The organism is Kosakonia sp. H7A, assembly GCF_003028445.1.
GTDB lineage: Bacteria > Pseudomonadota > Gammaproteobacteria > Enterobacterales > Enterobacteriaceae > Kosakonia > Kosakonia radicincitans.
In genome coordinates this window covers 1-922,746 of the sequence record NZ_PYTZ01000001.1, presented here as the reverse complement: position 1 = coordinate 922,746, position 922,746 = coordinate 1, and the positions used below count along the sequence as shown (strand labels likewise).

General features: G+C 53.9%; 832 protein-coding genes, 5 tRNA genes, 2 other RNA genes, 12 pseudogenes, 1 riboswitch and 1 other annotated feature (1 of these 853 only partly in view). Of the genes and pseudogenes, 435 read left to right on the top strand and 416 right to left on the bottom strand.

What is annotated here, in order from left to right; all coding sequences use genetic code 11:
* The 3 genes in view from CWM66_RS04260 to poxB are tightly spaced (at most 37 nt apart) and all read right to left on the bottom strand, a layout consistent with a single transcriptional unit that may run on beyond the window.
* Nucleotides 1–1,118 carry the 5' portion of a DUF2867 domain-containing protein gene (locus CWM66_RS04260; RefSeq protein WP_107146267.1) on the bottom strand. 319 nt of this gene lie to the left of the window's left edge, so the window shows 1,118 of its 1,437 coding nt (coding positions 1–1,118); the start codon lies at nt 1,116–1,118; its stop codon lies beyond the left edge, outside the window.
* Between the two features lie 9 nt (nt 1,119–1,127).
* Nucleotides 1,128–2,126 carry a low-specificity L-threonine aldolase gene (gene ltaE / locus CWM66_RS04255; RefSeq protein WP_043954072.1) on the bottom strand — a complete coding sequence of 333 codons (999 nt, stop codon included), beginning with the start codon at nt 2,124–2,126 and terminating at the stop codon, nt 1,128–1,130.
* A gap of 37 nt (nt 2,127–2,163) precedes the next feature.
* Nucleotides 2,164–3,882, bottom strand: a complete 1,719-nt coding sequence (gene poxB, locus CWM66_RS04250) for a ubiquinone-dependent pyruvate dehydrogenase (RefSeq protein ID WP_007374109.1) — start codon at nt 3,880–3,882, stop codon at nt 2,164–2,166.
* Between the two features lie 150 nt (nt 3,883–4,032).
* Between poxB and CWM66_RS04245 the strand changes: the two genes are divergently transcribed.
* Complete coding sequence (locus CWM66_RS04245) at nt 4,033–4,461, top strand: DoxX family protein (protein WP_035885874.1); 429 nt, start codon at nt 4,033–4,035, stop codon at nt 4,459–4,461.
* A gap of 93 nt (nt 4,462–4,554) precedes the next feature.
* On the opposite strand, the gene hcr is transcribed toward CWM66_RS04245, so the two are convergent.
* The 4 genes from hcr to aqpZ form a co-directional block, all read right to left on the bottom strand.
* A complete protein-coding gene (gene hcr / locus CWM66_RS04240; RefSeq protein WP_107146266.1) occupies nt 4,555–5,523 on the bottom strand; it encodes an NADH oxidoreductase in 969 nt (322 codons plus the stop codon).
* A 10-nt stretch (nt 5,524–5,533) separates the two neighbouring features.
* Nucleotides 5,534–7,186: a hydroxylamine reductase gene (gene hcp, locus CWM66_RS04235; RefSeq protein WP_007374112.1), complete on the bottom strand. Its 1,653-nt coding sequence runs from the start codon at nt 7,184–7,186 to the stop codon at nt 5,534–5,536.
* Nucleotides 7,187–7,334: 148 nt separating this feature from the next.
* The gene (locus CWM66_RS04230) at nt 7,335–8,234 is read right to left on the bottom strand and encodes a lysine exporter LysO family protein (protein ID WP_043954068.1); all 900 of its coding nucleotides are present in this window, start codon (nt 8,232–8,234) and stop codon (nt 7,335–7,337) included.
* 132 nt (nt 8,235–8,366) lie between these two features.
* Nucleotides 8,367–9,062 (bottom strand): aquaporin Z, encoded by a 696-nt coding sequence (gene aqpZ, locus CWM66_RS04225; protein ID WP_007374114.1) that lies wholly within the window; start codon nt 9,060–9,062, stop codon nt 8,367–8,369.
* Between the two features lie 351 nt (nt 9,063–9,413).
* Here aqpZ and CWM66_RS04215 point away from each other — a divergent pair, with 351 nt between their 5' ends.
* Entirely contained in the window at nt 9,414–11,072 is a 1,659-nt protein-coding gene (locus CWM66_RS04215) for an ATP-dependent endonuclease (RefSeq protein WP_107146265.1), read from the top strand.
* On the opposite strand, the gene CWM66_RS04210 is transcribed toward CWM66_RS04215, so the two are convergent.
* Nucleotides 11,069–12,025, bottom strand: a complete 957-nt coding sequence (locus CWM66_RS04210) for a VirK/YbjX family protein (protein WP_007374116.1) — start codon at nt 12,023–12,025, stop codon at nt 11,069–11,071. The genes CWM66_RS04215 and CWM66_RS04210 overlap by 4 nt on opposite strands.
* Before the next feature lie 161 nt (nt 12,026–12,186).
* On the opposite strand from CWM66_RS04210, the gene macA reads away from it, so the two are divergent.
* The gene (gene macA / locus CWM66_RS04205) at nt 12,187–13,302 is read left to right on the top strand and encodes a macrolide transporter subunit MacA (RefSeq protein ID WP_007374117.1); all 1,116 of its coding nucleotides are present in this window, start codon (nt 12,187–12,189) and stop codon (nt 13,300–13,302) included.
* Nucleotides 13,299–15,245, top strand: coding sequence for a macrolide ABC transporter ATP-binding protein/permease MacB (gene macB / locus CWM66_RS04200; RefSeq protein WP_079518174.1), 1,947 nt, complete (start codon nt 13,299–13,301; stop codon nt 15,243–15,245). Before macA ends, macB begins: the two co-directional genes overlap by 4 nt.
* 64 nt (nt 15,246–15,309) lie before the next feature.
* Here the strand turns inward: macB and cspD are convergent, their stop codons facing one another.
* Nucleotides 15,310–15,531, bottom strand: coding sequence for a cold shock-like protein CspD (gene cspD / locus CWM66_RS04195; protein WP_007374119.1), 222 nt, complete (start codon nt 15,529–15,531; stop codon nt 15,310–15,312).
* Nucleotides 15,532–15,859: 328 nt separating this feature from the next.
* On the opposite strand from cspD, the gene clpS reads away from it, so the two are divergent.
* Complete coding sequence (clpS, locus tag CWM66_RS04190) at nt 15,860–16,180, top strand: ATP-dependent Clp protease adapter ClpS (RefSeq protein ID WP_007374120.1); 321 nt, start codon at nt 15,860–15,862, stop codon at nt 16,178–16,180.
* Between the two features lie 31 nt (nt 16,181–16,211).
* Nucleotides 16,212–18,500, top strand: coding sequence for an ATP-dependent Clp protease ATP-binding subunit ClpA (gene clpA, locus CWM66_RS04185; protein ID WP_035885867.1), 2,289 nt, complete (start codon nt 16,212–16,214; stop codon nt 18,498–18,500).
* A gap of 121 nt (nt 18,501–18,621) precedes the next feature.
* On the opposite strand, the gene CWM66_RS04180 is transcribed toward clpA, so the two are convergent.
* The 8 genes and pseudogenes from CWM66_RS04180 to trxB all read right to left on the bottom strand — a co-directional run bounded on the left by CWM66_RS04180 (nt 18,622) and on the right by trxB (nt 25,557).
* Nucleotides 18,622–19,086, bottom strand: coding sequence for an RES family NAD+ phosphorylase (locus CWM66_RS04180; protein ID WP_035885866.1), 465 nt, complete (start codon nt 19,084–19,086; stop codon nt 18,622–18,624).
* A complete protein-coding gene (locus CWM66_RS04175; protein WP_007374123.1) occupies nt 19,083–19,526 on the bottom strand; it encodes an antitoxin Xre/MbcA/ParS toxin-binding domain-containing protein in 444 nt (147 codons plus the stop codon). The genes CWM66_RS04180 and CWM66_RS04175 overlap by 4 nt, the downstream gene beginning before the upstream one ends.
* Before the next feature lie 148 nt (nt 19,527–19,674).
* Nucleotides 19,675–19,893 (bottom strand): translation initiation factor IF-1, encoded by a 219-nt coding sequence (gene infA / locus CWM66_RS04170; RefSeq protein ID WP_001040187.1) that lies wholly within the window; start codon nt 19,891–19,893, stop codon nt 19,675–19,677.
* Nucleotides 19,821–19,993 (bottom strand): annotated as a pseudogene (locus CWM66_RS29205) (hypothetical protein); the annotation flags it as partial. The pseudogene CWM66_RS29205 and the gene infA, both read right to left, overlap by 73 nt.
* A gap of 184 nt (nt 19,994–20,177) precedes the next feature.
* Nucleotides 20,178–20,882, bottom strand: coding sequence for a leucyl/phenylalanyl-tRNA--protein transferase (gene aat, locus CWM66_RS04165; RefSeq protein WP_035885865.1), 705 nt, complete (start codon nt 20,880–20,882; stop codon nt 20,178–20,180).
* Between the two features lie 105 nt (nt 20,883–20,987).
* Entirely contained in the window at nt 20,988–22,709 is a 1,722-nt protein-coding gene (gene cydC / locus CWM66_RS04160) for a cysteine/glutathione ABC transporter ATP-binding protein/permease CydC (RefSeq protein ID WP_107146264.1), read from the bottom strand.
* The gene (gene cydD, locus CWM66_RS04155) at nt 22,710–24,476 is read right to left on the bottom strand and encodes a cysteine/glutathione ABC transporter permease/ATP-binding protein CydD (RefSeq protein WP_035885863.1); all 1,767 of its coding nucleotides are present in this window, start codon (nt 24,474–24,476) and stop codon (nt 22,710–22,712) included.
* A gap of 115 nt (nt 24,477–24,591) precedes the next feature.
* A complete protein-coding gene (gene trxB, locus CWM66_RS04150) occupies nt 24,592–25,557 on the bottom strand; it encodes a thioredoxin-disulfide reductase (protein WP_007374127.1) in 966 nt (321 codons plus the stop codon).
* Between the two features lie 523 nt (nt 25,558–26,080).
* Between trxB and lrp the strand changes: the two genes are divergently transcribed.
* The 6 genes from lrp to CWM66_RS04115 all read left to right on the top strand — a co-directional run bounded on the left by lrp (nt 26,081) and on the right by CWM66_RS04115 (nt 35,465).
* Nucleotides 26,081–26,575 carry a leucine-responsive transcriptional regulator Lrp gene (gene lrp / locus CWM66_RS04140; RefSeq protein WP_000228469.1) on the top strand — a complete coding sequence of 165 codons (495 nt, stop codon included), beginning with the start codon at nt 26,081–26,083 and terminating at the stop codon, nt 26,573–26,575.
* Nucleotides 26,576–26,695: 120 nt separating this feature from the next.
* A complete protein-coding gene (gene ftsK / locus CWM66_RS04135; RefSeq protein WP_107146263.1) occupies nt 26,696–30,481 on the top strand; it encodes a DNA translocase FtsK in 3,786 nt (1,261 codons plus the stop codon).
* 119 nt (nt 30,482–30,600) lie between these two features.
* Nucleotides 30,601–31,212, top strand: a complete 612-nt coding sequence (gene lolA, locus CWM66_RS04130; protein ID WP_007374129.1) for an outer membrane lipoprotein chaperone LolA — start codon at nt 30,601–30,603, stop codon at nt 31,210–31,212.
* A gap of 9 nt (nt 31,213–31,221) precedes the next feature.
* The gene (gene rarA / locus CWM66_RS04125) at nt 31,222–32,565 is read left to right on the top strand and encodes a replication-associated recombination protein RarA (RefSeq protein WP_007374130.1); all 1,344 of its coding nucleotides are present in this window, start codon (nt 31,222–31,224) and stop codon (nt 32,563–32,565) included.
* Nucleotides 32,566–32,661: 96 nt separating this feature from the next.
* Complete coding sequence (serS, locus tag CWM66_RS04120; protein ID WP_007374131.1) at nt 32,662–33,954, top strand: serine--tRNA ligase; 1,293 nt, start codon at nt 32,662–32,664, stop codon at nt 33,952–33,954.
* A gap of 362 nt (nt 33,955–34,316) precedes the next feature.
* The gene (locus CWM66_RS04115; RefSeq protein WP_007374132.1) at nt 34,317–35,465 is read left to right on the top strand and encodes an MFS transporter; all 1,149 of its coding nucleotides are present in this window, start codon (nt 34,317–34,319) and stop codon (nt 35,463–35,465) included.
* 75 nt (nt 35,466–35,540) lie between these two features.
* On the opposite strand, the gene pflA is transcribed toward CWM66_RS04115, so the two are convergent.
* The 4 genes from pflA to ycaO all read right to left on the bottom strand — a co-directional run bounded on the left by pflA (nt 35,541) and on the right by ycaO (nt 41,957).
* Complete coding sequence (gene pflA / locus CWM66_RS04110) at nt 35,541–36,281, bottom strand: pyruvate formate lyase 1-activating protein (RefSeq protein ID WP_007374133.1); 741 nt, start codon at nt 36,279–36,281, stop codon at nt 35,541–35,543.
* Between the two features lie 318 nt (nt 36,282–36,599).
* Nucleotides 36,600–38,882 carry a formate C-acetyltransferase gene (pflB, locus tag CWM66_RS04100; protein WP_007374134.1) on the bottom strand — a complete coding sequence of 761 codons (2,283 nt, stop codon included), beginning with the start codon at nt 38,880–38,882 and terminating at the stop codon, nt 36,600–36,602.
* 51 nt (nt 38,883–38,933) lie between these two features.
* Nucleotides 38,934–39,791: a formate transporter FocA gene (focA, locus tag CWM66_RS04095; protein WP_035885860.1), complete on the bottom strand. Its 858-nt coding sequence runs from the start codon at nt 39,789–39,791 to the stop codon at nt 38,934–38,936.
* Nucleotides 39,792–40,196: 405 nt separating this feature from the next.
* Nucleotides 40,197–41,957 (bottom strand): 30S ribosomal protein S12 methylthiotransferase accessory factor YcaO, encoded by a 1,761-nt coding sequence (ycaO, locus tag CWM66_RS04090; RefSeq protein ID WP_107146462.1) that lies wholly within the window; start codon nt 41,955–41,957, stop codon nt 40,197–40,199.
* Nucleotides 41,958–42,095: 138 nt separating this feature from the next.
* Between ycaO and CWM66_RS04085 the strand changes: the two genes are divergently transcribed.
* The 13 genes from CWM66_RS04085 to CWM66_RS04025 all read left to right on the top strand — a co-directional run bounded on the left by CWM66_RS04085 (nt 42,096) and on the right by CWM66_RS04025 (nt 57,013).
* Nucleotides 42,096–42,788 carry a DUF421 domain-containing protein gene (locus tag CWM66_RS04085; RefSeq protein ID WP_071920560.1) on the top strand — a complete coding sequence of 231 codons (693 nt, stop codon included), beginning with the start codon at nt 42,096–42,098 and terminating at the stop codon, nt 42,786–42,788.
* 162 nt (nt 42,789–42,950) lie between these two features.
* Entirely contained in the window at nt 42,951–44,039 is a 1,089-nt protein-coding gene (gene serC, locus CWM66_RS04080) for a 3-phosphoserine/phosphohydroxythreonine transaminase (RefSeq protein WP_035885859.1), read from the top strand.
* 68 nt (nt 44,040–44,107) lie between these two features.
* Complete coding sequence (gene aroA, locus CWM66_RS04075; protein WP_071920561.1) at nt 44,108–45,391, top strand: 3-phosphoshikimate 1-carboxyvinyltransferase; 1,284 nt, start codon at nt 44,108–44,110, stop codon at nt 45,389–45,391.
* A gap of 167 nt (nt 45,392–45,558) precedes the next feature.
* Complete coding sequence (gene cmk, locus CWM66_RS04070) at nt 45,559–46,242, top strand: (d)CMP kinase (protein ID WP_007374140.1); 684 nt, start codon at nt 45,559–45,561, stop codon at nt 46,240–46,242.
* A gap of 113 nt (nt 46,243–46,355) precedes the next feature.
* The gene (gene rpsA / locus CWM66_RS04065; RefSeq protein ID WP_017456188.1) at nt 46,356–48,029 is read left to right on the top strand and encodes a 30S ribosomal protein S1; all 1,674 of its coding nucleotides are present in this window, start codon (nt 46,356–46,358) and stop codon (nt 48,027–48,029) included.
* Nucleotides 48,030–48,211: 182 nt separating this feature from the next.
* Nucleotides 48,212–48,496, top strand: coding sequence for an integration host factor subunit beta (ihfB, locus tag CWM66_RS04060; RefSeq protein ID WP_007374142.1), 285 nt, complete (start codon nt 48,212–48,214; stop codon nt 48,494–48,496).
* Between the two features lie 213 nt (nt 48,497–48,709).
* Nucleotides 48,710–50,971 (top strand): ComEC family protein, encoded by a 2,262-nt coding sequence (locus tag CWM66_RS04055; RefSeq protein ID WP_107146262.1) that lies wholly within the window; start codon nt 48,710–48,712, stop codon nt 50,969–50,971.
* 36 nt (nt 50,972–51,007) lie between these two features.
* Nucleotides 51,008–52,756 carry a lipid A ABC transporter ATP-binding protein/permease MsbA gene (gene msbA, locus CWM66_RS04050; protein WP_079518169.1) on the top strand — a complete coding sequence of 583 codons (1,749 nt, stop codon included), beginning with the start codon at nt 51,008–51,010 and terminating at the stop codon, nt 52,754–52,756.
* Nucleotides 52,753–53,730, top strand: a complete 978-nt coding sequence (lpxK, locus tag CWM66_RS04045) for a tetraacyldisaccharide 4'-kinase (protein ID WP_007374145.1) — start codon at nt 52,753–52,755, stop codon at nt 53,728–53,730. The genes msbA and lpxK overlap by 4 nt, the downstream gene beginning before the upstream one ends.
* 45 nt (nt 53,731–53,775) lie before the next feature.
* Nucleotides 53,776–55,005 carry a winged helix-turn-helix domain-containing protein gene (locus tag CWM66_RS04040; RefSeq protein ID WP_107146261.1) on the top strand — a complete coding sequence of 410 codons (1,230 nt, stop codon included), beginning with the start codon at nt 53,776–53,778 and terminating at the stop codon, nt 55,003–55,005.
* Nucleotides 55,006–55,058: 53 nt separating this feature from the next.
* Nucleotides 55,059–55,241, top strand: a complete 183-nt coding sequence (gene ycaR / locus CWM66_RS04035; RefSeq protein WP_007374147.1) for a protein YcaR — start codon at nt 55,059–55,061, stop codon at nt 55,239–55,241.
* Nucleotides 55,238–55,984, top strand: a complete 747-nt coding sequence (kdsB, locus tag CWM66_RS04030; RefSeq protein ID WP_007374148.1) for a 3-deoxy-manno-octulosonate cytidylyltransferase — start codon at nt 55,238–55,240, stop codon at nt 55,982–55,984. The genes ycaR and kdsB overlap by 4 nt, the downstream gene beginning before the upstream one ends.
* Nucleotides 55,985–56,119: 135 nt before the next feature.
* On the top strand, nt 56,120–57,013 hold the full coding sequence (locus CWM66_RS04025; protein WP_035885855.1) for a YcbJ family phosphotransferase: 894 nt from the start codon (nt 56,120–56,122) through the stop codon (nt 57,011–57,013).
* Here the strand turns inward: CWM66_RS04025 and elyC are convergent.
* A complete protein-coding gene (gene elyC, locus CWM66_RS04020) occupies nt 56,990–57,769 on the bottom strand; it encodes an envelope biogenesis factor ElyC (protein WP_007374150.1) in 780 nt (259 codons plus the stop codon). The two genes, CWM66_RS04025 and elyC, sit on opposite strands and share 24 nt — an antisense overlap.
* Before the next feature lie 118 nt (nt 57,770–57,887).
* On the opposite strand from elyC, the gene cmoM reads away from it, so the two are divergent.
* From cmoM to CWM66_RS03980, 7 genes are all read left to right on the top strand, one after another.
* Entirely contained in the window at nt 57,888–58,682 is a 795-nt protein-coding gene (cmoM, locus tag CWM66_RS04015; RefSeq protein WP_035885854.1) for a tRNA uridine 5-oxyacetic acid(34) methyltransferase CmoM, read from the top strand.
* Nucleotides 58,675–59,997: a chromosome partition protein MukF gene (mukF, locus tag CWM66_RS04010; RefSeq protein ID WP_007374152.1), complete on the top strand. Its 1,323-nt coding sequence runs from the start codon at nt 58,675–58,677 to the stop codon at nt 59,995–59,997. Before cmoM ends, mukF begins: the two co-directional genes overlap by 8 nt.
* Nucleotides 59,978–60,682 (top strand): chromosome partition protein MukE, encoded by a 705-nt coding sequence (mukE, locus tag CWM66_RS04005; RefSeq protein ID WP_007374153.1) that lies wholly within the window; start codon nt 59,978–59,980, stop codon nt 60,680–60,682. Before mukF ends, mukE begins: the two co-directional genes overlap by 20 nt.
* Nucleotides 60,682–65,130: a chromosome partition protein MukB gene (gene mukB / locus CWM66_RS04000; RefSeq protein WP_107146260.1), complete on the top strand. Its 4,449-nt coding sequence runs from the start codon at nt 60,682–60,684 to the stop codon at nt 65,128–65,130. The genes mukE and mukB overlap by 1 nt, the downstream gene beginning before the upstream one ends.
* A 184-nt stretch (nt 65,131–65,314) precedes the next feature.
* Nucleotides 65,315–67,123: a L,D-transpeptidase gene (ldtD, locus tag CWM66_RS03995; RefSeq protein ID WP_007374156.1), complete on the top strand. Its 1,809-nt coding sequence runs from the start codon at nt 65,315–65,317 to the stop codon at nt 67,121–67,123.
* A 188-nt stretch (nt 67,124–67,311) separates the two neighbouring features.
* Entirely contained in the window at nt 67,312–67,860 is a 549-nt protein-coding gene (locus tag CWM66_RS03985) for a YcbK family protein (protein WP_007374157.1), read from the top strand.
* Nucleotides 67,861–67,876: 16 nt separating this feature from the next.
* Entirely contained in the window at nt 67,877–68,524 is a 648-nt protein-coding gene (locus tag CWM66_RS03980) for an MBL fold metallo-hydrolase (RefSeq protein ID WP_007374158.1), read from the top strand.
* Nucleotides 68,525–68,569: 45 nt separating this feature from the next.
* Here CWM66_RS03980 and CWM66_RS03975 read toward each other — a convergent pair whose 3' ends face one another.
* From CWM66_RS03975 to pncB, 4 genes are all read right to left on the bottom strand, one after another.
* Nucleotides 68,570–69,760, bottom strand: a complete 1,191-nt coding sequence (locus tag CWM66_RS03975) for an amino acid aminotransferase (RefSeq protein WP_007374159.1) — start codon at nt 69,758–69,760, stop codon at nt 68,570–68,572.
* A gap of 187 nt (nt 69,761–69,947) precedes the next feature.
* A complete protein-coding gene (locus CWM66_RS03970; protein WP_107146259.1) occupies nt 69,948–71,057 on the bottom strand; it encodes a porin in 1,110 nt (369 codons plus the stop codon).
* Nucleotides 71,058–71,657: 600 nt separating this feature from the next.
* Nucleotides 71,658–73,058 (bottom strand): asparagine--tRNA ligase, encoded by a 1,401-nt coding sequence (gene asnS, locus CWM66_RS03965; protein ID WP_064567473.1) that lies wholly within the window; start codon nt 73,056–73,058, stop codon nt 71,658–71,660.
* A 161-nt stretch (nt 73,059–73,219) separates the two neighbouring features.
* Entirely contained in the window at nt 73,220–74,422 is a 1,203-nt protein-coding gene (gene pncB, locus CWM66_RS03960) for a nicotinate phosphoribosyltransferase (protein WP_035885849.1), read from the bottom strand.
* 264 nt (nt 74,423–74,686) lie between these two features.
* On the opposite strand from pncB, the gene pepN reads away from it, so the two are divergent.
* Entirely contained in the window at nt 74,687–77,299 is a 2,613-nt protein-coding gene (pepN, locus tag CWM66_RS03955; protein WP_107146258.1) for an aminopeptidase N, read from the top strand.
* A 149-nt stretch (nt 77,300–77,448) separates the two neighbouring features.
* Here pepN and ssuB read toward each other — a convergent pair whose 3' ends face one another.
* The 5 genes from ssuB to ssuE are packed head-to-tail and all read right to left on the bottom strand — an operon-like array spanning nt 77,449 to nt 81,687.
* Complete coding sequence (gene ssuB, locus CWM66_RS03950; protein ID WP_107146257.1) at nt 77,449–78,225, bottom strand: aliphatic sulfonates ABC transporter ATP-binding protein; 777 nt, start codon at nt 78,223–78,225, stop codon at nt 77,449–77,451.
* Entirely contained in the window at nt 78,222–79,010 is a 789-nt protein-coding gene (gene ssuC / locus CWM66_RS03945; protein WP_007374167.1) for an aliphatic sulfonate ABC transporter permease SsuC, read from the bottom strand. Before ssuC ends, ssuB begins: the two co-directional genes overlap by 4 nt.
* Before the next feature lie 7 nt (nt 79,011–79,017).
* A complete protein-coding gene (gene ssuD, locus CWM66_RS03940; RefSeq protein WP_071920573.1) occupies nt 79,018–80,163 on the bottom strand; it encodes an FMNH2-dependent alkanesulfonate monooxygenase in 1,146 nt (381 codons plus the stop codon).
* Nucleotides 80,160–81,119 carry a sulfonate ABC transporter substrate-binding protein gene (locus CWM66_RS03935; protein ID WP_071920574.1) on the bottom strand — a complete coding sequence of 320 codons (960 nt, stop codon included), beginning with the start codon at nt 81,117–81,119 and terminating at the stop codon, nt 80,160–80,162. Before CWM66_RS03935 ends, ssuD begins: the two co-directional genes overlap by 4 nt.
* Nucleotides 81,112–81,687 carry an NADPH-dependent FMN reductase gene (gene ssuE, locus CWM66_RS03930; protein WP_007374170.1) on the bottom strand — a complete coding sequence of 192 codons (576 nt, stop codon included), beginning with the start codon at nt 81,685–81,687 and terminating at the stop codon, nt 81,112–81,114. The genes CWM66_RS03935 and ssuE overlap by 8 nt, the downstream gene beginning before the upstream one ends.
* A gap of 247 nt (nt 81,688–81,934) precedes the next feature.
* On the opposite strand from ssuE, the gene pyrD reads away from it, so the two are divergent.
* Both pyrD and zapC read left to right on the top strand, forming a co-directional pair.
* Nucleotides 81,935–82,945 carry a quinone-dependent dihydroorotate dehydrogenase gene (pyrD, locus tag CWM66_RS03925; RefSeq protein WP_107146256.1) on the top strand — a complete coding sequence of 337 codons (1,011 nt, stop codon included), beginning with the start codon at nt 81,935–81,937 and terminating at the stop codon, nt 82,943–82,945.
* A 166-nt stretch (nt 82,946–83,111) separates the two neighbouring features.
* A complete protein-coding gene (gene zapC / locus CWM66_RS03920) occupies nt 83,112–83,654 on the top strand; it encodes a cell division protein ZapC (protein WP_107146255.1) in 543 nt (180 codons plus the stop codon).
* Here zapC and CWM66_RS03915 read toward each other — a convergent pair.
* Nucleotides 83,651–84,760 carry a YcbX family protein gene (locus CWM66_RS03915; RefSeq protein ID WP_081120824.1) on the bottom strand — a complete coding sequence of 370 codons (1,110 nt, stop codon included), beginning with the start codon at nt 84,758–84,760 and terminating at the stop codon, nt 83,651–83,653. The genes zapC and CWM66_RS03915 overlap by 4 nt on opposite strands.
* 100 nt (nt 84,761–84,860) lie before the next feature.
* Here CWM66_RS03915 and rlmKL point away from each other — a divergent pair, with 100 nt between their 5' ends.
* The 6 genes from rlmKL (at nt 84,861) to rmf (ending at nt 92,789) form a co-directional block, all read left to right on the top strand.
* Nucleotides 84,861–86,969 (top strand): bifunctional 23S rRNA (guanine(2069)-N(7))-methyltransferase RlmK/23S rRNA (guanine(2445)-N(2))-methyltransferase RlmL, encoded by a 2,109-nt coding sequence (gene rlmKL, locus CWM66_RS03910; protein ID WP_107146254.1) that lies wholly within the window; start codon nt 84,861–84,863, stop codon nt 86,967–86,969.
* A 12-nt stretch (nt 86,970–86,981) separates the two neighbouring features.
* Nucleotides 86,982–88,889, top strand: coding sequence for an ABC transporter ATP-binding protein (locus CWM66_RS03905; protein WP_007374176.1), 1,908 nt, complete (start codon nt 86,982–86,984; stop codon nt 88,887–88,889).
* A gap of 11 nt (nt 88,890–88,900) precedes the next feature.
* Nucleotides 88,901–90,169 carry a membrane integrity-associated transporter subunit PqiA gene (gene pqiA / locus CWM66_RS03900; RefSeq protein ID WP_035885843.1) on the top strand — a complete coding sequence of 423 codons (1,269 nt, stop codon included), beginning with the start codon at nt 88,901–88,903 and terminating at the stop codon, nt 90,167–90,169.
* Complete coding sequence (gene pqiB, locus CWM66_RS03895; protein ID WP_007374178.1) at nt 90,159–91,799, top strand: intermembrane transport protein PqiB; 1,641 nt, start codon at nt 90,159–90,161, stop codon at nt 91,797–91,799. The genes pqiA and pqiB overlap by 11 nt, the downstream gene beginning before the upstream one ends.
* Nucleotides 91,796–92,368, top strand: a complete 573-nt coding sequence (gene pqiC, locus CWM66_RS03890) for a membrane integrity-associated transporter subunit PqiC (protein WP_007374179.1) — start codon at nt 91,796–91,798, stop codon at nt 92,366–92,368. The genes pqiB and pqiC overlap by 4 nt, the downstream gene beginning before the upstream one ends.
* 253 nt (nt 92,369–92,621) lie before the next feature.
* The gene (gene rmf, locus CWM66_RS03885) at nt 92,622–92,789 is read left to right on the top strand and encodes a ribosome modulation factor (protein WP_017456222.1); all 168 of its coding nucleotides are present in this window, start codon (nt 92,622–92,624) and stop codon (nt 92,787–92,789) included.
* Between the two features lie 69 nt (nt 92,790–92,858).
* On the opposite strand, the gene fabA is transcribed toward rmf, so the two are convergent.
* Together fabA and CWM66_RS03875 are read right to left on the bottom strand one after the other, a co-directional pair.
* Nucleotides 92,859–93,377 (bottom strand): bifunctional 3-hydroxydecanoyl-ACP dehydratase/trans-2-decenoyl-ACP isomerase, encoded by a 519-nt coding sequence (gene fabA / locus CWM66_RS03880; RefSeq protein ID WP_007374180.1) that lies wholly within the window; start codon nt 93,375–93,377, stop codon nt 92,859–92,861.
* 69 nt (nt 93,378–93,446) lie between these two features.
* Nucleotides 93,447–95,207, bottom strand: a complete 1,761-nt coding sequence (locus CWM66_RS03875; RefSeq protein ID WP_072438582.1) for a Lon protease family protein — start codon at nt 95,205–95,207, stop codon at nt 93,447–93,449.
* Nucleotides 95,208–95,389: 182 nt separating this feature from the next.
* Between CWM66_RS03875 and matP the strand changes: the two genes are divergently transcribed.
* Entirely contained in the window at nt 95,390–95,842 is a 453-nt protein-coding gene (matP, locus tag CWM66_RS03870; protein ID WP_007374182.1) for a macrodomain Ter protein MatP, read from the top strand.
* A gap of 77 nt (nt 95,843–95,919) precedes the next feature.
* Here the strand turns inward: matP and ompA are convergent, their stop codons facing one another.
* Nucleotides 95,920–96,969, bottom strand: coding sequence for a porin OmpA (gene ompA / locus CWM66_RS03865; protein ID WP_007374183.1), 1,050 nt, complete (start codon nt 96,967–96,969; stop codon nt 95,920–95,922).
* 366 nt (nt 96,970–97,335) lie between these two features.
* Nucleotides 97,336–97,845, bottom strand: a complete 510-nt coding sequence (sulA, locus tag CWM66_RS03860) for an SOS-induced cell division inhibitor SulA (RefSeq protein ID WP_007374185.1) — start codon at nt 97,843–97,845, stop codon at nt 97,336–97,338.
* 217 nt (nt 97,846–98,062) lie between these two features.
* On the opposite strand from sulA, the gene CWM66_RS03855 reads away from it, so the two are divergent.
* A complete protein-coding gene (locus tag CWM66_RS03855; RefSeq protein WP_007374186.1) occupies nt 98,063–98,683 on the top strand; it encodes a TfoX/Sxy family DNA transformation protein in 621 nt (206 codons plus the stop codon).
* Here the strand turns inward: CWM66_RS03855 and yccS are convergent.
* Together yccS and CWM66_RS03845 are read right to left on the bottom strand one after the other, a co-directional pair.
* Nucleotides 98,677–100,806 (bottom strand): YccS family putative transporter, encoded by a 2,130-nt coding sequence (gene yccS / locus CWM66_RS03850; RefSeq protein WP_007374187.1) that lies wholly within the window; start codon nt 100,804–100,806, stop codon nt 98,677–98,679. The genes CWM66_RS03855 and yccS overlap by 7 nt on opposite strands.
* Before the next feature lie 17 nt (nt 100,807–100,823).
* Nucleotides 100,824–101,270 carry a YccF domain-containing protein gene (locus tag CWM66_RS03845; RefSeq protein ID WP_007374188.1) on the bottom strand — a complete coding sequence of 149 codons (447 nt, stop codon included), beginning with the start codon at nt 101,268–101,270 and terminating at the stop codon, nt 100,824–100,826.
* A 122-nt stretch (nt 101,271–101,392) separates the two neighbouring features.
* Here CWM66_RS03845 and helD point away from each other — a divergent pair, with 122 nt between their 5' ends.
* Complete coding sequence (gene helD / locus CWM66_RS03840; protein WP_107146253.1) at nt 101,393–103,447, top strand: DNA helicase IV; 2,055 nt, start codon at nt 101,393–101,395, stop codon at nt 103,445–103,447.
* A 26-nt stretch (nt 103,448–103,473) separates the two neighbouring features.
* Here the strand turns inward: helD and mgsA are convergent, their stop codons facing one another.
* Nucleotides 103,474–103,932, bottom strand: a complete 459-nt coding sequence (mgsA, locus tag CWM66_RS03835) for a methylglyoxal synthase (protein ID WP_035885840.1) — start codon at nt 103,930–103,932, stop codon at nt 103,474–103,476.
* Between the two features lie 136 nt (nt 103,933–104,068).
* Between mgsA and CWM66_RS03830 the strand changes: the two genes are divergently transcribed.
* On the top strand, nt 104,069–104,482 hold the full coding sequence (locus CWM66_RS03830; protein ID WP_007374191.1) for a CoA-binding protein: 414 nt from the start codon (nt 104,069–104,071) through the stop codon (nt 104,480–104,482).
* A 29-nt stretch (nt 104,483–104,511) separates the two neighbouring features.
* On the opposite strand, the gene hspQ is transcribed toward CWM66_RS03830, so the two are convergent.
* Both hspQ and rlmI read right to left on the bottom strand, forming a co-directional pair.
* Nucleotides 104,512–104,829, bottom strand: a complete 318-nt coding sequence (gene hspQ / locus CWM66_RS03825; RefSeq protein WP_007374192.1) for a heat shock protein HspQ — start codon at nt 104,827–104,829, stop codon at nt 104,512–104,514.
* A gap of 60 nt (nt 104,830–104,889) precedes the next feature.
* Complete coding sequence (rlmI, locus tag CWM66_RS03820) at nt 104,890–106,080, bottom strand: 23S rRNA (cytosine(1962)-C(5))-methyltransferase RlmI (RefSeq protein ID WP_007374193.1); 1,191 nt, start codon at nt 106,078–106,080, stop codon at nt 104,890–104,892.
* A gap of 91 nt (nt 106,081–106,171) precedes the next feature.
* On the opposite strand from rlmI, the gene yccX reads away from it, so the two are divergent.
* Nucleotides 106,172–106,453, top strand: coding sequence for an acylphosphatase (gene yccX, locus CWM66_RS03815; RefSeq protein ID WP_007374194.1), 282 nt, complete (start codon nt 106,172–106,174; stop codon nt 106,451–106,453).
* Here yccX and tusE read toward each other — a convergent pair.
* Together tusE and yccA are read right to left on the bottom strand one after the other, a co-directional pair.
* Nucleotides 106,450–106,779: a sulfurtransferase TusE gene (gene tusE, locus CWM66_RS03810; RefSeq protein ID WP_007374195.1), complete on the bottom strand. Its 330-nt coding sequence runs from the start codon at nt 106,777–106,779 to the stop codon at nt 106,450–106,452. The genes yccX and tusE overlap by 4 nt on opposite strands.
* An 88-nt stretch (nt 106,780–106,867) precedes the next feature.
* A complete protein-coding gene (gene yccA, locus CWM66_RS03805) occupies nt 106,868–107,527 on the bottom strand; it encodes an FtsH protease modulator YccA (RefSeq protein WP_007374196.1) in 660 nt (219 codons plus the stop codon).
* Nucleotides 107,528–107,800: 273 nt separating this feature from the next.
* Between yccA and CWM66_RS03800 the strand changes: the two genes are divergently transcribed.
* Nucleotides 107,801–109,429, top strand: coding sequence for an ABC transporter substrate-binding protein (locus tag CWM66_RS03800; protein ID WP_007374197.1), 1,629 nt, complete (start codon nt 107,801–107,803; stop codon nt 109,427–109,429).
* 141 nt (nt 109,430–109,570) lie between these two features.
* Nucleotides 109,571–109,658: transfer RNA gene (locus CWM66_RS03795), tRNA-Ser, on the top strand.
* A 188-nt stretch (nt 109,659–109,846) separates the two neighbouring features.
* On the opposite strand, the gene CWM66_RS03790 is transcribed toward CWM66_RS03795, so the two are convergent.
* Entirely contained in the window at nt 109,847–110,857 is a 1,011-nt protein-coding gene (locus CWM66_RS03790; protein WP_071920582.1) for a GlxA family transcriptional regulator, read from the bottom strand.
* 127 nt (nt 110,858–110,984) lie between these two features.
* On the opposite strand from CWM66_RS03790, the gene CWM66_RS03785 reads away from it, so the two are divergent.
* The 3 genes from CWM66_RS03785 (at nt 110,985) to CWM66_RS03775 (ending at nt 114,361) form a co-directional block, all read left to right on the top strand.
* On the top strand, nt 110,985–111,764 hold the full coding sequence (locus tag CWM66_RS03785) for an alpha/beta fold hydrolase (protein WP_107146252.1): 780 nt from the start codon (nt 110,985–110,987) through the stop codon (nt 111,762–111,764).
* A 13-nt stretch (nt 111,765–111,777) separates the two neighbouring features.
* A complete protein-coding gene (locus CWM66_RS03780; RefSeq protein ID WP_035886254.1) occupies nt 111,778–112,407 on the top strand; it encodes an FMN-dependent NADH-azoreductase in 630 nt (209 codons plus the stop codon).
* Nucleotides 112,408–112,789: 382 nt separating this feature from the next.
* Nucleotides 112,790–114,361: a methyl-accepting chemotaxis protein gene (locus tag CWM66_RS03775; RefSeq protein WP_007374259.1), complete on the top strand. Its 1,572-nt coding sequence runs from the start codon at nt 112,790–112,792 to the stop codon at nt 114,359–114,361.
* Between the two features lie 232 nt (nt 114,362–114,593).
* Here CWM66_RS03775 and CWM66_RS03770 read toward each other — a convergent pair whose 3' ends face one another.
* Nucleotides 114,594–115,271 carry a hypothetical protein gene (locus CWM66_RS03770; RefSeq protein WP_071920586.1) on the bottom strand — a complete coding sequence of 226 codons (678 nt, stop codon included), beginning with the start codon at nt 115,269–115,271 and terminating at the stop codon, nt 114,594–114,596.
* Nucleotides 115,272–115,636: 365 nt separating this feature from the next.
* Here CWM66_RS03770 and CWM66_RS03765 point away from each other — a divergent pair, with 365 nt between their 5' ends.
* The 17 genes from CWM66_RS03765 (at nt 115,637) to CWM66_RS03685 (ending at nt 140,672) form a co-directional block, all read left to right on the top strand.
* The gene (locus CWM66_RS03765) at nt 115,637–117,310 is read left to right on the top strand and encodes a ShlB/FhaC/HecB family hemolysin secretion/activation protein (protein ID WP_107146461.1); all 1,674 of its coding nucleotides are present in this window, start codon (nt 115,637–115,639) and stop codon (nt 117,308–117,310) included.
* Between the two features lie 11 nt (nt 117,311–117,321).
* Nucleotides 117,322–128,337, top strand: coding sequence for a hemagglutinin repeat-containing protein (locus CWM66_RS03760; RefSeq protein ID WP_107146251.1), 11,016 nt, complete (start codon nt 117,322–117,324; stop codon nt 128,335–128,337).
* Nucleotides 128,327–128,596 carry a hypothetical protein gene (locus tag CWM66_RS03755; protein WP_071920588.1) on the top strand — a complete coding sequence of 90 codons (270 nt, stop codon included), beginning with the start codon at nt 128,327–128,329 and terminating at the stop codon, nt 128,594–128,596. The genes CWM66_RS03760 and CWM66_RS03755 overlap by 11 nt, the downstream gene beginning before the upstream one ends.
* Nucleotides 128,597–128,685: 89 nt before the next feature.
* Nucleotides 128,686–130,833, top strand: a complete 2,148-nt coding sequence (locus CWM66_RS03750; protein WP_369878867.1) for a hemagglutinin repeat-containing protein — start codon at nt 128,686–128,688, stop codon at nt 130,831–130,833.
* Nucleotides 130,830–131,024 (top strand): CPCC family cysteine-rich protein, encoded by a 195-nt coding sequence (locus CWM66_RS03745; RefSeq protein ID WP_071920592.1) that lies wholly within the window; start codon nt 130,830–130,832, stop codon nt 131,022–131,024. The genes CWM66_RS03750 and CWM66_RS03745 overlap by 4 nt, the downstream gene beginning before the upstream one ends.
* A gap of 275 nt (nt 131,025–131,299) precedes the next feature.
* Nucleotides 131,300–132,139, top strand: a complete 840-nt coding sequence (locus tag CWM66_RS03740) for a CdiA family toxin C-terminal domain-containing protein (RefSeq protein WP_083565985.1) — start codon at nt 131,300–131,302, stop codon at nt 132,137–132,139.
* A gap of 5 nt (nt 132,140–132,144) precedes the next feature.
* Nucleotides 132,145–132,513 (top strand): ribonuclease toxin immunity protein CdiI, encoded by a 369-nt coding sequence (cdiI, locus tag CWM66_RS03735; RefSeq protein ID WP_335608938.1) that lies wholly within the window; start codon nt 132,145–132,147, stop codon nt 132,511–132,513.
* A gap of 99 nt (nt 132,514–132,612) precedes the next feature.
* The gene (locus tag CWM66_RS03730; RefSeq protein WP_139201264.1) at nt 132,613–132,909 is read left to right on the top strand and encodes a hypothetical protein; all 297 of its coding nucleotides are present in this window, start codon (nt 132,613–132,615) and stop codon (nt 132,907–132,909) included.
* A gap of 307 nt (nt 132,910–133,216) precedes the next feature.
* Nucleotides 133,217–134,698, top strand: coding sequence for a VENN motif pre-toxin domain-containing protein (locus CWM66_RS03725; RefSeq protein WP_146159919.1), 1,482 nt, complete (start codon nt 133,217–133,219; stop codon nt 134,696–134,698).
* Nucleotides 134,698–135,042, top strand: a complete 345-nt coding sequence (locus tag CWM66_RS03720; RefSeq protein ID WP_035886251.1) for a hypothetical protein — start codon at nt 134,698–134,700, stop codon at nt 135,040–135,042. Before CWM66_RS03725 ends, CWM66_RS03720 begins: the two co-directional genes overlap by 1 nt.
* Before the next feature lie 292 nt (nt 135,043–135,334).
* A complete protein-coding gene (locus CWM66_RS03715) occupies nt 135,335–136,285 on the top strand; it encodes an HNH/endonuclease VII fold putative polymorphic toxin (RefSeq protein ID WP_071920594.1) in 951 nt (316 codons plus the stop codon).
* Nucleotides 136,275–136,886, top strand: a complete 612-nt coding sequence (locus CWM66_RS03710; protein ID WP_143091390.1) for a hypothetical protein — start codon at nt 136,275–136,277, stop codon at nt 136,884–136,886. The genes CWM66_RS03715 and CWM66_RS03710 overlap by 11 nt, the downstream gene beginning before the upstream one ends.
* Before the next feature lie 20 nt (nt 136,887–136,906).
* Nucleotides 136,907–137,344 (top strand): hypothetical protein, encoded by a 438-nt coding sequence (locus CWM66_RS03705; protein ID WP_035886248.1) that lies wholly within the window; start codon nt 136,907–136,909, stop codon nt 137,342–137,344.
* Nucleotides 137,345–137,357: 13 nt separating this feature from the next.
* The gene (locus CWM66_RS03700) at nt 137,358–137,837 is read left to right on the top strand and encodes a hypothetical protein (protein ID WP_007374272.1); all 480 of its coding nucleotides are present in this window, start codon (nt 137,358–137,360) and stop codon (nt 137,835–137,837) included.
* Nucleotides 137,838–138,282: 445 nt separating this feature from the next.
* A complete protein-coding gene (locus CWM66_RS03695) occupies nt 138,283–138,810 on the top strand; it encodes a hypothetical protein (protein ID WP_007374273.1) in 528 nt (175 codons plus the stop codon).
* A gap of 222 nt (nt 138,811–139,032) precedes the next feature.
* Nucleotides 139,033–139,188: a CPCC family cysteine-rich protein gene (locus CWM66_RS29480; protein WP_227135767.1), complete on the top strand. Its 156-nt coding sequence runs from the start codon at nt 139,033–139,035 to the stop codon at nt 139,186–139,188.
* A 179-nt stretch (nt 139,189–139,367) separates the two neighbouring features.
* Entirely contained in the window at nt 139,368–140,672 is a 1,305-nt protein-coding gene (locus CWM66_RS03685) for a type II restriction endonuclease (RefSeq protein WP_107146249.1), read from the top strand.
* A gap of 103 nt (nt 140,673–140,775) precedes the next feature.
* Here the strand turns inward: CWM66_RS03685 and CWM66_RS03680 are convergent, their stop codons facing one another.
* Entirely contained in the window at nt 140,776–141,741 is a 966-nt protein-coding gene (locus CWM66_RS03680; protein WP_107146248.1) for a PDR/VanB family oxidoreductase, read from the bottom strand.
* 8 nt (nt 141,742–141,749) lie between these two features.
* Entirely contained in the window at nt 141,750–142,787 is a 1,038-nt protein-coding gene (gene hpxD / locus CWM66_RS03675; RefSeq protein WP_007374276.1) for a molybdenum cofactor-independent xanthine hydroxylase subunit HpxD, read from the bottom strand.
* 125 nt (nt 142,788–142,912) lie between these two features.
* Between hpxD and hpxR the strand changes: the two genes are divergently transcribed.
* Nucleotides 142,913–143,833, top strand: coding sequence for a LysR family hpxDE operon transcriptional regulator HpxR (hpxR, locus tag CWM66_RS03670; RefSeq protein WP_007374277.1), 921 nt, complete (start codon nt 142,913–142,915; stop codon nt 143,831–143,833).
* Here the strand turns inward: hpxR and hpxO are convergent.
* Nucleotides 143,825–144,979, bottom strand: coding sequence for an FAD-dependent urate hydroxylase HpxO (gene hpxO, locus CWM66_RS03665; protein WP_007374278.1), 1,155 nt, complete (start codon nt 144,977–144,979; stop codon nt 143,825–143,827). The genes hpxR and hpxO overlap by 9 nt on opposite strands.
* A 268-nt stretch (nt 144,980–145,247) precedes the next feature.
* On the opposite strand from hpxO, the gene CWM66_RS03660 reads away from it, so the two are divergent.
* The 3 genes from CWM66_RS03660 to uraH are packed head-to-tail and all read left to right on the top strand — an operon-like array spanning nt 145,248 to nt 147,428.
* Nucleotides 145,248–146,630: a nucleobase:cation symporter-2 family protein gene (locus CWM66_RS03660; protein ID WP_007374280.1), complete on the top strand. Its 1,383-nt coding sequence runs from the start codon at nt 145,248–145,250 to the stop codon at nt 146,628–146,630.
* Nucleotides 146,608–147,108 carry a 2-oxo-4-hydroxy-4-carboxy-5-ureidoimidazoline decarboxylase gene (gene uraD, locus CWM66_RS03655; RefSeq protein WP_035886241.1) on the top strand — a complete coding sequence of 167 codons (501 nt, stop codon included), beginning with the start codon at nt 146,608–146,610 and terminating at the stop codon, nt 147,106–147,108. Before CWM66_RS03660 ends, uraD begins: the two co-directional genes overlap by 23 nt.
* Entirely contained in the window at nt 147,105–147,428 is a 324-nt protein-coding gene (gene uraH, locus CWM66_RS03650) for a hydroxyisourate hydrolase (RefSeq protein ID WP_107146247.1), read from the top strand. Before uraD ends, uraH begins: the two co-directional genes overlap by 4 nt.
* On the opposite strand, the gene guaD is transcribed toward uraH, so the two are convergent.
* Both guaD and CWM66_RS03640 read right to left on the bottom strand, forming a co-directional pair.
* Nucleotides 147,408–148,727, bottom strand: a complete 1,320-nt coding sequence (gene guaD, locus CWM66_RS03645) for a guanine deaminase (RefSeq protein WP_007374283.1) — start codon at nt 148,725–148,727, stop codon at nt 147,408–147,410. The two genes, uraH and guaD, sit on opposite strands and share 21 nt — an antisense overlap.
* A gap of 93 nt (nt 148,728–148,820) precedes the next feature.
* Entirely contained in the window at nt 148,821–150,317 is a 1,497-nt protein-coding gene (locus CWM66_RS03640; protein ID WP_007374284.1) for an NCS1 family nucleobase:cation symporter-1, read from the bottom strand.
* Nucleotides 150,318–150,462: 145 nt separating this feature from the next.
* On the opposite strand from CWM66_RS03640, the gene CWM66_RS03635 reads away from it, so the two are divergent.
* The 3 genes from CWM66_RS03635 to puuE are packed head-to-tail and all read left to right on the top strand — an operon-like array spanning nt 150,463 to nt 152,866.
* Nucleotides 150,463–151,179, top strand: a complete 717-nt coding sequence (locus CWM66_RS03635) for a GntR family transcriptional regulator (protein WP_079518144.1) — start codon at nt 150,463–150,465, stop codon at nt 151,177–151,179.
* A complete protein-coding gene (gene hpxA / locus CWM66_RS03630; RefSeq protein ID WP_072441423.1) occupies nt 151,179–151,919 on the top strand; it encodes an allantoin racemase in 741 nt (246 codons plus the stop codon). Before CWM66_RS03635 ends, hpxA begins: the two co-directional genes overlap by 1 nt.
* A gap of 14 nt (nt 151,920–151,933) precedes the next feature.
* Nucleotides 151,934–152,866 (top strand): allantoinase PuuE, encoded by a 933-nt coding sequence (puuE, locus tag CWM66_RS03625; RefSeq protein WP_007374287.1) that lies wholly within the window; start codon nt 151,934–151,936, stop codon nt 152,864–152,866.
* Nucleotides 152,867–152,959: 93 nt separating this feature from the next.
* On the opposite strand, the gene CWM66_RS03620 is transcribed toward puuE, so the two are convergent.
* The 6 genes from CWM66_RS03620 to hpxW all read right to left on the bottom strand — a co-directional run bounded on the left by CWM66_RS03620 (nt 152,960) and on the right by hpxW (nt 157,294).
* The gene (locus CWM66_RS03620; RefSeq protein ID WP_007374288.1) at nt 152,960–153,319 is read right to left on the bottom strand and encodes a type II toxin-antitoxin system HigA family antitoxin; all 360 of its coding nucleotides are present in this window, start codon (nt 153,317–153,319) and stop codon (nt 152,960–152,962) included.
* Between the two features lie 2 nt (nt 153,320–153,321).
* Complete coding sequence (locus tag CWM66_RS03615) at nt 153,322–153,624, bottom strand: type II toxin-antitoxin system HigB family toxin (RefSeq protein WP_071920601.1); 303 nt, start codon at nt 153,622–153,624, stop codon at nt 153,322–153,324.
* Nucleotides 153,625–153,734: 110 nt separating this feature from the next.
* A complete protein-coding gene (hpxZ, locus tag CWM66_RS03610; RefSeq protein ID WP_035886240.1) occupies nt 153,735–154,121 on the bottom strand; it encodes an oxalurate catabolism protein HpxZ in 387 nt (128 codons plus the stop codon).
* Entirely contained in the window at nt 154,118–155,515 is a 1,398-nt protein-coding gene (locus CWM66_RS03605; RefSeq protein ID WP_107146246.1) for an AtzE family amidohydrolase, read from the bottom strand. Before CWM66_RS03605 ends, hpxZ begins: the two co-directional genes overlap by 4 nt.
* Complete coding sequence (hpxX, locus tag CWM66_RS03600) at nt 155,512–155,700, bottom strand: oxalurate catabolism protein HpxX (RefSeq protein ID WP_007374292.1); 189 nt, start codon at nt 155,698–155,700, stop codon at nt 155,512–155,514. The genes CWM66_RS03605 and hpxX overlap by 4 nt, the downstream gene beginning before the upstream one ends.
* Before the next feature lie 10 nt (nt 155,701–155,710).
* On the bottom strand, nt 155,711–157,294 hold the full coding sequence (hpxW, locus tag CWM66_RS03595) for an oxamate amidohydrolase (protein ID WP_107146245.1): 1,584 nt from the start codon (nt 157,292–157,294) through the stop codon (nt 155,711–155,713).
* A gap of 165 nt (nt 157,295–157,459) precedes the next feature.
* Between hpxW and hpxU the strand changes: the two genes are divergently transcribed.
* The 7 genes from hpxU (at nt 157,460) to hpxK (ending at nt 163,839) form a co-directional block, all read left to right on the top strand.
* The gene (hpxU, locus tag CWM66_RS03590) at nt 157,460–158,299 is read left to right on the top strand and encodes a MurR/RpiR family transcriptional regulator HpxU (RefSeq protein WP_071920605.1); all 840 of its coding nucleotides are present in this window, start codon (nt 157,460–157,462) and stop codon (nt 158,297–158,299) included.
* A 204-nt stretch (nt 158,300–158,503) separates the two neighbouring features.
* Nucleotides 158,504–159,289, top strand: coding sequence for a transporter substrate-binding domain-containing protein (locus tag CWM66_RS03585; RefSeq protein WP_007374295.1), 786 nt, complete (start codon nt 158,504–158,506; stop codon nt 159,287–159,289).
* Between the two features lie 9 nt (nt 159,290–159,298).
* Complete coding sequence (locus CWM66_RS03580) at nt 159,299–159,964, top strand: amino acid ABC transporter permease (RefSeq protein ID WP_007374296.1); 666 nt, start codon at nt 159,299–159,301, stop codon at nt 159,962–159,964.
* Nucleotides 159,964–160,620: an amino acid ABC transporter permease gene (locus CWM66_RS03575; RefSeq protein WP_007374297.1), complete on the top strand. Its 657-nt coding sequence runs from the start codon at nt 159,964–159,966 to the stop codon at nt 160,618–160,620. Before CWM66_RS03580 ends, CWM66_RS03575 begins: the two co-directional genes overlap by 1 nt.
* The gene (locus CWM66_RS03570) at nt 160,601–161,338 is read left to right on the top strand and encodes an amino acid ABC transporter ATP-binding protein (RefSeq protein WP_035886236.1); all 738 of its coding nucleotides are present in this window, start codon (nt 160,601–160,603) and stop codon (nt 161,336–161,338) included. Before CWM66_RS03575 ends, CWM66_RS03570 begins: the two co-directional genes overlap by 20 nt.
* 15 nt (nt 161,339–161,353) lie before the next feature.
* On the top strand, nt 161,354–162,592 hold the full coding sequence (locus CWM66_RS03565) for an alanine--glyoxylate aminotransferase family protein (protein WP_007374299.1): 1,239 nt from the start codon (nt 161,354–161,356) through the stop codon (nt 162,590–162,592).
* Nucleotides 162,592–163,839, top strand: coding sequence for an allantoate amidohydrolase (hpxK, locus tag CWM66_RS03560; protein WP_107146244.1), 1,248 nt, complete (start codon nt 162,592–162,594; stop codon nt 163,837–163,839). The genes CWM66_RS03565 and hpxK overlap by 1 nt, the downstream gene beginning before the upstream one ends.
* Before the next feature lie 55 nt (nt 163,840–163,894).
* On the opposite strand, the gene CWM66_RS03555 is transcribed toward hpxK, so the two are convergent.
* From CWM66_RS03555 to CWM66_RS03525, 7 genes are all read right to left on the bottom strand, one after another.
* Nucleotides 163,895–164,377 carry a hypothetical protein gene (locus tag CWM66_RS03555; protein ID WP_051643979.1) on the bottom strand — a complete coding sequence of 161 codons (483 nt, stop codon included), beginning with the start codon at nt 164,375–164,377 and terminating at the stop codon, nt 163,895–163,897.
* Nucleotides 164,370–165,269 carry a transcriptional regulator gene (locus CWM66_RS03550; protein WP_107146243.1) on the bottom strand — a complete coding sequence of 300 codons (900 nt, stop codon included), beginning with the start codon at nt 165,267–165,269 and terminating at the stop codon, nt 164,370–164,372. The genes CWM66_RS03555 and CWM66_RS03550 overlap by 8 nt, the downstream gene beginning before the upstream one ends.
* A gap of 294 nt (nt 165,270–165,563) precedes the next feature.
* Entirely contained in the window at nt 165,564–166,241 is a 678-nt protein-coding gene (locus CWM66_RS03545) for a fimbria/pilus periplasmic chaperone (RefSeq protein ID WP_107146242.1), read from the bottom strand.
* A complete protein-coding gene (locus CWM66_RS03540) occupies nt 166,231–167,874 on the bottom strand; it encodes a hypothetical protein (RefSeq protein ID WP_107146241.1) in 1,644 nt (547 codons plus the stop codon). Before CWM66_RS03540 ends, CWM66_RS03545 begins: the two co-directional genes overlap by 11 nt.
* Entirely contained in the window at nt 167,864–170,371 is a 2,508-nt protein-coding gene (locus CWM66_RS03535; RefSeq protein ID WP_369878866.1) for a CS1-pili formation C-terminal domain-containing protein, read from the bottom strand. Before CWM66_RS03535 ends, CWM66_RS03540 begins: the two co-directional genes overlap by 11 nt.
* Before the next feature lie 36 nt (nt 170,372–170,407).
* Complete coding sequence (locus tag CWM66_RS03530) at nt 170,408–171,076, bottom strand: hypothetical protein (protein WP_035886230.1); 669 nt, start codon at nt 171,074–171,076, stop codon at nt 170,408–170,410.
* Between the two features lie 56 nt (nt 171,077–171,132).
* Nucleotides 171,133–171,708 carry a common pilus major fimbrillin subunit EcpA gene (locus tag CWM66_RS03525; protein WP_007374308.1) on the bottom strand — a complete coding sequence of 192 codons (576 nt, stop codon included), beginning with the start codon at nt 171,706–171,708 and terminating at the stop codon, nt 171,133–171,135.
* A gap of 1,465 nt (nt 171,709–173,173) precedes the next feature.
* Between CWM66_RS03525 and CWM66_RS03520 the strand changes: the two genes are divergently transcribed.
* Nucleotides 173,174–173,929, top strand: a complete 756-nt coding sequence (locus CWM66_RS03520; RefSeq protein ID WP_035886229.1) for an SDR family NAD(P)-dependent oxidoreductase — start codon at nt 173,174–173,176, stop codon at nt 173,927–173,929.
* Between the two features lie 761 nt (nt 173,930–174,690).
* Here CWM66_RS03520 and CWM66_RS03510 read toward each other — a convergent pair.
* Nucleotides 174,691–175,275, bottom strand: a complete 585-nt coding sequence (locus tag CWM66_RS03510) for a hypothetical protein (RefSeq protein ID WP_072441438.1) — start codon at nt 175,273–175,275, stop codon at nt 174,691–174,693.
* A 415-nt stretch (nt 175,276–175,690) separates the two neighbouring features.
* On the opposite strand from CWM66_RS03510, the gene CWM66_RS03505 reads away from it, so the two are divergent.
* Entirely contained in the window at nt 175,691–177,073 is a 1,383-nt protein-coding gene (locus tag CWM66_RS03505) for a diguanylate cyclase (protein WP_007374314.1), read from the top strand.
* Nucleotide 177,074: 1 nt separating this feature from the next.
* On the opposite strand, the gene CWM66_RS03500 is transcribed toward CWM66_RS03505, so the two are convergent.
* The gene (locus tag CWM66_RS03500) at nt 177,075–177,968 is read right to left on the bottom strand and encodes an AraC family transcriptional regulator (protein WP_233218354.1); all 894 of its coding nucleotides are present in this window, start codon (nt 177,966–177,968) and stop codon (nt 177,075–177,077) included.
* 162 nt (nt 177,969–178,130) lie between these two features.
* Between CWM66_RS03500 and CWM66_RS03495 the strand changes: the two genes are divergently transcribed.
* From CWM66_RS03495 to CWM66_RS03485, 4 genes and pseudogenes are all read left to right on the top strand, one after another.
* Complete coding sequence (locus tag CWM66_RS03495) at nt 178,131–178,847, top strand: SDR family oxidoreductase (RefSeq protein WP_007374316.1); 717 nt, start codon at nt 178,131–178,133, stop codon at nt 178,845–178,847.
* Nucleotides 178,848–178,857: 10 nt separating this feature from the next.
* The gene (locus tag CWM66_RS03490; RefSeq protein ID WP_071920610.1) at nt 178,858–179,694 is read left to right on the top strand and encodes an SDR family oxidoreductase; all 837 of its coding nucleotides are present in this window, start codon (nt 178,858–178,860) and stop codon (nt 179,692–179,694) included.
* 32 nt (nt 179,695–179,726) lie between these two features.
* The gene (locus CWM66_RS29420) at nt 179,727–179,855 is read left to right on the top strand and encodes a hypothetical protein (RefSeq protein ID WP_255416438.1); all 129 of its coding nucleotides are present in this window, start codon (nt 179,727–179,729) and stop codon (nt 179,853–179,855) included.
* Between the two features lie 15 nt (nt 179,856–179,870).
* Nucleotides 179,871–180,509: pseudogene (locus tag CWM66_RS03485) on the top strand (YnfC family lipoprotein); the annotation flags it as partial.
* Between the two features lie 36 nt (nt 180,510–180,545).
* Here CWM66_RS03485 and CWM66_RS03480 read toward each other — a convergent pair.
* Together CWM66_RS03480 and CWM66_RS03475 are read right to left on the bottom strand one after the other, a co-directional pair.
* Nucleotides 180,546–181,328 (bottom strand): SDR family oxidoreductase, encoded by a 783-nt coding sequence (locus tag CWM66_RS03480; protein ID WP_007374319.1) that lies wholly within the window; start codon nt 181,326–181,328, stop codon nt 180,546–180,548.
* Between the two features lie 126 nt (nt 181,329–181,454).
* Complete coding sequence (locus CWM66_RS03475; protein ID WP_007374320.1) at nt 181,455–181,904, bottom strand: helix-turn-helix domain-containing protein; 450 nt, start codon at nt 181,902–181,904, stop codon at nt 181,455–181,457.
* A 153-nt stretch (nt 181,905–182,057) separates the two neighbouring features.
* On the opposite strand from CWM66_RS03475, the gene agp reads away from it, so the two are divergent.
* A complete protein-coding gene (agp, locus tag CWM66_RS03470; RefSeq protein WP_107146239.1) occupies nt 182,058–183,296 on the top strand; it encodes a bifunctional glucose-1-phosphatase/inositol phosphatase in 1,239 nt (412 codons plus the stop codon).
* Between the two features lie 34 nt (nt 183,297–183,330).
* Here the strand turns inward: agp and CWM66_RS03465 are convergent, their stop codons facing one another.
* Together CWM66_RS03465 and wrbA are read right to left on the bottom strand one after the other, a co-directional pair.
* Nucleotides 183,331–183,558 (bottom strand): YccJ family protein, encoded by a 228-nt coding sequence (locus CWM66_RS03465; protein ID WP_007374322.1) that lies wholly within the window; start codon nt 183,556–183,558, stop codon nt 183,331–183,333.
* 20 nt (nt 183,559–183,578) lie between these two features.
* A complete protein-coding gene (gene wrbA, locus CWM66_RS03460; RefSeq protein WP_007374323.1) occupies nt 183,579–184,175 on the bottom strand; it encodes an NAD(P)H:quinone oxidoreductase in 597 nt (198 codons plus the stop codon).
* Nucleotides 184,176–184,569: 394 nt separating this feature from the next.
* Between wrbA and CWM66_RS03455 the strand changes: the two genes are divergently transcribed.
* Together CWM66_RS03455 and CWM66_RS03450 are read left to right on the top strand one after the other, a co-directional pair.
* On the top strand, nt 184,570–184,743 hold the full coding sequence (locus CWM66_RS03455) for a general stress protein (RefSeq protein WP_071532050.1): 174 nt from the start codon (nt 184,570–184,572) through the stop codon (nt 184,741–184,743).
* Nucleotides 184,744–184,872: 129 nt separating this feature from the next.
* On the top strand, nt 184,873–185,796 hold the full coding sequence (locus tag CWM66_RS03450) for a DMT family transporter (RefSeq protein ID WP_007374325.1): 924 nt from the start codon (nt 184,873–184,875) through the stop codon (nt 185,794–185,796).
* On the opposite strand, the gene rutF is transcribed toward CWM66_RS03450, so the two are convergent.
* The 6 genes from rutF to rutA are packed head-to-tail and all read right to left on the bottom strand — an operon-like array spanning nt 185,777 to nt 189,873.
* Nucleotides 185,777–186,274 carry an NADH-dependent FMN reductase RutF gene (gene rutF / locus CWM66_RS03445; protein ID WP_007374326.1) on the bottom strand — a complete coding sequence of 166 codons (498 nt, stop codon included), beginning with the start codon at nt 186,272–186,274 and terminating at the stop codon, nt 185,777–185,779. The genes CWM66_RS03450 and rutF overlap by 20 nt on opposite strands.
* Nucleotides 186,275–186,284: 10 nt before the next feature.
* Nucleotides 186,285–186,875 (bottom strand): malonic semialdehyde reductase, encoded by a 591-nt coding sequence (locus CWM66_RS03440; protein WP_007374327.1) that lies wholly within the window; start codon nt 186,873–186,875, stop codon nt 186,285–186,287.
* On the bottom strand, nt 186,872–187,684 hold the full coding sequence (rutD, locus tag CWM66_RS03435; protein ID WP_035886223.1) for a pyrimidine utilization protein D: 813 nt from the start codon (nt 187,682–187,684) through the stop codon (nt 186,872–186,874). Before rutD ends, CWM66_RS03440 begins: the two co-directional genes overlap by 4 nt.
* A 7-nt stretch (nt 187,685–187,691) precedes the next feature.
* Nucleotides 187,692–188,078 carry a pyrimidine utilization protein C gene (gene rutC, locus CWM66_RS03430; protein WP_007374329.1) on the bottom strand — a complete coding sequence of 129 codons (387 nt, stop codon included), beginning with the start codon at nt 188,076–188,078 and terminating at the stop codon, nt 187,692–187,694.
* An 11-nt stretch (nt 188,079–188,089) separates the two neighbouring features.
* Nucleotides 188,090–188,782: a pyrimidine utilization protein B gene (gene rutB / locus CWM66_RS03425; protein WP_007374330.1), complete on the bottom strand. Its 693-nt coding sequence runs from the start codon at nt 188,780–188,782 to the stop codon at nt 188,090–188,092.
* A complete protein-coding gene (gene rutA, locus CWM66_RS03420) occupies nt 188,782–189,873 on the bottom strand; it encodes a pyrimidine utilization protein A (RefSeq protein ID WP_007374331.1) in 1,092 nt (363 codons plus the stop codon). Before rutA ends, rutB begins: the two co-directional genes overlap by 1 nt.
* A 279-nt stretch (nt 189,874–190,152) precedes the next feature.
* Between rutA and rutR the strand changes: the two genes are divergently transcribed.
* Complete coding sequence (gene rutR / locus CWM66_RS03410; RefSeq protein ID WP_107146238.1) at nt 190,153–190,791, top strand: HTH-type transcriptional regulator RutR; 639 nt, start codon at nt 190,153–190,155, stop codon at nt 190,789–190,791.
* On the opposite strand, the gene CWM66_RS03405 is transcribed toward rutR, so the two are convergent.
* Complete coding sequence (locus tag CWM66_RS03405; RefSeq protein WP_007374333.1) at nt 190,788–191,183, bottom strand: lysozyme inhibitor LprI family protein; 396 nt, start codon at nt 191,181–191,183, stop codon at nt 190,788–190,790. The genes rutR and CWM66_RS03405 overlap by 4 nt on opposite strands.
* A 40-nt stretch (nt 191,184–191,223) precedes the next feature.
* Nucleotides 191,224–191,802, bottom strand: coding sequence for a nucleotidyltransferase family protein (locus CWM66_RS03400; protein WP_007374334.1), 579 nt, complete (start codon nt 191,800–191,802; stop codon nt 191,224–191,226).
* Between the two features lie 387 nt (nt 191,803–192,189).
* On the opposite strand from CWM66_RS03400, the gene CWM66_RS03395 reads away from it, so the two are divergent.
* The 6 genes from CWM66_RS03395 to CWM66_RS03370 all read left to right on the top strand — a co-directional run bounded on the left by CWM66_RS03395 (nt 192,190) and on the right by CWM66_RS03370 (nt 198,970).
* Nucleotides 192,190–193,173, top strand: a complete 984-nt coding sequence (locus tag CWM66_RS03395) for an autoinducer 2 ABC transporter substrate-binding protein (RefSeq protein ID WP_007374335.1) — start codon at nt 192,190–192,192, stop codon at nt 193,171–193,173.
* 107 nt (nt 193,174–193,280) lie between these two features.
* The gene (locus CWM66_RS03390; protein WP_007374336.1) at nt 193,281–194,780 is read left to right on the top strand and encodes a sugar ABC transporter ATP-binding protein; all 1,500 of its coding nucleotides are present in this window, start codon (nt 193,281–193,283) and stop codon (nt 194,778–194,780) included.
* Complete coding sequence (locus tag CWM66_RS03385; RefSeq protein WP_007374337.1) at nt 194,773–195,762, top strand: ABC transporter permease; 990 nt, start codon at nt 194,773–194,775, stop codon at nt 195,760–195,762. The genes CWM66_RS03390 and CWM66_RS03385 overlap by 8 nt, the downstream gene beginning before the upstream one ends.
* Nucleotide 195,763: 1 nt before the next feature.
* Nucleotides 195,764–196,717: an ABC transporter permease gene (locus CWM66_RS03380; RefSeq protein ID WP_071920613.1), complete on the top strand. Its 954-nt coding sequence runs from the start codon at nt 195,764–195,766 to the stop codon at nt 196,715–196,717.
* Between the two features lie 16 nt (nt 196,718–196,733).
* On the top strand, nt 196,734–198,371 hold the full coding sequence (locus CWM66_RS03375; RefSeq protein ID WP_007374339.1) for an FGGY-family carbohydrate kinase: 1,638 nt from the start codon (nt 196,734–196,736) through the stop codon (nt 198,369–198,371).
* Complete coding sequence (locus CWM66_RS03370; protein ID WP_007374340.1) at nt 198,368–198,970, top strand: SIS domain-containing protein; 603 nt, start codon at nt 198,368–198,370, stop codon at nt 198,968–198,970. The genes CWM66_RS03375 and CWM66_RS03370 overlap by 4 nt, the downstream gene beginning before the upstream one ends.
* A 66-nt stretch (nt 198,971–199,036) precedes the next feature.
* On the opposite strand, the gene putA is transcribed toward CWM66_RS03370, so the two are convergent.
* Nucleotides 199,037–202,996: a trifunctional transcriptional regulator/proline dehydrogenase/L-glutamate gamma-semialdehyde dehydrogenase gene (gene putA, locus CWM66_RS03365; RefSeq protein WP_007374341.1), complete on the bottom strand. Its 3,960-nt coding sequence runs from the start codon at nt 202,994–202,996 to the stop codon at nt 199,037–199,039.
* A 417-nt stretch (nt 202,997–203,413) separates the two neighbouring features.
* Here putA and putP point away from each other — a divergent pair, with 417 nt between their 5' ends.
* A complete protein-coding gene (gene putP, locus CWM66_RS03355; RefSeq protein WP_107146236.1) occupies nt 203,414–204,922 on the top strand; it encodes a sodium/proline symporter PutP in 1,509 nt (502 codons plus the stop codon).
* 99 nt (nt 204,923–205,021) lie between these two features.
* The gene (locus tag CWM66_RS03350; protein WP_072441011.1) at nt 205,022–205,450 is read left to right on the top strand and encodes a DUF3574 domain-containing protein; all 429 of its coding nucleotides are present in this window, start codon (nt 205,022–205,024) and stop codon (nt 205,448–205,450) included.
* Nucleotides 205,451–205,487: 37 nt separating this feature from the next.
* Here CWM66_RS03350 and CWM66_RS03345 read toward each other — a convergent pair whose 3' ends face one another.
* The gene (locus tag CWM66_RS03345; RefSeq protein WP_107146235.1) at nt 205,488–206,672 is read right to left on the bottom strand and encodes a NupC/NupG family nucleoside CNT transporter; all 1,185 of its coding nucleotides are present in this window, start codon (nt 206,670–206,672) and stop codon (nt 205,488–205,490) included.
* A 276-nt stretch (nt 206,673–206,948) separates the two neighbouring features.
* Here CWM66_RS03345 and efeU point away from each other — a divergent pair, with 276 nt between their 5' ends.
* The 4 genes from efeU to phoH all read left to right on the top strand — a co-directional run bounded on the left by efeU (nt 206,949) and on the right by phoH (nt 211,575).
* Entirely contained in the window at nt 206,949–207,782 is an 834-nt protein-coding gene (gene efeU / locus CWM66_RS03335) for an iron uptake transporter permease EfeU (RefSeq protein ID WP_007374347.1), read from the top strand.
* A gap of 49 nt (nt 207,783–207,831) precedes the next feature.
* On the top strand, nt 207,832–208,959 hold the full coding sequence (gene efeO / locus CWM66_RS03330) for an iron uptake system protein EfeO (protein ID WP_071920618.1): 1,128 nt from the start codon (nt 207,832–207,834) through the stop codon (nt 208,957–208,959).
* Between the two features lie 4 nt (nt 208,960–208,963).
* Nucleotides 208,964–210,247, top strand: a complete 1,284-nt coding sequence (gene efeB / locus CWM66_RS03325; protein WP_071920619.1) for an iron uptake transporter deferrochelatase/peroxidase subunit — start codon at nt 208,964–208,966, stop codon at nt 210,245–210,247.
* Between the two features lie 539 nt (nt 210,248–210,786).
* Complete coding sequence (phoH, locus tag CWM66_RS03320) at nt 210,787–211,575, top strand: phosphate starvation-inducible protein PhoH (protein WP_007374351.1); 789 nt, start codon at nt 210,787–210,789, stop codon at nt 211,573–211,575.
* A 38-nt stretch (nt 211,576–211,613) separates the two neighbouring features.
* Here the strand turns inward: phoH and CWM66_RS03315 are convergent, their stop codons facing one another.
* The 4 genes from CWM66_RS03315 to CWM66_RS03300 form a co-directional block, all read right to left on the bottom strand.
* Nucleotides 211,614–212,429, bottom strand: a complete 816-nt coding sequence (locus CWM66_RS03315) for a shikimate dehydrogenase (protein ID WP_107146233.1) — start codon at nt 212,427–212,429, stop codon at nt 211,614–211,616.
* A 202-nt stretch (nt 212,430–212,631) separates the two neighbouring features.
* Nucleotides 212,632–212,719, bottom strand: a tRNA-Ser gene (locus CWM66_RS03310).
* A gap of 527 nt (nt 212,720–213,246) precedes the next feature.
* A non-coding RNA gene (locus CWM66_RS03305) (RtT sRNA) lies at nt 213,247–213,384 on the bottom strand.
* A 47-nt stretch (nt 213,385–213,431) separates the two neighbouring features.
* Nucleotides 213,432–213,519 (bottom strand) — tRNA-Ser (locus tag CWM66_RS03300).
* 261 nt (nt 213,520–213,780) lie between these two features.
* Between CWM66_RS03300 and ghrA the strand changes: the two genes are divergently transcribed.
* The 6 genes from ghrA (at nt 213,781) to ymdB (ending at nt 217,774) form a co-directional block, all read left to right on the top strand.
* Entirely contained in the window at nt 213,781–214,719 is a 939-nt protein-coding gene (ghrA, locus tag CWM66_RS03295; protein WP_007374440.1) for a glyoxylate/hydroxypyruvate reductase GhrA, read from the top strand.
* Nucleotides 214,720–214,804: 85 nt separating this feature from the next.
* The gene (locus CWM66_RS03290) at nt 214,805–215,542 is read left to right on the top strand and encodes a phosphatase (RefSeq protein ID WP_007374442.1); all 738 of its coding nucleotides are present in this window, start codon (nt 214,805–214,807) and stop codon (nt 215,540–215,542) included.
* 20 nt (nt 215,543–215,562) lie between these two features.
* Nucleotides 215,563–216,117: a molecular chaperone gene (locus tag CWM66_RS03285; protein ID WP_007374443.1), complete on the top strand. Its 555-nt coding sequence runs from the start codon at nt 215,563–215,565 to the stop codon at nt 216,115–216,117.
* A gap of 101 nt (nt 216,118–216,218) precedes the next feature.
* Nucleotides 216,219–216,701: a DUF1097 domain-containing protein gene (locus tag CWM66_RS03280; RefSeq protein WP_007374444.1), complete on the top strand. Its 483-nt coding sequence runs from the start codon at nt 216,219–216,221 to the stop codon at nt 216,699–216,701.
* Nucleotides 216,702–216,871: 170 nt separating this feature from the next.
* On the top strand, nt 216,872–217,156 hold the full coding sequence (locus CWM66_RS03275; RefSeq protein WP_090397092.1) for a type 1 fimbrial protein: 285 nt from the start codon (nt 216,872–216,874) through the stop codon (nt 217,154–217,156).
* Between the two features lie 75 nt (nt 217,157–217,231).
* On the top strand, nt 217,232–217,774 hold the full coding sequence (ymdB, locus tag CWM66_RS03270; RefSeq protein ID WP_007374446.1) for an O-acetyl-ADP-ribose deacetylase: 543 nt from the start codon (nt 217,232–217,234) through the stop codon (nt 217,772–217,774).
* A 38-nt stretch (nt 217,775–217,812) separates the two neighbouring features.
* On the opposite strand, the gene mdoC is transcribed toward ymdB, so the two are convergent.
* Nucleotides 217,813–218,961 (bottom strand): glucans biosynthesis protein MdoC, encoded by a 1,149-nt coding sequence (gene mdoC, locus CWM66_RS03265; protein ID WP_007374447.1) that lies wholly within the window; start codon nt 218,959–218,961, stop codon nt 217,813–217,815.
* Nucleotides 218,962–219,232: 271 nt separating this feature from the next.
* On the opposite strand from mdoC, the gene mdoG reads away from it, so the two are divergent.
* The 3 genes from mdoG (at nt 219,233) to CWM66_RS03245 (ending at nt 223,590) form a co-directional block, all read left to right on the top strand.
* A complete protein-coding gene (gene mdoG / locus CWM66_RS03255) occupies nt 219,233–220,768 on the top strand; it encodes a glucans biosynthesis protein MdoG (protein WP_090397625.1) in 1,536 nt (511 codons plus the stop codon).
* Nucleotides 220,761–223,289, top strand: coding sequence for a glucans biosynthesis glucosyltransferase MdoH (gene mdoH, locus CWM66_RS03250; protein WP_071920623.1), 2,529 nt, complete (start codon nt 220,761–220,763; stop codon nt 223,287–223,289). The genes mdoG and mdoH overlap by 8 nt, the downstream gene beginning before the upstream one ends.
* A 73-nt stretch (nt 223,290–223,362) precedes the next feature.
* A complete protein-coding gene (locus tag CWM66_RS03245; RefSeq protein WP_043953916.1) occupies nt 223,363–223,590 on the top strand; it encodes a YceK/YidQ family lipoprotein in 228 nt (75 codons plus the stop codon).
* On the opposite strand, the gene CWM66_RS03240 is transcribed toward CWM66_RS03245, so the two are convergent.
* The 3 genes from CWM66_RS03240 to CWM66_RS03230 all read right to left on the bottom strand — a co-directional run bounded on the left by CWM66_RS03240 (nt 223,591) and on the right by CWM66_RS03230 (nt 226,456).
* Nucleotides 223,591–223,965, bottom strand: coding sequence for a MysB family protein (locus CWM66_RS03240; protein WP_090397623.1), 375 nt, complete (start codon nt 223,963–223,965; stop codon nt 223,591–223,593).
* 168 nt (nt 223,966–224,133) lie between these two features.
* Nucleotides 224,134–225,390, bottom strand: coding sequence for a multidrug efflux MFS transporter MdtG (mdtG, locus tag CWM66_RS03235; RefSeq protein WP_007374452.1), 1,257 nt, complete (start codon nt 225,388–225,390; stop codon nt 224,134–224,136).
* Nucleotides 225,391–225,535: 145 nt separating this feature from the next.
* Entirely contained in the window at nt 225,536–226,456 is a 921-nt protein-coding gene (locus CWM66_RS03230; protein ID WP_035886206.1) for a Kdo(2)-lipid IV(A) acyltransferase, read from the bottom strand.
* A gap of 217 nt (nt 226,457–226,673) precedes the next feature.
* Between CWM66_RS03230 and CWM66_RS03225 the strand changes: the two genes are divergently transcribed.
* A complete protein-coding gene (locus CWM66_RS03225) occupies nt 226,674–227,723 on the top strand; it encodes a rhodanese-related sulfurtransferase (protein ID WP_072441001.1) in 1,050 nt (349 codons plus the stop codon).
* A gap of 35 nt (nt 227,724–227,758) precedes the next feature.
* On the opposite strand, the gene CWM66_RS03220 is transcribed toward CWM66_RS03225, so the two are convergent.
* The 10 genes from CWM66_RS03220 to mdtH all read right to left on the bottom strand — a co-directional run bounded on the left by CWM66_RS03220 (nt 227,759) and on the right by mdtH (nt 235,175).
* Nucleotides 227,759–228,334 carry a YceI family protein gene (locus CWM66_RS03220; RefSeq protein ID WP_007374456.1) on the bottom strand — a complete coding sequence of 192 codons (576 nt, stop codon included), beginning with the start codon at nt 228,332–228,334 and terminating at the stop codon, nt 227,759–227,761.
* 1 nt (nt 228,335) lies between these two features.
* On the bottom strand, nt 228,336–228,902 hold the full coding sequence (locus CWM66_RS03215; protein WP_007374457.1) for a cytochrome b: 567 nt from the start codon (nt 228,900–228,902) through the stop codon (nt 228,336–228,338).
* Between the two features lie 259 nt (nt 228,903–229,161).
* Entirely contained in the window at nt 229,162–229,275 is a 114-nt protein-coding gene (locus tag CWM66_RS03210; RefSeq protein WP_007374458.1) for a YceO family protein, read from the bottom strand.
* A gap of 50 nt (nt 229,276–229,325) precedes the next feature.
* Complete coding sequence (gene solA, locus CWM66_RS03205) at nt 229,326–230,444, bottom strand: N-methyl-L-tryptophan oxidase (protein WP_071920625.1); 1,119 nt, start codon at nt 230,442–230,444, stop codon at nt 229,326–229,328.
* Between the two features lie 118 nt (nt 230,445–230,562).
* A complete protein-coding gene (bssS, locus tag CWM66_RS03200; RefSeq protein ID WP_007374460.1) occupies nt 230,563–230,817 on the bottom strand; it encodes a biofilm formation regulator BssS in 255 nt (84 codons plus the stop codon).
* A gap of 275 nt (nt 230,818–231,092) precedes the next feature.
* On the bottom strand, nt 231,093–231,338 hold the full coding sequence (dinI, locus tag CWM66_RS03195) for a DNA damage-inducible protein I (RefSeq protein ID WP_007374461.1): 246 nt from the start codon (nt 231,336–231,338) through the stop codon (nt 231,093–231,095).
* A 74-nt stretch (nt 231,339–231,412) separates the two neighbouring features.
* Nucleotides 231,413–232,456: a dihydroorotase gene (gene pyrC / locus CWM66_RS03190; protein WP_007374462.1), complete on the bottom strand. Its 1,044-nt coding sequence runs from the start codon at nt 232,454–232,456 to the stop codon at nt 231,413–231,415.
* Between the two features lie 115 nt (nt 232,457–232,571).
* Nucleotides 232,572–233,132: a lipoprotein gene (locus tag CWM66_RS03185; protein ID WP_007374463.1), complete on the bottom strand. Its 561-nt coding sequence runs from the start codon at nt 233,130–233,132 to the stop codon at nt 232,572–232,574.
* Nucleotides 233,133–233,253: 121 nt separating this feature from the next.
* Nucleotides 233,254–233,901: a glutaredoxin 2 gene (gene grxB / locus CWM66_RS03180; protein WP_007374464.1), complete on the bottom strand. Its 648-nt coding sequence runs from the start codon at nt 233,899–233,901 to the stop codon at nt 233,254–233,256.
* Between the two features lie 65 nt (nt 233,902–233,966).
* Nucleotides 233,967–235,175, bottom strand: a complete 1,209-nt coding sequence (gene mdtH / locus CWM66_RS03175) for a multidrug efflux MFS transporter MdtH (protein WP_007374465.1) — start codon at nt 235,173–235,175, stop codon at nt 233,967–233,969.
* Between the two features lie 238 nt (nt 235,176–235,413).
* Between mdtH and rimJ the strand changes: the two genes are divergently transcribed.
* The 4 genes from rimJ to murJ all read left to right on the top strand — a co-directional run bounded on the left by rimJ (nt 235,414) and on the right by murJ (nt 239,224).
* Nucleotides 235,414–235,998, top strand: coding sequence for a ribosomal protein S5-alanine N-acetyltransferase (rimJ, locus tag CWM66_RS03170; RefSeq protein WP_007374467.1), 585 nt, complete (start codon nt 235,414–235,416; stop codon nt 235,996–235,998).
* Between the two features lie 9 nt (nt 235,999–236,007).
* Nucleotides 236,008–236,655: a YceH family protein gene (locus CWM66_RS03165; RefSeq protein WP_007374468.1), complete on the top strand. Its 648-nt coding sequence runs from the start codon at nt 236,008–236,010 to the stop codon at nt 236,653–236,655.
* Between the two features lie 2 nt (nt 236,656–236,657).
* Entirely contained in the window at nt 236,658–237,581 is a 924-nt protein-coding gene (locus CWM66_RS03160) for a Gfo/Idh/MocA family protein (RefSeq protein ID WP_007374469.1), read from the top strand.
* Nucleotides 237,582–237,688: 107 nt separating this feature from the next.
* Nucleotides 237,689–239,224 (top strand): murein biosynthesis integral membrane protein MurJ, encoded by a 1,536-nt coding sequence (gene murJ / locus CWM66_RS03155; RefSeq protein ID WP_007374470.1) that lies wholly within the window; start codon nt 237,689–237,691, stop codon nt 239,222–239,224.
* 45 nt (nt 239,225–239,269) lie between these two features.
* Here murJ and flgN read toward each other — a convergent pair whose 3' ends face one another.
* The 3 genes from flgN to flgA form a co-directional block, all read right to left on the bottom strand.
* Nucleotides 239,270–239,692: a flagella biosynthesis chaperone FlgN gene (gene flgN, locus CWM66_RS03150; protein WP_035886202.1), complete on the bottom strand. Its 423-nt coding sequence runs from the start codon at nt 239,690–239,692 to the stop codon at nt 239,270–239,272.
* Between the two features lie 4 nt (nt 239,693–239,696).
* On the bottom strand, nt 239,697–239,990 hold the full coding sequence (gene flgM / locus CWM66_RS03145) for a flagellar biosynthesis anti-sigma factor FlgM (RefSeq protein WP_035886201.1): 294 nt from the start codon (nt 239,988–239,990) through the stop codon (nt 239,697–239,699).
* A gap of 94 nt (nt 239,991–240,084) precedes the next feature.
* Nucleotides 240,085–240,744 (bottom strand): flagellar basal body P-ring formation chaperone FlgA, encoded by a 660-nt coding sequence (gene flgA, locus CWM66_RS03140; protein WP_007374473.1) that lies wholly within the window; start codon nt 240,742–240,744, stop codon nt 240,085–240,087.
* A gap of 157 nt (nt 240,745–240,901) precedes the next feature.
* Here flgA and flgB point away from each other — a divergent pair, with 157 nt between their 5' ends.
* From flgB to flgL, 11 genes are all read left to right on the top strand, one after another.
* Entirely contained in the window at nt 240,902–241,318 is a 417-nt protein-coding gene (gene flgB, locus CWM66_RS03135) for a flagellar basal body rod protein FlgB (protein ID WP_007374474.1), read from the top strand.
* A 4-nt stretch (nt 241,319–241,322) separates the two neighbouring features.
* On the top strand, nt 241,323–241,727 hold the full coding sequence (flgC, locus tag CWM66_RS03130) for a flagellar basal body rod protein FlgC (RefSeq protein WP_007374475.1): 405 nt from the start codon (nt 241,323–241,325) through the stop codon (nt 241,725–241,727).
* Nucleotides 241,728–241,738: 11 nt separating this feature from the next.
* On the top strand, nt 241,739–242,425 hold the full coding sequence (gene flgD, locus CWM66_RS03125) for a flagellar hook assembly protein FlgD (RefSeq protein ID WP_007374476.1): 687 nt from the start codon (nt 241,739–241,741) through the stop codon (nt 242,423–242,425).
* A 26-nt stretch (nt 242,426–242,451) separates the two neighbouring features.
* A complete protein-coding gene (gene flgE / locus CWM66_RS03120) occupies nt 242,452–243,660 on the top strand; it encodes a flagellar hook protein FlgE (protein WP_107146232.1) in 1,209 nt (402 codons plus the stop codon).
* Nucleotides 243,661–243,680: 20 nt separating this feature from the next.
* The gene (locus CWM66_RS03115; protein ID WP_007374478.1) at nt 243,681–244,436 is read left to right on the top strand and encodes a flagellar basal body rod protein FlgF; all 756 of its coding nucleotides are present in this window, start codon (nt 243,681–243,683) and stop codon (nt 244,434–244,436) included.
* A gap of 15 nt (nt 244,437–244,451) precedes the next feature.
* Nucleotides 244,452–245,234, top strand: coding sequence for a flagellar basal-body rod protein FlgG (gene flgG / locus CWM66_RS03110; protein WP_007374479.1), 783 nt, complete (start codon nt 244,452–244,454; stop codon nt 245,232–245,234).
* A gap of 57 nt (nt 245,235–245,291) precedes the next feature.
* Complete coding sequence (locus CWM66_RS03105) at nt 245,292–245,990, top strand: flagellar basal body L-ring protein FlgH (RefSeq protein ID WP_007374480.1); 699 nt, start codon at nt 245,292–245,294, stop codon at nt 245,988–245,990.
* A 12-nt stretch (nt 245,991–246,002) separates the two neighbouring features.
* Nucleotides 246,003–247,097: a flagellar basal body P-ring protein FlgI gene (locus tag CWM66_RS03100; RefSeq protein WP_007374481.1), complete on the top strand. Its 1,095-nt coding sequence runs from the start codon at nt 246,003–246,005 to the stop codon at nt 247,095–247,097.
* Nucleotides 247,097–248,056 (top strand): flagellar assembly peptidoglycan hydrolase FlgJ, encoded by a 960-nt coding sequence (flgJ, locus tag CWM66_RS03095; RefSeq protein ID WP_107146231.1) that lies wholly within the window; start codon nt 247,097–247,099, stop codon nt 248,054–248,056. Before CWM66_RS03100 ends, flgJ begins: the two co-directional genes overlap by 1 nt.
* Nucleotides 248,057–248,131: 75 nt before the next feature.
* Nucleotides 248,132–249,781: a flagellar hook-associated protein FlgK gene (flgK, locus tag CWM66_RS03090; protein WP_007374483.1), complete on the top strand. Its 1,650-nt coding sequence runs from the start codon at nt 248,132–248,134 to the stop codon at nt 249,779–249,781.
* A gap of 14 nt (nt 249,782–249,795) precedes the next feature.
* A complete protein-coding gene (gene flgL / locus CWM66_RS03085) occupies nt 249,796–250,764 on the top strand; it encodes a flagellar hook-associated protein FlgL (RefSeq protein WP_007374484.1) in 969 nt (322 codons plus the stop codon).
* 81 nt (nt 250,765–250,845) lie between these two features.
* On the opposite strand, the gene CWM66_RS03080 is transcribed toward flgL, so the two are convergent.
* Nucleotides 250,846–252,057, bottom strand: coding sequence for an MFS transporter (locus tag CWM66_RS03080; protein ID WP_072440994.1), 1,212 nt, complete (start codon nt 252,055–252,057; stop codon nt 250,846–250,848).
* Nucleotides 252,058–252,194: 137 nt separating this feature from the next.
* Between CWM66_RS03080 and CWM66_RS03075 the strand changes: the two genes are divergently transcribed.
* Nucleotides 252,195–253,133 carry a LysR family transcriptional regulator gene (locus CWM66_RS03075; RefSeq protein ID WP_035886195.1) on the top strand — a complete coding sequence of 313 codons (939 nt, stop codon included), beginning with the start codon at nt 252,195–252,197 and terminating at the stop codon, nt 253,131–253,133.
* Nucleotides 253,134–253,172: 39 nt separating this feature from the next.
* Here CWM66_RS03075 and rne read toward each other — a convergent pair whose 3' ends face one another.
* On the bottom strand, nt 253,173–256,322 hold the full coding sequence (rne, locus tag CWM66_RS03070) for a ribonuclease E (RefSeq protein WP_107146230.1): 3,150 nt from the start codon (nt 256,320–256,322) through the stop codon (nt 253,173–253,175).
* Nucleotides 256,323–256,894: 572 nt separating this feature from the next.
* Here rne and rluC point away from each other — a divergent pair.
* Complete coding sequence (gene rluC / locus CWM66_RS03060) at nt 256,895–257,848, top strand: 23S rRNA pseudouridine(955/2504/2580) synthase RluC (RefSeq protein WP_035886193.1); 954 nt, start codon at nt 256,895–256,897, stop codon at nt 257,846–257,848.
* 36 nt (nt 257,849–257,884) lie between these two features.
* Here the strand turns inward: rluC and CWM66_RS03055 are convergent, their stop codons facing one another.
* Together CWM66_RS03055 and CWM66_RS03050 are read right to left on the bottom strand one after the other, a co-directional pair.
* Complete coding sequence (locus tag CWM66_RS03055; RefSeq protein WP_007374491.1) at nt 257,885–259,018, bottom strand: dienelactone hydrolase family protein; 1,134 nt, start codon at nt 259,016–259,018, stop codon at nt 257,885–257,887.
* 103 nt (nt 259,019–259,121) lie between these two features.
* A complete protein-coding gene (locus tag CWM66_RS03050) occupies nt 259,122–259,706 on the bottom strand; it encodes a nucleoside triphosphate pyrophosphatase (RefSeq protein ID WP_007374492.1) in 585 nt (194 codons plus the stop codon).
* 141 nt (nt 259,707–259,847) lie between these two features.
* On the opposite strand from CWM66_RS03050, the gene yceD reads away from it, so the two are divergent.
* From yceD to ptsG, 14 genes are all read left to right on the top strand, one after another.
* The gene (gene yceD, locus CWM66_RS03045; RefSeq protein WP_007374493.1) at nt 259,848–260,369 is read left to right on the top strand and encodes a 23S rRNA accumulation protein YceD; all 522 of its coding nucleotides are present in this window, start codon (nt 259,848–259,850) and stop codon (nt 260,367–260,369) included.
* Between the two features lie 16 nt (nt 260,370–260,385).
* Complete coding sequence (gene rpmF / locus CWM66_RS03040) at nt 260,386–260,559, top strand: 50S ribosomal protein L32 (protein ID WP_007374494.1); 174 nt, start codon at nt 260,386–260,388, stop codon at nt 260,557–260,559.
* Nucleotides 260,560–260,638: 79 nt separating this feature from the next.
* Nucleotides 260,639–261,727, top strand: coding sequence for a phosphate acyltransferase PlsX (gene plsX, locus CWM66_RS03035; protein ID WP_072440991.1), 1,089 nt, complete (start codon nt 260,639–260,641; stop codon nt 261,725–261,727).
* Between the two features lie 6 nt (nt 261,728–261,733).
* A complete protein-coding gene (locus tag CWM66_RS03030; protein WP_007374496.1) occupies nt 261,734–262,687 on the top strand; it encodes a beta-ketoacyl-ACP synthase III in 954 nt (317 codons plus the stop codon).
* Nucleotides 262,688–262,703: 16 nt separating this feature from the next.
* The gene (gene fabD / locus CWM66_RS03025; protein ID WP_071920629.1) at nt 262,704–263,633 is read left to right on the top strand and encodes an ACP S-malonyltransferase; all 930 of its coding nucleotides are present in this window, start codon (nt 262,704–262,706) and stop codon (nt 263,631–263,633) included.
* Between the two features lie 12 nt (nt 263,634–263,645).
* Complete coding sequence (fabG, locus tag CWM66_RS03020) at nt 263,646–264,380, top strand: 3-oxoacyl-ACP reductase FabG (RefSeq protein WP_007374498.1); 735 nt, start codon at nt 263,646–263,648, stop codon at nt 264,378–264,380.
* Nucleotides 264,381–264,534: 154 nt separating this feature from the next.
* Nucleotides 264,535–264,771 carry an acyl carrier protein gene (acpP, locus tag CWM66_RS03015; protein ID WP_000103754.1) on the top strand — a complete coding sequence of 79 codons (237 nt, stop codon included), beginning with the start codon at nt 264,535–264,537 and terminating at the stop codon, nt 264,769–264,771.
* A 90-nt stretch (nt 264,772–264,861) separates the two neighbouring features.
* The gene (fabF, locus tag CWM66_RS03010; protein WP_035886414.1) at nt 264,862–266,103 is read left to right on the top strand and encodes a beta-ketoacyl-ACP synthase II; all 1,242 of its coding nucleotides are present in this window, start codon (nt 264,862–264,864) and stop codon (nt 266,101–266,103) included.
* A gap of 114 nt (nt 266,104–266,217) precedes the next feature.
* Entirely contained in the window at nt 266,218–267,033 is an 816-nt protein-coding gene (gene pabC, locus CWM66_RS03005; protein ID WP_007374500.1) for an aminodeoxychorismate lyase, read from the top strand.
* Nucleotides 267,030–268,052, top strand: a complete 1,023-nt coding sequence (gene yceG, locus CWM66_RS03000; RefSeq protein WP_035886186.1) for a cell division protein YceG — start codon at nt 267,030–267,032, stop codon at nt 268,050–268,052. Before pabC ends, yceG begins: the two co-directional genes overlap by 4 nt.
* On the top strand, nt 268,042–268,683 hold the full coding sequence (gene tmk / locus CWM66_RS02995) for a dTMP kinase (RefSeq protein ID WP_007374502.1): 642 nt from the start codon (nt 268,042–268,044) through the stop codon (nt 268,681–268,683). The genes yceG and tmk overlap by 11 nt, the downstream gene beginning before the upstream one ends.
* Nucleotides 268,680–269,684 carry a DNA polymerase III subunit delta' gene (gene holB, locus CWM66_RS02990; RefSeq protein WP_107146229.1) on the top strand — a complete coding sequence of 335 codons (1,005 nt, stop codon included), beginning with the start codon at nt 268,680–268,682 and terminating at the stop codon, nt 269,682–269,684. The genes tmk and holB overlap by 4 nt, the downstream gene beginning before the upstream one ends.
* 10 nt (nt 269,685–269,694) lie before the next feature.
* Complete coding sequence (locus tag CWM66_RS02985) at nt 269,695–270,489, top strand: metal-dependent hydrolase (protein WP_035886181.1); 795 nt, start codon at nt 269,695–269,697, stop codon at nt 270,487–270,489.
* Between the two features lie 299 nt (nt 270,490–270,788).
* The gene (ptsG, locus tag CWM66_RS02980; protein ID WP_007374505.1) at nt 270,789–272,222 is read left to right on the top strand and encodes a PTS glucose transporter subunit IIBC; all 1,434 of its coding nucleotides are present in this window, start codon (nt 270,789–270,791) and stop codon (nt 272,220–272,222) included.
* Between the two features lie 57 nt (nt 272,223–272,279).
* On the opposite strand, the gene fhuE is transcribed toward ptsG, so the two are convergent.
* Nucleotides 272,280–274,496 carry a ferric-rhodotorulic acid/ferric-coprogen receptor FhuE gene (gene fhuE, locus CWM66_RS02975; protein ID WP_107146228.1) on the bottom strand — a complete coding sequence of 739 codons (2,217 nt, stop codon included), beginning with the start codon at nt 274,494–274,496 and terminating at the stop codon, nt 272,280–272,282.
* Nucleotides 274,497–274,836: 340 nt separating this feature from the next.
* Here fhuE and hinT point away from each other — a divergent pair, with 340 nt between their 5' ends.
* From hinT to CWM66_RS02935, 8 genes are all read left to right on the top strand, one after another.
* On the top strand, nt 274,837–275,196 hold the full coding sequence (gene hinT / locus CWM66_RS02970) for a purine nucleoside phosphoramidase (RefSeq protein WP_007374508.1): 360 nt from the start codon (nt 274,837–274,839) through the stop codon (nt 275,194–275,196).
* Between the two features lies 1 nt (nt 275,197).
* Nucleotides 275,198–275,572, top strand: coding sequence for a YcfL family protein (locus CWM66_RS02965; protein WP_007374509.1), 375 nt, complete (start codon nt 275,198–275,200; stop codon nt 275,570–275,572).
* Nucleotides 275,573–275,582: 10 nt separating this feature from the next.
* Nucleotides 275,583–276,236 (top strand): penicillin-binding protein activator LpoB, encoded by a 654-nt coding sequence (gene lpoB / locus CWM66_RS02960; RefSeq protein WP_007374510.1) that lies wholly within the window; start codon nt 275,583–275,585, stop codon nt 276,234–276,236.
* Nucleotides 276,217–277,032, top strand: coding sequence for a thiamine kinase (gene thiK / locus CWM66_RS02955; protein WP_107146227.1), 816 nt, complete (start codon nt 276,217–276,219; stop codon nt 277,030–277,032). Before lpoB ends, thiK begins: the two co-directional genes overlap by 20 nt.
* A gap of 11 nt (nt 277,033–277,043) precedes the next feature.
* Nucleotides 277,044–278,069, top strand: a complete 1,026-nt coding sequence (nagZ, locus tag CWM66_RS02950) for a beta-N-acetylhexosaminidase (RefSeq protein ID WP_107146226.1) — start codon at nt 277,044–277,046, stop codon at nt 278,067–278,069.
* A 36-nt stretch (nt 278,070–278,105) separates the two neighbouring features.
* On the top strand, nt 278,106–278,648 hold the full coding sequence (gene ycfP / locus CWM66_RS02945; protein ID WP_007374513.1) for an alpha/beta hydrolase YcfP: 543 nt from the start codon (nt 278,106–278,108) through the stop codon (nt 278,646–278,648).
* 255 nt (nt 278,649–278,903) lie between these two features.
* Nucleotides 278,904–280,208: an NAD(P)/FAD-dependent oxidoreductase gene (locus CWM66_RS02940; RefSeq protein WP_079518115.1), complete on the top strand. Its 1,305-nt coding sequence runs from the start codon at nt 278,904–278,906 to the stop codon at nt 280,206–280,208.
* Between the two features lie 195 nt (nt 280,209–280,403).
* A complete protein-coding gene (locus CWM66_RS02935; RefSeq protein WP_071892715.1) occupies nt 280,404–280,943 on the top strand; it encodes a glycine zipper 2TM domain-containing protein in 540 nt (179 codons plus the stop codon).
* 519 nt (nt 280,944–281,462) lie between these two features.
* Here CWM66_RS02935 and CWM66_RS02930 read toward each other — a convergent pair.
* Nucleotides 281,463–282,098 (bottom strand): TetR/AcrR family transcriptional regulator, encoded by a 636-nt coding sequence (locus CWM66_RS02930; RefSeq protein ID WP_035886174.1) that lies wholly within the window; start codon nt 282,096–282,098, stop codon nt 281,463–281,465.
* Between the two features lie 243 nt (nt 282,099–282,341).
* Here CWM66_RS02930 and CWM66_RS02925 point away from each other — a divergent pair, with 243 nt between their 5' ends.
* Nucleotides 282,342–282,599, top strand: coding sequence for a DUF1471 domain-containing protein (locus CWM66_RS02925; protein ID WP_007374518.1), 258 nt, complete (start codon nt 282,342–282,344; stop codon nt 282,597–282,599).
* 80 nt (nt 282,600–282,679) lie between these two features.
* Here CWM66_RS02925 and CWM66_RS02920 read toward each other — a convergent pair whose 3' ends face one another.
* From CWM66_RS02920 to CWM66_RS02910, 3 genes are all read right to left on the bottom strand, one after another.
* Nucleotides 282,680–283,645: a L,D-transpeptidase family protein gene (locus CWM66_RS02920; protein WP_081850735.1), complete on the bottom strand. Its 966-nt coding sequence runs from the start codon at nt 283,643–283,645 to the stop codon at nt 282,680–282,682.
* Nucleotides 283,646–283,799: 154 nt separating this feature from the next.
* The gene (gene mfd, locus CWM66_RS02915; RefSeq protein ID WP_090397073.1) at nt 283,800–287,246 is read right to left on the bottom strand and encodes a transcription-repair coupling factor; all 3,447 of its coding nucleotides are present in this window, start codon (nt 287,244–287,246) and stop codon (nt 283,800–283,802) included.
* 111 nt (nt 287,247–287,357) lie between these two features.
* A complete protein-coding gene (locus CWM66_RS02910; RefSeq protein ID WP_007374522.1) occupies nt 287,358–288,431 on the bottom strand; it encodes an acyltransferase family protein in 1,074 nt (357 codons plus the stop codon).
* Nucleotides 288,432–288,723: 292 nt separating this feature from the next.
* Between CWM66_RS02910 and lolC the strand changes: the two genes are divergently transcribed.
* The 9 genes from lolC (at nt 288,724) to CWM66_RS02865 (ending at nt 298,240) form a co-directional block, all read left to right on the top strand.
* On the top strand, nt 288,724–289,923 hold the full coding sequence (lolC, locus tag CWM66_RS02905; protein ID WP_007374524.1) for a lipoprotein-releasing ABC transporter permease subunit LolC: 1,200 nt from the start codon (nt 288,724–288,726) through the stop codon (nt 289,921–289,923).
* Nucleotides 289,916–290,617: a lipoprotein-releasing ABC transporter ATP-binding protein LolD gene (gene lolD / locus CWM66_RS02900; protein WP_007374525.1), complete on the top strand. Its 702-nt coding sequence runs from the start codon at nt 289,916–289,918 to the stop codon at nt 290,615–290,617. The genes lolC and lolD overlap by 8 nt, the downstream gene beginning before the upstream one ends.
* Nucleotides 290,617–291,861, top strand: a complete 1,245-nt coding sequence (gene lolE, locus CWM66_RS02895) for a lipoprotein-releasing ABC transporter permease subunit LolE (protein WP_007374526.1) — start codon at nt 290,617–290,619, stop codon at nt 291,859–291,861. The genes lolD and lolE overlap by 1 nt, the downstream gene beginning before the upstream one ends.
* A 38-nt stretch (nt 291,862–291,899) precedes the next feature.
* Nucleotides 291,900–292,811 (top strand): N-acetylglucosamine kinase, encoded by a 912-nt coding sequence (gene nagK / locus CWM66_RS02890; protein ID WP_107146225.1) that lies wholly within the window; start codon nt 291,900–291,902, stop codon nt 292,809–292,811.
* A gap of 16 nt (nt 292,812–292,827) precedes the next feature.
* Complete coding sequence (gene cobB / locus CWM66_RS02885; RefSeq protein WP_007374528.1) at nt 292,828–293,649, top strand: Sir2 family NAD+-dependent deacetylase; 822 nt, start codon at nt 292,828–292,830, stop codon at nt 293,647–293,649.
* A gap of 173 nt (nt 293,650–293,822) precedes the next feature.
* The gene (locus CWM66_RS02880; RefSeq protein WP_007374529.1) at nt 293,823–294,581 is read left to right on the top strand and encodes a MipA/OmpV family protein; all 759 of its coding nucleotides are present in this window, start codon (nt 293,823–293,825) and stop codon (nt 294,579–294,581) included.
* On the top strand, nt 294,581–295,264 hold the full coding sequence (locus CWM66_RS02875) for a response regulator transcription factor (RefSeq protein WP_007374530.1): 684 nt from the start codon (nt 294,581–294,583) through the stop codon (nt 295,262–295,264). The genes CWM66_RS02880 and CWM66_RS02875 overlap by 1 nt, the downstream gene beginning before the upstream one ends.
* Entirely contained in the window at nt 295,236–296,597 is a 1,362-nt protein-coding gene (locus tag CWM66_RS02870; protein ID WP_107146224.1) for an ATP-binding protein, read from the top strand. Before CWM66_RS02875 ends, CWM66_RS02870 begins: the two co-directional genes overlap by 29 nt.
* A 251-nt stretch (nt 296,598–296,848) precedes the next feature.
* Nucleotides 296,849–298,240 carry an NAD-dependent succinate-semialdehyde dehydrogenase gene (locus CWM66_RS02865; RefSeq protein ID WP_035886165.1) on the top strand — a complete coding sequence of 464 codons (1,392 nt, stop codon included), beginning with the start codon at nt 296,849–296,851 and terminating at the stop codon, nt 298,238–298,240.
* Nucleotides 298,241–298,320: 80 nt separating this feature from the next.
* Here CWM66_RS02865 and potD read toward each other — a convergent pair whose 3' ends face one another.
* From potD to potA, 4 genes are all read right to left on the bottom strand, one after another.
* Nucleotides 298,321–299,367 (bottom strand): spermidine/putrescine ABC transporter substrate-binding protein PotD, encoded by a 1,047-nt coding sequence (gene potD / locus CWM66_RS02860; protein WP_007374533.1) that lies wholly within the window; start codon nt 299,365–299,367, stop codon nt 298,321–298,323.
* 114 nt (nt 299,368–299,481) lie between these two features.
* Nucleotides 299,482–300,279: a spermidine/putrescine ABC transporter permease PotC gene (gene potC / locus CWM66_RS02855; protein ID WP_007374534.1), complete on the bottom strand. Its 798-nt coding sequence runs from the start codon at nt 300,277–300,279 to the stop codon at nt 299,482–299,484.
* Nucleotides 300,276–301,133: a spermidine/putrescine ABC transporter permease PotB gene (gene potB / locus CWM66_RS02850; protein WP_007374535.1), complete on the bottom strand. Its 858-nt coding sequence runs from the start codon at nt 301,131–301,133 to the stop codon at nt 300,276–300,278. Before potB ends, potC begins: the two co-directional genes overlap by 4 nt.
* Nucleotides 301,117–302,268, bottom strand: a complete 1,152-nt coding sequence (gene potA, locus CWM66_RS02845; RefSeq protein WP_167289988.1) for a spermidine/putrescine ABC transporter ATP-binding protein PotA — start codon at nt 302,266–302,268, stop codon at nt 301,117–301,119. Before potA ends, potB begins: the two co-directional genes overlap by 17 nt.
* A gap of 256 nt (nt 302,269–302,524) precedes the next feature.
* Between potA and pepT the strand changes: the two genes are divergently transcribed.
* The gene (pepT, locus tag CWM66_RS02840) at nt 302,525–303,751 is read left to right on the top strand and encodes a peptidase T (protein WP_007374537.1); all 1,227 of its coding nucleotides are present in this window, start codon (nt 302,525–302,527) and stop codon (nt 303,749–303,751) included.
* A 103-nt stretch (nt 303,752–303,854) separates the two neighbouring features.
* Here pepT and CWM66_RS02835 read toward each other — a convergent pair whose 3' ends face one another.
* The 8 genes from CWM66_RS02835 to rluE form a co-directional block, all read right to left on the bottom strand.
* The gene (locus CWM66_RS02835; RefSeq protein WP_107146223.1) at nt 303,855–304,976 is read right to left on the bottom strand and encodes a cupin domain-containing protein; all 1,122 of its coding nucleotides are present in this window, start codon (nt 304,974–304,976) and stop codon (nt 303,855–303,857) included.
* 142 nt (nt 304,977–305,118) lie between these two features.
* Nucleotides 305,119–306,582: a two-component system sensor histidine kinase PhoQ gene (phoQ, locus tag CWM66_RS02830; RefSeq protein ID WP_007374540.1), complete on the bottom strand. Its 1,464-nt coding sequence runs from the start codon at nt 306,580–306,582 to the stop codon at nt 305,119–305,121.
* On the bottom strand, nt 306,579–307,253 hold the full coding sequence (gene phoP, locus CWM66_RS02825; RefSeq protein WP_007374541.1) for a two-component system response regulator PhoP: 675 nt from the start codon (nt 307,251–307,253) through the stop codon (nt 306,579–306,581). Before phoP ends, phoQ begins: the two co-directional genes overlap by 4 nt.
* Nucleotides 307,254–307,389: 136 nt before the next feature.
* Nucleotides 307,390–308,760, bottom strand: coding sequence for an adenylosuccinate lyase (gene purB, locus CWM66_RS02820; RefSeq protein ID WP_090397063.1), 1,371 nt, complete (start codon nt 308,758–308,760; stop codon nt 307,390–307,392).
* A gap of 19 nt (nt 308,761–308,779) precedes the next feature.
* Complete coding sequence (gene hflD, locus CWM66_RS02815; RefSeq protein WP_007374543.1) at nt 308,780–309,409, bottom strand: high frequency lysogenization protein HflD; 630 nt, start codon at nt 309,407–309,409, stop codon at nt 308,780–308,782.
* A gap of 73 nt (nt 309,410–309,482) precedes the next feature.
* The gene (gene mnmA / locus CWM66_RS02810) at nt 309,483–310,589 is read right to left on the bottom strand and encodes a tRNA 2-thiouridine(34) synthase MnmA (RefSeq protein WP_007374544.1); all 1,107 of its coding nucleotides are present in this window, start codon (nt 310,587–310,589) and stop codon (nt 309,483–309,485) included.
* Between the two features lie 118 nt (nt 310,590–310,707).
* Nucleotides 310,708–311,160 carry an NUDIX hydrolase gene (locus CWM66_RS02805; protein ID WP_007374545.1) on the bottom strand — a complete coding sequence of 151 codons (453 nt, stop codon included), beginning with the start codon at nt 311,158–311,160 and terminating at the stop codon, nt 310,708–310,710.
* On the bottom strand, nt 311,153–311,821 hold the full coding sequence (gene rluE, locus CWM66_RS02800) for a 23S rRNA pseudouridine(2457) synthase RluE (protein WP_035886413.1): 669 nt from the start codon (nt 311,819–311,821) through the stop codon (nt 311,153–311,155). Before rluE ends, CWM66_RS02805 begins: the two co-directional genes overlap by 8 nt.
* A 186-nt stretch (nt 311,822–312,007) precedes the next feature.
* Between rluE and icd the strand changes: the two genes are divergently transcribed.
* Both icd and CWM66_RS02790 read left to right on the top strand, forming a co-directional pair.
* The gene (gene icd / locus CWM66_RS02795; protein WP_007374547.1) at nt 312,008–313,258 is read left to right on the top strand and encodes an NADP-dependent isocitrate dehydrogenase; all 1,251 of its coding nucleotides are present in this window, start codon (nt 312,008–312,010) and stop codon (nt 313,256–313,258) included.
* 284 nt (nt 313,259–313,542) lie between these two features.
* Nucleotides 313,543–314,034 carry an anti-virulence regulator CigR family protein gene (locus CWM66_RS02790; RefSeq protein WP_007374548.1) on the top strand — a complete coding sequence of 164 codons (492 nt, stop codon included), beginning with the start codon at nt 313,543–313,545 and terminating at the stop codon, nt 314,032–314,034.
* 514 nt (nt 314,035–314,548) lie between these two features.
* Here CWM66_RS02790 and CWM66_RS02785 read toward each other — a convergent pair.
* The 4 genes from CWM66_RS02785 to CWM66_RS02770 all read right to left on the bottom strand — a co-directional run bounded on the left by CWM66_RS02785 (nt 314,549) and on the right by CWM66_RS02770 (nt 317,765).
* Nucleotides 314,549–314,932, bottom strand: coding sequence for a RidA family protein (locus CWM66_RS02785; protein ID WP_007374549.1), 384 nt, complete (start codon nt 314,930–314,932; stop codon nt 314,549–314,551).
* Between the two features lie 25 nt (nt 314,933–314,957).
* Nucleotides 314,958–315,761, bottom strand: coding sequence for a pyrroline-5-carboxylate reductase (locus CWM66_RS02780; RefSeq protein ID WP_007374550.1), 804 nt, complete (start codon nt 315,759–315,761; stop codon nt 314,958–314,960).
* A complete protein-coding gene (locus CWM66_RS02775; protein ID WP_090397057.1) occupies nt 315,758–316,942 on the bottom strand; it encodes a M20 aminoacylase family protein in 1,185 nt (394 codons plus the stop codon). Before CWM66_RS02775 ends, CWM66_RS02780 begins: the two co-directional genes overlap by 4 nt.
* Before the next feature lie 121 nt (nt 316,943–317,063).
* Nucleotides 317,064–317,765 carry a GntR family transcriptional regulator gene (locus CWM66_RS02770; RefSeq protein ID WP_007374552.1) on the bottom strand — a complete coding sequence of 234 codons (702 nt, stop codon included), beginning with the start codon at nt 317,763–317,765 and terminating at the stop codon, nt 317,064–317,066.
* 545 nt (nt 317,766–318,310) lie between these two features.
* Here CWM66_RS02770 and CWM66_RS02765 point away from each other — a divergent pair.
* From CWM66_RS02765 to CWM66_RS02740, 6 genes are read left to right on the top strand one after another with little or no spacing between them, the layout of a single operon-like run.
* Nucleotides 318,311–319,438, top strand: a complete 1,128-nt coding sequence (locus CWM66_RS02765; protein ID WP_107146222.1) for an ABC transporter substrate-binding protein — start codon at nt 318,311–318,313, stop codon at nt 319,436–319,438.
* 48 nt (nt 319,439–319,486) lie between these two features.
* Nucleotides 319,487–320,380, top strand: coding sequence for a branched-chain amino acid ABC transporter permease (locus CWM66_RS02760; protein WP_007374555.1), 894 nt, complete (start codon nt 319,487–319,489; stop codon nt 320,378–320,380).
* On the top strand, nt 320,373–321,260 hold the full coding sequence (locus tag CWM66_RS02755) for a branched-chain amino acid ABC transporter permease (RefSeq protein ID WP_007374556.1): 888 nt from the start codon (nt 320,373–320,375) through the stop codon (nt 321,258–321,260). The genes CWM66_RS02760 and CWM66_RS02755 overlap by 8 nt, the downstream gene beginning before the upstream one ends.
* The gene (locus CWM66_RS02750; RefSeq protein WP_007374557.1) at nt 321,257–322,036 is read left to right on the top strand and encodes an ABC transporter ATP-binding protein; all 780 of its coding nucleotides are present in this window, start codon (nt 321,257–321,259) and stop codon (nt 322,034–322,036) included. Before CWM66_RS02755 ends, CWM66_RS02750 begins: the two co-directional genes overlap by 4 nt.
* Nucleotides 322,033–322,752: an ABC transporter ATP-binding protein gene (locus tag CWM66_RS02745; RefSeq protein WP_100684107.1), complete on the top strand. Its 720-nt coding sequence runs from the start codon at nt 322,033–322,035 to the stop codon at nt 322,750–322,752. The genes CWM66_RS02750 and CWM66_RS02745 overlap by 4 nt, the downstream gene beginning before the upstream one ends.
* Before the next feature lie 33 nt (nt 322,753–322,785).
* Nucleotides 322,786–323,628, top strand: coding sequence for a VOC family protein (locus CWM66_RS02740; RefSeq protein WP_071920648.1), 843 nt, complete (start codon nt 322,786–322,788; stop codon nt 323,626–323,628).
* A 164-nt stretch (nt 323,629–323,792) separates the two neighbouring features.
* Here CWM66_RS02740 and CWM66_RS02735 read toward each other — a convergent pair whose 3' ends face one another.
* The gene (locus CWM66_RS02735; RefSeq protein ID WP_071920649.1) at nt 323,793–324,032 is read right to left on the bottom strand and encodes a DinI family protein; all 240 of its coding nucleotides are present in this window, start codon (nt 324,030–324,032) and stop codon (nt 323,793–323,795) included.
* Between the two features lie 241 nt (nt 324,033–324,273).
* Nucleotides 324,274–325,440 carry a type I restriction endonuclease gene (locus tag CWM66_RS02730; RefSeq protein WP_071920650.1) on the bottom strand — a complete coding sequence of 389 codons (1,167 nt, stop codon included), beginning with the start codon at nt 325,438–325,440 and terminating at the stop codon, nt 324,274–324,276.
* A gap of 540 nt (nt 325,441–325,980) precedes the next feature.
* Between CWM66_RS02730 and CWM66_RS29415 the strand changes: the two genes are divergently transcribed.
* The 3 genes from CWM66_RS29415 to leuE all read left to right on the top strand — a co-directional run bounded on the left by CWM66_RS29415 (nt 325,981) and on the right by leuE (nt 329,578).
* Nucleotides 325,981–326,115, top strand: coding sequence for a hypothetical protein (locus tag CWM66_RS29415; RefSeq protein ID WP_255416436.1), 135 nt, complete (start codon nt 325,981–325,983; stop codon nt 326,113–326,115).
* A 278-nt stretch (nt 326,116–326,393) separates the two neighbouring features.
* The gene (dosP, locus tag CWM66_RS02725) at nt 326,394–328,829 is read left to right on the top strand and encodes an oxygen-sensing cyclic-di-GMP phosphodiesterase DosP (protein WP_107146459.1); all 2,436 of its coding nucleotides are present in this window, start codon (nt 326,394–326,396) and stop codon (nt 328,827–328,829) included.
* Between the two features lie 110 nt (nt 328,830–328,939).
* Nucleotides 328,940–329,578, top strand: a complete 639-nt coding sequence (leuE, locus tag CWM66_RS02720; RefSeq protein WP_007374563.1) for a leucine efflux protein LeuE — start codon at nt 328,940–328,942, stop codon at nt 329,576–329,578.
* A 59-nt stretch (nt 329,579–329,637) separates the two neighbouring features.
* Here the strand turns inward: leuE and CWM66_RS02715 are convergent, their stop codons facing one another.
* Nucleotides 329,638–329,949, bottom strand: a complete 312-nt coding sequence (locus tag CWM66_RS02715) for a PTS sugar transporter subunit IIB (protein ID WP_107146221.1) — start codon at nt 329,947–329,949, stop codon at nt 329,638–329,640.
* Nucleotides 329,950–330,037: 88 nt separating this feature from the next.
* A complete protein-coding gene (locus CWM66_RS02710; protein WP_007374565.1) occupies nt 330,038–331,582 on the bottom strand; it encodes a PAS domain-containing methyl-accepting chemotaxis protein in 1,545 nt (514 codons plus the stop codon).
* A 437-nt stretch (nt 331,583–332,019) separates the two neighbouring features.
* On the opposite strand from CWM66_RS02710, the gene CWM66_RS02705 reads away from it, so the two are divergent.
* Nucleotides 332,020–332,274 carry a hypothetical protein gene (locus CWM66_RS02705; protein WP_007374566.1) on the top strand — a complete coding sequence of 85 codons (255 nt, stop codon included), beginning with the start codon at nt 332,020–332,022 and terminating at the stop codon, nt 332,272–332,274.
* 326 nt (nt 332,275–332,600) lie between these two features.
* On the opposite strand, the gene CWM66_RS02700 is transcribed toward CWM66_RS02705, so the two are convergent.
* Both CWM66_RS02700 and CWM66_RS02695 read right to left on the bottom strand, forming a co-directional pair.
* Nucleotides 332,601–334,190 carry a methyl-accepting chemotaxis protein gene (locus CWM66_RS02700; RefSeq protein WP_007374568.1) on the bottom strand — a complete coding sequence of 530 codons (1,590 nt, stop codon included), beginning with the start codon at nt 334,188–334,190 and terminating at the stop codon, nt 332,601–332,603.
* 213 nt (nt 334,191–334,403) lie between these two features.
* Nucleotides 334,404–336,233, bottom strand: a complete 1,830-nt coding sequence (locus CWM66_RS02695) for a sensor domain-containing phosphodiesterase (protein WP_072440535.1) — start codon at nt 336,231–336,233, stop codon at nt 334,404–334,406.
* A gap of 641 nt (nt 336,234–336,874) precedes the next feature.
* Between CWM66_RS02695 and CWM66_RS02690 the strand changes: the two genes are divergently transcribed.
* Together CWM66_RS02690 and CWM66_RS02685 are read left to right on the top strand one after the other, a co-directional pair.
* Nucleotides 336,875–337,120, top strand: coding sequence for a DUF333 domain-containing protein (locus tag CWM66_RS02690; RefSeq protein ID WP_035943351.1), 246 nt, complete (start codon nt 336,875–336,877; stop codon nt 337,118–337,120).
* A gap of 76 nt (nt 337,121–337,196) precedes the next feature.
* Nucleotides 337,197–337,502, top strand: coding sequence for a hypothetical protein (locus tag CWM66_RS02685; RefSeq protein WP_072440537.1), 306 nt, complete (start codon nt 337,197–337,199; stop codon nt 337,500–337,502).
* Here CWM66_RS02685 and CWM66_RS02680 read toward each other — a convergent pair.
* Nucleotides 337,499–337,846, bottom strand: a complete 348-nt coding sequence (locus CWM66_RS02680) for a DUF488 domain-containing protein (RefSeq protein ID WP_007374574.1) — start codon at nt 337,844–337,846, stop codon at nt 337,499–337,501. The two genes, CWM66_RS02685 and CWM66_RS02680, sit on opposite strands and share 4 nt — an antisense overlap.
* A 244-nt stretch (nt 337,847–338,090) precedes the next feature.
* On the opposite strand from CWM66_RS02680, the gene CWM66_RS02675 reads away from it, so the two are divergent.
* Nucleotides 338,091–338,798 (top strand): CTP synthase, encoded by a 708-nt coding sequence (locus CWM66_RS02675; protein ID WP_007374575.1) that lies wholly within the window; start codon nt 338,091–338,093, stop codon nt 338,796–338,798.
* 50 nt (nt 338,799–338,848) lie between these two features.
* Here the strand turns inward: CWM66_RS02675 and CWM66_RS02670 are convergent, their stop codons facing one another.
* Nucleotides 338,849–340,036, bottom strand: coding sequence for a CynX/NimT family MFS transporter (locus tag CWM66_RS02670; RefSeq protein WP_107146220.1), 1,188 nt, complete (start codon nt 340,034–340,036; stop codon nt 338,849–338,851).
* A gap of 99 nt (nt 340,037–340,135) precedes the next feature.
* Here CWM66_RS02670 and CWM66_RS02665 point away from each other — a divergent pair, with 99 nt between their 5' ends.
* The 5 genes from CWM66_RS02665 to CWM66_RS02645 all read left to right on the top strand — a co-directional run bounded on the left by CWM66_RS02665 (nt 340,136) and on the right by CWM66_RS02645 (nt 344,210).
* The gene (locus CWM66_RS02665) at nt 340,136–340,921 is read left to right on the top strand and encodes a helix-turn-helix domain-containing protein (protein WP_035886154.1); all 786 of its coding nucleotides are present in this window, start codon (nt 340,136–340,138) and stop codon (nt 340,919–340,921) included.
* 204 nt (nt 340,922–341,125) lie between these two features.
* Nucleotides 341,126–341,947, top strand: coding sequence for an ABC transporter substrate-binding protein (locus tag CWM66_RS02660; protein WP_071920655.1), 822 nt, complete (start codon nt 341,126–341,128; stop codon nt 341,945–341,947).
* A gap of 1 nt (nt 341,948) precedes the next feature.
* Nucleotides 341,949–342,770 carry an amino acid ABC transporter ATP-binding protein gene (locus CWM66_RS02655; protein ID WP_007374580.1) on the top strand — a complete coding sequence of 274 codons (822 nt, stop codon included), beginning with the start codon at nt 341,949–341,951 and terminating at the stop codon, nt 342,768–342,770.
* Nucleotides 342,770–343,528 (top strand): amino acid ABC transporter permease, encoded by a 759-nt coding sequence (locus tag CWM66_RS02650; RefSeq protein WP_035886151.1) that lies wholly within the window; start codon nt 342,770–342,772, stop codon nt 343,526–343,528. Before CWM66_RS02655 ends, CWM66_RS02650 begins: the two co-directional genes overlap by 1 nt.
* Nucleotides 343,518–344,210 carry an amino acid ABC transporter permease gene (locus CWM66_RS02645; RefSeq protein WP_007374582.1) on the top strand — a complete coding sequence of 231 codons (693 nt, stop codon included), beginning with the start codon at nt 343,518–343,520 and terminating at the stop codon, nt 344,208–344,210. The genes CWM66_RS02650 and CWM66_RS02645 overlap by 11 nt, the downstream gene beginning before the upstream one ends.
* Here the strand turns inward: CWM66_RS02645 and CWM66_RS02640 are convergent.
* The 9 genes from CWM66_RS02640 to CWM66_RS02600 all read right to left on the bottom strand — a co-directional run bounded on the left by CWM66_RS02640 (nt 344,193) and on the right by CWM66_RS02600 (nt 354,324).
* Nucleotides 344,193–344,639: a DUF441 domain-containing protein gene (locus CWM66_RS02640; RefSeq protein WP_007374583.1), complete on the bottom strand. Its 447-nt coding sequence runs from the start codon at nt 344,637–344,639 to the stop codon at nt 344,193–344,195. The genes CWM66_RS02645 and CWM66_RS02640 overlap by 18 nt on opposite strands.
* 321 nt (nt 344,640–344,960) lie before the next feature.
* Nucleotides 344,961–345,464 carry a YbaK/prolyl-tRNA synthetase associated domain-containing protein gene (locus CWM66_RS02635; protein WP_007374584.1) on the bottom strand — a complete coding sequence of 168 codons (504 nt, stop codon included), beginning with the start codon at nt 345,462–345,464 and terminating at the stop codon, nt 344,961–344,963.
* 128 nt (nt 345,465–345,592) lie between these two features.
* Nucleotides 345,593–346,267 (bottom strand): class I SAM-dependent methyltransferase, encoded by a 675-nt coding sequence (locus tag CWM66_RS02630; protein ID WP_007374585.1) that lies wholly within the window; start codon nt 346,265–346,267, stop codon nt 345,593–345,595.
* A gap of 226 nt (nt 346,268–346,493) precedes the next feature.
* On the bottom strand, nt 346,494–347,777 hold the full coding sequence (locus CWM66_RS02625; protein WP_007374586.1) for a YeaH/YhbH family protein: 1,284 nt from the start codon (nt 347,775–347,777) through the stop codon (nt 346,494–346,496).
* A 65-nt stretch (nt 347,778–347,842) separates the two neighbouring features.
* Entirely contained in the window at nt 347,843–349,777 is a 1,935-nt protein-coding gene (yeaG, locus tag CWM66_RS02620) for a protein kinase YeaG (RefSeq protein ID WP_007374587.1), read from the bottom strand.
* Nucleotides 349,778–350,270: 493 nt separating this feature from the next.
* Nucleotides 350,271–350,492 carry an acyl carrier protein gene (locus tag CWM66_RS02615; protein ID WP_035886147.1) on the bottom strand — a complete coding sequence of 74 codons (222 nt, stop codon included), beginning with the start codon at nt 350,490–350,492 and terminating at the stop codon, nt 350,271–350,273.
* A 17-nt stretch (nt 350,493–350,509) separates the two neighbouring features.
* A complete protein-coding gene (locus tag CWM66_RS02610; protein ID WP_007374590.1) occupies nt 350,510–351,943 on the bottom strand; it encodes an AMP-binding protein in 1,434 nt (477 codons plus the stop codon).
* On the bottom strand, nt 351,940–353,058 hold the full coding sequence (locus CWM66_RS02605) for an MBOAT family O-acyltransferase (RefSeq protein WP_007374591.1): 1,119 nt from the start codon (nt 353,056–353,058) through the stop codon (nt 351,940–351,942). Before CWM66_RS02605 ends, CWM66_RS02610 begins: the two co-directional genes overlap by 4 nt.
* A 129-nt stretch (nt 353,059–353,187) precedes the next feature.
* On the bottom strand, nt 353,188–354,324 hold the full coding sequence (locus CWM66_RS02600) for a D-alanyl-lipoteichoic acid biosynthesis protein DltD (protein ID WP_071920658.1): 1,137 nt from the start codon (nt 354,322–354,324) through the stop codon (nt 353,188–353,190).
* A gap of 354 nt (nt 354,325–354,678) precedes the next feature.
* On the opposite strand from CWM66_RS02600, the gene CWM66_RS02595 reads away from it, so the two are divergent.
* Together CWM66_RS02595 and CWM66_RS02590 are read left to right on the top strand one after the other, a co-directional pair.
* Nucleotides 354,679–355,425 (top strand): MipA/OmpV family protein, encoded by a 747-nt coding sequence (locus CWM66_RS02595; RefSeq protein WP_107146219.1) that lies wholly within the window; start codon nt 354,679–354,681, stop codon nt 355,423–355,425.
* Nucleotides 355,426–355,516: 91 nt separating this feature from the next.
* Nucleotides 355,517–356,374 (top strand): aldo/keto reductase, encoded by an 858-nt coding sequence (locus tag CWM66_RS02590; RefSeq protein WP_079518044.1) that lies wholly within the window; start codon nt 355,517–355,519, stop codon nt 356,372–356,374.
* A 45-nt stretch (nt 356,375–356,419) separates the two neighbouring features.
* On the opposite strand, the gene CWM66_RS02585 is transcribed toward CWM66_RS02590, so the two are convergent.
* Together CWM66_RS02585 and gapA are read right to left on the bottom strand one after the other, a co-directional pair.
* The gene (locus tag CWM66_RS02585) at nt 356,420–357,304 is read right to left on the bottom strand and encodes a D-hexose-6-phosphate mutarotase (RefSeq protein WP_035886136.1); all 885 of its coding nucleotides are present in this window, start codon (nt 357,302–357,304) and stop codon (nt 356,420–356,422) included.
* Between the two features lie 76 nt (nt 357,305–357,380).
* The gene (gene gapA, locus CWM66_RS02580) at nt 357,381–358,376 is read right to left on the bottom strand and encodes a glyceraldehyde-3-phosphate dehydrogenase (protein ID WP_007374597.1); all 996 of its coding nucleotides are present in this window, start codon (nt 358,374–358,376) and stop codon (nt 357,381–357,383) included.
* Between the two features lie 343 nt (nt 358,377–358,719).
* Between gapA and msrB the strand changes: the two genes are divergently transcribed.
* Nucleotides 358,720–359,133: a peptide-methionine (R)-S-oxide reductase MsrB gene (gene msrB / locus CWM66_RS02575; RefSeq protein WP_007374598.1), complete on the top strand. Its 414-nt coding sequence runs from the start codon at nt 358,720–358,722 to the stop codon at nt 359,131–359,133.
* 38 nt (nt 359,134–359,171) lie between these two features.
* Complete coding sequence (locus CWM66_RS02570; RefSeq protein ID WP_007374599.1) at nt 359,172–359,447, top strand: YeaC family protein; 276 nt, start codon at nt 359,172–359,174, stop codon at nt 359,445–359,447.
* 89 nt (nt 359,448–359,536) lie between these two features.
* Here CWM66_RS02570 and pncA read toward each other — a convergent pair whose 3' ends face one another.
* From pncA to sppA, 3 genes are read right to left on the bottom strand one after another with little or no spacing between them, the layout of a single operon-like run.
* Nucleotides 359,537–360,178: a bifunctional nicotinamidase/pyrazinamidase gene (gene pncA, locus CWM66_RS02565; protein WP_035886133.1), complete on the bottom strand. Its 642-nt coding sequence runs from the start codon at nt 360,176–360,178 to the stop codon at nt 359,537–359,539.
* 10 nt (nt 360,179–360,188) lie between these two features.
* Nucleotides 360,189–361,205 carry an asparaginase gene (ansA, locus tag CWM66_RS02560; RefSeq protein ID WP_007374601.1) on the bottom strand — a complete coding sequence of 339 codons (1,017 nt, stop codon included), beginning with the start codon at nt 361,203–361,205 and terminating at the stop codon, nt 360,189–360,191.
* Nucleotides 361,206–361,265: 60 nt separating this feature from the next.
* A complete protein-coding gene (sppA, locus tag CWM66_RS02555; protein WP_107146218.1) occupies nt 361,266–363,119 on the bottom strand; it encodes a signal peptide peptidase SppA in 1,854 nt (617 codons plus the stop codon).
* Between the two features lie 162 nt (nt 363,120–363,281).
* On the opposite strand from sppA, the gene CWM66_RS02550 reads away from it, so the two are divergent.
* The gene (locus CWM66_RS02550) at nt 363,282–363,833 is read left to right on the top strand and encodes an NAD(P)H nitroreductase (RefSeq protein WP_007374603.1); all 552 of its coding nucleotides are present in this window, start codon (nt 363,282–363,284) and stop codon (nt 363,831–363,833) included.
* Between the two features lie 62 nt (nt 363,834–363,895).
* Here CWM66_RS02550 and phoC read toward each other — a convergent pair whose 3' ends face one another.
* Entirely contained in the window at nt 363,896–364,642 is a 747-nt protein-coding gene (gene phoC, locus CWM66_RS02545) for an acid phosphatase PhoC (RefSeq protein ID WP_007374604.1), read from the bottom strand.
* Nucleotides 364,643–364,921: 279 nt separating this feature from the next.
* On the opposite strand from phoC, the gene selD reads away from it, so the two are divergent.
* Nucleotides 364,922–365,965: a selenide, water dikinase SelD gene (selD, locus tag CWM66_RS02540; protein ID WP_035886130.1), complete on the top strand. Its 1,044-nt coding sequence runs from the start codon at nt 364,922–364,924 to the stop codon at nt 365,963–365,965.
* A 3-nt stretch (nt 365,966–365,968) separates the two neighbouring features.
* Nucleotides 365,969–367,918 carry a DNA topoisomerase III gene (locus CWM66_RS02535; RefSeq protein ID WP_079518038.1) on the top strand — a complete coding sequence of 650 codons (1,950 nt, stop codon included), beginning with the start codon at nt 365,969–365,971 and terminating at the stop codon, nt 367,916–367,918.
* Between the two features lie 70 nt (nt 367,919–367,988).
* Here the strand turns inward: CWM66_RS02535 and gdhA are convergent, their stop codons facing one another.
* Nucleotides 367,989–369,332, bottom strand: a complete 1,344-nt coding sequence (gdhA, locus tag CWM66_RS02530) for an NADP-specific glutamate dehydrogenase (protein WP_072440555.1) — start codon at nt 369,330–369,332, stop codon at nt 367,989–367,991.
* 234 nt (nt 369,333–369,566) lie between these two features.
* Here gdhA and CWM66_RS02525 point away from each other — a divergent pair, with 234 nt between their 5' ends.
* A complete protein-coding gene (locus tag CWM66_RS02525; protein WP_064567046.1) occupies nt 369,567–369,851 on the top strand; it encodes a DUF1496 domain-containing protein in 285 nt (94 codons plus the stop codon).
* Here CWM66_RS02525 and CWM66_RS02520 read toward each other — a convergent pair.
* The 3 genes from CWM66_RS02520 to xthA are packed head-to-tail and all read right to left on the bottom strand — an operon-like array spanning nt 369,817 to nt 371,891.
* Nucleotides 369,817–370,233: a pyrimidine (deoxy)nucleoside triphosphate diphosphatase gene (locus tag CWM66_RS02520; RefSeq protein ID WP_035886124.1), complete on the bottom strand. Its 417-nt coding sequence runs from the start codon at nt 370,231–370,233 to the stop codon at nt 369,817–369,819. The genes CWM66_RS02525 and CWM66_RS02520 overlap by 35 nt on opposite strands.
* Nucleotides 370,211–371,080, bottom strand: coding sequence for a sulfurtransferase (locus CWM66_RS02515; protein ID WP_107146217.1), 870 nt, complete (start codon nt 371,078–371,080; stop codon nt 370,211–370,213). Before CWM66_RS02515 ends, CWM66_RS02520 begins: the two co-directional genes overlap by 23 nt.
* 4 nt (nt 371,081–371,084) lie before the next feature.
* Entirely contained in the window at nt 371,085–371,891 is an 807-nt protein-coding gene (gene xthA, locus CWM66_RS02510; RefSeq protein WP_007374611.1) for an exodeoxyribonuclease III, read from the bottom strand.
* A gap of 434 nt (nt 371,892–372,325) precedes the next feature.
* On the opposite strand from xthA, the gene CWM66_RS02505 reads away from it, so the two are divergent.
* From CWM66_RS02505 to ves, 7 genes are all read left to right on the top strand, one after another.
* Nucleotides 372,326–373,546 (top strand): aspartate aminotransferase family protein, encoded by a 1,221-nt coding sequence (locus CWM66_RS02505; RefSeq protein WP_007374613.1) that lies wholly within the window; start codon nt 372,326–372,328, stop codon nt 373,544–373,546.
* On the top strand, nt 373,543–374,577 hold the full coding sequence (gene astA / locus CWM66_RS02500; protein ID WP_107146216.1) for an arginine N-succinyltransferase: 1,035 nt from the start codon (nt 373,543–373,545) through the stop codon (nt 374,575–374,577). Before CWM66_RS02505 ends, astA begins: the two co-directional genes overlap by 4 nt.
* Nucleotides 374,574–376,052 (top strand): succinylglutamate-semialdehyde dehydrogenase, encoded by a 1,479-nt coding sequence (gene astD, locus CWM66_RS02495; RefSeq protein WP_107146215.1) that lies wholly within the window; start codon nt 374,574–374,576, stop codon nt 376,050–376,052. Before astA ends, astD begins: the two co-directional genes overlap by 4 nt.
* Nucleotides 376,049–377,374, top strand: a complete 1,326-nt coding sequence (astB, locus tag CWM66_RS02490) for an N-succinylarginine dihydrolase (protein ID WP_007374616.1) — start codon at nt 376,049–376,051, stop codon at nt 377,372–377,374. Before astD ends, astB begins: the two co-directional genes overlap by 4 nt.
* A gap of 11 nt (nt 377,375–377,385) precedes the next feature.
* Entirely contained in the window at nt 377,386–378,351 is a 966-nt protein-coding gene (gene astE / locus CWM66_RS02485) for a succinylglutamate desuccinylase (RefSeq protein WP_072440565.1), read from the top strand.
* Nucleotides 378,352–378,667: 316 nt separating this feature from the next.
* Nucleotides 378,668–379,150, top strand: coding sequence for an ATP-independent periplasmic protein-refolding chaperone Spy (gene spy / locus CWM66_RS02480; RefSeq protein WP_007374618.1), 483 nt, complete (start codon nt 378,668–378,670; stop codon nt 379,148–379,150).
* Nucleotides 379,151–379,450: 300 nt separating this feature from the next.
* The gene (ves, locus tag CWM66_RS02475) at nt 379,451–380,008 is read left to right on the top strand and encodes an environmental stress-induced protein Ves (RefSeq protein ID WP_007374620.1); all 558 of its coding nucleotides are present in this window, start codon (nt 379,451–379,453) and stop codon (nt 380,006–380,008) included.
* Here ves and cho read toward each other — a convergent pair.
* Together cho and nadE are read right to left on the bottom strand one after the other, a co-directional pair.
* Entirely contained in the window at nt 380,005–380,868 is an 864-nt protein-coding gene (gene cho / locus CWM66_RS02470; protein ID WP_071920669.1) for an excinuclease Cho, read from the bottom strand. The two genes, ves and cho, sit on opposite strands and share 4 nt — an antisense overlap.
* 193 nt (nt 380,869–381,061) lie before the next feature.
* Complete coding sequence (gene nadE, locus CWM66_RS02465; protein WP_007374623.1) at nt 381,062–381,889, bottom strand: ammonia-dependent NAD(+) synthetase; 828 nt, start codon at nt 381,887–381,889, stop codon at nt 381,062–381,064.
* Nucleotides 381,890–382,144: 255 nt separating this feature from the next.
* Between nadE and osmE the strand changes: the two genes are divergently transcribed.
* Complete coding sequence (gene osmE, locus CWM66_RS02460; protein WP_007374624.1) at nt 382,145–382,483, top strand: osmotically-inducible lipoprotein OsmE; 339 nt, start codon at nt 382,145–382,147, stop codon at nt 382,481–382,483.
* 53 nt (nt 382,484–382,536) lie between these two features.
* Here the strand turns inward: osmE and katE are convergent, their stop codons facing one another.
* Nucleotides 382,537–384,789 carry a catalase HPII gene (gene katE / locus CWM66_RS02455; protein ID WP_107146214.1) on the bottom strand — a complete coding sequence of 751 codons (2,253 nt, stop codon included), beginning with the start codon at nt 384,787–384,789 and terminating at the stop codon, nt 382,537–382,539.
* Nucleotides 384,790–384,991: 202 nt separating this feature from the next.
* On the opposite strand from katE, the gene cedA reads away from it, so the two are divergent.
* Nucleotides 384,992–385,249, top strand: a complete 258-nt coding sequence (gene cedA, locus CWM66_RS02450; protein WP_071532056.1) for a cell division activator CedA — start codon at nt 384,992–384,994, stop codon at nt 385,247–385,249.
* An 8-nt stretch (nt 385,250–385,257) separates the two neighbouring features.
* Here cedA and CWM66_RS02445 read toward each other — a convergent pair whose 3' ends face one another.
* A complete protein-coding gene (locus tag CWM66_RS02445) occupies nt 385,258–386,175 on the bottom strand; it encodes a LysR family transcriptional regulator (RefSeq protein ID WP_007374627.1) in 918 nt (305 codons plus the stop codon).
* Nucleotides 386,176–386,274: 99 nt separating this feature from the next.
* On the opposite strand from CWM66_RS02445, the gene CWM66_RS02440 reads away from it, so the two are divergent.
* Entirely contained in the window at nt 386,275–387,120 is an 846-nt protein-coding gene (locus CWM66_RS02440) for a type 1 glutamine amidotransferase domain-containing protein (protein ID WP_007374628.1), read from the top strand.
* A 44-nt stretch (nt 387,121–387,164) separates the two neighbouring features.
* Here the strand turns inward: CWM66_RS02440 and CWM66_RS02435 are convergent, their stop codons facing one another.
* The 4 genes from CWM66_RS02435 to hxpB form a co-directional block, all read right to left on the bottom strand.
* On the bottom strand, nt 387,165–388,556 hold the full coding sequence (locus CWM66_RS02435) for an L-cystine transporter (RefSeq protein ID WP_035886115.1): 1,392 nt from the start codon (nt 388,554–388,556) through the stop codon (nt 387,165–387,167).
* Between the two features lie 130 nt (nt 388,557–388,686).
* On the bottom strand, nt 388,687–389,277 hold the full coding sequence (locus CWM66_RS02430; RefSeq protein ID WP_007374630.1) for a metal-dependent hydrolase: 591 nt from the start codon (nt 389,275–389,277) through the stop codon (nt 388,687–388,689).
* 97 nt (nt 389,278–389,374) lie between these two features.
* Nucleotides 389,375–390,136 carry a 2-dehydro-3-deoxy-D-gluconate 5-dehydrogenase KduD gene (gene kduD / locus CWM66_RS02425; RefSeq protein ID WP_007374631.1) on the bottom strand — a complete coding sequence of 254 codons (762 nt, stop codon included), beginning with the start codon at nt 390,134–390,136 and terminating at the stop codon, nt 389,375–389,377.
* Nucleotides 390,137–390,283: 147 nt separating this feature from the next.
* On the bottom strand, nt 390,284–390,952 hold the full coding sequence (gene hxpB, locus CWM66_RS02420; protein ID WP_107146213.1) for a hexitol phosphatase HxpB: 669 nt from the start codon (nt 390,950–390,952) through the stop codon (nt 390,284–390,286).
* Between the two features lie 147 nt (nt 390,953–391,099).
* Here hxpB and CWM66_RS02415 point away from each other — a divergent pair, with 147 nt between their 5' ends.
* Complete coding sequence (locus CWM66_RS02415; RefSeq protein WP_007374633.1) at nt 391,100–391,636, top strand: YniB family protein; 537 nt, start codon at nt 391,100–391,102, stop codon at nt 391,634–391,636.
* 45 nt (nt 391,637–391,681) lie between these two features.
* Here the strand turns inward: CWM66_RS02415 and CWM66_RS02410 are convergent, their stop codons facing one another.
* The 3 genes from CWM66_RS02410 to pfkB all read right to left on the bottom strand — a co-directional run bounded on the left by CWM66_RS02410 (nt 391,682) and on the right by pfkB (nt 393,935).
* On the bottom strand, nt 391,682–392,542 hold the full coding sequence (locus CWM66_RS02410) for a fructosamine kinase family protein (protein WP_007374634.1): 861 nt from the start codon (nt 392,540–392,542) through the stop codon (nt 391,682–391,684).
* A gap of 105 nt (nt 392,543–392,647) precedes the next feature.
* The gene (gene ghoS, locus CWM66_RS02405; RefSeq protein ID WP_090397033.1) at nt 392,648–392,938 is read right to left on the bottom strand and encodes a type V toxin-antitoxin system endoribonuclease antitoxin GhoS; all 291 of its coding nucleotides are present in this window, start codon (nt 392,936–392,938) and stop codon (nt 392,648–392,650) included.
* Between the two features lie 64 nt (nt 392,939–393,002).
* Nucleotides 393,003–393,935 (bottom strand): 6-phosphofructokinase II, encoded by a 933-nt coding sequence (gene pfkB / locus CWM66_RS02400; RefSeq protein WP_035886113.1) that lies wholly within the window; start codon nt 393,933–393,935, stop codon nt 393,003–393,005.
* 292 nt (nt 393,936–394,227) lie between these two features.
* On the opposite strand from pfkB, the gene CWM66_RS02395 reads away from it, so the two are divergent.
* Both CWM66_RS02395 and CWM66_RS02390 read left to right on the top strand, forming a co-directional pair.
* Entirely contained in the window at nt 394,228–394,983 is a 756-nt protein-coding gene (locus CWM66_RS02395) for a YdiY family protein (RefSeq protein WP_007374637.1), read from the top strand.
* A 259-nt stretch (nt 394,984–395,242) separates the two neighbouring features.
* Nucleotides 395,243–395,458: a hypothetical protein gene (locus CWM66_RS02390; protein WP_035943610.1), complete on the top strand. Its 216-nt coding sequence runs from the start codon at nt 395,243–395,245 to the stop codon at nt 395,456–395,458.
* Between the two features lie 162 nt (nt 395,459–395,620).
* Here the strand turns inward: CWM66_RS02390 and CWM66_RS02385 are convergent, their stop codons facing one another.
* Nucleotides 395,621–397,066: a flagellin gene (locus tag CWM66_RS02385; protein ID WP_107146212.1), complete on the bottom strand. Its 1,446-nt coding sequence runs from the start codon at nt 397,064–397,066 to the stop codon at nt 395,621–395,623.
* A gap of 206 nt (nt 397,067–397,272) precedes the next feature.
* Between CWM66_RS02385 and fumD the strand changes: the two genes are divergently transcribed.
* A complete protein-coding gene (fumD, locus tag CWM66_RS02380) occupies nt 397,273–397,485 on the top strand; it encodes a fumarate hydratase FumD (protein ID WP_035886110.1) in 213 nt (70 codons plus the stop codon).
* A gap of 560 nt (nt 397,486–398,045) precedes the next feature.
* On the opposite strand, the gene CWM66_RS02375 is transcribed toward fumD, so the two are convergent.
* Complete coding sequence (locus tag CWM66_RS02375; protein WP_007374643.1) at nt 398,046–399,188, bottom strand: glycosyltransferase family 9 protein; 1,143 nt, start codon at nt 399,186–399,188, stop codon at nt 398,046–398,048.
* Between the two features lie 534 nt (nt 399,189–399,722).
* Here CWM66_RS02375 and thrS point away from each other — a divergent pair.
* From thrS to selO, 14 genes are all read left to right on the top strand, one after another.
* Complete coding sequence (gene thrS, locus CWM66_RS02365) at nt 399,723–401,651, top strand: threonine--tRNA ligase (RefSeq protein WP_007374644.1); 1,929 nt, start codon at nt 399,723–399,725, stop codon at nt 401,649–401,651.
* 3 nt (nt 401,652–401,654) lie between these two features.
* Nucleotides 401,655–402,197, top strand: a complete 543-nt coding sequence (infC, locus tag CWM66_RS02360) for a translation initiation factor IF-3 (RefSeq protein ID WP_071532057.1) — start codon at nt 401,655–401,657, stop codon at nt 402,195–402,197.
* A 92-nt stretch (nt 402,198–402,289) separates the two neighbouring features.
* A complete protein-coding gene (gene rpmI / locus CWM66_RS02355) occupies nt 402,290–402,487 on the top strand; it encodes a 50S ribosomal protein L35 (protein WP_001124225.1) in 198 nt (65 codons plus the stop codon).
* Nucleotides 402,488–402,537: 50 nt separating this feature from the next.
* Nucleotides 402,538–402,894 carry a 50S ribosomal protein L20 gene (gene rplT / locus CWM66_RS02350; protein ID WP_007374646.1) on the top strand — a complete coding sequence of 119 codons (357 nt, stop codon included), beginning with the start codon at nt 402,538–402,540 and terminating at the stop codon, nt 402,892–402,894.
* Between the two features lie 119 nt (nt 402,895–403,013).
* Nucleotides 403,014–403,137 (top strand) — a sequence feature (Phe leader region).
* Nucleotides 403,019–403,063 carry a pheST operon leader peptide PheM gene (gene pheM / locus CWM66_RS02345; RefSeq protein ID WP_001386830.1) on the top strand — a complete coding sequence of 15 codons (45 nt, stop codon included), beginning with the start codon at nt 403,019–403,021 and terminating at the stop codon, nt 403,061–403,063. (Overlaps the previous feature by 45 nt.)
* Before the next feature lie 40 nt (nt 403,138–403,177).
* Nucleotides 403,178–404,161 (top strand): phenylalanine--tRNA ligase subunit alpha, encoded by a 984-nt coding sequence (gene pheS, locus CWM66_RS02340; RefSeq protein ID WP_007374647.1) that lies wholly within the window; start codon nt 403,178–403,180, stop codon nt 404,159–404,161.
* A 14-nt stretch (nt 404,162–404,175) separates the two neighbouring features.
* The gene (gene pheT / locus CWM66_RS02335; RefSeq protein WP_107146211.1) at nt 404,176–406,563 is read left to right on the top strand and encodes a phenylalanine--tRNA ligase subunit beta; all 2,388 of its coding nucleotides are present in this window, start codon (nt 404,176–404,178) and stop codon (nt 406,561–406,563) included.
* A gap of 4 nt (nt 406,564–406,567) precedes the next feature.
* Entirely contained in the window at nt 406,568–406,867 is a 300-nt protein-coding gene (gene ihfA, locus CWM66_RS02330) for an integration host factor subunit alpha (RefSeq protein ID WP_006820203.1), read from the top strand.
* 99 nt (nt 406,868–406,966) lie between these two features.
* On the top strand, nt 406,967–407,953 hold the full coding sequence (btuC, locus tag CWM66_RS02325; protein ID WP_035886105.1) for a vitamin B12 ABC transporter permease BtuC: 987 nt from the start codon (nt 406,967–406,969) through the stop codon (nt 407,951–407,953).
* Nucleotides 407,954–407,981: 28 nt separating this feature from the next.
* Nucleotides 407,982–408,533 (top strand): glutathione peroxidase, encoded by a 552-nt coding sequence (locus CWM66_RS02320; RefSeq protein WP_107146210.1) that lies wholly within the window; start codon nt 407,982–407,984, stop codon nt 408,531–408,533.
* Complete coding sequence (btuD, locus tag CWM66_RS02315) at nt 408,533–409,282, top strand: vitamin B12 ABC transporter ATP-binding protein BtuD (protein WP_035886102.1); 750 nt, start codon at nt 408,533–408,535, stop codon at nt 409,280–409,282. The genes CWM66_RS02320 and btuD overlap by 1 nt, the downstream gene beginning before the upstream one ends.
* A 78-nt stretch (nt 409,283–409,360) precedes the next feature.
* The gene (locus CWM66_RS02310; RefSeq protein ID WP_007374652.1) at nt 409,361–409,825 is read left to right on the top strand and encodes a C40 family peptidase; all 465 of its coding nucleotides are present in this window, start codon (nt 409,361–409,363) and stop codon (nt 409,823–409,825) included.
* A 247-nt stretch (nt 409,826–410,072) separates the two neighbouring features.
* A complete protein-coding gene (locus CWM66_RS02305; RefSeq protein ID WP_007374653.1) occupies nt 410,073–410,786 on the top strand; it encodes an EAL domain-containing protein in 714 nt (237 codons plus the stop codon).
* Nucleotides 410,787–410,847: 61 nt separating this feature from the next.
* The gene (gene selO / locus CWM66_RS02300) at nt 410,848–412,290 is read left to right on the top strand and encodes a protein adenylyltransferase SelO (protein ID WP_107146209.1); all 1,443 of its coding nucleotides are present in this window, start codon (nt 410,848–410,850) and stop codon (nt 412,288–412,290) included.
* A gap of 6 nt (nt 412,291–412,296) precedes the next feature.
* Here the strand turns inward: selO and hemP are convergent, their stop codons facing one another.
* Entirely contained in the window at nt 412,297–412,488 is a 192-nt protein-coding gene (hemP, locus tag CWM66_RS02295; protein ID WP_007374655.1) for a hemin uptake protein HemP, read from the bottom strand.
* 146 nt (nt 412,489–412,634) lie between these two features.
* Nucleotides 412,635–413,681 (bottom strand): 3-deoxy-7-phosphoheptulonate synthase AroH, encoded by a 1,047-nt coding sequence (gene aroH / locus CWM66_RS02290; RefSeq protein ID WP_007374656.1) that lies wholly within the window; start codon nt 413,679–413,681, stop codon nt 412,635–412,637.
* A 608-nt stretch (nt 413,682–414,289) separates the two neighbouring features.
* Here aroH and CWM66_RS02285 point away from each other — a divergent pair.
* Nucleotides 414,290–414,517 carry a hypothetical protein gene (locus CWM66_RS02285; RefSeq protein ID WP_007374657.1) on the top strand — a complete coding sequence of 76 codons (228 nt, stop codon included), beginning with the start codon at nt 414,290–414,292 and terminating at the stop codon, nt 414,515–414,517.
* 307 nt (nt 414,518–414,824) lie between these two features.
* On the top strand, nt 414,825–415,133 hold the full coding sequence (locus CWM66_RS02280; RefSeq protein ID WP_007374658.1) for a hypothetical protein: 309 nt from the start codon (nt 414,825–414,827) through the stop codon (nt 415,131–415,133).
* A 162-nt stretch (nt 415,134–415,295) separates the two neighbouring features.
* Here CWM66_RS02280 and CWM66_RS02275 read toward each other — a convergent pair whose 3' ends face one another.
* Nucleotides 415,296–416,129, bottom strand: coding sequence for a pyruvate, water dikinase regulatory protein (locus CWM66_RS02275; RefSeq protein WP_035886099.1), 834 nt, complete (start codon nt 416,127–416,129; stop codon nt 415,296–415,298).
* Nucleotides 416,130–416,459: 330 nt separating this feature from the next.
* On the opposite strand from CWM66_RS02275, the gene ppsA reads away from it, so the two are divergent.
* Entirely contained in the window at nt 416,460–418,838 is a 2,379-nt protein-coding gene (gene ppsA / locus CWM66_RS02270) for a phosphoenolpyruvate synthase (protein WP_007374661.1), read from the top strand.
* A gap of 157 nt (nt 418,839–418,995) precedes the next feature.
* Here the strand turns inward: ppsA and CWM66_RS02265 are convergent, their stop codons facing one another.
* Nucleotides 418,996–419,250: a pyocin activator PrtN family protein gene (locus CWM66_RS02265; protein WP_007374662.1), complete on the bottom strand. Its 255-nt coding sequence runs from the start codon at nt 419,248–419,250 to the stop codon at nt 418,996–418,998.
* Nucleotides 419,251–419,344: 94 nt separating this feature from the next.
* Nucleotides 419,345–419,608 carry a DUF4060 family protein gene (locus CWM66_RS02260; RefSeq protein ID WP_107146208.1) on the bottom strand — a complete coding sequence of 88 codons (264 nt, stop codon included), beginning with the start codon at nt 419,606–419,608 and terminating at the stop codon, nt 419,345–419,347.
* Between the two features lie 223 nt (nt 419,609–419,831).
* On the opposite strand from CWM66_RS02260, the gene CWM66_RS29200 reads away from it, so the two are divergent.
* The gene (locus tag CWM66_RS29200; protein WP_233218351.1) at nt 419,832–420,275 is read left to right on the top strand and encodes a replication protein P; all 444 of its coding nucleotides are present in this window, start codon (nt 419,832–419,834) and stop codon (nt 420,273–420,275) included.
* A 70-nt stretch (nt 420,276–420,345) separates the two neighbouring features.
* Entirely contained in the window at nt 420,346–420,654 is a 309-nt protein-coding gene (locus CWM66_RS02250) for a hypothetical protein (RefSeq protein ID WP_107146207.1), read from the top strand.
* A 159-nt stretch (nt 420,655–420,813) separates the two neighbouring features.
* On the opposite strand, the gene CWM66_RS28855 is transcribed toward CWM66_RS02250, so the two are convergent.
* From CWM66_RS28855 to CWM66_RS29475, 4 genes are read right to left on the bottom strand one after another with little or no spacing between them, the layout of a single operon-like run.
* Nucleotides 420,814–420,960: a hypothetical protein gene (locus tag CWM66_RS28855; RefSeq protein WP_158262935.1), complete on the bottom strand. Its 147-nt coding sequence runs from the start codon at nt 420,958–420,960 to the stop codon at nt 420,814–420,816.
* A 20-nt stretch (nt 420,961–420,980) separates the two neighbouring features.
* Nucleotides 420,981–421,121, bottom strand: a complete 141-nt coding sequence (locus CWM66_RS28850) for a hypothetical protein (RefSeq protein ID WP_158262934.1) — start codon at nt 421,119–421,121, stop codon at nt 420,981–420,983.
* A 10-nt stretch (nt 421,122–421,131) separates the two neighbouring features.
* Nucleotides 421,132–421,254: a hypothetical protein gene (locus CWM66_RS29410; protein WP_255416434.1), complete on the bottom strand. Its 123-nt coding sequence runs from the start codon at nt 421,252–421,254 to the stop codon at nt 421,132–421,134.
* A complete protein-coding gene (locus CWM66_RS29475) occupies nt 421,255–421,524 on the bottom strand; it encodes a DUF6338 family protein (RefSeq protein WP_369878853.1) in 270 nt (89 codons plus the stop codon).
* A 480-nt stretch (nt 421,525–422,004) separates the two neighbouring features.
* On the opposite strand from CWM66_RS29475, the gene CWM66_RS02240 reads away from it, so the two are divergent.
* Nucleotides 422,005–422,385 carry an Insecticidal toxin complex protein tccz gene (locus CWM66_RS02240; RefSeq protein WP_107146205.1) on the top strand — a complete coding sequence of 127 codons (381 nt, stop codon included), beginning with the start codon at nt 422,005–422,007 and terminating at the stop codon, nt 422,383–422,385.
* Nucleotides 422,386–422,469: 84 nt separating this feature from the next.
* A complete protein-coding gene (locus CWM66_RS02235) occupies nt 422,470–422,832 on the top strand; it encodes a hypothetical protein (RefSeq protein ID WP_107146204.1) in 363 nt (120 codons plus the stop codon).
* A gap of 210 nt (nt 422,833–423,042) precedes the next feature.
* Here the strand turns inward: CWM66_RS02235 and CWM66_RS02230 are convergent, their stop codons facing one another.
* On the bottom strand, nt 423,043–423,486 hold the full coding sequence (locus CWM66_RS02230; protein ID WP_107146203.1) for a lysozyme inhibitor LprI family protein: 444 nt from the start codon (nt 423,484–423,486) through the stop codon (nt 423,043–423,045).
* Nucleotides 423,486–424,421, bottom strand: coding sequence for a peptidoglycan-binding protein (locus CWM66_RS02225; protein ID WP_107146202.1), 936 nt, complete (start codon nt 424,419–424,421; stop codon nt 423,486–423,488). The genes CWM66_RS02230 and CWM66_RS02225 overlap by 1 nt, the downstream gene beginning before the upstream one ends.
* 593 nt (nt 424,422–425,014) lie before the next feature.
* On the opposite strand from CWM66_RS02225, the gene CWM66_RS02220 reads away from it, so the two are divergent.
* The 4 genes from CWM66_RS02220 (at nt 425,015) to CWM66_RS02205 (ending at nt 429,572) form a co-directional block, all read left to right on the top strand.
* The gene (locus CWM66_RS02220; RefSeq protein ID WP_007374723.1) at nt 425,015–426,424 is read left to right on the top strand and encodes an MFS transporter; all 1,410 of its coding nucleotides are present in this window, start codon (nt 425,015–425,017) and stop codon (nt 426,422–426,424) included.
* Nucleotides 426,421–428,793, top strand: a complete 2,373-nt coding sequence (locus CWM66_RS02215) for a glycoside hydrolase family 3 N-terminal domain-containing protein (RefSeq protein ID WP_035889217.1) — start codon at nt 426,421–426,423, stop codon at nt 428,791–428,793. Before CWM66_RS02220 ends, CWM66_RS02215 begins: the two co-directional genes overlap by 4 nt.
* A gap of 258 nt (nt 428,794–429,051) precedes the next feature.
* Nucleotides 429,052–429,252 carry a hypothetical protein gene (locus CWM66_RS02210; RefSeq protein WP_007374726.1) on the top strand — a complete coding sequence of 67 codons (201 nt, stop codon included), beginning with the start codon at nt 429,052–429,054 and terminating at the stop codon, nt 429,250–429,252.
* A 131-nt stretch (nt 429,253–429,383) separates the two neighbouring features.
* Entirely contained in the window at nt 429,384–429,572 is a 189-nt protein-coding gene (locus CWM66_RS02205) for a hypothetical protein (protein WP_007374728.1), read from the top strand.
* A gap of 11 nt (nt 429,573–429,583) precedes the next feature.
* Here the strand turns inward: CWM66_RS02205 and rprA are convergent.
* Together rprA and ydiK are read right to left on the bottom strand one after the other, a co-directional pair.
* An RNA gene (gene rprA / locus CWM66_RS02200) (antisense sRNA RprA) lies at nt 429,584–429,691 on the bottom strand.
* A 191-nt stretch (nt 429,692–429,882) separates the two neighbouring features.
* The gene (gene ydiK / locus CWM66_RS02195; RefSeq protein WP_107146201.1) at nt 429,883–430,992 is read right to left on the bottom strand and encodes an AI-2E family transporter YdiK; all 1,110 of its coding nucleotides are present in this window, start codon (nt 430,990–430,992) and stop codon (nt 429,883–429,885) included.
* 208 nt (nt 430,993–431,200) lie between these two features.
* Between ydiK and CWM66_RS02190 the strand changes: the two genes are divergently transcribed.
* From CWM66_RS02190 to CWM66_RS02175, 4 genes are all read left to right on the top strand, one after another.
* Nucleotides 431,201–434,257: an FAD-binding and (Fe-S)-binding domain-containing protein gene (locus CWM66_RS02190; protein ID WP_107146200.1), complete on the top strand. Its 3,057-nt coding sequence runs from the start codon at nt 431,201–431,203 to the stop codon at nt 434,255–434,257.
* A complete protein-coding gene (menI, locus tag CWM66_RS02185) occupies nt 434,254–434,664 on the top strand; it encodes a 1,4-dihydroxy-2-naphthoyl-CoA hydrolase (protein ID WP_107146199.1) in 411 nt (136 codons plus the stop codon). Before CWM66_RS02190 ends, menI begins: the two co-directional genes overlap by 4 nt.
* A gap of 212 nt (nt 434,665–434,876) precedes the next feature.
* Entirely contained in the window at nt 434,877–435,791 is a 915-nt protein-coding gene (gene lpxP / locus CWM66_RS02180; protein ID WP_007374733.1) for a kdo(2)-lipid IV(A) palmitoleoyltransferase, read from the top strand.
* Nucleotides 435,792–435,860: 69 nt separating this feature from the next.
* Complete coding sequence (locus tag CWM66_RS02175) at nt 435,861–436,211, top strand: hypothetical protein (RefSeq protein ID WP_233218349.1); 351 nt, start codon at nt 435,861–435,863, stop codon at nt 436,209–436,211.
* Nucleotides 436,212–436,213: 2 nt separating this feature from the next.
* Here the strand turns inward: CWM66_RS02175 and CWM66_RS02170 are convergent, their stop codons facing one another.
* Together CWM66_RS02170 and CWM66_RS02165 are read right to left on the bottom strand one after the other, a co-directional pair.
* A complete protein-coding gene (locus CWM66_RS02170; RefSeq protein ID WP_107146197.1) occupies nt 436,214–436,951 on the bottom strand; it encodes an EAL domain-containing protein in 738 nt (245 codons plus the stop codon).
* A gap of 778 nt (nt 436,952–437,729) precedes the next feature.
* On the bottom strand, nt 437,730–438,515 hold the full coding sequence (locus CWM66_RS02165; RefSeq protein ID WP_107146196.1) for an alpha/beta fold hydrolase: 786 nt from the start codon (nt 438,513–438,515) through the stop codon (nt 437,730–437,732).
* 94 nt (nt 438,516–438,609) lie between these two features.
* Here CWM66_RS02165 and CWM66_RS02160 point away from each other — a divergent pair, with 94 nt between their 5' ends.
* From CWM66_RS02160 to CWM66_RS02125, 8 genes are all read left to right on the top strand, one after another.
* Nucleotides 438,610–438,930 carry a hypothetical protein gene (locus CWM66_RS02160; RefSeq protein WP_146159918.1) on the top strand — a complete coding sequence of 107 codons (321 nt, stop codon included), beginning with the start codon at nt 438,610–438,612 and terminating at the stop codon, nt 438,928–438,930.
* A 145-nt stretch (nt 438,931–439,075) separates the two neighbouring features.
* The gene (sufA, locus tag CWM66_RS02155) at nt 439,076–439,432 is read left to right on the top strand and encodes a Fe-S cluster assembly scaffold SufA (RefSeq protein ID WP_007374739.1); all 357 of its coding nucleotides are present in this window, start codon (nt 439,076–439,078) and stop codon (nt 439,430–439,432) included.
* Nucleotides 439,433–439,440: 8 nt separating this feature from the next.
* Nucleotides 439,441–440,925, top strand: a complete 1,485-nt coding sequence (gene sufB / locus CWM66_RS02150) for a Fe-S cluster assembly protein SufB (RefSeq protein ID WP_043953738.1) — start codon at nt 439,441–439,443, stop codon at nt 440,923–440,925.
* Nucleotides 440,926–440,942: 17 nt separating this feature from the next.
* Nucleotides 440,943–441,689, top strand: a complete 747-nt coding sequence (gene sufC / locus CWM66_RS02145) for a Fe-S cluster assembly ATPase SufC (RefSeq protein ID WP_007374741.1) — start codon at nt 440,943–440,945, stop codon at nt 441,687–441,689.
* Nucleotides 441,664–442,935, top strand: a complete 1,272-nt coding sequence (sufD, locus tag CWM66_RS02140) for a Fe-S cluster assembly protein SufD (RefSeq protein ID WP_079518016.1) — start codon at nt 441,664–441,666, stop codon at nt 442,933–442,935. The genes sufC and sufD overlap by 26 nt, the downstream gene beginning before the upstream one ends.
* A complete protein-coding gene (sufS, locus tag CWM66_RS02135) occupies nt 442,932–444,152 on the top strand; it encodes a cysteine desulfurase SufS (protein WP_071920692.1) in 1,221 nt (406 codons plus the stop codon). Before sufD ends, sufS begins: the two co-directional genes overlap by 4 nt.
* A gap of 14 nt (nt 444,153–444,166) precedes the next feature.
* A complete protein-coding gene (gene sufE / locus CWM66_RS02130) occupies nt 444,167–444,583 on the top strand; it encodes a cysteine desulfuration protein SufE (protein ID WP_007374744.1) in 417 nt (138 codons plus the stop codon).
* Nucleotides 444,584–444,678: 95 nt separating this feature from the next.
* A complete protein-coding gene (locus CWM66_RS02125; RefSeq protein WP_107146194.1) occupies nt 444,679–445,689 on the top strand; it encodes a L,D-transpeptidase family protein in 1,011 nt (336 codons plus the stop codon).
* 70 nt (nt 445,690–445,759) lie between these two features.
* Here CWM66_RS02125 and CWM66_RS02120 read toward each other — a convergent pair whose 3' ends face one another.
* The 4 genes and pseudogenes from CWM66_RS02120 to CWM66_RS02110 form a co-directional block, all read right to left on the bottom strand.
* Nucleotides 445,760–445,996, bottom strand: a complete 237-nt coding sequence (locus CWM66_RS02120) for a major outer membrane lipoprotein (protein ID WP_007374746.1) — start codon at nt 445,994–445,996, stop codon at nt 445,760–445,762.
* Between the two features lie 309 nt (nt 445,997–446,305).
* Nucleotides 446,306–447,718 carry a pyruvate kinase PykF gene (gene pykF / locus CWM66_RS02115; protein WP_007374747.1) on the bottom strand — a complete coding sequence of 471 codons (1,413 nt, stop codon included), beginning with the start codon at nt 447,716–447,718 and terminating at the stop codon, nt 446,306–446,308.
* Nucleotides 447,719–447,798: 80 nt separating this feature from the next.
* A pseudogene (locus CWM66_RS29470) lies at nt 447,799–447,930 on the bottom strand (hypothetical protein); the annotation flags it as partial.
* A gap of 295 nt (nt 447,931–448,225) precedes the next feature.
* Nucleotides 448,226–449,017 (bottom strand): inositol monophosphatase family protein, encoded by a 792-nt coding sequence (locus CWM66_RS02110; RefSeq protein ID WP_007374749.1) that lies wholly within the window; start codon nt 449,015–449,017, stop codon nt 448,226–448,228.
* 172 nt (nt 449,018–449,189) lie between these two features.
* On the opposite strand from CWM66_RS02110, the gene CWM66_RS02105 reads away from it, so the two are divergent.
* The 4 genes from CWM66_RS02105 to CWM66_RS02090 all read left to right on the top strand — a co-directional run bounded on the left by CWM66_RS02105 (nt 449,190) and on the right by CWM66_RS02090 (nt 452,736).
* Nucleotides 449,190–449,957 (top strand): basic amino acid ABC transporter substrate-binding protein, encoded by a 768-nt coding sequence (locus CWM66_RS02105; RefSeq protein ID WP_035889233.1) that lies wholly within the window; start codon nt 449,190–449,192, stop codon nt 449,955–449,957.
* Between the two features lie 69 nt (nt 449,958–450,026).
* Complete coding sequence (locus CWM66_RS02100) at nt 450,027–450,791, top strand: amino acid ABC transporter permease (protein ID WP_007374751.1); 765 nt, start codon at nt 450,027–450,029, stop codon at nt 450,789–450,791.
* The gene (locus CWM66_RS02095; RefSeq protein ID WP_007374752.1) at nt 450,778–451,500 is read left to right on the top strand and encodes an amino acid ABC transporter ATP-binding protein; all 723 of its coding nucleotides are present in this window, start codon (nt 450,778–450,780) and stop codon (nt 451,498–451,500) included. The genes CWM66_RS02100 and CWM66_RS02095 overlap by 14 nt, the downstream gene beginning before the upstream one ends.
* A 180-nt stretch (nt 451,501–451,680) precedes the next feature.
* Nucleotides 451,681–452,736, top strand: coding sequence for an NAD(P)-dependent alcohol dehydrogenase (locus CWM66_RS02090; RefSeq protein WP_007374753.1), 1,056 nt, complete (start codon nt 451,681–451,683; stop codon nt 452,734–452,736).
* Between the two features lie 83 nt (nt 452,737–452,819).
* Here the strand turns inward: CWM66_RS02090 and CWM66_RS02085 are convergent.
* From CWM66_RS02085 to mdtK, 3 genes are all read right to left on the bottom strand, one after another.
* A tRNA-Val gene (locus CWM66_RS02085) sits at nt 452,820–452,896 on the bottom strand.
* 10 nt (nt 452,897–452,906) lie between these two features.
* Nucleotides 452,907–452,983, bottom strand: a tRNA-Val gene (locus CWM66_RS02080).
* A gap of 151 nt (nt 452,984–453,134) precedes the next feature.
* Nucleotides 453,135–454,508, bottom strand: coding sequence for an MdtK family multidrug efflux MATE transporter (gene mdtK, locus CWM66_RS02075; RefSeq protein ID WP_072440609.1), 1,374 nt, complete (start codon nt 454,506–454,508; stop codon nt 453,135–453,137).
* 312 nt (nt 454,509–454,820) lie between these two features.
* On the opposite strand from mdtK, the gene CWM66_RS02070 reads away from it, so the two are divergent.
* Nucleotides 454,821–455,456 carry a riboflavin synthase gene (locus CWM66_RS02070; RefSeq protein ID WP_007374756.1) on the top strand — a complete coding sequence of 212 codons (636 nt, stop codon included), beginning with the start codon at nt 454,821–454,823 and terminating at the stop codon, nt 455,454–455,456.
* A 31-nt stretch (nt 455,457–455,487) separates the two neighbouring features.
* Here the strand turns inward: CWM66_RS02070 and cfa (CWM66_RS02065) are convergent, their stop codons facing one another.
* A complete protein-coding gene (cfa, locus tag CWM66_RS02065) occupies nt 455,488–456,636 on the bottom strand; it encodes a cyclopropane fatty acyl phospholipid synthase (RefSeq protein ID WP_007374757.1) in 1,149 nt (382 codons plus the stop codon).
* Between the two features lie 297 nt (nt 456,637–456,933).
* The gene (gene punC / locus CWM66_RS02060; RefSeq protein ID WP_079518012.1) at nt 456,934–458,133 is read right to left on the bottom strand and encodes a purine nucleoside transporter PunC; all 1,200 of its coding nucleotides are present in this window, start codon (nt 458,131–458,133) and stop codon (nt 456,934–456,936) included.
* A 110-nt stretch (nt 458,134–458,243) separates the two neighbouring features.
* Between punC and punR the strand changes: the two genes are divergently transcribed.
* Nucleotides 458,244–459,155: a DNA-binding transcriptional activator PunR gene (punR, locus tag CWM66_RS02055; protein ID WP_072438632.1), complete on the top strand. Its 912-nt coding sequence runs from the start codon at nt 458,244–458,246 to the stop codon at nt 459,153–459,155.
* A 19-nt stretch (nt 459,156–459,174) separates the two neighbouring features.
* Here punR and purR read toward each other — a convergent pair whose 3' ends face one another.
* A complete protein-coding gene (gene purR / locus CWM66_RS02050) occupies nt 459,175–460,200 on the bottom strand; it encodes an HTH-type transcriptional repressor PurR (RefSeq protein WP_007374760.1) in 1,026 nt (341 codons plus the stop codon).
* A 299-nt stretch (nt 460,201–460,499) separates the two neighbouring features.
* Between purR and CWM66_RS02045 the strand changes: the two genes are divergently transcribed.
* Together CWM66_RS02045 and CWM66_RS02040 are read left to right on the top strand one after the other, a co-directional pair.
* Nucleotides 460,500–460,589: a YnhF family membrane protein gene (locus tag CWM66_RS02045; protein WP_090137008.1), complete on the top strand. Its 90-nt coding sequence runs from the start codon at nt 460,500–460,502 to the stop codon at nt 460,587–460,589.
* A 164-nt stretch (nt 460,590–460,753) separates the two neighbouring features.
* Nucleotides 460,754–461,923: an MFS transporter gene (locus tag CWM66_RS02040; protein ID WP_107146193.1), complete on the top strand. Its 1,170-nt coding sequence runs from the start codon at nt 460,754–460,756 to the stop codon at nt 461,921–461,923.
* A 30-nt stretch (nt 461,924–461,953) separates the two neighbouring features.
* Here CWM66_RS02040 and sodB read toward each other — a convergent pair whose 3' ends face one another.
* Nucleotides 461,954–462,535, bottom strand: a complete 582-nt coding sequence (gene sodB, locus CWM66_RS02035) for a superoxide dismutase [Fe] (protein WP_071920695.1) — start codon at nt 462,533–462,535, stop codon at nt 461,954–461,956.
* Nucleotides 462,536–462,658: 123 nt separating this feature from the next.
* Nucleotides 462,659–463,492 carry a C40 family peptidase gene (locus CWM66_RS02030; RefSeq protein ID WP_007374764.1) on the bottom strand — a complete coding sequence of 278 codons (834 nt, stop codon included), beginning with the start codon at nt 463,490–463,492 and terminating at the stop codon, nt 462,659–462,661.
* Nucleotides 463,493–463,822: 330 nt separating this feature from the next.
* Between CWM66_RS02030 and CWM66_RS02025 the strand changes: the two genes are divergently transcribed.
* Nucleotides 463,823–464,167, top strand: coding sequence for a Grx4 family monothiol glutaredoxin (locus tag CWM66_RS02025; RefSeq protein WP_007374765.1), 345 nt, complete (start codon nt 463,823–463,825; stop codon nt 464,165–464,167).
* Between the two features lie 39 nt (nt 464,168–464,206).
* Here the strand turns inward: CWM66_RS02025 and rnt are convergent, their stop codons facing one another.
* The 4 genes from rnt to CWM66_RS02005 all read right to left on the bottom strand — a co-directional run bounded on the left by rnt (nt 464,207) and on the right by CWM66_RS02005 (nt 467,203).
* Entirely contained in the window at nt 464,207–464,860 is a 654-nt protein-coding gene (gene rnt, locus CWM66_RS02020; protein WP_007374766.1) for a ribonuclease T, read from the bottom strand.
* A gap of 91 nt (nt 464,861–464,951) precedes the next feature.
* Entirely contained in the window at nt 464,952–465,359 is a 408-nt protein-coding gene (gene gloA, locus CWM66_RS02015) for a lactoylglutathione lyase (protein WP_007374767.1), read from the bottom strand.
* A 96-nt stretch (nt 465,360–465,455) separates the two neighbouring features.
* On the bottom strand, nt 465,456–466,550 hold the full coding sequence (locus CWM66_RS02010; RefSeq protein WP_007374768.1) for an alkene reductase: 1,095 nt from the start codon (nt 466,548–466,550) through the stop codon (nt 465,456–465,458).
* Nucleotides 466,551–466,606: 56 nt separating this feature from the next.
* The gene (locus CWM66_RS02005; protein ID WP_107146192.1) at nt 466,607–467,203 is read right to left on the bottom strand and encodes a TetR/AcrR family transcriptional regulator; all 597 of its coding nucleotides are present in this window, start codon (nt 467,201–467,203) and stop codon (nt 466,607–466,609) included.
* A 119-nt stretch (nt 467,204–467,322) separates the two neighbouring features.
* On the opposite strand from CWM66_RS02005, the gene CWM66_RS02000 reads away from it, so the two are divergent.
* The 3 genes from CWM66_RS02000 to sodC all read left to right on the top strand — a co-directional run bounded on the left by CWM66_RS02000 (nt 467,323) and on the right by sodC (nt 469,102).
* Nucleotides 467,323–467,562, top strand: a complete 240-nt coding sequence (locus CWM66_RS02000) for a DUF1289 domain-containing protein (protein WP_035889243.1) — start codon at nt 467,323–467,325, stop codon at nt 467,560–467,562.
* A gap of 49 nt (nt 467,563–467,611) precedes the next feature.
* Nucleotides 467,612–468,508 (top strand): aldo/keto reductase family oxidoreductase, encoded by an 897-nt coding sequence (locus CWM66_RS01995; RefSeq protein WP_107146458.1) that lies wholly within the window; start codon nt 467,612–467,614, stop codon nt 468,506–468,508.
* A gap of 72 nt (nt 468,509–468,580) precedes the next feature.
* Complete coding sequence (gene sodC / locus CWM66_RS01990; RefSeq protein WP_035889244.1) at nt 468,581–469,102, top strand: superoxide dismutase [Cu-Zn] SodC; 522 nt, start codon at nt 468,581–468,583, stop codon at nt 469,100–469,102.
* On the opposite strand, the gene CWM66_RS01985 is transcribed toward sodC, so the two are convergent.
* The 3 genes from CWM66_RS01985 to CWM66_RS01975 are packed head-to-tail and all read right to left on the bottom strand — an operon-like array spanning nt 469,095 to nt 472,218.
* Entirely contained in the window at nt 469,095–471,119 is a 2,025-nt protein-coding gene (locus CWM66_RS01985; protein WP_107146191.1) for an FUSC family protein, read from the bottom strand. The genes sodC and CWM66_RS01985 overlap by 8 nt on opposite strands.
* Nucleotides 471,116–471,979 carry an HlyD family secretion protein gene (locus CWM66_RS01980; RefSeq protein WP_107146190.1) on the bottom strand — a complete coding sequence of 288 codons (864 nt, stop codon included), beginning with the start codon at nt 471,977–471,979 and terminating at the stop codon, nt 471,116–471,118. The genes CWM66_RS01985 and CWM66_RS01980 overlap by 4 nt, the downstream gene beginning before the upstream one ends.
* 2 nt (nt 471,980–471,981) lie before the next feature.
* Complete coding sequence (locus CWM66_RS01975; RefSeq protein WP_007374775.1) at nt 471,982–472,218, bottom strand: DUF1656 domain-containing protein; 237 nt, start codon at nt 472,216–472,218, stop codon at nt 471,982–471,984.
* A 197-nt stretch (nt 472,219–472,415) separates the two neighbouring features.
* Here CWM66_RS01975 and slyA point away from each other — a divergent pair, with 197 nt between their 5' ends.
* On the top strand, nt 472,416–472,856 hold the full coding sequence (gene slyA, locus CWM66_RS01970; RefSeq protein ID WP_035889248.1) for a transcriptional regulator SlyA: 441 nt from the start codon (nt 472,416–472,418) through the stop codon (nt 472,854–472,856).
* Between the two features lie 74 nt (nt 472,857–472,930).
* Here the strand turns inward: slyA and slyB are convergent, their stop codons facing one another.
* Nucleotides 472,931–473,398, bottom strand: coding sequence for an outer membrane lipoprotein SlyB (slyB, locus tag CWM66_RS01965; protein WP_007374777.1), 468 nt, complete (start codon nt 473,396–473,398; stop codon nt 472,931–472,933).
* A gap of 284 nt (nt 473,399–473,682) precedes the next feature.
* Between slyB and anmK the strand changes: the two genes are divergently transcribed.
* The 5 genes from anmK (at nt 473,683) to pdxY (ending at nt 478,281) form a co-directional block, all read left to right on the top strand.
* Entirely contained in the window at nt 473,683–474,807 is a 1,125-nt protein-coding gene (gene anmK / locus CWM66_RS01960; protein ID WP_007374778.1) for an anhydro-N-acetylmuramic acid kinase, read from the top strand.
* A 91-nt stretch (nt 474,808–474,898) separates the two neighbouring features.
* On the top strand, nt 474,899–475,219 hold the full coding sequence (mliC, locus tag CWM66_RS01955; RefSeq protein WP_007374779.1) for a C-type lysozyme inhibitor: 321 nt from the start codon (nt 474,899–474,901) through the stop codon (nt 475,217–475,219).
* 57 nt (nt 475,220–475,276) lie between these two features.
* Nucleotides 475,277–475,933, top strand: coding sequence for a pyridoxamine 5'-phosphate oxidase (gene pdxH / locus CWM66_RS01950; protein WP_107146189.1), 657 nt, complete (start codon nt 475,277–475,279; stop codon nt 475,931–475,933).
* Between the two features lie 142 nt (nt 475,934–476,075).
* Nucleotides 476,076–477,350 (top strand): tyrosine--tRNA ligase, encoded by a 1,275-nt coding sequence (gene tyrS / locus CWM66_RS01945; protein ID WP_007374781.1) that lies wholly within the window; start codon nt 476,076–476,078, stop codon nt 477,348–477,350.
* A 70-nt stretch (nt 477,351–477,420) separates the two neighbouring features.
* Nucleotides 477,421–478,281 (top strand): pyridoxal kinase PdxY, encoded by an 861-nt coding sequence (gene pdxY / locus CWM66_RS01940; RefSeq protein ID WP_007374782.1) that lies wholly within the window; start codon nt 477,421–477,423, stop codon nt 478,279–478,281.
* A 76-nt stretch (nt 478,282–478,357) separates the two neighbouring features.
* Here pdxY and gstA read toward each other — a convergent pair whose 3' ends face one another.
* Complete coding sequence (gstA, locus tag CWM66_RS01935; protein WP_107146188.1) at nt 478,358–478,963, bottom strand: glutathione transferase GstA; 606 nt, start codon at nt 478,961–478,963, stop codon at nt 478,358–478,360.
* Nucleotides 478,964–479,071: 108 nt separating this feature from the next.
* A complete protein-coding gene (gene dtpA / locus CWM66_RS01930) occupies nt 479,072–480,574 on the bottom strand; it encodes a dipeptide/tripeptide permease DtpA (RefSeq protein ID WP_107146187.1) in 1,503 nt (500 codons plus the stop codon).
* A 743-nt stretch (nt 480,575–481,317) separates the two neighbouring features.
* Between dtpA and CWM66_RS01925 the strand changes: the two genes are divergently transcribed.
* Entirely contained in the window at nt 481,318–481,743 is a 426-nt protein-coding gene (locus CWM66_RS01925) for a CopD family protein (RefSeq protein WP_107146186.1), read from the top strand.
* A 6-nt stretch (nt 481,744–481,749) separates the two neighbouring features.
* Here the strand turns inward: CWM66_RS01925 and nth are convergent, their stop codons facing one another.
* The 10 genes from nth to blr form a co-directional block, all read right to left on the bottom strand.
* On the bottom strand, nt 481,750–482,385 hold the full coding sequence (gene nth / locus CWM66_RS01920) for an endonuclease III (protein WP_007374786.1): 636 nt from the start codon (nt 482,383–482,385) through the stop codon (nt 481,750–481,752).
* A complete protein-coding gene (locus tag CWM66_RS01915; protein ID WP_007374787.1) occupies nt 482,385–483,080 on the bottom strand; it encodes an electron transport complex subunit E in 696 nt (231 codons plus the stop codon). The genes nth and CWM66_RS01915 overlap by 1 nt, the downstream gene beginning before the upstream one ends.
* Nucleotides 483,081–483,083: 3 nt before the next feature.
* On the bottom strand, nt 483,084–483,704 hold the full coding sequence (gene rsxG, locus CWM66_RS01910) for an electron transport complex subunit RsxG (protein ID WP_007374788.1): 621 nt from the start codon (nt 483,702–483,704) through the stop codon (nt 483,084–483,086).
* Nucleotides 483,705–483,713: 9 nt separating this feature from the next.
* Nucleotides 483,714–484,766 (bottom strand): electron transport complex subunit RsxD, encoded by a 1,053-nt coding sequence (rsxD, locus tag CWM66_RS01905; RefSeq protein WP_007374789.1) that lies wholly within the window; start codon nt 484,764–484,766, stop codon nt 483,714–483,716.
* Nucleotides 484,767–487,070 (bottom strand): electron transport complex subunit RsxC, encoded by a 2,304-nt coding sequence (gene rsxC, locus CWM66_RS01900; protein ID WP_107146185.1) that lies wholly within the window; start codon nt 487,068–487,070, stop codon nt 484,767–484,769. It abuts the gene before it with no gap.
* Nucleotides 487,063–487,641 carry an electron transport complex subunit RsxB gene (gene rsxB / locus CWM66_RS01895; RefSeq protein ID WP_007374791.1) on the bottom strand — a complete coding sequence of 193 codons (579 nt, stop codon included), beginning with the start codon at nt 487,639–487,641 and terminating at the stop codon, nt 487,063–487,065. The genes rsxC and rsxB overlap by 8 nt, the downstream gene beginning before the upstream one ends.
* The gene (gene rsxA, locus CWM66_RS01890; RefSeq protein ID WP_007374792.1) at nt 487,641–488,222 is read right to left on the bottom strand and encodes an electron transport complex subunit RsxA; all 582 of its coding nucleotides are present in this window, start codon (nt 488,220–488,222) and stop codon (nt 487,641–487,643) included. Before rsxA ends, rsxB begins: the two co-directional genes overlap by 1 nt.
* 77 nt (nt 488,223–488,299) lie before the next feature.
* Nucleotides 488,300–488,740 carry a DUF2569 domain-containing protein gene (locus CWM66_RS01885; RefSeq protein WP_007374793.1) on the bottom strand — a complete coding sequence of 147 codons (441 nt, stop codon included), beginning with the start codon at nt 488,738–488,740 and terminating at the stop codon, nt 488,300–488,302.
* Nucleotides 488,741–488,827: 87 nt separating this feature from the next.
* Nucleotides 488,828–489,043, bottom strand: coding sequence for a transcription modulator YdgT (gene ydgT / locus CWM66_RS01880; protein ID WP_007374794.1), 216 nt, complete (start codon nt 489,041–489,043; stop codon nt 488,828–488,830).
* A gap of 222 nt (nt 489,044–489,265) precedes the next feature.
* A complete protein-coding gene (blr, locus tag CWM66_RS01875) occupies nt 489,266–489,403 on the bottom strand; it encodes a division septum protein Blr (protein WP_007374796.1) in 138 nt (45 codons plus the stop codon).
* Nucleotides 489,404–489,610: 207 nt separating this feature from the next.
* Between blr and CWM66_RS01870 the strand changes: the two genes are divergently transcribed.
* Nucleotides 489,611–490,651: an oxidoreductase gene (locus CWM66_RS01870; RefSeq protein ID WP_072438645.1), complete on the top strand. Its 1,041-nt coding sequence runs from the start codon at nt 489,611–489,613 to the stop codon at nt 490,649–490,651.
* Nucleotides 490,652–490,688: 37 nt separating this feature from the next.
* On the opposite strand, the gene add is transcribed toward CWM66_RS01870, so the two are convergent.
* The 3 genes from add to malX all read right to left on the bottom strand — a co-directional run bounded on the left by add (nt 490,689) and on the right by malX (nt 494,808).
* On the bottom strand, nt 490,689–491,690 hold the full coding sequence (gene add / locus CWM66_RS01865) for an adenosine deaminase (protein ID WP_007374798.1): 1,002 nt from the start codon (nt 491,688–491,690) through the stop codon (nt 490,689–490,691).
* Nucleotides 491,691–492,005: 315 nt separating this feature from the next.
* Nucleotides 492,006–493,193 (bottom strand): MalY/PatB family protein, encoded by a 1,188-nt coding sequence (locus CWM66_RS01860; protein WP_107146184.1) that lies wholly within the window; start codon nt 493,191–493,193, stop codon nt 492,006–492,008.
* A 1-nt stretch (nt 493,194) separates the two neighbouring features.
* Nucleotides 493,195–494,808, bottom strand: coding sequence for a maltose/glucose-specific PTS transporter subunit IIBC (malX, locus tag CWM66_RS01855; protein ID WP_107146183.1), 1,614 nt, complete (start codon nt 494,806–494,808; stop codon nt 493,195–493,197).
* Between the two features lie 200 nt (nt 494,809–495,008).
* On the opposite strand from malX, the pseudogene CWM66_RS01850 reads away from it, so the two are divergent.
* A pseudogene (locus tag CWM66_RS01850) lies at nt 495,009–496,289 on the top strand (alpha-amylase family protein); the annotation flags it as partial.
* 636 nt (nt 496,290–496,925) lie between these two features.
* The gene (locus tag CWM66_RS01845) at nt 496,926–497,174 is read left to right on the top strand and encodes a biofilm development regulator YmgB/AriR family protein (protein WP_007374803.1); all 249 of its coding nucleotides are present in this window, start codon (nt 496,926–496,928) and stop codon (nt 497,172–497,174) included.
* 62 nt (nt 497,175–497,236) lie between these two features.
* On the opposite strand, the gene CWM66_RS01840 is transcribed toward CWM66_RS01845, so the two are convergent.
* The 3 genes from CWM66_RS01840 to manA form a co-directional block, all read right to left on the bottom strand.
* A complete protein-coding gene (locus CWM66_RS01840) occupies nt 497,237–497,494 on the bottom strand; it encodes a hypothetical protein (protein ID WP_139201259.1) in 258 nt (85 codons plus the stop codon).
* Nucleotides 497,495–497,648: 154 nt separating this feature from the next.
* Nucleotides 497,649–499,187 (bottom strand): YdgA family protein, encoded by a 1,539-nt coding sequence (locus CWM66_RS01835; RefSeq protein WP_035889259.1) that lies wholly within the window; start codon nt 499,185–499,187, stop codon nt 497,649–497,651.
* Between the two features lie 101 nt (nt 499,188–499,288).
* Complete coding sequence (manA, locus tag CWM66_RS01830) at nt 499,289–500,467, bottom strand: mannose-6-phosphate isomerase (RefSeq protein WP_072438650.1); 1,179 nt, start codon at nt 500,465–500,467, stop codon at nt 499,289–499,291.
* A 198-nt stretch (nt 500,468–500,665) separates the two neighbouring features.
* Between manA and fumA the strand changes: the two genes are divergently transcribed.
* Together fumA and fumC are read left to right on the top strand one after the other, a co-directional pair.
* Nucleotides 500,666–502,312 carry a class I fumarate hydratase FumA gene (fumA, locus tag CWM66_RS01825; protein ID WP_007374807.1) on the top strand — a complete coding sequence of 549 codons (1,647 nt, stop codon included), beginning with the start codon at nt 500,666–500,668 and terminating at the stop codon, nt 502,310–502,312.
* A gap of 164 nt (nt 502,313–502,476) precedes the next feature.
* Nucleotides 502,477–503,877: a class II fumarate hydratase gene (fumC, locus tag CWM66_RS01820; RefSeq protein WP_107146182.1), complete on the top strand. Its 1,401-nt coding sequence runs from the start codon at nt 502,477–502,479 to the stop codon at nt 503,875–503,877.
* Here fumC and tus read toward each other — a convergent pair.
* The 3 genes from tus to rstA all read right to left on the bottom strand — a co-directional run bounded on the left by tus (nt 503,874) and on the right by rstA (nt 506,916).
* Nucleotides 503,874–504,803 carry a DNA replication terminus site-binding protein gene (tus, locus tag CWM66_RS01815; RefSeq protein ID WP_079518004.1) on the bottom strand — a complete coding sequence of 310 codons (930 nt, stop codon included), beginning with the start codon at nt 504,801–504,803 and terminating at the stop codon, nt 503,874–503,876. The genes fumC and tus overlap by 4 nt on opposite strands.
* A gap of 79 nt (nt 504,804–504,882) precedes the next feature.
* Nucleotides 504,883–506,178: a two-component system sensor histidine kinase RstB gene (rstB, locus tag CWM66_RS01810; protein ID WP_007374810.1), complete on the bottom strand. Its 1,296-nt coding sequence runs from the start codon at nt 506,176–506,178 to the stop codon at nt 504,883–504,885.
* A gap of 21 nt (nt 506,179–506,199) precedes the next feature.
* Nucleotides 506,200–506,916: a two-component system response regulator RstA gene (gene rstA, locus CWM66_RS01805; protein ID WP_035889265.1), complete on the bottom strand. Its 717-nt coding sequence runs from the start codon at nt 506,914–506,916 to the stop codon at nt 506,200–506,202.
* 127 nt (nt 506,917–507,043) lie between these two features.
* Between rstA and CWM66_RS01800 the strand changes: the two genes are divergently transcribed.
* Nucleotides 507,044–507,379, top strand: a complete 336-nt coding sequence (locus CWM66_RS01800; protein WP_007374812.1) for a GlpM family protein — start codon at nt 507,044–507,046, stop codon at nt 507,377–507,379.
* Here the strand turns inward: CWM66_RS01800 and CWM66_RS01795 are convergent.
* Both CWM66_RS01795 and ydgH read right to left on the bottom strand, forming a co-directional pair.
* Nucleotides 507,376–508,758 carry an amino acid permease gene (locus CWM66_RS01795; RefSeq protein ID WP_035889267.1) on the bottom strand — a complete coding sequence of 461 codons (1,383 nt, stop codon included), beginning with the start codon at nt 508,756–508,758 and terminating at the stop codon, nt 507,376–507,378. The genes CWM66_RS01800 and CWM66_RS01795 overlap by 4 nt on opposite strands.
* Nucleotides 508,759–508,952: 194 nt before the next feature.
* A complete protein-coding gene (ydgH, locus tag CWM66_RS01790; RefSeq protein WP_035889269.1) occupies nt 508,953–509,897 on the bottom strand; it encodes a DUF1471 family protein YdgH in 945 nt (314 codons plus the stop codon).
* A gap of 510 nt (nt 509,898–510,407) precedes the next feature.
* Between ydgH and pntA the strand changes: the two genes are divergently transcribed.
* From pntA to CWM66_RS01770, 3 genes are all read left to right on the top strand, one after another.
* Nucleotides 510,408–511,937 carry a Re/Si-specific NAD(P)(+) transhydrogenase subunit alpha gene (gene pntA / locus CWM66_RS01780; RefSeq protein WP_035889270.1) on the top strand — a complete coding sequence of 510 codons (1,530 nt, stop codon included), beginning with the start codon at nt 510,408–510,410 and terminating at the stop codon, nt 511,935–511,937.
* 10 nt (nt 511,938–511,947) lie between these two features.
* Nucleotides 511,948–513,336, top strand: coding sequence for a Re/Si-specific NAD(P)(+) transhydrogenase subunit beta (gene pntB / locus CWM66_RS01775; protein WP_007374816.1), 1,389 nt, complete (start codon nt 511,948–511,950; stop codon nt 513,334–513,336).
* A 107-nt stretch (nt 513,337–513,443) separates the two neighbouring features.
* Nucleotides 513,444–514,553, top strand: a complete 1,110-nt coding sequence (locus CWM66_RS01770) for a mechanosensitive ion channel family protein (protein ID WP_107146181.1) — start codon at nt 513,444–513,446, stop codon at nt 514,551–514,553.
* 77 nt (nt 514,554–514,630) lie between these two features.
* Here the strand turns inward: CWM66_RS01770 and uspE are convergent, their stop codons facing one another.
* From uspE to ogt, 3 genes are all read right to left on the bottom strand, one after another.
* Nucleotides 514,631–515,578: a universal stress protein UspE gene (gene uspE, locus CWM66_RS01765; RefSeq protein ID WP_007374818.1), complete on the bottom strand. Its 948-nt coding sequence runs from the start codon at nt 515,576–515,578 to the stop codon at nt 514,631–514,633.
* A gap of 146 nt (nt 515,579–515,724) precedes the next feature.
* Nucleotides 515,725–516,477, bottom strand: coding sequence for a fumarate/nitrate reduction transcriptional regulator Fnr (gene fnr / locus CWM66_RS01760; RefSeq protein ID WP_007374819.1), 753 nt, complete (start codon nt 516,475–516,477; stop codon nt 515,725–515,727).
* A 208-nt stretch (nt 516,478–516,685) separates the two neighbouring features.
* Nucleotides 516,686–517,201, bottom strand: coding sequence for a methylated-DNA--[protein]-cysteine S-methyltransferase (ogt, locus tag CWM66_RS01755; protein ID WP_007374820.1), 516 nt, complete (start codon nt 517,199–517,201; stop codon nt 516,686–516,688).
* A gap of 527 nt (nt 517,202–517,728) precedes the next feature.
* Here ogt and smrA point away from each other — a divergent pair.
* Nucleotides 517,729–518,292: a DNA endonuclease SmrA gene (gene smrA, locus CWM66_RS01750; RefSeq protein WP_007374821.1), complete on the top strand. Its 564-nt coding sequence runs from the start codon at nt 517,729–517,731 to the stop codon at nt 518,290–518,292.
* Nucleotides 518,293–518,352: 60 nt separating this feature from the next.
* Here smrA and CWM66_RS01745 read toward each other — a convergent pair whose 3' ends face one another.
* Together CWM66_RS01745 and CWM66_RS01740 are read right to left on the bottom strand one after the other, a co-directional pair.
* Nucleotides 518,353–518,898: a hypothetical protein gene (locus tag CWM66_RS01745; RefSeq protein WP_007374822.1), complete on the bottom strand. Its 546-nt coding sequence runs from the start codon at nt 518,896–518,898 to the stop codon at nt 518,353–518,355.
* 164 nt (nt 518,899–519,062) lie between these two features.
* Nucleotides 519,063–519,390 (bottom strand): annotated as a pseudogene (locus CWM66_RS01740) (DUF4113 domain-containing protein); the annotation flags it as partial.
* Between the two features lie 166 nt (nt 519,391–519,556).
* Between CWM66_RS01740 and CWM66_RS01735 the strand changes: the two are divergent.
* Genes CWM66_RS01735 through CWM66_RS01720 form a run of 4 tightly spaced genes read left to right on the top strand, consistent with a single transcriptional unit; the run spans nt 519,557 to nt 523,809 of the window.
* Entirely contained in the window at nt 519,557–520,192 is a 636-nt protein-coding gene (locus CWM66_RS01735; RefSeq protein WP_233218348.1) for a molecular chaperone, read from the top strand.
* Nucleotides 520,185–522,482 carry a molybdopterin-dependent oxidoreductase gene (locus CWM66_RS01730; protein WP_107146180.1) on the top strand — a complete coding sequence of 766 codons (2,298 nt, stop codon included), beginning with the start codon at nt 520,185–520,187 and terminating at the stop codon, nt 522,480–522,482. The genes CWM66_RS01735 and CWM66_RS01730 overlap by 8 nt, the downstream gene beginning before the upstream one ends.
* Nucleotides 522,479–523,033 carry a 4Fe-4S dicluster domain-containing protein gene (locus CWM66_RS01725; RefSeq protein WP_035890156.1) on the top strand — a complete coding sequence of 185 codons (555 nt, stop codon included), beginning with the start codon at nt 522,479–522,481 and terminating at the stop codon, nt 523,031–523,033. The genes CWM66_RS01730 and CWM66_RS01725 overlap by 4 nt, the downstream gene beginning before the upstream one ends.
* A 2-nt stretch (nt 523,034–523,035) precedes the next feature.
* Nucleotides 523,036–523,809, top strand: coding sequence for a DmsC/YnfH family molybdoenzyme membrane anchor subunit (locus tag CWM66_RS01720; protein ID WP_035890157.1), 774 nt, complete (start codon nt 523,036–523,038; stop codon nt 523,807–523,809).
* A gap of 443 nt (nt 523,810–524,252) precedes the next feature.
* On the opposite strand, the gene CWM66_RS01715 is transcribed toward CWM66_RS01720, so the two are convergent.
* Together CWM66_RS01715 and CWM66_RS01710 are read right to left on the bottom strand one after the other, a co-directional pair.
* Nucleotides 524,253–524,480, bottom strand: a complete 228-nt coding sequence (locus CWM66_RS01715; RefSeq protein ID WP_035890158.1) for a hypothetical protein — start codon at nt 524,478–524,480, stop codon at nt 524,253–524,255.
* Between the two features lie 393 nt (nt 524,481–524,873).
* Entirely contained in the window at nt 524,874–525,092 is a 219-nt protein-coding gene (locus tag CWM66_RS01710; protein WP_007374827.1) for a cold shock domain-containing protein, read from the bottom strand.
* A gap of 280 nt (nt 525,093–525,372) precedes the next feature.
* Between CWM66_RS01710 and cspF the strand changes: the two genes are divergently transcribed.
* The 3 genes from cspF to CWM66_RS01700 all read left to right on the top strand — a co-directional run bounded on the left by cspF (nt 525,373) and on the right by CWM66_RS01700 (nt 534,576).
* Nucleotides 525,373–525,585 carry a cold shock-like protein CspF gene (cspF, locus tag CWM66_RS01705; protein ID WP_071532062.1) on the top strand — a complete coding sequence of 71 codons (213 nt, stop codon included), beginning with the start codon at nt 525,373–525,375 and terminating at the stop codon, nt 525,583–525,585.
* A gap of 75 nt (nt 525,586–525,660) precedes the next feature.
* Nucleotides 525,661–525,831, top strand: a complete 171-nt coding sequence (locus CWM66_RS29195; RefSeq protein WP_313902140.1) for a YnfU family zinc-binding protein — start codon at nt 525,661–525,663, stop codon at nt 525,829–525,831.
* 156 nt (nt 525,832–525,987) lie between these two features.
* The gene (locus CWM66_RS01700) at nt 525,988–534,576 is read left to right on the top strand and encodes a GH36-type glycosyl hydrolase domain-containing protein (RefSeq protein ID WP_107146179.1); all 8,589 of its coding nucleotides are present in this window, start codon (nt 525,988–525,990) and stop codon (nt 534,574–534,576) included.
* A gap of 13 nt (nt 534,577–534,589) precedes the next feature.
* Here CWM66_RS01700 and CWM66_RS01695 read toward each other — a convergent pair whose 3' ends face one another.
* Complete coding sequence (locus tag CWM66_RS01695) at nt 534,590–534,823, bottom strand: hypothetical protein (protein WP_007374831.1); 234 nt, start codon at nt 534,821–534,823, stop codon at nt 534,590–534,592.
* 673 nt (nt 534,824–535,496) lie between these two features.
* On the opposite strand from CWM66_RS01695, the gene lpxP (CWM66_RS01685) reads away from it, so the two are divergent.
* The 7 genes from lpxP (CWM66_RS01685) (at nt 535,497) to CWM66_RS01655 (ending at nt 543,865) form a co-directional block, all read left to right on the top strand.
* On the top strand, nt 535,497–536,405 hold the full coding sequence (gene lpxP / locus CWM66_RS01685) for a kdo(2)-lipid IV(A) palmitoleoyltransferase (protein ID WP_007374834.1): 909 nt from the start codon (nt 535,497–535,499) through the stop codon (nt 536,403–536,405).
* A gap of 390 nt (nt 536,406–536,795) precedes the next feature.
* A complete protein-coding gene (locus tag CWM66_RS01680; RefSeq protein WP_007374836.1) occupies nt 536,796–537,050 on the top strand; it encodes an EF-hand domain-containing protein in 255 nt (84 codons plus the stop codon).
* Between the two features lie 65 nt (nt 537,051–537,115).
* Nucleotides 537,116–538,147 (top strand): efflux RND transporter periplasmic adaptor subunit, encoded by a 1,032-nt coding sequence (locus tag CWM66_RS01675; RefSeq protein WP_071920715.1) that lies wholly within the window; start codon nt 537,116–537,118, stop codon nt 538,145–538,147.
* Entirely contained in the window at nt 538,140–541,274 is a 3,135-nt protein-coding gene (locus CWM66_RS01670; protein WP_107146178.1) for an efflux RND transporter permease subunit, read from the top strand. The genes CWM66_RS01675 and CWM66_RS01670 overlap by 8 nt, the downstream gene beginning before the upstream one ends.
* On the top strand, nt 541,271–542,002 hold the full coding sequence (locus tag CWM66_RS01665; protein ID WP_007374840.1) for a response regulator: 732 nt from the start codon (nt 541,271–541,273) through the stop codon (nt 542,000–542,002). The genes CWM66_RS01670 and CWM66_RS01665 overlap by 4 nt, the downstream gene beginning before the upstream one ends.
* Entirely contained in the window at nt 541,999–543,306 is a 1,308-nt protein-coding gene (locus tag CWM66_RS01660; RefSeq protein WP_107146177.1) for an ATP-binding protein, read from the top strand. Before CWM66_RS01665 ends, CWM66_RS01660 begins: the two co-directional genes overlap by 4 nt.
* A 331-nt stretch (nt 543,307–543,637) precedes the next feature.
* Nucleotides 543,638–543,865 carry a DUF1737 domain-containing protein gene (locus CWM66_RS01655; protein ID WP_007374842.1) on the top strand — a complete coding sequence of 76 codons (228 nt, stop codon included), beginning with the start codon at nt 543,638–543,640 and terminating at the stop codon, nt 543,863–543,865.
* 407 nt (nt 543,866–544,272) lie between these two features.
* Here the strand turns inward: CWM66_RS01655 and CWM66_RS28845 are convergent, their stop codons facing one another.
* Nucleotides 544,273–544,581 (bottom strand): hypothetical protein, encoded by a 309-nt coding sequence (locus CWM66_RS28845; protein WP_035943411.1) that lies wholly within the window; start codon nt 544,579–544,581, stop codon nt 544,273–544,275.
* A 240-nt stretch (nt 544,582–544,821) separates the two neighbouring features.
* Here CWM66_RS28845 and CWM66_RS01645 point away from each other — a divergent pair, with 240 nt between their 5' ends.
* Entirely contained in the window at nt 544,822–545,328 is a 507-nt protein-coding gene (locus CWM66_RS01645) for an RNA polymerase sigma factor (RefSeq protein WP_007374843.1), read from the top strand.
* Nucleotides 545,329–545,498: 170 nt separating this feature from the next.
* Here the strand turns inward: CWM66_RS01645 and CWM66_RS01640 are convergent, their stop codons facing one another.
* From CWM66_RS01640 to exbB, 3 genes are read right to left on the bottom strand one after another with little or no spacing between them, the layout of a single operon-like run.
* Nucleotides 545,499–546,356 carry an energy transducer TonB gene (locus CWM66_RS01640; RefSeq protein WP_107146175.1) on the bottom strand — a complete coding sequence of 286 codons (858 nt, stop codon included), beginning with the start codon at nt 546,354–546,356 and terminating at the stop codon, nt 545,499–545,501.
* Nucleotides 546,353–546,790, bottom strand: a complete 438-nt coding sequence (exbD, locus tag CWM66_RS01635) for a TonB system transport protein ExbD (protein WP_007374845.1) — start codon at nt 546,788–546,790, stop codon at nt 546,353–546,355. Before exbD ends, CWM66_RS01640 begins: the two co-directional genes overlap by 4 nt.
* Nucleotides 546,791–546,792: 2 nt before the next feature.
* Nucleotides 546,793–547,764, bottom strand: a complete 972-nt coding sequence (exbB, locus tag CWM66_RS01630) for a tonB-system energizer ExbB (protein ID WP_107146174.1) — start codon at nt 547,762–547,764, stop codon at nt 546,793–546,795.
* Between the two features lie 385 nt (nt 547,765–548,149).
* Here exbB and CWM66_RS01625 point away from each other — a divergent pair, with 385 nt between their 5' ends.
* Both CWM66_RS01625 and CWM66_RS29405 read left to right on the top strand, forming a co-directional pair.
* On the top strand, nt 548,150–550,852 hold the full coding sequence (locus tag CWM66_RS01625; protein ID WP_227135684.1) for a pitrilysin family protein: 2,703 nt from the start codon (nt 548,150–548,152) through the stop codon (nt 550,850–550,852).
* A gap of 51 nt (nt 550,853–550,903) precedes the next feature.
* Entirely contained in the window at nt 550,904–552,157 is a 1,254-nt protein-coding gene (locus tag CWM66_RS29405) for a co-chaperone YbbN (RefSeq protein ID WP_090396983.1), read from the top strand.
* Between the two features lie 151 nt (nt 552,158–552,308).
* On the opposite strand, the gene CWM66_RS01615 is transcribed toward CWM66_RS29405, so the two are convergent.
* Both CWM66_RS01615 and CWM66_RS01610 read right to left on the bottom strand, forming a co-directional pair.
* Nucleotides 552,309–554,906, bottom strand: coding sequence for a TonB-dependent receptor (locus tag CWM66_RS01615; protein ID WP_007374850.1), 2,598 nt, complete (start codon nt 554,904–554,906; stop codon nt 552,309–552,311).
* Between the two features lie 91 nt (nt 554,907–554,997).
* Nucleotides 554,998–557,676, bottom strand: coding sequence for a pitrilysin family protein (locus CWM66_RS01610; protein WP_146159917.1), 2,679 nt, complete (start codon nt 557,674–557,676; stop codon nt 554,998–555,000).
* A 148-nt stretch (nt 557,677–557,824) separates the two neighbouring features.
* On the opposite strand from CWM66_RS01610, the gene CWM66_RS01605 reads away from it, so the two are divergent.
* Entirely contained in the window at nt 557,825–559,597 is a 1,773-nt protein-coding gene (locus CWM66_RS01605) for an ABC transporter ATP-binding protein/permease (RefSeq protein ID WP_007374852.1), read from the top strand.
* Nucleotides 559,598–559,634: 37 nt separating this feature from the next.
* Nucleotides 559,635–561,383 carry an ABC transporter ATP-binding protein/permease gene (locus tag CWM66_RS01600; protein WP_158262933.1) on the top strand — a complete coding sequence of 583 codons (1,749 nt, stop codon included), beginning with the start codon at nt 559,635–559,637 and terminating at the stop codon, nt 561,381–561,383.
* 31 nt (nt 561,384–561,414) lie between these two features.
* Here CWM66_RS01600 and CWM66_RS01595 read toward each other — a convergent pair whose 3' ends face one another.
* Entirely contained in the window at nt 561,415–562,392 is a 978-nt protein-coding gene (locus CWM66_RS01595; RefSeq protein WP_007374854.1) for a FecR family protein, read from the bottom strand.
* Nucleotides 562,393–562,604: 212 nt separating this feature from the next.
* Between CWM66_RS01595 and CWM66_RS01590 the strand changes: the two genes are divergently transcribed.
* Nucleotides 562,605–562,865, top strand: coding sequence for a hypothetical protein (locus tag CWM66_RS01590; RefSeq protein WP_007374856.1), 261 nt, complete (start codon nt 562,605–562,607; stop codon nt 562,863–562,865).
* Nucleotides 562,866–562,970: 105 nt separating this feature from the next.
* Here the strand turns inward: CWM66_RS01590 and CWM66_RS01585 are convergent, their stop codons facing one another.
* On the bottom strand, nt 562,971–563,336 hold the full coding sequence (locus tag CWM66_RS01585) for a hypothetical protein (protein ID WP_035890526.1): 366 nt from the start codon (nt 563,334–563,336) through the stop codon (nt 562,971–562,973).
* Nucleotides 563,337–563,399: 63 nt separating this feature from the next.
* Between CWM66_RS01585 and CWM66_RS29400 the strand changes: the two genes are divergently transcribed.
* Nucleotides 563,400–563,534: a hypothetical protein gene (locus tag CWM66_RS29400; protein ID WP_007374857.1), complete on the top strand. Its 135-nt coding sequence runs from the start codon at nt 563,400–563,402 to the stop codon at nt 563,532–563,534.
* Between the two features lie 242 nt (nt 563,535–563,776).
* Nucleotides 563,777–564,223, top strand: coding sequence for a hypothetical protein (locus CWM66_RS01580; RefSeq protein WP_071920726.1), 447 nt, complete (start codon nt 563,777–563,779; stop codon nt 564,221–564,223).
* A 131-nt stretch (nt 564,224–564,354) separates the two neighbouring features.
* Here the strand turns inward: CWM66_RS01580 and CWM66_RS01575 are convergent, their stop codons facing one another.
* On the bottom strand, nt 564,355–565,896 hold the full coding sequence (locus tag CWM66_RS01575; RefSeq protein WP_107146171.1) for a methyl-accepting chemotaxis protein: 1,542 nt from the start codon (nt 565,894–565,896) through the stop codon (nt 564,355–564,357).
* A 472-nt stretch (nt 565,897–566,368) separates the two neighbouring features.
* Between CWM66_RS01575 and CWM66_RS01570 the strand changes: the two genes are divergently transcribed.
* The gene (locus tag CWM66_RS01570; protein ID WP_071920728.1) at nt 566,369–567,190 is read left to right on the top strand and encodes an oxaloacetate decarboxylase; all 822 of its coding nucleotides are present in this window, start codon (nt 566,369–566,371) and stop codon (nt 567,188–567,190) included.
* A 338-nt stretch (nt 567,191–567,528) separates the two neighbouring features.
* Here CWM66_RS01570 and CWM66_RS01565 read toward each other — a convergent pair whose 3' ends face one another.
* A complete protein-coding gene (locus tag CWM66_RS01565; protein ID WP_035885805.1) occupies nt 567,529–568,164 on the bottom strand; it encodes a LysE family translocator in 636 nt (211 codons plus the stop codon).
* Nucleotides 568,165–568,284: 120 nt separating this feature from the next.
* Nucleotides 568,285–569,193, bottom strand: coding sequence for a LysR family transcriptional regulator (locus CWM66_RS01560; protein ID WP_071921848.1), 909 nt, complete (start codon nt 569,191–569,193; stop codon nt 568,285–568,287).
* A 96-nt stretch (nt 569,194–569,289) separates the two neighbouring features.
* Here CWM66_RS01560 and CWM66_RS01555 point away from each other — a divergent pair, with 96 nt between their 5' ends.
* The 3 genes from CWM66_RS01555 (at nt 569,290) to umuC (ending at nt 572,430) form a co-directional block, all read left to right on the top strand.
* Nucleotides 569,290–570,273: an NAD-dependent epimerase/dehydratase family protein gene (locus CWM66_RS01555; RefSeq protein WP_107146170.1), complete on the top strand. Its 984-nt coding sequence runs from the start codon at nt 569,290–569,292 to the stop codon at nt 570,271–570,273.
* Between the two features lie 472 nt (nt 570,274–570,745).
* Nucleotides 570,746–571,165 carry a translesion error-prone DNA polymerase V autoproteolytic subunit gene (gene umuD, locus CWM66_RS01550; RefSeq protein ID WP_071532063.1) on the top strand — a complete coding sequence of 140 codons (420 nt, stop codon included), beginning with the start codon at nt 570,746–570,748 and terminating at the stop codon, nt 571,163–571,165.
* Nucleotides 571,166–571,167: 2 nt separating this feature from the next.
* Nucleotides 571,168–572,430 carry a translesion error-prone DNA polymerase V subunit UmuC gene (gene umuC, locus CWM66_RS01545; protein ID WP_007374864.1) on the top strand — a complete coding sequence of 421 codons (1,263 nt, stop codon included), beginning with the start codon at nt 571,168–571,170 and terminating at the stop codon, nt 572,428–572,430.
* Between the two features lie 213 nt (nt 572,431–572,643).
* Here the strand turns inward: umuC and CWM66_RS01540 are convergent, their stop codons facing one another.
* The gene (locus tag CWM66_RS01540; protein WP_035885801.1) at nt 572,644–573,078 is read right to left on the bottom strand and encodes a hypothetical protein; all 435 of its coding nucleotides are present in this window, start codon (nt 573,076–573,078) and stop codon (nt 572,644–572,646) included.
* Between the two features lie 396 nt (nt 573,079–573,474).
* On the opposite strand from CWM66_RS01540, the gene CWM66_RS01535 reads away from it, so the two are divergent.
* The gene (locus CWM66_RS01535; protein WP_035885838.1) at nt 573,475–574,557 is read left to right on the top strand and encodes an AI-2E family transporter; all 1,083 of its coding nucleotides are present in this window, start codon (nt 573,475–573,477) and stop codon (nt 574,555–574,557) included.
* Here CWM66_RS01535 and CWM66_RS01530 read toward each other — a convergent pair.
* Nucleotides 574,551–574,769 (bottom strand): hypothetical protein, encoded by a 219-nt coding sequence (locus tag CWM66_RS01530; RefSeq protein WP_035885799.1) that lies wholly within the window; start codon nt 574,767–574,769, stop codon nt 574,551–574,553. The genes CWM66_RS01535 and CWM66_RS01530 overlap by 7 nt on opposite strands.
* 444 nt (nt 574,770–575,213) lie before the next feature.
* Between CWM66_RS01530 and mdtJ the strand changes: the two genes are divergently transcribed.
* The 3 genes from mdtJ to CWM66_RS01515 all read left to right on the top strand — a co-directional run bounded on the left by mdtJ (nt 575,214) and on the right by CWM66_RS01515 (nt 578,152).
* Nucleotides 575,214–575,567 carry a multidrug/spermidine efflux SMR transporter subunit MdtJ gene (mdtJ, locus tag CWM66_RS01525; protein WP_035885798.1) on the top strand — a complete coding sequence of 118 codons (354 nt, stop codon included), beginning with the start codon at nt 575,214–575,216 and terminating at the stop codon, nt 575,565–575,567.
* Complete coding sequence (gene mdtI, locus CWM66_RS01520; protein WP_107146168.1) at nt 575,554–575,883, top strand: multidrug/spermidine efflux SMR transporter subunit MdtI; 330 nt, start codon at nt 575,554–575,556, stop codon at nt 575,881–575,883. Before mdtJ ends, mdtI begins: the two co-directional genes overlap by 14 nt.
* Nucleotides 575,884–575,989: 106 nt before the next feature.
* On the top strand, nt 575,990–578,152 hold the full coding sequence (locus CWM66_RS01515) for a bifunctional diguanylate cyclase/phosphodiesterase (protein ID WP_007374871.1): 2,163 nt from the start codon (nt 575,990–575,992) through the stop codon (nt 578,150–578,152).
* A gap of 1 nt (nt 578,153) precedes the next feature.
* Here the strand turns inward: CWM66_RS01515 and CWM66_RS01510 are convergent, their stop codons facing one another.
* From CWM66_RS01510 to CWM66_RS01500, 3 genes are all read right to left on the bottom strand, one after another.
* Nucleotides 578,154–578,981: a serine protease gene (locus tag CWM66_RS01510; protein ID WP_107146167.1), complete on the bottom strand. Its 828-nt coding sequence runs from the start codon at nt 578,979–578,981 to the stop codon at nt 578,154–578,156.
* A gap of 272 nt (nt 578,982–579,253) precedes the next feature.
* Nucleotides 579,254–579,586: an acid resistance repetitive basic protein Asr gene (asr, locus tag CWM66_RS01505; RefSeq protein WP_007374873.1), complete on the bottom strand. Its 333-nt coding sequence runs from the start codon at nt 579,584–579,586 to the stop codon at nt 579,254–579,256.
* 164 nt (nt 579,587–579,750) lie between these two features.
* Nucleotides 579,751–581,235 (bottom strand): carboxypeptidase M32, encoded by a 1,485-nt coding sequence (locus CWM66_RS01500; protein ID WP_007374874.1) that lies wholly within the window; start codon nt 581,233–581,235, stop codon nt 579,751–579,753.
* A gap of 123 nt (nt 581,236–581,358) precedes the next feature.
* Here CWM66_RS01500 and CWM66_RS29185 point away from each other — a divergent pair, with 123 nt between their 5' ends.
* On the top strand, nt 581,359–581,460 hold the full coding sequence (locus CWM66_RS29185; protein WP_227135680.1) for a KPN_01571 family protein: 102 nt from the start codon (nt 581,359–581,361) through the stop codon (nt 581,458–581,460).
* A 62-nt stretch (nt 581,461–581,522) separates the two neighbouring features.
* Here the strand turns inward: CWM66_RS29185 and CWM66_RS01495 are convergent, their stop codons facing one another.
* Nucleotides 581,523–582,773, bottom strand: coding sequence for an MFS transporter (locus CWM66_RS01495; RefSeq protein ID WP_107146166.1), 1,251 nt, complete (start codon nt 582,771–582,773; stop codon nt 581,523–581,525).
* Nucleotides 582,774–582,892: 119 nt separating this feature from the next.
* On the opposite strand from CWM66_RS01495, the gene CWM66_RS01490 reads away from it, so the two are divergent.
* The 3 genes from CWM66_RS01490 (at nt 582,893) to bioD (ending at nt 585,960) form a co-directional block, all read left to right on the top strand.
* Complete coding sequence (locus CWM66_RS01490; RefSeq protein WP_007374876.1) at nt 582,893–583,789, top strand: LysR family transcriptional regulator; 897 nt, start codon at nt 582,893–582,895, stop codon at nt 583,787–583,789.
* Between the two features lie 129 nt (nt 583,790–583,918).
* Nucleotides 583,919–585,139: a sugar metabolism global transcriptional regulator Mlc gene (gene mlc / locus CWM66_RS01485; RefSeq protein ID WP_007374877.1), complete on the top strand. Its 1,221-nt coding sequence runs from the start codon at nt 583,919–583,921 to the stop codon at nt 585,137–585,139.
* 125 nt (nt 585,140–585,264) lie between these two features.
* Entirely contained in the window at nt 585,265–585,960 is a 696-nt protein-coding gene (gene bioD / locus CWM66_RS01480; protein ID WP_007374878.1) for a dethiobiotin synthase, read from the top strand.
* A gap of 28 nt (nt 585,961–585,988) precedes the next feature.
* Here bioD and osmV read toward each other — a convergent pair whose 3' ends face one another.
* From osmV to CWM66_RS01435, 9 genes are all read right to left on the bottom strand, one after another.
* Nucleotides 585,989–587,134, bottom strand: a complete 1,146-nt coding sequence (gene osmV / locus CWM66_RS01475) for an osmoprotectant ABC transporter ATP-binding protein OsmV (protein WP_007374879.1) — start codon at nt 587,132–587,134, stop codon at nt 585,989–585,991.
* On the bottom strand, nt 587,134–587,781 hold the full coding sequence (gene osmW / locus CWM66_RS01470) for an osmoprotectant ABC transporter permease OsmW (RefSeq protein WP_007374880.1): 648 nt from the start codon (nt 587,779–587,781) through the stop codon (nt 587,134–587,136). The genes osmV and osmW overlap by 1 nt, the downstream gene beginning before the upstream one ends.
* 9 nt (nt 587,782–587,790) lie before the next feature.
* Nucleotides 587,791–588,693 carry an osmoprotectant ABC transporter substrate-binding protein OsmX gene (gene osmX / locus CWM66_RS01465; RefSeq protein ID WP_007374881.1) on the bottom strand — a complete coding sequence of 301 codons (903 nt, stop codon included), beginning with the start codon at nt 588,691–588,693 and terminating at the stop codon, nt 587,791–587,793.
* Between the two features lie 20 nt (nt 588,694–588,713).
* Entirely contained in the window at nt 588,714–589,424 is a 711-nt protein-coding gene (gene osmY / locus CWM66_RS01460) for an osmoprotectant ABC transporter permease OsmY (protein ID WP_107146165.1), read from the bottom strand.
* A gap of 286 nt (nt 589,425–589,710) precedes the next feature.
* Nucleotides 589,711–590,322, bottom strand: a complete 612-nt coding sequence (gene dmsD / locus CWM66_RS01455) for a Tat proofreading chaperone DmsD (protein ID WP_072438696.1) — start codon at nt 590,320–590,322, stop codon at nt 589,711–589,713.
* A 101-nt stretch (nt 590,323–590,423) separates the two neighbouring features.
* Nucleotides 590,424–591,281: a dimethyl sulfoxide reductase anchor subunit family protein gene (locus CWM66_RS01450; protein WP_035885794.1), complete on the bottom strand. Its 858-nt coding sequence runs from the start codon at nt 591,279–591,281 to the stop codon at nt 590,424–590,426.
* Nucleotide 591,282: 1 nt separating this feature from the next.
* Complete coding sequence (locus CWM66_RS01445) at nt 591,283–591,900, bottom strand: DMSO/selenate family reductase complex B subunit (protein ID WP_035885793.1); 618 nt, start codon at nt 591,898–591,900, stop codon at nt 591,283–591,285.
* A 10-nt stretch (nt 591,901–591,910) separates the two neighbouring features.
* Complete coding sequence (ynfE, locus tag CWM66_RS01440; RefSeq protein WP_007374888.1) at nt 591,911–594,349, bottom strand: selenate/tellurate reductase subunit YnfE; 2,439 nt, start codon at nt 594,347–594,349, stop codon at nt 591,911–591,913.
* Nucleotides 594,350–594,501: 152 nt separating this feature from the next.
* Nucleotides 594,502–594,783: a DUF1161 domain-containing protein gene (locus CWM66_RS01435; protein ID WP_035885791.1), complete on the bottom strand. Its 282-nt coding sequence runs from the start codon at nt 594,781–594,783 to the stop codon at nt 594,502–594,504.
* Nucleotides 594,784–595,066: 283 nt separating this feature from the next.
* Between CWM66_RS01435 and CWM66_RS01430 the strand changes: the two genes are divergently transcribed.
* Both CWM66_RS01430 and chrA read left to right on the top strand, forming a co-directional pair.
* On the top strand, nt 595,067–595,777 hold the full coding sequence (locus CWM66_RS01430; RefSeq protein WP_007374890.1) for a YnfC family lipoprotein: 711 nt from the start codon (nt 595,067–595,069) through the stop codon (nt 595,775–595,777).
* Nucleotides 595,778–596,053: 276 nt separating this feature from the next.
* Nucleotides 596,054–597,418 carry a chromate efflux transporter gene (gene chrA, locus CWM66_RS01425; protein ID WP_050998953.1) on the top strand — a complete coding sequence of 455 codons (1,365 nt, stop codon included), beginning with the start codon at nt 596,054–596,056 and terminating at the stop codon, nt 597,416–597,418.
* Nucleotides 597,419–597,606: 188 nt separating this feature from the next.
* Here the strand turns inward: chrA and CWM66_RS01420 are convergent, their stop codons facing one another.
* A complete protein-coding gene (locus tag CWM66_RS01420; RefSeq protein ID WP_007374893.1) occupies nt 597,607–597,945 on the bottom strand; it encodes a DUF1283 family protein in 339 nt (112 codons plus the stop codon).
* A gap of 148 nt (nt 597,946–598,093) precedes the next feature.
* Here CWM66_RS01420 and CWM66_RS01415 point away from each other — a divergent pair, with 148 nt between their 5' ends.
* From CWM66_RS01415 to CWM66_RS01395, 5 genes are all read left to right on the top strand, one after another.
* Nucleotides 598,094–598,420 carry a YnfA family protein gene (locus tag CWM66_RS01415; protein ID WP_035885789.1) on the top strand — a complete coding sequence of 109 codons (327 nt, stop codon included), beginning with the start codon at nt 598,094–598,096 and terminating at the stop codon, nt 598,418–598,420.
* A 115-nt stretch (nt 598,421–598,535) separates the two neighbouring features.
* Nucleotides 598,536–599,750 (top strand): D-mannonate dehydratase ManD, encoded by a 1,215-nt coding sequence (manD, locus tag CWM66_RS01410; RefSeq protein ID WP_072438704.1) that lies wholly within the window; start codon nt 598,536–598,538, stop codon nt 599,748–599,750.
* Between the two features lie 14 nt (nt 599,751–599,764).
* Nucleotides 599,765–600,781 carry a Zn-dependent oxidoreductase gene (locus tag CWM66_RS01405; RefSeq protein WP_107146164.1) on the top strand — a complete coding sequence of 339 codons (1,017 nt, stop codon included), beginning with the start codon at nt 599,765–599,767 and terminating at the stop codon, nt 600,779–600,781.
* Nucleotides 600,782–600,837: 56 nt separating this feature from the next.
* On the top strand, nt 600,838–602,211 hold the full coding sequence (locus CWM66_RS01400; protein WP_107146163.1) for an MFS transporter: 1,374 nt from the start codon (nt 600,838–600,840) through the stop codon (nt 602,209–602,211).
* 179 nt (nt 602,212–602,390) lie between these two features.
* Nucleotides 602,391–603,854 carry a mannitol dehydrogenase family protein gene (locus CWM66_RS01395; RefSeq protein ID WP_107146162.1) on the top strand — a complete coding sequence of 488 codons (1,464 nt, stop codon included), beginning with the start codon at nt 602,391–602,393 and terminating at the stop codon, nt 603,852–603,854.
* 63 nt (nt 603,855–603,917) lie between these two features.
* On the opposite strand, the gene ydfZ is transcribed toward CWM66_RS01395, so the two are convergent.
* The gene (gene ydfZ, locus CWM66_RS01390; RefSeq protein WP_007374899.1) at nt 603,918–604,121 is read right to left on the bottom strand and encodes a putative selenium delivery protein YdfZ; all 204 of its coding nucleotides are present in this window, start codon (nt 604,119–604,121) and stop codon (nt 603,918–603,920) included.
* Between the two features lie 647 nt (nt 604,122–604,768).
* On the opposite strand from ydfZ, the gene CWM66_RS01385 reads away from it, so the two are divergent.
* Nucleotides 604,769–605,659 (top strand): DUF1796 family putative cysteine peptidase, encoded by an 891-nt coding sequence (locus CWM66_RS01385; RefSeq protein ID WP_233218347.1) that lies wholly within the window; start codon nt 604,769–604,771, stop codon nt 605,657–605,659.
* A gap of 87 nt (nt 605,660–605,746) precedes the next feature.
* On the opposite strand, the gene CWM66_RS01380 is transcribed toward CWM66_RS01385, so the two are convergent.
* Complete coding sequence (locus CWM66_RS01380) at nt 605,747–606,433, bottom strand: GntR family transcriptional regulator (RefSeq protein WP_007374902.1); 687 nt, start codon at nt 606,431–606,433, stop codon at nt 605,747–605,749.
* 89 nt (nt 606,434–606,522) lie between these two features.
* Nucleotides 606,523–607,272 (bottom strand): bifunctional NADP-dependent 3-hydroxy acid dehydrogenase/3-hydroxypropionate dehydrogenase YdfG, encoded by a 750-nt coding sequence (ydfG, locus tag CWM66_RS01375; RefSeq protein WP_071920743.1) that lies wholly within the window; start codon nt 607,270–607,272, stop codon nt 606,523–606,525.
* Between the two features lie 188 nt (nt 607,273–607,460).
* Here ydfG and dcp point away from each other — a divergent pair, with 188 nt between their 5' ends.
* Both dcp and CWM66_RS01365 read left to right on the top strand, forming a co-directional pair.
* Nucleotides 607,461–609,506 (top strand): peptidyl-dipeptidase Dcp, encoded by a 2,046-nt coding sequence (gene dcp, locus CWM66_RS01370; RefSeq protein WP_035885782.1) that lies wholly within the window; start codon nt 607,461–607,463, stop codon nt 609,504–609,506.
* Nucleotides 609,507–609,952: 446 nt separating this feature from the next.
* Entirely contained in the window at nt 609,953–610,171 is a 219-nt protein-coding gene (locus CWM66_RS01365; RefSeq protein WP_007374905.1) for a hypothetical protein, read from the top strand.
* 675 nt (nt 610,172–610,846) lie between these two features.
* On the opposite strand, the gene mgtS is transcribed toward CWM66_RS01365, so the two are convergent.
* Nucleotides 610,847–610,942: a protein MgtS gene (mgtS, locus tag CWM66_RS01360; protein ID WP_035885781.1), complete on the bottom strand. Its 96-nt coding sequence runs from the start codon at nt 610,940–610,942 to the stop codon at nt 610,847–610,849.
* A 107-nt stretch (nt 610,943–611,049) separates the two neighbouring features.
* On the bottom strand, nt 611,050–612,054 hold the full coding sequence (gene ftrA / locus CWM66_RS01355) for a transcriptional regulator FtrA (protein WP_035885780.1): 1,005 nt from the start codon (nt 612,052–612,054) through the stop codon (nt 611,050–611,052).
* A gap of 67 nt (nt 612,055–612,121) precedes the next feature.
* Here ftrA and CWM66_RS01350 point away from each other — a divergent pair, with 67 nt between their 5' ends.
* Both CWM66_RS01350 and CWM66_RS01345 read left to right on the top strand, forming a co-directional pair.
* Nucleotides 612,122–612,535 (top strand): rhodanese-like domain-containing protein, encoded by a 414-nt coding sequence (locus CWM66_RS01350; RefSeq protein ID WP_071920745.1) that lies wholly within the window; start codon nt 612,122–612,124, stop codon nt 612,533–612,535.
* 186 nt (nt 612,536–612,721) lie between these two features.
* Nucleotides 612,722–613,825: a cobalamin-independent methionine synthase II family protein gene (locus tag CWM66_RS01345; protein ID WP_107146160.1), complete on the top strand. Its 1,104-nt coding sequence runs from the start codon at nt 612,722–612,724 to the stop codon at nt 613,823–613,825.
* Nucleotides 613,826–613,880: 55 nt separating this feature from the next.
* On the opposite strand, the gene ydeE is transcribed toward CWM66_RS01345, so the two are convergent.
* Nucleotides 613,881–615,068, bottom strand: a complete 1,188-nt coding sequence (ydeE, locus tag CWM66_RS01340) for an efflux MFS transporter YdeE (protein ID WP_071921849.1) — start codon at nt 615,066–615,068, stop codon at nt 613,881–613,883.
* 192 nt (nt 615,069–615,260) lie between these two features.
* On the opposite strand from ydeE, the gene eamA reads away from it, so the two are divergent.
* Complete coding sequence (eamA, locus tag CWM66_RS01335; RefSeq protein ID WP_007374912.1) at nt 615,261–616,154, top strand: O-acetylserine/cysteine exporter; 894 nt, start codon at nt 615,261–615,263, stop codon at nt 616,152–616,154.
* A gap of 76 nt (nt 616,155–616,230) precedes the next feature.
* Here eamA and marB read toward each other — a convergent pair whose 3' ends face one another.
* The 3 genes from marB to marR are packed head-to-tail and all read right to left on the bottom strand — an operon-like array spanning nt 616,231 to nt 617,315.
* Nucleotides 616,231–616,446, bottom strand: coding sequence for a multiple antibiotic resistance protein MarB (marB, locus tag CWM66_RS01330; protein WP_071920746.1), 216 nt, complete (start codon nt 616,444–616,446; stop codon nt 616,231–616,233).
* A 34-nt stretch (nt 616,447–616,480) separates the two neighbouring features.
* Nucleotides 616,481–616,861 carry an MDR efflux pump AcrAB transcriptional activator MarA gene (gene marA, locus CWM66_RS01325; RefSeq protein ID WP_007374914.1) on the bottom strand — a complete coding sequence of 127 codons (381 nt, stop codon included), beginning with the start codon at nt 616,859–616,861 and terminating at the stop codon, nt 616,481–616,483.
* Nucleotides 616,862–616,880: 19 nt separating this feature from the next.
* The gene (gene marR, locus CWM66_RS01320) at nt 616,881–617,315 is read right to left on the bottom strand and encodes a multiple antibiotic resistance transcriptional regulator MarR (RefSeq protein ID WP_007374915.1); all 435 of its coding nucleotides are present in this window, start codon (nt 617,313–617,315) and stop codon (nt 616,881–616,883) included.
* 244 nt (nt 617,316–617,559) lie between these two features.
* Here marR and CWM66_RS01315 point away from each other — a divergent pair, with 244 nt between their 5' ends.
* Together CWM66_RS01315 and CWM66_RS01310 are read left to right on the top strand one after the other, a co-directional pair.
* Entirely contained in the window at nt 617,560–618,234 is a 675-nt protein-coding gene (locus CWM66_RS01315; RefSeq protein WP_007374916.1) for a MarC family NAAT transporter, read from the top strand.
* Nucleotides 618,234–619,388: a carboxylesterase gene (locus CWM66_RS01310; protein WP_107146159.1), complete on the top strand. Its 1,155-nt coding sequence runs from the start codon at nt 618,234–618,236 to the stop codon at nt 619,386–619,388. Before CWM66_RS01315 ends, CWM66_RS01310 begins: the two co-directional genes overlap by 1 nt.
* An 11-nt stretch (nt 619,389–619,399) precedes the next feature.
* On the opposite strand, the gene CWM66_RS01305 is transcribed toward CWM66_RS01310, so the two are convergent.
* Nucleotides 619,400–620,602 (bottom strand): sugar transporter, encoded by a 1,203-nt coding sequence (locus tag CWM66_RS01305; protein WP_090396955.1) that lies wholly within the window; start codon nt 620,600–620,602, stop codon nt 619,400–619,402.
* 171 nt (nt 620,603–620,773) lie between these two features.
* Here CWM66_RS01305 and CWM66_RS01300 point away from each other — a divergent pair, with 171 nt between their 5' ends.
* Nucleotides 620,774–621,565 (top strand): PhzF family phenazine biosynthesis protein, encoded by a 792-nt coding sequence (locus tag CWM66_RS01300; RefSeq protein ID WP_107146158.1) that lies wholly within the window; start codon nt 620,774–620,776, stop codon nt 621,563–621,565.
* A 143-nt stretch (nt 621,566–621,708) separates the two neighbouring features.
* Here CWM66_RS01300 and CWM66_RS01295 read toward each other — a convergent pair whose 3' ends face one another.
* The 6 genes from CWM66_RS01295 to CWM66_RS01270 all read right to left on the bottom strand — a co-directional run bounded on the left by CWM66_RS01295 (nt 621,709) and on the right by CWM66_RS01270 (nt 627,602).
* Nucleotides 621,709–622,386 carry an SDR family NAD(P)-dependent oxidoreductase gene (locus CWM66_RS01295; RefSeq protein ID WP_107146157.1) on the bottom strand — a complete coding sequence of 226 codons (678 nt, stop codon included), beginning with the start codon at nt 622,384–622,386 and terminating at the stop codon, nt 621,709–621,711.
* A gap of 4 nt (nt 622,387–622,390) precedes the next feature.
* Nucleotides 622,391–622,861: a YhcH/YjgK/YiaL family protein gene (locus CWM66_RS01290; RefSeq protein WP_107146156.1), complete on the bottom strand. Its 471-nt coding sequence runs from the start codon at nt 622,859–622,861 to the stop codon at nt 622,391–622,393.
* Nucleotides 622,862–622,864: 3 nt separating this feature from the next.
* A complete protein-coding gene (locus tag CWM66_RS01285; protein WP_007374923.1) occupies nt 622,865–624,022 on the bottom strand; it encodes an exo-alpha-sialidase in 1,158 nt (385 codons plus the stop codon).
* 1 nt (nt 624,023) lies between these two features.
* Nucleotides 624,024–625,448: a sodium:solute symporter family protein gene (locus CWM66_RS01280; protein ID WP_007374924.1), complete on the bottom strand. Its 1,425-nt coding sequence runs from the start codon at nt 625,446–625,448 to the stop codon at nt 624,024–624,026.
* A 75-nt stretch (nt 625,449–625,523) separates the two neighbouring features.
* Nucleotides 625,524–626,408, bottom strand: a complete 885-nt coding sequence (locus CWM66_RS01275) for a dihydrodipicolinate synthase family protein (RefSeq protein WP_107146456.1) — start codon at nt 626,406–626,408, stop codon at nt 625,524–625,526.
* A 57-nt stretch (nt 626,409–626,465) separates the two neighbouring features.
* Nucleotides 626,466–627,602: an iron-containing alcohol dehydrogenase gene (locus CWM66_RS01270; RefSeq protein ID WP_007374926.1), complete on the bottom strand. Its 1,137-nt coding sequence runs from the start codon at nt 627,600–627,602 to the stop codon at nt 626,466–626,468.
* 174 nt (nt 627,603–627,776) lie between these two features.
* On the opposite strand from CWM66_RS01270, the gene CWM66_RS01265 reads away from it, so the two are divergent.
* From CWM66_RS01265 to CWM66_RS01255, 3 genes are read left to right on the top strand one after another with little or no spacing between them, the layout of a single operon-like run.
* Complete coding sequence (locus CWM66_RS01265) at nt 627,777–629,024, top strand: four-carbon acid sugar kinase family protein (protein ID WP_107146155.1); 1,248 nt, start codon at nt 627,777–627,779, stop codon at nt 629,022–629,024.
* Nucleotides 629,017–630,003, top strand: a complete 987-nt coding sequence (locus tag CWM66_RS01260) for a D-threonate 4-phosphate dehydrogenase (RefSeq protein WP_107146154.1) — start codon at nt 629,017–629,019, stop codon at nt 630,001–630,003. The genes CWM66_RS01265 and CWM66_RS01260 overlap by 8 nt, the downstream gene beginning before the upstream one ends.
* Before the next feature lies 1 nt (nt 630,004).
* Entirely contained in the window at nt 630,005–630,766 is a 762-nt protein-coding gene (locus CWM66_RS01255; RefSeq protein WP_007374929.1) for a DeoR/GlpR family DNA-binding transcription regulator, read from the top strand.
* A gap of 11 nt (nt 630,767–630,777) precedes the next feature.
* Here the strand turns inward: CWM66_RS01255 and CWM66_RS01250 are convergent, their stop codons facing one another.
* Nucleotides 630,778–631,722 carry an L-lactate dehydrogenase gene (locus CWM66_RS01250; RefSeq protein ID WP_007374930.1) on the bottom strand — a complete coding sequence of 315 codons (945 nt, stop codon included), beginning with the start codon at nt 631,720–631,722 and terminating at the stop codon, nt 630,778–630,780.
* A gap of 153 nt (nt 631,723–631,875) precedes the next feature.
* Between CWM66_RS01250 and CWM66_RS01245 the strand changes: the two genes are divergently transcribed.
* Complete coding sequence (locus CWM66_RS01245; protein WP_090396950.1) at nt 631,876–632,331, top strand: GNAT family N-acetyltransferase; 456 nt, start codon at nt 631,876–631,878, stop codon at nt 632,329–632,331.
* 70 nt (nt 632,332–632,401) lie between these two features.
* Here CWM66_RS01245 and CWM66_RS01240 read toward each other — a convergent pair whose 3' ends face one another.
* A complete protein-coding gene (locus CWM66_RS01240) occupies nt 632,402–633,199 on the bottom strand; it encodes an AraC family transcriptional regulator (protein ID WP_035885774.1) in 798 nt (265 codons plus the stop codon).
* Between the two features lie 209 nt (nt 633,200–633,408).
* Here CWM66_RS01240 and cfa (CWM66_RS01235) point away from each other — a divergent pair, with 209 nt between their 5' ends.
* From cfa (CWM66_RS01235) to hemB, 6 genes are all read left to right on the top strand, one after another.
* Entirely contained in the window at nt 633,409–634,557 is a 1,149-nt protein-coding gene (cfa, locus tag CWM66_RS01235) for a cyclopropane fatty acyl phospholipid synthase (RefSeq protein ID WP_007374933.1), read from the top strand.
* A gap of 82 nt (nt 634,558–634,639) precedes the next feature.
* Complete coding sequence (locus tag CWM66_RS01230) at nt 634,640–635,359, top strand: (Fe-S)-binding protein (RefSeq protein ID WP_007374934.1); 720 nt, start codon at nt 634,640–634,642, stop codon at nt 635,357–635,359.
* A gap of 9 nt (nt 635,360–635,368) precedes the next feature.
* Nucleotides 635,369–636,802, top strand: a complete 1,434-nt coding sequence (locus CWM66_RS01225) for a LutB/LldF family L-lactate oxidation iron-sulfur protein (protein ID WP_007374935.1) — start codon at nt 635,369–635,371, stop codon at nt 636,800–636,802.
* On the top strand, nt 636,802–637,497 hold the full coding sequence (locus tag CWM66_RS01220; protein WP_107146153.1) for a lactate utilization protein C: 696 nt from the start codon (nt 636,802–636,804) through the stop codon (nt 637,495–637,497). The genes CWM66_RS01225 and CWM66_RS01220 overlap by 1 nt, the downstream gene beginning before the upstream one ends.
* Nucleotides 637,498–637,604: 107 nt before the next feature.
* The gene (locus CWM66_RS01215; protein ID WP_007374937.1) at nt 637,605–637,976 is read left to right on the top strand and encodes a helix-turn-helix transcriptional regulator; all 372 of its coding nucleotides are present in this window, start codon (nt 637,605–637,607) and stop codon (nt 637,974–637,976) included.
* 549 nt (nt 637,977–638,525) lie between these two features.
* Nucleotides 638,526–639,548: a porphobilinogen synthase gene (gene hemB / locus CWM66_RS01210; protein WP_072438732.1), complete on the top strand. Its 1,023-nt coding sequence runs from the start codon at nt 638,526–638,528 to the stop codon at nt 639,546–639,548.
* Between the two features lie 263 nt (nt 639,549–639,811).
* On the opposite strand, the gene CWM66_RS01205 is transcribed toward hemB, so the two are convergent.
* Nucleotides 639,812–640,681 carry a LysR family transcriptional regulator gene (locus CWM66_RS01205; protein ID WP_035885773.1) on the bottom strand — a complete coding sequence of 290 codons (870 nt, stop codon included), beginning with the start codon at nt 640,679–640,681 and terminating at the stop codon, nt 639,812–639,814.
* A 104-nt stretch (nt 640,682–640,785) separates the two neighbouring features.
* Here CWM66_RS01205 and sad point away from each other — a divergent pair, with 104 nt between their 5' ends.
* From sad to CWM66_RS01155, 10 genes and pseudogenes are all read left to right on the top strand, one after another.
* On the top strand, nt 640,786–642,174 hold the full coding sequence (sad, locus tag CWM66_RS01200; RefSeq protein WP_090396941.1) for a succinate-semialdehyde dehydrogenase: 1,389 nt from the start codon (nt 640,786–640,788) through the stop codon (nt 642,172–642,174).
* A gap of 100 nt (nt 642,175–642,274) precedes the next feature.
* On the top strand, nt 642,275–643,864 hold the full coding sequence (locus tag CWM66_RS01195; RefSeq protein ID WP_107146152.1) for a methyl-accepting chemotaxis protein: 1,590 nt from the start codon (nt 642,275–642,277) through the stop codon (nt 643,862–643,864).
* A 73-nt stretch (nt 643,865–643,937) separates the two neighbouring features.
* Nucleotides 643,938–644,852, top strand: a complete 915-nt coding sequence (gene glsB, locus CWM66_RS01190; protein ID WP_202626117.1) for a glutaminase B — start codon at nt 643,938–643,940, stop codon at nt 644,850–644,852.
* A complete protein-coding gene (locus CWM66_RS01185) occupies nt 644,852–645,214 on the top strand; it encodes a DUF4186 domain-containing protein (RefSeq protein WP_035885769.1) in 363 nt (120 codons plus the stop codon). Before glsB ends, CWM66_RS01185 begins: the two co-directional genes overlap by 1 nt.
* A gap of 83 nt (nt 645,215–645,297) precedes the next feature.
* Complete coding sequence (locus CWM66_RS01180) at nt 645,298–646,746, top strand: GGDEF domain-containing protein (RefSeq protein WP_107146151.1); 1,449 nt, start codon at nt 645,298–645,300, stop codon at nt 646,744–646,746.
* Nucleotides 646,747–646,935: 189 nt separating this feature from the next.
* Entirely contained in the window at nt 646,936–647,928 is a 993-nt protein-coding gene (locus tag CWM66_RS01175) for a sensor domain-containing diguanylate cyclase (protein WP_035885767.1), read from the top strand.
* Between the two features lie 103 nt (nt 647,929–648,031).
* Nucleotides 648,032–649,003, top strand: a complete 972-nt coding sequence (locus tag CWM66_RS01170; protein ID WP_035885766.1) for a diguanylate cyclase — start codon at nt 648,032–648,034, stop codon at nt 649,001–649,003.
* Between the two features lie 144 nt (nt 649,004–649,147).
* A pseudogene (locus tag CWM66_RS29180) lies at nt 649,148–649,288 on the top strand (GNAT family N-acetyltransferase); the annotation flags it as partial.
* Between the two features lie 115 nt (nt 649,289–649,403).
* Nucleotides 649,404–650,855, top strand: a complete 1,452-nt coding sequence (locus tag CWM66_RS01160) for a tagaturonate reductase (protein ID WP_107146150.1) — start codon at nt 649,404–649,406, stop codon at nt 650,853–650,855.
* A gap of 234 nt (nt 650,856–651,089) precedes the next feature.
* Nucleotides 651,090–652,004 (top strand): bestrophin family protein, encoded by a 915-nt coding sequence (locus CWM66_RS01155; protein WP_007374949.1) that lies wholly within the window; start codon nt 651,090–651,092, stop codon nt 652,002–652,004.
* A 186-nt stretch (nt 652,005–652,190) separates the two neighbouring features.
* On the opposite strand, the gene CWM66_RS01150 is transcribed toward CWM66_RS01155, so the two are convergent.
* A complete protein-coding gene (locus CWM66_RS01150) occupies nt 652,191–653,591 on the bottom strand; it encodes a PLP-dependent aminotransferase family protein (protein WP_107146149.1) in 1,401 nt (466 codons plus the stop codon).
* Nucleotides 653,592–653,682: 91 nt separating this feature from the next.
* Between CWM66_RS01150 and CWM66_RS01145 the strand changes: the two genes are divergently transcribed.
* Nucleotides 653,683–654,162, top strand: a complete 480-nt coding sequence (locus CWM66_RS01145; RefSeq protein ID WP_007374951.1) for a carboxymuconolactone decarboxylase family protein — start codon at nt 653,683–653,685, stop codon at nt 654,160–654,162.
* On the opposite strand, the gene CWM66_RS01140 is transcribed toward CWM66_RS01145, so the two are convergent.
* Nucleotides 654,163–655,050 carry a LysR family transcriptional regulator gene (locus tag CWM66_RS01140; protein WP_107146148.1) on the bottom strand — a complete coding sequence of 296 codons (888 nt, stop codon included), beginning with the start codon at nt 655,048–655,050 and terminating at the stop codon, nt 654,163–654,165.
* A gap of 100 nt (nt 655,051–655,150) precedes the next feature.
* On the opposite strand from CWM66_RS01140, the gene CWM66_RS01135 reads away from it, so the two are divergent.
* A complete protein-coding gene (locus tag CWM66_RS01135; RefSeq protein ID WP_107146147.1) occupies nt 655,151–656,569 on the top strand; it encodes an aldehyde dehydrogenase family protein in 1,419 nt (472 codons plus the stop codon).
* Nucleotides 656,570–656,599: 30 nt separating this feature from the next.
* On the opposite strand, the gene CWM66_RS01130 is transcribed toward CWM66_RS01135, so the two are convergent.
* The 6 genes from CWM66_RS01130 to nifL form a co-directional block, all read right to left on the bottom strand.
* Entirely contained in the window at nt 656,600–658,165 is a 1,566-nt protein-coding gene (locus CWM66_RS01130; RefSeq protein WP_035885762.1) for a methyl-accepting chemotaxis protein, read from the bottom strand.
* 259 nt (nt 658,166–658,424) lie between these two features.
* The gene (locus CWM66_RS01125) at nt 658,425–659,663 is read right to left on the bottom strand and encodes an EAL and HDOD domain-containing protein (protein ID WP_007374955.1); all 1,239 of its coding nucleotides are present in this window, start codon (nt 659,661–659,663) and stop codon (nt 658,425–658,427) included.
* Nucleotides 659,664–659,860: 197 nt separating this feature from the next.
* Nucleotides 659,861–660,373: a nitrogen fixation protein NifQ gene (locus tag CWM66_RS01120; RefSeq protein WP_172825171.1), complete on the bottom strand. Its 513-nt coding sequence runs from the start codon at nt 660,371–660,373 to the stop codon at nt 659,861–659,863.
* Entirely contained in the window at nt 660,370–661,776 is a 1,407-nt protein-coding gene (nifB, locus tag CWM66_RS01115) for a nitrogenase cofactor biosynthesis protein NifB (protein ID WP_107146146.1), read from the bottom strand. The genes CWM66_RS01120 and nifB overlap by 4 nt, the downstream gene beginning before the upstream one ends.
* Nucleotides 661,777–661,942: 166 nt before the next feature.
* A complete protein-coding gene (nifA, locus tag CWM66_RS01110) occupies nt 661,943–663,517 on the bottom strand; it encodes a nif-specific transcriptional activator NifA (RefSeq protein WP_007374958.1) in 1,575 nt (524 codons plus the stop codon).
* The gene (nifL, locus tag CWM66_RS01105; RefSeq protein WP_107146145.1) at nt 663,514–665,001 is read right to left on the bottom strand and encodes a nitrogen fixation negative regulator NifL; all 1,488 of its coding nucleotides are present in this window, start codon (nt 664,999–665,001) and stop codon (nt 663,514–663,516) included. Before nifL ends, nifA begins: the two co-directional genes overlap by 4 nt.
* Before the next feature lie 356 nt (nt 665,002–665,357).
* Between nifL and CWM66_RS01100 the strand changes: the two genes are divergently transcribed.
* Entirely contained in the window at nt 665,358–665,888 is a 531-nt protein-coding gene (locus tag CWM66_RS01100; RefSeq protein WP_035885760.1) for a flavodoxin, read from the top strand.
* Between the two features lie 142 nt (nt 665,889–666,030).
* Here CWM66_RS01100 and nifM read toward each other — a convergent pair whose 3' ends face one another.
* From nifM to nifH, 14 genes are all read right to left on the bottom strand, one after another.
* On the bottom strand, nt 666,031–666,825 hold the full coding sequence (gene nifM / locus CWM66_RS01095) for a nitrogen fixation protein NifM (RefSeq protein WP_035885759.1): 795 nt from the start codon (nt 666,823–666,825) through the stop codon (nt 666,031–666,033).
* Entirely contained in the window at nt 666,822–667,265 is a 444-nt protein-coding gene (locus CWM66_RS01090; protein ID WP_007374962.1) for a nitrogen fixation protein NifZ, read from the bottom strand. Before CWM66_RS01090 ends, nifM begins: the two co-directional genes overlap by 4 nt.
* The gene (locus CWM66_RS01085) at nt 667,262–667,519 is read right to left on the bottom strand and encodes a nitrogenase-stabilizing/protective protein NifW (RefSeq protein WP_007374963.1); all 258 of its coding nucleotides are present in this window, start codon (nt 667,517–667,519) and stop codon (nt 667,262–667,264) included. The genes CWM66_RS01090 and CWM66_RS01085 overlap by 4 nt, the downstream gene beginning before the upstream one ends.
* A 2-nt stretch (nt 667,520–667,521) precedes the next feature.
* Nucleotides 667,522–668,661, bottom strand: coding sequence for a homocitrate synthase (nifV, locus tag CWM66_RS01080; RefSeq protein WP_035885757.1), 1,140 nt, complete (start codon nt 668,659–668,661; stop codon nt 667,522–667,524).
* A 10-nt stretch (nt 668,662–668,671) separates the two neighbouring features.
* Nucleotides 668,672–669,874 (bottom strand): cysteine desulfurase NifS, encoded by a 1,203-nt coding sequence (gene nifS, locus CWM66_RS01075; RefSeq protein ID WP_007374965.1) that lies wholly within the window; start codon nt 669,872–669,874, stop codon nt 668,672–668,674.
* Between the two features lie 15 nt (nt 669,875–669,889).
* Nucleotides 669,890–670,729, bottom strand: coding sequence for a Fe-S cluster assembly protein NifU (gene nifU, locus CWM66_RS01070; protein WP_007374966.1), 840 nt, complete (start codon nt 670,727–670,729; stop codon nt 669,890–669,892).
* A gap of 207 nt (nt 670,730–670,936) precedes the next feature.
* On the bottom strand, nt 670,937–671,401 hold the full coding sequence (locus CWM66_RS01065; RefSeq protein WP_007374967.1) for a NifB/NifX family molybdenum-iron cluster-binding protein: 465 nt from the start codon (nt 671,399–671,401) through the stop codon (nt 670,937–670,939).
* The gene (gene nifN, locus CWM66_RS01060; RefSeq protein WP_007374968.1) at nt 671,388–672,773 is read right to left on the bottom strand and encodes a nitrogenase iron-molybdenum cofactor biosynthesis protein NifN; all 1,386 of its coding nucleotides are present in this window, start codon (nt 672,771–672,773) and stop codon (nt 671,388–671,390) included. Before nifN ends, CWM66_RS01065 begins: the two co-directional genes overlap by 14 nt.
* A 10-nt stretch (nt 672,774–672,783) precedes the next feature.
* On the bottom strand, nt 672,784–674,157 hold the full coding sequence (gene nifE / locus CWM66_RS01055) for a nitrogenase iron-molybdenum cofactor biosynthesis protein NifE (protein ID WP_007374969.1): 1,374 nt from the start codon (nt 674,155–674,157) through the stop codon (nt 672,784–672,786).
* A 156-nt stretch (nt 674,158–674,313) separates the two neighbouring features.
* The gene (locus tag CWM66_RS01050; RefSeq protein WP_035885755.1) at nt 674,314–674,976 is read right to left on the bottom strand and encodes a NifB/NifX family molybdenum-iron cluster-binding protein; all 663 of its coding nucleotides are present in this window, start codon (nt 674,974–674,976) and stop codon (nt 674,314–674,316) included.
* A gap of 11 nt (nt 674,977–674,987) precedes the next feature.
* Complete coding sequence (gene nifT / locus CWM66_RS01045) at nt 674,988–675,206, bottom strand: putative nitrogen fixation protein NifT (protein WP_007374971.1); 219 nt, start codon at nt 675,204–675,206, stop codon at nt 674,988–674,990.
* A gap of 40 nt (nt 675,207–675,246) precedes the next feature.
* Entirely contained in the window at nt 675,247–676,809 is a 1,563-nt protein-coding gene (gene nifK, locus CWM66_RS01040) for a nitrogenase molybdenum-iron protein subunit beta (protein WP_007374972.1), read from the bottom strand.
* Nucleotides 676,810–676,864: 55 nt separating this feature from the next.
* Nucleotides 676,865–678,313, bottom strand: coding sequence for a nitrogenase molybdenum-iron protein alpha chain (gene nifD / locus CWM66_RS01035; protein ID WP_007374973.1), 1,449 nt, complete (start codon nt 678,311–678,313; stop codon nt 676,865–676,867).
* Between the two features lie 27 nt (nt 678,314–678,340).
* Nucleotides 678,341–679,222: a nitrogenase iron protein gene (gene nifH / locus CWM66_RS01030; RefSeq protein ID WP_035885754.1), complete on the bottom strand. Its 882-nt coding sequence runs from the start codon at nt 679,220–679,222 to the stop codon at nt 678,341–678,343.
* 386 nt (nt 679,223–679,608) lie between these two features.
* Here nifH and nifJ point away from each other — a divergent pair, with 386 nt between their 5' ends.
* Nucleotides 679,609–683,121 carry a pyruvate:ferredoxin (flavodoxin) oxidoreductase gene (nifJ, locus tag CWM66_RS01025; protein ID WP_107146144.1) on the top strand — a complete coding sequence of 1,171 codons (3,513 nt, stop codon included), beginning with the start codon at nt 679,609–679,611 and terminating at the stop codon, nt 683,119–683,121.
* 80 nt (nt 683,122–683,201) lie between these two features.
* Here the strand turns inward: nifJ and CWM66_RS01020 are convergent, their stop codons facing one another.
* Both CWM66_RS01020 and CWM66_RS01015 read right to left on the bottom strand, forming a co-directional pair.
* The gene (locus tag CWM66_RS01020; protein WP_079517956.1) at nt 683,202–683,627 is read right to left on the bottom strand and encodes a hypothetical protein; all 426 of its coding nucleotides are present in this window, start codon (nt 683,625–683,627) and stop codon (nt 683,202–683,204) included.
* Nucleotides 683,624–684,328 (bottom strand): hypothetical protein, encoded by a 705-nt coding sequence (locus CWM66_RS01015; RefSeq protein ID WP_107146143.1) that lies wholly within the window; start codon nt 684,326–684,328, stop codon nt 683,624–683,626. The genes CWM66_RS01020 and CWM66_RS01015 overlap by 4 nt, the downstream gene beginning before the upstream one ends.
* 224 nt (nt 684,329–684,552) lie before the next feature.
* Here CWM66_RS01015 and CWM66_RS01010 point away from each other — a divergent pair, with 224 nt between their 5' ends.
* Nucleotides 684,553–685,395: a haloacid dehalogenase-like hydrolase gene (locus CWM66_RS01010; protein WP_007374978.1), complete on the top strand. Its 843-nt coding sequence runs from the start codon at nt 684,553–684,555 to the stop codon at nt 685,393–685,395.
* 131 nt (nt 685,396–685,526) lie between these two features.
* Here the strand turns inward: CWM66_RS01010 and CWM66_RS01005 are convergent, their stop codons facing one another.
* Together CWM66_RS01005 and CWM66_RS01000 are read right to left on the bottom strand one after the other, a co-directional pair.
* Nucleotides 685,527–686,999, bottom strand: a complete 1,473-nt coding sequence (locus CWM66_RS01005) for an amidase (RefSeq protein ID WP_107146142.1) — start codon at nt 686,997–686,999, stop codon at nt 685,527–685,529.
* A gap of 14 nt (nt 687,000–687,013) precedes the next feature.
* A complete protein-coding gene (locus CWM66_RS01000) occupies nt 687,014–688,333 on the bottom strand; it encodes an MFS transporter (protein WP_107146141.1) in 1,320 nt (439 codons plus the stop codon).
* Between the two features lie 355 nt (nt 688,334–688,688).
* Between CWM66_RS01000 and CWM66_RS29465 the strand changes: the two genes are divergently transcribed.
* From CWM66_RS29465 to CWM66_RS00990, 3 genes are read left to right on the top strand one after another with little or no spacing between them, the layout of a single operon-like run.
* Nucleotides 688,689–688,772, top strand: a complete 84-nt coding sequence (locus CWM66_RS29465; RefSeq protein WP_369878865.1) for a hypothetical protein — start codon at nt 688,689–688,691, stop codon at nt 688,770–688,772.
* 56 nt (nt 688,773–688,828) lie between these two features.
* Nucleotides 688,829–689,740, top strand: a complete 912-nt coding sequence (locus CWM66_RS00995) for a LysR family transcriptional regulator (RefSeq protein WP_007374981.1) — start codon at nt 688,829–688,831, stop codon at nt 689,738–689,740.
* Between the two features lie 27 nt (nt 689,741–689,767).
* Nucleotides 689,768–690,265, top strand: a complete 498-nt coding sequence (locus CWM66_RS00990; RefSeq protein WP_035885749.1) for a cupin domain-containing protein — start codon at nt 689,768–689,770, stop codon at nt 690,263–690,265.
* A gap of 58 nt (nt 690,266–690,323) precedes the next feature.
* Here the strand turns inward: CWM66_RS00990 and CWM66_RS00985 are convergent, their stop codons facing one another.
* Nucleotides 690,324–691,364: a 3-oxoacyl-ACP synthase III family protein gene (locus CWM66_RS00985; RefSeq protein WP_090396915.1), complete on the bottom strand. Its 1,041-nt coding sequence runs from the start codon at nt 691,362–691,364 to the stop codon at nt 690,324–690,326.
* Between the two features lie 399 nt (nt 691,365–691,763).
* Between CWM66_RS00985 and CWM66_RS00980 the strand changes: the two genes are divergently transcribed.
* On the top strand, nt 691,764–692,927 hold the full coding sequence (locus CWM66_RS00980; RefSeq protein ID WP_158262932.1) for a DUF4365 domain-containing protein: 1,164 nt from the start codon (nt 691,764–691,766) through the stop codon (nt 692,925–692,927).
* 33 nt (nt 692,928–692,960) lie between these two features.
* Here the strand turns inward: CWM66_RS00980 and CWM66_RS00975 are convergent, their stop codons facing one another.
* A complete protein-coding gene (locus tag CWM66_RS00975; RefSeq protein ID WP_090396911.1) occupies nt 692,961–693,689 on the bottom strand; it encodes a metallophosphoesterase in 729 nt (242 codons plus the stop codon).
* A 275-nt stretch (nt 693,690–693,964) separates the two neighbouring features.
* On the opposite strand from CWM66_RS00975, the gene CWM66_RS00970 reads away from it, so the two are divergent.
* Nucleotides 693,965–694,441 (top strand): hypothetical protein, encoded by a 477-nt coding sequence (locus tag CWM66_RS00970; RefSeq protein ID WP_233218345.1) that lies wholly within the window; start codon nt 693,965–693,967, stop codon nt 694,439–694,441.
* Between the two features lie 72 nt (nt 694,442–694,513).
* Here the strand turns inward: CWM66_RS00970 and CWM66_RS00965 are convergent, their stop codons facing one another.
* Nucleotides 694,514–695,404, bottom strand: a complete 891-nt coding sequence (locus tag CWM66_RS00965; RefSeq protein WP_007374987.1) for a LysR family transcriptional regulator — start codon at nt 695,402–695,404, stop codon at nt 694,514–694,516.
* Between the two features lie 97 nt (nt 695,405–695,501).
* On the opposite strand from CWM66_RS00965, the gene CWM66_RS00960 reads away from it, so the two are divergent.
* Nucleotides 695,502–696,326, top strand: coding sequence for an SDR family oxidoreductase (locus CWM66_RS00960; RefSeq protein WP_007374988.1), 825 nt, complete (start codon nt 695,502–695,504; stop codon nt 696,324–696,326).
* 1 nt (nt 696,327) lies between these two features.
* On the opposite strand, the gene CWM66_RS00955 is transcribed toward CWM66_RS00960, so the two are convergent.
* Complete coding sequence (locus CWM66_RS00955; protein WP_007374989.1) at nt 696,328–697,272, bottom strand: zinc-dependent alcohol dehydrogenase family protein; 945 nt, start codon at nt 697,270–697,272, stop codon at nt 696,328–696,330.
* A 44-nt stretch (nt 697,273–697,316) separates the two neighbouring features.
* On the opposite strand from CWM66_RS00955, the gene bla reads away from it, so the two are divergent.
* The 5 genes and pseudogenes from bla to glgX all read left to right on the top strand — a co-directional run bounded on the left by bla (nt 697,317) and on the right by glgX (nt 704,814).
* Nucleotides 697,317–698,186 (top strand): class A beta-lactamase, encoded by an 870-nt coding sequence (bla, locus tag CWM66_RS00950; protein WP_007374990.1) that lies wholly within the window; start codon nt 697,317–697,319, stop codon nt 698,184–698,186.
* Nucleotides 698,187–698,203: 17 nt separating this feature from the next.
* Nucleotides 698,204–698,287, top strand: a pseudogene (locus CWM66_RS00945) (formate dehydrogenase cytochrome b556 subunit); the annotation flags it as partial.
* Between the two features lie 117 nt (nt 698,288–698,404).
* Entirely contained in the window at nt 698,405–700,186 is a 1,782-nt protein-coding gene (gene treZ, locus CWM66_RS00940; RefSeq protein WP_035885746.1) for a malto-oligosyltrehalose trehalohydrolase, read from the top strand.
* Nucleotides 700,183–702,693 (top strand): malto-oligosyltrehalose synthase, encoded by a 2,511-nt coding sequence (gene treY, locus CWM66_RS00935; RefSeq protein ID WP_035885745.1) that lies wholly within the window; start codon nt 700,183–700,185, stop codon nt 702,691–702,693. Before treZ ends, treY begins: the two co-directional genes overlap by 4 nt.
* A gap of 54 nt (nt 702,694–702,747) precedes the next feature.
* Nucleotides 702,748–704,814, top strand: coding sequence for a glycogen debranching protein GlgX (glgX, locus tag CWM66_RS00930; RefSeq protein WP_007374993.1), 2,067 nt, complete (start codon nt 702,748–702,750; stop codon nt 704,812–704,814).
* A gap of 42 nt (nt 704,815–704,856) precedes the next feature.
* Here the strand turns inward: glgX and tehA are convergent, their stop codons facing one another.
* The gene (tehA, locus tag CWM66_RS00925; protein WP_079517943.1) at nt 704,857–705,810 is read right to left on the bottom strand and encodes a dicarboxylate transporter/tellurite-resistance protein TehA; all 954 of its coding nucleotides are present in this window, start codon (nt 705,808–705,810) and stop codon (nt 704,857–704,859) included.
* Nucleotides 705,811–706,029: 219 nt separating this feature from the next.
* Here tehA and yahO point away from each other — a divergent pair, with 219 nt between their 5' ends.
* The gene (yahO, locus tag CWM66_RS00920; protein ID WP_090396909.1) at nt 706,030–706,305 is read left to right on the top strand and encodes a DUF1471 family periplasmic protein YahO; all 276 of its coding nucleotides are present in this window, start codon (nt 706,030–706,032) and stop codon (nt 706,303–706,305) included.
* A gap of 126 nt (nt 706,306–706,431) precedes the next feature.
* On the opposite strand, the gene CWM66_RS00915 is transcribed toward yahO, so the two are convergent.
* The 7 genes from CWM66_RS00915 to CWM66_RS00885 are packed head-to-tail and all read right to left on the bottom strand — an operon-like array spanning nt 706,432 to nt 726,933.
* Entirely contained in the window at nt 706,432–719,436 is a 13,005-nt protein-coding gene (locus CWM66_RS00915; RefSeq protein WP_107146140.1) for a LysM domain-containing protein, read from the bottom strand.
* On the bottom strand, nt 719,436–723,008 hold the full coding sequence (locus tag CWM66_RS00910) for a hemagglutinin (protein ID WP_107146139.1): 3,573 nt from the start codon (nt 723,006–723,008) through the stop codon (nt 719,436–719,438). Before CWM66_RS00910 ends, CWM66_RS00915 begins: the two co-directional genes overlap by 1 nt.
* 1 nt (nt 723,009) lies before the next feature.
* Nucleotides 723,010–723,768, bottom strand: coding sequence for a hypothetical protein (locus CWM66_RS00905; RefSeq protein WP_143091364.1), 759 nt, complete (start codon nt 723,766–723,768; stop codon nt 723,010–723,012).
* A complete protein-coding gene (locus CWM66_RS00900) occupies nt 723,765–724,625 on the bottom strand; it encodes a hypothetical protein (protein WP_050998954.1) in 861 nt (286 codons plus the stop codon). The genes CWM66_RS00905 and CWM66_RS00900 overlap by 4 nt, the downstream gene beginning before the upstream one ends.
* A gap of 47 nt (nt 724,626–724,672) precedes the next feature.
* Complete coding sequence (locus CWM66_RS00895; protein WP_107146138.1) at nt 724,673–726,061, bottom strand: hypothetical protein; 1,389 nt, start codon at nt 726,059–726,061, stop codon at nt 724,673–724,675.
* Nucleotides 726,062–726,087: 26 nt separating this feature from the next.
* A complete protein-coding gene (locus CWM66_RS00890) occupies nt 726,088–726,480 on the bottom strand; it encodes a hypothetical protein (RefSeq protein ID WP_007375002.1) in 393 nt (130 codons plus the stop codon).
* Between the two features lie 54 nt (nt 726,481–726,534).
* Nucleotides 726,535–726,933 carry a hypothetical protein gene (locus CWM66_RS00885; protein ID WP_007375003.1) on the bottom strand — a complete coding sequence of 133 codons (399 nt, stop codon included), beginning with the start codon at nt 726,931–726,933 and terminating at the stop codon, nt 726,535–726,537.
* 423 nt (nt 726,934–727,356) lie between these two features.
* Between CWM66_RS00885 and CWM66_RS00880 the strand changes: the two genes are divergently transcribed.
* Both CWM66_RS00880 and CWM66_RS00875 read left to right on the top strand, forming a co-directional pair.
* Nucleotides 727,357–727,806: a hypothetical protein gene (locus tag CWM66_RS00880; protein WP_035885741.1), complete on the top strand. Its 450-nt coding sequence runs from the start codon at nt 727,357–727,359 to the stop codon at nt 727,804–727,806.
* Nucleotides 727,807–727,811: 5 nt separating this feature from the next.
* Nucleotides 727,812–728,372, top strand: a complete 561-nt coding sequence (locus tag CWM66_RS00875; RefSeq protein ID WP_035885830.1) for an RNA polymerase sigma factor — start codon at nt 727,812–727,814, stop codon at nt 728,370–728,372.
* 32 nt (nt 728,373–728,404) lie between these two features.
* Here the strand turns inward: CWM66_RS00875 and CWM66_RS00870 are convergent, their stop codons facing one another.
* From CWM66_RS00870 to lysC, 4 genes are all read right to left on the bottom strand, one after another.
* The gene (locus CWM66_RS00870) at nt 728,405–729,277 is read right to left on the bottom strand and encodes a hypothetical protein (protein ID WP_107146137.1); all 873 of its coding nucleotides are present in this window, start codon (nt 729,275–729,277) and stop codon (nt 728,405–728,407) included.
* A 40-nt stretch (nt 729,278–729,317) separates the two neighbouring features.
* Nucleotides 729,318–730,616, bottom strand: a complete 1,299-nt coding sequence (locus CWM66_RS00865) for a glycoside hydrolase family 10 protein (protein WP_107146136.1) — start codon at nt 730,614–730,616, stop codon at nt 729,318–729,320.
* A 4-nt stretch (nt 730,617–730,620) separates the two neighbouring features.
* Nucleotides 730,621–730,911, bottom strand: coding sequence for a VF530 family DNA-binding protein (locus CWM66_RS00860; protein ID WP_035885737.1), 291 nt, complete (start codon nt 730,909–730,911; stop codon nt 730,621–730,623).
* Between the two features lie 201 nt (nt 730,912–731,112).
* On the bottom strand, nt 731,113–732,474 hold the full coding sequence (lysC, locus tag CWM66_RS00855) for a lysine-sensitive aspartokinase 3 (protein WP_107146135.1): 1,362 nt from the start codon (nt 732,472–732,474) through the stop codon (nt 731,113–731,115).
* Nucleotides 732,475–733,163: 689 nt separating this feature from the next.
* Between lysC and CWM66_RS00850 the strand changes: the two genes are divergently transcribed.
* A complete protein-coding gene (locus CWM66_RS00850; RefSeq protein ID WP_186298798.1) occupies nt 733,164–734,546 on the top strand; it encodes a diaminobutyrate--2-oxoglutarate transaminase in 1,383 nt (460 codons plus the stop codon).
* A gap of 13 nt (nt 734,547–734,559) precedes the next feature.
* A complete protein-coding gene (locus CWM66_RS00845; protein WP_071920780.1) occupies nt 734,560–736,023 on the top strand; it encodes an aspartate aminotransferase family protein in 1,464 nt (487 codons plus the stop codon).
* Nucleotides 736,024–736,076: 53 nt separating this feature from the next.
* Here the strand turns inward: CWM66_RS00845 and CWM66_RS00840 are convergent, their stop codons facing one another.
* From CWM66_RS00840 to CWM66_RS00830, 3 genes are all read right to left on the bottom strand, one after another.
* Nucleotides 736,077–736,478, bottom strand: coding sequence for a cell envelope integrity TolA C-terminal domain-containing protein (locus tag CWM66_RS00840; protein ID WP_007375014.1), 402 nt, complete (start codon nt 736,476–736,478; stop codon nt 736,077–736,079).
* 24 nt (nt 736,479–736,502) lie between these two features.
* On the bottom strand, nt 736,503–737,537 hold the full coding sequence (locus CWM66_RS00835) for a HoxN/HupN/NixA family nickel/cobalt transporter (protein ID WP_035885734.1): 1,035 nt from the start codon (nt 737,535–737,537) through the stop codon (nt 736,503–736,505).
* Between the two features lie 155 nt (nt 737,538–737,692).
* A complete protein-coding gene (locus tag CWM66_RS00830) occupies nt 737,693–738,670 on the bottom strand; it encodes a nitronate monooxygenase family protein (RefSeq protein ID WP_035885733.1) in 978 nt (325 codons plus the stop codon).
* 190 nt (nt 738,671–738,860) lie between these two features.
* Here CWM66_RS00830 and CWM66_RS00825 point away from each other — a divergent pair, with 190 nt between their 5' ends.
* Nucleotides 738,861–739,760 (top strand): LysR family transcriptional regulator, encoded by a 900-nt coding sequence (locus CWM66_RS00825; RefSeq protein ID WP_007375017.1) that lies wholly within the window; start codon nt 738,861–738,863, stop codon nt 739,758–739,760.
* A gap of 35 nt (nt 739,761–739,795) precedes the next feature.
* The gene (locus tag CWM66_RS00820) at nt 739,796–740,752 is read left to right on the top strand and encodes a D-2-hydroxyacid dehydrogenase family protein (RefSeq protein WP_007375018.1); all 957 of its coding nucleotides are present in this window, start codon (nt 739,796–739,798) and stop codon (nt 740,750–740,752) included.
* A gap of 35 nt (nt 740,753–740,787) precedes the next feature.
* Here the strand turns inward: CWM66_RS00820 and CWM66_RS00815 are convergent, their stop codons facing one another.
* Nucleotides 740,788–741,336: a winged helix DNA-binding protein gene (locus CWM66_RS00815; protein WP_007375019.1), complete on the bottom strand. Its 549-nt coding sequence runs from the start codon at nt 741,334–741,336 to the stop codon at nt 740,788–740,790.
* Between the two features lie 253 nt (nt 741,337–741,589).
* Between CWM66_RS00815 and CWM66_RS00810 the strand changes: the two genes are divergently transcribed.
* The 3 genes from CWM66_RS00810 to CWM66_RS00800 are packed head-to-tail and all read left to right on the top strand — an operon-like array spanning nt 741,590 to nt 744,317.
* Nucleotides 741,590–742,312: a DUF969 domain-containing protein gene (locus CWM66_RS00810; protein ID WP_007375021.1), complete on the top strand. Its 723-nt coding sequence runs from the start codon at nt 741,590–741,592 to the stop codon at nt 742,310–742,312.
* Complete coding sequence (locus tag CWM66_RS00805) at nt 742,309–743,295, top strand: DUF979 domain-containing protein (RefSeq protein WP_007375022.1); 987 nt, start codon at nt 742,309–742,311, stop codon at nt 743,293–743,295. The genes CWM66_RS00810 and CWM66_RS00805 overlap by 4 nt, the downstream gene beginning before the upstream one ends.
* A 26-nt stretch (nt 743,296–743,321) precedes the next feature.
* Nucleotides 743,322–744,317: a DUF2891 domain-containing protein gene (locus CWM66_RS00800; RefSeq protein ID WP_107146134.1), complete on the top strand. Its 996-nt coding sequence runs from the start codon at nt 743,322–743,324 to the stop codon at nt 744,315–744,317.
* An 83-nt stretch (nt 744,318–744,400) separates the two neighbouring features.
* Here CWM66_RS00800 and CWM66_RS00795 read toward each other — a convergent pair whose 3' ends face one another.
* From CWM66_RS00795 to CWM66_RS00785, 3 genes are all read right to left on the bottom strand, one after another.
* Nucleotides 744,401–745,603, bottom strand: a complete 1,203-nt coding sequence (locus CWM66_RS00795; protein ID WP_082047490.1) for an MFS transporter — start codon at nt 745,601–745,603, stop codon at nt 744,401–744,403.
* A 159-nt stretch (nt 745,604–745,762) separates the two neighbouring features.
* Nucleotides 745,763–746,935 carry an NAD(P)-dependent alcohol dehydrogenase gene (locus CWM66_RS00790; protein WP_007375025.1) on the bottom strand — a complete coding sequence of 391 codons (1,173 nt, stop codon included), beginning with the start codon at nt 746,933–746,935 and terminating at the stop codon, nt 745,763–745,765.
* 299 nt (nt 746,936–747,234) lie between these two features.
* Nucleotides 747,235–748,149 (bottom strand): AraC family transcriptional regulator, encoded by a 915-nt coding sequence (locus CWM66_RS00785; RefSeq protein ID WP_107146133.1) that lies wholly within the window; start codon nt 748,147–748,149, stop codon nt 747,235–747,237.
* Between the two features lie 386 nt (nt 748,150–748,535).
* On the opposite strand from CWM66_RS00785, the gene CWM66_RS00780 reads away from it, so the two are divergent.
* From CWM66_RS00780 to CWM66_RS29460, 4 genes and pseudogenes are all read left to right on the top strand, one after another.
* Entirely contained in the window at nt 748,536–749,633 is a 1,098-nt protein-coding gene (locus CWM66_RS00780; protein WP_035885729.1) for an alpha/beta hydrolase, read from the top strand.
* Nucleotides 749,634–749,870: 237 nt separating this feature from the next.
* On the top strand, nt 749,871–750,395 hold the full coding sequence (locus CWM66_RS00775; protein ID WP_107146132.1) for an NAD(P)H-dependent oxidoreductase: 525 nt from the start codon (nt 749,871–749,873) through the stop codon (nt 750,393–750,395).
* Between the two features lie 63 nt (nt 750,396–750,458).
* Nucleotides 750,459–751,616: an iron-containing alcohol dehydrogenase gene (locus CWM66_RS00770; RefSeq protein ID WP_107146131.1), complete on the top strand. Its 1,158-nt coding sequence runs from the start codon at nt 750,459–750,461 to the stop codon at nt 751,614–751,616.
* 3 nt (nt 751,617–751,619) lie between these two features.
* A pseudogene (locus CWM66_RS29460) lies at nt 751,620–751,768 on the top strand (IS3 family transposase); the annotation flags it as partial.
* 212 nt (nt 751,769–751,980) lie between these two features.
* Here the strand turns inward: CWM66_RS29460 and CWM66_RS00765 are convergent.
* Nucleotides 751,981–752,355, bottom strand: a complete 375-nt coding sequence (locus CWM66_RS00765; protein WP_072438800.1) for a DUF4440 domain-containing protein — start codon at nt 752,353–752,355, stop codon at nt 751,981–751,983.
* Nucleotides 752,356–752,543: 188 nt separating this feature from the next.
* On the opposite strand from CWM66_RS00765, the gene CWM66_RS00760 reads away from it, so the two are divergent.
* A complete protein-coding gene (locus tag CWM66_RS00760) occupies nt 752,544–753,518 on the top strand; it encodes a hypothetical protein (RefSeq protein WP_035885727.1) in 975 nt (324 codons plus the stop codon).
* Nucleotides 753,519–754,124, top strand: coding sequence for a hypothetical protein (locus tag CWM66_RS00755; RefSeq protein WP_071920786.1), 606 nt, complete (start codon nt 753,519–753,521; stop codon nt 754,122–754,124). It begins immediately after the preceding gene.
* Between the two features lie 75 nt (nt 754,125–754,199).
* Here the strand turns inward: CWM66_RS00755 and CWM66_RS00750 are convergent, their stop codons facing one another.
* Nucleotides 754,200–755,315, bottom strand: coding sequence for an endonuclease/exonuclease/phosphatase family protein (locus CWM66_RS00750; RefSeq protein WP_107146455.1), 1,116 nt, complete (start codon nt 755,313–755,315; stop codon nt 754,200–754,202).
* Nucleotides 755,316–755,465: 150 nt separating this feature from the next.
* Between CWM66_RS00750 and CWM66_RS00745 the strand changes: the two genes are divergently transcribed.
* Nucleotides 755,466–757,241 (top strand): EAL domain-containing protein, encoded by a 1,776-nt coding sequence (locus tag CWM66_RS00745; protein WP_035885726.1) that lies wholly within the window; start codon nt 755,466–755,468, stop codon nt 757,239–757,241.
* 3 nt (nt 757,242–757,244) lie between these two features.
* On the opposite strand, the gene CWM66_RS00740 is transcribed toward CWM66_RS00745, so the two are convergent.
* Nucleotides 757,245–759,152, bottom strand: a complete 1,908-nt coding sequence (locus CWM66_RS00740) for a sigma-54-dependent Fis family transcriptional regulator (RefSeq protein ID WP_199200026.1) — start codon at nt 759,150–759,152, stop codon at nt 757,245–757,247.
* Between the two features lie 236 nt (nt 759,153–759,388).
* On the opposite strand from CWM66_RS00740, the gene CWM66_RS00735 reads away from it, so the two are divergent.
* Genes CWM66_RS00735 through CWM66_RS00725 form a run of 3 tightly spaced genes read left to right on the top strand, consistent with a single transcriptional unit; the run spans nt 759,389 to nt 762,878 of the window.
* Nucleotides 759,389–760,585: a CaiB/BaiF CoA-transferase family protein gene (locus tag CWM66_RS00735; protein WP_107146129.1), complete on the top strand. Its 1,197-nt coding sequence runs from the start codon at nt 759,389–759,391 to the stop codon at nt 760,583–760,585.
* A 10-nt stretch (nt 760,586–760,595) separates the two neighbouring features.
* Nucleotides 760,596–761,513, top strand: coding sequence for a hydroxymethylglutaryl-CoA lyase (locus tag CWM66_RS00730; RefSeq protein WP_107146128.1), 918 nt, complete (start codon nt 760,596–760,598; stop codon nt 761,511–761,513).
* An 18-nt stretch (nt 761,514–761,531) separates the two neighbouring features.
* Complete coding sequence (locus CWM66_RS00725) at nt 761,532–762,878, top strand: MFS transporter (RefSeq protein WP_107146127.1); 1,347 nt, start codon at nt 761,532–761,534, stop codon at nt 762,876–762,878.
* 25 nt (nt 762,879–762,903) lie between these two features.
* Here the strand turns inward: CWM66_RS00725 and CWM66_RS00720 are convergent, their stop codons facing one another.
* On the bottom strand, nt 762,904–763,815 hold the full coding sequence (locus tag CWM66_RS00720; RefSeq protein ID WP_090396875.1) for a LysR family transcriptional regulator: 912 nt from the start codon (nt 763,813–763,815) through the stop codon (nt 762,904–762,906).
* Between the two features lie 131 nt (nt 763,816–763,946).
* Between CWM66_RS00720 and CWM66_RS00715 the strand changes: the two genes are divergently transcribed.
* Nucleotides 763,947–765,332, top strand: coding sequence for an MFS transporter (locus tag CWM66_RS00715; protein ID WP_107146126.1), 1,386 nt, complete (start codon nt 763,947–763,949; stop codon nt 765,330–765,332).
* Here CWM66_RS00715 and CWM66_RS00710 read toward each other — a convergent pair.
* The 4 genes from CWM66_RS00710 to CWM66_RS29040 form a co-directional block, all read right to left on the bottom strand.
* On the bottom strand, nt 765,317–765,928 hold the full coding sequence (locus CWM66_RS00710) for a class I SAM-dependent methyltransferase (protein ID WP_007375042.1): 612 nt from the start codon (nt 765,926–765,928) through the stop codon (nt 765,317–765,319). The two genes, CWM66_RS00715 and CWM66_RS00710, sit on opposite strands and share 16 nt — an antisense overlap.
* Complete coding sequence (locus tag CWM66_RS00705) at nt 765,925–766,467, bottom strand: NUDIX hydrolase (protein ID WP_007375043.1); 543 nt, start codon at nt 766,465–766,467, stop codon at nt 765,925–765,927. The genes CWM66_RS00710 and CWM66_RS00705 overlap by 4 nt, the downstream gene beginning before the upstream one ends.
* A gap of 2 nt (nt 766,468–766,469) precedes the next feature.
* Complete coding sequence (locus tag CWM66_RS00700) at nt 766,470–766,952, bottom strand: GNAT family N-acetyltransferase (protein WP_107146454.1); 483 nt, start codon at nt 766,950–766,952, stop codon at nt 766,470–766,472.
* A gap of 173 nt (nt 766,953–767,125) precedes the next feature.
* Nucleotides 767,126–767,293 carry a hypothetical protein gene (locus tag CWM66_RS29040; protein WP_167287353.1) on the bottom strand — a complete coding sequence of 56 codons (168 nt, stop codon included), beginning with the start codon at nt 767,291–767,293 and terminating at the stop codon, nt 767,126–767,128.
* 447 nt (nt 767,294–767,740) lie between these two features.
* Between CWM66_RS29040 and CWM66_RS00695 the strand changes: the two genes are divergently transcribed.
* On the top strand, nt 767,741–768,361 hold the full coding sequence (locus CWM66_RS00695; protein ID WP_007375046.1) for a response regulator transcription factor: 621 nt from the start codon (nt 767,741–767,743) through the stop codon (nt 768,359–768,361).
* Here the strand turns inward: CWM66_RS00695 and CWM66_RS00690 are convergent.
* The 5 genes from CWM66_RS00690 to CWM66_RS00670 are packed head-to-tail and all read right to left on the bottom strand — an operon-like array spanning nt 768,358 to nt 775,495.
* Complete coding sequence (locus CWM66_RS00690) at nt 768,358–773,910, bottom strand: AAA family ATPase (protein ID WP_107146125.1); 5,553 nt, start codon at nt 773,908–773,910, stop codon at nt 768,358–768,360. The genes CWM66_RS00695 and CWM66_RS00690 overlap by 4 nt on opposite strands.
* Complete coding sequence (locus CWM66_RS00685; protein WP_007375048.1) at nt 773,907–774,293, bottom strand: response regulator transcription factor; 387 nt, start codon at nt 774,291–774,293, stop codon at nt 773,907–773,909. Before CWM66_RS00685 ends, CWM66_RS00690 begins: the two co-directional genes overlap by 4 nt.
* 16 nt (nt 774,294–774,309) lie before the next feature.
* Nucleotides 774,310–774,576: a XapX domain-containing protein gene (locus CWM66_RS00680; RefSeq protein WP_007375049.1), complete on the bottom strand. Its 267-nt coding sequence runs from the start codon at nt 774,574–774,576 to the stop codon at nt 774,310–774,312.
* Nucleotides 774,577–774,580: 4 nt separating this feature from the next.
* Nucleotides 774,581–774,751 (bottom strand): DUF1427 family protein, encoded by a 171-nt coding sequence (locus CWM66_RS00675; protein ID WP_107146124.1) that lies wholly within the window; start codon nt 774,749–774,751, stop codon nt 774,581–774,583.
* Between the two features lie 57 nt (nt 774,752–774,808).
* Nucleotides 774,809–775,495 (bottom strand): hydrolase, encoded by a 687-nt coding sequence (locus CWM66_RS00670; RefSeq protein WP_007375051.1) that lies wholly within the window; start codon nt 775,493–775,495, stop codon nt 774,809–774,811.
* A gap of 234 nt (nt 775,496–775,729) precedes the next feature.
* Between CWM66_RS00670 and CWM66_RS00665 the strand changes: the two genes are divergently transcribed.
* The 4 genes from CWM66_RS00665 to CWM66_RS00650 are packed head-to-tail and all read left to right on the top strand — an operon-like array spanning nt 775,730 to nt 780,500.
* Complete coding sequence (locus CWM66_RS00665; RefSeq protein WP_107146123.1) at nt 775,730–777,604, top strand: amidohydrolase; 1,875 nt, start codon at nt 775,730–775,732, stop codon at nt 777,602–777,604.
* 4 nt (nt 777,605–777,608) lie between these two features.
* Complete coding sequence (locus CWM66_RS00660) at nt 777,609–778,019, top strand: DoxX family protein (protein WP_007375053.1); 411 nt, start codon at nt 777,609–777,611, stop codon at nt 778,017–778,019.
* Entirely contained in the window at nt 778,016–779,641 is a 1,626-nt protein-coding gene (locus CWM66_RS00655) for an MFS transporter (protein WP_007375054.1), read from the top strand. The genes CWM66_RS00660 and CWM66_RS00655 overlap by 4 nt, the downstream gene beginning before the upstream one ends.
* 37 nt (nt 779,642–779,678) lie before the next feature.
* On the top strand, nt 779,679–780,500 hold the full coding sequence (locus CWM66_RS00650) for an alpha/beta fold hydrolase (RefSeq protein ID WP_007375055.1): 822 nt from the start codon (nt 779,679–779,681) through the stop codon (nt 780,498–780,500).
* Between the two features lie 43 nt (nt 780,501–780,543).
* Here CWM66_RS00650 and CWM66_RS00645 read toward each other — a convergent pair whose 3' ends face one another.
* The gene (locus tag CWM66_RS00645; protein ID WP_187775363.1) at nt 780,544–782,325 is read right to left on the bottom strand and encodes a thiamine pyrophosphate-requiring protein; all 1,782 of its coding nucleotides are present in this window, start codon (nt 782,323–782,325) and stop codon (nt 780,544–780,546) included.
* A 106-nt stretch (nt 782,326–782,431) separates the two neighbouring features.
* Here CWM66_RS00645 and CWM66_RS00640 point away from each other — a divergent pair, with 106 nt between their 5' ends.
* The gene (locus CWM66_RS00640; RefSeq protein ID WP_007375057.1) at nt 782,432–782,854 is read left to right on the top strand and encodes a GNAT family N-acetyltransferase; all 423 of its coding nucleotides are present in this window, start codon (nt 782,432–782,434) and stop codon (nt 782,852–782,854) included.
* Between the two features lie 2 nt (nt 782,855–782,856).
* On the opposite strand, the gene CWM66_RS00635 is transcribed toward CWM66_RS00640, so the two are convergent.
* Entirely contained in the window at nt 782,857–783,186 is a 330-nt protein-coding gene (locus CWM66_RS00635) for a YciI family protein (protein WP_007375058.1), read from the bottom strand.
* 101 nt (nt 783,187–783,287) lie between these two features.
* On the opposite strand from CWM66_RS00635, the gene CWM66_RS00630 reads away from it, so the two are divergent.
* Nucleotides 783,288–784,181, top strand: a complete 894-nt coding sequence (locus CWM66_RS00630) for a LysR substrate-binding domain-containing protein (protein ID WP_007375059.1) — start codon at nt 783,288–783,290, stop codon at nt 784,179–784,181.
* Between the two features lie 165 nt (nt 784,182–784,346).
* On the opposite strand, the gene CWM66_RS00625 is transcribed toward CWM66_RS00630, so the two are convergent.
* The 3 genes from CWM66_RS00625 to CWM66_RS00615 form a co-directional block, all read right to left on the bottom strand.
* Nucleotides 784,347–785,918, bottom strand: a complete 1,572-nt coding sequence (locus tag CWM66_RS00625; protein WP_072438822.1) for a GGDEF domain-containing protein — start codon at nt 785,916–785,918, stop codon at nt 784,347–784,349.
* Nucleotides 785,919–785,989: 71 nt separating this feature from the next.
* Complete coding sequence (locus CWM66_RS00620; protein ID WP_035885714.1) at nt 785,990–787,231, bottom strand: diguanylate phosphodiesterase; 1,242 nt, start codon at nt 787,229–787,231, stop codon at nt 785,990–785,992.
* A 104-nt stretch (nt 787,232–787,335) separates the two neighbouring features.
* A complete protein-coding gene (locus CWM66_RS00615) occupies nt 787,336–787,983 on the bottom strand; it encodes a GntR family transcriptional regulator (protein ID WP_007375062.1) in 648 nt (215 codons plus the stop codon).
* Between the two features lie 254 nt (nt 787,984–788,237).
* On the opposite strand from CWM66_RS00615, the gene CWM66_RS00610 reads away from it, so the two are divergent.
* From CWM66_RS00610 to CWM66_RS00570, 9 genes are all read left to right on the top strand, one after another.
* Nucleotides 788,238–789,602, top strand: coding sequence for an MmgE/PrpD family protein (locus CWM66_RS00610; RefSeq protein WP_107146121.1), 1,365 nt, complete (start codon nt 788,238–788,240; stop codon nt 789,600–789,602).
* Nucleotides 789,603–789,627: 25 nt separating this feature from the next.
* Nucleotides 789,628–790,950 (top strand): MmgE/PrpD family protein, encoded by a 1,323-nt coding sequence (locus CWM66_RS00605; protein ID WP_107146120.1) that lies wholly within the window; start codon nt 789,628–789,630, stop codon nt 790,948–790,950.
* An 11-nt stretch (nt 790,951–790,961) separates the two neighbouring features.
* Nucleotides 790,962–791,717 (top strand): sulfite exporter TauE/SafE family protein, encoded by a 756-nt coding sequence (locus CWM66_RS00600; protein WP_007375065.1) that lies wholly within the window; start codon nt 790,962–790,964, stop codon nt 791,715–791,717.
* Between the two features lie 156 nt (nt 791,718–791,873).
* Complete coding sequence (locus CWM66_RS00595) at nt 791,874–792,920, top strand: amino acid ABC transporter substrate-binding protein (RefSeq protein WP_007375066.1); 1,047 nt, start codon at nt 791,874–791,876, stop codon at nt 792,918–792,920.
* A gap of 58 nt (nt 792,921–792,978) precedes the next feature.
* Nucleotides 792,979–794,199: an amino acid ABC transporter permease gene (locus CWM66_RS00590; RefSeq protein WP_007375067.1), complete on the top strand. Its 1,221-nt coding sequence runs from the start codon at nt 792,979–792,981 to the stop codon at nt 794,197–794,199.
* Nucleotides 794,200–794,208: 9 nt separating this feature from the next.
* Entirely contained in the window at nt 794,209–795,276 is a 1,068-nt protein-coding gene (locus tag CWM66_RS00585) for an amino acid ABC transporter permease (RefSeq protein ID WP_007375068.1), read from the top strand.
* A complete protein-coding gene (locus CWM66_RS00580) occupies nt 795,276–796,034 on the top strand; it encodes an amino acid ABC transporter ATP-binding protein (protein ID WP_107146119.1) in 759 nt (252 codons plus the stop codon). Before CWM66_RS00585 ends, CWM66_RS00580 begins: the two co-directional genes overlap by 1 nt.
* Nucleotides 796,035–796,520: 486 nt before the next feature.
* Nucleotides 796,521–798,059, top strand: a complete 1,539-nt coding sequence (locus CWM66_RS00575) for a PAS domain-containing methyl-accepting chemotaxis protein (RefSeq protein WP_107146118.1) — start codon at nt 796,521–796,523, stop codon at nt 798,057–798,059.
* 49 nt (nt 798,060–798,108) lie between these two features.
* Nucleotides 798,109–799,194 (top strand): mannuronate-specific alginate lyase, encoded by a 1,086-nt coding sequence (locus CWM66_RS00570; RefSeq protein WP_107146117.1) that lies wholly within the window; start codon nt 798,109–798,111, stop codon nt 799,192–799,194.
* Between the two features lie 5 nt (nt 799,195–799,199).
* Here the strand turns inward: CWM66_RS00570 and CWM66_RS00565 are convergent, their stop codons facing one another.
* The 6 genes and pseudogenes from CWM66_RS00565 to CWM66_RS29030 form a co-directional block, all read right to left on the bottom strand.
* Nucleotides 799,200–799,997: a hypothetical protein gene (locus tag CWM66_RS00565; protein WP_079517916.1), complete on the bottom strand. Its 798-nt coding sequence runs from the start codon at nt 799,995–799,997 to the stop codon at nt 799,200–799,202.
* Nucleotides 799,998–800,029: 32 nt separating this feature from the next.
* Entirely contained in the window at nt 800,030–801,190 is a 1,161-nt protein-coding gene (locus CWM66_RS00560; protein WP_107146116.1) for an MFS transporter, read from the bottom strand.
* A 3-nt stretch (nt 801,191–801,193) separates the two neighbouring features.
* Nucleotides 801,194–802,018: pseudogene (locus tag CWM66_RS00555) on the bottom strand (hypothetical protein).
* 738 nt (nt 802,019–802,756) lie between these two features.
* Nucleotides 802,757–803,272 (bottom strand): annotated as a pseudogene (locus CWM66_RS29175) (radical SAM protein); the annotation flags it as partial.
* A gap of 185 nt (nt 803,273–803,457) precedes the next feature.
* The gene (locus CWM66_RS29035) at nt 803,458–804,732 is read right to left on the bottom strand and encodes a glycosyltransferase family 2 protein (RefSeq protein ID WP_007375077.1); all 1,275 of its coding nucleotides are present in this window, start codon (nt 804,730–804,732) and stop codon (nt 803,458–803,460) included.
* Complete coding sequence (locus CWM66_RS29030) at nt 804,725–806,113, bottom strand: glycosyl transferase family 2 (RefSeq protein ID WP_199200025.1); 1,389 nt, start codon at nt 806,111–806,113, stop codon at nt 804,725–804,727. The genes CWM66_RS29035 and CWM66_RS29030 overlap by 8 nt, the downstream gene beginning before the upstream one ends.
* A 390-nt stretch (nt 806,114–806,503) precedes the next feature.
* Here CWM66_RS29030 and sra point away from each other — a divergent pair, with 390 nt between their 5' ends.
* From sra to CWM66_RS00530, 3 genes are all read left to right on the top strand, one after another.
* Nucleotides 806,504–806,641, top strand: coding sequence for a stationary-phase-induced ribosome-associated protein (gene sra / locus CWM66_RS00540; RefSeq protein WP_007375079.1), 138 nt, complete (start codon nt 806,504–806,506; stop codon nt 806,639–806,641).
* 178 nt (nt 806,642–806,819) lie between these two features.
* Nucleotides 806,820–808,523, top strand: coding sequence for an NAD-dependent malic enzyme (locus tag CWM66_RS00535; RefSeq protein ID WP_007375080.1), 1,704 nt, complete (start codon nt 806,820–806,822; stop codon nt 808,521–808,523).
* Nucleotides 808,524–808,828: 305 nt separating this feature from the next.
* Entirely contained in the window at nt 808,829–810,535 is a 1,707-nt protein-coding gene (locus CWM66_RS00530) for an ABC-F family ATP-binding cassette domain-containing protein (protein WP_107146115.1), read from the top strand.
* Between the two features lie 65 nt (nt 810,536–810,600).
* Here CWM66_RS00530 and CWM66_RS00525 read toward each other — a convergent pair whose 3' ends face one another.
* Nucleotides 810,601–811,203, bottom strand: coding sequence for an inorganic diphosphatase (locus CWM66_RS00525; protein WP_007375082.1), 603 nt, complete (start codon nt 811,201–811,203; stop codon nt 810,601–810,603).
* 280 nt (nt 811,204–811,483) lie between these two features.
* On the opposite strand from CWM66_RS00525, the gene adhP reads away from it, so the two are divergent.
* The 8 genes from adhP to CWM66_RS00485 all read left to right on the top strand — a co-directional run bounded on the left by adhP (nt 811,484) and on the right by CWM66_RS00485 (nt 820,252).
* Complete coding sequence (gene adhP, locus CWM66_RS00520) at nt 811,484–812,494, top strand: alcohol dehydrogenase AdhP (RefSeq protein ID WP_035885700.1); 1,011 nt, start codon at nt 811,484–811,486, stop codon at nt 812,492–812,494.
* A gap of 64 nt (nt 812,495–812,558) precedes the next feature.
* Entirely contained in the window at nt 812,559–812,993 is a 435-nt protein-coding gene (locus tag CWM66_RS00515; protein ID WP_090397602.1) for a glyoxalase, read from the top strand.
* Between the two features lie 142 nt (nt 812,994–813,135).
* A complete protein-coding gene (locus tag CWM66_RS00510) occupies nt 813,136–814,758 on the top strand; it encodes a TIGR04028 family ABC transporter substrate-binding protein (protein WP_071920806.1) in 1,623 nt (540 codons plus the stop codon).
* A 10-nt stretch (nt 814,759–814,768) separates the two neighbouring features.
* Nucleotides 814,769–815,713: an ABC transporter permease gene (locus CWM66_RS00505; RefSeq protein WP_007375086.1), complete on the top strand. Its 945-nt coding sequence runs from the start codon at nt 814,769–814,771 to the stop codon at nt 815,711–815,713.
* The gene (locus tag CWM66_RS00500) at nt 815,710–816,561 is read left to right on the top strand and encodes an ABC transporter permease (RefSeq protein WP_107146114.1); all 852 of its coding nucleotides are present in this window, start codon (nt 815,710–815,712) and stop codon (nt 816,559–816,561) included. The genes CWM66_RS00505 and CWM66_RS00500 overlap by 4 nt, the downstream gene beginning before the upstream one ends.
* Nucleotides 816,558–818,165, top strand: coding sequence for an ABC transporter ATP-binding protein (locus CWM66_RS00495; RefSeq protein ID WP_035943469.1), 1,608 nt, complete (start codon nt 816,558–816,560; stop codon nt 818,163–818,165). The genes CWM66_RS00500 and CWM66_RS00495 overlap by 4 nt, the downstream gene beginning before the upstream one ends.
* Nucleotides 818,162–819,151 carry a putative FMN-dependent luciferase-like monooxygenase gene (locus tag CWM66_RS00490; protein ID WP_007375089.1) on the top strand — a complete coding sequence of 330 codons (990 nt, stop codon included), beginning with the start codon at nt 818,162–818,164 and terminating at the stop codon, nt 819,149–819,151. Before CWM66_RS00495 ends, CWM66_RS00490 begins: the two co-directional genes overlap by 4 nt.
* A gap of 9 nt (nt 819,152–819,160) precedes the next feature.
* Nucleotides 819,161–820,252 (top strand): alkylhydroperoxidase domain protein, encoded by a 1,092-nt coding sequence (locus CWM66_RS00485; RefSeq protein WP_007375090.1) that lies wholly within the window; start codon nt 819,161–819,163, stop codon nt 820,250–820,252.
* Between the two features lie 40 nt (nt 820,253–820,292).
* Here CWM66_RS00485 and araJ read toward each other — a convergent pair whose 3' ends face one another.
* The 4 genes from araJ to fdnG all read right to left on the bottom strand — a co-directional run bounded on the left by araJ (nt 820,293) and on the right by fdnG (nt 826,296).
* Nucleotides 820,293–821,465 carry an MFS transporter AraJ gene (gene araJ / locus CWM66_RS00480; RefSeq protein ID WP_035885691.1) on the bottom strand — a complete coding sequence of 391 codons (1,173 nt, stop codon included), beginning with the start codon at nt 821,463–821,465 and terminating at the stop codon, nt 820,293–820,295.
* Nucleotides 821,466–821,702: 237 nt separating this feature from the next.
* Nucleotides 821,703–822,359 carry a formate dehydrogenase-N subunit gamma gene (fdnI, locus tag CWM66_RS00475; protein WP_007375092.1) on the bottom strand — a complete coding sequence of 219 codons (657 nt, stop codon included), beginning with the start codon at nt 822,357–822,359 and terminating at the stop codon, nt 821,703–821,705.
* Nucleotides 822,352–823,236 carry a formate dehydrogenase subunit beta gene (gene fdxH / locus CWM66_RS00470; protein WP_007375093.1) on the bottom strand — a complete coding sequence of 295 codons (885 nt, stop codon included), beginning with the start codon at nt 823,234–823,236 and terminating at the stop codon, nt 822,352–822,354. Before fdxH ends, fdnI begins: the two co-directional genes overlap by 8 nt.
* Before the next feature lie 12 nt (nt 823,237–823,248).
* On the bottom strand, nt 823,249–826,296 hold the full coding sequence (gene fdnG, locus CWM66_RS00465) for a formate dehydrogenase-N subunit alpha (RefSeq protein WP_146159916.1): 3,048 nt from the start codon (nt 826,294–826,296) through the stop codon (nt 823,249–823,251).
* Between the two features lie 221 nt (nt 826,297–826,517).
* Between fdnG and yddG the strand changes: the two genes are divergently transcribed.
* Nucleotides 826,518–827,411: an aromatic amino acid DMT transporter YddG gene (gene yddG, locus CWM66_RS00455; RefSeq protein ID WP_007375096.1), complete on the top strand. Its 894-nt coding sequence runs from the start codon at nt 826,518–826,520 to the stop codon at nt 827,409–827,411.
* Between the two features lie 11 nt (nt 827,412–827,422).
* On the opposite strand, the gene CWM66_RS00450 is transcribed toward yddG, so the two are convergent.
* Nucleotides 827,423–828,910, bottom strand: coding sequence for a SmvA family efflux MFS transporter (locus CWM66_RS00450; protein WP_107146111.1), 1,488 nt, complete (start codon nt 828,908–828,910; stop codon nt 827,423–827,425).
* A gap of 119 nt (nt 828,911–829,029) precedes the next feature.
* Here CWM66_RS00450 and CWM66_RS00445 point away from each other — a divergent pair, with 119 nt between their 5' ends.
* Entirely contained in the window at nt 829,030–829,605 is a 576-nt protein-coding gene (locus tag CWM66_RS00445; RefSeq protein ID WP_007375098.1) for a TetR family transcriptional regulator, read from the top strand.
* Here CWM66_RS00445 and CWM66_RS00440 read toward each other — a convergent pair.
* The 4 genes from CWM66_RS00440 to CWM66_RS00425 form a co-directional block, all read right to left on the bottom strand.
* A complete protein-coding gene (locus tag CWM66_RS00440) occupies nt 829,602–830,444 on the bottom strand; it encodes an arylamine N-acetyltransferase (protein ID WP_007375099.1) in 843 nt (280 codons plus the stop codon). The genes CWM66_RS00445 and CWM66_RS00440 overlap by 4 nt on opposite strands.
* 72 nt (nt 830,445–830,516) lie before the next feature.
* Nucleotides 830,517–832,172, bottom strand: coding sequence for an iron ABC transporter permease (locus CWM66_RS00435; RefSeq protein WP_071920816.1), 1,656 nt, complete (start codon nt 832,170–832,172; stop codon nt 830,517–830,519).
* A gap of 47 nt (nt 832,173–832,219) precedes the next feature.
* Nucleotides 832,220–833,188: an ABC transporter substrate-binding protein gene (locus tag CWM66_RS00430; protein ID WP_072438855.1), complete on the bottom strand. Its 969-nt coding sequence runs from the start codon at nt 833,186–833,188 to the stop codon at nt 832,220–832,222.
* On the bottom strand, nt 833,185–833,886 hold the full coding sequence (locus tag CWM66_RS00425) for an ABC transporter ATP-binding protein (protein WP_071920818.1): 702 nt from the start codon (nt 833,884–833,886) through the stop codon (nt 833,185–833,187). The genes CWM66_RS00430 and CWM66_RS00425 overlap by 4 nt, the downstream gene beginning before the upstream one ends.
* Nucleotides 833,887–834,121: 235 nt before the next feature.
* Here CWM66_RS00425 and CWM66_RS00420 point away from each other — a divergent pair, with 235 nt between their 5' ends.
* Together CWM66_RS00420 and CWM66_RS00415 are read left to right on the top strand one after the other, a co-directional pair.
* Nucleotides 834,122–835,900 carry a sensor domain-containing diguanylate cyclase gene (locus tag CWM66_RS00420; protein WP_035885683.1) on the top strand — a complete coding sequence of 593 codons (1,779 nt, stop codon included), beginning with the start codon at nt 834,122–834,124 and terminating at the stop codon, nt 835,898–835,900.
* An 81-nt stretch (nt 835,901–835,981) separates the two neighbouring features.
* Nucleotides 835,982–836,554, top strand: coding sequence for a flavin reductase family protein (locus CWM66_RS00415; protein WP_007375104.1), 573 nt, complete (start codon nt 835,982–835,984; stop codon nt 836,552–836,554).
* A gap of 8 nt (nt 836,555–836,562) precedes the next feature.
* Here the strand turns inward: CWM66_RS00415 and CWM66_RS00410 are convergent, their stop codons facing one another.
* The 16 genes from CWM66_RS00410 to CWM66_RS00335 form a co-directional block, all read right to left on the bottom strand.
* Complete coding sequence (locus tag CWM66_RS00410) at nt 836,563–837,501, bottom strand: alpha/beta hydrolase (protein ID WP_107146110.1); 939 nt, start codon at nt 837,499–837,501, stop codon at nt 836,563–836,565.
* Between the two features lie 158 nt (nt 837,502–837,659).
* Complete coding sequence (locus tag CWM66_RS00405) at nt 837,660–837,908, bottom strand: bacteriocin (protein ID WP_007375106.1); 249 nt, start codon at nt 837,906–837,908, stop codon at nt 837,660–837,662.
* 141 nt (nt 837,909–838,049) lie between these two features.
* Nucleotides 838,050–838,286 (bottom strand): hypothetical protein, encoded by a 237-nt coding sequence (locus CWM66_RS00400; protein WP_007375107.1) that lies wholly within the window; start codon nt 838,284–838,286, stop codon nt 838,050–838,052.
* A 101-nt stretch (nt 838,287–838,387) separates the two neighbouring features.
* Complete coding sequence (locus CWM66_RS00395) at nt 838,388–838,624, bottom strand: hypothetical protein (protein ID WP_007375108.1); 237 nt, start codon at nt 838,622–838,624, stop codon at nt 838,388–838,390.
* Nucleotides 838,625–838,760: 136 nt separating this feature from the next.
* Nucleotides 838,761–839,021: a hypothetical protein gene (locus CWM66_RS00390; RefSeq protein WP_007375109.1), complete on the bottom strand. Its 261-nt coding sequence runs from the start codon at nt 839,019–839,021 to the stop codon at nt 838,761–838,763.
* 116 nt (nt 839,022–839,137) lie between these two features.
* The gene (locus CWM66_RS00385) at nt 839,138–839,377 is read right to left on the bottom strand and encodes a hypothetical protein (protein WP_107146108.1); all 240 of its coding nucleotides are present in this window, start codon (nt 839,375–839,377) and stop codon (nt 839,138–839,140) included.
* Nucleotides 839,378–839,794: 417 nt separating this feature from the next.
* A complete protein-coding gene (locus CWM66_RS00380; protein WP_107146107.1) occupies nt 839,795–840,034 on the bottom strand; it encodes a hypothetical protein in 240 nt (79 codons plus the stop codon).
* A gap of 336 nt (nt 840,035–840,370) precedes the next feature.
* The gene (locus tag CWM66_RS00375; protein WP_107146106.1) at nt 840,371–840,619 is read right to left on the bottom strand and encodes a hypothetical protein; all 249 of its coding nucleotides are present in this window, start codon (nt 840,617–840,619) and stop codon (nt 840,371–840,373) included.
* 181 nt (nt 840,620–840,800) lie between these two features.
* Nucleotides 840,801–842,900, bottom strand: a complete 2,100-nt coding sequence (locus CWM66_RS00370; protein ID WP_007375113.1) for a peptidase domain-containing ABC transporter — start codon at nt 842,898–842,900, stop codon at nt 840,801–840,803.
* Nucleotides 842,893–844,167 (bottom strand): HlyD family secretion protein, encoded by a 1,275-nt coding sequence (locus CWM66_RS00365; protein ID WP_035885679.1) that lies wholly within the window; start codon nt 844,165–844,167, stop codon nt 842,893–842,895. Before CWM66_RS00365 ends, CWM66_RS00370 begins: the two co-directional genes overlap by 8 nt.
* Nucleotides 844,168–844,946: 779 nt before the next feature.
* Nucleotides 844,947–845,177, bottom strand: a complete 231-nt coding sequence (pptA, locus tag CWM66_RS00360) for a tautomerase PptA (protein WP_035885678.1) — start codon at nt 845,175–845,177, stop codon at nt 844,947–844,949.
* A 48-nt stretch (nt 845,178–845,225) separates the two neighbouring features.
* The gene (locus CWM66_RS00355; RefSeq protein ID WP_007375117.1) at nt 845,226–846,269 is read right to left on the bottom strand and encodes an acyltransferase; all 1,044 of its coding nucleotides are present in this window, start codon (nt 846,267–846,269) and stop codon (nt 845,226–845,228) included.
* Between the two features lie 11 nt (nt 846,270–846,280).
* Entirely contained in the window at nt 846,281–846,937 is a 657-nt protein-coding gene (locus CWM66_RS00350) for an SGNH/GDSL hydrolase family protein (RefSeq protein ID WP_035885677.1), read from the bottom strand.
* Between the two features lie 197 nt (nt 846,938–847,134).
* A complete protein-coding gene (locus CWM66_RS00345) occupies nt 847,135–847,755 on the bottom strand; it encodes a glutathione S-transferase family protein (protein ID WP_107146105.1) in 621 nt (206 codons plus the stop codon).
* Between the two features lie 31 nt (nt 847,756–847,786).
* Nucleotides 847,787–848,314 (bottom strand): AAA family ATPase, encoded by a 528-nt coding sequence (locus CWM66_RS00340; protein WP_035885675.1) that lies wholly within the window; start codon nt 848,312–848,314, stop codon nt 847,787–847,789.
* Nucleotides 848,315–848,318: 4 nt separating this feature from the next.
* Nucleotides 848,319–849,332, bottom strand: coding sequence for a LacI family DNA-binding transcriptional regulator (locus CWM66_RS00335; protein ID WP_035885674.1), 1,014 nt, complete (start codon nt 849,330–849,332; stop codon nt 848,319–848,321).
* Nucleotides 849,333–849,641: 309 nt separating this feature from the next.
* Between CWM66_RS00335 and CWM66_RS00330 the strand changes: the two genes are divergently transcribed.
* Nucleotides 849,642–850,838 carry an L-talarate/galactarate dehydratase gene (locus tag CWM66_RS00330; protein ID WP_007375123.1) on the top strand — a complete coding sequence of 399 codons (1,197 nt, stop codon included), beginning with the start codon at nt 849,642–849,644 and terminating at the stop codon, nt 850,836–850,838.
* Between the two features lie 80 nt (nt 850,839–850,918).
* Nucleotides 850,919–852,229: an MFS transporter gene (locus CWM66_RS00325; protein WP_035885673.1), complete on the top strand. Its 1,311-nt coding sequence runs from the start codon at nt 850,919–850,921 to the stop codon at nt 852,227–852,229.
* Nucleotides 852,230–852,298: 69 nt separating this feature from the next.
* Here CWM66_RS00325 and CWM66_RS00320 read toward each other — a convergent pair whose 3' ends face one another.
* The 7 genes and pseudogenes from CWM66_RS00320 to CWM66_RS00285 all read right to left on the bottom strand — a co-directional run bounded on the left by CWM66_RS00320 (nt 852,299) and on the right by CWM66_RS00285 (nt 859,857).
* On the bottom strand, nt 852,299–853,192 hold the full coding sequence (locus tag CWM66_RS00320; protein WP_107146104.1) for a transporter substrate-binding domain-containing protein: 894 nt from the start codon (nt 853,190–853,192) through the stop codon (nt 852,299–852,301).
* A gap of 9 nt (nt 853,193–853,201) precedes the next feature.
* A complete protein-coding gene (locus CWM66_RS00315) occupies nt 853,202–853,975 on the bottom strand; it encodes an amino acid ABC transporter ATP-binding protein (protein WP_035885671.1) in 774 nt (257 codons plus the stop codon).
* Entirely contained in the window at nt 853,959–854,882 is a 924-nt protein-coding gene (locus CWM66_RS00310; protein ID WP_035885670.1) for an amino acid ABC transporter permease, read from the bottom strand. Before CWM66_RS00310 ends, CWM66_RS00315 begins: the two co-directional genes overlap by 17 nt.
* A gap of 9 nt (nt 854,883–854,891) precedes the next feature.
* Nucleotides 854,892–855,401 carry a GNAT family N-acetyltransferase gene (locus CWM66_RS00305; RefSeq protein ID WP_035885669.1) on the bottom strand — a complete coding sequence of 170 codons (510 nt, stop codon included), beginning with the start codon at nt 855,399–855,401 and terminating at the stop codon, nt 854,892–854,894.
* Between the two features lie 11 nt (nt 855,402–855,412).
* A pseudogene (locus tag CWM66_RS29170) lies at nt 855,413–857,677 on the bottom strand (NtaA/DmoA family FMN-dependent monooxygenase).
* 63 nt (nt 857,678–857,740) lie between these two features.
* Nucleotides 857,741–858,862 carry an amidohydrolase gene (locus tag CWM66_RS00290; protein ID WP_035885666.1) on the bottom strand — a complete coding sequence of 374 codons (1,122 nt, stop codon included), beginning with the start codon at nt 858,860–858,862 and terminating at the stop codon, nt 857,741–857,743.
* The gene (locus CWM66_RS00285; RefSeq protein ID WP_007375132.1) at nt 858,859–859,857 is read right to left on the bottom strand and encodes an MsnO8 family LLM class oxidoreductase; all 999 of its coding nucleotides are present in this window, start codon (nt 859,855–859,857) and stop codon (nt 858,859–858,861) included. The genes CWM66_RS00290 and CWM66_RS00285 overlap by 4 nt, the downstream gene beginning before the upstream one ends.
* Before the next feature lie 448 nt (nt 859,858–860,305).
* Here CWM66_RS00285 and ansP point away from each other — a divergent pair, with 448 nt between their 5' ends.
* Together ansP and pqqU are read left to right on the top strand one after the other, a co-directional pair.
* Complete coding sequence (gene ansP, locus CWM66_RS00280) at nt 860,306–861,775, top strand: L-asparagine permease (protein WP_072438870.1); 1,470 nt, start codon at nt 860,306–860,308, stop codon at nt 861,773–861,775.
* A gap of 275 nt (nt 861,776–862,050) precedes the next feature.
* A complete protein-coding gene (gene pqqU / locus CWM66_RS00275; RefSeq protein WP_072438872.1) occupies nt 862,051–864,165 on the top strand; it encodes a TonB-dependent receptor PqqU in 2,115 nt (704 codons plus the stop codon).
* A gap of 94 nt (nt 864,166–864,259) precedes the next feature.
* On the opposite strand, the gene CWM66_RS00270 is transcribed toward pqqU, so the two are convergent.
* From CWM66_RS00270 to CWM66_RS00255, 4 genes are all read right to left on the bottom strand, one after another.
* Nucleotides 864,260–866,197: a methyl-accepting chemotaxis protein gene (locus CWM66_RS00270; protein ID WP_071920825.1), complete on the bottom strand. Its 1,938-nt coding sequence runs from the start codon at nt 866,195–866,197 to the stop codon at nt 864,260–864,262.
* A gap of 195 nt (nt 866,198–866,392) precedes the next feature.
* Nucleotides 866,393–867,049, bottom strand: coding sequence for a GntR family transcriptional regulator (locus CWM66_RS00265; RefSeq protein WP_007372109.1), 657 nt, complete (start codon nt 867,047–867,049; stop codon nt 866,393–866,395).
* A gap of 249 nt (nt 867,050–867,298) precedes the next feature.
* Entirely contained in the window at nt 867,299–868,336 is a 1,038-nt protein-coding gene (locus CWM66_RS00260; protein WP_071920826.1) for an NADP-dependent oxidoreductase, read from the bottom strand.
* Between the two features lie 67 nt (nt 868,337–868,403).
* Nucleotides 868,404–868,979, bottom strand: coding sequence for a helix-turn-helix transcriptional regulator (locus tag CWM66_RS00255; protein ID WP_007372107.1), 576 nt, complete (start codon nt 868,977–868,979; stop codon nt 868,404–868,406).
* A 37-nt stretch (nt 868,980–869,016) separates the two neighbouring features.
* Here CWM66_RS00255 and CWM66_RS00250 point away from each other — a divergent pair, with 37 nt between their 5' ends.
* Together CWM66_RS00250 and CWM66_RS00245 are read left to right on the top strand one after the other, a co-directional pair.
* Complete coding sequence (locus CWM66_RS00250) at nt 869,017–869,532, top strand: GNAT family N-acetyltransferase (RefSeq protein ID WP_007372106.1); 516 nt, start codon at nt 869,017–869,019, stop codon at nt 869,530–869,532.
* The gene (locus CWM66_RS00245; protein WP_107146102.1) at nt 869,532–869,981 is read left to right on the top strand and encodes a DMT family transporter; all 450 of its coding nucleotides are present in this window, start codon (nt 869,532–869,534) and stop codon (nt 869,979–869,981) included. The genes CWM66_RS00250 and CWM66_RS00245 overlap by 1 nt, the downstream gene beginning before the upstream one ends.
* On the opposite strand, the gene CWM66_RS00240 is transcribed toward CWM66_RS00245, so the two are convergent.
* Both CWM66_RS00240 and CWM66_RS00235 read right to left on the bottom strand, forming a co-directional pair.
* Nucleotides 869,982–870,215 carry a YdcY family protein gene (locus tag CWM66_RS00240; RefSeq protein ID WP_007372104.1) on the bottom strand — a complete coding sequence of 78 codons (234 nt, stop codon included), beginning with the start codon at nt 870,213–870,215 and terminating at the stop codon, nt 869,982–869,984. It abuts the gene before it with no gap.
* 10 nt (nt 870,216–870,225) lie between these two features.
* A complete protein-coding gene (locus tag CWM66_RS00235; protein WP_107146101.1) occupies nt 870,226–871,824 on the bottom strand; it encodes an ABC transporter substrate-binding protein in 1,599 nt (532 codons plus the stop codon).
* Between the two features lie 279 nt (nt 871,825–872,103).
* Here CWM66_RS00235 and CWM66_RS00230 point away from each other — a divergent pair, with 279 nt between their 5' ends.
* The 3 genes from CWM66_RS00230 to CWM66_RS00220 are packed head-to-tail and all read left to right on the top strand — an operon-like array spanning nt 872,104 to nt 878,607.
* Nucleotides 872,104–873,450: an SrfA family protein gene (locus CWM66_RS00230; RefSeq protein ID WP_107146100.1), complete on the top strand. Its 1,347-nt coding sequence runs from the start codon at nt 872,104–872,106 to the stop codon at nt 873,448–873,450.
* A gap of 4 nt (nt 873,451–873,454) precedes the next feature.
* Nucleotides 873,455–876,436, top strand: a complete 2,982-nt coding sequence (locus CWM66_RS00225; protein ID WP_090397601.1) for a virulence factor SrfB — start codon at nt 873,455–873,457, stop codon at nt 876,434–876,436.
* Nucleotides 876,433–878,607, top strand: a complete 2,175-nt coding sequence (locus CWM66_RS00220) for a virulence factor SrfC family protein (RefSeq protein ID WP_107146099.1) — start codon at nt 876,433–876,435, stop codon at nt 878,605–878,607. Before CWM66_RS00225 ends, CWM66_RS00220 begins: the two co-directional genes overlap by 4 nt.
* A 56-nt stretch (nt 878,608–878,663) precedes the next feature.
* On the opposite strand, the gene CWM66_RS00215 is transcribed toward CWM66_RS00220, so the two are convergent.
* The 4 genes from CWM66_RS00215 to CWM66_RS00200 all read right to left on the bottom strand — a co-directional run bounded on the left by CWM66_RS00215 (nt 878,664) and on the right by CWM66_RS00200 (nt 880,387).
* Entirely contained in the window at nt 878,664–879,455 is a 792-nt protein-coding gene (locus CWM66_RS00215) for an alpha/beta fold hydrolase (RefSeq protein WP_107146098.1), read from the bottom strand.
* A 66-nt stretch (nt 879,456–879,521) separates the two neighbouring features.
* Nucleotides 879,522–879,695: a GhoT/OrtT family toxin gene (locus tag CWM66_RS00210; RefSeq protein WP_107146097.1), complete on the bottom strand. Its 174-nt coding sequence runs from the start codon at nt 879,693–879,695 to the stop codon at nt 879,522–879,524.
* Nucleotides 879,696–879,783: 88 nt separating this feature from the next.
* A complete protein-coding gene (locus CWM66_RS00205) occupies nt 879,784–879,957 on the bottom strand; it encodes a GhoT/OrtT family toxin (protein WP_064569008.1) in 174 nt (57 codons plus the stop codon).
* 160 nt (nt 879,958–880,117) lie between these two features.
* Nucleotides 880,118–880,387, bottom strand: a complete 270-nt coding sequence (locus tag CWM66_RS00200) for a hypothetical protein (RefSeq protein WP_227136866.1) — start codon at nt 880,385–880,387, stop codon at nt 880,118–880,120.
* Nucleotides 880,388–880,644: 257 nt separating this feature from the next.
* Here CWM66_RS00200 and CWM66_RS00195 point away from each other — a divergent pair, with 257 nt between their 5' ends.
* Nucleotides 880,645–881,082, top strand: a complete 438-nt coding sequence (locus CWM66_RS00195) for a hypothetical protein (protein WP_035885656.1) — start codon at nt 880,645–880,647, stop codon at nt 881,080–881,082.
* Between the two features lie 56 nt (nt 881,083–881,138).
* On the opposite strand, the gene CWM66_RS00190 is transcribed toward CWM66_RS00195, so the two are convergent.
* The 7 genes from CWM66_RS00190 to CWM66_RS00160 all read right to left on the bottom strand — a co-directional run bounded on the left by CWM66_RS00190 (nt 881,139) and on the right by CWM66_RS00160 (nt 888,740).
* The gene (locus CWM66_RS00190) at nt 881,139–881,360 is read right to left on the bottom strand and encodes a hypothetical protein (protein ID WP_035942268.1); all 222 of its coding nucleotides are present in this window, start codon (nt 881,358–881,360) and stop codon (nt 881,139–881,141) included.
* A gap of 271 nt (nt 881,361–881,631) precedes the next feature.
* Entirely contained in the window at nt 881,632–883,056 is a 1,425-nt protein-coding gene (gene patD, locus CWM66_RS00185; protein WP_007372091.1) for an aminobutyraldehyde dehydrogenase, read from the bottom strand.
* A gap of 24 nt (nt 883,057–883,080) precedes the next feature.
* On the bottom strand, nt 883,081–883,887 hold the full coding sequence (locus tag CWM66_RS00180; RefSeq protein ID WP_107146095.1) for an ABC transporter permease: 807 nt from the start codon (nt 883,885–883,887) through the stop codon (nt 883,081–883,083).
* On the bottom strand, nt 883,877–884,812 hold the full coding sequence (locus CWM66_RS00175; protein WP_007372089.1) for an ABC transporter permease: 936 nt from the start codon (nt 884,810–884,812) through the stop codon (nt 883,877–883,879). The genes CWM66_RS00180 and CWM66_RS00175 overlap by 11 nt, the downstream gene beginning before the upstream one ends.
* A 1-nt stretch (nt 884,813) precedes the next feature.
* Nucleotides 884,814–885,827, bottom strand: coding sequence for an ABC transporter ATP-binding protein (locus CWM66_RS00170; RefSeq protein WP_071920832.1), 1,014 nt, complete (start codon nt 885,825–885,827; stop codon nt 884,814–884,816).
* A 17-nt stretch (nt 885,828–885,844) separates the two neighbouring features.
* A complete protein-coding gene (gene ydcS, locus CWM66_RS00165) occupies nt 885,845–886,987 on the bottom strand; it encodes a putative ABC transporter substrate-binding protein YdcS (protein ID WP_107146094.1) in 1,143 nt (380 codons plus the stop codon).
* 346 nt (nt 886,988–887,333) lie between these two features.
* Nucleotides 887,334–888,740, bottom strand: a complete 1,407-nt coding sequence (locus CWM66_RS00160) for a PLP-dependent aminotransferase family protein (RefSeq protein ID WP_079517889.1) — start codon at nt 888,738–888,740, stop codon at nt 887,334–887,336.
* A 369-nt stretch (nt 888,741–889,109) separates the two neighbouring features.
* Here CWM66_RS00160 and CWM66_RS00155 point away from each other — a divergent pair, with 369 nt between their 5' ends.
* The 3 genes from CWM66_RS00155 to CWM66_RS00145 are packed head-to-tail and all read left to right on the top strand — an operon-like array spanning nt 889,110 to nt 891,585.
* Entirely contained in the window at nt 889,110–890,447 is a 1,338-nt protein-coding gene (locus CWM66_RS00155) for a cytochrome ubiquinol oxidase subunit I (protein WP_107146093.1), read from the top strand.
* The gene (cydB, locus tag CWM66_RS00150) at nt 890,447–891,457 is read left to right on the top strand and encodes a cytochrome d ubiquinol oxidase subunit II (protein WP_035885647.1); all 1,011 of its coding nucleotides are present in this window, start codon (nt 890,447–890,449) and stop codon (nt 891,455–891,457) included. The genes CWM66_RS00155 and cydB overlap by 1 nt, the downstream gene beginning before the upstream one ends.
* On the top strand, nt 891,457–891,585 hold the full coding sequence (locus CWM66_RS00145) for a DUF2474 domain-containing protein (RefSeq protein WP_007372080.1): 129 nt from the start codon (nt 891,457–891,459) through the stop codon (nt 891,583–891,585). Before cydB ends, CWM66_RS00145 begins: the two co-directional genes overlap by 1 nt.
* Before the next feature lie 156 nt (nt 891,586–891,741).
* Here the strand turns inward: CWM66_RS00145 and CWM66_RS00140 are convergent, their stop codons facing one another.
* On the bottom strand, nt 891,742–892,485 hold the full coding sequence (locus CWM66_RS00140) for a helix-turn-helix domain-containing protein (RefSeq protein ID WP_107146092.1): 744 nt from the start codon (nt 892,483–892,485) through the stop codon (nt 891,742–891,744).
* Nucleotides 892,486–892,665: 180 nt separating this feature from the next.
* Here CWM66_RS00140 and CWM66_RS00135 point away from each other — a divergent pair, with 180 nt between their 5' ends.
* The 9 genes from CWM66_RS00135 (at nt 892,666) to CWM66_RS00095 (ending at nt 905,060) form a co-directional block, all read left to right on the top strand.
* The gene (locus tag CWM66_RS00135; RefSeq protein ID WP_035885645.1) at nt 892,666–894,798 is read left to right on the top strand and encodes a TonB-dependent siderophore receptor; all 2,133 of its coding nucleotides are present in this window, start codon (nt 892,666–892,668) and stop codon (nt 894,796–894,798) included.
* A complete protein-coding gene (locus tag CWM66_RS00130) occupies nt 894,792–895,658 on the top strand; it encodes an iron-siderophore ABC transporter substrate-binding protein (RefSeq protein ID WP_227136826.1) in 867 nt (288 codons plus the stop codon). Before CWM66_RS00135 ends, CWM66_RS00130 begins: the two co-directional genes overlap by 7 nt.
* The gene (gene fhuB, locus CWM66_RS00125; protein WP_107146091.1) at nt 895,651–897,624 is read left to right on the top strand and encodes a Fe(3+)-hydroxamate ABC transporter permease FhuB; all 1,974 of its coding nucleotides are present in this window, start codon (nt 895,651–895,653) and stop codon (nt 897,622–897,624) included. The genes CWM66_RS00130 and fhuB overlap by 8 nt, the downstream gene beginning before the upstream one ends.
* A 29-nt stretch (nt 897,625–897,653) precedes the next feature.
* Nucleotides 897,654–899,267: a cyclic peptide export ABC transporter gene (locus tag CWM66_RS00120; RefSeq protein WP_079517885.1), complete on the top strand. Its 1,614-nt coding sequence runs from the start codon at nt 897,654–897,656 to the stop codon at nt 899,265–899,267.
* Between the two features lie 213 nt (nt 899,268–899,480).
* Nucleotides 899,481–899,549, top strand: a riboswitch (Fluoride riboswitch).
* A 77-nt stretch (nt 899,550–899,626) separates the two neighbouring features.
* On the top strand, nt 899,627–900,535 hold the full coding sequence (locus CWM66_RS00115; protein ID WP_107146090.1) for a DHHA2 domain-containing protein: 909 nt from the start codon (nt 899,627–899,629) through the stop codon (nt 900,533–900,535).
* A complete protein-coding gene (locus tag CWM66_RS00110) occupies nt 900,532–900,957 on the top strand; it encodes a universal stress protein (RefSeq protein WP_107146089.1) in 426 nt (141 codons plus the stop codon). Before CWM66_RS00115 ends, CWM66_RS00110 begins: the two co-directional genes overlap by 4 nt.
* Nucleotides 900,958–900,973: 16 nt before the next feature.
* Complete coding sequence (gene eno / locus CWM66_RS00105) at nt 900,974–902,263, top strand: phosphopyruvate hydratase (RefSeq protein WP_107146088.1); 1,290 nt, start codon at nt 900,974–900,976, stop codon at nt 902,261–902,263.
* 269 nt (nt 902,264–902,532) lie between these two features.
* Entirely contained in the window at nt 902,533–902,967 is a 435-nt protein-coding gene (gene uspF / locus CWM66_RS00100; RefSeq protein ID WP_007372068.1) for a universal stress protein UspF, read from the top strand.
* 461 nt (nt 902,968–903,428) lie between these two features.
* Nucleotides 903,429–905,060: an EAL domain-containing protein gene (locus CWM66_RS00095; protein WP_233218343.1), complete on the top strand. Its 1,632-nt coding sequence runs from the start codon at nt 903,429–903,431 to the stop codon at nt 905,058–905,060.
* A gap of 137 nt (nt 905,061–905,197) precedes the next feature.
* Here CWM66_RS00095 and CWM66_RS00090 read toward each other — a convergent pair whose 3' ends face one another.
* Nucleotides 905,198–905,782, bottom strand: a complete 585-nt coding sequence (locus CWM66_RS00090) for a TetR/AcrR family transcriptional regulator (protein WP_007372064.1) — start codon at nt 905,780–905,782, stop codon at nt 905,198–905,200.
* Nucleotides 905,783–905,902: 120 nt separating this feature from the next.
* On the opposite strand from CWM66_RS00090, the gene CWM66_RS00085 reads away from it, so the two are divergent.
* Nucleotides 905,903–906,298: a RidA family protein gene (locus tag CWM66_RS00085; RefSeq protein ID WP_007372063.1), complete on the top strand. Its 396-nt coding sequence runs from the start codon at nt 905,903–905,905 to the stop codon at nt 906,296–906,298.
* A gap of 184 nt (nt 906,299–906,482) precedes the next feature.
* On the opposite strand, the gene acnB is transcribed toward CWM66_RS00085, so the two are convergent.
* The 11 genes from acnB to CWM66_RS00030 all read right to left on the bottom strand — a co-directional run bounded on the left by acnB (nt 906,483) and on the right by CWM66_RS00030 (nt 918,355).
* Nucleotides 906,483–909,077: a bifunctional aconitate hydratase 2/2-methylisocitrate dehydratase gene (gene acnB, locus CWM66_RS00080; protein ID WP_107146087.1), complete on the bottom strand. Its 2,595-nt coding sequence runs from the start codon at nt 909,075–909,077 to the stop codon at nt 906,483–906,485.
* 62 nt (nt 909,078–909,139) lie between these two features.
* Entirely contained in the window at nt 909,140–909,703 is a 564-nt protein-coding gene (locus CWM66_RS00075) for an alpha/beta hydrolase (protein ID WP_035885638.1), read from the bottom strand.
* Between the two features lie 34 nt (nt 909,704–909,737).
* Nucleotides 909,738–910,610 (bottom strand): triphosphoribosyl-dephospho-CoA synthase CitG, encoded by an 873-nt coding sequence (gene citG, locus CWM66_RS00070; protein WP_107146086.1) that lies wholly within the window; start codon nt 910,608–910,610, stop codon nt 909,738–909,740.
* Nucleotides 910,585–911,130 (bottom strand): citrate lyase holo-[acyl-carrier protein] synthase, encoded by a 546-nt coding sequence (citX, locus tag CWM66_RS00065; protein WP_035942265.1) that lies wholly within the window; start codon nt 911,128–911,130, stop codon nt 910,585–910,587. Before citX ends, citG begins: the two co-directional genes overlap by 26 nt.
* A complete protein-coding gene (gene citF / locus CWM66_RS00060; protein ID WP_090396801.1) occupies nt 911,130–912,650 on the bottom strand; it encodes a citrate lyase subunit alpha in 1,521 nt (506 codons plus the stop codon). Before citF ends, citX begins: the two co-directional genes overlap by 1 nt.
* A gap of 17 nt (nt 912,651–912,667) precedes the next feature.
* Nucleotides 912,668–913,543, bottom strand: a complete 876-nt coding sequence (gene citE, locus CWM66_RS00055) for a citrate (pro-3S)-lyase subunit beta (RefSeq protein WP_035885634.1) — start codon at nt 913,541–913,543, stop codon at nt 912,668–912,670.
* Nucleotides 913,540–913,833 carry a citrate lyase acyl carrier protein gene (citD, locus tag CWM66_RS00050; protein ID WP_007372056.1) on the bottom strand — a complete coding sequence of 98 codons (294 nt, stop codon included), beginning with the start codon at nt 913,831–913,833 and terminating at the stop codon, nt 913,540–913,542. Before citD ends, citE begins: the two co-directional genes overlap by 4 nt.
* Nucleotide 913,834: 1 nt before the next feature.
* Nucleotides 913,835–914,932, bottom strand: a complete 1,098-nt coding sequence (citC, locus tag CWM66_RS00045) for a [citrate (pro-3S)-lyase] ligase (protein WP_072438898.1) — start codon at nt 914,930–914,932, stop codon at nt 913,835–913,837.
* A 59-nt stretch (nt 914,933–914,991) separates the two neighbouring features.
* Nucleotides 914,992–915,855 carry a fumarylacetoacetate hydrolase family protein gene (locus CWM66_RS00040; protein WP_007372054.1) on the bottom strand — a complete coding sequence of 288 codons (864 nt, stop codon included), beginning with the start codon at nt 915,853–915,855 and terminating at the stop codon, nt 914,992–914,994.
* A gap of 72 nt (nt 915,856–915,927) precedes the next feature.
* On the bottom strand, nt 915,928–917,172 hold the full coding sequence (locus tag CWM66_RS00035; RefSeq protein WP_007372053.1) for an MFS transporter: 1,245 nt from the start codon (nt 917,170–917,172) through the stop codon (nt 915,928–915,930).
* A gap of 94 nt (nt 917,173–917,266) precedes the next feature.
* Nucleotides 917,267–918,355: a 4-oxalomesaconate tautomerase gene (locus CWM66_RS00030; protein ID WP_072438899.1), complete on the bottom strand. Its 1,089-nt coding sequence runs from the start codon at nt 918,353–918,355 to the stop codon at nt 917,267–917,269.
* Nucleotides 918,356–918,510: 155 nt separating this feature from the next.
* Between CWM66_RS00030 and CWM66_RS00025 the strand changes: the two genes are divergently transcribed.
* Both CWM66_RS00025 and CWM66_RS00020 read left to right on the top strand, forming a co-directional pair.
* The gene (locus CWM66_RS00025) at nt 918,511–919,437 is read left to right on the top strand and encodes a LysR family transcriptional regulator (RefSeq protein ID WP_007372051.1); all 927 of its coding nucleotides are present in this window, start codon (nt 918,511–918,513) and stop codon (nt 919,435–919,437) included.
* Between the two features lie 155 nt (nt 919,438–919,592).
* Entirely contained in the window at nt 919,593–920,813 is a 1,221-nt protein-coding gene (locus CWM66_RS00020; protein ID WP_079517879.1) for an MFS transporter, read from the top strand.
* A gap of 221 nt (nt 920,814–921,034) precedes the next feature.
* Here the strand turns inward: CWM66_RS00020 and CWM66_RS00015 are convergent, their stop codons facing one another.
* From CWM66_RS00015 to CWM66_RS00005, 3 genes and pseudogenes are all read right to left on the bottom strand, one after another.
* Complete coding sequence (locus CWM66_RS00015; protein ID WP_079517878.1) at nt 921,035–921,511, bottom strand: GNAT family N-acetyltransferase; 477 nt, start codon at nt 921,509–921,511, stop codon at nt 921,035–921,037.
* A gap of 289 nt (nt 921,512–921,800) precedes the next feature.
* Complete coding sequence (locus CWM66_RS00010; RefSeq protein WP_007372047.1) at nt 921,801–922,256, bottom strand: hypothetical protein; 456 nt, start codon at nt 922,254–922,256, stop codon at nt 921,801–921,803.
* A gap of 370 nt (nt 922,257–922,626) precedes the next feature.
* Nucleotides 922,627–922,746, bottom strand: a pseudogene (locus tag CWM66_RS00005) (IS30 family transposase); the annotation flags it as partial.

Below are 922,746 nucleotides of genomic sequence, written 5' to 3'. Positions count from 1 at the left end.
TGGCCAATTAAACGATCGAGCGCCGCGCGGGTTTCCCATAGCAGATTGCCGAAAAAATAGCGCTCTTTGCCGCCGATACGGTTAACCACTTCCCACAGCGCGCTGAGGCTGGCTGCGGTTTTTACCTGATAACCGGCCTGTTTCGGAAAGTAGCCGTATTGCGGACGCCAGCGTGAGAAGGCCTGCGGGTCATAGCCCCAGTCGGCGGAATTCACCAGCTTTTCTTCTTCCTGCAACGTCTGACGCACTGCGTCATCAAAGCGGATCAACGTTTGCGGGATCAAACGGCGCAATGCGCGATCGTCGGCCAGCAGATCGTGCTTCAGCCCCTGGATCAGCGCCTTTGCGATGCCTGGCGGCACGGAAGTGATGAGATGTAAAAACCAGACGGAGATCAGCCGCGTTGGCAGTGGAATGGGGATCAGCGGGCGGTGTACGCCGCTGACGCGCATAAAGTGCTCGAACTGTTGCTGATAGCTCAGCACTTCCGGCCCGGCAGCCTCAAACACGCGGTGTTCCGCCGCCGGATGATGCAACAACTCCAGCAGGTAATACAGCAGGTTTTCCAGTGCAATCGGCGTGGTACGAGAACGCACCCAGCGCGGCGGCGTCAGCACCGGCAGATTAAATACCATATCGCGCATCACTTCAAAGGCCGCCGAACCCGCGCCGACAATAATTCCGGCGCGCAATTCGGTAACCGGCACACCGGCTGCCCGCAGCAGATCGCCGGTATATTGCCGCGCCAGTAGATGGTCAGAATCCGTTGCTCCTTTTGCCTGCAACGAACTGAGGAAAATAACCTGTTTGACCGGCGTTTCCCGCAGCGCATCGCGCACATTCAGGGCGATTTGCCGTTCATGCGCCACAAAATCGCTGCTTTCGCCCATGCTATGCACCAGATAGTAGAGAGTATCAATATCGGCCAGCAGCGCCGGAAGATCCTGTGGCCAATAGAGATCGATAGTGTGGCAGGTCACGCCGGGCAACCGCTGCTTTTGCAGGCGCGTTAACTGGCGCGCCGCCGCTTTGACCTGGTGGCCTTGCTGACTGAGCGCGGCCACCAGCCGCTGCCCGATATAACCGCTGGCGCCAAGCACCAGGATCCGCTGCGCCACATCTGCTCCTTAGCGCTGTAAAAAAGCCTGCCAGTGGCGAACCACCTCGGTGAGCTGCTGGCGATTGACGTCGAGATGGGTGACCAGTCGCACCACCGGCGAAGCGTTGATTAACACATCGCGTTCGCGCATAAACGCCCCCAACGCTGCGGCCGGTTCGCCAACACGAACGAACAACATGTTGGTGTCGTGGCGCATCACATCGGCGCCAATCTCCTGTAGCTGAGCAGCCAGCCAGGCGGCGTTCTCGTGATCCTCTTTCAGCCGCGCGACGTTGTGCTTCAGCGCATACAGGCCCGCTGCGGCAAGGATCCCGGCCTGGCGCATGCCGCCGCCGGTCATTTTGCGCCAGCGGTTGGCGCGGGTGATATAAGCTTTGTCGCCCACCAGTAATGAACCGACCGGCGTGCCGAGGCCCTTTGACAGGCAGATGGTGAAGGAGTCGCAATATTGCGCGATCGCGCTAAGGTCGCAGCCGTATTCCACGATGGCGTTAAAGATGCGTGCGCCATCAACGTGCAGTGACAGCCCGCGCTCGCGGGTAAATTCCCACGCCTGTTTCAGGTAGTCGCGCGGCAGCACTTTGCCGTTGTGGGTGTTTTCCAGACTGAGCAGTTTGGTGCGCGCGAAGTGGATGTCATCGGCTTTGATTTTTGCCGCAACTTTGTCCAGCGGCAGTGTCCCGTCGGCGGCGGCATCAATGGGCTGCGGCTGAATGCTGCCGAGCACTGCGGCTCCACCCGCTTCGTAGAGATAGTTATGCGCTCCCTGGCCGACAATATACTCTTCGCCGCGCTCGCAATGGCTTAACAGCGCCACCAGGTTGGCTTGCGTACCGGTCGGCAGAAACAGTGCGGCTTCTTTACCGCTGAGTTCCGCCGCGTAACGCTGCAGTTCGTTAACGGTGGGATCATCACCGTAAACATCGTCCCCGACCGGGGCGGCCATCATCTCTTCGAGCATGGCGCGCCCCGGGCGGGTTACGGTATCACTACGTAAATCAATCACGGCATTTCCTTTCTCTGGCTCAGGTTAAGCTTCTGTTTTACCTGAGCCAGTTGGTTTTCGCCAGTTCGATGACTTCATCGCCGCGTCCGCTGATAATGGCGCGCATCATATAGAGGCTGAAACCTTTGGCCTGCTCCAGTTTGATTTGCGGCGGGATCGCCAGTTCCTCTTTGGCGACCGTGACATCCACCAGCACCGGGCCATCGATCGAGAAAGCGCGCTGGAGCGCTTCGTCAACATCGGCGGATTTCTCCACGCGGATCCCGGTAATGCCACAGGCCTCGGCGATGCGGGCAAAGTTGGTGTCCTGCAACTCCGTACCATCTGTTAAATAGCCGCCCGCTTTCATCTCCATCGCCACAAAGCCGAGCACGCTGTTATTAAAGACGATAATTTTCAGCGGCAGCTTCATCTGCACAACAGAGAGAAAATCACCCATCAGCATGCTGAAACCGCCATCGCCGCAGAGCGCCACGACTTGTCTTTCCGGGTGGGTTGCTTTTGCACCGAGCGCCTGCGGCATGGCGTTGGCCATCGAACCATGGTTAAAGGAACCAAGCAGGCGGCGCTTGCCGTTCATTTTCAGATATCGCGCCGCCCACACCGTTGGCGTACCGACATCACAGGTGAAAATCGCGTCATCCGCGGCAAAATGGCTGATTTGTTGCGCCAGATATTGCGGGTGAATCGATTTCTCGCTCGGCTTCGCTAAGTCATCCAGCCCTTTGCGGGCTTCGCGGTAATCCGCCAGCGCTTTATCAAGGAAGCGGCGATCGGTTTTTTCTTCCAGCAACGGCAGCAACGCGGCAAGGGTGGCTTTGATATCGCCCACCAGTGCCATATCCACTTTGCTGTGTGCGCCAATGCTGGCCGGATTGATATCGATCTGGATGATTTTGGCATCAGTGGGGTAGAAGGCGCGATAGGGGAATTGCGTGCCGAGCAGCACTAAGGTATCGGCATTCATCATGGTGTGGAACCCGGAAGAGAAACCAATCAGCCCGGTCATGCCGACATCGTATGGGTTGTCGTACTCCACATGTTCTTTACCGCGCATCGCGTGGACAATGGGCGCATTCAGTTTCCCGGCGAAAGCCAACAGCTCTTTGTGCGCACCGGCGCAGCCGCTGCCACACATCAGGGCGATATTGCTGGAGTAGCGCAGCAACTGCGCCAGTTTTTGTAACTCTTCTTGTGTCGGTGTGACCACCGGTTGCGGCGCACTGTACCAGTGGCTGCTGGCGCTTTCCGGCGCAGGTTTCAGCGCCACGTCGCCAGGCAGTACCACGACGGACACGCCTTTATTAAGCACGGCTTTGCGCATGGCGATCGCCAGCACTTGCGGGATCTGTTCCGGATTGGAAACCAGTTCGCAATAGTGGCTGCATTCGCGAAACAGCTCCTGAGGATGGGTTTCCTGGAAGTAGCCGCTACCGATTTCGCTGGAGGGAATGTGGGCCGCAATGGCCAGCACCGGAACATGGTTGCGGTGGCAATCGAAAAGACCGTTGATCAGATGTAAATTTCCCGGCCCGCAGGAACCGGCACAAACCGCCAGCTCGCCGGTCAGTTGCGCTTCCGCCCCGGCAGCGAAGGCGGCGACTTCTTCATGACGCGTTGGCATCCAGTGAATGGTACCCATGCGATTCAGGCTGTCGCTCAGCCCGTTAAGAGAATCACCGGTTACCCCCCAAATCCGTTTAACGCCCGCTTGTTCAAGGGTTTTAGCAATATAAGCAGCCACTGTCTGTTTCATGGAAAGCTCCTTTTGTGATCTTGATTACAAGCTTAGACAATGATTCTGCCTGGAATGAGATTAACGATGCCCTTTTTTAAAACAGGGGTTTATTTCAGTTACACTCCGTAATACTCTGAAAAAGGTCGATGAAAACAGGAATCATTTCAAATGGTTAAATCATTGTTAAATACGGTTAATAATATGTTTTCGCATGAAGATCTTGGCCGACTGTTGCTGCGTTTGTTGGTTGGCGGATTGATGTTGTTTCACGGGCTGCACAAATTAATCGGCGGTATTGATGGTATTGCGGGCATGCTGGTGGCAAAAGGGTTACCGGGTTTTATTGCTTACGGCGTGCTGATTGGCGAAGTGCTGTGCCCGATTCTGATCATTCTGGGCGTTCTGACTCGCCCTGCCGCGCTGGTGCTGGCATTTACGATGGTGGTGGCGTGGTTACTGGTCGGCATTGGTAAAACGGGCGCTCTGGATGCGACTGGCGCGTGGGCGATTGAAAGTATTGTTTACTTCTTTATTGCTGCGCTGGTGATTGCTTTTATTGGTGCGGGCCGCTATTCCGTGGCACCAGCGTGGAAGTAGTGCAGAGTTAACAGCGTACCGGAACGATACCCGGTCAATGAGATCCAAAAAACGCCCTCCAGATGAAGGGCGTTTTATTTTGTGCAGAAAGCGTTACGCCAGCACCAAATCCCCCCGGGGATGGCAGGAGCAGGCCAGCACATATCCGGCGGCAATCTCTTGCTCCGTCAGCGTCATGGTGCTGCTGACGGTATACTCTCCGGAAATCACCTGCGTTTTACAACAGCCGCACACACCGGCGCGGCAGGCGGCATTCACTGGCATCTTATTGCTCTCCAGCGCTTCCAGCAGCGTGCTGCCCACAGGCGCGTAGAAGGTTTTCATCGGCGAGAGTTTGCTGAACTTCAACCCACTGGTGGCAGCCTGCGCGACAGGGGTAAAGAATTTCTCTTTAAAGAAACGCGTTACGCCCAGCGCTTTCACTTCGTTCTCAACCCAATCCATGTACGGCTCCGGGCCGCAGGTCATCACCGTGCGCGCGGCCAGATCCGGCACCTGGCTGAGCAGTTCGCGGCTCAGACGGCCAGAAGCAAAACCTGCGCTGGCGTCATTTTCCGCCACCAGCGTGACAGGATATTCGCGCCACTCATCAGTGAAAATCACATCCTGCGGCGAACGCACATTGAAGATCACCTGCACATCGGCCTGCGGGCGATACTTCGCCAGCCAGCGGCGCATCGACATAATCGGTGTCACGCCGCACCCTGCCGCCAGCAGCAACAGCTTATCGTTCGGTTCGTTATCACAGGTAAATTCCCCCTGCGCATCGGAAAGCCACAGATAATCGCCGCGTTTTACTTCCTGGGTCAGCCACCGGGAACCTGCGCCATCATCAATACGGCGAACGGTCAGCGTAATATATTCGCTCACGCCCGGCGTGGATGAAAGGGTGTAAGCACGCAGCGTGTCGGCGCTGTTGCGAATGCTTACCAGCGCGTATTGCCCGGCGCGATACGGATAGTAATCGTGGCATAACAGCGACAGCGTCCAGACATCCGGCGTTTCCTGATGGATATGGTGAACCTGCATGCGCCACGGGCATTGAGGGGTTGGCATGGTCATCGTTATCTCCTTATGCGCTCAGCAACTGCTGCATATCCTGTTCAACGGTCGTGACCTGGCGCAGGCCAAATTTCTCATTCAGCACGGCCAGCAGATCCGGCGTCAGGAAGCCCGGCGCGGTCGGGCCGGTAACGATATTGGTGACGCCCAGCGACAGCAGAGTCAGCAGGATGACGATCGCTTTCTGTTCAAACCAGGAGAGTACCAGTGACAGCGGGAGATCGTTCACGCCGCAGCCCAGTTTTTCCGCCAGCGTTACCGCCAGAATAATCGCCGAGTAGGCGTCATTACACTGACCAGCATCGATCAGACGCGGCAGCCCTTCGATATTGCCGAAGTCGAGTTTGTTGAAGCGATATTTCCCACAGGCCAGCGTCAGGATCAGGCAGTCATCCGGTACCTGGGTGGCGAAATCGGTGAAGTAATTACGTTCGCCGCGTGCGCCGTCGCAGCCGCCGACGAGGAAGACGTGGCGCAGTTTTTCGCGGCTCACCAGATCTATCAGCGAATCCACCGCACCAAGCAGGGTCTGGCGACCAAACCCGACAGTGATCAGGTGTTCGATTTCGCTGAACGGGAAACCGGACATCTGCTGTGCCTGGCGGATCACCGGAGCGAAATCGTCGCCTTCGAGGTGGTTCACGCCCGGCCAGCCAACAATGCTGCGGGTCCAGATACGGTCGTCATAAGAACCGACGGTCGGATCAATGATGCAGTTGGAGGTCATCACTATCGGGCCGGGGAAGCGGGCGAATTCCACCTGCTGGTTCTGCCAGCCACTACCGTAGTTGCCGACCAGATGTTTAAATTTACGCAGTTCAGGATAACCGTGTGCCGGTAACATTTCACCGTGGGTATAGACGTTAACGCCGGTGCCTTCGGTTTGTTGCAGCAGGTTGTAGAGATCTTTCAGGTCGTGACCAGAGATCAAAATGCATTTCCCGGCGACGGCTTTAACGTTCACCTGGGTCGGCGTTGGATGGCCGTAAGTGCTGGTTTCACCGGCATCGAGGATGCTCATGACGCTGAAGTTCATCTGGCCAATTTCCATTGAACATTCAAGCAGAGCGTTCATGTCCGCAGGCCAGGTACCCAGCCAGGCCATAATTTTATGGTAGCGGGCATAAATAGCGTTGTCGTACTGGCCGAGTACGTGCGCATGCTCCATATAAGCGGCTGCGCCTTTCAGACCGTACAGGCAGAGCAGACGCAGGCCAAGGATATTTTCGCCAATCGTGGCTTTGTCTTTGTTCGGCGTGAATTCTGCTGCCTGGCGCTGTAATTCGCCCAGATCGTCACTGACCAGTTGCAGCTCAGCCATCGGGTTATCAACGCTGGCGTTCGGGTCGATAGACAGGCAGAGCGCTTTCAGCGCTTCACGTTTGGCTATCGCTTCACGGGCGTAACCGACAATGCGTACGGAGTCGAAGTTGACATTGGTCAGCGTCGAGAAGAAGGCGCGCGGCGCGAAGCTGTCGATTTCATGATCGATGAGATCGTAGTCACGGGCTTTGCAGGCCCAGGCAGAGAGCCCTTGTAACGCGGCAATCAGCAAATCCTGGAGGTCGGACGTTTCGGCGGTTTTACCGCACATCCCCTGCGCATACGCACAGCCATTACCCGCCGGGGTTCGAATGGTTTGTTCACATTGCACACAAAACATGGTCACACCTTCACTGTTAAAGTTATATTTAAAATACATGTTTAAGATTATGCTGGTGAGAGAAGCCTTAAAAGCGCTTTTCAGTGCAACTTACAGGGAGATTGATTTAGCGCAATTTTGGCGGCAAAAAGTTACCGCCAAAGAGGTATCAGGCAGAGAAGAAGGCCATGAGCAATGGCACCAGCAGGCTGAGGATAAAGCCGTGAACAATGGCCGCAGGTACCAGCTCCAGACCGCCGCTGCGCTGGAGCACTGGCAGGGTAAAATCCATTGACGTTGCACCGCACAGACCGAGCGCCGTGGATCGGCTGCGGCGTACTAAGCCGGGGATCAACATGATGGCGATCAATTCGCGCGCCAGATCATTAAAGAAGGCTGCACTGCCAATGACCGGGCCAAAAGATTCGGTCAGCAAAATGCCGGACAGCGAATACCAGCCAAAACCGGAGGCCATCGCCAGACCTGTCTGGAGCGGCAGGCCAAGCAGTAATGCGTTGATGGCGCCGCCAACCAACGAACTGAGCGCCACCACTACGGCGATGATCATTCCGCGGCGGTTGAGGACAATCTGCTTCAGCGTCATACCGCTGTTGCGTAGCTGGATGCCGACCAGCAACAGCAGGAAGATCAGCGTATATTCGCTGGCTTCCGTGGCATGCTGTAAAAACGCCAGCCCGCTGAGGCCAATGGCAAAACCGGCAACCACCACACCGCACAGACGCAGGGATTCCAGCGCCATGGCAAGACGCGAAGGCAATTTTTCCTGCTGATGCTGGTGCTGCCAGGGAAGAGTACGCTCCAGCCATAACAGTGCAACGGCATTGCACAGCAGGATCACCACGATACTCACCGCGGAATAGTGAAATATTGATAGCAGATTGGCGCTGAGATTATCGAGGAACGCGAGGCTGATCCCCATAAAAAATAGGATCAGGTAAACAATCCAGCTCAGTAATTTATTGATCAGTTTAAGAGCCGCAGTATGACGCAGGGGAATAAGGTAGCCGACGATCAGCGGCAGAAGAATAATTAGCAATCCTGAAAGCATGAACAGCCCGAATCCTTGCAAAAATGAGTAAGCGCCGGACACACTACCGAAAGGTGGGAACTGAGTAAAGCCACGAAAAGACGCAGTAATAATGTAAAAAAAAGCCCGGCGTGCTTGCCGGGCCTGATTTTATTAATCGCGTTTTTCCAGCAATGTGCGGTAAATCACCCCACCCAGAATGCCGCCGATAATCGGCATTACCCAGAAGAACCATAATTGCTGCAATGCCCAGCCGTCCTGGAATATTGCGACGGCGGTACTGCGCGCCGGGTTAACGGAAGTATTGGTCACCGGAATACTGATTAAATGGATAAGCGTCAGCGCCAGACCAATGGCAATAGGGGCAAAGCCCGCAGGCGCGTGTTTATCCGTGGCGCCATGGATTACCAGCAGAAAGCCGCAGGTCAGCACGATTTCAATCAGCATCGCGGAGTAAATGGAGTATCCCCCCGGCGAATGTTCGCCATAACCGTTCGAGGCAAAACCACTGGCTGTTGCATCGAAGCCCGCTTTGCCGCTGGCGATAAAATAGAGTGCCGCCGCTGCCACAATGCCGCCAACGACCTGCGCGACAATATAACCAATCACGTCTTTCGCCGGAAAACGACCGCCTGCCCACAGGCCTATTGTCACTGCAGGATTAAAATGCCCGCCTGAAATATGACCAACGGCAAAAGCCATGGTCAGCACCGTTAAACCAAACGCCAACGCAACCCCGGCGAAACCAATACCGGTTTGCGGAAACGTTGCGGCCAGCACTGCGCTGCCGCAGCCGCCAAACACCAGCCAAAATGTGCCAAAGCACTCTGCTGCTAATTTTCTGAACATAGCCACCTCGATAAGAACAGAACCGGGCAAGCGCCCTTGCCATAGGTAAAGCACCAATAAATGCGCGGTTATTCTAATCCTGGTGGTAGTTAAAACAACTTATAAATTAAAATAAATTGAAATATAATATATGTTCTATAGGATTATTTTGGTATTGAGTTTTGATATTTGTTTTATGATTGGGTTCTTGTTCTTTTTATTTGTTTGCATTGTACTTCCCTCAACCGCATTTGCGCTTTGCTACATATTTTTCAATAAAATTTTGTACTTAGCGCATGACCTGGCGCTTTCCGCCCCGCTATACTTCTCAGAAAGCATAGACGAGAAAGACGAAAACAGCCGGAGGGAAGAATGATTCTGGAGCGTGTAGACATTGTCGGATTCCGCGGCATCAATCGTTTATCGTTGCAGCTTGAGCAGAATAACGTGCTGATTGGTGAGAACGCCTGGGGTAAATCCAGCTTGCTTGATGCGTTAACGTTATTACTGTCACCGGAAACCGATCTCTACCATTTTGTTCGGGAAGATTTTTGGTTCCCGCCGGGAGATATCCAGGGGCGTGAGCACCATCTGCACATTATTCTGACTTTCCGTGAATCTGAGCCGGGACGCTACCGCGTGCGACGCTATCGTCCTCTTGCTGAATGCTGGGTGCCCAGTCACGACGGATACCATCGCTTGTTTTATCGCCATGAAGGCGAACTGTCTGATGATGGCAGTGTGCTGACATTGCGTGGTTTTCTGAATGAACAGGGGGAGTTGCTCGATCTTCCCGATATCGATGAGTGCGCCCGTCATCTGGTGCGTTTGATGCCGGTGTTGCGTCTGCGCGATGCGCGATTTTTACGGCGTATCCGCAGCGGTACGATGCCTGATACACCCGAAATGGAAACTACCGCCCGGCAGTTTGATTTCCTCTCCCACGAGCTGGTTTCCCGACCACAAAATTTGACGGACGGGCAGATCCGCCATGGTCTCTCCGCAATGGTGCAACTGCTGGAACACTACTTCGCTGAACAGGGCAGTGGGGCTTCGCACCAGCGTCTGATGCGGCGTCGCTCTCATGATGAGCAGCGTAGCTGGCGCTATCTGGATATTATCAACCGCATGATCGACAAACCCGGCGGCCGTATGTACCGGGTGATCCTGCTGAGTTTTTTTGCCACCTTATTGCAGGCGAAAGGAACGGTGCGCCTCGACCGCGACGCGCGGCCATTGCTGCTGGTGGAAGATCCTGAAACACGGCTGCACCCGATTATGTTGTCGGTCGCCTGGCAACTGCTGAATTTGTTGCCATTGCAGCAGGTGACGACGACCAATTCTGGTGAGCTGTTGTCGATGACGCCGGTTGAGCAGGTCTGTCGGCTGGTGCGCGAATCGTCGCGCGTTGCGGCCTGGCGTCTTGGGCCCGGCGGCTTAAATTCCGAGGATGCGCGGCGTATCGCTTTCCATATCCGCTTCAACCGCGCCTCTTCGCTGTTTGCCCGCTGTTGGCTGCTGGTGGAAGGGGAGACAGAAACCTGGGTGATTAACGAACTGGCGCGCCAGTGCGGCCACCATTTCGATGCCGAAGGGGTGAAAGTCATTGAATTCGCCCAGTCCGGATTAAAACCGCTGGTTAAGTTTGCTCGCCGTATGGGGATTCAATGGCATGTGCTGGTGGACGGCGATGAAGCGGGGAAAAAGTACGCCGCCACGGTGCGCAGCCTGCTGGATAATGATCAGGTTCAGATACGGGAGCATCTGACCGAGTTGCCGGCGCGTGATATGGAACATTTTATGTACCGGGAAGGTTTTGCTGATATCTATCATCGGGTGGCGCAACTGCCGGAAAATGTGCAGATGAATATGCGTCGGGTGATCATCAAAGCGATTCATCGCTCATCGAAGCCGGATCTGGCGATAGAAGTGGCGATGGAAGCGGGGCGCCGCGGGATAGATGCTGTACCGCCCCTGTTGCGCAAGATGTTTTCCCGCGTGCTGTGGCTGGCGCGCGGGCGCGCGGATTAGTTCCGGCAGAGTCTGGCAGTCTGGCTATGCAGACTATCGAGTAATTCGTAACGGCGTCGATACTCTGCGCGTTTTTTACTGGCGATCGCCTCCATCGGTTTACGCGGCATTGCCAGTGGCAGGATATAATCGCCGGACGCGTCAGCTACGGCGCCCAACGATTGCCAAAAACTATTGTAATCTGCGTGCAGTTGCCCCTGCTTTTTTCGACGGTAACGAATATTGCGATAGATATGGGTTTCGTTGCTGACAGCGCGGATCTGCTGCACGTTCAGGAACTGGCTCAGCGTCATCGCGGCCTCTACCAACAGACGTTTTGGAAAGAGACCGTGGCAGGATTTGGTCGCAGCCTGAATAAGTTCATGCGGCACGTGGGCTTTGGCTCCCTGTAACCCGCCAATATACAGCGTGTTTTTGCCGGTAAACTGACACAGGGTAAATGTCAGCCCGGCCAGTACGGTATTCTGTGCATCGCAGAATACCAGCGTTGCTTCACCTTCCTTGTCCAGCATGGCTTCTGAACACAGACGCAACGAATAATGCTGCTCATCTTTACCGTTCAACAGTGCAACGGTGATTCCCGGCTTGTTAAGATAGCCATTAACCAGCCTGGCGGGCAGCAGGGCCGCGATCGTGTTGTAATGCCAGCACAGCGCGTCGCACGTTTGTGCACGGTTGATATTCATCGACAACCATGGGCGATGCAGGCGGCAAGGTAAACCTGGCTGCACCTGTAACATTTTGGCCAGCATGGGCTGACGTATCAGGCGTGTGAGAAAATGGGCGGTGCTGAACGGCGTGGCCAGCGAACGTAGCAGAAATTTGCGGCGATAGGCAGGATGATGCCATGCCAGTCCTGGCATCAGTTCGCCCGAAGCAAGAGAATAAAAGAGTTGCCATGCCGTTTTCGGCAGTGGCATATCGGTATGTATCGTGTCGGCGATGGTGGACATATTGAAATCCGGGTATCTCACAGAGATCGCCATTCCATCAGCCAGCGCTTCAACAACATCTAAATGAATAATGGAGAGATTAAGAATTTTCTGTTTCGTTGATATTTTGTTTGGTTAAGAATGTTATCTACAGGCCGCGTGTCAGATTATCCGGGATTTTTATGAAACTTAAGGGAAAACGCAGGACGGTATTTATCGTACTGGCGGTCGTCATTTTACTGGCCGTCTTTTGGCTGTGGGGAAAATTAAACGCGCCGGTGGTGCAGTATCAGACGCTGATTGTCCGCCCTGGCGAATTGCAACAGAGCGTACTGGCGACGGGCAAGCTTGATGCATTACGTAAAGTTGACGTTGGCGCACAGGTGAATGGCCAGTTAAAAACGCTGTTGGTCAATATTGGCGATAAAGTCAAAAAGGATCAGTTGCTCGGGGTTATCGATCCTGACCAGGCAGAAAACCAGATCAAAGAAGTGGATGCCACGCTGATGGAACTGCGCGCGCAACGCCGTCAGGCGCAGGCGGAACTGAGGCTGGCGCAGGTGACACTGGCGCGTCAGCAACAACTGGTGAAACGCAATCTTATCTCCCGCCAGGATCTGGATACCTCGGCCACCGATGTGGCAGTCAAAGAGGCGCAGATCGGCACTATTGATGCACAGATAAAGCGCAACCAGGCGACGCTGGATACCGCGAAAACCAATCTCGACTACACACGCATTCTGGCGCCGATGGCCGGTGAGGTGACGCAAATTACCACCTTGCAAGGGCAAACGGTGATTGCGGTGCAACAGGCGCCGAACATCCTGACGCTGGCCGACATGAGCACTATGCTGGTTAAAGCGCAGGTTTCAGAGGCGGATGTTATCCATCTGAAACCCGGACAAAAAGCGTGGTTCACCGTGCTGGGCGATCCCGGCACCCGCTATGAAGGGGTACTGAAAGATATTCTGCCGACGCCGGAGAAGGTCAATGACGCTATTTTCTATTACGCCCGTTTTGAAGTGCCGAACCCGCAGGGCATATTGCGCCTGGATATGACCGCGCAGGTGCATATTCAACTGAACGGCCTGAAAAATGTGCTGACCATTCCACTGGCGGCGCTGGGCGATCCGGTTGGTGATAATCGCTATAAAGTGAAAGTGCTGCGCAACGGTGAAACCCGCGAGCGCGAAGTGATGCTGGGTGCACGTAATGATACCGATGTAGTGGTGGTGAAAGGGCTGGATGCTGGTGAAGAAGTGGTGATCGGCGAGCTGAATCGCGGGGCCGCGCAATGACGGTACTGCTGGAGCTGAAGGATATTCGCCGCAGTTATCCTTCTGGTGACGAGCAGGTGGAGGTGCTGAAGGGCATTACTCTCAGTATCAATGCCGGTGAAATGGTGGCGATTGTCGGGGCTTCGGGTTCCGGTAAATCGACGCTGATGAACATACTCGGCTGTCTGGATAAACCCTCCAGCGGTACATATCGCGTTGCCGGAACGGATGTCTCCACGCTTGGCGGCGATGCGCTGGCGCAACTGCGGCGTGAACATTTTGGTTTTATCTTCCAGCGTTATCATCTGCTTTCGCATCTGACGGCCGCGCAGAACGTTGAAGTGCCTGCGGTATACGCCGGAAGCGATCGTAAAGCGCGGCTGATACGCGCCAGAGAGTTACTGACGCGCCTCGGCCTGGGCGAGCGGACGGATTATCAGCCTTCTCAGCTTTCTGGCGGCCAGCAGCAGCGCGTCAGCATCGCCCGGGCGTTGATGAACGGAGGGCAGGTCATTCTGGCCGATGAACCCACCGGTGCGCTGGATAGCCACTCAGGCGAAGAGGTGATGGCGATCCTTCACCAGCTGCGCGATCGTGGGCATACGGTGATTATCGTCACCCACGATCCGCAAGTGGCAGCACAGGCTGAGCGAGTGATTGAAATTCGCGATGGCGAACTTATCAGCAATCCTCCGGCCCGTGAACGAGCGGTAACAGCGGGTAACCGCGATGCCGTGTCTGTGCAGGCGGGTGGCTGGCGGCAGTTTATCAGCCGTTTTCATGAAGCGCTGACTATGGCCTGGCGCGCAATGGCGGCGAATAAGATGCGCACGCTGTTGACCATGCTCGGCATTATTATCGGTATCGCCTCCGTGGTCTCGATTGTGGTAGTGGGCGATGCGGCGAAGCAGCTCGTGCTGGCGGATATCCGTTCGATCGGCACCAACACCATTGATGTCTATCCCGGTAAGGATTTTGGCGATGACGAGCCGCAATACCAGCAGGCGCTGAAATATGACGATCTGCTGGCGATCCAGAAACAGCCGTGGGTGCGATCGGCGACACCGTCGGTTTCGCAAAACCTGCGTCTGCGCAATGACAATATTGATGTCGCGGCCAGCGCAAATGGTGTGAGCGGGCAGTACTTTAATGTTTATGGCATGACCTTCAGCGAAGGCGCGTCGTTCAATGCCGAGCAGGAGAAGGGACGGGCGCAGGTGGTGGTGCTCGACAGCAATACCCGCCGCCAGCTCTTTCCCAATAAAGTCAGCGTGGTGGGTGAGGTTATCCTGGTCGGCAATATGCCGGCAACGGTGATTGGCGTGGCGGAAGAGAAGCAATCCATGTTCGGTAGCAGCAAAATCCTGCGCGTCTGGCTGCCCTACACGACCATCTCCGGGCGTATTATGGGCCAGTCGTGGCTAAACTCTATTACCGTTCGGGTGAAAGATGGCTACAGCAGTGAGCAGGCTGAACAGCAGCTCACCCGATTGCTGAATTTGCGGCACGGAAAAAAAGATTTCTTCGTCTGGAATATGGACGGGGTATTGAAAACTGCGGAAAAGACCACACGTACTCTTCAATTGTTCCTGACGCTGGTGGCGGTGATTTCCCTGCTGGTTGGTGGTATCGGTGTGATGAATATCATGCTGGTCTCTGTGACCGAGCGAACCCGCGAGATCGGCATCAGGATGGCGGTGGGTGCCAGAGCGGGCGATGTGTTGTCGCAGTTTCTGATTGAGGCGGTGTTTGTTTGCCTGGTCGGTGGCGCGCTCGGCGTAACGCTTTCGATGTTGATCGCGTTTACGTTGCAGCTCTTTTTACCAGGCTGGGAAATTGGTTTTTCACCGGTTGCGTTGATTACTGCCTTTTTGTGTTCAACGTTTACCGGGGTGCTGTTTGGCTGGTTGCCGGCACGCAATGCGGCGCGCCTGGACCCGGTGGATGCGTTGGCTCGCGAGTAATAAAAATGCCAGCCGATTGGGCTGGCATTTTAACTGCGGCATGTACACAATGAGGTTGCTGGCGTCAGGCCATGGCTTCCACTTCGACGGGCACGATAACGCTGGCGTGATTGCCTTTAGGGCCCTGGTGTACATCAAACCGGACTGTCTGTCCGGCTTTTAACGTTCTGTAACCATCCATCTGAATGGTGGAGTAATGCGCGAAGATATCTTCGCCGCCGCCTTCAGGGCAAATAAAACCAAACCCTTTGGCATTGTTGAACCACTTAACAGTACCCGTTTCCATGCTTCGACATCCTTCGTAAATCTTATTTAAGTAAGATGGAATGAACCGGTGGCAGAGCGAGTGGGCTGTTCAAAACCTCACCAACTCTCGACTGTACAATTTAGATAAATCGTATAATGCGTCAAGCGTTTGGCAGGGGTTCTGGGAGGCGGCGCATCAAAATTTTGAAGCAGTTAACGCTATGACAACAGAATGTGACAGCCGTCGCGGATGGCAACGATAGATGATTGTTATCTGACATCTGATGTAGATTAAAAATACATCTAGACTCATGTAATCGGCCGATTAAAGACCGCCGGAACCTGTAACCTAAGATGAAGCGCTAACGATGGGTAAGAGTAATAGCTGGCTCGATTTCGACCAATTGGCGGAAGAAAAATTGCGCGATGCGCTAAAACCGCCATCCATGTATAAAGTCATGTTAATGAACGATGATTACACGCCGATGGAATTTGTTATTGACGTGCTACAAAAGTTCTTTTCTTATGATGTAGAACGTGCAACGCAACTGATGCTTACAGTTCACTATCACGGCAAGGCTATCTGCGGTGTTTTCACCGCCGAAGTTGCAGAGACTAAGGTCTCGATGGTGAACAAGTATGCGAGGGAGAACGAGCATCCGTTGCTGTGTACGCTGGAAAGAGCCTGAATGCAGGCATGAAACTTGGGGGAGGTGCCCTATGCTCAATCAAGAACTGGAACTCAGTTTAAATATGGCTTTCGCCAGAGCGCGCGAGCACCGACATGAGTTTATGACCGTCGAGCACTTGTTACTGGCATTGCTCAGTAACCCCTCGGCCCGCGAAGCGCTTGAAGCGTGTTCCGTGGACCTGGTGGCGCTGCGGCAGGAACTCGAAGCCTTCATCGAACAAACCACACCCGTTCTACCTATGAGCGAAGAGGAGCGCGACACGCAGCCGACGCTCAGCTTCCAGCGTGTTTTGCAGCGCGCGGTGTTTCATGTTCAGTCCTCTGGTCGTAGTGAAGTCTCCGGGGCGAATGTGCTGGTTGCCATTTTTAGCGAGCAGGAGTCGCAAGCGGCTTATCTGTTGCGCAAACATGAAGTGAGCCGCCTCGACGTGGTGAACTTTATTTCTCACGGTACGCGTAAAGACGAACCGGGACCGTCATCGGATGCAGGTAGCAGCAGTAGCAGCCAGGTGAACAGCGAAGAGCAAGCAGGCGGGGAGGAACGTATGGAAAACTTCACCACCAACCTTAATCAGCTTGCTCGTGTTGGTGGCATCGACCCGCTGATTGGCCGCAGCAAAGAGCTTGAGCGCGCGGTGCAGGTGCTGTGTCGCCGCCGTAAAAACAACCCTCTGCTGGTTGGGGAGTCCGGGGTCGGTAAAACGGCGATTGCCGAAGGCCTTGCCTGGCGGATTGTGCAGGGTGACGTGCCGGAAATTATGGCCGACTGCACTATCTATTCGCTGGATATCGGTTCGCTGCTGGCGGGTACCAAATACCGCGGTGATTTTGAAAAACGTTTCAAAGCGCTGCTGAAACAGCTTGAGCAGGACAACAACAGCATTCTGTTTATCGATGAGATCCACACCATCATCGGTGCAGGCGCTGCGTCCGGCGGGCAGGTCGATGCTGCTAACCTGATTAAGCCGCTGCTTTCCAGCGGTAAAATCCGTGTGATGGGATCGACTACCTATCAGGAATTCAGCAACATTTTCGAAAAAGATCGCGCCCTGGCGCGCCGCTTCCAGAAAATTGATATTACTGAACCGTCCGTTGAGGAAACGGTGCAGATTATCAACGGTCTGAAGCCGAAGTATGAAGCGCATCACGATGTACGTTACACGGCGAAAGCGGTGCGTGCAGCGGTGGAACTGGCGGTGAAATACATCAACGACCGTCATTTGCCGGATAAAGCGATTGATGTGATCGATGAAGCGGGCGCGCGTGCGCGTCTGATGCCGGTGAGCAAGCGTAAGAAAACCATCAACGTGGCGGATATCGAATCGGTTGTTGCGCGCATCGCGCGTATTCCTGAGAAAAGCGTTTCTCAGAGTGACCGCGACACGCTGAAAAATCTCGGCGATCGCCTGAAAATGCTGGTGTTTGGCCAGGATAAAGCCATTGAGGCATTAACCGAAGCCATTAAAATGAGCCGCGCAGGGCTGGGTCAGGACCATAAACCGGTCGGCTCCTTCCTGTTTGCTGGTCCAACCGGTGTGGGTAAAACCGAGGTGACCGTACAGTTGTCGAAAGCGCTGGGTATTGAGTTGCTGCGCTTCGATATGTCCGAGTATATGGAGCGTCACACCGTCAGCCGTTTGATTGGTGCGCCTCCGGGATATGTCGGCTTCGATCAGGGCGGTCTGCTGACCGATGCGGTGATCAAACATCCGCACGCGGTGCTGTTGCTCGATGAAATCGAAAAAGCGCACCCGGATGTCTTTAACCTGCTGTTGCAGGTGATGGATAACGGTACGCTGACCGATAACAACGGGCGCAAAGCAGATTTCCGCAACGTGGTGCTGGTAATGACCACCAACGCCGGGGTGCGTGAAACCGAGCGTAAATCCATTGGTCTTATCCACCAGGATAACAGCACCGATGCGATGGAAGAGATCAAAAAGATCTTTACGCCGGAATTCCGCAACCGTCTGGACAACATTATCTGGTTCGATCACTTGTCTACCGAGGTGATCCATCAGGTGGTCGACAAATTTATCGTCGAACTCCAGGTGCAGCTGGATCAGAAAGGCGTGTCACTGGAAGTCAGTCAGGAAGCCCGCAACTGGCTGGCCGAGAAAGGCTATGACCGTGCAATGGGGGCTCGCCCGATGGCGCGTGTTATCCAGGACAATCTGAAAAAACCGCTGGCCAACGAACTGCTGTTCGGCTCGCTGGTTGACGGTGGTCAGGTAACCGTGACGCTGAATCAGGAAAAAGATGTGCTGGAGTATGACTTCCAGAGTGCCCAGAAGCACAGACCGGAAACCGCCCACTAATCTCTGTCATTAACTCACAAAAACCGGGTCACTGAACCCGGTTTTTTTATGCCTGCGATTTGCCTGCTGGTGGCTGGATCAGATAAGTGTGTTATCCAGTAAAGCAGGTTCCCGCCAGCGATCAGGATGAAGCCAGACGCGCATCAAACGAAAAAGGAAGCTCTTTTACTGATTTGAGTAACTTGCTGAATCCAGCGTGCTGTGGATTGAGGATGGCATTGTTTTCCAGAGGAATGACGCAGGAAGGAACTACCAGCGCGACGGCGCTGTTGGCTTCCAGCCAGGCGGTTCCCAGATCCATCGTTGAAAGCGGAGCCGGGTTTTCCTGCCAGTCCGGCGGCAGCCACTGTTTATCCAGATATTCAATCTCTTTATCGGGAATGTCGATACTGAACAGGCCGTACTGGCTAAGGATCGTGTCGCTGTGTACATGCACCAGCATTTCCAGCGCGGCGAGGGAAACGGATGAGGCAACATAAACCGCCGGGTGACCTTTGTGATTCCATCTGCCGCCATATTGATTCGCACCGCTGCCGGTCCAGGCTTCGCTGGCGTAGCGGCGCGACACAAGGCGATAAAAAATCACGCAAATACTCCGTGCTCCAGGCGGCCAATCAGATCGGTGACTTCCAGTGCGCCACTTTCAGTCGCAATCAGGGAGATAGGAGCAACGTTACCGAGGCCGCGTACCGGCGCTTGTAGCCAGGCGTACGCCATTTTTTTATCACCAAAAAACTGAACGGCGGCGTCGATCACGCGAACCAAGCGGGCGATCCGCTCGCTCTCTTCCGGCGTTAAGGTGCGTCCCGCGCTCTTACGGCGGGCGACATTGCGCTCGTTAATACCAGTGACGCGCAGGATGTCGGAGCGGGACATCTCCGTCCACTCATGGATATTATCCAGAATGCTGACAGGCAAACCCTCATTCAACATCTGAACAAGTTTTATACCGCGGTTAGCGGGGAAACCGGCGAAACGCCAGAGCGCATTTTCAACCGGTTTTTGTTCCGGGCTCCAGGTTCTCATTTTCCCTCCTCTTTGCAGACATTTGTCATGGTTCAGTATAGACATTTGTCCTGAGTTGCGAAAGGAAAGAAGAACTCAGAAAAACAAAAGGCCGGGGTTTTACCCGGCCTTTAATATCAGGTGCACTTAGTTGTGCTGGCGGAAGATCTTAGCGGCTACGGAAGACAATGCGGCCTTTGCTCAGGTCGTACGGGGTCAGTTCCACAGTCACTTTATCGCCCGTCAGAATACGGATGTAGTTTTTACGCATTTTACCGGAGATATGCGCAGTGACCACGTGACCGTTTTCCAGTTCTACGCGGAACATCGTATTAGGTAACGTTTCAAGAACGGTACCCTGCATTTCAATATTGTCTTCTTTGGCCATCTAATCCTCGGGGGTATCACTACCATAATTTTTGAACCGGCAAGATAATGCCGAAGTTCGTGTGTTAAGTAAAGATTTGTGCTGATAAAACGCAGCAAAACGACTTTTGCCAGTTACCCTCACGCCACAGCCAGGACGCGCTAAATGCGCAACCGTAAAGGGGAGCGATGGAATAAAACGAAGGGCATCCCTGATACGAACGACTCCCGGATGGGGCGGGGCAACAGGCAAAAGCTGCTTTGAGCGTCCATTATAACACCCTGATAAAAAATGTGCCGAAAACATTATTCAGGAGATAAAAACAGCGTTCGCGGCACCCAAAAATGTGAAGGCAAAGGGACAGCACGCAATTCGGCAAGCTGGAGTAAATAATCTCTGCGCGGTATTTCTACTGCGCCCAGCGATGCGGTGTGATTATTCAGCACCTGGCAATCAATCAATTTGCCGCCCTGGCGGAGAAACTCGTCGCAGAAAACAAGCAGCGCCGTTTTCGAGGCGTTAATGCGGCGGCTAAACATCGACTCGCCGCAAAACAGCAAGCCCTGCGCCACGCCGTACATTCCGCCGACCAGTTCGTCGCCTTCCCACACTTCAATTGAGTGTGCATGACCAAGCTCGTGCAGGCGATGGTAGGCCATCACTATATCGGGCGTAATCCAGGTGCCTTCGTCGCGATCCTGCGCGCAACCGTCAATCACTTTGCCAAAGGCATGATTGAGGGTAACTCGGTAGGGAGAAGATTTATGAAAGCGTTTCATGCTGCGGCTGATATGAAACGTCTGCGGCCACAGTACGGCGCGCGGATCGGGCGACCACCAGAGAATCGGATCGCCGGGAGAAAACCAGGGGAAAATGCCGCGCTGATAGGCCATCAGCAACCGGGCCGGGCTTAAATCTCCGCCCAGCGCCAACAGACCATTAGGTTCGCGTAGCGCCGCTTCAGGCGAAGGAAAAGCGATAGAGTGACGAGAAAGCTGAACCAGGCGCATGACAACAACGCTCCACAACGCGACAAGGGACCCCTTTTAATATCGTCATTTTGCCATTTCACTTTAATCGCGCTGCGGCAGAAGCGGCAAAATGACGAATATCAACTACAGACGCTGCTTAAACTGGTAATACCGACCCTGTTTCGCCATTAACGCTGCGTGATTACCTTGCTCAATTATTTGTCCGTTGTCCATCACAATTATGCGATCAAAAAACGCCAGCCCGCGCAGACGATGCGTGACCATTAACAGCGTTTTGTCTTTCATCACTTCACGAAGTAATTCAAGCACCTGGCTTTCTGTTTCAGCGTCCAGCCCTTCGGTTGGTTCATCCAGTAAGACCAGCGGAGCGTCATGCAACAGCGCGCGGGCAATTGCCAGGCGGCGCAATTCACCGCCGGAAAGCTGGCGACCACCTTCACCTAACCACGCGTTCAAACCGCCATCATCGAGCAGTTTTTCCAGCCCGACGCGCGTCAGCATCGCGCTTAACATTTCATCGCTGGCCTGCGGCGCCGCAAGCAACAAGTTATCTCGCAGCGTAGCGCTAAACAGATGTACGCGCTGTGGAACCATGCTAATGAGTGAACGCAGCGTTGCTTCGGCAATCTCGCTCAGCGGCCGATCGTTCAGCCGAATTTCGCCCTGCTGAGGATCCCAGGCGCGCGTAAGCAGTTGTAGCAGCGTTGATTTGCCGCAGCCGGTACGGCCCAGAATGGCGACATGTTCACCCGCGGCTATCGACAATGCGATATTCTCCAGCGCACGCTGCGGCTGCCCGGGATAGCTAAAAGCCAGATCCTTAAATTGCACCGCAACATGCTCTGATACAGGCATACTGGATTGTGGGAAAGTCACATCTGGCGGGCAGTCGGTGATTTGCGTAATGCGGGTGGCGGAAGCGATCACCTGGCCAAGGTGCTGGAAAGCGCCAGTAACCGGCGCCAGCGCTTCAAACGCCGCCAGCGCACAGAAGACGAACAGCGCGATTAATGCGCCTGGCTGCGTATTGCCGCCAACATCGCCGGAAGCAAACCATAGCATGACGATGACCGCTACGCCGCTAATCAGCAACATCAGCGCCTGCGAAACGGCACTCAGGTCAGACTGACGGCGCTGGGCGTCGTGCCAGTTTAACTCTGTATTCTCCAGTTGTTCACGGTAGCGCTGGCTGGCACCAAAAATGGTCAGCTCCGCCTGGCCCTGTAACCAACTGGTTAATTGCTGACGATACTGGCCGCGCAGAGCTGTCAGGTTCTCGCCGGTTGGTTTTCCCACCCGGTAAAAGAGTGGCGGCAATATAAGCAGCGTTGCCAGCATGATACCGCCGAGCATCAGCGCCAGAGAGACATCCAGAACGCTTAAACCGACCATCACCACAATGATGACCACCAGTGCGCCGACCAGCGGAGAGATGACGCGCAAATAAAGATGGTCGAGTGTATCGACATCGGCTACCACCCGGTTCAGCAATTCCCCCTGGCGAAAACGCGCCAGCCCGGCAGGGGAGAGGGGTAACAGTTTGCTGAAAGTGGCGACGCGCAAATGTTCCAGTACGCGGAAAGTGGCCTCATGGCTGACCAGACGCTCAAAATAACGTCCGGCGGTACGGGTAATAGCCGCGCCACGAACCCCGGCCGCAGGCAGCATATAGTTAAAACTGTAAAGCCCGGCAACGCCAACGACCGCAGAGGCCGACAGGAACCACCCGGAGAGCGTTAACAGCCCGATACTGGCCAGTAGAGTGATAATCGCGAGGATCACGCCCAGCAGCAACATCCATTTGTGGCGTTTATACAGCGCGAGATAAGGTAACAAAGCACGCATTTAAATCTCCTCCTGGCGATGGGCGAGAAGGTCGGCAAACGTTCCCTGCGCCGTTGAAAGTTCCGCATAGCTGCCTTGCTCAATGATCTTGCCATCCTGCATCACCCAAATGGCATCCCATTCGTTCAGATTTTCCAGTTGGTGAGTAACCATCAACGTGGTTTGCTGGTGGGAAGATTCAGTCAACGCCTGCATAACCCGTTGCTCACTATGGGCATCCAGGCTGGCGGAAGGCTCATCCAGCAACAGTAATTTGCACGGTGAAAGTAGCGCACGGGCTACGGCGACACGCTGCGCCTGACCAACAGAGAGGCGTACGGCCTGGTCACCAGGCTGCGTTTCCAGCCCTTCCGGCAACAGAGGTAAAAATTCGCTGACCCAGGCTTTATCCAGTGCCGTTTGCAGTTCAGCAGCGCTGGCATTTGGCCGCGCCAGCAGGACGTTTTCCCGTAACGTGGTTGCCGGAAGCTGTGGGTTTTGCCCCACCCAGCTTATCGCTTCGCGCCAGCTATCCGGCTCAAGCGCGCTTAGCTCAATCCCATTTACGCGCAGTGAGCCCTCATAGGGCAAGAAACCAGAGAGAACATTAATCAGTGAGCTCTTACCGGAACCGCTTTTACCTACCACTACCACACGTTTTCCGGCGGCAAGAGTGAAGTTGAGCGGCCCGGCGAGTTCTGCGCCTTCGGCAGACTTTATTATCAAATTGCTTGCGGTGAGTGTGACAGGCTCATCGCTTGCTAACCGGGTTTCACCGCGTTGTGGCTGAGCCAGCGGTGCTTCCATAAACGTTTTTAGGCTGTCGGCAGCGCCGATAGCCTGCGCCTTGGCATGATAGAAGGTACCCAGATCGCGTAGCGGCTGGAAAAACTCCGGTGCCAGCACCAGAGCAAGGAAACCGGCGAACAGCGTAACGCCGGTGCCATAATGACCAAAATTCAGCTCGCCGAGATAAGAGAAGCCGAAGTAGACCGCGACCAGCGCAATCGATAGCGAAGCGAAAAACTCCAGCACGCCGGAAGATAAGAAGGCCAGACGCAATACTTCCATAGTCCGGCTACGGAAATCCTGAGATGCGCGACGGATACTCTCGGTTTCCGCTTCACCGCGACCAAAGATACGCAGCGTTTCCATACCTCGCAGGCGATCAAGAAAATGACCGCTCAAACGCGCCAGCGCTTTAAAGTTACGGCGGTTAGCATCGGCGGCCCCCATTCCAACCATCGCCATAAACAGCGGGATAAGGGGAGCTGTACCGAGCAAAATAAGCGCGGCGGCCCAATTGACGGGGAATAAAGTGAGAACTATTAACAGCGGCACGCTGGCCGCAAGGGCCATCTGCGGTAAATAGCGGGCATAGAAATCGTGCATATCGTCAATTTGTTCAAGTATCAGCGTTGCCCAGCTCCCGGTGGGTTTACCCTGAATCCAGGCCGGACCCGCCTGGTGCAGGCGATCCAGCACTTGTCGACGGATTTCAAAACGAATGTGCGCCCCGGCATGAAATCCCACCCGTTCACGCAGCCAGACAACCCAACTACGCAGGATGAAGATCAGCACCAGTAAAGTGAAGGGTAGCAGCAACGCCTCACGCGGAATATTTTCCATAATCATATGATTAAGGATGCGCGCCAGTATCCAGGCCTGCGCCACAATCAGTGCGCCGCTGACCACGCCGAGAAGGCGGGAAAGCATTAACCAGCGGCGGGAAATAATGCTTTGCTGTTTCAACCAGCGAGTGAGTTCTTGTTGACGGGTTTTATTCATTGCGCGCTTAGCAGGTGAAGTTATCGGAATTTTTAGCTTGCGCAATGTTACATCGGGGCAAAAATAAAGGCGACTTATAGTCGCCTTTTTTACCTTTGTTACTGACTTGTAAAGATTATTTACTTTCAGCCAGCCCATCGAGATAGCGTTCCGCATCCAGAGCCGCCATACAGCCCGTGCCCGCAGAAGTGATCGCCTGACGGTAGATATGATCCATAACATCACCAGCGGCAAAGACGCCCGGAACGCTGGTTTGCGTGGCGTTACCGTGAATACCGGACTGCACCTTGATGTAGCCATTTTCCAGCGCCAGTTGACCTTCGAAGATGCTGGTATTTGGGCTGTGGCCGATAGCCACAAACAGCCCCGCAACGTCCAGTGACTCCACGTTGTCTGCATTTTGCGTATCACGCAGACGCAGACCCGTGACGCCCATCTGATCGCCGGTGACTTCTTCCAGAGTGCGATGAGTATGCAGCACAATATTACCGCTCTCTACTTTATCCATCAGACGCTTAATGAGGATTTTTTCCGCACGGAAAGTATCGCGACGATGGATCAGATGCACTTCAGAGGCGATGTTGGCCAGATATAGCGCTTCTTCAACGGCAGTATTGCCGCCGCCAATCACCGCCACTTTCTGATTGCGGTAAAAGAAACCGTCGCAGGTTGCGCAGGCGGAAACGCCGCGACCTTTAAACGCTTCTTCCGAAGCCAGCCCCAGGTAACGCGCAGACGCGCCAGTCGCGATGATAAGCGCATCGCAAGTATATTCGCCGCTATCGCCAGTCAGGCGGAAAGGACGGTTTTGCAAATCAACGCTGTGGATGTGATCAAAAATGATTTCAGTATCAAATTTGGTGGCATGCTCATGCATGCGTTCCATCAGCAGCGGCCCGGTCAGATCGTGCGGGTCGCCCGGCCAGTTTTCCACTTCAGTGGTGGTGGTGAGCTGGCCGCCTTTTTCCATCCCGGTAATCAGCACTGGCTGCAGGTTTGCGCGTGCAGCATAGACCGCAGCGGTATAACCGGCAGGGCCTGAACCAAGGATGAGCAGCTTACTGTGTTTGGCCGTACCCATGAGATCCTCGTTGTTGTTTGGCAGACATTGAGCTGAATTGTAGGGAATTTAGCGTCGTAAAAAAAGGGCGCGCCAGTTTTGTTAACGATATGTGTAATAGAAATGACCGATGACGTGGGGGGATTTAGGCCAGAAATATAATAATTTCTACTGAAAATCGGCCTGTTATAAGGTGATAAAGTGAGGATTAGAGAGTGGTGTTGATGAATATCTGGCATGTTGTACTAAAAAAAGATGTTTTGCTTTGACAATCCCCTGCGCATTTGCGAAAACATCAAAGGAAGAAAAAAGCAGTGTTTCGCGCGTGATGCAAACTTACGCACGTAAATGCCATTTTTTACCGGGCTAGTGAAATCTACGCATGGCGTGGACAGACGCCATTCGTGATATCGATAGCTGCCTTTGGCAACGGTCTTCTTAATATTGCCTCCGCAATGCCGTAACGCGACGGGCAAAGACTCTGAACAGTGAAGTGCACAGGGTCAAGACAGGAGTAGGGAAGGAATACAGAGAGACAATAATAATGGTAGATAGCAAGAAGCGCCCAGGCAAAGATCTCGACCGCATTGATCGTAATATTCTGAACGAACTGCAAAAAGATGGGCGTATTTCCAACGTCGAGCTTTCTAAACGAGTGGGACTTTCCCCGACGCCGTGCCTTGAGCGTGTGCGCAGGCTGGAAAGACAAGGATTTATTCAGGGCTATACCGCGCTGCTAAATCCGCATTATCTGGATGCATCACTTCTGGTATTTGTTGAGATTACTCTGAATCGTGGCGCGCCCGATGTGTTTGAACAATTCAACGCCGCTGTGCAAAAACTTGAAGAAATTCAAGAGTGTCATCTGGTTTCAGGCGACTTCGACTACCTGTTGAAGACGCGTGTACCGGATATGTCGGCCTACCGCAAACTGTTAGGGGAAACCCTGCTGCGTCTGCCGGGCGTGAACGACACCCGCACATATGTGGTGATGGAAGAAGTTAAACAGAGCAATCGTCTGGTAATTAAGACGCGCTAATACGGAACAGGTGCACAATCGCTGTTTTTTGATTACACTCCTGTTAATCCATACAGCAACAGTGCCGGGGAGACCCGGCGCTGTTGTCCGTTTTAGCATCAAGGACCTGGAGAGCCTGTCTTGAGCCAGGAATACACCGAAGACAAAGAAGTCACACTGACCAAGCTTAGCAGCGGGCGCCGACTCCTGGAGGCGTTGCTGATCCTCGTTTCACTTTCTGCCGTCTGGTTGATGGCAGCGCTCTTAAGTTTTAACCCGTCTGATCCTAGCTGGTCGCAAACGGCCTGGCATGAACCTATCCATAATCTGGGTGGTGTGCCCGGCGCATGGCTTGCCGATACGCTGTTTTTTATTTTTGGCGTTATGGCCTACACCATTCCGGTGATCATCATTGGCGGCTGCTGGTTTGCTTATCGTCACCGCGCCAGTGAAGATTACATCGATTACTTTGCCGTATCGCTGCGCATGATTGGTGCGCTGGCATTGATCCTGACCTCCTGCGGTCTGGCCGCGATTAATGCCGATGATATCTGGTATTTCGCCTCCGGCGGGGTGATTGGCAGTCTGCTAAGTACTACGCTGCAACCTCTGTTGCGCAGCAGCGGTGGTACGCTTGCGCTGCTCTGCATTTGGGCCGCCGGGTTGACCCTATTTACCGGCTGGTCGTGGGTCACCATCGCCGAGAAAATCGGCAGTGTCATCCTTAATATTCTGACCTTCGCCAGTAATCGTACCCGCCGCGATGACACCTGGGTTGATGATGACGAGTACGAAGACGATGAAGAGTACGAAGAGGAAAAACCGCGAGAGTCGCGCCGTGCTCGTATTCTTCGTGGCGCGCTGGCACGCCGTAAGCGCGTGGCTGAAAAATTTGTCAACCCGATGGGGCGTAAAACCGACGAAGCGCTGTTCTCCGGTAAGCGGATGGACGATGAAGAAGATGAGATCGCATACAGCGCTCGCGGTATGCCGGCAGATGCTGATGACGTCCTGTTCTCCGGGCATCGCGCTACGGAAGCTGAGCAGGAGTACGATCCACTGCTGAACGGACACAGCGTCACTGAACCGGTAGTGGCAGCCGCAGCAGCGACAACCGCCACTGTGCAGGCCTATGCGGCACCTGCTGAACCTTACGTCCCCGCAATGCAGCAAGATGTTGAATGGCCGTATGCGCAGGCACCAGCAACTCAGGTACCACCGCAAGCGCCTTATCAGCCAGAGCAGTATGTCGAAGCTGCTCAGGAGGTCCCGTATCATTCTCCTCAACATGCACTCCCCGAGTGGCAGCAACCTGCCGCAGAAGCTGTATGGATGCCGGATGCACCGGTAGCGCCACTGCCGCCGGAAGAAGAGGTTTATGCTCAGCAGCTGCAGGAAACGTTGCCATGGCAAAGCGAACCACAAATCGCACCGGCTCCGGAACCGATAATCACGCCTGAACCTGAACCGGTCGTTGAAGAAGTAAAACAGACTCGTCCGCCGCTTTACTACTTTGAAGAAGTGGAAGAGAAGCGTGCGCGTGAGCGTGAACAACTTGCCGCCTGGTATCAGCCAATCCCGGAGCCTGTTGTTGATGAACCCGCAGCAAAACCTGCTGTTTTCTCTGCGCCATCGGTTGCCGCGGTTGATCCATCCGTTGCTCCTGTCGCGGCTGGTGTACAACAAGCTACGGGCCATGTCAGCGCCGCAGCGGCAACTGCAGCGCCTGTCTTTAGCCTGGCTGCTGGTGGCGCGCCGCGTCCGCAGGTTAAAGAGGGGATTGGTCCGCAGTTGCCCCGCCCGAACCGTGTTCGTGTTCCGACGCGCCGCGAGCTGGCGTCTTACGGTATCAAATTGCCTTCCCAGCGCATAGCCGAAGAGCGCGCCCGCGAGGAAGAAGTGCGTCAGCATGATGACGATGAAGCCGATATGCTGCAGCAGAACGAACTGGCACGCCAGTTTGCCGCAACACAGCAAGATCGCTATGGAAATCAATTCCAGCACGATGCGCCACAGTTTCATCCGCAGCATCCGGTAATGAGCGAGGAAGAAACGGAAGAAGCTGAGCTGGCCCGCCAGTTCGCAGCCTCTCAGCAACAGCGTTATTCGGGAGAGCAGTCAGCAGGCGCTCCGGCCTTTATGCCTGAGGATTTTGCGTTTTCACCAATGAAAACGCTGGTTGATGATCGTCCGCACGAACCGCTGTTTACGCCAGGCGTGATGCCAGAGCCGGAGCCGCCAGTACAGCAGCCGCAGCATTATCAACAACCGACGTCGCCGCACCAGCAGCCAGCACAGCCGCACTATCAGCCGCAGGTTCAACAGACGGTTCAGCAGTCCACTATGCCGCCACAGTATCAGGCTGCGCCACAGCAGCAAGAGAGCCTGATCCATCCTCTGCTGATGCGTAATGGCGACAGCCGACCGGTGCAGAAACCGACGACGCCGTTACCGTCACTGGATCTGCTGACGCAGCCGCCAGCGGAAGTCGAACCGGTTGATACCTTTGCGCTTGAGCAAATGGCGCGACTGGTCGAAGCGCGTCTGGCCGATTTCCGCATCAAAGCCGATGTGGTGAATTATTCGCCGGGGCCGGTAATTACCCGCTTTGAGCTGAATCTGGCACCGGGGGTGAAAGCCGCACGTATTTCCAACCTGTCCCGCGATCTGGCGCGTTCGCTTTCCACCGTTGCCGTGCGCGTGGTGGAAGTGATTCCCGGTAAGCCTTATGTTGGCCTGGAATTACCGAACAAGAAACGTCAGACCGTCTATCTGCGTGAAGTGCTGGACTGCGTGAAATTCAGGGAAAGCCCGTCGCCGCTGACCGTGGTGCTGGGTAAAGATATCGCTGGCGATCCGGTGATTGCCGATCTGGCGAAAATGCCGCACCTGCTGGTTGCCGGTACAACTGGCTCTGGTAAGTCGGTGGGCGTGAACGCCATGATCCTCAGCATGTTGTATAAAGCGACGCCGGAAGAGGTGCGCTTTATTATGATCGACCCGAAAATGCTCGAACTTTCGGTGTATGAAGGTATTCCGCATCTGCTGACCGAAGTGGTTACCGATATGAAAGACGCTGCCAATGCGTTGCGCTGGAGCGTCAACGAGATGGAGCGTCGCTATAAGTTAATGTCGGCGCTCGGCGTACGTAATCTGGCAGGCTACAACGAGAAAATTGCTGAAGCTGCCCGTATGGGGCGTCCGATCCCGGATCCGTACTGGAAACCGGGCGACAGTATGGATGCTCAGCATCCGGTGCTGGAAAAACTGCCGTATATCGTGGTGATGGTGGACGAATTTGCTGACCTGATGATGACCGTCGGCAAGAAAGTGGAAGAGCTGATTGCGCGCCTGGCGCAGAAAGCGCGTGCCGCAGGTATTCACCTGGTCCTGGCGACCCAGCGTCCGTCGGTTGACGTTATCACCGGTCTGATTAAAGCGAACATCCCGACGCGTATCGCCTTTACCGTATCGAGTAAGATTGATTCGCGTACCATCCTCGATCAGGGCGGTGCGGAATCTCTGCTTGGGATGGGCGATATGCTTTACTCCGGTCCAAACTCTACCTCCGCGCCGGTGCGTGTCCACGGGGCGTTCGTCCGTGACCAGGAAGTGCATGCTGTGGTGCAGGACTGGAAAGCGCGTGGTCGCCCGCAATATGTCGATGGCATTACGTCTGACAGCGAAAGTGAAGGTGGTGCAGGCGGAGGTTTTGACGGTGCGGAAGAGCTGGATCCGTTATTTGATCAGGCCGTTAACTTCGTGACCGAAAAACGCAAGGCATCTATTTCCGGCGTTCAGCGCCAGTTCCGCATTGGCTATAACCGTGCGGCGCGTATTATCGAGCAGATGGAAGCTCAGGGAATTGTCAGCGAACAGGGGCACAATGGTAACCGTGAGGTACTGGCGCCGCCGCCATTCGAGTGATTGCAATGCTGGGTAAATAAGTAAAAATTCAGTCTTTTCTTCTGTCTCTCTTTGTATTCGGTGCTTAGAGTGACAGAAGTATTCTCCCACGTCGGGAGTGACGTATTTGAGGAATAACGATGAAAAAAATCGCCGTGGCGTATGCGTTAATGGGCAGTTTGCTGGCCAGCAACGTATGGGCGGATGCTTCCAGCGACCTGAAAAGCCGTCTCGATAAAGTCAGCAGTTTCCATGCCAGTTTCACTCAAAAAGTGACGGATGGCAGCGGAGCTGCGGTACAGGAAGGTCAAGGGGATTTGTGGGTTAAGCGTCCGAATCTGTTCAACTGGCATATGACTCAGCCGGACGAAAGCGTGCTGGTTTCTGACGGGAAAACCCTGTGGTTCTACAACCCGTTTGTTGAACAGGCTACTGCGACCTGGCTGAAAGATGCCACCGGCAATACACCGTTTATGCTGATTGCCCGTAATCAGGCCAGTGACTGGCAGCAGTACAATATAGAGCAAAAGGGCGATGACTTTGTTCTGACCCCGAAAGGTAACAACGGTAATCTGAAGCAATTCACTATCAATGTTGGTCGCGATGGCACCATTCATCAGTTCAGTGCAATTGAACAGGACGATCAGCGCAGTAGCTATCAACTGAAATCACAGCAAAATGGCGCGGTCGATCCCGCTAAATTCACCTTTACCCCGCCGCAGGGCGTAACGGTTGACGATCAGCGTAAGTAAGAGGCGCGGATGAGCAATATGTCGCTCGATTTCTCCGACAATGCGTTTCAACCTCTGGCCGCCCGTATGCGGCCAGAAAATTTAGCGCAGTACATAGGTCAGCAGCACCTTCTGGCGGCGGGCAAACCTTTGCCGCGCGCCATTGAGGCAGGGCATCTGCACTCGATGATCCTCTGGGGACCGCCGGGTACGGGGAAAACGACGCTGGCGGAAGTGATTGCCCGTTATGCGAACGCGGATGTTGAGCGCATTTCTGCGGTGACCTCTGGCGTGAAAGAGATCCGTGAAGCCATCGAGCGCGCGCGGCAGAATCGCAATGCCGGGCGGCGTACCATTCTGTTTGTTGACGAAGTCCACCGTTTTAATAAAAGCCAGCAGGACGCATTTTTACCGCATATTGAAGACGGCACTATCACTTTTATCGGCGCAACAACCGAAAACCCCTCTTTTGAACTCAACTCAGCGTTGCTCTCTCGCGCGCGTGTTTATCTGTTGAAGTCTCTCACGACGGAAGATATTGAGCAGGTTTTGACGCAGGCGATGGAAGATAAAGCCCGTGGTTATGGCGGACAGGATATCGTTCTGCCGGATGAAACCCGACGGGCGATTGCTGAACTTGTTGGCGGCGATGCTCGACGGGCGCTTAACACGCTGGAAATGATGGCCGACATGGCAGAGCTGGATGATGCCGGCAAACGCGTATTGAAACCGACCTTGTTGACCGAGATTGCTGGCGAACGCAGCGCGCGCTTTGATAACAAAGGCGACCGTTTTTACGATTTAATTTCCGCATTGCATAAATCGGTACGCGGCAGTGCGCCGGATGCGGCACTTTACTGGTATGCGCGCATTATCACTGCCGGAGGCGATCCGTTGTACGTGGCGCGTCGCTGTCTGGCGATTGCTTCGGAAGATGTCGGCAATGCCGATCCGCGCGCCATGCAGGTGGCCATTTCCGCCTGGGATTGTTTTACACGCGTTGGCCCGGCGGAGGGGGAGCGTGCAATCGCACAGGCAATTGTCTACCTGGCCTGCGCGCCGAAGAGTAACGCGGTGTATACGGCGTTTAAAGCGGCACTTGCAGACGCACGCGATCGTCCGGATTTCGATGTGCCTGTGCACCTGCGTAATGCACCAACAAAATTGATGAAAGAGATGGGGTACGGCCAGGAGTATCGTTATGCGCACGACGAACCCAATGCCTACGCGGCTGGCGAGGAGTATTTTCCGCAGGAATTAGCACAAACGCGCTATTATCACCCCACCAACAGAGGTCTTGAGGGCAAGATTGGCGAAAAGCTCGCCTGGCTAGCCGAACAGGATCATAAAAGCCCTATAAAACGCTATCGCTAGTGCGGGCGTTGCGGTAAGGTTACCGCTGTACATTATATCGATCGCAGGCAGCGATCGACTTCTTCTTTTTTACAATACAACAAGCACAGGAAAAGCATGCTCGATCCCAATCTGCTGCGTACCGAGCCAGACGCAGTCGCTGAAAAACTGGCACGCCGGGGCTTTAAGCTGGATGTAGATAAATTACGCGCGCTCGAAGAGCGTCGTAAAGTTTTGCAGGTTAATACTGAGAACCTGCAAGCAGAGCGTAACTCACGATCGAAATCCATTGGCCAGGCGAAAGCACGCGGGGAAGACATCGAGCCATTACGCCTGGAAGTGAACAAGCTGGGTGAAGAACTTGACGCAGCGAAAGCCGAGCTGGAAACCCTGCTGGCTGAGATCCGCGAAATTGCGCTGACCATCCCGAACCTGCCTGACGATTGTGTCCCGACAGGGCGCGATGAGAACGATAACGTCGAAATCAGCCGCTGGGGTACACCGCGTCAATTTGATTTTGAAATCCGCGATCATGTTACGTTGGGTGAAATGCACAGCGGGCTGGATTTTGCGGCTGCTGTAAAACTGACCGGCTCCCGTTTCGTGGTGATGAAAGGGCAAATCGCCCGTATGCATCGCGCGCTGGCGCAGTTCATGCTGGATCTGCACACCGAGCAGCATGGCTACGCGGAAAACTACGTACCGTATCTGGTCAACCACGACACACTGTATGGTACCGGCCAGTTGCCGAAATTTGCTGGCGACCTGTTCCACACGCGTCCGCTGGAAGAAGAATCTGATAGCAGCAACTATGCGTTGATTCCGACGGCTGAAGTGCCGCTGACCAACCTGGTACGTGATGAGATCATCGACGAAGATGATCTGCCGATCAAAATGACCGCTCACACACCGTGCTTCCGTTCCGAAGCGGGGTCTTACGGTCGTGATACCCGTGGTTTGATTCGTATGCACCAGTTCGACAAAGTTGAAATGGTGCAGATTGTTCGTCCGGAAGAGTCAATGGACGCGCTGGAAGAGATGACTGGTCATGCTGAGAAAGTGTTGCAACTGCTCGGTCTGCCGTACCGCAAAATTCTGCTCTGTACTGGTGATATGGGTTTTGGCGCATGCAAAACCTATGATCTGGAAGTATGGGTTCCGGCGCAGAATACTTACCGTGAAATCTCTTCCTGCTCTAACGTATGGGATTTCCAGGCGCGTCGCATGCAGGCACGCTGCCGCAGCAAGTCCGATAAGAAAACCCGTCTGGTGCATACGCTGAACGGTTCTGGTCTGGCTGTTGGCCGTACGCTGGTTGCCGTGCTGGAAAACTACCAGCAAGCCGATGGTCGTATCGAAGTTCCTGAGGTACTGCGTCCGTATATGAACGGTCTTGAGTTCATCGGTTAATACTTCTTTAGTGTTCCTGAAAAGCGCCTGTTGGCGCTTTTTTTATGTCCCGTTGCTGAGTAATCCTCCATTAACCAGTTTTTCTATGATATATGCGGACCTGCTAATTACTCCCGGGCCGGCCGGGTGAAATGTGGTTTTCTACCATGAAATTTTTCTACTGATCTCTTTACTGCTTCTGTGGCTTAGTACAATAAAAACAATCAGATGAATATTACCTGAAGTATCTTGAATTGATGCGGGATAAGTTTTTCAAATCGACAAGGCGCAATTCATGTCAGCCCGCTAATTCTGTGGATTGACTTTGCTTTTGCCAATGGCATGATGCGCACGCAATCTGAACTTCCTCACGGTTTGAATCCATGTCCACCTATACCCGGCCGGTGCTGTTATTGCTCTGCGGCCTGATGCTGTTGACGCTGGCGATCGCGACGCTGAATACGCTCGTGCCGCTCTGGCTTGCCCACGAAAACTTACCCACCTGGCAGGTCGGTATGGTGGGTTCGTCTTATTTTACCGGTAATTTACTCGGCACTTTATTGACCGGGCGTCTTATCCGCCGCCTGGGTTTTAACCGCAGCTATTACATTGCCTCGCTGATTTTCGCTGCTGGCTGCGTTGGGCTGGGGCTGATGGTGGGCTTCTGGAGCTGGATGATTTGGCGTTTCATTGCCGGTGTGGGCTGCGCAATGATTTGGGTGGTGGTGGAAAGCGCATTAATGTGCAGTGGCACCTCCCGTAACCGTGGCCGCCTGCTGGCAGCTTACATGATGGTTTATTATGTAGGCACCGTGCTGGGTCAGGTGATTGTCAGCAAATTGCCGACGGATCTGATGAGCGTACTGCCTTTGATGACAGGGCTGGTGCTGGCGGCGATCCTGCCGCTGCTGTTTACCCGTATTGTTAATCAACAGAGCGAGGAGCAAGCCGCGACTTCAGTATGGCCGATGTTGCGCCTTCGCCAGGCGCGCCTGGGGGTAAATGGTTGCATTATCTCCGGGATTATTCTCGGCTCGTTGTATGGTCTGATGCCGCTCTATCTTTCACATCAGGGGATCAGTGATTCCGGCATCGGTTTCTGGATGGCGCTCATGGTGAGCTCAGGCATTATCGGACAGTGGCCCGTTGGCCGTCTGGCCGATCGTTTTGGCCGGTTGCTTGTACTGCGTGTGCAGGTCTTTGTTGTGATCATCGGCTGTATGGGAATGCTGAGTAATGCGGCGATGGCGCCGGCGCTGTTTGTGTTGGGAACGGCTGGTTTTACTCTTTACCCGGTGGCAATGGCGTGGGCGTGTGAGAAAGTGGAACACCATCAGTTGGTAGCCATGAATCAGGCTCTGCTGTTGAGCTACACCATTGGCAGCCTTCTGGGCCCGACGCTGACGGCGATGCTGATGCAAAGCTATTCAGACAGTCTGTTGTTTATCATGATTGCGGGCGTATCGTTTATCTATCTGGTGATGCTGATGCGTAAAGCAGGGCACCATCCTACTCCGGTTGCGCACGCCTGAGTGCATCGGCGGAGAAACAACCCGGCATAAAAAAGCCACAACGAGGTGTTGTGGCTTTTTTGCTTTTACTGCGGCTCAGTACATCACTTTATGGCCGTACTGCTCCAGAATGCCTTTGACACGTTCCATGGTCTCTTTTTTCGGTGGATGGACGCCATCAAGCTTGTACTCTTCGCCCATGGCGACCCATTTGTGTTTACCCAGCTCATGGTAAGGCAACAGTTCTATTTTCTCGACGTTGCCCATATCACGGGTAAATTCACCGAGGCGGTGCGCGGAGTCGTCATCGTCTGACCAGCCCGGAACGACCACGTAGCGGATCCAGACCTTAATATTTTTCTTCGCAAGGTACTGGGCAAACTCCAGCGTACGGTGGTTAGAAACGCCGACCAGATTCTGGTGAATCTCATCGTTCATCTGTTTCAAATCGAGCATGACCAGGTCGGTAACTTCCAGAAGTTCATCAATCACCGGATCGTAGCGGCGCACAAAGCCGTTGGTATCGAGGCAGGTATGAATCCCTTCTTTTTTACAAGCGCGGAACCAGTCGCGGACAAACTCCGCTTGCAGGATAGCCTCACCGCCGGACGCGGTTACGCCACCGCCGGATGCGTTCATAAAGTGACGATAAGTCACCACGTCGCTCATCAGATCTTCAACCGTGATCTCTTTACCACCGTGTGTATCCCAGGTATCGCGGTTATGACAATAGAGGCAGCGCATCAGGCAGCCCTGGAAGAAAGTAATGAAGCGGATGCCCGGGCCGTCGACCGTGCCACAGGATTCGAAAGAGTGGATGCGACCAATAACTGACATTGCGGTGTTTTCTCCAGATGCGGCCCATCCGGGCCTGTGTCTGCGCAATTTATTTCCTTTTGCGCTAAGTCTGTTTTGTCAGATATCCAGCAAGTATAGACGTCTGACAAAGCGGACTTGAGTATTAAAAAGGCCCCACTTACGTGGAGCCTTTATTGTACGCTTTTTACTTTGCGATTTCAGTCAATACCCTTCGTCTTTCAAGCTGTATCTTTGCTGGCTGTTTTCACTCACCCAACTCACTTGACTTCAGTAAGCTCATCGGGATTCGCTCTCTTACCGGCCTCAATGCAGCCCGAAAACTCTTGGGTAGCACCATTACATGGTTTGAGTGAAGGTACGAGTAATAACGTCCTGCTGCTGTTCTTTAGTCAGGGAGTTGAAGCGTACTGCGTAACCTGAAACACGGATGGTCAGCTGCGGATATTTTTCCGGGTTTTCCATCGCGTCGAGCAGCATTTCACGGTTCATCACGTTCACGTTCAGGTGCTGACCACCTTCGATGGACGCTTCGTGATGGAAGTAACCGTCCATCAGACCCGCGAGGTTGGTTTTACGCACTTCGTCGTCTTTACCCAGCGCATTCGGAACGATAGAGAAGGTGTAAGAAATACCATCTTTAGCGTAAGCGAACGGCAGTTTAGCAACGGAAGTCAGAGAGGCAACAGCACCTTTCTGGTCACGACCGTGCATCGGGTTAGCACCTGGTCCGAACGGAGCGCCAGCGCGACGGCCATCCGGGGTGTTACCGGTTTTCTTACCATACACAACGTTAGAGGTGATGGTCAGAACAGACTGAGTCGGGATAGCGTTGCGGTAAGTAGTCAGTTTCTGAATTTTCTTCATGAAACGTTCTACCAGGTCAACTGCCAGATCATCGACGCGAGCATCGTTGTTACCAAACTGCGGGTATTCGCCTTCGATTTCGAAGTCGATTGCCAGACCGTCTTCGTCACGAATCGGTTTAACTTTCGCATATTTGATAGCAGACAGGGAGTCAGCAGCAACGGACAGACCGGCGATACCGCATGCCATGGTGCGAATTACGTCACGATCGTGCAGCGCCATCAGAGAGGCTTCGTAGCTGTACTTGTCGTGCATGTAGTGGATAACGTTCAGTGCGGTGACATACTGTTTAGCCAGCCAGTCCATGAAGTGATCCATGCGTTCCATGACTTCGTCGAATTTCAACAAGTCGCCTTTGATAGGCTCAGATTTCGGACCAACCTGCATTTTCAGTTTTTCATCAACGCCGCCGTTGATTGCGTACAGCATGGTTTTCGCGAGGTTAGCGCGAGCACCGAAGAACTGCATTTGTTTACCCACAACCATCGGGCTTACGCAGCAAGCAATCGCATAGTCGTCGTTGTTGAAGTCAGGACGCATCAGGTCATCGTTCTCGTACTGCAGAGAAGAGGTGTCGATGGAGACTTTCGCAGCGAATTTTTTGAAGTTCAGCGGCAGTTTTTCAGACCACAGAACGGTGATGTTCGGTTCCGGAGACGGGCCCATGGTGTACAGGGTGTTCAGGAAACGGAAGCTGTTTTTGGTAACCAGAGTACGGCCATCAACGCCCATACCACCGATAGATTCAGTTGCCCAAATCGGGTCACCGGAGAACAGTTCATCATACTCAGGAGTACGCAGGAAGCGAACCATACGCAGTTTCATGACCAGGTGGTCAATCATTTCCTGAGCGTCTTTTTCAGTGATTTTGCCTGCTTTCAGGTCACGTTCGATGTAAGCATCCAGGAAGGTGGATACGCGACCGAAGGACATTGCAGCGCCGTTCTGAGATTTAACCGCAGCCAGGTAACCGAAGTAGGTCCACTGGATTGCTTCCTGAGCGTTAGTTGCCGGACCGGAGATATCGCAGCCGTATTTAGCCGCCATCTCTTTGATCTGACCCAGCGCGCGGTGCTGTTCAGCGATTTCTTCACGCAGACGGATAGTCGCTTCCAGATTTACGCCGTTTTCCAGATCGGATTGCAGAGACAGGAACTGAGCGTATTTGTCTTTCATCAGGAAGTCGATACCGTACAGCGCAACGCGACGGTAGTCACCGATGATACGACCACGGCCGTAAGCATCCGGCAGACCAGTCAGAACACCGGATTTACGGCAGTTCAGAATGTCTTTGGTGTAAACATCGAATACACCCTGGTTATGGGTTTTACGGTATTCGGTGAAGATTTTTTTCAGCATCGGGTCCAGTTCGCGATTGTACGCTTTGCAGGAACCTTCAACCATTTTGATGCCGCCAAACGGGATGATAGCGCGTTTCAGCGGAGCTTCAGTTTGCAGACCAACGATTTTCTCAAGCGCTTTGTTGATGTAGCCAGCGTCGTGAGAAGTAATGGTGGAAGCAACAGAGGTGTCAAAATCAACTGGCGCATGAGTGCGGTTTTCCAGTTTAACCCCTTCCATGACTTTGTCCCACAGGGCGGTGGTCGCGTCAGTAGCGCCAGCCAGGAAGGACTCGTCGCCTTCATATGGGGTGTAGTTTTTCTGGATAAAGTCACGTACGTTGACTTCTTTCTGCCAGTCACCTTTCGCAAAACCTTCCCAGGCTGTGGCTAATTTTTCATTAAGCTCGGACATGTAACACCTACCTTCTTAAGTGGATTTTTTATTTACTGCCTGAAACAACCATTAATGATGATCGTTGCCACGCAGGTAAATGACCCAGTATGTCAACCCGACTAATAACCCACCACCTATGATATTCCCGATTGTTACCGGAATAAGGTTATCGATGATGAAATTCGTAATAGTCAGATGAGAAAAACTTTCCGGGCTGGAACCAACTGCGGTCCAGAACTCCGGGCTAGCAAAGTTACGGATTACGATACCCATCGGAATCATAAACATGTTTGCGATACTGTGCTCAAAACCGCTGGCGACAAACATCGCTACCGGCAGCACCATAATCATCGCTTTATCCATCAGGCTGCGACCGGAATAACTCATCCACACGGCCATACAAACCATCAGGTTGGCCAGAATACCCAGTGCAACAGCTTCGATGAAAGTGTGATGCACTTTATGGTCTGCGGTCTGCAGGACGTTTAAGCCCCAGCCACCATTGGCGACCATATATTCGCCAGACAACCACATTAGCAGGACAAACAGCAGCGCACCTACCAGGTTACCGAAGTAGACGTTAATCCAGTTACGGGCCAGTTGCCCCCAAGTGATACGCCCACTGGCTTTCGCCACGACAATCAGCACAGTCGAGGTAAAAAGATCCGCACCGCAGATAATGCAGAGGATCAACCCCAGGGAGAAACAGATACCCCCAATCAGTTTAGCAATACCGTAGGGCATTGCCGCTGTGCCGGTGGTGGCGGTGATATAGAAAACAAAAGCAATAGAGATGAACACACCTGCGGTGATAGCCAGGTAGAAAGTCTTCAGCGGATGTTTAGTCGCTTTATAGACGCCAGCTTCTTCGGCAACTTTGGCCATTTCGGCTGGAAGGATAAGATCAAAAGGGTTGTCAGCTTTCACACTAACTCTCTCTTTATTAAGTCGGCGACGAGATACTAACAAAGCATTATAGAAGAGAATTTGATATGGATCATATCTCGCCTGGCTTATAGGACCGCAAAGAGCGTGGTTTTTCTACGAATGCGGAGTAACTTGTTGATTATATAAATAAAAATAAAGTTTAAAAGTTATAAAATGAGTTGAGTATTTTTATGAAGCCTCCGAAAAATCGTTAATTAAAATGGGGTAGTTGCCATTAGAAGTAACAATATTAGTTCGCAAGTAATAATACTATTTACCCATATTTAACTTAATTATTACAACTGACTGACATTGAAAAAATATAAATAAAAAGGGGCAATAAAATTGCCCCGTAATATAGCGTAGACCTGCTATGAAGCCTACATATTGTCGTGCTACTTGTCGTTATTTCGCCCAGAATGCCGTTTTGGCGCGTTGCAACTTTTCGTAAGCCGCTAACAGAGACTGATGTGCCGGGAACGCCTGCAGGGTACCGTCTGCCGGTTGCAGGTCATAGAACGGCGCTTCACCGCTCAACGCGGCGCTGGCTGCTTCAACTGCCTGCGCGCCGTACATGCGTACGAATGCATTCAGATATTGCAGCGGCTCGCGATCCTCTTCCTGCGCCAGCAGCAGTAGCGTTTGCAGGCAGCGGTAGTAGTTGGCGCGCTCCGCGCTGAAGATGGACGCGTTGAATTCCATGGTCCATTCGGTCCAGGCCAGCGCCTGATCCAGATCGCCGCCAGCCAGCGCCAGCATCGCTTTTAACTCGCCAACGCGCAGGGTGTACCAGCCATTGTCTTTACCGGTCGCCAGACCCAGCAACTCACGAACGCGGGTAAAATCATCGTGACCTTCATCGTCCAGTTGGGCGATAAGGTTGAGGTACTCCTCTTTCTCCCACTCGCTGCCTGGTAGTGACAGGATAGTTTCGCGCAGATGGCTGCCCATGGTGTTATTCGCCAGCCACAGATCTTCTGCCGGATAAATATCGGACATGCCCGGCACCAGAATACGGCAGGCGTACACGCCAAGGTGCTCGTAATCGGCGATATAGACCTCTTTATCTTCCGCATTGAAGATAGCCATCAGCGTGGCGAACTCTTCTTCGGTGGTCCCTGCGAAGCTCCAGTCAACGAACGGATAATCCGCATCTTGCTTAAACAGATCCCAGGAGATCAAACCGCTGGAATCGATAAAGTGAGTTTCGAGGTTAGCGTGTTCAGCCACTTCTTCGTCATCAAAGGTCGGCGGGATAAAGACATCGAGATCTTTCAGACCGCGCCCCTGCAACAGCTCGGTGACTGTACGTTCCAGCGCAACGCCAAAATCCGGGTGTGCTCCAAAGGAGGCGAAGCAGGTGCCATTCGCCGGATTAAACAGCACGACGCAGATCACCGGATATTTTCCGCCCAGCGAGCCATCATAGGCAAAAATCGGGAACCCTTCGGCTTCCAGTTTAGCAATGGCTTCCACCACACCAGGATAGCGGGTCAGCACTTCCTGTGGGATTTCCGGCAGGCTGATGCTCTCTGCGATGATACGGTTTTTGATATGGCGTTCGAACACTTCAGACAGACCCTGTACGCGGGCTTCATTGCGGGTGTTACCGGCAGACATGCCATTGGAAACATACAGGTTGCCGACGATATTCATCGGAATATAGACCGTCTGCTCATCAGACTGACGGGTAAACGGCAGGGCGCAGATACCGCGTTCATCATTACCGGATTGCAGATCGACCAGCATCCCGGCGGTCAGCTCGTTCTGTGGATCGTAGAACGCGCGCAGACGAGTATCGAGGATCCCCTCGGGTAGCGAGTCATCTTCCGGCAGCGGGAACCACTTTTCGTTCGGGTAGTGAACGAACGGGCCTTGCGCAATGGCATCACCCAGCCAGAAGTCAGCGAAGAAGTAGTTGGTAGAAAGACGCTCGAAGTACTCGCCCAGCGCAGAGGCAAGCGCAGCCTTTTTCGTTGCGCCTTTACCGTTGGTGAAGCACAACGCACACTCTTTATCGCGAATATGCACAGACCAGACGTTCGGCACCGGATTTAGCCATGAGGCCTCTTCAATGTGAAAACCGAGGTCGGTGAGCTTTTGCTGGAAGCGGGCGATGGAGTCTTCCAGTGCGGCGTCTTTGCCGGGAATAAATGTTTGAGTCATGGCGGTCACTTTTTTCGTACGTAAAGCGCGCAATGATACGGGTTTTGCGTGACTGGCGCCATCTTCCGCGTCTGCCCGGCGAAAATAAAGCAGCAGTCTATGCTTAGGGAGAGTACCCGACTGTTCACGGATGGAAAAATGAAAGCGTTCGACCTTCATCGCATGGCACTGGATAAAGTTCCCTTTGATTTTTTGTGGGAAGTGGCACTGCGCAGCCTTTATACCTTCGTTTTAGTCTTTTTATTCCTCAAGATCACCGGCCGACGTGGCGTACGGCAAATGTCGCTATTCGAAGTCCTCATTATCCTGACGCTGGGCTCGGCAGCGGGAGATGTGGCCTTTTATGACGACGTTCCAATGCTGCCCGTACTGGTGGTTTTTATTACGCTGGCGGTGCTTTATCGTCTGGTGATGTGGTTGATGTCGCACAGCGAAAAGCTGGAAGATCTGCTGGAAGGCAAACCGGTTGTTATTGTTGAGAACGGTGAGCTGGCATGGGAAAAATTGCATGAAGAGAACATGACTGAATTTGAGTTTTTCATGGAATTGCGCGTCAACGGTATAGAACATCTCGGGCAGATTCGGCTGGCGATCATGGAAACCAACGGGCAAATCAGCATCTATTACTTCCCCGACAACGAGGTTAAACCAGGGCTCTGTATTCTGCCGGAAGGATGCAGTGAACGATTTACCTCGGTGCCTGAATCGGGCGATTACGTTTGCGTACGTTGCAGTAAAATTGTCGCCTTACAGGCGGGCGAAAAGCGATCCTGCCCGCGCTGTGCAAATCCGGAATGGTCGAAGGCCAGCAGGGCCATTCGGGTGACATAACAGGTTTTTTATCGGGCCCGGCTCGACTGAGCAAAACATTCTGCTATGTGACTGAGCGCACATTTCCCCCTGCGCGGCTATTACCCATTGCGGCGCGTGACGCGCAATGATAAAACCGATGTCACAGGAATAACTTATTGCTTTTTAGCGTGGTGAGGGGAAATGACTCAGGTCTTCAATTTTAGTTCTGGCCCGGCAGTATTACCGGCGGATGTGCTCAAACAGGCGCAACAGGAATTGTGCGACTGGCAAGGTCTTGGCACTTCGGTGATGGAAATTAGCCATCGTAGTAAAGAGTTTATCCATGTGGCTGAAGAGGCGGAGAAGGACTTTCGCGATCTGCTGAACATCCCCTCCAACTATAAGGTTCTGTTCTGTCACGGCGGTGGTCGTGGTCAGTTTGCTGGCATTCCGCTCAATTTACTGGGTGATAAAACAACCGCTGATTATGTTGATGCCGGTTACTGGGCGGCAAGTGCAGTCAAAGAAGCGAAAAAATACTGCGTTCCACACGTTATTGACGCGAAAATCACTGTTGATGGCCTGCGTGCTGTTAAGCCGATGAGCGAATGGCAACTCAGCAATAACGCGGCTTATCTCCACTACTGCCCGAATGAAACGATTGACGGCATCGCGATCGATGAAACACCCGCATTCGCCAGTGATGTAGTGGTAACGGCTGATTTCTCTTCAACCATCCTGTCGCGCGAAATTGATGTCAGCCGTTTTGGTGTGATTTATGCGGGCGCACAGAAAAATATCGGTCCGGCAGGTTTAACGCTGGTGATAGTACGTGAAGATCTGCTGGGCAAAGCTCATGCGGCCTGTCCGTCTATCCTCGACTACAGCGTGCTGAATGAAAATGACTCTATGTTCAACACGCCGCCGACTTTTGCCTGGTATCTCTCAGGGCTGGTGTTTAAATGGCTGAAAAAACAGGGCGGTGTCGCCGCAATGGAGAAAGTCAACCAGCAAAAAAGCGAGCTGTTGTATGGCGTAATCGACCGCAGCGACTTTTATCGCAATGATGTGGCGAAGTCTAACCGTTCACGCATGAACATTCCGTTCCAGTTGGCGGACAGCGCGCTGGACAAACTTTTCCTTGAAGAGTCGTTCGCTGCGGGTCTGCACGCCCTGAAAGGCCACCGCGTCGTTGGCGGTATGCGTGCCTCAATTTATAACGCGATGCCGCTGGCTGGCGTACAGGCGCTGACCGACTTTATGGTTGACTTCGAACGTCGCCACGGTTAATTGCTGTAGTCTGCATTCCCCGCAGTTGGACTGCGGGGTTTTATTTTGTCTGTAGAGAGTAAAGTTTCATGGAATCCCTGACGTTACAACCCATCGCGCGGGTAGATGGCACCATCAATCTGCCTGGTTCGAAAAGTGTCTCAAACCGCGCTTTGTTGCTTGCCGCATTTGCCCGTGGCACTACCGTTCTGACCAATTTGCTGGACAGTGACGACGTGCGCCACATGTTGAATGCCCTCAGCGCGCTGGGAGTTCATTATACCTTGTCTGCCGACCGCACCCGTTGTGAAGTGACCGGCGTGGGTGGTCCGCTGCACTCTGCGGAAAAACTGGAGCTGTTTCTTGGCAATGCCGGAACGGCAATGCGCCCTCTGGCTGCGGCGCTTTGTCTTGGGGCAAACGATCTGGTGCTGACAGGTGAACCGCGCATGAAAGAGCGCCCGATTGGACACCTGGTTGACGCGCTGCGTCAGGGGGGAGCGCAAATCGATTATCTCGAGCAGGAAAATTATCCTCCTCTGCGCCTTCGTGGCGGTTTTACCGGCGGTGAGGTGAGCGTGGACGGTAGCGTTTCCAGCCAGTTCCTGACCGCGCTGCTGATGGCTGCGCCGCTGGCGCCGCAGGATACGGTTATCACTATCAAAGGCGATCTGGTCTCTAAACCTTACATCGACATCACGTTGCATCTGATGGAAACCTTTGGTGTGTTGGTGGAAAACCAGCACTATCAGCGTTTTGTGGTTCGCGGTGGTCAGCAATATCAGTCTCCGGGCCAGTATCTGGTGGAGGGCGATGCCTCCTCGGCTTCTTATTTCCTGGCTGCAGGGGCGATCAAAGGCGGCACGGTAAAAGTGACCGGGATTGGACGCAACAGCGTGCAGGGCGATATCCGCTTTGCCGACGTACTGGAAAAAATGGGCGCAACGGTGGTCTGGGGTGATGACTACATTGCCTGTACGCGCGGCGAGTTGAACGCTATCGATATGGACATGAATCATATCCCGGACGCTGCAATGACTATCGCGACGGCTGCGCTGTTTGCCAAAGGCACCACTACGCTGCGTAATATCTATAACTGGCGAGTGAAGGAAACAGATCGTCTGTTTGCGATGGCGACAGAGTTGCGCAAAGTGGGGGCGACGGTGGAAGAGGGTGAGGATTTTATCCGCATTACTCCGCCGGAAAAATTGCAGTTTGCGGAAATTGGTACGTATAACGATCACCGTATGGCGATGTGCTTCTCGCTGGTGGCGCTGTCGGATACGCCGGTTACCATTCTGGACCCGAAATGCACGGCGAAAACCTTCCCCGACTATTTTGAGCAGTTAGCTCGCATCAGTACGCTCGCGTAATCATCTTTGCTCCGGGCTGGTGTAAATCAGCCCGGCCAGCCGCACATTTATTCTACACTCAGCTTCAGACCCTTCTGTTATTCGCACGCAGTAGTAACGATTGTGTGCATTGCCGCGTATAATGCGCGGCGTTTACGTAACGATATGCCTTGAGTAAGGAGAAAAAGATGACGGCAATTGCCCCGGTAATCACCATTGATGGGCCAAGCGGTGCGGGAAAAGGCACGCTTTGCAAGGCAATGGCGGAAGCGTTGCAATGGCATCTGTTGGATTCAGGCGCAATTTATCGTGTGCTGGCGCTCGCTGCACTGCATCACCACGTCGATGTCTCCTCGGAAGAAGTGCTGGTTCCGCTGGCGGCGCATCTGGATGTGCGATTTGTCTCAACCGACGGAAATCTGGAAGTAATCCTCGAAGGTGAGGATGTCAGCAGTGAAATTCGCACCCAGGAAGTAGCGAATGCAGCATCGCAAGTGGCTGCGTTTCCGCGCGTGCGCGAAGCATTATTACGCCGCCAGCGCGCGTTTCGTGAAGCCCCGGGTCTTATCGCCGATGGCCGTGATATGGGGACGGTCGTTTTCCCCGACGCGCCGGTGAAAATTTTCCTTGACGCTTCTTCGGAAGAACGTGCGAATCGTCGCATGCTCCAGTTGCAGGAGAAAGGCTTTAGTGTTAACTTTGAACGCCTTTTGGCCGAGATCAAGGAACGTGACGATCGCGATCGTAATCGTCCTGTAGCGCCGCTGGTTCCCGCTGCTGATGCTTTAGTTCTGGATTCAACCAGTTTAAGCATTGAGCAAGTGATTGAGAAAGCGCTACAATATGCACGCCAAAAATTGGCTCTCGCGTAAGCGACCGAATTCGTAGTACCTGCTGCAATGGAATGTGAGCAGGCATGTGAAACAACCCCATCCGGCATGAAGCCAGGTGGACGTTAAATTGAAGAATCCTGAAGATTATCAATATGACTGAATCTTTTGCTCAACTCTTTGAAGAGTCCCTGAAAGAAATCGAAACCCGCCCGGGTTCTATCGTTCGTGGTGTTGTTGTTGCTATTGACAAAGACGTAGTACTGGTTGACGCCGGTCTGAAATCTGAGTCCGCCATTCCGGCTGAGCAGTTCAAAAACGCCCAGGGCGAACTGGAAATCCAGGTTGGTGACGAAGTTGACGTTGCTCTGGATGCAGTAGAAGACGGCTTCGGTGAAACCCTGCTGTCCCGTGAGAAAGCTAAACGTCACGAAGCCTGGATCACGCTGGAAAAAGCTTACGAAGACGCTGAAACTGTTACCGGTGTTATCAACGGCAAAGTCAAGGGCGGCTTCACTGTTGAGCTGAACGGTATTCGTGCGTTCCTGCCAGGTTCTCTGGTAGACGTTCGTCCGGTCCGTGACACTCTGCACCTGGAAGGCAAAGAGCTTGAATTCAAAGTAATCAAGCTTGACCAGAAGCGTAATAACGTTGTTGTTTCCCGTCGTGCAGTTATCGAATCCGAAAACAGCGCAGAACGCGATCAGCTGCTGGAAAACCTGCAGGAAGGCATGGAAGTTAAAGGTATCGTTAAGAACCTTACTGACTACGGTGCATTCGTTGATCTGGGCGGCGTTGACGGCCTGCTGCACATCACCGATATGGCATGGAAACGCGTTAAGCATCCGAGCGAAATCGTAAACGTTGGCGACGAAATCACTGTTAAAGTGCTGAAATTCGACCGCGAACGTACTCGTGTGTCCCTGGGCCTGAAACAGCTGGGCGAAGATCCGTGGGTAGCTATCGCTAAACGTTACCCGGAAGGCACCAAGCTGACTGGCCGCGTGACCAACCTGACCGACTACGGCTGCTTCGTTGAAATCGAAGAAGGTGTTGAAGGCCTGGTTCACGTTTCCGAAATGGATTGGACCAACAAAAACATCCACCCGTCCAAAGTTGTTAACGTTGGCGACGTAGTGGAAGTTATGGTTCTGGATATCGACGAAGAACGTCGTCGTATCTCCCTGGGCCTGAAACAGTGCAAATCCAACCCGTGGCAGCAGTTTGCTGAAACCCACAACAAGGGCGATCGCGTTGAAGGTAAAATCAAGTCTATCACTGACTTCGGTATCTTCATCGGCCTGGACGGTGGCATCGACGGCCTGGTTCACCTGTCTGACATCTCCTGGAACGTTGCAGGCGAAGAAGCAGTTCGTGAATACAAAAAAGGCGACGAAATCGCAGCTGTTGTTCTGCAGGTTGACGCAGAGCGTGAGCGTATCTCTCTGGGCGTTAAACAGCTCGCAGAAGATCCGTTCAACAACTACGTTGCACTGAACAAGAAAGGCGCAATCGTAAACGGTAAAGTCACTGCAGTTGATGCTAAAGGCGCAACCGTAGAACTGGCTGACGGCGTTGAAGGTTACCTGCGCGCTTCTGAAGCTTCTCGCGATCGTGTAGAAGATGCAACTCTGGTTCTGAATGTTGGTGATGACGTTGAAGCTAAATTCACCGGCGTTGACCGTAAGAACCGTGTAGTTAGCCTGTCTGTACGTGCGAAAGACGAAGCTGACGAGAAAGATGCTATCGCTTCTGTTAACAACAAACAGGAAGAAGGCAACTTCTCTAACGCTATGGCTGAAGCTTTCAAAGCAGCTAAAGGCGAGTAAGATCAAGAACCCGGAGTTATTTGCACGGTAACAGGACGAAAGTCACACAGTTGCCGTGCGAACGACGATGAGTTACTTGACAGATCACAGGATTCGTCCTGTAATCAATGACAAAGGGCGGCTACGGCCGCCCTTGTTAAAGCTATTAAGCGAATATTGCGTTGAAGGAAACCGGAGGAATCATGACCAAGTCAGAATTGATAGAAAGACTTGCAAGCCAGCAATCGCATATCCCGGCTAAAGCCGTGGAAGATGCTGTAAAAGAGATGCTGGAGCATATGGCCTCTACTCTTGCCCAGGGTGAGCGCATTGAGATCCGCGGTTTCGGCAGTTTTTCCCTGCACTATCGTGCACCTCGCACCGGGCGTAACCCCAAAACAGGCGATAAAGTGGATCTGGAAGGAAAATACGTTCCGCACTTTAAGCCGGGTAAAGAATTACGTGACCGCGCCAATATTTATGAGTAATTCTTAGCGAATAGCAAAGAATTACATGCGAGAAGGCACCTGAAAGGGTGCTTTTTCATTTTCTGCTTTTCTTTTCCTGAAGCAGCCTCGCACATTTTTGCTGGTGCGATGTAATGCGATAAAAAACCAACAATTCACGCCGCAAACCTGAAAACACACGAAAGAAAATCAAGCCAGAGCCCCGCATACTTCTGATCCAACAAGGAGGTATGCATGGCGTTATCTACATTAGCTGCATGCATCATATTGGGTATTTTACCGCTGCTGTGGTTGCCGGTATTACCCGATATCCGCAGTATTTGGTGCGTCATCATTAGTGGATGCCTGCTGGCATGCGTACGACCAAGGCTTTTACGCTATGGGGGCACCACGTTACTCATTTTTGCCTGGGGCGTTTTGAACGCAATGCAGGCACTTTGGCCAACGGTGAACCTTCCGGGAGCGAACCGTCAGGTTGAAGTCATTATTACCGAAACAGACAATATGACCCGCCATCAGGCGAAGATAGTGCGTCTTAATGGCAAGCGCTTGTTCCCGGCCGCTGGCATAACACTCTATGGGCAATACTTACCTGTCCCGGTCTGTACAGGGCAGCGATGGGTGATGACCGTTCGTGTACGTGCGATGCACGGTCAGCTCAACGACGGAGGGTTTGATTCTCAGCGCTACGCACTGGCAAGCCATCTTCCTCTTAGCGGCCACTTTAGCGATGCGCGGTTAATCGAGCCAACTTGTAGCTGGCGCGCTGATTATCTTCAGTCGCTGGTGCACACGCTTTCCCCTTATTCCTGGCGTCCGGTGATTCTGGCGCTGGGAATGGGAGAACGTTCAGCACTCGAAAGCCCGGTAAAAGAGATTATGCGCCAGACTGGAACCGCCCATTTAATGGCGATATCTGGCCTGCATATCGCTCTTGCCGCGATGCTTGGCGGCGTTGTTACCCGTGGAATACAGTTTTACTTCCCGGCCCACCGGATTAATTGGGCGTTGCCACTGCTCGCCGGAGTATTGTGTGCCATTGGATATGCATATCTTACAGGCTTACAACCCCCAGCATTGCGCACAGCCATTTCGCTTAGCGTATGGGCTACGCTACGTCTTTCAGGTCGGTTATGGTCGCCCTGGCAAGTCTGGCTCTGTTGTGTCGCAGCGATATTGTTTATCGATCCGATCTCCGTATTGTCATACAGCCTGTGGTTATCGGCCTTCGCGGTGGCAGCATTGCTGTTCTGGTATCAGTGGTTACCGATGCCAGCGCAGCAACACTGGCTTATACATAGCGGTATGAGCCTGGTCCATTTGCAAATTGGGATGACGTTATTACTGATTCCCTTACAATTATCTATGTTCCATGGAATCAGTCTGAGCTCGCTGGTCGCCAACCTGGTGGCGATCCCTCTGGTAACATTTGTCACCGTCCCCCTGATTTTAACGGGAATGCTGCTGCACTTGACCGGACCCCCGCTAATTGAGGAAGCCTGCTGGTATCTTGCGGACCAAACGCTCGCACTATTGTTTGCTTTTCTGCGATGGTTGCCCGCGGGATGGGTCAATATTGATGCGCGTTGGCAGGCAGCAGCCTGGGTACCATGGTTGATGCTGATCTGCTGGCGCTTGTCTCTGTGGTGTCGTATTCCTGCGCTGTGTCTGACTGGCCTGACGATGCTGTTATTACCGCTATGGCGGGCTGACCGGCAAGGGGAGTGGTCAGTACATATGCTGGATGTTGGGCAGGGGCTGGCAATGGTGATTGAACGCAATGGTAAAGCGATTCTCTACGATACCGGCGTTGCGTGGCCTGGAGGTGACAGTGGGCAGCAACTGATTATTCCGTGGCTGCGCTGGCACGCTTTGCAGCCCGAGGGCATCATACTGAGCCATGAACATCTGGATCATCGCGGTGGTCTGGCGTCCTTACTGAAAGCCTGGCCAGAACTGTGGGTACGCAGCCCATTAGGTTGGGCTGGCCACGCACCCTGTTTTCGTGGAGAGACATGGCAGTGGCAGGGGCTGACATTCAGCGCGCACTGGCCGCTACCGAAAGCGCAGATGCAGGGGAACAATCTCTCATGTGTCGTGAAGGTGGAGGATGGGAAACACAGTATCCTGCTAACCGGTGACATCGAAACGCAGGGAGAGATGGCAATGCTCAGCCGCTACTGGCAGCACCTACAATCTACACTTGTGCAGGTACCTCATCATGGAAGTAACACCTCGTCGTCTCTGCCTTTCTTGCAGCGGGTAGAAGGTAAGGCGGCAGTGGCGTCAGCATCGCGGTATAACGCCTGGCGCTTCCCTTCGCTAAAGGTCGTAAAACGTTACCGGGAGCAGGGATATCGCTGGTATGACACTCCGCACCAGGGGCAGATAACCATATCATTTTCTCCCCAGGGCTGGGAAATCCATAGCTTACGGGATCAACTTTTACCGCGTTGGTATCATCAGTGGTTTGGCGTCCCAAACGATAACGGGTAGAATATGCGGCTATTTCAACAAGTGCTGGTTTTCTGAATGCAGAACGATAAAGATCTCTCCACATGGCAGACATTCCGCCGACTATGGCCAACTATTGCGCCTTTCAAAACGGGTCTGATCGTGTCGGGGATTGCGTTAATCCTCAACGCAGCCAGCGATACATTCATGTTATCGCTGCTTAAACCGTTACTGGATGATGGTTTTGGTAAAACGGACCGTTCGGTGCTGCTGTGGATGCCGCTGGTGGTTATCGGGCTGATGATCCTCCGCGGTATCACCAGTTATATCTCCAGTTACTGCATTTCCTGGGTCTCGGGGAAAGTGGTGATGACCATGCGCCGCCGCCTGTTTAGCCACATGATGGGTATGCCGGTATCATTTTTTGATAAGCAATCGACTGGCACCTTGCTGTCACGTATTACCTACGATTCGGAACAAGTGGCTTCGTCTTCATCCAGCGCATTGATCACCGTGGTGCGTGAAGGTGCATCGATCATCGGCCTGTTCGTGATGATGTTCTGGTATAGCTGGCAACTGTCGCTGATCCTGATTGTGTTGGCGCCAATTGTTTCTGTCGCTATTCGCATGGTATCTAAGCGTTTCCGTAATATCAGCAAAAACATGCAGAACACGATGGGGCAGGTGACCACCAGCGCGGAACAGATGTTAAAAGGACATAAAGAGGTGCTGATGTTTGGCGGTCAGGAAGTGGAAACCCACCGCTTTGACAAAGTCAGTAACAAGATGCGTTTGCAGGGGATGAAAATGGTCTCTGCTTCCTCTATTTCCGATCCTTTGATCCAGTTAATTGCATCACTGGCGCTGGCATTTGTGCTTTATGCCGCCAGCTTCCCAAGCGTCATGCAGACGCTGTCGGCTGGTACGATTACCGTCGTCTTTTCTTCTATGATCGCCCTGATGCGTCCGTTGAAATCGTTGACTAACGTCAATGCTCAGTTCCAGCGCGGTATGGCGGCTTGCCAGACGCTGTTTGCTATCCTCGATAGTGAGCAGGAAAAAGACGAAGGAACGCGTGTTATCGAACGTGCTCGCGGCGATATTGAATTCCGCAATGTAACGTTTACTTATCCTGGCCGTGATACGCCAGCACTGCGCAATATCAACCTGACGATCCCGGCGGGTAAGACGGTTGCATTGGTGGGGCGCTCCGGGTCAGGGAAATCGACATTGGCCAGCCTGATCACGCGTTTCTACGATATTGATGAAGGGCAGATCCTGATGGATGGGTACGATCTGCGCGAATACAAGCTCACATCGCTGCGTGACCAGGTCGCGCTGGTCTCCCAGAACGTGCATCTCTTTAATGATACCGTTGCCAACAACATTGCCTACGCCCGTACAGATGTGTACAGCCGTGAGGAGATTGAGAAAGCAGCGAAGATGGCCTATGCCTTTGATTTTATAAATAAAATGGATGAAGGCCTGGATACAATAATTGGTGAGAATGGGGTGCTGCTTTCTGGCGGCCAGCGTCAGCGTATCGCGATTGCCCGTGCGCTGCTGCGTGACAGTCCGATCCTAATCCTTGATGAGGCCACGTCAGCGCTGGATACCGAATCTGAACGCGCGATTCAGGCTGCGCTAAATGAGTTGCAGAAAAACCGTACCTCTCTGGTTATCGCCCACCGCCTCTCAACCATTGAACAGGCCGATGAAATTGTAGTGGTGGAAGATGGCGGTATCGTTGAGCGCGGCAGTCATGCCGAGCTGCTGGAGCACCGTGGCGTTTACGCTCAGCTTCATAAAATGCAGTTTGGCGCATGATTGCACGTATCTGGTCCGGTGAATCCCCGCTGTGGCTACTGTTATTGCCACTCTCCTGGCTTTATGGCCTGGTGAGTGGCGCAATCCGTCTGGCTTATCGTCTGGGGCTGAAAAAAGCCTGGCGCGCCCCGGTTCCTGTGGTGGTGGTCGGTAACCTGACGGCCGGTGGTAACGGTAAAACACCGGTGGTTGTCTGGCTGGTTGAACAGCTTCAGCAGCGTGGTATCCGCGTGGGGGTAGTTTCGCGAGGTTATGGCGGGAAGGCAGAACGTTACCCGCTGTTACTGACGTCTGATTCCACCACGGAAGAGGCAGGTGACGAACCTGTGCTGATTTACCAGCGCACCGGTGCGCCGGTTGCGGTTTCTCCCAACCGCCGTGAGGCGGTGGAAGCCATTCTGGCACACCATTCCGTGCAGATAATCGTGACTGATGATGGCCTGCAACATTATCGCCTGGCGCGAGACAAAGAGATTGTGGTCATTGATGGCGTCAGACGTTTTGGCAATGGCTGGTGGCTTCCTGCGGGTCCGATGCGTGAACGCGCTTCACGTCTGAAGACGGTTGATGCGGTGATCGCCAACGGCGGCGTGGCAAGGTCGGGTGAGATCCCGATGCACCTGATTCCGGGGCTGGCAGTTAATTTGCGCACCGGTGAACGGCGCGAAGTACGCGAGCTGTCGCCTTGCGTGGCGATGGCTGGTATTGGCCATCCCCCGCGTTTTTTCGCTACGCTCAGTGAGTGCGGCGTGATGCCGGAGCAGACTTTTGCGCTCGCCGATCATCAGGCATTAACCCGGGCGGATGTTCAGGCGATGGTCAAACCGGGACAGACGCTGGTGATGACCGAAAAAGACGCGGTGAAATGTCGGTCCTTCGCTGAAGATAACTGGTGGTATTTGCCTGTGGACGCGCAACTGGAAGGCGAACAGGCGAACAAGCTGCTGCAGGAATTGCTTACTCTGGCGCGCTGACGATTGCTGCATCGGCTGCGCCCTGTTAACTGAACAGGAATACCCATGTCTGTGCCGCAACTCTCGTTAACATCTGCCCGTTATTTACATCTCGCCGCGCAAGGTTTACTGCGCAAACCAGCCAGACGTGCCACACCTTCCGATATCCTCTCTATGATCCAGCGCATGTCGCTGCTGCAAATCGACACTATCAACATTGTTGCCCGTAGCCCTTATCTGGTGCTGTTCAGCCGCCTCGGAGCGTATCCACAGCACTGGCTTGACGATGCGTTACGCCGCGGTGAACTGATGGAATACTGGGCACATGAAGCCTGTTTTTTGCCGCGTGATGATTTTGCTCTTATGCGCCACCGCATGCTGGCACCTGACAAGATGGGCTGGAAGTACCGTAAAGAGTGGATGCAGGAGCACGCTGAAGAGATTGAGCAGCTTGTTGCCCATATCGAGCAAAATGGACCGGTGCGCTCAGCCGATTTCGAACATCCGCGTAAAGGCACCAGCGGCTGGTGGGAGTGGAAACCTCACAAGCGTCATCTGGAAGGATTGTTTACGGCCGGGAAAGTGATGGTTGTCGAACGCCGTAATTTTCAGCGTGTCTATGATCTCACGCAGCGGGTGATGCCGCACTGGGATGATGAGCGGGACGTGCTGTCGCAGGAGGCCGCGGAGTACCGGATGCTGGAAAACAGCGCCCGCAGTCTCGGGGTGTTTCGCGCCCAGTGGCTGGCAGACTACTACCGTCTGCGTCAGCCTGCATTACCGTTGCTGCTGGAGCAGTTGCAGGAAGCCGGGCAAATTTATCCGATCAATGTTGAAACCCTGGGCCCAGCCTGGCTGCACGCCTCGCTATTGCCGCTGCTGGCAACGGCGCAGGAAGATAAACTCACCGCCACGCATAGCGCGGTGCTGTCACCGTTTGATCCGGTGGTCTGGGATCGCAAACGGGCAGAGCAGTTTTTCGATTTCAGCTATCGTCTGGAGTGTTACACCCCGGCGCCTAAGCGGCAATTTGGCTATTTCGTGTTGCCGCTGCTCCATTGCGGGCGGCTGGTTGGGCGTATGGATGCCAAGATGCACCGCAAAGAGGGCGTACTGGAAGTGATTGCGCTCTATCTTGAGGACGGGGTTAAGCCTGGCCGCACGCTGGAAAAGGGGCTGCAAAACGCCATTACGGAATTCGCTCGCTGGCAGGGGGCCCGAAGGATCACGTTTGCGCGTCTGCCGGATGGGCTGTTTTCAGCCTGCCGCAGCGGTCTGGAAATAGACGCGGTGTAAGAAATGAATGTGATAAGCTTAACTCATTAATTGTCGGTGTATCAGGAGGAAAGATGGATCACCGTTTGCTTGAAATTATTGCCTGTCCGGTATGTAACGGCAAACTCTACTACAGCCAGGATAAGCAAGAGCTAATCTGTAAAATCGACAGTCTGGCCTACCCGGTGCGGGAAGGCATTCCGGTCTTGCTGGAAACCGAAGCGCGTTCGTTAACTGCGGAAGAGAGCCGGCCATGAGTTTCGTTGTGATTATTCCTGCGCGTTACGCCTCCACGCGTCTGCCGGGAAAACCGTTGGTGGATATCAACGGCAAACCGATGGTGGTGCACGTGCTGGAACGCGCGCGTGAATCCGGCGCCGATCGCATCATTGTGGCAACGGACAACGAAGAGGTAATGCGCGCGGTGCAGGCGGCTGGCGGCGAAGTCTGCATGACCCGCGCCGATCACCAGTCCGGAACCGAGCGTCTGGCCGAAGTGGTTGAAAAATGTGGCTTCAGCGACGATACGGTGATAGTGAATGTCCAGGGCGATGAGCCGATGATCCCGCCAGCGATTATTCGTCAGGTGGCTGAGAATCTCAGCATTCGCAACGTTGGTATGGCAACGCTCGCCGTACCCATTCACAGCGCGGAAGAGGCGTTCAATCCCAACGCCGTTAAAGTGGTGATGGATGCCGAAGGTTATGCGCTGTACTTTTCCCGCGCCACGATCCCGTGGGATCGTGACCGTTTTGCGCTTTCCTGCGAAACGATTGGTGACACCTTCCTGCGCCATATCGGCATTTATGGCTATCGCGCCGGGTTTATCCGCCGCTATGTCAGCTGGCAAACCAGCCCGCTGGAGCAAATCGAAATGCTGGAGCAGCTTCGCGTGCTCTGGTATGGCGAGAAGATCCACGTTGCCGTGGCAAGCGTTGTGCCGGGTACGGGGGTGGATACACCAGACGATCTTGAACGCGTCCGTCAGGCGCTGCGTTAAGCCTTTCATCCCCTCTGTCCGGAGGGGATTTTCCGTTTCCCGCCAAATTCCTGCGCTGTTTTGATCTTACCAGGGTGACATCCGTCCTGCGGGCGCTCATTATAAAAGCAGTCGTTTTTGTGAGGGCATTCTGCTATGGAACAACTGCGCGCTGAACTGAGTCATCTGCTGGGAGAAAAATTGAGCCGCATGGAGTGTGTCAGCGAAAAGCCTGATTCTGTACTCTGGTCGCTGTATGACAGCCAGGGAAATCCGATGCCACTGCTGGCCCGGAGTTTCTCTACGCCAGGCATTGCTCGCCAACTGGCCTGGAAGATCTCAATGCTGGCAAGGAGCGGTGCAGTGCGGATGCCGGTGGTATACGGGGTGATGACACATGAAGAACATCCCGGCCCCGATGTGTTGCTGATTGAGCGTCTGCGCGGCGTGCCTGTTGAAGCCCCGACGCGCACGCCGGAGCGCTGGGAACAGTTAAAAGATCAGATTGTTGAGGCGCTGCTTGCCTGGCACCGTCATGACAGCCACGGCTGTGTCGGCATGGTCGACAGTACCCAGGAAAATATCTGGCCGTCATGGTATCGCCAGCGCGTGGAGGTGCTGTGGACGACCCTCAATCAATATCAGAATACCGGGCTAACCATGCAGGACAAACGGCTGCTGTTCCGCACCCGCGAATGCCTGCCCGCGCTGTTTGACGGTTTCAATGATAACTGCGTACTGGTGCACGGCAGCTTTAATTTGCGCAGTATGCTGAAGGATGCCCGCAGCGATCAGCTACTGGCGATGGTGGGGCCTGGCATTATGCTGTGGGCGCCCCGTGAATATGAGCTGTTTCGTCTTGTCGATGGGCCGCAGGCGGAAGGGTTGCTCTGGCATTATTTACAGCGCGCGCCAGTGGCGGAGCCTTTCCTTTGGCGGCGCTGGCTCTATTTGCTCTGGGACGAAGTGGCGCAACTGGTGAACACCGGCAGATTTAGCCGCGCCAATTTTGATCTCGCCTCGAAATCACTGCTCCCCTGGCTGGTCTGAACTGCCTTTCAGCCACTGCCAGATACGCCCCAGCGTTTCATAACCTACCCGGTCGCTGTGCATCAGCCAGACCGGGGAAGGAATAATGCGCTCCCACGGATTCAGCGGCGACTCAATCGCCATCTGGTTTGCCGGCGCGGGGAGCGGATGCAGCCCTGCATGCTGGAAGAAAATCATCGCTCGCGGCAAATGGGATGCGGAGGTCACCAGCAGAAATGGCGCATCGCCGATGGCCTTCTTCACCGCCGCCGCTTCTTCTTCCGTATCTTTTGGATCATTCAGCGTGATGATTTCGCTGCGCGGGACGCCAAGGCTTTCCGCCACACGCGCACCAGCTTCTGCCGTGCTGACCGGATTGGTTTTCGCTGCCGCGCCGGTAAAGATCAGTTTCGCGCCCGGATTGGCCTGCCAGAGGCGAATCCCTTCATTCAGACGGGGCAGACTGTTATTAATCAGGTTTGAGCTGGGCGCCCAGGCATCATTCCAGGTGTAACCGCCGCCGAGGACGACGATATACTTCACCGGCTGTGTGCCGCGCCAGGTGGGATATTTCGCTTCGATAGGTTTTAGCAGACCATCCGCGACCGGTTGCAGGCTTAACAGCAGCAAAACCAGCCAGCCGAAAGTAATACATGTCTTACCCGTTTTCTGCCAGCGGCTGAACCAGACAAGCATAACCCCCAGCCCGATCACCAAAAGCAAAAAAGGCAGGGGAAGCAACAGGCCGCCCAGGAATTTTTTTAGGGTGAAAAGCACCGGAACCGTCTCCTTTTTGAGCATACAGCAAGTGATTTCAGCCGATCTTACACCAGATGGGTTCATTCTCGTCACGGCTGTGACAAAATAGCTGTTTTGCCAAAAGCGTGGAGCGTGCATGCAGGATCGTAACTTCGACGATATCGCGGAGAAATTCTCGCGCAACATCTACGGCACCACCAAAGGGCAGTTGCGTCAGGCGATCCTGTGGCAGGATCTGGATGCGCTGCTGGCAACGCGCGGCAATGTTCCGTTGCGGGTTCTGGATGCTGGCGGAGGTGAAGGGCAAACGGCGATTCGGATGGCGCAGTTGGGCCACCACGTTACCCTGTGCGATGTGTCGAAAGAGATGATCGCGCGCGCGCAAACCGCAGCAGAGGCGAAAGGTGTGAGCGGTAACATGCATTTTGTACAATGCGCCGTTCAGGATGTGGCTGAGCATTTGGAATCGCCCGTTGATCTGATATTGTTCCATGCTGTGCTTGAATGGGTAGCAGAACCAGTATTTGCGTTAGAAATATTGTGGTCGGTACTGCGCCCGGGCGGCGCGTTGTCGTTGATGTTTTATAATGCCGACGGTTTGCTAATGCACAATATGGTGGCAGGGAATTTCGACTACGTGAAAGCAGGTATGCCAAAACGTAAAAAACGCACCCTTTCCCCGGACTATCCGCGTAATCCTGCGGACGTTTACGGCTGGCTCGAACAGATTGGCTGGCACATTACCGGTAAAACCGGCGTACGGGTTTTTCACGATTATCTGCGTGAAAAACATCAACAGCACGACTGTTTTGACGCATTGCTTGAGCTTGAAACACGCTTTTGTCGTCAGGAGCCGTATATCAGCCTTGGCCGCTATATTCACGTGACAGCACTTAAGCCGCAAATCGATGGAAGGACAAACGATGAGTGAATTTTCCCAGACAGTCCCCGAACTGGTTGCCTGGGCCAGGAAAAATGATTTCTCCATCTCGCTGCCGGTCGACAGGCTCTCTTTTTTGCTGGCTATCGCCACGCTCAACGGTGAGCGTCTTGATGGCGAGATGAGCGAAGGTGAACTGGTGGACGCGTTTCGTCACGTCAGCGAGGCGTTTGAGCAAACCAGCGAAACTATCATTCAGCGCGCCAATAACGCTATCAATGACATGGTGCGTCAGCGTTTGTTAAACCGCTTTACCAGCGAACTGGTGGAAGGCAATGCGATCTACCGCCTGACGCCGCTAGGCATCGGCATCACTGATTACTACATCCGCCAGCGTGAATTCTCCACGCTGCGTCTCTCTATGCAGTTGTCGATTGTGGCAAGCGAGCTAAAACGCGCTGCTGACGCGGCGGAAGAGGGCGGTGACGAATTTCACTGGCATCGCAACGTCTTTGCGCCGCTGAAATATTCGGTGGCGGAGATTTTCGACAGCATCGATTTGACCCAGCGCTTAATGGATGAACAGCAACAGCAGGTGAAAGATGATATCGCCCAGTTACTCAATAAAGACTGGCGGGCGGCCATTTCCAGCTGTGAACTTTTGCTGTCAGAAACCTCCGGTACACTGCGTGAATTGCAGGATACGCTGGATGCCGCCGGAGACAAACTTCAGGCGAATCTGCTGAGCATTCAGGATGCCACCGTCGGCCGCGACGATCTGGAGTTCCTCGATCAACTGGTGTTCAACCTGCAAAGCAAGCTGGATCGCATCGTGAGCTGGGGCCAGCAGTCGATCGATCTGTGGATCGGTTACGACCGCCACGTGCACAAATTTATCCGTACCGCTATCGATATGGATAAAAACCGCGTCTTCGCTCAGCGTCTGCGCCAGTCGGTGCAGTCTTATTTTGATGCGCCGTGGGCATTGACCTACGCCAACGCCGACAGGCTGTTGGATATGCGCGACGAAGAGATGGCGCTACGCGATGAAGAGGTAACCGGCGAACTGCCGCCGGATCTGGAATTTGAAGAGTTTAATGAAATCCGTGAGCAACTGGCGGCAATGATTGAGCAGCAACTGGCGATTTATAAAACCAAAGGTGTGCCGCTGGATCTTGGGCTGGTTGCCCGCGAATATCTGACGCAGTATCCGCGTGTCCGGCATTTCGACATCGCGCGTATTGTCGTCGATCAGGCGGTACGTCTTGGCGTAGCGCAAGCAGATTTCACCGGACTGCCGCCGAAATGGCAGCCGATTAATGATTACGGAGCCAAGGTACAGGCGCATGTCATCGACAAATATTGAACAAGTGATGCCGGTTAAACTGGCGCAGGCGCTGGCTAACCCACTGTTTCCGGCGCTCGACAGCGCATTGCGCTCAGGACGGCATATCGGCCTTGACGAGCTGGATAATCACGCCTTTTTGATGGACTTTCAGGAGTATCTGGAAGAGTTTTACGCGCGTTACAACGTTGAGCTGATCCGTGCGCCGGAAGGTTTCTTCTATCTGCGCCCGCGCTCCACCACGCTGATCCCGCGTTCGGTGCTTTCCGAGCTGGATATGATGGTGGGTAAAATTCTCTGCTACCTGTACCTGAGCCCGGAGCGTCTGGCGAATGAAGGAATCTTCACGCAGCAGGAGTTGTATGACGAACTGCTGTCGCTGGCTGATGAACCGAAACTGTTGAAACTGGCCAACAACCGCTCAACCGGCTCCGATCTTGACCGGCAGAAGTTGCAGGAAAAGGTTCGCTCCTCGCTCAACCGTCTGCGTCGCCTTGGCATGATCTGGTTTATGGGCAATGACAGCAGCAAATTCCGCATCACGGAATCGGTGTTCCGCTTTGGCGCAGATGTCCGCTCCGGCGACGATCCGCGCGAAGCGCAACTGCGTATGATCCGCGATGGTGAAGCCATGCCAGTCGAAAACCACTTGCAGCTCAATGATGAGCCTGAAGAAAATCAGCCGGATAGCTCGGAGGAAGAGTAATGATCGATCGCGGTAAATTTCGTTCGCTAACGCTGATTAACTGGAACGGCTTTTTTGCCCGCACCTTTGACCTGGATGAGCTGGTTACCACGCTTTCCGGGGGGAACGGCGCCGGGAAATCCACCACCATGGCGGCGTTTGTTACGGCGCTGATCCCCGATCTGACGCTGCTGCACTTCCGTAACACCACCGAAGCGGGCGCAACCTCCGGCTCCCGTGATAAAGGGCTGCACGGTAAGCTGAAAGCCGGTGTCTGTTATTCGGTGCTGGATGTGATCAACTCCCGCCATCAGCGCGTGCTGGTGGGCGTGCGTCTGCAACAGGTCGCCGGGCGCGATCGCAAAGTGGATATTAAACCTTTCGCCATTCAGGGCTTGCCGACCTCCGTCCTGCCAACGCAGTTGCTGACCGAAACGCTGAACGAGCGCCAGGCGCGCGTACTGTCGTTACAGGAAGTGAAAGACAAACTGGATGCGATGGAAGGTGTGCAGTTTAAGCAGTTCAACTCCATCACTGATTACCACGCGCTGATGTTCGATCTGGGCATTGTCGCGCGTCGTCTGCGTTCCGCATCGGATCGCAGCAAATTCTATCGCCTGATCGAAGCCTCGCTGTACGGCGGGATTTCCAGCGCCATCACCCGTTCGCTGCGCGACTATCTGTTGCCGGAAAACAGCGGCGTGCGTAAAGCGTTCCAGGATATGGAAGCGGCGCTGCGCGAAAACCGAATGACGCTGGAAGCGATTCGCGTGACTCAGTCGGATCGCGATCTGTTCAAACATTTGATCAGCGAAGCCACCAACTATGTGGCAGCGGATTATATGCGCCACGCCAATGAGCGCCGCGTGCATCTGGATAAAGCGCTGGAGTTCCGCCGGGATCTGTTTACCTCGCGCCAGCAGCTGGCGACCGAGCAGTATAAGCATGTCGATATGGCGCGCGAACTGGCAGAGCATGCTGGTGCGGAAGGCGATCTGGAAGCCGATTACCAGGCGGCCAGCGATCACCTGAACCTGGTGCAAACGGCGCTGCGGCAGCAGGAAAAAATCGAGCGCTACGAATCGGATCTCGAAGAGTTACAGATTCGTCTCGAAGAGCAGCATGAAGTGGTGGCTGAAGCCGCCGAGCGCCAGGAAGAGAACGAAGCCCGCGCTGAAGCCGCCGAGCTGGAAGTGGATGAGCTGAAAAACCAGCTTGCCGATTACCAGCAGGCGCTGGATGTACAGCAAACCCGCGCTATCCAGTACAACCAGGCGTTGCAGGCGCTGGAGCGGGCAAAAGATCTGTGCCGTCTGCCGGATCTGACGTCGGAAACCGCTGCTGAATGGCTGGAAACTTTCCAGGCCAAAGAGCAGGAAGCGACCGAAAAACTGCTGTTGCTGGATCAGAAATTAAGCGTTGCGCAGACCGCGCACAGCCAGTTCGAGCAGGCTTATCAACTGGTGGCCGCCATCAACGGTCCGCTGGCGCGTAATGAAGCCTGGGAAGTGGCGCGCGAGTTGCTGCGCGATGGGGTAAATCAGCGCCATCTGGCTGAACAGGTGCAGCCGCTGCGCATGCGTCTGAACGAGCTGGAACAGCGTCTGCGCGAGCAGCAGGAAGCCGAGCGCCTGTTCGCCGAGTTCTGCAAGCGTCAGGGCAAACAGTATGACGTCGAAGAGCTGGATAACCTGCATCAGGAGCTGGAGGCGCAAATTGCTGCGCTTTCCGATAACGTTGCCGCTGCCGGTGAACAGCGTCTTGCGCTGCGCCAGGAGCTGGAACAACTGCAATCGCGCATTCAGACGCTAACCAAACGCGCGCCGGTATGGCTGGCGGCGCAGAGCAGCCTGACGCAACTGAGCGAGCAGAGCGGCGAAGCGTTCGAATCTGGCCAGCAAGTAACGGAATACCTGCAACAATTGCTGGAGCGTGAACGCGAAGCGATCGTTGAGCGTGATGAAGTTGGCGCGCGTAAACGTGCTGTTGATGATGAAATTGAACGTTTAAGCCAGCCTGGCGGCGCGGAAGATAGTCGTCTGAACGCGCTGGCGGAACGCTTCGGCGGTGTGTTGCTGTCGGAAATTTATGACGATGTCAGTATTGATGATGCGCCCTATTATTCAGCGCTGTATGGCCCGTCGCGTCACGCCATCGTGGTTCCTGATTTGTCGCAGGTGGCGGAGATGCTGGAAGGGCTGGAAGATTGCCCGGAAGATCTCTATCTGATTGAAGGGGATCCGCAATCCTTCGACGATAGCGTGTTCGCCGTCGACGAGCTGGAAAAAGCGGTGGTGGTGAAAATTGCCGATCGCCAGTGGCGTTATTCGCGTTTCCCGACGCTGCCGCTGTTTGGTCGTGCGGCGCGAGAAAGCCGTATCGAAAGCCTGCACGCCGAGCGTGAAGAGTTGGCCGAGCGTTTTGCAACGCTCTCTTTCGATGTGCAAAAAACGCAGCGTCTGCATCAGGCATTCAGCCGCTTTATCGGCAGCCATCTGGCGGTTGCCTTTGAGGACGATCCGGAAGCGGAAATCCGCACGCTCAACAGTCGCCGCGGCGAGCTGGAACGTGCTATCAGCAACCATGAAAATGACAACCAGCAAAACCGCGTGCAGTTTGAGCAGGCGAAAGAGGGCGTTGCCCAGCTTAACCGCCTGCTGCCGCGCGTGAATTTGCTGGCTGACGATACGCTGGCCGATCGTGTTGATGAAATACAGGAACGCCTGGACGAAGCGCAGGAAGCCGCGCGCTTTATTCAGCAGTTTGGCAACCAACTGGCAAAACTGGAACCGGTCGTTTCGATACTGCAAAGCGACCCGGAACAGTTCGAGCAGTTAAAAGCCGATTATGCCGCATCCCAACAGGTGCAACGCGACGCTCGTCAGCAAGCGTTTGTGCTGGCGGAAGTGGTACAGCGCCGAGCGCACTTCAGCTACTCCGATTCGGCGGAGATGTTCAACGGCAATAACGATCTGAACGAGAAGCTGCGTCAGCGTCTGGAGCAGGCTGAAGCCGAACGTACCCGGGCGCGTGAAGCGATGCGCAGCCACGCCGCGCAGTTCAGCCAGTACAACCAGGTGCTGGCTTCACTGAAAAGTTCGTTTGATACCAAAAAAGAGCTGCTTAACGATCTGCAAAAAGAGTTGCAGGAGATCGGCGTGCGCGCCGACGGCGGCGCGGAAGAGCGGGCGCGTATTCGCCGTGATGAACTGCATACGCAACTTTCCACGAACCGCGCGCGTCGCAATCAACTGGAAAAAGCGCTCACCTTCTGTGAAGCGGAGATGGATAACCTGACCCGCAAACTGCGTCGCCTGGAGCGCGATTATCACGAAATGCGCGAGCAGGTGGTCACGGCAAAAGCGGGCTGGTGTGCGGTGATGCGCATGGTGAAAGACAATGGCGTCGAGCGCCGTCTGCACCGTCGCGAGCTGGCCTATCTCTCTGCTGACGAACTGCGATCCATGTCGGATAAAGCGCTGGGTGCGCTGCGTCTGGCGGTGGCGGATAACGAACATCTGCGCGATGTGCTGCGTATGTCGGAAGATCCAAAGCGTCCGGAACGTAAGATCCAGTTCTTTGTCGCGGTGTATCAGCATCTGCGCGAACGTATCCGTCAGGATATTATTCGCACTGACGATCCGGTTGAAGCGATCGAACAGATGGAGATCGAGCTGAGCCGTCTGACGGAAGAGCTGACCTCGCGCGAGCAGAAGCTGGCTATCAGCTCCCGCAGCGTAGCGAACATTATCCGCAAAACCATTCAGCGTGAGCAGAACCGTATTCGCATGCTGAACCAGGGGCTGCAAAGCGTTTCGTTTGGTCAGGTCAAAAGCGTGCGGCTGAACGTGAACGTGCGGGAAACCCACGCGACGTTGCTGACGGTGCTTTCTGAACAACATGAACAGCATCAGGATCTGTTTAACAGTAACCGCCTGACCTTCTCGGAAGCGCTGGCGAAACTCTATCAGCGTCTGAACCCGCAAATCGATATGGGCCAGCGGACGCCGCAAACCATCGGTGAAGAGCTGCTCGACTACCGCAACTATCTGGAGATGGAAGTGGAAGTTAACCGCGGTTCCGACGGCTGGCTGCGTGCGGAATCGGGCGCGCTGTCGACTGGTGAAGCGATCGGTACCGGGATGTCGATTCTGGTGATGGTGGTGCAGAGCTGGGAAGACGAAGCCCGTCGTCTGCGCGGCAAAGACATTTCACCGTGCCGCCTGCTGTTCCTCGACGAAGCGGCGCGTCTTGATGCCCGCTCCATCGCAACGCTGTTTGAGCTGTGCGAACGTCTGGAGATGCAGCTGATTATCGCAGCACCGGAAAATATCAGTCCGGAAAAAGGCACCACCTACAAACTGGTGCGTAAAGTCTTCCAGAATCATGAGCATGTACACGTCGTGGGGCTGCGCGGTTTTGCCGCCCAACTGCCGGAAACGCTCCCTGGTACGGCGGATGCCTCTTAACGGTCGGGCAGATTACAAAGGCGACAGCGATGTCGCCTTTTTTATTACAGAAAGGGGCGCTGCGGCCTGTGTTTCATCTTTAAATTTCTTTACATTAGGCAAGGCAAATGCTTTTTTGTCTTTATATACTGAAAAAAGGTGACGCACACGTCACGAGCAATGTGAGAGAAACAGGGGGCAAGGGATGTTGCTTAAGAAGTTAAATGGTCGTCGGATGTCAGCGCTGAGTTTGTGCCTGGCACTGGCATTTGCTCCACTGTTCAGCGTACAGGCCGATGAGCCTGAAATGGTGCCGGTTGATAGTTCCGCCACGCCGGGCGATCAGCCGACCGTGTTACAGCAGCCGCAGGCACAATCGCCTGCTACCGCTATGTTAATCGGCGTGAAGCCTTATCCTGCCGATGTTTCTGTGGCAGATGTTCGCGCACAGTTGCAGTCGCAATTGCCTGCCAACTGGACACCCATCTATATGAATCAACTGGCGGCCCTGTATGCGGCGCGCGGCCAGAAACCCATGTGGGATAACCGCGATGCGGTGCAGGCGTTTCAACAGCAACTGGCGGAAGTGGCGATTGCCGGTTTCCAGCCGCAATTTACCACCTGGGTTGAGCTGTTAACCGACCCAGGTGTTTCCGGTATGGCGCGTGATGTGGTGCTCTCTGACGCCATGCTGGGCTATCTGCATTTTGTTGCCGGTATTCAGGCGAAAGGCCAGCGCTGGCTTTATAGCGACAAACCCTATGCGCTGGCAACACCGGCGATTTCAGTGATCAATCAATGGCAACTGGCGCTGGATAACGGTTCGCTGCCGTCATTCATCCAGAGCCTTGCGCCACACCATCCGCAATATGCCGCCATGCACCAGTCATTGCTGACGCTGGTGGGGGATTCTCGCCCGTGGCCGCAAATCGCCAGTAACGTCACGCTGCGACCAGGACAGTGGAGCAACGATGTTCCTGCGTTGCGTGAGATCCTGCAACGTACCGGCATGCTGGAGGGTGGGCCGAACATCGTGCTGCCAGGCGATCAGGTAGCGGTCAGCACATCCTCCCCAGCATCGACCAGGAAAAAAACACCGACGCGTGCTGCGGCTTACGATCGGCAACTGGTTGAGGCCGTAAAACGCTTTCAGGCCTGGCAGGGGCTGCATGCCGATGGCGTGATTGGTCAGGGCACACGTGACTGGCTGAATGTCAGCCCGTCGCAGCGCGCTGCATTACTGGCGCTCAATATCCAACGGCTGCGTTTGCTGCCGGCGACGCTTTCCACCGGCATTATGGTGAATATTCCGGAATACTCGCTGGTTTATTATCTCAACGGCAGCCAGGTGCTGGCGTCGCGGGTGATTGTCGGACGTCCCGATCGCAAAACGCCGATGATGAGCAGCGCACTGAACAATGTGGTGGTCAATCCGCCGTGGAATGTACCGCCGACGCTGGCGCGCCAGGATATTCTTCCGAAGGTTCTGAACGATCCGACATACCTTGAACGCCACGGTTATACCGTGCTGCGCGGCTGGAACAGCAAAGAGGCCATCGACCCGTCAATGGTTGATTGGGCGACGATCACGCCATCGAATTTACCGTTCCGTTTCCAGCAGGCGCCAGGCGTACAGAACTCCCTTGGCCGTTATAAATTCAATATGCCGAGCTCTGATGCCATCTATTTGCATGACACGCCGAACCATAACCTGTTCCAGAAAGAGACGCGGGCACTGAGTTCTGGCTGCGTGCGGGTGAATAAGGCGTCTGAACTGGCAAATATGTTGCTGCAGGATGCCGGATGGAACGATACGCGTATCTCCGATGCCTTAAAGCAGGGAGATACCCGCTACGTGAATATTCGACACAATATCCCCGTTAATCTCTACTATCTGACCGCGTTTGTGGGGGCCGATGGTCGCACGCAGTATCGTACAGATATTTACAATTACGATCTTACTGCGCGATCGGGCGCACAAATCTTGCCAAAAGCTGAACAATTAATCAGATAAATGAAGCAGTTTGGCAAATAGCATTGTCGTAATAACTGGCAATAAACGGGCTTTGTAAGCTCCAAAGCCCGTCGTTGCTGGGGGGAGGCTGCCTTGACGCGGCGTTTATAGCCCGGTAAGGTGCCTTTCGTGCGCTAAAGAAGTGCATAAATTACGTTTAACTTTGCTTATCTATAGAATTTATTATCATGGATAAATTTGACGCTAATCGCCGCAAACTGCTGGCGTTGGGTGGGGTTGCTCTTGGCGCCGCCATGTTACCAACACAGGCGTTTGCTACCCTTTCCACGCCACGACCGCGTATTCTGACGCTGAATAATCTGAATACCGGAGAGTCTATTAAAGCTGAGTTCTTTGATGGCAGAGGCTATATTCAGGATGAATTAGCAAAACTGAATCATTTTTTCCGTGATTACCGCGCGAATAAAATTAAAACCATCGATCCTCAACTGTTTGACCACCTCTTTCGCCTGCAGGGGCTGCTGGGAACACGCAAGCCTGTGCAACTCATTTCCGGCTATCGTTCTGTTGATACCAATAATGAACTACGCGCGCACAGCCGCGGCGTGGCGAAACAGAGTTACCACACCAAAGGCCAGGCCATGGATTTCCATATTGAAGGGATTGCTCTGAGTAATATTCGCAAAGCAGCGTTATCTCTGCGCGCGGGTGGTGTAGGATACTACCCCAGCAGCAACTTTGTGCATATTGATACCGGGCCGGTGCGGCACTGGTAAACCTCAGAGGAGCAGTATGAACTATCGTATTATTCCGGTTACCGCGTTCTCACAGAATTGTTCGTTAATCTGGTGTGAACAGACTCAACTTGCCGCCGTGGTCGATCCTGGCGGTGATGCACAGCGTATTATCGCCGAAGTGGATGCTTCCGGCGTGACGCTGACGCAAGTTCTGCTCACGCATGGTCATCTTGATCATGTGGGTGCGGCAGCCGAAGTGGCGCAGCATTACGATGTGCCGATTATTGGCCCGGAAAAAAATGATGAGTTCTGGTTGCAGGGGCTGCCCGCCCAAAGCCGGATGTTTGGTCTGGATGATTGCCCGCCGCTGACGCCCGACCGCTGGTTAAATGAAGGCGATACGGTTACCGTCGGTAAGGTGACATTACAGGTATTGCATTGCCCGGGTCATACGCCGGGACATGTGGTGTTTTTTGATGCGCAGTCGCGTTTGCTGGTTTCTGGCGATGTGATCTTTAAAGGCGGCGTTGGGCGCAGCGATTTCCCGCAGGGGAATCATGCGCAGTTGATTGATTCAATCAAACGTAAATTGCTGCCTCTTGGCGATGACATCACCTTTATTCCTGGACACGGGCCAATGTCGACGCTGGGCAATGAACGGCTGCACAACCCGTTCCTGCAGGATGAATTACCGGTGTGGTAAATAAAAAAGGGTCGCTTCGGCGACCCTTTCTGCATGCGTGACATTTTACAGCACGGCGACAATTGCTTCGCACAGCGGCGACATATTATCCGGCGTCATACCTGCGACGTTAATACGCCCGGAAGCGACAGCGTAAATGCCAAACTCTTCGCGCAAACGCAGCACCTGCTCTTTAGTCAGGCCGCTGAACGAGAACATACCGTTCTGACGGGTAATAAAGCTGAAATCGCGATTAGCCCCTTTCTCCTGCAGCGTATTCACAAACAGCAGGCGCATACGCTGAATACGCTGGCGCATATCGGTCAGCTCCTGTTCCCAGATCGCGCGCAGTGCGTCATTGCTGAGAATGGTTGCCACGATAGAAGCGCCATGTGCTGGTGGATTGGAGTAGTTGGCGCGGATCACGGATTTCATCTGGCTGAAGGCGCGATCGGCGCTTTCTGCATCCGCCGCGACCAGCGTACAGGCGCCGACACGCTCGCTGTAGAGACCGAAGTTTTTGGAGAATGAGCTGGCGACGAGAAATTCTTTATGCAGCGCTGCGAACGCACGCAGGCCTTCAGCATCTTCTTCCAGACCGCGGGCAAACCCCTGATAGGCGAAATCGAACAGCGGCAACCAGCCTTTCTCAATGGAGAGTTTCGCCAGTGTTTCCCACTGCTCAAGTGTAGGATCGATACCCGTCGGGTTATGGCAGCAACCATGGAACAGCACCACATCGCCAGCTTGCGCATTGTTCAGGCTCGCCAGCATGCCGTCGAAATCCAGCGCATGGTTCTGCGCATCGTAATAGTTATATTCGCAGACTTCGAGGCCAGCGGAGTTAAAGACGCCTTTATGGTTCGGCCAGCTTGGATTGCTTACCCAGACGCGCTTAACGGAGGTGTTTTTGGCAAGGAAATCTGCCGCGACGCGCAGCCCGCCGGTGCCGCCCGGAGTCTGTGCGGTACGTGCACGTTTGTCATTGATAATCGCGCTGCCTTTGCCGAACAGCAGTTCCTGGGTGCAACGGCCAAACTCAGGAATACCATCAATGCTGAGGTAGTTCTTGGTGGCTTCATTTTCCAGCAGGTACTGTTCTGCTTTCTTCACGCTGGTTAATACCGGGGTCTTGCCGGTTTCATCTTTATAAACACCGATCCCTAAGTTGATTTTATTGGGGCGTTCATCGGCGCGAAACAGATCGGCCAGACCCAGAATAGGGTCGGCAGGGGCAGCGGTTATATTCTCAAACATGACGAGGTTCCATTTTGATGACAGAAGGGAGATCCGCTATCAGGGTAACGGCTGACGCAAGAATTGCCAACCGTTTGCGATAAAAAGCGCGATGCTTTTCAAAAGTCGTCGGCATTTTTGTTTCAGGCATAAAAAAACAGGGCCGGAGCCCTGTTTGATATGCATATAACAGTCGAGGGGTGACTGATTAGAACTGGTAGGTCACGCCAACAGCAGCCATGTCGTCGTTGCCGTTGATGCCGCCAACAGATTCAGCATAGGCAGAATCTTTGTCCAGCAGGTTGATATAGTAGTCAACCCACACGTTGAAGTTTTTGTTGAAGTAGTAGGTTGCGCCAACCTGGATGAATTTAGCCAGGTCTGCATCGCCACCGGTAAAGGTGCCGCTTGCGGACAGATCTTTACCTTTGGTCTGCACGTAAGAGATTGCCGGACGCAGGCCGAAGTCGAACTGGTATTGAGCTACAACTTCGAAGTTCTGAGTTTTGTTAGCGAAACCAGCATCACCATCGGAACCAGTACGAGTGGTGTTACGGGTTTCAGCGTAGGTGCTCGCAAGGTAGATGTTGTTTGCGTCGTATTTCACGCCAACACCCCAAGTTTCAGCTTTATCGCCCTTGCCATCAGCTTTCTGTGCAACAGTACGGTTTGCATTGCTGTAAGCAGCGATCAGACCAACACCGTTACCGAAGTCATAGCCAGCGGAGTAACCAACGCCGTCACCATTGGATTCTTCAACGTCATCTGCACGTTCGTTTTTACCCTGGTACTGAACGCCGAAGCTCAAACCATCAACCAGACCGAAGAAGTTGCTATTACGGTAGGTCAACAGGCCAGTAGAACGGCTGGTTTGGAAGTTATCAACATAGTTGCCACCCCAAGTCATACCGGAGTAAGACGGCGCCATATCGGTGAAAGATTCAACATCGTATGCGATACCGTAGTTACGGCCATAATCGATAGAACCTGCATCCTTAACTTTCAGACCAGCAAAGGCCAGACGGTTGCGGGTAGCGGTACCAGAAGTACCTTCAGCGCCGTTTGCTTTTGCACGGTATTCCCATTGGCCATAACCAGTCAGGATATCATTAATCTGAGTTTCGCCTTTGAAACCAATCTGTGCATAAGTCTGATCGCTGTTATTTGTATCACCAGTAGTGGTGAAATCGTGTTCAGCGTTAACTTTACCGTAGAAATCCAGTTTGTTGCCGTTTTTGTTATAGATCTCAGCAGCGTTAGCTGCACCCGCTACCAGCAGGGCAGGGATAACCACTGCCAGGATATTGCGCTTCATCATTATTTATTACCCTCATTGGTTTTTTTTGGACACCTGCCACTGCCGCCAATAATTTCCGTCAATAAAAATTTACGGAACTATTGATGAGAGTTTGGTGTCTTTCTGTGTCTGAGAGGCATCTTTCCAAACATATAATCGTTTCGCTAGCCTGAAAGTGCTACAAATGTCTTAAAGCGGTAACAAAAAGAAATATTGTGTAAAAAAGTATGAATTTAAGGGAACTTTGTGAACCATCTCAAAGTTCAGCACCAACCGCTGATAAAAACGGCACTCCCATTCCTATTTATATGAATTACTTATATTTAATTGAGATAATAGCTTTTCCTGGTCCGGAACCATTCTCATCTTGCTTTTTCTTATGACAGAGTTTAGCCATCCGGATAGCTGTGTGTTTTTTGTCCAAATGTGCTAATTAACAGCCAGACATATCCCGCAATAACTCCGCCGGTCGTTTTTTGTTCAGACTTATTTCAGGCGTAAAAATGTGCAAAGAAAGGTAAGGGGGTAGGATTGCCGACGAGGATGTCGAAAAGTTGTTAACGAAAGTTGACAGGAAAAGGATAAGAAAAAGCCAGCGTTGAAGCTGGCTTTTTATGTTTATCAGAATGTCGCGCTGCGCGGCGTGCGCGGGAACGGAATCACGTCACGAACGTTCTGTACGCCAGTGACATAGGCGATCAGACGCTCGAAGCCAAGGCCGAAACCAGAGTGCGGAACCGTGCCGTAACGACGCAGATCGCGATACCACCAGTAGTCCTCTTTATTCAGACCCATTTCGGCCATACGCGCATCCAGCACATCAAGACGCTCCTCACGCTGCGAACCACCGATGATTTCACCGATGCCCGGCGCCAGCACGTCCATCGCGGCAACGGTTTTACCGTCATCGTTCAGGCGCATATAGAATGCTTTAATATCTTTCGGGTAGTTTTTCACCACCACCGGCGCTTTAAAGTGTTTCTCTGCCAGATAGCGTTCATGCTCGGAGGCCAGGTCAACGCCCCAGTAAACCGGGTTCTCGAATTTCTCGCCGCATTTTTCAAGAATAGCGACGGCGTCGGTGTAGTCCACCTGCGCGAAATCCGCTGCGATGAAACGCTCAAGACGACCAATTGCGTCTTTATCGACGCGCTCCTCGAAGAACTTCAGATCGTCGAGACGCTCTTCCAGCACCGCTTTGAAGGCATATTTCAGCATGGCTTCTGCCAGACGGGCGTTATCGTCGAGGTCGGCGAATGCCATTTCCGGTTCCAGCATCCAGAACTCTGCCAGGTGGCGGCTGGTGTTGGAGTTTTCAGCGCGGAAGGTTGGGCCGAAGGTATACACTTTTGACAGGGCGCAGGCATAAGTTTCAGCGTTCAACTGGCCAGAAACGGTCAGGAAAGCTTCTTTGCCGAAAAAGTCCTTATCAAAATCGACTTTGCCTTCTGCGGTACGCGGCAGGTTTTCCATGTCCAGCGTGGAGACGCGGAACATTTCGCCGGCACCTTCGGTATCCGATGCGGTAATCAGCGGTGAGGAGACCCAGAAAAAGCCCTGCTCGTCGAAGAAACGATGCAGCGCCTGCGCCAGCGTATGGCGAACGCGGGCCACCGCGCCAATCAGGTTGGTGCGAGGACGCAGGTGCGCAACTTCACGCAGATACTCAATGCTGTGGCGTTTTGCCGCCATCGGATAGGTATCCGGATCTTCAACCCAGCCGGTCACTTCAACAGAGGTGGCCTGAATTTCCAGACTCTGACCTTCCCCCGGAGATGCAACCACTTTACCGGTGACGATCACTGAGCAACCGGTGGTCAGACGCAAAACGTCCTGATTGTAATTGGGCAGAGAATTATTAATAACGGCCTGTACAGGATTAAAGCAGGAGCCGTCATAAACGGCGAGGAAGGAGATACCAGCTTTAGAATCTCGGCGGGTGCGTACCCATCCGCGCACGGTGACTTCACTGTCAACGGCAACGCGGCCATGGAATACGTCGGCTACAGGCACAACGCTCATAATATTCTCTCTATTAATAGTCGGAAAAAATAAACACTTTGTCCGCCCAAAAAGACGGGGTTTTCTATGTTACCTGGCGTGCGCCATCAGACAAGCAGAATTAGCAAGGAAGCATTAATAAATTATCGGAAAAAAGAAGGGAGCCGTCGGCTCCCTTGTGATTAGCTGGCCTTTCTGACCTGTGGCAGGTCGAAGGCTTCGCGCAGCGCGCGGACGAAGGCCTTATCGTGGCAGATGGTTTTGCCGGGGCTGTCAGATAATTTCGCCACCGGTTTTCCATTGCACTCCACCAGCTTGATAACAATATTGAGCGGCTTCACGCCCGGAATATCGCAGGTGAGACGCGTCCCGATACCAAAACCGAGTTTAACGCGGGAGGCAAAGTGACGATAGAGGTCGAGTGCTTTCGTCAAATCGAGGTTATCGGAGAAGATTAGCGTCTTCGACAGCGGATCGATGCCGAGTTTTTCATAATGAGCAATGGCTTTTTCGCCCCATTCGACCGGATCGCCTGAATCATGACGCAGGCCCTGGTAACGCGTGGCGAATTCTGCACCGAAGTCGCGTAAAAACGCATCCATCGTAATGCAGTCGGTCAGCGCAATCCCCAACTGGTTGGGATACTCCTCCAGCCATGCAGCTAACGCCGCGCGCTGGCTGGTGGCCAGATCCGGGCTGATTTGCTGGTGCGCCTGGAACCATTCATGTGCCTGTGTACCCATCGGCGTCAGCGACAGGCGACGCGCCAGATCGTAATTACTGGTGCCAATAAACCACGGTTCCTGTTGCAGACGTTCCACAATCGCTTGCTGCACATCGCGGGAGAAGCGACGGCGGGTGCCGAAATCCATCAGCCGGAAACCGGACATATCCAACTGTTCTGAGCGAACAGCAAAATCCGCCAGTTTTTCTTCCAGATGCAGCAGAGCCTGCTGCACGCCAGCCTGCGGCGAACGGCAGCGGTGAACCACTTCACTGATCACCGCCAGCAGCGGAACTTCCCACATAATGACTTCACGCCACGGCCCGGAAAGGCGGATATGCAGCTTGCCGTTGTCATTATTGATCGTCACTTGTTGCGGATCGTAACGAAACTCCCGCAGCCAGTTGAGGTAATCGGTTTTGAAGAAGGGGAGGCCGGAGAGCCACTGGTACTCGTCATCCTGCAAGCGCAGATGCTGCATCGCATCAACTTGTTCGCGGATAGCATCGGCGTAGATACCCAGCAGATCGTCGCCGCGGCAGCGGAATTCAGCCGTGACGTGCACGTCATAATAATGATGGAACACCGCTTGCTGCATATGCAGCTTATAGGCGTCGGTATCCAGCAGCGTTTGCAGACCAGGGAAAGCGAGTTGAGTCATGGTGCGCAGTAGCATCCTCTTACAGGAGCGTTTAGTACAATAAACAAAGCAGGTCGTCGCTGGAGTATACCTTGTTTACCAGGTTATTGAACCCTGATCACACCATATCGTGCTGAAAGGGTCGATGGCATTTTGTGCCTCTTGTTATAAAAATGTAGCAAGCAGAGCTTTTCCCTCTGAAAAGATGAACATTCTACATGGCGCGATTTGGGCAACCGGAATAGACTGGAGTCGTAACCAAACAGAAGATGCTAAAGGTTTTTTATGACACAACAGCCACAAGCCAAATACCGCCACGATTACCGTGCGCCGGATTACCTGATTAGCGATATTGACTTGACCTTTGATCTTGATGCCGCAAAAACCGTCGTTACCGCATTAAGTACCGTGTCACGCCATAGCGCCTCTGCGACGCCGCTGCGCCTTGATGGAGGCGAGCTGAAACTGATTTCAGTGCATGTCAATGATGAACCCTGGACCAACTATAAAGAAGAAGGCTCCCGGCTGGTTCTCGATGGCCTGCCGGAACGCTTTACTCTGCGCATTGTGAATGAGATCAGCCCTGCGGCGAATACCGCGCTGGAAGGGCTTTATCAGTCCGGCGAAGCGCTGTGTACGCAGTGTGAAGCCGAAGGTTTCCGCCATATTACCTGGTATCTCGATCGCCCGGACGTGCTGGCCCGCTTTACCACCAAACTGATCGCCGATAAATCCCGCTACCCGTTCCTGCTGTCGAACGGCAACCGCGTGGCGCAGGGCGAGCTGGAGAATGGCCGTCACTGGGTACAGTGGCAGGATCCGTTCCCGAAACCGTGCTATCTGTTTGCGCTGGTGGCCGGTGATTTTGACGTCCTGCGCGATACCTTTACTACCCGCTCCGGGCGTGAAGTCGCGCTGGAGCTGTATGTCGATCGCGGCAACCTCGATCGCGCGCCGTGGGCGATGACCTCGCTGAAAAACTCGATGAAGTGGGATGAGCAGCGTTTCGGTCTGGAATACGATCTCGACATCTATATGATCGTCGCTGTCGACTTCTTTAATATGGGGGCGATGGAGAATAAAGGGCTGAATATCTTCAACTCTAAATATGTTCTTGCCCGCACCGATACCGCTACGGATAAAGATTATCTCGATATTGAGCGCGTTATCGGCCACGAGTATTTTCACAACTGGACCGGTAACCGCGTGACCTGCCGGGACTGGTTCCAGCTCAGCCTGAAAGAGGGGCTGACAGTCTTCCGCGACCAGGAGTTCAGCTCCGATCTGGGTTCCCGCGCTGTTAACCGCATTAACAACGTTCGTACCATGCGCGGCCTGCAATTCGCCGAAGACGCCAGCCCGATGGCGCACCCGATCCGTCCGGACAAAGTTATCGAGATGAATAACTTCTATACCCTGACGGTGTATGAAAAGGGTGCGGAAGTGATCCGCATGATGCACACGCTGCTTGGCGAAGCGAATTTCCAGAAAGGGATGCAGCTCTACTTTGAACGTCATGACGGCAGCGCAGCGACCTGTGACGACTTCGTGCAGGCGATGGAAGATGCGTCGAATGTCGATCTGTCGCATTTCCGCCGTTGGTACAGCCAGGCCGGTACGCCGATTGTAACGGTGTCTGACGATTACAACCCGAATACCGAGCAGTACACGCTGACCATCAGCCAGCGCACACCGCCAACGGCCGAGCAGCAGGAGAAACAGCCGCTGCACATTCCGTTCGATATCGAACTGTACGATAACGAAGGCAAGGTGATCCCGCTGCAGAAAGATGGCCACCCGGTTCATCATGTGCTGAATGTCACTCAGGCCGAGCAGACCTTTATTTTCGACAATATCTACTTCCAGCCGGTACCCTCGCTGCTGCGTGAGTTTTCCGCGCCGGTGAAACTGGAATATAAATGGAGCGATCAGCAGTTAACCTTCCTGATGCGTCATGCCAGCAATGATTTCTCGCGTTGGGACGCGGCGCAAAGCCTGCTGGCTACGCACATCAAACTGAATGTTGCGCGCCATCAGCAAGGCCAGGCGCTGTCGCTGCCGCTGCATGTTGCCGACGCGTTCCGCGCCATTTTGCTTGATGAGCAGATCGATCCGGCGCTGGCCGCTGAGATCCTCACGCTGCCATCAGCGAATGAAATTGCCGAACTGTTTGACATCATCGATCCGCTGGCGATTGCTGCCGTTCGCGAAGCGTTAACCCGTACGCTGGCGACAGAGCTGGCTGATGAGTTCCTGGCGATTTATCACGCTCACAAACTCGACCGCTACCAGGTTGAACATGCCGATATCGGCAAGCGTTCCCTGCGTAACACCGCGCTGCGCTACCTGGCGTTCGGCGATGCACAGCTGGCCGACAAGCTGGTCAGCCAGCAGTACCACGATGCGGACAATATGACGGATGCGCTGGCCGCGCTCTCTGCTGCTGTTGCCGCGCAGCTTCCGTGCCGCGATGCGCTGATGCAGGAGTACGATGACAAGTGGCATCAGGACGGTCTGGTGATGGATAAATGGTTCATCCTGCAGGCGACAAGCCCGGCGGATAACGTGCTGGAAACAGTACGCAGCCTGCTGAAACACCGCTCGTTCTCTCTGAGCAACCCGAACCGTATTCGCTCGCTGATCGGCGCCTTTGCTGGCAGCAACCCGGCGGCGTTCCACGCGCAGGATGGTAGCGGCTATCAGTTCCTGGTGGAAATGTTAACCGAGCTGAACAGCCGCAACCCGCAAGTGGCATCGCGTTTGATTGAGCCGCTGATCCGCCTGAAACGTTATGACAGCAAACGTCAGGCGCTAATGCGTGCAGCACTGGAACAGCTGAAAGCGCTGCCGAATCTCTCCGGCGATCTGTTTGAGAAAGTCAGCAAAGCGCTGGCGTGATGCTGTATGGCCCGGTGGCACAGTGTTTACCGGGCCTCTATCGGTTGGATAAGACGCAGCCGTCATCCGGCTGCTATTCAGCGTGGCAGGCTTTCTGCCTGCCCATTTCGTAAGTCCGATAAGCATCGCGCCATCGGGCAAAAAGCGGGCTAAGCGTGGCGAGTCCGGGGCAATGCACTCTGTTCCGACTCGCCGCGTTTCATCACCCGGTTCAGTACCTCTTCTTCCAGTTCCGCCAGCCTTACCGAACCCAGGCGGCGCGGGCGCGGCAGATCGATGGTCAAATCGAGGCCGATTTTCCCTTCCTCTATCAATAACACGCGATCCGCCATCGCCACCGCTTCACTGACATCGTGCGTCACCAGCACCACGGTAAAACCATAGCTTTGCCACAATTCAGTGATCAGCGCCTGCATCTCCAGCCGGGTTAAGGCATCCAGTGCGCCTAACGGTTCATCCAACAATAACAATCCCGGTTGATGCACCAGCGCGCGAGCCAGCGCGACGCGCTGTTTTTGCCCGCCCGAAAGGGCGGCAGGCCACTCACTGGCCCGTTGTTCCAGCCCCACTGACTGTAACGCTTGTTGTGCTGCTTCGAGCCAGCGGCCTTTCAGCCCCAGCCCGACATTATCAATCACCGGTTTCCATGGCAGCAGACGCGCATCCTGAAACATCATGCGCGTGTCATGCTGAATTTCTGCAAGCGGTGTATTGCCAGCCAGCAACTCTCCGCCGTTCGGCGACTCCAGACCGGCCAGCAGGCGCAGCAGGGTGCTTTTCCCGCCGCCGCTGCGGCCCACCACGGCAATAAACTGCCCGGCGGCGATATGCAAATCCAGCGCATTCAGCACCAGGTTGTTGCCGTAACGTTTGCTGACGCCGTTGAGTAACAACGGGATCCCCTGATTCAGTCGGGCAGTATTCATGCGGTGACCTCTTTGGTGTGGTAAGCGGGATGCCAGCGCAGCCACAGGCGCTCCAGCAGTTGTGCGCTGACATCTGCCAGTTTGCCAAGCAGGGCATAGAGAATAATGGCGACCACTACGACATCGGTTTGCAGGAACTCGCGGGCGTTCATCGCCAGGTAACCGATCCCGGCGTTGGCTGAAATGGTTTCCGCCACAATTAATGTCAGCCACATCAAACCGAGTGCAAAACGCACACCCACCATTATTGACGGTAGCGCGCCGGGCAGAATCACATGGATGAAAAGGCTGAAACCCGAAAGGCCGTAGCTGCGCGCCATCTCCAGCAGACCCTGGTCAATATTGCGGATGCCATGCCAGGTGTTGATATAGATGGGGAATAGCGTACCGAGGGCCACGAGGAATATTTTGGCGCTCTCGTCGATACCGAACCATAAAATCACCAGCGGGATCAGCGCAAGATGCGGCACATTACGCAGCATCTGAATGGACGTATCCAGCAGGCGTTCTCCCCAACGCGACAGGCCGCTGATAAGCCCGAGCGTCAATCCAATCGAACCGCCGATGGAGAAGCCAATCACCGCCCGCCACGAACTGATGGCCAGATGCTGCCACAACTCGCCGCTGGCGCTCAGCGTCCAGAACGCTTTTACGACGCCTTCCGGTGAAGGCAGGATGCGCGTAGATAACCAGCCGGTAGAGGAGGCGATTTGCCAGACCACCACAATCCCGGCGGGCAGCAGCCACGGAGCGAGGTGCAGTAACCATCTGTTTTGTTGAGCCATAGAAACCTCAGCTTTGCGCCACTTTGCGGGGAATGAACTCATTTGCCACCGTTTCGCCCTGCAATTTCAATGACTGTGGCTGCGGGATCTCCGGAATGGCGACATCGAGATGCGGGAACAGCAGCTCGCCCACCCGGTATGCCTCTTCCAGATGCGGATAGCCGGAAAGGATAAAACTGTCGATCCCCAGCGCGGCGTATTCATTAATCCGCGCGGCAACCGTCGGGCCATCGCCGACCAACGCTGTTCCTGCGCCGCCGCGTACCAGACCGACGCCCGCCCAAAGGTTAGGGCTGATCTCCAGTTGATCACGCTTACCGCCGTGTAGCGCCACCATGCGTTGCTGGCCGACGGAATCTTGACGCGCAAAAGCAGACTGCGCTTTGGCGATGGTCTCTTCATCAAGATGAGAAATCAGGCGATCCGCTGCCTGCCAGGCTTCGGCAGTGGTTTCACGAACGATGACATGCAGGCGAATACCAAACCGCACCTTACGGCCATGGGCTGCGGCTTTGGCACGCACCTGAGCAATCTTCTCTTTCACCCGCTCCGGCGGTTCACCCCAGGTGAGATAGAGATCGACCTGTTCCGCAGCCAGATCCTGCGCCACATCCGAGGAGCCGCCGAAATAGAGCGGCGGACGCGGCTGCTGCACCGGTGGAAAAAAGAGCTTCGCCCCGCGAACATGAATATGTTTGCCTTCGTAATCCACCGTGTCACCCTCCAGCAGGCGGCGCCAGACATGGGTGAATTCGGAGGAGACTTCATAGCGTTCGTTGTGATCGAGAAAGACGCCATCACCGGCCAGTTCCTGCGGATCGCTGCCGGTGACCAGATTAAACAGCGCGCGGCCGTTAGAGAGCCTGTCCAGCGTTGCCGCCTGACGCGCCGCGACGGTCGGCGAGACCACGCTTGGACGCAACGCGACCAGAAATTTTAAGCGCTGAGTGACCGGAATCAGCGAGGCGGCCACCAGCCACGCATCTTCGCACGAACGGCCAGTAGGAATTAACACACCGCTAAAACCCAGCCGGTCGGCAGCCTGCGCGATTTGCTGCAAATAGTTATGATCCACCGGGCGTGAGCCCTCGTCGGTGCCAAGATAGTGGCCGTCGCCGTGCGTCGGTAAAAACCAGAACAGATTCAGACTCATGATTTCGCTCCTTCTTTGGTCGGCTGCCAGATACGGGTACGGATGTCGACCTTCTTCGGCACCAGGTGGTTGTCATAAAAGAGATCGGCGGTTTGTTGCTGCAACGCTGCAGTGGCTTCATTAACTGGTGCGATTTTGGTTGGCGGGCGATGATCGAAATAGGTGGAAATCACCGCAGGCGGCAGCCCCATGGTTTTTGCCAGCAGCGCCACGCTTTCGTCGCGGTGGCTAATAGTTAAGGCATCGGCTTCGCTAAAGGTATCCAGCACGCCCTGCAGGAATTCACCGTTCTTTTCTGCATACGGGCGAGCGGCTAAATAGAAGGAACCGGTCTGTTTGAGTGTGGTGCCGTCTTTCAGTACCCGTACGCCACCCTGCAACAAGGCCGCAGAGTAGTAAGGATCCCAGATTGCCCATGCATCCACATTCCCTTGCTGGAAAGCAGCGCGTGCATCGGCAGGCGTCAGAAACACCGGTTGAATATCACTGAACTTCAGCCCGGCCTGTTGCAGGGCGCGCAGCAGCAAGTTATGGGAGCTGGAGCCTTTCTGGAACGCCACTTTATGTCCTTTCAGATCGGCCACTGTTTTGATTGGGCTATTTTCCGCCACCAGAATCACTTCGGCTTTCGGTTTCGGCGGCTCTACCCCGACATACACCAGATCCGCGCCTGCTGCCTGCGCAAAGATGGGAGGAATATCGCCGGTGCTGCCAAGATCAATACTGCCGACATTAAGCGCCTCCAGCATCTGCGGACCTGCCGGAAATTCAACCCAGGAAATTTTGGTGTTCGGGTAGCGTTTTTCCAGCAGCCCATGGCTTTTTGCCAGCACCATACTGACGCTGCCTTTTTGGTAGCCAATACGCAGCGCGTCCGGTGCGGGATCTGCGGCCTGCGATAAAGCGGAAAACGACAGCAGCCCGGCCAGCGCCAGCCAGGGGAAACGATTAAACATGAGCAATTCCTTGTGGGCGGTGAAAATCCGGCGCCTGAATCTCCCGGCGGTGCAGCGCCTGCCAGAAAGTTTCCAGCGCGTTATCAAGGCGCATTTGCAGGTTCGGCGTCAGGCTGGGTTTGTGCTGGTAATCCAGCACCTGGGTATCGTCGGCAAACACGCCGTGCAGGATCTCTTGCGCCTTCAGCGCGCTGAGCACCGGTTTCAGGGCGTAATCCACCGCCAGCATGTGCGCCACGGTGCCGCCGGTCGCTAACGGTAATACGACTTTGCCTTCCAGCGCCCGCTCAGGGAGCAGATCAAGCAGGGCTTTCAGCGCTCCGGCATAAGCGGCTTTGTAAACAGGCGTGGCAACAATTAGTCCGTCTGCTTCTTTTAGTTGTTCAATAAAGGTTTGCAGGGCAGGGCTATCGAAACGCGCATAAATGAGATCTTCCGGCGCGAAGTTTTGCAGATGCCAGTGGCACACTTCGACGTCTTGCGCGTTGAGGCGCTCGCGGGCATATTCCAGCAGCGCGCTGGAGCGGGAGGGGAAGCGTGGGCTTCCCGCCAGGGTGACAACTCGCATAATCGCTCCTTATAACCAATTGTTTGCTTTTAGATAACATTCATAACAATTTCCTTCAGTGTGGCAGAGGCGATTTATTCCACTAAATGATTTATTCGAAGAAAAATTGCTGAAAAATGCATAAAGCAAAACGAGGAGAGAAAACGATTGCGTCGGATGCGCTTTTTTTGCCACAGGTCAATTCCCTTTCGCGGCACTTTCACTGATAATACGCCCCCGGTTTGCACCCGGGAATTCAGGAGAGTTCATGTACTACCCTTTCGTTCGTAAAGCCCTTTTTCAGCTCGATCCAGAGCGCGCCCATGAATTGACCTTCCAGCAGTTGCGCCGTATTACCGGAACGCCTTTTGAGGCACTGGTTCGTCAGCGCGTGCCGGAAAAACCTGTGCAGTGCATGGGACTGACGTTTAAGAACCCGCTGGGATTGGCGGCCGGGCTGGATAAAAACGGTGAATGCATCGATGCACTGGGGGCAATGGGTTTTGGCTCCATTGAGATCGGTACCGTTACGCCTCGCCCGCAGCCGGGAAATGACAAGCCGAGGATCTTCCGTCTGGTGGATGCTGAAGGTCTGATCAACCGCATGGGGTTTAATAATCTTGGCGTGGATAACCTGGTCGAGAACGTCAAAAAATCGCATTTTGACGGCGTACTGGGCATTAATATCGGTAAAAATAAAGACACGCCGGTAGAGCAGGGGAAAGATGACTATCTGATTTGCATGGAAAAAGTCTATGCTTATGCCGGTTATATCGCCATTAATATTTCCTCACCGAATACCCCAGGTTTACGCACGCTGCAATATGGCGAAGCGCTGGATGATCTTTTAACGGCGATTAAAAATAAGCAGAACGATCTGCAAAACATCCACCATAAATATGTTCCGGTGGCGGTGAAGATCGCGCCCGATCTTTCTGAAGAAGAATTGATCCTGGTGGCCGACAGTTTAGTTCGCCACAATATTGATGGTGTTATTGCTACCAATACCACGCTGGAAAGATCGCTGGTGCAGGGAATGAAACACTGTGATGAAACCGGTGGTTTAAGTGGACGCCCGCTGCAATTAAAAAGCACGGAAATAATCCGTCGCCTGTCGCAGGAATTAAATGGTCGTTTGCCAATTATCGGCGTCGGCGGTATTGACTCAGTGATTGCTGCCCGTGAGAAGATCGCTGCGGGTGCGTCTATCGTGCAAATTTATTCCGGCTTTATTTTTAAAGGCCCGCCGCTGATTAAAGAAATCGTCACCCATATCTAATCTTTTTTTGTCAGTATGTATCCAGGGCTTTATTTCCGGCCCTGGTTGTTTTATATTCCCTCATTGTTGCTAATTTGTACATTGTGGTCTTTTATTATTAGAGCAATAAGCGAGACGGCGACAGGATAAAAAAGCGACAGGAAGTTTAAGGGGAGGGGAGAGAACAATGCGAATTAAACCTGATGATAATTGGCGCTGGTATTTTGATGACGAGCACGATCGTATGATGCTCGATTTAGCCAATGGCATGTTATTTCGCTCCCGTTTTGCCCGAAAAATGCTGACGCCGGATGCGTTTTCACCTTCCGGTTTTTGTGTTGATGACGCTGCTTTATATTTCTCGTTTGAGGAAAAATGCCGCAACCTTGATCTCTCTAATGAGCAGCGTGCGGAACTGGTACTTAACGCGCTCGTGGCGATTCGCTTCCTGAAACCGCAAATGCCGAAAAGCTGGCACTTTATGACGCACGATACGCTCTGGTCGCCGACGACCGGTGAAGGTGCCTGTGTCTGGCTGAGCGACACTCAGGAGTGCGTAAACCTGCTGGTGGTTGAGCCGGGCGAAAATGCTGCACTGTGCCTGCTGGCGCAACCCGGCGTGGTGATTGCCGGGCGCACGATGCAACTGGGTGATGCGATTAAGGTGATGAACGATCGCCTGAAACCCCAGCTTCACGCCGAGAGTCTCCGTTTCGAACAGGCGGTTTAAGCCTCCAGTCGCAGTGCCGTTTTCGGAATACAACTGCAACAGAGGATGGCACCGCCCTGCCTGATGGCCGATTTTTTCATCGCACTCACTTCACCTTCAATCAGCTTGATCTGGCAACAGCCGCATATGCCTGCCCGGCAGGAATAGGGTACGCGGATCCCCTGATTTTCCAGTTGCTCCAGCAGCACCTGCTGATTGTTGCCAATAAATGTTTGCCCCTGCCAGCTAATCTCTACTGTTCCCGCTGCCTGAACTTCCGGTTCCAGCGCTTCTGCCACGGCGCCAGCGCCATAAATTTTTGCTGGTGCGGTCGCCAGCACGGCCACGTCGTCGCCCACGCGGATGACGCCACTGTTGCGCGCAATCAGGTTCTGCCCAAAATCGACTTCGCCGTTATCCTGCGCAGTACGAAAACCTTGCAGCGTGGATAACGGTTCGCCGGTCGGATGTTTTTGCCCACGCTCCGGGCTGACGGTGGTAAATACGCAACGGCTACACGGTTTAACAACATCAAACACCACATCGCCGATACGCACGACTTTCCAGCTATCCTCTTCCCACGCTTGCGCGCCAGTTACCACCAGGTTGGGGCGAAACTGCTCCATCTTCACGCTGGCCGGGCAGCGGTTTTGCAAATCACGCAGCGAAGCTTCGTTGGTCAATAAATAAGGGAAACCGTCAGCAAAGGAGAGCGGTACATCTTCATAACGCTTAACACGGCGGGTTAATTCCGGGCCGACCCAGCGCAATTGCACTTCACGGGCGAAAAAGCCGCTGAGCCAGCGATTAATCTCATCCGGCGCGATTAGCGCGGTAAAATGGTTGCCCCACACTTCCGTTGGCGCGCCATCAGGCGCAAAATCGGTAAAACGAATTATCGCGCCACTGCCGTCCGGTGCGGTCAGATGCAGGCCATCGGTTAATGGCGAGGGTGTAAAGCGTACCATCTGCGGATACTGACGCGCGGTAATAAAAGTGCCATCGGGCTGAGTGACCATAAAAATACGGTCAAAAGCAAAGCCGCTGGCATCGGCAAGCGCATGCGTCAGCCCAATACCGCGCATGGATTTCACCGGATGGATAAAGAGACGCGAAATCGTAGGCACGTCTTGCCCCCTGTAAGTCGAAAATAAGCCCTCAACTTTATGACATGACCGCCAGATTAGCTATAATGCGCAACAATTTTCGTTGAGTATAAGTGACATTATGATTTCTCTGTTTGCCAGTACGGCCCGCGGGCTGGAAGAGCTGTTAAAAACTGAACTGGAAAAACTCGGCGCGCAGGAGTGCCGCGTGGTTCAGGGTGGTGTCCATTTTGAAGGTGACACGCGGCTTCTGTACCAGAGCCTGATGTGGAGTCGCCTGGCTTCGCGCATTATGCTGCCGCTCGGAGAGTGCAAGGTTTATAGCGATCTTGACCTTTATCTCGGTGTGCAGGCGATCAACTGGACAGAGATTTTCAATCCTGGCGCGACGTTTGCTGTGCACTTTAGCGGTCTGAATGATGAGATTCGCAACAGCCAGTACGGCGCGCTGAAAGTGAAAGACGCCATAGTCGATAGCTTTACCCGCAAAAATCTGCCGCGTCCAAACGTTGAGCGTGAACTGCCGGATCTGCGTATTAACGTCTGGCTGAATCAGGAGACAGCGAATATCTCCCTCGATCTGAGCGGCGAAGGCCTGCACCTGCGCGGCTACCGCGATCGTACCGGTATTGCGCCGATCAAAGAGAACCTGGCAGCAGCCATTGTGATGCGCTCCGGCTGGCAGCCGGGCACACCGCTGCTCGATCCTATGTGCGGTTCCGGCACGCTGCTGATCGAAGCTGCCATGGCGGCAACCGATCGCGCACCGGGTCTGCATCGCGGTCACTGGGGTTTTGGCGGCTGGGCGCAGCATGATGAAGCGCTGTGGAAAGAGGTAAAAGCAGAAGCGCAAACGCGCGCGCGCCAGGGGCTGGCGGGTTATGAATCTCACTTTTACGGCTCCGACAACGATGCGCGTGTTATTGAGCGTGCCCGCAGCAACGCCCGCCGCGCCGGGATTGGCGAGCTGGTGACCTTCGAAGTAAAAGATGTCGCCCAGCTCAGCAATCCGTTGCCGAAAGGCCCGTACGGTACTGTGATCAGTAACCCGCCGTACGGTGAACGTCTGGAGAGCGAGCCGGCACTGATCGCGCTGCATAGCCTGCTGGGTCGCCTGCTGAAAGCGCAGTTTGGCGGCTGGCATCTGTCGCTGTTCAGCGCCTCTGTCGATTTGCTTAACTGCCTGCAACTGCGTGCTGAGCGCCAGTTCAAAGCCAAGAACGGCCCGCTGGATTGCGTACAGAAAAATTACCATCTGGCCGAAAATACCGGCGAAGCAAAAGCGCCAGCGATGGCGGAAGACTATGCCAACCGCCTTCGCAAGAACGTTAAGAAACTGGAGAAATGGGCGCGCCAGGAGGGCATTGAATGCTATCGCCTGTACGATGCCGATCTGCCGGATTACAACGTGGCGGTCGATCGCTACGCCGAGTGGGTGGTGGTGCAGGAGTATGCCGCGCCGAAAACCATCGATGCGCAAAAAGCGCGCCAGCGCCTGTTTGATATTATCGCCGCCACCATCCAGGTGCTGGGTATCGCCCCGAACAAGCTGGTGCTGAAAACCCGCGAGCGGCAAAAGGGCACCAATCAGTATCAGAAAATGAACGAGAAGGGCGACTTTATGGAGGTGAGCGAATACAACGCCCGCCTGTGGGTCAACCTGACGGACTATCTGGATACCGGCCTGTTCCTTGACCACCGTATTGCCCGCCGTATGCTGGGGCAGATGAGCAAGGGTAAAGACTTCCTCAATCTCTTCTCCTACACCGGCAGCGCCAGCGTGCATGCCGGTCTGGGCGGCGCGCGTTCCACCACTACGGTGGATATGTCGCGTACTTATCTGGAGTGGGCCGAGCGCAACCTGCGCCTTAACGGCCTGAGCGGCCGCGCTCATCGCCTGATTCAGGCCGATTGTCTGAGCTGGCTGCGTGAGACCGATGAGCAGTTCGATCTGATCTTTATCGATCCGCCGACCTTCTCCAACTCCAAACGTATGGAAGACTCTTTTGATGTGCAGCGCGATCATATGCGTCTGATGCAGGATCTGAAACGCCTGCTGCGCAAAGGCGGCACCATTATGTTTTCCAATAACAAACGCGGTTTCCGTATGGATCTCGACGGGCTGGCGAAACTGGGTCTGCAGGCACAAGAAATTACTCAAAAAACGCAGTCGCAGGATTTTGCCCGCAACCGTCAAATCCACAACTGCTGGCTGATTACCGCAGCCTGAAAGGATAAATAAATGTCATTAATCAGTATGCATGGCGCGTGGCTGTCGTTCAGCGATGCGCCGCTCCTCGATAATGCTGAACTGCATATCGAAGAAAATGAACGCGTCTGTCTGGTCGGCCGTAACGGCGCAGGTAAATCGACGTTGATGAAGATCCTCAACCGTGAACAGGGCCTGGATGATGGCCGCATTGTTTACGAACAGGATCTGATCGTTTCACGCCTACAGCAGGACCCGCCGCGCAATGTCACCGGTAGCGTCTATGACTTCGTCGCGGAAGGTATTTCTGAACAGGCTGAGTATCTGAAGCGTTATCACGAAATCTCCCATCTGGTGATGACCGATCCGAGTGATAAAAATCTCAATGAACTGGCGAAAGTGCAGGAGATGCTGGATCACCACGGCCTGTGGCAGTTGGAAGATCGTATCAATGAGGTGCTGGGGCAACTCGGTCTGGAGCCGGATATGGAGCTGTCGGCGTTATCCGGTGGCTGGTTGCGTAAAGCGGCGTTGGGCCGTGCGCTGGTCAGCGGGCCTAAAGTACTGCTGCTGGACGAACCGACGAACCACCTGGATATTGAAGCGATCGACTGGCTGGAAGGTTTCCTGAAAACCTTTAGCGGCACCATTATCTTTATCTCGCACGACCGTTCGTTTATCCGCAATATGGCGACGCGCATTGTCGATCTCGATCGCGGCAAGCTGGTTACCTATCCTGGTGATTACGATACTTACCTGCTGGAGAAAGAAGAGAACCTTCGCGTTGAAGAGCTGCAAAACGCCGAGTTCGACCGCAAACTGGCGCAGGAAGAAGTGTGGATCCGTCAGGGGATTAAAGCGCGCCGTACCCGTAACGAAGGCCGCGTCCGTGCGCTGAAAGCGATGCGTCGCGAGCGCAGTGAACGCCGTGAAGTGATGGGTAGCGCGAAGATGCAGGTCGAAGAGGCATCTCGCTCCGGCAAAATCGTCTTTGAGATGGAAAACGTTAATTATGGCGTGGAGGGCAAAGTGCTGGTGCGCGACTTCTCCACGCAGGTACAGCGCGGCGATAAAATTGCGCTGATTGGTCCGAACGGCTGCGGTAAAACCACCTTGCTGAAGCTGATGCTGGATCAACTGAAAGCTGACAGTGGCCGCGTGCATGTGGGTACCAAGCTGGAAGTGGCGTACTTCGATCAGCACCGCGCCGAACTTGATCCGGATAAAACGGTGATGGACAACCTGGCTGAAGGCAAGCAGGAAGTGCTGGTAAACGGTAAGCCGCGCCATATTCTGGGATATTTGCAGGACTTCTTGTTCCATCCGAAACGGGCGATGACGCCGGTACGCGCGCTCTCCGGCGGGGAACGCAACCGTCTGTTACTGGCGCGTTTGTTCCTGAAACCCAGCAATCTGTTGATTCTCGATGAACCGACCAACGACCTGGATGTGGAAACGCTGGAGCTGCTGGAAGAGCTGATTGATAGCTATCAGGGCACCGTTCTGTTGGTGAGCCACGATCGTCAGTTTGTGGATAATACAGTGACCGAATGCTGGATTTTCGAAGGCGAAGGCCGGATTGGACAGTATGTGGGCGGTTACCACGATGCCCGCGGTCAGCAAGCGGCTTCACAGGCCTTTAAACAGGCGGCGGCGAAGAAAACGGTGGAAGTTCCAGTAACCAAAGCAGGAACTGTCAAACGCGGTAGTAACAAACTAAGCTATAACCTGCAACGAGAACTGGAACAATTGCCGCAAAAGCTGGAACAACTGGAAGCGGAACTGAGTGATTTGCAGGCTCAGGTCGCCGATGCCAGCTTCTTTAGCCAGCCGCACGATCATACGCAAAAAGTCCTGGCTGACATGGCTGCGGCGGAACAGGCGCTGGAAGAGGCGTTTGAACGCTGGGAGTACCTGGAGGCTTTGAAAAACGGCGCATAAAGGGAGTCAGTATGTGTGAACACCACCACGCCACACGGCACATTCTTTGTTCGCAATGTGACATGCTGGTGGCGCTGCCGCTGTTGCAGCATGGTCATAAAGCGACTTGTCCGCGCTGTGGCACGACACTGACAACCGAATGGGACGCGCCCCGGCAGCGTCCCACGGCTTATGCCATTGTGGCATTGTTCATGTTGTTGCTCGCCAACCTTTTTCCTTTCGTTAATATGCAGGTCGCCGGTGTCGCCAGCGAGGTCACACTGCTGGAAATTCCCGGCGTGCTCTTTTCTGAAGATTACGCCAGCCTTGGCACTTTCTTCCTGCTGTTCGTACAACTGGTTCCGGCATTCTGCCTGGTGACTATCCTGCTGTTGGTGAATCGTGTGCCGATGGACTTCCGTCTGCGTGTTAATCTGGCGCGGGTGTTATTCCAGCTAAAAAGTTGGGGAATGGCGGAGATCTTCCTCGCAGGTGTGCTGGTGAGTTTTGTCAAGCTGATGGCCTATGGTGATATTGGCATTGGCAGCAGTTTTATTCCCTGGTGTCTGTTCTGTCTGTTGCAATTGCGCGCTTTCCAGTGCGTTGATCGTCACTGGTTGTGGGATGACATTGCGCCCGCGCCGCAGCCGCAACAGGTATTGCGCGTCGGTGTGCCGGGGATCCGTCAGGGGCTGCGTTCCTGCCCGTGCTGTACGGCGATTGTCGCGATCGATCAACCTGTGTGCCCGCGCTGCCACACGCGTGGACACGCCCGACGGCGCAACAGTATCCAGTGGACGCTGGCGCTGTTGATGACTGCGATGATGCTCTATCTGCCTGCCAATATTTTGCCGATCATGGTGACCGACCTACTGGGCGATCGCATGCCATCGACCATTCTCGCCGGGGTGATTTTGCTGTGGAGCGAGGGTTCTTACCCGGTGGCGTTGGTGATTTTTATCGCCAGTATTATGGTGCCGACGCTGAAAATGATAGGCATTGCCTGGCTCTGTATTGATGCAAAAGGCCATGGCCGACGAGACTGCGAGCGGATGCATTTTATTTATGAAGTGGTGGAGTTTGTCGGGCGCTGGTCAATGATTGACGTGTTTGTGATTGCCGTACTCTCCGCGCTGGTGCGGATGGGCGGGCTGATGAATATTTATCCTGCGATGGGTGCGCTGATGTTTGCGCTGGTCGTTATTATCACGATGTTTGCGGCAATGACTTTCGATCCGCGCTTGAGCTGGGATCGTGAGCCACAAACGCACCATGAGGAGTCGTTAGAGCATGGAGAATAAGAGTGGGGAAGCCAACGTGCAAAAGGTGAGAAACTGGTCGCCGGTGTGGATTTTCCCGATTGTTACGGCGCTGATTGGCGCATGGATCCTCTTTTATCATTACAGCCACCAGGGGCCGGAGGTGACACTGATCACCACTAATGCCGAGGGAATTGTCGGCGGTAAGACCACCATCAAGAGTCGCAGCGTTGATGTCGGCGTGGTGGAAAGCATGACGCTGACTGACGATTTAACTCATGTGGAAATCAAGGCGCGGCTTAACTCCGGTATGGAAAAGCTGCTGCATGATGATTCTGTTTTCTGGGTTGTGAAACCGCAGGTGGGCCGTGAAGGGATTAGCGGTCTGGGCACGCTGCTTTCGGGTGCCTATATCGAGCTGCAACCGGGTGCAAAAGGCAGCGCGCCGGATCGTTATAACTTGCTCGATTCCCCGCCTCTGGCGCCGCCTGACGCCAAAGGCATTCGTGTGATCCTCGACAGCAGCAAAGCCGGGCAACTGAGTCCCGGCGATCCAGTATTGTTCCGTGGTTATCGCGTCGGTTCGGTTGAGACCAGCACGTTCGATACGCAAAAACGCACGATGAGTTATCAGTTGTTTATCAATGCGCCGAACGATCGGCTGGTGACCAGCAATGTGCGTTTCTGGAAAGACAGCGGTATTGCCGTTGATTTGACCTCCGCCGGAATGCGTGTGGAGATGGGCTCGCTGGCTACGCTGTTCGGCGGCGGCGTCAGTTTTGACGTGCCGGAAGGCGTGGATCTGGGCCAGCCGGTGGCGGAGAATGCAGCTTTCACGCTGTATGACGATCAGCGCAGCATTCAGGAGTCGCTCTATACCGATCACATCGACTACCTGATGTTCTTCAAAGACTCGATTCGCGGCCTGCAACCTGGCGCGCCGGTTGAATTCCGTGGCATTCGTCTGGGCACGGTAAGCAGGGTGCCGTTCTTCACTACTGGTATGCGTCAGGCGCTGAATGATGATTACCGCATTCCTGTGCTGGTCCGTATTGAACCTGGGCGGTTGATTAATGAACTGGGCGAAGATCCCGATGTGAGCGCGCGTCTGAATGAACTGCTCAAACGCGGCCTGCGCGCTTCGTTGAAGACCGGGAATATTATTACTGGTGCGCTGTATGTCGACCTCGACTTCTATAACAACGTACCTGCCGTAAGTGGCATGCGAGAGTTTGCTGGTTACCCGATCATTCCAACCGTGAGCGGCGGGCTGGCGCAGATCCAGCAGCGTCTGATGGATACGCTGGATAAGATCAACAATCTGCCGTTGAATCCGATGATCCAGCAGGCGACGTCAACGCTTGCTGAAAGTCAGCAGACGCTCAAACGTCTGCAAACGACGCTGGATAATCTCAACAAGCTGACGTCCAGCCAGTCGATGCAGCAGCTTCCGGCGGATATGCAGTCCACGCTGCGTGAACTGAATCGCAGTATGCAGGGCTTCCAGCCTGGCTCTGCTGCCTATAACAAGATGGTGGCGGATATGCAGCGCCTGGATCAGGTACTGCGGGAATTGCAACCGGTGCTGAAAACACTCAACGACAAGAGCAATGCGCTGGTATTCGAAGCGAAAGGGAAAGACGATCCGCAGCCGAAGAGGGCGAAACAATGAAAAAGAGCGCGCTAATAATTGTGGCGCTGTTGCTGACGGCATGTGGCAGCAGCGGTGACAATAAAAGTTATTACCAGTTACCGTCGCCGCCACAAACGGCAGTGCAGGCCAGCACCGTGCAGAGCCAGGGCAATCGTCAGTTATGGGTTGAGCAGGTTTCAGTGCCGGATTACCTGGCGGGTAATGGTGTAGTGTATCAAACCACGGATGTGCAATATGTTATTGCGAATAACAATCTGTGGGCCAGCCCGCTTGACCAGCAACTGCGCAATACGCTGGTCGCTAACCTGAGCAATCAGTTGCCGGGTTGGGTTGTGGCATCGCAGCCGCTGGGCAGTGAGCAGGACACGCTGAATGTTACGGTGACCGGTTTCCACGGGCGTTATGATGGTCGCGTTATTGTCAGCGGGGAGTGGTTGCTCAAACACCAGGGGCAACTGATTAAGCGACCGTTCCATATTGAGCTCAAGCAACAGCAAGATGGGTATGATGAAATGGTGAAAATGTTGGCTCAGGGCTGGCAGCAGGAGGCGGCGAGCATAGCCGCACAGCTAAATCGTCTGCCATAAGAAAATTTAATCAAAAATGAACCGTCATGGCTAAAAACCGTGACGGTTTTTTTTATCAGTATGCTCCGTACATTAGTTGTGCTGGCTCACATTTTTTGTACAAATGAATTTCTGTGTAGCTCACATTTATGACACTGGCGTGAATTTTGCGCATTGACGACAACGCCTATTCAAGGTATTCGTTACCTGTGGCTGCACATTAAGTGACCACTGTTTTCTTTTCCACCAGATCAAAGAGTGAGGGAAACGAGGCATGAAGAGACAAAAACGAGATCGCCTGGAACGGGCACATCAACGTGGTTATCAGGCTGGTATTACCGGACGCCCGAAAGAAATGTGTCCGTACCAAACCCTGAATCAAAGGTCCGAATGGCTGGGAGGCTGGCGAGAGGCCATGGAAGACAGGGCCGTTATCGCCTGATTCTGTCTCTTTAAAAAGAAACCTCCGCAATGCGGAGGTTTCGCCTTTATAGCGGATGAGAATTCGCTATCAGAAAGTGGAGGTGTCCTGGAACAGGCCCACTTTCAGGTCGGAAGCAGTGTAGATCACGCGACCATCGACCAGAACTTCACCATCGGCCAGACCCATGATCAAACGACGGTTAACAACGCGTTTGAAGTGGATACGGTAAGTAACGGTTTTTGCTGTCGGCAGAACCTGACCGGTAAATTTCACTTCACCGACGCCCAGCGCACGGCCTTTACCTTCGCCGCCAAGCCAGCCGAGGTAAAAACCAACCAGCTGCCACATGGCATCCAGACCAAGACAGCCAGGCATCACCGGATCGCCGATAAAATGGCAGCCAAAGAACCACAGGTCCGGATTGATATCCAGCTCAGCTTCGACATAGCCTTTATTAAAGTTACCGCCGGTCTCGGTCATTTTGACCACACGGTCCATCATCAACATATTGGGTGCCGGCAATTGCGGGCCTTTTGCGCCAAACAGTTCGCCGCGACCAGAGGCAAGAAGATCTTCTTTTGTATAGGATTCGCGTTTATCTACCATGTTCTCAGTAAACCTTATTTGTAATTTCGGACGCAGGATAGCTAACACGTGTACGCTGAACAAGTCCGATCAGTTTTGGTTAAACCAATTCAACCAGCGCAGCGGCCACGGGAAACGGTGGCGTGCATCCTGTTGCGTCGCCTGTGCAATACGTTCCTGAATGAGTTGCTTGAGGTTGTTTTGTCCTTCAGCTTCCCACGGCAGGCCTGTTAATAAAGGTAGCGCATCACGAACATCGTCTACGGCCCAGATAAAGAATTGTTGTGCCTGAACCGCGTCCAGCAGTTCCTGATGCAACGAGAGATGACGTACATTTGCTGACGGAATAATCACCCCTTGCTTACCTGTTAGCTCCCGCTGCTGGCAAATGGCGAAAAATCCTTCGATTTTTTCATTCAACCCGCCAACCGGCTGTGAACGACCGAACTGATCCACGGAGCCAGTGATCGCCAGACTCTGATTGATGGGCACTTCTGCAAGGGCGCTCATTAAAGCGCACAGCTCCGCCATAGAGGCGCTGTCGCCATCAACCTCGCTGTAAGATTGCTCAAAGGTTAGCGAGGCAGAGAAGGGAAGCTGCTGTTCCAGCTCCAGTTCCGCCATCAGGAACGCTTGCATGATCATCATGCCTTTCGCGTGGATATTGCCGCCCAGTTCGGCTTTGCGTTCAACATCGTTGAACTCGCCGTCACCGACATGAACGACGCAACTAATACGTGAAGGCTCACCGAAAGCACGTGGATGACCAGGAAACTCGATGACTGACAGCGCGTTGATCTGACCAATCTGTTCGCCTTCGGTTTCGATGAGAATTTGTTCCAGCAGAATTTCGTCCTGCATCCGTTCAGCGAGGAATCCTTCGCGCCATTCACGTTGAGCAAACATCGAGCGAAGTTCTTCGCCACTGAACGTTGCGCCTGTGGTTGTCGCCGCGACTTCCCTCAACTGGCGCGCCAGCCATAATGGGCAGAGCGGCAACGTCTCCTGATCGCCGGTATAGCGCACGGCTTCACGAACTAACGGCTGCCACGCATCGGTACCGGGTGAGGGGAGCTGAGCGCTGTGGGCAACCTGCTCGACCCATTGACGCCAGGCTCCCATTGTTTCGGCATCCACAATTTGCAGCGTTTCTTCATATTCGCTGTAAATTGCCTGGGCGGCCAGATCGGGCTCCATCTCCTGGAAATCAGCCAGCGATTCGCGTTCTCCAACAAGAATGACTTTCAGATCCAGCGGCATAGACGGGATACTTACCGGCAGAGGGCGAGATTCGTCGAAGGAGATCCAGTCAAAACGGTGCTGAGACACCATTGTTTTCAGACGCATCCACAGCAGCGGTTGCGCAAGCAACGTGCGCAGGGAAATGATTAGCACGCCGCCGTTTGCCTGATGTACCAGACCAGGCTGCAAAGTAATTTCATGATTGAACTGACGCAAACAACCAAACAGTTGCTCCGCTTCGATCCACTCAGCAATTGCTACAGGCTTACTTCCCGTGAAAGTAGATTGCGCACTGGTTGCCGGGTCAAAACTTACGGATGAGCCGTTGATGTTGTATTGCCCCCCGACAAGCGGGCGGTCCTGAGGGAGCATTTCTCCGGTAGCGCTGGCAATAAGTGCCAGGTATTCAGCTTCTTCTGGCGCTTTTGCCAGTAAAAAGCGTGACGTCGCCTGCGGATAGAGCAGTTGCTCCAGCGCGTACTGTAATCGGGGTTGCGTATCGGCCAGCGAGAAGACCGCTTCGTGCGCAGATCCGGACGATTCAAAAACTTCCTGATAGCTTTCAGTATCAGGAACCAGGTCGTTCCATTCAAGTTTTGTAATGGTCAAAGTCGTTTTTTTGGTCTGGTGTAAAAGGCGAGATTATACCGTAAACCCTTCTTTAACACACCGGGATTACGCGCTTTCGCGATGCGAAGCTGGATGATAGCTCACAGCGGATGATTTCTTTTAAGCAGAGTGACAAAAAACTGATATTCTGAACTGAGTTACACGGTAACGTTGAGAGAGCAATGAAATATCAACAACTGGAAAATCTCGAAAGCGGCTGGAAATGGAAGTATCTGGTTAAAAAGCACCGTGAAGGGGAACTGATCACGCGTTATATAGAAGCTAGTGCTGCGAAGGAAGCCGTCGATGTATTGTTGACCCTCGAAAATGAGCCGGTACAGGTGAATGAATGGATTGGTCTCCATATCAATCCGGCACTGGTTAACCGAATGAAACAGACTATCCGTGCCAGGCGTAAACGGCATTTTAACGCGGAGCACCAGCATACGCGTAAAAAGTCAATCGACCTGGAGTTTGTCGTCTGGCAACGACTTGCGGGGCTGGCGCAGCGGCGGGGGAAAACACTGTCTGAAACGATTGTACAACTGATTGAGGACGCGGAACATAAAGAGAAGTATGCTTCGCAGATGTCCACACTGAAACATGATTTGCAGGCGCTGTTAGGTAAAGAGTGAGTTTTCCCTAAGACGTGACAGAATTTCAGGCAATAAAAAACCCCGCACTCTGGCGGGGTTTTTGCTAAGACGTAAACTTAAGCCTGCGGCTGAGTTACAACGTCTTTGCTGCCTTTCACTTCGATCTCTACGCGACGATCCGGTGCCAGGCAATCGATCAGCGCTGCGCGTGGTTTCACGTTGTCGCAGGTGCTGCCGGTAACCGGGTTGGATTTGCCCATACCACGTGCGGAGATTTTGTTCGCCGGGATACCTTTGGAGACCAGGTAATCAACAACGGACTGAGCACGTTTCTCGGACAGGCCCTGGTTGTAAGCGTCAGAACCGATACGGTCGGTGAAGCCCAGAACCACTACTGAACCGTCTTTCGGATCCAGGTTGCTCAGCTGACCATACAGCTGATCCAGCGCCTGCTGACCTTCCGGTTTCAGAGTTGCTTTGTTGAAGTTGAACAGAACGTCAGACTTCAGGGTGAAGTGTTTGGTCTGCACTTCCGGAGCCGGAGCCGGTGCCGGAGCTGCAACTACCGGAGCTGCATCTTCCTGCTGACCGAAACGGTAGGAAACGCCTACGCTCAGCATACCGTTATCCGGGCGAGCACCAACGGTGCTTGCGTCACCGATGTTGTTAACCCACTGGTATTCCAGACGGGTAGCGATATCACGAGTCAGTGCATACTCAACACCACCAGCGAAGACCGGAGAAACACCGGTATCGTGATCTTTGAAGCCCTGGTTGCTCTGACCATCAGCACGCCATACCATACCACCCAGACGGGTATAGATATCCAGATCGTCAGTGATCGGGTAACCCAGTTTAGCAGTCAGTTGAACGCCCTGAGATTTGAACGCGCCGTTAACTGTGTCGCCTTTGTACGGCATACGGCCCAGCCAGTCATAACCCAGTTCGAAACCAACGTACGGGTTAACCTGGTAGCCACCGAACGCACCAGCACCCAGTTGGCTTTCGTGGGTCGGGCCATCGTTCTGCCATACCGCACCTTTGTCATGATACTGGGACCAACCCAGTTTGCCACCTGCATACCAGGTGTTATCTTTCGGAGCGGCCTGCGCTACGGTAGCGAAACCAGCCAGTGCCACTGCAATCGCGATAGCTGTCTTTTTCATTTTTGCGCCTCGTTATCATCCAAAAATCGCCATGGTTATCTCTCAGAGATGCCACGGTTAAATCCTTCACCGGGGGCGTTGCTCACTAACTATTCAACAGATATCTTTACCGATATCTTTGGCTTATGCCGAGCACCCCTGGCGATGTAAAGTCTACAACGTAGTTGGAAACTTACAAGTGTGAACTCCGTCAGGCATATGAAAAAAAAGGCTTTGTATACACAATATTTAACAATTCCGCTGTTATTTTGTCCGATGCAATTAAGCTGAAAAGCGCGCCACGCAGGCTTTGTCGCTGTATTTTGCGGATAAAATGCAAAAGCAACCTTCAGGCAAAAATAATCCCAGGAATACTCTTAAATTTACTCAATGATACAAATTTGAGTGAATTTTTATCCCGGAATGCTGTCTCGCAGCCAGGGGATCATGGCGTACTGGACGCATAACGAAGCCGATCGCGTTGCCTTCTTCTGCTGCCATCACCAGACGGTGGTGCTCATCTTCGGTTAATTCTTCCGCATGCCAGCCAATTACGACGCTATAGTTCCCGGTGCGTAATGCGCGGATCATTGATTCCAGCGTCAGGCAAGGTGAAAGCTGGTTAACCTGCATCACCTTGGTGAGTGGCAGACCAACGGATTGCACCCATTCACGGCTCAGTTTCTGCTGTGGCGTAAGCCATAACTGCCAGCGGGACTGTTGGCCAAGTTGCTGCAACAAGGGCAATAAAAGAAGCTGCGTCATTCCCGGCTGATCTTCGCGATAAACCACTTCGCTAATAAGCCCGGACGCTCCGCGGGAGGAGTCAGCATGATTTAACGTAGTGAGTGCGGAATCGAATGTCGTTGAACGCTTAGCATAGCCTGAAGTGTACATAATCAATCCAGCCCTGTGAGTTACTGTATAAACATACAGTAACCCCTGAATGTTCAAAGATCAACCTCAATTTCTGAAACTATCTCGCATTTTTGTTTTGTCTTTACCGCACAACGAAAAATTCGCTTGCTGTCCCGTCCACAGTTGCCTATGTTCCTGCCTAACGAAACAGCTAACATTGTAGTGGCTTTACTGTGTGATTTATAAGGAAAAAATCATGGAAGACCTTTCTTATCAGCGTATATATCAATCATGTGAATGTCTCACATCGCTTGGCGAAATTCGTCACCGTGCGCATTTTGGCGGTTATAGCTTGTCGGTGGATGACACGGTTTTTGCAATGGTGGCCGAAGGAGAGCTTTATCTGCGGGCCTGTGAACAAAGCGCTCAATATGCAATAACGCACCATGCGCCACTTTTAGTATTCAACAAACGTGGACGGGAGGTTTCGTTAAATTACTACTTTGTGGACCAGGCATTATGGAACGATCGCCCTATGCTGCTGGAACTTTCGGCATATTCTCTCGATGCTGCACGGCGTGAAAAAGTGCAGCGCAGCGCCCGAAAACGTCTGCGCGATCTCCCTAATCTGACGTTTCAGCTCGAAATGCAGCTTCGTGATGTCGGAATTATGGATGTACAGACGTTGCGTCTTCTTGGCGCAAAGGCCAGTTGGCTCAGGTTGCGGAAAGCGAATTGCCATTTGGGGGTGAAAATTCTTCTGGCGCTGGAAGGCGCTATCACTGGATTGCACGAAGCGGCGCTCCCGGCGCAGACGCGCCAGGAACTGATGGAATGGTTCACTATTGTGATGAAGAAAACGGCCAATCCTCACTGAACCAGTTGGCTTTTCAGACGGCAAACTTCCGGCAATAACGCGATAAGCAGGCCTATCTGTTGAAGGACCAGCGGCTCTTTGCTATCCGGGCGCGGATCTAAATGTTTAATGCGCTGCGACAGGGAACTTAGCGTTTCCTGTACGCGCGCATGATCAGAAGGAAGGTGATGCAGGGCGTCGTCTACATAACAGACGGCGTCATCAAGCAGACGCAAAATATCGGGATGGGTGAGCTGCTCGCGATGCGCACCAAGTGCAGAAATATAGCTGGTAAAAGTGTGGTTCAGGCACAGTAAACGGAATGCCACATCGCGGAGTTCAGGCGATGCACCGGGTTCTGAAGACATATTGGATACGACCGACGCCAGCTCAGCATCACGGTTATAAGCATTGCGCCGGGCAATACGGTACGCCAGCCGGTTGTCGCGACCCTGATGATATTGTTCCAGAATAGCGTCGAGGTAACGGCAGTTGGCATCGAAGGCCTGCTCTGTCACGCGTGGCAGGTGGCGAAAACGCCAGTCAGGCCAGATAAAGCTTACCGCCGCCCAGGCAATCACGCAGCCTATCAGAGTGTCAATGATACGGGGAATCGCTACTTCAAAACCCTCGCCGAGCAGATTAAAGCAGAGCAGCACCAGCAGGGTGATAAACATCGTAGCATGCGCGTATTGCACGGTGCGAAAAGCAAAAAACAGTACGCCGGTAATCACGATCAGCACCAGTTGCCCTTCATGGGAAGGAACGAAATAGAGCACCGGCAAACCTATCGCCACACCTACCAGCGTGCCGATGACGCGCAGGGTCAGACGATGGCGGGTGGCGTTATAGTTGGGCTGGCAAACGAAAAGACTGGTCAGCAGGATCCAGTAACCATGCTGTAAACCGGTGATCTGAATAAATGCGTAGCCAACACACAGTACCAGCGACATACGTACAGCGTGGCGGAAAAGCGCAGACTCCGGCGTCAGATTATTGCGCAGCCGCAACCAGATATCGCTAAAGCTATTCAGGCTGTCATCCGCTAACTGGTTTTCTGTCTCATTCAGAAGCTGGGACTGCGGCTGTTCCGTTTCGATCGTAGCTAATTGCGCGTCAATCGCGCGCAGGTTATCAAGCAGAAAACCCAGAGCTTTCAGATGATCGGCTGACGTTACGCCGCTGGCGCGAATGCGATCTAACGCGGCATCAAGATGAGTAAACGCACGTTCGAAGCGTGAATCATGTTGATAGGGCGTTCGCAGCAGAATGGCATGTGACAGCCTGTCGCAGGCCTGCGATTGCATTGATAGCAGACGCTGAAAGCGGAACATCACATCGCTGTAACGGAAATGTTCGCGCAGCGTCTGGTATTGAATGTGCGATGAGCTGGCGCGTTCATGGATATCCTGCGCGGCAAAATAGTAATGCAGGGACTGGCGCGTGCTTCGTTGTCCACGATCGCCACGCAGGCGCGTCAGCAATGTTGCTTTGGTCTGGTTGAGCGTAGCGACGAGCTGACCATTCGCCAATGCCAGATCGTAAAGTGGCGCCTGGCTTTCATCTTCAATATCCGGATCAAACAGGCGGGATTTCAGTTCAAGGTAGTGTGCCAGTTGTCCGTAACTGCGTGAAAGGTTGTCCTGCAAAGCGCGAACGGGGAAAACAAGGTGCCCAACCAGCGTCAGGAAATTGAACCAGACTGCGCCTGCCAGCAACAGCAGTGGTTGCTGATACCACTGGTCGAAAAGCGAAATCCCCAGCATGGTGTAAACCGCAATCAGCAAGGCACCAAAAGCGATGGTGGCGTAGCGCTGCCCAAGCCCGCCTAACAAGATAAAACCGCAGGTGGAGCTGACAAGCCCGATAGCAAACAGCCACGGCCACGGGAACAGCAATTCGACGGAGGCAGAAGCAATAAAAAAGGAGATCAACGTGATGATCAGGTTCTTCAGCCGTCCGCTCAGGCGATCGTCCAGATCGGCCAATGCGGCAGCCACGACGCCCAGCGTTAAGGGGATGGTCAGTTTGACCTCGCCAAGCAGCCAGGGGAGCGCTGCTGTTCCGCAGAGGGCAATAAAAATTCTGACGTTATACAGCCAGGCGCTATTCCATGTGTAACGACGAAGCAGAGGGCTTAACATAGCGGCATTCGGTCCGGTTACTGAAAACGACGACGAGCGTTAGCTTCGCGGGCTGCGCGGGCGGTTTCGACGGAAACCACACGACGACCCACTGGCCAGAGCGCAATCGCCGCAATTTTAAAATTCGCCACGCCTACCGGGATGCCGATAATGGTGATGCACTGCGCGATACCGGCGGCAATATGCATGACGCATAACCACCAGCCAAACAGCACAAACCAGATGACATTCAGAGCTGTTCCCCCCGCGTTCAGCAGGCTATTCTGGCGCTCAGGTTCCAGTTCATCTATATGAATCGCTTCATTTCCCCACGGAACAAGCGAGAGCTTCGTGATTTCCCAGCAGGAACGCGTCAGCGGCAGCGTTACAATCAGCACGATACTGACCACGGTTGCCAGCAACCAGCCCAGTGTGGTGGCAAAACCACCAAGAACAAAGTTCAGAATATTCAGAACAGTACGCATAAAACCTCAGAACAACCCTGTGAGTGGTGTATCCCGGCAATTGTAACGACTTTTTGGACTGGAGCGCCAATTCTCTGGCAGGTAAACTGGCTTTTATTGTCACAGGCTGAGAACGATAAGTCATGGAACTGAAAGCGACTTCACTGGGAAAACGGTTAGCCCAGCATCCGTACGATCGCGCGATAATTCTGAACGCGGGCATTAAAGTCACGGGTGACCGGCATGAATACCTTATTCCTTTTAATCAGTTGCTGGCAATTGAGTGCAAACGCGGGCTGGTCTGGGGCGAGATGGAGTTTCAGCTTGCCGATAAGAAAGTGGTGCGTCTTCACGGCACGGAGTGGAGCGAAACCCAACGTTTTTATCACCATCTTAATGAGCGCTGGAGTAAATGGGGCGCGGAGATGAGCGAAGTGGCGGCTGGCGTGCTATCGGAACAGCTTGAGCTGATTGCCGGGCGTGTCGATCGGGCAAAATGGCTGACGCGCAAACAGCTTACCGGGCTACAACAGCAGTTGCAGCAGGCGTTTACTGCGCTGCCGATGCCCGTAAGTCGACTGACGGAGTTTGAGAACTGCCGCGAGCTCTGGCAGCAGTGCCAGGCATGGCTGAACGATGTTGAAGAACGAAGGGCGCAGCGTAATAAGGCCTATACCGAGGCGATGCTCACGCAATATGCCGCCTTTTTTGAGCAGATAGAAAGTTCTCCGCTCAATCCTTCGCAGGCGCGAGCCGTGGTGAATGGCGAACAGTCGCTGCTGGTGCTGGCCGGAGCCGGCAGTGGTAAAACCTCCGTATTGGTGGCGCGCGCTGGCTGGTTGCTTACGCGCGGCGAGGCGGCTCCCGATCAGATTTTACTATTAGCTTTTGGCCGCAAGGCGGCTCAGGAAATGGATGAGCGCATCCGTGAACGGCTGCATACCGAAGAGATTACCGCGCGGACTTTCCATGCGCTGGCGCTGTATATCATCCGGCAGGGCAGTAAAAAAGTGCCTGTGCTGAGCGAACTGGAGAACGACACTGCCGCGCGCATGGCGCTGCTTACGGAAACCTGGTGTCAGCAGTGCAACGAGAAAAAGGCGCAGGCAAAAGGCTGGCGGCAATGGCTTGAAGAGGAGATGGCCTGGGACGTGCCGGAAGGCAATTTCTGGGAAAATGACAAACTTCAGCGCCGCATAGGACCACGCCTCGATCGCTGGATCGGCCTGATGCGAATGCATGGCGGTGCGCAGGCTGAAATGATTGCCGATGCGCCAGAAGAGGTACGTGACCTGTTCAGTAAACGTATTAAGCTGATGGCTCCGCTATTAAAAGCCTGGAAAGCAGCGCTGAAGGCGGAAAATGCGGTCGATTTCTCAGGTCTGATTCATCAGGCCATCAATGTGCTGGAGAAAGGGCGTTTTATCAGTCCATGGAAGCATATCCTGGTGGATGAATTTCAGGATATTTCCCCACAGCGAGCGGCGCTGCTGGCGGCTTTGCGTAAACAAAACTCGCAGACTACGTTGTTTGCCGTCGGTGATGACTGGCAGGCTATCTACCGGTTTAGCGGGGCGCAGCTTTCGCTGACCACCGCGTTTCATGACTACTTTGGCGAGGGCGATCTTTGTGCGCTCGATACCACTTACCGTTTCAATTCACGCATCGGTGAAGTAGCAAATCGCTTTATTCAGCAAAACCCGTGGCAACTGGCGAAACCGCTTAACAGCCTGACCGCTGGGGATAAACACGCGGTAACGCTGATGGTTGAGGATCAACTCGATGCCTTACTGGATAAACTCAGCGGTTATGCGACGCCCGAGGATCGCATCCTGGTATTGGCGCGTTACCATCACCGTAAACCGGAAAGTCTCGCAAAGGCCGCAACCCGCTGGCCGAAGTTGCAGCTCGATTTTATGACCATCCATGCCAGTAAAGGTCAGCAGGCAGATTATGTGATCGTGGTGGGGTTAGATGAGGGGCAGGACGGTTTTCCTGCTCCGGCGCGCGAGTCGATTATGGAACAGGCGCTGCTACCTCAGACAGAAACGTTTCCTGACGCGGAAGAGCGGCGATTGCTGTACGTGGCGTTAACGCGCGCGCGTAAGCGTGTCTGGCTGCTGTTTAATAAAGAAAACCCGTCGCGTTTTGTCGATATCCTCAAATCGCTGGATGTTCCTCAGGCGAGAAAACCCTGACAACAGGCGGCTTTTGCCGCCTGTGCTTACTTCAGCCGTTCGGCCAGATAGCGTTGATAATCCGGGATCAAAATGTCGACGCTGTCGTTGAATTGCGGTGAGGCGATAATAAAGTCCGCTGTCGATAAGTTAGTCGCCACCGGGATGTTCCAGACCGTCGCCAGACGCAGCAGCGCTTTGACATCCGGATCGTGCGGAACGGCATTCAGCGGGTCCCAGAAGAAAATCAATACGTCGATTTTCCCTTCTGAAATCAACGCGCCTACCTGTTGGTCGCCGCCCATGGGGCCGCTCAGCATGGCGTTCACTTCAAGACCTGTCGCACGCTGAATCAAATTACCGGTCGTGCCGGTGGCATAAAGTTCATGTTTTGCCAGCACTGGCTGGTGCCGCTCTACCCACTTCATTAACGATTGCTTGCAGTGATCGTGTGCCACCAGTGCAATATGTTTGCGCACGGGTAGGGTGCGAGTTGTTGATTCCATCATCGGTTCCCGTCAGTTATTTTCGCTACAGATTACTGGAAGCACCTGATGCTGCAAGAGAAGTAGATAAAAAAATCTGAAAATGGTTGAGAGGCTCTGTTTGACGTACACTTTGGGAAATCGTCCGGAGGAAACCATGAAAGAAACCGAGATCGCCGATATTTTACAATCGACCCAGACTATTGCGCTGGTGGGGGCAAGCGATAAGCCTGACCGCCCGAGCTATCGCGTTATGAAATACCTGCTGGATCAGGGATATCACGTGATCCCCGTTTCGCCAAAAGTCGCCGGCAAAACGCTGCTTGGGCAGCAGGGATATGCAACGCTCGCGGAAGTGCCGGAAAAAATCGATATGGTGGATGTCTTCCGCAACTCGGAAGCGGCCTGGGGTGTGGCGCAGGAAGCCATTGCTGCTGGTGCGAAAACGCTGTGGTTGCAGTTAGGGGTGATTAACGAGCAGGCGGCAGTGCTGGCGCGTGAGGCAGGATTACGGGTGGTGATGGATCGTTGCCCGGCGATTGAAATACCCCGGTTGGGCCTGGCGAAGTAAAAAAATACCCCGCAGTCGGCGGGGTATGTTCAGTTACGCAGGCGTGGCGCCTGAAGTTGTCTGCGGATGGTGCGCGCCAGTTCGTCCATTGAGGGTTGTTCCGGGTGCTCATCCATCACTTCACTGGTGAGTTGCGCCTCCGCGAGGTAGGTATGAACCGCCTGGCCGTCGTCATCTTCCATAACGACATGATACCAGGGCAGAGCGCGTAACTCGTCGTTTACCGCCAGCTCATCCGCCGACGGCTCCTCAAGTGAATATTCAGGGTCGATATCGACCACCACGCCAAGATATCCCAGCAGCGAATGGCGAACCTGCTGACCGATACCGAATTTGCTGGCTATCATTGTCACCTCCCGGGAACCTTCTGTTCCCTCAGATATGAGGGTGCGGCTCCAAAATTCAAGTTACATGACGCGACAGGCAAACCCTTTCAGATACAGCCCTTCCGGGTAGGGAGCGATCACAGGATGATCGGCGGCCTGACGGAACTGTTCTATAAATTGTACATCACGGCCTGCATCTATTGCGGCATCGGCGATGATTTTCTGAAATAAATCGGTGGTCATCAAACCGGAACAGGAAAATGTCAGCAGTATGCCGCCAGGGTTCAGCAACTGAATCGCCAGCATGTTGATATCTTTATAACCGCGGCATGCGCCCATCAACTGGCTCTTGTTTTCAACGAACTTCGGCGGATCCATCACGATCACATCGAAGGTTTCGCCCCGATCGCGGTATTTGCGCAGCAGCTTGAACACATCATCGCGGACAAACTCGGCTTTACTCAGATCAAGCTTGTTGAGCGTGACGTTCTGCTTTGCCACATCCAGCGCTTCCTGGGAAGTATCCACGCTGACAACCTGGCGGCAGCCGCCCATTAGCGCAGAAACGGCAAAGCCGCCGGTATAGGAGAAACAGTTCAGAACGCGCTTATCCGCGACATAGCGGCGGGTCGCCAGGCGACTGTCGCGCTGATCAAGGTAGTAGCCGGTTTTATGGCCGCCCTGAATATCGACATACAACTTCATGCCGTTCTCTTCGATGGGCAGCAACGCAGGCGGCAACTCACCAAGTACAGGGCCCTGCGTCAGTTCCAGCCCCTCTTTTTTACGCACTGCGACATCGCTGCGATCGTAAACAGAGCATTGCGGATAGAGGGTTTGTAGCGCGGAGAGAAGCGCCGGACGCTGGTATTCCGCGCCTGCGCTCAGCAACTGCAATACGAGGAAATTACCAAAACGGTCGATAGTCACGCCGGGCAGCCCGTCGGATTCCCCCGCAATCAGGCGATAGCTGTCCAGCCCGTCGCGCTGCGCCAGCCAGTCACGCCACTGCTGAGCCTGTTGCAGGCGACGCGTAAAGAAAGCGATATCAATACTTTCATCTTTATCGAACGTCCAGACGCGAGCGCGAATTTGCGAGGCAGGCGACAGCGCTCCGCGCGCCAGCCATTTGCCCTGGTGATCAACGATATCAACGGTTTCACCGAGGCTGGCTTTGCCCTCCATCCGTGCGACTGCACCGGAGAAAACCCAGGGGTGACGGCGCAGCAATGATTTCTCGCGCCCTTTGGCTAACACTAAACGTACGCTCATATTCGGCTATTCTGTAGACTGAAGAAAATGGGCGCTATTGTCACGGGTTCGCCGGGCAAATGCAACGCGCCAGCACAGAAAGGGGAACAAGATGACACAAGTTTGCACAATTGCCTGGGTACACGGAATGGTGCAGGGCGTCGGATTTCGTTATAGCACGCAGCATGAAGCTCAGCGTCTGGGGCTAACGGGGTATGCACGTAATCTGGACGACGGCAGTGTCGAGGTGGTGGCTTGCGGAGAAGCGGAAAATGTCGACAAACTGGTGGCATGGCTGAAAGCGGGGGGGCCGCGCAGCGCCCGGGTTGACAGAGTGCTGACTGAACCGCATCAACCCGGCAGAGAATGGACGAACTTTGGCATCCGCTATTAAATACATTTCACCGGTTTAGGCAGGCCGGCGATTTTCGTCGCCTGTTTTGCCGGGCCTTTCGGGAACAGGCGGTACAGATAGCGGCTGTTGCCTTTCTCTTCGCCAAATTTATTCGCCATCGCTTTTACCAGCATGCGAATGGCCGGCGAGGTATTAAATTCCAGATAGAATTCGCGCACAAAGCGCACCACTTCCCAGTGTTCCGGGGAGAGTGTAATGCTTTCTTGTTGCGCAATAACCTCTGCCAGAGCTTCGCTCCAGTGGGAGGTATCTTTCAGATAGCCTTCGCTATCGGTTTCAATTTCTTTGCCTTCAAACATCAACATAGTTTTTCACAACGTCAGCCAACAACGGCGGCAGTGTAGCAAAAAACAAAGCCCCGCATAAGCGGGGCTTGTTGTACAGACGTGCCGTTTAGTCTCTGCTGGCGAAGCCCAGAATGCTCAGCAGGCTGACAAAAATATTGTACAGCGAGACATACAGGCTGACGGTTGCACGAATATAGTTCGTTTCGCCGCCATGAATGATGTTGCTGGTTTCAAACAGAATCGCGCCGCTGGAAATCAGGATAAACACGGCGCTAATTGCCAGGTGCAGTGCCGGTAGCTGCAGAAAGATATTCGCCACCATACCGATCAGCACAACCACTACGCCCGCCATCAGCATACCGCCGAGGAAGGACATATCTTTGCGCGTGGTCAGCACGTAAGCCGAGCAGCAGAAAAACACCAGCGCAGTACCGCCGAGCGCCAGCCCGATCACATCACCCATACCGGCTGACAGATAGGCATTCAGGATTGGCCCAAGGATATAACCCAGGAAACCGGTGAATGCGAACGCCGCCAGAATACCGGTCGGTTTGTTGGCCAGTTTATAGGTCAGGAACATCAAACCGTACATTCCCACCAGCGTCAGGATCAGCCCCGGCGAAGGCAGCATCAGCACGGTGCTGGCTGTGGCGGTGATAGCGGAAAACGCCAGCGTCAGGCTAAGCAGAAAATAGGTATTGCGTAAAACTTTGTGCGTGCTGAGCAGGGAACTGCGGTCACGCGATGAAGTAATAATACGATCCATGAGTCACTCTCTTATGACAGATGTAATTGTCTGCCGAGTCTAGAAAAGACTGGCTTTGTAACAAAGTTGTTTTACCCATCTTTACTCATAAAGCAAGGGTACCAGCACAATATTTCCTGCGACGAAATGAGCTCCAGGCAGAATAAAGGGATTAATGTGAAGCAGAACCATATCGGTGTCTTATATGTCACTGAAATCTATTGCTATATAAATCTTTGGGCGCTAAGAGTGTAAACGCGTCGGCATACTATAAATGAATAAGGCGAAAAGGACATGAAACCACAACCACGTAATCATATTGCACTTTCCCTCCTGGCTGTCGGCATTCTGAGCGCATGCAGTGGCGCGTTTGCCGCAACCGTGCCAGCAGGGACTGTGCTGGCAGAAAAACAGGAACTGGTACGCAACAATGGCAGCGAGCCCTCTTCACTGGACCCGCAGAAAGTAGAAAGCGACGTCGAATTTAATATTATTAGCGATATCTTCGACGGGCTGGTGGCAGTCAGGAACGACGGTTCCATCGAACCGCGCCTCGCGGAAAAATGGGAGAACAAGGACAACACGGTCTGGGTATTCCATTTGCGTCCGGGCATCACCTGGTCAGATGGTACCGCCATCACCGCGAAAGATGTGGTCTGGAGCTGGCAGCGTCTGGTCGATCCGAAAACCGCATCGCCTTACGCCAGCTATCCTGGCAACATGCACATTCTGAATGCGGCGGAGATTGCATTAGGCAAGAAATCGCCTGATACGCTGGGGGTAAAAGCGCTGGATGATTCAACGCTGGAAGTCACGCTGACGCAGCCAACGGCCGCGTTCCTGGCGATGCTGGCGAACCCGACGCTGGTGCCGCTCGATCCGGTGCTGATTAATCGCTTTGGCGATAAGTGGACCAAACCGGAACACATCGTTACCAGCGGCGCATATAAGGTCACCGACTGGGTGGTCAACGAACGCATCGTTGCCGAGCGCAACGCGCGCTACTGGAACAACAAACAGACGGTCATTAATAAAGTCACCTATCTGCCCATTAATGCCGAAACAGCGGATGTTAACCGCTACAAGGCGGGTGAAATCGATATTACTTACACCATTCCGGTGAATCAGTTCGCGCAGCTACAGCAAACGCTGGGCGATCAGGTACATGTCTCACCGCAACTGGCGACCTATTATTACGAGTTTAATACCACCAAAGCGCCGTTTAACGATCCGCGCGTACGCCGCGCGCTGAATATGGCGCTGGATAAGGACATCATCGCCGATAAAGTGATGGGGCAGGGGCAGCGTCCGGCATGGGTTATCAGCCAGCCGCAAATCGGCGGCGTGAAAATCGCGTCGCCGGATTATGCGTCATGGCCGCGTGAAAAGCGCATAGCCGAAGCGAAAAAACTGCTTAACGAAGCCGGGTTCAACGCGTCGCATCCGCTGAGCTTCAATCTGCTTTACAACACCATGGAGACGCATCAGCGCATTGCCATTGCCGCCAGTTCGATGTGGAAGAAAAACCTCGGCGTGGAAGCGAAGCTGCAAAATCAGGAGTGGAAAACCATGCTGGATACCATGCATACCGGTAATTTTGATGCGGTACGCTATGCATGGATTGCCGACTATGATGATGCCGCGACCTTCCTGAATAACTTCCGTACCGGCGACAGCGAGAACACCAGCAAGTACAGCAATCCGGCGTATGACGAAGCGATGCAAAATGCGGCGAAAGCGAAGGACGTTGCCGAACGCGGGAAATACTACCAGCAAGCGGAAGATCTCCTCGCCCAGGATGTTCCGGCCATTCCGGTCTACCATTACGTGCGTACGCATCTGGTGAAACCTTGGGTGGGTGGTTTTGCGCCTGACAGTCTCGGTGTCTATCTGACAAAAGATTTGTACATCAAGAAACACTAAGTTTTGCCAGCAGGCGTGCTGAATAAACGCTCATAACGCTGATATTTCAGACAAATAACACGTTTTTGATTGTTTTTCAGGCAAACAAACATTCTCAGGCTTTACAGACGACCCGGGGATGTTTATAGTGCGCCTCATTCCGGAAGTGTGGCCGAGCGGTTGAAGGCACCGGTCTTGAAAACCGGCGACCCGAAAGGGTTCCAGAGTTCGAATCTCTGCGCTTCCGCCAGATTAAACGAGGGGTTACCGAAAGGTAACCCCTTTGTTTTTCTGGCTCCTGTCTACCCGCCTGAGAAATTTTCCCTTCCCCGCGCTCATTTTCCTTTTACATCAGCATGAAAAGGGATATCCAGCCATCGAGAAATTTTCACTTTTCTGCCGTAAACCCGTTCTTCCTGCGGCTGGAAAGATCCTGTATCAGGGCTGCTGTAAGCCGCTTCTTTGTTTAATCCACTCCTTATACCTGCCGGGTGACATGCCCATAACGCTAATGAAGGCGCGTCGAAAGGCCGTTTCGTCACTGTAACCGCATTCGCCGGCAATCTGCGCTAACGTTTTGCCCGGTTTTTCCAGCAACACGGCTGCGTTTTCAATGCGCACCCGGGTGATAAAACTTTTGGGCGTTTCCTGTGACAATTCACCCATTTTCCGGTGCAACGTCCGTGAAGACATATTCAGTTGTGCGGCGAGTTGCTCAACGGAGATAGCGATGTTTTGGTAACGAACAATATTTTCGGCTTTGATAAGTAATGGATGCACCGAATTCAGAAATCCACCGGGTGCGTAAATATGCTGTGAGAGTGGCTGGCTGTCAGCGACGGCCATATCTGCTGTCATTCTTGCTGCGTCATTACCCAGTTTTTTTCGCACAATATGAATGACAAGATCCGCCCAGGATAACGGACCGCCGGTGGTAATAACATTTCTCTCTTCCGCCAGCGTCTTACCCCATATGGGGTTGGCTGCAGGGTAGCGTTCACGCAACGTATGAAAAAGCCACCATGTTGTTGTGCACATCCTGCCATTCAGCACGCCTGCTTCGCCAAGCACAAACCCTCCCGCACATACGCCCGCGACAATGCTTCCTTGCTGATAGTGATGTTTAACCCACGCTGCGCCCGCTTTTACCGCCGCAAAATCCACCGGGAATTTGTCGGCATCAAGCCGCATACCGCTGGCAATAACCAGATCAAATCTTTCAGCGTGGCTAAACGCGCCGTCGCTTTCAATCAATCGCCCCTGTGCGTCAACCACCGGCTTTCCGTCTGGTGTGATCACTTTAACCATGAACCAGGGCGCCGTAGCGTCAGCGTGGGTATTAAGGCCAGGCCTTTGCGAGATGACCTGGTTAGCCAACCAGAACATGTCAGAGAGCCCAGCAATAGCCGATTTCATGCTGCCAGGCAGAGCCAGAAGTGCGATATGCATTTTTTATCCGCCACAGGTTGTCAGATTTTGCATCATATCTGTCATTTAAGACACTTCATACCCCCCTTTATCCGGCCCTACACTGAGCTGCACGGATAGGCTGAAAAACTGTAGAACGGATGAGGATATGTACCTTCAGTTACGAAATTTAAAACGCCTGGCATTCATCGGGTTAATCGCTTTTTTTTCCATCAAACTGCATGCGGAGGAGCTCCCTATTAAAAATATTGTCCTGGTTCATGGCGCTTTTACGGATGGCTCAAGCTGGAGTGAGGTGATAACACGCCTTCAGTCCCTTGGTTACCATGTTACCGCTGTACAAAACCCCCTGACCTCGCTGCGGGATGACGTTGCGGCAACCCGCAGAGTGCTGGAACGCCAGCAGGGAGACGTCCTTCTTGTCGGCCACTCCTGGGGCGGAGCCGTTATTACCGAAGCGGGAAATGCAGCAAATGTTAAGGGGCTGTTCTACCTCTCAGCACTGGTACCAGACAGCAATGAATCTGTTGCTGATGTACTTCAGCGATTAAAAGCCCCGATGGAAGGGATGCAGGCAGACAGTAACGGATTTATCTGGCTGGATGACCCGAAGATATTCCATGACGTTATGGCAAATGATGTGTCGCAGAAAAAGGCGGCGTTATTGGCCTCTGTCCAACAGCCCATCGCAGCGGGCGCTTTTTCAGAGAAAGTTACGCAGGCGGCATGGCGAAACAAACCCTCCTGGTACCTTGTCACTGAAAACGATCATGCACTTCGGCCTGCGGTTCAGTCACGCTTCGCCAGCGCTATCGGTGCTAATACCACCCGGCTCAACGCCAGCCACATGTCGATGATATCCCACCCGGAAAAGGTGGCGGAATTGATAGATAAAGCCGCCCGTGAAATAACTCCGTCTGGTCAATAAAGGTGAAATAGCGATGAAAATTCTACACATTGATTCAAGTATTACCCACGATGCTTCCATCTCCCGTCATTTATCATCCGCAGTTGTTAAGCAACTCACCGACAGCGGGAAATATAGTGAAGTTATTTATCGTGACGTTGTAAAAAATGAAATTCAGCACCTCACAGCAGATATCGCTGCGGGGTTCAGACCATTATCTTACGCCGTAGCTGAAACAGCATTTGATAAAAGTGAACAATCAGTTTCGCAACAACTCGTCACTGAATTTCTTGACAGTGATATTATCGTCATTGGCGCACCGATGTATAACTTCTCAATTCCCGGTCAGCTAAAAGCATGGCTGGACAGAATAGCGCAACCGGGAAAAACATTTAACTACACATCTTCTGGCCCTGTTGGGCTGGCTGGAGATAAAAAAGTTATCGTTGTATCAGCGCGGGGTGGTTTTTACCATCAGACGCCGCTTCAGAGCATGGATTTTCAGGAAAACTATCTGGCTTCGTTTTTTGGCTTTCTGGGAATCAGCGATGTCGGGTTTATTCGCGCGGAAGGGGCATCAAAAGGTGAAGAGATTAAACAACAAGGAATTGCCAGCGCGATTGCTTCTCTTAATGACACCTTGCAAAAATTTAATTTAGTATGAGGTAATAAATAGTTTACATATCGCAACCCTGAGAAACACCATCAAGTTTCTCAGGGTTTACGATTCTTCTTAATCAAGATAAAACGCAATCTGATAGATTTCACTTTATTTTTTTTACTTACAAAACATCGGAAAGCATCTTCCGATTCATCAATATTTTTGGATAAGTTGATGGGGATATTTTTAAATTATTTATTGACGAACGATAAGAAATAAATAAACGATCGATTGTCCCTCTTCTGATAGCTATCACCTATCGTAGTAGTGTTTTTTTAAGTTTATTCCGATCAATACCTAAGAGAAATCATTATCCTGCCGATATTTTTCTATGCCATCTGCGATTGCGCAGTTGGTGTGCTTATTAATTCACTAAGGAAAGATAATGAAAAACAAAGCTACCATAGTAAAGCCGACAGGCATAAGTATCAGAAATAAGATTATTTTTTCGTTCGGTATTCTGATCGTGTTACTGGCTTTCATTGCCGGAAATGCGCTGTATCGACTGGATGAAGCTAAAAATAAGATCTCAAAAATTGTCACGGAGGATTATCCCACCACGGCAATGGGTAATAATCTTATCAGAGAAGTTAATACATCAACGATTCTGTTTCTCAATGCATTAATAGAGAAAAATCCGCAAAAGCAAAGCCAGTTAATGCAGGAAGTGACTTCACGATCGGAAAAAATCAACGAACTCTATAAACAACTCAACACGGCGGCAGACGATGCAGCGTCCCAGGCGATTTTAGCCAATGTTACTGACATGCGAAAACTCTATATCCAGTCGCGTAATAAGGTGATACAAAACATTCAATCAGATCCTGTTTCAGCAATTGATGAATATACAAATAATACGCGTGAAAAAGAATTACAGTACATTGATAAAATTAACACCTTTATCAATCTTCAGCGAGATGAAATGCAATCGTCATATACTGATTTTTTGCATGATTACAGTACGTCAAAAATGGTCATGATCATTATCGCGATAGTTTGCCTGATTCTTGGCGCCACCATGGCGATCATTATTTCACGCGCTATTGTTATTCCCATTAAACATGCGGTTGAGGCTGCTACGCGTATCGCCGCAGGCAACCTTGGGGAAGAGATAAAGGTGACATCAAAAGATGAAACCGGGCAACTGACCAGCGCTATTTCTCATATGCAGGATGAATTAATAAAAATTGTCACGGAAATACGTGGCGGAGCCGAAAATATTGCGACCGGCGCTTCTCAAATTATGGCCGGAACCCGTGATTTATCAGCCCGTACAGAAGAGCAGGCCAGTTCTATCGAACAGACTGCATCGTCAATGGAACAGATTTCCGCAACGGTAAAAAATACTGGCGATAATACGGCGAATGCTTCACAACTTTCGGCGAGAGCGAGTAATGCGGTGACGGATAACGGAAAATTGATGGCTTCGCTGACGCAAGAGATCCAGAACATCAGCAACTCAGCGGATAAGATGTCTGACATCATTAATCTGATTGATTCCATTGCCTTCCAGACCAATATTTTGGCACTTAACGCCGCTGTTGAAGCGGCGCGTGCGGGTGAGCATGGTAAAGGGTTTGCTGTCGTGGCGCAGGAAGTTCGCAATCTGGCCCAGAAAACGGCCAATTCGTCGAAGGAGATCAGGACACTGATCGAGAACTCAACGCAGCAAAGCGTCCGTGGGCTGGAGATGGTGCGGCAGGTAAACGGAAAAATGGATGAACTGGTGCAAAATGTCGATAGCGTCACCAGTATTCTGAAGGAAATAGAGCAGGCCAGCCTTGAGCAAAGCGATGGTGTTCATCAAATTAATATCGCCATCGGGCAGATCGATACCACGACGCAGCAGAACGCCGCGCTGGTAGAGGAATCGGTTGCCGCTTCTGAAATGCTTAACGAACAGGCAAGAGTCATGCAAGATCTGGTCAGCGTATTCCGGATTCCACAACATGCCTGATAGCGCAACACGTTAACGGGTTAATTAATCTTCACCGGTGAAAGAGATCTGTTTCTTTCACCGGATCAGATTAAGGTCTTTCTTAACGTACTATTTCGGGAAGAGAGTGGCTATCACTTCATCATGTATGCGCGCGTTTGCAAACGCACTATGCTTTCAGTTTCAGATGTGCGGCGCGATTTGCCAGTGAGCGACAGGATATCCCCTGTGAAATATCCTGCGCCCAGGTCCTTTATTTTTTCAGCAGACGAGGCAACTGGTTCTCCAGCTCAAGTACGCAGGCATCCATCATTTTCTGCGTCTCTTCGCTCACTTTCGCGTAATTATTGGCTTTCCAGTCGCTTAACGGCGCGGTTTTCACCGTCGGTGCGCATTCAGCAATCACATAAGGACTGAATGCATTGCCGCCTTCCGGACGTTTATAAAATTTGACACGATAGGTGAGATCGTAATTGCTGTTGCTGGTCGACATATCGGTATAAATCAGTGACCACTGTGACGCTGCGATAAAGAGAGGCTGCGTGTAAGCGTAACCGCCACCATTTTTTTCCAGCCAGTCGTGAATTTTGGCTTCCGCTTTCGGCGCTAAATAGCGGGAGGTTGGTTCAGGCAGGGTATCGATGGTGTTCCCTTTATAGACATTTTTATCGAACGAATTGCTGCTGATGCCGCCGCCGAGTACGGCACCCAGAACCGCAAGCCCCATTCCGGTGCCGGAGTGTGCCGGGGAGACTTCCCGCAATTTAACGTCAGGATAGAGATTATTGTTCATTTCTGCAGGGCTGAAGATGGTAGCGACATCGACTTTGCTGCCGTTGCTTGCGGTCACTGCATGTGACGTTGTATTGGTAGCGCAGCCGCTTAACAATGCGGTGGATAAGGCACCGGTAATCAAAAACTGAATTTTCATGTTTTCCCTTTCTCTATTATTAAAATTAACGCGCATCAATCGTTTGCTTATTAAATTGCCCGACGAGGTTTCTCAACACCGGGTCGCGTTATCTCATTAGCGGCAGCAACACTAAAATCTTTATAAGAAATTTTCGTTAAGTTTTATTTTTAGTTAATTATTTTAGTGCCAAAATAGCACGAATAGATAAGATTGGATCCATCGTGCCAGGATAAGCACACTATAAAATTCACACCCAAAGCCAAACTCACAAATGTAATGGCTATTTTCTGGATGTATTAATTGTTGTTATTTTTTGTCTTTAGTAACATCCTTAAAAAAGAAAATTAAAATACACCTATTGATTAATTCGCTTTATGGCAGGGATGACATCACCGTTGAATTACATTCGTAGTTCGGCTCTTTTTTTATTACTCGCGTTTACGGCACAGGCGGCGCCATTATCTCCGGCAGACCGTGACGCTGTCCGTCAACAGCAGGAACAGCTGCTTCGTCAGAGCCAGCAGCAGCGTGATGAACTGGAGCGCAGCACCACGCTGCCGCGCTCAGGCCAGCGTGCGTCTGCCCCGCAGGCTGGTGGCCCCTGTTTTGATATTCGCACCATCATCCTTTCCGGCGTGACGCTCATTAGCGAAAAAGCGCAGCAGAAACTGACTGCGCCCTGGCAGAACCAGTGCCTGAATATGGCGAAAATAACCGAACTGACCGCCGCGATTTCCGACTGGTATATCAGCCGGGGATATATTACCAGCCGCGCTTTTCTCACCGAACAGGATTTATCGCACGGCGAATTACGCATTGTCGTGCTGGAAGGAAAATTACGTCATATCCGCCTGGAGGGAGAATCGCCGCGCATGCTGAAAATGGTTTTCCCCGGTCTGGAAGGGAAAATCCTTAATCTGCGGGATATCGAACAGGGGATGGAACAAATAAATCGTCTGCGGCGCGAACCGGTGCAGATCGATATCGTTCCCGACAGTGAACCGGGTTATTCCAGCGTGAATTTAACCGCCACGCCGGAATTTCCGTTAAGTGCTTCGGTTTCGCTGGATAACAGCGGGCAGAAAAGTACCGGTGACGATCAGTTAAATGGTTCGCTGACCGCCAGTAATTTGCTGGGACTGGCGGAACAGTGGCAGGTGAGCGGCGGGCGCAGCAGCGATTTCGCCACCGGCTATGACGCGCAAAATTTTCAGGCCGGGTTCAGCATGCCGTACGGTTACGGCCTGCTCGATTACAGCTATGCCTGGAGCAACTACCGCACCACCCTCATCAATCAGGGCTTTCCGTGGATCTCCACCGGCGACACCAGAACGCACCGCCTGAACGGTTCGTGGGTGGTGTTCCGCAACGGCAATATCAAAACCGCATTTACCGCTGGCGTCACACAGCGCTCCTCGCGCAACTGGCTTAACGACGCGCCGCTGGTCAGCAGCACGCGCAATCTCTCCAGCCTGCAACTGGGCATCAGTCATACGCAGAAAGTACTGGGCGGCGTGGCGACCTTCAACCCGACATTCAGCCACGGCATGCCGTGGTTTAACGCCGAAACCGACGAAGGCAAAAGTGGCGATGAACCCCGCGCGCAGTTCCGTAAAGGGAGCCTGAGCGCCAGCTTCCAGCGCCCGTTCAGCGCCGACATTGTCTGGCTCACCAGCCTGTATGCGCAGTGGTCGCCGGACAGGCTCTACGGCAGCGAACGCCTGACGCTCGGCGGCGAAAGCTCCGTACGCGGTTTTAAAGAGCAGTATCTCTCCGGCGACAACGGCGGTTACTGGCGTAACGAACTCAATTACGTGCTGTTCACCTTGCCCCTGTTGGGGCAGATCAGCGCCACGGCGGCGGTGGATGGCGGCTGGCTGGAAAAAGACCGGCTCGATCGCTACGCCTCCGGCACGCTGTGGGGCGCGTCAGCAGGGCTTGGCAGCGCCGGACGCTGGTTCGCCAGCCAGATCTCCGTTGGCACGCCGCTGCATTACCCCGACTGGCTCGGCCCCGATCACGTCAGTGTTAACTGGCGCGTTGCTGTCACGTTTTAAGGATCAAGACGATGAAGACTGACAAACCGGTTCGTTTTTCCCAGCGTGCTGTCAGCTGGTTGATTATCAGCCTGCTGGTCTGGCAGCCGGTAGCGCCCGCGTTTGCTGCGGCCATCACGCCGACAGGCGGCGCCAGCATGGATAAAGCCGGCAACGGCGTGCCGGTGGTCAATATCGCCACGCCGAACGGGGCAGGTATCTCGCACAACCAGTTTCATGACTACAACGTCGGCAAAGAGGGGCTGATCCTCAATAACGCCACCGGGCAACTGACGCAGACGCAGCTTGGCGGGCTTATCCAGAACAACCCGAACCTGCGCGCCGGGCAGGAAGCGAAGGGCATTATCAACGAAGTGACCGGCGGCAGCCGATCGCAGCTGCAGGGGTATACCGAAGTGGCGGGCAAAGCGGCGAATGTGATGGTCGCCAACCCGTACGGCATCACCTGTAACGGCTGCGGGTTTATCAACACGCCGAACGCCACCCTGACTACCGGTAAACCGCAATTCGATGCGGCGGGCAATCTCTCCGCACTGGAAGTGACCAGAGGCACCATCACCGTGGAAGGGCAGGGGCTGAACGCCAGCGGCAGCGATGCGCTGGCGCTGATTTCCCGCGCCACCGAAGTGAACGCCGCCATTCATGCGAAGGACTTAACCGTGACCACCGGGGCCAACCGGGTGGATGCCAGCGGTAAGGCGACAGCGATTGCCGGTGAGGGTGCAGCGCCGGTGGTGGCGGTGGATACCGGCGCGCTCGGCGGCATGTATGCCAACCGTATTCATCTCGTGTCCACCGAGAAAGGCGTCGGCGTCAACCTCGGCAACCTGACGGCACGCCAGGGCGATATCACGCTTGATGCGAACGGCAAAATAGTGGTGAAAGAGAGCATCGCCAGCGGCGCGCTGACGGCGAAGGGCGACAGCGTCACCCTCAGTGGCAGCCACAAAGCGGGCGGCGATATCGCGGTTACGGCCGCGCAGGATGTGGCGCTGAATCACGCCACGCTGGCCGCCGACGGCAAACTGACGCTCAGCGGCGCGGGCAACACCACCCTTGCAGGCAGTTCACTCACCAGCGGCGGCGACATGTCACTTAGTGGGAAACAGCTCACCAGTGATGCCTCCACCCAGGCCAATGCCGCAGGGAATGCCACGCTGAAGGCGCAGACCCTCGCCGAGCAGGGAACAGTGGTTGCCGGTGGTGACATGACGTTCCAGGCTGACAGCGCCACGCTGAACGGCACGCAGGCAGCGAAAGGGACGCTCAGCGTCGGGGCGAAAACGCTGAACCACGGCGGTAAATCAGCGGCGACCCGTATTACGCTTGGCGCACCGGAAAGCCTCACCAACAGCGGTACGCTGGTGGCGGACATGCTGGATCTCAGCAGTAGCCACATCAGCAACAGCGGCCTGTTACAGGGCACGCAGGCGCTGAACCTGCACACCGGGCTGCTTGATAACCTCGCCGGCGGCACTCTCTACTCTGCGAAAGACCTGACGCTTGCCATCCCGCAACTGAACAACAGCGGTCTTGTCACCACCGATGGCGACCTGTATCTGCACGGTGACGCGCTGACCAGCGACGGCGAACTGAATGGCGTTAACCTGTTCAGCGATTACCACAGCCTGAGCAACAACGGCCGTCTGCTGGCCGACGGGCAGTTAACCCTCGCGGCAGACAGCATTCACAACAATGGGCTGGTGGCAGCCAACACCACCGGCGTGACGGCAGACACCCTCGATAACGCAGGAACCCTGCAGGGTAATGATGCCCTGACACTGCAGACACAGAACACCCGCAACAGCGGGACGCTGGCGGGCGGGAATTCACTGGATCTCAGCGGGCAGGCGCTGATCAACAGCGGCCTGCTGGCCGCGAAAAGCCTGACGCTCAACAGCAGCGACATCACCAACAGCGGTACGCTGCAGGGCTCCAGCCTGCTGACCGCCACGGGCAGCACACTGACCAACCAGCAGAATGGCCTGCTGCTGAGTAACGGCGCGGTCACGCTGAAAAACGATCGTCTCAACAACGCCGGGCAGATGCAGGGCGGCACGCTCGATCTGGCGACCGGCGAGTGGCTGAACAGTGGCACGGCGCTCGGGCAAAACGGGCTGAATGCCACGGTCAGCGGCACGCTGGATAATCAGGGCAGCGTGGTCAGCCAGCAAGCGATGGCGCTGACCGCAGACAGCAGCAACAACAGCGGTACGCTGATGGCGAAGGTGCTGGCGCTGCACGGCGATTTACGCAACAGCGGCCTGATCCAGGGAACTGACGGGCTGAACTGGCAAGGCACCACCTTTACCGGCACGGCTGACGGCCAGATGCTCAGCGGCGGCAGCCTGACATTACAGGGCACCACGCTCGACAATCAGGGACGCATGCAGGGGCGCAACCTGACCGCCACCGCAGACAGCTGGCGCAACGGCGGTACGGTGCAGGCGCAGGATTCCCTGAACGCCACGCTTGGCCATTCGCTTGATAACCAGGGGCAGATGCTGAGCCAGGGCGGGGCCGTCATCAGCGCCGCGCAACTGACCAACGACGGTACACTGGCAGCCAGCGATCTCACTGTGACCGCGCCGGACATCGCCAGTAACGGTACTCTGCAGGGTAACGACAGCCTGACGATCGCCACGCAACATTTGCTCAATGGCGGCAACGGCCAGTTAGTGAGCGGCAGCGGGCTGAACCTGAATCTTGATAGCTTCAACAATCAGGGGCTGCTGTACGTACAGGATGGCCTGACGCTGACCGGCAATACGCTGATCAACGGCGGCAGCCTGGAAAGCGGCGCGCTGGATGCCACCACCGGCAGCCTCGATAACGGCGGGACGCTGCTGGCGCATAACCATGCCACGTTACAGGCGGACCAGCTTGCCAACAGCGGTAACCTCATTGCCGACACGCTGGCGCTGACGGGCACCCGCATCACCAACAGCGGGCTGCTGCAGGGCACGCAGCAGATGCAGGCCACGGCGGACAGCATCGCTAACACGGCGGGCGGACGCTGGCTTTCCGGCGGCGCGCTGACGCTCAACGGTAATCTGAACAACGATGGAACAGTGCAGGGCGATGCGGTCACGCTGCGTGGCGACACGCTGGATAACACCGGGATCATCAATGGTCTGCACGGCCTGACCGGCATCCACAGCGGCGCGGTGACCAACAACGGTCAACTGGTCAGCGGCGGTGTGACGGATATCCACGCCGACAGCCTCTCCGGCAACGGGCGCATCAGCGGCGATACGCTGGCGCTTGACGCCTCCACGCTCAGCAATGGCGGGCTGTGGCAGGGCACGCACAGCCTGACGCTGAATGCAGACACCCTTACCACCGCCAGCGGTTCGCGCACGCTGAGCGGCGGCGATTTCACACTGAACGCCGGGCAACTGTCCACGCAGGGCACCCTACAGGGCGGGCAGGTCAGCGTGACGGCTGATGACTGGACGCTCGGCGGCACCTTGCTGAGCCAGGGCGATTTAACGGCCACTGTCGGCAACACCCTGAACCTGCCGGGCGCGCTGCAAAGCCAGGGGGCGATGACACTCGCTGCGCAGACGCTGAACAATGACGGCCAGGTGTTAAGCGCCGGGGATATCACCCTGCGCGGGCAGCAGCTCACCAATAACGGCACCGTACAGGGCAATACACTGACGGCGCACGAAGCGGGCATCACCAACAACGGTGCGCTCACCGGGCTTAACAGCCTGACGCTGGATAACCACCAGACGACCACTGCGCTGATGGCGCGGATGGCGATGGCAACGCCGCAACTGGCGCTGATCAACAGCGGTTCGCTGTTAACGCAGGGCGCGCTGGATATCACTGCCGGTTCGGTGAATAACAGCGGGATCTGGCAGGGTAACAGCATCCTGCTGGCGGCACAGTCGCTGGATAACAGCGGTGCCGTGCAGAGCGCCGGGGCGCTGAACTTCCAGCTTACCGGCGACCTGAATTCCGCCGCAGGCAGCAAAATTACCGCCATGGGCACGGCCGCGCTGCAGGCCTTATCGCTGACCAACAACGGGCAGTGGGCGGCGAAAAACCTGACGCTTAACGGCGGGACGCTGAATAACAGCGGAGCCATCAGCGGCAGCGACGGCCTGACCGCCACGCTGAGCGGGGATGTCACCCAGCAGAGCGGCGGCTCGCTTGCCAGTAACGGGGCGCTGAACCTGACGGCGGCTGCGCTCGATAACGCCGGTAAGGTGCAGGGCGATGATGTCACGCTTGCCGCTGCGACGCTGACCAACCGCAGTGGCGCACAGACGGTAAGCGCAGGCACGCTGACCCTGACCACGCCACAACTGCTTAATTATGGGCTGCTGCAGGGAGCGAGTGAAACCCGTGTCGATGCGACCGCGCAGGCGATCAACGAGGGCAAGTTGCTCTCCGGTGGGAAATTGACGCTCACCACGCCGCAGTACAGTGGCGCGGGCTGGTTACAGGCCAGCAACCTGATACTGAATGCGACGAACAACAACGGCAGCGGCACGCTGCTGGCCGGGCAGATGACGCTGATCGGCGATACCTTCACTAATCAGGGGACGACGCAGGCGGATAACCTGACGCTGAATTACCGCCAGCTCACCAACAACGGCACGCTGCTTGGCACAAACCAACTGACGCTGAATGCCGCGCAGGTGAATCAGTCCGCCAGCGGCAGGCTGTTCAGCGGCGGCGATCTGTTTGTCGGCGCGACCGGGCTGGACGCGCTGGGGCAGATGGTGGCGCTCTGCAACCTGACGCTGCAACTGGCGAATGCCTTTACCGGCAAAACCACGCTGGCAGCGGGCAAAACCCTGACTGTTTCCAGCAACGGGGCGATCGATAACCAGAGCGTGATGCAGGGCCAGGCGGTGAATCTCAGCGCGGGCGGCCAGTTGACCAACAACGGGCAAATCACCACCGGTAGCGGGGCCAGTACCTTAAGCGGCAGCAATATTGTGCTGAACGGCAACAGTGCGATTCAGGGTGGCGGCGATGTGGCGCTGGTGAGCCGGGGAGGGATTACGGCGAACGGCTTTGCCGGAACACTGGGCAGCCTGACGCTGAACGCGCCGGGCGCCATCATCAACACCGCGCTGCTGTATGCGGCGAACAACCTGACGCTGTATGCCAACAGCATCACCAACCAGCGCGGCGATATGCTGGGGGGTAACAATCTGGTGCTGCAACGCGACGCGGCGGGGAATGCCAATAGCGAGGTGATCAACACCTCCGGCAGTATCGAAACGCGAAATGGCGATATCACCATTAAGACCGGGCATCTGCTGAATCAGCGGGATGGTTTAACAGCAAATACTGTAAAAACTACGGCTCAGGTCATTCCAGGGGTCGGCGATCCTACCTTGAGCGTACATTATTCGCTGCTCCCTAAGGGAACTTATGGTTACTACACGGTTAAAGACTCTGTGGAAGGCAACAACTGTGCAGGAGCTGATGGTGGGTGTTCTGTATGGATAGAAACGACTTATCACTATGCGCCGTTCGAAGGATATGACACCCAAAAATTTGTTTTAAGTGAAACCCGGACGGATGTCAGCAGTAGTGGCGGAAGCGCTCGTATCGCGTCAGGCCGGAATGCGGTGATTTCGGCAGGTGTGCTGGACAATAAAGCCAGCGATATACTCAGCGCAAATAATTTGTTATTGCAGGGGACGAAGCTTAATAACCAGAGCTGGCAAAACAGCACCTCTGCAGACGTTCTTGTTTACAAATACGGAACGGGGAATCAGGTTACTTATGCTGAAGATGCGATTCCGGATGGCGGGTTAAAGAATAAAAACGACAGATATCAACAATATGTACAAGATATCGTTTATACCCTGATCGGGCATGAAATACAGACAACACAGGGCCAGCTTTACCGCGCTGTCATTCAGGCGGGCGGCAATGTCACTGCCAGTTTCAGCAACAATATCAGTAATACAAACACCACGGCTCATACTGGTGGTGTTACAGGAACCATCACTGCCCCGTCACTGAATACCCTGAGCAATCAGGGTATCGGCGGTAGCGTGGCGAAACAGGCGCTGGCCGCAGGGCCGGTCGCGGTGAACTCCCCGCAGTGGCAGGATCAACTGCAAAATGCGCTGCAACAGATTAACGGCGGCAGCGGGCTTGATAACGGCGCGGCATCCGGCGCGGCGCTGGCAACGCCGGGCAGCCAGCAGAAAGGCAATGCCAGTCTGGGCAATACCGGCAGCCTGGCCAGCGCTGGGGTGACCACGGCAGCGCTGAAAAACACCGGCACGACACCGCAGCAGGGCAAAACCGTCGATACCAGCGCTTACCCGCTGCCGACCGGCAATAACGGTTATTTTGTGGTCACGGATAACCCGAAAATCCCGTACCTCATCACCGTGAACCCGAAACTCGACGGCCTGGGGCAACTTGATCCGGCACTGTTCGGCGATCTGAATAAGTTACTTGGCATCACCCCGACCGCCGCGCCGCGCGAAACCAGTCCGACGTATACCAGTGAGACCCAGTTCCTCGGTTCGTCGTATATGTTAGGCCGCCTCAACCTGAACCCCGATTATGACTACCGGTTCCTCGGCGATGCGGCGTTCGACACGCGTTATGTCAGCAATGTGCTGCTGAACCAGACCGGCAGCCGCTACCTGAACGGTATGGGTTCCGATCTCGCGCAAATGCAGTATCTGATGGATAACGCCGCCAGCGCGCAGCAGTCGCTCGGGCTGCAGTTTGGCGTGGCGCTCACCGCGGAGCAAATCGCTTCCCTCGACCACAGTATTTTGTGGTGGGAGAGTGCAACGATTAACGGCGAGACGGTGATGATCCCCAAACTCTACCTGTCGCCAAAAGACGTCGCGGTGAACAACGGCAGCGTGATCGCCGGGAACAACGTCAGCCTTGACGGCGGCAGTGTCACCAACAGCGGCAGCACACTGCTGGCGCGTAACGATCTCAGCGTCAACAGCAGCGGGCAAATAACCAACAGCAACGATGCGCTGCTGAAAGCGGGCGGCAATGTTGATCTCAGCGCCATTGGCGATATCAGCAACATCAGCGCCACCATCAGCGGTAAAACCGTGGCGCTGGAGAGCGTGGAGGGCAGCATCAACAACCTGACGCTGGCCGATCAATTTGCGCTCAACACGAAGAATAAATCGGGTTCGGTCGGTATCAGGGACACCACGCTGGGCAGCATTGCCAGCATTACCGCGACGGATGGCCTGTCGCTGGTGGCTGACAAGGACATCACCTTTACCGGCGCGACGGCCTCAGCGGGTGGCGCGCTGTTGATGGACGCAGGCGGCAATATCGCCGTTAACGCCATCCAGAAAAATGAGGCTTACAGCCAGTCTGGTTTCCGCAATCGCACGGATACCAGCCGCTCCACCGTCGGTTACCAGGGCAGCAGCATTACCGCAGGTGGCAATCTGGCGATGCAGGCGGGCAACGATCTGACGCTCAGCGCCAGCAATGTCAGCGCCGGGAAATCGGCAAAGTTGTCGGCAGGCAACGATCTGAACCTCGATGCGCAGCAGACCAGCAACGCCAGCCGCAGCGGCAAAAGTGAAAACCACAGTACCGGTGTTGATCGCACCACGGTCAGTGCCGGCGACAATCTGTTGTTGACGGCAGGCCGGGACATCAATTCGCAGGCCGCCGGGCTGGCGGCAGAGCAGCAGGTCGGCATGCAGGCAGGACGCGATGTCAATCTGCTGGCGGAAGCCACCACCCAGGGCGACAGCTACAAAGCCAGCAAGAAAACGGTCATTAACGAGCAGGTCCGCCAGCAGGGCACCGAGATTGCCAGCGGCACCGACACCACGATTATCGCCGGGCGCGATATGAATGCCGAAGCGGCGCAGGTGACGGCGAAAGGCGATATCGGCGTACTGGCCGGGCGCGATGTGAACCTGACGACCGCCACTGAGAGCGATTATCACTACAAGGAAGAGACCAAAACCAAAAAAGGTTTCCTGAAAAAAACCACCACCCACACCATCTCCGAGCAGAGTGCCACGCGTGAATCCGGCACCCTGCTGAGCGGCGATAACGTGACGGTGAAATCCGGTAATGACCTGCTGGTGAAAGGCTCCTCCGTGGTGGGCGATGGCGATGTGACGCTCAGTGCGGCGCATAACGTGGACATCACAGCCGCCACCAACACCGACTCGAACTGGCAGTTTAAAGAGAAGAAAAAGAGCGGCCTGATGGGGTCCGGCGGCATCGGTTTTACCATTGGCAGCAGTAAAACCAAACAGGATTTGAAAGAGAAAGGCACCACCCAGAGCCAGAGCATGAGCACTGTCGGCAGCAATGGCGGGGATGTGACGATTTCGGCAGGCGACGCGTTGCATATTGGCGGTTCTGACGTGATCGCCAAAAAAGATCTCTCCCTGAGCGGCGACAGTGTGGTGGTCGATCCGGGTCATGACAAACGCACCACCGACCAGACCTTCGAACAGAAAAGCAGCGGTCTGACGATTGCGTTGTCCGGCGCGGTGGGTGGGGCTATCAACAATGCTGTAAACTCCGCACAGGACGCGAAGCACGAAAGTGACGGCCGGTTAGCGGCGTTGCAGGCCACCAAATCCGTTCTCTCCGGTGTGCAGGCCGGGCAGGCTGTTGCTCTTGATGCTGCTAATAGCGGAAATACCGATAACCCTAGCACCAACGCTATTGGTATCAGTGCATCACTCACCACGCAAAAATCGAAGTCGGAGCAGCATGCCCGGAGTGATGCCGTCTCGGGCAGCACTCTGAGCGCAGGTAACAATCTCTCCATTACTGCCAACGGCAAAAATAACGGCCCGAACAGCGGCGATATCGTGATTGCCGGAAGCCAACTGAAATCAGGCGGCGACGTGCTGCTGGATGCGAAGAATGACATCCTGCTGGCAGGTGCAGCCAATACGCAGCAGACTACCGGCAAGAACAGCAGCAGTGGCGGTGGTGTCGGTGTAGGCATCGGTGTCGGCAGCGGTGGCTGGGGAATCAGCGTTTTCGCCAGCGTCAATGCGGCGAACGGCAAGGACAAAGGCAACGGTACCGACTGGACTGAAACCACGATAGACAGCGGCAAAACTGTCACTATCAAAAGCGGTAATGACACCGTACTCGATGGCGCACTGGTTAACGGCAATAAAATTGTTGCTGACGTGGGTCATGATCTGCTGATGCGCAGTCAGCAGGACAGTAACGACTACGACAGTAAACAGACCAGCGTGGCCGCAGGAGGCAGTTTCACCTTCGGTTCCATGTCCGGCTCGGCTTATGTAAATGTCAGCCAGGACAAGATGAAGAGCCGTTTCGATTCGGTAGCGGAACAGACCGGGCTTTATGCCGGAGATGGTGGCTTCGATATCACGGTGGGCAATCATACCCAGCTTGATGGCGCAGTGATTGCGTCCACCGCCACGACGGATAAAAACAGTCTGGACACCGGGACGCTCGGCTTCAGCGATATCCACAATGAAGCGGATTTTAAAACCCAGCATGCGGGTGGCTCGTTTAATACCGGAGGCAACATTGCCGGGCAGTTTGCCAGCAATGCGGCGAACACCCTGCTTGCAGGAGGCGGCAATAAAGGCCATGAAGAGGGCACGACCCAGGCCGCTATCGCGAACGGTACCCTCACTCTCCGCGACAAGGACAACCAGAAACAGGATGTCGCCGACCTCAGTCGCGATACGGAACACGCCAACGGCAGCATCAGCCAAATCTTCGACAAGGAGAAAGAGCAGAAACGGCTGCAGGAAATTCAGTTGATCGGCGAAGTGGGTTTACAGGCTGCCGATGTGGCAAGAACTCAGGGTGATTTGGCCGGACGTAAAGCCGCGAAAGATCCGGCAGCGCTGGAAGAAGCGAGTCAGCAACTGGCTGCGGAAGGAAAGCCTGTCACTGACGACTCTGTGGCAGAACGCGCGTATAACAACGCCTCGTCATTCTACGGCACGGGCGGTGTGGTTCAACGCGGAATTCAGGCGGCAACCGGCGCACTGACAGCGCTGGCAGGTGGCGGTAATCTGGCTGGCGCACTGGCCGGGGCATCAGCTCCGGAGCTGGCGCATATCATCGGGCATAATCTGGGTATTAATGATAATACTGAGGCAAAAGCGATTGCTCACGCGATCCTCGGCGGAGTAGCCGCTACGCTCCAGGGAAAAAATGCAGCAGCAGGTGCAGCCGGGGGAGCAACGGGTGAACTGGCTGCACAGATCATCAAAGATCAACTGTTCCCCGGTAAGAGCAACAGAGATCTGAGTGAAAGCGATAAACAGCTGATCAGCAACCTCTCCACGCTGGCGTCTGGGCTGGCTGGTAACCTGGCGAGCGGTAATTCGGCTGGTACTACTACAGCTGCTCAGGCCGGGAAGAATGCGGCAGAAAACAACGAGCTGAGTGATGAGGAACGGCCTGTTCCGTATGGTGTCACTCCGGGCGATGTGGCGATAGCAAAAGCGAAAGAAGATGCTGCATCGGGGTTAACGAAGAAGCTGAATGAACTGGGTCAGGCCATCGATAAAGCCACCCAGTGCACATTTGGTCGTGCGTGTTCGTCGGATGATCCAGATGAGGAATCGAAACCAAATGTCGCAGGGAATCTGACGGATGAGGAAAAAGCAGCGCTGGGCGGTGCAGGTTCAGGAACGCCGGGAGGTCATGGGCCGGAAGATGAGGAGAATGGGCGTAGCAATGATGCTCAGACCAGTGGAAAAGATAAAGATACTCAAATTTGGACGGAAACCAAAAAGGACGATCCTGTCTCAAACGCTTATGGGCATTGGGATAAACATAAAGCAGAGTTCCCGGAGTTACAAAACGCAAAGCAATATGTCGATGCAACTCATGACTTTGTGAATAATCCACCGGAAGGAACTTTGTCGAAAGTACGGCCAAACGGTGATACGGTATTCTATAATCCTAAAACGAATACTTTTGCTGTAAAAACGGCGGATGGAGTGCCAAAAACTATGTTTAGGCCAGATCCTGCCGAACATGGATTTAAAACAAATATGGATTACTTCAATGCACAATAGTAATGAACTGAATGTATGTAGGGTGTGTGGTGCTAAACAACTAGAACCTCCTTGGGGAAACGATGGCTTAACTCCTAGCTATGAAATATGTGATTGTTGCGGTGTTGAATTTGGTTATGAAGATATGAATCTTAACGCCTTAAAAAAATATCGAGAGAAATGGATTGAAAACGGTGCTATCTGGTTCAGAGAAAAGGAAAAACCAACAGGATGGTCTTTAGATGAACAATTAAAGAACATCCCTGCCCAATATCGTTAGATATAAAAATAAAAACCCCGGCCATTGAGCCGAGATTATTTTTTATCAGTCAGTTACCGGCGTGGAACCACGATGGGCGGTAGCAAGACATCACGCTGGCGGCGGCCAGGGATATCTCTCTTGGCGGCGCGGCCAGCACGCAACAAACCACCGGCAGCAACTCCAGCAAAGGCGGTTCGATTGGTGTCGGGATTGTCGCCGGGAAAAACGGTGCCGGGTTTATGGTGTCGGCCAGCGGAAACGCCTCGAAGGGGAACGAGAAAGGCAACGGTACCTCGTGGAATGAGACCACGCTGGATGCCGGGCAGAATGTTGATCTGACCAGCGGCCGCGACACCCTGTTGCAGGGTGCGCAGGTGAACGGCGATAAGGTGACGGCGGATGTCGGGCGCGACCTGACACTGAGCAGCCAGCAGGACAGCAATAACTACAACAGTAAACAGCAGAGCATCAGCGCCGGGCTGAGTTACACCTTTGGCGGCGGCGGCCCGGGCGGCAGTTTCAGCTACAGCCGCGACAAAATGAACAGCAATTATGACTCGGTGCAGGAGCAGACCGGGATTTACGCGGGCAAAGGTGGCTTCGATATTACCGTCGGTAATCATACGCAGCTTGATGGCGCGGTGATTGCCAGCCAGGCGGATGCGGATAAAAACAAGCTGGATACCGGAACGCTGGGCTTCTCCGATATCAACAACAAAGCCGACTACAAAACGGAACATCAGGGTGCCGGGTTCAGCACCGGCGGCAGCGTGCCGGGTAATGTTCTCGGGAATATGGCGAATGCCCTGCTGGCCGGTGCGGGCGGCAAGGGGCACGCGGAGGGCACCACGCAGTCGGCGGTGGCTGACGGCGCGATTGTGATCCGCGATCAGGCCGGCCAGCAGCAGGATGTGAACACGCTGAGCCGCGACACTGCGCACGCCAACGGTAGTATCGATCAGATTTTCGACAAGGAGAAAGAGCAGCGGCGCCTGCAAACCGCGCAGATGATTAGCGAGATTGGCACGCAGGTGGCGGATATTGCCCGTACGGAAGGTGATATAGCTAAAGCGAAAGCTGTGAGCGATCCGGCGGCACTGGCGGCGGCAAAAGAAACGCTGATCGGCAAGGGCAATCTCAATCCTACGCCAGAGGAAATTAGCGATCAGGCTGGCCGGACAGCAGAAGCAAACTTTGGTTCGGGAAGCACACTCCAGCGTGCCATCACCGCAGCCACCGCCGCTATACAGGCGGTGGCGAGCGGCGATATCAAATCTGCACTGGCCGGGGCTGCCGCGCCGTATATTGCAAACGAAATTGCCGCGCAAATCCCGGAAACCGATCCAGCCGGTCGGGTTCTGGCGCACGCGGTGGTCAACGCCGCGCTGGCTGCAGCCAGCGGAAAAGATGCAGCCAGTGCGGCAGCAGGGGCGGCTACGGGGGAACTGACCGGGATCATTGCCCTCGACGCCTGGGGCATAAAAGATACCAGTCAACTGAGCGAAGAGCAGAAACAAACCGTTTCGGCACTGGCGACGTTAGCGTCCGGGCTGGCGGGTGCGCTGGCGGGAGACAGTGGTGCAAATGCCATTGCAGCGGCGCAAGCCGGGAAAACGACGGTTGAAAACAACGCGATGAGTGATGAGGAACGGCCTGTTCCGTATGGCGTCACTCCAGGCGATGTGGCGATAGCAAAAGCGAAAGAAGACGCAGCATCGGGGTTAACGAAGAAACTGAATGAACTGGGTCAGGCCATCGATAAAGCCACGCAGTGCACATTTGGGCGTGCGTGTTCGTCGGATGACCAGGAGCAGGAATCGAAGCCAAATGTCGCAGGAAGCATGACGGACAAAGAAAAGGCGGAAATTGGTGGTGTAGGTTCTGGAACTCCTGGCGGTTGGGGGCCAGAGGACGAAGAGAATGCACGTAATACTGAGGCCCAGCTCAGTGGGAAAGACAAAGATACTCAAATATGGACGGAAACTAAAAAGGACGACCCTGTTTCAAACGCTTATGGTCACTGGGATAAGCACAAGACAGAATTTCCAGAGTTTCAAAACTCCAAACAGTATGTTGATGCTACTCACGACTTCGTGACAAATCCACCGGAAGGAACATTGACCAAAACGCGTCCGAATGGTGATACGCTGTATTACAACCCTCAAACAAACACTTTTGCGTCCAAAGACGTTAATGGTGTACCGAGGACCATGTTCAGGCCTGGAAAGGGAATGGAGTATTGGAACAAGCAATGACAAAAAATGAACTTTATCCTTGCCCATGCTGCGGCAATATGACGATAAGTGAGCTTGGGAATTATGAGATTTGTCCTGTTTGTGATTGGGAAGACGATCCAGTTCAGTCGTCAGATCCGGACTTCTCAGGTGGAGCAAACACTTTAAGTCTCCTCGAAGCTCGAAAGGAGTTTTTACTCAAATCTAAATAAAGTATAAATCCCGCCCTTACCCGGCGGGATTTTTTTGGTGCTGTCTGAGTAAAGCGTATTTTACAACTGGCGTTTTTTTTGCCTGCGGGCATTACCTACGGACTTATTGCCATCATCAGTCCGACCACGCCTCACCTCATTTCTTTGCAAACTGAGGGACAGGGTATGTTTTGTAGCACCGCCACGTTGTGGCCGTCCTCCAAAACGCCAGTCATCAACAGGTCAGGGCACAGCCCCGATACCCCGGTGGAGTTAGTGCAACAGAATGCAATTTAGTGCAACCCGGAGCCAGGCTAATCTTCATTAGTGCAACTCTGTGCAATTTAACGCAACTTAATGAAATCGAGCTTTTACTCTGTTTAATTCAGGGAGGCACGTTACCGACTGTCGAAGCTGGTAAACTGATATCAGATCTCGTTAGCGCGATTGCTGGTGGTGTTGGTGTTGCGAAAACGGGTGGGATGCTGACTGAAAAAATTATTGCAAAAGTCACCTCTAAAGCAGAGGTAATTTTCCCGGACACACCGTCGTTGACATGGACAGAAGGCGAAGGTGCATATTCAGGAATATCGGGCAAAGGTATTACAAATGTTGAATTTCCAAACGGGCAGTATGACGGAAATTCGTTTCCTTATGCGGTCAGTAAAGATAATGGTGTCACAACTGTCACTTACCCTGATGGGATCAGCTTCAGGATCGATATGCCGGAGCACGTGGCAACTGTTGATAAGTTCACACAGAAATATGGGATTTCAGGTGGTCATAATGCAAACGCATTTTATGATGCGGTTAAGGAATACAATGTGAAAATTGTCAGAGAGACGCCTACTGGCGTAAAAGGTATTACTGAAGTTGAGTATTTAATACCGACGAAAGATCGGGCTGGAAATCTTACAGGAAATTATGAACCAACCACTGAAACAAAGACTATCTACGATCCTAATATATTCTCCGATCAGAAAATATTAGAGCTTGGCCAACAGGCGGCAACTAAAGGTTATAAAGATGCGATGGCTAGTAAAAATGGTCAAGCTAACGTATCGGTTGATGGAGTTAACTTCAGAATATACGTGGATAAAACCACTGGAACTGTACGAAACTTTCATCCTAACTGAGGTGAATGATGATAAAAGAATTATTTAATCAACAGGATGTAGATGACGGACTTAATTTAGTCGTTGTATCTTATTTTGACAGAATGTATGAAGATGGTAAGTTTTTGGAAGTTTTAGAGTTCTTATCAAAAAAAAGGACGTTAAATGTTGATGGTGCTTACTGTAATTTTCCTGACATGGACAGTTATGACGAAGGTGAGCATTTTGAAGGAGTTGAATTTGCAGTCGGTTATCCACCATCTGAAGCCGATACAGTGATTGTCAGTGAAAAAACCTGTTATCACTATGTTCGGTTAGCCTGTGAAAAATACCTTAAGCTACATCCTGAAGATATGGAAAAAGTTAACGAGTTACTGGCTAAAATCCCATTATAAACAGCAAATCCCAGCCCTTACTGGCTGGGATTTTAGACTTATGAGGTAGTTATAGGGTCTTTTTCGGTAGGCTTAAAACCTGAAGGTAAAGATAGTGGCGTGAGAAATTTGGATGTCGGCCTTAATCGGCAGGCCTCTAATCTCATGGAGGCGTTATTTGATGAGGCTTTACAGGAGGCGTATCTCGCCATCCACGAAAAAATCATGGAAACGTTGCTACTGGATCAAATCAATTTCGATGAGCACTCACCCACCGATTTTAATATAGCAATCCATGCCATTCGTAATTGTCTGGCTCGCAGAAAAGCGCCTAAAGATTGGCAGAAGTGGCAGAAAGAAGTTTGGGAACACAATCTTGAACCCTCAGTCAGGCAAGATTTCCGTTATCAAGGATGAGCCACGCTGTGGAATCAGCTACAACATCCCGTATCGGTGCTACGCCTGTTACAGGCATATATGACCGATGCCTGCGTATGTTAAAAAATGGAATGCGGAGTTCTGATTGTACGGGCGCTGGATATTATTTGCCCCACTCCTTTTTAAGAAAGAAATAATTAAATAGCTTTCTCTCCCGCCAATACCCCAACGGCCACATCACACAACCACTTTGGCGCATTGATGCCATCAGCGTGTCGATACCAGCAGCAGAATGTCGGCGCACTGAGTCGCGACACAGTTAGAGATTCAGACCCAGGCCGTTGCGTTGGGTACCCAGGCGATGGATGCCTGGCGGCAGAGCCAGCTGGACGAGGGTAAAAAGAAAATCCGCGCGGATATGGAGGCGAACGGTGAACTGGATGGCCTGACGGAACAGCAGATTGATGACAAAATCGCGGGTTCTGCACAGTATAAAGAGGTCGATAAGGAATACGGTGTCGGCAGTGATTTCTGGCGTAACGGCACTGCGCTGACGGGGCTACTGGCGGGGGCGCTGGGTGGAAATGTCACTGGCGGGATGGCGGCAGGCGCAGCACCGTATGTGGCAGGGCTGATAAAAAGCGTCACCGATGGTCATGAAAGCGCGCGCATTGCACTGCATACCCTGGCGTCAGCGGTACTGGTGCAGTTACAGGGCGGCAATGCTGCTGCCGGAGCGGCCGGTGGTTTTATTGCGGCGTCGAGTTCAGAAGCGCTGTCGCTGGCGTTTTACAACAAAGAGCCGGATAAGCTATCACCGGATGAAAAAACGGTGATAGTGAACCTTGTGGCTGCGCTGGGTGCGGCAGGCGGTAGCGTGGCTGCCGGGAACAGCAGCGGCATCGGCGGCGGAGCAAATGCGGCACGGGTGGAGGTTGAGAACAATACTTTTCTGATAAGCCTCCATCCTGATGCCTATCAGAATGAATTTAAGAAAACTGGCGACCCACTTTACCGACTGACTGACAAATATGAACAGGAAGTACGGGAACATGCTGAAGCTGGTGATCCCGTAGCAATACAGGAATTACATAATCTCGAAGAGGCGAAAGAAAACGCTAAAACAGCTATTGCTCTTTATGGCGTCTTTGCTGGAGGTTCCACCGCGCTTGCTGCTACTCCCGAGCTGATTGCCCTTGTCAGGGCGACTGCCAGTAGTTGCGCGGGAAACCCGGTGCTCTGTGCTAATGAAGTTAGTATATGGATAGCAGAAATGGCTGTCGGGGATGCGCTTCCGGCAGGTCTGACAGCCGCGATGGTCAGTAAGATGTCGGTAGCTGAACTGTCAGAGCTGAAGGCGTTGATGGCTGTTGATAAGCAGTCAGGCAACAGATTGACAGCTGAGTCGCTTGAAAGTTTTGTAGGTAATACGGCGAAGAATAGCCAGTTGCCAACGTCAACTGTTGAGCAGACGATAGCTAATTCTGTAGTTGATCCGAAAAAATTTGATTATCTTTTTGGTAAGGCAACGGGCAGTGATCATACGTTAGATCGTACAAACCAACTTGCCCTGGAAATGAAGCGATTAGGTGTTACTGATGACATTAATGGTTATGCACTTTTGGCTGAACATTTTACTCAGGCGACTAAAAATCCAAATAACATTGTGAAAAAATATACGGATCAATACGGTAGTTTTGAGGTCAGACAGTCTTTCTTCATTGACCCTTCAGGAAAAGCTACAATGTTTGAAAGTACTTTCGAAGTCACGAAAGATGGTGCTTATCGATTTATTACGACTATACCGAAAAATGGAGTAACTAAGTGATGTTCATAGAAAATAAGCCTGATGAAATTGAGTTGCTCTCTTTTTTTGAAAGTGAACCTGTTTCGTTTAAACGAGAAAATGTTAGTTTTTTATATACTGCAAAAAACCAATATGGTCTTAGCGTTTATTTTTCTTTTAGTATTGTTGAAGGTTGGATCCAATACTCAATTAAACTACATGATAACGAAATATCACATGCTTGTATCGATGGTGTTAACTCATTTAGCATAAGGAATGATAAGCTTGGTGATTATATTTATATTGAGGTTGCTACAGAGAATTTAATCAATAAAGTTGAAATACGTATAAAGCCGGATATAAAAATTAGCTCTGTTGTCAGATAACGCGAATTCCGAATGTTGGACTACTGTTATGTTTGCTTCAGCCACTCCAGAGTAGAGTGTTAGAAATTATGTGCCATCACCGTAATATGTAACAAAAAAGGAATGGCGCATGTTCCAGCCCTTTGATTTCGACAAAACTCTTAAAGTACTCAACCGTTCAGACATTAACGCGGTAAAGATTGCATCTTAACCGCGTTAATCAAACAATTAACTGAAGATACTCTGTCAGCATGGCTTGACTTCCATCTGGGTCTGGATGTAGAGGCAATCGTAAAAATGTAATCTGCAACCCGTGTCAACCGGGCTGCCGGGAACGTCACTGGCCAGCCTGTCCGACAGCGCCAGCAGTGGCATCGGCGGCGGAGCAAATGCGGCACGGGTTGAGGTTGAGAATAATTCGCTACGGGCGGTTGTTATTGCCGGGAAGCTGGCGATTCAGGCTTGCGCGAAAACGCCGGCTTGTAGCACCGCTCTGGAAGAAGAGGGATTGGGTGCATTACTGGGAATTGGTGCAGCCAAAACCGTAATGGATAACTTGTCTTCTTCTGAGCAGATGTATGTTTTTTCTGTAGCCATGAATGGCGGCCGTGCGGATTTGGTCGAAAATCTGACGCCGGAACAACGTGCAGCCTATGATTACATTGTTGAGCAGGATAAAAAGGGACCATTCCACTTATTGCCTGCCCAACAGAGTCTTTATGATGGCACTCACGGGCCGGGGCATACGGAACTGACAATAGCTGATCAGGATCCAACAGGTGGCAAACTGGTTAATCCTGACCGGAGTGGTGAACAGGGAGCAACGCATACTGGTGCTGATCAACCCGTAGAGCAGGGGGCTACGAACACAGGAAATCTTGATGGCGCACCCGATACAGGGGGTAATACTGTAACGCCAGTTCCTGACGGGCCAGATAAAGATGATTTAGCTTATCTGGCTAAAGGAGATAGACCTGCTAACTTGTCACCGGAAGGCTCTGCAAGATCCGGTGCATTCAATGAAGCAAAAAGGCAATCAGGGATTCCTGTTAGCCAAAGTCCGAGTAGTGTATCACCAAATGTAGATAAACGTGGTAATGCTCAACTAGGGTATATATATGAATTTGAATTACCAAAACCTGGTGGCGGTACTCAAAAAGTGTATATTCGAGATGATGCTGGTGGCCATTTCTATAAGGATGATCCTGGCCAAAATCGTGGCCCGCATTTTAATGATGAGCAAGATAACCATTATGACTATTAATTATGTAAAACGGCATGCCGAAAAATTGGATGCCAAAAATGACATTACTCATTTTAACTCATCTCTTTGGTCTCTAGAGGGGATCGCCGCGGTAAGTTGGGAATTACCTGGCTTTTCGCGTAGAGAGTATTGTGAGCAGCTACTAAAGGATATTTTCGATACTATTACCGATCACACAAGTGAAAACATATATGTAATGCTGCAATTAGTCCCAGAGCAACCTGATTCAGTGATGGTCAATTATAAGAAAACATGGGGGCTGGTTGCTAATTCAGGAGTGAATGTTGAGAGTATTTATAATAAAAAATCTTTTATTGATAAAGGTTGTAAAGGGCTGGTGTTAACTGGATTAGGAAGTATTCCTACTACTGTAAGTAATGAGGTGCAAAAATTAATAAATATCGAAGAGAAATTGTTTTTTTCAAATATTTCACCGAACATACATATTGAGAACAATTCTCAGCATGATCGCCTTACACAATGGATTCATAATATTTTGTATAGTAATGGGGTGGTTTTTTTCCCTTTGGGGCAATTTGACGAGAAGTGTGCAGAGATTGTTGCCATTGGCAGCAAATCGGTGTTGGGGAAAATTTGGTAATCGGCAGAATTCTTAATGTAATGATAGTAAAAGGGGATGCATATATTCCTGTTGATAAAATAGAAATATGGCCACGAGGTGGTGCTGCAGGAGATTTGGATGCACTGACATCCCGCTTAGATGTATTAAAAGCTGAGAGGAGGGAGAATCAGAGTGCTTTCGCTAAATCTGGTAAGAGCGATGAACTAGAGAAAATTGAAAAGGATATTTATAGGATCAATAGATCCAGACAAATGGGACAGGATCTGGAAACGATCGGTATAGACAACAAAAGTGGTTTAAATAATAGTATTATTATTGATAAGTTGTTAAGTTCAGCTAAAGAAGTTAACGCTGCAAATACGAAAAGCTCTATCGTTCTTGCAGGAACAAATGGTTCTGTGCGAATTAACGCAACATGGAAAGTATTGCCTGATGGAACAAAGCGGTTAGCGACCGTCACTACGGGTATTTTTTAAAAGGTAAGTGAGTATGTCGATACTAAAAAAAGAGCAGCTGATTTCGGAGTTAACCAGCTATATCAATAATGGATACCTGACGCTTGATTCTTTTGATGACCCTCGGGATGAGGCTGCAACAGCGTTATGTGAGTTACGTTCTATTGATAGTTCTGCATGTGAATTCTTTTGTAAAAAAATTCTCTTGTCTGTAGATGTTGGGGATCCTTATTTGGATGGTTTTTGTCTTGGACGTCTTTTTGATCTGAACAAAGAGTACGCTCTCGATTATGTAACTTCTCATGTGATGGAGATGTCTGCTCCTGTACTCGGAGCTGCGATGGATGGATTGGCTCAATACAGTAAAACATCATTTAGGTTGAATTTCACAGAAGATTTAGTTGCAAAGATATATGCGCGTTATGATGATGTGGCAAAAAACCATTTTTCCCAGGAAGTAATGGCATCATCATATCGTCTTTTTGTTATATCATTTACCAGAAAAAGTGATTAGTATTGATATATCAAATTAAGTGAGTTATGTCGATAATTTGACGATGCGATATACACAAAATACATGCTGCTTGTAAATCAATAGGGTTCTGGTCGGGTAGCAAGAAATAATTTTTCGTGAGTATATATGTGGGGGTGTAAATTATATAAAAATAATCAATGTTGTTATTTTTTTTGCAGATGAAATTATTTTTCATCAAGAGATTATTATTCCGCTTGGCTGTGGAGGTGATATATAGATAAATATAATTTTATAGGGTAGAGGAAGAATTTAGTATATGTTTAAATCAAATGTGTCTGGGGGTGTTAATGGCATAATTACCTGTCAATTTGATAATGAAATGTGTGTTTTTGTATATTTTGTGGAGCAGGCTTTGACATTCATCGTTATGGTTAGTTTTCCCGCAAAGTAGCAGTAACAATCTTGCTAATTAAATGATGATATCATGACTTTAATTAAAGATTTTGTAATATCAGACGCTAATCTTCCAGAGCAAGTTTTTCATAAGAAATTTATAAAGTATTTCTTTTTTGATAACGACATCTGTACCTCAGAGGATTTAATTAATTGCACTTGGGCAATCATCAACCAATCCTTTGGTTGCGATTCAGTTGCGGATGTTTTTTCCAGTACTGATTTTGCATATTTAGGGGAACTCTATGCAGATGAGAACTGGATTTCTAAGTTAAAAGACATGACCACTGGATTGAACAACGCTGGTGACTATGGTGCTCTGACAATTATAGAGAAAAATAAACGCTGGGCACTTTTTCAAAAAACACCAGTTGATAAAGGCGTTTTGGGGATCAATAGTAATGTAAGCTTAGAACCGATAAAAAACATAATTTATGATAATTTTGTTGATTGTGATGTTTTATCTAAATGGCTTGAGCAGAAGACCTCTCAGGATGTTGAAATGGTTCGGAGTATTGGAAAAAAATACTTGATGAGGCTTATGATAAATTATAGTTGATAATTAAATGGGTGTTTGCTGGTAAATAAATTATTTGATTTTTGTTAAATATGAAGAACCACCTGGAAATGATTTTAGAAAAGAATGATCAATCCGTAGGTTTAATAAAGAAATTCAGCCTTACCATAAATCGGATGAGGGGGGAACGGATTATTGATGGAAATCAGCTAATAGCACAGTGCGCAGGTTGTGGCCGCAAAACAATAACTGAGCCTGGAAATTATGAGATTTGCCCTGTGTAAATGGGAATATGATTCCGTCCAGTCATCGGATCCCGGCTTTGCAGGCGGAGCGAATACATTATCTTTTGCGGAGGCTCAACGGCTTTTCTCTCTCAGGTCTCGCCAGGCTGTTACTGAATCCTCGTACAAACGGTAAACACACGCCGCAAAACAGTGTTAATTAACACCCGTTCACCTGTTTTCACCTCCTCCCGCATTCTCTTGACAGATATCAATCCCTCCTTTGCGATGGCGCTGTTGAATACCAGAGCAAAGTTTTTGCCCGGTATGCGGTTCGCACCGCTCTTCGATAATTAAAACAATCTGGTTATGGTCATGGAAAATGCTGTTCCGCAGCTTCAGTCAGTACATTCAGATCGCGTTCGTCGTCTAATTCAGCGCTGGCGCAACGATCCCGAAGCCACCTATCAGACGTGGTTTTTATGGGAGCAGAGGTTGAAAAACTTTCGCTCGATCCGCAGCGGTATTGTGGTCGTGGTGGATGAAATTGAGCAGGAAAAATTTGGCGTTGCTTACCGCGGTTCCTCGCTGGAGACAATTGTTCACTCCATTGCCGAGCAGAAACAGATCTTCAAAGGTGCCGATCACGCTTTTCTGTGGAAACCAAAGCTGCGCATTCCGGATATTTATGAAAACAGCGCCAATCAGAAGGCCTTTGCCCGGCTTCTGCATCATTGCGCCTGTGCGACGTGCGCGGACGATATTGTGGGACATATCAATGCTATCGATGCGTTGAAAATTAAAGGGCTCGGCCCGGCGGTCGCGAATCTGCTCTATTTTCTTCACCCCACGCACATTCCCCCGTTTAACACCGCCATTGTAAATGGCTATAACGCCCTTACCGGCGCGAAAGTTAAGCTCGGCAGTTGGCCGCATTTTCTCGCCATGCGCCAGGGGATCCTGAATTTGAACGCACAGTACCGCGAATTACTGTCAAACGATTTGGGCGCTATTGGCGGGCTGCTTTTTGATATCGGTTCGGGTCGCTATCCTGCGCCGCCGCTGGAAAATTCCGCCGCTGCCGACGCAGACTGGAATACGTATCTGGAGGCGGCTCGCCCGCCGGCGGCGCAAAATAAAGCGCAAATCCAGGACGGGGAGAATGAACGCACGCACACGGAAATCCAGGCCTGGCTGCGTGATATTGGCAAAGCGCTCGGTTACGACGTATGGATTGCCGCCAACGACCGCAGTCGTCTGCATCAGGGCGTGGCGCTATCGCACGGCTGTCTGAAAGCACTGCCGGAACATATCCTGTCGGTAAACGGTTCTGAAGCGACGCGTCTGATCGATGTCCTGTGGCTGAAACCAGAAGGTGCGCAGGTGGTGGCGGCATTCGAAGTTGAGCATTCAACCTCCATCTACTCCGGGATCTGCCGGATGCTGGATCTGGCGCTCAACGGCAATGATTTGTCCGCCTCAACCGAGCTTTTTCTGGTGGCGCCGGACAGCCGCGAAAATGATGTCAGAAGCCAGCTACAGCGCCCGGCCTTTAGCCGCATCACCGATCTCAATATGGCCTGGTTGCCCTACAGCGAGCTGGAAAAGCACCGCGACGCCATTATGCGTTTTGGCTCGGATCTGAAAGCCATTAAAGAGATTTCCCACGCCCTGTTGTAGCGCTGGCGGATAAAGAGATGCGCTAAACGCTGTGTTGACGGTGAAAAATGCCCGGGGCCGAAGCGTCAGGTTTCGGACCCGGCACAACGTGCCGTCACGGCGGCTACAAATCAATCACCAAATCCCGCGAGTGGCTGCGTGAACAACATAGCGCGATATGCTGCGTGGCGGCGGTTTTCTCCGCTGCCGATTGTACCGTATCGCGGTGATCGACCACGCCATCAAGCACCGGCGTCAGACAGGCACCGCAAATCCCCATCTCACACGAAAGCGGCACTGCCACGCCATTATCCTGCAGCACCTGCGCAATGCTTTTGTTTGCCGGAACGGGCCATTTTTCTCCGCTGGAGGCCAGCGTAATGGTAAAAGTCTCTTCCTGTTGCGACGCCGCAACGGGCGCGGCAGGCGCAAATGCCTCGCTGTGGATCTGCGCTTCCGCCCAGCCTTTTGCCGCCGCAACGTCTCTTACCGCTGCCATAAAACCCGCCGGGCCGCAGGTATAAATGCGCTCTCCGTCGCCGGGGGCGGGAATCGTTGCCGCCAGCGTCTGCCGCGGGCTTTTGCCTTCTGAGGAGCAGTGAATAAGACAAACCCCGTGCTTCAGCGAGCGGGAGAGTTCGCGTGCAAATGCTGCTTCTTCTCGCCGTTTCACGAAATAGTGCAGCGTAAACGGCGCGCCTGTCGCCTCCCGTTGCAGCAGCATCGCATAGAGTGGCGTAATGCCAATTCCGGCGGCCAGCAGCAGCACCGGGCCGTCATCGCGTAGCGCAAACAGGTTGCGTGGCGCTGAGATTGTCAGCGTCTGGCCTGGGCGTAACGTCTGATGGATATAGCGCGAGCCGCCGCGAGATGCGCTCTCCTGCGCCACGCAGATCAAGTAGCTTTCCGTCGTGCTTTCTCCGGTCAGCGAATACTGGCGGATCAGGCCGCAGGGCAGATGCACATCAATGTGCGCGCCGGGCTGCCAGCCGGGAAGCGGTTCGCCATTGGCGGAGACCAACCGCACGGCAAGATTTTTATCGCCCTGACGCCACAAGCCATCAACCACCACATTCAGCACGTCATTCATCGCGCACCTCACACCAGAAAGAACTCGCCAAAACCCATTTTTTTCAGGCCACGGCGATAGGCAATCGAACTTCTGTCCGCCGGAATATGGGCTTCCAGCGTCAGATCCAGCGGCAGCCTTTCCGGCCGTTGTGTCTCTACCATCAGGCGATCTTCTTCAAACACGCGCAGGTTGAACGCGTGCACCTCTTCGATCGGGATATGCAGATCGAAATTGCGCGCGATCGGCGCAAACATGCGGGTAACGCGCGAGGAGACCGGCGATGCGGCATTCATGATCACCAGCCGTGCCTCGCCGGGAAAATGGATCGTCAGCGTGGCGGTAAACGGCAGGTGCATCTCGAAATGGCGCAGCCACTGAAAACCTTCCGGCGCGCGATAGTCAGAACTTGCCGGATAATTGCCGACCGAACTCCAGTAATCAGCAATAAAGCCAAACTCGGTCTCCTGCGGGCTGTAATCCGGGACGAACTGGTTATTGGCATCGGCGAAGGTGTCTGTGTGGATCCACGCAAAATGGGCGACATCGAGAAAGCCTTCCACCTGGCGGCCTGCAAATCCGTTCACCTCAAAGGCCGGGCAGTTGATCTGCTGAAAACCCTCGTCATCCCAGTGCGGCATCGTCGGGAGCGGTTGCGGGTTTTCCGCGTCAAACGCCAGGCAGGTCCAGATCAGGCCGAAACGCTCTTCAACCGCAAACGTTACCAGGTTGAGTTTTGCCGGTACCGGCTGATCGGGGCTGGAAGGAATGCGGTTACAGCGGCCATCTTCACCGAAACGTAGCCCGTGGTAGGGGCAGACGATGCCCTCTTCATCGTGGAAACCGAGCGTCAGCGGCACGCCGCGGTGCGGGCAGACATCGCGGGCGACCACCACCTGGCCCTTCACGCGATAAATCACCAGTTGTTCATCAAGCAGCGTGGCTTTCACCGGCGCTGCGCCAATATCGCAGGCGCGGGCGACGGGATGCCAGCATTTTGCCAGACGTAACCAGTCCTCCGGCTCGAAGGTGCAATGGGCAGGTGGGGTGGGGAGTGCTGTTTTCATGGTCATCATAGGCTCACATAAAAGCAATTGTTTAATTGTTGTAAGTTTATTGTTGTCATATTAGGGTGTTCACATCCATCGCCATTAATTCACTATTGCGTTGCAAAAATGTGTACAGGTGCAGCATGAGTCCATTTTCCCGTTTCGCCCTCTATTTCGCTGAAGTTGCCCGCAGTGGCAGCCTGCGCCGCGCCGCAGAAAAACTGCATATCTCCGCATCGGCGATTAACCGGCAGATTTTGCAGGCGGAGGAGGAGTTTGGTACGCCGCTGTTTGAGCGGTTGCCGGAAGGTTTACGCATGACCACTGCCGGCGAGTTGCTGTATGACAATTTGCTGCGCTGGCAAAAAGAGTTTCAGCTTACGCGGCAAAAATTTGATGAGTTGCAAGGGCTGAAGCGCGGCTCGGTCAGTGTGGGAATGGTGCAGGCGCTGGCGGAGGGGAGCTTTGCCAGCGCGCTGGCCGACATTATCACCGGGCAACCATGGCTGGAGCTGGAACTCAAGGTCGCAGATAGCCACACTGTCAGCCAGAAAGTGCGGCAGGCCGATCTCGACTTCGGTTTGATCCTCGACCCGGAAGGGCAATCAGGGCTCAATGTGCTGGCCTTCGCCGAGCTGGAGATGGGCGTGGTGATGCGTACGGATCACGAAATGGCAACTGCTCAAGCGTTATCGCTGGGTGAGCTGAGCGAGGCGCGGCATATTCTGCCCGGCGCGCCGCTCATTGTGCATGAACGTGTCGGCATGCTTTATCGCCACTACGATCTCGCCCCGTCGAATACCATCAATTGTAATGACATCCGGCTGATTAAATCGCTGGTGCTGAAGGGGAGTGGCGTCACGGTGCTGAGCCTGCTGGATGTGCTGGACGAAGTGAAAAACGGGCAACTGGCGTTTGTGCCGCTGCGCAACAAACTGCTGCGCCCGCTGACACTGGCGCTCTGTACCGCGCCATCGCGCCAGCTTTCCCGCCCGGCGCAAATGGCGATCCAGAAACTGACCCAGGTGCTGGAAGCGATGCAGAGCGTTGGCGCATCAGCCTAACGGCCCGCCCTGAATGGTATCGCACAGGCCATTGATAATGCGCTCGCCGGTCTCCTCTTTCAGTTCCTGATACCACGCCTGCGTCAGCGCCATATCTTTGCCGTGAGTGATATCGCAGCGTTTGCGCGCCTTGAGTACCAGATCGCGCACCCGGTCGCAGCGTAGTGCTTCATACTGACGCAGCACGTTTTCGATGTCGCTCTGCTCGCGGAAAAGGTTTCCCAGCACCACTGCGTCTTCCATCGCCGCGCAGCCGCCCTGGCCGATATCCGGCGTGGTGCTGTGTCCGGCATCGCCCAGCAGCGCCACTTTACCGCGCACCAGCGTGTCGAACGGTTCAATATCATGGATCTCGATACGGTTCGTGGTTTGCGGATCCAGCGCGGCAATCAGCCGTTGCACCGGCGGCGCCCAGCCGCTGAAGTAGCGCGTCAGATCGTCGCGCAGCGTGCTGCGATCTTCGGCCAGCCCGGCGGGCAGCGGCACGTCAAAGAAAAAGTAGAAGCGTCCATCGGAGACGGGCATCAGCGACACCCGTTTACCTTCGCCCACGAAGGTTGTCCACTGCTCGGCAGGCGCAATGGCTTCATCGATTTTCACCAGGCCATTCCAGTTAACATAACCGGCATAGCGACGCTCCGGCGTATAGCCCAGCACATACGGGCGCAGCGCCGAATGGCTGCCGTCGGCGGCAATCAGAAAATCACCGTGGGCGCAGGTGCCATCGCTGAACCACGCGGTCACGCCGTCGGCATGCTCCTCCACTTCGTTGACCCGTTTACCAAACTGCACCCGGTCGCGTCCCCAGTGATTGAGCATTTCGCGCTGCAGCTCCGCCCGCGAAACCGGGCACGGGCGTCCACCCACCCGCTCAACCAGTGGCGCGAGGCTAAACTGCGTCATCGTTTCGCCATTGCGGTAATCCTTATAGGCCATAAAGCGCATCGGGCCGCCATAGGTCTCCATCATCTCGCCCATGCCCAGATGGTTCATGCACTTCACGCCGTTGGGCCAGATGGAGATCGCCGCGCCGACCGGCTTGATCTCTTTCACCGCTTCGAATACCTGACACGCAATACCTGCGTTCTGTAACGCCACAGCCGCACTCAGGCCGCCGATACCTGCGCCAATCACCAATGCTTTCATTCTGTTCTCCTTTTACATGCGTGTAACAGATGGAGCAATTTGCGTACCAGAATGACGACGGGCGCTGGCGCGAGAGAAAACGGGCATGGCGAGGTTGTGTTGCACTTTTGTAGTGCGTATTTGTATTAACGTTGCCTTTTTGTGAATCAAAAATTTCCAAATTTAGTGCAAGGAATCTAAAGTTTCACGGCGCTGGCGCGGGAGGAGCGACTCTGGCCTGCTTTGTGCATCAGGGCGTTGACGCGAATTGACAACAGGATGGAACGTCATGTCTGATGAAAAGAACAGCAACTTATTGTACGGGCTGGAGCAGCGGATCCCGCCGCTTCCGGCTTTCTTCAGCGCTTTACAGCACGTACTGGCCGGGTTAGTGGGCATCATTACGCCACCGCTGATTATCGGTGCGACGCTGGGGCTGGGCGAGTGGATGCCGTGGTTGATTAGCATGTCGCTGCTGGCCTCCGGGATTGGCACCTTTTTACAGTCCAACCGCGTGTGGGGCGTTGGCGCAGGTATGATCTGCATGCAGGGCACCAGCTTTGCCTTTCTCGGTGTCGCCATTGCGGGCGGGATGTGGGTGAAAGGGCAGGGCGGCACGGCGCAGGATGTGATGGCGATGCTGTTTGGCGTCAATTTCGTGGCCGCGCTGGTGCCGATTATCGTCAGCCGCTTTATTGAGCCGCTGAAGCGCATTTTTACGCCGATCATCACCGGCAGCGTGATTGCCCTGATCGGCATCAGCCTGATTAAAGTCAGCGTGAATAACTGGTGTGGCGGCGTACAGGCGAAAGATTTTGGCAGTATGAGCAACATCGGCCTTGGCGCAGGCACGCTGGCGGTGATTGTGTTACTGAGCTGTGCGAAAAACCGCTGGCTGCGTCTCTCTTCCGTAGTGGTCGGCATCGCCCTGGGTTGCATCGCCGCAGCCCTCGTCGGTAAGTTTCACTTCAGCGGTCTCGGTGATACCTGGTTCCGTTTACCGGCGCTGTTCCCGTTTGGGTTCCAGTTTAATAGCGCCATCTTTCTGCCTGTGGCGCTGGTGTCGCTGGTGTGCATCCTGGAGGCGGTCGGCGATCTCACCGCCAATTGCCTGATCTCGCATCAGCCCATCGATAACAGCGCGTTTCGTTCCCGGCTGAAGGGCGGCATTCTTGCTGACGGCATCAGTTGCATGATTGCGGCGATGCTGGGCGCCTTTCCCAATACCACCTTTGCGCAAAACAATGGCGTTATCCAGATGACAGGCGTCGCCAGCCGCTTTGTTGGCCGCTATATTGGCGTGATCCTTATCCTGCTGGGGGTGTTCCCGCCGTTTGGCGAGATATTACGCCAGATCCCATTGCCGGTGCTGGGCGGTGCGACGATGGTGATGTTTGGCTGCGTGGTGGCGGCCGGGATCCGCATCATTACCCAGAATCCGTTAACCCGCCGCGATATGCTGATTGTCGGGCTAGCGTTTGGTTTTGGTATGGGCGTCGAAGCGGTACCCGCTTTTCTCGCCCATTTCCCGCCAATTATCGGTAATCTGTTTGGCTCGGCGGCGACCTGCGGCGGCTTAGTGGCGATTGTCCTGAACCTGATTATTCCGGAAGAAAAAACGGCCATCGCCGCTGACGTAAGGAGCAAAGATGATCGCGCTGAATCACTTTAATCAGCTACCGGGCGATGAGGCTGCGGCACTGTTGCAGCCGTGCGTGGCGATCCCCGGCTGGACGGCAGCGCTGGTGGCCGCGCGTCCGTTTGCCTCGCTCGCGGAACTTCAGCAAACCGCGAGTGACATCGCCGGAGCCTGGGGCCGCGCCGAGCTGGAGCAGGCGCTCAGCGCACACCCGCGCATTGGCGAAAAGCCTGCGGGGGCGCAGGCGCATGCCGCGTTATCGCGCCAGGAACAGTCGGCGGTGGACAATCGCGACGCGCAACTGGCGGCGGCGCTGCGCGAGGGGAATGCGCGCTATGAAGCGCGTTTTGGCCGCGTTTTTTTGATCCGCGCCAAAGGCCGTAGCGGAGAAGAGATTCTGCACGCGCTGGAACAGCGGCTGACCAACAGCGATGCCGAAGAGATCGCGGCGGCGCTGGAGCAATTACGGGAAATCACCTTATTACGACTGGCAGGAGCGATTGGCGAATGAACAGCCTCAGTACCCATATTCTGGATATTTCCAGCGGTAAGCCCGCGCAGGGGGTGACGGTTAATCTGTTACTCGACGAGCAGACGGTGGCGAGCGGCGTCACTGATGCGAACGGGCGAATCGGTGCGCTTTCCTCTTCATTGATACCGGGACATTACCGGCTGGTGGCGCAAACGGGAGAATGGTTTGCACAGCGCGGCGTGGCGACACTGTTTCCCTGCGCGCAAATTGACTTTGTGATTACGCAAACGGCAGAGGAGCATTTCCATCTGCCGTTCTTAATTGCTCCCGGCGGCTGGTCAACTTACCGCGGCAGTTGACCATGCGCACTGACCGTTAATCCACGTCTCGCTGATATTGCGCTCGTCGCCGAGGGTCATCAGCACAAACAGTTGCTCGTAGATGTCCTTGCAGCGCGTGTTGCGCAGGCGCTGCAAGGGCGTCACCGCCGGGTCAATGACCACAAAATCGGCCTCTTTGCCTGGCGCAAAATTACCAATTTTATCGTCCAGACGCAGGGCATGCGCGCCGCCAAGTGTGGCGTGGTAAAACGCTTCACTGGCGCGCAGGCGATAGCTTTGCAACTGGCCCACCTTGTAGGCTTCACCCAGCGTGCGCAGCATGCTGAAGGTGGTGCCTGCACCTACATCGGTGCCGATGCCCATGCGCACTTTGTTCTGCCAGCAGGCGGGTAGGCGAAACAGTCCGCTGCCGAGGAACAGGTTCGAAGTAGGGCAAAACGCCACCGCCGAACCGGTATCGTGCAGGCACTGCCACTCTTCATCATGCAGGTGAATGCCGTGGGCAAACACGCTGCGCTCGCCGGTCAGTTGATAGTGGTGGTAAACATCAAGGTAACGTTGATGTTCCGGCCAGAGATCGTTGACCCACGCCACTTCATTCGGGTTTTCGCTTAAATGTGTCTGCAGCCAGGTCTGCGGAAACTCTTCGCGTAAACGGCGTACCGCCTCAAGCAGCTCCGGCGAGGAGGTGGGCGCAAAGCGCGGCGTAATGGCATAACCCAGCCGCCCCTGATGCTGCCAGCGCTGGATCAGCTCGCGCGTTTGCTGGTAGCTCTGCTCAGCGGTTTCGCTGAGATATTCCGGCGTATGGCGATCCATCATCACCTTACCGGCGATCAGCCGCATATTCAGGCGCAGCGCTTCGCTAAACAGCGCGTTGACAGATTCCGGGTGCAGCGTGCAAAACACCAGCGCGGTGGTGGTGCCGTGGCTCAGTAACTGGCTGATAAAGAATTCGGCAATCTCTGTGGCGTAGGCTTCATCAGCAAACTGGCTTTCAACCGGAAAGGTGTACGTTGTCAGCCACTCCAGCAGTTGTTCACCAAATGCGCCAATCATTTCGGTTTGCGGATAGTGCACATGGGCATCAATAAAACCGGGGAGCAGCAGTTTGCCGCGCCGGTCGGTGTAGCCTTTATGCGCATCCAGATATTGCTCGCCCTCCTGCCAGCTCATTCGCGCCTGAATCTTGCCGTCGCGAATAAATAGCAGACCATCTTCAATGAAACGTGCGTGGTGGGCGATATCGTCGGCGTTGTCGCAGACTTCTGCAATGTCAAACAGCGCGCCGCGGACCGCGGCATGATAATCAATCATCGTTCCTGCCCTGATCGTTTCCATTGTGGGTGAAGTGTTAAAGCAAAATGAGTGCCAGCCGCGACGAGAAACGCCGCGGCCTGAGGTGAAGGGTTACTCTTTTTGTGCCGCGACGTTGGTATTGAAATGCGATGTCGTGACAACAGCGCGCTCTTCGCGGGCCAGCCAGCGATAGGTGATGCCGCCCAGCAGGACGCCGATAAACCAGCTAAAGTTGGCGACTTCGTGCAGCGCCGGAATAAAGCTGATGATCAACCCGACGGCCACTGACGGCACCAGCGCGCCAATCGCTTTCGGGTTAAAGCCATTGCGATACCAGTATTTGCCTTTTGGCGTGTCATCAAACAGGTCATCAACAAACACCTGCCCGCGTTTGATCAGATAGAAATCCGCAATCAGAATGCCGAACAGCGGGCCGATAAAGGCACCCAGCACGTCGAGGGTGTAGTGGATCAGTTCCGGCGAGTTAAACAGGTTCCACGGCGTCAGCAGAATCGAGCCGACAGCGGCGATCATGCCACCGGTACGGAAGCTGATTTTCTGCGGCGAGCAGTTGGAGAAGTCAAACGCTGGCGAAACAAAGTTAGCAACAATGTTGATGCCGATGGTGGCGGTGATCATGGTCAGCAGGCCAATCGCCACCGCCAGATCGTTGCCGACGCGGCTGACGGTTTCAATCGGATCGGTGATCATGCGGCCAAACAGCGACTGGGTGCCAGAGACAATCACCACGGTCACGATCGAGAACAGCAGGAAGTTGAACGGTAAGCCCCAGCGGTTGCCACGACGAATTTCGCCCATGCTTTTGCCATAACGCGAGAAATCACCAAAGTTGAGCAGTGGCCCGGAAAAATAGGAAACCACCAGCGCAGTCGCAGTGATCATCTGCCAAGTTTGCTCACCGGCGCTGAGTGATTTGCTGGCGAGGGTAAACGAGATACCGTCGAAACCGGTCTTGTATACAATCCAGCCCGCCAGCGCCAGCATCACCACATACACGGCCGGACCGGCAATATCGATAAAGCGCTTGATCGCGCTCATCCCGTGCCAGAACACCATTGCCTGCAGAATCCACATCGTGGCGAAGCACAGCCAGCCCAGGTGCGACAGGCCGAACAGCGACCCCTGCGTTAAAGAAGAGAGCGACGGCCAGAATTTCAGCAGCACCAGCATTAGGGCATTCGCTGCCAGATAGGTCTGAATGCCGTACCAGGCGAAGGCGATAAGACCACGAATTACCGCCGGAATGTTGGCGCCGAAGACGCCAAATGCCTGGCGGCAGATAACGGCATAGGGCACGCCTGCCATCTGGCTCGGTTTCGCGACCAGGTTAGCGCAGAGCTGCACAATGCAAATGCCCACCAGCAGGCAGAGCAGCACCTGCCAGCTTGCCAGCCCGAGCGTAAAGAAACTCGCGGCGACGACGTAGCCGCCCATACTGTGTACATCCGACATCCAGAACGAAAAGATGTTGTACCAGCTCCAGTTCTGATCGCGCGTCGGCGCCAGATCCTCATTGCAAAGCCGTGGGCTGTATACCGCTCCGGAATCAGCGGCCTTAACCTGATGAGTGTTTTGTGTATTTGGCATGAAACCTGCTCCTGTCAATAAAAGCCCGTGAAAAGGGAGTGCTGATGTTGTTGCAGGATTCAGGCCAAAATGATTAATCTTGTATCCAATAATTTAATTTCATGTATACGATCCGATATCGAAAAGTAAAAAAGCGGAGTGGTTAATGAGTAATGAAAACAGTCTGCACGCCGCAACGGCCTTGCAGGACAAGGATGAAACCATCTACCAGTCGCTGATGACCGCGATTGTCGAACATCAATTACTCCCGGGGAGCAAATTACCGGAAGAGGCGCTGGCGGAGGTGTTTGGCGTCAGCCGCACCGGGATCAGAAAAGTGCTGCAACGACTCAATGCTGTGCAAATGGTCACCTTAACGCCCAAACGTGGTGCACACGTCGCCAGCCCAACGGTAGAAGAGGCGCAGGCGATCTTCCGTACCCGCACGCTGCTGGAAGTGGCCAACCTGCCTGACGTGCTGGCGCATTGCCAGCCGCCACATCTGGCGGCGCTGGAAGCGATTATCCGCCAGGAGCAGCAGGCGCACGAAGCCTATGACGGCCCGGCGGCCATTCGCTACTCCGCTGAGTTCCACATTCAGCTTCAGGCTATTTCCGGCAACCCGGTGTTGACCGAGATGGTCACCGGCCTGAGCCAGCGCTCTTCGCTGGTGATCGCCGCCTGGGGATCGCCGTGGCGCCAGGGGTGTCGTTGTAACGATCATGAACAACTGGTTGATTTACTGCGTAAAAAGGATCTACAGGCGCTAAGCGCGGCGCTGACGCACCATTTTGGACATATCGTCGACAGCCTCTGTTTCGAGCGGGCTGGCGTTTGTCTGCCGGATTTCGCCCGGCTGTTTGCCAGTCACAAGGAGGCATAATGTCTGCCGTTTGTATACAAGTTATCAACCCGAACACCAGCCTGGCGATGACCGAAACCATTGGCGCAGCGGCAAGAGCGGTGGCAGCACCTGGCACCGAAATTGTGGCGGTGTGCCCGCGCGAAGGCGTGCCGTCGATCGAAGGGCATTTTGATGAAGCGATAGCCGCCATCGGTGTGCTTGAACAGGTGAAAGCCGGGCGTCAGCAGGGCGTGGATGGCCACGTGATCGCCTGCTTTGGCGATCCGGGATTGCTGGCGGCGCGCGAGCTGGCACAGGGGCCGGTGGTCGGCATCGCCGAAGCCGCAATGCACATGGCGACGCTGGTGGCGACCCGTTTTTCCATCGTCACCACCTTGCCGCGCACGCTGATTATCGCCCGTCATCTGTTGCAGCAGTATGGTTTTCAGGAACACTGCGCGGCGCTGCACGCCATCGATTTACCGGTGCTGGCGCTGGAGGACGGCAGTGGTCTGGCGCAGGAAAAAGTGCGCGCGCGCTGTATTCAGGCGTTAAAAGAAGATGGCTGTGGCGCGATTGTGCTCGGCTGCGGCGGAATGGCGCAGCTTGCGCAGGAGTTGACGCGTGAACTGCATGTGCCGGTGATCGATGGCGTCAGCGCGGCGGTAAAAATGGTGGAGTCGCTGGTGGCGCTGGGCTTATCGACCAGCAAGCGGGGCGATTTGGCTTTTCCGGAAAATAAAGTGTTGAGCGGTAAATTTCAGGCATTAATGCCTTAGCGAGTGGAGGGAGAATGGCACTTTTCGACGATAACTATCCGCGCGATTTGCGTGGTTACGCAGGGAAACCCCCGCACGCGCAGTGGCCGCAGCAGGCGCGCATCGCCGTGCAGTTTGTACTGAATTTTGAAGAGGGCGCAGAGAACCATGTGCTGCATGGCGATGCCGGATCGGAGCAATTTCTCTCCGATATTATTGGCGCGGCCAGCTATCCGGATCGGCATATGTCGATGGATTCACTGTATGAATATGGCAGCCGCGCCGGGTTCTGGCGCATCCATCAGGAGTTCAGCAAACGCGGGTTGCCGCTGACGGTGTTTGGCGTGGCGATGGCGCTGGCGCGTCAGCCGGAGATCGTTGCGGCCATTAAAGCGGCGAATTATGACGTGGTTAGCCACGGCTGGCGCTGGATCCACTATCAGAATATGGATATCAATGAAGAGCGTGAACACCTGCAAAAAGCGGTGCAGGTGCTGCGCGAGCTGTTTGGTAAAGCGCCCACTGGCTGGTACACCGGGCGCGACAGCCCCAATACCCGACAGCTGGTGGTCGAGCATGGCGGGTTCGATTACGACAGCGATTACTATGGCGACGATCTTCCGTTCTGGAGCGAAGTTACTTGTCGCGACGGCACGCGCAAACCTCACCTGATTGTGCCGTACACGCTGGATGCCAACGATATGCGCTTTGCTACCGCTCAGGGTTTTAATACCGCCGAGCAATTTTACACCTATCTGAAAGACAGCTTTGATGTGCTCTACGCCGAGGGTGAAAGTGCGCCGAAGATGATGTCCATCGGCATGCACTGCCGCCTGTTGGGGCGTCCTGGCCGTTTTCGCGCGCTGCAACGCTTTCTTGATTATCTCCAGCAGCACGATCGCGTCTGGGTCTGTACCCGCCAGCAAATTGCCGATCACTGGCGGCAGGTTCATCCCTACGCACAATAAAAAACGCCCGGAAAATCCGGGCGTTTTTACTGACGCTGCGGCAAGAAAAGAGATTTCTTATGCCGCCGTATTTCGCACTAAGATGGGGTTCTATCAAACGCCAATCAGGCTTTCTAATGGGATACCAAATTGGGTGTGAAGGCGGCGAATCATCGGTAGCGTGAGGCTACGTGTACCGTTAAGAATTTCGTATACACGATTGGACTTGCCGATAGCAGGCTCCAGATCTTTCACGCTCAGCCCCAGTTGCTCCATACGAAATTTAATGGCCTCAATGGGTGAGGGGGGATCAATGGGGTAATGTTTCTTTTCGTACTCTTCAATCAGTAAGCACATCACTTCGAAATAATCACCTTCCGGCGTGTCCAGTTCCGGTTCATTGTCGAACATTGGCTCAACCGCCCGGAGAGCGGCTTCATAGTCCTCTTCAGTTCTGATCGGTTTAATGTTCATTTTTACTCCAGTTCAACGGTTTCGGCGTCGATAGTGTCGTAGTGGCTATGCGTCCCAATAAACTTCACGAATACCCATCCGCGCTGGTAAGCAATCGCCACAATTAATCGATAGTGATTTCCCTTAATGTTGAACACCACTCGCCTCTCTTTCAAAATGCTGGCGCTGCGGTATTGTCCTTTTATCTCTACCGGGGTTTTCCAATCTGCTTTGGTTACTTCATCGACCCAGGCTTTTAGCGGTTGCTCAGCGTCGGGATTCTCCGCCCAGAAGTCCCTTAATGTTTTCACGGAGATGATCTTCATGCGGACAGGATAGTCCCATTACGGGACTATGGGAAGCGCTAAGTCCCAAAATGGGATAATTCTTCACTAAGGTTGAATATAGCCCGGAACGCGTAATCCGGGCGTTTTTGTTAACTCATCAAACTGACCTGGGCGGCAACGATGCGCCAGCCGTAGGGGAAGCGCACCCAGCTCTGCTGCTGGCGACCAATGCGATCGCTGCCTTCACGGGTGAATTCGGTGCTGCACACGGCGTAATCCTCGCCGAAAGTGGTAATTACCGTATGGCGCAACTCGCGCTGCAATCCGGCGGCCGGACGCGCGGCGCGAAAGGCGCGGATCTCCTCAATGCCATAGAGATTCTCGCCTGCGCCAAGACGCACGGTGCTGGCATCGTGCCAGAACAGCTCATCAAGCACCGCAATATCGTTGCTGACCAGCGCGTCTTCATAGCGGTAAAACGCGGCTGTGACCTCCGCCAGTACCCACGGGCGGTTAATGTCGTCCTGATGCATCATAGTGTTATCTCCGCAGGGCGGGCATCGGTGATGCCCTGTTCTTCCAGCACACGCGCGGCGCGCAGGCAGGCTTGTTCGTTAAACGGCGCAGCAATCAGTTGCAGGCCAATCGGCTTGCCGGACGCGGTGCGCAGCGGAACGGTCACAACCGGCAGGCCTAAAAACGAAATCGGCTGCGTCAGCATACCCATGCTGGCGCGAATTGGCAGCGGCTGGCCGTTTATCTCCATCGTCTGTTCGCCGATTAGCGTGGCACTGCGCGGTGTGGCCGGGGCGATCAGCACATCCGCATGGGCAAACAGCGCGCGGCTTTCCTGCTGCGCGTGGCGGCGAAAACGCTGCGCCTGTAAATACCACGCCGCCGGGATCATCGCGCCCGCCAGCAGACGTTCGCGCGAGTGTGGTTCAAAACGCTGTGGTTCGCGGCGCAGCGCGGGCAGATACTGATTACCGCCTTCCGAGGCGCTGATAATGAACGCCGCCGAACGCGAGAGTTCCGCTTCAGGAAAGAACACGTCTTCGCGCGCATCGAGAGCGTGCGCTACACGGTTGAGTGCGGCTCTGGCATCGTCGTCGCACCAGGTAGTGAAATAACCGCCCAGCACCGCACAACGTAACCCTTCCATCCCGCGTGACAGCAGCGGTTGTGTCGCTTCACTGGCGGTTTGTGCCTGAAAGGCATCCTGCGGATCGCGCCCCTGTAAGGCGTCATAAACCGCGGCCAGATCGCTCACCCGGCGGGCGAATGGCCCAATATGGTCGAGGCTGGCGACAAACGGGTGCGTTCCGGCACGCGACAGACGACCAAATGTCGGTTTAAGCCCGAAGATGCCGCACAGCGAGGCGGGGACGCGGATGGAGCCGTTGGTATCACTGCCGAGCGAAAAATGCACCAGCCCTGCGGCGACCGCCGCCGCTGAACCGCCGGAAGAACCGCCGGCAATGCGTGCTAAATCGTGCGGGTTGCGAGTCGCGCCGTAGTGGCTGTTTTCGGTGGTAAAACCGTAGGCGTAAGCATCCATATTGACCATGCCCGACAGCAGCCCGCCAGCCTGCTGTAACTGACGCACGGCCCGGCTATCTTCAGTGGCAGCGGGGCGCTGGCTGAATAACTCCGCGCCCGCGAGCGTGGTGTGCCCGGCGACATCAAACAGGTTTTTTACCGCGTAAGGAATGCCTGCCAGTGGCGGTAGCGGCTGGCCATTCTGCCGCAGGGTATCGATGCGCTGCGCTTCGTCGAGCATGCGTGCTGCGGTTACCGTCGTCCAGGCGTTGATCTGTGGGTTGATTTGCTCAATCGCTGTCAGCGTCTGGCGGGCAATGTCGCACGCGCTCAAATCCCCTGCGGCCAGTGATTGCCGGATGTCGGCAATGCTCATCTCATGCAGCTTCATGCTTTGTACACTCCGGCAATTTCCAGACGATCGTCCAGCGGCAGCGCCATTAGCGGTTCAGCCATCGCGGCAATGCGGCGAAACTGTAGCAGCAGCTCGGCGCGCCGCTCATCCGTCAGTTCCACGCCATGAATGCGGATCATGGCGTCCAGATAGACGTCCCATTCGGGTTGTGAATTGTTCATGGTTCTCTCCTCAAAAACCGGCGGCGGAGCCGTTACTGCGGGGATCGAATGCCCCTTCAAACAGGCCGTCAGGATGGCGGACAATCGCGCCTGCGTGGCCCATCGCTTCGGTGAAATCCGCCAGCACGTCAACGTCATGGCCTGACGCGCGCAGGCGGGCGATGGTCTCGGGCAAGAAGCGACCTTCCAGTTTCAGTGAATCCGAGGTTTGCCCCCAGGTGCGCCCCAGCAGCCAGCGCGGGCGGCTGATTGACTCTTGCAGCGGTACGCCTTGCATCACGTAACGGGTAAAAATCGCCGCCTGAGTTTGCGGCTGCCCGTCGCCACCCATCGAGCCGTAGACCATCACGCGGCCATCATGTAGCCGTGCTGCCGCCGGGTTTAGGGTATGAAACGGTTGTTTGCCCGGAGCAAGCGCCAGCAGGTGATCGGGGTTGAGGCTGAACGACGCGCCACGGTTTTGCCAGACGATGCCCGTATCAGGCAGTACCACGCCGCTGCCAAACTCATGATAAATGCTCTGAATAAATGACACGGCGAGGCCGCTGTTATCCATAACGCCCATCCAGACGGTATCACCCGGCCCTTTGCCTGCGCCCCAGGGCGCGGCCTGCTTTTCATCCACACGGTTAGCCAGCGCCTGAAGTTCGCTTGCGGCCAGCAGGCTTTGTATGTCGGTTTTCAGGTGGCGCGGATCGGTGATGTGGGCATCACGCAGGCCGAAGGCCAGTTTGGTGGCCTCTACAATGCGGTGAACGGTGGCGGCATCATCCGCGTTTTCCATCGCCAGACGGTCGGTAATACCGAGGATCGCCAGTGAAACCAGCCCTTGCGTCGGCGGCGCAAGGTTCCATACATCACCCTGCGAATGCTGCAAGTGCAGCGGCGTGGTGCGGCGCGCGTGATGCTGCTGGAGATCTTCCAGCGTCACCGGCAGGCCATATTGCGCCATGCCGCGCGCCAGCCTCCCGGCCAGCGGGCCGCGATAAAAACTCTCCAGCCCCTCTTCAGCAAGGTGTTGCAGCGTGGCGGCGAGCGCTGGTTGACGGAAACGGCTGCCCGCTTTTGGCGGCTGGCCGTTGTGCAGATAGGTGTCGGCAAAGCCAGGCAGATCGCGCAGCTCGGCCAGTTTATCCGCAGTGGCTGTGGCCTGGGAAAGTGTCACCGGCGTGCCGTGTTGGGCGTAATCTATCGCATCCGCCAGCAGACGCGGCAGCGGCAACGCTTTGCCGGTTATTTCGAGCGAGACCTTCAACGCTTCATCCCAGCCGCTGACGGTGCCCGCAACAGTGAGCGCGGCGCGCGGGCCGCGATGCGGAATCGTCGCCAGATCGCTGTAGGCCGCCAGCGTCGCCAGCGAACCGGCAGCGCCGCTGGCGTCGATGGCAATCGGTTCGCCTTCCGGCGGCACAATCAGCCAGAAACCGTCGCCGCCGAGGCTGTTCATATGGGGATAAACCACCGCAATCGTCGCCGCAGCGGCAACCATCGCCTCGATGGCGCTGCCGCCTTCGCGCAGGACAGACAGCGCACTTTGGCTGGCCAGATGATGGGGGGCGACCGCCATCCCGTGGGTGGAGACATTACTTTGCATTCGCTGTCCTCGTAAGCCGAAAAGTAGCCTGAAGTTGCAAAAGCCGTTCCATTTCTGAATAAAAAGTTTCACAGAGAGGGTAAGTGTCATTTTTTTGCCGGGCTGGCATGCATTGTGAAAGGGGAAATCGGTATAGTGCGATGAAACGAAAGTTACAGAGGTCTTATGGAACAGCTTGATGAACGTCTGAAAGGGCAATATGCCTCGTTATCGCCCCAGGAGCAGCGGGTGGCCGATTTTATCTTCGATCACTTTGATGACCTCATAAGCTATAACAGTGCTGAGCTGGCGCAGCTCAGCGGGGTGTCGAAGGCTACCGTCAGCCGCCTGTTCAAGCGTCTGGGGTATGAGAAATACAAAGACATGCGCGATGAATTGCGTACGCTGCGACAAAGCGGGATGCCGCTGACGGATAACCGCGATGCGGTGCAGGGCAATACGCTGCTGGCGCGCCACTATAAGCAGGAGATGGCGAACCTGACGCAGTGGGTTAATGCGCTGGATGCACAGCAGTTTGCCGGCGCGCTGGAGGCGATAGTGAAGGCGCAACGCATCATTATTATTGGTATGCGTAACTCCTGGCCGGTGGCGCTGCACCTGCGCCAGCAGTTATTGCAGGCGCGCGGACAAGTGCAGGTACTGCCGCAGCCGGGGCAGAGCCTGGGTGAGGAACTGGTGGATTTAACGCCGGACGATCTGGTGGTGATGGTCGCGTTTCGCCGTCGCCCACGCATTATCCGCCCGCTGATGCAGCAGCTACAGAACGCGAACATTCCGCTGCTGCTGCTGTGCGAGCCGCAGGCGCACAACCTTTTCCCGCTGGCGAGCTGGCACCTATGCGCACCGTTGGACAGCGTTTCAGCCTATGACAGCTATTCATCGGTCAATAGTTTGATCAACTTGCTGGCGAATGCGTTTTTGCATGAAATTCTCGATAAGGGACGCCCGCGTATTCATGACATTGCCACGCTGTATCAGAAGCTGGATGAACTGGAACAGCGATAATGGGGCACCAGTGTGGTGATTTTGCATTATTTTGGTGCATTTGATTACCGCAAAACGTTCCGGCTTCAGGCGTCTTTTCTTTGTTTTCTCTGCGATAAATGCCGATTTCACCATCGGCATTTTTATTGTGCATCGCTGGCACATTAGTTGCAGATATACATTTAAGGAATCTTTTGTTTCATGTTAACGTAACGGGTAATCACCATGAGAAAACTTTTGATCGCACTGGCCGGGGCCGCTTGTCTGTTCACCTATGCTGCGGCTGCGCAGGCTGACCAATTACAGGATATTGAAAAGCGCGGCGTGATCCGCATTGCTGTCCCGCAGGATTTCCCGCCGTTTGGCTCGGTAGGCACCGATCTGCAACCGCAGGGCTATGACATCGATATGGCACGTTATCTCGCCAAACAGATGAAACTCAAGCTGCAACTGGTGCCGGTCACCAGCGCTAACCGCGTGCCTTATTTGCAAACCGATAAAGTGGATTTGGTGATCTCCAGCCTCGGTAAGAATGCCGAGCGCGAAAAGGTGATTGATTTCAGCCGCGCCTATGCGCCGTTCTTCCTCGGCGTGTTCGGGCCGAAAGGGGCGGAACTGAAAGATGCTGCGGCGCTGAGCGGCAAAAGCATCGGGGTAACGCGCGGCGCGGTTGAGGACATGGTATTGACCAGCGTCGCACCGAAAGATGCCGATGTGAAACGTTATGAAGATAACAACACCACGCTCTCGGCATATCTCTCCGGGCAGGTGCAGTATGTCGCGACCGGTAACCTTGTCGTGGCGGCAATTGCCCGACAGAACGCGGATAAAGCTCCGGTGCCGAGCTTTATGCTGAAAGATTCTCCGTGCTTTATCGGCCTGAAAAAGGACGAACCGGCGCTGAAAGAGAAGGTGAATGCGCTGATTGAGCAAGGGATTAAGGACGGTACGCTGAACAGCCTCTCTGAGCAGTGGCTGAAAGCGCCGCTGCCGGCAAACCTTGGCGCATAAGGCGTGTGAATGACGGAACAACTTCATTTTTCTGCACTCTGGCCGCACTGGCCGGAGTTGCTTGCGGGGATGTGGGTCACCGTGCAGTTGACGATCATGGCGACGGTGGGTGGCCTGGCGATTGGCATTTTCGGTGCGGCTATTCGTAGCGGTCGACCGACATGGTTCAGCCGGATCTGGGGCGGTTATGTAGAGCTGATCCGTAACACGCCGTTTGTGGTGCAGCTCTTTTTTATCGTTTTTGGTCTGCCGAATATCGGTTTCAAGATGACGGCAGGCGAAGCGGCGCTGTTGGCAATGATCGTCAACCTGGGCGCTTATAGCACGGAGATCGTGCGTGCCGGGATCCAGGTGACGCCAAAAGGGCAATGGGAAGCCGGGCGCGTGCTGGGGTTAAGCCGAAGCCAGACGTTTATCCGCGTGGTGCTTCCCCCTGCGTTGCAGCGCATTTATCCGGCGCTGGTCAGCCAGTGCATTATTGTCATGCTGGGATCGTCCGTGGTGTCGCAGGTCTCTTATGAAGAGCTGACCTTCGCCGCCAACCTGATTCAGTCGCGGACATTCCTCAGCTTTGAGGTCTATCTGGTGACCACCGGCATTTATCTGCTGCTCTCGATTGCCATGCGTCAGTTGATGATGGCGGCGGGACGGAAATGGTTGGGGGTACAGGCATGATGACCACATTTACCGACTGGGACATTATCCGCAACCTGTTGCTGGCCGGGCGCTGGACGGTGTTGTTGTCGCTGGTGGCGTTTATGGGCGGTGCGCTGGTAACGCTGCCGTTGTTGCTGCTGCGACTCACTGGTGGACGTCAGGTGAAACGCCTGATCCGCGCCTATATCGAACTGTTTCAGGGCACGCCGCTGTTGATGCAGTTGTTCCTCGCCTTTTTCGGTGTGGCGCTCTTCGGCATCGATGTGTCGCCCTGGACGGCTGCTTCGCTGGCGCTGACGTTCTATACCAGCGCATTTTTACTCGATATCGGCTATGGCAGCATTCGCGCACTGCCGAAAGGGCAGTGGGAAGCCTCGCGCTGCCTGGGGTTGAGCTTTGGTCAGACATTATTCCGCGTGGTGGCGCCGCAGGCATTGCGCATCGCCATTGCGCCAACGGTCGGTTTTGCCGTGCAGGTGATAAAAGGCACCGCGCTTTCGTCAATCATCGGTTTTGTTGAATTGACCAAGGCCGGCACGATGCTGACCAACGTCACTTATCAGCCGTTTAAAGTCTTTGCGCTGGTGGCGCTGGGCTACTTCATTTTGTGCTATCCGCTGTCCCGCTACAGCCGTTACCTGGAGAATAAATTCAATGCCTCTCATCACCATTAATCAGGTACAGAAGTACTACGGCGACAACCACGTGCTGAAGGGTGTCGATCTGGACATCGATATGGGCGAGGTGATCTCGATTATCGGCCGTAGCGGATCGGGTAAAAGCACGCTGCTGCGCTGCATTAACGGCCTCGAAGGCTACCAGGAAGGGAGCATTAAGCTGGGCGGTGTGACCATTACCGATCGTGATTCACAGGCGCGGGAGATCAGCCGCTCCATCGGAATGGTATTCCAGAGCTTTAATCTGTTTCCTCATATGACCGCGCTGGAGAACGTCATGCTGGCGCCGCGCCGGGTGCTGAAAAAAAGCGCCGCCGAGTGCCGCGAACTGGCGCAACGGATGCTGGAGAAAGTGGGGCTTGGCGACCGCCTCGATTACTACCCGGCGAATCTCTCCGGTGGCCAGCAGCAACGCGTGGCGATCGCCCGTGCGCTGGCAATGTCGCCGAAAGTTTTACTTTGTGACGAGATAACCTCCGCGCTCGATCCCGAACTGGTGGGCGAAGTACTGAAAGTGCTGGAGCAACTGGCCGCAGAAGGGATGACGCTGATCCTCGTCACCCATGAAATGAATTTTGCCCGCGAAGTGGGCGACCGCGTGGTGTTTATGCATCAGGGCCGGGTGTGGGAGCAGGGCGACAGCAAAACGCTGTTTGCCAGCCCGCAGACTACCGAGCTGAAGCAGTTTATTTCTTCCGTGCGCGGTCTTAATTAACGTAAGGAATTTCAGATGGATATCGCTCAATTTCCGCAAATCAATCCGCCGCAACGTCTGCTGATGGGGCCGGGGCCAATCAATGCTGACCCGCGCGTGCTGCGCGCCATGTCGAGCCAACTGATCGGCCAGTACGATCCGGCGATGACCCACTATATGAATGAAGTGATGGCGCTTTATCGCGGCGTGTTTCGCACGGAAAACCGCTGGACGATGCTGATTGACGGCACGTCGCGCGCCGGGATTGAGGCGATCCTCATTTCCGCAATCCGGCCGGGCGATAAAGTGCTGGTACCGGTGTTTGGCCGCTTTGGTCATCTGCTGTGTGAAATCGCCCGTCGCTGTCGCGCCGAAGTGCATACGATTGAAGTACCGTGGGGCGAGGTTTTCACGCCGGATCAGATTGAAGATGCCATTAAGCGCGTGCGTCCGCGCCTGCTGTTAACGGTGCAGGGCGATACGTCAACCACCATGCTGCAACCGCTGGCGGAACTGGGCGCTATTTGTCGTCGCTACGATGTGCTGTTTTACACCGATGCCACCGCTTCACTCGGCGGTAACGCGCTGGAAACCGATGCCTGGCAACTGGATGCCGTCTCTGCGGGGATGCAGAAGTGCTTAGGTGGGCCGTCCGGTACGTCGCCCATTACCCTGAGCAGCCGTATGGAAGAGGTGATCCGGCGGCGTAAATGTGTTGAAGAGGGCATTCGCACCGATGCGCATCTCGACGGTGTGGATGAGATGGTTTACTCCAACTATTTCGATCTCGGCATGGTAATGGATTACTGGGGGCCGGAGCGACTGAATCACCACACTGAAGCGACTACCGCGCTATTCGGCGCGCGTGAATGCGCACGCCTGATCCTGCAAGAGGGGCTCGATAATGGCATTGCGCGCCATAAGCTGCATGGCGATGCGTTGCTGAAAGGGATTCAGGCAATGGGGCTGGAGGCCTATGGCGATTTGCAACACAAAATGAACAACGTGCTGGGCGTCGTCATTCCGCAGGGCGTGAACGGTGACCAGGTGCGCAAATTGATGCTGGAGGATTTCGGCATTGAAATCGGGACTTCTTTCGGCCCGCTGCACGGCAAAGTGTGGCGTATTGGCACCATGGGCTATAACGCGCGTAAAGCCTGTGTGATGAATACCCTGAGCGCACTGGAGTCGGTGCTGAATTATCTGAAATTCGCCACCACGCAAGGGGCGGCGATGCAGGCCGCGTGGGATCACTATCTCAGCGAGGACGTGTGATGATTCAACCGACACGCCTGGAGGCGGCAGCACGTGTGATGTCCCGCGCTGATGAACTGGCAGCAATCAGTGAAACACCGGATGCGCTGACCCGTGTTTATCTTTCCACACAGCATTTACAGGCCAACCAGCGGGTTGCGGAGTGGATGCGCCAGGCGGGAATGCTCGTCTGGCAGGACTGCGTGGGCAATATTTGTGGTCGTTATGAGGCGGCACAGGAAGGCGCTCCTGCAGTGTTGCTTGGTTCGCATCTTGATACTGTGCGTAACGCCGGGCGTTATGACGGGATGCTCGGAGTACTGACGGCCATCGAAGTAGTACAGAGCCTGCATCAGCAGGGATTACGTCTGGCGCAGGCGATCGAGATTGTCGGTTTTTGTGATGAAGAGGGAACGCGTTTTGGTATCACTTTGCTGGGAAGCCGCGGGTTGACCGGAAGCTGGCCAGCGAACTGGCTTACGCAAACTGATGCCGGGGGTATCAGCGTGGCGCAGGCGATGGTGGATGCCGGGCTGGATCCGCAGCGGATCCCGCAGGCGGCGCGCGATGCGGCGGCCTTCAGCAGCTATCTCGAATTGCATATTGAACAGGGGCCGTGCCTGGAACAGGCTGGGCTGGCGCTGGGCGTGGTCGAGGCGATCAATGGCGCGCGCAGGCTAAATTGCCGCTTTACCGGCGAAGCCGGACATGCTGGCACGGTGCCGATGAGTCACCGGAAAGATGCGTTGGCCGCGGCGGCCGAATGGATGGTCGCCGTTGAGAGCACCACGCAACAACAGGGCGGTAATCTGGTGGCTACCGTAGGGAATATGCGGGTTCTGCCTGGCGCGGTGAATGTCATCCCCGGCGAGGTGTCGCTATCGCTTGATATCCGTGGCCCGCAGGATGCGCCACTTGATGCGTTACTCAATGAATTGTTGGCGATGGCGCAGGTCATCGCGGCGCGCCGCCATCTGCAATTCAGCGCCGAGGAGTTTTACCGTATTGCCGCCACGCCCTGTGATCAAAAGCTGCAAACGTTGCTTGCCGATGCGGTGCAGGTTGTGCAGGGTGAGACGCTGTCGTTACCGAGCGGCGCAGGGCATGATGCCATCGCCATGGCGGAACGCTGGCCGGTTGGTATGCTGTTTGTGCGCTGCAAAGGCGGGATTAGCCACCATCCGGCGGAATCGGTACAGATGGAAGATGTTGCGCTGGCCATCGAGGCGTTTGGGCGAGCGGTAAGAGCGCTGGCGGAAGCGGCATAATAGGTGTTAATGGAGTGCCCGGCAGGGAGACGATACGTCTCCCTGTGCTATCGCCTCAGCGAGCGCATAAAAACAGCGGACGTTTGCCAATGACAAACAAAAAACCATTTTTGCCCTGTGGGCGAATGGAATAGTTTATCTCTTTATTGGGGTAGACATAAAAATCTGGCAGCACGGTTGCGATAACTTCATCAGTGGCAGTTTCGATACTGTCCACTTTATTCACCATGGTTGACGTAAAATGATAGGAGTGACGGTTTTCAGTCCATGTATAAGATACATCTCGCCTGATCGTTTCTGTCGGTTTGTTGTCCTCCATATAACCACCGCTTACGGATATAACACCGCGTTTAGCCTCTCTGTTGTACATAAAGTCGAGAGTGAAATTAGCCTGTATGTTTTTGTTATAAACAATCACTGAGGCTGAGCATGTTTCCGTATAGCCAGATGATGCGGCGAACAGATAATAAAGATAACCTGCGACTGCGCCAGCGATTAAAAATATAAAGCTGAATAGAATTGTTTTCTTGCTATTCACTCTGTACTCCTCTGAAATAGAGTGAAATACAACCCGGTGAAGCGGAGTTTTTAAAGTCTCTCTTACAGGCTAATGCAGTAAGTGTTGGTGATGTTGCTGATACTGGAAAATAGATCCAGGGATAAATCTTACAGTTCAGTCCGGTATTCTTAATCAAATTTTTATATCTCTGATAATAATCTCTGCTATCATGCGTATCATCTTTAATATAAATCTGACAGCCATTGTCATTTTCAACAAAGTTATAGTTATCAAAGAAAACAGGTGTCTTACCGAATGGTAAAGAGTACGCAATTATCAGCAAACCCGTGGCAAAAGCGGCTAATATAATCACTGCGGATAAACGCCAGCCAGCGAATCGCGCGGGTTTGCTTGCAGTTCCCGGCGTTGACAGCGGATTCTGTTCATACTCATTGATATGCGGGTTTAGCGTTGACCATGTCGACTGGTTCGCGGCGTTCCCGTGGGTAATAACAGGATCTTCATATTTTGCGTCTGCGGGAATATCGACGCTGGTAATGTCGGTTTCAGATGTAACCGCTGCGTTAGATTTGTCCTGCCTTTTGATTTTCACACTGTCGTCAATTTGAAAACCTTTTCTGGGAATGGTTGCAATCAATCGGCTATCCGTTTCGCCAACTGCCCGCAACCCGCGACGCACGATCGAGATATTTTGATATAACGTATTTGTTGGAACCAGCATGCCTTCTTCTTCCCACACTTTTTTGAAGAAATCTTGCTGGAGAACAATTTCAGGTGAAGCCTCAAGCAGAAGCAACAAACAACGGCTGGCGGGGGCTGTCAGTGTGACGTTTATTTCAGGATTGCTCACCGAAATAAGCTTTTTCAGTTCCGGTCTGAATTCAATGTTATCGTTAATAATCCAGTGCATATACGCTACAACACAGCCATTGGATGTGTCCCTTTAATGACAGGTTTATCTGTGTGAATCTCATTTAAATATTTGACCATACCCTTGACTTGTTTTCCATGATTTTTATATGTAATTCAGCTGCCGATTTGTAATTAATTGAAGCTCTGAATGGTTTATAGTTAATGAAACTATTTTTTCAGAGGGTTACACAATTTATTAGTGGCTCGTCGCGCTCGATTTATTGTCTTTTTGTATATCTTAAATGCCTTATTAAGAATTAATTAAGGGTGGACGCAGAATTTAAGAGAGGCATTAATTGCACATGCTTATTATCTTTATAAATTTATCATTGTAGGTGATAAATATTTGCGCAGAAGTTCTAAGCACTGGCTGATGAATGATATCACCAGGACGCATATACCAGGCTTTGCCATCCTCTTCTGTTGAATCGCAGCGGGGTTTAGTTATTAGCTTAAACCAGGTATTTCCACTGTTTTTGAATACCCCTTGTTGGCGCTCAAACTCCCATTTGAAATGGGTATCACGCGGCCGGACAACAAGAATAGTGTCCATTACGATAACGGGCATCATGCCGACAGTACTTTGAGATGAATGATGCGTGGTACGATTCTGTGGCGGTATCTCCGCAAAAGAGACGCGATAGTAACGCTCTTTATCATCAGTCGGGCCATGATAAAAGAATTTGAAAAAATGATTTTCCCCAGGTTGAAGTAGTATCTGTCGCGGTGTGAACAACAATTCTCCATCAGTTGCGCGTGAGGAGACTTCCTGCTCTCCGGGTCTGTCAATAGATCGGATATTCACGCGGTAAAGGCGCGCTCCCTTACTATTGTTCATCACATATTTGGCAACCATGCTTTTTTCTGCTGGCATGGAAAACGTCATGTCGCCAACCGAAATAGCCAGGCAACCTGCTGGTGCCAGTAGCGTCAGCAGAACGAAAAGAGAGTGAATGAATTTACCTTGCATTTTGCCACATCGCCATTACGGTAACTTTCCCCGAAGCGCTGACATCTCCATACCAGCTAGCATTATTGAGGGTTTTCAATGATTGTGGATCGTTCATAGGAATGGAAAAGCGGACGGTTGATTTTCTTGTTACACCGGTTTCGCCGTTTGCCAGCGCCAGGGGGGTCGATGCCCATAATGCACTGGTCATGTCACGCCACTGCCCGTCGCAGCCCACATCGACCACTTCGCGCTTTCCGCTGGCGGTGGCAAAACTCACGATACCAGGGAAGGGCACCTGCGTTTTGCCATCTTTTGAACTGAATATACACCAGGGGCGACCATTTATAGTTTGTGTCGGGCCACTGACACTGACTGAGACCATATCCGCAGCCGTTTTTCCATTTGTGGTAACAAGATAATCAAAATCGAGATCGGGATTACCTGTGCCAACGGTTCCGGACCTGCTGGGATTAACCATGAAATCTGCCGGGATAATACTGATGCTAAAATTCGTCGGTTTAAAGATAAGTTGTGCGGAGGTTGAAAACTCATACCAGCCCGATTCCGGTGCGGTGAGGTTTCTTAAACGGAAAGTCACTAAATCACGTAAGTTGCCACCGTTAACGCCTTGATTAATCATCTCCTTAAAAAAATTGTTTGAGAAAAAGACATAAATTGAGTTATGTCCTTTCATCGCATTAAACGTGTAGTAATGCGTTATGCCTGATACTGTTTGCCAGCTTGCGCCATCAAGGCTGAATTGCATATCCGCTGCTCTGATGGCTGATTCCAGCCCGGCATGGGATATTGCCGGGAAAAAACGCACATCGGTGTCGCTAATACCGTTATGATTTAACGTGTAAGTCACAACCTTGCAGGCAATGCCTGAAACACTCCCGATCACCTGCATCCGGCAATCTGCATTGCCTTCACCTATTGTTGGCGTTCCGTCGGTATTAAAGAAGATCTCTGATATCGAATTGGTACTGAAGAATTTGAAATGTGCAGCTTTGGTATGGGACACAGTACGCTCATACCAGGTACCGCTGGGCATATCGCGACAGCGCTGGCCCATTCTGGGATCATAGGAGTCCTCGGTCCGGCATGTATTTATGGTTATTGAGAATGTCTGGCCGACGGGAAAATTGTTCAAATAATGATAAAACTGATCTGACATCATTCCGTGCGCCCATTTTGTACCGCCTGACGTTACGTCCACGCCATAGAAACCCTGACTATCCGTATACGTCGCCGGAAGTAGAGAGGTTGCCATATCGCAGCCGCTGTACCAGTTGATACAACGCATACCGACAAGCAGGTTGGAGGCGGGGGCATTCGTCAGCCACATATCGAATTGATATTCATCACCGATTATTGTGTTATAGCCATTATCAATATAACCGAGGCTGGTTTGATACATGGAACCCGAACCGTTATATTTCAGACCCGTCCAACGGTTTGAACCAGTCATTCGCGGATCCCGCACGCCAGCTGGTGTAACAAAATAGTTATCATCGGTATCGTTTTCGACGAAAATAAAATTACGTGTTGGGGCATCGGCGTAACTTATTTTTGTCACCGCCGCGTTAGCGGGAGAGGCGATAGCATAAAAAATAATCAAAAATAAAAGGCGTGAAAGATTAACTTTCATTGTGTTCTCCTGTCGGCATCAGGCTGGCAAAGCTTTTCAGACCCTGGCATGTAATATCGCCGACCCATACCGCGCCGCGCGCCTGGCTAAGATCCAGTGCCGCCTCGCAGCTTTCATTATTGCCGTAATTAAAATCAATAACCGGGAATTTTTTATCAATATCCATGACAAATTCACCATTGTTATCAGTCCGTGCACGACCAATATGGTTATTTATGCGCGCATTGGCCAGCAGTGTGCCGTCTTCGGCACGAATTCTGCCAAATACGGTAACCATTTGTTTAATTTCTGGTTTAATGACCACGACATTGCCCGGGTATAGTGTCAGATGACTTTTTTTGCCGCGGGAAATGTCGTAGCTATCTAATGAGTTTTTACTGTTAATAATTTCAATGTCATATTTATTATAAGGTTCTAATGGCAGGTAATTATATTTCCCGGTCATTGGAAAAGCACGGCCATTAATCTGTGCGGTCAATTTTCCGTCATTCCCAACATCGGTGTGGAAAATAACGCCTGCATTACCCTCATTGTTACCGCTGGCACCAATATCCTCGGCCTGCCAGCCGAAACTGCCTATCGAGGTCATATTCGAATTAAGATAACCATCAGCACTACTATTAAGGTTGAGTGTTCCGGAGGAGTAGCGTGTTTCATAGCGTGTCCATGCTCCACCACTTAACGTTTTATTATTACCGATGTCGCCGGAAATGGCGCGTGAAACATCTGCTCCAGCAGTACGAATAATGCCCTCGTCGAACTGTTTTTGCGCCGAAATATTCGCCGTAGTATACCCACTCTGATGCGTCATACCGGTCTGGATCCAGTTGCCTAACGGCAGTGAAAAATCGAGCGCGATAAATTTTTGCGTATTGTTGGCGCCGGAGTGACTTCCGTAAGAATAGTGTTGTATCCCGCCTCGCAGCCCAAGTGAACCAAAACGGCCGCTATACAGTGACTGGCTGTAATCAACAGTGTAATTATGCGTGTTGTACTGATTATTACTGTTGTAGCTTGCCGACAGTGTACCTAACTTTGACCACAGCGTATTCATATTCAGGGATAAACCTACTGCGGTATTGTCCGTACTGTTACGACGCAGGGTACGGCCAATCACCGTTTTTTCCCGGCTTAACCACACATTACTAAATCCACCAGGAAGCGTTGCATTTATATTACTAATAAAGCTCCATGATCCATCGGTAGCAAACATGTTTTGCATACCCAACTGGAGCACGTCCGCAACTGGCCAGGAAAAATTGCCTTCAGCCACTGCGACGTTATTATAGTGATATCCCGACGCCATCCAGTTTATTGTGTGAAGACCACCGGACGCAGAAACCCCCGTCAGTATTGTATTTTTCGCCTGCTGAATGTTTCCGTTTTCATGAACCCAGTCGTCCATATACATGCTGCCACCCCAGATCTGCCAGCTTAAGGGCATATCGGCCGTACGGATTCCGGTGAGCAATTTATTCACATTTTGAATGTTGCTGCTCGTAACTTTGCCATTGACGATAACATCGACCTTTACGTCATAAATACCGTACGGCAGATCGCGAGTATCCACTTCATGGCTACCCATATTGAAGTTCTGTACGCTTAGTAACTTGTTATTTCGGTAAACATGAACCTCACCTGCAGCAGGCAGAAAAGCAATGAGCGGCGTGATGGAATACGAATGATCAAATTTGATTGAATTTGCCTGGTTTCCCCATGACATGCCGTAAATTTTACCGGATGAGATCGCTGTGACCGGCCCGAGAGATTGTAAATTCCATACATCCAGCATTCCCCCGGCAAATCGATAACCAGAGAAATCACGTTCGTACATGGCCTTATAAATTTCGGTTTGTTGATTAGCAGAGCCCAGGCCGTAAATAGAGCTATCTACTAATAAATGGTGCTCACGTAATGCTGTAGCACTCGCTAAAGAGAGATAGCTTGAGGTATTGTTATCACCACCGCGCATTTGGTTGTGATAAACACCGAGATCATAATTCAGCGTACCACTGATGTTTTCAGCACTGGATGCGCCAATATTTTGACTACTGTCATGCAGTAACGTACCCAGTGCTTCTTTATTAACGACAAGTTGCAGTACTAATTGCTGGAAATTTAAACGTAATGATGCATCATTTGTCAGCGGAATAGCCAGGTTGCTATTAAAACTGGTATTAATTAACGAAGTTAATTTTTCACGTGTTTGCTCATTTATAGAAGCATTGCCATCCTGTTCTTCAAGCTGGACTTGCCGTATTTTGAGCGAGTTTTCATCAAGCCAAATTGCGGCAAGCCCAATACGCTGATCGTCTGTTTTTTCCTCTGTATTATTCAAATGAATATACAGAGGTATACTCATCCCATCACGTAATGCGTTATTGAAGGCGTCAGGAATCATCACCCCATTGATTTGTTGATACAACGATGGTTTTGCAACAGCGTCGTTTACATCAGTAAACAGAACCACAGTACACGTGATGATAGTTTGTAAAATCTTCTTATCCACAATAACGGCTCGTTAGTGAAAATACTATTTGACCGGAATGAAATTGTCCGCTTGCCAGAAAGCGAGTCGCGCTTTCTTATTCTCGATATCCACCAGAGAGAAACTTCGCGTTTTGCCGGGCATTAAGTAATAATTTTCTTTGCACTCTTTTTTCTCAGATGTTTTTTTACAAGGGCCATAAGCAATGAGGCGTAACGTGGCATTGCCAGTGTTTTTCATTACACCCTTTGAATATTGGTAGTCGTATTTTATTTTTCGCGGGGCGACGACAAGTATTGTACTAATACGAGCGGATGCGGTTGCAACAGCATAACGAGTTGCGTTATTTTTTGATGCATTACTGAGCGCCTGGTCAAACCAAATAATGCGATAATATCTTTCTTTGTCGTCCTGCGGGCCATTATAGTAAAAACGAATCGTTTCATTACTTTCAGCCGGAAGCAGCAGGCTTCCTGGTGAGAGTAACAATTCATCCTTACTTTCCATGGGTATTGTTTTACCGTCACTCTGTGGCGAATTAATTCTTTCGATGCGAATATTCACCAGCCGTCCGGTGGTGGTTGGGTTTTTTATCGTTTTATTAATAATAGTCGCATCGCTGTACATAAATGAAGATATGTCACCAACATCGAGCGCATATACTGGTGCCGCGCCACTTACAAATAATAGAGTCGCCAGAATCGTATTTTTCATAGATATATCGCCAAAGAGTTGAACAGGGGCGTTATTACGCCCCTGCTGGAAAAGAATTAGCTCCAGGTAGCGTCGAACTGAACGCTGATATCGCCGCTCCAGATACCTTCTGGCAATTGGCTCATATCAGTAGCGGCAGTCGTACCATCCGTCGTACCGTTGGCGATAGAGAAGGTGAATGCGTCTTGCGCGGTTACACGACCTGTCTTGCTGAAGTCGGTGGCAAGAATGCTCAGGCCACCATTTTTATTACTGGTGGTATCCACCATAATAGTGTCCGCGTTTTGTTTAACTTCTTCGCCCATGTAATGCACGGCAACATTCAGCGTGGAGCCGGAGCCATCAAGCTGAGTCAGCGTATTGCTGATCAGACGAGAGGACAGTTTGAATGCGGTAGCGGTTGAATCGCCTTCGATAGCGACATCAAAGAGACCTTTTTGCGTGTTAAAGCCTTTGACGCCATCAGCGTACTGAAAGGTCAGGCTGCCGAGTGGAGTGACAACCAGCGAGCTGGTTGTATCTTTTTTCGCCGTAGCGGACCAGGTAGCGATAGATTGACCCATCTGGGCGGCCTGCACGGAGCCAGCTGCAAAGGAAGCCAGTAAAGCAAGTGCAATTACATTGCGTTTCATAAAACACCTCAGTTATTTATATATCAATTTGTTATTTAATCGCTATGTATCAATGGTTATACCCATCAATATTGCATGTGCGAGTTCTGTATTAACGAAGAATCCAAGTGATGCATGTATAATAATTATTGTTCGACATTCAGAATTAATGATGCTTTAAACCTGAAAAGAGAAAGTTTTTTGTGCGCCACTCGATTTCGTGAAGTCATTATTGTCTTATAAAATTTCATTAGAAAAGGAAAAGTTTTTAGGATGTGATTAAATAATAAATGTTGGCTGGTTGTTAATTTTGGAAAGTATCATTTTTTGTTGTTTTTCAATGAAAAAGTGATTTTATTAACATATTTTTATCACAGCTAAACCTTATATAAAATTGTTGTTTGTGTTTTATGATGGTAGAGAAGATAAGACCAGTGAGTAATTTGTCTGCGGCTGGTGTAAATATGTCATATGCAGCTATATATTTTATAAATAGTAGGGTGGCTATAGTGATTTTTTTTGAGTTAAACAATGGTGTTGGGAGTTAGAGGTAATGAGAATGTTTCATGGTTTTTATATTTCATTGCGTAATAAATTATATGGAGAGGGTGAAAATTATCATGTCCGGATTCAATTATTGAAAGTGATAACTTTCTTTAACGTATGGGAAGGGTGAATAACAGGTAAAGAGTATGCGGGGTGTTTAGAGTGAATAAGATCTTAAGCTGGCACAGATGCTGTCAGGAACGATATCTTACTGATTAACTAATATGTTTATTTGAAGTGGTATGTGCCAACATAATTACATTGAAGGAATGTTTAAGACTAGTTCACTTGTCTTTATTTTGTCGGGGAGAATAATAAATATATTCGGACATGCTTTCGGTTTATCACGCGTCCGGTTCTTTATGAACGAAATAAAAGATAAAACTATTTATTGCTGATATAGCTCCACGCTCAAAGCTGCACTTTGAAGTATGTATAATGGTCAATGCAGTAGTGCTAAAAAAGAATCGCTTCTTTTATAGAGATTGGACGCACTGTCCACGCCTGGTGTAGTAACTTCATCTTTGCCAGACGTCATTTGATTGATAAAAAATAAAAGCCAGCTTATTGCCGGTTAGGAGTAAATGACTGGTGTAATACATGTGCTGATAGTGATTTTATGCACATATATTTTTGATAATTCAGTATTAAACTTCACTGGATAAATAATGGAACTAAAAAATAAACGTGGACAAGCAATATGGCCACCGAAGGGTATGCATTAATTACGGCTCAAACCGTAAATAATAGCGGTAACAAAACATCGTTCGGCGGTAGTAAAGGTCTTGTGCTGGAGCTGACAAAGTCATCAGCACAGGTATTCTGGTGGGGTTGTAAGTAATATCAACTCATATCGCCAGTGGAATCTGGCGATGTGAGTATCTGAAGTCTGTTTCTTAAACATTAATCTTTCGTAGTCACTCTAAGGATGGAGCAAGTTATGTACAAATATAGCGATCTGAAAAATAAAACAGTATTAGTTTCCGGGGCAAATGGCGATATCGGCCGCGCAATCTGCCAGCAATATCTGGAGCAGCATGCCGTAGTCTATGCACTGCATGAATCCTGTGCCGATCAATTGCACGAACTGAAAACAGAACATCCCGAGGGGCAGAACTTGCATATTGTTCACTGCAACCTGGCGGATCCTGAGGCGGTGGCGGCACTTGGTTCCCGTTTGACCAGTGAGACCGGGAAAGTGGATGTGCTGGTGAACAATGCTGACGTGGTTAACGATAATCTTTTTGCATCCATGCGCTTCGATGACTTCAGCTCCGTAATCGACGGCAATATGCTTAATACCTTCAGATTGACGAAAGAAATACTGAGGCTGCTCAGAAGTGCTGAAAATGCATCGGTCATTAATGTAGCGTCAATTGCCGCAATTGTTCCCGCGATAGGACAAAGTAACTACAGTGCTTCCAATGGCGCGCTGCTGGCCTTCACGCGTACGCTAGCGGCAGAACTTGCGCCGCAGGGAATTCGGGTAAATGCTGTTGCGCCAGGTATGATTGAGTCAACGAATACGAAAGAGATCTCTGGTGCCCTGGTCCGCGAGATGGCGGATGCAATTCCCTTACAGCGCATTGGACGCAGCTCAGAAGTCGCCAATACTATCGTTTACTTAAGCTCATCGGCTGCCAGCTATATTGTTGGTCAAACGATTATCATCGACGGCGGTATGGTGATGCGTTAATTAACCTCGCGACGGAGGCGAATAAGTTTCAAAAAAAACGATAATAACGCTCGTCATGAGTGGATTTATATTCAGTATCTTTCGTTCCTGTTACAGGAATGTGAGGAGTATTGCCGGAAACCGTTTTTTAAATCTGTGTACATATAAATACGCATCTGCACTATTTTGCTTCAAATGTAAATAACAAGGATAAAATGCCCCCGGCATTCTGTTTTTAGCCGCGCCTGATAATGTCATCCTGACAGGGAAAATCAGATAGGCGAAAAAACTATGTTCGGTGAGCATTTTATCCTCAGTTATTGAGATCATATTGTGGTCATCAAAAAAGCTCATTCATACCTCTGTTCGAAAACTCTTCTCAATATAGTTCGTAAATACCCGTCTGGCCCTGTTTTCGTACTTCCTTCAGCATGGCAACCTTAATTTAGCGATGAATTCTGCCGCGTCCTGTAATATTTCCGGAGCATGGTGTCCTGTTATCGGAATAAAAACGTTACCTGACATACTGATATTAACTAACAGGCATTTTCCTGAACGCAGGTAATCACAACCCATTACCTTTAGTAAGAGCGCCTCATGATAGTTGTATGGTTTATGATGGAAAGGCAGTTGTAGCCGTATAGGCTGCGCCTGGCGGGCATATTACGGTAGCGATGGCTTCAGATTTGATGCGTGGTCAGAAGGTGGTACAGAGAGGTGCGTACAGATAAATATCCGTCTGTAGTTAAGAGGAACTACAGACGGAGTGATTTTTCAGGTGATTACATCATTGCCATGCTGGTGGCTGAGGGAGCGAAGAAGGCGCTGGATTCTGCAAGCAGACTCTCTCTTATCAGCAGTAAATCGCTAATTTTTTTGCCCCCCAGTTTTTTACAGGCTTTATTCCGATAGGCATAGACCTTTTTGGGCGGCATATTAAGTGTGTCGGCGATAAGATCAATATTCTTACCTTTGAGCGATTCATTGATAATCATATATTCAATATCGCTCAGGTGATTGTCTTTTGGTGTCGGATTTTTTTGTTTTTTGATAATCCGCTGTAGTGCCTGACTAAATTCAGTAAGAGAAACTCTTGATTTCAAGACTTCATCAGCTTCATCAATGACAATATTACGTGCGCTGCGCATAATCACTAAGAGCTTGCAGGTTTTGTTGAGTGTCGATATAGCCCACGCACAAGAGTTACTTTTTATATCAAGGTGAAGGATGACAATGTCATCGAAAGATAAATTATTAATCAATGAAGCATTCAGTTTATGTTCGATTATCTCGATGTTTAGCGTGCTGGCAAAAGACATGATGCCATGCTGAAGATAAGCATCTTCACTGACGGAGTATATTTTCATATTTTTGAATACCGTAAAAATTGTCGGGGAAATTAAATTTATATCCTGCAATTCTAATTATTATTTTTTATTTCGGATAATTAAATAATCTTAAATCAACCTTAACTCGTTTCTGCGGTAAATAAGAATCTGCACAATGATGCACATCGGCAGACAGACTATACTTCCATTGACGTGTTACTGGCGTCGATACTGACAGGTGATAAATGGTTTTTTTGGTTTCTTAACTGTCTGCAGTTGGTTTTTTATGCCTTAATTAATTGCATTTGTAGTTTTTAAGTCTTAATCAAGAAGATGAAAGGGGTCATAAACGCGTCCAAAGTTTTCTTGCGATTATTATGTGCTGATAACGACGACAACTGCGTGCTGACGGTAACGGGCAAGAACAACATCTACTACCGTAAGGATTTGAATGATGGAGACTTACCTTAAGAATATGAAGGCTGAGTGGGTCAATTTGCTCGAGAGAACAGATGAACACATTCGTCTTATCGCCGCTGACGTTGGGAAGAATCATGCACGACTGCTGAGCCAGGAATTCTATACTGTGGTACTAACCGATTCGCAAGCGGCTGAATTTTTGTCTAATGAGCAAGTAGAAAGACAGCTTAAAGCTGCGCTTGCCCGCTGGATCGCAGAAGTGCTTGCATGCCAGATAGATGACGTAGAACGGTTGATCGAAGTACAACAAACGATTGCTGCGGTTCATGCGCGCATTGGCATTTCCGTGGAGCTGGTAGAGATGGGATTTCGGGTGCTTAAAAAGCTCCTTTACCCGGTAATTAATTCCGCAGATTATGCACCGGCAGAAAAACTGCAAGTCTACCATTTCACAATAAACAGTATCGATCTGGCGATGGAAGTTATGTCCCGCGCCTTTTCATTCACTGAACATAATGCGTCAAAAGAGGATGAAAACTACCGTATCTTCTCTTTGCTGGAGAATGCTGAAGAGGAGAAAGAGCGACAAATCGCCTCGTTATTGGCATGGGAAATCGATCTTGTCTATCGAATTGTCCTTGATGCCGATTTAGGTAACAGTCTGTCCCTGAGCCAGGCTGATTTTGGTTTATGGTTTAACCATAAAGGGCGCCATTATTTCAGTGGTATCGCCGAGGCTGGCCATATTTCCCGGTTAATTCAGGATATTGACGAAGTCTTCCGTAATACCCGCGAGACGACCAAAGCCTTAAGTAATCGCAGCTTGCGTACCAAATTCCTTATTCAGCTTAGAAAAAATGTATCGCAAATCAGCACGTTGCTGCGTGAACTTTTTGAAGAAGTCTCCCGTCATGAAGTGGGTATGGATGTACTGACACGCCTGCTCAATCGTCGTTTCTTACCGACTATTTTTAAACGTGAAATCGCCCAGGCAAAACGAGCCTCCACTTCCTTGTCGGTGCTGGTTATTGATGTTGATAAATTTAAGCAAATTAACGATACCTGGGGACACCACACCGGGGACGAAATTTTGCGCAAAGTGTCAGCGGCCTTTTATGACAACGTGCGCAGCAATGATTATGTATTCCGCTATGGCGGGGACGAATTCGTGATCGTCTTAACCGAGGCTTCCGAATTTGATACGACACGAATTGCTGAACGCATCCGTTCACGCGTCGAAAAAACCGTGATCAAATCACCCGACGGCCAGACGATTCCGCTTTCGCTCTCCATCGGTGCGGCAATGTTTAGCGGTCATCCGGACTATGAACGGTTAATTCAGGCGGCGGATGAAGCGCTCTATATTGCCAAGAAACGTGGGCGCAACCGCGTTGAGTTGTGGAAACCCGCCCCGTGACTTATATCGGTGGAAACAGTGAAAATGCCGCTTTCATCTCTTTTGCCTCTTCGCCGGGGCTACGACCAAACAGACGGCGGAATTCACGATTAAACTGTGAGGGGCTTTCATAACCGACGCGGAATGCTGCGCCTGCGGCGGTGAGATTATCCCGGATCATCATCAGCCGTGCCTGGTTAAGCCGAACCGATTTAATGTATTGCAGCGGTGAAGTCCCGGTCACGGCTTTAAAGTGTTTATGAAAGGCTGGCACACTTAAACCGATGTCGTTTGCAAGCCGGCTGACATGCAGCGGTTGCGGAAACTCTGTGTGGATGCGCTGCAGGACGCGGGAGATGGCGGCGAATTGTCCCTGGCTGGCCAGCGCGGCCCGGATCGCACCGCCTCGCGCGCCCATCAAAACCCGGTAATACAATTCGCGAACGATCTGTGGGCCAAGGATTTTGGCCTCCTGCGGCGATGCCAGCGCGCGCAGCAGCCGAAGCGTGGTATCCGTTAAGTCGGGTTCCAGCGGCGTGGAAATTATCCCTTCCGGCGCGGCGGTTGCAGATACGGCTGAATGCTCCAGCTCACTCATTAACTCCAGCAAAACCGTCATCTCCAGCCGTACGGCAATAGCCAGCAGCGGCTCTTCTGCGCTGGCCTCCGTTTCGGTAGAGAAGGGCAGCGGCACCGAAAGCACCAGATAATGCTGCTTGTCGTAATGGTAGACCCGGTCGGCGAGATAACCGCGTTTATATCCCTGACAGACAATCACTATGCATGGCTCATAGACTACCGGCGTACGTCCCAACGGGCGATCGGAGCGCATGAAGCGTACCGTTTCGAGCCGCGAGCAGGTGTAACCTTCGTTGGGCGCCAGGCTGCTCAGCAGCGACACCATTTCAGCGCTCATTGCTTCTCTCCCCATCACAATTAAGCAACCATTCTGCCGTTTTGCGTTCTTTATGTGAACAGGATGAAGAGGAACAGGCAATCATCAGATAAGAATGGACCTGTTTTGCCTCCTGCTCGCCGCCTACTCTGTTGCTGGTGACACAACACAGGAGATCACCTTATGACGAAGCGCAAAATTGTCCTGCTGACTGGTGCCAGTAGCGGTATTGGCGAAGCCACCGTGCGGCAGTTGGTGCAGGAAGGGCATCATTTGATTATCGGTGCACGGCGGCTGGCAAAGTTACAGCGTCTGCAGGAGGAACTGGGCAATATCGATGCATTGCAAGTGGATGTGACACAGGCTGGCGACCTGCAACGGATGGCGGATTTTGCACTGTCGAACTACGGACGCATCGATGTGCTGATCAATAACGCCGGTGTTATGCCGCTCTCGCCGCTGGCGGCGCGGAAACTGGATGAGTGGCGACAAACCCTTGATGTCAATGTGCACGGCGTCCTCAATGGTATTGCTGCGGTGCTGCCGGTTATGGAACAGCAGGGCAGCGGGCAGATCATTAATGTGGCGTCAATTGGCGCGCATACTGTTTTCCCCTCGTCAGCGGTCTACTGCGCCAGTAAATTCGCCGTTCGCGCCATCTCCGACGGATTGCGTCAGGAGACGGAAACGATCCGCGTCACCGTCATCAGCCCCGGTGTGGTGGAATCGGAACTGGCCGATCACATCACGGATGACGGCGCAAAAACGGCGATGCAGGAATTTCGTCGCATTGCGCTGCCCGCCGACGCAATAGCCAAAGCCATTGCATGGGCTATTGCACAGCCTGATGGCGTCGATGTCAGCGAAATGATTGTTCGCCCAACACAAAGCCCATATTAAGGAGGCGCAGATGGATAAAAAAGTCTGGTTTATCACTGGCGCAGCGCGAGGTGTGGGGTTATCGCTGGCGCGCCAGTTGCTGGCGCAGGGAGATTCCGTCGCCGCCACATCGCGTACGCTACAAAGCCTGCAACATGTTCCAGAGGCGCAGAGCGAACGCTTTTTGCCGCTGGAGGTCGATCTGCGATCGGAAGCCAGTGTACAGTCGGCAATTGGGAAAACGGTCGCCCGTTTCGGCCGCATTGATGTGGTGGTCAACAATGCGGGTTATGGCCAGTACGGTGCGCTGGAAACACTGAGTGATGCCGAGCTGCGCGATAACTTTGACATTAATGTTTTCGCGCCGCTGCATGTCATTCGCCATGCCTTACCCCATTTGCGTGAGCAGCGATGCGGGCATATTTTCAACATTGCTTCGATCGTCGGTTTTCAGGGCGGCTATGCGGGGTGGGGCAGCTACGTTGCCAGCAAATTTGCCCTGGCTGGCTTAACGGAGGCGCTGGCCGCCGAAGTGGCCGAATTAGGGATCACGGCGACGGTGGTCTACCCTGGCCCGGTTCGCACCGGTTTTCTCTCTGATGCGAGCCTGAAGGCGGCTTCACACACGCCGCCAGCCTATCGTGCTGCGCAGGCTTCGCTGGATTTGCACCGCAATGAGCTTGATGGCAAACAGGCCGGCGATCCGGAAAAGCTGGCGCTGTTGATGATCCAGGCCGCAAGTGTCAGCGCGCCGCCGCTGCATCTTTTCTCCGGCAAGATTGCCCATCAACTGGCGCAGGAGAAAATCAGCGCGGTCAGTCAGGATCTTGCCCGCTGGAAAGGCGCTGGCGAAGCAACGGATTATTAGAAAACGCAGCAAGCGCAGCGCGGGTTGCCGCTGTGCTTGCTAAGCTACTGATATTTGATAACCTCGACGCTTTACGTCACAGGATGGCGAAAGTGAAAACCTCTCCTTATTTGCTGGCTGTCGCGCTCGGTCTGGCTGCGACGGCAGCCAGCGCACAGTAAGCCTACAACCCGGTTCTTTTAAACCTCTCAACGCTGATGGATTTCAACCCCGTCGTCGGTCACGTTAAGTCGCTGAATACTTCTGCGGTCAATGATAAAGGTGAAGCCGTGTATCAACTCAGCATGACGCTCTCCGCTGATGGCTGTGTTCAAACGCTGAACAGCACCGACAACGTAAATCGTATGCAGACTGTGTTAGTGAAAGAGGGAAACGCGCTGAAAGGTACTCAGAACGGGAACCCCCTGTCATTCACCCTCGACAGCAAATGTAATCTGTTGAGCCGCGATGACAGCGCGGGCCATCTGGATTTCGTCACCAATGCGCAAGGCCAACTGAAGTCTGTCATGCTGGGAGAGCAGAAGATTGTGGATCATTTTTATGATGCGGACGGGAATTTAATCAAAGCGGAATTTTATGCCTCGGGTATGGTTGCCAGTTCAAACAGCGTGACCTATCCGGATAGCGTTAATAAGCCGGTCGATTACACGCTGGTGAATCAATCGGCTTACCAGCCCGGTTTTCGCGCAACAAATGCCTGCCAGTATGATAAGCGGCATATTCCCACGCTGTGCCATGTAACGGTTATGCCCGAGAAAGGGCAACCGGCACCGATGCCGAACATGACCGTCACCACGCAGGCCAGTTTCTACTAAACCTTAATGGGAGCCGTTAGCGGCTCCCGGATAACATTACAGCGTATAACGGGAAGCCGGTTTGCCATTGCGTGAGGCGCTATACAGAGCCAGCCGGGCTTCATCAAAATTGTGCCACAGTTGCAGATCTTCCACTGGCGGCACGGTCACTAACTCCCCTTGATCAAACCCGGCCAGGGCGGCATCGACCAGGTTTTCGGTGGTCATCACGGAACCTTCCGGTAGCATATCCAGCGTGACGCCGGAATGGCCCCAAATTTCCGTGGCTGTTGCCGCAGGCAATACGGCCTGAATACGCACATGGCTGTCAGCAAACTCTTCCTGCAAACCACGGGTAAAATTGAGTACCCAGGCTTTGGTGGCACTGTACAAGGCGCTGTCTGCACGAGCGTGAAAAGCAAGGACTGAAGCGATATTGATAATGGCACCACGATCATTTTCGACAAAGCGCGGCAGTGCCGCCAGCGTCAGGCGCATCAGCGCGGTGGTATTCAGCGTATGAATGGCTTCATGCTCTTCAGCGCTTGAAGAGAGAAACGACGCCATGTTCGCGGCACCTGCATTGTTGACCAGAAAATCGATTGCTGCGTTCTCGCGCAGCACGGTTTCCACGCGTGCAATATCCGCTGACTGGCTAAGGTCGGCAACCAGTGTCTCTACCTGTATGCCATAACGCTGATGAAGATCGGCCGCCAGCGCCGACAAACGATCGGCACGGCGCGCAACTAACAGCAGGTTGTAACCACGGGCAGCAAGACGGTCGGCATAGACTGCGCCGATCCCTGAAGAGGCGCCGGTAATAAGAGCAGTGGTTGTCATTCTCAATTCCTCGAAGGTAAATGGTTTTATCATGCAACCGCTACAGCATCGGCTAAATGGTTTTATTATGCAACCAAATAAGAGGGCAAAAAATGCGATTTTATTCTCAGGGAAAGAAAATGCGGGTTATTCGCTGTTGGCGACGCGCAATACCACTTCTTCCGGTTGCAGCTCGCGACCATCTTCCGCCTGCAACATCAGTTTGCGCAATGGGCGGCGTGAAGCCTCATCGACCAGCACGCTGGCGGGTTCCCCGCGGGTAAACAACCACTCATTACCCCATTGCGACAGGGCGACCAGCACGGTTTGCAGGGCGCGACCTTTTTCGGTCAGCACATACTCTTGCCAGGCGCTGCCATCAGATGCCGGTTGGGTCTGTAATATTCCTTCTTCTACCAGCAGCTTAAGCCGTGCGGTGAGCATATTTTTGGCGATTCCGAGGCTTTTTTGAAACTCACCAAAACGCGAAACGCCGGCCAGTGCATCGCGCACAATTAGCAGTGACCACCAGTCGCCAATAATGTTCAGCGAACGGGCAACAGGGCAAAAGGTCTCTTCAATACGGGTACGTTTCATGGGGATCCTCCGGTTAATGGTTTTATTATAAAACCAGAAGGGCGGTGAAAACATCGCTTTTTGCGCCAGTGCACACTCCGGACAACCGTACACGGCGAAGTGTCATAAATATGTCACAATTTTGCTTTCAGGCCGTGAAATGAGGGAAAAAGAGTGAAAAAGTTGATCAGGGTAAGCGCTATTGCCATTGCCATGTCCGCACCCGTCGCGCTGGCGCAGGAGATACCTCAAGGGTATCAATTACAACAGGTTTTGATCATGAGCCGCCACAACCTGCGTGCGCCGTTAGCCAATAACGGCAGCGTACTGGAACAATCGACGCCGAACCGCTGGCCGCAGTGGGACGTACCAGGCGGTGAGTTGACCACCAAAGGCGGCGTACTGGAAGTGTACATGGGCCATTTTATGCGTGAATGGCTGGTCAAAGAGCAGTTGTTGAAAGCGGGAGAGTGTCCATCCGCGAACAGTGTCTACGTCTGGGCTAACAGCCTGCAACGCACGGTTGCCACCGCGCAATTCTTCACCAACGGCGCATTTCCTGGCTGTGATGTTCCGGTTCATCATCAGGAAAAAATGGGCACCATGGATCCCACTTTTAATCCGGTGATCACCGAAGATTCGGCTGAATTCAGCCAGCAGGCGGTCAACGCAATGGAGGCGCAGCGCCAGAAGTTTGCGCTGAATGAGAGTTACCAGTTGCTGGAAAAAATCACGCACTATCGCGCATCTCCGGCCTGTAAAGAGAAACAGCAGTGCTCACTCACCGATGCAAAAGATACCTTTAGCGCAAAATATCAGCAGGAGCCGGGCGTGTCCGGGCCGTTGAAAGTCGGCAATTCGCTGGTGGATGCCTTTACACTGCAATATTACGAAGGTTTCCCGCTCGATCAGGTTGCGTGGGGAGAGATTAAAAGCGACGCGCAATGGCGCCTATTGTCGAAGCTGAAAAACAGTTATCAGGACACGCTGTTCACCTCGCCTGAAGTGGCGCGCAATGTAGCGAAACCCCTGGTGAAATACCTCGACAAAACGCTGGTGGAAGAGGCAAGTAGCGCGCCGAAAATCACCGTTCTGGTCGGGCATGACTCCAACATTGCCTCCCTGCTGACCGCGCTCAATTTCGAGCCTTACCAGCTGCATAACCAGTATGAGCGTACGCCCATCGGCGGGAAAATTGTGTTCCAGCGCTGGCACGACACGGCGGGTAAACGCGATGTCATGAAAATTGAATACGTTTATCAGAGTACGGAACAACTGCGAAACACTGAGCCGCTATCGCTGGCTTCCCCGGCTCAGCGCGTCACCCTGGCGCTAAAAGGCTGCCCGATAGACAGCAATGGTTTCTGCCCGGTAGATAAATTTAATGCGCTGATGCGTGATGCAGCGAAATAAAAAAAAGCCCCCGCGAAGGCGGGGGCGCGAGTGGTTACACATTTTTCCGTTCTATCGTCTGTTCACCCCAGAAGAGTTCATCTTTGTCGGTTTTATCAAAGGCGCGAAGTAACACATCATCGCTGCCTTCTTCCCAGATTTTCTCTGCCAGTACCTCGTCGTAATCGGCGACTTCAAAGATAGCCTCGGCGATCTCCGGCGAGGTATTGCGTAAACTGGCCCATTCACCGACGCGATGGGCTTTCGCTTCTTGAGTTGGCATCTGTCTCCTCCTGATGAAGGTTAGCCGTTCAGTTTTACTGCCAGGCCAGCAACATATTCGCCCTGGTAACGGGCAATTGACAGTTCTTCGTTGCTGGGCTGACGTGAACCATCACCACCGGCAATAGTGGTTGCGCCATAAGGCGTACCGCCGCGCACCTGCGAGACATCAAACAGCTCTTGCGCGGCATAGCCAATCGGCACGATGACCATTCCATGATGTGCAAGCGTAGTCCATGTTGAGGAAATTGTGTGCTCCTGGCCGCCGCCCGTACCGGTGGAACTAAAGACGCTCGCCAGTTTGCCGTACAGTGCGCCGGATGCCCATAATCCGCCAGTCTGGTCCAGGAATGTACGCATTTGCCCGGACATATTGCCGAAGCGGGTTGGCGTACCGAAAATAATCGCGTCGTAGTCGGCCAGCTCCTGAGGTGTGGCGACGGGGGCATTTTGCGTTTTACCGCCAGATTTTAAGAACAGCTCGGCAGGCATTGTTTCAGGAACACGTTTGATGACCACTTCTGCGCCATTCACTTTCTGCGCGCCTTCCGCGACTGCATGCGCCATCGTTTCAATGTGTCCATACATGGAATAATAAAGCACCAACACTTTAGCCATTTGCATCACTCCTGATTAGCTGATTTCGGCAGCACATCGCTGCGTTCTTCTTAAGCGTATGACGTGATCGCCAGAGTGCAAGTAAGAGCGCCATTTCTTTGATAAATAACAAGTTAAGAACAACCTGCCTGTTGGTTACAATCTGACACATATTTGCGGCAGCGTTATTTTGAAGCGTTAAGAGAGGCTTATCGGTTTCGCTTAAGGAATATCGGGTTTCAGGCAGAGAAGCTGTTGCAGAATATTACCATTCACTGGATGAATGATTGTGTTCCACTAAGCTTAGTTCCACACGGCGCTGTTAAAGGCTCGGCCTTCACGTCGTGCGGTGAAAGAATCCTCTTTTACTGAATGCAGTATGATGTCTAACATTTCACTTATCTGGAGGTCAGACATGGCAAACCATCGTGGTGGAGCAGGTAACTTCGCTGAAGACCGTGAAAGAGCATCAGCAGCAGGCCGCAAAGGTGGGCAGCAAAGTGGGGGTAATTTCAAAAACGATCCTCAGCGCGCATCTGAAGCCGGTAAAAAAGGGGGCAAAAATAGTCACGGTAGCCGTGAAAGCTAACGTTTGATACTGACAACCTGCAGGCTTGTCGTTCACGCCCGCCGCCGGGGAAACCCGGCGGTTTTTTTTGCGCTTGCGCAACCCGTCGCGCCAACGCACACTACGGGTTTCTCCTCTGGTCGGTGTGTTATGTCCCTCTCCCGTTACGCCTTTTCCGTCAAACCCCAGGAAGCGTTACTGATCGTCATCACCCTGTTCTGGGGCGGTACATTTCTTGCGGTGCAGTATGCCGTGACAATGAGCGGCCCGTTTTTCTTTGTTGGCCTGCGTTTTGCCACCGCCGGTCTGGCCGTGGCGCTACTCTCGCTGAGAGTCTTAAACGGCATCAGCTGGCTGGAAATAAAAGCTGGTGGGGTGATCGGTATCGCCATCGCCCTCGGCTACAGCCTGCAAACCTGGGGTTTACAATTTATACCCAGCAGTAAATCGGCATTTATCACCGCTATGTATGTTCCGCTGGTGCCGCTGTTGCAGTGGTTGTGTCTGGGGCGGATGCCGGGGTTGATGCCGTGCATTGGGATCGCGTTGGCATTTAGCGGGTTATTGCTGCTGGCCGGGCCGGAAGGCAATATGCTGGCGCTGGGGAAAGGGGAGATCATTACGCTTGCCAGCGCGGTGGCGATTGCCGCTGAGATCATCCTGATCAGCGCATGGGCCGGGAAAGTCGATGTCCGGCGGGTGACGGTGGTGCAGCTACTGACGGCTTCGCTGGTCTCCTTTGCCGCCATGATACCTTCTGGCGAATCGGTACCGACGTTGTCGCCGGGGCTGCTGCTGGTTGCGCTGGGGTTGGGGATCTTCAGCGCCATTATTCAGGTGGTCATGAACTGGGCGCAGCGCAGTGTATCGCCCACACGCGCGACGGTGATTTACACCGGTGAACCGGTGTGGGCGGGCGTATTTGGTCGTCTGGCCGGTGAGCGTTTGCCACTGCTGGCGCTGTTTGGCGGGGCATTGATTGTGCTGGGTGTGTTGGTCAGCGAACTGAAGCTGAAAAAGAAAAAAGCGCCGTTGCCAGCGCCTGAAAACAGCGTTAAACAGTCGGAAGGTTAGCTGGCAGGGCGTGATAGCGCCGGTCAAACCACACCAGCCCTTCTGGCGTTGGATGGCGGGCAATATCGACAATCTGGCAAAACAGAATATCGTGCGTACCAACGCTCACAACCTGGCTGATATGGCAGTCAAACGAGGCCAGCGCACCGGTCAGACGCGGGCAACCTGTTTCGCCTTGCTGCCAGCCTGCCGCGGCAAAGCGTTCCTCCATCGGCGTTTTGCCGCCAAACAGATTCGATAAACCTTCCTGTCCCGCCGCCAGCGTATTCACACACAGCGCCTGATTATTGCTGAATACCGGCCAGACGGACGCCGAACGGTTAAGACATACCAGCAGTGTCGGCGGTGAATCGGTCACACTGCACACGGCGCTGGCAGTGAAACCGGCACGGCCCGCCGGGCCATCGGTAGTGATAATGTTGACCGCCGCGCCGACACAGGCCATCGCGTCGCGAAACGTGGTGCTGTCGATACTCATAACCTAAACCTCATGCAAACTGACAGACATCAGCAAAGGGCAAACGCGGCAGGCGATCGTAGAGTTTGCCGGGATCGCCGTAACCAATGTTGACCAGTAAATTGCTGCGCCAGGTGCTGTCGGCAAAAAATGCGCTATCGACAACGGCGCGATCGAAACCGGACATCGGGCCGGTATCCAGCCCCAGCGCCCGACAGGCGAAAATCAGGTAGGCCGCCTGCATGGAGCTGTTGCGAAATGCCGTCTCCTCCGCCAGTTGCGGGCTGGAAGTGAACCAGCTGCGCGCATCGCCATGGGGAAACAGCACCGGCAATTGTTCATAAAATTCACTGTCCCAGGCAACGATGGCCGTCACCGGCGCACTGAGCGTTTTTGCCAGATTGCCGCTGGAGAGCGCCGGACGCAGCTTCTCTTTACCTTCCGGCGTGCGGATAAACACCAACCGCGCCGGGCTACAGTTGGCCGACGTCGGCCCCATTTTCAGCAGATCGTAAACCTGTTGCAGCGTCTCATCGCTAACCGACCGTTCCAGCCAGCCATTGTGGGTGCGCGCCTGGTTGAACAGGGTATCCAGCGCCGCAGCGTTGACGGCTTCGCTCATAAATTCTCCTTCTGAGCCAGAGTCAGAACGGGCAGCATGCTGTGCAGCCCGTCGAGTAAAAGGGTATTAAAGTCTTCACTTTCGGTGACATTGCAGGCATGCGCGCCGCGTTCCATCACCTGTAACCGGCTACCAGGGATTGCTGCTTGCAGGTCGGCAGAGCAGGTCCAGGGCACCAGCAGATCGTCTCGCGCGCAAATAATGTTTGTCGGGCAGCGAATCTCCTGGGCGCGGCGGCTGAAGTCGGCATTTTTCAGTGCCGCCAGGCGACGCAATAGATTGCCGGTGCCCTGAAAATGCGCCATCGCCAGCGCTTCCTCCGCTTCCATCCGGGGCGCATGAGCGGCCATCCAGTCTGCCGGGTAGAGGAACAGCGGCTGCGCCTGTACCCAGGCTTCCGCGCCGCCCGCAGCCAGTAACCGCTCACGCACGCGGAAACAGCGCAGCGTATGGTCGTTCAACTGTAGCCAGCCGTTCACCAGCACCAGACCGTTTACCGCCTGTGGGTAATCCAGCGCCAGTTGCAGGCCAATCAGGGCGCCCAGTGCGTGGCCGATAAGGCAAAAACGGGTAATTCCTTCCGCCTGCAGCGCCTGGTATAGCTCCGCTGCCATATCCTGCATGCTATAACCATCCGGCAGCGTGGCCGGGTTATTGCCGGTTCCGCGCTGGTCATAGCGCACCACCTGGTAATGCGCTTCCAGCGCCGCGAGTTGCGCCAGCCAGTAGCTGCCAGCACCGCCCAACCCGGCGCTCAGCACCACCACTGGCGCACCTGCGTACGGCGCATCACTCAGGGTTAGTTTCATGGCATCCTCACTGACCGATGTGCGCAACGGTGGCAATCTCCACCAGCGCATCGGGTTTCACCAGACCACATTGAATGCAGAAACGTGCTGGTTTATCACCGGGGAAAAACTCGGCGTACACTTCATTAATCGCGGCGTAATTTTTCCAGTCGGTGATAAAGATGCTGTTGAATGTCACATCCTCCATCGTGCCACCTGCGGTCTCGATCACGCGTTTGATCGTTTCCAGCACGTGGCGCGTTTGCGCCTTTGGGTCGCCAACAAACACCACGTTGTTGTCGGCATCAAACGGTAGCGTGCCGGAAACATAGACCACGCCGTCAGCCAGCGTGCCCGGAACAAACGGGGCGATAGGGGTGGTGGTACCCGGTGGAATAATGACCTGTTTTGGCATGATGAGTCTCCTTACGCAATGTTGACCAGTTTTTGAGGTGCCAGGGCGGAACAGAAAGTCTGCACATCGCTCACCCAGCCGAAGAAGGTTTCGATATTGAACAGTGCGGCTTGCTGGGCAAATTCAGGGCCAGCCTGATGGGTGGCGTCTTCCAGTACGATGCCGAAGTATTCGAGAAAAAAGCCGTCACGCAGCGTGGATTCAACGCAGACGTTGGTGGCAATACCGGTAAACACCAGATGGCGGATGCCGTGGCTGCGCAGGAGGCTGTCCAGCGGCGTATTAAAGAAGCCGCTGTAACGCGGTTTCGGCAGTACGATATCGCCAGCTTGCGGTTTCAGTTCCTCCACCAGTTCATAATCCCAGCCACCTTTCGCCAGCAGTTTGCCCTGCAATTCCGGGCGTTTGCGCATGGTCTTCAGCGCGTTGGATTTGTGGTAGTTCGGCGAACCGGGGCCACCGGCTTCCACGTACTGATCATCCCAGCCGTTCTGAAACCAGATAATCAGCATCCCGGCTTTGCGGGCGGCGGCAACGGCAATATTGATATTCTCAATCACCGGCCTGGTGGCCGAGACATCAAACCCGGCCAAGTCCAGATAGCCGCCGGGGCTGGCATAGGCATTTTGCATATCCACTACGATCAGGGCGCTGCGCTCAGGAGAAAAATCGACCGATTCCGGGCGTGCGTTGAGGGTAATCATCAGGCAACCTCGCGTGTTGGGGCTGGAATATGGCTACGGCACTGCATCAGCGGCTGAATGCGCTCGCCGAACATTTCGACGCCCTGTAAAAAATCATCAAAGGTAAGCAATACGCCGTCGGTGCCGGGGACGCTGGCAACCTCATCGAGTAAGCGCGCTACCGTGGCATACGAACCCACCAGCGTACCCATATTGATATTTACCGCCGATGTCGGATCGGCCATCTGACGCACATTCGTGTCCGCGCCGGAACGGGTATCTTTCTGGCTCTGTTCGGTCAGCCATGCCAGCGCTTCATCGTCAGCGCCTGCTTTGTAGTGCTCCCATTTGGCCCGTGCCGCCTCGTCGGTTTCATCGGCAATAATCATAAACAGCACATAGGAGCCGACATCGCGCCCGGTGGCGCTGGCCGCTTCCTGCATACGTTTGGCAGTTGGCGCGAACGCGGTTGGGGTGTTAACACCTTTGCCGAAGCAGAAGTTGTAATCAGCGTATTGCGCGGAAAATGCCATTCCCGCATCGCTTTGCCCGGCACAGATCACCTTCATCGGGCCGGTGGGTTGCGGGCTGACGCGGCAATCATTCATGGTGAAAAATTCGCCTTTGAAATCGCTTTTGCCGGTTCCCCACAGATCGCGCAATACCTGCACGTACTCCGTCAGATAGTCATAGCGACGGGAGAAGTAGTCGTCGCCCGGCCACAGGCCCATCTGCTCATACTCCGGCTTTTGCCAGCCGGTCACCAGATTTACGCCAAAGCGCCCACCGGAGATGGAATCAATGGTCGATGCCATCCGCGCGACAATGGCGGGCGGCAGCGTCAGGGTAGCGGCAGTCGCATAGATCTGAATACGCGAAGTGACCGCCGCAAGCCCGGCCATCAGCGTGAAAGATTCAAGGTTGTGATCCCAGAATTCAGTTTTGCCGCCAAAACCGCGCAGCTTGATCATCGAGAGCGCGAAATCGAAGTGGTAATGCTCCGCTTTCTGCACAATCGCTTTGTTCAGTTCAAAGGTCGGCTTGTACTGTGGCGCATGGGTTGAAATCAGCCAGCCGTTGTTGCCAATCGGAACGAAAACACCAATTTTCATTACCTACCTCGCTTTGTCAGGTGAATGTCTGGCGTGGCGTTGCATCCTGCATTTTCCTTTCAGCCGCGCAATCAAGGGTTTGCAAAGCGGATGCCAACAATGAAAAGATCATTGTTATTAAGGTGTTAACTGAAGGTTGATGAAATGAACCATAAAAAAGTGGACTAAATGGTCAAAAACGGTGCACAAAAAACAGGCATACATGTGCAATCAGAGTGCACAGGGTCGAGTCGCCGTGCGCCTTTTGCTATGCTGCTGCCAACCAAAAGGAGAGAGAAAATGGCACAGGGTACGGTGAAGCGGGCTGGTAAACGTACGCAGGCGGTTAATGAGAAGCGACAGGCGATTTTGACGGCGGCGCTGGAGATCTTTTCCCGCGTGGGTTTTCACGGCGCTCGGCTGGAGCAGGTCGCTGAAGGCGCGGGCGTGTCGAAAACCAATTTGCTCTATTACTACCCGTCGAAAGAGGCGCTCTATATTGCCGTGCTGCGGCAGATCCTGGATATCTGGCTGGCGCCGCTGAAAGCCTTCCGCGCAGATTTCACTCCGCTGGTGGCGATCAAGGAGTACATCCGTCTGAAGCTGGAGGTTTCACGCGATTATCCACAGGCATCAAAACTTTTCTGCCAGGAGATGTTGCAAGGCGCGCCGCTGCTGAAAGCGGAGCTGACGGGGGATTTAAAAACATTGGTGGAGGAGAAGTCGGCCATTATTGCTGGCTGGATCGCCAGCGGTAAACTGGCGGCGGTCGATCCGCATCATCTGATCTTTATGATTTGGGCCTCAACCCAGCACTACGCCGATTTCGCCATCCAGGTGGAAGCCGTCACCGGCGCGACGTTACAGGATGAGGCCTTCTTTCAGCGCACGGTCGATAATGTGCAGCGCATGATCATTGAAGGCATCCGCGTCCGTTAATGGCCGGGCGGCAGCGGGCAACTGACATCGCCTTCGCCGCACTGTAGCAGCGAGGCCAGCCAGGCTTCGCGCTCGTTGGTTTTATCTGTCAGACACTGGTTTTCCACCATCGGCTGCACGCTTCCGCCTTCGACGCCGGAACTGACAAAGGCACAATCGCTGTCGCGCAGCGTTATCCAGGTTTGTTGCGCTTTTTTGAGCAGTGACGCCTGCGCGGGAGCGGCGCGCTTAATGGCGCTCTGATAAGTCTGGTTCAGCTTTTTATCCGCCGCCTGATATTGTGCGGCAGTACAGCTATTCAGCTCAGCCTGTGTCGAGGCGTTTTCGCACTCGTCCGCGAGCAGCGGGCTGCTCATTAACAGCGCAGTCAGCGCCAGCATGCAACGTTTCATCCCATCCCCTTCAGTACAAGGCTCTGATTCAGCCGTTTTATTAGCATAGCCCCGGGGGAATGTCATCTGCAGCGATAAGCGCAAGATGCGGGTAACGCGTCAGCCAGCGCTTTTCTTCCGCCCGCCTGAGAAACTGCGGATATTTACGCCCTGTAAAGTGCGGCGTTGGTCGCAGGCGCAAGCCAAACAGATCGTCCAGGCCAAAAGGGGCAATAATCTCAATACGCGCCTTATCGACCAGCCGCACCGCCACAGCGGTGGCGGTTTCCGGCCAGTGCCGCAGCGCCGCGAGTAGTGAAGAATAGGGTGCATCGCCGTTGCGTAGATGCATGCGAGCCTGGTTTTTTACCGACCATTTAACCTCTGGTGCGCGCTCGTGCAGGCGGTTTTCCATCGCTATATCTGCTTCGATCGCCATCTCATGTGGATTAAGCCAGATGACATCCACATCGCCAGCCGGTGGCTGCGGCACGCTATGGTGCAGATGATCCCATACAGCATCGCGTACAAATCCGGCGCCAATCCAGCTTTCAGGGCATAAGGAGTGAACGATATGGAGTATGTTCCTGCTGCGGGGATCGGTGAGTAATAGCGTTTCCAGTGCGCTGGCATAACGCATGTGCGGCTCCTGCAGAAAGAGAATGGGGTATCGAAAGGGGAGAAGACAGTATGCCGATGTTGCGTTTTACCTTACTCGTTTCAGTTCTCAAATTTGCAAACTTTTCCCGCCGCTATGACCATTCATTCAGCACCTAAATACCTGGATTTATCGGTAAATGATAATTAATTGTTAATTAAATGTTTTATTTTATTCTATTTTTAACACATTTTATCTGATATAAGAAAATCAAATGGCGTTATTTTACTTAAATTTAACCATAATTTTTCACAAAATTAACTTTTGTGGGCATGTATCACATTTTTCATTTTTACATTATTTTAACTCTTCCCTTCGTTGTTAATCTCCCCTTCGCGACTTTCCTCTGTCCTCAAGAAAGGTACAACTATGAAATTCAAACTCGCATTACTCAGCGCAGCGCTTATTTCTGCCTGCATGGTGTCGGGCCAGTCCGTTGCAGCAGAAAAGTATGAGATCGCGGTGGTTGCAAAAGTGACCGGTATTCCGTGGTTTAACCGCATGGAGACCGGCGTTAACGAAGCAGCGAAGAAACTGGACGTTAACGCTTACCAGACCGGGCCTTCTACCCCGGATCCGGCGCAGCAAGTGAAGGTGATTGAAGATCTGATCGCGAAAAACGTTAACGCCATCATCGTGGTGCCGAACGATGCGAAAGTGCTGGAGCCGGTGCTGAAAAAAGCCCGCGATAAAGGCATTGTGGTGCTGACGCATGAATCCCCGGATCAGCAGATTGGTCAGTGGGATATCGAAACCATCGACAGCGAAAAATACGCGCAGGCCAACGTTGATGAGTTAGCGAAAGATATGGGCGGTAAAGGCGGTTATGCGATTTACGTTGGTTCATTAACCGTACCGTTGCACAACGCCTGGGCTGATTACGCCATTAAATATCAAAAAGAAAAATACCCGGACATGTTTGAAGTCACCTCGCGTCTGCCGGTGGCGGAAAGCATCGACAAATCCTACGCCACCACCCTCGATTTAATGAAAACCTACCCGCAATTGAAAGGGGTGATCGGTTTTGGTTCGCTGGGACCGATTGGCGCAGGGCAGGCGGTACAGAAAAAACGTGCGAAAGACAAACTGGCGGTTGTCGGGATCGCTATGCCGGGCCAGGCCGCGCCGTATCTGATGCGTGGCGATATCAAAAAAGCGCTGCTGTGGGACCCGCGTGATGCAGGCTTTGCGCTGGTCACCGTCGCTGACCAGTTGTTGCAGGGCAAGGAAGTCACTCCCGATCTGACCATCGACGGGCTGGGCAAAGCCGACGTTGATATGGACAAGAAAGTCATCCGCTTTAACAAAATCCTCGAAGTTACTAAAGATAACGCGCAATCACTCGGCTTCTGATTTTTTCAGGCCACACCAGGGAACCGGAGACCGGCCGCAAGGCCGGGCTCTTTTTGCAGCACAGATAACCATCGCGTCCCGTACGGGCGCTGGCAGGGGTATTGTCAATGACAGACACCACCGCATTTATCACTCTTGAGAATATCAGCAAACAATTTCCGGGTGTGCGGGCGCTGGACAATGTGAACCTGACGCTGGAAAAAGGCGAAGTTCACTGTCTGGCCGGGCAAAACGGCTGCGGTAAAAGCACCATCATCAAAGTGATCTCCGGGGTTTATCAGCCGGAAAAAGGTGCCAGCATTGCCCTGGACGGTAAACTTTTTCACCATCTGACGCCGCAGCTCTCAGCGCATTACGGCATTCAGGTCATTTATCAGGATCTCTCGTTATTCCCCAATTTTAGCGTGGCGGAAAATATCGCCATCCACCGTTATCTGCCCGGCGGCGATATCTGGGTGCGGCGCAGCGCGATGCGTGCGCAGGCGCTGGCTGCGATGGCGCGCATCGGCGTGCGTCTCGATCCGGATAAAAAAGTCGAGAAACTCTCCATCGCCGATCGCCAGTTAGTCGCGATTTGCCGGGCGATTGCCGCCGATGCCCGGCTGGTGATCATGGATGAACCGACCGCCTCGCTGACCCGCCAGGAAGTGAACGGACTGCTGCGCGTGGTGAACGAACTGAAAGCCGCAGGGATCTGCGTGGTATTCGTCAGCCACCGTCTGGATGAGGTGATGGAAGTGGCCGATCGCATCAGCGTGATGCGTGACGGCAAGCTGATTGGTACCTGGCCGGCAAACGAACTGGACAGCCACGAGCTGGCGTATCTGATGACCGGACAGCGTTTCCACTACAGCCCGCTACCGGAAAAACCACCGGTGGATCAGACGCCGATGCTGGAGCTGCGTCATCTGAGCCGCAAAGGCAAATATCGCGATATTAATCTGGCGCTGCGCAGCGGCGAGATCGTCTCTATTGTTGGTTTGTTAGGGGCAGGGCGCACCGAACTGTGCATGAGCTTGTTTGGCATGACGCACCCGGAAGATGGCGAGATCCGCATTAACGGTAAGCCGGTGAAACTGCGCAGTAACCATGACGCCATTCGTCACGGCATTGGCTACGTTTCGGAAGACCGCCTGACGCAAGGGTTGATCATGGAGCAGTCGATTTACGACAACACCATCGTCACCGTTTTTGAAAAACTGCATACGCGCGGCGGCCTGCTCGATCACGCCAAAGCCGGGCAACTGGTCGCAGAGCTGATCCGCAATCTGAATATCAAAGTCTCCGATGCGCAACTGCCGGTAAAAACGCTCTCCGGCGGTAACGCACAACGTATTGCCATCGCCAAATGGGTGGCGACCAATCCGCGCATTCTGATCCTCGATTCGCCCACCGTTGGGGTGGATATCGCCAACAAAGAGGGGATCTACCAGATTGCCCGCCAACTGGCGGAACAGGGGATGGCGGTACTGATGATTTGTGACGAAATCCCGGAAGCCTATTACAACAGCCATCGCGTGCTGGTAATGCGTCGGGGTGAACTGGTGGCGGAATTCAATCCGCACCGTTGCACGGAGCAGGAGATTGCAGAGGTGGTCAATGCGTAATGCATCCCTTTCCCGCCTTGTCGGGCAACATGAATTCTGGCTTGGTCTGCTGGTGATTGCGCTGGCTGTAGGGCTGAGTGTGCGTACCGATGAATTTTTATCACTGGGTAACCTGACGGATGTGGCGACCAGCTACGCCATTCTCGGCATCCTGGCCTGTGGCTTATTTGTGGTGCTGATCTCCGGCGGGATCGATATCTCGTTTCCGGCAATGACGGCGATTGCGCAGTATGCGATGGCCAGTTGGGTGATCGCCCACGGCGGCAACTTCGCGCTGGCGCTGGCATTAGCCATGGCCGTCGGGCTACTGCTCGGTTTAGTGAACGGCTTTCTGGTCTACTGGCTGCGCGTCCCGGCGATCATCATCACCATCGCCACGCTGAACGTCTATTACGGGCTGCTGGTTTACGCCACCAAAGGCACCTGGCTGTATGGCTTCCCGGACTGGTTTATGAACGGCATTAACTGGTTCTCTTTTACCGCGGCGGATGGTTATGACTATGGCCTGACGTTGCCGCTGCTGTGCCTGGGCCTGGTGATCATTGTCACTGCCGTGCTGATGAATTACACCCGGCTGGGCCGCCAGATTTATGCGATGGGCGGCAACCGCGATGCGGCGTCGCGCCTCGGTCTTAATCTGCTGAAACTGCACTTTTATGTCTACGGCTATATGGGCATTCTGGCCGGTGTGGCAGCTGTGGTACAGGCGCAGATCACCCAATCCGTCGCCCCGAACTCATTGATCGGTTTTGAGTTGACGGTGCTGGCGGCGGTGGTGCTTGGCGGCACCAGTATGTCCGGCGGACGGGGTACGCTCACCGGCACACTACTGGGGGTGGTTCTGCTGGCCTTCCTGCAAAATGGTTTAACGCTGCTCGGCGTCTCCTCCTACTGGCACATGGTCTTTAGCGGCGCGATTATTCTCGTCAGCATCAGCGCGACCGCGTGGAATGAAAAACGCAAACTCGCAAGGGAGCTTTAAGATGAAATCAATCGCCAGACTCTTCCCCGGTGATGCCATCATCCGTTTGCAATGCGTGATTATCATCGTTGTCGCGGTGGTCTTTTCTGCGCTGCTCGGCAGTCGCTTTTTCAGCGTCGCCAACTTCCAGTCCATCGGCTCGCAGCTACCGATCCTTGGCATGCTGGCGCTGGGCATGGGCATTACCATGCTGACTGGCGGCATCAACCTGTCGATTATTGCCGGTGCGAATGCCTGTTCGCTGGTGATGGCTGCGGTAATTGTCACTCATCCCGACAATCCACTGTTTCTCGCGCTGGCGCTGCTGGCGGGTTTGCTGGTGGCCGTGGCGATTGGCGCACTGAATGGCGCGCTGGTGGCGTGGGTCGGCGTTTCGCCCATTCTTGCCACGCTTGGCACCATGACGCTGATTTCCGGCCTTAACATTTTGTTCTCCAACGGCACGGTCATTTCCGGCTTTCCGGCTGCGATCCAGTTTCTCGGCAATGCCACGCTGCTCGGTATTCCGGTGGCGCTGTTGCTGTTTATTGTGGTGGCGCTGCTGCTGTGGGTATTGCTGGAACATACTACGCTTGGCCGCAGCCTTTATCTGGTGGGATCGAACGAACAGGCGACGCGTTTTAGCGGCGTGAACACCGTGCGGGTGCAGATTTCCGTTTATGTCATCTCGGCATTGTTGGGTTGGGTGGCCGCCATTCTGATGATGGCGAAATTCAACTCCGCGAAAGCAGGCTACGGCGAATCTTATCTTCTGGTGACCATTCTGGCGTCGGTGCTGGGTGGGATTAACCCGGACGGCGGCTTCGGGCGCGTGCTGGGGTTAGTGCTGGCGCTGGTGGTGCTGCAAATGCTGGAGAGCGGCTTTAACTTATTGGGCATCAGCAGTTATCTGACGATGGCGCTCTGGGGCGCGGTGCTGATCCTCTTTATCGCATTACAAAATCGTAAAGCCTGATCTCAGGAGAAAAAGAATGGCGAGCTACTTTATTGGTGTGGATGTAGGAACCGGCAGCGCCCGCGCAGGCGTCTTTGATTTGACCGGCAGGATGGTCAGCCAGGCGAGCCGGGCCATTGAGATCTATCGTCCGCAGGCCGACTTTGTTGAGCAATCCTCGGACAATATCTGGCAGGCGGTGTGCAACGCCGTGCGTGACGCGGTGAATCAGGCGGATATCAACCCGATCCAGGTTAAAGGGCTGGGTTTTGACGCCACCTGTTCGCTGGTGGTGCTCGACAAAGAGGGCAACCCGCTGACGATTAGCCCGTCCGGGCGCAGCGAGCAGAACATTATCGTGTGGATGGATCATCGCGCAATCTCGCAGGCCAACCGCATCAACGCCACGCACCACCGGGTGCTGGATTACGTCGGCGGCATTATCTCGCCGGAGATGCAAACCCCCAAGCTGCTGTGGCTGAAACAGCATATGCCAAACACCTGGGCGAACGCCGGTTACTACTTTGATCTGCCTGATTTTCTGACCTGGCGGGCGACCGGCGATGATACCCGCTCACTTTGCTCAACGGTGTGTAAGTGGACGTACATGGGCCACGAAGACAAGTGGGACAACAGCTATTTCCATGAAATTGGGCTCGAAGATCTGCTGGAACATGACGCCGAAAAAATTGGCCGCTATGTGAAAACCATGGGCGAACCGCTGGGGCGCGGGCTGACGCAGCGCGCGGCAACAGAGATGGGGTTGATGCCGGGCACGGCGGTAAGCGTGTCGATTATTGATGCTCACGCGGGCACGCTCGGTACGCTCGGCGCCAGCGGCGTTTCTGGTGAAGTGGCGGATTTCGACCGGCGTATCGCGCTGATTGGCGGCACCTCCACCGGGCATATGGCGATCTCTGCGCAGGCACGCTTTATTGGCGGCGTATGGGGGCCATACTACTCGGCGGTGCTGCCGGGTTACTGGCTGAATGAGGGCGGGCAGTCGGCAACCGGCGCGCTGATCGACCATATTATTCAGTCGCATCCGTGCTACGAAACGCTGCTTAGCCAGGCGAAAACTCAGGGGCAAACCATTTACGAAGTACTGAACGCATTGTTGCGGAAAATGGCGGGCGAGCCGGAGAATATTGCGTTTCTGACCCGTGATATTCATATTCTGCCGTACTTCCACGGCAACCGTTCGCCGCGCGCTAATCCAACATTAACCGGCGTCATCAGCGGGTTAAAGTTGTCGCGCACGCCGGAAGATATGGCGCTGCAGTACCTGGCGACCATCCAGGCCATTGCGCTGGGGACGCGGCATATTATTGAGACCATGAATCAGAGTGGTTACAGCATCGATACGGTGATGGCCAGCGGTGGCGGCACCAAAAACCCGATCTTTGTGCAGGAGCATGCTAACGCGACAGGCTGTGCGATGTTGTTGCCGGAGGAGAGCGAAGCGATGCTGCTCGGCGGCGCGATGATGGGCACCGTGGCGGCCGGGGTGTTTGATAGCTTCCCGGAAGCGATGGCGGCGATGAGCCGTATCGGTAAAACCGTCACGCCGCAGACTAATCGCATTAAGCAGTATTACGATCGTAAATACACTGTGTTCCACGAGATGTATCAGGATCATATGAAGTACCGCGCGTTAATGCAGGAGCCGACATGAGCAGTAGCTGGCAGCAGGCCTGCGCCGCGTGGCAAATCTACAGCGAAGAGATGGCGGCGCTGAACCGCCACCTTAACCAAACACAGTGGCAGGCGCTGATGGCGGAACTGCGCGGTTGTCGCGGCAAAATTGCGGTAACGGGCGTTGGCACTTCTGGCATTGCGGCCCGTAAAATCGCCCATATGCTGGCCTGCGTTGAGCGTCCGGCGATGTATCTCAATGCCACCGATGCTGCGCACGGCGATTTGGGTTTTCTTGATGCCAATGATGTGGTGATTATGCTGTCGCGCGGCGGGAATTCCGATGAGCTGACGCGGCTGCTGCCGGGGCTGGCGGCGAAAGGCGTGGCGCTTATCAGTGTCACGGAAAACCCGGATTCAGCGATAGCACAGGCCTCACGGCTGGTGATTTCAACCGGCGTTCGCCGCGAGATCGATCCGCTGAACATGCTGGCAACCACCTCGATTGTGCTGGCGCTGGCGATATTCGATGCCGCCTGCGCATGTCTGATGAGCGAAAGCGGTTATTCGAAGGAAACATTACTTGCCGTGCATCCCGGCGGCGATGTCGGATTAACGTTAAGCAAAAAAGCGCCGTAAGGCGCTTTTTTATTGTCGACGATCCGTAGACCCGATAGCGCAACACTATCGGGCCTCTCTGTCGGTTTACCCAATGGTCATCAGGCTGGCATTACCACCAGCGGCGGCGGTGTTGACGCTTAACGAACGCTCCAGCCACAGGCGTTCGAGCAGGATATGGCTTTCCCCGCGAGCAAAACCCTGCACCGAGACAATTGCGCCATCGCGTGCGGCGACGTTTTCACACAGCGTAACCAGTTGATCGGAATCGCCATGGAAAATCACTGCGTCAAACGCCTGCGTCATTAGCGCATCGGCTTTGGCGAACTGGATGCGTGCGCTGACGATCGGCGGAAACTGTTTCGCCAGATCGCGATGCAGCGTGTCATCCGGCCACAACAGCTGGCTGCCGCAGGCGATTACTGCCGCCAGTTGTACCAGCGCATCCTGTTCGTTATCCGCAATGCAGAGCACGCGCTCGCGCGGTACCAGTGTCCAGCTATTACGCTCGCCGGTCGGGCCTGCCAGCAGACGCTGCGTTCCGCTCTGCGCCAGCTCACCAAACTGACGGCACAGCACCTGTAACGCCGGACGATCGGCGGCCCACGCGCTAAGCGCTTCCAGCGGTTGCGCCATCGCGTTTTTCAACTGGGCATCCAGCGGCGCGGTAGCATCATGACGGGCGAGCGTTTTCAGTACCGCATTTTCCGGGCGGCTACCGAGCAGGCGATAGAGATAGAGCGGCCCGCCCGCTTTCGGCCCGGTGCCGGATAACCCTTCGCCACCAAACGGCTGCACGCCAACTACTGCGCCAACCATATTGCGGTTAACGTACAGGTTGCCGACGCGCGCGCTGCCGGTCACCTGGGCGATGGTTTCATCAATGCGCGTATGCACGCCGAGCGTCAGACCGTAGCCGGAAGCATTGATCTGCTCAATCAACTGCGGTAACTGATTACGGCTGTAGCGCACCACGTGCAGCACCGGCCCGAAGACCTCTTTTTGCAGCTCGTCGAAGCTCTCCAGCTCAATCAACGTTGGCGCCACGAAGGTGCCGGTACGCCATTCCCGCGCATCTTCGCTGTTTTCGCGCATTGCCTGGAATACATTGCGCCCTTTGGCCTGCATCGCCTGAATATGTTTGTCGATATTCGCTTTCGCTTCGGCATCGATCACCGGACCGATATCGGTGGTCAGACGGCCTGGATTGCCCATCCGGCATTCGGCCATTGCACCACGTAACATGGTCAGCGTGTGATCGGCAATCTCTTCTTGCAGGCACAGCACGCGTAGCGCCGAACAGCGCTGTCCGGCACTGTCGAACGCGGAGGCCAGCACATCGACAACCACCTGTTCGGTAAGCGCTGACGAATCGACAATCATCGCGTTCATACCGCCGGTTTCGGCGATGAGCGGCGTCGGACGGCCCTGCGCATCGAGCCGCGTGGCGATGGTGCGTTGCAGCAGGCTGGCCACTTCGGTTGAGCCGGTGAACATCACGCCGCGCACCCGCGCATCGGAGGTGAGCCGTGCGCCGACGGTTTCGCCACGCCCTGGCAGTAATTGCAATACCCCGGCGGGTACGCCCGCTTCCAGCAGAATTGCCACGCCTTGCGCGGCGATCAGCGGGGTTTGTTCTGCGGGTTTTGCCAGCACGCTATTGCCTGCTGCCAGCGCAGCGGCAATCTGCCCGGTAAAGATCGCCAGCGGGAAGTTCCACGGGCTGATGCAAACCACCGGCCCCAACGGGCGATGAGTTTCGTTATCAAAATCGGCGCTAACCTGGCCTGCGTAATAGCGCAGGAAATCCACTGCTTCACGCACTTCAGCAATCGCGTTGCTGAAGGTTTTCCCGGCCTCACGTACCAGAATGCCCATTAACTGCGGCATCTGATCCTCCATCAGCACGGCGGCGCGTTGCAGAATGGCGGCGCGCTCCTGCGGCGGCGTGGCGAACCAGATGGGCGCATGATTAACGGCATTATTCAGCGCCTGTTCCACGTCTTCATCACGCGCTTCCACCACATAACCCACCACATCTTTCGGCTCTGCCGGGTTGATCACCGCGATCGGCTCGCCTTCCATCACCACCTGTTCCAGCATCGGACGGGCATACCATTTCTGCGTGGCGCTGTTCAGCAACGAGGAAGAGAGCGATGCCAGCCGGTGTTCATTCGCCAGATCCAGACCGGCGGCGTTGATGCGTCCTTCACCATACAGGGCGCGGGGCAGGGGGATCTTCGGATGTGGCAGACCGACCTGGCCTTCCTGAGTAGCCAGCTTTTCCACTTCTGCTACCGGGTCAGCCACCAGCGCATCCAGCGGCAATGTGGTATCGGCAATGCGGTTAACAAAGGAGGTGTTGGCACCGTTTTCCAGCAGACGCCGCACCAGGTAGGCCAGCAGGGTTTCATGCGTCCCAACTGGCGCATAAATGCGGCACGGGCGGTTCAGTTTGCCGTCGGCAATTTTCCCTACCACCTGCTCGTACAGCGGTTCGCCCATGCCATGCAGGCACTGGAATTCATACTGCCCGGGGTAGTAGTTTTGCCCGGCAAGCTGGTAAATCGCCGCCAGCGTATGGGCGTTGTGGGTGGCGAACTGCGGGTAGATCAGGTTTGGCACCGCGAGTAATTTTTTCGCGCAGGCGAGGTAAGAGACATCGGTGTACACCTTGCGCGTATACACCGGATAACCCTCCAGCCCTTCCATTTGCGCGCGTTTGATTTCGCTGTCCCAGTAAGCGCCTTTGACCAGGCGGATCATCAGACGGCGGCGGCTGCGGGTTGCCAGGTCGGTCAGGTAATCAATGACAAACGGGCAGCGCTTCTGGTAGGCCTGAATCACAAAGCCGATACCGTTCCAGCCTGCTAACTCTGGCTCAAAGCAGAGTTTTTCCAGCAAATCGAGGGAGATTTCCAGACGATCGGCCTCTTCGGCATCAATATTGATACCAATATCGTACTGGCGCGCCAGCAGGGTGAGGGATTTCAGGCGCGGATAGAGCTCTTCCATTACGCGATCGTACTGCGCACGGCTGTAGCGCGGATGCAGAGCGGAAAGCTTAATCGAAATGCCCGGCCCTTCGTAGATCCCGCGGCCGTTGGACGCCTTACCGATGGCATTGATCGCCTGCTGATAGGAGACCATATAAGCCTGCGCATCGGCAGCGGTGAGCGCCGCTTCGCCCAGCATATCGTAGGAGTAGCGGAAGCCTTTCTCTTCCAGCTTGCGGGCATTCGCCAGCGCTTCGGCGATGGTTTCGCCGGTGACGAACTGTTCGCCCATCAGGCGCATCGCCATGTCCACACCTTTGCGGATCAGCGGCTCGCCGCTTTTCCCAATAATGCGGTTCAGGGCGTGCGAGAGATTCGCTTCGTTGTGCGTGGAGACCAGTCGCCCGGTAAACAGCAGGCCCCAGGTGGCGGCATTGACGAACAGCGACGGACTGCGGCCAATGTGCGACTGCCAGTTGCCGTTGCTGATTTTGTCGCGGATCAACGCATCGCGGGTGGCTTTATCCGGGATGCGCAGCAGCGCTTCTGCCAGACACATCAGCGCCACACCTTCCTGCGAGGAGAGCGAAAACTCCTGCAACAGGCTTTGCACCATGCCAGCACGGCCGGAAGCAGTTTTCTGATTACGTAATTTTTCCGCTAACTGGTAAGCCAGTTTATGGGCATTTTCCGCGACTGGCTGCGGCAGACGAGCCTGCTCCAGCAGCATCGGCACCGCATCGGTTTCCGCCCAGCGCCAGGCACCGGTAATAGCAGCGCGGGAGACAGACTGCGGCAGGATCTGCTCGGCAAAGTCGAGGAACGGCTGGTGGCTCTCGTCAGCCGGTACGCCGCTTTCTTCATCTTGTGACGCAGTCCCTGCCGTGGCGGCCAGTTCCGGTAACCCTTCGCTGCTCTCCAGCTTCTCAAGATAATTAAAAATGGCCTGTTTAATTAACCAGTGCGGCGTGCGGTCGATTGTCGCTGCGGCGGCTTTAATCCTTTCGCGCGTGGCGTCATCAAGCTTGACCCCCATCGTGGTGGTGCCCATGCTTTGCTCCTGTTTTTTTGGCTGTTTTGCGGTTCAGGCAGAAATATCCATCATGTTGCAACTTTGTGCAACCTTGTTAAATGTGACCTGGCTGGCAAGGTTAAAAATGAATTAAATGTTAATTACTGGTAACGGGAAAAGGCGCTGGATATTTCACTGGCAAAGCAGGTTTTATGCGGTGGGTAACACTTTTAAAAGGTGCAACCTGGAAAAGTGTGACACAGTACAACCTATCGCAAAAAGCTATCAAGCTCAGGATGAATTTGATGTAAATGCTGTGTTAAATCAATTGTGAATAAGTGAGGCTTCCGGCAGGATACGGGCGCTTCTGATAATCAATACGCGCCATCACTACGTTCCGGTGATGGATAAAGCAGCAGAATGATTTTGCTGACGAAGAACCCTGGAGACTCCTTAATGGCAATGAGCACACCGATGCTGGTGACCTTTCTTGTTTATATCTTTGGCATGATATTGATCGGGTTTTTCGCCTGGCGTTCGACGAAGAATTTTGACGATTATATTCTCGGCGGTCGCAGACTGGGGCCGCTGGTCACCGCGCTTTCCGCCGGGGCGTCCGATATGAGCGGCTGGCTGCTGATGGGGCTGCCAGGCGCGGTTTTTATCTCCGGGATTTCGGAAAGCTGGATCGCCATTGGCCTGACGCTGGGGGCGTGGGTCAACTGGAAACTGGTGGCCGGGCGTCTGCGCGTGCACACTGAAGTGAACAATAATGCGCTGACGTTACCGGATTATTTCACCGGTCGCTTTGAAGATAAAAGCCGTCTGCTGCGCATTATCTCCGCCGTGGTGATCCTTGTCTTCTTCACCATTTATTGTGCTTCCGGCATTGTGGCGGGCGCACGTCTGTTCGAAAGCACCTTCGGCATGAGCTACGAAAGCGCGCTCTGGGCCGGCGCGGCAGCCACCATTATTTACACCTTTATTGGCGGCTTCCTGGCGATTAGCTGGACCGATACGGTGCAGGCCAGCCTGATGATTTTCGCGCTGATCCTGACGCCGGTGATTGTCATTATTACGGTGGGCGGTTTCAGTGATTCGCTGGAGGTGATCAAGCAGAAAAGCATCGAAAACGTCGACATGCTGAAGGGGCTGAATTTTGTCGCCATCCTGTCTTTGATGGGCTGGGGGCTGGGGTATTTTGGTCAGCCGCATATTCTGGCACGCTTTATGGCCGCCGATTCCCACCATACGATTGTGCATGCGCGCCGTATCAGTATGATCTGGATGATCCTCTGCCTGGCAGGCGCGGTCGCCGTGGGTTTCTTTGGCATCGCCTGGTTCAATAACAACCCGTCGCTGGCGGGCGCGGTCAATCAGAACGCCGAACGTGTGTTTATCGAGCTGGCGCAACTGTTGTTCAACCCGTGGATTGCGGGCGTGCTGCTTTCTGCCATCCTCGCCGCGGTGATGTCGACGCTGAGCTGCCAGTTGCTGGTTTGCTCCAGTGCGATTACTGAAGATTTCTACAAAGCGTTTTTGCGTAAAGGTGCCAGCCAGACTGAGCTGGTGTGGGTGGGCCGCGCAATGGTGCTGCTGGTGGCGGTAATCGCTATCGCGCTGGCGGCAAACCCGGAAAACCGCGTGCTGGGGCTGGTAAGTTACGCGTGGGCCGGTTTCGGTGCGGCGTTTGGCCCGGTGGTGCTGTTCTCGGTGATGTGGTCGCGGATGACCCGCAACGGCGCGCTGGCGGGGATGATTATTGGCGCAGTAACGGTCATTATCTGGAAACACTACGGCTGGCTGGATCTGTATGAAATCATTCCGGGCTTTGTGTTCGGCAGCCTGGGTATTGTGGTGTTCAGCCTGTTGGGCAAAGCGCCTTCTGCGGCGATGCAGCAGCGTTTTGCCGAGGCCGATGCGCATTATCATTCCGCGCCGCCGTCCCGTTTACAGGCAGAATAACTCGCCATTGACGAAAAACCCGCTGCGGCGGGTTTTTTTATTGCTAAATAATTGTAATTACGCTGTTATCTCAGAACAAATAACAATGAGGATAGCAATATGAAGTTAAAGACAGGGTTCACCGCGCTTGTGGTTGCTGGTTTGCTGGCGGGCTGTGCGGCGCCAACATCGAAACAGAGTGTGAGCACGCAAACCTGCAAGGTTGAAAACCAAATGCAACAAACCACGCTCTATTACGGTTTAACCCGCCAGGGCGGTAAATTGATTACTGCTCAGGAGTGGCAACAGTATGTGGATAACGAGGTCACACCGCGTTTTCGTGATGGCCTGACGGCTTTTGATGCCCAGGGGCAGTGGCTGGGCAGTAACGGGAAGGTGTCGAAGGAACCGAGCAAGGCGCTGATGCTTATCCACAGCGTGGACGCACAAACTGACGCAAAAATTGATACGTTGCGCGAGATTTATAAATCGCGTTTCGCGCAGGAATCGGTGATGCGCGTGGATCAGCCGGTTTGCGTTCAGTTCTGATTTGAAGCCCCTCTCCCGCAGGAGAGGGGTAAATCACTTACAGCACAACACCCGCAAAAGCGGCGGAGAGCAGGCTCACCAGCGTTGCCCCGTAGACCAGGCGCAGGCCAAAGCGGGAGACGGCATTGCCTTGCCGCTCATTCAGCCCCTTAATGGCACCTGCGACGATGCCAATTGAGGCAAAGTTGGCAAATGAAACCAGGAACACTGACAAAATCCCCAATCCGCGTGGCGTCATCTGTGCGGCGATTTTTTGCAGTTCGATCATCGCCACAAACTCATTAGCGACCAGCTTGGTGGCCATGATGCTGCCAGCCTGCAACGCATCGCTGAGGGGAATGCCAACCAGCCAGGCCAGCGGATAGAAAACATAGCCGAGAATTTGCTGGAAACTGATACCGAATAGCGCAGAGAAGAGGGCGTTGACGGCGCTAATCAGGGCGATAAAACCGATCAGCATTGCCAGAATAATCATTGCTACTTTGAAACCAGCCAGAATATATTCGCCGAGCATCTCAAAGAAACTTTGCGATTCGTGGAGTTTTTCCAGCTTAATTTCCGGTTCCGCTTCCGGGCGCGTGGGATTAATGATCGACAGGACAATAAAGGTGCTGAACATATTCAGGATCAGCGCGGCGACCACATATTTCGCATCCAGCATGGTCATATAGGCGCCGACGATCGACAGCGAAACCGTCGACATTGCCGTGGCGGCCATGGTAAACAGGCGACGTGAAGAGAGGTCGGCAAGTATCCCTTTGTAGGCAATGAAATTTTCGGACTGACCCAGAATCAGCGAACTGACGGCGTTAAAGGATTCCAGCTTGCCCATACCATTGAGTTTCGACAGCAGGGTGCCGATCAGACGAATGAAAACAGGCAGGATCCGCCAGTGTTGCAAAATGCCGATCAACGCTGAAATAAAAACGATGGGACACAGCACGCCAAGGAAAATAAATGCCAGCCCTTTTTCGCTCATGCCGCCGAAAACAAAACCCGTGCCTTCACCGGCAAATTTCAGCAGCACTTCGAAGAAACCGGAAACATATTTAATCAGCGTTAATCCGCTTTGCGCGTGCAGGAAGAACCAGGCCAGCGCCATTTCGATGACGATCAATTGCAGAATAAAGCGAAAACGTATTTGCCGCCGGTCGAAACTTACCAGCCAGGCGAGTGCGAGGATCACCGCCAGCGCCAGCAGAAAGTGTAGGAAGTTAATCATATCTCTAATTTTGCAGGTGAATGGGGGAGTATTTAGCCATAGCCGCGAGATGGGGTAAACATAAAGTTAATGCTTTGTAAGCTAAGTTATCGCTTTATTTCAACCACTTCTGCATAAGGGCCGCTTCGCCTGGGGTAGCCTGCCAGCCGTTTACATTCAGTTATTATTCTTGTCATATTTCGCTTGAGTTTCTCGTTAGCGTAATGATAATCACTATCAATGCAATTTACTTTTCTTTGCAACCGTTGACTGCACATGACACCAGGGGCGTTCTCCATGTTTGTTCCATTTCTTATTATGTTGCGTGAAGGCCTCGAAGCGGCGCTGATCGTCAGTCTGATTGCCAGCTACCTGAAACGCACCCAGCGCGGACGCTGGATCGGGGTGATGTGGATTGGTGTTTTCCTCGCCGCCGCGCTCTGTCTGGGGCTGGGGATTGCCATCAACGAAACTACCGGCGAGTTTCCGCAAAAAGAGCAGGAGCTGTTTGAGGGGATTGTTGCGGTGATTGCTGTGGTGATCCTTACCTGGATGGTGTTCTGGATGCGCAGAGTGTCGCGCAACGTCAAAGTGCAGCTTGAGCAGGCGGTGGATAACGCGTTGGCGCGCAGTAATCATCACGGCTGGGCGCTGATTTTGATGGTTTTTTTCGCCGTCGCGCGTGAAGGGCTGGAATCGGTATTCTTTCTGCTGGCGGCATTCCAGCAGGATCTCGGTATCTGGCCGCCGCTTGGCGCAATACTTGGGCTGGCAACGGCCGTGGTGCTGGGCTTTCTGCTCTACTGGGGCGGGATCCGCCTTAATCTCGGCGCATTTTTCAAATGGACCAGCCTGTTTATCCTGCTGGTGGCCGCCGGTCTGGCCGCGGGCGCTATCCGCGCTTTCCATGAAGCCGGTTTGTGGAATCAATTCCAGGATGTGGCTTTCGATTTAAGCAACGTGCTTACCACGCATTCGCTGACGGGTACCTTGCTGGAAGGCATTTTTGGTTATCAGGAAGCACCGAGCGTGAGCGAAGTTTTTGTCTACTTTGCCTACCTGATTCCGGTGCTGGTGCTATTTGTTTTGCCTCCACGCTCAAGAGCGCAGCCTTCGCAGGCGGCTTCCTGAGGATATGCACAGCTTCGTAGTTACAACATACTTATTTAAGGGAAGGGTCATGGCTATTCATTTTCGTCGTAGTGCTTTGCAGGTAGGGATCGCGGCGCTGATGTCTTGCGCTTTCGGGGTACAGGCTGCGGATGTTCCGCAGGTGAAGGTCACGGTAACGGACAAGCAGTGTGAGCCGATGAACCTGACCGTTAACGCGGGCAAAACGCAGTTCATTATCATCAACCACAGCCAGAAAGCGCTGGAATGGGAGATTCTCAAAGGCGTGATGGTGGTGGAAGAGCGTGAAAACATCGCGCCGGGATTCAGCCAGAAGCTGACCGCCAATCTGCAACCTGGCGAATATGATATGACCTGCGGCCTGCTCACCAACCCGAAAGGGAAACTGGTGGTCAAAGGCTCGGCAACTGCGGATGCGGCAAAAGACGATGCATTGTTGAGCCTGAGCGGGGCCATTACTGATTATAAAGCCTATGTCGTGGCGGAAACCGCGCAACTGGTCTCCGGCACGAAAGCCTTTACCGATGCAGTAAAAGCCGGGGATATTGAAAAAGCGAAAGCGCTGTATGCGCCAACTCGCCAGCACTATGAACGTATCGAACCGATTGCTGAACTCTTCTCCGATCTGGATGGCAGGATTGATGCCCGTGAAGATGATTACGAGCACAAAGCGGAAGATCCGAAGTTCACCGGTTTCCACCGCCTGGAAAAAGCCCTGTTTGGCGATAACAGCACCAAAGAGATGGGCAAATATGCCGATCAGCTCAACAGCGATGTGCTGGATCTGCAAACGCGCATTAACGAACTGGCTTTCCCGCCCTCAAAAGTGGTGGGCGGTGCAGCCGATTTGATTGAAGAAGTTGCAGCCAGCAAAATCAGCGGCGAAGAAGATCGTTACAGCCACACCGATCTGTGGGACTTCCAGGCCAACGTTGATGGCGCGCAGAAAATTGTCAATCTGCTGCGTCCGCAACTGCAAAAAGAGAATGCGGAGTTGCTGGCGAAAGTCGATGCCAACTTCAAGAAAGTGGATACCATTCTGGCGAAATACCGCACAAAAGATGGCTATGAGACGTACGACAAGCTGACCGACGCCGACCGTAATGCGCTGAAAGGGCCGATCACCACGCTGGCGGAAGATCTGGCGCAACTGCGCGGCGTGCTTGGGCTGGATTAACAATATGAAGCAACATGATGATCATGGCGTCAGCGAACCTTCGCGCCGCCGTTTACTGAAAGGGATGGGCGCGCTGGGAGGCGCGCTCGCAATTGCTGGCGGATGTCCGGTTGCCCATGCAGCAAAACCGCAGAGTGCGCCGGGGACGCTGTCGCCGGATTCGCGGATGGAAAAGCAGCCTTTTCTCGGGGCGCATCAGGCCGGGATTTTGACGCCACAGCAAGCGTCAATGATGCTGGTGGCTTTTGATGTGCTGGCTGCGGATAAGGCCGATCTTGAACGTTTGTTTCGTTTACTGACACAGCGCATCACTTTTCTCACTTCCGGCGGTCCGGCACCGGATACGCCAAACCCACGGCTGCCGCCAATGGATTCCGGTATTCTCGGGTCGTATATCGCGCCGGATAACCTGACGGTCACCGTTTCAGTGGGTCAGTCTCTGTTCGATACGCGCTTTGGCTTGCAGGCGCAGATGCCGAAAAAGCTGCAAAAGATGGAACGCTTCCCCAATGATTCGCTGGATGCGGCATTGTGCCACGGTGATTTACTCATCCAGATTTGCGCCAATACGCAGGATACGGTGATTCACACGCTGCGCGATCTCATTAAGCACACGCCGGATTTACTCAGCGTGCGCTGGAAGCGGGAGGGGTTTATCTCCGATCATGCGGCGCGCAGTAAAGGCAAAGAGACGCCGGTGAATCTGCTGGGATTTAAAGATGGCACCGCCAACCCGGACAGCAGCAATAACGCGTTGATGAATGAAGTGGTCTGGGTCACCGGCGATCAAGGTGAACCGGCCTGGGCTGTTGGCGGCAGCTATCAGGCGGTGCGGATTATCCAGTTCCATGTTGAGTTCTGGGATCGCACGCCGCTGAAAGAGCAGCAAACGATTTTTGGGCGTGATAAACACTCCGGTGCACCGCTGGGCATGCAGCAAGAACACGACATTCCGGATTACACAAAAGATCCGGACGGCGATGTGATTGCGCTCGACAGCCACATTCGTCTGGCGAACCCGCGTACCAAAGAGACACAATCAAGCCTGATGATGCGCCGGGGCTATAGCTATTCGCTCGGGGTGACGAACTCAGGTCAACTTGATATGGGCTTGCTGTTTGTCTGTTATCAGCACGATCTGGAAAAAGGTTTCCTGACGGTGCAAAAACGGCTTAACGGCGAGGCGCTGGAGGAATATATCCGTCCGATTGGCGGCGGCTACTTCTTTGTTTTGCCTGGGGTGAAAGACGCAAATCACTATCTTGCCCAATCTCTGCTCGAAGCGTAAAGATCCTATCCTGCCCGCCTGCGGGCAGGATATTCTGTCATTCGTTGCATTTCGACATACTTTTTCTGCCATCCAGCTATCATTTTTTCGTATTAGAAAGTATCTGTTATCTTTCTGTAATATTCATATCAGAGACTCTTTGCAACAACGCAGGGCGCTTGCACGTTATGAGTAGGTAAAAATAATGTTGCAATGATGCTAAGTTTTGATGTAATTAGTTTAAAGCGTTTTTCCCTGCGGTGATGAAGTTCTTCAGGAGATCGCGGATGGTAAAGTCCTGTAGCGGACACTCAAAAAGACCACGTAAGACCCGGCACGGAGAAACCCCCTCCGGCAATGACTTCTTCGCCCCTGAATTTTCCTCCTCTTTGTTCATACCCGATTTCAACGATGTGACCGGCGATGATGCCTGTCGCTCAGCCACATCATATTCAAAGGCAAGACAAGGCTTACAAGGAAGCCAACCCTCAGACGTTTGTGCGCATAGTCGTGTCGAAACAGATACGCGTGATGTAAACCAACAACTCAAGGTGCTATCCATGGGAAGACAAAAAGCAGTGATCAAAGCTCGTCGTGAAGCGAAACGCGTGCTGAGACGTGATTCACGCAGCCATAAACAACGTGAAGAAGAGTCGGTCACCTCGCTTGTGCAGATGAGTGGCGTAGAAGCAATTGGCATGGCGCGGGACAGCCGTGATACCTCTCCGATTGCCGCTCGCAATGAAGCTCAGGAGCACTACCTGAATGCTATCGAGAGTAAACAACTGATCTTCGCAACTGGTGAAGCGGGATGCGGAAAAACGTGGATTAGCGCGGCGAAAGCGGCGGAAGCGCTGATCCATAAGGACGTGGAAAGGATTATTGTTACCCGGCCGGTCCTGCAAGCTGACGAAGATCTCGGCTTCTTACCCGGCGATATTTCGGAGAAGTTCGCGCCCTATTTCCGGCCCGTCTATGACGTGCTGGTTAAACGCCTTGGCGCGTCCTTTATGCAATACTGCCTGCGCCCAGAGATTGGTAAGGTGGAAATCGCGCCGTTCGCCTATATGCGCGGACGTACCTTTGAAAATGCGGTCGTTATTCTTGATGAGGCTCAGAATGTCACCGCTGCGCAAATGAAGATGTTTTTGACACGCCTCGGGGAAAACGTGACGGTGATTGTCAACGGCGATATCACCCAGTGCGACCTACCTTCCGGTGTTAAATCGGGGCTGAGCGATGCGCTGGCGCGTTTTGAGGAAGATGAGATGATTGGCGTGGTGCGCTTTAACAAAGATGACTGCGTACGCTCCGCTCTCTGCCAGCGCACACTGCTGGCTTATGATTGATGCTATCTCAATGGAAGAGCCCGGCTTGCCGGGCTTTTTTATGCCTTTTTGCCATGTAGCATAAATTCAAGCATCAATGTAATCTGCGCGGCGAGCATGGCCCGTCCAGAGTGTGTGCATAAATTGCGCTGCTGTGCCGCAGCGAGCAACGCCGTTGTCTCCGGGAAAATAATGATATCGCAGACCACAGACTGCGGGTTGAGCGCCATAAGCGAGAAGGGGAGTTCTTGCGTCCCGCCCATGCCAACGGAGGTGGCATTAATGGCAATATCAACCTCTGCGGGTTTATCGTTGCCCAACCGAAACTGCACCTGCGGATAGAAAACCGACAATTCACGGATAAGTGCTTCAGCCCGGCTGACGGTGCGGTTATAGATAATCAATTCTGCAACCTGATGAGCAGCCAGCGCATGTGCGATCGCCGTACCTGCGCCACCGGTTCCTGCCAGATAGATTTTCTTTTGCCCAACGGCAATATCCCGCTCCAGCAGACTGGCGACAAAACCTTCGCCATCCAGCATTGTGCCATGGATTTTCCCGTGCTGGTCACGGCGGATGACATTGCAGGCACCGCAATGTGCTGCCGCGGTACTCGTTGAATCAAGGAAGTGCATAACCTCTTTTTTATGCGGCATGGTGATGATGGCGCCAGCGAAATTCTGCACAGCTTTCAGTCCCTCAATCGCTTGCTGCACATTGCCAGGCGCAACATGCAAAGGAACCATCAGTGTATCCGGGATGTGTCGCTCTTCCATGGCGGCATTGATCATCAAAGGGGCGCGTACTTGCGCAATGGGATCGCCAATGATGGCCAGCAGGGTTAATTTCCCACTTACGATATTGCGTTCTTTCATTACGGCACTCTTTTTCGCTCACGGAACGCCATAGTAATGCACCGGTGATAGCTGTGGGAGAAACAAAGTGAGCAAGGTCAGAGGGTTTTCTTCTGAGCTGAAATGAGGATGTTTTTTGCGATTGTTGAGTGCAGTTTGTGGATAGCATGTGCGACATGCGAAAAAAAAGCCCGCATTTGCATGCGGGCTCTTCTTTGAATGATGGCGGTGAGGGGGGGATTCGAACCCCCGATACGTTGCCGTATACACACTTTCCAGGCGTGCTCCTTCAGCCACTCGGACACCTCACCACATTGTATTGCTGCCGCCACTTGGGGGGCAACGGGGCGCTACTATAGGGAGTTGCACTGAAACGGTCAAGCATATTTTCCGCATTGATGGCTGTTCGCTTAAGGTGTGAGCAATGGCGGATTTTGGACCAAAAATTTGACCAGAAATGTAGTCCGGGTAAAGCGTCGCTGTCGCCTGGCGTTCCGGCGCGAAGCCAGGGCAGGAGATGGCTAAAACCACGGTTATATAAGGTGTCGACGCCATCTCTGATGTTTAATCGGCATTGGAAGGGAGAGTGGGGGGATTGACTCGCTTCGCTCGCCGTTACTCGGCCCTTCCCTGGGCCTCGCCCCTTCGGGGCCAACGCAGGCGTTGTTCAAAAACGCTCCCGGCGTTTTTCTGCGGGCAGCCCACTCATGTTATTCGTGGTCTGTCCAGCGGGCAGTTGCCCGTTGTCGAACCCCGGTCGGTGATTCTCATCCCCCCTGGAAGGGAGAATATAAAAGAAAAAAGCCCGTACTTTCGTACAGGCTCTCGTCTGAAATGATGGCGGTGAGGGGGGGATTGACTCGCTTCGCTCGCCCTGCGGGCAGCCCACTCATGTTATTCGTGGTCTGTCCAGCGGGCAGTTGCCCGTTGTCGAACCCCGGTCGGGGATTCTCATCCCCCCCAGGAAGGGAGAATATAAAAGAAAAAAGCCCGCACTTTCGTACAGGCTCTCGTCTGAAATGATGGCGGTGAGGGGGGGATTCGAACCCCCGATACGTTGCCGTATACACACTTTCCAGGCGTGCTCCTTCAGCCACTCGGACACCTCACCACATTGTCTTCCCGATGTCATCGGGACGGGCGCTAATGTAGGGAAAAGCCATTGCGGCGTCAATCTTCTTTTTCAATAAATTAGCGTGTTTAGACAAACTTCAAACAACCTGCTTCTTAAACGTTCTGAAATCGCTTTTTTTCTCATCACGGTACTTTCTCCGCGGCGTACAGGAGAAATTTGTTATGCTGATCACCCTTTTAAAATACCCAATAGAACCGGGAATTATCCGGATACATCACAACGATTTCTGGAGTTGGAATGGACATTATTTTTTATCACCCTTCCTTTAATAGCGAATACTGGATTAACGCGCTGCGTAAGGCGATGCCGCAGGTGAATGTGCGTGCATGGACGGCAGGCGATAATGCCCCGGCGGATTATGCCCTGGTGTGGCATCCCCCTGTCGAAATGCTTAAAGGACGTAAACTGAAAGGGGTGTTTGCGCTTGGCGCCGGGGTTGATGCCATTCTTGGTCAGCTCAGCGCCAACCCGGGGATGCTGGCTGATGATATTCCGCTATTCCGCCTGGAAGACACCGGGATGGGATCGCAAATGCAAGAGTATGCGGTAAGCCAGGTGCTGCATTGGTTCCGGCGTTTTGATGATTATCAGGCGTTAAAACAGCAGTCCAGATGGCAGCAACTGGAAGAGTATGCGCACGGCGATTTCACTGTCGGTATTCTTGGTGCGGGTGTGTTGGGTTCAAAAGTCGCGGAAAGCCTGCTGCCGTGGGGATTTCCGGTGCGTTGCTGGAGCCGCAGCCGTAAGTCGCTGCCTGGTGTACAAAGTTTTGCTGGCCCTGAAGAACTGGGCGATTTTTTGCAGGGCACGCGTGTGCTGATCAACTTGCTGCCGAATACGCCGGAAACGGTTGGTCTTATTAATCAGTCACTGCTTAATCAACTTGCCGACCACAGTTACGTGATGAACCTGGCACGCGGCGTCCATGTTGTTGAAGCCGATCTGCTGGCGGCGCTGGAGAGCGGAAAGGTGAAGGGCGCGATGCTTGATGTGTTCAGCCGCGAGCCGCTCCCTGCTGATAATCCGCTGTGGGCGCATCCGCGTGTGGCAATGACTCCGCACATTGCGGCGTTCACGAGACCAACCGAAGCCATTGAGTTTATCAGCCACACTATTGGCAAACTGGAGCGCGGAGAAACCGTCAGCGGGCGCGTTGACAGAGTTCGGGGTTATTAATGAAAGCCCGGCCCGGCCGGGTTTTGTCATTAAAATCGACACCGATAACTGCTATCCTTGCAAAAAATAACGACAGGAGTGAGCCATGTACCCCGTTGACCTGCATATGCATACCGTCGCCAGCACCCATGCTTATAGCACGCTTCATGATTATATTGCCGAAGCAAAAAGCAAAGGCATCAAACTGTTTGCCATTACTGACCACGGCCCGGATATGGCGGATGCGCCGCATTACTGGCACTTCGTCAATATGCGCATCTGGCCGCGTCTGGTGGATGGCGTGGGGATTTTGCGCGGTATTGAGGCCAACATTAAAAACACCGATGGTGAGATCGACTGCACCGGCCCGATGCTGTCATCACTCGATCTGATCATTGCCGGTTTCCATGAACCGGTCTTTCCACCGCAGGATAAAGCCGCGCATACGCAGGCGATGATTGCCACAATGGCCAGCGGCAACGTTCACATTATCAGCCATCCCGGCAACCCGAAATTTGAGGTTGATATTCCTGCAATCGCGGAAGCTGCCGCGAAATATCAGGTGGCGCTGGAGATTAACAACTCTTCCTTTATGCACTCACGCAAAGGTAGTGAAGATAACTGCCGTGCGATTGCTGCCGCGGTGCGTGATGCTGGCGGCTGGGTTGCACTGGGATCGGATTCTCACACCGCGTTTACACTGGGTGATTTCACTGAATGCCGTAAGGTACTCGATGATGTCGGTTTCCCGGAAGAACGTATTCTGAACGTCTCACCGCGTCGCCTGCTGAGTTTCCTTGAGTCCCGCGGCATGGCGCCGATTGCTGAATTTGCTGAACTTTAAATACTGACTGGAACAACTGAATGAACGAATTTTCTATCCTTTGCCGCGTACTTGGCTCGCTGTTTTATCGTCAGCCGCAGGATCCGCTGCTGGTGCCGCTGTACACCCTGATCCGCGAGGGGAAACTGGCGGAAAGCTGGCCCCTGGAGCAGGATGAATTGCTGGAGCGCCTGCAAAAAAACTGCGATGCGCAGGCGCTGGCTGCCGATTACAACGCGCTGTTTGTCGGCGAAGAGTGCCGGGTGTCGCCGTTTCGCAGCGCCTGGGTGGATGGCGCTACAGAAGCTGAAGTCCGTTCATTTTTGTCGAGCCGTGGCATGCCGTTAACCGATGCGCCAGCCGATCATATTGGTACATTGCTGCTGGCAGCCTCCTGGCTGGAAGACCAGTCGGCTGAGGATGAAAGCGAAGCGCTGGAAACCCTGTTCGCAGACTATCTGCTGCCGTGGTGTGGCACGTTCTTCGGTAAGGTGGAAGCCCACGCGACCACGCCGTTCTGGCGCACAATGGCACCACTCTCGCGAGATGCGATTGCAGCAATGTGGGATGAATTGCAGGAAGAATCTGCCGAATAATGTGATGAATATCACCAATAAAATGTAACGCATAATTCATCATTTCAATTAATGTGCTTGTTGTCACATAACCCCGGTGCGCATCTGCTATGATGCGCGCCATGAACATTCTCCTTTCTATTGCACTGACGACGGGTATCCTCTCTGGCCTTTGGGGCTGGGTGGCCGTTTCCCTCGGCTTGATTAGCTGGGCGGGCTTTCTCGGATGTACGGCTTATTTCGCCTGCCCGCAGGGCGGGTTGAAAGGGCTACTGATCTCCACCTGTACCGTCATGAGCGGTGTTGTCTGGGCACAAGTGATTATTCATGGCGCAGCGCTGGCACCGCATTTGTCGATCGTCGGCTATATGATGACCGGCGTGGTGGCATTCCTGATGTGCTTGCAGGCCAAAAGCTTGCTGCTCTCTTTTGTGCCGGGCACTTTTATTGGTGCCTGCGCGACGTTTGCCGGGCAGAGTGAGTGGCAGATGATTGTGCCTTCGCTGGCCGTCGGGCTGCTTTTCGGTTACGCCATGAAAAATAGCGGCTTGTGGATCGCTGCTCGCCGTGCGCAGCCTTTGCTAAACGAGCAAGAAAAAGTATAAATCGCATCAATAAAAAATCTTATAAAAACAGCCTGGTAGCCCGCAACAGTGCGTTTTGTACGCTAAACTATTAAAGAGATTAATTAAAAATGCCGATGAGTCAGGTAGGTGGAATATCTGACTCCCACCATCAAGGATGAGTAATCTGTGAGGTGTTTATGCGGCTTTTTATGACATTCCTGTCTCTCATTATCCTTTTATCTACCACTTCTGTCGGCGCTGCTACGCCAGGTGGGATCATTCATTTCCAGGGTGCAATTGTTGAAGGTGGTTGCGATTATCGTACCCACTCGCAGCAACTGGAGCTCTCTTGCCCGCAGGGGCAAAAGGTCGAAACGCAGCAATTTTCGCTGCGTGACATTGCCGGGCAGTCTTTTGCATCGCTGGCGAAAGTCGAGATGCACTATCTCGATCCAGAGCATTCAAAGGCTATTGTCGTTATCAGTTATCACTGATTGTGCCTGCATGTTGCCCCCGCTCCAGGATACACTTATCGGAAAGGCGGTTGATTGACCGAAAAGGGGGCAAAAATGCAGCCACGTATGCAGGTACTTCAGGGAGATATCACTACTCTCGAGGTTGATGTCATTGTGAATGCCGCAAACTCGTCGCTACTTGGCGGCGGCGGCGTTGATGGCGCTATTCATCGCGCGGCAGGACCGGAGTTGTTGAAGGCGTGTCAGCAGGTGCGTCAGCAACAAGGGGAGTGCCCTCCGGGGCATGCGGTGATCACCACGGCGGGAAATCTGCGCGCTAAAGCGGTGATCCACACGGTTGGCCCTGTGTGGCGCGGCGGCGGTGAACACGAAGCTCATCTGCTGGAGGATGCGTACCGCAACAGTCTGTTGCTGGCTGAAGCGAACGGCTACACCACGATCGCTTTCCCGGCGATAAGTACTGGTGTGTATGGCTATCCGAAAGCGGCGGCGGCAGAGATCGCGGTCAACACGGTGTCTGCACATTTGATCCGGCGCCCTCAGCTACAGCAGGTCTTGTTTGTCTGCTTTGATGGCGAAACGGCGCACCTTTACCAGCGATTATTAACACAGCAGGGCGAAGAACCTGCAAAATAGGGCAAACGCAGGCTACTCAGCAGGAGCAGCCTGCGAAATCAACGGGCGGTAGCGTGGGTTTTCACCTCTTTCTCCTGCGGTTTACCGGAGAAGAGAAAACGCAGCAGCGGAATGCGCAAGTGAATTTCATACAGCAAAACCGCAATCCCAATGACGAATACCAGTCCGGTGACAAAACCTAACGCGTTGGACTGAATATGTGGAGTGATCCATGCGCCAAAGAGCAGCGTCAGCGGATGGTGTACCAGATAAATAAACAGCGACGCATTGACAAAATAACTCACCCGCGCCGACTGAAAATTAAGCAACCGGTGCCCCAGCGAGAACACCACATTCACCATCCACAGCCCCAGCAGCATGGTAATTACCGCTTCGGTTTCATACATCCACGCATCGCCGCTGCCATAGCGTTGGTTAAGCAGATAAGCAACAAACGCCAGCGCTGAGCCAACCATGCACCACGGTGACGGCGTGGTAAAAAGTGATTTTAGCCGCGGATTTATGAAAGTCAGCGCACCAAGGATAAAGAAAGGAATGTAAAACAGCGACTGCATGACGGCGAAATTAAACAGCGCATCGCGCAATATATCGGGATACAACAGAAAAATAATGCGCCGAAATGCGGCCCAGGCAATGCCCAGCAGCAGGAACCAGAGGGAAAGCGTACCGAGTGAAATAGAACCAAGTAGGCGATCGGCATTGTTTTTTATTTTTTTAAACAACCACATGCCAACCGTTGTTAATATGACGAGTACTAACAGGAACCATAAATGAGATATCAGTTCCCACGACAGCGTATTGAATTTGTCATACGCCGATAAGGTGTGCCATTCCGTGGTATTGTTATTCACATATTGCAACATAATAAATTGCGGCAACGTGAGCAGCGGAATTGCGGTGAGCATCGGTATACCGACACGTTCAACGCGCACCATCCACCAGCGTTTTAGCGGATAACGCAGATATAGCATGTATGAAAAATAACCGGATATGACAAAAAACACCTGCATGCGAAACGCATGAATAGCGTCATTAAACAGGGTCAGCCACCAGGAAGGATAGGTACTGTTAACGTGCCACATATGGCTGGAATAAATCAGCGAGATGTGGAACGGGATCCCAAGCAGCATTAACCACGCGCGGATGGAATCAAGGAAATATTCTCGTTGTGCGGGTACTCTGGCCATATAACTCCGGGCATTCTAAGACTTTTCGCCTTATCCATAAGACAAATAATGGTTACATTCGAAACTAACCCTACACTATGTCCGATAACCTGTCTCCAGGATAAGCCTGCAAAACGATAAGGGTGAGTTTCTTTGCTTATTCAATGAGCCAGCAGGCAGAACAATACAGGGATTCAGTTGTCGGATTGGCTGAGTTTCCATTAAAATGGATCGGATCGATTTAAGCACACAAAGGGGGAAGTGCTTAGTTATTATGAAACCTAAATTACAAATGATGAAAATGCGTTGGGTAGGCGCTGCGGTTCTGTTGTCACTTTATACGTCATCAGGCTGGGCTTTTTCTATTGACGATGTCGCAAAACAGGCACAATCCCTGGCTGGCAAAGGCTATGAAGCACCCAAGAGCAATCTGCCCTCTGTTTTCCGTGACATGAAATACGCGGACTATCAGCAGATTCAGTTCAACCACGACAAAGCCTACTGGAACGCGACCAACACCCCGTTTAAGCTTGAGTTTTATCATCAGGGCATGTATTTCGATACGCCGGTGACCCTCAACGAAGTGACCGCCACCGCCGTTCGCCAAATTAAATACAGCCCGGACTACTTTAATTTTGGTAACGTTCAGCACGATAAAGACACTGTAAAAGATCTTGGTTTTGCTGGTTTCAAAGTTCTTTACCCCATCAATAATAAAGATAAAAACGATGAAATCGTCAGCATGCTGGGCGCAAGCTACTTCCGCGTGATTGGCGCAGGTCAGGTTTATGGGATCTCCGCGCGCGGTCTGGCGATTGACACTGCGCTCCCCTCCGGCGAAGAGTTCCCACGTTTTCGTGAATTCTGGATCGAGCGTCCCAAGCCTGCCGATAAACGCCTGACGATTTACGCATTGCTGGATTCACCCCGCGCCACGGGGGCCTATCGCTTCGTGATTATCCCTGGCCGCGATACTGTAGTGGATGTGCAATCCAAAGTTTACCTGCGCGATAAAGTGGGCAAACTGGGTGTTGCGCCGCTGACCAGTATGTTCCTGTTCGGTCCGTCGCAACCCTCTCCGGCGACCAACTACCGCCCGGAATTGCATGATTCTAACGGTCTGTCGATGCTTGCCGGCAACGGCGAGTGGATCTGGCGCCCGTTGAACAACCCGAAACACCTGGCTGTCAGCAGTTATGCGATGGAAAACCCGCAGGGCTTTGGTCTGCTGCAGCGTGGCCGTCAGTTCTCCCGTTTTGAAGACATTGATGACCGCTACGATCTGCGTCCGAGCGCATGGGTTACGCCGAAAGGCGAGTGGGGCAAAGGGAAAGTTGAGCTGGTTGAAATTCCGACCAATGACGAAACCAACGATAACATCGTAGCCTACTGGACGCCGGATCAACTGCCGGAACCAGGCAAGGAGATGAACTTTAAATACACCATCACCTTTAGTCGCGACGAAGATAAACTGCATGCGCCAGACAACGCCTGGGTACTGCAAACTCGTCGTTCGACCGGTGATGTAAAACAGTCGAACCTGATTCGTCAGCCTGACGGAACGATCGCCTTTGTCGTCGATTTCACCGGCCAGGATATGAAAAAACTGCCGCAGGACACCCCAGTCACCGCGCAAGCCAGCATTGGCGATAACGGCGAAATCGTGGAAAACACCGTTCGCTATAATCCAGTGACGCAAGGTTGGCGTTTGATGTTACGCGTGAAAGTTAAAGATCCGAAGAAAACGACGGATATGCGCGCGGCCCTGGTAAATGCCGACCAGACCCTGAGTGAAACCTGGAGCTATCAGCTACCTGCCAATGAATAAGACAACTGAGTATATCGACGCGCTGCCGCTCACGGATGCGGAGAAGGCAGTGCTGCCGACAGAGAGTATTCTTAGCGTGCATCAGGCGCTGGATGCTGAACACACAGACTGGAAACGTGAAGACGATACGCCGTTGGGTTCTGTGACGGCGCGCTTGCAGCATAGCTGGCCGGATTCACTGGGCAAAGAGCAGCTTATTAAGGATGAAGAAGGGCGTGCGCAACTTCAGGCAATGCCGAAAGCGAAGCGTTCTTCCATGTTTCCCGATCCGTGGCGTACCAACCCTATCGGGCGTTTCTGGGATCGCCTTCGTGGACGGGAAGTGGCTCCGCGTTATCTTTCTCGTCTGACGAAAGAAGAGCAGGCACACGAACAGAAATGGCGTACTGTCGGCTCAATCCGCCGTTATATTTTACTGCTGCTGACGCTGGCGCAGACGGTGGTGGCGACCTGGTATATGAAAACCATCCTGCCTTATCAGGGCTGGGCGCTGATCAACCCGACCGATATGGCGGGCCAGGATCTGTGGGTTTCCTTTATGCAGTTGCTGCCGTACGTGCTGCAAACCGGCATTCTGATCCTGTTCGCCGTCCTGTTCTGTTGGGTATCCGCCGGTTTCTGGACGGCGCTGATGGGCTTCCTGCAACTGCTTATCGGCCGCGACAAGTACAGCATTTCGCACTCAACGGTGGGTGATGAGCCGCTTAACCCGGAACATCGTACCGCGTTGATTATGCCTATCTGTAACGAAGACGTGGATCGCGTTTTTGCGGGGCTGCGTGCGACCTGGGAATCGGTTAAAGCTACCGGGCAGCAACAGCATTTCGACGTCTATATCCTCAGCGATAGCTATAACCCGGATATCTGCGTTGCTGAGCAGAAAGCGTGGATGGAGCTGATCGCGGAAGTGCAGGGTGAAGGGCAGATCTTCTATCGCCGTCGCCGTCGTCGCGTGAAACGTAAAAGCGGCAACATCGATGACTTCTGCCGTCGCTGGGGCAGCCAGTACAGCTACATGGTGGTGCTGGACGCAGACTCCGTGATGAGCGGCGAATGTCTGACCGGTCTGGTGCGCCTGATGGAGGCCAATCCGAATGCTGGGATCATCCAGTCGTCGCCGAAAGCGTCCGGTATGGATACGCTGTACGCACGCTGTCAGCAGTTTGCCACCCGTGTTTACGGGCCGCTGTTTACTGCGGGGCTGCACTTCTGGCAGTTAGGGGAATCCCACTACTGGGGGCACAACGCGATTATCCGCGTGAAGCCGTTTATCGAGCACTGTGCCCTGGCACCGCTGCCGGGTGAAGGCTCTTTTGCCGGTTCCATTTTGTCGCACGACTTCGTGGAAGCGGCGCTGATGCGTCGTGCGGGTTGGGGCGTCTGGATCGCTTATGACCTGCCGGGTTCGTATGAAGAGCTGCCGCCGAACCTGCTCGATGAGCTGAAACGCGACCGTCGCTGGTGCCATGGCAACCTGATGAACTTCCGTCTGTTCCTGGTAAAAGGTATGCACCCGGTACACCGCGCAGTGTTCCTGACGGGCGTGATGTCCTACCTTTCTGCACCGTTGTGGTTTATGTTTCTTGCGCTCTCCACGGCGTTGCAGGTGGTGCATGCCCTGACGGAGCCGCAGTACTTCCTGCAACCGCGCCAGTTGTTCCCGGTATGGCCGCAGTGGCGTCCTGAGCTGGCTATCGCGCTGTTTGCCTCGACAATGGTGCTGCTGTTCCTGCCGAAACTGCTAAGTATCATTCTGGTATGGTGTAAAGGGCCGAAAGAGTATGGCGGCTTCTTCCGTGTAACGATCTCGTTGCTGCTGGAAGTGCTGTTCTCAGTTCTGCTGGCACCCGTGCGCATGCTGTTCCACACTGTATTTGTTGTCAGCGCCTTCCTCGGCTGGGAAGTGGTGTGGAATTCGCCGCAGCGTGATGATGACTCCACGCCGTGGGGCGAAGCCTTTATGCGTCACGGCTCGCAGTTACTGCTGGGGCTGGTATGGGCCGTGGGAATGGCGTGGCTGGATCTGCGTTTCCTGTTCTGGCTGGCGCCTATTGTGTTCTCGCTGATTCTGTCGCCATTTGTATCAGTGATCTCCAGTCGCTCCACGGTAGGTTTGCGTACGAAACGCTGGAAGCTGTTCCTCATTCCGGAAGAGTATTCGCCGCCGCAGGTGCTGGTGGATACCGATAACTATCTGGAGCTGAACCGCTCGCGTTCGCTGGAGGATGGGTTTATGCACGCGGTGTTTAATCCTTCTTTCAATGCGCTGGCAACAGCAATGGCAACTGCGCGTCACCGCTCCAGCCGCGTGCTGGAAATTGCCCGCGATCGTCACGTTGAGCAGGCGCTGAACGAAACGCCTGAGAAGCTGAACCGCGATCGTCGCCTGGTGCTGCTAAGCGATCCCGTGACGCTTTCGCGACTGCACTATCGCGTATGGTCCGCACCTGAGAGATATCTCTCCTGGGTAAACCATTACGAAGAGCTGAAGCTAAACCCGCTGGCGTTGAAGGCGAAATAAGCCGACATTAAGGAAAATACCGGCCACCGAGCCGGTATTTTTTTACTCTGCAAACAGCAAGATGAGGTCAGGTGTGAGAGTTATTCTGGTTGTCGTAATGGCCTGTTTATTAAGCGGCTGCGGCAGCATTATCAGTCGGACTATCCCGGGGCAGGGCCACGGAAATCAGTACTATCCCGGCGTGCAATGGGATGTTCGTGATTCGGCGTGGCGCTATATTACCGTGCTCGATCTGCCTTTTTCACTGGTGTTCGACACCTTATTGTTGCCACTGGATGCGCATCACGGCCCCTATGAGTGATCAGCGCTCGTCCCATTCGTCTGCCGCAGTCTGACCCTCTTCGGTATCGAGCGGCGGTTCAAGTTGAAACTCGCCCTCGTCCCATTCGTGCAGCGTGTTCTCTTCCTGCCACTCCTGGCTTATTTCGATCTCGTCGAAATCGCCGTCGAACACGCTTTGCGCGGCTTCGCCACTGAGCATCGGCAGACACTCTCCTGGCTCCTCCTCATCGGCAAAGAACTCAGCCTGCCAGGCGATATCGCCATCCTGAAGAACATACTTTTGCGCATTAAATTGCTGCACGCTGATCTCGTCTTCATCAATATCTGGATTATTGGCAATAAAAATTTCCCGTGCGGCATCAATTGCTTCAGACAGTGTTGAGTAATACTCCAGTTCGGATTCAGCCATGGAAAAACTCCTCAAGTTGCAGAAAAAGTATCTGCAAAAATCTATAGTCGCTGGTTTCGCCAGCGTCAAATGATGGCTGAGGTAATCAGATATTTAACAGAAATTGATCATTATGAAAGGGCGGCAGAGCAGGGGGACCCGCTCTGTAACCGATCACTCTTTACTGCTGACCACGGATGCGGTGGAAGTGGGCGTTTCAGCGTGAGAACGTGCAGGGCGCTGTAAGCTGAACCAGGAATAGACGGCATTAAAAAGCACCACGCCTGCGGTTACACAAAAGACTGCGCGGAACCCGTAGCTGGCGGAGACCGCTGCACCAATAAGTGGCCCGGTAACGTTGCCGATATCACGGAATGACTGGTTATAACTGAAGATGCGCCCGGCAATCTGGTTGGTCGAGTTATAGACCAGCAGCGTCTGCACCGCCGGGAGTAGCGCACCATCGGCAGCGCCGAGCAGGAAACGCAGAATCGCCAGTTGCCAGGGCGTTTGTACCAATGACATGGGCACCAGCAGCAGCACGGATATCACCAGCGCGGCCACCAGGATCTTCTCCGGGCCGATGCGATCGCCCAGTTTTCCCAGACGAGGAGCGCTCATCAGTGCCGCGACGCCTGGCACCGACGCAATCATGCCGCTGATAAACGCGATATTGCTGACGTTACCCGTCAATTCGCGCACATACAGCGTCAGAATCGGCGCAATGGAGCCGGTTGCCACCTGAATAATCATCGTGGTGATAAACAGGCTCAGCACCAGTTTTGGGCTTTTCAACGAGGCAAAAACCTCTTTGAAGTGCAGCATTTCGCGTTTTGCCACCGGGACAAAATTCTCCCGGATACAGCACAGTGTCAGCAGGAAACAGAGGAACAGCACTGACGCTGTGATAAAGAAGACCATCCGCAGACCCCAATTATCGGCGAGAAGACCGCCTGCCAGCGGCCCAAGCAGCGCACCGCCGACGCCACCGGTGGAAAGGGTGCCGAGTGCCCAGCCGCTTTTATTGCGCGGGATTTGTGTCGCAATCAAAGCATTCGCGTTCGGGATAAATCCACCCAATAAACCTAAAAGCGCGCGCAAAACTAAAAACTGCCAGACATTTTGCGCCATGCCCATCAGCGCCATGACAATCGCCATGCCCAGCGCCGACCGCAGCAACATAATTTTGCGCCCTTTACGGTCGGCAAGCCCGCCCCAGAACGGCGAAGCGATAGCTGAAAAAAGGAAGGTAATACTGAACACCAGCCCGGACCACATATTCAGCGCACCCGGATCGGTCACGCCGAGTTGCTCAACATACAGCGGCAGAAAGGGCATGACCAGGCTGAAGGCCGCGCCAGTAAGAAAACAACCAAACCAGGCAACGGTAAGATTACGTTGCCAGTTTATTGGGGCATCAGAAGATGACATAACCATCCGTACAGCGTTGTTGCAACGCGCGCATAAGGGAAATTGATAAGCATGCTAATTATGCGCCCAGGTGATGGTTGCTGCAATGCGCAGGACGATTTTTGTATGATGAAAAAAAGCCCGCAAATGCGGGCTATTCAGGTGTTCAGTAACGAGAAGGGACGCCTTCCGGGCGGGTTTTAAAGCGGCGATGTAGCCACATATACTGCTCGGGAGCCATCATGATGCAGCGTTCCACGACTTTGTTCATCCAGGCGGCTGTTGTTTCTGCATCGTCAAGCGGCGGAGAGTATTCCGGTTCCAGCATGATCAGCTCGTAGCCTTTTGCATCCGGCTTACGACGCGGAACAAACGGTACAATAGCAGCCTGAGACATCCGCGCCAGCATCCAGGTGCCGGAAGTGGACGCCGCCTGCTCAACGGCAAAGAAAGGGGCGAAAACGCTGGCCCGTGGGCCGTAATCGTGGTCCGGCGCGTACCAGACAACCTCGCCTGCTTTCAGCGCGCGGATCATTCCTTTAAGATCTTTTCGGTCGATCATACTCTTGTTGGAACGCATGCGGCCCCAGGTCTGCACCAGATCGATAACCGGATTGTCGTTCGGTCTGTAGACACCGATACCCGGCTCATTCATACCGAACATACGGGCGCCAACTTCCAGGGTGAGAAAATGCACGCCAATCAGCAAAATGCCGCGCCCTTGCGCCTGTACGTCGCGAACATATTCAAAACCGGAAACATCCATCCAGCGTGCCATTCGGCGATCGGACCAGAACCAGGCTATGCCCGTTTCCATGACGCCCATGCCGACTGACTCAAAATTTTTGGCAACCATACGCTGCCGTTCTTCGGCGCTCATCTGCGGAAAACAGAGTTCAAGATTGCGCTCGGCGATTTTCACGCGTCGTTTCATCACACGTTTAGCCAGATGCCCAATGCCATACCCCAGGCGATAAATGACCGGATAGGGGAGCTGAACGACCAGCCACAGCAAACCCATTCCAAACCAGGTGGGCCAAAAACGAGGGTGTAAAAGTGAGGCTGAAAACTTAGGTAAAAGCGTCATGACTGTCCTGTATTAAGCAACAATTCCCTGTATTCTCGCACTTTTTCGGAATTTGCCAAAATCCGGGCGCACAGAATGGCGGTTTTTCCGGTGATTGTTATACCGTAATAAGCAGATTGAGAGGAAATGTAGCGCAAAATGTGTGGATGTAAATTATCAATATTTGCTTTATGATGCCGCCGTTTTTTCACTCTCTACTTTGCAGGATACGTACACCATGCCAGTGTTACACAACCGCATCGCCAACGATGAATTAAAAGCGCGCATGCTTGCCGAAACCGAGCCGCGTATCACGGTCTCGTTTTATAAATATTTTTCTATTATGAATCCGCAGGCAACGCGCGATGCCCTTTACCAGGCGTTTACCGCACTGAAGGTATTTGGTCGCATTTATCTTGCCCATGAAGGGATTAATGCCCAGGTCAGCGTACCGCAAAGCCAGTTCCCGGCTTTTCGCGATGCGCTTTATGCCTTCGATCCGGCACTGGATGGCCTGCGTCTGAACATCGCCATTGACGATGACGGTAAATCATTCTGGGTGCTGCGCATGAAAGTGCGCGATCGTATTGTTGCGGACGGTATTGAAGATGAGAGTTTTGATGCCAGCGATGTCGGCGATTACCTGAAAGCGGCGGAAGTGAACGCTATGCTCGACGATCCGGAAGCGATTTTTATCGATATGCGCAACCACTATGAATATGAAGTGGGGCATTTTGACGGCGCGCTGGAGATCCCCGCCGATACTTTCCGCGAGCAGTTACCTAAAGCCGTTGAGATGATGCAGGCGCATAAAGACAAGAAAATTGTGATGTACTGCACCGGCGGTATTCGCTGTGAAAAGGCGAGCGCCTGGATGAAGCACAACGGTTTTAATAAAGTGTGGCATATCGAAGGCGGCATCATTGAGTATGCGCGTCGCGCCCGTGAACAAGGCCTGCCCGTTCGCTTTGTCGGGAAGAATTTCGTTTTCGATGAACGAATGGGGGAACGCATTTCCGACGACGTGATTGCCCATTGCCACCAGTGTGGTGCGCCGTGCGACTCGCATACCAACTGTCGCAATGACGGTTGCCATTTGCTGTTTATTCAGTGCCCGGCTTGTGCGGAGAAATATGAAGGTTGTTGCAGCGAATTGTGTCAGGAAGAGAGCAAATTGCCGGAAGAAGAGCAGCGTAAACGCCGCGCCGGACGTGAGAATGGCAATAAAATCTTCAACAAATCACGCGGACGTCTGAACACGAAACTGGGTATTCCGGATCCAGAATAACGCAAACAGGAGAGGGGAAACCCTCTCCTGCTCATTTACTTCTGCTGTACACCTTCGACGGAAATAATCAGCTCCACATCCTGCGATGCTGGCCCAAGATCGGTCGTAATATTGAAATCTTTCAGCGCAATTTTGCCGGAAGCTTCAAAACCTGCACGTACGCCGCCCCACGGATCTTTGCCCTCACCGATGAGTTTTGCCGCCAGCACCACCGGCTTGGTCACGCCATTCAGCGTCAGATTGCCGGTGATATCCAATCCATCAGCCGTTTTCTTCACTTCAGTAGAGCTGAACGTCGCCTGCGGGAATTTCGCCACATTCAAAAATTCCGCACTGCGCAGATGCTTATCACGTTCAGCATGATTGGTATCCAGGCTGTTAGTGTTGATCGTCACATTCACTTTATCGGCGGCCGGGTTGGCTTCGTCGAAGGTAAATGTACCGTCGAAATCTTTAAACGTACCGTATAACCAACTGTATCCAAGATGCTGGATGCGGAAGTTAACGAAAGCGTGTTGCCCCTCTTTATCGATTTTATAATCTGCGGCTACGGCAGTGCCGCTAGCAAAGAGTAGCGAGGCGAGAGCGAGTCCCGGCAGGATTTTCTTCATATTATGCTCCAGAGTCAGGCGACGATTTTCCCAGCATGCGCTTGAGAGTGGCGTCTTTATCGATGAAATGGTGTTTTAAGGCGGCCAGGCCGTGCAATACCGAGAGCACGACCACGCTCCATGCCAGCCATAAATGAACAGTACCTGCGAGATCCGCCTGCGAACCGGCGTCGGTAAGTGTCGCAGGCACGTTAAACAGGCCAAATACGTTGATCGGTTTGCCATCCGCGGTGGAGATTAAATAACCGCTGATGAGAATACCAAACAGCAACACATAGAGTGCAATATGAGCCAGTACGGCGCTTGCTCGCGTCAGGCGCGAATAACTGGAAAGTGGAGAAGGGGGCGGTGACATATGCCGCCAGACAATGCGCACCACCAGCCCTAACATCAACAGAATGCCGATGCTTTTATGCAGTTCCGGTGCCTGATGGTACCAGCCATCATAATAGCTGAGCGTGACCATCCATAATCCCAGCGCAAACATGCCATAAACGGCTATTGCCATCAGCCAGTGAAGAGCAACGGAAATAGCGCCATAGCGGGCGGATGAGTTGCGAAATTGCATAATTGTGAATCTGGTTAATGAACGGTTAATTTAAAATGGCGGGAGCGGATACATATTGCAACTGAAAATTAATCAATTAAATAATTAATTTTTCTATATCATATTTTTTGAATGATTTTTGCTTTTAATGTTCAGGTGATTAGAGGATGGAAGGTAAGTCTGGCGGTTAATGGCAGGGTTTGTGAGGTTGCTGTTGTTCAGAGAAATTGTTTTAATTTTATTTTTTTAAATAAATGTCAGCTTTTGTCAGTATTTATGGTCAGGACCATACAATATAAATAAGGTCGATCAGCGCAACGAGAAGCCACAGCGCAATATATAACATCAAATGCTCACGCACGTTATTAATAAGGAAGTTGAATAAACGACGCATGATCTCTCCGTAGAAAAATAAAGGCGGCCACAAATAAGGCCGCCGACGGATTATCGGGTAAAGCGTGACAGGGAAAAAGGTGTCAAATCAAAATCGCTGCGTTTACCCTGTGCAAACTCACTGGCGATTTCGCCGAGCACTGGCGCGAATTTAAATCCATGTCCGCTCAGTCCGGTGATAATCAGCGTGTCCGGATGTTCCGGCAAAGTATCAATAATAAAATCTTCATCCGGCGAGTTATCGTAGGTACATGAAGCGCCATAAAGGCAACCGCCGATTCCCGGCAGGAACTGTCGCAGAAAACCGAAGCACTCCGAACCGTCTCCCGCTTCATTGCCAAAAGGTGTACGCTGTCGCGCCTCGTCGATGAGCTGGCCGCCGTTATGACGACCGATCTTCAGCGCGTTATCTTCGGCGGGGAAGCCGTAATATTGATCGCCATTCGGCATTTCACCGGTGAAGGCTGGGAAGTGATTTTTGCTGCTGTAGCGGCCGTCTGCCTGGAACCAGGCGAAAACCTTGCGTACGGGTTGTACCGGAAGCGTTGGAATTAACTGACGCACCCAGGTACCGGCGCTAATCAACACTTTCTTGCCGACGAACTCGCCTTCCGCTGTTTCGATGGTCACGCCTTCAGGGTCATGACGCAGCGCGGTAACCGGGCAGTTAAACAGTTGTGCGCAACCGGCTTGCTGGGCGAGACTGATCCAGGTTTTTACCGCCAGTTCGCTCCTTAGCACGCCAGAATCGGCTTCGAACAGACCGATATAGTCTTCCGGCACGGTGATTTCTGGCCAGCGGGCCATCAGTGAAGGCGCATCCAGTTTTTCTACCGCCAGATCCCACTGCTTAGCACTATGGGCGACATTGGCGAGAAATTCGGAATCAGCCGGTCCGAGGTTGATCACGCCGGTCCGTTCGAACACCGCCTCACCGCTTTCGTGGGCTAATTGATCCCACAACTGTTGGGCGCGCAGCACCAGCGGAACATATTTTTCACCCTCGCCATACGCGTGGCGAATCAAACGCGTATCGCCATGATGGCTGCCTTGCTGGTGTGGAGGAAGATGGGAATCGATCATCAGGACATTTAGCCCGGCGCGGGTGGCGTAATAGCCGGTAGCTGCGCCGACAGATCCGCTGCCGATAATAATCAGGTCATATTTCATGGTGTTCTCCAGGAAAAAGCGTGTTCAGGAGGGTAATTAACCTGGCGGCGTTATACAAGGGCAGAAATAATTAAGGCACCCTGAAGGGTGCCTGTTGGGATGAAGGTCAGCATTAAGACTAATGCCTGCGGTACTCATCTTGTTGGTAATCGCCTGATTCAATCTTGGCAATACCCGCCTCGAGAATCGATATAAACTGGCGGGCGACATCTGTCGTTAACCATAACGTCTGGCCGACTTCAGTCTCTTCCTGAGCGGCTCTGTTTGGGGTCTGGTAGTGTAACCGGAGCATCAGGGCATCGTAACTATCCACGGTACTGATGTCCCATCCGACCAGTGGATGGGTCTGGATGACTTCATTATTCTTTACCATCATAACCCCCATATTAGCGTGTTTATTTAGACAACGACTTTCGAGGTTCAATGCGTGTTTTATTTGAAGCCTCTTTAGTATATCAACAGATGGGGGTGATGATCGAATAAATAAACACTCTGCAACATGTTTTTTAGGCTGTTTGATTTTTTTGAATAAGAAAACGAAACCTTAAGCACATATTTTTACTAAAGAACTGTGGAATTAATGAATGGCGTAAAAAACAGACAAAAAAGCCGGGGCGACCCGGCAATAAGAACAAACTTAAAGAGAAATTAGTCGTTGATAAACCAGTCGTCGGCGCTTTCCCAGGTTTCCTGCAAAATTTCACTTATGCGATCTTTATCTTCTTTTGCGCCACCAAGCACCGACAGGTTATTAGCCGCCGCGTAGCGAACGGTGATTTTGTTATCGTGTTCGGGATAGTAATTATTGAGCCGACGGGATAATTCGCCCGCCAGCGCATCGATAGCACCTGGCGGTAAGGGTGTGGTTTTGGCGATAGTCACTTCAATGCGCATAATAGCCCCCTGTGTGTTTACTGTATATATATACAGTTAATAAGGTATCTTTACAACAGGGGGCAGTAAAATTTTTACTGCTTAACGCGCCAGCGAACGGTTTCACCCGCGAGGAACGGCACCAGCGTATCGTCCGTCAGGGCAATGCTCTCTGGTACAACGCTTTCGATGCGTTCCAGTTCAATAAAGCCCTCATTGAGCGGCAGTCCGTAGAAGCGCGGTCCGTTTGACGAGCAGAACGCTTCAAAATGCTGCAAGGCGTTCATCTCTTCAAACACGGTGGCGTAGCTACCGAGCGCGGTTGGCGCATTGAAGCAACCGGCACAACCACAGCTTGCTTCTTTCCGGTGCCGCGCGTGCGGTGCAGAATCAGTACCGAGAAAAGCGCGTTCAAATCCACTGGCGACCAACTCTCGCAGCGCCTGCTGGTGAATGTTGCGTTTAAGGATAGGCAAGCAGTAGAGATGCGGACGCACGCCGCCAACCAGCATGTGGTTACGGTTAAACATCAAATGCTGTGGCGTAATGGTGGCCGCCAGGCGCTCGTTACCCTCGCGCACATAATCTGCCGCGTCTTTGGTGGTGATATGCTCAAACACCACTTTTAACCCCGGCAGGCGCTGGCGCAGCGGCTCCATCACCGTTTCAATAAAGCGCGCTTCGCGATCGAAGATATCGATATCCGCGTGGGTCACTTCGCCATGCACCAGCAGCGGCATGCCCAGTTTTTCCATGCGCTCCAGCACCGGCATTATGGCATCAATGCTGGTGACGCCGTGGCTGGAGTTGGTGGTGGCATTGGCGGGATAAAGTTTTGCCGCCGTAAAGACGTTTTCGTTAAACCCACGTTCCACTTCATCCGCACTCAGGCTGTCGGTCAGATAGCAGGTCATTAGCGGGGTGAAATCATGCCCGGCAGGCACGGCATCAAGAATGCGCTGGCGGTACGCGCGCGCAGCATCCACGGTTGTCACAGGAGGAGCGAGATTGGGCATGACAATGGCGCGGGCGTAGGTTTCACTGGTCCACGGCACCACGGTTTTTAACATATCGCCATCACGCAGGTGGACGTGCCAGTCGTCAGGACGGCGGATTTTCAAAACCTGGGATTGTGTCATTGGAGTGCTCCGGCTGGTGAGAATCAGGTGTTTTTTGCCGGGCACTAAGGATAAGCGGAAACGTTTTCGTTTGCATCTTTTTCCTGAAAAAAAGGGCGCTCGCGGCGCCCTGGACTCAGTCGGTGAGGGGGATAATAATTTCGCCCGGTTTCACCTCAATGCCTTTGGCGTATTTCTTCGCCAGCGCTTCACCTTTGCTACTGTCCTCTTTCAGCACATAAGCCGGACGCTGATTAAAGTAGTTGCGCAGCGACTGGTTCAGGTAGGGCATCAACGTTTGCAGCACTGTTTGCATTTTTTCTGGCTGCACGTCGGCTTTCACCACTTCCATCTCCTGCAAGTAAATAGCGCCTTTCTCTTTATCAAACACCGGCAACGCCTTCAGTTTCAGCTTGATGACCGCTTTCTGGTTACCGAAAAGGGAGGTCATATCCAGGTTGGCATCGCCGGTCAGCGTCACTTTGTTCGGCTCTTCACGACCAATTTCCGATGCCAGGTTGTTCAGCACAATGTGCGCATCAGCCACGCCAGGCAGGCCAATATCTTTCGCAAAATCGTTGCGTTTTTGCAGCGCCTGGTTAATTTCCTGTTCGCTGATGGAATATTGGGTCAGTTGGTTACAGCCCACCAGCACGCCGCTCAGCAGTAAGGCAGCGGCAAAAAAGATCTTCTTCATAATTCCTCAACGTGATTCCGAAAGCGTCAAAGCCGGTGCGTAGGATGCGTCAGGCGAGGTACAAAGGCTAGCGGAAAAAGCTGAATGGCTGGCGGAAACTTACGTTTCCGCCGTGAGTTCGCTAAATAGCCATTGATGAAAGCAGGTTAACCTGGGTCTGCTTGGCCATATTATCGCGGTAGTCCGCCACCCGGCTCGGCCAGTTAATTCCGGCGACAAGAGTAAGGTTACGCAGCAGCGGGAAAAGATGAATATCGTCTTCGGAGAGCTCGCCGTTGACCGCATTCGGTTTGACAATAAGCTTGTCCAGTGCGCGCAGATCGTCGCTGATATTTTTCACCAGTCCGGCAGAGTGGGCGAGATGTTCATCGAAATTGCCGATCGCCGCCTCTTTCTTCGCGACAAACCAGGCGCGCGCCTGCGGTGTGGAAAACTCGTCGAAGGCGGATTTCGCAAAGCGGGGTATCAGCAATTTATTCACATAGCCGTTAACCTTGCGCAGCCACTCTTCCAGCTTCGGGTTTCGTTTACCGGTGAGTAGCGGTTTGCCGTCAAGTTTATCGACATAGTGCACAATATCCATACTCTCCGGCAGATAACGGCTGTCGTCTTTTTGCAGGATGGGCGCCATCTTCTGGCCAATCATTTTAGTTGGCGTGGCCTCGTCGTCACTAAGCAGAATGTTGAGTTCTACAGGAAGATTTTTAAGGCCGAAAATCATGCGGGCTTTGATGCAGAAAGGGCAGTGGTCGTAAATGTAGAGTTTCACGTTTCTCCTCCATATTGGCTTATCCGTTAAAGACCAGTATGGAAGAGAGCATTGCATGGCGCAAATCAGGCGCCAGGTTCGAGCATCCGCGGGCGAATGCGCTTATGGCCGAATTGCCACAGCAGCGCCATTGAGGTCATCAGCCCGATCAGGCCGAGCATCATCCACGGCAATTCCGGCTGGTTGAAGGCTTTGCCGGCATCAAACAACCACCCACCACCGGCGTAACCAAGCGCGCCGCCAAATGCCAGCCCCAGGCGACTGAAACCCATATAACTGCCGCGCGCACGGGCATCAGCTAGCTGCGCGCTTAAGGTTTCCCGCGCAGGTTCGGCAATAATTGAGCCGATATAGAATGTGCAGATAAGCGTAAACAGTTGCTGCAACGTCCCCACCATTCCGATCGGCAGCAGACTAAATGACATCACCAGCAGCCCGGCCATCAGACGCTGTTCAAGACGAAAGCGTTTTTCACTCCAGCGGGCGATAGGGTAGAGCAACGTCAGCGACAAGCAGGCTTCGATGGCGTACATCCACTTCACTGCCGCCGGTGAACCGGCAATATCGTTGACCATGATCGGCAGCATCAGCATCACCTGTACCGCCAGCATATAGTAACCGGTCAGCGTCAGGACGTAGGTGACGAACCGTTTGTCGCGCAGCACGCGTGCCAACCCTTCGCGCACCGGGGCTTTTACCGTAGAGAGTTTCCACGCCGGTAACAGCCAGGCGTTGAACGCGGCGCAGAGCACGAACATTAGCGCTCCGGCGGCACACACCAGACGAAAGTCATATTGCAACAGCCAGCTACCGAGCAATGCGCCGACAACCGCGCCGGCGCTGTCCTGCATCATCAGGATAGAGAAAAAGCGGCTGCGCTGGTTGGGGCGCACAAGTTTGACCACCAGCGCGGAACGCGGCGGATCGAACAGTGTACCGCCCAGTCCGGAAAGAATGCAGGAGAGCCACAGCAGCCAGGGTTCGTGCGCCACGCCCATCGCGACGAAACCGCCCGCACGCATCAACATGCCGGTGACGATCAGCGGTTTGGCACCAAAGCGGTCGGCAATTGCGCCGCCGAAAATGCCCAAACCCTGCTGAATAAATTGCCGCAGGCCGAGCGCAATACCGACCATCAACGCCGCCCAGCCGAGCTGATCAACAAAACGAATAGAAATAAGTGGGAAGACAACGAAAAAGCCGAGTACAACCAGCATATTATCGACAAGCAGGAAATATTTACCCAGGCTCCTTGCCTGCGATATGCGTGCCATTTCCCCTCCGGGAAATTAAGAAAGATAAGACATTCTTATTCTGCGGGTTCGCCCGATCTTTTCCCACATTCGCGGTGACAATATTTTTTTATCAAAATCCGGCTTTGATTCAGAGTTTTCATCGAAAATGGTCCGCAAAGTGGAAAATGCCATGTTGCTGTTTTCACAGAGTGGCTGCGCAAATGTATAGTAAAGGTAAGGGGTTAAAAGTGTGGTGAAATGGAAGGAGTGGTAATGCATGTTTGGCTACCGCAGTAACGTGCCGAAAGTACGCTTAGTCACAGACAGATTAGTGGTTCGTTTAGTGCATGATCGCGATGCCTGGCGCCTGGCGGATTATTACGCCGAAAATCGGCAATTTCTAAAGCCCTGGGAGCCCGTGCGCGATGAAAGCCATTGCTACCCTTCCGGCTGGCAGGCCCGTCTTGGCATGATCAATGAGTTTCATAAACAGGGTTCGGCATTCTATTTCGCGCTGCTCGATCCTGAGGAAAAAGAGATCGTCGGCGTGGCGAATTTTTCCAATGTGGTACGCGGCTCGTTTCATGCTTGTTACCTTGGCTACTCCATTGGGCAAAAATGGCAGGGGCAAGGGCTGATGTTTGAAGCGCTGACGGCGGCGATCCGCTATATGCAGCGCACGCAACATATGCACCGCATCATGGCAAATTACATGCCGCATAATAAACGTAGCGGCGATTTGCTGGCGAGGCTGGGTTTCGAGAAAGAAGGCTACGCCAAATCGTATTTGCTGATCGACGGGCAGTGGCGCGATCACGTACTTACCGCGCTCACCGCGCAAGAATGGACCCCGGGTCGCTAAGGAGCAACGATGAAGTATCAACTCTCAGCGGTCGAAGCGCGCGTTATCGGCTGCCTGCTGGAAAAGCAGATCACCACGCCGGAACAATATCCGCTGTCGATCAATGGCGTGGTTACCGCCTGTAATCAGAAGACCAACCGTGAACCCGTCATGAACCTCAGTGAACATGAGGTACAAGAGGTGCTGGATGAATTGGTGAAACGGCACTATCTGCGCACCGTCAGCGGTTTTGGCAATCGCGTAACGAAATACGAGCAGCGTTTTTGCAACTCTGAATTTGGCGATCTGAAACTCAATCCGGCAGAAGTGGCGCTCATCACCACGCTGCTGCTGCGCGGGCCGCAAACGCCGGGGGAACTGCGCGGTCGTGCGGAACGTATGCATCGCTTTAACGATATGGCGGAAGTGGAAACGGCGCTGGAACTGTTGGCGACGCGGGAAGATGGTCCGTATGTCGTGCGGCTACCCCGCGAGCCCGGTAAGCGCGAAAGCCGCTATATGCACCTGTTCAGCGGCGATGTACAGACGCTGGTGAATGTTGTTGAGGCGGTCAGCCCGCCGGAAGAATCACTGGTGGCGCGCGTTGAGGCGCTGGAAGAGGAAGTGGCAGATCTGAAACAGCGTCTGGATTCGCTGCTCGCACATTTAGGAGATTAGCCGTGACGAAATTACGTATTGGAGTGGTCGGCCTGGGCGGCATTGCGCAAAAAGCCTGGCTGCCGGTTGTCGGCGCTGCGACCGACTGGACGTTAACCGCAGCCTGGTCGCCGACGCGGGAGAAAGCCCTGCGGGTATGCGAAACCTGGCGCATTCCGTATGCTGATTCGCTGACGGCACTAGCCGCGCAATGTGATGCGGCTTTCGTCCACACGTCGACAGCTTCGCACTACAGCGTGGTCAGTGAGTTACTGAACCTTGGCGTGCATGTCTGCGTTGATAAACCGCTGGCAGAAAACCTCCAGGATGCTGAGCGGCTTATCGAACTGGCCGCGCGGAAAAAACTGACGCTGATGGTCGGTTTTAATCGCCGTTTTTCGCCGCTGTACCGCGAACTGAAACAGCAGATGCCGCAGGCGGCGTCGTTGCGGATGGATAAACACCGTACCGACAGCGTAGGGCCGCACGATTTACGCTTCACGTTGCTCGACGATTATCTGCACGTGGTGGATACCGCGTTGTGGCTGGCGGGAAGCGCGGCGGCATTACAAAGCGGTACGTTGCTCACGGATGATGACGGCGCAATGGTTTATGCCGAACACCACTTCTCACTGGATCATCTGCAAATCACCACCAGTATGCACCGGCGGGCGGGAAGCCAGCGCGAATGGATTCAGGCTGTCACCGATGGTGCGCTGGTGGATATCACCGATATGCGCGAATGGCGCGAAGAGCGCGGGCAGGGCGTAGTAGCGCGTCCGGTCGCTGGCTGGCAGAGCGTGCTGGAACAGCGTGGTTTTGTGGGTTGCGCGCGCCATTTTATTGAATGCGTGCAAAATCAGACGGTTCCGGAAACGGCGGGTGAACAGGCCATCCTGGCTCAACGCGTGGTGGAAAAGCTCTGGCGTGAGGCGATGAGTGAATAACCGCCTGTAACATCTGGCGATAGTAATTCGCCTTTTTCCCTGTAGACTAAGCGCTTCGCTGTATACCAACGCCTGCATTGCAGGCGTTGTGCCTTATGGAATCCAGAATGAATCTATTAAAATCGCTGGCGGCTGTCAGCTCGATGACGATGTTTTCTCGCGTGCTGGGTTTTGCGCGCGACGCTATTGTGGCAAGGGTTTTTGGCGCGGGTATGGCAACTGACGCCTTCTTTGTAGCGTTTAAACTGCCCAATTTGTTGCGGCGCATCTTTGCCGAGGGGGCGTTTTCCCAGGCATTTGTTCCCATTCTTGCTGAGTACAAAAGCAAGCAGGGCGAGGATGCGACGCGAGTGTTTGTGGCCTATGTCTCGGGTTTACTGACGCTGGCGCTGGCGCTGGTGACTGTCGCCGGGATGCTGGCGGCACCGTGGGTGATTCTGGTCACCGCGCCGGGTTTTGCCGATACAGCGGATAAATTCAATCTCACCTCACAGCTACTGCGCATTACCTTTCCTTATATTCTGCTGATCTCGCTGGCGTCACTGGTGGGCGCGATCCTCAATACCTGGAATCGTTTCTCGGTGCCAGCGTTTGCGCCGACATTTCTCAATATCAGCATGATTGGCTTTGCGCTGTTTGCCGCGCCGTACTTCCATCCGCCGGTGCTGGCGCTGGCATGGGCGGTGACGGTGGGCGGCGTGCTGCAACTGGTTTATCAACTGCCGCATCTGAAGAAGATCGGCATGCTGGTATTACCGCGCGTGAGTTTTCACGATGCCGGTGCTATTCGCGTCGTGAAGCAGATGGGGCCTGCGATCCTTGGGGTCTCGGTCAGCCAGATTTCCTTAATCATCAACACGATTTTCGCCTCGTTTCTGGTCTCCGGGTCGGTATCGTGGATGTACTACGCTGACCGACTGATGGAGTTTCCGTCTGGCGTGCTGGGCGTGGCGCTGGGGACGATTTTGCTGCCTTCACTGTCGAAAAGTTTCGCCAGCGGCAATCACGATGAGTACTGCCGCCTGATGGACTGGGGGCTGCGTCTTTGCTTTCTGCTGGCGCTGCCGAGCGCAGTGGCGTTGGGCATTCTGGCAAAACCGCTGACCGTCTCGCTGTTTCAGTACGGTAAATTTACTGCCTTTGACGCGCTGATGACGCAGCGGGCATTAATTGCTTACTCCGTCGGCTTAATGGGCCTGATTGTCGTGAAGGTGCTGGCACCGGGCTTCTATTCGCGGCAAAACATTAAAACGCCGGTGAAGATTGCCATTGTCACGCTGCTGATGACGCAGTTGATGAACCTTGCTTTTATTGGTCCGCTGAAACATGCCGGGTTGTCACTGTCGATCGGTCTGGCTGCCTGCCTGAACGCCGGTTTGCTTTACTGGCAGCTGCGTAAACAAGATATTTTCACGCCGCAGCCAGGCTGGAAAAGCTTTCTGCTGCGTCTGGTGATTGCTGTGCTGGTGATGGCGGCTGCGCTGGTGGGCATGCTCTATGTTATGCCGGAATGGTCACTGGGTACGATGCCATACCGCTTGCTGCGTTTGATGGCGGTAGTGGGGGTAGGGGTGGTAGCTTACTTCGCCACGCTGGCACTGCTGGGTTTTAAACTGAAAGAGTTTGCCCGCCGGACGGCATAAACAATTTTGCCAGGGGAAACCCCTGGCAAAAAAAATGTCTGGCGATTAAATCGAGATTTTTTTGCCGCCGCGGTTAGCAGAAGCGGTGTGGCCGTTGGCACCGTAAAGCGTTGGTTCCTGATGGGGTTTCAGTACATCCAGCGCCTGCTGATTACGCTCAATTTGCCCTTCCAGCAGCCATCCATTGTGCTGGTTAAGGTCGCGCAAATGCTGTGTCTTCTGCGTAATAATCTGCCAGCGATCGGCGATATCGTCATTAGCGCTGCGCTGTGCTTTCTGCGCTGAACGACGCTGTTGCTCCAGGTAATCCAGCGTTGCGAGCAAGGAACTTTTTTCTTCCGTAATACGCTGTAACGCACTGCCATTCACATGGCCTACGGAAAGTTGCTTTTGCTCAGCATCCATCACGTCTTTCAGAGCGCTCAGGATAACTGTCATTTGATCAAGGATGTCTGACAGTCGATTCATTCTGTTATTTACTCTGTAAGTAACTCTGCGCTTCGTTAATCAGGGCATCGGCAATCTTGCCGGTATCCATTTTCAGTTCACCATTACGAATCGCGGTTTTCAGTTGCTCAACGCGTTCCATATTGATGTCATTCGCGCCCGCCTGCATCAGCTTCGCCTGCGCGCCGCTGATGGTGACGCTGGTGCTGTTCGCCGTCTCGGCTTTTTCAAGACGTGCTTTCTGCGTCTGGGCGTCGTTGGTTTCACGCTGTTGAACGGCGTTAACCGGCTTCAGAGGCGATGTACGATCAATGCTCATTGTGTTGTCCTCATCGAGGTGTCCCGGCGTTTCGGGCCAGATATCTTTAGTCGTTGCTTATTTATCGGCAGGCAACATAAATTCTTTAAAAAGATTATAGGTTAATCAGAATATTCCCATCAGTATTCACCGTACCGCTGACAATCTGGCCTGAAGACATACGCACGCGGGCATTTTGCGCCACTGCGGCATTGTCCAGCGCTTGTCCTTCGCCGTTCACACTAAAGCCATCTCCCGATGCCACAACCTGTACCCGCTGTCCGGCTTTTACCCGCCATGCCTGACGCAGCATTGAGAGCTGAATCGGCTGCCCGGGAACGAGATCGCGCAGGCTAATCGCATCCTGCGCCTGATTGATATCCAGCATCGTGCGCGGCGGCAATTGATCGAGACGACCGCGTTTTAATGTCACGCTGCCGGGTTGCAGCGTGCTGCCACGCGCAACAGATTGCGCCGCCACTACATAATTACCCGTCGCCTGCACGTTAACCTGCAAAAAGCGCTTAGCTCCCGCACAGTTTGCCACAACGTTTACGTTTCCCCATAGCTTTGCGCCGCCGACTACGCTCAGCGCGGGCTGATCGCAGGTGGGCAACATGTTCTGCGGGGTTCGTATATTTACCACTACCTCGTCACTAAAGCCAGCAAGGCGCTGAGCAAAAAATGATGTGAGCTGAGCTTGCAGCTCGCCCGCCTGTGTCAGCGGGCTCAAAAACAGTAAGGTCGCGGCTAAACCGCTTTTCAACGTGTTCATCGCAGACTCCTGCCTGTTGATGGGATGCAGAGATTTTAACTGCATGGCAAATCTATCAACGCAATAAATAGCGACGCATTTTGCCCTTATTCCGGCGATAAGTTTGCCTGAGGAGATTTAAGCTGTTGGCTAAATAATTGTCATCAGTGGGGGAGCTATGCTCGATAAACTTGATGCCGCTCTGCGTTTTCAGCAAGAAGCGCTGAACCTGAGCGCCCAGCGCCAGGAAATTCTGGCGGCAAACATTGCCAACGCCGATACCCCCGGGTTTCAGGCGCGCGATATTGATTTCTCCAGCGAATTAAAAAAAGTCATGGAGCGCGGGCGTGCTGAAAACAGCGGCGTTGCATTGACGCTGACATCTTCCCGCCATATTCCGGCGCAAAACATCTCCACGCCGTCTGCCGATCTGTTGTACCGCATTCCTGACCAGCCTTCACTCGACGGTAACACCGTGGATATGGATCGCGAACGTACGCAATTCGCTGACAACAGCGTGAAATACCAGACCGGCCTGACCGTGCTGGGCGGGCAGATCAAAAGCATGATGAGCGTTCTGCAACAGGGGAACTAAGTAAATGGCATTACTGAATATCTTTGATGTCGCCGGGTCTGCGCTCACCGCGCAATCAAAACGTCTGAACGTCGCCGCCAGTAACCTGGCGAACGCCGACAGCGTAACCGGACCGGATGGGCAACCCTACCGCGCTAAACAGGTTGTCTTCCAGGTGGACGCTGCACCGGGTCAGGCGACCGGCGGCGTGAAAGTAGCTGATGTGGTCGAAAGTCAGGCGCCGGACAAACTGGTCTTTGAACCAGGTAATCCGCTGGCTGATGCCAATGGCTACGTCAAAATGCCGAACGTTGATGTGGTCGGTGAGATGGTGAATACCATGTCCGCTTCACGCAGCTATCAGGCAAACGTTGAAGTGCTTAATACCGTTAAGAGCATGATGCTCAAAACGCTCACCCTTGGCCAGTAAAGGAGACACGCATGTCTATCGCCGTGAACGTGAATGACACCACTGCTAACAGTAGTGTCTCATCGACCAGCACTACCGGTACTACCACTACAGGCACTAACAGCGCTTCCGACCTGCAGAGTAGCTTTCTGACGCTGCTGGTCGCACAGCTGAAAAACCAGGACCCGACCAACCCGCTGCAAAACAACGAGCTGACGTCGCAACTGGCACAGATCAGCACCCTTAGCGGGATTGAAAAACTGAATACCACGCTGGGTTCGATTTCCGGACAGATTGATAACAGCCAGTCATTGCAGGCATCTAACCTGATTGGTCACGGCGTCATGATCCCGGGGCAGACGGTTCTGGTAGGCAGCGGAACCACCACGCCGTTTGGCGTTGAACTGACGCAGGCTGCTGACAAAGTCACTGCGACTGTCACGAGCAAAGACGGCACCGTGGTGCGCACGATTGACATTGGTTCGCTGTCGGCTGGCGTTCATACCTTTAGCTGGGATGGCAAGCTGACCGATGGGACGACAGCGCCGGATGGCTCTTACAAAGTCTCCATCTCTGCCAGCAACGCATCAACACAGCTGGTTGCACAACCGCTGCAATTTGCCATGGTGCAGGGCGTCACGCTCAACTCCAGCGGCAACCTTTTAGATTTGGGTACCTACGGTACAACCACACTCGACGAAGTACGGCAGATTATCTAAGCCTTAACACTTATCAGGAGTAAGTCATGGCCTTTTCACAAGCGGTCAGCGGCCTGAATGCTGCGGCCACCAACCTCGATGTCATTGGTAACAACATCGCCAACTCCGCCACATATGGCTTTAAATCCGGGACTGCATCTTTTGCCGATATGTTTGCCGGTTCCAAAATCGGTCTGGGTGTTAAGGTGGCCGGGATTACCCAGGACTTTAACGATGGTACCACCACCAGTACCGGTCGTGGTCTTGACGTCGCGCTGAGCGGCAACGGTTTCTTCCGTCTGGTAGACAGCAACGGTTCTGTTTATTACAGCCGTAACGGCCAGTTCAAACTGGACGAGAACCGTAACCTGGTGAACATGCAAGGCATGGAAGTGACGGGTTATCCGGCAACGGGTACACCGCCAACGGTTCAGACCGGCGCGAACCCGCAGGCCATTACTATCCCGAACACCCTGATGGCGGCGAAAACCACCACCACGGCAACGATGCAGATCAACCTGAACTCTACGGATTCCACTCCGACAGTTACCACCTTTGATCCGACTAACGCGGATAGCTACAACAAAAAAGGCTCTGTTACCGTTTACGATAGCCAGGGTAACGCGCATGACATGAACGTCTACTTCGTGAAAAGTTCTACGGCGAACACCTGGAGTGTTTACTCGCAGGACAGTAGCGTAAGTGGCAGCACTGCAACGCTGGCAAGCACACTGGTGTTTGATGCGAACGGCTCTCTGACCAGCGGCACCACGGCGAACATCACCACCGGTACCATTAACGGCGCAACCCCGGCGACGTTCTCCCTGAGCTTCCTGAACTCCATGCAGCAAAACACCGGTTCCAACAACATCGTTGCGACCACCCAGAATGGTTACAAACCGGGTGACCTGGTGAGCTACCAGATTAACGATGACGGTACCGTTGTAGGTAACTACTCCAACGAACAGACTCAGTTGCTGGGGCAGATTGTACTGGCAAACTTCGCCAACAACGAAGGTCTGAAGTCCGAAGGCGACAACGTCTGGTCTGCCACGTCTTCTTCCGGTGTGGCGCTGCTCGGTACGGCAAACACCGGTAACTACGGTAGCCTGACCAGCGGCGCGCTGGAAGCTTCGAACGTGGATCTGAGTAAAGAACTGGTCAACATGATCGTCGCGCAGCGTAACTATCAGTCGAACGCGCAGACCATCAAAACCCAGGACCAGATCCTTAACACGCTGGTTAACCTGCGTTAATCGTCTGACGGGATGGCTTAATGGATCACGCAATATATACCGCGATGGGCGCTGCCAGCCAGACGCTGAATCAGCAGGCTGTCACGGCCAGCAACCTCGCGAATGCGTCCACTCCGGGTTTCCGCGCGCAGCTTAATGCGCTGCGTGCGGTGCCGGTAGAAGGGCTTTCGCTGCCTACCCGTACGCTGGTAGTCGCGTCAACACCTGGTGCCGATATGACGCCAGGCCAACTGGATTACACCTCGCGTCCGCTGGACGTGGCGTTGCAGCAGGACGGCTGGCTGGCAGTACAGACGGCGAACGGTACTGAAGGATATACCCGCAACGGTAACATCCAGGTGAGCTCGACCGGCCAGTTGACGATCCAGGGGCATCCGGTGATGGGCGATGCCGGGCCGTTGACCGTGCCTGAAGGCTCGCAAATAACGATTGCGGCTGACGGTACGATCTCCTCGCTGAACCCGGGCGATCCGGCCAATACCGTTGCGCCGGTTGGCAAACTGAAACTGGTGAAAGCAGACCCGCAAGAAGTGCAGCGCGGCGATGACGGCATTTTTCGTCTGACCCAGGCCGCACAAGCGACGCGTGGCGCGACGTTACAGGACGATCCGAGCGTACGCGTCATGTCCGGCGTGCTGGAAGGCAGTAACGTTAAACCGGTGGCGGCCATGACCGACATGATTGCCAGCGCGCGTCGTTTCGAGATGCAGATGAAGGTGATCTCCAGCGTCGATGATAACGCGCAACGTGCCAACCAGTTGCTGTCAATGGGCTAATAAACAGGACTACATATGATCAGTTCATTATGGATCGCAAAAACCGGCCTTGACGCCCAACAAACCAATATGGATGTCATCGCCAACAACCTGGCGAACGTCAGTACCAATGGTTTTAAGCGTCAGCGTGCGGTATTTGAAGATTTGCTGTACCAGACGATTCGTCAGCCTGGTGCGCAGTCTTCCGCGCAGACTACGCTGCCTTCCGGCTTGCAGATTGGTACCGGCGTGCGTCCGGTAGCCACTGAACGTCTGCATAGCCAGGGCAACTTGTCTCAGACCAACAACAGTAAAGATGTGGCGATCAAAGGGCAGGGCTTCTTTGAAGTCTCTCTGCCGGATGGGACTTCCGCTTACACCCGCGACGGTTCCTTCCAGGTTGATCAGAACGGGCAACTGGTGACGGCTGGCGGTTATCAGGTTCAGCCGGCTATCACTATTCCGGCAAACGCCCTGAGCATCACCATTGCCAGCGATGGTGTGGTGAGTGTGACTCAGCAGGGGACAGCTGCGCCAGTTCAGGTTGGCCAGTTAAACCTGACCACCTTTATGAATGACACCGGTCTGGAAAGCATCGGTGAAAACCTCTACACCGAAACGCAGGCCTCCGGCGCGCCGAACGCCACTACGCCTGGGTTGAACGGTGCGGGTTTGCTGTATCAGGGGTATGTGGAAACCTCAAACGTAAACGTGGCGGAAGAGCTGGTGAATATGATCCAGGTTCAGCGCGCTTACGAAATTAATAGTAAGGCAGTATCGACCACCGATCAGATGCTGCAGAAACTGACGCAACTCTAAGGCGTTTTCCGGCGCGGTAAGTGCCGCGCCGGAACCCTGATTTCGAAGATGAATGCAATGCAAAAATACGCCGTGCGCAGCTACCCGATTATGGCTTTAGTGGCATTAACCCTGACTGGATGTGCCTGGGTTCCGTCTACACCGTTAGTGCAGGGGGCAACCACCGCCCAGCCCATTCCGGGGCCGGTGCCAATGGTGAATGGTTCTATTTACCAAACTGCGCAGCCAATCAATTATGGCTATCAGCCGCTGTTTGAAGACCGTCGTCCGCGTAACGTCGGCGACACGCTGACTATCGTACTGCAAGAGAACGTGAGCGCGAGCAAGAGCTCGTCAGCGAATGCCAGCCGCGATAGCAAATCCAGTTTTGGCATGGATACCACGCCGCGTTATCTCGAAGGGCTGTTCGGCAATGCTCGTGCCGATCTGAGTTCTTCCGGCAGTAATACCTTTGACGGCAAAGGCGGCGCAAACGCCAGTAACACATTTAGCGGCACGCTGACCGTTACGGTCGATCAAGTGCTGATCAACGGCAATTTACATGTAGTGGGTGAAAAACAGATCGCCATTAACCAGGGCACGGAGTTCATCCGCTTTTCCGGTGTCGTAAACCCACGCGCCGTCAGCGGCAGCAACACGGTTCCGTCCACGCAGGTGGCGGATGCGCGTATCGAATATGTGGGCAATGGCTACATCAACGAAGCGCAGAATATGGGCTGGCTGCAACGTTTCTTCCTCAACTTATCGCCGATGTAACCGGGGTGAATTATGTTTAGATATCTGGCAATGGCGTTGGTACTGGTGGCATCTGTTGCCCAGGCCGACCGCATCCGGGACCTCACCAGCGTACAGGGCGTGCGAGAAAACTCCCTGATCGGCTATGGCCTGGTCGTTGGCCTTGATGGCACCGGTGACCAGACCACGCAGACCCCCTTTACCACGCAGACACTGAATAACATGCTGTCGCAGATGGGGATTACGGTGCCGACCGGTACCAACATGCAGTTGAAAAACGTCGCGGCCGTTATGGTCACGGCGCAGTTCCCGGCATTTGCCCGCCAGGGGCAAACCATCGATGTGGTTGTCTCCTCAATGGGTAACGCTAAAAGTCTGCGCGGCGGCACGCTGCTGATGACTCCGCTGAAAGGGGTCGACAGCCAGGTGTACGCGCTGGCGCAGGGGAATATTCTGGTTGGCGGCGCAGGTGCGTCGGCAGGCGGCAGCAGTGTTCAGGTGAACCAGCTTAACGGCGGTCGTATTACTAACGGCGCGGTGATTGAGCGTGAGTTACCGACGCAGTTCGGCTCAGGGAATACCATCAACCTGCAACTGAACCAGGAAGATTTCTCTATGGCGCAGCAGATTGCCGACACCATTAACCGCAGCCGTGGTTACGGGAGTGCAACGGCGCTTGACGCCCGCACTGTGCAGGTCCGCGTTTCTACTGGCGGCAGTTCGCAGGTCCGTCTGCTGGCCGATATTCAGAACCTTGAAGTCGGCACGACTCAGCAGGATGCGAAAGTGATCATCAACTCGCGTACCGGCTCGGTGGTGATGAACCGTGAAGTGTCGCTGGATAACTGTGCCGTCGCGCAGGGGAACCTCTCTGTCACGGTCAACCAGCAGGCTAATGTCAGCCAGCCGAATACACCATTTGGCGGCGGTCAGACGGTAGTGACACCGCAAACGCAGATCGATTTGCGCCAGAGCGGCGGCTCGCTGCAAAGCGTCCGCTCCAGCGCCAACCTGAACAGCGTCGTGCGCGCACTTAACGCGCTGGGGGCTTCGCCGATGGAACTGATGTCCATCCTGCAGGCTATGCAAAGTGCAGGCTGCCTGCGCGCGAAACTGGAGATCATCTAATGTTGACGGACAGCCGGTTGTTGTCGAGCGCGGCCTGGGACGCGCAATCACTGAACGAACTGAAAACCGAGACCCGACAGGATCCGCAGGCCAATTTGCGCCCCGTTGCGCGTCAGGTAGAGGGTATGTTTGTGCAGATGATGCTGAAAAGCATGCGTGAAACATTACCGAAAGACGGTATTTTCAGCAGTGACTCAACGCGGCTGTACACCAGCATGTATGACCAACAAATCGCGCAGCAGATGACGGCCGGTAAAGGTCTGGGGCTGGCGGATATGATGGTCAAACAGATGGCCGCTCAGCAGGGTTCCGCTGAGCCTGTGGAACAGGCAGCTCAGCAGGTGCCGATGAAGTTCCCGCTGGAAACCGTCACCACCTATCAGAACCAGGCGCTGACGCAACTGGTGCGTAAAGCGATGCCAAAAGCGCCGGATGGCAGCGATGAACCGCTTTCCGGCGACAGCAAAGATTTCCTGGCGCAATTGTCGCTTCCTGCCCGTCTGGCGAGTGAACAGAGTGGGGTTCCGCATCACCTGATCCTGGCGCAGGCGGCGCTGGAATCTGGCTGGGGCCAGCGGCAGATCCCGCGTGAAAACGGCGAGCCGAGCTTTAACATTTTTGGCGTAAAAGCTACGCCAGGCTGGAAGGGGCCGACCACGGAAATTACCACCACCGAATATGAAAACGGTGAAGCGGTGAAAGTGAAAGCCAAATTCCGCGTTTACAGTTCGTACCTTGAAGCGCTCTCCGACTATGTCGGTATGCTGACGCGCAATAAACGCTATGCGGCGGTCACCACTGCCGCAACGCCAGAGCAGGGCGCGCAGGCGCTGCAAAATGCCGGTTATGCGACCGATCCTAACTATGCTCGCAAACTGACATCCATGATTCAGCAGTTGAAATCGATGGGTGAAAAAGTCAGCAAAGCGTATAGCACCGACATCCAAAATCTGTTCTGAAAGGTCTCAAGTTTCGCCCTGGGTTGCCGATAATCGTCAACAGGACTCATGACTGAATGTATATAAGGAACCTCCATGTCCAGTTTGATTAATAGCGCCATGAGTGGGCTCAGCGCAGCCCAGGCCGCGCTTAATACTGCCAGTAATAACATTTCCAGTTATAACGTGGCGGGCTACACTCGTCAGACGACAGTGCTTTCAGCGGCGAAAAGTACGCTGGGCGCAGGCGGCTATGTTGGTAATGGTGTTAACGTAGTTGGCGTTCAGCGTGAGTATGATGCCTTTATCACCAACCAGTTGCGCGCGGCGCAAAACCAGAGCAGCGGGCTGACGACGCGTTATGAGCAGATGTCGAAAATCGACGATGTGTTGTCAAGCACCACCAATTCGCTGGCGACCAGCATGCAGGATTTCTTCTCCAGTTTGCAAACGCTGGTCAGTAACGCGGAAGATCCAGCGTCACGTCAGGCACTGTTGGGTAAAGCTGACAGCATGGTTAACCAGTTCAAAGTGGCTGACCAGTATCTGCGCGACCAGGACAAACAGATTAACCTGTCTATCTCGTCAAGCGTTGACCAGATTAACAACTACACCAAGCAGATTGCCTCGCTGAACGACCAGATCTCTCGCCTGACTGGCGTGGGTGCTGGCGCGTCGCCGAATGACTTGCTCGATCAGCGCGACCAACTGGTCAGCGAACTGAATAAGATCGTGGGTGTGGAAGTCAGCGTGCAGGATGGTAATACTTACAACCTGACGATGGCGAACGGCTATACGCTGGTGCAGGGCAGTACTTCTCGCCAGCTGGCGGCGGTTTCTTCGAGCGCCGATCCGTCACGTACAACCGTCGCGTATGTTGATAACACCGCTGGCAATATCGAAATTCCGGAAAAACTGATCACCACCGGCTCTCTGGGCGGCCTGCTGGCATTCCGTTCACAGGATTTGGATCAGACGCGTAACACGCTGGGTCAACTGGCGCTGTCATTTGCCGATTCATTTAACCAGCAGCACACGCAAGGTTATGACGCGAACGGCGATCAGGGGACTGATTTCTTTACCATTGGTTCCCCGGCAACGCTGAACAACTCGAAAAATACCGGTGATGCCACGTTGACGGCAACCGTGAGTGACAGCTCTGCGGTACAGGCGACCGATTACAAAGTGGTTTATGACGGCACAAACTGGAATGTTACCCGCCTGTCCAACAATACCTCGTTTACGGTTACGCCGGATGCGACTGACGGTACGCTGAACTTTGACGGTCTGAAAATTACCGTCGGCGGCACGACCGGGCCGGTCGCCAACGATAGCTTTACGGTTAAACCGGTGAGCAATGCTGTCGTCAACATGAGTGTGGCAGTGACGGATGAGTCGAAGATCGCTATGGCGCAAACCGCTACTGACGGTGCGAGCGATAACCGTAACGGCCAGGCGATGCTGGATCTGCAAAAAGCGACCAAAGTCGGCGGCAACAAAACCTTTAACGATGCGTATGCCACGCTGGTCAGCGATGTGGGTAACAAAACATCCACGCTGAAAACCAGCAGCACGACGCAGACCAACGTGGTGACACAGCTCAGCAACCAGCAGCAGTCTATCTCCGGGGTTAACCTCGATGAAGAGTACGGCAACCTGCAACGTTATCAGCAATATTATCTGGCTAACGCCCAGGTTCTGCAGACCGCAAGCACGCTGTTTAATGCGTTGCTGGAAATTCGCTAAGTAAGGGGTGAATGATGCGTATCAGCACGCAAATGATGTATGAACAAAACATGCGCGGCGTTACCAATGCGCAGAGTAAATGGCTGGCCTACGGTGAGCAAATGTCTACCGGGCAGCGTGTGAACCGTCCGTCTGACGATCCGATTGCCGCTTCGCAGGCGGTAGTGATCTCTCAGGCGCAGTCGCAGAACACCCAGTATGCGACAGCGCGTACTTTCGCCGAACAAAAAGTGTCGCTGGAAGAGAGCGTGTTGCAGCAGGTAACGACCGCTATTCAGGGCGCGCAGTCCACTATCGTTGAGGCCGGTAGCGGCTCGCTCAGCGACGATGACCGCGCATCGCTGGCCAGCAAACTGCAAGGCTATCGCGATCAGTTGTTGAACCTGGCGAACAGCACTGACGGTAACGGGCGTTATATTTTTGGCGGCTATAAAACTGAAACTGCGCCGTATGACTCTACCGGTACATACAGCGGCGGTACGCAGAATATCACCCAGCAGGTTGACGCTTCCCGCACCATGGTGATTGCCCATACGGGGGATGAAATTTTTAACCGTATCACCAGTAACGCCACGCCTGAACCGACGGATCCGGCAACCGGTGCGCCGGGAACTTCGGAAACGGATCTGTTTAAAATGCTGGATACGGCCATCGCTGCGCTGAATACGCCGGTTTCCGGCGATGAGACGGCCAAAGCGACCGCACAGGCCGCGGTTGATAAAACCAGTCGTGGCTTGACGAACTCCCTGAACAACGTGCTGACGGTACGCGCGGAGTTGGGCACGCAGTTGAATGAGCTGGACAGCCTTGATTCGTTGGGTGATGACCGTGCGCTGGGTCTGACACAGCAGAAAAGCGATCTGGTGGATGTGGACTGGAACTCGGTGATTTCGTCCTACACCATGCAACAGGCTGCATTGCAGGCTTCTTACAAAGCATTCTCCGATATGCAGGGAATGTCGTTGTTCCAGATTAACTCGTAATCGTTTCATTTTGAGCATGTCTTGAAACTGGGGCATGTTCCGTATGCCCGCTCTGTTACCGGAGCGGGCCTTTTTTTTGCCTTATGCTTTCTGCGCTGCTTGCTGGATGCGACGGGCATCAACCAGGCGAATGACCAGCGCGATAAAGCCAGAGAGCGTCGCCAGCACCACCACACCCTGCCATGAGGCAACGGAATAGAGTTTACTGCCCAGTGCAGAACCCACCGCCATACCGATAAACACACCTGTAAACAGTAGCGCATTCAGGCGGCCACGCGCTTGCGGCTCCAGACCGTACACCAAGTTCTGGTGCGCCACGAGGCTGGATTGCAGACCGAGATCGAAGCCGACCGCAGAGAGCGCAATCAGGATAAGCTGAGCGTGTGGCGGCAGTGCCGGCAGTAAAAACATCAGGGCAAAAGAGAGCGTCACCAGCCCGGCGCCCAGCTGCGTCACTTTTTCAGCGCCGACTTTATCTGCCAGACCACCAGCCAGCGGTGCGGCCAGCGCACCGGCGGCACCTGCAATACCGAATGTACCGGCAACGGCACTACCCAACTGATATTTTTCCAGCAGCATTACCGCAAGCGTAGACCAGAAGGCGCTAAAAGCGATGGACAAGAAACCCTGGGCGAAAGCCGCACGGCGCAGTGCCGGATAACGTTGCCACAGGTGCGCCATCGATTTCATCAGTGCCGGATAGCTCAGCGTAGAGTGGGTGGCAAAACGCGGCAGCACGGACCACATCAGCACGCCAATCAGGGCAATACTGACGGCAGCAAGTTGATACATTACCCGCCAGCCAAATGCTGCACCGACAAAGCCGCTAACAGTACGAGAGAGCAGAATGCCCAGCAGTAAGCCGGTCATCACCGTGCCGACCATTTTCCCCTGTTTGCCCGCTGGTGCCAGAATGGCCGCCGCCGGGACAATATCCTGCGCCATTGTCGCCGCCATCCCCAGCATCAGGCTGACGAGCAATAGAGAGGGCAGGTTGCTGGTCAGGCTACAGGCCAGCAGCAGAATCGCCAGTGCCACGCTTTTTATCAGGATGAGGCGGCGACGATCATGGCGATCGCCCAGCGGTAGTAAAAACAAAATACCCAGCGCATAACCGGCCTGAGTCAGCGTCGGTACCAGCCCCATGCCGTTAACGGTCAGGTGCAGATCGCTACCCATCAGCGGCAGCAACGGCTGCGAATAGTAGATAGATGCCACGCTAAATCCGGCGCCCAGCGCCAGCGCTAAAATGACCCAGCCAACAACATCTGTCGAAAGAGAATGACGGTTCATACAGTGTTTCCCCGGTATGGTTTTTATGAGTTCGTAGGCGTGCTACGCAGTGAGGACATTCTTCTCTAATACGCTGTGGCGCGGTAGCCTGCGGAGTGGTAAAACGGTTATACGTGAAACGTATAGGCAAAATAAATATGAAGCGCCAGGAGCGTATAGACAGAGTGGATTTGATGCGGACGTTTATCCGTATCGTGGAAGCGGGCTCGCTGTCGGCAGCTGCGCGCCAGTTGGGAACGACGCAGGCGACGGTCAGCCGCCGTTTGCAGTCACTGGAAACCCTGCTTGGCGTGAAGTTGTTGCTGCGCACCACCCATGCGATGAAGCTGACCGATGATGGTGAACGCTGTTATCAACATGCAAAACGGGTAGCGGATGCCTGGGTAGCCCTGGAGGATGAGCTGAGCCAGTCTGACGATGAACCGGTCGGTATCCTGCGCGTGCGCGCGCCACATGCTTTTGGTCAGGAGCAGTTGCTTGGGCCGCTCACCGAATTTCTCGAGCGACACCCGCAGCTTTCTGTCGAGTGGATGCTGAACGATAAAACGGTCGATTTTCTTAGCGTGAACATCGATTGTGCTATTCGCGTCGGCGCGGAAGTGGACCCGGCAACGGTGTCGGTGCTGCTGGCAGAAGTCCCCCGCAGCCTGGTGGCTTCTCCGGCCTTGCTGGCGCGTTTTCCGGCAATTGAGACCCCACAGCAACTCTCAGCCTTGCCGTGGATTGCGTTGAACACTTTCTATCAGCATGAAATTCATCTGACGCATCAGCAAACCGGCGATGCGGAACAGGTGCCGATCTCGCCAAGACTGTTTACCGACAGCCTGTACGCTGCGCGGAATACGGCGATCAGTGGTCTTGGTCTGGCGGTTATCTCCAGCTGGGCGGTGGAAGAGGAGATACGCAGCGGAAAACTGGTTGCTTTGTTGCCGGAATGGCAGGCGGCGGCGCTGCCGGTACATCTGGTGTATCCGTGGGCGCGGTACTATCCGGCGCGATTGCGAAAATTTTTGCAATTGATGCGTGAAGTGATGCCGGGGCTGGGAGGCATGCGCCAGCCTGCGCGGCAGGCATAAAAAAGCCGACCCTGAGGTCGGCTTTTGGCTGTCTGGCGATTAGCCAACAGATGGCGGCTTCGTTGCCGGTGCGGTGGCGGCGTGGGTGGCGCTGTGACCGCCCGCGGAGCCTTTGCCTTCGAAATTGAAGTCAGGACGTACCCAGTCGCTGTGACGCGGCGCTTCCGGTACATAATCCGGTGCAGGCGCTTTGGTCATCGGCGCAGTGGCTACTTTACGGGCGACGGCGGGCACCACAGTTTCTTTAACCGGTTCTGCAACCGGGGCCTGTGATTCTTCGCTAACGACCGGAGCGGTTTCGACGATGGGAGCCGGGGCTTCCTGCGCTGGCGCGGCTTCTTCCGCAACCTCTTCGGCGACGACACGATCTTCTTCGGCAATCAGTTGCGGTTGCTCATCAACCGGCGCGGCAATAACCTCCGGATGACTGGTTTCTACCTCAACGGTTTCTGGCTCAGCGACAGTCTGCTGCGGCTCAACAACGACAGGTTCTGTCACTTCCGTTTCAGCGGCTGGCGCGACAACTTCTGCTTCTGCTGCGGGTTGCTGCTCAACCACTTCGGTTTCTACAGCGCTTACCAGCGCGGCTTCATCCACCATCGGTGCAACTTCCTGCTCAACGGCAACGTTCTCTTTTGCCGCGATCTCTTTCGCCTGCTCTTCCTGAGCGCGCGGAACCGGGTAGCGGATCCATACCTTACCGGAAGCCATTTCAGGTGAAGCACATGCGACGGTTAACGGCATGGCTGACTGCAACGGATAACGCTCGTCACGGTAGCGACGACGGCGCTGGCCGCTGACGCGCAGATGACGCGGAGAACGACGAGAGCGGCGAGGCATCGCATTTTCGCGCGCTTCCGCATTCTCATCCTGATCCTGGCTGGTTTCCACAACGGCCGGGAGATCGACTTTCGCCACTTCAGTACTCTGAGCCATCGTCTCTTCGGTAGTATCCGTGGACTGCGCATCTTCAAAACGTACTTTCTGGCTCAGTTGACGCTGCTTACGACGCGGCATCACCTGTACGCGCTCTTCCTGTTCAGTTTCCTGCTCAGGCTGATCGGCATCGGCACGGTTCAGTTCTTTAACATCCTGCTGTGCCTGACGTTTGTCATCGTTACGGCGACGGTTGCGTTCACGGCGCGACGGTTGCTGCTCATCGCGCTGTTTAGTTTTTTCCGTCTCTTCGACCGCTACTGGCTGACGCGCTTCGCGAGTTTCCACGTTCTGCTGCGATTTCTCGCGGCGATTACGGCGGTTCTCTTCACGACTTTCGCGGTTTTCACGATTCTCACGACCTTCGCGCGCCTCGCTACCTTCAGCGCGGCCATCACGGCGTTCGCTACGATCGCGACGATTGTTCTGGCGCGGTTTGCGACGATCCTGTTGGCGATCTTGTTTCGCTGGCTTTTTCTCTTCCTGGGCTTCGACGGCTGCCGGGGTTTCTTCACCCGCAAACAGACCTTTCAGTGCCGAGAAGAAACGACTGAACAGCCCCGGAGTGGTGGGTTGTACAGCGGCAGGTTCGGCTTTGGCAACTGGTGCAGCAGCGGCGGCAGGCGCTTGCGGCACAGGCGGAACATCTGGCATGACGAACGTCGCCAGCGCAGGCTGCTCAGGCAGTTTACGCTCGGCATACTCTTCTTCCGACGGCAGCGCCATTGCTTCTTCGTGTAGCTTCGGCAGCAGGTAGCTCAGGGTCGGCGTCTCTTCGCCTTTACGCACACGCAGTACGGAGTAGTGCGGCGTTTCCATCTGGTCGTTCGGCACGATCACGCAGCGTACGCCGCCCTGGCGGGCTTCGATAGCGCTGACCGCAGCACGTTTTTCGTTCAGCAGATAAGAGGCGACCTGGACCGGCACAATCGCGTGCACTTCCTGGGTGTTCTCTTTCAGCGCTTCTTCTTCGATCAGGCGCAGAATCGACAGCGACAGCGATTCGTTATCACGAATGGTACCGGTGCCGCTACAGCGTGGGCAGACGTGGTGGCTGGATTCGCCCAGCGATGGGCTCAGGCGCTGACGAGACATCTCCAGCAGGCCAAAGCGGGAAATATGGCTGATCTGAATACGGGCGCGGTCCTGACGTACGGCTTCGCGCAGACGGTTCTCAACAGCGCGCTGATGGCGAACCGGCGTCATATCGATAAAGTCAATGACAATCAGACCGCCGAGATCGCGCAGGCGCAGTTGGCGGGCGATCTCATCGGCTGCTTCCAGGTTGGTGTTGAAGGCGGTTTCTTCGATATCGCCACCGCGGGTTGCGCGTGCGGAGTTGATATCGATAGCCGTCAGTGCTTCCGTGGAATCGATAACAATGGAGCCGCCGGACGGCAGACGCACTTCACGCTGGAAGGCAGATTCAATCTGCGACTCAATCTGGTAGTGGCTGAACAGCGGGATTTCACCGGTGTACAGTTTGATTTTGCTGCTGAAATCCGGACGACCCAGTGCGGAGATATGCTGGCGGGCCAGCTCAAGCACTTTCGGGTTGTCGATGAGGATTTCGCCAATGTCCTGGCGCAGGTAGTCACGGAAAGCACGAACGATGACGTTACTTTCCTGATGGATCAGGAACGGCGCTGGACGGCTTTCAGCGGCTTTCTGGATAGCTTCCCAGTGTTTCAGGCGGAAACTCAGATCCCATTGCAGCGCTTCGGCGGATTTACCCACACCGGCTGTGCGTACAATCAGCCCCATGCCATCCGGCAATTCGAGGCTGGAGAGGGCTTCCTTTAATTCAGTACGATCGTCGCCTTCAATGCGGCGAGAGATGCCGCCAGCGCGCGGGTTATTCGGCATTAACACCAGATAACTGCCCGCAAGGCTAATAAACGTGGTCAGCGCAGCGCCTTTATTGCCACGCTCTTCTTTATCAATCTGGACGATGACTTCCTGGCCTTCACGCAGCACATCTTTGATATTAGGACGGCCATGAGCGTTGTAATTGGCGGGGAAATATTCGCGCGCGATTTCTTTGAGGGGGAGAAAACCGTGTCGTTCAGCACCGTAATCAACGAAGGCGGCTTCAAGACTCGGCTCAATGCGGGTGATTTTACCTTTATAGATGTTCGCTTTTTTCTGTTCGTGCCCCGGACTTTCGATATCCAGATCGTACAGGCGCTGCCCATCCACAAGGGCGACACGCAACTCTTCTTGCTGAGTTGCGTTGATTAACATTCTTTTCATCGTAACTTACTCATTATTCTTACATTGACGACTAAGCTGCGGGCAAGATAACGCCTTTCCGGGGAGAACCGATGGCCTCGAGACTATTCACGTCGCCAACCTCACGGTTGTCGCTCGCTTAAGAGGCGCAGTGTGTCGGTTGCCTGTATTTCCTGTGGAAAATACAGCGCAATTATCAGGGGAACAGCCTGGGAAAAACTCTCCAGAGAAGATTCCATCTACCGGTAAGGACTGCAACCCGCAGCCCGCTAACTGCCTGAAAGTTCAATACGTCTTACGCCATTGCTGCGTGTATGATCGGACAGGCAAAACTGGTCATTCCGCTTATTTTGCTTGTTTCAACAAGATTCAACACGGAAAACCGCAACATTATTCCCTGCGAACCCTCTTATAGCAAGCTGACTTTTACCATTTATCACCCGGTTACTCACAGTTTTTTCACCTCTGTACGGAGATTGGTTTAATAACCACCGAATCAGAAGAATCTAACGCCAGTATCCAGGTGCGAATGTAAATATAAGCATAGAAAAATGAGTGGCGCTAATCATCATGGCTATTTAGAATCGCCTCCCATGAAAACTGAGACACCATCCGTAAAATTTGTTGCTATTTCCGCTGACGAAGCGGGGCAACGCATCGATAACTTTTTACGCACCCAATTAAAAGGTGTGCCGAAAAGCATGATCTACCGCATTCTGCGTAAAGGCGAAGTGCGGGTGAATAAAAAACGCATCAAACCGGAATATAAACTGGAAGCGGGCGACGAAGTGCGCATCCCGCCGGTGCGCGTTGCTGAACGCGAAGAAGAGGCGGTTTCACCGCATTTGCAGAAAGTTGCGGCGTTAAGCGACGTTATTTTATATGAAGACGATCATATTCTCGTCCTCAACAAGCCGTCCGGTACAGCGGTACACGGCGGCAGCGGCCTGAGTTTTGGCGTGATTGAAGGTCTGCGCGCGCTGCGTCCGGAAGCCCGGTTCCTCGAACTCGTTCACCGTCTCGATCGTGATACTTCCGGCGTTCTGCTGGTGGCCAAAAAACGTTCGGCGCTGCGTTCGCTACATGAGCAACTGCGCGGCAAAGAGATGCAGAAAGATTATCTCGCGCTGGTGCGCGGGCAATGGCAGTCACACGTAAAAGCGGTGCAGGCACCGTTGCTGAAAAATATTCTGCAAAGTGGCGAACGCATTGTGCGCGTCAACAGCGAAGGCAAACCGTCGGAAACCCGGTTTAAAGTGGAAGAACGTTACGAGTTTGCGACGCTGGTACGTTGTAGCCCGGTAACCGGTCGTACGCACCAAATCCGCGTACATACGCAGCATGCGGGTCATCCGATTGCTTTTGACGACCGGTATGGCGATCGTGAATTTGACAAGCAACTGGCAGCAACCGGTTTGTCTCGTCTGTTTTTGCATGCGGCAGCGCTGAAATTTACCCATCCAAATAGCGGTGAGACATTGCGTATTGAAGCGCCGCTCGATGATGAACTAAAACACTGTTTGCAGGTGCTGCGCAGCGGCAAATAAGCGTTTCCCCCTCCGGTACGAGGGGGAAGCAACAGGTCAGGGCTTCAGCCACTTATCCAGCCACGGAAAGACTTCATCCTGCTGTTCACGGTAAAAAACATGCCCCAGTTGTGGCCAGGTTCGGGTGACGAGTTTGTCGTCGGCGTGCTGCGATTTCCAGACGCGGTGCACTTTGGCAAAGGCCTCCTTTACCGCTTCCTGCGGGAACAGTTTGTCCTGGCCGCCGCTGAATATCAGCATCGGTTTAGGCGCAGCGATACTGGCAATGTCCGGAATATCCATCTGCGCAGGCATTCCCGGGTGGAGCATATAAAAGGCAGACTGGCCGCGCAGCACATTATTGCCTGGTTGCATCAGGCCGTTATACGTACCAAACCATGAGATCACGGCGGTCGCCGCCACTTTGTCGCTCAGTGCTGCCAGTTGCCAGGCGCGAAAACCGCCCATCGAGAAACCCAGTACGCCCACACGTTGACTGTCCACTCCGGCATATGAGGCGATAAAGTCTACCGTGCGCATATCTTCATAAGCCATTTCGCCTGCCAGAGAACGGCCAAGGTTGAAATAGTTACTGGCCAGCGCCTGCTGCTGCTCGTAGACCATTGGCCCGCGATCGCCCCAACCCGGGCTGTCAATGGCGATGACGGCATAGCCACGGCTGGCCAACTCATCACCGATAAATTTCCCGCTGAAAAATTTGTCAGCCCAGGCTTGCGCGCTGGCGAGCTTTCCTGCATCGCCCCAGGGACGGATCAGCTTCTCTTTACCGATATCAAATTTCGAACCGTGATCGTGTAACAGCACTACTGCGGGGTGAGGTCCCGGGGATTTCGGCATTAGCAGCAGCGCCGCAATACGATTATCGTCGGTGATATTAAGTGCCAGTTTTTCTGCAGTGTAACTGCCACGATCTTCTTTGCTGAGAATTTCTGGCGCGAAAGGTTTCGTCGAGGTCGGGGTAAGCAATGCTGCGCGGAACAGCTGGCGGCTAAGGGTTTGCCACTGAGTAAAATCTTTATAGTGGCCGGAGAGCCAGGAATGGGGGTAATGCATCTCTGCTTTCAGCGTTTGCCATGAAGCGGGGAGGTTACCTTCGACCACTCCCTGCGTTTGCCACGGTGCCTGCGCAATGGCATTCGCGGCGCCGAAAAGCGTCAACAGCAGCGCCATTTTATTGAATATCTTCATCACCTCTCCTTAAATTAAAACGGTGTTTTAATAATGGAGGTGAATGTAGCTTTTGCTCAAAAAAGAAACTGTGATCGCTAAAGCATTAGTTTAACAAGGGGTTACACTGTTCACGACGTAGCATCTGGCACAGCGCGATCAGCGGCAAACCGACCAGCGTGTTGGGATCCCGGCCTTCAAGACGCTCAAACAGCGCAATGCCTAACCCTTCGCTTTTGAAACTACCTGCGCAGTTCAGCGGATGCTCTTTACGGATATAGTCTTCGATTTCCTGCTCGCTTAAATGACGGAAATGGACGTCGAAAGGCTCACATTCAGTCTGCAAATGACCGGTGGCCGAGTTATATAGCGCCAGGCCAGTATAAAATGTGACAATATTTCCGCGGGCTTTCATCAATTGCTGGCGGGCATTTTCTTCCGTATGCGGCTTGCCGGTTATTTCACCGTCCAATACGCACACCTGATCGGAACCAATAATCAGATGCTGAGGATATTTTTCCGCCAGCGATTGCGCTTTTTCCTGCGCCAGACGCAGCACCAGATGACGCGGTGCTTCGCCTGCATACGGGGTCTCATCAGCCTGCGGCGCGGCGCATTCAAACGCTAAGCCAAGCTTTTCCAGAAGCGCACGGCGGTATGGGGAGGTCGATGCGAGAATAATTTGCGACATATTTTTTTCACCAAATATGGCTTAACAATGAGAGGCATTTTAAACTGTAGGCCGCAATGTGTGCGAATTATTGGCAAAAGGCAACCGTAGGCTGCCTTTTTCTTTGACTATATGACGTTACAAAGTTAATATGCGCGCCCTATGCAAAAGGTAAAATTACCCCTGACTCTTGATCCGGTTCGTACGGCTCAAAAACGCCTCGATTACGAGGGTATCTATACCCCCGAACAGGCGGAGCGTGTCGCCGAATCTGTAGTCAGCGTAGACAGTGATGTGGAGTGCTCCATGTCGTTCGCTATCGATAACCAGCGTCTGGCGGTCCTGACCGGCGATGCGAAGGTAACGGTATCGCTCGAATGCCAGCGCTGCGGGAAACCGTTCACCCATCAGGTCTACACAACGTATTGTTTTAGTCCTGTGCGTTCAGACGAGCAGGCTGAAGCACTGCCGGAAGCGTATGAACCGATTGAGGTTAACGAATTCGGCGAAATCGATCTGCTGGCGCTGGTTGAGGATGAAATTATTCTCTCCTTGCCTGTAGTTCCGGTGCATGATTCTGAACACTGTGAAGTGTCCGAAGCGGACATGGTCTTTGGCGAATTGCCTGATGAAGCGCAAAAACCAAACCCATTTGCCGTATTAGCCAGCTTAAAGCGTAAGTAATTGAGGAGTAAGGTCCATGGCCGTACAACAGAATAAACCAACCCGTTCCAAACGTGGCATGCGTCGTTCCCATGACGCGCTGACCGCAGTCACCAGCCTGTCTGTAGACAAAACTTCTGGTGAAACCCACCTGCGTCACCACATCACCGCCGACGGTTTCTACCGCGGTCGCAAGGTTATCACTAAGTAATCACGCGCAAGCGTGATTAAGCTTAGTGAGGATTTCCCCGCGAAAGCGGGGATAGACCGAACCAGGCTGCGACGATACCTTGACACGTCTAACCCTGGCGTTAGATGTCATGGGGGGCGATTTTGGCCCGTCCGTGACAGTGCCTGCAGCTTTGCAGGCACTGAACTCTAATTCACAGCTCAACCTTCTTTTAGTCGGCGATCCCGACGCTATCACGCCATTACTTGCCAAAGCTGATTTCGAGCAACGCTCACGCTTGCTTATCATTCCTGCACAGTCAGTTATTGCCAGTGATGCCCGGCCCGCGCAAGCGATCCGCACCAGTCGCGGTAGCTCGATGCGTATGGCGCTGGAATTGGTGAAAGAAGGTCGTGCCCAGGCTTGCGTCAGCGCAGGCAATACCGGCGCGCTGATGGGGCTGGCGAAAATGTTGCTCAAACCGATTGAGGGGATTGAGCGTCCGGCGCTGGTGACCGTTCTGCCACATCAGCAGAAGGGCAAAACTGTCGTGCTGGATCTCGGCGCGAATGTGGATTGTGACAGTAGAATGCTGGCGCAGTTTGCGGTAATGGGGGCGGTGATGGCCGAGGAGATCCTGGGTATCGCTAACCCTCGCGTGGCGCTGCTGAACATTGGTGAAGAAGAAACCAAAGGTCATGACAATATCCGTGATGCAGCGGCTCTGTTACGATCGGTTCCCTCAATGAACTACATTGGTTATCTGGAGGCGAATGAACTTCTGACTGGAAAAACGGATGTGTTAGTTTGTGATGGTTTTACGGGAAACGTCACATTAAAAACCATGGAGGGGGTTGTCAGGATGTTTCTTTCGCTGCTGAAATCACAGAGCGAAGGGCAAAAAAGGTCGTGGTGGCTGGTTTTATTAAAACGTTGGTTACAAAAAAGCCTGAGCAGGCGATTCAGTCACCTCAACCCCGACCAGTATAATGGCGCCTGTCTGTTAGGATTGCGCGGCACTGTGATTAAAAGTCACGGAGCAGCGAATCAGCGAGCCTTTACCGTCGCGATTGAACAGGCAGTGCAGGCGGTGCAGCGGCAGGTTCCACAGCGAATCGCCGCTCGCCTGGAATCTGTGTATGCGCTTTCGGCATCATCCGCCCAGGGCGACGATAACCGGAATGTGTGTATATTACCCAAGAGTGACTGAGCGTACATGTATACGAAGATTATTGGTACCGGCAGTTATCTGCCTGAGCAGGTTCGAACAAACGCCGATTTGGAAACAATGGTGGAAACCTCTGACGAGTGGATTGTCAGCCGTACAGGGATCCGTGAGCGTCGTATTGCTTCGGCGAACGAAACTGTCTCAACCATGGGCTATGAAGCCGCTAAACGCGCGCTGGAAATGGCCGGCATCGATAACGATCAAATTGGCCTGATTATTGTGGCGACAACCTCTGCAACGCACGCTTTTCCGAGCGCGGCGTGCCAGATCCAGAATATGCTGGAAATCAAAGGTTGTCCTGCCTTCGACGTTGCCGCAGCATGCGCAGGGTTTACCTACGCGTTGAGCATCGCCGATCAATATGTAAAATCCGGCGCGGTAAAACATGCGCTGGTGATTGGATCTGATGTGCTGGCGCGCACATTAGATCCAAATGATCGCGGTACCATTATTCTGTTCGGCGATGGTGCAGGTGCGGTGGTATTGAGTGCTTCGGAAGAGCCGGGCATTATCTCAACCCACATGCATGCTGATGGTAGCTACGGTGAGCTGCTGACGCTGCCGAACCTCGACCGCGTGAATCCGGAAAGCCCGACATATTTAACGATGGCGGGCAACGAAGTGTTTAAAGTCGCGGTGACGGAACTGGCGCGAATTGTTGATGAAACATTAGCCGCTAATAACCTTGAGCGAAGCTCGCTGGATTGGCTGGTGCCGCACCAGGCTAACCTGCGTATTATCAGCGCCACAGCGAAAAAGCTTGGCATGGCGATGGATAACGTTGTGGTTACGCTGGATCGTCATGGCAACACCTCTGCGGCTTCTGTTCCCAGCGCACTGGATGAGGCGGTACGCGATGGGCGTATCAAACCTGGCCAGCTAATTCTGCTTGAAGCGTTCGGCGGCGGGTTTACCTGGGGTTCCGCGCTGGTTCGTTTCTAAGTATAAGGATAAGAAGATGACGCAATTTGCTTTTGTTTTTCCGGGGCAGGGTTCCCAGACCGTCGGTATGTTGGCGGATATGGCGGTAGCTTACCCGGTCATTGAAGAAACGTTTGCCGAAGCCTCTGCGGCTCTGGGTTATGATCTCTGGGCACTGGTGCAGCAAGGCCCGGCAGAAGAGCTTAATAAAACATGGCAGACTCAGCCTGCACTCCTGAGTGCATCTGTCGCGCTGTGGCGCGTGTGGCAGCAGCAGGGTGGCAAAACGCCGGTACTGATGGCAGGGCATAGCCTGGGCGAATATTCCGCGCTGGTATGCGCCGGTGTTATTGCTTTTGCCGATGCTGTACGTCTGGTTGAGCTGCGCGGCAAATTCATGCAGGAAGCCGTACCGGAAGGTACCGGCGCGATGTCAGCTATCATCGGTCTTGATGATGAGTCTATTGCAAAAGCATGTGAAACTGCGGCTGAAGGCCAGATTGTTTCTCCGGTGAACTATAATTCCCCGGGGCAGGTAGTTATCGCAGGCCATAAAGAGGCCGTTGAGCGTGCCGGCGCAGCCTGTAAAGCCGCTGGTGCTAAACGTGCATTGCCGCTGCCTGTAAGCGTGCCGTCTCACTGCGCGCTGATGAAACCGGCTGCCGAAAAACTGGCTGTTGAACTGAACGCTATTCCATTTAATGCGCCGCAGATCCCGGTTATTAACAATGTGGATGTGAAGTGCGAAACGTCGCCGGAAGCCATCCGCAGTGCACTGGTGCGCCAGTTGTACAGCCCGGTGCAGTGGACGAAAAGCGTTGAGTTTATGGCGTCGCAGGGCGTTGAGCATCTGTATGAGGTCGGCCCGGGTAAGGTTCTCACCGGTCTGACAAAACGTATTGTTGACACACTGACAGCATCGGCTATCAATGAGCCGGCTGCGATGTCAGAAGCACTCGCGCAATAAAAGAGGAACACCATGAGTTTTGAAGGAAAAGTCGCGCTGGTTACCGGTGCAAGCCGTGGAATTGGTCGTGCCATTGCTGAAACGTTAGCCGCTCGCGGCGCAAAGGTTATTGGTACCGCGACGAGCGAAAATGGCGCGCAGGCTATCAGTGATTATTTAGGTGCGAAGGGTAAAGGTCTGCTGCTGAACGTGACCGATGCCGCATCTATTGAATCGGTTCTGGAGAACATTCGCGCTGAGTTTGGCGAGGTTGATATTCTGGTTAATAATGCCGGGATCACTCGTGATAACTTGCTGATGCGCATGAAAGATGATGAGTGGAACGATATTCTCGACACTAACCTTTCATCTGTTTTCCGTCTGTCAAAAGCGGTAATGCGGGCTATGATGAAAAAGCGTCATGGGCGTATTATCACTATCGGTTCTGTGGTTGGTACCATGGGAAATGCTGGTCAGGCCAACTACGCTGCGGCGAAAGCGGGTCTTATCGGTTTCAGTAAATCGCTGGCGCGTGAAGTTGCGTCCCGCGGTATTACGGTAAACGTTGTTGCTCCGGGCTTTATTGAAACGGACATGACGCGTGCGCTCTCTGACGATCAGCGTGCGGGTATCCTGGCGCAAGTTCCTGCGGGTCGCCTTGGCGGTGCTCAGGAAATCGCCAATGCGGTTGCATTTTTAGCCTCTGACGAGGCGGGTTACATCACTGGTGAGACTCTGCACGTCAACGGTGGAATGTATATGGTCTAACCACGATTAAAATCATTTGCGTTATGAGGGCGAAAGGCCTCAAAATAGCGTAAAATCGTGGTAAGAACTGCCGGGATTTAGTTGCAAATTTTTCAACATTTTATACACTACGAAAACCATCGCGAAAGCGAGTTTTGATAGGAAATTTAAGAGTATGAGCACTATCGAAGAACGCGTTAAGAAAATTATCGGCGAACAGCTGGGCGTTAAGCAGGAAGAAGTTACCAACAATGCTTCCTTCGTTGAGGACCTGGGCGCTGATTCTCTTGACACCGTTGAGCTGGTAATGGCTCTGGAAGAAGAGTTTGATACTGAGATTCCGGACGAAGAAGCTGAGAAAATCACCACCGTTCAGGCTGCCATTGATTACATCAACGGTCACCAGGCGTAAGTGAACATCTCCAGGCGGTCACTCGACCGCCTGAGTTTTATCTAGTGTTATCCCTCGAATCTCTTTTTTATCCCTCCCTGGAGGATGAACGTGTCTAAGCGTCGTGTAGTTGTGACCGGACTTGGCATGTTGTCTCCTGTCGGCAATACCGTAGAGTCTACCTGGAAAGCTCTTCTTGCCGGTCAGAGTGGCATCAGCCTGATCGACCATTTCGATACTAGCGCCTATGCAACCAAATTTGCTGGCTTAGTAAAGGATTTTAACTGTGAAGACATTATCTCGCGCAAAGAACAGCGCAAGATGGATGATTTCATTCAATATGGAATTGTGGCTGGCGTTCAGGCCATGCACGACTCCGGCCTGGTTATCACGGAAGAAAATGCTTCTCGTGTTGGTGCCGCGATCGGTTCTGGTATCGGCGGTCTGGGCTTGATTGAAGAGAACCACAGCTCCCTCGTTAAGGGCGGTCCGCGTAAAATCAGTCCGTTCTTCGTACCGTCTACAATTGTTAACATGGTGGCAGGTCACCTGACTATCATGTTTGGCCTGCAAGGCCCAAGCATCTCCATTGCAACGGCCTGTACTTCAGGCGTGCACAACATCGGCCATGCTGCGCGTATTATTGCTTATGGCGATGCCGATGCGATGCTGGCTGGTGGTGCAGAAAAAGCCAGCACCCCGCTGGGCGTAGGTGGCTTTGGTGCAGCGCGTGCGCTGTCTACCCGCAACGATAATCCTCAGGCTGCAAGCCGTCCGTGGGATAAAGAGCGTGACGGTTTTGTCCTCGGCGACGGCGCTGGCATCATCATGCTGGAAGAGTATGAGCACGCAAAAAAACGCGGTGCGAAAATCTACGCTGAAATCGTCGGCTTCGGTATGAGCAGCGATGCTTATCATATGACGTCACCGCCGGAAAACGGCGCTGGCGCGGCCAAAGCAATGGTGAATGCGCTGCGTGATGCGGGCATTGAACCAGGCCAGATTGGCTACGTCAACGCACACGGTACCTCTACGCCAGCAGGCGATATTGCTGAAGCTCAGGCGGTGAAAGCGGTGTTTGGCGATGCCGCGCGTAGCGTCATGGTGAGTTCAACCAAATCCATGACCGGGCACCTGTTAGGCGCGGCCGGTGCAGTAGAGTCCATCTACTCCATTCTTGCGCTGCGCGATCAAGCTGTACCGCCAACCATCAACCTGGATAACCCGGATGAAGGTTGCGATCTGGACTTCGTACCGCACGAAGCGCGCCAGGTCAGCGGTATGGAGTATACCCTGTGTAACTCCTTCGGCTTTGGTGGTACCAACGGCTCGCTGATCTTCAAAAAAGTCTGATCGCCTTCGCTGTTTTAAAGGCCCGCTTGTCGGGCCTTTTCTATTCAGCTTTCTCCCCTTGTTCTCTGCTTTCCATCCTGCCAAACTGTCCGGCCACACGCTTAAGGAGCCTCTATGTTCTTGATTAATGGCACAGAGCAACGACAGCTTGCAGCCAGTGACCGGGCCATACAGTTTGGTGACGGCTGCTTTACTACCGCGCGTATCCTTGCCGGGCAAATCCAGTTTGCGCCTGCGCATATACAGCGCTTGCGTCTGGCATGTGAACGGCTATTTATTCCTTTTCATGACTGGGATCTACTGGTGCAGGAGATGGCATCGCTGGCACAAGGAAAAGCTGACGGTGTGGTTAAAGTGATCCTCAGCCGTGGTGGCGGAGGTCGTGGCTACAGTGCAGCGAACTGCGATTCACCGACGCGTATTCTTTCTGTTTCAGCCCGGCCCGCACACTACGCGCGATGGCAGCGGGAAGGCGTTACGTTGACGTTGAGCGATGTATGCCTCGGGCGTAATCCGATGCTCGCGGGAATCAAACATCTTAACCGTCTGGAACAGGTGTTAATCCGCGCCGGACTGGAGCAGACCGATGCTGATGAAGCGCTGGTGCTGGACAGCGACGGCTGGATCACCGAATGTTGCGCGGCTAATATTTTCTGGCGGCAAGGGCAGGAGGTTTTCACGCCACGCCTCGACTATGCCGGAGTGGATGGCATCATGCGACAATATTGTATGCGACATCTAGCATCTTCCGGTTTTCGTGTTGTCGAAGTGAATGCCCGCCAGCAAGCGCTGGCGCAGGCCGAGGAAGTGGTTATTTGTAACGCGTTGATGCCGGTCGTCCCCGTTCGCCAATGGGGAGAACTGCGTTGGTCAGCGCGTGATTTGTACCAATTTTTAGCCCCACTGTGTGAGCAGATAAATCAGTCATGAAGAAAATGTTACGCGTTGTTCTCCTGCTGCTGACGGTATTAGTGATTGCAGCAGGAGCCGGAGTCTGGAAGGTTCGTCAACTGGCGGATTCCACGATCCTTACCAAAGATGAAATCATTTTTACCCTGCCAGCCGGAACCGGCCGGGTGGCGCTGGGTGAATTGCTGTACCAGGAAAAAGTCATCAATCGCCCGCGTGTTTTCCAGTGGTTGTTACGTCTGGAGCCTGATTTGTCGCACTTCAAAGCGGGGACCTACCGTTTTACGGCGGGCATGACCGTGCGCGAAATGCTGCAATTATTGGCCAGCGGCAAAGAGGCGCAATTTCCGCTGCGTCTGGTGGAAGGAATGCGTCTGAGTGATTATCTGAAGCAGTTACGTGATGCGCCATATCTGAAGCACACGCTGAAGGATGATGATTATGCCACTGTCGCGCAGGCGCTGAAGCTGGAGCATGCAAACTGGGTGGAAGGCTGGTTCTGGCCGGATACCTGGATGTATACCGCAAATACGACGGATGTTGCGCTACTCAAGCGCGCGCACCAAAAGATGGCGCGAGCCGTTGAACAGGTCTGGGAAGGGCGCATGGACGGCCTGCCGTACAAGGATCAGAACCAGTTGGTAACAATGGCGTCCATCATTGAAAAAGAGACGGCTGTGGCCAGCGAACGCGATCAGGTTGCCTCGGTCTTTATTAACCGCTTACGCGTCGGAATGCGCCTGCAAACCGATCCGACGGTGATCTACGGGATGGGCGCGCGTTATAATGGTAAGCTGTCGCGCGCCGACCTGGAGGCTCCGACGGATTACAACACCTATGTGATTAGCGGCTTGCCGCCAGGACCGATTGCCACGCCAGGTGAAGCCTCGCTGAAAGCGGCAGCGCATCCGGCGAAGACGCCATACCTCTATTTTGTGGCCGACGGGAAGGGTGGACACACATTTAATACCAACCTCGCCAGCCATAACCGGTCAGTGCAGGACTATCTGAAAGTGCTTAAGGAAAAAAATGAGCAGTAAATACATCGTTATTGAAGGGCTGGAAGGCGCCGGTAAAACGACGGCACGCGATGTCGTCGTCGAAACGCTGAAAGAACTGGGCGTCAGCGAGATGATATTTACGCGCGAGCCGGGCGGTACGCTGCTGGCGGAGAAGCTGCGCAGTCTGGTGCTGGATATCCGCTCTGTTGGTGACGAAGTGATTTCTGATAAAGCCGAAGTCCTGATGTTTTATGCCGCTCGTGTTCAACTGGTGGAAACGGTGATCAAACCGGCGCTGGCACGCGGTTGCTGGGTCATTGGCGATCGGCACGATCTTTCTACTCAGGCCTACCAGGGCGGCGGTCGTGGCATTGATCAAGGCATGCTGGCGACGTTGCGCGATGCCGTGCTGGGCGATTTTCGCCCGGATTTAACTCTGTACCTTGATGTCACCCCTGAAGTGGGCCTGAAACGCGCCCGCGCGCGCGGCGAGCTGGATCGTATTGAGCAGGAGTCGCTGGATTTCTTCAATCGCACCCGTGCACGTTACCTTGAGCTGGCCGCGCAGGATGCTTCTATTCGCACGGTGGATGCCACGCAACCGCTGGATGATGTTGTGCGCGCTATCCGTCAGACAGTTACCGCATGGGTGCAGGAGCAGGGCGCATGAAATGGTATCCGTGGCTGCGACCGGACTTTGAACAACTGGTCGCCAGTTATCAAAGCGGACGTGGGCACCACGCGTTACTTGTTCACTCGCTGCCAGGTATGGGGGAAGACGCGCTGATCTATGCGCTCAGCCGTTTTCTGCTGTGCCAAACACCGGAAGGACACAAAAGCTGCGGCCACTGTCGCGGCTGTCAGTTGATGCAGGCCGGAACCCATCCGGATTACTACGCACTGGCGCCGGAAAAAGGCAAAACCACGTTGGGCATTGATGCGGTGCGTGAAGTGAGTGAAAAACTCTACGAGCATGCTCGTCTTGGCGGGGCGAAGGTGGTCTGGATTCAGGACGCCGCGTTATTAACCGATGCTGCCGCCAATGCATTACTGAAAACGCTGGAGGAGCCACCAGCCCAGACGTGGTTCTTTCTTGCCTGCCGCGAGCCCGCTCGGTTACTGGCTACGCTGCGCAGCCGCTGCCGCTTGCATCACCTTGCGCCACCGGCGGAAAGTTATGCCAGCGCATGGCTTAGTCGGGAAGTGACGGTGTCACAAGATGCTATCCTCAGCGCGCTGCGTCTGTGCGCCGGGTCGCCAGGCGCGGCTGAGACGCTGTTGCAGGAAGAGCACTGGGCGCAGCGTCAGGCACTCTGCCTGGCGATTGAAAACGCGCTAAATAGCGGTGACTGGTTCGCCATGCTGGCGGCGCTTAACCACGATCGGGTGGCGGAGCGCTTGCAATGGGTCTGTGCGCTGTTCCTCGATGCTCTGAAAGCCCAGCAGGGGGCGACATTGCTGACCAACGTTGATGTGCCAGACCTGGTACACAACCTTGCCCGTCAGTTACGCGGTGAGACATTGCATGCTCTGCTGCATGCTGTATTTACTTGCCGTGAGCAGTTGCTGAATGTCGTGGGAGTGAACCGCGAACTGCTGCTCACCGATCTTTTATTAACACTGGAACGGTACCTGCAACCAGGCGCTACGCTTCCGGTATCCCACCTTTAAGAGAGACATTATGTTTTTAGTCGACTCGCACTGCCATCTTGATGGCCTGGATTACGCCTCTTTGCACAAAGATGTTGATGACGTACTGGCGAAAGCCGCCGCGCGCGATGTGAAGTTTTGTCTGGCTGTGGCCACCACGCTGCCCGGATATCGCAGCATGCGCGAGCTGGTGGGAGAGCGCAGTAATGTGGTGTTCTCCTGCGGCGTTCATCCGCTGAATCAGGACGAAGAGTATGACGTGGCGACGCTGCGTCAGTTAGCAGCGGAAGAGGGTGTTGTGGCAATGGGTGAGACCGGTCTGGACTATTTCTATACACCGGAAACCAAAGCGCGTCAGCAGATCTCATTCCGCAACCATATCCGCATTGGGCGCGACCTGAATAAACCGGTTATCGTGCATACACGCGATGCCCGTGCCGACACTCTGGCGATTTTGCAGGAAGAGCAGGTTCAGGATTGCGGCGGTGTACTACACTGCTTTACTGAGGATCGTGAAACGGCAGGCAAGCTGTTGGATATGGGGTTTTATATCTCTTTCTCCGGCATTGTGACTTTCCGTAATGCGGAACAACTACGCGATGCAGCACGTTATGTGCCTCTGGATCGGTTGCTGGTCGAGACCGATTCTCCGTATCTCGCGCCCGTACCGCACCGCGGTAAAGAGAACCAGCCTGCAATGACACGCGATGTGGCAGAATATATGGCGGTTCTGAAAGGGATTTCCATTGAGGAACTCGCACAGCAGACCACGCAAAACTTTGCCAGCCTGTTTCATATCGATCCCGCCAGATTGCAATCTGTCTGAAATATCAGCTTATTTTAGTACTCGTAATTAATAAACGATCAGAGTAAAGTTCACCGCCATAAAAAAGGCGGTGATGGTCGTTTTTCATACATCAGTCAGCGCCTTTTGTAAATCTGTGTGAGTTTTAAAGCGACCGCTAGCTGAAACGTGATAGCCGTCAAACAAAGCTGAAACGATTTATTTTACTCTGTGTAATAAATAAAGGGCGCTTAGATGCCCTTCCCAAGGCGCGGTTCTCCCCCCGTGCCAACGCGTGAAAGCGCAACAAAAAGCACTAATACTCAGGAGCACTCTCAATTATGTTTAAGAATGCATTTGCTAACCTGCAGAAGGTCGGTAAATCGCTGATGCTGCCAGTATCCGTACTGCCTATCGCAGGTATCCTGCTGGGCGTCGGTTCTGCAAACTTCAGCTGGCTGCCAGAAGTGGTATCTCATGTTATGGCCGAAGCGGGCGGTTCCGTTTTTGCCAACATGCCGCTGATTTTCGCTATCGGTGTTGCGCTTGGCTTCACCAATAACGATGGCGTTTCTGCTCTGGCTTCGGTTGTTGCCTACGGCATCATGGTGAAAACCATGGCTGTGGTTGCACCTCTGGTTCTGCATTTACCTGCTGAAGAGATCGCTGCAAAACACCTGGCGGATACCGGTGTGCTCGGCGGGATCATCTCCGGTGCGATTGCCGCATACATGTTTAACCGCTTCTACCGTATCAAGCTGCCTGAGTATCTGGGCTTCTTCGCGGGTAAACGCTTTGTACCGATTATTTCTGGCCTTGCAGCGATTATCACCGGTGTGATCCTCTCCTTCATTTGGCCGCCGATTGGTTCCGCGATCCAGACATTCTCTCAATGGGCTGCTTACCAGAACCCGGTTGTTGCATTCGGTATCTACGGCTTCATTGAACGCTGCCTGGTACCGTTCGGTCTGCACCACATCTGGAACGTACCTTTCCAGATGCAGATTGGTGAATTCACCAACGCTGCTGGCCAGGTATTCCACGGCGATATTCCGCGTTACATGGCAGGCGACCCGACTGCGGGCAAACTGTCTGGCGGCTTCCTGTTCAAAATGTACGGTCTGCCGGCTGCAGCTATCGCTATCTGGCACTCTGCTAAACCGGAAAACCGCGCGAAAGTGGGCGGTATCATGATCTCCGCAGCGCTGACCTCGTTCCTGACCGGTATCACCGAGCCGATCGAGTTCTCCTTCATGTTCGTTGCGCCGATCCTGTACGTTATCCACGCTATTCTGGCAGGTCTGGCCTTCCCGATCTGTATCCTGCTGGGTATGCGTGACGGTACGTCGTTCTCTCACGGTCTGATCGACTTCATCGTACTGAGTGGCAACAGCAGCAAACTGTGGCTGTTCCCGGTCGTCGGTGCTTGCTATGCCGTGGTTTACTACACCGTGTTCCGCGTGCTGATCAAAGCGCTTGATCTGAAAACGCCGGGCCGTGAAGACGCAACCGAAGACACCAAAGCAGGTGCAAGCAGTGAGATGGCCCCGGCTCTGGTTGCAGCGTTTGGCGGTAAAGAAAACATCACCAACCTGGATGCGTGCATCACGCGTCTGCGTGTCAGCGTAGCTGACGTAGCGAAAGTGGATCAGGCTGGCCTGAAGAAACTGGGCGCTGCAGGTGTGGTCGTCGCTGGTTCCGGCGTTCAGGCAATTTTCGGTACGAAATCCGATAACCTGAAAACCGAAATGGATGACTATATCCGCGCTAACTAAGCCGTAGTCTGGGGAGACTGAGGGAGCCTGCTGGCTCCCTTTTTTATTGCTCTGCTATCAGAAGCTGTAATTTGCACTGACAGAGAAGTTACGCGGCGCACCGTACACGCCGTAGGTGCCCAGATAATCGTAATACTCTTTATCGAACATATTGTTGAGGTTCGCCTGGATGGCAAAGTTCTTCGTGGCCTGATAGCGCGCGAAGAGATCCACTACCGTGTAACCGCTCTGGGTAATGTGGGTATCGCCGTTCGGGCCGGTAATATCCTGCCAGGTTTTGTTCTGCCAGCGCGCGCCGCCGCCGATTGCCAGCTCAGGCAGCATCGGCAACTGGTAGCGTGTAAACAGCTTCATCGTGGTACGCGGCTGTTCAGGGTTCACCGCAACGCCATCACCATCTTCCGCCATAAAGCGGCTTGCCCCGAAGGTCAGTTGCAGGTTGTCGGTCAGCGCACCGTTCAGTTCAAATTCCACGCCCTTGCTGACGGTGCCATTCACAGATTTATAGGCCGTCTGGCCACCTGAGTCAGGAATATATTCACCAGTGGAAACAGCAACGTGATCCTGCTCGGTGCGGAAGACCGCAAGCGTGGCAGTCAAACGTGTGTTAAACCAGTCGCCTTTTACTCCGGCTTCGTAGCTTTTACCGGTTGTCGGTTCAAGGAACTCGCTATTAATGTCGCGCTGGCTGGACGGTTCGAAAATAGAGGTATAGCTGGTGTAGACCGACCAGGTGTCATTGATGTCATAGATCAGGCCGGCATACGGCGTTACATCATCAAACTTGGTGTTACGGATCTCGTCCGGTTTACGCTCCAGGTTGTACTTCGCGCTCCACTCGGTGTAGCGGGCGCCGAGGATCAGATGCAGCGGATCGGCCAGCGAGATGCGGGTCGCGGCGTAGACAGATTTCTGGCGAATAACGTCGCGCTGATAGAGCGCCCAGTCGGACCAGCTCGGATCGGCCAGCGTACTACCGTTGTAATTGTTGATATTTCCGACATCCATCAGACCGAAATTATCATTCACCGGGTAGGAGTTGTCGTAGTTGTTACGCTGACGGCTGTAGCTGCCACCGAACATCACCTCATGCTGGCGACCCAACAGGTCGTAGCCGCCGCGAACAAAGGCATCGACGGAATCCTGCTTACGCTCGCCCCGGTTCCAGCCGCCCCAGGCACCTTGCCACTGCGTGGCGTCATACAGGCCGGTGGCTTTATCCGGGAAACCATCGATATACATCAGTTTGCTGTCGAAATTGGTTTCGGCATGCATAGCGTTGACTTTGGCTTCCCAACCATTATCAAAACGCTGTGTCAGGTTGGCGAAAACCTTGCGTGAATCGACGTTAGAGTAAGCCCAGTCCGCCGCCGTGTTGAAACCACGGCGGAAATGGGTACGGCTACCGTCGCTGTACAACGAGGGAATGCCGCCCCAGGTCGGGCTATCCTCTTCGCTCTCCTGGTAATCATACCCGAGAGAAAGTGTTGTCGAATCGGTGAGGTCGGCATCAACAACGCCGGTAATGAATTTTTTGCGGTAGTGGTTGCGTTCAAGCCAGGAGTCGTTGTCCTGGTAGCCGGTAATAACACGGCCGCGCACATTGCCGGATTCGGTCAGGGGAGCCTGGAGATCCAGAACATAACGCTGTTTACCCCAGCTACCATATGTTGCCTCGGCCGAGCCTTTAAACGTTTTGCTGTCGGCGTGTTTACGCACCATGTTGACATACGCGGATGGATTCCCTGTCCCGCTCATCAGACCCGCTGCGCCGCGCACGACTTCGATTTTGTCATAAATCGCCGTATCACCCGCGGTATCCCCGAAATTCCATCGGTTATCGAGAAATGTCGGCATATCTTCATAGGCAAAGTTGCTGACGAAGAAACCACGGGCGAAGAAATTTGTACGGTGTGAGTCAATGCGCGAAGCGTTAACGCCAATCGTGTTATCGAGCACTTGCTCAATCGTTGTTAACTGTTGGTCTTGCATACGTTGCTGGCTGACAACGCTGACGGACTGGGGAATATCACGCGGCACTAGCAGTAATTTTGTCCCGGTGGTAGTGGTTTTTACGCTGTAGTCCTGCGCCTGGCTATCGGAGGTGCTCAGCCCACCGCCACCGTCGACCACAACTGTATCATCGGCGTTGGCCGTTGTTTCTGCTGCAAATACTGCAGATGGTGTCAGCGCAAGAGCAATGCACGCTGCCAGCAGCGAAGGCACAGCAGCGTTTGAACACGCGCCATCCCTGGTGTGTTGAGTGAAAGACATAATAAACCCTTAATAGTGCGTTAGCGTGATAACCCGGCGGCGATACGTTGTCGCGCCGGATGTGTTTTTGTAATGCGTTTGATAAGAGTTGCGCATGAAAATGCAAATGCGAAATATACGCATTCACTTCATGAATGTAAACAGATGTAATAGTCATAATTGAAATGCTATTTCATTCACGCTGTGTTGAAAGGAGAAAGGTTCCTGCGGCAGAGAAGGGTGTAAAGGCGAAAGAAAAAGAGCGTTATGGTTGAAACAACAAGAGAATCTCGATCATACTCTAGGGCACGTAATTGACGATGGCTGCGGGTTGGCTCCGCGCCTGAAAAAGGAAAACGTCATGGCCGAAGAAACCATTTTCAGTAAAATCATCCGCCGGGAAATTCCCTCGGATATTGTCTACCAGGATGAACTGGTCACCGCTTTTCGCGATATCTCTCCACAAGCGCCGACGCATGTGCTTATTGTGCCGAATATCCTCATCCCCACGCTGAATGATGTCACCGAGGCGCACGAGCAGACGCTGGGACGCATGCTGACCGTTGCGGCCAAAATCGCCAGCGACGAAGGCATCGCCGAAGATGGATACCGTCTGATCATGAACTGTAATCGTCATGGTGGTCAGGAGGTTTACCATATCCATATGCACCTGCTGGGCGGGCGCGCAATGGGGCCAATGCTGGCTCATAAAGGTCTGTAAGATGATAAACGGGCGTGTCGCGCTGCTGCTGGCGGCGCTGGGGCTGGTGGGATGCAGTTCGCGCCCGGCTATTCCGGTCGCCAGCGATCAAACGCTGGTGATGGAGTCCAGTATTCTGGCGGCGGGCATTATCGCGGAGCCGCCGGAAATGGGCACGCAGGAGCTTCAACCTTCCGCCTCTTCCCGATTGTTTAATGAGCGGCAGCAGCCTGTGACGGTGCACTACCGTTTTTTCTGGTATGACGCCAGAGGTCTGGAAATGCACCCGCTGGAAGCGCCGCGCAGCATCACGATCCCGGCGCGTTCCGGCGTGACGCTGTATGGCAGCGCTAATTATCTGGGTGCGCACAGCGTCAGACTTTATCTCTATCTCTAAGGAGTGACACTTGATTAAAACATTTGGACGCTTCGCGCTACTGACCACACTGTCGGTGTTGTTGGCAGGGTGTATCAGTAATCAACAGCCTGCGCCGGTTGAACAGGCAGGCGGCGCTCAGCAGCCTGCCCAGCCGCAACCGCAACCGACGCAGCCAGTTCCGACAGTACCGTCGGTTCCGACGTTACCACAGCAGCCTGGCCCAATCGAACACCAGGATCAAACCGGACAGCCCGCGCCGCGCGAACGTCATTATGACTGGAACAGTGCGGTGCAGCCGATGGTCGGTAAAATGTTGCAGGCCAGTGGTGCCAACGCTGGCAGCGTTTTGCTGGTTGATAGTGTAAACAACCGTACCAACGGTTCGATCAACACCGGCGAAGCCACCGAAGTGGTGCGCAACGCGCTGGCCAATAACGGCAAATTTACGCTGATTACCGCGCAGCAGCTTTCGCTGGCGAAACAGCAATTGGGGCTCTCCCCGCAGGACAGCCTGGGTACCCGCAGTAAAGCCATTGGCATTGCCCGCAACGTTGGGGCGCAGTATGTGCTTTATTCCAATGCGACCGGCAACGCCAGCGCACCCGCGTTACAAATGCAGCTGATGCTGGTGCAGACAGGCGAAATTATCTGGTCGGGTAAAGGTGCGGTTCAGCAACAATAAACAGACGCGTGACACTGTGTTGTCACGCTATTTTCCGACGTATACTCCCGTCGCCAGCCAGAATAGCGGGCTAAGCGGCGGGAGTTGCCTTATTCGCGATGGCCAGCACACGCTGGTGCTGCGCCAGCGTCACCAGGCCGCTTCCTCGCCATTTCTGCGTCAGTACCGTTTGCTCCGCCGCTTGCCCGCAACCCTCGCGCCGCGCCCGCAACTCTATACTGGTACCTGGATGGCGGTGGACTTTATACCCGGCGAGATCAAAACGGACTTACCGCAGCCTGATGTACTGGCGGCATTACTCCGCGATTTACACCACCAGCCACTTTTTGGCTGGCGTATTACGTTGTTGCCGCTGCTGGAGCGATACTGGCAGCAGAGCGCGCCGACGCGGCGCACCCCCTTCTGGTTGCGACAGTTAAAGCAGTTAAGAAAACAGGGCGAACCGCAGCCGCTACGGCTCGCGCCGCTGCATATGGATGTCCATGCGGGAAACCTGGTGCACAGCGCCGTGGGTTTGCGGCTTATCGACTGGGAATATGCTGGCGATGGTGATGTTGCTCTCGAGCTCGCCTCGGTATGGACGGAGGATGAGGTGCAGCGTCTGCAGTTGGTTGCGCAGTATGCTCAGCAGGCGGCGGTCGATCCGGTAATATTAGTGCGCCAGGTTCGACGCTGGCGGCCCTGGGTATGGATGTTGATGGCGGGCTGGTTTGAGTGCCGCTGGCAGCAAACGGGCGAACAACAATTTATTACGCTGGCAGATGCAATCTGGCGGCGGTTACAGAACAAAGAATAAGAGAGGTCAGTGTGGGTCCGGTAATGTTGGATGTGGAAGGGTATGAACTGGATGCGGAAGAGCGCGAGATTCTGGCGCATCCGCTGGTGGGCGGCCTGATTCTCTTTACCCGTAATTATCACGATCCGCAGCAGTTGCGGGAACTGGTGCGCCAGATCCGCCAGGCTTCGCATCACCGTCTGGTGGTGGCGGTCGATCAGGAAGGAGGGCGGGTGCAGCGTTTTCGTGAAGGCTTCACGCGTTTGCCTGCTGCCCAGGCTTTTGCCGCTCTGCACGGGTTAGAAGAGGGCGGGCGGCTGGCGCAAGATGCCGGCTGGTTGATGGCCAGTGAAATGATCGCCATGGATATTGATATCAGCTTTGCCCCGGTGCTGGATGTTGGACATATCAGCGCCGCCATCGGCGAACGTTCTTACCACGAAGATCCGGCTAAAGCGCTGGTGATGGCGAGCCACTTTATTGATGGTATGCACAGCGCGGGAATGAAAACGACCGGTAAACATTTCCCGGGGCACGGCGCGGTAACCGCAGATTCACACAAAGAAACACCGCGCGATCCGCGTCCGCTGGCGGAGATTCGCGCGAAAGATATGTCGGTATTCCGCTCGCTGATTGAGCAAAATAAACTGGACGCCATTATGCCCGCGCATGTGATTTATACCGATGCCGATCCGCGTCCGGCCAGCGGTTCACCGTGGTGGTTGAAAACCATTCTGCGCGGCGAGCTGGGTTTTAACGGCGTGATTTTTTCTGACGATTTGTCGATGGAAGGCGCGGCAATCATGGGAAGTTATGCAGAACGCGGGCAGGCATCGCTGGATGCCGGTTGCGATATGATCCTCGTCTGTAATAATCGTAAAGGCGCAGTCAGTGTGTTAGATAACCTGTCGCCGATCAATGCAGAGCGTGTTACACAATTGTATCATAAAGGTTCATATTCTCGTCAGGAGTTGATGAGTTCGGCGCGCTGGAAAGCGGTCAGTACAGCACTGGAGCAGTTGCATGAGCGCTGGCAGGAGCTGAAAGCCGCCCATTAACCCCTGAGGACGTGATGTCGAAGTGGTGAGGATACAATGATTATCTATTTACACGGTTTTGACTCAAACAGTCCCGGCAACCATGAAAAAGTGTTGCAGCTACAGTTTATCGATCCGGATGTTCGCCTGATAAGCTACAGCACGCGGCATCCGAAACATGATATGCAGCATCTGTTGAAAGAAGTCGACAAGATGCTGCAACTCAACGTGGATGAACGCCCGCTGATTTGCGGCGTCGGCCTTGGCGGTTACTGGGCAGAGCGCATTGGTTTTCTCTGCGACATCCGCCAGGTGATGTTCAATCCGAACCTGTTTCCCTATGAGAACATGGAAGGGAAGATTGACCGGCCGGAAGAGTATGAGGACATTGCCACTAAGTGTGTCGCTAACTTTCGGGAGAAAAATCGCGATCGCTGCCTGGTGATCCTGTCGCGAAAAGATGAAGCACTGGACAGCCAGCGCTCTTCCGATGAGTTGCATCATTACTATGAGATTGTCTGGGACGAAGAACAGTCGCATAAGTTTAAAAATATCTCGCCGCACCTGCAGCGAATTAAAGCCTTTAAAACCCTCGGTTAATCCTCTCCCCGGCAGGTTCTTGTCTGCCGGGCTCCTCTTTTTCTCCTCTATTGACGGGCAGTTTTTCGCTGCGTGACTACACTTGCTCAACTTTTAGGCATGAAAACTTGATTCATATCAATTTTGGTATGACCATTGAACCGTTCGTGATATTCTCGACGTCAAAGTGAGGTTGCGCGTGCGTAACCTGTTGTTAATTAAGAGCTATTTTTATAACTTTTAATTAACAATTGGTTAATATTTTAGGGGGTCATTTTGACAACACCGTTGAGAAAGATTGTGATCGTAGGTGGTGGCGCTGGCGGTCTGGAACTGGCAACACAGTTAGGTAAAAAGCTGGGACGCGGTAAAAAAGCCAAAATTACGCTGGTCGATCGTAACCACAGCCATTTATGGAAACCCCTGCTGCACGAAGTGGCAACCGGTTCGCTGGATGAAGGTGTTGATGCGCTGAGCTACCTGGCGCACGCACGCAATCATCATTTCCAGTTCCAACTGGGTTCTGTGGTGGATATTAACCGCGAAAGCAAAACCATCACCCTGGCGGAATTGCGTGATGAGAAGGGCGATCTGCTGGTGCCGGAACGCAAACTGGCCTATGACACGTTAGTGATGGCGCTGGGCAGTACCTCGAACGACTTCAACACGCCGGGCGTGAAAGAGCACTGCATTTTCCTCGATAACCCGCATCAGGCGCGTCGCTTCCATCAGGAAATGCTCAACCTGTTCCTGAAATATTCGGCCAACCTTGGCGCTAACGGCAAAGTTAATATTGCGATTGTCGGTGGCGGCGCGACCGGCGTTGAACTCTCCGCAGAGTTGCACAATGCGGTGAAACAGCTTCATAGCTACGGTTATAAAGGGCTGACGAATGAAGCGCTGAACGTCACACTGGTGGAAGCGGGTGAGCGCATTCTGCCGGCGTTGCCGCCGCGTATCTCCGGTGCTGCGCATAATGAACTGACCAAAATGGGCGTACGCGTTTTGACCCAGACGATGGTCACCAGCGCCGACGAAGGCGGTCTGCATACCAAAGAGGGCGAATACATCAAGGCCGATCTGATGGTATGGGCAGCAGGGATCAAGGCACCGGATTTTATGAAAGAGATTGGTGGCCTGGAAACCAACCGCATCAATCAGCTGGTCGTAGAGCCGACGCTGCAAACGACGCGCGATGCGAACATTTACGCCATTGGCGACTGTGCTTCTTGCGCCCGTCCGGAAGGCGGATTTGTGCCGCCGCGCGCGCAGGCTGCTCATCAGATGGCTACCCTTGCATTGCATAACATTCTGGCGCAGATCAAAGATAAGCCGCTGAAATCTTATGTTTATAAGGATCACGGTTCACTGGTTTCCCTGTCGAACTTCTCCACCGTGGGCAGTCTGATGGGTAACCTGATGCGTGGTTCAATGATGATTGAAGGTCGTATTGCGCGTTTTGTGTATATTTCGCTGTACCGTATGCACCAGATCGCGCTGCACGGCTATTTCAAAACCGGTCTGATGATGCTGGTCGGCAGTATTAACCGCGTGATCCGCCCACGTCTGAAATTACACTGATCCGGTTTCGCTGCTCTCCCGGTTGTTGGCCGGGAAGCAGCATATCCCGCTGCCTTGCACGCGTATGGTGGTCGGAAAACTCTGAATATCATCTTTTACCCCATCTGTATCCCTATTTTTGCGTGCTTTCCGATTGGCTTTACTATTGCTGAAGTTGCAAAATTGTTACCAATAGCCAACCAGGGAGAGAATCCTGTGAATAAATCAATGTTAGCGGGTATCGGTATTGGCGTGGCCGCTGCACTGGGCGTTGCCGCAGTGGCCAGCCTGAATGTCTTCGATCGCGGCCCTCAATATGCGCAGGTCGTTTCAGCCACGCCAATCAAGGAAACAGTAAAAACGCCGCGTCAGGAGTGTCGTAATGTCACTATGACGCATCGCCGCCCGGTGCAGGATGAAAATCGTATTACCGGTTCGGTACTTGGCGCAGTGGCTGGTGGGGTGCTCGGTCACCAGTTCGGCGGCGGCAAAGGACGAGATGTCGCAACAGTCGTCGGCGCGTTAGGCGGCGGGTATGCTGGTAACCAGATCCAGGGTGGTATGCAGGAGCGTGACACCTACACCACCACCCAGCAGCGTTGCAGCACGGTATATGATAAATCGGAAAAAATGCTCGGCTACGACGTCACTTATAAAATCGGCGACCAGCAGGGAAAAATTCGCATGGATAAAGATCCGGGAACACAGATTCCGCTGGATAAAAATGGTCAGCTGATACTGAATAACAACGCGTAAAATAGTAGTACTCTGCATGTTAGCTCCCCATCGCTCAGGCTGGGGAGCTTTTTTTCATTGAAAAGCCCTGCATTGCTGCAAGGCTTAATCAGATCAAATGAAATCGTGTTGGCGTACCAGTAGTAGCCCGGTGATGAGAACAGATATAAAAGCAAATAATACGGAACCGCCTAACATAACCCACAGACCAAATAACAATGTAATTACTATTAGCACTTTAATGAATGGTAATAGCAAAATCATCTCCATTTTCCTTCTGCTTGTGATCAGTCAGTGAAGTACCCTTTATCCTCGACAAGTCATGCATTACAGCGCGTAAAAATGAGAGCAAAGGAAGGCCAGTGAATGTGTCATCATGACGCTTATTATTTGTATCATTCTGCTGAATGATTAGCACGGCAATAATCACAATTAATAATAGCAAAGCGGGGGATTTAGCTGATAGTTTTCACCTATTATTGAAATGTGATATCTCCATCACAGAGATAAAAAAAGAGACGGTTTCCCGTCTCATTTTTTTTATGCCTTGATCAAATTTGGCCACAGTCTCAGGGTTGTGCGCGTGATCTGTAGCAGCTTCTCAACGCTGGCACCTTCACGTGCACTGATCGACATCCCCTGCAAAACACACCCAAGGAATTCAGCCAGCGCCTGAGGATCTGCCTCCGCCGGGATCTCACCGCGCTGCTGGCGCTGAGTGAGGAACTGGAGCAGGGTATCTTCCTGCTGCGCATGCCGCGATTTGATCGTTTGCGCGATGGCCTGCGAAGAAGCTGCCAGCGTCGCCGAGGTGTTGATCATAAAACAACCGGCTGGTGTATCGGTGCTGGTGAAGCACTTTGCCACGGCGGTGAAATAATCCAGCAGCGCGGTTTCTACTGGTTTGTCCTCACAGAGCAACTGGGCTTCGTGCTGTCGGGCGAACCGCGCAATATAGCGATCGAGCACCGCGCGGAACAATCCCTCTTTATTGGTGAACTCAGCGTACAGCGTCGGTGCTTTCGCCCCGGTGGCTTCCACGAGATCGGATAATGATGTGGCTTCGTAGCCATGCTGCCAAAACAGCGTCATGGCTTTGTCGAGCGCCGCTTCCCTGTCGAACACTTTCGGTCGGCCACGGCATTTTTTGGTGCAACTGGTGACTTCACTGGTCATATTGCCGCTTAACCTTTGTTGGTTTGTTGAACGACCATTATAAAAATAATCTCCGCCAATGACCAGCAGCAAAATAGCACATATTAATAAAACATATGATTATGAAATTTAAGCAATTAATACTTTAATTAACATTCATTACAAAAATATGTTGGCCAGTGATGAAGATCACACTTATCATTTACCTATCGATCGTTAACTTAATGGTTAACGACATCTTTTATCTTCATTCAGGAAAAAATCATGAAAAACATCACTGCGCTTTTTGCCGCTGCTGCACTCAGTACGCTCTCTTTTGCCAGCTTTGCTGCCGTTGAAGTTCAGTCTGCGCCGACAGGCCAGCAGGAAGTTGCGGCCATTGGTGTCAGTGCGGGTTCCGATATCTCTTCCGTTGAAGCCAAACTGGCGCAAAAAGCCGATGAAATGGGCGCGAAATCTTTCCGCATCACTTCAGTGACTGGTTCTGACAACCTGCACGGTACCGCGGTGCTTTACAAATAACCCCAACCTCTCCTCCCTGTGCCACTGCAATAAAAAAGGCCCGGTGTATATCGCCGGGCCTTTTCTTTTTCGCTCACTTTCTACAGAGCCTGCAAGACGCTCTCACTATGACGAGTAACATCAACCGGCATACCAGAGCGGATTTCTATTGCGTGGTTCATTATGCTGGCGTCGCTACGGGCATCGTCTTTGAAGGCCTGCATCGTGGCATTCAGCACGATGGGCAGCGTTTTCGGATCGTCATCAATCGATTTCGACAGCGGTTGATGTACTTCAATCAGCCGTCTACCGTCCGGCTCAACTGACGCTTTTATTGGCGCATTAATGATGTTCACCGGCGTTCCTGGCGTCACGTTGGCAAACAGACTGGAAATATCGGCATCGCGCAGGCGAATACAGCCAGAGCTGACGCGCATGCCGATACCGAAATCAGCATTAGTGCCGTGCAGCAGGTAAACCCCGCCAAACGCGGCAAGACGGATCGCATGATGCCCCATCGGGTTATCCGGCCCGGCTGGCATCACCGCAGGCAGATCAATCCCCTGAGCCTTATAACGCGCGCGGATGTTGGCAGTTGGCGTCCAGGTGGGGTTTGCACGTTTATCGGAAACTGTGGTGACCATTGTTGGCGTCAGGGTATCGCCACCTAACTGACCAATGCCGATCGGATAAACCGTCACTTCGTTTTTTCCCGCTGGGTAGTAATAGAGACGCAGTTCCGCGAGGTTAATGACAATACCTTTGCGTGGAACATCCGGCAGCAGGGTTTGCAGCGGGATCGTCAGCACGCTGCCAGCACGCGGCACATAAGGGTCGACGCCCGGGTTTGCCTGCAACAGAGCGAGAAAACCAACATTATATTTTTTGGCGATCGCTTCCAGTGAACCGCCATCATTTTGCACCACATGATAGCGGTTTTCGCCTACCAGACGGCTACCCTCAGCTGGTAATGGCCAGGTATTTGCCCGAGCAGGCAAGGTGAGGGCGGTGATGGTCGCAACGGTGAGGAGGGTGATCCAGCAGGTAAAACGTGCAATTCTTCTCATTACCATAATCCATTTAAATCATGAGGTTATTTATATACAACTTTGTTATGGGATTATGATTGGTCAGGGTGTCGGGAAACCCTGGCTATTGCAAAATATTTGTAAATATTGCGAAAAATAACAGGCCGGGCCAGGCGGCCCGGCGCTGAGACCATCAGGCGACGGCGTTTTCGGCCAGTTGCTGCATAAAATTACGCACCCAGCCCATGCGGGTTTTCCGTTCGCTCAGATCCTGCATAAATTTCAGCCGCGTCGGACCATCCAGACGGAAATGCTGCGGCTGTTTTTGCAGCAGACCAATCAGCCACACCGGGTTGACATTGTTTTTCTCGTTGAACTCGATGATGCCGCCTTTTTCATTGCCTTCCAGTTTGCGGATCCCCAGCTTCTGCGCTTGCTGGCGCAACAGGGCGATATCCAGCAGGTTACGCGCCGCATCCGGTAGCAGCCCAAAGCGATCGATCAGTTCGACTTTTATCTCTTCCAGTGCGTTCGCATCTTTCGCGCTGGCGATGCGTTTATAGAACGACAGACGCGTATTAACATCAGGAATAAAATCGTCCGGCAATAGCGAAGGCATGCGCAATTCGACCTCGGTCTGCTGGCTGGTTAAATCCTCCAGCGACGGCTCGCGACCGGCCTTCAGCGCATCAACTGCGTTTTCCAGCAGTTCCATATACAGCGAGAAACCGATGGTTTCCATCTGGCCACTCTGATCTTCACCGAGCAGCTCGCCCGCCCCACGGATCTCCAGATCGTGCGTTGCCAGCGCAAAACCTGCGCCCAAATCCTCCAGCGAGGCGATAGCTTCCAGCCGTTTTTGCGCATCGGTGGTCATCGCTTTCGGGTGCGGCGTCAGCAACCAGGCGTAGGCCTGGTGGTGTGAGCGACCGACGCGTCCGCGCAACTGGTGCAACTGGGCGAGACCAAAGTGATCGGCGCGTTCGATGATAATGGTATTGGCAGTCGGAATATCGATCCCGGTTTCAATAATGGTGGTGCAGACCAGCACGTTGAAACGCTGATGATGGAAATCGTTCATCACCCGTTCCAGTTCGCGCTCGCGCATCTGCCCGTGACCGATAGCGATGCGCGCTTCCGGCACCAGCTCAGCCAGCCTGGCGGCGGCTTTCTGGATATTCTCCACATCGTTATACAAGTAATAGACCTGCCCGCCGCGCAGCACTTCACGCAGGATCGCCTCACGTACCACCAGGCTGTCGTACTCCCGAACAAAGGTTTTTACCGCCAGACGGCGCGCAGGTGGCGTGGCGATGATCGACAGGTCGCGCATCCCGCTCATTGCCATATTCAGCGTGCGCGGGATCGGCGTTGCCGTCAGCGTCAGAATATCGACATCGGCACGCATCGCTTTGATGCGCTCTTTATGGCGCACGCCGAAGCGGTGCTCTTCGTCGACAATCAGCAGGCCGAGATCTTTCAGCTTCACATCGCTTTGCAGCAGTTTGTGCGTGCCGATCAGAATATCGATTTTGCCCTCAGCGGCCTGTTCAAGAATTTGCGACTGCTCTTTGGCGCTGCGAAAGCGTGAGAGCATCTCAATGCGTACCGGCCAGTTGGCAAAACGGTCGCGGAAGTTATCAAAGTGCTGCTGCGCCAGCAGGGTGGTTGGCACCAGCACCGCCACCTGCTTGTTGTTTTCGACAGCAAGGAATGCCGCGCGCATCGCCACTTCGGTTTTACCGAAACCCACATCGCCACACACCAGACGATCCATCGCCAGCGGCTGACACATATCGCTGAGCACGGCGTTGATCGCCTGCGCCTGATCCGGCGTGGTTTCGAAGGGGAAACCATCGCAGAACAGTTGATATTGTTCACGATCGTGCTTGAAGGCAAAACCTGCTTTTGCCGCGCGCTGCGCGTAGATATCCAGCAGCTCGGCCGCCACATCACGCACTTTTTCCGCCGCTTTCTGCCGTGCCCGCGCCCAGGCATCGCTGCCCAGTTTATGCAGCGGGGCAGTCTCTTCTGCGCCGCCCGCATAGCGGCTGATCAGATGCAGCGAAGAGACCGGGACATAAAGTTTGGCGTCACCGGCGTACGTCAGCATCAGGTATTCGCCTTTAATGCCGCCGGCTTCCAGCGTGGTCATACCGGCATAACGCCCGACGCCATGTTCCAGATGCACCACTGGCTGGCCGTCGTGCAACTCAGCGAGGTTACGGATCAGCGTGTCGGGATTAATCGTCCGTCGCGTATCCTGGCGGCGGCGCGCAACGCGTTCGCCCAGCAGATCGCTTTCGCAAATCAGTGCCCGGTTGCGTAGGGTGTCGATAAAACCGTGCTCTGCGGAACCGAGCATCAGCCAGGCGCCCGGCGTTGACGCTTCGTCGAGACGCAAAATGCGTTTGGGCGCCACTTTAATGCGCGCCAGCAGTTCTATCAGCGCTTCGCGGCGGCCTTCGCTCTCGACCGAGAAAACCACCGGGCCGCTGAAGGACTCAAGGAACTTACGCAGGTTATCCAGCGGTGATTTTTGCTGCGCCTGTACCGCCAGTTCTGGCAACGCGCGATAACCGAGATTAACGTGCGCGGCTTTTTCACTGAGCCGTTCAGTTTTGAGCTGGATACGCGGCCATTTTTTCAGTTCGCTGAACAGCGCGTCGCTGCGCAGCCATAAGCTTTCCGGCGGCAACAGCGGGCGCATCGGATCCACACCGCGGCTCTCGAAGCGCGCCTGCGTCTCCTGCTGGAAACGTTCCGCACTGGCTTCCAGATCGCCGGTGTTGACCAGCAGCGTATTCGCCGGGAAATAGCTAAACAGCGGCGACAGCGGTTCGCTAAAGAACAGCGGCTGCCAGTATTCGATCCCGGCGGGCAGGGTGCCTTTGCTCACCTGCTGATAAATGTGTTCTGCATCGCGCTTCACCTCAAACCGATCGCGCCACTGGCTGCGGAACAGCTCAATGGCATTTTTATCGGTCGGGAATTCATGCGCAGGCAGTAAATTAATCGCCTCGACCTCTTCCAGCGTGCGCTGGGTATCGGCGTCGAACAGCCGTAAGCTGTCGATTTCATCGTCGAAAAAGTCGAGACGGAACGGCTGAGCGCTGCCCATCGGGAAGAGATCCAGCAGTGCGCCGCGCGTGGCATACTCGCCGTGCTCCATCACCTGATCAACATGGCGGTAACCCGCGCTGTCCAGCTGCGCGCGCAGCTGATCGCGAGACAGCCGCTGCCCTTTTTTCATCACCAGCGCATGGCCGTGCAGATAGTTGTGCGGGCAGACGCGCTGCATCAAGGTATTGACCGGCACAATCAGCACGCCACGCTGCATGGCTGGCAGCTGGTAGAGGGTGGAAAGACGGGAAGAGATGATCTCCTGGTGTGGCGAGAAGCTGTCGTAGGGCAGAGTTTCCCAGTCGGCCAGGTTCATGACCAGATTATCGGTAAACTGGCTTATCTCGTCCTGCAAGCGCAGGGCGTTTTGCATATCCGGTGCGATCAGCACCACGGGACCAGCATGGCGCTCAATGATTTCCGCCACTTCGGTGGCGCAGGCGGCGCCGGTGAGTTCGCCAAACTGGCGCTGGTCACCCGCTTTGGTCGGCAGTGAATAACGATATTGTTCAGGCATAGAAGGTGTCGGAGTCTCTTGTGGATATACCCCCACATGGGGGCATATCACTGATACGCAATCCCTTGATTATCCGCGATTGCGTCATTTTAGCCAAGGTGAACGCATGGATCAGCGTGCGGTGGCGGGCTGGAAGAGTTTTGCCGGAGGGGTGAAAAAGAGATCGCCAAACAAGGCGCTGGAGAGTTTGCGCACCAGCAATCCAAACAGCGTACAGATAAGCAAAGTCGCAAACGGATAGACCAGCAGCAGCGCCAGTTCGGTTTGCGGCGGCCAGACACCGGCATTCAGCGGTTTGATCAGCGCCAGGCTGAATCCCTCAACCAGAATGCGATGGGTGGTGTAAATCGCCAGTGTATTGCTGCCCACCACATTCAACAGGCTCTTTTCACTCGGCGGGAAACGCTGCTCCAGCTCCCAGAACAGCCGCATAATGGCGACGATAGAAAGCAGGCAGAGCGGCAACGGCATCGCGAACATCCACAGGCCGAAGGCCGCGACCATCGCGAGGGCAAACAGCACGCCGTAACGGCGAATTTGTACGGTTTTGACCCACTCCATCAGGCTTGCGCCATACCAGGCACCCAGCGAGTAGAAAATCATATTACGTACTACGCTGTTCATTCCCCACCACGGCAGCGGCAGATAATTGATCGCCAGGCTGCTCAGGATCATCAGCGCCAGCATTGGCACCTTCCAGCGGCTCAACAGTTTACACAGGGTGAAATAGACCACCAGCGCGTACAGATACCACAGACTGGTGCTCGCGGTGAGCATCCCCTGTAAAAACTCAATCCAGCTACCAGCGTAAGCAGCATTCGCGGCGTTGCTCAGATCGCGTTCCGGTGCCAGCCATGCATTAAGCTGGCTTAAGCCTGCCCACTGCAATACGCCCCACAACGCCAGCACATATACAATGCTCCAGATGCGTTTATCGATGGTCTCTTTCCACGGCACCTCATCGATATAGCGGCGAATCAAATAGCCGGAGATAAAAAAGAACACCGGCATGCGAAAAGGTGCGAGGTAAAGATTGAAGTAGACCCAGCACTTCGAGAGCGTTTGCGACCATGGATGCTGAAATACATTGAGATGCGGATAAAAGGTAATCACAGAGTGGTAAATCACCACCAGACAAATACATAACCCTTTAATTTGGTTTAGCCACAAAGCTTTTTGTTTCACGTCCTTAGTCCCCTGCATTACAAAAAATTAAGTCTTTTATCCTGACTATTGAGGGCGTGAATGTGATGCGAAAATATCTGTATTTTGTCATTTTAGGATTAAGATCAGAATCGTTTGTGGTTGACCTCTGTGCAAACATGCAGCAGTTCAGCGTTGGCAGAATGGAATTATTGAGTTGATTTCCCGGCTTTTTTTCATATCACGCTGACGAATTCTTACGGTTCCTCTCATTTACGCTATGTGCTTTCGCTTATATACTCCTGACTCTGCTATCAGCAATCAGACGGATTTCATGTACCAGCCTGTCACTCTTTTCATAGGTCTGCGCTATATGCGTGGACGCGCAGCGGACCGCTTTGGCCGCTTTGTTTCCTGGCTATCAACCATTGGCATTACGCTCGGCGTCATGGCGCTGGTGACCGTGTTATCAGTGATGAATGGCTTCGAACGCGAGCTGCAAAACAACATTCTTGGGTTAATGCCGCAGGCCACACTCACCGCGCAAAACGGCTCCCTCAATCCGCAACAACTTCCTGCCAGCGCCGTGAAATTGCAGGGCGTAACGCGTATTGCGCCGCTGACTACCGGCGATGTCGTACTGCAAAGCGCGCGCAGTGTGGCGGTCGGCGTGATGCTGGGGATCGATCCGGCGCAGAAGGATCCACTGACGCCGTATCTGGTGAACGTTAAACAGAGCGACCTGCAGGCGGGCAAATACAACATCATCCTCGGTGAACAACTGGCCGGGCAATTAGGCGTTAATCGCGGCGATCAGATCCGCGTGATGGTGCCCTCCGCCAGCCAGTTCACCCCAATGGGGCGTCTGCCGAGCCAGCGTCTGTTCACCGTGATCGGCACTTTCGCCGCCAACAGCGAAGTGGATGAATATCAAATGCTAGTGAACATTGACGATGCGTCGCGGTTGATGCGTTACCCGGTGGGTAACATTACCGGCTGGCGCTTGTGGCTCAACGAGCCGCTGAAAGTGGACGTACTGAGCCAGCAAACGCTGCCGGAAGGCACAAAATGGCAGGACTGGCGCGATCGCAAAGGCGAATTGTTCCAGGCCGTGAGCATGGAAAAGAACATGATGGGGCTGCTGCTGAGCCTGATTGTCGCCGTTGCGGCGTTTAATATCATCACCTCGCTGGGCCTGATGGTGATGGAGAAACAGGGCGAGGTGGCGATCCTGCAAACCCAGGGGCTGACGCCGCGCCAGATTATGGCGATCTTTATGGTGCAGGGAGCCAGCGCCGGGATCATTGGCGCGCTGCTTGGTGCCGTGCTTGGCGCGCTGCTTGCCAGCCAGCTCAATAATCTGATGCCGATTATCGGCGCGCTGCTCGACGGCGCGGCGCTGCCGGTGGCAATTGAGCCGCTGCAGGTCGTGGGTATTGCGCTGGTGGCGATGGCCATCGCGCTGCTTTCAACGCTTTATCCTTCCTGGCGCGCTGCCGCCACTCAACCCGCTGAGGCTTTACGTTATGAATAAAATCCTGTTGCAATGCGACAACCTGTGCAAACGCTATCAGGAAGGCAGTGTGCAAACCGACGTGCTGCACAATGTCAGCTTTAGCATGGGTGAAGGGGAGTTGATGGCGATCGTCGGTAGCTCCGGTTCCGGGAAGAGTACGCTGCTGCATCTGCTGGGTGGGCTGGATACCCCGACCTCCGGCGATGTCATTTTCCGCGATCGGCCGATGAGCAAGCTCTCGTCGGCGGCGAAAGCAGAGCTGCGCAACCGCGAACTCGGCTTTATCTACCAGTTTCACCATCTGCTGCCCGATTTTACCGCGCTGGAAAACGTGGCTATGCCGCTCCTCATCGGGAAAAAGAAACCGGCGGAAATTGATGCCCGTGCGCGGGAAATGCTGCGCGCCGTTGGGCTTGAGCATCGCGCCAGTCACCGTCCTTCTGAGCTTTCCGGCGGTGAACGCCAGCGCGTTGCTATCGCGCGCGCGCTGGTGAACAATCCGCGTCTGGTGCTGGCAGATGAACCGACCGGTAATCTCGATGCCCGCAACGCCGACAGTATCTTTGCGCTGCTGGGGGAACTGAATCAGGCGCAGGGCACCGCCTTTCTGGTGGTGACGCACGATCTGCAACTGGCGAAGCGTATGAATCGCCAACTGGAGATGCGCGACGGCCACCTGAGCGCCGATGTGACGCTGATGGGGGCAGATTAATGGCGCTGCCTCTGTCGTTATTGATTGGTCTGCGTTTCAGCCGCGGTCGCCGTCGCGGCGGAATGGTGTCGCTGATTTCGGTGATCTCCACTGTCGGTATCGCGCTGGGTGTGGCGGTGTTGATCGTCGGTTTAAGCGCGATGAACGGTTTCGAGCGCGAGTTGAACAACCGCATTCTGGCGGTGGTGCCGCACGGCGAGATCGAGCCGGTGAATCAGCCGTGGAACGACTGGGACACGGCGCTGGAAAAAGTGAAAAAAGTTCCCGGCATTGCTGCCGCTGCGCCCTATATTAATTTTACCGGGCTGGTAGAAAGTGGGGCGAATTTGCGCGCCATCCAGGTGAAAGGCGTTGATCCGGCGCAGGAGAGCGAGCTGAGCGCGCTGCCGAAATTTGTGCAGGGCGATGCCTGGCAGAATTTCCGTGCCGGTGAGCAGCAAATCATTCTCGGCAAAGGCGTTGCCGATGCGCTAAAAGTGAAGCAGGGCGACTGGGTATCGATCATGATCCCCAACTCGGACGACGCGCACAAACTGCTGCAACCGAAACGCGTGCGTCTGCACGTAACCGGGATTTTACAGCTCAGCGGCCAGCTTGATCACAGCTATGCCATGATCCCGATGGCGGATGCGCAGCAGTATCTGGAGATGGGCAGCAGCATTACCGGTATCGACATCAAAGTGAATGATGTGTTTAACGCCAATAAGCTGGTGCGCGATGCGGGCAGCGTCACGAACAACTATGTCTATATCAAAAGCTGGATCGGCAAGTACGGCTATATGTACCGCGACATCCAGATGATCCGCGCCATTATGTATCTGGCGATGGTGCTGGTGATTGGCGTGGCCTGTTTTAATATTGTCTCGACGCTGGTGATGGCGGTAAAAGACAAAAGCGGCGACATTGCCGTGCTGCGTACGCTGGGGGCGAAAGATGGCCTGATCCGCGCCGTGTTTGTCTGGTACGGGCTGCTGGCCGGGCTGCTGGGCAGCCTCTGCGGCGTGGTGATTGGTGTTATTGTGGCGCTGCAATTGACACCGATTATCAACGTGATTGAGAAGATTATTGGTCATCAGTTCCTGTCGGGGGATATCTACTTTATCGATTTCCTGCCGTCAGAGTTACACCCGCTGGATGTGGTGTACGTGCTGGTGACGGCGTTACTTCTGAGCCTGCTGGCGAGCTGGTATCCGGCGCGCCGGGCGAGCAATATTGATCCGGCAAGAGTACTGAGCGGGCAGTAATCCCGCCGTTTTCACAGGGCCACAACGAAGGAGTGGCGATGAATTACGGATTTGATATCGGCGGCAGCAAAATCGCGTTAGGCGTCTTTGACGCTGAGCGGCGCTTACAGTGGGAAAAGCGCGTCGCCACGCCCCACGACAGTTACGACGCGTTTTTGCGCGCCATCACCGGGCTCGTTGCCGAAGCGGATGAACGCTTCGGTAGCAAAGGCAGCGTCGGCGTCGGTATTCCTGGTATGCCAGAGACCGCCGACGGTACGCTGTATGCCTCCAACCTTCCTGCCGCCAGCGGTCAGCCGCTGCGCACCGATCTCAGCGCTCTGCTTGCGCGGGATGTGCGTATCGATAACGATGCCAACTGCTTTACCCTCTCAGAAGCCTGGGATGATGAATTCCGCGACTATCCGCTGGTGATGGGGTTGATCCTCGGCACTGGCATGGGCGGCGGGCTGGTGGTGAACGGGAAATCGGTGACCGGGCGTCGTTTTATTACCGGAGAATTTGGTCATATTCGCCTGCCGGTGGATGCGCTGGGGCTGATGGGTTTTGACTTTCCGTTAACCCGCTGCAGCTGCGGCAAAATTGGCTGCATTGAGAACTATCTCTCGGGACGCGGTTTTGCGTGGCTGTATCAGTACTTCTACCATCAATCGTTGTCAGCGCCGGAAATCATTTCGCACTGGGAGCAGGGCGAGGCGAAAGCGCGGGCCCATGTTGAGCGCTATGTGGATTTACTGGCGGTGTGTCTGGGCAATATTCTGACCATTGTCGATCCCGATCTGCTGGTGATCGGCGGTGGTTTATCAAACTTCAGCGCACTGACCCGACTGTTGCCGGAACGCATTGCGCCGCATCTGTTGCCGGCGGGCGATGTCCCGCGTATTGAACGTGCTCGCCACGGCGATGCGGGTGGCATGCGCGGCGCGGCCTTCCTTCACTTAACTGATTAAATCCTGAGAGGATGCCATGCAATCGCGTCGTTTACATCGTCTCAGCCGTTTTCGCCGTAACAAACGCCGCCAGCGCGAGCGGTTACGCCAGCGAATTTTCTTCAGAGACAGAGTGGTACCGGAACTGATGGAAAAACCAAGAGTCGTCGTCCTGACCGGAGCGGGCATTTCTGCCGAATCCGGCATTCGTACTTTTCGCGCCGCCGACGGGCTGTGGGAAGAGCATCATGTGGAAGATGTGGCAACGCCGGAAGGTTTTGCCCGCAACCCGCAGCTGGTGCAGACTTTTTATAACGATCGTCGTCGGCAGTTGCAATTGCCGGAGATTGTGCCGAACGCCGCGCACCTGGCGCTGGCGAAGCTGGAGCAGGCGCTGGGCGATCGTTTCCTGCTGATCACGCAAAATATCGATAACCTGCATGAGCGCGCCGGCAACAAAAACATTATCCATATGCACGGTGAGCTACTGAAAGTGCGTTGCTCGCAGAGCGGGCAGGTGCTGGAGTGGACCGGCGATGTCACGCGTGAAGATAAATGCCACTGCTGCCAGTTCCCCGCGCCGCTGCGCCCGCATGTGGTGTGGTTTGGCGAGATGCCGCTGGGCATGGATGAAATTTACAGCGCGCTGGCGATGGCCGATGTCTTTATCGCCATTGGCACATCCGGGCATGTTTACCCGGCTGCCGGGTTTGTCCACGAAGCGAAACTTCAGGGCGCGCACACCGTCGAGCTGAACCTTGAACCAAGCCAGGTCGGCAGCGAGTTCGAAGAGAAGCACTACGGGCTGGCAAGCGAAGTGGTGCCTGAATTCGTGGAAAAATTGCTGAAAGGGCTGTAACGACACTCTCTCGCACAAGCGGGAGTAGGCCGTTTGCCTGTCGCCCGGCGGCGCTTTGCGTGCCGGGCCTTTCGTTTCTCCCCGACAAATAAGTTACAAGTCGCTTTCCGGTAAGTTCCCCGTAAGTTTTCACCGCGGATGATAGCGCTTCCATTGCTAACAGGAGCGCCATTATGGTTGTTGTGCCGCACCGCATTATTGCTGCCAGTTTGCTGTCTCTCTCATTTTCCGCCCTTGCCGATGACGCCACCACCTGGGGGCTGGGCGTCGGCGTTGCCAGCACGCAAAAACCCTATACCGGGATCGACCGCGAATACACGCCGCTGCCGGTACTGCATATCGAAAACCGTTATTTCCGCTTTTTAGGCACCACTGCTGAAGTGAAATTACCTGCCTGGCAGTGGAGTGAAACCCAACGGCTAAATGCCGGTCTAATAGCCCGCTATGATGGCGCAGGCTACGCCTCCGACGATGCCGAAATTCTGCGTGGGATGGATAAGCGCAAAGGCGGCGTGTGGGCTGGCGTCAACGTGGAGTGGCAGAACCCGCTGGTGAATATTTTCACCGACTGGTCGCACGATATCTCCGGTAACAGCAACGGGCAACGCCTGCGTCTTGGCGCGGAGCGTAGCTGGCAGTGGGGCGATGTGACCCTGACGCCGCGTGTTGTGGCGAACCGTTACGACAGCAATTATGTGAATTATTACTATGGCGTGCGCAGCGATGAAGCCCGTGCCTGGCGACCGGCCTGGCAGGGGGACGCCGCGCTGAACACGGAAATTGGCCTCAATGGCCGCTGGCAGTTCAGCACTCACCAGTTGTTGATGGTGGATGTGCAGGCGACGCTGCTGGCATCAGAAATTAAGGATAGCCCGCTGGTGGACAGGACCAACGAAAACCGATTTTTTGTGAGTTATCTCTACGACTTCTGATGAGCCGAATACTGTTAATAGAAGATCATGACCATCTGGCGCGCCTGATCGGTAAAGGGCTGGGCGCCGCCGGGATCGCCACGGATATCGTCGGTCGCGGCGATGCCGCCTGGCATGCCATACAGCAAGTGGCTTACCAGGGGCTGGTGCTCGATCGGGGATTGCCGGATGGCGACGGTTTGCAGTTATTGCAGCGCCTGCGCCAGGCGCAGGTTGTCACGCCGTGCCTGATCCTGACCGCCCGCGATGCGTTGCACGATCGTGTCGAAGGGCTGGAGGCCGGAGCCGATGATTATCTGGCCAAACCCTTTGCCATGGAGGAGCTGGTGGCTCGTGTGCGGGCATTATTACGTCGTCCCGCCGAAAGCCAGACCCTGAAGCCAATGTGGGGCGATATCACTTTATTGCCGGAATCGGCGGTCATGTGCTGCGGGCAGCAGAATGTCCCGCTGGCTCCCGCTGAGCTACAGATCATGCTGACGTTGATCCGTAAGCAGGGCAGCATTGTGCGCCGCAACAGTATGGAGGCGGCCGGGTGGGGGCTGAGCGATGCCGTTACGCCGAACGCCCTCGATGTTGTTTTGTATCGGCTGCGCCGCAAACTGCTGGCGATTGGCTCCCGTTTGCAGATTGTGAATATCAGGGGGCTGGGCTATGCCATCCGGGAAAACACGCCGCTTTAACAGCCTGTCGTTCAAGATCTTACTGGCCTTTATCACCGGCGTGCTGCTCAGCATTGCGCTGCTGATCCTGCTCGGTATGGTGGTGAAAGAGCGTTTGCCGGGAATGGATCTGACTGATTACACCCGGGCGTTAGCCCGCCAGTTGCAATTTGATGCTCACGGTCAGCCGATCGGTTTTCGTGAAGGGGCTGATTATCCGCTGTGGATCTACAGCAGCCTCGAAGAGGAACTGGCTTACCGGGTGATGGATGCCGACGGGAAGGTGGTATTGATGTCGCCCGGCGCGCAGCGCTGGCCGCCGCTACCACAACTTACTGCGCCGGTTACGGGCGACTTCAAGTTTCAATTGCAGGGCGCGGAATATGGCGGTACTAGCGATCCCTATTTCATGGAGGGAAAGCGCTGGTATATCCAGGTGAGCGCCAGTTCGCGGATTATCGATTTCTTGCACCGTGGGTTTGCCCTGCCGTTTATTCGTTTTGGTATTGAGCTGTTCAGTCTGGTGCTGTTGGTGGTGTTCGGTTTGTGCGCCTGGGTGACGCTGGCCTGGTCGCTGCGACCGTTGCGACAGGCATCCGCCGGAGCCGCCACGATCTCGCCGCGCTCGCTGGATGCCCGTTTGCCAACGGCGGGTGTTCCCACGGAGATTTCGCCGCTGATCGACAGTTTTAACCAGGCATTAGCCCGGCTGGAGACGGGGTTTCGCAATCAGCAGGATTTTCTGGCGAAGGCCGCCCATGAGCTGAAGACGCCGCTGACGCTGATTCGCGCTGAAGTGGAATTGATGAGCGACTGTGCCGAGGCCCGCGAACTGCTGCTGGCTCGCGTGGAACATCTTTCCCGCCAGGTACAGCAACTGCTGATCCTCGCGGAGGCCAGCGAGCCGCTGAGCTACCACTTCGCGCCGGTTGATGTGGCGGATGTCGCCCGCGATAGCGCGCGATTTCTGCAGCGCATTGCCGAAGAGGCGCGCGTCAATCTGACGCTGAGCTTCAGGCATGTTGCCGTGGTGTGGAATGCCGATCGCGGCGCATTGTTCACCCTGCTGAAAAACCTGATGGAAAACGCGATCCAGCATGCGCCTGCGGGCAGCGACGTGCATATAGAAATTCATGCGCAGGCCATCACGCTTCGCGATTGGGGGCCGGGTGTTATCGGGGACGAACTGCCTTTATTGTTCACGCGCTTTTGGCGCGGCGCACACCGGCGCGATAGCGGCGCCGGGCTGGGGCTGGCGATCTGCCAGGAAATTGCCGTGGCTCATGGCTGGTCGCTGACGGCAGAAAACGTGCAACCCGGTCTGCGGCTGAGGTTGTGTGTGACGGGGGAGTGAGTAGCACTTTCTGCACCCCGCATCCGGCGTGCATGATGTTCAGATATTCTGAGGATTGCCAACAAATCTCCTGGCTTTCTCTGCAGGCGTGACAAACTTAGTATTTCTCTGTTGATACCCGTGATACACCGATCATGGCGAACAACCGGATCGGCCCGGATTTCGATCTGCACGGTACCACCAGATGAGAAAGGGCCGAGCTAAAACCGGGAAGCCGTACGCGGATTCCCGGCCCATAAAGGAGAATTAGCATGGCATATGTCACAACAAACCCGTATACCGGCGAAGTCGTTAAGACGTTCCCGGATGCCACCGATGCTGAAGTTAATGGCGCGATAGAACGATCGCACCGTGCTTTTAGCGAGTGGAAAAATGTTTCATTTGCACAGCGCGGCGCGATTTTACAGAACGCAGCCAACCTGTTACGCCAGCAAAAAGATGAATTTGCGCAGTTGCTTACGCTTGAAATGGGCAAGCTGATTTCAGAAGCGCGAGCGGAAGTGGAACTGTCGGCACAAATTTTTGAATACTACGTGCATAATGCCGAAAAACTTCTGGCGCCGGAGATCCTGCCGGTGGCAAACCCGGAAGAAGCCACGGCGAAAATTGTGCATGAACCGCTGGGAGTGCTGCTGGCGATCGAGCCGTGGAATTTCCCGTACTATCAAATCGCCCGCATCATTGCTCCGCAACTCTCCGCCGGTAACACCATCCTGTTAAAACATGCGTCGAATGTTCCGCAAAGTGCCGCGCGGTTTGAGCGCCTGATGAAAGAGGCCGGTCTACCTGACGGCGGATTTATCAATCTCTACGCAGCCCGTCACCATATCGAACTGATCCTTAATGACCCGCGGGTACAGGGTGTGGCGTTAACCGGTTCTGAGGGCGCGGGTGCCACCGTTGCTCAGCAAGCGGCGAAGGCGCTGAAAAAATCCACGCTGGAACTTGGCGGGGCCGATGCGTTTATCGTGCTTGCCGATGCCGATATCGAAAAAGCGGCGAAGTGGGGCGTATTTGGTCGCCACTGGAATGGCGGGCAAGTTTGCGTCTCATCGAAACGCATGATCGTTGTTGATGAGGTGTATGACCAGTTTGTTGACCATTACATCAAAGGTGTTGCCGCGTTGCGGGCGGGCGATCCGCTGGATGAAAACACAACGCTGGCACCGCTCTCATCGCAACAGGCCGCTGACGAAGTGAAAGAGAAAATCAGCCTGGCCATTGCGCATGGCGCACAGGCGCTGGAAGTTGGACCGAAAGTCCCGGAACGCGGGGCATTTGTACAACCGACGATCCTGACCAATGTGACGCCAGACAATCCGGCCTACCATATGGAGTTCTTCGGCCCCGTGTCGATGATCTTCAGAGCCAAAAACGAAGACGACGCGGTGCGGATTGCCAATGACTCGCCGTTTGGCCTTGGCGGTTCTGTCTTTACCCGCGATACCGCGCACGGTGAAGCGCTGGCCAGCCGCATCTCTACTGGCATGGTGTATATCAACCACCCCACGCGTGTTAAAGCCGATCTCCCGTTTGGCGGGGTCCGCCGTTCCGGTTATGGCCGCGAATTAACCGGGCTGGGGATTAAAGAGTTCGTCAACCATAAGCTGATTTCGGTTGTCGATATTGATGCCGATTTTTAACTGCGCGAGGAGCCAGCCCCCGTCGGTTCGGCTCCCCGGCTAACGCGACGCGGCCCACATTCCGGGCCGCGGTTTGCGGCTTAACGCCCGGCTTTTAACTTCTGGTAATACTCTTCATAAATGGCGCTGGCGCTGCCAACATCATTTTGCCATTCGCCTTTGCTGAGGGTTTCCGCATCCGGGTAAAGCGATTTGTCGTTCGCCACTTCCGGTTTTAGCAGCTTACGCGCGGCAAGGTTCGGCGTCGGGTAACCGATGGTTTCCGCCACCTGTCTGGCAATGTCCGGGCGCAGCAGGAAGTTGATCAACTTCAGCGCGCCGTCGACGTTTTTCGCATTGGCCGGAATCGACAGGCTGTCCATCCAGAAGATACCTCCTTCCTGCGGCCATACCACTTCCAGCGGTGTACCGGCCTGACGAGCTACATACGCCGAGCCGTTCCATACCATGCCGAGGTTTACTTCCCCTTCCATATACGGGTTCGCCGGATTGTCGGAGTTGAAGGCCGCCACATTCGGCATCAGCTTTTGCAGCTCTTTATACGCCGCTTCAATCTCTTTCGGATCGGTGGTGTTGCCGGAGTAACCGAGCTTGCGTAGCGCCATCTGGAACACTTCGCGTGCATCGTCGGTCAGCAGCAGGCTGCCTTTGTATTCGGGTTTCCACAGATCGGCCCAGCGGGTGACGCTCTTTGGATCGATAGCTTCGCTGTTAACACCGATAGCGGTTGCGCCCCAGATATAAGGGATCGAGTAATCATTGTTCGGATCGAACGGTTTGTTGAGCATTTGCGGATCGAGGTTGTGGAAGTTGGTCAGCTTCGTTTTATCGATCTTCTGAATCATGCCCTCTTTGCGCATTTTGTCGACGAAGTAGGTGGATGGCACCACCAGATCGTAAGCACCGTCTTTATAGGTTTTGAGCTTGGCGTACATAGTTTCATTCGATTCGTAAGTCGAATAGATAACCTTGATGCCTGTCTCTTTGGTGAACTGTTCCAGCAGGCCTGGCGGCACATACTCGGTCCAGTTGTAGAAGTAGAGCGTTTTGTTGTCGTCCGCGTGCGCAGCGCTCATGCCGAGGGCGAGAGCGCCCGCTGCGAGCAGGTGGCGTGACCATTTTTTCATATTACGTCCCCTGAGATTGAGCCTCTGTTTCAGGCTATTTTATTTGCCATTCCGGTATTGAACGCGGCGGAAATTCTCGCGAACGCCTTGTTGAATCCGGCATGGCGGTGTTCGTTACGCCTGGCGCGGCTGGCTTCTGGCTTTGGTGGTATCGCGGGCAATCAATTGGCTGGCAATAACCAGCACCAGCGACAGAACCAGCAGAATCGTTGCCAGCGCGTTCACTTCCGGCGACACGCCGACTTTGACCATCGAATAGATCTTCAGCGGCAGAATTTCATACCCCGGCCCGGTCACGAAGGAGGAGACCACCACATCATCCATCGACAGCGTGAAACTCAATAACCAGCCAGCGGCCACGGCGGGCATCGCCAGCGGCAGAATGATTTTGCGCAGAATGGTGATTTCGCTGGCCCCGAGATCTTTGGCCGCTTCCAGCATCCGCACATCAAACCCCTTCAGGCGTGAAAACACCGTAACCACGACAAACGGCAGGCAGAAGGTGATATGCGAAAACAGCAGCGACCAGAAACCGAGCTGAATGCCCAGCAGCATAAACAGCACCAGCAGGGAGATAGCCATTACGATATCCGGCGACATCATCACCACGAACAGCATGCCGCTGACGAACGGCTTGCCGCGAAAACGGTAGCGATAAAGCGCGACGGCGGTCAGCGAACCGATAAGCGTGGCGAATGTCGCCGACAGCACCGCCATGGTTAGCGAGTGCTGCGCCGCCTGCAACAGACTGTCATTGTTCATCAGCAGGCTGTACCACTGCGTGGTGAAGCCCTGCCAGTTAATGCCGAAGCGCGAACTGTTAAAGGAGTTGACGATCAAGATAATGATCGGGATATAGAGATAAGCATAAATGGCGGTCATAAAACCGCCGCGCAGTAGTCGACCGATCATTCGAGTTCCACCTTTTTATTCAGCAAGCGCGCGGCGCGCCAGTAAACCAGCAGCATCAACCCCATTACGATTGTCAGAGTGATGCTGGTTGCTGAACCAAATGGCCAGTCGCGGATATTAAGGAACTGGCTCTTAATGACGTTGCCGACCAGCAGATTTTTCGCGCCGCCCATCAGATCCGAAACGTAAAACAGCCCCATTGCCGGCAGCATTACCAGCAAACACCCGGCGATAATCCCCGGCATGGTCAGTGGAATGATAATGCGCGTAAAGGTTTGCAGCTTACTGGCACCCAGATCTCTCGCCGCTTCCAGCAAGGGCTTATCGAGCTTTTCGATGCTGGAGTAGAGCGGCATCACCATAAACGGCAGCAGAATATAGACCAGACCAATAATTACCGCGCCAGGGGTGAACATAATGCGTATCGGCGTATCGATAACGCCGAGCCACAGCAGGAACGCATTCAGATAGCCTTTGGTGCTGAGGAAAATCTTCAGCCCGTAGATGCGAATCAGCGAGTTGGTCCAGAAGGGAACAATCAGCAAGAACAGCAGCAGCGGACGCACTTTGGCAGGCAGCTTCGCCAGAAACCAGGCAAACGGATAGCCGATCGCCAGGCAGGCGAGCGTGGCGATCAGCGCCATATTCAACGAGTGCAGCAGCACGTCGAAATAGAGCGGATCGAACAGGCGCGTGTAGTTGTCCAGCGTAAAGACCAGCGCAACGAAATGGGCGTCATCGCGGGTTAAAAAGCTGGTGGCGATGATCATCAGATTGGGCAGAAAGACAAACAGTACAAGCCAACCGACAATGGTGATGATCGCCGCGTTCTGGAATTTACTTGTACTCTTCATCAGCCAGTACGACCTCCCAGCTTTCCACCCAGTTAATGGCCATTTTTTGGTCCAGCGAGTGGTCAAAATCGGGATCGTCTTCGTTGAAGAATTCACTGACCATCACCATCTTGCCGTTCTCCAGCTCAACCATCGATTCCAGTGTCATGCCTTTGTAATTGCGTTCGCGCACGTAGCCGATCAGACCTGCCACTTCGGCAACATCATGAACCTCTTCCACGCGCAGATCTTCCGGACGCAGCAGCACATTGAGCCGCTGACCTTTTTCGACGGCGAAATTGACGTGAATATGACATTCGCGGCCTTCTACGCTTGCGCGCACGCGCGTTTCATCCAGGCGTTCGAGCACCGTGGCGTTAAAGATATTGATCTCGCCAATAAAGCTGGCAACAAACAGATTTTTCGGCTCTTCGTAGATTTCGCGCGGCGTGCCGTCCTGCTCAATACGGCCATCGCGCATCACCACGATACGATCGGACATCGTCAGCGCTTCTTCCTGATCGTGGGTGACGAAAACAAAAGTAATGCCGAGTTTACGCTGCAGCGCTTTTAGTTCGTTCTGCATCTGCTTGCGCAGCTTGTAGTCGAGCGCTGAGAGGGATTCATCCAGCAGCAACAGGCGCGGTTTGTTGACCACTGCACGGGCGATTGCAACGCGCTGCTGCTGGCCGCCGGAGAGCTGATGCGGTTTACGCTGGGCGAACTCATCAAGCTGCACCATGCGCAGCGCTTCGGTGACGCGCGGGGTGATTTCGCTGGCCGGGGTTTTTTGCATCCGCAGACCAAATGCCACGTTTTCAAAAACGGTCATGTGCGGGAAGAGGGCGTAGCTTTGAAAAACGGTATTCACATGGCGGTGTTCCGCCGGAACGTTCGTTATCTCCTGGTCATCGAGGCGGATATAACCGGCATCGACGTTTTCCAGCCCGGCAATCAGGCGCAGAACGGTGGTTTTGCCGCAGCCGGAGGGGCCAAGCAGGGTGAGAAATTCGCCGTTATTGATGGTGAGATTAAAATCGGTAATGACATTTTTGCCATCAAAGCTTTTGCCAATACCGGCCAGTTGCACCAGCGGCGAACGCGAACGCGATTGTGTGTTCAATTTTTTACTCTGTCCCGTGTTTGCGCATCGAATGGCGTATTGGATGCGGGGTTTGTGATTAACCACCTTGAGGGTTGTGCACGATTTAAGGGCTGGCATTCTACGGCAAAGCCATGAAATCGCCAATCATTGTGAGTTTTTTGCTCATCAAACAGGTGCTTTCTCAACGACATTTCCTGTGCGAGAGCAATTTTGAAAATATACTCGTTTACGGGGTAAAGGTGACTTGACGCAATATTTATCTTTTCATGCTTACTGATAATGTTGTGACATTTTGTTGGGGGGCTTCATGGACAAATTATTAGAGCGTTTTTTACAGTACGTTTCGCTGGATACTCAATCTAAGCCCGGCGTCCGCCAGGTGCCAAGTACGGACGGTCAGTGGAAGCTCCTGCGTTTACTTCAGGCCCAACTGGAAGAACTAGGGCTGGAAAATGTGACGTTAAGTGACAAAGGCACGGTGATGGCGAAGCTGCCTGCGAACGTGCAAACGCCGGTTCCGGCGATCGGTTTTATCTCCCATGTCGATACTTCCCCTGATTGCAGCGGGAAAAACGTCAACCCGCAAATCCTTGAAAACTATCGCGGCGGCGATATCGCGCTCGGCATCGGCGATGAAATTCTCTCGCCAGTGATGTTCCCGGTGCTGCATCAGTTGCTGGGGCAGACACTGATCACCACCGACGGCAAAACGCTGCTCGGCGCGGATGATAAGGCAGGTGTCGCGGAAATCATGACCGCGCTGGCGGTGCTGAAAAAGGAAAATATTCCTCACGGCGACATCTGTGTGGCATTTACCCCGGATGAGGAAGTCGGCAAAGGGGCGAAACATTTTGACGTTGAGGCTTTTGGCGCGAAATGGGCGTATACCGTTGATGGCGGCGGCGTAGGCGAGCTGGAGTATGAGAACTTCAACGCCGCGTCGGTGGACATCAAAATTGTCGGCAATAACGTGCATCCTGGCACAGCGAAAGGGGTGATGGTCAATGCCCTGACGCTCGCCAGCAAGATCCATGCGCTGGTGCCGGAAGAGGAGAGCCCGGAACAGACCGAAGGCTATGAGGGGTTCTATCATCTGACCAGCATCAAAGGCACGGTTGAACGCGCCGAGATGCACTACATCATTCGTGATTTTGATCGGAAAGCCTTCGAAGCGCGTAAACGTAAAATGATGGAAATCGCCAAAAAAGTGGGTAAAGGGCTGCATCCGGATTGCTATATCGAACTGGCGATTGAAGACAGCTACTACAACATGCGCGATAAAGTGGTGGAATTCCCGCATATCCTGGAAGTCGCCCAGCAGGCGATGCGCGACTGCGACATCGAACCGGACATGAAACCGATTCGCGGCGGCACCGACGGCGCGCAGCTCTCCTTTATGGGGTTGCCGTGTCCGAACCTCTTTACCGGCGGCTATAACTACCACGGCAAGCATGAATTTGTGACGCTTGAAGGGATGGAAAAAGCGGTGCGGGTCATTGTCCGTATCGCCGAATTGACCGCAAAAGGGCACTAATACAGGAAATGCCCGGTGGCGCTTTGCTTACCGGGCCTGTGACAGGGCGGGACGTTGACGGATTTTCCAGGCCGGATAAGACGCAATCGCCATCCGGCGCTTATTAATCCTCGAAGAACCAGTAGCCGCTGTTGACCAGCGCGGCGAGCATGGCGAGGAAGGACGGGTCTTCCAGCGCATCGCCAAAGTTCTCACCGGTTAACACAACGTCGCTTGCCAGCGCATTCAGCGCCGGGCGGTGTGGCGTATCCACTTTCTCACCATTAACGAAGACGTCTTCGCCAATACGCAGCACGCGCAGGCCGCCCAGACGCACCAGCTTGTCGCCCTGTTGCAGCGCATCATAGATTTCATCCGGCTGATACGGCGGTTCCGGCGGCGCGACATCCAGCTCATGGCGCGACTGAGAGATAAACTCACCCAGCCAGTTGTTGAACTGTTCGGGCTGGTTGATCAGGTTCAGCATCATCTCACGCAGTTTATCCACCTCTTCCGGCAGAATATCCGCCGGATGCGCACGCTGCGGCACGTCCGGATCGCTGTAACGCTGGCTGCCTAATTCACGTTGTAAAACGTAATCGGCAAAACCGCTGATCAATTCGCGGCCGCTTGGCGCGCGAAAACCAACCGAATAGTTCAGCGAGTTTTCCAGCGAATAACCTTCATGCGGGAATCCCGGCGGAATGTAGAGAATATCGCCCGGCTCCAGCTCTTCATCGATAATCGCCTCGAATGGATCGACCTGGAGCAAATCCGGGTGCGGGCAGTGCTGCTTGAGCGGCGTTTTTTCACCCCCGCGCCAGCGACGACGGCCGGTGCCCTGAATAATAAACACATCGTACTGGTCGAGGTGCGGGCCTACGCCACCGCCCGGCACGGAGAAAGAGATCATCAGATCGTCGGTACGCCAGTCGGGCAGGGCGCGGAACGGACGCATTAATGCGGCGGCAGGCTGATGCCAGTGGTTAACCGCCTGCACCAGCAGCGACCAGTTGTTTTCGCCCAGGTGATCATAGCTCTGGAACGGCCCGTGTCCGACCTGCCATTTGCCATCAAGATGGCTGACCAGTCGGCTGTCCACTTCATTTTCCATTGCCAGCCCGGCCAGTTCGTCAGGGCTGATGGGATCGACGAAATTTTTAATTCCACGTTTCAGCACTACCGGGCGTTTTTGCCAGTAGCGTTGAATAAAGTCTGGCCAGTTTATCTCTACATGATATTCCATATACGTTTCCGGCAAATAATCAGTGGCTGAATAAAGGATTATAGTAATGCTGATGCGCTATTTTGTCTGCGTAACAGGGTGAGATAACAAGAAAAAGGGGGCGAATTCGCCCCCTTTTTGCACAATCGGTAAGTGATGGCGATCAATCACTGGTTGCACTGGTGTGCTGTCGGCCAAAAATCACTTCCATTCTGGCCCCGCCAAGCAGGCTCTCGCCAGTCAGAATTTGCCCTTCATACTGGTCAACGATCTCCCGCGCCACGGAAAGCCCGACGCCCTGTCCGGGACGCAGTGTATCGGCGCGCTGCCCGCGATCAAAAACCATTTCGCGTTTAGCAATCGGGATCCCCGGGCCATCGTCTTCAACCACAATATGCAGCGTATCTTCGGTTTGCCGGGCCGAAACTTCGACAAATTCAAGGCAGTATTTGCAGGCGTTATCCAGCAGATTGCCCATCACTTCCATAAAATCATTCTGCTCGCCGACGAAGCTGATTTCCGGCGAGATGTCGAGCGTGATATTCACACCTTTGCGTTGGTAAACCTTGTTCAGCGCCGATGTGAGGTTATCGAGCAACGGTGCAATGGGATGCAGTTCGCGGCTCAGCAGGCCGATGCTGCCGCGCATTGTCGCCCGGTGCAGGTAGTAACCAATTTGCTGAGAAATACGGCTGATCTGCTCCAGCATTAAGGGTTCTGCTTCGCCAAGGCTCATCTTCTCACTGCGCAGCGATCGTAATGTGCTTTGCAATACCGCCAGCGGTGTTTTCAGGCTGTGGGTGAGGTCGGTCAGCGTAGTGCGATATTTGTCGTAGCGTTCGCGCTCACTTTTCAATAGTCGGTTCAGGTTGCTCACCAGACTGGTCAGCTCGCGGGTGGTTTCCGGGTTGAGTTGCTCACGGTGATGCTCTTCCAGCTCGCGCACTTCCCGCGCCAGATCTTCAATCGGCCGCAGGCTCCACCATGCCGCCATCCATAGCAATGGCACCACCAGCAGCAGGTTGGCGGCCAGTACATAGATAAACCAGTTCCAGACCATATTGGAGCGTTTAAGCTCGATAGGAATGGTATCGACAACCACGATGGTCAGTTGCGGCATGCGTGCCGTGGCGGGGTAAATATTCACCGCCACGGAGTGCGTCATTTCTGAGTTGCTGTCGTCGTTGCGGATCTCTTTCAGCTCTTCCGCGATGGAATGGTCGTCATCCACCAGCGTGCTGCTGGCATCGACATCGGCTTCGATTTCGTGGAAACCGTTAGCTGTTAGCCAGTCCGGCTCGATCATTTTCTGCAACCACGGCACATCTTTCTGTGACCAGATCAGTTTGTTGTTCTTATCATAGATAAGCGCCACCGTCGGGCTTTGCAGGTTGAGATTTTCCGGCAACTCAACGCTGAGCTGGTTATTTTCCCACTTCGCCAGAGTGTAAAAGAGGTTACTTTCGCCGCGCAGCAGACGGAAGGTGGTTTTATCAAAACTAACGCTGTAACCCACCAGCGCCACCACGCCATACGCCAGCGAGAGCACCATCACCACGGCTGCCGTGGCGAGTAAAAAGCGAACCCGCAAAGACAGCGGCATGATGTGTCGCAGCAGGCGTCTCATTTCGGCAATTCAAATAAATAACCCTGACCGCGCACCGTGGTGATGACGTCATTGGGATACTGCGCCTGGATTTTTTTACGCAACCGGCCCATCAGCACGTCGATGGTATGGCTTTCGCGCAGTTCTGCATCGGGATAAAGCTGCAACATCAACGAATCTTTGCTGACCACTTTGCCGCTGTTGCGGATCAGCGTTTCCATAATGGTGTATTCAAAAGCGGTAAGTTTCACCACTTCATCATTCACGGATAATTCCCGGCGTGAAAGATCGACCTGGAAAGGCGGCATCGAGATCAGTTGCGAAGCCAGGCCGCTGTTACGGCGCATCAGCGCCTGAATGCGCGCCACCACCTCTTCAATATGGAAGGGTTTGGTGACGTAGTCGTCGGCACCCGCACTCAGCACTTCGACTTTATCCTGCCAGCCTTCGCGGGCGGTCAGAACCAACACCGGCAGCGAAACCTCATGGCTGCGCCAGCGGCGGATCAGCGACAGGCCATCTTCATCCGGCAGACCGAGATCGACAATGGCGATGTCCGGCAGATGTTCGTTCAGAAAGTAATCCGCTTCCCTGGCATCTTCCGCCGCGTCAACCTGATGTCCCAGTTCCTGTAACTGAACTTTTAAGTGGTGGCGCAGCAGAGCATTATCTTCCACAACGAGAACGCGCATCGTCAGAACTCTCCATATATTTTTGATACAAATAGTTTAACGCTGATTGTCAGGCGGTGGGGATAAACATTTACTAAACCAGGAGGGAAGAAACCCTCTTTTCAGGGAAAAGAGGGTTGGCAGGCAGAACAACGGGTTACTTTAATTCATCAACCATGGTGATGGCACGACCGATATAGTTGGCCGGTGTCATCGCTTTCAGACGCGCTTTTTCGTCGTCCGGCAGCGCCAGGCTGTCGATAAACTGCTTCATCCCTTCGGCGTCGACACGTTTGCCGCGGGTCAGTTCTTTTAGCTTCTCGTACGGTTTTTCGATGCCGTAACGGCGCATCACGGTCTGGATCGGCTCGGCCAGCACTTCCCAGTTGTGGTCGAGCTCGTCGAGCAGACGATCGCGGTTCACTTCCAGTTTGCTTACGCCTTTCAGCGTTGACTGGTAAGCGATCAGCGCGTAGCCAACGCCAACGCCGAGATTACGCAATACCGTCGAGTCGGTCAGATCGCGCTGCCAGCGGGAAACCGGCAGTTTGCTGGCCAGATGCTGCAACACGGCGTTTGACAGACCGAGGTTGCCTTCGGAGTTCTCAAAGTCGATCGGGTTAACTTTGTGCGGCATGGTGGAAGAACCAATTTCACCGGCAATGGTTTTCTGCTTGAAGTGGTTCAGCGCAACGTAGCCCCAGATATCACGATCGAAGTCGATCAGGATGGTGTTGAAGCGCGCCATGCAGTCAAACAGCTCAGCGATATAATCGTGCGGCTCAATCTGCGTGGTGTACGGGTTCCACTGGATCCCGAGCGAGGTGACGAACTCTTCGCTGAACTGATGCCAGTCCACTTCCGGATAGGCGGCGATGTGGGCGTTGTAGTTACCTACCGCGCCGTTGATTTTGCCGAGAATTTCCACCTGGTTCAGCTGGCGGAATTGACGCTCCATACGGTAAGCGACGTTGGCCATCTCTTTACCCATAGTGGACGGCGTTGCCGGCTGGCCGTGGGTGCGCGAGAGCAGCGGAATATCACGGTACTGCACCGCCAGATCTTTTACCGCGTCGATGATCTTGCGCCAGTAAGGCAGGATCACTTCGTCACGGGCGGTTTTCAGCATCAGCGCGTGGGAAAGGTTATTGATATCTTCCGAGGTGCAGGCAAAGTGGATAAATTCAGATACCGCGTGCAGTTCGGCAACATCGGCCACTTTCTCTTTCAGAAAATATTCGACCGCTTTGACATCGTGGTTAGTGGTGCGCTCGATAGTTTTAATGCGGGCGGCATCTTCTTCACTGAAGTCTTCGACGATTTTATCGAGGTAACCGTTTGCGTGGGCAGCAAAAGCAGGAACTTCCTTGATCGCCGCGTGCGCCGCCAGTTTTTGCAGCCAGCGTACTTCAACCTGAACACGAAATTTCAGCAAACCGAATTCGCTGAAGATCCCGCGCAGTGCGCTGACTTTATCGCCGTAGCGTCCATCGACAGGGGAAACGGCGGTCAGTGAGGATAATTCCATAAGTCACAACTCCGGGAGGTTAACAATGAGCGAGAATTTGTTTGGCCTGTGTCGACAGGCGATTTCGGGAAAACATCAATTGCAGGCGGCCCCCGCCGACCTGATGCCACAGCACGGCGGCGCGGATCCCGGCGAGTAGCGTGGCGCGTACTTTTGCCTGCACCTGCGGGCTTTGCAGCACGGCGGGCGAACCGGTGACCTGAATGCGCGGCCCCAGCGGGCTGATAACGTCAACATAAATACCGGCCATCGCGCTGAGTAGCGTCTCCGATTGCAGATCGAAGTGCTCAAGCTGGCGCTGTAATCCGGCAATGCGGTTACCGAGCGTCTCCATTGCCCCTTTGCTGCCGGCAAGTTTACGCTCCAGCACCATCATAGAAAGAGTGTAGCGGGTTAATTCACCATTCAGACCCTGGCGACTGCTGGCGTTCAGCACGCCAAGCAGCGTTTCCAGCCCGGTGCGCAGATTGGTTTCACTGCCGCCGAAGACGCTGAGCGTGGAGTCCGGGTTAAGATCGATAACGCTATTGAGCGAAACGTGCAGCGCGTCGGAGTCACAATGCCCCTGGTGCGCCAGTTGCTGCACCAGCCGTGCGGACTGGCAAATGCCTGCCAGCGCGAGGGTAATATCGTAATAGTTCTTCGCCACACTCACTCCTTCCACTGCCCGCAGTGTTAACTGCTGCGCGGGCTTTCGCCAGTCCAGTATTTACGCTAATTCGTTAAAGGGGCAGCGGCAGGCGCTGCTCAATAATGCCGCCGCCGAGGCAGACTTCGCCGAGATAAAAGACAGCGGATTGCCCCGGCGTGACGGCCGCAACCGGTGCATCAAAACGGACCTCGATGCGCTCGTCGTCCAGCACGGTGACGGTGCAGGGAATATCTTCCTGACGGTAGCGGGTTTTCACCGTGCAGCGCAGCGTCCCTTGCAGCGGCTCGCGATTGACCCAGTGCAACTGCTGGGCAATCAGCCCAACGGACATCAGACGCGGATGTTCGTGACCCTGCGCGACGATGAGAATATTGTTTTCCACGTCTTTATCAACCACGTACCACGGCTCTTCGCTACCCTCTTTGGTGCCGCCGATCCCCAGACCTTTGCGCTGGCCGAGGGTGTGGTACATCAGCCCCTGATGCTCGCCAATCTCTTCACCGTCGACGGTGAGGATTTTGCCCGGCTGGGCTGGCAGATAACGACCGAGGAATTCGCGGAATTTACGCTCGCCGATAAAGCAGATGCCGGTAGAGTCTTTTTTCTTCGCGGTGGCCAGGCCGAGCTCTTCGGCGATTTTACGCACCTGCGGTTTTTCCAGCTCGCCGACCGGGAACAGACTCTGGGCTATTTGCTCATGGCCCAGCGTATACAGGAAGTAGCTCTGATCCTTATTACCATCAAGGCCGCGCAGCAGGCGGCTTTTGCCGTCAACGTCGGCGCGGCGCACATAGTGGCCGGTGGCAATGTAGTCTGCGCCCAGATCTTCGGCGGCAAACTCAAGGAAGGCTTTAAATTTGATCTCTTTGTTGCAGAGAATATCCGGGTTCGGCGTACGCCCGGCTTTATATTCAGCCAGGAAATGTTCGAACACGTTGTCCCAGTACTCTGCGGCAAAGTTGACGGTGTGAAGCTCAATGCCGAGCTTGTCGCAAACGGCCTGCGCGTCGGCCAGATCCGCCGCCGCGGTGCAGTATTCCTCGCCGTCATCCTCTTCCCAGTTCTTCATGAACAGGCCTTCCACCTTATAACCTTGCTGCTGCAACAGGTAAGCGGAAACGGAAGAGTCGACACCGCCGGACATGCCGACGATCACTTTTTTTGGGCTATCAGACATAGAATACTCACGACTAAGAACTTCAGGGCGGCGTATTCTATCACGGGCTGACAGCGCAGGCATCCCTTTGTGCCCATTCATGTTGTGAATGTGTTGCAATAAGGCACACAACGGCCATTTACGCGGTGAACGGCCAGTTAAATTCCCCGACTAGCGCCAGCGGATAGCGCTCCCCGCGCTGCCAGCTACGAATGCTCTCCGCGACCAGCGGCGAGCGCAAATTTGCCGCCTGCAAAATCTCTTCGGCAGTTACCCACAGACAACGATCGATATCGCTGTCGTGCGGCTCGGTGGCACACATTTCGTCAAGCTCGATGGCAAACAGAAAACGCAGAAACGGGGTTTTGTCCGGGGCGATCCAGTGGTGCATGCGGATAAACTGCTGCGGCTCGGCGCGGATCCCGGTCTCTTCCCACAACTCACGTTTTGCCGCCTGCACGAGAGTTTCGTCGGCTTCAAGATGGCCGGCAGGCTGGTTCCATAGTGCTTTGCCGTTGATGGTCTCTTCTACAACGAGGAATTTGCCGGCGGCGTGAACCACGCAGGCGACGGTAACATGCGGTTTAAACATGGTTGGCTCCCTGGTAAGCGTCACGCCACTCGCCGTTGGCGAGGTTATCCAGCGTGTAATTCCCCATAGCGTAGCGGATGAGACGCAGGGTGGGAAACCCAACATGGGCAGTCATACGACGCACCTGGCGGTTGCGCCCTTCGTACAGCGTGATTTTCAGCCATGCGGTAGGGATCGATTTGCGCTCGCGGATCGGCGGATTGCGCGGCCACAGCCAGTCTGGCTCATTGACCCGCTCAATACCTGCGGGCAGGGTTGGGCCGTCATTGAGGGTGACGCCGCTGCGCAGCGCGGTGATGGCTTCGTCAGTCGGTTCGCCTTCCACCTGCACGTAATAAATTTTGCCGGTACGTTTGCCGGGCTGGGTAAGGCTCGCCTGTAGCGCGCCATCATTGGTCAGCACCAGCAGCCCTTCGCTGTCGCGGTCAAGACGACCGGCGGCATATACGCCCTGCACCGGAATAAAATCTTTCAGCGTGCTGCGTCCGGCTTCGTCGGTAAACTGTGGCAAAACATCGTAGGGTTTATTGAACAAAATGACGCGTTTTGGTTGGCTTTGTCCGGAAGGTTTAGACGCTTGTCGCGAGCTGAATCGCTCAACCCGGTGATTTCTAAAAGAAGTTTTCTTCATGGTATTTTCAGTAGTTATCAATTGCCGCATTATAGCGGAATAACGATTGCCTTTCATGGAGCCTGAGTATCGGTTAGTATTGACGGGCTCATTACAATTCATTAACAAAAAACGGTTTGCTCTGTGTGATTCAGATAACAGGTGAACGGACAAAGTCTGAGCGCCCCGGCATGAAGTCAGCGAGCAAACAACCAGAAGCGCTCGAAGGAGAGGTGAATGGAAAGCAAAGTAGTTGTTCCGGCGGAAGGTAAAAAGATCACCCTGCAAAATGGCAAACTCAACGTTCCGAATAACCCGATTATCCCGTTCATTGAAGGTGACGGTATCGGTGTTGACGTGACCCCGCCAATGCTGAAAGTGGTGGATGCCGCCGTGGAGAAAGCCTACAAAGGTGAGCGTAAAATTTCCTGGATGGAAATTTATACCGGTGAGAAATCGACCCACGTTTATGGCCAGGATGTCTGGCTGCCGCCTGAAACACTTGATCTGATTCGTGAATACCGCGTTGCGATTAAAGGCCCTCTGACCACGCCAGTTGGCGGCGGCATCCGTTCCCTGAACGTTGCGCTGCGCCAGGAGCTGGATCTTTACATCTGTCTGCGCCCGGTTCGTTACTACCAGGGCACCCCAAGCCCGGTTAAACATCCGGAACTGACTGACATGGTCATCTTCCGTGAAAACTCTGAAGACATTTACGCCGGTATCGAATGGAAAGCGGACTCTGCTGACGCAGAAAAAGTGATCAAATTCCTGCGCGAAGAGATGGGCGTGAAGAAAATTCGCTTCCCGGAACATTGCGGTATTGGCATCAAGCCGTGCTCCGAAGAAGGCACCAAACGTCTGGTGCGCGCTGCGATTGAATACGCGATCGCCAACGACCGCGATTCCGTGACGCTGGTTCACAAAGGCAACATCATGAAGTTCACCGAAGGCGCGTTCAAAGACTGGGGTTACCAGCTGGCTCGCGAAGAGTTCGGCGGTGAACTGATCGACGGCGGCCCGTGGCAGAAAATCAAGAACCCGAAAACCGGCAAAGAGATCATCGTTAAAGATGTGATCGCTGATGCGTTCCTGCAACAGATCCTGCTGCGTCCGGCTGAATATGACGTTATCGCCTGTATGAACCTGAACGGTGACTACATCTCTGACGCCCTGGCTGCTCAGGTTGGTGGTATTGGTATTGCGCCTGGCGCGAACATCGGTGACGAATGCGCACTGTTCGAAGCGACCCACGGCACGGCACCGAAATATGCCGGTCAGGACAAAGTGAACCCAGGTTCGGTGATCCTTTCCGCTGAGATGATGCTGCGCCATATGGGCTGGGTTGAAGCGGCAGACCTGATCGTCAAAGGCATGAGCGGCGCGATTAACGCCAAAACTGTGACCTACGATTTTGAACGTCTGATGGAAGGCGCTAAGCTGCTGAAATGCTCAGAGTTTGGCGACGCGATTATCGCGAACATGTAATCCGCTTCGCGGGTTACACAAGAACGGGAGCCTGAGGGTTCCCGTTTTTTATTGCGTGTGAATAATTAGCAGACTGATGAAAATTAACTTCGCGGATATTTACTATATTAGTCTGCAATAATGCTTTGGTTTTTACTCATTGCTGGTTATCAATCTTAAGGTTTTATTAATATTCCCTGCGTAGTTGGGGTAATGCGGCTTAAAAATAAGAATTAATGAGATTTCCGAATCTGGGTAAACTTAATATGCTTATAAAGTGTACTCACTGTGAAGGTATAAAAATCATGTTTAAGCGTCGCACTTTTAATACTGCTCTTGCGGCGGTGATTTCACTCTCTTTACTCGCGGCTCCTGCTTTTGCTAATCCGGGCAACGGAAATGGTAACGGCAATAGTGGTGGTAATCATGGCAATAGCGGCAATAAAGGCAACAGCGGAAACAGAGGGAACAGCAGTGCCGCAGCCGATCAGGGTAATCGTAAAAACTATGGAAAACCGGACCACGTGGAGTCGGACATTAGTGTCTCCCGCGCCCGTTCTCTGGCGATAAACTATGGCTTAACAGGTTACCAGGCACTGCCTCCTGGCATTGCTAAAAACCTTGCGCGCGGTAAACCTTTACCTCCGGGCATTGCTAAAAAAGCCGTACCTGCATCAATGCTGGGCCAGTTGCCTTATTATCCCGGTTATGAATGGCGTATTGTCGGCGACGATCTGGTGCTGATCGCACTGAGTACAGCCATTGTTACCGCCATCATCAATGGTGTATTTGATTAACCACCATCTCTTTTTCATCAACGCTTCGCATCTGCGGGGCGTTATATTGTTATCCGTGAATTCCCTCCAGAGAAGGCGATTATCTGAATGAGAGTTTTGAAAAATATACGGATTTATACCGATGATCTGAGTTGCCATTAAATAAAACCAATAAAAGAAAAATCTCAGTAGAGGTTATTTTTTTGGGCCCGTGACGATGATGCTATTCGGTGGGAATCCTCTGGTTTAGCAATGAATATTTGTAGCGGCGAATAGCTTTGCCAGGGCAGCGTTTTGTTGAGTTGCTGGAGTAATAAACGTTTGGAATTGTTTATTCACTGGTTGTCATTTTATCCAGGTCACAATAATGAAGGTTTGCCGGTGAGTATGTTGCTGCGGATAGTGAGAAGAGTGGGGTAGCTGTTTTCATCGTATCTGAAGAGATAAGGGCAGCATGGTGATTCGGGCAGACTACGTCAGTGAAAACAGACCTGTCCACACAAGACGAGCTGCCCTGAATCATGCACTGATATGATTAGCGGCGTACTGCCATGGCCTCAATTTCCACACCGGCATCTTTTGGCAGGCGTGCCACTTCCACGCAGGAACGTGCCGGGAAAGCGGCGTGGTGTTCGCGGAAAAAGGCTTCATACACCGCATTTACCTGCGAAAAATGATTAAGGTCTTTGACAAAAATGGTGGTTTTAACAATATCCGCCACCTGCAGACCACTGGCCTCGATAATGGCCTGCACATTTTCCAGCGACTGTCGGGTTTGCTGCGCAATATCCGTCGCCATCTCGCCCGTCGCAGGGTTTAACGGGATCTGACCGGAAGTGAACACCAGGGAGCCTAAATCTACCCCCTGAACATAAGGCCCAATAGCGGCAGGCGCCTGGGAAGTTGAAATTGCTGACATAGACCAACCTTGTTAAAAAGTAGCGTTATTTTTGACCGGAAAGCTCCGTTGTACGACGTACCGCAGCCAGAACGCTGCTTTGCAGGCCAGCGGCGAAATCACTTTTATTCAACTCGTATAAGCCATTAATGCCGACACCCGCCGGAGAGTTATTAATATCCATCAGTTGGCGCGGATGGCGTCCGGATAACTTAAGCATTTCAACCGCGCCGACCAGGTTTTCCCACACCACCTGCGTGGACTGCGTGCGGGTTAACCCGGCAAGAACACCGGCGTCAGCCAGCGCTTCGACAAAGTAATAGACATAATTGACGCCAGCGACAGCAAAACCGGTGAAGACGTCAATCAGCCGTTCTTCCAGCACCATCACCTTGCCGAAACTTTCGAGGAACGGCATGACGGAGGCGCTGTTGACATAAGCATTAAACGCCACGCCGCTGTAGCCCAGCCCGGTATCCGTCAGCGTATTCGGGATGATCCGCGTAATCGGGCGCGACTCGCCCAGCATTACGGACAGTTGAGCCAGCGTTACGCCAGCAATAATAGAAATGACCGACGCCTGTGGCGCCGCATGCTGCTTGATCAGTTGCGCGACACCGGCAATATCATCCTGCGGACGAACCCCCATCACGATGTGATCCGCTGCGGCCAGCGCATCGGGTAAATCTTGTGTATTGCTCAACTGATAGCGCGTTTTCAGCGTTTCAATTCGCGCCGGATCAATATCCGATAAGCTGACCTGATCCGGGTTTAATGCGCCGCGTTTTAAGGCGGCACGCAGAATCGCTTCGGTCATTTGACCGGCACCAATAAAGTGGATATGGCTCATAGTGAATCCTCGGAAGTAACAGAAACAGGGCACAATGACCTCTCCACCAGCGATACCCAAAGACCGATGCCAGGCGCGATAAGTTGGTCATTAAAATCGTAATGTGGGTTATGTAACGCCGCGCCAGGCGTTGGGCGATCGGCCCCCAGCCACAGATAAGCGCCCGGACAGGCTTCCAGAAAATAGGCGAAATCTTCTGCCGCCATGGATGGCGAGAGCTGTGTGTGGACCTGCGTGATCCCGGGGACATGGCGTGCGGCATCCGCCAGAATTTTTGCCTGTTGCGCATGGTTGACAGTTACCGGGTAACCATATTCCCAGCGAATGCTGCCACTGACGCCAAACGGCCCGGTGAGTTGTTCAACATACTCCGCCATCAGGGTCTGGCAGCGCGCTCTGGCGGCCTGGCTCAGGCAACGCAGCGTGCCGGACAAGTGCATTGTCTGCGGAACGACATTTATTGCTTCTCCGGCCTGCAGTTGCGTCACGCTGATCACGGCGCTGTCCAGCGGTGAGAGGCGGCGTGTGGTGATCGTTTGCAATGCGGTAATCAGGTGCGCACCGGCCAGCACCGGATCGGCACCTTTTTCCGGCATCGCTGCATGGCATCCCACGCCAGTCAGCGTGATAAAAAAATTGTCCTGCGAAGCCATCATCGGGCCTGCGCTCACGGCCACTTCTCCCACCGGAAGCCCCGGCCAGTTGTGCAGCGCATAAACCGCAGAAACGGGAAAGCGCGTAAAGATCCCTTCTTCCACCATCAAACGCCCGCCGCCGGCATTCTCTTCCGCAGGCTGAAAAATAAAGTACACCGTACCGTTGAATGCCCTGGTCTGGCTGAGATAGCGCGCCGCACCCAGTAGAATGGCAGTATGTCCGTCATGTCCACAGGCGTGCATCGTGCCAGGCGAGGTTGAGCACCAGTCAACAACATTGTTTTCCTGGATGGGTAAGGCATCAATATCAGCGCGAAGGGCTATTGCCGGTCCCTCGCCATTGCGAAGAACACCAATCACGCCAGTGCCTGCGATGCCGGTATGCACTTCAAGATCATATTCGCGCAGCAGGCTGCTGATTTTCGCGGACGTATGAAACTCTTGTAAGCCAATCTCCGGGCGCGCGTGGATTTCACGTCGCCAGATAATCGACTGTTGAATAATCTCTTCGGGAATGGAGCGCATATTTCCTCTACATTTTCCCGGCGCAATGCCGCAGCATGACGCTGTGAATGGATTACCGGAACGCGTAATGCCCTCTGGTAGCTGATTAAATTATCGTTGTGCTCCTGACGGAAAGAGCGTCTCAGGGCTTGCCAAAATAGATCCTCGCAAGCCCTTCTTTTGTCACTTCAACCGCGTGCTCGGCACTCAATGAAATATGTTGCTCAATCAGTACCACGCCTTTTTCTATATCCCGCTGACGTAAAGCCGCGATAATTTCGACATGCTCGTCATAGGCATTGTTCCGGCGTACGGGGGTTTCGAGATCGATGCGCCGGAAAAAACGGCTTAGCGAATTCAGGCTGTCGAGCATTTCATAGAGCCGGCTGTTATGGGAAATACGGGCTATTTCCATGTGGAAACGCTCATCGATTTCCGCGATCTTCGCCCAGTCCTGTTCGGTTTGCGCCGGGCGATGCTGGCTCACTTCCTCCCAGATAGCCGTGGTCGCAGCGATCTCTTCATCGGTTGCCCGCAGGCAGGCGAAACGAAAGGTCGATTGCTCTATCACCATTCGCACTTCATACAGTTCGCGGACACCTTCCGGCGTCAGGTCGCGGGAGTAAAAACCCCGGTTGGGTACAAAGTTCATAAAGCCGTCTTTCGCCAGACGGTTCAGCGCTTCCCGCACCGGGGTACGCGAGACGCCCAGTTGTGCCGCAAGCTCAACTTCATTCACCCGTTCGCCGGGACGAAAGTGGTAATCAATCGCCAGGCCTTTCACTTTCTCGTAGACCTTTTCCACACTGTCAGCGCTACGGGATTTCTTTTTAATAGCAACCACATTATCCCCTTAATTTACCGCACACTCAGCACGAAAATAAAAATGCTGTACAGGTTATTTCACGTAATATTTTTATAGATAGCACAGCGAAAAAAACAACTCAACACAAAAGTGAATACACTTTCGTTTCATTTTAATGTTACTGATTTATAAGTTGTTTTATATTATTTGTTGTCGTTGGTTCTTTCCGCACCATTTTACGGCAGCGTTGCACCAAAATGACTCAAAGTGTATTCACTTTTGCACGCAGATGTTTTTATCAACCACAGTAAAAAACGAAAATGAAAGTTTCATGATGCGATTTTCATTATTTTCGATTCCCTTGTATTTATTCGGGAATTTGCATTTGTCTCGCCTGAAATAAGCACCTGATGTCGGGAACATCCAGGCTCCCTGGCATCGTCTTTGCTTAATGCACAAGTGTATGCACTTATATATTCACTTTAGTGCGCGCTTATTGGCATTACCAGACAGGCTTGTGCACGTTTGCGCAGGCGACAAAACACCGGCCTCAGAAGCCGGCAACAGCAAACCGGAGAACCAACATGAAAAATCGTTTTGGGCAGGGCATGACGCTGTCAACACTGGCAGGTATGACGTTGTTAGGTCTGGCGCACACGGCGCAGGCCGATGTGAACATTGGCGCGATTTTGCCCTTAACCGGCACCAGCGCCAGCATTGGTGAAGATCAGCGTCGTGGTATGGAACTGGCGGTTGAACAGGTCAATGCCCAGGGCGGCGTTAATGGTCAGCCATTACATGTGATCGTGGAAGATTCCGCCGAAAGCCCGGTAACAGGCCTGAATGCCGTACGTAAGTTAACCCAGGTTAACCATGTCCCTTTAGTAATGGGCAGTTTTTCCTCCAGCGTCACCATCCCGATTGGGCAATATCTGGTGAAGAATAACCTGCTGCACATCAATATTTCCGGCACCAGCACCGATATCCGCAAAATCGGCGCTACCTCCTGGAGCGTTATTGGCCTGGATTCCCTTTCCGCGAGCTTCTCGGCACAAGATGTGCGCCAGCTCGGTTACAGCAAAGTGGCCTTTATCGCCCCGGATGGCGCTTACGGTCAGGGGATGGCGGAGCAATTCAGCAAAGCGTTTGAAAAAGAGGGCGGCAAAGTGGTCGCCAAAGTGCTCTATACCAGCGGTCAGCCTTCTTATCGCCGCGAGCTGGAGCAAATCTCCCGCGCCCATCCGCAAGCCTATGTCTATACCAGTTACGGCCAGGATGCCATTGTGCTGAACCGCGAGGCCTGGGAGCTGGGTCTGAATAAAACGCCCTGGTATGGCATGTATTTAACCATGGCCATTGAAGGTTCCCCGGCGCAGTACACCAACGGACAGGTTGGTATGGAAGTCGCGGGTATTGACCAGAAAGCGGCGAGCGGCAATGGCGCAAATTATGCTGAGCTGTACCAGCAAAAATTCCATGAGAAACCTCGCTCCGTGTACGGCAGCTATGCCTGGGATAGCGTGATGCTGGCGGCGGCAGCGATTAATAAAGCGCACAGTGCCGATCCGGCAGCCATGATCGCGGCAATGAAAACCGTTGCGCCTGGCTTTACGGGTATTACCGGCACATTAAATCTCGACGCCGATAACCAGCGTCAGTCCCAGCCGTACCTGAAAGTGAAAGCGTTTAATGGCGTACCGGTTCCCCGGTAACGAGCCGCTTTATTTTGCCAGTTCACGCTACATCATCGGGGAAAAACCATGCTGCAGTTTTTGATTGATACATTGATTCGCACCGCGGATTTGTCGCTGGTCGCGCTGGGATTAAGCCTGGTTTACGGGCTGGTACGGTTCGCCAATATCGCCCATATGCAATATGCCATGGTCGGTTCATTTATTACCGCCGCCGGGCTGCGCCTTGGCATGCCGCTGTCACTGGCAATCGTGTTTTCGGCAATAGTCTGCGGCATGTTGTCCATGATGTTGCATCACTGGGTGTACCAGCCGCTGCTGAAAAGCGGCACCGCTAACGCCATGATTGGCTCGCTGGCGGTATCGATGGTGCTGATTGCACTGGTTCTCGGGGTTGAGGGATCGGCCCCGGTGAATTATTCCCTGCCAGTGGGCGCGCTCTTGCAGGTTGGCGACACCCGCATCTCTTCCGACGAACTCTGGAGCCTTGGCGTCACGATTTCGCTGGTGGTGATGTTCAGCCTGCTGCTGTTTCGCACGCCGCAAGGCCGCGCTATCCGTGCGCTGGCCAGTAACCGGGATCTGGCGGCAGCCTCCGGGTTAAATGCCAGTGCCATTATCCACACCGTCAACCTGGTGGCCGGAATGCTGGCCGCCGTGGGAGGCAGCATGCTGGCAATGAACGCCAGCGCATGGGTTAACCAGGGCAATGATCTGATGTTGCCGGTACTCGCCGCCGCCATTCTCGGCGGGTTGGGAAATCCAATGGGCGCCATTTTTGGCGCGCTCCTTATCGCTGTAACCGAAACCCTCGTGACCAACATCGACTGGAGCTGGCTGTTCGGCGGCGACTTATTGTTTATCCCGGTGACCTGGGTGAACGCCTCATCGTTTGTGATTCTGCTGCTGGCGCTGTTGCTGCGTCCTTATGGCCTGTTTAACCGGGAGGTCCGCCGTGTCTGAGTTTTTACTGCATATCCTTTGCCTTGCCGGGATTTATGCCATCGTCGCGCTTGCCCTGAATTTACAGGCAGGTTACGCCGGTTTGCTGAATTTCGGTCATATCGTGTTTGTCGGAACCGGCGCTTATGCCATTGGTCTGGGAAGCAATTTTGGCTTGCCGCTGTGGCTGGTGATCCCGGCCGGGTTACTGTGTGCCATTGTTATCAGCGCGCTGATGACGCTGCTGGGCCGTCAGCTCACGGCGGATTACTGGGGCATTGCCACGCTGGCGCTGGCTGAAATCATCCGCATTGCGGTCGTCAATGAAGACCATCTGACAGGTGGCGCGCAGGGGATTGGCGGGCTGTCCGCGCCCTGGTCAACCGGCGATACCATCACCGATACGCGTATCTTCGCGGTCATTATCCTGCTCAGCGTCATTATCGCTACGCTCGCCAGCCTGCGGATCGGCGCTAGCCGGTTTGGCCGGGCGCTGCGCCTGATGCGCGAGCAACCTCAATTAGCGATCTGTATGGGCTATGCGCTGCCGTGGCTGAAATGCCGGGCGTTAATGAGCAGCGCGGTGATGTGCTGTCTGGCTGGCATGCTACTGGCCTGGTACACCGACTATGTCAGCCCGGATTATTTGCTCTCTTCGGAAACCTTTCTTATCTGGAGCATGGTGATGATCGGCGGTATTGGCAATGTGCGCGGCGTGCTGCTGGGCGTGTTGCTGGTAGAAGGGCTGTATAACTTTATCCCCTTTGCAAAAGACTATTTCCACATCAGCTCAGACCTGACCGGCGCTCTGCGCCTGGGGTTGGTGGGTCTGGCTTTATTACTCTGTCTGCTCACCCGCCCAGGCGGCCTGTTACCGGAAAAATTAAGGACTTTATCATGAGCCGTTTGCTTGAAGTGGCTGATGTCAGCAAAGCCTTTGGCGGCAACCAGGTACTGACATCCGTATCATTTACGCTGGAGAAGGGCGAAATTCTTGGCCTGCTGGGGCCGAATGGTTCCGGTAAAAGCACGCTGCTTAACACCATTTCCGGGTTTACCCGGCCGGATGGCGGCAACATCACATTTGATGGCCGCTCCATTGCTTGCCAGCCCAGCCACCGGATCATCCAGGCAGGCATTGCGCGTACCTTCCAGCTACCGGTCATGCCGGAAAAGATGAGCGTTATGGAAGTCGTGATGACGGCGGGCACTCGCCAGCACGGGTTATTCAACGGTCTGCTGGGGCTGGCTTCCGGGCGTAAAGCCGAACAGGAAGACAGAGCCCGCGCCCGCGAATTGCTGGATATCTTGTTATTAACCAAAGTGAAAGACCTGCCTGCTGCGGCGCTTTCCGGCGGACAGAAAAAATTGCTGGGCATTGCCTGTGCGCTGATGGGTAAACCGACGCTTCTGATGCTGGATGAGCCGATGGCCGGCGTGCACCCGAAATTACGCCAGGAGCTGGTGGAAACGCTGGTCAGCCTGAGCCGTCAGGGCATTTCACTTTTGGTCATCGAGCACGACATGCATTTTATCAACACTTTGTGCCAGCGCTGCATTGTGCTGGATCGCGGGCAGATTGTCGCCAGTTGCCGCCCGGACGAACTGGCGCAGAACCAGCAGGTGCTGGAGGCTTATCTTGGGCACAGCACCGCAACATTGCAGGAGGCCGTATGATTACCCTCGAAAACGTGGTCGCCGGTTATACCCCGGGGATTGATATTCTGCATGGTATTTCATTGCACGTTGAACAGGCGGAAATCGTGACGCTGCTGGGGCCAAATGGCTGCGGCAAATCTACCCTGCTGAAGTCGATTGCCGGTTTTGTCTCCCCGCGCGAAGGGCGGGTTGAAATCGATGGCCGGGAAACGGCAAAAATTCCGGTGCACCGCAAAATCCGCGAATGCGCACTCGGATTTGTCCCGCAACTGGACAATGTCTTCAACAATCTGACCGTGGCAGAAAACCTGCAAACCGGGGGGCAGTTTTTACCGCCCGGCCAGCGTAAGCAGCGGATGGCGCAACTGGCGGAACATTACCCGGTATTACATAAAAAGTGGCAATCGCCCGCGTCCGCGCTTTCCGGCGGTGAGCGACAAATCCTCGCGCTCGCCCGCGCACTGATGCCCGAACCGGCGGTACTGCTGCTTGATGAACCCTCGGCCGGGCTGTCACCGAAAATGCTGACGGAAGTGTTTAGCGCCATACAAACCATTCGCCGCCAGGAAAAAGTGACCATTTTGATGGTCGAGCAGAATGCCATGGAGGCACTGCACATTTCCGACCGGGCTTACGTACTGGCGCAGGGGAAAGTGGCGATGGAGGGCAGTGCGCGGGATCTGCTGGACGACCCCCGTATGCGCGAGCTCTATTTTGGCGGTCGTGCCGCCTGACAGGATCAATAAAAAGAGCAGAAGGAATACACCATGCCGATTACCCCGGTTATCGATCACGCGGTGATTAATGTTGATGAAGAGCTGGATCAGGCCCAATCCCTGTTCCAGCGGATGGGATTTCAGCTCAGTACGCGGGGGCACCATTCGATGGGCTCCAGCAACCATCTGGCCATCTTTGCCGATAACTATCTGGAACTTTTAGGTTATGAACCTGCCAGGCAGACAGACTCGCGAGGTTTATGGAACGTTGCGCCAGGCCTTGCCGGACTGGTCTGGAAAACTCGCGATGCACATGCGGTATGGCGCCATCTACAGCAATGCCAACTCGATGGCGAACCACCGACTCGCTTCTTCCGCCCGGTGATACTGCCGGACGGCAGTCAGACTGAGGCCCGGTTCTGTATCTCGCGGATCCGCGCCAGCGCCCTGGCATACGGCTTCAGTTTTTTCTGTGAACATCAGACGCCGCAAGCTGTCTGGCAGCCCGCCTGGCAAGTACATCCTAATGGCGTACAGGCGCTGTCCGCGTTCGTTATTGCCTCGCCTCAACCTGAAGAGACGCTGGCGCTGTATCGTCAGTTATTCAGTACAGAGGCCCGTGCGGAAGATAGCGGCGGCTATGTGCTTGATTCAGGAACGTGCTGCCTGCGTATTATCACGCATCAACAAGCCAGCCTGGAGTTTGCGCTGCCGCCTGTTGCTGCACAGGCACCAGCGAAAATGGTGGCGCTCTGCTTTCAGGTGGCCTCACTGGAGCGGCTCAGGCACTGCCTTAGCCAGGGCGATATTCAGTGGCGCGAGCAGGGCCGCCAGGTGCTGGTGATGCAGCAGCAGGCACAATGGCTGGCGATGCGTTTTGCGGAAAAAGCATAGAGGGGAGTGCTGAAAACGAAGGAGGAGCAGGACGTGAAGTGAATATTTACTGGCCGCTTCTCCTGGTGTACTTCAGGCATTACCGATTTCAGCCCGGCTGCACGTTCTGGCAGCCGGCAGATTTCGGCGCAAATTCAGAGGGCGTCATCCACGATGGCACTGCCTTACTCCGCCACCAGCCACATATCCGCTTCTTCAAACATTTCCTCGAGCATCCGGTTCAGCTTTTCCCGGTCGTTTTTACTGGCATCGCTGTTCAGCCCGTTGGCCTGCATGGGTTTTACCCGGACATCGGCATCAGGAAACAGACGGTGAACACGCCGGGTAAGTTCCCCAAGGATAATTTCCCTGGCGCCGGAAAGCCCTTCAACATTGCGTTTGTCATAGACCAGTTCAACGAACATTAACCATTCCTGTGTGTGAATTAATAGCGCAGTATTTATACTGTATAAAACACCAGTAATCAACAATGAAAGTGAGAGGGGAAGGGCAGAAGGTATTTTGTGGGATAGCGATCGGTTATTCCGCGCTATTTCTGCGCGCAATGGGTGAAAAACAGTCGCGACATTTGCTGTATATCACCGTGAGCCCTTTTCAGGACTCACGGTTTTATGGTCGATTCTGAGCGGGAATTTTGGGTGGAGATCAGGTGGGCTGTACGGTTTTTTTCTTTTTAAAGTTTTCGTCATTAATCACAAACTGGAATGCATCGAGAATCAGCCCCGATATTCTGAGAATATCTTCGGGCCGGTCGAGATAAATTCGCGTGCCATCGTGCTCAAGCCCCGCTCTGGAAACTTCATTAGCGGTGACAGGCGTTAGTTCAATGGGTAACTGGAGCGAGGAGCGGTTTTTTTTATCGTAATAGCGAACCACCCATCGGGTGGTTTTTCCCTGATAGAGAACGCTGTAATACGATTCCGTATCCTTCGGTTGAAGGTCTTTTTCTGCCCCCAGAATGGCGACGATCTTCTCAAATAAAGAACGTTCGTTATGGGTTGTCACGATGTTGGGATTATCCGGATCAATATGATCGGCCGTTTCATCGATTGATACGGCATCATCCACGCCCTGAGCCGCTAACTCTTCCCGAATGGGCTGGTGCGCTGACAAACCGGAAACAACCATGGCGCTTACGGAGCGCTGAACCGCTTCCCGGACCAGTGGCGTGATGGAGTCGATAAATCGCTGATTAAGCTGGCGACCTATATTGGCGCGGGAGGCGATGTATCTTACAAATTCCGAGTCCACTTCTTTCAGGCTTGAACTGACGACTTTCGAGAATGAAGAGATATAGACACTCTCTTCAGCCAGCGTGCGTAACGCTTCTGGCTTAAATTTATCGTGGCGAAATCTGAAAAGCTGTTCGGCATCAGAATCAGTTATGTCGTCCATCCTGATTCTCAGGAAGGGCGTCGGATCCATGATATTTTTTTCTTGCAGGTCGGTAAAAAAGCGCCACTCCTGGCCATTGGTAATGGCCGAAATGGTGACTTCCGGCGTGCAATTAAAGTAACGGGAGAGCTGCGGGCAGTGATTATCAATTTTTTCTTTATAGGCTTTAGCTTCGATGAACATCACCGGTACGCCCTGACAAAATAGTGCGTAATCGACACGTTCCCCGGCTTTGACACCCGGAAAATCGGCACCGTACTCTGCCCGTACTTTTTGTGGATCATAAGCATTGAACCCCAGAATATCTAAAAAAGGCAGAATCAGCGCTTGCTTGGTTGTTTCCTCCGTCGTGCAATGAATGCCAACATTTTTGACATGTTCAATATGATTTTTAAGTCTTAGCTTGAAGTTTTCCATTTATCACCCGTAGCCTCAGAGTGTGTAGCCACTCAAATAGGATCAATGTTATCAGCCTGTTTATGACGATTTAATCGATGCAGTTTTTTCAGCCATACGAAATTATCTAATTACTTCAAATTATTACCGTTTACACAGTAACTCTATGTCCGTCATTTCTCTCGAATTAAAAACATTGAAGTTAAGATTACTGCTGCGAAATAAGTATTCTCTCCAGGTGCAGAACTACACCATGATCCAGATCATCATTCTCTGGATGAATGATATAGCTAATTTTCTGCTGCATTCTTTGCTTATGTGAAAGGATTAAAAAAGATATAGCAATTTGTTCAATATCAGCGAACTGACTGTAAAAAGGAACGTGTATGAAATATCCCTGGGAAGGTAATTATCCTCAATGCAGAGAAGGCAACAATATAAAATGCGCCAGTTGATATTTTATATCTACGGTTGAAACAACCGAGTTGAACGGAATAGTGTCATGGTCAATTCAGTCCCAACTGTTTTTAAGTTGCTGTGTTTAACGCTGCCGTCAAACCTATGAGCAAACCGTGGGGTGCCATAGACATCGCTCATATCTATTTGTCCGGGATAACCGGCATTTTGGTGGATAAAGCCGCCGTGCAGCATCCCCTCTCGCCGATCGTGAAAGCGCAGCGTTTGCCAACCACATGATTAAAAAAAGAGAGTGCAATATCTGATTTTGCCCGTGCCGGGCCACTATTGGCACGATCGAATGGCATACACTGAACTGAGTAGCGAAAGCGAAGGCCCCTTTGTGCTTGTTCACCAGGAAGGCTTACGCCAGTACAGTCCGGAAATATGTCGAAATAGCCTGGAAACGCAGTGACTGTAACTGGTTGATGATGCCGGTTCGTACATATCTTTCTTCACCGCAGGCGTAACGGTGTTGAACAGTGGGAAGCCGCATGTTTAATCATTTGAAAAAACGAATGCACCAGTACAGGAAACCGGCGGTGCCGCCATGGCAGGGGGAAGATATTCTGTTTGCTGCTCTTGAGCAGAATATGATGGCTGCCGTGTTGATTGATGAGCAAGACAGGGTGATGTTTTACAATCGCGCGGCAGAAAGACTGTGGGGCTACAGCCGTGACGATGTGCTCGGACAAAGTGTCTCCATTCTGATTCCGCATGACCTGAAGGCCGCGCATCCTGGCTTTATTCGCCATCATCGCGAGGGCGGAGATTCACGCGTTGAAGGGATGAGCCGGGAATTGCAACTGGAGCGAAAGGACGGCAAGAGGATCTGGACGCGCTTTTCCCTTTCCCGGGTCGTGAACGCAGGAAAAGTCTGTTACCTCGCGCTGGCGCGTGACGCCACTCTGGAGGTGGAACAGCGGGAACAGACGCGTTTGCTGCTACTGGCTGTTGACCATATCAGCAAACCAGTGATTGTGCTGGATACCGGACGGCGTATTGTTCAGGCGAACCGGGCTTTTACGGAGGCGTTTGGCCTGAGCGTAAGCCAGGCGGCAGGGAAACGCCTGGATAACATACTCAACATTCCCGATGCTCCGCCGGATAACCGGCAGCGTCTGCAAAACCTGTTGCGCAAGAACGAGCGTGACCAGAATGAGTTTCAGGCGCTTGCCAGCACTGGCGAAAACGTCTGGTTCAGCGCCACCCTCAGCCCGGTTCTTGCCAAAAATGGTCAGTTGCAGAATCTGGTGATGACCTTTTCTGATATCACTGAAGATCGCAAGATCCGCGAACTTGAACGAGCGTTGCTTTCCGCGATGCGCAGCAACCTGCCGATCGCTGAAATGGGCGAAATCATCTGCCGTAATATCGTCGCCGTGCTGGGGCAGGCGCACGCTTCGCTGAAAACCCTGCAAAATAATGTTCCGCAACACTGGGCGTCCAGCGCCGAAAAACTCGACAGCCCGGGAGTCATGTCGCGCGCGGTGACGATTCGCCGTCGTGACGGCGTTGCCGCAGGCATCCTGGCGATCGACACCGTGGCAGGCAAGGAAAACAGAGCCTTTACTGAGCGTGTCGCCGATATTAGCCAGCACCTGGCCGCGCTGGTACTGGAGCAGGAAAACAGCCGCCAGCAGATTGAACATCTGATTAAATTCGATCCGCTAACCGGGCTGCCTAACCGCAGCCATCTGCAAGAGCATCTCGATCAACAGCTGGCGACAGCGGAGACGAAAGCGCCGGTGGTGTTGATGATGACGGTTGATCATTTCCAGGACGTCATTGATGCGCAGGGGTATAGCGCCGCTGAGCAGATCCTCTCAATCGTGGCTAACCGTCTGCACGATAGCCTCGGAGCGGGTCAGTATCTGAGCAAAATAGAGGGGCAACAGTTTGTGCTGGTGGATAGCGAAAATGACGTCAGCAGCATGACACGAGTTGTGGAAACGCTCGAAAACGCCGTTAGTGAACCCATTAGCTTCAATAACACGACGCTTTCATTGACGCTGAGTATCGGTATCAGCCATGAAGCGGGTAAAGATCGCGACTGGCTGCTGTCCACTGCGCACAGCGCCATGGATCATATTTACCGCAGCGGCGGTAACGGCTGGCAGTTCTTCAATGAGGAGCTTAACCGCGCTGCAACGGAGCGTCTGCTTCTGGGGGCGGCGCTGAAGCGCGCCGTTGCGGAAAATCGCCTGCGGCTGGTATTTCAGCCGCAGATCAATATCGCCACGAGTCAATTATATGGTTTTGAGGCGCTGGCAAGATGGTGGGATCCTGAACACGGAGATGTGCCGCCTGCTCGGTTTATACCGCTGGCGGAAGAGGTGGGAGAAATCGAAAATATCGGCGTCTGGGTGTTGCGCGAGGCGTGCCGCCAACTGGCGCAGTGGCGCAAAACCTGGCCGGATTTTCCTGCGCTTTCTGTCAATTTGTCGGCCATTCACTTTCACAATATCCAGCTTCCCGTGCAGGTACTGCAAGCGATCAACGAGTTTGCCATCCCCGGTGAAATGCTGACGCTGGAAATTACCGAAAGTATGGTCATGGCGCCGGATGATGAGCTATCAACGCGTTTTCAGGCACTGCGCGATATGGGCGTCGGTCTGTCGGTTGATGATTTCGGGACGGGGTTTTCCGGGCTTTCCCGGCTGGTCACGCTGCCGGTGACCGAAATTAAAATTGATAAAAGCTTTGTCGATGGTTGCCTGACGGATAACCGGAGCCGTTCGCTGCTGGAGGCGATAACCAGCATCGGGCAGAGCTTTGGCATGACGGTGGTGGCAGAGGGCGTTGAAACCCACGAACAGTTACAGCTCCTGCGGCATATCGGGTGTCCGGTGGTCCAGGGCTACTATTTTTCCAGACCGATGCCTCCTGAAGAGGTTCCCGAGTGGTATTCAACGACCTTCCCCAGGCTTATCGCGCAAGAGGCGCAGCCCTGAAACGCCGTTTTTTGCTGAAATAACCGCAACGCTTTTGTTTCTGCGGCTCCCCTTGTAGCATATGTCGCGAATTTTATTGTGGTTGCAGCGTTAGCTCTAAGGAAGTGAGTGTGTTTGCGGAATTTGGCGTTATCAGTTACTGGACCTATTTTATCGGCGCAATTTTTATCATTCTGGTGCCCGGTCCGAACACCTTTTTTGTGCTGAAAACCAGTATCGCCGGTGGATTACGCAACGGGTATACCGCTGCGGCAGGCGTTTTTATTGGTGATGCTGTGCTGATGTTTCTCGCGTACGCTGGTGTCGCCACGCTGATTAAAACAACACCGGTATTGTTCAATATCGTGCGTTATCTCGGCGCGATTTATTTGCTCTGGCTTGGCGGGAAAATGCTCTACAGTACCTTTGTGCAGCGAACGCAGCCGCAAAGCGATGATGATGCGCATAAAGGCGATATTTTAAAACGCTCGCTGGTGTTGAGCCTGACCAACCCGAAAGCGATTCTGTTTTATGTTTCGTTCTTTGTGCAGTTTATCGATATCCATTATGCCCGTCCCGGCGTGTCCTTTTTTATTCTCGCCAGCACGCTGGAGATCATCAGCTTCTGCTATTTCAGCTTCCTGATCGTGACAGGCTCGTATGTGACACAGTGGGTGAAGACAAAAAAACGCTTAACCCGTCTGGGAAATTCGCTGATTGGTTTAATCTTTGTCGGCTTCGCCGCCCGTCTGGCAACGTTGCAATCCTGAAGAGATAACCTGAAGAGATAAAAAGAAAAGCCACGCCAGCAAGCGTGGCTTTTTAGCGTTTATTCTGCCGGCACAGGCATTTTCGCCATGACAAACTCCAGCACTTTTTCACCATCCATTGACGCGAAAGGATAGCTTTCGATAATCGCGACAGGCGCATTACCCACGGCGGCCTTAATTTCGTCCAGTTTGTACTGGATGTGCGGCGCGACCAGAAAACAGTCAAAGGCGGGAGCCACGCTGGCAAAACTCTCCAGACCGATGGCACTAATCAGCATTGGATAGCCATGTTCGTTGGCTGCCTTTTGCATCCGTTTCGCCAGCGCGTTGGCGGTATTGCCGAAAAGACAACATATTAGTAACTTTTTCATGGTTCTGTCCTCCTGGAAGATACGCCTACACTATGCCTGCCAGTGGCGAGAAAATGAGCGCAGCCTCCAGGTTTATTACGAAATATCGTTACTGGAACACCGAAATCGCTTCTGCTAAACGAATGGCCTGCTGATTCATACGCCCGGAGGCTTCCGCGCCTTCCTGCACGCGCTCGGCATTCTGATGGGTGATCCTGTCCAGATCTTCCACGGCCACACTGACTTCGCCCAGCGCAGTCGCCTGTTCGGCGGTGGCGGCGCTGATTTGCGCGATGAGCGCGGTGACGTTCTGTACCTGGCTGACAATCTCTTTCATCGTCTTTCCTGCGTTATCGGCCAGTGCACTACCGGAATCAACGTTCGCCACACTGGTTTCGATCAGTGCTTTGATTTCGCTGGCCGCGCTGGCGCTGCGGCTTGCCAGGCTTCTCACTTCGCCAGCCACCACCGCAAAGCCTTTACCTTGTTCCCCTGCACGTGCAGCTTCTACCGCGGCGTTCAGCGCCAGAATATTGGTTTGAAAGGCAATACTGTCGATGATGCTGGTGATGCTGGCAATTTGCCGCGAGCTGTCTGCAATCGCCGACATCATCTCGATCATCTGATTCATGACCTGTCCGCCTTGCTGCGCCGCGCTCTGCGTACCTTGCGAAAGGGCGGTGACTTCCGCCGCCGTTTCGCGGTTACTCCTTACCGTTGCCGTCATTTCGTTCATGGTGGCGGCCGTTTGCTGCACATTTGACGCCGCCTGTTCAGTCTGACGGCTTAAGGAGTCATTTCCTGCCCGCAGCGCATCTGACGCTTTCAGCACGGTCACTGCCTGGCCGCTGACGTCGTTAACCAGCCAGCGAAACATCAGGCCAAGCTGGTTGATGGCGCGTAGCGTGACGCCCACTTCATCTACGCGGTTGAGCTGTTCCACCTGATGAATTTCACCACTGGCAACCTGCAACGCCTGGCGCCGCAGATGTTCAACCGGGCGAACGATTTGCTGCTCAAGCCAGATATCGATAGCCAGCAGCAGTAGCGCCATAAAACCCGAGAAGCTTGCCATTTGCCCTGGCGTTAATGCATGCAGCCAGGCGGCAGCAAGGCTGAATAACAGCGCGATAATTAGCGCTGAGCGTAATCGCCAGCGCAGGGGCAGGGTGACGAACAGCGAGCGCCACGCCATTAAACCGGTGCGAATAATCAACCCTTTATGAAAACGTCGGCCTTTGCTCTGGCCGTTGCGAAACTCTCGGTACAGTGTCTCCGCCGCCGCGACTTCTTCCGCTGCGGGCCGTGTACGTACTGACATATAACCTTTGATTCTGCCCTCACGTACCACCGGAATAGCGTTAGCGCGTACCCAGTAGTGATCGCCATTACGACGGCGGTTTTTTACCAGTGCCGTCCACGGTTCCCCCTGCTTCAGCGTGCCCCACATGTCCGCGAAAGCCTCTTTTGGCATATCGGGATGGCGAACCAGGTTATGCGGCTCACCTTTTAGTTCCTCAAGCGAAAAACCACTGACCTGAACAAACGCGTCGTTAGCATAATTAATATGGCTCTGTGGATCGGTCGTTGACATTAAAGTGGCATCATTGTCGAAAACGTATTCTTGCTGTGTGACGGGTTCATTGTTACGCATAGTGAGCCTTCTCAGGAAAAGGGATACGAGCCTGAAACATGTTGCATTTCTTATATCTATTTACGGCATGGAGTACTGCGTGCTTTATATTTTTCTGTTGCTTACGTACTGGCGAAATAGTGCATAAAATAATTTCATTTAAGCCATCATCTTTTTTCCCGGAGATAAAAGGAAATTTTACTTAAGGAGATAAAAAGCGCACAACAGTAAGTTAAGTGTATATTTATATTCAAGCATAACCACACATAGTGTAGCTGTTTTTATTATTGTTGAAGCTGCAGGGATAATGTTTCCGCTGAGACTATAAATACGTGAATAAGAGTTGTGGTCGGGATCATAAACCTGTTGCTACGGTGCGCCAAATACGCGCCAGATCGTTTCCTGGCGGGCTGGATTCAGCTACGCTGAAACTCTCTTACTGCGAAAGGATTGTTCTTATGAAAGGTACTGTCGTTCACCACGAGCACCGCATTGGCTTTCTTGTGATTCGCGACGATAAAGGCGAGTTCGCCATCGCAGAGCTGCTGGGAAATTATGATGTTGAGATGGGAGATATCGTTTCTGGAAACCTGCACACTAACGGCAATGAGACGCTGTTTAACCAGACTCAGAATGAAGCGATGGAGGTCTCTGTGAAAGGCTATGGATTATCTGAACAGGATGCCATTAGCATGCTTTTGCGTACGCACTGAATTAATTCGCTGTTTCTTATGCGATATATCTTAGTTGCGGAGAATTAATTGCAGAGAAAAAAGTTCCTGTTTTCACTGGCTGGTTGAAGCAGGGGGGAATAGCAATAAAATGCGGCAGTTTCGACACCAAAACTGCCAGCGAATGTTTTTTTGAGATTGTTAAAGCGTATATCCGTCACGTGCGCACTTTATAACCTGTAACCCGATTGTGAGCCAACGCAAATTTTTCTGTGGAAAGATTAATGAATTTGATGATTACTGGTGCTGCGCTATCGTTTGATAGCCACATGCTGCTGCGGAATGTGACGCCGTAGCAGCCAGATTCATTAAACCATCTTATTGTTTGTCCGGAGTTTGAAGATTTGCACCATCTCCAGCAGGTTTTCCGCCTGCTGCTGCATGGCATGCGCCGCCGCCGATGATTCCTGCGACAGCGTTGCATTTTGCTGCGTCGCCGCATCCATACGAGTAATGGCGACATGCACCTGATCGATTCCCACGCTCTGATCGTTACTCGCCAGCGAAATGGTCTCTACCAGTTTGCTGACGTGCGCCACGCTCTGCATGATGTCGTCCATGGCGCTACCTGCGCTTTTCACCAGTTGGTTACCTTCGTCAATACGCGTGACAGAACGTTGGATCAAGGCGCTAATTTCTTTCGCGGCCGTCGCGGAACGCTGAGCCAGTGCGCGAACTTCTGAGGCGACGACAGCGAAACCCCGGCCTTCTGTTCCGGCGCGGGCGGCTTCAACCGCCGCATTCAGCGCCAGAATATTGGTCTGGAAAGCAATGCTGTCGATCACGCCGATAATGCTGCTGATCTCGGTCGAAAGCTGATTAATTTCGCTCATGGTCTGCACCACACGCTCAACCACTTCACCTCCCTGGTTTGCAACCTGGGTCGCTTCGCGAGTGATATCGCTGGCGATGCGTGAATTTTCGGCGTTGTTTTTGACAACCGCGGTCAGCTCCTCCATCGAGGCTGCGGTTTGTTCCAGCGCGCTGGCCTGCGCTTCATTGCGCGAAGAGAGTTCGCGACTGCCGCTGGCAATCTGCTGCGATGCGCCCGCGATAGTTTCGGTACCGGAACGCACGCCGGTAACAATACGCGTCAGGTTGCCGTTCATTTCCAGTAACGCATGCATCAGTTCCGCCGTTTCATCCCGTCCGGCGGGGATAATCGTTGATTGCAGATCGCCGGAGGCAACGTTGCGGGCCACCGATACTGCTTGCGCCAGCGGCTGCGTGATACTGCGGATCAGCCACCAGGTGATCAGTAGCCCGACAACTAAAGTCAATGCCATTACCAGCAGTAACATCAGGCGCGTTTGGGAAAAGTGTTGATAATTACTGGCCTCAGTTTGTTCGCGGATAAGCGCCGCCTGTTTCAACGTCGAGGCCACCACTTCGTCGATCATGCGCGTAGGCTCGCGATCGATGCCGGTGACCAGATGATCGACCCGCTGGGCGCTGGTGGCATCCTGTATAGCGTACTGCTGCAAGGCGGAGAGATAATGCTGCTCCAGTTCCGCATGCAGGTTGATGGTATTGGTGACTTCTGTTGCGGGAAGGCCGATTTGCGGTAGCAATTCGCGCAGGGTTTTTAACAGCGCCTGCGTTTTCTGGCTCTGTTCTACAAACGCGTTTTTATATTTGTCGAAAGATTGCTGGCCCTGTGTACCGCGCAGCAGCGTATTTTTCCACTCCTGCACCTGAATTTTAAACTGCACCTGTGCGTTGCGGGCGGTGTCAATACTCTGGGCAACGACCTTTTCCGTGGTCATGATCCGTTGATTTTGTACTAATCCGCCAGCGTTAATCGCCAGGCCGCGAATACCAATAAACAGCGTTGCCAGCAGCAGAATGGTCGCAAGAAAACCGAGGCGCTGCCCGATGGTGAGGTGGTTGAGTTTCATGAATTTCTGCTTCCCGTTGTCAGTGGAGCGCGAACCGGCGCACGCCAGCAATATCGACCGGGTTTTACGGGGCTTTAATCGGCTGTCTGCAGGGAAATTGAGCGTATTTGGCTTAAGTTATTGAGGCGGAATATAATATCTTTTTTATGACATTTTCATGACAGTACGCGGCCTGCTGCTTAATACAACAGGCCTGATAAATAACGTGCGTGGTTATATACCGTACTGATGGTGATTCTCGCCAGCGTTGATTTTCGCCAGCAAACGAAAGGGTTTACTGTCAGCCAGCCAGTCCGGGATCTCTTCGGGCGTCAGCGGGCGAGAAAAGAGATATCCCTGCGCGACATCGCAGCCATACTCTTCCAGCATGCGTGCGGTTTCGAGATCCTCAATCCCCTCGGCCAGCACCACGTACTGCAGTTCCTTGAGCATCATAATCACGTTACGGGCAATAATCCGACTGCCGGTATCGGTGGTTACCTGGCTGACCAGCGAGCGGTCGAGCTTGATAACGTCTATCGGAATTCGGCGTAAGTAACTGATATTGCTGTAACCGGCGCCAAAGTCATCAAGCAGAATGGTAAAGCCCAGTAGTTTAAGCCTGTCCAGTTCCGCCAGCGCCAGGTCGCTTTCCAGCACTTTTTCTGTCTCCAGACATTCGATACGCAGATCGGAGGTGTAAAGCCCGGCAGCGAGCACGTTGCGTTCCAGCTCGTCGGCAAATCCCGGACGCGAGAAATCGCTCACCGTAACGTTGATCGACACCGGCAGCAAAACGCCCTGCTGTTTCCAGCTTTTTAGCTGCGCGATCACCGATTTAATCACCCACTGTGTAAGATCGCTCATCAGGGTGGTTTTTTCTGCCAGCTCCACTATGACGGCCGGGGAGATATTCCCCAGCTGCGGGTGTTTCCAGCGCAGTAACGCTTCGACGCCTTCGGTTTTACCTGAGCGCAGCGAAATCTTCGGCTGATAGACCATATACAACTGATCCGGAGATTTAATGGCTTCACTGAGATCGTGCAGCAATTTGAAGTCTTTATTGCGTTTGTGGTCGAGGATCGGGTTGAACTGCAACGCCGGAATATCCTGGCGAATGGACTCATGCAGGGCGCTAATTCCCTGGCGCACCACTTCCTGCACATTGTCTTCCTGCGGGGAAAATTTAACGTAGCCGGTATGCAGGGTCAGGTTGATGTCGATATCGCCGGCCACTTTCGCCTGCGTACAGGGTAAACGTTCCGCCCGTTTTGCCAGCGTCAGCGCATAATCGATATCCACCAGCACGGCATAACGCGCGGTGGTAAAGGCGTACAGCGTGACCTCTTCTTTCAGTCTCAGGCGTAAACGCAGCAGCGAGCCGAAGCTGCGTAGCAGTTTCTCCACCGCTTCCAGGCCGAGATAGCGAGAGAGCTCGTAAGCGCGCGGCATATCGATGCAATCAAAAATCACCAGCCCGTAAGGGGAACTCACTTTTTCATTGGTCAGCCGCTCCATCTCTTTCATCAGAAACTGGCGGTTAGGCAGACCGGTCAGCGCATCCACCAACCCGACGGTATAAAAGGATTCAAGATACGCGGCAGCGAGGGCGGCAACGCGCAAAAAGCTGGCAACCTGGCTGGACGTGGGCACGTAGGTTTCGGAATGACTCGCACACAGCGTACCCATGATCACGCCATCTTTATTTATCATTGGCGCTGAAGCATAAAAAACAATATCGCCGCTTTTTACCAGCGGCTGATGATTAAATCGACCATCAAGGCGGGTATCTGAACTAATTACCGTTTGGCCGCTGTGCAAAGAATATTGGCACATGGTCTGTTCAATACGTATTTTTACGTGCTCAATCGGTATGTTTTTAACATATTTGATATATTGAAAAACATCATCGAATGTAGAGATAAAGCAGCCTTCAACGCCCATAACTTCGCACGCCAGAAGAGCAAACTCGGCCAGTGCTGCATCGCGGGATTTATCCTCCTTGCTCAGCAGCTCCAGAGTGGCTAACCGTTTGCTTTCGCTTTTTTTCAGACCAGTGAACATAGCGAGCTCCTGCCCAAATAAATGAGACCGTAGGAATCTGTTCAGAGGACGCCATCATTCGTTTGGTTGAGTTCTGCGCTGAAATAACAATATGTCTGGAATTACCACCAGCCCAATTGCGTTCCGGCCACGGCGACAATTGCCACAATCAGCATAATGATGGTTGTCTTTCTCACGAAAACTCCTTCACCGGCGATATTCGCCAGAAATGAATTGTATAAGAGATAGAAGAAAATCAGATTTTTCTCAAGCTATCCATGGGGGTCAATAAGCTTAATCGAGACGGGGAAAGGGTTTTTTCTTTTTATTTTTTTCACCAGATACATTCCCTCATTCACAGACACAGCCGCGCATGTTAATGCTGCAGATCCTGACTGCGCGACATTACATCATGAAAGCCGGACATTTGATATATCGGGGGGCGGTAGCCACTAAAGCTGGCAGGGGAAAATAAAAAAAAGCCCCGTTGATGAAGCGGGGCAAAAACTCATTGATTACGGAATGATGTTCTCTTGGTCATGGGTGAGAACGAGACTCACTATAATGACCAAAAGTGCAGTAAGAATGGAGAAATCATGGAGATACCTCCGGCTTGAGGCTATGCTGAAGAGCGATTTCGCCTGAGATGAAGGAAAAAAATGATGCGCTATGTTTTATGGATGCTGCCGTTTTTAGTCACCGCTTGCTCCACAACGAAACCCGATGCGCCGCTGCCGCCGCAGATCGGGAAAGCCAATCCGGCGGCGATGTACTGCCAGCAAAAGGGCGGTCAGCGGGTGCCGGTTCAGAGTCCGCAGGGTGTGCGTACCGAGTGTAAACTGCCGAACGGTGAGGTGATCGATGAATGGACGCTGTGGCGTCGCGATCATCCGCAATCCGGATCGTGACAGCAACGGGCAGCCCAGGGTAAACTTCGCTTTCAGATTAATCTCATTTTTACTGTTGCGAGAGTACCAGAGAAGTATGTTTCAGCTACGAGCGGGCAGCCAGGCCTTAGTGATTGGCGCCCAGACCGCCAATGGTCGCTGCAATATTGGTAAAGCCGTTGAACTGTTCGGCCTGTTCCAGCCGGGAGAACGTTTTTTAAATCCGGTGAACGGTGTAATCACTGAGATGCCGCGCAACGTCGGCCGGGCGCTGTGGCTGGTCACCGGAAATGTCACCGCTTTCGATGGTCAGCAGGGCTTTGCTTTTATCCGGGCTGAGCATCTGATGCCGCTGCAACCCGACAGCGAATCGCAGGATCTGCGCGAGCGGGTGATCGACTAACTCAACGAGCGCAGCCATTCGGCCAGCACAATGGCATGATTCTGCGCCCTGTTTTTCGCCGCGTATAACAGCGTAACAGTCTCCTTTTTACCCCGTGCCGCAAGCTGTTCACCTGCCGTTTTTTGCGCATCCAGCTCTTTGCGGTAGGCTTCGCTGAAGCTGGCAAAATCGAGCACCTCCCCGTGAAAGGCTTTGCGCAGCTCCGTTGAGGGTGCCAGCGTTTTGTTCCATTCATCAAAACGCAGCTCGGCTTTTTTTATGCCGCGCGGCCAGAGCCGGTCGACCAGCACCCGGTAACCATCGTCGTCGCTGGCGGCGTCATAAACACGTTTACATTGGATCATGGCTCTCCCTCTCTTCAACCCAGGCAATCAGCGCCGGTAATTGTCGTGCGGAAAGGCAGGCGCTCACGAGGATGCGGGTTTGCTGCACGGGTGACTCCTGATAATTTGTTCTTGCGCAACAGATTATTTCATTTTTCCGCGTGATACATGATCTCAATTTTAAGGTGTTGTGATTCCAGTAAAAGACAGCTAATGTGATGTTCCTTATGTTATTCGTTATTTGCCCCGGCATAAGGACACATTCATGCATCATATCCCTCCGAAGAAAACACTGCGTATCGCACTGGTCGGCGATTACAGCCATGACATTGTTGCTCATCAGGCGATTCCGCTGGCGATTGATGATGCCGCTGCCGTACTGGAAATTACCGCTGATTACGACTGGTTACCGACCAGCGAAATTAACAGCGCCGAAGATCTGGTCGGCTACGATGCCATCTGGGTGGTGCCGGGAAGCCCTTATAAAAATGCCCGTGGCGCGTTTATTGCCATTCAGTATGCGCGAGAAAATGCCGTGCCGTTCCTCGGTACCTGCGGCGGTTTCCAGCATGCGGTGATCGAATATGCCCGTAATGTGCTGGGCTGGAGCGACGCTGCACATGCTGAAACGGAAAACGAAGGACGCATGGTGATCTCCCCGCTGACCTGCGCGCTGGTGGATCAAACCGGTACCATCGAACTGCGACCGAATACGCTGATTGCCCGCGCGTATGGTCGTGAAATGGTGGAAGAGGCATACCGTTGCAGCTTTGGCGTTTCGGCAGAGTTTGCCCGCGAACTGGAGAGCGGCGATCTGCGCGTGACCGGTTGGGATGAAGAGGGTGAAATCCGCGCGGTGGAACTGGTGACGCATCCGTTCTTTGTCGCCACGCTGTTTCAGCATGAACGCGCCGCGCTGGCTGGACGACCTTCACCGCTGGTACAGGCGATGCTGCGCGCTGCCTGCGAATAAGCCATGCAGCTCTTACGCGCCATCCGGTATCCGGCCGGATGGCGCGCGGTTTAGCGGGAAATAATTTCCCGTTCGCGGCCGGCAAACGCGCCGCACACCGCCATTACCACCGCCAGCACGGTACATGCCAGTAACGGAAGGTGCCAGTCGCCGCTGGCGTCGTGAATTTTTCCCATCAACGGCGGGCCACAGGCTGCCAGCAGGTAACCGACCGACTGCGCCATCCCGGAGAGGGCGGCCGCCTGATGTGCGGAACTGGCGCGCAGGCCGATAAAAGTGAGGCCGAGGATCATCGTCGCGCCGGAGCCAAAACCAAAAATAACCGTCCACAGCACGGCATATGCTGGTAGCAACCATAATCCCAGCGAACCCACCGCGCACAGAAGCGCCACCAGCGCCGCGATGCCGCGTTGATCTTTCAGCCGGTGCAGGAAAACCGGCACCAGTAAGCCTGGCGCGGCAGTCGCCAGTTGCAAAATACCGTGCAGGGAACCGGCCTGCGCTTCACTAAAACCCTGAGTCAGCAGAATCGACGGCAGCCAGCCAATAATAATGTAATAAATCAGCGAGTTGATACCGAGGAACAGCGTGACCTGCCAGGCCAGCGCCGAGTGCCAGATCCCCCGGCTGTGCAGCGCTCCGGAAGCGCTGATCTGCGCCGGTGCACCGCGACGCAGATGAGGCAACCACAGCAGCAGCGCGAGCAGCGGAAACACCATCAGCATCAGCAATGCGCCGTGCCAGCCCGCGCCGCTCTGCGCCAGCGGAACCACCAGTGCGGAGCCAAGCGCCGCAGACGCGCCCATCGTCAGGGAGTAGGCGCCAGTCAGTTTCGCTACATGCCCGGCGAAGTCACGCTTCAGCATACCTGGCAACAGCACGTTGCCGAGTGCGATACCGCAACCAATCACCGCTGTGCCAGCAAACAGCAGCGTGGAGGACGGCAGGGAACGGATGGCGATGCCAAGACAAATCAGCACCATAGCGGCAAACAGACTGCGCTCCATGCCGAAACGGCGGGCGACACCGGCAGCCAGCGGAGAGATCAGCGCAAATGCCAGCAGCGGCAGCGTGGTAAGCATGCCGGTTTGTGCGGTACTTAAACCATATTCTGCACGAATGGCATCGAGCAACGGCGCCGCGCCGGTAAACGTGACGCGTAACGTGGTCGCAATCATCAGGATACCGGCAATCAGCAGTACCCCTTGTTGCCCACGGGAAGAAAGGCGAGTGGTCATTGTATTCTCTTGATAAACAACAGAGCGTTACGATAGCGGTTTTTTCTTTGGTTTTAATCAAGCTAAAATGACAGTTTATCGCTAAATTCGGACAACTTAATGCACGGACTCGGACTGGGCGGTTACGATCCCGACAGCCAGCAGGAAGCGGCGGTGGCTTTTCGTATCACCGTTGCGGCAGAAGAGCAGCGCATTCCTGCGCATTGTCACCGCAAGGGGCAACTGATTCTGGCGCTGAAAGGGGCCATCACCTGCGAAGTTGAACATGCACGCTGGATGGTGCCGCCGCACCATGCCATGTGGCTGCCCGGTAGGGTGTCGCACAGTAATCACGCGACTCCCAACGCGCAGCTCTGCTTTTTATTTATCGAACCCTGGTCGGTGGTGATGCCGGAACATTGCTGCACGTTGAAGATCTCGCCGCTGGTGCGCGAGCTGATTATGACGCTTGCCGCACGAACGCCGACGCAGCGACGCCAGCCTGCTACGCAGCGGCTGGTGCAGGTGCTGTTTGATGAGTTGCCGGATCAACCGCAGATGCAGTTGCAGCTTCCTGTTTCCGCGCACCTGAAGATCCGCCAGATGGTCGATCATATGGAGGCCAGCCCGGCTGAGCGGCAAACGCTGGCGCAGTGGGCACAGGTTTTCGCCATGAGCGAGCGTAACCTGGCGCGGCTGGTGGTCCGGGAGACGGGCCTCAGTTTTCGTCGCTGGCGGCATCAGATGCAGTTGATCCTCGCCCTGCAACTGCTGATTAGCGGCCAGTCCGTACAGCAAGCCGCCCAGACGCTGGGGTACGACTCGACCACGGCATTCATTACCATGTTCAAAAAGGGGTTGGGTCAGACGCCGGGGCGTTATCTGGCCACACTCGGCGCAGAGTAATATTTTCTGCTCTCTATTCCCTTGTGTTTATAAGGTCTTAAAAGGTTTGTTCTGTGGAGCGATGGTGGATAAGGGATTTATATGGTGAATCTGTTTTTAATAATATTTTCAGATAATCAATGCACTTTTTGATATTTGTCTGATGAATGGGGTTATGTGACTTTAGCGCTGAAATCACCACAATAACAGGGCATAAGGATAAGCATGGCAACCACATTACACACAAAAATCACCGCGCTCAGCGCGCTGACACTCCTTTCCGCACTCTCATTTGCTGCGCATGCCGACAAACTGGCGGATATCAAAGCCGCTGGTGTCGTCAAAGTGGCGACCTTCGACGCCAACCCGCCGTTTGGCGCAATTGATCCGAAATCGCACGATATCGTCGGTTATGACGTCGATTTTGCTAAAGCTCTGGCGAAAAGCCTTGGGGTGAAACTGGAGCTGGTCGCGACCAATCCGGCGAACCGCATTCCGCTGTTACAATCCGGCAAGGTGGATCTGATTGTTGCAGATATCACCATCACCCCGGAACGCGCGCAGGTGATTGACTTCTCCACGCCGTATTTTGTTACCGGCCAGCAGTTCCTCGTCCCGGCAACGGCTGCCGATAAACTGGATGCCTACAGCAAAGCGCGTATCGGCGCAGTGAAAGGCACTACCGGGGAGCAGGCGCTGCACCAGCGCTTCCCGCAATCCCGCGTGCTGGCCTATGACGATATCCCACTGGCGCTGACCGCGCTGCGTAATGGCAACGTACAGGCGATTACACAAGACAGCACCATTCTGGCCGGGTTACTGGCGGAAGCGCCGGATAAAGCGAAATTTAAAATCCTGCCGGATCTGCTGTCGAAAGAGGAGATTGGCGTTGGGGTGGGTAAAGGTGAAACCGCGCTGCTGAAAGCGGTGAATGATGAACTGGTGAACCTTGAGAAGAGCGGCGACGCGGCAAAAATCTACGATACCTGGTTTGGCCCGCAAACCAAAACTCCGGCTCCACGCAGCTTTAAAATAGAAGCGAAGTAATATGCTGTCAGGTCTGTTTTCCGCCTCTGTGGCTCCCGCCACGGAGGCGTTTCCCGTGCAAAAAGGAACGGTGACATTTCGCGGCGTCACAAAACGCTATGGCGATAATGTTGTGCTGAATGGCATTGATTTACAGGTCGCCGCTGGTGAAGTGCTGGCCGTGTGCGGCCCCTCTGGCTCCGGCAAATCGACCCTGATCCGCCTGATCAACCAGCTTGAAACCCTGAGCAGCGGCGAGATTGAGGTTGATGGCCAACCGACCAGCACGCTCTCCGGGCGCGCGCTGCGCGGACTGCGTCGCCATGTCGGTTTCGTCTTTCAGCAATTCAATCTCTATGCGCACCTCAACGCGCTGGACAATATCACGCTGGCGCTGCGGCACATTCACGGTAAAAGTGCCGGTGACGCGCAGGCTATCGCGCTGGCGCTCCTGGCGCGGGTGGGGTTGCAGGATAAAGCGCATCACTTTCCCTCGCAGCTCTCCGGCGGGCAGCAGCAGCGGGTGGCGATCGCCCGCACGCTGGCTGCCGATCCGCATATCATTCTGTTCGACGAGCCCACCTCGGCGCTGGATCCAGAGATGATTGGCGAGGTGTTGCAGGTGATGAAATCGCTGGCGCACAGTGGCATCACGCTGATTGTTGTTACCCACGAGATGCAGTTTGCCCGTGAAATTGCCGATCGGGTGATCTTTATCGACGGCGGCGAGATCCTGGAACAGGCGGCACCGGCACAGTTCTTCTCCGCGCCGCAACACCCCCGAGCGCAGCGTTTCCTGCAAAAAGTGCTCAACCCGCTGCACGCGGATAACAAGGAGTTGTGATGGCGCTGCATCTCGACTGGGCGGGCGTGCTGACCGGGCAGCCCGCGCAATGGATCGTCTCCGGTTTTCTCACCACCATTTGGGTCACTATCGCCGGTATGTTGCTGGCGACGGCGCTGACGGTACTGCTGCTGGCGTTGCGGTTGACCGGTGGCAAAGTGGGGCGTGGAGCGGTGGCGGTGTGGGTTTCGCTGTTTCGCAACACGCCTTTGCTGGTGCAGTTACTGTTCTGGTATTTCGCCGCCTGGAACCTGCTGCCGCTGAGTTTTCGCCAGTACGTCAATGACGACCATGCATTCAGCATTCTGCCGGGTAATGTCTGGTGGTTTACCCCGGAATTTCTCTCCTCCGCCTGGGCCTTAGGGCTGTTTACCGCCGCATTTCTGGTGGAAGAGATTCAGGCCGGGCTACACGCGGTACCGCGCGGGCAAATTGAAGCGGCCGAGTCGCAAGGGTTCAGCCCGCTGGCGCTGTTTCGCTGGGTGCTGTTGCCGCAGGGGTTGCACAATGCCTGGCAACCGGTGGTGGGGCAATATCTCAACCTGATGAAACTCTCCTCGCTGGCCACCGGGATTGGCCTTGGCGAACTGACCTACCAGACCCGACAGATCGAAAGTTACAACGCGCATGCGCTGGAAGCGTTTGCCATTGGCAGCGCGCTCTATCTGCTGCTGGGGCTGGTGATGAGCGTGCTGTTCAATGGGGCGCAAAGCTGGCGAATTCTACGCCGCGCGGCGGGAGGGCAGCATGATCGCTAACGTTACGGTTATCACCGATAACCTCGATTATCTGTTGTGGGGGCGAGCAGCCCAGGGAGAACCGGGCGGGGTATTGCTCTCATTGCTGATGACCTTTGGCGCGGCGGCGCTGGCCTTTCCCGGCGGCGTGCTGCTGGCCTGTTGCGCCTGGCGCTTTCGCGGCTTGCCGCGCAGGGTACTGTTTCTGTGGGCAGAGATTATCCGCGGCATTCCGCTGATCTTCGTGATTTTCTGGCTGTGGTTTTTACTGCCGTGGCTGACAGGAACGGATCTGCCTGGCGCGGTGACCGTAACGCTGGCGCTGGCGTGGTTTACCTCGGCATCGGTAATGTATTCGACGCTGGCGGCGCTGGGCGCGTTGCCAGACGGCCAGTACGAAGCGGCGCTGAGCAGTGGTTTTAGCAGCGCGCAAACCCTGCGGCTGGTACTGCTGCCACAGGCGTTACGCAATGCGCTGCCCTCATACGTGGGGTTGCTGGTCGCGCTGCTGAAGGACACCTCGCTGGCATTTATCGTCAACGTGCCGGAGCTGACCACCGTAGCCGGGCAGGTGAATAACCGGGTGCAGGTCTATCCTGCGGCGTTGTTTATCTTTACCGGTCTGGTCTACTACCTGCTGTGCAGCGCGCTGGAGTTTGCCGTCAAACGCCACCAGCGTCGTTATTCACTGCCGACCAATTAGCAGCGACACCAGCCCGGCAGCAATCAGTGGCCCGACCGGAACGCCCCGGAACAGGGCCACACCCAGCACGGTGCCGACCAGCAGCCCTGCCACCAGCGACGGCTGCGTACTCATTAATGTCACGCCGCGCCCGCCGAGCCACGAGACAAAAATACCCACCGCAATGGCCACCAGCGACTTCCAGTTGACGAAGGAGTGCAACAGGGTGGACGGCGGCAGCGAGCCGCTGGCAATCGGCGCCATCACGCCAATCGTCAGAATAATAATCCCCACCGTCAGTCCCTGTTTTTCTATCCACGGAAAGAAGGTGTTCAGCGGAGTGATGCGGACAATAATCAGCACCAGAATGGAAACGGCGACGGTGGTGTTGTGGCTGACAAATCCCAGCGCGGCGAGCGCGAGCAAAATAAACAGCGTGCTATCAAACATGCAGAGGTTCCTTGCCAAAAAAAGAAGCCTGTTCACTCTACGCATAAATGGATGATGAGGCAGGCTTTTTTCTTTCGTACGGCTAATTTCGGGCAGTTGCCAGAACTTGTGGCGATTTTTTACGCAAGTTCTGGCAATCTGTCATGAATCAGTCATGTTCGGCGCTTATCAATAGCGCATCGCCCGGTGAAATTTCAGGCAATTGCGAGCCGCCATCATGCCATCAGATATCTATATTCTTACCACACTGTTTACGACGCTGGCCGTTGGGCTGGTGATCTGCGTGTTAATACTGGAACGCTCGGAGTGGTAACCGGCCCATTACGCGGACAGACGGCGGAAATCGACAATTTCCGGCTGCGCAATGCGCAGGTAATCTTGTGTATCCATAATCACTGATTTTTCCAGCAGACCAGCGTTGAAGGCGATATCGTCAAAGCGCTGAAACAGCACCGGGTCGGCCACCAGATGCAGATCCGGATGAAAGCTAAACGGCGGAATCGCGCCGAAGACGCAGGCGGTGAGCTGCTCCACCTCCAGCGGACTGGCCAGCGAGGCTTTCAGACCACCAAAATGGTGCGCCAGACGGCTGAGATCGGCTTGCAGGTCGGCGGCCAGGATCGCCAGCACATGCTTTTTCACACCGTTACCTTTAATTTTGCACACCAGCGCTTTAGCGCCCTGACCCAGGGCGGTGCCGCGAATTTCACTGACCGCTTCGCATTTACCGACGGCGTCGTGCTCGACTACCTGAAAACGTGCTTGCTGCTGTTCCAGCAGGGTCAACAGATGTTGATGGACGTCGCGGCTGGCAATCTCAGACATGATCTCTCCCAATAACAAACAGTAAGAGTGAAAGCATAATCCACCCGCCGGACGATGAGAATAAAAAAGCCGCCCTGAAGGGCGGCGAAAAAATACAAGCACTACAAACAACGCTTTGTGTGTACTGTTTATTTTTTTTGCAAAAGGTAGCTGTTTTCAAAGCCCGGAACGCTACCAATAACGTCGAATCCGTTAAAGAAGCCGCCTGCGCGCAGCAGGTCAACTGCGGGTCCGACTTCCGGAGAGTAGATGAAGTCGCGATAATCATCGAAGACAATAAATCCACCGCTAACCACGGTTGGCGCATACAGCAGGAAATCGGTAAGAACGTGCTCTTTCAGGTGGCCGCCGTCAATATGCAGCAGAATGGTTTTCGGCGCCAGCGCCATTACCCGTTCAATACTGTGCTGCGAATAGCCGCGTATCAGCGTGACTTCCGGGAAAATATGCTCGTGGTAGAAACCCAGTTCCAGAGGCTGGTTCGTCAATTCCATCGGGTCGATGCTGATAATGCGGCGGTTACCCTGGCAGAGGGCGTTCATAAAGGCGCTGGATTTGCCTTTCCAGACGCCGATTTCAATAATATCGCCAGCGGCGTTGGCATTATTCACTAACCAGCAGAGATAACCGAGCAGCTTAACGTGGTCGTGAAAAGAGAGTTCCCGGCGCGGCATCGCTTTTTCAGCGGGCAGGATGGCCTGTGCTTGCACGAAGGCTTCTCCCAGATCGTCCCAGACGGTATCAATAATCCCTTTTATTTCAGGGTTCTGTACAAATACTTTTAAGTCCTCAAGGTCGATCATGCGCACGGTTCCTGTCAATTTGTCTTTCGCGACGAAAGAGAACGCCACGATTTGTCGTGCGTAAAATGTGCCACATTTCTTTGCTCACAAGGGGTGAAATAGCCGCGCTTTTGTAGGGCAATTCGTGGATTAGCTCCGCGCAAGCGGAATCAGAAGGGTTTGCGGGAAAGAACGCGCCTGAGGAGAATCAGCCAGCCGGGCGGGCCTGACTGGCTGATATGTGTGGTTAATTCCCTGATGTTGCCGTTTGCTTGTGAAACAGTTCACGAAATACCGGGTAGATATCTTCCTGATCGCGGATATGCTGGATGGCGAAGTTATCGAACATCGTTTGCAGATGTTCGTACTCGCGCCACAGCGTCTGGTGCGCCCGGCGGGTGATCTCAATGTAGCTGTAGTAACGCACCACTGGCAGGATTTTCTTCGCCAGGATTTCGTGACACAGCGGTGAGTCGTCCGCCCAGTTATCGCCGTCCGACGCCTGCGCAGCATAGATGTTCCACTGTGCCGGGTCGTAACGCTCTTTGACCACTTCATCCATCAGTTTCAGGGCGCTGGAAACGATAGTGCCGCCCGTTTCCTGCGAGTAGAAGAACTCATGCTCATCCACTTCTTTTGCCTGCGTATGATGACGGATATAGACCACTTCGACGTTTTTATAGGTCCGGCTCAGGAACAGATAGAGCAGGATGTAAAAACGTTTGGCCATATCTTTGGTGGCCTGATCCATCGAGCCGGAGACGTCCATCAGGCAAAACATCACCGCCTGACTGGAAGGTTCCGGGCGTTTTTCGTAGTTTTTGTAGCGTAAATCAAAGGTGTCGATAAACGGCACACGCTCGATTTTTGCGCGCAGTTCCGCAATCTCTTTACGTAAACGCTCCTCTTCAAGTAACTGTGCCGGTTCGCTTTTCTCCACCGTTTCGAGACTATTTTCCAGTTCGCGCAATTCACGGCGTTTACCGGCAGTCATCGCGGTTCGACGGGCGAGCGAATTTTGCAGCGATCGCACGACGCTGATATTCGCCGGTACACCGTTGGAGGTGTAGCCAGCGCGGTGCGTTTTAAATTCATTAAGCTGCCGTTGCTGGTTTTGTTTCAGGTTCGGCAGCGCCAGATCCTCAAACAGCAGATCGAGATACTCATCTTTGGAGATCTGAAAGACGAATTCATCCTGGCCTTCGCCGTCAGGGCTGGCTTCACCCTGGCCGCTACCGGAACCGCCACCGCCGCCTTGCGGGCGTTCGATACGGTCGTTTTGCACAAAATGATCGTTTCCCGGATGCACGCGATGACGTAAGCCGCCGCGCCCCTGATGAAACATCGGTTCGCTGATATCTTCCGTTGGGATGGAGACAGACTCGCCGTTCTCCACGTCGGTCACCGAGCGTTTGTTAATGGCTTCGGAAATCGACTGTTTTATTTGTGCTTTATAACGGCGTAAAAATCGCTGGCGGTTAACCGTGCTTTTGTTTTTGCCGTTCAGACGTCGGTCAATGAACCAGGTCATTAGTGCCTCCCGCTGCGAATGCCAACTTTGCAACAGGCCGCGCGCAGGGCGCGGCCCGATCGTTGTTATGATGATTTACGAACACGCAGATACCATTCGCAGAGCAGGCGAACCTGCTTGCGGGTGTAGCCTTTTTCCATCATACGATCGACAAAGTCGTCATGCTTTTTCTGCTCGTCGGTTGAGGTTTTGGCATTAAACGAAATGACCGGCAAAAGCTCTTCGGTATTCGAGAACATTTTCTTCTCGATGACCGTGCGCAGTTTTTCGTAACTGGTCCAGTTCGGGTTGCGGCCGTTGTTGTTGGCGCGGGCGCGCAGCACAAAATTGACTATTTCGTTACGGAAATCTTTCGGGTTGCTGATCCCTGCCGGTTTCTCGATTTTTTCCAGTTCCGCGTTCAGGGATTCACGGTCAAACAACTGGCCGGTATCCGGGTCGCGATACTCCTGATCCTGGATCCAGAAATCCGCATAAGTGACATAACGGTCGAAAATGTTCTGCCCATATTCGGAGTAGGATTCCAGGTACGCCGTCTGGATCTCTTTGCCGATAAACTCGGCGTATTTCGGGATCAGATAGCCTTTCAGGAACTCCAGGTAACGCTCGGCCAGCTCTTGCGGGAACTGCTCGCGCTCAATTTGCTGCTCCAGTACGTAGAACAGATGCACCGGGTTGGCCGCCACTTCCACATGATCGAAGTTAAACACGCGGGAGAGGATCTTAAAGGCGAAACGCGTCGACAGACCGTTCATCCCTTCATCGACCCCGGCGTAGTCGCGATACTCCTGGTATGATTTGGCTTTCGGATCGGTATCTTTCAGGCTTTCACCATCGTAGACCCGCATTTTCGAGTAGATGCTCGAGTTTTCCGGCTCTTTCAGACGCGACAGGATCGAGAAACGCGCCAGTGTTTCCAGCGTGCCCGGCGCGCATGGCGCATGGGACAGCTCACTGTGATTGAGCAGTTTTTCGTAAATTTTCATCTCTTCCGAGATGCGCAGGCAATAAGGCACCTTGACGATGTAAACACGGTCAAGAAATGCTTCGTTGTTTTTGTTGTTACGGAACTGCACCCATTCCGATTCGTTCGAGTGGGCGAGGATAATGCCGTTAAACGGCAGGGCGGATATGCCTTCCGTACCGTTATAGTTCCCCTCCTGCGTGGCGGTCAGCAGTGGGTGCAGCACCTTGATCGGTGCTTTGAACATTTCGACGAATTCCATGACCCCCTGGTTTGCCCGGCACAGCGCGCCGGAATAACCGTAAGCATCCGGATCGTTTTGCGCGTGGTTTTCCAGCTTGCGGATATCCACTTTACCCACCAGCGCGGAGATGTCCTGGTTGTTTTCATCACCCGGTTCAGTTTTGGCGATGGCGATCTGTTCCAGAATCGACGGCCATACTTTGACCACACGGAATTTGCTGATGTCGCCGCCGAATTCGTGCAGACGTTTGGCGGCCCACGGCGACATAATGGTGCCGAGATAGCGACGCGGAACGTTGTACTCTTTCTCAAGGATCTGCGCATCTTCCTGCGGGTTAAACAGGCACAAAGGATGGTCGTTTACCGGGCTGCGTTCGCCATTGGCGCTCAGCACGTAAATCGGCACCCGTTGCATTAAGGATTTCAGCCGTTCAGCCAGCGACGATTTCCCGCCGCCCACCGGGCCGAGTAAATAGAGAATCTGTTTCTTCTCTTCCAGACCCTGAGCGGCATGTTTGAGGTACGAGACAATTTGTTCTATTGCCTCTTCCATGCCATAGAATTCTTCAAATGCCGGGTAGCGTCCAATGACCCGGTTCGAAAAGAGACGGGAAAGCCGTGGCTCCTGGGCGGTGTCTACCATCACAGGTTCACCTATAGCCATCAGCAGCCTTTCAGCGGCGTTAGCATAGGCACTACGATCTTGCTTACAGATAGCAAGAAACTCCTGCAAAGTGAACTCTTCGTCCTTGGCAGCTTCATAACGCTGGCGATAGTGATCGAATATATTCATGGCATGCCGTCCTTTCTTAATCTGTGGGAACATTACAGCTATCAGTTTTTCCACTTTTAGCGTCGCAAACCAACGGGATAAAAAATCTGCTCCGTCCTATCTGTTATGAGCGTGTATCCGTCTTTGATCAAGTTATCGCTGGAGACGATTCTGATGGCAGGAGGGTGTTTTTTACTCATTATTTAGATTAAATATCTGTCTAATTTGATTTATACAGATTTTTTATGATTGATAGCGGGTTTTTGCGTTGGAAAATGCCAACATTTCGCACCGGGCGAATGTTGGTAAATTTTTACAGGATGTGCGGAATCGCAAGTATAGAAAAAGTGACGCCGTCATGGTCACTTCGTCTCAGTACAAAGATGAGCGACAATATTAACTACGTGAGCAGTGTGAAACGATGATGACAGAGGGGCGTTTTTTCGTTGTTAAGACGAAAAAAAGCTCCTGGCGATAATGCCTGGAGCTTTTGAATATCATAAAGCCCGTGTGATTAGCCGCGGTGCTCTTCAACGTAACGTGCTAAATCGGCGGGCGTTTTCAGCACGCTGGCGACTTCCGTCGGCGGGATCATGCAGCCGTAAACGTCCTGCACTTCCAGAACCATATCTACCGCGAGAATGGAGTCGAGAATATCGGACTCGATCAGCTCATCATGAAAGCCCACCTTGCGGGACAGAATCTTTTCAAACAGCGCGAGAATTTCTTGTTCCATTGTCTTTTCCTGTGTAATCAGTTGCTGCGGGCGTGGCTGTCCAGCAGTTTACGGTCGATTTTACCGTTAGGGTTCAACGGCAAAGCGTCCTGGATAATGATTTGCGACGGCACCATGTATGATGGCACCACCTGTGAAAGTGAATGTTTGATAGCGTCAGGTGCCAGTTTTGTTACGCAGAACGCCGCGATACGCAGCACGCCGCCGCCCGTTTTCATCAACGGCAATACGACCGCCTCACGAATGCCGGACATCGCCAGCAGGCGGTTTTCAATCTCGTTGATTTCAATGCGGTAGCCGTTGAGTTTGATCTGGCTGTCATTACGTCCCTGGCAGTAAAGAAGCCCATCTTCATAGCCGAGATCGCCCGTTTTATAGCCGCGCCATGCTTCGCCTTCCCGGCGCAGCAATTTTTCTGCGTTCTCCTGCGGCAGGCCGAGATAGCCACGCATCACGTTTTTGCCCCAGATTATCAGCTCACCCTCTGCAGTAATCTCCATTCTGGATTCCGGCATCATGGTGCCGATCGGCAGCAGGTCGTTCTCGCGGTTCACTATCTCATCGGTGATTTCAACCACGGTGGTGGCGATAGTCGCTTCGGTCGGACCATAGGAGTTGAGGATTTTGGCGTGCGGAAAACGGCGGCGCAGCTGTTTAACCAGCGCTTTGTTGAGCACCTCGCCGATAAATATAAACACGCCAAGCGTCGGTAAAAAGTCGCTATTGAACTGCGGCGAGAGCAATTTCTGGTAGGCGAAAGAGGGGGTGGAAACCCAGACTGAGACAGCATTATTTTTCAGCCGGGTGAGCCAGTCTTCCGCCGCGATATCTTCTTTGGCATTTAGCACAATGTGGCCGCCTGTTGCCAGATTCGCCAGTAATGGAATCAACGAGAGATCGAAACTGAACAGTGCGTGGTTCATCAGCACCGGCACTTGCGGCAACGCGAAATCCTGGCTCACCCACTGCATAAAATGCCACACGCTTTCCCGCCCGATCTGCACGCCCTTCGGTTTACCAGTACTACCAGAAGTAAACATGATATAGGCGAGATCCGGTTCTGCCAGCGGCTGGCCGACTTCACCGGTTGGCACAAACTGCCGGGTCGCTACGTCGTAGTAGTACGGCGCGCTGGCGAGGTGGCAAATCTCCTTCAGCCTTTCCTGGGGGTAAATGCAGTCCACCGGAATATAGGGAATGTTGTGGAGCAGGCAACTATAGATTGCCACCGCGAATTCCGCCTGCTGGTGGCCATATAACACCACTGGCGTTCCTGCCGGTGGCTGGCAACGCTGATAGCGCTGTAACCACTCTGTTACCGCCACAGAGAGTTGTTGCCAGGTTAATGTTTCATCGCTGCCGCTGATCGCTAACTGATGCGGACGAGCGGGATCGAGTAATGCTGCACGCAGGAAATCCTGGAGCGCCTGGAGATCAGAGTGAAGATTCATAGGGGAGACATTCCGCTAAAAATGTAAAGGGATACCGCAGCGCTTGCGAGCGTTAACAGGCGTCCCAAAAAGAGCATCACGGGGTATTGCAACCAACGGTTCAGTGCCGGGCTGCGCTTCGCTGACCATTGCAACATGTTGTGTGCAACTGAAATGGCGCCAAACAGCGCGCCGCTAATGACATAGTGCCGTTCGAGCCCGTTCCATGCCCCCATACAAAACAGCGTGCAGAAAATACCGATATTCTGCGCCAGCGTTTTGTTCTGACGGAAAAAGTCGAGCTTCATTAAATTCATATAAATCGGCATAAAGACCACATCGCGTAACCATTCAGACAGACTGATATGGAAACGGCGCCAGAAATCCTGTGGATTTTTCGCCAGAATGGGCATATTGAAATTTGCCGGAATATTAAGACCAAACAGACGCGCGGCACCGATTGCCATATTGCTGTAACCGGCAAAATCAAAATAGAGATAGGCGCTATAGGCCAGCGACATAACAATGCCAACACTTAAGGTAAACGGACGATGGCTCCACGACTGAATGACCAGGTTATCGATCAGCATGGCAAATAAGAATTTCTGGATAATGCCGGTAAAAATGCGTTCTGCGGCAACGAGAAATTGCTCACGTGTCAACGTAAATAGCGGTTTATTAATATCTGTGATCCATGTTCGCCAGCGATACATCGGACCGGCCAGAATAATAAACGGCATAAACAGGTAACAGAAATAATGTAAAACATTGTTGCCATCTTTTTTGTTGCGGTAGAGCAGGACATCAATGGCGCGGAAAGTCATAAAAGATAAGCCAATCATTCCCCAGTGATTATTTAAATGTAATTTCACCGCGAACAAAGGCAGCAGGGTTAAACTTACCGCTTGCCAGGTTTTTAACCAGCCTTTCTCTTTTAAGGTCACGAGAACATAAAAACTGAGGAATACCGCAACAGGGACAATGTAATCACCCTGAAATATATATCCCCAGCCGAATGCCGCCAGCACGGAAAAAGCGGATAAATAAGTTAACCGGTAACGCAACACCCGGTTAACCAGCGCAAACAGCAACGCCGAAGAAAAGAGAAAGAAGAAAAAGGTTCCGGAGCTGTACATCATTCATTCCTCAGAACTTTTGATATTCAAAGTGCACTTTTAAATTCATGCTTTCATCAACAGAGGACCACGCGATAATGGTGACCGCCAGTAAGAGGTAAAGGAAAAACAGGCGAATAGCGTATTTCATCATTTAAAACTCTCAACAATAAAGCGGTCCATCGGAACCCATGCGAGGTCGGTAGGATGCAGGCGATCCCAGTTCCAGCCGTTCTGATAGGGCATTGAATACATATCAAGATACGGGATCTGATTTTCTTTCAGGATGGCCGTCGTCTGTGTTACTGCAGGCTGTACGAGTTCGGGGTTTTGCACCGCGCGCCGGTTAATCGCATCGATAATGACTACCACCTGGACGTGGTGTTCTTTCAGCAACTGGATCATGGCGCGAAACGCTTTCATTTGTTCGGGTTCAACGGGCGAGTCGTCCCACACTTCCGGTTTTTCGCCCGGTTCATAGACAGTTTTATCCATCCACAAGGTGTCGGCGCTTTCCTGACGCGCTTCGTTCAGTTTGCGGGCATGAGCCAGTTCGCGATCCCAATCCGGTGTGATGGCAACGGCAGGTTGCACCGGCCAGGGCCGCGCAGGTGAAGGGACAATATGCAGCATCGTCAGCCAGTCGTTTTTTATCAGCGTGCAGAAGTTGTCAAACTCATAACTGACTTCTTGCCAGATATTGTCCAGGTCCCAGCCAGAGATTTTCATTTGTGCAAACGTTAAATGGCTGGTTTCCTTTTTATCTATTTTGCGCAAGTAATTGACCAAAAATGGGCGAGTCTGTTCATCCTGCATTAATGGATTAAATACGGGCGCCGGGAAATTGTTAGCGAAAATAGTGGGAGGCACACCAGTAGAATAAAAGCTGTCGGGGGCCAGTAGTAAAACCACTTTACTGTTTGCGTTAAGGGAATCTTTAAAGCGTGACAGCAAAAGAAAATGGGTGATGCTGTCATCAAAACTGTCGCCAAATGCAACTACATTACGATGTAAATCATTGTTCAGATAATTATATACAGCGTAAGGCTCATCTTCAGAGGTGGCTACCTCCGATGCACCAATGAAAAAAATCGCATTGCCCTGTAATGCATGGGAAATAGTCGCTATTTTTTCCGCCTGTTCTTTTGTCGTTCCGTCCATAGATTCGATCAGCGGCTGGAATTTAAGCGGCGGGGCATAACTGTTCATCAGTGGATGAATACAAAGGAACAGGACGGCAAGAAGTGCCATCAGGATATGTAGGCAAAAAGTATTTTTGATTTTCATTATAAACGTGAAATTACTTGATGTTCTTATGTTTCAAAATTGTTGTTTTTTTTAAGGTCACAGACAAAGGAAACTTTGTTTCCGCGACACTATATACCAGCCGCAGGGGAATGATGAGTATTGCCGTGTAACAGTATGTACAGCGCGTCATTTATCGCCAGTAATTCCAGAAACGGCTCACCGCAGTTTTGCTGAGCCGGGGGCAGCAGCATTTTGTCACACCGGATATGCCAGGCGAGGCGTTATGAACAGTTAGCGTCTTTTTTGTAATGCTCAGGTAAAAAAATTTGGGTAGGATGTCGTGGGCGGTTAAACTTCTTGCGCCAATTATTTGACTACAGGAAAGAAAGGACTGTGACCAAACTCAAACTCCTGGCACTGGGTGTGCTGACTGCAGGTTCCGCTTTTGCGGCGAATGCAGAAAATACCTTTTCCCTGGGCGCTGGTGTCGGCGTCGTGGAAACGCCGTACAAACAGTATGACAGGGATGTACTGCCGATTCCGGTGATCACCTATGAAGGCGATGATTTCTGGTTTCGTGGCATCGGTGGCGGCTACTATCTGTGGAATGATGATGCGGATAAGCTGTCGATTACGGCCTACTATTCACCGTGGCAGTTTAAACCGAAAGACAGTGATAACAATCAGTTACGCCAGTTAGAACGCCGTAAAGCGACCATGATGGCGGGGCTATCGTATATTCACAACACGCCGTATGGTTTCCTGCGCACCACGCTTGCTGGCGATGTGCTGGATAACAGCAACGGTATCACCTGGGATGCCGCGTGGTTGTACGCATACCACAACGGCGGTCTGACGGTGACTCCGGGGATTGGCGTTGAGTGGAATAGCGACAACCAGAATGAGTACTATTATGGCGTCTCCGCTTCTGAAGCGCGTCGCAGCGGTTTAAACAGCTACGATCCAGACAGTAGCTGGAACCCGTATCTTGAGCTGAGCGTCAGCTACCGCCTGACCGATAGCTGGAGCATCTACGGCACCGGCCGCTATACCCATCTGTCGGATGAAATAAAAGACAGTCCGATGGTGGATAAATCCTGGGCGGGTTTGTTATCCACGGGTGTCACCTACCGTTTCTGATTGTGCATTTGAATAGCGTAATCTGTGCATTAAAACAGGGCCTTTGGCCCTGTTTTGTTTTACGGTGGTGCATTTATCGCAGGGGGAGAAGATGGCAGAGAAAAACATCGTTTTTACCGGTAACGCAACGCTACCCGCGATCGGCCAGGGCACCTGGTACATGGGTGAAAATTCACGCATGCGGGCAAAAGAAGTGGATGCGCTACGTGCGGGCATCGATCTGGGGCTGACGCTGATTGATACCGCCGAAATGTACGCGGAAGGTGGTGCTGAAGAGGTGGTCGGCGAAGCACTACAGGGCGGTTTGCGCGATAAGGCGTTTCTGGTTTCCAAAGTTTATCCGTGGAATGCGGCGGGTAAAAAAGCGATCGCGGCCTGTGAAGCGAGTTTGCGTCGCCTGAAAACCGATGTGCTCGATCTCTATCTGCTGCACTGGCGTGGCAACTACTCGCTTGCTGAAACGGTCGAGGTGATGGAAACGCTGATGCAGCAGGGCAAAATCCGCCGCTGGGGCGTCTCTAACCTCGATTACAGCGATATGCAGGAACTTTCCCGCGTCAGCGGCGGTGAGGCTTGCGCTACCGATCAGGTGCTGTATCACCTCGGCTCCCGCGGGATTGAATTCGATTTACTGCCCTGGTGCCAGCAGCAGGCGATGCCTGTCATGGCGTATTGTCCGCTGGCGCAGGCCGGGCGTCTGCGGGATGGTTTACTGGAAAGCCGTGTGGTGCAGGATATTGCCCATGCGCACCGCGCCAGCGCGGCGCAAATTCTGCTGGCGTGGGTTATCAGTCATCAGGGGGTGATGGCAATACCCAAAGCGGCGAGCGTGGCGCACGTCGAGGAAAATGCGGCAGCGTTGAAAATCGTGCTCAATGCGGATGATTTGGCGCGACTCGATAATGCGTTTCCGGCGCCCAACCGTAAAACACCGCTCGATGTTGTGTAATAACGTGCTTTAACCCTCTCCCGGCGGGAGAGGGTAGGCAGCGGATCAGCGTTTAACCACGCGGATGCTCTGTGCCAGGCGGGACGGTTTTTCGGCGGTCGCTTTTTGCGCGACGGTCGCATTGACTGATTCCACGCAGACAAAGGTTTTATAACCATCGTCCGGCATGTCGGCCATGCTGACGGAGAGCGCCGGACCCGGGTTCCAGGCCACCACGTTGGCGTTATGGCTGTGAGTCACTTCAATCGTGCGGTTCAGCGCGGCATCATGAATCAGACTGCAACCTTCAGCATTCAGATAGACGCGATCGGTACGATCCGGGAAGGTTTGTACGCCATCGGCCAGCACATCTTCTTTTGCGTCATTCACTTTGTCGATAAAGCGATCGCCCAGGCCGCTCACTTTCACCGCGGCGATATCACCAACGTTGAAATAGGTGTGCAGGGCGGAGGTGGTTTCAAACTCACCGTGGGCTTCCAGTTCAATTTCACAGGTTGCGCCCAGTTTATAACGTGCATACAGAGTAAAGTCGTGCGGCCAGAATTTGCGCGAGGCATCGCTGCTTTGCAGTTCAAAAGTCAGTACCACGCCGCTTGCATCTTCGTTGTGCGCTTTCAGCGTCCACGGCAGATTGCGCGCAAAACCGTGCGCAGGCAGGCCTTGCTGTTTTGCCGGGCCAAACCACGGCCAGCACACCGGAATACCGCCACGGATTGCGACGCCATCTTTAAACGGGGTGTTGCCGCTCAGCCACAGGACTTCCTGTTCGCTCTGCGGTTTCCAGGAGAGCAGATGTGCGCCCTGTAAGGTAAAGGCGGCTTTAACCTGCGGATGTTCAACGACTAACACATCCAGTTCGTCCATTTTACGGCGGGTAAGCGTTGGGGTAATTTTTTCGAGTACCGGAAGTGCAAAAATTTTTGTAATCATTAACGCAATCCTCTGTCTTGAAAACAAAAAAAAGAGCGACCGAAGTCGCTCTTTCAGATCATGTTCTCATCTCAACTTATTTGGAGATGTGAGCGATCAGGTCCAGAACTTTGTTAGAGTAGCCAGTTTCGTTGTCGTACCAGGAAACCAGTTTCACGAAGTTGTCGTTCAGTGCGATACCAGCTTTAGCATCGAACACGGAAGTGCAAACTTCACCGTTGAAATCGGTAGATACAACGTCGTCTTCGGTGTAACCCAGAACGCCTTTCATCGGGCCTTCAGAAGCGGCTTTGATGGCTTTCTTGATTTCTTCGTAAGACGCTGCTTTTTCCAGACGAACTGTCAGGTCAACAACAGATACGTTCGGAGTCGGAACGCGGAACGCCATACCAGTCAGTTTGCCGTTCAGTTCCGGCAGTACTTTCCCTACAGCTTTAGCAGCACCGGTAGAGGACGGGATGATGTTCTGGGATGCGCCGCGGCCGCCGCGCCAGTCTTTGTGAGACGGGCCATCAACGGTTTTCTGAGTTGCGGTGGTTGCGTGAACAGTGGTCATCAGACCTTCGATGATGCCGAAGTTGTCGTTGATAACTTTAGCCAGCGGAGCCAGGCAGTTGGTGGTGCAGGATGCGTTGGAAACGATGTCCTGGCCAGCATATTTGTCGAAGTTCGCGCCGCGAACAAACATCGGAGTGTTGTCTTTGGACGGACCAGTCAGAACCACTTTTTTCGCGCCAGCAGTGATGTGCTTACGAGCAGTTTCATCGGTAAGGAAGATACCGGTAGCTTCAGCAACAACGTCAACGCCGATTTCGTTCCATTTCAGGTTAGCCGGATCTTTCTCAGCAGTAACACGGATGGTTTTACCGTTAACAACCAGGTTGCCGTCTTTCACTTCTACGGTACCGTTGAAACGGCCGTGAGTGGAGTCATATTTCAGCATGTACGCCATGTAGTCAGCGTCCAACAGATCGTTGATACCAACGATTTCGATGTCAGAACGTTCCTGAGCAGCACGGAAAACAATGCGACCGATACGGCCAAAACCGTTGATACCTACTTTGATAGTCATATATTCCACCAGCTATTTGTTAGTGAATAAAAGGTTGGCTGTAAAATTACAAAAACCGTACGCAGCGTCAAGCGGAATCGTGTCAATCATTGCGACAAATCAATCCTCCGCATAACCTTTGTTCGACTGACTCGCCTCACTCTTCCTTTGAGCATCCTCCCCATATGGAGGCGCCGCGTGGGATTTTAAAGGTCAGACAGGATAAAAATGTGAAACGCATCACAATTACCTGGCTGCTTTATCGCAACTGCTAAGTTTAGAACAAAAGTTAGCACCCTAGTGTTAATGTTTTGTTAGAATCGTTGGAAAAAATGGTCTTACTTTTACCGCGAGATGTGAGCATATGGCGAATAATTCCTCCGAAGACGACCTGAAAAAAGAACTGACTGAAATGCAGTTTTATGTGACGCAAAATCACGGCACAGAACCCCCTTTTACGGGCCGTCTGCTGCATAACAAACGCGATGGCGTTTACCATTGCCTGGTGTGCGATGCTGCGCTGTTCAATTCTCAAACCAAGTACGATTCTGGCTGCGGCTGGCCGAGTTTTTTTGAGCCGGTAAGTGAAGACGCGATCCGCTACATCAATGACTACTCCCACGGTATGCAGCGCATAGAAATTCGCTGCGGGAAATGTGACGCGCATCTGGGCCATGTCTTCCCGGACGGCCCGCAGCCGACCGGAGAGCGTTATTGCGTGAACTCCGCCTCGCTGAGTTTCATGGATGATGAAGACGGTAGCCAGACTCGTGGTTGAAAAATCGATTCAGCTATTATTCCACGGAGATGAGTAATATGGATCTCGAACAAATTGTTAACAGTATGACGCCAGAGATCTACCAGCGACTGGCGACGGCCGTTGAATTAGGAAAATGGCCAGACGGCGTGGCGCTGACGCCGGAGCAAAAAGAGAACAGCCTGCAACTGGTGATGTTATGGCAGGCGCGCAACAACACGCAGGCGCAGCACATGACCATCGACACCAACGGGCAAATGGTGATGAAAAGTAAGCAGCAGTTGAAAGAGGATTTCGGCATTGCGCCGAAGCCGATCGCGACATTTAAGTCATAAGCGTCGCGCAATGCCAGAGGGGGGCTTCGCCTTATCTGGCCTGTAAAACTGTAAGCCGGACGGCAACAGCCGCCATCCGGCTTTGTCTCTCAGGCGTGTGTTTCCTGCCAGTCCGCCAATGTATAGAGCGTGGCACCTTCTACCGCCATCTCCATAAATGCCTGCGTGCTGTCCTGCGGCTGAATATTGACGCCGCGGCAGCCGTCGCTGATCACGCTGACCTCGTAGCCCAGTTGCAGCGCATCCAGCACGCTGAATTTGACGCAGTAGTCGGTGGCCAGCCCCAGCACGATTAACTCGCGAATACCGTGCTGTTGCAGCCAGCCATGCAGCGCCGTAGCTTTGCGGTGATCGTTATCGAAAAACGCACTGTAACTGTCGATGTTCTGATCTTCACCTTTGCGGAACACCTCATCAATAGCCTGCTGATTCAGCAATGGGTGCAACGCAGCGCCGTCACTGTTCTGCACACAGTGATCCGGCCAGAACGTTTGCGCTAAGCCGTCCAGCTCGCCGGTGCTAAACGGCGCAACACCGTGCTGGCTGGCAAAGCTGCCGTGATCGGCGGGGTGCCAGTCCTGGCTTGCCAGTACCGCATCGCCACGGGATTTGCACCAGTCGATCAGGGTATTGGCAATATCCACGGTGCTGTCGCCTTCGGCCACGGCCAGCGCGCCGCCAGCGCAAAAATCATTCTGGATATCGACCAACAGCAGAGCACGTTGCGTCATACAAGCCTCCTCATTCATCCGGCGTCAGTTCACCGCGCAGATTTTGCATCATGGCGGTACGGATCGCGTCCGCATCAAGCTGCTGGCTCAGCAGGTAGTGCAGTTTGGTCAGCGTGGCTTCGACGGTCATATCCGCGCCGCCAATCACCCCGGCATGGGCGAGAGCGTTGCCGGTGGCGTAGCCACCCATATTCACCTTGCCGGACATACATTGTGTCAGGTTAACCACCACGATGCCGCGCGCGCTGGCATCCTGCAAGGCTTTCAGGAACTCGCTGTTTTGCGGCGCATTTCCCACACCATAGGAGCGCAGAATCAATGCTTTTACCGGCTGAAGCAGGAAATTACGCACCACATCGGCGGAGATCCCCGGATAAATCGTCACCACGCCAATCGGCTGTGGGGTGATAGGGTGTACGATCAAATCTCCCACTGTATGTGGTGCTGGTGGCGTATTGAGTCGGCGAATGTGAATGCCGGCTTCCAGCAGCGGCGGCAGGTTCGGCGAAGCGAAAGCATCAAAACCGTCCGCATGCGCTTTGGTGGTGCGGTTACCGCGATAGAGGCGATTGTTGAAGAACAGCGTCACTTCGTTAATCGGGAAGTTTGCCGCCACATACAGCGCGTTCAGCAGATTAATTTGTCCGTCGGAGCGAAGCTCGGCGAGTGGGATTTGTGACCCTGTCACAATGACCGGTTTGCCAAGATTTTCCAGCATAAACGACAGTGCTGACGCGGTGTACGCCATGGTGTCGGTGCCGTGCAGAATGACAAAACCGTCGTACTCGTCGTAGTGCGTTTTCACATCATCAGCAATATGCTGCCAGTCTTCCGGCGTCATATCGGAAGAGTCCATCAGCGGGGCATATTCGTGAATCGTGAAATCCGGCATCTCCGGGCGATGGAACTCCGGCATCAGCGCCAGTTGACGTTGCAGGTGGCCGGAAACCGGCACATAACCGTGTTCTGAGCGTTGCATACCGATGGTACCGCCGGTGTAGGCAACGTAAATAGATTTCTTTTGCATGGTTTCGTTCTTGCCGCATCTAAAAAATCCCCTCCGGTGGAGGGGACGTGTGAGGTGAGTTTAGCGGATATTGGCGCAGTTCAGACAGAGGGCGTAACGATTTTGTGGATCGTTAAACACCGCCAGTTTGTCCGTTTCGGCTTTTACTTCCTGCGCAGCGCTGGCCAGCGGCGCAGGCAGATAAGCCTGCAATGCCTGCGGCAGCATCACGCGCACGGAGCCAGTCATGCTGTCCATTACCCGATCAAAGAAGCTCGGCTCCTCTTCGTAGTAATCCACATGCCACTGCTTGAGTTTCGCCAGTTCCGCGGCTTTCGCCAGCGCATCGTCGAAATCGCCCAGCGCATCAACCAGACCGTTGTTTTTCGCATCCTGGCCTGTCCAGACGTGACCCTGGGCAATCTTATCGACCTGCTCAGGCGTGCTATTGCGTGACTGCGCGACCAGCGTGATAAAGCGTTTGTAGCCATTATCGATGCTCAGTTGCATCATCTGCTGCACTTCGTCAGGCAGCGCTTTGGTCATACTGACATCCGCCAGCGGTGACGTGGCGACGCCGTCGGTGTGCACGCCAATGGTATCGAGGCTGTTTTCCAGCGTATTGATCACGCCAAAAATACCAATCGAGCCGGTCAGGGTGCTGGCATTGGCGATGATGTAATTCGCCGGGGTCGAGATCCAGTAGCCGCCAGAGGCCGCCATGCCACCCATCGACACCACCACCGGTTTGCCAGCCGCTTTTGCCGCTGCCAGTTCAGAGCGGATGATTTCGGAAGCACTGACGCTGCCGCCAGGGCTGTTCACCCGCAGGACGATCGCCTTCACTTTTGGATCAAGACGTGCGTCGCGGATCTGCGCGGCTGTGGTATCGCCGCCGACATTCCCCGGTGTTTCTTCGCCATCCATGATCGCCCCGTTCGCGAAGATCACGGCAACGGTGCCGCCGACATCGCTCGGTTTCTTCGTCTGATAGTCATACATGCTGACAGCGCGGAAGTTTTTATCTTCGCTGCTCCAGCCAAACTGTTTGACCATCGCTTTTTCGGCCTCGGCAGCGGAACCCAGCTCATCCACCAGCTTGTTGTCGAGCGCGTATTTTGCCGTGTCGCCATCGGCTTTGCGCAGACCGTCCAGCATCGCCTGCGCACCAGGGAAGACCTGTTGTGCTGTGATCTGGCGGTTTGCTGCAACGGTATTAAGGTAGTTTTGCCACAGCTCATTGATCCAGCGGCTGTCCGCTTCGCGCGCGGCAGGGGACATATCGTCACGAATAAACGGCTCAACGGCAGATTTATACGTGCCAACGCGGAACACATGCGTGGTGACTTTCAGCTTATCCAGCAAGGTCTTGTAGTAGAGGCCGTTGGTGGCGAAACCGTGCAGATCCACTACGCCCTGCGGCGACAGCCAGATCTTATTGGCGAAGCTGGCAAGGTAATACTGGCCCTGACTGTAGTTATCACCGATAGCGTAAACCGGTTTACCGCTGTCGCGGAACGCGCGCAGCGCTTTACCGATGTACTGCATTGAGGGTTGATCGGCGCCGGCGAAGTTTTTCAGATCCATCACAATACCGGTGATATTGCGATCGCTCTGCGCCTGTCGAATGGTCTCAACGATATCAAACAGCGAATTCTCCTGAAGGCGATCGGAACTGGCGCCAAAGAGCTGGCGGCCCAGTGCACCAAGACGTCCGCTGGTTGAAGTTTTATCGACCACTACGCCGGTGATATCCAGCAGTAATGCGCCGCGATTGCTGTGCTCGGTTTTGCTGTCGCTTACCTGCATCCAGATCCCGACGCCCACCAGAACCAGCAGGATAAAGAACAAATTCAATACCAGATTGCGGATAAAGTTCAGCAATCGCCAGCTCCATCGAAAAAAAGCGGCAATAAAACGCCAAAGTGTTCGCATGTATTCTCCCTGGTTTGTTTAGGCCACCGCTGCCCGGGCGGTGAAGTGTGGTTATCCTAATTATCCCGCCGCCTCTTGTCAGCAGGAATCGCCTGCGGCGCTGTAACAAATTCTACGTCCGTGTTAATTTTAAGAATAAATTTTAATACAGGAGTTTAACTAATGGATGCACTTGAACTGCTCGTCAACCGTCGTAGCGCGTCACGCCTGGCGGAACCGGCACCAGCGGGTGAACAACTGGATAACATTCTGCGTGCCGGTATGCGCGCACCCGATCATGGTACGCTGCAACCGTGGCACTTTTTCGTTATCGACGGCGAAGGGCGCGAACGCTTCGGTAAGGTGCTGGAGCAGGGCGCAATTGCGGCAGGCCAGGATGAGAAGGGCATTGAGAAAGCGCGCACTTCGCCGCTGCGCGCGCCGCTGATTATTACCGTGGTCGCGAAATGTGAAGTGGGTCATAAAGTGCCGCAGTGGGAACAGCTGCTTTCTGCCGGTTGTGCCGTGATGGCGATGCAGATGGCGGCGCTGGCTCAGGGGTTCAATGGCATCTGGCGTACCGGCCCGCTGACCGACAGCCCGCAGGTGCGCGAGGCGTTTGCCTGCCGCGAGCAGGACAAAATCGTCGGCTTCCTGTATCTCGGCACGCCGCAACTGAAAGCCTCCACCACCGTTACGGTTCCGGATATCGCTCCGTTCGTCACGCGTTTTTAATCACCACATCTATTCACAGGCCGGATGGCGCTAACGCTTATCCGGCCTGCGTTATTAATTTGCTACTTATTCTTCGCAGCAAATTCCGCTTTGGCTTTCTGCAATTGCTGCTGGAATGCCGGGCTGGTGTGCAGCGTGGCAACAACGGCAGAACCGACGATCCGCGCGGCATCAACATCACTCTGCCAGTGGTAGCCGCAGATCACCCGACTTTGCCCCAGATCGTAGCCGCGTTTGAGGATCTGATCCTGGCGCTGCGGGTTAATTTCTGCGAGCACCAGCGCCGTTGCCCAGCCAATTGAGGTATGGCCGGAAGGGTAGGAGCCGTTTTTCGACAGTGCATCCTGCTCTTTGGTATTGCAGGTCGGCACACCATAGAAGGCAAACGGGCGGATGCGCATGTACTTCTGTTTAGCACCGCGCGTCGCCAGATCGCCCGCATCCTCAATCATATTGGTCAGCAGCTTATGCAACTGCGGGGAATCTTTTTCGGTAATCGGTGAACCGAAAGCCGTTGAGAAGGCATTGGCGACGCCGCCGCTGCTCAGGTTGGCGTCTTCCGCAGCCTGTTTGCCGCGTTCAGTGTTGCGCAGCAGGCGGCCTTGTTCATACATCGCCTGATCGTTGAGAAACGCAATGCTGCCTACTTCCGGCGGTGGCGGCAGCAACGCCAGGCTGTCAATCGCCTGCGCATTTTTCAGGTAGTAGAGGTCTGGTTTGGTGGTGGCATCGTTGCCCGCAGGGACAAGCGCAAAGGTATTAACAGAGAACAAACTGGCAATGCAGAGGGTAAGTAAACGTCTTTTCATTAGTGATTCCTTTAATTATCAATAACATCCTCAGTTGAAAAGATAAGTAATATTTCTGTCATATAACAGTAATAAATAAACTCACGGTTTAAAAAATTGCTCTGTATCGCAAAATGGCCGATGTATTGAGTTCAGTGATGTTATGTGGCGACATACTCAGCGGCGAAATGCTGTTATTCGTTCGCTTAATGAGCAACAGCGCGTGAATTCAGACACGCAGACTTACCACCATGCCGTTTGGGCGCTACCATAGCGGGATTGCAATGACAGGAGATGTCCATGAGCGAGCAAACCATTCGTTTAACGCAATACAGCCACGGAGCCGGTTGCGGTTGTAAAATTTCCCCCAAAGTGCTGGATACCATTCTGCACAGCGAGCAGGCAAAGTTTCTCGACCCGAATCTGCTGGTCGGCAATGAAACGCGCGACGACGCCGCGGTTTACGATCTCGGTAACGGCACTTGCATTATCAGTACCACCGATTTTTTCATGCCTATCGTCGATAACCCGTTCGATTTTGGCCGTATTGCGGCAACCAACGCCATCAGCGATGTCTTCGCGATGGGGGGAAAACCGATCATGGCGATTGCCATCCTCGGCTGGCCGCTCGATAAACTGCCGCCGGAAATTGCCCGTGAAGTGATCGATGGCGGGCGCTTTGCTTGCCAGCAGGCGGGTATTGCGCTGGCGGGCGGTCACTCTATTGATGCGCCGGAGCCGATTTTCGGTCTCGCCGTGACCGGCGTGGTGCCGACAGAGCGCGTGAAGAAAAACAGCACCGCGCAGGCGGGCTGCAAACTGTTCCTCACCAAACCGCTGGGCATTGGCGTATTAACCACTGCCGAGAAAAAATCCCTGCTTAAGCCGGAACATGTTGGCCTGGCAACGGAAGTGATGTGCCGGATGAATATTGCTGGCGCAGCCTTTGCGAATATCGACGGGGTGAAAGCGATGACCGATGTCACCGGCTTTGGCCTGCTCGGCCATCTGAGCGAGATGTGTCAGGGCGCTGGTGTGCAGGCGCAGGTGAATTATCAGGCCGTGCCGAAACTGCCGGGCGTCGAAGAGTATATTGCCAAAGGCGCCGTGCCGGGCGGCACGCAGCGCAACTTTGCCAGCTATGGTCATCTGATGGGCGAAATGCCTGCGCCCGTGCGCGATCTGCTGTGCGATCCGCAAACCTCCGGCGGCCTGCTGCTGGCGGTGTCGCCGGAAGCGGAAAACGAGGTGAAAGCCACGGCGGCAGAGTATGGCATTGAACTGAGCGCCATTGGCGAGCTGGTCAGTGCTCGCGGCGGTCGTCCGATGATCGAGATCCGTTAATTCATGCGGTTATTTATTGCCGAAAAGCCCAGTCTGGCCCGCGCCATTGCCGATGTGTTACCCAAACCGCATCGCAAAGGCGACGGCTATATTGAGTGCGGTAATGGTCAGGTGGTGACCTGGTGTATCGGTCACCTGCTGGAGCAGGCGCAGCCGGATGCCTACGATAGCCGCTACGCCCGCTGGAATCTGGCGGATTTGCCGATTGTGCCGGAAAAGTGGCAGTTGCAACCGCGCCCGTCGGTGCTGAAACAGATCAATGTCATTAAACGCCTGCTCGCGGATGCCGAGCAGGTGGTGCACGCGGGTGACCCGGATCGCGAAGGGCAGTTGCTGGTGGACGAGGTGATCGACTACCTGCAACTGGCGCCGGAAAAACGCCAGCAGGTGCAACGCTGCCTGATTAACGATCTCAACCCGCAGGCGGTGGAGCGCGCGATCGAACGCCTGCGCGCCAACAGCGAATTTATTCCGCTGTGCGTATCGGCGCTGGCCCGCGCCCGCGCCGACTGGCTGTACGGCATCAACATGACCCGCGCGTATACGCTGCTGGGGCGCAACGCCGGTTATCAGGGCGTGCTCTCGGTTGGCCGCGTACAGACGCCGGTGCTCGGGCTGGTGGTGCGCCGCGATGAAGAGATCGAAAACTTCGTGGCGAAAGATTTCTTTGAGGTGAAAGCGCATATCATCACGCCTGCCGGGGAGCGCTTTACCGCCCTGTGGCAGCCGAGCGATGCCTGCGAGCCGTATCAGGATGAAGAAGGGCGTCTGCTGCATCGTCCGCTGGCGGAACATGTGGTCAGCCGCATTACCGGCCAGCCAGCGCTGGTTACGGCGTATAACGATAAGCGCGAATCGGAACTGGCGCCGCTGCCGTTTTCCCTTTCGGCGTTGCAGATTGAAGCGGCGAAACGCTACGGTCTCAGCGCGCAAAATGTGCTGGATATCTGCCAGAAGCTGTACGAAACCCACAAGCTGATTACCTATCCGCGTTCGGATTGCCGTTATTTGCCGGAAGAGCACTTTGCCGGGCGCCATGCGGTGATGAATGCAATTGGCGCGCATGCGCCGGATCTGCTGCCGCAGCCGGTGGTCAACCCGGATACGCGCAACCGCTGCTGGGATGACAAAAAGGTCGATGCGCACCACGCCATTATTCCGACCGCGCGGGCATCGAAAGTGAATCTCAGCGATAACGAAGCCAACGTTTATAACCTGATTGCCCGCCAGTATCTGATGCAGTTCTGCCCGGATGCGGTGTTCCGCAAATGCCAGATCGATCTGGATATCGCCAACGGCAAGTTTATCGCCAAAGCGCGTTTCCTGGCGGAAGCCGGCTGGCGAACGCTGTTGGGTTCGAAAGAGCGCGATGAGGAGAACGATGGCACGCCGCTGCCGGTGGTGGCGAAAGGCGACGAGCTGCTGTGCGAGAAGGGCGAAGTGGTGGCCCGTCAGACGCAGCCGCCGCGCCACTTTACCGACGCCACATTATTGTCGGCGATGACCGGTATCGCCCGCTTTGTGCAGGATAAAGAGCTGAAAAAGATCCTGCGCGCCACCGACGGGCTGGGGACGGAAGCAACGCGCGCCGGGATTATCGAGCTGCTGTTTAAACGCAGTTTCCTGGTTAAAAAAGGGCGCTACATCCACTCCACCGAGCCGGGACGGGCACTGATCCATTCATTGCCGGAAATGGCGGCCAGACCGGATATGACGGCGCACTGGGAGTCGGTGCTGACGCAAATCAGCGAAAAAGAGTGCCGCTATCAGGACTTCATGCAGCCGCTGGTCAGCACGCTGCATGAGTTGATCCACCAGGCGCGTAATACGCCGGTGCGTCAGTTCCGTGGCCTGGTTGCGCCGGGCGGCGAGAAGAAAAAAACGTTTGCCAAAGGACGGAGTAAAAAACGCCCGCCATCAACTGAGGCGGGCGGCGACGCTGTTGTGTCGTAGGCCGGATAAAGCCTGTATGCCGCCATCCGGCAATGAATGCCTGATGGCGCTTCGCTTATCAGGCCTGGGGTTAAATCACACCCTGCGCCAGCATCGCGTCGGCGACTTTCACAAAACCGGCGATGTTGGCGCCGCGCACATAGTGCGTCTGTTTACCTTCACCGCCGTATTCGACGCAGGCCTGATGAATATCAAGCATGATGTGGTGCAGACGGGCGTCCACTTTCTCTGCTTTCCAGCTTAAACGCGCGGCATTCTGTGCCATCTCCAGCCCGGAAGTGGCTACGCCGCCCGCATTGGCGGCTTTACCCGGCGCGAACAGCACGTTTGCTTCAAGGAACAGTTCGGTCGCCGCGATAGTGGTGGGCATATTCGCCCCTTCGGCCACCGCTTTCACGCCGTTGGCGATCAGCACGCGTGCTGCATCCACATCCAGTTCATTCTGCGTGGCGCACGGCAGCGCGATATCCACGGGCACGGACCACGGTTGCTGGCCCTGCAGATAGTTCAGGCCAAACTCCCGCGCATAGTCGGCGATCCGGCCATCGCGGCTGGCTTTGATTTCACACAGACGGGCCAGTTTTTCCGCCGTAAAACCGGCTTTATCAACGACAGTGCCGCTGGAATCAGAAGCCGTGATCACGCGCGCGCCAAGGGACATCGCTTTTTCGATGGCGTACTGCGCCACATTGCCGGAACCGGAAACCGCCACGCGCATCCCTTCAAAACCGAGACCGTGGCGTTTCAGCATCGCTTCGGTGAAGTAAACCAGGCCGTAGCCGGTGGCTTCCGGGCGGATCAAACTGCCGCCGAACGTCAACCCTTTGCCGGTGAAGACGCAGGCGGTGTTGTTGGAGAGTTTTTTCATCATCCCGGCCATAAAGCCGACTTCACGCGCACCGACGCCGATATCGCCCGCCGGAACGTCGGTATCCGCGCCGAGATGGCGGTACAGTTCGGCGATCAGCGCCTGGCAAAAACGCATCACTTCGCCGTCGCTTTTGCCTTTCGGATCGAAGTCGCTGCCGCCTTTGCCGCCGCCCATTGGCAGGGTGGTCAGCGCGTTTTTAAAGGTCTGCTCGAAACCGAGGAATTTCAAAATCGACAAATTCACTGACGGGTGAAAACGCATCCCGCCTTTGTAGGGACCAATGGCGGAGCTGAACTGTACGCGCCATGCGCGGTTGACCTGCACCTGGTTGCGGTCATCAACCCAGGCCACGCGAAACTGGATCACGCGTTCCGGTTCAACCAGCCGCTCCAGCAGCGACAACTGGCGATAGCGCGGGTTAGCTTCAAGAAACGGCCAGAGGGTGGTCATCACTTCGCGCACGGCCTGGGCGAACTCCGGCTGGTGCGGATCGCGCTGCTGAACATAACCGAGGAAGGATTCAAGAGAGTGGGTCTGATCCATAGATATAAGCTTCTCTTATTTTTAGGTGAAGTTGTTGTGATTGTGGTGCGCAAAAAACGGGCACTTTCGGACTATAACATCCGTAATGGTGCATGCCGCAAAGGAAAATGCCCCACACCAGGCAAATTAATAATCTGCGCATCGTCATAACGAAAAACGATGATTGAGGAAACTAAAGCTGTGGGAAATAGATCCGTTATAGTAATACATGGCGTCAATCAGAAAGGAAGAGTTATGGCCCGTTTATCGTGGATAGCAGCATTACTGGTGGTAGCAGCGGGCAGCGCGCTGGCCGAACGTTTACCCTCGCCGGGAATTGAAGTGAATGTCCCCCCGGAAGTCTTTAGCTCCGGCGGGCAGACGCAAACCACGCAGCCGTGCATCCAGTGCTGCGTGTATGGCAATCAAAATTACAGTGAAGGCGCGGTGGTGAAAGCCGAAGGCGTGCTGTTACAGTGCCAGCGCGATGAACGCGCCATTTCCACTAATCCGCTGGTCTGGCGTCGCGTGAAGCCATAAACGCTTCCAGTAGCGGGATATCCGCTGGCGCCAATGCCTGTTTCAGGGCGTCAGCGGGTTCGCACCACAGCAAGGCGCTGTGATAGTGGCGGGTTGGCTCACCGTGAAAGGCAACAACGTGCCACGCATGCAGATGGATCATCCGCCCGGACACTTCCCGCTGGTGGCTGGCGACATAACGAGCAGGCAGGGCATCAATACCCAGTTCCTCGCGCAGCTCACGCGTTAGCGCCTGCGGCTGCGTCTCCCCGGCTTCCACCTTGCCGCCAGCAAACTCCCATAGCCCGGCTTGATCTGCGTGCGGCGGGCGCTGCGCCAGCAAAATTTTGCCATCGCGCTCGATGATCGCCGCGACCACCTCAACTGTTTTCAGGGTTGTCATCCGTCTGTTCCATTTTCTGCTGCTGGCTCCACTCGAACCAGCCGCCATCATACACGGCGATCTTCTGCCAGCCGAGTGCGCGGGCAAGCAAAAATGCCAGCGATGCGCGCCAGCCGGTACCGCAGTAAAAAATTACCTGTTGATCGGCGGTGATGCCTTGCTGCTGCCACAATGCGGCAATCTCTTGCGGGGAGCGTACAGTGCCATCCGGATGATGGTAATCCGTAATAAACTGACTGTTGCCGCCAGCGTGTCCCCAGCGCGCGCCGGGAATATCACCAGCGGTGGAAATATAGTGATACCCGCTGCTGTTGCCGCTGAATTCATCCCAACTGCGTACGCTGATCAGCACGGTTTCTGGCTGCGCCATTCGTTGCCGGGTTTGCGCCAGGTTAAGTAAAAAGTGTGGCCGTGCAGGGAACGGCGCGCCGAAATCCTGCGCGGTGATGGCGGGCGGCAGGTCGCTCGTTTGCCGCAGCCCTGCGCGTTGCCAGCTCTGCCAGCCGCCATTCAGCAGACGGACATCGTTAACGCCCGCGTACAGCAGAATATGCGCCAGCCGCTCGGCAGCATAGTTACCGCGACCGTAGAGAATGACAGTCATATCGCTGCGTAGACCGTAGCGGGACAGCACCGCGCGCAGTATTTCGGGCGGTACCACATTCCACAGCGGCAGGCTTTCGACAAGTTGGGTGTCAATGTAATGCGCGCCGGGAATGTGCCCGGCGCGATAGGTTGGCTCGGCGTTATAGCCGACTTCCAGCAGCCGCCATGTTTCGGCTGGCGGATTGTGTTGCAGTAAATCGTCCAGCCACTGCGCGGTAACCCACGGATTGCCGGACGTCATGGCATCAGACCTTAAATTTGGCCCATACCGGCGCGTGATCGGACGGTTTTTCCATGCTGCGAATGTCGTAATCAATCCCGGTTTCGATGCAGCGCTCGGCCAGCGGCTGGCTCGCCAGCAACAGATCGATGCGCAGGCCACGGTTGTCATCAAAGCCTTTGGAGCGGTAATCAAACCACGAGAAGCGATCGTTGGTTTCCGGGTTTGCTTCGCGGTAAGTATCCACCAGACCCCAGCCCTTCAGGCGCTCCATCCATTCACGCTCTTCCGGCAGGAACGAGCATTTCCCGGTGCGCAGCCAACGCTTGCGGTTCTCTTCGCCGATGCCGATGTCCAGATCCGTCGGGCTGATATTCATATCGCCCATGATCAGTACCGGGTTCTCTTTTTTCAGCTCGGTTTCGAGGAAGGTTTGCAGATCCTGGTAGAACTTCTCTTTCGCCGGGAATTTCAGCGGATGGTCGCGGCTTTCGCCCTGCGGAAAGTAGCCATTAATCACGGTGATATTGCCGAGAGGCGACGGGATTTCCGCCATGATAATGCGACGCTGCGCCTCTTCGCCGTCGTTGGGAAAGCCGCGACGTACGGAAACCGGCGTATCTTTGGTCAACAGCGCAACGCCGTAGTGACCTTTTTGCCCGTGATAAAAGACGTTGTAACCCAGTCGCGCCACCTCTTCGAGCGGAAACATATCGTCATGGACTTTTGTCTCCTGCAGACCGATTACGTCCGGCTGATGCTGCTCGACAAGCGCTTCCAGTTGATGAGGCCGGGCACGCAGGCCGTTGATATTAAAAGAGACAAATTTCATAGTCGCCGCCACTTAGCAGTAAAAAGATGCACAGATGTTAGCAGAATTTACATTTAACCACCGCCACTTATTGATATTGCTGTTACTGATGAGCAAAAAACGCGTCGGTTGCCCTGGTTTGGTGCGCGCTGCGCCGAAATGGGGCAGTGCGTGAAGATTAATTTCGCTGATGATCACAGTTCCAGAATTAAATATTCTTATTGCATAAACCCGCGCCTCCGATCGCCCATCACCTCGCCTGGATATACATTTATTCACTTTTTATGCATTTTATGTGAATAGAGACAGGCTGTAAGTTGCTGATATTTCGTTGCTCCAGGACGTTTATGCATTTTTATCGCTGGCTGGCACGAACTGTGCAATCTACATTTACAGCGAGAATGTTCATATTCATTAACATTTATTCGACTTTTTATTTACCGGATGAGGTCGCTATGTCTACGTCAATTACGCGTGAAAATTTTGATCAATGGATGTTGCCTGTCTACGCGCCAGCGCCTTTTATTCCGGTTCGCGGGGAAGGGTCGCGTTTATGGGATCAACAGGGCAACGAGTACATCGATTTTGCCGGGGGGATTGCGGTAAACGCGCTGGGCCACGCCCATCCCGCATTGTGCAAGGCTCTGAGCGAGCAAGCGGCGAAGTTCTGGCATACCGGCAATGGCTATACCAATGAGCCGGTACTGAAGCTGGCGAAACGGTTGCTGGATGCCACGTTTGCCGATCGCGTTTTCTTCTGTAACTCCGGCGCGGAGGCGAATGAAGCGGCGCTGAAACTGGCACGTAAATATGCCCACGACACTTTCGGCCCGCAGAAAAGCGGCATTGTGGCTTTCAAAAATGCTTTCCATGGCCGCACGCTGTTTACCGTCAGCGCTGGCGGGCAACCGGCCTACTCGCAGGATTTTGCGCCGTTGCCGCCGCAGATCCAGCATGCGGTTTACAACGATCTGGCTTCCGCCAGCGCACTGATCAATGACGACACCTGCGCGGTCATTGTTGAACCAATGCAGGGGGAAGGTGGTGTGCTCCCGGCCAGTCAGGCCTTTTTACAGGGCTTGCGCGATCTCTGTACCCGTCACAACGCGGTGCTGATTTTTGATGAAGTGCAGACCGGCGTCGGCCGCACCGGCGAACTGTATGCCTATATGCACTATGGTGTGACACCGGATGTACTGACCACCGCGAAAGCATTGGGCGGCGGTTTCCCGATTGGCGCGATGCTCACCACTGAAACCTTCGGCAAAGTGATGAATGTGGGTACACATGGCACGACCTACGGCGGTAATCCGCTGGCGGGCGCAGTTGCTGGTGCGGTGCTGGATATCGTCAATACGCCGGAAACACTGACCGGTGTGAAACAGCGCCACCAGTGGTTTGTTGAGCAGCTGACGGCGTTCAACGATCGCCATCCTCTGTTCAGTGACATTCGCGGCCTCGGGCTGCTGATTGGCTGCCAACTGGTGGCGGAACATGCCGGAAAAGCGAAACAGATTTCGCAACTGGCGGCAACGGAAGGGGTGATGGTGCTGATTGCCGGTGGCAACGTGGTGCGCTTTGCTCCGGCGCTGAATATCAGTGAAGAAGAGGTTCGCACCGGGCTTGCGCGCTTTACCCGCGCCTGTGAAAAATTCCTTGCGGAGAACGTATCATGATGGTGATCCGTCCTGTCGCGGCAAGCGATCTACCGGCGCTGATGAAGCTGGCCGGGAAAACCGGCGGTGGGCTGACATCGTTACCAGCCGATGAAGCGACGCTGGCCGCGCGTATTGAGCGTGCCCGCCGCACGTGGCAAGGGGAGTTGCCGAAGGGCGAGCAGGGCTATGTTTTTGTGCTGGAAGAGACGCAAAGCGGTGAAGTGGCCGGGATCTGCGCCATCGAAGTGGCGGTGGGGCTTAACGATCCCTGGTATAACTACCGCGTGGGGACTCAGGTTCATGCGTCGAAAGAGTTGAATGTCTACAATGCGCTGCCAACGTTATTTCTCAGTAACGATCACACCGGCAGCAGCGAGCTGTGCACGCTGTTTCTCGATCCGGCCTGGCGCAAAGAGGGCAACGGCTATCTGCTGTCGAAGTCGCGCTTTCTGTTTATGGCGGCCTTTCGCGATCGCTTTAACGAAAAAGTGGTGGCGGAGATGCGCGGCGTCATCGACGAGCATGGTTACTCGCCGTTCTGGGAGAGCCTGGGAAAACGTTTCTTCTCAATGGAATTCAGCCGTGCTGATTATCTGTGCGGGACCGGGCAGAAAGCGTTTATCGCCGAATTGATGCCCAAACATCCTATTTATACCCACTTCCTCTCCGACGAGGCGCAGGCGGTTATTGGCGAGGTGCATCCGCAGACCGCGCCAGCACGCGCGGTGCTGGAGAAAGAGGGCTTTCGCTACCGCAATTATGTCGACATTTTTGATGGCGGGCCGACGCTGGAATGCGATGTTGACCGGGTGCGGGCGATCCGCAAAAGCCGGCTGGTTACCGTGGCGCAAGGGCAGCGCGCGCCGGGAGAGTGGCCAACCTGCATGGTGGCGAATGAGCAATACGAGCAATTTAGAGCCATGCTTATCAAAGCGGATCCCAACACGGAGCGGCTGCTGTTAAGCGCCGCAGAACTGGATGCGTTGAAATGTCAGCCGGGCGATACCGTGCGGCTGGTTCGCCTGTGTGCCGAGGAGAAATCACAATGAGTTTATGGATCAATGGCGACTGGGTAACCGGTGAAGGTGAGCGTCGGGTGAAAAGTAATCCGGTAAGCCATGAAGCGCTGTGGCACGGTTTTGATGCCAGCGCCGCACAGGTCGAAGAGGCGTATCGGGCTGCGCGTAACGCTTTTCCGGCATGGGCGCGCGAACCTTTCTCCGTGCGCCAGGCGGTGGTGGAAAAATTTGCCAGCCTGCTGGAAGCCAATAAAGCCGCGCTGGCGGAAATCATTGCCCGTGAAACCGGGAAACCGCGCTGGGAAGCAGCGACCGAAGTAACGGCGATGATCAATAAAGCCACCATTTCCGTGAAGGCTTATCACACGCGAACCGGCGAACAGCACACGGAAATGGCCGACGGCGCAGCAACGTTGCGCCACCGTCCGCATGGCGTTCTCGCCGTTTTCGGGCCCTATAATTTTCCAGGCCACTTGCCGAACGGCCATATTATTCCGGCGCTGCTGGCGGGCAACACGCTACTGTTCAAACCGAGCGAACTGACGCCGTGGAGCGGCGAAGCGGTGGTTAAACTGTGGGAGCAGGCTGGTCTGCCCGCCGGGGTGCTCAATTTAGTGCAGGGCGGACGCGAAACCGGGCAGACGCTGAGTGCGTTGCCGGGGCTGGACGGTTTGCTGTTCACCGGTAGCGCCAATACTGGTTATCAATTGCATCGCCAGTTGGCGGGTCAGCCGGAGAAGATCCTCGCGCTGGAAATGGGCGGCAATAACCCGCTGATCGTCGAAGATATTCAGGATATTGATGCCGCCGTACATCTGGCTATCCAGTCCGCTTTTATTACCGCCGGACAGCGCTGTACCTGCGCACGACGTTTGCTGGTGAAACGCTCAGCAGAGGGCGATGCTTTCCTTGCGCGGCTGGTGGAGGTGAGCGCACGTCTCACGCCGCAGGCATGGAATGCAGAACCGCAGCCGTTCCTGGGCGGTTTGATCTCCGCGCAGGCCGCGCAGCATGTGCTGCACGCGTGGCAGGAGCATGAAGCGCGCGGCGGCAAAACCTTGCTGGCGCCACGTCTGCTGGAAGAAGGCACTTCACTGCTGACGCCGGGCATTATTGAGATGACCGGAGTGGCTGACGTGCCGGATGAAGAGGTGTTTGGCCCGCTGCTGTGCGTCTGGCGTTATGACGATTTCGATGAAGCCATCGCGCTGGCGAACAATACCCGTTACGGGCTCTCCTGTGGGCTGATTTCCCCGCAGCGCGAGAAGTTTGATCGGCTGTTGCTGGAAGCGCGCGCCGGGATTGTTAACTGGAACAAACCACTGACGGGCGCGGCCAGTACCGCACCATTCGGCGGTGTGGGCGCTTCCGGTAACCATCGCGCCAGCGCCTGGTATGCGGCGGATTACTGCGCATGGCCTATGGCGAGCCTTGAATCTGCCGATCTGACCCTGCCGCAAACGCTCAGCCCGGGTCTCGATTTTTCCCGCGAGGAACAACCATGAAAGCGCATGAAGTGAACTTTGATGGGCTGGTCGGCCTGACGCACCACTATGCCGGGTTGTCATTCGGCAATGAAGCCTCGACCCGGCACCGTTTCCAGGTCTCCAACCCTAAGCTGGCAGCGAAGCAGGGGCTACTGAAAATGAAGGCGCTGGCCGATGCCGGTTTCCCGCAGGCGGTGATCCCACCGCATGAGCGCCCCAATGTGCCGGTGTTGCGCCAGTTGGGATTTAGCGGCAGCGATGAGCAGGTGGTCGAAAAAGCCGCAGCGCAGGCGCCGCAAATCCTCTCTTCCGCCAGTTCGGCATCGGCGATGTGGGTTGCCAATGCCGCCACGGTTTGCCCGTCGGCGGATTCCGCGGATGGCAAAGTCCACCTGACGGTGGCGAATCTCAACAATAAATTCCATCGCGCGATCGAAGCGCCGACCACTGAAGCGCTGCTGCGGGCGATTTTCCGCGATGAAGAGACATTCAGCGTGCATTCGGCGCTACCGCAAGTGGCAATGCTGGGCGATGAAGGTGCCGCTAACCACAACCGCTTTGGTGGCGACTATGGCGATCCGGGCGTCCAGCTTTTTGTCTATGGGCGCGAAGAGGGCAGCACGCTTGCACCGACACGCTATCCGGCTCGTCAGACGCTGGAAGCCAGCCAGGCGGTGGCGCGTCTCAACCAGGTTCGCCCTTCGCAGGTGGTGTACGCCAGGCAAAATTCCCAGGTCATTGATCAGGGCGTGTTCCATAATGATGTTATTGCTGTTTCCAATCGCCAGTTACTGTTTTGCCACGAGCACGCCTTTGCCGATCAAGCGCAACTGCTGGCGGAGTTACGCCGTCGCGTGCCGGGTTTTATGGCGATCGAAGTGCCGCAGCAGGCGGTATCGGTTGCCGATGCGGTGTCGACTTACCTGTTCAATAGCCAGCTACTGAGCCATGAAGATGGTCGCATGGTGCTGGTGTTGCCGCAGGAGTCGCGGGAGCATGAAGGCGTCTGGCGTTATCTGAACCAGTTGCTGGCGCAGGATAACCCGATCGCTGAACTGAAGGTGTTCGATCTGCGCGAGAGTATGGCAAACGGCGGCGGCCCGGCGTGCCTGCGCTTGCGCGTAGTGTTAACCGGGGCGGAACAGCAGGCGGTAAATCCGGCGGTGATGATGAACGATACGTTGTTCGCCACGCTCAATGACTGGGTTGATCGCCACTATCGCGACCGTCTGACACAGGCAGATCTTGCCGATCCGCAGCTGTTGCGGGAAGGGCGGGAAGCGCTGGACAGACTCACGCAGTTGCTGAACCTCGGTTCTGTTTATCCCTTCCAGCGTTAACCGGAGGTTGTATGGATAACTTTCTTGCCACCACGTTATCGGGTGACATCCCGCGTAAAATGTCAGGGGAGTCGGGCGGTATTCACTGGTTGTGGCACGAGCAAGGGATCCTTGAACTGGTGCCGCCGCACCCTACCGGGCGTTCGCTGGTGCTCTCCTGCGCCATTCATGGCAATGAAACCGCGCCGGTGGAGATGCTGGACATCCTGCTGAAAAATATGTTTTCCGGCACGCAGCCGCTTACCTGGCGGTTGTTGGTCATCCTTGGCAACCCGCAGGCGCTGAGGGAAGGAAAGCGTTTTCTGCATAGCGATTTGAACCGCATGTTTGGTGGACGCTGGCAACAACTCCCGCCCAGCGATGAAACGGTGCGTGCCGCGCAGCTTGAACGTGCGGTCACCCACTTTTTTGCCGGTGGCGATGAGGAGCGCTGGCACCTCGATCTGCATACGGCGATTCGCGGATCGCATCATGTGCGTTTCGGCGTGCTGCCGCAGCGTGCGCAGCCGTGGGATGAACTGTTTCTGGAGTGGCTGGGCTCTGCAGGGCTGGAAGCGCTGGTGTTCCATCAGGCGCCGGGCGGCACGTTTACCCACTTCACGTGCGCGCAATTTGAGGCGCTGGCCTGTACGCTGGAGCTGGGTAAAGCGCTGCCGTTTGGCGAGAACGATCTCAGCCAGTTTCAGCGTACCGCATGGGCGCTGGCAGCATTGCTGGCCGGTGAACCTGCGCCGGACAAGCAGAGTACGCCGGTACGTTACCGGGTTGTGCAGCAACTGACGCGACACAGTGAGGCGTTCAAACTGTATATGTCAGCAGAAACGCTGAACTTTACGCCTTTCAGCGCCGGGACGCTGCTGGCGGAAGATCGCGGTGAACGCTACGTTGTGCAGCATGATGAAGAGTATGTGCTATTTCCGAATCCTGGTGTTGCTGTAGGTTTGCGCGCCGGATTAATGCTGGAAAAAATAAACTAATACCTCGGCCCTGTTACCACAGGGCTTATTTTTTTTGGTGGCTTTTTAAATAAATTACGGAAAAATCCTGGTTGCTGGGTTTATTATTAATCAGCGTTACTTTATACTCTTCATAATTCCTTATTAATCAATGTATTGATTATTTAATTTTCAACTCTCCACTGTTTATCCTTATTTCCCTCACATTTGACGTAAAAAGAGTATTTACACTTTCATTGTTTTACTGTCGCTCTGATTAATTGACGATAAAGACGGTAAAGTAAATAGCGTCAACACGGCAATCGCCGTAAGTAAAACCGAAGTAAGGAATAAAATTATGCGTAAATTGACTGCTCTGTTTGTTGCCTCTACCCTGGCTTTTGGCGCTGCTGGCCTGGCGCACGCCGACGATACAACGGCTGCACCTGCTGACGGTAAGCCGATGATGATGCACCACAAGGGTAAAGGTCCGCACGATATGATGTTCAGAGACCTGAATCTGACCGATGCACAGAAACAGCAGATCCACGAAATTATGAAAAGCCAGCGTGATGAGATGAAACGTCCGCGGGTTGAAGAGATGCGTGCAATGCATGACATCATCACCAGCGACAGCTTCGACAAAGCGAAAGCGGAAGCACAGATCGCGAAAATGGAAGAACAGCATAAAGCTGGCATGCTGAGACATATGGAAACGCAGAACAAAATTTACAACATCCTGACGCCGGAGCAGAAAAAGCAGTTCAATGCGAATTTTGAGAAGCGTCTGACAGAACGTCCGGCAGCGGAAGGTAAAATGCCTCCTGCACCTGCTGAGTAATTCAGCACCCCCTATCAAGACCGCCGGTTTTGCCCATTGCATGCAGTACGTGATGGGCAGAATCGGCGGTTTTTCTTTCCTTCCCTCTTGCCAGCCGCCCGTGGCACGGTATTCTCGTGAAGCCCCTCTTCTCGGGTGCGTTACTTATCTGAAATTTATATTTTTTTACATGTCTGGTTACGCTGTGGCCTAAGGCAAATTGTTGCTGCTGCCGATAATCCGACAACGACAATAAACAATAACAAGCTGCCTGCTGAAGCAGCGGCGCGGATTGCATCACCGCGCCCTTCAGGAGTGATGATGGAATTCTTTGATATTCGCAAAATGCCGGTGAATCTCTGGCGTAATGGTGCGGGCGAGACCCGGGAGATTTGCTGTTTTCCGCCCGCCACTCGCGATTTTAACTGGCGCGCCAGTATTGCTTCACTGGCAAGTAACGGTGAATTTCCTCAGTTCCCCGGCGTCGATCGGGTGATAACCCTGCTGGAAGGCGGTGAAGTGACGCTGGATGGCGGTAGCGTTTTCCGCCACACCCTGAAACACCATCAGCCTTTTACCTTTGCCGGTGAACAGTCTGTGAAAGTGGAACTGTCGGAAGGGAAAATGTCGATGGATTTCAATATCCTGACGCGCCGTGACCGTTGCCAGGCAAAAGTGCGCATTGCCGATCGCACGTTTACCACCTTCGGGACGCGTGGCGGCGTGGTGTTTATTCTTAGTGGCGCGTGGCAACTGGGAGATAAACTGTTAACCGCCGATCAGGGCGCTTGCTGGCAGGAAGGGCGGCATACGCTGCGGTTGTTGAAGCCAGAAGGGCAGTTGCTGTTCAGTGAAATCAGCTGGCTGCCCGGGCATTAATCCAGATCGATGATTTCATGCTCGCCGCTGAGCAAAGGTTTACAGAGTATTTTGTAACCATCATGGTCGAAACCGGCTGGCGTGCGTAGCAGCGCGGTGGCCTCACTCAGCTTGTTAACCGAACCCAGCCACAGCCAGTTGTGAATGATGTGGTATTGCGTCATCGCGCCGAAACTCTCTTTCAATCCGACCGGCCCTTGCCAGGGCCAGCATACCAGCTTCATGCGCGCCATCGCCGCCGCGAAACGCGCATCGTGCGCTTCGCGCGGTTCTCTGCCGCAGCATGCTCCGGCGCAGCGTTGCAGCGCTGAGCGGAAGCAGGGACGACCTCGCGTGACCGACTCCAGCCCCAGCAGACCGTAACAGAGCTTTTCGTCATCGGCGATGGATTGCAGCGCCTGTAACGCGGCGCGGCGGTTGGCGAACAGCCCGTGGAGCTCCGGCGTGGCGGAAAAATCCACTTCGCGCGCATAGACCACCTGCGGTTTCTCGCCACCGAGCAGTAGCGAGCAGAGCTGGCGATTGCGGCGCAGGCGTTTATTAAACAGCGGCTGCTGCTCTTTGATCAGCCGGGCTTCCAGCAGCAACGCACCCAACTCTCCGGCGGTGCAGATCCAACTGATACGCCTGGACTGGCGCAGCATTGAGGCTTCATCCGGGGTGCGCATATGTGACAGCACCCGGCTGCGGATATTGACGCTTTTGCCGATATACAGCGGCATCGCCTCGCTTTCGCCATGAAAAATATAGACGCCAGGGTGCTTTGGCATGGCCTCCAGCCACTGGCGCAAATGTTCAGGGTATTCATAAATTGCCGCTGCGTCGAATTCGAGACGCGGGGCGGATTGACGCCTTGCCACTCAGAAACTCCTGATACTGTTTACCCATCCAGTATAACAACTAACGACAGGCTAAAAAAGTGGCAAACAGGCGATGATGTGGGCAGGCCGGGAAAGCCGCGACAATATCAGGGAGCAGGGGATGGACACAGAGGGCGCGACGCTTATCAGGCCCGGCGGGCAGGCCTGATAAGATCATGATGAGTTTCAGAAATTATTTTTTCCAGAAGTCATCGAAAACGGTGATCGGCGGGCGGCGTTTGTGTTCGGTTTTCAGATACCAGCCTTCGATGATTTTGGCGATACCGGCATCCAGCGTTTTGCCTTCCAGATAATCATCGATATTTTCGTAGGTAACACCCAGCGCAGCTTCATCAGGCAGCGATGGGCGATCGTCTTCCAGATCCGCCGTTGGCGCTTTCTTGTAGAGATGTTCCGGGCAGCCCAGATACGCCAACAGTTGTTTCCCCTGACGTTTATTCAGACGGAAAATTGGGTTGATGTCGGTGCCGCCATCGCCATATTTGGTGAAGAAGCCGGTTACCGCTTCAGCAGCGTGATCGGTGCCGACCACCACGCCTTTGGTCATGCCAGCGATACTGTACTGTGCTTTCATACGTTCACGGGCCTTCTCGTTGCCGCGAACAAAATCGCTCAGCTCGATGCCAGCATCACGCAGCGCCTGTTCGCTCGCCAGCACTGCGCCTTTGATGTTCACGGTCAATACGCGATCCGGCTGGATAAAACCAATGGCATCCTGGCAATCTTGCTCGTCTGCCTGCGCGCCGTAAGGCAGACGCACCGCGATAAACTGATACGCTTCATCGCCGGTTTCCGCGCGCAGTTCGCTGATAGCCAACTGGCTGATTTTGCCGGTCAGCGTGGAATCCTGGCCGCCGCTGATGCCGAGCACCAGCGATTTAATAAAGGGAAACGTCTTCAGATAGGTTTTCAGAAAATCCACGCTGCGGCGAACTTCTTCTTCGGCGTTGATGCTCGGCTTCACGCCCAGCGCCTGAATAATCTCTTGTTGCAGAGTCATTTACCCCTCCGTTATGTAATCCTGCCTGGCAGGTTGCAAATAGCTAATATAGAGCCAAATTAACCCTTTGGCGGTAAAACGACAAGGATCACAGATCTGAGTGGCGCAATTTGCTGCGTTTTAGCAGCTTATGTCACTTTCATTAGATTTTTCCGAAAGATATGCCATCGGTAACCCATAGTTGAAAAATGCACTTTTATATTCCAGGCTTAGATAACACGCTGATACACAAGCGGATACTAAAGAGGATGGAATATGAATAAGAACATCGCAGGAATTCTGGGCACCGCCGCTGTACTGACCATGCTGGCAGGGTGTACTGCCTACGATCGCGCAAAAGATCAGGTCACGCAGCCGGTTGTGAAAGATGTGAAAAAAGGCATGAGCCGCCAGCAGGTGATGCAGATTGCAGGTCGTCCTTCTTCTGAAGTCACCATGATTCATGCGCGCGGTACCTGCCAGACCTATATTCTGGGTCAACGTGACGGTAAAACCGAAACTTACTTTGTGGCACTTGATGAAACTGGCCACGTGATGAATTCCGGTTATCAAACTTGCGCCGAGTACGATACCGACCCGCAAACTAAGCAGTAATTTATTTTTGCCTGAGCATTAAAAAAACCGGCCTGATGGCCGGTTTTTTTATCTCATGCCGGTATGCTGTCAATCTTGCCGATTCGTGACCACACCCGGTGCGCGGCAAGGTGGGTGAGGAAATCATCCACCAGTATCGATGAGGCTGAGTCGGCTTCCACAATACCGTCTTCCCCCTGCGCATCGACGCCCAGCAGCGCTTTGAACTGACGCGCATCACCCAGCAGCGCAATGGTTTTCAGATGCTTATACGCCTCCAGCAGGTAGTATTTCGCATCCCCATTTTGTAAAAGCTCGCTCACGTCGCCACCGGGGACGATCACACCGTCCACTGTCAGCGAAGGTGATCCGGCAAATGTTGCCGCCACCGGCAGGCTGGAGCCGTCATCAGCGGTCACTTCACCCATGCGGGCATACAGCAGTTTGCTGTGCACGCCTTTTGCCTGAAGCCCTTGCAGCACGTTCAGTACATCGGCAGCGCTGACGTTATCATGCAGCAGGATAGCTACTACCCGGCCTTTGACGCTGCCGTCCGGAACTGCATACAGGCTTAGCGCCGGATCTTTTTTCAGGCCGTTAACGTCCGGTGGCGGAGCGATATTGCACTGTTCATCGCTGAGCGTAATCCCGAGGTTTTCGGCAACGCCCTGCGCCAGATGAACGTCGATATGCGCCAGTTGATCAACAACGCGTTCGCGAATATAGGCGCGCGCCACTTTACTGAGCTCAAAGCTGAATGCATCGATGATATGGCGCTGCTCAAAAGGCGTCTGGCTAAGCCAGAAAAGCCGTGGATGGGCATAATACTCGGCAAAAGAGGCGCTGCGCTCGCGGATTTTATGGCCTTCAACACGCTCCTGATACGTTTCAAACCCGCCGCGTTTCGGGCCCGGCGGTGTTTCCCGCGGCCAGTTATCGTTGATCGAGTTCGGTTCATAATTGGCCGGGTTGGTATCAATATCCATGCGGTGCATGCCGTCGCGCTGGAAATTGTGATACGGGCAGGTAGGGCGATTAATCGGGATTTCATGGAAGTTTGGCCCGCCGAGACGGCTGATTTGTGTATCCGTGTAGGAGAACAGACGCCCCTGCAAGAGGGGGTCATTGGTGAAGTCCAGTCCCGGAACGATATGCCCCGGATGGAACGCGGCCTGCTCGTTTTCGGTAAAGAAATTATCCGGGTTCCGGTTGAGCACCATCTTGCCCACGCGTTGCACTGGCACCAGTTCTTCCGGGATCAGTTTGGTCGGATCCAGCAGGTCAAAATCAAATTTGAACTCGTCTTCTTCAGGGATCAGTTGCAGCCCCAGTTCATATTCCGGGTAGTCGCCCGCTTCAATGGCTTCCCACAACTCGCGACGATGGAAGTCCGGATCGCGTCCGGTCAGTTTTTGCGCCTCATCCCACACCAGAGACGCCTTGCCCGCCAGTGGTTTCCAGTGGAAGCGCACAAAGGTCGCTTTGCCTTCGGCGTTAATCAGCCGGAAGGTATGAATGCCGAAGCCTTCCATGGTGCGATAGCTGCGTGGAATGCCGCGATCCGACATCGCCCACATCACGTTGTGCAGCGTCTCCGGTTGCAAAGAGACGTAATCCCAGAAGGTGTCATGGGCGCTTTGCCCCTGCGGGATTGCCCAGTGCGGTTCCGGTTTTACGGCATGAACAAAATCCGGGAATTTATGCGCATCCTGAATAAAAAAGATCGGCGTGTTGTTGCCCACCAGATCAAAAATGCCCTCTTCGGTATAAAACTTGGTGGCAAAACCACGGATGTCGCGCACGGTATCTGCCGAACCGGCACCGCCCTGCACTGTGGAGAAGCGGACAAAAACCGGCGTGATTTTCTCTGGATCGGAGAGGAAATCGGCTTTGGTGATATCGCTCAGGCTGCGATAGGGCTGAAAATAGCCGTGCGCCGCTGAACCACGCGCGTGCACGATCCGTTCCGGAATGCGTTCATGGTCAAAATGGGTAATCTTCTCCCGCAGAATGAAATCTTCCAGCAGAGTGGGGCCACGGGTTCCGGCGCGCAGGGAGTTTTGATCGTCGGCGATGCGCACCCCTTGATTGGTGGTAAGTGGAAAATTCTCACTGCCCTTACGGAAAGGCTCAAGCGCGTTCAGTTTGTCGTTGGACGTATCCGGCGCTTTCAGGCTCCCCGGCGCGGTTGGCTGTTCACCAGGCGCAGTGGGCTTCGGGGAAGGGCGGTGAGAATTGTCTTCTGGCGCGAGGGAATCCAGCCCGGGGCGGGATTCGTTGGCATCATGTACCGGGGCATGTTGGGGGGCTTTTTTCTGTTGCGACATTGAACTCGTCTCCTGTTTTCATTACTGAAAAATGGTCGTTGTTATGGCAAAACCCCTCTAACTATAGAACATTGTCCTGTTGCTGCCCGCCAGCCCGGCAGATGGCGGTTCGATGAAAAAGCGGAGAAAAGTGCGCCAGAGGCGACGGGCGGGGTAACAATCGGCTATGATAGGTCTTTCATGTCTGTAGATTTTGTCTTTAGTGAATGCATCGCTTATGAAAACTCTTCGCCAACAAAACCGAGTCGTTATCAGCTATGTCCCGCGGGTTGAACCCGCTCCGCCCGATCATGCCGAAAAAGTGGACGGGTATCGCGATGTCTGGCTGCTGCGCGGTAAATATGTCGCTTTCGTGCTGATGGGGGAAAATTTTCACCGTTCACCGGTTTTCAGCGTCCCTGAAGCGGCCCAACGCTGGGCGACGCAGATGCGCCAGCAGGACGAACTCGACGAAGAGTAATTCTGGCGCTACGGCTGGCGGAGCGCGGTGACAAGATAATCGGCAAACGCTCTGACTCTGGCTGAAAGATGCCGGTTTTGCGGGTAAAGAAGATAGAACGGACGCGAACGGCCAGCCATCTCCTGCATCACTTCTTCCAGCCGTCCTTCCGCCACTGCCTGTGCCGCCACAAAATGGTAGATCTGAAAGAGTCCGCCGCCCGCCATCGCCCAGCCCACACCCGCCAGCACATCTTCGTGGACCCTGCGGCGACTGGTGAAACTGAAATCCTGGTTTTCACCCTGCGCGTTGCGGAAAATCCACGCCACCGGGCGGCCCGTGCTGGGTAAAATAAACTGGATTAAATCGTGCTGGCGCAGGGCATCCAGCGTCTGCGGGCGCGTGTGATTTGCCAGATACGCTGGCGATGCAAAGACGCCGACGCTGGCATCTTCCAGCTTGCGTGCCACGACGCGGGAGTCTTTCGGTTCTCCCATCCGAATGGCCAGATCGTAGCCGTCCTCAATAAAATCTATATTGCGGTTCGAAATGTTAAGTTCGACCTCGATATCCGGGTATGCCGCCATAAACGCCGGTAGCAACGGTACGATGCGGTGATGCCCGTACACCGTTCCGACGCTGACCCGCAGTACGCCTTGCGGGCGGCGCTGTTGTCCGGTTAGTGCGCGTTCTGCTTCGGCAATCTGATCCAGCGCCTGCTGGCACTGAGCGCGATACAATTCGCCATCGCTGGTCAATTTTACGCTGCGGGTGGTGCGATTAAACAACCTGACGCCAAGCCGTGTTTCCAGCCGACTAATCGTCCGGCTAACCGAGGCTGGCGTGATCCCCAGTGCTTCTGCCGCCGCAGTGAAACTACCGCTCTCTGCTGCCTTGCAGAAAAGCTCGATACTGCCCAGTTGAACTGACTCGAATGACCGTGACATTTATTCTCTGATGTAATCAATAAAGTTCTTTCAGGTTAATTTATTTACAGGAAGTGAACCAGTACATTTCTCGCACTGTTAACCTATCGGGAACCAACCATGAAAAAACTGCTACAGGGTTTGCTTGCTGTTATTGCGCTGGCTACCAGCGTGACCACCTATGCCGCATCGAAAGGCAATGTACTGGTGCTGCTCTCCAGCGAGACCGCGCTGCCGCTGCAAGAGGGGAAAAGTTATGCTTCCGGCTTTTACCTTAATGAATTTGGTGTGCCCGCCGATGCGTTGCTCAAGGCCGGATATTCGCTGACGATTGTCACCCCCAAAGGCAATAAGCCGCTACCGGATGAGCACTCGATCGACCCGATGTATTTCGCTAATAACCCGCAAGAAATGCAGCGCATTAAGAGCGTTGTGGACACACTGACTGCCGAAGGTAACGTTAAATCGCTTAAACAGGTTCTGGCGCAGGGAACGGAGAGTTATGCGGGGATCTTTATTCCTGGCGGGCACGCCCCATTGATCGATCTGCCGGGGAATGCGGATGTTGGTGCGCTGCTGCGTCAGTTCCACCGCAGCGGTAAACCGACGGCGGCTATCTGTCATGGGCCGATTGCGCTGCTGGCGGCGCAGGAGCAGCCGCAGACGTTTGAGCAGGGGCTGATTGCGGGCGCGCCAGCGGCGGCGAAAAACTGGATTTATGCGGGCTATAAGATGACGATTTTTTCCGATGCCGAAGAGCAGGCCTTTGAAACGTCGTTGAAAGGGGCGAAGTTGCGTTATTACCCGGCGCAGGCGATGGCGCAAGCAGGAGGCAAGATGGCATTTGCCAACGCCTGGCAGGCCAATGTCGTGACGGACCGGGAGCTGATTACCGGGCAAAACCCTTTCTCGGATCATGCGCTGGCAAAAACGTTGATTGCTGCGCTGGATAGCAAAAAGCGATGAGATATAAAAAAGGCGGGGAGATTCCCCGCCTTGTCGTCTTTGGCTTAACGATGCGCCAGTTCGGCGTCGTCTTCGCTCTCCAGAATAGCTTTGTCGGTTTGCTTCAGCCACTGGCTGGTCAGCGTCCCGGCGGTCATGGAACCACTCACATTCAGCGCGGTACGACCCATATCAATCAGCGGTTCAACGGAGATCAGCAACGCAACCAGCGTGACCGGCAGGCCCATGGCTGGCAGTACAATCAGCGCGGCAAATGTTGCGCCGCCGCCGACACCCGCGACACCGGCGGAGCTGACGGTGACAATCCCGACCAGCGTGGCAATCCACAACGGATCCAGCGGGTTAATGCCGACGGTGGGCGCCACCATGACAGCGAGCATTGCCGGATAGAGACCCGCACAGCCATTCTGACCAATCGTTGCACCGAAAGAGGCCGAGAAGCTGGCGATCGATTCCGGCACGCCCAGACGGCGGGTTTGTGCTTCGACGTTCAGCGGAATTGACGCCGCGCTGGAACGGCTGGTAAAGGCAAAGGTCAGCACCGGCCATACTTTGCGGAAGAATTTCAGCGGGCTGACGCCGTTAACGCCCAGCAGCAGGCCGTGCACGACAAACATAATGCCGAGGCCAAGATAGGAGGCGATAACAAAGCTGCCCAGTTTGATGATGTCCTGAATGTTGGAGCCCGCCACGACTTTGGTCATCAGCGCCAGTACACCATACGGCGTAAGCTGCATCACCAGACGCACCAGTTTCATCACCCAGCTTTGCAGCGTGTCGATAGCGGTCAGCACGCGCTGGCCTTTCGGTGCGTCATCTTTCAGCAATTTCAGCGCGGCGACGCCGAGGAAAGCGGCAAAAATTACGATGCTGATGATCGAGGTCGGATTCGCGCCGGTCAGATCGGCAAACGGGTTTTTCGGCACGAAAGAGAGCAGCAGTTGCGGTACGGTCAGATCGGCCACTTTACCGACATAATTGCTCTGGATGGCATTCAGACGCGCCGTTTCCGCTGTTCCCTGCACCAGTCCTTCGGCGGTCAGGCCAAACAGGTTAGTCACCAGCACCCCGACCAGTGCGGCAATCAGCGTAGTAAACAGCAGTGTGCCGATGGTTAAGAAGCTGATTTTACCCAACTGGGAGGCGTTATGCAGGCGCGCGACGGCGCTTAAAATAGAGGCGAATACCAGCGGCATTACGATCATTTGCAGCAGTTGAACATAGCCGTTTCCAACCACGTTAAACCACTGGATAGAGGCTTTCAGTACCGGGCTGTCAGCACCATAGATAGCCTGTAGCGCCAGGCCGAAGACCACGCCAAGCCCTAAGCCGACCAGCACTTTTTTGGCCAGGCTCCACTGTTTGTGGCGGGCCTGCGCCAGCAAAAACAGCAATGCCACGAACACAACGACGTTCGCGATTAATGGAAGATTCATCCCCGTTCTCCTGATTTCATTATTCGGTCAACCTTGCCGGTTAATCCAGTGGCGCAAGGTTAGCAGAAGTGCCGGGGTGGCCTTATATCCAAATGGAATGTTTTATGCAAAAAGCAGGGGAATTGCTGGTTTAATGGCCGGATTGTGGATGAATAAAGCGATTAAACTGATTTTGCAGCGAGTTTATCATCTGTGATGACCAGCGAACTGCACCGCTTTCGGGCAACGATTGCGGCATCCACACCGCCCAGGTGAACAGCGCCATACATAATACGCGCTCCAGTTGATTGCCTTTTTGCGGCACCAGGATCGGCAGGCGAAAGCGCCAGCGACAAGGCCATAACAGCGGCACGCCCGCAGGCGTCAGCATATCTGCAAGGATATGGCTCAAATAGCCCACCACCATTCCCTGCAATGCATCCGCAGGGACAATCCAGCTTTCCGGGACTTTTAGCGTAAACAGGGCGAGTGAGAGAAAAACCGCCAGCAGGCTGTGCGTAAAGCCCCGATGACCGAAGGCTCGCGCCACCGGTTTTGATATCCACTTCAGACGCTGGCCGAGGAAGGATTTCGGGTGATCGATGTCCGGTAACAGGCAGGTAAGAATGGCCGACGGAACAATATGCCACCAGTCACCCTGAGCAAGGACAGGTGTTAACTCGGCATTTTTGGCAAACACCGCGCAGGCAATGGAGAAAAGCAGGTGTCCTTCCGCCGTCATGATCAAACTCACTAAACTGTCGATGCATACAGTATAGGATGTTTATACAGTAGGCGGAAGAGGTGACGTTGTAACTCTTTGTCACAATCCTGTCAGATTAGCGCGCCAGCCAGCCGCCATCGACGGCAAGGGTGAAGCCATTGATGTAATCGGATGCCTGTGAAGCGAGAAACACCGCTGCGCCTTTCAAATCTTCGGGCTCGCCCCAGCGCCCGGCGGGAATGCGATCGAGTATCTCCTGGCTGCGTTCGGCATCTTCCCGCAGTTGCTGGGTATTATTGGTCGCCATATAGCCTGGCGCGATGGCGTTGACGTTAATCTGGTGCGGCGCCCACTCATTGGCCAACAGTCGGGTCAGCCCCATCACGCCGCTTTTCGACGCAGTATAAGAAGGCACGCGGATGCCGCCCTGGAAAGAGAGCATCGAGGCAATATTAATAATTTTGCCGCCGTTGCCCTGGGCGATAAATTGCCTCGCAACGGCCTGCGACAGAAAGAAGACCGTTTTCAGGTTCAGGTTCATGACGTCATCCCAGTCCTGCTCGCTGAAATCGAGGGCGTCGCAGCGTCGAATGGCGCCAGCGTTATTCACCAGAATATCTACCCGGCCCATCTGGTTCACCGTCTGATTAACAATGTCATCAAGCCCGTGCTGATGGCGCAGATCCGCCTGCACAGAAACAAAACGACGCCCGAGAGCCTGAACGCGTTCGGCCGTGTCGAGTGGAATTTTTCGGCCCACGCCGACAATATCGCAGCCCGCCTCCGCAAGCCCTAACGTCATTCCCTGACCCAGACCGGTATCGCACCCGGTCACAATGGCCACTCTACCTGCAAGCTTAAAGGCATCCAGTATCATGTTCTCTCCGGCGTAATCATTATTGTTGTAACAGGGCATCAGCGCCTGAAGATCAGAATAGAAGGTGGGCAAGAAAAATACAAATAAAATGAAATGATGTTTCAAAAATAAAACAAAGGGGCAGCAAAAGCGGCTGCCCCGGTGGAATTAGCCGATAAGATGGGCAAGCGTGAGCTGTTCGAGGCTGGTGAGCTTAACGTTAGCCAGCACATAACGCGGATCGGCGCGGTGTTCTTCATCCGGTACCACAATCGAGCGCATCCGCGCTGCTTTGCTGGCGATCATGCCATTGACGGAATCTTCCAGCGCCACACAGGTCAGCGGATCAACGCCCAGTTTGGCGGCACAATCCAGGTACACCTGCGGGTGCGGTTTGCTGTAGGGGAGGTTTTCTGCCGAGGCCAGCGCATCAAAGCTGTCGCGCAGTTCAAACATTGCCAGCACTTTTTCCAGCATATGCAGCGGCGATGCGGAGGCCAGCCCGACCAGCAGGCCGCTGGCTTTACACAACGCAATGGCTTCGCGCACGCCAGGCAGCAGCGGGCGTTTCTCTTCAACCAGCGAAATTGCGCGCTGAATAATGCGTTCGGTCACTTCTTTGCGATCCGGGCCATTCCACGGTTGCTGCGCGTACCAGAGTTCCACCACCATATCGATGCGCAGACCGAGGGTATCGGGCAATTCATGACGTCGGTTAATGTCCACGCCCAGGCTTGCCACAACCTCCAGTTCGGCGCGATCCCAGAGTGGCTCGGAGTCGATAAGCAACCCATCCATATCAAAAATGGCAGCAAGAATTTGACGCGGAGCTGTCATAAAACCTCTCTTTTTTATGGCATGTCGCCGGGGAATAAACGGTAAGTATGGTTAAACGTTCATCATACCGACTTTAAAGATCAGGCGAAAATGATTATCAGCAGGTAGACTAAGGCGGAAACAGTGCGTCACTTACAAGGGGAATCCATGACGTATCAACAAGCTGGACGCATCGCTATTCTGAAACGCGTTCTGGGTTGGGTGATTTTTATTCCGACCGTAATTTCGACAGTCATTTCCGTACTGAAATTTATGTATGACCACAGTGAAAAACAGCCAGGCATTAACGCCGTGATGCTGGATTTTGCGCATGTCATGATTGAGATGATGCGTTTTAATACGCCTTTTCTTAACCTTTTCTGGTACAACTCGCCGACGCCCGACTTCCACCAGAGCCTGAACATTGTGTTCTGGCTTATCTACGCGCTGATCTTTGTTGGTCTGGCGTTGCAGGCCTCCGGCGCGCGCATGAGCCGCCAGGCGCGTTTTCTGCGAGAAGGGGTGGAAAACCAGATGATTCTTGAACAAGCCAAAGGGCCGGAAGGGTTGTCTCGCGAGCAGATCGAAGCGCGCATCGTCGTGCCGCACCACACCATTCTGCTGCAAATTTTCCCACTTTATGTGTTGCCGGTGATTGTGATTATCGCAGGCTACTTCTTCTTTTCACTGCTGGGCTTTCTGTAAGCGGTAACAAGCCCGAAAGCGATAATGCTCCCGGGCTTGTCTGTTCTACGCTGCCAGTACGCGATCGAGCGCTTTTTGCGCGTTCAGCAGATGTTCGCCGCCAAAAAGAATGGCCCGGTTGAAGAGTGTATAAAGCTGGTAGATCGGCTGACGTTCGGGGAAATCGAGGGGCAACGGTGAGACTGACTGGTAGCCGTCGTAAATCTGCGGCGGCTGATCCGGATGCAGCGGCAACATCGCCAGATCGCACTCACGATCGCCCCAGTAACAGGCCGGATCGTAAATATAAGGACCGTCTGGCCCCAGCGCGCAGTTATCGGACCACAGATCGCCATGCAGTAAGGACGGCTGCGGCTGGTGAGAGCTAAGGCGCTGCTGGACATGCTCGACAATGGCGTCGATATTGCCGAACTCCATGCCTTTTTCCGCCGCCAGCTCCAGTTGCCAGCCAATACGCTGTTCGGCAAAAAACGTTGACCAGCGGCGCTGCCAGGCGTTGGGCTGCGGCGTGGTGGAAAGATCGTTATCAAAATCGAGGCCAAACTGCGGTTGATCGCTCCACTGGTGCAGACGCGCCAGTTGCTGACCTAGCAGAAACGCGTTGTGCGCATCCAGCGGGCGGGCAGGGAGATACTCCATGACCAGAAAGCTGTAATCGCGATCGCTACCCACCGCCCATACCGTCGGCACCTTTACCGTATTACTGCGCGCCAACAGCGCGAGCTGATCGGCTTCGGCGGTAAAAATAGGCAACAGTTCACGTTCATCGCATTTTACGAAAAGATCGCGACCCGCGTAACGGACATGCCATGCAGCATGGATTTCGCCGCCTGGCAGCTCATCCCGCTGCTCAATCTCGCCACTTCCCAGTTGTTCGCGTAACAGACCACTTATCGCTTGCCACATGATGTCTCTCCCATGTAATCAGCCAGATCATAAGGTTAGCGCACTAAAGCTGTGAAAAAATACGACGTAACGCACACCTGCGGGACAGGCGGTGCGCCATGGCACTTAATGCTCTTTTTGCTGCCATGCCTCCCAGGTGCTGATGGTGATATCAGCCTCTTCAGCCACCGCGGCGGTGGCTAATCCACGGGCGAGTTCAAGCACTTCCTGTTCACTGAGCGCACTGATGAGCCCGAAGGTGTTGGTGCCCAGATCGTGAACATTGCCATCTTCATCGGTCATCGTGAGCAGGAAACCTGCACGTGTAAAGTGGTTATTTAGCTCGTTGATTTCGGCCAGGCTTTGCTCATGAAATTTCACCACTACCACGTAGCGCGTGATGCCGTCGCTGCTCATATATCACCTCGTTGTAATCCTGAAGGTTTTTTTAGCATAGTCGTCAGGCGCTATTTGTCGATTCTCAGGCATTGCGCAAATAGTCGTAGATCTTTTGCGTGTCGGCCAGCGCACACAGGCGAGTACCATGGTTGATCGTGGCGGCGCTCCCGGCAGCAACACCGTAACGGACCATATCGTCCAGCGGCGCGTCGTGCGCCAGTTTTAGCGTCATCGCACCCACCATACTGTCGCCAGCGCCTACCGTACTCTGGCTTTTCATCGGCGGCGGCACGACCTGCACACACTGGTTCGCATCGACGGCCAGCGCACCCTGAGGGCCCAGCGATACGACAACGCGCAGCGCTTTACCGCTATCAACAATCTCCTGTGCGGCTTTGCGCACATCATCCGGCTGGGTCAACTCCCGGCCCACCAGCGCGCTTAGCTCTTTCTGATTCGGTTTGACCAGTTCGATGTTGCCGATAGCCAGCGCAGCGCTAAGGGCTTCGCCGGAACTGTCAACGATGCAGCGCAGCCCATGCTGCTGTGCGGTTTTAATCAGTTGTGTCAGTTTCCCGACGGTAATGCCTGGCGGCAGACTGCCGCTCACCACCAGCAATGCGCCTGGCTCAATGGTGAGCACTTTTTCTTCGATCTGGCGAAATTCATCTTCACTGAGGCTGGCACCCGGCATGACAAAGCGGTACTGCTCGCCGCTGGATTCAACGTGAACATGCAGGTTCTGCCGTGTCCAGTCGTTGGCGTCGACGCTAATGGTTGGCACGTTTTCATCTGCTAACAGCGCAGTCAGGTGTTCGCCGGTTGCGCCACCGGCCGGAAAAATCGCTGTGGCTTTACCACCAAGATGGGTAATGGCCCTTGCGACATTAATGCCGCCGCCGCCGGGCTCAAAAACAGGTGAAGTGCAGCGCAGTTTCCCTTCTGGATAAATCTGCGGCGTTAATGTTGCGCTGTCCAGTGAAGGTGCCAGCGTCAAAGTATAAATCGCGACCATGATGACCTCCTTTTTCTTCGGTTGCAGTAAGCCTGGCACTGAATCCAGCGGAGGGAAAGGAAATAACAGCCTGATTTAAATATGATATCGATTAACCTGGCTTAGAGGATTAATAACCATTTTGTAGTTTTTGAGATCTCTCTTATTCAAAAATTCCAATAATATTTCATTGATATGTTTAAGCGGCCTTTTTATAATTTGTTACCTTTCTTTGGAACGTTAGTCGTTGATCCTGATGAAAGTTTCCGGGACCGTGATGGTCTCTTTTTTTTGCTGTTCGGACTCTAAAAAAATGAAGCTTTTGAAGACAGTACCCGCGTTTGCACTGGTCGCGGGCGTATTTGCGGCAATGAATGCTGCCGCAGATGATACCGTTTTTACTGTCATGGATGACCCATCCACCGCGAAACACCCGTTTGAAGGTAGCGTGAACGGCGGCTATCTGGCGCAGTCCGGCAACACAAAGAGCTCCTCTTTGACTGCCGATTCCACCCTGACCTGGTACGGCAATACCACGGCCTGGTCTCTGTGGGGCAACGCCAGTAATACCTCATCGAACGATGTTCGTTCGTCTGAGAAATACGCCGTTGGCGGCCGTAGTCGTTATAACCTGACGGATTATGACTATATTTTCGGCCAGGCCAGTTGGTTGACCGATCGCTATAACGGTTATCAGGATCGTGATGTATTTACCGCCGGTTATGGTCGTCAGTTCCTGAATGGCCCGGTTCATAGCCTGCGCTTTGAATTCGGTCCTGGTGTACGTTACGACAAGTACACCGATGACAACACCAAAACCACCGCGCTGGGTTATGCATCCGGTACTTATACCTGGCAAGTGACTGACACCACCAAATTCACGCAGGGTGTGTCTGTGTTTGGCGCGGATGACACCACAGTGAACTCAGAAACAGCGCTGGAAGTGGCTATCAATGCCCATTTCGCGTTGAAAGTAGGTTATTACCTGACCTGGAACTCCCAGCCGCCTTCAACTGCGCCGGATCATACCGATCGCAGAACGACGGTTACGTTAGGTTATAAAATGTAATACGCCGGGCCGGAAATTCCGGCCCACTGTTTTTGTTTATTTGTGCTATTTTATCGCGCCTTATATTCAGTTTTATTTAAGTAAATCCCTCTCTCCATATTGTCTTCATAATTAATTACCTGGACACATATTCAGTTTATTTGACACGAATGGATAAATAAATTGACTGGGCAAAAGTGTGATCCAGATCTACACTGGTTTTACGGGCGGAAAAACGGCCCAGCAAATAATGTTCGTATTACAGAAAGAGAACTCAATTATGAAAACAATCAAAACTGCCGCAGTTGCCGTGGTGCTTTCCGCACTCTCTTTTGGCGTCTTCGCGGCTCAGTCTGCTACTTCAGCCAGCCAGAGCAACACGAATATCACTAACATTGAAGCGGGCTCCAATATGGTGCCGGTCGCACAATCTACTCACGGAACCAACGATCAGGCGTTTGATGCGCATACGCTGGTTGCTGGTGAATGGAATTAAGTAGATTCTTAGTTAATTCATTAACTTTGAAAAACCGGAGAGTGTAGTACCGGTTTTTGCAATTATCCCCTAATGTAAAATTAGCGCTCTGTATTTTATTAAACATTGACGAAAACTGACGGTGATATTTAAAGAACTACAGGTGTTAAATAGGTTGTCTGTTTAACTCCGCAACAAAGATAAAATATTTTCTGCCGACTGATTTGCCACTTTGAGTACGGCATCCTGCCCCTGTTGTAATATTTGTGCTTTCACCATCTTGCTGATTTCCAGTGCATAATCTGCGTCTTCAATGCGGCTTTTTGCCGCCTGTGTGGCCATATTTTGTTGCGCCAGCACTGATTTTGACGATTCAAAGCGATTAATGAACGCACCGTACTGAGAACGATAGTGACTGACTTTCTCCAGCGCGCTATCGAGTGTTCCCATCGCATCACCAGCGGTCGCCATCGAACGAATATCGGTATTCAGTAACCCCAACGATTTCAGATCGGCCGGCGTGGTCGGCATCGTAACGGCACCCACCTCGCCATCAAAATTTGCACTGGTGACCACCTCCCAGGGAAAACTCTGCTTTGGCGGTTCGGCGGGCGTGATTTTTGGCGTGGGCAGGGTGCCCCAGTTCAGGTTACTGGTAAACGAGCCGCTACCGACAATCATCACCACCAAATCTTCCGTAACGTTATCTATTTTGATTCGTTCCAGCCGGTTGGAACCATTACTGCCGTCGTTGTAGGCTTTGCCGGATTCGTAGCGATCGCCATCACCGCTGTATCGGATGGTCATGCCGTCGTAATTAAGCGTTGCGCTGCCATTCAGCACCCAACTGGAACCTCCTTCTATCAATAATGAATCATCATAGATTGCACCTGCCTCAAAACCGTTGGCCTCGGTCAGTACGCGGCTGGTCGCTTTTGCCGGGGTGGTAATACCGCGGCTTTTCCAGGTGTAATCCGGATCGGTACCGTCGATCGGCGTACCGGCAAGGTGCTTGCCATCGCGCGTGAAGAGCTGAATGTCATCGTCAAGTCCCAATGAATCAATAGTGAGGGTGATATCCTTCGCCCCCGCGGGAATATACGCCAGAGAAACAATTCCCGAGCTGAATGTGTAATTCGTTCCTGCAACGGGAAATTTCGTGTCCAGTGGCGGAACATTACCGATTAACTCTGGCGGCAGATCCGGGGTGTCGGTGGCCAGCGGGTAGCGACCAAAAATCTCTGTGTTTTCTGAAAGGTACTGAATATTTTCAAGAATTTCTTGATATTCAGCATGCAAACTTTCCCGGTCACTTACCGACAACGTACTGTTACCGGACTGGATGGCCAGGCTTTTCGCTCGGATCAACAATTCACCGACGGTACCCAGGCTGTCTTCGGCGGTTTGCGCCATACTCATGGCATCGTCAAGCCCGCGTGAAATCACGGTATCCGAATTAACATTGGCGCGCATGCGGTTAACAATCGCCTGGCCTGCAGCGTCGTCTTTCGCACCGTTGATGCGCAATCCAGACGATAATCGTGCAATAGATTCCTGTAATGCTGATGCCGTTTTCTGGCGGGTGGACAGATTGAGACCGACCATTTCATTGTAATTAATCGTCTGCATCGCTGAGCTAACTTATCCGTGCTTCTAATGAATCATTCATCGGCAGTGGAGGCAGGTAACTTTAAGGTAAATTTACAAGTCAGTTTAATATATGTGCATCCGATTGAAAGTGAAGGAAGTTGTCTGCAGGAGGTTACAAAGGGAGTGTTTATCCCTATCCTGATACCGATTAAGCCAGGCAAAAAACCACAACAACCGGAGGAACAATGGGGAATTCCAAAGATGAGGCATTATACGAGGAGATGTGCCGGGTGGTGGGGAAGGTAGTGCTCGAGATGCGCGATCTGGGACAGGAGCCAAAGCATGTTGTCATTGCTGGCGTGGTCAGAACGATGCTGGCAAATAAGCGAGTTACGCGTTCTGCATTAACGCAGGAAGCAATGGAAACAGTGATTCGCGCGTTGGGGTATCAATCCTGATAAATAATGAAGAAAGGCACGCTTGCGCGTGCCTTTTGTGAGTGCGAGTTTGTCCTTCAAAGCAGCCTGGCGCCGTCAGCGCCGCTTTTTATGACGACCCGGTAAGCTTCTTGCTGATTTCATGCTGCGGTGCTTATAAAACGAAAAAATAATGATCGCAAGGAGCGCGATAATGATAACGGGATAAACGATTGCCATGCTTTATCATTGAGTTAGATGTTAATGGGAAGCCAACTAGACTGCCAGTGGTACTGTTGTGTCAAGGTGGCCACTAAAAATCAGATTAAACGCATGCTATGCGATTAATTTTGAAACATTTTTTCACAATAACAATCATCACTGCCGGTTATGGATATCCTGTTTTCAGACGTGCGGAGCTGCCACGCTGGAGTGAATAAAAAGCACTCACTTGCTGTTATATCCCGGAAATTCCATTTTGTACGTTTTTTTCTGCGGCAGGCCGAAAACGTGGTGGGAGGTTGCCGCTGATGTGAAGGTATCGGGAGCTAACTTACTGAATTGCCAGTTGCTGTGAACTGACAACTCACGTAGGAAATGCGTTATCTCAATCGGGCGGGATCAATTTCCGCCATGATTAAACTGGCGATATCCTGCTTTTGATGCACCTTTCCACATTTGATGATGATCTGCCTTGCGTTTTCGTATCCCGGCGCCCAAAGCTGATTGTTGAGCCGTACATCTTTGTAGATAGCAATGAGCGGTTTCTGCCAGGCTGCCGCCATATGCACGATCGAAGTATCGGGCGAGATAATCAGATCGGCTTGCGCAATAAGAGCCATTGCATGATGCAGGGTTTTAAAGGGATTTATGACGACTTTGTCGGGGAGTGGCAGGTGGATCTCTTTACGGTGATCGAGCAAAATAATATTTACCGCAGGATACGCGATCTGCAACTGTTCAATAATTACTGCAAGCTGAGTCTGGGATAAGCAGCGATCCTCATTACCGGCAAAGATATTAATGATAATCTTACGGCCTTCGATGGCTGCCAGAAATTGTTGTGTCTCAGCATAAATATCCTGTGGGATATGCAGGTCATAAGTTTCCAGTTGTTTTTTATCTAACTGCATGCAGTCAGCGATGCAGGAAAAGGTTTTGCTGACATGCAAGTTTGCGCAATCAAAATCAAAGGATTTTGTATAATGGTTAATAGAGGGCCATTTGTTAAATCCTAATACTGCTTTGGCATTTATTTGCCTTAATAACAACAACCGATGTACCGGAATATCAAAAAGGGAGGGGTCGATAACAATATCGTATTTATTACTGGCTAACTCAGTAATCACAGAACGGGGGACATTATGGGTGAATTTTTTGAGGTAGCTGGCAGAAGTGACATCCTCTGCCTCGTAAATATGGCGAATGCGGGGATTATAGCGCATTACCTGGCTGTTTGATTTTGTCAGCAGAAAATCAACGATATATCCTGACTCGTGCAGACATTTAACCAGTGCGGAATCGACGACGACATCGCCGATTGCTCCTTCGTTGCGCATCAACAGAACTTTTCTCGCTGAGATTAAATTCAGTTCGCTTCGGGCAGGACTGTCCCATAGCATTTTTGCAATATAAATGCGTAACAGCATACGTATTTTTTTTATAAGATAATTACGCCGTCTGTTGAGTGCTCTTAGTTTTTTAAATTTGCCGACAGGCATTTCTATTGCTGTGTGTTGCATCATGATTACTCTTTTCCTTATTCACAATAAACACTCCCGTCATTTGTTCTAATGAGATCACAAGACGGTAAAAATGATTCAGTCAGGTTTGTTAGTTATTACAGTAAAACGATGAATATTTTTTCGCTTGATTTCATCATGTGAAATTGAGGATATGATGGATGAAATGTGAATTCGTTATATTTTTTGCGGTAGCGCATATAAAACGGCTGAGTGGTATAATTGTCCGTATTATGGGAACGTCATTGACGGCGAATTTATTGTTGTTATCGCGCCATGATGACGTGACTGGCATGATCCCTGCGATGTACGCCAGGAATATGATTCTGTTCACGCTTTTATGTCGCCGCGATGCCGTGTACTATTGTGGGGCGTTATCAACAGGTGGGGATGGGCACAGCCAGGCTTTCGTACATTCTGGTGTGCACAGTTTGCAGAGTGAAGCAAATAAACATTCTTAACGTGCTGATATAAATACATTATTTAATTTTGTATGTGCTCTTTCGTGTGGGGCACCACTGCAAATAAGGAAATGAAATGCCTGTAATTACTCTTCCTGATGGCAGCCAACGCCATTACGACCACGCCGTAAGCCCTATGGATGTTGCGCTGGATATCGGTCCGGGACTGGCGAAAGCCTGTATCGCTGGGCGCGTTAATGGCGAACTGGTTGATGCTTCTGATGTAATCAACAGTGACGCCAACCTCGCCATCATCACCGCTAAAGATGACGATGGTCTGGAAATTATCCGTCACTCCTGTGCGCACCTGTTAGGCCATGCGATCAAGCAATTGTGGCCGAATACCAAAATGGCGATTGGCCCGGTTATTGATAACGGCTTCTATTATGACGTTGATCTTGACCACACCCTGACCCAGGAAGACATCGACGCGCTTGAAAAGCGTATGCATGAGCTCGCCGAAACCAACTACGACGTCATCAAGAAAAAAGTGAGCTGGCAGGAAGCGCGCGAGACCTTTGTCAAACGCGGCGAAAACTATAAAGTCTCCATCCTTGATGAAAACATTGCGCATGATGACAAGCCGGGCTTGTATCATCACCAGGAATACATCGACATGTGCCGCGGTCCGCACGTGCCGAACATGCGTTTCTGTCATCACTTCAAACTGATGAAAACAGCAGGGGCTTACTGGCGCGGCGACAGCAACAACAAGATGTTGCAGCGTATCTACGGCACCGCGTGGGCAGATAAAAAAGCGCTGAATGCCTATCTGCAACGCCTGGAAGAAGCGGCAAAACGCGATCACCGTAAAATCGGTAAGCAACTCGACCTGTATCATATGCAGGAAGAGGCTCCGGGTATGGTTTTCTGGCATAACGATGGCTGGACTATCTTCCGTGAACTGGAAACATTTGTTCGCTCTAAGCTGAAAGAGTACCAGTATCAGGAAGTGAAAGGCCCGTTCATGATGGACCGTGTGCTGTGGGAAAAAACCGGCCACTGGGACAACTACAAAGATGCGATGTTTACGACGTCTTCCGAGAACCGTGAATACTGCATCAAGCCGATGAACTGCCCGGGTCACGTACAGATTTTCAACCAGGGCTTAAAATCCTACCGCGATCTGCCGCTGCGTATGGCTGAGTTCGGTAGCTGCCATCGCAATGAACCATCAGGCGCGCTGCATGGTTTGATGCGCGTACGTGGCTTCACTCAGGATGACGCCCATATCTTCTGTACGGAAGAACAGGTGCGTGATGAAGTGAACGCATGTATTCGTTTAGTCTACGATATGTACAGCACCTTCGGTTTTGAGAAAATCGTCGTCAAACTCTCTACTCGTCCGGAAAAACGTATCGGTAGCGATGAGATGTGGGATCGTGCTGAGGCGGATTTGGCAGTTGCGCTGGAAGAGAACAATATCCCGTTTGAATTCCAACTGGGTGAAGGCGCATTCTACGGTCCGAAAATTGAATTTACCTTATATGACTGCCTCGATCGTGCATGGCAGTGCGGTACAGTACAGCTTGATTTCTCCCTGCCGGCTCGTCTGAACGCCTCTTATGTAGGCGAAAGCAACGAACGTCAGGTTCCGGTGATGATTCACCGCGCGATTCTTGGTTCTCTGGAGCGCTTTATCGGCATCCTGACTGAAGAGTTCGCTGGCTTCTTCCCGACCTGGCTGGCGCCGGTGCAGGTAGTGGTCATGAATATCACCGATTCACAGTCTGAATACGTTAACGAATTGACGCGTAAACTGCAAAATGCGGGCATTCGTGTAAAAGCAGACTTGAGAAACGAGAAGATAGGCTTTAAAATCCGCGAGCACACTTTACGTCGCGTCCCTTATATGCTGGTTTGCGGTGACAAAGAGGTTGAGGCCGGCAAAGTTGCCGTGCGTACCCGCCGTGGTAAAGACCTGGGGAGCCTGGACGTAAATGATGTTATCGAGCAGCTGCAGCAAGAGATTCGCAGCCGCAGTCTTCAACAATTGGAGGAATAAAGTATTAAAGGCGGAAAACGAGTTCAAACGGCGCGTCCCAATCGTATCAATGGCGAAATTCGCGCCCTGGAAGTTCGCTTAACAGGTCTGGAAGGCGAGCAGCTTGGTATTGTGAGTCTGAGAGAAGCTCTGGAAAAAGCTGAAGAAGCCGGGGTTGATTTAGTTGAAATTAGCCCTAACGCCGAGCCGCCCGTTTGCCGTATAATGGATTACGGCAAGTTCCTCTATGAAAAGAGCAAATCTTCTAAGGAACAGAAGAAGAAGCAAAAAGTTATTCAGGTTAAGGAAATTAAATTCCGACCTGGTACAGATGAAGGCGACTATCAGGTAAAACTCCGCAGCCTGATTCGCTTTCTCGAAGAGGGCGATAAGGCCAAGATCACACTGCGTTTCCGTGGTCGTGAAATGGCCCACCAACAGATCGGTATGGAAGTGCTTAATCGCGTGAAAGACGATCTGAATGAGCTGGCAGTTGTCGAATCCTTCCCAACGAAGATCGAAGGCCGCCAGATGATTATGGTGCTTGCTCCGAAGAAGAAACAGTAAGGCCATCAAGTAATTAAACCTGTGGGCCACAGGCTCACGGGTTTAGTTCGCCTTTGTTTCGTTTATTAACAATGCGAAGTGGAAGTTAAAAAATGCCAAAAATTAAGACCGTACGCGGTGCTGCTAAGCGCTTCAAAAAAACCGGTAAAGGTGGTTTTAAGCACAAGCACGCTAACCTGCGTCATATTCTGACCAAAAAAGCTACTAAGCGTAAACGTCACCTGCGCCCGAAAGCCATGGTTTCCAAAGGCGATCTGGGTCTGGTAATCGCGTGCCTGCCGTACGCATAAGTCGTTAACCTTTTAACTTTTTTTAAGAATATAGATACAGGAGAGAGCATATGGCTCGCGTAAAACGTGGTGTGATTGCACGTGCACGTCATAAGAAAATTTTGAAACAAGCTAAAGGTTACTACGGCGCGCGTTCACGCGTTTACCGTGTTGCCTTCCAGGCTGTTATCAAAGCTGGTCAGTACGCTTATCGTGACCGTCGTCAGAAAAAGCGTCAGTTCCGTCAACTGTGGATTGCACGTATCAACGCAGCAGCACGTCAGAACGGTATCTCTTACAGCAAATTCATCAATGGCCTGAAAAAAGCCTCTGTTGAAATCGACCGTAAGATCCTGGCTGACATCGCCGTATTCGACAAAGTGGCATTCTCTGCACTGGTTGAAAAAGCGAAAGCAGCTCTGGCATAAGCCAGTTTAAGAGAGGGAGCCTGGCTCCCTCTTTTGCTTTAACATTATCAATACATTGACATTTTGCAGTGATGTGTTTTCAATAGCCCATCGCCGCCACTTACCCTGTTAAGGTAACGCAAGCATGAATGCTGCTATTTTCCGCTTCTTTTTTTACTTTAGCACCTGAATCCGGGAGGCTAGCGCGTGAAAGAAGAAACGGAAAACAGCGCCAGAAAGCCTCCCTGTGGAGGCTTTTTTTGTATCTGCCGTTTGTAAATATCGTCATATAACGAGGAAAACCATGTCACATCTCGCAGAGCTGGTTGCCAGTGCGAAGGCAGCCATTAACGATGCTTCAGATGTCGCCGCTCTGGACAACGTCCGCGTCGAATACCTGGGCAAAAAAGGGCACCTGACCCTTCAGATGACCACCCTGCGTGAGCTGCCGCCAGAAGAGCGCCCGGCTGCCGGGGCAGTGATCAATGAAGCAAAAGAGCAGGTTCAGCAAGCGCTGAATGCCCGTAAATCGGATCTGGAAAATGCTGCGCTGAATGCGCGTCTGGCTGCCGAAACCATCGATGTCTCCCTGCCGGGTCGTCGCGTGGAGAATGGGGGATTGCACCCGGTAACCCGTACGATCGATCGTATCGAGAGTTTCTTCGGGGAGCTCGGCTTTACCGTCGCCACCGGCCCGGAAATTGAAGACGATTATCATAACTTTGACGCGCTGAATATTCCGGGTCATCACCCGGCACGTGCGGATCACGATACTTTCTGGTTTGACGCGACGCGTTTGCTGCGTACCCAGACCTCTGGTGTGCAGATTCGTACCATGGAAAATCAGCAGCCGCCAATCCGTATCATCGCCCCCGGACGCGTTTACCGTAACGACTACGACCAAACGCATACCCCAATGTTCCATCAGATGGAAGGGCTGATCGTGGATAAAAACATCAGCTTTACTAACCTGAAAGGCACACTGCATGACTTCCTGCGTAACTTCTTTGAAGAAGATCTGCAGATTCGTTTCCGCCCGTCTTACTTCCCGTTCACTGAGCCGTCTGCAGAAGTCGATGTAATGGGTAAAAACGGCAAATGGCTGGAAGTGCTGGGCTGCGGCATGGTGCATCCAAACGTACTGCGTAATGTTGGAATCGATCCGGAAGTTTACTCCGGCTTCGCATTTGGCATGGGGATGGAGCGTCTGACCATGCTGCGTTATGGCGTTACCGATTTGCGCGCATTCTTCGAAAACGATCTGCGTTTCCTCAAACAGTTTAAATAAAGGCAGGCAAAACAATGAAATTCAGTGAACTGTGGTTACGCGAATGGGTCAATCCAGCCATTGACAGTGAAGCGCTGTCAGGGCAAATCACCATGGCTGGCCTGGAAGTGGACGGCGTGGAGGCGGTTGCCGGGGCGTTTCATGGTGTTGTGGTTGGCGAAGTGATGGAGTGCGCCCAGCACCCGAACGCTGACAAACTGCGCGTGACGAAAGTAAATGTTGGCGGCGATCGCCTGCTGGACATCGTCTGTGGCGCGCCGAACTGCCGTCTGGGCCTGAAAGTCGCCGTAGCGACAGTGGGTGCGGTACTGCCTGGTGACTTCAAAATCAAGGCGGCAAAACTCCGCGGCGAACCGTCGGAAGGCATGCTGTGCTCCTTCTCCGAGCTCGGTATTTCTGACGATCACAACGGCATTATCGAACTGCCGGCAGATGCGCCGATCGGCACCGATATCCGTGAATACCTGAAGCTTGATGATAATACCATTGAGATCAGCGTCACGCCGAACCGTGCGGATTGCTTAGGGATCATTGGTGTTGCGCGCGATGTGGCGGTACTGAACCAGTCTCCGCTGACGGCGCCGGAAATTTCGCCGGTCGCCGCGACAATTACCGACACGTTGCCGATCACAGTGGAAGCCGCCGATGCCTGCCCGCGCTACCTCGGACGAGTAGTGAAGGGCATCAATGTTAAAGCGCCAACTCCGCTGTGGATGAAAGAGAAGCTGCGTCGCTGCGGTATTCGTTCAATTGATGCGGTTGTGGACGTAACCAACTATGTTCTGTTGGAACTGGGTCAGCCGATGCACGCGTTTGACCGCGATCGCCTGGAGGGCGGCATCGTGGTGCGCATGGCAAAAGAGGGCGAAACCCTGGTGCTGCTGGACGGCAGCGAAGCGAAACTGAACGCGGACACGCTGGTTATTGCTGACCATAACAAAGCGCTGGCGATGGGCGGTATCTTTGGCGGCGAACACTCTGGCGTGAACAGCGAAACCCAGAACGTACTGCTGGAATGCGCTTTCTTCAATCCGCTTTCTATTACTGGTCGTGCACGCCGTCATGGTCTGCACACTGATGCTTCACATCGTTATGAGCGCGGTGTCGACCCACAATTGCAGTACAAAGCCATGGAGCGCGCAACTCGCCTGTTGCTGGATATCTGCGGCGGCGAAGCGGGTCCAATCATTGATGTCACGAATGAAGCTAAGCTGCCGAAACGTGCGACCATTCGTCTGCGCCGGAGCAAACTGGATCGCCTGATTGGTCATCATATTGCCGATGAGCAGGTCAGTGATATCCTCAAGCGCCTTGGTTGCGAAGTCACTGAAGGCCAGGACGAATGGCTGGCCGTTGCGCCGAGCTGGCGTTTCGATATGGAAATCGAAGAAGATCTAGTGGAAGAAGTGGCGCGTATTTACGGCTACAACAACATTCCGGATGCGCCGGTTCAGGCCGGTCTGGTCATGGGCGAACACCGTGAAGCGGATCTGTCGCTGAAGCGTGTGAAAACCATGCTCAACGACAAAGGCTACCAGGAAGTGATCACCTACAGTTTCGTTGATCCGAAATTGCAGCAATTGATCCATCCGGGCGAAGAAGCGTTGATCCTGCCAAGCCCGATCTCCAGCGAAATGTCGGCAATGCGTCTGTCACTGTGGACTGGTTTGTTGGGCACTATCGTTTATAACCAGAACCGCCAGCAGAGCCGCGTGCGTATTTTTGAAACGGGTCTGCGCTTTGTCCCTGATACCCAGGCAAATCTTGGTATTCGTCAGGATGTCATGCTGGCGGGCGCCATTTGCGGCAACCGTTATGAAGAACATTGGGATCTGGCAAAAGGCAGCGTGGATTTCTTCGACCTGAAAGGCGATCTGGAATCTATTCTGGAGCTGACTGGCAAATTATCCGCCATTGAATTTCGCGCAGAAACGAATCCGGCGCTCCATCCGGGACAATCTGCGGCGATTTATCTGAAAGATAAACGTATTGGTTTTATTGGTGTTGTGCACCCTGAACTGGAACGTAAGCTCGATCTGAACGGCCGCACTTTGGTGTTTGAACTGGAGTGGAATGCGCTTGCAGACCGCGTGGTTCCTCAGGCTCAGGAGATTTCACGCTTCCCGTCGAACCGTCGTGATATCGCTGTTGTTGTGGCTGAAAATGTGCCCGCAGCAGATGTTTTGGCCGAGTGTAAGAAAGTTGGCGTAAATCAGGTAGTTGGCGTAAACTTATTTGACGTGTACCGCGGTAAGGGCGTAGCGGAGGGGTATAAGAGCCTTGCCATTAGCCTGATCCTTCAGGATACCAGCCGTACACTCGAAGAAGAGGAGATTGCCGCTACCGTTGCCAGATGTGTAGAGGCATTAAAAGAGCGATTCCAGGCATCATTGAGGGATTGAACCTATGGCGCTTACAAAAGCTGAAATGTCAGAATATCTGTTTGATAAGCTCGGGCTTAGCAAGCGGGACGCAAAAGAGCTGGTAGAGCTGTTTTTCGAAGAGATCCGTCGTGCTCTGGAAAACGGTGAGCAGGTAAAACTCTCCGGCTTTGGCAATTTCGATTTGCGCGACAAAAATCAACGTCCGGGGCGTAACCCGAAAACGGGCGAAGATATTCCCATTACAGCCCGGCGCGTGGTGACCTTCAGACCCGGCCAGAAGTTGAAGAGCCGTGTTGAAAACGCTTCGCCCAAAGCTGAATGATATGAACTAACTAAAAAGGCCGCACTGCGGCCTTTTTTCTTTTCAGCGCCCGGCATCAATCATAAAATCAGCCACCTGACTGACGGTAAAACGGTTAACATGCTGGCATACGCTCATCTTCAACAGCAACGAAATCGCCGCTGGCTTGGCGGATTATTGCTGCTTTTATTATTCTCTGTGTTTATTAGCCTCTGTGCGGGCGAGCAATGGATCGCGCCAGGCGGCTGGTTTACTCCTGATGGTCAGCTCTTTGTCTGGCAAATTCGTCTTCCCCGTACGCTGGCGGTAGTGCTGGTGGGTGCCGCGCTGGCGCTCTGCGGCGCAGTGATGCAGGCGCTTTTTGAAAATCCGCTCGCGGAGCCGGGATTGTTGGGGGTCTCCAGTGGCGCGGGCGTCGGGTTGATTGCCGCTGTACTGCTGGGCGGCGGTATGTTGCCAGGCTGGGCGCTGGGTGTGTGCGCCATCGCCGGAGCGCTGATCGTGACGCTTATTCTGCTACGCTTCGCCCGGCGTCATCTCACCACCAGCCGTCTGCTGCTTGCTGGCGTAGCGCTTGGCATTATTTGTACAGCGTTAATGACGTGGGCGGTTTACTTTTCTACCTCATTCGATTTACGCCAGCTTATGTACTGGATGATGGGCGGTTTTGGCGGGGTCGACTGGCAACAAAGCTGGCTGATGGTGGCGTTGCTACCAGCGATGATCTGGGTCTGTTTTCAATCAAAACCGCTGAACGTTCTGGCGCTGGGTGAGATATCCGCCCGGCAGTTGGGGCTGCCGCTATGGCTGTGGCGAAATTTGCTGGTGGTGGCAACGGGCTGGATGGTAGGCGTCAGCGTTGCGCTGGCGGGAGCTATTGGCTTTATTGGTCTGGTGATCCCGCATATTTTACGTCTCTGCGGGCTGACCGATCACCGGGTGCTGCTTCCTGGTTGCGCGCTGGCGGGGGCGGTGGCGCTGTTGTTCGCTGATATTGTTGCACGGCTGACGCTCAGTGCCGCTGAGTTACCCATCGGCGTCGTCACGGCGACGCTGGGTGCGCCGGTGTTTATCTGGTTATTATTAAAGGTCGGGCGTGAAGCCTGAAATCCATAACATCAACAAAGGGTACGCTATGCAACAGGATATTCTGAATACCGAAGTCACGACCATTGATGGTGAGCAGACCACGCTGGAAACTTATCGCGGTAATGTATTACTCATCGTCAATGTGGCATCTAAATGCGGCCTGACGCCGCAGTATGAGCAACTGGAAAACCTGCAAAAAACGCTCGCCGGTGAGGGCTTCACGGTGCTGGGATTCCCCTGCAACCAGTTCCTTGGCCAGGAGCCGGGTTCGGAAGAGGAGATCAAAACTTTTTGCAGCACGACTTACGGCGTGACGTTCCCGATGTTCAGCAAAATTGAAGTGAATGGTGACGCGCGTCATCCGCTGTATAAAAAGTTGATCGCTGCCGCGCCGTCTGCTGTTGCGCCGGAAGGCAGCGGTTTCTATGCGCGTATGGAGAGGAAAGGCCGTGCGCCGAAAGAGCCGGGTGATATTTTGTGGAATTTCGAAAAATTCCTCATTGGCCGCGATGGTACGGTGATTCAGCGTTTCTCACCGGATATGACTCCGGAAGATCCGGCTTTGCAACAGGCCGTTAAACAGGCTTTGACGAAATAATGTCAGCGCTGTTGCAACTGCAAAATGTGGGAGAATCGGGCAGGCTGGGGCCGATTACGGCATCGGTTGAGCGGGCGGCGATTCTGCATCTGGTCGGACCAAATGGTGCCGGGAAAAGCACGCTACTTTCCCGGCTTGCTGGTCTATCTGGCGGGCAGGGCGAGGTGTTGTTGAACAACCGTCCGCTGGAACAATGGCCCGCCCTGGCGCTGGCGCAGCATCGCGCTTACCTTGCCCAGCAGCAGACGCCGCCTTTTGCTATGCCAGTCTGGCACTATTTGCTGTTGCATCAGCGCGACACAGCGCAAACCCACAGTCTGGGGAAAATTGCCGCTAAGCTTGGGCTGGGTGACAAGCTTAGCCGTAGAGTCAATCAACTTTCTGGCGGTGAATGGCAGCGAGTGAGGCTGGCCGCAGTGATTTTACAGATCCACCCGGAGGTGAATCCCTCCGGGCAGTTGCTGTTGCTGGATGAGCCAATGAATAGCCTTGATGTAGCGCAACAGACTGCGCTGGACAAGCTTATAGCGGAGCTGGTGAGCGGTGGCGTGACCGTAGTGATGAGTAGCCACGACCTCAACCATACGTTGCGCCATGCACAGCAGGTGTGGTTGCTGAGCGCCGGGCGGCTACTGGGTAGCGGCAAACAAGAAGAGGTGCTGACGCCTGCTCATCTGGCGGAAGCTTACGGTATGGCTTTTCGTCGTTTCGACGTAGACGGGCATCGTGTGCTGATCCCGGCGACGTGACGAAAAGGTGACTTGCCACGCAACTGATTCACACGGTAGATTATTCCGATAAAAATAAAGTACGAGGCGAGATCCAGAATGCGTATCTGGTTTCTTCTGGCGGCGGCACTGTTCCTTGCAGGATGTAGTTCTCATCGCGCTCCGCCACCTAACCCAAGATTGTCGGATTCGATCACGGTGATCGCGGGTCTGAACGATCAACTGAGCGAGTGGCGAGGTACACCGTATCGCTACGGCGGTATGACGCGTTCAGGCGTCGATTGTTCCGGGTTTGTGATGATGACTTTCCGCGACAAATTTGCGCTTCAACTACCGCGCGAAACACGTCAGCAGGCTGAGATCGGCACGAAAATCGACAAAGATGATCTATTGCCTGGCGATCTGGTGTTCTTCAAAACCGGTTCCGGCGAAAGCGGGCTGCATGTTGGAATTTATGATACTGACAATGAATTTATTCATGCGTCTACCAGCCGCGGCGTGATGCGTTCTTCATTGGATAACGTCTATTGGCGGAAAAATTTCTGGCAGGCGCGGCGCATTTAAGCGCTGCGCAGTCGTGGCAAAAATTTGTTAAACCAGGATGTTTCCACTAATTATCTTTTAGAATATTAATTATCATAAGTGGACATTGAATCTGGCGAAAAGACTATTAGTGAGCAACCTAATAAAGGAGAAGCCAAATATAAAATGGGATAAAAATGGAGTTAACCTCACTAAAATCATTAAGCCTGGAATTCATCTACTTGTGTTTAGCCATTCCGGATATCACCCTTAACGCGGGACTGGCACAATGATCATTTTGCTTGATGATACATATCACCCGGAGCTTTTATTACAGCCAGCGAGAAAAAGTAACGGAATGCTTCAGGGGCTGGAAGTTATCGTTAACTTTGTGGGGAAAGACAGTAATGTCCGCGCCCCGGCAGAGCTGGTTTCCCCGCGCCTGCAGGCTGATGAAATGCTGCAACTTTTTAAGGAGCAACTGGCGCTAATAGAGGCCTGTCAGCTCTTTTTATTACAACATCAATTAATTGCCTGGATTAATATTTCCCCGGCTATTGTTGAAGCCTTACTTACCGACGAGACGCTGGCTGCCAGCGTGGCTAAATTCCCTTTTCTGGAATTTACTATAAATGAGAATTTCCTCAATTTAAATAAAGGAAAAGAGGATCCTTCTCTGTCTCTATTGGCGAAACAATATCCGCTGGTACTGGCTAATTTTGGTGTCGGAACGGCATCGACTAAAGCCATTTTTGACGGGTTATTTAAACGTGTCGCATTAGATAAAAATTTTGTTCAGCAACGATTAGCATCTCCTTCGTTTGAACCTTTTATGCGGGCGATCGTTTCGCAGATAAGTCCCTATTGTCAGTCAATGATGATTGCGGGCATTGATGACGAATCTGCCCTGAAGCGGGCGGAACCTTTTCACTTCAGCGCAATGCAAGGGGCACTATGGCCACCAGTCAACGCTGCGCAGATCACATCGCTGATCCACTCATAGCCCTGCTTTTCGCCGGTGTTTAAACCTGGTGGTTGGCACTACACTAAAGGCAGGAGGAACCATGACCCTGTCTTTTACTACCCGCTGGCGTGATGAACTGCCAGAATTTTACACTGCATTATCTCCGACACCGCTGCACAATGCCCGTCTGATCTGGCACAACGCGCCACTGGCGCAGGAGCTGGGCGTGGAGGATGCGCTTTTTCATCCCGAATCGGGTGCCGGTGTCTGGGGCGGCGAAGCATTGCTGCCGGGCATGTCGCCGCTGGCGCAAGTCTACAGTGGACATCAGTTCGGTGTCTGGGCCGGGCAACTGGGCGACGGTCGCGGGATCTTACTCGGTGAACAACAACTGCCGGATGGCACTACCCGCGACTGGCATCTGAAAGGCGCGGGGCTGACGCCTTATTCGCGCATGGGCGATGGACGCGCAGTTCTGCGTTCAACCATCCGAGAAAGTCTGGCATCAGAGGCGATGCACCATCTTGGCATTCCGACGACCCGCGCGCTGAGCATCGTTACCAGCGATACACCGGTCATGCGTGAAAGCCGCGAGCAGGGGGCCATGCTGATGCGCATCGCTGAAAGCCATCTGCGTTTCGGCCATTTCGAGCATTTTTATTATCGGCGCGAACCGCAAAAAGTGCGCCAGCTGGCCGACTTTGCCATCCGCCACCACTGGCCGCATTTGCAGAATGAATCCGATAAGTACGTGCTGTGGTTCCGCGATATCGTCCGACGCACTGCCACGCTGATTGCCCGCTGGCAGGCGGTCGGTTTTGCGCACGGTGTGATGAATACCGACAACATGTCGATCCTCGGGTTGACCATTGATTACGGCCCCTTCGGTTTCCTCGACGATTATCAGCCGTCATTTATCTGCAATCACTCGGATTACCAAGGGCGTTATAGCTTCGATAATCAACCTGCAGTGGCGTTGTGGAACCTGCAACGTCTGGCGCAGTCGCTGTCGCCGTTTATTGACATTGAGGCGCTGAATAGTGCGCTGGATGATTATCAACATCTGTTGCTGACAGAATATGGCGTGCTGATGCGCGGTAAGCTTGGTTTCCTCACGCAGCAGCAAGGCGATAACCAGCTTCTGACGGAACTGTTTGCGCTGATGGCGCGTGAGGGCAGTGATTATACGCGTACCTTCCGTCTGCTCAGCCAGACGGAGCAGCAGAGCGTCTCTTCGCCGCTGCGCGATGAATTTATCGATCGTGCGGCGTTCGACCGTTGGTTTGCTCAGTACCGGATGCGTCTGCAACAGGAGCAGGTTGACGATGCGCAACGGCAACAGCTGATGTCCGGTGTGAATCCGGCGCTGGTGTTGCGCAACTGGCTGGCACAGCGGGTGATTGATGCTGCTGAGAAAGGCGACGCCAGTGAACTGGCGCAGTTACATGAAGCGCTGCGCCAGCCGTTTCGCGATCGTAACGATGATTATGTCAGCCGCCCACCGGACTGGGGAAAGCGGCTGGAGGTCAGTTGTTCGAGTTAAACCGGTTCATTTCGTCAGAATCAGCTTCCCGGCATGGGTCTGACGCAGCAGATATTGCTGTCCTTTATGCTCAATCACCACCCGGCCTTCTTCGCCCAGTAGCTGTTGACTGTTGATGCGACGATCGGTCGGGCTGATATGGGTGGGTTTTTCCTGCGAAGCGATGAGTGCGGCAGTCGTGCTATCCGTATGCGACATAACTGTTTCAAGGTTGCTTATTATCAACAATGATAATCATTATCAATAATATGCCAGCTGGTAGCAAGGGTGTTCTGTAACATTTCGCGATTTCCCCCTGGATAAAGTAGGGGAAGAGGATCCCGCCGCCTGGCGGCGGGATGCGATCAGAGGCGGGTGGCGACAGCGGCCGCCAGTTTCTCCAGCAGCAATTCACTGTCGTCCCAGCCCAGGCAAGGATCGGTAATGGATTGCCCATAAACCAGCGGCTGGCCGCTGACAATTTTCTGCGTGCCTTCCTGCAGGAAGCTTTCTACCATCACGCCAGCAATGGCGGTCGAACCGTTACGAATCTGCGAACAAACATTGTCGCAGACATCGAGTTGACGTCGATGTTGTTTCTGGCAGTTGCCGTGGCTGAAATCCACCACCAGGTATTCCGGCAGATCAAACTCGCTCAGCGTATCGCACGCATTGGCGATATCTTCGGCGTAATAGTTCGGCGTTTTACCGCCACGCATAATGATATGCCCGTAAGGATTACCGCTGGTTTGATAGATGGTCATCTGCCCGGTTTTATCCGGCGAGAGGAACATATGGCTGGCGCGGGAGGCGCGGATCGCATCGACCGCGATGCGGGTATTGCCATCGGTGCCGTTTTTAAAACCGACCGGGCAAGAGAGCGCTGACGCCATTTCACGGTGGATCTGGCTTTCCGTCGTGCGCGCGCCAATCGCCCCCCAGCTAATCAGATCGGCTATAAATTGCCCTGTTACCATGTCGAGAAATTCAGTCGCCGTTGGCACACCCAGTTCGTTGACCTGGAGCAGCAGCTTGCGCGCCAGTTCAAGACCATGATTAACGCGATAGCTACCATTCAGGTCCGGATCGGAGATCAGTCCTTTCCAGCCAACAACCGTACGCGGTTTTTCAAAATAGGTGCGCATCACGATCTCAAGCTGAGCGTGATGTTTCTCGCGCAGCGTCTGCAAGCGACGCGCGTAATCTACCGCCGCATCAAAATCGTGGATGGAGCAGGGGCCAATAATCACCAGTAAACGGCGATCTTCGCCATTGAGGATTTTTTCTATTCGCCGCCGGGATGCAATAACATGTTCGGCAACATCAGGTTTAACAGGATAACGCTGCGCCAGTTCAGCCGGTGTCACCAGGCTGTCGATGCGCGCAGTGCGAAGTTCATCGGTTTTGTTCATCAAGCGTCTCAAAATTAGGTGCTTCAGCGGCAGGAATGCCGGAAGTGATGCGCACACCATAAACCAATCGCGGCTTATTTCAAGTATGGCCGCGAAGCGCATTACTTCAGTGGCAGATATCATAGCGCAGTATGAATCAGTGTACTAGCTTGTTAGTACAATAATGAGCGTAATACATTTTGAGTGAGCATATTTTGAGCACGCTTTGCTGTGATTTGTCTTCTACAGTGTGATCGCCAGTCGTGTCAGATAGTAATTATTTTCAAACTGAACACTATCTATTATTTCCGCTTTTCGGAATTATTATCGGAAATTTCTTTTCGTACAATATATTTGATAAATGTATCCGCGCTATGCTTACTGTTATAAAATGATTGCTAAATCATGTGGCAAGAAAGAATATTAAATTTCTGTATGATTTTCATTTTAAGTGTTTTTTAGGAAAAATATCTAATTCTATTTCTGGACAATGTATTCATCGCTGGCAGATACTATTAAGTATATTTTATAAAAGAATTTGGAGTTGTCATGTGATAGCTCCAGAAAGCTGAAACCTATTTTTTTTCAGCTGAATATTTAAATATTGTTTCAAGATTAAGGGGAATTTGATGAAACAACTCAGCAATGATGAAATGCAGGCCGTATCCGGTGCAGGTTTGATCTCTCTGGCTGCGGGTATGCTCGGCGAAGGCATTGGTATTGTGATTGATGCGGCCTTTGGCGGGAAAAGTTCTTTCGCAACTGATTTAGGGCGTAACATTGGTAAGGGCATCGGCGTTGTGCTTGAAACCAGCCTGAATCTTTTCACCAGTATTATGAATATTTTCAGAAAGTAAATCATAAATCGCCACGGAAGGTGAGTTGCTGCTAATTTTACTGTGGGGGACTTCCCCACAGTAAAATACAATTATTGATTTATGATTTCTTATCGGCTCATTAATATTACGAAGTGTCCATATTTTCTTATCGACCATCCGTGATGTAATACGTCCAAAAATGCACTTATCATTATTGTTGGCGATTTTGGGTGATGCATAAACAATAAAGAGTATCATTGGTCATTGGAAATTATTTTATTGATTTCAAAATGGTATTCTTATTTGTTTTATGTATAAATGAACAATTAATATTAAGGATAATGAAATGAAAGAACTTACAACTCATGAAATGCAATATGCTTCAGGTGGAATTCTTTTCTCCGTAGCGGGTGCTATGCTGGGGGGCGGTATTGGTAAGTTGATTGATATGATGCTTCCAGGTGAAGATCATTATTCGTTTGGAGACACCGGCCTGTCGATGGGATTGTTAGGCGGCATCGCGGCTGATGCGATTGGCGTGGTGGGTACGCTCGGCGCTATTGGTGTGGTCGGTGCTGTAGGGGTTGGTGTAGCAGGTGCTGGCGTGGTTGGTGCAGGGCTGTTGTGCCTCTCTCCACTTCTGTTATTCATCTAATAGCAACCTATTAACTGCAATGATCTCGCATTGTTGATATGTGTATAAGTGACATCTCTCTTGATATGTCACTTATTTTTAAATATCCGCAAACATCGCTTTTCGTCGTTATGCCGCCTGTTCTCCGGGCAATCCGCAGCCAGAAAACTGGTGCAGCCACGCTTAGTACATGCGGCGGTTCAGTCCCATGATGTCGAGCATTTTGGTCGCAATCTCTTCAACTGAGTAGTTGGTACTGTTAAGACAGGGAATCTGATTTTTGCGATAAAGCGCTTCCACTTCCGCTACTTCCATGCGGCACTGTCGCAAAGAAGCGTACCGGCTGTTCTCCCGCCGCTCTTCACGAATTGCTGCAAGGCGTTCAGGGTTAATGGTCAGACCAAATAATTTATGCTGCAACGGTTTTAACGCAGCCGGAAGTACAAGGTTATCCATATCATCGGCAATAAAGGGATAATTCGCTGCGCGAATACCGAATTGCATCGCAAGATAGAGGCTGGTTGGGGTTTTTCCACAGCGCGATACCCCCAGTAAAATGACCTGAGCCTGATCGAGGTTGCGCAACGAAATACCGTCATCATGTGCCAGTGTGTAATCAATTGCGGCAATACGCGCATCATATTTAGTTAAATTACCCGGATTAAGCCCATGCGTGCGATGCGCAATCGGGGTAGGATCGAGCTTTAATTCCTGCTGTAATGGGGCAACCAGCGCCTGAACAATGTCCTGACAAAATCCTTCGCTTTGCAAAATAATAGAGCGAATTTCGGGGATCACAATGGAATAAAAAACCAATGGACGGTTGCCCGTTTGCTGATAGATAGCATCAATCTGATCTTTGACGGCGCGGGCGCGGCTCTCGTTTTCCACGAAAGGCAGGGTAATGCTGCTGACGGCGACCGGAAATTGTGACATCACCGCATGGCCCAATACTTCAGCGGTGATAGCGGTTCCATCAGAAATATAAAACACGTGGCGATCAACAGAACTGTCCATTTAACCCATCCTGACTTTCATACGTAATTCTCTGAAAGCATAAATTAAAATCTTCATTGTGCGTATCTCCTTTTTCTCATTTTTAAAATGAAATGGTGTTTTTATTTTTTATGAACTACAGGGTTCACTTTTTTTGATGGCGTATGAAAAATAAGGATATTCTAAAAAGAGATATTCTCGGCGCGTGATTAATTGATGGGAATCTGTCCGAAAAACCATAATCTGGAATTGCTTACACGATTCACCGTTTTTTCCGGCGAATTAATTATGCCAGGATTAATACGCAGTCTGAGATTTTACCCATTCATATATCACAAAAGGATTGTTTCGATGTCCAACAATGGCTCGTCTCCGCTGGTGCTTTGGTATGACCAACTCGGCATGAATGATGTAGACAGAGTTGGGGGCAAAAATGCCTCCCTTGGTGAAATGATTACTAACCTGTCAGGCGTGGGAGTTTCCGTGCCGAATGGGTTCGCGACCACCGCCGATGCGTTTAACCAGTTCCTTGAACAGAGCGGCTTAAATCAACGTATTTATGCGCTGCTGGATAACACGGATATTGACGATGTCTCTGAGCTGGCGAAAGCCGGCGCACAGATCCGCCAGTGGATTGTCGATACGCCTTTCCCGCCGGAGCTGGAGAAAGCGGTTCATGATGCGTATGCAAAACTGTCGGAGGATGACGCGCAGGCCTCGTTTGCCGTACGCTCCTCGGCGACGGCGGAGGATATGCCGGACGCTTCTTTCGCCGGTCAGCAAGAAACATTCCTCAATGTTCAGGGTTATGACGCCGTGCTGGTGGCTGTTAAACACGTGTTTGCTTCGCTGTTTAACGACCGCGCTATCTCTTACCGCGTGCATCAGGGTTATGACCACCGCGGCGTGGCGCTCTCAGCGGGCGTGCAGCGTATGGTGCGCTCGGACATCGGCGCTTCCGGCGTGATGTTCTCTATTGACACCGAATCCGGCTTCGACCAGGTGGTATTTATCACCTCTGCGTGGGGGCTGGGCGAGATGGTGGTGCAGGGCGCGGTCAACCCCGATGAATTCTACGTGCATAAACCGACGCTGGCGGCTGGTCGTCCGGCGATTGTGCGCCGCACGATGGGCTCGAAAAAGATCCGCATGATTTATGCGCCCACGCAGGAACACGGTAAACAGGTACAGATTGAAGATGTGCCGCAGGCCGATCGCGATCGCTTCTCGCTGAGCGATGCCGATGTGCAGGCGCTGGCCAAACAGGCGGTACAAATCGAAAAACACTATGGTCGTCCGATGGATATTGAATGGGCGAAAGACGGCCATACCGGCAAGTTGTTTATCGTGCAGGCGCGTCCGGAAACGGTGCGCTCCCGTGGACAGGTGATGGAACGCTATACGCTGCATGCGCAAGGGCGAATCATCTCTGAAGGCCGCGCTATCGGTCATCGCATCGGCGCAGGTACGGTTAAAGTGATCCACGACATCAGCGAAATGAACCTGATTGAAGCGGGCGATGTGCTGGTCACCGATATGACCGACCCGGACTGGGAACCGATCATGAAGAAGGCGGCTGCGATTGTCACCAACCGTGGTGGTCGAACCTGCCATGCGGCGATTATCGCCCGTGAACTGGGGATCCCGGCGGTGGTAGGTTGCGGTGATGCGACCGAACGTATCAAAACCGGTGAAAAAGTAACTGTCTCCTGTGCCGAAGGCGACACGGGTTATGTGTATGCCGATCTGCTCGATTTCAGCGTGAAAAGCTCCAGCGTCGATACCATGCCGGATCTGCCGCTGAAGATCATGATGAACGTCGGTAACCCGGATCGCGCCTTTGATTTCGCCTGTTTGCCGAATGAAGGTGTCGGGCTGGCGCGCCTGGAATTTATCATTAACCGCATGATTGGCGTTCACCCGCGCGCGCTGCTGGAGTTTGATGATCAGGAAGCGAAGCTGCAAAGCGAAATTCGCGAGATGATGAAAGGTTTTGACTCGCCGGTTGAGTTTTACGTCGGTCGTCTGACGGAAGGGATTGCCACGCTGGGCGCGGCGTTCTGGCCGAAGCGCGTGATTGTGCGTTTGTCGGATTTTAAATCGAACGAATACGCCAATCTGGTCGGCGGCGAGCGTTATGAACCGGAAGAAGAGAACCCGATGCTCGGTTTCCGTGGGGCGGGTCGTTATGTAGCCGACAGCTTCCGCGACTGCTTTGCGCTCGAATGCGAAGCGGTAAAACGCGTGCGCAACGAGATGGGGCTGACAAACGTTGAGATCATGATCCCGTTCGTTCGTACCGTGGAGCAGGCGAAAGCCGTGGTTGATGAACTGGCGCGCCAGGGACTGAAACGCGGTGAGAACGGGCTGAAGATCATTATGATGTGCGAAATTCCGTCCAACGCACTGCTGGCGGAGCAGTTCCTTGAGCACTTTGATGGTTTCTCGATTGGTTCCAACGATATGACGCAGCTTACGCTGGGCCTCGATCGCGACTCCGGCGTCGTTTCCGAACTGTTCGATGAACGCAATGAGGCGGTGAAAGCCCTGCTGTCGATGGCGATTCGCGCGGCGAAAAAACATGGCAAATACGTCGGTATCTGTGGCCAGGGGCCTTCGGATCACGAAGATTTCGCCGCATGGTTGATGGATGAAGGCATCGACAGTTTGTCGCTGAATCCGGACACCGTGGTGCAGACATGGCTCTCGCTTGCCGAACTGAAAAAATAACGCACTGAAGGAAATCCCCGGCACAATGTCGGGGTTTATTATATATTTATCATTGCCTTATGTTCGAATGGGGTGCTTATGGGGTGCCGGGCTGTGGTAAAATATAAAGAAATAATATCAAACAATACGAAAAAGCCGGGCTAAGCCCGGCATGTCACTAACTGTTCATTTGTTTAAAAAGTTCTCTTCCTGCCGCCCTCTGTTTCTCTATGTAATCGGCGAGATCCTGAATATGAATCATCCTCGGCGCTTTCTGGCTTTCGCCAGCCCGGAACGTTGGGATAGGCAATTGCCCCAAAGCAGCTTTTTTATCAGCGGTCGCTGACTTCATGCCAAAGTATTTTTCGCATACATCGGCAAGAGGTATTGATGCTGTTTCAAATTCAGCCAGTAATAAAAAAATCGTATTCATACCCACCTCACACCATACTCAGGCCACGGCAGTGGCACCATGTCTATAACCACTTCCCGGAAGTAGTGGCCCTCGTTGTCTTTTGTCCTGATTTTCATACTTCTTCCCGCTCTGAATTTATTCCACGGCTTAGAAGTGAGCGTATACGGCGCCTTCCTGTCAGTGCCGTCGCAACATAGCTTGCCGGGCGGTTGACCACTTCAACGGTGATTTTCACGCCTTCAACCATAACCGTGTAAGTCGTCGTTTTGTCATGGCGCCCGTACGGGCCAAATTTCTCGACATGCGATGCCAGAGCCGCGTCGCATGCCTGTCGCGCCAGCGGTGAATTTTTGCTGCTTCGGTTAATCAGCTTCATGCGCACGCTCCGGATCAAATTTGTCCCAGCAGTTGATTTCGATGTTGCGCTTTAGCCGCCGTGCCCGTACCTGGCTTGCCGGAAATTCAGGACGAACAGTCGCAAGGGGAGAAGCTCAAAGCGCTTGCCGGTTTGTTCAATGGCCTGTTCCGCGAACTGTGTGCGAGATTTTCCCGTATCTGTCGAACAAACCCCAGGAAGACCTCGACGAAATGCGCCGCCAGTGGCTACAGTCAATGGGATTTGGACTAGCGCGCAAATCGACGCAGGGCTGCGCGTGGCGCGCCAGCAGGAAAAAAACTTTGTTCCGTCGTCTGGCCAGTTCGTCGCCTGGTGCCGCGCGCAAGAGTGTGTTGCTGTTGGGCTGCCAGAACAGGCGGAGCTGATGGAGCTTTTTTATCGCTACTGCCGCACGCGCGGGAGCTATCCGGATGCAGAATCATTTCCGTGGCCGGGGAAAATCGACGGCAAGAACACCAGAAAATCATCCGCGAATTACTGGATCGTGACCACGCTGTACCAGCAGATGAGCGCCAGTGGTCTGAGTGATGCCGAGGTACGTCGCAAAGCAGGTGAAGAACTGGCAGCTATGGCGTTGCGCATTCGTCGCGGCGAAGAGATCCCGGAGCCGAAAAACAGCTTCCGAAGCTGGGCGGCAAGCCGCTGACGCAGGCGCAACAGCTCGCAAAAATTCGCGAAATTCAGGAAAGGCATGGTTTTAAGGGGAGGGCGTGACGATGGCAAATACCCTCAAGCCAAAACAAAAAGCCATTGTGGAATTTATTGAGGCTATCGGGCTGGCGACGCCGCGCCAAAGCGGCACGCAGCTTTCTTTTGGCATCCGCGAAGCAATTGATCTGCGGATGGCGGGCATCGTGAAAAACATCGGCAAGCCACGTCATCCGGAATACCGCTTGTACAGCGCTGGCGCGCAAAGGTTAAATCACCTGAATGTCCGGCGGAAACATAGCCGATGGCGTACGTTTGTCGCGAAAACTGGAGGGCTATCAGATACACAAAATTTTCGGATCGGAGCGAAAGCTTAAGCAAAACACTCAAAGCCCGGTGCATTCGACGCTGGGAAATTCGCTTCCGTGATATATGCGACTCGAAATTGTGGATGTTCGATTGATGATCTGTTTAGATGTTCAACATATTGTTTAATGCTAAATCTAATTAGCCCCTCTTGTGAGGGGCCATATTAATCAAGGTTTTTTGGGCGGAGGAGTCGGTTTTACAACTTGGCTGACGGGTTGATATCCCTTCTCAACGGGTTGGGATTTCGGCTGATAACCGTATTGACCATCCCTTGGTTGGTTGCCATCTTGTTTGGTATTTTTTTGGTCGGTCATTTTTCATCCTTTAATTTTGTTCACGGCTTCTTAGGGGGCGGCGCTGGTTGATCTGTTTGTTTTAACGGCTTATACCCACTATTTACGCTATTACGATGTTGTTGATCTCTTTTTGATGGCTGATAACCATCTTGTGCAATACCTCTTTTTTCTTCGGTCACGGGACCTCCTTTAGGGGGTTGCTGTAGGAATGTGGTATTTGAAAAACTCAATATTTTCAATGTCTTTTGATAATATTAGAACACCCATAGTCTCTTCTCGTGGCTTTTCCAAACCACCATCAGAATTAATCACTCATTTTTCCTCAAGGTATAGTTGTTCAGGGTTTGGTGCACTTGATGAAAATGAGTTCTCAGCATATTTTCCACCGATTTTAGTTCCATCCTTTAATGTAACAATGACCCAAGCCGGCTCTTTTAAACCAAAAAAATAATCCCATGCGCGCCCTTTTGGATGTGGCAGAAGTCGGCCAAGCCATTTCCATGAACGCATCCAGACAAAGAAAATAGTAAGGGCGATCGGGCTTATAAAAAGTACGATTAAATAAAATACAAAATTGTACAAGAAGTATGAATTGTGGATTTTTCGACGTAATAAATCAGTATAAACCAAATCGCGTAATTAACACAACTATATGAAACCACTTCTACGAGCGTCTTCGATGTATCCAGTTGAACATTAGGATGTAAGACACTATAAAGCTTCATGCTGAGGAAATCAGGTATGACAAATGCTATAAAAATCAATAGTTTGTTTATATCCCATATATCCATTTTTTTATCTTTAACGTTCAAACTGTGGTACAGGATATTATGCCATGGTTCGCATGATAATCTTGTAGAACATACACTGCATAGTGAAGCTAAAAATACCATTCTCAGTTCTGCAAGTTTTCACAGGAATATTGATAGCATCAGGGGCTGCGTCGTAGCAATGTCTTTCACGCCGCCGTTCTTCGAGGCGTTGATGAGGGCAGATTTGCCTGAGATGTGTTCAGCCAAAGAGACCGCAGCCTGATATAATCCCCCCCAGTACGGAGGGGATATGAATATTAGGATAATGCTGTTTATTGCTGCGCTTTTGCCGTTCTATGCGTTTGCTGACAAAGGTGATTTCACTTTTAAAGTCGGTGATAGTATTACAGCTATACCGTCTTCATGCGTTGAATCAATAAGCTACGACGGAAAAGACGAGATTGTTTCTGAGAGTTTGTACGTGTCTCTTACTACCGAGTGTGGTCAACTGCTTTATCAGGGGACGCGCGAGAGCATTGGTAAAATGGCTCGTTTTTCATACAGAGATAATTTAATCTCATCTGTAGTTATCACCTCTGCTATAAGGAGCAGTTTCAGGATATCATCAAAGGAAATACCAAGAACGGTGCTGATGCAGATGCTGAGTGATTATGGTGCAGAGAGTGAGTGACAGGAATTTAGCAGCCAAACGCATGTGATCCAATCTATTTTTAGATGATTAACGAAAAGAAAAAATAAATATCAGGACTTTATCATGGTTGAAATAGGATTGTTGACTTGGCTTGGCACACAAGTTTTAAGCTTTGGCAAACTCAAAAGAGAAGATCGTTTAGCCGCTATCGATGGTTTAACACCATCTGTAGGTGCGACTATCGCGTATTCGGAAAAGTTGAACAAAACTCATATTAGAGATATCGCAGAGGAGCATGCATTGCACAACCTATGGTTTTCTGCCTCTTCAGCCGTGAGTCGGTATGATAAAGAACTTGCGAGGGTTTGCAGAGAGAAAGCGCGGTATTGGCTTAAATATGATGAGTACGATGATCATATGGTTGAGCAACTTAAAATAAGACTGATTGATGTTGCCAATAATCTTGAAGATATGAAATACGAATAGCCATAGTTTAATTTTCCATAATCAACCCGCCATAATCTTTAAGCCGCCGGACTGAACACCCTGTGGCACCTTATGCACCAGATGGAGACATTATGGCGCAGCTATAACTCATCGAGCATTGTTTGAGTGTTGTCCCCGGCTTAAGTTAATGGCGCTTATAAAATCAGGCCGGGGATTGAAAAATATTGAAATGAGAACGCGCTAACTAATTTATTCTTTATTCTTCATTTGAATCATCTGTATTTCACTAATGCGCCGGCTATTCATGTTTATATTGCACCCAGCAAAAGCAGCTCCCAGGGAGTGTGTGCCTTGAGCGCCAGTTGTTGCTACATTGCAGTAATCGTCACGGTATTTTAACCATTCACTCTGACTTTTCTTGAAAGCATCGATCATCCGCTTTTTGCGATCTTCATCACCCATCCACCATTGGGTGTAATCAAACCCTTCAATCTCTTTAAGCTTATCGGTGTAAGCTTTGTTAAGTGCATCGTCTGTTTTATCGCTGAGGTCTTCCAGACATTCGCTGTTATTTTCACCGTATTTTTGGATGCAGGCTTTTACATCTTTATTCGACGTAATATCAGTAGCAGCGGCAGCCAGCGAAGCATTAGATGCCAGCAGCAGGGAAACTAAAACCAGAAGCTTTTTCATTACTGAAGGTTCCTTACTCTTATGTTTGTTCTTCTAACGTCACTGCCAAGATTGCTGTCGTTGCGCAGATAATCGATGATTTGCTGTCTGCTACCACCTTCGGCCATGATTTTAACCATTTGTTTCGCCGTAACGTTACCCTGATATAGCGTGTCAATAAACGCATCCCTGATGGTTTTATCTACGCTATTCCAGTCAAGAGCATTGGTAATGCCTAAGCGCCGTACCTGACGGCTGTAAACGCCTTTCCCGTATTCAATTTTTTCACGGTATGCAATTTCGAATAACCGTATTTGCTGCTGGTGTGTAATTTCACCTACGAACGGACCATACATTTTTACGAATTGATCTGCTTCTCGATTTTTAAGCCCGGCAGCTTTTGCACACAGTTGGGCTTTATACTCTTCAATACCCGCCTGCCTGAGCGTCGCCAGGATTTCGCCCGCACTGCGATTACCCATATCGTATCCTCTGCCCAGAGTGACACCTGATCCGCCAACTGGTGGCCAGTGCAGGATTCTGGAAAAATATGGATATGGGTTCTGCCTGAATGGCATCACTGCGGTGATATAGTCTGTGCCTTCAGCATCAAACGTTATCTGCCCAATGCTTACTCGAAGTGGGCCGCTGATATTTTTGGGCCGCCAGTGGGGTGTGGTTGCTTCTTCCAGCGCCTGCATAAACCAGGTATCAGTAGCATTGATCAGCCCTGATGGTGATAAATTCAGCAATCGTTGATACCAGCGTATTGCCTCGACGGTATCCAGATTACAACGCCCATCAGGTTGAATATGTCTGCCGGTCGCTACCGAGTATCCGGCACCGACAAGCTGCTGCTGGACAATTTTTACTTCTTTCGGATCGTTCGTTCCGCAATCGCCTACTGAAGAAGTCAGCCTGAATACCCTGGGGGCATGTTGCTGGCTGTGTCTCATTTGACTCTCCTTTTTCACGACATCATTCTGAGCTATGCATAATGATTTTTATTCTTGCACATGCATTGTAGCTGGCTTATTCACTGAAATCCCGCAGTAGATTTTTGAATATTCGGGGTTTGCTGATTGCTTAATATTCCCCGTTTTGCTTTTCCGTAAGCAGCAATCCATAATACCTGCGTCAGCCCAAACTATAGGGCAGGATCGTCTATCGGGGTGGGGTCATTCCATCAACGTCTCAGAAGTGTCCAGATTATCCGTGGCGATTCAGAAAGGGTAAAATTAGCCTGAATTGAGATAAAATGCACTAAAAAACACTGGTTACATAATCAGTGTTTTTTTGCATGTGAGTAATTATTATAGGTTTTATTTTGTTGGCTGGCATGTGGATGCTGGCACAATGTCGGGGATTTTTTTATTTTCGCCGCTAACTCGTCGGCGATCACAATTACTAAAAAACGTAAAAAGCCTGGTAATTATCACAATTGTCCGGGTGAGCGCTTCTTCTAATACTTTAGCCTGTAGTAAGCGGCGCGAAGCCCTGTTCGCGTCAGGTTGAAATATCCATTTTCACCTCACAAGGCTGATAAAAAATGACCCTCACCTCTGTTCTTAGTACCAAAGATAAAATAGGTTATGGCCTCGGCGATATGGCCAGCGCGCTGGTCTGGCAAACGGCCACACTGTTTCTCGCTTATTTCTATACCGATGTTTTTGGTTTACCCGCCGCTATTATGGGCACCATGTTTTTGGTGGTGCGTGTGATTGATGCGTTTGCCGATCCCTGTATTGGCGCACTGGTCGATCGCACGCAAACCCGTCACGGACGTTTCCGTCCCTGGCTGCTGTGGTTTGCGATTCCGTTTGGCGTCAGTTGCATTATCACTTTCTATGTGCCGGATGCGGGCCCAACGGCAAAAATCATTTATGCCTGCGTGACCTACGCGATCCTGAGTTTTATCTACTCCGCGATAAATGTACCGTACTGCGCCATGCCCGGTGCGCTGACCATGGACCCGCAGGAGCGTCATTCCCTGCAATCGTGGCGTTTTTGCCTGTCGTTTATCGGCGGATTGATCGTGACTGTGATTGCGTTACCGCTGGTGGCGCAGCTCGGTAACGGTAACGATCAGAAGGGCTATTTTTACGCGATGAGTATGATGGGCGTGCTGGGTATTTTACTGTTCTTCGGCTGCTTCTTTATGACTCGTGAGCGTTATACGCCGCATAATGACAGCTCAGGATCAATATTCAGCGATCTCAAATTACTGGCGAAAAATAGCCAGTGGCGCATTGTTTTTCTGTTTAATATTTTACTGCTTACCGCTGTGGTTACGCGCGGTTCGGCAACTATGTATTACGTCAAATATGTATTACAGCGCCCGGAAATGGTCTTTACCTTTATTGTTTCCGGCATGATTGCAGCGCTGCTTGGCGCATTATTCTCCGCACGTTTGTTAGGGAAATTTGATCGTGTTCGTGCTTATCAGTGGACCATCATTACCTTTGTGGTGTTTGCCGCGCTGATATTTATCATTCCGCCCACACAAGTGTGGCTTATATTCGGCCTCAACATTGTTTTCAGCTTTATTCAGAATCTCACCACGCCGCTACAGTGGACCATGTTTTCCGATGTGGTGGATTACGAAGAGCACCGCAGCGGGCGACGCCTTGATGGCCTGGTGTTCTCGACGGCGCTGTTTGCCATCAAGTTCGGTCTTGCGTTGGGCGGCGCCGTTGTTGGCTGGGTGCTGGGCGCGGTGGATTATGTACCAAATCAGGCGCAGCAAACGGCCAGCGTACTGACCACTATCAATGCGTTGTTTACGCTGATCCCGTGTCTGCTATTTATTGGCATGGTGCTGCTGCTTACCCGCTACAAACTGAATAGCCAGCTGACCAACACGATTGCCCGCGAACTGATCCGCAAACGCGACGCCAGCAATTCAGTGACAACCCCACAAACTTCCCCGGATTTCAGTAACACAGGAGTGACCCGATGAGCGCAATTTATCAGGACCCTGGCCGCCCGGTTTCCGAACGCGTGGCCGATCTGCTTGCCAGGATGACACCGGAAGAGAAATTCGCCCAGATGCATGCGTTGTGGCTGGTGCTGTCAGAAGATGGCGAGCACCGTGAACGCAGCGATCTGAGCGACGAATTTGCTGGCGTCAGTGCCCAGGCGGCGCTGGCGGAACGGTTAACGCGCGGTATCGGGCAGATTACCCGTCCGCTCGGTACGCATATTGTTGATGCGAAAAGCGGCGTAAGAGCCGCTAACCGGCTGCAAAAAACCATGGTAGAAGAGACGCGGCTGGGGATCCCGGCGCTGTTTCACGAAGAGTGCCTGGTGGGCTTGTTGTGCAAAGACGCCACGCTATTTCCTTCATCGCTCAACTATGGTTCGACCTGGGACCCGGCGCTGATCAAACGCACCGCACAGCAAATCGGCGAAGAAGCGCGCAGCACCGGTTGCAAGCAGGGATTGGCGCCGGTGCTGGATGTTTCGCGCGATGTGCGCTGGGGCCGCACCGAGGAGACGTTTGGCGAAGATCCGTGGCTGGTGGGCGTGATGGCCTGCGCTTATGTTGAGGGGTTGCAGGGTGAGCGGGGCGATATGCTGGCGACGCTTAAACACTACGTTGGCCACTCTTTCAGCGAAGGCGCGCGCAACCATGCGCCGGTGCACCTGGGTTTTTGCGAACTTAACGACACCTTTTTGTTGCCCTTTGAAATGGCTGTCAAACTGGCGAAAGCCGGTTCGGTGATGCCCGCTTATCACGACATCGATAATCAACCTGGGCACAGCGATCATTTTCTGCTGACCACGCTGCTGCGCGAAGAGTGGGGCTTTGATGGCATTATTGTTGCCGATTATGGCGGCGTCAGCCTGCTCCATCAGCATCACGGCGTCAGTCATGATGCGGCAGAATCGGCGGCATTAGCCTTCAACGCCGGGCTGGATATTGAATTGCCGAAAGATGACTGCGCCCGTCATCTGGCGGAGGCGGTTGAGCGCGGACTGATTTCGATGGCGAAGATCGATGAAATTGTCGCCCGCGTGCTGGCGGTTAAATTCCGCCTTGGGCTGTTCGAACAGCCCTATACGGATGAGCGTCGCATCGTGTTGCAGTCTGATGCGGCGCGGCAGGCTGCGCGTGACGTGGCAACCCGTTCGCTGACCCTGCTGGAGAACAACGGCATTCTGCCGCTGCGAGGAGCAGCAAAAGTGGCGGTGGTTGGCCCGACAGCGGACGATCCGCTGGCCCTGCTCAGCGGTTACAGCTTCCCGGTACATTTGATCATCAGCGATATGCTGGAAGAGACCTCGCAGGTTACCACGCCGCTGGCAGCCTTGCGCCAGGCGCTGGGCGAGGGCAATGTTCGCTATGCGAAAGGTTGCCATATCATTGAAAAACGCATGGCGGGAGCGCCGGTTTTCCCGGGCGATGCCTCCGGCAAACCGATGCAGCAATCGCCGGTTTCCATGGATCAAAGCCTGATCCCGCAGGCAGTGCGTGCAGCGCAGGAGAGCGATGTGGTGATTGCTTGTGTGGGCGATCTCGCCGGGCTATTCCAGAGCGGCACGGTGGGTGAAGGCTCCGATACGGACAGTCTTTCGCTGCCGGGCGTACAACAGCGATTGCTTGAGGCACTGGTAGAGACCGGTAAACCCGTGGTGGTGGTGATGACCGGCGGGCGCCCTTACAACTTGCAAGGGCTGGAAACGCGTGTCGCCGCCTGGTTAATGGCATGGGCGCCGGGCCAGGAGGGCGGCTACGCAATTGCCGATGTGCTGACCGGCCGCGCGGAACCGCAGGGACGGCTGGTGGTGAGCGTGCCGAAAAGCGCGGGCGCAATGCCCTATTATTACAACCACAAACTGAAAAGCGGCGGGACGCCGTTCGCCTTCCATTTTGGCTCCCGCTACCCGTTCGGCTACGGCCTGAGCTGGACGCAGTTCGATTACGCGCCTCTGGTGTTGTTAACGCCGGAAGTGGCTATTGATGGCGAGATCGCATTGCAGGTTCGGGTCACCAATGTTGGCGAACGCAGCGGCGGCGAGGTTGTGCAGATCTACGTGCGCGACAAAGTGGCTTCGATGGTGCGGCCGGTACAGGAGCTGAAAGCGTTCCAGCGCGTGGACCTTTCGCCAGGAGAATCCGCAACGCTGACCTTTACGCTGCCCGTGGATATGCTCAATTTCACGCGGCGCGACGGCAAGCGCATCGTCGAGCCGGGGGAGTTTGAGTTGCGGGCTGGCGCGTCATCGGGAGATATACGCGCGACAGCAACGGTGAATGTTACCGGTGAAACGCGGGTGCTGCCAGCCGCATGGAGGATGATGAGCCACTGCGAAATCAACCGCTAGCAAACCGCAGCCCATCGCCAAGTGGGCTGTTTTTCTGGTTAGCATGCAGATAACAAATACATGTGAGAAATAACAAGCCCACTTTATTTCTCACATAAACGTAAGCTATGCGTGTGATCGTAAGCTATTTGTGCCGCGATCCTGAATATATTTATTGTATTGATAATTACCCTGAATATAATCCCTTTCGTTCACTTTTATTTATCCCGCATAGTATTTCATGCTTTATTTAAGCGGCGTGTTTCGAGGCAATGTAATATGAAAAAAAACCATGAACGGCATTACGTTCATTTTATTTGTAATGGGCAAACAGGCTTTGTGGAAGTGGAACCTGAAGGTGCCATGTGGGTGAATTACGCGGGCGATCGCCGGGCTTATATGGCGTTGCAGGGAAGGTTACGCAATGTGGTTGATCATATTCTGGCGCAACACAATCTGTTTGCTGGCAGAGTGGGATAAGGATTTACGCGATCTCTGCTATTTATTTCTACTTCTCCAACTCTCTTTAGTCGTTAATTTTTTTGTTTTGCATCAGCGTGCGTTTTTTTAAATGCAATGTTGACTCACCTGTATTATCTGGAATGGTTTGCATGAAAAGTTTATTGATGGTTATTGCTGTACTGGCCTGTACGGTGCTCAACGGCTGCGCCTCGTATAATGATCATATACGGGCCTGTGATGGCCGGGACGTCAGCGCAGTACATTTAGCGTTAGATTATCTGCCTGTTGGCGCAGCGCTTGATAATGGTACATGCGCGGTGGCCGGTAATGCGAAGTGACGTTTTTGAGGTGAAAAAAAAGCCCATCGTGGGAGATGGGCAAAGACTACACACAGCAATTCGTTGTTTCACTCAGGGGATTTCCATGCTTATAAACCAAGGTGTTGATTTATAACCGTGGACTTATAGTAGGCATGCTGATTTTTTGAGTCGATCAGATTCGTCTCATTAGTTTAATAGTCTTGAAGAATATATGCCGAAGATGCCGCATTCTGCGGGCTACAGAGGGGGCTGACCAGATTTTATTATCTTAAATGATAAGTGTGACTTAATAATTACTTAAGGCGGGCTACCCCGCCTTAAGACTATTTCAGGAAGAGGCTCCCGAATTTTGCTCGTCATTCAATATATCTTCTGGGCACGTGGTCGGTTCGGGTACTTCATTCACCCATGCGGAGAAAAGACGCCATGAGACGGCCAGCAGCACCGGGCCAATAAACAGGCCGATCATACCAAATGCGATCAGCCCGCCGATGACGCCGGAGAGGATCAAAATCAGCGGTAAGTCTGCGCCCATGCGAATAAGCACCGGGCGGATAAAGTTATCCAGCGTGGCGACCACGCAGCTCCAGACCAGCAGCACGGTACCCCAGGTGGAATCGCCGCTCCAGTAAAGCCAGATGATCGCCGGAACCAGCACCAGCAATGGCCCAATCTGAATAAGACAGTTCATCAGCATCACGACGGTGAGCAGCGTAGCGTAAGGGACGCCGGAAATGGCCAGCCCGATTCCGCCCAGAACCGCCTGCACCAGCGCGGTCACGACCACGCCCAGCGCCACCGCGCGGATAGCCTGACCGGCGAGGAGTACCGCCGCATCGCCGCGCCTGGCCGCCAGACGAACGGCGAAATGGCGAATCCCCTGCGCAACCTGCTCACCACGCCAGTAGAGCAAGGCGCTGAATAACAGCATCAGGCCGCAGTGCAGCATAAAACGCCCAATATGCGCGGCCTGGCCGACAAACCACGTAGTGGTTGCGCCAACGTAAGGCCGCAGTTTCGCCATGATCGCGGTGCCGCCCATATCCAGCAGGTTATGCCAGCCGCTATAGAGCTTTTCACCGACCAGCGGAATGCTGTGCAGCCATGCGAGATCGGGCGGTGACATCGAACCGGTGGTAATGGCATGGATAACCGGGCCGCTGGAGTCCACCAGGCTGTTCACCAGCAGGGCAACGGGAACAATAAACAGCAGGATTAAGAGCAACATCATCACCAGCACCGCCAGCGAGCGTCGGCCAAATAGCAGGCGTTGCAGACGTAACAGCAACGGCCAGGTGGCTATCACTACGGTTCCCGCCCAGGCAAAACCGAGGATAAAGGGCTGAACAATCCACAAACAGGCGATAATCATGATTGCTAAAAACAGTACCGACAGCATCACTTGCGGCACATCCCTGGACTGACGTAGATCAACCATATGATTTACACACCTTTATTAAGTTGCTGAAGAGTGGGCGTTGCAGGAAGACGCCCGTGATAATGATTAATGATTTCAGCGCGTTTGCCCAGCCCGATTGTGCCTGCAATTCTCTGGGCGTATAAGAAAAAAATGTGATACAACGATGCATGCTTAAAGCAAACGATTAACTATTCACAACACTCACCATCAGGCAGGGTCAAGCATAATGATCCCACAGATTTCCCAGGCACCCGGCGTTGTTCAGCTGGTGCTGAATTTTTTGCAAGCACTGGAGCAGCAAGGTTTTACAGGTGATACCGCCACGAATTATGCCGACAGGCTGACGATGGCGACAGACAACAGTATTTACCAGTTATTACCCGATGCAGTCGTTTTTCCCCGTTCAACATCCGATGTTGCACTGATAACCCGTCTGGCGGCGGAAGAACGCTTCCGCACGCTGGTGTTTACGCCGCGCGGCGGCGGCACCGGCACCAATGGACAGGCACTGAACCAGGGCATCATTGTCGATATGTCCCGCTATATGAACCGCATCATGGAGATCAACCCTGAAGAGGGCTGGGTGCGTGTTGAAGCGGGCGTCATTAAGGATCAGCTTAACCAGTTCCTGAAACCTTACGGGTTCTTTTTCGCGCCGGAGCTCTCCACCAGTAACCGCGCGACGCTCGGCGGAATGATCAACACCGATGCTTCTGGTCAGGGTTCACTGGTATACGGTAAAACCTCCGATCACGTTTTGGGCGTGCGCGCGGTGCTACTGGGCGGTGATATTCTCGACACGCAGGCGATGCCGGTGGTGTTGGCGGAAACGCTGGGCAAGGCCAACACGGCAATTGGTCGCGTCTACAAAACCGTACTTGAACGCTGCCGCGACAATCGCCAGTTGATCCTCGATAAATTTCCGAAACTGAACCGTTTCCTGACCGGCTACGACCTGCGTCACGTCTTTAATGATGAGATGACAGAGTTCGATCTTACCCGCGTGTTAACCGGGTCGGAAGGAACGCTGGCGTTTATCACCGAAGCGCGGCTCGACATCACCCGGCTACCGAAAGTGCGTCGCCTGGTGAACGTCAAATATGACTCGTTTGATTCCGCCTTGCGCAATGCGCCGTTTATGGTGGAAGCGCGCGCGCTGTCGGTAGAGACCGTGGATTCGAAAGTCCTGAACCTGGCACGGGAAGATATCGTCTGGCATTCAGTAAAAGAGCTGATTACCGATGTGCCGGATAAAACGCTGCTCGGCCTGAATATTGTTGAGTTCGCTGGTGACGATCAGGAATTGATTGACGGCCAGGTCGCGGCGCTGTGCCAGCGGCTGGATGCGCTGATGGCCAACGGTGAAGGCGGGGTCATTGGCTGGCAGCTTTGCGAGGAACTGGCCGGGATTGAGCGCATTTATGCGATGCGTAAAAAAGCGGTCGGTCTGCTGGGTAACGCTAAAGGGGCGGCCAAACCGATCCCGTTTGCTGAAGATACCTGCGTACCGCCGGAACATCTGGCGGATTATATCGTTGAGTTCCGCGCGCTGCTGGACAGCCACGGTCTGAGCTATGGCATGTTTGGTCACGTGGATGCTGGGGTGTTGCACGTGCGTCCGGCGCTGGACATGTGCGATCCGCAGCAAGAAGTATTGATGAAATCCATCTCTGATGAGGTGGTGGCGCTGACGGCGAAATATGGCGGTCTGCTATGGGGGGAACACGGGAAAGGGTTCCGCGCCGAGTACAGCCCGGCCTTTTTCGGCGCTCAGCTTTATGGCGAGCTGCGAAAAATCAAAGCGGCATTCGATCCTGAGAATCGCCTGAATCCCGGTAAAATTTGTCCTCCGGAGGGCGTGGATGCGCCAATGAAACAGGTGGATGACGTGAAACGCGGGACTCTGGATCGGCAAATTCCTATTGCGGTGCGCACTTCATGGCGCGGGGCGATGGAGTGTAACGGTAACGGTCTGTGCTTTAACTTTGATGTGAAAAGCCCGATGTGCCCGTCGATGAAGATTTCTGCCAACCGAATCCATTCACCGAAAGGGCGCGCGACGCTGGTACGTGAGTGGCTGCGCTTGCTGGCGGATCGTGGTGTTGATCCGCTGAAACTGGAAAAAGAGCTGCCGGAGAAACGCGCCAGCCTGCGTACATTGATTGAGCGTACCCGCAACAGCTGGCATGCACGGCGTGGTGAGTATGACTTCTCGCACGAGGTGAAAGAGGCGATGTCCGGCTGCCTGGCCTGCAAAGCTTGCTCCACGCAGTGTCCGATTAAAATCGATGTGCCGGAATTCCGTTCGCGCTTCCTGCAACTTTATCACAGCCGTTATCTGCGCCCGGTGCGCGATCATCTGGTTGCTACGGTAGAAAGCTATGCGCCGCTGATGGCGCGGGCGCCGAAGACGTTTAACTTCTTTATGAGTCAGCCGTGGGTGCGTTCGCTGTCGGCCAAACATATCGGCATGGTCGATTTACCGCTGCTGTCGGTGCCCTCCCTGCAGCGTCAGATGGTGGGTCACCGCACGGCAAATATGACGCTGGAGCAGCTTGAACAGCTCAATGCGGCGCAGAAAGCGAAAACGGTGCTGGTGGTACAGGATCCGTTTACCAGCTATTACGATGCGCAGGTGGTGGCTGACTTTGTGCGGCTGGTGGAGAAACTCGGCTTTGAGCCGGTGGTGCTACCTTTCTCGCCGAACGGCAAGGCGCAACACATTAAAGGGTTCCTCAATCGCTTTGCCAAAACTGCGCAGAAGACCGCCGATTTCCTCAATCGCGTGGCACAACTGGGAATGCCGATGGTGGGCGTCGATCCGGCGCTGGTGCTGTGCTATCGCGACGAGTACAAACTGGCGCTGGGCGATAAGCGCGGTGATTTCCATGTTCAGTTGGTGCATGAGTGGTTGCCTGCGGCGCTGGAGCATGTCGAGGCCCGCGCGGTGAGCGGTGAACCGTGGTATCTGTTTGGCCACTGTACGGAAGTGACGGCATTGCCGGGCGCGACGGGGCAGTGGGCGACGATCTTCGCTCGTTTCGGCGCGAAGCTGGAAAATGTCAGCGTGGGCTGCTGCGGTATGGCTGGTACTTACGGCCACGAAGTGAAGAACCACGCCAGTTCGCTGGGCATTTATGAGCTTTCCTGGCACCAGGCGATACAGCGTCTGCCGCGTAACCGCTGTCTGGCGACCGGCTACTCATGCCGTAGCCAGGTGAAGCGCGTTGAGGGTAACGGGGTGCGCCATCCATTACAGGCTTTGCTGGAGATACTGGGATGATCTGGAAACGTGCAGTCACGCTGGAAGCGCTCAATGCTATGGGCGACGGTAATATGGTTGGTCTGCTGGATATTCGTTTTGAGCGCATCACGGATGATGCGCTGGAAGCCTCCATGCCGGTAGATGAACGCACGCACCAGCCGTTTGGCCTGCTGCACGGCGGTGCGTCGGTCGTGCTGGCGGAGACGCTTGGCTCGGTGGCTGGTTATTTATGCACCGAAGGGGATCAAAAAGTGGTCGGGCTGGAGGTGAATGCTAACCACTTGCGTTCGGTGCGCGGCGGCCGGGTGCGCGGCGTTTGCCGTGCGCTACATACGGGCGGACGTCATCAGGTCTGGCAAATCGATCTGTTTGATGAACAGTCGCGGCTTTGCTGCTCATCCCGTCTGACCACTGCAATTGTCTGACCAGTTTCGGCGGAAGCAATCCGCCGAAAATATTCACCTTTTCTTCATTATTCTCTCCATCTCCCTTTAACGCTTCGTGCTATAGTGCGTGGCACTGGATGTACCGTTTCGGCACCTTCTGCCGCGGCGAATAGCTGTAACGCATAATGACCTGATGAAGTGATTCATTGTCTCCTTAAGCGCTACTGAATTTAGGCTTTAAGGTAACAGTGATGACATCGTTTAAACTCTCATTTTTACACCCGCGCCACTGGGTGACCTGGGTCGGCCTGGCTTTGCTCTGGCTGCTCGTTCAACTTCCTTATCCCGTTTTGGCCCGCCTTGGCGCAGGGCTTGGACATCACTCCCGCCGTTTTCTGAAGCGTCGCGAACGTATTGCGCGCCGTAATCTTGAACTCTGTTTTCCGGTGATGAGCGAAGCGCTGCGTGATGCGCTGATTGCCAAAAACTTTATGTCGCTGGGTATGGGGTTAATCGAAACCGGCATGGCATGGTTCTGGTCAGATAAGCGCGTGCGCCGCTGGTTTGATGTTGAAGGTTACCAGCATTTACAGGCCGCGCAGGCCAGCGAGCAGGGCGTGATGGTTGTCGGCGTGCATTTCATGTCGCTGGAGCTGGGCGGCCGCGTGATGGGATTGTGCCAGCCGATGATGGCCACCTATCGCCCGCACAACAACCCGCTGATGGAGTGGGTACAGACGCGTGGACGTATGCGTTCAAATAAAAATATGATCGACCGCCGTAACCTGAAAGGGCTGGTGAATGCGTTAAAACAGGGTGAAGCTGTCTGGTTCGCGCCGGATCAGGATTATGGCCGCAAGGGCAGTACCTTCGCGCCATTCTTCTCGGTGAAAAATGCCGCCACTACCAACGGCACGTTTGTACTTTCGCGCCTGTCGGGCGCTAAAATGCTGACGGTGACGATGGTGCGCAAAACCGATGGCTCAGGTTATTCATTGCATATTGGTCCTGCATTAAATGATTATCCTGGCGAGGATGAGTTTGCGGCAGCCAGTTATATGAATAAAGTGATTGAGCGCGAAATCTTGCGCGCGCCGGAACAGTATCTGTGGATCCATCGCCGCTTCAAAACCCGTCCGCTCGGTGAACCTTCGCTCTATAACTGATCTCTTTTCTCAGCGTCCCGGCTTTGGGGCGCTGTATTATCATTGCGTTAAAATTGACTCGGGATGCTTATGATCAGGTTTATTGTGGTCAGCAGTTTTACTCTCTTTTCCGCATGTTCGTTCGCCGCTGGTATCAACCTCTCCTGCGATGAATATACCGCTGTTGTTGAGCCTGAAGGGCTTACCGTTAACGGCCACCGCTATACCAATCCGCAAGAGAAGCCGTTCAATATCTCTGACGATTATACTGGTCGCTCGCTGATTTATACCGACAGTCAGGATCAGAACAACCAGACCAACTGGGTCGCTATCAACATCATCACGCAGATCTCCAGCGGTAAAAAAGCCTTCTTCTTTTCGGACAGCAAACACACGGATGACAAAGCTATCATCTGTACGCGTAAAGACGCAGGGCAGTAAGGTTAAAAGTCTTCCAGCAGCCGCAACTGACTGAAGGTTAACGGGGGAGAGAAAATGTACCCCTCGATGCCGATATGGCTGTAGCGGCTGAGCAGAGCAAGGTCGGATGAACGTTCCACACCCTCGCAAATTACATGTGTGCCTGCCGGGATCACCTTGTCGATCAAATTGTGAAGTGTTGATAATTTTGCCGGGCTGGCGGCAATTCCGTAGACCAGCGTTCGCGCGAGTTTAATTGTGTCAAAGCGAAACAGCCGCAGACTGTCGGCGGCTTCATCCCGGGCGCCAAAATCATCTAACGAGAGCATAAAACCATAGGTTCTCGCCTGCTGTAAAAATGCCTGACGAGGCGTCTGTGGTATATCAGTCAGCCACTCGCCAATCTCAATCTCAATGCGTTGCGGCGATACGTGATGATGCCCGCACTGCTGGTAAAGGCTGGCAAGGTACGCCATATCATTCATTAACTGAGCGGGAAGTTTGAATGAAACCGTGATGCCTTCTTTCATTTTCAGCAGTTCGCAGACGGTCTCAAACAAAAAATCGCTAATGGCTTTAATGGTTTCTCTCTCAAGAATATCGAAGGATTGTTCCACTGAAAGCCAACGATCGCTGGCATTATAAATTTTGGCAAGAACTTCGTAGCGGAAAATAGTTTTTCCAGAAAGGTGCATGACGGGTTTGAACTCTGCAGTAACGCTAAGTTTTTTGTCCGCAATTTCGAGTGTTTTTATATTCATTATCCCTGATTCAGCTCCCCACTCACAAGAACAGGTCTAACCACTATATAATTTTTCAATTTTACACAACTAATCATAATCTTTGAAAATTGTTTTGAATGATCGATCCTCTCTTTTCGATAGTCTGTATCTATTACTATTATTAAAATGATCGCTTAAATCTATAAATAAGGGTGGCCTTTTGTTTTAAGTATTTTTATTGTGTCAGGTTTATTAACTAATGATTTGCGTTTTGTATTATTTATCTCCTTGTTTTTGGACAGGAAAGTGGACTCAACGCAAATTAATGCGTTCTTATCGCCTGCGGAATGATTTGCCAAAAGTGTAAACTTTAGCGCACATCACCGCTTTTCGACCGGAGGGTGGCTTGTTACTGCCTCACTCGGCGCGATCCGTTGTTCATTTTTTTTGATCTTTTTTCTGTCATGGATGATGTCCGTAAACATGTATTTTTAATATGTATATCGGCGCAGAAAAGCGGAGAGTAAAAATAAAATGACATTTTAAGGCAATATCACTCTTACGTTTGCGTACCCTTGAGAGGCAAAGCCTTAAAGAGATAAATCTGCTCAGAAAGCGTAATAAACTTTTTCAAATTTGCGATTAATGAATTTCGTATGCAAACAACAAGTGTGATGAGCCCCGAAAATAACAAAATTTGGTCACGGTATTTTTATACGGTATTGCTGTACGTCAAAAAAAGTGCGTGGAACTAAAACCGGTGTACTTACCGTGCGATCTCCACTCTCCATCGGCGGGGAGTGGAGTATCACGGAGGTTATAAATGTCTGGAGAGGAAATTCTCAATCAAGCTCAGCACTTCCCCGGGATTTTCGCGGTTGCTGATATGCGCAGCATTCGGGATCAGCGTGAAATCGCAGCCCAGTTTTTCTGCCATCAGACGACCTTCGACCGGCGGCCTCGGCAGATCCAGTTCACCGGTGGCAACGTGTGTCGGACAACGAATGGAATCCAGCACTGACAGCCTGTCCGGGCGGCCAAAAATCTGTTTACCGAGCGGAACGATACTGCCGCACAGTTGTTCCGCTGTGAGTGAAGAGAGATACGCGGTGAGCCGCTGGACATCCGCCGGTGCGGCATGCTGCGAATAAAATTGCCCGACAATGTAATCCAGCATCGCGGGCGGAATGAAACCGGCGGTGTCAATGGCGTTGAGCATGCCAAAGTAGCGCTCGCGCGCTTCACTGGTTTCATCACCGATAAAAGTATCAAACAGCATTAACGCTTTTACCCGCTGCGGCGCGGCAGCGGCCAGTTCGGCTCCCCACATGCCGCCAACGGACAACCCCATCACCGCGAACTCCTCAATCTGCAACGCATCCATCAGCGCCAGATGATCGGCGGCCAGATCCGCCAGCGACGTTGTTGATGCGGGCAGGGCGGGAGAATCGCCGTGGCCCCATAAATCCGGCGCTATCACGCGAAACTGTTTAGCCAGAGCTTCAATCTGCGGTGACCACATCGATTTATCGAACAGATAACTGTGGCCGAGTAAAACGGGAAATCCTGAACCGGTATCTAAATATGACATCGTTGCCTTCATTAACTCTCTCCATGTTTGCAGGGCGCTGCCCGGATTTAAACCAGGCGATATCTTACAGGAGATATTTTCGCCACGTCGGCTGAGAAAATCCTAATTGCAGAGAAACGTCTTAAGCCGTGAGCAATGCGTTCCCGGAAATGGCGCCGTCTCTTCCATCGCGATTTATGTTCATACCACTATGGATTTTATGGCGATTGTCGAAGATGAAGGGGGAAAAGTGGAGTCTGTGCGTCAGTTCGGTGATGCCGATAACTTTTTGATAATCCACTACGTTTTTAATGCGACGTTTTTTTTCGATCCTATCTCAAAAATAGGTATTGCCTATACATCTTATCTTTTTCACCGGACTGTCTGCGGCTGGCTATTTAAAGTCATTATTTATCAATTTATTAAACAATTTTTCACTTATCTGTAATGCCTTTCAGCAACGTCTATGCTTATAGCAACAGCCAAAAAAGGGGCTACCGGGGGAATAACCCTGCGGGAAAGAGGTTGAAGTGAGAATTATTATCACTAACATAGCATCAAGCCCTTCGAATCTGGTGATGTGAGGTAATGCGATGGAATCATTTAATCCGGAAGATTTTGCGTGGCGCGGGCTGACCATGACGCCTGCCGCTGCTGAACATATTCGTACGCTGGCCAGCAAACAGGCCGGCGTGCTGGGCGTGCGGCTCGGCATTAAGCAGACCGGCTGCGCGGGCTTTGGTTATGTGCTGGATACCGTGACGGAACCGAATGCTGACGATTTGCTGTACGAATCCGAAGGCGCGCGCCTTTACGTTCCGCTTCAGGCGATGCCCTTTATTGACGGCACGGAAGTGGATTATGTACGTGAAGGGTTAAATCAGATCTTCAAATTTCATAACCCGAAAGCCCAGCATGAATGCGGCTGTGGCGAAAGCTTTGGGGTATAGGCGGTACTATGTCTCGTAATACTGAAGCAACTGACGATGTCAAAATCTGGACCGGTAACCTCAATTATAAAGAGGGGTTCTTCACGCAATTAACCACCGATGAGCTGGCGAAAGGCATCAATGAAGATGTCGTGCGGGCGATCTCGGCGAAACGTAACGAGCCGGAGTGGATGCTGGAGTTCCGCCTGAGTGCCTTTCGCGCCTGGCTTGAAATGGAAGAGCCGCACTGGCTGAAAGCGCACTATGACAAGCTGAACTATCAGGACTACAGCTACTATTCGGCCCCGTCCTGCGGTAATTGCGATGACACTTGCGCCTCGCAGCCGGGTGCAGTGCAACAGACGGGCGCGAATGCCTATCTGACCGATGAAGTGGAAGCCGCGTTTAACCAGCTGGGCGTACCCGTGCGTGAAGGGAAAGAAGTGGCGGTAGACGCCATTTTCGACTCGGTTTCCGTTGCTACCACTTACCGCGAGAAACTGTCGGAGCAGGGCATTATTTTCTGCTCGTTCGGTGAGGCTATCCACGATCATCCGGAGCTGGTGAAAAAATACCTCGGCACAGTTGTGCCGTCGAACGATAACTTCTTCGCCGCGCTGAATGCTGCTGTCGCCTCCGATGGCACGTTCATTTATATCCCGAAAGGCGTGCGTTGCCCGATGGAGCTGTCCACCTATTTCCGTATCAATGCGGAGAAAACCGGCCAGTTCGAACGCACTATTCTGGTGGCCGATGAAGGCAGTTACGTCAGCTATATCGAAGGTTGCTCCGCGCCGGTGCGCGACAGCTACCAGCTCCACGCGGCGGTAGTGGAAGTGATCATCCACAAAGATGCCGAAGTGAAATACTCCACAGTGCAGAACTGGTTCCCCGGCGACAACAACACCGGCGGCATTCTTAACTTCGTCACCAAGCGCGCGCTGTGCGAAGGCGAAAACAGCAAGATGTCGTGGACGCAGTCAGAAACCGGTTCGGCCATTACGTGGAAATATCCGAGCTGCATTCTGCGCGGCGATAACTCCATTGGCGAGTTCTTCTCCGTGGCGCTGACCAGCGGGCATCAGCAGGCCGATACCGGCACCAAGATGATCCACATCGGCAAGAACACCAAATCGACCATTATTTCGAAAGGGATCTCGGCCGGGCATAGCCAGAACAGCTATCGCGGGCTGGTGAAAATCATGCCGACAGCGACGAATGCCCGCAACTTTACCCAGTGCGATTCGATGCTGATCGGCCCGGACTGCGGTGCACATACCTTCCCGTATGTTGAATGCCGCAATAACAGCGCCCAGCTTGAACACGAAGCCACAACCTCGCGCATTGGTGAAGATCAACTGTTCTATTGCCTGCAACGCGGTATCAGCGAGGATGATGCTATCTCAATGATTGTTAACGGTTTCTGTAAAGACGTCTTCTCCGAGTTGCCGCTGGAATTTGCCGTTGAAGCGCAAAAACTGCTGGCTATCAGCCTTGAACACAGCGTCGGTTAAGAATTAAAGGATAATAAATGTTAAGTATCAAAGATTTGCAGGTAAGCGTTGAAGATAAAGCAATCCTGCGCGGTTTGAGTCTGGACGTTCGTCCTGGTGAAGTGCATGCCATCATGGGGCCGAACGGTTCCGGGAAAAGTACGCTCTCTGCAACCCTCGCCGGGCGTGAAGATTATGAAGTCGTCGGCGGCAGCGTGGAGTTTAAAGGCAAAGATTTGCTGGAGTTGTCACCGGAAGATCGCGCCGGTGAAGGCGTCTTTATGGCCTTCCAGTATCCGGTAGAAATTCCCGGCGTCAGCAATCAGTTCTTTTTACAGACGGCACTGAATGCAGTGCGGAAATATCGCGGCAAAGAGGAGCTTGATCGCTTCGATTTCCAGGATCTGATGGAAGATAAAATCAAACTGCTGAAGATGCCTGAAGATCTGTTGACCCGTTCGGTGAATGTCGGCTTCTCTGGCGGTGAGAAGAAGCGTAACGACATTCTGCAAATGGCGGTGCTGGAACCGGATCTCTGCATTCTTGATGAAACCGACTCCGGGCTGGATATTGATGCGCTGAAAATCGTTGCTGAAGGGGTGAATGCCCTGCGCGATGAGAAACGGGCTTTTATTATCGTCACGCACTACCAGCGTATTCTTGATTACATCAAACCCGACTTTGTGCATGTGTTGTATCAGGGGCGCATCGTGAAATCTGGCGATTTCACGCTGGTTAAGCAACTGGAGGAGCAGGGCTATGGCTGGCTTACCGAACAGCAGTAACGCGCTGCAACAGTGGCATCACCTGTTCGAAACCCGGGGCGGCGCGCGCTCGGAAGTGGCGCAACAACATTTGCAACAAATGTTGCGCTTAGGCCTGCCGACGCGCAAACAGGAGAACTGGAAATACACCCCGCTCGATGGCTTACTGAACAGCCAGTTTGTTAGCGCGAGCGCCACGGTAAATACCGCGCAGCGTGACGCGCTGGCGCTGCCGGTAGATGCCATCAGGCTGGTGTTTGTCGATGGGCAATTCAGCGCTGAGTTAAGCGATGAAACGGCTGGTTCCGGTTTTGACGTGACGTTCAGCGACGCGCGCCATTCTCTGCCCGCGCCGGTGCAACCGGAGATGTTCCTGCACCTGACTGAAAGCCTGGCGCAGAACGTGACGTGGATTCAGGTCGCGCGCAATCAACGCCCGGCGAAACCCTTGCTGCTGATGCATATTACGCAGGGGCTGGCAGGCGAAGAGATGAACACCGCGCACTATCGTCATCATCTCGAACTGGCGCAGGGTGCTGAAGCGACGATTTATGAGCACTATGTCAGCCTCAGCGAACAGCCGCACTTTACCGGTTCGCGTCTGACGATGAATGTGGCGGCGAATGCGCATTTGCACCATGTGAAACTGGCATTTGAAAACCCGCAAAGCTATCACTTTGCGCATAACGATCTTCTGCTGGGAGCCGATGCGGCGGCTGACAGCCATAGCTTCCTGCTTGGTGGCCTGGTGCTGCGCCATAACACCAGTACGCAGCTGAATGGTGAAAATACGCAGCTTAATATCAACAGCCTGGCGATGCCGGTGAAATCGGAAGTGTGCGACACTCGCACCTGGCTTGAGCACAACAAAGGCTACTGCAACAGCCGCCAGTTACATAAAACTATTGTCAGCGATAAAGGACGGGCGGTGTTCAACGGTTTAATCAATGTTGCGCAACACGCGATTAAAACCGACGGCCAGATGACCAACAACAATCTGCTGTTAGGACGTCTGGCGGAAGTGGATACCAAACCGCAACTGGAAATTTATGCTGACGATGTGAAGTGCAGTCATGGCGCAACGGTTGGCCGTATTGATGATGAACAGATGTTTTATTTGCGCTCGCGCGGCATTAACCAGCAGGCGGCGCAGAAAATGATCATCCATGCTTTTGCCGCTGAACTGACGGAAGTGATTCGCGACGAAGCGTTAAAACAACAGGTTCTGGCGCGTATCAGTCAGCGCCTGGCAGGGGGCGTAGCATGAGTTTTCCCGTGAACGCGGTACGCGCCGATTTTCCGGTGCTGCTGCGTGAAGTGAACGGAACGCCGCTGGCTTACCTCGACAGCGCTGCCAGCGCGCAAAAACCGAATCAGGTCATTGATGCCGAAGCGGAGTTTTATCGCCACGGTTACGCTGCCGTGCATCGGGGGATCCATACCCTCAGCGCGGAAGCGACGCAGCGTATGGAACAGGTACGTGAGAAAGCTGCGGCGTTTCTTAATGCGCGTCTGCCGGAAGAGCTGGTATTTGTGCGCGGTACGACGGAAGGGATCAACCTGGTTGCCAATAGCTGGGGCAACAGCCAGGTGCGTGCCGGCGACAATATCATCATCAGCGCGATGGAGCACCATGCGAACATCGTGCCGTGGCAGATGCTGTGTGAACGTGTGGGGGCGCAGTTGCGTGTGATCCCGCTTAATCAGGATGGCACTCTGCAATTAGAGGTGCTACCGACACTGCTGGATGTACGCACGCGGCTACTGGCGATCACCCAGGTTTCTAACGTGCTGGGGACGGAAAACCCGGTGGCGGAGATGATCGCGCTAGCGCATCAGCAGGGCGCGAAAGTGCTGGTGGACGGCGCGCAGGCGGTGATGCATCACCCGGTTGATGTACAGGCGCTGGACTGCGATTTCTATGTCTTCTCCGGGCATAAACTGTATGGCCCGACCGGCATTGGCGTGCTGTACGCCAAAGAGGATATTTTGCAGGCTATGCCGCCGTGGGAAGGTGGTGGTTCAATGATTGCCACTGTCAGCCTGACGGAAGGCACTACCTACGCGAAAGCGCCGTGGCGGTTTGAAGCCGGGACGCCGAATACTGGCGGGATTATCGGGCTGGGTGCGGCGATCGATTATGTGACCGCATTGGGCCTTGAGGCGATTGGCGAGTACGAACAGACGTTGATGCGTTATGCGCTGGCGGCGCTGGCGGAGGTGCCGGATTTAACACTCTACGGCCCGGCGCAGCGTCAGGGGGTAATTGCCTTCAACCTTGGTAAACATCACGCTTATGATGTCGGCAGTTTCCTCGACAATTACGGTATTGCCGTTCGTACCGGGCATCATTGCGCGATGCCGCTGATGGCGTTTTACAATGTGCCTGCGATGTGTCGTGCTTCGCTGGTCATGTACAATACGCAAGAAGAGGTGGATCGTCTGGTGGCTGGCCTGAAACGTATTCATCAGTTGCTGGGCTAACGAAAGAGGCGAGAATGGCCGCATTACCCGATAAAGAGAAATTGCTGCGCAATTTTGCCCGCTGTGCCAACTGGGAAGAGAAGTACCTTTATATTATCGAGCTGGGACAGCGGTTGCCGGTGCTGAGCGCCGAGGAACATAACCCGCAAAACATTATCCAGGGGTGCCAAAGCCAGGTCTGGATTGTTATGCATCGTAATGACGATGGCGTGATTGAGCTGGCGGGCGACAGCGATGCCGCGATTGTTAAAGGGCTTATTGCCATCGTTTTTGCGCTCTACCAGCAGATGACGCCGCAGGACATCGTCGCGTTTGATGTTCGTCCGTGGTTCGAAAAACTCGCTTTGACACAACATCTCACGCCTTCTCGTTCGCAGGGACTGGAAGCAATGATCCGCGCAATCCGCTCCAAAGCTGCCAACATTAGCTAAACTCAAAGAAAAGCTTTCATTCTGTTATGCGAGGCGTTTTTCGCCTCGCTGGTTTTCAGCTTTCTGGCGTTTTGCCAGTGAATACAGGAACGACAATGAAACGCGTGTCTTTGATAACTCTCTGTCTTTTTGGCGCGATTAGCGCTCTTTCGGTGGCTCATGCGGCGGAATATACCCTGCCGGGAAACGGGAGCCGTATCATCGGTCAAAACCAGACGTACACCGTGCAGGCGGGGGATAAAAACCTGCAAACTATCGCCCGTCATTTTGATACCGCTGCAATGCTGATCATTGAAGCTAATGACACGATTGCCCCGGTGCCAAAACCGGGAACGGTGGTCACTATTCCTTCGCAAATGTTGCTCCCCGATACGCCGCGGGAAGGTATTGTGGTCAATCTTGCGGAGCTACGGCTTTATTATTTCCCGCCGGGTAAAAACAGCGTTCAGGTTTATCCCCTTGGTATTGGTCAGCAAGGGCTGGAAACGCCGGTGTCTGTGACGAAGGTTAGCCAGAAAATACCTAATCCAACCTGGACACCGACAGCGGGCATCCGCGCACGCTCACTGGCGAACGGTATTGAATTGCCGCCAGTAATCCCTGCCGGGCCCAATAACCCGCTGGGGCGCTTTGCGCTGCGTCTGGGGATAGGTCACGGCGAATATCTTATTCATGGCACCAATGCGCAGGACAGCGTCGGGCTGCGCGTCAGTTCCGGCTGTATGCGTATGAACGCGCCGGACATCGCTGCGCTGTTTGCCCAGGTCTCGGTGGGAACAAAGGTGACTATCATCAACGAACCGGTGAAGTATGCGGTTGAGCCGGACGGCAGGCACTATATCGAGGTGCATCGCCCGTTGTCGCAGACGGTGGAAGAGAATACCCAGACGCTGCCGATAACCTTCTCCCCAACGCTGGCGTCGTTTATTAGCCAGGCGGGCGGCAACAAAGTCGCGATTGATAAAGCGCTGTACCGTCGTGCGGGTTATCCGGTGACGATCCCTGCGGCAAAGCAGGCCGCAAGCCCTGAAAGCGTGCTATCGGTGCAAAACAGCACGAAAGCAGCAGCCATGAATACGGAAACGGCAGAAACGGTAACGCAGTAGGAGCAGGGAAGGGGTAAATCGCAGGCAAAAAAAATGGCGCACAATGTGCGCCATTTCATTACAGGAACTCTTACTTACGGTAAGAGTGAGCCTGGTTGTCCAGACGCTGGTTAGCGCGAGCTGCGTCATCTTTAGCAGCCTGAACGTCGGAACGGATTGCGTTCACGTCGTTGCTCAGCTGGTCAACTTTAGCGTTCAGAGTCTGAACGTCAGAAGACAGCTGATCGATTTTAGCATTGCTGGAGCAACCAGCCAGCAGAGTAGAACCCAGGATTACCGCGCCCAGTACCAGTTTAGTACGATTCATTATTAATACCCTCTAGATTGAGTTAATCTCCATGTAGCGTTACAAGTATTACACAAAGCTTTTTAGGTTGAGAATATTTTTTTGATGGGAATACCCTTAAATTTGATCGTTCGCTCAAAGAAGCACCGACTTTGAATAAATGGTTAAAAAATGTGTGTTAAAACATCGGGCTTCCATCGGATTCATCTTAGATAATGTGCTGCTTAAATAGTGAAATCCGATTTGATTTTTTATTTAAGCTGGAGACGGAAATATAAAAAAAGCGCCGCGAGGGCGCTTTTTTAAACAGTCTAAATTGTCTGGTTATTATTACAGAACGTGGACAGAGGCGGTGTTTGTAGTGCCGCTCGGAACCAGCGCGCCGGAAACCATCACTACGACGTCGCCTTTGCTGGCCAGGCCGCTCTGCAGCGCTACTTCTTTACCCAGACGGTAGAAATCGTCCGTAGAGGAGATCTCTTTCACCAGCTGTGGGACAACGCCTTTGCTCAGTACCAGTTGGCGGGCAGTGATTTCGTTAGTCGTCAGCGCCAGGATGGTCGCATCCGGGAAGTATTTACGCACTGCGCGTGCGGATTTACCACCCTGAGTCGCTACCACAATCAGCGGTGCTTCCAGTTTTTCTGCGGTTTCAACGGCGCCACGGCAAACTGCTTCGGTGATGCGCAGCTTACGGCTGTCGTTGTTGTAGTCCAGACGGCTGGTCATTACGCGATCGGTACGTTCACAGATGGTCGCCATGATACCAACGGCTTCCAGCGGGTATTTACCTTTTGCAGATTCACCGGACAGCATAACGGCATCGGTACCGTCGAGGATGGCGTTCGCTACGTCGCCTGCTTCCGCACGGGTCGGACGCGGGTTTTTGATCATCGAGTCGAGCATCTGGGTCGCAGTGATAACGACTTTACGCGCGCGGATACATTTCTCGATCATCATCTTCTGCGCGAAGATCACTTCTTCAACCGGGATTTCAACGCCCAGGTCGCCGCGAGCAACCATGATGCCGTCAGAAGCTTCGAGGATTTCGTCGAAGTTGTTCAGGCCTTCCTGGTTTTCGATTTTGGAGATGATCTGGATGTTTTCGCCGCCGTGCGCTTTCAGATGCTCACGGATTTCAACCACGTCGGAACGTTTACGGATGAAGGATGCCGCAACGAAATCAACGCCTTGCTCACAGCCAAAGATCAGGTCTTGCTTGTCTTTTTCAGCCAGCGCCGGCAGCGCGATGGAAACGCCTGGCAGGTTAACGCCTTTGTTTTCGCCCAGGTCGCCGTTGTTCAGAACCTTACAGATAACTTTGTTACCTTCGATTGCGGTAACTTCCATGCCGATCAGGCCATCGTCCACCAGAACGGTGTTGCCGACGCTCAGATCATTGGTGAAACCTTCATAGGTCACAGCAACAGTGTCGGCATTGCCGACCACGGATTTGTCAGTGGTGAAGGTGAAGGTCTGACCCGCTTTCAGGGAGACGTCATTGCCACCTTCCAGCTTGATGGTGCGGATTTCCGGGCCTTTGGTGTCCAGCAGAATTGCCGCTTTTTTACCGGTTTTGCTCAATACGTTGCGCAGGTTTTTGATGCGCTGGCCGTGTTCAGCATAGTCACCGTGAGAGAAGTTTAAACGCATGACGTTCATGCCCGCGTCCAGCATTTTCGCCAGCATCTCTTCGGATTCGGTTTTCGGACCGATGGTGCAAACAATTTTGGTCTTTTTCATGACAGTTCTGGTCTTTAAGTTTGAGTTGAGAAGGATTGGGAATTCACGCTCCGGCTGGCGCGCAATGGCCCCGGAGTCAAACCTGTGTTACGAAAAGAGCGATGCCACTGCCTAAGGATAGGTGACATCAAAAAAGCGTGCAGAGTAATGTGTGCCTGAGTTTCAGCCCAACAGGGAAAAGTATGATTTAAGTTTGGTGTTTTACAGTTCAATCAGCTGAAACCATTCAAGAGTGAATAGGTCGGCATTATACGCCAATTTTCAGCGAAAAGGAAAATGAAAACGGTGTTTCAAAAATCATCTGTGCAGTTTCACAACGAAGTGTTATCAACGTGTTAAGTTCGCCCAAAAATAAAATCCGCAGATTTACCGCCAAAATTGCACTTTTACCGCCAAATGGATAAAAGCAGGGGTAATCTGCGACCCGGATTCACAAATTTGAACGTATAAAATATCAACAAGTGAAACACGTTAAGTGTGCACGCTGTAACGTTTTAGCGATGTTATTTAGCGATTGAGGATACGTAATGCCTGTTCGTGCAAAAAAGGGCAGCCGGAAGCAAGGATATGACCGCCCGATTCCGGTCTCCCGCCGTCTAATGTTGTCACCACGCCGCCTGCCTGTTCGATAATGGGGACCAGCGCCACAATGTCATATGGTTGCAACGCATATTCCAGACACAGATCAATCTGCCCGGCAGCGAGCATGGCCATCGCGTAGCATTCACCGCCGTAGCGGATCATCAGCGTACTCGCTTCCAGCGCAGCAAAATTGATTGCCGGGAAACGCGACACGGGTTCAGGCGAGGTGGTGTGGAAAATGGCCTGCTCAAGCGCGATTCCCCGGCGCGTCTGTAGCTGCGTCGTGCCCTGCGGCCCCTGATGCCACGCCTGCTCGCCATCGGCCCAGAAACGCTCGCGGGTAAAGGGCTGGTCCATCATGCCGATACGCGAGCGGCCTTCAACCGTCAGGCCAATCAACGTTCCCCAGACTGGCAAACCGCAGAGAAAAGGGCGCGTGCCATCAACCGGGTCCAGTACCCACTGCAACGGGCCAGAACCCGTCACCCCGAACTCTTCGCCCATAATGGCGTGTTCCGGATAGCGGGCGGTGATGATGTCGCGCATTACACGCTCCGCCTCGCGATCGGCGTCGGTTACCGGGTCGAAGCGAAACCCCTCTTTGGGTTTGCTGCCGACATGCAGATTGGTTTGCGCGCGAAAACGCGGCAGTGTCTGTTGATCTGCCGCATCGGCCAGTTCATGCAAAAAAGCGCTATCAGGCACAATATGATTCATTGCGTAACTCTCCGGTGTCTTGTTTGAACGCTGAAAGTGGATTTTCCGAACCTTGAATCTCTGGTTGTAGCATAACCCAATGGCAGATTATTGATTGTATACAATAAAGATTGCATACATAGCGTCTTATATGTATTTTTATGCACATAATTTGCATAAAAAGGTGGTATGTATGTTCAGGAAGTGGATGCAGGCAGGTTGTCTTTTTGCTGCGCTGGCGAGCAGTGCGTTTGCTGCCCAGCAAACTTACGTGGTGGGCGCTGGGGGAACTTATCGTCCGTTCGAGTTTGAAAACAGCCAGAAGCAGTTAGAAGGCTTTGATATCGACATCATTAAAGCCATCGCCAAAGCCGAGGATTTTAATATCAAGCTGATCAACACGCCGTGGGAAGGGATCTTCGCCACGCTGGGCTCCGGCGATCGCGACATCATTATTTCCGGCATTACCATTACCGACAAACGTAAGCAGATGGTTGATTTTTCCGCGCCTTACTTCCCGGCGGAGCAGTCGATCGTGGTTCCGGCCAGCTCAAAAGTGACCTCTCTGGCGTCACTGAAAGATGAAAAAGTCGGCGTAGTGAACTCCAGCACCGGCGATATCGTGGTTTCAGACGTGTTGGGGAAAAACAGCACGGCGATTAAACGCTTTGATAACACGCCGCTGATGCTGCAAGAGTTATTCGAAGATGGCGTCAGCGCGGCCGTGGGCGATGTGGGCGTGGTGAAGTATTACATCAAACAGCACCCGGAAAAACAGTTCAAACTGGTACCTGACGCGAAGTTTGAACGTCAATATTTTGGTATTGCGGTGGCAAAAGGGAATACCGAATTGCAGGCGAAAATTAACAGCGGCCTGAAGAAAATTGTGGCTGACGGTACCTACGCCAAAATTTATAAAACCTGGTTTGACGACCACGTGCCTGAATTGCCCGCGCAATAACACTTCGCTTCTTTTTTATTCCGGCTACCGTGAACATTCCGGTAGCCGTCATTTTTTCAGGAATGACTTATGTCGGGATTCCGTTGGGAAATAATCCAGGAGTACGCGCCGTTATTTATGGAAGGCGCCTGGATGACCATCAAATGCACGATTATCTGCGTTATTTTAGGCACGCTTTGGGGCCTCACGCTCGGCCTTGGCCGCATGGCGCAGGCTGAACATGGGCCGTGGAAATATGTATTGCGCTATCTGGTGCAATTTCCGGTGCGTTTTTATGTCAGCGCCATTCGTGGTACGCCGCTGTTTGTGCAGATTATGGTCGTACACTTTGCGCTGGTGCCGCTGTTCATTAACCCGCGTGACGGCATTCTGGTGACCAGTGGGATCATGAGCAGCGATCTGGCGCGAGGATTGCGCTCCGACTATGGCGCGTTTCTTTCCTGTATCGTCGCTATTACGCTCAATGCCGGAGCCTACGTGTCGGAGATCTTCCGCGCGGGTATTCAGTCTGTCGATCGCGGGCAGATGGAAGCCTCCCGTGCGCTGGGTATGCCGTGGTGGAAGACGATGCGCAAAGTGATCCTGCCGCAGGCGTTCCGTCGCATTCTGCCGCCGCTGGGTAATAACGCCATTGCTATTGTTAAAGATTCATCACTGGCGTCAGCGATTGGTCTTGCGGATCTGGCCTATGCCGCCCGCACCGTTTCTGGTGCGTATGCCACCTACTGGGAACCCTATCTGACCATTTCGCTGGTCTACTGGGTGATCACCTTCCTGCTTGCGCAACTGGTTAATCGACTGGAAAAGAGGTTTGGCAAAAGTGATTCACATTAAAAATCTGCATAAACATTTTGGCGAAAGCCATGTGCTGCGCGGCATCACTTGCGATATCAAGCCGAAAGAAGTGGTGTGCGTGATTGGGCCGTCCGGCTCGGGGAAAAGTACCTTTCTGCGCTGTATGAACGGCCTGGAGTCGGTGAGCGAAGGTGTCGTTGAGGTTAACGGCTTTGCGATCCACAATCCGAAAACCGATATCAACAAGCTGCGCGAAAGCGTCGGCATGGTTTTCCAGCGTTTCAACTTGTTCCCGCATATGACAGTGCTGGACAACCTGACAATGGCGCCTGTGAACCTGAAGGGGATGAAACGCGCTGAGGCCGTTGCCCTGGCGGAGAACCTGCTGGCGAAAGTCGGGCTGAGCGATAAACGTGATGCCTGGCCGGCGAGTCTTTCCGGCGGGCAACAGCAGCGCGTGGCAATTGCCCGCGCGTTGGCGATGAATCCGGCGATTATGCTATTCGATGAGCCGACATCGGCGCTCGATCCGGAGCTGGTGGGTGATGTATTGCAGGTGATGAAAACGCTGGCGACGGAAGGGATGACGATGGTGATCGTCACTCATGAAATGGGCTTTGCCCGCGAAGTGGCGGACCGGGTGATATTCATCGACCAGGGCGTGATCCAGGAAGAGGGGCCGCCGCAGAAGATTTTCACCGCGCCCACCAATCCCCGGACCGCCGCGTTCCTCAGTAAAGTTCTTTAACATCAAGCTCTCTGCGGAGGGCTTTTTGTTTTCCGATGACAGAAAGTGCAAAGCGTGCGATCGGACGGCGGTGGATACTGCAACGCGCCATACTTGAACGACGGTGTGGGAGCAACAACAGGATCACAATCGGGTGTTATCACCTTTGTATCAAGCCTGAAGAATAAACGGAGAACAACCATGACGATGAAAGTCCTCGGCTATGCCGCACAGTCAAATAAAGCCCCGCTGGCGCCTTTCCATTTTGAGCGTCGCGACCCACGGGCAGATGATGTGGTGATTGATATTCTTTATTGCGGCGTTTGCCATTCCGATCTTCACCAGGCCCGTAACGACTGGGGGTTCAGCCAGTATCCCATCGTGCCGGGTCACGAAATTATTGGTCGCGTTGTGTCTGCGGGGGCGGGTGTCAGTAAATTCAAACCCGGCGATTTAGTCGGCATCGGCTGCATGGTCGATTCCTGTCGTGAATGTAACCCCTGCAAACAGGGGCTGGAACAGTATTGCGAAGAGGGGAACGTCCAGACCTATAACGGTATTGACCGGCACGATCACCGTCCTACATTCGGTGGTTATTCACAATCGATCGTCTGCTCGCAAGATTTTGTGTTGCGCATCCCGGAGAACCTCGATGCGCAAGCTGTCGCACCGCTGCTGTGCGCCGGGATCACCACCTGGTCACCGCTGCGCCGCTGGGGCGTGAAAAAAGGCAGTAAAGTCGCGGTGATCGGCCTTGGCGGGCTGGGGCATATGGCGCTGAAACTGGCGCATGCGCTGGGTGCGGAAGTGACGCTATTTACCCGTTCACCGGGCAAAGAGGCGGATGCCCGTCGTCTGGGGGCGCACCATGTGGTGCTCTCTACAGACGCGAAACAGATGGAAGCGGTACACGGGGAGTTTGAGCTGATCATCGATACCGTGCCTTACACCCACGATATCAATGCCTATCTGTCAACGCTGACGCTGGATGGCACGCTGGTATTTGTTGGGCTGCTGGGCGAACTCGAACCGACCATTAACACCATCCCGCTGCTGATTGGTCGCCGTTCGGTTTCCGGCTCCGCGATTGGTGGTATTGCCGAAACTCAGGAAATGCTCGATTTCTGCGGTGAACATAACATTACGGCGGATTCTGAGCTGATTCGGATGGATGAGATCAATGACGCCTTTGAGCGCCTGCTGAAAAGCGACGTGAAGTACCGTTTTGTTATCGATATGAAAACGCTGAGTGCGTAAACGTAAAACACCGGCAGGCCGCATTTGCGGTCTGCTGCGTAACGCAGCGATAAAACAAGAGAAGTAAAAAGGAAACTTAAGAATGGTGCGTCCGAATGGACTCGAACCATCGACCCCCACCATGTCAAGGTGGTGCTCTAACCAACTGAGCTACGGACGCACTGAGAGAATGGTGCGTTCAATTGGACTCGAACCAACGACCCCCACCATGTCAAGGTGGTGCTCTAACCAACTGAGCTATGAACGCAGTGTTGTGGCTGACAACGGGGACGAATATTAGCGGCAGCCCGGAGATGTGGCAAGGGGAAAATGGCAAATTTCTTCCTGAATTCACGCGATTGCGGAACAACTAACCAAAACGCCGGGAAAGTAGCCGCCATCCGGCGGCTACTGACCTGTTAATGCGCAGCGCGTTGCAAAATCCGTGCGGAAGGCTGGCGTTGCAGGAAGCGCATCCGCAGCATCATCAAAATTGCCGCAGAAGTCAGGCCGATGATAAAGCCCATCCAGAAACCGGCCGGTCCCATTCTTGGCACCACTAAATCAGTCAGCGCCAGGATATAGCCGGAAGGAAGCCCCAGCACCCAGTAGGCGGTAAACGTGATAAAGAAGATGGAGCGCGTATCCTTATAGCCGCGTAGCACGCCGCTGCCAATGACCTGGATCGAATCAGAAATCTGATAAATCGCCGCCAGCAACATCAGGTGTGATGCCAGCGCCACGACTTGCGGATTATCGTTATAGAGCAGGGCAATCTGCTCGCGCAGCAGCACGGTGAAAATCGCCGTGACCACCGCCATGCAGACGCCAACCATCAGCCCGGTGCGCGCTGCAATTTGCGCATCAAGGGTTGATCCCTGCCCCAGGCGGAAACCGACGCGAATGGTTACTGCCGCGCCAAGCGACATCGGCAGCACGAACATCAGCGAACTAAAGTTGAGGGCGATCTGGTGCCCGGCGACATCGACAATACCCAGCGGCGACACCAGCAGTGCAACCACCGCAAACAGCGTGACTTCAAAAAACAACGCCAGCGCAATCGGCAGGCCGAGTTGCGTCAGACGTTTTAGTACGTCCATATCTGGTTTCGCAAAACGCTGGTTCTGCTGAATATCGCGCATGACGCGGGCTCGTTTCACCCAGATGCGCATACAGATAAACATCACCCAGTACACCGAGGCGGTGGCCACGCCGCAACCGATGCCGCCCAGTTCTGGCATACCAAAATGGCCGTAGATAAAGATGTAATTCACCGGGATATTGACCAGCAGGCCGAGAAAACCCATCACCATGCCGGGTTTGGTGCGGGCAAGGCCTTCGCACTGGTTACGCAGCACCTGGAAGAAGAGATAACCGGGCACGCCCCACAGTAGCGCGCGCAGGTAACCCACGGCTTTGTTGGCTAACTCCGGGTCGATGTTGTGCATCGCGCGAATGATATGGCCGGCATTCCACAGCACCACCATCACCAGAATGGAGACGGTGCCTGCCAGCCAGAACCCCTGACCGATTTGATGTGCGATGCGATCGCGGCGCCCTGAACCGTTAAGTTGCGCAATCACCGGCGTTAGCGCCAGCAGCAGGCCGTGTCCAAACAGGATCGCTGGCAGCCAGATTGAGGTACCAATGGCGACGGCAGCCATGTCCGTGGCGCTGTAGCCACCCGCCATCACCGTATCAACGAAGCCCATAGAGGTCTGGGCCACCTGCGCGAAAATAACCGGCACCGCAAGGGCCAGTAACTGACGCGCTTCTGCTACATACTTCTGCACGTGAACACCTTTATATTGTTGTTATAAGAAAGAATGGAACGACTTATCAGGAAGGAGTTTTCCTTGTGCTAACAAGAATGCCGCAGTGTGAAAGATGCGGCATGCGCATAAATATTACCTGCTACAGCCTCTTTTTTCCATGTTGACCATAAAGCAAAATTATTACCGCGCCTGGAGCGGGGCGCTTATCTTATCACCGGCCTGGCGGGAAAAGCAGCGGCGGGGTGAATGAGACTGGCATGGGCTATTTTCACCTGTTATTGTGCGTAAAGAACACGGCTGAGCCGTAGGAATGGAACAGGAGTGGTAAGTATGTTTACGGGTATTGTACAGGGTACGGCAAAACTGGTTTCGATTGAGGATAAACCGAATTTCCGCACCCACGTTGTTGAGCTTCCTGAAACGATGCTGGAGGGAATTGAGACCGGTGCATCCATTGCTAACAATGGTTGCTGTCTGACCGTGACGGCCATTAATGGCAGCCATATTAGTTTCGATTTGATGAAAGAGACGCTGCGTATTACCAATCTCGGTGAGCTAAATATTGGTGATAGGGTAAACGTTGAGCGCGCAGCAAAATTCAGCGATGAGATTGGCGGCCATTTAATGTCCGGCCATATTATGACGACCGCTGAAATCGTTAAAATTCTCACCTCCGAGAATAACCGCCAGATCTGGTTTAAAGTGCAGGATCCGGCCTTGATGAAATATATCCTCTATAAAGGATTTATCGGTATAGACGGTATTAGTCTGACGGTCGGTGAGGTGACAAACAGCCGTTTCTGTGTGCATCTGATTCCGGAAACGCTGCAACGCACCACCCTTGGTGAGAAAAAGCTGGGCCACCGCGTCAATATTGAGATCGATCCGCAAACGCAGGCCGTGGTCGATACCGTTGAGCGTGTGCTGGCGGCAAAAGAAGCCGCTGTCATCAGCGGCGAAGAGTAAAGAAAACCCCGGCTTGCCGGGGTTTTTTGTTTTAGCGCGGAACGCGCAGGCCGTGTTCGATACCGCGGCTGAAGACGACCTGCCACAGTTGAATATCACGTGCACGGAAAGCGCCTGCGCAGGCGTTCAGATAGTAGCTGAACATCCGTTTGAAGCGTTCAGAGTAGTTGTCGGCAATTTCCGGCCAGGCGGCAAGAAAACGTTCGTACCATGCCATCAACGTGCGATCGTAATCGGCGCCGAAGTTGTGCCAGTCTTCCATCACGAAATGTGATTCACTGGCGTTGGCAATCTGGCGTACGGAAGGCAGGCAACCGTTCGGGAAGATGTAGCGGTTGATCCAGGGGTCAACATTGAGGTCGGTGCGTTTTGAACCGATAGTGTGCAGTAGGAAAATTCCGTCCGGTTTAAGGTTGCGATCCACCACGCTGAAATAGGTCGCGTAATTTTTCGGCCCCACGTGTTCAAACATCCCGACGGAGACAATGCGGTCAAACTGCTCATTCAGATCGCGATAATCCTGCAGGCGAATATCGACATCCAGCCCTTCACAACGCTGTTGCGCCATTTTTTGCTGTTCCGCCGAGATTGTTACGCCGACCACGCTGACGCCGTAATTCTGTGCCATAAATTGTGCCAGCCCGCCCCAGCCGCAGCCGATATCCAGCACGCGCATACCGGGTTTCAGCTTCAGTTTTTCACCAATAAGCTTTAATTTCGCCCGTTGTGCGTCGTCGAGATTTTCTGCGTCTTTCCAGTAGGCGCAAGAGTATTGCATCTGCGGATCCAGCATGCGGGTAAACAGATCATTACCAAGGTCGTAATGCTCTTTACCGACAATCCAGGCCCGTTTTTTACTTTGCAGATTAAATAATCTTGCTCCGGCAATGCGGAGTGTGTCTTTGAAATGGTGCGGAAGCTGTTTTTCCAGTCCGGCACGCAGCACTTTGGTGAAGAAGATATCCAGACGATCACATTCCCACCAACCGTCCATATAACTTTCACCTAGCCCGAGCGAACCTTCCTGTAAAACGCGTTTAAAAAAATCCGGGTTTTTCACCTGGATATCTGAAGCAGCGGGACCGTTAACGCGGATACCTGCGCGGCTCAGTAACTCGTTTGCTATACGGAACCAATTATCATCCCGTACGCCAACTTCTTCTATACACGATGAACTCATAACTTCTCCATCACTCGTAGTGATCTGAACCTTCAAACAGCGTAGTCGCTTTTTCGGGCTTGTGAGAAATCTCACGGTTTTCGCCGTGAGGCTGATATCCGACGTAGAACAGAGGAAGGGAGATGACCCTTGCCGAAAGGCCGTCCCTGGAATGGCGGGCACAATCCGGTGCCCGTTACTACATAATATTTATCGTATTTATTAAAAACCGAAAATCAGTATAGGCCTCAATATCTGGTGATTCAACTTAAAGCTGTTAGCAAGCTAATCACTTCCTTGTTGATAGTCGTTAACAAATCATCCGTGCGAAGAGGAGGGGACAGCCTCATCTTTTACCGTTTCAGTATTACGCTGGTGTTGCTGGCGATAGCCAAACGCGGCCAGCAGCACCATCGCCACCATTACAGTGGTGGTGGTAAACAGCGGTGTGGCAATCAGCCCTGATACCACCAGGCTTGCCAGGAAACACAACCCGAGTTGCAACGTATTTTGCAGCGCGGCTGCGCGGCCAGTCGCCTGGGGAAACGGGCGTAACGCCTGTGCTACCACAACAGGATAGATGGCGCCGTTGGCCATTGCCATAAAACAGAACGGGATCAGCAGTGCGGTCAGTGATGTCTGCGGCAGCAAACCCACAATCCAGGTGGCAATCACGCTTAATCCAAAGGCGCTCAGCAGCCACGGAAGCAGGCGCGAACCCTGCCATTTTTGCAAGGCAGCGCGGCAACCATAACCGCCAATCAGGAAGGCAATGGTCTGCGGTACGTAACTCAGACCAATTACTGACGGACCATAACCCATTTCGTGCAAAATGAACGGCGAACCGGTCAGCCAGGCAAAAAAACTGGCCGAGCAGGCAGCGTAGATGATGACATTGCCGCGATATGCTTTATTGCGCAGCAGATCGTAAAAGGTCAGTGGCTGTTCATGCAGCGCAGCAGGCTGGGCGGGCGCTTTCAACCGCCAGGCAGGCACCATCAGCACCAGAGTTATTGCCAGCAGAGTGGCAAAAATCGCCTGCCAGGAGAAGTGCGCCAGCATCCAGGCACCCAGCAGGGGGGCCAGCGCAGGCGTCAGGCCCACCAGCGGCATAATGGTCGCGAAGATACGGTTAACGCGGTGTGCCGGATAGTGGTCAGTGACCAGCGCCTGCCAGCTAACCGTAGCGGCGCAAACGCCGATTGCCTGTACGAAACGCAGCACCAGTAACAGGCTGGCGTCCCGTACCCACAATGTTCCCAGACAGCCAAGTGCGAAAATAGTCAGCCCGCTCAACAAAATAGGTCTGCGGCCATAGCGATCCGACAAGGGGCCCCATACCAGTTGTGCGACAGCAAAGCCTGCCAGAAACAAACTCAGCGTGGCGCTGACGATGGCCGGGGAGGTTTGCAAATCTTGTTGTATCGCGCTAAACGCGGGCAGGTACATATCGGTGGCTAAAAAGCCCAGCACGCTTAATCCCGCGAGCCAGACTAAAAATCCTTTTCCAGGTTGCATTTGAGTTCTCATCTTGTTGTTTCTTCAGGGCTGTCGAGTGTAAGGAGTGCTTTCCTGCTTGTGAAACGCTAATATTTGCGCAGTGGTTTCAAAATTTTTGCAGGCAGATTATGTGGTCAGAATATTCACTCGAAGTGGTTGATGCTGTTGCGCGCAACGGCAGTTTCAGCGGTGCCGCCCAGGAGTTGCACCGCGTACCTTCAGCGGTGAGCTATACGGTGCGCCAACTCGAAGAGTGGCTGGCGGTTCCGTTATTTGAACGCCGTCATCGGGATGTGGAGTTAACGCCCGCCGGAAGCTGGTTTTTAAAAGAGGGGCGATCTGTTATCAAAAAAATGCAGATCACCCGCCAGCAGTGCCAACAGATCGCCAACGGCTGGCGCGGCCAACTGGCGATTGCCGTGGATAACATTGTGAAACCGGCACGAACACGGCAACTGATCGTCGATTTCTACCGACATTTTAACGATGTCGAGTTACAGGTTTACCAGGAGGTGTTCAACGGTGTCTGGGATGCGCTGGCAGATGGCCGCGTTGAGGTGGCGATTGGCGCGACCCAGGCGATCCCGGTCGGTGGACGGTACGCGTTTCGTGATATGGGCATGCTGAGCTGGAAATGCGTGGTCTCCAGCCGCCATCCGCTGGCATCAATGCCCGGCCCGCTAAGCGATGAAACGTTGCGCAACTGGCCTTCGTTGATCCAGGAAGATACGTCGCGCTCGTTGCCAAAACGTATTACCTGGCTGCTGGATAACCAGAAGCGGGTAATCGTGCCGGACTGGTCCACTTCAGAAGCCTGCCTTTCTGCCGGGCTGTGCGTAGGGATGGTGCCCGCGCATTTCGCGCGTCCGCGGCTGGACAGCGGCGACTGGGTTGCGCTGGAACTGGAGAACCCGTTTCCTGATGCGGCCTGCTGCCTGACATGGCAACAAAATGACGCATCACCGGCGTTGAACTGGCTGCTGGAGTATCTGGGGGACAGTGAGACACTGAACAGCGAATGGTTGCGGGAGCCGGAGTAGCGGCCCCCGCAGGGTGTGATTAACGGCGGTAGTCGCGGAACGGACCATCCGCCACCGAACGACGCTCGATCAGACGCGGATGGACTTCAATGGACTGCGACTCTTCGCGTTTGTTGACGATACGATCGAGCAACATGGTAAATGCCGTTTCGCCCAGCGAATCTTTCGGCTGATGGATGGTGGTCAGTGCGGGCGTAAAGTAGCGGGAATTGCGCACATTGTCATAGCCGATCAGCGAAATATCCTGGGGAACGCGCAGCCCCATCTCATCCGCCGCGCAGAGCGCACCCATCGCCATAATATCGCCGCCGCAGAACACGGCAGTAGGGCGGTGGGACTGGTTGAGGATTTGCTGCATCGCCCGGTAACCCGATTCCGGTTCAAAGTCGCCCTGCACGATCCAGTTTTCCGGTACGGTAATGATCGCCTCTTCCATCGCTTTCATAAAACCGGCGAGGCGGCCTGCGCCGGTGTTGCGCTCCAGCGGGCCTGGAATGACGCCGATATCGCGATGTCCGCGCTCAATCAGATAGCGGCCAGCCATATAGCCGCCTTCAAAAGCATTATCAATGACCGAATCGGTAAAATCGGCTTTCGCCTCGCCCCAGTCCATCACCACCATTGGGATATTACGGTACTCTTCCAGCATGCTCAGCAGCGACTCCGGGTATTCGGAGCACATCACCAGCAGGCCATCGACACGTTTTTGCGCCATCATCGACAGGTAGGCGCGCTGTTTCTCAAGGCTGTTCCAGGCGTTGCCGAGGATCAAGGTGTAGCCTTTCTGGAAGCATTTTTTCTCTACGGCTTCGATGATCTCGGCAAAATAGGCGGCTTCGCTGCTGGTGGCCAGTAAACCGATCGATTTGGTGTGATTGACCTTCAGGCTACGTGCCACAGCGCTGGGGGAGTAATGTAACTCTTTAATCGCCGCCCATACGGCATTGCGAGTCTCTTCAGCGACGAAGCGCGTTTTGTTAATTACATGTGATACGGTTGTAGTGGAAACGTTTGCTCGTTTCGCGACGTCTTTAATCGTTGCCATCAGAAATCACTCCAGACCATATCATAAGCTCCTGATAATACTTAAGGTAAACGTTTGCCTTCCATCACCCTGAACCCCAGCAAAGTGAGTGCGGTACGCCGGGAAAAAGACACTAAACGTCAGGAGGGGAGTCAATGGCCGGTACGCTAATAAATTTAGCGTCGAATTTTGTCTTATCTTGAGCAAAAGGGGAAGCGCTAAAACATATCTCCTCCTAATTCCTGCAAGATTTTTATGATTATTTGTGCAAAAATGCGCAAACTCACTTTTTGTGGGGAAATGAAAATGGAGAAAAATTGATGAGCACCGATCTGAAGTATTCTTTGGTCACTACCGTCATTGTTCTGAGCCTGATTGTTTTCGGTGGGCTGACCGCCGCGCTGCATTGATCTGGCACGAGGGAGAGCCTTCTCCCTCGGCTTTCCCCGCCATTGTTATCACTTCTGCAATAATCTTTTGTCATTCTGCTAACTTCTGTTTTTTGTGATTGCTGTCATACTTTTGACTTCTGCGACAGTGTCTCCAACCGACACGGCTTTTTCGGAGTCAAACGATGAAAGTAAATTTCCCTCTGCTTGCCCTGGCGATTGGCGCCTTTGGGATAGGTACAACGGAGTTCTCCCCGATGGGATTGCTGCCCGTTATTGCCCGTGGCGTCGATGTTTCCATTCCGGCGGCGGGGATGTTGATTAGCGCTTATGCGATTGGCGTGATGGTGGGGGCGCCGCTGATGACGCTGCTGCTGTCGCACCGTGGCAGACGTAACGCGCTGATCTTCCTGATGGCGATCTTTACGCTGGGTAATGTGCTGTCGGCAATCGCGCCGGACTACACCACCTTAATGCTGGCGCGCATCGTTACCAGCCTCAACCACGGCGCCTTCTTTGGTCTGGGATCGGTTGTTGCCGCAAGCGTGGTGGCAAAAGAGAAACAAGCCAGCGCCGTCGCCACCATGTTTATGGGGCTGACTATCGCCAATATTGGCGGTGTGCCTGCTGCAACCTGGCTGGGTGAAACCATCGGCTGGCGCATGTCGTTTATGGCGACCGCCGTGCTGGGTCTGGTTGCCATGCTGAGCCTCTACTTTTCACTGCCTGGCGGCGGAACGAGCGAACGTCCGGATGTACGCAAAGAGTTGTCCGTGCTGGTTCGTCCACAGGTGCTGTCGGCACTGCTGACGACGGTGCTCGGCGCGGGCGCGATGTTCACGCTTTATACCTATATTTCGCCGGTGCTGCGCACCATTACTGATGCTACGCCGGTGTTTGTTACCGGGATGTTGGTGCTGATTGGCGTCGGTTTCTCGATTGGCAACTACCTTGGCGGCAAACTGGCGGATCGTTCGGTAACCGGTACGCTGAAAGGTTTTCTTATCCTGCTGATTGCCATCATGCTGGCTATTCCGTTCCTGGCCCGCAGCGAAGTAGGCGCGGCTATCAGTATGGTGGTCTGGGGCGCAGCGACCTTTGCTGTGGTTCCGCCGCTGCAAATGCGTGTAATGCGCGTCGCACATGAAGCGCCAGGACTCTCTTCTTCAGTGAACATTGGTGCCTTTAACCTCGGTAACGCACTCGGTGCGGCTGCGGGCGGCGCGGTGATCTCCGGCGGCCTGGGATATGATTTTGTCCCGGTGATGGGGGCGATTATTGCGGGGCTTGGGCTGATGGTGGTGCTGTTTTCCGGGCGCTCCCGGCCGGAACGAGCCTGTGCGGCAGTCGAGTAAAAAGAGGAGGGGCAATGCCCCTCCTTTGTTTTATGCGGCGAAATTCTTCGCCACGAAGGCCCAGTTGACCAGCGCCCAGAAGTGTTCAAGGTAGTTCGGACGGGCGTTGCGGTAGTCAATGTAATAAGCATGTTCCCAGACATCGACAGTCAGCAGCGGTGTCGCATCCGTCGTCAGCGGGGTTCCCGCATTGGACGTTGAGACAATCGCCAACCCGCCATCCGCTTTTTTCACCAGCCATGTCCAGCCTGAACCAAAGTTCTTCACTGCGGCATCGGTAAACTGCGCTTTGAACTCCGCAAAGCTGCCAAAGGCTTTAGCAATCGCAGCGGCCAGTTCGCCAGTCGGCTCACCACCAGCGTGCGGCGCGAGGCAATTCCAGTAAAAGGTGTGGTTCCAGACTTGAGCGGCGTTATTGAACACGCCACCTTCGCTGTGCTTAACGATCTCTTCCAGCGTTTTGCCTTCGAAGGCGGTGCCTTTGATCAGGTTGTTGAGGTTAGTGACATAAGTCTGATGGTGCTTACCATAGTGATACTCCAGCGTTTCGGCTGAGATATGCGGCATCAGGGCGTCTTTTGCATACGGTAATGCAGGTAATTCGAACGACATTGCTACTCTCCTTCATTATTTTAATACACCCAATAACCCTATTGAGTGTGAGGCTTAGAGTAACAAATCGCGGGGACGGGAAAAAGAGAACATCGCCTGTCGCAATGACGACAGGCGATGGGATCAACGAATGGTTTTCGGCGTAACGACGCGGCGAGCGCCGACGTAATGGCGCTGCCAGTAGTCTTCGCTCAGGGAAGTGACCTGAATATCCTGGCCGCTGCGCGGAGACTGGATAAACTTGCCGTTGCCAACATACACGCCAACGTGATCGGCGGTACCGCGACCCTGCGTGCGAAAGAATACCAGGTCGCCGCTTTCCAGTTCCGCCACATTCACCGGCGACGCATCACGCAGGTGATACATTTCGTTGGCGGTGCGCGGAATGCGGAATTTCACCAAATCCTTATAGGCGTAATAGACCAGACCACTACAATCAAAACCGGTACTCGGCGAGGTGCCACCCCAGCGGTAAGGTTTACCAATCTGGTTCATTAGTTTCGACATCGCCGTTTTCTGGGCTTTCTGGATACGTACTTTATGTGCCTCAGCAATGGTCGTGGTTTTTTTGACTTTGACACAATGAGGCTTGCGGCCTTTGCGCGGCGTACTGCATTTTTCCGTCCAGGCGACTTCTGTAGTTTTTAACTGGCTGGTTTTGTTACGACGCGAGGTAATCTGACTGGCTTTGCTGCTGGTGGAAACTTTTTTCTTAGCCGGTGACTTCTTGTGTTCCGCTGTTTTTTTACTGGTGGTTTTTTCTGCCGTACTGCGACTGCTTTTCTTTGATGTTTTTTGTGATGTGGTTTTTTTCTTACGTTCGGATGCTTTCGCCAGATGCGATTTTTGCACGGCCGATGCTCGCGCCTGTTCAGAGGCGTTAGCCAATGGCGTGAAAGAAAGCGTGGTGAACAACAAAGCACAGAGCGTGATCGAAGCTTTTGGTATCCGCGCCACTGAGCAATCCCCTGTTATGGCAAGCATATAATATGCCTGCGTATGGTTTTTCAAAACCCGTCGATTCTAATCCATAAAAAGCACAAAAGTTAATACTGTTTTTGCATCTATAACTTCGTTTCGTTAGCAAGCGCAAAAAAAAGCAGCAAAACGTTTCTATGACGATTAAGAGTTGAGCAGGACAAGTTGGGTTAAGTCATATTTTTAAGGCAACTTTACGTGACAGACGATAAAATAATGAACGGTGAATAAAATGTTATTTTCCGTTGCTTGTCTGAACCGTTACAATGTCAGATCTCAGCCGTAGAAGAAGTTGAAGGAAGTAAGACAATGAGCACAACCCTTGAGAAAATCCAGCGTCAAATCGCTGAAAACCCGATTCTGCTGTATATGAAAGGCTCCCCGAAGCTGCCGAGCTGCGGCTTCTCCGCCCAGGCTGTGCAGGCGCTGTCTGCTTGTGGCGAGCGTTTCGCGTATGTCGATATCCTGCAAAACCCGGACATCCGCGCAGAACTGCCAAAATACGCTAACTGGCCAACCTTCCCGCAGCTGTGGGTTGAAGGCGAACTGGTCGGCGGCTGCGATATCATCATTGAGATGTATCAGCGCGGCGAACTGCAATCGCTGATTAAAGAAGCGGCGGCAAACCATAAAGACGAGCCGGCTGCGGAATAAGTTTCCGCCAATAAAAAAGCGACCCTGCGGTCGCTTTTTTTATGCCTGTGAATCATCGGCGAGCGGCAATGGCCATCCACCCAGACGCTTCCAGCGGTTCACGATTTCGCAAAACAGCAGGGCGGTTTGTTCCGTATCGTACAGCGCCGAATGCGCCTGCGAGGCGTCAAAGGCAATACCCGCGGCGGCGCAGGCTTTTGACAGCACAGTTTGCCCCAGCGCCAGCCCGCTCAGTGATGCGGTATCAAAGGTGACAAACGGGTGGAAAGGATTGCGCTTCAGCGACGCGCGTTCGGCGGCGGCCATCATAAAGCTGTGATCGAAGGTGGCATTATGCGCCACCATAATAGCGCGATTGCAGTTTTGATCTTTAATGCCTTTGCGCACCATTTTGAAAATGGCATGCAGCGCATCATGTTCGCTTACCGCGCCGCGCAGTGGATTCGAGGGATCAATACCGTTAAAGGCCAGCGCTTCCGGTTGCAGATTTGCGCCTTCGAAAGGCTCAACGTGGAAATGCAGGGTGCTGTCAGGCATCAGCCAGCCTTGTTCATCCATTTTCAGCGTAATGGCGGCGACTTCCAGCAGTGCGTCGGTTTTGGCGTTAAAGCCGGCAGTTTCAACATCAATCACGACAGGATAAAAACCGCGAAAACGGTCGCACAGGCCAGTAAGTTGAGCGTTATCGGACATCAGGATCTCTTGATACGGGAAAATGGCAGCGCATTATGGCAAATTTTGCGAAGGGATGTAAAACAGCGGGCGCAAAGTGCGCCCGAAGGGATCAATTACCCAGGCCGTGACCGGCGTGCTTCTCTTCGATCAGTTCGATTTTGTAACCGTCCGGATCTTCAACAAAGGCGATAACGGTGGTACCGCCTTTAACCGGACCCGCTTCGCGGGTTACGTTACCGCCGTTTTTGCGGATCGCTTCGCAGGACTCTGCGGCATTTTCCACGCTCAGCGCGATGTGACCGTAGGCGGTGCCCAGCTCATAGCTCTCGACGCCCCAGTTGTAAGTCAGCTCGATGACCGCTTCTTCGGTTTCCGGGCCGTAACCCACAAAGGCCAGCGAGTATTTATATTCCGGATTTTCGCTGGTACGCAGCAGCTTCATGCCCAGCACTTTGGTATAGAAGTCGATGGAGCGTTGCAGGTTGCCAACACGAAGCATGGTGTGAAGTAAGCGCATGATGTCCTCTTTTATAAATGAATTAACGTTCCAGTTAGAAACATCGTTTTAGTATAGCGGCGTAAACCCGCCGCTATCAAATGAACAATCCGAGGATCACAGAGACGGGTAATCGGTATAGCCTTCTGCGCCGCCGCCGTAGAAGCTTTCCGGGCGCTGCGGGTTCAGCTCCGCTTTCAGTTGCAGACGTTTCACCAGGTCCGGGTTGGCGATATAAGCGCGACCAAAGGCTACGGCATCGATCAAACCTTTTTCGATCAGTGCTTCTGCTTTCTCGACTGTGTAAGCGCCAGCGCCGATGATCGGGCCGTGGAAGCGCGCACGCACTTTTTCACGGAACGCATCAGTGTATGGCTTGCCGCCCGCCCAGTCCGGTTCGGACATATGCAAGTAAGCAATCCCACGTTTACCCAGTTCTTCAATCAGATACAGCGCATCCGCTTCTTCGTTCGGGCCATTATCCACATTCTGGAATGTGCCAATCGGCGAAACGCGGATCCCGATGCGATCGGCTCCCCACTCTTTGCTCACGGCATCAACCACTTCCAGCACCAGACGGGCGCGGTTTTCCACGCTACCGCCGTACTGATCGGTACGATGGTTAGAAGATGGCGACAGGAATTGATGCAGCAGGTAGCCGTGGGCAGAGTGCAGTTCGACCAGGTCAAAACCCGCTTCACGTGCATTCGCAACGGCCTGGCGGAAATCGTTAACGATACCCGGAATTTCGGCGGTCTCCAGTGCGCGCGGCATAGAGGTATCTTCGCGGGTAGCGTTACCATTAGCATCACGCAGCGAAGTGCGGGTGCCCGCGCTGATAGCCGAAGGCGCGACAGGCGCTGCGCCGCCCGGTTGCAGGCTGTTGTGTGAGATGCGACCGGTGTGCCACAGTTGAACCGCAATACGGCCGTTTTCACGGTGTACGGCATCGGTAATTTTCTGCCACGCAGCGATTTGTTCGGCGCTGTGCAGGCCCGGCGCGCCTGCGTAACCTTTCGCCTGCGCGGAGATTTGCGTGGCTTCGCTGATGATCAGGCCAGAACTGGCGCGTTGACGGTAATATTCCGCCATCAGCGGCGTCGGGATATCGCCCGGCTCAATGCTGCGCAGACGCGTCAGTGGAGCCATAAAAACACGGTTTGGAACGGTAATTGCGCCCACTTTCAGCGGCGTGAATAATTTACTGGACATAACAACTCCTGAATAGACCGGTCGACTAGTAAAATGTGAAATAAAAAAGCCTGATATTACAGAGGCATAGCGATAATGTTTTTCGCATGCGCCAGCGCGCTTTCCAGCGGCAGGGCACTGCGAGAAATCTTGGCCTGCAAATTGGCGCCCAGCCATAAAGCATACAGCACCTGCGCTTGCGTCAGCGCATCGCCGGAAAGGGTAAGGCTACGATCTTCTCGCCCTTTTTCCAGCGCTTGCGCAAGCAGGGCGATAACACCGCTTGCGCCTTTGTCCATCGCGGCGCGCATATCCTCCGACAGATCGCACACTTCCGCAGAGAGTTTCACCGTCAGGCAACCGCTGATAATCCCCTGCTGGCAAAACTGATTCAGTGTCTCCTGATAGTACGCCAGCAGCCTGTCACGATAATTTCCCGGCCCGCTGGCGAAATGGGTAGCCAGCCGCTGGTGGTAACCCGCATAGTGACGCTCAAGTAACGCCACGCCAAACGCCTCTTTTGAGCGAAAATAGTGGTAGAACGAGCCTTTCGGCACTTCTGCTGTTTTCAATAATTCGCTCAGGCCCATACCGGTGAACCCGCGATGCATGCAAAGTTGCTCGCCGGTAGCCAGTAAGTGTTCGCGCGTGTCGTGTTCGGTATTTCTGCTCATCGCGCCACTCTACTAGACCGATCGGTCCACTGCAAGTGGCAATCAATGCGCTTTAGGGCTTGCACGTTATCAATGAGCAGTCTTCAATAGAGAGAGTGCATGCATTAACGGAGACGACCGTGCCTGAACAACTGGAGTTTTTTCCTGTCCAGAGTCCGTGTCGCGGCATCTGCCAGTCAGATGAGCGGGGCTTTTGCCGTGGCTGCATGCGTAGCCGCGATGAGCGTTTCAACTGGCAAAATATGAGCGACGGACAAAAGCAAGAGGTGCTCCGCCTGTGCCGTCAGCGCTGGCTGCGCAAAATGCGCGCAAACAAATCCCTTCCCCCGGAAGAACCTCAGCAACCTTCACTTTTTTGATCCTGAAAATGCGTATACTCACAGGAAAATGACCTTTGAGGATACCATTATGGTTCAACGTATTGCTCTTGCGCCGCAAGGCCCGGAGTTCTCTCGTTTTGTGATGGGTTACTGGCGTTTGATGGAGTGGAATATGTCCTCGCGCCAGTTGGTGAGTTTTATCGAGGCACATCTCGATCTGGGCATCACGACTGTCGATCATGCCGATATTTATGGCGGCTATCAGTGCGAAGCCGCGTTTGGTGACGCGCTGAAACTGGCTCCGCATTTGCGTGAGCGGATGGAAGTCGTCAGCAAATGCGGTATTGCGACCACCGCAAAAGCGGAAAATGTGCTTGGTCATTACATCACCGATCGCGACCACATCATCAAAAGCGCGGAACAGTCGCTGAGTAATCTGGCTATCGATCATCTCGATCTGCTACTGATTCACCGTCCCGACCCGCTGATGGATGCCGATGAAGTGGCAGAGGCGTTCCTGCATCTGCACCAGAGCGGTAAAGTGCGCAACTTTGGCGTTTCCAACTTCACCCCGGCGCAGTTCTCACTGTTGCAATCGCGGCTGCCGTTTACGCTGGCGACCAACCAGGTGGAGATCTCCCCGGTACATCAGCCGCTGCTTCTTGATGGCACACTGGATCAACTGCAACAACTGCGCATTCGCCCGATGGCCTGGTCGTGCCTGGGTGGCGGTCGCCTGTTTAATGATCCTGCTTTTCAACCGTTGCGCGATGAGCTGGCGAATGTTGCACGCGAGCTGAACGCGGAAACTATCGAACAGGTGGTTTACGCGTGGGTCATGCGTCTGCCATCGTCGCCGCTGCCGATTATCGGTTCCGGCAAAATTGAACGCGTTAAATCAGCGCTTGGCGCGCCGGAACTGCAGATGACTCGCCAGCAGTGGTTCCGCATCCGCAAAGCGGCGTTGGGCTACGACGTGCCATAAGCAAAGGCCTCCCGGTGAAATCGTTCATCCTGGTTTAAACTGACAGGGTAAACGTATATCAAAGGAGGTCATATGAAGCGTTTTAGTCTGGCAATGCTGGCGCTGTTGGTCTGTACGGGGGCGCAGGCCGCCAGTGAAGACGTCGAGATGCATCTCGTCACTGCCCAGGGCATTGGGCAGTCGATCGGCAGCGTGAAAATCAGTGAAACGGACAAAGGGCTGGAATTTGCGCCGGATCTGAAAGCCCTGCCGCCTGGCGAGCACGGCTTTCACGTCCACGCGAAAGGCAGTTGTGAGCCCGCTATGAAGGAGGGGAAAGCCTCTGCCGCTGAGGCTGCAGGCGGCCACCTTGATCCGCAACATACGGGTAAACATGAAGGGCCGGAGGGCGTCGGACATTTAGGCGATCTGCCGGTGCTGGTAGTCAATAACGACGGTAAAGCGACCGATCCGGTGATGGCACCGCGGCTGAAAAAGCTGGATGACGTGAAAGATAAAGCGCTGATGATTCATGTCGGCGGCGATAATATGTCCGATCAACCAAAACCGCTGGGTGGAGGCGGGGCGCGTTATGCCTGTGGCGTCATCAAGTGATTCGTTCGATAAGCGTGCCTTCGGGCGGCGCTTGCTCCAGTTGGGAAAGCGAACAGTAAAGACGCCAGATAACCGACGCCAGTTCGCGCGCCGCAGGCTGATGATGTTTTCCCAGCGTCACACAAATATGTTGTAACTCCGCCTGCGTGGCGGACAGCGTTCGTTGCTGAACGCCACGCTCACTCATTACATCGCGCAATAACGCAATGCAGATATCACGCACGTTTGCCAGCACATCGGAACGAATTTCCCATTCGCGAAGTTGCCACACCACATGCGAGCAATTCAGCAGCACCACTCCCCAACGCAATAACCAACGCCGCGCCAGCGCATCCTGGCTGTTGCTCAACTGGCTGATGTGATGATAGACCACGGACTCGAACGCATCTTCGCTCAGTTGCGGTACCCGACTGAGTTGATCGACAAAATTACGCCGCAATGTACGGATATGGCGGCGGCTTTTGCGCGCATCGGAACCCGGGCGCAGCACGGCAAACAACAGCCAGGCCAGCGCAACGCCGAGGATTTTCGCCAGATTGTCATTTAAAAAATCGGCGAAATCATAAGCAGGCGGATTGGTCACCGCGATAAACGAGCCCATAAAGACGATCAACTGTCCCAACAGCCCGGCCTGTTTGGGGAGCTGCAATTTCAGCAGTTGCATGGTCGTCAGCAGCGGAAACAGGAACAGCAAAAATGAACCCAGCTCGCTTATCTGCACCATCAGGCCAAATTTCACCACAAAACTGAACAGCGACAGCAGCAGCAATGTGCGCAGCAGCAGCGTCAGCGAGTTAAAAGGCGCAGGCGACACCGAATAGAGTACGCAACTGATTGCCGCCAGCGTCAGCGCCGCCGCGCCATATCCCCACTGCGTATTAATGCTCCAGGCGCCCACCAGAGCCAGCGCGCAGAAAGTACGAATACCGCTCCACAGCGCCTCGGCATTATCGGTATAGCGCATTAACGCCGGGCTGCGCGGCGGCGTATAGACACTGATCGGCGTTGCGTTCTCGACACGTGCCAGCCAGCGGTTGCTCTCCAGATAGAGGCGGCAAAAATAGCGTAAGCGCTGCCAGAATGCGTGGTGGCGGTAATCATCCTGCTCGCCAGGCGCAAGAGGGGCGATTATCCTGGCGATGGTCAGCGCGTCCGCGTTCGGCCTGGCCAGCGCGGCCAATAATTCTTCTACTGTCGGGCGCAAATTGGCTGGCGCGTCCGGCCAGTTAAGCAGCATGCGGCGCAGGCTGGAGATCACGCTGGTCATACGCAGTTGCTGGTGCAGCAGCCAGCTAAGCAAGGCGTTCTGCCGACGAAAACGGTAGTGGCTCCAGAAAGCCTGAATGCGCAGCAGATTGGTGGTAAGAATCTGCCCGATGACACTTTCATGGGCGGCGCGAATAGCATCGGTTGTTTCCGGTTGCCACAGCAGGCTGGCATGCTCAAGCAAACGGGCATGCATCTTTTTTAATGTCACCAGTAACGTGACGCCGTCCGCCGTGCCGGGCATCACCATCATCATAAAACCGCCGCACAATATACCTAATATCACTTCACACACGCGTGCCTGGGCGATATCCCACAGTTCGGTGGTATCGGTAATGTTGATCGCCGGGAAAGCGATAATCGCGGCGGTATAGCCAGCAAGCTGAAATGCGTAAGCGACATTATTGGTAAATTGCGCGCAAGCCCAGGTACAAAAGGCAATCCAGCCGGCCATGGCAAACAGAAACAACCACGGATCATTCAGCGTTTGCCCGGCAATAATCAGCGCGGCGCTGGCACCGAGCAGGCTACCGGCAATACGGCCAAGACTTTTGCTGATCACGCCGCCAACAGTGGGAAAACTGACCACTGCGGCGGACGTCATCGCCCAGTAGGGTTGATCCAGATCGAGATAATAAGCCACCGTAAGCGCCAGACACATGGCGACCCCGTTGCGCAATGCATAGCGCCACTGCGCAGGCGTGGCTTTCACCCACGGCAGGTTTTGCCACAGCCAGGCAGGGGATTTCATGGTTGTTCGCCAATTGCCACGGTACAGGTAGTGCCGGAAACCAGCGTCAGACCGTCGGGTAATTTATCAAACTGAATACGTACCGGCACGCGCTGCGCCAGCCGCACCCAGGGTACATTTGGTTTGATGTCCGGGACCAGGCCGCTGTCCGTCTCAACGCTCTGATCGTAGATCGCACGACCAATACCGAATACGTGACCCTGTAACGTAACATTACCGCTGTAGAGGACGATTTTCGCGGCGGCACCTTCATGAATATGGCGCAGTTTGGTCTCTTCAAAATAACCCATGACATAAAACGAATGGCTATCGACAAGGGCGAAGACTGGCTGTCCGGCGGTGGCGTAATTGCCTGTGCGCGCCGAAAGATTCGTGACCCAGCCATCCACCGGCGCGCTGACGGTGGTCTGCGCCAGTTGCCATTTTGCCTGTGCGAGCTGCGCTTCGGCGACTGCAACGCCCGCCTGTGCAGCTTTAACACCAATATTGGCGGTATCGAGATCTTCTGCGGAGATGTAATTTTGTGACAGGTGGCGGCGGCGGTTGGCTTCATTACTGGCTTTTGCCAGATCGGTTTGCGCTTTTGCCAACTGCGCTTCGGCGTTCAGAACGGCGATGTGGTATGGCGTGTCATCGATGCGGAACAGCAATTGCCCGGCTTTGACGAGCTGATTATCTTTCACCGCCAGCATGGTAATCGTGCCGGAAACCTGCGGCGTAATACTGACCTGTTCGGCGCGAACTTTCCCATCCCGCGTCCAGGGGGTTTGCATGTAGTAGTTCCACATCCACCACGCCGCGACAATGGCCACGGCCAGTACCAGCAAAGTGGAGAAATATTTAAGGGATTTCAGATGCATAATTACCACACGATGAGCAAGCCGAGCGCGAGACTCAGCGCAATAACAAACAGGGAAAGATCCATCAGAATGGGGTGCCAGATCTCGCCAGCGTAGATCCACTCGCGCAACAAACGGTGGGCGACAAGCCACAGCAGAAAGCCAAGCATCACGACTTTAAAAACAGGCGGGAAATAGACTGATGCGCCGAAAATCAGGTCCTGGAGGGGTAAATCCAGCGAACTCGAATTCCACTTCACGTTTATGGGTCCTGTACAGTCAAACGGATCGCCGGGCAGGGCTTAACGGTAAGAAAAGAGATAAAGATGCCACGTCAGAGCTGGGAGCGACTTCGCAAACTACTTGTCCGGGACAGCAATACATTTGTTTTACCAATACAAATACTGCAAACTATTTTAAAATGAGTATAATAAGTTAGCAAGCTAATTATAAGGAGATGAAATTGGAATCGCCATTAGGTTCTGATCTGGCACGCTTAGTGCGCGTATGGCGCGCTTTGATTGACCATCGCCTGAAACCTCTGGAATTAACGCAGACTCACTGGGTAACGCTGCACAATATTCATCAGTTGCCGCCCGAGCAGTCGCAAATTCAACTGGCCAAAGCGATTGGCATTGAGCAGCCTTCGCTGGTGCGTACGCTTGACCAACTGGAGGAGAAAGGTCTTATTTCTCGCCAGACATGCGCCAGCGATCGCCGGGCAAAACGGATCAAATTGACGGAAAAAGCAGCACCGATTATCGATGAAATGGAGACAGTAATTCGCAAAACCCGGGGTGAAATTCTTTCCGGGATCTCTGCGGAAGAACTGGATCTGTTAATCAAGATGATTGCCCGGCTGGAGCAAAATATCCTTGAGCTACAGTCGCGGGATTGAATTGAAAAAGCCTTGCATCGCAAGGCTTTTTTTATGTCTGAAGGTGGTCGCAACTGCAACAACCAGCCTCCGGCTTAGCGCGGAGAGACCGTTACCTGGCTGCCGTTGCTGGCCATCGCGACGCGCTGGCCAGCAGAGAAATGGGTATTGCCCTGTTTCTGCACCACCATGATGGTGTTACCGTCGTCTTTACGAATTTCCAGCTCAACGCCCTGAGTTTTGTTCAGCGAACCCTGAACGGATTGACCCGCTACGCCGCCTGCAACCGCGCCTGCTGCGGTAGCCAGAGAACGACCAGTGCCGCCACCCACGGTATTACCGAGGAAACCACCCAACACTGCGCCGCCAATCGCGCCAATAACGTTGCTGTTATCGCCGCCCTGGAGCTGCACCTGACGGACATGAACAATGGTGCCGTAAGTGACATTTTGCACTTGTTTGGCTTCGGAGGCAGAGTAAACATCACCGGAAAGCGTATCGTTGTTGACACAACCAGCCAACGTTAAACCAATCAGCGAAACTGCCAGTGCACGTAACATCATTTATGAATCTCCTGTTCACCATGAAATGCTCTTATGAGCATCCGTCATGGTTAAATTATATGGCATTTTTACAATGCCAGGTCGTATCTTCTGCCTAATCCTGGCAAAAATAATACCCGGTGTCTGTTTAACCAGATTTAAACGAAGCGATTATAAACGCGACCTGATGGGATTTCACTTAGTGTAAAACGGCAGGATTGTTAAAAAGTGTTTGTAGTCGATAGCGTTAATGGTTGCTTTATGGTGGAGTGTTGCTCCTGAGTTACGCAAATTAAGGAAGGCGCATGAAATCGGGTCGCTACATTGGGGTGATGTCGGGAACGAGTCTGGACGGTGTGGATGTGGTGCTGGCGGCCATCGATGAGAACATGGTCGCGCAGCAGGCAAGCCTTACGTTTCCTATTCCACTGCCGCTGAAAGAGGCGATCCTCGCGATTTGCCAGGGGCAGCCGCTCACGCTCTCACAACTGGGACGGCTGGATACGCAACTGGGAAAACTGTTCGCTGATGCCGTTCTGGCGTTGATGGATCGCGAGCATCTGCACCCGGAGGATATCGTGGCGATTGGCTGCCACGGGCAAACGGTCTGGCATGAACCAACGGGAGTTGCACCGCATACGCTGCAAATAGGCGATAACAATCAGATTGCCGCTCGTACTGGCGTAACGGTGGTCGGCGATTTTCGTCGGCGCGATATGGCGCTGGGTGGACAGGGCGCGCCGCTGGTTCCGGCTTTTCACCACGCGCTGCTGGCGCATCCGGTTGAACGACGGATGGTGCTCAATATTGGCGGCATTGCCAATCTGTCGCTGTTAATCCCCGGTCAACCGGTCAGAGGCTATGATACCGGGCCGGGTAATATGCTGATGGATGCCTGGATTTGGCGACAAAAGGGCAAGCCATATGACAAAGACGCTCAGTGGGCAAGCGAAGGGAAAGTGGTGCTGCCGTTGCTGCAAAATATGCTCAGCGATCCTTACTTCGCGGCAATACCGCCGAAAAGCACCGGGCGCGAATATTTCAACTATGGCTGGCTTGAGCGCCACCTGGTCCATTTCCCGGGTATTAGCGCCAGCGATGTCCAGGCAACGCTGACGGAACTGACGGCGGTGACCATTTCCGAACAGGTATTGCTGAGCGGCGGTTGTGAACGTCTGCTGGTGTGCGGCGGCGGCAGCCGTAATCCGCTGTTGATGGCGCGTCTGGCGGCGCTGCTGCCGGGTATCGAAGTTTCCACTACGGATGACGCGGGGATCAGCGGTGATGATATGGAAGCGCTGGCTTTTGCCTGGCTGGCATGGCGAACGCTCGCCGGGTTACCAGGCAATCTGCCGTCGGTGACCGGGGCTTCTGCGCCGACGGTACTTGGCGCCATCTATCCGGCGAACCCACGCCAGAATCAGAGTTAACCGAATTTTACTTTGGTGTTACATCGCTAGACTGACCGGATTTAAGGAGGGCGTTTCGCCCTCCGTGACCAGGACTGTCCAGGGATACCCAATGAAAAAACTGCTGATTGCCTGCCTGCCCGCACTGCTTGCCGGGTGTAGTTATTACAACCAGTTCGTTGAACGGATGCATACCGACACGCTGGTTTACCAGTGCGATGAAAAACCCCTGACCGTGAAAATTAACCGTACCCGCCAGCAGGCCAGTTTCGTCTGGGATGACAAGCTACTGACGCTGCAACAAGGGTTATCGGCATCCGGCGCGCGCTATACTGATGGCGTTTATGTTTTCTGGTCGAAAGGTAACGGCGCGACGGTCTATAAACGCGACCGCATCGTGCTGAATAACTGTCAGTTAATTCCAGAGCGTTGAGATTTTCACAGGGGGGCGCATAATAGCCCTCCCTGATGATTATTTTTTGCTAACGCCATGTCTGATAACGATCAATTGCAGCAAATCGCGCATCTGCGCCGTGAATACACAAAAGGCGGTCTGCGCCGCAACGACCTGCCAGCAGAGCCGCTGAAACTCTTTGAACGCTGGTTAGGGCAAGCCTGCGAGGCCCAGCTCATCGATCCGACTGCCATGGTGGTAGCAACGGTGGATGAAAACGGTCAGCCTTATCAGCGCATCGTGCTGCTCAAGCATTATGATGAAAAAGGGCTGGTGTTTTATACCAACCTTGGTAGCCGTAAAGCGCACCATATTGAGCATAATCCGGCGGTCAGTCTGCTGTTCCCGTGGCATATGCTGGAACGTCAGGTGATGGTAACCGGTAAAGCAGAACGCTTATCGACGCTGGAAGTGGTGAAGTACTTTCACAGCCGCCCGCGCGACAGTCAAATCGGTGCCTGGGTTTCTAAACAATCCAGCCGTATCTCCGCGCGCGGTATCCTCGAAAGCAAGTTTCTTGAACTGAAGCAAAAGTTCCAGCAGGGCGAAATTCCGCTGCCCAGTTTCTGGGGAGGTTTTCGCGTCAGCATTGAGCAGATGGAGTTCTGGCAGGGCGGCGCTAACCGTCTGCACGATCGTTTTTTATACCAGCGTGAAAATGACGCCTGGAAAATTGATCGTCTCGCTCCGTAATCCCTGAAAAATGTTGCGTTAAGCGCTGGTACTCCGTGTTCCGGCGCTTTATGCTATCTGCCCCCCTGAAGTATCCTTTCGCATCTGGCGAAAAGTCGTGTACCGGCAAAGGTGCAGTTCCGTTTTATACATGGAGAATTTGATGGCAAGCAGTAACTTGATTAAACAATTGCAAGAGCGAGGCCTGGTGGCTCAGGTAACGGATGAGGAAGCGTTAGCAGAGCGACTGGCGCAGGGGCCAATCGCGCTTTATTGCGGCTTCGATCCCACCGCAGACAGCTTGCATTTGGGGCATCTCGTTCCATTGTTATGCCTGAAACGCTTCCAGCAGGCTGGTCACAAGCCGGTAGCGCTGGTAGGCGGCGCTACCGGGCTGATTGGCGATCCGAGCTTTAAAGCGACCGAGCGCAAACTGAATACCGAAGAGACCGTGCAGGAGTGGGTGGATAAAATCCGCCGGCAAGTGGCACCGTTCCTCGATTTCGACTGCGGTGACAACTCCGCAATTGCGGCGAACAACTACGACTGGTTCGGCAATATGAACGTGCTGACCTTCCTGCGCGATATCGGCAAACACTTCTCTGTTAACCAGATGATTAACAAAGAAGCGGTGAAACAACGTCTGAACCGTGATGATGTCGGTATCTCCTTTACCGAGTTCTCCTACAACCTGTTACAGGGTTACGACTTCGCCTGCCTGAACAAGCTGCACGGCGTGGCGTTGCAGATCGGCGGTTCCGATCAATGGGGCAACATCACCTCCGGTATCGACCTGACCCGTCGTCTGCACCAGAATCAGGTATTTGGCCTGACGGTTCCGCTGATCACCAAAGCTGACGGCACCAAATTCGGTAAAACCGAAGGCGGCGCGGTCTGGCTGGATCCGAAGAAAACCAGCCCGTACAAGTTCTACCAGTTCTGGATCAACACCGCCGATGCCGATGTTTATCGCTTCCTGAAATTCTTCACCTTTATGGATATCGCCGAAATTAACGCGCTGGAAGAAGAAGACAAGAACAGCGGTAAAGCACCGCGCGCACAGTATGTGCTGGCCGAGCAGGTCACGCGACTGGTGCATGGCGAAGAGGGGCTGGTTGCCGCAAAACGCATCACCGAAAGCCTGTTTAACGGCACGCTGAGCGATCTGAGCGAAGCGGATTTCGAACAGCTGGCGCAGGATGGCGTGCCGATGGTCGAGATGGAAAAAGGTGCGGATCTGATGCAGGCGCTGGTCGATTCCGAGCTGCAACCATCCCGCGGCCAGGCGCGTAAAACCATCGCCTCCAATGCGGTCACCATCAACGGTGAAAAACAGTCCGATCCGGAATACACCTTCGCCGACAGCGATCGCCTGTTTGGTCGCTACACGCTGCTGCGTCGCGGTAAGAAAAATTACTGCCTGATCTGCTGGAAATAATTCACGTCATATCCCGGGGAGTGAGAAATCACTCCCTTCTTTTTCGTCCCGTCATTGCAAGGCTACAAAAATGAAGAACATCCTCGCCATTCAATCGCATGTGGTCTTTGGGCATGCGGGGAACAGTGCGGCTGAATTTCCGATGCGCCGCCTTGGCGCCAATGTCTGGCCGCTGAATACGGTGCAGTTTTCTAACCACACCCAGTACGGCAAATGGACCGGTAGCGTCATGCCGCCCGCGCATCTGACGGAGATTGTGCAGGGCATCGCCGCTATTGATCAGCTACAGCGCTGTGACGCGGTACTAAGCGGCTATCTCGGGTCGGCGGAGCAGGGCGAACATATTCTCGGTATCGTGCGTCAGGTAAAAGCCGCCAATCCGCAGGCGAAATATTTCTGCGATCCGGTGATGGGGCATCCCGAAAAAGGGTGCATCGTTGCGCCGGGCGTCGCCGAATTCCATCTGCGCCACGCGTTACCGGCCAGCGATATCATTGCGCCTAATCTGATTGAGCTGGAGATCCTTTGCGAACATGCAGTAAATAGCGTGCAGGAAGCGGTCGCTGCCGCGCGTGAACTGATTGCGAAAGGGCCGCAAATTGTTCTGGTGAAACATCTGGCGCGCGCCGGTCTGAGCGCGGATCGTTTTGAGATGCTGCTGGTGACGCCGCAGGAAGCCTGGCACATCAGCCGTCCGCTGGTCGATTTCGGCGCGCGTCAGCCGGTTGGCGTCGGCGATGTCACCAGCGGGCTGTTACTGGTGAAGCTGCTGCAGGGTGCATCGGTACGTGAGGCGCTGGAGCATGTAACGGCTGCGGTGTATGAAATTATGCTGACCACTCAGGGCATGCAGGAGTACGAACTGCAAGTGGTGGCAGCGCAGGACAGGATCGCGAAACCGGAACATCTGTTCAGCGCAACCTTGCTGTAATAAAAAAGGCGGGATTTTCCCGCCTTTCTCTTACTGGCATTAATGCCGCGCGCAAACGCACGCGGGCCATCAGTGCTTACTGAATACCTTCCGCTGCCATCGCGGCCGCAACGGCCGGACGAGCGGCAACACGCGCCGTGTACGCGTCGATATGGCTCAGGCCTTCCATGTTCAGTTTCACTGCGCGCGCCCAGCGCAGCACCGTAAACAGGTAGCCATCAGCAATAGTGAAGCGCGCGCCGCTGATCCACTCGCTATTCGCCAGGGACTGGTCCACGTATTGCAGCTTTTTCTCCAGCAGAGCGCGAACCGTCGGTTTGTACTCTTCAGGCGTATCCGGGCGGAAAAGCGGCGTGAAGCCTTTATGCAGCTCGGTCGCGACAAAGTTTAGCCACTCCAGCGTTTTGTAGCGCGGCAACGTACCGACCGGCGCCAGAAGCTGGCTGTCCGGTGCGCTGTCGGCGACATATTGCATGATTGCCACGCCTTCCGTCACCAGCGTGGTGTCATCAAGTTGAAGCGCAGGGATCTGGCCTTTCGGGTTAATGGCAAAAAAGTCGTCGCCATTTTCCAGGCGCTTTTTCATCAGGTCGACGCTGACCAGCGTCACGTCTTTACCGGTTTCACGCAGGGCAATGTGCGATGCAAGCGAGCAGGCGCCGGGCTTGTAAAACAGTTTCATTATGCTTTCCTTATAGTTAATTTCGGGCATTAGGTTATTACGTCGCGGAATAAAAAAAAAGCCGCTAACCTGGGTTAGCGGCTGAATATTTCGTGTTCCCCGCAGCAATTACGCTGTTGCGGTTTCCGACGCTTCACGCACGTTGTCGTCGCTCTGCGTCATGCGGTTCAGCTTCGGTGCAGCCAGGATCATCAGCACCGCAATCACGGCTGTGGCGATACCAATCTGCAGGAAGACAGTACCGTAGATGTCCAGTGACATCAGCGGGTCGGTCACGTTTTCCGGGATTGCCATCTGGTTAGCGACGTAACCTGCGATGATGTTCGCACCGGCAGTCGTCAGGAACCAGCTACCCATGATGAAGCCCATCAGTCGTTGCGGTACCAACTGCGCAACCATCGCCAGGCCCAGCCCGGAGATCATCAGTTCACCGATACTTTGCAGCGCGTAACTTGCAATCAGCCAGTTCACGGAGACGATACCGGCATCGGAAGCGAATTTGGTGCCCAGCGGCAGAACCAGGAACGCGGCGGAGCACAATACCATACCGATCGCAAATTTATGCGGCATCGGCAGCGTATCGCCCATTTTGTTGTAGATTGCGGCCAAAATCGGGCTACCAATAATGATCCAGAACGGGTTCAGCGCCTGATACTGTTCCGGCTCAAACGCGATGCCAAACAGGGTATGTTCAACGTTGCGAATGGCAAAGAAGTTCAGGGACGTCGGCATCTGGCTGTACAGGACGAAGAAAACGATCGCCTGAAGCATCAGAATGAAGGCCACAATCATTTTGCGACGCGCAGCGCCTTGCAGGGCGAACGTCTCTTTCGCGAAGATGCAGATAATACCCAGCGCAACAACACCCAGTACCATACGGGCGATCCCCTGGTTGTGCAGCAGCCAGGTTGCGATAGCAATCAGCACGGCGACACCGACGATGGTCGCCAGCAGGTAACCCATGCGCACCGGTGCGAAGTCCGGTTTTGAACCGTAATTTTTCACCCAGCGTTTGCAGAAGGCGAAGTTAACGATGGTGATCAGCAGACCGACAACGCTCAGACCAAATGCCGTGCTCCAGCCAAACTTCGCGGCGAGCCACGGCGTTGCCAGCATAGAGAAGAAGGAGCCAACGTTAACGGACATGTAGTACATGGTAAATGCACCGTCCAGACGCGGATCATCTTTGGCATAGCAGGTAGAGAGCAGGGAAGACGGGTTGGCTTTGAACAGCCCGTTACCGACGGCGATAGCCGCCATACCCATATAGACGATACCGGCGTCATGGCCGGACCATGCCACCAGTGCATAGCCGATCGCCAGCACAATCGCGCCCAGCATAATCACACGTTTGGTACCGAGGACTTTATCGCCCAGCCAGCCGCCGATAGCGACCAGGCCGTAGACCAACGCGCTAAAGGAAGAGAACAGCGTAATCGAGTCCGCTTCGGACATACCCAGCTGTTTTACCAGGTAAACGGCCATGATCCCTTGCAGGCCGTAGTAACCAAAACGTTCCCATAACTCGATCGAGAAAATCAGATAAAACGCTTTCGGTTGTTTAAAAGCATTCAGGCTAACGCTTTCGGTTGGTTTGTTTGCAGTTGACACATATACCTCTTTTTTTACATCCCATATTAACGGGGGTGTTCAGCGCGTAATAACCAGAGTTCATCACGCTTATAGTTATATTGGGAGGGGAAACGGCGGGTAATGTTCACTATCCTGGGCTTTCAGGCAATACCTTTGACATATTCTGTTACATAGATCTCTGTCATTACATTACTCGGTAATTGTATTTGTTATTCAGAGTTAAATTTTACCAATGTAATAAAGATGGATTTTTCCACTGGGATCATAGGGTAGGATTACGTCATTAGCTATATGTTCTGATATTTTGCTTATAATGTAGTGTATTGGACTGGTTTATCAAACATTAATGGTTATATGTCTTGAAAATAAGTGGCTAAACTTTGCGCTACGGTCTGAAATTCCCGGCAATAAACTTCTTTTTTAACATCACATTAGCAATGTCAGTATAATCACACTGCGGTTGTATTTTTTTCTTCTAAAAAAATGATAAGTCTTAATGAATACGCATAAGTGAACGATTATTTGTCCAATTCATCATTTTTCGAACATTAATTCGCCTTGATGGGCAATGTGCAGAGATGTGAGTAATATCACATCAGTTATCTGCTGAAAATCAGCAAGTTCTGCCAATTTTCATTGCTTCCGCATACTGTAAAAAGGCAATAACCATGGCTTTTTTAACGTTATGCCGCGCATTGTTCATGACATCCCGCCGCGCTGCTGGCAGACTGCTGCCTGTCCCTTTCTACTGGAGTCAAATAATGAACTTTCACCTGTGGCTCAATGCGTTACATATTGTCTCCGCCATCGTCTGGATTGGCGGCATGTTGGTGATGGCTGTGGTTGCCGGCTGGAGCGCGCTGCAAAGTGATAAAACCTCAACAGCTGGGTTGCTGCTGGCGGTACGTCGCTGGAGCCGCAAAGTCGTCACCCCCGCGATGTTGCTGCTGTGGATTGCCGGGGCGATCATGGTTATCGCTCACGGTCAGTTTCCGCATCTCTGGCTGGTCGTGAAGATCGTGGCCGTGATTGTACTTTCCGGGCTGCACGGCTTTCTCTCTGCAACGATACGCCGGATGGCGGGCGGTGAGGCGGTGAAGGGCGCAGGCGCTGTGCGTAATGCCACCACGCTGATTATCGTCGTGGTGGCGGTGATTATTCTGCTGGCGGTATTCCGGCCGTTCTGATAGCGGTCAGAGTTCGGCTTTGTCGTCGTACTCGCAGAGATCTTCGATAATGCAGGAGCCGCAGCGCGGCTTACGGGCGATGCAGGTGTATCGCCCGTGCAGGATCAACCAGTGGTGGCAATCGACTTTAAACTCTGCCGGTACCACTTTCAGCAGTTTCTCTTCCACTTCCTCAACGTTCTTACCGGGCGCAAAACGCGTGCGGTTAGAGACGCGGAAGATGTGTGTGTCGACGGCAATCGTTGGCCAGCCAAAGGCGGTGTTGAGCACCACATTGGCGGTTTTACGCCCGACGCCCGGCAGCGCTTCCAGTGCGGCGCGATCTTCCGGCACTTCGCCACCATGTTTTTCCAGCAAAATACGGCAGGTTTTAATCACGTTTTCCGCTTTGCTGTTAAACAGGCCAATTGTTTTGATGTATTGCTTCACACCCTCAACGCCCAACGCCAGCATCGCGGCTGGCGTATTGGCAACCGGGTAGAGCAGCGCGGTGGCTTTATTGACGCTGACGTCGGTCGCCTGGGCGGAAAGCAGCACGGCGATCAACAGTTCAAACGGCGAACTGAAATTGAGTTCGGTGGTCGGATGTGGGTTGTTTTCCCGTAAACGGGTTAATATTTCCAGCCGTTTTGCTTTGTTCATTATGCCTTCCCGGGCGACGAGTGCGCAGCGTCACTAACAGCAGCAGCGGCTTCCCGGCGCTTTTTCATTTTTTGATCGATCAGATATTTCACTGCCAGCATCATGCCCAGACCGATAAATGCACCGGGCGGCAACATCGCCAGCAAAAACGGTGAATCGGTATGAAACACTTCAATACGCAGCACTTTGGCCCAGTTGCCGAGCAGACCATCTGCGCCGTCAAACAGGGTGCCGTTGCCAAGAATTTCACGCAGCGAGCCGAGAACAAACATCGCACAGGTTGCCCCCATGCCGATGGAAAAACCATCCAGCGCCGATAACGCCGGGCCTTTTTTCGCGGCGAAAGCTTCAGCGCGCCCGACCACGATACAGTTGGTGACGATCAGCGGGATAAAAATCCCCAATGACTGGTACAGACCAAAAGCGTAAGCGTTAATCAGCATCTGTACCGCACTGACCACGGACGCGATAATCATTACATAAACAGGAATACGGATCTCTGCGGGTGTCCAGCGACGCAACAGCGAAATAAACAAGTTGGTCAGCGTCAGGACCAGCGTGGTAGCGAGCCCCAGACCCAGCGCGTTAGTCGCCGTGGAGGTTACCGCCAGCAGCGGGCACATCCCGAGCAACTGCACCAGCGCGGAGTTGTTCTTCCACAGCCCCTGGACGATAACGTCTTTTACTTCGCTCATCGTTTACTCTCCACAACCCGGTAAACGGGAAAGCTGCTCAGGCAGCGTCGTTGCATACAGACCCGCGCGTTTAACCGCATTGACCACGGCGCGCGGGGTAATGGTGGCTCCCGTGAACTGATCGAAATCGCCGCCATCTTTTTTCACCGCAAAATGCGGGTCGGTGGCACCTTCAATTCGCTTCCCGGAAAAGTGCGTGATCCAGTCAGAAATACGTAGTTCGATTTTATCGCCCAGCCCCGGCGTTTCATGATGCTCAGTCACGCGCACACCCAGTACGGTGCCGGAAAAGTCGGCACCGACCAGTAACTGAATTGCCCCAGAGTAGCCGTCGGGTGCCGTGGCTTCAATCACTGCCGCCACCGGCTGCTCATCTTTTTTAGCGATCCACAGATGATGCTGGCCTTTACCTAACGCTGGATCGCTTACCAGATAACAGCTCTGTTGCAGCGCATTATTATAGCTGTCGCCGGGGATCACCTGATCAAACAGCGCTTTTTGTTGCTGCGCGGCCTGCTCGGCAATCGTGGTTTTGGTCATTTGATCAATGGCAGCTGTCAGGCCGGTAGAACCCGCTGCAAACAGCGCCAGCGTCACGCCATGTTTACGCATCGTCTTTAGCATGGCGACTCCTTATCGATGCCCGTACACGCGAGGACGCGTGTAGTAGTCAATCAGCGGTACGGTGATATTAGCCAGCAGTACAGCAAAGGCGACGCCGTCCGGATAGCCGCCAAAACTGCGGATCAGCCACACCAGCAAACCCGCCAGCGCGCCAAAAATCAGCCGCCCTTTGTTGGTAGTGGAGGCCGTTACCGGATCGGTCAAAATAAAGAAAGCGCCCAGCATGGTTGCGCCGGAGAGTAAATGCAGATGCGGTGCAGCCAGCGATTGCGGGGAAAAGATCCAGCCAAGCGTGGAGCACACCGCAAGCGAAAGCAGGAAGCTCAGCGGAATATGCCAGCGAATGGTCTTCTGCCACAGCAGGAACAGCCCGCCGGCCAGATAGCCAAGGTTAACCCACTGCCAGCCTGCGCCCGCCAGCACACCGCTGTAGATCGGGTATTGCAGGATCTGCTCAACGCTGTGACCCGCATGCAGTGACGTTTTAAAGGTATCCAGCGGTGTGGCCTGGCTGACGCCATCAATGCCAATACGCAGGGTTTCCATGGTGGCGCCCGTTGCAGTATGCCCGCTGAAGATCACCTGTACCGCATCCATAAAACCCGGCACGGTATGGGCGATTTCGTATGGCGGCAGCCAACTGGTCATTTGCACAGGGAAGGAGATCAGCAGTACCACGTAACCGATCATCGCCGGGTTAAATGGGTTGTGACCAAGCCCGCCATATAACTGTTTGGCGATAACGACGGCGAACACCGTACCCAGCACCACCATCCACCACGGCGCGAAAGGGGGAATACTGATCGCCAGCAGCAAGCCGGTTAACAGCGCCGAGTTATCCGCCAGAATTGCGCCCACGTTTTGTTTACGCAGCGACAACACCAGCGCTTCCGCTGCCAGGGCACTGACAATGGCGAGAATGATCTGTATCAGGGTTCCCCAACCGAAAAACCACAGTTGAGCGGCAATGCCAGGCACGGTGGCGAGCGTCACCAACAGCATAATGCGTGAAGTCTGACGCTGGTTATGGGTATAGGGGGAACTTGCGATTCGGAAAACCATTTAATCCTCGTTAACAGCTTGCTGCGCGGCTTTTTTAGCCTGAACACGGGCGATGGCGGCGGCGACAACCGCTTTACGCGGATCATCATTGGCGGCCTGCGGAACCGGTGATGCCTCATTTACCGCTACCTGCGCCTGAGTTTGTTCTGCTTTGCGCGCTTTCGCGCGGGCAATGGCGGCTTCGACAGCGGCTTTACGCGGATCGACAGGTGCCTGCTCCGGCGGTTGTTCGACAACCGGGGATTCAGCCTGCGCCGCTTTGCGCGCTTTCGCTCGGGCAATTGCTGCCTCAACGGCAGCTTTACGCGGATCGACAGGCGCCTGCTCCGGCGGTTGTTCGACAACCTGGGATTCAGCCTGCGCCGCTTTACGCGCTTTCGCGCGGGCAATGGCGGCTTCGACAGCGGCTTTGCGCGGATCGACAGGTGCCTGCTCCGGCGGTTGTTCGACAACCTGAGATTCAGCCTGCGCCGCTTTGCGCGCTTTCGCGCGGGCAATTGCTGCCTCAACGGCAGCTTTGCGCGGATCGACAGGTGCCTGCTCCGGCTGTTGTTCGACAACCTGGGATTCAGCCTGCGCCGCTTTACGCGCTTTCGCGCGGGCAATGGCGGCTTCGACAGCCGCTTTGCGCGGATCGTCCGTTTCACTGCTCGCCGTGTTTGCTTCAGCGAGCTGTGCTTTCTCTGCCTGGCGGGCGCGGACCTGCGCTTTGCGCGCTTCGCGGGCGGCGATGGCATCGCGGTTATCCGGCTCAGCGCCAGCCTGAATCACCACTGGTTGCGTGGCGGTAGCTTGTTTTTCCCGCACGCGGGCCAGCGCAGCGTCGATAGCCTGCTGATCCTGAGCGCCAGGCTGCACCGCGGCCTGTTTGTGGCGCTGCTGGCGGGCAATTTTATCGCGCTCAAGACGAGCCTGACGCGCCTCAAAGCGCGCTTTAGCTTCGATCGTGCGTTTCTCTTCCTGCGCAATGGCATAAATTTCCGCTTTCTCCTGGCGGAAATATTGCACCAGCGGAATATTGCTGGGGCACACCCAGGCGCAGGCACCGCATTCGATACAATCGGAGAGGTTATGCGCAGTGGCCTTATCGTGCTGCTGGCCCTTGCTGAACCAGTAAAGCTGCTGCGGCAGTAAATCTGCCGGGCAAGCATCGGCACAGGCGCTACAGCGAATACAGCCTTTTTCTTCCTGCGGTTCACCCATTTCGCTGGCAGATGGCGCCAGCAGACAGTTGGTGATTTTGACTACCGGAACATCCAGCCATGGCAGGGTAAAGCCCATCAGCGGGCCGCCCATAATGACCAGTTGTTCGCTGGAAGGACAGAAACCCGCATGTTCAAGCAGATGACGCACTGGCGTCCCCAGACGCGCCCAGACGTTGCCGGGACGGGTGACGGCTTCGCCGGTCAGCGTGACGACGCGTTCGGTCAGAGGCTCACCATCAATCACTGCGCGTTTCACCGCATAGGCCGTGCCGACGTTTTGCATCAGGATGCCGATATCCGAAGAACGACCGCCGTGCGGCACCTGTTTGCCTGTCAGGATCTGCGTCAACTGTTTTGCGCCGCCGGACGGGTATTTGGTTGGAATAACGCGTAACTGAATATCATGACTGTCGGCCAGTACCGCACGCATCATCGAAATGGCCTGCGGTTTATTATCTTCAATCCCGATGAGGGTCTGACGCGGTTTAAGAATGTGCGCCAGAATACGCACACCTTCGATAATCTGCGCGGCACAATCCTGCATCAGCCGGTCGTCAGCTGTAATGTACGGCTCGCATTCGGCGGCATTGATGATCAGCGTTTCAATTTTATTGCCGCCGCCATACAGTTTGGCGGCGGTCGGAAAGCCCGCGCCGCCTAACCCCGCGACGCCATACTGATGAATGCGTTCGAGCAACGCGTCAATGCTGTGTGCGCGGTAGTCATTCCAGCCATCACGTTCGATCCAGCGATCTTCGCCATCCGCTGCAATAATGACGCTCATCTCCGGCAACGCTGAAGGGTGAGCGGTGGAGTGGGGAGCGATAGCGATAACGGTACCCGACGTCGGGGCATGCACCGGCAGCATCCGGCCGCGACCACGTGTCAGCGGCTGGCCGCGCAGCACCGTATCACCGACGCTGACGCACAGCTCGCCTTCAGCACCAATATGTTGTTTTAGCGGAATGACAAAGCGCTGCGCCAGCGGTAACTGGCGCAGCGGCGTGCCGTTAGACTGCGTTTTCATCTCCGGCGGATGAATGCCACCGTGAAAATCCCACAGTTTCTCTTTTCGGAAAGCGGAAAATAACTTAAGCATGGTGTTCCACAGGAATAATACGTACCGGGATGGTTTCTAAATCCCATTTCCAGCTCGCGGTGGTCGTTTCCACAGGACGCAATTCAATGCACTGCGTCGGGCACGGATCCACACAAAGATTGCAACCGGTACACAGATCGCTCATCACCGTATGCATGGCGCGCGTGGCGCCAAGGATGGCGTCGACCGGACAGGCCTGGATGCATTTGGTGCAGCCAATGCAGTTGTTTTCATCAATAACCGCCAGCATCCGTACCGGCTCCTGTGCGCTGGCATCGCCGTCAATCGGTTGCGGATCGACATTCAGCAGCGTGGCGATTTTCAGCATTACCGCTTCGCCGCCCGGCGCGCAGCGGTTAATTTTTTCGCCGTTGATGCCCACTGCTTCTGCATAAGGGCGACAGCCTGGATAGCCGCACTGGCCGCACTGACTTTGCGGCAGCAGCTCATCAATACGTTCAACGACCGGATCGTCCTCAACCGCAAAGCGGCGGGATGCGTAACCGAGAATGAGGCCGAACAGCAGCCCTAGCACGCTCAGAGCTGCAACGGCAATTGAAATTGCACTCATTACAGTTTTACCAGACCACTAAAGCCCATAAAGGCCAGAGACATTAAGCCCGCAGTGATTAACGCAATCGCATTGCCGCGGAAAGGGGCGGGCACATCGGCAACCACCAGACGCTCGCGGATCGCAGCGAACAGCACCATCACCAAAGAGAAGCCAACGGCGGCGGCAAAGCCATATAACGCCGATTGCATGAAATTATGACCAAGGTTGATATTCAGCAGCGCAACGCCCAGCACCGCGCAGTTGGTGGTAATCAACGGCAGAAAGATCCCCAGCAGGCGATAGAGCGCCGGGCTGGTTTTGCGCACCACCATTTCAGTGAACTGCACAACGACCGCGATAATCAGGATAAACGCCAGCGTGCGCAGATAGACTAAATCCAGCGGAATCAGAACCCAGGTATCGATAATCCAGGCGCACACCGACGCCATCGTCATCACAAAGGTGGTCGCCAGACCCATGCCCATGGCGCTTTCCAGTTTTTTGGAAACGCCCATAAACGGACACAGGCCAAGAAACTTCACCAGTACGAAGTTATTGACCAGCACCGTTCCGATAAATAGCAGCAGATAATCTGTCATTATTTGGCCTGAAAATAAAAAAGCCGCCTATTATCGGTCAAACAGCACCGGGCGACAACAGGATAACTGTAAGGTTATTACGGATTAACAAATGTCTTTTTCACGCGTTGAGAACGCTTGAAGTAAGGCACCATCAGCGCAGCGGCAAGCAGTGGGAACAGAAGCTGTCGCACCGCCAGATCGTCGGAAACGGGAGAGAAAGCGAACGCTTTCAGCGACAGCAGGACGCAAATTAACGACCAGATTATAAAGTGTTTGGGTACGCTGCGGCGGCGCTTAAAAAAGGCGATCACCAGCCAGAACGTGTAATACCAGATGGCGATAGCAAAGGCGAACGAAACGAACCACAAAACGTTTTCTTTCAGCGTTTGCGCGCCGAGCGCCGCGACCGTCTGTGGCGTTAATAGCGCGGTGGCATAGAGCATTAATGCCAGAGAAGTACTTAATAACGTGAGCAGCAACCAGGCCAGAGGGCCAAGTAACCAGCCTCCGATTCGTTCTGCAGGCGTTGTCGTCATGTGTATTCCTCTGTTAAGGCTTTAATGTAATGCATTTATTTCGCCGGGCGACGAGTATAAAGCATTACGCGCCAAATGCCAGAGGCGTTACTGCACGTAGCGCCAGACAGAGCGTGGAACGCACCCAATGTCAAACAAGCGGCCGCCAGAGACCAGCTCAGCGCGGCGGTGATCGGCGGCGCGGTACATGTTGATGATTTCGGCAGTGTCGGTAAGCGTGTAGTTGAGGTGGTCAAACAATTTTTCCAGACTTTCGAGCGAACTGATTTTGCGGAATTTTAATAAATAGTCCTGAACGGTCATGTCGTGGGTTATCCATATATTGAAAGAGGCGTAAATAAAATGGGGCTAATTCGTTCGAATAATAAACATTATTATTATCGCAACGTAAATAGCTCTACTATTAAATTAAGAGTTTTCTTTTCGAATGAAAACAGATGCCAGAACGGCGGCGGAGAAGAAGATTAACGTTCTTCGCCACCGCTGGCAATAAGCATTTACTCTCTTTACCAGGAGTTTTCGTTATTATTTTTTCTGCGCCACAATACTCTGTTCCGGGGGCTGATAATTATCGATATGGCTGGCGAAAACCAAAAGAACGGTCGATACGCCAAGCACCACCCACCCCATTAGTTCAATGATCCGATTGATTATTCCGGCCATACTTCTACAACTCCCTGATGTTAATCCACGTATAAAAAACGCCATCATGTCTCGAAAAGGTGCTGGTTGCAGATTTAAGCAGATTTTTCGACCGGAAACCAGGGCGTAATGGGTCTAAATCATTCATGAAATTTATGAATAGAGGAAGCGGTTGTCGCCATTCGACAGATGGTGTCAAATAAGTGCTCTAAAAGGAGGGGCCATGATATGAGTGATAAGATCCGTGTTGGCTTAGTCGGTTATGGCTATGCCAGTAAAACGTTTCACGCGCCGCTGATTGCCGGAACGCCAGGAATGGAACTGGCGGCTATTTCCAGCAGTGATGAATCAAAAGTCAAAGCTGACTGGCCCGTCGTGCCGGTTGTTTCTGAACCGAAACATCTGTTCAACGATCCGCAAATCGATTTGATTGTGATCCCCACGCCCAACGATACCCATTTTCCGCTGGCGAAAGCGGCACTGGAAGCCGGTAAGCATGTGGTCGTGGATAAACCCTTTACAGTGACACTGTCACAAGCCCGCGAACTGGATGCGCTGGCGCGTAGTCTTGGGCGCGTATTGTCTGTGTTCCACAATCGGCGTTGGGACAGTGATTTTCTGACGTTAAAAGCGCTACTGGCGGACGGCGCTCTGGGCGAGGTGGCCTATTTTGAATCCCATTTTGACCGTTTTCGTCCGCAGGTACGCAACCGCTGGCGCGAACAGGGCGGTCCGGGCAGCGGCATCTGGTACGATTTAGGTCCGCATCTGCTCGATCAGGCGGTCAATTTATTCGGTCTGCCGGTATCGCTGATGGCCGATCTGGCGCAGTTGCGTCCGGGTGCACAATCAACCGACTACTTCCATGCCGTACTGACTTACCCGCAACGCCGCGTGGTGCTGCATGGTACGCTGCTGGCGGCGGCGGAATCGGCACGCTACATTGTGCACGGCAGTCGTGGTAGCTATGTGAAATATGGTCTGGATCCGCAGGAAGAGTGCCTGAAAAATGGCGCGCGTTTGCCGCAGGCTGACTGGGGCTACGATATGCGCGACGGCGTGTTGACGCGCGTGGAAGGCGAAGAACGCAGGGAAGAGAGCTGGCTGACCGTGCCGGGCAACTACCCGGCCTACTATGCTGCGATTCGCGATGCGCTTAATGGCGTCGGTGAAAACCCGGTTCCGGCCAGCCAGGCTATTCAGATTATGGAGTTAATCGAACTGGGGATTGAGTCCGCAAAACATCGCGCCACCCTGAGCCTGACCTGACAATTGACCGCTCACGCCGCTGCGTGAGCGGTTTGTTTCAGGCGGTTGCCACTCTCTCCCGTAATGCCTGTTTCTCTTGCTCGCTGAGAAACGCCATCTCCAGCCCGTTGATTTGCGCCTGGCGAATCTGTTCGCGACTCAGCCCTGCTGCGGGTGCCGCAACCTGATATTCATGACCAATTTCCACACCCTGCACGGCCGGATCGTCAGTGTTAATGCTGGCAAGAATGCCATGTTCGAGGAAAGTCTTGAGTGGATGGCGATCGAGCGAAGGCACGGTACTGGTCTGAATATTCGACGTCAGGCAGGATTCGATGCCGATACGCTGCTCAGCAAGGAAATCCATGAGCGCCGCATCATCAATCGCTTTGACACCGTGGCCGATACGCACGGCGCCCAGTTCGCGAATTGCCTGCCAGATGCTCTCCGGCCCGGCTGCTTCGCCTGCGTGCACGGTAATGCGCCAGCCCGCATCCCGCGCGCGGTTAAAGTGCGACAGAAACAGGCTGCCAGGGAAGCCAAGCTCATCGCCCGCCAGATCCAGCGCGGTGATCCCGTCGCGATGTGCCAGTAAGGCTTCCAGCTCCTGCAAACAGGCGGCTTCGCCAAAGGTGCGGCTCATAATACCGATTAGCCGCGCCTGGACGTTGAAATCGCGGCTGCCTTCACGCACGCCGGCAATTACCGCTTCCACCACGCCAGCAACCGGCAGGTTGTGAGTCATGGCCATATAGCCTGGAGAGAAACGCAGCTCGACATAATGCAGGCCGTTAAGGGCCGCATCCTGCATATTTTCGTACGCCACACGGCGGCAGGCATCCAGCGAAGCCAGCACTTTCACGCCCCAGTCGAGTTTCGCCAGAAAACTGACCAGATCGGGTTCGTTCGAGGTGACCTGCACATGCGGACGCAGCGCGTCGAGCGTTTGCGCGGGCAGGGGTAAATTATACTGGCGGCCAAGATCCAGAATAGTTTGGGCGCGGATATTGCCGTCGAGATGGCGATGGATGTCAGTTAGTGGCAGGTTTGGATCTATCATGGTCGCACTCTTATTTTTGCTAAAGTGCATACCATTATACCACAGCTCAATAAGCTATTAAAAATACAGCTAAATTTATGAATCCCTGAATGAAAAGGCTATAGCGGAGAATAACAACCCAATTTTATGGTTGATCCACTATCATTTCTGTCAGTTGCCTGAGAGGAAGCATTGGGTAATATTCCGCGATTATTAGCGATAAAACAGAGCCGCCTGCAGGCGACTCTGTTTTGAGCAATGGCCGATATTATAGGTGTTCGGTGAACGTAATCTCTTCAGCCGCCTAAAAAGTATTGGTGCTGACAAACGTAGACATCACATTAGCGATGTTAATGCGGCAATTAACCCTTCGACGCCGCGCTCAAGTTTTATTCGCGGGCAACCGGCATTTAAACGAATAAATCCCTGACCTTCCGCGCCGTAAACATCGCCGCGCATAATGGCGACTTTTTGCTCCTCAATCAGCGCCTTTTGCAGAGCATCGTCGTCCACTCCAGTGCGACGTAAATCGATCCACGCCAGATAGGTTGATTCCGGGATCTGCCAGTTAAGCGACGGGAATGCCTGATTTAACCGGCTGGCGATATACTCCAGATTGGCGCGCAGATACGTTCGCAGAGCATCCAGCCATGGCGCGCCCTGGCGGTAAGCGGCAATATGCGCAACCACGGATAACACCGCCGGTGAGGAGAGACCATTACTGTTTTTCAGTGCATCCAGCCAGTTCTCGCGCGACGTCGCATCGCCAATCATTCCCCATGCGCCGGTCAGCGCCGGGATATTGAAGCTTTTTGACGCCGAGGTAAACAGCGCCCACGGGCCGCGCGCCACGGTATGCCATGGGATATGTGGACGCTGGCTCCAGACCATATCCATATGGATTTCATCGCTGATCACCCTGACGTTATGCCGCTCGCACAGCGCGGCCATGGTTTCCAGCTCTTCCCGTGTCCAGAGCTTGCCGGTTGGGTTGTGTGGGCTGCACAGGAGAAGAATTTTGCTTTCCGGGCGCCTTAACACCGCTTCCAGACGCGTCATATCGCAGTACCAGCCTGCATCGTTACGCTCCAGTGGCACGGAAAACATCTGGCGCTGATTCCCTGCGATCGCTTTGTAGAACGCATCATAGGCGGGTGTATGCACCACCACGCCATCGCCAGGCTGCGACCATTGCCGAATCTGCTCGGCGATCATCCAGATCACCGATGGGCCGTAAACAAAGGTTTCCCGATCTGACGGACAGTTAAAACGGCTGGCCAGCCAGTGTTCAATCGCACCGAGAAAATCGTCATTTTTCCAGCGGCTGTAGCCCAGCACGCCGTGCGCCAGCCGTTGCTGCATGGCGGTAATGACGCAGGGTGCTGTGGCGAAATCCATATCGGAGATGGTAAAAGGCAGCAAATCGGCGTGGCCGAAACGATCGGCAACGTAATCCCACTGCGTACACCAGGTTCCGTGGCGATCGATTGGGGTGGCAAAATCGAAAGAGGTTGTGTCTGTCATTTTATCCTGCCTCCGTCTGGGCTACCGCCTGCGGTGCGCGCATCAACTGCACCATCTCATCTTTCACTGACTGAACCTGCGTACCAATCACCACTTGCAGGTTATGTTGATTAACTTTAATCACGCCGATTGCCCGGTTCGCTTTCAGGGCGGCCTCGTCCACGCGCGACATATCCTTCACCACCAGACGTAAACGGGTGATGCAGTTGTCCAGCGAATCGATATTCTCTGCGCCGCCGAGCGCGTTCAGTAGAGCCGGGACATTATAGCCCGATTGCCCCTGCGCACTTGTCGTTGCGCTGTTCGCCTCGCTGGCCGTGTCGATCTCGCGCCCCGGTGTTTTCAGGTTGAAGCGGGTGATAGCAAAACGGAACAGCGCGTAATACGTCACAAACCATACGGCGGCAACGACCGGCACCAGATACCATTTGGTCGCCATGCCATGCAGTATGCCGAAAACGATAAAGTCGATGATATTGCCGTCCGTGTTGCCAATAGTTACGCCGAGCACCGCCATCACGGTGAAACCAAGACCGGTTAACAAGGCATGGAGCAGGTAGAGCGCCGGGGCGACAAACAGGAACAGGAACTCCAGCGGTTCGGTGGTGCCGCCGACCACGCAGGCAATCACGCCGGAGATAATTAAGCCTTTAATCTTATGGCGGTTTTCTGGTCTTGCACAGTGATACATTGCCAGCGCTGCGCCCGGTAAGCCGCCAAGGAAAGCCGGCATTTTACCCTGCGACAGAAAACGCGTAGCGCTCTCGGCAAAACCGTGGGTTTCCGGGCAGCCAAGCTGTGCCTGGAAAATGGTTAACGCGCCGCTGACCGTATGACCGCACACATCCATGGTGCCACCCGCTTCGGTAAAACGAATCAGCGCGACCAGAATGTGTTGCAGGCCGAAAGGGAGCAACAGCCGCTCGCCGGTGCCGAAAATCATCGGGCCGAACTCGCCAGCGCGATCGATAATGTGCCCAAGCCCGCTAATCCCCAGCGCAAACCACGGCCAGACCAGCGGGATTACCAGGCCAATCATGCCCATCACAATGCTGGTGACAATCGGTACCGAACGCGTACCGCCGAAGAAAGCCAGTGCATCCGGCAGGCGCAGCGTATGAAAGCGCTCATGCAGCCGCCAGATGATCACCCCGGCAATCACTGCGCCGAGGATGCCGGTATCAATGGAGGGAATGCCCAGCACATTCTGCACGTTATGCGCTTTGAGAAGCGCCGCATCGCTGGTGGGTAAAACCCCTTTTGCCGTCAGCCAGAAATTGACCGCCAGATTCATTACCGCATAACCGACAAACCCGGAGAACGCCGCAACGCCTTTATCTTCACGGGCCAGCCCCAGCGGGATGGCGATACAGAACATCACCGGCAGGAAGGTAAAGGCAAATGCGCCGATTTTGCTCATCCAGATAAACACTGCCTGCAACAGCGGGTGTCCAAGCCATGGCAGGAGCGTAATCACATCGCGGCTGCTCAGTGAACTGCCGATGCCAAGCATGATCCCGCAAAATGAGAGCAGGGCGACCGGCAACATAAATGTCTTACCTAATTGCTGAAAAAATTCCCACAATGTTATTTTCTGGGCGGTTTTTACCGTCATCACTAATCCTTAGTTCGCAAAGGCCAAAGCCGAAAGCGCACAGGGTAAAGATTTCTCCGATTTTTGGTGCGATGTGGCGCACGTAACGCAGATTGCCTGTTTTTTTCAGATTCCATGAATACCGCGCTGTTGCGGCCTGTCGGGCGAGAAAAACATCTATCCTTCACTCTGTAAGCGAACAGCAGCAAGAGGAGCGTTGGATGCGAAGTGATTGGTATAAAAATGCTGTCATCTATCAGATTGATACCCCTTTTTTTCTGGACGGGAACGGCGATGGCTGCGGTGATTTGCAGGGTATTCGCCGCCGCCTGGATTACATTCGCGGCCTGGGCGCGACGGGCGTCTGGTTAACACCTTTTTATCTCACTCCGTTTCTTGATGGCGGGTACGATGTGCAGGATCACCTGCAAATTGACCCGCGTTTTGGCGATATCGCCGATATGGTCTTACTGCTGGAAGAGGCGGAAGAGCTGGGGATCCATGTCATTATTGAGCTTGTCTTGCAGCATACCTCCGATCAGCATGTCTGGTTTCAGTCGGCCCGGCAGGATAAACACTCCCCTTATCGCGACTACTACATTTGGGCTGATGAGCCACCAGAAGAGGATGATGATCCGATGTTTCCCGGCGTCGAAGAGAGCGTCTGGAGCTGGGATGAGGCCGCGCAGCAGTATTACCGGCACATGTTTTATCGCCACGAGCCCGACTTGAATCTTCAGTGCCCACAGGTGATTAAAGAGATCGAACGCATTATCGTTTTCTGGCTGCGGCTTGGCGTCTCTGGTTTCCGCCTTGATGCGGCATCGCACATGGTGAAGCAGGCCGGTGGTGGCGATGCTGATAAAGGTTACTGGCTTCTGAACCATCTGCGTGATTTTGTCATGTTGCGCAGGCCTGAAACCATTCTGCTGGGGGAAGTGGATGTCGCTGTTGATGAGTATGCCGACTACTTCGGCAACAATGATCGGCTGCATATGTTGCTGAGTTTCAACATTAATAAACACTTCTTCCTGGCGCTCGCCCGGCAGGATGCCACGCCGCTGGCGGATGCGTTACGTGAAATCCCTGCACCGCCGCTACGCGCCTGTTTCGCCAACTGGCTACGTAACCATGACGAACTGGATCTCGACGGTCTCAGTGATGAAGAGAAGAAAGAGGTGATGGCGGCGTTTGCGCCAGATGAGGAGATGGGAGTTTATCAACGCGGCATCCGGCGGCGGCTGGCGCCGATGCTGCAAGGTGATACCGCGTGGATTGCGATGGCGCATGCGGTGCTCTTTTCGCTTCCCGGCGCGCCAGTGATGCGTTACGGCGATGAGATCGGCATGGGGGATGATTTGCGTTTGCCAGAACGTCAGGCTGTCCGTACGCCGATGCAGTGGTCCGGCACGCATGCTGCCGGTTTTTCAACGGCGGATGCCGACCGTTTATTGGTTTCGCCGGTCGATAGCGGTCCTTTTCGCTACCAAAAAATCAATGTTGGTGCCGGGCAGATCGGCGCTTTCGCTCAGCGTATGTGTTTCGGCCTCATCGCTAAAGCGGCCGAGCGCATGATGCAGGTCATCAACCGGCGCATCCAGGTAATCGGCGGTTGCCGATAGCGGTTGTTCTTCCGTTTGGCCGCCCCAGGCCTTTTTCGCCAGAAGACGATCAAAAAGGGCGGGGAAAAGCATGTTCCCGGCAATGGACTGAATACTGGAACTGCCCAGCCAGACTTCGTGCACGCGCCGCTGGCTGGCCCGATAGATGTCGCGTGCGGCCGTCTCCGGCTGGAAAACAGGTGCCACCGGACGGGCTTTTTTACCCAGTTTATTGCGTTGCGCGCCCCACACCTGCTGTCCCTCCGGTAATCACCACTACTGGCATTCTTTCCTCCTGCTGGTCAAAAAAACTCATTCATTTATAGACGCCGTGGCGCAGAAGCTCTAAGCGCAACGGTTTTCAAATTCTGGCGTGTGGAGTTTATGCCGGTAAAAAATGTCGCCAGGGGAAATAGATAAAAAATTGTTATGTAATTAAGTTGCACAGGTGAAAAAGCGTGACTATTTTTTATTGTCGAATCAGAACCCTCCCGCCATACCGTGGAGGCCGGGCTCTCTTTTTTATTCAGGATTACTATGCAGACGACAACCACAGAAGAGCAACTTAATGCGTATTTCGGAACAGATGCGCGCACTTATGAAGCGGAAAAGGAAATAATCCACGAGATCATGCATAACCTGCAGTTAAAGAATGTAGAGGTCAGTAATAAGCATCTGATTCTGGCGCTGATCGGGCTGCTGGAAACAGAAGATGATGTGGTCAGACAGGATATCTATCGCAATGCATTAGAGCTGGTCGTGCAGAAAACGCCCGACGATCTGTAATCAAAAAAATGTGTCCTCGATTCGCCTTCGCCTGTCGCGAAGGCGTTTTTTTGCCCGCAGGGTTAATGTCTGGGCAGATTATTCCGCGCTGAAAGCCCGGTTAACGGAAACGGATTGGTATGGCGCGTATTGCTGCTCTGGTAGAGGTAGACGGCACGGATAGCCGCCTGAAGCGCGTGGTGTCGTTCATCATCGCACGCCTCCTGCAGATGCTGCTGGAGTTGCTGCACAAGCGTGGCGAAAGAGATCTTACTCTCTGACGCCAGCAATGCCATAACGGCGTCTTTCAGCACCGTATCGACAAGATCTTCATACGCCATTTTACGCATTCAGCCTCACAAAATCAGCGGTATGGGAGGGAACTGAAATATATTGCGTATATATATCACCGAGTTGTATGAGTTGTACACGCTGATGCTGAGAGGTGCGTTGCTGTCTGGCAAAAAATTAACCCCTCCGCAGAGGGGTTAGAGATTACTGCTGCGGCGCTGCCGGTACTTCCGGCACCGGGGGCACGGCGTTGTCCGGCTGTGCGGGCTGAAGCGACGGCAGACCAAACATACCGACAAACTCTTCGAGCGGCATTTTTTCGCCATTCAGCGTCACCTGACCGTTCGCGTATTGCAGGCTGGTGAGAATATTGTTGTTCTCAAGCGTGGTGATACGGAACATCTGGCCCATCGCCGCCAGCCCTTTAACTTGCTGGTTAGCCAGTTTTGCTGCTTCGTCCTGCTGATAACCTTCCAGTTTCGCGACCTGGGTCATCAGTTCGGTGGCCATCTCCACCGGGATCAGCAGCTTGCCATCCAGCGATTTCACCGTGCGATCCACTTCGTCGGCCAGCGTTTGCGGCGCGCCGGTGGCGGTGGAAGGATCTTTCAGGAACAGTGACAGATTGAAGGTGGCTTCGCCTTTGGCATTTTTCCAGCTTAACGGCGCAACGGTAATCACCGGTTCACCTTTCAGCAGCAGCGGTACAGCATTGAGGAAGGCTTCCGTCGCTTTTTGCTGGTAGAGTTCCGGGTTCTGCACCACTTCCGGCTGCGCCATCAGCGCGCGCGTCTGCGCATTGTACTGCTCGCTGAACTGATGCCACGCCTGGCCGTCGATCTGGCCCACTTTTAGCGTCAGGTTGCCGCTGCCCAGATCCTGGCCCTGAACTTTCAGGCTATTAAGGGTGTAATCGAGCTGGCTGTTGATGTTTTTCTTGTCATCCGCCACGTCGGATTTAGCCGTTAAGTTCATGCCTTCCAGCACGGCCAGCTCTTTGTTTTCCACCGAAATAGAGAGTTTATCGAGTGAGAGTTTCTGGCTACCGGTGCGCTCATCAAAAGCTGCGATTTCGCTTTTGCCATCGGTTTTCAGTTGGTTAAACGACAGTTGCACGCGCTGTCCGTACTCATTCACAGCATCAACCAGCCCGCTCTGCGCCTCTCCGCTCAGGGTGAGCGCGTTGCCATCTTTGTCCGCGCTGAAACGGAACTGGCCACCGCTGAAGGCGACTTTCTCGCCCTCTTTTTCAGAGCTGAGCGGGAGCAGGGTGATATCGCTGCGCGTATCGCCGCTGTAGCCAATGCGGGTTTCGGCATAGAACGGCGATTCCCCTTTGGCGATGTCGAACAGTGCTTTGGTGACATCGTTATTAACCAGTTGCGTATGCACAGAGGCCATTGCCGGGGCCAGGCTGAACGACTTAAGCTGCGCCAGCGGGAAGGGGCCATGATCGACGGTTTCTTGCAGAACAATGTTCTGGCCCGGTTTCAGCCAGGTATTGGTGGCGCCATCAACTGGCTTGATATGCAGCGTAAAATGGCTGGAGAAGAGGCCGCGCTGATAATCCTGCGCGGAAAGCTCCACGTTGGCCTCCGGCGCGTTGTGCTTAATCTGCGTATTGGCGTCGTTCACTATCTCCGCCAGACGGCTTTCAAGCTGTTTTCCCGTGTACCAGGCACCGCCGGTCCAGACGACACCCAGTGCAACAATGATCCCTGCGGCAACCAACGTTTTTTTCATAGTGTTTATCCATAAAAAATGAAACCAGGCGGTGGTGGCCGCCTGGACTGTCGAAATAGGTTACAGCAAGCTTAGCAACCCTTATTAAAAAGTTCAGTAACTTAGTTGAGTTTATTGAACACGCGCGCCACTCTCCCGGTGCCGCGGACGGCCACTGGCGACTCATCAGCAGCAATGAATGCCGACTCGCCAGGTTTCAGTACCAGACGGTCACTGCCTTTGCTGAGCACCGCTTCGCCTTCCACGCAAAAGACAATCGCCGCACTCTGCTGCGCCAGCGTGGTTTCAGCGGCGGAGAGATCGTGAAGCGAGAACGCAAAATCATCAACCGGGATTGGGAAATCCAGCTCCGCGCCCTGACGCACCGGCTCGGTGAGCAGCGTGGCGGCTGGTTTCGGTGTGAATTTGACGTTCGCTACCAGTTCCGGAATATCGATGTATTTCGGCGTTAATCCGGCGCGCAGAACGTTATCGGAGTTCGCCATCACTTCCAGCGCCACGCCTTGCAGATAGGCATGCGGCGTTTCGGCGAACAGAAACATCGCTTCGCCTGGATTCAGTTTCACTACGTTGAGCAGCAGTGGAGAGAAGAGGCCGCTGTCATCGGGGTAGAATTCAGCAATTGTGCGGATCGTCTGCCACGGCTCACCCTGTTTTTCTTCCAGCACGGATTTCAGCACCGCCAGCGCGCGGGATTTTTCGTCACCCTGCATGTTGAGCAGCGCGGCAAACAGCTCGCTCAATCTCTCAGCGCCCGGCGCCTGCAAGAAGTGGGCGATAGCCGGATGCGCACCCGCGACCGGTTGCAGCAGAGAGACTATGTCGGAGAACTCGCGAAAGGCATTCATGGCCAGGAACGGCGTCAGGGCGAACACCAGTTCCGGCTTATGGTTTGGATCTTTGTAGTTACGTTCCGCCGCGTCCAGCGGAATGCCTGCGGCGTTCTCTTTGGCAAAGCCGATTTCTGAGTTTTTCTTGTTGGGATGAACCTGAATCGACAGCGGCTGGTCGGCGCACAGCACTTTAAATAAAAACGGCAGTTCGCCGAAACGCTCTGCCACTGCCTGGCCGAGCAGGCGGTTTTTGTCCTGCTCGATCACGTCACGCAACGCGCGGGTCTGACCGCTGGCGTCCTGAACTTTTGAGCTGCTCTTCGGGTGCGCTCCCATCCACAACTCTGCCATCGGCAGGTTTTGCGGATTCGCCACGCCGTAGAGATCCGTTAACGCAGTTTTACTTCCCCAGGCGTAGTTCTGCACTGAGTTGATGAGTTTTTGCATTATCAAGCCCTTTCTAAGTAATGAAATACTGGCGTCATTAAAGCAACAAACCCGGCAGAAGTAACCTGCGGGGATAAAAAGTCGTATTAGTCTCAGTTTTTGTTAAAAAATTGTGTAGGATATGGTAACTCGCTTTAACACAGGCAGAGGGAATGGCTGCCTGAACAATAACCAGATCGTGCCGTAAGTGAGAGAACAATGTCGAATAAACCCTTTTACTATCAGGATCCTTTCCCGCTCGGAAAGGACGAGACCGAATACTATCTGCTAAGCCGTGACTATGTTTCTGTTGCCGAGTTTGACGGCCAGCAAATCCTCAAAGTTGACCCGCAGGCACTGACGCTACTGGCGCAACATGCCTTCCACGATGCTGCATTTTTACTGCGCCCGGCGCACCAGCAGCAGGTTGCTGATATCCTCGACGATCCCGAAGCCAGCGAAAACGATAAATATGTCGCGCTGCAATTCCTGCGCAACTCCGAGATCGCCTCGCGCGGCGTTCTGCCAACCTGCCAGGATACCGGCACGGCGATCATCATGGGTAAAAAAGGGCAGAACGTATGGACCGGCGGCGGCGATGAAGCCGCGCTGGCCCGTGGCGTCTATAACACCTTTATCAACGATAACCTGCGCTACTCGCAGAATGCGCCGCTGGATATGTACAAAGAGGTCAACACCGGCACTAACCTGCCAGCGCAGATCGATCTCTACAGCGTGGACGGCGATGAATATAAGTTCCTGTGTATTGCCAAGGGCGGCGGTTCGGCCAACAAAACTTATCTCTACCAGGAAACCAAAGCGCTGATCACCCCGGCGAAGCTGAAAAATTACCTTGTTGAGAAGATGCGCACCCTGGGTACGGCCGCGTGTCCGCCTTATCACATTGCGTTCGTGATTGGCGGTACATCGGCGGAAGCGACGCTGAAAACGGTCAAACTGGCATCAACCAAATATTACGACGCATTGCCGACGGAAGGTAATGAGCACGGCCAGGCATTCCGCGATGTGCAACTTGAGCAGGAACTGCTGGTGGAAGCGCAGAATCTCGGTCTGGGCGCGCAGTTTGGCGGCAAGTACTTTGCCCATGATATTCGCGTGATCCGTCTGCCGCGCCACGGCGCATCCTGTCCGGTGGGGATGGGCGTTTCCTGTTCGGCCGATCGTAACATCAAAGGCAAGATCAACCGCGAAGGGATCTGGCTGGAGCGGCTGGAGCAGAATCCCGGTAAATACATTCCCGAAGCGCTGCGCCAGGCGGGTGAAGGCGAGGCGGTGAAAGTGGATCTCAACCGTCCGATGAAAGAGATCCTGGCGCAGTTGTCGCAGTACCCGGTCTCCACGCGTCTGTCGCTCAGCGGTACGATCATTGTCGCTCGCGATATTGCGCATGCGAAACTGAAAGAGCTGATGGACAGCGGCGAGCATCTGCCGGAGTACGTGAAAAATCACCCGATTTATTACGCTGGCCCGGCGAAAACGCCGGAAGGTTATGCTTCTGGTTCCCTCGGCCCAACCACCGCAGGACGGATGGATTCCTACGTCGATCAGTTGCAGTCGCAGGGCGGCAGCATGATCATGCTGGCGAAAGGCAACCGTAGCCAGCAGGTGACGGATGCCTGCCATAAACATGGCGGTTTTTACCTTGGCAGCATTGGCGGCCCGGCGGCTATCCTCGCGCAGAACAGCATCAAGCATCTGGAGTGCGTGGCTTATCCGGAACTGGGAATGGAAGCCATCTGGAAGATTGAAGTGGAAGATTTCCCGGCCTTTATCCTTGTTGATGACAAAGGCAATGACTTCTTCCAGCAGATCCAGTCCGGCCAGTGCGCCCGCTGTGTGAAATGATTCAGACCGCCCCTGGGGGCGGTTTTTTTCGGGGCTGCCGCTCTCCGACAGACCTGTTTCAGCACAAAGCAGTAAACAACATCATAAATAGCATCAATACTTTTACTTGTTTGCAGGTGAGCAATGTCAGCACTCAACACCACTTTGTAGCCAAGGAGAAAGTAATGACAACGCATCGCAGTGAGAAAGATTCGATGGGCGCCATCGATGTTCCGGCCGATAAACTGTGGGGCGCGCAAACCCAGCGGTCGCTGGAGCATTTCCGCATTTCCACCGAGAAGATGCCGGTCTCGCTGATCCACGCGCTGGCGCTGACCAAGCGTGCAGCGGCGAAGGTGAACCAGGATCTGGGGCTGTTGCCTGAAGAGAAGGCCCGCGCGATTATCGCGGCGGCAGATGAAGTGCTGGCGGGGAAACATCCCGATGAGTTTCCGCTCGCCATCTGGCAGACCGGCTCCGGCACGCAGAGCAACATGAACATGAACGAGGTGCTGGCGAATCGCGGCAGCGAGATCCTCGGCGGCGTGCGCGGTATGGATCGCAAAATTCATCCCAACGACGACGTAAACAAAAGCCAGAGCTCCAACGACGTTTTTCCTACCGCGATGCATGTTGCGGCGGTGATTGGCGTGCGCGAACATCTGCTGCCGCAATTGCTGGTGCTGAAAAACACGCTTGCGGAGAAGTCCCGCGCTTTCGCTGACATTGTGAAAATCGGCCGAACCCACTTACAGGATGCAACGCCGCTGACGCTTGGCCAGGAGATCTCCGGTTGGGTCGCGATGCTGGAACACAACCTGAAGCATATCGAATTAAGTTTGCCGCACTTAAGCGAGCTGGCGCTGGGCGGCACTGCCGTAGGCACGGGGCTGAATACGCACCCGGAATATGCAGAGCGTGTGGCGAAAGAGCTGGCGAGTTTCACGCAACAACCGTTTGTCACTGCGCCCAATAAATTCGAGGCGCTGGCCACTTGTGATGCGCTGGTGCAGGCTCACGGCGCGTTAAAAGGGCTGGCGGCATCGTTGATGAAAATCGCCAACGATGTGCGCTGGCTGGCTTCCGGCCCGCGCTGCGGCATCGGCGAAATCGCCATTCCGGAAAACGAGCCGGGTAGCTCGATCATGCCAGGCAAAGTTAACCCGACGCAGTGCGAAGCGATGACCATGTTGTGCAGCCAGGTGCTGGGCAACGATGTGGCGGTCAATATTGGCGGTGCATCCGGCAACTTCGAGCTGAATGTGTTCCGCCCGCTGGTTATCCATAATTTCCTGCAATCGGTACGTTTACTGGCGGACGGAATGGAGAGTTTCAACGAGCATTGCGCGGTGGGCATTGAGCCCAATCGTGCGCGTATCGACCAGTTGCTCAATGAGTCGTTAATGCTGGTGACGGCCCTGAATACGCATATCGGGTACGACAAAGCGGCGGAAATTGCCAAAAAAGCCCATAAAGAGGGGCTGACGCTGAAAGCCTCGGCGCTGGCGCTCGGCTATCTGACCGAGGCCGAGTTTGACAGTTGGGTACGCCCGGAGTCGATGGTTGGCAGCATGAAACAGGCCTAACCCGCCAGATAGAGGTGCAGCCGCGGGATCAACAGCGTTAGCGGCTGCGGCTGCGGTTTGAAACGGTGCTGTATATTGTCGGCGTTGTAATCCAGCAGTTCGCCAATATCCGGCACCATCCCGCCATTTTCCTCTGAAATCAGCACAATCATTGGTGTCGGGCAGGCGTACTGCACCTGCTTTTGTGAACCGGAATACCAGATGCGCGCAATCGGCTGTACCTTCACCGGACGTTTAATTTTCAGCCGCGCCTGTTTGGGTAGTGCGGCAACATCGTTGTACTCCTGTTCGACTTTCGCCAGCCACTGCTCCCGCGTGAAGGCGGAAACAGCGCGCGGTGATTTCAGGCTTTTCTCCAGTTGTGCCAGCACCTCATCGCGCGTGAGGTTTTTGATGATGTGTTTATTGGCCCAGCCGAAACGAATGGTGGCGGGAGAATGAATCAACGTCAGCGTGCGGTAGGCATTGAGGGTGATCAGACCTGGTAAATGACGATGTACCCACTCAAAACGGGCTGCGGGCACCAGCCCGGATTCCACGGTAACAATCCGTTCAAAGGCCAGTTTCAGCGAATTGATCGCGCTGATGCGCTGTTCCAGCGCCTGACGAGTCGCCTCATTGGTTTGATAACACAGTACGCCCGGCAGCCGCACCGCTGCTTTGCTGCTGCGGTTTTCCGACTGCTGCTGAATGAACAGATGCGTGTAATGGTTGAGCGCCAGCTCTGCCGCGCGGCGGCCAATATGTTGTTTGACGTGAATAGCAGTCAGGGGATCGTGCTCCGCGCCTTTGGCAATGTCCGGCAAGGTAAAGACGCGCCCGGCCATCAGACGGCACTCCGCCAGCGCCGCTTTCAATGCGCCGAGTTCATGTTCAAGCTGCCGAAAAGTGGTGTTAAGACGTTCGATAAGATCCAGCGCTGCCATCCTGGTTTCTCCATTAGTTACAACATACTTTTTAATTTATAGCACAGGTGCACGCATCCGGTCACTGTGCCGCTATGGTTCAGGAGGGCAGTGAAATGTGGTGGTAGATGGGCCAGCTAAAAGTAAATTGCGCGCCACCCAACTCGCTTTGTGAGCAGCTGACTTCGCCACCGAACGCCTGGGCTATTGAATGCACAATGGCCAGCCCCAGGCCGCAGCCGCCGGTTGCGCGATCGCGGCTGGGATCGAGGCGGACAAAAGGCTCGAACACACGCTGGCGCTCTTCGGGCGCAATGCCTGGACCATCATCTTCCACGGTCATGCTGGCCTGCGAGCCCTGGCGCTGTAAGGTGACCCTCACGGTTTGCTGGCTGTAACGCAATGCATTGTTTACCAGGTTATCCAGCACGCGCTCCATCAGGCGCATATCGAGCGCACCATACTCTTCGCCCGGTGTGGCGGTCAGCAACAAGGTGTGTTGCGGGTTCATGCTGCGGGCATCATCCATATAGCTGTGAAACCAGGCGGGCAGATCCGGGGTAGTGAGTTTCAGCTCGGTTTGCGGGCGATCGAGCCGGGCATAGGTCAGCAGTTCTTCAATTAATGCTTCCAGTTGCCCGATATCACGGTTCAGCGCCGCGCGTTCGGTTTCGCTCAGGTTATCGCTCATCTCCAGCCGGTAACGCAGCCTGACCAGCGGCGTGCGCAGCTCGTGGGCGATACCGTCAATCAACTGTTTTTTACTGGCGATCAGCGCATTGATGTTATCGGCCATCTGGTTAAAGGCGATGCCGAGCCGCTCAAAGCTGGAGTTACTGTCGAAATGAATACGTTCTTCAAGATGGCCTTCACCAAAACGTTGCGCGGCAGATTCCAGCCGCAGCATCTCCTGCCAGTGCGGGCGCATCCAGATAAACACCGGAAAAGCGAGTGAGATGGCAATCAGCGCCATCAACGACATATCCAGCAGACGCATCTCATGCAGGAAAAAGAGATAGGGCACCGGGCCGACAGCCAGCACGTAATGGCTGCGTGGAATGCGCTGAATAAAGGTGTATTCAGAATCCAGCGCCACAATATCGCCTTCGCGCAGCCGTTGGGCTGCGTGTTCCTCAAGCGTGAATTTATTCATCGGTTCAATGCGCAGATTGAACGACAAATTCAGATCCAGCTCTTTCAGCGTTTTGGCCCATTGATGCGGCGGGATCTCGCGCAGTTCGCTGCGCATTAAGTAGAGGGAGCTTTTCATCAGGTCGTCCAGCGACTGACGTCCCGCGCGCTCGGCGGTAAATTTATAAACCAGACCCACCAGCATCGTCATGACCAGAAAACAGACGAACAGCAAAAGGTAAAACTGGACGAACAGTTTTTTCATCGTGACACCTGGTTAAGAGCTTCAGTTGTCCCACGCGTGCGGCGCGAACAGGTAGCCTTTGTTACGGACGGTTTTGATGCGATAAGGTTCGGTGGCGCTGTCGAGCAGCTTTTTCCGCAGTCGGGAGATTGCCACATCGACGCTGCGATCCATGCCGTCATAACTGACGCCGCGCAGGTTTTTCAACAGTGCGTCCCGGTCCATGATTTGTCCGGCGTGGGTTGCCAGTTCCCACAGCAGCTCAAAATCCGCCGTCGAGAGCGAAACCTGCTCGCCTGCCAGCAGTACCTGGCGGTTAACCGGATCGATCGACAATGTGCCGAAACTGATGGCTTTATGCTGTTTCAGCGACGGGGATGCAGGTTCCGCCGCGACGCCAGTACGCTGTCGCAAATGCAACCGCAGCCGGGCCAGCAGCACCGCAGGTGGCGTGGTTTTGAGGATGTAGTCGTTTGCGCCCATCTCCAGCGACAAAATATGGTTCATATCACTGTCGAGCGAGGTGAGCAGTACAATCGGGCCATTCCACTGGCTTCGCAGGTCGCGGCACAGCGTCATACCGTCTTTACCCGGCAGCATAATATCCAGCAGCACCAGCTCCGGTTTTTCACGGGCGATCACCTCTTCGGCGCGATCGCCGCGGGGTTCGACAATGACATCCATATCGTGTTTGCCCAGATAAGCCGCAATCAGTGCGCCGACTTCCGGGTCGTCTTCCACAAAAACGATCTTATTCATATGCCAGTGTTATCGATAAAAACGTAAACATACACCGCCTTGCGGTAAGCTGCCATTACTCTTTTCTAAACGATATGCGCTCAGTTATGCTGTAGGTCGTTGTTGTTAAAGTATTAAAGGGAAAATTATGGGGTTGTTTTTTAAAGCCGCGCTGGGCGCGCTGGTGGTGCTGTTGATCGGCGTATTAGCAAAAACAAAAAATTACTATATTGCCGGGCTGATCCCACTGTTCCCGACTTTTGCGCTGATCGCCCACTATATCGTCGCGACCGAGCGCGGTGTGGAAGCGTTGCGCACTACCATCGTGTTCGGTATGTGGGCGATCATTCCCTATTTCGTCTATCTGCTGTCACTGTGGTATTTCACCGGTATGATGCGCGTCTGGCCGGCGCTGGGCTGCGCAGTAGTGTGCTGGTGCCTCAGCGCCTGGCTGCTAATTTTTGTCTGGAGCCGCACCCATTAACGCACCAGCATCCAGGTTGCCGGAACAGCAGCAATCAGTAGCAGGCCGATCAGTGCTTTTTCCCGCTGTTTCAGCGCGTCGGTCATTTCGTGCGTGCGGCGGGCATACATAAAGACCAGCAGGCCTGGCGCGTAAAGCACCACGGAGAGCAGCAGGTGCATTGGCCCGGAGGCGTACAGTAACCACAGTCCGTACAGACAGGCGCCAATGGCGACAGCCTGATGCAGCGGGCGACGGGCCATTTTCAGCAGGAACGCGCCGACGAGGAAGTAGGGCACCAGAATCATCTCTGAAGCAATGGTCAGCAGTGTGTTGTAATCCGAGCCGGTAAGCCAGATCAGCACCAGACAGATCTGCACGCTACTGTTGGTCAGCCACAGCGAGGCGGCTGGCGCGCTGTTTTTATTCTGGTGCGCAAAAATGCGTGGAAAGGCTTTATGTGTCGCCGCCAGCAGCGGAACTTCGGCGGCCATAATGGTCCAGCTCAGATACGCGCCGCACACGGAGATAATCAATCCGGCGGCAATCACCACTTCACCCCAACTACCGAGCAGCCTGACCATTAACCCGGCCATTGACGGGTTACGCATTTCTGCCAGTTCGGGACGTGGAACCACACCGAGCGAAAGCAGGGTGACCAGCAGGTAGACCGTAAGCGCCGCCAGCACCGCCAGAAGGGTGGCGCGACCGACATCCTGTTTATTCCGCGCTCTGGCTGACACGACCACGGCGCCTTCCACACCGATAAACACCCACAGAGTGATCAGCATGGTGTTTTTCACCTGTTCCCAGACGGGAACGCCGAGTGCGATGCCGCTGAAGTCCAGACGGAACTTGTCGAGGTTAAACGCCAGCGCCGCCAGTACGACAAACAATCCAAGCGGCACCAGTTTCGCCAGCGTGGCAGCGAGATTAATGCTTGCCGCCGTCTGCACGCCACGCAGGACCAGCGCATGAACAATCCACAGCAATGCAGACGCGCCGACGATCGATTGCCAGGTATTACCATCGCCAAACAGACGCAACGCGGGAGTATCGGTAAAGAAACTCAGCGCGGAAAAGACAATCACCAGATAAGAGACGTTAGCAATAACCGCACACAGCCAGTATCCCCAGGCCGAGCAGAAGCCGATCAGCTCGCCGAACCCTTCGCGGGCATAGGTAAAAATACCGCCATCCAGATCCGGGCGGATTCGGGTCAAAATCAGCATCGCAAAAGCGAGCAGCAGTATTCCCGCGCCGGTGATCACCCAGCCGATGATCAATGCCGCCGGACTGGCGACTTCCGCCATATTCTGCGGCAGGCTAAATACGCCAGCGCCGAGCATGGAGCTCAAAACCAGCGCAGTTAAAGCGCTAAGGCCTAGTTTTTTTTCCATTGTTATCCTGTCAACAAATACGGCTAATCCAGAATAATTATTTTGCCGTGGCGCATAAATATGGTGGATATCACTGAGGCGCGGGATTTTACGGAGTGTCGTGAGGGCATGCAATGCTGTCGGTGACAATTTTGCGAAAAAGCGGGAAAAAAGCGAAAAAAAGGCGGCCGTAGCCGCCTGATTCAGGAATGCGCTTACTTGTAGAGATCGGCGCTGATGGTCATGTTGTTGCCGCTTTCTGACCACTGGCGCGTGATGTGGTAATACTTCGCGCCTTTCTGCGCGGCGCGTTTAGCAACCTGATAGGAGATTTCCGTCATGTTGCCGTAGTTGCCGGTAAACTTGATGCTGTCGAACGGTACCATCTGCGCAGCCGTGATCTTGTTCAGCTCTTCGACTTTGGTGCCGTCAGGCAGTGTGACACTGTAACGCCCGCCGGAAGTGGATTGCGTTTCGAAGAAACGGCCAATACCCACGCCTGGAGTTGCATCGCTGGCAACGCCCGGGATTTCCACTTTCTTCGCTTCTTCACCACCTTTAGCCAGCGCAGCGCGGCCCGCTTCGGAATCACGTGGAATAGCATCGGCGCTCTGGATAACACGTTTTTTGGCGTCAGCTTTATAGATGAAAGCGGTAATCATCTGGTTGCCGCCCTGGTTCGCATCGACCTGGCGAACGATATAGAAAGACGCGGCGCCTTTTTCGCTGGCGGCTTTGGTGATGGCGTCGTTAACTTCAGGCTGCGTGCGATAGAAGCCCTGAACGGTGACGGTATCGTACGGCTCAAGCGCGATGGCGACATCTTTCGGTAATTCTGTTACGCCGTTGATCACGCGGAAGGCCGGACGTTCTGCTTTTGGTGCGTCGGCTTTATAGAGATCGGCGGTCACACGTTGGTTGCCGCTGTTGCCCGCATCAGAGGTATCTACAACATAAAATGCTGCGGCGCCTTCTTTATCCGCGCGTTTGGATGCCGCATCGACGGCATCGCCAATGGCATTAAAGCGACCGGTAATGACGACACGATCGTAAGGTTTTACTGCCGCTGCTTGCTCCGGTGTTAACTCCGTGGCTGCGTTCGCTGTCATCACTGTGGCAGATAAAAGAGCTGACGCCAGGAGGGTGTACTTAAGCTTCATAAAAATAGTCCTTCGCCTTGCGCAAACCATAAACTGGTGTTGTTGTTGGGAAAACGTCGGTGATTATTGCATTTAAACAGCGCTACTGTCTGCGTCATTTTTCACTGAGTGTGCGGTGAGGAGGCAAATAACGATAACCTTTAGTGATATGTTGAAAAAACAGACGCTTGACCAGCAAAAGCGATATAGCATACAACTTTTAACGTTAATACATTGTTAAATGACGACTCTTCGCTGGAGATTAATCGTGTTTTGCCGCTTCGCTTGAGCGGAATATCGGCCTGTTATAGCGAATTTAAGGAAAATAACCCTGCCAGAATCCCTCTACCATTCATATTCGCGGATAAAAGCACAATTTCTCTTTTTCGGCTGTGGATCACAGGCGTTATTTTCAGTAGGTTATAGAAAGTTTGTTACTGTTTTATTTTCCGGGGCTTTTGTGAAAACAGAGGTAAAACGCCTCCGGGACGACTGACAAACCATCATCTAAATCCGATGGAAGGGAAAACTATGCGTATTGGTGTACCTAAAGAACGGTTGGCCAATGAAACCCGCGTTGCGGCGACACCGAAAACGGTCGAGCAATTGCTTAAATTGGGTTTCAGCGTTGCGGTTGAAAGCGGCGCGGGCAAGCTGGCAAGTTTTGATGACGATGCGTTTACTCTGGCAGGGGCAACGATAGTCGATAGCAGCAACGTCTGGCATTCCGACGTGATCCTGAAAGTGAACGCGCCGGACGATGAAGAGATCGCGCTGCTCAATCCTGGCACGACGCTGGTCAGCTTTATCTGGCCTGCGCAGAACCCTGCGCTGATGGAGAAGCTGGCGGCGCGCAACGTGACCGTGATGGCGATGGATTCCGTACCGCGTATTTCGCGCGCGCAGTCGCTGGATGCGCTCAGCTCAATGGCGAATATCGCGGGTTACCGTGCCATTGTTGAAGCTGCGCATGAGTTTGGCCGCTTCTTTACCGGGCAGATCACTGCGGCAGGGAAAGTTCCGCCAGCAAAAGTGATGGTTATCGGCGCGGGTGTGGCCGGTCTGGCCGCCATCGGCGCCGCAAATAGCCTTGGCGCGATTGTCCGTGCGTTCGACACCCGTCCGGAAGTGAAGGAGCAGGTGCAAAGTATGGGCGCCGAATTCCTTGAACTCGATTTCGAAGAGGAAGCTGGCAGCGGCGACGGCTATGCAAAAGTGATGTCCGAAGCCTTTATCAAGGCGGAGATGGAACTGTTTGCCGCGCAGGCGAAAGATGTCGATATCATCGTCACCACCGCGCTTATCCCTGGTAAACCGGCACCGAAGCTGATTACCCGCGAAATGGTCGATTCCATGAAGCCGGGCAGCGTGATCGTCGATCTGGCGGCGCAAAACGGCGGTAACTGCGAATACACCGTGCCGAATGAAATCAGCACTACGGCCAACGGCGTAAAAGTGATTGGTTATACCGATCTGCCAGGCCGCTTGCCGACGCAGTCTTCCCAGCTTTACGGCACCAACCTGGTTAACCTGCTGAAACTGCTGTGCGTGGAAAAAGACGGCAACGTAGTGGTTAACTTTGATGATGTCGTGGTGCGCGGTGTGACCGTGGTTCGCGACGGCGAAATCACCTGGCCGGCCCCGCCGATTCAGGTTTCGGCGCAGCCGCAGGCAGCCCCAAAAGCGACAGCTGCGCCGAAAGAAGAGGCCAAACCGGCCTCGCCGTGGCGTAAATATGCGCTGATGGCGCTGGCGATCATTCTGTTTGGCTGGCTGGCGGATGTCGCGCCGAAAGAGTTCCTTGGCCACTTTACCGTCTTCGCGCTTTCTTGCGTGGTGGGTTATTACGTGGTGTGGAACGTGTCGCACGCGCTGCATACGCCGCTAATGTCGGTAACCAACGCGATTTCCGGCATTATTGTCGTCGGCGCGCTGTTGCAGATCGGCCATGGCGGCTGGGTCAGCTTCTTAAGTTTTATTGCGGTACTGATTGCCAGCATTAATATTTTTGGTGGTTTCACCGTCACTCAGCGCATGCTGAAAATGTTCCGGAAGAACTAAGGGGTAACAAATGTCTGGAGGATTAGTTACTGCTGCATACATTGTTGCCGCGATCCTGTTTATTTTCAGCCTGGCGGGGCTTTCTAAGCACGAAACCTCCCAGCAGGGCAATAACTTCGGTATCGCCGGGATGGCGATTGCGCTGATCGCCACCATCTTTGGCCCGGATACCGGCAACGTTGCCTGGATTCTGGTGGCCATGATCATCGGCGGCGCGATCGGTATTCGCCTGGCGAAGAAAGTAGAAATGACTGAGATGCCGGAACTGGTCGCGGTGCTGCACAGCTTCGTTGGTCTGGCGGCGGTGCTGGTCGGCTTTAACAGCTACCTGTATCACGATGCGGGCCTGGAACCGGTGCTGGTAAATATTCACCTGACCGAAGTGTTCCTCGGTATCTTTATTGGTGCGGTGACCTTTACCGGTTCCATCGTGGCGTTCGGCAAGTTGCGCGGCAAGATCTCTTCTAAACCGCTGATGCTGCCGCATCGTCACAAAATGAACCTTGCGGCGCTGGTTGTCTCTTTTGTTCTGCTGCTGGTGTTTGTCCGTACCGACAGCGTCGGCCTGCAAGTTCTGGCACTGCTGCTGATGACTATCATCGCGCTGGTGTTCGGCTGGCATCTGGTGGCGTCCATTGGCGGCGCGGATATGCCGGTGGTGGTTTCCATGCTGAACTCCTACTCCGGTTGGGCAGCAGCGGCGGCGGGCTTTATGCTCAGCAACGACCTGCTGATCGTGACCGGTGCGCTGGTCGGTTCGTCGGGTGCGATCCTCTCTTACATTATGTGTAAGGCGATGAACCGCTCCTTTATCAGCGTGATTGCCGGTGGTTTTGGTACCGACGGTTCTTCATCCGGCGGCGATGAAGAAGTGGGCGAGCACCGCGAAATTAACGCGGAAGAGACTGCCGAGCTGCTGAAAAATTCGCACTCGGTAATCATCACCCCGGGCTATGGTATGGCGGTGGCGCAGGCGCAGTATCCGGTGGCGGAAATCACCGAAAAACTACGCGCGCGCGGCGTGAAAGTGCGCTTTGGTATTCACCCGGTCGCCGGTCGCCTGCCGGGCCATATGAACGTGCTGCTGGCGGAAGCGAAAGTGCCGTACGACATCGTGCTGGAAATGGATGAGATCAACGATGATTTCGCCGATACCGATACGGTGCTGGTGATCGGCGCGAACGATACCGTTAACCCGGCGGCTCAGGACGATCCGAAGAGCCCCATCGCCGGGATGCCGGTGCTGGAAGTGTGGAAAGCGCAGAACGTGATTGTCTTCAAACGTTCGATGAACACCGGCTATGCTGGCGTACAGAACCCGCTGTTCTTCAAAGAGAATACGCAGATGCTGTTTGGCGATGCCAAAGCCAGCGTCGATGCTATCCTCAAAGCGCTGTAAGTTATACCGCTTATACATACCGCTCTTTGGAGCGGTATTTTTTTGCCCGTAACCACCATGAGCAGAGCGACTATACTTCTTTCTTCATGTTTTTATGTGGAGGAAGGATGACGTTTTTGCCTCATTTTGACTTTATATCCTTATTGATGTCGCCCGCATTCTGGGCAGGTCTGGCGACAGTGGTAGTGGTCACGCTGGTGGTCTACTGGCTGTTTACGCGCTTACTGAAGATGGTGATGAAAGGGGCGCATAACTGGAGCGAGAAACAGCGTGGCGTTGGCAAAATGCAGCATGTGCTGGTCGATATGCTCAGCCGTACCAGTCAATTCCTGCTCTTTATTGCTGCATTACTTTTCAGTCTGCGTTTCATCGATCTTCCCGACCGCCTGTTTAATACCCTCGGACACGCCTGGTTTTTAGTGCTGGCGATTCAGATTGCCATCTGGTTCGATCAGGGCGTGGTGTCGTGGATGCGTCATTTGATGTATACGCCTGGTGCAAGCCGAAATCCGGTGACTATGGTGATTGCCGGTCTGTTGCTGCGCATGATGCTATGGACCATCATGCTGTTGTCGATTCTGGCAAACGCGGGCGTCAATATCACCGCGCTGGTTGCCAGCCTTGGTGTGGGCGGTATTGCGATTGCACTGGCTGTGCAGACCATCCTCAGCGATGTCTTTGCCTCGCTCTCCATTGGCTTCGATAAGCCCTTCGAAATTGGCGATTTCGTGGTGTTTAACGATGTTGCCGGCACCATTGAGCATATTGGTCTTAAAACCACGCGTATTCGCAGCCTGAGCGGCGAGCAAATCGTCTGCGGCAATGCGATTTTGCTGCAACAAACGCTGCATAACTATAAGCGCATGCAGACGCGGCGTATCGTTTTCACCTTCGGTCTGGCCGTCAGTACGCCGCCGGACAAATTGCGGAAAGTGAGTGAAATGGTGCAGGCCATCATTACCGACGTGGGTGAAACGAAGTTTGACCGCGCACATTTTCAGGGATTCGCTGCCGACAGGCTGAATGTTGAAGTCGTGCATATCGTCAACACGGCGGATTACAACAAGTACATGGATATTCAGCAGGAAATTAATATCCGTATTATGGAAAAGCTGGCAGAAGAGGGGATCGCGCTGGCGCTGCCGTGCGTGGTAGTAAAAGGTGGGCTGGCGGTAGAAAACACGGCGGCTGAGCAGCGCGGTGAACCGGCAGTATAAAAAATCCGCCTTGCTGAAGTGAACCCCGAAAGCTGGATACTCCAACAAATGGGGTTCACTTCATGGCGGGTTTTTATTTAATCGTCTTCGTCGTCCAGTTCGATCGGGCTTTGATAATCATCCGGTTTGATGACCAACAGGTCGCAGCGCAGATGATCGATTACCTGTTCGGCCGTATTACCGAGGAATGCCGCAGAAATCCCGGTTCGCCCGATGGTACCCAGCACTACAATCCCGGCCTGTAAGTGCTCGGCCAGATCCGGGATCACCTCTTCCGGTAACCCTTTCTCTACATGCGTCAATTTTTCATCAATACCGAATTTCTGCCGCAGCGCTTTCATTGCCAGCAGATGCTGACCACGAATAGCGTCGTTGTACACGCTGGGATCAAATTCCGGCAGTTCGATGGCGATATTGATTGGCGTAACAGGATAAGCGCCAACAAGATGCACTTCGGTATGGTTGACCTGTTCGGCCAAATGCAACGTCTCTTTGACCAGCTTTTCGTTCAGCGAATTGTGGTACAGCTCTTCACTGGCGAGATTGACCGCCACCACGGCGCGGCCACCTTCCGGCCAGGGCTGATCTTTGACCATCCATACCGGGCAAGGGCATTTGCGCAACAAATGCCAGTCCGTTGGGGTGAAAATAACTGATTCCAGCCGATCGTGCTGGTGGGTCATTTTCAGCAATAAATCATGACCGCCGGAAATCACTTCCTGGATGATGGCCTCGAAGGGACGATTATGCCAGACCACTTTGATCTCAATCGGCACGCCCGCATCGATGTAAAATTTCGCCTGCTCGCGGATCCACGCGGTACGCTGGCTGATAACGCCTTGCCGCATAGCGGTGCGTTCATCGGGGGACAGAAGGGTGGTCATTTCGTAAGAGAAATCATAGATTGGCAAAAAGGCTTTAATGCGGCCACCAATCCGTTGATGCAAATACACAGCACGCCGTAATGCTGGTTGATCGTCCTGGTTAGGATCGATGGCGACCAACATGTTTTGATACTTAGCCATACAGGGTCTCCTTACATCTGTCACCACAGTCTGTAAATAAAAGATAACCTATAAGCACTGAATGAAACAGGGAAAACCTTTTGCCAGATCAATAAATCACGAAAATTACACAGTCCGGCAAAAGGTCTGAAGGCAGGAGAAAAAACTCAGGCGACGTTGCGCGTATGGCCAGCCAGCTGCGCCAGCATATCGCTGTTTTCAATGGTGATATATTTACCTTTCACCGCCAGCATTCCGCTCTTCTGGAAACGACCGAGCAGGCGGCTAATGGTTTCTACCGTCAGCCCCAGATAGTTACCAATATCGCCACGGGTCATGGTCAGACGGAACTCGCGCGGTGAGAAGCCACGCTGGGCAAAACGACGTGAGAGATTGTAGATAAACGCCGCCAGACGCTCTTCGGCATTTTTCTTCGACAGCAGCAGGATCATATCCTGATCGCCTTTGATCTCGCCGCTCATCAGACGCATCATCTGCTGACGCAGGTTCGGCATTTTGCCGGAGAGATCGTCCAGCGTCTCAAACGGGATTTCGCAGACCATCGAGGTTTCCAGCGCCTGTGCGAAGCTGGGATGATGAGCGGTACCAATCGCGTCGAAGCCGACCAGATCGCCCGCCAGATGAAACCCGGTGATCTGCTCGTCGCCCTGTTCGGTAATGGTGTAGCTCTTAATCGTACCGGAACGAATAGCGTACAGCGATTTCAGTTCATCCCCTGCTTTAAACAGTGTCTGACCTTTCTGGATGGGCTTTTTACGCTCAATAATGTTGTCGAGCTGATCCAGCTCGTGCTCATTGAGAGTAAAAGGGATACAAAGCTGGCTAATGCTGCAATCCTGGCAATGGATTGCACATCCGCCTGACTGAATGCGTCGTATAATTCGCTTTTCCGGGATCATAGGTCTGCTCAAGCCGTAATTGATATTTGTCAATTTTAACATCTTTTTCTTGAGCACGTAAGTCTGGTAAAACGTCAATTCACGATTATTAAAACAGGCGGGCGAGCTTCAACGAAATGAATCTACATCATCTCGTTGAAATTCCTTCACTTCGTTAAGGTTTTTATCGCAATACGTCCTGATAAAAAGCCTTTTTATGCGCTTTTTCTCACAATAGCAGGTAGCCTTCATGGCGTAACAGCCACTCTTTGCGCTGTACGCCGCCCGCATAGCCGGTCAGGGTGCCATTGCTGCCGATGACGCGGTGACAGGGTACGACAATACTGACCGGGTTTGAACCATTGGCGGCTCCCACAGCCCGCGCCGCCGTTGCGCGTCCCAGCGTTTTTGCCAATTGGCCATAATGCACCACCTGGCCACACGGGATCGTGCGCAGCGCTTGCCATACTTCACGCTGAAAAGGGGTGCCAGCGGTCGCTGTGGGGAGGGTGTCGATAACAGCCAGATCGCCATCAAAGTAGTCCTGCAGTTTCTGGCTCAATCCGCCAGGATCTGTTGCGGCGATGCGTTGATAGCCTTCACTGCGATAATGAATATCCAGTAGCTTATTCATACGATCGCTGTGCTCTTCCCACTCCACGGCGCGCAGATGAAAACTTTCGTCGCACACTATCCATAGCGGGCCAAGCGGGGTGGATATTTTGTCCTCAAGTAACGTTAACATCTGGCGTCCTTAACCGCGGCAAAGTTCGCCAATCCTAGCAGACGACTTGCAGTGCCACCATACCCCAAAAGTACGTTTATTCCACTATGTCAAGGCGAGGAACAGAATAATAAACAGACAATGTGTCGTTATCTAATAGATCATATATTATCTATTCCCGCTGATAAAAAAATAGAGCCTGCCGACATCCGTCAGGCTCTACAGTACACACAATGACGCTTCCTTTCGTTATTTCCTGCAGTGTCCTCCGTGTGCGGTAAATATAGTTATAGCGATGCGCGTAAATATTTCCAGTAAGAAATGGTGATTGATTTCACGATAATTTAACTAAAATTCAGGTCGCCAGTGCGATAATAATTTTAGTTAAGTTAAATTTGTACTCACAAATTTATTATGGTTTTTGGCTGCAATTAAACAGGCGAGAACATTAACTGTTTGGCCGACTTAAGGTAAATCCTCGAGAGCCATTGTAGGGGCGGGGTACGCCCGTTATAGTACATGAGCAGAAGTTGATGGAGGAGTGCCTGATGAACCCTGACGACAAATCGCTTTTTCTTGACGCCATGGAGGACGTTCAGCCCCTGAAGCGCTGTGCAGATGTACACTGGCAGCGAACACCTAATCCTCGCGCGCAGCAGCGTATCGATACCCTGCAGCTCGATAATTTTCTCACCACCGGTTTTCTTGACATTATCCCTCTTGGTACGCCACTGGAGTTTAAACGCGAAGGGTTGCAGAACGGCGTGCTGGATAAGCTGCGGCAGGGGAAATACAGCCAGCAGGCAAGCCTTAATCTGCTACGCCAGCCGGTTGAGCAATGCCGCCAGATGCTGTTCCGCTTTATGCACCAGGCGCGGCTTGATGGTCTGCGTAATGTGCTCATCATTCACGGCAAAGGGCGGGAAGATGGCTCGCATCCGAATATTGTGCGCAGTTATCTGGCGCGCTGGCTGACCGAGTTTGATGATGTTCAGGCCTTTTGTGCGGCGCTGCCGCATCATGGTGGCAACGGTGCTTGCTACGTGGCGTTGCGTAAGTCGGAGCAGGCAAAGCAGGAAAACTGGGAGCGCCACGCCAAACGCAGCCGCTGATGGTCTGGCGTGATTTTCGTGTTGCCTTTCACTGGCGGGTTTCTGCATGGAACCCGCTGTTTAATATAAGTGACTAATATCCGTCATTTTTGCCTGCGCTGGCGAATACTCCGACGGCCTGAGTTTTATCCGCTGTCTGGCGATATTTTCGGCCTGCTGATGACCGCCCATAAAATCTCTGGCGTTTCGGCCTTCAGTGATCCCGTAACGTCGTTTGTAGTAAAAGTTAAACGTTTGGGGAATCACACCGGAATAATACTGGGCTGAATATTCAGCGGTGCCGCCCCGGGCTTTTATAAAATTAACAATGGTATTGCCAATATCGCTACTGGGTGAAGAACAGCGCAGGTAGCTCTGCTTTCCGTCGCCACCAAAAACCATACCGTGCAGGCTTTTCATACTGATCCCTTTCCGCTCCAGCGCGCATTGAATATCTTCCAGGTTCTGTTGTAGCGCCAGAGCCGTATCAAAATGCGCGCATAGCAAGTAATCGTGCTGATCGGATAATGCATACAACCCCAAACAACTTTGTACCGCTGGCATAGAAAGGTCTAAACCTTCGCGTTTAAAAATACCATATTGTCCTTGAAATACGACAACTCTCATCTCAGTAGCTCCATTACGTAGTGAATGTTATTTTCAGATCGGGAAACCTGTTTAATAATACAAAGAGAATGATTTTTGTCTCTTAATAAGAATAATATTTATCTCTTTTTGATCTTAAATAAATAGATTGAAAGAACGCCTGTATAAATATATCGACAGCGTTTTTATTTGACGATCGGTAAATCAACGTAGCGTGTTGTATAACCCGGCGATAGCATCTCTCGCTTCATGGCCCAGCTTTTTTGAATGCCCTGACCGGCAAACCAGACGGTGCCTCGTGGGAATAGTCAGCCGGCCGCTGGCCTGCGGGTTATAGAAGGTTTTATTTTCGTCATGTGGGCTGGCGCGTATAAAAACGCTTATTACGCAGCAACGTTTTCTTCCAGCCTGGAGTTTCTCCGCCGCACGCTCCGCATAGGCGCACCCTGCCTGATACATATCGCTATATTGAGTGATGCGGTGACCAAATGAGCGGCTACAGATGATCTGCTGAACTCATCGCGACCTGCTCCACGCTTTAATCGTGAGCGTCAGCACACTGTGTGACGATTTATCCTCCCGGCCTCAAAAAAACAATAAAAACGTATCCATGATCAAAAAACATCCTCTGCCGGTAGTTTTACAGTGAGATTATTCTTAAGCATATAGGATATTTCATATGTTTTTTTCTTCAGACAGGGAAGAGCAGGGTGAAACACTTCCTCCCTCTTTATCGGCCTTACCCGTGTCCTTCTCTCGTGAAGAATGGATAGCAACAGGGATCTGTCTCCGCGACTTTTTTGCTTTCCCGCAATCAGGCTCACTGGCTGAAATCAGTAACAGACTCCAGGATTTATGCCTGCGCCATCCGGGGTTACCCGCTATCCCTTCCTCCGGGGACTGGCTTGAAGTCGAATACGATTTTAACCGGCTATTTGTAGGTCCCATGGCTTTGTTGGCTCCGCCTTATGCTTCCGTATATCTGCATACAGAGCCGCAAGTGATGGGAAAAAGTACGCTCGAAATACGCAAGTGTTATCACGAACTGGGTTTCGAAGTTTCACTAGAAAATCAATTTCCCGATGATTCAATCAGTTATGAAATTGAGGCCTGTTTGCTACTGGTATCGTTACCTGAACTGACGCCAGAACAGAGAGAAGTACTGAACTGGCTGACGCATCAGCACCTGAGTAAATGGTTGCCGGACTTTATTACCCGTATCAAAGCCCATGTATCAACGCCGCTGATTGCCTCAGTTGCTGACGTACTTTCGCTTTGGTTTTTCGATTTACAGCGGAGAATTCTCCATGACTGACACACCTGATTCCCCCGCCAGGCGGCGCTTTATCAAAAATCTTGCCCTCGCAGGCGTTGCTACCAGCCTGCCAGGCGGGCTGTTGACCCCTCGCCGGGCTGCAGCACAGCCCCCGATACCTTACAATCCTGATAACTACACCCTTTATCGAAATTCCTGTCCCCGCAATTGCTATGACACCTGCAGCCTGAGAACTCACGTTAAAGACGGTGTCATCCACTATATTGACGGAGCAAAAGAGTCGACTTTCACGCATGGTCAACCCTGTATAAAAGGTTTGACCTATCCCCGCCGGGTCTACAGTCCTGACCGGATTAAATACCCGATGATTCAGGATGGCCGGGGTTCCGGTAAATGGCGTCGCATCTCCTGGGAAGACGCAATGGAACGCATTGCCAGCAAAATTCTGGAGATTAAAAAGAAAGATGGCTCGCTTCTGGGACTGGGCCTCACGAAATATTCAGGTAATTTGGGCATTCTTAATTACGGTGTTGAAGGCATGATGTCCTCGCTGGGTTACACCACCCGTTTTGTCGGCACTCCCTGCTGGCCTGCAGGAATTGATGCCCAGAGCTATGACATGGGGGATATGTGGTGTAACGATCCCGAAGATATGGTCAAGTCCAGGTACATCATTATCTGGGGCGCTAACCCTGCCTGGTGTTCCATGCACAGCATGAAATACATCTATCAGGCGCGCGAGCGTGGCGCCAGAGTGGTTGTCATTGATCCCCTCCTGACACAGACAGCAGCCAAAGCCGATTTGTACTTACGGATAAAACCAGCCTCCGATGGTGCGCTGGCGCTGGGTATGGCTCGCCACTTATTAGACAACGGTCTGGTGGATAAAGACTTTACTACCCAGTATGCCGTCGGTTTTTCTGATTTTGCACAGTATTTAGAGGAAAACATCACCCTGGAGTGGGCAGCGGAGCAGTGCGGCCTTCCTGCCGACACCATTCGTCAGCTTGCAGAAGATTTTGCTGCAGTAAAACCAGCGACTATCTGGATCGGTTACGGTATGCAACGCCATATCAATGGTGGCGCAAATGTGCGTGCCATTGATGCGCTGGTCGCCATGACGGGGAATATCGGTCTGGAAGGGGGAGGCGCACGTTATGGTCACCTTTATACCTGGGGATTCAATTATCACGCCATGCTGCAAAAACAACCTGAGGGATCGGTTGGGTTTACCGGACAAAAAGGACCAAAAGGGGAGTTTGATTTTGCGGCAAAAACGGAAGCCAGTTATACCGACCGCAGTGTGAATATAAACAAAACCGCGCAGGCCATACTGGACACGAATGATCCGCCCATTCGTATGTTGTGGGTGGCGTGTAAGAACCCGCTATCACAGGATTTTGATCATAATAAAATGCTCAAGGCTTTCAAAAAGCTGGAGATGGTGGTGTGCGTGGACCATTTTTTCAATAAAACCGTGGAGCAGGCCGATATTGTTTTACCTGCCACAACCCAAATGGAGGAGTGGAATGTCTCGGTATCGTACTGGCATTACTGGTTAACCATTAACCAGCCGGCGATTAAACCAATGTATGAGTCGAAATCGGATATTGAGATAGCTGCGGCACTCTCCCGAACCATGAATCGCTTGTCTCCTGGCTCCTGTACATTCCCGCAGGAGATTGACGGTAAAGAATGGGTAGCGAAAGAATTTAACGATGGGATCTACAAACTGTTTGGCATCTCATCCTGGGAAGAGCTGCTCAATGGCCCTGTCAAAGCTAAACTGCCACATCCTGCGGCCTGGCACGACTTCAAGTTCAAAACACCATCCGGTAAATACGAATTTGCTTCGGCGCTGAGTCAGGAGAACGGCCACTCACGCTTACCTGAATATAAACCGGGCAGGGCGAAAACCCATCCATTCCAGCTTTTTACTCCGCATGCATTATTTGGCATCCATTCACAGTTCATTAATCTGGACTGGATGAAGGTGTTTTACCCGGAACCATTTGTTTACCTCCATCCCGCAGCGGCACAACTCAAAGGTATCAAGGAACTGGACTGGGTTCGTGTCTTTAATGGCATTGGTGACGTGACTGTCAGGGCCAGACTCACCACGAACGTACCGAAAGATATGCTGGTGATGTATGAGGCCTGGTTCCCGAAAAAGAGTTTTAACGTTCAGAATGTGGTCGATGATACCTCATCAGACATGGGGCAAATGAAAACCGGTTCACCGGGTTCCGCCATCCATTGTCAGTTTGCTGATATAGAGTTAACAAAAATGCCAGCACAGGATAAATCGATACAAGGAGCAAAAGCATGAGACGTGCATTCCTGGTCGATAGTGAAAAATGTATCGGGTGCCGTGGCTGTGCCATGGCCTGTAAAAGTTTTAATCAACTGGAGCCTGATCTTTTCTGGCGCTATGTCTACCCGCTGGGGAATTCCATCTATCCGCACGAAGAAAGGGCTTTCTACTCACTGGCATGTAACCACTGTGAGCATCCCGCCTGTCTGGATGCGTGCCCGGTTGAGGCCTATACCCTGCGCGAAGATGGTATCGTCGTACATGACCCTGCTCGCTGTATAGGCTGTAAAAACTGCCTGCGCAGTTGTCCTTATGGTGCCCCCAGATTTAACGAAGTCACTCATAAGGCTGAAAAATGCAGTATGTGTTATGAACGGTTAGATGCAGGTTTACAAACAGCCTGCATTGATGCTTGCCCTGTCGGTGCATTAACCATGATAGATCTGGATGGACAGGGTGCCCCCGGAAATGCCATACAGTATCCCCCCGGATACCCTGTTATGCCATCCCTGAACCCCGGGACCCGCTTCATTATGCCCCGCACACCGCATCAGGCTGGAGAATAATCATGGAACACTATGAGTTACCACTGGTTTTCTTTACATCGCTGAGCCAGACGTCTGTCGGAATGGCCCTGTTTCTTGCCTGGCGGCGCATTTATAACCGTGATATCCCGCAGCGCAGGTCATGGTTTATTACGGGCGTGGTTCTGGGCGTATCCCTGATTGGAGCAACCTTCCATCTGGCCGATCCGTTCCATGGCTATAATGCTTTTATTAACTTAAGACATTCATGGCTTAGCAGGGAAATTCTGGCAGCAAGCCTTTTTGCCGTCACGATTGCGCTGGCACTGTTCACTGATGGAAAAGTCGTGACCGTGATTGCAGCGGCAGTGATGGGGATCGTTCTGATTGCAGTGCAGGGGCTGACATATGCAGCACCCGCAATGATCGCCATCAATAACGGGCTGCCGATGATTCTCTACCTGTTAACGGCATGGGTAATGGGGGCGGCAATGCTCCCGTTGCTGGATAAGTCTCCGGCACTTTCTCCCTTACGCCAGGGGCTGGTGTTACTGATTCTGGCCATGGTTATCGCACCGGTTATCTGGCGCAGCGGTGGAACGATTGCACGTATGACCGCAGAACAATGGAGCTCATCTCCTTTTTTCTGGTCCGGCTTAATCTGTTTCGCGCTAACACTCGTCTTGTCCTGTCAGCGCCAGAAAGCGTCAGTTTCCATTGCAACGGTTATCATTGCACTTTCAGGTATTATCCTGAGTCGACTGACATTCTTTGGTGATACGGTGAGCACAATTATTAATATAGGTCAGCCGTACTGATCCCACATCAACCGGCTTTCTGAATTTATACCGGTCATATTTGTGAAAAAGCCCCCGCATTGCTGCAGGGGCTTATACATATGATGCCGGGTGCCTCCCGGTAAGCCTTTGGGTAACCCCCCATGGCTCGCTGCTTCAGTCGTGCATGATGAACATTCCAGCAAAAGTGTCATCAGGTTAATTAGCCCCGCCGCTTAGGAGGATTCACCATAAAAGGCAAGATAGCATGAAGGGGATTAGAGCGATATCGACAATTTGTCAGTACACAAAGAGTCATTTTCACTTCTCAGGGTAAGCGCTTATAAAATTTTGAATGTGTTATAAAAAAAAGCCTGCAGTTAGCAGGCGATAAAGGGTTTTTACTCATTTTTTTTAGTTGTATCTGTTGAATAGGGTAAGTGAGCGTGCGCAATTAAATGTGAAGCAGAGAACTTAATGAAATGCTATAAATATTTCCTGGCAGCATCAAGTATCTCCTGAGAAGTCAATTCCCTGTCAGAAGCCACGTGAACAACACCATGATCTCCGGTCAAAGAAGGAAAACCTGCTGACATAATCCGAAGATGAGTTTCTTCACCGTTTGGATATTCCTGCTTAATAGAGGATATACCTTCAAGAACGGTCATGACCTTACAGGATTCAGCATTAAAAAACACAAGGACTTTTATCATCTGTTGGTTTTTTCCATAAGGCAATCTCTTCGATAGAGGAGATAATTTTTTGTGATCAACCTGCGCGGACTATGTGATATTTACAAAAGTCTGGTAATTTTCTTTTTTTTAATTTTGAAAGCTAAAGAAAATTAAAACAGGATAGAATCAAGGACGTGATGCTTTCGGAGGCTGCCTGACCTCTTACGCACTTTATTATTTAACAAGCAGTTAGCTTCTGCTTTTAGACTTTTCATGCAGCAGACCTGCACTTCATCACATCGGTCAGCACACTCATCGATGTGCAAAAATATGCTGACCTGATATTAAGAATAAACTGCCTTTCGCTAAATTAATTTATGGATCTGTCTACTCAGGAATAATCCTTCATCGTTGTCGCAGACCCACAAAGATTTATTTATCGCAAAGTATTACGTTTGCCGCAGCAGGACCTTTGTCTCCACTGTGTATTGCGAATTCAACTTTCTGCCCTTCAAATAAGGTTTTAAAGTTGTCTCCGTTAAGCGCTGAAAAATGAACAAAGATATCTTTGCTCCCATCAAGAGGAGAGATGAAGCCAAAACCTTTGTCTTCATTAAACCATTTTACAAGGCCTTTAATTCTTGAGGTCATACTGATTCCCGTCACAAATTATAGTATTGATAGTAAACGTATAGTATTAAACGTATGGACTCAAAAGAGGGGATATCAGCGATAACGCCTGGTAATGAGGACTGCCCGGAAAATGTTTAACGTTCGTTTGTACATCGAACTGATGGGATTCATTAAGGCACGGGAAGTCATAATAAGCAAATTATATTTTAGCCATCCAGAGGTCCTGCAAGGAAAATTAAAAGTGGCAATATAATTTTTTCAGGGTATAGTCTTTGCGTGTTTTCAATAAGGAATTGACTTGTCCCATAAAATGACAGGAATTGTCAAAAGTTTTGACATTCTCAGCGGTAAAGGTTTCATCACCCCTTCAGATGGCAGAAAAGACGTTCTGCTTCATATTTCAGCCGTTAATTCACGCGAATCGGAATTACCCATTCCAGGAAGCCGTATTGAATTTTGTCGGATTCACGGTCCCAGGGGGCCTGTGGCTGCGAACATCTATCTTTCCTGAATTTCAGTGCACCAAAATAAATAGATTAAAACTTAACCAAGTGTGATACGGTGAGGCTCATTCATTGAAAGGTTAATGATTATGTCCATTATCGATTACGCAATGAAACTCTTCAGCGGTGCTTCTACCGCCACTGCCGCTTGCCCTGTTTGTGGCTTGAAATCAGCTCAACCGGTGTCAAAAATCCGTCGCAATCAGGCCATGATGTGCCCAGGGTGTAAAGCCCTGTTTATCTCCCGACGCTAGTCCGACCGAAAAACCTCAGACAGGGCCCACATTTTATACCTAAGTTAAATTCCAGCAGCTGTTAAATCCCTGATGCCTTACGCCCATCCTGAGAGAACGTTTCTGAACTGATTTCGCAACTGCTCCTGCGCGCTAACGTCGCATCAGAGCAACGCTATGAAAATGAACCCCAGAGCGTGGTTTAACCACTCCCGTATTCCTACGAATGACGCAGAAAACATGACGTTTTCGGCGAACGATCCTGACGGTGAAAGCAATCCGCGGTCAGAGCTCTTTTCGACTGCCCAGATGGAACGCTACGGTCAGAAACTGGCGCGCACACATAAATTATCGCCGGATAAACTTCCTTATTACCTGCTGAAAAGGCTCGCCGACAATGAGATCGTCATCACGCAAAACTGCTATGAGCTTAACGCGGGTAAAAAGACGAGTATCATGCCCGCAGGGGAATGGTTGCTGGACAATTATTATCTGATTGAGGAGCAAATCCGCACTGTCCGTCAGCACTTGCCGAAAAGCTTTGGCAAAGGTCTCCCGTCGCTGATGTCACCGCTGAATTGTCCACGAATTTACAATATTGCATCAGAGGCCATTGCTCACGGTGATGGCCGCTGGGATACAGCCAGCCTGACCAGCTACCTCACCGCCTATCAACAGGTGGCACCGCTGACATTAGGTGAAGTCTGGGCCTTGCCGGGGATGCTGCGCCTGGCGCTGATTGAAAATCTTCGTCGTATCAGCATGGAAGTGATAAAAGCTCAGCAGGACAGAAACCTGGCAGATACGTGGATAACAAGGATTTTCGAATGTGCAGAGAACGAGCCAGGTGATTTAATCATGGTGGTGGCCGATATGGCGCGCTCTCGTCCTCCGTTAACCAGTGCGTTTGTCGCAGAGCTGGTGCGGCGCCTGCAGGGACATGGCAACGCGCTGTCGTTACCTCTTACCTGGGTTGATCAGTGCCTCCGGGAACAGGGAGTCACCACCGACATTCTCATACATAGCTTCAATCAACAGCTTGCCGCCAGCCAGCTATCCGTCAGTAACAGCATCGCGGGTCTGCGATTACTGAGCGAAACGGACTGGGCTGATTTCGCCGAAACGATCAGTGTCGTCGAACAGGCATTACGCAATGATCCTGCCGGTATCTATCCCCGGATGCACTTTAATACCCGGGATCATTACCGCCACGTTGTTGAGATCCTTGCCAGAGACAGTGGTCTCAGTGAGCCTGAGGTTGCGGGCAGGGTGCTGGCGCTTTCGGGGGAGAGTGCTCCCGACACACAGGAACATCACGTTGGCTATTATCTGGCGGGCGAAGGTCGACAGCAGCTGGAGATTCATCTGTTGGCTGACACCTCCAGGCTCATACGTTTGCGGCACAGTTTCAACAGAATAACTCTGTTGTCCTGGCTTGGAAGCCTGGCGTTGTTGACAACAGCAACGACAGCGGCAGTTTTGCACGAAACTGCTCTACAGGGCGCAGACTGGCTGTTGATCGCGGTGGCATTGCCTCTGATTATCGCTTTAACTCAGTTAATGAGTGATTTGCTCAGTGACGCAACCACCCGTTTTCGCGTTCCTCATCCATTGCCTGGGATGGATTTTTCAACCGGCATTCCTGCTGACAGCGCAACCATGATCGCCATTCCCTGCATGCTGACCAGCCACGATAGTTTCAGCAAGCTCCTCACCAGCCTTGAAGTCTGCTGGCTGGGGAATCAAAACGAAAATCTCAGGTTCGCTCTGCTCACCGATTTCGCTGATTCTGAGAATGAACCCTCGCCGGAAAATAACGCCCTGCTCAGACAGGCTATCGCCGATATGCAGGCGCTTAATCGCCGCTATCCCTCTAGCCGTCCACGTTTCTATCTGCTACACCGGGAACCTGAATGGAACCCCTCTGAAGGAACGTGGATGGGCTATGAACGCAAGCGGGGAAAACTGGCGTTGCTGAACAGCTGGTTGCGTCATCCGGGGACTCAATTCGTCAGTGTTGCGGATATACCAGCTCATCTTTTACCGGGTCACATTAAATACGTCATTACCCTGGACAGTGATACGGTGCTGCCGCGCGATACGGCACACAAGCTGGTCGCGACAATGGCGCATCCGCTGAATAAGCCAGAGTATGATCCGCTACGCCAGAGGGTCATTAAAGGATTCGGCATTCTGCAACCCGGCCTCGCGGAGGAGATACCACGCAACGGTCAGGGACGTTATGCCGCCATACGCAGTAACGTGCCCGGTAATAATCCTTATTCGATGATGTCTTCGGATATCTATCAGGATCTCTTTGGGGAAGGATCGTTCGTCGGTAAAGGGATTTATGATGTCGATATCTTTGTGCTGGCCACTGCCAACACTTGCCCGGAAAATCTGGTTCTCAGCCATGATTTACTTGAAGGGTGCTATGCACGATCGGGGCTACTGAGTGAGGTCTTACTTTACGAACAGTACCCCAATAATTACCTTTCGGACGTCGCGCGTCGTTCACGCTGGATCCGGGGCGACTGGCAACTGCTTAACTGGCTGAAGCCACACGTCAGAAAAACTGATGGAACCCGGGATAAGAACCCGCTGTCCACACTTTCTTACTGGAAATTACTCGATAATTTGCGTCGCAGTCTGGTCGCACCTTCTTTACTGGTATTGCTGTTCTTCTCCCTGATTTGGGTACCCAATCCATTTTACTGGCTTGGCGTACTGGCACTGATATGGCTGTTACCTGCAATCCTCAGCATCGCCCACAACTTTCTGCATAAACCTCTGCGTCGTCGCCTGAAGCCGCATCTGTTACTGGTGGGGGCAGGCGCGCTGAAGCGTTTGTCAGGCATCGGCCTTAATTTTGCGGTACTGCCGCATGAAGCCGGATATTCGCTCAAGGCAATTGCCGTGACGCTATGGCGACTGGGGGTCAGCAGGCGTCACCTCAGCCAGTGGGTCAGTCACAGCCTGGACAGCAATCAGGACAAACCCTCTGTTGCGCGATTTTATCAGGCGATGTGGCTGAATGTTGCAGGTGGCGTGACGCTTATAATACTGACCGGACAATATGCGCCGCCACTGCTGGCGATTGCTTTGCCGATCGGTTTGTTATGGTGTCTGGCACCACTGCTGATGAGCTGGCTGAGTCGCCAGCCTGTGCGTAAGGTGTTTTCGCCAAATCAGGAACAAAAACAGTTGTTACGCCAGACAAGCCGTGAAATCTGGGCATTTTTTGAGACCTTTGCCACAGAAAAAGAAAACTGGCTTCCACCTGATAACTACCAGGAAATACCGCAACCGACGGTGGCCCATCGTACTTCTCCTACCAATATTGGCCTTTCCCTTATGGCTAACCTGACGGCCTGGGATTTTGGCTATCTGCCCGGCGGAGAGGTGCTCCGGCGCGTGTCACTCACCCTCGACACACTGGATAAAATGGAGCATTACCGGGGCCATCTCTATAACTGGTATGACACCCGTACGCTGGCCCCCCTCAGCCCACGCTATGTTTCAAGCGTCGACAGCGGAAACATGGCGGGGCATTTGTTGACACTGCGTGAAGGGCTGTCCGCCATGCGTCATCAGCCCGTTTTAAACATCCAACGGATACTGGCAGGAGTGAACGATATGCTGGATATTCTGGAAAAACAGTGGGGCCAGAACCCGCCTGATAGCCTGCGACTGCTGCGCAAACACTACCTGAGCGCGGTGTTGCTACCTCCGCAGGCGTTTTTCAGCGAGCTGAAAAAAATGCGCACCCAGTGCAACCATTTGACAACGCAATGTCATCAGGGGTCTCCTCTTCAGATGCGCTGGGCAGGGCACCTGGAGCATCAACTGGTACAGCTTTGCCATGAGTGGTCGCTGCTGCTTGGCTGGTTACCTGCTTCCTGGAACGAACAGCCGCTGCCGACTCTGAGCGAGCTTGCCCGTGCGACATTTACCGGTAAGGGAACACCTCCGGCGTCAGCGACGGAGCAGGCCCGGATGCGACTGAATATTATCACCGAGCTTGAACAGCGGTTGAATGAGCATGCCCGGATGGATTTCGCCTTTCTGTACAGCGAAACAACCAGTCTGCTCAGTGTCGGTTATAACTGTGACACAAATACACCTGATAAGAGCCATTATGATCTCCTGCCATCTGAAATCCGCCTGACCAGTTTTCTCGCCATTGCGACTAATCAGTTGCCTCTTAAAAGCTGGTACGCGCTGGGGCGGCTGTTTACCACGATTGATAATGAAACTGCCCTGATGTCATGGAGCGGGTCTATGTTTGAATACCTGATGCCGAATCTGGTGATGCCCACCTGGCCTGGCAGTCTGCTCGATGAGATGAGTCAGTCGGCGGTTATGCGCCAGATTCACTGGGGGAAAGAACGCGGGGTACCATGGGGCGTTTCAGAGTCTGGTTATCATGCTTTTGATGTTCAGCATAATTATCAATATCAGGCATTTGGCGTGCCGGGGCTCGGTCTGCGCAGGGGACTTGCCGATGACATGGTTGTCGCCCCGTACGCCACACTGCTGGCGCTGATAGTCTCACCACAGAGAGCCTGTGAGAATCTGTTCAGACTGCAAAAAAATGGTGCACGTGGCGAATACGGTTTTTACGAAGCGCTGGACTATACCCCCTCACGCCTCGCAACCGGACAGCTCTATGCGGTGGTGCAGTCATGGATGGCACATCACCAGGGCATGGCTTTTCAGGCGCTGGCCCATGTGCTGCTTGATGCCCCCATGGCTGAGCGATTCATGTCCAGTACAGTTTTCCGGTCAGCGAGTCTGCTGTTACAGGAGCGCGTGCCGGATGCGGTCGATCTCTACAGCCCACGCCGTCATTTTGAATCTCATGAGGGCAGGGTCAAACCCGTTCGCTATGAACCCCGAATTTTCAATGGGGTGGACACACCCGCCCCGGATATTCAGTTGCTGTCCAACAGCCATTATCATCTGATGTTGACAGCGGGAGGGGGAGGTTACAGTCGCTGGAATAATATTGCTCTTACGCGCTGGCGCAGTGATACCACGCGCGATAACTGGGGAACATTCTGCTATATCCGCGATATGCAGACGGGCGACGTGTGGAGCAATACCTGGCAGCCGACAGGCAACGCCAGCGAACACGACGAGGAAGTGATCTTCACCGATGCGAGCGCTGAATTCAGACGAACCTTCGCTGGGCTCAGCGTCAAAACTCAGGTTGTGATCTCCCCTGAGGATGATATTGAGCTGCGACGGCTCACACTGATTCATCGTGGTCGCCAGCCCCGAGCCCTGGCGCTGACAACCTATGCCGAAGTGGTACTGGCGCCTGATGCCAGCGATCTGGCACACCCGGCATTCAGCAATTTGTTTATTCAGACTGAGCTGAATCCTGAGCGTGACGCTATTCTTTGCCACCGGCGCCCGCGCTCACCGGATGAACCGAGTCCTTGCCTGTTTCACATGATGGTGGTGCATGGCGATAACCGTCATAACGTCTCGTTTGAAACGGACAGGGCAAAATTTCTTGGTCGTGGCAGAACCCCTGCTGATGCCCTGGCAATAGAGGGCGGAGGGCCGCTCAGCAACACGTCGGGGCCAGTACTGGACCCTATACTGGCGATACGCAACACCATCATTCTGCAGCCGGGGCAGCCGGTCACGATTGATATCATTTATGGTATCAGCGATACCCGCCAGCAGAGTCTGGCGTTGCTGGAGAAATATCGCGATCACCCTATTGCCGATCGCGTCTTTGAACTGGCCTGGTCGCACAGTCTGGTGGTATTACGCCAGATGAACGCCAGTGAAGATGATGCCACTTTGTTTAATCGTCTCGCCAGCGCAGTGCTTTACCCTGTCCAGGAGTTGCGCGCCGAAGGTCAGGTGATCAGCCGTAACCGGCGTGGTCAGTCCGGTCTGTGGGGCTGGGCAATTTCAGGTGATCTGCCGATAGTGCTGCTTAGTATTACCAGTGAGGAAAGTATCGCCTCCGTTACCACACTGATTCAGGCACACCGGTACTGGAGACAGAAAGGACTGGATGTTGATTTGGTGATCCTGAATAACAGCCCCGGCGGCTACCAGCAGGGATTACAAAATAAGATTATGGATTTAATTTATGCCGGGTCTGAAGCCAGCCTGCTGGATAAAACGGGCGGGCTTTTCGTCCGTAACGGTGAGCACCTCTCCGCTGAGGATAAGTTGCTTTTGATGAGCGTGGCCTGTCTTTATCTTGATGACCGCGCAGGTGGAATTAATGAGCAGCTTAACCAGCGTATTCATACCCTGAAACCTCCGGTAAGAGCGTTCATTCCGCGTGCTGTGCGGGAGCGCAATCAACATACGGACTGGATCCCCGACATCAGTCAGTTAAGCCATTTCAATGGGTACGGTGGATTTTCGCAGGATGGTCGGGAGTACCAGATTGTCCTGCGGGAAAATGAGCTGACACCGGCACCGTGGTCAAACGTACTGGCAAATTCCCGTTTTGGCAGCGTGATTTCAGAGGCGGGACAGGCTTACACCTGGTATGAGAATGCGCATGAATACCGGTTAACACCATGGGAGAACGATCCGGTAAGCGATCGCAGCGGCGAGGCGTTTTATCTGCGCGATGAAGAGAGCGGTGAGTGTTGGTCACCGACGGCTTTGCCTGTTCGCGGACACGGTGATTATCTGACCCGCCATGGTTTTGGTTACAGTGTTTTTGCCCATCGTGAGAACGGTATAGACAGCGAGCTGACGGTTCTGGTTGCCGAAGAGGCGCCGGTAAAACTGGCGTTCCTGACGCTCAGTAACACTTCGGGACGAACACGAAAACTCTCTGTCACTGGCTATGTGGAGTGGACACTCGGTGGAGCCCGAACGCGCTCAGCACCTCACATTGTGACACAGGCGGCCAGTATCCCTGGCGGCTGCGGGGTGCTGGCGAACAATTTTTACGGTGATAACGGTGGCGGGCGTACTGCATTTTTTGCCGTCAGCGGTAATGATTGTTCACTGACAGGCGACCGTCGCGAGTTTATCGGTCGTAATGGTTCCCTGCACGATCCGTCTGCTATGAAACTGCGCAAACTTTCGGGTAAGACGGGGGCAGGGTTGGATCCCTGCGGGGCGGTACAATCGGCGGTCACATTAATTGATGGGGATCAGAGGACGTTTATTTTTATCCTCGGCGCAGATGAAAATCACGCACGTGCTCAGGAGACGCTTGCCCATTATATGAATGAGAATACGGTCCGCCAGGAGCTAAACCGGGTTCACAACCACTGGCACAATGTGCTCGATAAAATCGTGGTTAACACCCCCGACACTTCCGTAAATTTACTGGTTAATGGCTGGCTAATGTATCAGACAGTCGCCTGTCGCCTTATGGCCCGCAGTGGTTACTATCAGTCTGGCGGCGCATTTGGTTTTCGCGATCAGCTGCAGGATACACTGGCACTGAGTCATGCCGATCCGAACCGGATGCGTGAACAGATAATACTGTGTGCATCACGGCAATTTATCGAGGGAGATGTGCAACACTGGTGGCACCCTCCACATGGCAACGGTGTTCGTACCCGCTGTTCTGATGACTACCTGTGGCTTCCACTTGCCGTTTGCCACTATGTTGAAACGACGGGGGATAAGGATGCCCTGGAAATCCTCATCCCTTATCTGGAGGGACGTCCGCTTCAGCCTGGTGAGGAGTCTGTCTATGACACGCCGGTCATCAGCGGCACCGAAGAGACACTCTGGTTACACTGCGTCAAAGCGATTCAACATGGTCTGCGGTTCGGAGAGCATGGCCTGCCGCTGATGGGGGCAGGTGACTGGAATGACGGGATGAACCAGGTAGGTATCGAAGGCAAAGGTGAAAGCGTCTGGCTGGGCTTCTTCCTGTACGATATTTTGCAGCGGTTTGCAGCGCTGGCGGAGCGCAGGCAGGATGACACTGTCGCCTCGATGTGCCGTTCACAGGCCCTGCGCCTGCAAAACAATCTCGAAGCCCATGCCTGGGATGGCGAATGGTACCGGCGCGGGTACTTTGACGATGGTACGCCCCTGGGATCGAAAGCCTCGCAGGACTGCCGGATTGATGCGATTGCACAGAGCTGGTCTGTATTGTCCGGGGCCGCAAGCCCGGTTCGCTGCGCGCAGGCCATGCAGGCGCTGGATAAGCACCTTGTGGATAATGAGGGGGGATTGATAAAGCTTTTAACACCTCCTTTTGATGGGCACGGTCCTAATCCGGGTTACATCCAGGGGTATCTGCCCGGAGTGCGGGAGAACGGGGGACAGTATACACATGGCGCTATCTGGGCAGTGATGGCATTTGCCCGAATGGGGAATGCAGAACGCGCCTGGCAACTCTGGTCAATGCTCAACCCGATAAATCATACCCTGAATGCGGACTCGGTCGGGATCTATAAAGCTGAACCTTATGTCATGAGTGCTGATGTCTACAGTGTCGCTCCCCATACCGGACGAGCAGGATGGAGCTGGTATACCGGTTCCGCAGGCTGGGCCTTGCGTTTACTTACTGATGAATTACTGGGGATAAAACGCTCCGGTGCTGCCTTTACTGTTCATGCCCGGTTGCCAGATGAGTGGCCGTCTTTTTCTATGAGATATCAATATGGCGAAAGCCATTATCAGATTAGTGTCTCACGCGGCGAAGGAGAATATCGGGTTACGCTGGATGGCGTTCTCCTCCCTGATGACAGAATCCCACTGCGGGATGATGGCCAAAACCATACGGTTGAAATCATTCAGAACGGATACTGATTTCAGACGCGCATTAACGTCTGCCGTTAATGCGCTGATTATCCCTGAGAACATCAATCGCAGTTTGCATGGCGACTTTGTCATCCCGCCTTTTTTGCTTGCCCTGCATAACCTGAAGGTATTCAAGCAACGTTCGGGTATTAATCGGTCGGCCCTGTTTACCCACAGCCAGCACGGCTTCACCAAGAATAATTTTCACGGGCGGCAACTGTGCCGGGTACCAGTCAAGGGTGTCTTCTGATTTCATCATAAATTTCTCATGGAAGGGTATTGTATCATAAATCAGACATTCAATTTTCAATATCTGGTGTTCTGCCTGCTGGCTATTATTCAGATCATCAGAATGCGGATATATTGGGGGCTTATCAGCCCCGCAACCTAATCTAAACGATGCCGGGAATGACAACATTTCTCTTATACTGCTGTGGTAGAGGCCATGATAATGAAATCTATTAAATCTGTTTTTATTGAAGGAGATATCCTTTCGAACAGCCGTCACAGACAGGCAGGTCAATCTTTCTGTATCCGGTATCCACCGGGCCAGATTTAATAATGACCACTATGCAATTATTCGTGAAATATCAGGGGTATGTTTCAAACCGGGCGAAGTTATTCAACGAAAAGGTTATGGTTTTATAACCTTACCCAAATTCACCTTTTCGCTTTTGAGTATCCTGAGGATGATGAATCCAGAAGACAACTTCCTGCATGCCAATAATCAACCCATAAATTTATGGCAAAAAAATTACTGCTTCACTATTTTCTCCCGGTTCTCCATATTTTTTACCATTACTTGCAGGATTGTTTTATTTTCTGAATTTAAACAGTCTGCAACTGTCTAAAACGATGTGTATCGCTAAAGACGAATTCTTCATTATTTTCCTTATGCGTTACAACTTTCATTAGCATTAAGGAAATTTATGTCACAACCCTTTAATCATAATTTACTCTATCCCCGCTACTGGTTTACCTGGTCTGGTTTGGGCCTGCTGTGGCTTATAGTTCAACTTCCTTACCCGGTCTTACATATTCTGGGCTCTGGTCTTGGAAAAATATCCAGACACTTTCTGAAACGCCGGGAACGTATTGCGATTAAAAATATTGAGCTCTGCTTTCCCGAAATGACACCATTTGCCCGAAGCCAGATGGTCAATAAAAACTTTGTTTCTCTCGGTCTGGGACTGATGGAAACGGGCATGGCCTGGTTCTGGAGCGATGCGAGAGTCAAGAAATGGTTTGATGTCGAAGGGGTTGAAAACCTGACCAATGCAACCAGAGGGGTAATGGTTGTCGGGATTCATTTTATGTCTCTTGAATTGTGCGGAAGAGTCATGGGGTTATGTCATCCTATGATGGCAACGTATCGCCCACACAATAATCCATTGATGGAATGGGTTCAGACAAAAGGGCGTATGCGTTCAAATAAAGCGATGATTAATCGACGTAATTTATCTGGCTTTGTTCATGCTCTTAAGGCCGGTGAAGCTGTGTGGTTTGCACCTGATCAAGATTATGGGCCTAAGGGCAGCGTTTTCGCTCCCTTTTTCTCCGTAAAAAATGCAGCCACGACGAATGGAACATATGCACTGTCAAAACTCGCTGGCGCAGATTTGATCACTCTTAGCATGATCCGACGGAGCGATAAAAAAGGTTATCAGATGTATATCAGTAATCCGTTATCAGGCTATCCCGAGGGCGACGAGGTCGTCGCAGCTGGTTACATGAATAAAATCATCGAAAATGAAATCCTCCGTGCCCCTGAACAATACCTGTGGATGCACCGCCGGTTTAAAACCCGTCCAGCAGGTGAAGCATCCTTATACGAATAATCACATCAACCTGTGACCCGCATCGGATACCTCTTTACTGGCAACAGATAGTGGTATCTGAATTACGCGTCGGTAAAACGGCGTTAATTGTGGCGCATGCAAATTCAATATGCGCGCTGATGACCTTCCCCGAAAAACTCAGTGACGAAGCGATTGCGCGCTTGCATCTCCCAACCTGGTGCCAATCATCTCCTTAATGCACATCTCCGCCAACATGGTTACGCCGCGCATCCTGAACTGAGCGGGAGTCTGCTCAGTGTTCCGATGACATGCGATGACATAAGTCTGGAACAATTCAGAAACCCTTCCTGGCTGGCTTTTCTATATTCTTTTTCCGTGAAGTTCTGCTTTTCCCGATACGCTCTCATTAACGGTAACTCGAGGTAATAAATGAAAAAGTTCCTGATGCTGGCTGCAGGTTTCGTCTTTATCAGTGCCGCCAGTGCCGCACCGGCGGATAGCCTCGCACAACGTATGCAAAATCGCTTTACTGCCGCGGATACCAATCATGATGGAAAACTGACTCTGGCCGAGGCGCAGGTTGGTATGCCACGCGTCGCCCGGCACTTTTCAGAAATAGATACCGCGAAAAATGGCTATATCACCCTCTCGCAACTCAGTGCATTTATGGCTGCGAAAAAATAATCAACCCCATGAACGCGCTATCCATGAAGACGCTTAGTGTGACATGCGGGTATGGACTGTTGTTGATGGCCGGCTGTTTTCTGGCGGGCTGTAAGCCACAGGAAAACGCTCCCCGGCAGTCGGTTCCTGTGGTTTCGGTAAGCGTGCCGCAAAAACTCACATTTGACTCGTCAATTACCGTCACCGGGACACTGAGTGCTTCAGAGCAGGTGCAGATTGCAGCGCGCGTCGCTGCGACGCTGCAATCTGTCAATTTTAAAGACGGCGACCTGGTACAGGCCGGACAAGTGTTGTTTACGTTAGACCCGGCTGCCTTACAGGCACAGCTTAATTCGGATCAGGCCACGCTGATAAATGCCCAGCGTGAAACCGACCGCGACCAGGCACTCTATCCGTCACGCGTTATCTCCTTGTCAACCTTGCAGGACGCGCAAACCGCCAGAGATCAGGCCCTGGCACAGCGGGATATTGCGCAAATTAATCTTGGTTATACGCGTATTACCGCACCTTTCACCGGACGCATCGGGCGGCGCACCGTTGATGTCGGTAATCTGGTAGGTACCAGCGGTAATACCGTGTTAGCCACGCTGAATAAAATCGACCCGTTGTATGTCACTTTCAGCCTTAATCAGTCAGACGCGACGCGTTTTGGCATTATCGCCGCACGCAGCGATGCTGTCGCGCATCAGCCGTTAGATATCACCATTCCCGGACTAAGTGAGCCTCTGCATACCGCCATCGATTTTGTCGATAACCAGCTTGACAGCGCCAGCGGCAATATCACCCTGCGCGCGACTCTGCATCAGCCGCCAGTTAACCTGCTACCGGGTATGTTTGTCCAGGTCACTCTACATGCGGCAGCGCCAGTGAGCCAGTTGCAACTTCCGGCCACGGCAGTGCAGGGCGACAGTATTTTCCCGGTTGCCGCGGATGGCACGGTTAGCCGCCTTAGTGTTAAAACGGCTCCCGGTAGCGGTGAGCATGTCATTTTGCTCAGCGCAATTGACAACACGCAACGCGTCCTGACCTTTGCCCGTCCGGATTTGTTGGGGAGAAAGGTGAACGTCAGCAACGAGGCGCAAAGCCAGCATGATTAAGTTCTTCCTCGACCGGCCAGTTTTCGCCAATGTGTTGTCACTGATTATCCTGATCCTCGGCGCTGCTGCGTTATGGGTGTTGCCGGTGTCGCAGTATCCCCCCATCACTCCGCCGACGGTTCAGGTGGTGACTCACTATCCAGGAGCCAATGCACAGACTTTGCAGGGGCAGGTAGCGTTCCCCATTGAGCAGCAGGTAAATGGTGTCGAGAACATGCTGTATATGAAATCCACCACCGGCAACGATGGTACCTATACCCTGAATATCACCTTTGCTATCGGCACCGATAGCGACCAGGCTCAAATCCTGGTGCAAAACCGTGTGCAGGCTGCGCTTTCCCAACTGCCGGATGCGGTGCAGCAGCAGGGGGTAACGGTGCGTAAAAGATCAACGGCCATTTTGCAGTTGTATAGCCTGCAATCGAGCGACCCGGCTCAGGACACACTGTTTTTGAGCAACTACGCCACTAATCATCTGCGCGACTCACTGGCGCGCATACCTGGCGTGGGTGATGTCACGGTGTTTGGTACCGGAAATTACAGCATTCGCATCTGGCTGGATGCGGCGCGTATGCAGCAATACAGCCTGGTACCGGATGACGTCATCAGCGCTATCAAAGCGCAAAACCGCAGCGTCAGCGCCGGGCAGTTGGGCGCTCCACCCGTCGACAGTGGCCAGCAGAGGCAACTGACGCTTAACGTTAATGGCCTGCTGACCGATGCCAGCCAGTTCAATCAGATCGTTATTAAAAGCAGCACCCAGGATGGTGGCAGGCTGGTGCGTTTACAGGATGTCGGCCATGCCGAACTGGGTTCATCGAGTTATTCGCAATTTTTCACCATGGACGGTAAACCTGCAGCAGGGATTGCTATTTCACAGTTACCGGATGCCAATGCGCTGGACGTTGGCGCAGCAGTCGCTGCAGAGATGCAAAAAATGTCAACCCAACTGCCGGCAGGTATGCACTATTCACTGCCATTCGACACCACCAACTTTATTCAGAGTTCAGTCGATGACGTCTACAGCACCTTGTTGATTGCCAGTCTGCTGGTTTTACTAGTGATCGTGGCATTTTTGCAAAACTGGCGGGCGGTGCTGGTACCCGCCACCACGGTACCTGTCACCCTTATCGGCACGTTCGGTGCCATTTACCTGATGGGTTTTTCCATCAATCTGCTGACGTTGTTTGCCATCGTGCTGGCGATCGGTATCGTGGTTGATGATGCGATCGTGGTGGTCGAAGGCGTGAGTCATCATATAGAACAGGGATATACGCCGCGCGAGGCGACGCTGCGTGCCATGCGCCAGCTGTTGCCGCCAATTATTTCTATCACCCTGGTGCTGGTGGCAGTGTATCTCCCGGACAGCTTCTTACCGGGGCTTAGCGGCCAGATGTATCGTCAGTTTGCGCTGGTGATTGCCGTGACGACCTTGCTCAGCGCTCTTAATGCGTTGACGCTGAAACCGGTGCAGAGCGCACAGTGGCTGCGACCGGTGAAAGAGGGAACCAGGCCCTGGGTTTACCGGAAGTTCAACCAGGTTTTCGGCTGGCTGGAGAACGTTTATCTCAACGGTGTTCGCCGCTTAATCCGCCACAGCAAAGCGGCGCTTATCGGTGGCATGGTGATGATCGTGCTGGCGTTAGCTGCCTTCCTCAAAATTCCTACCGGATTTATTCCGCTGGAAGACCAGGGTTACCTGTTGGTATCGCTGCAACTGCCAGACGCAGTTTCGCTGGGAAAAACCGCCAATGTTACTCAACAGGTAGAGGGCGTGCTGAATCAGCAGCTTGGGGTAGATCATGTCGTGGTCATCGGTGGACTGTCACCGCTCGACAATAATGCGTCCTTGTCCAACGCGGCGCTGATTTACATCACCCTGAAGCCCTGGAACCAGCGTGGCAGGAACCAGGATTTACGTTCAATCTATCTCAACCTGAATAAACAGCTGGCAGGAATTCCCGATGCCAATGCACTGGTGATTGTGCCGCCGCCGATTCAGGGCGTCGGTAACGGCGGCGGTATGCAGATGATCCTGAGCGAGAATGACGGGAAAAGTGATTACAGACATCTGCAGCAGGTGAGTGACAATTTTGCCCGACAGGCGATGGCACTGCCGCAAGTGTCGCGCATGTTCAGCACACTGCGCGCTGATGTGCCGCAGATCAATGTCACGCTGGACAGAACGCGCGCGGCAGCGATGGGCGTATCTCCCGGTGATGCCTTTGATGCGATGCAACAGTATCTTGGTGCCAGCTATGTCAATCAAATCACCCGCGAGAACCATAGCGTGAAAGTTTATGTGCAGGCGCAGTCAGATCAGCGTCTGCTGCAACAGCAAATCTCCGCACTGACGGTAAAAAATGCCAGCGGTGAGCCGGTTTCGCTGGCGACACTGGTCAGTTTCACCCCGACCCGGGGGCCAGCTGTTGCTTCTTTATATAATCTCAACCCGGCTGCCACGCTCACCGGTATGCCCGCACCGGGTTACAGTAGTGGGGCAGCGATGCAGGCGTTGGAGACACTGGCTAAAGCCACTCTGCCGCCGGATATCAGCCTGTCCTGGACCGATATGTCGTATCAGGAAAAAGTGGCCGGAAACCGTATCTATATTGCCTTCGCCATGTCGCTGCTGCTGGTTTATCTGGTGCTGGCGGCACAATATGAAAGCTACTGGTTACCTGTCAGCGTAATCCTTGGTGTCCCACTTGCCTTATCAGGTACGGCAATCACATTGTTAGCGCTGAATATCGCTAACAATCTTTATACTCAGATTGGCGTGTTATTGCTCGTCGGTCTTGCCGCCAAGAATGCGATCCTGATTGTCGAATATGCCCGTCAGCAGCGCCTGGCCGGTAGTAGCATCATTGATGCTGCACTGACGGCGGCCAGAACGCGTTTCCGGCCGATTATCATGACATCGCTGGCGTTTACCCTGGGCGTAGTACCGCTGATCTTTTCCAGCGGTGCCAGCGCCAGCGCCAGAAAATCACTGGGGATTACCGTTTTTTCGGGAATGTTGTCAGCGACTTTGCTTGCCATTCTGTTAGTCCCTTGTTTTTATGTCGTTTTGCAACGTGCACAAGAGGCCTGGCAGGCGCGACGCAGTCGGGGGAATGATTTATGAGTGACGCGAAACCCGGGTATAAGGCGAAGAAAATCCTCGTTCTGGACGATGAAAATGAACTGCGCAGCATGCTGCAACGCTATTTAAGCGATCAGGGGTTTGAAGTCAGAACGGCGGAAAACAGCGCGCGACTCGACCGGTATTTGCAGCGTGAACCTTTTGATCTGCTGGTGCTGGATCTGATGATGGAACCGGAAGATGGTCTGTCCGTTTGCCGCCGCCTGCGCGCGGCGAAATACACGTTGCCTATCCTGATGCTCACTGCGCGCGGTGACCCGATAGACCGGGTGATTGGTCTGGAAACCGGCGCTGATGATTATCTCGCCAAGCCTTTCCTGCCGCAGGAATTGGTGGCGCGTATTAAAGCAATCTTCCGGCGGCAGGCGTTGCAGCGTGGTGAAACACCCAGCGGTTCGGGGGAGGTCTGTTTTGGCCCTTACCGCCTGGATATCACCCGTCAGACGCTTTACCGCGCAGATCAACCGCTGGCACTAAATTCTGCTGAAATGAATCTGTTGATTGCGCTGGCTACCACGCCTAACCGGCCGATCAGCCGGGAGAATCTGCTGAACCGCGCCAGAGGTCGCGAGTATGAAGCGCTGGACCGAAGCGTCGATGTGCAGATTTTACGCCTGCGCCAGCAACTTGAAGTGCAACCTTCCGAGCCCCGCTGGCTGAAGACCGTCTGGGGCATGGGTTACATGCTGATTGTAGATAGCGAAACGTGAAAAAATTCTGGCCTCGCTCCCTGCTGGCACGCAACAGTGTCCTGTTGATATTGCTGGTCACATTGACGCAATTCACCACGCTGGCGGTGTTTCTGGTTTTTATCCAGAAACCCCGGGTCAATGACGCCGCCTCGCTGATTGCCTCGCAGATCGTAATGCTCGATAAGCTGCTGGCAACGGTGCCAGCCAGGGATCGTGATCGCTATGTGCAGGCGGTGCAGGGCGTTGCTCAGCCACCACAGCATTCCATAGAAATACCCACGCTGGGACTGGCTGGGTTCTATCGTCGTTATTATCTGAAAGTCTTTCTTGATAGTCTGCATCAGCAACTTCCGGCGGGCATTCAGTTGCGCTGGGAGCAGGCACCCGGAAAAAAATTATGGGTGAAGGTGAACACCGCCGGGCAGCCGTACTGGATTGCGCTGGCCGTGGAGCCTTCGGACCATCTTTCTGGCCTGATAAGCGCGATTTTGCTGTCAGTCGTTTTGTCCCTGATGGCATTGCTCACCGCTTATGCCCTGCAACGTCGCATCAACCGGCCACTGACATCACTGGCTCGGGCCGCAACTGACGTCGGAAAGGGAGGATGGCCGCGTCCCTTATCGCCAGAAGGGCCGACTGAAATCAAGACGGTCAGCCTGACATTTAATCACATGCTGGATGGTCTGGCTGAGATGGAGAATACCCGGGCGCAGATGCTGGCCGGTATTTCTCACGATCTGCGAACGCCACTGACCAAGCTGAGGCTGTCGCTGGCAATGAGTGAGCAGGGGAAATCCACCCAGGATGATTTTGGTCGTTATTTTGATGACGTTGATAACATTCTTCAGCAATTTATTGATTATGCCCGTGGCAGTGCAACGGAGTTAACTCAACCCGGTGACATCAACCAGATAATTACCGAGCTGACACATGATTTTACCGGGCTGGGACAGAACTTTAGCCTGAACCTTGCCCCGCTGCCGGTGTTCCTTTTCCGCCCCGTCAGCGTGATGCGCCTGCTGACAAACCTGATGCAAAACGCAGCCAAATATGGCCGGACTGGATTAGAGGTCGCCAGTTGGCGGGAACAAAATGTCGCCAAAATTGCGGTACGCGATTGCGGTCCCGGTGTTTCAGAGCAGGATTTATTGCTGATTATCAAGCCCTTTCATCGCGGAGCTGGTACTGCCGCCCGGCATAACGGTTCCGGGCTGGGATTAGCCATCGCGCACCAGATTGCCCGGCAGCATGGCGGGGATCTCAGCGTCAACAGCCGGGCAGGCGGCGGGCTGGAGGTGATGGTTACGCTGCCTTTAGTCTGAGATTCCAGTTTGCAACAGTCTGTAGTGGCACGATTTATCGTTCCTTCAGATCGGTGTCTCAATATTATTGATACGTGTATTTTCACAATACGAGAGCATTTTAAAATGCTTCTTGATTCGATATTCCACTCCTCCAGCATCCGGACATGCACCTTAACCGAAATTGCCGGGAGAAAATCTATGGTGTGAACCACGCGCAATTACCCGGGCAATGCATTTGAACATGCCGTGAGCTTTGTGGTCAGACTGGCCATCGTGGTATTTTACGGTTTTGTGAAGATGAGAATAACGACAGAGCCTAACAGGCTAAATTTGAAAGAGGAGTACTACCATGATCAATCCAGAAATAAAAAATAAGGGCCATGAACCTCCGGATGGTCTTCCTCGTTACCGTCTCCTGACAGGTAAGGATGACGCTAAATTTTGTCATCGGGTTTCAGAAGCGCTGGCGCTTGGTTATCAACTGTATGGTTCCCCCGCCGCGACGTTTAATGGGCAGGATGTGATTGTTGCACAGGCTATCATATGGCCTGAGGTGCAGCCGGATCAGGCTTCGTAGCAATGGCGTCGGTTCACCGCGTCCGGAATCCGCCCGGCGCTGTTCTTCACCGCCTGTGTTTGTTGTAAGGTAATTTGCATCACTCGCCGAGACACATTTTTTTTACGCAGGCCTTCTTATTCGTTCTGTCTTTCACTGTTTGCCAGAACTGTGGACCGCAGTAATCCCACTCCGTGCTTTAATCAACGAGATGTCGGGTGCAAATTAACGGAAAGGCAGATTTGACTGGCGTATTCAGGAAGCAAAAATCAACCAATTCAACCATTATCAGGCAGATGTATAGCTATCAACATCAGATCTCGTTTTCTGTAATTCAGGTGGCCTCACCTGCTATCTGATACTGGAGAAATACCGACAGCACCATTATTTGGCCGGGAACTCAAAAAATACATGGAACTAAAACAGGTCTATTGACAGGCCGTCTCACAAGTTACCAGTGCATCATTCGCATCTTTTTTGGGTGATGCGTCAATGCTTTTACGTGCTGGGTGGGGATAAGTTGGACGGAAAGCCCATTGTTTGAAAAGTGTGCCCCAGGAACGTGAAGTTGCACAAGCCTCCATTCCAACGATCAAACCTGCAGGAAACTGGAGAATGCAGTCCAGCAATTTAGCTCGGGAAACCTTACGGGTAATTGCAATCCCGTCATTCATCCAGACGCAGATCTGAAAGACTGATTTAACCAGATCGATGCTAATGACTTTTATCGCGTTCATGATGCTGTTCCTCTGAAAAAATACCCATTATAAATGTGGCAGAACTTGCGCTGAGAGAGGGACATCCTGGCTGTCTTTGTCAGCCCGTACTTTTCATACCGTTTCCTCATGCCCAAATCTTCGCGAATCTTTACTCACTCTCAGAGTATCTATATATGGAAATACTATTAGTGTCGTGTGCTGAATTCGTTTATATTTAGTTTAATATTGAATTATCCTTGTCCATCTGGAGTTATAACGGTGATAGCAACTCATAATATTCTCGATGTGTTTGTTGATCTCCATCCGACATTGCAGCGGATAATCACCTATCGTACCGGTTCACGGCAGGTTGCTCAGGATCTGACGCAGGATATTTATTTTCGCATACTTAATCTGGCTAATCAGTTTCCGACTCATGACGACGCGCGAAATTATTTGATTCGCATCGCCATGAATGCCTCAACGGACTATGTTCGTACCGAACAACGCCGTAGCCAGCTACTCAAAGGCGCTTTTGAGCTATTTGAAAACTACATGCCAACCCCGGAAGAAAACCTGCATTATAAGCAGCAAATAAAAGAGATAGATGATGCTTTATCCTCTTTACCTGAAAAGTCTCGAGAAATCCTCTACATGAGCCGCGTTGAGGGTATGACTCATGCACAGATAGCAGAAAAGCTTGGCGTATCCCGTAGCCTGGTAGAGAAATATGCGGTTAAAGCAGTGCTGCACTGTCGGGAAGTTTTGCTGAAAAATCAGTCGTAATTTAAAATAGATTATCACTTCCCTTTTATTCTTTATTCCATCCTTGTTATTTTATTTATCCAGTAAAACTTCTCACCCCCATTTTTTAAGTTTATTCACTTTTGCGCAGACGATAAAAAATCGCCACCTTCGCATTACGACGATGGCGGTAATTTTATTTTAGGCTTCAGTCAAACATTGCGAATAGAAAATGAAACTGGCACCACTAATACCATTCTATCCGATTGCGTAAACGCGCTGGCCGGTGGTTTTGGAAGCGGAGATGCTCGCTCCAGCAGCTGGAGCGATTCACGATCCAACGTAACATAACCTTTACTTTTCTCAATAGCAGTTTCCAGTACATTGCCATTGCGGTCTATAGTGAAGCGTACCATCACTGTATCCTGCTGTTTCATCCGCAGCGCATAGCCGGGATAGCGCTTCTCGCGCTGAAGCTGGGCGAGGATCATCGACTGCCAGTTCTGCTTCTCCGTGGCGGCCTGATTACTGGCGGCGCCGACCTGCGGGGCCTGATTCTGTTGTGAAAGCCGTTCGCTACTGTTGCTGCGCACTGAGTCCGGCGTGGTGATTAATGCCGGTTTTTTTACCTCAACTTTTTTGGGCAGTGGTTTAACTTCGCGTGGCTTAACGGTTCGCTGTGGTTTTGGCTGTTTAGCCTCCGCTTTCGGCCTCTGCTTGCTGTCGTGGACCACCGCTTTGACCTCGGCGTTTTTCACTTCTTTCGCCGCCACATCCAGTTTGGCGGACGAAGGTGGCGGTTCTGATTCATCGGGTTGGCTAGCCTGCTGTGCAACGCTTTCCTGGCTGGAAATCTGCGAGGTGGTTGGCATCACCGCCATAATAACCGACATCGGTGCCGCTGCCGGGTTGGGCATCACCATCGGTGGTGCCGGCGGTTTCCGCAGCAGATATATCAGCACTAACAGATGTACAGCAACCGCCAGTAGCAGACCGATTGACCACGATAGCTTTTCTCCACGCGGCTTTACGCGCAGGGGCTGGACATTATTGAGAATAAAGCTGGTCATGGATGATTCCCCGCCGCCTCACTGGGCAGGCCAATCAATGCCACTTTGGTATAGCCGCCATCGCGCAGCAGATCCATAAAGGTCATCAGCCGTGCATAGTCGATATCTTTATCTGCCCGCAGGAAAATCCGCGCGTCCTTATCGCCGTGGGTTCCGGCATCCAGATCGGCGATAAAATCTTCGCGGCTCACCGGTTTATCACCGATGTACAGTTGGTTATCGCTCTTCAGGCTGACGGTAATTGGCTCCGGCGCAGGCGTCGGCTGGCTGGAGGTGGTTGACGGCAGATCCAGCGGAATATTGGCCGTAGAGAGCGGCGCCGCTACCATAAAGATGATCAGCAGCACCAGCATCACGTCGATAACTGGCGTAACGTTGATCTCGGCAAGCGCGTTCAGATCGTCGCCGCCAGCGGATTGAGAGGAGAAGGCCATAGCTATGATGCTCTCGTCAGAAGAGGATGAGAGTTCTGTTCCAGCGCATCCAGATCGTGGCTGAGCAGGCACAGGGTCAGGGTCATCGATTCGGCCAGCAGCAGGCGATAGCCGGTGATAAGCCTACCGATAACGTTGTAGAGGATGACCGCCGGAATGGCGACCACCAGCCCCAGCGCGGTGGTAAACAGCGCTTCGGCAATACCGGGTGCAACCACGCTGAGGTTGGTGGTCTGCGACTGCGCGATGGAGATAAAACTGTGCATAATACCCCAAACCGTGCCAAACAGGCCGATAAACGGCGCAACGGCGCTGGTGGTGGCGAGGATGCTGGCACCCCGTGTGGCCAGGCGCGCTTCCGCGGCTTCAATGCGCTGGATAAGGGCGACAACGCGGTCGCGCAGCGCTTGTACCGCTTGAGTCGACAGGCGATCATTCGCACGATCCAACTCGTTCAGCGCAACCTGGCGCATTTGTTCACAGCTCTTCGCGGAGAGTTCGCCACACTGGTGAAGCGAGCGTTTACCGGTCAGCAGCAGGAGATTTTTTCTCAGGCGGCGACCACGCACCAACAACTCCAGGGTTTTACCGGACCAGATGCTCCAACTGAGTACGGAGGAAAAAATCAGGATCAGGATCACCGCTTTTACAATCCGGTCCGCGTGGTGATAGAGGGCGAGCGGTGAAAAGTCTGTCAGCATCGGCGGTTTTGCGGCTGCGGTGACGACAGGTCGTGTTGTACCAGCGGGTTGTGTAGCTTCGGTGGTTGCCGGGATAAGGTGTGGCTGAACTGGACTCTGAATACTTTCGCTGGTGGCGCTGGCGGAAACCGCATTGACCGGAATGGCCTGCGGTTCAGCCCGTACGGCCATCGATGCTGCGATCAATAACAGCAATGGTAAGCTGAAGTTGACGCGGATTTTTGCCGCACCCGACGCATCGTCAGATTTTTCAGAATTGGTATGCACGCTCATTCACTCCTCATTACACTGGCATAAATCATTCGGAATACCGCAGGTCAGCACTGCACGCTGTGGTGATACGATGAAAACGACCCTACCTGCCGTTTTCATCACCCGCCGCAGTAAAAAAACTCGATATTTTTAATGTCGTGTGATTTTTAGTTTTTTTTGCCAAATTAAAATTAATGGCCAGATAATTATTCTTGTTGAGTCAGCCGGTAGCGCCAGCGCCTGTATATGAAGGTGATGAACCGGCAACAGAAAATATTTTTTACTACCGGCTGCGAAAATTCTGTTGTTCAGTCGTTTCTCTCTCGTCCGGCCCCTGAATGGGTCTTCCCTGAATGCCGCTGAGCGGCATTCTGATATGTCATGCATAACCGAGAGAGGATAGATTTTGACAACGCAGTACAGGCCACGACCCATATCGGATAAGCGCGAGCCTCTGGCCGATATCGCTTTCCCCACCAGTACCTTCACGTTGGATAACGGACTAACGGTTATCGTGGCAGAAAACCGCGATGTGCCGCTGGTGTCATATCAGCTAATTTACCAGGTTGGTTCTAAAGATGAACTCGCAGGGATGACCGGATTTGCCCATCTTTTTGAGCATCTTATGTTCGAAGGCAGCGAACATGCACCCGGTTCCTTTCTGGAAAAGATGACTCATGCTGGAGCCACCAACCTCAACGCCTATACCAGCACCGATCGCACCACCTATCACGCCACTGTGCCGACAGGATCGTTTGACTATGCGCTGTTTTTGGAGTCGGACCGTATGGGGCATTTCTGCGACAGCATCAGTCAGTTGTCGCTGGATCAGCAGCGGCGGGTAGTGCTCAACGAAAAACTGGAGACCGAGAGCGGTCCCTACGGCAAGCTCTACGAGTTTAAATCGCGGGGCTGTTTCCCCGCTGAGCATCCCTACGCCCATACCGTTATCGGTGAAAAAGAGGATTTGATAGCCGCTACACTGGAAGATGTGCAGCACTGGTTCCGGAAATACTACACGCCTTCTAATGCGGTGCTCGCGCTGTGCGGCGATATCGATCTCGTTACCGCGCGGGAGAAAGTCAGCCACTGGTTTGGCGATATTCCTGCCGGACAGCCGCTGGCCCGTCCTGAAAGCTGGATCGCCGATATCACTCCGCAGCGCCGCGATCGCTACCAGGCGAAAGTCGCCAACGGTACACTGCAACTGGTATGGAACATTCCTCCGGCAGGTAATCCGGATGCCACGTTACTGTCGCTGGTGGCGGATTATCTCGCATCAGGGCTGTCTTCCGTACTGGTCAAAAATCTGGTGTACGTCAGGGAGATAGCCAGTAGTGTGCAGGCTATGGTCGCTGACGGTGCATTGTGCAGCCAGTTTATTATCAGTGCTACCGTTGCCGAAGGACAGGCGCTGTCCGCGCTGGAGCAGAGCCTGCTGGAGGAAGTGTACGCTTTTCTTGCGCAGCCATGCGATGACCAACGTCTGTGTGAGGTGAAGAATGATGCACTTAACCTGTTCCGCGATAGTTATAAGACTTCGGCGCAGATAGCCGCATTGCTCTCGGTTTGCCAGGTGACGCTGGGCAATGCCGATGCCTTTCGCCAGCAGCTCAGCCAGTTGGACAACGCCTCGCCTGACGATCTGCATCAGGTCGCCCGGCGCTGGTTGAGCCGCCCGCACTATACGCTGGAGATAGAACCCTTCACCGCCAGAACGGATGAAACGGCAACCGCCGCCCAGCGCACGCCGCCGCCAGCAATCCAGCCTCCGGTGCCACTGGTGTTGCCGCAGGTGCAGCATGCCCGGCTGGCTAACGGCATTCGACTGGTGCTGCTGGAACGGCATGGTCAGAACGATATCTACCTCGATCTGTTGTTGCCTACAGCTGCGCTACCGCGACCCGGTCAGCATCAACTGCTGAGCGAGCTGCTTAACCAGTCCGGAGCCGGTGAACGGGATGCTTTCTCCTTCAACCAGGCCTGCCGCGATCTGGGCTGCCGCATGGAGCTACGCCGGCGGCTGCGACACTTTTCGCTTTTGCTCTCCTGTCGCAGCCCGCAGTTGCCTGCCTCGCTGGCGCTGCTCAGCGATCGCCTGGCGCATAGTGTATTGCTGGAGGAAGATTTCCAGCGGCAGCGAGCAATCCAGCTTGATGCGCTGACCGAACAGCAGCAGATTGCCAGTGCGCTGGTCGTGCGCGTCCTGCCGGGCCTGCTCTATCCCGCAGGTCATCCTTGCCGGGTGCCTGGCGGGTCAGAAGGCACCCACGCCGGGCTGACACAGACCACGTTTCCCGAGTTAATGGCGGCTCTACCGCAACTGCTTAATGTCCAGGGGGCCACACTTGTTGTCACCGGCGATATAACCCTGGACGTGCTGTTGCCGCTACTGAATACCTCAGTAGGGCAGTTGGCGGGGCTGCCAATGGATAATGCTGCGATACCGCAGGCAGACCCGCCGATGCATCCCCGTGTCTGGATTCTTGATATCCCCGGTGCAGAGCAAACCTCCATCGCCGCAGCTTCACTGCTGCCGGGTGTTAGCGACACCGATGAAGCCGGGTTTGAGTTGTTGAACGCAGTATTCGCCAGCGGTTTTACCTCCCGTATAAATCTGAACCTGCGGGAAGATAAAAACTGGACCTATGGCGTAAAAGGGCGACTGATTAACGATTTTCAACAACGGGTTCACTACGTACAAACCGAAGTCCAGGCCGATCGTACCTGCGATGCCATCAGTGAAATTCTGGCGGAATACCGGGCTTTGATCGGCGAGCGGCCGGTGACGGCGGATGAGCTGGCAGAGGTTCGCCGTACCAGTCTGCTGGGTTTTAGCAGTAGCGCCGAAAGCCTGTCCGGACTGAACAATATGATCTCCTGGCTGCTGCGCAGTCAGTTGCCCGATGATTTTTGGCAGACTCATCAGCAGCGTATCGGCGAAATCACGCTGGAGCAGATTAACGATCTGGCACAGCAGTTGTTCTCCCCTGAACGGCTGACCTGGGTGATTGCCGGGGATACCAGTCTGTTCCGGGAAGAACTTGCCGCGATGTTCCCCGGCAATCTGCACGTTATCAACGACGGCGGCGATGCGCTTTATGACTAAGCATGACCACAGCACAACGCGCAGCCCTTTTTCCAACATCATGGAGTTACTATGTCTGATCTCATTATTAACCTGACGGACCGCACGCTGGACGATGCCCTGAACCATGCTGAGCAGCCGGTGCTGCTGGACCTGTGGGCTCCCTGGTGCAACCCCTGCCTGGCTATTGCTCCGCTGCTGGAGAAAGTGGCGGCGGCAACGGAAGGGCAACTGACGGTGGCTAAACTGGACGTGGAGGAGCATGAACATCTGCTGCCGCGTTTCCGTGTGCGCGGTATCCCTACGCTACTCCTGTTCCGCAACGGTAGCGAAGTGGCGCGTAAAGTGGGCGTGGATTCACTTTCAGATCTTAATAACTGGCTGAGATCGCAAGGGATTGTAATTGAATCTGAGGGAGAAGTGGTGGTGCCCGAGGTACAGCCCTGGCCATCTTTCTACGGTGACGACGAACTGCGGAGGTTCCTGACCGGGCGCCTGAAAGAGAAAGCACTGGCCGCTGAAATCTCTCACTATGCCTTCCCGCGCCCGAAAGATCTGCTGACCGCACCTTACGTGCTGGCAGGACAGGAATCGCTGGATGTATTTGAACGTGTTTCCGGCCTGCCACCCGCACTGGCGCTGTGGCTGGAGGTTCTCGATTTTGTCACCCCGCAGCAGATCGACGAACTGATCGCCGTTCTGGCGAGCGGAAAAGCCTACGGCGATGTTCCACTGCATTTACTGGTGCAGTGGCTGGAAGATGCGGATCTCCGCTGGCCTGCAGTGCTTTCGTCTTCGCTGAATACGCTACGGCTACACTGGATTGAACTGACACACCACTATCTGACCGGGCGGGAGACACCGCGGCAGGTATGGCTGAAGATTCAACAGGAAGCCAGAGAACATCACGATTCCTGCCAGAGTGGGCAGGATCTTGAACAGCATCTTTGTTCTCTGCTGTCTATCCTTTCGCCGCCGTCGGCGCTCAACGATACGCATGCGACGAGTACTATTCAGCATCACTGGTATCAGATCCAGTTCCATCTGGAGCAAATTAACGCAGGTTGGAGCAGGGATGAACTGGCGATGGCGGATCGACGCTGGGCGTGGATTGAACCACAACTGGCGGCAATCCCGGAGGAGGAATCAGAAGGCGCATTAGAAACGCTGCATTTGCAATGGCGGCAGCAGTCACCTGAGTTTGCTGATTATGTGCAGAAAGAAGCGCTTTTTAACGAAGATTTTGCGGCGGGAGAGCCGCAGCGCATACAGGTATTCAGAACGCGTTTCCTGCAATTGATGAAGCAGGCGCCTGACGCTGCATAATGACCTGAAATCAAAAACCTGCCTGCGGGCATGACGCCATCTATCCTCACCGATCGGCATCAGTTCCCGGGGCAGGTTTTTTTTGTGCCGTTTCCGGCGCATAAAAAACCCCGAATCATGATTCGGGGTGCAGCAGCAGGCGATAAGTTGGTTAGTCAAAGGTCCCGCTAATTGACAGCACAAAGTTACGTGGATCGCCGTACCAGTAGCCGCCGTGTAAGTTGCCGACGGTGGAGTAGTAAGTTTTGTCGAACAGGTTATTGCCCAACAGGGCGACACTCCAGTTGCGGTTAATAGCGTAGCCGATTCTGGCGGAATACACCGCATAGAATGCAGTATTGGCGTTGTAGTTGTGCTGGTTAAAATCATCGTCGTACCAGCTACCAATCTGTTTGGTCTTGCTCTGCGCCTGTACGCCAACGCCAAAGCTGAACTTGCTTAACGTCTCCCCGGCATTGTTAAACTGGAAGTCGTTCCACCATTTAATAGTGTGCTTTGGTGTGAAGGTGGTGATGCTGTCGTTAAGTCCGTCCGACGATAGATCAGAGGTCTTGTTAAAGTTATAGGTATATCCTAACGAGGTCTGCCACCACGGCTGTACGGTACCGGTGATCTCAAGATCCACCCCCTTGCTGATATTCGCATCCGGCGCGTTGCGGTAGTAGCCCGTACGTCCGCCGCCCAGATTTACAGAATCAGCGCCGATCAGTTGCCCCTGATTCACCAGACGTATTTGATACAGCGACAGCGACGCATTCAGCAGACCTCCCGGTTGGGCGTACTTGAGGCCGGTCTCCAGATTACTGCCGGTCTCCGGATCGATCTGCTGTCCTGAAGGTGCGATCATATTACTCTGCGGGATGAAGATCTTAGTGTAGCTGCCGTACCAGCTCAGGTCATCGTTAATATCGTAGCTGACCGAGTAGTAAGGACTTTCCCACTTACGGGTGGATTCGCTGATGTCGCTCTGATCGCTGGCGGTACTGGTATGGGTATTACTTTTATAGGCGTTCAGCCGAAGACCGAGGCCAAAGTGCAGTGGTTTCCACGGGGTAAGTACCAGTTGCGAGTACATCCCCCAGTTTACTGAGGAGCCGCTGCTCATATACGCATAATAGCCCGCCGGAATTGACGGTTCAGGCACCGAGGTATCCCAGTGCCACGGGTCCATTATCGGGCCAGTGGTACCGAACCAGCCGTTGACCATGCTGGCAGCATCGGGGGAGGTCATCCAGTAGTTTTCTTTGGAATAATTGCCACCGAAAGTCAGCTTCTGCGGTAGGCCAAAGACGTCAAACTCTCCGGTCAGCGTGGAGTCAAAAGAGAACTGTTTGTTATTACTATTGCTGCCGTCGGCGGAGATGGGCTCGGCTGAGAACAAGCCGGTATCCGGCATAATATTTCCGGCGACATTAGAGTAAATAGTGCTGTTACGCTGATACAGCCCGGTATAGTTCAGGTTGAAGTTCCAGCGGTCGCCAATTTTCTGAGCCAGCTTAGCAAAGATTTCACGCGTATCGGAGTCTGACTTTTCCCAGGGAAACACCCACGCCGTTTTGCGACTGAAATGGGGATCTCTGCCATCCGGGTAAAGCTCCAGGCCGTTAGTAAGTGGTACGCCGCGAATGCGCTGATAGCTGCCGCCTATGGTTAACAAGGTGGATGACGTCAGGTCGGCTTCCAACGTGCCGTAGGCCACGGTATTTTCATCTTTTGCCGTGCGGTAAAAATGGTGGCTGTCTTTGCGGGTTAAGACGGCACGGGCGCGCAGCGTACCAGCGTCATTCAGCGGAGAAGTAAGGTCCAGCGAGTTCTGATAGTTATCCCAACTGCCCGCCGAGCCGTCGTACTTTAGCTGAAAGTGATCGAGCGGGCGTTTACGTACCAGGTTAACAGTCCCGCCCGGGCCTGTGGTGCTGAAACCGTTAAACAGATCGTCGGCACCGCGCAGGATCTCCACGTGATCGTACATCGACATATCAAAAGAAGGAGAAAAGCGGTTGTTATAGTTGGTGCCGCCGGTGATATCGATCGGCGATCCACCATCGATGCTGGCTCGAGTGATCTGAAATCCACGCGAGTAAAAATTTTTCTCGCGCGAGTTATTGCCCTGTTGCACTGTGATGCCAGTGCCTTTTTGCATCGCATCGTTCAAGGTACGAATACCTTGCTGCTGCATGGTTTCACTGGTTATAACGCTGACCGACTGTGGCGTATCTTTAACGCTGGTTGCTCCCTTGGAACCGACGGTAAGCATGCCGCCATTCAGACTGCCGGACCCTTCGGTTGCGGTAATGTCCGTGCTGCCATTAACACCTTTGATGTCGCTGCCCTGATCCAGCGCGCCATCTACCTGAACCGTACCTAAAACTTCGGTACCGTCGGTTGAGGCCTGTGCGGTGCTATAGATCTGGATGGTATTGGTGTTGACATATTTAAAACTCAACGGGGTGCCCGACAGCAGCGTACGCAGGGCGTCATCAGCCGAATAGTTGCCGCTGAAGCCCGCACTCGAAAGCCCGTTGGTCAGTTCGCTTGGCACAATGAGTTGAAGGCCACTCTGCTGACCAAAGGCCAGTAGCGCCTCGGCCAGCGAACCGCCGCCAGGAATGCTGAAATTATATCGCTGTACCTGCCTGGCGTTGTCTCCGGCTGGTGAAGATTGCTGCGCCAGCGTGGATGAGGTGCCCGCCAGGTTTCCCCCCAGCACCGCCAGCATCAGCCAGGAGTGATAGTTTTTCGATGCCATAAAGTGTGATTCCAGTCATGAGTTAGTGTTATCTCAGAGAAAACGAATTAGCGGTGAAAACATCGCAACGGAAAACGTGTGGTGAAGGAATTTATTTATAAAGCGCCTCGGGATTATGGGGATAATACCCGGCAGGCAGCGCGAGTATGTCCGCTAGTTTGTCAGCTACGGCGGTTACCGGGCCTTCGATAAGCCATTTTCCACATCCTGGTGCGATTGCCTGGCGTAGCAGAGGATCGATCTGAACCTCGTTGAGTGCAGTCAGAGAATCCATCAGTTGCTGACGGTAATTTTCTGCTAGTCCCTCACGCAGTAGCGATTCCTGTCGGCATAGTGCTTCATAATCATTGCCTGTTGGTCGGCTCAGTCGTAGCTGTTCTATCTGGATAAGTCCCAGTATCTCTTCCCGGGTAAGCGGTCGATTGCCCAGCAGTGCATCGCATTCGCGGCGGATAGCTTTAACCGCTGCCAGAGTATTTTCGGCAGCCAGGGTCATTTCAAAGCCCAGCAGGCGACTGCCTGGCAGTGACTGGCTGAGCGGCGTCACGTTGTAGGTCAGGCGATCCACTTCGCGCAGGGAAAAATTAATGCGCGAAGCAAAGCTGGTGACCAGTAAAGGATGGATCAACTGCACAGCGGCATCGTGTGGCGATCCGATGCCCGGCAGTACAAACCACGCCATTAACGTCGTCACTGCCGCTGTGGGGTTATCGATCAGCAACAGTGAGCCAGCGGTATCGGCAGGGGGAATTGCTGGTGGTGTTGGGGCCGCCGAAGTTGCAGGTTGCCACTGCGCCAGGCTGCGTTCCAGCAGCGCGCTCAGCCGCTCAATGGGCAGCGAGCTGCAAAGCAGTAGGGTGGCGTTGTGTGGCTGATAGTGTTGCCGATAAAACGCATCCGCCGCCTTGGGCGTGATTAGTGCCAGGCTGGCGGCGGTGCCCTGGGTAAACGCCGGGCGGCGCAACGGATGTGACGGAGGGAAACAAATGGCAGGCAGGGCCCATGCTGCGCTGTCCAGATCGTTTAGCACCTGCAGGTAATGATCGCGATGTGCTTCAATGCTCTCCGCCGAGGCTGGAGAGCGGCGCAGTACATCACTCAGGTGATGGAAAACCAGTTCGGCGCTCGGCTCCGGCATCTGCATTCTGAGCGCGATACTGCTCACACCGACGTCAAGTACCATGCCCGCGTCCTGCGACCACAGCCATTGTTCAAGGGTTATACCGTCGTTTTCCCTGCTGGCGATCAGTCCTGCGACCAGTTGTGCCAGGCCACTGTATTCCGGCGGATCGAACTGCGATCCGGCTTCGACGATCAGACTGGCGCTAAGCAATCCCTGCTGAATTGCAGGAATGACGACGATATTTAGTCCGTTTGACAGTACTCGCCGCTGTGCCGCAGGCACAGGAGCTAGCGGCGCGATAATAATTGGCGGAGCTATACGTGCTGGCGCAGGATGATGGTTGCCGGTCACGGCGGTAAACGGATCGACTTGCACGACCAGCCGCCCCTGCTTTAACCATCGCTGTGCCGCCGCGACTACAGTTTCGGCAGACATATTCAGCGCCTGGACCACGCGCTGGCGCAGACCTTCGGCGCGTTTTGGCAAGTGTTCATGTCGCCCCAGAGCTGCGGCAAGCGTCAGGGGATCGGCCCAGTCAGACCGTGAGTTTTCCAGCAGCAACTGCTGGCTGTGCTGGAGCAGATCGGGGTTCAGCGGAGTGGTTTGCATCTCCTCCAATACCGCCATGGTGTGATGCTCTACATCGTCAGCTCTGACGCCCGGGTGCAGTTCGATGCGCAGATTGAAATAGCTCGCCAGCATGCCGGATTCAACAAAGGCTGATATTGCGGTAGCAAACTGATTATCGACCATCAGTCGGATCACCAGCGGCGACAAGGCAGTATCGGCCAGCACCCCGGCAAACAGTTCCAGCGCCGTAGTGTCATTCTCACCGTAGGGTGGGATTGGCCAACAGATTCGTAGCAGCTGGTTGTCAATGCGATCCTGCAGGTGCAGGCGTTTTTCATGCCTGAGCTCAGGTAGCCAGCGCTGCACAGTTTCCCGTGTTTCGCCCGGCGCGATGTCGCCAAACCAGCGTTGTACTTTTTCCCGCGCCTCTTCGGGGGTAATTGCGCCAGCCAGAGTGATTACCGCATTATTGGGCCGGTAATAACGCTGGTACCACTCCTTTACATCAGCAAAGCTAACCTGCTGTAAATCAGCCCGTTCACCTGCAACTTTATGGGCATAAGGATGCTTCTCCGGGAACAGATGCCGCAGGATCAGTCCTTGTACAGCCCCCAGCGGCTGAAGCTCGTTTTCTTCCATTTCACGGGTAACTACATCCCGCTGTACCTCCAGTGCCTGCGGGACCAGGCCACCAAGCAGGTATCCCATCCGATCCGATTCGGCAAACAGCGCATAATCCAGCGATCCCGGCGGCACCGACTGGAAAAACTGGGTGACATCAGCACTGGTCACGCCATTTAGCCCTTCAGCTCCTGCCTGTTCCAGGTGGCTGATATAGCTGCCCGGCAGTGCCGCACTGCCGGAAAACATGAGGTGTTCCATAAGATGAGCAAAACCAAATCGGCCGGTGGGCTCATCCTTCGCACCTACGCCATAGGCCAGGTGGACAGCAACAGTAGGTGAATTGGCATCTTCATACACCAGCAGAGTCAGGCCGTTATCGAGGGTAAAGCGCTGAAAGGGGATCTCGGGCAGCGTGGCCGCCAGAGTGGGGACGGCCGTCGTTACGTCGTTCATGCAGGCTCCAAAACAGGTGATGTATCGAAAAAAGTCAGTGCCGATAGAACGAGTCAGGTAAAGCTTTTCCACAATTTGGCTGCACGTTTGTGGATTTACGGCTCCTTACTCGTTCTCTGGGTATCTGGAAATCGTGTGGATATTTGCAATGTCAGTTGATGAACAACCCGCTGCTGCCCGCAGCTACAAACTGAACGCGCTGTTTTTTCGTCGGCTCTATACGCTAAGCGCGCCATACTGGTGCCGCCTTGAGGCGTGGAAAGCGTGGGCAATTATGGCGATGCTGCTCTCCTCCGCTGCAGCCTTCAGCCTGGTTGGCGGCTATATCTCCAATCTGGTGGCAGACTCCACTAATGCGCTGGTGGCGAAACAGAGCATTTACTGGCGCATCATGATCTGGATGACCTTTGTCGGTCTGATGCAGACGCTAGCGGTGCAGATGACCAGTTGGTTTAGTTCATGGCTTTTGCTGGACTGGCGTAAATGGATGACACGGCATTTATTGAACGCCTATATGCACAACCGCACCTACTACGAAATCGAGAAAGACGGGTTTATCGATAACCCGGATCAACGGTTGCAGGAGGAGGTGCCGTCGGTGTGCCAGACGGTGATTGGCATACCGCAGTTTATTCTCAGCTCGCTGATGACCATTGCGGTACAGGCCAACATTATTGTTCAGGTATCGCCAAATATGTTCTGGGCGGTGGTGATTTATGCCGGGGTGAATACGCTGGTGTCAATGTGGCTGTATAACCCGACGATTAAGCAGAGTTGGGATCTGACCGTGGCTCAGGCGCGCATGCGATCGCGGTTGATGCACCTGAGTGACAATGCGGAAACTATCGCTTTCTATCGCGGAGAAAACAGCGAAAGAAAGGGACTGCATCAACGGCTACACGATGTGGCGAAGGTCAAAATGACGATGATTTTTTACGGCATCCGCATGAGTGTAGTGAATCAGGTGATGGGCCTGATCTTCAGCCTGCTGCCAATCTTTTTTGTTGTGCCGCTCTACTTCAGCGGCAAGGTGGCCTATGGTTCTATCGATCAGGTTGCGGCGGCGGCGGCCATGGTGCTATCTGGCCTGTCGGTGATCTCTAATTTCATTCCCACCATGACTAGCACCATGCCGAGCGTGGTGCGGCTGTCCGAGATCCAGGAAAAATTCAATCAGCTAAACGATCCGCAGAGAACCCACGAGGAGACTCACATTCATTGCCGTCAAGGGGAGATTGTCACTCTGGAACATGTTGATGTTGCCACACCCGGCGGCGAGCAGCAGCTGGTACGTGACCTCTCCCTGCGTGTGGCCGAAGGCCAGCATACGTTAATTGTCGGACAGACTGGGGTAGGGAAGAGCTCGCTGCTGCGCGCGATTGCCGGATTGTGGCAGCGCGGCAAAGGTGAGATACAGTTGCCGCCACATCAACAAATGATGTTTATTCCACAGAAACCTTACATGGTCCTCACCGATTTACGCTCCCAATTGCTGTACCCGAAACCGACAGAAAACGGGGATGACCGGCTCATCCAACAGGCGTTTACCCGCCTTGGCAGGCCGGATTTTCTGGCGAAGCAGGGTGGGCTGGACTGCATTAAAGACTGGCGGAAAGTACTGTCGCTGGGCGAACAGCAACTGGTGGCGTTTGCCCGTATTTTACTGCATCAACCGCGCTATGTGTTTCTGGATGAAGCCACCAGCGCGATGGATGTGGAAACAGAACACCTGGCCTATCTCGCGCTCGGCGAGGCGAAAATCACCTGCATCAGCGTCGGGCATCGCGAAACGCTGATGCAGTTCCATCCGCAAAAGCTGCACCTGATGGCCCACGGCGAGTGGCGGCTGACGCAGCACAGTGAAGCGGAACAGCAGGGGGATGATGCAGCTTCATATCATATTCAGGCCCGGGCGGTCTGATCCTCTTATTTTTTGAAGGGCATAACGGATGGCTGTGATGTTATCGGAACTAAAAAACGATCAAAACCGGCACCGGTTAAATCGCCTGTTCTTCCGCCGCGTGTGGCAGTTGGCCGCACCATACTGGACCCGCAAAGATGCCTGGAAATCCTGGCTGACTGTGGGCATTCTCTGCCTGATGATGGGCGGCTTCAGTCTGGCGGGAGCAAAGCTTACCCAGCTCACCACCGATGTCACTAATGCGCTGGTGGATAAACGGACCGATCTCTACTGGGAGTTGTTTACCTGGTTGACGGTGTTCGGCGTGCTGCGTTTTGGCGCGGATATGGTGCAGCAGCTGATTGATTCGATGCTGGCGATGCACTGGTGGCGCTGGTTGACAGAATACATTATGGACAACTATCTCTACCGTCACGCCTATTATTATATATTGCAGGATGAGAAGATCGATAATCCTGACCAGCGTATTCAGCAGGAGGTGGAACCCTTCTGCGGCACGGTGGGCGCATTCCCCCGCCAGTTTATTGGTTCGCTGATGGATATGGGCATACAGACCACTATCATGATGAGCATCTCCACCCCGATGTTCTTTGGGGTTATCGGATTTGCGCTGTTCCAGGCGGTGGCGATGTATTACATCAACCGGCCAACCATCAAGCAAAACTTCGATGTCACCGTGGCCGAAGCTGATTTACGCTATGGGCTGACCCACGTGCGGAATAATGCTGAGAACATTGCGTTTTATCGCGGAGAAGCGGTGGAGGTGGAGCATATCATTACCCGACTGCTGAACGCCATCCGCAAACGGATGCGGGCAAATGTCTACAGCATCTATATGCAGTTGATGAACGAGGGCGTTGGCCAGGTGTGGAATTATCTGCCGCTGATTATCCTCGTTCCGGTCTATTTCCGTGGCGATATCAGCTACGGCAGCATTGCGCAGGCAACCGCCTCTGCCACTATGCTCCTCAACAGCCTGTCGGTGCTGACCACCTATATTCCGTTACTCAGCCAGACCGTGCCGAACGTGGTGCGGCTGGCGGAAATACACGAAACCTTCCTCAGGTTGCAGGAAGCTCAGGTCGACGATAAAAATAACCTGGTCATGAAGCCCGGTAAAACCATTGAGTTGAGCAACGTTAGCCTGAAAACGCCCGGCGGTGAGCAGTCGCTGGTGCAAAACCTCAACCTGAAGTTGCCGGAAGACAGCCGCCTGATTATCGTTGGCCGTACCGGCGTGGGGAAAAGCTCGCTGCTGCGTGCTATCGGAGGGCTGTGGCAGAACGGGCAGGGTAGCGTGACGCTGCCGCTGGAGATGGGGGCCTGCCTGTTCCTGCCCCAGCGCCCCTATACCTTTGAAGGCGATCTGCGTAGCCAAATATGCTATCCCGCTGCACAGTCACCAGTCAGTGACGGCGAACTGGCGGGGCTGCTGGAAAAGGTGTGCCTCGGTGATCTGTTGGCCCGCCACGGGCCGCTGGATCGGGTTGCCGACTGGTCACGCGTGCTGTCGCTGGGCGAGCAGCAGCGAATTGCCTTCGCCCGTATGCTGTTGATTAAGCCGCGTTATCTGTTTCTGGATGAGGCTACCAGCGCCGTCGATTTGCAGACCGAGGCGGCGCTGTATCAACTGCTGGAAGAAGCAGGAACGGCGTGGATCAGCGTCGGGCACCGGCCAAGCGTAATGCGCTTTCACCGCAAGGCGCTGCGACTACATGAAGGGGGAAGCTGGGAGTTGCTGAGCATGGAGCAACTGAATGAGCTGGCGATGGCGGATCGAGACTGATAGCGGCGCGCTAAGGCTGTGACCTTAGCGCTTACTTGCGCTCACGCAGCCAGACTACCGGACCTACCCGGCTGATATTCACCGGCAGAGACTTCTGCAGACCGTCGTACCAGTCGTCGAGATGGTTGATATCGATAATAGTATTAAGCTTAATGGCGGCCAGGCGATCGCTGTTAAACACAATCACCCGCTTATCGTAGCGCTTTAGGGTGGTGAGAATGGTCCCCAGCGGCTGCTCTTCAAATATCAGTTTCCCCTGATGCCAGGAGAGAACCTGCCTGGCATTGACCGTGGTAATTTTTACGCTGTCCTGCCCGCCGTGTAGTTCTGTTTGCTGATTGGTATTGAGCTGCATATCAGGATGATCTTTGCGGCTCAGTTCTACTCTGCCACGCTCCACTGTGACCACCATACCGTCACCGTCGCGCTGCACGCCAAAGGCGGTGCCCAGCACTTTGACCTCCCCGACGCCAGCATCAACGATAAACGGCTGCAACGGGTTATGTACCACGTCAAAAAAGGCTTCACCGCGAGCCAGGCGTACGAAGCGCTGCCCGGAATTCACCCGCACATCCGCCGCGCTGTCAGCATCCAGCCACATGCGGCTGCCGTCATCCAGCGACAGCATGCGCTGCTCTCCGCTGGAAGTGTAGTGGTCGTACTGCCAGCGCGAAAGCCAGTTTTGGGTCATTATCGCCGAGAATAACAGCAGGCCCGCAGTGGGCAGCATAATTTGCCACCGCCAGAAGCGGCGCCGTGCCTGCTCATGCGGAGATATACCGCTTAGAGCATCCGGCTGATAGTAGTTTTCCAGCGACATTCCCATGCTGACCCACAGACTGCGAGCATCGACCAACGCGGCTTCATGGCGGCTGTCGGCGCGGCGCCAGCGCTCAAAAGCGGCCAGCTCATCGCTGGTGATATCACCCGAGGTCAATCGCACCAGCCAGGTTACGGCCTGCGTATTGATTTCCGTCGTGTGCTCTGTGTTGTACCCGGATGCTGGCATGGCTCAGCACCGGTCAGCATTACATTGAGTGGACATCCGGTAATTCCCTTTGGCAGACAGGTAAGCTTTTTGATTACGGTATGTTATACAAATCCAGCGTCCTGCTGGCAAAACACAATCGTAGCATGATTCACAGCATTTCAAGGCTGGCGAACCAGGAAAAGTATGATTCAATGAAGAAACGTGTGACGTAGGGGTTTTCATCAATCAAAATGAAAAAAGTTCAGGAAAAGGTCGCTGTCCGGAAGCTGGCGGAAGAGCAGAGCCCGAAAGATGAGAATGGCGGTCCTGGAAAAATGATGCGCTGGGGCTGTCCAGGGACACCTGGCCTGATTGTGATGCCGGCACAGAACGCGACACCGAAAAACATCACGGTATTCACCCTCATCACAGCAGAACCTTTCCGCGATACAAAAAGCGCAGAACTGAACGCACCCGGTCCGTCCGGGTTTCCGTATAGGGTAATGATATAGCAAACGATCCTGTGCAGCAGACCGGCATCGTGCCGGTCTGTGTCAGTCCTGGCACTATTGCACAGGAGCAGGGGAAGATTAGGTCAAACCAGCAACCGGTCGTGTTCAGTTACAAAACGTCCGGGGCCCCTCGTCATAACAAGTCTGGGTTTTGCCGTTTGCGTCGGTAATGTAAGTATATTTGCCAATGGTTTGCTTTCTACTGCCATCGGTTCCGAAAATTATGCCGGCAGATTCGTAATATGAAATTGTAGGTCCGTCTTTATTTTCTCTAAAGGTCCTGTTACCAGCCTGGTAGGTGTTGCTGCCATCACTACCGAAGACTCTGTCTCCTATTTTTTTATAAGTGGTGCTGCCCTTGTCGCTGTCCACATAAGTTGTATCGCCATCATGGTAGATTGTGGTGCCCGCATGAGCAGAGACAGAGGATAAGACAACAGCGATCAGCAGGGATTTGAATAAAATTTTCATGGCAAAATACCTGTGTGTATGCCGGTGTTTGGCTTTTACATCATATGCTTACCACGGCGGTAAATGACTATTTCAATCGTACTGGATACTGATAATCCAGACACTTCCGATCTTCTGGTGCAGGTCAGTCTGAAATGTCAGGAGCACCATCCTCTGGCGCTGACATCATGGGGGATGGCTCCGATGGCGGAATGCTGACATGCCGTTAGTGGAACCCGGAAAGTGTTAAAATTGCCGTCATAAGGGGGGGGTAATGTAACGAAAACGTGCTTCAGTGAACTAACTCAGTGAATCGGGCTTACGCATGGCGATCTCCTCACGGGGACATAATTAGTATGTCGGAAGATCTCTAAAAGTGAATGGGCCGGTTTGCAGGGATACTTATAGTTAATGTGGAACAATCAATTAACTATGCTCATTAATAGTAAAGGAAATTATCGATGAATAATACATCACTCGAGGACAGAATTTATGCAGTAAACTGGAATTCATCCTATACAGCATATGGACCCGCAAATGATGTTCCTGAACTATTATTACAATTAGCATCTGATGATCACGAGGTAGCAAAGACCGCCAGTCATAAGCTTTGGTGCGGACTATGTCATCAGCATGTTTCTATGGCGCCAGCAGGATATATTGCCCTTCCATTTATATTAGAGATCCTTGATAGCGCAGATGAGTTACTTACGGTTGAAATACTCGATATCTTATGGGGATTCGCTCAGTGCTGCGTAGAGACAGGACCGAATGTTCCCGACTATTTCGAGCCAACCAGAGAGCGTCTTATCTTCGAACTACCCCGTTTTTCGTTACTATCCGAACACAGCGATGAGTTAATATCGCATTTCGCTTCTGAAATAATAAAATCGTTAAACCAAATATGAGCGAAAAGTGCCACGCTGTACTATTAAACGCTCGGGTAATTGCGCGTGGTTCACATCATAGATTTTTTCGCAGAAATTACGGCGAAGAAGGCGGGGCCGGTAATATAACGGCCCCAACTTTATCCCTTTTATCAAGCCGTAGTGAAGAAAGCCACGGTCTGCGTGAGCCGCCGGGTTTGTTTTTCCAGCGCATTCGCGGCAATGACCGCCTGCTGAACCAGTTGCGCGTTCTGATGGGTGACAGAATCGATTTGTACGATGGCTTCGTTGACCTGGCTAATGCCGATGCTCTGTTCATCAGTCGCGACGGAGATTTCCGACATAATGTCCGAAACACGCTGCACGGCTTCAATCATCTCGTCGATATTATCGCCGGCGATTTTAATCTGCGACGAGCCACTGTTGACGCGGCTGACGGACTCCTCAATCAACTCTTTAATCTCCTGGGCTGCCTGAGAACTGCGTAAGGATAAGTTGCGTACCTCGCTGGCCACCACGGCAAAGCCTTTCCCCTGTTCTCCGGCCCTGGCCGCTTCAACTGCCGCATTCAGCGCGAGAATGTTGGTTTGAAACGCAATGCTGTTTACCACATCGATGATACTGGCAATTTTACCGGCGCTTTCAGAAATACCGTTCATGGTGTCATTGACATTCTGCATCATCACACCCCCGCGCGAGGCAATATCCACCGCGCCACGCGCCAGTTCACGCGCCTGTCCTGCGTTTTCAGCGTTCTGTTTTACGGCTGCGGTGATCTCTTCCATGCTGGAGGAGGTTTTTTCCAGAGATACCGCCTGCTGATCGGTGTGCCCGGCGATTTCCTGATTACCGGCGACAATATCCTGGGTATTGGTGTTGATCCTCTCAGCGCCATCGCGGATCTCCGCAATAACGGAAGTCAGTTGCTCGCGCATCACCCCCATCTCATGTAACAGGCTGGCGTTATCACTGGCTTTTTTATTCACGCTCTGCGATAAATCCCCGGCGGCAATTCGCGACACGACCTCAGCCGCATAACGCGGTTCTCCGCCCAGTGTTTTCAGCGTGCTGCGGTTAATCAGATAAACCAGCACCGAGAGCAGGATGCTGATGACAATAAATTCTCCCAGGTTCTGATAAACAGAACCCAGAAATGCTTCATGGATATCATCAACATAAAGACCCGTCGTAATAATCCATCCCCAGGGAACACAGGGAATGTTGTAGGCAATTTTGGGCTTTGTTTCGGTGTCTCCCGGCCGCGGAAAATTATAAGCGGTGTAACCATCATGGCCATCCTTCGTCACCGTGACCATATCTCTGTAAATATAGACGCCATTGACATCGGCAACATCCGGCCCCTTGCCAATTAACGCGGCATTAATGGGATGCATAATGACCTGTGCCTGGTTATTCAGAATAGTAAAATATCCTGTGTCGCCATAACGTAAGTCTTTAATGATCTGGATTGAACGTTGTTGTGCTTCCTCTTTTGATATCAGCCCCTTATCAACAAGTGCAGCCTGCGTTTTCACCACGTTAAGGGCTAACTGGGAAACATACATTAATTCCTTTTTTCGTAGCGCCAGCTGGTCATCTTTAATTTTTACTGAGCCAAAGAATAATGACCCGGCAAGGCTTAGCAGTGCGACAGCAAGTGGAAGCCACAATTTATGCGCAAAGGATAATTTCATAGCATGCTAACCTGTTGTTGTTGTATAGGCAGGTATTGCGCAGGCCTTTCGGTATCAGGCTGCGCTTAATCTTTTTATCGGAAATTAAAGAGAAAGAATTAATCGATAATATTGATATATATTATATATATATCCCACTTTTAGTATAATGAACTGAATTGTCTGATAAATAAAACATTAATATGCACTGCGTCATTATACGCAACATTGATACCGATACAGGAGGGCTGGTTTCAGACAACCAGTGACGTGCCAATGATTGTAATCACGTCCGGGAGAGTATTCGCATAATTTTCCAGTTATCACGTAACAGTGACGGGAGGGGGAGCCTGAACTGGCAATACACCGGCGAAAGCGTTCTGCGGGTGTGATCATCGATACATCGTATGGGTTGTTATGGGAAATAGAATTTCAATGCAGTATTTATGGTATATCGTTAATCAGGAAGAACAGCAGAAGTCATGAGAGATTTATGAGCGACAAAAGCAAAGCTTTTCGTCTTCTTCACGAATCCGGGAATACCTTTGTCATTCCTAATCCATGGGACATTGGCACAGCCAGAATACTTGAAAAAATGGGCTTTCTGGCCCTCGCCACAACCAGTGCAGGCCTTGCCTTTTCTCTGGGGGTGGCAGAAGGTCAGGTTTCCTGGCAACAGACAATCCATCATTGCCGGAACATCGCAGCAGCAACCTCTCTGCCGGTGTCAGCCGATCTGGAGAAAGGAACAGGTGACAGTCCGGATAGCGCCGCTGAAACCATTAAGATTGCCGTGGATGCCGGACTTGCAGGCTGTTCCCTTGAGGATTATACCGGCCGACCAGAACATCCTGTCTTCGATTTAAGTCTTGCTGCCGAGAGGATTTCGGCAGCGGCTGAATCACGTGATATTTGTGATCCTGATTTTGTTATTACTGCGCGCGCTGAAAATTTCATGTGGGGCAATGAGGATCTTGATGAAACAATTCTGAGACTTCAGGCCTTCGAAAAAGCAGGCGCAGATGTCCTCTATGCCCCTGGAATTCATGATCTTTCTATGATTCATACCCTCTGCAGGTCTGTTACAAAACCGGTGAATGTTGTCATGGGCTTGCCCGGAAATGTTTACAGTGTTGAAGAACTTTCACATGCCGGAGTCCGGCGTATAAGTGTGGGAGCCTCAATGGCCCGGCTCGCCTATGGAGTGTTTGTTCAGGCCGCACGAGAAATCAGTGGTAATGGCACTTTTTCTTATGCAAAACATGCCATCAGTTTTTCAGAGCTTGAGGCTTTTTTCGAAAAAACTAATCAATAATCAGTTTATTAGCAGGCCTGACAGTATGCACAATTTCTCTGTTTTTCCATTGATTCAGTGCCCGCTTTGAGCTGCTCTCCATTGATTAACACGAACTGATGTTCGCAACGACTGCTCTGGCACAAAACGTATATTCAATGTTCAAAAAGGGGAGAGGGTGCCCTTACGTTGTGCGAGGCCACCCGCCGGTGCTGCGCTGGTAGTACTGATAACGATGAAACTCACAATCAGCACCAGAAACTTTTTCATTTGTTACGTCAATTTACCGTAACGAGAGCGTACCGGGAAAAAGCAGAACTTCACGGAAAATGGCATTAAGGGTAGAGACGTGGCCGTCTTCATGTTCCTTCATATGAAGTCACTAACTTAATCCCAAGGGCCATCATCACGCCACCTGCGGCCCGGTCAAACCACGCTTTTCCGCGAAGGTACAAATTTCGAGGTTTAGACGCAGAAAGAACAATCGCGACAAGCGCATACCAGCTGGCTTCGATTAAAAAGACGAGCAATGCAATGACAACCTTAAAGGAGAGAGCGCTATCTGGTGGAAGAAAGGCGGCAAAAACACTGGCATAGACAATAGCCGTTTTCGGATTACTGAGTTGAGTGGTAAGGCCCAGGAACAGAAATCGTGAAGAGAGTGGAATTGACCGATCATGCAGCTGAACTTCAGCAACAAGAGGGGTACGAGCGCCCCTCCAGATACGGAAGCCTAAATAAGCCAGATAAAGACCACCGCCAACTTTCAGGAGCAAATATAACGACGGGACTGCAAGCAAAACGCCATGAAGTCCCAGCAACGATGCTGTTGCAAAAATCAATCCTCCAACCCCCATCCCCAACGCGGCTAGCAAGCCGTTGAGTCGGCCCATACTTGCCGATGTGCGTGCCACCATCACGAAGCTCGGACCCGGGCTTGCAGCGCCAGCGGCGAGTGCCGTTGCAATGCCAATAATCTCGGGGAGATGTTGCATAGGTCGACTCCTTTGTGAACATGAGGGAATTCTTGAAAGCCGTCAAATTAAGCGGAAACAATAGTATTGAATCTCGCACTCATTCGAGAACGACAACGCCTTGATTTCCTGTACTGCGTGTCACAAACCTGCCTTATTGATATACGCCTGTAAGCCCCCGGCAAGAATATCGAATACCGTTTTACAGGCCTGACTGTGGCGCAAGTCCTCATGCATCACCAGCCAGGTATCAAGACGGAACGCAAAGAAATCAGGCATCAACCGCTTTAATGGGACAGGAAAATCGGCCAGTTGAACCTGACACATCCCTATACCCGCACCTGCGCGAATAAGGTTCAACTGCGCCACATCACTGTCAGTTCGTAAGGTAAATGCTTCACGGTTCAACTGAGGGTAGTGTTTCAGCGCCTGTAAAATAAACGGCGTCATTTTATCAAAGCCCACAAGCGGATGGCTGAACAGCTCGTCAATACTTTCCGGTTCACCATGCCGGGCCAGATAGGAATGTGATGCATGCAGACCAATTTCAATACGGCCCAACCGACGTGCGATCAGTTGCTCCTGCACCGGAGTGGTCATGCGTACCGCAATATCCACTTCCCGGTTCAATAAATCCTGCATTCGGTTAGAGAGAACCAATTCAATTGTAAGCTGCGGATAATCCTCTTTGATTCGTGCAATCAGGGAAGGAAGAACTTCCGTGCCGATAATTTCACTCGCAGAAACGCGTACCACGCCATGCAACCCGGCGGTGTGCGTGCTGAAGCTGGCGGCCGTTCGCGCAATCATATTGGCCGTGTTTTCCATCGCTTGCGCATGGCCTTGCAGCGCGGCTGCCGCATCCGTGGGTTGCAGGCCAGTCTGCGACCGCGTAAACAAAACCAGGCCAAGGGCGGATTCCAGTGCCGCTATGTGGCGCCCCGCAGTGGGCTGGGTAATGGCAAGCATACGGGCGGCCCCCGACAGGGAGCCTTCTTTCATCACCGCCAGGAAGGTTCGATACCATTCCCATGGAATATTTATAGTCATACAAAAATGCATACCTGCTACTTGATGTCATGCAATTACATTTAGCCCGCGCAAACACTACGATGTCAAGCACACACATCCGGTAAAGGCAAGGCGATGAAAAACAGAAACAAGGTACTCGTACTGGGCGCAACAGGCGGAATCGGTGGCGAAATCGCCCGTAAACTCATTCGCGAAAAATGGGACGTTCATGCACTGCGCCGCAGCGCCCCGCAAAATGAAGAGCCCGCAAATATGACGTGGATAACGGGTGACGCGCTGAATGCTGAACAGGTCGCGGCGGCGGCGTCAGAGTGTAGTGTGATTGTCCATGCCGTTAATCCGCCAGGTTATCGAAACTGGGAGCAACTGGTTTTGCCGATGTTACAGAACACCATCAATGCGGCGGAGCGAAACGGTGCCTTAATCGTTCTCCCTGGCACCGTTTACAACTACGGTCCGGACGCCTTTCCACTTTTACGGGAAGACTCTCCCCAAAATCCTGTCACCAGAAAAGGGGCCATACGGGTGCAAATGGAGAAGGCACTGAACGCCTACACGCAGCGTGGCGGAAAAGTGCTGATTCTGCGGGCCGGTGATTTCTTTGGCCCTGACGCAGGCAACAACTGGTTTTCACAGGGATGGATCACGCCAGGTAAACTCCCCCGGACAATTAAAAATCCGGGTAAAGCCGGAACAGGCCATCAGTGGGCCTATCTGCCGGATGTCGCCGAAACGCTGTCTGCGCTGTTGGCGCGTCGGGAGCAACTCGAACCGTTTGCCTGTTTTCATATGCGGGGGCACTGGGATGCCGATGGCATGGCGATGGCAGCAGCCATAAAAAGTGTCGCACAATTTGCGGGTATTAAAGCGAAGATAACCTCTTTTCCCTGGTGGCTTATCTTTGCGATGGCGCCGTTCAATACCACGCTGCGTGAGATGCGCGAGATGCGGTATTTATGGGAACAGCCGATACAGATGGACAATGCAAAACTGATCGACTTTTTAGGCCACGAACCGCATACCCCGCTGATTGAGGCCGTGCGGACTACGTTAATCGGTCAGGGCTGCATTAATCACGCGTCATTCACGCGTTTATGAGCGGGTCAGATCGTTTCTGGCACAAAGTGGCAAATCCAGATATAGCCAGGCCGGCTTTGAGCAAGGAGCGGTTCTTTAAGCCATTGTGTATCAGATGTAGGACTAACACTGGCTTGTGATAATCAACCGTGTACAGGTCACTTCACTGCGTCGGCGGGTACAGGCGGGGCTGAATTAAGGTGAAGCCTGCGTAACGCGCTGTCCCGTGCTGTATTCATGCACCGGCTGGAATAAATCAGGGACCGAAAACCGGAAAATCAGAGCTATCGTGCCAGTGACCAGTGACCAGTGACCAGTGACCAGTGACCAGTGACTGTAGTGAAAAGCAAACTTTCCCGGCTTGCTGCTCACACGGTAAAACCTAAATACCTCGCAACTTCAAACGGTTCCGAAAACCTTCTTAGAAGAAGGTTGAACGTGCGAAAAAATCAGAGATACTGTATATAAATACAGTTATATTGAGTTCCTCATTATGCAGCTTTTTTATCCCTTAGAGATTGCCCCCTCTATCCATCTTCCTCTCTTTACGGAGCGGGTACCTTGTGGTTTTCCTGGTCCCGCGCAAGACTATGTTGAAGATAGGCTGGATCTCAATACGCTTTTGATAGCCCATCCTTGCGCCACATATTTTATTAAAGTCAGCGGTGACTCCATGACTGGTGCTGGAATTGGGGATGGTGATCTTCTGGTAGTTGATCGTTCGCTGTCGGCAAGCCATGGCGATATTGTGATTGCTGCTGTAGCTGGCGAGTTTACTGTCAAGGAACTACGTACTCATCCTGTCTTACGCCTGGTTCCACACAATAGCAATTACTCACCCATTACGTTTCATAACCCAGAAGATCTAGAAATATTTGGTGTAGTAACATTTTCAGTGAAGTCACATAAATGACGATGTTTGCTTTGGCCGACGTCAACAGCTTTTATACGTCCTGTGAAACGGTATTCCGCCCGGATTTAAAGGGAAAACCCGTGGTAGTGGTCTCTAACAACGACGGCTGCGTAATTTCGCGTTCAGCAGAGGCAAAAGCGCTTGGCATCGCCATGGGAGAGCCTTTTTTCAAACTGAAAAATAAAACGTTCTCATCTGAAGTGCACGTATTCAGCTCGAACTATGCTCTTTATGCTGACCTCAGTGCGCGGGTTATGCAGACGCTGACGCAGATGGCGCCAGCCATCGAGATCTATTCAATTGATGAAGCCTTTATCGACTTATCCGGCATAGCCAGCTACATGTCGCTGACAGATTTTGGGAAGGCCGTGCGGAACCAGGTACTTAAAAATACCGGGCTCACGATCGGAATCGGAGTTTCGCAAACCAAAACGTTAGCAAAATTAGCAAATTACGCAACAAAACGATGGGCGAGTGCGGGTGGCGTGGTTGATCTATCCGACATATCACGTCAGCGGAAGCTGTTAGAACGAGTGCCTGTGGAGGATGTATGGGGTGTAGGAAGGCGCATCAGCAAAAAACTGAACAATATGGGGATCAATACAGCGCTGGACTTAGCCAATAGCTCACCTTGGGTAATCAAAAAACATTTCAACGTTGTTCTGGAAAGAACGCTGCGTGAGCTGCGCGGTGAGTCGTGCCTGGAGCTTGAGGAATTCGTGCCGGATAAACAACAGATTATGTTCAGCCGCTCTTTTGGGTATCGTATTACCGAGTATGCAGATATGCGCCAGGCTGTCTGCGCCTATGCTGAACGCGCTGCAGCAAAATTGCGTAGCGAACACCAGTTTTGTGCTTTTGTCAGCGTATTTCTACGCACCAGCCCGCACGCAGATAATGAAATTTATTATGAGAACCAATCATCTACGAAACTATCGATACCATCTAATGATACGCGTGACATTATACGTGCATCTACAGAATCACTAGACCGGATATGGGTCGATGGTTATCGCTACATGAAAGCTGGCGTAATGCTTGCTGACTTTTTTAGTCGTGGCACTGCACAGCTTAATTTGTTTGATGATACCGCCCCAAAGGCTAATAGCACTGCACTGATGGCGGTAATCGACGGCATTAACTCGTCAGGAAAAGGAAAGGTCTGGTTTGCTGGTCAAGGCATCCAGAAACCTTGGGCAATGAAGCGTGAAATGCTATCACCATCTTATACTACGCGCTATTCAGACCTGCCTGTCGCTAAATAAAAACTAGTTGTAGTGGTCAACAAAAATTGGCCACGGCTTTAGAGATTTCCAGAACAAGCGTTCTGATTCATTCGGCGTCAAACCACCATTATAGTGAAGAGAGCAAGCCGCTTGCGGCAGAAAATAATAAAGCTACTGAAGTCACATGAAATTTATGCGGCGGGGATGCCAGGCCGTGTCAACCACCGCCTGGCATCATGTACTAGCGATAGCTTAAAAAATTCGCGTCCAGCGGATATCGTTGGCGGGCGGTACCGGGCCGGAAACCGGATCGCTATGACCAAAAATACGCGTGTTGTGCCAAATCTGATTATTCTGCGCCGCTATCCGCACATTAGCGGCAAACTCTGCGATGCCCGGACCGCAAGAGGAAATATAAATTCTTGCCGGAACGGCGTTATTCGCCATATTTCCCTGAACCAGAGCAAGAAAGGTTTCGGCATTAACATCAACAACGCCCGGAGCCGCGTTGCCAATTTCCGTACCATTACCATGGGCAATAACCACAATGGTCGCGCCGTTGATAATATTTAAATTCATGGAACTGACCTGTGCCCACGTATAGCGATTCGTGATGGGGTTCCAGGCGGCATTCAGTTGCGTGTTAACAATATCGGCATCGGTAGACATGAGCATTACAATGGTCATACTGTATCTCCTCTTTGTGAAATATAACCTTTTGATTTAAAGGTGCTTCTATGCTTATCACGACAATAGACAGATAACGGATAAAACAACCCGACAATGTGTTACTGCGTCGCCAATATTAACCAACTGCTTTTTCCCCACCAGTTAGCCAGATAGCCGATGCACTATTCCTGGTGTTGTCTGGCGCAATTCGGTGGCGTCATCATAAGCGGCAATAGGGCATCGATTTATCGTCTCATTCTTAAATACGCGTTGAGTACGAAAATCCTGATGGCGTGCAGTTGATAAAAAAGGGAAAGGTTATTAGCGGTGTACAACCGTCAGGGCAGGGGATTGTTTTTACAATCAATGAGTAAGGCACTACACTTAATGGTTGTTTCTCCATTGGACGGGCCGATGTCAACACTTAAAAGTAATCAGTTCTTTTTTATCATTTTATTATTGCTGGTCAGCGTGGCGTTTTTCGGCCTGATCCAGCCCTATTATTCCGCGATTATCTGGGCGATCATCCTGGCGTTGATTTTCTATCCGCTGCGCATGCGGCTCTCGGTATGGTTGCGCGGGCGTAACGGCATTGCCTCGTTGATCACTGTGTTGCTGATTTGCGTGATTGTGTTTATCCCAATGATGATGGTGCTCTCTTCACTGGCCGTGGAGATCAACAGTCTGTACCAGCGTCTGCAAAATAACGCGACCGATCTGCCGCAGCTATTAAGTAATGGCATTGCACATCTGCCGGACTGGGCGAAGGGCTATCTGCGCGACAATGATTTTGATTCGGTGAATGCAATCCGGGAAAAACTCTCCGGCGTGGCGTTGAGCGTCGGGCGTTACCTGGCTGGCAGCGCGGTGATCATTGGCAAAGGCACGCTGGGCATTACCGTTAGCTTCTGTTTGATGGTCTATCTGCTGTTCTTCCTGCTGAAAGATGGTGCCACGCTGGTGCGCCAGATCTACGAAGTTATGCCGCTGACGGCGACCATTAAGCGTCGACTGTTTTTGAAATTCGCCGGTGTGGCGCGTGCTACGGTAAAAGGGACGCTGGTGGTTGCCATCGTTCAGGGCGCGCTGGGCGGCATCGGTTTCTGGTTTGCCGGTTTCAACGGCAGCCTGCTGTGGGCGGCGCTGATGGCATTCCTGTCGTTAATCCCGGCGGTGGGAACGGCGATTGTCTGGATCCCGGCGGTGATTTTTCTCTATTCAACCGACGAGTTTGTTACGGCAACGGTGCTGACGCTCTACTTCGTGATCGTCGTTGGTTTGGCCGACAATCTTCTGCGTCCGTTGCTGGTTGGGAAAGATACCCGCATGCCGGATTATCTGATTCTGCTGACCACGCTGGGCGGCCTGCAATTCTTCGGCATTAATGGTTTTGTCCTTGGGCCCATGATTGCTGCGCTGTTTATCACCTCGTGGAATTTGCTGGCGGAAGCGCGGGCGAGCGTTGCAAAAAACAGCCCGCCAACGCCGCCTCAATAAAGGCGCTGCGCGGCAAAGATGCCGTAAAGGGTGCAGGCCACTGTTCGCGTACAGGTTTTGTAGGTTATAAACCAGGCTTTCTGGTAGCGGGCTAAGTCGGGGCGGTTATGGAAAACCGGCCATAAAACGCGATGCACGTAGACGTGGTAAACATTGTCATATTCGTTGGGCGCCATCTCCCAACTATGGCCGCGCGATTGGCAACGTGACATATATTTCCTCATTGTGAGTTATTACCGGCTGAAGAGGATTATTTATCGCCTGATATAAAGGCGGTATAAAAAGAAAACCACGCACTGCAAAAATAATATAAATTCCACAGCAGAGTAAAGAATTGAAAAGCTTTTGAGTAAAATCCAGGTCTGTGATAGAAATAAGCGGTGTTTAACGACTGAGGACAATTTTCATCCGCATGATGAGAAGCAATTCGCGGATAATTGTAATTATATGGACATTCTGTTCAGCATTTTCAATTCTGTTTTTTCCCGTCACCACTCCTCCTGCTGCCCGCTTGCGGGTGAACAATACTGGCGCTCGGCGCTATAGTCTCCTCCTGCCTGTGCTGGCGCGCTGCGTCCGGCTGATATTGCTGTTTTTCCGGTTTCCCGCGCTGCGGTAAGCCGCGCAAGGGTATATATTCTCAAGCAGGAGAAAAAATGATTTATTGGATATTACTGATCTTAGCAATTATTGCTGAAATAACCGGCACATTGTCAATGAAATGGGCCAGCGTCAACGATAGCCAGACAGGGTTTATTCTAATGCTGGCCATGATTGCGCTGTCGTATATTTTTCTGTCATTTGCGGTGAAAAAAATTGCCCTCGGTGTGGCGTATGCAATGTGGGAAGGCATTGGCATATTATTCATTACCCTGTTCAGCGTATTTCTTTTTGATGAACAACTCCCGGTATTAAAAGTGATCGGGCTGGCAACGTTGGTGTTGGGCATTGTGCTGATTAAATCCGGGACGCGTAAGCCGCGTCAGGAGCGCAATCATGCAGCCGTTTGAGTGGATCCACGCTCTCTGGCTGGTGATGGCGATTGGGCTGGAGATCGTGGCGAATATCTTTCTGAAATTCTCTGACGGTTTTCGTCGCAAACTGTACGGTTGCGGGTCGCTTTTGGCGGTGCTGGCGGCGTTTAGCGCGCTGTCACAGGCGGTGAAAGGGATCGATCTTTCCGTGGCCTATGCGCTGTGGGGCGGATTTGGTATTGTCGCTACGCTGGCGGCGGGCTGGATCCTCTTCGGCCAGCGTCTGAACCGTAAAGGCTGGTTTGGTCTGCTGCTGTTAATTATGGGTATGTTGCTGATTAAACTCGCATAATGTGACGCTGCCCGCGTTTACGGGCAGCGAATTTTGCAGTCTGTATTACGCTTTACTCAATAACTAACGCAACGCGACTTTTTCAGCCACCTGCAGGGGGCGATGAATGTTCAATCCGTTTAGCTGGCGCAATATTCCTGGCGCAAGGACGTTATTTGTCATGACCTTTATGGCGGGGATTGGCTTAATCGTCTCCGTTGTCGCACTGCTTTACCTCTCGTTGAATTTAATCAGCAGCAAAGCCAATGAAATTGATGAGCACCGCACTGCGCTCGCGGTGCAGGGCGCGATTCAGACGTCGGTTAACCGAATCCGCTCGCTGGTGATTGATAATGGCGTCTGGGACGATGCGGTGCGGGAAGTTTATCGGCCACAACTGGATACGCAGTGGTTGTACAACACCTGGGGGGCTGGTTATAAAATCAACAATCTGTATGACGGCACCTTTGTGCTGGATGAGCAATTCAATGTGCTGTGGGGCGCGTTTCGCAGCCAACTTTTCACGGAGCGCGATCTCACTTTTTTTGGCAGTGGATTGCGGGCGCTGATCCGCGGTCATAACCAGTTGCTTCAGTCCGGGAAAGAGGTCTACGCCGGGATTACGCAGACCCGGGACGGCGTGGCGTTTATCAGTATCGGGCTGGTGCGCCCGATGGTTGGCCGTCTTGAGGTTTACGACGGCACTCGCCGCTATCTGGTGATTACCCGCCATCTGGATGCGCAGATCCTCAGCGACCTTGGCAAAACCTTCCAGATTACAGACTTACGCCTGTCACCGCAGAAAACCGCCGCCAGTAGCGTTCCGCTGCGTGACTCGGCGGGCGAGGAGCTCGGCTATCTGAGCTGGACGCCGCGTCTGCCGGGCGCAGAAGCCGCGCGGGCGGCGGCGTCGAATATTCGCCAGATTGCGATGCTGGCGTCCGGGTTGATCCTGCTGTTTATCGTGCTGAGCAGCGCCGGGCTGTACAAGCTGGCGCGTGGGGAAAGGCTGGCGCGCAAAATCGCCCTGACGGACTGGCTCAGCCGGTTACCCAACCGCCGGGCGCTCATCGAAAACATCGAAAAACTGGGCGCGATGGGCGATCCGGATACGATAAGCGTGGTGTTTATCGATCTGGATGGTTTTAAAGATGTGAATGATATCTACGGGCACGATGTTGGCGACCGTCTGATTGTCACCATTGCCCAGACCCTGCGCGAGAAAGTGCCGACTGACGGCATGCTGGCGCGGATGGGCGGCGACGAATTTGCCATGACCCTGAGCGGGCCGTGGTCGGTGGAGAAGGCCACCGACTTTGCCAATAACGTCCTGCAATACCTGAATCATCCTGTGCGCATTGGTAAACGCACCATCCACATTGGCGCCAGCATCGGCATCGCCAGCGGCACGCTGCTGGAGTGCTCCAGTTCCGAGTTGTTTCGCCGCGCAGATATTGCGATGTACCATTCGAAAATTACCGGCAAAGACAGGCTAACGCATTATGACGCGGCGCTGAACAGCGCCCGCGAGCGGCAATTATTGATTGAAAGTGATATCCGCGATGGGCTGGAGCGTGAGGAGTTTGATGTCTGGTATCAACCGATTGTCGATGCCCGAAGCCAGATGATGGTGGGCATCGAAGCACTGGCGCGCTGGCCGCGACGTCCTGCCGGGGAGTTAAAACCGGATGAATTTATTCCGATTGCAGAGACCAGCGGGCTGATTTACTCGCTGGGACAGTTTGTCCTGCGCCGCGCTTGCAGCGATCTCCAGCCGATAGAGGATCTGAAATTATCGGTGAATATCTCGCCAGCGCAGTTTCGCGATCCGGAGTTCGAGAACAAAGTCTCCAGCGTGCTGGAGACCTGCCGCTTTCCGGCGCACCGCCTGCAACTGGAAGTGACAGAAACCTACGTGCTGGAAAATCCCGAGCGCGCCCGTTCGGCCATTGCCAACTTAAAAGCGCTGGGCACGGCGGTGGCGCTGGATGATTTTGGTACTGGCTACTCCAGCATTGGCTATCTGCGTCGTTTTAATTTCGACACCATCAAAATTGATAAATCACTGGCCGGGCTGGTGGACGATGATGAGCAGGCATCGGCGCTGGTGAGCGGGACTATCCGCATCGCCAGCGCGCTGGGCATGCAGGTGGTGGCGGAAGGGGTGGAGAATGAAAAGCAGATGAAACTGTTAAGACTGGCCGGTTGCGATCAGCTTCAGGGATATTACTTCAGTGAACCGATGCCGCTGCACGACATCCTGCAACTGCGTTTGCAGCGGCTGGGCTGAATCACTCGCTCTCTTTGGCCAGCGCTTCCAGCTTGTCACGAAAACCGGTTACGGAGATGGCGCGGTTATCGGCGCGCCAGCGATCTTTTGCCGCCGGTGCTGAGCTTTGTACGGCAATCAACTGCCAGCCTGCTTCGGTTTTCAGCATCAATGGTGAACCACTGTCGCCGGGCAGGGTATCGCACTGGTGCGACAGCACGCTACTTTGCGCCCAGCCGGTGACCGTACAATCCTGGTGGCTGTAGAGCGTATCCAGATGATCTTCCGGGTAGCCTGCCTGCGTCACTTTCCGGTTGGCCGTTTTCAGCGCCGCTGTCAGTTCGTCTTTGTCGCCAACAAAGATCGGTAGCGGTGTAATGCCGGACGGCGGATAACGCAGGACGATCAGACCGAAATCCCACGATGCGGCGGAAGAGGGTACGATCCAGCCATCGCCATCGGGTTTCAGACGATGGCCGAGCGATGGGTCGACACGCCCTTCAATACCGTGAATCTCATAGCGCCAGGTCCCTTTTTGCGAAACAAAACGCAGCGCGACGGCTTTGTCTGCTTTCCCGTTCGGCGGCGTCAGCAGGCAGTGTCCGGCGGTCAGCGCCAGGTGCGGAGAGATAAGGGTGGCAGTACACAGATTACCGCTGGCGGTTTCTAACTGGCCGATAGCATCCCACGGCGCTTTGGTCGGCGTGGGAACCGGGACGCGATCGTCATGACCAAAAAAAAGCGTTTTTACATCACGGGCGTTAACCGCGTCATCCTCGCCATCGTCAGCATGACCAGCAGCGGAAAACAGAAACAGCGATCCCAGCATCAGCACAACAGTTTTTCGCATATCACACTCTGGTGGGTAATTATGATTATTAACGTAAGCCCAGATAAATATAGACGGGACGCGAGGAAAGTGGGAGTAAAATCAGCGTGCTACATCAGTAAAGATAAAAACGGATGGCAATAAGCGCGCAAATAATCAGCATTAACAGAATCAGTTCAAAACGATAACGTCGCAGCATATGCCCTCCAGAGAAAAACGGCGCCTCACCCGAAGGGCTCAGCGCCGACTTGTCACAGCGTGCCGTTAAGGACGCCGGAATCAGACACGTTTACTTATGCAGCCGGTTGTGCAGCCGGTTTAGTTGCAGTGTGTTTAACGTGTTTTTTGTGTTTTTTAGCAGCCTGTGCTTTCTGCTCTACTGCCGGTTTAGCTGCTTTTTTGTGATGTTTTTTCACTTTTGCAGCCTGAGCTTTCTGCTCTACAGCTTTTTTGTGTTTTTTGTGCACTTTTTTAGCCGGAGCTTTAGTTGCGGTAGCAGCCGGTGCAGCGGTGGTAGCAGTCGGAGCAGCAGCCGGAGCCTGAGAGGTGGCAGCGGTGTCAGCAGCGAATGCAGCGGAAGACAGACCCATAGCAGCGGCAACAACCAGAGCTAATACTTTTTTCATTCCGATATCCTCGAATTGGTTTCATCATTCAACCCCACTGCGGGGCCGTTGAAAGAACTATATCCCTGTAAATGCGAGGTTTCCGTGAGTGATTGGTATCGGCGTGTAACGGAATGTACAAACGTGATGTACCGCGCCGAAACGGGGGTTCCGGCGCGATGTGATCAGAGATAACGGCGGGTCAAATGCTGGCGGAAATAATCGGCATTCAATGCTTCTCCTGTTGCATTTTCAATGAGTTGCGAGGTGCTGAAGCGGCTACCGTGCTGCCAGATATTCTGCCGCAACCAGTCGAACAGGGCGCTAAAATCACCTTGCGCAATGGCCTCATCAAGCGTTGGCAGGGCCACGCGTGCCGCATGAAAGAGTTGCGCGGCGTACATGGCGCCCAGCGTGTAGGAGGGGAAGTAACCGAATCCGCCATCGGTCCAGTGAATATCCTGCATGCAGCCATTGCGGTAATTGCCTTCGGTGGAAAGCCCCAGCCAGGCCTGCATTTTTTCATTCCACAGCGCCGGAATATCCTCCACTTCAATGTCGCCGTCGATCAGCGCGCGTTCGATTTCGTAACGCAGGATCACGTGCGCCGGATAGCTGACTTCATCAGCCTCAACGCGGATATAACCCGGTTTTACCCGCTGATTCCAGGCAATGAAATTGCCCTCTTCGAAGGCTGGTTGCATACCAAAACTCTCGACAATCGCCGGTTGCAGGCGGCGCAGAAACGCGTCGCTGCGCCCGAGTTGCATTTCAAAGAACAGACTTTGCGATTCATGAATCGCCGTGGATCGCGCCAGCGCGATCGGCTGGCCGGCCCAGGCGCGCGGCAGGTTTTGTTCGTAGCGGGCGTGACCGGTTTCATGCACTACACCGAACAGCGCGCTCAGCAGTTCATTTTCGTCGTAGCGCGTAGTAATGCGCACATCTTCCGGGACGCCGCCGCAGAAGGGATGCGCGCTGACATCAAGACGCCCGCCGTTGAAATCGAAGCCCAATACCTGCATTGCCTGCAATCCCAGCTCGCGCTGCACGGCCTGCGGGAACGGCCCCTGCGGCGCAATCAGTGTTTGCTGCGCCTGTTTCGCCACCGCGCGGTTCAGTAAATCCGGCAGCCAGCTTTTCACCTCGCTAAATAGTTCATCCAGGCGGGCGCTGGTCATGTCCGGTTCGAATTTGTCGAGCAGCGCATCATACGGTGAACAGCCTTTGGCCGCTGCGCGTAAGCTGGCCTCTTCGCGGGCAAGCTTGACCACCTCTTTCAGGTTGGCGCTGAAACCCGCCCAGTCATTCGCCGGGCGCTGCGTGCGCCAGGCGTGCTCGCATTTGCTGCCTGCCAGCGACTGTGCTTCGACCAGCGCTTCCGGGAGCAGCGCCGCCTGCTGGTAGTGACGCGTCATTTCGCGCAGGTTTGCCTGTTCAATATCGTCCAGCGTCTCCTGTTTTGCCGCCTGTAACCACTGGCCGACACGCTTATCGGTCAGAATCTGGTGTTGCAGCACGCTGAGTTCAGCCAGCGCTTCGCCACGTGCGGCGCTACCGCCTGGCGGCATCATGGTGAACATGTCCCAGCTGGCGATGGCGGAGAGGTGTGAGAAGCGCGACAGACGCTGGAAAGTGCGGGTGAGTTGCTGGTAGTTCTGCTTGTCCATAATGCCTCTATTTTCGTTAGCGTTTTTTCTATAACTACCTGAAATAGTAGTCCGGCTTTCATTTGGCCAGTTTGTACCATAATAGAAGTACAGGATTTTTACACCCGCAGAAGAGACAACAGAGTGACAACCATAAATCCTTTTGTCTGGATCATTTTTGCTCTGATGGCGCTGGATGCCGTGCGTGAACTGGTTGGCGCAACCTCGATTTTGAGCCTCTTTTAACGCACATCCGCACGGAGCAAAAAAAAGCCCCGCACACGCGAGGCTCTTCTTTCGTCGTTGCATTAATGCAAACGAGAGTGGATCCGGCTGCCCACCAGAATGGCAATCAGCAGCATCAGGGCAATAAAGCCGCCGACGCCATTCCAGCCATAGCTGTGCCAGAAAACCCCGCCCAGTGTCCCGGCCACGCTGGAACCCAGATAGTAGCTGAATAAATAGAGTGATGAGGCCTGGCCTTTGGCGCGCCGCGCGCGCGGGCCGATCCAGCTACTGGCGACGGCGTGTGCGGCAAAGAAACCGGCGGTGAATAACAGCATGCCCGGAAAAATCAGCCACAGCGAAGAGAAAAGGGTCAGCAGCAGCCCGAACAGCATGATGGCGGAAGAGCCGATCATCACCGGACCGCGACCATATTTGTTGGTCATTGCCCCCGCGCGCGGCGAGCTCCAGGTGCCGGTAAGATAGGCCAATGACAGCAGGCCAACGGCCGCCTGGCTCAGCGACCACGGCGACAGCATCAGGCGATAACCGATGTAGTTAAACAGCGTAACGAACGATCCCATCAGCAAAAAGCCTTCAAGGAACAGCAGCGGCAGCCCTTTATCGCGCAAGTGCAGATGGAGGTTGATCAGTAACGTTTTCGGGCGCAGCGAAGTGGGCCGAAAATGGCGCGACTCCGGCAGGATTTTCCAGAACATCAGCGCTGATGCCAGCGCAAAGCAGCCAATCACCGCGACTGCAATTCGCCAGTTAAAGAAGTCGGTAAACACACCGCTGATTAAACGCCCACTCATGCCGCCAATCGAGTTGCCGCTAATGTACAGCCCCATTGAGAAGGCGACAAAGCTCGGATGGATCTCCTCGCTTAAATAGGTCATCCCGACCGCCGCCACACCGCTCAGCGACAGACCAAGCAGCGCGCGCATTACCAGAATACCGTGCCAGCTTGTCATCATCGTTGACAGCAGGGTACAGCAGGAAGCGAGCAGCAAGGCGGTAACCATCACTTTTTTGCGCCCGATGGCGTCCGAAAGCGGGCCGGTAAACAGCAGGCCAATCGCCAGCATGGCGGTGGAAATCGACAGCGAAATACTGCTGCTGGCAGGAGAGACGCCAAATTCATGAGACAACACCGGCAAAATCGGCTGCACGCAATAGAGCAGGGCAAAAGTTGCCAGCCCGGCGGAGAAGAGCGCCAGCGTAACGCGCATGAATTGGGGGGTACCACGTTTAATAAATTGTCCCGGCAACGCGACAGGAATTTCGTTGACAACGCTTGCCGGCTCGGTGTCAACGGTTGTTGTACGACTCACTGGAGATCCTTACATTTCATACCCGTGATTCTGGTGACGGGCTTACCACGGACATAAGAGTATGAAAGGTGTAATATTCTGTCTAATATATTAATAATCTCAAATAATACTTTTAAAATATGAATATCGAACTGCGCCATCTGCGTTACTTTATCGCCGTTGCCGAAGAGCTGCATTTTGGTCATGCGGCGGCACGGCTCAATATCTCCCAACCGCCGCTGAGCCAGCAGATCCAGTTGCTCGAACAGCAGGTTGGCGCGCGTCTTCTGGCTCGCACCAACCGCAGCGTCGCGCTGACGGCCGCCGGCAAACAGTTTCTTGCCGACAGTCGACAGATTTTGGGCCTGGTCGATGAAGCCGCTGCCCGCGCTGCCCGTCTGCATCAGGGGGAAACCGGTGAATTGCGTATCGGTTTCACCTCTTCGGCGCCGTTTATCAAGGCGGTTTCCGATACACTCTCATCGTTTCGCCAGCGCTACCCGGATGTGCACATTCAGACGCGGGAGATCAATACCCGCGAGCAGATTGCTCCCCTGAATGAAGGCTCGCTGGATTTGGGGCTGATGCGTAATACACCGCTGCCTGAAACGTTGGCATGGGAAGTGATTTTGCGTGAACCGCTGCTGGCGATGATCCACCGTGACCACCCGCTGGCGGCGCGCAAGGCGGTGTCGCTGAAGGAACTGGCGCAGGAGCCGTTTGTTTTTTTTGATCCGCACGTCGGCACTGGCCTGTATGACGAGATCCTCGGGCTGATGCGGCGCTATCAATTAATCCCCACCATAACCCAGGAAGTGGGCGAAGCGATGACGATCATCGGGCTGGTGGCGGCCGGGCTGGGCGTCTCGATCCTCCCGGCGTCGTTTCACCGGGTGCAACTCAATGAAATACGCTGGGTGCCGATTATTGAAGCGGATGCGGTTTCCGAAATGTGGCTGGTGTGGGCAAAACACCATGAACAGGGAACGGCAGCCGCGCGTTTCAAGCAGCAACTTCTACATGCCGCAATCGGCTGATTTTTACGCATAAGTCATTGCAAAATGTGCTGTAACTCACAAGCCGGGGTAAAAATTTGACGGCGCCTGGTGAAGTGCTTCACCATAGCTGAACGTTTATTTCGAAGCGCGAAAATAAGGGAGTCAGAGGTGGTTGCTGATAGTCAGCCTGGGCATATTGATCAGATTAAGCAGACCAACGCGGGGGCGGTTTATCGCCTTATTGATCAGCTTGGCCCGGTTTCGCGCATCGATTTATCGCGTCTGGCGCAACTCGCGCCTGCGAGCATTACTAAAATTGTGCGTGAAATGCTGGAAGCACATCTGGTGCAGGAGACGGAGATCCAGGAGCCGGGCAGCCGTGGGCGTCCGGCGGTCGGGTTGGTGGTAGAGACTGAAGCCTGGCACTATCTCTCGCTGCGTATTAGCCGCGGGGAGATCTTTCTCTCGCTGCGCGATCTCAGCAGCAAGCTGGTGGTGGAAGACCGGCTTGAACTGCCGCTGGGCGATGAGATGCCGCTGCTGGATCGCATTATTCACCTTATCGACAGCTTTTTTACCCGCCACCAGAATCGCCTGGAGCGTCTGACCTCAATTGCCATCACGCTGCCGGGAATCATTGATACCGAGAATGGTATCGTTCACCGTATGCCGTTTTACACGGAAGTGAAAGATATGCCGCTGGGTGAAACGCTGGAGAAGCACACCGGCGTGCCGGTTTACGTGCAGCACGACATCAGCGCGTGGACCATGGCAGAAGCGCTGTTCGGCGCTTCACGCGGCGCGCGCGATGTTATTCAGGTGGTGATTGACCACAACGTTGGCGCCGGAGTGATCACCGACGGACGCTTGCTGCACGCGGGCAGCAGCAGCCTGGTGGAGATTGGACACACCCAGGTGGACCCTTACGGTAAGCGCTGCTATTGCGGCAACCACGGTTGTCTTGAAACCATTGCCAGCGTTGAAAGCGTGCTGGAACTGGCGCAGTTACGCATGAGCCAGTCGATGAGTTCAATGCTGCATCAGAAGCCGTTAACGGTGGAGTGGTTATGTCAGGCGGCGCAGCAGGGCGATTTGCTGGCGAAAGATATCATCAGCGGCGTCGGGGCGAATATTGGTCGTATCCTTGCCATTATGGTGAATTTGTTCAACCCGCAAAAAATACTCATTGGCTCGCCGCTGAGCAAAGCGGCAGACATTCTCTTTCCCGCTATTGCCGATTGCATTCGCCAGCAGGCGTTACCGGCATACAGCCAGCATATTTCCGTTGAGAGTACCCAGTTCACCAATCAGGGCACGATGGCTGGTGCCGCGCTGGTAAAAGACGCGATGTATAACGGATCTTTGCTTATCCGTTTGTTGCAGGGGTAACATTTTTACATTGTTGTCGTAAAAATTGCGCTACCTCAAGCTGGGCCGATGATACTTATCTTAGACTTTCCCCACTGAATTATTCTCCTGGTTTATATTTTCGTAGAACAACGGTGGAAATCGAGATGCTTAAGCGTTTCTTTGTAACGGGTACAGACACTTCTGTCGGGAAGACAGTGGCATCCCGCGCGCTTCTCCAGGCGCTGGCTGCCAGCGGCAAAACAGTGGCAGGTTACAAACCTGTTGCTAAAGGAAGCAAAGAGACGCCGGAAGGATTGCGCAACAAAGACGCGCTGGTACTGCAAAGCGTTTCCTCGCTGGATTTACCTTACCAGGCGATAAACCCGATTGCCCTGAGCGAAGAGGAAAGTAGCGTTGCGCACAGTTGCCCCATCAATTACAGCCTGCTTTCTAACGGCCTGGTCAACCTGTGTGAAAAAGTCGATCACGTGGTGGTCGAGGGAACCGGCGGCTGGCGCAGCCTGATGAATGATTTGCGCCCGCTCTCCGAGTGGGTGGTACAGGAGCAGATGGCGGTGGTGATGGTGGTGGGTATCCAGGAAGGCTGCATTAACCACGCTTTGCTGACCGCGCAGGCGATTGCCAGCGACGGTCTGCCGCTGATTGGCTGGGTGGCGAACCGTATCAACCCAGGGCTGGCGCATTATGCTGAAATTATCAATGTGCTGAGCAAAAAACTGCCTGCGCCGCTGGTTGGTGAGTTACCCTATCTGCCGCGCGCCGAGCAGCGCGATCTGGCGCAATACATCAATTTGCAGATGGCGACCGGCATGTTAGTTGCCGACCGCATCCTCGCCTGAAAAAAGCCCCTCATCTGAGGGGCTTCTGTTACGCATCATGAATATTCAGTACCCGGCGTGTTCTGCCCGAACTTAAATACTCCGCAATATAGTCCTGCGAAATTTCACCGTTATAACGACCATCCTCATCGACAATCGGCATCCAACTGGTGTTGCTTTCGTACAGCCGTGACAATACCACGCGCAGGTTATCTTCCGCTTTCCCGGTAATACGGAACGGATGCAGCAAATCGGAACAGCTACCCGGCGCGTTTCGCGCTTCGCGACGTTTAACAAAACCCAGCGGTTTACCCGCCGAATCCACGACGGTAATGGCGCGAATATCGTTGTCATCCATGGTGGCAAAGGCTTCCGCCGCCGGAGTGGATTCCCGCACCGTAATCGTCGGCTGTTGATCGGTGACGTCGCCTGCGGAAACCAGCAGCAACCGCTTCAGTGTGCGATCCTGGCCGACAAACGAACCGACAAATTCATTGGCCGGTTTGGCCAGCAGCTCATCCGGGCTGGCGCACTGTACGATGCGTCCCTGGCGGAACACCGCAATACGATCGCCGAGCTTCAGCGCTTCATCGATATCGTGGCTGACCAGCATCACCGTTTTTTTCAGCTTGCGCTGCATCTCAAGGAACTGGTTCTGGATCACTTCACGGTTGATAGGGTCGACCGCGCCGAATGGCTCATCCATCAGCAGTACTGGCGGATCGGCCGCCAGCGCGCGGATCACGCCGATACGCTGCTGCTGGCCGCCGGACATTTCGCGCGGGTAGCGATGAAGGAATTTTTTCGCATCCAGCGCCACCATCTCCATCAACTCTTCGGCACGGCTTTTACAGCGCGCTTTATCCCAGCCCAGCATGCGCGGAACGACAGTAATGTTCTCTTCGATGGTCATATTGGGAAACAGACCAATCTGCTGAATCACGTAGCCAATATTGCGCCGCAGGGTGACGGTATCCATGGCGCTGGTGTCTTCACCGTTGATGAAAATCGAGCCGCTGCTCGGTGCAATCAGGCGGTTGATCATCTTCAGCGTGGTGGTTTTACCGCAGCCGGAAGGGCCGAGCAGTACGCACATTTCACCTTCCGGTACAGTCAGATTGACGTTATCGACAGCCTTCACTGTCTGGCCGTTTTTCTGCGTAAATTGTTTGGTCAGATTTTCCAGTTTAATCATTAGCGAATCCCCTTCGGCGTCAGCACAATTTGTAAGCGGTGCAATAACCAGTCGAGCACAATCGCGAGTACGCAAATCATCAGCGCCCCGGCAATTAACATACGAATGTCACTGCCGCCAATACCGTTCAGCAACAGCAATCCCAGACCGCCTGCGCCAATGACGGCGGCAATAGCCATCACGCCGATATTCATCACCACAGCCGTGCGGATACCACCGAAAATCACCGGCAGCGCCATCGGAATTTCGACCCAGCGCAGGCGTTGCCAGAAGGTCATGCCGATACCGCGTCCGGCTTCGCGCAGCCCCGGCGGCAGGCTGTCCAGCGCCGTGTGGGTGTTACGCACAATCGGCAGTAGTGAATAGAGAAAGACGGCGGTGATGGCGGGCAGGGCGCCAATCCCCTGACCGATCAGCGAAAACAGCGGGATCATCAGCCCGAACAGGGCAATTGACGGAATGGTCAGCACCAGCGTTGCCAGCCCGAGAACCGGCGTCGCCAGCCACTTATGGCGCACAATCAGAATGCCGAGCGGAACGCCGATGATAATCGCCAGGCCAACGGCCAGCAGTACCAGCCACAAATGCTGGAAGGTAAGGCTTGCCAGATAGCCTGCGTTGTCCATCATGTAATGAATCGTCTCCATAGGCTCTCCTTACAACAACCCTTTTTCATGCAGGAAATCGTGGGCGACTTGCTGCGGTGTCTGGTGGTCAATATCCACTTTGGCGTTAAGCGTCATAATGACGTCGTTATTTAACAGCCCCGAAAGGGTATTCAGCGCCTCTTCCAGCCCCGGATTGGCTTTCAGCGTATCTTCACGCACCACGGGCGTGACCGCATAACTCGGGAAGAAACCTTTGTCATCTTCCAGCACTTTGAGATCGAAGCCTTTCACGCGCCCGTCAGTGGTGTAGACCAGCCCGGCATCAACAAAGCCATCGCGGATGGCGTTATAAACAAGCCCGGGATCCATCTGGCGAATTTGCGGGCGATCCAGCGCCATCCCATAGGCCTGTTGCAGAGGTTTCATGCCGTCGCTGCGCCCGGCGAACTCCAGATCCAGCCCCAGCAACCAGTTGTGTTTGGGATCGGTTTTACGGATCTGTTCAATCTTCGCCACCATCTGCGACATGGTGGTGATGTGTTCGGCTTCTGCCCGTTTACGCTGCATGGCAAAGGCGTAGGTGTTATTCATGTTGGCTGGCTTCAGCCACACCAGTCCGTGCTTCGCGTCGAGGCGTTTTACCGTGTCGTAAGACTCCTGTGGCGACATGCGCTGGTTAATGTGATTGAAGATAATCAGCGAGGTGCCGGTGTACTCCCAGGTCATATCAATTTGCTTGTTGATCATTGCGTTACGTGAGATCACCGTGGCGATATTGGTCTGCGGCTGTACCTGGAAACCGCGTTTTTGCAGATACTGCACGGTCATCGCCGACAAGATGTGCTGCTCGGTAAAACTTTTGGTCGCCAGAATCAGCGGCGCGGCATGCGCGCTGGCGGAAAATAAGACCGCAGCGGCAAGCGCGCCGAGCAAGCGGGTCAATCTTTTCATCAGGTTCCCTCTTGTTGTTTTCAGGCCGTGTGCGGGCTAAGGAAGCGGCCCAGCGCCGCCAGCAGAGTGTCGAGGATCAGGGCGAACAGCGCGGTGGCCGCAGCGCCTAAAATCAGCGTTGGGAAGTCGTTCAGGTAGATTCCCGGAAAGATCAGCTCACCGTAGCTACTGGCACCAATCAGGAACGCCAGCGGCGCAGTTCCGACGTTGATGGCGGTGGCAATACGCACCCCGGAGAGGATCACCGGCATGGCATTGGGGATCTCCACCTGGCGCAGGCGTTGCCATTTGGTCATACCGATGCCGTTCGCGGCTTCAATTAACGATGCGGGCACCGAGCACAGCCCGGCGTAGGTGTTACGCACAATCGGCAGCAGCGACGCGAGGAACAGCGCAATGATCGCCGGTGTATCGCCAATGCCAATCACCACCATTGCCAGTGCCAGAACGGCGAGCGGCGGCAGCGTATTGCCGACATTAAAGATTTGCATTACGTATTCCGCCACGCCGCGTGCGGCAGGACGGCTAAGCGCGATACCACTCGGAATGCCCACCAGCAGGGCGAAGAACATTGAGCTGAACACCAGAATCAGGTGCTGCTGCCCGAGATAAAGCAGATCGACCTGGCGGGCTTTGAGGGTGTCCAGACCAATTCCCCAGGTCAGCAGGGCCAGAACTATGGCGATCCCGACGATAAACAGCATGGCGCGGGTAAGTACGGATAGTTGCATTGCAATGTTTCTCCCTGTTTGCATGCGTTATGGCAACGGGCGTTGCGTGTTGTTATGCCATGTTCGGCAGGGTGACTTGACCTATAGCAAGCGCCTGGGAAGGATTCCAGTGACGGGGAAATTTACTTTGCGCCGGGATGATGCCGGAAAGAGACGCCAGACCTGATGAGATAACGGTTGCGAACCGGAAGTAAAGAATTGTCTTAAAAGCACCGGTTTAAAGTGACAATGTCACATATATATGATGACAAAGCGTGGAAATCCCGGCAGTTACGCCGGGTCGGGATTAACGAAACAAGGGTTTTTGTGCGACCGGGATCAGCAAGCGCGATTGCCAGCTGGCCAGCGTCAGCTGCGCCAGTTTTCCAACTGAGCACCAGAAAGGATGCTGCGCTTCGTTGGTAAAGACCGTCAGGAAACGCCCGGCCCACGGCAGCAGATGCCAGGCCAGCAGCCGCTCGCAGGCGTCGCTATTTCCCTCTTCAGCCAGCCACGCCGCCAGTAACAGCAGTGCGCCGAAGTGATCCTCCGGCTCATTTTGCCGGCTGTCGAAGGCGATATTGTTTTCCCGCATCCACTGGCGCAGCGCCAGCGTGGAATCGCCAAACAGCACCGATTCTTTATCCAGCCATACGGAACCCCACGGCGGCGCAGGCAGCGCCCACGGGCCAATAAACAGGCGCTGCCAGGCTTCAGACAACGGTTCGTCACAGGGCGCGGCGAACTCAGCCACCAGCGGCGCAAGGTCGGTTTGCGGGAGCGGCCACTGTTTCGCCCAGTCTCCCTGTGTGAACGCGGCGATCAGCGGCTGGCACTGCTCGCTCTGCGGCGGGTAGTAAAACAGCGCGCCCAGAACGCGGGCGGTCACGATAAAATTTTCACCGGTTAGGTCAGTCATGTTTGATCCTGAAAAATTGCCGGATGGCGCGGTGTTTATCCGGCCTGCGCATCATGCGGAACACGCAGGCCGAATCAGGCACGGCCATCCGGCGCACATCATCAACCGGCAACGGCGACGCCCACGGTCATATGCAGCCCATAGAACAGACCACGCCCGATTACTTCCCCGGCGGCGACCAGCGCGATGCCAAGCAGCAGGCTAAGCACCTGCGGCTGTTTACGCATCACCAGCGGGCAGATCCAGCAGCCCAGACCGAGCGCAACCAGCAGCAGGCGCGCCACTTGCAGCATAGCGTAATCCGGTACCAGCGCGATCGCCTGCTGGACGGAACTGTGGATCTCGCCCAGTTGCTGGCTTTGCAGCATCACTACGGCAATGCTGGCGATAAACGCCGCAACGCTAAGCGCGGCGAAGCGCGAGGCGCGAAAACGAATACCCGCCAGACGCAGCAGCAGTGCGGCCAGCAGCGGGCCGCCCATCAGCATGGTCAGAAAAAATGCTGCCGTGGTGTAGCCGTTATGCCAGGTCGGCACGGTGTCGATTTGATAGACCCGTGTCATGGCCCAGACAAACAGCACGCCAAGCAACATGCTGACCGCCAGCCAGATGCGGCTTAAGGTGGCGGGCATTTTCCCCAGCCAGCTTACCAGCCACCAGAAACCACCGACGGCGAAGAACAGAGAACCGGCGGCGATTTCATTACTGAGCGCCGACGCACCGACGCGGTTTAGCGAGTTAAAGGCGCGCAGCGGCGAGCCGAGGTGCATCATCGAGGCGATAAAACCCACGCCCATCAGCACCCAGAGGAGAAGCTGGCTGCGTACAATGCGCACTTGCCCGATACGATCGTCGTTGGCGTTCATCCAGACGATACCGCTTACAATCAGGCCGCCAGCCACACACTGGCCCAGTACCGTGAACAGTACCAGCGGCCACTCATGCCATCCGTTTCCCATTTCATACCTCCTGCGGATTGGCCAGATAGCCGGTGGTATCACCCGTCGGGCGGCTATTGGCGTTAGGTTTGATCACGATATTCGGCCGGGTAAAATGCGCAGCCGGGAAGGGGGCGATGGCAGCAAGCGAACCGTGCTGTTTACGCAGTTCCTCGATTGGGCCGAAATCCAGCGCGCGCAGCGGGCAGGATTCGACGCAGATGGGCTTTTTCCCCTCGGCGACGCGATCGTGGCAGCCGTCGCACTTGGTCATGTGTCCCTTCGCGGCGTTGTATTGCGGCGCGCCGTAGGGGCAGGCCATATGGCAGTAGCGGCAGCCGATGCAGACATCTTCGTCCACCACCACAAAACCATCTTCACGCTTATGCATCGCGCCGCTTGGGCACACTTTGGTGCAGGCCGGATCTTCACAATGGTTGCAGGAGATCGAAAGGTAGTAGGCAAAGACGTTCTGGTGCCAGATACCGTTATCTTCCTGCCAGTTGCCGCCAGCGTATTCATACACGCGGCGGAAGCTGACGTCCGGGGTTAAGTCTTTGTAATCCTTACAGGCCAGCTCGCAGGTTTTGCAACCGGTGCAACGGCTGGAGTCAATAAAAAATCCATACTGAGTTGTCATCGGTTACTCCTCAAACCTTCTGAATGTCGACCAGGTTGGTGTGCTGCGGATTGCCTTTCGCCAGCGGCGACGGGCGGTGGGTGGTTAGCGTATTCACGCAGCCACCATGATCGACACGGTCTCCTTCCATGTTGGCCCGGTGCCAGGCGCCCTGGCCCATGGCGCTGACGCCCGGCATGATGCGCGGTGTTACTTTCGCCGCAATGCGCACTTCGCCGCGCTCATTAAAGACGCGCACCATGTCGCCATGCTTGATACCACGACGCTCGGCATCAATAGGGTTGATCCACACTTCCTGGCGGCAGGACTCTTTCAGCACATCGATGTTGCCGTAGCTGGAGTGCGTGCGGGCTTTGTAGTGGAACCCGAACAGTTGCAACGGGAATTTTTCCCGCGCCGGATCGTCCCAGCCTTCAAAGGTTGAGGCGTAAACCGGCAGTGGACTGATGACTTCGTCTTTCTCCAGCTCCCAGCTGTTGGCGATTTTCGCCAGTTGACTGGAGTAGATTTCAATTTTTCCAGAGGGCGTTTTCAGCGGGTTAGCAACCGGATCATCGCGGAATTTTTTATAGGCGACAAAGTGTCCGTTCGGATCTTTGCGCTTATAAATCCCCATCGCTTTGAGCTCTTCATAGGAAGGCAACTGCGGATCTTTGGCGACCATTTTGGCGTACAGATACTTCAGCCACTCTTGCTGGGTGCGGCCTTCGGTGAACTTCTGGTAGATATCCGGCCCCAGACGACGGGCGATTTCGCTGGTAATCCAGTAGATCGGTTTGCGCTCGAATTTCGGTGCGGTGACCGGCTGCAGGAAGATCAGATAGCCCATATTCCCTGCGTAGTCGTTCGGAATAATGTCTTCCTGTTCAACGGTCATCAGATCCGGCAGCAGAATGTCGGCATACATTGCCGAAGAGGTCATAAAATTCTCAATGACCACAATCATTTCGCACTTGCTTTCGTCCTGCAGGATGTCGTGAGTCCGGTTGATATCGCCGTGCTGGTTGGTGATGGTGTTACCGGCGTAGTTCCAGATGAATTTGATCGGCACATCGAGTTTATCTTTACCACGCACACCATCGCGTTTGGCGGTCATTTCCGGGCCGCGGGCAATGGCATCCGTCCAGGTAAAGCAGGAGATCGACGTTTTCACCGGGTTTTCCGGCATCGGCATACGTTCGATGGTAATAGTGTAAGTGGATTCACGCGCGCCGCTGTTGCCGCCGTTAATGCCCACGTTACCGGTGAGGATCGGCAGCATGGCGATGGCACGCGAAGTCAACTCGCCGTTGGCCTGACGCTGCGGCCCCCAGCCCTGACAAATATAGGCCGGTTTGGCGCTGCCAATTTCCCGCGCCAGCTTAATAATTTTATCGGCCGGAATACCGGTAATACGCGACGCCCACTGCGGCGTTTTGGCAATACCATCATCGCCCTGACCGAGAATATACGCTTTGTAGTGGCTGTTGGCAGGCGCATCGGCGGGCAGGGTTTTCTCATCGTAACCGATGCAATATTTATCGAGGAACGGCTGGTCGACGAGGTTTTCGCTGATCAATACCCATGCCATCCCTGCGACCAATGCGGCATCGGTACCCGGACGAATCGGAACCCACTCATCTTCACGTCCGGCAGCCGTATCGGTATAGCGCGGATCGATAACAATCATCCGCGCATTCGAGCGTTCGCGCGCCTGTTCAAGAAAGTAAGTGATGCCGCCACCGCTCATACGGGTTTCCGCCGGGTTGTTGCCGAACATCACCACCAGTTTGGTGTTTTCAATATCCGAGGTGCTGTTGCCGTCGTTGGAGCCGTAGGTATAAGGCATCGCGCAGGAGATTTGCGCAGTGCTGTAAGTGCCGTACTGTTTAAGGAAACCGCCGTATAGCGCCATCAGCCTGGCAATGACCGAAGCGGAAGGTGAAGAGCGGGTAATGTTGCCGCCGACGATGCCGGAAGAGTAGTTAATGTAAACCGCTTCGTTACCGTATTTCTGCACCACGCCTTTCAGGCTGTTGGCAATCGTATCGAGAGCTTCGTCCCAGCTAATGCGCACGAACTTGCCTTCACCGCGTTTGCCCACGCGCTTCATCGGGTAGTTAAGACGATCGGGATGATTGATGCGGCGGCGAATCGAACGCCCGCGCAGGCAGGCGCGGACCTGGTGGTTACCGTAAATATCATCGCCGGTATTATCGGTTTCCACCCAGTACACTTCGTCATCGCGCACATGTAAACGCAGGGCGCAGCGGCTGCCACAGTTTACCGAGCAGGCGCCCCAGACGACTTTATCGGGCGCGGGTTGCATGGCTTGTTGTACGGCGGCTGCAGCGGAGCGCATGCCGAAAGGAAGGGAGATTGCACCCGCTGCGAGTGCAAGCGATCCCAGCGCAGTAGATTTCACCAACGTTCGTCGGCTGATCCCCCCCTGGTGTTCAATGTCGGACATAGCTCACTCCATTATTATTTATAATAAAAAGAAATTAACCGCTCATATTAGAAGCAGGCTAATGAAGTGTTTATGGTAACCATTTGGGGGGGATAAGTTTTAACCACGATCAACTGCGGGATAATCCCCCTAATATTCAGGGGGATTATATTTTATTGCGTACCGGCGCCCTGATCGTTCTGCGGGGTGGCGCCGCTGTTGCGGGTGTAGAGAATTTTGTAGGTGTCATTCGCACAGTGGCCCACCACCTGCGAACCGGCCTGGTCTGCCTGGTCATTCGGCACAATTGTCAGGCTGAATCCCGATTCCGGGACGCCGTTATTAATGATGCGCTGCTGGATATCCGCCTTGACCCGCTCGCATGAATCGGGCGCAGCAAAGGCAGGAACCGCGCCCGCCAGCAGTAATGCACATAACCAACGTGAATATTGCATTCTCATCTCCTTCAGTTTTGCCCGCAGTAAGCTTAGCAGTTTCCGCGTCAGGGCCGGATAAATCTCTGAATTATCTGACGATGCGATCGCTGATGCGGCAGTAACGTTATCTGCGGCGGCACACATAACCGCCGCCGTTTTATGACCGCTCCGGCTACTAAATTTGGTGGGCAGCGTGTATTCGTTGGCAGGTTTTAGGCCGTAAGACAAATAAGTGTTTGCCCGACTATGTAAAGATTTTGCTAAGATAAGCGCAATCCAGAAGAAAAATGTGGTGAACCCATTGAAAAAACAGCTATTGCTCATCGCTGTGGCAGCACTGCTCGCCGGATGTGATGACGCGAAGGGACCGGTATCGTTTACGCCAGAGATGGCGAGCTTCTCCAATGAATTCGATTTTGATCCGTTGCGTGGCCCGGTGAAAGAGTTCAGCCAGACGCTGTTAAATGAGAAGGGCGAAGTAACAAAACGCGTCAGCGGAACGATGTCGAAAGAGGGCTGTTTCGATACGCTGGAACTGCACGATCTGGAGAACAACAGCGGCGTCGCGCTGGTGCTGGATGCCAATTATTACCTCGACGCGGAAACAAAAGAGAAGCGGCTGCGCTTGCAGGGTAAATGCCAGTTAGCTGAGTTTCCGGCGGCGGGCGTGACGTGGGACACCGATGACAACGGTTTTGTCGTGCTGGCGACCGGGAAAGAGATGGAAGTGAAATACCGTTACGATGAGGAAGGTTACCCGCTGGGCAAATCCACGACCTCGAAGGACGAGCATCTGACAGTGGCCTCGACGCCTTCCAAAGACAAACGGAAAAAACTCGATTACACATCGCTCAGCACGCTGAATGACAAGCCGCTCGGCAGCGTGAAACAGGCTTGCGACTACGACAGCCACGACAATCCGTTGAGCTGCACGCTGGAGGTTGTCGATCTGAGCGCTTCCCCGCAGGTTACCCACAAATACAGCATCAAAAATACCATCTCCTATTATTGATGCAGTTCCCCGCCGCGCTTACGGCGCGGTGGCGGCAGGCGGTTCATGACCGTTATGGCAATGAGTCCCTGAGACAGTTGTTTAGGGGCGCGTAATCATCACTGGTTTTATTTCAAAATAATCTGATTACCTGGATACTGGCGGAGTTCAGCCCCCAGGGGCGGCTGGCGTTGAGCGTATCACTGAAGAACATTACGGACGATGACAAGTTGCTGGAGACAGCATCTATGCTGTTTGACGGCCTGTTAATGACTTACCAAATGGGATCAGCACACCATGAGTAAAAGCCCATCGCTCGCTATGGCCGATACAGAAACTCCTCATCACGTCAGTTTCCGGGAAGCATTTCTATTCTGGCTGAAGCTGGGGTTTATCAGTTTTGGCGGCCCGGCAGGGCAAATATCCATCATGCATCAGGAACTGGTGGAAAACCGACGCTGGATCTCAGAACAACGTTTTCTGCACGCATTGAACTACTGCATGGTCCTACCAGGGCCTGAAGCGCAGCAGTTGGCAACGTATATTGGCTGGCTGATGCATCGTAGCAGGGGCGGTATCGTGGCTGGCACATTGTTTGTTCTGCCTTCACTGTTGGTGTTAATCGCGCTTTCCTGGATTTATATCGCCTGGGGCGACCTGCCTGTCGTCATGGGGTTATTTTATGGCATTAAACCCGCGATCACCGCGATTGTCGTACAGGCGGCGCATCGCATCGGTACCAGAGCGTTACGCAACAATACTCAGTGGGCCATTGCCGCAGCCGCTTTTGTGGCGATCTTTGCTTTAAATATCCCGTTCCCGATTATTGTCTTGTCGGCCGCGCTCATTGGTTTCATCGGCGGGCGTTTCTCCCCGGAGAGGTTCAAGGGTGGCGGCGCGCATGCCGGAACCGACAAATCTTATGGCTCCGCCATGATTGATGATGATACCCCGACACCGGAACATGCCGTTTTCAAATGGTCACGGTTGATGTGGATAGTGATTGCTGGCGCTCTTTTGTGGGTGCTCCCTATGGGGACGCTTTATCTCACCCTGGGCCCGGAACATACCATAACGCAAATGGGCTGGTTCTTTACCAAAGCGGCGCTTCTCACCTTTGGTGGGGCTTACGCCGTACTGCCTTACATTTATCAGGGGGCAGTCGTTAATTATCAGTGGCTAACCCCTACCCAGATGATCGATGGTCTGGCGTTGGGAGAAACCACTCCCGGTCCTTTAATTATGGTTGTCGCCTTTGTCGGATTTGTCGGCGGATATGCCAATACCGTGTTTGGGCCGGATCATTTCTTCCTCGGAGGTGTGGTTGCCGCAATACTGGTTACCTGGTTCACCTTCCTGCCTTCTTTCTTGTTTATTTTTGCTGGTGGACCTTTTATTGAAACAACCCACAACGATATCAAATTCACCGCGCCACTCACGGCGATAACAGCGGCCGTCGTCGGCGTCATTCTCAACCTTGCCCTGTTCTTTGGTTATCATGTGCTATGGCCGAAAGGGTTTGCTGGCAACCTCGACTGGGCGGCGGCCCTGATTGCGCTGGCTGCGGCAATTGCTCTGTTTCGCTTTAAAGCAAAAGTAACGCATGTCATCGCCGGTTGCGCGGTTGCGGGACTGACTCTTCACCTGCTGTTTCTTTCATAATATGAGAACTGGCAAGGGTTTTGCCTGATATCCGGTTTCGCGTGAGCCTCATCCGTACCCCAGGTAGGGCCTACGAAAAGTTATCAGGCGGTGGGCGAAGCGCAGGGGAGGATGAAGCTGAGCGGTATAGCTGCGTCACTTAAGTTTTTCTGCAGGCAGAAAGCGGGCGCGGTGCGCGCCCGGTGAAATTACTGAATTTGACGACCGGTACGACGATCGAGGCAGCGCTGGGTATTGGGTTCCCAGTACGCGTTAAAGTTGCTGCTTTTCTGGCAGTTATCCTGTGCGTCAAACGCCACGTCGGTTTTATCCCACTCTTTTTCAACGCGTTTGTTCACTTTATGACGCAACGTACGGGTGTCATTCCATTGCTCTTTTTCCATCTCCGCAGATTGACGGGTTTGTGCATTGTCGCCCGATTCGATAATCAGACGGTTGGTTTCTGCCATTGCGGAGGTGGTGTACACGATGGCACCCAGCGTCAGCATTGCGGTCAGGCACAGGCGTTTGCTAAGTGTAGTTGTCATTGCGATATCCTTAAATTGAGGGAGAAACGGGTAGCCCACATCTCTCTATTCTATGCGATCTCAGGCTGCCAGCATACTGGGGCGGCGCTCACTCTCAGAACATTATCGGGTATGATGGTTCAACCAATCCTGAATAATAGTGCCAGAAATGCTCAAAACAACGCTGCTTTTTTTTGCTACCGCGCTGTGCGAAATCCTGGGTTGTTTCCTGCCCTGGCTGTGGTTAAAACGCGGCGCGACGCCGTTTCTGCTGGTGCCTGCGGCACTGGCGTTGGTGATGTTTGTCTGGCTGTTAACACTGCATCCGGCGGCCAGCGGGCGCGTTTATGCGGCTTACGGCGGAGTGTATGTGTGCACGGCGCTTATCTGGCTGCGCGTGGTGGATGGCGTGAAGCTGAGTCTTTATGACTGGCTGGGTGCCGTTGTCGCGATATGCGGTATGTTAATCATTGTCGCCGGATGGGGACGTACTTAACTAATCGTTAATATATTGTGATCGATTGCGTATTTCTTGATCATTATACTTGTATGGTAGTTGCCTGATTGCGTAAGTTTTCCGCATCACATTACGTCGATGCAAGGAAACCCGCATGAAAATCACTGGCGCTGATGTCTTTGTTACCTGCCCGGGGCGCAACTTTGTCACATTAAAAATCACCACCGAAGAGGGGATCGTCGGCCTTGGTGACGCCACGCTGAATGGCCGCGAACTCTCCGTTGCTTCCTACCTGAAAGATCATTTGTGCCCGCAACTTATTGGCCGTGACGCGCAGCGCATTGAAGATATCTGGCAGTTTTTCTACAAAGGCGCTTACTGGCGGCGCGGTCCGGTGACCATGTCGGCTATCTCCGCCATTGATATGGCGCTGTGGGATATTAAAGCCAAAGCCGCCAATATGCCGCTCTACCAGTTGCTTGGTGGCGCTTCCCGTGAAGGGGTGATGGTTTATTGCCACACCACCGGCCACACCATTGATGAGGTGCTGGAAGATTACGCGCGGCATAAAGAGATGGGGTTTAAAGCCATCCGCGTGCAGTGCGGCGTGCCGGGAATGAAAACCACCTACGGCATGGCAAAAGGCAAAGGCCAGGCGTATGAACCGGCCACCAAAGGCCAGTGGCCGGAAGAGCAGCTCTGGTCGACGGAAAAATACCTCGATTTCACGCCGAAACTGTTTGACGCCGTGCGCAGTAAATTCGGTTTCGACGAACATCTGCTGCATGACATGCACCACCGTCTGACGCCAATTGAAGCCGCGCGTTTTGGTAAAAGCATCGAACCTTTTCGCCTGTTCTGGATGGAAGATCCCACCCCGGCTGAAAATCAGGCGTGCTTCCGCTTGATCCGCCAACACACCGTTACCCCTATTGCCGTTGGCGAAGTGTTCAACAGTATCTGGGATTGCAAGCAACTGATTGAAGAACAGCTGATCGACTATATCCGCACCACGATCACTCATGCCGGTGGCATTACGGGTATGCGGCGCATTGCGGATTTCGCCTCGCTGTATCAGGTACGTACTGGCTCGCACGGCCCGTCAGATCTTTCACCTATTTGCCATGCGGCAGCCCTCCATTTTGATCTGTGGGTGCCCAACTTTGGTGTGCAGGAATATATGGGTTACTCCGAACAGATGCTGGAAGTTTTCCCGCACAGTTGGCGCTTTGAGCAAGGCTATATGCACCCTGGCGATCAACCCGGTCTGGGCATTGGCTTTGACGAAAAACTGGCGGCGAAATACCCCTACGATCCCGCGTATCTGCCGGTCGCGCGGCTGGAAGATGGCACGTTGTGGAACTGGTAACAGAGGAAAGCAAAATGAAAAGTGTGGTGATTGAACAACCCAACCAATTAACGCTCGCTGAACGCCCTTTGCCGCAACCCGCCGCCGGTGAGGTGCGCGTGAAGGTCAAACTCGCCGGGATCTGCGGCTCCGACAGCCACATCTATCGCGGACACAACCCGTTCGCCAAATACCCGCGCGTCATCGGCCACGAATTCTACGGTCTGATCGATGCCGTCGGTGAAGGTGTGTCGGCGGAAAGAGTGGGAGAACGCGTGGTGGTTGACCCGGTGATCAGCTGCGGTCATTGCTATCCGTGCTCCGTTGGCAAACCGAATGTCTGCAACGAACTGGTGGTTTTGGGTGTGCATCGCGACGGCGGTTTCAGCGAATACGCCACTGTTCCGGCGCGCAACGCCTGGGCCGTTCCGGCGGCAATCCCGGATGAGAATGCGGTAATGATCGAACCGTTTACCATCGCAGCTAACGTCACAGGCCAGGTGAACCCAACAGAGAAAGACATTGCGCTGATCTATGGCGCAGGGCCAATGGGATTAACCACGCTGCAAGCGCTGAAAAATGTCTACAACGTGCAGCAGGTGATTGTTGCCGATCGTATTGAAGAGCGTCTGGCAATGGCGCAGCGCAATGGCGCGGACTGGGTGATTAACAACAGCCAGCAACCGTTGGCGGAACCGCTGGCAGAGCAGGGCATTAAACCGACCCTGATTGTTGATGCGGCGTGTCATCCATCCATTCTACAGGAGGCGATTGCGCTGGCCTCTCCGGCCGCGCGTATTGTGATCATGGGATTTTCCAGCGAACCCAGCCAGATAATCCAGCAGGGCATCACAGGTAAAGAGTTGTCTATTTTCTCTTCGCGTCTTAACGCGGGCAAATTCCCGGTGGTGATCGACTGGCTGGCTCGCGCCCTGATCGATCCGACGAAGTTAGTGACGCATAAATTTGACTATCAACATGTCACAGATGCGATTGAACTGTTTGAAAAAGATCAGCGGCACTGCTGTAAGGTCTTATTAACGTTCAATTAATTACAACGAAAAATGCGGTTGAGCGGTACGCATACTTCTTTTTCGAGATAGCCATTATGACGCAAGTTAACGCTGAAAGAACAACCTCAGATCTGGTGAAAGCCGCGGTTTCCGGCTGGCTGGGTACCGCGCTTGAGTTTATGGATTTCCAGCTTTACTCGCTGGGTGCGGCGCTGGTTTTTCATGAGATCTTCTTCCCGGAGCAATCGGCGGCAATGGCGCTGATCCTCGCGATGGGAACCTACGGAGCGGGTTATGTGGCGCGCATTATCGGCGCGTTTATCTTCGGTAAAATGGGCGATCGTATCGGCCGCAAAAAAGTATTGTTCATCACCATCACGATGATGGGTATTTGTACCACTTTGATTGGCGTGTTACCGACCTATGCGCAGATCGGTATTTTTGCGCCGGTACTGCTGGTAACACTGCGCATTATTCAGGGCCTTGGCGCAGGCGCGGAAATATCCGGTGCCGGAACCATGCTGGCGGAATATGCGCCGAAAGGGAAACGCGGCATTATCTCTTCACTGGTCGCGATGGGGACCAACTGCGGCACGCTGAGCGCAACGGCGATCTGGGCGGTAATGTTCTTCGCGCTGGATCGCGAAGCACTGCTGGCCTGGGGCTGGCGGGTGCCGTTTATCGCCAGTGTGGTAGTGATGATTTTCGCCATCTGGTTGCGTTTGAACCTGAAAGAAAGCCCGGTCTTTGAGAAGGTGCACGAAGGCGCACATGCGCCGAAAAGCCAAAGTGCGGAAATTGGGCTGGGCGCGATGTTCAGCAGCAAAACTTTCTGGCTGGCGACCGGTTTGCGCTTTGGTCAGGCCGGTAACTCCGGGTTAATCCAGACTTTCCTCGCGGGTTACCTGGTACAAACCCTGCTGTTCGAAAAACGCATTCCGACCGATGCCCTGATGATCAGTTCGATTGTTGGCTTTCTTACCATTCCGTTTTTGGGCTGGCTGTCCGACAAAGTGGGGCGCCGTTTACCCTATATCTGCCTGTGTATTTCGGCGATCATTCTCGCGTACCCGATGATGGCGATCATCGTCGATAAGAGCTACAACCCTGGCGTGATTATGCTGTCGATCATCGTCATTCATAACGTTGCCGTGCTCGGGTTATTCGCGCTGGAAAATATCACCATGGCGGAGATGTTTGGCTCACGTAACCGCTTCACGCGGATGGCCATTTCGAAAGAGGCAGGTGGGCTGGTGGCTGTCGGATTCGGGCCAGTACTGGCAGGGATCTTCTGCAATATGACCGGCTCCTGGTGGCCGATAGTCGTCATGCTGGTGGCCTACTCGCTGATTGGTTTGCTCTCCGCCGTACTGATGCCGGAAGTGCGCGATCGCGATTTGAATATTCTGCAAGACGCGGCTGAACCGCGTGCTGTGACTCAACCGGTGGGAAACCGTAACTATATCTGAAACGCCTTATCGATTACCGGAAGTGAACGCTGAGCCAGGGGTAATTTAAAAGAATTTTGACACATTTGGTTACCATTCTAGTTAGTGTAGTCCGCAAATGCTGTCGTAAATCAACGTCTGATTTGCGACAGCCCGTAATCTATTGAACCACTGTTTCACTTAATAAGATGAGTCCCACCATGGAAAACAGGCTATTAAAGGCGAAAGCCACGTTACCTACTTACGATCGTAACAAACTGGTTCCACGCATTGTGCATTTGGGGTTTGGCGCTTTTCACCGTGCTCACCAGTCGGTGTATGCGGATATTCTGGCTGCAGAGCATGGCAGCGACTGGGGTTATTGCGAAGTCAATCTGATTGGCGGTGAGCAGCAGATTGCCGACCTCAAACAGCAGGATAATTTGTACACCGTGGCGGAAATGTCTGCCGACGCGTGGACAGCGCGGGTGGTTGGCGTGGTGAAACGCGCTCTTCACGCGCAGGTTGATGGCCTGGAAACTGTGCTGGCCGCCATGTGCGAGCCGCAGGTGGCGATTGTCTCGCTGACCATTACCGAAAAAGGGTATTGCCACTCACCGGCGACTGGCGAACTGATGCTCGATCATCCGTTAATCGTTGGCGACCTGCAAAACCCGCAGCAGCCGAAATCCGCAGTTGGCGTGGTGGTGGAAGCGCTGGCGCGTCGCAAAGCGGCAGGGCTGGCGGCATTCAGTGTGATGTCCTGCGATAACATGCCGGAAAACGGCCACGTTACCCGCAATGTGGTGTGCGCTTATGCCCGTGCAGTGAATGCGGAGCTGGCAGACTGGATTGACGCCAACGTGACGTTCCCGTCGACCATGGTGGACCGTATTGTTCCGGCGGTAACGGCTGAAACGCTGGATAAAATCGAACAGCTTACCGGCGTGCGCGATCCGGCCGGTGTGGCCTGCGAACCGTTCCGCCAGTGGGTGATTGAAGATAACTTTGTCGCGGGGCGTCCGGCATGGGAAAAAGCGGGCGCCGAACTGGTTGCCGACGTCGTGCCGTTTGAAGAGATGAAACTGCGTATGCTGAACGGCAGCCACTCCTTCCTCGCTTATCTGGGCTACCTGGCCGGTTATCAGCACATCAACGAATGCATGGACGACGATAACTATCGCCGTGCGGCGCACGCGCTGATGCTGAAAGAGCAGGCGCCAACGCTGAAAGTGAAGGGCGTTGACCTTGCGCGTTACGCCGATCTGCTGATTGCGCGTTACAGCAACACTGCGCTGCGCCACCGTACCTGGCAGATCGCGATGGACGGTAGCCAGAAATTACCGCAGCGTATGCTCGATTCCGTACGTTGGCATTTAGCGCATCAGGATTCCTTTGCACTACTGGCGCTGGGTGTGGCGGGCTGGATGCGCTACGTCGGCGGTATTGATGAACAAGGTCAGGCGATCGAAGTGTGCGATCCGCTGCTGACGGTGATTCAGGGCGCCGTTAACGCAAGCGCGGAAGGTGAAGTGCGCGTGCAGGCTCTGCTGGGCATCGAAGCGATTTTTGGCAACGAACTGCCGAAAGAAGCGGCTTTTGTGGCGCAGGTACAGAATGCGTATCGTTCACTGCTGGAGAAAGGGGCGAAAGCGACGGTGGCAGAATACGCCGCTGCGCTGTAAATCGTCGAAAGAATGCCGCCGGGGCGGCATTCTTTTTTGCCGTTATACGGGCATTTTCACCATTTAGTGCAGACCAAGACGGATCAGTTCAACCGGTTCGAATTTACCTTCACAACCTTCCACTTCTACCGTTTTACTGCGGCGCAGTTGTGCGGCGTCCAGCCCGGCTGCGTGAATCGCAATGATTTTGCCGGTACGGCCCGTGCCATTAATCATTACGCGGCTGCCGGTAGTAATCGCATTACGGTTACGATCATAAGTCACCATGGTGGTTTCTCCTTGTTGATATCCAAAAAACGAAACGGGGCAGAAGATGTCCCCGCTACGGACGCCTTATAAATACGCTTCTGAGATGACAAGTTTTTGTTTTTGATCAACATCACACTTTTTTGCTGAAAAAATGTTTGGCATCACGCAATGACAAACACCTTAAATCAACCGGATATAGGTAAAAACCGCGCGTTTATTTCCCCGCTTCTATTTTCATTCATTAATGATAAAAAGCTTTTAAGATTTTCCTGATTATTACCTGCCGCGCGATAACGCGTACACTCTGTAACGATATGTTAGAGACTGTTTCGCGTTTTCTATTTTTAGCGCAGTGGAATCCTGCGCCGGGTTTCTTTTGAATAAAATATGGCGATCGTTTTTAAATAAAAATGAAGCGACAGAAGAGTGCGGGAAGCCTGGTTTTTGTCGGCAAGTGATGAAGGTCGACAGCATAATTTATCGCTGGCTATTCTGTACTGAACTTACTGTAAGTAACAACAGAATAAAGATATATCTGGAATTATCACGAATTGAAATTATTTCATTTAATGTCGTCTGTTTATTAACAAACAGGCGAAGAGTATGAACGTCTTTTATAAGATAGTTTTATTTTAAATCATTGATCTTGATGGTAATTTTAATGAATGCGAGATGTTTTATCGCTTCATTTTAATGGTGTTATAACGATACGGAATGGGGATGGCATAATGAAAAGTGAGGTTGTCAAGCAACAGGTGAGAAATCATCTTAAGTCGCTTAAACGCACAATTACGCATCTGCGCAAGAAATGGAAATATCGTCATAGCGGTGATTCGGATGTGTACTGGATTTCCCTTGGAGAAAATTGCCTGCCTGATGATATCCTTCGTCGGCACAACAGGAAATCGTTCAGTTCTATTTTTTCCTCCGGGCGATCTAATATAGAATATATTCTTCAGATGGAAAAAGATAATTACCAGAATTTACTGGACAAAACGCATCTGCAACATTTTCCTGATGGCGACCACTCTGTTGTACGCTCCACCTACTATAAGCATTGCGTTGGCCAGTACAGTGAAAGACATATGCTGGGATTTGAATTCACCCATCACGATCCCCTCAGCATTTCCGCTGATAAGCAGACATTCAAACGGCGTATTGAGCGTCAGCTCGCCTGGCGAGGAAATAAAAATTTTGTCTTCCTTTATCATCACCGCGTCACGGCGGATTCCGATCTTGCACTGCTAAGAGCTCATCTGAATGAACTGTTGTCGTTGTACAACGCGAAAGGCTGCGAGTGTGAAGTTGTGCTTTTCTATCAGAATATTGTCCCGCAGGAGACGCAGAAGCGTATCGATTTCACGCCGCATCACTCCGGCTTACTGGAGTTCGCCTGTCATACTCATGAGATCTGGGGCGGCGAGGATCAGGATACGTTCTGGGCGCGAAAGGATGACGCGCTTTTTACCGAGATGTTTGACACTGTTGATCGGTACAACCTGAGCAAAGGCGAATCCCGCCGTGAGCCGGCGCCGGTCACCGGAATGCCGGTTTAAACGCTAACGCGAGAGGTATCTGAAAGGAGAGCGGTGAGCTACCGGTGAGGGTGGCTCACCCTCAGATGTCTGTGACCGGCGAGGACGTTAATCCTCGCTGAACCAGTCGCGATTTTCCTGGCGAATGGTTTTTACTGATTCACTGATCTCCTGCAAGTGCAGGCTCATGGCGTGGTCGACTGCGTCAGGGTCACGTTTTTCCAGTGCGGAAAAGATATCCATGTGCTGGCGCAGCAGCATTTCCGGCGGCGAAACGTGGTCAAGGCTCATATAGCGTACGCGGTCGATGGTGGCTTTGATGTTTTCGATGGTATCCCATGCCAGCTGGCAATCGGCGATCAGCGCCAGCTTCTGGTGGAAATTGTCATCCAGCTCGAAAAAATCATTCAGTTGCTTGCGCTCGATGGCGGTGCGCTGCTGGTTGAGGTTTTGCTCAAGCTGATAGCAGGCACTGTCATCAATCAGCGTGGCGGCGCGGCGGGCGACGGCGCATTCGATAGCCTGGCGCACGAAGCAGCCATTACGCACCTGCGTCATGGAAATTTTGTTAACGTAACTGCCGCGCTGCGGGCGGATCTGGATCAGGCCGTTTTCCGCCAGCTTAATAAAGGCTTCACGCACCGGCTGGCGCGAAACGTCGAAACGCACCGACACCTCTTTTTCCGACAACGGCGTACCCGGTGGGATCAGGCAATGCACAATATCCCGCCGTAGAATGCGGTAAATTTGTTGATTTACGGGCTGTGTAGGGTTGAGTTGCGTTTCAGCGGCCATTCGCTCTTACTTTTTAAAGGGTTAACCCGGCTACCATACCATTTATTTACGGTACATCCCATACCCGGCCCGCAGGCCGGGTGGGAAATTTAACCCTGACGGTGAATGCTTAATCCCGCATACGTCTGGCTTACCGGCATCATCTCCAGGGTGTTGATGTTGACATGCTTCGGCAACGTCGCCACCCACCAGACCGCTTCGGTCACATCTTCAGGCGTCAGCGCAGTGGTATTCTCGTAGGTTTTTCCCGCTTTAGCGTCATCGCCTTTAAAGCGCACATTCGAAAACTCCGTACCGCCGACCAGACCTGGCTCAATATTGGTCACCCGCACTGCCGTACCGCTCAGATCGGTACGCAGGTTAAGGCTGAACTGACGCACAAACGCTTTGCTCGCGCCGTAGACGTTGCCACCTGCATACGGCCAGCTCCCCGCCGTTGAACCGATATTGATGATATGGCCGCGATTACGTTCCACCATGCCCGGCAGTACCGCGCGGGTCATATAAACCAGGCCTTTGTTATTGGTGTCGATCATCGTTTCCCAGTCATCAACGCTGGCTTTATGAGCGGGCTCAAGGCCCAGCGCCAGACCGGCATTGTTGACCAGCACATCAATGTCTCGCCACTGTGCTGGCAAGGAAGCCATCAACTCGTCAATTGCCGCACGGTTGCGAACGTCCAGTTGCGCGATGTAGAGGTTATCCCCCAGCTCGTCTTTCAGCTCCTGTAAACGTTCCTGACGGCGACCTGTGGCGATCACTTTGTGGCCGTTCTGAATAAAACGGCGTGTGATACCTTCGCCAAAACCTGCCGTTGCCCCGGTAACCAGAATAATCATCTCACTGTTCCTCAACGCTTTTTGTGGTGTTGAACCCTAGCATGACCGCATGTTTGCGGTAACACAAGTTATCCCACCTTACAGTGTGGCAAAAAACGCACGCTTGTGCGGCAACAGAGAGAGAAATGATTGCGATGCGCGCAGCGGATGCCTACTCTGAAAAGATTCACTGTGTTCAGGAGCGAAACATGTCGGTTACCAATCCCTTTTTCTCTGCAAGCCCGCTGCCGTATCAGGCGCCACCGTTTGATGTGATTACTGATGAACACTATCGCCCGGCGTTTGACGAAGGCGTACGGCAAAAGCGCGCGGAGATCGCCGCCATTACGGCGAACCCGGCTGCCGCCGATTTTGACAATACGCTGCTGGCGCTGGAGCAGAGCGGCCACCTGCTGAATCAGGTGACCAGCGTCTTTTTCGCCATGACTTCCGCGCATACCAACGATTTTTTACAGCAACTTGATGAGGCGTTTTCCACGGAGCTGGCGGAACTGGCAAACGATATTTACCTTGATGATGCGTTGTTTGCCCGCGTGGAAAGCGTATGGCATCAACGTGAAGCGCTGGGGCTGGATGCAGAATCGTTGCGCCTTGTCGAAACGACGTATCAGAAGTTTGTCCTCGCAGGCGCGACGCTGAGCGCAGAAGATAAAACGACGCTGAAAGCGTTGAATACCGAAGCGGCGGCGCTGACCAGCCAGTTTAACCAGCGTTTGCTGGCCGCAGATAAAGCGGGCGGGCTGGTGGTGGATTATGTCCATCAACTCGATGGCTTAAGTGCCGAAGAGATCGCCTCGGCCGCCGAAGCGGCGAAGGCGAAAGGGCTGGAAAACCGCTGGCTGCTCTCTCTGCTCAATACCACTCAGCAACCGGCGCTCGCTGCGCTGCGCGATCGCCAGACCCGCGAAAATCTGTTTACCGCCAGTTGGCTGCGCACACAGCGAGGGGATGCCAATGATACCCGCGCGATAGTGCTGCGTCTGGTGCAGCTTCGCGCGCAGCAGGCGAAACTGCTGGGTTTTAACGACTTCGCCAGCTGGAAGATCGCCGATCAGATGGCCGGTACGCCGCAGGCTGCACTGACATTTATGCGCGATATCGCGCCTGCCGCGCGCGCGCGTGCCGAGCGGGAACTGGCTGACATTCAGCAGATGATTGACACCCAGCAGGGTGGCTTTACCGCGCAGGCCTGGGACTGGGCGTTCTATGCCGAGCAGGTTCGTCTGGCGAAATATGCGCTGGATGAATCGCAAATAAAACCCTATTTCGCCCTGAACTCTGTGCTCACGGACGGGGTGTTCTGGGCAGCGAGCGAGCTGTTTGGTATTCGGTTCAGCGAGCGTTTTGATATTCCGGTTTATCATCCGGATGTGCGCGTGTGGGAGATTTTCGATGCTGATGGCCGCGGTCTGGCGCTGTTTTACGGCGATTACTACGCCCGCGACTCAAAAAGCGGCGGCGCGTGGATGGGCAATTTTGTTGAACAATCGACGCTGAATGGCACGCAGCCGGTGATCTATAACGTTTGTAACTACCAGAAACCGGCCGCAGGGCAGGCGGCGTTGCTGACGTGGGATGAAGTGATTACGTTGTTCCATGAGTTTGGCCACACGCTGCATGGGCTATTTGCCAGCCAGCGTTACGCCACGCTTTCCGGCACCAATACGCCGCGCGATTTCGTTGAATTCCCTTCGCAAATCAATGAGCACTGGGCCAGCCAGCCGCAGGTTTTCGCTCACTACGCCCGCCATCATCAGAGCGGCGAGCCGATGCCGGAGGCGCTGCGCGAGAAAATGCTGCAAGCCACCCAGTTCAATAAAGGTTACGACATGACGGAACTGCTGAGCGCGGCGCTGCTCGACATGAACTGGCATGCGCTGGCCGATGGCGCAGGGGTGAATGATGTCGATGAGTTTGAACGTGAAGCTATTCGCAAGGAGCGGCTCGATCTGGCGGCTGTTCCGCCGCGCTATCGCAGCAGCTATTTCGCGCATATTTTTGGTGGCGGTTATGCGGCTGGCTATTACGCCTATTTATGGACGCAGATGCTGGCCGATGACGGCTATCAGTGGTTTGTGGAGCAGGGCGGTTTAACCCGTGAAAATGGGCAACGATTCCGCGAAGCCATCTTGTCGCGCGGCAACAGTAGCGATCTCGGTGAACTTTATCGGCAATGGCGCGGCCACGATCCGCAGATCGAGCCGATGCTGAAAAATCGCGGGTTAAGTGATTAATCACGGGCGGAAATGCTTTAAAAAGTTACATAACCCGCAGGGTTATTGACCTGTTTCCACGTGAGAAATACCGTAACAGATGGTGATGAATCCCCCTGCGCGGAGGGGCAACCAGTCAAACCTTTTTGGGGTATCGCGGGTTTCGTGGGCTGGCGCGAACTCACCGGGAGGCACCCGGCATCACCGTAAACTCCTCAGCCAGAGGCCTGCATCATCGGGCCTCTGGCTTTTTACTTTCCTCTCTTTTCACTGCGTTAATTGCCGCTTTTAGCCCACTCAGTTGTTAAAGTGTGGGCTACCTCACATTTACTACCGTGGCGTTATGTCGTTCATTAAGCCAAATTAAAGGACCTGATTTGAACGTTAACATTCTGTGGCATAACCCAGGCATTCAGACAGTGACTGTGCTAATGTCGAATCAAATTTGAGCAACTGAGGTAACCGACATGACCAAAAATGTAGTGGTAATACGCGCCGGTGGTAAGGTTGAAAACGTGACCGTGGAAGACAACGCAAAATCGGTCACATTCAAAAATGAGCAAAGCTCATTTCTCGAAATCCCGATTGAGCCCTGGGAACTGGATGGCGAGACCTTCCTGGTTGCCCGTTTCTCCGATCTGGTGAGCCAACAGGAAACCGAACAGGCTATCCGGAAATTTTATTAATTAACGACCGCCTGAGGGCGGTTTTTTTTACGCCATGTCGCAGCCAGAATTGAACGTTAGCGTTTCGTGCAAATAGCGGAAAATAAAATGCGGGTAGTTTGTGCAGTTACCTGAATTATCATGCAGTATGCAAAATATAAAAATCAAAAGGGCCTCAACGAGGCCCATTTACATTACCGGTTTAGGCCAGCGTCTGCGGCGTGGCGTAGATATACAGGTTCTTGCCGTCAGTCTTGTTCCACATACTGAGCAAATTGCGCCATGCGGCTGTTGCCGCTCCTGGCAGAATGTGGTGAATAAAAACTTTTGACTGCTGCAAACCGGGCACTGAAATTTGAGATTGGGAATAACCCCTCCGGTCTGTGAAGTGGTGATTCGACGTTAACATATTCTTATTGCGCTGAAAGATATATCTTCAATAATTTCAATAGCAAAACGTTTCGCTGGCGCTTTTTTTATCGCCAGTTCAGCTTTGTTTAACCTTCATTGAGGCAGTAACTGCTAGTGTAGTCAGCACGGCGTTTACCCATCCCGTTGAGTGAACGTGCAGAATAATACAAAACTATCCATGCAAGCATTGACCGCCGATACGGCGGTTTTTTTTGGGGCATAACGAAAAAGGCCCCTCACGCATTTACGCAAGGGGCCTTCCCGGTGGGGGATTATCGCTGTTCATCAGTCGTCCCATTTGTGGCTAAAATAAGCAGCAAGGAATCCGGAAAAAAGAATCACTCCCAGTACTGCCATAAAGACATGCATATTTGCCATCATTTTAAACCTCCATCTAATTAACCAACTTGCCTCTCTTACCTTAATTATTTAGCCGCGATGGAGAGATAATAACCTGGTGAACCTCAATAAAGCCTGAATGGCGCGCGTTATTTCGCTGTTTCGGCAAATTTCTTGCGGTACATCGCCGGGGAGATGCCATATTGCTGATGAAAATGGTGGCGCAGCAACGCGGCATTACCAAATCCTGCCTGCCCGGCGACCAGATCAATACGCATGCGTGTTTGTTCAAGCAGCGTCTGAGCGCGCTGCAACCGCGCCTGTAAAATCCAGCGTGCCGGCGTGGTGCCTGTCGATTCCTGAAAGCGGCGTAAAAAGGTGCGCGGGCTCATGCCCACCCGTTGCGCCAGTGATGCCACGGTATGATTTTCCGCAAGTTGCTGGTGGAGAAAATCAAACAGCAGCCCCAACTGGCGGCTCTCGCGCGTGCGGGCGACCGGGCGGATAAGCTGCTGCGTCTGCGAACCATCGCGATGTGGCTGAACCACCAGTCTCCGGGCGACCATGTTCGCCGCCTCAAGACCAAAATCCTCACGGACCACGTGCAGGCAGAGATCAATCCCCGCCGCGCTGCCCGCGGACGTCATCACATTCCCTTCGTCGTAATAGAGCGCATCCTCCAGCACCACAATGGCCGGATAGCGCTCGCGCAGCCCATCGGTATAACGCCAGTGGGTGGTGGCTTTGCGCCCGTTTAACAGGCCCGCCGCCGCCAGCACAAACACCCCGGAACAGATGGAGATAATGCGGCAACCCCGTTGCCAGGCTTGCTGGAGCGCAGCGCACAAATCAGCCGGAACGGGCGCCTCTGCGCCGCGCCAGCCGGGCACGACAATGGTTTGCGCGTCGGCCAGCAGCTCCAGCCCGCCTTCAGCCGTTACGCGAATACCGCCGGTCGCCCGCAGTTCTCCGGCATCCACTGCCGCAACGGCGAAGTGGTACCAGTTATCGCCCATTTCCGGGCGCGGCAGACCGAAGATCTCCACCGCGACGCCAAACTCAAAGGTGCAAAGCCCATCATAAGCGAGGGCAACAACACGGTGCGGTGCGGGGGGATGTCGTAATGTTGTCATTATCCTGGTGTTATCTGGCATAGAACGGTGCAGCTAAGTTGTCCTGTTTTGGTTAGATTACTGTTAACACAAACAAGGAGAAAGCACGATGAGCTACGTTACTGATTTTCCCGTCGCATCCCCTGAACAAGCCACCAGCCATTTTCTGCGCCGCCTGAGCGTTGAAACAGATTGCGCCGATGTGCATGACGCGATCACCCATGACGACAGAGATTTTGTCCTGCTGCATGTGGTTGGCAGCCCGGATGCCTTCGCTCGTCGTCACGTTCCCGGCGCGTTGCATCTGCCGCACAGCATGATGACTGCCGAACGCATGGCCGCCTGGCCGTCGGAGACGCTGTTTGTAGTGTACTGTGCCGGGCCGCACTGCAACGGTGCCGATCGCGCGGCGCTGAAACTGGCGCGGCTGGGACTACCGGTCAAAATCATGATCGGTGGCATCACCGGCTGGGAAGATGAAGGTTATGCCTTCGCCAGCGGGCAGAGCGAAGCGGATTTCTAGTCCGCTTTTTTCATCTTCATTACGTCATCATGAAACTCTCTCATGTATGGTGAAATTTTCTCTGTTGCTGCACTCTGCCCGGTGTGACATTTTATTTGGACATTTAGCCATCCAGAAGGCTAAAAATTCAAATAATGAATTATCACGCCGGGTAATCATCTGCTTCGGCGTTCGAGGAGAATAACCATGCAGCGACATCATGCCCCTTTCCGCGCAGACGTAGTCGGCAGTTTCTTACGACCGGATGCCATCAAAAATGCCCGCCAGCAGTTTGCGCAGGGCGAGATCACCGCACAGCAGTTGCGCAGTGTCGAAGATGAGGCCATCCGTCATGTGGTTGAACAGCAGTGCGCCTGTGGTCTGCATGTGGTGACGGACGGGGAGTTTCGTCGCGCCTGGTGGCACTTTGATTTCTTCGACGGGCTGGAAGGGGTTGAGCGTTACGATTCGGAGAAAGGTATTCAGTTTAACGGCGTACAAACCAAAGCCCACGGCGTACGTGTCACCGGCAAACTGCGTTTTGGCGATCACCCAATGCTGAATGATTTCCGCTATCTGAAAAGCATCAGCGGCAACGCGCAGCCGAAGATGACCATCCCCAGCCCGAGCGTGCTGCATTTCCGCGGCGGGCGTAAAGATATTGATGCGACCGTCTATCCGCAACTGGATGCCTATTTTGACGATCTGGCGACCACCTGGCGCGATGCCATTCATGCTTTCTATGCCGCCGGTTGCCGTTATCTGCAACTGGATGACACCGTCTGGGCCTATCTGTGTTCTGACGATCAGCGTCGCCAGATCCGCGAACGCGGTGACGATCCGGATGAACTGGCGCGCATTTATGCCCGCGTACTCAATAAAGCGCTGGAAGGTAAGCCGGAGGATCTGACCATCGGGTTGCATGTCTGCCGCGGCAATTTCCGTTCGACCTGGATTTCCGAAGGCGGCTACGAGCCGGTGGCAGAAGTGCTGTTCGGCAGCGTCAATGTTGATGCTTTCTTCCTTGAATATGACAACGATCGTTCCGGGGATTTTGCACCGCTGCGCTTCGTTCGTCCGGGTAAACAGCAGGTGGTGTTGGGGCTTATTACCACTAAAAACGGCGAGCTGGAAAACCCGGAAGGGGTGAAAGCGCGTATCGCGGAAGCGGCAAAATATGTGGATATCAACCAGATTTGCCTTAGCCCGCAGTGCGGTTTTGCTTCCACCGAAGAGGGCAACTCACTAACGCCGGAGCAGCAGTGGGACAAAGTGCGTCTGGTGACAAATATCGCCGCACAAGTGTGGTGAGTCGGTAAAGCGTTGTGAGTGCCTGATGGCGTGGCCGCCATCAGGCACCTGCTATTTATTGCGCTGGCACCGCGCCCCATTGCCGTACCTGCATCCCTTTCACCAGCATCAGCCATGCTATGCCAATGGTGACGATCAGGATCACAAACAGTGACCAGGCAGGCAGGGTGGTGAGAATGATCCCGGTCAGTAGCGGGTTCATCGCCGCACCCAGCCAGCCCAGCGCCTGGGCGGAAAAATAGGTGGCTTTCATCCCCGGCGGCGCGATGTTATCGATCAGCAAATATTCACCTGGCGCATAAATCACTTCGCCCAGCGTAAATACCGCGGCGGAGAGCCCCCACAACCATAAGTTGTTGCCGGAGAGCATAAATCCCACCAGCCCCACCACGAAGCAAAGTGTGCCGAACGCCATGAGCGGACGCAGGTTGGTCGCGGTCAGTTTGCGCCCGACAGCGTACTGCAGCGAAACCACGATAGCGGCGTTGACCGGCAGCACGACGGCCACCACTTTTTCCGCAAAATCGCTGTCCGCTACGGCCATCACGTACTGGGAAAGGCAGGAGGCGAAAGAGCCGCACACGAAGGAAGCAAGCAGGTTCGAGAGGGTAAACCAGCCGAGCGCTTTGTCTTTCAGCAGCACCGATGGCGACCAGGGAACCGCAGGCTCCATGCCGCTGCCCACGGCCACGCGGCGGACAAAAAACTGGATAAAGACCAGTGGGAATGCTGCGCAGACAGCCGCCAGCCAGAATGGCAGATTAATACTTTGCATCACCAGCAGCGTGCCCAGCGGCGGGCCGACGGTCCAGCCGATGTTGAGAAAGGTGTAGTTAAGCGAAAAGACCTTCGCTTTCGCCGTCGGCGTGAGCGTATCGGCAAAATAGGCTTTCAGCACCGTGGAGAAGACCGAATAAGCGCAGTTGATCAGGGCGAAAAAGAGCACAACCAGCCCGGCGTGATGCGTCAGCGGGATGGCAGCAAAACCGGTGATAAAGGCGACGATCGCCAGCAACATATAGCGTTTTTTATCGAACTTATCCGCCAGCATGCCGAAACCAAGGCTGAAGACAACGCCGATAGTCAGCGCGACGGACATGGCATAACCGACCTGATCGACGGCCATGCCGTACTGGCGATTAAGATAGATGGTCATAAACGGCAGCGTTGCGCCGCGACCAATGGTTAATAACAGAGAGGACGCCAGTAGTGCGACGGTGGATCGTGTTTGTGGTGTGGTCATGTTTTGCCCGACATGCTGGTTGTTATAGTTTTTTGTGATGTATACAGCAATAACATGCATAAACCGCTATGTACAACGGCTGATTTAGCGACAAATGCCTAAACTGACCTACCGAATTTAATGATCTGTCGCTGTACTATTTTTTACGTTAACGTAACTTTTTTACAAAAGTTGAAACTACAGGGGCGAAGAATGACGCGTAAAGATGTACTGCTGGCAATGCTGGTGGTCGTGGCGTGGGGGCTGAATTTTGTGGTGATCAAAGTTGGCCTGCACAGTATGCCGCCGTTGATGTTGGCAGGTTTACGCTTTGTGTTAGTGGCGTTCCCGGCAATTTTGTTCGTCGCGCGGCCCAACATTCCGCTGCGTTTGTTGCTGGGTTACGGGCTGACGATCAGTTTCGGTCAGTTCGCCTTTCTGTTTTGCGCCATCAAATTCGGCATGCCTGCCGGGCTGGCATCGCTGGTATTACAGGCGCAGGCCTTTTTCACCATTATTCTCGGCGCGGGTGTCTTTGGCGAGCGGCTGCAATCAAAACAGCTGGTCGGCATTTCGCTGGCGGTACTGGGGGTGCTGGTGTTGATCGAATCGAGTCTTAATGGTCAGCACATTCCGCTGGTGGGCTTTGTGCTGACACTGGCGGCGGCGTTCAGTTGGGCCTGTGGCAATATCTTCAACAAAAAAATCATGCAGCACAGCTCGCGACCGGCGGTGATGTCGCTGGTGGTATGGAGCGCCTTAATTCCGATTGTGCCGTTTATGATTGCTTCTCTGGTGTTCGACGGCCCGGCGTTGATGCTGCGAAGCCTGGTGAGTATTGATACCACCACGCTGCTATCGCTGGTCTATCTGGCGTTTGTCGCGACCATCATCGGCTACGGCATCTGGGGTTCACTGCTGGGGCGCTATGAAACCTGGCGCGTCGCGCCGCTGTCGCTGCTGGTGCCGGTCGTCGGCATGGCGAGCGCGGCAATTCTGTTGGGCGAAACCTTATCGGCCCTGCAGCTGGCAGGCGCAGTGCTGGTGATGGGCGGTCTGTATATCAACGTTTTTGGTTTTCGTCTGCGCCGTGCGGTACAGGCCTAATACACTGCGGTTTGTCGGGAAAGGGCTAATCAGGCAGGGAATAAAAAAAAAGCCCCGCTTATGCGGGGCAAAACGATTAGCCGTGCTGATTGTAATAGGGCACGCCTAATACGTCGGATTTGTCACTGCCCACACCCATATGGTTAAAGTCATACGGCGATGTTTGTTGGGGGGCGGGTAAAATCATCGCGTCGCGGGAATCCTGCGGTGCCGGATGATTGAATTGTTCCGCATAACTCTGGCCGGAAAACAGAACCATCAGCGTGATGGCGGCACAGGCAATACGTTTCATACATTCCTCGATACGTCTTTAAAACAGGCGATAATTAACAAGCATGGTTTAGCGGGTAGAGATACCTTGATTCAGCAGGCATATCTGTCACGCGGAATTTATGCGGCGGCACGTCAAAATAGTTTTTGAACGTGCGGGTCAGGGTTTGTTGCGATTCAAACCCATAACGTTCCGCCAGATACAGGATCGGTTCGTTGCTCTCCTTGAGCTTTTGCGCAATTTCCGTCAGCTTGCGGCTGCGAATGTATTGGCCCAGCGAATGACCGGTCTCTTTTTTAAACATCCGTTGCAGGTGCCACTTGGAGTAACCTGAACGTTCTGACACTTTTTCCAGTGACAGCGGCGATTCCAGGTTATCCTCGATCCAGTCCAAAATGCTATGAATGGTGATAGCGTCAGTATTGCGTCTGGACATCGTCATACCTCTTTGTTTTTTACGGCAATATTTTCCTGAGCAAAGACTCAAGGGTTGCCACTTCTTCTGCCGTTAAGTTTTTTGTCAATTCCTGGTGCAGATCTTTCCCTACCAATTGATGACATTGCTCACAAAGCGCCGCGCCGTCGGGCGTTAATTGCACCAACACGCCGCGTTTGTCATTCGGATTCGGGTTACGCACGATCCAGCCTTTGCATACCAGTCTGTCCAGCATGCGGGTCAGGGCGCCGAGATCGACGGAAAGAATTTTTTTTAGTTCTACCGGGGTGATACAGGTTTGGCAGCGGATAGAACACAGCACCTTAAACTGGGTGGCAGTGATATCCAGCGGCGATAAATAGTCGTTGAGTAAACGATCTTTTTTCTGGTTAACCATATGGATTAAGCGGCCTAAAGGAATGATATCGTTAAACAGATCATTCGTGCTTTTCACAATGGTTGCCCCGGCAAGTAGATTAATCACGGCAGATATTATTGCTCAGGCAAATATAAGTCAACAGAATGGATTCCCGGATGCCACTATTTGCTAAAACGTTTCATAACGGTAAAATTTTACACAACGTAAACAACTGAATCGGTTTGCGTTAAGGTGCTGTTGCCAGTCTACAAACATCCCATTGCCGCTGTGTTAACGCTATACTGCCCGGGCTTTGACCACACAAGGAGCGTCGCGCATCATGCTTGAATTGTTTAAAGCTATCGGTCTGGGGCTGGTGGTGATACTGCCGCTGGCGAACCCGTTAACCACCGTAGCGCTGTTTTTAGGGCTGGCGGGCAATATGAATAACGCCCAGCGTAATCAACAAGCGCTGATGGCGTCGGTGTATGTCTTCATCATTATGATGGTGGCGTATTATGCCGGGCAGTTGGTGATGAACACGTTCGGCATCTCGATCCCGGGTTTGCGGATTGCCGGTGGGTTGATTGTCGCCTTTATTGGTTTTCGCATGCTGTTCCCGCAGCAAAAACCGCACGAATCGCCAGAAGCAAAAACCAAATCTGAAGAGCTGGAGGATGAGCCAGGTACCAATATCGCCTTCGTACCGCTGGCGATGCCCAGCACCGCCGGGCCGGGAACTATCGCCATGATCATCAGTTCGGCATCGACGATCCGCCACAGCTCGACATTTCCCGACTGGGTGATTTTCCTTGCGCCGCCGCTCGTCTTTGCCGCTGTATCGGTGATCTTATGGGGCAGTCTGCGCAGTTCCGGCGCGATCATGCGGCTGGTCGGCAAGGGCGGAATAGAAGCGATCTCCCGGTTAATGGGCTTTTTGCTGGTCTGCATGGGCGTGCAATTTATCATCAACGGCGTACTGGAGATTATTACCACTTTCCACGGAGCCGCCTGATGGGCAGAGGGGTTGTGCTGGCGATCATGATGTTGATGCTGACAGGCTGTCAGCATCAACAAACCGCGCAACCGCCGCTGGGGCAGGCAAGCTTTGCCGATTATCAGTTACAAACCCGCGACTATGTACGTGCGCATCGGGCCTTTCAAACGCTGGATAAAACGGCGGAGCTGATGCTCAACACGCCGCAGGAGTGGCGCCCGTCGCAGCCTGCCCGTAAAGGCATTTTACTGATCCACGGCCTTGGCGATGGGCCTGGCTCGTTTGTCGATATTGCGCCAGCGCTGGCGAAACAGGGTTTTTTGGTGCGCACTGTCCTTTTGCCGGGGCACGGCACCCGGCCCTCTGACCTGCTGAACGTCAGCGTCGAACAGTGGCGGCAGGTGGTGCGTGAACAGGCCGATATCCTGGCAAAAGAGGTGGATACGCTGTGGCTCGGCGGCTTCTCCACCGGCGGTAATCTGGCGCTGGAGTATGCCATGACGCATCACGATAGGGTGCAGGGCTTGCTGTTATTCTCTCCGGCGTTTAAATCCAACACCGCCTACGATTTTCTCGCCCCGACGGTGGCGCTATTTCGCGACTGGTTGCGCCCGCCGAGCACGGTATTCCCGCAGCAGATCGCCACCCGTTATTTACGCGTACCGACGAATGGGTTTGCCCAGTTCTGGCGCACCAGCGCCAGCGCGCAGCAGTGGCTGGCGCGTAAAAGCTGGGACAAGCCGGCGCTGATTGTGCTCAGCGAGCATGATTCCGTGCTCAATACCCGTTGGATCCTCGACCATTTTGACCGCAGCTTTCCCCATCCCGCCAGCCGGGTGATCTGGTACGGCGCGCCGCGTCCGGAAGTGGCGAACGTCTCCCGCATTCTGGTGAAAACGGATTTTCTGCCGCAGGATCGCATCAGTCAGTTTTCGCATATGTCGGTGCTGTTTTCGCCGCAAAACCCGCTGTATGGCCGCAAAGGCAGCGTACTGCTCTGCGCCAACGGTCAGCCTGACGATGCGGCGCAGCGCTGTCTGAAGGGGGAAGAGGTGTGGTATTCCGATTGGGGGCTGGTCGAAGCGGGTAAAATTCACGCCCGCCTGACCTGGAACCCGTGGTTTGACTGGCAAACCGCGGTGATGGATAAAATGGTGTCCGAAACACTTTGAGCCACGAGCCGCTACATATGGCTGTGGCTTACCTGTTCTTCCAGTTTTACCGGCCAGCGGCGGAAAATCACCACCGCCCATACCAGCGCGGCAATCGCCGGGATCGCACCCGCATAGCCGATGATATCCATCGACCAGTGCAGGCTGATCTGGTTGCCAACCAGCGCACCGGCGCCAATGCCAATGTTAAAAATGCCGGAAAACAGCGCCATTGCTACGTCAGTGGCATCGGGCGCCAGCGCCAGCACTTTCACCTGCATGCCGAGGCCGATAATCATGATCGCCATGCCCCAGAAAACGCTCAGCACCGCCAGATGCGTCTCGCTGACGGAAGCGGGCAGCATGAACACCAGCGACAACACCAGCAGGCCAATCGCGCTACACACCAGACCGGACGCGTGCTGATTGCCCAGCTTGCCGAACAAGATACTGCCGATAATCCCCGCGCCGCCGAGGATCAGCAGCAGTACGGTGGCGAAACCGGCGCTAAAGCCAGCCACATTCTGCACAAACGGCTCAATATAGCTGTAAGCGGTGTAATGGGCGGTCACCACGACTACCGTCAGCAGGTAGATGCTCATCAGCGCCGGACGACGGAACAGCAGCGGCAGGCTTTTCAGCGAGCCGGAGTGTTCGCTTGGCAGCGACGGCAGCAGTTTTACCAGAGAAACCAGCGTGATGAGCGCGCCAAGACCGATGGCAAAGAAGGTGGTGCGCCAGCCAAAATATTGCCCGACAATGCGGCCAATCGGCAGGCCCAGCACCATCGCCAGCGCGGTACCGGTGGCGATCAGGCTCAGCGCCTGCGCGCGTTTACCGGCGGGCGCCAGGCGGATTGCCAGCGAGGCGGTGATCGACCAGAAAATCGCATGGGCGAAAGCAATACCGATGCGGCTTATCACCAGCACCTTAAAGTTCCACGCCAGAAACGACAGTACATGGCTGGCAATAAACAACACAAACAAACCAATCAACAGATTACGACGCTCGATCTGGCTGGTCAGCAGCATAAAGGGCAGCGACATCAGCGCCACAACCCAGGCGTAGATGGTCAGCATAATCCCCACCTGCGCGGTCTCCATGTCGAAACTCTGAGCGATATCCGACAGTAACCCCACAGGCACGAACTCGGTGGTATTAAAAATGAAAGCAGCAACGGCAAGCGTTACGACCCGAAGCCACGCGACTTTTCGTGAAACGGTATTCGTAGTCATAAGGTGTTCTTGCTTGGTTAAAAAAAGAAGAGGAAGTGATCTTAAAGCTTTTGTTGGCGAAAATACAAACATTTTGTGATGTAGATCTCACTTTTCATTCAGCAAATAAATACCGATTGCATCGGTTGACAATAGCGTTCAGAAACAGAGAACGATAAAGAGGAAACGGCTATGCAAACAATTGACTTTTATATGGTGGACGCGTTTAGCGACCAAACTTTTGGCGGCAATGCCGCTGCCGTGTGCCCGCTTACCGAATGGCTGCCTGACGATCTGTTGCTGAAAATGGCGCAGCAGCATAATCAATCCGAGACCGCGTTTTTTGTCCGCAATGACACCGGTTTTGAGCTGCGCTGGTTTACCACGCAGGCGGAAATTAACCTCTGCGGGCATGCCACACTTGCCGCCGCGCACGTGATTTTTGAGTATCTGGATTACCCGTCGACGGAAATTCTCTTCGCCACCCGTTTTGTCGGCCCGTTGACGGTCACCCGTAAAGGTGACTGGCTGACGCTCGATTTCCCGGCCTGGGCAACACAAGAGGTGAGCATGCCGCCGGAACTGCTGTTGCAAACGCTGGGCATCAGTACGGCGAAAGAGGTGCGCGTGGCGCGGGATTATCTGGTAGTGCTGGAGAACCAGGCGCAGGTGGAAGCGTTACGACCGGATATCGCCGCCATGAAGCCGCTGGGAAAAATGGTCTGCGTGACCGCGCCGGGGGATGAGTACGATTTTGTCAGCCGCTTTTTCTGCCCGGGCGAATCGGTGGCGGAAGATCCGGTGACCGGCTCGGCGCACAGCATGTTGATCCCGTACTGGGGCGAGAAGCTGAATAAAACGGTGATGCAGGCGCGGCAGGTCTCTGCACGCGGCGGCGATTTACGCTGCGAATGGCGCGGCGACCGCGTGCTCATCGGTGGCCAGGCGACGCTCTATCTGCTGGGAAAAGTCTATCTGCGCTAATTCCATCGCCGCAGTGGCTTCGTCTTATCCGGCCAGGGCGATTGTGCCCTGGTTGAAGCAAAAATACTCATTTCGCTCCCTGTTCCGGTAAGCACGGCGCTTGCCCAGATCTGATAAGCACAGCGCCATCCGGTATTTCATGGTTATGTTAATGATGCGCCGCCGCAGATCACCAGCTCCTGGCCGGTGATGGCTGCGGCATCCGGCGAGAGCACAAACCCCACCAGTGCTGCGACTTCCCTTGGTGCGATCAGCCGACCGATCGGTGGTACATTCGGCGGCGAGCTTTCCCGTCCTGGCGCGCTGAGCATCGGCGTTTGCGTGGCTCCTGGAGCGACCACATTGGCGGTGATCCCGCGCGGAGCCAGCTCTGCCGCCCAGCTTCTGACCATCCCGACCAGCGCCGCTTTGGTGGCGACATACTGCGAACGCCCTGCGGCACCGCGTGAGGTACGGCTGCCAATCACCACAATCCGTCCGCCTGGCTGTAGCTGCGGCGCAAAGTGGTTAACCAGCATTTCGGCGGCCTGCACATGCAGCCGCCACAGGCGCTGGCTGGTTGTCGCATCCAGCTCGCCAAGTGGCGCGGCAGCCATCATTCCGGCGGCGTGGATCACCGCCTGCGGCGTTTGTACCTCTGCGAGCACCTGGCGCAACGCCTGCTCATCGCTTAAATCCACTTGCAGGCTGCGAAACGCAGGATGCGCCCGTTCAACCCGCGAACGTGCAAGCCCGGTGACCTGCCAGCCCTGCGCCAGCAAATTATCGACAATGGCTTCGCCAATCCCGGAACTGGCGCCAGTAACCACAGCATGCGGCATGGTGTTAACCCTCCAGCAGTTCGCACGGCACTTTGAACACCGCTTTACGCACGGTCATCGGTTCATTCACCGCGCACAGCGCCTGATGCGGCTCGCCAGGAAGAAACACGGCGAAATCCCCGGCGCACAGCGTCACGCTCACCGGCAATGCAGCGGCGGTGGTGATATACAAATCCGGCTTACGCTGTTCATCGCTCTCCTGCGCCAGGTATTGTGTTCCGGCATTAATCATCTCCTCACCGGCAAGCAGCACCTGAATATCTGCCCATAACCGGTGATATTCGGTGTGGCGCTGCGCCTGCGGTTGGGTTTTTGCCGGGCCAATATTGCAAAACCACGCAGTCTGTTCTGGCTGCAAACGCCCGTCTTCGTACGCCTGCAGCGCGGCCAGCGAGCACTGCGGCAGCGCAAGGATGTCGCGCAGCGCGGCGGGAAGCCCGGCCTGCGGCAGGGCGTTCAGATTCCCTAAAATCATCTGTTACTCCTTCACCCACGCTGGAGAAACACGCACATATTTGATGGCCTGACGGAACCAGGTATAAGCAATGTGCAGATCGCCGTCAGCGCCCTGTTTGATGCTGGGATAAGAGAACTCGCGGTTGAGCTTTTCCTGTGAGTTGTTGGTCATGCAGTAGCCATCGCCTTCATCCAGATTGCGCTGCCACGGCCAGCTTTTACCGCCATCCGGCGAGATAGCCACCGTCATCGGCGCGCGCGGTGCGCCCCAGAAGGCGCTGCGCCCGCTGGTGACCGTCGGTTCTTTGCGCCCGTCGCCATCGTCAATCTCATCATAAAGTGAGGCGCGGCGTTCTGTGGCCCCGGCGGCGCTCATGTGGTTAAACACCAGCGCCAGCGTGCCATCGGTCAGCGTGGTTACCTGAATCGATGAGTTGTTATTCGGCAGCACGGTCGGTTCCGGCACCGACCAGCTTTCGCCGCCATCGGTGGAGTGGCTGTAATAAATATTGTCTGCCCAGCGGCTGCGGAACAGTGCCACCAGCGTACCGCCGGGCAGGGCGGTGATATTCATATGCACGCAGCCAAGGCTCTGCGGTACGTCGACATCGCGCCAGCTTTTCCCCCGATCGGCGGAGATTTTTACCGCGCTGATATCGTCATTGCCGACCCATTTTTCACCCGGCTGCGTGCGGCAATAGAACACCGGCAGCAGCCAGTTACCATTCTCCAGCACGGTAATCGGCTGGCGAATAAAGGTGCCGGGTTTGTCCAGCAGCGTGCCGATTTCCCCCCAGCTTGCGCCAAAGTCAGCCGACTGGCGGTAGCGCACAATGGCAGTGTCCTGGTTGCCGGAGATCTGAGCCGTCCACAGCAGCCACAGCGTGTTATCCGGCGCGAGGAACAGTACCGGGTTCTGCTCGGAGCGCGTCGGATCGTCCGAGAGTTTCACCGCGTCGCTCCAGCGCTGCGCGCCCGGCGCAAGGCGCGAACCGTAGACTGAAATATCCGCGACGCCTTCCTGCGAGCCGCCGAACCAGACGCAGAGTAACGTGCCGTCCGGCAGCGGCAGAATATTCGCTGCATGGTTTTGCGGGCAGGGTGACGGCAGCATCGCTGTGATAACGCGCGCGTCATGCGGTTGCGGGCGTAAAACACCATCACGATTGGTAGCGGACATATCAGACTCCATTATGTTGAACAGGTTGCGACGCATGAGAACCGGCTTTTTGCTGTGCTTTGTTGGGGATCAGGCGGTCCAGCACCATGATCACCGCCGGGGTTATCAGCGCGATATACATATTATTGATGCCAAACGGATCGCCGAGCAGATACCAGACCGAGGTCACCACGCAGGCACCAATCAGCCCGGCGTTCGCGCCCCGTGCGCTCTTAAAGAACGGCGCATAGAAAGCAATGACCGCGACCACGGAAATAGACAGGCGAATAGCGCGGGTAAAGAAAGAGAGCTTCAGCACTTCCGGGACAAACAGCACGAAAATCAGCGGCAGGAAACCAATCAGCAGCGACAGCCAGCGCGTGGCTTTAAATTCCTGTTCTGGTGTCGGGTTGCGGTAGGGGACGTAAAAATCTTTTACCACCAGCGAGGCGATAGCCAGCGCAACGGTACTGACGCTGACAAAGATGGAAGCAACAAGTGACGTTGTCACCAAACCGGCAACCCACGGATTCATATCCTGCAGGAAAATCGGCATCGCATACAGGCTGTTGATTTCCGGGTGCAGGTATTTCGCCGCCACGCCAATCACCGCAATCGCCAGCGCAATCGGCAGGCAGAAGAAAAACGCCACCCAGGTGGAACGCTTCGCCGATTTCACATCTTTGGTCGAGCAAATTGCCTGAATCACGAACTGCGTGCAGAAGATGGAACCGATGGTGCCAATCAGCCAGGCAAAAATGGTGCTGGCGCCGAAGTTACCATCCCAGGTCCAGTAGTATTTCGGCATGTTCTCGATCATCGGCGTGAAACCGCCGGTTTTCGACAGAGCAAAGCCCATGATCGCCAGAATACCGAAATATTTCAGCGCGCTGTGCAGTAGCGTCACCCACGCCACGCCTTTCATGCCGCCGAACGCGAAGTAGAAGGTACTGACAATGGCAGTGATAAATGCCGCCACCGGCAGATTCACTTTCAATACCGTCGAAATCGCCGCCGCGCCGCTGACGTAGTTGCCGACGTTCACCAGCAGCAGAGCGTAGATCATGATGATGGAGATGATATTTTTCGTACTGTTGCCGTACTTCTCGGCAATCGCGCCGGAGATGGTGATCTTGCCGGTGTTATAGATGCGTTTTACCAGCAGAAAGCCAAACAGCGGGAAGCCAATCGCCGCGCCGATCACCGACCAGGAGGCGGCAAAACCATCCTCAAACGCCGCCTGGGCGGTGCCGACGGTGGATTTTGCGCCGATGTATTCAGACATCAACAGAATGCCGACAATAAAGGCGGGCATCGCACGCGAGCCTTCCATAAAATCGCCGGTGTTCTTACTGCGTAAACGGAATGTCAGCCAGGTGGTGAACAGAATGTAGGCCACCACAATGCCGACGATGATGAGGGTATCTTGAGATGTAAAGGTGTTCATCTTTGCCTCTCTTCAGGGCGAGTGAATCCGGGGCGCCTGCAGCGCCCGGTTTTCTTATGACGAATGACTCCGCAATCAGTGAAGGTATTGCGTCACTATCTGGCGGATCTGTTGTAATTGTTGCTCGCTAAACGTGACGGCGTAACGGCTGTCGCCAACGTCATATCCCATGATTTGTAATGCTTTTTTGACCGCGGCCGGGGAAAACGCCACGTTATACAGGTCGGTGCGCAGCCTGGTGACGCTCTCCTGCGCCGCGTGGGAACCGGCAATATCTCCGGTGGTAAAACATGACCAGATGGCATTGATCGCCTGCGGCGCAACGTTTGCCAGCCCGGAAATACAGGCTGAACAGCCGTCGACGAATCCCTGATGGATCAGGGAGTCCGGGCCGTTTAACACGTCGAAACTGCTAATATCGCTGACCGCATGCAAAAAACCGTTCAGGCTCTCATAGCTGCCCGCGCTGTCTTTGATGCCGATGATACTGGGGTGCGCTGCCAGCGTGCGCGCGGTTTGCGGTTCGATAGTGTTGCCAGTACGCGCCGGGATGTTATAGAGAAAAACCGGCACGCTTAACGCGTCCGCCACGGCGGTGTAATGGGCAATAAGTTCATCCTGTTTCAACGGCACGAACCAGGGGGTGATCACTGAAACGGCATCGACGCCGAGCTTTTCAATCTCTTTGCCCAGACGAACGGTTTCCCGCGTCGAGATCTCGCCAATATGCGCCACGACCGGCGCGCGACCGGCCACTTCATCGACGCAGGTGGCGGCGACGGCCACTTTTTCTTGCGCGTTCAGCACGAAGAATTCGCCATTGGTGCCGCCGCAAAAGATGCCGTTTCCGGCGTCGAGCTGGCGATTGATCTGCTGTTTCAGCGCCTGTGGGTTGAAAGCTCCCCCGGTGTCAAAAGGCGTGACAATGGCGGTCAGTACGCCTTTTATCGGTTTGTTCATCACAATTCCTCTGTTTGCGCCGGATGGCGGCTGCGCCATCCGACAATCCGTCATGCATTAAAACAATGTCTGATAAATCGCCTGTACATCCGCATGACTGACGGTGCAGGGCGCGTTATTCATCAACCGCTTAACATTGAGGGACGCGTCGCTCAGCGCCGGGATATCGGCACGCGGTACGCCGAGCGCTTCGAGGTTGTCCGGCAGATTCAGGCGCTTCACCAGCGCAGCAAACCACGCCACCAGCGCATGGGATTTCTCCTCTGCACTCAGCGAGGTGTCCGCATCTGGCAGCAGATCCCACACCTGGGCGAATTTCTCCACGGCGTGCGGGCGCACCACTTTCATGCAGGGCGCGAGCAGAATGGCGTTCGCCACGCCGTGCGGCAGGTGATATTTGCCGCCCAGCGGATAAGAGAGCGCATGCACCAGATGGGTTCCGGCATGGGTAATCGCCGCACCGCCGTAATAAGAGGCCCACAGCATCTCCAGCCGCGCATTGAGATTGTGCGGTTCATTAACTGCGGTTTCGATATTGCGCAGCAGCTTGTAGAGGCCGATCAGCGCGACGTTATCGCTGACCGGATTGGCGATGGTGGCAGTAAAGCACTCAATCAGATGGCACAGCGCGTCGATGCCGGTCGAAGAGGCAATGTGCGCGGGCATGCTGGTGGTCAACTCCGGGATCAGCGCCACATAATCCGGCAGCATTACCGGTGAAATGATGCCGATTTTGGTGTCCTGTTCAGGAATGGCCAGAATCGCATTCGGCGTGGCTTCCGAGCCGGTACCGGCAGTGGCCGGGATCAGCAGCGAGCCGATGCGCGCCGTCGGCTTCTCGCCTTTCAACAGCGCATCAAGACCCGGTGACACCGGGTGACACAGCACGGAGAGAAGCTTCGCCACATCCAGCACGCTACCGCCGCCAATGCCAACCACCAGATCAAATGCGGTGATATGTAATGCACCGACAATTTTCGCGACGTCGTGCTGGCTTGGTTCCGGCGGTACATTGTCAATCAATTGAACGTGTCTGCCATCGCTCTCCAGCAGGGCGCGAATCTGTTGTGTCGCTGCGAGCTTAATAATGTTGCCGTCGCTGACCAGCAGGACGTTCTTTTTACCGGCCAGCAGCGGAGCAATGGCCGGAATCGCCCCCGCGCCGCTAATCAGTGTGCTGTTAATGGTTACCACGACCTTCTCCTGTCTCTGTTATGGTGATTAATCTCAATCATCAGATAGCAATCACCGTCACTACATGGCCTAAATTTATAATTTATTCACAAACTGATTAAGTTGATCTTGCTCACATATAATCAATCATGATTGAATATAATCATAACCAGAACATAATGACCCGGAGAAGGGATGAACGAACAACTGGTGGTGAAAGAGGTCGTGATCCTCGCGGATGATTTCACCGGCGCAAACGACGCCGGTGTCAGCCTGGCGCAGGCGGGTATGCACGTTGAAGTGGCGCTGACGGCAGGTTATGTAAGCCAGGCACAGGCGCTGATCTACAACAGCGACAGTCGGGCGTTGACGGCTCAGGAAGCCGCCGCGCGCATTCACGCGCTGACTGCGGAGATCGGCACCCATTACGCACCGCGCTGGTTAGTGAAAAAAATCGACTCCACCCTGCGCGGCAATATCGGCGCGGAAGTCGCCGCTATGATGCAAGTGCTGCAGGCAACGGCGGCCGTTATCGCCCCGGCATTTCCCCAGGCCGGGCGCATTACCCGCAACGGGCAGTGTTATGTGCAGGGCGTGCTGCTGACGGAAACCGAATTTGCCAGCGACCCGAAAACACCGGTGCAAAGCGCGGATATCGGCAGCCTGCTGGCGGCGCACAGCACGGCGGAATGTCGCTATCTGCAACCGGCGCAACTGGCGGAAGCACTGGCGCAGGCGACCGCAGATGCACCGCTGTTGCTGGTGGTGGATGCGCAGACCGATGCCGATCTCGATTTGATTATTGCCCAAACGACACGCGCCGCCACGCCGCCGCTGCTGGTGGGTTCCGCCGGGCTGTGCGATGCGCTGGCACGCCATCTGGCACCGCAAAAACCGGTCGCGCTACTGGCAATAATTGGCTCTATGAGCGAAATCGCTCAACAGCAACTGGAGCAGACCGCAACGCACCCGCGCGTGACGCGCCTGCTGATTGATGTTGATGCGGCACTGGACGCTGATAGCGCCGCATACCGGCAGGCGATTATTACCGCGCTGCGCGCTGGCGAGCACTGCCTGGTACACACCTGTCCGGATGTGCAGGCGCGTCATCAAATTGCGGCGCTGTGCGCTCGTCGCGGCCTGAGCCGCAGTGAACTGGGTGAGCAAATTTGCGCATTTCTGGCGCAATTAACGCGCGAGGTGCTGAGTGAGGTGACGCCTGCGGCGCTCTATCTCTCCGGCGGCGATGTTGCTGTGGCGGTGGCGCAGGCGCTGGGTGCGCGTGGTTTTCATATTCAGGGGCGAGCCGCAGGTTGCGTGCCCTGGGGCTATTTTACAGGTTGCGAGTGGCAACGACCGGTGATGACCAGGGCGGGTGGCTTTGGCGACAAAACGACCTTGCTTAAGGTTCTGCATTTTATCGAGGAGAAATCGAGTGACTAATATCATTGTTGTAACGATGGGCGACCCGGCGGGTATTGGCCCGGAGATTATTATTAAATCGCTGGTCGAAGGCGAGTTATCCGGTGCGCCGGTGGTGGTGGTGGGATGTGCGCGCACCTTCCAGCGCATTCTGGCGATGAATATTACCCCGCGTGCGGAACTGAAGGTCATTGATCGGATTGCCGACGCGCGTTTTGCGCCGGGCGTGATCAACGTCATTGATGAGCCGCTGGAGGATGCTGATGCGCTGCAACCGGGCGTGGTGCAAGCGCAGGCGGGCGATTTGGCGTATCGCTGCATCAAACGTGCGACCTCGCTGGCAATGAACGGTGAGGTAAAAGCGATAGCGACCGCGCCGCTGAATAAAGAGGCGCTGCACCTTGCCGGGCACCACTATCCGGGGCATACCGAACTGCTGGCGCACCTGACCGGCAGCAAAGATTACGCGATGGTGCTTTACACCGATAAGCTGAAAGTGATCCACATCACCACGCATATTGCGCTGCGGAAGTTCCTCGATACCCTCAATCAGGATCGCGTAAAAACCGTGATTCGCGTAGCCGATACGTTCCTCAAACGCGTCGGTTACGATAACCCGCGCATTGCCGTGGCCGGGGTTAACCCGCACGCCGGCGAAAACGGTCTGTTTGGCGATGAAGAGATCAACATTGTCGGCCCGGCGGTGGAAGCCATGAAAGCAGAAGGGCTGAATGTTACCGGTCCGTGCCCGCCGGATACGGTGTTTATGCAGTGCCACGAAGGGATGTATGACATGGTAGTGGCGATGTACCACGATCAGGGTCATATTCCGTTAAAATTGCTGGGATTTTATGATGGCGTTAATATCACCGCGGGTCTGCCTTTTATCCGTACCTCGGCGGATCACGGCACCGCATTTGATATCGCCTGGCGCGGCAAAGCGAAAGCAGAGAGTATGGCGGTATCCATCCAGTTAGCTATGCAAATTACACGGGAATAATATGAAGGGATATAACCGGTTAGAGCAGATAATGGATTACCTGAAAGGGCATAATCTGGTGACGGTGGATCAACTGGTTGCGGCAACCGATGCTTCGCCAGCCACCATTCGCCGCGATTTGATTAAACTCGATCAGGAAGGCGTAATCAGCCGCACCCACGGCGGTGTGACGCTGAACCGGTTTATCCCCTCGCAGCCCACCACCAGCGAGAAAATGCAGCGTAACCTGGCGGAGAAACACGCCATTGCTTGCGCGGCGGCGGCGCTGGTGAAAGCGGGCGACGCCATTGTGCTGGATGCCGGAACGACGATGATTGAACTGGCGCGCCAGTTAACCCATCTGCCGCTGCGGGTGATCACCAGCGACCTGCATATCGCGCTGTTTCTCTCGGAATTTAAGCAGATTGAAGTGACGATTATCGGCGGACGCATTGATGATTCCAGCCAGTCATGCATTGGCGAGCACGGACGCAAACTGCTGCAAAATATCTGGCCGGACTGGGCGTTTGTCAGCTGTAACGGCTGGGATTTTGAACGTGGCATTACCGCGCCAACGGAGGAAAAAGCCGCGCTGAAGCACGATCTGATCGTCAATGCGAAGCGGCGGGTATTGCTGGCCGACAGCAGCAAATATGGCGCGTGGTCGCTGTTTAACGTGGCGAAACTCGATTCGCTGACGGATATCATTACTGACGCACAGCTCAGCCCGGAGATCCGCCAGCAGCTTGAAGTGTTGCCAGGGCGGCTAACCATCGCCGGTTAACCGCACGGGCTTCAGGGCAGGCGGGCGATATTGGCTTTAATGACCGCGACGGAGTGATTGAATTTCGCCACTTCGTCACCTTCCAGTTGTAACTCAATAATCTGCTGGACGCCGCTTTGCGTCAGCACGGCAGGCACGCCAATCGCTACATCTTTTACGCCGTATTCACCGTCGAGAACGCAGGAGATCGCCAGCGCGCGGTGGCTGCCGGTAAAGATATTGCGGCAGATCTCGGCGATAGTTCCGGCAATACCGTACTCGGTACAGCCTTTACGGTTATAGATCTCAAAGCCGTGGCGGCGCACTTTGTCTGCCAGCGCGTCGAAATCCAGGGATTGCCCGGTTTTGCGCAGGTAGACATCGGCAATCGGCGAACCGTACACCGAGGAGTGTGACCACACCGGAAATTGCGTATCGCCATGTTCGCCGAGAATAAACGCATCAATACTCTGTGCGCCAATATCCAGCGCCTGCGCCAGCGTGCGACGCAGGCGTGTGGTATCCAGCCAGACACCGGTGCCGATCACCTGGCTGCGCGGCAGGCCGGAGAGTTGCCACACTTGCCAGGTAATGATGTCGCACGGGTTGGTGGCGACGAGGAAAATACCGTTAAAACCGTTGGCCATCATTGCCGGAACGATGTTTTTGACGATCCGCGCCGTGTTGGTCAGTTCATCCAGCCGCGTCTGGCCCGGCTGTAATGGGCCGCCCGAGACGGTAATGACCGCAATGTCGATATCGGCGCACTCTTCCACCGGGCGCGTGGAGATGGTCATCATGCCGGGCATATACGCGGCGGCATCCGCCAGATCCTGAACGTGGCCTTCCACGCGCTGCTGATTGAGATCGACGAGGATCAACTCCTCGCAAATGTTCTGGTTCAGCAGGGCATACGCGGCGGACGCGCCCACATTTCCTGTGCCGATAATCATCACCTTACGGGCTTTGGTATTCATGCAAATTCCACTAGCAGAGTTAGATATGGGCGTAAATTACCGTTACTTATCCCTGTGATGCAACGCTGCGCCGGAGATATAAATTATTCCTATGACAGCGTCCGTGCTTTGCGCGGTTATTTTTTACAAGGTGATAACAACAAGGAGCACACGATGTACAGTATTGTCGAAGCGAGCGCTTCACAACCCGATGTCATAGCACTGATTGCTGAGCTTGATCGCTACCAGGCGGCGCTCTATCCGGCGGAAAGTAACCATCTGCTCGATCTGGCCTCACTGCCTGACGAGACGCTGATTCTGCGCAAGATCCTCCATCTGGAGCAGGCCGTTGGCTGCGGCGCGGTGGTGCTGAACCACGACGGTAGCGGCGAGATGAAGCGGGTATTTATCGATCCCACACACCGCGGGCAGCAACTGGGGGAGAAACTGATTGCCGCGCTGGAACAGGCAGCAGCAGGGCGCGCCTGCCATACGTTGCGGCTGGAAACCGGCATCGAGCAGCATGCGGCGATAAAACTGTATCAGCGCTGTGGCTACCAGATCCGCGATGCATTTGCGCCGTATCAGCCGGATCCGCTGAGCATTTTTATGGAGAAAGCGCTGGGCTGAACGCATTGCCGCGCACGCGTACAGGCGTCCGTAAGCCCGGTTTGTGGCGTTGCCGTTATTAACGCCACATCTAATAGCGAGTGGGCGGCACGCCGAACATGGCGCGAAAAGCAAAGGTAAATGCGGCCGGGCTTGAATAGCCAAGATCAAGCGCGACCTGCGTGACGCTACGGTTGTTTTTTAACATCACCACGGATTCCAGCAAGCGCACGCGTTTTTTCCATTCGCTGAACGCCACGCCGGTCTCCTTTTTGAAACGGCGCGAAAACGTGCGCACCGACATCCCGCTACAGGAGGCCCACTGCTCAATGCTGTGCGCTTCACCCGGCGTTTTTTGGATCTGGCTGCATACCTTTATCAGCAACGGCGATCCTGGCCATGATATCGACAGACCGGCATCCGGCAATTGCCGAAGTAATGAAATCAGTACCTGCACAAGCTGCGCATCTTCGCCTTCATAATCATACAGTTCCGGTACATTCTGCGTCGCGTAGTGGATAAACTCACGCACGAAATCGCTGACCACCACCACTTTGCTGCCGCTGAAGGCGATGGTTGCGAAACCGGCTTCCACATAAAGGCTTTCCAGCAATACGTCGCTACCGGCAAGAATACGGTGCGGCACATGGGCCGGTATCCAGACGCCATAAAGAACCGGAACCACCAGCGTCTTACCTTCAATTTCCACACGCATATTTCCTTTCCGCGCATAGAGAAATTCGGCGAACGGGTGCTCATGTCTGTCCACTCCCGTATCGCCCGTCAAAGGGTAGCTGCGAAAGTAAACCGGGCGAGGCAAGGTCAACAGTACCGGCGCGGGCTGGCCGCAAATGGGCTGAGGCGGTGGTAACACTAGCTTGGAGCACATAACAACCTGACCTCTATTCGATGAAGTTTGTCTTGATAGCACAGCGCAGGCAGGGCGGGTTTACTGAATAATGACGGGGTCATAAAACTGTTTCGCCCGTCATGAATAATTTACCAGCCATCTGCCTGAGCGATAAGCCTTTTCGCACGTAATGACTGGAGTGACGGGGATATTTGCGACTGGCAGCAAGCTACGTTGAAGGAAAGATGATGGCTAACGAATGTACCGTCGATGCTATCGACAAACCAGACCACTGGCAGCGGATCGTGCAGGAACTGCTATCGCAGGCAGGCATTGTGATTAATGGACCTGAACCCTGGGATATCCGGGTGCATGACACGCGCTTTTTCAAACGCGTGTTACAGCAGGGGTCTCTCGGCCTGGGCGAAAGTTACATGGAGGGCTGGTGGGATTGCAAACAGCTCGACGCTTTTTTTGACAAGCTGCTCCGCGCCCGGCTGGACGAACAGCGCCCCGCCAGTTTTGCCGATCTTCTTCGAATCGCGTACGCGCGGCTCACGAATCCGCAGTCGCGCAGACGCGCCTGGCAAGTTGGCGAAGCACACTACGATCTGGGCAATGATCTGTTTAGCCGCATGCTCGATCCCCATATGCAATATTCCTGCGGCTACTGGAAAGATGCCGATGAACTGTATACGGCCCAGGAGAATAAACTGGCGCTGATCTGTGAAAAACTGCAGCTCAAGCCCGGCATGACGCTGCTGGATATTGGCTGCGGCTGGGGCGGTCTGGCTGAATATGCGGCACGTCATTATGGTGTGCGCGTTGAAGGTATTACGATTTCGGCAGAACAAAAAGCCTATGTCGAAAACCGCAGTGCCGGGCTGGATATTCGCATCCTGCTGCAGGATTACCGCGATCTGGACAAACAATATGATCGTATTGTCTCGGTCGGCATGTTTGAGCATGTCGGTCCGAAAAACTACGCCACCTATTTTAAGGTTGCGGATCGCTGCCTGAAACCGGAAGGCCTTTTTTTGCTGCACTCCATTGGATCAAATAAAACGCAACATAACGTTGATGCCTGGATTAACAAATATATATTTCCTAACGGTTGTCTGCCCTCGGTAAAACAAATCGCTGAGGCCAGCGAGCCTTATTTTGTCATTGAGGATTTACATAATTTTGGCGCTGATTACGATAAAACCCTGATGGCATGGCATCGCCGCTTTAATCAGGCCTGGCCGGAATTATCAGGCAATTACTCAACGAAATTTCACCGGATGTTCAACTACTATCTCACTGCCTGTGCGGGGGCATTCCGCGCCAGAAATATTCAGCTTTGGCAACTGGTACTAAGCCGTGGCGTCACCGGCGGGCTGCGCGTGGCGCGCTAAATACAATATTTATAAGGCGAGACAAAACGCTATCACCGTAAAAAAGAGGCTCTGCCGTTATATTCACTGGAAGCTAAATAATATGAACGTTAATTTCTTTGTTACCTGCATTGGCGATGCGCTTAAATCGCGCATGGCCCGCAACAGTGTATTACTGCTCGAACAGTTGGGTTGTCATGTCCAGTTTCCGGAAAAGCAGGGGTGTTGTGGTCAACCGGCCATTAATAGCGGCTACATTACCGATGCGTTGCCGGGGATGAAAGCGCAGATTGCTGCGCTTGAAATCAACGACGATCCCATTATTTCTCCCGCCGGATCCTGTATGAACGCGATTCGCCACTATCAGGACTGGCTGAGCGATGAACCTGAATGGGCAGCGCGCGCGGCGAAGATTGCCAGCCGGATGGTCGATCTGACCTCCTTTATCGTTAACCAGCTTGGTGTGACGGATGTCGGCGCGCGCCTGCCGGGACGCGCTGTTTACCATCCTTCATGCAGTCTGTTTCGCAAGCTGGGTGTACACGATGAACCGCTGGCGCTGTTACGTGAAGTGCGTGAGCTGGAAATCATCCCCTTTGGCGCCCAGGAAACCTGTTGCGGTTTTGGCGGCACTTTTTCGGTCAAAATGGCCGAGATCTCCGGTGAGATGGTGAAAGAAAAGGTTGCGCATCTTATGGAGGCGAAACCGGATTATGTGATCGGCGCGGATGCCAGTTGCCTTATCAATATTGGCGGACGCTTGCAGCGCGAAGGCCACAACGTTCGTGTGCTCCACATTGCTGACGTGCTGATGAGCCGTTAAGGAAGCAACATGTTTCTCAAAACCAGTAACCTCCCTTTTTATGATCGGGTTCAGCAGCAAATTGACGATCCGGTGATGCGCCATGCCGTTGCCAACGCGCAGGATCGCATTGGCACCAATCGCCAGAAAATGATCGATGAACTTGAAAACTGGCCTGACTGGCGTTCACGCGCTGCAGATATCCGCGCCCATGTTCTCGAGAATCTGGATGCTTATCTCTATCAATTGAGTGAAAAGGTCAGCGCGAATGGCGGTCACGTCTTTTTTGCCGACACCCGTGAAGATGCCACCCGTTATATTTTGCAGATTGCGCAGCAGAAGCAGGCCCGCAAAATCGTCAAATCAAAGTCGATGGTGACCGAAGAGATCGGGATGAATGCCGCGCTGGAAGGGGCAGGTATGGAGGTCGTGGAAACCGATCTGGGTGAGTATATTCTGCAACTGGCCAAAGATGCACCTTCGCATGTCGTTGTTCCTGCCATCCATAAAGACCGCCAGCAAATTCAGCGCATTTTGCGAGAGAAACTGGGCTACGAGGGCCCCGAAACCCCGGAAGCGATGACGCGCTTTATTCGCCAGAAGATCCGCGCTGATTTCCTCAACGCCGATATCGGCATCACCGGATGCAACTTTGCGGTAGCGGAAACCGGGACGCTCAGCCTGGTGAGCAACGAGGGTAATGCCCGGCTTTGTACTACCGTGCCACGGACGCATATTGCCGTGATGGGTATGGAGCGCGTGGTTCCCACTTTCGCTGAACTGGACATCATCCTGACCATGCTGGCCCGCAGCGCGGTGGGCGCCCGGCTGACGGGTTACAACACCTGGCTTACCGGGCCGAAAAAAAGCGCGGAAAGCGACGGGCCTGAAGAGTTCCATCTGGTGATTGTCGACAATGGACGCTCGCAGGTGCTGGGTTCTCCTTTTCAGGATATCCTGCGCTGTATACGCTGCGGTGCCTGCATGAATACCTGCCCGGCCTATCGTCATATCGGCGGGCACGGCTACGGTTCGATTTATCCTGGCCCTGTTGGCGCAGTGCTTTCGCCGTTGCTCGGCGGTTATGACGATTTCAAAAACCTGCCTTACGCCTGTTCGTTATGCACTGCCTGCGATGACGTCTGCCCGGTGCGTATTCCCTTGTCCTCACTGATCCTTCAGCACCGCCGCACGCTGGCGGAAAGCGGAATGACGCCCGCGATGGAGAGACATACCGTACATCTGTTCAATTACGCTAACCGCCATCACTCGCTGTGGAAGGTCGGTATGGTCGCGGGCGCACGCGCGGCACAACTGATGATTCACAACGGGAAGATGCCTTTTAGCATCGCGGCTATCCGCAAATGGACGGAAGCCCGCGATCTGCCTGAAGCGGATGGCGAAAGTTTCCGCAGCTGGTTTAAAACGCATCAAAAGCAGCGTAAAAACGGGGAGGAAGCATAATGGAAAACCGCGATGCCTTCATGCAAAAGCTTGCCCAACGTCTCGGTCGCGAGCCGCGTCAAATCCCTCAACCATTGCCTGTGACGCACTCCGCGCCGCTGAAAAGCCGCTATGCCGGGCAGATTCAGCAGCAGCCTTGCGACAGTTTTATGGAATATGCGACGCAGGTGATGCAGGCTCACTGTGAACTGGCTCCGCTGGCCACTCTTCCTCTGGTTGCCGAACGGCTCTGTAAACATTACGGTGGTGGCCCGATACTGATGAGCGGCGATGCCAGGTTGGCAAACGCGGGCATTACGGCGCATTTGCAGAATGCTTACCCGACAACGTGCTGGGCCTTGCCAGAGAGTGAAGAAAACCTGCGCAATGCTGCCGCCGCCAATATCGGCGTGGTCTTTGCCGAATACGGCCTTTGTGAAACCGGCGGCGTAGTCCTGTTTTCTTCTCCTTTGCAAGGACGCGCCATCAGTCTGCTTCCGCCAACCACGTTATTTATTCTCTATAAAAGCCGCTTACTGCCTGGCGTCACACAACTGGCCCAGGTTCTGCATCAGCGGGTGCAGTCAGGTGAAGCTCTCCCTTCCTGTATTAATCTTATCGCCGGGCCAAGTTCAACGGCGGATATTGAGCTTATTAAAGTGGTGGGCGTTCATGGGCCATTGAATGCGGTCTATTTGATAGTTGAGGATTGTTAAGGCAATTAACAGGACAGGCTGAGATTTACCATCACAATCATTTTTAGTCAGGGATATCTATTATGTAACAGTGATATCCCTGACTCTGCCAATAAAAAGGTGAGGAAATGGGAAAAGAGAGCTCATTATACCTGATGAGTTTAACCATCCAGGATATTCTCCAGTGGATTGAGTGCAATATTGCAGAGCCGTTACCGCTGGGCGTATTAGCGCAAAAATCAGGATATTCTGCGTGGCATTTTCAGCGAGGTTTTAAAAAAATAGCCGGTATGTCGCCAGGAATGTATATACGGTATCGAAAAATGGTTATCGCCCGCGAGTTACTTACCGAAACCAATCGCTCAATTACTGAAATTGCCCTGCATCTCGGGTACCAGCAGCAGTCGACATTCTGCCGGGCGTTCCGGGAACATTATCAGCGAACGCCAAGACAGTATCGCCTTCAGGTTCAGACCGGGATCGTCAAGGGTAATAACTGAGAATATAACGTGCAGTGGGTTTTAATAATTTATCACCGCATCAAGTATTATTTTTTATAGTGATGCGCGAAACATGCGGGTTTTGGGGGCGACAACCACAGAATAAGGAGAGTCTGAAGTGGGGCACAAATAAGGTATTGACCCGCTTATCCTGGCCCCACGGTGTTGGTAATGTTCGCGCTATGTGCGAAAAGCGGAAGTTCATATTTATTCTTATCACTCTAAAACTTTAACAAACACCGGGATATATTAATTCACGGGGCGCAGGCCATTCTCTGTGTATACAGCCTGAGGGTGAATGATCGTTACCCCAGTCTTTCCGGGCAGAGGGATAAATCATGTTTGTCTGGAGTGACAGGATAAAAATCCACGCTGTCGCCGTTGTTCTGACCACGCATACCCATATGATAAGTCTGAAAATTTATTGTCGGGAGCCAAATCTACATCAGTCTTTATTTCGAGGGATTTTAAAGCATAGAATGAAGAACTTTTGTGCAGACCTTTTAACTGCCGTGTAATTCGGTAACCGATGAAGATAAGGTACATTCAGTGACGATAATTATCCCGGATTCATTTCCTGCCCGACGTTTACGCCGTTCCCGTACGCATGCTTTCAGTCGCCGCCTGGTTGCCGAAAACCACCTGACCGTGGATGACCTGATCCTGCCTGTTTTCATTATTGAGGGGAAAAATCAACGACAGGAAATCGCTTCCATGCCGGGTGTGTTCCGCTTATCTCTGGATAACCTGCTTCTGGAAGCTGAGAAGCTTGTTCAGTCAGGCATTCCGGCGGTTGCGTTGTTCCCCTCCCTTGAACCGTCAGACAAATCTCTGTTCGCAGAAGCTTCATGGGACCCGGCAGGTCTGGTGCCACGTGCAGTTCGTGCACTTAAAGGCGCTTTTCCCGATCTGGGCGTGATCACTGATGTTGCTCTTGATGCCTACACCTTACATGGTCAGGACGGCATTATTGATGAAAATGGTTATGTCCTGAATGATAAGACGAATGAAATTCTGGTGAAACAGGCAATGACTCACGCCTTAGCGGGAGCGGATATTGTTGCGCCGAGTGACATGATGGACGGGCGTATTGGTCAAATCAGACGTGAGTTAGAATCTCAGGCGTTACATAACGTCCAGATAATGGCGTATTCGGCAAAGTATGCTTCAAATTATTACGGACCTTTCCGTGAAGCCACAAGATCTGCAACTGCACTGGGTAAAGCGAACAAGAAAAACTACCAGATGGATCCGGCGAATGCGATGGAAGCACTGCATGAAATTGCTCAGGATTTACAGGAAGGAGCAGATATGGTGATGGTGAAGCCCGGATTACCTTATCTGGATATCATCAGGGAGGCCAAACGTAATTTTGGGGTGCCGGTATTTGCCTATCAGGTCTCCGGAGAGTATGCCATGCATATGGCCGCGTTTCAGAACGGTTGGCTCGAAGAAGAGAAAACGATTATAGAATCTCTGGTGTGTTTCAAACGCGCCGGTGCCGATGGCATTCTCACGTATTTTGCCACGCGAGCAGCCGCGTTGCTTAATCGGGGGCGGGGGGAGTACTGACCTGGCCTGCTTCCGGTAAAGTGATATCACGCTGATCTGCTCAGGGCATTGCCATCGATCGGCAGGGCGCAGCCGGAGCAATCCCGGCTTCACCTCACGTTTCAATGTGCGGCCCTGTTCGGAGTATCGGCGCAACTGAGCGAAGCCGCAGTGAGAAGGGGGGAGCTTCGTTTGGGGCAGGTTGAATGATGTTGCGATAGCCAACATCCGCCTGACACAGCGCTCCCCTGATGGCTCAGGATAAATCTGTTGTGGCGCGAGCTTTATCGATCCTGTGAATCGGTATTAAGCAATTCAATAAACGCGTCGAGATGGCGGGTTTTCGCACCGCGCCGCCACACCAGCCAGGTGGTGAGCCAGCGCCAGTTCTCTGACAGCGGCCAGGCTTCCACCTGGTGATGGCCGGGCATGCTTTCCAGCATGCTGCGTGGGATCAACGCCAGCCCGGCGCCGGCAATCACGCAGGCCAGCATGCCGTGGTAAGACTCCATCTCATGGATTTTGCCCGGGGTTGCGCGATCGGCCTGGAACCAGCTCTCAAAATGGCGGCGGTAGGAGCAGTTGGCGCGAAAGGCGTAAATACTGGCGCCGTTAACCTGCGAGGCGCGGGTAATCGTTTCATGGCCGACCGGGGCGACGATCATCATCTCTTCCCGATAGACCGGAATACCTTCCAGCCCCGGATGCATAATCGGCCCGTCAACAAACGCGGCGCTGAGTTGCCCCTCCAGCACGCCGTCGATCATCGTGCCGGAAGGGCCGGTGGCAAGATCAAACTGAATGCGCGGGTAGCGCTGGTTATACTGCGCCAGCGTCGCCGGGATCCGCACGGCGGCGGTGCTTTCCAGCGCGCCGAGTGAGAACAGCCCTTGCGGTTCGTCGCCTGCCACCACCATGCGCGCTTCATCGACCAGCGCCAGAATTTGCTGGCTGTAACGCAAAAAGCTGTGTCCGGCGGGTGAAAGCCGCAGGCGCTGGTTCTCGCGGATGAACAGATCGACGCCCAGGTCGGACTCCAGCTGGCGAATGCGCGTGGTGAGATTTGACGGCACGCGATGCACCTTTTGCGCCGCCTGGGTAATGCTGCCGGTCTGCGCCACTGCGTTAAACATCTCAAGCTGTGTTAAGTCCATGCCATTCTCTCATTGTGAATACTGGAGTTAATATTATTCAGTTTTCAGAAATAACAAACTCGGCCACTATTGCGCAAGTCCTGAACACATTTATGGGAGACGTTATGTCAATTTCCGCGACAACACATGCGATTTCAGTCAATCCGGCCACCGGGGAAACCCTGCGCGCGACGCCGTGGGCGAGCCGCGAAGCGGTGGATGCCGTGCTTGAACTGGCCGCCAGCGGTTATCGCCAGTGGCGGCAGGTCGCCATTGCTGAGCGTGCGCAAAAACTGCGCGATCTCGGCGCGGCGCTCAGAGCGCGTGGTGAAGAGATGGCGCAGATGATTAGCCAGGAGATGGGCAAACCCATTTTGCAGGCACGCGGCGAAGTAAATAAATCCGCCGCGCTGTGCGACTGGTATGCCGATCATGGCCCGGCGATGCTCGGCAGCGAAGCGACGCTGGTGGAAGAGCATCGCGCCACGATTGAGTATCGCCCGCTGGGGCCAATTCTGGCGGTAATGCCGTGGAACTTCCCGCTGTGGCAGGTGTTGCGCGGTGCGGTGCCGATTTTGCTGGCAGGCAACAGCTACCTGCTGAAGCATGCGCCGAACGTGCTGGGATGCGCGCAATTGATGGCGGAGATTTTCGTGCAGGCCGGGATCCCGCAAGGGGTGTTCGGCTGGGTGAATGCCACCAATGAGGGCGTCAGCCAGGCGATTAACGATCCGCGCATCGCCGCCGTCACCGTGACCGGCAGCGTTCGCGCCGGAGCGGCAATTGGTGCCCAGGCCGGTGCGGCGCTGAAAAAATGCGTGCTGGAACTCGGCGGCTCCGATCCCTTTATTGTGCTTAACGATGCCGATGTGGAACTGGCGGTGAAAGCGGCGGTGGCCGGGCGTTATCAGAATACCGGGCAGGTTTGTGCGGCGGCGAAACGCTTTATCATTGAAGAGGGCATTGCGCAGGCGTTCACCGACAAATTCGTTGCCGCGGCTGCGGCGCTGAAACAGGGCGCGCCGGATGTCGAAGAGAACTACCTTGGCCCGATGGCGCGTTTTGATCTGCGCGATGAGCTGCATGCGCAGGTACAGGCCAGTATAAAAGAGGGCGCGAAGCTGGTGCTCGGTGGGGAAAAAGTGCCGGGCAGCGGCAACTACTACCCGGCCACGGTACTGACGCAGGTCACGCCAGCGATGACGGCCTTCCGCCAGGAGATGTTTGGCCCGGTCGCCGCCATCAGTATCGCCCGCGATGCGGAGCACGCGCTGCAACTGGCGAATGACAGTGATTTCGGTTTGTCGGCCACGGTATTTACCGCCGATTCTGCACGGGCGCAGCAGTTTGCTGAACGTCTGGAGTGCGGCGGCGTGTTTATCAATGGCTTCAGCGCCAGCGATGCCCGCGTCGCCTTTGGCGGGGTGAAGAAGAGCGGTTTTGGCCGTGAGTTGTCGCACTTCGGTCTGCATGAATTTTGCAACATCCAGACCGTGTGGAAAGACCGGCTGTAAGCTAAACGCGCCCCGGCGGGGCGCGTCACCTCTGGCTGTCATGGGAGTGTCATGATCCTTTTGTAGACTCACAGCAACTTTGTGGTTATAGAAGAATATCATGAACTTAATGCAAATTTTTCGCCGTATTTTTCGGCGTATTGCTCCACGACAGTTTGGTTTGTTGGCCGGGATTTTTTGCGTTATCGGTCTCTTTTCCGCGCTACAAATCACGTCATCTATCGTCCTTTCCGCGTCGTTACGCGACGCACAAACCAGCGAACAACGAAACCAGCAGGCGCATCGGCAACAGGTACGGGTCGATGAAGCCCGCATTGCGTTGCTGACCGCCAGCGATCTGCTGAACCGTGCGGGCGTCTATTTTATGCAGGATAAAGAGACCGGCTCGGATGGCAGCTGGCACAGCCTGATGGATGAAACCAAAAAAGCACTCGACGATTCACAAAAAGCCTGGCAGGCCTGGCTGGCGCTCAATCCGCCGAAAGACGAGGGGCTGATTAACAGCTACCAGATGTTTTATGGCGCGCTGAAAGAGCAGGCGGACGGGCTGGTAAAAACCCAGTCGATCGACGCGTTTTTCGCCGTACCGGCGCAGGCGTTTCAGGCCGATTTTAACGACAATTACGCCCGCTTCCAGCAGGCCAGCGAAACGCGCGCGGAGCAGGGAAGACAGGCGCTGATGTCGACGCTTGCGCAGTTGCAGCATGTCTTCATGCTGGTTCCGGCATTGCTGTTGGTGATTGCCGTGCTGGTATGGTTTGCCATGTCGCGCTGGGTCATTACGCCGCTGCGCAGACTAATTGCGCATATCAATGTGCTTGCCGCCGGAGACCTGGGGACGTCGTTGCCATCGGTACAGCGTTTTAACCGCGAAATCGATCAACTGGGCATGAGCATCGGTACTATGCAGCAGGGGCTGCAACAACTGGTGATGCAGGTCAGTGATGCCACCTCTTCAATGGTTGAGACCATTGGCAGCCTGGCGGAGGGCAACCAGTCGCTGTATCAACAGTCGGCGAAACAGGCGCAGGAGCTGACCGATGTGACGGAACATATCGCCACGCTGGAGTCGCATGTCGAGGGCAACAGCGGGTTCGCCGAGCAGGCCCGTCAACAGGCGGATGAAGCGCGCAAAGTGGCGGAGGGCGGCGACCGGATGATGGATACGGTGACGCAGTCGATGCGCGAAATCGTCGAACGCTCGGCAGAGATGCGCAATATTGTGTCGATGATCGATGGCGTCGCTTTCCAGACCAATATTCTGGCGCTGAATGCCGCGATCGAAGCGGCACATGCCGGTAATCACGGCCGCGGTTTTGCCGTGGTGGCGAAAGAAGTCGGGCTGCTGGCGCGCAAAAGCAGCCACTCCACACAAACCATTCAGCAACTGATTAATCACTCATTGCAGGGCATTCACGACGGTACCGCTGCCGTCAGCCGTCTGGAAGATAACCTGCAAAAGGTGACCGGGCTGGTGGCGCATTTAAGCGCGGTGCTGAGCGAAATCTCGGCCGCCACGCTGAGCCAGGGGGAAAGTATTCACAAGATGACGCGCCGCCTGCACTCACTGAACAGCGTCTCCCGCCGCACCGATGAACTGGTTTCGACCGCCACCCAGGCGTCTGAGCAGTTGCATTATGATTCTCACCAGCTACTGCAAGCGGTTGCGCGTTTTCGTCTTCCGGCCTGACGCCGCCGGGTAGCTCTGCTATACTCGCAGGCCATTTTTGGCCTGTGGGCAAGGGGTTAACGTGGCAACGGTGATGGGAAATGAGGTTCTGGAAGCGGTGCTTGCGCAGGTTCGTCCGCTGCTGGGACAAGGCAAGGTCGCCGATTATATTCCGGCGCTGGCCTCGATCAGCGGCAACAAGCTGGGCGTGGCGGTCAGTACCGTTAATGGCGAACATTTCCGCGCGGGAGACGCCGACGAGCGTTTCTCCATTCAGTCGATCTCTAAAGTGCTGAGTCTGGTGGTGGCGATGAACCACTACGCGGAAGAGGAGATCTGGCAGCGGGTGGGTAAAGATCCCTCCGGCCAGCCGTTTAATTCGCTGGTACAACTGGAGATGGAGCAGGGCAAACCGCGCAACCCGTTTATCAATGCCGGGGCGCTGGTGGTTTGTGACATGCTGCAAAGCCGTCTCAGCGCGCCGCGCCAGCGGATGCTGGAAGTGGTGCGCAAGCTCTCCGGCGTGCCGGATATCGCCTATGACAGCGCGGTGGCCCGCTCCGAACTGGAACACTCGGCGCGCAATAACGCCATCGCCTGGCTGATGAAATCCTTCGGCAATTTCCACAACGATGTCCCGACAGTTTTACAGAACTATTTTCACTACTGCGCACTCAAAATGAGCTGTGCGGAACTGGCACAAACCTTCCTGTTTCTCGCCAACGGCGGCCATGCCGCGCATATTGAGTCCCCGGTGGTTTCCGCGCGGCAGGCGCGTCAGGTGAACGCGCTGATGGCGACCAGCGGCATGTATCAGAATGCCGGGGAATTCGCCTGGCGCGTCGGTTTACCGGCAAAGTCAGGCGTGGGCGGCGGGATTGTGGCGGTTGTACCACAAGAGATGGTGATTGCCGTCTGGAGCCCAGAGCTGGACGCAGCGGGAAACTCGCTGGCTGGCGTCGCGGTGCTGGAGGCGTTAACGCAACAACTGGGGAGATCCGTGTACTGATGGCTGACTTAACACCGCTGTTTGCGCGTCTGGGGCGTTCCACTTTTCGCTCCCGGTTCCGCCTTGGTGTGAAAGAGCGACAATATTGTGTGGATAAAGGTGCAGAGGTGATTGTCCGCCACGCGGCAGATTTCGTCGCGCAGCGGCTGTCACCCGCCGAGCCGCAAAATGATGGCAAGCAGACCCCCATGCGCGGCCATCCGGTGTTTATTGCCCAACACGCAACGGCCACCTGCTGTCGCGGCTGTCTGGAGAAGTGGCACCATATCGCGCGCGGTTACCCATTAACAGAAACACAACAACAGTATATTGTTGATGTCATTTACCAGTGGCTGGTAATCCAGATGAATTCGCCGCGCTAAGTGCGATCGCGCCAGAGCGCCTCCCGCAGGTGGTAAATGATTTACCGAACGTGGCTCCTGCCAGTGATATGGATTGAGATTTGATGCGTGCATTTTTTTCAACCCCTTTCCGCCCGTTGCGGGAGGAGGCTCCGCTCACTAATGCGGTGGTTATTTTTATCCTGACCACACTGTTCTATTTTCTTGGCGCAATGATGCGCCTTGTCGAAGAACTGTCACTGTTCTGGCCGCTCAATGCCGTAATGGCCGGGGTGTTTGCCCGCTACGCCTTTCTCCACCGCTGGCACTACTATCTTATTAGCTACGCCGCGATGCTGGTTTACGATGCGTTCACCACCGACTGGGGCATGGCGTCGCTGATCATCAACTTCTCAAACATGGTGTTTATTATCACCATGGCGCAGCTTATTGGCGCAAAACGACGCCAGATGCTGAAGACGCCGGAACCGGCCAGTGCCCTGAAGTTGTTTGGTTATTGCCTGCTGGCCGCGCTGCTGTGCGGTTTCGTCGGCGCGATAGGATCGGTTGGCATTAACGGTCATGGGTTCTGGTCGTTGCTGGCCGACTGGTTTGGCGAACAGTTTTCCACGGGTGTGCTGATCCTGCCGGGGGTGCTGACCATGAGCTGGCCGCGCAAGCCGCTGCAATTCTCCCTGCAACGAGGCATGCCGGTTGTCGCCGTTGTCGTCTCGGTGATTGCGTCGGTGGCGATCGGCGGGGCAGGCAGCCTGGCGTTTCCATTACCGGCGCTGATCTGGTGCGCGGTACGCTTTTCCCTGCCGTTTACCTCGCTGATTACGCTGTTGACCGGCGGCGTGGAGATTATCCTCGTCTCCAGCAGCGTGATTGATATCTCGATCGGTTCGCCGATGGAGATCCCGCATATGCTCTCTGCACGCCTGGGGATTGCTACCATGGCGATCTGCCCGGTGATTGTCTCCGTCAGCGTCGAGGCGATTAATCGCCTGATGCGCCAGGTCTCTCTGCGCGCGGATTTCGATTTTCTCACCCGCGTTTATTCACGTTCGGGGCTGTATGAAGCGCTGAACCACGATGACAAACGTTTTGCCGATAAACATTTGTCGGTGATGCTGCTGGATATCGACTATTTTAAAAGCGTGAATGACAGCTACGGCCATGAGTGCGGAGACCAGGTACTGGCCTCGTTTGCGCAGCAGATCCAGCGGGTGCTGGGCGATCGCGGGGTGGTGGCGCGCATGGGCGGTGAAGAGTTTGTGGTGGTGGCGACCACCCTTGATCCGCAGGAAGGTGTGCAACTGGCTGAAACCCTGCGTCTTTCGGTGGCGAACCATCCCTTCCAGTGGCGGCAGCAGACACTGCATTTAACGGTCAGTATCGGTATCAGCAGCGGCAAAACCGATGCCTGGCAGTTAACGGAGATGTTTAATGTGCTGCTGGCGGCCGCTGATGAAAATCTCTACCGGTCAAAAAAACAGGGAAGAAATCGCACCACCCAGAACGATGTTGCGTCGAAACCTTCCGCGACCGCGCCGGTGTTGCTTGATAATTAACTCCGCGTGCTGAGTCCGGACGATTGATGCCAGAAGCAATTAATATCCTTAACTTATTAAATTGCTTGCTACTCATTTTTAAGGTTAATACTATTGACTCCTGTGCGTAGCGGAATGTAACGCGACATGATCGGGTCTGACAATTTGAATAAAAATGAGCGTGTTGCTGGCAGACGTTTTGTCAGGCGAATGTATCTGATGCGTATTCTGGGAACGCTGTTGTGCTTTTTCCCTATTCTTTCCGTTCTGCTCGAATTACAGCGTCCGCTGTGGTGTATTCTCCTCCTCGCTGCAAATGCCTTTCTCTGGCCGACTCTTGCTTTCCTGCGCGCGCGCAAAGCGCAGCTGCCGCTGCAAATTGAGCACCAGAACCTGGTGATCGATGCGGGTGCGGGCGGGTTGTGGATCGCGCTTATGGCGGTGAATCCACTGCCGTCAGTGGTGATTGCCACCATTCTGCTTACCGATCGTTTATCCGCGGGCGGTTTTGTTCTGATGCGCAAAGCAGCGCTGGCGTTGCTGGCGGTATTTATGCTGGCCTGGATTGCACTTGGTACACCGTTCGATGTGATCGTCACCCAGCGTACGATGTTCGCCACACTGCCGCTGATTGGCATTTATATGCTGGCGCTCAGCGTACTGACCGACAGCATGGCGGTGAAATTGCGGATGAAAAGCCGCGAACTGGAGCGCATCGCGATGATGGATCCGCTACTCGATATCGCTAATCGCCGCCTGCTGGAAAAGCGTATCCAGTATGAGCTGGACAAATTGCGCACCACGCCGGGCCACTCATCGCTGATGTTTATCGATATTGATAATTTCAAAGAGGTGAATGACCGGTTTGGTCACAAGGTCGGCGATGCCCTGCTGGTGGCGGTGTCGAAGATTTTGCATATCGCCACCCGCAAAACAGATACGCCCGCGCGCCTGGGCGGCGATGAGTTTGTGATCCTCTTGCCGGACACGCCGCAGGAGGAGGCTCATGCCGTCGCAACGCGCATTATGGATGCGGCGGCCGTGATGACAGTCGTGCAGGAATATGCCTTTAAATGCACCTTAAGCATCGGCATTGCCAGCGCGCTTCCGGGCATGAATGACGTAACTGACTGGTTAAAAGCGGCGGATGACGCGCTGTACCAGGCAAAAAGACTGGGTAAAAACCAGATCTACTCCCACTGACAAACGTGCTGAATAGGCTAAGCTTTACGCTGTATACCGCGAATTGATCGACAGTTTTTCTGTTTGCGGAAACGGCCCGAAAAAATGAAGAGATCGGCATCCTATGCAAATACCTGCTACTCCCGTGGATGAAGAGCAACGTCTTGCTTCACTACACGATTCCGGACTGCTTGAAGGCGGCGTCACTGAGCGGCTTGATCGCCTGACCCGGCTGGCTAAACGCATGTTTAACGTGCAGGCAGCGCTGATTACGCTGTTGGACGAAGATACCCTGTATTTTAAATCCTGTGATGGTTACACCCGTGCAGAAACAGTACCCCGGAAAATCTCCTTTTGCGGGCACGCCATTTTGCACCCGGAACCGTTGATCATCCCGGATAGTGCTCGTGATGAACGCTTTGCCGATAATCCGCTGGTTACCAGTGACAAACCGATCCGTTTTTATGCCGGGCATCCGCTGCGTCTGCCGGATGGTGCGGTCGTGGGAGCGTTTTGTCTGATCGACAATGAACCGCGCGAATTAAGCACTGCTGATCTGGATAGCCTGAAAGATTTCGCCACCATCGTCGAGGATGAGTTCGCGGTGATGAGCGCGGCTACCACCGATGAGCTCACCGGGTTGTTTAACCGCCGCGGTTTCGACAGCCTGGCGAAGTTTGCCATTTACGGCGCTCGCCGCCGGGCGGAGCCGTTAACGCTGGCGTGGATCGATCTGGATAACTTCAAAGAGATTAATGATACCTGGGGACATGCCGAAGGCGATGAAGCGCTGAAAGCGATGTCTTCGGTGATGACTGCCAGCCTGCGTGAAGCCGATCTGCGGGTACGTTATGGCGGTGACGAATTCGCCATTGTCTTTTCCGATACCGACGAGCAGGGGGCGTGGATCGCTATGCAGCATCTGGTCGAACAGGTTGAGGCGTGGAATCAGACTTCCGGAAAAGCGTGGAAGCTGCTCTTTTCCTGGGGCGTGAGCGAGTTTGATCACAACGGTAATGGCGGGCTGCACCCGTGGATTAAAGACGCGGATCAAAAAATGTACGCTATGAAAACACGTAACAACCGCACCCGTTAAGCCATCATAAACACCTGGTGCTGCGGCATGTGTGTTGCAGACAGGTAAACAAGAAAGTGGTTGTTTTATAAGGAAGTAAAATGACCACTTATTCACGCCATCACGAGCGAGACGCTCACTTCCCGTATTTATTCCCTCTGTGAAGTGCCGGACACCGCCACCGGCAGCGGCGTGGAACATTTTTATCAACAATCTGACTGGCAACGCGCCGGCGAAATCCCGCGCTATGCGCTGATGCCGGACGGAAATGTGACGGGTACGACAATTTTTTACAAGCTTATCTAATTTGGTCTAATAAGACGGCCCATTTTGATCAAAACAGGGTTTCATGGTCTAAAAGTCTGGTAAGTTATTACACCAATCTCCCAAGGTTGTATGACTAATCAAAAAGGAACCCACTGTGAACACGTTAAACCGTCGCAACTTTCCCGGCGCTGAATACCCTGAACGCATTATTCAGTTCGGCGAAGGGAATTTCTTGCGCGCTTTTGTTGACTGGCAAATCGATCTGCTGAACGAGCACACCGACCTTGACGCCGGTGTGGTGGTCGTCCGCCCGATCCAGAGTGATTTCCCGCCGTCTCTGAGCACGCAGGATGGCCTCTATACCACGATTATTCGCGGCCTGAACGAGCAGGGCGAAGCGGTGAGCGATGCGCGTCTTATCCGCTCTGTTAACCGAGAAATCAGTATCTATGGTCAGTACGATGAGTTCCTGAAACTGGCACACAACCCGAATATCCGTTTTGTGTTTTCCAACACCACGGAAGCCGGTATCAGCTACCACGCGGGTGATAAATTCGACGATGCGCCAGCCGTCAGCTATCCGGCAAAACTGACCCGTCTGCTGTTCGAACGTTTCAGTCATTTCTCTGGCGCGGCCGATAAAGGCTGGGTGATCATTCCGTGTGAACTGATTGATTACAACGGTGATGCGCTGCGTGAACTGGTGCTGCGTTATGCGCAGGAGTGGGCGCTGGGCGCAGAGTTTATCCAGTGGCTGGATGCGGCGAACGATTTCTGCTCCACGCTGGTTGACCGCATCGTAACCGGTTATCCGCGTGACGAAGTGGCGAAACTGGAAGCTGAACTGGGCTACCGCGACAGCTTCCTCGACACCGCAGAGCACTTCTATCTGTTCGTGATCCAGGGGCCTAAATCACTGGCCTCCGAACTGCGTCTCGACAAACTGCCGCTTAACGTCCTGATTGTTGACGACATTAAGCCGTACAAAGAGCGTAAAGTGGCGATCCTCAACGGCGCGCATACCGCGCTGGTACCGGTGGCATTCCAGGCTGGGCTGGATACCGTTGGCGAAGCGATGAACGACAGCGAAATCTGCGCGTTTGTTGAAAAAGCGATTTATGAAGAGATCATTCCGGTGCTTGATCTGCCGCGTGATGAGCTGGAATCATTCGCCAGCGCCGTGACCGGGCGTTTCCGCAACCCGTACATCAAGCATCAGTTGCTGTCGATCGCGCTGAACGGTATGACCAAATTCCGCACCCGTATTCTGCCGCAGTTGCTGGCAGGGCAGAAAGCGACCGGCAAACTGCCTGCGCGTCTGACTTTCGCCCTTGCCGCGCTTATTGCCTTCTACCGCGGTGAGCGTAACGGCCAGCCGTATCCGGTACAGGATGATGCGCACTGGATCGAACGCTACCAGCAGTTGTGGAGCCAGCACGGCGATCGCCAGATCAGCACCAGCGAACTGGTGAAAGCCGTATTGTCCGTCAGCGAACACTGGGAACAGGATCTGAGCAAAATCACTGGTCTGGTGGAACAGGTGTCGTTAGATCTGGATGCGATACTGCTGCGTGGCATGCGTGAAGCGGTAAAACCGCTGTGCTAAGCGGCAAATGATGAACAGGAAAACCCGGCTGCGGCCGGGTTTTTTTATGGCGAATATTTTACTTTCATTTTAGTTACAACATACTTATTAAGAGTTGTATAACAGGTTTCAGTAACTTCTGTGCCGGTTACCGTCGACCAGATTGATTTTCCGTCACAATTTCTTAGCAAACTTGCAACTGTGATTGCGATCACGTTTAATAGCAAGGCTATCCCTTTTGCCTGCAACTAAACAATGATCGTTCGCCCACAACAACACTGGCTTCCCCGTCTTTTCGTCTGGCACGGTTCGGTTCTGCCGAAAATCAGTTCACGCCTGTTCATGAACTTCCTGCTCTCCATCGTCGTGGTGTTGATGCTTCCCTGGTATACCTCGCTGGGCATCAAACTGACCGTTGCGCCATTCAGCATTCTCGGCGTGGCTATCGCCATCTTCCTCGGCTTTCGTAATAACGCCTGTTATGCGCGTTACAGCGAAGCGCGTTTACTGTGGGGACAATTGATGATTGCCTCGCGATCATTGCTGCGGGAAGTGAAAACCACGCTACCGAATGAAGCCGATATCACGCACTTTATTCGTCTCCAGGTGGCCTTTGCACACAGCCTGCGCATGACGCTTCGGCGTAAACCGCAGGCGGAAACGCTGGCGAAATATTTAACGGCTCAAGAGTTGCAAATGGTGCTGGAGACGCATTCGCCCGCGAACCGCATCCTGCTGATCATGGCGGAGTGGCTGGGTGAGCGTCGTGCGCAGGGGGCGCTTTCCGACATCTTATTCCAGAGCATTACACAGCGGCTGCATGATATGTCCGTGGTGCTTTCCGGCTGCGAGCGCATTTTTACCACGCCGCTGCCTTTTGCTTATTCACTGATTCTGCATCGCACGGTCTATCTGTTCTGCATTATGTTGCCGTTTGCGCTGGTGGTGGATTTGCACTACATGACGCCGTTTGTTTCCGTGCTGATCTCTTACACGTTTATCTCGCTGGATACGCTGGCGGAAGAGCTGGAAGAGCCGTTTGGCGTCGAGGATAACGATCTGCCGCTGGATGCGATTTGCAATGCTATCGAGATCGATCTGCTGCAGATGCAGGGCGAAAAAACGTTACCGCACAAAATGACCGCAGACAAAAACTATCAGCTAACCTAAACTTTAGGACGTGAGAGTAAGACACATTACGCATTTTTCGCTTTAATGACATTACTCAGCATAAAGAGGGACGCGCGATGGAAAACTCAGACAGAACGATATCGCTGGCCGTAATGTTGGTTGTCAGCTTATCTCTTCTCGCTACGGCGTGGGATCTCTCCTTCGTTAGTAGCTTGCCCTGAACTTCTACTGCCCGCCAAGCAGCGCCCGTGTTTCTATAGCCGGGCGCTGTAATAACGCTTCTGCTTCCGCATACGAACGCACATTGGTATAGCCAATAATCAGGCCGTAGCGCTTGCTGGTCTGGTTATACCAGCGCGACAGCGCGCTGACCTGCAATTCGTGGCGCTGCCAGATCTCCGCCAGCGCCACATCCTGCGTGCTGGTGCGTAAAAACGCGATAATATGCATGCCGCCATCGCTGACTTCCACGCTGAACAAGTGCGGATAAATGTTCTCCAGCGCGGCCAGCACGTTCTTTCTGCGCAGCGAGTAGAGCGTGCGCATTTTTTTCAGATGCTGATAAAAGTGGCCTTCGCCAAGAAAGGCGGCGAGAATTTTTTGTGTCAGTACCGGCTGGCCACTTTCGGTCAGCGCAGCGGTTTCATGGAAACGGGCGAGCGCGGCGCGGGGTAACACAAGGTAACTGATGCGCAGGGCGGGCATCACCGTCTTGCTGAATGTCCCCATATAGATGACCCGATCATCACTATCAAGACTCTTCATCGCCGGAAGGACTTTCCGGGTGTAGTGAAACTCACCGTCATAATCATCTTCGACGATCCAACTCTCATTCTGGCTGGCCCACTTCAACAACTGGTGTTTGCGCGGCAGCGACATCGTGACCGCAAGCGGGCTTTGATGTGACGGTGTCACAAATAACAGACGGGCATCAGGGTGATAACGCAGTAAATAATCGACATTCATGCCTTGATCATCGACCGGCACAAAGTGCAGGTTTGCGGCGGCGCGTTTCAGCGCCTGCTGACCAAAAAAGTAACCGGGATCTTCAAACAGCACTTTGTCGCGGTCTGTCGCCAGCGTATTGAGGATCAAGCGCAGGTTATTGCTGTAACCGCTGGTAATAAACGCCTGATCTGCGGTGCAGGATAACCCGCGCGAGACATTCACATAATGGGCGATGGCCTCACGCAGCGGCGCATAGCCCGCCAGCGGGGGATTGGTCATCTCCAGTGGCTGCATGGAGCGCACCGCTTTGCCGCACAGCAGCAGCCATTTCTTGTAGGGAAAGGCATCCAGCGAGGGAATGCCGAGGCGCAAAAAGCCTTGCTGGTCGCGCAACACGTCCATCATGTCGGTCGGTTTTTCTTCGGCAACGGGTTGTTTCGAAGCCGGTTTCCGTGCTGGCAGAATCAGATCCGGGTTCACCCGCGTACCGCGCGCGCCGTGGCTGATAAGGTAACCTTCGCCGACCAGAATCGCCCATGCAGTTTCGACGGTTTTACGCGCCACGCCTAACTCGCTGGCCAGCACGCGCACGGAGGGAACTTTGTCACCAGGCTTCAATAACCCGCTGACAATGCTATGGCGATACTGCTCATAAATGCTCTTATAGCCCGGCTTCATGTCCTACCTTTATTTTCAGTTTTTGCATCTTTTTACTACGGCATAAGGCAGTAATATAACCCCGGTCGAACAACTCTACGAGGCAAAAAACATGAGCACCCGCATCAATCTTTTCCAGACCGTTCCGGCGTTGATCAAAACCCTGTCCGATGCCAGCCAGGCGTCGCATAGCAGCAGCCTGGATATTACTCTCAAAAATCTGGTCGATATTCGGGCATCGCAGCTCAACGGCTGCGCGTTTTGTCTGGATATGCATGTGAAGCAGGCCAAACTGCACGGTGAGCGTGAACTGCGTCTTTACCATGTGGCTATCTGGCGCGAGTCGCCGCTGTTCACCGCAAAAGAGAAAGCGGCGCTGGCGCTGAGCGAAGCGCTAACCCAGCCTGGTGTCGATGGCGTACCGGATGCGCTGTACCGCGAAGCGCGCGAGCATTTCAGCGAAGTGGAGTTGTCTGAACTGACATTTGCCATCGCCATTATTAATGCCTGGAATCGCCTGATGATTGCGTCACGCACGCTGCCGGGCGCGCTGGATAAGGCCTATGGCCTGGATCGTGCGCATCTGGAGTGATCAACCCGCCCGGACAAAGTCGATAAACGCCCGCAATCCCTCCGGGATATGGCGATGTCCGGGATAGTAAAGACACAGCCCCTGAAACGGCTGTGTCCATTCATCCAGCACGCTCACCAGCCGTCCGGTGCGTAAATCCTCTTCAATGTAAAACCCCGGCAGAAAGCCGACGCCCAGCCCGGCGCGTACGGCCGTAAGCGAAGTAAAAAAATCGGAAGTGGCAAGCCTGGGCGGGATCGCGAGGGCGTAGTGCTGCCCGTGGCGTGACAGCTCCCAACGATAAATCCCGCCGTTCGCCATGCGCATGCAAATGCCCTGATGTTGATAAAGATCATCCGGCGTCTGCGGCGTACCGTGCGTGGCGAACCACTCGGGCGTAGCCACTATCTGCATACGGATATCTGGCGTTAGCGGAACGGCAATCATATCCTGCGGGATGGATTCGCCAAGGCGAATGCCGGCATCGTAACCCTCCGCCACAATATCAATCGTCCGTGCTTCGCTGGTGATTTCGAGGCGCATCAGTGGGTAACGGGTGAGAAAACGCACCACAATATCATCGAGAAAAAGCTGACCAACGGCCTGCGGTATATTAATGCGCAGCGTGCCGGAGGGTTCCGCCGGAAGGCTGTGGATCTCATCGGTTGCCTGCTGAATTTCACGCAGCGCCGGGCCAACCCGTGCCACAAAGCGCTCTCCGGCTTCGGTCAACGCCACACTGCGGGTGGTGCGATGAAACAGCCGCACATTAAGGCGGCTTTCCAGACCAGCAATAGCGTTACTTACCGCCGTTGGCGACATACTCAGCGCCTGTGCCGCCGCGCGAAAACTGCCGAGGCGCATCACCGCCATCACCACTTCCAGCTCAATCAATCCTGAACGATGCATAGATTATCCCGAATTTCGAAACAACCCATTCAGGATAGCGTGGATTATCTGCGAGATAAAGCTGTGCCACACTGAGCCAACTGTCCTGAAGGAGGTTCAAATGCACCAGGTAGAACAGATTTCGATTAACGGTGAATGGGTCACGCCGCAGGGTACCGAGCGATTCGACCTTTTTAACCCGGCGACGGGCGAAGTGATTGGTCAGGTGCGTCTGGCCAATGAAGAGGATACGCAGCGGGCGATAGCGGCGGCAAAAGCGGCGTTTGCTGGCTGGTCTGCGACTACCGTGGCCGAACGCGTGGCGGCACTGACGCGAATGCGCGATGCGCTGGCTGCCAGCGAACAGGCGTTGTTGCAGGCGATCGTCATGGAATATGGCGCGCCGGAAACCCGCGCCGTCTGGATGGCCCGCTACCCGGTCGCGGTGGTTGATGAGGCGATTTCTGCGTTAAAAGCCTTTACGTTTCGCTCGCAGATTGGCCTGGCGCAGGTGGCGATGACGCCGCTGGGTGTGGCCGGGCTTATCACGCCGTGGAACAGCAACGCCGGATTTATCTGTGGCAAACTGGCCGCCGCGCTGGCTGCGGGCTGTACGGCGGTTATCAAACCCAGTGAGATGAGCGCGTTGCAAACGCAGGTAGTGATCAATGCGTTGCATCAGGCCGCACTGCCGCCGGGCGTATTTAATATTGTCACCGGGCGGGGCGACGTGGTCGGCGAGGTGATTAGCCGTCATCCAGATGTGGCGAAAATCTCATTTACTGGCTCTACCGCGACAGGAAAAGCGATTCTGCGCAACGCTGCGGAGAGTTTTAAGCGCGTAACGCTGGAGTTGGGCGGTAAATCGCCGACGATTATTCTTGATGACGCCAACTTAGCGACAGCCGTGCCGCTGGCGATCCAGGCCGGGTTGATGAACAGTGGCCAGGCCTGTATCGCCGGAACGCGGATTCTGGTTCCGCAATCACGCAAAGCCGAGTGCGAAGCCGCGCTGGCGAAGGCAATGGCGGTGGTGAACGTTGGCGATCCGCGCGATCCGGCGACCACCGTCGGGCCGATGGTCAGTGAAAAGCAGTGGCAGCGCGTGCAATCTTATATTCGTCTTGGATTGCAGGAGGGCGCACGGTTGCTGGCGGGTGGTGAAGGGCGGCCGGAAAACTGCGGGCAAGGGTGGTTTGTCCGGCCAACGCTGTTTGCCGATGTGCGAAACGAAATGCGCATCGCACGGGAAGAGATTTTCGGGCCGGTGCTGACGGTGATGAGCTACCAGGATGAGGCTGATGCCATGGCTATCGCTAATGATACGGAATACGGTTTAAGCGCGCTGGTACTGGGTGAAGACCGCGAACGGGCGCAGCGCGTGGCAGCGCAAATCCATGCGGGCCGTGTGCAGGTCAATACGCTGGCGCATGAGCCGCGCGCGCCGTTTGGCGGCTTTAAACACTCAGGAATCGGGCGGGAGATGGGAGTGTGGGGGCTGTCGGCGTTTATGGAACCTAAAGCAATCATCAGCGAATAGCAGGCCCGGCGGGCGGGCCTGCAAGCGGTTTTAGCGTGCCAACTGGAAATAACGCACTGAATCGCGCAGGCCTTCGCTCTGCTCGGTCATCGACTGCGCGGCAACGGCTGCCTGTTCCACCAGCGTGGCGTTCTGCTGAGTTACCTGATCCATCTGGTCGATGGCGACGCTGATCTCTTTAATACCCTGATGCTGTTCGGTTGAAGCGGCTGAAATCTCCGCAACGATATCCGTCACCTTGTTCACCGAGGTGACAATCTCTTCCATCGCCCGGCTGGCTGTGTCGGCGTAGCGCGAACCGTCGGTGATTTTCTCCACCGTTCCTTCGATCAGTTGCTTGATCTCTTTTGCGGACTCGGCGCTTTTCTGCGCCAGGTTGCGTACTTCACCGGCAACCACGGCAAAGCCTTTACCCTGTTCTCCGGCGCGGGCGGCTTCAACGGCGGCGTTCAGCGCCAGAATGTTAGTCTGGAAGGCGATCCCTTCAATCACGGAAATAATGTCGACAATTTTCTGCGAACTGGCCGAAATTTCATGCATGCGTTTCAGCATGTCATCCACTTCTTTACCGCCTTTGACGGCGGTCTGCGAGGTCTGACGCGCCAGGTCGCTCGCTTTACGGGCGTTTTCCGCGTTACTCTTCACGTTCTCCGTGATTTGCTGCATATTCGACGACGTTTGTACCAGCGAAGCGGCTTGTTCTTCGGTACGCTGCGACAGATCGTTGTTGCCTTCGGAGATTTCGCTGGCGGCGTGGGAAATGGATTCACTGCCGTCGATAATGCCGTTAATGATCCCGGCCAGTCGGGCATTCATAAAGTTGATGGTCGCCAGCAAGCTCTGGGTATCGTTGTCGCGCAGTTTGACCTGCGTACCCAGATTTCCTGCGGCAATTTCTTTCATGATTGACACCGCATAAGCCGGTTCGCCGCCAAGCTGGCGCGCCAGGTTACGCGAGATAAACAGGGCAATCACGCCGGTTGCAATCAGCGCCAGCAGCAGTAAACCGCTCAGCATATAGATCGCCTGTTTATAGGCCGCCTGCGAGGCTTCACCGGCATCATTGCCCAGCGCGACTTCCATATCCACCAGCGTAGCCAGGTCTTTCATTAACTGTGTGCGGTATTTCGATGACACCGCGCCGCTGATTTTGGCGGCTTCTGCGGCGTTGCCGTTTTTCATCTCTTCGATAACTTTGGCGTTCACATCGATAAAGTTTTTGAAGTTATCGACCACCGTGGCGAAGAGGGCGCGCATCTCTTGTGGATCGTGCGCGGAGATATTGGCGTACGCCTGCTGCGCGCGCAGGAACGTCTCCTGGTTTTGCAGTAATTCGCCGCGGTGCTGCTCCAGCGATTCCGGTGTTGTCGAAGCGATGTACTGCACCTGCTGTAAGCGCATTTCGGCTAAGACGCCGCGCATTTCAAGGGTATAGCGCACGCCCGGCATGCGATTTTTGCGGAACTGATCAATGTGATCTTTGCTCATATTGAGCTGATAAATGGACACAATGCCCAACAGTAACATCATGACAATGAGGATGGAGAAACCGATAAGCAATTTAGTCAATACGGTGGCTTGTGATAATTTTTTCATAATTCAACGCTGTGTAAAGGGAGATAGTATTAATAACGGCAGCTTTTAAGATTTTATTGATTTATTTATCTGATCAATATCACAATTTACTGAGGTAATTGTGCAAAAGCCCACATCGCAACGCGTAATTTAGGATAAAACCATTTTGGCTGTTAATAATGTAAATGATTTGTATTTGTGAGGATTGAAATAATGTTTTACATGCGCTAATCGTGCAGAAAGAGATTATTTTCCGCACACTGAAAAATGGGGGTAAAAATTAATGCGACAGGCTTAATGGCAGTTCATCTGCCCATTTTGTCGCCTGGTTCATTAACTCTGCGACGGCGGAATTGGGCAGGCCGATTTCGTGGCTGATATCGCTGGCTTCTTCCCATCTTCTCAGCTCGAAAAGACGCGCGAGCTGCACAAACGGATAGAGCCTACCGCTCTCATTTTCCAGCGCGGTTGCAACCTCCGGTGACACGGCGATTTGCCCCATTAACTCTTCGAGCGGCAGGCCGAGGATCACATCCAGCAATGAAAACAGACCGACCATAAAGGCATCATTGCTGAGACTGGCGGCGGAAGTCCGTTCTGCAACCAGTTCGCAGAATTTAGCGCGAATCAGACTCAGATAATAAATCTCCGTATTGGTCACGTTGTCGAAGGAGGTCAGACAGGCCATCAATACAAAGCGGCGCATTTCATTAATGCCAAGATAAACAACAATATCGCGCAGCGACTGGCTACGAAAACCGCTCACGCCACGGGTGTTATAAAGGATATTTTGCGCATAGCGCATAATTTTAAACGACAACGTGACATCGCGTTTTAACAGCTCTTCAATTTTATTAAGATTTGGCGATTCAACGTTCACTTCCTGCATTAATTTCAGGGCAAATGCCTGGTTCTGTACCAGTTTATTCCGTTTGGTGACCACCGGCTTGCTGAAAAAATAACCCTGAAAAAGATGAAAGCCCAATTTTTTATAGGATTCAAACTCATCATAGGTTTCAACTTTCTCTGCCAGTAATACGGCATGACGCAACGATTCGCGGTTAGTGCGAATATAGTGACCGATTTCCTCGCGCGGGCTTCTCCTTATATCAAATTTAATCACGTCGATATACGGAATAAAGGCATCCCATTCGTTACCGGGAATGAAGTCATCCAGCGCGATGCGAAAGCCCAGGGTGTGCATACGTTTTACCACTTCCAGCAATGAGCGATCCGGGTCGGCATCTTCGAGTATTTCAATCACCACGCGGTTCTTTGGCAGGGTTTCCGCCAGCCCCTGAACCAGTAACTGATAGGGGAAATTGACATATACGGTACTGTTGTCGTTTTTACGCCCCAGCGGAGCGCTAAGAAATTGCTCTTCAATCAACTGGGTAGTGGCCTGCTCGGCGGAAACATCCGGGAATCGGTTATCCATACTGTCCCTGAAGAGCAGTTCGTAACCAACAGTATTCAATTGGTTATCAAAAATCGCCTGTCTGGCTACAAAAGAGTACATTTGCCACCTCGCGCGCCTGCGTACTTCTTATCTTCGTTATGCACTATATAAGTAACAGTAACATCACGGCTACATGATCCCTGTGATTGTTGCGGGATATTTCACCTTCAATGTTAAAAAATATAGGGCAACAAATAAGAAATGCACGGCAGCAGTGGCCCGTTTCACTTAAGGTTAGCGGGCCGCGTGAAATATTTTCAGGAAGGGGCAAAACAGAATGCGCGTTCGCAGCAGGCGTCGCAACTTGGGGAACGACAAATAAGCTCGCCAGCAGAATGCAGGCAGCGCTGACGATAAAAAAACTTTTTCCAGCGCATATTTTCGCTGTTCATTTCTACCAGCAGAGGAAAACAGTCACTCATTAATTCGCGCAATTCCTGACGCGAGCTTAGCCCCAGATCCTGCCACAGGTGGTTAAACGCCAGCGAAACACTGGCGATAATGTTGTGCATCGGCGCCGCGCCTGGCGCCATATAGCCCGCCAGCCACTGCGCCAGTTGTTGCTGTTCGTCGCTGCGGGTGGCATTCAGCTCGCTCATCAGCTTTTGCCGCAGCAAACAATCGGCAGGCATCGGCTGCGTGGGAGGATCGAACTGCGCCTGCAGGGCATCCCATTCGGTCGCCCGCAAGCCCATCATCAGCGGATAACAGCCTTCTCCGTGTGCATAAAGCCACAGCAAACGCCGCAGCCAGTCGTGAACAGGCATCATGCCACCCCCCGTGACGCAGGATCGGACTGCGCATTTTTCCGCCACTGCTGCCACCAGCCGGTCAGCGCCTCGTTAACCGGTTGCCAGGCGTGATCGACGCAGGGTTGAATGCCGCGCGCTTCCAGTTTTTGCCACGGCGCGTAGCCGATACGGGCGCAAAACACCGCTTTCACATCGGCCAGCAGATCGAGAACTGCGGCCATCCGCGCGTCGCTGTCCTGCGGTTCGCAGTTGTCGCTTCCCTGACAAAATTTCGGCGTAAAGCGCTCATTGACCAGTACCGCGCCCGCTGCCGACAGGCTGTAAATGCGAAAGCGATCGGCATGACCAAAGTGGCAATCAATCGCATCGCCACGCGTGGAGGCGACCGCCACCAGGCAGGCATCCGGCTCTTCCGATTCACCGCGCGTGGCAATGCTGGCATGCAACTGCGCCCGGCGGTAAAGCGTTGGCAACCACGGCTGCGGAGACTCTTCAACCGGCGTCAGGGCAAACTGCTGGCTGCGATCTTCACCGAGCATGCCAATCGCATCAGCGCGGCACTGCTGGCAGTGCGTCATCTGCGGCATCAGCTCGCCGCAACGCTCGCGCACCTGGGCTATCATCTGCGCATCTGGTTCCGGCTGCCCGTTCAGGCCGAATACCGTACCGTGCTCCGGGCGGGCGATCAGCGGCATAATATTGTGAATAAAGGCGCCGCTGGCACGCAGTTCACGGCTGACATCGCTCAGGACGCCATCGTTGATGCCAGGGATCAATACCGAGTTGATCTTCACCAGTACGCCTTTCGCCGTCAGGCGACGCACGCCTTCAAGTTGGCGGGCAATCAGGATCTCACCGGCTTCACGCCCGCTGTAACGTTCACCGTCCAGCCACAGCCATGCGTAGATTTGCGCCGCGATATCGGCATCCAGCGTATTGATCGTCACCGTGACATGGTCAACGCCAACATTTACCAGTCTCTCTACCGCATCCGGTAGCATCAGCCCGTTGGTTGAGAGGCAAAGTTTCAGGTCGGGGAGCCGTTCGCGCACCATTTCCAGAGTGGTGAATGTGCGTTGAATGTTGGCCAGCGGGTCGCCAGGCCCGGCGATACCAACCACGGACAATTGCGGGATCGCGGCGGCTACATGGCGTACTTTGGCTACCGCCTGTTCCGGCGTCAGCAGGGATGACGAGACACCGGGGCGCGATTCATTACTGCAATCAAATTTGCGGTTGCAGTAGTTACATTGCAGGTTACAGGCAGGCGCGACCGGCAGATGCATACGGGCATAGCGGTGATGACCGTTTTGCGAGTAGCAGGGGTGCGACGCCACCTTACCGGCAACGACATCAGATAAAGGTTCGCGCTGCCCGGAGTGACAGCGTGAACCACCAGCGGCGGATAAGCAGGAAGTCATGGGCGTACCTTGGTTGTGTGGTCATAACCTCCTGCTGCAAAACCTGTACCGCTTGTTGTTAATGTAACTTACTGAAAATTAATGTTTTAAATTCACCGTGTCGTCGTTTGTTTGTCGAGTTTGTGGCGTTTGGCTGACAATGTGCCGAATGTCACAAAAACCTGCGCTACATTCTCGGCATGGTAATATCCATCGTCTGAATACGATAGGCCACCTGGCGTGGGGTCATTCCCAGCAGGCGCGCGGCTTTTGCCTGTACCCAACCGGCTTTCTCCAGCGCGGCAATCAATCTTTGTCGCTCATCGAGGTTCTGATCGAGCCAGCTCTCTTCGCGCGGTGCGCTGGGCTGCGGCGGTTTTGGCAGATTTTCCCGGTGGTGAAACAAAATCACGTCGCGATCGATTAGCCCGCTTTCCGACATGACTGCCGAGCGCTCAAGGCAGTTTTCCAGTTCACGCACGTTTCCAGGCCAGCTATAGCTCATCAACAAACGGATCGCTCCATCGCTGATGCGCAGCGTGCGGTTCTGGTTTTGCGCGATTTTGCGCACCAGAAAATGCGCCAGCTCGGCAATATCCTCCTGGCGCTCGCGGAGCGGGGGCAGGGAGATGGGCATCACATTGAGGCGATAGTAGAGATCTTCGCGAAAATTCCCCAGCCGCACTTCCTCTTCCAGATTACGGTTAGTGGCGGCAATGATCCGTACATTCACCAGCAGCGTTTCGTCTCCGCCGACGCGTTCCATTTCGCCTTCCTGCAAGATACGCAGCAATTTCGCCTGAAACGAGGCGCTACTTTCGCCGATCTCATCAAGAAACAGCGTACCGCCATCCGCCAGTTCGAAGCGGCCTTTACGCTGGCGCACTGCGCCGGTAAATGCGCCTTTTTCATGGCCGAAGAGTTCACTCTCCAGCAGCGTATCGGGCAGCGCTGCGCAGTTGAATTTGACAAACGGCGCGGCGGCGCGCGGTGAATTGTGGTGGATAGCATTGGCTATCAGCTCCTTACCGGTTCCGCTTTCGCCACGCACCAGCACGGTGGTGTCCCAGCGTGATACCTGGCGAATAATTTCCAGCGTCTGACGCATAGCCGCGCTTTTACCGACCATGTTTTCAAAGCCAAACGCTCGCGACGACGCGCATCCGCGCTGGCTGGCAATCTGCGCGGCAGCAGCACGGGGTGAGGGAGCGACGCTGGGCGGCGTCATCAGGCGAACGGTTTGCGCCACCAGATTGGCGACGGTTTCCAGAAAACGCGTGCAGGCGGGTAGCCGCTCCTCGTAGCGGGCCATCGGCTGGGCGGCCAGCACGCCGATAGGCTGCGAGTTTGGTCCCATCAGTGGCACGGCGATAAACGGCAGGCTGTAATCATACAATCCCAGGCGATCGAGAAAACGCTGATCGTCGGAGACACAGGGCAGCACCAGCGATTGTCCCTGTGACAGCACCGTGCCCACCAGCCCTTCGCCTGGACGGTAGCGAATCTGCGAACTGCCGGGAATTAACTGCTGATCGGCCTCCTGCAAGGCTTCAATGGTAAGGATCGCTTGCTGGCTGTCGTACAGACAGATCATCCCGTGCTGCATAAAGGCATCGTTGTGCAGCACGCACAGCACTTCCTGTAGCGTCTGCCCGACCTCCGTCGCCCGGCTTAACACCACGCTGATACGCTGCATGGCGGTGAACTGCTGGGAGAGGTCAAAGCGCCAGACGGTTGTACCCGACTCGGTTCGCTGAGTCATAGTGAGCCTCCGGTCAGTGAGTGAAATAACGGGAAACGCAGGGTCAGGCAGGTGCCTCCCTGAGGGCGGGAGGTCAGTTCTATTGCGCCGCGATGGTGGGCGACCAGCGTCTGGATCAGCCGCAGCTCCATGCCTTTACCGGGCGCATTGAGCGCATCGGGGGAATGGGTATAGCGCACCTGAATCAGCGGCACATTGTCGTTTAAATAGAACGACAGCCAGCCGCTCTCTTCGCGGGCGTAAAGCTGAGTCTGTACCGTGAAATCACGTAGCTCCGCGGCAATATCCAGGGTTCTGTCGAGCCACAGGCTCAGGCAGGCAAGCAGTTGTGTTCGTTGGCCAAAGCCCACCAGATCGGGGGATTCCAGCTCAATTTGCAGGTTTTCGCCCTGGTTATAGCGGGTGTGATACAGGGCGCGCAGATCGTCAAGGAACGGCTGGAGCGGCCAGACCGCCGGGCTTTCCAGCTCCAGCGACGGACGGCAGCGTTGCAGCCGCGCCATCGCTTCTTCACCTTCACGCCAGGCGGCATCCAGCGCCAGATTGCTGTGATCGTCGCCATTTAAGCGACGTGCGGCGGCCAGCATATTAATTGGACAATTGAGTTGCACCAGCGCGGCGTCCAGCGATTCGCGGATCGCCGCCAGCAATTTACCGCTGGTTATCTGCTGCTTCAGACGATCAAGACGCCCCTGTTCCTGTTGTTGCTGCTGCTGGGTATTGTCGGTGATCACCACCAGCGTGCGCGGCACGGCGCTATCAATAAAGTAGCGGCCTGCTTCTTCACTGACGCCCGGCAGCGCCCAGCAGGTAACGGACAACCAGCGCACGGTGCCGCGCAGCGCTACCGGCAGCACCAGGCCCTGCGCCAGCTCCGCCTTATGGGCGGAAAAATTGAGTTCGGTGAGCAGTTCTTTACCGCCGCAATCGGCGCAAAAGGTTTTGTAGGCGAGGTTATCCATCACCACCTGATCGCGTTCATCCACCACCACAACCGCCGCCGGAATGTTATTCAAGACGGCTTCGGTCAGCGTCATATGATTGCGCAGCCGTTGTTCCAGCGCGTAGCTGGTGCTGATGTCGCGCTGCATGGCCAGGTAATGTTCGAGTTTGCCGAACGCATTAAACAGTGGGGTAATGTCGATCTCCACCAGAAACAGGCTGCCGTCGCGGCGACGGTTGATCAGCTGCCCGCGCCACGGACGGTGTTGCAGCAGGGTGTGCCACATATCCTGGTAGATTTCACGCGGCGTCTGCTTACTGGCAAGCAGGCGCGGATTTTGCTGCAACAACTCTTCCAGTTCATACCCCGACTGGCGGCAAAACGCGGGGTTGGCGTAGAGAATGTGGGCATCGGCATCGGTCAGTGAAATCGCGACGGGCGCCTGTTCAACCATGGTGAAAAACAACCCGGGATGCTGTTGTGAGAGCGCCCCGGCGATCTCGGCGGGCGCGGCGGCGTCCATCATCATATTCAGGGTCATCACAAACTCCTGTGGTCAACATGGGAATGTCGCAGTTATGACAATTTGTGCCACCTGTCGACTTTCGTCCGAACATAAACGGACGCTCATTAACCATGCAAAGGGTGCGCCTTTGGCCCGCATTACTCGCCGTAAGATTGATCCAGATCCCTGTTTGCCGCCGATTTTTAGCCTTTTGCCCTCTGGCTGTGCGCGGCGCCGTATAATCGGGCGGATAAAGAAGCGCCGCCCTGGTGCATAACTGACCAATACGGTGCAGTTATTGCACGGCAAAAAACTGGCACAGCCTTCGCAATATCTCCGGTGATAGCCGCCTGTTCAGGGCGGATTCATACTTTTTCTCACAGGAGCACGCTATGGCTAACATTGGAATTTTTTTCGGTACCGATACGGGCAAAACCCGCAAGATTGCCAAAATGATCCACCAAAAACTGGGTGCGGCGGCCGATGCGCCGGTGAATATCAACCGTACCGATCTCGACAGGTTTCTTTCTTATCCGGTACTGCTGCTGGGGACGCCGACGCTCGGCGACGGGCAACTGCCAGGGCTGGATGCGGGCTGTGAGGAGGCGTCATGGGGAGAGTTTGTCGCCCAGCTTGATAGCAACAGCCTGAGCGGCAAAACCGTCGCGCTGTTTGGTCTTGGCGACCAGGTGGGCTACCCGGATAACTTTGTCAGCGGCCTGCGCCCGCTGTATGACGCGCTGAAAAACAGCGGTGCGCAGATTGTCGGCCACTGGCCGAATGAAGGCTATGAATTCAATGCCTCGTCGGCGCTGGAAGCGGATAAATTTGTCGGCTTAGTGATCGATCAGGACAATCAGTATGACCTGACCGACGAGCGCCTGGATGCCTGGCTGGAAACGCTTAAGCCGGTGTTTTTGTAAGTGATATGGCCGGGTAACACTGTGTTTACCCGGCCAAATGCCTGATGGCACTTACGTTTATCAGGCCTGGAACCCTGTTGGCACAATCGTTGGCCGGAATAAGGCACAGCCGCCATCCGGCATTGCTGTACTAAAGGTGAAATTAATCCGCCATCACGCTGCGGGTTAACGCTGCCAGCCACTGGCGCTGGTACTGCTGTTGGTTTTGACGAACCAAATAGCTTCGTGCTTTTTCCAGCGCTTCCGCCTGCGGCATTGGCGCGGCGTCACGGATCGCTTCGCACCATAACAGATGCCAGCCGAGGCGGGTTTCGATAGGTACGCTGAGGCCATTTTCCGCCAGCGCAAACAGCGCGGCGTCGAGTTCGGGATAGAGCAACCCCTGGCTTATCCAGCCCAGACGTCCGCCTTCCAGCGCGCTGGGGCAGTGGGAGTAGCGCTGCGCCAGCCGGGCAAAGTCCTGACGCGAGACACTAATATCCTGATGAAAACGGCGGATCTGGCGCTGCACTGCGGCATCGTCGTTATCGACCGTCAGCAACAGGTGAGATGTCAGCCGCTGCGGCGGGCGCATAAACTGCGCCTGATGTTGCTGATACCAGGCCAGCACCTGTAAATCGTCCGGCAGCGGGGCGCGCCCGGCAATCTCGGCGAACTGCCACTCCATGCGGGCATGATGCCGGACCACCGTCTGCCGTTCGTCAGCAGAAAAATGCCCGCCATCCAGCCAGCTTGCCAGCGAGGTTGCGACACTCTGCAGCACGCTATCCGGCAGGGGGGCACTGGCGGCAACTTCCACCACCGCCTGTTCCAGTTGACACTGGCGGGTGAAGGCATCGTCAAACGCGGTTTGTTGATCGGCAGGAATGTGTTCCGGTTCGCACTGCCAGCGCGTTATCGCCAGCCGCCGTCGGGCGAAGCGTTGCCACGGCGTCATGCGTCAGCCTCCAGCAGGATCATGGCGCTGGCGGGCACCTGGAACCAGCGTCCGGAAAACGTGACGGTGTAACTCTCTCCGCCTTCGCCCTGGTCTGTTCCTTCAATACGGCCATGCTCTCCGGCGGCGACCACCACTTCGCCATTTACCGACAGCGCGTGGCGGCAGGCAACCCGATCGCCATACTGAAACTGCCCGGCGTGCCACGGCACAGAAAGCGGCAGTAGCTCCTGCTCGCGGCAGCCAACCACCAAATCATCATCGAGAAAATGTACCTGATAGATAATCTGATCCATCAAAAATGTGCCCCATTCCCGGACAAAACCGGTACTGCCGCGACGAACCAGCAGGTCGCCGCGCGCAAAGCCGCGCATGGTGCCGTCATTGCGAATGGCGCGGGTAACGCGCACCTCTTCGCCAAAATCGAATTTTTGTCTCATGGGGTACGCTCCGGAAGGTAGTGCTGATAGCTCTCCGTCAGCAACCGGCGCGCCAGCAGCCACGGGGCGCGGGGCGCCTCTTCAAGCATATTGCGCAGCGGTACGTTTTGCCGCAGCCGCTGGTGAAACTCCCGCAGCACCGGCAGACAGCAGTGGCGCAGCACCAGCGGATCATACGGCACGCTGAAGAATTCAAAAAAAGACTCGGCGGTATCAAGTTCATCCACGCCGGGGATTTGATAAAACCACTCCATCGTCAGCCCCTCGCAAAGTGTGCGGATTCCCCACACAGCGCATCGTAAAGTGCCACCAGCTCATCCTCTTTCGGCGTGCGTTTCCAGCGCTCGGCAAAGCGGCGGATCGCCGGCAGCAGCAGATCGATTTGCAGGGTATCGAGGTGATACCCCATGCGGGCGAAGACGCCATCCACCGCCTGGCGACCGGAGTGTTTGCCCAGCACCAGCCGGTACTCGCGCCCCATCAGCGCCGGATCAATCGCCTGATAGCTTTCGCGATCGCGCAGCAGCGCGGCGACATGAACGCCGGATTCATGGGTGAACACCTGCGCACCGACCAGCGGTTGCTGCGGGTCAATTGCCCGCTGTGTCGCGTCAGCCACGGTCTGGCACAGGGACGGCAGGCGCGTAAAATCAACGCCGCAATCCCGTTGCAGGCAGCGGCTCAGGCTCAGCGCAACGGTTTCCAGTGCGGCATTGCCTGCGCGTTCGCCCAGCCCGAGTACGGTTGTGTTGACGCTGGTGGCTCCGGCGCGTACCGCCGCCAGCGTATTGGCGGTCGCCAGCCCCAGATCGTTGTGCGCGTGCATTTCGATTTCGCCCGGCCAGTATTCGCCAAGCGCCTGAATGCGGGTGGTGGTGGTAAAGGGATCGAGCAGGCCGAGAGTGTCAGCGAAACGCAGCCGTTTCGCGCCCGCCTCGCGGGCGATATCGGCAATCTGGTTCAGCGTCTGATCGCTGGCGCGTGAGGCATCCTCACAACCGACACAGACCTGCATGCCCAGCGTCCGCGCTTGTGCAATCAGCGAGCCCAGTTTATCGAGCAACTGCGGCAGCGGTTCGCGAAGCTTGTACTGGCGCAGCTTATCCGAAGCGGGCAGGGAGATATCCACCCAGTCCATACCGAGATCCGCGCTCTGGTGGATCTCGTCGCGGTTCATCCGACACCAGGACATCAGCGTTGCAGCGGGCAAATGCCGGCGCACCTGCAAAATGCGCTGGCGCTCCTCGTCGCCCATCGCGGGCGTGCCGACTTCGAGCGCGGTAATGCCCGCCGCAAACAGCGCCTCGGCGATGGCGACTTTCTCACTGGCGAGAAATGCGACACCCGGGCTCTGTTCGCCGTCGCGCAGGGTGGTGTCGTTGATAAGCACATTCATGCTCGCCGCCTTAGCCGTATAACGGCGCAAATGCCGATTCAGCCGCCCCGGGTTTTCCCTCCTGCCAGTAGGGCGAGAGCATCCGCAGGCGGGCAATAATCGTTGGCAGGGTGTCGATCACGTAGTCGATCTCTTTTTCACGCGTGTAGCGTGACAGCGAGAAACGAATACTGCCGTGCGCGGCGGTGTAAGGAATGTTCATCGCTCGCATGACATGCGAAGGCTCCAGCGAACCGGAGGTACAGGCGCTGCCGCTCGACGCCGCAATTCCCGCCTGGTTCAGCAGCAATAAAATGGCTTCCCCTTCGATAAACTCAAACGCCAGATTGGTGGTGCCTGGTACGCGCGGCTGGTTGCCGCCCATCACCATCACGGAAGGCACCTGCGCGATAAGCCCTTCCTGCAGTCGATCGCGCAGTTGCGCCAGCGAGGCGGCACCGGGCAGATGGATCTGCGCCAGTTCGCAGGCTGTGCCCATGCCGACAATCCCGGCGATGTTTTCCGTCCCTGCGCGGCGTCCGCGCTCCTGATGACCGCCGCGCAACAGCGGACGAAAACGCGTTCCGCGCCGCAGATAGAGGCAGCCGACACCTTTCGGTCCGTGCAGTTTGTGCGCCGAGCAGGAGAGCATATCGATCTGCGTGCGGCCAATATCCAGCGGAATTTTACCGACTACCTGTACCGCATCGCAGTGGAACAGCGCGCCGTGTTCCTGCGCCATGGCCGCCATTTCAATTACCGGAAACAGTACGCCGGTTTCGTTGTTCGCCCACATCACGCTGACCACCGCCACCCGGGAGCTGAGCGCCTGGCGGTACTGCTCCATATCCAGCGCGCCGTCGCTATTCACACCAATGCGGTGGATCAGGTAACCCTGGCGCTCCAGGTGTTCGCAAACGGCGAGCGTGGCCGGGTGCTCGACCGCGGTGGTGATGATTTCCCGGCGCTCCGGCATCAGTTCCACGCAGGCGTGCAGCGCGGTTGACGTGGCTTCGGTCGCGCAGGAGGTGAAAATAATCTCGCTGGCATGATCGGCGCCAAGCAGGGCAGCAACCTGCTGGTGCGCGCGCTCAAGGGCCGCACGGGAAGGCGTGCCGAAATCATGAATCGAAGAGGGGTTGCCATAATGCTCGGTCAGAAAGGGCATCATCGCTTCCAGCACCATTGGATCGATTCGCGTGGTGGCGTTGTTATCCAGATAAACCTGTTTCATGTTTTTCCCCCTCTGTTAATACGCTGCGGCTTCAGCGGCCACGACTTCCATATAACAGCCGGTGCGTTCCATCAGTTTTTGCTGTAACCAGGCGAGCGTCATGTCGGTCATCATGCAGCCGCTACAACTGCCGGAGAGGCTGACCGTGACTTTATGATTTGCCACGCTGAGCAGCGCCATATCGCCGCCATCGGCCTGAATATGCGGGCGCAGTTCAGTGATGGCATCAACCACTTCCTGCCAGTGCGGATCTTTGGTTGTCGCAACCGGCGCGGCGACCTGCGGGTGCTGCGCGAGAATATCCGCCAGCGCCAGTTCGATTTTTTCATGACACGAAGTACAGCCGCCGCCTGCTTTGGTGTAGTTGATCACCTCTTCCAGCGTGGTCAGCCCGTTGCTCAGCACCGCGCGGCGAATCTGTCCTTCATCCACGCCAAAGCACTTACAAATCAATGCGCCTTCTTCGTGGTCATCTTCCAGCGTTTCGCCGCGGTAGTTGGCGATGGCAGCGCGCAGCGCTTCCTGGCCCATGACCGAGCAGTGCATTTTTTGCGGCGGTAAACCGTCAAGATAATCGGCAATTTGTTGGTTGGTGACCTGTTCGGCCTGCGCCAGTGTGCGGCCGATAATCAGTTCCGTTAAGGCGGAAGAAGAGGCAATTGCGCTGCCGCAGCCAAAGGTCTGAAACCCGGCCTCAAGAATGGTTTCATCTTGCGGATCCACTCGCAGCATCAGCCGTAACGCATCGCCACAGCTTAACGATCCCACATCACCCACGGCGTTGGCGTTTTCCACCACCCGGGCGTTACGGGGATTAAAAAAATGATCTTTCACTTTCTCGGAGTAATTCCACATGCTTTTGGCTCCCAGTATGTATGACGGAACGCGCCGGAGCGCATTACACCGCGTCAATCAACAGCGGGTAATATCGTTGAAGCAAAAGCAGTACCAGAAGATGAAGTCTTTATATTTCAACGAGATGATTTTGACGCCTGACATAAAACCGCGAACTATGTCGCAGTTTTATGTTGGCTTTGTCACAGAGCTGACACAGAAAAGGCATCAGCGCTCATCTTCTTCCTGCCACTCATCTTCCAGCAGCAGCCCGGCAAAGCGATCGGTATTGCGGCTGCGCGCACTTCTTCGCTGCTCTTTGTCGTACCAGTAGTGTTGGATTTCCTGCAACAGCCCGACAATCGTTGTATCTGCCGGAACGCGCACCGCGCGCACGCCGACCTGTAAAAGCTGGCGAAAAACCGCCTCGCCGATCGCCACGCAGTAGAGCGTCACGCAATCCTCCAGCGCGTTAATCCGGCTGGTCAGTTTCTCCTGCTGATGGCCGGGCAGTACCGAGAAATCCACCACCCGCAGCAGGGTGACGTCATCCTCTTTGACACCGTACACCACCAGCCGCGGCGTGGCGCCGAAATGCTGATCGACATGGTGGTAATCGGAACTGGCAAAGGCCACTCTCATCGACCATTCACTGTCGCAAATGGTGCTGAATTGTCGGCTAACATGTTGCATAGTCACCTCCCGAAGATGCGGGTTCGTAAAAACGCTGGCGCAGCGGCGAGTGATAAGCGGCAAGATGATGGTGGCGATCGCGCAGCGCATTCGCCAGCTCAAACAAGGTGTCGCGCATCCCGGCGTAACCCTGGCGCACGCGGCGAAATTCGCCCAGACGGTCAAACAGGGGGAAACCGGCGCGCACCAGCGGAATGTTGAACTGGCTGGCCAAATCAACGGCATGAGAATTGGACACCAGCAGCGATGCAGGCGTTTCGCACAGCAGATCCTGCATATCCTCCAGATCGCCGATGATCACTTTTTCGACCGGCAGATCCTGCAACCCTTTCTGGCTCACCGGCGCCACCACCGGGCCGGGAACCATGCCCATATCGCGGGCGAAATCGCACCAGGCGGCGAGCAGATCGCCCTCGGCGGCCAGCGCGACAGGCGCGCCCTGTAACCACATATGGCAATCGATCATCGCATCCTGCAATTGCCCGCGCTGGCGCTCGATCCACGCCGGAACATCGCGCCCGGAGAGGCGCTTCAGTTGATGAATAAACGTATCGCACTGGCTCATGGTCATCAGGTGCGGCAACGTCACGACCTCCGCATGGCTGCGCTGCGCCAGTAACTGTGCGGCGCGGGAGAGGGAAACGCCAATAGCGAAGGTGCCAAGGCTCTGTCCCATCTGTTCAATCAGCCGCAGGCTGCTGCCGCCCTGGGTAATCGGCGAGAAATCCCCGCTGGCGAGATGGCCGTCCAGCGACTGGGAGAGATCCGGTACAATCACCGGTTGCAGGCCAAATGCCTCGACATAACTGCGCAGCAGCTCGACGTCGCCCGGCGTCAGCAAATGGCTGAGCAGCAGGTTCACGCGGCGATTGCGCACGCCCGGCTGCGGTTTTTCCGGCACCCACTGTTCAACCATGCTCTCCAGCACCGCGCTGTAGCCGTTTTCCAGGCTGCCGTAAAAATCCGGCGTGTTAACGGTCAGCAGCGCCACCCCTTTATGGCGCGGGAATTCATCGCGGAACTGGCGCACCACGCGCGAAATATCGCTACCCTGCGCCTCAGAAAGGCCGGTGCTCAGCAGAACAATCGCTTTCGGGTTGTTGCGCGAGCACAACACATTCAGCGCGGTAAAGATGTTCTCATCGGCGCCCATAATGGTGGAGGTTGGGTCCATTGCCGTCGATTGCAGCGGGATCGGATCGTGAAAATGCTGGATAAAAAAGACCTTCGCGAAGGCGCTGCACCCCTGAGCGCCATGAACCAGCGGAATGCTCTGTTCAAAGCCCATGCTCGCCAGAATCGCGCCCAGCGGCTGGCCGCTTTTTACCGGACTGACGGCCAGCGGCTTTTTACTACGGATAATTTCTGCCATTGCGGGCTCCTTATTGCCACGGTGCGCGGGAATGGGTTTGCGGCCAGACCGGGCTTTCCATGGTCAGGCAGAGCTGTTCGGCCAGCGTGACAATGCCGCGGTAACCGGCAAAGGCGTGCTCGCGCTCCTGATTGATATCGAGGAACGGCAGCCGCGCTTTGTAGGCGGTATACATATTGCGTCCCCCGGCGATCATCATGTCCGCCTGGTAGCGGTAAACCACGTCCAGCAGCGAGCGGGCGTTGCCTTCATCAAGCATCAGCGCGTCGGTCCCCATCAGTTCGCGGATGCGCTGTTTATCCTCTTCGGTGGATTTGCGCGTACCGGTCGCCACCACTTCCATGCCCAGATCCTGAAGCGCCGAGACCACCGACCAGGATTTCACGCCGCCGGTATAGAGCAGCGCTTTGCGCCCGCGCAGGCGTTCACGCAGCGGGGCCAGCGCCTGCTCTGTTCGTTGTTCTTCACGGGCAATAAGCTGTTCGGTACGCTGCATCAGATCGCGGTCTCCGGTCAGCGCCGCCAGTTGACGTAGGGCGTCGGACGTGGCGCGAACACCATAAAAGCTGCCTTCAAACCACGGCGTGCCGTAGCGCTGCTCCAGCGAGCGGGCGACATTGATCAGCGCCCTGGAGCAGACCAGCATATTGACCTGCGCCCGGTGTAGCGTCTGGATCTCACTGAAGCGCCCGTCGCCGGAGAGGCTGCCGAGCACGCGAATGCCCAACTCATCAAGCAGCGGCTGGATGTGCCAGAACTCCCCGGCAATATTGAATTCGCCAATCAGCCCGATATCGTGGCGATGCGCCGGGGCAAACGGCGTATCTTCCGGCCACGGCGCAGGTTCACGCCCGCCAATGACCTTTTTCACCATCACTTCACCGGCCAGCCGGTTGCCGAGATTTTTGCTGCCGTAAAACCCGGCGACATCAACGGCAATCACCGGTACGCCGGTGGCGGTTTCTGCCGCCTGGCAGACGGCTTCGATATCGTCGCCCTCCATCGCCGGTACGCAGGTGTTATAGATAAAGACGGCGGCCGGGTGGTAGCGGTTGACGATGTGGCGCACAGCATGGAACAGGCGGCGCTCGCCGCGCCCCATGATTACATCCTGTTCGCTCAGATCGGTGGTAAAACCCAGCCGGTTGATCGTCGGGCCAGAACTGAAGCTGCCACGGTTATCCCATGAGCTACCGGTACAACCAATGGGGCCGTGCACCAGGTGGGCAACATCGGAGAGTGGCAGCAGGGTGATCTGCGCACCGTCAAAGGCGCAACCGCCCGCCGTCGCGCCGGGTTTCGGCGCACTGCAGCCGGATTTCTGTTTGTGGTTGTGCTCGCAGGCAGGTTCATCGAGCAAAGCCAGGATCTCGTTCCCCTTCATCTTCACCTCATCATCTGGTTGGGTTGTAGCAGAAGGTGCAATTCGCGAGCCAGTAATGAGTGATTGATTTTTAAGAGAAAAAAAGTGTCGGTTTTGCAACAAAGCAGACAATTGGCGCAATGTTCACGCAAAAAAAATCCCCCGAAGGGGATTGATTCAGAACACCCGTTCTTCCAGCGGGTTGGCGCGCTCAAGGCGTTTTGCCAGCCACGGCGGCAGTTGCCCGTTGAGTAGCGTTTTAATGGCGTCGCACTGCGAGGTAATGGTCTGGCCTGGGGTGACTTTCATCGGATGGATATTGTGGCGGATCAGGCGGGCAGCGGCGGGGCCGCCAATCGCTTCGCAAAACAGCAGATGGCAATCGCCGAGCAGTTGCGCGCGGCTCTCGTTGGGCTCTTTGTCCTGCGGGCTGGCGGCGTAACGACGTAAGTCATACAGCCAGCCACCCTGATCATCAAAGGCATAAATAAAAAACAGCCGCCCCTGGCCGAAATGACCGTTGATTGCCAGCCCATCCTGCGAGCAGAAGGCGACAATTAGCTGCGGGCGACGCGCCGTGTGGTCGATCACGCGCAGGTGGGCGGGCAGATCGCCTTTCAGGCATGCGTTTACCCGTGCCCAGCGCCCGGCGGACATTAATGCGTCCTCATGAGGAAAGCGCTGCTCCAGATGGCGTTGATCCAGCGAGGCCAACAGCTCCGGCGTCAGCGCCTCATCGCAGTCGCCGGTCAGCCACGCCATGATTTGCGCGGGTTGCAGTTCCGGCAGCGCCTGGAACAACGCCAGCATTCGCCAGAAAAGGGTATCGTTGTCGGACATAGCGCATCTCCTTATACCAGGGCGTCGCGGGTGGCGCGCAGGCTAATGGGAAATGAGGGCCGTCCCGGTTGCAGATTGACGTAATAGCGGCGACCGCCCTCAAGAGAAATCGCACCGCCCCAGCGTTCCGGGGTGTCGTGCTCAACGTCCAGGATTTTCGCTTCCAGATCCTGTTTGGCGATATAGCAGTAGAGATCCGCGCCGCGCTGGCGAATAGTAACGACCGGCATAGTGCCTCCCTGAGCCCCGCGCAAGGCGGGGCTGTGATGGTTAACGGATAAGATCGAAGCTGTAGTCGGTTTTGCCGAGCTTGATAGTCTCTCTGTCGACTTTCTCCAGCACCGCATTAACCAGCGTGGTGAGGATACTCATAGCCCCTTCGTAACCCCAGGTGGTCTGGCGGTGCAGATGGTGGCGATCGAACAGCGGGAACCCGAGGCGGATCAGCGGCACTTCAAACTGCTCACCCTTCGCCAGCGTATCGCGCTGGATAAACTTGGCGTAGGAGTTGCCGATCATAAAGTCCGGCTGACGGGTAAACATCAGCGAGCGGAAATGCCACAGATCGCAGTTGATAAAGACTTCGCTCTCTTTCCCGTACGGCGAGGCTTCAAGCATTTTCTTCATCGCTTTCTGCCAGCGTTTGCTGCCGTTATGGCACAGAATCACCGTCGGTTCGCAGCCCAGTTCCAGCAGGAAGCGGGTCAGCCCCATGACAAAATCCGGGTCGCCGAACAGGCCGAATTTCTTGCCGTGTAGCCAGGTGTGGGAGTCGAGCATCATGTCCACCAGCCGACCGCGTTCCAGCGCTAAGCTATCCGGAATGGCTTTGCCGGTTAACTGGCTTACCGTCATCAGCAGCTCGTCGGTTCCGGCCAGCCCCATCGGGATTTGCACTTCGGTCGCGGGCTGGTTCCAGCTTTCCTGCACCACTTTTTTGGTTTTCACCAGTTGCCAGGGTTGCAGCAGCAGGGTGTCGATAGCGTCAGGCGCTTCGCGCATCTCCTGCTGTGTCGTGCCGCCAGCGTACATGTGGTAATGCCCGTCTGCCGGGGTATCCAGCACTTCGGAGGGATCGGAGAGCAGACTACACGGCACCTCCATTTGCTCCATCATGCGTTTCAGCACGCGGAAATTGCCGAGATAGGTTTCAAATCCGCTGACCAGATTGATACGCGGTAACTTGCCCGGCTGCCCGCTGTAATCGGCGGTAAAGGTACGGGCAAAGCCCTCAAACATATTGTCCCAGCCGGTGACATGGCTGCCGATAAAGCTTGGCGTATGCGCGTAAGGCACCGGGATCGCCGCGTCGATAAAGCCGTCTTTTTTGGCGTTAGCAATAAACGCCTGCAGGTCGTCGCCGATGACCTCCGCCATACAGGTGGTGGAGACGGCAATGATTTCCGGCTTGTAAAGAGCGCTGGCGTTCTGCAACCCGGTGTTCAGGTTGTTGTTGCCGCCGAATACTGCCGCATCTTCCGTCATCGAGTCAGAAACACAGGCAATCGGCTCTTTAAAGTGACGGTTAAAATAGGTGCGGAAATAGGCCACGCACCCCTGGGAGCCGTGAACATACGGCAGGGTATTGGCAAAGCCCAGCGAGCACAGTACCGCGCCCAGCGGCTGGCAGGCCTTGGCCGGATCGATGGTCAGCGCTTCGCGTTGAAAGTTAAGCGCTTCATACTCTGCGGTGGTGGTCCATTGAAAGACCTCCTGCACGCGCGCCGGATCGTGGGCCTCTTCCAGTTGCCGTTTATCTTTAAACAGCATCTGGTACGCATCCTGTTCAAACAGCGGATGACAGTTTTGAATTTTCTCAGCACTTTGGCTCATGGTGTTCTCCTCCCGCGCCACAAATCGGTGAACAGACGGGATAGCAGGATTAAAATCAGGCGGATTTCAGCCACGGCGCGGTCAACTGGCCCCACGCGGGGTTGTTGATCGTCATATCCATATCGCGGGCGAAGATGGCAAAGCCGTCATAACCGTGATAGGGGCCGGAGTAATCCCAGGAGTGCATCTGACGAAACGGCACGCCCATTTTCTGGAAGATGTACTTCTCTTTAATACCGGAGCCGATCAGATCCGGCTTCAGCGCTTTAACAAAGGCTTCCAGTTCATAACTGCTGGCATCGTCGAACAGCAAGGTGCCTTCTTTCAGATCCGGCAGGGTGCGGTCGTAGTCATCGTTGTGGGCGAATTCATAACCCGCAGCGATAATTTCCATCCCCAGATCTTCATAAGCGCCAATCACATGGCGAGGACGTAAACCGCCCATATACAGCAGCACTTTGCGGCCTTCCAGGCGCGGACGGTATTTGGCGATGATGGCGTCGTTCTGCGCCTGATATTTGGCGATCACCGCTTCAGCGTTGGCGCGAATGGTGTCATCAAACATATCGGCGATTTTGCGCAACGACTCGGCGACTTTGGTCGGGCCGAAGAAGTTGTACTCCATCCACGGAATACCGTGTTTCTCCTCCATATGGCGGGAGATGTAGTTCATCGAGCGGTAGCAGTGCACAAGGTTGAGTTTGACGAACGGCGTGTTCTCCATCTCAACCAGCGTGCCGTCGCCGGACCACTGCGCTACCACGCGCAGGCCCATCTCTTCGAGCAAAATGCGCGAAGCCCAGGCATCGCCGCCGATGTTGTAATCGCCGATGATCGCCACGTCATAAGGACCGGCCTCAAACGGCTTGCCTTCGCGGTTATCCAGTACCCAGTCGCGGATCACGTCGTTGGCAATGTGGTGACCGAGTGACTGGGAAACGCCGCGAAAGCCTTCGCAGCGCACCGGAATGACCGGTTTATTGATGGCTTTGCGGCTGGCGTTGGCAACGGCTTCAATGTCGTCGCCAATCAGGCCGACCGGGCATTCGGACTGAATGGAGATCCCTTTGGTCAGCGGGAACAGCGTCTCCATCTCTTCAATCAGTTTGGCCAGCTTTTTATCGCCGCCAAACACGATATCGCGCTCCTGAAAATCGGAGGTGAAGTTGAGCGTACCGAAGCTATCCACACCGCTGACGCCGGTGTAGTAGTTACGCCGCCCGGCGCGGGAATACTGACCGCAGCCGATCGGGCCGTGGGAGATATGGGCCATATCTTTGATCGGCCCGAATACCACCCCTTTAGAACCGGCGTAAGAGCAACCGCGCACGGTCATCACGCCGGGCTGCGACTTACGGTTGGAGATGATGCATTTCCCGACGCTTTCCATCTCCGGGTCGCTCACCATCATGTGCTTTCTGCGTTCTTTGCGCGTTTTTTCCGGAAAGATCTCCAGCACTTCCTGGATGATCTCCAGATTACGTTCGCCTGTTGCATTGCTCATAGTTGTCTTCCTGTTGGCGGGCGTGCATCAAACCGCGTTTTCTTCTGCGGCGGTTTTACCGATAATGCTGGCGTCTTCCACATCCATAATGCCGAACTCCATCAACAACTCTTCCAGTTCGTCCATGGTGATGGGCGTTGGCACCACCATTTTGGTGTTGTTGACGATCTTGTTCGCCAGCGAGCGGTATTCGTTGGCCTGGTTGCACTTCGGATCGTACTCAATCACCGTCATACGGCGGATTTCAGCGCGCTGTACAATGTTGTCGCGCGGAACGAAGTGGATCATCTGGGTGCCGAGTTTTTCTGCCAGCGCCATGATCAGCTCATCTTCACGGTCTGTCTGACGGGAGTTACAGATCAGCCCGCCAAGGCGCACTTTGCCGGATTTGGCGTATTTCACGATGCCTTTAGAGATGTTGTTGGCAGCGTACATCGCCATCATTTCGCCGGAGCAGACGATGTAGATCTCCTGCGCTTTGTTTTCGCGAATCGGCATGGCGAACCCACCGCACACCACGTCGCCCAGCACGTCGTAAAAGACGAAATCGAGGTCGGGAACATAGGCGCCTTCTTCTTCCAGGAAGTTGATAGCGGTAATCACCCCGCGACCGGCACAGCCAACGCCTGGTTCCGGGCCGCCGGATTCTGCGCAACGCACGTCGCCGTAACCGATTTGCAGCACATCTTCCAGTTCCAGGTCTTCCACGGAGCCGACTTCAGCCGCCATCTCCATAATGGTGTTCTGCGCTTTCGCGTGCAGGATCAGACGGGTGGAGTCTGCTTTCGGGTCGCAGCCGACGATCATTACTTTCTTGCCCATCTCCGCCAGAGCGGCGACCAGGTTTTGCGTGGTGGTGGATTTACCGATACCACCTTTGCCGTAAATGGCGCATTGACGCATGGTCATGGTGTTTCTCCTGTTGGTTGTGTGAGTGGCGATTGCCTCACTCTGTTGTGCAGGGAACATACCAGCCGTGCCATTTCATTTAATTTATTGATTTTAAAAGCATTGATGTTTTCGCTGTCGCAAGAGGAGGGACAAAGAGTAAACAATCGCCTTACCAATTGTTCGAAACAGAACAATTCCGCACATCGTTTCTGTACGTCGGGGTACAACCCACGGCGTGCGACACTTTGTCGGCAGTTCAACAGGATGTCGCGTCCACTGTCTTGTTTCATGCAACCATTTTGTTGCGGTTAGCTTTAATGCATTGTTTATAAAGGGATAAATGAGCTGGCACAGGCTGTGCAACGGCGTCAGGGAGATGACCTCTTACAGTCGAGGAATGAGCAATGTCCGGAAAGATGAAAACAATGGATGGCAACGCGGCAGCGGCATGGATTTCGTATGCCTTTACTGATGTCGCCGCGATTTACCCCATTACCCCCTCAACGCCGATGGCGGAAAACGTCGATCAGTGGGCGGCTGACGGCAAGAAAAACCTGTTTGGCCAGCCGGTGCGTTTAATGGAGATGCAGTCAGAAGCGGGTGCAGCCGGTGCCGTACACGGTGCGTTGCAGGCCGGGGCGCTGACCACCACCTATACCGCTTCGCAGGGGCTGCTGTTAATGATCCCCAATCTGTACAAAATCGCCGGTGAGCTGCTGCCCGGCGTGTTTCACGTCAGCGCCCGCGCGCTGGCAACCAACTCGCTGAACATTTTCGGCGATCATCAGGATGTGATGGCGGTTCGCCAGAGCGGCTGCGCGATGCTGGCGGAGAGCAACGTTCAGCAGGTGATGGATCTCTCGGCGGTAGCGCACCTCTCCGCCATTAAAGGCCGCGTACCTTTTATTAACTTCTTTGATGGTTTTCGTACTTCTCACGAGATCCAGAAAATTGAAGTGCTGGAGTATGACGATCTGGCGCCGTTGCTGGATACCGACGCGCTGAACCGCTTTCGCCGTAACGCCCTGAACCCGGATCATCCGGTGATTCGCGGTACCGCGCAAAACCCCGATATCTATTTTCAGGAGCGGGAAGCCGCCAACCGCTACTACGATGTGCTGCCGGAAATCGTCGAAAACTATATGGCGGAGATCTATCGCCTGACCGGTCGTGAATACCACCTGTTTGATTACTACGGTGCAGACGATGCCGAACAGATCATTGTGGCGATGGGGTCGGTATGCGACACCATTTCCGAAGTGGTGGATGCGCTAATCGACAGCGGTGAAAAAGTGGGCCTGGTAACGGTGCATCTGTTCCGGCCTTTTTCGCTGTCGCACTTCTTTGCCAAAATCCCGAAAAGCGTCAAACGCATCGCGGTGCTCGATCGCACCAAAGAGCCGGGCGCGCAGGCGGAACCGCTGTGCCTGGATGTGAAAAATGCGTTTTATCACCAGCATGACGCGCCGCTGATTGTCGGCGGGCGCTATGCGCTGGGTGGTAAAGATGTGCTGCCGGGGCATATTGTCTCGGTGTTTGAGAACCTGAAAAAACCGCTGCCGAAAGATGGTTTTACAGTGGGGATTTTCGACGATGTCACGCACACGTCGCTGCCGGTGCCTTCTCATGAGGTCCACGTTTCCCGCGAGGGGATCACCGCCTGTAAATTCTGGGGGCTGGGTTCCGACGGTACGGTCAGCGCCAACAAGAGCGCCATCAAGATCATCGGTGATAAAACGCCGATGTATGCGCAGGCCTACTTTGCCTACGATTCGAAAAAATCCGGCGGCATTACCGTTTCGCACCTGCGTTTTGGCGAACGGCCGATTACCTCGCCATACCTGATCCACCGCGCGGATTTTATCGCCTGCTCGCAGCAATCCTACGTCGACAAGTACGATCTGCTGGAGGGGCTGAACCCTGGCGGCACATTCCTGCTGAACTGTACCTGGTTTGGCGAGGAGCTGGAAGCGCGGCTACCAAACAGTATGAAGCGTTATATCGCCCGTCAGGGGATCCGTTTTTACACCCTCAATGCGGTGGATATTGCCCGTAAGCTGGGGCTGGGCGGGCGCTTTAACATGCTGATGCAGTCGGCATTCTTCAAACTGGCGGGGATTATTGATCCGCAAGCGGCGTCCGATTATCTGAAGCAGGCAGTCGAGAAATCCTACGGCAGTAAAGGGCAAAAAGTGGTGGATATGAACAATGCCGCCATTGATCTGGGGATGGAAGCCATCCAGGAAGTGATGGTGCCGGAACGCTGGGCGACGCTGGAAGATGACGCGGTGGAAGAGACGCGGATGATGCCGGATTTTATCCGCGACATTCTGGAACCGATGAACCGGCAGAATGGCGACAAACTGCCAGTCAGCGCCTTTGTCGGTATGGAGGACGGGACATTCCCGACGGGAACCGCAGCGTGGGAGAAACGCGGCATTGCTTTGCAGGTGCCGGTGTGGAACCCCGAAGGCTGTACCCAGTGCAATCAGTGCGCCTTTATCTGCCCGCATGCCGCCGTTCGTCCGGCGCTGCTGAATCAGGAAGAGCGCGATGCGGCGCCGGTAGCGTTGTTGAGTAAAGCGGCGCAGGGGGCGAAGGATTACGACTATCATCTGGCCATTTCGCCGCTCGATTGTTCCGGCTGCGGCAACTGTGCCGATATCTGCCCGGCGAAGGGGAAAGCCCTTACGATGCAGTCGCTGGAGAGCCAGTTAGCGATGCAACCGGTGTGGGATTATGCGCTGGCGCTCTCGCCGAAAAGCAATCCGTTCAACAAAACCACGGTCAAAGGCAGCCAGTTTGAAACCCCGCTGCTGGAGTTTTCCGGTGCCTGCGCAGGCTGCGGCGAAACCCCGTATGCGCGGCTGGTGACGCAGTTGTTCGGCGATCGCATGATGATCGCGAATGCCACGGGGTGTTCGTCGATCTGGGGGGCCAGCGCGCCGTCAATTCCGTGGACCACCAACCATAAAGGGCAAGGCCCGGCGTGGGCTAACTCGTTGTTTGAAGATAACGCCGAGTTTGGCCTGGGGATGATGCTTGGCGGGCGCGCGGTACGTGAACAACTCGCCAGTGATGCGATGGATGCACTGGCTGCGCCGCACAGCGAGGCGTTACAGCAGGCGTTGCGGCAATGGCTGGAGAGTAAAGATCGCGGTGAAGGCACGCGCGAGCGCGGCGAGCAACTGAGCGCGCTGCTGGCGCAGGAGAAGGGCGACGATCCGCTGCTGAACCGCATGTACCAGAACCGCGACTATTTCGCTAAACGTTCGCAGTGGATTTTTGGCGGCGACGGTTGGGCGTATGACATTGGTTTTGGCGGCCTCGATCATGTGCTGGCCTCCGGCGAGGATGTGAATATCCTGGTGTTTGATACCGAGGTGTACTCCAACACCGGTGGTCAGTCGTCGAAATCGACGCCGGTTGCGGCGATTGCCAAGTTCGCCGCCGAAGGCAAGCGGACGCGCAAAAAGGATCTCGGCATGATGGCGGTGAGCTACGGCAATGTGTATGTCGCGCAGGTGGCGATGGGCGCGGATAAAGCCCAGACGCTGCGGGCCATTGCCGAAGCAGAGGCGTGGCCTGGCCCGTCGCTGGTTATCGCTTATGCGGCCTGTATCAACCACGGTCTGAAGGCCGGGATGGGATGCAGTATGCGCGAAGCAAAACGCGCGGTGGATTCCGGTTACTGGCATCTGTGGCGCTATAACCCGCAGCTGATGGCGAAGGGCAAGAATCCGTTTATTCTCGACTCCGACGAACCCGAAGAGAGCTTCCGCGACTTCCTGATGGGCGAAGTGCGTTACGCCTCGCTGGGCCGCACCGCGCCGGAACTGGCGGATCAACTCTTCGAGCAAACCGAGCAGGACGCGAAGCAGCGTTTCGCGCAGTATCAGCGAATGGCGGGGGAGTAAACGGTAAATTTTACCCGGTAATGTTGTGTTTACCGGGTATTCGGACAACGGAGAGACGCCATGCGTATTCGCGCATGGCGTTATTTTTTTGTGTTCCGGTATATCTGTACCACGACGTTATTGGGGGATGTGGTGTTGTAGAGCGTGACCACATCTTTCGACTGCCCGCTTCGCCAGCATTCCGCTTTTGTTTCACATCGCGTTTGCGGTTTGTAACCCGCAGCGGCCAGATACTCACGAATTTTCTGCATATCGGTCGTATCTTCAAACCGTATGCCATACACAAAAGCCTGAGGGCCACTGATATTCATATACTGAAACGTGTATCTGTCGGAGATGCGCGGCATTCGCTTCAGCAAATCTGGCGTGTAGAACGCATACGCTTTTTCGTCGTTCTGCGTGTAATAAGCACTGCTTGCGAATTCCATTTTCACGTAAGGCCAGGCAAAAGCGGCGATAATAATGGTAATGATCACCGTAATAAGGGTTTTAACGCTCCTTTTCATAGTCCCATCCTGCCACTACTGGCACTTAAGGAAATGAATGTCTTACCCTGTTTCGGCATCATCACATTTCCAGAGCGGACATCTTTATAAGGCATTACAGTCTTCATGAACGAGGGTAATACGCCATTATGCGGTTGGGCATTAGGTGTTTTTTCTGGGTCAGGGAACAGTAACGGTGTAAAGGTATTAACCTTAAATGAGCCTATTTTCCCGTAATAGTCCCACCGTCTTAACGCTGCAGCCTTACTTACCGGGCGCAACTTGTCAAAAGGGTGTGGAGTGGATACCACGCGGTAAAAACCCAGCAAATCTGAAACCAGATCTTCGCAACTAAAACCGCTATCGGTTATGTACTTGCCGGGGAATGAATTCTGAAAATTTTCAAATTCCCAGGCTACTGTCATCATCATTGAGAGGGCAATGCTCTTCTGTTCCCATGATGGGCGTCCACGCCTGATACGCCATGTTGTCATTTTGCCAGAACGAACTATTCCATAAGGTGCAGTCATGCCCTGAGAATAAGTAACATTATAGAATTCATTACCGGATAATTCCCCACTGCGGATTTTCTCCAGCAAAGAACGAATATCATCCCCTCGAGCATGCCCCAAATCTACCCAGCCAAGCACTTCCGTGTAAATCAGTCCACCATTTGCATAGCTAGCTTCTTTGCCATCAATAATATCTTCACGTTTACTCATCCCTGTATCTCCTTCCTTTAGTCTTTTAGCCGTTGCCATCCATTTACAAAATATTAAAACCATTAAACAAAGCTATTCTATGGCCAACTAATTATGCTTTGTTCTATCGTTATTAAGCACTTTTTTTATTCAGAAGTTGCTTAAGTTTCATTAATGTCTTCACAAGATAGTTACATGCAAACCAAATGAAATTATTTTTTCCATTGATTTATAAGGAATATATTATGAAGTGTGCATTGGTTTATGACTTTGATGGCACTTTGGCAGACGGAGATTGTGCGCAGCACGGTCTTATGCCTGCTTTAGGGATCAATGATGTTGGCGCGTTCTGGCAGGAGGTAAAACAACGCGCAGCAGAAAATGATGGCGATGAAATTCTTTCTTATCTTGGGTTGTTAGTTGAAAAAGCATCACAGACAAATCCACAAGAGCTGAGCGTCAATAATCTCAAAAAACATGGTAAATCCATTCCGCTATATCCTGGGGTTGCTGATTGGTTTGACCGGATTAACAAATATGCGGATGACAATGGGCTGGAACTCTGCCATTACATTATCTCCAGCGGACTTGATGCGATGATTCGCGGAACGGCAATAGGTGACAAATTTCGCATGATTTTCGCCTGTAAATATCACTATTCCGCCAATGGCACTGTAGCTATCTGGCCCGCTCAGGCGATTAATTACACGACAAAAACACAGTTTCTTTTTCGCATAAACAAAGGGATTGATAATTCCTGGGATAATGAAGCGGTAAACAGATTTATCGAGCCTGAACTGCGAGAGATACCGTTTCAGCGAATGATTTATTTTGGCGATGGCGATACGGATATTCCGTCAATGAAAATGGTCCGCTATCAGGGCGGTGTCTCACTTGCCGTTTTTGACCCGGATAAATGGAAGACAACAAAAACGCAGGGAAAAGTTGAAAAATTGATAGCAGAGGAACGCGCCAATTATGTCGTGCCTGCCATTTATGAAGAGGGTAGCCAGTTAGATGTCACGGTGAAAGGGCTGCTGCAATTGTTTAAGCGTAAATACGCTAGCAAAGAGTCGTTGAGTAAATAATCAATTTAATGCGCGCTGCGCCGTCAGGGCGTTCTGAACCAGTTCCAGACCTGAGGCTGGTTGCAATATTTGTCGGCCCGGTAAGCGTCACGCTACCGGGCATGAGTGATGGTCAATCGGCCAGGCCTTTTTCACCGGCTTACATGCACCTGCGGCACATTGTTGCGGATAAAGCTGCCGCCGAGCGCGCGTTCAATTTGGGCGGCGAGCTGTAGCAACTGGCCATCGTTGGCCTGGCGGGTTTGAAAATGCATGCCCAGCGGAATGCCGGATTGCTGCCAGGCGAGCGGGATCGAGATCCCGGCGGTGCCGGTCAGGCTGGCGAGCGGGGTGTAAGAGAAGATATCCCACAGGTTGTAGAACCAGTCCATCACATCCGGGTTATCGCTCAACGTCAGGTATTTTTTCTCGCCCAGCAGCGGCGTCGGTTTGGAGAATGTCGGCGTCAGGATCATGTCCCACTGCTGGAAAAAACGCCCCAGATCGCGCGATACGGTGTTAAAGGCATCCTGCATTTTCCAGCGTTCGCTGTAGGACATATCAATGCCTTTCTGCCAGAGACGAATGTTGATCGGCTCCACCAGATCCTCCGGCGGCGAACTCAGCCCTTTTTTCTCCAGCAGACGCTGAATAAACTGCGCAAAGTTACTGATATAGCAGGTGGTTTGCGCCTCAAACGCCTGCGCGAAATCAACCTGCGGCGTCACCCATTCAACGTGGTGGCCCAGTTCTTCCAGCAAACGCACGGTGCGCTCCAGCTCGCTGACAAAATGCGCATCGGAACGGTAGTTGCCCCACTCGTGGGAGACGGCAATACGCAGCGGTGCAGGATCATGCTTAATCATCTCGCTGTAGGGCTGTTTACTTTCCCAGTAGGGCATAAACTCGCCCGGTGCGCCGCCACGGCAACTGTCGATAAACCGCGCCGTGTCGCGAACGCTGCGGCTGACGCAACCCTGCGTGGAAACAAACCCGGTGATATCGGAGAGCGCCGGGGCGATGGATAACACGCCGCGCGAACTTTTTAACCCAATCAACCCGTGGGAACCCGCCGGGATGCGAATCGAGCCGCCGCCGTCTGTGGCATGCGCCAGCGGCACAATCCCGGCCGCGACTGAGGCGCAAGAACCGGCCGACGATCCGAAGGTGGTATAGGCCGGATCCCAGGGATTGCGGGTCACATAAACTTCCGGGTTTTCCACCGAGCCGCAAACGCCAAACTCCGGCGTAGTGGTGCGGCCCATAATGTTCAACCCTGCGGCGCGGATTTGCGTGGTGAGAAACGCATCTTCCGCCGGACGGTTGCCCTGCATAAATTTCGAACCTTGCTCCTGTAGGCGGTTTTTCACGCCGGGGCCGAGATCTTTCATCAGAAACGGCACGCCGCGAAATGGGCCGTCGAGCCGCGTGCCGTCGGTCTGTGGCGCGGCGATCGCATCATCAAACAGTTCCACCACGGAACCGATTTGCGGGTTGATCAGGCTGACGGCGGCCTGCGCCTGCTGCGCCAGTTCGGTAGCGCTGATCTCACCTTGCTGCACCCGTTCTGCCAGCGCAGTGGCATCGTGCGCTGCCCATTCTTGCCAGTTCATGACGGTTTTCATGGCTTCCTCCTTGATTACTGAACGGTGGTGCGACGGCGCGCCAGCAAAGGCTGCGGAGCTTTACGCTCTTTCAGCATGACGGTGGCGGCCAGACAGAGAATATTGGCGGCAATCAGGTAGTAACCAGGAGAAACCGGGTTGCCGGTCACTTTGATCAGCCATGAAAAGACAATCTGCGCGGTGCCGCCAAACAGCGTAATGCCAAAGGCAAAGGCGATAGAAAAGCCGGTGGAACGCACATATTTCGGGAAGTTTTCGCACAGCACGACGAGTACGCCGGAACCGCTGATACATTGCAGGGCGGCAAAGACGGTGATCACGCTATAAAACACCATTTCGCTGCGCCAGGTGTTGATGATCTCAAGCCCTGGCAGCAACAACAGCAGCAGGATCAGACGTGGAGCAATGATGGTCATCTTTCTGCCAACGCGATCCGCCATCCAGCCGCCGACCAGCGAAAAGACCACCACGCAGACGCCTATCAGAATCGTGGACGCCATGGCGCTGCCCGGCGTAAATGCCAGTTCGTTGAGCGCGTAAGTGGTCATATAGTTGAGAAAATATTGCGTGATGGTGCTGCCGGAGAGGATAAAAATCCCGGTCAGCACCAGCCCGCGATAGTTCTTCACCACTTCACCGAGCAGACTGCCGGTGGAGTGGCTGGCTTCGCTGTTGTCAGACTGATAAGTCTCGCGCAGATTGCGGCGCAGGTAGATGGCGATAGGCAGGATCAACAGTCCGAAAGCGAACGGCACGCGCCAGCCCCAGGCGGCGAGGTCGTGCGGTGACAGCAATACGGTGAGCGTATAGCCAATCACCCCCGCGCTGATGCCTGCCAGACCTTGGGCGACAATCTGCCAACTGGTGTAGAAGGCACGTTTGCCGGCGGGCGCGGCTTCCATAATAAACGTGGTTGCCGGGCCAGCTTCGCCGCCCCAGGCCAGCCCCTGCAACATGCGCACCAGTACCAGTAAAACCGGTGCGGCCATGCCAATGGTTTCATATCCCGGCAGGAAGACTAAGCCGCCGGTGCCGATGGTCATAAATACCATGGTTAATAACATTGCCGGTTTGCGCCCAACGCGATCGGCGTAGCTGCCAATAAAAATGGCCCCCAGCGGCCGGACAATAAAGCCGATGCCAAATACCGAAACGGACAATAACAAACTGGTAAATGGATCATCCGAGGGGAAGAAAACATGGCCGATCATCACTGCAAAGGTGGCGTAAGCGCTGAAATCAAAAAATTCGACGGCGGCGCCCAGGACTACGGCGATCACTTCTTTACGCGTCGCTTTTGGCGGCGTGGCTGCGGGATTTATTTCGTTTGCCATAAACAGTCTTCCTCAGGGGTTGAGACGAATTAACAACATGGCTGAGATATAACAAGCGCAGATAATGTTCACTATCACAATTGTGCAGGAGCAGTGCGTAAAAAATGTGCTCACTGGAGGGCGGGGAATATAAATAAGAAAATAGTATTGCTTTACCTAATTTTTTGAATTATCTGATATTTTTGTTTTTATCCGGTGATCTGTATTGACTGGCAGAAAATAACTTTCCTGGCTCTGCACTTAAACTGTGCTTTCATTTCGTTAGCAGTGCGCAAATATTTTTCGCAAAAGATATATCATCATGATGATTATTAAACGGTTTTTTCTCCCTGCAAGATAAAAACCAATCCCGTTTTTGCACGATTATTGTTCGTCGTGCCTGTTTACAGTGCAGCAGCGAGGAAAAATAAAGGATTGCCCCGCTGATTTGTCAATCTGAACACCGGCGTAATAAGGTGACAAAAGGGGTAATAACGGCAATACAGGTGGAGAAATATGCAATTACGCGCGCTGCGCTATTTTAGCCAGGTAGCGAAATCCAGTTCGTTGCGTGATGCCGCCGATAAATTGTTTGTCGCGCCGGGCGCCGTCACGCGGCAAATCGATATTCTGGAACACCATTATGGCGCGCCGCTGATCGAGCGCACGCCGCGCGGTATCAAACTGACGCGGGAAGGGGAGTTTCTCGCCCAGGCCGTGGATGCCACCTTGCGCGAGCTGGATGCGGTGAAAGAGCGTATCTCCAGCACGCAAAGTGTGGTGTCCGGCACGGTGCGTATCTGCGCGGCAGAGAGCCTGATCGCCGCCTTTATCGCGCCGGTTATCTGTACCTTTCGCCAGCGTTACCCTGCGGTTTCGTTTGAAATCGATATTGGCAGTGCGCCGCATGTCGCCGAACATTTAATCAGCGGTCATGCCGATGTGGCGCTGGCGTTTTATATGCCGGTCAGCGCGGAGCTGCAGGTGACGCACTACTGCGCGTTGCAGCACAAAGTGTTGATGGCGGCACATCATCCGCTGGCGAAGAAAAGCCTGCTGACGCTCACCGATCTTGCCCGTCATCCGCTGGCTATTCCACCTGCCAACTATGCGGTGCGGCAACTGCTCGAATCCGCCGCCCGGCGCGAGAATCTGCATTTTGATTTGTGTTATATCGCCAGTTCGCTGGAAGTACAGAAAGCGCTGGCGCGGCAAGGGCTGGCGCTGTTGATCCTGCCGCAACTGAACGTTAATGACACCACCGGGCACGAGGATTTTGTCGCCGTGCCGCTGGCGGACCCGCTGATGGGCACAGTGAAAGTGGATCTCTGCCTGCCGCGCCAGCGCACACTGTCGATGGCGACACGTATCTTCCATCAAATGCTGGCTGAACAAATTGACAGGCAGAATGGGTCGTTCCAATACTGAGATGTCACGTTATTTCAGGAACTGCTTATGAGTGCGAAGACCGCCATACCGTTTGTCATCCGCAACTTTAATACCCTTGAGATGGAGCATTTTGTTCGCCCGCCGCTGTATGAATCCCTGGGCGGTTCGCTGACCAAAGGCACCGCCGCCAGCAAGCTCGGCGCGTCAATCGATACGTTGCCGCCGGGTAAACGCTGCTGCCCGTTTCATCTGCATCATGCGCAGGAAGAGATGTTTATCGTGCTGAACGGGCGTGGAACACTGCGCATTGGCGATGAGGAGCGGGCGATTGAAGAGGGCGATGTGATCTGTATTCCACCGGGAAAGGCATGGCCGCATCAGATTATCAACACCTCCGATCAACCTTTACGCTATATCTCGATCAGTACCATGGAAAGCCCGGAAATTTGTGAATACCCCGACGCTGATAAATTCCTTGCCAGAGCGCGCATCAACGGCAAGGAAGATTTTCGCCGGGTTGATTTTCGCGGTGAGGGCGTGGATTACTGGGAAGGGGAAAAGTAAAACGAACGCCGGAGGCTTTGCCCCGGCGCACGATGTAACGGCACTTCTGTGTATTCGATTATCCCCAGATTAGCCCCATATGGCTGCCAACAATGCCGCTGCCGCCACCGACGAGAACCAGTTTGTCACCCGGTTTAAGCTGCTGGCGCTCTGCCAGTAAGTGCAGCCCAACGGTCGCATTGCCGCTGATCAGGTTGCCCATGGTGCTGATGGTTTCCACAAACAGGGCCGGGTCCACATCCATATAACCGGCCATTCTCTGGATTTGCGAGGTTGAGGCCTGGTGTGAAACGCAGGCTTTAATCTCGTTGCGGCTCCAGCCGAGGTGATCCATAAACGCCGGAAACATCGCTTCGCCCATGCTGATGGCTTCGTCCACCAGCGGCGTCATCCACACCTTTAATAAATGATCGGAACAGGCCGGGCCGCTGGTGCTGTAGTGATAATAGTGCGAGCGGGATTCTTTCATAAATCCCATAAAGCCGACATGCGGATCTTTTTTCGCCCCGACGATCATTGCCGCACCGCAATCACCGACATTTAACCCTGCGCAAAGCTCCATAAAAAGTTCGCGGTCCGTGGTTTGTTGCAACCTGTTTATTGCTTCATGCCGCATGCGATAGCTGGTTTCACCGGTGACAATTAAGCCGTATTTAACCTGGCCCGCCGCAATGAGCGCATCCATAATATGCAGAGCATCTTCAAAACTGTGACAGGCATTACTGACATCAAACGCGGTGGGAATATTTTCGCCCAGTTTATGCGCCACAATATGTGCGGTTGCCGGTTCGTGGAAATCGCGAAATACACCGGCAAAAATCAACGCGTCAATATCGGCTAATTTGATTTCGGCATGCGCCAGCGCATCACGCGCGGCACGTACGGCCAGATCGGAGGGTTGCAGATGATCATCTGCGACGCAGCGCTCCCGCACGCCGGTCAGCCGCGCCAGCCAGTTGCGATTCAGGCCGAAGCGCTGTGGTGAATCGAGTTGTTCCATCAGCTCCCGGGAACTTATCCGGCCTTCCGGGAGATAAACACCGGTACTGATAATACGTGTGTGACCGGGTGAGCAGGTATATTTTGGATGGTTGCTCATTAAATTATTCCTCCGTAGGGTAAAGATGAACGGGATATTTATTCCTTTATCCCGCCAGTAATTAAAATAATCGTAAAGTGACGCTTTTCTTTTTATAATATTTCAGTGGTAATGCAATATATTATTTCCTGAAAAAATCCTAAAAAGATTATTAGCATGGTGAGTAACAAAATGGCAAAGGCGTATACGTCAACAAATAACGGCGCTGTCTCATCAGTATTTTCGCAACGGTAATATTTGCAGGTGCGTCAATAACAGGGCTACAGAATCTGATAGATGTATGCGGCGACGGGAAGGCGTAAGCTGTCAAACATAAAATGTCCGTAAAATTAAACGAGGTTCAGCATGGAACTACCGAAGGTCCCACCCACTGACGAAACCGGAGAACGGGGTGTTCTTATGGTCAGAGAAAAGGTGCTCAAGCTGGGGCATATATTTCGGGAAACCACCGCGCGTGATTATGGTATTGATGGCCAGATAGAAATCGTGACGTCAGAAAATGGCGTAAAGTATGCGTCCGGTAAGCTGCTGGCCGTGCAAATCAAGTGCGGTCCTTCTCATTTCAGATTCCCCAATGACGATGGCTGGGCTTTTTACTGTAAAGCCCCGCACATCAATTATTGGCGGGAACACTCGTTGCCGGTGATTCTGATTCTGTGCGATCCCGAAACAAACCAATGCTACTGGGAATGGATAACCCAACAGGTCACTCGTCCGACGTCAAATGGGGCGTATATCCAGGTACTGAAGAGTAAAACGCTGGATAACACTGGCGGCGAGCTTGAAAAGATTGCCCGACAAAGGAGCATGGACGTCAAAAGCACTGACACGTTTATCCTGCCGTTAAACGATAGCTACGCCATCGATCTGCCGGATGACGAGATTGCCGTTTTATGTTCAGAAATTTCGCTCGCTTACAGCCGCAAACGTGATGTTCATATCGATATCGGTTTTACCGTCGAAGATTTTTGCCTGAATGAACTCAATGGACTTTACGCCAGTGGCAATCTGACGGTTGAACAGCGGCAGAAGCGCAATGAGTATGAACAGGCGATGGACTGGTTCACCATGCAGCGAGAGGCGTTATCGTCCGGGATTGAGCTGCTATTTACCGAAGGGTTAACCCGGCTGGGTTTTATCAGTTCAGGTCACTGGGAGCCGGTAGCAACAGCGTTGAAAGCTTTTGTTGATTACCATATTTATCAACGTCTTGGACGTCATCGCCCGGCTGGCATGGCGCTGGATGCTTATCCGGGTAATGGCGTCAACACGCCGGTCGCGCGGATCTATCTCGATGCGGATCAGGAGCTGGCGCTTTATAAAAAATTCTCGCCCGTTCGCAACGCGCCAGCTTCAGCGGAAAAAGTGACGTTGCCGGACAACCCCTTTTGGTTTTATGGCGCGATACTGGCGGAAATGGGGCACGATCTCACATACCAACGCGTTCTCCCGGCACTGATCTCAGCGCTGGTGAGTCATTTTCGCAACAACGCTATCAGCCCGGAAACCTTCTTTTCCTCAGCGGCAGGCGATTTGCAGGGATGGCAGGTGGGGCTGGCCTGACCGCTGTCGGTTTGCGGAGACGGCGGTCAGGCGCTAAACGCTAACAAAATGGCTTACCAGGCGGCGCTCGCGGATCTGATGGATCATCAGTGCCGGCGGATCGCCCACTGGCGGCAGGCGTTGCGCATCCAGCATCAGCGGGTTTGCCGGGCAGATGGAGCCGCAAATATAAGCCGGAATCCCGGCAAAGGTAGCGCTCATCGGGCGGTGAACGTGCCCGCTGCACAGCGCCAGCGGCGGGAACGGCAGGGTGTGAAGCAACTGGCGCAGTTCCTCTGCGCCATCGCACATCGCGCCATCAAGCGGTGCGATGCCGCTGGGGAACAGGTGCTGATGCAAAAACAGCAGTGCCGGTTGCGGGCTGGCGGCGAGAGCGCTTTTCAGCCACGGCAGATGCGGGCGGATATCGCCCCGGATTTCGCCCGCGACGGTCACATCCAGGCCAATGACCGCCACGCCGTCAAGCTGCTGGCAAAAGTGCATGGCGTCATCGGCGTGATGATGGATAAAGGCGGGCAGGCGGGCGCACATCACCGCTTTATCGTCGGCATTGCCGGGGATAATGTGTGTGCGGCAGTACAACCGTTGCAGTTCTGCGGCAATCGCCAGATAGCCTTCGTGCCAGCCATCATCGGTTAAATCCCCGCTCACCACCAGCAAATCAGGTTGCAGGGCGAGCAGCCAGTCAATGGCGTTATGCAGTCGCGCGAGGTTATCGTTATCGGGCGCGGCGTGAATATCACTGAGCTGAGCAATCAGCATCTCTCCTCCGGTGTGGTTCTGTGCAGCCCGAAGTATGGCAGGCGGGCGCGGGTAAACGCACGAAATTTGCGAATACAGGTGTAGCAGATGCACCCGGAGAGCGATGCTTAGCGATCTTTTTTATTTTAATAAGAGAGATAACGCATCTTCCGGCGTCTTAATATTATTAACGCCTTGCCCGGTTTTGCTCCCCATTGCTAGTATTTGCTCAGAATATACTTAAGGTTGCAGATCTGGTTGCAACGCCTTTAACAATGGAATGTACCGAGGTTTATATGTATTTGATTGAGTTAAATGATGACGACCTGGAGAGCATTATTTCAGATTCGGAGTACTTTACCGCCAGCGAAGACGAGTATTTTACTGCCGATGAAAACAATGCTGAATCAATGACGAGTTTTTCGCATTCAGTATATACAGCGCCGTCATCTTCGCGACAATCCTCATTATCCGGCTCTGTTAAATATTACCGAAAACATGTCAGTAAATCAGATACAATCAGTGAAATTAAAAAATGGATAGTTGATGAAACAGAGCCAAGGAACAAATACCGTCTCAACAAGCATATTCACGTTGAGCCGCTGTACATGAAAAACTATTATATGTGGCGACGGCTTATTCGTGCCGGAAACCATCCGCGAGATGCCGCTAAATTGATGGGCAGTAAATTTTGTTATAAACAGGTCAAACAGAAAAAAAGTATCCAGCTCTTCAGTATCCGCTTAAGTGACGAAGACCGTGTTTTTTTATGATTCAGGAAAAAGAGCGGATTGTGAAAATACTCAATATTGGTGGACACTCCTTCGGTTAATTCAAAAAAGCGATTACGCCACGGCACGTATTGCGGCTATAAACGCCCTGAGCGTCGCCGGAACGTGCCGGTGGCTGGCGTAGTAAAGGCACAACCCCGCAATCGGCGGGCACCACGCTTCAAGAACCTGCACCGCCAGCCCGTCGTTGAGCGCCTGGCGGGCATACGGTTCCGGCACATAGGCGATGCCCAGCCCCAGCACGACCGCTTCCACCATCAGCGCACTGTTGTCCAGACACAGCGTGCCGGGCACATTCAGCGTTAGCGGCTTATCGTCGCGCATAAATTCCCAACGATAGCGTTTGCCGCCCGGCAGACGCTGCGCGATGCAGCGGTGCTGCAATAACGCTTCCGGCGTTTGCGGCGTTCCTGCCTGTTCAAGGTAACCGGGCGCAGCAATGGTGATAAAGCGGATGTCGCCGCCAAACGGCACGGCAATCATGTCGCGCGGCACCGCTTCCGCCAGCCGGACTCCGGCGTCGAAACCGGCGGCAACGATATCCACCAGACGGCCATCGGTGACCAGATCCAGCTCCACCTGCGGATGCGCGCGTAAAAAATCCCTCACCACATGCTGTAACAGCCAGCGCGCGCCACCTTCATTGGCGTTGATGCGCAGCGTACCGTGCAGCTCCTGCGGCTGAAAACGGGTGCTGTCGAGCACATCGTCCAGCGCATTCAGCAACGGATCGAGCCGTTGCAGAAAAGCCGCGCCTTGCTGGGTAAGCGACACGCTGCGGGTCGTGCGGTGCAACAAGCGGACGCCCAGCCGGGTTTCCAGCGCGCGCATGGCATGGCTGAGCGCCGAGCGTGAAACGCCCAGCTCGCCCGCTGCCTGCTGAAAACTCTGCAAACGGGCCACAAGGAGAAACGCTTTCAAATCGCTAAGGCTGACATTTTTCATTGTTGAATTTTTTGCACCACTTCATGTCGATTGGTGAGTCTTATTCTAGCACTGACGACGGGGTAGGCTACAGATTCACTCACTTCAGGAGGTCACTATGTTGACATGGCTGATTACCGGCGCGTCTTCCGGGCTGGGTTTATCGATGACGCAAAAATTACTGGCGCGCGGAGACCGCGTTGTGGCCTGCGTTCGTCGTGCTGATGCGCTGAGCGATCTTCAGGCGCAGTATGGCGGGCAGTTGCATCTTTGCCGTTTTGACATGACAGATACCGCCGCGATGCGCGGGGAAATCGAGCGCGCCTTCAGCACGCTCGGCAGAATTGAACGGGTGGTGAGCAATGCCGGTTACGGGTTGTTTGGCGCGGCGGAAGAGGTCAGCGATGCGCAGATCGAACGGCAAATCGCCACCAATCTGACCGGCTCAATTCAGCTGGTGCGCGCGGTGCTGCCGTGGCTGCGGGCGCAGGGCGGCGGGCGAATTGTGCAGGTTTCATCAGAAGGCGGGCAGGTGGCCTATCCCAATTTCAGCCTCTATCACGCCAGTAAATGGGGCATTGAAGGGTTTCTTGAGTCGCTGGCGCAGGAGGTTAAACCTTTTGCGATTGATGTGGTGATTGCCGAACCCGGCCCGACGCAAACCGGTTTTGGCGGTGGCCTCGATCATGCCCGGCCGCTGGCGATTTATGATGCCACACCCGCAGGCGATGTGCGGCGCGGCATTGCCAACGGTGATTTCGCCATTACCGGCGATGCGGATCGTACGGTAGAGGCGATTATCGCCGTCGCCGACCAGCAAAACCCGCCGCTGCGGGTGCCGCTCGGCAGTATTGCTTACGATCATTTAGTGGCGACGCTGGGCGCACGGCTGCGTGAAATTGAAGGCCAGCGTGCGCTGGCGTACTCCGCAGATCGCACATAAATCAGCGCATCGACAACAGCGGTTTCGTTATCCGGCCCGGCTGGTGATAAAACGCGATTGCCTGTTGCCAGTCGGCAAACGGGAACAGCGTGACATCAGCGGGCGGATTTTTGCGCAGCCGCGTCCAGATATCGCTAAACGTCTGCTGCCACGCGCTGGCGGAAAGCGAGTCGAGATGGTTACGGATGTGAAACCAGTGCACCACCGGCAGGCGGCGCTGGATGCCGAACGGTTGCCCGGAGAGCAGGCCGTAGCTGATAAACTGCGCGTCGGTCGGCAACGCCTGCAATAACAGCCCGGCCAAATCGCCGCCGGTGGCGTCATACACTACACCCGCTTTCGCCGCCGCCTGGCGAATGGCGGCGCTGTCCGTTTCAGAAAGCGGGATCACGCCGCCTGCGGCCAGCCTGCTGGCGTGAATGGCGGAGCGATAAATCCCGGTCACGCTTTTCGCTCCACTTTGTCTGGCCCACTGCGCGAGGTAGCCTGCGCATTCGGAACCGGCGGCGGTCACTATCACATGCTGGCCTTGCGGTGGGTAGTGCGTCAGCATCATCTGCGCGGCCAGTGGATTAATATACGCGCGGGCGGCAAGGGCATCGTCGATATCATCGGGAACCGGCACGGCCAGTTCCGCCGGGCAGTCAACATACTGCTGCCAGGTGCCCTGGCCGAGTAAGGGCAGCACGCGTTTTCCCTGTAAATGCGCGGTTTCTGGCGTGGTTTCGCTGACCACGCCGACGCCTTCATACCCGGCAATCGCGGGCAGGATAATGCGGTGGCTGTAGGCTCCGGTAATCGGGATCAGATCCGAGGCATTGACCGGCGCCAGTAACATTCTGACGCGAAGCATGCCCGGCGCGCAGGGCTGTAGCGGGGTGGTTTCGGCGTACAGCGTGGTTAAGGGTTCTCCGAACGCGCGGTAGCGTAATGCTGTATTATTCATCTCTTCATTCAATGTATCGCTTCGCATAGTCAGGGATTATATCTATGTTTTTCTCACCGAAATCAATTTGTTCTCTGCTGTTGGTTTGCTTGCCGTCGGTGCATGCCGCTGCCATGGACTCTGCCCGGCTGGCTGAGGTTGTACGTTTGCAGGAGCAGCAGCTTGGCGCGCGCATCGGCGTGGCCGTGGTGGATACCACCAGCGGCAAAACGGCGAGCTACCGTGGAGATGAGCGTTTTCCACTGAACAGCACTTACAAAGCGTTGCTGTGCGGCACATTACTCAGCAAGGTGGATAACGGCGAGCTGGCGCTGACGGACACCACGCAATTCCCGCGTTCGGCGCTGGTGGCGTACTCGCCGGTGACGGAGAAGTTTGTCGCCCCGGCACGCATCAACTGGCAGCAACTGTGCAGCGCGGCGGTCAGCTACAGCGACAACACGGCGGCGAATCTGCTGGCGCAAAAGCTCGGCGGCCCGGCGTCCATCACCCGTTATCTGCAAACGTTAGGTGACAGTGTCACGCGGCTGGACCGTTTTGAACCTGAACTGAACAGTGCGATACCTGGCGATTTACGCGATACCACTACGCCGCTGGCCGTCAGCCGCACGCTGCAAAAACTGACGCTGGGAACGGCATTGAAGCCCGGTTCACGCGCGCAGTTAATTCAGTGGATGCGTGAGGATAAGGTCGCCGATACGTTATTGCGTTCAACGCTGCCTGCCGGGTGGACCATTGCCGATAAAACCGGCGCCGGGGATTTTGGTTCGCGTTCTATTATCAGCGTGGTGTGGCCGGAAAATAACACTCCCCGTATCGTAGTTATTTATATAACAAACACAAAGGCAACGTTAAAACAGAGTAATGCGGCCATTGCCAGTCTCGGAAAAGCGATATTTTCCGCGATCAAATAATCCGCCGACAGCGGAATAAAGTGAGCCGTCGCTGGGCGAAGAAACATCACCCGCGCTGGTATCGCGAAGTAGAGGCCGCTGAGAGGAAACCACAGCCGTAATCCCGCCTGGCCGGAGGTAATCCGTTCTCCGGCCACACTCTCCCTGACCGCCGCTCCGCTGGCTTTTCCGAATATCGTCTATGATTGTTTCTCGTGACATCGTGGAGAGGAGAAGGCATGGAGTCGAAATCTTTTGCGAAAAGCTGGGGCGCCGACGACATCGGCGAAGGCACGGTGCGCTTCCGTTTGTGGGCAACAGGCCAGCAGAGTATCACGCTGCGGCTTCCTGCTAACGATATCGCGATGCAGTCAGTCGGCAAAGGCTGGTTTGAAACCACAGTTCCCGGTCTTGCGCCCGGAACACCTTATCAATATGTGCTGGAAGACGGCAGAGCCATCCCCGATCCCGCCTCGCGTGCGCAGCAGGGGGATGTGAATGGCCCGTCGCTGGTGATCGATCCCGCCCACTACCGCTGGCAACATGCGCACTGGCAGGGTCGCCGCTGGGAAGAGGCGGTTTACTACGAACTGCATATCGGCACCTTCACCCCACAGGGCACCTTTCAGGCGGCCATTGAAAAACTGCCGTACCTGGCGGAGCTGGGCATCACGGTGATTGAAGTGATGCCGGTTGCGCAGTTTGGCGGCGATCGCGGCTGGGGTTATGACGGCGTCTTGCTCTACGCGCCGCATGCGGCCTACGGTTCGCCGGATGATTTCAAAGCGTTTGTCGATGCCGCGCACGGCTATGGCCTTGCGGTGGTGCTCGATATTGTGCTCAACCACTTCGGCCCGGAAGGCAACTATCTGCCGCTGCTGTCGCCGGATTTTTTCCACCCGGAACGCGAAACGCCATGGGGCGCGGGCATTGCCTATGAAGTGGACGCCGTAAGGCGCTATATCGCGGAAGCGCCGCTCTACTGGCTGACAGAGTTTCACCTCGATGGGCTGCGCTTTGATGCCATCGATCAAATCGAGGACAGCGCAGAGCAGCATCTGCTGGTGGATATTGCCGAACGCATTCGTGCAGCAATCCCGGATCGCGCCGTGCACCTCACCACCGAAGATTGCCGCAACATTATTGCCCTGCATCCGCGCGGCAGCGCGGGCGAGATTCCGCTGTTTAGCGGCGAGTGGAACGACGATGTGCATAACGTCGCCCATGTGTTAGCCACCGGCGAAACGCACGCTTACTATCAGGATTTTGCCGATCACCCCGAGCAACTGCTGGCGCGGGCGCTGACGGAAGGGTTCGCTTATCAGGGCGAAGTCTCGCCGCAGAGCGGAGAAGCGCGCGGTGTTGACAGCCGCGGGCAGCCACCTACGGCGTTTGTCGATTTTATTCAGAACCACGATCAGGTCGGCAACCGAGCACAGGGCGAAAGGCTGCTGAGCCTGGCGGGAGCGGATCGCACCCGCGCGCTGCTGGCGATGCTGCTGCTGTCGCCGCATATTCCGCTGCTGTTTATGGGCGAAGAGTATGGCGAAACGCAGCCGTTCCTCTTTTTCACTGATTTCCATGGCGATCTGGCGCAGGCCGTGCGCGAAGGCCGGGCAAAGGAGTTCGCGGGCCATGCCGGACACGGCGAAACGGTGCCCGATCCGAATGACCCGACAACGTTTGCCCGCTCGAAGCTGAACTGGCAAACAGTGCACAGCGCCGAGGGCAAAGCGTGGCTGGCGCTGACAAAGCAACTGCTGGCGCTGCGTCAGCAGCATATTGTGCCGCTGCTGGCAAAAGCGGGCGGCCATCAGGGGGAGGTGCTGGCTACCGCGCCCGGTTTTCTCGCCGTCTGCTGGCGTTTCCCGCAGGGAACGCTCTCGCTGGCGCTGAATCTGGGCGACACGCCGCAGCCGCTGCCAGCGATGCCCGGTAACACACTGTTTGCCTTGCCGCAGGCGCAATCTGAATTAGCGCCGAATGCCATTATCGTTCGTCTTGCAGGGAGAGAAGCATGAGCACGCCCACCGCAACGTACCGTATCCAGTTTCGTAATGGCATGACCTTTGACCGGGCGATGGCCCGCATTCCCTATCTTAAACGGCTGGGGATCAGCCATCTTTACGCTTCGCCGATTTTTACCGCCACCCGCGGTTCGACACACGGCTACGACGTGACCGACGCCAACGAGATCGATCCGGCGCTGGGCGGTCGCGATGCGTTTATGCGCATGGCGGCGGCGCTGAAGGGCGCCGGGATGGGGTTAATTCTCGATATTGTGCCCAATCATATGGCCGCCTCGCTGGAAAACCCGTGGTGGCGCGATGTCATCGCACAAGGGCAGAGCAGCCGGTACGCGCGCCATTTCGATATTGACTGGTCGCGACCGCTGACATTGCCTTTCCTCGGCGACGATTTCGCCACGGTAGTGGAAAAGGGCGAACTTACCGTTCAGGCCGATCCACAAACTGGTCATCCCGTTTTTGTCTATTTCGACAATGTTTACCCGCTGGTGGCGGAAAGCTGGCAGGGGCGCGAAACAGAAGTGCTGGCGCTTCGTGACAGCCGCGATCTGATTGCGCTGCATGAGCTTCAGCCGTGGCGCTTAACCTGCTGGCGCACGGCGGCAAGCGATCTGTCGTACCGGCGATTTTTTGAGATAACCGGGCTGGTTGGTGTGCGGGTTGAAGATGAGGCGGTATTTGACGACAGCCATCGTCTGATTCTCGAACTGGTGAACAGCGGTGTTGTTGACGGTTTGCGCGTCGATCACGTTGACGGGTTGGCCGATCCGCTGGGATATCTGCGCCGTTTGCGCCAGAAAACCGGGCCGGAGTGCTATATCACGGTGGAAAAAATTCTCGGTAAAGGGGAGCAACTGCCCGCCGACTGGCCGGTTTCCGGTACGACCGGCTATGAGTTTATCGCCGCGCTGTCGGATGTGCTGGTGGACAATGAGCAGCTCGACGATTTGCGTAAAGCCTGGCATCAGGTGACGGGCAAAGCCGTCGATATGCACGCGGAGTTACGGGCCGCAAAGCGGTTAATGGTCGATCGCAATTTCGCTGGCGAGTTCAACACGCTGGTGCGGCTGGCGGTAGAGATTGGTCACGCTGAAATTCCGGTGCCGCAGGCCAAAGCGGTACGCCAGGCGCTGCGGGAATTGCTGATCGCTTTTCCGGTTTATCGTACCTATGGCACTGCGCAAGGCTTGATGCCCGCCGACGCTGAGCGGCTGGCGAAAGTGGTCGCCTGGGTCAGGGGGAGCGAACATGCGCCGGACCCGGCCGCACTGGATTTTATCACCCGCATCCTGCATGGCGACGTGGCAAAAAGCATGCTGCATCAGGCGGCCCATTTTCGTACCCGTTTCCAGCAACTGACCGGGCCGCTGATGGCGAAAGCGGTGGAGGATACGCTGTTCTTTCGCCAGAACATGGATCTGGCGCTCAATGAAGTGGGCGCAGAACCGTTGCCGCGCACCTTCTCATTGCAGCGTTTTCACCGCGAGATGCAGACGCGGCTGGAACAGCAGCCGGATGCGCTGTCAGCCACCTCCACGCACGATACCAAACGCGGAGAAGATGCCCGCGCCCGGCTCTATACGCTGACCGAAGCGCCGCAACAGTGGGCGGATTGCGTGACGCGCTGGCGTCATCTCAACCGCGAAAAAGTGGTGCTGCTCGACGATGGCCCGGCACCAAGACCGGCAGTGGCCTGGATGATCTATCAGGCGCTGGCGGGCGTCTGGCCAGCGACATTACAGGCGGATGATGCGCAGGGGTTACAGGCGCTGGAGTCGCGGTTTATTGAGTTTCTGGAGAAAGCGCTGCGCGAAGCGAAGCAGCGCACTGACTGGATCGAAACCAACGACGCTTATGAAAATGCAGTGCTCGATTATGCCCGCCATCTGCTTTCCCCGGAAAATCAGGCGTTCTTGCAGGATTTCACCGCCGCTTTACAACCGTTTATTCGCGCCGGGCTGGTCAACAGCCTGACACAGACCTTAATTAAACTGGCCGCGCCGGGCGTGCCGGATATCTACCAGGGCAGCGAGGCGCTGAACTTCAGCCTGGTCGACCCGGATAACCGGCTGGAGCCGGATTATGCGGAGCTGGAACGGCTGCTGAGCGATGAAGAGCAGGCCGATCCGCACTCGCAGGAGAGCTGGAACAGCGGGCAACTGAAACAGTTTTTTATCGCCCGGTTGTTGCAGTTACGCCAGCAGAAACCCCGGCTTTTTCAGCGCGGCGACTATCTGCCGCTGACCACCTCCGGCCCGCAGGCGGACAACATCATTGCTTTTGCCCGCCAGGATAACGACGCAGCGTTAATTGTGCTGGCGCCGCGCCTACTGTTTGGCGCGCTGGAGGGCAGCCTGAGCGGCGCGGTGGTGTCGCTGCCTGCGGGGCTGGCGAACCGTCGCTGGCGCGATCTTCTCAGCGGAGAAGAGTTCGCCCTGAGTGACAGCGTCCATCTGCGTTCTATTGGCGGCTACACATTCGCGGCGCTGGTGAGTGCGTAAAGCGGTATGCAGCATTGTGATATCAGGTAACACTGTTTAAACAGAGAGGGAACCATGTCTGATTTTTACATTACGGCAGGGCACGGCCAGCAACTGGGGGCAAATTTCGATGGCGAGGGGGTTAACTTCGCGCTTTTTTCGGCGCACGCCGAACGCGTAGAACTCTGTTTGTACGATGCCACTGGCAAGGAGGAGATCGCCAGGCTGACGCTACCGGAAAACACGCATGAGATCTGGCACGGTTATGTGCCCGGCCTGCAACCGGGCGCGCTGTATGGCTATCGCGTCTATGGCCCGTTCGATCCGGAAAATGGTCACCGTTTCAACCCGAATAAACTGCTGATTGATCCTTACGCGCGTGAGCTGGTCGGTAATATTGAGTGGAATGCGGCGCACTTTGCCTATGATCTCCACCATGAAGATAAAGATCTGACCTTCGACGAACAGGACAGCGCTCCCTTTACGCCAAAATGCCGGGTTATCGATACACAGGAATTTGACTGGCAGGATCAGAACCGCCCGACTATTGCCTGGCCGCGCACGGTGATCTACGAAACTCATGTCAAAGGCTTTACCCAGCTTAACCCGGCGCTGCCTGCGGAACTGCGCGGTACCTTTGAAGGTATGGGGCATAAGGCGACGGTTGATTATATCCGCAGCCTCGGCATTACCAGCGTTGAACTGCTGCCAGTGCACTGGTTCCCGGACGATCAGCATTTGCTGGATAAAGGGTTGCGCAATTTCTGGGGCTACAACACGCTCGGTTTCTTTGCGCCAGCGTCGCGCTATTACGGCCCGCGTGGTATTCAGGGTTTCCGCGAGATGGTGCGGGCGTTTCACGATGCCGGGATCGAAGTGATCCTCGATGTGGTTTATAACCATACGGCAGAAGGCAACGAGCTTGGCCCGACGCTCTCTTTCAAAGGTATCGATAACTTCTCTTACTACCGCACGTTGCCCGATCAACACCGTTACTACATCAACGATACCGGTACCGGCAATACGGTGAATACCTCGCATCCGCGTGTATTGCAGATGGTGATGGATTCCCTGCGTTACTGGGCGGAATCGATGCATATCGACGGTTTTCGTTTCGATCTTGGCACTATTCTCGGTCGCGAGCCGGAAGGGTTCGATCAGCGCGGCGGATTTTTCGATGCCATGACGCAGGACCCGGTATTGTCGAAGCTGAAACTGATCGGCGAGCCGTGGGATATCGGCCCTGGCGGTTATCAGGTCGGCGGTTTCCCGCCGGGATGGGCGGAGTGGAACGACAAATACCGCGATACGCTGCGCGAATACTGGAAGGGCGATAATGTCTCGACGGATTTCGCCGCGCGTCTGCTCGGCTCCGGTGATTTGTACGATCAGCGTGGTCGTCGCCCATGGGCAAGCGTCAACTTTATTACTGCGCATGATGGTTTCACGCTGCGTGATTTGGTGTCGTATAACGACAAACACAATGAGGCCAACGGCGAAGACAATAACGACGGGCATAACGACAACCGGTCATACAATTATGGCGCGGAAGGGCCAACGGACGATGAAGGCATTCTTGCGGTGCGCGCCCGCCAGCAGCGGAACTTCCTCACCACGCTGCTATTCTCGCACGGTACGCCAATGATCCTCGCGGGCGATGAGTTTGGCCGTACCCAGCAGGGGAATAACAATGGCTACTGCCAGGATAGCGAAATTTCCTGGATCCACTGGGATGAGATTCAGGGCGAGGGCGAGGCGCTGCGTGAATTTACCCGCCAGCTGATTGCGCTGCGCGCGTCACAGCCGCTGCTGCGGCGGGAAAACTGGCGCGACGGGATGGAGATTGCCTGGTTTAATGCCGGCGGTGGTTTCCAGCAACCGGAGCAGTGGGAAGAGGGAACGACGCTGGGCGTGCATATCGGACGCGCCGATTTGCAGGGCCAGGAAGGGATCTGGCACGACGTACTGATGCTCTTCAACCCGTTCGAAGGGACGGTGCCGTTTCGTATTCCGCAGTTTGGCGAAGGCGGCTGGGTGCTGGAGCTGTCAACCTCTGAGAAGGTCAAACCCGGTGTGGTGATCACGCGCGAGAAGGATTTTGAACTCGATGGCCGCAGCATTGTGCTGTTCCGACGGCCTTAAACCTCAGGGCGTCAGCTGCATAACCGGCTGACGCCCAACCGTTTAGCTTCGAACGAGCAGTTTTCCTTGCAGCAGCAGGGAAAACGTTTTGACAATCAGCAGACCAATTACCAGATTGGCGGCAATAAACAGCGGGAATGACATCCAGTAGAGTGCGCCGCCGGGCGCGGCATGTCCCAGCCGGATAGAGGTGGTGGCAAGCGACGCCACGCCGAAGGAGAAACTCCAGAACGACGGATTAAACGGCTGGGCGCTGTACCAGGGGATCAGGCGGATCATAAACAGCATTTGCAGCAGCCCGTAACCGAACAGCAGTTTCGCGAACACATCCACCTGGCCGCCGTTGACGCTGAGCCAGGCGCTACAGGCGACAAACGCGGGCGCCATCTGAATGCCGAGCGAGGTACGCACCGCAGGGGACATCTCATCCAGGTTGCGCAGGCGGCTGAGGATCGCCGGTTCAAGGCTCAGCCAGGAGAAGAGCCCGGCGCCGAGAAACAGCATCCCGACATCGTTAAAACCGAGCGCACCGCAGGCCATGGCGCTGATAAAGTTATTGGCGACGGTTGGCAGATAAAGCCCTGGCGTGGTGGCTTCTTTCGGATGGGTGCCGCGCCATAATCCGGCCGTTTGCCAGGCGGCATAGGCAAGCTGGCAGGCGACGGCGGGCAGAAAAAGCGCCAGTGCCAGCGAGTAGCACCAGGGCGTCAGACCGATCGCCACCAGCATGGAGGTGGCGGGCAGCAGGCTGACAAAACTGCTTTTTAATGGATGGGTAACCTCTTCAAGCAGCGTGCCGGAGTGGTGCAACAGGCGGGTGAAAAACGCCAGCGTCAGCAGTACCCAGATAACAATAGCCAGAATAATCAGCGTATTCGCAGGCCACAGTGTGACCGGCCAAAAAGTGGCGGCAAAGCGCCAGGAAAAGCCCAGCCCGATAATACCGAGCACAATGCCAAAATAACCGGCGGGAAGGTTGAGGTGTGAATTTTTCATCACCAGGCTCCTGAAAATACCACGCAATAAATTGCCGGGTATTGTATATGATATTTGAGATGCATGTTTTATTTATTTACCTGGCTCTGTGGATTAAATACGTCCATTGAGTGGTTATATTGTAATCTTTTATTCTTCGACTACTGTTATAGAGTAAATGATCGACTGTGCTTTTCTGTTATTTACAACAATCTCATAAACGATCTGGAGAATGCGGTGATGAACAAAAAAAGTTTAGTGATTATTAGCGCGTTAACATTATTAGCCGGTAATGCCTGGGCCGCGAAACTGATGGAAAAGGCAGACTTTGACAAAGTTTCTTCGCAATATGAAAAGATTGGCGAAATTACCACCTCTGATGAGATGTCGCCAATGGACGCCCGTCATGCGCTGAGCAAACTGGCGGATGAAAAGGGCGGTGATATCTATATTGTCACGTCGGATCAGACCAGGAAAAAGATCCATGCCACCGCCGATGTGTACAAGAAGAAATAGCACGCAATGTTTTGCTGAAATAATGTTTAAATAGCGATGGTGTATTTCTTTACCGTTGGCAAAACATTGCACAATAATAAGTCAATGCCGTTAATTAAATTAACGGCATTTTTCGTTGGCTCTATTTCAGCTTGCCGGGTAGGTTTTATTCCTGATATCCAACAATGCGGTAAGTGCTTTCGCGTTTTGATCCTCCTGGTAACTGTAGATCAGAATATCGACAACCCAGCGCCCTGGCGCGCGCGGGGTCACCCCCAGCACCGCGGTCTGTTTTTGCATTTGTTGCACCAGGCGGGAAATGTAGTGCCCCGTTTTCCAGTCGGAGGCCACGTCAAACGCATACAGCGGCGAGAGCGTTAACGGCGTGCTCACCCGCAGTGGTGTGGTCAATGGGTCCTGTGACGGATCGGCGCCAGACCACCAGCAGGCCGCGATACGCATCGCGCGATGCGATGCGCCGAGAATGGCCGCCTGGCCTGCGGTGAGCGTCTGAAACAGCGTGGCCAGCGCCTCTTCCAGTGTTTCTCCCGTCAGCGTTGTCACCGTGGTATCCGCCAGCAGCGGGGAGATGCGCGTCGGGAACATGGCCAGCGGCGTCTGGTAGATAAAGTCCGGGTTGATGCGCTTACCGGCCAGCAAGTTAGCATTGCGCGCAATCGACGTGCCTCCCCACGCATCCTGTAGCCCCATGATATTCAGACGATAGAAAACCATCGGCAGGGTAAGCAGATCGGTAATCGGCAGTCCTTCTTGCGGTAGATCGTAAATCAGTCGGTTCCCCATCTGATGGCTGACAAAACGCTGTCCTTCACCGGTATCAATTGCAGGCCACAGGATCTGTCGCGAAACCAGAATCGTCTCTTCGTCGGCTTTTCGCTGTAAGCGGAAGGTCTGCGGAGCCATCACAGTTTTGCCTCCGGCATAGCTCTGGGTAGCCTGCGGAGCGTAGATCATCCAGTCTGAACCCGGTGCTCCGACGGTGACATAACTCTCCGCGCCTGGGGGGAATCCGCACTCGGTCATGCGCGTCTCCAGCGCCGCCGGGATGAGCCGCTTATCCAGATCGGCCGCAAAAGCCGCAGAACAGGTGAAGAGGAAATCATCCGGTTCGCTGCCGAAATCGCTGCGTTGTTCAAGGCGTTCGAGGCTGATTGATGAGATCTCCGTTGGCGTATTGGGGGTCAGAATCGACAACAGATAAAGATAACGACGCGTCGGCAATCCTTTGAGATCGGGCGCAACGCTACGCAGATTGGCCCATGCGTCGCCAATTTTCTCAGCGAAACTGGCTAACCCATTCAGCGCATTAATTGCCGGAAGTGGAATGGATTGCTGGGTTGCATCCTTCAACTGTGCGAGGTCGGAAGCGATGACGTCCCACACGGTAGAAAAAGCGGCCAGCAGCGTAATGATCGGTTCATAGCGTGAATCGCGCACCAGCGGCGAACTTACCCCATCATCGGGCTGGTTAAACAGTATCTCGAAGGTGGCCTGATCCTGGGCGGCAAACTGGCGGGTCGCCGTGAATGCATAATCCCACTGCGCCAGCGTCGCGACGGCATTCTCTGCAGGCGTGGCGGCTGACGCGGTTTGTCTGGAAACCACAGCAGGCTGCGGATAACTGTTCAATGGCACCGGGATTTGCAACTGCCCAATCTGGCCATCAGTCTGGGTGACATCCTCCAGCGGAATAATAAATGATAACCAGCTGGAATCCTGGTAGCCGTGAACCCCCGCGATACCATGACGGTCGAACTCAAGCTGGTTAACCTGATACGCCAGTTGCAGGGTGACGTTACGCTGAACCATCGGATCTTTAACGCCAAATGCGGTGGTTAACCGCGTAATCCCCTGCGCGAGAGCGACTTTCGCGGTCGACAGCGAGATTTGTGGAACCAGCGTCAGGCCACGCGGAGGCGCGCTGTCATTGAGCTGATAATGCCCGCTCAGACTGCCGGCATCCACGCTACCCAATTGCGTGGCGAAAGTCTCAACATCGCCAAAGAACAGCGCGATCTTTTCCAGGGTATCGCTGGCCGAGGGGGTAAATGACGTGTTGCCCAGGGTGAGGGTTGAACCGGCACTAAAAAAGTCTGTGCGTTGCTGGTTTGCCACAATCACATCCGCGATAGTGGTATTCGCCCAACTGGCTACACTGGTCAGGGTGGTCAGCGTCTGTGGTGCGGCCGTCGGGGTGACGTTAATCGCCGTGTTATGCAAAAACAGAGGCTGCGGAGTGCCGAGGATTTTGCTCTTTCCGGCCAGTTCATAAAGTGGCAACTCCAGAGCCTGCGCAATGCTGCTGAGCGTATCGCTGGTGCTCGTCACACAGATTTTGTCGGGCTGATCTTTGCGGGCAATCGTCAAATCAGGCCGGATAATGTTGCGCGTCGTCGCGAGGATTGTCGCCAGATAGCGCGGTGATACCCCGGTCATTTCAGCAAGCGGCGCCAGCGGAGCATCGTTATTGGCGGCGATCTGTTGCGTGTTGACGATGTGGGTCGTTAATTTTCCGGAAAGCTGGGGCGCACTGGCAATATCGGCCATTGGCGGCGCGCCGTCGCCAGAGACATTGAGATCAAGCTGAATCAGCGACTGCACCGTTGATGCGCTGCTCAGGGCCACAAGTAATTGCTGCTCCATCGCATTAATGGCTTCCGTCTGCCCCTGATTATTACCGCTGATAATGGGCTGCACCCGCTGTGCCACGCCGTTGGCGATCTGCTGTTTCGCCGTGATGATCTGTTGGATCGCTGCGCGCGTTTTCGGGTGATTGGCACCCGCAACCGCATACTCTGGCGACAACACCAAATCAATGGCGGAGAACAACTGTTGTTGCCACTGCTCCGGATCTGCCGCGCGGAATGCGGTAGTGCCGGAACCCCACTCCAGCCCCTGTTGCGGGCTGTAGCTTACCTGTTGAGCGTTGCCGTTCCACGCAAGTGTGGTCAGCGGCGGCAGGGCGAAATAGCGGGCGCTTTGGGCATCAACCGCATAATTCACATAACTGCCACGATCGGAAAAATTCACCACCCACAAGCTCTTATCTTTACTCTGGGTCGCGCCGCCATTGACCGCTGCCCGCATCGATGCCTGTTTCAGTAGCGTATTTCCCTGCGTCTGTTGCGGGCCGGTTGCCAGCTTCAGGCCGCGGAAGGCGTTTTCAAAATCAATGGCAAACTGCGTAAGAGATTGCAGATTGTCGCTGGCGGAGAAAGGCGCGGCGGTAATGGATGTGGTTGACGAAACCATCAGCGGCGCTGAATCGAACCCGGCGGCCATCATCGCCGGATCGCGTGAAACCGCGAGGCTGACGCCCAGATTCTGGATGGCCCGCTCAGCATAAGGTTGTACCTGCGCCGACAGTTGCAGGATCACTACGGGCGTAATGATCGCGCGCGCAGAGAGCGCCAGACCCTGTGCAACAGCGGCAAATTCCGGGGTGGAGAGCGGAGGCTGGCGGCTGGAGAGGCGAGCTTCATTAATACGTGCGAGGAGTAACGCCAGGGTGTCATTTTCCCTGACGAGGTACGGCGCGCCATCGACCGTGATGCTTTGGCCCGCGGTTATCCAGCCGGGCAGGCAAGCATTGGCGGCAATCAGCGCTTCAGCCGTGCAGTTCAGCCGCAGCGCCACGGCTTTGATTGTCTCGCTTTCCCTCGATCGCACTGTAGGGGTGACGAGCAGCGCTCCGCTACGCAGTGCTCCAGGGTCATCAGCAATCCTGTCGGCCAGTTCCCCGACGGTGATAGCAAGACCCCGGGCGATATTCTGCGGGGTATCGCTGAGCGCTGGCGTGACGGTGCCAATTGGGCTACCGGAGAAGAGCGCCGGCAGCGTCTCGTTAAGCGTGAGTAAATCACGGCTACTCATCGCCAGCGCACTGGCGAGAGCAGAGAGAGGCTGGCCGCTGGCGATCAGCAGACTGCCCGCCATCATCTCCTGATTGTCGCCGCTGAAGGGGATCAGCATGCTGGTTGCGCTGTTAAACGGCAGACGCAGGTTGTTGGCAATAATGCTTCCTGTTGATATTGCTGCCTGTTGCGCCAGTGATTCCAGCGTCTGGCCCTCCTCAATGATCAGCGCTGTATCCTGGATGTAGAGGGCGGTGCTGACTGGCCAGACATTGGGCACATTCGCATTGGCGGCCATGAAGTTTGCGAGCGGATCGCTCTGGTTACCCTGTGGCGCACCAAAATCGGCCAACAGGCTGGCGATGGTATCGCCGGAATGGGCGATGACAGAGGCGATGGACAGCGTTTGCCCGCTGGCAAAAATGCCGTTTACAAATTGATTCTCAACGGCGACATCATCCACCGTAATGTTGACGTTTTCGCGCTGCTGGCTGGCTTTAACCTGCTGCGCGAACCACGCCGCCGCAGCAGCGAGTGAACGGTTTTCTCCGGCCTCTGGGCCATACTGCCAGCTATTGCCGCTAACCGGATCCGACCAGCTAAGCACCACATCTTTGCCCAGTGTCAGCAACTGGCAGGTCGCGGCCATACCGGAAATATTCCCCGCCGAGGTGGCAATCGCGCAACCGAAACTGAGCGCCAGCGCATTGAGCGATTGACCCGCCACATCCAGAACCACGCTGCGGGTGGCGGTGCTGAACACCGTGTCCAGGGCAACCGCGAGCTGCATGTTATTCCGGCCGAGAGTGGTTAAATCGATGGTATCTTCGAGGTGATCGATCACCGCCTGCGGGGTGTCGCCCGCTTTGGTCAGAACATTATGCGGAACGATAAGCGGCGTCGCCGCGCCAAACAGCAGATCCGCCCGCAGGTACTGATTGATTTTCGCCACCATTTCTCCGCTTGCCGGATAGTGGCTGAGCACATCAGCAAAATTTTTCAACGCGGTTTCCGGCCCGAGCGTAATCCGGGTTGGCTCTATCCCGGCGGCAATGCCGGTAAAGATCCAGGCTGAGTTTGCCAGGCCCAGCAGATCGTAGCGAAGCGCCAGGCTTAACGCTGCGTTATCGTCCAGTTCGCCAAGCGTTGTCGATAAGCGGGCGGTGATATCGGGCTGCTGGAGTTGCCAACTGGCCGTCTGGTATTGCAGGCGCGCCTGTTGCGCTCTGCTGGCGGCCGCAGTCACCAGTTGCCCGGAAGGAAGCCCGCCCCGCACAGGCACGGCAGAAGCATCCGGCAGGAAGGGCGTTGCAGAGAGCTGTGCGGTCACCGCCAGTGCGCCGCCGCCATTTCGTGGCTGGAACCGGTAAGTGGTATTCACGGATGGCCAGGCACCAGGACCGAGCAGTTCGTCGGTGTACCCCGTCGGGGAATGGGCAGCCGGAAGCGATGAGCCGACCGTACGGTTGCCGAGAATATCCTGTAAACAGAGCGCGATATCCGCCTGACCGCCCGCACTGACAGCGCGGTAGGGGCTTTGCGCGGCAGACGGCAGGGCGACATTTCCCTCGTTACTTTTGTTCCGGGCGAAGGCGATAAGCGACAGAATCTGGCGGTATTGCCAGAGACTTTCGTCAGTGTCATTGGTTGGCCCTGCCGGTAATCCTTCATTTGAGGCATTGAGCGTTGCATTCGCGGCCAGTTGGAACCCGGCCAGGTTATAGAGCGTCCCCAGTGCGGATGTCGTTGTTTCCGCCGCGCTCTCAACTTGCGGATTGCTACGTTGCAGCGTGAAACCCGCATGGCCTGGCGGCAGGCTGGCGCACAATTTGAGCGTATTGGCCGCGACGGTAATGACGGCGTCAGCGAGCAGGATCGGGTTTGTGGCATTCAGATCGCCGAGCAACGACAGATCCTGTTGTTTTGCCTGCGCAATGGAGAAAAAGGTATCTCCGGCCTGGAGGATATAGCGTTCCCCGCCTGGCAGGTTAAAGCTGGTGCCTGCTGCCAGAAGCGGCGTTCGGTGCGCATTCAGGGCAACCAATGCCGCAGGATCGAGAAAATCATACTCGCTGGCGATGCTCTCCAGCGTATCGCCGTTGTTCACTGGCTGAACGGGTTTTCCCGCCAGCATCACGAGGGCGCCGGTGCGTAACATCTCTGGCCGATCGACCAGCGCGGCGACAATCTCCGCGACCGTTTTTCCCGCACGCAGGGCAATCGAACTGATGCTGTCGGAGGGCAAAACCATCTGGCCTGCCACCTCGCATCCCGTGCGTAATACGCCCATGATGAGCTGATTGATTTCACCGAGCGACTGCCCGGAAAGCGCCAGTATGGGCGGTGCATTCACCGCAATGTGATTCAGCGTGTCGCCCTCCACGACAGTGTGTGTCGTGGCTTCAAAGAAGATACTGTTCGCACTTTGGTCAACGTTATCGCCAACAATCAGAATGTTGTTAAACGATCGGGCAATTCCGGCGTCCGCCGTCTGATTGCTCAGTAGCGCAATCAGCTGCAGCGAGGCCTGTTTGCCATCGCTAAACAGCGATCCAGGCAGCCCTGGCGTTCCATCTTCCTTCTGGTAGTAGAGGTAGTAACCGCCGTTTTTGACCACCGAGCACTCCCAGAGCAGCTGTAAAAAATTCCGGCTGTCTTCAGTGGTCAGGGTGGCCAGCGACGCATCAATCAGTCCGTCGTTCAGCATCACCGCAGAGTTTGTGCGCAGCAGTGTCTGGAACTCGCCGTGACTCTCTGTCGAAAGGTTGGTCTTCAGCAGGAAGCTGTTTGCCCGATCAAGCCGATCGCTGGTTTGCGTTCCATTACTGTTGCTGGCCTGCTGTTCGCGATAGGCCAGATACAGCGTTGCGCCCACGGCGTCGTTATTTTTCAGGTAAGTCCATAAGTTTAATACCCGCTGCAACCCGGCTTGATCGGTACCGGAGAGCAGATACATTCCGGGTCGGGAGGCATCGGGTTTCTCGATGGTGAAATCAATCGCTGTCGCGTAGCGCGCCGCCTGAAGCACCGTCGTGTCGATGTTGCCATCGGGCAATGGGGTGCCGAAGCAGCCCCGATAAGGCAGCCGACGGTCAGGGCTTTCAGCAATGGCGCGAATCAATGCGTCAGGCATGCTCCAGATCCGCGGCGTGCTCACCCGCTGCGAGGGTAACGTAATGCCTTCCGGCACCTCTTCGGTTGCCCATATCGCCGTGGCGGAGACGGTCTGCCGATCGGGCAACCAGCTATACAGCGGAATCGCCTGGCTGACGATGTTTGCGGTATCCAGCTCGGCCGTCGCCAGTTCGGCAATGCGTGCTATCTCTTCAGCGAGCAGGGGGATTGCCAGTTTCCCGCCAGGAATGTTGATCCAACAGGCATCGCTGCCCGTCAGTGTCAGGGTATATCCTTTTTGCGCATCTGGAGGTGCCAGCGGGTACTCCTGCCCAACCAGCGCATACAGCGGGTATGCCGCCGGGGTGTTTATCGCCAGGCTGCCTTGTTGCGGGAAGTCGGGGTCCGGCAGGCGTAAGCCATTGAGCATAAACCGCGTCGACATGTTAAGGGCATTGGTGTAGTTGCCGGTTTGCGCCAGCACGCTGGCGAGCAGTGAACGGCGGAATCCCGGAATCGCCTTGACGGAGAGGGTTTTCGCTTCATCGGCAAACAGGCCGCCGAGGGTGGCAATCCGCCCGGTGAGCTGTTCCAGCGACAAATTGTAGTTTTGCGCAATCTCTGCGAGCGTCTCGTTCGTGACGATCCGGTGTGTGACTTGTTCAGCCAGCAGGGACACATTTGCTGCCAGCAGGTTGCTGTCGCTTAACAGCGTGCTGCGGCGGCAAAGCTCCGCCAGGGTGATACCAAACTGGCGGCAAATGTTGCCCGGCGTGGTGAAGTACGGGATCACCACGAGGCTACCGGTGGCGAAGGGGCTTTCCGCCGCAATATTCCCGTTCCACTGCCGGATGCTGAGCAGTGCGGTAACCTGGGCGGCTGGCGAGGGTTCAAAGAACCGTTGCGCCAGCAGCAACGGAGTCTCGCCGGTGCCCGCCGTGTACTGAAGCAGGAAACTATTGCTGGCAACAACGATAATGTTTTTCAACAGCAGCGTTTGGCCCGTCGCCAGCGCAATCGCATTGTTGCTGGCGATCAGCACGTCAAGGGTGGTGCTATTCGCCAGCAGGAAATCCTGCACGCGCTCCTCATGCGCCAGAGTTACCCGTTTGTCGTTTTCGTTTAGCTGCGGAATGTTCAGGGTTTGCGGCGCGGCAAGCCGCAATGTGGGATTGTCAGCCAGCAAATTTTGGGCGTTGAAACCGGTGTTACGCGCATACCAGTAGGCGATGATGCCATTCAGGCTGTCGCCGTCTCTGCTGGTGCAGGTGAAATCGCCAAGCGGCAATTTTTGTGCGGCGCGCAGTAGCCCCAGCACATTCTGGTTGCTGGCAACCAGCGCAACATCGTTTGCGCCAAATCGTGCCGCGAGGCTGGCAAAGGTGTCGCCATTTTGGGTCAGAAAGGGAATATCGCCCAGCGGCAGCAGCATGCCCGCCCGCAGTTTGCCTGCTTTCTGCTGATTGCTTTCCGCAATGGCATACGGGCTTACGGTGAGGGGGATTAATAATAGGGTGCCGGGTTTTAGCGGGTTGAAATTCACCTGCGGATTGGCCGCGCGCAACGCCTGAAGCGAAAGACCGAAATCGGCAGCAATGGTCGCGGCCACTTCGCCGTCGAGCACTTTATGCAGAATGCGCATCGCCGGAATGGCAAGCTGAGTTCCGCCTGCCAGTGGGTGGAAATTCACCTGCGGGTTTGCCTGCTGGAGCTCATCCGGCTCCAGCGCAAAACAGGCTGCAAGACTTTCCAGCGTGTCCCCCGGCTGTGCAATGTAGCTGACGGCGGGCGCAGGAATGAACAGCGTATCGCCTGCGGCGGGCGCGGCACCCTCAAACTGCGGGTTGGCGGCTTCCAGCGCCTGCGGGGTTACGCTGAACCAGGCGGCGATAGCGGGAAAATCTTCCCCTGCGCGGACGGTATAATTGTTGTTGAAACGGTTGGCCAGCGTCTGGAGTGAGGCATGAGCGGCCTCTTTCTCCGATAACGGCCACTCGGCTTCGGCCATAAAACTTTTCGTTTGCTGTAGCAGACTGCGCGCCAGCATCAGGAAGTAGTAGCGGAAGATCAGTCGCGCCATACTGTCCGGTTGACTGGCGTCCTGGGTTTTATTGCTGTTCCAGCCCTGGCGTTCGGCAAACTGCGCGGCCAGATCGGCAAAATAGTCCTGAATCCGCTGCTCGTAACCCGCCGCAGGGATGCGATCGGTGAGGAAGTTAATCGTGTAGTCCGGCGTCTCCAGCGACAATTCCGGGATCATCGCCATCAGCGCCATCGGCAGTTCGCTGCCGTCGGCCTGCGCCTGCTGCGGGCGCGGTTGCAACGTGAACTGAATATGATGGTTGTCAAAAAGGTGTACCAGGTTGGTATAGCTAAAAATATCCGTTACGGCATCTGGCGCTTTGAGGGCATCAAGGATCTCATCGACGACAGCGGCGGAGAGCGTGGCATGTTCATCGCCAATCAGCGATGAAAGCCAGTCGGACATAAAGCTCAGCAACTGATTTGTGCCGCTGGCTGCGTCCGTGGAGGTTTCAATCCCCAGCAGGAGAGCCAGCACCGGGTTTTTCCCCGCAAAGGGAACCGTCGGCGCGCCGGAAAAGGCAAAATCATCGGCAATCGCCTGGGAGAATAAGGGAATCGCCGTGACATTAACGCACAGAGGCGCACCCGCGTTATTCCGATAGCGGGACAAGATATGGCGGGCCATCATCGTTCTCGCCGGTCGCAGGCGGAGTTGACCATACTGCGGCTGGCGAATGAACGGGCTTTTCGCGCGATAGAGGCTGCGTTGTACGCCGGTATTACTGGCGGGCGCGGAAAGTATCCACGGTGTCTGGCGGTTTGAACCAATCGGGAAAGTTTCGGTGATTGTTGCCGAGAAGCTGAAATTGATACGGATAAAGATAATTTTGATACTGACTTTAACGCGAACCCCGGCGCTGACACTCAGCAGGATCGCCCGATAACTTTCGACATCAATCGCCGCCGAGACGTAAATGGTGAGCGACACACTGGCCTGAATAATGCCGAAGTCAACGGTGGCATACACCTGGCCGATAACCGCCAGAGCACCGCGAAGGTGGAAATAGTTTTCGGGCACCAAAGCCTGATCGATGGGGTTGAACCATGAGAGCGTGCCTTGCAGCATGCCGCCGACGGTGATGCTGATGCCGCCGGAGAGAATGCCCAGCGACAGCGTTTTACCGACGCCGACCTGCAAGGCAAAACCAAATTCGATAACCGGGGTGAAATTGCCGTTAGAGATGCGCGGTATGGTTGTGGATGTTTCACCATTGAGAACGCCAAAGTAGAAACCGCCGTAGCCGATAAATGGAAAGACCTGTACCGAAAAACTGCGGGAAAAGTCGGTGAGCGACGGAGGGAATCCGGCGTCGATACGAAAATTGCCGTTGGTAAAGATATCAACAGTGACAATCGGCAGGGTAATGGAAACCTCGCCAAACTCCAGATGGCGCATGGTGTCGGGTAACGTCAGCTCAATATGGTATACGCCGACGTTGTCGCTGATTTTTCGATACAGGATCTCAAAACGCAGACCCGCCAGCGGGCCCGCGCGTGAACCGGCTAGCTGGATCAGCAGACCATACACGCGTGGATCGTTGAACACCATACTTAATGACACGGTCGACATGGCCGTAAAACGCGTGCCGATCATCCAGTCCGAACCGGCGTCATAGCTCAGGCCTGGAAGCTGATTCGCCGGGTTCCGGGTTGGATTCCCCACCGGAATCAGCGCGTTTTCCAGTCGTTTGATCACCCCATCCATGGTGGTGGGCATCTCACCGCGCAGGGTCATGCGTTGGCCGATACCCAGATATTCAAGGTCGAAAACCTGTGTACCCGCACCGGGCACCACTGGCGGTGCCTGATTAAGCGGATCCCAGCTTAGCGGTTTATTATCGCCTCCGTAGCGCTGCCCCAGAAATTCACAGCTCAGTTCAAGGTTGAATTTGGGTTTGCCGTACTGTTTCACATAGGTCAGGGTGAATTGCGTAATCTTGATAAACCCGAGATCGACATTGAGCCCGATGCTGACGTTAATTTTGCGGGTTTTGAGATGTACGTTGACCGTCAGATTTGGAAGCGAAATTTTCTCCAGCGCATTCCAGGGATCGCCCAGCGCTATATTTCGCCCCGGTTGGGCAAAGGAGAGAAGAAACGCAAACAGATCGCCCACATTGCTCTTTTCCAGACTCACTGCAACGTAGGGATCGATGTCATCTTTGTGATAAACCACTTTAAGGTTGCGGTAGGCAAAAATAATGTCTGTCGTCGTCGGGCTAAAGATGTAAGAGCAGGTGAGGATCATGTTGTTGATATCAACAATGCCGGTTAACTGCCCGGAATAACTTGCCGGATCGCTGGCTTTCGCGCGGTCCGACCTGATCAACAGATCGGCCGTAATACTGATTGGCAGGAAGTCGAGCGTCCATTGCAGGGTGGTCTGTACCATGAAGGTGTTGGCGGCGGTATTAAACTTCACCTGCAGCGCATTCAGCGTAATATCCGTCGGCAGGGATTGCGGAATGAAGGGCAGCAACTGGCTGGCAACACTGATCAGACTCACCGGCTTGCTTGCGATCATGCGCCCCTCAAACACCCAGGCTCTGGATTGCGTCGAGGTTTGTGCGCTGACGATAAACGGGATCCCCAAAAATTCCGTGTGTGCCTGAATGGTGGCGGTTAAGTTGGTCGGCGTCCGCTCCAGATCGAGGCGCAAACTTTTCAGCGACACGGCTTTGATGCCGCGGCCAAACTCCAGTGTCCAGGCTCCCGATTTGGGCGCAATGGTTCCGCTGAACTGCCAGGCGCCGGTAGCGGGCTGGATCTGCGCAGATAATCCCCCCGCCGGGGTGACAATTCCTGACTCTGGCAGTGTTGGCAAACCGGGGACGATATTCAGTAATTGCAGGATATCGATCTCGGCATCGTTGTATGCCACTAACGTGACACTGTCACTACCGCCGGGTACAGAGAAACTTAATCCGCCGTAAAATTTCAGTTGTTCCTGGCCATTGAGTTTGAACAGGCCATTGATAGCGATCCATGCTGAGAGATCGACGCCCACGCTGAAGGTGAAGATGACACTCTCCAGCACCGCCAGATTGAGCGGCAGCAAATGGATTTCCGTGTGGGCTTTGACCGTCGCCGACACCTGCAACGTTCTGGACGCCGTAATGTCGAGGGTGAATGTCAGTTCTTGCAGCAGCAGATCGGTTCCCAGAGGAAAGCGGTTCGGCAGCAGGGCATCTGCGACTTCGCCCATCAGCAGGCTGGCGATATCGGCGACCGAACTCAGGGAGACCGCGAGCGAATCGTTGCTCAGCGCAAGGGGGTCGCCGTCATCAAGGAGAGGGAAATGCAACTCAATCCCCGACAGCGCCAGCGTTCCGGCATCAAAAGTGGCGATACCATGGCTGGTATCGTCGTCGGCTTGCGATGAAACAAACAGTAACCCCGCTTTTAGCGGTAGCAATCCGGCAGCCGGAACGGCGTCAACAGGCTCCGAACGTAACACAAAGGCGGGCGACAGCGCGCGGTCCCGGGTCGGCCACTGGGTGATGCTCCCCTGCATCGCGGCAGGACGGGTTTTCCACATTCCCTGATAGCTGGAACCGGCGACCGGCTGCCCGCTGAACGTTACGCCTGTGCCAGCATCAGAGGATGAGGCGGTAAATACGGCATTGCGGAACAGGGTTATAGCCGCAGCAGAAACGTTTTGTTTTTTATCGTGGGGCTTCAGCCCCGGAAACGCAGTACCTAACGCAGCGCTGTTGTCGGGAAGGTGTGTGCTGACGCTGAGTTGCGCGACGCCGTTCGCCGTTACGCTAAAGGTGGCGCTGGCTGCCGGTTGGGAAACATTGAAAGAATTGCCATCAATTTGCCCCGTCAGAACTATCGTATTACCGTCGCCCGGTGGTTGCACCCCGCTAAGAGTCATCACCAGCGAGGCGGTGGGAAAGAGATCCGCATCATTAAGCAGCGCAGTGACAGGCGCTGAGTACAGTGTATTGGCGGCCGGCAGGTTGAATTTTTTCTGATCGGCTGACAGGTAACCTGCCGACAGCAGGGTATTCCACAGATTCTGAATCGGCGTATCGATGCTGGATGGCGCGTTGCGCGTTTTTTTGCCGGGCATTATTGGCTCCTCTGTGCCGCCAGAAGTCGCTGCTGGAGTTGGGAAAGTGCGGATTCTGAGTGCAACTGTGTTAGGCGCTGCACCTGTTTTCCCCCCGCGCCGTCTGCGCCGTTTTTCACCCAGGCGGCGTACCAGCCCAGTGCGCCGCTGGTCTGCGCATCCGGGTTACCAAACATCAAAAGATCAATTTGCCCGTTCGGTGGAAAGCTCAGGGCAAGGAGTTTGAGGGCGATATCGCCCAGCTTGAGAATGTAGGTCGGCGGATCCACCAGGAAGGTGACATCAGCGAAAACCAGTTTGAGTACGCCTTCAATCGGGATAGCGCGCTCTCCACCTTTCACCCCTGGCAAGTGCAGGCCAATGTAGATCCCGGATTGACGCGTCTGGCTTGCCGGAGACCAGGCGAGGAGCAGGCCGGCGGTGAAATCGATTTTGGCGGCCAGCGCGCCCGCCGAGCCGAGATCCAGTTCATATTGCAACCCAAACCACGGCGCGGTCATCGCTATGCCGTTGAGCGGCGAATCCACCGGCATATACGCCATTTTGTCGGGTGTGACGTCGCCAGTCCCCTGAATCAGAGCCGTGAGTTTCATGGGAAAATGTGCCGCCAGGCTTTGCGCACGGACCTGGCTGGCGTTGGCATCCGGCAAAAGCGGCTGGGCATTAAACGTAAACTGCCGGTACTGCGGCGTGGCAGGATCAAAGGTCATATCGATTGTCAGGCCGGAATAGGCCAACCCTTCCACATTGCCATTCCCTTGATTTGGCGTGGCGGCGCCATAGGAAAGCAGGTCAAACTGCGGCTGTTGCAGGAAACCGATGGTTCCATTGAGCGCAAACGTTGTGCGCGTTGTGCTGTTCTCCGCGTCGGCTTTACCGCCGCTGGCCGTAACAAAACTTGCCGCCCGGATACCGACGGCATCAAGGATCTGGCTGGTTATGCCGTAGGTGGTGTGATCCGCGGTCGTAAACAGATAACTTCCGCTGTTGCCGGATTTTTGATAAACGCCATACAGCAAAAGGTTGTTGCCGCTTGACGATGAATACTGTGTGGCGGGTTCTTCAAAGAGCTGGTTGATGAGCAGTTCGATTTTGCTGGAAAACGAGACGATCCCGGAGTTCGCTATCGCCACCTTCAGCGACAGGACTTTGAAGTCGTAAGGCGCGTTTCCTGAAAGGTGTTCACTGTCTTCATAATCAATCAGGCCAAAGACTGAACTGGGGTGGCTGGTCCAGGTGCTCTGGCCTGTTGCGATCGGCGTGACGGAAATACCGATGTGGTGCGCCTGAAAACGCGAGACATCAATTCCGGCGGCCAGCCCCTCAAGCTGAGGAGGAAGCCCGGTCAGCGGGACCTGGGCGTTCAGTGCGAGAACGCCATTCCAGCTTTCGCTCTCCATCACCGTATTAACGAAATAAGACAAATCGCCATCACCGGTCGCAACGCGTTCGGTGGCGGCAGCAAAAATCGCCTGAATCCGTTGTCTTGTGCCATCCGCTGAGCTGTTGAAACGATCTGCGTCCGCCCATTGCTCCGTATCGTCAACCAGTTGCGACAGCTTTTTATTACAGAATTTGAACAGTAACAGGGTGTTGTAATTGACCCAACGCCAAGGGGAGAGATCGAATTCCCAGTCTGCGACAAACAGGCTGAAATCACCCAGAGCATTGCGCACGGTGTCGAACACGTTTTCCAGTTGTTCCGGTGTAAACCTGGCCGCCAGATCGGCGCGCAGTGATGCTAAATCGGGCCACTGTGTCGGCACCATCGCGGCAAGTTTCGCGTTGACGTCCGGATCTGTTATTTGCAAAGCGAGCTGCCGCTGCCGCACGGCGGTGAGGGAATAGGGAATCGACGCGCACTGGCTCATGATCCCGGCGCCAGTGATGACCAGAAAAAGCTGGTTCGTCTGTAATGCGGATTTCAGTTCGCCGTTCACGTGGCTCAACAGTAGCCTGTCGGCGCGATGGGGCGGCGTGTTTGCCGCGCTGGATTGCCCCAGCGTCAGTTGCTGCCAGGTTAACCCTGTCGCGTCCTCACCCAGCGCCAGCAGTAATCCCTGCGGTGTTGTTGAGAAAGGTGGCGAAGGCAGCGATGCGCGTAAACGTCCGGCGCTTTCTCCTGTCTGAATCAGCGTCTGGACAACGGTGCGACGTTTCGGCGACAACACCTGAGTCTCCATATTTCTGATATCAGTGCCGGAGATGTTGGTCGCTTTAATCGAACGGTAGGGCGCCAGCGGGAAGGCGACGGGAGGTAAATCACCGTTATCTGAGCGGGCGAGGCGGGTTTGCTGGTCCTCAACGTCACCGACGGAAACGGGCAGGTAGGTCAGAAAATCAGCGTCTGCGGCAGCGTCGGGAGCCTGGTGTAAGACCGAGCTGTCGGGCTGGGCGAAGTATTCGCTGCTTTGCGCGGTTTGCAGTGTCACCCATGATGTTTTCCCGGCCCCTGTCAGAGTCCCGAATACCCGATCGCGCCCGGGGGCGGCATTTTGCAACGTACGGGCAAACGCATCCTGATGGGGAGTGAACGCCAGTATTGGGTTACCGGTATATTTGAAATACTCGACAGAGGATAATCCTCCCATCAGTGCGTTTTGCAGCGAGGCGGAGGTGGCGTCGGCTTGCCCCTGCGACGAGAGCAGAAATTCGAACTCACCTGCGGGCGTCAGATATAGAGACTGGTTACCGCGCAGAATGACGGGCTGACCGCTGGCATCGACCGCCGCCAGCCGTTCGGTAAACACCAGCCCGGCGCTGGCGAGTGGTTTTACCTCTACCGCCGCGCCTGCCGCGGATTGATAGTACGTGGGCAGCGAAAGCGCACCGCTGGACAGCTGCAGGAAGGAGCGCGTGGTGTCGCAGGGGGCGAGGGGATCAAGGGTCCCCTGAAGCGTTAACTGCGAAGTCGCATCCTGCAAATTAAAGATTCGGTACAGTGCGGTTTGGGTATAGCCGCCCTCTGCGGGCGCAGAGAAACTGCGTAATCCAATATCCAGAACATCACTTGCGGCTTCGCTGGTGACGGAAAACGCCAGCGACAGCACATTATTCGGCGCGGCGTCATTCAGCAATTCCAGCCCGAGATGATCGAGGGCGAACGGCTGCGGGGTTCGCTCGCCGGTAGGGGTAACCAGCAGCGTACCGCGACTAAAGGTTAACGCCTGGGCTGACGCCACTATCGTGCTGTCTTTCGGCAATGAAAGGGCAAAATTGCCGAACGGCACTTCCGCCGTGCGCAGCAGGGTTACGTCGGTTCCGTTTTTACGGGCAAACAGGACGGTTGCGGTTAATCCCGCAATGCTGGTGAACCAGGCCGCCAGCGCATCCTTTCGCGCTGAGTTGCGAAACCAGACCTGCGCTTTTTGCTCAAATGCCGCCAGATCCGTAATGGCCGTGGCGGGAAGCTGAACAAACCATCCGTGGTACGCATAAAGCGCCTGTTCAACGGTGAGGCTGTCAGGCAGCGTGGTGACGTCTGTTGAGAGTAAAAAGCCACCAAAGCAGTTTTCGCCGCCCGGCGCGATGTACAAACGCGAACCCGCATAACACGGCACGAAATGAGCCATTTTACTCCTCCCCACTTTTTGTCACGCGTGTGGTGCTTAACGCGCCTGCGGGGTTAATCAGCTCCAGCGGGGCATCGTAGCGGTATTGGTGATCTTTATCGTAGACAGTGACCCAGTTCGCACCCTCGAGGAAAATCATGCACTGCAACTTGATGATCCCATTGTCATCCGCCTCTTCGGTTAGCGTCGGGGATGTGTCATCCATGCCAACTATTGCTGCGGTGAGAGCGGCGGAGTGAAATTGCACAAAGGCGCCTGCAAGCGTTGCGCTATGATCTTCGTTATAAATAGTCACATCCACGACCGGAAGAAGTTCTGCGTCCTTGGGTAGCGTGGCGGCTCTTGGCAGGGTAAAAGCTTTAACGCCAGGGGAACTCGCATTTTTTTGCACAAAAACGTTCAATAGCGGGGTATAAGAGACATCAAGGATAAACGAGCCCTTGTAGCCATTTTTGTTTTTAGTGACAGGTGGAATATTGATCTTCGCCGACCAAAACTTGCTATCCGGTATCGGGGAGACGCTATCGATGGAGAGAAATACGATATCCGGAGTCACAAGATCAACATAATACGCTGTGACTTGCGGCGGCAGCACGTCGGAAGGATTCTCCAGCCCGGCGCCGCTTGCCTTACCTTTACAGGCTTCCGGCACATAAAAATTCGGCTTATCGGCGTACGCCATTAACGGGATCGCCAGACAGCAGGTGGCAAGTAAGTATGTTGATTGACGAAGCAAGCGCGAGACATTAAGAGGAGTCATGGGATGGTTACCTCTGCGCTAATTCCCAGGTGATCGGTCACGTTTTGACGCCATGAGAGATCCGAGGCGAAGGAAGCGCTTGTCAGAATTTGAACGTTATTTACCGTGAGGCTATCGGCATAAATAAAATGATCGTAGGCGCTGGCGCGTTTGCCTTTTGCACTCAGTGACGTTGGGACGTTCGGGGCTCCCTCCGCATTGTTCGTTGGCAGCCACTCGAAGCCTTTTGTGTATTTCCCGGCCTTATTTTTAAGGGGGATATTCCAGTCCCCGCCGATAATAAAGGGGTAGTTTTTTGCTTTGGGTGCGCCCGTTATTCGTACGTTTATCATGTATTGATAAAAATCTTTTACTTCAGCGGCCTCGTCGTATCGTTGCTGTACTCTTTTACCAAAAATAGAATGAATATTACCGACCCAGATATATTTGCTGGTGGCACTGACGGTGACTTTCAGTCCAATGGCATAAGGCGGTCGCTCAAAGGTTCCACCAGCCTGGTATCTATCATTGGTAAAGCTAACTTTCGGCGGTTTGATATAAAAACCGTAATACTCTTTATAAGAACTGGAACCCAACCCCGTCGAATTAACGATAAACTGGAACTTATTTTTTGTTGTTTCAGCAGGACAGGGATCAGCGTGCTGCATTAACTCCTGAATAATAATCACGTCGTTGGCTTGCATCATCTCGTCAAGCGCAAGACATTTATTTTTATTCACAGCGGATGTTCCCCATCCCAAATGGAGAAAGTTTTGCGAACGGATCGTAAACTTAACGGCTGCATACCCCTCTGTGCAGACCAACAGCAACAGAAAGCTCACGGGAAGCGTTGTAAAATAATTTTTAGTGCTGTTCATTTCCTGGCCCTCACCTGGGGTGCTGACGAACAAGAAGCGCGCGTGTACTACTCCGTAAGGCTAAGTTGATATCCATCTTTCGGGCCGACATAAATCCGATCGCCTTTTAACAGCGGAATATCGAATACGTCGCCGTCCGGTCCGCTCAGCGGCAGGCCTGAAGTGCTGTCTGGCGAGAAATCAAAATAGTCGACCTGAACCGTTGGGCCTGGCGAGGTGGAGGAAAAGGGTTTTTCGCTATTGGCCACCCAGCGTTGTAATTTGCAACTCAGCGATGTGCTATCGACATTCGAACCGGAAGTGACAATGTGTGCGGGCGGAACCAGCAAATACTGAAAGACGATGTCGCGCATCGATGTCCCGACCGGAACCTGTTGGGCAATATCATTGACAAAGATGCCAATAGCGGGCGTGACAAAAACTCTGCTGGTAAATGCGATGGCCACGATCGGATTATTGTCGGCGTCCGGCGTGATACAAAATTGCCCACCGCCAATCGCCGCCTCGGTGGCCGCCGCTAAATCGGTGTAGGTGTCAGCGCCCAGTAACAACGCGCTGTCAACGCTGCTGCTGCCGCTGTTATCCACATTCTGCGGCGATGGCAGCGATGACGGTGTAATCAGCCGCCAGTGTCGGCGGGCATTGCCGCTTAACTGAAGATCGATAGGGCTGGCGGCGAAAATCAGACACGGGTAGTTCTCATCGGGTGGCGTCGGCGGAGATAACTCAACGCCGTGCGTAAAACGGGATGCAAAACCGTTGAATGATAATTTCCCGTCTTGCTGCCAGCCGAGGCTGACTGTTTGCGTACCGGACAGGGTAAACGCATTCAATCCATAACCAGGGCTGGCGGGAGGCGCAATATATTGGTATCCGGCAGCGGCAATGGTCAGTGAAAAACCCGGCTCCAGATCAATATATTGATCATTAATATTAAAGTGATAAGTGAATTGCAGTAATTCACTTAATGTTAACGGCATATTGAGTGCAATTTGATAAAGCAGCGCTTCTGTGACGCAGGGTAAAAGCCCGCCAGTAGAGCTGGAAAGCGAAACTTCCAGTTTTTCAAGTTGCCCGGCAAATAGGCGAAATGAAGTGAGTAATATTTCACGATCGGCAGTCTGTGCACTAAAAATATATTGTTTAACTACGGTTATCTGCACTATTTTTATTACCGGATTAGGTGAGCTTCCTGACTGCGTAAAACTTAAACCAAACGCTTTCTGTTGCGGTATCTCGCCCGGCTGAATACCTTTGGTGGCTGAGGTTGTGGCGGGGACGCAATATCCTGAAAAGTACAACGCCAGATCGTTATTCGGGGTGGCATTTTTCAATCGCGGAGGAATAATAAAAGGACCGACGGCAGGGTTTGTTCCTCCCCCCTGATCCGGAAACGTAATGGAAAACGAAAATTTAGTGCTCGCAGCCCCGGACATGATTCCCCCTGAATAGCATGGGTAATTTATTCGTTAGTGACGGTAATCTGGAACGTCGCCGAGTTTGATTGTGAATTAATGGTATTGTAATCAATCTGTACCTGGTCGCTATCGCAGTAGGCATCCACTCGCAGAGGCGTGCCGGGTTCCCAGGTCCATTGCGCTATGAGGAACCCCCCAGAGGCGAGCTCAAATTTTACGGAGCCGCTGAGTGCGTCATAACTATTCGCAGCAATATTAACGGCATAAAAATAATTAGCGGGCGGGTAGGTTGAACCATTTTTTGGCGGCGTACCAGCCCAGGCTCCCTGATTTACGCTGGCCAGCACCAGCGTTAGCGTAGTGGCCGAATTATTACCCAGTGCAATGGCGAGATTTTTATTTTGTGAAAAATTGCCAGCAGTTATATTACTTGCCATTTGCAATCCTCATCAAATAATACTGGCAGGAAAATATTTCCTGCCAGTATTCATTCATTTATGAGCACGAAGTAATTTTGCTGCGGTATCGGCGCTGATCGTAACCTGTAATACAGGGTGATTTGATTGCGTATTGATCCACTGGTAACTGACTGCGAGTCCGGTTAAAGATTCCGTCCTGACGCCGCCAGAAACGCCCGAACCAAAAGACCAGTCCCATTTGATAGTAATAAGGCCACCTGAGGCGGGGGTCAGAACAATTTGGCCGCCAAGGGTTTCATAATTGCTCTCAACACCATTCACATACTCGACTTCTCCGGCTGGAGTAATGGTTGAACCGGGTTCTGGCGTTTTTTGCCACTGCCCACCGTTAAGGCGAACGTAATTTAGCGTCAGTGTCGCCGGGCTGGTATCTGCGATATCAACCGTAACTGACCGTGCAAAATCAGTCATTAGATAATTCCTTTGTTGGTTTGAAACTAACGGAACGACTAACTCAAAAAAATATAGACGGGGGAGAGGCCTTTGCAAATATAAAAATGTTTATTAAAACACTATTTTTAAAATAACCATTGATTTCCAGCGGTTACATGGAAGACTAAAAAAGTGGCATATTATATATAATATATAAATTTCTGAGCGTGCTTAATATTATTAAAGATTAACCGAAAAATTATTTTCAATATAATGAAAAATAACATGAATAGTTAATTTTTTAATAAAACAAAGTGATGGAGCTAATAATAATATTGTCATCTTTTTCAATGGGGAGGCGTTTGGCGCAGAAAAAATTTCATTTTCCTGGCAATATCTTTATCGCTCATTCGTCTACCCCATCACAGGCAACAATCCGCTACGGTAAGAGGAAAGAAGAAGATGAGAGATTTTGATATGCATGGGCACACTCGTGGACACGGTTTTGGCCACCATCGCATGGTGAAACATGTGATTTTCGGTGTGGCGCTGGTCGTCATACTGGGGCTGCTGGTAATGTCGCTGTGGAATGCGCTGTTGCCCGCCATCCTCGGGGTAAAAAGCATTGGCTTCTGGCAGGCGCTGGGCGTGCTGGTGCTGTGCCGCATTTTGTTCGGCGGACTCGGTTTTCGGCCGGGGATGTTTGGCATGGCGCGGGCGCATCGCCGTATGCATGAGCGCTGGATGCAGATGACGCCGGAACAGCGCGAAGAGTTTATTCGCCATCGTCGCGACGGCTTTGGTCGTCACGGACATCGCGGACACTGTGGCTGGCGCGGACATCGCGATGAGCAGGCGGAAGATCGCGCTCAGCCTGATGATAACCGCCCGAAAACACCGGACGTAGAGTGAACACAATGAAAGCCAGTGTGGCGGGAGAATCACTGCTCATGGCAGCGCTTAATGCCTGCCGATCGCGGCTGAAAGCCTTTATCCGTGGCCGCACTGCGGTTAGGGACGATGCCGACGATATCCTGCAGGAAGTGACATATCAACTGATGCAGGTGGAGCAGCCGGTGGAGAATGTCGCGGCCTGGTTGTTTCGCGCAGCGCGCAATGAAATGACCGATCGGGCGCGCAAAAAACGGGAACTGCCGTTATCCCGTTTTTTCACTGATGATGAGGGAGATGTTGCCGAAGATGAACTGGCGGAAACGTTGTTCGGTGTGCCGCAAACCCCGGAAGAGGAATACCTGAAAACGCTGCTGTGGGAGGAACTGGAGCAGGCGCTGGCCGAGCTGCCGTCCGCACAGCGCGAGGTGTTCGAGAAAACGGAGCTTTACGGCTACAGCTATAAAGAACTGGCGGAGGAGAGTGGTGCCAGCCAGCAGGCGTTACTTTCCCGCAAACACAAAGCCGTGCTGTATTTACGCTCGCGCTTGCGCAGCGTTTACGAGGCACTGACGGAAGAGCCATGAAGCATGAAATGTCGTGAAAGTGCGGTTAATGCTTAAAAACTGAGGTGCTGCTTTATTTTGCTGAGGAAATAGTAATACTCCCGCAGCTCATATTGTTGCAGTTCGTACTCTAATGGCTCATAACCGCTTTGCATCAGCTTGTCTGAGTTTTCATGCTCCTCATTGCAACCGCGAATTTCTGATAAAGGTTTTTGCGGCGTTAAAGCGGTCGCAAGATTTTTATACAGATCGACAGGCGCAAGAACCGTGAAATCCGCAAAGCGATAATATTTAAAATGACTGGATTCATCAGCCCTGAGCCGTTTCCAGTTGTCGCTTTTTACAAAATCGGTATCGAGATTAGATAAGTGTAATGAAAAGGAGAAATACCAGATTTCGCTGTGGCCAGAGTAATCCGTAATTTCGATATAGCTATGGTATCGGTTGAGTTTTCTGTCTACCGGGTTGGCGGATGCCGCATGTTTACCGCTGGCTGAAAACCAGGTGAAAAACGGCGAGCTATGAAAGCTATAAAGATCATCGTGGGCATAACGGCGCGGAAATTTTATTTTCCGCGCGCGTTTAAATGCCGGATAGATCGTTTTGCTGATGCCGAGATTATTGCGGTTTTCGAGGCCGTCAAAAATCTGCGCCCGGCGGATACCGCCGAGCAGCGGGGTGATATGAATTTTATGATCGAGCTTGATAATATCGGATAAGGCGGAATTATAGATTTTTACGCTGAAGCCAGAGGAGGTGAAAAATTTTTTCAACCCCGAGATCTTGCTGAAATAGACAATATAGTTCCCGCGCGAATTGTAGCTGGTCATGCGGGAGGTCTTTTTATTCAGCGTCAGCGAAAGGGTGGCCACGCATAATGAAATGACTGACACCAGGACACTATTTTCTTTGATTAAATCCAGCATGCAACGCCTCTTCGTGACTCACCCTCTTAACCAGCGGGGGTTATTCCCCCCAGCGCTCCCGCAAATAGTTGACCGCTTGCTGCGTCTGCGGCCGGTTCAGGTAATCTTCGCGGAACAAAATCGTGCCGCTAATCTGCGGTAGCGATTCGTTTAAATCGAGCTGTTTTTTCAGCTCCGATACACCGCCGTTGACCATCCAGTCCGGCTCCATCTTCGACGGTTCACCCACTTTATACAGCGCGATACCGATATACAGGCGCGTATGGGTGGGTTTGACGACGTCGGCCCACCATTTTGCCAGTACGTCATACCGCGCAGCGCTGCGCGAGAAGGGCCAGTAAATTTGCGGGGCGATATAGTCCAGCAACCCCTGCTGCACCCAGCGACGGGTATCGGCGAAGGATTCATCGTAAGCCGCCGCGCCGCGCGTGTCGGAACCCGCCGCATCGAAAGAGCGGTTGCGCCATACCCCGGCAGGGCTGACGCCAAATTCAACGCCCGGTTTCAGTTGTTTAATGGTGCGGGAAACCTGCTCAATCAGCAGCAGGGTGTTGTTGCGCCGCCAGTCCGCTTTGGCGCTAAAACCCTGGCCATATTGCTGAAAGGTCTGGTTGTCATTCAGTTGCGAACCGGGCGTTTCGGTATAGAAATAGTCATCAAACTGCACGCCATCGACAGGGTAATGGGCAACCACTTCAGCCACGATGCTGGTGATCCAGTCGCGCACATCGGGAATGCCAGGATCGAGCACCAGCCGGTCACCGGCGGTGCGGATCCAGTCGCGATGCAGCACAAAGACGCTGGCCGGGTGCAAAGGGAGCGTGCGGTTAAGCGCTGCGATGGTTGCAGGCTGCGTGTTAACCGCCACGCGGTACGGGTTAAACCAGGCATGCACTTTCATGCCGCGTTTGTGTGCTTCATCAATCACAAACTGCAACGGATCGTAGCCAGGATCCTGACCAATCGTACCGGTCAGCATGTCGGACCACGGCAAAATTTTAGAGGGCCACAGCGCGGTGCCGTCCGGCTTCACCTGAAAAAAGACGGTATTTATGCCAAGGCTTTTGAGTTTATCCAGTTTTTGCACCAGCGCCTGCTGCTGCATGCGAATGCGCGTATCGGCGCTGCTGACATTCACCGAGTTGACCGGCGGCCAGTCGAGGCGGGAAACCGTCGCCAGCCAGACGCCGCGTACCGGCTGTGAATTTTTTCCTGTTGCAGGCAGCGGCTGTTTCGCCACCGGCGGTAGCGGCGTGACAAGAGATTTAGGCGGTTTGGAGGAACAACTGACCAGTAAAAGCGCAGTAGCAAAAAGGACGACTGACTTTTTAAGGGACATCTTATTAGCTCTTATTGATGATTCGACTGCGGGTCCACGGATTGAAGGTGGGCTCATCCTTGTTGACCGGGGCGACATCATCCAGGGAATCCAGATATAGCGCCTCGACTTCTGCGCGCGCCCAGGGCGTCCGGCGCAGAAACTTGAGACTGGATTTAACGCTTGGTTCGTTTTTAAAGCAATTAATATTGATGCGTTTACCCAGTTCGTTCCAGCCGTAACGGGCGACCAGCGCGTTGATTTGCATCTCCAGAGTGACGCCATGCAGGGGATCTTTCGACGTGTGAGCAGCCATGTGAAGTCCGGTAATTTCTGCTTTTCAACAGGTGAGATAGGTTGCGTGGAAGGGTACAAGAAAGCGTGTAAAGCGGCAATGCCCGACGATCTGTTCGTCCGGGCGGCCAGTGGAACAGGCCGTGTCTTCTTTTTCGTGCTGGCAGAGCGGGTTGTCTGCCAGCACTACGCCGGGCTTAAGCGCGGAGCTTGTCAATCGCCGTTATTCAAACAGACGGCGGTGTAAGGCTTTTACCGCGTCGTCTGCGGCCTCTGCGGGCAGCAGGAAACCGAGGCTGTGGCACGACGCGCCGTGGCAAATCAGCCGCACGGGATGATTTTCCAGCCCGGCGAACACCTCATGGCAAACGCCTTCAGCCTGCGACAGCGAATTACCGATCAGGCTGACTAAGGCAAGGCCGGTTTCCACTTCCACGCGGCAATGCGACGACAACTCGGTGAGCAGAGAGGTGGTCAGCAGGTTCGATTCACCGGAGGTGGCACTGGTGGCGTTCAGGATCAGCGCGATACTGGTTTCTGAGGTGGTGATGGAATCGACCGCCACATCGTGGCGTGCCAGCAGCGCGAAGGTATCCGCTAAAAAGTGGCAGGCGGGCTGCCCCTGCTCGCAGTGTAATTTCATCAGCGTCTGCTGACGGCGAACGGCCAGCGCGCGATAGCGCGGCGGGTTTTCGGCCTCGCGGCAGACCAGCGTGCCACCGGCTGAAGGGTGTTTACTTGAACCGACAAAGACCGGGATATTTTTGCGCATTGCTGGCAGCAGTGTCGCCGGATGCAGCACTTTTGCGCCAAAGGTCGCCATTTCGCTGGCTTCGGAAAATGAGAGCTGCTCAATGCGTTGCGCCTGGGAGACGATACGCGGATCGGTCGTGTAGATCCCGGCGACGTCGGTCCAGATATCCACACGCGCAGCGTGTAGCGCTTCACCCAGCAGCGAGGCGGTGTAATCACTGCCGCCGCGGCCCAGCGTAGTCGTTTGACCATTCGCCTCGCGGCCAATAAACCCCTGCGTGACCACTAATGCCTGCTCGATACGCGGACGCAGCCGTCTTTCAACGCGTTCTGCCGTTGCATCCAGCACCGGTTCTGCGCAACCAAAGCAGTCAGTGGTGCGAATAACTTTGCGGGCATCAAACCATTCGGTCTCGACATCGCGCTCGTGCAGCACTTCGACAAACAGCAGGCTGGACATCAATTCGCCGTGGCTGACCAGCGCATCGCTGAGCGCGGCCGAGTGGGCGGTACAGGCTTCTTCCGCCAGGCGACTGATGTTGTCGAGAAGGTGGTCGATCTCCTGGCGAATAGCATCCTGCTGTTTCAGGCGGGAGATAATGTTGTACTGAATGGTGCGCAGGGTTTCGATTTTGTCCAGGCGTTCGCGGCTTTCCAGACCGGCAGAAAGCTCGACTAAAATATTGGTCACGCCCGCAGACGCAGACAGAACAACCAGACGGACATCTTTATCGGCAAGAACGATGGTGGCGCTACGGCTCATCGCGTCAAAGTCAGCAACACTGGTGCCGCCGAATTTGGCAACGACGATGTGTGGAAAAGTGCGAGTCATAACAATCTCATATCAGGGCGCCATTAATTCATGGCAAGAAAATTTTCATTCTCGGCATAAGGTGAAATAACCAGTCCGGCTGCCCGGTGGTATTTGCCTTACGAAATGTCCGCCCGCGAACATTTCTGATGACAACCCAGGATTTGCTCCCGTTGTCGATAACCGGTATTGCCTGTCACGGGTTATCGGGTGATGCGCTTTATGGCTTAAATCGTTGACTTCCTGTTTACATTGCGCCGCGTTTTGTACAATGTTTCGCCGCACAGGGAAATTTGAAGCGGGCATATTAAGTGATTTGCCCGGCTGAATCGATATTTTCCTTACGCTTTATGCACCAGAACTGAAAAATAACGCGTTAGCCGTTAATTTTCGCCATTATTAATGGCGATACCGCGCTTTGCAGGATAAAAAGCCAGCGCGCAAAGCGATAATTCCAGGCCTTTTATCCTTTGTTGGCGCTCCGCTTTGGTATTTGTAACAGAATTGCTTACAATTGAAGTAACGCAAATTCTGCGCGGATGTTATTTTTCTTATTGATTTTAAAGGTAATTATCGATAAGTGCCCTTGAAAATAAAAGATTGAGTCCGGCGTTAAAAAAACATATATTAGCCGCGTTTTTTTTTGAGCAAATCCCATAAACCATTATTCAATCAGGGTGAAACATCGCGCTGGTTGTAGGAGTGATATGATGACGGATAAAGTCCGTATTGATACTTTGAATGCAAATTCATTACCTCAGAACAATGAAACCTTCCTGGCACGACAAGCCGAGTTTGAATCCAATGTAAGGAGCTATCCGCGTAAATTGCCTCTGGCAATTGCAAAAGCGCAGGGCGTCTGGATCACCGATGTCGAAAATAATCAATATCTTGACTGCCTCGCAGGTGCAGGAACCATGGCTCTGGGTCATAACCATCCTGAAGTTCTGCAAAGCATCCAAAGTGTCATTACCAGCGGCTTACCGTTACATACACTGGATCTGACCACGCCGTTAAAAGATGAGTTCTCTGCTTATCTGCTGTCGCTGCTGCCGGGCCAGGGCAAAGAGTATTGCCTGCAATTCACCGGTCCTTCCGGTGCGGATGCGGTTGAAGCCGCGCTGAAACTGGCGAAAAAAGTGACCGGCCGTTCCGGCGTGATCAGCTTCTCCGGCGGTTATCATGGTATGACCCACGGCGCGCTGGCGGTCACTGGCAACCTGTCGCCGAAAGAAGCGGTTAACGGCATGATGCCGGAAGTGCAGTTCATGCCTTACCCGAACGAATACCGCTGCCCGCTGGGTATCGGCGGCGAAGCTGGCGTGAAAGCGTTGACCTACTACTTCGAAAACCTGATCAACGACGTTGAAAGCGGTGTGCGTAAACCGGCTGCGGTGATCCTCGAAGCCGTGCAGGGCGAGGGCGGCGTGAATCCGGCGCCGGTCGAGTGGTTACAGCGCATCCGTAAAGTAACGCAGGAACATGGCATTGTCCTGATCATTGACGAAGTGCAGGCGGGCTTTGCCCGTACCGGTAAACTGTTCGCCTTCGAACACGCCGGTATTGAGCCGGATATCATTGTGATGTCTAAAGCTGTTGGCGGCGGTTTGCCGCTGGCCGTACTGGGTATCAAAAAACAGTTCGACGCATGGGCGCCGGGCCACCACACCGGGACGTTCCGCGGCAACCAGCTGGCGATGGCGACCGGTCTGACGACGCTGAAAATCCTGAAAGACGACCGTATTGCCGACAAAGTGGCAGCGCAGGGCGTCTGGCTGAAAGACAAACTGGCCGGGCTGCAAAAACGTTACCCGGTTATCGGTCACGTGCGCGGTCTGGGCCTGATGATTGGTATTGAAATCGTCAAGCCGAACGAAGCGCAGGATCACATGGGTTGCTACCCGGCAGACGGCGAGCTTTCAGCGCTGCTGCAGAAAAAATGCTTCGAAAATGGTCTGATTCTGGAGCGCGGCGGCCGTAACGGTTGCGTGCTGCGTCTGCTGCCATCGCTGCTGATCAGCAATGACGAGCTGGAAATCTTCCTCGACAAGTTTGAGAACGCGTTGTTGGCAGCCGGCGTTAAGCCTGTTTAATCGGAGCAATTGAATGTCTGATGTAAATCCGATTCTTTCAGGTTCTGCGCAAAGTATTGCCGCCTATCAGGACGCCATTGAGCAGAGCACAAAAGCGGTTGTGCAGTGGCTGAAACAACCTGAGATGTACCAGGGCAAAACGGTTGAGCAGTTGCGTGAGCGCATCAATTTAGAATTTACCTCTCAGGGCCTGGGCAACCAGGCCGCGATTGAGCGCGCCGTTGAGTACTTCCTGAAAGACAGTCTTTCTGTGCATCATCCGCAGTGTGTTGCGCATCTGCACTGCCCGAGTCTGGTGATCAGCCAGGCGGCGGAAGTGCTGATCAACGCCACCAACCAGAGCATGGATTCGTGGGATCAAAGCCCTTCAGCCACCATCATTGAGATCAAGCTGATTGAATGGCTGCGCACCCAGGTGGGTTACCAGCCGGGCGATGCCGGGGTGTTCACCAGCGGCGGCACCCAGAGCAACCTGATGGGGTTGATGCTGGCTCGCGATGCGTTTTTTGCGCGCCAGGGCCACTCTGTTCAGCAGGATGGCTTAACAGGCGATCTGAGCAAAATCAAAGTATTATGCTCTGAAAATGCCCACTTCTCCGTGCAGAAAAACATGGCGCTGATGGGGCTGGGTTATCGCTCCGTGACGCTGGTGAAGACGGATGAGTTCTCCCGCATGGATCTCAACGATCTGGCGGCGAAGCTGGCGCAGGCGAAAGCGAACGGTGAACAGGTTCTGGCGATTGTTGCAACCGCGGGTACGACCGACGCCGGGGCTATCGATCCGTTAGCAGAGATCGCTGCGCTGGCGGCGGAATACCAGACCTGGATGCACGTGGATGCGGCCTGGGGTGGCGCGTTGCTGCTGTCTGAGAAATTCCGTCACTACCTGGATGGTCTTGAGTTAGCGGATTCCGTAACGCTCGATTTCCACAAGCAGTTCTTCCAGACCATCAGCTGCGGCGCGTTCTTGCTGAAAGATCCGCGTCACTATCAACTGATGCGTTACCAGGCGGCTTATCTGAACTCGGACTTTGACGAAGAGCATGGTGTACCGAACCTGGTCTCGAAATCACTGCAAACCACCCGCCGTTTCGATGCGCTGAAACTGTGGATGGGTCTTGAAGCGCTGGGTAAAAAGCAGTACGCCGAAATCATTGATAATGGCGTAACGCTGGCGCAGCAGGTGGCGGAATTTGTCGCGCAGGAGCCGCAGCTGGAACTGGTGATGCAACCTCAGCTTGCCAGTGTGCTGTTCCGCTTCCGCCCGCAAAACGATGATATGTCCGCCGTTGCGTTGCTGAACCAGCGCATTGGTGATGCGTTGCTGGCCTCCGGGGCGGCGAACGTTGGGGTAACGGAAGCTGATGGCATTACCTGCCTGAAGCTGACGCTGCTGAACCCGACGGTGTGTCTGCAGGATGTTAAAGTTCTGCTGGCAAGCGTAAAAGCCTGCGGAGAGCAACTGCTTAACGCTTAACATGTAGTGCAATATTAAAGCCGACAATGTTGTCGGCTTTTTTTTATCCTTTTTTAGTAGCCCTGCATATTCCAGCGTGCGGAGCTCATCACATCGTAGACTTTCTGATCGGTGAAAGGCGGGAAGACGGCTTTTTTCGCCGCCGCTTCCAGCGCTGCGCAATACTCTTTATCGCCACCTCTGATAACCATATTTTGCAATTTACCGTCATAGTTAAAATCGAGATGCACAGTACAGGTTTTGCCTTTCCATGCATGGCGATCGGCGAGGGCGGAATCCAGCGCATTTTTAATTCCGGCCGCTTGTTGACCATAAATATCCGTATCGGTAACGTTGCCGGAACGATTATAAGCGCAGGACTCTAAGGCACTTTTTTTCAGGCAATCCGTCGGGTGAAGCGGCGTGCATCCTGTTGCAACGCTGACCAGCAGCGCCAGCATCATTAACTTCTCCATTGTTATTATTTCCTTTATTTCTGTTTACAGCGGTGTTTGTTCATCCGTAAAAAGCGCATCGTAACCTTTCCACCGATAGTTCAGCACAGAAAGCAGCCAGCAGAGAATAAACAATCCGACCACGAAAAACCCGGCGTTACTCAGGTTATCGTTCATCACGGCGATGATATCCCAGAATTTACCATGTAAATCAAGCTTATCCACGATTAGTCCCAGCGCTTCGCTGCCGCCGATAAATAACGCGACAATAACCGATGTGCCGGTGATGGTCATATTGTAATAGAGTTTGCGTTGCGGTTTGCTGAATGCCCAGCCATAGGCTTCGACCATCAGGATATTATCCAGCGTATCGATTAACGCCATGCCGCTGGTAAAGAGTGCCGGAAATACCAGAATAGACCACACCGACATGCCATTTGACGCACCGGCGGTGGAAATGCCCAGTACGCCAATTTCAGTGGCGGTATCAAACCCCAGGCCGAATAAAAAACCGACAAGGTACATATGCCAGCTTTGCGACACCAGGCGGAATGTCCGGTGAAAGATCCAGCTCATTACGCCGCCGGATGAAATTGTTTCGTCGGGAAGCGATTTATCACCGCTTTTGAATTGCCGGAAAGCGCGCCAGACATTACTGAGAATAAGTAAATTCACCAGCGCGATAATGATCAGAAAAAAAGCCGATACGCTGGTGCCAATCATTCCGCCAGTTTCATGCAGCCACGCCATGTGATGGCGAAACGCCGTGGCGGTTGCCGCAATGGCAATGGTGGCGAGGATAACAATCGTGGAGTGCCCCAGCGAGAACCAGGTACCGATGCTGCACGATCTTTTCCCGTGCTGCATCATTTTACGCGTGACATTATCGATGGCAGCGATATGGTCGGCATCCACCGCATGGCGTAAGCCGTAGCACCATGCCAGCAGGCTTGCCGCCATCAGCGAGGCGCTGTCGCCAAAGGTGAAAAATGCCCAACCCCAGGCTGCGATATTCATCAGCAGCAACATAAGGATCAACAGGCAAGCGCGTGGATTCCTGACAAGTAAAGCGGAAAACATTTAAGGCCTCAAAGGGTTGCGTCGTTATGCGGCCAGGACATTTTGTAGCATCGCGCGGGCGGGGATGTTGATATCGATCTATCCGGCAGCGGTTCGCCCATTCCGGCGATGACGGAACAGGCGAAAGGAGCGCCGCCGTTAGCGGCGGGAAAGCGTCAGACGCTTAATTCATTCACCACTTCAGCGACACTTTTCACGCTGCGGATGCTGCCGATCCCGGTACCGAGCGCGATATAACCTTCGTCGCTGTTACCTTCCAGCATACCGACGCGTAAGCTGCTCACGCCGCCCATCGCGGCGGCGATCTCTTCCCGGCTGGCTCCGGCTTTGTCCATTTGCACCAGTTTTTCCGCCAGCTTTCCGGGCAGCGAACGGTAGTAGTCAGGAAGGGTGCGAAACAGCAGCATATCCAGCCCGTTTGCCGCGACGATTTTGTCCTTCACCGATTGCGGTACGCGGCTCTCATGGGTGCTGATAAACACTGAACCGGCAAACACCCCTTGCGCGCCAAGGGCATGAGCGGCGCGGGCAGTGCGGTTATCGGTAATACCCCCCGCAGCCAGCACGGGAACGTTTTTCACCGCATCGACAATCAGCGGCACGATGGAAAAAGTGCCTAGCGCGGTACCCGGCAGTGTTCCGCCTTCATCAAACCCTGTCGCGACGATAATATCGGCACCGGCCGCTTCAGCCTGGCGACTGTTTTCAGGCGTGGGATTGATATCCCGGTAGATGATTTTAATGCCTGCTTCTTTCAGTTCATCAAACAGTGCAGGGATCACCACGTCTTTGCCGTAGCCGGTATACACCACGGCCTGCACGCCTTCTTCTTTTATTACCTGCAGCATGGGCGGCGTCCAGATGTCATTTTCAATCGCCGGGATCAGATTAACGCCGAAGGGTTTCTCGGTGAGCATTTTGGTTTTGCGAATCTCTTCGCGCATTTTTTCAGCTGTCGCTTCCGGCGTCGAGACGGCGGTTTCCGCAGTCAGGCCGGCGTTTGGCCCCAGCACGCCCAGACCACCGGCATTACTGACCGCCGCTACCAGGCGGGCATCGGTCAGCCATGAAAGCGGCCCCTGAATAACGCTTTTTTCGATACCGAGAATATTGCTGACACTGTGATTTTGCATCGTCTGTTTCCTTAAAAAAAGATAGCGACAGGCCGGTATAATCCGCTGTTGATCAGTACCCTGACGGATTGTGTTCCGGAATAGCGCCATTCTAAGCGGCGTATTTATTATTAAAAATGGTCAATACGCTTCATCACTATTACGAAATAAGTAACAATAAGAGGTATTCCTTCCGGTAAAGAAGCGGGCTATGCAAATCAATGTCTACGAATTAATGCGGATCTTTATTGCGATCGTGGAGACGGGCAGTTTCTCGCAGGCGGCGGAAAATCTGCAAATCCACCGTCCCGCTGTGACCAAAGCCTTACAGCAACTGGAACAGCACTGCGGCGTGCGCCTGTTGCACCGGACCACGCGGCGCATCAATATGACGCCAGAAGGCGAGGAGTTTTATCGCAACAGCAAGCCATTGCTGGAGCAAACCGATGATTTGCTGGGATCGTTTGCCGCGGGACGCCCGCTCTGCGGGCCGTTGCGTGTCGATATGCCGGTTGCCATTGCCGCTTTGCTGGTCGCGCCCAATCTGCCGGATTTTTATCGTCGCTATCCCGGCATCGAAATTATTCTCAGCAGTTCAGATCGCCGTAAAGATATGCTGCGTGATGGTCTGGATTGTGTATTGCGCATGGGGGCGCTGGAGGAGGGGGATTATGTTGCCCGGAAACTGGGTAATATCCGGCTGGTCACCTGCGCCAGCCCCGTTTATCTGGCGGAACATGGCATACCGGAAACGCTGGAGGATTTGCAGCATCATCAGGGCGTGAACTGGGTTAACAGTAGCAACCGGCAAATTATGCCGTGGGTATTTCAGACGCCATCCGGAATAGAAGAAATTCACCTTCCGGGTAAGCTGGTGCTGGATAATTCAGAAGTGTACGTGGCGGCAGGTCTGGCCGGGGTTGGGCTGTTGCAGGGCATGGATTTCTTTTTACGTCCCCATATTGATGATGGACGGCTGATCGAAGTTTTGCCGCAAAATCCGGTTCCCGCGCGAAAATTGTCGATGCTCTATCCGCATCGCCATATCTCACCGAAAGTGCGCGTATTTACGCAGTGGCTGGAGGGGTTATTACTGCAGGTGTTGCACTGAGCGGTTGGTACATCATTCAACATTGAGAGGGCAGAATGGCTATTCAGGTGTTAATTCCGGACGACTATCAGCTTGCCACGCAGCAGCTCAGTTTTCTGCGGCAGAATGATAAATTCCATTGTTCTGCGCTGGGCGATTTAAGCAAAGAGACGCAGGCAGAGAGCGCGTTATTCAACGCCCAGGCATTAATCCTCATCCGGGAAAGAACCGTTGTTGATGAGGCGTTTTTGCGCCGCACACCGAATCTGAAGTTAATTAGCCAAACGGGTAAGCTGGCAAGAAATGTGGATATTGACGCCTGCACGCGGGCCGGTGTCGCTGTTGTCGAAGGTGTCGGTTCTCCGGTGGCACCCGCTGAATTAACGTGGCTCTTGATTATGGCATCCAGAAGAAAATTCGTTTCTTCGGTGAATGCCATGAAAGAGGGGCGCTGGCAAACGGAAATCGGATCGGCGGTGAATAAACAGGTTTTAGGGATCCTTGGATACGGCAAAATCGGTAAGCGAATTGCCAGCTATGCGCAGGCATTTGACATGCAGGTTCAGGTGTGGGGAAGCGAGCGTGCGCAGCAAGAGGCACGTGCCGCTGGGTTGCAGGTGCCGGAAAATCGCGAGCAGTTTTTCGCAACTTCCGATGTGATCACCGTGCATCAACGTTTGGTGGCGCAAACGGAAGGCAATATCACTTCCGCCGACCTCGCACTGATGAAAACGGATGCGTTATTCGTCAATACCAGCCGTGCTGAACTGGTTGCCGAAGGCGCGCTTTACCACGCGCTGCGCCAGGGGCGCCCCGGATATGCCGCGCTGGACGTCTACGAACAAGAGCCTGTATACGATACGCATAACCCTTACCTGGAAATGCCGAATGTGCTCTGTACGCCGCATCTGGGTTACGTGGAAACAGCCAGCTATGAGTTATATTTCAAAACGGCCTTCGATAACGTGGTGCGTTTTTTTGCCGGTGATACCTCACAGGTGATAAACCGCTGAAAACGGCCTCTCCGGCGGGAGAGGCGGGCAATGTTTCACAGCGACGCGGCGGTGCGGGCGGCCGTGTCGTAAAGGGATGAGATGGTGCGCAAAAGCTGCGCCGTTTCGCCAATGGATTGCCCCGGGATCCCGCTTTCCGCATGAATACTGATCAGGCAGGCTTCACGCACATCGCGGTATTTCATGCATAACGCTTTTCCTTCATCGGTCGTGGAGAAAAAGAGTTCCTTTCCGGCTTTTTCGCTCGTCACGTAGCCTGCTTTGATCAGCTTTTTCAGGGCGTAGGTCACCACATGCGTATCTTCTACGTTCAGGACGAAACAGATATCTGCCAGCTTTTTCTTGCGATTGCGATGATTCACGTGATGCAGAAGTGAGACATCAAAAGCCCCCATATCAGGTTCACCTGCTGCGGTCATACAGCGCACCATCCATTTGTTGAAGGCGTTGCTGGTCATGATCAATGCATACTCCAGCTCCGATAATTCAGCGCAGCGTTCGGAAACCAGATGGCGTGAAGAGACGATACGGCCATCCGCAATATCGTCGCTATTCGTTGATGTGGCGCTCTTTTTTGAGTTCATAAGGTTCCTTACTGGAGTGTGACTCTTAGCCAAAAATGTAAACGGAAAGCGATAAAATAAGAACATTTTATTGATAAATCGTTTACATGTTTTTGCGGTTCAGATATAGCTTTTCATACCGGTTCTGTGAACACCGCAGGGCTGTCGCAATACACAACATCGCTCGCCGCAATGCACTTCGCTTCGTTTGAATACGAAGTATTAAAAAAATCGCCATCGGCGCGCAACGCTCACTTTAGATAGGGTAAACGTTATGGACGGTTCTACACTGCTGCCACTTATCGGCATACCGATAGTGGTTATTGGTTTTGCACTGCGCTTCAACCCGCTGTTGGTGGTCGTTGTTGCAGGGTTGACTACCGGATTGTTAGTCGGAATGGATTTCGGGACGCTGCTGGAAACCTTTGGCGAAAAGTTCGTCAATAGCCGCTCGCTGGCCACCTTTATTTTGATCCTGCCGGTTATCGGACTGCTGGAGTATTACGGTTTGAAAGAGCGAGCGCAGGCCTGGGTGGCAAAGATTGCCAGCGCGACATCGGCACGGATTTTGATGCTCTATTTTGTCGCGCGTGAGGGAACGGCGGCTCTGGGCTTGATGTCGCTTGGTGGGCATGCGCAAACGGTTCGTCCACTGCTGGCGCCAATGGCCGAAGGCGCCGCGTTAAATGAATACGGCGAATTACCCCAACATATCCGCGACAAAATCAAAGCGCATGCCGCCGCGTGCGACAACATTGCGGTCTTCTTTGGTGAAGATATCTTTATCGCCTTCGGCGCGGTGTTACTGATCGATGCGTTCCTGAAGGAGAACGGTATTGAAGGGATTGAACCGCTGCATATCGGCTTATGGGCCATTCCCACCGCGCTTTCGGCATTGATTATTCATATGACGCGCTTGCTGCGTCTGGATGCCAGCATCCGTCGCGATGTGATGGCATGGAAAGCAGAGCAGGGCGCGCAGGAGATCGTTCAATGATGACGTTGATGACCATTAACCGCGTTTATTACCTGATTGGTTTTGTCGTGATGCTGCTGGTAATCATGACATTACGGGATCGCGGCAATCCTAAGCGCTTTACGACGGCGCTGTTCTGGTTTTTGTTTGGCGGGATTTTTCTGTTTGGCGATCTGATGGTTCAGGAACTGGGTAAATCACTGGCCTACCGAATTATTGGCGGCGGCGTTATTGTCATCGCTCTGCTTGCAGGGTTTGGCTTGGTTGGAAAAGGGCATTACAAAATGTCTACCGAGGCTGAACGCATTGCCTCCTCGAATCGCCTGAAAAACTGGCTTTTCTTGCCAGCGCTGATGATCCCGGTAGTGACAGTGGTGGGGACGTTATTCCTGAAAGGGGTTGCTGTTGGCGGCGTTTATCTGCTCGACCAGAAACAACTCACGCTGGCTGCTTTATGCGTCGCCTGCGTCGCCGCGATCCTGACGGGCTGGTGGCTGACGCGCGGAACGCCGCTGCATGCTATTCGCCAGTCCCGGCGCCTGGTGGATACCATTGGCTGGGCGGTGATCCTTCCGCAAATGCTCGCCATGCTGGGCGGCGTATTTGTGGTGGCTGATACGGGCCAATCGGTGCAAAAGGTGGTGAGCCTGTTTGTGAATCCGGATAACCGCTTCATGCTGGTGGTGATTTACTGCATTGGCATGGCGCTCTTCACCATGATTATGGGTAATGCCTTCGCCGCTTTTCCTGTGCTGAGTGCCGGTATCGCCTTGCCGTTCCTGATTAATGTGCATCACGGAAACCCGGCCCCCTTGCTGGCGATTGGTATGTACGCGGGATATTGCGGCACGTTGATGACGCCGATGGCGGCGAATTTTAATATCGTTCCCGCCGCGTTACTGGAACTGAAAGATAAATACCAGGTGATTAAGATTCAGATCCCGACGGCGTTAACCCTGCTGGTGGTTAACGTGTTCTTAATGTATTTCCTCGTGTTTCGCTAAGCGCGGCAACGAATTAAGGAGCAGTTATGCAATTAACTCAACATCAGGCAGAAGCCTTTGCCCGCATGCCATTAACCTATTTACGTCAGGAATACCCGAATCACATTATGCATTTGCTTAATGATGATGGTGATGTCTTGCCGCCACGGGAACTGCATCCCATCTTTTACGGCTGCTTTGACTGGCACTCCGCGGTACACGGTTACTGGCTGTTGCTGCGCTGCGTGCGTCTTTACCCGGATCTGGCGTGCAAATCGGAGATCACCGCGCTTTTTGATGAGCACCTGACACAAGAGAAGGTGGCGCAGGAAGTGGCCTATTTTAACGCGCCGTTCCGCGCCTCGTTTGAGCGCCCTTATGGCTACGGCTGGCTGCTGGCGCTGGCTCAGGAACTGAAGCACTCATCACTGCCGCAGGCGCAAGGCTGGCATCAGGTACTGGAGCCTTTAACCCAGGATATTCGCGACAGGTTGGTGGATTATCTCAGCAAGTTGACGTATCCCATCCGTGTTGGCACGCATTACAACACGGCGTTTGCGCTGGCACTGGCGCTGGATTACGCCCGTGCGCTTGCGGATCGGCCGCTTGAGCAGGCCATTCTGGATGCTGCAAACTGCTATTATCTGGCAGATACCGATTATCCTGCGCACTATGAGCCAGGCGGCGATGAGTATATTTCGGGCGCGCTGACCGAAGCGTTGTTAATGAGTAAAGTCACCGCCAATTTCCCGGCCTGGTTCGATGCGTTCTTACCGGATGTGGCGTCGGTTTCGGCGCTGATGAATCCGGCGGAAGTCAGCGACCGTACCGATCCGAAAATTGCCCATCTTGACGGGCTAAATCTCAGCCGCGCCTGGTGCATGAAACATATCGCGAAGGCGTTACCGGAAAATCATGCCGGGCAAAAAGCGTTAAACGATGCTGTGAAACGCCATCTTGTGGCAAGCGTAGAACATGTAGTGGGAAGCCATTATAGCGGCGGCCACTGGCTGGCCAGTTTCGCGCTGCTGGCGCTGGAGTAAAGGGTAGGTGGGTGCAGCGTGATAGTGCTGCACCCAAGCCGATGCTGAAAAACGTTTGCATCAGCATCTCAAGTTTTAACGCATTATTTTTGCTTCGATGCCCACAGAGCCAACACTGCTGAGATGATGAGTATCCCTGCGCTCAGTCCGAACGTGCTCTGAAAACCAAACTGGTCAAACAAAACCCCACCCAACGTAGAACCTAGCGCAATCGAAAACTGGACTGTAGCAACCATCAGACCTCCACCTGATTCAGTATCAGATGCAGTCGCATGAGCAACCCAACTCCACCATCCTACCGGTGCAGCTGTTGACAGCACACCCCATACCCCCAATAAAACACATACTGCCAGTACGTTGTTACCCATGGGGATAAGAATCACTGCAACTGAAGCCATAACCAGCGGTATTGTAATGAGTGTCTGATAGAGGCGGTTTTTGATCACAAACCCAATCGCCGTCGTTCCCATGAGTCCTGCTATTCCAATCATTAACAATATCAGCGTTACTGCGCCTGAATTAACTTTAGTGACATTCTCCAGGAAGGGTCTGATATAGGTAAAAAGAGTAAATTGCCCCATAAAAAAGATACCGGCGGCGCACATACCCATTGCGACATTTTTCTTCCGTAAAAGCGAGGCAATGGTTGAGCCAGTATTACGGGACTTGCCAGTTTCCATGGAGGGGAGGCTTACCCATTGCCAGACGAACGTGACCATAGCTACAGGCACTAAGCACAGAAATGCACCTCGCCAGCTGATGACAGCCGTAAGATAGCTACCAAGTGGAGCGGCCACTACCGTCGCCAGGGCATTTCCGCCATTGAAAACGGCCAGCGCACGCGGAACGTGGCTGATATGTACCAGTCTTACAGCTGTGGCGACAGACATTGACCAGAAGCCGCCAATCACCACACCGATCAGCGCGCGGCCCAACATATAGACAGCAAAGTTAGGCGCCAGAGCGACGATCATGGCCGATATGCCCATCAGGGCGGTTAATGCCAGTAAAAGAAACTTACGGTTCAGCCCTCCAGCGAGCCTGCGTACGGTAAGACTTGTCACGACGGCAAAGACCCCTGAAATCGTCATTCCCTGGCCGGCAGTGCCTTCAGTGATCCCTAAATCTCTGGCAAGCGGAGTTAACAGGCTGACGGGCATGAATTCTGAAGCAATCAGGGCAAAAACGCAGAGTGAAATAGCAAATACGCCATTCCAGTTAGAGTCATTTACGGTATTAGCATCATTCAAAGTTGGTTGATTTATTTTTGAATGTTTTGTTTTCATTGTGACTACCTTTAATGCAGAACATCAAAAAAAATGGGGCACAGGCCCCGAAAAAAAGAGGGTTATTTTCATTACGAACGAGGGTTAATATCTACATCCAAAATAAAATTAATTTACGTTGAAAGGGAAGGGACTTCTTAGTCTGAATAATATTTAATATTAAATTGTCGATGCATCTATAACATAGCGATATCGCGCTTTCTTATTAAAGACGTTATCCCACGCCTCATTAATTTGATCAGCTTTAATAATCTGAATTGTGGGCAATATTTTGTTTTGTGAACAGTAATTAACCACTTCCTGAGTTTCTTTCATGCCGCCTATCATTGACGCGTTGAAATTAACCCTTGATGCAGCAAGCCCAAGTGCATTAAGTGTAATCTGAAAACCTTCAGGCATCCCGACCTGAGTGAATGTCCCGTATGGCTTCACGACTGATGCGTAGGCCGCGACATCATACTGATAGGGGATCGTGGATATCATATAATCCAGCGTTCCCTGATAAGCTTTGAATTTTTCCGGGCTATCGACCACAATAACTTCTTTGGCCCCGAATGAAAGAATGTCGTCGGCTTTTGACGGTGTGGTTGTAAAAGCGTATACCTCGGCTCCTTTGGAAACAGCAAGTTTTATGGCCATGTGGCCCAGACCACCAATTCCTGCCACTCCTACCTTCATGTTTTTGACAATACCTGCCTTCATGAGCGGGGAGTATGTGGTTATTCCTGCACACAGCAACGGTGCCGCTTCCTGAAAGCTGATGTTATCCGGAATATGGACAGCGAAATGATCCCGTACCACGATGTTTGTGGAATATCCGCCCTGAGAAATTCCCGTCGGGGAATCACTTTCAGGGAAACCATATGTAAATACAGTAGCCGGGCTGTACTGTTCTGTATTCTCCAGGCTCATCAACTGTGAGTTTGGCAGCGTGCTATTAACCATACATCCAACACCTGCTCTATCACCGACTTTAAACCGGGTGACATTCTTTCCAACCGCAGCGACAATGCCTACAATTTCATGTCCGGGAACCTGAGGGTACTTTTGAACACCCCAGTGTCCTTTCATCTGATGAATATCAGAATGGCAAATGCTGGCATATTTTGTCTCAATCAGAATATCGTTGTCGCCAACGGCTCTGCGTTCAAAGGACCAGGGTGCAAGTTTCCCCGAGGTGTCAAAAGCCGCGTAACCGCGCGTTCTTACTCTCGAACCATTTGTGTCTGCTGCAAGTGAACCAAGAGGAGTGCTCAGCAATACTCCTGCCCCAATTACCGCACCAGAACGAACAACAAACTCGCGACGGCTGAGATTCTTTTTATCATCCATCAATATACTCCTGCTCATAAGTTTGACCGGGTTAGATTTCTGCTTCTGAAAGAGAAGCAGAATGTATTCTGGTAAGGACTGACGTCAGTCAGAGAAACCTTTCTTAATTACCGCAGGATGCTAGTGGGTTTCTTCGGATAATCTGACTAAAGAGCAATTTACATACTTGCGGTAGCATAAAATACACAAATACGACAAATTATTTGTCCGATCCTATGAGTGCTTAATTTTGTTGTCATATATGCCTGACAATAGCGCTATGTTAAACATGCAGTTCGTGGCAATAGTTCGGTGGGATATTAAAGCTCACTGACTGACTTTCTCAGAACAGTGATATCCCTTTTAGGGGATAACCCAAACATCCTCGTATATTCACGGCTGAAATGGGATAAGCTTTCATAACCGACAGCAAATGCTGCGGTAGTGACATCATAGTGCTCATTCAGCATCAGTCGTTTTGCCTCATTGAGTCTCAGCCATTTCTGGTAACGAAGCGGACTCATTCCAGCAAGTTGCCTGAAATGGTGATGAAAAGAGGGCGTACTCATTTGCACCCGACTCGCAAGTTCCTCGATACGTAAAGGCGATGCAATATTGGTCTTTAACCAGTCAATAGCTTTGCCGATACGGTAGCCATTACCGTCTACGGCCGCAATCTGCCTGAGATGATCGGACTGGTCACTCATCAGAAGCCGGTAATGTATTTCCCGCTGAATAAGTGGGCCAAGAACCGGGATTGCTTCTGGCTCGTCAAGCAATGAAAGCAGACGGCAGAAAGGCTCTAACAGAACATCAGTAACGGTACCTATTCCGACTCCTGCCCCGGTGTCTCTTTTTTTTGCTGGCGGCAGGCCTCCCTGTGCAATTAACTCCATCAATACGCGCTGATCGAGTTGATAGGCTATACCGACACAGGGCCGGGATGACGATGCTTTAAGCACTTCTGAACTTGCGGGCAAGTCGAGAGACGTGATCAGGAATTTTTCCACATCATATTTATAAGGCTCCCCCCCAATCCACATGATTTTCGCACCATCGACCACCAGAACGACACTGGGAGGGACCAGGCAGCTTACTGGAGAAGCAGGTTCGTTCCGCCGGAATAATTCCAGTCCTTCTACTGCTGTGGGGAAATCACCGGTACCAGGCGTGCGCTGCGCGATATCCCGGGAAAGCCTCCCGAGTAAATCTTCAACCGATTTGTCCAAAACCATTTTGAAATGCCTCTCATTTGCCACGTCTTTACGACATTAACTTATCAGTTTAAAAAAATGGAATATACACTTTCACGACAGGCTAATAGGATCAGGCAAAAAACTCATAGTATTTTAATAACACATTTCCTAAGAGCTATCCAAAATAGCAATACCGGAATGAGACCCTCACCGGGTAAGCCATTTCATCACACTGCACTATTTAAGTCGGGGATGAAAAAGAACGCATGCAAATGCAAGGAAGATAATCCGAAGAAAACTCGCTGCCATCGTAGAGAACGTCCAGATTAATATTAAGGCGTTTGGTATCACCAGTGTTTATCCGCAGGATGTTGTGACTGAAATACTCATGCGTGCGATTTAAAAATAGCCCTCCTTATCAACGAATGAAAGGTTTTAATACCATGACAATAAAATCTTCAAAGCGCTTTTTTAATGGCGCACTCCTTGCCGGAGCGCTGGCCATGATTTCAGCAGAATCTGCGGTCGCCCAGCCTGCGCCAGGTACAGCAGCTTCTCCAGTACGTCTGGTACAGACGTGGGATAAAACATTCCCAAGGAGTGATAAAGTGGATCACCAAAAAGTTACTTTCAAAAACCGTTATGGCATTACGCTGGCCGCAGATGTGTATCTTCCAAAAGATCGCGGTAACAAAAAACTTGCTGCCATTGTTATTTCTGGGCCTTTTGGCGCGGTAAAAGAGCAGGCTTCTGGCCTTTACGCGCAAACGTTAGCAGAGCGAGGATTCGTGACGCTGGCTTTTGATCCGTCTTATACCGGTGAAAGCAGCGGGGAACCGCGCAATATAGCCTCGCCGGATATTAATACAGAAGATTTTATGGCTGCGGTCGATTTCATTGGGCTACAACCTTATGTGGATCGTGAACGTATCGGTGTAATCGGTATCTGTGGCATGGGCGGGATTGCACTGAACGCGGTTGCCGTTGATAAACGCGTAAAAGCCGTTGTTGCCAGCACTATGTATGATATGAGCCGGGTTATGTCGAAAGGCTACAATGACAGCGTAACCCCGGAACAACGTGAGCAGACGCTTGAGAAACTGAGCCTTCAGCGCTGGGAAGATGCGGCAAACGGTAAACCTGCCTATCAGCCTCCTTACAATAAACTCAAAGGTGGCGAAGCGCAGTTTCTGGTGGAGTATGCGGACTACTACATGACAAAGCGTGGATACCACCCACGTGCGGTCAACTCAGGAAATTCATGGTCAATGACCACACCGATGTCCTTCATGAATTTCCCCCTGATGACCTATATTAAGGAAATCTCTCCGCGTCCTGTCCTGTTTGTTCATGGTGAAAAAGCGCATTCGCTTTATTTCTCCAAAACGGCATATGAAGCGGCGAATCAGCCAAAAGAGCTTCTGATTGTTAAAGATGCCACTCATGTTGATTTGTATGATCGTATGGATAAAATCCCGTTCAATGATATAACAGCATTCTTTAATAAATACCTTAACAAATAAGCAATAATACCTTCCGGTGTTCTCTGATGCGGTGGCCGAAAATATAGGCCATTGCATTGTTATAATCTACGATACTCAGATGGCAGAGCGCATTAAAAATATTCATGCGTTAAATGTGGGGGAAGGTATTACCGTATGGATATTCAGTCCGCTATTAACTTATCATGAGTTAATAGCGGGTAATAGATAATTCTATGTCATCCATTAATAAATTGAAGATTGATAAAAGGTATCAATATGAAAACCTTAGTGATTGTTTCTCATCCTTATCCCGAACATTCCCATGTTATTAAAGCGCTAAAAGAAACAGCAGAATCGATGGTGAATGTTGTTGTCCGGGATCTCGAAGCTATTTATGCTACACGGGACATCGTATTTAATATTGCTGAAGAACAAGATGCGTATGATGGCGTTGACAGGGTCATATTTATGTATCCGACACACTGGTTTAACCTTACCCCCAATCTCAAATCTTATTTAAACGAGGTCTGGAGTTATGGGTGGGCATTTGGTCCTGATGGTCATGCACTGAAGAACAAGGAAATGATGGTAGTCACTTCAGCCGGTGCCGCGGAGCAAATGTATTCAGCAGACGGACTTATTAAAAGTAGCATGGCTGACGTACTGGCTCCGATGAAAGCCTCTGCACTATATGTAGGAATGAAATATCTCCAGCCACTGGTGATTTATAATGCCGTGAATGTTTCTCCCGAAAGAATGAATCATTTGAGTAGCGAGTTAGTCGGCCATTTATCTGCCTGAGTGCTATAAGCGAAATAGACGCGATTTTATTTACTTATCCGCATGTATTGACAAGGTCTAATTATGCAAAATTTTATTTTTCATAACCCTGCCAAAATTATTTTTGGCCATGATCAGATTTCCTCAATTGGTAATGAAATTCCGGGTGATAAAACCGTAATGATTGTTTACGGCGGAGGGAGTGTTAGCCGTAATGGCACGCTGAAAAAGGTACGGGATTCGCTGAAAAACCATACGGTTTATGAGTTCGGAGGTGTCCAGGCTAATCCACATTATGAAACGTTGATGGAAGCTGTTGCGCTTGTTAAGGATAAAGGTGTCAATTTTCTGCTTGCAGTGGGTGGGGGATCAGTTATTGACGGCACCAAATTTGTCGCAGCGGCTGCGTGCTATGACGGCGATGCCTGGGATATTGTTAAAAGTTACGGGAGCGTAGTGAAAAGGGCTTTACCGGTAGGTTGTGTACTGACCATTGCCGCAACAGGCTCAGAAATGAATAATGTCGCAGTTGTTACTAAAGCAGAAACAAAAGATAAGTTGTTTTTTGCATCCCCGTACGTTATGCCACAGTTCTCGGTTCTGGAGCCTGAACTGACATTTACTTTACCCCCAAATCAGACGGCTAATGGTGTGGTTGATGCATTCGTGCATGTACTTGAGCAATATGTGACTTATCCGGTGAATGCCAAAGTACAGGATCGCCTGGCAGAAGGTCTGCTGAACACCCTGAAAGAAGAGGGCCCAAAAGTCCTGACAGATCCTGAGGATTATGATGCCAGGGCGAACATTATGTGGGCCGCAACGATGGCGCTGAATGGCCTGCTCAGTACGGGGACCCCCGCAGACTGGGCATCACATTTGATCGGACAGGAAATTACAGGTCTGTACGGCCTTGATCATGCCCGCACGCTGGCGGTAATGATCCCGGCTATCTGGAAATACGCGCTGGCTGACAAGAAACAGAAACTTGCCCAGTATGGTGAACGTGTCTGGGATATCCCGGCATCTGATATTGAAACGATGGCTCTTCAGGCTATCGACGCAACGGTCGCATTTTTCGAAACCATGGGGGTTAAAACCCGTTTATCTGATTATGGTCTGGGGGATGATATTATTCCGGCGGTAACCAATAAACTGAAAGAACACGGCCATGTTGCCCTGGGTGAACATGCGAATATTACGACAGAGAAAGTAGAGGAAATACTGAAACTGGCGTTGTAATAATTCTATACGTGGCACAAGAAATATGGCGGCATTTCGCCCTCTGAGCTGAAGCACATGCGCCAGCTGAAAGAGGGAAATCTGTGGCTAAAGAAACAGTGGGCCGATCTGAGCCCGAGAAGGCGATGTTGCAGGACGTGCTGGCAAAAAGAACTGACGCTGGCACGCCTGCGTGAATGGGGCCGGGAGTATTTGATGGAGTGTAGCCTGGGTTTATGAAGTTACTAACCCATACATGTCATTTAACATAATATACATTATGCGTACTAACATGTAATCAGGCAGAATCCAGCATTTCGCACCTGTGATTTGTGTTGCTTGTTTTATCCTTGGTTTACGGCTTTTCAGACCCGCCGCAGACCGCTCAATCCGCTTCAGGCGTTCCCTGATGAAAAATCATTTGCCAGCGGTCATCTTCATTTCTGACCCATAACGATGTGCGCAATGTGCGGTGCGTTTTCTCTCCCGACGGACTTTGCCTGAACGTCCGGTATGTCAGTAGCAGCGCTCCGCTTTCGATCTGCGTTAATGCGAATTCCTCCGACGCGATTTGCTGTTGGTCGGTTTCTGCCAATAATGAATCGATAACTTGCTGTCTGCCGTATCGTTTCCCCGAACGACCAATCTCGAAAAAATGTCTGTGTAGTAATTTCTCAATGGCAATCTGCTGGCTACGAATTTCTGCCTGATGAAGCTGCCGTTCGTATTGGACAATTAGCGACTGTAAATCCTCTGTCATAGTTCACCTTTTCCATTTCCACCGATAAATGCCGAACTGCGCGTTTTCGCCCCGGCACCCGATCTGTAAGCTTCATCCATTTATCGGCTGTATATAATTCATTCAGATTATTCTTAATTGTTTACCGCGTTATGCCATTTATTCTTAACATCTCAAATACATAAGAACATTAACGATGGAGCGACTCGATGACCTTCCCCGGCCAACTCTCTGGTAACAACCTTCCCGATTACGGTCTTGCACGCAGCCTGGGCCTGGCTCCCGGTGATGACTTTGACTTTACGTCACTGGGCAATCAACTCGACTGTACCCGCAGTTTTCACCAGGTCGGCATCATTTATTCGGATGGGCCGCGTCAATGGCTGGTGCGTCCTTCGCGGCGGATCGCCACGCCGAATCAAAGTACTGTTAGCCATGTTATTGTTACAAAAGTAAATTCTCAATCCACCTACAGCGCAGCTCAAGCCATCAATACGACGATTCAGGCACCTTCACTGGCGAATGAAATTACGTCGACGGCCATTTCTTGCGGAGCCGCAGTCGTCACCGGCGTTCTCGCGCTGGGCGCTGGCGCAGCCGTACCGCTGACGGCCGGGGCTTCAGGCGTGGTGGCGGCGATCATTACTGCCGGAACGGTAGCCACCGTGGCGCAATGCGCTATCGGGCTGGGGCGCATCTCACTGATCGCCACCAATAATGACGACGTGGTAACCTGGCTTGACAGTGAATCGTGGTATGTCACGACCAGCACCGCGCTGGATATTCTTTCACTGGCTGGCGCCGGGGCCGGATTAAAAAGTACCCTGGAAACCTACAAGCTGATGAAAGGCGCAACGTCTTCCAGCGTAACAAACTGGCTGAAGAATTTAAGCCGCGCCGAACGTAAACGCATTACCGAGGAAATTATTCGCGCGCAAAACCCGGGAATATCCAACACCGGCGTAAAAGCAGCGATGAAAGCAGGATTTTACCCGAAACGTTATCCTTCAGAAGCATTACAAACTGCGTTGCAGCGTGAGCTGACGGCGGCACTGGTTAATACCTCAGCCTTTGCCGGTAGCGCGTTAACCGGAACGATCCGCAACCCCGGCAATATGAAAACCTCTGGGCAGTACATTATTGGTCTGATACAGTCATTTTCCTTTACAGGAAGTAATTGGTAGATGATGAAATATATAAAAAGAAGCCTTACGTTAAGTGCTGTGGTAGCAGAGAAAATAAAAACGAACGATCCGGAACGGCTGGAAAAATTAAAGGATCGTTTAAAGGATCGGCTGGGGATTCCTGCGGGCTGGCATATGATGGGCCTGCCGTTGATTGCCAGCATGATCCTCGCGGTGTTTAGCTTCGCCCTTCCCCAACCCTTTATCTGGCTGGCGATTTTTAGCTGGCTGTCGTTGCCGCATTATGCCGTAATGGCCGCAGTGATCCCTGTATCACTGCTCTATAGCGCCATCATTGTTATCGCTATGGTATTAATTTCTCGGGGTTTTTTATCGGCGATGAAGGTTTATCTGTGCACGCTTTTTGTGACGTCGCTGGTCGCCATGATATTCTTTCTGACAGCCTTTGTTCCGGCATTGTTTGGCGCTGAACGTCAACTGTGGTTTGTTATCAGCTCATTGTTGGGGCTAATTTTCATTGGTTGTAGCGTTAAATGTCTTAATAGCGCCATGTTTTGCCGCACCAATGCGTTATATTTGCACAACCGGGTCTGGCGCAAGCAATTGAATATTCAGCGTCAGAACATATCCCTTTCAAAACGATAAAATAAAGCCGCTGCGATTATTATTCCGCAGCGGCAATACCGGATTCAAAATATCCGCTTCGACGCCTCCTGCGCCTTACAGATCCAGTTCAACCCACACAGCGGCATGATCCGAACCGGCATTGACCGGTTTTTTCAGTTCGGCGTAAGTTTCCCACTTCGCCGGACGTACGCCGGGCCACATCCCTTTACGGTATACGCCGCCCTGCTTTACTGTTTTCCATAACGCCGGCGACAACAGGATATAGTCGATTTTGTTATTGGCGGTACAGCTTCCCCAGGTACCCGGATAGCCGCCATTATCAAATTTTGCGTGGGTGAAAATATCGCGTAGATCGGTATCTTTCAGCAGTGGCGCAAGCGGCTGGCTGTCGGGCGTATCGTTTAAATCCCCGACAATGGCAATCAGCGTTTCTCCCGCTTTGATGCGTTGCTGGTAAATTGCTTTCACCCGTTCGGCCTGTTCACGGCGGCGGGCGTCCGAGCTGCTTTGCGATCCAAAGCCTTTACTTTTCAGGTGATTCACTAACACATGCAACGTTCTGCCATCCTTTAACGGGATAGCAAACTCCGGGCAATCACGGGAGAAAATCAGCGCGCCATCGGCATCTTTATCATCAACATGGCTACGGATGGTCGCAATCGGGAATGCGCTGACGGTCATCAAACCGACATCGATCCCGCGTTCGTCGTTACCATCAATCACCATCACATGCTCAAACGGCTTGCCATTACGGGCAGGAATGATTTCGCGGTTAAACGCCAGCAACGCGGGTCGGCTTTCCGCTTCGACGACAGCCAGAATATCGGCCTGCAGATCAATCATCACCTGCGCGGTCAACAGCATGGCCGTTTCATCCACCGGCGCGGCGCGCAGCTCCAGCGATCCAACCCAGTCGGCCCGCCCTTCGGCGATAATACGGATCTCCGAGCCATCTGTCGGCCGCGTCAGCAGTTTGCCACGGTTACGGCGCAGGATCACAAACGGTCCAGTATCAGACTTTTTCAGCCCCAGCTCGTTAAGCAAAACCACCATTTTTTGTTTCATTTCGGCGGTATAGGTTAATTCGCCGAGTAACGCATTCAGGGCGGCAAACTTTTCCAGAATCGGTTTGCCTTCGTCCCAGTCGGCCAGATTCATGGCCTTCGCGCGATCGAATAAGTTTTCCACATTGTAAGACGCCAGCCGCATCATATACCCTCCCCTTGAGTTCAGCCGCTTCTGTTGCGCCAGAACGCTGTCGCACAGGCAGTTTCCGGTTATGATTGTAGTCGTCGGCTGTGTCTTCAGCATGACAGAAACAGCCAGATGACAGAAACAGCCAGCTACCGGGAGAGCAGAATGTTCAGCGGACTCAACAAAAAAGAAGCCAGACGGCTTGCAGCGCTGGAGTTGTTGAAGCACGAAGATAAAGAACGTGACAGCGCACTGGGGGAATTTGCGGCATTTGCCAGCCAGCTTATGGGTGTCGAAGGCTGTTTTGTCACGGTAATTGATGATGTGTTCCAGTACGTCAAATATGCTGCCAATCTCCCGGAAGTTGCGGGAATCACGCCGCTTGAGGAGACAATGTGTAAACACGTCTTCGCGCAGTCTGCGCCAGTGATTTGCAGCGACACGCGAAACGATCCCCGGTTTGCCCACCATCCGCTGGTGAAAGATGGTGCGGTGATTTTTTATGCCGCCGCTCCGCTCAGAGATAAAGAGGGCGACATGCTCGGCACGCTCTGCGTCAGCAACCGAACGCCGCTTACCCCTTCGACACAACAGATTGCGGATTTCCTGAGCATTGCCGCGCTGGCTTCTTCCTGGCTTGAATGCTGGAACTCGGTCGGCCAGATTGATGCTTTAACCGCTCTGCCGAACCGGCAAAACTTGCTCAGGGCGATCGAACGCATTGCGGCGGATGAACCGTCCGGTGAGTACACGCTGATCATTTTCGACTGCATTGATATGCCGAGAGCGTATGAATTGTCGCGCTATCTTGGGTTGAGCGCCGTCGAAAATATGCTGAAAAGCTTCGCGACTTTATTACAAGTGCGGCTCGGTTTGCGCGATCAATCGCCTCTCTATGCTTTTGCCACCGGTCGTTATGCCCTGTTAGTGAAAACCGATGAATCAGAAGCCGTTTTGCGTAAAGCGGCAAATCTGCCGCCCACCAGCGCGAAAATTACTGGTGATATTGAGATTTCGTTGAACATTCACGCCGGGTTTATTCATTTTGTGGCGGGCCAGACGGCGGTCAGAGAAATCTTTCGCCAGGCGATCAGCGCCCTGCACGAAGCGATACGACAAAATATCCCCCTGCTTGCCTTCGATTCCGCCATGGATCAAAAGCGCAATCGCGATTTCAAAATCCTCTACGATCTGGGCGAAGCCATCAAAACAGATAACCAGCTTTATCTGGTGTATCAGCCGAAAATCAACCTGCATAGCGGGCGTACCGAAGGGGTTGAAGCCCTGCTCCGCTGGAAGCATCCGCAGTTGGGGAATATTCCGCCGACGGTGATTATCTCGCTGGCGGAGCGTACCAGCCTGATGTCCGATATCACCCAATGGGTGGTGGCCACTGCCATCAAACAACTGGTGGCGTGGCGCAAAAACCACATCACCATCCCGATTTCGGTTAATTTAGCCGCCAGCGATTTGTCCAACGCCGGGTTTGCAAATGCGCTGGAAGAGAAAGTTCTTCAGGCCGGGCTGACCACTGCCGATTTGCGGGTTGAATGTCTGGAGACGGAGAAAGTGCTGGAAAACTCCATCGCCCTCGAAGAGCTGGATATGTTAAAAATGCGCGGCTTTAAAATCCTGCTCGACGACTTTGGCGCGGGCTACAGCAATATCAGTTATTTGCGTACTATTCCTATCGATATCATTAAGTTAGATCGTTCGCTTATTTGTAAAGTCACCAGTGATCGGGGCAGCCAAATTATCGCCCGCAACATTATCCAGATGCTGAAAGAGCTGGACTACATTGTGCTGGCGGAAGGCATTGAGGATGCAGAAACCGCGCAACTGCTTAAAGGTTTCGGCTGCGATGAAGCACAGGGATACTTCTTCTCAAAGCCCCTGCTTCCTGAACAGATCCCGGCCTGGCTGGCGCAAAACGATGGTTAAGCGTCAATCTTCCTGTAATTTGCGCCACAGGCTCATTTTACTGATCCCAAGGTGCCGGGCCACTTTCTGCTGATCCTGATTGTAACGTCGCAGATAAAGGGTAATAACCTGCCGCTCAATGTCGCGAACCAGCGCCTTGAGCGATCCTTTGTTCAGATCCACGGTCACAGCATCATTAATCGCTGCGGGTTTGTTACTGCCCGCCAGCGAAAAACCGGTCAGTGTCAGCAATTCATACAACGAATAGGTCGGAAATTCCCCTGACAACAACGCCAGACGCTCAAGGATAAAACGCAGTTCGCGGACATTGCCCGGCCAGTGCCAGCCGGTGAACAGATCGAGAAATTGCTCCAGCAGATGTTCTGCCTGCCACTCACAAAGAAACATCCCGGCCAGATAACGAATATCTTCCGGACGTTCCCGCAGCTGCGGAACCGCCAGCGGCAGCACATTCAGTCGGTAGTAGAGATCGCGGCGAAACCCGCCTTCCTCGCTCATCTTCTCCAGCGAACGATTGGTCGCGCCAATAATTCTGACATCGACCGGGATCACGTCTTTGCCGCCGATATGCATGATTTCATACTCCTGGAGCACCCGTAATAAGCGGCTCTGGATGGTCATTGGCAGTTCGCCAATTTCATCGAGAAACAGCGTTCCCTGATGCGCCAGCTCGATAAGCCCCGACTTTCCTTCCCGCCTGGCACCGGTAAACGCGCCGCCTTCATAACCAAAAAGCTCACTCTCCAGCAGGCTTTCCGGGATCGCCGCGCAGTTGATGGCGACAAACGGCCCGCGACTGCGCAGACTGTGGTTATGTATGCTCTGGGCAAACAGCTCTTTGCCGGTGCCGGACTCCCCGTAAATCATCACCGGAGAATCGGTGCGGGCATAAATTTGCGCCAGCTTTTTGATCGCCTGCATTTCACCGTTGGCGGTGAAGATATGATCGAAGGTATAGCGGGCATTGAACCCTTTTTTCTTAAGCTTGCCGCGCAGGATACGCTCCACCTTCTCTATCTGCGGCGTATCCGTAAAAGAGCAAACCACGCCAATGCAGCGTTTGCCCATAAATATCGGCACCCGGCTGGTGATAATGGAGGTGCTATCCAGCTCCTGCAATTCGCGGATCTCCGGCGCTGCGGTCAGCAGCACCTGGTTTATCCGTGTGTTTTTAATAATTGAATCAACAGGTTTACCTATTACCTGTGTTCCGCTCAAGCCGAAAATCTTTTCTGCGCTGCGGTTAAACACCTGAATTTCATTATTTTCATTGGTGACAATGATGCCTTCCGTAATGGACGACAAAATGATCTCCAGCCTGGCGGTATCCTGCGCTTTGCGTTTCGTTGTTTCCACTATCGCCAGTGCTTCACGCAGCGCGCTGTTCACCGATTCGACACCATTTTCGATCAGGATGCCCTGCATCGCATATTGCCTTGCACTATCGGTGACCGGAAAACCGCCGGTCACCGTGGCATAGCGGCGGCGCCGACACTGCTCCAGTTTTTCGGTCATATCGGCGTGCGATAAAAAAACAAATTCATCGATGGTGATATTCAGCGCCTGCGCAATAAGTAATACATCCGTTAAGTAGGTCTGGTAATTAAAAAAGGCAATATGCTGCGGATAATTTTTCAGCGGAATGAGCGATTTCAGTAAATCGGCAGTCGATGTCAGTATTTTAACCACCGGAATCTGCGTTGATTTTTCGATATATTCCGCTGTCCCTCCCCGGCTCAGAATAACATCGTAATACTCTGTATCAAGATTTCTGGCGATGCTGGCCGCTTTCTCGAGGCTGCCATGATAAACGTGGCAGTTAAAAATACCCGTACATTGTTCAGCGACTATTTCGCCCAGTTGCGGGTAAGGTGTAATTAATGCAAGGTTTGGCAGAGGATTCTTGTTCATGGCGATAATTTTCAATGTTGTCGTTTTATTAAATCAATATCACAGTTGATATTTCTAACACAATTGATATTGAGTCTGGCGTAGTGTTTTTTATTTTCATCAATTAAAAACATTAAAATTCATGATGTTAAGTCATTTCTTTCCTTTTTTGTTTTTTGGCATGGCGATTGGATTAATAACACCCGTGTGAAGTATATGCTTCCACAAATTATATTTTTATCTTACAAGGAAAAGGAATGAATAATAAGTCTGGTGTATTAAGTGGCGTCCGCGTTCTCGATCTTACTCGCGTTCTTGCCGGTCCTTACTGTGGAATGATGTTAGCTGATTTTGGCGCTGACGTGATTAAAATTGAATTACCGGGTAAAGGCGATGATGCCCGCGCAAACGCGCCGCAAATAAATGGCGAAAGCGCCTACTTTATGAATCTTAATCGCAATAAACGCGGTATTACGTTGAATCTGAAGTCTGAACAAGGGCGCGCTATTTTTCTTGAGATGGTGCGCAACAGCGATATTGTGCTGGAAAATTACCGTCCGGGTGTGATGGAAAAACTCGGCCTCGGTTATGAAGATCTGCACAAGGTGAATCCAGCCATTATTTATGGCGCGGTGTCGGGTTTCGGCCACACCGGCCCGTACGCTAAACGCGCGGGATACGACATTATCGGCCAGGCGATGAGCGGGCTAATGAGCACCACGGGCTGGGCCGATACCCCACCTACCCGCACCGGCACAGCGATTGCCGATGTGGTGGGCGGTATGAGCTGCGCCATCGGTGTCCTTGCCGCCTACGCCAACCGCCTGAAAACCGGGGTCGGCGACAAAGTGGATATCGCGCTAGTTGATGCGATGGTCTCGTCGCTGGAGATCATCAATATTATCTATCTGAACACCGGACGCATTCCGACGCGCATCGGTAACCGTTATGAGGCGATTTATCCCTACGATTCATTTCAGGCGCAGGACGGTTACGTCATTATCGCCTGTGGCAACGACAAGTTGTTTGGTCTGCTGAAACAGACGCTGAAAATCAGTGAACTGGAGGATGCCAGATTCAGCACCAATATCGCGCGCGTCACCCACCATGCAGAACTGAAAGCCATCCTTGAGCGCTGGACCGGCGAACACCCGATTGACCAGATCGTTGAGCTGCTGCTGGCGGCAGGGATTCCTGCGGCCCCTATCAACACCATCGACCGCGTCACCAAAGATCCACATATTGCCGTGGCGCGTGAAATGTTTGTCGATATTGAACATCCGGTGGCCGGTAAAATTACCATGACCGGTAATCAGGTTAAATTCTCCAACAACAAAACTTCCATCAGAATGCCCGCGCCAACGCTGGGCCAGCACAACCACGAAATATTAAAAGAACTGCTCAATTATTCCGATGCGGAAATAGAGCAGCTTATCAACGATGGTATTCTGTAAGGCCAACACCATGGGAAAATTTATTCAACTTACCGAAGTCGGACCGCGAGATGGCTTCCAGAATATTAAGCAGCCGATTCCGACAGAATTGAAAATTCGTATTATCGATAAACTGATCGCCGCCAGTGCGAAAAACATCGAAATAACCTCGATGGTCAGCCCGAAAGCGATCCCGCAAATGTCGGATGCCAAACAGGTCATTGCGCATGTGCTTGAAAAGCACCCGACGATAACGCCATGGGTGCTGGTGCCAAATAGCCGGGGAGCGCAATTAGCGGTGGAGAGTCAGATCTCGCGGGTGAATTATGTTATCTCCGTCAGTCCGGCGCATAACCAGGCCAATATTAACCGTACGCATCCGCAGTCGCTGGATGAGCTGGCGGCCATTCGCCAGGCGCATCCGGATCTGGAGATTTCGCTGTCGCTGGCCACCGCGTTTGGCTGCCCTTTTATCGGTGCCACCTGCACCGATACGCTGCTGGAGATGATCCGTTTCGCCGCGGATCTTGGCATTCACCACATTACGCTGTGCGACACCATCGGCGTGGCGAATCCCCGCCAGACTGCAGATCTTCTGCAACGCATCAGCGCCCGGTTCCCGCATCTCGATATCGGCCTGCATATGCATAACACGCACGGTATGGCGCTGGCCAACATGATGGCTGGCCTGCAAAACGGCGTGACGCGTTTTGAAACGGCGGTTGGCGGTCTTGGCGGTTGCCCCTTCGCACCGGGCGCCGCCGGAAATGCCGCAACGGAAGATGCGGTAAATATGTTTTCCCGCATGGGGTTCGATTGCGGAATATCACTCGATGCGCTGCTGGAGGTCTCTGCATTAATTCGTGAGTCCATTGAACCTGCGTTATTAAGCAGTTTATCGCATGCCCGAACTTACCGCGAATTTGCTTTTTACGATCCGCAATGCTGAATCTCCCGGGAATGAAATATGAAAAATAATATGGATAAACCCACCATGACGCATTACCGGTGGTGGGTAATGAGCTTTATCTTTGTTATCTACACCGTGGCAAATGCCGACAGGGCAAATATTGGTTTTGCCCTGCCCTTTATTCAGGAGGAATTTAATATCTCCAATACCCTGGCCGGTTTATTAATCAGCCTGTTCTTTGCCGGATATGCGCTGTTTCAAATCCCGGCCGGGTATGTCATTAAAAAATATGGTATGCGCAATGCATTTGCGCTCGGCATGTTTCTGACCTCCATTTTCACCGCCTTAATGGGCGTGGTGAATAATGTGCTGGTGCTGAAATTGCTGCGCTTCTTTGTTGGCGTCAGCGAAGCGCCGGTGGTGATTGGCTCGACGGCGACCATTAATCAGTGGTTTCCGGCGAAAGAAAAAGGCACCGCCACCGGCCTGTTTCTTGCTGGTTCAAAGTTCGGTCCGCTGATTGTTCCCGCCCTCTGTGCGTGGATCATCATGACGTGGGGCTGGCGTTATATCTTCGTCTTTTTCGCTATTCCCGGGGTTTTGTTGTCCATCTTTTGGTATTTCATGGTGCGTAACAAACCGGAAGAGAGCCGCTTTGTGAACAAACAGGAAGCGGCATACATTCGCGACGAGTTACCGGGTAATGCGCAACAACACGGAGAGGCGCCGCAGAAGGCCTGCTTCCGCTACTGCTGGCTGGACACCCTGATCCGCACCCGCCAGGTGGAGGAGCTCACCACCTCGAAGCAGGTGTTCAGGTGCTGGGATATTTATGGCGTGGCATTAGGCTACTTCTCGATGGTCGGCATTGTCAGCGTGCTGATGTCGTGGCTGCCGAAGTATTTGATCACCGAGCGCGGCTTCGATCTCACCAGCTCCGCCGCGCTGGCGGCCGCGCCTTTCCTCGGCACCGTGCTGGGCAATTTTCTCGGCGGCGTGCTTTCAGATCGGGTGCTGAATAAAAGACGTAAGCCGCTGATGTTGCTGAGCGCAGGTGCGACGATTTTCACCATGTATTCGCTGGTGTTTGCCCCTGAAAGCAAAGCGATTCTTTCTCTGATGCTGTTTATGCTCGGCCTGATGCTTTCTCTCGGTTATTCCGCCTATTCGGTGTATGCCATGGGCCGCGTCAGTAAAGAGATCTATCCCGTGGCCTACAGCGTGATCAATATGGGTGGACAACTCGGCGGCATGTGCATGCCGCTGATTGTCGGGGTCATCCTTGATCGCTGGAACTGGGATGCGGTGTTTATGACCATGACCGGCTTCTGCGTGTTGTGTTTTATGCTTGTTGCCACGGTCATTGAACCGTTATCGAAAGAGGTCACGGTGGTGCGTCGTTAAACGTCAGGGGGCGAAAGCCCCCTTTTCAGCCTGGCCGCAACGTGCGGCAAACGTTCAGCACAAACTGCCGTAGCCAGCGGTGCGCCGGGTCAACTTCCGAACGCGGATGCCAGAGCTGTGAAACGGTGATGCCGCGGGTTTTGACCGGCAGTTCAAATACGCAGAGCCCCTCGCTTGTCGCCTTATTCATCAGGAACGAGGCCGGAACCAGCGCAATCAAATCAGTGGCGCGCGCCACCGCCAGCGCAGCCGGAAAGCCCGGCACTACGGCGGCGATGTTGCGATTCAGCCCGGCATCGGTCAGCGCTTCATCCACCGGTCCGCTCAGTAGCCCGCGCCGTGAGGCGACAACATGCGCAAATGAGACATACTGTTCAACGCTCACTGCCTGCTGTTGCGCCAGCGGATGGCCGCTTCTGACGACGCCGACAAAACGATCGCGAAACAGCGCCTGTACGCGAATTTCCGGCCCCATTTCCCCCAGCACGCCAATCTCCAGATCGACCCGCCCCTCGCGCAGCGGTTTATCGCTTTTCTCCGCTTTCGGCGTAAAGCGCAGCGTTACGCCAGGCGCAATGGCAGCGGCTTGTGCAATTAGCGACGGGCCAAAGGCTTCAACAAAACCGTCGTTGGCACGCAGCGTAAACATCTGTCGCAAGCTGGCAATGTCCAGCACCGGCGTTGCCGGGCGCAATACCGCCCGTGCCTCGAAAACGGCGTTTTGCGTGCGTTCGCGAATGGCTTCGGCATAAGGCGTCAGCACCATCGTCCGCCCTGCCCGCACCAGCAGCGGATCGCCGGTGGTTTCCCGCAGGCGGCTCAGCGTGCGGCTCATCGCCGATGCGCTCAGCCCCAGCCTTCGGGCGGCAGCGGCAACGCTTCTTTCGGCCAGCAGAATATCCAGCGCAAACAGCAGATTCAGGTCCGGTTGTGTCATAGCAGGCTGTTTCTCATAGTGATTAATAAGATATGGCGTTTGCTGCACTGTATCAATGCAACTGCTGCGTCTTCCGCCATGTATCCCGCGAAAGTAGAGTCAATGCAAGCACAACTTATCCTGAGGTAATGATGGAATTGTTTACAGACCTGCCGGGCGACGAAGGGTTAGCGGGGCGTCAGCGCGCGCTGGCGCTGATTGCGCTGATGACCAGCACCACGATGGCCGTTTTTGATGGCGCGATGGTAAATATTGCCCTGCCGCAAATCGCCCGTGCGCTGCATGTCTCCGCCGGGGACGCCGTCTGGGTGGCGAATGGTTATCTGCTTTCTGCCGCCATGACGCTGGCTATTTTTGCTGCGCTTGCCGCCCGCATGGGGTTCCGCCCGCTGTTTGCCTGCGGGTTACTGCTGTTTACGCTGGCATCGCTGGGGTGCGCGTTATCCTCATCACTGTCGGTGCTGGTGACCATGCGCGTACTGCAAGGGATTGGCGGCGCGGCCACGCTCAGTATTGCACCAGCGATCCTGCGCTCAATTTTCCCCACGCGTCTGCTGGGACGCATTCTCGGCATCAACGCCCTGCTGATCGCCACCAGCACGGCGATTGCGCCGGTCATTGGCGGCGCTCTGCTGAGCGCACTGGGATGGCAATGGCTGTTTGCCATCAATATTCCGCTGGGCGCTATCGCACTGGCATTTGCCCTGCGCGTCATTCCGGGAAAAAGTACCAACGTTAGCGGGCCGTTTGATGTGCAGGGCGCGCTGTTCTCGGCGCTGATGCTGGGGGCGGCCATCATGGCGTCGACAGACATATCCTGCACAGGCACGGCCTGGGCTGCGATCGCGGTGGCGAGCGGGCTGGCGTTTGTGCGCCGTCAACAGCGGGCGCCGCAACCGTTGCTGCCGCTGGGGCTTTTTGCCTCGTCCCGTTTCTCTCTTGCTGCGCTCACCTCGCTGGCCTCGTTTATCAGCCAGGGCGTGACTTTTGTCGCGCTGCCATTTCTCTTTCAGAATGTTTATGGCTACAGCGCCTTTACCTCGGCTTTGCTGTTTACCGCCTGGCCGGTCGGCATCATTCTGGTGGCGCCGCATGCCGGGCGGCTGGCAGATCGCTATGCGCCCGCAAAGATTGCCACTGCCGGGTTACTGCTGTTCGCCGTTGGGTTGCTGCTGCTGGTGCTGCTGCCGCAAAATGCGGCGGCGTGGGATATCAGCCTGCGCGGACTGATCTGCGGAATGGGTTTCGGCTGTTTTCAAAGCCCGAACAACCGGGAGATGCTCGCCAGCGCCTCACGCGAGCACAGCGGCTATGCCTCTGGCGTGTTAGCCATTGTGCGCACCTTTGGACAGTGCCTTGGCGCGGCGCTGGTAGGCGTGATGCTGGCACTCTGCACGCCAACGCAGGAAGCGCTGGCGATACGGCTGGGATTGTGGCTGGCGATGATAGCGACGCTGCTGGCAATCGCCTTCAGTCTGAGCCGCCTGCGTCGCTTGCCGAATCAGGCCGTACGCTGAGCCAGCCAGACCGTGTGGCCGGCACAGTCGGGATCTTCCGCCCGCATCTCCAGCACGCGAAAGCCGATTGCCGCCAGGTGTTGCCGGTACTCTTCAGGCGCGAGGCTGGCGTGAAACAGCGGTTCGCCCTCAAATTGCCCGATGGCGATACCGTCCTCCGGCCCGCAGGTAAACATCAGTACACTGCCGGGATGGCTGTGGCGGGCAAAGTGGGCAAACATGCTGCGCTGATCGTCCTGGGTCAGATGGAAAAAGCTGTCCCAGGCGATCAGGCCGTCGAAGGTTTCCCCCAGCGTAAGCTGGCGCATATCCTGGTGAACCCAGCGCGCAGACGGAAAAGTCTGCCGGGCCCTTTCCAGCATTGCCTGCGCGCCGTCCACGCCGGTGAGATGAAAGCCCTGAGCGATAAACCATGCGGCGATCGGTTGACCATTGCCGCAGCCTATATCCAGAATCCGCCCATTCTCTGGTAAGCGCGCGGCGAATTTCTCCAGCCAGCTTTTTTCAAACAGCGCTTGCGAACGTTGCTGCGCGAACGCAGCGGCGTGACGTTGATAGAGGGAAAGAATGGCACTGGCGGCCTCAGAGCGACTCATACCAGCATTCCTTTCAGCTTCGCCAGCAGATACGCAGTCACCGACGTGGCGTCGCTGATTACACCTTCTGCGATCAGCGCTTCAAACTCACGCAGCCTTATTTTACGCGCTGTCAGGCCGACTTCTTCCGGTTCCAGCGAGGTCTGATGCTGGGTCAGATCTTCTGCAAGAAAGATATGATAGCCCTGGTTGGAGTAGCCCTGTGCCAGTTTCTGATAGCCGACATGGCGCATACGTCCGGCAATCAACCCGGTCTCTTCCTGAAGTTCCCCGGCGGCAACGCGCAACGGATCTTCCTCAGGCGCGCACTCCCACGATCCCTGCGGCAGTTCGAGGGTGCGTTTGCCAATCGGGTAACGGTACTGCTCAACGATGTACAGTGCATCGTCCTCGCGGGCAATAATCACCACGAAGTCGGGTTTCTCCACCACGGAATAGATCCCTTCATTGCCGTCGGCACGCAGAATACGGTCTTCGCGCAGGCGCATCCATTTATTGCGGTAAACTTCGGTGCTGGCGAGGGTTTTGATGTCGGACATCATTATTCTCCTGGGATGAGGTCGCATTCCATATCAAAGCAGCGCAGATCGGCTCGCGCCATTTTTGAGTGATACCGGCTTTCCTGTATAACGCGAAACCCTTGTTGTTGATAGAAACGGCAGGCATTCGGCGTTGATGCCAGCGTCAGGCGGGTAAAACCGCGGCGTCGTGCTTCCTGCTTCAGCGCAGCGATGATGGCCGAGGCCAGGCCTCTGCCGCTCCACTGCGGCAGGGTGAAAATGGCTTCCACATTGCCAGTGCGCAGATCGAGATACCCGCTGGCAACGGGGATATTCTCCGGCGTGACGGCAACATAGAACGGGTTCTCTTCGATCACCACACGGTAATTGTCCGGCATGGCTTGCGGTGTCCAGGCCTCGATCACTTCCGGTGAATAGACCGCTTTACACCCCTGCTGGATCGCTGCGTTGCGAATGTGCCACAACGTTTCGGCTTCTTCAGGCACCGCCAGTCTGATCGTCATACGCGCTCCTTTGCTGAAAATGATATTTACCATATCAATACCAGCCGCGCTGTGTTCGCTTTTTTCGCCCGAAAATTCGCCGGAAGGATTCTGCCAGAGAATGCAGCACTCCATAAAAAAGGAGATGGCGCCTGAATTACCGCCATCTCCTTCGGGGTTACGGCTGGCGGCAATCAGGGAATGAGATCACAGTTGCAGGCAGCGCCGCCTTCACCGGCCAGGCAAAGGATATGACACACCTCGTTCCAGTCCGGTTCGCTGCTCCTTTCCGGGGGCGCTGCCGCGATATTCATCGATAATCCAAATAACAGCATTGAGAGTAATGCGTTGAATTTTTTCATAATACATCTCCTTTTGTATTACGGGTTTCATGGTGCCCTTTGAAACCTAACATGCAACCGCAGCCGGAAAACATTATGGCTATCTGATTCGCTGTGTTTTGCGCTGTACTGGCGTAAAGGGTGCTGGCGTAAGATTAATCTTATTTTTTGCGTTGAGATGGTAAAGCAGGAGATGATTGCGTTGGTTGACAGTAACGCTACTTTTGCAACATTTGATTAAACGACGTGCAACATTCAATGCTTTAGCGCAAATTTCATTCGAAAGTCGCGCTGAGAAACGATGCCGTCAACCGGAGTGAAAAATCGCTGTTTACCTGAATAAAAATCACACAGTTTGTAAGGAAATTCTCGTCATTTCATCCGGTTAAAAATTATGTTATCAGTATCAGCCTGCAAACTGAAAGACGTGCATTTTCAGGCGCGTCGCCCCTGTGAGGCCGAAAGATGATGGAACCTGTCGTTTACGTTGTCGATGATGATAATGCCGTCAGAAAATCAATTGTCCGGCTGTTGGCATCCGAAGGTTATCGCGCCATCGACTTCGCGTCCGCGGAGTCATTTCTCTCTCATCCCCTTGTCGGCGTTCCGGCCTGTTTGATCCTCGATTTAAACATGCCGGTGGTGAATGGTTTTGATGTTGCCAGCGCGTTAAAAGATCGCGGGCGCGAGCTGCCGATTATCTTTCTGACGGGATTTGGCACCATTCCACTAACCGTGCAGGCAATGAAAGCCGGTGCGCGAGAGTTTCTGACTAAACCCGTGGAACCGGAGCGTTTGCTGGCTGCGGTGGTGGATGCCCTGAAAGGCGCCGAGCAGGAGTTTGAACAGCAGCAGGCGAACTTTGCGCTCAAACAGCGCCACCTCTCTTTAACGCCGCGCGAGCAGGAAGTGTTTGAACTGGCGATCAGCGGCTTGCTGAATAAGCAGATCGCCGCAGAGCTCGGCGTCAGCGAAATCACCGTCAAAGTGCATCGCCGTCGGGTGATGGACAAAATGCAGGCCCGCTCGCTGGCGGATCTGGTGCATGCCGCCGGAAGCCTGCAAATCGCCAAATCCCGCAGCCGTTAATCGCTGGCGGGCACGGTAAAGGAGAACAGACTGCCAAACGGCGTTCTTGCCTGCGCCGTCAGCTTCCCCTGATGCCGTTCAATAATGGTGTGACTGATGGTCAGCCCCATCCCCATTCCCTGCGCTTTGGTGGTGTAGAACGATTCAAACAGGCGGGCCTGCACTTCGGCATCCATTCCGCTGCCGGTATCGGCAATGGCGCACAGCAGTTCACCCGGCTGCGAGTTTTGCGTGCTGAGCGTCAGCACCCGCGGGCGCGAATCCACCTCGGCCATCGCTTCAATGGCATTCATTACCAGATTCAGCAGCACCTGCTGGATCTGCACGCTGTCGCCGCAAAACAGGCTATTGGCGGCCTGCAACCGGTAATCGACAGCAATATGCCGCCGCTCAAGTTCGCTGCGCGACAGGGTCAGAATATGGTGCAGCAGCGCGTGCAGATCGAGGCGTTCAAACACCGGCGGCTGGCGGCGCGTCAAGGATTGCAGGCTGCGGATCACCTCGCCTGCGCGCTGCCCTTCGCTAATAATTTCCTCCAGCCCGGTGCGGATGTTTTCAATCGGCAGCGGATCGCGGTTAAGCCAGCGCAGGCTGGCGCCCGCGTTGGAGACAATCGACATCAGCGGCTGGTTAATCTCATGGGCAATTGATGAGGTCAGTTGCCCGACGGTGGTTGCCCGCGAAACGCGCGCCAGTTCGGCCTGTGCCACGCGTACCGCATCTTCATTTTGCCGTTGGGTGGTGATATCGGTGATGGTGCCAAAATATTCATGCACCGTTTCACCGCTGGCCGCTACCGGATCGCCGATGCCGAGGATATAACGCACCTCGCCGTCGGCGCGGATAATACGGAACTCCGCCTGCATGGTTAACCCCTGCGCGACGCTGCGGGTCACCAGCGCGCTGATATGCGCATGGTCGTCAGGATGCACATAGGTGAGAAACTCGGCCATCGAAATCAGCTTGCGTTTCTCCGGTAGCCCCAGAATGCGCGCATACTCATCCGACATATGCATCAGATCCTGCTCCAGCTCCCAGCGCCAGGTTCCTGTGTGGCTGATCTGCTCGCCGAGCATCAGCGAGGTCTGGCTGGCGCGCAGCTCTTTTTCCACCCGGCGGCGCTGAATATTCTCCTCCAGCAGTTCAGCGTACAGACGCGCCGTTTCCAGCGAAACCGCCGCATGCGCGCCAAGCAGGTTTACCACGCGGGAGTGCCCGGCGGTAAACACGTCCGGCATCAGGCGATTCTCCAGATAGAGTGCCCCCACCAGCCGCGCCTGTTTAAACATCGGCACGCACATTACAGCCGCGCCGGAGGTTAACAGATAGGGATCCTGGCTGAATGGGCTGTACTCTTCCGGCCTGCCGGTGCGGATCTCCTGTCCGGTACGGATCACTGCCGCCAGCACCGACAGCGGTAAATCCGTCGCCAGCGGCGTTTCGTTCAGTACCTGTACGCGCACCCCTTCGTTGCTGGTGTGTGCGCTGGCTTCAATCAGCGGGATAGTGTCGTCCAGTACGCGGATTAACAAGCCGCGCTGTGCGCCTGCCCGTTCCAGCAACATGGTCATCAGGATCTGGATCAGCCGCTCAAGATTGATCTCTTCGGAGAGCGCGCGCGAGGCTTTGATGATGCTTTGCAGATCGCGAATTTCATCATTTTGCGCAAACGCAATGGTGTCATACGGCGTACTGGCCGCCTTCGCGACAAGGTGCGGGTGCGTCTGTTCGAGCTGACGCACTTTGCCGTGCGCGCCAACGCGGCCCCAGGCGGCGATTGCCCCGCGAAACCAGGCATCGGCAATCGTTGGATAACCGCAGGTGCGGGCAAATTGCCCGGCCAGTTCGTGCGCCAGCGCGTTGCTTGGGTTAAAGCCCGCTTCGCGCGACAGCTTGATGGCTTTCTCATACTGACCAATGGCGATACTGTTCATCCCGTCAAGCCGGACGATCTCGGCGTACAGCAGTGCCTCTTTGTCGCTGACGGTCGCCGGATTGAGTCGCGCCCAGCGCGCGATCGGGTTGTAGTGCTGATTAAGCCGCTGGCGATGTGCGGCGGAAAAGGTATCCGGCGTCAGTTGCATCGACAACGACAGCGCGCTGTAGAGATGGTAATCGAGCAGATTGACGTGTCCGGGCGCGGACCAGGCAAAACGTCCCGCTTCCAGCAGGCTGCTTTCCGCCTGCGCATATTCACCGGCAAAGAAGTGCGCCATTCCGCGATAAAGCCAGAACCAGAACAGCATGGTCGGCGGCGGTGTTGCCGGTAGCAGTGATTCCGGCAACACGGCTTTACCGCTAAACACCGGCTGGGGTGTTCGCAGGTACTCAACAAAGTGACGTTGTAACAGAAGGACGGTATCCATATCCGAAAAACGTGTTTCGCGCACGAAGGCCAGCCCGCGTTCTATATAACTCAGTACCACATCAAGCGGGTCGCCGCAGGCCAGGCTGTTGCTGACCTCACGGAAGGAGGCGAAGCAGGCAATAGTGAGATCGCCATGCGCAACCGCAGCGGTGAAACAGTTTCTGGCGCACTGGACGGTATGCGACAACGGCTGGATCCAGACGCTGCTGCGCCCCAGCGCCACCAGTGTTTTGGCAGCGTAATCATGAAAACCGTGGCGCGTGACCAGATCCTGTGCCAGCGTGCCGTAGCGAAAGCCCTGCTCATACTCGCCATACCGCTCGCCAATCATCACGCCAAACCACGCCAGTGCGGCAGTGGATGCGCCCGTCAGCCCGCGCTCCAGCGTCAGTTGCAGTATCCGGCAGAGCAGCAGGAAATGCAGGCGTGGACAGTGAAAACTGGCGTACAGACTGGCGCTTCCCAGCAGGTTCATCAGCACATCCGTTTCGCGGTGGTTCATGCGCGGCAACGCCATAAACGCGCTGGCGGGCTGCGTACCGATAAGGGATGAAATCTCCTGCCAGGCTTCGTCGCACTCCGCATCGTCCGGCTGGCGGCTCACGTGAATACCGAACACGGAGAGCCAGCTCAGCGTGGTGTCGAGCGCCTGTGAATAGCTGGAGCGGCGGATATGCACCTCCGCCAGTACACTGGCGGCATGGGCTTTTTCCACCAGCCCGCCCGGCGAGGCCAGCAGCGTTTCGCACGATGCGCGTGCGGTAGCGAGATGGCCCAGCAGAAGTTCGCATTCTGCCCGCTGTAAATCGAGCGCGAAGAGATCGCCGCTGTCGGCGCTGAGCGTGCGCGCGGTCTGTAAATAACCCAGCGCGGAAGCGTAATCGCCGCTGCGTTTGGCCTGCCGGGCGGCATGGGCACAAAGTTCGCTGAACTTCTGCCGCTGTGGCGCAAGCTGGATACTGTCGATCGCCGCCGTGACATGGTGGATGGTGCGAAACAGGATCTCGTTACCTGGGGTTTGCCGCGCTTCATCAGCCAGCAGGCTGGCGGCCCGCAGATGTAACTGACGGCATACGGACAAGGGCAGCGCGGCGCTTGCCGCCTGCTGAATGCGCTCATGGGTAAAAGTGTATTCGTCGGCGTTGAGAGTAATTAACTGCACGGCCACCGCCGGATGCAGGTGCAAACGGAGCTCGCCAGGCGTTATCTCCAGTATGCGGCTTGCCAGCGACACCCCGCCCGCGCTGCCAAGGCAGGCCAGATGAGCGAGCAGCGTACGGGTCTCATCCGGCATCTGTTCCAGTTGTTGCAGCACCAGACTGATAACGTTTTCGCTGTAGTAACGGGCGCGAATCGCCGCCAGATCATAGTGCCAGCGCCCCTGATAGCTGTTATGACTCACCAGCCCGTCTTCGACGATGCGTTTAAAAAATTCATGGGCAAACAGCGGATTACCGCCGGTTTTTTCATGGATCAGTTTTGCCAGATCAACGGTCGATGCCGGGCGGGTCTGAAAAACGATCGCCAGCCAGCGCGCCACGGCTTTGACGGAGAGGGGTTGCGGCTCGCACGCTGTCGTTCGCCGGGCGGCGCTGCGCAGGCGTACCAGCGTGGCGGCAAACTCCTCATCCCCGAGCGACGGCAGATCGCGGTGCGATACCACCATCAGCAGCGGCAAGGCGTGGCTGTGCTGTAACAGGTACTCCAGCAGTTGCAGGCTGGCGTCATCGATCCAGTGCAGATTGTCGATCAGTATGACCAGCGGGCAACCGGGCGTGGCAAATACACTCACCAGGCGCAACACCATATGATTAAAGCGGGCGCGGGCATCCAGCGCGACGCTGTCAATGAAAGGCGCGGGTTTACTCCCCAGCAGCAGACCCAGTTCCGGCGCGAGGCTGACCGCCAGCCCTTCATACCCGGCCAGCGCGACGGAGAGCCGTGATTTCCAGCGCGTCACCTCTTCGGCGGGTAGCCCCAGCAAATGCAACGCCAGCGAGCGAAATGCCGCCGTCAGCGCGCCAAGCGGCAGCACCGAGCTGTACTGCTCCACTTTGCCAAGCGCAATTAGCGTCGGGCGTTGCAGAAACAGTTTCAGCGCCGAGGCCATCAGCGAAGATTTCCCCATCCCGGACGGTCCGCTGAGGGTGACCAGCATCTGTTTACCACTGTGGTTAACCTCTTCCAGCGCCGCAACCAGTTCGCCCGCCTGCGGATGTGCGCGGTACAACGTATTGGCAAAGTGCAGCGACGGAGAGCGATCCTGTAAACCGGGCGTAAACGCCGGAATGCCCTGCTCCGGCGTCAGCGTGGCCTGGCATCGGCGCAGATCGGCGATCAGGCCATCAATGGTCTGATAACGTTTCTCCGGCGATTTGGCCAGCAGCTTCAGCAGGATGGTCGACAGCATCGGCGGTAACCCTTCCCGCAGGCTGTGCGGCGCGGCAGGTTCAGAGGCAATATGATGCAGCGTCCACTCTGCCTGCCCGCCTTCGGGCAGATCGAACGGCAGCACGCCGGTCAGTAATTCATACAGAACGATGCCCAGACTGTAGAGATCGCTACGGCTGTCAACGGCATGATGGGTGCGGGCGGTGTGTTCCGGTGACATATACGCCAGTGTGCCGCCGGAAAGCGGCAGCCAGTTTTGCGCCCGCGCTTCACTGCTGTTGGTGGCAAGGCCAAATCCGCCGAGACGGCAGTGCTCCCCGCTAAGAAAAATGTTTCCCGGCTTGATATCGCCGTGAATGAGATTGCGGTGATGCATCTGGCGCAGCGGCGCGCAGATACGTAAGGCCAGCTCCAGCCAGCTGGCGATGCAGGCCATCGGCTGAGCGGTCATCCGGGTGAGCGTCTCAAAAGCAAATGTCGGATAGACCAGCGCAAAACGGCCATGATATTGCGCGCTGGCGACAGGCGTGACCGCCCAGCTACTCTCCAGTTGCCCGCGCAGCGCCAGCTCATTTTTCAGCAACTGGCTGGCGCGCGGTTCGGCATCGTCGCTGACGGCGGTGGCGAGGATAAAGGCGTCGCTGCCCCACGGGTAATGGGCATTCATCCAGGCAATGCATCCTTCCTGCGCCAGTGGCGTATAGATGGCGTCATCCTGCACAGTAAAAGGCTGCCCTGCGTTGTGTTCACTGGTTTCCGGCCGCAACCGAAGACGCGAAGCGTCGCTCATGGATTATCCTCGATGTTGGTCAACACGCGCTGAACATATTCAAGGAGGATATCGATATCGATGGGTTTGCGCAAAAAAGCAACGGCACCGGGTTTGCCCGCGTACCGTTGCCAGGTTTCGTCGTCGTGGCCGGAGATAAAGATCACCGGCGGCGGTGCCGGGCTAAGCTGCAACCTCTCAAACAGCATTGCGCCGCTCATGCCCTTCAGTTTGAGATCCGCAATCACCAGCGCAATCGCAGGCTGCGCCGGGCCATCGTTGAGAAACGCTTCCGCCGAGGGAAATGCTATCGTGGCGTAGCCCTCCGATTGCAGCAAATTACTCAATCCGCTACGGACGGAGGGTTCATCATCAACAATGGCAATACGCCGGGGTTGCGTCATGCGATTTCCTCTGGCCTCAGTCATCCTGGCGCGGCGGCGAGTCTGGGGGTTCAGGCCGCGGCGCACCGCTAATTTTCGGGACACACTCGTGGCGGAACCACGTCATGGTCAGCGGCTGTCGGGCCAGCAGACGGCGGGTTACCGGTACGAGTTGCTCCCCCACCAGCATGCCGAACAATCCGAGTAGCGCAACCACCGGCGGCGCGGGTGAGTGAACGCCCAGTAAAGCATAAATAACGCCAGCCAGAAGACCGACCAGGAGAGAAACGATCCAGGTTTTCATGGGTTTACCCCGCCGTTGTGTGGGTCATTAGCGTGGCGATCAGCCATTCGCCCACCAGCATGCCGAGCAGCCCGACCAGCGCAATCGCCGGCGGCGCGGGAGAACGTACCTTCAGCAGCGCGTACATCACGCCAATCAGCACGCCTGCGGCAAAGGAAATCAGTCCGATACTCATGGCAAACTCCTGCCGAAAAGGGAAATGCTGACCGGCGAATACCGGCCAGCGTGCTGCTTAGCGTGCCGGAACCGGCGCCAGCGTGCGGTGACCCGCTTTGGCGCGGGACGGCGCTTTATGCACCATGGTGTAGGCGTAATCAACGCCCATGCCGTAGGCGCCGGAGTGCTCTTTAACAATCGCCATCACTGCGTCATAGGTTTCGCGGTGCGCCCAGTCGCGCTGCCACTCCAGCATCACCTGCTGCCAGGTTACCGGGATCACGCCCGCCTGGATCATGCGCTGCATTGCGTAGTCGTGCGCTTCTTTTGAGGTGCCGCCGGAGGCGTCCGCCACCATATAGATTTCGTAATCGCCTTCCAGCATCGCGCACAGGGAGAAGGTGTTGTTGCACACTTCGGTCCACAGGCCGGAGACCACCACTTTACGTTTGCCGTTGGCAGCCAGCGCGTCACGCACTTTTTGATCGTCCCAGGAGTTCATGGAGGTACGTTCCAGAATGTCCTTCTCCGGGAATACATCCAGCAGTTCCGGGTAGGTATTGCCGGAGAAACTTTCGGTTTCAACGGTGGTGATGATGGTCGGGATATTGAACACTTTGGCGGCTTTCGCCAGCGCAACGGTGTTGTTTTTCAGAACCTGGCGGTCAATGGACTGTACGCCAAAGGCCATCTGAGGCTGGTGATCGATAAAGATTAACTGACAGTTAGCCGGGGTCAGGACTTCAAGCTTTGAGGTTGTCATATTTACACCCATTAGGTTAAAGGAGCTGGAGCTACGTTCAGACAGCAAACGACAGGGCTTCGCTATCGGTGGCTGCATGGTAGGCTGCGCTCCCCCGGCCCGACTATTATCTGATGGTATAACTATCCTTTCGTATACCTATACTTTGGTACAACTGGTCTTTTTTCCGCCGCGCTTTACATAATTCATTCCAGATGCTTATCGGCTCAACAGGGCCGCCAGACTGGAGGAAGTATGGATTTGCTCGCACATGCAGAACTGATATTGCTCAATGGCCAGTTTCACACCGTTGATCGGGAAAACCCGCTCGCCGATGCGGTCGCCATCCGTGACGGAAAATTCGTTAAAGTGGGCAGTGAAGCCGAGGTGATGGCGTACCGCGGCGAACGCACTCAGGTTGTCGATTTACACGGCCATACGGCGATCCCCGGATTAAACGACTCGCACCTGCACCTGATTCGCGGCGGGCTTAACTACAATCTCGAACTGCGCTGGGAAGGCGTTCCGTCGCTGGCCGATGCGTTGCGCATGCTGAAAGAACAGGCATTGCGCACGCCGTCACCGCAGTGGGTGCGCGTAGTCGGCGGCTGGACAGAGTTCCAGTTTGCGGAGCGCCGTATACCGACGCTGGATGAAATCAACGACGCCGCGCCCGATACCCCGGTCTTTATTCTGCATCTCTACGATCGCGCCCTGCTCAACCGCGCGGCGCTGAAAGTGGTGGGTTATACCCGCGATACGCCAAACCCGCCGGGCGGCGAGATCCAGCGCGACAGCAACGGTAATCCGACCGGCATGCTGATTGCCCGCCCGAATGCGATGATCCTTTACGCCACGCTGGCGAAAGGGCCGAAACTGCCGCTGGAGCAGCAAGTTAACTCCACCCGCCAGTTTATGCGCGAGCTGAACCGTCTGGGGCTGACCAGCGCCATTGATGCGGGCGGCGGTTTCCAGAACTACCCGGAAGATTACGCGGTGATCGCCGAACTGCATGAGAAAAAGCAGATGACGATCCGCATCGCCTACAACCTGTTTACGCAGCGGCCCGGCCATGAACTGGAAGATTTTGAAAAATGGACCGACATGCTGACGCCAGGCCAGGGCAGCGATTTCTTCCGCCATAACGGCGCGGGCGAAATGCTGGTCTTCTCGGCGGCGGATTTTGAAGACTTCCTCGAACCGCGCCCGGATCTGGCGCCGGGAATGGAAGAGGAGCTGGAACGTGTGGTGCGTCATCTGGTTGAGCACCGCTGGCCGTTCCGTCTGCACGCGACTTATAACGAATCCATCAGCCGCATGCTCGACGTGTTCGAAAAAGTGAACCGCGAGATCCCGTTCAACGGCCTGCACTGGTTCTTTGATCACGCCGAAACCATTACCGAAGCTAATATCGAACGCGTAAAAGCGCTCGGCGGCGGTATCGCCGTTCAGCACCGCATGGCGTTCCAGGGCGAATATTTCGCTGAGCGCTACGGCCAGCAGGCCACCAAACAGACGCCGCCGGTGGCGAAAATGCTGGAAAACGGCCTGCCGGTTGGGCTGGGCACCGACGCCACCCGCGTGGCGAGCTACAACCCGTGGACGGCGCTCTACTGGCTGGTTTCCGGCCGCACTGTCGGTGGCATGCAGATGTACGATCACAGCGCCCGTCTCGATCGCGATACCGCCCTGCTGCTGTGGACGCAGGGTAGCGCCTGGTTCTCCAGCGAACAGGGGAAAAAAGGCCAGATCAAAGCCGGTCAACTGGCGGATCTCGCCATTCTGAGCAAGGACTACTTCCGCGTGCCGGAAGAGGAGATCAAAGGGATTGAGTCGGTACTGACGGTGGTGGGCGGCGATATCGTCTACGCCGCAGGTCAGTTTGGCCCGCTGGCGCCGCCGGCTATTCCGGTGGTGCCGGAGTGGTCGCCGGTGGTCAAGGTTCCGGGTCATTATCGTAGCGCACCGCCGCAGGCGGCCCGTGTCGGTCAGGCGGCGGGTGTTCATCACTGTTCCGGCCCGTGCGGAGTTCACGTTCATCAGCACGATATCGCCCGTGGCAATGCCATGCCGGTATCCGATGAGAACGCGTTCTGGGGCGCGCTCGGCTGTAGCTGCTTTGCGTTCTGACATCATGAAAACGTCAACTGACTTTGCGCCCCGTATTGATGCGGGGCTGTTCTTCCTGCGCCTGACGGGCAGCCTGTTACTGCTGTATGTGCACGGGCTGCCGAAGGTGTTCCATTTCAGCGAAGAACTGACGCGTATCGAAGATCCGTTTGGTCTTGGGCCTTATATGAGCCTGCTGCCCGCGATTTTCGCCGAGGTGATCTGCCCGCTGTTTATTATGGCGGGCGTGGCGACGCGACTGGCCTGCGTGCCAATCATCGTGGTGCTGCTGGTGGCGATGCTGGCGGTGCATCCTGACTGGTCCATTGCCGAAGGGCAATTCGGCTGGCTGCTGCTGATCATCTTTACTACGCTTTTGCTGACCGGCCCTGGAAGCTGGCGAATACGACGGACGGCAAAAGGAGCGATTGCATGACCCAGCAAAACGAACTGAAAGCAGCGGTGACAGTGTCACCTGCTCAGCCTTCCGCCTCAGCGTGGCAACCGTTGCATCAGCGCGTTTTCCGCATGCTATGGATTGCGACCGTGGTCTCCAATATCGGCTCATGGATGAGCGATATCGGCGTGAACTGGACAATGCTCTCGCTGAGCGCCGATCCGCTGGCGGTGGCGCTGGTGCAGGCCGCCAGCAGCCTGCCGATGTTCCTGTTTGTCCTGCCCGCAGGCGTGCTGGCCGATATTATCGAGCGACGCAAGATCCTGCTCTTCTCTCAGGTATGGTCGTTCTGTGCGGCTGCCGGGCTTGCCCTGCTCTCTTTTACCGGCAACGTCACGCCGGAAGTGCTGCTGGCAGCGACCTTTTTACTCAGTACCGGCGCGGCGCTCAGCTCGCCCGCCTTTCAGGCGATTGTGCCGGATCTGGTCGACAAGCAGGAGCTGAGCCCGGCGATTGCCCTCAACTCGCTGGGCATCAATATCAGCCGCGCAATCGGTCCGGCGCTCGGCGGGTTGATCCTGTCGTTTGCCGGCCCGTGGATGGTGTTCCTGCTTAATGCTCTGTCGGTGGTCGGCGTGGCGGTAGTGTTGCACCGCTGGAAACCGCAGGCCACGGTGCAGCGCCTGCCACCGGAGCACTTTTTCACGGCCATTCGTGGCGGCCTGCGCTACGTTCACGCCGCGCCGGTGCTGCAAAATGTGCTGGCGCGCACCGTGGCGTTCTTTCTGTTTGGCAGCGCTGGCTGGGCGATGCTGCCGCTGGTGGCGCGTCGTGAACTGGGCCTTGGCCCGGGCGGTTACGGCATTATGCTGGCCTGTATTGGCGTCGGGGCAATTTGCGGCGCGGTAGTACTACCGAAATTGCGCAAACGGCTGAATGCCGATCAGATGATGGTGGCGGCGAGCCTGCTGTTTGCTATCACCATGCTGGCGCTGGCGTTTATCCGCCATGTCTGGCTGCTTAATGCCTTTGAATTTTTCACCGGCTTTTCCTGGATTGCCGTGCTCTCGACGCTGAATGTCGGCGCGCAGCGCAGCGCCGCCCGCTGGGTGAAAGCGCGTGCGCTGGCGGTCTACCTGACGGTGTTCTTTGGTTCGATGACCGTCGGCAGCGCGATCTGGGGGAAACTGGCGTCGGAATTCGGCGTGGCGTGGTCGCTGTGTGCGGCAACCGTTGGCATGGTGCTGGGCGCGACGACGGTCTTGCGCTGGCGGCTGGAAAAAGATGCCGCGCTGAATCTCGATATTCTCGATCCGGCAGGTGGCACGGCGAATATCACCATCCCCCACGAGCGTGGGCCGGTGATGGTGAGTTGTGAGTACCGCATTGATCCGCAGGACGCCCATGAATTCACCCTTGCGATGCAGGATATGCGCCGCGTCAGACGTCGTACCGGCGCCATGGGCTGGGCGGTGTATGAAGATGCGGTACAGCCAGGTGTGTTTGTCGAAACCTGGGTGATGGGATCGTGGATAGAACATTTACGTCAGCACGAGCGGCACACGGTGAACGATCAACGTATCCGTGAGCGCGTGCTGGCTTTTCATCAGAGCGATGAACCGCCGGTTGTCCGGCATCTGGTTGCGCCCGCCGGGCGATAATCGGTGTTAACCCACTACTTAACAATGAGGTAAGCAGATGAGCACAATCAAAACGCAGGATGGTACTCAGATTTATTACAAAGACTGGGGTGCGGGTAAGCCGGTTCTCTTCAGCCACGGCTGGCCGCTGGATGGTGACATGTGGGATAGCCAGCTTAATTTCCTCGCTGAGCGTGGTTATCGTGTTATTGCCTTTGACCGTCGCGGTTTTGGTCGTTCCGATCAGCCGTGGAACGGTTACGACTACGACACCTTTGCCTCCGACATTAACGATCTGATTACGGCGCTGGATTTGCAGGGCGTGACGCTGGTGGGCTTCTCGATGGGCGGCGGCGATGTGACGCGTTACATCGGCCGCTACGGCACCTCTCGTGTGGCCGGGCTGGTGCTGCTTGGCGCGGTGACGCCGATTTTCGGTAAAACCGCCGATCACCCGGAGGGTGTCGATAAGAGCGTATTCGATGGCATTAAAGATGGCCTGCTCAAAGATCGCGCGCAGTTTATCAGTGATTTTGCTACCCCGTTCTACGGCCTGAATGCCGGGCAGAAAGTTTCCGACGGTGTACTGACGCAAACGCTGAATATCGCCCTGCTGGCGTCGCTGAAAGGTACGCTGGACTGCGTTACCGCCTTCTCCGAAACCGACTTCCGCCCGGATGTGGCGAAAGTGGATGTCCCGACGCTGGTGATCCACGGCAGCAACGATCAGATCGTACCGTTCGAAGCCACCGGTAAACTGTCCGCGCAACTGATCAAAGGCGCGGAACTGAAAGTGTACGAAAACGGCCCGCACGGTTTTGCCGTTACTCATCAGGATCAACTGAATGAAGACCTGCTGGCATTCCTGAGCAAACTGTAACGTCTGAGTGAAAGCAGAAACCGGGCATCAGCGCCCGGTTTTTTTACGATTTTTTGTGGAACAACTGGCTGGCTGTATCGCTTAGAACCTGCACCGCGCCCCGATCGCCCTTCATCATCGAGGCCATAAAGGCTTTGGCCTGTTTCAGGGTGATATGCGGCGGTAACGGCGCGACTTCCGGATCGGTTTTCACCTCCAGCAATACCGGGCGATCTGCCTGCAATGCCTGTAGCCAGGCCGCCCTTAGCGCCTCCGGCGTATCGACAAAAATACCCTGCAAGCCCAGTGAGCGGGCAAACTCGGCATAGCGAACATCCGGCACCTGTTGCGTGGCTTCAAAGCGCGGATTGCCTTCCATCACTCGCTGCTCCCACGTTACCTGGTTGAGATCCTGGTTGTTGAAGACGCAGATAATCAACCGTGGATCCTGCCACTGCTGCCAGTATTTCTGCACGGTAATGAGCTCGGCCATGTTGTTCATCTGCATTGCGCCATCGCCGACCAGCGCCACGACGGGTTTTTCCGGCGCGGCAAATTTCGCCGCAATGGCGTACGGCACCGCCGCGCCCATACAGGCCAGCCCGCCAGAGAGCGACGCGCGCTGCCCCTGCTTCACACGGTAATCGCGGGCGAACCAGTTGGCGCAGGAGCCGGAATCGGAGGTCACAATGGCGTTTTCCGGCAGCAGTGGCGACATTTCCCACACCACGCGCTGTGGGTTTACCGGCCTGGCTGGTGCCATCGCGCGCTGCTCCATCACCTGCCACCATGTCTGAACCTGACGGGCGATCTCCTCCTGCCAGCTACGGTCTTCTTTGTGCGTCAGCAACGGCAACAGCGCCTGCAACGTTTCTGCGGCATCGCCGTGTAGCGCCACCTCGCAGGGGTAACGCAGGCCGAGCATCGCCGGATCGATATCAATTTGCACCGCGCGCGCCTGGCCTTCCGGCGGCAGAAACTCCGTCCACGGGAAGCCGCTGCCGATCATCAGTAGCGTGTCGCACTGCTGCATCAGTTTCCAGGAAGGCTCCGTTCCCAATAGCCCAATCGAGCCGGTGACAAACGGCGCATCATCCGGCAGAACGTCTTTACCGAGCAGCGCTTTGGCGACGCCTGCGCCAAGCACATTGGCGGCCTGTACCACTTCCACGGCGGCATTGCGTGCGCCCGCGCCGATCAGAATGGCCACTTTTTTCCCGGCATTCAGCACCTCTGCTGCGCGTTGCAGATCGCGATCATGCGGGATAACGCGCGGGCGCTGATAACCGGCAGCTGAGTGGGTAAACCCGTGCGTATGCGCCGGTGGCTGCCACTCCTCATCCTGAATGTCTTTCGGCAGGATCACCACGCCAACGCCGTTCTGCGCAATGGCAATGCGCACGCCACGATCCACCAGATGGCGAACCTGTGCCGGTGATGCCGCTTCCTGCACGAAATTCGCCACATCAGCAAAGACGCGGTCGAGGTTCATCTCCTGCTGATAACTGGCACCGCGCGCGGTGCTTTCTGCCTGGCCGCTGATCGCCAGTACCGGGGCGTGATCCATTTTGGCGTCATACAGCCCGGTTAACAGATGCGTGGCGCCTGGCCCGCCCGTCGATAAGCAGACCCCCAGCTCACCGGTGAATTTGGCATGGCCGACCGCCATAAACGCGGCCATCTCTTCATGGCGTACCTGGATAAATTCGATGCCGTCCCCGGCTTTGTTGGCGCGCTGGATTGCCCCGAGCACACCATTTATGCCATCGCCAGGGTAACCGTAAATGCGCGTTACGCCCCACTCTTTCAGGCGTTTGACAAAGAAATCGCTTGTTTTCATGCTCACTGAAATGTTCTCCTTGCGCGTGGATAACAGTCTTTAAAGGTAGACGATGCCAGGCGCGGCTCTGGCGGTTATCCGCTGAACAAACGCGGGAATAAGGAAGAAACGGATGAATCTTATCGTTAAGCACGAAGTGACTGAGCAGGACCAGAGCGAGCTGTTTGCCGGGCTACGGCGTTACAATCAGCAGTTTGTTAATCTCAGCGAGTGGTCGCATCTGGCAGTCTATTTCCGCGACGACAGCGGTGTCATGCAGGGGGGCGTGATTGCCCGCCAGGAAGGGGAATGGCTCAATATTCATTATCTCTGGGTGCATGAATCGCAGCGCGGCAACGGGCTGGGGCGCGATCTGTTGCTGCGGGCCATGCAGGAAGCGCTGGCGCTCGGCTGTCGCCACGCGCTGGTCGATACCTTCAGCTTTCAGGCGTTGCCCTTCTACCAAAAACTGGGGTTTGAGGAGCAGATGACGCTGGCGGATTTCCCGCATAAAGGGATGCAGCGTCATTACCTGACCAAAGATTTACTGGCCTGATGTCAACCCGCCAGATCTTGCAAATTCTCAGGTGCGGTTCCGCTGGAGTATGCCGAAAGCTGGCCAAACAGCGGATCCCACTGCGCGATCTCCAGCGACGCAATTAGCCCCTCGCGGGAAAAGGGATCGGCTTCCACCATCGCTTTCACTTCGCTGATGTCGCGGGCGCGAAACAGGATAAAACCGCTGCGCAACGCCGCGCCTTTTATCGGCCCGGAGGCGATGATTTTCCCCGCGTTGATAAGCCCTTTCAGGTACAGCACATGCTCACGGACATGCGTATCCCACCCGCTGCCGTCCGGGTGTGACATAGTGACGGTATAAACATTCATTCAATGATGTTCCTCTCTGCTCAGTGAAAATCGAGTGTAGTCATCCCTCATGGTATTTAAAATGGGCTGGTAATGGCTTCAGAAACAACCAGGAGTAGTGAATGCTGGATAAAATCACCGGAATGCGCGTTTTTGTTAGCGTGGTGAAAAAAGGATCCTTTGCCGCGGCGGCACAGGCGTTAACCCTCTCTCCGCAAATGGTGGCGCGCCACATTGCGGCGCTGGAGCAACACCTGGCGACGCGGCTGTTAAACCGCACGACGCGTAAACAGAGCATAACCCCTACCGGGCAGGACTATTTCTACCGCTGCGTAGCCATACTGGATGCGCTGGACGAGGCCGAGCGGGCCGCGCGCGGGACGGCGCTGCTCCCCTCCGGCACGCTCAGGCTGAACGCTCCCGTCACTTTTGGCCGCTACGCGCTGGCCTCGTTTCTGACGGCGTTTCTGCAACGTTACACGCAACTCCGCGTGGAGCTGACGCTGACGGATGCGCTGATCGATCCGTTGGAACATGGCATTGATGCCGTGATCCGCATTGGAGAACTGGCGCCTTCCCTGCGGCTGGTGGCCAAACCGCTTTCACCCTACCGCCTGATTGCCTGCGCCTCGCCGCGCTATCTGGAAAAACAGGGCACGCCGCAACATCCCGACGAACTACAACAACACAACTGCCTGGGTTTTACGCCCTGGCTGCACGACAACGCCTTCCACTGGCCTTTTACTCATGGTGATGATCGGGGGGGCGTTCAGGTCAGCGGTTCGTTAACGATCAATGACTGGGGCGCGATGCTGGAGGCCGCGCTGTGCGGCGGCGGCGTGCTGCTCGGCTACGAGTTGGCATTATCTGAACCGCTGCGCCGCGGTGAACTTGTCCGTTTACTGCCGGAGTATGCGTTTCCGCAAAAAGCCATGCATCTGCTGTATGACCCGCGCCGCGCAGGCGAAACCCGTTTACGGGTGCTAATTGATGAGCTGTGCGCCCGCTTTCCCTGAGCCGCTCGGGAAAACGCCCTCCGGAGTGAGGAAAACCAGCGGCGCGCAATTATTCGCAGTAGTAGCAGTGATTACGGGGCTGCGGTGGTATATGAACCGGTCACATGGGTAACACTTTCTGATTTAATCGGCCCTGATTATACGATGGTTTCGTCTGGCATCCGTTTATGCCTTTTGTAGCATCGCTTCGTTGGCCGCTACCGCACGGTTACGCCCCTGCACTTTCGCCTGATAGAGCGCCTTATCCGCGCCCTCTTTCAGCCGCTGCGCTTCGTCGGTGTTCAGTTCGGCGGTGATGCTGTAACACCCGGCGCTGATGGTCAGCGTGCCGTGCGTGCCGCCGGTTTGCTCATGCGGTATTTGGGCACCGCGTACGATGTTAACCGCCTGGCGTGCGACGAAAAGCGCCGCTTCCGGGCCGGTATCCGGCAGAATAATGGCGAATTCTTCACCGCCGTAGCGGGCAATCAGATCGCGCGTGTTCAACTGCAGTTTATGCAGAATTTCACCCACCGCCCGCAGGCAGTTATCGCCAGCAACATGGCCGTAATAGTCGTTATAGTGCTTGAAATAATCGATATCGATCATGATAAGTGATACCGGTTTTTGCTTCAGCGCAGAGGCTTTCAGGCTTTTTGCTAAAAAGAGATCAAACTGCCGACGGTTGGCCAGGCCGGTCAGCCCGTCTGCCAGCGCCATCAGTTGCAGCGTGTGGTTGATGCTGGTCAGTTCATCACGCAGTTCGGCAAGTTCGTTCTGGTTGCGAACGTTCATGCGTACCTGGCGGAAAATAATCGCTCCCATCAGCAGCGTACCCAGCAGCAGCATAATATTCAGCACCAGATCCGGTAGGCTCTCTTTCACCCAGTTCGCCCACAGCGCCGGTTTGTCATAGCCTGCGGCCACCACCAGTGGATAGCGCTCCAGCCGCGCAAATCCGTAAATGCGCTCAACATGGTCCAGCGCGGAAACCCAGGTGCCGTTGCCGCGATCTTTTTTCTCCAGTTCCTGCGTAAACAGCGGGCTGGCAGAGAGGTTACGGTTAATCACATCATCCGCAAACGGGCGCACATACAGGGTGTTGCCGTCGGTATTTAACAGCGCCAGCAGATCGCGGTTTTGCAGCTCAAAATAGCTATAAAAATGACGGAAATAGTCGAGTTTCACCGTTGCCAACAGTACGCCGGTAAAGCCGCCAGCGCTGTCACTGATGCGTAAAGAAACCGGGATCACCAGATCGCCGGTCGAACGGCTGCGGATCACATGCCCGATATGAATACTGCCGTGGCCGTTACGCCGATGATAGATAAAGTATTCGCGGTCACTGTTGTTGGACTGTGCCGGAATTTTGCCAAACGACGTGGCGATCATATTGCCCTGCGGATCGTAGACCATGAGTCCATGCAGTTGTGGAATATGTTGCTGGAGTTCTGACAGATAGTTATTGAACTGATGGTTATTGATGTCGCTGAGGCCCGTGGCGGGCAGATTACGCCGGATATCCCGCAGGGCCGTTTCTGCCTGCAGAAATGTGTCTTCAGCCTGGCGCGCCTGCGAAACCGATAAGTTAATGGCTTCGCGTTCGGCATCCGCCACTTCCTTTTGCCATGAGCGGGTCAGTGTCCATGCGCTGGTTGCGATACCCGCCACCAGCAGCGCAACCATACAGAATGTAATACTACGTCCCAGGGAAGAGTTGAGCGCCAGCCCACGTGCGACCCGTTTCCTGAAATTCATCGTCTCCCCTTCATCACGTCTCCCGATCTGTAATTAATCATAGAAGCACGATGATTTATAAACCAAATAACTCAGACTTTTTTGCGGCTCGTCAGCGATGGAGAAATGCGTTGAGGCCAGTTGATGGGGGAAACGCCATTGAGTACCGGGCGGGCAAACAGGAATCCCTGGAAGCGCTGAACGCCTACCGCTTCCAGCCAGCACCACTCTTCGATTTTTTCGACGCCTTCAGCCACCACGGTGATTTGCAGTTCGGCGCAGCAATCGAGAATGGCTTTCACAATCGCCTGCTTCGGGCCGTGCAGATGAATGTCGGTGACAATGGTGCGGTCGATTTTGAGTTTGTCGGGCTGGAATTTGGCCAGCAGCGACAGCCCGGCAAAACCGGAACCAAAATCATCGATCGCCAGGCCGATTCCGGCGGCGCGAAGCTGGCGAATGGCCCAGGTGAACTCTTCGTAGCCGGAAATCACCTCATCTTCCGTCACTTCAACGATGATTTGCCCTGGATTGAGATGATTGCGGGTGATGTGGTTGAGCAGAATGTCCACCGCGCCGGGAATTTTCACCAGCGACATCGGTAACAAATTAATGGCCACTTTGTGGTTGCCAATTCCCAGGCGGCTGGCCATTGCCAGCGCCCAGCCTTTGGAGGCGAGATCCGCTTCATGCAGCTTGTTGGGCGCAATGGTGGCGAAATACTCCTGCGGGCTGCCGCCGTTCGGACCGCGGATCAGCGCTTCCAGCGAAGAGATATTGCCGCGTAGCGGTTCAATGATCGGCTGGAAGGCGAACTGACACGGCTGGCCTTCAGTAATCGGCGCGCTGGCGTTGGCGAACGGTGGGCTTTTAATGGTGAAAGACCACTGCTCCGGCTCGGTATTGCGTATCCCGCCATTGCTCTTCGGCGAGGCGATAAAATTGCGGATAAATTTGTAAACCCGATCATTGCTCGCCAATTGATACTTCAGCGTGCCAAAACGCAGAATCGCGCGCAGAACGGCGGGCGCTGTCATCGAGCAGAGATCAAACAGCATCATGCCGCGATCGACGAACCGGCGGCGCGGCGCATAATCACGCAATAATTCAACCACATTGCTATGGCGGGTATCACGGTTTATGCGCTCATAGACCACATTCACTGCGGTCAGCGGCCCTTCAAGAACCTGTAAGAAATGATCGCCATCGAACAGTAAAATCCCCGTGACCTGCAACTGTGAATTGCGCAGATTTGCTCGCTCGACAATTGCAGTCAGTTGAGAGGGATCTAATGTGTGATTCAGGCGGCTACGGTAAATCAAAGTCGCTAACACGAGAAGCTACCCTCAGAATGCCTGGAAAAAAACGATTAGATGATGCAATCGCGCGATCTTAGCAAGATTGAAAGCATTCAGTTCGTTGATTAAGGGGCATTCTGTTAGCGTTCTCGCTGGCTTAAAATGGTGAGTCGGGCACGATAACCGTTACGAATGTGTTGACAAGCCGCTTCCTGTGCGGCAAGGCGGTCCCGGCGCGCCAGCGCATCAACAATCGCCTGATGCTCGCGCTTTGCCTCTTCGGCCCGCTCTTTTAGCTCGTAGGTGGTGCCGCGCAACAGCGACAGATGGATGCGCAAATTATCCAGCATTTCGTTCAGATAGGGATTGTGCGTGGCGCGGTAAATCTGGCGGTGGAACATTCGGTTATGATCGTGCAGCGCTTTGCTGTCGGTAAGCGTCGCTTCTTTGTTGATCATCTCCTGCAACAGCGCAATCTCTTCCTCCGACGCGGCGGCAACCGCCAGATCCATTGCCAGACGTTCCAGCCCTTCGCGCACATCAAACAACTGGCGAAGACGTTCATAGCTGATATGCGCAATGATCAGCCCGCGTTGCGGACCGGGTTCGGCAAGACCCAGCGTTTCCAGCCGGTGCAGCGCTTCACGGATGGGCGTACGGCTCAGGCCAAACTGCTCCGCCAGCCGCGTTTCCTGCAAACGTTCTCCGGGTTGCAGTTCCCCTGCCTCAATGGCGGAAAGCAATATTTCAAAAGGCGTCAAGCCCGCGTCGCGACCCGTCGATTTCACGTTTTTAGCTCCGTTTAACTGTTCTTTATTGGCCTTAATTAAGGCTGTGCACCCTGCCGTAGCATCTTGCCACAGGAAAGGTAACGCTTTTGCTTTTTTTGTTCTGAGCTTATCCATAAATTATCTTTTGACGTTTATCTGATGGCTGCTATGTTTAATTTATATTCATTGTATACAAATGAATTCAATAAAAGACAAAACGAATTTCTGACATTTTTATTTGTAAGCCAATACCAGGGAAATCTTGTTTCACAATGACAAATAATGCAGATGTTGAACTAACCCGCGGAAAACAGTTAAGCCATTTTATTAGCCATGCTAACCAACTCAGTGTGCCGCCAGCCGTGCGACATGAAGCTAAACGCGCACTGATCGATTTTCTTGGCGTCGCGCTCGGCGCCGTTAATGATGATGCGGTTAATGCAGTTCGCAAGGTGGCGAAAACATGGAATGCTTCCGGCGAATCGCGCATTTTCCTTTCCGGTACAACCACTCCCGCGCTTGCCGCACTGATTAACGCCACCATGGCGCATGCCGCCGATTACGACGATACCCACCCTGCTGGCGCAGGTCATCCAGGCGGCCCTTGCTGGTCTACTGCGCTGGCGATGGCGCAGGCATATCCGCTGGATGAAGAGCAGGTGCTGCTGGCATTTATTACGGGCTTTGAAGTGATGGCGAAACTTGGCGGCGGTTGGGTGCCTGGTGTCGGGCGTAATCTGCAGCGCCGTGGTTTTCATCCCACTTCCGTGGTCGGACGCGCCGGTGCCGCGGCCGTTGCTGCGGTAATTTTGCAGCTTTCACCAGAGCAGGTATGCAATGCGCTCGGCGCGGCAGCCACCATGATGGGCGGTTTGCAGAAATCGTCTGGTACGCACGGCAAACCTTTCCACGCCGGTAAAGCGGCAATGGATGGCATTCTCGCAGCGCAACTGGCGGCTGAAGATTTTGTCGCTGCACACCATTTTTATGAAGCGGATGGTTGGGTAAAAATCTTTATCCAGGACGGCAGCGCCGAGATCCCTCCCCTCGACTTCGGCGAAAGCTGGGAACTGCTGACCAATGGCTACAAGCTGTACGCCAGTTGTCGCGGCACGCATGCCTCCATCGAAACGGCGCGCAAAATTTATCCGCAATTACAGGGGCGGAAAATCACCCGTATCACTGCGAAAGTCCACCCGATGGGGATGGTGAATGCCGGGATCATGAATCCCCGCACGCCGCTGGAAAGTAAATTTAGTATTCCACACTGCATCACACTTGCCCTGAGTGGTTATGCGCTGACCGACACCGATTTCACCCAGACCACGGTTGACGATCCCCGCCCGCGCGCCCTGCTGCCGCTGCTGGAGATTGAGGCGGTGGACGGGCAATCCGCCAGCTCGGCATTTATTGATGTCTGGCTGGATGACGGTTCGGTTATCCACGCACATACTGATGTTTATCGCGGACATGCGCAAAACCCGCTGAGCGATGAAGAGCTACGCGCCAAGTTTGACGCTCTGACTATCCCCGTCCTCGGTGCAGCACGTAGCGCTGCCCTGTATGACGCTGCCGCACATTTTGAGCGCCCGGGTTCTCTGGCGCTGATCACCGGACTGCTGGCCGGCGATAACTGATTCATTTTTGGTACAGGACATTATCATGACCATTGCCCGACAACTTGCCGGTAATTTGCTGGCGTTCTCCCGGCAGGCTTTCCCGCAGGCGGCGTATGCCCAGGCACGCACCGCGATTATTGACACGCTCGGCGTGACGCTGGCCGGTGGCGTTCAGGAAGGCGCTGTAAAATTGCGCAGCGTTATTGTTCCGGGTGCCGCCAGCGGCAATAGCCGCGTATTCGGCACCGACCTGAAACTGAACGCGCTGGATGCCGCGCTGCTGAACGGCGTCTCTTCTCATCTGCTCGATTTTGATGATTCTAATTCATGGCTGCACGGCCATATTTCCGTGGCGGTTTTGCCTGCGCTGCTGGCGCTGGCGGATGAACGGGATCTGAATGGCGATGCGGTGCTGCGCGCCTATATTACGGGCTATGAAACGGCGGTACGCATGGGCAAGGCAGTCAGCCCTTTTCAGTATCGTCACGGCTGGCACCCGACGACCACGGTCGGGGTATTTGCAGGCGTTGCCGCCTGTGCGGTGATCCTCGCGCTGAATGAAGAGCAGACTGCTACCGCGCTGTCGATTACCGCGTCGCTGGCCAGTGGCATCAAATCCAATTTTGGCAGTGAAACCAAAGCGCTGGCGGTAGGTCAGGCGGCACGCAGCGCAGTCATGGCCTGCAAACTGGCACAAAGCGGTTTTACCGCCGGGCAGCGCGCATTTGAACAACACCAGGGTTACTTCCATGTTTACAACGGGGTGGAGAATGTGGATTCGCTACCGCTGACCGAAAGCTGGAATGAAACGCCCTTTATTCTCGATACCGTGAAAAGCAATAATTACAAATACCTCCCCTGCTGCTACGCTATTTTATCACCGCTTGATGGTGTGCTGGCATTACGCGAAGAGACCGGCCTGCAACCGCACGAGGTTGAGCGGATCGCCGTGCAGGTTCACCCGATTCGTTTTCCGCATATCAATATTCCTGAGCCGGTCAATCCGCTGGCCGGAAAGTTCAGCCTGCACTACTGCGTGGCGCGGGCGTTTGTTACCGGTTCGCTGACGCTGGATGATTTTATTGATGATGCGCTGTTCGCCGATCCGGCCACGCAAACGTTAATGCGCAAAGTGACGCTGGAGCGTCATGATGAAGAGATCACCCATAGCGCGTTTGTGACGCTTACCACCACCGACGGGCGTGAGTTTATACGGCGTGTCGCCGGAGCGCGGGGTTCCAGTCCGGCTATTCCGCTCCCGGATAATTTGATTGAACAGAAGTTTCTTGACTGCGCCAGCCGCGTGTTGTCGAAAGAAGCCGCGCAGGCGCTCTATCAACGCCTGCTGCACGATGATTTCCGCTAACGGGACGCAAAATGGGCCTGACGTTAATTCCACCCGAGATCACACCGATGTTTGCGGCAGTGATGGTATTTTGCAGTTTCCTCACCTCGGCGCTGACAGCGGCAATGGGATTGGGTGGCGGTACGGCCCTGCTGGCGATCATGGGGCTGGGCATGCCGGTCAGCAGCCTGATGCCGGTGCATGGTTTAGTGCAACTCGGTTCAAACCTGAGCCGGACCCTGATCCAGCGCCTGCATGTCGTGTGGCCGCTGGTGCTGTGGTTTCTGCTTGGTTGCGCCGTCGGCATTGCCGTTGGCGCGCCGGTGGCCGCGGTGATCCCGGACAGCGTTGCGCGCATTGCGCTGGGGCTGTTTATTCTCTGGTCGGTGTTGCGCAAACGTGGCGAACAAAAACCGCTCAGCCGTCCGTTTTTCATCATCGGCGGTGGGATCAGTAGTCTGGGCACGATGATCGTTGGCGCAACCGGGCCAATGGTGGCCGGGCTTATCAGCTCGCAAGGGTTGAAACGCCAGCCGCTGATCGCCACCCATGCAACCTGTATGGTATTGCAACACGGGCTGAAAATTCTGGCATTCGGGGTGATGGGATTTGCCTGGGCCAACTGGTTACCCGTGCTGACGGCGATGATTATCAGCGGCGCGCTTGGTACCTGGCTGGGAACGCGGGTACTGGATAATGTGCCGGAGCGGCTGTTCCGCATTTTGTTCCGCCTGACCATGATCCTGCTGAGTGCGCAGTTGCTGTGGCAAGGTGTACAGCGCTGGTAATAATGCCTTCGGTCGCGTGTGAATATGCTTTACTAAATTCGTTCTTTGCTAAATGCGCTATGGATGGCGAACATAGGTATACAAACGGACACGCGAGTAAAACTAGTAATAAATACAGTTAATTAATCGGATAGCCACTTTTAAAAAGGATAGCCCATGCTGAAAAGAACCCATCTTGCTGCGTCAGTTCTGTTGCTGGCGCTGGGCAGTTTGTTGATGCCTGCTCAGGCGGAAAATGCCCCTGTTACAAATGGCGATACCCTGAAGAAAATCAAAGCCCGTGGTGAACTGGTTTGCGGTGTTCACCCTGCCCGCCACGGTTTTGCCGCCATCAACAGCAAAGGTCAGTGGGAAGGCCTGGATGTTGATTTCTGCCGCGCGCTGGCATCGGCGGTATTTGGCGATCCGTCAAAAGTACGTTTCACCCCGCTGTCGACGGCGCAACGCTTTATGGCGCTGCAATCCGGCGAAGTGGACGTGCTGTCGCGTAATACGACGGCGACATTAACCAATGACGTTGCGCTGGGCATCAGCTTCGCGCCACCTAACTTTTATACCGGTACCGGTTTTATGGTGCGCGCCAATAGCGGCGTGAAGAAAATTGAAGATCTCGACGGCGCAACCGTTTGTGTCACGCCGAGCAGCACCGAGCGTAACGTGGCGCAGATTTTCGGTTCGCGCAATTTGCACTACACCCCGGTGGTTATCGAGAACAATAAAGAGTATGTGGCGGCCTATCTTTCCGGGCGCTGTGACGTGATTGCCCGCGATAAAGTGGCGCTGCCGGGTATTCTGGCATTTGATACTGACAAGCCGCAGGATCACGTGATCCTGCCGGGGATGTACTCAAAAGAGCCGCTGGCGATGGCGGTGCGTAAAGGCGACAGCCAGTGGTACGACATTGTGAAATGGGTGGTTTACGCCACCTTTGATGCCGAAGAGATGGACGTCAACCAGGGCAACGTTGACGAAAAACTGAAGTCCACCGATCCGGATGTCCAGGCACTGCTGGGCGTGACCGGCGGTTTTGGTCAGAAACTCGGCCTCGATGACAAATGGGTGTACAACATCGTCAAACAGGTGGGCAACTATGGTGATATCTACAACCGTCATTTTGGCCCCAACAGCCCCGAACCGCTGGCTCGTGATTTAAATAATCAGTGGAACAAAGGCGGCTTGCTTTACGGTCTGCCGATCCGCTAACCGCAAGGCTGTCCTCATCCGGGGGCAGCCCCTTTCACCCCGCTAAGAACAACGTTTAATGATGAAACAGTCTGACAACTCCGGTGCTACGGTGATGGCGTCTGCCACCACGCAACCGGCCGCCGCGTTTCGCCTTTTCACCTTTTTCGGCGGCAAAACCGTACGTAGCTGGTGCTATCAGCTGCTGCTGGCGCTGCTGTTAACGGGTTTTAGCTACTGGCTCTACAGCAATGTGGTGGCGAACCTGCATGCGCAGCGCATTGCGACCGGTTTTGGTTTTTTGCATCAGAGCGCGCAGTTCGCCATTGGCGAAACACTGATTAACTACACGCCGCAGGACAGTTACGCCCGCGCACTTGCCGTCGGCCTGCTTAATACCCTGTATGTGACGCTGTGCGGCATTGTGCTGGCAACCGTGCTGGGGTTTATCGTCGGCATTGGCCGCGTCTCGAAAAACTGGCTGCTGGTGAAAATCTCGGTCACCTACGTTGAAATGTTGCGTAACGTGCCGGTGATTTTGCATGTGATTTTCTGGTCGATGGTGATCCGCAACCTGCCCGCACCGCGTGACGCGATTGCGCTGCCGGGCGGTTTTTTAACCAATCGTGGATTAACCTTTACCGTGCCGGCCGCTCACAGTGGCTGGCTGTGGGCTTTTGTTGCACTGCTGGTGGCCTGTGCGCTCAGTTTGCTGCTTTCGCTGGTGGCGCGCCGCTGGCGTGAGCGCCACGGCAAAATGCTGCCCACCGGGCGCATTCGGCTGGCGCTGATTATCGGCCTGCCATTACTGGCTTGGTGGTTGTGCGGCGCACCGCATGAACTGAATCGCCCGGCGCTGCGCGGTTTCAATTTCCGCGGCGGGTTTAATATCACCCCGGAGTTTACTGCCCTGCTGCTTGGCATTGCACTCTACTCATCTTCCTATATCGCCGAGATCGTTCGCGCAGGCATTCAGTCTGTACCGAAAGGCCAACTGGAAGCGGCGCGCGCCCTGTCGTTTTCGCCGTGGCACGTGATGCGTCATGTGGTGATCCCGCAGGCGATGCGGGTGATGGTGCCGCCGCTGGCGAGCAAGTATGTCAGCCTGGCGAAGAACAGCTCGATTGCCGTGGTTATCGGCTATCCGGAACTGGCGAATATCAGCAACACCATGATGAGCCAGACCGGCCAGGCGCTGGAGGCGATCGCCATTATGATGGTGGTCTATCTCATCATCAGCGGAACGACCTCACTGCTGATGAACCTGTTTAACCGCTACGTCGCCATTAAAGAGCGCTAAGGAACCGTTATGCAAAATACCGTGGTTTTCTGGCTGCGCCGTAATCTGTTCAGCAGTGTTGCGCAGACGGTACTGACCTTGCTGCTGTTAACCGTAATAGGGCTGGTCGCTTCAACGCTGATCCGCTGGGGCATTATCGACGCCGTTGGTTTTCATGGCACGGCAGAACAGTGTCGGGCCGCCACCGGTGCCTGCTGGGCAGTGATTGGCGAAAAGTATCGCCCGATCCTGTTTGGTCTCTATCCCTATGATGAGCAGTGGCGTGCAGCGCTGGCGATGCTGGTGTGGTTTATCACCATTGGTTTATCGCTCTCGCCGATGTGCTGGCACTCGCGCTTATTGTGGCCGCTGTGGCTGGTGTCGATTGCGCTGATGTCGGTGTTGATGAGCGGCGGTCTCTTCGGGCTGAAAGCGGTGCCTTCTTCTGACTGGGGTGGCTTGCCGCTCACCCTGCTGCTCTTTTCCGGTACGGTGATCATTGGTATGCCGGTTTCGGTAATTCTCGCGCTCGGACGTCGTTCACCGCTGCCGTTTCTGCGCGGCCTGTCGGTCATTTTTATTGAAGGTCTGCGCGGTGTGCCGCTGATCACCATTCTGTTTGTCGCGGTGAATGTGTTCCCGCTGTTTTTACCGGCGGGAATGGAGGTTAATAAACTGCTGCGCGTGATTATTGGTATCGCACTGTTCTTTGCCTGTTACCAGGCGGAAGTGATCCGTGGCGGTTTACAGGCAGTGCCGCGCGGTCAGTATGAAGCCGCTGCCGTGCTGAATCTGGGGTACTGGCACACCACCACGAAAATCGTGCTGCCGCAGGCGCTGCGTATCTGCCTGCCAGCGGTGACCAACCATATTATTGCGGCAATGAAAAACTCGTCGTTTGTCATCATCATTGGGTTGTTCGATGTGCTGACTGCCACTACTGCTGCGATGCAGGATCCGCAGTGGCGTCGCTACTACATCGAAACCTATGTGTTCATTGCCAGTCTCTATTTAGTGTTTGGCTTTTTGCTTTCCCGTTATGCCGTGTGGGTAGAAAAACGCATTGATGCCAGCCGTAATCCTGAAGGAGTTTCCTGATGCAAGCCACTTCGCCCGCGCAAGACGCGATTATTCAATTAACCGATGTCAGTAAATGGTACGGGAAATTTCAGGTGCTGGATGAGGTGTCGCTCAGCGTGAAAAAAGGGGAACGCGTGGTGATCTGCGGCCCTTCCGGCTCCGGTAAATCAACGCTGATCCGCTGCATCAACCGGCTGGAAGAACATCAGAAAGGCCAGATTCTGGTGAACGGCATCGAAATGAACGACAACGTACGCAATATCAGCCGTATCCGTCTGAGCATTGGCATGCTGTTTCAGCAGTTTAATCTGTTTCCGCACTTAAGCGTGCTGGATAACCTGATTATCGGGCCGACGCTGGTGCGCAAGATGAGCCGCGCGCAGGCAACGGAACTGGCGATGCATTATCTGGAAAAAGTGCAGATTGCCAATCAGGCGCATAAGTTCCCGCTGCAACTCTCCGGCGGCCAGCAACAGCGCGTGGCTATCGCCCGCGCGCTCTGCATGCAACCGGAGATTATGCTGTTTGATGAACCCACTTCGGCGCTCGATCCAGAGATGATCAAAGAAGTGCTGGATGTGATGCTCGATCTCGCTGAGAGCGGCATGACGATGATTGTGGTGACCCATGAGATGGGGTTTGCCCGTACCGTTGCGGATAACGTGGTGCTGATGGCCGACGGGCGCATTGTCGAATCCGCTCCGCCAGAAACCTTTTTTACCCAGCCTGCGCATCCACGTACCCGCCAGTTTCTCGACCAAATCCTTAGCCATTAATTATTGCGCGGCGATACTTACGCCGCGCAGTATCCCCATTCCCATATTCTCGCCTGCCCAATACCCCTGCAAAATATAATGTTTTTTTGACTGTTGTTGAGGCAATATTTAATCGATGCTGCTGTTTTACTGATATTTGGCTGCGCAAAAATGTAAACACATTAGCCTGCTATGTTAATGTTTCTATTTTTCGTCGCTTAATTTTTAGGCTTTTATGCATGGCTGGCTGGTAATTTAGCTTAAGGATTTACTTATGGCTGGTGAATTTTCATTTCATCATTTTTCTTTCGCAAAATCATAACAATATTTATCAACAGAACTGTAAGCCTGACTTAAAAAATATTTATCACAGCTACTTTCCGTCAGCCTCAGGTTTGTGGAAAATGCATCGGTAATAACAACAAATCGACTGGCCGGTAAATTATAAAAAAAGCCATTACCGCGTCAGCAATACTTTTTGATCGCGGTATATTGTGGGGAATATTCATGAAGCGTAACACTCCTGTTACACAGAAAGAGTTTTTGCTTAACGATGGCACGACACTGTTGTCGACGACTAACACACACAGTCATATTACTTATGCTAACTCCGCTTTTATTGATGCCAGCGGATATAGCGAAGATAAACTTATGGGTGAGGCGCATAATATAATTCGTCACCCTGATATGCCGCCTGCGGCATTTAGCGATATGTGGTTCACCATTCAGCAGGGAGACAGCTGGACCGGGATTGTTAAAAACCGCCGTCTCAACGGCGATCACTACTGGGTTCGCGCCAACGTCACCCCGGTATATCAGCAAGGGCAGCTTACGGGTTATATCTCGGTGCGAAATATCCCAACCCGTGAAGAAATTGACGCCAGCGCTGAGCTTTATCAGCAGGCGAATGAAAACAAGCTCCGCGGACATCGTTTTTATAAAGGTCTGCTTGTTCGCCGGGGTTTATTTTCTTTTTTCTCGATCTTCCAGCGAATCAGTGTTTCAAAACGCATAAATGTTGGCACAATTATTACTGCTGCCCTGCTTGTTGCGCTGCAATTTGTTCCTTTCGATGCCGCAGAAAAAGCCGGAAGTGCAATTATTATATTAGGTTTGCTGTCAGTTTTTTTGCACAGCCAAATATCTCGTCCACTGAAAATTGTGCTGGAACAAATGCAGAAAGTGGTTTCCGGACGCCAGAGTGATTATGTGCGCTTTAATCGTGTGGATGAAATTGGCTTATTGATGCGTCTGGTTAACCAGGCCGGGTTAAATCTCAGTTCACTGGTGGGCGATGTATCGACGCAAATCAACGGCATCCGTGTGATTAGCGGGCGCATTTCCAGCGAAGGCGAATCCCTGCAGCGCCGCACGGAAGAAACCTCCGGCGAACTGCATCAGACCGCCGCCGCGGTAGAAGAGATCGCCAGTGCTGTGCGCCAGACCGCGGAAACCGCTGCCGAAGCGATGGGCAGAGCGGATGAAGCCAGCGTCAGCGCGATGGAAAGCGGTAATGTGATGAAAAAAACTATCGGCATGATGCAGTCTGTTTCTGCGGACAACAGCAAAATCGTCGATATCATTAGCGTCATCGACAGTATCGCCTTTCAGACCAATATCCTGGCGCTGAATGCGGCGGTGGAAGCGGCGCGCGCCGGGGAGTCCGGTCGTGGCTTTGCCGTGGTTGCCGCAGAAGTCCGTAATCTGGCGCAACACTCGGCCTCTGCCGCGCGCGAGATCCAGACGCTGATCGAACATAACGTGGCGAACGTGAAAAGCGGTGTTGAGATGGTTGCCAATACGGAAACGCATCTGACAGCGATGATTGACAGCGTGATTAACATGTCCACGATGATCAAAGAGATTAGCACCGCGACCAACGAACAGACGCAGGCGCTGGAGCTGATTAACCAGTCTGTTTCCCGTATCGGGACAATGACCCACAACAACACGTCGATGGTGGAACAGGTGACCAGCGCAGCGGAAGATCTTTCGGAACGTGCTGCCCGCCTGCATCGCGCGGTACATGTGTTCGGCGGTAGCTGATCAACACATGCTATAGTCGCTGCGGGCATTTTTGCGCAAAAGGCGAAGCATGATGTTACTCAGAGCGGTACTGATTTTTATCCTGACGGCGGCCACCTGTGCCGCCGCTTCTCTGCATCCTCCCGCCGGATTTATGCAGCCGCCGGAACAAAAGTCTTCAGGCGATAAAGCGGTAAAGTGCCCGGATGTCCCCACTCCGTTTACCGGCGTGCTCGATTTTCCCAGTAAATATGCAGGTTCCGACAGCGCCCGCGCCACGCTCAATCCGCAGGCCGATGCGGCGTTTCGCCAGCAGACGCAGCCCATCACCGATATGGAGCGCTATATCAGCCGTCAGGTCACCGCCTGGGCGCACAGCGGCAATGCGCAACATGTTGCCTGCGCGGTGGCTGCGCTGGATCAATGGGCCAGCGCGGGCGCGTTAACGGAACGCGCCAATAATCATACCGGCAGGTCAATGCGCAAATGGGCGCTGGCCACCTTCTCCTCCGCCTGGTTGCAACTGGAATACGCGCCACAGCGTCCGCTTAACGCTTACCCGGCACAGCAGAAAAATATTCAACGCTGGCTGGGGAGCCTGGGGGATTTGGCCGTGAAGGAGTGGCATGATTTGCCGCTGGATAAGGTAAACAACCATAGTTACTGGGCGGCCTGGGCGATCATCACCACTGCCGTGGTAACGCAACGACAGGATCTGTTCACTGCCGCGCTGGATATCTATCACACCGCCATGCAACAGGTGGATGACGAGGGCTTTTTACCCAATGAGTTGCGCCGCCGCCAGCGCGCCCTTTCCTATCATAATTACGCGCTGCAACCGCTGGTGATGATCGCTCTGTTTGTGCGGGCGAACGGCGTTGATGCGCTGGCAGAAAATCACGGCGCATTAAAACGCCTCGGCGTGCGGGTTATTGGCGGTCTGGATGATGCCAGCGCATTTATGCAACGTACTGGCGCAACGCAGGATATGGCGTTTTTGCAACATCCGACGAATCTGGCCTGGCTGGAAGCCTGGTGCTCGCTGTACGTCTGTGACAGTGCGCTGAAACAGCGCCTGGCCAGTTTGCGTCCGTGGCAAAATACGCGTCTGGGCGGCGACCTGAGCCGTCTGGCCGGTGCCGCCAGATCCGGGTGAATCAATTATTGCTCATTTCCGGCAATCGCCAGGTAATCCGTATAGAGTTGCGGCGCGCCGGAGAAGGAGGCCATCGTGCGCCATTCGTCATACATGCGTTCTGTATCCTGGTGCGCTTTTACAAAGGTCAGCGCTTTTTCCGTGGAAACATCGAGCTCCGGATGAAATGAATTCAGCGAGTCGAGGCTTTCGATTTCCAGCATCACCGCATATTGCTCCTGGCGGTTGCCGCCCTGACCTTTCAGCAGATGAAACTTCCAGCCGGGATAATCTTCAACGCGGTGAATGTTATCGATAATAAATTGTTCAAACATGTGCGGTTTTACGCCAGCACGTAAGGCCAGATGATGAATGCCCACTACGCGCGAGCGCGGTCGTTGCCCGGCGACAACCTGATAATTTGCCCCTTCCGCCAGTGAACTGTTGGTGTTCTCGGCGAGTAACGAATAGGTGGTGAAAAGGGTCGGTAGTTCCGCGAAAGTGGCGTAGGTTTTCCACTCAGCAATCAACGCCAGCGCCTGTGGATGCTGTTGCCAGAAATTTTGCGCCTCTGCCGTTTGTTCGCCACTCTCTGCAATATAACGGGCATAGAACTGCGAATTTGGGGCTTCGTACAGCATCAGATACTGGTTTTCTCGCTCTCCGCGCAACCCTTTCAGTAGCGTCCAGCGCCATCCCGGATACGCGGGGATCTGCACGCCGCGCTGGCGGACAAACTCTTCAAAATCAGCCTCAGTAACCCCTTTCTTTAAATTCAGGCCGATGTAATGCAGGCTAAAAATAGCCTGAGATGCAGTGTTCATAAAGACTCCTTTCTTTCAGTGTTATCAATAAATTACCGTGTGATGGCGCGCGCAAGCAGGCTTACCGCGAACAGGATCGCCACCCCGGCGCTAAACACGGTGACCAGGCTGGTATGCTGCGCAAAGAGGCCAATTAACGCCGGGCCGCTTAACAGCCCGGCATAGCCAAACAGTGTCACCGCGGGCAGCGCAAAGTGCGATGGCACCGGCTGATTACCCGCGATCGAGAAGAGAATGGGCACGATATTCGCCAGGCCCACGCCCACCAGCGCAAACCCAGCAAGGGAAATAGCTGCGCTATCAACCGAGACTACCAGCAGCAGCCCTGCGGCGGCGCTTATCGCGCTGGCAATCAGCATTCTCAGATGGCCATAGCGACTAATCAGGCGATCGCCGAACAGCCTCGCCAGCGCAACGGCGATGGAATAAAGCGTGAAACCAAACCCTGCCTGGTGCGTTGCCAGCCGCCGTTCGCTGTGGAGAAAAACCGCAGACCAGTCGAGCATCGCGCCTTCGATCATAAAGATAAAAAAACAGACGATGGCGATAAGCCGCAGACCCGGTTGCGCCAGCGCCTGGCAAGTGCCGCCTGCCGCGCCCCTCTGCTGCGGGCGTTTTGCCAGCAGATGACCCGATACCGTGAAGACGATAATCGCCATCGCGAACGCCACCAGAACGCTGGCATAGCGTGGCGGCACATTTGCCCACAGCAGCAGGCTGATACTTCCGGCACCGGCAATGCAGCCGAAACTAAAAAAGCTGTGAAATCCGGCCATTCGCGCCTGCCCGGCTTCGCGCTCAACCACAACGGCCTGGCTGTTCATTGATACATCCAGCAGGCCATTTGCTGCACCGAAAAGCAGTAAAACCCCGCCCATAACAGCGGGGGAAGTGTCAGACAGCAGCAGCGACAGGCAGACGCACAGCAGCAACGCGCAGGACAGGATCAACACCCGGCAGCCAACGCGGTGAATCAGGCGACCGCTAAATGGCATCGCCAGCATCGATCCTGCGGCCACACAAATCAGCAGCAAACCGAGCGCGCCATCGTCAAGCTGAAGCCCGCGCTTGACCAACGGAATCAGCGGCGCCCAGGCCGACACGCCCAAACCGGCAACCAGGAAAATTGCTCGCGTCGAGCGTTGTTGACGCCGATTATCCGTCGGAAAAGCTCCAGAGAAATGACGCGTCATGGCTCAGATTCCCCTGTTATCTTCGGCGGGCTGACTTTCAGCAACCGCCAGGTAATCGGTGTAGATCTGCGGCGAGCCGGAAAACGAAGCGAGTTGTTTCCACTCTTCGTACATCTGCTTGGTATCCCGGTGCGCCCTGGCAAAAATGGCCGCTTCATCGGTGGCGATATCGGGTTACGGGTAGAACTGATCCAGCGCCGCCAGGCTGGCAATCTCCATCATCACCACATATTGATCGAGCCGGTTACCGCGTTCACCTTTCAGCAAACGAAACTTCCAGTCCGGGTAGTCCTCTATGCGGTGGTGATTCTCGGCGATGAAGGTCTCGAAGGCCTGGGCTTCAACATCCGGACGCAGCGCCAGATTGTGGATGCCAATGACCCGTGCCTCCGGCTCTTCACCGGGACGCTCCCGATAGCGCGGGCCGTCGGTGACGGTGCTTTTTTTATTTTCTGCCAGCAGACGATAATCGGTGTAGATCGTCGGTAGCGCGCTAAATGTTCCCAGACGCTGCCATTCACGCAGGATCTCTTGCGCCTGCGGACGATCGCGCCAGAATTGGCGCGCCTGCGGCGTGAGATTACCGTCTGCGCGCTGATAGCGATCGCGACATTCCGCGCTTTCAATTTCGTACAGCATCATAAATTGCCCGGTACGCTCACCGCGTAAACCGCGCAGCAAGGTCCAGCGCCACCCCGGATAACAGGGGATCTTGCACCCTTTTTCGCGAACAAACGCCTCAAACTGCGCATTGGTAACGCCAGCTTCGGTATCGATCGCAATGTAATAGAGGCTAAAAACTGGTGTCGATACGTCCGTGCTTGTCACTGGTGATTTCCTGATGTCGCCGGAAGAGAATTGGGTGTTGATGAGCGCTTCAACCAGCGTCACACCGTTTGGCGTGAGCGTGACGACATCATCGTGCACGGTGAACAGGGTTTTTGGGGCTAACGTCTTCAGCGCGCGGCAGATAAACGGGTTACTGAAAAAGCTACGCCCGTCAAAGCGTTTTCTGAATTCGTAATTGCATACCGGACGTAAGGTCGACAGCGCCATTTTGAAGGCATTCACTTCACGCTGAAGCGGAGAAAAGCCGTGGCAGCTGTCGATGGGCAGTTGCCCTTCGTCGAGCGCGGCCTTGTAGCGCCGGTAGTCCGTGATATTAATGGCTTCCGCCAGCGAACATTTGGAGCTGCCGCCGAGACCAATGGCCACTTCCGGGTACTGCTTATCCAGATCGGTAATCAGCCCCTTCCATTTTTCTGCGGGCTGCGTGTTGCGGTGGAAATACATGGTGGGATGCTCGCGATAATCCGCTGCGAGGTAGCGTTCAATCAGTTCCCGCATCTGGTACTGCTTGCCCAGCCCCGGAAAAGCCTGGCTGTTAGCCCCCTTTTTCTGCCATAAACTTTGCCGCTGCCCGGAGACGCCAGTGCGTCGCTGCATAAACTCTGCGAGGTGCAGTTTGGTGCAGACGACATGAGAAATCGCCAGCTCACGGCATTTTTCCATGTCATATTTCACATCATCAACGCTTTGCCCCGGCAGACCGTAGATCAGGTCGATGCTGATCCAGTCAAATCCCACTTCGCGCGCGTTAGCGATGGTTTGTTCGCAGGTTTCGGCCGTATGTCTGCGCCCGCAGGCAGCGATGATGTCATCATTGAACGACTGAACGCCGAAACTGATTTTGCTGAACCCCAGCGTTTTAAGCATCTCCAGATAGGGTCTGGTCAGCGTTGCCGGTTCGCCTTCAAAACGCAGCGTGGCGGCAGAAAGATTGAAATGCTGCCGGTAAAACGCCATCAGACGCTGTAGCTCCGCTGCCGGTAACAGCGATGGTGTGCCGCCGAAAATGTTAAATTCCCCCACTTCCGCCCCGGCAAGCGTCGGCACCTTATCAAGCCACAGCGTGGCTTCCTTGATGTTGTAATCCACCAGTTGACGAAAAACCGCCTGCGAGGGTGCGCTCTGCGGATTGAGGATAATGGTCGGAAACTGGCAGAAATGGCAGCGGTAGCGGCAGGTCGGGATCGACACCCAGAGGTGGATCTGCTTCGCCTGTGCAATGTCGTGCGCCATGTCCTGGAAATAGGTTTCCAGTGGGTAGCCTTTAATGTCGCCAGGAAAGACATGGCAGCCGAAGGGATCGCGGTAAACATATTCGAGTATGTCGCGGTTTTCGGGCGAAGCGAGAAAATCGTACACCTGCGGAACCGGATAGCGCGGATCGAGATCGTTGAGCGAATCGAACAGAATATCGTTCATCAGAACACCCCTCCGTTGGCAAAGTAGTTATGTGCCATGCCGGATTCACGATCTTCGCTGAAATAGCGAAAAAATCGCTGAAAGTCTTCGTTTTTAACGTACTCAAAACAGGCCGGAAGCGGCGGTGGGAAACCGATGTCCTCGCCCACCGCGCGGCGCAAGGCGCTGAAAATATCGTCACGAAACTCGAAATAGAGCCGCCAGGCTGGTGTTTTGTAGGCATGAATCGGACTCAGATCGATCAGACGCATCTCATGGAGAATTTCATAGATACGCCGGAACAGACGTTCGGCGACCTGTGGGGTAAAAAATTCGCGAACAGCGTGATTGTCCAGCAGGATTTGCGGGTTGAGTAACGCCGGCAGCACGATGTTTTTCGGCACATAATCCTTGATCGAATAGTGCCAGGCCTGCATTGACTGGGCGGGCGTGGTATCCCTTAACACTGGCTGCTGTGTGTTTTCCGGACGGACATCTTTCATGGTGATGACGCCATCCTGCCCGTAGGCAACGCCGGTGATCACCTCTTGCAGAATGGTATCCACGCGGCGACTGTTAATTTCAACCCGGGAATCGCGCGCGTAAACGGGTTTACCGCCTGCCGCGATCACCCGAATACCGAAATCCCAGTCATCCGAAAGATGTTCAACAAACCGGCCCTTATCAAGCTGGTAAAAGATTTCGATACCGCCCACTTTGTCGTAAAGCGCGCGTTCAACGGCGAACCCCTTGCCGTCGGGAAAACCGCCAAACAGCGAAAATGAGACGTCACGGCAACGCAGCGTTTTCTGAATCTCCGCAAACAGATTGGGACGAAGCCGGAACGCGTTCTCGTTGTAGTAGTAATTACAGGTGCCTAAATCGCCCTTTTCCGCGATCATTTTTTCAATCAACGAGTGTAGCCACCAGCTATCAACGGTGCAGTCGGCATCTGCCGAGACGATGTAGTGTTTACGGCTAATGCCCAGCCGTTTGTCCCTGGCTTTTGAGCGCAGCGATGCGTAATCCATACCGCATTTTCGCGCAGAAGAAACACCCTGCGTGGGCTCTTTAATAATATGAATATCCAGCGCCGGATGCAGACGCTGAAATTCGCTGATTTTGGCAACGGAATCATCGGTTGAGTTATTATCCACCACGATCAGTTCATACTTTTCGTGCGACAACATATTGCTGCATGTTTTTTGATTAAATAGCGAAGTGAGAACTGCATTGATACGATCGCTTTCATTATAAACCGGCAAGACAATTGATATGTAAATGTCCTTACGCATACAACCTCCCTGAATGATTACTATCTGAATCGCTGTTGTTATCGATGAGCACTTTCTTGCCAATAAGAAAGTTTCGATAAGCAATTTCTTTCATTAATGATTTATTGGTGATGAGTTTAAAAACGCTTGAAATAAACGCATCGTCCGGATAACCATCATGTTCGGCAGTGATATTCATTATCGGCGCCTCGAAGCCGTACTGGCCGTATACCTCATCATAATATTCATAGCGTGTCGAAATGTAACAGCGGCGGTGACTTATTGCTTCACCAACTGGATTACCGTAGCTGTCGTAATCCCATGAAGTCAGAAAAGAGACAAGGTCACAGGAATAATACAAATCCTCAATGGTGTAAGTGTTATAACCAGGCGGCATATAATTGTGCTGCAGCCAGCCAATAAAATGAATAAAAGATTCGACCTGTAATTGAGTCGACAGATTGACCAGTTGCTGATAACAGAATGGCGCCTCATTCATATCGCCTGCAACGACGAGATGAACACGCCGTGCAGAATTTTTCTGCTGGAACAGTTGGTTGAGCCGCCAGACGAGGTAAATGTCGCGATCCAGCCGTTTTTGCGGAATAAGGCGCGTAGTTCGGGCAATAAGAATGTCATCGTCACCAATGTTAAGACTGTGCCTGATATTGCTGCAATTTCCTGTTCCTGTAAAATCGTAGGCATTCTTTTTTACTTGTACTTCAATGGTATAGTTGCACCACTCCTCAAGTCTTTCTTTTAATTCCTGATTAAGCGTCACATAGCGTATGTACGGAGAGTTAACCGGTTTGATGGCATAAGGCCAGGGATGTGTGCCATATTTCTGTACGCTTTTTTCGCTATTCCACATCAGGTCATGATCACGCCAGGTAACAAAATCGGCCAAGTTATAACGCTTGCCATATATATCAATTGCTAAATATATCGCTTTTGTATATATAATGTTTTCTGGCAGTGTGCCATTTTCAACGAAAAGATAACCAATATTCAGGCATTCCCATTGCTGCACCATTTTTTCGGCCAGTACTTCAGCCGCCACATCAATTTTCGCCAGAATAGTGTTCAACTCTGTTTGTGGAACAACCGTTTTCTGGCTTATCAATACATTGTGCGCATAATTTATAAAATCAACGTTGTAATTCGGTACGTTGGTAATGTCATCTATTCGCACTAATATAAAACCATCTTTATATATCGATTTCTCCCATTCGTATGGTTTATTGAACTTTCCTTTATCCAGCTTTATGTCATAACCAAGATCCAGATAGTTTTTAATTCCCTTTCGTGACAGTAATTGTGCGGTTTTAAATGCCTCAACGGTAATTCCAGAAAAGGCAACACCATCGAATGATATAAAAATTGCTCCATTGCGTTCATCCATGAAATTTCCCTTATTATGTGGTGTGTGGAATTTTCAATTATCCTTTTAGTTAAGGAAAACATATATTTTATTGGTATTAAAGAGACCTGAATCGTATCAACGGATATATTCTCGGAGTTTTAAAGATGAGCCCGGAGAGTGACAGTTTGCTTATTTTATTGAGACACATTTTCATTCATTTTCCCCAGGATTTTTCTCCAGAGGGACAACATCGGCGGTTGAATTAAGACAATCCTGAAATTCCTTTTTTCGATTGCGCTTTACGTCACAATGATCGAGGATGGCGGTTCGGTATGTTTCTTGTACCGAATTGCAATGATGAGATTGAATTTCGCCCGGCACTGTTACCGGGCTTGTCCTTGAAACATTGAACTGGATTAAGGAGTAAGCATGAAATCGAACCGTCAGGCACGCCATATCATGGGGCTGGATTACAAAGTGTCAAACACGCGTAAAATTGTTACCAAAGACAATCACGAAGAGACGGTGGTTGTTCATCGCTCCGGGCGTCATCGCCGCGCGGGTTAAGTTTTCCACCCTGAACCACCCCTGGCGGGGTGGTTTTTTGTTTTCCCTCCTTGATAACAATTCATCAACGAAATCCGCGAACAAGAAGTATTTGCTGACAGCTTGCTTTATACTCTCGCCCGTCGCACACCTCCCCGCGAAACGCTCTCGCAGGGATCGTTGAACAAGGAGCTGTAAAATGAATGCCAAACATAATAAAAACCGATCGTTATATATTCCTTATGCCGGGCCGGTGCTGCTGGAGTTTCCACTGCTGAACAAAGGCAGCGCCTTCAGCATGGAAGAGCGCAGTAATTTCAACCTGCTGGGCCTGTTACCGGAAGTGGTTGAAACGATTGAAGAACAGGCCGAACGCGCCTGGTTGCAGTACCAGAGCTTTAAAACCGATATTGATAAGCACATCTATCTACGCAATATCCAGGATACCAACGAAACCCTCTTCTACCGCCTGGTGGAAAACCATCTCGATGAGATGATGCCGGTGATCTATACCCCGACTGTTGGCTGGGCCTGCGAACGCTTCTCTGACATCTACCGCCGCGCTCGTGGCGTGTTTATCTCCTGGCAGAACCGCAGCAGCATGGACGACATTCTGCAAAACGTGCCGAACCACAATATCAAAGTGATCGTGGTGACCGATGGCGAACGTATTCTCGGCCTTGGCGACCAGGGGATTGGCGGGATGGGGATTCCGATTGGCAAGCTGTCGCTCTATACCTCTTGCGGCGGCATCAGCCCGGCTTACACCCTGCCCGTGGTTCTGGATGTGGGCACCAACAACCAGCAATTAATTAATGATCCGCTCTACATGGGCTCACGCCACCCGCGTATCACCGGTGATGAATATTACGCTTTCGTCGATGAATTCATTCAGGCGGTGAAACAGCGCTGGCCGGATGTGCTGCTGCAATTTGAAGACTTCGCGCAGAAAAACGCGATGCCGTTGCTGAATCGCTATCGCGATGAGATCTGCTGTTTTAACGATGATATTCAGGGTACGGCAGCCGTCACCGTCGGTACGCTGATTGCCGCCAGCCGCGCGGCGGGTAGCCAGTTGAGTAACCAGAAGATCGTCTTCCTCGGCGCAGGTTCTGCCGGTTGCGGTATCGCTGAGCAGATCATCGCCCAGACGCAGCGCGAAGGCCTGAGCGAAGCGGCGGCTCGCCAGAAAGTCTATATGGTCGATCGTTTCGGTCTGCTGACGGACGAAATGCCGAACCTGCTGCCGTTCCAGAGCAAACTGGTGCAGAAACGCGAAAACCTGCAAAACTGGGATACCGGCGCGCAGAATGAAGCGCTGTCGCTGCTGGACGTCGTGCGTAATGTGAAGCCGGACATTCTGATCGGGGTTTCAGGCCAGGCGGGTCTGTTCACCGAAGAGATCATCCGTGAAATGCACAAGCACTGCCCGCGCCCGATCGTGATGCCGCTCTCCAACCCGACTTCCCGCGTGGAAGCCACGCCGCAGGATATCATCAGTTGGACCGACGGTATGGCGCTGGTCGCCACCGGCAGCCCGTTCGCACCGGTACTGTGGAAAGAGAAAACCTACCCGATTGCCCAGTGTAATAACGCCTATATTTTCCCCGGCATTGGTCTTGGCGTGATCTCCTCCGGCGCGTCGCGCATCACCGATGAAATGCTGATGGCGGCCAGTGAAACGCTGGCGGAATACTCGCCGCTGCTACTGAACGGTGAAGGCCTGGTGCTGCCGGAACTGAAAGATATCCAGTCCGTTTCCCGCGCCATCGCGTTTGCCGTCGGTAAAATGGCGCAGCAACAAGGTATCGCGGCGAAAACCTCGCCTGAAGCGCTGAAGCAGTCGATCGACGACAACTTCTGGGAACCGAAGTACCGCAGCTATCGCCGTACCTCCATCTGATCCTCCCGCGCCCGGCGTCCTTGTACGCCGGGCTATTTTCCTTGCTGGTAAAAGATTCATTTCCCCGCTAGACTCCTTTTCACCCATCAACTTACTGAATATAAAAGGAGGCTAATTATGCTGTATTGTGAACTGTTCAATGTTTCACATACATTTGGCGATCGTGCCAGCTCAAGCGTTATCGGTATCGTGCTGCGATAACTTCGGCTTGAGCGAAGCTTAAAACCCCCTTCTCTCGGGCTTACCGGGTTATCGTCAGCGATGTTTGACGAGGCACTCTCGTGCCTGTAACTCTTGAGTAAGCAATGAGCACATTACTATCTGCACAATCACTCCGTGTTGAAACGGCCTTTGGCCCGTTATTCTCTGATCTCTCCTTTACCCTGAGAAAAGGCGATCGCCTTGGACTTATTGGCGACAATGGCTGCGGCAAAAGTACCCTGCTGAAAGTGCTGGACGGCTCGCTGTCTCCGCTTTCCGGCAACGTTACGGTTGCACACCACTGCCTGCTGGCGCGCGTGGAACAGCATCTGCCCGATGATTTGCTGGCGACGACGCTGCTTGATGCCGTGCTGGCGCAGTTGCCTGCCAGCGAGCGCGACAACCAGCGCTGGCGCGCAGAATCGCTGCTTGCCAGCATGGGGCTGAGCACGACGGAAATCGCTCTCACCGCCGCCACGCTCAGCGGCGGTCAGCATACCCGCTTACTGCTGGCACGGGCGCTGATCCGCGAGCCGGATCTGTTGCTGCTGGACGAACCGGGTAACCACCTTGATCTGCCGACATTGCTATGGCTGGAGCAGTTTTTGCGTAGCTGGAGCGGAAGCTTTGTGATGGTTTCGCATGATGCCGCCCTGCTGGATGCTGTTACCAACGGCAGTTGGATCCTGCGCGACCACACGCTGCACCACTTTGCTTTACCGTGCAGCCAGGCGCGTCTGGCGCTGGAAGAGCGTGATGCGAGCGACGCGCTGCGGCACAAAGCGGAACAAAAGGAGATCGACCGCGTGACGGCAAGTTCTAAGCGGCTGGCTATCTGGGGACGGGTCTACGACAACGAAGATCTGGCGCGGAAGGCAAAACAGATGGCGCGGCAGGTTGAGCGCCTGAAAGAGAGCCAGACCACGCTAACCGAAGGCAGTGCCTGGCGGCTTTCACTGCATGGTGAAGCGCTACCTGCGGATCGACTGCTGGAGATGGAACAGCTGGCCGTGCCGCCCGCAACGGGGTTGCCCGCCCTGTTCCATGTTCCGCTCGCGCGGCTGAAAAGCGGCGATCGCGTGGCGGTGATGGGACGCAACGGCTGCGGGAAATCATCGCTGTTGCGGCTGATCTGGCGGGCTTTGCACGGCGAAGCGTCTACGCTGCGGCTGCATCCGCGTCTGCATGCGGGATATTACGACCAGACGTTACATCAGCTAGCGGATGATGCCACGCTGTTCGACGCGCTTGAGCCGTTTGCCCCGATGCCCGCCGATCGCAAAATGGCACTAATTAGCGCCGGTTTTGCCTGGGCGCGTCATGGGCAACGGGTGGCGACACTGAGCGGCGGCGAACGTTCGCGGCTGCTGTTTGTCGGCCTGTCGCTGGCGCGTTTTAACCTGCTGTTACTGGATGAACCCACCAACCATCTCGATATGGCGGGCAAAGAGGCGCTGGGCGAAACCCTGCAACAGTTCAGCGGCGGTTTTCTGCTGGTCAGCCACGATCGCCAGTTGATTAATGCCTGCTGCAATCGTTTCTGGCTGGTGGAAAACGGCGAGCTGAACGAATGGCACGACGCTGAAGCGGTTTATGATCGCTTACGGGAAAGTGTCGCGGTTTCTGCCACTCAGTCACAACTGCATATTGTTGCGGCTGATGAAACGGATGACGACGATGCCCTTCTTCTGCGTCTTATCGAACTGGAGACGCGGTTAGCAGAGGATCTGGCGCGTAAGGAGAAACATCAGAAGCCGCAGTTGCAGGCGCAGTGGCGTGAGGAGATAGACCGTATCCGCCTTATCCTGTAGGCCGGATACGTGCAAACTCGTGTGGTCACTTAACGCAAACAGGCGCCCTTCGGCGCCTGTTTTTTTTACTGCTGTGGATTTTTCGCTTTCCAGGCTTCCCATGCCTGTTTGATTTCTTGTTTGGCGGTGGCGGCGTCGTTAAAGCCGTTCAGCTCCACTTTTTTGCGACCGTCCGGCAATTGTTTATAGACGCGGAAGAAGGCTTCCAGCCGCTCCTGCTCGATCTTCGGCAGATCGGTGATGTTCTTGATGTCGTCATAGGTTGGGTCAATTTTGCTGGCCGGAACGGCAACAATTTTGTCGTCGGTCTCGCCGCCATCAATCATTTTCAGCACGCCAATCGGGCGTAGCTTGATCAGCGTTCCCGGAGCCAGCGGCGCGCGGGTATAGAAAATCACATCCAGCGGATCGCCATCCCCGGCGAGCGACTGGGTCAGCGAACCGTAGTTCGCCGGATAAGCGACCGGCATTGACTGGAAGCGATCGGCGATAATAAAGCCGGTTTTCGCGTCCGTTTCATATTTGATAATGCCGCCCGCCGGGATCTCCGTTACCGCATAAAACTCGTCCGGGTTGTTTTCAGGCTGCGGGAATTCGAGGATATTTTGCGCCTGCACGGAAGCCGAAATCAGTACGCTCACCGCGAGGATTTTTTTCACCAGATGCATTGTTGTTCACCCTTTTGTTATTAGAAAGCAACAATCTGGCGACAATAGATGACAGCCGTATGACATTCCTTTCCTGCCCACTAATAGCCTTATTAATAAGGTGGTTATAGCATTTTTTGCCCCTACCTGAATTGGGGGATTTCCCACTGAATGTTTACAGTATGTTGCCAGCCTATTGAATTCACTGCCTAATCTCTTAATCCTTGAGGATATAGATAACGGTTGAAGCCGAACGCCACACCCGGATCTCAGTTCTTATGCTTATCAAAGGAGAAACACCATGAAAGCTGCTGTAGTTACGAAAGATCATCAGGTTGATGTCACTGAAAGGACACTGCGTCCGCTGAAACATGGCGAAGCGTTACTGAAAATGGAGTGCTGTGGGGTATGTCATACCGACCTGCACGTGAAGAACGGTGATTTTGGCGATAAGACCGGCGTTATCCTCGGTCATGAAGGTATTGGCATCGTGGCTGAAGTTGCAGAAGGCGTTACGTCGCTGAAAGTGGGCGATCGCGCTTCTGTTGCCTGGTTTTTCCAGGGCTGCGGCCACTGTGAATACTGTAACAGCGGTAACGAAACCCTCTGCCGTGAAGTGGTCAATGCCGGGTATACCGCCGATGGCGGCATGGCGCAGGAGTGCATCGTGGTAGCGGATTATGCGGTAAAAGTGCCGGATGGCCTTGATTCCGCGGCAGCCAGCAGTATCACCTGCGCGGGCGTCACTACCTATAAAGCCGTTAAAGTCTCGCAGATCAAGCCCGGCCAGTGGATTGCTATTTATGGCCTCGGCGGCCTCGGAAATCTTGCGCTGCAATATGCGAAAAATGTCTTTAATGCCAAAGTCATTGCGCTCGATGTTAACGATGAGCAATTGAAGCTGGCAGCCAGCATGGGCGCAGACCTGACCATCAACTCGCGTAGCGAAGATGCGGCGAAGATCGTGCAGGAAAAAACCGGCGGCGCGCACGCTGCGGTCGTGACGGCGGTAGCGAAAGCGGCGTTTAACTCTGCGGTCGATGCGGTGCGTGCCGGTGGCCGTGTGGTGGCAGTTGGCCTGCCGCCGGAAGCGATGAGCCTCGATATTCCGCGCCTGGTGCTGGACGGTATTCAGGTGGTGGGTTCGCTGGTTGGCACGCGCCAGGATCTGACGGAAGCCTTCCAGTTTGCCGCCGAAGGCAAGGTGGTGCCGAAAGTGGCGCTGCGTCCGCTGGAAGATATCAACGCCATCTTCAAAGAGATGGAACAGGGCCAGATCCGTGGCCGCATGGTGATCGATTTACGCCATTAATTATCGTCTATTGCCTATAATCACGGGGGCGCTGATGCCCCTTTTTTATGACGCAGAGGTAATGATGACCACGACGATCCCCGGGCTTGAGGTGTTGTTTATCGCCGGTTTTGGTCCTGTTCCGCAAAATGTGGCTGCCAGCCAGACATTTTACCAGCACACGCTTGGGCTGCCGCTGAAACCGATGGAAGGCACCAGTGACTATCTGGTCGCCGATCATGATGCACTGGATGGCGCGAAACATTTTGCTCTGTGGCCGTTGCATCATGCGGCCGAATCCTGTTTTGGCACGGACAAATGGCCGGATGCGCACCCTGTTCCACAAAGCTGGGTTGAATTTGAAGTCAAAGAGTTAGCGAGCGCCACCGATGTGCTGGTCAACAAAGGTTATCAGTTGCTGGTCGCGAATCGCCTGGAACCCTGGGGGCAAAGTGTCACCCGTCTGCTGGCGCCGGAAGGCGTCCTGGTGGGGCTGACGATCACCCCCTGGTTGCGTTAATACTGATGCCAGACCGGGGCGTCTATCACGCCCGGTTTTGCGCTTTTCTGAAAAGCTTATCTCAATTCCTTGGTTCCTTTGTGAATGCCTGCGCCGGATGATGAATCCGACATTAAGACAATAGATAACAAAGGAATTCACCATGCACACCCCTTTTCGTTTGCCGCTACTGACGGTGCTGATAATGGCCGCTTCCGTTCACGCTTGGGCGGTGGATACGCCAGTAAAAGGCGGCACACTGATTTATCTTGAACAGCAGGCGCACACCAATTTGTATCCTCCGGCGGGCGGTTTTTACCCCAATGGCGGTATTCTGAATCAGATCACCGATAAGCTAACCTGGCAGAACCCAAAGACGTTGCAGGTTGAACCGTGGATTGCCGAAAGCTGGACGTCGAATGCCGATAAAACCGAATACACCTTTAAAATTCGCCCCGGCGTGACCTTTTCTGACGGCACGCCGCTGGATGCCAATGCGGTCGCAAAAAATTTCGACACGTACGGGCTGGGTAACAAAGCGCAGCGTTTACCGGTATCGGAAGTGATCAATAACTATGATCACAGCGAAGTGGTGGATGCGCAGACGGTGAAGTTCTACTTCAAAAAGCCGTCGCCAGGATTTTTACAGGGCACGGCCACCATCGGTTCCGGGCTGGTTTCATTGAGTACGTTACAACGTAACTTTGATGAGCTGGGCGATGCGCGTCATATTATCGGTTCCGGGCCGTTTGTCGTTAGTGATGAAAAGCTGGGGCGCGAAGTGACGCTTGCGAAGCGTAAAGATTATCAGTGGGGGCCGAAGAATCTTACCCAGCAAGGCCCGGCCAATCTCGATGGCATCAAAATTATCGTCACCCCGGAAGACAGCGTGCGCATTGGCGCGTTGCTGGCAGGCCAGGCCGGATTTATCCGCCAGGTGCAGGCTTACGATGAGAAACAGGCCACCGATCAGGGGTTTCAGATCTACGCCGCTCCGACGCGCGGCGTGAATGACAGCCTCAGTTTCCGCCCGGATAACCCGCTGGTCGCCGATCTGCGCGTGCGCCAGGCATTGCTCCATGCGACAAACACTAAACAGGTTGTCGATACCCTCTTCTCGCCCAACTACCCGCAGGCCACCTCGGTTATTGCCCGCTCTGCCGCCGGTTACACCGATCTGAGCGACAAACTGACCTTTGATCCGGCCAAAGCCAACCAGCTACTGGATGACGCAGGCTGGAAAGCCGGCAACGATGGCATTCGTGCCAAAGAGGGCCAGCGTCTGGCGCTGACGGTGTATGAATCCCTGCCGCAGCCGCAAAACAAAGAGGTGCTGCAACTGGTGGCGCAGCAGTGGCGACAGGTCGGCGTTGCGCTGAGCGTTAAAGCTGGCGACGCCGGAAGCCGCACGCTGGATAACCTCGACCCGCTAAAAACGCCGCTGACCGTTTCTGAGGTTGGGCGTGCGGATCCGGATGTCGTGAAAAGCATGTTCTATCCGGCAAACCGCGATGCGCTGCTGCAAAAAGGCGGTTCCAGCGACAAGGTAAAAAGCTTCCGCGACGACAAGCTCAACGATCTGCTGGTCTCTATTTCTGCTGAAGTCGATGCACAAAAACGCCTGCAACTGACCGGCGAGGCACAGCGCTATCTGCTGGATAACGCTTATGTGATCCCGATTTTTGAAGAGCCTCAGGTCTTTGCCGGTGCGCCCTGGCTGAAAGGCGCAACCTTCGAAGCCGTTGGCCGCCCGTCGTTCTACGGCGCGTGGATCGCGAAACACTGAGGAGGCTGCAATGAGCCACTATCTTCTGCGGCGTGCGGGACAAGGCCTGCTGGTGCTATGGGCGGCATTTACCCTCTCTTTTGTGCTGCTCCAGGTGCTGCCGGGCGATGCGGTATTGATTAAGTTTCAGAATCCCGACCTCGGGCTTAGCCCGGCACAGATTGAGGAAATGCGTATTGCCTATGGGGCGGACAGCCCGCTGTGGCAACAATATTTTCATACGCTGTTTGCGATGTTGCGCGGAGATTTTGGCTATTCGGTACAGGCCGGTGTTGCGGTGAGCGAGCTGATTACCAGTAATCTCCCCGATACACTGCAACTAGCCGCACCGGCATTCGCGCTCGCCGTGGCGCTGGCTTTTGTACTGGCGTTTGTCTCGCGGTTGCCCGCATTACGCTGGCTGAGTAATGTCATCCAATCTTTGCCGGTACTATTTATTTCGCTGCCCACCTTCTGGCTGGGCATTGCGCTGATTCAGCTTTTTTCCTTCCAGCTGCGGCTGATCCCGGTCATTAACCCTTCGCCGTTGCAAGGGTTGATCCTGCCGATTATTACCGTGGCGATCCCTATTTCCGCTCCGTTGGCGCAGATCTTGTTACGCAGTATCGACCAGGTGTCGGCTCAGCCGTTTGTGGGCGTGGCGCGCGCCAAAGGGTTGAGCGAAACCGGCGTGCTGTGGCGGCACGTTATCGGCAATGCCCTGCTGCCGGTGCTGAATATCGCCGGGCTGTTGCTGGGGGAATTGATTGCCGGTGCGCTGATCACGGAAACCGTCTTTGGTCGTGGCGGGCTGGGACAACTGACGCAGCAGGCGGTGAACAATCAGGATATTGCCGTATTGCAGGCGGTAGTGATGATCTCCGCGCTGGGGTTTGTCCTGATTAATCTGCTGGTGGATCTGCTGATGCCGTGGTTTGACCCGCGGCTGAAAACCGTTACCGGAGGTGCAGTATGAGTCTGGTCGATTACGCTACCGCCGCGCGCAAGCACGTTCCCGCCTGGCGCGCGCACGCCTGGCAGCCGGGATTATGGCTGGCCTGGGCGGTGGTTGCTCTGGCGGGAGTTGCCGCTTTTTTCCCTGCGCTGCTCACGCATTACAGCGCGGTTGAAGCTATTGCCGGAGCACAGCGGCTGGCTCCACAAGCCGGTCACTGGTTGGGTACCGATCAACTGGGGCGCGATCTTTTTGCGCGCATTGTCTACGGTGCTTCACATTCGCTTTCCGCCGCGCTGGCGGCCGTGGCGATGGGACTGTTTGCCGGAACGCTGATCGGCGTGATTGCCGGAGCGCTCGCCGGGCGCGTGGAATCCTTCCTGATGCGGCTGGTGGATGTGTTGCTGTCGATTCCGTCGCTGTTGTTGTCGCTGACGGTGATTATTTTACTTGGCTTCGGCACCGTCAATGCAGCCATTGCCGTGGGGGTGGCTTCGATTGCCAGCTTTGCCCGCCTGGCGCGCGGTGAAGTGGTGCGTATTCGCCACACCGAGTATGTGGAAGCGGCCTGGGGCAGCGGCGGTACTTTCTGGTCGGTGCTATGGCGGCATATTTTGCCCAACTCGCTCACCGCCGTGCTGGCCTTTGCCACGCTGCAATTTGGTCAGGCGATCCTTGCCCTCTCCACCCTGAGCTTTCTCGGTTACGGCACGCCGCCGCCAGTGCCGGAATGGGGATTGTTGATCGCTGAAGGCCGCAATTACTTATCAACTGCCTGGTGGCTGACCACCTTTCCCGGCCTGGTGGTGATCGCCGTGGTACTGGCGGTTAACCGGCTCAGCCGTCAGTTCAGTGGAGGTCGCGTATGAGCGTGTTGTCGGTAGAAAATTTAACCCTCAGCTACCACAGCGGTGGCGTCTGGCGCGAGGTGGTTCATGACGTGAGTTTTACCCTGCAACGGGGGGAAATGCTGGCCTTTGTCGGCGAATCCGGTTCCGGCAAAACCACCACTGCGCAGGCGATTATTGGGCTGCTGGCTGCCAATGCCCGACGCGACAGCGGCACGATTGTGCTCAACGGCGAAACAATAAGCACGTGGTCGGAAAAACGGCTTGATGCCCTGCGCGGCGCGCGCATCAGCCTGGTGCCGCAGGATCCAGGCAATTCCCTCAACCCGGTGCAAACCATCGGTACGCAAGTGGGCGAAGTCCTGCGACTGCACAGCAAATTGCGTGGCCGCGAGCGCGATGCTCAGGTGCTGGCGCTGTTAACGAAAGTGGGCTTAAGCCACCCGGAACAGCGCATGAAACAGTACCCGCACCAGCTCTCCGGCGGGATGAAGCAGCGGGTGTTGATCGCGATAGCCATTGCGCTGCAGCCGGATGTGATCATTGCCGACGAGCCGACCAGCGCGCTCGATGTGACGGTGCAAAAGCGCATTCTCGATTTACTCGATGTACTTCGCCGTGAATCCGGCACGGCGGTGCTGTTTGTCACCCACGATCTGGCGCTGGCTGCTGAGCGCGCCGATCGGCTGCTGGTGTTTCGCCACGGCGAGATTCAGGAGCATGGTGCGACGGCGGATATTCTGCGCGCGCCGCAGCATGCTTATACCCGCCAGCTACTGAGCGATCTCCAGGGCAATGCGCTGACGATTGCGCCGGTTTCCGGGCGGCCGCTGGCGTCTCCGGCGATCCGCGCCAGCGGTATCAGTAAGCGTTTCTCGTTGGGCAAAGGCCATCAATTGCAGGCGCTTGATGACGTCAGTTTTGCCGTGCAGCGCGGCAGCACGCATGCGCTGGTTGGCGAATCCGGTTCGGGTAAAACCACGCTGGCGCGCATTCTGCTTGGCTTTGAGCAGGCCGACAGCGGCCGGGTGACGATTGATGATATCGAAGCCACGCAACTCAGCCAGGAGGCGCGCCGCCAGTTGCGCCGCAAAATACAGTTTGTCTATCAGAATCCCTTTTCTTCGCTCGATCCTCGCCAGACACTGTTTGAGATCATCGAAGAGCCGCTGAAGAACTTTGAACGCGTTGAAAAAGCCGAACGTAAAGCACGAGTGGAAAATGTCGCGCGGCGCGTTGCGTTGCCGCTGGAGTTGCTCGACCGTACGGCGCGTGAGCTTTCCGGCGGGCAGCGCCAGCGTGTGGCTATTGCCCGCGCGCTGATCCTCGAACCGGGCATTCTGGTGCTGGATGAAGCCACCTCCGCACTGGATGTTACCGTGCAGGCGCAGATCCTCGCCCTGCTCCAGCAACTGCAACAGCAACTGGGGTTGACGTACCTGTTTATCACCCACGATCTGGCGACGGTGCGGCGCATCGCGCACAGCGTTACGGTGCTGCGTAATGGTTGCGTGGTCGAGCAAGGTTCCGTGGCGAGCCTGTTTGCCGCGCCGCAAAACGACTATACCCGCGAGTTAATTCACGCTATTCCCCATCTTTCACCCGCTACGGAGGAGTTCGCATGACGCGAAAACGCCTGGGGTTTTTTACCCGTCTGCTTGACGATGCTGCACCCAAAGAGCGCTACCGGCTGGCCACAGAGCAAATCCGCCATGCGGAACGGTACGGTTTTGACAGCGCGTGGATCGCGCAGCACCATTTTCACGAACATGAAGGTGGTCTGCCTTCGCCGCTGGTCTTTCTGGCACACGTCGCGGCACATACGGAAACTATCCGCCTTGGTACGGCCATCATCACCCTGCCGCTGGAAAATCCGTTGCGCGTGGCAGAAGATGCCGCCGTACTCGATCTGCTGGCCGATGGACGGCTGGAAGTGGGGTTTGGCTCGGGTGGCACGGCGACCTCTTTCCTGCCCTTTGGCCTGACAATTGATGAACGGGCGACGGTATTTGCTGATGCGCTGCACTTGATCCAGAGCGCCTGGCGCGGTGATTCGCTGACGCACCCGGATAACCACCTTTACCCTCCAGCGCCACAGTTGGCTGAACGGATATGGATCGCCACCTTTTCCGTTGACGGCGCAATCCGTGCAGGCCGGGGCGGACACGGGCTGATGCTGTCCCGAACTCAGCCGCGCCCGGCCGACAACCCTTCGCTCACGCTCAATGCCATCCAGAATCCGATGGTGGATGCTTACCTTGATGCGCTTCCGGCGGGCGTTGCGCCGCGCATACTGGCTTCGCGCACGGCGTTTGTCGCCGACAGCCGCGACTATGCGCTGAAGATTGCAGCGCCGGGGTTGACCCGCCAGGCCGCGCAACATCGCGCGGCAGGCCATACGGTTTTAGGTGACAACGTCACGGATTATATCCGCCAGTTTGACGCGCATATCGGCGATGCGCAAACGGTGCTCGCATCGCTGGCGCAGGACACCATCCTGGCCCGCGCCACCGATATCTCTTTTCAAGTGCATTCCGTCGAACCGTCGCACCGCGACACGTTACGTTCCATTGAACTGATTGCTGAGCATATCGCTCCGCACATTCTATAAGGAGCCTCTATGGCGCTAAGTCTGGATATTCTTGCTGAGCTGGCGGAGATCGCCGCGGGTTCAGAACTGCAACGTGCGCGTGAAACACGCGATGCGGCCACTCGCCATGCCCAGGGCAGCTATGAAGCACTGTTCAGTGACCAGGAGCACGCCTTTGCGCTGGACGAACGCTTTATTGTGGCGGCGAAAGTGGCGAAGTGGCACGAAGCCAACGATCTGGCGGCCCATTACGCCAGTTTTGGTCTTGCCGACCCGACTTCTGCCCGCCTGACACCGGCGCTGGAGTTCGCACGGTTGCTGACTTTTTCCCCGGTGGAAGCGACGCCGCAGGCGCTGAAAACGCTGACGGCGGCGGGCTGGAACAAAGAGAGCATTGTTACGCTGGCGCAACTGGTGGCGTTTGTCAGCTTCCAGAGCCGCCTGCTGGCCGGGTTACGTTTGCTCAATGGCAAGCCCGTTTCCTCCAGCGGAAAACCGGTGGTGGCAGGTATCTGGCATACCACACCGACCACGCAAACCGGGAAACCCGCGCCGGTGCAGTTTACTCAGCAGGAACTGGGCTGGGAACCGTGGATTGCTGCGAAACCGCTGGCGGAGTTTACAGCGGCTGAACAGGCGATTCTGGCGAAATTCGGCCATACCGATTCTGACTATTTTCGTCTGTTAGGCCGCAATCTTCCGGTGCTTGAGCAACGCACGTTGACGGATAAGGGCATCTTCTACACCCCTGGCGGCTTGCCGCGCGCCGAGCGTGAGCTGGCGGCGACGGTCACCAGTAAAATTAATGGCTGCATCTATTGCGCTTCAGTCCATGCGCGCAAAACCAGCCAGTTGTCGAAGGATGATAATGCCGTAGAGACGCTGCTTGCTGTGCAACCAGGAGATATTCTGAGTGCCGGGCAATCAGCACGCTGGCAGGCTGAAATTGATGCCGCCGCCGCCCTGTCGGTGACGCCACCGGCACTGACAACGCAGCATCAGGCAAAGCTGAAAGAACAGGAGCTGGACACTTTGCAGCAGCTTGATCTGCTACAGTCCGCCGCGTTTTTTGCCTGGGCCAACCGTCTGATGCTTACGCTGGGGGAACCCTGGTTGCCCTGAAGGTGTCGCCGCTGGGTAAGCGTCGTGCTTACCCGTTTTTTTATGCCTGCGCGACAGATTCAGTTTTCAGCTTTGTTTTCAGCCGACCATACACCAGCAATGCGCTCATGGCAGCAAAGGTCAGCACCGCTGCTGGCAGCGTAAGATAGCGATAAGTCAGGCCGAAAGTGATGATCAAGCCACCGAACCAGGCGCCCACCGCGTTACCGAGGTTGAAGGCCATTTGCCCCCCGGCGGCGCCCAACATCTCACCGCCCTTCGCATTTTGCAGCAGCATAATTTGCAGCGGCGCGGAGAGCGCAAACAGGCCTGCGCAGCAGATAAAGCCAAGCGACAGCGCCCCGACTTTGTTTTCTCCGGCGACAAACAGCGCCAGCATCGCCAGCATAATGAAAAACTCAGTTGCCGCCGCAATGCGTAAGGGGCTGAATTTGACGGAGAGCTTGCCGCTGAACATATTCCCCAGCACCATTCCCAGCCCCATCAGCGTCATGATGAAGGTCATCGAGGCTTCGGAGAAGCCAGAGACAGTGACCATAAATGGTTTCACGTAGCTGAACCAGGCAAACACACCGGCATTGCCAAACATCGTGGCGGCGAAAATCAGCCACGGTTCGGGTTTTTTCAGGAAATGAAACTGCTCGCGCAGGCGGCTTTCGGTGTTATCAAACAGCGCCGGAACCCAGAAGATCACCGAGACAATCACGGCGATGTCGAACAGCGAAATCAGTAAGAAGGTGTATCGCCAGCTAAAGCTGTGACCGATCCATGTACCCAGCGGAATACCGATCAGGTTCGCGACAGTCATGCCAGCGATCATACCTGCCACGGCCATCGTCACCTTGCCGGGTGGAGCAATTTTCGACAGGATAATTGCGCCAACGCCAAAGATTGCCCCATGCGGAAAACCGGAAATTAAGCGGGCGATAATCAGCATCGGATAAGCGCTGGAGAACGTGAACATGGCATTACCGATGACGCACAGCACCACCAGAAACAACAATATGTTTTTCAACGAAAACCGGTTGGAAACAAGCGCCATGATCGGTGCGCCGATCACCACGCCAGAGGCGTAAGCCGAAATCATATGTCCTGCCGACGGAATCGAGATGCCGACATTGGAGGCCAGTTCCGTCAACACGCCCATAATGCCAAATTCCGCCATTCCCAGACCAAAGGTCGCAAGTGCCAACGAAAAAATCGTTTTTTTCATACTACAAACCACTTGTTAAAAGAGTGTTGCGGGCATTATTGACCATTCAACCACAGCAGACCAGACGAAAAGCCGCGCCTGACACATTAATCCATAAAATCAGATAACAACATGCAGCCCGCAGGATTATGTCGGTCATCTGCGCAGGGAAAGAAGCTGTGTTGTGGGTGCCATTGATGCGCCTGGCGATATAGATAAAAAACCCGCTCCGAACGGGCGTCCGGAGCGGGTTTAAAGTCACTTGATCCCTTCGGTGCTCTCTTTTTTCGCTTCCAGACGCTCCACGTCGTTATACCAGCGCGGATGGTGCTTCTGCGCCCAGCGGCGGCTTACCTTCCCTTCGATCATGCCTTTAATGGAGCCTTTCACCCAGAAAGCCATATACATATGGATGAGGATGGCATGGATCAAAATAATGGCGGATGTCGCGTGCAGCAGCAGGCTGTAGCGGATCACCTGAATCGGGAAATACTGTGCAAAGTAAGGACGCCAGATGATGACGCCGGTCACCAGAAGCACGGTTATCATGCTCATGATGGTCCAGAACATCATCTTTTGTCCGGCATTGTATTTTCCGACCTTAGCGACCTTGTGCTCATTCCCCTTCAACACTTCGACGATGTTTTTCAGCCACGGCAGATCTCTCTTGTCCGGGATGTTGTGATGCACAAAGTGCACAAACATAAACATCAGCGCGAAGAAGATCGCCACACCAAAGAAGGGATGCAGAATGCGCCCCATCTGCGGCGTACCGAAGGTTTCCGTCAGCCACTGTAATGTCGGGAAGAAAAACGAGATGCCGGAGAGCGCGACCAGAAAAAAGCAGATCACCACTGTCCAGTGACAGGCGCGATCGATAAATTTGGTGCGCACAATCATTTTTGACTTACTCATGATGATCCTCTTCGTCGTCATCCACTTCTTTGTTCGGCCCAATTCCGATGTAGTGGTAAATCAAACCGGCGAACGTGGCGAGGAATCCCGCCGCCGACAGCGGTTTCAGCACCCCTTTCCACAGATTGACCGAGGTATCGATACGCGGATTTTCCGGCAAATTGTGGTAAAGCTGCGGCTGGTCAGCGTGGTGCAGCACATACATCACGTGTGTGCCGCCGACGCCCTGCGGGTTATAGATCCCCGCGCTGGCGTAACCGCGCGCTTTCAGCTTCTCTACCCGCTGTTCGCCCAGCGCCAGCATTTCCGCTTTGGTACCAAAATGGATAGCGCCGGTCGGGCAGGTTTTCACGCAGGCAGGCTCCTGGCCGACGCTGACCCGATCGACACAGAGCGTACATTTGTAGACCCGGTTATCCTCTTTATTGAGGCGCGGGACGTTAAACGGACACCCGGCGATACAGTAGCCGCAGCCGATACAGTTATCCTGCTGAAAATCGACAATACCGTTGGCGTACTGAATGATCGCGCCCGCAGAAGGACACGCCTTCAGGCAGCCCGGCTCGGCACAATGCATGCAGCCATCTTTGCGGATCAGCCACTCCAGTTTCCCATTCTGCTCGGTTTCGCTAAAGCGCATCACCGTCCAGGATTTAGCGCTCAAATCGGCCGGGTTGTCGTAAACCCCGACGCAGTGCCCCACTTCATCGCGGATGTCGTTCCATTCTGAACACGCCACCTGGCAGGCTTTGCAGCCCACGCAGGTGGAAACATCGATAAGCTTGGCAACTTCAGCCTTATAATCACGCGCCCGTGGGGGCGGCGTGATCGGGTTGGTCGCGGAGCGCTTAAGAATGTCCTGAGTTTCCATCGCCATAATCTCGCTCCCTTACGCTTTCTCGATATTCACTAAAAACGCCTTATATTCCGGTGTTTGCGAGTTCGCATCACCCACGTTCGGCGTCAGGGTATTGGCGATGTAGCCTTTTTGCGCCACACCTTCAAAACCCCAGTGCAGCGGAATACCAATGGTTTCCACCGGCTGTCCATGAACCTGCAACGTGCGCAGCCGACGCGTGACAACCGCCACCGCGCGAATAAAGCCGCGCTTGCTGCTGACCCGTACGCGATCGCCGTTGCTGATGCCTTTCGCTGCAGCCAGCGTTTCGCTGATTTCAACAAACTGCTGCGGCTGGGCAATCGCATTCAGGCGCGCGTGCTTGGTCCAGGTGTGGAAATGTTCCGTCAGACGATAAGTGGTGCCGACATACGGGAATTGCTCCTTTTTCCCCAGCCGTTTCACATCGTCCTGATAGATGCGCACAACCGGGCTGGAGACGACATTCGGATGCAACGGGTTGGTTCCGAGCGGGGTTTCCATCGGTTCGTAATGCTCCGGGAATGGCCCTTCTGCCAGCTTGTCGAGGGCAAACAGACGCCCCAGCCCTTCCTGCTGCATAATAAACGGCCCGGTATTGCTGCCCGGCGGCGCGGTGTTGAAGTCCGGAATGTCGTTACCGATCCACTTCGTACCGTTCCACTGAATCAGCATCCTTTTCGCATCCCACGGTTTGCCCTGAACGTCAGCCGACGCGCGGTTGTAGAGCACGCGACGGTTGAGCGGCCAGGCCCATGCCCACCCCAGCGTATTCCCCAGGCCGGAAGGATCGGCATTATCGCGATTGGCCATCTGGTTACCCTGCTCTGTCCAGCTACCGCTGTAGATCCAGCAGGATGATGCCGTTGAGCCGTCGTCACGCAGCAATGCAAAGCTGTTCAGCAGTTGCCCTTTCTTCGCCAGCAGTTGTCCGTTGGCATCATAGAGATCCGCCAGCGCGTAACCGTTGTTCTCTTTCGCCACCTCTTCCGAATGTGGATTGTGCGGCTGGCTGTAGTTCCAGCTCATCTTCAGTAACGGCTCTGCGCCTTTACCGCCTTCGGTGCGGTACATTTCACGCAGGCGGTGGTAAATCCCGGCGAGAATTTCACCGTCATTCAGCGCTTCACCCGGCGCATCCTGGCCTTTCCAGTGCCACTGTAACCAGCGACCGGAGTTGGCAATGGAGCCATCTTCTTCGGCGAAGCAGGTCGACGGCAAACGGAACACCTCCGTCGCAATGGTTGCAGGATCGACATCATTCATTTCGCCGTGGTTCTGCCAGAAGTTCGCGGTTTCGGTCACCAGCGGATCGATGACCACCATGTACTTCAATTTGCTCAGCGTACTGACGACTTTGTTTTTGTCCGGGAAGGAGGCCACCGGGTTAAAGCCCTGGCAGATATAACCCGTCACATCGCCTTTCGCCATCATATTGAAATACTTGATAACGTCGTAAGACTGATCCCACTTTGGCAGCCAGTCAAAGCCCCAGTCGTTCTCCTTCTGTGCCGCGTCGCCGTAGAACGATTTCATCAGGCTGACGAAGAATTTCGGATAATTACTCCAGTAGTTAACCTGATCCGGCAACAGCGCTTTCGGCGTATTGGCCGTCAGATACTGTTGCAAATCGACCTGTTTTTCCGAAGGCAGCGTCAGGTAGCCCGGCAGGCTGGTCGAAAGCAGTCCTAAATCCGTCAGCCCCTGAATGTTCGAGTGGCCGCGCAGCGCATTCACTCCACCGCCCGCCATCCCCATATTGCCGAGCAGCAACTGGATCATCGCCATGGTACGAATGTTCTGCGCACCGACGGTGTGTTGTGTCCACCCGAGCGCGTACAGGAACGTGGTCGTTCTGTCCGCCGCGCTGGTTGAGGCCAGCACTTCACACACTTTCAGGAAGTCTGCTTGCGGCGTACCGCAAATGTTTTCGACGGTTTCCGGGGTATAGCGATCGACATGCTGTTTCAGCAGGTTCCACACGCAGCGCGGATGGCTGAGCGTGTCGTCACGTCTGGCATAGCCGTTTTCATCGAACTGATAGTTCCACGAGGTTTTATCGTACTGGCGCTTTTCTGCGTCGTAGCCGCTGAACAGACCATCTTCAAAGGCAAAATCATCGCGCACCAGTAATGCGGCGTTGGTGTAATGTTTGACGTATTCGGCGTTGATCTTGTTGTTTTCAATCAGATAGCGCAGCACGCCGGAGAGGAAAGTAATATCCGTTCCGGAGCGTATGGGCGCATAGATGTCCGCCACTGATGCCGTGCGCGTAAAGCGCGGATCGACAACAATCAGCGTGGCATCATTGTTATTTTTGGCTTCCATCGCCCAGCGGAAACCGACCGGGTGGGCTTCAGCGGCGTTACCGCCCATCACCATCACCACATTCGCGTTTTTGATATCAACCCAGTGGTTGGTCATCGCACCGCGACCAAATGTTGGAGCAAGACTTGCTACCGTTGGTCCGTGTCAGACGCGCGCCTGGTTATCTACCGCCAGCATGCCGAGGGAGCGCACAAATTTCTGCGTCAGCATGCCGGTTTCGTTACTGGCCGCTGAAGCGCAAAGCATACCGGTGGAAAGCCAGCGATTGACTTTCACGCCTGCGGCGTTGTTTTCCACGAAATGCGCCTCGCGATCGTCTTTCATTAACCGGGCGATGCGACTAAAAGCCTCCTCCCAGGAGATGCGCTGCCACTTATCGGAGCCTGGCGCGCGGTATTCCGGGTAGCGCAGCCGGTTTTCACTGTGTACGTAATCAAGCAGGCCAGCCCCTTTCGGGCATAACGCGCCGCGACTGACCGGATGATCCGGGTCGCCTTCAATGTGATAAATCGCTTCTTTGGCGTTCTTCGCGCCATCACCCAGGCTATACATTAATAGCCCGCAACCCACGGAGCAGTATGTGCAGGAGTTTCGGATCTCTTTTGCGCGCAGTAATTTATAATTTCGCGCCTGAGCCAGCGCCATTTTCGGGGCGAACCCTAATGCGGCAACTGTGGTTCCGGCCATACCGCCCGCGCAGATTTTGAAAAATTGTCTGCGGCTGACGTCCATTGCTTTCCTCATTATTTGTCTTCGACTGCGGCGGGAAACTAAACATTCCGGCAGGCGAAATAATTGCGGTAAATCAATAACGCCGGATGGCTGACCCCTAATAGTCGCACTTATCGGATTTTATTAAGCCATAAGGAGTAGATGGCGCAGTGATGAATTCACCCCAGGTCATTAATTCGTGTTATAAGTTGAGGCTTTGTTTTCGCCGATAAAGTGCAGCAATGAACAGAAAACGTGCAACGTTAATTGGTTTACTGGCGGTATTATTATGGAGCACCATGGTCGGTTTTATCCGCGCTGTCAGTGAAGGTCTTGGGCCAGTTGGCGGCGCGGCGCTGATCTATACCCTGAGCGGTATCCTGCTGATCTTTACCGTCGGGTTTCCCGATTTACGGCGCTTCCCTCGCAAATATCTGCTGGTCGGCAGCCTGTTATTTGTTAGCTATGAACTCTGTCTTGCCCTGTCGTTGGGATTTGCCGCAACCCGCCAACAGGCAATCGAAGTGGGAATGGTCAATTATTTATGGCCGAGCCTGACCATTCTTTGCGCCATATTATTTAACGGACAAAAATCGACTTTCTGGGTTATTCCAGGGCTATTACTTGCTTTACTTGGCGTTAGTTGGGTGCTTGGCGGCGAGAACGGTCTGAATATTGCTGACATCCGGGAAAATATTATTTCCAGCCCGCTCAGCTATGCGCTGGCATTTGCCGGGGCATTTATCTGGGCAATTTATTGTACGGTAACGGCCAAATATGCGCAGGGCGCCAATGGCATTACGCTGTTTGTTCTGCTGACGGCGGCAACGCTATGGGTGAAATATGCCTTCTCACCGCAACCGGAGATGGTTTTCAGCCTGTCGGTAACGGTGAAATTAGTCATGACGGCGGTGGCGCTGGGCTTTGGTTATGCGTCGTGGAATATCGGTATTCTGCACGGCAATGTCACGGTGCTGGCCGCCGCTTCTTACTTTACTCCGGTGCTCTCTTCGGCGCTGGCCGCCATGATGCTGAACGCCCCGCTCTCTTTCTCCTTCTGGCAGGGCGCTGTGATGGTGTGCGGCGGGTCGCTGCTCTGCTGGTGGTCGACCCGCCAGGTATCCCGCACGGCGTAAGCGGGCTGCCACTATTTATGCTTCACCTGCGCAAGGCTAAACCAGATGCCGACCGCCAGCAGCATGAGTAATGCGCCTGCGGTGCTCAGCGCAACGCTGTGCGAGCCGGTAAAGGCCGTTTTGGCGGCGCTAATGATTTGCTGCGCCATCAGCGGTTGTGCATCCTGCGCCAGGCGAAACGCCTCGCCAATGGATGAGGAAGCCTGGGCGGCCTGTGTGCTGCTCAGCCCTTGCGGTAACTGGATCGACGCGGCGAAACTGCGGCTCAGGATCAGGCCGAATACGGCGATCCCCAGACCTGCGCCAAGCTCATAGGCCATCGACTCAATTGCTCCGGCAGCAGCCGCTTTCTCCGGCGGCGCTGCCGCCATAATCGCAGCGGTAGAGGCCAGCAACGCGCTGGCGGCGCTGAATCCCAGCAGCGCCATCAGGCTTCCGGCTTGCCACGGTTGGGTAGCGAAATCGGTCATCGATAAGCCGAGAAAACTTAGCGCGCTGAGCGCCATACCGCCCGTCGCCACGCGACGCAGGCCGAGTTTTGACACCAGTATTCCGGCTATCGGCCCGCTAAAACCGCTGGCCAACATCAGCGGCAGCATAAACATTCCGGCGGCGAAGGGCGTAAAACCATGGACAAATTGCAGTTCCTGCGCCATCAGCAATTCAAAACCGACCAGCGTCACCATGGCGGTAATCGCCATCAACGCCCCGGTCAAAATCACGCGATGGGTAAAGAGGCGCATATCGATCATCGGCGTGGCGGCGGCAAGCTGGATACGCACAAAACCGGTCAGCAGCGCCGTGCCGCTTATCAGCGTGCCGACAATCATCCACAGTGGTAACGTCCCTTTCATCGCTGTTTTTGCGCTCCATACCAGCAGCAGGATGGCGACAATCAGCACCAGCGCCTGGTTCAGATGCAGCGGCTGTTCAGCGCGACCGGCCTGGCGCGGCACATAGCGGGCGGTCAGGATCATCACGCCGATCACAATCGGTACGTTGAGCAGAAAAACCGATCCCCAGTAGAAATGTTCCAGCAAAATGCCACCAATCAATGGCCCGAACGCCGCGCCGCCAGAACCGATCGCCGCCCAGACGCCCAGCGCGGTATTACGATGCCGCGCTTGCGAAAAGGTGGTGCGAATACCGGCCAGTGTTGCCGGAACAATCATCGCCGCGCCGACGGCCAGCAGTGCGCGTGCGGCGATCAGTTCGCTGGCGCTGGTGACCAACGCGGCCAGCAGCGATGCGCTGCCAAACAGTGCGCTGCCGATAAGCAGCAAGCGTTTAAAGCCGATTTTGTCGCCCAGTGCGCCCATCGGCAGCACCATGCCCGCCATCACCAGTGAGTAGATATCAATAATCCACAGTAGCTCATTTCCGCTGGCGTTCAGCTCCGCGCTGAGCGTTGGCGCGGCAACATGCAGCACCGTTGCATCAATCGCTACCGGAATATAAACCAGCACAATAATGACCAACGTTAACCACTGACGAAACATAACTTCTCCGTAATTGTTTAATTCTGGACGCGCGTCCAGAAAGGGCGATCCTACGCAATGTTGAACGCATGTCCAGCTTTTTGTTACACTCCGTTTCGCATCCATTGAACCGAGGTTATATGCGCTATTTAAACCGCGACGATCGCCGGGAGGTGATCCTCAAAGCCGCCATGCGCGTCGCGTTAGCGGAGGGATTTTCCGCCATGACAGTGCGCCGAATCGCCACCGAAGCCGGGGTGGCGACCGGGCAAGTCCACCACCATTTCGCGTCGGCAAATGCGTTAAAGGCGCAGGCTTTTATTCGTCTGATTGACGAACTGCTGAATGTGGAGCTGTTACCCGCCAGCGCGCCGTGGCGCGATCAACTGCATGCCATGCTGGGCAGCGATGAAGGTGGTCTTGAACCCTATGTGCATTTGTGGCGCGAAGCGCTGCTGCTGGCGAATAAAGATCCGGAGTTCAAAGGGGCTTATCTGACCACCCTCGAAATGTGGCATGTCAAAGTGGTTCAGTTGATAAACCTTGGCCGCGCGGCGGGCGCGTTTTCCGACAGCGACAGCGCCGAAAATATCGCCTGGCGTTTGATTGCGCTGGTCTGCGGTATGGACGGGATTTGCATGCTGGGCATGCCAGATGTCGATGAAGCGGCCTTCAATCGCCATCTGGCGGTAATGATAGCAAAAGAGCTGTGTTAAGCGTGTTCACCGTTTAAGTCGAAGCGGCTCATGACCGCTTCGAGTTGCTGGACGCTGAAACCGTACTGCGGATCGCTGACGCCCAGCCCGAAACGTGTTTGCAAGGTTTCGTACAACGCCGGAACATCCGCCAGCACCTTATCTTCCTCAACCTGCCCTTTTTTCCAGTGCGTGAAGTGGAAATTGGTCAGCGTCAGCTTTTCGCCGTCCGGCAGATGGCGGCACATCAGCAGATGGTGGCGAAAATGCGATGCGGGCCAGTGGGCGGAATGGAAATTACCCATCACGAAATCGGCCTGGTACTGCGGCCCGATTTCAAACTGATACATCGATTGCCAGCGTTGATGATGGCGGAACTGCAACACCCAGTCTTCACCTGCGCGTTGCAGCCGATAAAGACCGTGCGGCGTTGCCTGTTCCACCTCTGCCAGCAGACGAATCGGCGCGGTCAGGGTTTGCCCGCCAAAACCGACATCGGCAATCCACTGCTCACCCTCCAGGGTAACCAGCAGAACGCGATGGGTGCGCGGCGGCATCTGTGGCGGATTGGAAATGATCACCCGCCCTAACAGGCTGCGTACCGTAAAACCGACCTCTTTCAGCGCACGTTCAAACAGCCCGTTCTGCTCAAAGCAGTAGCCGCCGCGCCGGGCGACGACCAGTTTTTGAAAGAGGGCTTCATCGCTGAGTTCGATTTCACGTGGCAAAACAACATCAAGGTTTTCAAAGGGAATGGCGCCGTTATGCTGCAAATGCAGCGCCCGCAGCGTTTCAAGTGAGACATCGGGCGTAAAATTCCAGCCAATCCGGGCCAGATAAGCGGTCAAAAAAGGGGTCATACAGGCTCCTTGTGCGTGGTGTCCCTTTGTTATACCGCATTTTTTTGCGCCGACAGGCGATTTCGTGCCCTCTTAATGCTTTGTGTTACGCTGCATGAGCCACAGTGCTGTCAGCATTAACGCCAGCCCGACGATCAGCGTCAGCGTGGCCATTGCCATGCCTTGCCCTACCGAACCCTGCTCAAATTGCCGCCAGATAAACACCGCGACGGTTTGCGTTCCTGCTGGCGACAGCAGTAGCGATGTCACCAGTTCGCGTGAAGCAATCGCGAAGACCATCAGCATTGCTGCCAGCATCGCCGGGAAGATCAGCGGCAGCACAATCAGACGCAGCGCCTTAAATGCGCTGGCACCGTGTACTCGCGCCGCCGGCTCGAGGTTACCGCCTAACTGACGCATGGCGCTGCCGATATAGCGCACCGGCCACGGTAACAGCAGGCAACAATAAGAGATAAGTAAAATCCCCCAGGTGTTGTACGGTGAAACCGGCCAGAAACTGCGGTTCCACAATAAGATCAACCCGACACCCACCACCACGCCGGGCAGCGCCGCAGGCATCAGCGACAGCGCATCGATCACCGCGCGCCCTTTTATCTTCTGCATCACCACCAGCCAAGCGGCACACAGCCCGAGTAACCCGGTGAGCAGCGCCGCGCCCAGCGCCAGCGATAAGCTGGTACCGAGTGCAGGCAGCGCATCACCGCGTTGGGCGAAGAGCGCCGCAAAGTGTTTAACTGTCAGATTATCCAGCGTCAGTCCGCCGGAAAGCGTTGCGCTAAAGCCGCTTAACGCCATCGACAGGCCCGGCAGCACTACGGCCAGAAACCCCACACAACTCATAACCAACAGTACCGGCAGCGTGAAAAAGCCCAGTTTCGCACCCACATGTTCGGTGGGTTTGCCGGAGACGCTGGTCACGTCTTGATCGCCCGTCAACAGACGTTGCAGCCACCAGCCGCAGAGCGCAATAGCGATCAACATCACCGACAGGATCGATGCGCCCGGCAAGTCGATCGGCCAGTCTGCCAGCTTCTCTTCAATGCCGACGGTCAACATCACTACGCCCGCCCGGGAACCAAGCGCCGCCGGAACGCCGAACTCTTCCACCGCGAGGGTAAACGCCAGCAACATCCCTGCCGCCAGTGCCGGAGAAAGTAACGGCAGTGTGATATGGCAAAACGCCTTCCACGGTGTGGCGCCATGAACGCGGGCGACTTGCGCCAGCCGCTGCCCGCTGGCCAGCAAACTGCGCGATACGGCAAAATAGACTACCGGGAAAATGTTCAGCGTCATGACCAGCACTATACCGGTTTTACTGAACAACAAATTATTGAGATCGATCCCGGTAAGCTGCATCAGATAGCCCTGCGTTTGCAGGACCAGCATCCACGATAAGGCGGCAATATAAGGCGGCGTTAAAAACGGGATCAGAAACAGCAGATCCCAGGCTTTTGGCCACGGCAGATCAAACAGCCCGCGCACCACGCCGAGCGGCAAGCCGATGACCACACTCAGCAGTGCCACGCCAGTAGCGATTTGCAGCGTACCGCCAAGCATCAACGGTAACTGCGGTTCCGCCAGCAGGAGCGGAATGCCGGAAAACGCGCCGCTAAAATTCCCGGCGCTAAACTGCGGAAACACCGCCTGTAAGAGAATAAACAGTAACGGTAGCGCAACCAGTATCACCAGCAGCCCTATCGTCACCCGCGCAATCAGTTTCTGGTTCACAGCAGGTATCCTGAAAGCGGGGTTGCCCCCGCTAGAAATGGCGTGGATTACTTCGCAAACAGGGCGTTAAAACGCTTCAGAACGTCGCCGCGCTCGCTGGTACCGCTGCTTTGTGTCGGCAGAATCTTCAGTTCGGTAAACAGCGGGCGTTTTGCTTCCACATCCGTACGCGCTGGCATCAACCAGGCATCGGCAACCATGTTCTGCCCTTCCGGCGACAGGACGTAATCAACAAACGCTTTTGCGTCATCGGCATGCTGGGTGGTTTTGAGGATCATCATCGGGCGCGGCGCAATCACCGTGCCGCTGGCCGGGAAGATCACTTTCAGCGACTCACCCTGCGCGATATTGCCGTAAGTGACGTAATCAACAGCGCCAAAGACGGCGGCTTTCGCCCCCTGCATTACCGGCGTTACCGCCTGCGCGTTCGGGCCGCTGACCACCATGCCGTTGCTTTTCAGTGCATCAAACAGTTGCCAGGCTTTCTCACCCATGCCGTTTTGCAGACCGATCAGCAAATCCAGCGAGGCCCCGGACAGCGCCGGATCTGGCGTAGTGACTTTATCTTTGAAGGCTGCCGACGTCAGATCCTGCCACTCTTTCGGTTCCGGCGTGCCGCTTTTGGTGTTCCAGACAATGCCCAGTGCAGAGACGCCCTGCGCGACATAATCCGCACTTTTCAGCGCGGCAGGAACCTTATCTGCATTGGCGCTGGCAAACGGCAGCAACCAACCGCGATGATGCAGATCTTCCGCCGTATCCCAGGAGGCTGAAATCAGAATATCGGCCTGCGGGTTGGCCTGTTCAGCTTCGAGGCGCGCCATCACTTTGCCGGTGGTAGCCTGGAAAATATTGACCTTCACACCGGTTTTTTGCTCGAACCCGGTGGCCAGGCTTTTCGCCAGCGAACCGGGACCTGCGGTATAAACGGTCAGCGCATGCGCGCTGGACATCATCATGGACGACAACACCATGGCTAAAGCGACTCCTTTTTTCACGGACAGTAAGGCTTTCATGCGATTTCCCCTGAGGATGAAGTGATGTTTCTGACGGATTCCACCTTTCCGGATGCTAAATGCACGATGCGATCGGCGAGCCATTCGGCTTCCCGGCGATCGTGCGTGACATAAACGGCCGTTGTACCGAGCTGGCGCAGCAGGCGCGCCATCTCATGGCACAAAGATTCTCGCAGTACGCTATCGAGATTGGAGAGCGGTTCATCGAACAGCAGCACGCCAGGTTCGGCGACTATCGCCCGCGCCAGCGCGACGCGCTGCTGCTGGCCGCCAGAAAGCCCGGCCGGTTTGCGCTGGGCCAACTCCGCCAGCCCGACCATACTGAGCGCCTGCATTACGCGCTGTTCGCGTTCACCGCGCGGTACGTTGCGCATCTTCAGCGGAAAGGCAACGTTTTGCGCCACGCTCATATGCGGCCACAGGGCGTAATCCTGGAAAACCATGCCGATATCGCGCGCTTCCGGCGGTAGCGACCAGCCCGCTTTCGCGACCAGGCGATCGCCAAACCAGATTTCACCTTCTGCCGGTTCGTTCAAACCTGCCAGCAATCGCAACAGCGTGCTTTTGCCGCAGCCGGAAGGCCCAAGCAGCGCAACGATGCTGCCAGGCTGGATATGCAAATCGATGTGATTAAGCACGGTATGTGTGCCGAAGGCGTAGGAAACACCTTGCAGCCGGATGTCAGTGAATGCGAACATCAGCGGCCTCCGCAGCGGGAAGCCGTGATCCACCCGTGGTTTTCAGCCGACGGGTCGCATCCACCTGCACAAAAGTCAGGGGAGTAAACATCTTGTTATCCTCTTTGGGATTTGATGCGGCAGACTATAGGCAGGGATTGTGACGAAGAAATGACGTCATTATTGCGCGTTGATTTTTAACCGAATGTCTAAACTGAAAGGCATACTTCTCCACCGTCTTTAAAAAGGGTTTCTCGTGCGTATCGCAACGATCACTAATTATGCTTACATCGCGACAGTGGCACTGACATTGACCTCCGGCGTTGCGTTGTTTATAGCTTCAGGCGCCGAACACAAAGAGCGCGACACGGTGGCGCAAAGCCGGACGTTTGATACCTTGATCGACGATCTGGAGAGAGAAGCCTTTGCGCTCAGCGATATGGCGCGCGATGCGGTAATCAAATTTACACCTGAAACGGTACAGAGCTGGAAAACCCGCCGGGAACAGGACATAAACCTGGAAAACCGGCTGGCTGCAATGCGTGACAGCGGTGCATCTGATGAAGAAATTCTGCTTCTGCGGGACGGGCTTACCACCCTCGACCAGCTTGAAGAAGAGCAGCGTATCGCCATTGAGGATGTGCAAAACGGCAAAGGCGTCGACGGCGTTAATCTGCTATTCAGTGGCAGCTACGAAGAAAAGCTTGAAGAGGCCGAATACCGCTTTGCCCATTTCCGCAGCCTGGTGGATCAGCGCACGCAGGCTGCCATCAAAGAAGCTACGTCACTCTCGCTGCGTCTGCGCACTTTATCGGAAGTGATGGTCGGTGTGACCGCGCTGCTGTTCTTGTTTGTGCTCGGCTTTATTATCAAACACCGTATTCTGCGCCCGGTGGTGACGCTCAGTGATGTGGTGAACCGGCTGGCGACGCAGGATTACAACGTCGAAGCGCCGGTGCTGGCGCAGGTGGATGAGATTGGCGATATGGCGCAGGCGATCCACATTTTCCGTGAAAACGGCCTTGCCAGGCAGCGGCTTGAGCAGGAGCGCGACAAGGAATGGGCTACGCGCACCCTGCTGGCGCGCATGACCCAGCGTTTGCAGGGGTGCGATACACACAGCGCCATTTTCCGTGTGGTTGACCGTTTTGCGCCGCAAATCATCCCGGAAATGGGCGGTCGGCTTTATGTGCTGAATACGCGGACTAATCGTATGAAATGCGTGGTGCGCTGGGGGTTGCCGCCCGGCGACGATGCCACTTTCCCTCCGGAATATTGCTGGGCGCTGAAACGCGGGCAACTCCACAGCCCAGGCAAAGGCACCGTGGATATGCCGTGCGAACATATTTTGCCGGAACTGGCGTCGCGGGCAATCTGCGTGCCGCTCAATGCGCAAAATAAGAGCATTGGCTTGCTGACCTTTGATAATTACACACCGGGTAAAGAGCCACCATATGCCTATCTGGAGTTGCTGGCAGAAACGCTGGCGCTGGCGTTAGCCAACCAGATCCTGCGCGATACTCTGACGGAAAGAGCGACGTATGATCCGCTGACTGGCCTGCGCAACCGCTACAGCCTGGAAGAGACGTTGCGAAATATGATCGATCAGGCAATGGTGGAGAACAGCACGCTCAGTTGCCTGATGCTGGACGTGGATTACTTCAAAAAACTCAACGATCAATACGGTCACGAAGCCGGTGATAAAGTGTTGCGCGAAATGGCGAAACTGATCACCGAAACGCTGGATGAGAACAGCATTGCGTTCCGCTATGGCGGCGAGGAATTTCTGATTATTTTGCCGGGCGTCGATGAAGCACAGGCGAAGATTGTTGCCGAAGCGCTGCTGCGTAATGTATTTAACCATCACATGCTGTATGAATCGCAGGATATTGGCCCGGTTTCAGTCTCTATTGGGCTGGCTACCTGGCCGCGCCATGCCCGGGCCGATAATCTGGTGCGCGCCGCCGATCTGGCGCTCTATATGGCGAAAGAACAAGGGCGCGGGAAGATTGTCGTTGCAAAAAGTGCCGGATAGTCCTTTTCCCCTGCTCTGCGCTGGCTTTTGGTGGCAGAACAGTCATTTAATGCCGGAAAATCATGCACAAAGGAGCCGTTTATGAGCTATTTTCGTCCTGTGGCATTAGAGCACGCCAGCCGCCTGTTAAACCATGGCCCGACGATTTTGATTACCAGCCGTGATGAACAGATCGATCGCCGTAATGTGATGGCGGCGGCCTGGTCGATGCCGGTGGAGTTTTCCCCGCCGCGGATCGCGATTGTGGTGGACAAAAGCGCCTGGTCACGCGAATTGATTGAGCGTAGCGGCATGTTCGGCATTGTGGTGCCTGGTGTGGCAGCGACTAACTGGAGTTACGCGGTCGGCAGCATTACCGGGCGCGATGAAGATAAATTCAACTGCTATGGGATCCCGGCGTTTGCCGGTCCCGTGCTTGGGCTGCCGGTGATTGAAGAGAAATGTCTGGCGTGGATGGAGTGTCGCCTGTTGCCGCCCACTGCCGCGCAGGAGAAATATGACACGCTGTTTGGCGAAGTGGTTTCTGCGGCTGCCGACGAACGGGCTTTTATCAACGGACGCTGGCAGTTTGATGACGACAAACTGAATACCATTCATCATCTGGGCGGTGGTAATTTTGTCGCCAGCGGCAAGCGCATTACCGCCGGCGAATAAGCTGGCGGTTACTGCGGTAACGCTTCGATCCAGTTCATCGCCAGTTGCGGCCACACGGCGGCTGGCTGGTTTTTCACACCGCGAACGCCAAATCCATGCTGCCCTTTACTGAACAGATGCAACTCCGTTAGTACGTGATGGGCATGCAGCGCATTGAACATCACCAGCGAATTGGCGACCGGCACGGACGGATCATCAATGGCGTGCAGCAAGAACGTTGGCGGTGTTTGCGCAGTCACATTCTGTTCCGGTGAGTAGCGTTTAATTTGCTGTGCGGTTGGGTTATCGCCAATCAGCGCTTTACGTGAACCGGGATGGGCAATTGCACTTTCCATCGAGATCACCGGATAGCCGAGCACAGCAAAATCAGGCCGTGCACTCTGCTTATCAATACTGTCCGTTGCCCGGTAAACCGTTTCTTCATAGCGCGTTTCCAGGCTGGCCGCGACGTGCCCGCCAGCCGAGAATCCCATCACGCCAATTTTGTGCGGGTTGATCTTCCATTCGGCCGCGCGGGCGCGCAGGGTTCGCAGCGCTCTCTGCGCGTCGGCCAGTGGCGCATCGGCACCTTCGGCATGGCCATCTTCCGGCATCCGGTAGGTCATCACAAACAGAGTGTAACCACGTGCGTTGAACTGCGGGGCTAAATCACTGTCCTCTTTATCCAGCACAACGCGTTTGTAGGAGCCGCCAGGTATGACCAGCAATGCAATGCCGTTTGGTTGTTGCGGCAGGTAAACGGTCATTTGCGGCGCACGGATGCCGGTCACTGCCCTGTCCGGCAGCGTTGGGTCTTTACTCCGCTCAAGCAGTGAATAACTGACCGGACTGTTTTTCGCACCAGGCGCTTCATCTGTTGGCCAGATCGGAAAATGCATGGTGGAAGCAAAAGCGATATGCGTGGTAAAGAAAATGGCGAATGCAGCAGTTTTAGGTATCCGGAACATAAGTCTCTCCTTGAGGAAAATGCTTATGTACCATTAAGCTATCGATGTAAAATCGAGATGCGCCACAAAACGGCGTTTCATTTTTACTAAAAAAGTGGCATTTATCATTAATGCCACTTAAATAAATCAATATAAAAGCGAAGACGGATTGCTAATAATTACTGCTTAGGACCAAAGTCGTCGTTCAGTTTATTGCCCAAAAGCTCAATAAACTTTGCCAGAACCCCACCCACACCTTGTGCAACCGCGTTGAGTACCGGCGTAAGGATCGGTGATAAGACGTTGTAAATAGCGCCGCCAATGGCGTTGCGCACCGGTTCAAAAATGTTGCCAACTATTCCCAGAACAGAGTCGAACAGACCCGCACCGGAAACCGCCTGCATTTCATTTTTAGTTAATTCTTTCACAATAATCCCTTACATTCTAAAACAGGCTGGAGCGCTAACCCCAGCCTGGATGACTGTCAGTGATATTTTAACGAAATGCCACCGACAGTCAGTTAATTAAAAATGGAGATAATTTTCTGTCAGAAATTATTGGCAGATTAATTAAGCTTTGGAGCCAAACAGGCCGCCGAACAGGTTTTTAATGATACCAAAGCCAGATTCGATGAAACCTGCAACTGCCTGGCAGGTTTTACGGCCCATATCAGCAAAAGTGGTTTTGTCGCCACCCAGGATTGCGTCAACAAGACCGCCCAGAGAACCACCGATCATGCCAGCAGTATCAGACAGAAAACCTGCGCCAGAAACAGCCATCATTTCATTAGTGTTCAGTACTTTCATGATATTTCCTTATATTTTAAAATCGGAGTATTCACTCCGTGGTTATTTTTCATCAATGATATTCCCGCTGGAATTTCACCGATGGAGTTATTCTTCGTTAATTACGCTTTGGAGCCAAACAGGCCGCCGAACAGGTTTTTAATGATACCAAAGCCAGATTCGATGAAGCCGGCAACCGCCTGGCAAGTTTTACGGCCCATATCAGCAAAAGTGGTTTTGTCGCCGCCCAGGATTGCGTCAACAAGACCGCCCAGAGAGCCACCGATCATGCCAGCAGTATCAGACAGAAAACCCGCGCCAGAAACGGCCATCATTTCGTTATTGTTAAGCTCTTTCATAAAAACTCCTTTTTGTGTAAAGGGGCAGAATAATTACTCTACCCATGAAAACCAGAAGTGTTATTCCACCCGGAATATCACTCTCATTCAGTAAATTAAAAATAGAATCTATTATCTTTCAGGAAGACCTGACAGATTATTGATCTTTCGAACCAAACATACCGAAAAGTCCGCCGAACAGACTGCTAACGGCGTTTTTAACCATGTTGTAACCTGATTCGACAACGCCTGCGACGCTTTCGCAAATGCTACGGCCAGCATCAGAGAACGTGGTATTTTTACCACCCAGGAAAAGGTCAACGATGCCACCCAGGCCACCACCAAATGCACCAGCGGCATTTGATAAGAAGCCAGCACCGGAAACGGCCATCATTTCGTTATTATTAAGCTCTTTCATACATACTCCTTGGTATTGTAATAAATCGAAGGGAAACTCCGATTCAGAGATCAAAAGTGTTACCCGATATGGAGTAGCACCCGTGATCGGTTAATTAAAAATGTCTTTTCGAATTATCAGCCGTTATTTCGGTTTAGTAAGTTACCCAATATAACGCCAAATACTCCCAGAGGATTTTCAGCGATTGCACCAATAAACCGGCCAATAGTACGGCAAGCGTCAGTCACGAGTGTGCTTTCACCAGGGATAATAGCATCAAAGATACTACCGATACCTGCGCCGACCATACTACCTACAGTCGATAAAATGCCAGAGCCTGAAACCTCCTGCATTTCAATTACGTTGAGTTCTTTCATATTTATCATCCTTAATCTTAATGCTCTTTATAATATACGGCTGTGGTTTGTAGAGTCTAATTTCTCGCCGCTCATAAAATTGTTTATAAAATGATTTAAACTCTGCTTTATTCGTTGAGCAAAGTATCTCTTAAAACACTTCTCGCTGTCTATAAAGAGTGAGAGATATTTTTCCTAAAACAGTATGTCGAATTCTGGTAAGAATTAAAAAAACGACCAACCTGGTAAATATCATTAGTCATATTGTATAGAAAAATGGAAATTAACATGATGCACATAGTGAGCGCATGCCAGCCGTTATTTTAGATTGATAAAGAAAGAGGACATGCAGTCACATAAAAAATAAGTGATATTCCGGATGGAATATCACTTATGAGAGGAGCTACCAGAGTATTAATAAATGATGCTTAGCGGGGATTAGTCGCTTTTTTTACCGAGCAGACCGCCGAAGAAAGAGGTAATTGCATTGATGCCAGCTTCAACAATACCGCCAATGCCTTTACCAATATTACGGCCTGCATCAGCTGCCGCAGTGTTTTTGCTACCCAGAGCCAGGTCAACGATAGCACCGATACCCCCACCGAGCATGCCAGCGGTATCAGCTAAAAAACCGGCACCTGAAACTTCTTTCATTTCTACAGTATTGAGTTCTTTCATGACTATTATCCTTAATGTTTACTTATTTAAATGCGAAACAGCAATCGAAAATTATTACTATCCGCTTTCTTTTGTTATTATTGCTAATAACGACAAACGTTATACTGAGTTGTTAAGCGAAATTATCTGCTGAAGTCATTTTTCTGTCCAGCGATCGTAATCGATAAATTTCCTAAAAAATACCATCAAAATATAACAAGCCACTTTTTTATTTATGAAGAGCAAAAGTATCTTTTTTCTTCACAAATAAAAAAGTGGCATCCCATACGGAATGCCACCAAACATAAACATCAAATAATAACTAATGGCGCTTAGCTATCAGAGGGTATTAATAATTTATTTTTTCTTGCCGAACAGACCGCCGAAAATGCTGTTGAAGATATTGTTAATAATACCGAAGCCAGATTCAACGATTCCGGCGATGCTTTCAGCCATGTTGCGGCCAGCATCTGCAGCTGCTGTGCTTTTACCGCCCATAACCATATCCACAATCGCACCAATACCGCTGCCGAGCAGACCAGCCGCATCTGACAGCATGCCAGCACCAGAAACTCCACGCATTTCAATAGAATTAAGTTCTTTCATAATATTATCCTTAATATTTCACTGTATTTTAGTTAATTGCATTTTTAACTTATTGTCTCTTGAACAGGTACTCTTTATAACCTGTGAATAAATTATCTATTATATGCCGCTTTATCGTCCAGAAATAATTTGAAATATTATTCCTAAAGTAAACAAAGCGGCATGCCGGGTGTTTATGGAATTACAGGTTGATAACGCGATCCGCTGTTGCAATAGTTGTTGCACGGTGCGCGATAATAACACGAGTAATATTCAACTGCTTAATAGCGTTATTTACACAGGCTTCGCTTTCATGATCCAGCGCACTGGTCGCTTCATCCATAAAGAGCAGCCCTGGCTTGCGATAAAGCGCGCGCGCAATAAATACGCGCTGCTTCTGCCCGCCGGAGAGCCCCTCGCCCAGTTCGCCAATTAGCGTTTCGTAGCCCATTGGCATTGCGAGAATAACATCGTGGATATGGCTTGCTTTGGCGCACTCAACCATCCACTCCTCATCGGCATGTTCAGCGAATCCACAGATATTTTCCCGCAAAGAACCGGCGAACAGCTTGTCATCCTGTAGCACGCAGCCAATCATTTTGTGGTAGTTATTGATCCCGAGTTGTTTGATATCCATGCCATCAACCAGCACCTTACCGGCATCGGGTTCAAACAGGCCGCAAAGCACTTTCATTAATGTCGTCTTTCCGGCGCCAGAAGCGCCAACCAGCGCTACGCTCTCGCCCGGCTCAATCCGCAGCGCCAGATCATTAAATATCGGGGCTGACTGGCTGTCGTAACGATAACTCAGTCCGGTGGTTTCAAGGCCGAGAGGACGCATTTCCGTGGTTGCCGGTAAATCCGGTTTTCTCGGCTCGCGCTCATGCAAAGCGATATCGGAAATACGTTCGTTATGCAAACTCATCATTCGCAGTTGCAGTAAGAAATCAACCAGCGAACCGATACGATCAGAGAACTGGCCACGGAAGGCGCCAAAGGCAACGAACATACCGATAGTCATCTGATTGTCTATCACCAGACTGGTGCCGAGCCACAAAATCGCGACCTGATCGCAGGCGGCAATAAACGTATTAAGGCCATTAAAAAAGAGATCCAGGCGAGTAAGTTTAATCCCGGTGTTGATGGTATCGACCTGCAAATTTAGCCAGTGAGTGCCACGACGCTCGCTCATATCCTGCATTTTGACCGTAGCGATACCGTACAGCGTCTCCATAAAATAGGAGCTGGCGCGTGCGCCTCTGACCAGGCGTTCTTCCGAGAGCTGGCGATAGTAGTTATACGTTAACAGACGGATCAGCACATAAACTGCGGTAAACCCAAGCACCACCCATGTCAGCCAGCCGCCATACAGCACCAGCATTATCAATACGCCAACCACCATGATACCGTCCATGATGGCGCCGACGACGCTGCTGGTAAAGGTTTCACGTAGCGTATCCAGTGAGCCGAAACGGGATTGAATATCCCCCATTTTACGCCGTTCAAAATAGCCCAGCGGCAGTTTAATCAGGTGCCGGAATAAGCCCGATTGCCACTGCACATTAATGAGCGTGGACATCACCAGCGATGTCCACGCGCGCAGCATGCTGACGGAGGCCCGCAACAGAATAAAGAAAAACAGCCCGATACAGATGAGCGACAGCAAACCGCGATCGCCCGCCGGAATAGCATGGTCCATGACCAGTTGCGTGCCTACCGGCAGTACAAGGTTGATCGCTTCAATGACGATAGAAAGGCAAAAGATCTTTGCCAGCGTGGCTTTAATTCCGTGAACGCTACCGATCAGCGAGCGCAAGCGTACGCGATTTTTTACTTTTTCCTGGGTAAATTCACTGCCCGGCATGGCTTCCAGCGCGACGCCGGTAAAGTATTGCGACATCTCCGCCTGGCCGACAGTTCTGCGTCCACGCGCTGGATCGTTAATCACATACTTATTGCCTTTGACGGCGACCAACACCACAAAGTGGTTAAAATCCCAGTGCAGGACGCAAGGGGTTTTAAGCAGCTTCAGCTCATGCAAATCCAGCGATAATGCACGGGTAGCAAGGCCAAGCTGGCCCGCAATTTCATTCAACCCAATCAGCGTGGTTCCTCTTGCTGAGAGGTTAAACTGCTGACGCAGACTTATCAGGTCAATATTTTTGCCATAGTGGCCACAGATCATGGCCAGGCTCGCCAGACCACACTCCGAAGATTCGGTCTGGTGTACCATCGGAACGCGTCGGAACCAGCTTAAATCCAGCTTGCCGAGCAGCGCGGTAAATAGGCTTTTATTACTCATTTACAGGTCCTGTTGCGCTGTGCTTCATGTCGTAGAACGGGGAAAGCATCCATTGATAAATTCTTCTTTTTTCGAGAAACAGCGTGCTCTGCGCCTTCATGCCATTTTCCAGAGAAATACGTTTTCCGTCGTACTCCACCACTTCGCGATCGGGTTTAATAACGACTTTGTAATAAGGGATCGATGTGCCCTGGAGATTTTTTGGCGCTCCAGGATAAGTCATCATTTCCTGTGTTGAAGCCGGTGTTTTCGATATCTGACTGATGGTTGCCGAAAACTGGCCGAATTTTTCGGCAGGAAAAGCTTCATAGCGGAGATTGACTTTGTCGCCGACGGCGATATACGGCGTCGCGTCGTTTGGCACCCAGGCCACCAGTAAATGGTGATCGATAGATTCGGGGATAATCTGCAACAGACTGTCGCCGGCATTCACCATTTGCCCGGCAGTGACGCTCAGGGAATCGATTTTGCCGTCAGACGTTGCCCGCACAATCACATCACCGCTGATATCAGCATTCAGACGCTCTTTTTGCAGGTCGTAACGCTGAAGTTCCATCTGGTAAATACGATTGTCGAAATCTGCCGCCTGCGTCTGAATTTCACTCTCGAGGCTGGTCACTTGCAGCGCATTTTGTTCACTCTGGCTGCGCAGACCTAACAGGTCATTCTGCTGCTGATAATAGAGCGTCACATGGTTCGTAAGCTGATCCTTGGTGATAAGACCCCGGGCCTGATAACGACGATAATTTTCCATGTTCTCTTTCATCAATTTAACGCCCTCTTCTGCCCGGCGAATAACGTCGGTCGAAAATTTAAGCGCTTCGCTATATTGCTGCTTTTGCTTCTCAAGCGTTTTCAGCGTGGCATTTTTACTCTCCTGTAACCCGGCGATAATATTTTCCACGCGGGTGATTTGTTGCTCGATATCATTGCGCTGATTATCACTGACCACGCCGCTATGGGTGCTTCGGCTGACATCAATCAGGTATACCGGATCGCCTTTTTTTATTTTTTGCCCTTCCGTAACATAGGATTTAACAATAAACCCCTGAGCATTTGAATAAATGGTAACAGGGCGAGGCCAGGTGGTAATTTCTCCACTGACGTTTACCCTGCGCATATATGTGCCATCAATTACAAAGGTCAGAAAAGCGGCCAGAAAGCAGACGCAGAACATAATAATGAGCCAGAGCGGGACGCCAGGCAGTAGTATTGCGCGTCCGCGCCATCTCATTTTTCGGTTTTCAAGTGCTTCCTTTCTAAACATTACCCCCCTCCTTAGTGGGATATTTTATCGGGTCTTATTTAGTTGCTGTTTATCACTAAATAAAAATACATTCACAAAGAAAATAATTACGTGATATTGTTTTAACAAAAACAATCACATGCAAGATTCGACATTAATAATATTGAAGGTGGCAAGCACAATTTAAATGATAACAGATATTGTCCGGGTTCTATTTGCTGCTAACGTATGCGAACGGCAAATATAAATGCTCAATATATGTTTTCGCCATAGTCATTATAAAGTTAATCAACCTGGCATAGATTCAGGGGAACTTTATATTTTTGATAGACAACTTGCAAACATGAAAGTTCCTAAATTGCTGAAAGACGTAATAAAATAAATGCGAGGTGTATAATAAAAATGGCTATTAATAAAAAATATGAATACATATAAATAATGCGTCAGCGCGGGCGCATTATCATCAGGAATAATTAATTAGCTTCGGGCGATGGCGTGAATAACCGCCCCGGTAACCTCGTGTGTGGTCGCCTTGCTTCAATATCGCCCTGCCGTTTTGCCAGAGCATGTAGTACGTGAACGCCAGCGGAAATCACTTCCGGGCAATACCATCCGCAGGAAGGGCAACAATAGAACAGGTTTTCACGGGTATCTCTTTGTCAGTGATGTACTGGCGAATATGCAGATATCCCACAGGCAATCATCGGCGGGGAACTATACAAAAAATGCAATAACAGAAATGGAGATAACTCATGATGGATAAGAAAAAAGCCCACACAGGTGGTGTGGGCAGCCGCGTTTTACATACTGTAGCCCGGTTTTTTAATCAATTGCTCCATTTGCGGAGCAATTTCCGTATCCCAGACCTGCGCTTTCCACTCTTCCGGCGCGTATTCATTCAGCGCAACGCTGATGGAACTCTCTTTGCTGTTCAGATGACGCATAATCACTGCGGCAATATCCTCTGCCAGAGCGGTTTTCTGCTCATCGTTCAGATCGCGGGGAAAACATTTGATATCAACGTGCGGCATAGCAAACTCCTCGTTTTCAAGAGAGTGTCACAGTAGCACAACACGTTATCAAAGTGTGACCAGTCTGGCCGTTACCCGTGTGCGCTTGAGCAGCGTACAAAGGCCGTAAGAAAGAAGAAAAGCCAGTAACGAATAGAGCAAAATATAGAGATATGTGTCTGTTATCCCTGTCATGCGCAACAGCCGTTCATGAATAAATGCATTGTGTATCTCGATAACAAAAATATTATGCACGAGGTAAATTCCCAGCACGTTTTCACTGAGGTGGTTCACCCAGGCTGGCGAGGTGTTAATGTTCAAACTGGTCATAAAAATAAACAGACCTACAGCCGCCGTGAGTAACAGTAAGTTATAAAATTTACCATAGAAAATAGCGATCCCGGCGTGAGAGGAGATAAGTGACAGCGCAATTAGCGCCGCGATAGCCGCGAACAATGACGCTAAATGCGCAATGCCGAATGGCCTGAAGCCTGGCTTTACCAATCCGAGATAACCTCCAATCAAAAAGCAGATTAATCCTTCAGGTTGAAACGGTATCAGCAAATTGAACGGAAAAATGGCAAAGGAAAAGTAAGCCCCGGTCAATGCGTTCACTAACGTCAGGTTAGAAATCACCACCATCAAAATGAGGATTTTCAGGATCTCTGTGGCATGCTCCTTTTTAAAAGAATATCGAAATAGCGGCGTAAACACATAGAGCGGAATGACGGCAAAGATAAACCACAGCGGTGTGGCTTCGGTGTTTGCATTACTGACATTGAGATAGTTGAGGAAACCGATATCCGGAATATCGGTAAATCTGCTGATAAACTCGTTGTCATAAACATAATAAAATAACAGCCAGAAAACCAGCACGACAACGATGCCTTTGATCTTGCCAATGACATAATTCGCCTGGTTTTCATGTTTGTTATTTAATAAGAAATAGCCGCTACACACGAAAAATAGCGATACGCCAAGTAACCCAGCCTGCCTTAAAAAACATAATATGACATCATTACCATTGCGATTGAGAAAAAAGAGCGTGGTGTGTGCCATTACCACGAAGAAGATCGACAATATCTTCAGAATATCAATGGTTGCAATCCGCATTGCTGGCTCTCCTAAAGCGATAAGATAAAATGCGTGATTTTACTCGCTAACCTTTCCATGCCTAATTTTGAAGGGTGCAGCCCGTCGGAAACTGTTCCAGCGGTGTTGCTGGTCATAATATTCATGTTGAGTTCGTTGAAGCCGGAATTCTTTTGTAAGTCCAGATAAGGAATAGAGTATTGCTCACACATCTCCCGGCAAACGTGGCAGTAATCGGTAAGATAATATCCTTTAGCATTCTTTTGATCTCTGCCACGGGCAAAGGAAACCGGCGTGGTGACAATGAATCCGACGCGCGCTAACGGATATTTTTTAATGACGCCGGCCAGTAATAAATTCATCGCGCCATAAAATGTCAATGGCGTATTATCTTTGATTTTTCCTATTTCTGTGCCGCCCTCGGAACCGAAGTTAAAACCAAAGTCATTTCCTCCACCCCAGATGGTAATCAAATCGGGGTTCTCCCCCATCTGGTTATATCGTAAACACATCGCGGTATTATCATGTTGGTTTTTCTGTGCAATACAAGTTCCGCCAATACCATAGTTTGTCCACTCAGCAAGCCCCAGATTTTTGGCGACAATAGGCTGATACCATCCGCGTTCTGTTATGCTATCACCCAGAGTAAACCACGAACCACCGACCAGATACGAATGAATATATTCCATTACTATCATCCCGTTAATGTTAATATGATATTTCCATCTTTTATTGCCATCCGGAAATATTATCTATGGACGTCGTCCCGGTAGGAGTTGTCTCACAGAAAAGGGGCGATATCAATTTATTTTTCGCCCCTTCATCTTATATAGATTTTCAATTTATATGATGTTCTAAGAATATTTAAATACCCAGCAATAATCCGTTATGTCATGATGTCATTATTTCGCAGTACCTCCTGAAGGGCGGGTACACGACAAACCGCATCGGCAATGGCGCTGAATTTCGGCGTATGTTCCTTAAACCACGCGTGCCGCGGTCCCCAGGTTCGCATCACGCAGATATAGATATCGAGCAACGTCAATGATTCGCCAAACGCATATGGTGCGGCTTTTAGCTGGCTCTCCAGCCACAAATAGAGCGACTTGCGGTATGCCTTGCAGTTTTCCTGTAATTGTTCCGGCGCGTCGCTGGCCCAGCGTTCCGGGTAATCTGCGTAGGTAAATGTGGGATAAACATTGGCGACCAGCCATACCAGTAATCGCCAGAATTGTTGCCTTTCCGGCGTGCCGACAGGCGGCGCTAAATCCGGGCGCTGGTCGAGGGTCATCAACGCCACGGCAGCCGATTCGGTCATAATGCTGCCGTCGTCAAGTTGCAGTGTCGGCACCTGGCCCAGCGGGTTAAGTTTTTTCAACATCTCCTGTCGGGCGCCAGGCTGGTCAAAGCCGTCGACGTTGACAAAGCGATAAGGGATTTCCGCCAGCGTCAACATCACTTCACTTAGCGCCGATCCCCAGCCGGGGACACCATAAACAGTGATCATAAGGGCTCCTTACAGAGGATAAGCCCTAATTTTAGGTCAAAGTAGCGAGAAATTCGTCAGCATGCTGTGGGCTGGTAAGACGCACAAAACGCAGATGCTGGTAGCGCGGGTCCGCCATATCCTGCGCGTAACGCAGGCGATTCGCGCGCCAGGTTTTTATCGTCCAGAGAATGATCGACTTGCGGCTGAAGAATGAGCGGCGGAAACTTTCACAGTTTCCGGTGCCCGGCCATAGCTCCTGTTTGTGCCAGGCACGGCGCGCTGCGCGCAACACCGCCTGACGCATCGTGCGCCAGAAACCGTAATCAACCCACACGACAAGATCGACATGCCGCCATTTTATATCCCGGCTGCGATTGTAGTTGCCATCGAGTACCCAGCCCGGCTGTGCCAGTAACTGTTCCAGTCGGGAATACAGTTCCTCATCCGGCGTTCCCTGCCAGTTGGCCCGCCAGTACAGTCTGTCCATTTCGATATAGGGCAAATTAAGCTTTGCGGCGATGCGTTTCGCCAGCGTTGATTTTCCGCTGCCGCTGGTGCCGATGACATTAATTTTCATGGTGTTATGCGGATTCCCGTTCCACAAAATGGAAGCCAATATCAACAATAGGCGCGTCAACCTCGCTGCCTTCGATACGATCGGCCAGCATCGTTGCCGCCCGCTGACCAATAATTTGCCGATCGACGCTGACCGTGGTAATGGCAGGCTGATTTCCGGCGGCAAAATCGAGATCGCCAAAGCCAATCACCGCCAGATCGCGCGGCACCTGTAAACCACGCGACTGCGCTTCAATGATTGCGCCCTGCGCCAGCGTGTCGGAGCTGCAAACAATCACATCGAAATCGCCCTGCTCCAGTAGCTGCGCCAGCCCCTGGCGCCCCGAGGTGAATCGCGCTGGTAAAGCCACATCGACGCTGCCCGGTTCGCTGATGCCATTACGTTCCAGCACTTCGCGCAACCCGGCTTTACGCTGCGCGGCGCGTTTGTCCACTGTCCACAGCAAACCAGGACGGCGATAGCCTTTACGCAGCAGATACTCGGCCGTTGCCTGGCCGACTTTCTCGTGGGAGAAGCCCACCAGCATATCCAGCGGCGTCGGGGTTAAATCCCAGATTTCCACTACCGGTACGTTGGCATTGAGGAGCACTTTTTTCAGATCTGTCGAGTGATGAATCCCGGTCAGAACGATACCGTCCGGGCGGCGCGAAAGCAGCGCGGCAACCAGATCGGCTTCGGTTTGTTGCGTGTATCCGGCAACGCAGAGCAACATATGGTAACCGCGCACCGCCAGCTCATCGCTGATGGCCTGAATCGTGTCGACGAACATGTTGTTGTTAATTTGCGGCACCACCACGGCGATTAATTTACTGCGCCGCGAGGCCAGCCCACCGGCCAACGCATTGGGGATATACCCCGTTGCTTTGACCGCCGCGATAACCTTTTCTACCGTTTTGGGACGTACCAGTTGCGGCGTGTTAAGCGCCCTACTTACGGTCATGGATGACAAGCCAGCGGCACGGGCTACATCTTCCAGCGTGGGCGCACGCGGTGGGACAGAACGAGATGTTTTCGACATGTTCACTCACAGAGCATTCAGCGTTTTTATGATTCTCGCGTTGTATTATACGCATTTCTCCCATCATTGCCGCCGCTCCTCAGAAATCAGTGCGTTAGCAGGCATTTTATACTTTTTATGTTAACGCTATCATTTATAGGGCAACCACTCTGCCTGCGACTATTAAATGCGAAGTTATTCACAATAACATCTCCTTTGGCGCCATTATTTGTGATCGATTGTACATAATCACACCATTTCTCTGGTCATATATTTGTTGCGGATCTACAAATGTTAGCGCAAACATTATGTTGTTCACAGGAGCTAATCATGACCGTAAGTGCGAATTCCGATGCCGTGACCTATGCCAAAGCCGCAGGGGCAAAAACCGCCGCTGAAACCGGCGATCGTATTGCGTGGGTAAAACTCTCCCTCGCCTTCCTGCCGCTGGCGACGCCAGTAAGCGATGCGAAAGTCCTCACCGGCCGCCAAAAGCCGCTGACTGAGGTGGCGATCATCATTGCGGAGATCCGCAGTCGTGATGGTTTTGAGGGTGTCGGCTTCAGCTACTCCAAACGCGCCGGGGGTCAGGGGATCTATGCGCACGCCAAAGAGATTGCCGATAACCTGCTGGGCGAAGATCCGAACGATATCGACAAAATCTATACCAAACTGCTGTGGGCAGGCGCATCGGTTGGCCGCAGCGGGATGGCGGTGCAGGCCATCTCCCCTATCGATATTGCATTGTGGGATATGAAAGCCAAACGTGCAGGTCTGCCGCTGGCGAAACTGCTGGGCGCGCACCGCGACTCGGTGCAGTGCTACAACACCTCCGGCGGCTTCCTGCATACCCCGCTGGATCAGGTGCTGAAAAATGTGATTATTTCCCGTGAAAACGGCATCGGCGGCATCAAAATTAAGGTCGGCCAGCCGGATACCAAAGAGGATATCCGCCGCCTGACAGCCGTGCGCGAAGCGCTGGGCGATGATTTCCCGCTGATGGTTGATGCCAATCAGCAGTGGGATCGCGAAACCGCGATTCGCATGGGCCGCCAGATGGAAAAATTCAATTTGATCTGGATTGAAGAACCGCTGGATGCTTATGACGTCGAAGGCCATGCCCAGCTCGCTGCCGCTCTGGATACGCCAATCGCCACCGGCGAAATGCTGACCAGTTTCCGCGAACACGAACAGCTTATCCTTGGCAACGCCAGCGACTTCGTGCAGCCAGATGCGCCGCGCGTCGGCGGGATTTCACCCTTCCTGAAGATCATGGATCTGGCCGCCAAACATGGCCGCAAACTGGCGCCGCACTTTGCTATGGAAGTTCACCTGCACCTTTCTGCCGCTTATCCGCTGGAGCCGTGGCTGGAGCACTTCGAATGGCTGAATCCGCTATTTAACGAGCAGCTTGAACTGCGCGATGGGCGTATGTACGTCTCTGACCGCCACGGTCTTGGTTTCAGCATCAGCGAACAGGCTCGCGCGTGGACGCAAACCAGCTGTGAATTCGGTAAACGCCCATAATAATGACATCCTGACGGGAGAGCCCTCCCGTCTTTTTTCTGTTCCCTACACCACATTCAACCCTGTTTCGAGGAGTTGCGATGAATACAATAATTAAACGCACCAATGTGCGTTACAGCATTCTTGTTTTCTTATTTCTTGCCACCGTATTTAATTATGCTGACCGCGCCACTCTTTCGGTGGTCGCGCCAATCATGAGTAAAGAATTAGGTTTTGATCCGGAAGCACTTGGCCTCGCATTTTCGGTATTTGGTATTTCTTACGTGGCCCTGCAAATTCCCGGCGGTTGGTTGCTGGATAAATATGGTTCACGGCTGGTGTATGGCTGCGCGCTGATTGGCTGGTCGATAGTCACCATGTTTCAGGGCACCATTTACCTCTACGCCAGCCCGCTAATTGTGCTGGTAATACTGCGCCTGCTGATGGGCGCGATTGAAGCGCCCGCCTTTCCGGCCAACAGCCGCTTAAGCGTGCAGTGGTTTCCAAATAAAGAGCGTGGGTTTGTCACCGCTGTATATCAGGCTGCACAATATATTTCGCTGGGTATTATTACGCCGCTGATGACCATTATTCTGCACAATCTTAGCTGGCACTATGTTTTTTATTATATTGGTGCGATCGGTGTCGTACTTGGCATATTCTGGTTGGTGAAAGTTCGCGATCCGTTATCGCATAAAGATATTAACCAGCAGGAAATTGATTATATTCGCGACGGTGGCGGTGAACCCTCGCTCGGCAGTAAAAAAGGTCCGGAAAAAATCAGCCTGGCGCAGATCAAAAGCGTCTGTATTAATCGCATGATGATCGGTGTGTATATCGGGCAATTTTGTGTCACCTCGATTACCTGGTTCTTCCTGACCTGGTTTCCGACCTATCTCTACCAGGCCAAAGGGATGTCGATTCTGAAAGTGGGTTTTATCGCCAGTATTCCGGCGATCGCCGGGTTTATCGGTGGGTTGCTGGGCGGCGTTGTTTCCGACTGGCTGCTGAGACGCGGTTACAGCCTGACGACGGCGCGTAAATTCCCGGTGATCTGCGGCATGCTGCTCTCCTGTGTGATTGTGCTGGCCAACTATACCGACTCAGAAGTGGTGGTAGTTGCGGCGATGAGCGTGGCGTTCTTCTCGAAAGGGTTTGGCAACCTGGGCTGGTGCGTGTTGAGTGATACATCGCCGAAAGAAGTGCTCGGTATCGCGGGGGGCGTGTTCAACATGTGCGGTAACCTGGCGAGTATTGTCACACCGCTGGTCATTGGCGTGATCCTCGCCAATACCCACTCCTTCGATTACGCCATTCTGTATGTCGGCTCAATGGGGCTGGTTGGTCTGTTCTCGTATTTGTTTATTGTTGGTTCGCTGGAGCGCATTACGCTAGCGCCAACGGCGGCCTGAGTCTGATTCTGGCGTCCCGCTAACGCCGCGCTGCTCCGTCATCCTGTACTCCCGGCGGAGCAGCTTTTTTTAGTTGTAGGTAATACCCGGTGGATTGACCAGCGATTGCGTCACCGCCTCCCCCTGCTCTCCCCAGCGCGCCAGCACCTGCTGGTACTCGCCGCGCGCAATAGCGCCGTCAAGCGCTGCCTGCAAGGCATAGACCAGCCCGTTCCCTTTTTTGGTAGTGGTGGCGATCCACGCTTTTTTCGGCCCCAGCCCGACCACCCGTGTGGTGCCATTCAGCGCCGCTTTATACGACGCCACCGCCTGCGGACCAAATACCACATCCGCCCGCCCGGACTGAATATAAAGATTGCCGGAAGCGTCATCCGTCAGGTAGATCGGCTGCGCCGGTTGTCGTCCGGCGGCGCGGTTCTCTTCATTCCAGCCCAGCAAAATCCGCTCCTGGTTGGTACCGGAGCCGACAATCACTTTGCGACCAGCCAGATCCTCCGCCCCATGAATCGCCTGGATTGGGCTGGAGGATTTCACGGAAAAGGCCAGCGAATCCGCACGATAGGTGGCGAAATCAAACTTCTGTTTTCGCGCTTCGGTCACCGCTATGTTCACCAGCGCTACATCGTAGCGCCCGGAGGTGATACCCAGCGGCCAGTCCTCCCACGCGGTCGGCACCAGTTTCAGTTTTAACCCAAGATTTTGCGCCAGCAAGCGAGCGATATCCGGATCGCTGCCAATGCGGGTGCGATTATCGCTGGCGACCAGCGCCAGCGGCGGCGAGTTGAGCGCGGAGATCGCCACCGTTAACGTCCCCGGCTCCACAAAGCGATAGTTCGCCGGAATTTTGGCGATCGCCGTCTCATCGCGCCGGGCGGTGAGCGGCTTTTCGTTGGCTTGTAAATCGATCTGTCCGGCAGACGCGCTGCCAGCTATCAGCAACAGTGCCAGAAATCCCTGTTTCATTTTCACTCCTTACAACACTTTGGATAAAAACTGCCGTGTCCGTGGATGCTGCGGATGGTTGAGCACCTCATCGCTGCTGCCCTGCTCAACAATTTTGCCATCGACCATAAACACCACCTGGTCGGCGACTTCACGGGCAAAACCAATCTCGTGTGTCACCACCACCAGTGTTGATCCCGCACGCGCCAGCTTTTTAATCACATCCAGCACTTCGCCCACCAGTTCCGGATCGAGTGCGGAAGTCGGTTCATCAAACAACATCACGCGCGGACGCAGCGACAGCGCGCGGGCAATGGCAATACGCTGTTGCTGCCCGCCGGAAAGATGGCGCGACCAGGCATCCGCTTTATTGCGCAGGCCCACCACATCCAGCAGTTCCCAGGCTTGTTCGATGGCCTCTTTGCGGCTCAGTTTTTTATGGGCAATCGGCGCTTCAATCAGGTTTTCCAGCACGGTCAGATGCGGGAACAGATTAAAGTTCTGAAACACATAGCCGACATTGACCCGCTGGCGCAGGATCTCTTTCTCCTTCAGCTCATAAAGTTTGTCGCCGCGCAGGCGGTAACCGATATATTCGCCGTCGATGCGGATAAACCCTTCATCCACACGTTCAAGGTGGTTGATGGTGCGCAACAGCGTGGATTTGCCCGAACCGGAGGGGCCAAGGATCACCGTGACGGACCCCGGCGGGATCTCCAGCGATACGCCGTCCAGCGCTTTGTGGCGACCAAAATATTTGCTGACGCCGGTAATCGAAATATGCCCATTAAGAGACGTTGGCATGAACAGGCTCCTGCGGTTGTGCGGTGCGAACACCAGCGGTAACGCGTTTGCGTGATGGAGAGATAGCGGAACGGCGTTCACTGCGTGCCAGCCAGCGCTCAACCAGATACTGAATGGCCGACAGCACGCTGGTGATCACCAGATACCAGACCGCGCCCACCATCAGCAGCGGGATCACCTCCTGCGTGCGGTTGTAGATCATCTGGATGGTGTAAAACAGTTCCGGCATCGCCAGTACGTAAACCATCGCGGTGCCTTTGGCGAGACTGATGATTTCGTTAAAACCGGAAGGCAATATCGTGCGCAGCGCCTGCGGCAGAATAATGCGCAGCGTACGGCGCCAGGCCGGTAACCCCAGCGCGGCGGCCGCTTCGTACTGCCCGTGATCGACGCCGAGGAATCCCCCGCGGATGATTTCGGCGGTATAGGCGCTTTGCACCAGCGTTAAACCGACCACGGCGGTGGAGAACTGGCCGAGCACGTTAATGGTTTCGTAATGGCCCCAGCTTATTGCCGTAAAGGGAATGCCCAGCGACAAGCTGTCGTACAGATAGGAGAAGTTATACAAAATGATCAGCACGACAATCAGCGGCAGCGAGCGAAACAGCCAGATATAGCTCCACGCCAGGCTGCTCAGTAGCCAGGACGATGAAAGCCGCGCCAGCGCCAGCAGGCCGCCGAACACCACACTCAGCGCCGTGCCGAGCAGCGTCAGCAGTAACGTCTGCCCTAACCCGTCGAGGATCACGGGATCGAAAAACCAGCGGGCGAATACCTGCCACTCCCAACGGGGGTTAAACGCCACAGACTGCACAATGCCCGCCAGCACAAACAGCGCCACCACTGCACCCACCGTGCGCAGCGGGTAGCGTGCGGGGACGACTTTAACCGGTTCGATCGTTTTCATGCTCCCTCCTCATGCCGTTTTGCTTAAGCGCGCTGTCGAGAGCGCTTTGGTAAAGCGCAGCCGCCCGTCGAAAGGCGGCTGGCTGTACTCTTCCGGATCGCGATGGAGATCAAACTGCGGCTGGTAACCCTGGCTTATATAGAGACGCACCGCTTCCGGCTGGCGAAAACCGGTAGTCAGGTAAATGTGGCTGTACCCGGCAAGTAATGCGCGGCGTTCCAGCTCCTGCACAACGCGTGCGGCCAGACCTTGCTGGCGCAGCGTCGGGTGCGTCCAGATACGTTTGATCTCCGCCGTGTGCGTATCAAACGGCTTGTACGCGCCGGTGGCAATGATCTCGCCATCGCGCTCCAGCACGATAAACAGCCCCTGCGGTGCCAGATACCACTCGGTCTGCTCCACTTCCGCATCGCGGGAGAAGTAGTCGCCATAACGCGCGGCGTACTCGCCAAACAGCCCGGTTAAAATAGGCTGAAGCTCCGGCGCTTCCGGCGAGACATCACGGAATCGTTCGCCCATCTCAGACCTCCTTAATCGCCCAGACCGGCCGGGTTGATCTCCGACGTTGGCAGTCTCTCCACGCCTTCGCCCCAGCGATTAAGTACTTTGTCGTAATCGCCGTTCTTGATAACGCCGTTCAGCGCGGTTTGTACCGGTTCCGCCAGGCCGCTGCCTTTCCGTAGTGTGACCGCGATGTGCGCCGCCTTCGGCCAGCCGCCATCGACGCTGCCAACCAGCCGGGTTTTGCCGGTCAATGCCGCTTTCCATGCGCCAATGACATTCGGGCCGAAATAGGCGTAGGCGCGCCCGGATTGCAGCGCCAGTGTCTGCGCGGCGTCATCTTTGGTGTATATCGGGGTAAACGGCTTCAGCCCTTTTTTCAGGTTTTCAGCGTTCCATGCGAGCAGGATCGCCTCCTGATTGGTGCCGGAACCGACAATAATGCGCAACCCGGCGATATCTTCCGCTTTCTCGATCGACTTCAGCGGACTGGTCGATTTGACGTAAAAGCCGAGGGAGTCTTTGCGATAGGTGGCGAAATCAAATTTTTCTTTACGCGCTTTGGTGACGGTAATGTTGCTGATGGCCGCATCATATTTCCCGGAGGTGACGCCAAGCGGCCAGTCTTCCCAGGAGGTAGGAACGACGTTCAGTTCCAGCCCCAGACTGTCGGCAACCAGGCGGGCAATATCCACCTCGCTGCCGAGCAACGTTTTGTTATCGTCGGCGAACACCGTCAGCGGCGGCGAATTAAGCGCAGCAACGGCAACGGTAAATTTGCCCGGCTGCACGAAATGGTAATCCTTTGGCAACTGCGCGACCGCCACCGGATTTTTCTCGGTGTTAATCGGCGTTTTATTCGCCTCAAGGCTGACGCCGGTGCCGTTAATATTCACATCCTGAGCCCAGGCCAGCGGCATGACGCTCAATGTCAAAGCCAGCAGTAGCGATGTTTTGTGCATAGCGTTTCTCTTCTTTTATTGTTGTGAAAACGGATTAGCGGGCAGCGGCAGACCTAAACTCTCGCGGAGTGTTGTGCCGGGATACGCCTTGCGAAACAGCCCGCGCGCCTGCAACAGCGGCACGACTTTGTCGACAAAGCGCGGGAAGGTATCCGGTGTGCCGCCCTGGATGATGAAACCGTCGGCGGCGTAGCTTTCAAACCACTGCTGCAAGCCATCGGCAACCTGCTGCGGCGTGCCGGAAAAACGCGGGCGCGGCGTGGCGCTCTCCAGCGCCACCTGGCGCAGTGTTAACCGGCGTTCACGTGCATTGCGTTTGATTTCGTCAGTGGTACTACGAAAGCTGTTCTGCCCCAAATCGCCGATATCGGGGAAAGGTTCATCCAGCGGATACTGGCTGAAATCGTGATGTTCGAAATAACGCCCGAGATAATTGAGCGCATCGGCAATGGATACCAGCGCTGCGGTGGTCTGGTATTGCTGTTCGGCGTCCTCTTCGCTGTCGCCGACAATCACACTGACACCCTGGAAAATATGCAATTCATCATGGCGGCGACCATACTGCTCCAGTTGTTGTTTGACGTCGCGATAAAATGCTTTCGCCTCGTCAAGCGTCTCCTGATGGGTAAAAATGGCGTCGGCATGACGTGCCGCCAGCTTTTTACCATCATCGGATGCACCTGCCTGGAAAATAATGGGTCGTCCCTGCGGCGTGCGGCCGATATTTAATGGCCCGGCAACCTGAAAAAAATCACCGTGATGATTCAGCGTATGTAATTTAGCCGGATCGAAGAATTGCCCGCTGGCTTTATCACGAATAAAGGCATCTTCTTCCCAGGAATTCCATAATCCTTTCACCACATCGAGATATTCATCAGCAATGCGGTAACGCAGCGCGTGATCCGGATGTTTTTCCCGTGAGAAGTTTTTTGCCGAGCCTTCCAGCGGCGAAGTCACCACGTTCCAGCCTGCGCGGCCATTACTCAAATGGTCGAGGCTGGCAAACTGTCGCGCCACGGTGAAAGGCTCGCTGTAGGAGGTGGAAAGCGTACCGACCAGCCCGAGATGAGTCGTCACACTGGCCAGTGCGGATAATACGGTGATTGGTTCAAAGCGGTTTAAAAAATGTGGGATCGATTTTTCGTTGATATATAAGCCGTCAGCGACAAATAAAAAATCGAGTTTCCCTTTCTCGGCAATTTTTGCCGTCTCCTGCACAAAGCCGAAATTAATACTGGCATCGGCAACCGCCGCCGGATGTCGCCAGGCGGACATATTTCCCGATGCGCCATGCAATATGGTGCCAAGGCGCAATTGTCGTGCTGTAGACATACTCCATCCTCATATTCAGGCAACAGAATGCCCGGCGCAGCCGCGCCAGGGCGATAATATTTTTCAGGGTTGCAGTAAGGCTTTTTCCGCTAACAGCGCGAAATAACGCGCTGCCGGTTCGATGAGATCCTCATCAGGATTAAACGACGGATGATGCAGACCGTATTCACTGGCGCTGCCAATGCTGACAAACGCGCCCGGAATATGTTGCAGATAGACGGCGAAATCCTCGCCGCCCATATGCAGATCCGCCTGTGCTGTCTGGTAGCCGTGCCAGTCGGCGACATCACGGGCAAATGTCGCCCAGCGCTCGTGGTTGATCAACGCATCCGGACCGGCAAACCAGTTGACGGAGATTTCCGCATCAAAGGCGCGCGCCAGACCAGCAGCAATCTCATCGACACGACGTTTGACGCTGTCGCGTACATCGTGGCGGTGCGTGCGCAGCGTGCCTTCCAGCTCGACGTGTTCTGGCAACACATTCCAGGTGTTTCCACCCTGAATACGGGTGACGCTCAGCACCACGGATTCCAGCGTATTGACGTTACGGCTGGCGATACTCTGCAGCGCCACCACCAGTTGGCTGGCGAGTAAAATGGCGTCGTTGCCTTCATGTGGCCGCGCGGCATGCGCGCCTTTACCGGACACTTTTAAGGCAAAGCGATCTACGTTTGCGTAAAACGCGCCGCTGCGCGTGGCAAACGTCCCCACCGGTAAACCCGGTTCATTGTGCATGCCGAAAATGGCGCTGACGCCGTTAAGTGCTCCCGCCTGAATCAGGCGCTTCGCGCCGCCAAAATTCTCTTCGGCGGGTTGAAACAGAATGCGTACCCGACCAGCAAGCTGAGACTCTTTCTCTTTCAGCAACAGCGCCGCGCCGAGCATCACTGTCGAGTGAATATCGTGGCCGCACGCATGCATGATGCCCGGATTACGCGAGGCAAACGGCACGTCCACCGCCTCGTCGATCGGCAGGGCGTCAATGTCCGCGCGCAGCGCAATCACCGGCTCGCCGTCACCCACTTCCGCCACCACGCCGGTCGGTAGCGTCAGCGGCAGCAGGCGCAAACCGGCGTTTTCCAGCCAGTGGCGAATGCGGCGTGTGGTTTCGAACTCCTGCAATGAGAGTTCCGGGTGTTGATGCAGTTCGCGGCGCCAGGCAAGCAGTTGTTGCTCAAAACTCATTCTGTCACCTCCTGACGAGCATGAACCTCTGCCAGCAGCCGTAACGACTGCAAGCGCGCGCTCCCTTCGCTCACCGGTGTATCAATAATGAATTCATCAATCGCAAATTCCTGATGCAGCGCTTCCAGCGCCGCGCGTACTTGCGTCGGTGTACCGGCAATCAGCGAAGGTTCGCGGCGAGTAATGCTGACTGCCGGACTCCCGGCCTGACGGGCAAAGGCATGTCCTTGTGCTTCGCTGGCGACGCTAACGCGTTGTCCATTCGCCAGCGTCACGCCCCATACTTCAACGTGTTGCGCGAGTTCCTCGGCCTGCGCATGGGTTGGCGCGACAATCACCTGCACGGCAACCAGCGTATCGCGCTGGCTCTGCTGCTGCCACTGTGTGACAACGTCACGCAAAAGCGCTTTATCGCCGTTCAAGTGGGCGGCGAAAACAAAATTCCATCCCTGTTTTGCCGCAAGCGCTGCACTCTCAAGGCTCGCCCCCAGCAGAAAACCCTCTGCGCGCACTGGCGGTAGCGGTGTGGCGAGCAACGACTCTTCGGCGCTGCCGTCGGTCGGTGACAGCCAGCCATCCAGTTGCGCCAACTGTTCAGCAAAGCTGCCCTTCTCTGCGCTGTTGACGCCATGCTGCAGGGCGCGTGTAGAAAGCGGTAAGCCGCCGGGTGCTTTACCGATGCCCAAATCAACCCGCCCCGGCGCCAGCGAGGCCAGCAGGTTAAAGTTTTCCGCTACCTTATACGGGCTGTAGTGCTGCAGCATCACACCGCCGGAGCCAACGCGAATACGCTGTGTTTGACCCAGTATCCAGGCAATCAGCAGCTCCGGCGAGGGGCTGGCAAGCTGGGCAGTGTTGTGGTGTTCGGCGATCCAGAACCGGTGATAGCCCCAGCGTTCAGCCTGCTGCGCCAGTTGCAGCGTGCGGGCCAGGGCATCCTGCGCGGTTTCCTGCTCCGCGATGGGGCTTTTATCCAGCAAACTCAGACGATACATGCAACGCTCTCATGTTGAAGGAGATACGTTCATTAATAGGTGGCGCGGCGCACGCTGTGAAACAATTAATTTACATTAAATAAGCAAAAAAGTAGCAAAGTCGGCGCGGCGGTCATTATGCATGCTTATGGGATAAGCCTATAACCTTATAAAATTGGCAGGTATTTACCGGTTTATGGCTGGTTTTTTCTGTTGCTTTTATCTGCTGGTTGAATCATTTACGCTGCTTGTCTCCTTTCACCTCACAATTTCTGCTAATAGTCCCATCACTGGCGGCGGGTATGTTTTGCGTCATTTGCCGATTGCAGGTAGGATGCTGCGCCATGTTTCTCTTATCCATACGTAGAATCACTGGAAAGGCAAACATTTACCGCGGAGCAATCGTTTGGCTTTTGCTCACGCAGGTTGAGGAATTCCGCAAGGTTCAGACAGGTTAACAGGTAACGAAATGAAAACAGACAACAACAGCGCCACGGAGCATCACGCGGCGAAACGACGCTGGCTTAACTCTCATGAAGAGGGCTACAACCGGGCGATGGGTAATCGCCAGGTACAAATGATCGCTATTGGCGGCGCGATCGGGACGGGGTTATTTTTGGGCGCAGGCGCACGATTACAGATGGCGGGGCCATCGCTGGCAATCGTCTATCTGGTTTGTGGTCTCTTCTCTTTCTTTATTCTCCGCGCGCTGGGCGAACTGGTATTGCACCGCCCTTCCAGCGGTAGCTTTGTTTCCTATGCCCGTGAGTTTCTGGGCGAAAAAGCCGCGTTTGTCGCCGGCTGGATGTACTTCATTAACTGGGCGATGACCGGTATCGTCGATATCACCGCCGTTGCGCTTTATATGCACTACTGGGGCGCGTTTGGCGATGTGCCGCAGTGGGTGTTTGCGCTGGCCGCGCTGGCGATCGTCGGCACCATGAACATGATTGGCGTGAAATGGTTCGCCGAAATGGAGTTCTGGTTTGCGTTAATCAAAGTGCTGGCGATTGTGGTGTTCCTGATTGTCGGGACCATCTTCCTCGGTAGCGGTAAACCGCTGGACGGCGGCACAACCGGCTTCCATTTGATCACCGACAACGGCGGTTTCTTCCCGCACGGCTTGCTGCCAGCGCTGGTGCTGGTTCAGGGCGTGGTCTTTGCGTTTGCCTCTATCGAGCTGGTCGGTACTGCCGCCGGTGAGTGTAAAGATCCGCAGACCATGGTGCCAAAAGCGATCAACAGCGTGATCTGGCGTATCGGTTTGTTCTACGTCGGCTCGGTGGTTCTGCTGGTGCTGCTGCTGCCGTGGAATGCCTATCAGGCAGGTCAAAGCCCGTTTGTGACCTTCTTCTCCAAACTGGGCGTGCCTTACATTGGCGACATCATGAATATGGTGGTGCTGACCGCTGCGCTTTCCAGCCTGAACTCCGGGCTCTACAGCACCGGCCGTATTCTGCGTTCGATGTCGATGGGGGGTTCTGCGCCGAAGTTTATGGCGAAAATGAGCCGTCATCATGTGCCTTATGCCGGTATTCTGGTCACCATTTGCGTCTATATCGTCGGGGTGTTCCTGAACTATCTGGTGCCGTCGCAGGTGTTTGAAATCGTGCTGAACGTGGCCTCCCTGGGTATTATCGCCTCCTGGGGCTTTATCGTGATTTGCCAGATGCGTCTGCGTAAGGCGATCAAAGAAGGCAAAGTAGCGGATGTCAGCTTCAAAATGCCAGGTGCTCCGGTCACGTCATGGCTGACGCTGCTGTTCCTGCTGAGCGTACTGGTGCTGATGGCGTTTGATTATCCGAACGGCACTTACACCATCGGTTCTATCCCGCTGATTGCCGTGCTGCTGGTTGCTGGCTGGTTTGGCGTACGCAAACGCGTACAGGAAATTCACAGCACTGCGCCAGTTGCGCCAACTGAGAACACCTCGCGCTAAACGGGCGGCAGTAAACATTAAGGGAAGGCACTGGCCTTCCCTTTTTTATTACAGCGCAATACGAATAACATCAACCGGTACGCTGACATACAGCGTTTTGCCATCTCATTAATAACAATAAAGTGGAACACCAAATGAGGCAGAAGCGCATCTGGCAGGCAGGGACTACACTCATTCTTAACTTAACGTGCGTTTAATGTTTTCAAAATATTTACATAACCTTTAACATATTGGCGCATGTTCCATTTGGTTCGTTTTTCTCACTCGGTTCCGATATGACTATTCTTTCTGCCACGAAGGCCACTCTGCCGGCGTTATTACTCCCGGCTGTCCTCTCTCCGTCTGCTTCTGCCGCTGACAATGAACAAACAATGATCGTCAGCGCCGCGCCACAGACAGTCTCTGAACTTGATAGCCCTGCCGCCGTCAGCGTTGTACAGGGCGACGATATCCGCCAGGCGGCACCGCGCGTCAATTTGTCGGAATCGCTAAACAGCGTGCCCGGCTTGCAGGTACAAAACCGGCAAAACTATGCCCAGGATCTGCAACTTTCCATCCGTGGATTTGGTTCGCGTTCCACTTATGGTGTGCGCGGTATTCGCCTGTACGTGGATGGTATTCCTGCGACGATGCCGGACGGTCAGGGGCAAACGTCGAATATCGATCTCAACAGCGTGGAGAGCATTGATGTGCTGCGCGGCCCCTTCTCGGCGCTGTACGGCAACGCCTCAGGCGGGGTGATGAATGTCACCACGCAGACTGGACGCCAGCCGACAACCATTGAAGCCAGCAGCTATTACGGTAGCGACGCAAGCTGGCGTTACGGCCTGAAAGCAACTGGTGCGGTAGGCGACGGCACACACGCGGGCGACGTGGATTACACCGTTTCCAGCACCCGCTTCGTCACCGGCGGCTACCGCGATCACAGCGGCGCGCGCAAAAATCTCGCCAACGCCAAACTGGGTGTGCGGATTGATGATGTCAGTAAGCTGAGCCTGATCTTTAACAGCGTTGACATCAAAGCCAACGATGCGGGCGGCCTGACCAAAGAGGAGTGGCAGGATAATCCGCGCCAGTCGCCGCGTGCTGACCAGTACAACACCCGCAAAACCATCAAACAAACGCAGGCCGGGCTGCGCTATGAGCGCCAGATGAGCAGCCAGGATGATTTAAGCGTGATGATGTACGCCGGAGAACGTGAAACGACGCAGTATCAGTCGATCCCGCGCGCGCCGCAGCTTAACCCGGCCCATTCAGGCGGTGTGATCGATTTGACGCGCCATTATCAGGGTATCGACACGCGCTGGACGCACCGTGGTGAGCTGGGCGTGCCGGTGACTTTTACCGGCGGGCTGAACTACGAAAATATGAGCGAGAATCGCAAAGGTTACGAAAACTATGTGATGGATGGCTCGACGCCGGTCTACGGCGAAAAAGGCAATCTGCGCCGTGACGAACGCAACCTGATGTGGAACCTCGATCCGTACGTGCAAACGGCCTGGCAACTGACGGATAAACTCTCTCTCGATGCGGGCGTGCGCTACAGCTCGGTGTGGTTTGATTCCAACGATCACTACGTTACGGCCGGTAATGGCGATGACAGTGGTGAAGCCAGCTATCACAAATGGCTACCGGCGGCTTCACTGAAATACGCGCTCACCGATGCGTGGAACGTTTATGCGGCGGCCGGACGCGGTTTTGAAACCCCGACCATTAATGAACTCTCCTATCGTTCCGGTAACCAGAGCGGGCTGAATTTCGCGCTGAAACCCTCTACCAATGAAACCGTGGAAATCGGCAGTAAAACGCGCATTGGCAACGGCCTGCTGACCGCAGCGCTGTTCCGCACCGATACCGATAATGAGATCGTGACCGACACCAGCAGCGGCGGGCGCACCACGTACAAAAACGCCGGGAAAACCCGTCGCCAGGGCGCGGAGCTGTCGCTCGATCAACAATTTGCCGGAAACTGGCGCGCCAAAGTGGCGTGGACTTATCTGGATGCCACGTACCGTAGCGAAGTCTGTACCGACAGCGACTGTAACGGCAACCGTATTCCGGGCATAGCGCGCAATATGGGTTATGCGTCACTGGGCTGGATCCCGGATCAGGGCTGGTACGCGGGTGCCGATGTGCGCTATATGAGCGATATTATGGCCGACGATGAAAACAGTGCGAAAGCCCCCTCCTACACCGTTACGGGCATCAACACCGGCTACAAATTTAGCTACGGCAACTGGATGATGGATGTGTTTGGCCGCATCGATAACCTGTTTGACCGTGAATATGTTGGCTCAGTGATTGTTAATGAATCGAATGGTCGTTACTACGAACCCGCTCCGGGACGTAACTACGGCGTCGGTTTGTCCATCGCTTATCAGTTCGAATAATGCTCGCCAACCGCCTTCATCCGAGGGCGGTTTGTAATAGAAAAAAGCCCGGAAGCTGATGCTTGCGGGCTTTTTTTATTGAGTTAAAACACTGTCAGAAGGTGGTCCAGCCTTCATCGCTGCTTTGTGTTTCACGCGGTAAAGCAGGCGCTTTCGCCGTTGGCGTGGCTTTGGGTTTTCCCGCTTTCGGTGCGCTTTTGGCTTCGTTTTGCTCCAGACGGAATGTTGCCACCAGTTCTTCCAGCAGACGCGCCTGTTCTTCCAGCGAACCTGCCGCGGAAGACGATTCGCTCACCAGCGCGGCGTTTTGCTGCGTGGTGCTGTCCAGCTCGCTCACTGCACGGGCAATCTGCTCAATACCACGGCTCTGCTCTTCCGACGCCGAGGAAATTTCACCCATGATATCGTTAACACGCGTTACCGATCGGACAACCTGGTCCATGGTTTCACCGGCTTTGGCCACCAACTCACTGCCGACATTGATACGGGAAACCGACTCGCTGATCAGTTGTTCAATATCTTTTGCCGCCTGCGAACTGCGCTGAGACAGGCTGCGCACTTCGCTGGCCACTACGGCGAAACCCCGGCCTTGTTCACCGGCACGCGCGGCTTCCACTGCGGCGTTCAGCGCCAGAATGTTCGTCTGGAACGCAATACTGTTAATCACTGCGGTGATATCAGCAATTTTGTTAGAGCTGCTGTGAATGTCGCCCATGGTATTCACCACTTCGCGCATTACCGTACCGCCTTCGCCGGCCGTCTGTGAGGCCTGCGCCGCAAGGCTGCTGGCGTTACGGGCGTTATCGGCGTTATTTTTCACCGTCGCGGTCAGCTCTTCCATGCTGGCTGCCGTTTCCACAACCGCTGCGGCCTGCTGTTCCGTACGGGAAGAGAGATCGGTATTGCCTTCGGCAATTTCGGTTGCCGCGCGGGAAACCTTCGTCACGCTGTTACGTACTTCGTGGATCATTTCACGCAGCGTGTCGTTCATCCGCCCCATTGCCCCGGTCAATTGCCCCAGTTCGTCGGTACTCTGCGCGCGAATTTGCGAGCTGAGATCGCCGCTGGCAATACGTTCCGCCAGTGCAAGGTTGCGGTCAATCGGACGGGTAATCTGGCGGATCACCCACCAGGAGACAATCACTCCGAGCAGAATGGCGATAGCGCCGATAATTGCGGCGATGGTACTGGAGCTATAGGCCAGCTCATCGTTGTGCGCTTTTACCAGCGTAATGATCTGCTTCAGCGCCGCGCTGCTGTTATCGCCACCGGTTTTAACATGATCTTCTGCGGTCTTGAGAGCCTGATAGGCGGTGAAATAGTTGCGGCTCAAATCGTGGTATTTAACGGTGTTATCCCATAAAGCCTGTAACGGCGCTTGCAGTTCGCCCGGCAGCTGGCTCGACAGCGCCTGAACACTTTTTTGCGTGTCGCTGAAATGGCGCTCCAGCGCATCGCTGCTCTCTTTGCCTGGGCTATAACGGACAACCAGCGCCGCGTCACGCACTGCGCTGATAGCGAATAATTGCTCATAAACTTGCGTCATCAGGCTCGGATCGGCAACCGGCGTACGCACGAGCGTGGTGTAGCTGGCGGCGAGATCTTCAGCAGCGAGTTTATCGAGCGCATCGCGAACGGCGTGAATATCACTGGTCGCTTTTTGCATCTCGCCAATGCTGCTCTGGAACTTCGCCAGATGATCGGCGACATCGTTGATGATCTGTTTTTCGTTGGTTGACCAGCTCATGTTGTCAGCGCTGGCCGTCAACTCTGAAGCGTGGCGAACGTAATCAGACATCACCTGACCGGATTTATCATCACCATAGAAATATTTCAGGCGGTTAATTTTTGCCTGAAACACTTCGATGTTGATGTTGTACATCAGATTGGTTTTTTGATAGACGTCGCGGATTTCCTGAAAGCGCAACACACTGAGGACAGAAGCAACAGCAACCAGAAACAGAACTAACCCAAATCCTACCGACAGCTTTCTACTAATTTTTATATTGCTTAATCGTTGGTTAAATGACATTCCCCGACTCCTCGCTGGACACCAAATGTTAGCGCCTTACTACGCGCAAGAAAGGTTATCGGCAGGGAATGCGTGGATTTCAGGTATTAACTGGTCTTATAAGTACAAAACGTGATATGGATGCGCCCCAATGACAAATTTTTGTCGGGAAGCATCCATGATTTAGGTTAAGTAATTGTATTTAAGAGAAATAGCTCAGCGATAAAATTGCTTATGAATAATGTTTGCGCCCTCATCGATGGCCCGCCATATTCCGCGTTCGCTGGCAAAAGCATCACCTTCTTCAAGTGCGGCTAATAAGTCTGAATAATCGTGGCTGCGTGTTAAATCATCCGAATGTGGATAAAGATAATTAAAACATGGGCCAATGCGTACCCATAATTGCTCAATCAATGCTGTCAATGTCGGCATACCTGCCTGCTGGTAAATCGAAAAGCGAAAAATCCGATTTGCCTGCAACATCTGCTCGGTATGGCCGCTTTTTAGTGTTTCGTGAAAAGCCGCAGCCAGCGCACGCAACTCCCTGATCCTCTCCGGGGTCATACTTTGACTGGCGGCACGGGCAGCCATCCCTTCAAGGTTTTTGCGTATCTGGTTGATTTCGTCATAGCGTTCAAGGCTGACCTCCGGCACTAAAAACGCCTGCGCCGGTGTGGCATGTAGCGCGCCTGCAGAGACCAAACGCAAAAGCGCTTCCCGTACCGGAGTAATACTGGTACCCAACTGATCTGCTATTTCTTTCGTGATAAGCCGCGCGCCAGGTTTTAGCGCACCGATAATAAGCGCATTTTTCAGACTCGCCTCCACCTGCATAGTGAGGCTGGTTCGTTGCGCTTTTTCCAAATCAAGCATGTTTGCGTCCTGTATAATTTCTTATTTATTTTCAGCCTGGTAGCGTGTCCGTAATCATTCAAATATATTATATAAACATGCCTGGTATTGGATTGTCGCGTAAAAGATGTAGCTAATAATTAGTTATTATGCACAACTACCAGGAACCGCCTTCACAAGGTTATCAGTTCCTTATGCTTGTCTAATTAAAGACGTTTTTTCGGATTTTGCACAATTCTGATGGCGGTTTTTTTCGCCGCCATCAGTCGCTTAGCGTGATGGTCCAATTTGCACTACGACCTTGCCGAAATTTCGACCTTCCAGCATACCGATAAACGCCTCCGGCGCTTGCTCAAGACCTTCTGTTAGTTGTTCACGGTAGTGAATTATTTCCTGTTTTACCCATTTCCCCATTTCTTGCTGGAATTCGTTAATTCGGTGACCGTAATCCTGAGTAATAATAAATCCCTGCAACCGAATTCGTTTTTTAAGCAGAGTTGCCATTAATAACGGAATACGATCCGGGCCGTCAGGAAGTTCCGTGGCGTTATAACCGCTGACTAATCCGCAAAGCGGAATTCGCGCCCTGGTATTTAATAATGGCAGCACGGCATCAAAGACTTTGCCGCCGACATTTTCAAAATAGATATCGATCCCTTGCGGGCAGGCCTTCGCCAGTTGTTCGGCAAAATCTTCCGCGTGATGGTCGAGACAGAGATCAAAACCGAGTACCTCCACGGCATGACGGCACTTCTCTTTGCCCCCGGCGACCCCGACAACGCGACACCCCTTGATTTTACCGATCTGCCCGACCGTTGCGCCGACCGGGCCGGTTGCAGCGGCAACGACCAGCGTTTCCCCCGCTTTCGGCTGACCGATATCAAGCAACCCCATATAGGCGGTAAAACCTGGCATACCGAGGATACCCAGCGACCATGAGGGATGCTGTGGATCTTTACCAAGGTTGATCACATCATCGCCGCTGGCGATGTCGTAATCCTGCCAGCCGCTGTAAGCCAGCACCCAATCGCCTTCGGCAAAATCCGGATGCAGTGAACTGACCACGCGGCTGACCGTCGCGCCACACATCACTTCGCCGATTTTTACCGGCGGCGAATAGGATGGCGCATCGCTCATACGACCGCGCATATAGGGATCTAACGAGAGGTAGACCGTTCGCAGTAACACCTGGCCTTCGCCGGGTGCCGCGATGTCATCCTCTTCAAGGCGGAAATTGTCGGTAACCGGGGCGCCATGTGGGCGAGAAGCCAGCACCCAACGGCGATTGCGGTGAGAAGATTGATTCATCGTGCTCTCCTGTGCATGAAAGACTAATTACTGATACTAGTCGTTTCCTGCCAGCAGCGCGTTAACATTATGTACCGGCGTGGTTGAGCCGCACCACCAGATAGCGGCAAGGTGCGCTGCTCTCGTTGATAAAACGGCAATCGTTCGGCGGCCCGAGTTCCAGGCAATCCCCGGCTTTCATTTCGTGCCGCGTATCGCCTTCAACAAACACCAACTCGCCTTCCTGCAACCAAATTAACTGCCGTGCTAACGCATAAGAAGAAGCGGGCATCGGAATATCGCTGCCCGCTGGCAGGTCGATTTGCACCAGATCGATAGGCAGATCGCTGCGCGGCGAAACGTGGCGGCGCAGGTAGTGGCTTTGCGGGTCGCTCCATACCGGCTGATCGGCGTAGCGCAGCAGCTTTCCTTCCTGCATTTCGGCGCGGGCAATCAGCGTTGACATGCTGATGCCGAATGCGCCGGAAAGCCGCGCCAGCAGCGCCGCCGTTGGGCTGCTCTCGCCGCGTTCGATTTTGTGGATCATCGCCCGCGAAACGCCCGCGCGTTCGGCCAGTTCGCTCAATGACCAGCCGCGGGATTCACGTTCTACACGAATTCTGGCACTGATCCGTTGATTTATATTGTCTGAGATAGTATTCATATCGTAATACTATAGTGTACAAATCTGAGGTTCAACCATGAATATTCGTTTTGCCGGGAAAGAAGATTGTGCCGCCATTGCAGAGATCTACAACCATGCGGTGGTGAACACTGCTGCCATCTGGAACGATCAAACGGTCGATGTAGGGAACCGTATTGCCTGGTATGAAGCGCGCGCCAAACTGGGTTATCCAGTGCTGGTCAGCGAAGAAAATGGCGTGGTCACCGGCTACTCTTCGTTTGGTGACTGGCGCGCCTTCGATGGTTTTCGCCACACCGTCGAGCACTCGGTGTATGTTCACCCCGAACATCAGGGCAAAGGCCTCGGGCTGGCGCTGATGGAACGCCTGATCGAAGAAGCCAGACGCATTGGTAAACATGTGATGGTGGCGGGCATTGAGTCGCAAAACCATGGCTCTATTCATCTGCACAGTAAACTGGGTTTTGTCACGACCGCGGAAATGCCGCAGGTCGGCACCAAGTTTGGTCGTTGGCTCGATTTAACCTTTATGCAGTTGCAGCTCGATAACCGTACCGATCCGGATGCTATCTAATGAACCAGTCGTTGACCCTCACCTTTCTGATCGCCGCCGGGATTGGCCTGGTGGTGCAAAACACGCTGATGGTGCGCATTACTCAGTCGGCCTCGACGATCCTTATCGCCATGCTGCTCAACTCGCTGGTGGGTATTGTGCTGTTTGTCTCGATTTTGCTGTTCAAGCATGGGATGAGCGGGTTTCAGGAACTGTACGCCAGCGTGAAGTGGTGGACATTAATCCCCGGTTTGCTGGGTTCGTTTTTTGTCTTCGCCAGCATCAGCGGTTATCAGTACGTTGGCGCGGCAACGACCATTGCGGTTCTGGTGGCAAGCCAGCTGATTGGCGGGCTGGTGATGGATGTGGTGAGGAGTCAGGGGATCGCGCTGCGGGCGCTGATTGGCCCGGTGTGCGGCGCGGTACTACTGGTGATTGGCGCCTGGCTGGTGGCCAGACGCCAGTTCTGATCACAGGATTGAGCCACCTTTGGTGAGCTGGTCACGGCGCGCTTCCATATCTTCTTTATGCTGGCGGCCGTGATGCGCAATCGCCGTTCGCAGGCGCTGCTGCTGCGCATAGCGCTCTTCCCGGCTTAGCGCGGCGTCATCGCTGAGTTCAACCAGTAATTCGTTCATCCCGATAATAACGCTCTGTTCAATGGCCGCATCAACGCGCGCGACAACCTCATCCAGATGTGACATATCCACTCCTTTAATTCAATTTCACTTTCGAGAAATCACTGCCCATCAGGCTGACCTGATAACCGGTCACATTACTGCGCGTGGCGTAGAAGGTTTTGCCATTCGCCAGCGCAATCCACGGCGCCTGCTGGTAGAAGATATCCTGCGCCTGTTCGTACAGTTTGGCGCGGGCCGCCGGATCGCTGACCACTTTGGCTTTCTGCACCAGCGCATCATAGCCTTTATCGCACCAGCGCGCGGCGTTGGCGCCGTTTTTGATGCTATTGCAGCCCAGCAGCGTATCGGCGAAGTTATCCGGGTCGCCATTATCCGACATCCAGCCGAACAGAGCCGTGTCGTGCTCGCCTTTACGCATTCCGGCCAGATACTCCCCCCACTCGAAAGAGACAATCTTCGCTTTCACGCCCACTTTCGCCCAGTCGCTCTGGATCATCTCGGCGATACGGCGCGAGTTCGGGTTATACGGACGTTGTACCGGCATTGACCACAGTGTGGCTTCAAAGCCGTTCTCCAGGCCCGCCTGTTTCAGCAGCGCTTTGGCTTTTTCCGGATCGTAGCTGTAATCCTTCAGATCTTTGTTATAGCCCAGCATATTGGGCGGCAGCGGCGATTTCGCCACGCTGCCGGAGCCGAGGAACACGGCGTTAACGATCGCCTGCTTATCGGTGGCATAGTTCAGCGCCTGACGCACCAGTACGTTATCAAACGGTTTTTTCTCGGTGTTAAATGCCAGATAACCGACGTTCAGCGCATCAATGGTATGCAGCGTCAAATCTTTGTTGTTTTTTATCTGATCAAACTGCACCGGTGACGGCGCCGGAATGATCTGGCACTCGTTGGTTTGCAGTTTCGCCAGTCGTGTCTGCACATCCGGGGTGATAGAGAAAATCAGGTGTTTGGTTGGTACCGGGCCTTCCCAGTAGTTCGGGTTGGCAAGATAACGGATTTGCGCATCGGTTTTGTATTGCTGCAACACATAAGGGCCGGTACCGATTGGCCAGTTGTCGACGTTTTCCGGCGTGCCTTTTTTCAGCATCGCATCGGCGTATTCCGCTGAGAGAATAGAGGCGAAATCCATCCCCCAGTCGGCAAGAAATGGGGCGTTCGGTTCGTTCAGCACAAACTGGACGTGGTAATCGTCCACCTTTTTCACCTCTTTAATCAGCTTATCAAGGCCGACATCGGTGAAGTATTCGTAATTACCCCGCGAAACATTGTGATACGGGTGTTTCGCGTCCATTTGCCGCATGACGGAGAAAATCACGTCATCGGCGTTGAAATCGCGCGTCGGTTTAAAATATTTATTGCTGTTGAATTTTACCCCCTGGCGCAGCGTAAACGTCCAGGTCTTGCCATCTTCCGACACTTTCCACTCCGTCGCCAGCGACGGAATCGGGGTATTTTTCACCGGATCGAAGGTGACCAGGCGGTTATAAAGCACCTGCGAGCTGGCAACAAAAGTCGGCCCGGAACTGGCAATTTGCGGGTTAAAGGATTCAGGCGACGCTTCGGAGCAGTAGACGATGGTGTCGTTAGACGCGGCCCATGCCGCACTTGCCGGTAACAGTGTGCTCAGCGCGAGGGCGAGCAGCGTTTTCCCTGTAGACATTATCAGGAACCTTCTTATTTATATGGAGTAGTAATCTCAGCACAGCTCAGGTGAACTGGCAAATGGTGATTCTCTATCAGGTTATGCTAAAGCAGTTGATTTCGCTGAAATATCAACCATCATTACGATTAAAATTTATCTTAAATAATTATCGCGGCGTCAAGTCTGATTGATGTCATCTATGCATCGAGAATTCAATGGTTTTGCGGTCTCCTCTTCCTTTTACTGGCGACAAGTTTGCGTATAGTAGACGCGTAAAGAAGCCTATGGGATGAAAACGTGGCAAAAACTCTCTTACGCAGCGGCGATCTGGATGATTTCCAGGCCGTGGGCGGCGGCGGTCAGGCCGTATTTGATTCGGCATTACAAATTCGTGAAGCACTGCGCCTGCGCAAACAGCAGGCGCTGGTTGACTGTCTGGCAATACCCCAGGTTAATGATGAAGGCGATCGTGTCGACTGGTATTCACCCATCGACGGTCGTTCGGTTTCGTGGAAAGCCGCCGACGAAGAGGCGCGAAGCCGTGCCCGCGAGCACCTCGAAAATACCCTCGACAGCGCTTATGCCCTGAGTCGCAAATGCCTGCAATCGCAGAAAACAGCGCAGCAGCTGTTTGGCTCGTTGCTGGAGAAAGCGCTGCAATTTCCCGGTGAAAACCACGTTTTCCTCGTCGATGGCAAACCGGTCATCACCTTCTGGGGGTTCGTCAACCTCAATGAAAGCGCACGTGAAAATGTGCTCGACTGTCTGCGCGAACCGGAACCCGAAGTGCCGGAAATCACCCTGTTGCCGGAACCGGAGCCAGAAGAAGAGCCTGCCGTTGAAGTCACCTTCAACCAGGCGGATGCGCCGCTGTTAAGCACGCCGCCGGAAATCAAATTGCAGCCAGAACCGGTTGAAGAACCGCCTGTGCAGGCCGCGCCGACGCCAGAACCCGCTCCGGTTGCCGCGACGCCTGCGAAAAAACGCCGTCGCTACGGTCTGTGGGCGCTGCCGGTTGCTGCCGCAGTCGCGGCGGCTATTGCCACCCCGCTGCTGCTGAAGCAACAAGAAGTTCCGGCTCCCGCGCCGGTGATTGCAAAAGCTGAACCTGTCGAGATTGCGCCGCCCGCCATGCAGGCCGCGCCAATTCCTGCGCTGACGGCGAAGCTGCCACTGCACCAGGCGGAAGTCTCCGCCCCTGCCGAAACCGTAGCCGAGAAACCCGCCGCGAAAGAGCCGGTGGTGATTTCCGCCATCCCGAAAGGCGCGCTGGTGATGGATGCTGTCGAGGTGAAAATCGGTTCAACCAAATTCCTTAACGGTAACTGGCGCGTTGATCTGGATGTCAAAGATCCCGTGACCGGCAAAGCGCCAGCGGTGCGTTATCAAATCCAGAACAACAAAGGGTCGGCGCGCATTGTTCACGGTAAGAACATTACCTGCCGCGCAGATCTCTTCTCTGGCCTGCACGAAACTGGCGAACTGTTGATTAAAAGTCGCGGTAACGCGCGGTGTAGCGACGGTACCCGTTACCCGATGCCGGACATTTCCTGTAAAGCAGGCAGCAACGACGTAGCCGAGTGCAGCGCACGTTTTGACGCCAAAACCACCGTTCCGGTGACGTTCAGAAAAACAGGTGACTGAGTTTATGCTGGTTAATCTTTGCGACTACAAACAGAGCGTGACGCTGATTGCCAACAGCGGCGTGCAGTTTCTTGATTTTGGCGTGACGCCGCAGGATTCGGCCAACAGCGGCCGATTTGTACGTAAAACGGCCAATGGCCCACTGCTGCGGCTCGATTTTGATGTGGTGAATGAGCGCTATACCCTGCCGAACCGCGATGGCGGTCAGCCGGAAGTGGTCAAGCCGGAAAGTACCCACGCGTTGCAGTATTCGCTGTCGATCCTTGATGGCGTCTGGCTGCCGGTGCCTTTTTTGCGCTTTAACCCGCCGCGTACTTTTGTTGAAGGGCCGGATAACTGGGCGCGGGTGCAGATCCGTAAATTGAGCGAACCGGACAGCGCAGGCAACACGCACCGTATCGCGCTGGCGCTCGACAGCCAGATCAACGACAACTCTCCGGCTTCTCTGGCGCCGCAGGAGAACGATATCCTTAACGGCACGCGCTTTGCGCTGGCCTGGCATGATGATGAAGTCGCCGATTTCCTCGATCAAACCTGGGTTGACGGCTGGCTGCGGGAAGCCTTCTTACATTACATTTCGCAGCATGAAAGCCGCAGCGAGCGTGAGATCACGCAGGCGCTGCGCGGTTTTGAATACCAGGCGCACTGGCTGAACCTGATGACCCTGCTCGGCTCACAATTGCAGGTGCCGGAAGTCAAAATTGTCACCCACACGCTGAGCACTCCGGCGATTCCAGTTGATCTGATCCTTGATGTCGGTAACACCCACACTTGCGGCGTGATCATTGAAGATCATGGCGATGCCAACGATGGTTTGCGCCAGACGGCAGAGTTGCAGGTGCGATCGCTCAGCGAGCCGCAATTCCTTAACGAACCGTTATTTACCAGCCGCCTGGAGTTTTCGGAAGCGCGTTTTGGTAAGCAGCACTTCTCGGTGGAGAGTGGGCGCGAAGATGCATTCATCTGGCCGTCGATTGTGCGTGTCGGTGATGAAGCGCGCAAACTGGCGATGCAGCGCGTCGGGACTGAAGGCAACAGCGGGATCTCCAGCCCGCGACGTTATCTGTGGGATGAAACCCCGGTGTTGCAGGACTGGCGTTTTAGCCAGATGAACAGCAAAACGCAGCGCGAGCCTCTGGCTACCGCTTTCCCGCTGATGAACCTGATGAATGATGAGGGCCAGCCGCTCTACAGCCTGCCGCTGGATGAGCGTTTGCCGGTCTTTTCGCCGCAGTACAGCCGCAGCACCCTGATGACCCATATGCTGTGCGAATTGCTGTCGCAGGCGCTGGGGCAAATCAACAGCGTGGCAACGCGTTTACGCCTCGGCTTCCCGGCTTCTCCGCGCCAGTTGCGCACCATTATTTTGACTTTGCCTTCCGCGATGCCGAAGCAGGAGCGTGAAATCTTCCGCCGCCGCATGTTTGAAGCGATCGCGCTGGTGTGGAAAGCAATGGGCTGGCATCCGCAGGATGAAGATTTTGCCAACCGCAAGCAGCAGGAAAAAAGCGTGGTGCCGGTGCCGCATATTCAGATGGAATGGGATGAAGCGAGCTGCGGACAACTGGTATGGCTGTATAACGAAGCGATCTCCCGTTTTGCCGGGCAGACGGAAACCTTCTTTGCCTCCCTCGCCCGCCCGGATCGCGCCGAAGCGCCCGGCGCGGTGAAAGGCCGTTCGCTGCGCGTTGCCTCTGTTGATATTGGCGGCGGCACCACCGATATGGCGATCACCCATTATCAGCTTGATGATGGCACCGGCAGCAACGTCAAAATCACCCCGCAGTTGCTGTTCCGTGAAGGTTTTAAAGTGGCGGGTGATGACATTCTGCTGGATGTCATCCAGCGCTGCGTGCTGCCTGCACTGCAAACGCAGATGCAAAAAGCGGGCATCAGCGATGCGGCGGCGATTATGGCGACGCTGTTTGGCGACTCCGGGCGTATTGATACGCAGGCGGTTTTGCGCCAGCAGACCACGCTGCAACTGTTTATGCCGATCGGTCACGCAATCCTTGCCGCCTGGGAAGAGAGCGATATCAACGATCCGCTGGCCGGATTGCATGCGACCTTCGGTGAACTGCTCAAGCAGCAGCCGACGCGCAATGTGATGAATTATTTGCGCCAGGCGATTGATCATGCGTTGCCATCCGGCTCGGCGGAGTTCGACGTGCTTGCCGTGCCGTTGCAGGTCAATTTCCGCGAATTGCAGGATGCGATGCTGAACGGGCAATTTACGCTTACCGCCCCGCTGCATGCGGTGTGCGAAGCCATTTCTCACTACAGTTGTGACGTGTTGCTGATCACCGGCCGTCCTGGCTGCCTGCCGGGCGTGCAGGCGCTGATCCGCCATTTGCAGCCAGTGCCGGTTAACCGCATGATCTGGCTGGATAAATATCGCGTGCATGAGTGGTATCCCTTCAGCCAGCAGGGCAAAATCGGTAACCCGAAATCAACAGCGGCGGTCGGTGCGATGCTGTGCAGCCTGGCGCTGGATCTGCGTCTGCCGCGCTTTAACTTTAAGGCGGCTGATATTGGCGCTTATTCCACCGTGCGTTACCTCGGTGTACTGGATAACGTGGTGAACACGTTACGCGACGAAAACATCTGGTATCACGATATCGATCTCGATAAACCGGGCGCCAAGCTGGATGCGAAGCTGCACTTCCCGCTGCGCGGCAATGTGACGCTGGGTTTCCGTCAGTTAGCTAACGCCCGCTGGCCCGCCACGCCGCTCTATACGCTGAGCATTAACTCGCAGGATCTGGCGAAAACCATCGCCGGCGATGGCGTGTTAAACGTGCGTCTGGCCTTTAGCGGCGGCAACAAACATCACGGCCCGGAATCCTTCACGCTGAGTGAAGCCTGGTTGCAGGACGGAACGCCGGTGCCTGCCGACGCGTTAACTTTTAAATTGAATACGCTGGCCGACCGCCGCCATAGCGGTAGTCACTACTGGATCGACAGCGGGAGTGTGTATCTGAAATGAGTGCGAGCGTAAACACCACCCAGGCGTTGAGCGCATGGATTAACGAGAACCGGACACTTTCACCGCTACTGGATGATGATGCCGACGCGCTGCTGGCGCGCCTGAATGCGGCCGCAGCCGGAGAAACCGCGCTGCGCGACGCCGTTAACGCGCCCTGCACCATCGGTCTGTATGGTCATTCGCAGGCGGCAAAAGCTCATCTGCTCGGCGCGCTGTGCGGCAGCGGCAACGGGCGGCTGGATGTGCGTCCGGGCGATAAAACGCTGGATTACTTTACCCATATCAATCCGGGTCACGCGCTGACCAGCATGGCGTTGCGTTTCAGCCCGGATCACTCGCCGATGGACGACAGCTTTCCACTCTGCTTGCGCATTATCAGCGAAGCTGAACTGGTGCAGTTGTTTATTGCCCATACTCAGCAGCAGCCGGAATTACGCGCAGCAGACAAAGCGGTGATCGAAAGCCGGGTCGCGAAATGGCGCACCCTGCGCCAGCCGAATCCGGTACCGGGGATCACCGCCGAAGAGATTGGCGGCATTGCCCGTTTCTGGCGCTCGGTAGTGCCTTCATCGCAGCAGCAAATGGACGATGCTTTGTGGTATCAGTTCGCCAGCCTGCTGCCGCAACTGGATCTCAGCGCGCGTGCCAGCGCCTGGTCGTTATTATGGGGCGAGCAACACGAACTGACGCAGCAGTGGCTGGCGCTGGCGCACACCCTGCACCAGACCGGCAATTCCAGCGAACTGGCTGCGCCGTTAAGCGTTCTGGTCGATAGCTTCGCCCTGCCGACAGACGGATTTTTAACGCCAGCGGAACCCGGCAGCGAAGAGATTCATGATGAAGTGGTGGTGCATCCATGGGCCAACGAGCAACGGCTCAATGCGGTCAGTATTCCGCTGGCGACGCTGGCGCTGATCACCCGCGAACTGGTGCTGCCGGTGGAAAACAGCGTGCTGCCGTCAGTGGATATTCTCGATATCCCGGTGCCCGGCCCGCAGGACGGCCAACCGCTGTGGCGCAGCAAATGCCGCTGGCTGCTGGAGAGCTATCGCCAGCGCTTACAGCCGGACGTGCTGATGATCTGTAACGCCACGCTGGAGCGTTCGACCACCGCCGCCACTGCCCGCGCCCTGCTCAACTGGGTAAAAGAGACACAATCGGGCCAGGAAGCGGCGCTGCCGGGTCTGGTCTGGGCAATTACGCCACAAGATGCGCGTTTTACGCTGGCGCAGAACCTGGATGAAGCGGTCCAGCAGTTGATCGGCAAACCGGGACAACACTGGGGCACGTTGCAGGCGCTGGATGCCAGTAGTCTGCAACGCCTGCTGGCATGGTTAGCGCAGGCCACCGCGCCGGATCTGCGTCAACAGCGTTTAAAAGCGCTGGCAGAGCGCCATCAACATGCGCTGCGCGAACTGCTGCAAACATGGCTTGTCAGCCCGGAGAAGGACGCGGCCACTCAGCGCACCCGCGCTGAAGCTGTCGTGCGCGAATTGCAGGGGCAGGCTTCCCGTCACGGTGAATTGCTGGAAGGTTTGCAGCCGGATATGCAGCAGTTCGACACGCTGTGGAAAGTCCAACAGCCGCGCGAAGAGAAAGTCAGCGGTTTGTTTAATGATGCAATCGATCTGTTTGCCGAATCACCGGACAACACGGAACAGCAACCGCAAAGTAAAGATGTCGGTCAGCAGGCACATGCGCTGTGGGTTAACCATGTCCGCCAGTGGAGCCGCAACGACGACAACGCCGTGCGCCTTGGGCTCAGCCCGACAGCCCTGCGCCAGATGGCGGAAATTGTAATTGTCAGCAGCTACCGTCTGAATCTGCCGGAGCAGCTGCAAGCCATCATGCAGCGTGATACTGCCTGCGCCGCGCAGCTGCATGCCGCGATTGGCAACTTTGTCGCCTGGCTCGGTTATGCATCGGTGGCGGAAGCCGAGCGTCCGGCCAGCCGCGTGCAGAAAGATCGTGCCATTTTCGCCACCGGTTCGGCGGAGGCGAGCAATACGCGCCTGACACGACTGAGCGAGCAACCGGTTCACGCCGCCACCCGTTATGTTTACGACTGGCTGGTTGCGCTCTATCACCGGGCAACGGAAAACATTGGCTACCGCCACCCGCTGGATGTCACTCCGGCGGCGCGCAAGAAGCTGAAATCTTTACTGCCATAAGCTAAAACGGATGCAGCATAAACAGAAACCCGGCCGGTTTTGCGCGCCGGGTTTTTTTACTCGTGTTCAGTAATAAAGCGATTTAGCGTCTGCGCCAGCGCGGCGGGCTGCTCCCACGACATCGAATGCCCCGCATCGGCAATCACCTGTACCGGGATCCCCTGTTTCCGTACCGCCTCTTCGTCTTTATCCGGCAGTGAAAGCGCGCCAAAGATCAGCGTTTTTGGCCGCGGGAAATCGACAAACAGCGTCATCCATGTTGGCTCAATACCGTCGACCAGGCTTTTCGCCCCGCGCCAGACCGCCCACGGCGCATTACTTTGCAGGCATCCGGCCCACGGCGCATTACTTTGCAGGCATCCGGCCCACGCGGTTTTCTCCTGCGCCAGCATTGCCGCGTAACCGCTGGTGACAAACCCCGCTTCATCCTGGCTGGCAATCTCACGGCTGAACATACCGCCGCCGGGATAGAAATTGGGTTCCGATACCGCCAGCCCGTTCACGCGCGCGGCCATCTGCGCTGCCACCTCAATGGCAATGCTGCCGCCCATGCTGTGGCCGTAGAGCCAGAAAGCCTGCAAATCAAGCTTATTCAGCAGCTCCACCACCACTTTCGCCTGATCGCTGGTGCGATAGGAGAAACTCGCTGGACGTTCGCTGTAACCGCTGCCGGGTAAATCGATAAGGATGGCGCGCCTGCCGCCAAATGCGGGATCGGCGACCACGCGCGGGTATTCAAACGATGATGCGCAGCCCAGCCCGTGGATAAACACCAGCGGATCGCCGTGCCCCGGCAGATCGTGCCAACGCACCTGCCCCTCGGCATAACGTGAATAGAATGTGTTCATGAGGTTTCCCTTTCATTGGATTACTGTGATTATATACAGTATTTCGATAAAAAGGAGAGATCGCGATCAAAAGAGTGAAAACAGTAACGCGACCGGAAAGCTGATGGGCCAGGTCGCACCGATGAGTATCGCGCTGAGGAGCCGGACTTTGCGGTTGTCGCGGGCCAGAAAGTACGTTGCCACGCCGGACAGTACCGCCATCACAGCGTAGAAGATCAGCAGTTTTGTGTAGAGTTCCAACGTATGCCTCCTGTCCTTAGGTAAACATTCAGCTAACATGTTGCCCTAATTTTCAATAAGGTATCGCTTTATCTGTCACGCTTTAAGATCAGAAAATCGAGAACAACAACGCCACGGGAAAACTCATGGGCCAGGTGGAGCCGACCAGAAAGGCGCTCAGCAAGCGAATACGTTTACGGTCATGTGAAAGGAACCAGGTAATCAGTGCGCAAATCAGCGCCATCACTGCGTAGAAAACCAACATTTTTTGATATAACGACATAACAAACATTAACCAGTAAGTAACAAAACGTGCGCAATATGCTCTAATTATTGATATTTATCAAGTTTAATTACGTTTGTAACAATCCTGGCTATCAGTAATTTTGATTTAACTTACTGAAGAATGTAAAAAAGCCGGGATTTTACCCGGCCTGTCACTTTTACGGCTGCTGGCGCTCGCGCCAGGCTTTCACCTGCTCTTTACTGACATCATCAGGATAACAAAGTGGCGAATAGCCTCCCTGTTTGCTCCAGGCGCTGCGCCTGCCGCACGCACTGCCGTTGCGCGCCTGATTGTACGGGCAGGCGCAGGGTCCGGGATATTGCGCAATGGATTCCGCAATGATCGCTTTTTTAACCTGCGCATCGGACAGCGCCTGCGTTCTGGCAACCCCTTCTGTTGCGCCCAGTAATGAGATCGCAACAACCATCCCCAACATCATCGAACGAATTCGCATTTTTGTTATCCTGGAAAAGGTAGGAATATGCAGATTATTATTCTCACCACCTGTGAATATTGATTAAACACAAATTACTCTGACCCTTTTCTTTTTTATAGTGAGATTTAACTTAAGTCTGAATTTAAGGTCGGTAGCATTAACGTAAGCATCGGGAAATTTGTCGGCGCACAATCTTCTCTGATATTGTCTCTCTGCAAGGAATACTTCGGATCAAACAAGGTAAGGTTATGCAGAAATATGACGACCTGTGGCAAGCCATAGAAGTTCGGGTGCGTGAAAACAATGACATAACGCACATCGATATGACCACTGACACACCGCGCGGACAGGCAGCTCGCCAGCGCATCGCGCAGATTTTTATCCTTGAATACCTGCTTGCGCGCCACCGCGAGAAGTACGCCAGCAGTTTTGTTCCGTTGGCAGGCGAAGAAGCGCTTTATCATTTGATTTTTAAACGCACTGGCTGGAAACCCTTTGAAGTAAAACAGTTATCCTTTATTGATACGCTGTTTGTACTGGCAGAATTATTCCGTGATGAAAACTTGCCAGCGGAAGTTCGCGCTGTTATTCGTTCTCAGGGTGTAAAAGAAGAGTCCTACCCGACCTATGATTTTTCAGAGAAAGATTGGGCACCGCGCGAGAATGAAGCGTTTTTAAAACGATAAGCAGACAAATTAATTAAATAATTAAATAAAAAAGGGCTCACTCCGGAGCCCTTTTTTTAATTTAATGATACTGAGGCAATTTCACTGCTGGAAAGATTTTCCACGCGCGCAAAATAAAACTCTTCGCCTTCGCAGTAGTAGGTTTCGATGGGTAACAAACCGGTTTGTGCCCCACCGCTACCGCTACCAGTAGCCCATGAGACGGCGGTTTCGCTATCATCGACCGTCAAAAGCTCAGACGCGCCCCCGGGTACGAGCACGACCACGATTTTACTCATTATGGGTTTTCCCCTGCCTGTTTTTTATAAAAAAGCCAGTCATTATCTTCTGTCGCAATGACTGTCTATTGTCGAACCGATGACACTCATATGACGGGCAGAGGAAATGCTGGTGCGCGGTATTATTTGATTGAGATATTTCGCCACTCCGCTGATGGCTGAATATTATTAAATCAGTTTTTTATGAATAACAACACAGATAATTTACCTATGAGATTTGCCTCATGATTCATAAGGTTTTTTAAAAGCCTTCCATGGCTTTATTTAGCGATTAATGTTTGATCATTACGTGACGAACAACCGTGTAATCTTCCAGCCCATACAGCGACATATCTTTGCCATAACCAGAGAGTTTCTGCCCGCCGTGCGGCATTTCGCTGACCAGCATAAAGTGGGTGTTCACCCAGGTGCAGCCATATTGCAGACGCGCACTTAAGCGATGCGCCCGCCCGACATCACGCGTCCAGACTGATGATGCCAGACCGTACTGTGAGTCATTCGCCCAGCCCAGCACCTGCTCTTCATCATCAAACACCGTTACGCTGACCACCGGGCCAAACACTTCACGCTGCACAATGGCATCTTCCTGTTTCGCCCCGGCCAGCAAGGTTGGCTGATAGTAATAGCCTGCGCCCTCGCCCTTTTTCCCGCCGGTGACCACGCTGATGTGGCTCAGCGCTTTTGCCTCTTCAACCGCTTTACTGACACGCGCCAGATGAGCGGCAGAACTCAGCGGCCCCAGTTCGGTACTTTCCTCTTCCGGCGCTCCCATTTTCAGGCTGGCGACGGCGGCACCCAGTTTTTCTACCAGCGCATCGTAGATCCCTTTTTGCGCGTAAATCCGGCATGCCGCGGTGCAATCTTGCCCGGCGTTATAAAAACCAAAGGTGCGCACACCTTCTACCACGGCGTCGAGATCGGCATCATCAAACACAATCACCGGCGCTTTGCCACCCAGTTCCATGTGGGTACGCTTAATTGACGATGCGGTATGACCAATAATGTGTTCGCCGGTGGCGATCGAACCGGTGAGCGACACCATACGCACTTTTTCGTGGCCGGTTAACGGATCGCCAACCGTCTGACCACGGCCAAACAGCACATTCAGCACGCCAGCCGGGAAGATATCTTTCGCCAGTTCGGCCAGTTTCAGCGCCGTCAGCGGGGTAATTTCCGACGGTTTGATCACCACGCAGTTACCCGCCGCCAGCGCCGGGCCCAGTTTCCATGCCGCCATCATCAACGGGTAGTTCCACGGTGCAATGGAAGCCACCACACCCAGCGGATCGCGGCGGATCATCGACGTATGCCCTTCCAGATACTCCCCGGCCGCCAGCCCGTTCAGGCAGCGCGCCGCCCCGGCGAAGAAACGGAATACATCTACCACCGCCGGAATTTCATCATTCAGCACGCAGTGGTAGGGTTTGCCGCAGTTGAGGGATTCCAGCTGCGCGAAGGTTTCGGCGTTGTCTTCAATCACCTGCGCCAGTTGCAGCAGGCATTCGGCCCGCGCTTTCGGCGTGGTTTGCCCCCAACTGGCAAAAGCCCGATCGGCGGCCTGCACCGCCGCATCGACCTGCGCGGCGGAAGCTTCGGCGATCTCCAGCAACACCTCGCCGGTGGCCGGATTGTAAACAGCCTGTTTCTCGCCTTCGCCGTTAACCAGTTCTCCATTGATAAACAAGTGATGTTGCATAGTTCTGTCCTTCAGCTTGGTGTGTTATTTGCCGGTTCCGGCAACGGTGTCGGTATCACGTGTCAGCCACCAGGCACCGAGAATAGGTAGCATCGTCACCAGCATCACCAGCAGCGCCACCACATTGGTCACCGGCACATCGCGCGGGCGCCCTAACTGGTTCAGCAGCCACAACGGCAGAGTGCGCTCATGGCCTGCGGTAAAGGTGGTGACGATGATTTCGTCAAACGACAGCGCAAACGCCAGCATCCCCCCGGCCAGTAGCGCCGAACCGAGATTCGGCAGCACCACATAGCGAAAGGTCTGCCAGCTGTTGGCGCCCAGATCCATTGAAGCTTCCACCAGGCTCCACGAGGTGCGCCGGAAACGGGCGATGACGTTGTTAAACACCACCACCACGCAGAACGTCGCGTGCCCGACGACAATGGTGAAAAAACCCGGCTCCAGATTGACCGATTTGAAGGCGGTCAGCAGAGCCAGCCCGGTAATGATCCCTGGCAACGCGATCGGCAACAGCAGCAACAGCGAGATTGCACTCTTGCCAAAAAACTCGCTGCGCCATAAGGCCATTGCAGCAAGTGTGCCAAGAATCAAAGCGATAGCCGTTGCCAGCGCCGCTATCTGGAGTGACAGTGTCACTGCATCAAGAATATCCCCGCGTGCTGCCGCAACGCTGAACCAGCGCAGCGTAAAGCCCTGCGGCGGAAAACTGAACGCCGCGTCCTCGGTATTGAAAGCATAGATGGCAATGATCAATAGCGGGAAATGGAGAAAGATAACGCCGCCCCAGGCAGCGACTTTGAGAAAAAACGGTGCGCGGTCAGAGTGCATCGAATGCTCCCAGACGTTTCACGAACGCCAGATAAAGGGCAATCAACACGATGGGCACCAGCGTAAAGGCGGCAGCCATCGGCATATTGCCAATCGCGCCCTGCTGCGCATAGACCATGTTGCCAATGAAGTAACCCGGCGGCCCCACCAGTTGCGGCACGATAAAATCGCCCAGCGTCAGCGAGAAAGTGAAAATCGACCCGGCCGCCACACCCGGAATTGCCAGCGGCAACACCACATAGCGGAAGGTCTGGCGCGGATGCGCGCCCAAATCGGCGGATGCCTGCAACAGCGAGGGCGGCAGCCGTTCCAGCGCCGCCTGAATCGGTAAAATCATAAACGGCAGCCAGATATAGACGAACACCAGAAAGCGCCCCAGCCCGGACGTGGAGAGCGTATTGCCGCCGACGGCGGGCAGCGTCAGAAAGGCGGTTAACAGCGGCTCCAGCCCCAGATGGCTTAAAAACCACTGTGCCACGCCATCTTTTGCCAGCAACAGCGTCCACGCATAGGCTTTGACGATATAACTGGCCCACATCGGCAACATCACGGCGATATAGAAAAATGCCTTCCATTTTCCCCGCGCATAACGCGCCATATACCACGCCATCGGGAATGCGAGGATGGCGCTCGCCACGGTGACGGTAATCGCCATCATCAGCGTGCGCACGATGATGTCGTAATTCGCCGGGTTGAACAGCGCTTGCAGGTTGGCGAGCGTTAAATCCGGCGTCACCGACATGGTGAAGTCATCGAAGGTGTAAAAGCCCTGCCACAGCAGTGTTAGCAGCGAACCCAAATAGACAATGCCGAACCACATCAGTGGCCCCAGTAACAAGAGCAGCAGCCCAAGCAGCGGTTTGCGCCATAACACCCCGCTCAGGCTGGCACGCCGCCGGGCGGTTAACGGAATACTCATGGCCATTTCACCCCGCTCCCTGCAACGGCACCATCGCGTCCCGCGACCATGAAATCTGCACCTGTTGCCCCGGCGTCAACGTTTCGGTCAGCAACACGCCGGAGAGATTCGCCTGGCTGACCATCACTTTCTCCCCCTGCGCCAGCAGCAGTTCAAAACGCGTCGCCGCTCCCTGATACTGCACCGCCTGCACCACGGCGTTGACTTCAATTTCCCCTGGCGCATTCAGGCGAATATGTTCAGGGCGCAACGAAAAAGTGCCCTGCATACCGCACAGCTTGCTGGCAAGATCCTGACTGAAGACGTTTGACGTACCGACAAACCCGGCGACAAACGGCGTGCGCGGGCGCAGGTAAAGTTCGCGCGGGGTATCAATCTGTTCGATGCGGCCATTATTAAACACCGCCACCCGGTCGGACATTGACAGCGCTTCGCCCTGATCGTGAGTAACGAAAATAAAGGTGATGCCGAGCTCCTGTTGCAGCTTTTTCAGTTCCAGTTGCATCTGTTCACGCAGTTTCAAATCGAGCGCGCCGAGCGGCTCATCCAGCAGCAAGACGCGCGGCTCGTTAACCAGCGCACGGGCGATCGCCACCCGTTGCCGTTGCCCGCCGGAGAGCTGAGAAGGTTTGCGCGTATGGACAAAGCCGAGCGCCACTTTTTCCAGCGCCTCACGGGCGCGGGCGTGGCGCTGCTTTTTGTCCACGCCTTTCACCATCAGCCCGTAGGCCACATTGTCGAGAATCGACATATGCGGAAACAGCGCGTAGTCCTGGAACACGGTGTTGACGTCCCGCTCCCACGGTGGCAGTTCGCTGGCTTCGCGGCCAAAGATGCGGATTGCGCCGCCGCTCAATTGCTCAAACCCGGCAATCAGCCGCAGACAGGTGGTTTTGCCGGAGCCGGATGGCCCCAGCATGGAGAAGAACTCCCCGTCGTTGATGGCGATAGTGACGCCGTCAACCGCCCGGACGTCGCCGTATAACCGCGAGACATCCAGAAATTCAACTGCATAGGTCATACTCAGCTCCTGGCAGGTTAACGGCCACCCATAATGGCGATGTAATCCTGTGTCCAGCGGCTGTACGGCACATATTTGCCACCCTCAGCAACCGGGGTTTTCCAGAAAGCGATTTTGTCAAAGAAACGGTAACCGTTAGTTTCGCAGCCTTGCTCACCCAGCAGCGTGCTGGCGTTGCACCCTTCCGGCACCACCGGCAGCGAGCCAAACCAGGCGGCCACGTCGCCCTGAACTTTTGGCGTCAGCGACCAGTTCATCCACTTGTAGGCACAGTTCGGGTGTTTCGCATCGGCATGCAGCATCGTGGTATCCGCCCAGCCAGTGACGCCCTCTTTCGGGAATACGGTGGCGATCGGCTGGTTTTCACCTTTCAGGGCATTCGCCTGATACGGCCAGGCGCTGGAGGCAACAACGCCTTCGTTTTTGAAGTCGCTCATCTGTACCGTGGTGTCATGCCAGTAGCGGTGGATCAGTAAGTGCTGATCGCGCAGGGTTTTCAGTACCGCCTGATATTGCGCTTCCGTGAGCTGGTACGGATCGTCAATGCCCAGTTGCGGCTGCGTGGCTTTCAGGAACAGCGCCGCATCGGCGATGTAGATCGGGCCGTCATAAGCCTGTACGCGCCCTTTATTGGTTTTGCCATCCGGCAGGTTTTGTTGCACAAACACCACTGACCAGCTATCCGGCGGCGTCGGGAAGGTTTTGGTGTTATACATCAGCAGGTTCGGCCCCCACTGATACGGTGTGCCATACACTTTGCCGCCGACGTTAAACCACGCGCCGTTAATCAGTTTCGGGTCGAGGGTTTTCCAGTTCGGGATAAGCGCAGTATTAATCGGCTGCACGCGTTTCCCCATAATCAGGCGCAGCGAGGCATCGCCTGAAGCGGTGACCAGATCGTAGCCGCCTTTCGCCATCAGGCTGACCATTTCATCGGAGGTGGCGGCGGTTTTGACGTTCACCGCGCAACCAGTGTCCTTTTCAAAAGCGGTAACCCAGTCATATTGCTTGTCGGTCTGGCCGCGTTCGATATACCCCGGCCAGGCAATAATATCCAGACGACCTTCCCCTTTTCCCACTTCGGTGGGTTCGGCGGCATGCGCGACCATCATCGTCATGCTCAGCGCACACAGACTGCTGCGGGCAAATTTCTTGCTCATTGTTTACTCCTGTCGCAATGAAAAAAGTGCGGCAGCCTTGCCGTAAATATATCTCCCTTAATAAAAATAGACGGCACGCGGACGGCCAGAATGTCGCCCGGCGTAAATTTCGCCAGGATGTGACACATAACGCATTACGTTTCGAATGAAAATAATAGCCGACCGTCTTTTTTAGTATAGACAAGGAGTTAGCCGGTACGAGGTTAATCTGTGTTGCTATTCACATTTCCTATGAATACACAAAACAAAAGCACAGAAAATAATGACGGTGACCTGCAAGTTTTCATCGTCACTATTTTTAAAATGAGAACAAGATATTCAGAAAATAAGAATGGGCTGAGCGAGTTTATTTCATCATCTGCCGAATCAATTCCCCTAAGCGAATTGCCGCACGTTCCTCTTTATCACCCCACGCCCAGGCGCAATTAAAGCGGAAAAAGGATTGCCAGCGGTCAGATGTCGAGAACATTTTCCCCGGCGCAATGCTGATATGGTGCGCCAGCGCAAGCTGGCTGAGCGCTCCGGCATCCAGCCCGGCGGGTAGCTCCAGCCAGAGAAAATAGCCGCTCTCATTACGGTAAATTTTTACCTCCGGCGGAAGATGGCGCAGCAGCGCCTGCCAGGCCAGATGTTTGCGCTCCGCCAGCACGCGCCGCAAGCGGCGCAGGTGCGCGTCGTAGTGATGGGTGGAGAGATAATCGACCAGCGCCAGTTGCAGCGGCGAACTGGTGGAGAGCGTACTCATTAACTGCAGTTGCTGAATGCGCCGCGCGTGGCGACCGGCCGCCACCCAGCCAACGCGGAAACCGGCCACCAGGCATTTAGAAAACGACGAGCAGTGCAGCGTCATATCCTGTTTATCCCACGCTTTTGCCGGTAACGGCTGCTCGCGCCCGTAATAGAGTTCGCTGTAGACATCGTCTTCGATAAGCGTGACGTTATGTTCCGCCAGCAGCGCCACCAGACGCGCTTTTTTCTCCGCACTCAGCGTAAAACCGAGCGGATTCTGGCTGTTGGTCATCAGCCAGCAGGCTTTTACCGGGTAATCGGCCAATGCCTGCGCCAGCGCACCAAGATCGATCCCCTCTTTCACATCTGTCGGCACCGACAGCGCTTTCAGCTTCAGCCGTTCCAGCGCCTGCAACGCGCCATAGAAGCACGGGCTTTCAATGATCACCCAGTCGCCCGGTTCGGTGACCGCCTGCAAACTGAGGTTCAGTGCCTCCAGCGCTCCGGCGGTAATGACAATTTCGTCCGGGGAGATGTTCATCCCCTGACGGGCGTAGCGACGGGCAATAGCATGGCGCAACTGGTTGTTGCCCGGCGGCAGGTTTTCAATCACGCTCATGGCGGTGGCGCTTTTACTGACCTTCGCCAGCGAACGGTTAAGCTGCGGCATCGGAAACAGTTTTGGATCGGGAAACGCTGAGCCAAACGGCAGCACCGAGGCATCGCAGCTGGCCTGCAATACATCGAAAATATAGGTATTAATATCCACCGCTTCATCGCGGGTGACCTGCGCCGCCGCCACGCGCGGCACACCGGATGCCGGCGCGACAAAGTAACCGGATTGCGGCCGGGCAATCACCCGCCCCTGGCTTTCCAGCAACTGATAAGCATGGCCTACCGTCATAAAACTCAGCCCGCTGCTGGTGACCTGCTCGCGCAGCGACGGCAGTTTTTCCCCCGGACGCCAGACGCCAAGCTCAATTTGTTCGCTGATTTGTTGCGCCAGGCGCTGGTATTTTTTCATGCATATTCACCGGGTTGAGGATGGTGAATATGATGGCACGGGATACGCATCCTTGCTATATCAGTAATGAAAAAGATAGTGCTAAAAAAAACTGTTATACCTCTATATCTCCGCTCAGCATCGAAACGGTAACACGGGATGATCTGCTCAGTTTATTGAATCAACCGCGGTGATACTCGCAGCCCTCAGGGCAACGCTGCCGAATTTATCAATAGCCCGGTAGTAGGTTTACTGTCTTCATCTATAACAGAGCCCATTTTAATGGGCTTTGTATTTAACTGTTATACAAAAATTTCGCCAATCTGTTTCTGCAAGTTCCGGCTCGCGCTCATTACCATACCCCTCACAGCAGTTGATCTGAGGTTGTCCATGTTTGGTTTAGACGCGTTTCACCTGGCGAGAATACAGTTCGCCTTCACCGTTTCGTTTCATATTATTTTTCCGGCGATCACTATCGGGCTGGCCAGTTTTCTGGCGGTACTGGAAGGCTTATGGCTGAAAACCCGTAACCCGGACTGGCGCACGCTGTACCACTTCTGGTCGAAGATTTTCGCCGTTAACTTCGGTATGGGCGTGGTTTCCGGGCTGGTGATGGCCTACCAGTTTGGCACCAACTGGAGCGGCTTTTCCCAGTTCGCTGGCAGCATTACTGGGCCATTACTGACCTATGAAGTGCTGACTGCGTTCTTTCTGGAAGCCGGTTTTCTCGGCGTGATGCTGTTTGGTTGGAATCGTGTCGGGTCAGGGCTGCACTATTTTGCCACCTGCATGGTGGCGCTGGGCACGCTGATGTCCACTTTCTGGATCCTCGCCTCCAATAGCTGGATGCACACGCCGCAGGGTTACGTTATCGAGCAGGGCCAGGTGGTGCCGGTGGACTGGCTGAAAGTGATCTTCAACCCGTCATTCCCTTATCGCCTGATGCATATGACCATTGCCGCGTTCCTCAGCAGCGCGCTGTTTGTCGGCGCGTCTGCTGCCTGGCATTTACTGCGCGGTAACGATACGCCCGCGATGCGCAAAATGTTCTCAATGGCGATGTGGATGGCGCTGATTGTCGCGCCGATCCAGGCAATGGTGGGCGATATGCACGGGCTGAACACGCTGGAGCATCAACCGGCGAAAATTGCCGCCATTGAAGGCCACTGGGAGAATCCGCCGGGCGAAGCCACCCCGCTGCTGCTGTTCGGCCTGCCGGATATGCAACAGGAACGCACCCGTTACGCGGTTGAGATCCCGGCGCTTGGCAGCCTGATCCTCACCCACAGCCTGGATAAACAGGTTCCGGCGCTGAAAGAGTTTCCCAAAGACGAGCGCCCCTATTCGCCACTGGTGTTCTGGTCATTTCGCGTGATGGTCGGCCTCGGCGTGCTGATGATCGCACTGGGCATCGGCGCACTGTGGCTGCGCTACAAACAGCGGTTGTACCAGTCGCGACCGTTCCTGCATTTTGCCCTGTGGATGGGGCCTGCCGGGCTGATCGCTATTCTCGCCGGTTGGGTCACCACCGAAGTTGGCCGCCAACCGTGGATCGTCACAGGGTTGTTGCGTACGGCCGATGCGGTTTCGGCTCACGGTGTAATGCAGATGAGTCTCAGCCTGCTGACATTCTTCGTGGTTTACAGCGCCGTTTTCGGTGTCGGCTACAGCTATATGGTGCGGTTGATCTGCAAAGGCCCGCAAGCCTGGCATGAGGAGGCAAAATAATGGGTATCGATCTTTCGCTGATCTGGTTTGTGATTATTGTTTTTGCCACCCTGATGTACATCGTGATGGACGGTTTTGATCTGGGGATTGGCATTCTGTTTCCTCTGACCCGCGATGCTCACGATCGCGATGTGATGGTGAACAGCGTTGCGCCGGTCTGGGACGGCAACGAGACCTGGCTGGTGCTCGGCGGCGCGGGGTTGTTCGGCGCATTTCCGCTGGCCTATGCGGTGATTGTTGATGCGCTGACCATTCCGCTGACGCTCATGCTGCTGGGGCTGATTTTTCGCGGCGTGGCGTTCGAGTTTCGTTTCAAAGCCACACCCGCACATCGTCCGTTCTGGGATAAAGCGTTTATGGCAGGTTCCGTGCTGGCGACCTTTACTCAGGGCGTGGTGGTTGGCGCGGTGCTGAATGGTTTTTCGGTCAGCGAACGGCGTTTTAACGGCGGCGCGCTGGACTGGCTGACACCCTTCACCCTGTTCTGCGGCGTCGGGCTGGTGATTGCCTATGCGTTGCTGGGCGCAAGCTGGCTGGTGATGAAAAGCGGCGCGCCGTTGCAGGATAAAATGCGCGCAGCGGCGAAGAAATTGCTGCTGGTTTTACTGGTGGTTATCGCGGTCATCAGCCTGTGGACACCGCTGGCGCACCCGGCGATTGCTTCTCGCTGGTTCAGCCTGCCAAACCTGTTGTTCTTCGCGCCGGTGCCGTTGCTGGTTATTGCGCTCAGCGCCTGGCTGTGGCGCAGCCTCGGCAATCCGCAGCATCATGCCTTGCCGTTTGTGCAGACGCTGGGCCTGATTTTCCTCGGCTTTAGCGGGCTGGGCATCAGCATCTGGCCGCACATCATTCCGCCGGATATCACCTTCTGGCAGGCCGCGGCACCGCCGCAAAGCCAGGGCTTTATGCTGGTCGGCGCGCTGCTGATTATTCCGATTATCCTGGTCTATACCGCGTGGAGCTATTACGTGTTTCGCGGCAAAGTACAACCTGGCGAGGGCTATCACTGATGAAACACTCGTTTTTCAACCGCCTGATGTGGCTGGTACTGATTTGGGGCGGCAGCGTGCTGGCGCTGGCCGCCGTGAGTATGGTGTTCCGCCTGCTGATGTCGGCGGCCGGGTTTAAATCCCACTGATGTGCGCAGAGTTTGCTGTGGTAAACGGCAAACTCTTTTTACGTGCAGGCGACAGAAATAAAGCGGTCAGGAGCGAGGAGCAAACGTTGAGTTAGCCGGATTGCAAGGGACTGCAAAAGTTACAGACGCGGGTTTCCGGACATAGCTAGCTGATGCTTAGCGTACCGCCTGCAGATACCGCTGCGGTGATACGCCCAGTTTTTTACGAAACATGGCAATAAACGCGCTGGGGCTGGCATATCCCAGATCGCTTGCAAGCTGCGTCACCGCACTGCCGCGAGCCAGATTACATACGGCTTCCATCAGCCGCAGCTGCTGCTTCCATTCGGAGAAACTCAGCCGCGTTTCTTCCCGGAACAGTCGCGCCAGCGTACGCTCGCTGGCCCCGACCTTCTTCCCCCACCAGGCCAGCGTTTCTCCGTGATCGAGCTCGCGGCAGAGGATATCGCACACTTGCCGCAACCGGCGGTCAGCTGGCAGCGTGATATGACAGAGTTCCAGCGGCGCTAAACGGCGGAATTCATCGGTCAATAGCCCATAAATTAGCCCGGTGCGTTCAGCGGAGAGCGATGCCTCCAGCCCGGCATCCAGCAGCGCATCAAGTAACTGCGTCACGCGGCCTCCCCGGCACTGGCCTGGCTGGCGTTGCGAAAAAGCGGGATTAAAATAGATATTTTGCGTGACCACATTATCAATGGCCTGCAGCCCGTGCGGAGTCCCGCCAGGTATCCAGATTGCTCTTCCCGGTGACAGCAGCCAGATATGCTGCGGCGTAATAATTTTCGCCACACCGCGCCGAGCCCAGATAAGCTGCCCCTGGGGATGCTGGTGGACGGGCTCTTCACCGCCCTTGTCGTACTGCAACTGGCGAATACCATCAATGCCGTGCTGAAATGTCATCTGCCATGCCCTTTGTCCGATTCAAACCATTTTTCATCCTGATTGCTGATTAGGCAGACAAGCTTTGTCTGCCTGACAACACTCTTGCCTTTAGTTGCGCCATTCTGCCATGCTTCCGCTTCTCTTTTGAAGTTGAATAATTATCATTTCCATTCAATTCTAATAACAAGCGGAAGTGCTATGAAACACACAGGTCATTTATTTAGGGATAACTCATTGAAGGTGATGGTGTTAAGCATCATTGCAGGATACAGCGGGCATGCTTTTACTGCAGACCTCGGGAAGAGTAACACAAAAGAAGAGACGCTGGTGGTCAGTGCCGCCGCCTCTCAGGGCGAAGAGGATGAGAGTACGCTGGTGGCACATAATGCCGCAGCAGCCACCAAATCCAGTCAGCCCATCAGCCGTACTTCGCAAAGTATTTCCGTCGTGACTCAGGCTGAGATCGCTACGCACGCCGCCAGAAATATTCCGCAAGCGCTGCGCTATGTCTCTGGCGTTACTTCGGAAAACTCGGGTGCTGATACACGCTTTGACACGATCATCGTGCGCGGTTTCGAAGCGGATGAATATCTCGATGGCCTGCGCCTGCCCAGAGAAGCCTGGTGGAGCCGTCCCGCCTGGGATCCGTTCCTGCTGTCACGCATTGAGGTGGTAAAAGGTCCCTCGTCCGTGCTGTACGGTCAGGCGAATCCCGGCGGCATCGTTAACATGGTGAGCAAAACGCCGCAGGCCACGCCAGCGGGCCAGATTTACGTCAGCAGCGGCAATCACAATCAGTTTGGCACGGGTTTCGACACAACCGGCGCACTCAATGATTCTCAAACATTGCTCGGCCGCGTCGCCGGAACTTTCTTCGACACCGAAACCCAGGTGGCGCATACCCGCTATCAACACTATGACATCGCGCCTTCCTTCACCTGGCAGCCGGATGCGCAAACCTCGCTGACGCTCCTGTCTCAGTTGCGTAAAGATCCGGACAGCGGCTTCTACAACCAGATGCCCACCTCCGGCACGTTGACGCACAATCCGTTCGGTAAAATCTCCACGGGCACCTACATTGGTCAACCCGGCTACGATAAGTATCAACGCGAGCAGGGTAGCGTGGGCTACCAGTTCCGCCACGATTTCAACGATATTGTCACCTTCCGGCAGAATGTGCGTTATCTCAGCAGTACCGGTCGCTATCGGATGGTTTATCCCCTGGGCATTCGCGCGGATGCGCCGCTGGTCGATCGCGCCACAATGAACATCAAAGAGACGATGTCTAACTTCGCGATGGATAACCAGGCGGAGTTTCATCTGCAGAGCGGGCCGGTGCAGCACACCCTGCTGGCCGGTATCGATCGGATACATACCTCAGTGCGCAGCCGCTCGGGGTACGGTGACGCCGGCTCCATCAACTATCTGGATCCGGACTACAACACAGCGGTAGACGACACGCCTTATACCAGCAGTACGCACAATACTCTCGACCAGACCGGTTTATATCTGCAGGATCAGATGGAGCTGAATAACTGGATCCTGAGTCTTGCTGGCCGCTATGACGATGCCAAAACCAAAAATATCGATCTGCTAAGCGACAGCCGTACGGAGCGCAATGACTATGTCACTACCGGACGCGCCGGTCTGCTCTACCACTTTGATAATGGGCTCGCCCCCTATATCAGCTACTCCACCTCATTCGTTCCCAGCAGCAGCAATGATTACAACGGTCATCCGTTTAAACCGACCCGCGGGAAACAGAGTGAGATCGGCCTGAAATACGATCCTGTGGGACTGGATGCGCTGTTCACCGTTGCCCTCTACAATCTGCGCGAAACCAACATGGCCACCACCGACACGGACCATCCGGGCTTTAGCATCCAGACCGGAGAGGTACGTTCCCAGGGGCTTGAGTTGGATGGTCGCATCAATATTACTCCGGCCTGGACGGTTCTGGGCTCCTGGAACCTGATTAGCCAGACGGTCCGCAGCGCTAATGACGGAACTCAGGGCAAACACCCGGTGGGGGTATCCCGCAATACGGCGAAACTGTGGAGCCAGTACGCCTTTAACGGGGCGCTTGATGGCTTCTCGGTTGGCGGAGGAGTGCGCTATATGGGCACCAGTTATGCGAATACCAGCAACACCCTGAAAGTCCCGGCGGCTACTGTCTACGACGCCCGGGTCGCCTATCAGTGGCGCCAGTGGCAGTTGGCGCTCAACGCGGACAATATCGGCAACAAAACCTATATCGCTTCATGCAATAACCTCGGCTGCGAATACGCGCTTAAACGTCAGTACGTCGCGACGGTGAGCTACGCATGGTAACGATGTTATCCCGGCGAAAGCTGCTGCTGGCCACGTTGCTCACCCCGCTCATGAGTTGGGCGGGGAGATCCTCAGCACCGCCGAGGCTGGCGGTGCTGGACTGGGGATTGACGGAGATGCTGCTGGCTCTGGGCATCACGCCGACGGCGGTTGCCGCACCGGCGTGGTACCGCAAGCTGATCCCGGCGCCCCCATTGCCGGAGGACGTCGTGGATCTTGGGCTGCTCTTTCAGCCAAACCTGGAGACGCTGTGGGCGCTCAGACCGGATATGATCGTCATTACGCCGCAGCACGCATTGCTGAAACCCACGCTGGAAAAGATCGCCCCCACGCTCACGCTCCCGACGCATACCCTGGCGGGATTTATCACCGCTACCCGGGAGCTTGGCGCAAAATTTGATCGCCAACAGCAGGCCTCCACCCTGATTGAACAGTTGCAGCAAACGCTCAATCGCATCGCGCGGCAGGGGCGCGAGGTGAAGCTTCCGGTCTTTCTCGGCAGTGCCGTTGACACACTGCATTTGCGGCTCTGCACCGCCGACAGCCTGCCCGGCAACGTGCTGAGCGCCTGCGGGTTGCGCAATGCCTGGCGCGGCAGTCCGGGGGCAGAAGGAAGCGTACTGGTCGAGCTGACCCACATAGCCGATACGCCTGCCAAACTACTGCTGTTTGTGCCAGAAGAGCAGCGCGACGCGATGCAACGTTGGCGTCAGAGTCCTCTGTGGCAGCAGTTGCCTCTGACGCGTCCGCAAAACCTGAATCTGCTGAACACGCAATTCAGCGATACTGGCGCACTGATCACGGCCGGGCGCTTCGCGACGCTCCTGAATGACAGAATAGAGGCGTGGTGTAATGAGTAATACTCGCCGTGGCTGGGCGCTGATTTTGTTGCTGTGGCTCACTGCCGCGCTGATGGCCCTGTCAGAACTCCACCGCCAGGGTGGATTCAGTGCGCTCTTCGGGACAACGTCCCCCTCTTCATCGGCCATTATTTTGCGCAGCATGTGGTTCCCCCGGCAGGGAATGGCGCTGCTCACAGGCGCTACGCTGGGCGTTTGTGGCTGGCTGATGCAGCGCGCCTTACGTAACCCGCTGGCGGAACCCATCACCCTCGGTATGACAGCGGGTGCCACACTGGCAATGGGGCTCGCTTCGCTGTGGTTTCCGGCACTGCTCGCCAGTGCCCGCCCTGCCCTGGCGATAACCGGCGAGCTTGCGGCGCTGCTGGCCGTCATACTGCTGAGCTGGCGGCAGCGTCTGTCTCCTCTGGTGATGGTACAGGCAGGGATGATGATTAACCTGTGGTGCGGAGCGCTCACCCTGCTTATCGCCATCATCAACGATCGCTTTCTGCTGCAGGTATTAATGTGGGGCGGTGGCTCGCTGGCGGTTGAGAGTAGCCAGCCGCTGCGCGATCTTTTGCTCCCCCTGACCGCCGCTTTTGCCGTTCTGCTTCTGATGCTCAGACCGCTAACGCTACTGCAACTGCCGGAAACGATGGTCAATAGCCTTGGCGCCTCAGCGCTGCGCATACGGAGTATGGCGGTTCTGCTGGCGCTGGTCATGAGCGCCTTCACCATCAATGCTGTTGGCGTGATCGGCTTTCTCGGCCTGGCAGCGCCCCATCTGGCCCGCTTCGGCGGCGCGCGAACATCACGCCAGATGCTGCTACATACGGCACTTATGGGAGCCGGGCTGCTGTGGTTTACCGATCAGTGTGTCGCGCGGGTCTCGCTGGCGAATGGCCAGCTACTGCCCGTCGGTATGCTCACGGCGGTGACGGGCGGCCCGCTGCTGATGTTGCTGGCGCGCTTCTCCAGATCGGGAACGTCTCCAGTAACTGCGCCGGAACCCGCGGCTCCAGTAACCGCCGGTGCCGCATTGTTCTGGGTGTCCGGCACCCTTTTCCTGCTGGCGGTGGTGGTGTCGCTCTATACGGGCCACGGCCTGCGGCAGTGGAGTTGGGCCAGCCCGGACGAACTCGCCCATCTGCTGCCGCTGCGGGTGCCGAGACTGCTGGCGGCGCTCAGCGCTGGTGCACTGTTAGCGGGCGCTGGCGTACTGATGCAGCGGGTCAGCGGTAATCCGTTGGCCAGCCCGGAGGTACTGGGTATTGGAGGCGGTACCGCCATGGGCGTCATGGCATGGGTTGTGCTTTTCCCCGCCAGCAGCGGCGGGCTGCTGCTGAGCAGCCTGAGTGGGGCAACGCTCAGTCTGCTGCTGACGCTGTGGAATAGCCGTCGCGGAGCGTTTAACCCGCAGCGAGTCTTGCTCAATGGGATGGCGCTGAATGCCTTGTGTCAGGCCACCGTCAGCCTGGTGATGCTCAATAATCTCACGGCAAGCGCCATGTTGCTGCCGCTCATGACCGGCAGCACCTACTACATCAGCGCGCCGCTGGCAGAGATCCTCTTTGCCTCAACGCTGCTATTACTGGCCGTGGTTCCGCTATTTCGCCGCTGGCTGCTGCTGTTGCCAATGGGCAGTATTGCCGGTTCGCTCGGTGTCTCTTTGCCGCTGGCGCGGGTTGCTGTATTGAGCCTGGCCGCCGTAATGACCGGACTGGCGACATTACTGGTGGGACCGGTATCGTTCATTGGCCTGTTGGGCCCACATCTGGCGCGCAGGCTCGGTGCCAAAACGCCGCTCTCGCAGCTGTATGCCGCAGCCCTGCTGGCCGCCACCATCATGACGTTTGCTGACTGGATTGGGCGCAATGGCCTCTATCCACGTCAGTTACCTGTAGGGCTGGTCGCCTCGCTGATTGGTGTCCCGTTGCTGATATGGCCACTGCTGCGGGGCAAAGTATCCCGGCAGGCTGAATAAAGAGTGTGAATAAAGTGAAAGGAATACAGATGTCGGTATTGATAATGGTCTTCAGGATGGTTCGAGGCTGGCTTATCCTCGCCACAATCGCTGGGCTGATCAGCGGTTTTTGTAATGCTACGCTGCTGGCAATGATTAACCACAGCCTTAACCAGCCTCTGTCCGCCGCCTGGTTCAGCCCCGGTGTCGACTTCGCCCTGCTGACCCTGCTGATGCTGGCCAGCCGGGTTATCTCTCAAACGACATTTATGTCGCTGGGCCAAAAGGTGAAAGCCCGACTGCGTAAACAACTGGTCCGGAACATCAGTGAAACCAGTTGGCTGCAGCTGGAAAAAGCCGGAATGGCGAAAGCGTTATCGGCATTGACGCAGGATCTCGATACGCTGGTAGTCTTTTTTGTTAGCCTGCCTAACCTTTGTATCTATGGTGCAGTGATCGCTGGCTGCCTCATCTACCTTGGCAGCCTGTCGCCGAGCGTTCTGTTGCTGGCTATCGTTGCCATCCTGCTGGGAAGTTTCGGCTATCGTGCGGCTCAGGGCCCGGCAATGGGGCTGTTGCGCACGTCGCGTCAACGGGAAGATACGCTGATTCAGCAGTGTAAAAAATTGTTCGATGGCGCACGGGAGTTCAGGCTCAATATCATGCGCCGCCAGCAGTTTGTTGGCGGTGAGTTGTCCCATACCATTGAAGCCGTTCGCCGGGAGCGCACCCGGGGGTACGCACTGTACGGTCTGGCCAGCAGTTGGGGCAGTATTCTGTTTTTTGCCTTTATCGGAGTGGTACTCTTCGGGCTGCGCGACATGCTGGCACTGGATACCCGAACGTTGACTGGCTATATCATGGTCTTCCTGTATATGGTGGTTCCGGTGGAAGGCATCCTCTCTGCTCTGCCTGCCATCGCAGGTGCCCGGATCGCAATGCAGCGGGTCCAGCAACTTACCACCGGATTAAGCCCGGAAATTTCCCCGAAAACGTACGCGGCAGAACCATTTACCTCTCTGGCACTGGAGAATATTCACTACCAGTATCAGGGTGAAGACGGGGAACGTTTTTCCCTCGGCCCGTTGAGCCTGACCTTTACGCCCGGGGAGCGTGTCTTTATCGTTGGCGGCAACGGTAGCGGTAAAACCACGCTGGCAAACTTGCTGGTGGGGATCTTCCCCGCTGACAGCGGCCAGCTATGGCTGAATGGCAACCCTGTCGCGGCAGACGAACTCCAGCACTGGCGTCAGCACTTTTCAGTGATTTTCAGCGATTTCTTTCTCTTTGATGATGTTGTGTTCGTCACCGATCGGACGCAGTCACAGGTTGAGCATCTTCTTAACCTGCTCAAACTTAAGCATAAAGTCAGCTTTAACAACGGGCGCTTCTCTACCGTCGCACTCTCTCAGGGGCAGCGTAAAAGACTGGCCCTGTTGCAGAGCTGGCTGGAGAACCGCCCGATCTATCTGTTCGATGAATGGGCTGCCGACCAGGATCCGGAGTTTAAGGCCGTTTTCTATCTCGAGTTGCTGCCAATGCTGAAAGCGGAGGGGAAAACCGTGATCGCCATTACTCATGACGATCGCTATTTCCATCTGGCGGATCGGCTCATTAAGCTGGAGTCGGGTAAGATTGTCGAACACTCGCCTCTGGTAGCGTGAGAAGGCCGCTCAGCTTTTGCAGAGCAATGTCACGGCCACCAGTCATCAAACAGCCGGGGCGGCAGCCTGACATTACATGGCGCCGCGCCCGACAATTGCAGGGATGCACTGAAATCAGCCCAGCGTGACATTTGAGCCGTCTGTTGAACCCGTGGCAATTAAGTATTAACCAGCCGAAATGGTGGCTGACAGCTTTGTTCTTCTGACCTATACTGCCTGCAAGGTGATGGCGTTCCACCTTTCCCAACCGCCCCGTCCGGGGCTGATGACGCCTGATATGACTCTTGATTTTCAGGAGGTATGTCAGGCCGTCGATAAATCCTTCCGGCCTGTGTACTTCCCTTAACGGGGATACATCTTTGATTAATGTTTTTGGTCATCTTAACCCTGACAGCGACGCTGTCTGCACCGCAGCTGTGACGGCGGGCTGGCTCAACCGGTGTAATCGTCCTGCCCGTGCCTGGCGGCCCGGTGAAGCGAATCCTGAGACACGCTATATTTTTGAAGCTGCCGGGCTCTCCCTGCCGCCCCTGCTTGATATTCCACTGAAAGGTGAACCGGTATGGCTGGTCGATTTTACCGAACCGGCACAGGGGCCTGCTGATCTCCTCCAGAGCAATATCATCGGGATTATCGACCATCACCGGCTTGGCGGTCTGGTCACGCAACTGCCGCCGGAGGTCTGGATAAAACCGGCAGGCAGCAGCGCAACAGTACTCTGGCTGCTGATGGATGCAGAAATGCGCCGCACAATGCCCCCGACTCACGCCATCCTGCTTCTTGGCGCGCTGCTCAGCGACACCGTTAATCTGCGCTCACCCACCACGACGGAAGACGATATCCGTACAGCCACTGAACTCTGCGTTCTGTCGGGAGTAAAACGTAAGGCGTTTACCCGCGGGCTATTGGCAGCCAAAACCGATATCACCGGACAGTCCGCAGAACAGCTTCTGCATAAAGACCTTAAGACCTTTTCGCTCGCCGGCACGGATGTGCGTATCGCACAACTGGAGGTGAGTTCACCCGGCCAGGTCACTCCCGTACTGGATGAACTGCAAAATGCGATGGCGCAGATGGCGGTGACAACCGGAGCCGGACTTATCGTGCTGATGGTGACTGATATCCGTGAATACTTTTCAGCACTGTATTTCGCCGGGCCGGAGAGTGGCAACGCGGCGCCCTGCTCCGTGCCGGACATGGTCAGCCGGAAGAAACAGCTTCTGCCCTGGCTGGAACACTTCCTCAATCAAAGCCGGAGACAGCCATGAAAATCTACACACATGTACTTGTTCTTGTTCAGGGGAAAGAGGATGGCGTCCCCCTGCTCGCACTGGCGGCAACTCTGTCCCGCCTGCTGCAAATGAACATCACACTTGCTCATATCTGTAATGACTATCGGGAGATGAACTACATATCGGACGGCCTGATGGACGATGCCGTATCAAAAGACGTTGTTCAGGCGAAGGCGTTGTTCAGTGAGCTGACGTCCTCTGTGGCGGAGCACGTTGACGCGCGTGAGCTGGTCACCATGCGGCGTTTTGAAGATGTACAGAAATGCATTACCGACACCGGTGTGGACCTGGTGATTGCAGGCCACCGGAACCGTTTTATGGGAGCACTGACGTCCCGTTCGGCTGAATACGTTAACCACCTGAACGTAGACGTTCTGATTAAACACATTCACGACTGAGCTACAGGAGAACTGTATGAATTTTCTACTTGAAAAAGTCACGGCCCGCGAAATTCTCGACTCTCGCGGTAATCCCACGGTTGAGGTGGACGCTTTTACTTCAGATGGTCAGATGGCACGTGCATCGGTACCGTCCGGGGCCAGTACCGGCTCAAGAGAGGCAACTGAACGCCGCGATGGTGATCCCGGGCGTTTCGGCGGGAAAGGAGTCCGTGATGCCGTTAAGGCCGTGGAGACAGAAATTTGCGACGCCGTCAGGGGAACCGATGTGCGGGAGCAGCGGCGACTGGATAATCTGATGCGGGAACTGGACGGTACGGAGAACAAAAGCCGACTTGGTGCCAATGCCATTCTGGGTGTTTCGCTGGCGGTGGCCAGACTGGCCGCTCAGGTCACCCGTCAGCCACTTTACCGCTATCTCGGCGGACTCAATGCCAGCCTTTTGCCCGTTCCGTGTATGAATATTATTAACGGTGGCGTTCATGCCCGTGGTCAGGGAGCCGATTTTCAGGAATTCATGATAGCACCGCACGGTGCTTCAACGCTGGCAGAGGCCGTTCGTCAGGGCAGCGAGGTCTATCAGACTCTGCGCCAGATCCTGCTGTCCCGGAACCTCTCCGCTGCGGTGGGCGATGAAGGGGGATTTGCTCCGGCCGTCTCCTCGAACCGTGAGCCGCTGGAATTCATTGTTCAGGCCATTGAGAAAGCCGGTTACCGACCGGGGGAAGATATCAGTATCTGTATGGACCCGGCATCCAGCGAATTTTACCGTGACGGGAAATATCACCTTCGCACCGAAAACAGCGCCCTGAGCGCTGAAGAGATGACGGATTATTATGGTGAACTGATGAGCCACTTCCCCATTGTCCTGCTTGAAGACGGGCTCGCCGAGGATGACTGGGCTGGCTGGAAACATCTGCATGAGAAACTTGGCGGACGCGCCGAACTGGTCGGTGACGACCTTTTCGTAACGAATGTGAAGTATATCCGCCGGGGTATTGAAGAAAATCTGGCCAGCGCGGCGCTCATCAAACTCAACCAGATTGGTACGTTGAGCGAGACGTTCGACGCGGTTTCACTGTGTCATGAACACGGATGGGGCGCTTTTATTTCGCACCGCAGCGGTGAAACCATGGACACGTTTATCGCCGACATGACGGTGGCATTGCGGGCGGGGCATCTGAAAACCGGCGCGCCCTGTCGCGGCGAACGTATTGAAAAATACAATCAGCTTATGCGCATTGAGCAGGAACTGGGCAATGAAGCCCGATATGCAGGCATCAAAGCTTTTGTTCGCTGTGCTTGATCGAAATCATCATGGCATCTGCCGTGTGTATGCCGGTGAAAACCGGCATACACCCTTCAGGTTATATTCACCTGAACAAGCATGATAATGAAACTGACTCTGACTTTATTACTGTCCGAATGAATCCTTCTGATTTTGATGTACCTTCCTCACGGTATGTTTCATCTTCGATAAGGAGTGAAATGGAATCAAAATTTGGCTGCAGGTACACATTTTTTAATTGTAAAGAGACTATTCTCAACTAAACAAAATAATACAGGAGGTCTAAAGTGTACAATTCTATTCTGGTTCCCATCGATATCTCTGAAACAGAGCTGACCCACCAGGTCATTCCCTTTGTTCAGGCGCACGCTGTGATGAATACCGCCAGAGTGCATTTTCTCACGGTTATACCTTCGTTACCGTATTATTCAACGTTGGGTCTGGCCTATTCGATTGAAATGCCGAAAATGAAAGAAATACAGCATGCTGCATTATCAAAACTGGATGAGCTTGCTAAGCAATTCAAATTGCCATCCGAAAAGATCCAGACCCATGTGGCAACCGGATCACCAAAGGATCAAATCCTCAAGCTTGCCGATTCGATTAATGCGGATTTAATCATCATTGCCTCCCATCGACCGGATATCTCTACCTATCTGTTGGGTTCAAACGCTGCAGCAGTGGTGAGACACGCCAGATGCCCTGTTCTGGTCGTTCGGTAACATGTTCTGGCGGGCCAGGAGAAGGCCCCCGGAGAAGACAGGAGTTTCATGCTTTCTCCTGAGGCGCGACAAGACCAGAGGAACCGGGCACAGTTAACGGAAAGAACCCGGTGGCGTATGTGATATTTTCGGTTTTCCACACAGCCAGGCTTTGATTACACAGCTGTAATTTCTAACTGTCGTATGGTTGCAATGCTGCGCAAGATCGTTGCCTGGCTGCATACACTCTGACCAGAGACTCCCCTTTTCACCGGGTTGGATGACCCTGTCAAAATTTCCCGAAAAGTCAGGCAATTGCCAGAATATTTAGCCAGACTGAAGCCGGTTATTCCTGATTATGACTCGGGGTAAGGGTCACAGGTATCGCCGAATGAGGGAATGGGTATACATTACTGATAAAGTCCAGAACCGTACGGCCGATAATCACGAAAACTGTTGTTTACCTCTCATGTCACAATGCGATGGCAGGAGTATGGTCAATATTATGCAAAGCGTTCACGCCGGATAACCATAACGACAGGGGGATGCTGTCAATAATGCCAATGCAAATACTGAAAATTATCCACCACCGGATCAGTATCTACACACTTTCAATAGTCTTAACATTCGGCGTTCTGTACGGCACAGGACAAGGGGTTTATTATTATTATATCCATGAAAAAATGGAAGATTATGCTGATTCAATTCTGGCACGCAGTGACAGCCTGATCGAGCAGGTAAAACTGATTGATGGACTTCGACAGGAGTTCGCAGTCTATGAGCCATGCAGTAGCCAGTACCTGAATGCGCTGCGAAAACAGCTCTGGCCCTACCCTCTGATTAAGGATATTGCCTATGTTGATGATGAGAAAATTATCTGTTCAGCCATCTGGGGAAAACTGAATTCACCTGTTTCTTTAAATATATTCAGAAATAAGGTTAATCGGGGTAGTTATACCTGGGTATTTGACGCATTGATAGAAGAGAACATTACCGCAGATGTTCTTTACACCAATAACTTCGCCATAACGGTTTCTCCCTTTGCCTTCAAGCGTTTCTGGGAGGAAGCCAATAAAATGGATTTTGATGCCGTCATAGGTGATTTTAACCACGAAAATCATTTTTTCATGATTGGCAAAAACACGCAATTACTGGAATCGGTAGAGCATAATAAAGCTCATTCTTTGTTGTACTTTACTGAACACTCCTGCAACAGGGTGAATGATATTTGTGTTATTACCGGAACCTCACACTCTCTCTTCTTCAAAAACAATATTTATGTCCTGGCGTTTTTATTTAGCCTGTCCTTTATTATCGGGTCTTTGATTGGCACGCTGTATGTTAATGGCTTATCACATAAGCAATCATTACTTTCCCGGCTGGAAAATGCAATTCTGAATCGGGAATTACATTTCGTCTATCAACCCATATACAAAGTTAAAGACCGGAATATAACCGGAGTAGAGGCACTTTTACGCTGGACAGATCCTCAGATAGGATATATTGGCCCTGATATATTTATTCCGCTTGCGGAAAGAAATGGCTTAATAGCCAAGATTAGCCAGTATGTGGTTGAGCATGCCATCAAGGAGTGTGCGCCAATATTGCTGAACAACGATATCACTTTAAGCATCAACGTGAGTTGTGCTGATATCTGCTCTGCGGAATTTCGTGAAAAACTGCTGAGCACGTTAAAAAAAGAAAACGTTGCAGGCAAGTCTATTATTCTTGAAATTACGGAAAGACAAAGCTCCGGAACCGATGATATCAAGCAAGCGATGGATTTTTTTAAGGGTACCGGCATCATGTTTGCACTTGACGATTTCGGAACCGGTTATTCGAATCTGAACTGGCTTTCATTACTTGACGTTGATGAAATTAAAATTGATAAATCATTAACTGATTCGATAGGGACTGAATCCATCAATAAACATATTCTTCCTGGTTTGATAGAAATGTTTAAAAACATTCCTAAAATAGTGGTCTTCGAAGGAGTGGAAACTGAAATGCAGTATCAGTTCCTCAGGGAAAATGTACCTGAGAGCTGTGCTCAGGGATGGTATTTCGCAAAAGCTGTTCCTTTAAGCGAACTACGTGCCGTCCTCGCGGGTTAATGGTGAACATCCGTTAACCACACCGGCACAGATTTTACTTATGACCAGGATCTGGCTGGCGCAATCACTGACAGATATAAATTACGGAGCTGGCCGATGCGACAATCAGAACGGTGCATTCGGCTCAGCCCTGTCGGTTAATTACGTAAGCCGCTCGCCAGGAGCGTAAATACCTCAATATAGTTAGGAAGCGCTTTTTGCGGATCGTCGCAGGCCGCAATCGACAGCGCGGCATTCATTGCCGCACCATTTAACATGCGCGCAGCGGCATCGGCATCCACCGACTTAAGAATACCACGATCAATCATATTCAACACCGCCTGGCGGGTGGATTCCAGGCAGCTATTCTGGCTTGGCCACTGCGCCGGGTCGCCGAGAAAAGCCGGACCATCCAGTAAAACAATACGCTGCACTTCCGGGTCGAGAGCCATTTTGATGTAGGCAATCCCTTCGGCCAGTAACCTCTCCCACTCATCGTTGGCAGTGGCCGCAACCGCTTTTGCGCGTTGTGCCATTTCACCGTCCACCTGCGCAACAACCGCGGCAAGCAACCCCTTTTTATCACCAAAATTGTGATAGAGCGCGCCGCGCGTCAGGCCTACGCTGGCCGTTAACTCATCCATTGATGCGGCGGCATAGCCTTTTTCTGCAAACGCCTTTCGCGCTGCACTAATCAACCTGCCCCGGTTCTCTTCCATCGTTTCGCTACGACGCTTGATCATGCGATCTCCTTTTGACATACGCGGCGTATGTGATATTAATTTAACATACGCCGCGTATATTAAACGATTTGTCAGCACCCTGCTTCTCGTTTTTAACATTCACTGAAAAAAGGAAACCCTATGATCCAGCGTGAACCCATTTTCCCGGCTAACCGTCATGCGCTTTATGAAGAACATGGTTATTCAGCCGCCATCCGTTCCGGAGATTTGTTGTTTGTTTCCGGCCAGGTCGGTAGCCGCGCCGACGGTACGCCGGAGCCAGATTTTGCCGCTCAGGTGCAACGGGCATTCGATAATCTGCAAGCGACGCTTGCTGCCGCAGGTTGTACGTTTGACGATCTGATTGATGTCACGACCTTTCATACCGATCCGCAAAACCAGTTTCCAACAATTATGCAGATAAAACAGGCGATCTTCCCGCAGCCACCCTATCCAAACTGGACTGCCGTAGGCGTTACCTGGCTTGCAGGATTCGATTTTGAAATTAAGGTCATTGCCCGAATTCCTGCCCGATAAAAACAGGAACGCGCATATTGCCGCCGCTTGATGCCGGTATTGGTGTCGTTCATGCTTCGCGCGCATGGCCGGGCAATGCCGACACCAACCCGACGTTGTCACTCTGATCTTAATCGGCTGAAGATTTACGCCGATTAAGATCATTCACACCAGGCTATCAGGCCAGCAACAAGCACCGTGAAGCTTAAATCGTTACGACATCAATGTGTTCATTTCCCGCTGTTTGATACTCAGCCAACTGATGGAAATTTAAGTAACGATAAGTATCTTCCCGGGTGTCATTGATCCTGTCCATGTGCCAGAGATACTGTTCAACGGTTGGCATTTTGCCAAGCATTGCGGCAATCGCACTGAGCTCAGCTGATGCCAGGAAGACTTTTGCATCGGTACCAAGACGGTGCGGAAAGTTACGGGTTGATGTGGAGACAACGCTGCTCCCTTCTTTAACCCGAGCCTGATTCCCCATGCAAAGTGAGCAGCCAGCCGGCTCAATTCGCGCTCCGGAGCGGATGAGCTTATTAAAATACCCTTCGCTGGAAAGCTGCTGTGCATCCATTTTGGTTGGCGGAGCAATCCACAGCCGGGCAGGAATCTCCTTGGACTCTGCCAGCAGTTTCCCGGCGGCCCGGAAGTGACCAATATTTGTCATGCAGGAGCCAATGAAAACCTCCTCTACTGGCGTGCGGGCAACGTCGGACAGTAAACGGGCATCGTCAGGGTCATTTGGCGCACAAACAATCGGCTCCGTAATTTCAGCCAGATCGATTTCAATGATTGCCGCGTACTCAGCATTTTCATCTGCACTCAGTAATGACGGATTCGCCAGCCAGGCTTCGATCTCTGCAATGCGCTTTTCAAGCGTTGGCGCATGCTGATAACCCTGGTCAATCATCCAGCGCAGCAAAGTGGCATTGGAACGCAAATACTCCGTAACGTTCTCTTCTTCGAGACGTAACACACAGGCAGCAGCAGAGCGCTCAGCTGAGGCATCGGCCAGTTCAAAGGCCTGCTCAGCTTTTAGCATTTGCAAACCTTCGATTTCCAGGATACGGCCGGAGAAAATATTGCGCTTGTTTTTCTTCTCGGTCGTTAACAACCCTTGCTTAATGGCGTAGTAAGGAATCGCATGCACTAAATCGCGCAGAGTGATCCCTTTTTGCATTTCACCCTTAAAGCGGACCAGCACAGATTCAGGCATATCGAGAGGCATAATTCCAGTGGCCGCCGCAAAAGCGACCAGTCCGGAACCGCCAGGGAATGAGATCCCTAATGGAAAGCGCGTATGTGAATCAGCCCCCGTCCCCACTGTGTCAGGGATGAGCATGCGGTTAAGCCATGAATGGATAATTCCATCGCCCGGTTTCAGTGCAACGCCTTTTCTGCTGGTAATGAACTGAGGCAGCGTCTTATGCAAATTAACGTCGACAGGTTTTGGATACGCGGATGTGTGGCAAAACGACTGCATGACCAGATCGGCAGAAAACCCTAAGCATGCAAGATCCGTCAGTTCATCGCGCGTCATCCCGCCGGTCGTATCCTGCGAACCCACCGTAGTGATTTTAGGTTCACAATATTGGCCGGGGCGAATACCTTCAACCCCGCACGCTCTGCCGACCATTTTTTGCGCCAGTGTAAACCCTGCAGAAGAAGGTTCAGGCGCCTTTGGTCTTCTGAAAATGGATGTTGTTTGCAGCCCCAGAGACTCCCTGGCTCTTGCTGTTAAGCTACGGCCAATGATCAACGGAATGCGGCCGCCTGCCTGTACTTCATCCAGCAAAACTTCAGTTTTCAGGTGAAATGAGGCAATCAGCGTTTGATCGCGATGGTTGCGGATCTCGCCTTTGTACGGATAAAGATCGATCAGCATCCCCGTTGATAAACCAGAGACATCCAGCTCAATGGGAAATGCACCGGAATCCTCCAGGGTATTGAAAAAGATAGGCGCAATTTTCCCTCCGAAGACAAAACCCCCGCTGCGTTTGTTCGGCACGAAAGGGATATCCTTGCCGATATGCCACAGGATTGAGTTCGTCGCAGATTTTCGTGAAGAACCGGTCCCCACCACATCCCCGACGTAAGCGAGAGGATACTGCTGGTTTTTTAATGCTTGTATCTGAGATATCGGGCCGCATTGTCCCGGCTGGTCAGGATTCACCCCTTCCCTTACAGAACTCAGCATTGAGAGCGCATGCAGGGGAATATCCGGGCGTGACCACGCCTCAGGCGCCGGAGAAAGATCATCCGTATTCGTTTCACCGGGGACTTTAAATACGGTCAGGGTTATTTTTTCATCAAGCCCGGCGCGTTCGGTAAACCACTCGGCATTGGCCCATGATTCAATAATCGCTTTGGCATGAGCATTTCCATTACCGGCTTTCTGCTCGATATCTTTAAATTTTTCAAAAATAAGAATTGTGTGGCTCAGTTTAATGGCCGCTAAAGGAGCTAACTCGTCGTCATCTAACGCATCAATAAGAGGTTGAATATTGTATCCACCCTGCATAGTGCCAAGAATATTTATAGCGTTGTTGGGAGTAATGCCGTATTGATTTGTTTTTTCCTTAATGATTTTATCAAGAAATTCCGCTTTGACTTTCGCAGCGGCATCAACACCAGGAGAAACCTGATTAATTAACAGATTAATTAAACATTCTCGTTCCTCACACTGTTCATTTTCGAGGAGAGTAATTAATTCGCTGGTCTGCTGAGCGGTGAGCGGTTTTGCTGGTATGCCATTTTTTGCCCGTTCAGCGATATGTATTTTATATGCTTCAAACATAGGATTTCGACCTTATAACAGGAGATTGAAAATGTGTCAGGGTGTCATCTACATTAAAAAATTCATTTGTCTGTTTTTAATAGCATCTCTCCAAATTCTGATACTTTTTCAAGTCCATATTCCCACTCGCCAAATCCGGATTCAGAATTAATATGACCAGCATCGCCGACATCTATCAACTCGCATCCCCAACTGTCAGACCAAAATACAGCGCGATTGAATGACATAAGCGGGTCATTGTGACTGGCAAAGACCATTCCGGGTATTTTTAACTTCGACGCAGTGACAACTTCTTCAAGTTCAAAATGTGAAGGTTCAGCAGGCGCAACCATAACAATCCCGGCAACATTTACCGCTCTGCTCTGGACCTGGTACCAGGATGCAAGCGCGCCAAAACTATGCCCAATCAAAATAACGGGCAAAGTACAGGTGGCTAATTCTCTGCGAATCGCTGCGCCCCAATTTTCAATATCCGGCTGCAACCAGTTTCGTTGGCTTATTCTTTTCCAGCGAGGTAAACGACGCGCCCAGCAGGTTTGCCAGTGGTAATCGTCGCTATCTCTTAATCCCGGAACAAGAATCGTGGTGAAAGAATCATCCAGCTTTAACAGACGCGGTATTGTCATGGTAAATTCCATCAGTCCTTAGTTTTCCAGCCTTTCAGGCCGGAAAATTCGCCAGCAGCCAGGTGACGGCCAGCAGATCCGCACTTCCTCCCGGACTTAAATTTCGGGCAATGAACGCTTTGTCCATATTTAAAAGCGCCTGCCTGAACCTGTTGCCGGTGAAGCGTTTAATGCGCAGGATTCTGGCCGCATATCGCTGTGCATAGCGCAACCCTTTGAGGCCCCCACGCGCGAGGATATTGGTATCCGGATTGTGAGCAATTAATGAAAGCAAAACCCGCAGTAAAGACTCCTCGGGCGAATAACCCGCGTTAATGGCGTTTTCCCATACGGGTAATCCATGAATCCTTACCGTCGCAAAGCCACTTTCAGCCTCCCCACGCGCTCCGGTAAAGCCATAATCGCGAAACAGTTGTTCACCTTTGGTTTTCGCATCGCCATTGTGTTTCAACTCCCGGCTCACCATACCGGCGCAGATCAGGCTAACTTCCCGGCAAAGCGCTCCGCGATTGATAGCTTCGCCCTTACCTTTCAGCCGCCCGGCAGCAGAACAAAACAGGCCCAGCGAAAAAATTCCCCCTTTGTGGGTGTTGATCCCCCCCGTCGCTCTGAACATTGCCTGCTCACAGGCAAGCCCTACAGGTCGGATGGCAAGGAGCGTCTGCCTGGGCTCTTGCTTAGCTGTTTGTCGCCCTTTTGCAACAAACAATGCGAACCAGGGGGCAATTGCTGCAATACTGGACATGAACAGGTTGAAATCCATGTCGATATGCGACCCATTATTATGACGGTCTACCAGCCCTGGTTTCGGTGTCAGAATGACTTCGCGGTACATCCCCTCCGCAGCCAGCTCCGCAATGTTAAGTTCATGAGTGAACGGTTCATTTCTGATGGCAGAAATAGTCATCAATCATATCCCCCATAACTGCTTGTAAAGCGTGGAGCGAATGTCGCCGCATTCGTGAACAGACATGTGCAGGCTCATCACAGATGAAACAGCGTCTTTTGTTTTCACCGACAGATTTGCGGCTCAATAAACCGGTATCCGGGCAAAACACATCGATATCCCACAACCTTCCCAGTGGATGACTCTCTTCCAGACGTATTGTGGCCTTCTTTACCTGTGATGCGGGTGCGCTGACGGACCAGAATGACTCTGGCCCGGTAACAAACTGGCGAGCGTCGTGCCTGATGATTTCCCAGCCATTGGTGGCGATCAGCGCAGTGAGCGCTTCATTTGCTGCCGCCATGACAGCCCTTGATTCAGGCGTATCTTTTACCTCACCTGGCCAGACCAGGGTCGTAGAAATCAGGGTTTGTCCCCAACGGGTCAACCAGAGTTGTTGCTGGTACGAACGAGCTTCTCTGGCTGCCAGTAACTGATCCAAAGAAATGGGTGTGCACGATACGCCTGCCATAGTGTCCATTACTCTTTAACCTGCCGCACAACGTCAATGACGCTTCCATCGCGGTAACGAACAACGCCCACAATTTTGGACGTAAATTCGATGGCTTTTGGATGACCGGAGATTTCCAGCGCACGCTGATATAAATCCTCAATGCTCACGACAGGTAACCCTTTATCCACCAGTCGCTGATAAATTTCAGGACGTGAAGGGTTTACCGCAATACCGTGATCGGTGACCAATACATCAATGCTTTCACCCGGTGTAACGCATGTTGTAACGTGCTTCACTACGGTCGGAATTCGGCTGCGGATCAGCGGCGCAACAACCACTGTCAGGTTCGCTGCAGCAGCAACATCACAGTGACCGCCGGAAGCACCGCGCATCACACCATCCGATCCCGTCAGCACGTTAACGTTGAAATTTGTATCAATTTCAAGGGCGCTTAAAATCACAATATCGACCCGATCGCAGCATGCCGCTTTAGATGCAGGGTTAGCGTAAACGTTGGTTGAGATTTCAACATGGTTTGGATTTCTGGCTAAAGAGGCTGCGGCAGCGCTGTCAAAACTCTGGGTATCCAGCAGTTTTGCGATCAACCCTTTCTCATGAAGATCGACAATACTGCCGGTGATACCCCCCAATGCGAAACTCGCAGTAATGTTTTTATTTTTCATGCGCGATTCTAAAAAACGCGTACACGCCGTTGAAGCCGCGCCTGAACCTGTCTGGATTGAGAATCCCTGTTCGAAGTAACCCGAATGCTCAACCACATCAGCCGCTGAACGCGCGATCATTAACTCACGGGGATTACTGGTTACGCGGGCGGCGCCGACGCTGATTTTTGCAGGGTCACCAACACTGTCAATTTTAACAATGTAATCGACCTGATCCTGAACAATGCTCGCAGGCATATAAGGGAAAGGTTCAATGGATTCGGTCAGCAGTACAACACGTTTCGCGTATGTAGCATCAACCATTGCATAGCCCAGAGAGCCACAGCGTGACTTACCACCACTACCACTGGCATTGCCATATTCATCGGAACAGGAGACAGCCAGGAAGGCGACATCAATATTAATTTCACCGTTCTGAATGAGATTAACACGACCACCATGCGAATGAATTTGTACCGGTTCCTCCATCAGGCCATGAGAAATAGCATCAGCTAACTCTCCACGCATACCGGAGGTATAAATTTTCGTAATCACCCCATTACGAATATGATTAATTAAAGGAGCATTACAGGTCATTAATGAACTGGATGCCAGAGTAATACCTTTCAGACCCAATGAGGCAAGTTTATCTACCACAAGATTGATAACTTTATCACCTTCACGGAAGGCATGATGAAATGAAATAGTCATACCATCATGGAGTTCGCAACGGTCTAAAATTTCATCCAGACTTTCACAAAGCTTACGTTGATATTTTAGTTTAGCATCTGCAAGATAAGGCGTTGCTGCGTTGGCATGAGTAAATGCGACATATTCTTTTGAACGCCCGACCTGCTCTTGCAAAGCTTCGATTAATTTGCTCATCTTTATTATCCTGTAAATTAGTGGCGAATGCCTGATGCTTTTCTTCTCTCAAGAACAACTCTGGCGTGATTGATTATTGGCGCGTCAATCATTTTGCCATTCAGAGAAATCACACCCAGTCCACTACGCTCACCTTCTTCGGCAGCAGTAATTACGCGTTCCGCGTAATCAACCTCTTCCTGGGTTGGTGCATAGGCATTGTGAAGCAGCTCAATTTGCCGGGGATTAATTAAAGATTTACCGTTGAAGCCCATGCGGCGAATTAAATCGACTTCTTTTAAGAAACCTTCTTCATCGTTAACATCGCCATAGACAACGTCAAAAGCATCGATACCAGCCGCACGCGCCGCATGTAAAACCGCACAACGCGCATAGAACAGTTCAGTACCATCCCCGCGCTCTGTTTGCATGTCCATTACGTAGTCAAATGCGGCTAATGCAATGCCCATCAGCCGATCTGAAGAGCGGGCAATTGCAACAGCATTGATGACGCCAACAGCAGACTCAATAGCCGCCATCAACTGCGTGGAACCGACTTTACGGCCACAACTTTCCTCAATGCGTACAATTTCACGTTCAAGCTGGTGAATATCTTCCGGCGTATCCGTTTTAGGGAGTCGAATGACATCGACCCCGGCACGCACAGCCGCCTCAAGATCTTTCAATCCAAAGGGGGTATTCAGAGGGTTAATCCGTACAACCGTTTCAATACCTTTATACATGGGGTGCTGGAGCGCATTGAAAACCAAAATACGAGCACTGTCCTTCTCCCTCAAAGAAACCGCATCTTCAAGATCGAACATGATCGAATCGGGTTTATAAATAAAAGCAGTAGATAACATGGCAGCACTTGAGCCTGGTAAGAAAAGCATGCTACGACGTAATTTTTTCATTGTAATTTCTCCCAGTTAATTTCATCGCTGCATGTTCCTCGCATAATGGCAACTTGCATGCGGGAGCGAATAACACAATCAAGCGCACCTTTGTCATCCACAATAATTTGCCCATGAGTGACGTTAAATGCCGTTAACGTCTCTTTGACCACTTGAGTAATTTGCTCGCCAAATTGCTTCATTACTTCGCTGTTAATAACAATATCCAGCCCGGCGTCCGAAGGGCTAACTTTAACCATTAGATCGCTCGATTCCAGCGTACCCGCCAGAGCTGCCTGTACAATTTTCATTTTAATGTCCTACGCTAATACTCATGAGATTCCCTGCCAGATGGGGTTCCGGCAAGTCATGGTGATTTGCTCTCAGCCAGTTATGTAAATAAGGCATGGTGCTTTCTGGTACCATATTTCTTGCAACTGACAGTTTGTTTTTATTCAAGAGGGAACGAACGGCCGATGCTGATATGGGATAATTATTCGCATCAGTTTTTCGATCTATTTCATGAACCGTAATAGCATTAGATGGAATGACAAATTCATCTTCAAGCCAGTGGTGCATTGCCTGGTTATATTGGGCAGTAACTTTACAATATGGCTCAGTGCCGACGAAACGATGTGTAATCCCCAGAGATGGCGCAATGTAACGCCGAAAAATAATCAAATCGATTGCGGAATACACATCATTAACCACCTGTTTTTCTTTTAAGAAATAGCCGGGAAACGTGCCGCGAGAAATAATGTATCTGGAACCAGGGTGTACCGTTACATTGGCGAGATGTTTCACGCCATCGCGTACCATTGCAATACGGTCATTAAAGGAGAATTGAGACAAATTCTCCTCTACAACAAAAACATGCAGCCAGTGACAGGCCCGGGAAGCTTGCTCAATAAGAAATTGATGGCCTAACGTGAACGGATTCGCATTCATCACGATTCCACCAATGTTGTCTGCCGGGATGAAATAATCGGCACGCAGTTTCTTGCAGTAACGATGGATGCCAACCGGGGTGTTTTCCATCAACGTCGCTTTATTCTCAAGGGTGGCTAAAGGATAGAAGCCGCATCCACGGAAAGATTTGACATTATCAGGACAGGTTAAAAGGAACAGATGATGATCGCCATTTTGGTTTGCCAGATATTCAGCTTCACGGATCAACTGCAGCCCCAGGGATGTTCCGCGCCATTCAATGTGAACGGCAATACACTTTAAGGTATTGCCCGCGAGGCCCGCACAGGCAATTAATTCTTTGCCTGCACGAGCAATAACGAACTGCTCGACATCATCATCTATTCCTAATCCATTACTTTGCAGAAACCGGATAATCTCGTCTTTGAGAACACCGTTGCTCGTTTCAACAGTATCGAATTCTGGCATTTTTTCGGCGTACATCTGAATGGTTCCTGACCTGATATTAATCGACACTGAGTTGTGTATTTATTGTGCGTAAATTAAATGGCTAATAGATTTGATTGCGCCGTTGATTCAACAATTGTATTGGTCAGTCGTCCCAATTTTTCGATTGTCACTTCAACACAATCCCCTTCGTGCATGAACAGAGGTGGGTTACGTTTTTTTCCGACGCCACCCGGTGAGCCAGTAATAATGACATCGCCAGGGCTAAGCGTAGTGAAGGTGCTGATATATGAAATCAGATCGGCAACTTTATGAATCATACTGGCTGTTGAATCATTCTGAACCAGCATGCCGTTTAAATATGTCTGAATGGATAAAGCGTGCGGATCCGGGATTTCATCGACAGTCGTCATATAGGGCCCAAAAGCGCCGGTTTGACGCCAGTTCTTACCCGCTGTAAACCATGCGTGCTGCCAGTCACGAACAGAGCCATCCATGTAGCAGCTATATCCTGCGACATGGCTCAGCGCATCACTGCGAATAATATTTTCGCCCGCTTTTCCGATGATGACGGCAAGTTCACCTTCGTAATCAAATTCTTCAGTAATATTCGGTTTGATTACCGGTCTTGCATGCCCGGTTTGAGAATCCGCGAAACGAATAAATAATGTCGGCGCATTGTTAGTTTCAGCGAACTCCTTTCTTTTTTCTGCATAATTCATTCCCACGCAGAAAATTTTCCCTGGCTCCTCAATAACCGGTAAAAAGGTAATATCTTTATCAGTAATATCCGCTGGATAATCAACATACTGTTTTGCAACAGCGAGAGCATCCCATTGCAGAAGATCTTTCAATGTAGGATATTGCTGACCAATTTTTTGACCAAGATCGATAATACCGGCTTCAGTATAAATACCGTAACTTTTACGACCGTGATGGATATAACTTGCAAGTTTCATAATGACACCTAATAACTATTTAGCTTTACCCCCTCACGCCAATTTTAGCCGTGAGGGATGTAATTATTACGGTTACTTTGCAGTTTCTGCTGGAACAAGATTCGCCTTAGTACCTGAGGCAAGGTGTGTCGCCACAATCATGCCCAGCACCAGCAAAGCAATAATAAATGCTGTCATGCCAGCCCAGCCGGTAGCGTGGAAGACAAAGCCATTGAAGAAGCCAATCACTGAGCCGCCCATGTAGTAGAAGAATAAATAGAGAGCTACTGCCTGCCCGCGTGCATGTGTGGCGTTTTTACTCACCCAGCTCAGGCCAATGGAGTGGCAACCGAAGAAGCATGCGGTGAAGATGACTGCGCCTATGATGAACGTGATTACGTTCGGGGTTAATGTCAGTAACATGCCCAAAGACATGATGGCGAATAACGCGCGAAGAACATTCATGCTGCCATATTTAGCGGATAAACGACCAGCTTGCGGCGCAGTGAAAAAGCTCAATGCAAAGCTGAATGAGAGTAGCCCGGCGTTCGCAGGAGAGATATGGAACGGTTCACCCTTAAGGAAAAATGCCAGGTAGTTGTAAAGAGAAGTGAAGGTACCAAAAATGATGAAGCTAATGACAAAAGCGAGGGCGAGTTTTTTATTTTTAAAATGTGAGGCGGCTCCTTTCACCACCCGGAAAACATTCAGGTTTTCCGTAGGTGTGAATTTTTTAGAGGCTGGCAGAATGAAAAATACCAGTGCTGCAACAATAATCAGGCTTGCTGCAAAACCATAGAAGATGGTGTTGATGGAAATATGGTCGATCAACTGGCTGGCGACGATACGGCCAGACATCCCGCCCATCGAGTTTCCGAAGACAAAGTAGCCCGTTACCACCCCTGCAACGACCGGCGCCACTTCCTCGCTAATATAAGCTGTTGCCGCCGCGGCAATGCCGCTCAATGCCAGCCCAATCACTGCCCGCAACGCCACCAGCATGGCCCAGGACTGTACCAACGGACAAAGAGCCGTCAGAAGCCCGCCAAGCAGTAAGGAGACGATAATCAGACGCTTACGACCATAGTGATCGGAAAGCGTACCCGTGAACAATAAACCAATCGCAAGCAAGGCAGTTTCTGCCGAAAGAATAATACTTACCTGGTGGACAGGAACGTCATATTCAACGGCAAGTACAGGTAACAAAGGCTGAATAAAAAATAAAGAAGCTAATTCAGCCAATCCTGAAAGTGCTAAAGCAAAAATCACACGGATGTATTGACTTGCTTTAACATCTCCAGTTCCACCTGAATTATTTTTAACATTAGTTATAGCCATAATATCCTCAACTTTATATTTCTGGTACAGAGTTTCTTAACCCTTGCGGGCTAAAGGTATTAATACGTTCAGATTTTCAAAGGCTGGCTAACGTTTAGATAACTTCCGCTAAGGCGATTTCCGGAACACAAACATTACCCTCGAATAATTTACGAGTCGTTCTGATTACAGCAGCACGGGTATTTTCTATTTTATTTCCGCACTTTAATAAAGAAACTGTGATCTTGCCGCTCGGATGCTCAATGTTAACAATATTGGTAAATGCATCTTTGGGTTGGTCGCTAATGATTTTCTGCGCAACGGAACCTTCGATTATCGTTGCAGTAGAAATACCAATAGAGCCAGTAATAGCAAGTGATTTATGGCAATTATGCGGCATGAAATAGCGAACCTTGATCGTACCACCTGCCGTGGGTTTGCTAAGAAGGACGGGTTTAGGAATAACTTTGTTGGTTACATCGCCAAAGCCCATCGCCTCACCTGCTCTGAGACGGATTTTTTCGAGACGTTGCATAAACGCCAGATCAGAATCCAGATCAGCCGGTGATTCACTGCCGGTTTTATCCATCTGATGTGCATCGATTAAGATCATCGGCATTGCCATATCAATGCATGTGACTTCAACACCATCAAACACATCCGTTGTATTACCGGTCGGAAGCAACTTACCGGTTTTGCAGCCTGCGGAATTCAGGAACGTCAAACCGACAGGAGCAGCAGTACCCGGCACGCCATCAATCTGCGTATCTCCCTCGTAACTCACCCGGTAATCAGGTGTCTGCACTTCGGCATCAACGAATGTTCCCGTGTTGAGATTGCGGATACGTACTGTTGTTACCGGATTTTTAGGCGCAACCAGTCCCTTTTCAATGGCAAAGGGGCCAACGGCACATAACATATTTCCACAGTTTGGCGTTGTATCCACTCGCCGCTCTTTCACCATGACCTGCGCGAAAAGATAGTCAATGTCCGCATCGGGGCTATCCGAAGGGCTCACAATCGCCACTTTACTGGTTTGTGGGCTCCCCCCACCGATACCATCAATTTCCAGTTCATGGCCAGCCCCCATCAGAGACAACAGAACCGCGTCTCGCTCCTGAACGTCGACGGGTAAGTCACTCGCCAGAATAACCGGTCCCTTAGACGTGCCACCACGCATCAATACGCAAGGTATGTTGAACATAGGTTTTCTCTTCCCACATGTTGAATGATGTAGTAAGCGTCCCATAAGCGGATAAATAACTCTAATGTCAAAAAACGAAGGATTGATGCGTTTTACACATTAATCAGCCTTCGGCTAAGATGGCTAAATGACAGGGCAACCAGAAGGTTTGAAAAATGCAGCATGAATTACAGGGCGTTCAAGCTTTTGTTAAAATTGCAGAAATTGGATGTTTTACAAGAGCATCACAGTTTTTACACATCTCTCAGCCAGCATTAACAAGACGAATAAAAAAACTTGAAGAAAGTTTGGGCACAACGTTATTTGAGCGTTCGACCCGGCGAGTAAAACTTACCGCAGTAGGAAGAGACTTCCTGCCTAAGGCAAAGAATCTCTTAGATTTTTATGAAAGCTCGATACTCAGTATCAAAGAAATGGCGACGCATCAGACAGGCGTGATTACGCTATCCTGTTTACCCACTGCTGCCTTCTATTTCTTGCCCGCCGTTATTCGTGATTACAACGAACATTACCCAAATATTCGCATCCGCATACTTGAGCATAGTGCCAACGACTGCCTCGAAGCTGTGCTTAACGGCGATGCAGATTTTGGAATAAATATGATAAATATCACACACCCGTATATTGAGTTTACCCCGCTGGTCAATGAGCCTTTCGTTCTCGCCTGTAAACGAGACCACGAACTGGCAAAAAAATCACTTGTGATGTGGGAAGATCTTGCCGGACTCAGGCTGATTGGCGTCCGTAAATCGAGTGGCAACCGGCTGCTGATTGATCAGGCGCTGGAAGGATTTGACTGGCGACCAAACTGGTTTTACGAGGTAAGGCATCTTTCCACCTCTCTTGGGATGGTTGAGGCCGGTTTAGGTGTGGCCGTTGTTCCCAGCCTGGCAATGCCGACAGATGAGCATCATGTTCTGGTGAGTCGGCCGCTTATTGAGCCGGTTATCCGCAGAACCCTTGGATTAGTCGTCAGAAGGGGAAATTCTTTGAGCCCTGCGGCGGAAAAATTTCGCGAAATGTTGATGAAGCTATGGTCCCAGGATAACACCAGCCCCTGGATTGGAAAATTTAACAATTAGCCATAGCAATTAATCAACATGGACGAAACCGTTTTTTCACGCGACATCTTATTTTCATCAAACGCCGATACACTTAATGAGAATAATTTGCTGAGCTTTGTTGAGGCATATGCCATTGCTAACAGAGTGAGTTAACTATGCTAAAGGCCGGAAATATGTCTCTTCGTTCCCTGAGGGCGCTGTGCCTGACGAGTTTTTTTATTGCTGATGTCCGCGATGGTCTCGGCCCTTTTCTGGGGATATTTCTCACCCAGCGCCACTGGCAACCGGATGATATCGGCTTGCTGATGACGCTGGGCGGCGTGGCAGGATTATTGGCGACGCTCCCGGCAGGATTTATCACCGACACGTCCAAAAACAAACGCACTCTGCTGGCGCTGCTCTGCATAATGATTACCGCAAGTACGCTTCTGCTCTGGTTCAGCCAGCAAAACAGCGTCGTCGCGCTTTCGCAAATGGTCAGCGGAATATGCGCGGCTTTTGTCGGCCCCCTGATCACGGGGATTACGCTGGGTCTGACAGGACAACGCGGCTTTAATGCGCAAATGGGTAAAAATGAGGCATTCAATCACGCCGGAAATTTCTTTACCGCACTGATTGCCGGAGGCATTGCCTGGTACTGGGGCGTCGGTGGTATTTTCCTGTTGATGGCCTGTACGACCGTGTTAACGCTGTGTGCGCTGCTGGCTATTCGCAGTCAAGATATCGATAACGATGCGGCGCGAGGTATCCAGTACTCTGTTCCCCAACCGCTGCCGGGGCTCTCGGTACTCACCCAAAACCGGGCACTTTTGATTACCGGATTGACTCTGATGCTGTTTCATCTGGCCAATGCCGCGCTGTTACCCATGCTCAGCATGCGCGTCGCCGCCGCACCAGGCGCCATGAATCCCGGTTTATATGCTGCCGCCACGGTGATTATTTCTCAGGCGGTGATGATTCCGGTGGCCATCTGGGTTGCCCGGCGAATCGATAAGTACGGTTACTGGCGATTAATTATGCTGGCGTTGCTGATAATGCCTCTGCGGGCTGCGCTGGCAGCAACCTCAGCTGCCCCGCTGATGATGGTGCCAGTGCAAATACTGGATGGCGCGGCTGCGGGTATCCTCGGAGTGGTGGTGCCAGGTTTTATTGTGGCGTTGCTGTGCAATAGCGGGCACGTCAACGCCGGGCAAAGTGTGGTGATGCTAATGCAAGGCGTGGGTGCGTCAATGAGCCCGGCATTAACAGGGATGATTGCCGGTAATTACTCCTTTGCCACCGCGTTCAGCGTGCTGAGCGCCATCGCGCTTGTGGCGCTGCTTATCTGGTGGCGATATGCAAGCGTACTTATTGAGCATGCATCAGCACGGGCATTAAAAGTGGGGGCGGACTGAGCCGCACGCTGGCCCAAATGGCTTTCGGATGAGCTGCAGCGGCCTGCTTATCTTGCTTCCCGCAACCACCCTATCCAGACTGGATGGCCGTTGGCGTTACCAGGCTTGCCAGATTCGATGCTGAAATGCCCCGGTAGACAAGAACGCACAGTGCCGATGGAGAAGTTATCCCGGCACTTTTGCGCTACTGGTGATGCAATTCGATGCTGCTATGCGTGTATCTACTCTTTTATACTCTTGCTCATGTTGATTCCTGTCACGCCAAAGCCGATGGCTTCATATACGTGCCGGGCACGATCGTTGTCGCCGGCAACGCGAAGCCTGATCTGTTCAACGCCTTTACACCGCATCTCATGCTCAAACGTCCGGAGAGCAAGTTTACCCAAACCTTGCCCCTGCAATGCGTTGAAAATATGAAAATCGTAGATGAAGACGGTACGCATGGCAGTATCGGGTTTATACCAGAGGTAACCGACATGCTTATCCGTGTTGTCTGATTTGGCAATCAGACACAGCAAAACCTGGCCTGGTGTATTTACTCCCTCAGGAAGATCTTCCGCAATCTCCTGCTTTGCTCTTGCCAGTGAGTCTTCAGCAGAAAGCCGGTAGTTTGACGCAATTTCCCGCGCATAATCCGCAATGAAATATTCCAGATAACCAGAATATTCATCCTCGCGCATTGGGCGAAATTCAATCATTCGTGTTCCTTTATTTTGGTGTGTATTCTGCAATAAATAATGGCGTTTATTGTTTTTATCTGACTGTATAGCAAGGATAAATTGTCTCTGTGGCTCTGTCAGCATAAAACACATACTCATGTTGATCTTTATGGCACGTGCTCGTGTTGAATATCTTGCTCAGTGAAAATGCGCTGCCCATTTTGGCGGGCGGAGATGGGTGTTACTGGGCTACGTGGTTTACATCCCCTGACATCTGCACAGAGTTTGCTGCGATCTGCAGCAAACTCTTTTTCATCCGCGACAGGATTTAATTCAACGCGTCCAGCGCAATAATCCCCTGCCCGGTTTTTATCCAGCGCGGCGCTTTCAGGCGCTCAGCAAAAAACATCACCAGATCCAGCAGCAAATCCCCCATCACGCGGGACTGATCAATGGACAGCGAACCATTAATCAGCAACCGCGTTAGTTCCTCGCAATAGCGGCACAGCGCATCGCTTTCCGGTGCGAACTCCGGAATATAGGGTAAAAACTCGACGGTCAGTGATTCAGTTAAATGCGCAGGGATCGGTTCGTGTAATGTTGTGCGTAATAAATTAAGGCAGGAAGAGAGTTTGCCGCAGAGCGCCAGTTTTTCCGCCGGTTCATGCGTTTCCACCAGCACTTCGGCAAATCGCTCACAGTTATCGGCCAGTTCGGTGAAATCGGTTGAACAGGAAAAAGGAAGCGCTAACAGAGAATGAATGTTGTTGGGAGTTGTAGCCATAAGGCAGCCTCACTAAGTGTGTTTTTGACATCGATCGTCACTAAGTTTTATCAGGAGGCTAACCCCGACACCTGATTTTGCAGGTGCGGCAAAAAGATACGACGGGCAGACACATGCCGCAATGGGTATTACTGGGAAGTACTTCTCAGAAAATGAAGAAAATATATGAAACATCATATGGAGTTTCTGGAAAACAACTAATCAGAAGTGACAGATGTAAGACCGTTGTGAGAGAGGAGCGGAAGTTCATAATTGATCCTGAAGGTGCAACTTAAAGTGCGGTGTGTTACTCAACGGGAACAGGTCACATCCGCTTTGGGTGCCGAGGGACTAGGCGCGACAAGCGGAAGGTCTGCTACGAGTTGTGAGTTCAACCGATGGATGCAACACATTGGTTAAAACGCTCTGCGGGTGATTCAAAGTCCAGCGTTTTTCTCGGCCTTTCGTTGAGCTGTCTGGCAACACTGTTAAGTCTTTGCTGGCTGTGAAC

Bases quoted from the DNA above. Each gene is read 5' to 3' on its own strand.
- poxB (WP_007374109.1), bottom strand. From the start codon at position 3,882: ATGAAACAGACAGTGGCTGCTTATATTGCTAAAACCCTTGAACAAGCG.
- CWM66_RS04245 (WP_035885874.1), top strand. From the start codon at position 4,033: ATGGTTAAATCATTGTTAAATACGGTTAATAATATGTTTTCGCATGAA.
- hcr (WP_107146266.1), bottom strand. From the start codon at position 5,523: ATGACCATGCCAACCCCTCAATGCCCGTGGCGCATGCAGGTTCACCAT.
- hcp (WP_007374112.1), bottom strand. From the start codon at position 7,186: ATGTTTTGTGTGCAATGTGAACAAACCATTCGAACCCCGGCGGGTAAT.
- CWM66_RS04230 (WP_043954068.1), bottom strand. From the start codon at position 8,234: ATGCTTTCAGGATTGCTAATTATTCTTCTGCCGCTGATCGTCGGCTAC.
- aqpZ (WP_007374114.1), bottom strand. From the start codon at position 9,062: ATGTTCAGAAAATTAGCAGCAGAGTGCTTTGGCACATTTTGGCTGGTG.
- CWM66_RS04215 (WP_107146265.1), top strand. From the start codon at position 9,414: ATGATTCTGGAGCGTGTAGACATTGTCGGATTCCGCGGCATCAATCGT.
- CWM66_RS04210 (WP_007374116.1), bottom strand. From the start codon at position 12,025: ATGTCCACCATCGCCGACACGATACATACCGATATGCCACTGCCGAAA.
- macA (WP_007374117.1), top strand. From the start codon at position 12,187: ATGAAACTTAAGGGAAAACGCAGGACGGTATTTATCGTACTGGCGGTC.
- macB (WP_079518174.1), top strand. From the start codon at position 13,299: ATGACGGTACTGCTGGAGCTGAAGGATATTCGCCGCAGTTATCCTTCT.
- cspD (WP_007374119.1), bottom strand. From the start codon at position 15,531: ATGGAAACGGGTACTGTTAAGTGGTTCAACAATGCCAAAGGGTTTGGT.
- clpS (WP_007374120.1), top strand. From the start codon at position 15,860: ATGGGTAAGAGTAATAGCTGGCTCGATTTCGACCAATTGGCGGAAGAA.
- clpA (WP_035885867.1), top strand. From the start codon at position 16,212: ATGCTCAATCAAGAACTGGAACTCAGTTTAAATATGGCTTTCGCCAGA.
- CWM66_RS04175 (WP_007374123.1), bottom strand. From the start codon at position 19,526: ATGAGAACCTGGAGCCCGGAACAAAAACCGGTTGAAAATGCGCTCTGG.
- infA (WP_001040187.1), bottom strand. From the start codon at position 19,893: ATGGCCAAAGAAGACAATATTGAAATGCAGGGTACCGTTCTTGAAACG.
- aat (WP_035885865.1), bottom strand. From the start codon at position 20,882: ATGCGCCTGGTTCAGCTTTCTCGTCACTCTATCGCTTTTCCTTCGCCT.
- cydC (WP_107146264.1), bottom strand. From the start codon at position 22,709: ATGCGTGCTTTGTTACCTTATCTCGCGCTGTATAAACGCCACAAATGG.
- cydD (WP_035885863.1), bottom strand. From the start codon at position 24,476: ATGAATAAAACCCGTCAACAAGAACTCACTCGCTGGTTGAAACAGCAA.
- trxB (WP_007374127.1), bottom strand. From the start codon at position 25,557: ATGGGTACGGCCAAACACAGTAAGCTGCTCATCCTTGGTTCAGGCCCT.
- lrp (WP_000228469.1), top strand. From the start codon at position 26,081: ATGGTAGATAGCAAGAAGCGCCCAGGCAAAGATCTCGACCGCATTGAT.
- lolA (WP_007374129.1), top strand. From the start codon at position 30,601: ATGAAAAAAATCGCCGTGGCGTATGCGTTAATGGGCAGTTTGCTGGCC.
- rarA (WP_007374130.1), top strand. From the start codon at position 31,222: ATGAGCAATATGTCGCTCGATTTCTCCGACAATGCGTTTCAACCTCTG.
- serS (WP_007374131.1), top strand. From the start codon at position 32,662: ATGCTCGATCCCAATCTGCTGCGTACCGAGCCAGACGCAGTCGCTGAA.
- CWM66_RS04115 (WP_007374132.1), top strand. From the start codon at position 34,317: ATGTCCACCTATACCCGGCCGGTGCTGTTATTGCTCTGCGGCCTGATG.
- pflA (WP_007374133.1), bottom strand. From the start codon at position 36,281: ATGTCAGTTATTGGTCGCATCCACTCTTTCGAATCCTGTGGCACGGTC.
- pflB (WP_007374134.1), bottom strand. From the start codon at position 38,882: ATGTCCGAGCTTAATGAAAAATTAGCCACAGCCTGGGAAGGTTTTGCG.
- ycaO (WP_107146462.1), bottom strand. From the start codon at position 41,957: ATGACTCAAACATTTATTCCCGGCAAAGACGCCGCACTGGAAGACTCC.
- CWM66_RS04085 (WP_071920560.1), top strand. From the start codon at position 42,096: ATGAAAGCGTTCGACCTTCATCGCATGGCACTGGATAAAGTTCCCTTT.
- serC (WP_035885859.1), top strand. From the start codon at position 42,951: ATGACTCAGGTCTTCAATTTTAGTTCTGGCCCGGCAGTATTACCGGCG.
- aroA (WP_071920561.1), top strand. From the start codon at position 44,108: ATGGAATCCCTGACGTTACAACCCATCGCGCGGGTAGATGGCACCATC.
- cmk (WP_007374140.1), top strand. From the start codon at position 45,559: ATGACGGCAATTGCCCCGGTAATCACCATTGATGGGCCAAGCGGTGCG.
- rpsA (WP_017456188.1), top strand. From the start codon at position 46,356: ATGACTGAATCTTTTGCTCAACTCTTTGAAGAGTCCCTGAAAGAAATC.
- ihfB (WP_007374142.1), top strand. From the start codon at position 48,212: ATGACCAAGTCAGAATTGATAGAAAGACTTGCAAGCCAGCAATCGCAT.
- CWM66_RS04055 (WP_107146262.1), top strand. From the start codon at position 48,710: ATGGCGTTATCTACATTAGCTGCATGCATCATATTGGGTATTTTACCG.
- msbA (WP_079518169.1), top strand. From the start codon at position 51,008: ATGCAGAACGATAAAGATCTCTCCACATGGCAGACATTCCGCCGACTA.
- lpxK (WP_007374145.1), top strand. From the start codon at position 52,753: ATGATTGCACGTATCTGGTCCGGTGAATCCCCGCTGTGGCTACTGTTA.
- CWM66_RS04040 (WP_107146261.1), top strand. From the start codon at position 53,776: ATGTCTGTGCCGCAACTCTCGTTAACATCTGCCCGTTATTTACATCTC.
- ycaR (WP_007374147.1), top strand. From the start codon at position 55,059: ATGGATCACCGTTTGCTTGAAATTATTGCCTGTCCGGTATGTAACGGC.
- kdsB (WP_007374148.1), top strand. From the start codon at position 55,238: ATGAGTTTCGTTGTGATTATTCCTGCGCGTTACGCCTCCACGCGTCTG.
- CWM66_RS04025 (WP_035885855.1), top strand. From the start codon at position 56,120: ATGGAACAACTGCGCGCTGAACTGAGTCATCTGCTGGGAGAAAAATTG.
- cmoM (WP_035885854.1), top strand. From the start codon at position 57,888: ATGCAGGATCGTAACTTCGACGATATCGCGGAGAAATTCTCGCGCAAC.
- mukF (WP_007374152.1), top strand. From the start codon at position 58,675: ATGAGTGAATTTTCCCAGACAGTCCCCGAACTGGTTGCCTGGGCCAGG.
- mukE (WP_007374153.1), top strand. From the start codon at position 59,978: ATGTCATCGACAAATATTGAACAAGTGATGCCGGTTAAACTGGCGCAG.
- mukB (WP_107146260.1), top strand. From the start codon at position 60,682: ATGATCGATCGCGGTAAATTTCGTTCGCTAACGCTGATTAACTGGAAC.
- ldtD (WP_007374156.1), top strand. From the start codon at position 65,315: ATGTTGCTTAAGAAGTTAAATGGTCGTCGGATGTCAGCGCTGAGTTTG.
- CWM66_RS03985 (WP_007374157.1), top strand. From the start codon at position 67,312: ATGGATAAATTTGACGCTAATCGCCGCAAACTGCTGGCGTTGGGTGGG.
- CWM66_RS03980 (WP_007374158.1), top strand. From the start codon at position 67,877: ATGAACTATCGTATTATTCCGGTTACCGCGTTCTCACAGAATTGTTCG.
- CWM66_RS03975 (WP_007374159.1), bottom strand. From the start codon at position 69,760: ATGTTTGAGAATATAACCGCTGCCCCTGCCGACCCTATTCTGGGTCTG.
- CWM66_RS03970 (WP_107146259.1), bottom strand. From the start codon at position 71,057: ATGATGAAGCGCAATATCCTGGCAGTGGTTATCCCTGCCCTGCTGGTA.
- asnS (WP_064567473.1), bottom strand. From the start codon at position 73,058: ATGAGCGTTGTGCCTGTAGCCGACGTATTCCATGGCCGCGTTGCCGTT.
- pncB (WP_035885849.1), bottom strand. From the start codon at position 74,422: ATGACTCAACTCGCTTTCCCTGGTCTGCAAACGCTGCTGGATACCGAC.
- pepN (WP_107146258.1), top strand. From the start codon at position 74,687: ATGACACAACAGCCACAAGCCAAATACCGCCACGATTACCGTGCGCCG.
- ssuB (WP_107146257.1), bottom strand. From the start codon at position 78,225: ATGAATACTGCCCGACTGAATCAGGGGATCCCGTTGTTACTCAACGGC.
- ssuC (WP_007374167.1), bottom strand. From the start codon at position 79,010: ATGGCTCAACAAAACAGATGGTTACTGCACCTCGCTCCGTGGCTGCTG.
- ssuD (WP_071920573.1), bottom strand. From the start codon at position 80,163: ATGAGTCTGAATCTGTTCTGGTTTTTACCGACGCACGGCGACGGCCAC.
- CWM66_RS03935 (WP_071920574.1), bottom strand. From the start codon at position 81,119: ATGTTTAATCGTTTCCCCTGGCTGGCGCTGGCCGGGCTGCTGTCGTTT.
- ssuE (WP_007374170.1), bottom strand. From the start codon at position 81,687: ATGCGAGTTGTCACCCTGGCGGGAAGCCCACGCTTCCCCTCCCGCTCC.
- pyrD (WP_107146256.1), top strand. From the start codon at position 81,935: ATGTACTACCCTTTCGTTCGTAAAGCCCTTTTTCAGCTCGATCCAGAG.
- zapC (WP_107146255.1), top strand. From the start codon at position 83,112: ATGCGAATTAAACCTGATGATAATTGGCGCTGGTATTTTGATGACGAG.
- rlmKL (WP_107146254.1), top strand. From the start codon at position 84,861: ATGATTTCTCTGTTTGCCAGTACGGCCCGCGGGCTGGAAGAGCTGTTA.
- CWM66_RS03905 (WP_007374176.1), top strand. From the start codon at position 86,982: ATGTCATTAATCAGTATGCATGGCGCGTGGCTGTCGTTCAGCGATGCG.
- pqiA (WP_035885843.1), top strand. From the start codon at position 88,901: ATGTGTGAACACCACCACGCCACACGGCACATTCTTTGTTCGCAATGT.
- pqiB (WP_007374178.1), top strand. From the start codon at position 90,159: ATGGAGAATAAGAGTGGGGAAGCCAACGTGCAAAAGGTGAGAAACTGG.
- pqiC (WP_007374179.1), top strand. From the start codon at position 91,796: ATGAAAAAGAGCGCGCTAATAATTGTGGCGCTGTTGCTGACGGCATGT.
- rmf (WP_017456222.1), top strand. From the start codon at position 92,622: ATGAAGAGACAAAAACGAGATCGCCTGGAACGGGCACATCAACGTGGT.
- fabA (WP_007374180.1), bottom strand. From the start codon at position 93,377: ATGGTAGATAAACGCGAATCCTATACAAAAGAAGATCTTCTTGCCTCT.
- matP (WP_007374182.1), top strand. From the start codon at position 95,390: ATGAAATATCAACAACTGGAAAATCTCGAAAGCGGCTGGAAATGGAAG.
- ompA (WP_007374183.1), bottom strand. From the start codon at position 96,969: ATGAAAAAGACAGCTATCGCGATTGCAGTGGCACTGGCTGGTTTCGCT.
- sulA (WP_007374185.1), bottom strand. From the start codon at position 97,845: ATGTACACTTCAGGCTATGCTAAGCGTTCAACGACATTCGATTCCGCA.
- CWM66_RS03855 (WP_007374186.1), top strand. From the start codon at position 98,063: ATGGAAGACCTTTCTTATCAGCGTATATATCAATCATGTGAATGTCTC.
- yccS (WP_007374187.1), bottom strand. From the start codon at position 100,806: ATGTTAAGCCCTCTGCTTCGTCGTTACACATGGAATAGCGCCTGGCTG.
- CWM66_RS03845 (WP_007374188.1), bottom strand. From the start codon at position 101,270: ATGCGTACTGTTCTGAATATTCTGAACTTTGTTCTTGGTGGTTTTGCC.
- helD (WP_107146253.1), top strand. From the start codon at position 101,393: ATGGAACTGAAAGCGACTTCACTGGGAAAACGGTTAGCCCAGCATCCG.
- mgsA (WP_035885840.1), bottom strand. From the start codon at position 103,932: ATGGAATCAACAACTCGCACCCTACCCGTGCGCAAACATATTGCACTG.
- CWM66_RS03830 (WP_007374191.1), top strand. From the start codon at position 104,069: ATGAAAGAAACCGAGATCGCCGATATTTTACAATCGACCCAGACTATT.
- hspQ (WP_007374192.1), bottom strand. From the start codon at position 104,829: ATGATAGCCAGCAAATTCGGTATCGGTCAGCAGGTTCGCCATTCGCTG.
- rlmI (WP_007374193.1), bottom strand. From the start codon at position 106,080: ATGAGCGTACGTTTAGTGTTAGCCAAAGGGCGCGAGAAATCATTGCTG.
- yccX (WP_007374194.1), top strand. From the start codon at position 106,172: ATGACACAAGTTTGCACAATTGCCTGGGTACACGGAATGGTGCAGGGC.
- tusE (WP_007374195.1), bottom strand. From the start codon at position 106,779: ATGTTGATGTTTGAAGGCAAAGAAATTGAAACCGATAGCGAAGGCTAT.
- yccA (WP_007374196.1), bottom strand. From the start codon at position 107,527: ATGGATCGTATTATTACTTCATCGCGTGACCGCAGTTCCCTGCTCAGC.
- CWM66_RS03800 (WP_007374197.1), top strand. From the start codon at position 107,801: ATGAAACCACAACCACGTAATCATATTGCACTTTCCCTCCTGGCTGTC.
- CWM66_RS03790 (WP_071920582.1), bottom strand. From the start codon at position 110,857: ATGCATATCGCACTTCTGGCTCTGCCTGGCAGCATGAAATCGGCTATT.
- CWM66_RS03785 (WP_107146252.1), top strand. From the start codon at position 110,985: ATGTACCTTCAGTTACGAAATTTAAAACGCCTGGCATTCATCGGGTTA.
- CWM66_RS03780 (WP_035886254.1), top strand. From the start codon at position 111,778: ATGAAAATTCTACACATTGATTCAAGTATTACCCACGATGCTTCCATC.
- CWM66_RS03775 (WP_007374259.1), top strand. From the start codon at position 112,790: ATGAAAAACAAAGCTACCATAGTAAAGCCGACAGGCATAAGTATCAGA.
- CWM66_RS03770 (WP_071920586.1), bottom strand. From the start codon at position 115,271: ATGAAAATTCAGTTTTTGATTACCGGTGCCTTATCCACCGCATTGTTA.
- CWM66_RS03765 (WP_107146461.1), top strand. From the start codon at position 115,637: ATGACATCACCGTTGAATTACATTCGTAGTTCGGCTCTTTTTTTATTA.
- CWM66_RS03760 (WP_107146251.1), top strand. From the start codon at position 117,322: ATGAAGACTGACAAACCGGTTCGTTTTTCCCAGCGTGCTGTCAGCTGG.
- CWM66_RS03755 (WP_071920588.1), top strand. From the start codon at position 128,327: ATGCACAATAGTAATGAACTGAATGTATGTAGGGTGTGTGGTGCTAAA.
- CWM66_RS03745 (WP_071920592.1), top strand. From the start codon at position 130,830: ATGACAAAAAATGAACTTTATCCTTGCCCATGCTGCGGCAATATGACG.
- cdiI (WP_335608938.1), top strand. From the start codon at position 132,145: ATGATGATAAAAGAATTATTTAATCAACAGGATGTAGATGACGGACTT.
- CWM66_RS03720 (WP_035886251.1), top strand. From the start codon at position 134,698: ATGTTCATAGAAAATAAGCCTGATGAAATTGAGTTGCTCTCTTTTTTT.
- CWM66_RS03710 (WP_143091390.1), top strand. From the start codon at position 136,275: ATGACTATTAATTATGTAAAACGGCATGCCGAAAAATTGGATGCCAAA.
- CWM66_RS03705 (WP_035886248.1), top strand. From the start codon at position 136,907: ATGATAGTAAAAGGGGATGCATATATTCCTGTTGATAAAATAGAAATA.
- CWM66_RS03700 (WP_007374272.1), top strand. From the start codon at position 137,358: ATGTCGATACTAAAAAAAGAGCAGCTGATTTCGGAGTTAACCAGCTAT.
- CWM66_RS03695 (WP_007374273.1), top strand. From the start codon at position 138,283: ATGACTTTAATTAAAGATTTTGTAATATCAGACGCTAATCTTCCAGAG.
- CWM66_RS29480 (WP_227135767.1), top strand. From the start codon at position 139,033: ATGAGATTTGCCCTGTGTAAATGGGAATATGATTCCGTCCAGTCATCG.
- CWM66_RS03685 (WP_107146249.1), top strand. From the start codon at position 139,368: ATGGAAAATGCTGTTCCGCAGCTTCAGTCAGTACATTCAGATCGCGTT.
- CWM66_RS03680 (WP_107146248.1), bottom strand. From the start codon at position 141,741: ATGAATGACGTGCTGAATGTGGTGGTTGATGGCTTGTGGCGTCAGGGC.
- hpxD (WP_007374276.1), bottom strand. From the start codon at position 142,787: ATGAAAACAGCACTCCCCACCCCACCTGCCCATTGCACCTTCGAGCCG.
- hpxR (WP_007374277.1), top strand. From the start codon at position 142,913: ATGAGTCCATTTTCCCGTTTCGCCCTCTATTTCGCTGAAGTTGCCCGC.
- hpxO (WP_007374278.1), bottom strand. From the start codon at position 144,979: ATGAAAGCATTGGTGATTGGCGCAGGTATCGGCGGCCTGAGTGCGGCT.
- CWM66_RS03660 (WP_007374280.1), top strand. From the start codon at position 145,248: ATGTCTGATGAAAAGAACAGCAACTTATTGTACGGGCTGGAGCAGCGG.
- uraD (WP_035886241.1), top strand. From the start codon at position 146,608: ATGATCGCGCTGAATCACTTTAATCAGCTACCGGGCGATGAGGCTGCG.
- uraH (WP_107146247.1), top strand. From the start codon at position 147,105: ATGAACAGCCTCAGTACCCATATTCTGGATATTTCCAGCGGTAAGCCC.
- guaD (WP_007374283.1), bottom strand. From the start codon at position 148,727: ATGATTGATTATCATGCCGCGGTCCGCGGCGCGCTGTTTGACATTGCA.
- CWM66_RS03640 (WP_007374284.1), bottom strand. From the start codon at position 150,317: ATGCCAAATACACAAAACACTCATCAGGTTAAGGCCGCTGATTCCGGA.
- CWM66_RS03635 (WP_079518144.1), top strand. From the start codon at position 150,463: ATGAGTAATGAAAACAGTCTGCACGCCGCAACGGCCTTGCAGGACAAG.
- hpxA (WP_072441423.1), top strand. From the start codon at position 151,179: ATGTCTGCCGTTTGTATACAAGTTATCAACCCGAACACCAGCCTGGCG.
- puuE (WP_007374287.1), top strand. From the start codon at position 151,934: ATGGCACTTTTCGACGATAACTATCCGCGCGATTTGCGTGGTTACGCA.
- CWM66_RS03620 (WP_007374288.1), bottom strand. From the start codon at position 153,319: ATGAACATTAAACCGATCAGAACTGAAGAGGACTATGAAGCCGCTCTC.
- CWM66_RS03615 (WP_071920601.1), bottom strand. From the start codon at position 153,624: ATGAAGATCATCTCCGTGAAAACATTAAGGGACTTCTGGGCGGAGAAT.
- hpxZ (WP_035886240.1), bottom strand. From the start codon at position 154,121: ATGATGCATCAGGACGACATTAACCGCCCGTGGGTACTGGCGGAGGTC.
- CWM66_RS03605 (WP_107146246.1), bottom strand. From the start codon at position 155,515: ATGAAGCTGCATGAGATGAGCATTGCCGACATCCGGCAATCACTGGCC.
- hpxX (WP_007374292.1), bottom strand. From the start codon at position 155,700: ATGAACAATTCACAACCCGAATGGGACGTCTATCTGGACGCCATGATC.
- hpxW (WP_107146245.1), bottom strand. From the start codon at position 157,294: ATGCAAAGTAATGTCTCCACCCACGGGATGGCGGTCGCCCCCCATCAT.
- hpxU (WP_071920605.1), top strand. From the start codon at position 157,460: ATGGAACAGCTTGATGAACGTCTGAAAGGGCAATATGCCTCGTTATCG.
- CWM66_RS03585 (WP_007374295.1), top strand. From the start codon at position 158,504: ATGAGAAAACTTTTGATCGCACTGGCCGGGGCCGCTTGTCTGTTCACC.
- CWM66_RS03580 (WP_007374296.1), top strand. From the start codon at position 159,299: ATGACGGAACAACTTCATTTTTCTGCACTCTGGCCGCACTGGCCGGAG.
- CWM66_RS03575 (WP_007374297.1), top strand. From the start codon at position 159,964: ATGACCACATTTACCGACTGGGACATTATCCGCAACCTGTTGCTGGCC.
- CWM66_RS03570 (WP_035886236.1), top strand. From the start codon at position 160,601: ATGCCTCTCATCACCATTAATCAGGTACAGAAGTACTACGGCGACAAC.
- CWM66_RS03565 (WP_007374299.1), top strand. From the start codon at position 161,354: ATGGATATCGCTCAATTTCCGCAAATCAATCCGCCGCAACGTCTGCTG.
- hpxK (WP_107146244.1), top strand. From the start codon at position 162,592: ATGATTCAACCGACACGCCTGGAGGCGGCAGCACGTGTGATGTCCCGC.
- CWM66_RS03550 (WP_107146243.1), bottom strand. From the start codon at position 165,269: ATGCACTGGATTATTAACGATAACATTGAATTCAGACCGGAACTGAAA.
- CWM66_RS03545 (WP_107146242.1), bottom strand. From the start codon at position 166,241: ATGCAAGGTAAATTCATTCACTCTCTTTTCGTTCTGCTGACGCTACTG.
- CWM66_RS03540 (WP_107146241.1), bottom strand. From the start codon at position 167,874: ATGAAAGTTAATCTTTCACGCCTTTTATTTTTGATTATTTTTTATGCT.
- CWM66_RS03530 (WP_035886230.1), bottom strand. From the start codon at position 171,076: ATGAAAAATACGATTCTGGCGACTCTATTATTTGTAAGTGGCGCGGCA.
- CWM66_RS03525 (WP_007374308.1), bottom strand. From the start codon at position 171,708: ATGAAACGCAATGTAATTGCACTTGCTTTACTGGCTTCCTTTGCAGCT.
- CWM66_RS03520 (WP_035886229.1), top strand. From the start codon at position 173,174: ATGTACAAATATAGCGATCTGAAAAATAAAACAGTATTAGTTTCCGGG.
- CWM66_RS03510 (WP_072441438.1), bottom strand. From the start codon at position 175,275: ATGAAAATATACTCCGTCAGTGAAGATGCTTATCTTCAGCATGGCATC.
- CWM66_RS03505 (WP_007374314.1), top strand. From the start codon at position 175,691: ATGGAGACTTACCTTAAGAATATGAAGGCTGAGTGGGTCAATTTGCTC.
- CWM66_RS03500 (WP_233218354.1), bottom strand. From the start codon at position 177,968: ATGAGCGCTGAAATGGTGTCGCTGCTGAGCAGCCTGGCGCCCAACGAA.
- CWM66_RS03495 (WP_007374316.1), top strand. From the start codon at position 178,131: ATGACGAAGCGCAAAATTGTCCTGCTGACTGGTGCCAGTAGCGGTATT.
- CWM66_RS03490 (WP_071920610.1), top strand. From the start codon at position 178,858: ATGGATAAAAAAGTCTGGTTTATCACTGGCGCAGCGCGAGGTGTGGGG.
- CWM66_RS03480 (WP_007374319.1), bottom strand. From the start codon at position 181,328: ATGACAACCACTGCTCTTATTACCGGCGCCTCTTCAGGGATCGGCGCA.
- CWM66_RS03475 (WP_007374320.1), bottom strand. From the start codon at position 181,904: ATGAAACGTACCCGTATTGAAGAGACCTTTTGCCCTGTTGCCCGTTCG.
- CWM66_RS03465 (WP_007374322.1), bottom strand. From the start codon at position 183,558: ATGCCAACTCAAGAAGCGAAAGCCCATCGCGTCGGTGAATGGGCCAGT.
- wrbA (WP_007374323.1), bottom strand. From the start codon at position 184,175: ATGGCTAAAGTGTTGGTGCTTTATTATTCCATGTATGGACACATTGAA.
- CWM66_RS03455 (WP_071532050.1), top strand. From the start codon at position 184,570: ATGGCAAACCATCGTGGTGGAGCAGGTAACTTCGCTGAAGACCGTGAA.
- CWM66_RS03450 (WP_007374325.1), top strand. From the start codon at position 184,873: ATGTCCCTCTCCCGTTACGCCTTTTCCGTCAAACCCCAGGAAGCGTTA.
- rutF (WP_007374326.1), bottom strand. From the start codon at position 186,274: ATGAGTATCGACAGCACCACGTTTCGCGACGCGATGGCCTGTGTCGGC.
- CWM66_RS03440 (WP_007374327.1), bottom strand. From the start codon at position 186,875: ATGAGCGAAGCCGTCAACGCTGCGGCGCTGGATACCCTGTTCAACCAG.
- rutD (WP_035886223.1), bottom strand. From the start codon at position 187,684: ATGAAACTAACCCTGAGTGATGCGCCGTACGCAGGTGCGCCAGTGGTG.
- rutC (WP_007374329.1), bottom strand. From the start codon at position 188,078: ATGCCAAAACAGGTCATTATTCCACCGGGTACCACCACCCCTATCGCC.
- rutB (WP_007374330.1), bottom strand. From the start codon at position 188,782: ATGATTACCCTCAACGCACGCCCGGAATCGGTCGATTTTTCTCCTGAG.
- rutA (WP_007374331.1), bottom strand. From the start codon at position 189,873: ATGAAAATTGGTGTTTTCGTTCCGATTGGCAACAACGGCTGGCTGATT.
- rutR (WP_107146238.1), top strand. From the start codon at position 190,153: ATGGCACAGGGTACGGTGAAGCGGGCTGGTAAACGTACGCAGGCGGTT.
- CWM66_RS03405 (WP_007374333.1), bottom strand. From the start codon at position 191,183: ATGAAACGTTGCATGCTGGCGCTGACTGCGCTGTTAATGAGCAGCCCG.
- CWM66_RS03400 (WP_007374334.1), bottom strand. From the start codon at position 191,802: ATGCGTTATGCCAGCGCACTGGAAACGCTATTACTCACCGATCCCCGC.
- CWM66_RS03395 (WP_007374335.1), top strand. From the start codon at position 192,190: ATGAAATTCAAACTCGCATTACTCAGCGCAGCGCTTATTTCTGCCTGC.
- CWM66_RS03390 (WP_007374336.1), top strand. From the start codon at position 193,281: ATGACAGACACCACCGCATTTATCACTCTTGAGAATATCAGCAAACAA.
- CWM66_RS03385 (WP_007374337.1), top strand. From the start codon at position 194,773: ATGCGTAATGCATCCCTTTCCCGCCTTGTCGGGCAACATGAATTCTGG.
- CWM66_RS03380 (WP_071920613.1), top strand. From the start codon at position 195,764: ATGAAATCAATCGCCAGACTCTTCCCCGGTGATGCCATCATCCGTTTG.
- CWM66_RS03375 (WP_007374339.1), top strand. From the start codon at position 196,734: ATGGCGAGCTACTTTATTGGTGTGGATGTAGGAACCGGCAGCGCCCGC.
- CWM66_RS03370 (WP_007374340.1), top strand. From the start codon at position 198,368: ATGAGCAGTAGCTGGCAGCAGGCCTGCGCCGCGTGGCAAATCTACAGC.
- putA (WP_007374341.1), bottom strand. From the start codon at position 202,996: ATGGGCACCACCACGATGGGGGTCAAGCTTGATGACGCCACGCGCGAA.
- putP (WP_107146236.1), top strand. From the start codon at position 203,414: ATGGCAATGAGCACACCGATGCTGGTGACCTTTCTTGTTTATATCTTT.
- CWM66_RS03350 (WP_072441011.1), top strand. From the start codon at position 205,022: ATGAAGTTAAAGACAGGGTTCACCGCGCTTGTGGTTGCTGGTTTGCTG.
- CWM66_RS03345 (WP_107146235.1), bottom strand. From the start codon at position 206,672: ATGATTAACTTCCTACACTTTCTGCTGGCGCTGGCGGTGATCCTCGCA.
- efeU (WP_007374347.1), top strand. From the start codon at position 206,949: ATGTTTGTTCCATTTCTTATTATGTTGCGTGAAGGCCTCGAAGCGGCG.
- efeO (WP_071920618.1), top strand. From the start codon at position 207,832: ATGGCTATTCATTTTCGTCGTAGTGCTTTGCAGGTAGGGATCGCGGCG.
- efeB (WP_071920619.1), top strand. From the start codon at position 208,964: ATGAAGCAACATGATGATCATGGCGTCAGCGAACCTTCGCGCCGCCGT.
- phoH (WP_007374351.1), top strand. From the start codon at position 210,787: ATGGGAAGACAAAAAGCAGTGATCAAAGCTCGTCGTGAAGCGAAACGC.
- CWM66_RS03315 (WP_107146233.1), bottom strand. From the start codon at position 212,429: ATGAAAGAACGCAATATCGTAAGTGGGAAATTAACCCTGCTGGCCATC.
- ghrA (WP_007374440.1), top strand. From the start codon at position 213,781: ATGGACATTATTTTTTATCACCCTTCCTTTAATAGCGAATACTGGATT.
- CWM66_RS03290 (WP_007374442.1), top strand. From the start codon at position 214,805: ATGTACCCCGTTGACCTGCATATGCATACCGTCGCCAGCACCCATGCT.
- CWM66_RS03285 (WP_007374443.1), top strand. From the start codon at position 215,563: ATGAACGAATTTTCTATCCTTTGCCGCGTACTTGGCTCGCTGTTTTAT.
- CWM66_RS03280 (WP_007374444.1), top strand. From the start codon at position 216,219: ATGAACATTCTCCTTTCTATTGCACTGACGACGGGTATCCTCTCTGGC.
- CWM66_RS03275 (WP_090397092.1), top strand. From the start codon at position 216,872: ATGACATTCCTGTCTCTCATTATCCTTTTATCTACCACTTCTGTCGGC.
- ymdB (WP_007374446.1), top strand. From the start codon at position 217,232: ATGCAGCCACGTATGCAGGTACTTCAGGGAGATATCACTACTCTCGAG.
- mdoC (WP_007374447.1), bottom strand. From the start codon at position 218,961: ATGGCCAGAGTACCCGCACAACGAGAATATTTCCTTGATTCCATCCGC.
- mdoG (WP_090397625.1), top strand. From the start codon at position 219,233: ATGATGAAAATGCGTTGGGTAGGCGCTGCGGTTCTGTTGTCACTTTAT.
- mdoH (WP_071920623.1), top strand. From the start codon at position 220,761: ATGAATAAGACAACTGAGTATATCGACGCGCTGCCGCTCACGGATGCG.
- mdtG (WP_007374452.1), bottom strand. From the start codon at position 225,390: ATGTCATCTTCTGATGCCCCAATAAACTGGCAACGTAATCTTACCGTT.
- CWM66_RS03230 (WP_035886206.1), bottom strand. From the start codon at position 226,456: ATGACGCTTTTACCTAAGTTTTCAGCCTCACTTTTACACCCTCGTTTT.
- CWM66_RS03225 (WP_072441001.1), top strand. From the start codon at position 226,674: ATGCCAGTGTTACACAACCGCATCGCCAACGATGAATTAAAAGCGCGC.
- CWM66_RS03220 (WP_007374456.1), bottom strand. From the start codon at position 228,334: ATGAAGAAAATCCTGCCGGGACTCGCTCTCGCCTCGCTACTCTTTGCT.
- CWM66_RS03215 (WP_007374457.1), bottom strand. From the start codon at position 228,902: ATGCAATTTCGCAACTCATCCGCCCGCTATGGCGCTATTTCCGTTGCT.
- CWM66_RS03210 (WP_007374458.1), bottom strand. From the start codon at position 229,275: ATGCGTCGTTTATTCAACTTCCTTATTAATAACGTGCGTGAGCATTTG.
- solA (WP_071920625.1), bottom strand. From the start codon at position 230,444: ATGAAATATGACCTGATTATTATCGGCAGCGGATCTGTCGGCGCAGCT.
- bssS (WP_007374460.1), bottom strand. From the start codon at position 230,817: ATGGTAAAGAATAATGAAGTCATCCAGACCCATCCACTGGTCGGATGG.
- dinI (WP_007374461.1), bottom strand. From the start codon at position 231,338: ATGCGCATTGAAGTGACTATCGCCAAAACCACACCCTTACCGCCAGGT.
- pyrC (WP_007374462.1), bottom strand. From the start codon at position 232,456: ATGACACAATCCCAGGTTTTGAAAATCCGCCGTCCTGACGACTGGCAC.
- CWM66_RS03185 (WP_007374463.1), bottom strand. From the start codon at position 233,132: ATGAAGAAGATCTTTTTTGCCGCTGCCTTACTGCTGAGCGGCGTGCTG.
- mdtH (WP_007374465.1), bottom strand. From the start codon at position 235,175: ATGGCACGCATATCGCAGGCAAGGAGCCTGGGTAAATATTTCCTGCTT.
- rimJ (WP_007374467.1), top strand. From the start codon at position 235,414: ATGTTTGGCTACCGCAGTAACGTGCCGAAAGTACGCTTAGTCACAGAC.
- CWM66_RS03165 (WP_007374468.1), top strand. From the start codon at position 236,008: ATGAAGTATCAACTCTCAGCGGTCGAAGCGCGCGTTATCGGCTGCCTG.
- murJ (WP_007374470.1), top strand. From the start codon at position 237,689: ATGAATCTATTAAAATCGCTGGCGGCTGTCAGCTCGATGACGATGTTT.
- flgN (WP_035886202.1), bottom strand. From the start codon at position 239,692: ATGAATCGACTGTCAGACATCCTTGATCAAATGACAGTTATCCTGAGC.
- flgM (WP_035886201.1), bottom strand. From the start codon at position 239,990: ATGAGCATTGATCGTACATCGCCTCTGAAGCCGGTTAACGCCGTTCAA.
- flgA (WP_007374473.1), bottom strand. From the start codon at position 240,744: ATGAACACGTTGAAAAGCGGTTTAGCCGCGACCTTACTGTTTTTGAGC.
- flgB (WP_007374474.1), top strand. From the start codon at position 240,902: ATGCTCGATAAACTTGATGCCGCTCTGCGTTTTCAGCAAGAAGCGCTG.
- flgC (WP_007374475.1), top strand. From the start codon at position 241,323: ATGGCATTACTGAATATCTTTGATGTCGCCGGGTCTGCGCTCACCGCG.
- flgD (WP_007374476.1), top strand. From the start codon at position 241,739: ATGTCTATCGCCGTGAACGTGAATGACACCACTGCTAACAGTAGTGTC.
- flgE (WP_107146232.1), top strand. From the start codon at position 242,452: ATGGCCTTTTCACAAGCGGTCAGCGGCCTGAATGCTGCGGCCACCAAC.
- CWM66_RS03115 (WP_007374478.1), top strand. From the start codon at position 243,681: ATGGATCACGCAATATATACCGCGATGGGCGCTGCCAGCCAGACGCTG.
- flgG (WP_007374479.1), top strand. From the start codon at position 244,452: ATGATCAGTTCATTATGGATCGCAAAAACCGGCCTTGACGCCCAACAA.
- CWM66_RS03105 (WP_007374480.1), top strand. From the start codon at position 245,292: ATGCAAAAATACGCCGTGCGCAGCTACCCGATTATGGCTTTAGTGGCA.
- CWM66_RS03100 (WP_007374481.1), top strand. From the start codon at position 246,003: ATGTTTAGATATCTGGCAATGGCGTTGGTACTGGTGGCATCTGTTGCC.
- flgJ (WP_107146231.1), top strand. From the start codon at position 247,097: ATGTTGACGGACAGCCGGTTGTTGTCGAGCGCGGCCTGGGACGCGCAA.
- flgK (WP_007374483.1), top strand. From the start codon at position 248,132: ATGTCCAGTTTGATTAATAGCGCCATGAGTGGGCTCAGCGCAGCCCAG.
- flgL (WP_007374484.1), top strand. From the start codon at position 249,796: ATGCGTATCAGCACGCAAATGATGTATGAACAAAACATGCGCGGCGTT.
- CWM66_RS03080 (WP_072440994.1), bottom strand. From the start codon at position 252,057: ATGAACCGTCATTCTCTTTCGACAGATGTTGTTGGCTGGGTCATTTTA.
- CWM66_RS03075 (WP_035886195.1), top strand. From the start codon at position 252,195: ATGAAGCGCCAGGAGCGTATAGACAGAGTGGATTTGATGCGGACGTTT.
- rne (WP_107146230.1), bottom strand. From the start codon at position 256,322: ATGAAAAGAATGTTAATCAACGCAACTCAGCAAGAAGAGTTGCGTGTC.
- rluC (WP_035886193.1), top strand. From the start codon at position 256,895: ATGAAAACTGAGACACCATCCGTAAAATTTGTTGCTATTTCCGCTGAC.
- CWM66_RS03055 (WP_007374491.1), bottom strand. From the start codon at position 259,018: ATGGCGCTGCTGTTGACGCTTTTCGGCGCCGCGAATGCCATTGCGCAG.
- CWM66_RS03050 (WP_007374492.1), bottom strand. From the start codon at position 259,706: ATGTCGCAAATTATTCTCGCATCGACCTCCCCATACCGCCGTGCGCTT.
- yceD (WP_007374493.1), top strand. From the start codon at position 259,848: ATGCAAAAGGTAAAATTACCCCTGACTCTTGATCCGGTTCGTACGGCT.
- rpmF (WP_007374494.1), top strand. From the start codon at position 260,386: ATGGCCGTACAACAGAATAAACCAACCCGTTCCAAACGTGGCATGCGT.
- CWM66_RS03030 (WP_007374496.1), top strand. From the start codon at position 261,734: ATGTATACGAAGATTATTGGTACCGGCAGTTATCTGCCTGAGCAGGTT.
- fabD (WP_071920629.1), top strand. From the start codon at position 262,704: ATGACGCAATTTGCTTTTGTTTTTCCGGGGCAGGGTTCCCAGACCGTC.
- fabG (WP_007374498.1), top strand. From the start codon at position 263,646: ATGAGTTTTGAAGGAAAAGTCGCGCTGGTTACCGGTGCAAGCCGTGGA.
- acpP (WP_000103754.1), top strand. From the start codon at position 264,535: ATGAGCACTATCGAAGAACGCGTTAAGAAAATTATCGGCGAACAGCTG.
- pabC (WP_007374500.1), top strand. From the start codon at position 266,218: ATGTTCTTGATTAATGGCACAGAGCAACGACAGCTTGCAGCCAGTGAC.
- yceG (WP_035886186.1), top strand. From the start codon at position 267,030: ATGAAGAAAATGTTACGCGTTGTTCTCCTGCTGCTGACGGTATTAGTG.
- tmk (WP_007374502.1), top strand. From the start codon at position 268,042: ATGAGCAGTAAATACATCGTTATTGAAGGGCTGGAAGGCGCCGGTAAA.
- holB (WP_107146229.1), top strand. From the start codon at position 268,680: ATGAAATGGTATCCGTGGCTGCGACCGGACTTTGAACAACTGGTCGCC.
- CWM66_RS02985 (WP_035886181.1), top strand. From the start codon at position 269,695: ATGTTTTTAGTCGACTCGCACTGCCATCTTGATGGCCTGGATTACGCC.
- ptsG (WP_007374505.1), top strand. From the start codon at position 270,789: ATGTTTAAGAATGCATTTGCTAACCTGCAGAAGGTCGGTAAATCGCTG.
- fhuE (WP_107146228.1), bottom strand. From the start codon at position 274,496: ATGTCTTTCACTCAACACACCAGGGATGGCGCGTGTTCAAACGCTGCT.
- hinT (WP_007374508.1), top strand. From the start codon at position 274,837: ATGGCCGAAGAAACCATTTTCAGTAAAATCATCCGCCGGGAAATTCCC.
- CWM66_RS02965 (WP_007374509.1), top strand. From the start codon at position 275,198: ATGATAAACGGGCGTGTCGCGCTGCTGCTGGCGGCGCTGGGGCTGGTG.
- ycfP (WP_007374513.1), top strand. From the start codon at position 278,106: ATGATTATCTATTTACACGGTTTTGACTCAAACAGTCCCGGCAACCAT.
- CWM66_RS02930 (WP_035886174.1), bottom strand. From the start codon at position 282,098: ATGACCAGTGAAGTCACCAGTTGCACCAAAAAATGCCGTGGCCGACCG.
- CWM66_RS02925 (WP_007374518.1), top strand. From the start codon at position 282,342: ATGAAAAACATCACTGCGCTTTTTGCCGCTGCTGCACTCAGTACGCTC.
- CWM66_RS02920 (WP_081850735.1), bottom strand. From the start codon at position 283,645: ATGAGAAGAATTGCACGTTTTACCTGCTGGATCACCCTCCTCACCGTT.
- mfd (WP_090397073.1), bottom strand. From the start codon at position 287,246: ATGCCTGAACAATATCGTTATTCACTGCCGACCAAAGCGGGTGACCAG.
- lolC (WP_007374524.1), top strand. From the start codon at position 288,724: ATGTACCAGCCTGTCACTCTTTTCATAGGTCTGCGCTATATGCGTGGA.
- lolD (WP_007374525.1), top strand. From the start codon at position 289,916: ATGAATAAAATCCTGTTGCAATGCGACAACCTGTGCAAACGCTATCAG.
- lolE (WP_007374526.1), top strand. From the start codon at position 290,617: ATGGCGCTGCCTCTGTCGTTATTGATTGGTCTGCGTTTCAGCCGCGGT.
- nagK (WP_107146225.1), top strand. From the start codon at position 291,900: ATGAATTACGGATTTGATATCGGCGGCAGCAAAATCGCGTTAGGCGTC.
- cobB (WP_007374528.1), top strand. From the start codon at position 292,828: ATGCAATCGCGTCGTTTACATCGTCTCAGCCGTTTTCGCCGTAACAAA.
- CWM66_RS02880 (WP_007374529.1), top strand. From the start codon at position 293,823: ATGGTTGTTGTGCCGCACCGCATTATTGCTGCCAGTTTGCTGTCTCTC.
- CWM66_RS02875 (WP_007374530.1), top strand. From the start codon at position 294,581: ATGAGCCGAATACTGTTAATAGAAGATCATGACCATCTGGCGCGCCTG.
- CWM66_RS02870 (WP_107146224.1), top strand. From the start codon at position 295,236: ATGCCATCCGGGAAAACACGCCGCTTTAACAGCCTGTCGTTCAAGATC.
- CWM66_RS02865 (WP_035886165.1), top strand. From the start codon at position 296,849: ATGGCATATGTCACAACAAACCCGTATACCGGCGAAGTCGTTAAGACG.
- potD (WP_007374533.1), bottom strand. From the start codon at position 299,367: ATGAAAAAATGGTCACGCCACCTGCTCGCAGCGGGCGCTCTCGCCCTC.
- potC (WP_007374534.1), bottom strand. From the start codon at position 300,279: ATGATCGGTCGACTACTGCGCGGCGGTTTTATGACCGCCATTTATGCT.
- potB (WP_007374535.1), bottom strand. From the start codon at position 301,133: ATGAAGAGTACAAGTAAATTCCAGAACGCGGCGATCATCACCATTGTC.
- pepT (WP_007374537.1), top strand. From the start codon at position 302,525: ATGGACAAATTATTAGAGCGTTTTTTACAGTACGTTTCGCTGGATACT.
- CWM66_RS02835 (WP_107146223.1), bottom strand. From the start codon at position 304,976: ATGGAATATCATGTAGAGATAAACTGGCCAGACTTTATTCAACGCTAC.
- phoQ (WP_007374540.1), bottom strand. From the start codon at position 306,582: ATGAGACGCCTGCTGCGACACATCATGCCGCTGTCTTTGCGGGTTCGC.
- phoP (WP_007374541.1), bottom strand. From the start codon at position 307,253: ATGCGCGTTCTCGTTGTGGAAGATAATGCTCTGCTGCGCCACCACTTA.
- purB (WP_090397063.1), bottom strand. From the start codon at position 308,760: ATGGAATTATCCTCACTGACCGCCGTTTCCCCTGTCGATGGACGCTAC.
- mnmA (WP_007374544.1), bottom strand. From the start codon at position 310,589: ATGTCTGATAGCCCAAAAAAAGTGATCGTCGGCATGTCCGGCGGTGTC.
- CWM66_RS02805 (WP_007374545.1), bottom strand. From the start codon at position 311,160: ATGTTTAAACCGCATGTTACCGTCGCCTGCGTGGTTCACGCCGCCGGC.
- rluE (WP_035886413.1), bottom strand. From the start codon at position 311,821: ATGCGGCAATTGATAACTACTGAAAATACCATGAAGAAAACTTCTTTT.
- icd (WP_007374547.1), top strand. From the start codon at position 312,008: ATGGAAAGCAAAGTAGTTGTTCCGGCGGAAGGTAAAAAGATCACCCTG.
- CWM66_RS02790 (WP_007374548.1), top strand. From the start codon at position 313,543: ATGTTTAAGCGTCGCACTTTTAATACTGCTCTTGCGGCGGTGATTTCA.
- CWM66_RS02785 (WP_007374549.1), bottom strand. From the start codon at position 314,932: ATGTCAGCAATTTCAACTTCCCAGGCGCCTGCCGCTATTGGGCCTTAT.
- CWM66_RS02780 (WP_007374550.1), bottom strand. From the start codon at position 315,761: ATGAGCCATATCCACTTTATTGGTGCCGGTCAAATGACCGAAGCGATT.
- CWM66_RS02775 (WP_090397057.1), bottom strand. From the start codon at position 316,942: ATGCGCTCCATTCCCGAAGAGATTATTCAACAGTCGATTATCTGGCGA.
- CWM66_RS02765 (WP_107146222.1), top strand. From the start codon at position 318,311: ATGAAAAATCGTTTTGGGCAGGGCATGACGCTGTCAACACTGGCAGGT.
- CWM66_RS02760 (WP_007374555.1), top strand. From the start codon at position 319,487: ATGCTGCAGTTTTTGATTGATACATTGATTCGCACCGCGGATTTGTCG.
- CWM66_RS02750 (WP_007374557.1), top strand. From the start codon at position 321,257: ATGAGCCGTTTGCTTGAAGTGGCTGATGTCAGCAAAGCCTTTGGCGGC.
- CWM66_RS02745 (WP_100684107.1), top strand. From the start codon at position 322,033: ATGATTACCCTCGAAAACGTGGTCGCCGGTTATACCCCGGGGATTGAT.
- CWM66_RS02740 (WP_071920648.1), top strand. From the start codon at position 322,786: ATGCCGATTACCCCGGTTATCGATCACGCGGTGATTAATGTTGATGAA.
- CWM66_RS02735 (WP_071920649.1), bottom strand. From the start codon at position 324,032: ATGTTCGTTGAACTGGTCTATGACAAACGCAATGTTGAAGGGCTTTCC.
- CWM66_RS02730 (WP_071920650.1), bottom strand. From the start codon at position 325,440: ATGGAAAACTTCAAGCTAAGACTTAAAAATCATATTGAACATGTCAAA.
- CWM66_RS29415 (WP_255416436.1), top strand. From the start codon at position 325,981: ATGAGCAAACCGTGGGGTGCCATAGACATCGCTCATATCTATTTGTCC.
- dosP (WP_107146459.1), top strand. From the start codon at position 326,394: ATGCACCAGTACAGGAAACCGGCGGTGCCGCCATGGCAGGGGGAAGAT.
- CWM66_RS02715 (WP_107146221.1), bottom strand. From the start codon at position 329,949: ATGAAAAAGTTACTAATATGTTGTCTTTTCGGCAATACCGCCAACGCG.
- CWM66_RS02710 (WP_007374565.1), bottom strand. From the start codon at position 331,582: ATGCGTAACAATGAACCCGTCACACAGCAAGAATACGTTTTCGACAAT.
- CWM66_RS02705 (WP_007374566.1), top strand. From the start codon at position 332,020: ATGAAAGGTACTGTCGTTCACCACGAGCACCGCATTGGCTTTCTTGTG.
- CWM66_RS02700 (WP_007374568.1), bottom strand. From the start codon at position 334,190: ATGAAACTCAACCACCTCACCATCGGGCAGCGCCTCGGTTTTCTTGCG.
- CWM66_RS02695 (WP_072440535.1), bottom strand. From the start codon at position 336,233: ATGTTCACTGGTCTGAAAAAAAGCGAAAGCAAACGGTTAGCCACTCTG.
- CWM66_RS02690 (WP_035943351.1), top strand. From the start codon at position 336,875: ATGCGCTATGTTTTATGGATGCTGCCGTTTTTAGTCACCGCTTGCTCC.
- CWM66_RS02685 (WP_072440537.1), top strand. From the start codon at position 337,197: ATGTTTCAGCTACGAGCGGGCAGCCAGGCCTTAGTGATTGGCGCCCAG.
- CWM66_RS02680 (WP_007374574.1), bottom strand. From the start codon at position 337,846: ATGATCCAATGTAAACGTGTTTATGACGCCGCCAGCGACGACGATGGT.
- CWM66_RS02675 (WP_007374575.1), top strand. From the start codon at position 338,091: ATGCATCATATCCCTCCGAAGAAAACACTGCGTATCGCACTGGTCGGC.
- CWM66_RS02670 (WP_107146220.1), bottom strand. From the start codon at position 340,036: ATGACCACTCGCCTTTCTTCCCGTGGGCAACAAGGGGTACTGCTGATT.
- CWM66_RS02665 (WP_035886154.1), top strand. From the start codon at position 340,136: ATGCACGGACTCGGACTGGGCGGTTACGATCCCGACAGCCAGCAGGAA.
- CWM66_RS02660 (WP_071920655.1), top strand. From the start codon at position 341,126: ATGGCAACCACATTACACACAAAAATCACCGCGCTCAGCGCGCTGACA.
- CWM66_RS02655 (WP_007374580.1), top strand. From the start codon at position 341,949: ATGCTGTCAGGTCTGTTTTCCGCCTCTGTGGCTCCCGCCACGGAGGCG.
- CWM66_RS02650 (WP_035886151.1), top strand. From the start codon at position 342,770: ATGGCGCTGCATCTCGACTGGGCGGGCGTGCTGACCGGGCAGCCCGCG.
- CWM66_RS02645 (WP_007374582.1), top strand. From the start codon at position 343,518: ATGATCGCTAACGTTACGGTTATCACCGATAACCTCGATTATCTGTTG.
- CWM66_RS02640 (WP_007374583.1), bottom strand. From the start codon at position 344,639: ATGTTTGATAGCACGCTGTTTATTTTGCTCGCGCTCGCCGCGCTGGGA.
- CWM66_RS02635 (WP_007374584.1), bottom strand. From the start codon at position 345,464: ATGTCTGAGATTGCCAGCCGCGACGTCCATCAACATCTGTTGACCCTG.
- CWM66_RS02630 (WP_007374585.1), bottom strand. From the start codon at position 346,267: ATGATCGACCTTGAGGACTTAAAAGTATTTGTACAGAACCCTGAAATA.
- CWM66_RS02625 (WP_007374586.1), bottom strand. From the start codon at position 347,777: ATGACCTGGTTCATTGACCGACGTCTGAACGGCAAAAACAAAAGCACG.
- yeaG (WP_007374587.1), bottom strand. From the start codon at position 349,777: ATGAATATATTCGATCACTATCGCCAGCGTTATGAAGCTGCCAAGGAC.
- CWM66_RS02615 (WP_035886147.1), bottom strand. From the start codon at position 350,492: ATGGAACAAGAAATTCTCGCGCTGTTTGAAAAGATTCTGTCCCGCAAG.
- CWM66_RS02610 (WP_007374590.1), bottom strand. From the start codon at position 351,943: ATGAATCTTCACTCTGATCTCCAGGCGCTCCAGGATTTCCTGCGTGCA.
- CWM66_RS02605 (WP_007374591.1), bottom strand. From the start codon at position 353,058: ATGTACAGCTCCGGAACCTTTTTCTTCTTTCTCTTTTCTTCGGCGTTG.
- CWM66_RS02600 (WP_071920658.1), bottom strand. From the start codon at position 354,324: ATGAAAATCAAAAATACTTTTTGCCTACATATCCTGATGGCACTTCTT.
- CWM66_RS02590 (WP_079518044.1), top strand. From the start codon at position 355,517: ATGGCAGAGAAAAACATCGTTTTTACCGGTAACGCAACGCTACCCGCG.
- CWM66_RS02585 (WP_035886136.1), bottom strand. From the start codon at position 357,304: ATGATTACAAAAATTTTTGCACTTCCGGTACTCGAAAAAATTACCCCA.
- gapA (WP_007374597.1), bottom strand. From the start codon at position 358,376: ATGACTATCAAAGTAGGTATCAACGGTTTTGGCCGTATCGGTCGCATT.
- msrB (WP_007374598.1), top strand. From the start codon at position 358,720: ATGGCGAATAATTCCTCCGAAGACGACCTGAAAAAAGAACTGACTGAA.
- CWM66_RS02570 (WP_007374599.1), top strand. From the start codon at position 359,172: ATGGATCTCGAACAAATTGTTAACAGTATGACGCCAGAGATCTACCAG.
- pncA (WP_035886133.1), bottom strand. From the start codon at position 360,178: ATGACGCAACGTGCTCTGCTGTTGGTCGATATCCAGAATGATTTTTGC.
- ansA (WP_007374601.1), bottom strand. From the start codon at position 361,205: ATGCAAAAGAAATCTATTTACGTTGCCTACACCGGCGGTACCATCGGT.
- sppA (WP_107146218.1), bottom strand. From the start codon at position 363,119: ATGCGAACACTTTGGCGTTTTATTGCCGCTTTTTTTCGATGGAGCTGG.
- CWM66_RS02550 (WP_007374603.1), top strand. From the start codon at position 363,282: ATGGATGCACTTGAACTGCTCGTCAACCGTCGTAGCGCGTCACGCCTG.
- phoC (WP_007374604.1), bottom strand. From the start codon at position 364,642: ATGAAAAGACGTTTACTTACCCTCTGCATTGCCAGTTTGTTCTCTGTT.
- selD (WP_035886130.1), top strand. From the start codon at position 364,922: ATGAGCGAGCAAACCATTCGTTTAACGCAATACAGCCACGGAGCCGGT.
- CWM66_RS02535 (WP_079518038.1), top strand. From the start codon at position 365,969: ATGCGGTTATTTATTGCCGAAAAGCCCAGTCTGGCCCGCGCCATTGCC.
- gdhA (WP_072440555.1), bottom strand. From the start codon at position 369,332: ATGGATCAGACCCACTCTCTTGAATCCTTCCTCGGTTATGTTCAGCAG.
- CWM66_RS02525 (WP_064567046.1), top strand. From the start codon at position 369,567: ATGGCCCGTTTATCGTGGATAGCAGCATTACTGGTGGTAGCAGCGGGC.
- CWM66_RS02520 (WP_035886124.1), bottom strand. From the start codon at position 370,233: ATGACAACCCTGAAAACAGTTGAGGTGGTCGCGGCGATCATCGAGCGC.
- CWM66_RS02515 (WP_107146217.1), bottom strand. From the start codon at position 371,080: ATGACGTCCGGCAATCCGTGGGTTACCGCGCAGTGGCTGGACGATTTA.
- xthA (WP_007374611.1), bottom strand. From the start codon at position 371,891: ATGAAATTTGTCTCTTTTAATATCAACGGCCTGCGTGCCCGGCCTCAT.
- CWM66_RS02505 (WP_007374613.1), top strand. From the start codon at position 372,326: ATGTCTACGTCAATTACGCGTGAAAATTTTGATCAATGGATGTTGCCT.
- astA (WP_107146216.1), top strand. From the start codon at position 373,543: ATGATGGTGATCCGTCCTGTCGCGGCAAGCGATCTACCGGCGCTGATG.
- astD (WP_107146215.1), top strand. From the start codon at position 374,574: ATGAGTTTATGGATCAATGGCGACTGGGTAACCGGTGAAGGTGAGCGT.
- astB (WP_007374616.1), top strand. From the start codon at position 376,049: ATGAAAGCGCATGAAGTGAACTTTGATGGGCTGGTCGGCCTGACGCAC.
- astE (WP_072440565.1), top strand. From the start codon at position 377,386: ATGGATAACTTTCTTGCCACCACGTTATCGGGTGACATCCCGCGTAAA.
- spy (WP_007374618.1), top strand. From the start codon at position 378,668: ATGCGTAAATTGACTGCTCTGTTTGTTGCCTCTACCCTGGCTTTTGGC.
- ves (WP_007374620.1), top strand. From the start codon at position 379,451: ATGGAATTCTTTGATATTCGCAAAATGCCGGTGAATCTCTGGCGTAAT.
- nadE (WP_007374623.1), bottom strand. From the start codon at position 381,889: ATGACTCTGCAACAAGAGATTATTCAGGCGCTGGGCGTGAAGCCGAGC.
- osmE (WP_007374624.1), top strand. From the start codon at position 382,145: ATGAATAAGAACATCGCAGGAATTCTGGGCACCGCCGCTGTACTGACC.
- katE (WP_107146214.1), bottom strand. From the start codon at position 384,789: ATGTCGCAACAGAAAAAAGCCCCCCAACATGCCCCGGTACATGATGCC.
- CWM66_RS02445 (WP_007374627.1), bottom strand. From the start codon at position 386,175: ATGTCACGGTCATTCGAGTCAGTTCAACTGGGCAGTATCGAGCTTTTC.
- CWM66_RS02440 (WP_007374628.1), top strand. From the start codon at position 386,275: ATGAAAAAACTGCTACAGGGTTTGCTTGCTGTTATTGCGCTGGCTACC.
- CWM66_RS02435 (WP_035886115.1), bottom strand. From the start codon at position 388,556: ATGAATCTTCCATTAATCGCGAACGTCGTTGTGTTCGTGGCATTGCTG.
- CWM66_RS02430 (WP_007374630.1), bottom strand. From the start codon at position 389,277: ATGACGGCGGAAGGACACCTGCTTTTCTCCATTGCCTGCGCGGTGTTT.
- kduD (WP_007374631.1), bottom strand. From the start codon at position 390,136: ATGATACTGGATGCCTTTAAGCTTGCAGGTAGAGTGGCCATTGTGACC.
- hxpB (WP_107146213.1), bottom strand. From the start codon at position 390,952: ATGACAGCTCCGCGTCAAATTCTTGCTGCCATTTTTGATATGGATGGG.
- CWM66_RS02415 (WP_007374633.1), top strand. From the start codon at position 391,100: ATGACGTATCAACAAGCTGGACGCATCGCTATTCTGAAACGCGTTCTG.
- CWM66_RS02410 (WP_007374634.1), bottom strand. From the start codon at position 392,542: ATGTGGCAAGCGATAAGTGGTCTGTTACGCGAACAACTGGGAAGTGGC.
- ghoS (WP_090397033.1), bottom strand. From the start codon at position 392,938: ATGAGCAGCGACGGCATCACGCGCTACGTGGTAGTGGTGAAATTTCAT.
- pfkB (WP_035886113.1), bottom strand. From the start codon at position 393,935: ATGGTCGCGATTTATACTTTGACGCTGGCACCTTCACTGGACAGCGCA.
- CWM66_RS02395 (WP_007374637.1), top strand. From the start codon at position 394,228: ATGAAGCTTTTGAAGACAGTACCCGCGTTTGCACTGGTCGCGGGCGTA.
- CWM66_RS02390 (WP_035943610.1), top strand. From the start codon at position 395,243: ATGAAAACAATCAAAACTGCCGCAGTTGCCGTGGTGCTTTCCGCACTC.
- CWM66_RS02385 (WP_107146212.1), bottom strand. From the start codon at position 397,066: ATGCAGACGATTAATTACAATGAAATGGTCGGTCTCAATCTGTCCACC.
- fumD (WP_035886110.1), top strand. From the start codon at position 397,273: ATGGGGAATTCCAAAGATGAGGCATTATACGAGGAGATGTGCCGGGTG.
- CWM66_RS02375 (WP_007374643.1), bottom strand. From the start codon at position 399,188: ATGATGCAACACACAGCAATAGAAATGCCTGTCGGCAAATTTAAAAAA.
- thrS (WP_007374644.1), top strand. From the start codon at position 399,723: ATGCCTGTAATTACTCTTCCTGATGGCAGCCAACGCCATTACGACCAC.
- rpmI (WP_001124225.1), top strand. From the start codon at position 402,290: ATGCCAAAAATTAAGACCGTACGCGGTGCTGCTAAGCGCTTCAAAAAA.
- rplT (WP_007374646.1), top strand. From the start codon at position 402,538: ATGGCTCGCGTAAAACGTGGTGTGATTGCACGTGCACGTCATAAGAAA.
- pheS (WP_007374647.1), top strand. From the start codon at position 403,178: ATGTCACATCTCGCAGAGCTGGTTGCCAGTGCGAAGGCAGCCATTAAC.
- pheT (WP_107146211.1), top strand. From the start codon at position 404,176: ATGAAATTCAGTGAACTGTGGTTACGCGAATGGGTCAATCCAGCCATT.
- ihfA (WP_006820203.1), top strand. From the start codon at position 406,568: ATGGCGCTTACAAAAGCTGAAATGTCAGAATATCTGTTTGATAAGCTC.
- btuC (WP_035886105.1), top strand. From the start codon at position 406,967: ATGCTGGCATACGCTCATCTTCAACAGCAACGAAATCGCCGCTGGCTT.
- CWM66_RS02320 (WP_107146210.1), top strand. From the start codon at position 407,982: ATGCAACAGGATATTCTGAATACCGAAGTCACGACCATTGATGGTGAG.
- btuD (WP_035886102.1), top strand. From the start codon at position 408,533: ATGTCAGCGCTGTTGCAACTGCAAAATGTGGGAGAATCGGGCAGGCTG.
- CWM66_RS02310 (WP_007374652.1), top strand. From the start codon at position 409,361: ATGCGTATCTGGTTTCTTCTGGCGGCGGCACTGTTCCTTGCAGGATGT.
- CWM66_RS02305 (WP_007374653.1), top strand. From the start codon at position 410,073: ATGATCATTTTGCTTGATGATACATATCACCCGGAGCTTTTATTACAG.
- selO (WP_107146209.1), top strand. From the start codon at position 410,848: ATGACCCTGTCTTTTACTACCCGCTGGCGTGATGAACTGCCAGAATTT.
- hemP (WP_007374655.1), bottom strand. From the start codon at position 412,488: ATGTCGCATACGGATAGCACGACTGCCGCACTCATCGCTTCGCAGGAA.
- aroH (WP_007374656.1), bottom strand. From the start codon at position 413,681: ATGAACAAAACCGATGAACTTCGCACTGCGCGCATCGACAGCCTGGTG.
- CWM66_RS02285 (WP_007374657.1), top strand. From the start codon at position 414,290: ATGAAACAACTCAGCAATGATGAAATGCAGGCCGTATCCGGTGCAGGT.
- CWM66_RS02280 (WP_007374658.1), top strand. From the start codon at position 414,825: ATGAAAGAACTTACAACTCATGAAATGCAATATGCTTCAGGTGGAATT.
- CWM66_RS02275 (WP_035886099.1), bottom strand. From the start codon at position 416,129: ATGGACAGTTCTGTTGATCGCCACGTGTTTTATATTTCTGATGGAACC.
- ppsA (WP_007374661.1), top strand. From the start codon at position 416,460: ATGTCCAACAATGGCTCGTCTCCGCTGGTGCTTTGGTATGACCAACTC.
- CWM66_RS02265 (WP_007374662.1), bottom strand. From the start codon at position 419,250: ATGAATACGATTTTTTTATTACTGGCTGAATTTGAAACAGCATCAATA.
- CWM66_RS02260 (WP_107146208.1), bottom strand. From the start codon at position 419,608: ATGAAGCTGATTAACCGAAGCAGCAAAAATTCACCGCTGGCGCGACAG.
- CWM66_RS02250 (WP_107146207.1), top strand. From the start codon at position 420,346: ATGGCAAATACCCTCAAGCCAAAACAAAAAGCCATTGTGGAATTTATT.
- CWM66_RS28855 (WP_158262935.1), bottom strand. From the start codon at position 420,960: ATGACCGACCAAAAAAATACCAAACAAGATGGCAACCAACCAAGGGAT.
- CWM66_RS02240 (WP_107146205.1), top strand. From the start codon at position 422,005: ATGAATATTAGGATAATGCTGTTTATTGCTGCGCTTTTGCCGTTCTAT.
- CWM66_RS02235 (WP_107146204.1), top strand. From the start codon at position 422,470: ATGGTTGAAATAGGATTGTTGACTTGGCTTGGCACACAAGTTTTAAGC.
- CWM66_RS02230 (WP_107146203.1), bottom strand. From the start codon at position 423,486: ATGAAAAAGCTTCTGGTTTTAGTTTCCCTGCTGCTGGCATCTAATGCT.
- CWM66_RS02225 (WP_107146202.1), bottom strand. From the start codon at position 424,421: ATGAGACACAGCCAGCAACATGCCCCCAGGGTATTCAGGCTGACTTCT.
- CWM66_RS02220 (WP_007374723.1), top strand. From the start codon at position 425,015: ATGACCCTCACCTCTGTTCTTAGTACCAAAGATAAAATAGGTTATGGC.
- CWM66_RS02215 (WP_035889217.1), top strand. From the start codon at position 426,421: ATGAGCGCAATTTATCAGGACCCTGGCCGCCCGGTTTCCGAACGCGTG.
- CWM66_RS02210 (WP_007374726.1), top strand. From the start codon at position 429,052: ATGAAAAAAAACCATGAACGGCATTACGTTCATTTTATTTGTAATGGG.
- CWM66_RS02205 (WP_007374728.1), top strand. From the start codon at position 429,384: ATGAAAAGTTTATTGATGGTTATTGCTGTACTGGCCTGTACGGTGCTC.
- ydiK (WP_107146201.1), bottom strand. From the start codon at position 430,992: ATGGTTGATCTACGTCAGTCCAGGGATGTGCCGCAAGTGATGCTGTCG.
- CWM66_RS02190 (WP_107146200.1), top strand. From the start codon at position 431,201: ATGATCCCACAGATTTCCCAGGCACCCGGCGTTGTTCAGCTGGTGCTG.
- menI (WP_107146199.1), top strand. From the start codon at position 434,254: ATGATCTGGAAACGTGCAGTCACGCTGGAAGCGCTCAATGCTATGGGC.
- lpxP (WP_007374733.1), top strand. From the start codon at position 434,877: ATGACATCGTTTAAACTCTCATTTTTACACCCGCGCCACTGGGTGACC.
- CWM66_RS02175 (WP_233218349.1), top strand. From the start codon at position 435,861: ATGATCAGGTTTATTGTGGTCAGCAGTTTTACTCTCTTTTCCGCATGT.
- CWM66_RS02170 (WP_107146197.1), bottom strand. From the start codon at position 436,951: ATGAATATAAAAACACTCGAAATTGCGGACAAAAAACTTAGCGTTACT.
- CWM66_RS02165 (WP_107146196.1), bottom strand. From the start codon at position 438,515: ATGAAGGCAACGATGTCATATTTAGATACCGGTTCAGGATTTCCCGTT.
- sufA (WP_007374739.1), top strand. From the start codon at position 439,076: ATGGAATCATTTAATCCGGAAGATTTTGCGTGGCGCGGGCTGACCATG.
- sufB (WP_043953738.1), top strand. From the start codon at position 439,441: ATGTCTCGTAATACTGAAGCAACTGACGATGTCAAAATCTGGACCGGT.
- sufC (WP_007374741.1), top strand. From the start codon at position 440,943: ATGTTAAGTATCAAAGATTTGCAGGTAAGCGTTGAAGATAAAGCAATC.
- sufD (WP_079518016.1), top strand. From the start codon at position 441,664: ATGGCTGGCTTACCGAACAGCAGTAACGCGCTGCAACAGTGGCATCAC.
- sufS (WP_071920692.1), top strand. From the start codon at position 442,932: ATGAGTTTTCCCGTGAACGCGGTACGCGCCGATTTTCCGGTGCTGCTG.
- sufE (WP_007374744.1), top strand. From the start codon at position 444,167: ATGGCCGCATTACCCGATAAAGAGAAATTGCTGCGCAATTTTGCCCGC.
- CWM66_RS02125 (WP_107146194.1), top strand. From the start codon at position 444,679: ATGAAACGCGTGTCTTTGATAACTCTCTGTCTTTTTGGCGCGATTAGC.
- CWM66_RS02120 (WP_007374746.1), bottom strand. From the start codon at position 445,996: ATGAATCGTACTAAACTGGTACTGGGCGCGGTAATCCTGGGTTCTACT.
- pykF (WP_007374747.1), bottom strand. From the start codon at position 447,718: ATGAAAAAGACCAAAATTGTTTGCACCATCGGTCCGAAAACCGAATCC.
- CWM66_RS02110 (WP_007374749.1), bottom strand. From the start codon at position 449,017: ATGAATCATATTGTGCCTGATAGCGCTTTTTTGCATGAACTGGCCGAT.
- CWM66_RS02105 (WP_035889233.1), top strand. From the start codon at position 449,190: ATGTTCAGGAAGTGGATGCAGGCAGGTTGTCTTTTTGCTGCGCTGGCG.
- CWM66_RS02100 (WP_007374751.1), top strand. From the start codon at position 450,027: ATGTCGGGATTCCGTTGGGAAATAATCCAGGAGTACGCGCCGTTATTT.
- CWM66_RS02090 (WP_007374753.1), top strand. From the start codon at position 451,681: ATGACGATGAAAGTCCTCGGCTATGCCGCACAGTCAAATAAAGCCCCG.
- CWM66_RS02070 (WP_007374756.1), top strand. From the start codon at position 454,821: ATGTTTACGGGTATTGTACAGGGTACGGCAAAACTGGTTTCGATTGAG.
- cfa (WP_007374757.1), bottom strand. From the start codon at position 456,636: ATGAGTTCATCGTGTATAGAAGAAGTTGGCGTACGGGATGATAATTGG.
- punC (WP_079518012.1), bottom strand. From the start codon at position 458,133: ATGCAACCTGGAAAAGGATTTTTAGTCTGGCTCGCGGGATTAAGCGTG.
- punR (WP_072438632.1), top strand. From the start codon at position 458,244: ATGTGGTCAGAATATTCACTCGAAGTGGTTGATGCTGTTGCGCGCAAC.
- purR (WP_007374760.1), bottom strand. From the start codon at position 460,200: ATGGCAACGATTAAAGACGTCGCGAAACGAGCAAACGTTTCCACTACA.
- CWM66_RS02045 (WP_090137008.1), top strand. From the start codon at position 460,500: ATGAGCACCGATCTGAAGTATTCTTTGGTCACTACCGTCATTGTTCTG.
- CWM66_RS02040 (WP_107146193.1), top strand. From the start codon at position 460,754: ATGAAAGTAAATTTCCCTCTGCTTGCCCTGGCGATTGGCGCCTTTGGG.
- sodB (WP_071920695.1), bottom strand. From the start codon at position 462,535: ATGTCGTTCGAATTACCTGCATTACCGTATGCAAAAGACGCCCTGATG.
- CWM66_RS02025 (WP_007374765.1), top strand. From the start codon at position 463,823: ATGAGCACAACCCTTGAGAAAATCCAGCGTCAAATCGCTGAAAACCCG.
- rnt (WP_007374766.1), bottom strand. From the start codon at position 464,860: ATGTCCGATAACGCTCAACTTACTGGCCTGTGCGACCGTTTTCGCGGT.
- gloA (WP_007374767.1), bottom strand. From the start codon at position 465,359: ATGCGCTTACTTCACACCATGCTTCGTGTTGGCAACCTGCAACGCTCC.
- CWM66_RS02010 (WP_007374768.1), bottom strand. From the start codon at position 466,550: ATGTCCAGTAAATTATTCACGCCGCTGAAAGTGGGCGCAATTACCGTT.
- CWM66_RS02005 (WP_107146192.1), bottom strand. From the start codon at position 467,203: ATGAGCAGAAATACCGAACACGACACGCGCGAACACTTACTGGCTACC.
- CWM66_RS01995 (WP_107146458.1), top strand. From the start codon at position 467,612: ATGGTTCAACGTATTGCTCTTGCGCCGCAAGGCCCGGAGTTCTCTCGT.
- sodC (WP_035889244.1), top strand. From the start codon at position 468,581: ATGAAGCGTTTTAGTCTGGCAATGCTGGCGCTGTTGGTCTGTACGGGG.
- CWM66_RS01985 (WP_107146191.1), bottom strand. From the start codon at position 471,119: ATGAAATCCCCTGCCTGGCTGTGGCAAAACCTGCCGTGGGTGAAAGCC.
- CWM66_RS01980 (WP_107146190.1), bottom strand. From the start codon at position 471,979: ATGCATCTGAAATCCCTTAAATATTTCTCCACTTTGCTGGTACTGGCC.
- slyA (WP_035889248.1), top strand. From the start codon at position 472,416: ATGAAATTGGAATCGCCATTAGGTTCTGATCTGGCACGCTTAGTGCGC.
- slyB (WP_007374777.1), bottom strand. From the start codon at position 473,398: ATGATGTTACGTGCACTGGCAGTTTCGCTGATTGGTTTAACGTTGGCT.
- anmK (WP_007374778.1), top strand. From the start codon at position 473,683: ATGAAATCGGGTCGCTACATTGGGGTGATGTCGGGAACGAGTCTGGAC.
- mliC (WP_007374779.1), top strand. From the start codon at position 474,899: ATGAAAAAACTGCTGATTGCCTGCCTGCCCGCACTGCTTGCCGGGTGT.
- pdxH (WP_107146189.1), top strand. From the start codon at position 475,277: ATGTCTGATAACGATCAATTGCAGCAAATCGCGCATCTGCGCCGTGAA.
- tyrS (WP_007374781.1), top strand. From the start codon at position 476,076: ATGGCAAGCAGTAACTTGATTAAACAATTGCAAGAGCGAGGCCTGGTG.
- pdxY (WP_007374782.1), top strand. From the start codon at position 477,421: ATGAAGAACATCCTCGCCATTCAATCGCATGTGGTCTTTGGGCATGCG.
- gstA (WP_107146188.1), bottom strand. From the start codon at position 478,963: ATGAAACTGTTTTACAAGCCCGGCGCCTGCTCGCTTGCATCGCACATT.
- CWM66_RS01925 (WP_107146186.1), top strand. From the start codon at position 481,318: ATGAACTTTCACCTGTGGCTCAATGCGTTACATATTGTCTCCGCCATC.
- nth (WP_007374786.1), bottom strand. From the start codon at position 482,385: ATGAACAAAGCAAAACGGCTGGAAATATTAACCCGTTTACGGGAAAAC.
- CWM66_RS01915 (WP_007374787.1), bottom strand. From the start codon at position 483,080: ATGAGCGAAGTAAAAGACGTTATCGTCCAGGGGCTGTGGAAGAACAAC.
- rsxG (WP_007374788.1), bottom strand. From the start codon at position 483,704: ATGCTAAAGACGATGCGTAAACATGGCGTGACGCTGGCGCTGTTTGCA.
- rsxD (WP_007374789.1), bottom strand. From the start codon at position 484,766: ATGGTTTTCCGAATCGCAAGTTCCCCCTATACCCATAACCAGCGTCAG.
- rsxC (WP_107146185.1), bottom strand. From the start codon at position 487,070: ATGCTTAAGTTATTTTCCGCTTTCCGAAAAGAGAAACTGTGGGATTTT.
- rsxB (WP_007374791.1), bottom strand. From the start codon at position 487,641: ATGAGTGCAATTTCAATTGCCGTTGCAGCTCTGAGCGTGCTAGGGCTG.
- rsxA (WP_007374792.1), bottom strand. From the start codon at position 488,222: ATGACAGATTATCTGCTGCTATTTATCGGAACGGTGCTGGTCAATAAC.
- CWM66_RS01885 (WP_007374793.1), bottom strand. From the start codon at position 488,740: ATGACGACAACGCCTGCAGAACGAATCGGAGGCTGGTTACTTGGCCCT.
- ydgT (WP_007374794.1), bottom strand. From the start codon at position 489,043: ATGACCGTTCAGGACTATTTATTAAAATTCCGCAAAATCAGTTCGCTC.
- blr (WP_007374796.1), bottom strand. From the start codon at position 489,403: ATGGCCGGAATAATCAATCGGATCATTGAACTAATGGGGTGGGTGGTG.
- CWM66_RS01870 (WP_072438645.1), top strand. From the start codon at position 489,611: ATGAGTGATAAGATCCGTGTTGGCTTAGTCGGTTATGGCTATGCCAGT.
- add (WP_007374798.1), bottom strand. From the start codon at position 491,690: ATGATAGATCCAAACCTGCCACTAACTGACATCCATCGCCATCTCGAC.
- CWM66_RS01860 (WP_107146184.1), bottom strand. From the start codon at position 493,193: ATGACAGACACAACCTCTTTCGATTTTGCCACCCCAATCGATCGCCAC.
- malX (WP_107146183.1), bottom strand. From the start codon at position 494,808: ATGACGGTAAAAACCGCCCAGAAAATAACATTGTGGGAATTTTTTCAG.
- CWM66_RS01845 (WP_007374803.1), top strand. From the start codon at position 496,926: ATGCAGACGACAACCACAGAAGAGCAACTTAATGCGTATTTCGGAACA.
- CWM66_RS01840 (WP_139201259.1), bottom strand. From the start codon at position 497,494: ATGGCGTATGAAGATCTTGTCGATACGGTGCTGAAAGACGCCGTTATG.
- CWM66_RS01835 (WP_035889259.1), bottom strand. From the start codon at position 499,187: ATGAAAAAAACGTTGGTTGCCGCAGGGATCATTGTTGCACTGGGTGTC.
- manA (WP_072438650.1), bottom strand. From the start codon at position 500,467: ATGCAAAAACTCATCAACTCAGTGCAGAACTACGCCTGGGGAAGTAAA.
- fumA (WP_007374807.1), top strand. From the start codon at position 500,666: ATGTCGAATAAACCCTTTTACTATCAGGATCCTTTCCCGCTCGGAAAG.
- fumC (WP_107146182.1), top strand. From the start codon at position 502,477: ATGACAACGCATCGCAGTGAGAAAGATTCGATGGGCGCCATCGATGTT.
- tus (WP_079518004.1), bottom strand. From the start codon at position 504,803: ATGGCAGCGCTGGATCTTATCGAACGTCTTAACACCACTTTTCGGCAG.
- rstB (WP_007374810.1), bottom strand. From the start codon at position 506,178: ATGAAAAAACTGTTCGTCCAGTTTTACCTTTTGCTGTTCGTCTGTTTT.
- rstA (WP_035889265.1), bottom strand. From the start codon at position 506,916: ATGAATAAGATCGTTTTTGTGGAAGACGACCCGGAAGTCGGCGCACTG.
- CWM66_RS01800 (WP_007374812.1), top strand. From the start codon at position 507,044: ATGGGGTTGTTTTTTAAAGCCGCGCTGGGCGCGCTGGTGGTGCTGTTG.
- CWM66_RS01795 (WP_035889267.1), bottom strand. From the start codon at position 508,758: ATGGAAAAAAAACTAGGCCTTAGCGCTTTAACTGCGCTGGTTTTGAGC.
- ydgH (WP_035889269.1), bottom strand. From the start codon at position 509,897: ATGAAGCTTAAGTACACCCTCCTGGCGTCAGCTCTTTTATCTGCCACA.
- pntA (WP_035889270.1), top strand. From the start codon at position 510,408: ATGCGTATTGGTGTACCTAAAGAACGGTTGGCCAATGAAACCCGCGTT.
- pntB (WP_007374816.1), top strand. From the start codon at position 511,948: ATGTCTGGAGGATTAGTTACTGCTGCATACATTGTTGCCGCGATCCTG.
- CWM66_RS01770 (WP_107146181.1), top strand. From the start codon at position 513,444: ATGACGTTTTTGCCTCATTTTGACTTTATATCCTTATTGATGTCGCCC.
- uspE (WP_007374818.1), bottom strand. From the start codon at position 515,578: ATGGCTAAGTATCAAAACATGTTGGTCGCCATCGATCCTAACCAGGAC.
- fnr (WP_007374819.1), bottom strand. From the start codon at position 516,477: ATGATCCCGGAAAAGCGAATTATACGACGCATTCAGTCAGGCGGATGT.
- ogt (WP_007374820.1), bottom strand. From the start codon at position 517,201: ATGTTAACGTTACTTGAGGACAAAATATCCACCCCGCTTGGCCCGCTA.
- smrA (WP_007374821.1), top strand. From the start codon at position 517,729: ATGAACCCTGACGACAAATCGCTTTTTCTTGACGCCATGGAGGACGTT.
- CWM66_RS01745 (WP_007374822.1), bottom strand. From the start codon at position 518,898: ATGAGAGTTGTCGTATTTCAAGGACAATATGGTATTTTTAAACGCGAA.
- CWM66_RS01735 (WP_233218348.1), top strand. From the start codon at position 519,557: ATGTTTTTTTCTTCAGACAGGGAAGAGCAGGGTGAAACACTTCCTCCC.
- CWM66_RS01730 (WP_107146180.1), top strand. From the start codon at position 520,185: ATGACTGACACACCTGATTCCCCCGCCAGGCGGCGCTTTATCAAAAAT.
- CWM66_RS01725 (WP_035890156.1), top strand. From the start codon at position 522,479: ATGAGACGTGCATTCCTGGTCGATAGTGAAAAATGTATCGGGTGCCGT.
- CWM66_RS01720 (WP_035890157.1), top strand. From the start codon at position 523,036: ATGGAACACTATGAGTTACCACTGGTTTTCTTTACATCGCTGAGCCAG.
- CWM66_RS01715 (WP_035890158.1), bottom strand. From the start codon at position 524,480: ATGATAAAAGTCCTTGTGTTTTTTAATGCTGAATCCTGTAAGGTCATG.
- CWM66_RS01710 (WP_007374827.1), bottom strand. From the start codon at position 525,092: ATGACCTCAAGAATTAAAGGCCTTGTAAAATGGTTTAATGAAGACAAA.
- CWM66_RS29195 (WP_313902140.1), top strand. From the start codon at position 525,661: ATGATTATGTCCATTATCGATTACGCAATGAAACTCTTCAGCGGTGCT.
- CWM66_RS01700 (WP_107146179.1), top strand. From the start codon at position 525,988: ATGAAAATGAACCCCAGAGCGTGGTTTAACCACTCCCGTATTCCTACG.
- CWM66_RS01695 (WP_007374831.1), bottom strand. From the start codon at position 534,823: ATGAAATCAGAAGACACCCTTGACTGGTACCCGGCACAGTTGCCGCCC.
- lpxP (WP_007374834.1), top strand. From the start codon at position 535,497: ATGTCACAACCCTTTAATCATAATTTACTCTATCCCCGCTACTGGTTT.
- CWM66_RS01680 (WP_007374836.1), top strand. From the start codon at position 536,796: ATGAAAAAGTTCCTGATGCTGGCTGCAGGTTTCGTCTTTATCAGTGCC.
- CWM66_RS01675 (WP_071920715.1), top strand. From the start codon at position 537,116: ATGGCCGGCTGTTTTCTGGCGGGCTGTAAGCCACAGGAAAACGCTCCC.
- CWM66_RS01670 (WP_107146178.1), top strand. From the start codon at position 538,140: ATGATTAAGTTCTTCCTCGACCGGCCAGTTTTCGCCAATGTGTTGTCA.
- CWM66_RS01665 (WP_007374840.1), top strand. From the start codon at position 541,271: ATGAGTGACGCGAAACCCGGGTATAAGGCGAAGAAAATCCTCGTTCTG.
- CWM66_RS01655 (WP_007374842.1), top strand. From the start codon at position 543,638: ATGATCAATCCAGAAATAAAAAATAAGGGCCATGAACCTCCGGATGGT.
- CWM66_RS28845 (WP_035943411.1), bottom strand. From the start codon at position 544,581: ATGAACGCGATAAAAGTCATTAGCATCGATCTGGTTAAATCAGTCTTT.
- CWM66_RS01640 (WP_107146175.1), bottom strand. From the start codon at position 546,356: ATGACCAGCTTTATTCTCAATAATGTCCAGCCCCTGCGCGTAAAGCCG.
- exbD (WP_007374845.1), bottom strand. From the start codon at position 546,790: ATGGCCTTCTCCTCTCAATCCGCTGGCGGCGACGATCTGAACGCGCTT.
- exbB (WP_107146174.1), bottom strand. From the start codon at position 547,764: ATGAGCGTGCATACCAATTCTGAAAAATCTGACGATGCGTCGGGTGCG.
- CWM66_RS29405 (WP_090396983.1), top strand. From the start codon at position 550,904: ATGTCTGATCTCATTATTAACCTGACGGACCGCACGCTGGACGATGCC.
- CWM66_RS01615 (WP_007374850.1), bottom strand. From the start codon at position 554,906: ATGGCATCGAAAAACTATCACTCCTGGCTGATGCTGGCGGTGCTGGGG.
- CWM66_RS01610 (WP_146159917.1), bottom strand. From the start codon at position 557,676: ATGAACGACGTAACGACGGCCGTCCCCACTCTGGCGGCCACGCTGCCC.
- CWM66_RS01605 (WP_007374852.1), top strand. From the start codon at position 557,825: ATGTCAGTTGATGAACAACCCGCTGCTGCCCGCAGCTACAAACTGAAC.
- CWM66_RS01600 (WP_158262933.1), top strand. From the start codon at position 559,635: ATGTTATCGGAACTAAAAAACGATCAAAACCGGCACCGGTTAAATCGC.
- CWM66_RS01595 (WP_007374854.1), bottom strand. From the start codon at position 562,392: ATGCCAGCATCCGGGTACAACACAGAGCACACGACGGAAATCAATACG.
- CWM66_RS01590 (WP_007374856.1), top strand. From the start codon at position 562,605: ATGAAAAAAGTTCAGGAAAAGGTCGCTGTCCGGAAGCTGGCGGAAGAG.
- CWM66_RS01585 (WP_035890526.1), bottom strand. From the start codon at position 563,336: ATGAAAATTTTATTCAAATCCCTGCTGATCGCTGTTGTCTTATCCTCT.
- CWM66_RS29400 (WP_007374857.1), top strand. From the start codon at position 563,400: ATGACTATTTCAATCGTACTGGATACTGATAATCCAGACACTTCCGAT.
- CWM66_RS01580 (WP_071920726.1), top strand. From the start codon at position 563,777: ATGAATAATACATCACTCGAGGACAGAATTTATGCAGTAAACTGGAAT.
- CWM66_RS01575 (WP_107146171.1), bottom strand. From the start codon at position 565,896: ATGAAATTATCCTTTGCGCATAAATTGTGGCTTCCACTTGCTGTCGCA.
- CWM66_RS01570 (WP_071920728.1), top strand. From the start codon at position 566,369: ATGAGCGACAAAAGCAAAGCTTTTCGTCTTCTTCACGAATCCGGGAAT.
- CWM66_RS01565 (WP_035885805.1), bottom strand. From the start codon at position 568,164: ATGCAACATCTCCCCGAGATTATTGGCATTGCAACGGCACTCGCCGCT.
- CWM66_RS01560 (WP_071921848.1), bottom strand. From the start codon at position 569,193: ATGACTATAAATATTCCATGGGAATGGTATCGAACCTTCCTGGCGGTG.
- CWM66_RS01555 (WP_107146170.1), top strand. From the start codon at position 569,290: ATGAAAAACAGAAACAAGGTACTCGTACTGGGCGCAACAGGCGGAATC.
- umuD (WP_071532063.1), top strand. From the start codon at position 570,746: ATGCAGCTTTTTTATCCCTTAGAGATTGCCCCCTCTATCCATCTTCCT.
- umuC (WP_007374864.1), top strand. From the start codon at position 571,168: ATGTTTGCTTTGGCCGACGTCAACAGCTTTTATACGTCCTGTGAAACG.
- CWM66_RS01540 (WP_035885801.1), bottom strand. From the start codon at position 573,078: ATGACCATTGTAATGCTCATGTCTACCGATGCCGATATTGTTAACACG.
- CWM66_RS01535 (WP_035885838.1), top strand. From the start codon at position 573,475: ATGTCAACACTTAAAAGTAATCAGTTCTTTTTTATCATTTTATTATTG.
- CWM66_RS01530 (WP_035885799.1), bottom strand. From the start codon at position 574,769: ATGTCACGTTGCCAATCGCGCGGCCATAGTTGGGAGATGGCGCCCAAC.
- mdtJ (WP_035885798.1), top strand. From the start codon at position 575,214: ATGATTTATTGGATATTACTGATCTTAGCAATTATTGCTGAAATAACC.
- mdtI (WP_107146168.1), top strand. From the start codon at position 575,554: ATGCAGCCGTTTGAGTGGATCCACGCTCTCTGGCTGGTGATGGCGATT.
- CWM66_RS01515 (WP_007374871.1), top strand. From the start codon at position 575,990: ATGTTCAATCCGTTTAGCTGGCGCAATATTCCTGGCGCAAGGACGTTA.
- CWM66_RS01510 (WP_107146167.1), bottom strand. From the start codon at position 578,981: ATGCGAAAAACTGTTGTGCTGATGCTGGGATCGCTGTTTCTGTTTTCC.
- asr (WP_007374873.1), bottom strand. From the start codon at position 579,586: ATGAAAAAAGTATTAGCTCTGGTTGTTGCCGCTGCTATGGGTCTGTCT.
- CWM66_RS01500 (WP_007374874.1), bottom strand. From the start codon at position 581,235: ATGGACAAGCAGAACTACCAGCAACTCACCCGCACTTTCCAGCGTCTG.
- CWM66_RS01490 (WP_007374876.1), top strand. From the start codon at position 582,893: ATGAATATCGAACTGCGCCATCTGCGTTACTTTATCGCCGTTGCCGAA.
- bioD (WP_007374878.1), top strand. From the start codon at position 585,265: ATGCTTAAGCGTTTCTTTGTAACGGGTACAGACACTTCTGTCGGGAAG.
- osmV (WP_007374879.1), bottom strand. From the start codon at position 587,134: ATGATTAAACTGGAAAATCTGACCAAACAATTTACGCAGAAAAACGGC.
- osmW (WP_007374880.1), bottom strand. From the start codon at position 587,781: ATGGAGACGATTCATTACATGATGGACAACGCAGGCTATCTGGCAAGC.
- osmX (WP_007374881.1), bottom strand. From the start codon at position 588,693: ATGAAAAGATTGACCCGCTTGCTCGGCGCGCTTGCCGCTGCGGTCTTA.
- osmY (WP_107146165.1), bottom strand. From the start codon at position 589,424: ATGCAACTATCCGTACTTACCCGCGCCATGCTGTTTATCGTCGGGATC.
- dmsD (WP_072438696.1), bottom strand. From the start codon at position 590,322: ATGACTGACCTAACCGGTGAAAATTTTATCGTGACCGCCCGCGTTCTG.
- CWM66_RS01450 (WP_035885794.1), bottom strand. From the start codon at position 591,281: ATGGGAAACGGATGGCATGAGTGGCCGCTGGTACTGTTCACGGTACTG.
- CWM66_RS01445 (WP_035885793.1), bottom strand. From the start codon at position 591,900: ATGACAACTCAGTATGGATTTTTTATTGACTCCAGCCGTTGCACCGGT.
- ynfE (WP_007374888.1), bottom strand. From the start codon at position 594,349: ATGTCCGACATTGAACACCAGGGGGGGATCAGCCGACGAACGTTGGTG.
- CWM66_RS01435 (WP_035885791.1), bottom strand. From the start codon at position 594,783: ATGCAATATTCACGTTGGTTATGTGCATTACTGCTGGCGGGCGCGGTT.
- chrA (WP_050998953.1), top strand. From the start codon at position 596,054: ATGAGTAAAAGCCCATCGCTCGCTATGGCCGATACAGAAACTCCTCAT.
- CWM66_RS01420 (WP_007374893.1), bottom strand. From the start codon at position 597,945: ATGACAACTACACTTAGCAAACGCCTGTGCCTGACCGCAATGCTGACG.
- CWM66_RS01415 (WP_035885789.1), top strand. From the start codon at position 598,094: ATGCTCAAAACAACGCTGCTTTTTTTTGCTACCGCGCTGTGCGAAATC.
- manD (WP_072438704.1), top strand. From the start codon at position 598,536: ATGAAAATCACTGGCGCTGATGTCTTTGTTACCTGCCCGGGGCGCAAC.
- CWM66_RS01405 (WP_107146164.1), top strand. From the start codon at position 599,765: ATGAAAAGTGTGGTGATTGAACAACCCAACCAATTAACGCTCGCTGAA.
- CWM66_RS01400 (WP_107146163.1), top strand. From the start codon at position 600,838: ATGACGCAAGTTAACGCTGAAAGAACAACCTCAGATCTGGTGAAAGCC.
- CWM66_RS01395 (WP_107146162.1), top strand. From the start codon at position 602,391: ATGGAAAACAGGCTATTAAAGGCGAAAGCCACGTTACCTACTTACGAT.
- ydfZ (WP_007374899.1), bottom strand. From the start codon at position 604,121: ATGGTGACTTATGATCGTAACCGTAATGCGATTACTACCGGCAGCCGC.
- CWM66_RS01385 (WP_233218347.1), top strand. From the start codon at position 604,769: ATGCGAGATGTTTTATCGCTTCATTTTAATGGTGTTATAACGATACGG.
- CWM66_RS01380 (WP_007374902.1), bottom strand. From the start codon at position 606,433: ATGGCCGCTGAAACGCAACTCAACCCTACACAGCCCGTAAATCAACAA.
- ydfG (WP_071920743.1), bottom strand. From the start codon at position 607,272: ATGATTATTCTGGTTACCGGGGCAACGGCAGGTTTTGGCGAAGGTATC.
- dcp (WP_035885782.1), top strand. From the start codon at position 607,461: ATGTCGGTTACCAATCCCTTTTTCTCTGCAAGCCCGCTGCCGTATCAG.
- CWM66_RS01365 (WP_007374905.1), top strand. From the start codon at position 609,953: ATGACCAAAAATGTAGTGGTAATACGCGCCGGTGGTAAGGTTGAAAAC.
- mgtS (WP_035885781.1), bottom strand. From the start codon at position 610,942: ATGATGGCAAATATGCATGTCTTTATGGCAGTACTGGGAGTGATTCTT.
- ftrA (WP_035885780.1), bottom strand. From the start codon at position 612,054: ATGCCAGATAACACCAGGATAATGACAACATTACGACATCCCCCCGCA.
- CWM66_RS01350 (WP_071920745.1), top strand. From the start codon at position 612,122: ATGAGCTACGTTACTGATTTTCCCGTCGCATCCCCTGAACAAGCCACC.
- CWM66_RS01345 (WP_107146160.1), top strand. From the start codon at position 612,722: ATGCAGCGACATCATGCCCCTTTCCGCGCAGACGTAGTCGGCAGTTTC.
- ydeE (WP_071921849.1), bottom strand. From the start codon at position 615,068: ATGACCACACCACAAACACGATCCACCGTCGCACTACTGGCGTCCTCT.
- eamA (WP_007374912.1), top strand. From the start codon at position 615,261: ATGACGCGTAAAGATGTACTGCTGGCAATGCTGGTGGTCGTGGCGTGG.
- marB (WP_071920746.1), bottom strand. From the start codon at position 616,446: ATGAAACGTATTGCCTGTGCCGCCATCACGCTGATGGTTCTGTTTTCC.
- marA (WP_007374914.1), bottom strand. From the start codon at position 616,861: ATGTCCAGACGCAATACTGACGCTATCACCATTCATAGCATTTTGGAC.
- CWM66_RS01315 (WP_007374916.1), top strand. From the start codon at position 617,560: ATGCTTGAATTGTTTAAAGCTATCGGTCTGGGGCTGGTGGTGATACTG.
- CWM66_RS01310 (WP_107146159.1), top strand. From the start codon at position 618,234: ATGGGCAGAGGGGTTGTGCTGGCGATCATGATGTTGATGCTGACAGGC.
- CWM66_RS01305 (WP_090396955.1), bottom strand. From the start codon at position 620,602: ATGACTACGAATACCGTTTCACGAAAAGTCGCGTGGCTTCGGGTCGTA.
- CWM66_RS01300 (WP_107146158.1), top strand. From the start codon at position 620,774: ATGCAAACAATTGACTTTTATATGGTGGACGCGTTTAGCGACCAAACT.
- CWM66_RS01295 (WP_107146157.1), bottom strand. From the start codon at position 622,386: ATGCCGCATGCTGTGGTTACTGGCGCCAGTTCCGGGATTGGCGAAGCC.
- CWM66_RS01290 (WP_107146156.1), bottom strand. From the start codon at position 622,861: ATGATTTTAGGGAATCTGAACGCCCTGCCGCAGGCCGGGCTTCCCGCC.
- CWM66_RS01285 (WP_007374923.1), bottom strand. From the start codon at position 624,022: ATGTCCGCTACCAATCGTGATGGTGTTTTACGCCCGCAACCGCATGAC.
- CWM66_RS01280 (WP_007374924.1), bottom strand. From the start codon at position 625,448: ATGAACACCTTTACATCTCAAGATACCCTCATCATCGTCGGCATTGTG.
- CWM66_RS01275 (WP_107146456.1), bottom strand. From the start codon at position 626,408: ATGAACAAACCGATAAAAGGCGTACTGACCGCCATTGTCACGCCTTTT.
- CWM66_RS01265 (WP_107146155.1), top strand. From the start codon at position 627,777: ATGAACGAACAACTGGTGGTGAAAGAGGTCGTGATCCTCGCGGATGAT.
- CWM66_RS01255 (WP_007374929.1), top strand. From the start codon at position 630,005: ATGAAGGGATATAACCGGTTAGAGCAGATAATGGATTACCTGAAAGGG.
- CWM66_RS01250 (WP_007374930.1), bottom strand. From the start codon at position 631,722: ATGAATACCAAAGCCCGTAAGGTGATGATTATCGGCACAGGAAATGTG.
- CWM66_RS01245 (WP_090396950.1), top strand. From the start codon at position 631,876: ATGTACAGTATTGTCGAAGCGAGCGCTTCACAACCCGATGTCATAGCA.
- CWM66_RS01240 (WP_035885774.1), bottom strand. From the start codon at position 633,199: ATGTGCTCCAAGCTAGTGTTACCACCGCCTCAGCCCATTTGCGGCCAG.
- cfa (WP_007374933.1), top strand. From the start codon at position 633,409: ATGGCTAACGAATGTACCGTCGATGCTATCGACAAACCAGACCACTGG.
- CWM66_RS01230 (WP_007374934.1), top strand. From the start codon at position 634,640: ATGAACGTTAATTTCTTTGTTACCTGCATTGGCGATGCGCTTAAATCG.
- CWM66_RS01225 (WP_007374935.1), top strand. From the start codon at position 635,369: ATGTTTCTCAAAACCAGTAACCTCCCTTTTTATGATCGGGTTCAGCAG.
- CWM66_RS01220 (WP_107146153.1), top strand. From the start codon at position 636,802: ATGGAAAACCGCGATGCCTTCATGCAAAAGCTTGCCCAACGTCTCGGT.
- CWM66_RS01215 (WP_007374937.1), top strand. From the start codon at position 637,605: ATGGGAAAAGAGAGCTCATTATACCTGATGAGTTTAACCATCCAGGAT.
- CWM66_RS01205 (WP_035885773.1), bottom strand. From the start codon at position 640,681: ATGGACTTAACACAGCTTGAGATGTTTAACGCAGTGGCGCAGACCGGC.
- sad (WP_090396941.1), top strand. From the start codon at position 640,786: ATGTCAATTTCCGCGACAACACATGCGATTTCAGTCAATCCGGCCACC.
- CWM66_RS01195 (WP_107146152.1), top strand. From the start codon at position 642,275: ATGAACTTAATGCAAATTTTTCGCCGTATTTTTCGGCGTATTGCTCCA.
- glsB (WP_202626117.1), top strand. From the start codon at position 643,938: ATGGGAAATGAGGTTCTGGAAGCGGTGCTTGCGCAGGTTCGTCCGCTG.
- CWM66_RS01185 (WP_035885769.1), top strand. From the start codon at position 644,852: ATGGCTGACTTAACACCGCTGTTTGCGCGTCTGGGGCGTTCCACTTTT.
- CWM66_RS01180 (WP_107146151.1), top strand. From the start codon at position 645,298: ATGCGTGCATTTTTTTCAACCCCTTTCCGCCCGTTGCGGGAGGAGGCT.
- CWM66_RS01175 (WP_035885767.1), top strand. From the start codon at position 646,936: ATGTATCTGATGCGTATTCTGGGAACGCTGTTGTGCTTTTTCCCTATT.
- CWM66_RS01170 (WP_035885766.1), top strand. From the start codon at position 648,032: ATGCAAATACCTGCTACTCCCGTGGATGAAGAGCAACGTCTTGCTTCA.
- CWM66_RS01155 (WP_007374949.1), top strand. From the start codon at position 651,090: ATGATCGTTCGCCCACAACAACACTGGCTTCCCCGTCTTTTCGTCTGG.
- CWM66_RS01150 (WP_107146149.1), bottom strand. From the start codon at position 653,591: ATGAAGCCGGGCTATAAGAGCATTTATGAGCAGTATCGCCATAGCATT.
- CWM66_RS01145 (WP_007374951.1), top strand. From the start codon at position 653,683: ATGAGCACCCGCATCAATCTTTTCCAGACCGTTCCGGCGTTGATCAAA.
- CWM66_RS01140 (WP_107146148.1), bottom strand. From the start codon at position 655,050: ATGCATCGTTCAGGATTGATTGAGCTGGAAGTGGTGATGGCGGTGATG.
- CWM66_RS01135 (WP_107146147.1), top strand. From the start codon at position 655,151: ATGCACCAGGTAGAACAGATTTCGATTAACGGTGAATGGGTCACGCCG.
- CWM66_RS01130 (WP_035885762.1), bottom strand. From the start codon at position 658,165: ATGAAAAAATTATCACAAGCCACCGTATTGACTAAATTGCTTATCGGT.
- CWM66_RS01125 (WP_007374955.1), bottom strand. From the start codon at position 659,663: ATGTACTCTTTTGTAGCCAGACAGGCGATTTTTGATAACCAATTGAAT.
- CWM66_RS01120 (WP_172825171.1), bottom strand. From the start codon at position 660,373: ATGATGCCTGTTCACGACTGGCTGCGGCGTTTGCTGTGGCTTTATGCA.
- nifB (WP_107146146.1), bottom strand. From the start codon at position 661,776: ATGACTTCCTGCTTATCCGCCGCTGGTGGTTCACGCTGTCACTCCGGG.
- nifA (WP_007374958.1), bottom strand. From the start codon at position 663,517: ATGACTCAGCGAACCGAGTCGGGTACAACCGTCTGGCGCTTTGACCTC.
- nifL (WP_107146145.1), bottom strand. From the start codon at position 665,001: ATGACCCTGAATATGATGATGGACGCCGCCGCGCCCGCCGAGATCGCC.
- CWM66_RS01100 (WP_035885760.1), top strand. From the start codon at position 665,358: ATGGCTAACATTGGAATTTTTTTCGGTACCGATACGGGCAAAACCCGC.
- nifM (WP_035885759.1), bottom strand. From the start codon at position 666,825: ATGACGCCGTGGCAACGCTTCGCCCGACGGCGGCTGGCGATAACGCGC.
- CWM66_RS01090 (WP_007374962.1), bottom strand. From the start codon at position 667,265: ATGAGACAAAAATTCGATTTTGGCGAAGAGGTGCGCGTTACCCGCGCC.
- CWM66_RS01085 (WP_007374963.1), bottom strand. From the start codon at position 667,519: ATGGAGTGGTTTTATCAAATCCCCGGCGTGGATGAACTTGATACCGCC.
- nifV (WP_035885757.1), bottom strand. From the start codon at position 668,661: ATGAATGTGCTTATCAACGACACCACCCTGCGCGACGGCGAACAGAGC.
- nifS (WP_007374965.1), bottom strand. From the start codon at position 669,874: ATGAAACAGGTTTATCTGGATAACAACGCCACCACGCGAATCGATCCA.
- nifU (WP_007374966.1), bottom strand. From the start codon at position 670,729: ATGTGGAATTACTCCGAGAAAGTGAAAGATCATTTTTTTAATCCCCGT.
- CWM66_RS01065 (WP_007374967.1), bottom strand. From the start codon at position 671,401: ATGCAACATGTTAGCCGACAATTCAGCACCATTTGCGACAGTGAATGG.
- nifN (WP_007374968.1), bottom strand. From the start codon at position 672,773: ATGGCAGAAATTATCCGTAGTAAAAAGCCGCTGGCCGTCAGTCCGGTA.
- nifE (WP_007374969.1), bottom strand. From the start codon at position 674,157: ATGAAGGGGAACGAGATCCTGGCTTTGCTCGATGAACCTGCCTGCGAG.
- CWM66_RS01050 (WP_035885755.1), bottom strand. From the start codon at position 674,976: ATGTCCGACAACGATACCCTTTTCTGGCGAATGCTGGCGTTGTTCCAG.
- nifT (WP_007374971.1), bottom strand. From the start codon at position 675,206: ATGCCGGTCGTTACTATTCGCCAGCGCGGCGCGGATCTCTACTGCTAT.
- nifK (WP_007374972.1), bottom strand. From the start codon at position 676,809: ATGAGCCAAAGTGCTGAGAAAATTCAAAACTGTCATCCGCTGTTTGAA.
- nifD (WP_007374973.1), bottom strand. From the start codon at position 678,313: ATGAGCAATGCAACAGGCGAACGTAATCTGGAGATCATCCAGGAAGTG.
- nifH (WP_035885754.1), bottom strand. From the start codon at position 679,222: ATGACCATGCGTCAATGCGCCATTTACGGCAAAGGTGGTATCGGTAAA.
- nifJ (WP_107146144.1), top strand. From the start codon at position 679,609: ATGTCCGGAAAGATGAAAACAATGGATGGCAACGCGGCAGCGGCATGG.
- CWM66_RS01020 (WP_079517956.1), bottom strand. From the start codon at position 683,627: ATGAAAAGGAGCGTTAAAACCCTTATTACGGTGATCATTACCATTATT.
- CWM66_RS01015 (WP_107146143.1), bottom strand. From the start codon at position 684,328: ATGAGTAAACGTGAAGATATTATTGATGGCAAAGAAGCTAGCTATGCA.
- CWM66_RS01010 (WP_007374978.1), top strand. From the start codon at position 684,553: ATGAAGTGTGCATTGGTTTATGACTTTGATGGCACTTTGGCAGACGGA.
- CWM66_RS01005 (WP_107146142.1), bottom strand. From the start codon at position 686,999: ATGAAAACCGTCATGAACTGGCAAGAATGGGCAGCGCACGATGCCACT.
- CWM66_RS01000 (WP_107146141.1), bottom strand. From the start codon at position 688,333: ATGGCAAACGAAATAAATCCCGCAGCCACGCCGCCAAAAGCGACGCGT.
- CWM66_RS00995 (WP_007374981.1), top strand. From the start codon at position 688,829: ATGCAATTACGCGCGCTGCGCTATTTTAGCCAGGTAGCGAAATCCAGT.
- CWM66_RS00990 (WP_035885749.1), top strand. From the start codon at position 689,768: ATGAGTGCGAAGACCGCCATACCGTTTGTCATCCGCAACTTTAATACC.
- CWM66_RS00985 (WP_090396915.1), bottom strand. From the start codon at position 691,364: ATGAGCAACCATCCAAAATATACCTGCTCACCCGGTCACACACGTATT.
- CWM66_RS00980 (WP_158262932.1), top strand. From the start codon at position 691,764: ATGGTCAGAGAAAAGGTGCTCAAGCTGGGGCATATATTTCGGGAAACC.
- CWM66_RS00975 (WP_090396911.1), bottom strand. From the start codon at position 693,689: ATGCTGATTGCTCAGCTCAGTGATATTCACGCCGCGCCCGATAACGAT.
- CWM66_RS00970 (WP_233218345.1), top strand. From the start codon at position 693,965: ATGTATTTGATTGAGTTAAATGATGACGACCTGGAGAGCATTATTTCA.
- CWM66_RS00965 (WP_007374987.1), bottom strand. From the start codon at position 695,404: ATGAAAAATGTCAGCCTTAGCGATTTGAAAGCGTTTCTCCTTGTGGCC.
- CWM66_RS00960 (WP_007374988.1), top strand. From the start codon at position 695,502: ATGTTGACATGGCTGATTACCGGCGCGTCTTCCGGGCTGGGTTTATCG.
- CWM66_RS00955 (WP_007374989.1), bottom strand. From the start codon at position 697,272: ATGAATAATACAGCATTACGCTACCGCGCGTTCGGAGAACCCTTAACC.
- bla (WP_007374990.1), top strand. From the start codon at position 697,317: ATGTTTTTCTCACCGAAATCAATTTGTTCTCTGCTGTTGGTTTGCTTG.
- treZ (WP_035885746.1), top strand. From the start codon at position 698,405: ATGGAGTCGAAATCTTTTGCGAAAAGCTGGGGCGCCGACGACATCGGC.
- treY (WP_035885745.1), top strand. From the start codon at position 700,183: ATGAGCACGCCCACCGCAACGTACCGTATCCAGTTTCGTAATGGCATG.
- glgX (WP_007374993.1), top strand. From the start codon at position 702,748: ATGTCTGATTTTTACATTACGGCAGGGCACGGCCAGCAACTGGGGGCA.
- tehA (WP_079517943.1), bottom strand. From the start codon at position 705,810: ATGAAAAATTCACACCTCAACCTTCCCGCCGGTTATTTTGGCATTGTG.
- yahO (WP_090396909.1), top strand. From the start codon at position 706,030: ATGAACAAAAAAAGTTTAGTGATTATTAGCGCGTTAACATTATTAGCC.
- CWM66_RS00915 (WP_107146140.1), bottom strand. From the start codon at position 719,436: ATGCCCGGCAAAAAAACGCGCAACGCGCCATCCAGCATCGATACGCCG.
- CWM66_RS00910 (WP_107146139.1), bottom strand. From the start codon at position 723,008: ATGGCTCATTTCGTGCCGTGTTATGCGGGTTCGCGTTTGTACATCGCG.
- CWM66_RS00905 (WP_143091364.1), bottom strand. From the start codon at position 723,768: ATGACTCCTCTTAATGTCTCGCGCTTGCTTCGTCAATCAACATACTTA.
- CWM66_RS00900 (WP_050998954.1), bottom strand. From the start codon at position 724,625: ATGAACAGCACTAAAAATTATTTTACAACGCTTCCCGTGAGCTTTCTG.
- CWM66_RS00895 (WP_107146138.1), bottom strand. From the start codon at position 726,061: ATGTCCGGGGCTGCGAGCACTAAATTTTCGTTTTCCATTACGTTTCCG.
- CWM66_RS00890 (WP_007375002.1), bottom strand. From the start codon at position 726,480: ATGGCAAGTAATATAACTGCTGGCAATTTTTCACAAAATAAAAATCTC.
- CWM66_RS00885 (WP_007375003.1), bottom strand. From the start codon at position 726,933: ATGACTGATTTTGCACGGTCAGTTACGGTTGATATCGCAGATACCAGC.
- CWM66_RS00880 (WP_035885741.1), top strand. From the start codon at position 727,357: ATGAGAGATTTTGATATGCATGGGCACACTCGTGGACACGGTTTTGGC.
- CWM66_RS00875 (WP_035885830.1), top strand. From the start codon at position 727,812: ATGAAAGCCAGTGTGGCGGGAGAATCACTGCTCATGGCAGCGCTTAAT.
- CWM66_RS00870 (WP_107146137.1), bottom strand. From the start codon at position 729,277: ATGCTGGATTTAATCAAAGAAAATAGTGTCCTGGTGTCAGTCATTTCA.
- CWM66_RS00865 (WP_107146136.1), bottom strand. From the start codon at position 730,616: ATGTCCCTTAAAAAGTCAGTCGTCCTTTTTGCTACTGCGCTTTTACTG.
- CWM66_RS00860 (WP_035885737.1), bottom strand. From the start codon at position 730,911: ATGGCTGCTCACACGTCGAAAGATCCCCTGCATGGCGTCACTCTGGAG.
- lysC (WP_107146135.1), bottom strand. From the start codon at position 732,474: ATGACTCGCACTTTTCCACACATCGTCGTTGCCAAATTCGGCGGCACC.
- CWM66_RS00850 (WP_186298798.1), top strand. From the start codon at position 733,164: ATGACGGATAAAGTCCGTATTGATACTTTGAATGCAAATTCATTACCT.
- CWM66_RS00845 (WP_071920780.1), top strand. From the start codon at position 734,560: ATGTCTGATGTAAATCCGATTCTTTCAGGTTCTGCGCAAAGTATTGCC.
- CWM66_RS00840 (WP_007375014.1), bottom strand. From the start codon at position 736,478: ATGGAGAAGTTAATGATGCTGGCGCTGCTGGTCAGCGTTGCAACAGGA.
- CWM66_RS00835 (WP_035885734.1), bottom strand. From the start codon at position 737,537: ATGTTTTCCGCTTTACTTGTCAGGAATCCACGCGCTTGCCTGTTGATC.
- CWM66_RS00830 (WP_035885733.1), bottom strand. From the start codon at position 738,670: ATGCAAAATCACAGTGTCAGCAATATTCTCGGTATCGAAAAAAGCGTT.
- CWM66_RS00825 (WP_007375017.1), top strand. From the start codon at position 738,861: ATGCAAATCAATGTCTACGAATTAATGCGGATCTTTATTGCGATCGTG.
- CWM66_RS00820 (WP_007375018.1), top strand. From the start codon at position 739,796: ATGGCTATTCAGGTGTTAATTCCGGACGACTATCAGCTTGCCACGCAG.
- CWM66_RS00815 (WP_007375019.1), bottom strand. From the start codon at position 741,336: ATGAACTCAAAAAAGAGCGCCACATCAACGAATAGCGACGATATTGCG.
- CWM66_RS00810 (WP_007375021.1), top strand. From the start codon at position 741,590: ATGGACGGTTCTACACTGCTGCCACTTATCGGCATACCGATAGTGGTT.
- CWM66_RS00805 (WP_007375022.1), top strand. From the start codon at position 742,309: ATGATGACGTTGATGACCATTAACCGCGTTTATTACCTGATTGGTTTT.
- CWM66_RS00800 (WP_107146134.1), top strand. From the start codon at position 743,322: ATGCAATTAACTCAACATCAGGCAGAAGCCTTTGCCCGCATGCCATTA.
- CWM66_RS00795 (WP_082047490.1), bottom strand. From the start codon at position 745,603: ATGAAAACAAAACATTCAAAAATAAATCAACCAACTTTGAATGATGCT.
- CWM66_RS00790 (WP_007375025.1), bottom strand. From the start codon at position 746,935: ATGGATGATAAAAAGAATCTCAGCCGTCGCGAGTTTGTTGTTCGTTCT.
- CWM66_RS00785 (WP_107146133.1), bottom strand. From the start codon at position 748,149: ATGGTTTTGGACAAATCGGTTGAAGATTTACTCGGGAGGCTTTCCCGG.
- CWM66_RS00780 (WP_035885729.1), top strand. From the start codon at position 748,536: ATGAAAGGTTTTAATACCATGACAATAAAATCTTCAAAGCGCTTTTTT.
- CWM66_RS00775 (WP_107146132.1), top strand. From the start codon at position 749,871: ATGAAAACCTTAGTGATTGTTTCTCATCCTTATCCCGAACATTCCCAT.
- CWM66_RS00770 (WP_107146131.1), top strand. From the start codon at position 750,459: ATGCAAAATTTTATTTTTCATAACCCTGCCAAAATTATTTTTGGCCAT.
- CWM66_RS00765 (WP_072438800.1), bottom strand. From the start codon at position 752,355: ATGACAGAGGATTTACAGTCGCTAATTGTCCAATACGAACGGCAGCTT.
- CWM66_RS00760 (WP_035885727.1), top strand. From the start codon at position 752,544: ATGACCTTCCCCGGCCAACTCTCTGGTAACAACCTTCCCGATTACGGT.
- CWM66_RS00755 (WP_071920786.1), top strand. From the start codon at position 753,519: ATGATGAAATATATAAAAAGAAGCCTTACGTTAAGTGCTGTGGTAGCA.
- CWM66_RS00750 (WP_107146455.1), bottom strand. From the start codon at position 755,315: ATGCGGCTGGCGTCTTACAATGTGGAAAACTTATTCGATCGCGCGAAG.
- CWM66_RS00745 (WP_035885726.1), top strand. From the start codon at position 755,466: ATGTTCAGCGGACTCAACAAAAAAGAAGCCAGACGGCTTGCAGCGCTG.
- CWM66_RS00740 (WP_199200026.1), bottom strand. From the start codon at position 759,152: ATGAACAAGAATCCTCTGCCAAACCTTGCATTAATTACACCTTACCCG.
- CWM66_RS00735 (WP_107146129.1), top strand. From the start codon at position 759,389: ATGAATAATAAGTCTGGTGTATTAAGTGGCGTCCGCGTTCTCGATCTT.
- CWM66_RS00730 (WP_107146128.1), top strand. From the start codon at position 760,596: ATGGGAAAATTTATTCAACTTACCGAAGTCGGACCGCGAGATGGCTTC.
- CWM66_RS00725 (WP_107146127.1), top strand. From the start codon at position 761,532: ATGAAAAATAATATGGATAAACCCACCATGACGCATTACCGGTGGTGG.
- CWM66_RS00720 (WP_090396875.1), bottom strand. From the start codon at position 763,815: ATGACACAACCGGACCTGAATCTGCTGTTTGCGCTGGATATTCTGCTG.
- CWM66_RS00715 (WP_107146126.1), top strand. From the start codon at position 763,947: ATGGAATTGTTTACAGACCTGCCGGGCGACGAAGGGTTAGCGGGGCGT.
- CWM66_RS00710 (WP_007375042.1), bottom strand. From the start codon at position 765,928: ATGAGTCGCTCTGAGGCCGCCAGTGCCATTCTTTCCCTCTATCAACGT.
- CWM66_RS00705 (WP_007375043.1), bottom strand. From the start codon at position 766,467: ATGTCCGACATCAAAACCCTCGCCAGCACCGAAGTTTACCGCAATAAA.
- CWM66_RS00700 (WP_107146454.1), bottom strand. From the start codon at position 766,952: ATGACGATCAGACTGGCGGTGCCTGAAGAAGCCGAAACGTTGTGGCAC.
- CWM66_RS29040 (WP_167287353.1), bottom strand. From the start codon at position 767,293: ATGAAAAAATTCAACGCATTACTCTCAATGCTGTTATTTGGATTATCG.
- CWM66_RS00695 (WP_007375046.1), top strand. From the start codon at position 767,741: ATGGAACCTGTCGTTTACGTTGTCGATGATGATAATGCCGTCAGAAAA.
- CWM66_RS00690 (WP_107146125.1), bottom strand. From the start codon at position 773,910: ATGAGCGACGCTTCGCGTCTTCGGTTGCGGCCGGAAACCAGTGAACAC.
- CWM66_RS00685 (WP_007375048.1), bottom strand. From the start codon at position 774,293: ATGACGCAACCCCGGCGTATTGCCATTGTTGATGATGAACCCTCCGTC.
- CWM66_RS00680 (WP_007375049.1), bottom strand. From the start codon at position 774,576: ATGAAAACCTGGATCGTTTCTCTCCTGGTCGGTCTTCTGGCTGGCGTT.
- CWM66_RS00675 (WP_107146124.1), bottom strand. From the start codon at position 774,751: ATGAGTATCGGACTGATTTCCTTTGCCGCAGGCGTGCTGATTGGCGTG.
- CWM66_RS00670 (WP_007375051.1), bottom strand. From the start codon at position 775,495: ATGACAACCTCAAAGCTTGAAGTCCTGACCCCGGCTAACTGTCAGTTA.
- CWM66_RS00665 (WP_107146123.1), top strand. From the start codon at position 775,730: ATGGATTTGCTCGCACATGCAGAACTGATATTGCTCAATGGCCAGTTT.
- CWM66_RS00660 (WP_007375053.1), top strand. From the start codon at position 777,609: ATGAAAACGTCAACTGACTTTGCGCCCCGTATTGATGCGGGGCTGTTC.
- CWM66_RS00655 (WP_007375054.1), top strand. From the start codon at position 778,016: ATGACCCAGCAAAACGAACTGAAAGCAGCGGTGACAGTGTCACCTGCT.
- CWM66_RS00650 (WP_007375055.1), top strand. From the start codon at position 779,679: ATGAGCACAATCAAAACGCAGGATGGTACTCAGATTTATTACAAAGAC.
- CWM66_RS00640 (WP_007375057.1), top strand. From the start codon at position 782,432: ATGAATCTTATCGTTAAGCACGAAGTGACTGAGCAGGACCAGAGCGAG.
- CWM66_RS00635 (WP_007375058.1), bottom strand. From the start codon at position 783,186: ATGAATGTTTATACCGTCACTATGTCACACCCGGACGGCAGCGGGTGG.
- CWM66_RS00630 (WP_007375059.1), top strand. From the start codon at position 783,288: ATGCTGGATAAAATCACCGGAATGCGCGTTTTTGTTAGCGTGGTGAAA.
- CWM66_RS00625 (WP_072438822.1), bottom strand. From the start codon at position 785,918: ATGAATTTCAGGAAACGGGTCGCACGTGGGCTGGCGCTCAACTCTTCC.
- CWM66_RS00610 (WP_107146121.1), top strand. From the start codon at position 788,238: ATGACAAATAATGCAGATGTTGAACTAACCCGCGGAAAACAGTTAAGC.
- CWM66_RS00605 (WP_107146120.1), top strand. From the start codon at position 789,628: ATGACCATTGCCCGACAACTTGCCGGTAATTTGCTGGCGTTCTCCCGG.
- CWM66_RS00600 (WP_007375065.1), top strand. From the start codon at position 790,962: ATGGGCCTGACGTTAATTCCACCCGAGATCACACCGATGTTTGCGGCA.
- CWM66_RS00595 (WP_007375066.1), top strand. From the start codon at position 791,874: ATGCTGAAAAGAACCCATCTTGCTGCGTCAGTTCTGTTGCTGGCGCTG.
- CWM66_RS00590 (WP_007375067.1), top strand. From the start codon at position 792,979: ATGATGAAACAGTCTGACAACTCCGGTGCTACGGTGATGGCGTCTGCC.
- CWM66_RS00585 (WP_007375068.1), top strand. From the start codon at position 794,209: ATGCAAAATACCGTGGTTTTCTGGCTGCGCCGTAATCTGTTCAGCAGT.
- CWM66_RS00580 (WP_107146119.1), top strand. From the start codon at position 795,276: ATGCAAGCCACTTCGCCCGCGCAAGACGCGATTATTCAATTAACCGAT.
- CWM66_RS00575 (WP_107146118.1), top strand. From the start codon at position 796,521: ATGAAGCGTAACACTCCTGTTACACAGAAAGAGTTTTTGCTTAACGAT.
- CWM66_RS00570 (WP_107146117.1), top strand. From the start codon at position 798,109: ATGATGTTACTCAGAGCGGTACTGATTTTTATCCTGACGGCGGCCACC.
- CWM66_RS00565 (WP_079517916.1), bottom strand. From the start codon at position 799,997: ATGAACACTGCATCTCAGGCTATTTTTAGCCTGCATTACATCGGCCTG.
- CWM66_RS00560 (WP_107146116.1), bottom strand. From the start codon at position 801,190: ATGACGCGTCATTTCTCTGGAGCTTTTCCGACGGATAATCGGCGTCAA.
- CWM66_RS29035 (WP_007375077.1), bottom strand. From the start codon at position 804,732: ATGCGTAAGGACATTTACATATCAATTGTCTTGCCGGTTTATAATGAA.
- CWM66_RS29030 (WP_199200025.1), bottom strand. From the start codon at position 806,113: ATGGATGAACGCAATGGAGCAATTTTTATATCATTCGATGGTGTTGCC.
- sra (WP_007375079.1), top strand. From the start codon at position 806,504: ATGAAATCGAACCGTCAGGCACGCCATATCATGGGGCTGGATTACAAA.
- CWM66_RS00535 (WP_007375080.1), top strand. From the start codon at position 806,820: ATGAATGCCAAACATAATAAAAACCGATCGTTATATATTCCTTATGCC.
- CWM66_RS00530 (WP_107146115.1), top strand. From the start codon at position 808,829: ATGAGCACATTACTATCTGCACAATCACTCCGTGTTGAAACGGCCTTT.
- CWM66_RS00525 (WP_007375082.1), bottom strand. From the start codon at position 811,203: ATGCATCTGGTGAAAAAAATCCTCGCGGTGAGCGTACTGATTTCGGCT.
- adhP (WP_035885700.1), top strand. From the start codon at position 811,484: ATGAAAGCTGCTGTAGTTACGAAAGATCATCAGGTTGATGTCACTGAA.
- CWM66_RS00515 (WP_090397602.1), top strand. From the start codon at position 812,559: ATGACCACGACGATCCCCGGGCTTGAGGTGTTGTTTATCGCCGGTTTT.
- CWM66_RS00510 (WP_071920806.1), top strand. From the start codon at position 813,136: ATGCACACCCCTTTTCGTTTGCCGCTACTGACGGTGCTGATAATGGCC.
- CWM66_RS00505 (WP_007375086.1), top strand. From the start codon at position 814,769: ATGAGCCACTATCTTCTGCGGCGTGCGGGACAAGGCCTGCTGGTGCTA.
- CWM66_RS00500 (WP_107146114.1), top strand. From the start codon at position 815,710: ATGAGTCTGGTCGATTACGCTACCGCCGCGCGCAAGCACGTTCCCGCC.
- CWM66_RS00495 (WP_035943469.1), top strand. From the start codon at position 816,558: ATGAGCGTGTTGTCGGTAGAAAATTTAACCCTCAGCTACCACAGCGGT.
- CWM66_RS00490 (WP_007375089.1), top strand. From the start codon at position 818,162: ATGACGCGAAAACGCCTGGGGTTTTTTACCCGTCTGCTTGACGATGCT.
- CWM66_RS00485 (WP_007375090.1), top strand. From the start codon at position 819,161: ATGGCGCTAAGTCTGGATATTCTTGCTGAGCTGGCGGAGATCGCCGCG.
- araJ (WP_035885691.1), bottom strand. From the start codon at position 821,465: ATGAAAAAAACGATTTTTTCGTTGGCACTTGCGACCTTTGGTCTGGGA.
- fdnI (WP_007375092.1), bottom strand. From the start codon at position 822,359: ATGAGTAAGTCAAAAATGATTGTGCGCACCAAATTTATCGATCGCGCC.
- fdxH (WP_007375093.1), bottom strand. From the start codon at position 823,236: ATGGCGATGGAAACTCAGGACATTCTTAAGCGCTCCGCGACCAACCCG.
- yddG (WP_007375096.1), top strand. From the start codon at position 826,518: ATGAACAGAAAACGTGCAACGTTAATTGGTTTACTGGCGGTATTATTA.
- CWM66_RS00450 (WP_107146111.1), bottom strand. From the start codon at position 828,910: ATGTTTCGTCAGTGGTTAACGTTGGTCATTATTGTGCTGGTTTATATT.
- CWM66_RS00445 (WP_007375098.1), top strand. From the start codon at position 829,030: ATGCGCTATTTAAACCGCGACGATCGCCGGGAGGTGATCCTCAAAGCC.
- CWM66_RS00440 (WP_007375099.1), bottom strand. From the start codon at position 830,444: ATGACCCCTTTTTTGACCGCTTATCTGGCCCGGATTGGCTGGAATTTT.
- CWM66_RS00430 (WP_072438855.1), bottom strand. From the start codon at position 833,188: ATGAAAGCCTTACTGTCCGTGAAAAAAGGAGTCGCTTTAGCCATGGTG.
- CWM66_RS00425 (WP_071920818.1), bottom strand. From the start codon at position 833,886: ATGTTCGCATTCACTGACATCCGGCTGCAAGGTGTTTCCTACGCCTTC.
- CWM66_RS00415 (WP_007375104.1), top strand. From the start codon at position 835,982: ATGAGCTATTTTCGTCCTGTGGCATTAGAGCACGCCAGCCGCCTGTTA.
- CWM66_RS00410 (WP_107146110.1), bottom strand. From the start codon at position 837,501: ATGTTCCGGATACCTAAAACTGCTGCATTCGCCATTTTCTTTACCACG.
- CWM66_RS00400 (WP_007375107.1), bottom strand. From the start codon at position 838,286: ATGAAAGTACTGAACACTAATGAAATGATGGCTGTTTCTGGCGCAGGT.
- CWM66_RS00395 (WP_007375108.1), bottom strand. From the start codon at position 838,624: ATGAAAGAGCTTAACAATAACGAAATGATGGCCGTTTCTGGCGCGGGT.
- CWM66_RS00390 (WP_007375109.1), bottom strand. From the start codon at position 839,021: ATGAAAGAGCTTAATAATAACGAAATGATGGCCGTTTCCGGTGCTGGC.
- CWM66_RS00385 (WP_107146108.1), bottom strand. From the start codon at position 839,377: ATGAAAGAACTCAACGTAATTGAAATGCAGGAGGTTTCAGGCTCTGGC.
- CWM66_RS00380 (WP_107146107.1), bottom strand. From the start codon at position 840,034: ATGAAAGAACTCAATACTGTAGAAATGAAAGAAGTTTCAGGTGCCGGT.
- CWM66_RS00375 (WP_107146106.1), bottom strand. From the start codon at position 840,619: ATGAAAGAACTTAATTCTATTGAAATGCGTGGAGTTTCTGGTGCTGGC.
- CWM66_RS00370 (WP_007375113.1), bottom strand. From the start codon at position 842,900: ATGAGTAATAAAAGCCTATTTACCGCGCTGCTCGGCAAGCTGGATTTA.
- CWM66_RS00365 (WP_035885679.1), bottom strand. From the start codon at position 844,167: ATGTTTAGAAAGGAAGCACTTGAAAACCGAAAAATGAGATGGCGCGGA.
- pptA (WP_035885678.1), bottom strand. From the start codon at position 845,177: ATGCCGCACGTTGATATCAAATGTTTTCCCCGCGATCTGAACGATGAG.
- CWM66_RS00355 (WP_007375117.1), bottom strand. From the start codon at position 846,269: ATGCGGATTGCAACCATTGATATTCTGAAGATATTGTCGATCTTCTTC.
- CWM66_RS00350 (WP_035885677.1), bottom strand. From the start codon at position 846,937: ATGGAATATATTCATTCGTATCTGGTCGGTGGTTCGTGGTTTACTCTG.
- CWM66_RS00345 (WP_107146105.1), bottom strand. From the start codon at position 847,755: ATGATCACTGTTTATGGTGTCCCCGGCTGGGGATCGGCGCTAAGTGAA.
- CWM66_RS00340 (WP_035885675.1), bottom strand. From the start codon at position 848,314: ATGAAAATTAATGTCATCGGCACCAGCGGCAGCGGAAAATCAACGCTG.
- CWM66_RS00335 (WP_035885674.1), bottom strand. From the start codon at position 849,332: ATGTCGAAAACATCTCGTTCTGTCCCACCGCGTGCGCCCACGCTGGAA.
- CWM66_RS00330 (WP_007375123.1), top strand. From the start codon at position 849,642: ATGACCGTAAGTGCGAATTCCGATGCCGTGACCTATGCCAAAGCCGCA.
- CWM66_RS00325 (WP_035885673.1), top strand. From the start codon at position 850,919: ATGAATACAATAATTAAACGCACCAATGTGCGTTACAGCATTCTTGTT.
- CWM66_RS00320 (WP_107146104.1), bottom strand. From the start codon at position 853,192: ATGAAACAGGGATTTCTGGCACTGTTGCTGATAGCTGGCAGCGCGTCT.
- CWM66_RS00315 (WP_035885671.1), bottom strand. From the start codon at position 853,975: ATGCCAACGTCTCTTAATGGGCATATTTCGATTACCGGCGTCAGCAAA.
- CWM66_RS00310 (WP_035885670.1), bottom strand. From the start codon at position 854,882: ATGAAAACGATCGAACCGGTTAAAGTCGTCCCCGCACGCTACCCGCTG.
- CWM66_RS00305 (WP_035885669.1), bottom strand. From the start codon at position 855,401: ATGGGCGAACGATTCCGTGATGTCTCGCCGGAAGCGCCGGAGCTTCAG.
- CWM66_RS00290 (WP_035885666.1), bottom strand. From the start codon at position 858,862: ATGAGTTTTGAGCAACAACTGCTTGCCTGGCGCCGCGAACTGCATCAA.
- CWM66_RS00285 (WP_007375132.1), bottom strand. From the start codon at position 859,857: ATGTATCGTCTGAGTTTGCTGGATAAAAGCCCCATCGCGGAGCAGGAA.
- ansP (WP_072438870.1), top strand. From the start codon at position 860,306: ATGAAAACAGACAACAACAGCGCCACGGAGCATCACGCGGCGAAACGA.
- pqqU (WP_072438872.1), top strand. From the start codon at position 862,051: ATGACTATTCTTTCTGCCACGAAGGCCACTCTGCCGGCGTTATTACTC.
- CWM66_RS00270 (WP_071920825.1), bottom strand. From the start codon at position 866,197: ATGTCATTTAACCAACGATTAAGCAATATAAAAATTAGTAGAAAGCTG.
- CWM66_RS00265 (WP_007372109.1), bottom strand. From the start codon at position 867,049: ATGCTTGATTTGGAAAAAGCGCAACGAACCAGCCTCACTATGCAGGTG.
- CWM66_RS00260 (WP_071920826.1), bottom strand. From the start codon at position 868,336: ATGAATCAATCTTCTCACCGCAATCGCCGTTGGGTGCTGGCTTCTCGC.
- CWM66_RS00255 (WP_007372107.1), bottom strand. From the start codon at position 868,979: ATGAATACTATCTCAGACAATATAAATCAACGGATCAGTGCCAGAATT.
- CWM66_RS00250 (WP_007372106.1), top strand. From the start codon at position 869,017: ATGAATATTCGTTTTGCCGGGAAAGAAGATTGTGCCGCCATTGCAGAG.
- CWM66_RS00245 (WP_107146102.1), top strand. From the start codon at position 869,532: ATGAACCAGTCGTTGACCCTCACCTTTCTGATCGCCGCCGGGATTGGC.
- CWM66_RS00240 (WP_007372104.1), bottom strand. From the start codon at position 870,215: ATGTCACATCTGGATGAGGTTGTCGCGCGCGTTGATGCGGCCATTGAA.
- CWM66_RS00235 (WP_107146101.1), bottom strand. From the start codon at position 871,824: ATGTCTACAGGGAAAACGCTGCTCGCCCTCGCGCTGAGCACACTGTTA.
- CWM66_RS00225 (WP_090397601.1), top strand. From the start codon at position 873,455: ATGCTGGTTAATCTTTGCGACTACAAACAGAGCGTGACGCTGATTGCC.
- CWM66_RS00220 (WP_107146099.1), top strand. From the start codon at position 876,433: ATGAGTGCGAGCGTAAACACCACCCAGGCGTTGAGCGCATGGATTAAC.
- CWM66_RS00215 (WP_107146098.1), bottom strand. From the start codon at position 879,455: ATGAACACATTCTATTCACGTTATGCCGAGGGGCAGGTGCGTTGGCAC.
- CWM66_RS00205 (WP_064569008.1), bottom strand. From the start codon at position 879,957: ATGTCGTTATATCAAAAAATGTTGGTTTTCTACGCAGTGATGGCGCTG.
- CWM66_RS00200 (WP_227136866.1), bottom strand. From the start codon at position 880,387: ATGGTTGTTGCGATCTCATTACTGGGCGCAACAGAAGGGGTTGCCAGA.
- CWM66_RS00195 (WP_035885656.1), top strand. From the start codon at position 880,645: ATGCAGAAATATGACGACCTGTGGCAAGCCATAGAAGTTCGGGTGCGT.
- CWM66_RS00190 (WP_035942268.1), bottom strand. From the start codon at position 881,360: ATGAGTAAAATCGTGGTCGTGCTCGTACCCGGGGGCGCGTCTGAGCTT.
- patD (WP_007372091.1), bottom strand. From the start codon at position 883,056: ATGCAACATCACTTGTTTATCAATGGAGAACTGGTTAACGGCGAAGGC.
- CWM66_RS00180 (WP_107146095.1), bottom strand. From the start codon at position 883,887: ATGCACTCTGACCGCGCACCGTTTTTTCTCAAAGTCGCTGCCTGGGGC.
- CWM66_RS00175 (WP_007372089.1), bottom strand. From the start codon at position 884,812: ATGGCCATGAGTATTCCGTTAACCGCCCGGCGGCGTGCCAGCCTGAGC.
- CWM66_RS00170 (WP_071920832.1), bottom strand. From the start codon at position 885,827: ATGACCTATGCAGTTGAATTTCTGGATGTCTCGCGGTTATACGGCGAC.
- ydcS (WP_107146094.1), bottom strand. From the start codon at position 886,987: ATGAGCAAGAAATTTGCCCGCAGCAGTCTGTGTGCGCTGAGCATGACG.
- CWM66_RS00160 (WP_079517889.1), bottom strand. From the start codon at position 888,740: ATGAAAAAATACCAGCGCCTGGCGCAACAAATCAGCGAACAAATTGAG.
- CWM66_RS00155 (WP_107146093.1), top strand. From the start codon at position 889,110: ATGTTTGGTTTAGACGCGTTTCACCTGGCGAGAATACAGTTCGCCTTC.
- cydB (WP_035885647.1), top strand. From the start codon at position 890,447: ATGGGTATCGATCTTTCGCTGATCTGGTTTGTGATTATTGTTTTTGCC.
- CWM66_RS00145 (WP_007372080.1), top strand. From the start codon at position 891,457: ATGAAACACTCGTTTTTCAACCGCCTGATGTGGCTGGTACTGATTTGG.
- CWM66_RS00140 (WP_107146092.1), bottom strand. From the start codon at position 892,485: ATGACATTTCAGCACGGCATTGATGGTATTCGCCAGTTGCAGTACGAC.
- CWM66_RS00135 (WP_035885645.1), top strand. From the start codon at position 892,666: ATGAAACACACAGGTCATTTATTTAGGGATAACTCATTGAAGGTGATG.
- CWM66_RS00130 (WP_227136826.1), top strand. From the start codon at position 894,792: ATGGTAACGATGTTATCCCGGCGAAAGCTGCTGCTGGCCACGTTGCTC.
- fhuB (WP_107146091.1), top strand. From the start codon at position 895,651: ATGAGTAATACTCGCCGTGGCTGGGCGCTGATTTTGTTGCTGTGGCTC.
- CWM66_RS00120 (WP_079517885.1), top strand. From the start codon at position 897,654: ATGTCGGTATTGATAATGGTCTTCAGGATGGTTCGAGGCTGGCTTATC.
- CWM66_RS00110 (WP_107146089.1), top strand. From the start codon at position 900,532: ATGAAAATCTACACACATGTACTTGTTCTTGTTCAGGGGAAAGAGGAT.
- eno (WP_107146088.1), top strand. From the start codon at position 900,974: ATGAATTTTCTACTTGAAAAAGTCACGGCCCGCGAAATTCTCGACTCT.
- CWM66_RS00095 (WP_233218343.1), top strand. From the start codon at position 903,429: ATGGCAGGAGTATGGTCAATATTATGCAAAGCGTTCACGCCGGATAAC.
- CWM66_RS00090 (WP_007372064.1), bottom strand. From the start codon at position 905,782: ATGATCAAGCGTCGTAGCGAAACGATGGAAGAGAACCGGGGCAGGTTG.
- CWM66_RS00085 (WP_007372063.1), top strand. From the start codon at position 905,903: ATGATCCAGCGTGAACCCATTTTCCCGGCTAACCGTCATGCGCTTTAT.
- acnB (WP_107146087.1), bottom strand. From the start codon at position 909,077: ATGTTTGAAGCATATAAAATACATATCGCTGAACGGGCAAAAAATGGC.
- CWM66_RS00075 (WP_035885638.1), bottom strand. From the start codon at position 909,703: ATGACAATACCGCGTCTGTTAAAGCTGGATGATTCTTTCACCACGATT.
- citG (WP_107146086.1), bottom strand. From the start codon at position 910,610: ATGACTATTTCTGCCATCAGAAATGAACCGTTCACTCATGAACTTAAC.
- citX (WP_035942265.1), bottom strand. From the start codon at position 911,130: ATGGACACTATGGCAGGCGTATCGTGCACACCCATTTCTTTGGATCAG.
- citF (WP_090396801.1), bottom strand. From the start codon at position 912,650: ATGAGCAAATTAATCGAAGCTTTGCAAGAGCAGGTCGGGCGTTCAAAA.
- citE (WP_035885634.1), bottom strand. From the start codon at position 913,543: ATGAAAAAATTACGTCGTAGCATGCTTTTCTTACCAGGCTCAAGTGCT.
- citD (WP_007372056.1), bottom strand. From the start codon at position 913,833: ATGAAAATTGTACAGGCAGCTCTGGCGGGTACGCTGGAATCGAGCGAT.
- citC (WP_072438898.1), bottom strand. From the start codon at position 914,932: ATGTACGCCGAAAAAATGCCAGAATTCGATACTGTTGAAACGAGCAAC.
- CWM66_RS00040 (WP_007372054.1), bottom strand. From the start codon at position 915,855: ATGAAACTTGCAAGTTATATCCATCACGGTCGTAAAAGTTACGGTATT.
- CWM66_RS00035 (WP_007372053.1), bottom strand. From the start codon at position 917,172: ATGGCTATAACTAATGTTAAAAATAATTCAGGTGGAACTGGAGATGTT.
- CWM66_RS00030 (WP_072438899.1), bottom strand. From the start codon at position 918,355: ATGTTCAACATACCTTGCGTATTGATGCGTGGTGGCACGTCTAAGGGA.
- CWM66_RS00025 (WP_007372051.1), top strand. From the start codon at position 918,511: ATGCAGCATGAATTACAGGGCGTTCAAGCTTTTGTTAAAATTGCAGAA.
- CWM66_RS00020 (WP_079517879.1), top strand. From the start codon at position 919,593: ATGTCTCTTCGTTCCCTGAGGGCGCTGTGCCTGACGAGTTTTTTTATT.
- CWM66_RS00015 (WP_079517878.1), bottom strand. From the start codon at position 921,511: ATGATTGAATTTCGCCCAATGCGCGAGGATGAATATTCTGGTTATCTG.
- CWM66_RS00010 (WP_007372047.1), bottom strand. From the start codon at position 922,256: ATGGCTACAACTCCCAACAACATTCATTCTCTGTTAGCGCTTCCTTTT.